The sequence below is a fragment of the Neorhizobium sp. IRS_2294 genome, assembly GCF_050500145.1.
GTDB lineage: Bacteria > Pseudomonadota > Alphaproteobacteria > Rhizobiales > Rhizobiaceae > Neorhizobium > Neorhizobium soli.
Genome location: NZ_CP191439.1, coordinates 851,975 through 1,744,997, shown reverse-complemented (window position 1 = coordinate 1,744,997; position 893,023 = coordinate 851,975). Strand labels below are relative to the sequence as shown.

At 60.5% G+C, this 893,023-nt stretch carries 875 protein-coding genes, 23 tRNA genes, 12 pseudogenes, 2 riboswitches and 1 other annotated feature (2 of these 913 cut by a window edge); of the genes and pseudogenes, 419 read left to right on the top strand and 491 right to left on the bottom strand.

Going from position 1 to position 893,023, the window contains the following annotated elements; genetic code table 11:
- The 3 genes from ACQY1K_RS08525 to ACQY1K_RS08515 all read left to right on the top strand — a co-directional run.
- Window positions 1-168, top strand: partial view of a hypothetical protein gene (locus tag ACQY1K_RS08525; protein ID WP_430258792.1) — the end only. It extends 525 nt beyond the left edge of the window; 168 of the gene's 693 nt are visible here — the last part of the coding sequence; its start codon lies beyond the left edge, outside the window; it ends in the stop codon at window positions 166-168.
- A gap of 118 nt (window positions 169-286) precedes the next feature.
- Window positions 287-1,804, top strand: a complete 1,518-nt coding sequence (locus ACQY1K_RS08520; RefSeq protein WP_062456988.1) for a D-alanyl-D-alanine carboxypeptidase — start codon at window positions 287-289, stop codon at window positions 1,802-1,804.
- A gap of 102 nt (window positions 1,805-1,906) precedes the next feature.
- Window positions 1,907-2,191, top strand: a complete 285-nt coding sequence (locus tag ACQY1K_RS08515) for a hypothetical protein (protein ID WP_062456991.1) — start codon at window positions 1,907-1,909, stop codon at window positions 2,189-2,191.
- A 19-nt stretch (window positions 2,192-2,210) separates the two neighbouring features.
- On the opposite strand, the gene ACQY1K_RS08510 is transcribed toward ACQY1K_RS08515, so the two are convergent.
- Window positions 2,211-2,648, bottom strand: coding sequence for a DUF1489 family protein (locus ACQY1K_RS08510; RefSeq protein WP_192086574.1), 438 nt, complete (start codon window positions 2,646-2,648; stop codon window positions 2,211-2,213).
- A gap of 75 nt (window positions 2,649-2,723) precedes the next feature.
- Window positions 2,724-4,124 (bottom strand): L-serine ammonia-lyase, encoded by a 1,401-nt coding sequence (locus ACQY1K_RS08505; protein WP_430258790.1) that lies wholly within the window; start codon window positions 4,122-4,124, stop codon window positions 2,724-2,726.
- A gap of 218 nt (window positions 4,125-4,342) precedes the next feature.
- On the opposite strand from ACQY1K_RS08505, the gene ACQY1K_RS08500 reads away from it, so the two are divergent.
- Together ACQY1K_RS08500 and ACQY1K_RS08495 are read left to right on the top strand one after the other, a co-directional pair.
- Window positions 4,343-5,074 carry a DUF599 domain-containing protein gene (locus ACQY1K_RS08500; protein ID WP_062457000.1) on the top strand — a complete coding sequence of 244 codons (732 nt, stop codon included), beginning with the start codon at window positions 4,343-4,345 and terminating at the stop codon, window positions 5,072-5,074.
- The gene (locus tag ACQY1K_RS08495; RefSeq protein ID WP_430258788.1) at window positions 5,071-6,060 is read left to right on the top strand and encodes a heparan-alpha-glucosaminide N-acetyltransferase; all 990 of its coding nucleotides are present in this window, start codon (window positions 5,071-5,073) and stop codon (window positions 6,058-6,060) included. Before ACQY1K_RS08500 ends, ACQY1K_RS08495 begins: the two co-directional genes overlap by 4 nt.
- 4 nt (window positions 6,061-6,064) lie before the next feature.
- Here ACQY1K_RS08495 and ACQY1K_RS08490 read toward each other — a convergent pair whose 3' ends face one another.
- Complete coding sequence (locus ACQY1K_RS08490) at window positions 6,065-6,451, bottom strand: MerR family transcriptional regulator (RefSeq protein WP_092662576.1); 387 nt, start codon at window positions 6,449-6,451, stop codon at window positions 6,065-6,067.
- Window positions 6,452-6,528: 77 nt separating this feature from the next.
- Window positions 6,529-7,947, bottom strand: coding sequence for a magnesium transporter (mgtE, locus tag ACQY1K_RS08485; protein ID WP_430258786.1), 1,419 nt, complete (start codon window positions 7,945-7,947; stop codon window positions 6,529-6,531).
- 214 nt (window positions 7,948-8,161) lie between these two features.
- Here mgtE and ACQY1K_RS08480 point away from each other — a divergent pair, with 214 nt between their 5' ends.
- The gene (locus ACQY1K_RS08480) at window positions 8,162-8,653 is read left to right on the top strand and encodes a peptide deformylase (RefSeq protein ID WP_192076887.1); all 492 of its coding nucleotides are present in this window, start codon (window positions 8,162-8,164) and stop codon (window positions 8,651-8,653) included.
- A gap of 74 nt (window positions 8,654-8,727) precedes the next feature.
- The gene (locus ACQY1K_RS08475) at window positions 8,728-9,225 is read left to right on the top strand and encodes a BON domain-containing protein (RefSeq protein WP_430251764.1); all 498 of its coding nucleotides are present in this window, start codon (window positions 8,728-8,730) and stop codon (window positions 9,223-9,225) included.
- A gap of 56 nt (window positions 9,226-9,281) precedes the next feature.
- Here ACQY1K_RS08475 and lipB read toward each other — a convergent pair whose 3' ends face one another.
- Window positions 9,282-10,019: a lipoyl(octanoyl) transferase LipB gene (lipB, locus tag ACQY1K_RS08470; RefSeq protein ID WP_430258783.1), complete on the bottom strand. Its 738-nt coding sequence runs from the start codon at window positions 10,017-10,019 to the stop codon at window positions 9,282-9,284.
- 176 nt (window positions 10,020-10,195) lie between these two features.
- Between lipB and ACQY1K_RS08465 the strand changes: the two genes are divergently transcribed.
- The 9 genes from ACQY1K_RS08465 (at window position 10,196) to fghA (ending at window position 16,092) form a co-directional block, all read left to right on the top strand.
- A tRNA-Leu gene (locus ACQY1K_RS08465) sits at window positions 10,196-10,280 on the top strand.
- A 145-nt stretch (window positions 10,281-10,425) separates the two neighbouring features.
- Window positions 10,426-10,662 carry a hypothetical protein gene (locus tag ACQY1K_RS08460; RefSeq protein ID WP_062457020.1) on the top strand — a complete coding sequence of 79 codons (237 nt, stop codon included), beginning with the start codon at window positions 10,426-10,428 and terminating at the stop codon, window positions 10,660-10,662.
- A gap of 141 nt (window positions 10,663-10,803) precedes the next feature.
- Window positions 10,804-11,724 carry a DMT family transporter gene (locus ACQY1K_RS08455; RefSeq protein WP_192076885.1) on the top strand — a complete coding sequence of 307 codons (921 nt, stop codon included), beginning with the start codon at window positions 10,804-10,806 and terminating at the stop codon, window positions 11,722-11,724.
- 41 nt (window positions 11,725-11,765) lie between these two features.
- Complete coding sequence (locus ACQY1K_RS08450; RefSeq protein ID WP_430258780.1) at window positions 11,766-12,395, top strand: GNAT family N-acetyltransferase; 630 nt, start codon at window positions 11,766-11,768, stop codon at window positions 12,393-12,395.
- A gap of 105 nt (window positions 12,396-12,500) precedes the next feature.
- On the top strand, window positions 12,501-13,628 hold the full coding sequence (locus ACQY1K_RS08445; RefSeq protein ID WP_062580660.1) for an S-(hydroxymethyl)glutathione dehydrogenase/class III alcohol dehydrogenase: 1,128 nt from the start codon (window positions 12,501-12,503) through the stop codon (window positions 13,626-13,628).
- Window positions 13,625-14,086, top strand: coding sequence for a GNAT family N-acetyltransferase (locus ACQY1K_RS08440; protein WP_244508814.1), 462 nt, complete (start codon window positions 13,625-13,627; stop codon window positions 14,084-14,086). Before ACQY1K_RS08445 ends, ACQY1K_RS08440 begins: the two co-directional genes overlap by 4 nt.
- The gene (locus tag ACQY1K_RS08435) at window positions 14,083-14,529 is read left to right on the top strand and encodes a YaiI/YqxD family protein (RefSeq protein ID WP_062457036.1); all 447 of its coding nucleotides are present in this window, start codon (window positions 14,083-14,085) and stop codon (window positions 14,527-14,529) included. Before ACQY1K_RS08440 ends, ACQY1K_RS08435 begins: the two co-directional genes overlap by 4 nt.
- A gap of 31 nt (window positions 14,530-14,560) precedes the next feature.
- Window positions 14,561-15,232, top strand: a complete 672-nt coding sequence (locus tag ACQY1K_RS08430) for a DUF1345 domain-containing protein (protein WP_430258778.1) — start codon at window positions 14,561-14,563, stop codon at window positions 15,230-15,232.
- A 26-nt stretch (window positions 15,233-15,258) separates the two neighbouring features.
- Window positions 15,259-16,092, top strand: a complete 834-nt coding sequence (gene fghA, locus ACQY1K_RS08425) for an S-formylglutathione hydrolase (protein ID WP_430258776.1) — start codon at window positions 15,259-15,261, stop codon at window positions 16,090-16,092.
- Between the two features lie 54 nt (window positions 16,093-16,146).
- Here the strand turns inward: fghA and ACQY1K_RS08420 are convergent, their stop codons facing one another.
- The 6 genes from ACQY1K_RS08420 to crcB all read right to left on the bottom strand — a co-directional run bounded on the left by ACQY1K_RS08420 (window position 16,147) and on the right by crcB (window position 20,031).
- Window positions 16,147-16,530: a DoxX family protein gene (locus ACQY1K_RS08420; protein WP_430258774.1), complete on the bottom strand. Its 384-nt coding sequence runs from the start codon at window positions 16,528-16,530 to the stop codon at window positions 16,147-16,149.
- Between the two features lie 93 nt (window positions 16,531-16,623).
- Window positions 16,624-17,115: a hypothetical protein gene (locus ACQY1K_RS08415; RefSeq protein WP_062457054.1), complete on the bottom strand. Its 492-nt coding sequence runs from the start codon at window positions 17,113-17,115 to the stop codon at window positions 16,624-16,626.
- A gap of 56 nt (window positions 17,116-17,171) precedes the next feature.
- A complete protein-coding gene (locus ACQY1K_RS08410; RefSeq protein ID WP_430258772.1) occupies window positions 17,172-17,963 on the bottom strand; it encodes an ATP12 family chaperone protein in 792 nt (263 codons plus the stop codon).
- 9 nt (window positions 17,964-17,972) lie between these two features.
- Window positions 17,973-18,626: an HAD-IA family hydrolase gene (locus ACQY1K_RS08405; RefSeq protein ID WP_430258770.1), complete on the bottom strand. Its 654-nt coding sequence runs from the start codon at window positions 18,624-18,626 to the stop codon at window positions 17,973-17,975.
- Window positions 18,623-19,615: an RluA family pseudouridine synthase gene (locus ACQY1K_RS08400; protein WP_062457061.1), complete on the bottom strand. Its 993-nt coding sequence runs from the start codon at window positions 19,613-19,615 to the stop codon at window positions 18,623-18,625. The genes ACQY1K_RS08405 and ACQY1K_RS08400 overlap by 4 nt, the downstream gene beginning before the upstream one ends.
- Before the next feature lie 38 nt (window positions 19,616-19,653).
- Window positions 19,654-20,031, bottom strand: a complete 378-nt coding sequence (gene crcB, locus ACQY1K_RS08395) for a fluoride efflux transporter CrcB (protein ID WP_062457064.1) — start codon at window positions 20,029-20,031, stop codon at window positions 19,654-19,656.
- A 117-nt stretch (window positions 20,032-20,148) separates the two neighbouring features.
- On the opposite strand from crcB, the gene ACQY1K_RS08390 reads away from it, so the two are divergent.
- Window positions 20,149-20,430 (top strand): hypothetical protein, encoded by a 282-nt coding sequence (locus tag ACQY1K_RS08390; protein WP_062457067.1) that lies wholly within the window; start codon window positions 20,149-20,151, stop codon window positions 20,428-20,430.
- Between the two features lie 3 nt (window positions 20,431-20,433).
- Here ACQY1K_RS08390 and ACQY1K_RS08385 read toward each other — a convergent pair whose 3' ends face one another.
- Window positions 20,434-21,621, bottom strand: a complete 1,188-nt coding sequence (locus ACQY1K_RS08385; RefSeq protein WP_430258768.1) for a GNAT family N-acetyltransferase — start codon at window positions 21,619-21,621, stop codon at window positions 20,434-20,436.
- 87 nt (window positions 21,622-21,708) lie between these two features.
- A complete protein-coding gene (locus ACQY1K_RS08380) occupies window positions 21,709-22,254 on the bottom strand; it encodes a copper chaperone PCu(A)C (RefSeq protein WP_113110827.1) in 546 nt (181 codons plus the stop codon).
- Window positions 22,255-22,427: 173 nt separating this feature from the next.
- Window positions 22,428-22,514, top strand: a riboswitch (glycine riboswitch).
- A riboswitch (glycine riboswitch) is annotated at window positions 22,515-22,599 on the top strand. It abuts the riboswitch before it with no gap.
- 84 nt (window positions 22,600-22,683) lie between these two features.
- On the opposite strand from ACQY1K_RS08380, the gene gcvT reads away from it, so the two are divergent.
- The 7 genes from gcvT (at window position 22,684) to ACQY1K_RS08345 (ending at window position 28,844) form a co-directional block, all read left to right on the top strand.
- A complete protein-coding gene (gene gcvT, locus ACQY1K_RS08375) occupies window positions 22,684-23,820 on the top strand; it encodes a glycine cleavage system aminomethyltransferase GcvT (RefSeq protein WP_430258765.1) in 1,137 nt (378 codons plus the stop codon).
- Window positions 23,821-23,899: 79 nt separating this feature from the next.
- A complete protein-coding gene (gene gcvH, locus ACQY1K_RS08370) occupies window positions 23,900-24,262 on the top strand; it encodes a glycine cleavage system protein GcvH (RefSeq protein ID WP_062580646.1) in 363 nt (120 codons plus the stop codon).
- Entirely contained in the window at window positions 24,259-27,132 is a 2,874-nt protein-coding gene (gcvP, locus tag ACQY1K_RS08365; RefSeq protein WP_430258763.1) for an aminomethyl-transferring glycine dehydrogenase, read from the top strand. Before gcvH ends, gcvP begins: the two co-directional genes overlap by 4 nt.
- 227 nt (window positions 27,133-27,359) lie before the next feature.
- Complete coding sequence (locus ACQY1K_RS08360; RefSeq protein WP_062457081.1) at window positions 27,360-27,569, top strand: cold-shock protein; 210 nt, start codon at window positions 27,360-27,362, stop codon at window positions 27,567-27,569.
- A 233-nt stretch (window positions 27,570-27,802) separates the two neighbouring features.
- Entirely contained in the window at window positions 27,803-28,048 is a 246-nt protein-coding gene (gene rpsU, locus ACQY1K_RS08355) for a 30S ribosomal protein S21 (RefSeq protein ID WP_062457083.1), read from the top strand.
- Window positions 28,049-28,165: 117 nt separating this feature from the next.
- Window positions 28,166-28,390, top strand: a complete 225-nt coding sequence (locus ACQY1K_RS08350) for a hypothetical protein (RefSeq protein WP_062458069.1) — start codon at window positions 28,166-28,168, stop codon at window positions 28,388-28,390.
- A gap of 196 nt (window positions 28,391-28,586) precedes the next feature.
- Entirely contained in the window at window positions 28,587-28,844 is a 258-nt protein-coding gene (locus tag ACQY1K_RS08345) for a hypothetical protein (RefSeq protein ID WP_062457086.1), read from the top strand.
- 41 nt (window positions 28,845-28,885) lie between these two features.
- Here the strand turns inward: ACQY1K_RS08345 and ACQY1K_RS08340 are convergent, their stop codons facing one another.
- Complete coding sequence (locus tag ACQY1K_RS08340; protein WP_430258762.1) at window positions 28,886-29,275, bottom strand: RidA family protein; 390 nt, start codon at window positions 29,273-29,275, stop codon at window positions 28,886-28,888.
- Window positions 29,276-29,423: 148 nt separating this feature from the next.
- Between ACQY1K_RS08340 and ACQY1K_RS08335 the strand changes: the two genes are divergently transcribed.
- A complete protein-coding gene (locus tag ACQY1K_RS08335) occupies window positions 29,424-30,026 on the top strand; it encodes a TetR/AcrR family transcriptional regulator (RefSeq protein ID WP_430258760.1) in 603 nt (200 codons plus the stop codon).
- Between the two features lie 9 nt (window positions 30,027-30,035).
- Here ACQY1K_RS08335 and ACQY1K_RS08330 read toward each other — a convergent pair whose 3' ends face one another.
- Window positions 30,036-32,393 carry a bifunctional diguanylate cyclase/phosphodiesterase gene (locus ACQY1K_RS08330; RefSeq protein WP_192086588.1) on the bottom strand — a complete coding sequence of 786 codons (2,358 nt, stop codon included), beginning with the start codon at window positions 32,391-32,393 and terminating at the stop codon, window positions 30,036-30,038.
- Between the two features lie 150 nt (window positions 32,394-32,543).
- A complete protein-coding gene (dusA, locus tag ACQY1K_RS08325; RefSeq protein WP_430258758.1) occupies window positions 32,544-33,509 on the bottom strand; it encodes a tRNA dihydrouridine(20/20a) synthase DusA in 966 nt (321 codons plus the stop codon).
- Here dusA and ACQY1K_RS08320 point away from each other — a divergent pair.
- A complete protein-coding gene (locus ACQY1K_RS08320; protein WP_430258756.1) occupies window positions 33,486-34,694 on the top strand; it encodes a helix-turn-helix domain-containing protein in 1,209 nt (402 codons plus the stop codon). The genes dusA and ACQY1K_RS08320 overlap by 24 nt on opposite strands.
- Before the next feature lie 21 nt (window positions 34,695-34,715).
- Entirely contained in the window at window positions 34,716-37,295 is a 2,580-nt protein-coding gene (locus tag ACQY1K_RS08315; protein ID WP_430258754.1) for an HWE histidine kinase domain-containing protein, read from the top strand.
- Between the two features lie 104 nt (window positions 37,296-37,399).
- Here the strand turns inward: ACQY1K_RS08315 and ACQY1K_RS08310 are convergent, their stop codons facing one another.
- Window positions 37,400-37,663 (bottom strand): hypothetical protein, encoded by a 264-nt coding sequence (locus ACQY1K_RS08310; RefSeq protein ID WP_062457099.1) that lies wholly within the window; start codon window positions 37,661-37,663, stop codon window positions 37,400-37,402.
- Between the two features lie 219 nt (window positions 37,664-37,882).
- Here ACQY1K_RS08310 and ACQY1K_RS08305 point away from each other — a divergent pair, with 219 nt between their 5' ends.
- The gene (locus ACQY1K_RS08305; RefSeq protein ID WP_430258753.1) at window positions 37,883-38,569 is read left to right on the top strand and encodes a fumarylacetoacetate hydrolase family protein; all 687 of its coding nucleotides are present in this window, start codon (window positions 37,883-37,885) and stop codon (window positions 38,567-38,569) included.
- A 22-nt stretch (window positions 38,570-38,591) separates the two neighbouring features.
- On the top strand, window positions 38,592-39,119 hold the full coding sequence (locus ACQY1K_RS08300; RefSeq protein WP_062457105.1) for a gamma carbonic anhydrase family protein: 528 nt from the start codon (window positions 38,592-38,594) through the stop codon (window positions 39,117-39,119).
- A 9-nt stretch (window positions 39,120-39,128) separates the two neighbouring features.
- Here the strand turns inward: ACQY1K_RS08300 and ACQY1K_RS08295 are convergent, their stop codons facing one another.
- The 3 genes from ACQY1K_RS08295 to ACQY1K_RS08285 are packed head-to-tail and all read right to left on the bottom strand — an operon-like array spanning window position 39,129 to window position 41,318.
- On the bottom strand, window positions 39,129-39,551 hold the full coding sequence (locus tag ACQY1K_RS08295) for a Fur family transcriptional regulator (RefSeq protein WP_062457108.1): 423 nt from the start codon (window positions 39,549-39,551) through the stop codon (window positions 39,129-39,131).
- Window positions 39,548-40,375, bottom strand: coding sequence for a zinc ABC transporter permease subunit ZnuB (gene znuB, locus ACQY1K_RS08290; RefSeq protein ID WP_184655048.1), 828 nt, complete (start codon window positions 40,373-40,375; stop codon window positions 39,548-39,550). The genes ACQY1K_RS08295 and znuB overlap by 4 nt, the downstream gene beginning before the upstream one ends.
- Window positions 40,368-41,318, bottom strand: a complete 951-nt coding sequence (locus tag ACQY1K_RS08285) for an ATP-binding cassette domain-containing protein (protein WP_430258944.1) — start codon at window positions 41,316-41,318, stop codon at window positions 40,368-40,370. Before ACQY1K_RS08285 ends, znuB begins: the two co-directional genes overlap by 8 nt.
- 115 nt (window positions 41,319-41,433) lie before the next feature.
- Here ACQY1K_RS08285 and znuA point away from each other — a divergent pair, with 115 nt between their 5' ends.
- Entirely contained in the window at window positions 41,434-42,417 is a 984-nt protein-coding gene (gene znuA, locus ACQY1K_RS08280) for a zinc ABC transporter substrate-binding protein ZnuA (protein WP_430258751.1), read from the top strand.
- A 93-nt stretch (window positions 42,418-42,510) separates the two neighbouring features.
- On the opposite strand, the gene ACQY1K_RS08275 is transcribed toward znuA, so the two are convergent.
- The 9 genes from ACQY1K_RS08275 to ACQY1K_RS08235 all read right to left on the bottom strand — a co-directional run bounded on the left by ACQY1K_RS08275 (window position 42,511) and on the right by ACQY1K_RS08235 (window position 52,193).
- Window positions 42,511-42,852 (bottom strand): RcnB family protein, encoded by a 342-nt coding sequence (locus ACQY1K_RS08275; protein WP_430258749.1) that lies wholly within the window; start codon window positions 42,850-42,852, stop codon window positions 42,511-42,513.
- Between the two features lie 142 nt (window positions 42,853-42,994).
- The gene (locus tag ACQY1K_RS08270) at window positions 42,995-44,605 is read right to left on the bottom strand and encodes a glycoside hydrolase family 43 protein (RefSeq protein ID WP_430258748.1); all 1,611 of its coding nucleotides are present in this window, start codon (window positions 44,603-44,605) and stop codon (window positions 42,995-42,997) included.
- A gap of 84 nt (window positions 44,606-44,689) precedes the next feature.
- Window positions 44,690-45,736, bottom strand: a complete 1,047-nt coding sequence (gene mgrA / locus ACQY1K_RS08265; RefSeq protein ID WP_209900783.1) for an L-glyceraldehyde 3-phosphate reductase — start codon at window positions 45,734-45,736, stop codon at window positions 44,690-44,692.
- Window positions 45,737-45,803: 67 nt separating this feature from the next.
- Window positions 45,804-46,940: a Gfo/Idh/MocA family protein gene (locus ACQY1K_RS08260; protein ID WP_430258746.1), complete on the bottom strand. Its 1,137-nt coding sequence runs from the start codon at window positions 46,938-46,940 to the stop codon at window positions 45,804-45,806.
- Window positions 46,941-46,966: 26 nt separating this feature from the next.
- Window positions 46,967-47,728 carry a sugar phosphate isomerase/epimerase family protein gene (locus ACQY1K_RS08255; protein ID WP_430258744.1) on the bottom strand — a complete coding sequence of 254 codons (762 nt, stop codon included), beginning with the start codon at window positions 47,726-47,728 and terminating at the stop codon, window positions 46,967-46,969.
- A gap of 103 nt (window positions 47,729-47,831) precedes the next feature.
- Window positions 47,832-49,004, bottom strand: a complete 1,173-nt coding sequence (locus tag ACQY1K_RS08250) for an ABC transporter ATP-binding protein (protein WP_082471919.1) — start codon at window positions 49,002-49,004, stop codon at window positions 47,832-47,834.
- A 4-nt stretch (window positions 49,005-49,008) separates the two neighbouring features.
- Entirely contained in the window at window positions 49,009-49,971 is a 963-nt protein-coding gene (locus ACQY1K_RS08245; protein WP_430258742.1) for a carbohydrate ABC transporter permease, read from the bottom strand.
- Window positions 49,964-50,866 carry a carbohydrate ABC transporter permease gene (locus ACQY1K_RS08240; protein WP_430258740.1) on the bottom strand — a complete coding sequence of 301 codons (903 nt, stop codon included), beginning with the start codon at window positions 50,864-50,866 and terminating at the stop codon, window positions 49,964-49,966. Before ACQY1K_RS08240 ends, ACQY1K_RS08245 begins: the two co-directional genes overlap by 8 nt.
- Before the next feature lie 97 nt (window positions 50,867-50,963).
- The gene (locus tag ACQY1K_RS08235) at window positions 50,964-52,193 is read right to left on the bottom strand and encodes an ABC transporter substrate-binding protein (RefSeq protein WP_092662250.1); all 1,230 of its coding nucleotides are present in this window, start codon (window positions 52,191-52,193) and stop codon (window positions 50,964-50,966) included.
- Window positions 52,194-52,546: 353 nt separating this feature from the next.
- Between ACQY1K_RS08235 and ACQY1K_RS08230 the strand changes: the two genes are divergently transcribed.
- Window positions 52,547-53,590, top strand: coding sequence for a LacI family transcriptional regulator (locus ACQY1K_RS08230; RefSeq protein ID WP_062457145.1), 1,044 nt, complete (start codon window positions 52,547-52,549; stop codon window positions 53,588-53,590).
- A 54-nt stretch (window positions 53,591-53,644) separates the two neighbouring features.
- On the opposite strand, the gene gndA is transcribed toward ACQY1K_RS08230, so the two are convergent.
- The gene (gene gndA, locus ACQY1K_RS08225; protein ID WP_062457148.1) at window positions 53,645-55,078 is read right to left on the bottom strand and encodes an NADP-dependent phosphogluconate dehydrogenase; all 1,434 of its coding nucleotides are present in this window, start codon (window positions 55,076-55,078) and stop codon (window positions 53,645-53,647) included.
- 163 nt (window positions 55,079-55,241) lie between these two features.
- Here gndA and ACQY1K_RS08220 point away from each other — a divergent pair.
- Window positions 55,242-55,640 (top strand): annotated as a pseudogene (locus tag ACQY1K_RS08220) (SRPBCC family protein); the annotation flags it as partial.
- Window positions 55,641-55,646: 6 nt separating this feature from the next.
- Here ACQY1K_RS08220 and ACQY1K_RS08215 read toward each other — a convergent pair.
- The 8 genes from ACQY1K_RS08215 to ACQY1K_RS08180 form a co-directional block, all read right to left on the bottom strand.
- Window positions 55,647-56,360 (bottom strand): PAS domain-containing protein, encoded by a 714-nt coding sequence (locus tag ACQY1K_RS08215; RefSeq protein WP_430258737.1) that lies wholly within the window; start codon window positions 56,358-56,360, stop codon window positions 55,647-55,649.
- Window positions 56,361-56,531: 171 nt separating this feature from the next.
- Window positions 56,532-57,467 (bottom strand): lipid A biosynthesis lauroyl acyltransferase, encoded by a 936-nt coding sequence (locus ACQY1K_RS08210; protein ID WP_430251830.1) that lies wholly within the window; start codon window positions 57,465-57,467, stop codon window positions 56,532-56,534.
- A 6-nt stretch (window positions 57,468-57,473) separates the two neighbouring features.
- Window positions 57,474-58,502, bottom strand: coding sequence for a zinc-binding dehydrogenase (locus ACQY1K_RS08205; protein WP_062457160.1), 1,029 nt, complete (start codon window positions 58,500-58,502; stop codon window positions 57,474-57,476).
- Between the two features lie 62 nt (window positions 58,503-58,564).
- Window positions 58,565-59,851, bottom strand: coding sequence for a beta-ketoacyl-ACP synthase (locus ACQY1K_RS08200; protein ID WP_062457163.1), 1,287 nt, complete (start codon window positions 59,849-59,851; stop codon window positions 58,565-58,567).
- Window positions 59,852-59,862: 11 nt separating this feature from the next.
- Window positions 59,863-61,059: a beta-ketoacyl-ACP synthase gene (locus ACQY1K_RS08195; RefSeq protein ID WP_113112239.1), complete on the bottom strand. Its 1,197-nt coding sequence runs from the start codon at window positions 61,057-61,059 to the stop codon at window positions 59,863-59,865.
- Between the two features lie 102 nt (window positions 61,060-61,161).
- Window positions 61,162-61,635 (bottom strand): 3-hydroxyacyl-ACP dehydratase FabZ family protein, encoded by a 474-nt coding sequence (locus ACQY1K_RS08190; protein WP_430258735.1) that lies wholly within the window; start codon window positions 61,633-61,635, stop codon window positions 61,162-61,164.
- Window positions 61,636-61,657: 22 nt separating this feature from the next.
- Window positions 61,658-61,942 (bottom strand): acyl carrier protein, encoded by a 285-nt coding sequence (locus ACQY1K_RS08185; protein ID WP_092662234.1) that lies wholly within the window; start codon window positions 61,940-61,942, stop codon window positions 61,658-61,660.
- 159 nt (window positions 61,943-62,101) lie between these two features.
- Window positions 62,102-63,067 (bottom strand): nucleoside hydrolase, encoded by a 966-nt coding sequence (locus tag ACQY1K_RS08180; RefSeq protein ID WP_113166483.1) that lies wholly within the window; start codon window positions 63,065-63,067, stop codon window positions 62,102-62,104.
- A 199-nt stretch (window positions 63,068-63,266) separates the two neighbouring features.
- Between ACQY1K_RS08180 and ACQY1K_RS08175 the strand changes: the two genes are divergently transcribed.
- Window positions 63,267-64,052 (top strand): TSUP family transporter, encoded by a 786-nt coding sequence (locus tag ACQY1K_RS08175; RefSeq protein WP_430258732.1) that lies wholly within the window; start codon window positions 63,267-63,269, stop codon window positions 64,050-64,052.
- A 31-nt stretch (window positions 64,053-64,083) separates the two neighbouring features.
- On the opposite strand, the gene cobU is transcribed toward ACQY1K_RS08175, so the two are convergent.
- The gene (gene cobU / locus ACQY1K_RS08170) at window positions 64,084-64,605 is read right to left on the bottom strand and encodes a bifunctional adenosylcobinamide kinase/adenosylcobinamide-phosphate guanylyltransferase (protein ID WP_430258730.1); all 522 of its coding nucleotides are present in this window, start codon (window positions 64,603-64,605) and stop codon (window positions 64,084-64,086) included.
- Window positions 64,606-64,867: 262 nt separating this feature from the next.
- Here cobU and ACQY1K_RS08165 point away from each other — a divergent pair, with 262 nt between their 5' ends.
- From ACQY1K_RS08165 to ACQY1K_RS08145, 5 genes are all read left to right on the top strand, one after another.
- Window positions 64,868-65,047 (top strand): hypothetical protein, encoded by a 180-nt coding sequence (locus ACQY1K_RS08165; RefSeq protein ID WP_430258728.1) that lies wholly within the window; start codon window positions 64,868-64,870, stop codon window positions 65,045-65,047.
- A gap of 661 nt (window positions 65,048-65,708) precedes the next feature.
- On the top strand, window positions 65,709-66,704 hold the full coding sequence (locus tag ACQY1K_RS08160) for an ABC transporter substrate-binding protein (RefSeq protein ID WP_092662231.1): 996 nt from the start codon (window positions 65,709-65,711) through the stop codon (window positions 66,702-66,704).
- Window positions 66,705-66,908: 204 nt separating this feature from the next.
- Window positions 66,909-67,817 (top strand): ABC transporter permease, encoded by a 909-nt coding sequence (locus ACQY1K_RS08155; RefSeq protein WP_062457186.1) that lies wholly within the window; start codon window positions 66,909-66,911, stop codon window positions 67,815-67,817.
- The gene (locus ACQY1K_RS08150) at window positions 67,810-68,862 is read left to right on the top strand and encodes a quaternary amine ABC transporter ATP-binding protein (protein ID WP_113166482.1); all 1,053 of its coding nucleotides are present in this window, start codon (window positions 67,810-67,812) and stop codon (window positions 68,860-68,862) included. Before ACQY1K_RS08155 ends, ACQY1K_RS08150 begins: the two co-directional genes overlap by 8 nt.
- A gap of 165 nt (window positions 68,863-69,027) precedes the next feature.
- Window positions 69,028-69,378, top strand: a complete 351-nt coding sequence (locus ACQY1K_RS08145) for a hypothetical protein (RefSeq protein ID WP_062581401.1) — start codon at window positions 69,028-69,030, stop codon at window positions 69,376-69,378.
- Between the two features lie 132 nt (window positions 69,379-69,510).
- Here the strand turns inward: ACQY1K_RS08145 and ACQY1K_RS08140 are convergent, their stop codons facing one another.
- Window positions 69,511-69,669, bottom strand: coding sequence for an entericidin (locus ACQY1K_RS08140; protein ID WP_062457192.1), 159 nt, complete (start codon window positions 69,667-69,669; stop codon window positions 69,511-69,513).
- Window positions 69,670-69,964: 295 nt separating this feature from the next.
- Here ACQY1K_RS08140 and ACQY1K_RS08135 point away from each other — a divergent pair, with 295 nt between their 5' ends.
- Window positions 69,965-70,741, top strand: coding sequence for a formyl transferase (locus ACQY1K_RS08135; protein ID WP_430258726.1), 777 nt, complete (start codon window positions 69,965-69,967; stop codon window positions 70,739-70,741).
- 21 nt (window positions 70,742-70,762) lie between these two features.
- On the opposite strand, the gene ACQY1K_RS08130 is transcribed toward ACQY1K_RS08135, so the two are convergent.
- On the bottom strand, window positions 70,763-71,656 hold the full coding sequence (locus tag ACQY1K_RS08130) for a LysR family transcriptional regulator (RefSeq protein WP_062458089.1): 894 nt from the start codon (window positions 71,654-71,656) through the stop codon (window positions 70,763-70,765).
- 214 nt (window positions 71,657-71,870) lie between these two features.
- Here ACQY1K_RS08130 and ACQY1K_RS08125 point away from each other — a divergent pair, with 214 nt between their 5' ends.
- The gene (locus ACQY1K_RS08125; protein WP_430258724.1) at window positions 71,871-72,080 is read left to right on the top strand and encodes a hypothetical protein; all 210 of its coding nucleotides are present in this window, start codon (window positions 71,871-71,873) and stop codon (window positions 72,078-72,080) included.
- 219 nt (window positions 72,081-72,299) lie between these two features.
- Window positions 72,300-73,328, top strand: a complete 1,029-nt coding sequence (locus tag ACQY1K_RS08120) for a GlxA family transcriptional regulator (RefSeq protein ID WP_062458093.1) — start codon at window positions 72,300-72,302, stop codon at window positions 73,326-73,328.
- 71 nt (window positions 73,329-73,399) lie between these two features.
- On the opposite strand, the gene ACQY1K_RS08115 is transcribed toward ACQY1K_RS08120, so the two are convergent.
- Both ACQY1K_RS08115 and ACQY1K_RS08110 read right to left on the bottom strand, forming a co-directional pair.
- The gene (locus ACQY1K_RS08115; RefSeq protein WP_174196706.1) at window positions 73,400-74,248 is read right to left on the bottom strand and encodes a response regulator; all 849 of its coding nucleotides are present in this window, start codon (window positions 74,246-74,248) and stop codon (window positions 73,400-73,402) included.
- Window positions 74,249-74,421: 173 nt separating this feature from the next.
- Window positions 74,422-76,992, bottom strand: a complete 2,571-nt coding sequence (locus ACQY1K_RS08110; protein ID WP_430258942.1) for a mechanosensitive ion channel domain-containing protein — start codon at window positions 76,990-76,992, stop codon at window positions 74,422-74,424.
- 190 nt (window positions 76,993-77,182) lie between these two features.
- Between ACQY1K_RS08110 and ACQY1K_RS08105 the strand changes: the two genes are divergently transcribed.
- The gene (locus ACQY1K_RS08105) at window positions 77,183-77,434 is read left to right on the top strand and encodes a GlsB/YeaQ/YmgE family stress response membrane protein (protein WP_062457205.1); all 252 of its coding nucleotides are present in this window, start codon (window positions 77,183-77,185) and stop codon (window positions 77,432-77,434) included.
- 22 nt (window positions 77,435-77,456) lie between these two features.
- Here the strand turns inward: ACQY1K_RS08105 and ACQY1K_RS08100 are convergent, their stop codons facing one another.
- Both ACQY1K_RS08100 and ACQY1K_RS08095 read right to left on the bottom strand, forming a co-directional pair.
- On the bottom strand, window positions 77,457-78,014 hold the full coding sequence (locus ACQY1K_RS08100; protein ID WP_430258722.1) for a DUF924 family protein: 558 nt from the start codon (window positions 78,012-78,014) through the stop codon (window positions 77,457-77,459).
- Window positions 78,014-78,511: a heme-degrading domain-containing protein gene (locus tag ACQY1K_RS08095; RefSeq protein WP_430258720.1), complete on the bottom strand. Its 498-nt coding sequence runs from the start codon at window positions 78,509-78,511 to the stop codon at window positions 78,014-78,016. Before ACQY1K_RS08095 ends, ACQY1K_RS08100 begins: the two co-directional genes overlap by 1 nt.
- Window positions 78,512-78,713: 202 nt before the next feature.
- On the opposite strand from ACQY1K_RS08095, the gene ACQY1K_RS08090 reads away from it, so the two are divergent.
- From ACQY1K_RS08090 to ACQY1K_RS08070, 5 genes are all read left to right on the top strand, one after another.
- Complete coding sequence (locus tag ACQY1K_RS08090) at window positions 78,714-79,334, top strand: TerC family protein (protein ID WP_092662219.1); 621 nt, start codon at window positions 78,714-78,716, stop codon at window positions 79,332-79,334.
- 318 nt (window positions 79,335-79,652) lie between these two features.
- Window positions 79,653-80,087 carry a hypothetical protein gene (locus ACQY1K_RS08085; RefSeq protein ID WP_430258718.1) on the top strand — a complete coding sequence of 145 codons (435 nt, stop codon included), beginning with the start codon at window positions 79,653-79,655 and terminating at the stop codon, window positions 80,085-80,087.
- Window positions 80,088-80,164: 77 nt separating this feature from the next.
- A complete protein-coding gene (gene secD, locus ACQY1K_RS08080; protein ID WP_430258716.1) occupies window positions 80,165-82,699 on the top strand; it encodes a protein translocase subunit SecD in 2,535 nt (844 codons plus the stop codon).
- A 76-nt stretch (window positions 82,700-82,775) separates the two neighbouring features.
- Complete coding sequence (locus ACQY1K_RS08075) at window positions 82,776-83,216, top strand: YqaA family protein (protein WP_062457227.1); 441 nt, start codon at window positions 82,776-82,778, stop codon at window positions 83,214-83,216.
- Between the two features lie 74 nt (window positions 83,217-83,290).
- Window positions 83,291-84,649: an APC family permease gene (locus ACQY1K_RS08070; protein WP_092662213.1), complete on the top strand. Its 1,359-nt coding sequence runs from the start codon at window positions 83,291-83,293 to the stop codon at window positions 84,647-84,649.
- 28 nt (window positions 84,650-84,677) lie between these two features.
- Here ACQY1K_RS08070 and ACQY1K_RS08065 read toward each other — a convergent pair whose 3' ends face one another.
- Window positions 84,678-85,358, bottom strand: coding sequence for an HAD-IA family hydrolase (locus tag ACQY1K_RS08065; protein ID WP_325265841.1), 681 nt, complete (start codon window positions 85,356-85,358; stop codon window positions 84,678-84,680).
- Window positions 85,359-85,494: 136 nt separating this feature from the next.
- On the opposite strand from ACQY1K_RS08065, the gene ACQY1K_RS08060 reads away from it, so the two are divergent.
- Window positions 85,495-86,265, top strand: coding sequence for an SDR family NAD(P)-dependent oxidoreductase (locus ACQY1K_RS08060; RefSeq protein WP_430258714.1), 771 nt, complete (start codon window positions 85,495-85,497; stop codon window positions 86,263-86,265).
- 13 nt (window positions 86,266-86,278) lie between these two features.
- On the opposite strand, the gene ACQY1K_RS08055 is transcribed toward ACQY1K_RS08060, so the two are convergent.
- From ACQY1K_RS08055 to ACQY1K_RS08040, 4 genes are all read right to left on the bottom strand, one after another.
- Window positions 86,279-86,354 (bottom strand) — tRNA-Thr (locus ACQY1K_RS08055).
- A 155-nt stretch (window positions 86,355-86,509) separates the two neighbouring features.
- Window positions 86,510-89,692 carry an efflux RND transporter permease subunit gene (locus ACQY1K_RS08050; RefSeq protein ID WP_430258712.1) on the bottom strand — a complete coding sequence of 1,061 codons (3,183 nt, stop codon included), beginning with the start codon at window positions 89,690-89,692 and terminating at the stop codon, window positions 86,510-86,512.
- A 146-nt stretch (window positions 89,693-89,838) separates the two neighbouring features.
- The gene (locus tag ACQY1K_RS08045) at window positions 89,839-91,008 is read right to left on the bottom strand and encodes an efflux RND transporter periplasmic adaptor subunit (protein WP_430258710.1); all 1,170 of its coding nucleotides are present in this window, start codon (window positions 91,006-91,008) and stop codon (window positions 89,839-89,841) included.
- 75 nt (window positions 91,009-91,083) lie between these two features.
- On the bottom strand, window positions 91,084-91,878 hold the full coding sequence (locus ACQY1K_RS08040; protein ID WP_430258708.1) for an alpha/beta hydrolase: 795 nt from the start codon (window positions 91,876-91,878) through the stop codon (window positions 91,084-91,086).
- Between the two features lie 163 nt (window positions 91,879-92,041).
- On the opposite strand from ACQY1K_RS08040, the gene ACQY1K_RS08035 reads away from it, so the two are divergent.
- On the top strand, window positions 92,042-92,980 hold the full coding sequence (locus ACQY1K_RS08035; protein ID WP_192086618.1) for a LysR family transcriptional regulator: 939 nt from the start codon (window positions 92,042-92,044) through the stop codon (window positions 92,978-92,980).
- 8 nt (window positions 92,981-92,988) lie between these two features.
- Here ACQY1K_RS08035 and ACQY1K_RS08030 read toward each other — a convergent pair whose 3' ends face one another.
- Entirely contained in the window at window positions 92,989-93,108 is a 120-nt protein-coding gene (locus tag ACQY1K_RS08030; RefSeq protein WP_430256703.1) for a BA14K family protein, read from the bottom strand.
- 192 nt (window positions 93,109-93,300) lie between these two features.
- Window positions 93,301-93,393, bottom strand: a pseudogene (locus ACQY1K_RS08025) (BA14K family protein); the annotation flags it as partial.
- Window positions 93,394-93,938: 545 nt separating this feature from the next.
- On the opposite strand from ACQY1K_RS08025, the gene ACQY1K_RS08020 reads away from it, so the two are divergent.
- Complete coding sequence (locus ACQY1K_RS08020; RefSeq protein WP_430258706.1) at window positions 93,939-94,223, top strand: hypothetical protein; 285 nt, start codon at window positions 93,939-93,941, stop codon at window positions 94,221-94,223.
- 37 nt (window positions 94,224-94,260) lie between these two features.
- Here the strand turns inward: ACQY1K_RS08020 and ACQY1K_RS08015 are convergent.
- From ACQY1K_RS08015 to ACQY1K_RS07990, 6 genes are all read right to left on the bottom strand, one after another.
- A tRNA-Lys gene (locus tag ACQY1K_RS08015) sits at window positions 94,261-94,336 on the bottom strand.
- A gap of 183 nt (window positions 94,337-94,519) precedes the next feature.
- Entirely contained in the window at window positions 94,520-95,434 is a 915-nt protein-coding gene (locus ACQY1K_RS08010; protein ID WP_062580433.1) for a PhzF family phenazine biosynthesis protein, read from the bottom strand.
- A 252-nt stretch (window positions 95,435-95,686) separates the two neighbouring features.
- On the bottom strand, window positions 95,687-96,931 hold the full coding sequence (locus tag ACQY1K_RS08005; protein ID WP_430258704.1) for a PLP-dependent aminotransferase family protein: 1,245 nt from the start codon (window positions 96,929-96,931) through the stop codon (window positions 95,687-95,689).
- Between the two features lie 170 nt (window positions 96,932-97,101).
- Window positions 97,102-98,376: a phosphopyruvate hydratase gene (eno, locus tag ACQY1K_RS08000; RefSeq protein ID WP_430258702.1), complete on the bottom strand. Its 1,275-nt coding sequence runs from the start codon at window positions 98,374-98,376 to the stop codon at window positions 97,102-97,104.
- A 129-nt stretch (window positions 98,377-98,505) separates the two neighbouring features.
- Window positions 98,506-99,351: a 3-deoxy-8-phosphooctulonate synthase gene (kdsA, locus tag ACQY1K_RS07995; protein WP_209900744.1), complete on the bottom strand. Its 846-nt coding sequence runs from the start codon at window positions 99,349-99,351 to the stop codon at window positions 98,506-98,508.
- A gap of 4 nt (window positions 99,352-99,355) precedes the next feature.
- Window positions 99,356-100,231, bottom strand: coding sequence for a VOC family protein (locus ACQY1K_RS07990; protein ID WP_430258699.1), 876 nt, complete (start codon window positions 100,229-100,231; stop codon window positions 99,356-99,358).
- 192 nt (window positions 100,232-100,423) lie between these two features.
- Between ACQY1K_RS07990 and lexA the strand changes: the two genes are divergently transcribed.
- A complete protein-coding gene (lexA, locus tag ACQY1K_RS07985) occupies window positions 100,424-101,143 on the top strand; it encodes a transcriptional repressor LexA (protein ID WP_062457274.1) in 720 nt (239 codons plus the stop codon).
- Here lexA and ACQY1K_RS07980 read toward each other — a convergent pair.
- Window positions 101,124-103,673, bottom strand: a complete 2,550-nt coding sequence (locus ACQY1K_RS07980; protein ID WP_430258697.1) for a ComEC/Rec2 family competence protein — start codon at window positions 103,671-103,673, stop codon at window positions 101,124-101,126. The two genes, lexA and ACQY1K_RS07980, sit on opposite strands and share 20 nt — an antisense overlap.
- A gap of 293 nt (window positions 103,674-103,966) precedes the next feature.
- Here ACQY1K_RS07980 and gltA point away from each other — a divergent pair, with 293 nt between their 5' ends.
- Window positions 103,967-105,256, top strand: a complete 1,290-nt coding sequence (gene gltA / locus ACQY1K_RS07975) for a citrate synthase (protein ID WP_062457278.1) — start codon at window positions 103,967-103,969, stop codon at window positions 105,254-105,256.
- Window positions 105,257-105,291: 35 nt separating this feature from the next.
- Here gltA and lpxB read toward each other — a convergent pair whose 3' ends face one another.
- From lpxB to ACQY1K_RS07900, 15 genes are all read right to left on the bottom strand, one after another.
- Complete coding sequence (gene lpxB / locus ACQY1K_RS07970; RefSeq protein WP_062457281.1) at window positions 105,292-106,470, bottom strand: lipid-A-disaccharide synthase; 1,179 nt, start codon at window positions 106,468-106,470, stop codon at window positions 105,292-105,294.
- A complete protein-coding gene (locus ACQY1K_RS07965; RefSeq protein WP_430258695.1) occupies window positions 106,470-107,357 on the bottom strand; it encodes an LpxI family protein in 888 nt (295 codons plus the stop codon). The genes lpxB and ACQY1K_RS07965 overlap by 1 nt, the downstream gene beginning before the upstream one ends.
- On the bottom strand, window positions 107,357-108,172 hold the full coding sequence (lpxA, locus tag ACQY1K_RS07960; protein ID WP_192086627.1) for an acyl-ACP--UDP-N-acetylglucosamine O-acyltransferase: 816 nt from the start codon (window positions 108,170-108,172) through the stop codon (window positions 107,357-107,359). Before lpxA ends, ACQY1K_RS07965 begins: the two co-directional genes overlap by 1 nt.
- Complete coding sequence (gene fabZ / locus ACQY1K_RS07955; RefSeq protein WP_062457291.1) at window positions 108,169-108,633, bottom strand: 3-hydroxyacyl-ACP dehydratase FabZ; 465 nt, start codon at window positions 108,631-108,633, stop codon at window positions 108,169-108,171. Before fabZ ends, lpxA begins: the two co-directional genes overlap by 4 nt.
- Window positions 108,623-109,690: a UDP-3-O-(3-hydroxymyristoyl)glucosamine N-acyltransferase gene (lpxD, locus tag ACQY1K_RS07950; RefSeq protein ID WP_113110934.1), complete on the bottom strand. Its 1,068-nt coding sequence runs from the start codon at window positions 109,688-109,690 to the stop codon at window positions 108,623-108,625. The genes fabZ and lpxD overlap by 11 nt, the downstream gene beginning before the upstream one ends.
- A 51-nt stretch (window positions 109,691-109,741) precedes the next feature.
- Window positions 109,742-112,105: an outer membrane protein assembly factor BamA gene (bamA, locus tag ACQY1K_RS07945; protein WP_062580420.1), complete on the bottom strand. Its 2,364-nt coding sequence runs from the start codon at window positions 112,103-112,105 to the stop codon at window positions 109,742-109,744.
- Between the two features lie 196 nt (window positions 112,106-112,301).
- Window positions 112,302-113,423, bottom strand: coding sequence for an RIP metalloprotease RseP (rseP, locus tag ACQY1K_RS07940; protein WP_062457300.1), 1,122 nt, complete (start codon window positions 113,421-113,423; stop codon window positions 112,302-112,304).
- Window positions 113,424-113,464: 41 nt separating this feature from the next.
- On the bottom strand, window positions 113,465-114,298 hold the full coding sequence (locus ACQY1K_RS07935) for a phosphatidate cytidylyltransferase (RefSeq protein WP_062457303.1): 834 nt from the start codon (window positions 114,296-114,298) through the stop codon (window positions 113,465-113,467).
- Complete coding sequence (locus ACQY1K_RS07930) at window positions 114,298-115,041, bottom strand: isoprenyl transferase (RefSeq protein ID WP_062457306.1); 744 nt, start codon at window positions 115,039-115,041, stop codon at window positions 114,298-114,300. Before ACQY1K_RS07930 ends, ACQY1K_RS07935 begins: the two co-directional genes overlap by 1 nt.
- A 51-nt stretch (window positions 115,042-115,092) precedes the next feature.
- The gene (frr, locus tag ACQY1K_RS07925) at window positions 115,093-115,650 is read right to left on the bottom strand and encodes a ribosome recycling factor (protein WP_062457309.1); all 558 of its coding nucleotides are present in this window, start codon (window positions 115,648-115,650) and stop codon (window positions 115,093-115,095) included.
- Between the two features lie 54 nt (window positions 115,651-115,704).
- The gene (pyrH, locus tag ACQY1K_RS07920; protein WP_430250054.1) at window positions 115,705-116,424 is read right to left on the bottom strand and encodes a UMP kinase; all 720 of its coding nucleotides are present in this window, start codon (window positions 116,422-116,424) and stop codon (window positions 115,705-115,707) included.
- A 132-nt stretch (window positions 116,425-116,556) separates the two neighbouring features.
- A complete protein-coding gene (tsf, locus tag ACQY1K_RS07915) occupies window positions 116,557-117,483 on the bottom strand; it encodes a translation elongation factor Ts (protein ID WP_430258692.1) in 927 nt (308 codons plus the stop codon).
- A gap of 246 nt (window positions 117,484-117,729) precedes the next feature.
- Window positions 117,730-118,515, bottom strand: a complete 786-nt coding sequence (gene rpsB, locus ACQY1K_RS07910) for a 30S ribosomal protein S2 (RefSeq protein WP_062457320.1) — start codon at window positions 118,513-118,515, stop codon at window positions 117,730-117,732.
- Window positions 118,516-118,719: 204 nt separating this feature from the next.
- Window positions 118,720-119,433 (bottom strand): pentapeptide repeat-containing protein, encoded by a 714-nt coding sequence (locus ACQY1K_RS07905; RefSeq protein WP_082476302.1) that lies wholly within the window; start codon window positions 119,431-119,433, stop codon window positions 118,720-118,722.
- 87 nt (window positions 119,434-119,520) lie between these two features.
- Entirely contained in the window at window positions 119,521-120,375 is an 855-nt protein-coding gene (locus ACQY1K_RS07900) for a cell envelope integrity EipB family protein (protein WP_062580412.1), read from the bottom strand.
- A 110-nt stretch (window positions 120,376-120,485) separates the two neighbouring features.
- Between ACQY1K_RS07900 and ACQY1K_RS07895 the strand changes: the two genes are divergently transcribed.
- From ACQY1K_RS07895 to ACQY1K_RS07880, 4 genes are read left to right on the top strand one after another with little or no spacing between them, the layout of a single operon-like run.
- Entirely contained in the window at window positions 120,486-120,956 is a 471-nt protein-coding gene (locus ACQY1K_RS07895; RefSeq protein ID WP_430258690.1) for a RidA family protein, read from the top strand.
- The gene (locus ACQY1K_RS07890) at window positions 120,953-121,681 is read left to right on the top strand and encodes a glycerophosphodiester phosphodiesterase (RefSeq protein ID WP_062457329.1); all 729 of its coding nucleotides are present in this window, start codon (window positions 120,953-120,955) and stop codon (window positions 121,679-121,681) included. Before ACQY1K_RS07895 ends, ACQY1K_RS07890 begins: the two co-directional genes overlap by 4 nt.
- A gap of 9 nt (window positions 121,682-121,690) precedes the next feature.
- Complete coding sequence (locus tag ACQY1K_RS07885; RefSeq protein WP_430258688.1) at window positions 121,691-122,896, top strand: GNAT family N-acetyltransferase; 1,206 nt, start codon at window positions 121,691-121,693, stop codon at window positions 122,894-122,896.
- A gap of 24 nt (window positions 122,897-122,920) precedes the next feature.
- Window positions 122,921-123,352, top strand: a complete 432-nt coding sequence (locus ACQY1K_RS07880; RefSeq protein ID WP_062580407.1) for an HIT family protein — start codon at window positions 122,921-122,923, stop codon at window positions 123,350-123,352.
- Here ACQY1K_RS07880 and ACQY1K_RS07875 read toward each other — a convergent pair whose 3' ends face one another.
- From ACQY1K_RS07875 to ACQY1K_RS07845, 7 genes are all read right to left on the bottom strand, one after another.
- Window positions 123,353-123,694 carry an AzlD domain-containing protein gene (locus tag ACQY1K_RS07875; RefSeq protein ID WP_062457341.1) on the bottom strand — a complete coding sequence of 114 codons (342 nt, stop codon included), beginning with the start codon at window positions 123,692-123,694 and terminating at the stop codon, window positions 123,353-123,355.
- On the bottom strand, window positions 123,691-124,434 hold the full coding sequence (locus ACQY1K_RS07870) for an AzlC family ABC transporter permease (RefSeq protein WP_430258686.1): 744 nt from the start codon (window positions 124,432-124,434) through the stop codon (window positions 123,691-123,693). The genes ACQY1K_RS07875 and ACQY1K_RS07870 overlap by 4 nt, the downstream gene beginning before the upstream one ends.
- 92 nt (window positions 124,435-124,526) lie before the next feature.
- Window positions 124,527-127,064 carry an ATP-dependent Clp protease ATP-binding subunit ClpA gene (clpA, locus tag ACQY1K_RS07865; RefSeq protein WP_062580404.1) on the bottom strand — a complete coding sequence of 846 codons (2,538 nt, stop codon included), beginning with the start codon at window positions 127,062-127,064 and terminating at the stop codon, window positions 124,527-124,529.
- Between the two features lie 10 nt (window positions 127,065-127,074).
- The gene (gene clpS, locus ACQY1K_RS07860; protein WP_062457349.1) at window positions 127,075-127,428 is read right to left on the bottom strand and encodes an ATP-dependent Clp protease adapter ClpS; all 354 of its coding nucleotides are present in this window, start codon (window positions 127,426-127,428) and stop codon (window positions 127,075-127,077) included.
- Window positions 127,429-127,837: 409 nt separating this feature from the next.
- Window positions 127,838-128,041 carry a DUF3126 family protein gene (locus ACQY1K_RS07855; protein ID WP_062457352.1) on the bottom strand — a complete coding sequence of 68 codons (204 nt, stop codon included), beginning with the start codon at window positions 128,039-128,041 and terminating at the stop codon, window positions 127,838-127,840.
- 134 nt (window positions 128,042-128,175) lie between these two features.
- Entirely contained in the window at window positions 128,176-129,018 is an 843-nt protein-coding gene (gene cysE / locus ACQY1K_RS07850; protein ID WP_092662168.1) for a serine O-acetyltransferase, read from the bottom strand.
- Between the two features lie 134 nt (window positions 129,019-129,152).
- Complete coding sequence (locus ACQY1K_RS07845; RefSeq protein WP_062580401.1) at window positions 129,153-129,932, bottom strand: alpha/beta fold hydrolase; 780 nt, start codon at window positions 129,930-129,932, stop codon at window positions 129,153-129,155.
- A gap of 162 nt (window positions 129,933-130,094) precedes the next feature.
- Here ACQY1K_RS07845 and ACQY1K_RS07840 point away from each other — a divergent pair, with 162 nt between their 5' ends.
- Together ACQY1K_RS07840 and ACQY1K_RS07835 are read left to right on the top strand one after the other, a co-directional pair.
- Complete coding sequence (locus ACQY1K_RS07840; RefSeq protein ID WP_062580399.1) at window positions 130,095-130,340, top strand: zinc-finger domain-containing protein; 246 nt, start codon at window positions 130,095-130,097, stop codon at window positions 130,338-130,340.
- Window positions 130,341-130,353: 13 nt separating this feature from the next.
- Complete coding sequence (locus tag ACQY1K_RS07835) at window positions 130,354-131,517, top strand: FAD-dependent monooxygenase (RefSeq protein ID WP_430258684.1); 1,164 nt, start codon at window positions 130,354-130,356, stop codon at window positions 131,515-131,517.
- A gap of 8 nt (window positions 131,518-131,525) precedes the next feature.
- Here ACQY1K_RS07835 and ACQY1K_RS07830 read toward each other — a convergent pair whose 3' ends face one another.
- The gene (locus ACQY1K_RS07830) at window positions 131,526-132,719 is read right to left on the bottom strand and encodes a cystathionine beta-lyase (RefSeq protein ID WP_430258682.1); all 1,194 of its coding nucleotides are present in this window, start codon (window positions 132,717-132,719) and stop codon (window positions 131,526-131,528) included.
- Window positions 132,720-133,069: 350 nt separating this feature from the next.
- Between ACQY1K_RS07830 and ACQY1K_RS07825 the strand changes: the two genes are divergently transcribed.
- From ACQY1K_RS07825 to ACQY1K_RS07810, 4 genes are all read left to right on the top strand, one after another.
- Entirely contained in the window at window positions 133,070-134,092 is a 1,023-nt protein-coding gene (locus tag ACQY1K_RS07825) for an amino acid ABC transporter substrate-binding protein (protein ID WP_062457371.1), read from the top strand.
- Window positions 134,093-134,211: 119 nt separating this feature from the next.
- Window positions 134,212-135,405, top strand: coding sequence for an amino acid ABC transporter permease (locus tag ACQY1K_RS07820; RefSeq protein WP_430258680.1), 1,194 nt, complete (start codon window positions 134,212-134,214; stop codon window positions 135,403-135,405).
- A gap of 3 nt (window positions 135,406-135,408) precedes the next feature.
- The gene (locus ACQY1K_RS07815; RefSeq protein ID WP_062580393.1) at window positions 135,409-136,566 is read left to right on the top strand and encodes an amino acid ABC transporter permease; all 1,158 of its coding nucleotides are present in this window, start codon (window positions 135,409-135,411) and stop codon (window positions 136,564-136,566) included.
- A gap of 14 nt (window positions 136,567-136,580) precedes the next feature.
- Entirely contained in the window at window positions 136,581-137,354 is a 774-nt protein-coding gene (locus tag ACQY1K_RS07810; protein ID WP_209900721.1) for an amino acid ABC transporter ATP-binding protein, read from the top strand.
- Window positions 137,355-137,447: 93 nt separating this feature from the next.
- On the opposite strand, the gene ACQY1K_RS07805 is transcribed toward ACQY1K_RS07810, so the two are convergent.
- Entirely contained in the window at window positions 137,448-138,116 is a 669-nt protein-coding gene (locus ACQY1K_RS07805) for a hypothetical protein (RefSeq protein WP_139283854.1), read from the bottom strand.
- A 607-nt stretch (window positions 138,117-138,723) separates the two neighbouring features.
- Here ACQY1K_RS07805 and ACQY1K_RS07800 point away from each other — a divergent pair.
- The gene (locus ACQY1K_RS07800; protein WP_062457386.1) at window positions 138,724-138,909 is read left to right on the top strand and encodes a Flp family type IVb pilin; all 186 of its coding nucleotides are present in this window, start codon (window positions 138,724-138,726) and stop codon (window positions 138,907-138,909) included.
- 314 nt (window positions 138,910-139,223) lie between these two features.
- Here ACQY1K_RS07800 and ACQY1K_RS07795 read toward each other — a convergent pair.
- The 5 genes from ACQY1K_RS07795 to ACQY1K_RS07775 all read right to left on the bottom strand — a co-directional run bounded on the left by ACQY1K_RS07795 (window position 139,224) and on the right by ACQY1K_RS07775 (window position 140,978).
- Window positions 139,224-139,300 (bottom strand) — tRNA-Arg (locus ACQY1K_RS07795).
- A gap of 35 nt (window positions 139,301-139,335) precedes the next feature.
- On the bottom strand, window positions 139,336-139,641 hold the full coding sequence (locus ACQY1K_RS07790) for an ETC complex I subunit (RefSeq protein ID WP_062458113.1): 306 nt from the start codon (window positions 139,639-139,641) through the stop codon (window positions 139,336-139,338).
- Window positions 139,642-139,713: 72 nt separating this feature from the next.
- Window positions 139,714-139,790 (bottom strand) — tRNA-Pro (locus ACQY1K_RS07785).
- Between the two features lie 115 nt (window positions 139,791-139,905).
- Window positions 139,906-140,391, bottom strand: coding sequence for a DUF192 domain-containing protein (locus tag ACQY1K_RS07780; RefSeq protein ID WP_430258677.1), 486 nt, complete (start codon window positions 140,389-140,391; stop codon window positions 139,906-139,908).
- 8 nt (window positions 140,392-140,399) lie between these two features.
- Window positions 140,400-140,978: a cold-shock protein gene (locus tag ACQY1K_RS07775; RefSeq protein ID WP_062457423.1), complete on the bottom strand. Its 579-nt coding sequence runs from the start codon at window positions 140,976-140,978 to the stop codon at window positions 140,400-140,402.
- 214 nt (window positions 140,979-141,192) lie between these two features.
- Here ACQY1K_RS07775 and ACQY1K_RS07770 point away from each other — a divergent pair, with 214 nt between their 5' ends.
- From ACQY1K_RS07770 to ACQY1K_RS07750, 5 genes are all read left to right on the top strand, one after another.
- Window positions 141,193-141,633 carry a VOC family protein gene (locus ACQY1K_RS07770; RefSeq protein ID WP_092662156.1) on the top strand — a complete coding sequence of 147 codons (441 nt, stop codon included), beginning with the start codon at window positions 141,193-141,195 and terminating at the stop codon, window positions 141,631-141,633.
- Between the two features lie 211 nt (window positions 141,634-141,844).
- Window positions 141,845-142,309, top strand: coding sequence for a hypothetical protein (locus ACQY1K_RS07765; protein ID WP_430258675.1), 465 nt, complete (start codon window positions 141,845-141,847; stop codon window positions 142,307-142,309).
- A 177-nt stretch (window positions 142,310-142,486) separates the two neighbouring features.
- Window positions 142,487-142,561, top strand: a tRNA-Glu gene (locus ACQY1K_RS07760).
- 149 nt (window positions 142,562-142,710) lie between these two features.
- Window positions 142,711-142,785 (top strand) — tRNA-Glu (locus ACQY1K_RS07755).
- A gap of 150 nt (window positions 142,786-142,935) precedes the next feature.
- Window positions 142,936-143,010: transfer RNA gene (locus ACQY1K_RS07750), tRNA-Glu, on the top strand.
- A gap of 40 nt (window positions 143,011-143,050) precedes the next feature.
- Here ACQY1K_RS07750 and recJ read toward each other — a convergent pair.
- The 4 genes from recJ to ACQY1K_RS07730 all read right to left on the bottom strand — a co-directional run bounded on the left by recJ (window position 143,051) and on the right by ACQY1K_RS07730 (window position 148,179).
- Window positions 143,051-144,898, bottom strand: coding sequence for a single-stranded-DNA-specific exonuclease RecJ (gene recJ / locus ACQY1K_RS07745; RefSeq protein ID WP_430258673.1), 1,848 nt, complete (start codon window positions 144,896-144,898; stop codon window positions 143,051-143,053).
- Window positions 144,899-145,009: 111 nt separating this feature from the next.
- A complete protein-coding gene (locus tag ACQY1K_RS07740) occupies window positions 145,010-146,329 on the bottom strand; it encodes a homoserine dehydrogenase (protein ID WP_062580387.1) in 1,320 nt (439 codons plus the stop codon).
- Window positions 146,330-146,424: 95 nt separating this feature from the next.
- On the bottom strand, window positions 146,425-147,645 hold the full coding sequence (locus ACQY1K_RS07735) for an LL-diaminopimelate aminotransferase (protein ID WP_430258671.1): 1,221 nt from the start codon (window positions 147,643-147,645) through the stop codon (window positions 146,425-146,427).
- A 129-nt stretch (window positions 147,646-147,774) separates the two neighbouring features.
- Window positions 147,775-148,179, bottom strand: a complete 405-nt coding sequence (locus ACQY1K_RS07730; RefSeq protein ID WP_092662150.1) for a hypothetical protein — start codon at window positions 148,177-148,179, stop codon at window positions 147,775-147,777.
- 121 nt (window positions 148,180-148,300) lie between these two features.
- On the opposite strand from ACQY1K_RS07730, the gene ACQY1K_RS07725 reads away from it, so the two are divergent.
- The 22 genes and pseudogenes from ACQY1K_RS07725 (at window position 148,301) to ACQY1K_RS07620 (ending at window position 172,463) form a co-directional block, all read left to right on the top strand.
- Window positions 148,301-150,148 (top strand): PHA/PHB synthase family protein, encoded by a 1,848-nt coding sequence (locus ACQY1K_RS07725; protein WP_430258669.1) that lies wholly within the window; start codon window positions 148,301-148,303, stop codon window positions 150,146-150,148.
- A gap of 27 nt (window positions 150,149-150,175) precedes the next feature.
- Entirely contained in the window at window positions 150,176-150,895 is a 720-nt protein-coding gene (sfsA, locus tag ACQY1K_RS07720) for a DNA/RNA nuclease SfsA (RefSeq protein WP_430258667.1), read from the top strand.
- Between the two features lie 26 nt (window positions 150,896-150,921).
- Entirely contained in the window at window positions 150,922-151,761 is an 840-nt protein-coding gene (gene map, locus ACQY1K_RS07715; RefSeq protein ID WP_062457453.1) for a type I methionyl aminopeptidase, read from the top strand.
- A 35-nt stretch (window positions 151,762-151,796) separates the two neighbouring features.
- Window positions 151,797-152,444: pseudogene (locus tag ACQY1K_RS07710) on the top strand (JAB domain-containing protein); the annotation flags it as partial.
- Between the two features lie 195 nt (window positions 152,445-152,639).
- Window positions 152,640-153,893 carry a tyrosine-type recombinase/integrase gene (locus ACQY1K_RS07705; RefSeq protein WP_037519595.1) on the top strand — a complete coding sequence of 418 codons (1,254 nt, stop codon included), beginning with the start codon at window positions 152,640-152,642 and terminating at the stop codon, window positions 153,891-153,893.
- A complete protein-coding gene (locus tag ACQY1K_RS07700; protein ID WP_037519592.1) occupies window positions 153,890-154,309 on the top strand; it encodes a thermonuclease family protein in 420 nt (139 codons plus the stop codon). Before ACQY1K_RS07705 ends, ACQY1K_RS07700 begins: the two co-directional genes overlap by 4 nt.
- A gap of 40 nt (window positions 154,310-154,349) precedes the next feature.
- Entirely contained in the window at window positions 154,350-154,715 is a 366-nt protein-coding gene (locus ACQY1K_RS07695) for a type II toxin-antitoxin system RelE/ParE family toxin (RefSeq protein WP_037519589.1), read from the top strand.
- Window positions 154,716-154,718: 3 nt separating this feature from the next.
- Window positions 154,719-155,093, top strand: a complete 375-nt coding sequence (locus ACQY1K_RS07690) for an XRE family transcriptional regulator (RefSeq protein ID WP_080727226.1) — start codon at window positions 154,719-154,721, stop codon at window positions 155,091-155,093.
- A 6-nt stretch (window positions 155,094-155,099) separates the two neighbouring features.
- Entirely contained in the window at window positions 155,100-155,948 is an 849-nt protein-coding gene (locus tag ACQY1K_RS07685) for a hypothetical protein (RefSeq protein WP_037519587.1), read from the top strand.
- A gap of 81 nt (window positions 155,949-156,029) precedes the next feature.
- Window positions 156,030-157,085 (top strand): hypothetical protein, encoded by a 1,056-nt coding sequence (locus ACQY1K_RS07680; RefSeq protein ID WP_037519585.1) that lies wholly within the window; start codon window positions 156,030-156,032, stop codon window positions 157,083-157,085.
- Window positions 157,086-157,290: 205 nt separating this feature from the next.
- Window positions 157,291-158,058: a helix-turn-helix domain-containing protein gene (locus ACQY1K_RS07675; protein ID WP_037519582.1), complete on the top strand. Its 768-nt coding sequence runs from the start codon at window positions 157,291-157,293 to the stop codon at window positions 158,056-158,058.
- Window positions 158,058-160,688, top strand: a complete 2,631-nt coding sequence (locus ACQY1K_RS07670) for an AAA family ATPase (protein ID WP_051886739.1) — start codon at window positions 158,058-158,060, stop codon at window positions 160,686-160,688. Before ACQY1K_RS07675 ends, ACQY1K_RS07670 begins: the two co-directional genes overlap by 1 nt.
- Before the next feature lie 172 nt (window positions 160,689-160,860).
- Window positions 160,861-161,613, top strand: a complete 753-nt coding sequence (locus ACQY1K_RS07665; protein ID WP_037519580.1) for an ImuA family protein — start codon at window positions 160,861-160,863, stop codon at window positions 161,611-161,613.
- Window positions 161,528-163,039: a Y-family DNA polymerase gene (locus ACQY1K_RS07660; protein WP_037519577.1), complete on the top strand. Its 1,512-nt coding sequence runs from the start codon at window positions 161,528-161,530 to the stop codon at window positions 163,037-163,039. Before ACQY1K_RS07665 ends, ACQY1K_RS07660 begins: the two co-directional genes overlap by 86 nt.
- Window positions 163,036-166,308, top strand: coding sequence for an error-prone DNA polymerase (locus ACQY1K_RS07655; protein ID WP_037519573.1), 3,273 nt, complete (start codon window positions 163,036-163,038; stop codon window positions 166,306-166,308). The genes ACQY1K_RS07660 and ACQY1K_RS07655 overlap by 4 nt, the downstream gene beginning before the upstream one ends.
- 74 nt (window positions 166,309-166,382) lie before the next feature.
- Entirely contained in the window at window positions 166,383-167,030 is a 648-nt protein-coding gene (locus ACQY1K_RS07650) for a DUF2971 domain-containing protein (protein WP_037519572.1), read from the top strand.
- A 5-nt stretch (window positions 167,031-167,035) separates the two neighbouring features.
- A complete protein-coding gene (locus ACQY1K_RS07645) occupies window positions 167,036-167,785 on the top strand; it encodes a hypothetical protein (protein WP_037519570.1) in 750 nt (249 codons plus the stop codon).
- A 172-nt stretch (window positions 167,786-167,957) separates the two neighbouring features.
- Window positions 167,958-169,154 (top strand): hypothetical protein, encoded by a 1,197-nt coding sequence (locus ACQY1K_RS07640; protein ID WP_037519568.1) that lies wholly within the window; start codon window positions 167,958-167,960, stop codon window positions 169,152-169,154.
- A 172-nt stretch (window positions 169,155-169,326) separates the two neighbouring features.
- Entirely contained in the window at window positions 169,327-171,465 is a 2,139-nt protein-coding gene (locus tag ACQY1K_RS07635) for a ParB/RepB/Spo0J family partition protein (RefSeq protein WP_037519566.1), read from the top strand.
- Window positions 171,466-171,523: 58 nt separating this feature from the next.
- Window positions 171,524-171,745: a hypothetical protein gene (locus ACQY1K_RS07630; protein ID WP_037519563.1), complete on the top strand. Its 222-nt coding sequence runs from the start codon at window positions 171,524-171,526 to the stop codon at window positions 171,743-171,745.
- A 71-nt stretch (window positions 171,746-171,816) separates the two neighbouring features.
- The gene (locus tag ACQY1K_RS07625; protein ID WP_037519560.1) at window positions 171,817-172,230 is read left to right on the top strand and encodes a hypothetical protein; all 414 of its coding nucleotides are present in this window, start codon (window positions 171,817-171,819) and stop codon (window positions 172,228-172,230) included.
- A complete protein-coding gene (locus ACQY1K_RS07620) occupies window positions 172,227-172,463 on the top strand; it encodes a DUF6117 family protein (RefSeq protein ID WP_037519555.1) in 237 nt (78 codons plus the stop codon). The genes ACQY1K_RS07625 and ACQY1K_RS07620 overlap by 4 nt, the downstream gene beginning before the upstream one ends.
- A 6-nt stretch (window positions 172,464-172,469) precedes the next feature.
- Here the strand turns inward: ACQY1K_RS07620 and ACQY1K_RS07615 are convergent, their stop codons facing one another.
- Window positions 172,470-172,829 carry a hypothetical protein gene (locus ACQY1K_RS07615; protein WP_202902432.1) on the bottom strand — a complete coding sequence of 120 codons (360 nt, stop codon included), beginning with the start codon at window positions 172,827-172,829 and terminating at the stop codon, window positions 172,470-172,472.
- Between the two features lie 239 nt (window positions 172,830-173,068).
- Between ACQY1K_RS07615 and ACQY1K_RS07610 the strand changes: the two genes are divergently transcribed.
- The 4 genes from ACQY1K_RS07610 (at window position 173,069) to ACQY1K_RS07595 (ending at window position 180,274) form a co-directional block, all read left to right on the top strand.
- A complete protein-coding gene (locus ACQY1K_RS07610) occupies window positions 173,069-173,506 on the top strand; it encodes an antirestriction protein (RefSeq protein WP_037519553.1) in 438 nt (145 codons plus the stop codon).
- 156 nt (window positions 173,507-173,662) lie between these two features.
- Entirely contained in the window at window positions 173,663-177,985 is a 4,323-nt protein-coding gene (locus ACQY1K_RS07605) for a strawberry notch-like NTP hydrolase domain-containing protein (RefSeq protein ID WP_038303978.1), read from the top strand.
- Entirely contained in the window at window positions 177,985-179,031 is a 1,047-nt protein-coding gene (locus ACQY1K_RS07600) for a DUF7146 domain-containing protein (RefSeq protein WP_037520526.1), read from the top strand. Before ACQY1K_RS07605 ends, ACQY1K_RS07600 begins: the two co-directional genes overlap by 1 nt.
- A 316-nt stretch (window positions 179,032-179,347) precedes the next feature.
- The gene (locus ACQY1K_RS07595) at window positions 179,348-180,274 is read left to right on the top strand and encodes a DUF2493 domain-containing protein (RefSeq protein ID WP_037520527.1); all 927 of its coding nucleotides are present in this window, start codon (window positions 179,348-179,350) and stop codon (window positions 180,272-180,274) included.
- A 73-nt stretch (window positions 180,275-180,347) separates the two neighbouring features.
- Here ACQY1K_RS07595 and ACQY1K_RS07590 read toward each other — a convergent pair whose 3' ends face one another.
- On the bottom strand, window positions 180,348-180,557 hold the full coding sequence (locus ACQY1K_RS07590; protein ID WP_037520529.1) for a hypothetical protein: 210 nt from the start codon (window positions 180,555-180,557) through the stop codon (window positions 180,348-180,350).
- 313 nt (window positions 180,558-180,870) lie between these two features.
- On the opposite strand from ACQY1K_RS07590, the gene ACQY1K_RS07585 reads away from it, so the two are divergent.
- From ACQY1K_RS07585 to ACQY1K_RS07445, 29 genes are all read left to right on the top strand, one after another.
- Complete coding sequence (locus tag ACQY1K_RS07585) at window positions 180,871-181,038, top strand: hypothetical protein (RefSeq protein WP_170828631.1); 168 nt, start codon at window positions 180,871-180,873, stop codon at window positions 181,036-181,038.
- A gap of 138 nt (window positions 181,039-181,176) precedes the next feature.
- Entirely contained in the window at window positions 181,177-181,620 is a 444-nt protein-coding gene (locus ACQY1K_RS07580; RefSeq protein WP_037520530.1) for a hypothetical protein, read from the top strand.
- A 561-nt stretch (window positions 181,621-182,181) separates the two neighbouring features.
- Complete coding sequence (locus tag ACQY1K_RS07575; protein WP_037520531.1) at window positions 182,182-182,508, top strand: DUF736 domain-containing protein; 327 nt, start codon at window positions 182,182-182,184, stop codon at window positions 182,506-182,508.
- 185 nt (window positions 182,509-182,693) lie between these two features.
- On the top strand, window positions 182,694-182,936 hold the full coding sequence (locus tag ACQY1K_RS07570) for a helix-turn-helix domain-containing protein (protein ID WP_037520532.1): 243 nt from the start codon (window positions 182,694-182,696) through the stop codon (window positions 182,934-182,936).
- A gap of 120 nt (window positions 182,937-183,056) precedes the next feature.
- Window positions 183,057-183,320 carry a DNA -binding domain-containing protein gene (locus tag ACQY1K_RS07565; RefSeq protein WP_037520533.1) on the top strand — a complete coding sequence of 88 codons (264 nt, stop codon included), beginning with the start codon at window positions 183,057-183,059 and terminating at the stop codon, window positions 183,318-183,320.
- Between the two features lie 118 nt (window positions 183,321-183,438).
- Window positions 183,439-183,750, top strand: a complete 312-nt coding sequence (locus ACQY1K_RS07560; protein ID WP_234791947.1) for a transcriptional regulator domain-containing protein — start codon at window positions 183,439-183,441, stop codon at window positions 183,748-183,750.
- Window positions 183,659-184,201 carry a DUF2285 domain-containing protein gene (locus tag ACQY1K_RS07555; protein ID WP_394092743.1) on the top strand — a complete coding sequence of 181 codons (543 nt, stop codon included), beginning with the start codon at window positions 183,659-183,661 and terminating at the stop codon, window positions 184,199-184,201. Before ACQY1K_RS07560 ends, ACQY1K_RS07555 begins: the two co-directional genes overlap by 92 nt.
- Before the next feature lie 126 nt (window positions 184,202-184,327).
- Window positions 184,328-184,612 (top strand): helix-turn-helix transcriptional regulator, encoded by a 285-nt coding sequence (locus tag ACQY1K_RS07550; RefSeq protein WP_037520534.1) that lies wholly within the window; start codon window positions 184,328-184,330, stop codon window positions 184,610-184,612.
- 11 nt (window positions 184,613-184,623) lie between these two features.
- Window positions 184,624-185,511, top strand: a complete 888-nt coding sequence (locus ACQY1K_RS07545; RefSeq protein ID WP_037520536.1) for a replication initiator protein A — start codon at window positions 184,624-184,626, stop codon at window positions 185,509-185,511.
- Between the two features lie 208 nt (window positions 185,512-185,719).
- On the top strand, window positions 185,720-186,358 hold the full coding sequence (gene parA, locus ACQY1K_RS07540; protein WP_037520537.1) for a ParA family partition ATPase: 639 nt from the start codon (window positions 185,720-185,722) through the stop codon (window positions 186,356-186,358).
- Window positions 186,355-186,609 (top strand): hypothetical protein, encoded by a 255-nt coding sequence (locus ACQY1K_RS07535; RefSeq protein ID WP_037520539.1) that lies wholly within the window; start codon window positions 186,355-186,357, stop codon window positions 186,607-186,609. The genes parA and ACQY1K_RS07535 overlap by 4 nt, the downstream gene beginning before the upstream one ends.
- Window positions 186,606-187,127 (top strand): DUF2840 domain-containing protein, encoded by a 522-nt coding sequence (locus ACQY1K_RS07530; RefSeq protein WP_037520540.1) that lies wholly within the window; start codon window positions 186,606-186,608, stop codon window positions 187,125-187,127. Before ACQY1K_RS07535 ends, ACQY1K_RS07530 begins: the two co-directional genes overlap by 4 nt.
- Entirely contained in the window at window positions 187,124-187,669 is a 546-nt protein-coding gene (locus tag ACQY1K_RS07525; RefSeq protein WP_037520543.1) for a S26 family signal peptidase, read from the top strand. The genes ACQY1K_RS07530 and ACQY1K_RS07525 overlap by 4 nt, the downstream gene beginning before the upstream one ends.
- Window positions 187,670-187,715: 46 nt before the next feature.
- Window positions 187,716-188,063, top strand: a complete 348-nt coding sequence (locus tag ACQY1K_RS07520; protein WP_037520546.1) for a DUF736 domain-containing protein — start codon at window positions 187,716-187,718, stop codon at window positions 188,061-188,063.
- A gap of 3 nt (window positions 188,064-188,066) precedes the next feature.
- Window positions 188,067-188,828 (top strand): lytic transglycosylase domain-containing protein, encoded by a 762-nt coding sequence (locus ACQY1K_RS07515; RefSeq protein WP_051886771.1) that lies wholly within the window; start codon window positions 188,067-188,069, stop codon window positions 188,826-188,828.
- Window positions 188,829-189,072: 244 nt separating this feature from the next.
- Window positions 189,073-190,812, top strand: a complete 1,740-nt coding sequence (locus ACQY1K_RS07510; protein ID WP_037520713.1) for a relaxase/mobilization nuclease domain-containing protein — start codon at window positions 189,073-189,075, stop codon at window positions 190,810-190,812.
- Window positions 190,813-190,838: 26 nt separating this feature from the next.
- Window positions 190,839-192,824, top strand: a complete 1,986-nt coding sequence (locus tag ACQY1K_RS07505; RefSeq protein ID WP_430258653.1) for a conjugal transfer protein TraG — start codon at window positions 190,839-190,841, stop codon at window positions 192,822-192,824.
- A 9-nt stretch (window positions 192,825-192,833) separates the two neighbouring features.
- The gene (locus tag ACQY1K_RS07500; protein ID WP_037520549.1) at window positions 192,834-193,265 is read left to right on the top strand and encodes a hypothetical protein; all 432 of its coding nucleotides are present in this window, start codon (window positions 192,834-192,836) and stop codon (window positions 193,263-193,265) included.
- Between the two features lie 169 nt (window positions 193,266-193,434).
- Window positions 193,435-194,418 (top strand): P-type conjugative transfer ATPase TrbB, encoded by a 984-nt coding sequence (gene trbB, locus ACQY1K_RS07495; protein WP_037520551.1) that lies wholly within the window; start codon window positions 193,435-193,437, stop codon window positions 194,416-194,418.
- Window positions 194,415-194,747 carry a TrbC/VirB2 family protein gene (locus ACQY1K_RS07490; protein WP_037455233.1) on the top strand — a complete coding sequence of 111 codons (333 nt, stop codon included), beginning with the start codon at window positions 194,415-194,417 and terminating at the stop codon, window positions 194,745-194,747. The genes trbB and ACQY1K_RS07490 overlap by 4 nt, the downstream gene beginning before the upstream one ends.
- Window positions 194,747-195,028 (top strand): VirB3 family type IV secretion system protein, encoded by a 282-nt coding sequence (locus ACQY1K_RS07485; RefSeq protein WP_008827607.1) that lies wholly within the window; start codon window positions 194,747-194,749, stop codon window positions 195,026-195,028. Before ACQY1K_RS07490 ends, ACQY1K_RS07485 begins: the two co-directional genes overlap by 1 nt.
- Window positions 195,029-195,039: 11 nt before the next feature.
- Window positions 195,040-197,496, top strand: coding sequence for a conjugal transfer protein TrbE (gene trbE, locus ACQY1K_RS07480; RefSeq protein WP_037520553.1), 2,457 nt, complete (start codon window positions 195,040-195,042; stop codon window positions 197,494-197,496).
- Entirely contained in the window at window positions 197,493-198,263 is a 771-nt protein-coding gene (gene trbJ, locus ACQY1K_RS07475) for a P-type conjugative transfer protein TrbJ (protein WP_037520555.1), read from the top strand. Before trbE ends, trbJ begins: the two co-directional genes overlap by 4 nt.
- Window positions 198,264-198,273: 10 nt before the next feature.
- Window positions 198,274-198,639 carry a putative entry exclusion protein TrbK-alt gene (gene trbK-alt / locus ACQY1K_RS07470; protein WP_037520714.1) on the top strand — a complete coding sequence of 122 codons (366 nt, stop codon included), beginning with the start codon at window positions 198,274-198,276 and terminating at the stop codon, window positions 198,637-198,639.
- 4 nt (window positions 198,640-198,643) lie between these two features.
- Window positions 198,644-200,008: a P-type conjugative transfer protein TrbL gene (gene trbL / locus ACQY1K_RS07465; RefSeq protein WP_037520557.1), complete on the top strand. Its 1,365-nt coding sequence runs from the start codon at window positions 198,644-198,646 to the stop codon at window positions 200,006-200,008.
- The gene (gene trbF, locus ACQY1K_RS07460) at window positions 200,008-200,691 is read left to right on the top strand and encodes a conjugal transfer protein TrbF (protein WP_037520558.1); all 684 of its coding nucleotides are present in this window, start codon (window positions 200,008-200,010) and stop codon (window positions 200,689-200,691) included. The genes trbL and trbF overlap by 1 nt, the downstream gene beginning before the upstream one ends.
- Window positions 200,688-201,737, top strand: a complete 1,050-nt coding sequence (trbG, locus tag ACQY1K_RS07455; RefSeq protein ID WP_037520560.1) for a P-type conjugative transfer protein TrbG — start codon at window positions 200,688-200,690, stop codon at window positions 201,735-201,737. Before trbF ends, trbG begins: the two co-directional genes overlap by 4 nt.
- Window positions 201,734-202,951 carry a TrbI/VirB10 family protein gene (locus ACQY1K_RS07450; protein WP_037520563.1) on the top strand — a complete coding sequence of 406 codons (1,218 nt, stop codon included), beginning with the start codon at window positions 201,734-201,736 and terminating at the stop codon, window positions 202,949-202,951. Before trbG ends, ACQY1K_RS07450 begins: the two co-directional genes overlap by 4 nt.
- Window positions 202,952-202,953: 2 nt before the next feature.
- Window positions 202,954-203,190, top strand: a complete 237-nt coding sequence (locus tag ACQY1K_RS07445; RefSeq protein WP_037520564.1) for a DUF2274 domain-containing protein — start codon at window positions 202,954-202,956, stop codon at window positions 203,188-203,190.
- On the opposite strand, the gene ACQY1K_RS07440 is transcribed toward ACQY1K_RS07445, so the two are convergent.
- Window positions 203,187-204,089 carry a LysR family transcriptional regulator gene (locus ACQY1K_RS07440; RefSeq protein WP_038303941.1) on the bottom strand — a complete coding sequence of 301 codons (903 nt, stop codon included), beginning with the start codon at window positions 204,087-204,089 and terminating at the stop codon, window positions 203,187-203,189. The genes ACQY1K_RS07445 and ACQY1K_RS07440 overlap by 4 nt on opposite strands.
- A gap of 212 nt (window positions 204,090-204,301) precedes the next feature.
- On the opposite strand from ACQY1K_RS07440, the gene ACQY1K_RS07435 reads away from it, so the two are divergent.
- Window positions 204,302-204,832 (top strand): MarR family winged helix-turn-helix transcriptional regulator, encoded by a 531-nt coding sequence (locus ACQY1K_RS07435; RefSeq protein WP_037520567.1) that lies wholly within the window; start codon window positions 204,302-204,304, stop codon window positions 204,830-204,832.
- Between the two features lie 26 nt (window positions 204,833-204,858).
- On the top strand, window positions 204,859-205,827 hold the full coding sequence (locus ACQY1K_RS07430; protein WP_037520568.1) for a YeeE/YedE thiosulfate transporter family protein: 969 nt from the start codon (window positions 204,859-204,861) through the stop codon (window positions 205,825-205,827).
- 192 nt (window positions 205,828-206,019) lie between these two features.
- Here the strand turns inward: ACQY1K_RS07430 and ACQY1K_RS07425 are convergent, their stop codons facing one another.
- Both ACQY1K_RS07425 and gap read right to left on the bottom strand, forming a co-directional pair.
- Entirely contained in the window at window positions 206,020-206,322 is a 303-nt protein-coding gene (locus tag ACQY1K_RS07425) for a hypothetical protein (RefSeq protein ID WP_037520570.1), read from the bottom strand.
- 67 nt (window positions 206,323-206,389) lie between these two features.
- Window positions 206,390-207,397, bottom strand: a complete 1,008-nt coding sequence (gene gap, locus ACQY1K_RS07420) for a type I glyceraldehyde-3-phosphate dehydrogenase (RefSeq protein ID WP_037520571.1) — start codon at window positions 207,395-207,397, stop codon at window positions 206,390-206,392.
- Between the two features lie 683 nt (window positions 207,398-208,080).
- Here gap and ACQY1K_RS07415 point away from each other — a divergent pair.
- On the top strand, window positions 208,081-208,575 hold the full coding sequence (locus ACQY1K_RS07415) for a MarR family winged helix-turn-helix transcriptional regulator (protein WP_206366640.1): 495 nt from the start codon (window positions 208,081-208,083) through the stop codon (window positions 208,573-208,575).
- 20 nt (window positions 208,576-208,595) lie between these two features.
- Here ACQY1K_RS07415 and ACQY1K_RS07410 read toward each other — a convergent pair whose 3' ends face one another.
- The 3 genes from ACQY1K_RS07410 to ACQY1K_RS07400 all read right to left on the bottom strand — a co-directional run bounded on the left by ACQY1K_RS07410 (window position 208,596) and on the right by ACQY1K_RS07400 (window position 211,224).
- Entirely contained in the window at window positions 208,596-209,357 is a 762-nt protein-coding gene (locus ACQY1K_RS07410) for a ZIP family metal transporter (RefSeq protein WP_051886772.1), read from the bottom strand.
- 76 nt (window positions 209,358-209,433) lie between these two features.
- Entirely contained in the window at window positions 209,434-209,970 is a 537-nt protein-coding gene (gene msrA, locus ACQY1K_RS07405; protein ID WP_229342224.1) for a peptide-methionine (S)-S-oxide reductase MsrA, read from the bottom strand.
- Window positions 209,971-209,997: 27 nt separating this feature from the next.
- Window positions 209,998-211,224 carry a bifunctional alpha/beta hydrolase/OsmC family protein gene (locus tag ACQY1K_RS07400; protein WP_037520572.1) on the bottom strand — a complete coding sequence of 409 codons (1,227 nt, stop codon included), beginning with the start codon at window positions 211,222-211,224 and terminating at the stop codon, window positions 209,998-210,000.
- Window positions 211,225-211,418: 194 nt separating this feature from the next.
- Between ACQY1K_RS07400 and ACQY1K_RS07395 the strand changes: the two genes are divergently transcribed.
- The 7 genes from ACQY1K_RS07395 to ACQY1K_RS07365 all read left to right on the top strand — a co-directional run bounded on the left by ACQY1K_RS07395 (window position 211,419) and on the right by ACQY1K_RS07365 (window position 216,433).
- A complete protein-coding gene (locus tag ACQY1K_RS07395; protein WP_037520573.1) occupies window positions 211,419-212,294 on the top strand; it encodes a LysR family transcriptional regulator in 876 nt (291 codons plus the stop codon).
- Between the two features lie 150 nt (window positions 212,295-212,444).
- The gene (msrB, locus tag ACQY1K_RS07390) at window positions 212,445-212,888 is read left to right on the top strand and encodes a peptide-methionine (R)-S-oxide reductase MsrB (RefSeq protein WP_037520575.1); all 444 of its coding nucleotides are present in this window, start codon (window positions 212,445-212,447) and stop codon (window positions 212,886-212,888) included.
- A gap of 1 nt (window position 212,889) precedes the next feature.
- A complete protein-coding gene (gene msrA, locus ACQY1K_RS07385; RefSeq protein WP_037520576.1) occupies window positions 212,890-213,429 on the top strand; it encodes a peptide-methionine (S)-S-oxide reductase MsrA in 540 nt (179 codons plus the stop codon).
- Window positions 213,430-213,563: 134 nt separating this feature from the next.
- Window positions 213,564-214,268 (top strand): glutathione S-transferase N-terminal domain-containing protein, encoded by a 705-nt coding sequence (locus ACQY1K_RS07380; protein ID WP_037520577.1) that lies wholly within the window; start codon window positions 213,564-213,566, stop codon window positions 214,266-214,268.
- A complete protein-coding gene (locus ACQY1K_RS07375) occupies window positions 214,265-215,233 on the top strand; it encodes a magnesium and cobalt transport protein CorA (RefSeq protein WP_037520579.1) in 969 nt (322 codons plus the stop codon). The genes ACQY1K_RS07380 and ACQY1K_RS07375 overlap by 4 nt, the downstream gene beginning before the upstream one ends.
- Window positions 215,234-215,324: 91 nt before the next feature.
- Window positions 215,325-215,897 carry a hypothetical protein gene (locus ACQY1K_RS07370; RefSeq protein WP_037520582.1) on the top strand — a complete coding sequence of 191 codons (573 nt, stop codon included), beginning with the start codon at window positions 215,325-215,327 and terminating at the stop codon, window positions 215,895-215,897.
- A gap of 86 nt (window positions 215,898-215,983) precedes the next feature.
- A complete protein-coding gene (locus tag ACQY1K_RS07365; protein ID WP_037520719.1) occupies window positions 215,984-216,433 on the top strand; it encodes a hypothetical protein in 450 nt (149 codons plus the stop codon).
- A gap of 24 nt (window positions 216,434-216,457) precedes the next feature.
- On the opposite strand, the gene ACQY1K_RS07360 is transcribed toward ACQY1K_RS07365, so the two are convergent.
- Genes ACQY1K_RS07360 through ACQY1K_RS07350 form a run of 3 tightly spaced genes read right to left on the bottom strand, consistent with a single transcriptional unit; the run spans window position 216,458 to window position 218,703 of the window.
- Window positions 216,458-217,726, bottom strand: a complete 1,269-nt coding sequence (locus ACQY1K_RS07360) for an MFS transporter (RefSeq protein WP_037520584.1) — start codon at window positions 217,724-217,726, stop codon at window positions 216,458-216,460.
- 8 nt (window positions 217,727-217,734) lie between these two features.
- The gene (locus ACQY1K_RS07355) at window positions 217,735-218,226 is read right to left on the bottom strand and encodes a DM13 domain-containing protein (protein WP_037520587.1); all 492 of its coding nucleotides are present in this window, start codon (window positions 218,224-218,226) and stop codon (window positions 217,735-217,737) included.
- A 3-nt stretch (window positions 218,227-218,229) separates the two neighbouring features.
- Window positions 218,230-218,703, bottom strand: coding sequence for a TlpA family protein disulfide reductase (locus ACQY1K_RS07350; protein ID WP_037520721.1), 474 nt, complete (start codon window positions 218,701-218,703; stop codon window positions 218,230-218,232).
- A gap of 508 nt (window positions 218,704-219,211) precedes the next feature.
- Between ACQY1K_RS07350 and ACQY1K_RS07345 the strand changes: the two genes are divergently transcribed.
- The 8 genes from ACQY1K_RS07345 to ACQY1K_RS07310 all read left to right on the top strand — a co-directional run bounded on the left by ACQY1K_RS07345 (window position 219,212) and on the right by ACQY1K_RS07310 (window position 225,632).
- Window positions 219,212-219,817 carry a sulfite oxidase-like oxidoreductase gene (locus tag ACQY1K_RS07345; RefSeq protein WP_037520588.1) on the top strand — a complete coding sequence of 202 codons (606 nt, stop codon included), beginning with the start codon at window positions 219,212-219,214 and terminating at the stop codon, window positions 219,815-219,817.
- Entirely contained in the window at window positions 219,810-220,556 is a 747-nt protein-coding gene (locus ACQY1K_RS07340; RefSeq protein ID WP_037520589.1) for a ferredoxin reductase, read from the top strand. Before ACQY1K_RS07345 ends, ACQY1K_RS07340 begins: the two co-directional genes overlap by 8 nt.
- 57 nt (window positions 220,557-220,613) lie before the next feature.
- The gene (locus ACQY1K_RS07335; protein WP_038303931.1) at window positions 220,614-221,879 is read left to right on the top strand and encodes an acetyl-CoA C-acyltransferase; all 1,266 of its coding nucleotides are present in this window, start codon (window positions 220,614-220,616) and stop codon (window positions 221,877-221,879) included.
- Between the two features lie 13 nt (window positions 221,880-221,892).
- Window positions 221,893-222,963, top strand: a complete 1,071-nt coding sequence (locus ACQY1K_RS07330; RefSeq protein WP_430258639.1) for an NADP-dependent oxidoreductase — start codon at window positions 221,893-221,895, stop codon at window positions 222,961-222,963.
- Window position 222,964: 1 nt separating this feature from the next.
- Complete coding sequence (locus ACQY1K_RS07325) at window positions 222,965-224,572, top strand: sensor histidine kinase (RefSeq protein WP_430258637.1); 1,608 nt, start codon at window positions 222,965-222,967, stop codon at window positions 224,570-224,572.
- Window positions 224,572-224,949 carry a response regulator gene (locus ACQY1K_RS07320; RefSeq protein ID WP_430258940.1) on the top strand — a complete coding sequence of 126 codons (378 nt, stop codon included), beginning with the start codon at window positions 224,572-224,574 and terminating at the stop codon, window positions 224,947-224,949. Before ACQY1K_RS07325 ends, ACQY1K_RS07320 begins: the two co-directional genes overlap by 1 nt.
- Window positions 224,950-225,088: 139 nt before the next feature.
- Window positions 225,089-225,364 carry a glutaredoxin 3 gene (gene grxC / locus ACQY1K_RS07315; RefSeq protein WP_037520591.1) on the top strand — a complete coding sequence of 92 codons (276 nt, stop codon included), beginning with the start codon at window positions 225,089-225,091 and terminating at the stop codon, window positions 225,362-225,364.
- 1 nt (window position 225,365) lies between these two features.
- Window positions 225,366-225,632 (top strand): hypothetical protein, encoded by a 267-nt coding sequence (locus ACQY1K_RS07310; protein WP_037520592.1) that lies wholly within the window; start codon window positions 225,366-225,368, stop codon window positions 225,630-225,632.
- 65 nt (window positions 225,633-225,697) lie between these two features.
- Here ACQY1K_RS07310 and ACQY1K_RS07305 read toward each other — a convergent pair.
- Window positions 225,698-226,455 (bottom strand): IS5 family transposase gene (locus ACQY1K_RS07305; protein ID WP_088582593.1). Its coding sequence is split into 2 segments (ribosomal slippage): window positions 225,698-226,134 and window positions 226,134-226,455, totalling 759 coding nucleotides; the frame shifts between segments, so codons are not numbered across the junction.
- Window positions 226,456-226,664: 209 nt separating this feature from the next.
- Here ACQY1K_RS07305 and ACQY1K_RS07300 point away from each other — a divergent pair.
- The 5 genes and pseudogenes from ACQY1K_RS07300 to ACQY1K_RS07280 form a co-directional block, all read left to right on the top strand.
- Window positions 226,665-227,159 carry a Dps family protein gene (locus ACQY1K_RS07300; RefSeq protein WP_037520728.1) on the top strand — a complete coding sequence of 165 codons (495 nt, stop codon included), beginning with the start codon at window positions 226,665-226,667 and terminating at the stop codon, window positions 227,157-227,159.
- A 29-nt stretch (window positions 227,160-227,188) separates the two neighbouring features.
- On the top strand, window positions 227,189-228,043 hold the full coding sequence (locus tag ACQY1K_RS07295; protein ID WP_051886777.1) for an alpha/beta fold hydrolase: 855 nt from the start codon (window positions 227,189-227,191) through the stop codon (window positions 228,041-228,043).
- 2 nt (window positions 228,044-228,045) lie between these two features.
- The gene (locus ACQY1K_RS07290; RefSeq protein ID WP_430258634.1) at window positions 228,046-228,531 is read left to right on the top strand and encodes a peptide-methionine (S)-S-oxide reductase; all 486 of its coding nucleotides are present in this window, start codon (window positions 228,046-228,048) and stop codon (window positions 228,529-228,531) included.
- 463 nt (window positions 228,532-228,994) lie between these two features.
- A complete protein-coding gene (locus ACQY1K_RS07285) occupies window positions 228,995-229,225 on the top strand; it encodes a helix-turn-helix transcriptional regulator (RefSeq protein ID WP_037520594.1) in 231 nt (76 codons plus the stop codon).
- 103 nt (window positions 229,226-229,328) lie between these two features.
- Window positions 229,329-229,493, top strand: a pseudogene (locus tag ACQY1K_RS07280) (JAB domain-containing protein); the annotation flags it as partial.
- A 17-nt stretch (window positions 229,494-229,510) separates the two neighbouring features.
- On the opposite strand, the gene ACQY1K_RS07275 reads toward ACQY1K_RS07280, so the two are convergent.
- The 7 genes from ACQY1K_RS07275 to ACQY1K_RS07245 form a co-directional block, all read right to left on the bottom strand.
- Window positions 229,511-231,337 (bottom strand): ABC transporter ATP-binding protein, encoded by a 1,827-nt coding sequence (locus tag ACQY1K_RS07275; RefSeq protein WP_430258632.1) that lies wholly within the window; start codon window positions 231,335-231,337, stop codon window positions 229,511-229,513.
- A 10-nt stretch (window positions 231,338-231,347) separates the two neighbouring features.
- Entirely contained in the window at window positions 231,348-232,112 is a 765-nt protein-coding gene (locus ACQY1K_RS07270; protein WP_430258630.1) for a DUF1028 domain-containing protein, read from the bottom strand.
- Window positions 232,113-232,115: 3 nt separating this feature from the next.
- Window positions 232,116-233,900 (bottom strand): gamma-glutamyltransferase family protein, encoded by a 1,785-nt coding sequence (locus ACQY1K_RS07265; protein WP_430258628.1) that lies wholly within the window; start codon window positions 233,898-233,900, stop codon window positions 232,116-232,118.
- Window positions 233,901-233,940: 40 nt separating this feature from the next.
- Window positions 233,941-234,813: an ABC transporter permease gene (locus tag ACQY1K_RS07260; RefSeq protein WP_062580373.1), complete on the bottom strand. Its 873-nt coding sequence runs from the start codon at window positions 234,811-234,813 to the stop codon at window positions 233,941-233,943.
- Complete coding sequence (locus tag ACQY1K_RS07255; RefSeq protein WP_092662136.1) at window positions 234,810-235,757, bottom strand: ABC transporter permease; 948 nt, start codon at window positions 235,755-235,757, stop codon at window positions 234,810-234,812. Before ACQY1K_RS07255 ends, ACQY1K_RS07260 begins: the two co-directional genes overlap by 4 nt.
- Before the next feature lie 64 nt (window positions 235,758-235,821).
- Window positions 235,822-237,330, bottom strand: a complete 1,509-nt coding sequence (locus tag ACQY1K_RS07250) for an ABC transporter substrate-binding protein (protein ID WP_430258938.1) — start codon at window positions 237,328-237,330, stop codon at window positions 235,822-235,824.
- A 78-nt stretch (window positions 237,331-237,408) separates the two neighbouring features.
- A complete protein-coding gene (locus tag ACQY1K_RS07245; protein ID WP_092662132.1) occupies window positions 237,409-238,176 on the bottom strand; it encodes a FadR/GntR family transcriptional regulator in 768 nt (255 codons plus the stop codon).
- A gap of 235 nt (window positions 238,177-238,411) precedes the next feature.
- On the opposite strand from ACQY1K_RS07245, the gene sthA reads away from it, so the two are divergent.
- On the top strand, window positions 238,412-239,911 hold the full coding sequence (sthA, locus tag ACQY1K_RS07240; RefSeq protein WP_192076823.1) for a Si-specific NAD(P)(+) transhydrogenase: 1,500 nt from the start codon (window positions 238,412-238,414) through the stop codon (window positions 239,909-239,911).
- 122 nt (window positions 239,912-240,033) lie between these two features.
- Here sthA and rpsD read toward each other — a convergent pair whose 3' ends face one another.
- The 6 genes from rpsD to ACQY1K_RS07210 form a co-directional block, all read right to left on the bottom strand.
- The gene (rpsD, locus tag ACQY1K_RS07235) at window positions 240,034-240,651 is read right to left on the bottom strand and encodes a 30S ribosomal protein S4 (RefSeq protein ID WP_062457482.1); all 618 of its coding nucleotides are present in this window, start codon (window positions 240,649-240,651) and stop codon (window positions 240,034-240,036) included.
- 223 nt (window positions 240,652-240,874) lie between these two features.
- A complete protein-coding gene (locus ACQY1K_RS07230; protein WP_430258626.1) occupies window positions 240,875-242,398 on the bottom strand; it encodes a helicase HerA domain-containing protein in 1,524 nt (507 codons plus the stop codon).
- Window positions 242,399-242,509: 111 nt separating this feature from the next.
- The gene (locus ACQY1K_RS07225) at window positions 242,510-243,148 is read right to left on the bottom strand and encodes a LysE family translocator (RefSeq protein ID WP_430258624.1); all 639 of its coding nucleotides are present in this window, start codon (window positions 243,146-243,148) and stop codon (window positions 242,510-242,512) included.
- A 61-nt stretch (window positions 243,149-243,209) separates the two neighbouring features.
- Window positions 243,210-244,007 carry a glutamate racemase gene (gene murI / locus ACQY1K_RS07220; RefSeq protein ID WP_430258622.1) on the bottom strand — a complete coding sequence of 266 codons (798 nt, stop codon included), beginning with the start codon at window positions 244,005-244,007 and terminating at the stop codon, window positions 243,210-243,212.
- Complete coding sequence (locus ACQY1K_RS07215; RefSeq protein WP_062457494.1) at window positions 243,991-244,830, bottom strand: RNA methyltransferase; 840 nt, start codon at window positions 244,828-244,830, stop codon at window positions 243,991-243,993. The genes murI and ACQY1K_RS07215 overlap by 17 nt, the downstream gene beginning before the upstream one ends.
- A gap of 81 nt (window positions 244,831-244,911) precedes the next feature.
- Window positions 244,912-245,442: a hypothetical protein gene (locus ACQY1K_RS07210; RefSeq protein WP_430258620.1), complete on the bottom strand. Its 531-nt coding sequence runs from the start codon at window positions 245,440-245,442 to the stop codon at window positions 244,912-244,914.
- Window positions 245,443-245,685: 243 nt separating this feature from the next.
- On the opposite strand from ACQY1K_RS07210, the gene ACQY1K_RS07205 reads away from it, so the two are divergent.
- The 3 genes from ACQY1K_RS07205 (at window position 245,686) to ACQY1K_RS07195 (ending at window position 247,987) form a co-directional block, all read left to right on the top strand.
- Entirely contained in the window at window positions 245,686-246,900 is a 1,215-nt protein-coding gene (locus ACQY1K_RS07205) for an NADP-dependent isocitrate dehydrogenase (RefSeq protein WP_192076821.1), read from the top strand.
- Between the two features lie 79 nt (window positions 246,901-246,979).
- Window positions 246,980-247,423 (top strand): GNAT family N-acetyltransferase, encoded by a 444-nt coding sequence (locus tag ACQY1K_RS07200; protein WP_244508807.1) that lies wholly within the window; start codon window positions 246,980-246,982, stop codon window positions 247,421-247,423.
- A gap of 225 nt (window positions 247,424-247,648) precedes the next feature.
- On the top strand, window positions 247,649-247,987 hold the full coding sequence (locus tag ACQY1K_RS07195) for a hypothetical protein (protein ID WP_430258618.1): 339 nt from the start codon (window positions 247,649-247,651) through the stop codon (window positions 247,985-247,987).
- Between the two features lie 76 nt (window positions 247,988-248,063).
- Here ACQY1K_RS07195 and ACQY1K_RS07190 read toward each other — a convergent pair whose 3' ends face one another.
- The 3 genes from ACQY1K_RS07190 to ACQY1K_RS07180 all read right to left on the bottom strand — a co-directional run bounded on the left by ACQY1K_RS07190 (window position 248,064) and on the right by ACQY1K_RS07180 (window position 251,588).
- On the bottom strand, window positions 248,064-249,686 hold the full coding sequence (locus ACQY1K_RS07190) for an ABC-F family ATP-binding cassette domain-containing protein (protein WP_062457506.1): 1,623 nt from the start codon (window positions 249,684-249,686) through the stop codon (window positions 248,064-248,066).
- A 186-nt stretch (window positions 249,687-249,872) separates the two neighbouring features.
- Window positions 249,873-251,357 (bottom strand): trigger factor, encoded by a 1,485-nt coding sequence (gene tig, locus ACQY1K_RS07185; protein WP_062457509.1) that lies wholly within the window; start codon window positions 251,355-251,357, stop codon window positions 249,873-249,875.
- A gap of 146 nt (window positions 251,358-251,503) precedes the next feature.
- Window positions 251,504-251,588, bottom strand: a tRNA-Leu gene (locus tag ACQY1K_RS07180).
- A gap of 394 nt (window positions 251,589-251,982) precedes the next feature.
- Between ACQY1K_RS07180 and ACQY1K_RS07175 the strand changes: the two genes are divergently transcribed.
- The 3 genes from ACQY1K_RS07175 to trmFO all read left to right on the top strand — a co-directional run bounded on the left by ACQY1K_RS07175 (window position 251,983) and on the right by trmFO (window position 254,118).
- Window positions 251,983-252,129, top strand: coding sequence for a DUF1127 domain-containing protein (locus ACQY1K_RS07175; protein ID WP_082471897.1), 147 nt, complete (start codon window positions 251,983-251,985; stop codon window positions 252,127-252,129).
- 258 nt (window positions 252,130-252,387) lie between these two features.
- Window positions 252,388-252,531: a DUF1127 domain-containing protein gene (locus ACQY1K_RS07170; RefSeq protein WP_082471896.1), complete on the top strand. Its 144-nt coding sequence runs from the start codon at window positions 252,388-252,390 to the stop codon at window positions 252,529-252,531.
- A 165-nt stretch (window positions 252,532-252,696) separates the two neighbouring features.
- Entirely contained in the window at window positions 252,697-254,118 is a 1,422-nt protein-coding gene (trmFO, locus tag ACQY1K_RS07165; RefSeq protein WP_430258616.1) for a methylenetetrahydrofolate--tRNA-(uracil(54)-C(5))-methyltransferase (FADH(2)-oxidizing) TrmFO, read from the top strand.
- Window positions 254,119-254,122: 4 nt separating this feature from the next.
- Here trmFO and ACQY1K_RS07160 read toward each other — a convergent pair whose 3' ends face one another.
- The 4 genes from ACQY1K_RS07160 to yajC form a co-directional block, all read right to left on the bottom strand.
- Window positions 254,123-254,602: a hypothetical protein gene (locus tag ACQY1K_RS07160; RefSeq protein WP_342366082.1), complete on the bottom strand. Its 480-nt coding sequence runs from the start codon at window positions 254,600-254,602 to the stop codon at window positions 254,123-254,125.
- Window positions 254,603-254,692: 90 nt separating this feature from the next.
- Entirely contained in the window at window positions 254,693-255,559 is an 867-nt protein-coding gene (locus ACQY1K_RS07155; RefSeq protein ID WP_430258614.1) for a phytoene/squalene synthase family protein, read from the bottom strand.
- Window positions 255,560-255,562: 3 nt separating this feature from the next.
- Entirely contained in the window at window positions 255,563-255,949 is a 387-nt protein-coding gene (locus ACQY1K_RS07150) for an Mth938-like domain-containing protein (RefSeq protein WP_062581393.1), read from the bottom strand.
- A 58-nt stretch (window positions 255,950-256,007) separates the two neighbouring features.
- Window positions 256,008-256,361, bottom strand: coding sequence for a preprotein translocase subunit YajC (yajC, locus tag ACQY1K_RS07145; RefSeq protein WP_062457522.1), 354 nt, complete (start codon window positions 256,359-256,361; stop codon window positions 256,008-256,010).
- A 212-nt stretch (window positions 256,362-256,573) separates the two neighbouring features.
- On the opposite strand from yajC, the gene ACQY1K_RS07140 reads away from it, so the two are divergent.
- Complete coding sequence (locus tag ACQY1K_RS07140) at window positions 256,574-257,443, top strand: ATP-binding protein (protein WP_113111253.1); 870 nt, start codon at window positions 256,574-256,576, stop codon at window positions 257,441-257,443.
- 78 nt (window positions 257,444-257,521) lie between these two features.
- Here the strand turns inward: ACQY1K_RS07140 and ACQY1K_RS07135 are convergent, their stop codons facing one another.
- The 13 genes from ACQY1K_RS07135 to ACQY1K_RS07075 form a co-directional block, all read right to left on the bottom strand.
- On the bottom strand, window positions 257,522-259,111 hold the full coding sequence (locus ACQY1K_RS07135; protein ID WP_430258613.1) for a peptidoglycan DD-metalloendopeptidase family protein: 1,590 nt from the start codon (window positions 259,109-259,111) through the stop codon (window positions 257,522-257,524).
- Window positions 259,112-259,267: 156 nt separating this feature from the next.
- A complete protein-coding gene (locus ACQY1K_RS07130; protein WP_174196749.1) occupies window positions 259,268-259,921 on the bottom strand; it encodes a protein-L-isoaspartate(D-aspartate) O-methyltransferase in 654 nt (217 codons plus the stop codon).
- 31 nt (window positions 259,922-259,952) lie between these two features.
- Window positions 259,953-260,708 (bottom strand): 5'/3'-nucleotidase SurE, encoded by a 756-nt coding sequence (gene surE, locus ACQY1K_RS07125; RefSeq protein ID WP_062457534.1) that lies wholly within the window; start codon window positions 260,706-260,708, stop codon window positions 259,953-259,955.
- Between the two features lie 11 nt (window positions 260,709-260,719).
- On the bottom strand, window positions 260,720-262,000 hold the full coding sequence (serS, locus tag ACQY1K_RS07120; RefSeq protein ID WP_430256458.1) for a serine--tRNA ligase: 1,281 nt from the start codon (window positions 261,998-262,000) through the stop codon (window positions 260,720-260,722).
- A 54-nt stretch (window positions 262,001-262,054) separates the two neighbouring features.
- Entirely contained in the window at window positions 262,055-262,879 is an 825-nt protein-coding gene (gene tatC, locus ACQY1K_RS07115; RefSeq protein ID WP_062457539.1) for a twin-arginine translocase subunit TatC, read from the bottom strand.
- Entirely contained in the window at window positions 262,879-263,634 is a 756-nt protein-coding gene (gene tatB, locus ACQY1K_RS07110) for a Sec-independent protein translocase protein TatB (RefSeq protein ID WP_430258611.1), read from the bottom strand. The genes tatC and tatB overlap by 1 nt, the downstream gene beginning before the upstream one ends.
- A gap of 31 nt (window positions 263,635-263,665) precedes the next feature.
- Complete coding sequence (locus ACQY1K_RS07105) at window positions 263,666-263,896, bottom strand: twin-arginine translocase TatA/TatE family subunit (protein ID WP_062457545.1); 231 nt, start codon at window positions 263,894-263,896, stop codon at window positions 263,666-263,668.
- 195 nt (window positions 263,897-264,091) lie between these two features.
- Entirely contained in the window at window positions 264,092-264,808 is a 717-nt protein-coding gene (gene scpB / locus ACQY1K_RS07100; protein ID WP_430258609.1) for an SMC-Scp complex subunit ScpB, read from the bottom strand.
- Complete coding sequence (locus tag ACQY1K_RS07095) at window positions 264,805-265,647, bottom strand: segregation and condensation protein A (RefSeq protein ID WP_371816173.1); 843 nt, start codon at window positions 265,645-265,647, stop codon at window positions 264,805-264,807. The genes scpB and ACQY1K_RS07095 overlap by 4 nt, the downstream gene beginning before the upstream one ends.
- Window positions 265,648-265,678: 31 nt before the next feature.
- A complete protein-coding gene (gene nagZ / locus ACQY1K_RS07090; protein ID WP_430258608.1) occupies window positions 265,679-266,695 on the bottom strand; it encodes a beta-N-acetylhexosaminidase in 1,017 nt (338 codons plus the stop codon).
- A gap of 78 nt (window positions 266,696-266,773) precedes the next feature.
- The gene (locus ACQY1K_RS07085) at window positions 266,774-269,524 is read right to left on the bottom strand and encodes an SPOR domain-containing protein (protein WP_430258607.1); all 2,751 of its coding nucleotides are present in this window, start codon (window positions 269,522-269,524) and stop codon (window positions 266,774-266,776) included.
- Window positions 269,525-269,736: 212 nt separating this feature from the next.
- Window positions 269,737-271,494, bottom strand: a complete 1,758-nt coding sequence (gene argS / locus ACQY1K_RS07080; protein ID WP_430258605.1) for an arginine--tRNA ligase — start codon at window positions 271,492-271,494, stop codon at window positions 269,737-269,739.
- A 63-nt stretch (window positions 271,495-271,557) separates the two neighbouring features.
- Complete coding sequence (locus ACQY1K_RS07075) at window positions 271,558-272,778, bottom strand: deoxyguanosinetriphosphate triphosphohydrolase (RefSeq protein WP_113110973.1); 1,221 nt, start codon at window positions 272,776-272,778, stop codon at window positions 271,558-271,560.
- A gap of 186 nt (window positions 272,779-272,964) precedes the next feature.
- Here ACQY1K_RS07075 and erpA point away from each other — a divergent pair, with 186 nt between their 5' ends.
- Complete coding sequence (gene erpA, locus ACQY1K_RS07070; RefSeq protein WP_062580337.1) at window positions 272,965-273,294, top strand: iron-sulfur cluster insertion protein ErpA; 330 nt, start codon at window positions 272,965-272,967, stop codon at window positions 273,292-273,294.
- 95 nt (window positions 273,295-273,389) lie between these two features.
- A complete protein-coding gene (gene xth / locus ACQY1K_RS07065; protein WP_430258603.1) occupies window positions 273,390-274,199 on the top strand; it encodes an exodeoxyribonuclease III in 810 nt (269 codons plus the stop codon).
- Window positions 274,200-274,254: 55 nt separating this feature from the next.
- Here xth and exoR read toward each other — a convergent pair whose 3' ends face one another.
- From exoR to ACQY1K_RS07035, 6 genes are all read right to left on the bottom strand, one after another.
- Window positions 274,255-275,049: an exopolysaccharide production regulator ExoR gene (exoR, locus tag ACQY1K_RS07060; RefSeq protein WP_430258601.1), complete on the bottom strand. Its 795-nt coding sequence runs from the start codon at window positions 275,047-275,049 to the stop codon at window positions 274,255-274,257.
- 475 nt (window positions 275,050-275,524) lie between these two features.
- Window positions 275,525-276,760, bottom strand: coding sequence for an OmpP1/FadL family transporter (locus ACQY1K_RS07055; RefSeq protein ID WP_430258599.1), 1,236 nt, complete (start codon window positions 276,758-276,760; stop codon window positions 275,525-275,527).
- 376 nt (window positions 276,761-277,136) lie between these two features.
- Complete coding sequence (locus ACQY1K_RS07050; protein WP_430258597.1) at window positions 277,137-280,052, bottom strand: valine--tRNA ligase; 2,916 nt, start codon at window positions 280,050-280,052, stop codon at window positions 277,137-277,139.
- 120 nt (window positions 280,053-280,172) lie between these two features.
- A complete protein-coding gene (locus tag ACQY1K_RS07045) occupies window positions 280,173-281,123 on the bottom strand; it encodes a DUF2497 domain-containing protein (protein WP_082471943.1) in 951 nt (316 codons plus the stop codon).
- Between the two features lie 241 nt (window positions 281,124-281,364).
- Window positions 281,365-282,012 (bottom strand): protein-L-isoaspartate O-methyltransferase family protein, encoded by a 648-nt coding sequence (locus ACQY1K_RS07040; RefSeq protein ID WP_062580328.1) that lies wholly within the window; start codon window positions 282,010-282,012, stop codon window positions 281,365-281,367.
- Between the two features lie 132 nt (window positions 282,013-282,144).
- Window positions 282,145-282,342: a hypothetical protein gene (locus tag ACQY1K_RS07035; RefSeq protein ID WP_062457584.1), complete on the bottom strand. Its 198-nt coding sequence runs from the start codon at window positions 282,340-282,342 to the stop codon at window positions 282,145-282,147.
- 308 nt (window positions 282,343-282,650) lie between these two features.
- Here ACQY1K_RS07035 and ACQY1K_RS07030 point away from each other — a divergent pair.
- Window positions 282,651-282,724: transfer RNA gene (locus ACQY1K_RS07030), tRNA-Cys, on the top strand.
- Window positions 282,725-282,916: 192 nt separating this feature from the next.
- On the opposite strand, the gene ACQY1K_RS07025 is transcribed toward ACQY1K_RS07030, so the two are convergent.
- Window positions 282,917-283,105 carry a hypothetical protein gene (locus tag ACQY1K_RS07025; protein WP_062580327.1) on the bottom strand — a complete coding sequence of 63 codons (189 nt, stop codon included), beginning with the start codon at window positions 283,103-283,105 and terminating at the stop codon, window positions 282,917-282,919.
- Window positions 283,106-283,244: 139 nt separating this feature from the next.
- A complete protein-coding gene (locus ACQY1K_RS07020; protein ID WP_430258595.1) occupies window positions 283,245-283,940 on the bottom strand; it encodes a hypothetical protein in 696 nt (231 codons plus the stop codon).
- A 308-nt stretch (window positions 283,941-284,248) separates the two neighbouring features.
- On the opposite strand from ACQY1K_RS07020, the gene ACQY1K_RS07015 reads away from it, so the two are divergent.
- Both ACQY1K_RS07015 and ACQY1K_RS07010 read left to right on the top strand, forming a co-directional pair.
- Window positions 284,249-284,425: a hypothetical protein gene (locus ACQY1K_RS07015; protein WP_162728347.1), complete on the top strand. Its 177-nt coding sequence runs from the start codon at window positions 284,249-284,251 to the stop codon at window positions 284,423-284,425.
- 788 nt (window positions 284,426-285,213) lie between these two features.
- Window positions 285,214-285,855, top strand: a complete 642-nt coding sequence (locus ACQY1K_RS07010) for an exopolysaccharide biosynthesis protein (RefSeq protein ID WP_062580325.1) — start codon at window positions 285,214-285,216, stop codon at window positions 285,853-285,855.
- A gap of 63 nt (window positions 285,856-285,918) precedes the next feature.
- Here ACQY1K_RS07010 and ACQY1K_RS07005 read toward each other — a convergent pair whose 3' ends face one another.
- A complete protein-coding gene (locus ACQY1K_RS07005; protein ID WP_062457597.1) occupies window positions 285,919-286,182 on the bottom strand; it encodes a PGPGW domain-containing protein in 264 nt (87 codons plus the stop codon).
- A 181-nt stretch (window positions 286,183-286,363) separates the two neighbouring features.
- Between ACQY1K_RS07005 and ACQY1K_RS07000 the strand changes: the two genes are divergently transcribed.
- The 4 genes from ACQY1K_RS07000 to ACQY1K_RS06985 all read left to right on the top strand — a co-directional run bounded on the left by ACQY1K_RS07000 (window position 286,364) and on the right by ACQY1K_RS06985 (window position 290,147).
- Window positions 286,364-286,438, top strand: a tRNA-Asn gene (locus ACQY1K_RS07000).
- 384 nt (window positions 286,439-286,822) lie between these two features.
- Window positions 286,823-288,136 carry a DUF6538 domain-containing protein gene (locus ACQY1K_RS06995; protein WP_430258593.1) on the top strand — a complete coding sequence of 438 codons (1,314 nt, stop codon included), beginning with the start codon at window positions 286,823-286,825 and terminating at the stop codon, window positions 288,134-288,136.
- 89 nt (window positions 288,137-288,225) lie between these two features.
- Window positions 288,226-288,402, top strand: coding sequence for a hypothetical protein (locus tag ACQY1K_RS06990; RefSeq protein ID WP_430258591.1), 177 nt, complete (start codon window positions 288,226-288,228; stop codon window positions 288,400-288,402).
- A gap of 890 nt (window positions 288,403-289,292) precedes the next feature.
- Window positions 289,293-290,147, top strand: a complete 855-nt coding sequence (locus ACQY1K_RS06985; RefSeq protein ID WP_430258589.1) for a hypothetical protein — start codon at window positions 289,293-289,295, stop codon at window positions 290,145-290,147.
- 294 nt (window positions 290,148-290,441) lie between these two features.
- On the opposite strand, the gene ACQY1K_RS06980 is transcribed toward ACQY1K_RS06985, so the two are convergent.
- Window positions 290,442-291,908 (bottom strand): hypothetical protein, encoded by a 1,467-nt coding sequence (locus ACQY1K_RS06980; protein WP_430258587.1) that lies wholly within the window; start codon window positions 291,906-291,908, stop codon window positions 290,442-290,444.
- 2,433 nt (window positions 291,909-294,341) lie between these two features.
- Between ACQY1K_RS06980 and ACQY1K_RS06975 the strand changes: the two genes are divergently transcribed.
- Complete coding sequence (locus ACQY1K_RS06975) at window positions 294,342-294,995, top strand: recombinase family protein (RefSeq protein ID WP_430258585.1); 654 nt, start codon at window positions 294,342-294,344, stop codon at window positions 294,993-294,995.
- 15 nt (window positions 294,996-295,010) lie between these two features.
- Here ACQY1K_RS06975 and ACQY1K_RS06970 read toward each other — a convergent pair whose 3' ends face one another.
- The 4 genes from ACQY1K_RS06970 to ACQY1K_RS06955 form a co-directional block, all read right to left on the bottom strand.
- Window positions 295,011-295,253, bottom strand: coding sequence for a hypothetical protein (locus ACQY1K_RS06970; RefSeq protein WP_430258583.1), 243 nt, complete (start codon window positions 295,251-295,253; stop codon window positions 295,011-295,013).
- A gap of 1,216 nt (window positions 295,254-296,469) precedes the next feature.
- Entirely contained in the window at window positions 296,470-297,843 is a 1,374-nt protein-coding gene (locus tag ACQY1K_RS06965) for a hypothetical protein (protein WP_430258581.1), read from the bottom strand.
- A gap of 624 nt (window positions 297,844-298,467) precedes the next feature.
- A complete protein-coding gene (locus tag ACQY1K_RS06960; RefSeq protein ID WP_430258579.1) occupies window positions 298,468-298,692 on the bottom strand; it encodes a hypothetical protein in 225 nt (74 codons plus the stop codon).
- Between the two features lie 48 nt (window positions 298,693-298,740).
- Window positions 298,741-299,025 (bottom strand): hypothetical protein, encoded by a 285-nt coding sequence (locus ACQY1K_RS06955; protein WP_156461830.1) that lies wholly within the window; start codon window positions 299,023-299,025, stop codon window positions 298,741-298,743.
- A 328-nt stretch (window positions 299,026-299,353) separates the two neighbouring features.
- Between ACQY1K_RS06955 and ACQY1K_RS06950 the strand changes: the two genes are divergently transcribed.
- Window positions 299,354-299,596 carry a DUF982 domain-containing protein gene (locus tag ACQY1K_RS06950; RefSeq protein ID WP_062457603.1) on the top strand — a complete coding sequence of 81 codons (243 nt, stop codon included), beginning with the start codon at window positions 299,354-299,356 and terminating at the stop codon, window positions 299,594-299,596.
- 83 nt (window positions 299,597-299,679) lie between these two features.
- On the opposite strand, the gene ACQY1K_RS06945 is transcribed toward ACQY1K_RS06950, so the two are convergent.
- Window positions 299,680-300,231 carry a cupin domain-containing protein gene (locus ACQY1K_RS06945; RefSeq protein WP_430258577.1) on the bottom strand — a complete coding sequence of 184 codons (552 nt, stop codon included), beginning with the start codon at window positions 300,229-300,231 and terminating at the stop codon, window positions 299,680-299,682.
- Between the two features lie 400 nt (window positions 300,232-300,631).
- Between ACQY1K_RS06945 and ACQY1K_RS06940 the strand changes: the two genes are divergently transcribed.
- The 5 genes from ACQY1K_RS06940 to ACQY1K_RS06920 all read left to right on the top strand — a co-directional run bounded on the left by ACQY1K_RS06940 (window position 300,632) and on the right by ACQY1K_RS06920 (window position 304,474).
- Window positions 300,632-301,669 (top strand): cysteine synthase A, encoded by a 1,038-nt coding sequence (locus ACQY1K_RS06940; RefSeq protein WP_062580321.1) that lies wholly within the window; start codon window positions 300,632-300,634, stop codon window positions 301,667-301,669.
- A 24-nt stretch (window positions 301,670-301,693) separates the two neighbouring features.
- Window positions 301,694-302,431 (top strand): alanyl-tRNA editing protein, encoded by a 738-nt coding sequence (locus ACQY1K_RS06935; protein ID WP_192076805.1) that lies wholly within the window; start codon window positions 301,694-301,696, stop codon window positions 302,429-302,431.
- A gap of 66 nt (window positions 302,432-302,497) precedes the next feature.
- Window positions 302,498-303,379: a 3-mercaptopyruvate sulfurtransferase gene (sseA, locus tag ACQY1K_RS06930; protein ID WP_062457617.1), complete on the top strand. Its 882-nt coding sequence runs from the start codon at window positions 302,498-302,500 to the stop codon at window positions 303,377-303,379.
- 2 nt (window positions 303,380-303,381) lie between these two features.
- Entirely contained in the window at window positions 303,382-303,939 is a 558-nt protein-coding gene (locus tag ACQY1K_RS06925) for a GNAT family N-acetyltransferase (RefSeq protein ID WP_430258576.1), read from the top strand.
- 70 nt (window positions 303,940-304,009) lie between these two features.
- On the top strand, window positions 304,010-304,474 hold the full coding sequence (locus ACQY1K_RS06920) for a DUF1203 domain-containing protein (protein ID WP_430258575.1): 465 nt from the start codon (window positions 304,010-304,012) through the stop codon (window positions 304,472-304,474).
- Window positions 304,475-304,484: 10 nt separating this feature from the next.
- On the opposite strand, the gene ACQY1K_RS06915 is transcribed toward ACQY1K_RS06920, so the two are convergent.
- On the bottom strand, window positions 304,485-305,186 hold the full coding sequence (locus ACQY1K_RS06915; RefSeq protein WP_062580312.1) for a PadR family transcriptional regulator: 702 nt from the start codon (window positions 305,184-305,186) through the stop codon (window positions 304,485-304,487).
- Between the two features lie 272 nt (window positions 305,187-305,458).
- Here ACQY1K_RS06915 and ACQY1K_RS06910 point away from each other — a divergent pair, with 272 nt between their 5' ends.
- Window positions 305,459-307,459: a bifunctional 2',3'-cyclic-nucleotide 2'-phosphodiesterase/3'-nucleotidase gene (locus ACQY1K_RS06910; RefSeq protein ID WP_430258574.1), complete on the top strand. Its 2,001-nt coding sequence runs from the start codon at window positions 305,459-305,461 to the stop codon at window positions 307,457-307,459.
- Between the two features lie 35 nt (window positions 307,460-307,494).
- On the opposite strand, the gene ACQY1K_RS06905 is transcribed toward ACQY1K_RS06910, so the two are convergent.
- Window positions 307,495-308,463, bottom strand: coding sequence for a LysR family transcriptional regulator (locus tag ACQY1K_RS06905; RefSeq protein WP_062457631.1), 969 nt, complete (start codon window positions 308,461-308,463; stop codon window positions 307,495-307,497).
- A 134-nt stretch (window positions 308,464-308,597) separates the two neighbouring features.
- On the opposite strand from ACQY1K_RS06905, the gene ACQY1K_RS06900 reads away from it, so the two are divergent.
- A complete protein-coding gene (locus ACQY1K_RS06900) occupies window positions 308,598-309,215 on the top strand; it encodes an FMN-dependent NADH-azoreductase (RefSeq protein ID WP_062581389.1) in 618 nt (205 codons plus the stop codon).
- Between the two features lie 2 nt (window positions 309,216-309,217).
- Here ACQY1K_RS06900 and ACQY1K_RS06895 read toward each other — a convergent pair whose 3' ends face one another.
- From ACQY1K_RS06895 to wrbA, 6 genes are all read right to left on the bottom strand, one after another.
- Window positions 309,218-310,504: a GGDEF domain-containing protein gene (locus ACQY1K_RS06895; RefSeq protein ID WP_174196768.1), complete on the bottom strand. Its 1,287-nt coding sequence runs from the start codon at window positions 310,502-310,504 to the stop codon at window positions 309,218-309,220.
- Window positions 310,505-310,633: 129 nt separating this feature from the next.
- Window positions 310,634-310,954 (bottom strand): HlyU family transcriptional regulator, encoded by a 321-nt coding sequence (locus ACQY1K_RS06890; protein WP_062457634.1) that lies wholly within the window; start codon window positions 310,952-310,954, stop codon window positions 310,634-310,636.
- A 68-nt stretch (window positions 310,955-311,022) separates the two neighbouring features.
- Window positions 311,023-312,282 carry a threonine ammonia-lyase gene (gene ilvA, locus ACQY1K_RS06885; RefSeq protein ID WP_430258573.1) on the bottom strand — a complete coding sequence of 420 codons (1,260 nt, stop codon included), beginning with the start codon at window positions 312,280-312,282 and terminating at the stop codon, window positions 311,023-311,025.
- A gap of 150 nt (window positions 312,283-312,432) precedes the next feature.
- The gene (locus tag ACQY1K_RS06880; RefSeq protein WP_062457640.1) at window positions 312,433-313,332 is read right to left on the bottom strand and encodes an alpha/beta hydrolase; all 900 of its coding nucleotides are present in this window, start codon (window positions 313,330-313,332) and stop codon (window positions 312,433-312,435) included.
- A 74-nt stretch (window positions 313,333-313,406) separates the two neighbouring features.
- Window positions 313,407-313,492: transfer RNA gene (locus tag ACQY1K_RS06875), tRNA-Leu, on the bottom strand.
- A gap of 121 nt (window positions 313,493-313,613) precedes the next feature.
- Complete coding sequence (gene wrbA / locus ACQY1K_RS06870; protein ID WP_062581387.1) at window positions 313,614-314,213, bottom strand: NAD(P)H:quinone oxidoreductase type IV; 600 nt, start codon at window positions 314,211-314,213, stop codon at window positions 313,614-313,616.
- Between the two features lie 284 nt (window positions 314,214-314,497).
- On the opposite strand from wrbA, the gene ACQY1K_RS06865 reads away from it, so the two are divergent.
- From ACQY1K_RS06865 to gpt, 3 genes are all read left to right on the top strand, one after another.
- Window positions 314,498-315,286 carry a competence/damage-inducible protein A gene (locus ACQY1K_RS06865; RefSeq protein WP_430258572.1) on the top strand — a complete coding sequence of 263 codons (789 nt, stop codon included), beginning with the start codon at window positions 314,498-314,500 and terminating at the stop codon, window positions 315,284-315,286.
- Window positions 315,287-315,406: 120 nt separating this feature from the next.
- On the top strand, window positions 315,407-316,246 hold the full coding sequence (locus ACQY1K_RS06860; RefSeq protein WP_430258571.1) for a universal stress protein: 840 nt from the start codon (window positions 315,407-315,409) through the stop codon (window positions 316,244-316,246).
- A gap of 94 nt (window positions 316,247-316,340) precedes the next feature.
- A complete protein-coding gene (gpt, locus tag ACQY1K_RS06855; protein ID WP_092662062.1) occupies window positions 316,341-316,838 on the top strand; it encodes a xanthine phosphoribosyltransferase in 498 nt (165 codons plus the stop codon).
- Between the two features lie 59 nt (window positions 316,839-316,897).
- Here gpt and ACQY1K_RS06850 read toward each other — a convergent pair whose 3' ends face one another.
- Both ACQY1K_RS06850 and ACQY1K_RS06845 read right to left on the bottom strand, forming a co-directional pair.
- The gene (locus ACQY1K_RS06850) at window positions 316,898-318,538 is read right to left on the bottom strand and encodes a M10 family metallopeptidase C-terminal domain-containing protein (protein ID WP_430258570.1); all 1,641 of its coding nucleotides are present in this window, start codon (window positions 318,536-318,538) and stop codon (window positions 316,898-316,900) included.
- 30 nt (window positions 318,539-318,568) lie between these two features.
- A complete protein-coding gene (locus ACQY1K_RS06845; protein ID WP_162238148.1) occupies window positions 318,569-318,715 on the bottom strand; it encodes a hypothetical protein in 147 nt (48 codons plus the stop codon).
- A gap of 1,070 nt (window positions 318,716-319,785) precedes the next feature.
- On the opposite strand from ACQY1K_RS06845, the gene ACQY1K_RS06840 reads away from it, so the two are divergent.
- Both ACQY1K_RS06840 and ACQY1K_RS06835 read left to right on the top strand, forming a co-directional pair.
- Entirely contained in the window at window positions 319,786-323,610 is a 3,825-nt protein-coding gene (locus tag ACQY1K_RS06840; RefSeq protein ID WP_430258569.1) for a vitamin B12-dependent ribonucleotide reductase, read from the top strand.
- Between the two features lie 401 nt (window positions 323,611-324,011).
- Complete coding sequence (locus ACQY1K_RS06835) at window positions 324,012-325,412, top strand: DUF882 domain-containing protein (RefSeq protein ID WP_430258568.1); 1,401 nt, start codon at window positions 324,012-324,014, stop codon at window positions 325,410-325,412.
- A gap of 223 nt (window positions 325,413-325,635) precedes the next feature.
- On the opposite strand, the gene ACQY1K_RS06830 is transcribed toward ACQY1K_RS06835, so the two are convergent.
- A complete protein-coding gene (locus ACQY1K_RS06830) occupies window positions 325,636-326,262 on the bottom strand; it encodes an outer membrane protein (protein ID WP_062457663.1) in 627 nt (208 codons plus the stop codon).
- A gap of 302 nt (window positions 326,263-326,564) precedes the next feature.
- On the opposite strand from ACQY1K_RS06830, the gene ACQY1K_RS06825 reads away from it, so the two are divergent.
- The 3 genes from ACQY1K_RS06825 (at window position 326,565) to ACQY1K_RS06815 (ending at window position 328,505) form a co-directional block, all read left to right on the top strand.
- Complete coding sequence (locus ACQY1K_RS06825; RefSeq protein ID WP_062457666.1) at window positions 326,565-326,783, top strand: hypothetical protein; 219 nt, start codon at window positions 326,565-326,567, stop codon at window positions 326,781-326,783.
- Between the two features lie 82 nt (window positions 326,784-326,865).
- A complete protein-coding gene (locus ACQY1K_RS06820; RefSeq protein WP_430258567.1) occupies window positions 326,866-327,870 on the top strand; it encodes a ketopantoate reductase family protein in 1,005 nt (334 codons plus the stop codon).
- A 314-nt stretch (window positions 327,871-328,184) separates the two neighbouring features.
- On the top strand, window positions 328,185-328,505 hold the full coding sequence (locus ACQY1K_RS06815) for a DUF1883 domain-containing protein (RefSeq protein ID WP_184655179.1): 321 nt from the start codon (window positions 328,185-328,187) through the stop codon (window positions 328,503-328,505).
- A 3-nt stretch (window positions 328,506-328,508) separates the two neighbouring features.
- Here the strand turns inward: ACQY1K_RS06815 and ACQY1K_RS06810 are convergent, their stop codons facing one another.
- Window positions 328,509-329,825, bottom strand: coding sequence for a replication-associated recombination protein A (locus ACQY1K_RS06810; protein ID WP_113110993.1), 1,317 nt, complete (start codon window positions 329,823-329,825; stop codon window positions 328,509-328,511).
- 13 nt (window positions 329,826-329,838) lie between these two features.
- Entirely contained in the window at window positions 329,839-331,266 is a 1,428-nt protein-coding gene (locus ACQY1K_RS06805; protein ID WP_430258566.1) for a DegQ family serine endoprotease, read from the bottom strand.
- 313 nt (window positions 331,267-331,579) lie between these two features.
- On the opposite strand from ACQY1K_RS06805, the gene ACQY1K_RS06800 reads away from it, so the two are divergent.
- On the top strand, window positions 331,580-331,945 hold the full coding sequence (locus ACQY1K_RS06800) for a lysozyme inhibitor LprI family protein (RefSeq protein ID WP_062457681.1): 366 nt from the start codon (window positions 331,580-331,582) through the stop codon (window positions 331,943-331,945).
- A gap of 110 nt (window positions 331,946-332,055) precedes the next feature.
- Here the strand turns inward: ACQY1K_RS06800 and ilvD are convergent, their stop codons facing one another.
- Together ilvD and ACQY1K_RS06790 are read right to left on the bottom strand one after the other, a co-directional pair.
- Window positions 332,056-333,891: a dihydroxy-acid dehydratase gene (gene ilvD, locus ACQY1K_RS06795; protein ID WP_062457685.1), complete on the bottom strand. Its 1,836-nt coding sequence runs from the start codon at window positions 333,889-333,891 to the stop codon at window positions 332,056-332,058.
- A gap of 269 nt (window positions 333,892-334,160) precedes the next feature.
- Window positions 334,161-334,583 carry a DUF4112 domain-containing protein gene (locus tag ACQY1K_RS06790; protein WP_092662047.1) on the bottom strand — a complete coding sequence of 141 codons (423 nt, stop codon included), beginning with the start codon at window positions 334,581-334,583 and terminating at the stop codon, window positions 334,161-334,163.
- Between the two features lie 190 nt (window positions 334,584-334,773).
- On the opposite strand from ACQY1K_RS06790, the gene msrP reads away from it, so the two are divergent.
- Together msrP and msrQ are read left to right on the top strand one after the other, a co-directional pair.
- Window positions 334,774-335,721 carry a protein-methionine-sulfoxide reductase catalytic subunit MsrP gene (msrP, locus tag ACQY1K_RS06785; RefSeq protein WP_430258565.1) on the top strand — a complete coding sequence of 316 codons (948 nt, stop codon included), beginning with the start codon at window positions 334,774-334,776 and terminating at the stop codon, window positions 335,719-335,721.
- Window positions 335,722-335,723: 2 nt separating this feature from the next.
- Window positions 335,724-336,371, top strand: coding sequence for a protein-methionine-sulfoxide reductase heme-binding subunit MsrQ (gene msrQ / locus ACQY1K_RS06780; RefSeq protein ID WP_062457694.1), 648 nt, complete (start codon window positions 335,724-335,726; stop codon window positions 336,369-336,371).
- Between the two features lie 9 nt (window positions 336,372-336,380).
- Here the strand turns inward: msrQ and ACQY1K_RS06775 are convergent, their stop codons facing one another.
- From ACQY1K_RS06775 to ACQY1K_RS06765, 3 genes are all read right to left on the bottom strand, one after another.
- Window positions 336,381-336,761: a DUF779 domain-containing protein gene (locus tag ACQY1K_RS06775; protein WP_062457697.1), complete on the bottom strand. Its 381-nt coding sequence runs from the start codon at window positions 336,759-336,761 to the stop codon at window positions 336,381-336,383.
- 80 nt (window positions 336,762-336,841) lie between these two features.
- A complete protein-coding gene (gene adh, locus ACQY1K_RS06770) occupies window positions 336,842-338,350 on the bottom strand; it encodes an aldehyde dehydrogenase (protein WP_113165260.1) in 1,509 nt (502 codons plus the stop codon).
- 132 nt (window positions 338,351-338,482) lie between these two features.
- A complete protein-coding gene (locus ACQY1K_RS06765) occupies window positions 338,483-339,436 on the bottom strand; it encodes a helix-turn-helix domain-containing protein (RefSeq protein WP_430258564.1) in 954 nt (317 codons plus the stop codon).
- Between the two features lie 170 nt (window positions 339,437-339,606).
- Between ACQY1K_RS06765 and ACQY1K_RS06760 the strand changes: the two genes are divergently transcribed.
- Window positions 339,607-340,479: a DUF817 domain-containing protein gene (locus tag ACQY1K_RS06760; protein WP_430258563.1), complete on the top strand. Its 873-nt coding sequence runs from the start codon at window positions 339,607-339,609 to the stop codon at window positions 340,477-340,479.
- Here the strand turns inward: ACQY1K_RS06760 and ACQY1K_RS06755 are convergent.
- From ACQY1K_RS06755 to rpsL, 32 genes are all read right to left on the bottom strand, one after another.
- Window positions 340,451-340,864, bottom strand: a complete 414-nt coding sequence (locus ACQY1K_RS06755; protein ID WP_430258562.1) for a DUF2809 domain-containing protein — start codon at window positions 340,862-340,864, stop codon at window positions 340,451-340,453. The genes ACQY1K_RS06760 and ACQY1K_RS06755 overlap by 29 nt on opposite strands.
- 85 nt (window positions 340,865-340,949) lie before the next feature.
- Entirely contained in the window at window positions 340,950-341,375 is a 426-nt protein-coding gene (rplQ, locus tag ACQY1K_RS06750; protein WP_062457711.1) for a 50S ribosomal protein L17, read from the bottom strand.
- A 46-nt stretch (window positions 341,376-341,421) separates the two neighbouring features.
- Complete coding sequence (locus tag ACQY1K_RS06745) at window positions 341,422-342,432, bottom strand: DNA-directed RNA polymerase subunit alpha (RefSeq protein ID WP_062457714.1); 1,011 nt, start codon at window positions 342,430-342,432, stop codon at window positions 341,422-341,424.
- A gap of 174 nt (window positions 342,433-342,606) precedes the next feature.
- Window positions 342,607-342,996 carry a 30S ribosomal protein S11 gene (gene rpsK / locus ACQY1K_RS06740; protein ID WP_007766864.1) on the bottom strand — a complete coding sequence of 130 codons (390 nt, stop codon included), beginning with the start codon at window positions 342,994-342,996 and terminating at the stop codon, window positions 342,607-342,609.
- 115 nt (window positions 342,997-343,111) lie between these two features.
- Complete coding sequence (gene rpsM, locus ACQY1K_RS06735; protein WP_430258561.1) at window positions 343,112-343,480, bottom strand: 30S ribosomal protein S13; 369 nt, start codon at window positions 343,478-343,480, stop codon at window positions 343,112-343,114.
- 243 nt (window positions 343,481-343,723) lie between these two features.
- A complete protein-coding gene (locus ACQY1K_RS06730; protein WP_430258560.1) occupies window positions 343,724-344,374 on the bottom strand; it encodes an adenylate kinase in 651 nt (216 codons plus the stop codon).
- Window positions 344,371-345,711 (bottom strand): preprotein translocase subunit SecY, encoded by a 1,341-nt coding sequence (gene secY / locus ACQY1K_RS06725; RefSeq protein ID WP_062457722.1) that lies wholly within the window; start codon window positions 345,709-345,711, stop codon window positions 344,371-344,373. Before secY ends, ACQY1K_RS06730 begins: the two co-directional genes overlap by 4 nt.
- 230 nt (window positions 345,712-345,941) lie before the next feature.
- Complete coding sequence (gene rplO / locus ACQY1K_RS06720; protein WP_062457725.1) at window positions 345,942-346,421, bottom strand: 50S ribosomal protein L15; 480 nt, start codon at window positions 346,419-346,421, stop codon at window positions 345,942-345,944.
- A 16-nt stretch (window positions 346,422-346,437) separates the two neighbouring features.
- On the bottom strand, window positions 346,438-346,647 hold the full coding sequence (gene rpmD, locus ACQY1K_RS06715) for a 50S ribosomal protein L30 (RefSeq protein ID WP_062457727.1): 210 nt from the start codon (window positions 346,645-346,647) through the stop codon (window positions 346,438-346,440).
- A 14-nt stretch (window positions 346,648-346,661) separates the two neighbouring features.
- Window positions 346,662-347,231, bottom strand: coding sequence for a 30S ribosomal protein S5 (rpsE, locus tag ACQY1K_RS06710; protein ID WP_062457730.1), 570 nt, complete (start codon window positions 347,229-347,231; stop codon window positions 346,662-346,664).
- A 125-nt stretch (window positions 347,232-347,356) separates the two neighbouring features.
- Entirely contained in the window at window positions 347,357-347,719 is a 363-nt protein-coding gene (gene rplR, locus ACQY1K_RS06705; protein WP_062457734.1) for a 50S ribosomal protein L18, read from the bottom strand.
- A gap of 12 nt (window positions 347,720-347,731) precedes the next feature.
- Window positions 347,732-348,265, bottom strand: coding sequence for a 50S ribosomal protein L6 (gene rplF / locus ACQY1K_RS06700; RefSeq protein WP_062457738.1), 534 nt, complete (start codon window positions 348,263-348,265; stop codon window positions 347,732-347,734).
- A 42-nt stretch (window positions 348,266-348,307) separates the two neighbouring features.
- Window positions 348,308-348,706: a 30S ribosomal protein S8 gene (rpsH, locus tag ACQY1K_RS06695; protein ID WP_062457741.1), complete on the bottom strand. Its 399-nt coding sequence runs from the start codon at window positions 348,704-348,706 to the stop codon at window positions 348,308-348,310.
- A 12-nt stretch (window positions 348,707-348,718) separates the two neighbouring features.
- On the bottom strand, window positions 348,719-349,024 hold the full coding sequence (gene rpsN, locus ACQY1K_RS06690) for a 30S ribosomal protein S14 (protein ID WP_062457744.1): 306 nt from the start codon (window positions 349,022-349,024) through the stop codon (window positions 348,719-348,721).
- 33 nt (window positions 349,025-349,057) lie between these two features.
- Window positions 349,058-349,615 (bottom strand): 50S ribosomal protein L5, encoded by a 558-nt coding sequence (gene rplE / locus ACQY1K_RS06685; protein ID WP_062457747.1) that lies wholly within the window; start codon window positions 349,613-349,615, stop codon window positions 349,058-349,060.
- On the bottom strand, window positions 349,608-349,916 hold the full coding sequence (rplX, locus tag ACQY1K_RS06680; protein WP_062457750.1) for a 50S ribosomal protein L24: 309 nt from the start codon (window positions 349,914-349,916) through the stop codon (window positions 349,608-349,610). The genes rplE and rplX overlap by 8 nt, the downstream gene beginning before the upstream one ends.
- A 12-nt stretch (window positions 349,917-349,928) precedes the next feature.
- Window positions 349,929-350,297 (bottom strand): 50S ribosomal protein L14, encoded by a 369-nt coding sequence (gene rplN, locus ACQY1K_RS06675; RefSeq protein WP_052638136.1) that lies wholly within the window; start codon window positions 350,295-350,297, stop codon window positions 349,929-349,931.
- A gap of 236 nt (window positions 350,298-350,533) precedes the next feature.
- Complete coding sequence (gene rpsQ / locus ACQY1K_RS06670; protein WP_062457753.1) at window positions 350,534-350,770, bottom strand: 30S ribosomal protein S17; 237 nt, start codon at window positions 350,768-350,770, stop codon at window positions 350,534-350,536.
- 12 nt (window positions 350,771-350,782) lie between these two features.
- Window positions 350,783-350,983 (bottom strand): 50S ribosomal protein L29, encoded by a 201-nt coding sequence (gene rpmC, locus ACQY1K_RS06665; RefSeq protein ID WP_007770142.1) that lies wholly within the window; start codon window positions 350,981-350,983, stop codon window positions 350,783-350,785.
- 12 nt (window positions 350,984-350,995) lie between these two features.
- Window positions 350,996-351,409 (bottom strand): 50S ribosomal protein L16, encoded by a 414-nt coding sequence (gene rplP / locus ACQY1K_RS06660; RefSeq protein WP_062457756.1) that lies wholly within the window; start codon window positions 351,407-351,409, stop codon window positions 350,996-350,998.
- A gap of 38 nt (window positions 351,410-351,447) precedes the next feature.
- The gene (rpsC, locus tag ACQY1K_RS06655; protein WP_062457759.1) at window positions 351,448-352,185 is read right to left on the bottom strand and encodes a 30S ribosomal protein S3; all 738 of its coding nucleotides are present in this window, start codon (window positions 352,183-352,185) and stop codon (window positions 351,448-351,450) included.
- The gene (gene rplV / locus ACQY1K_RS06650) at window positions 352,185-352,574 is read right to left on the bottom strand and encodes a 50S ribosomal protein L22 (protein WP_062457763.1); all 390 of its coding nucleotides are present in this window, start codon (window positions 352,572-352,574) and stop codon (window positions 352,185-352,187) included. Before rplV ends, rpsC begins: the two co-directional genes overlap by 1 nt.
- A 2-nt stretch (window positions 352,575-352,576) precedes the next feature.
- Complete coding sequence (gene rpsS, locus ACQY1K_RS06645) at window positions 352,577-352,855, bottom strand: 30S ribosomal protein S19 (protein ID WP_062457765.1); 279 nt, start codon at window positions 352,853-352,855, stop codon at window positions 352,577-352,579.
- 16 nt (window positions 352,856-352,871) lie between these two features.
- A complete protein-coding gene (rplB, locus tag ACQY1K_RS06640) occupies window positions 352,872-353,705 on the bottom strand; it encodes a 50S ribosomal protein L2 (RefSeq protein WP_430258559.1) in 834 nt (277 codons plus the stop codon).
- A gap of 11 nt (window positions 353,706-353,716) precedes the next feature.
- Window positions 353,717-354,010: a 50S ribosomal protein L23 gene (locus ACQY1K_RS06635; protein WP_062457771.1), complete on the bottom strand. Its 294-nt coding sequence runs from the start codon at window positions 354,008-354,010 to the stop codon at window positions 353,717-353,719.
- A complete protein-coding gene (gene rplD, locus ACQY1K_RS06630; RefSeq protein WP_062457774.1) occupies window positions 354,007-354,627 on the bottom strand; it encodes a 50S ribosomal protein L4 in 621 nt (206 codons plus the stop codon). The genes ACQY1K_RS06635 and rplD overlap by 4 nt, the downstream gene beginning before the upstream one ends.
- A gap of 14 nt (window positions 354,628-354,641) precedes the next feature.
- Window positions 354,642-355,283, bottom strand: coding sequence for a 50S ribosomal protein L3 (rplC, locus tag ACQY1K_RS06625; protein WP_062580268.1), 642 nt, complete (start codon window positions 355,281-355,283; stop codon window positions 354,642-354,644).
- 37 nt (window positions 355,284-355,320) lie between these two features.
- A complete protein-coding gene (gene rpsJ, locus ACQY1K_RS06620; protein ID WP_003547547.1) occupies window positions 355,321-355,629 on the bottom strand; it encodes a 30S ribosomal protein S10 in 309 nt (102 codons plus the stop codon).
- Window positions 355,630-355,941: 312 nt separating this feature from the next.
- Complete coding sequence (gene tuf, locus ACQY1K_RS06615; protein WP_092662037.1) at window positions 355,942-357,117, bottom strand: elongation factor Tu; 1,176 nt, start codon at window positions 357,115-357,117, stop codon at window positions 355,942-355,944.
- A 94-nt stretch (window positions 357,118-357,211) separates the two neighbouring features.
- Window positions 357,212-359,311: an elongation factor G gene (gene fusA / locus ACQY1K_RS06610; RefSeq protein WP_062453161.1), complete on the bottom strand. Its 2,100-nt coding sequence runs from the start codon at window positions 359,309-359,311 to the stop codon at window positions 357,212-357,214.
- Window positions 359,312-359,344: 33 nt separating this feature from the next.
- The gene (rpsG, locus tag ACQY1K_RS06605; RefSeq protein WP_062580266.1) at window positions 359,345-359,815 is read right to left on the bottom strand and encodes a 30S ribosomal protein S7; all 471 of its coding nucleotides are present in this window, start codon (window positions 359,813-359,815) and stop codon (window positions 359,345-359,347) included.
- Between the two features lie 81 nt (window positions 359,816-359,896).
- Window positions 359,897-360,268, bottom strand: coding sequence for a 30S ribosomal protein S12 (gene rpsL / locus ACQY1K_RS06600; RefSeq protein WP_042618537.1), 372 nt, complete (start codon window positions 360,266-360,268; stop codon window positions 359,897-359,899).
- A 499-nt stretch (window positions 360,269-360,767) separates the two neighbouring features.
- On the opposite strand from rpsL, the gene ACQY1K_RS06595 reads away from it, so the two are divergent.
- Window positions 360,768-361,061: a hypothetical protein gene (locus ACQY1K_RS06595; protein WP_062453163.1), complete on the top strand. Its 294-nt coding sequence runs from the start codon at window positions 360,768-360,770 to the stop codon at window positions 361,059-361,061.
- Window positions 361,062-361,172: 111 nt separating this feature from the next.
- Here ACQY1K_RS06595 and rpoC read toward each other — a convergent pair.
- The 10 genes and pseudogenes from rpoC to ACQY1K_RS06545 form a co-directional block, all read right to left on the bottom strand.
- Window positions 361,173-365,383: pseudogene (gene rpoC / locus ACQY1K_RS06590) on the bottom strand (DNA-directed RNA polymerase subunit beta').
- Between the two features lie 188 nt (window positions 365,384-365,571).
- A complete protein-coding gene (gene rpoB / locus ACQY1K_RS06585) occupies window positions 365,572-369,702 on the bottom strand; it encodes a DNA-directed RNA polymerase subunit beta (protein ID WP_062454716.1) in 4,131 nt (1,376 codons plus the stop codon).
- Window positions 369,703-369,949: 247 nt separating this feature from the next.
- Window positions 369,950-370,324: a 50S ribosomal protein L7/L12 gene (gene rplL / locus ACQY1K_RS06580; protein ID WP_062453165.1), complete on the bottom strand. Its 375-nt coding sequence runs from the start codon at window positions 370,322-370,324 to the stop codon at window positions 369,950-369,952.
- Window positions 370,325-370,379: 55 nt separating this feature from the next.
- Window positions 370,380-370,898 (bottom strand): 50S ribosomal protein L10, encoded by a 519-nt coding sequence (gene rplJ, locus ACQY1K_RS06575; RefSeq protein WP_062453166.1) that lies wholly within the window; start codon window positions 370,896-370,898, stop codon window positions 370,380-370,382.
- Between the two features lie 337 nt (window positions 370,899-371,235).
- Entirely contained in the window at window positions 371,236-371,934 is a 699-nt protein-coding gene (rplA, locus tag ACQY1K_RS06570; protein WP_062453167.1) for a 50S ribosomal protein L1, read from the bottom strand.
- 1 nt (window position 371,935) lies between these two features.
- Complete coding sequence (rplK, locus tag ACQY1K_RS06565; protein ID WP_062453168.1) at window positions 371,936-372,367, bottom strand: 50S ribosomal protein L11; 432 nt, start codon at window positions 372,365-372,367, stop codon at window positions 371,936-371,938.
- Between the two features lie 173 nt (window positions 372,368-372,540).
- Window positions 372,541-373,071, bottom strand: coding sequence for a transcription termination/antitermination protein NusG (nusG, locus tag ACQY1K_RS06560; protein WP_062453169.1), 531 nt, complete (start codon window positions 373,069-373,071; stop codon window positions 372,541-372,543).
- Between the two features lie 15 nt (window positions 373,072-373,086).
- Complete coding sequence (secE, locus tag ACQY1K_RS06555) at window positions 373,087-373,287, bottom strand: preprotein translocase subunit SecE (protein ID WP_062453170.1); 201 nt, start codon at window positions 373,285-373,287, stop codon at window positions 373,087-373,089.
- Window positions 373,288-373,482: 195 nt separating this feature from the next.
- Window positions 373,483-373,558: transfer RNA gene (locus tag ACQY1K_RS06550), tRNA-Trp, on the bottom strand.
- A gap of 108 nt (window positions 373,559-373,666) precedes the next feature.
- Window positions 373,667-375,061 carry a capsule biosynthesis protein gene (locus ACQY1K_RS06545; protein WP_430258558.1) on the bottom strand — a complete coding sequence of 465 codons (1,395 nt, stop codon included), beginning with the start codon at window positions 375,059-375,061 and terminating at the stop codon, window positions 373,667-373,669.
- A gap of 209 nt (window positions 375,062-375,270) precedes the next feature.
- Here ACQY1K_RS06545 and ACQY1K_RS06540 point away from each other — a divergent pair, with 209 nt between their 5' ends.
- Window positions 375,271-376,575 (top strand): capsule biosynthesis protein, encoded by a 1,305-nt coding sequence (locus ACQY1K_RS06540; protein WP_430258557.1) that lies wholly within the window; start codon window positions 375,271-375,273, stop codon window positions 376,573-376,575.
- 108 nt (window positions 376,576-376,683) lie between these two features.
- On the opposite strand, the gene tuf (ACQY1K_RS06535) is transcribed toward ACQY1K_RS06540, so the two are convergent.
- The 3 genes from tuf (ACQY1K_RS06535) to ACQY1K_RS06525 form a co-directional block, all read right to left on the bottom strand.
- Complete coding sequence (gene tuf, locus ACQY1K_RS06535; RefSeq protein WP_092662037.1) at window positions 376,684-377,859, bottom strand: elongation factor Tu; 1,176 nt, start codon at window positions 377,857-377,859, stop codon at window positions 376,684-376,686.
- A 341-nt stretch (window positions 377,860-378,200) separates the two neighbouring features.
- Window positions 378,201-378,274: transfer RNA gene (locus ACQY1K_RS06530), tRNA-Gly, on the bottom strand.
- A gap of 26 nt (window positions 378,275-378,300) precedes the next feature.
- Window positions 378,301-378,385, bottom strand: a tRNA-Tyr gene (locus ACQY1K_RS06525).
- Between the two features lie 202 nt (window positions 378,386-378,587).
- Between ACQY1K_RS06525 and ACQY1K_RS06520 the strand changes: the two genes are divergently transcribed.
- From ACQY1K_RS06520 to cysQ, 3 genes are all read left to right on the top strand, one after another.
- On the top strand, window positions 378,588-379,475 hold the full coding sequence (locus ACQY1K_RS06520; protein WP_092662035.1) for a TrmH family RNA methyltransferase: 888 nt from the start codon (window positions 378,588-378,590) through the stop codon (window positions 379,473-379,475).
- A gap of 102 nt (window positions 379,476-379,577) precedes the next feature.
- Entirely contained in the window at window positions 379,578-380,279 is a 702-nt protein-coding gene (locus ACQY1K_RS06515; RefSeq protein ID WP_430258556.1) for a DUF982 domain-containing protein, read from the top strand.
- 62 nt (window positions 380,280-380,341) lie between these two features.
- Window positions 380,342-381,139, top strand: a complete 798-nt coding sequence (cysQ, locus tag ACQY1K_RS06510) for a 3'(2'),5'-bisphosphate nucleotidase CysQ (RefSeq protein ID WP_430258555.1) — start codon at window positions 380,342-380,344, stop codon at window positions 381,137-381,139.
- Window positions 381,140-381,211: 72 nt separating this feature from the next.
- Here the strand turns inward: cysQ and ACQY1K_RS06505 are convergent, their stop codons facing one another.
- Window positions 381,212-382,249, bottom strand: coding sequence for a calcium-binding protein (locus ACQY1K_RS06505; RefSeq protein WP_062580084.1), 1,038 nt, complete (start codon window positions 382,247-382,249; stop codon window positions 381,212-381,214).
- A 249-nt stretch (window positions 382,250-382,498) separates the two neighbouring features.
- Between ACQY1K_RS06505 and ACQY1K_RS06500 the strand changes: the two genes are divergently transcribed.
- Window positions 382,499-383,026 carry a DUF4142 domain-containing protein gene (locus ACQY1K_RS06500; protein ID WP_062453178.1) on the top strand — a complete coding sequence of 176 codons (528 nt, stop codon included), beginning with the start codon at window positions 382,499-382,501 and terminating at the stop codon, window positions 383,024-383,026.
- 192 nt (window positions 383,027-383,218) lie between these two features.
- Here ACQY1K_RS06500 and ACQY1K_RS06495 read toward each other — a convergent pair whose 3' ends face one another.
- Window positions 383,219-383,503: a hypothetical protein gene (locus ACQY1K_RS06495; RefSeq protein ID WP_139283848.1), complete on the bottom strand. Its 285-nt coding sequence runs from the start codon at window positions 383,501-383,503 to the stop codon at window positions 383,219-383,221.
- Window positions 383,504-383,671: 168 nt separating this feature from the next.
- A tRNA-Thr gene (locus ACQY1K_RS06490) sits at window positions 383,672-383,747 on the bottom strand.
- Between the two features lie 261 nt (window positions 383,748-384,008).
- Between ACQY1K_RS06490 and ACQY1K_RS06485 the strand changes: the two genes are divergently transcribed.
- Window positions 384,009-384,782: an NAD kinase gene (locus ACQY1K_RS06485; RefSeq protein ID WP_430258554.1), complete on the top strand. Its 774-nt coding sequence runs from the start codon at window positions 384,009-384,011 to the stop codon at window positions 384,780-384,782.
- A 72-nt stretch (window positions 384,783-384,854) separates the two neighbouring features.
- Here ACQY1K_RS06485 and prfB read toward each other — a convergent pair.
- From prfB to ACQY1K_RS06470, 3 genes are all read right to left on the bottom strand, one after another.
- A protein-coding gene (prfB, locus tag ACQY1K_RS06480) for a peptide chain release factor 2 (RefSeq protein ID WP_113111005.1) occupies window positions 384,855-385,983 on the bottom strand; the annotation gives its coding sequence in 2 pieces (ribosomal slippage) (window positions 384,855-385,913 and window positions 385,915-385,983; 1,128 coding nt in all).
- A gap of 121 nt (window positions 385,984-386,104) precedes the next feature.
- Window positions 386,105-388,582: a penicillin-binding protein 1A gene (locus ACQY1K_RS06475; RefSeq protein WP_062453182.1), complete on the bottom strand. Its 2,478-nt coding sequence runs from the start codon at window positions 388,580-388,582 to the stop codon at window positions 386,105-386,107.
- 266 nt (window positions 388,583-388,848) lie between these two features.
- Window positions 388,849-390,012 (bottom strand): N-acetylmuramoyl-L-alanine amidase, encoded by a 1,164-nt coding sequence (locus ACQY1K_RS06470; RefSeq protein ID WP_062453183.1) that lies wholly within the window; start codon window positions 390,010-390,012, stop codon window positions 388,849-388,851.
- A gap of 760 nt (window positions 390,013-390,772) precedes the next feature.
- Between ACQY1K_RS06470 and ACQY1K_RS06465 the strand changes: the two genes are divergently transcribed.
- From ACQY1K_RS06465 to aat, 6 genes are all read left to right on the top strand, one after another.
- Complete coding sequence (locus ACQY1K_RS06465; RefSeq protein ID WP_430258553.1) at window positions 390,773-393,859, top strand: Rne/Rng family ribonuclease; 3,087 nt, start codon at window positions 390,773-390,775, stop codon at window positions 393,857-393,859.
- A gap of 305 nt (window positions 393,860-394,164) precedes the next feature.
- Window positions 394,165-394,935, top strand: coding sequence for a DsbA family protein (locus ACQY1K_RS06460; RefSeq protein ID WP_062580069.1), 771 nt, complete (start codon window positions 394,165-394,167; stop codon window positions 394,933-394,935).
- 144 nt (window positions 394,936-395,079) lie between these two features.
- The gene (gene aroQ, locus ACQY1K_RS06455) at window positions 395,080-395,517 is read left to right on the top strand and encodes a type II 3-dehydroquinate dehydratase (protein WP_062580067.1); all 438 of its coding nucleotides are present in this window, start codon (window positions 395,080-395,082) and stop codon (window positions 395,515-395,517) included.
- A 27-nt stretch (window positions 395,518-395,544) separates the two neighbouring features.
- Window positions 395,545-396,003, top strand: a complete 459-nt coding sequence (accB, locus tag ACQY1K_RS06450; RefSeq protein WP_113111008.1) for an acetyl-CoA carboxylase biotin carboxyl carrier protein — start codon at window positions 395,545-395,547, stop codon at window positions 396,001-396,003.
- Between the two features lie 9 nt (window positions 396,004-396,012).
- A complete protein-coding gene (gene accC, locus ACQY1K_RS06445) occupies window positions 396,013-397,359 on the top strand; it encodes an acetyl-CoA carboxylase biotin carboxylase subunit (RefSeq protein WP_062580065.1) in 1,347 nt (448 codons plus the stop codon).
- 105 nt (window positions 397,360-397,464) lie between these two features.
- Complete coding sequence (aat, locus tag ACQY1K_RS06440; RefSeq protein WP_092662023.1) at window positions 397,465-398,082, top strand: leucyl/phenylalanyl-tRNA--protein transferase; 618 nt, start codon at window positions 397,465-397,467, stop codon at window positions 398,080-398,082.
- 21 nt (window positions 398,083-398,103) lie between these two features.
- Here the strand turns inward: aat and ACQY1K_RS06435 are convergent, their stop codons facing one another.
- The 5 genes from ACQY1K_RS06435 to gatB all read right to left on the bottom strand — a co-directional run bounded on the left by ACQY1K_RS06435 (window position 398,104) and on the right by gatB (window position 401,622).
- Window positions 398,104-398,535, bottom strand: coding sequence for a DUF2155 domain-containing protein (locus tag ACQY1K_RS06435; protein ID WP_113111011.1), 432 nt, complete (start codon window positions 398,533-398,535; stop codon window positions 398,104-398,106).
- An 86-nt stretch (window positions 398,536-398,621) separates the two neighbouring features.
- The gene (locus ACQY1K_RS06430) at window positions 398,622-399,020 is read right to left on the bottom strand and encodes an NADH:ubiquinone oxidoreductase subunit NDUFA12 (protein WP_062454718.1); all 399 of its coding nucleotides are present in this window, start codon (window positions 399,018-399,020) and stop codon (window positions 398,622-398,624) included.
- Window positions 399,021-399,122: 102 nt separating this feature from the next.
- On the bottom strand, window positions 399,123-399,584 hold the full coding sequence (locus ACQY1K_RS06425) for a GNAT family N-acetyltransferase (RefSeq protein WP_174196004.1): 462 nt from the start codon (window positions 399,582-399,584) through the stop codon (window positions 399,123-399,125).
- A gap of 24 nt (window positions 399,585-399,608) precedes the next feature.
- Window positions 399,609-400,115: a GNAT family N-acetyltransferase gene (locus tag ACQY1K_RS06420; protein ID WP_062453192.1), complete on the bottom strand. Its 507-nt coding sequence runs from the start codon at window positions 400,113-400,115 to the stop codon at window positions 399,609-399,611.
- 4 nt (window positions 400,116-400,119) lie between these two features.
- Window positions 400,120-401,622 (bottom strand): Asp-tRNA(Asn)/Glu-tRNA(Gln) amidotransferase subunit GatB, encoded by a 1,503-nt coding sequence (gatB, locus tag ACQY1K_RS06415; RefSeq protein WP_062453193.1) that lies wholly within the window; start codon window positions 401,620-401,622, stop codon window positions 400,120-400,122.
- 145 nt (window positions 401,623-401,767) lie between these two features.
- Here gatB and ACQY1K_RS06410 point away from each other — a divergent pair, with 145 nt between their 5' ends.
- A complete protein-coding gene (locus tag ACQY1K_RS06410) occupies window positions 401,768-402,091 on the top strand; it encodes a DUF1294 domain-containing protein (protein ID WP_430258552.1) in 324 nt (107 codons plus the stop codon).
- Here the strand turns inward: ACQY1K_RS06410 and ACQY1K_RS06405 are convergent.
- The 4 genes from ACQY1K_RS06405 to ACQY1K_RS06390 all read right to left on the bottom strand — a co-directional run bounded on the left by ACQY1K_RS06405 (window position 402,088) and on the right by ACQY1K_RS06390 (window position 405,327).
- Window positions 402,088-402,597 carry an N-acetyltransferase family protein gene (locus ACQY1K_RS06405; RefSeq protein WP_430258551.1) on the bottom strand — a complete coding sequence of 170 codons (510 nt, stop codon included), beginning with the start codon at window positions 402,595-402,597 and terminating at the stop codon, window positions 402,088-402,090. The two genes, ACQY1K_RS06410 and ACQY1K_RS06405, sit on opposite strands and share 4 nt — an antisense overlap.
- A gap of 93 nt (window positions 402,598-402,690) precedes the next feature.
- Window positions 402,691-404,172, bottom strand: a complete 1,482-nt coding sequence (gene gatA, locus ACQY1K_RS06400) for an Asp-tRNA(Asn)/Glu-tRNA(Gln) amidotransferase subunit GatA (protein WP_430258550.1) — start codon at window positions 404,170-404,172, stop codon at window positions 402,691-402,693.
- Window positions 404,173-404,229: 57 nt separating this feature from the next.
- The gene (gene gatC, locus ACQY1K_RS06395) at window positions 404,230-404,517 is read right to left on the bottom strand and encodes an Asp-tRNA(Asn)/Glu-tRNA(Gln) amidotransferase subunit GatC (RefSeq protein ID WP_430258549.1); all 288 of its coding nucleotides are present in this window, start codon (window positions 404,515-404,517) and stop codon (window positions 404,230-404,232) included.
- A 105-nt stretch (window positions 404,518-404,622) separates the two neighbouring features.
- The gene (locus ACQY1K_RS06390) at window positions 404,623-405,327 is read right to left on the bottom strand and encodes a metal-dependent hydrolase (RefSeq protein WP_430258548.1); all 705 of its coding nucleotides are present in this window, start codon (window positions 405,325-405,327) and stop codon (window positions 404,623-404,625) included.
- A gap of 330 nt (window positions 405,328-405,657) precedes the next feature.
- On the opposite strand from ACQY1K_RS06390, the gene ACQY1K_RS06385 reads away from it, so the two are divergent.
- Both ACQY1K_RS06385 and ruvX read left to right on the top strand, forming a co-directional pair.
- Window positions 405,658-405,957, top strand: coding sequence for an alkylphosphonate utilization protein (locus tag ACQY1K_RS06385; RefSeq protein WP_062453199.1), 300 nt, complete (start codon window positions 405,658-405,660; stop codon window positions 405,955-405,957).
- 9 nt (window positions 405,958-405,966) lie between these two features.
- The gene (gene ruvX / locus ACQY1K_RS06380) at window positions 405,967-406,461 is read left to right on the top strand and encodes a Holliday junction resolvase RuvX (RefSeq protein WP_430240685.1); all 495 of its coding nucleotides are present in this window, start codon (window positions 405,967-405,969) and stop codon (window positions 406,459-406,461) included.
- Here the strand turns inward: ruvX and ACQY1K_RS06375 are convergent.
- Both ACQY1K_RS06375 and ACQY1K_RS06370 read right to left on the bottom strand, forming a co-directional pair.
- Window positions 406,398-406,730, bottom strand: a complete 333-nt coding sequence (locus ACQY1K_RS06375; RefSeq protein ID WP_062453201.1) for a DUF6105 family protein — start codon at window positions 406,728-406,730, stop codon at window positions 406,398-406,400. The two genes, ruvX and ACQY1K_RS06375, sit on opposite strands and share 64 nt — an antisense overlap.
- Entirely contained in the window at window positions 406,727-406,906 is a 180-nt protein-coding gene (locus ACQY1K_RS06370; protein ID WP_062453202.1) for a hypothetical protein, read from the bottom strand. Before ACQY1K_RS06370 ends, ACQY1K_RS06375 begins: the two co-directional genes overlap by 4 nt.
- Between ACQY1K_RS06370 and ACQY1K_RS06365 the strand changes: the two genes are divergently transcribed.
- Entirely contained in the window at window positions 406,857-406,994 is a 138-nt protein-coding gene (locus ACQY1K_RS06365) for a hypothetical protein (RefSeq protein WP_430259062.1), read from the top strand. The two genes, ACQY1K_RS06370 and ACQY1K_RS06365, sit on opposite strands and share 50 nt — an antisense overlap.
- Before the next feature lie 34 nt (window positions 406,995-407,028).
- Here ACQY1K_RS06365 and ACQY1K_RS06360 read toward each other — a convergent pair whose 3' ends face one another.
- Complete coding sequence (locus ACQY1K_RS06360) at window positions 407,029-407,685, bottom strand: TetR/AcrR family transcriptional regulator (protein ID WP_092662014.1); 657 nt, start codon at window positions 407,683-407,685, stop codon at window positions 407,029-407,031.
- A gap of 201 nt (window positions 407,686-407,886) precedes the next feature.
- Window positions 407,887-409,539 carry an acyl-CoA dehydrogenase family protein gene (locus ACQY1K_RS06355; RefSeq protein WP_092662012.1) on the bottom strand — a complete coding sequence of 551 codons (1,653 nt, stop codon included), beginning with the start codon at window positions 409,537-409,539 and terminating at the stop codon, window positions 407,887-407,889.
- Between the two features lie 128 nt (window positions 409,540-409,667).
- Here ACQY1K_RS06355 and ACQY1K_RS06350 point away from each other — a divergent pair, with 128 nt between their 5' ends.
- The 6 genes from ACQY1K_RS06350 to dprA all read left to right on the top strand — a co-directional run bounded on the left by ACQY1K_RS06350 (window position 409,668) and on the right by dprA (window position 414,433).
- Window positions 409,668-409,934: a ribbon-helix-helix domain-containing protein gene (locus tag ACQY1K_RS06350; protein ID WP_430258547.1), complete on the top strand. Its 267-nt coding sequence runs from the start codon at window positions 409,668-409,670 to the stop codon at window positions 409,932-409,934.
- Window positions 409,935-409,939: 5 nt separating this feature from the next.
- Complete coding sequence (locus ACQY1K_RS06345) at window positions 409,940-410,254, top strand: type II toxin-antitoxin system RelE/ParE family toxin (RefSeq protein WP_430258546.1); 315 nt, start codon at window positions 409,940-409,942, stop codon at window positions 410,252-410,254.
- Window positions 410,255-410,328: 74 nt separating this feature from the next.
- Window positions 410,329-411,267, top strand: coding sequence for an aspartate carbamoyltransferase catalytic subunit (locus ACQY1K_RS06340; RefSeq protein ID WP_430258545.1), 939 nt, complete (start codon window positions 410,329-410,331; stop codon window positions 411,265-411,267).
- Window positions 411,268-411,275: 8 nt separating this feature from the next.
- Window positions 411,276-412,568, top strand: a complete 1,293-nt coding sequence (locus ACQY1K_RS06335) for a dihydroorotase (protein WP_430258936.1) — start codon at window positions 411,276-411,278, stop codon at window positions 412,566-412,568.
- An 83-nt stretch (window positions 412,569-412,651) separates the two neighbouring features.
- On the top strand, window positions 412,652-413,272 hold the full coding sequence (plsY, locus tag ACQY1K_RS06330; RefSeq protein WP_430258544.1) for a glycerol-3-phosphate 1-O-acyltransferase PlsY: 621 nt from the start codon (window positions 412,652-412,654) through the stop codon (window positions 413,270-413,272).
- Between the two features lie 18 nt (window positions 413,273-413,290).
- Window positions 413,291-414,433, top strand: a complete 1,143-nt coding sequence (dprA, locus tag ACQY1K_RS06325; protein WP_430256421.1) for a DNA-processing protein DprA — start codon at window positions 413,291-413,293, stop codon at window positions 414,431-414,433.
- Here the strand turns inward: dprA and ACQY1K_RS06320 are convergent.
- The gene (locus tag ACQY1K_RS06320) at window positions 414,413-414,616 is read right to left on the bottom strand and encodes a hypothetical protein (RefSeq protein WP_062453210.1); all 204 of its coding nucleotides are present in this window, start codon (window positions 414,614-414,616) and stop codon (window positions 414,413-414,415) included. The genes dprA and ACQY1K_RS06320 overlap by 21 nt on opposite strands.
- Before the next feature lie 245 nt (window positions 414,617-414,861).
- Here ACQY1K_RS06320 and topA point away from each other — a divergent pair, with 245 nt between their 5' ends.
- From topA to rpmG, 5 genes are all read left to right on the top strand, one after another.
- The gene (gene topA / locus ACQY1K_RS06315) at window positions 414,862-417,591 is read left to right on the top strand and encodes a type I DNA topoisomerase (protein WP_430258543.1); all 2,730 of its coding nucleotides are present in this window, start codon (window positions 414,862-414,864) and stop codon (window positions 417,589-417,591) included.
- Window positions 417,588-419,951: a ribonuclease R gene (gene rnr / locus ACQY1K_RS06310; protein ID WP_430258542.1), complete on the top strand. Its 2,364-nt coding sequence runs from the start codon at window positions 417,588-417,590 to the stop codon at window positions 419,949-419,951. Before topA ends, rnr begins: the two co-directional genes overlap by 4 nt.
- A 2-nt stretch (window positions 419,952-419,953) precedes the next feature.
- On the top strand, window positions 419,954-420,409 hold the full coding sequence (locus ACQY1K_RS06305) for a DUF983 domain-containing protein (RefSeq protein WP_430258541.1): 456 nt from the start codon (window positions 419,954-419,956) through the stop codon (window positions 420,407-420,409).
- 86 nt (window positions 420,410-420,495) lie between these two features.
- Window positions 420,496-421,680, top strand: a complete 1,185-nt coding sequence (locus ACQY1K_RS06300) for an MFS transporter (protein ID WP_062453213.1) — start codon at window positions 420,496-420,498, stop codon at window positions 421,678-421,680.
- Between the two features lie 89 nt (window positions 421,681-421,769).
- On the top strand, window positions 421,770-421,937 hold the full coding sequence (rpmG, locus tag ACQY1K_RS06295) for a 50S ribosomal protein L33 (RefSeq protein ID WP_007626161.1): 168 nt from the start codon (window positions 421,770-421,772) through the stop codon (window positions 421,935-421,937).
- A 757-nt stretch (window positions 421,938-422,694) separates the two neighbouring features.
- On the opposite strand, the gene ACQY1K_RS06290 is transcribed toward rpmG, so the two are convergent.
- Together ACQY1K_RS06290 and ACQY1K_RS06285 are read right to left on the bottom strand one after the other, a co-directional pair.
- Window positions 422,695-424,074: a PleD family two-component system response regulator gene (locus tag ACQY1K_RS06290; protein WP_062453214.1), complete on the bottom strand. Its 1,380-nt coding sequence runs from the start codon at window positions 424,072-424,074 to the stop codon at window positions 422,695-422,697.
- Between the two features lie 14 nt (window positions 424,075-424,088).
- Window positions 424,089-424,460: a response regulator gene (locus ACQY1K_RS06285; RefSeq protein ID WP_062453215.1), complete on the bottom strand. Its 372-nt coding sequence runs from the start codon at window positions 424,458-424,460 to the stop codon at window positions 424,089-424,091.
- Between the two features lie 133 nt (window positions 424,461-424,593).
- Between ACQY1K_RS06285 and ACQY1K_RS06280 the strand changes: the two genes are divergently transcribed.
- From ACQY1K_RS06280 to ACQY1K_RS06265, 4 genes are all read left to right on the top strand, one after another.
- On the top strand, window positions 424,594-424,902 hold the full coding sequence (locus ACQY1K_RS06280) for a DUF3572 domain-containing protein (protein WP_113111024.1): 309 nt from the start codon (window positions 424,594-424,596) through the stop codon (window positions 424,900-424,902).
- A gap of 1 nt (window position 424,903) precedes the next feature.
- Window positions 424,904-425,584, top strand: coding sequence for a hypothetical protein (locus tag ACQY1K_RS06275; RefSeq protein WP_113111025.1), 681 nt, complete (start codon window positions 424,904-424,906; stop codon window positions 425,582-425,584).
- Window positions 425,585-425,634: 50 nt separating this feature from the next.
- Entirely contained in the window at window positions 425,635-426,957 is a 1,323-nt protein-coding gene (locus ACQY1K_RS06270; RefSeq protein ID WP_430258540.1) for a DNA polymerase IV, read from the top strand.
- Between the two features lie 118 nt (window positions 426,958-427,075).
- Window positions 427,076-428,440: a L,D-transpeptidase family protein gene (locus ACQY1K_RS06265; RefSeq protein WP_192076768.1), complete on the top strand. Its 1,365-nt coding sequence runs from the start codon at window positions 427,076-427,078 to the stop codon at window positions 428,438-428,440.
- Window positions 428,441-428,461: 21 nt separating this feature from the next.
- On the opposite strand, the gene dnaE is transcribed toward ACQY1K_RS06265, so the two are convergent.
- The 25 genes from dnaE to ACQY1K_RS06140 all read right to left on the bottom strand — a co-directional run bounded on the left by dnaE (window position 428,462) and on the right by ACQY1K_RS06140 (window position 455,497).
- Window positions 428,462-431,953 carry a DNA polymerase III subunit alpha gene (gene dnaE / locus ACQY1K_RS06260; protein ID WP_092661998.1) on the bottom strand — a complete coding sequence of 1,164 codons (3,492 nt, stop codon included), beginning with the start codon at window positions 431,951-431,953 and terminating at the stop codon, window positions 428,462-428,464.
- A gap of 515 nt (window positions 431,954-432,468) precedes the next feature.
- Window positions 432,469-433,158, bottom strand: coding sequence for an ABC transporter ATP-binding protein (locus ACQY1K_RS06255; protein WP_062453220.1), 690 nt, complete (start codon window positions 433,156-433,158; stop codon window positions 432,469-432,471).
- A 6-nt stretch (window positions 433,159-433,164) separates the two neighbouring features.
- Window positions 433,165-434,472: a lipoprotein-releasing ABC transporter permease subunit gene (locus ACQY1K_RS06250; protein WP_062453221.1), complete on the bottom strand. Its 1,308-nt coding sequence runs from the start codon at window positions 434,470-434,472 to the stop codon at window positions 433,165-433,167.
- Between the two features lie 107 nt (window positions 434,473-434,579).
- Window positions 434,580-435,902 carry a proline--tRNA ligase gene (proS, locus tag ACQY1K_RS06245; RefSeq protein WP_062453222.1) on the bottom strand — a complete coding sequence of 441 codons (1,323 nt, stop codon included), beginning with the start codon at window positions 435,900-435,902 and terminating at the stop codon, window positions 434,580-434,582.
- Between the two features lie 531 nt (window positions 435,903-436,433).
- Window positions 436,434-436,703 (bottom strand): DUF1467 family protein, encoded by a 270-nt coding sequence (locus ACQY1K_RS06240; RefSeq protein ID WP_113167090.1) that lies wholly within the window; start codon window positions 436,701-436,703, stop codon window positions 436,434-436,436.
- A gap of 218 nt (window positions 436,704-436,921) precedes the next feature.
- Entirely contained in the window at window positions 436,922-438,589 is a 1,668-nt protein-coding gene (locus ACQY1K_RS06235) for a ribonuclease J (RefSeq protein WP_184654927.1), read from the bottom strand.
- An 8-nt stretch (window positions 438,590-438,597) separates the two neighbouring features.
- Entirely contained in the window at window positions 438,598-439,368 is a 771-nt protein-coding gene (locus tag ACQY1K_RS06230; protein ID WP_092661994.1) for a biotin--[acetyl-CoA-carboxylase] ligase, read from the bottom strand.
- A 2-nt stretch (window positions 439,369-439,370) separates the two neighbouring features.
- A complete protein-coding gene (nuoN, locus tag ACQY1K_RS06225) occupies window positions 439,371-440,813 on the bottom strand; it encodes an NADH-quinone oxidoreductase subunit NuoN (RefSeq protein ID WP_062580011.1) in 1,443 nt (480 codons plus the stop codon).
- A gap of 18 nt (window positions 440,814-440,831) precedes the next feature.
- Entirely contained in the window at window positions 440,832-442,343 is a 1,512-nt protein-coding gene (locus ACQY1K_RS06220; protein ID WP_062453227.1) for an NADH-quinone oxidoreductase subunit M, read from the bottom strand.
- Window positions 442,343-444,343, bottom strand: coding sequence for an NADH-quinone oxidoreductase subunit L (gene nuoL, locus ACQY1K_RS06215; RefSeq protein WP_430258539.1), 2,001 nt, complete (start codon window positions 444,341-444,343; stop codon window positions 442,343-442,345). Before nuoL ends, ACQY1K_RS06220 begins: the two co-directional genes overlap by 1 nt.
- Before the next feature lie 7 nt (window positions 444,344-444,350).
- Window positions 444,351-444,659, bottom strand: coding sequence for an NADH-quinone oxidoreductase subunit NuoK (gene nuoK / locus ACQY1K_RS06210; RefSeq protein ID WP_062453229.1), 309 nt, complete (start codon window positions 444,657-444,659; stop codon window positions 444,351-444,353).
- A 27-nt stretch (window positions 444,660-444,686) separates the two neighbouring features.
- Window positions 444,687-445,301 (bottom strand): NADH-quinone oxidoreductase subunit J, encoded by a 615-nt coding sequence (locus tag ACQY1K_RS06205; protein ID WP_062453230.1) that lies wholly within the window; start codon window positions 445,299-445,301, stop codon window positions 444,687-444,689.
- 139 nt (window positions 445,302-445,440) lie between these two features.
- Window positions 445,441-445,929 (bottom strand): NADH-quinone oxidoreductase subunit NuoI, encoded by a 489-nt coding sequence (gene nuoI / locus ACQY1K_RS06200; RefSeq protein WP_062580005.1) that lies wholly within the window; start codon window positions 445,927-445,929, stop codon window positions 445,441-445,443.
- A 39-nt stretch (window positions 445,930-445,968) separates the two neighbouring features.
- Window positions 445,969-447,012: an NADH-quinone oxidoreductase subunit NuoH gene (gene nuoH, locus ACQY1K_RS06195; RefSeq protein ID WP_062454722.1), complete on the bottom strand. Its 1,044-nt coding sequence runs from the start codon at window positions 447,010-447,012 to the stop codon at window positions 445,969-445,971.
- A gap of 7 nt (window positions 447,013-447,019) precedes the next feature.
- Window positions 447,020-449,101: an NADH-quinone oxidoreductase subunit NuoG gene (gene nuoG / locus ACQY1K_RS06190; RefSeq protein ID WP_430258538.1), complete on the bottom strand. Its 2,082-nt coding sequence runs from the start codon at window positions 449,099-449,101 to the stop codon at window positions 447,020-447,022.
- A gap of 56 nt (window positions 449,102-449,157) precedes the next feature.
- On the bottom strand, window positions 449,158-449,319 hold the full coding sequence (locus ACQY1K_RS06185) for a hypothetical protein (protein WP_156466379.1): 162 nt from the start codon (window positions 449,317-449,319) through the stop codon (window positions 449,158-449,160).
- Window positions 449,320-449,334: 15 nt separating this feature from the next.
- Entirely contained in the window at window positions 449,335-450,639 is a 1,305-nt protein-coding gene (gene nuoF, locus ACQY1K_RS06180) for an NADH-quinone oxidoreductase subunit NuoF (RefSeq protein ID WP_092661984.1), read from the bottom strand.
- A gap of 91 nt (window positions 450,640-450,730) precedes the next feature.
- Window positions 450,731-451,663 carry an NADH-quinone oxidoreductase subunit NuoE gene (nuoE, locus tag ACQY1K_RS06175; RefSeq protein WP_174195981.1) on the bottom strand — a complete coding sequence of 311 codons (933 nt, stop codon included), beginning with the start codon at window positions 451,661-451,663 and terminating at the stop codon, window positions 450,731-450,733.
- A gap of 15 nt (window positions 451,664-451,678) precedes the next feature.
- Window positions 451,679-451,924, bottom strand: a complete 246-nt coding sequence (locus tag ACQY1K_RS06170) for a hypothetical protein (protein WP_062580255.1) — start codon at window positions 451,922-451,924, stop codon at window positions 451,679-451,681.
- Between the two features lie 2 nt (window positions 451,925-451,926).
- A complete protein-coding gene (locus tag ACQY1K_RS06165) occupies window positions 451,927-453,117 on the bottom strand; it encodes an NADH-quinone oxidoreductase subunit D (protein WP_062580001.1) in 1,191 nt (396 codons plus the stop codon).
- 234 nt (window positions 453,118-453,351) lie between these two features.
- Window positions 453,352-453,954, bottom strand: coding sequence for an NADH-quinone oxidoreductase subunit C (locus tag ACQY1K_RS06160; protein ID WP_184654921.1), 603 nt, complete (start codon window positions 453,952-453,954; stop codon window positions 453,352-453,354).
- A gap of 18 nt (window positions 453,955-453,972) precedes the next feature.
- Complete coding sequence (locus ACQY1K_RS06155) at window positions 453,973-454,554, bottom strand: NuoB/complex I 20 kDa subunit family protein (RefSeq protein WP_062453236.1); 582 nt, start codon at window positions 454,552-454,554, stop codon at window positions 453,973-453,975.
- Window positions 454,545-454,910: an NADH-quinone oxidoreductase subunit A gene (locus tag ACQY1K_RS06150; RefSeq protein ID WP_062453237.1), complete on the bottom strand. Its 366-nt coding sequence runs from the start codon at window positions 454,908-454,910 to the stop codon at window positions 454,545-454,547. Before ACQY1K_RS06150 ends, ACQY1K_RS06155 begins: the two co-directional genes overlap by 10 nt.
- A 375-nt stretch (window positions 454,911-455,285) precedes the next feature.
- Window positions 455,286-455,362: transfer RNA gene (locus ACQY1K_RS06145), tRNA-Asp, on the bottom strand.
- A 58-nt stretch (window positions 455,363-455,420) separates the two neighbouring features.
- Window positions 455,421-455,497 (bottom strand) — tRNA-Asp (locus ACQY1K_RS06140).
- Window positions 455,498-455,776: 279 nt separating this feature from the next.
- Between ACQY1K_RS06140 and ACQY1K_RS06135 the strand changes: the two genes are divergently transcribed.
- Window positions 455,777-455,852: transfer RNA gene (locus tag ACQY1K_RS06135), tRNA-Val, on the top strand.
- Between the two features lie 997 nt (window positions 455,853-456,849).
- Window positions 456,850-457,641 carry a metallophosphoesterase family protein gene (locus tag ACQY1K_RS06130; protein ID WP_113111039.1) on the top strand — a complete coding sequence of 264 codons (792 nt, stop codon included), beginning with the start codon at window positions 456,850-456,852 and terminating at the stop codon, window positions 457,639-457,641.
- Here the strand turns inward: ACQY1K_RS06130 and ACQY1K_RS06125 are convergent.
- The 3 genes from ACQY1K_RS06125 to ACQY1K_RS06115 are packed head-to-tail and all read right to left on the bottom strand — an operon-like array spanning window position 457,638 to window position 467,294.
- Window positions 457,638-458,411 (bottom strand): SDR family oxidoreductase, encoded by a 774-nt coding sequence (locus tag ACQY1K_RS06125; protein ID WP_430258537.1) that lies wholly within the window; start codon window positions 458,409-458,411, stop codon window positions 457,638-457,640. The genes ACQY1K_RS06130 and ACQY1K_RS06125 overlap by 4 nt on opposite strands.
- Before the next feature lie 16 nt (window positions 458,412-458,427).
- Complete coding sequence (locus ACQY1K_RS06120; protein ID WP_062453239.1) at window positions 458,428-459,861, bottom strand: aminotransferase class I/II-fold pyridoxal phosphate-dependent enzyme; 1,434 nt, start codon at window positions 459,859-459,861, stop codon at window positions 458,428-458,430.
- The gene (locus ACQY1K_RS06115; protein WP_430258536.1) at window positions 459,858-467,294 is read right to left on the bottom strand and encodes a type I polyketide synthase; all 7,437 of its coding nucleotides are present in this window, start codon (window positions 467,292-467,294) and stop codon (window positions 459,858-459,860) included. The genes ACQY1K_RS06120 and ACQY1K_RS06115 overlap by 4 nt, the downstream gene beginning before the upstream one ends.
- A 441-nt stretch (window positions 467,295-467,735) precedes the next feature.
- Here ACQY1K_RS06115 and ACQY1K_RS06110 point away from each other — a divergent pair, with 441 nt between their 5' ends.
- Window positions 467,736-468,584 (top strand): DUF6030 family protein, encoded by an 849-nt coding sequence (locus ACQY1K_RS06110; protein ID WP_430258535.1) that lies wholly within the window; start codon window positions 467,736-467,738, stop codon window positions 468,582-468,584.
- Between the two features lie 26 nt (window positions 468,585-468,610).
- Here ACQY1K_RS06110 and ACQY1K_RS06105 read toward each other — a convergent pair whose 3' ends face one another.
- From ACQY1K_RS06105 to clpP, 7 genes are all read right to left on the bottom strand, one after another.
- Window positions 468,611-472,054 (bottom strand): AAA family ATPase, encoded by a 3,444-nt coding sequence (locus ACQY1K_RS06105; protein ID WP_430258534.1) that lies wholly within the window; start codon window positions 472,052-472,054, stop codon window positions 468,611-468,613.
- Window positions 472,055-472,058: 4 nt separating this feature from the next.
- On the bottom strand, window positions 472,059-473,294 hold the full coding sequence (locus ACQY1K_RS06100; protein WP_430258533.1) for a metallophosphoesterase family protein: 1,236 nt from the start codon (window positions 473,292-473,294) through the stop codon (window positions 472,059-472,061).
- Between the two features lie 106 nt (window positions 473,295-473,400).
- Window positions 473,401-475,590, bottom strand: a complete 2,190-nt coding sequence (locus ACQY1K_RS06095) for an esterase-like activity of phytase family protein (RefSeq protein ID WP_430258532.1) — start codon at window positions 475,588-475,590, stop codon at window positions 473,401-473,403.
- Between the two features lie 191 nt (window positions 475,591-475,781).
- Window positions 475,782-476,057 (bottom strand): DNA-binding protein HupB, encoded by a 276-nt coding sequence (hupB, locus tag ACQY1K_RS06090; RefSeq protein WP_062453245.1) that lies wholly within the window; start codon window positions 476,055-476,057, stop codon window positions 475,782-475,784.
- 186 nt (window positions 476,058-476,243) lie between these two features.
- Window positions 476,244-478,664, bottom strand: a complete 2,421-nt coding sequence (gene lon, locus ACQY1K_RS06085; RefSeq protein ID WP_430258531.1) for an endopeptidase La — start codon at window positions 478,662-478,664, stop codon at window positions 476,244-476,246.
- A 441-nt stretch (window positions 478,665-479,105) separates the two neighbouring features.
- On the bottom strand, window positions 479,106-480,383 hold the full coding sequence (gene clpX, locus ACQY1K_RS06080) for an ATP-dependent Clp protease ATP-binding subunit ClpX (RefSeq protein ID WP_062453247.1): 1,278 nt from the start codon (window positions 480,381-480,383) through the stop codon (window positions 479,106-479,108).
- 298 nt (window positions 480,384-480,681) lie between these two features.
- A complete protein-coding gene (clpP, locus tag ACQY1K_RS06075) occupies window positions 480,682-481,314 on the bottom strand; it encodes an ATP-dependent Clp endopeptidase proteolytic subunit ClpP (RefSeq protein WP_062453248.1) in 633 nt (210 codons plus the stop codon).
- A gap of 346 nt (window positions 481,315-481,660) precedes the next feature.
- Between clpP and ACQY1K_RS06070 the strand changes: the two genes are divergently transcribed.
- The 3 genes from ACQY1K_RS06070 to ACQY1K_RS06060 all read left to right on the top strand — a co-directional run bounded on the left by ACQY1K_RS06070 (window position 481,661) and on the right by ACQY1K_RS06060 (window position 486,055).
- Window positions 481,661-482,920 (top strand): GGDEF domain-containing protein, encoded by a 1,260-nt coding sequence (locus ACQY1K_RS06070; protein ID WP_430258530.1) that lies wholly within the window; start codon window positions 481,661-481,663, stop codon window positions 482,918-482,920.
- 92 nt (window positions 482,921-483,012) lie between these two features.
- On the top strand, window positions 483,013-484,767 hold the full coding sequence (gene ggt / locus ACQY1K_RS06065) for a gamma-glutamyltransferase (protein WP_430258529.1): 1,755 nt from the start codon (window positions 483,013-483,015) through the stop codon (window positions 484,765-484,767).
- Between the two features lie 40 nt (window positions 484,768-484,807).
- Entirely contained in the window at window positions 484,808-486,055 is a 1,248-nt protein-coding gene (locus ACQY1K_RS06060; protein WP_430258934.1) for a cytochrome P450, read from the top strand.
- Window positions 486,056-486,085: 30 nt separating this feature from the next.
- On the opposite strand, the gene ACQY1K_RS06055 is transcribed toward ACQY1K_RS06060, so the two are convergent.
- The 3 genes from ACQY1K_RS06055 to ACQY1K_RS06045 form a co-directional block, all read right to left on the bottom strand.
- Complete coding sequence (locus ACQY1K_RS06055) at window positions 486,086-486,430, bottom strand: cupin domain-containing protein (RefSeq protein ID WP_325261088.1); 345 nt, start codon at window positions 486,428-486,430, stop codon at window positions 486,086-486,088.
- 7 nt (window positions 486,431-486,437) lie between these two features.
- Window positions 486,438-487,739: an O-acetylhomoserine aminocarboxypropyltransferase gene (locus ACQY1K_RS06050; RefSeq protein ID WP_430258528.1), complete on the bottom strand. Its 1,302-nt coding sequence runs from the start codon at window positions 487,737-487,739 to the stop codon at window positions 486,438-486,440.
- 140 nt (window positions 487,740-487,879) lie between these two features.
- Window positions 487,880-488,317: a CoA-binding protein gene (locus tag ACQY1K_RS06045; RefSeq protein WP_430258527.1), complete on the bottom strand. Its 438-nt coding sequence runs from the start codon at window positions 488,315-488,317 to the stop codon at window positions 487,880-487,882.
- Window positions 488,318-488,722: 405 nt separating this feature from the next.
- Here ACQY1K_RS06045 and rplM point away from each other — a divergent pair, with 405 nt between their 5' ends.
- The 4 genes and pseudogenes from rplM (at window position 488,723) to argC (ending at window position 491,760) form a co-directional block, all read left to right on the top strand.
- Complete coding sequence (rplM, locus tag ACQY1K_RS06040) at window positions 488,723-489,187, top strand: 50S ribosomal protein L13 (RefSeq protein ID WP_062453255.1); 465 nt, start codon at window positions 488,723-488,725, stop codon at window positions 489,185-489,187.
- 2 nt (window positions 489,188-489,189) lie between these two features.
- A complete protein-coding gene (gene rpsI / locus ACQY1K_RS06035) occupies window positions 489,190-489,654 on the top strand; it encodes a 30S ribosomal protein S9 (protein ID WP_062453256.1) in 465 nt (154 codons plus the stop codon).
- 129 nt (window positions 489,655-489,783) lie between these two features.
- Window positions 489,784-490,753: pseudogene (gene speB / locus ACQY1K_RS06030) on the top strand (agmatinase).
- Window positions 490,754-490,827: 74 nt separating this feature from the next.
- Window positions 490,828-491,760: an N-acetyl-gamma-glutamyl-phosphate reductase gene (argC, locus tag ACQY1K_RS06025; RefSeq protein ID WP_430258526.1), complete on the top strand. Its 933-nt coding sequence runs from the start codon at window positions 490,828-490,830 to the stop codon at window positions 491,758-491,760.
- A gap of 35 nt (window positions 491,761-491,795) precedes the next feature.
- On the opposite strand, the gene ACQY1K_RS06020 is transcribed toward argC, so the two are convergent.
- A complete protein-coding gene (locus ACQY1K_RS06020; RefSeq protein ID WP_430258525.1) occupies window positions 491,796-492,899 on the bottom strand; it encodes a COX15/CtaA family protein in 1,104 nt (367 codons plus the stop codon).
- A gap of 159 nt (window positions 492,900-493,058) precedes the next feature.
- Between ACQY1K_RS06020 and ACQY1K_RS06015 the strand changes: the two genes are divergently transcribed.
- Window positions 493,059-493,271 carry a DUF2842 domain-containing protein gene (locus ACQY1K_RS06015; protein ID WP_113111053.1) on the top strand — a complete coding sequence of 71 codons (213 nt, stop codon included), beginning with the start codon at window positions 493,059-493,061 and terminating at the stop codon, window positions 493,269-493,271.
- Window positions 493,272-493,395: 124 nt separating this feature from the next.
- Window positions 493,396-494,622 carry a GNAT family N-acetyltransferase gene (locus ACQY1K_RS06010; protein ID WP_430258524.1) on the top strand — a complete coding sequence of 409 codons (1,227 nt, stop codon included), beginning with the start codon at window positions 493,396-493,398 and terminating at the stop codon, window positions 494,620-494,622.
- 36 nt (window positions 494,623-494,658) lie between these two features.
- On the opposite strand, the gene ACQY1K_RS06005 is transcribed toward ACQY1K_RS06010, so the two are convergent.
- Complete coding sequence (locus tag ACQY1K_RS06005; RefSeq protein ID WP_092661953.1) at window positions 494,659-496,986, bottom strand: exopolysaccharide transport family protein; 2,328 nt, start codon at window positions 496,984-496,986, stop codon at window positions 494,659-494,661.
- Window positions 496,987-497,282: 296 nt separating this feature from the next.
- On the opposite strand from ACQY1K_RS06005, the gene ACQY1K_RS06000 reads away from it, so the two are divergent.
- From ACQY1K_RS06000 to ACQY1K_RS05965, 8 genes are all read left to right on the top strand, one after another.
- Window positions 497,283-497,804, top strand: coding sequence for a polysaccharide biosynthesis/export family protein (locus tag ACQY1K_RS06000; protein ID WP_062454730.1), 522 nt, complete (start codon window positions 497,283-497,285; stop codon window positions 497,802-497,804).
- A 10-nt stretch (window positions 497,805-497,814) separates the two neighbouring features.
- The gene (locus ACQY1K_RS05995; RefSeq protein ID WP_430258932.1) at window positions 497,815-498,975 is read left to right on the top strand and encodes a glycosyltransferase family 4 protein; all 1,161 of its coding nucleotides are present in this window, start codon (window positions 497,815-497,817) and stop codon (window positions 498,973-498,975) included.
- A gap of 78 nt (window positions 498,976-499,053) precedes the next feature.
- Window positions 499,054-500,592, top strand: coding sequence for an undecaprenyl-phosphate glucose phosphotransferase (locus tag ACQY1K_RS05990; protein ID WP_325261105.1), 1,539 nt, complete (start codon window positions 499,054-499,056; stop codon window positions 500,590-500,592).
- Window positions 500,589-501,842, top strand: a complete 1,254-nt coding sequence (locus ACQY1K_RS05985) for an O-antigen ligase family protein (protein WP_430258523.1) — start codon at window positions 500,589-500,591, stop codon at window positions 501,840-501,842. Before ACQY1K_RS05990 ends, ACQY1K_RS05985 begins: the two co-directional genes overlap by 4 nt.
- A 57-nt stretch (window positions 501,843-501,899) precedes the next feature.
- Window positions 501,900-502,193 carry a DNA-binding protein gene (locus ACQY1K_RS05980; RefSeq protein ID WP_209900547.1) on the top strand — a complete coding sequence of 98 codons (294 nt, stop codon included), beginning with the start codon at window positions 501,900-501,902 and terminating at the stop codon, window positions 502,191-502,193.
- A 76-nt stretch (window positions 502,194-502,269) separates the two neighbouring features.
- Window positions 502,270-502,419 (top strand): hypothetical protein, encoded by a 150-nt coding sequence (locus ACQY1K_RS05975; RefSeq protein WP_092661949.1) that lies wholly within the window; start codon window positions 502,270-502,272, stop codon window positions 502,417-502,419.
- 104 nt (window positions 502,420-502,523) lie between these two features.
- Window positions 502,524-502,709, top strand: a complete 186-nt coding sequence (locus tag ACQY1K_RS05970) for a hypothetical protein (RefSeq protein ID WP_062453266.1) — start codon at window positions 502,524-502,526, stop codon at window positions 502,707-502,709.
- Window positions 502,710-502,847: 138 nt separating this feature from the next.
- On the top strand, window positions 502,848-503,183 hold the full coding sequence (locus ACQY1K_RS05965) for a hypothetical protein (protein WP_062579960.1): 336 nt from the start codon (window positions 502,848-502,850) through the stop codon (window positions 503,181-503,183).
- A 456-nt stretch (window positions 503,184-503,639) separates the two neighbouring features.
- Here ACQY1K_RS05965 and ACQY1K_RS05960 read toward each other — a convergent pair.
- The 8 genes from ACQY1K_RS05960 to ACQY1K_RS05925 form a co-directional block, all read right to left on the bottom strand.
- Window positions 503,640-503,716 (bottom strand) — tRNA-Pro (locus tag ACQY1K_RS05960).
- Between the two features lie 183 nt (window positions 503,717-503,899).
- Window positions 503,900-504,364, bottom strand: coding sequence for a BA14K family protein (locus ACQY1K_RS05955; protein ID WP_430258522.1), 465 nt, complete (start codon window positions 504,362-504,364; stop codon window positions 503,900-503,902).
- 106 nt (window positions 504,365-504,470) lie between these two features.
- Window positions 504,471-505,004, bottom strand: coding sequence for a MerR family transcriptional regulator (locus tag ACQY1K_RS05950; RefSeq protein ID WP_062453269.1), 534 nt, complete (start codon window positions 505,002-505,004; stop codon window positions 504,471-504,473).
- A gap of 172 nt (window positions 505,005-505,176) precedes the next feature.
- On the bottom strand, window positions 505,177-505,515 hold the full coding sequence (locus tag ACQY1K_RS05945) for an integration host factor subunit alpha (RefSeq protein WP_192076741.1): 339 nt from the start codon (window positions 505,513-505,515) through the stop codon (window positions 505,177-505,179).
- A 139-nt stretch (window positions 505,516-505,654) separates the two neighbouring features.
- The gene (locus tag ACQY1K_RS05940) at window positions 505,655-506,626 is read right to left on the bottom strand and encodes a beta-ketoacyl-ACP synthase III (protein WP_062453271.1); all 972 of its coding nucleotides are present in this window, start codon (window positions 506,624-506,626) and stop codon (window positions 505,655-505,657) included.
- A gap of 20 nt (window positions 506,627-506,646) precedes the next feature.
- Window positions 506,647-507,693, bottom strand: a complete 1,047-nt coding sequence (gene plsX, locus ACQY1K_RS05935; RefSeq protein WP_062453272.1) for a phosphate acyltransferase PlsX — start codon at window positions 507,691-507,693, stop codon at window positions 506,647-506,649.
- A gap of 148 nt (window positions 507,694-507,841) precedes the next feature.
- A complete protein-coding gene (locus tag ACQY1K_RS05930; RefSeq protein ID WP_430258521.1) occupies window positions 507,842-508,420 on the bottom strand; it encodes a YceD family protein in 579 nt (192 codons plus the stop codon).
- Window positions 508,417-508,968 carry a ubiquinol-cytochrome C chaperone family protein gene (locus ACQY1K_RS05925; RefSeq protein WP_062579953.1) on the bottom strand — a complete coding sequence of 184 codons (552 nt, stop codon included), beginning with the start codon at window positions 508,966-508,968 and terminating at the stop codon, window positions 508,417-508,419. Before ACQY1K_RS05925 ends, ACQY1K_RS05930 begins: the two co-directional genes overlap by 4 nt.
- Window positions 508,969-509,191: 223 nt before the next feature.
- On the opposite strand from ACQY1K_RS05925, the gene ACQY1K_RS05920 reads away from it, so the two are divergent.
- A complete protein-coding gene (locus tag ACQY1K_RS05920) occupies window positions 509,192-509,716 on the top strand; it encodes an outer membrane protein assembly factor BamE (protein WP_062454732.1) in 525 nt (174 codons plus the stop codon).
- 79 nt (window positions 509,717-509,795) lie between these two features.
- Here ACQY1K_RS05920 and ACQY1K_RS05915 read toward each other — a convergent pair whose 3' ends face one another.
- The 11 genes from ACQY1K_RS05915 to ACQY1K_RS05865 form a co-directional block, all read right to left on the bottom strand.
- Window positions 509,796-511,937 (bottom strand): sodium-translocating pyrophosphatase, encoded by a 2,142-nt coding sequence (locus ACQY1K_RS05915; RefSeq protein ID WP_430240721.1) that lies wholly within the window; start codon window positions 511,935-511,937, stop codon window positions 509,796-509,798.
- Window positions 511,938-512,101: 164 nt separating this feature from the next.
- A complete protein-coding gene (locus ACQY1K_RS05910; RefSeq protein WP_062579950.1) occupies window positions 512,102-513,331 on the bottom strand; it encodes an MFS transporter in 1,230 nt (409 codons plus the stop codon).
- A 20-nt stretch (window positions 513,332-513,351) separates the two neighbouring features.
- The gene (gene nusB / locus ACQY1K_RS05905; protein WP_062453277.1) at window positions 513,352-513,831 is read right to left on the bottom strand and encodes a transcription antitermination factor NusB; all 480 of its coding nucleotides are present in this window, start codon (window positions 513,829-513,831) and stop codon (window positions 513,352-513,354) included.
- A gap of 4 nt (window positions 513,832-513,835) precedes the next feature.
- Window positions 513,836-514,294, bottom strand: coding sequence for a 6,7-dimethyl-8-ribityllumazine synthase (ribH, locus tag ACQY1K_RS05900; RefSeq protein ID WP_062453278.1), 459 nt, complete (start codon window positions 514,292-514,294; stop codon window positions 513,836-513,838).
- Between the two features lie 203 nt (window positions 514,295-514,497).
- Window positions 514,498-515,109 carry a riboflavin synthase gene (locus ACQY1K_RS05895; protein WP_430258520.1) on the bottom strand — a complete coding sequence of 204 codons (612 nt, stop codon included), beginning with the start codon at window positions 515,107-515,109 and terminating at the stop codon, window positions 514,498-514,500.
- Between the two features lie 9 nt (window positions 515,110-515,118).
- Window positions 515,119-516,198, bottom strand: coding sequence for a bifunctional diaminohydroxyphosphoribosylaminopyrimidine deaminase/5-amino-6-(5-phosphoribosylamino)uracil reductase RibD (gene ribD, locus ACQY1K_RS05890; RefSeq protein WP_430258519.1), 1,080 nt, complete (start codon window positions 516,196-516,198; stop codon window positions 515,119-515,121).
- Window positions 516,199-516,202: 4 nt separating this feature from the next.
- A complete protein-coding gene (gene nrdR / locus ACQY1K_RS05885) occupies window positions 516,203-516,682 on the bottom strand; it encodes a transcriptional regulator NrdR (RefSeq protein WP_062453281.1) in 480 nt (159 codons plus the stop codon).
- A gap of 9 nt (window positions 516,683-516,691) precedes the next feature.
- Window positions 516,692-517,981, bottom strand: coding sequence for a serine hydroxymethyltransferase (gene glyA / locus ACQY1K_RS05880; protein ID WP_062579943.1), 1,290 nt, complete (start codon window positions 517,979-517,981; stop codon window positions 516,692-516,694).
- A 185-nt stretch (window positions 517,982-518,166) separates the two neighbouring features.
- The gene (locus tag ACQY1K_RS05875; protein ID WP_062454734.1) at window positions 518,167-519,495 is read right to left on the bottom strand and encodes a L,D-transpeptidase family protein; all 1,329 of its coding nucleotides are present in this window, start codon (window positions 519,493-519,495) and stop codon (window positions 518,167-518,169) included.
- Window positions 519,496-520,028: 533 nt separating this feature from the next.
- Entirely contained in the window at window positions 520,029-520,541 is a 513-nt protein-coding gene (ldtR, locus tag ACQY1K_RS05870) for a transcriptional regulator LdtR (protein WP_062454736.1), read from the bottom strand.
- 233 nt (window positions 520,542-520,774) lie between these two features.
- The gene (locus ACQY1K_RS05865) at window positions 520,775-521,212 is read right to left on the bottom strand and encodes a DUF6163 family protein (RefSeq protein WP_062454738.1); all 438 of its coding nucleotides are present in this window, start codon (window positions 521,210-521,212) and stop codon (window positions 520,775-520,777) included.
- A gap of 194 nt (window positions 521,213-521,406) precedes the next feature.
- Here ACQY1K_RS05865 and hemB point away from each other — a divergent pair, with 194 nt between their 5' ends.
- From hemB to ACQY1K_RS05840, 5 genes are all read left to right on the top strand, one after another.
- Complete coding sequence (gene hemB / locus ACQY1K_RS05860) at window positions 521,407-522,417, top strand: porphobilinogen synthase (protein ID WP_244474015.1); 1,011 nt, start codon at window positions 521,407-521,409, stop codon at window positions 522,415-522,417.
- Window positions 522,418-522,493: 76 nt separating this feature from the next.
- The gene (locus ACQY1K_RS05855) at window positions 522,494-522,952 is read left to right on the top strand and encodes an RDD family protein (RefSeq protein ID WP_062453284.1); all 459 of its coding nucleotides are present in this window, start codon (window positions 522,494-522,496) and stop codon (window positions 522,950-522,952) included.
- 121 nt (window positions 522,953-523,073) lie between these two features.
- Window positions 523,074-523,835, top strand: a complete 762-nt coding sequence (locus ACQY1K_RS05850) for an arginyltransferase (protein ID WP_430258518.1) — start codon at window positions 523,074-523,076, stop codon at window positions 523,833-523,835.
- A gap of 75 nt (window positions 523,836-523,910) precedes the next feature.
- Complete coding sequence (locus tag ACQY1K_RS05845; RefSeq protein ID WP_062453286.1) at window positions 523,911-524,132, top strand: AbrB/MazE/SpoVT family DNA-binding domain-containing protein; 222 nt, start codon at window positions 523,911-523,913, stop codon at window positions 524,130-524,132.
- Window positions 524,132-524,518, top strand: coding sequence for a type II toxin-antitoxin system death-on-curing family toxin (locus tag ACQY1K_RS05840; protein ID WP_430258517.1), 387 nt, complete (start codon window positions 524,132-524,134; stop codon window positions 524,516-524,518). The genes ACQY1K_RS05845 and ACQY1K_RS05840 overlap by 1 nt, the downstream gene beginning before the upstream one ends.
- A gap of 45 nt (window positions 524,519-524,563) precedes the next feature.
- Here ACQY1K_RS05840 and parC read toward each other — a convergent pair whose 3' ends face one another.
- Entirely contained in the window at window positions 524,564-526,831 is a 2,268-nt protein-coding gene (gene parC / locus ACQY1K_RS05835) for a DNA topoisomerase IV subunit A (protein WP_192076733.1), read from the bottom strand.
- 232 nt (window positions 526,832-527,063) lie between these two features.
- Between parC and ACQY1K_RS05830 the strand changes: the two genes are divergently transcribed.
- Window positions 527,064-528,254: a hypothetical protein gene (locus ACQY1K_RS05830; RefSeq protein WP_062453289.1), complete on the top strand. Its 1,191-nt coding sequence runs from the start codon at window positions 527,064-527,066 to the stop codon at window positions 528,252-528,254.
- Window positions 528,255-528,336: 82 nt separating this feature from the next.
- Here ACQY1K_RS05830 and ACQY1K_RS05825 read toward each other — a convergent pair whose 3' ends face one another.
- The 3 genes from ACQY1K_RS05825 to aspS form a co-directional block, all read right to left on the bottom strand.
- A complete protein-coding gene (locus tag ACQY1K_RS05825; protein ID WP_430250205.1) occupies window positions 528,337-529,827 on the bottom strand; it encodes a SulP family inorganic anion transporter in 1,491 nt (496 codons plus the stop codon).
- Window positions 529,828-529,902: 75 nt separating this feature from the next.
- Window positions 529,903-529,960: a sequence feature (sul1 is cis-regulatory element that is thought to sense ions involved in sulfur or methionine metabolism; They are found in Alphaproteobacteria), on the bottom strand.
- A 174-nt stretch (window positions 529,961-530,134) separates the two neighbouring features.
- On the bottom strand, window positions 530,135-530,455 hold the full coding sequence (locus tag ACQY1K_RS05820) for a DUF1236 domain-containing protein (protein ID WP_062579936.1): 321 nt from the start codon (window positions 530,453-530,455) through the stop codon (window positions 530,135-530,137).
- A gap of 175 nt (window positions 530,456-530,630) precedes the next feature.
- Window positions 530,631-532,421 (bottom strand): aspartate--tRNA ligase, encoded by a 1,791-nt coding sequence (gene aspS / locus ACQY1K_RS05815; protein ID WP_062453292.1) that lies wholly within the window; start codon window positions 532,419-532,421, stop codon window positions 530,631-530,633.
- Window positions 532,422-532,681: 260 nt separating this feature from the next.
- On the opposite strand from aspS, the gene ACQY1K_RS05810 reads away from it, so the two are divergent.
- From ACQY1K_RS05810 to ACQY1K_RS05800, 3 genes are all read left to right on the top strand, one after another.
- Complete coding sequence (locus ACQY1K_RS05810) at window positions 532,682-533,950, top strand: MFS transporter (RefSeq protein WP_430258516.1); 1,269 nt, start codon at window positions 532,682-532,684, stop codon at window positions 533,948-533,950.
- A gap of 90 nt (window positions 533,951-534,040) precedes the next feature.
- Complete coding sequence (rnd, locus tag ACQY1K_RS05805; protein ID WP_430258515.1) at window positions 534,041-535,186, top strand: ribonuclease D; 1,146 nt, start codon at window positions 534,041-534,043, stop codon at window positions 535,184-535,186.
- 240 nt (window positions 535,187-535,426) lie between these two features.
- The gene (locus ACQY1K_RS05800; protein WP_430258514.1) at window positions 535,427-536,785 is read left to right on the top strand and encodes an esterase-like activity of phytase family protein; all 1,359 of its coding nucleotides are present in this window, start codon (window positions 535,427-535,429) and stop codon (window positions 536,783-536,785) included.
- 143 nt (window positions 536,786-536,928) lie between these two features.
- Here ACQY1K_RS05800 and ACQY1K_RS05795 read toward each other — a convergent pair whose 3' ends face one another.
- The 5 genes from ACQY1K_RS05795 to ACQY1K_RS05775 all read right to left on the bottom strand — a co-directional run bounded on the left by ACQY1K_RS05795 (window position 536,929) and on the right by ACQY1K_RS05775 (window position 544,091).
- Window positions 536,929-538,113 (bottom strand): HEAT repeat domain-containing protein, encoded by a 1,185-nt coding sequence (locus ACQY1K_RS05795; protein ID WP_430258513.1) that lies wholly within the window; start codon window positions 538,111-538,113, stop codon window positions 536,929-536,931.
- 220 nt (window positions 538,114-538,333) lie between these two features.
- On the bottom strand, window positions 538,334-539,854 hold the full coding sequence (ppx, locus tag ACQY1K_RS05790; protein ID WP_062579928.1) for an exopolyphosphatase: 1,521 nt from the start codon (window positions 539,852-539,854) through the stop codon (window positions 538,334-538,336).
- A gap of 29 nt (window positions 539,855-539,883) precedes the next feature.
- Window positions 539,884-542,097: an RNA degradosome polyphosphate kinase gene (locus ACQY1K_RS05785; protein ID WP_062580250.1), complete on the bottom strand. Its 2,214-nt coding sequence runs from the start codon at window positions 542,095-542,097 to the stop codon at window positions 539,884-539,886.
- Between the two features lie 100 nt (window positions 542,098-542,197).
- The gene (gene hdaA, locus ACQY1K_RS05780) at window positions 542,198-542,905 is read right to left on the bottom strand and encodes a DnaA regulatory inactivator HdaA (RefSeq protein WP_062453298.1); all 708 of its coding nucleotides are present in this window, start codon (window positions 542,903-542,905) and stop codon (window positions 542,198-542,200) included.
- Between the two features lie 7 nt (window positions 542,906-542,912).
- On the bottom strand, window positions 542,913-544,091 hold the full coding sequence (locus ACQY1K_RS05775; RefSeq protein ID WP_062453299.1) for an AI-2E family transporter: 1,179 nt from the start codon (window positions 544,089-544,091) through the stop codon (window positions 542,913-542,915).
- Window positions 544,092-544,339: 248 nt separating this feature from the next.
- On the opposite strand from ACQY1K_RS05775, the gene purM reads away from it, so the two are divergent.
- Window positions 544,340-545,413 (top strand): phosphoribosylformylglycinamidine cyclo-ligase, encoded by a 1,074-nt coding sequence (purM, locus tag ACQY1K_RS05770; RefSeq protein ID WP_062453300.1) that lies wholly within the window; start codon window positions 544,340-544,342, stop codon window positions 545,411-545,413.
- Entirely contained in the window at window positions 545,410-546,036 is a 627-nt protein-coding gene (gene purN, locus ACQY1K_RS05765; protein ID WP_430258512.1) for a phosphoribosylglycinamide formyltransferase, read from the top strand. Before purM ends, purN begins: the two co-directional genes overlap by 4 nt.
- Window positions 546,037-546,101: 65 nt before the next feature.
- On the opposite strand, the gene ACQY1K_RS05760 is transcribed toward purN, so the two are convergent.
- Window positions 546,102-546,929: an alpha/beta fold hydrolase gene (locus ACQY1K_RS05760; RefSeq protein ID WP_430258511.1), complete on the bottom strand. Its 828-nt coding sequence runs from the start codon at window positions 546,927-546,929 to the stop codon at window positions 546,102-546,104.
- 151 nt (window positions 546,930-547,080) lie between these two features.
- On the opposite strand from ACQY1K_RS05760, the gene ACQY1K_RS05755 reads away from it, so the two are divergent.
- Complete coding sequence (locus ACQY1K_RS05755; RefSeq protein ID WP_062579918.1) at window positions 547,081-547,356, top strand: type II toxin-antitoxin system Phd/YefM family antitoxin; 276 nt, start codon at window positions 547,081-547,083, stop codon at window positions 547,354-547,356.
- A 179-nt stretch (window positions 547,357-547,535) separates the two neighbouring features.
- A complete protein-coding gene (locus ACQY1K_RS05750) occupies window positions 547,536-547,763 on the top strand; it encodes a type II toxin-antitoxin system VapC family toxin (RefSeq protein WP_430258510.1) in 228 nt (75 codons plus the stop codon).
- On the opposite strand, the gene ACQY1K_RS05745 is transcribed toward ACQY1K_RS05750, so the two are convergent.
- Together ACQY1K_RS05745 and ACQY1K_RS05740 are read right to left on the bottom strand one after the other, a co-directional pair.
- Complete coding sequence (locus tag ACQY1K_RS05745) at window positions 547,760-548,347, bottom strand: NUDIX domain-containing protein (RefSeq protein WP_062579914.1); 588 nt, start codon at window positions 548,345-548,347, stop codon at window positions 547,760-547,762. The genes ACQY1K_RS05750 and ACQY1K_RS05745 overlap by 4 nt on opposite strands.
- Window positions 548,344-550,482 carry a molybdopterin-containing oxidoreductase family protein gene (locus tag ACQY1K_RS05740; protein ID WP_430258509.1) on the bottom strand — a complete coding sequence of 713 codons (2,139 nt, stop codon included), beginning with the start codon at window positions 550,480-550,482 and terminating at the stop codon, window positions 548,344-548,346. Before ACQY1K_RS05740 ends, ACQY1K_RS05745 begins: the two co-directional genes overlap by 4 nt.
- Window positions 550,483-550,565: 83 nt before the next feature.
- Here ACQY1K_RS05740 and ACQY1K_RS05735 point away from each other — a divergent pair, with 83 nt between their 5' ends.
- The 4 genes from ACQY1K_RS05735 to ACQY1K_RS05720 all read left to right on the top strand — a co-directional run bounded on the left by ACQY1K_RS05735 (window position 550,566) and on the right by ACQY1K_RS05720 (window position 554,015).
- Entirely contained in the window at window positions 550,566-551,432 is an 867-nt protein-coding gene (locus ACQY1K_RS05735) for a 23S rRNA (adenine(2030)-N(6))-methyltransferase RlmJ (RefSeq protein ID WP_062579910.1), read from the top strand.
- 50 nt (window positions 551,433-551,482) lie between these two features.
- Entirely contained in the window at window positions 551,483-552,169 is a 687-nt protein-coding gene (locus ACQY1K_RS05730) for a ribonuclease T2 family protein (protein WP_430258508.1), read from the top strand.
- 57 nt (window positions 552,170-552,226) lie between these two features.
- Complete coding sequence (locus tag ACQY1K_RS05725; RefSeq protein WP_062453309.1) at window positions 552,227-552,823, top strand: glutathione S-transferase family protein; 597 nt, start codon at window positions 552,227-552,229, stop codon at window positions 552,821-552,823.
- 181 nt (window positions 552,824-553,004) lie between these two features.
- Entirely contained in the window at window positions 553,005-554,015 is a 1,011-nt protein-coding gene (locus tag ACQY1K_RS05720) for a tripartite tricarboxylate transporter substrate binding protein (protein WP_113167315.1), read from the top strand.
- 101 nt (window positions 554,016-554,116) lie between these two features.
- On the opposite strand, the gene ACQY1K_RS05715 is transcribed toward ACQY1K_RS05720, so the two are convergent.
- Window positions 554,117-554,755 (bottom strand): outer membrane protein, encoded by a 639-nt coding sequence (locus tag ACQY1K_RS05715; RefSeq protein ID WP_062453311.1) that lies wholly within the window; start codon window positions 554,753-554,755, stop codon window positions 554,117-554,119.
- A gap of 741 nt (window positions 554,756-555,496) precedes the next feature.
- Between ACQY1K_RS05715 and uvrC the strand changes: the two genes are divergently transcribed.
- The 4 genes from uvrC to ACQY1K_RS05695 all read left to right on the top strand — a co-directional run bounded on the left by uvrC (window position 555,497) and on the right by ACQY1K_RS05695 (window position 558,996).
- The gene (gene uvrC / locus ACQY1K_RS05710) at window positions 555,497-557,551 is read left to right on the top strand and encodes an excinuclease ABC subunit UvrC (RefSeq protein WP_430258507.1); all 2,055 of its coding nucleotides are present in this window, start codon (window positions 555,497-555,499) and stop codon (window positions 557,549-557,551) included.
- 129 nt (window positions 557,552-557,680) lie between these two features.
- Window positions 557,681-558,271: a CDP-diacylglycerol--glycerol-3-phosphate 3-phosphatidyltransferase gene (pgsA, locus tag ACQY1K_RS05705; RefSeq protein WP_062453313.1), complete on the top strand. Its 591-nt coding sequence runs from the start codon at window positions 557,681-557,683 to the stop codon at window positions 558,269-558,271.
- Complete coding sequence (gene moaD / locus ACQY1K_RS05700; protein ID WP_184654879.1) at window positions 558,268-558,522, top strand: molybdopterin converting factor subunit 1; 255 nt, start codon at window positions 558,268-558,270, stop codon at window positions 558,520-558,522. The genes pgsA and moaD overlap by 4 nt, the downstream gene beginning before the upstream one ends.
- Window positions 558,523-558,537: 15 nt before the next feature.
- Entirely contained in the window at window positions 558,538-558,996 is a 459-nt protein-coding gene (locus tag ACQY1K_RS05695; protein ID WP_062579902.1) for a molybdenum cofactor biosynthesis protein MoaE, read from the top strand.
- A 3-nt stretch (window positions 558,997-558,999) separates the two neighbouring features.
- Here ACQY1K_RS05695 and ACQY1K_RS05690 read toward each other — a convergent pair whose 3' ends face one another.
- Window positions 559,000-559,896 carry an ABC transporter permease subunit gene (locus ACQY1K_RS05690; protein ID WP_430258506.1) on the bottom strand — a complete coding sequence of 299 codons (897 nt, stop codon included), beginning with the start codon at window positions 559,894-559,896 and terminating at the stop codon, window positions 559,000-559,002.
- A gap of 67 nt (window positions 559,897-559,963) precedes the next feature.
- Between ACQY1K_RS05690 and ACQY1K_RS05685 the strand changes: the two genes are divergently transcribed.
- Both ACQY1K_RS05685 and ACQY1K_RS05680 read left to right on the top strand, forming a co-directional pair.
- Window positions 559,964-560,527 carry a CGNR zinc finger domain-containing protein gene (locus ACQY1K_RS05685; protein WP_430258505.1) on the top strand — a complete coding sequence of 188 codons (564 nt, stop codon included), beginning with the start codon at window positions 559,964-559,966 and terminating at the stop codon, window positions 560,525-560,527.
- The gene (locus ACQY1K_RS05680; protein WP_430258504.1) at window positions 560,524-561,042 is read left to right on the top strand and encodes a hypothetical protein; all 519 of its coding nucleotides are present in this window, start codon (window positions 560,524-560,526) and stop codon (window positions 561,040-561,042) included. The genes ACQY1K_RS05685 and ACQY1K_RS05680 overlap by 4 nt, the downstream gene beginning before the upstream one ends.
- 74 nt (window positions 561,043-561,116) lie before the next feature.
- On the opposite strand, the gene ndk is transcribed toward ACQY1K_RS05680, so the two are convergent.
- Both ndk and ACQY1K_RS05670 read right to left on the bottom strand, forming a co-directional pair.
- A complete protein-coding gene (ndk, locus tag ACQY1K_RS05675; RefSeq protein WP_062453319.1) occupies window positions 561,117-561,539 on the bottom strand; it encodes a nucleoside-diphosphate kinase in 423 nt (140 codons plus the stop codon).
- A gap of 81 nt (window positions 561,540-561,620) precedes the next feature.
- Window positions 561,621-562,310 carry a glutathione S-transferase family protein gene (locus tag ACQY1K_RS05670; protein ID WP_062454742.1) on the bottom strand — a complete coding sequence of 230 codons (690 nt, stop codon included), beginning with the start codon at window positions 562,308-562,310 and terminating at the stop codon, window positions 561,621-561,623.
- 152 nt (window positions 562,311-562,462) lie between these two features.
- Here ACQY1K_RS05670 and ACQY1K_RS05665 point away from each other — a divergent pair, with 152 nt between their 5' ends.
- Together ACQY1K_RS05665 and ACQY1K_RS05660 are read left to right on the top strand one after the other, a co-directional pair.
- The gene (locus tag ACQY1K_RS05665) at window positions 562,463-562,978 is read left to right on the top strand and encodes a DinB family protein (RefSeq protein ID WP_062579897.1); all 516 of its coding nucleotides are present in this window, start codon (window positions 562,463-562,465) and stop codon (window positions 562,976-562,978) included.
- Window positions 562,979-563,152: 174 nt separating this feature from the next.
- Window positions 563,153-564,202: a GGDEF domain-containing protein gene (locus ACQY1K_RS05660; protein ID WP_430258503.1), complete on the top strand. Its 1,050-nt coding sequence runs from the start codon at window positions 563,153-563,155 to the stop codon at window positions 564,200-564,202.
- A gap of 91 nt (window positions 564,203-564,293) precedes the next feature.
- Here the strand turns inward: ACQY1K_RS05660 and ACQY1K_RS05655 are convergent, their stop codons facing one another.
- Window positions 564,294-565,016 (bottom strand): hypothetical protein, encoded by a 723-nt coding sequence (locus ACQY1K_RS05655; protein ID WP_174195941.1) that lies wholly within the window; start codon window positions 565,014-565,016, stop codon window positions 564,294-564,296.
- Window positions 565,017-565,222: 206 nt separating this feature from the next.
- On the opposite strand from ACQY1K_RS05655, the gene ACQY1K_RS05650 reads away from it, so the two are divergent.
- Window positions 565,223-565,936 (top strand): Crp/Fnr family transcriptional regulator, encoded by a 714-nt coding sequence (locus tag ACQY1K_RS05650; protein WP_430258502.1) that lies wholly within the window; start codon window positions 565,223-565,225, stop codon window positions 565,934-565,936.
- Window positions 565,937-566,014: 78 nt separating this feature from the next.
- Here the strand turns inward: ACQY1K_RS05650 and ACQY1K_RS05645 are convergent, their stop codons facing one another.
- Window positions 566,015-566,893 carry a trypsin-like serine peptidase gene (locus tag ACQY1K_RS05645; protein WP_062453324.1) on the bottom strand — a complete coding sequence of 293 codons (879 nt, stop codon included), beginning with the start codon at window positions 566,891-566,893 and terminating at the stop codon, window positions 566,015-566,017.
- 206 nt (window positions 566,894-567,099) lie between these two features.
- On the opposite strand from ACQY1K_RS05645, the gene ACQY1K_RS05640 reads away from it, so the two are divergent.
- The 4 genes from ACQY1K_RS05640 (at window position 567,100) to ACQY1K_RS05625 (ending at window position 571,822) form a co-directional block, all read left to right on the top strand.
- A complete protein-coding gene (locus ACQY1K_RS05640) occupies window positions 567,100-568,983 on the top strand; it encodes an ABC-F family ATP-binding cassette domain-containing protein (RefSeq protein ID WP_430258930.1) in 1,884 nt (627 codons plus the stop codon).
- A gap of 70 nt (window positions 568,984-569,053) precedes the next feature.
- A complete protein-coding gene (locus ACQY1K_RS05635) occupies window positions 569,054-571,096 on the top strand; it encodes a prolyl oligopeptidase family serine peptidase (RefSeq protein ID WP_430258501.1) in 2,043 nt (680 codons plus the stop codon).
- Window positions 571,097-571,166: 70 nt separating this feature from the next.
- Window positions 571,167-571,430: a type II toxin-antitoxin system VapB family antitoxin gene (locus ACQY1K_RS05630; protein ID WP_430258500.1), complete on the top strand. Its 264-nt coding sequence runs from the start codon at window positions 571,167-571,169 to the stop codon at window positions 571,428-571,430.
- Entirely contained in the window at window positions 571,430-571,822 is a 393-nt protein-coding gene (locus tag ACQY1K_RS05625) for a type II toxin-antitoxin system VapC family toxin (RefSeq protein WP_430258499.1), read from the top strand. Before ACQY1K_RS05630 ends, ACQY1K_RS05625 begins: the two co-directional genes overlap by 1 nt.
- On the opposite strand, the gene ACQY1K_RS05620 is transcribed toward ACQY1K_RS05625, so the two are convergent.
- Window positions 571,823-572,272: a DNA polymerase III subunit chi gene (locus tag ACQY1K_RS05620; protein WP_062579877.1), complete on the bottom strand. Its 450-nt coding sequence runs from the start codon at window positions 572,270-572,272 to the stop codon at window positions 571,823-571,825.
- The gene (locus tag ACQY1K_RS05615) at window positions 572,272-573,765 is read right to left on the bottom strand and encodes a leucyl aminopeptidase (protein ID WP_209900482.1); all 1,494 of its coding nucleotides are present in this window, start codon (window positions 573,763-573,765) and stop codon (window positions 572,272-572,274) included. The genes ACQY1K_RS05620 and ACQY1K_RS05615 overlap by 1 nt, the downstream gene beginning before the upstream one ends.
- A 277-nt stretch (window positions 573,766-574,042) precedes the next feature.
- Here ACQY1K_RS05615 and ACQY1K_RS05610 point away from each other — a divergent pair, with 277 nt between their 5' ends.
- The 6 genes from ACQY1K_RS05610 to rsmA all read left to right on the top strand — a co-directional run bounded on the left by ACQY1K_RS05610 (window position 574,043) and on the right by rsmA (window position 581,641).
- Window positions 574,043-575,224: an LptF/LptG family permease gene (locus tag ACQY1K_RS05610; RefSeq protein WP_062453329.1), complete on the top strand. Its 1,182-nt coding sequence runs from the start codon at window positions 574,043-574,045 to the stop codon at window positions 575,222-575,224.
- A complete protein-coding gene (lptG, locus tag ACQY1K_RS05605) occupies window positions 575,221-576,309 on the top strand; it encodes an LPS export ABC transporter permease LptG (RefSeq protein WP_062453330.1) in 1,089 nt (362 codons plus the stop codon). Before ACQY1K_RS05610 ends, lptG begins: the two co-directional genes overlap by 4 nt.
- Window positions 576,309-578,642 (top strand): LPS-assembly protein LptD, encoded by a 2,334-nt coding sequence (locus ACQY1K_RS05600; RefSeq protein ID WP_430258498.1) that lies wholly within the window; start codon window positions 576,309-576,311, stop codon window positions 578,640-578,642. The genes lptG and ACQY1K_RS05600 overlap by 1 nt, the downstream gene beginning before the upstream one ends.
- A gap of 132 nt (window positions 578,643-578,774) precedes the next feature.
- Window positions 578,775-579,737, top strand: a complete 963-nt coding sequence (locus ACQY1K_RS05595) for a peptidylprolyl isomerase (RefSeq protein ID WP_113111090.1) — start codon at window positions 578,775-578,777, stop codon at window positions 579,735-579,737.
- A 27-nt stretch (window positions 579,738-579,764) separates the two neighbouring features.
- A complete protein-coding gene (gene pdxA, locus ACQY1K_RS05590) occupies window positions 579,765-580,796 on the top strand; it encodes a 4-hydroxythreonine-4-phosphate dehydrogenase PdxA (protein ID WP_430258497.1) in 1,032 nt (343 codons plus the stop codon).
- Window positions 580,796-581,641 carry a 16S rRNA (adenine(1518)-N(6)/adenine(1519)-N(6))-dimethyltransferase RsmA gene (rsmA, locus tag ACQY1K_RS05585; protein ID WP_430258496.1) on the top strand — a complete coding sequence of 282 codons (846 nt, stop codon included), beginning with the start codon at window positions 580,796-580,798 and terminating at the stop codon, window positions 581,639-581,641. The genes pdxA and rsmA overlap by 1 nt, the downstream gene beginning before the upstream one ends.
- Window positions 581,642-581,682: 41 nt before the next feature.
- On the opposite strand, the gene gmk is transcribed toward rsmA, so the two are convergent.
- From gmk to ACQY1K_RS05545, 8 genes are all read right to left on the bottom strand, one after another.
- Window positions 581,683-582,372, bottom strand: coding sequence for a guanylate kinase (gene gmk, locus ACQY1K_RS05580; protein ID WP_062579867.1), 690 nt, complete (start codon window positions 582,370-582,372; stop codon window positions 581,683-581,685).
- A 7-nt stretch (window positions 582,373-582,379) separates the two neighbouring features.
- Complete coding sequence (locus ACQY1K_RS05575) at window positions 582,380-583,288, bottom strand: YicC/YloC family endoribonuclease (RefSeq protein WP_430258495.1); 909 nt, start codon at window positions 583,286-583,288, stop codon at window positions 582,380-582,382.
- Between the two features lie 36 nt (window positions 583,289-583,324).
- Window positions 583,325-584,563: an endolytic transglycosylase MltG gene (gene mltG, locus ACQY1K_RS05570; RefSeq protein ID WP_082476140.1), complete on the bottom strand. Its 1,239-nt coding sequence runs from the start codon at window positions 584,561-584,563 to the stop codon at window positions 583,325-583,327.
- Between the two features lie 135 nt (window positions 584,564-584,698).
- A complete protein-coding gene (gene fabF / locus ACQY1K_RS05565; RefSeq protein ID WP_062453337.1) occupies window positions 584,699-585,961 on the bottom strand; it encodes a beta-ketoacyl-ACP synthase II in 1,263 nt (420 codons plus the stop codon).
- A gap of 118 nt (window positions 585,962-586,079) precedes the next feature.
- The gene (locus ACQY1K_RS05560; RefSeq protein ID WP_006727438.1) at window positions 586,080-586,316 is read right to left on the bottom strand and encodes an acyl carrier protein; all 237 of its coding nucleotides are present in this window, start codon (window positions 586,314-586,316) and stop codon (window positions 586,080-586,082) included.
- A 283-nt stretch (window positions 586,317-586,599) separates the two neighbouring features.
- Entirely contained in the window at window positions 586,600-587,337 is a 738-nt protein-coding gene (gene fabG, locus ACQY1K_RS05555; RefSeq protein WP_062453338.1) for a 3-oxoacyl-[acyl-carrier-protein] reductase, read from the bottom strand.
- A 16-nt stretch (window positions 587,338-587,353) separates the two neighbouring features.
- The gene (gene fabD, locus ACQY1K_RS05550; RefSeq protein ID WP_062579862.1) at window positions 587,354-588,313 is read right to left on the bottom strand and encodes an ACP S-malonyltransferase; all 960 of its coding nucleotides are present in this window, start codon (window positions 588,311-588,313) and stop codon (window positions 587,354-587,356) included.
- Window positions 588,314-588,421: 108 nt separating this feature from the next.
- Entirely contained in the window at window positions 588,422-589,723 is a 1,302-nt protein-coding gene (locus ACQY1K_RS05545; RefSeq protein WP_184654863.1) for an Nramp family divalent metal transporter, read from the bottom strand.
- 212 nt (window positions 589,724-589,935) lie between these two features.
- Between ACQY1K_RS05545 and ACQY1K_RS05540 the strand changes: the two genes are divergently transcribed.
- Both ACQY1K_RS05540 and ACQY1K_RS05535 read left to right on the top strand, forming a co-directional pair.
- Window positions 589,936-590,979, top strand: coding sequence for an aldo/keto reductase (locus ACQY1K_RS05540; RefSeq protein WP_430258494.1), 1,044 nt, complete (start codon window positions 589,936-589,938; stop codon window positions 590,977-590,979).
- Between the two features lie 85 nt (window positions 590,980-591,064).
- Window positions 591,065-591,319 carry a hypothetical protein gene (locus ACQY1K_RS05535; protein WP_430258493.1) on the top strand — a complete coding sequence of 85 codons (255 nt, stop codon included), beginning with the start codon at window positions 591,065-591,067 and terminating at the stop codon, window positions 591,317-591,319.
- A 77-nt stretch (window positions 591,320-591,396) separates the two neighbouring features.
- Here the strand turns inward: ACQY1K_RS05535 and ACQY1K_RS05530 are convergent, their stop codons facing one another.
- A complete protein-coding gene (locus ACQY1K_RS05530) occupies window positions 591,397-592,899 on the bottom strand; it encodes a Dyp-type peroxidase (protein ID WP_430258492.1) in 1,503 nt (500 codons plus the stop codon).
- A gap of 361 nt (window positions 592,900-593,260) precedes the next feature.
- Between ACQY1K_RS05530 and rpsF the strand changes: the two genes are divergently transcribed.
- From rpsF to ACQY1K_RS05505, 5 genes are all read left to right on the top strand, one after another.
- Window positions 593,261-593,728 carry a 30S ribosomal protein S6 gene (gene rpsF, locus ACQY1K_RS05525; RefSeq protein WP_062453344.1) on the top strand — a complete coding sequence of 156 codons (468 nt, stop codon included), beginning with the start codon at window positions 593,261-593,263 and terminating at the stop codon, window positions 593,726-593,728.
- A 23-nt stretch (window positions 593,729-593,751) separates the two neighbouring features.
- Window positions 593,752-594,000: a 30S ribosomal protein S18 gene (rpsR, locus tag ACQY1K_RS05520; protein WP_062453345.1), complete on the top strand. Its 249-nt coding sequence runs from the start codon at window positions 593,752-593,754 to the stop codon at window positions 593,998-594,000.
- Between the two features lie 164 nt (window positions 594,001-594,164).
- The gene (locus ACQY1K_RS05515; RefSeq protein ID WP_113111099.1) at window positions 594,165-595,142 is read left to right on the top strand and encodes a DUF2232 domain-containing protein; all 978 of its coding nucleotides are present in this window, start codon (window positions 594,165-594,167) and stop codon (window positions 595,140-595,142) included.
- 20 nt (window positions 595,143-595,162) lie between these two features.
- Window positions 595,163-595,741, top strand: coding sequence for a 50S ribosomal protein L9 (rplI, locus tag ACQY1K_RS05510; protein WP_062579849.1), 579 nt, complete (start codon window positions 595,163-595,165; stop codon window positions 595,739-595,741).
- Between the two features lie 266 nt (window positions 595,742-596,007).
- On the top strand, window positions 596,008-597,510 hold the full coding sequence (locus tag ACQY1K_RS05505; RefSeq protein WP_062579847.1) for a replicative DNA helicase: 1,503 nt from the start codon (window positions 596,008-596,010) through the stop codon (window positions 597,508-597,510).
- 93 nt (window positions 597,511-597,603) lie between these two features.
- On the opposite strand, the gene ACQY1K_RS05500 is transcribed toward ACQY1K_RS05505, so the two are convergent.
- Window positions 597,604-597,978 carry a tudor domain-containing protein gene (locus ACQY1K_RS05500; protein WP_430258491.1) on the bottom strand — a complete coding sequence of 125 codons (375 nt, stop codon included), beginning with the start codon at window positions 597,976-597,978 and terminating at the stop codon, window positions 597,604-597,606.
- A gap of 256 nt (window positions 597,979-598,234) precedes the next feature.
- Here ACQY1K_RS05500 and alr point away from each other — a divergent pair, with 256 nt between their 5' ends.
- The 8 genes from alr to ACQY1K_RS05460 all read left to right on the top strand — a co-directional run bounded on the left by alr (window position 598,235) and on the right by ACQY1K_RS05460 (window position 605,266).
- Window positions 598,235-599,401, top strand: a complete 1,167-nt coding sequence (gene alr / locus ACQY1K_RS05495; protein WP_430258490.1) for an alanine racemase — start codon at window positions 598,235-598,237, stop codon at window positions 599,399-599,401.
- Window positions 599,402-599,478: 77 nt separating this feature from the next.
- Window positions 599,479-599,736 carry a ribbon-helix-helix domain-containing protein gene (locus tag ACQY1K_RS05490; RefSeq protein WP_062453351.1) on the top strand — a complete coding sequence of 86 codons (258 nt, stop codon included), beginning with the start codon at window positions 599,479-599,481 and terminating at the stop codon, window positions 599,734-599,736.
- The gene (locus ACQY1K_RS05485) at window positions 599,718-600,029 is read left to right on the top strand and encodes a type II toxin-antitoxin system RelE/ParE family toxin (RefSeq protein ID WP_348270994.1); all 312 of its coding nucleotides are present in this window, start codon (window positions 599,718-599,720) and stop codon (window positions 600,027-600,029) included. The genes ACQY1K_RS05490 and ACQY1K_RS05485 overlap by 19 nt, the downstream gene beginning before the upstream one ends.
- Before the next feature lie 4 nt (window positions 600,030-600,033).
- Window positions 600,034-601,437, top strand: a complete 1,404-nt coding sequence (radA, locus tag ACQY1K_RS05480) for a DNA repair protein RadA (RefSeq protein WP_062453352.1) — start codon at window positions 600,034-600,036, stop codon at window positions 601,435-601,437.
- A gap of 154 nt (window positions 601,438-601,591) precedes the next feature.
- The gene (locus ACQY1K_RS05475) at window positions 601,592-602,179 is read left to right on the top strand and encodes a CvpA family protein (protein ID WP_062579839.1); all 588 of its coding nucleotides are present in this window, start codon (window positions 601,592-601,594) and stop codon (window positions 602,177-602,179) included.
- Window positions 602,180-602,314: 135 nt separating this feature from the next.
- Complete coding sequence (gene purF / locus ACQY1K_RS05470; protein WP_062579838.1) at window positions 602,315-603,817, top strand: amidophosphoribosyltransferase; 1,503 nt, start codon at window positions 602,315-602,317, stop codon at window positions 603,815-603,817.
- Between the two features lie 84 nt (window positions 603,818-603,901).
- On the top strand, window positions 603,902-604,642 hold the full coding sequence (locus ACQY1K_RS05465; RefSeq protein WP_430258489.1) for an SDR family NAD(P)-dependent oxidoreductase: 741 nt from the start codon (window positions 603,902-603,904) through the stop codon (window positions 604,640-604,642).
- Window positions 604,643-604,684: 42 nt separating this feature from the next.
- On the top strand, window positions 604,685-605,266 hold the full coding sequence (locus ACQY1K_RS05460) for a DedA family protein (protein ID WP_430258488.1): 582 nt from the start codon (window positions 604,685-604,687) through the stop codon (window positions 605,264-605,266).
- A 21-nt stretch (window positions 605,267-605,287) separates the two neighbouring features.
- On the opposite strand, the gene ACQY1K_RS05455 is transcribed toward ACQY1K_RS05460, so the two are convergent.
- Window positions 605,288-605,515: a hypothetical protein gene (locus tag ACQY1K_RS05455; protein ID WP_062453357.1), complete on the bottom strand. Its 228-nt coding sequence runs from the start codon at window positions 605,513-605,515 to the stop codon at window positions 605,288-605,290.
- Between the two features lie 356 nt (window positions 605,516-605,871).
- On the opposite strand from ACQY1K_RS05455, the gene cysS reads away from it, so the two are divergent.
- From cysS to ACQY1K_RS05420, 7 genes are all read left to right on the top strand, one after another.
- Window positions 605,872-607,269, top strand: coding sequence for a cysteine--tRNA ligase (gene cysS, locus ACQY1K_RS05450; protein ID WP_430258487.1), 1,398 nt, complete (start codon window positions 605,872-605,874; stop codon window positions 607,267-607,269).
- A 139-nt stretch (window positions 607,270-607,408) separates the two neighbouring features.
- On the top strand, window positions 607,409-607,921 hold the full coding sequence (locus ACQY1K_RS05445; protein WP_430258486.1) for a GFA family protein: 513 nt from the start codon (window positions 607,409-607,411) through the stop codon (window positions 607,919-607,921).
- Window positions 607,918-608,424: a GFA family protein gene (locus ACQY1K_RS05440; protein WP_430258485.1), complete on the top strand. Its 507-nt coding sequence runs from the start codon at window positions 607,918-607,920 to the stop codon at window positions 608,422-608,424. Before ACQY1K_RS05445 ends, ACQY1K_RS05440 begins: the two co-directional genes overlap by 4 nt.
- Window positions 608,421-609,380, top strand: coding sequence for a prolyl aminopeptidase (gene pip, locus ACQY1K_RS05435; RefSeq protein ID WP_430258484.1), 960 nt, complete (start codon window positions 608,421-608,423; stop codon window positions 609,378-609,380). Before ACQY1K_RS05440 ends, pip begins: the two co-directional genes overlap by 4 nt.
- 158 nt (window positions 609,381-609,538) lie before the next feature.
- A complete protein-coding gene (locus ACQY1K_RS05430; RefSeq protein ID WP_430258483.1) occupies window positions 609,539-610,654 on the top strand; it encodes a metallophosphoesterase in 1,116 nt (371 codons plus the stop codon).
- Between the two features lie 111 nt (window positions 610,655-610,765).
- The gene (rarD, locus tag ACQY1K_RS05425) at window positions 610,766-611,692 is read left to right on the top strand and encodes an EamA family transporter RarD (protein ID WP_113111110.1); all 927 of its coding nucleotides are present in this window, start codon (window positions 610,766-610,768) and stop codon (window positions 611,690-611,692) included.
- Window positions 611,693-611,715: 23 nt separating this feature from the next.
- On the top strand, window positions 611,716-612,045 hold the full coding sequence (locus ACQY1K_RS05420) for a DHCW motif cupin fold protein (RefSeq protein WP_062579824.1): 330 nt from the start codon (window positions 611,716-611,718) through the stop codon (window positions 612,043-612,045).
- 7 nt (window positions 612,046-612,052) lie between these two features.
- Here the strand turns inward: ACQY1K_RS05420 and ACQY1K_RS05415 are convergent, their stop codons facing one another.
- Together ACQY1K_RS05415 and ACQY1K_RS05410 are read right to left on the bottom strand one after the other, a co-directional pair.
- Entirely contained in the window at window positions 612,053-612,685 is a 633-nt protein-coding gene (locus ACQY1K_RS05415; protein WP_430258482.1) for a LysE family translocator, read from the bottom strand.
- Between the two features lie 42 nt (window positions 612,686-612,727).
- Window positions 612,728-613,345 (bottom strand): TIGR00730 family Rossman fold protein, encoded by a 618-nt coding sequence (locus ACQY1K_RS05410; RefSeq protein WP_430258481.1) that lies wholly within the window; start codon window positions 613,343-613,345, stop codon window positions 612,728-612,730.
- A gap of 159 nt (window positions 613,346-613,504) precedes the next feature.
- On the opposite strand from ACQY1K_RS05410, the gene ACQY1K_RS05405 reads away from it, so the two are divergent.
- A complete protein-coding gene (locus ACQY1K_RS05405) occupies window positions 613,505-615,412 on the top strand; it encodes a LysM peptidoglycan-binding domain-containing protein (protein WP_192086778.1) in 1,908 nt (635 codons plus the stop codon).
- 160 nt (window positions 615,413-615,572) lie between these two features.
- Here the strand turns inward: ACQY1K_RS05405 and ACQY1K_RS05400 are convergent, their stop codons facing one another.
- Entirely contained in the window at window positions 615,573-615,797 is a 225-nt protein-coding gene (locus ACQY1K_RS05400) for a hypothetical protein (protein ID WP_062453367.1), read from the bottom strand.
- A 200-nt stretch (window positions 615,798-615,997) separates the two neighbouring features.
- On the opposite strand from ACQY1K_RS05400, the gene ACQY1K_RS05395 reads away from it, so the two are divergent.
- The 5 genes from ACQY1K_RS05395 to ACQY1K_RS05375 all read left to right on the top strand — a co-directional run bounded on the left by ACQY1K_RS05395 (window position 615,998) and on the right by ACQY1K_RS05375 (window position 620,181).
- Window positions 615,998-617,899 carry an ABCB family ABC transporter ATP-binding protein/permease gene (locus ACQY1K_RS05395; RefSeq protein WP_062453368.1) on the top strand — a complete coding sequence of 634 codons (1,902 nt, stop codon included), beginning with the start codon at window positions 615,998-616,000 and terminating at the stop codon, window positions 617,897-617,899.
- Window positions 617,900-617,925: 26 nt separating this feature from the next.
- The gene (locus tag ACQY1K_RS05390) at window positions 617,926-618,066 is read left to right on the top strand and encodes a hypothetical protein (protein WP_156461813.1); all 141 of its coding nucleotides are present in this window, start codon (window positions 617,926-617,928) and stop codon (window positions 618,064-618,066) included.
- A gap of 245 nt (window positions 618,067-618,311) precedes the next feature.
- A complete protein-coding gene (locus ACQY1K_RS05385; RefSeq protein ID WP_180215429.1) occupies window positions 618,312-619,013 on the top strand; it encodes a phosphatidylserine decarboxylase in 702 nt (233 codons plus the stop codon).
- A 22-nt stretch (window positions 619,014-619,035) separates the two neighbouring features.
- Complete coding sequence (locus tag ACQY1K_RS05380; RefSeq protein WP_062453369.1) at window positions 619,036-619,854, top strand: CDP-alcohol phosphatidyltransferase family protein; 819 nt, start codon at window positions 619,036-619,038, stop codon at window positions 619,852-619,854.
- Window positions 619,855-620,043: 189 nt separating this feature from the next.
- The gene (locus tag ACQY1K_RS05375; RefSeq protein WP_430258480.1) at window positions 620,044-620,181 is read left to right on the top strand and encodes a hypothetical protein; all 138 of its coding nucleotides are present in this window, start codon (window positions 620,044-620,046) and stop codon (window positions 620,179-620,181) included.
- Between the two features lie 6 nt (window positions 620,182-620,187).
- Here ACQY1K_RS05375 and ACQY1K_RS05370 read toward each other — a convergent pair whose 3' ends face one another.
- From ACQY1K_RS05370 to ACQY1K_RS05360, 3 genes are all read right to left on the bottom strand, one after another.
- The gene (locus tag ACQY1K_RS05370) at window positions 620,188-620,805 is read right to left on the bottom strand and encodes a LysE/ArgO family amino acid transporter (protein WP_430258927.1); all 618 of its coding nucleotides are present in this window, start codon (window positions 620,803-620,805) and stop codon (window positions 620,188-620,190) included.
- Between the two features lie 65 nt (window positions 620,806-620,870).
- Entirely contained in the window at window positions 620,871-621,635 is a 765-nt protein-coding gene (locus tag ACQY1K_RS05365; RefSeq protein WP_430250243.1) for an SOS response-associated peptidase, read from the bottom strand.
- Window positions 621,636-621,676: 41 nt separating this feature from the next.
- Window positions 621,677-622,003 (bottom strand): YnfA family protein, encoded by a 327-nt coding sequence (locus ACQY1K_RS05360; RefSeq protein ID WP_062579814.1) that lies wholly within the window; start codon window positions 622,001-622,003, stop codon window positions 621,677-621,679.
- 150 nt (window positions 622,004-622,153) lie between these two features.
- Here ACQY1K_RS05360 and ACQY1K_RS05355 point away from each other — a divergent pair, with 150 nt between their 5' ends.
- From ACQY1K_RS05355 to ACQY1K_RS05305, 11 genes are all read left to right on the top strand, one after another.
- On the top strand, window positions 622,154-622,579 hold the full coding sequence (locus ACQY1K_RS05355) for an NUDIX hydrolase (RefSeq protein ID WP_062579812.1): 426 nt from the start codon (window positions 622,154-622,156) through the stop codon (window positions 622,577-622,579).
- Between the two features lie 8 nt (window positions 622,580-622,587).
- The gene (locus tag ACQY1K_RS05350) at window positions 622,588-623,058 is read left to right on the top strand and encodes a TIGR02301 family protein (RefSeq protein WP_244474014.1); all 471 of its coding nucleotides are present in this window, start codon (window positions 622,588-622,590) and stop codon (window positions 623,056-623,058) included.
- Window positions 623,059-623,161: 103 nt separating this feature from the next.
- Window positions 623,162-623,419, top strand: coding sequence for a hypothetical protein (locus ACQY1K_RS05345; protein WP_062453374.1), 258 nt, complete (start codon window positions 623,162-623,164; stop codon window positions 623,417-623,419).
- A 71-nt stretch (window positions 623,420-623,490) separates the two neighbouring features.
- Window positions 623,491-624,210, top strand: coding sequence for a hypothetical protein (locus ACQY1K_RS05340; RefSeq protein ID WP_430258479.1), 720 nt, complete (start codon window positions 623,491-623,493; stop codon window positions 624,208-624,210).
- Window positions 624,211-624,302: 92 nt separating this feature from the next.
- Window positions 624,303-625,154: a YgfZ/GcvT domain-containing protein gene (locus ACQY1K_RS05335; protein ID WP_430258478.1), complete on the top strand. Its 852-nt coding sequence runs from the start codon at window positions 624,303-624,305 to the stop codon at window positions 625,152-625,154.
- A 14-nt stretch (window positions 625,155-625,168) separates the two neighbouring features.
- The gene (locus ACQY1K_RS05330; protein ID WP_244631397.1) at window positions 625,169-625,762 is read left to right on the top strand and encodes a YfbR-like 5'-deoxynucleotidase; all 594 of its coding nucleotides are present in this window, start codon (window positions 625,169-625,171) and stop codon (window positions 625,760-625,762) included.
- Window positions 625,759-626,304 (top strand): tyrosine phosphatase family protein, encoded by a 546-nt coding sequence (locus ACQY1K_RS05325; protein ID WP_184654838.1) that lies wholly within the window; start codon window positions 625,759-625,761, stop codon window positions 626,302-626,304. Before ACQY1K_RS05330 ends, ACQY1K_RS05325 begins: the two co-directional genes overlap by 4 nt.
- A gap of 98 nt (window positions 626,305-626,402) precedes the next feature.
- Window positions 626,403-627,251 carry a mechanosensitive ion channel family protein gene (locus ACQY1K_RS05320; protein WP_430258477.1) on the top strand — a complete coding sequence of 283 codons (849 nt, stop codon included), beginning with the start codon at window positions 626,403-626,405 and terminating at the stop codon, window positions 627,249-627,251.
- Window positions 627,252-627,333: 82 nt separating this feature from the next.
- A complete protein-coding gene (locus ACQY1K_RS05315; protein ID WP_430258476.1) occupies window positions 627,334-630,102 on the top strand; it encodes a DUF2339 domain-containing protein in 2,769 nt (922 codons plus the stop codon).
- 8 nt (window positions 630,103-630,110) lie between these two features.
- Window positions 630,111-630,761 (top strand): HD domain-containing protein, encoded by a 651-nt coding sequence (locus ACQY1K_RS05310; protein WP_430256355.1) that lies wholly within the window; start codon window positions 630,111-630,113, stop codon window positions 630,759-630,761.
- A 9-nt stretch (window positions 630,762-630,770) separates the two neighbouring features.
- Window positions 630,771-631,616: an MOSC domain-containing protein gene (locus ACQY1K_RS05305; RefSeq protein WP_430258475.1), complete on the top strand. Its 846-nt coding sequence runs from the start codon at window positions 630,771-630,773 to the stop codon at window positions 631,614-631,616.
- Between the two features lie 61 nt (window positions 631,617-631,677).
- Here the strand turns inward: ACQY1K_RS05305 and ACQY1K_RS05300 are convergent, their stop codons facing one another.
- Entirely contained in the window at window positions 631,678-631,929 is a 252-nt protein-coding gene (locus ACQY1K_RS05300) for a hypothetical protein (RefSeq protein WP_430258474.1), read from the bottom strand.
- 278 nt (window positions 631,930-632,207) lie between these two features.
- On the opposite strand from ACQY1K_RS05300, the gene ACQY1K_RS05295 reads away from it, so the two are divergent.
- A complete protein-coding gene (locus ACQY1K_RS05295; protein ID WP_062453384.1) occupies window positions 632,208-633,107 on the top strand; it encodes a DMT family transporter in 900 nt (299 codons plus the stop codon).
- A gap of 106 nt (window positions 633,108-633,213) precedes the next feature.
- Entirely contained in the window at window positions 633,214-634,440 is a 1,227-nt protein-coding gene (locus tag ACQY1K_RS05290) for an MFS transporter (protein ID WP_209900428.1), read from the top strand.
- Here the strand turns inward: ACQY1K_RS05290 and recO are convergent.
- The gene (gene recO, locus ACQY1K_RS05285) at window positions 634,421-635,203 is read right to left on the bottom strand and encodes a DNA repair protein RecO (protein ID WP_192086791.1); all 783 of its coding nucleotides are present in this window, start codon (window positions 635,201-635,203) and stop codon (window positions 634,421-634,423) included. The two genes, ACQY1K_RS05290 and recO, sit on opposite strands and share 20 nt — an antisense overlap.
- A gap of 221 nt (window positions 635,204-635,424) precedes the next feature.
- Here recO and ACQY1K_RS05280 point away from each other — a divergent pair, with 221 nt between their 5' ends.
- Window positions 635,425-635,817, top strand: coding sequence for a hypothetical protein (locus ACQY1K_RS05280; protein WP_430258473.1), 393 nt, complete (start codon window positions 635,425-635,427; stop codon window positions 635,815-635,817).
- A 10-nt stretch (window positions 635,818-635,827) separates the two neighbouring features.
- On the opposite strand, the gene ACQY1K_RS05275 is transcribed toward ACQY1K_RS05280, so the two are convergent.
- The 10 genes from ACQY1K_RS05275 to rpoZ all read right to left on the bottom strand — a co-directional run bounded on the left by ACQY1K_RS05275 (window position 635,828) and on the right by rpoZ (window position 644,300).
- On the bottom strand, window positions 635,828-636,343 hold the full coding sequence (locus ACQY1K_RS05275) for a PAS domain-containing protein (RefSeq protein WP_062579790.1): 516 nt from the start codon (window positions 636,341-636,343) through the stop codon (window positions 635,828-635,830).
- Between the two features lie 208 nt (window positions 636,344-636,551).
- Window positions 636,552-637,067 carry a hypothetical protein gene (locus ACQY1K_RS05270; RefSeq protein ID WP_062453388.1) on the bottom strand — a complete coding sequence of 172 codons (516 nt, stop codon included), beginning with the start codon at window positions 637,065-637,067 and terminating at the stop codon, window positions 636,552-636,554.
- Between the two features lie 196 nt (window positions 637,068-637,263).
- Window positions 637,264-638,259 carry a GTPase Era gene (gene era / locus ACQY1K_RS05265; protein WP_430258924.1) on the bottom strand — a complete coding sequence of 332 codons (996 nt, stop codon included), beginning with the start codon at window positions 638,257-638,259 and terminating at the stop codon, window positions 637,264-637,266.
- A gap of 9 nt (window positions 638,260-638,268) precedes the next feature.
- On the bottom strand, window positions 638,269-638,985 hold the full coding sequence (gene rnc / locus ACQY1K_RS05260; protein ID WP_371816122.1) for a ribonuclease III: 717 nt from the start codon (window positions 638,983-638,985) through the stop codon (window positions 638,269-638,271).
- Window positions 638,985-639,740 carry a signal peptidase I gene (gene lepB / locus ACQY1K_RS05255; RefSeq protein WP_062454754.1) on the bottom strand — a complete coding sequence of 252 codons (756 nt, stop codon included), beginning with the start codon at window positions 639,738-639,740 and terminating at the stop codon, window positions 638,985-638,987. The genes rnc and lepB overlap by 1 nt, the downstream gene beginning before the upstream one ends.
- Window positions 639,741-639,940: 200 nt before the next feature.
- A complete protein-coding gene (gene acpS / locus ACQY1K_RS05250; protein WP_062453390.1) occupies window positions 639,941-640,348 on the bottom strand; it encodes a holo-ACP synthase in 408 nt (135 codons plus the stop codon).
- A 15-nt stretch (window positions 640,349-640,363) separates the two neighbouring features.
- Window positions 640,364-640,993 (bottom strand): DUF2062 domain-containing protein, encoded by a 630-nt coding sequence (locus ACQY1K_RS05245; RefSeq protein ID WP_430258472.1) that lies wholly within the window; start codon window positions 640,991-640,993, stop codon window positions 640,364-640,366.
- A gap of 189 nt (window positions 640,994-641,182) precedes the next feature.
- Window positions 641,183-641,335 (bottom strand): DUF3563 family protein, encoded by a 153-nt coding sequence (locus ACQY1K_RS05240; RefSeq protein WP_082471869.1) that lies wholly within the window; start codon window positions 641,333-641,335, stop codon window positions 641,183-641,185.
- A 159-nt stretch (window positions 641,336-641,494) separates the two neighbouring features.
- A complete protein-coding gene (locus ACQY1K_RS05235) occupies window positions 641,495-643,756 on the bottom strand; it encodes a RelA/SpoT family protein (protein ID WP_430258471.1) in 2,262 nt (753 codons plus the stop codon).
- A 136-nt stretch (window positions 643,757-643,892) separates the two neighbouring features.
- On the bottom strand, window positions 643,893-644,300 hold the full coding sequence (gene rpoZ / locus ACQY1K_RS05230; protein ID WP_062454756.1) for a DNA-directed RNA polymerase subunit omega: 408 nt from the start codon (window positions 644,298-644,300) through the stop codon (window positions 643,893-643,895).
- 279 nt (window positions 644,301-644,579) lie between these two features.
- Between rpoZ and ACQY1K_RS05225 the strand changes: the two genes are divergently transcribed.
- Window positions 644,580-645,158 (top strand): NYN domain-containing protein, encoded by a 579-nt coding sequence (locus ACQY1K_RS05225; protein ID WP_062453393.1) that lies wholly within the window; start codon window positions 644,580-644,582, stop codon window positions 645,156-645,158.
- 62 nt (window positions 645,159-645,220) lie between these two features.
- Here ACQY1K_RS05225 and ACQY1K_RS05220 read toward each other — a convergent pair whose 3' ends face one another.
- The 3 genes from ACQY1K_RS05220 to dapA form a co-directional block, all read right to left on the bottom strand.
- The gene (locus tag ACQY1K_RS05220; protein WP_092661804.1) at window positions 645,221-646,189 is read right to left on the bottom strand and encodes a lysylphosphatidylglycerol synthase transmembrane domain-containing protein; all 969 of its coding nucleotides are present in this window, start codon (window positions 646,187-646,189) and stop codon (window positions 645,221-645,223) included.
- A 114-nt stretch (window positions 646,190-646,303) separates the two neighbouring features.
- Window positions 646,304-646,780: an SsrA-binding protein SmpB gene (gene smpB, locus ACQY1K_RS05215; protein ID WP_062453395.1), complete on the bottom strand. Its 477-nt coding sequence runs from the start codon at window positions 646,778-646,780 to the stop codon at window positions 646,304-646,306.
- A 109-nt stretch (window positions 646,781-646,889) separates the two neighbouring features.
- Window positions 646,890-647,774, bottom strand: a complete 885-nt coding sequence (dapA, locus tag ACQY1K_RS05210; protein WP_430258470.1) for a 4-hydroxy-tetrahydrodipicolinate synthase — start codon at window positions 647,772-647,774, stop codon at window positions 646,890-646,892.
- Between the two features lie 231 nt (window positions 647,775-648,005).
- On the opposite strand from dapA, the gene ACQY1K_RS05205 reads away from it, so the two are divergent.
- Window positions 648,006-650,165, top strand: coding sequence for a lytic transglycosylase domain-containing protein (locus tag ACQY1K_RS05205; protein ID WP_192076673.1), 2,160 nt, complete (start codon window positions 648,006-648,008; stop codon window positions 650,163-650,165).
- A gap of 90 nt (window positions 650,166-650,255) precedes the next feature.
- Here the strand turns inward: ACQY1K_RS05205 and ACQY1K_RS05200 are convergent, their stop codons facing one another.
- The 6 genes from ACQY1K_RS05200 to ACQY1K_RS05175 form a co-directional block, all read right to left on the bottom strand.
- Window positions 650,256-651,314: a porin gene (locus ACQY1K_RS05200; protein ID WP_184654826.1), complete on the bottom strand. Its 1,059-nt coding sequence runs from the start codon at window positions 651,312-651,314 to the stop codon at window positions 650,256-650,258.
- Window positions 651,315-651,653: 339 nt separating this feature from the next.
- Window positions 651,654-652,706: a porin gene (locus ACQY1K_RS05195; RefSeq protein ID WP_092661800.1), complete on the bottom strand. Its 1,053-nt coding sequence runs from the start codon at window positions 652,704-652,706 to the stop codon at window positions 651,654-651,656.
- Window positions 652,707-653,124: 418 nt separating this feature from the next.
- Complete coding sequence (locus ACQY1K_RS05190; RefSeq protein ID WP_184654824.1) at window positions 653,125-654,192, bottom strand: porin; 1,068 nt, start codon at window positions 654,190-654,192, stop codon at window positions 653,125-653,127.
- A gap of 359 nt (window positions 654,193-654,551) precedes the next feature.
- Window positions 654,552-654,642 (bottom strand) — tRNA-Ser (locus ACQY1K_RS05185).
- Window positions 654,643-654,727: 85 nt separating this feature from the next.
- Entirely contained in the window at window positions 654,728-655,525 is a 798-nt protein-coding gene (locus tag ACQY1K_RS05180) for an aldolase/citrate lyase family protein (protein ID WP_430258469.1), read from the bottom strand.
- A gap of 30 nt (window positions 655,526-655,555) precedes the next feature.
- Entirely contained in the window at window positions 655,556-656,776 is a 1,221-nt protein-coding gene (locus ACQY1K_RS05175; protein WP_430258468.1) for an NAD(P)/FAD-dependent oxidoreductase, read from the bottom strand.
- Between the two features lie 232 nt (window positions 656,777-657,008).
- On the opposite strand from ACQY1K_RS05175, the gene ACQY1K_RS05170 reads away from it, so the two are divergent.
- Window positions 657,009-657,356, top strand: a complete 348-nt coding sequence (locus ACQY1K_RS05170) for a hypothetical protein (protein WP_430258467.1) — start codon at window positions 657,009-657,011, stop codon at window positions 657,354-657,356.
- 121 nt (window positions 657,357-657,477) lie between these two features.
- Window positions 657,478-658,587, top strand: a complete 1,110-nt coding sequence (locus ACQY1K_RS05165; protein WP_430258466.1) for a pyridoxal phosphate-dependent aminotransferase — start codon at window positions 657,478-657,480, stop codon at window positions 658,585-658,587.
- 190 nt (window positions 658,588-658,777) lie between these two features.
- Here ACQY1K_RS05165 and ACQY1K_RS05160 read toward each other — a convergent pair whose 3' ends face one another.
- Window positions 658,778-659,044 carry an SEL1-like repeat protein gene (locus tag ACQY1K_RS05160; protein WP_062579770.1) on the bottom strand — a complete coding sequence of 89 codons (267 nt, stop codon included), beginning with the start codon at window positions 659,042-659,044 and terminating at the stop codon, window positions 658,778-658,780.
- A gap of 521 nt (window positions 659,045-659,565) precedes the next feature.
- Between ACQY1K_RS05160 and ACQY1K_RS05155 the strand changes: the two genes are divergently transcribed.
- From ACQY1K_RS05155 to ACQY1K_RS05140, 4 genes are all read left to right on the top strand, one after another.
- Window positions 659,566-659,916 (top strand): DUF2147 domain-containing protein, encoded by a 351-nt coding sequence (locus tag ACQY1K_RS05155; RefSeq protein ID WP_192086800.1) that lies wholly within the window; start codon window positions 659,566-659,568, stop codon window positions 659,914-659,916.
- A gap of 168 nt (window positions 659,917-660,084) precedes the next feature.
- A complete protein-coding gene (gene amn, locus ACQY1K_RS05150) occupies window positions 660,085-661,587 on the top strand; it encodes an AMP nucleosidase (RefSeq protein ID WP_062453407.1) in 1,503 nt (500 codons plus the stop codon).
- A 46-nt stretch (window positions 661,588-661,633) separates the two neighbouring features.
- The gene (locus tag ACQY1K_RS05145; protein ID WP_113111136.1) at window positions 661,634-661,912 is read left to right on the top strand and encodes a hypothetical protein; all 279 of its coding nucleotides are present in this window, start codon (window positions 661,634-661,636) and stop codon (window positions 661,910-661,912) included.
- A 68-nt stretch (window positions 661,913-661,980) separates the two neighbouring features.
- A complete protein-coding gene (locus ACQY1K_RS05140; RefSeq protein ID WP_430258465.1) occupies window positions 661,981-662,337 on the top strand; it encodes a type II toxin-antitoxin system VapC family toxin in 357 nt (118 codons plus the stop codon).
- Here the strand turns inward: ACQY1K_RS05140 and ACQY1K_RS05135 are convergent, their stop codons facing one another.
- Complete coding sequence (locus ACQY1K_RS05135) at window positions 662,338-663,312, bottom strand: lysylphosphatidylglycerol synthase transmembrane domain-containing protein (protein WP_430258464.1); 975 nt, start codon at window positions 663,310-663,312, stop codon at window positions 662,338-662,340. It abuts the gene before it with no gap.
- A 155-nt stretch (window positions 663,313-663,467) separates the two neighbouring features.
- Between ACQY1K_RS05135 and ACQY1K_RS05130 the strand changes: the two genes are divergently transcribed.
- Both ACQY1K_RS05130 and ACQY1K_RS05125 read left to right on the top strand, forming a co-directional pair.
- Window positions 663,468-664,493, top strand: a complete 1,026-nt coding sequence (locus ACQY1K_RS05130; protein ID WP_430258922.1) for a glycosyltransferase family 2 protein — start codon at window positions 663,468-663,470, stop codon at window positions 664,491-664,493.
- A 150-nt stretch (window positions 664,494-664,643) separates the two neighbouring features.
- On the top strand, window positions 664,644-666,197 hold the full coding sequence (locus tag ACQY1K_RS05125) for an ArnT family glycosyltransferase (RefSeq protein WP_430258463.1): 1,554 nt from the start codon (window positions 664,644-664,646) through the stop codon (window positions 666,195-666,197).
- Between the two features lie 2 nt (window positions 666,198-666,199).
- On the opposite strand, the gene ACQY1K_RS05120 is transcribed toward ACQY1K_RS05125, so the two are convergent.
- The gene (locus ACQY1K_RS05120) at window positions 666,200-667,567 is read right to left on the bottom strand and encodes an aspartate aminotransferase family protein (protein ID WP_092661784.1); all 1,368 of its coding nucleotides are present in this window, start codon (window positions 667,565-667,567) and stop codon (window positions 666,200-666,202) included.
- Window positions 667,568-667,660: 93 nt separating this feature from the next.
- Between ACQY1K_RS05120 and ACQY1K_RS05115 the strand changes: the two genes are divergently transcribed.
- Both ACQY1K_RS05115 and ACQY1K_RS05110 read left to right on the top strand, forming a co-directional pair.
- A complete protein-coding gene (locus ACQY1K_RS05115) occupies window positions 667,661-668,995 on the top strand; it encodes a glutamine synthetase family protein (protein WP_430258462.1) in 1,335 nt (444 codons plus the stop codon).
- Between the two features lie 150 nt (window positions 668,996-669,145).
- The gene (locus ACQY1K_RS05110; RefSeq protein WP_430258461.1) at window positions 669,146-671,392 is read left to right on the top strand and encodes a mechanosensitive ion channel family protein; all 2,247 of its coding nucleotides are present in this window, start codon (window positions 669,146-669,148) and stop codon (window positions 671,390-671,392) included.
- Between the two features lie 29 nt (window positions 671,393-671,421).
- Here ACQY1K_RS05110 and ACQY1K_RS05105 read toward each other — a convergent pair whose 3' ends face one another.
- The gene (locus tag ACQY1K_RS05105) at window positions 671,422-672,381 is read right to left on the bottom strand and encodes a diacylglycerol/lipid kinase family protein (RefSeq protein ID WP_430258460.1); all 960 of its coding nucleotides are present in this window, start codon (window positions 672,379-672,381) and stop codon (window positions 671,422-671,424) included.
- Window positions 672,382-672,632: 251 nt separating this feature from the next.
- Between ACQY1K_RS05105 and ACQY1K_RS05100 the strand changes: the two genes are divergently transcribed.
- From ACQY1K_RS05100 to ACQY1K_RS05090, 3 genes are all read left to right on the top strand, one after another.
- Window positions 672,633-673,880 carry an MFS transporter gene (locus ACQY1K_RS05100; protein WP_113165157.1) on the top strand — a complete coding sequence of 416 codons (1,248 nt, stop codon included), beginning with the start codon at window positions 672,633-672,635 and terminating at the stop codon, window positions 673,878-673,880.
- 115 nt (window positions 673,881-673,995) lie between these two features.
- Complete coding sequence (locus ACQY1K_RS05095) at window positions 673,996-675,012, top strand: zinc-binding alcohol dehydrogenase family protein (RefSeq protein ID WP_430258459.1); 1,017 nt, start codon at window positions 673,996-673,998, stop codon at window positions 675,010-675,012.
- 107 nt (window positions 675,013-675,119) lie between these two features.
- Window positions 675,120-675,536, top strand: a complete 417-nt coding sequence (locus tag ACQY1K_RS05090) for a DoxX family protein (RefSeq protein WP_430258458.1) — start codon at window positions 675,120-675,122, stop codon at window positions 675,534-675,536.
- 93 nt (window positions 675,537-675,629) lie between these two features.
- Here the strand turns inward: ACQY1K_RS05090 and ACQY1K_RS05085 are convergent, their stop codons facing one another.
- Window positions 675,630-676,247 carry a L,D-transpeptidase gene (locus tag ACQY1K_RS05085; protein ID WP_062579746.1) on the bottom strand — a complete coding sequence of 206 codons (618 nt, stop codon included), beginning with the start codon at window positions 676,245-676,247 and terminating at the stop codon, window positions 675,630-675,632.
- Between the two features lie 194 nt (window positions 676,248-676,441).
- Here ACQY1K_RS05085 and ACQY1K_RS05080 point away from each other — a divergent pair, with 194 nt between their 5' ends.
- Entirely contained in the window at window positions 676,442-676,639 is a 198-nt protein-coding gene (locus tag ACQY1K_RS05080; protein ID WP_092661772.1) for a type II toxin-antitoxin system VapB family antitoxin, read from the top strand.
- A gap of 488 nt (window positions 676,640-677,127) precedes the next feature.
- On the opposite strand, the gene ACQY1K_RS05075 is transcribed toward ACQY1K_RS05080, so the two are convergent.
- Window positions 677,128-678,804: a 4Fe-4S dicluster domain-containing protein gene (locus ACQY1K_RS05075; protein WP_430258457.1), complete on the bottom strand. Its 1,677-nt coding sequence runs from the start codon at window positions 678,802-678,804 to the stop codon at window positions 677,128-677,130.
- A gap of 306 nt (window positions 678,805-679,110) precedes the next feature.
- Here ACQY1K_RS05075 and ACQY1K_RS05070 point away from each other — a divergent pair, with 306 nt between their 5' ends.
- Complete coding sequence (locus tag ACQY1K_RS05070; protein ID WP_062453424.1) at window positions 679,111-679,899, top strand: SDR family oxidoreductase; 789 nt, start codon at window positions 679,111-679,113, stop codon at window positions 679,897-679,899.
- Window positions 679,900-680,081: 182 nt separating this feature from the next.
- Complete coding sequence (locus ACQY1K_RS05065) at window positions 680,082-680,795, top strand: DNA helicase (RefSeq protein WP_430258456.1); 714 nt, start codon at window positions 680,082-680,084, stop codon at window positions 680,793-680,795.
- A gap of 6 nt (window positions 680,796-680,801) precedes the next feature.
- On the opposite strand, the gene blaOXA is transcribed toward ACQY1K_RS05065, so the two are convergent.
- The gene (blaOXA, locus tag ACQY1K_RS05060; RefSeq protein ID WP_174196053.1) at window positions 680,802-681,605 is read right to left on the bottom strand and encodes a class D beta-lactamase; all 804 of its coding nucleotides are present in this window, start codon (window positions 681,603-681,605) and stop codon (window positions 680,802-680,804) included.
- Between the two features lie 153 nt (window positions 681,606-681,758).
- Between blaOXA and ACQY1K_RS05055 the strand changes: the two genes are divergently transcribed.
- The 5 genes from ACQY1K_RS05055 to ACQY1K_RS05035 all read left to right on the top strand — a co-directional run bounded on the left by ACQY1K_RS05055 (window position 681,759) and on the right by ACQY1K_RS05035 (window position 685,702).
- Entirely contained in the window at window positions 681,759-682,760 is a 1,002-nt protein-coding gene (locus ACQY1K_RS05055) for a hypothetical protein (RefSeq protein WP_430240789.1), read from the top strand.
- 165 nt (window positions 682,761-682,925) lie between these two features.
- Window positions 682,926-684,218 carry an Hsp70 family protein gene (locus ACQY1K_RS05050; RefSeq protein ID WP_062453428.1) on the top strand — a complete coding sequence of 431 codons (1,293 nt, stop codon included), beginning with the start codon at window positions 682,926-682,928 and terminating at the stop codon, window positions 684,216-684,218.
- A 76-nt stretch (window positions 684,219-684,294) separates the two neighbouring features.
- Window positions 684,295-685,191, top strand: a complete 897-nt coding sequence (locus ACQY1K_RS05045) for a uracil-DNA glycosylase (RefSeq protein WP_430258455.1) — start codon at window positions 684,295-684,297, stop codon at window positions 685,189-685,191.
- 171 nt (window positions 685,192-685,362) lie between these two features.
- Window positions 685,363-685,554: a hypothetical protein gene (locus ACQY1K_RS05040; protein WP_062453430.1), complete on the top strand. Its 192-nt coding sequence runs from the start codon at window positions 685,363-685,365 to the stop codon at window positions 685,552-685,554.
- Window positions 685,555-685,567: 13 nt separating this feature from the next.
- Window positions 685,568-685,702 carry a hypothetical protein gene (locus ACQY1K_RS05035; protein WP_256413693.1) on the top strand — a complete coding sequence of 45 codons (135 nt, stop codon included), beginning with the start codon at window positions 685,568-685,570 and terminating at the stop codon, window positions 685,700-685,702.
- 84 nt (window positions 685,703-685,786) lie between these two features.
- On the opposite strand, the gene ACQY1K_RS05030 is transcribed toward ACQY1K_RS05035, so the two are convergent.
- Window positions 685,787-686,725, bottom strand: a complete 939-nt coding sequence (locus ACQY1K_RS05030) for a DMT family transporter (protein WP_113111278.1) — start codon at window positions 686,723-686,725, stop codon at window positions 685,787-685,789.
- Between the two features lie 326 nt (window positions 686,726-687,051).
- On the opposite strand from ACQY1K_RS05030, the gene pepN reads away from it, so the two are divergent.
- Both pepN and ACQY1K_RS05020 read left to right on the top strand, forming a co-directional pair.
- The gene (gene pepN, locus ACQY1K_RS05025) at window positions 687,052-689,700 is read left to right on the top strand and encodes an aminopeptidase N (protein WP_430258454.1); all 2,649 of its coding nucleotides are present in this window, start codon (window positions 687,052-687,054) and stop codon (window positions 689,698-689,700) included.
- 289 nt (window positions 689,701-689,989) lie between these two features.
- Window positions 689,990-692,337: pseudogene (locus tag ACQY1K_RS05020) on the top strand (PAS domain-containing sensor histidine kinase).
- A 312-nt stretch (window positions 692,338-692,649) separates the two neighbouring features.
- On the opposite strand, the gene ACQY1K_RS05015 reads toward ACQY1K_RS05020, so the two are convergent.
- The 18 genes from ACQY1K_RS05015 to ACQY1K_RS04930 all read right to left on the bottom strand — a co-directional run bounded on the left by ACQY1K_RS05015 (window position 692,650) and on the right by ACQY1K_RS04930 (window position 714,593).
- The gene (locus ACQY1K_RS05015) at window positions 692,650-695,610 is read right to left on the bottom strand and encodes a bifunctional [glutamine synthetase] adenylyltransferase/[glutamine synthetase]-adenylyl-L-tyrosine phosphorylase (RefSeq protein WP_430258453.1); all 2,961 of its coding nucleotides are present in this window, start codon (window positions 695,608-695,610) and stop codon (window positions 692,650-692,652) included.
- A gap of 25 nt (window positions 695,611-695,635) precedes the next feature.
- Entirely contained in the window at window positions 695,636-697,027 is a 1,392-nt protein-coding gene (locus ACQY1K_RS05010; protein ID WP_113111280.1) for an ATP-binding protein, read from the bottom strand.
- Between the two features lie 39 nt (window positions 697,028-697,066).
- The gene (locus ACQY1K_RS05005; protein ID WP_274598264.1) at window positions 697,067-697,825 is read right to left on the bottom strand and encodes a response regulator transcription factor; all 759 of its coding nucleotides are present in this window, start codon (window positions 697,823-697,825) and stop codon (window positions 697,067-697,069) included.
- Between the two features lie 100 nt (window positions 697,826-697,925).
- Window positions 697,926-699,521, bottom strand: a complete 1,596-nt coding sequence (locus tag ACQY1K_RS05000; RefSeq protein ID WP_174195877.1) for a Do family serine endopeptidase — start codon at window positions 699,519-699,521, stop codon at window positions 697,926-697,928.
- A gap of 158 nt (window positions 699,522-699,679) precedes the next feature.
- Window positions 699,680-700,159, bottom strand: a complete 480-nt coding sequence (locus ACQY1K_RS04995) for a cytochrome c-type biogenesis protein (protein ID WP_062453433.1) — start codon at window positions 700,157-700,159, stop codon at window positions 699,680-699,682.
- A 143-nt stretch (window positions 700,160-700,302) separates the two neighbouring features.
- Window positions 700,303-702,297: a heme lyase CcmF/NrfE family subunit gene (locus tag ACQY1K_RS04990; protein ID WP_430258452.1), complete on the bottom strand. Its 1,995-nt coding sequence runs from the start codon at window positions 702,295-702,297 to the stop codon at window positions 700,303-700,305.
- The gene (gene ccmE, locus ACQY1K_RS04985) at window positions 702,294-702,845 is read right to left on the bottom strand and encodes a cytochrome c maturation protein CcmE (protein ID WP_430258451.1); all 552 of its coding nucleotides are present in this window, start codon (window positions 702,843-702,845) and stop codon (window positions 702,294-702,296) included. Before ccmE ends, ACQY1K_RS04990 begins: the two co-directional genes overlap by 4 nt.
- On the bottom strand, window positions 702,842-704,038 hold the full coding sequence (ccmI, locus tag ACQY1K_RS04980; RefSeq protein ID WP_430258919.1) for a c-type cytochrome biogenesis protein CcmI: 1,197 nt from the start codon (window positions 704,036-704,038) through the stop codon (window positions 702,842-702,844). The genes ccmE and ccmI overlap by 4 nt, the downstream gene beginning before the upstream one ends.
- 179 nt (window positions 704,039-704,217) lie before the next feature.
- Window positions 704,218-704,613: a hypothetical protein gene (locus ACQY1K_RS04975; protein ID WP_425503213.1), complete on the bottom strand. Its 396-nt coding sequence runs from the start codon at window positions 704,611-704,613 to the stop codon at window positions 704,218-704,220.
- Between the two features lie 317 nt (window positions 704,614-704,930).
- On the bottom strand, window positions 704,931-706,355 hold the full coding sequence (locus ACQY1K_RS04970) for an ATP-binding protein (protein ID WP_430258450.1): 1,425 nt from the start codon (window positions 706,353-706,355) through the stop codon (window positions 704,931-704,933).
- The gene (locus ACQY1K_RS04965) at window positions 706,345-707,016 is read right to left on the bottom strand and encodes a response regulator transcription factor (RefSeq protein WP_062453438.1); all 672 of its coding nucleotides are present in this window, start codon (window positions 707,014-707,016) and stop codon (window positions 706,345-706,347) included. The genes ACQY1K_RS04970 and ACQY1K_RS04965 overlap by 11 nt, the downstream gene beginning before the upstream one ends.
- Window positions 707,017-707,088: 72 nt before the next feature.
- Entirely contained in the window at window positions 707,089-707,352 is a 264-nt protein-coding gene (locus ACQY1K_RS04960; RefSeq protein WP_113111160.1) for a hypothetical protein, read from the bottom strand.
- A 160-nt stretch (window positions 707,353-707,512) separates the two neighbouring features.
- Window positions 707,513-707,734, bottom strand: coding sequence for a hypothetical protein (locus ACQY1K_RS04955; protein ID WP_430258449.1), 222 nt, complete (start codon window positions 707,732-707,734; stop codon window positions 707,513-707,515).
- 64 nt (window positions 707,735-707,798) lie between these two features.
- Window positions 707,799-711,596, bottom strand: a complete 3,798-nt coding sequence (locus tag ACQY1K_RS04950; RefSeq protein ID WP_430258448.1) for a baseplate multidomain protein megatron — start codon at window positions 711,594-711,596, stop codon at window positions 707,799-707,801.
- A 563-nt stretch (window positions 711,597-712,159) separates the two neighbouring features.
- Window positions 712,160-712,603 carry an NlpC/P60 family protein gene (locus ACQY1K_RS04945; protein ID WP_430258447.1) on the bottom strand — a complete coding sequence of 148 codons (444 nt, stop codon included), beginning with the start codon at window positions 712,601-712,603 and terminating at the stop codon, window positions 712,160-712,162.
- On the bottom strand, window positions 712,600-713,475 hold the full coding sequence (locus tag ACQY1K_RS04940; protein ID WP_430258446.1) for a DUF2163 domain-containing protein: 876 nt from the start codon (window positions 713,473-713,475) through the stop codon (window positions 712,600-712,602). Before ACQY1K_RS04940 ends, ACQY1K_RS04945 begins: the two co-directional genes overlap by 4 nt.
- Entirely contained in the window at window positions 713,472-714,110 is a 639-nt protein-coding gene (locus tag ACQY1K_RS04935) for a phage distal tail protein, Rcc01695 family (protein WP_430256326.1), read from the bottom strand. Before ACQY1K_RS04935 ends, ACQY1K_RS04940 begins: the two co-directional genes overlap by 4 nt.
- Window positions 714,111-714,119: 9 nt before the next feature.
- Entirely contained in the window at window positions 714,120-714,593 is a 474-nt protein-coding gene (locus ACQY1K_RS04930; protein WP_174196049.1) for a phage tail tape measure protein, read from the bottom strand.
- Between the two features lie 169 nt (window positions 714,594-714,762).
- On the opposite strand from ACQY1K_RS04930, the gene ACQY1K_RS04925 reads away from it, so the two are divergent.
- Window positions 714,763-715,533: a hypothetical protein gene (locus ACQY1K_RS04925; RefSeq protein WP_174195870.1), complete on the top strand. Its 771-nt coding sequence runs from the start codon at window positions 714,763-714,765 to the stop codon at window positions 715,531-715,533.
- 13 nt (window positions 715,534-715,546) lie between these two features.
- Here ACQY1K_RS04925 and ACQY1K_RS04920 read toward each other — a convergent pair whose 3' ends face one another.
- Genes ACQY1K_RS04920 through ACQY1K_RS04910 form a run of 3 tightly spaced genes read right to left on the bottom strand, consistent with a single transcriptional unit; the run spans window position 715,547 to window position 716,540 of the window.
- Window positions 715,547-715,762 carry a rcc01693 family protein gene (locus ACQY1K_RS04920; protein WP_430258445.1) on the bottom strand — a complete coding sequence of 72 codons (216 nt, stop codon included), beginning with the start codon at window positions 715,760-715,762 and terminating at the stop codon, window positions 715,547-715,549.
- Entirely contained in the window at window positions 715,762-716,112 is a 351-nt protein-coding gene (locus tag ACQY1K_RS04915) for a gene transfer agent family protein (protein ID WP_062579697.1), read from the bottom strand. Before ACQY1K_RS04915 ends, ACQY1K_RS04920 begins: the two co-directional genes overlap by 1 nt.
- Before the next feature lie 20 nt (window positions 716,113-716,132).
- The gene (locus tag ACQY1K_RS04910; protein ID WP_430258444.1) at window positions 716,133-716,540 is read right to left on the bottom strand and encodes a phage major tail protein, TP901-1 family; all 408 of its coding nucleotides are present in this window, start codon (window positions 716,538-716,540) and stop codon (window positions 716,133-716,135) included.
- An 83-nt stretch (window positions 716,541-716,623) separates the two neighbouring features.
- On the opposite strand from ACQY1K_RS04910, the gene ACQY1K_RS04905 reads away from it, so the two are divergent.
- Window positions 716,624-717,877, top strand: coding sequence for an MFS transporter (locus ACQY1K_RS04905; protein ID WP_430258443.1), 1,254 nt, complete (start codon window positions 716,624-716,626; stop codon window positions 717,875-717,877).
- Here ACQY1K_RS04905 and ACQY1K_RS04900 read toward each other — a convergent pair.
- The 10 genes from ACQY1K_RS04900 to ACQY1K_RS04855 form a co-directional block, all read right to left on the bottom strand.
- Window positions 717,856-718,257 carry a DUF3168 domain-containing protein gene (locus tag ACQY1K_RS04900; protein ID WP_430258442.1) on the bottom strand — a complete coding sequence of 134 codons (402 nt, stop codon included), beginning with the start codon at window positions 718,255-718,257 and terminating at the stop codon, window positions 717,856-717,858. The two genes, ACQY1K_RS04905 and ACQY1K_RS04900, sit on opposite strands and share 22 nt — an antisense overlap.
- A complete protein-coding gene (locus ACQY1K_RS04895) occupies window positions 718,254-718,586 on the bottom strand; it encodes a phage head closure protein (RefSeq protein WP_430258441.1) in 333 nt (110 codons plus the stop codon). Before ACQY1K_RS04895 ends, ACQY1K_RS04900 begins: the two co-directional genes overlap by 4 nt.
- A complete protein-coding gene (locus tag ACQY1K_RS04890) occupies window positions 718,586-719,155 on the bottom strand; it encodes a head-tail connector protein (protein ID WP_430258440.1) in 570 nt (189 codons plus the stop codon). Before ACQY1K_RS04890 ends, ACQY1K_RS04895 begins: the two co-directional genes overlap by 1 nt.
- A gap of 119 nt (window positions 719,156-719,274) precedes the next feature.
- Window positions 719,275-720,561 (bottom strand): phage major capsid protein, encoded by a 1,287-nt coding sequence (locus ACQY1K_RS04885; RefSeq protein ID WP_430258917.1) that lies wholly within the window; start codon window positions 720,559-720,561, stop codon window positions 719,275-719,277.
- A gap of 19 nt (window positions 720,562-720,580) precedes the next feature.
- Entirely contained in the window at window positions 720,581-721,174 is a 594-nt protein-coding gene (locus tag ACQY1K_RS04880; protein ID WP_062453453.1) for an HK97 family phage prohead protease, read from the bottom strand.
- Window positions 721,175-721,251: 77 nt separating this feature from the next.
- Window positions 721,252-721,578, bottom strand: a complete 327-nt coding sequence (locus tag ACQY1K_RS04875; protein ID WP_062453454.1) for a DUF6107 family protein — start codon at window positions 721,576-721,578, stop codon at window positions 721,252-721,254.
- A 179-nt stretch (window positions 721,579-721,757) separates the two neighbouring features.
- On the bottom strand, window positions 721,758-722,066 hold the full coding sequence (locus ACQY1K_RS04870) for a type II toxin-antitoxin system RelE/ParE family toxin (protein WP_113111204.1): 309 nt from the start codon (window positions 722,064-722,066) through the stop codon (window positions 721,758-721,760).
- Entirely contained in the window at window positions 722,066-722,341 is a 276-nt protein-coding gene (locus tag ACQY1K_RS04865) for a CopG family ribbon-helix-helix protein (RefSeq protein ID WP_174195863.1), read from the bottom strand. The genes ACQY1K_RS04870 and ACQY1K_RS04865 overlap by 1 nt, the downstream gene beginning before the upstream one ends.
- A gap of 60 nt (window positions 722,342-722,401) precedes the next feature.
- The gene (locus ACQY1K_RS04860; protein WP_430258439.1) at window positions 722,402-723,571 is read right to left on the bottom strand and encodes a phage portal protein; all 1,170 of its coding nucleotides are present in this window, start codon (window positions 723,569-723,571) and stop codon (window positions 722,402-722,404) included.
- A gap of 46 nt (window positions 723,572-723,617) precedes the next feature.
- Window positions 723,618-724,247 carry a hypothetical protein gene (locus tag ACQY1K_RS04855; protein WP_430258438.1) on the bottom strand — a complete coding sequence of 210 codons (630 nt, stop codon included), beginning with the start codon at window positions 724,245-724,247 and terminating at the stop codon, window positions 723,618-723,620.
- Between the two features lie 97 nt (window positions 724,248-724,344).
- Here ACQY1K_RS04855 and ACQY1K_RS04850 point away from each other — a divergent pair, with 97 nt between their 5' ends.
- Complete coding sequence (locus ACQY1K_RS04850) at window positions 724,345-724,545, top strand: hypothetical protein (RefSeq protein ID WP_062453459.1); 201 nt, start codon at window positions 724,345-724,347, stop codon at window positions 724,543-724,545.
- Between the two features lie 109 nt (window positions 724,546-724,654).
- Here ACQY1K_RS04850 and ACQY1K_RS04845 read toward each other — a convergent pair whose 3' ends face one another.
- The 4 genes from ACQY1K_RS04845 to ACQY1K_RS04830 form a co-directional block, all read right to left on the bottom strand.
- The gene (locus ACQY1K_RS04845) at window positions 724,655-725,992 is read right to left on the bottom strand and encodes a DNA-packaging protein (RefSeq protein WP_430258437.1); all 1,338 of its coding nucleotides are present in this window, start codon (window positions 725,990-725,992) and stop codon (window positions 724,655-724,657) included.
- A gap of 88 nt (window positions 725,993-726,080) precedes the next feature.
- Complete coding sequence (locus ACQY1K_RS04840; protein WP_430258436.1) at window positions 726,081-726,719, bottom strand: hypothetical protein; 639 nt, start codon at window positions 726,717-726,719, stop codon at window positions 726,081-726,083.
- Window positions 726,720-726,967: 248 nt separating this feature from the next.
- The gene (locus ACQY1K_RS04835) at window positions 726,968-728,428 is read right to left on the bottom strand and encodes a protein adenylyltransferase SelO (protein WP_430258435.1); all 1,461 of its coding nucleotides are present in this window, start codon (window positions 728,426-728,428) and stop codon (window positions 726,968-726,970) included.
- Window positions 728,429-728,535: 107 nt separating this feature from the next.
- Window positions 728,536-729,933: an MFS transporter gene (locus ACQY1K_RS04830; RefSeq protein WP_430258434.1), complete on the bottom strand. Its 1,398-nt coding sequence runs from the start codon at window positions 729,931-729,933 to the stop codon at window positions 728,536-728,538.
- 181 nt (window positions 729,934-730,114) lie between these two features.
- On the opposite strand from ACQY1K_RS04830, the gene ACQY1K_RS04825 reads away from it, so the two are divergent.
- Both ACQY1K_RS04825 and ACQY1K_RS04820 read left to right on the top strand, forming a co-directional pair.
- A complete protein-coding gene (locus ACQY1K_RS04825) occupies window positions 730,115-730,744 on the top strand; it encodes an outer membrane protein (RefSeq protein WP_062453463.1) in 630 nt (209 codons plus the stop codon).
- Window positions 730,745-731,015: 271 nt separating this feature from the next.
- Entirely contained in the window at window positions 731,016-732,935 is a 1,920-nt protein-coding gene (locus ACQY1K_RS04820) for a diguanylate cyclase (protein WP_430258433.1), read from the top strand.
- A 24-nt stretch (window positions 732,936-732,959) separates the two neighbouring features.
- Here the strand turns inward: ACQY1K_RS04820 and ACQY1K_RS04815 are convergent, their stop codons facing one another.
- The 9 genes from ACQY1K_RS04815 to ACQY1K_RS04775 form a co-directional block, all read right to left on the bottom strand.
- Entirely contained in the window at window positions 732,960-734,174 is a 1,215-nt protein-coding gene (locus ACQY1K_RS04815; protein ID WP_430258432.1) for a nickel/cobalt efflux transporter, read from the bottom strand.
- A 26-nt stretch (window positions 734,175-734,200) separates the two neighbouring features.
- The gene (locus tag ACQY1K_RS04810) at window positions 734,201-734,482 is read right to left on the bottom strand and encodes a metal-sensing transcriptional repressor (protein ID WP_430256312.1); all 282 of its coding nucleotides are present in this window, start codon (window positions 734,480-734,482) and stop codon (window positions 734,201-734,203) included.
- 113 nt (window positions 734,483-734,595) lie between these two features.
- Window positions 734,596-734,796 (bottom strand): hypothetical protein, encoded by a 201-nt coding sequence (locus ACQY1K_RS04805; protein WP_062453467.1) that lies wholly within the window; start codon window positions 734,794-734,796, stop codon window positions 734,596-734,598.
- A 402-nt stretch (window positions 734,797-735,198) separates the two neighbouring features.
- Window positions 735,199-735,534, bottom strand: a complete 336-nt coding sequence (locus ACQY1K_RS04800) for a hypothetical protein (protein ID WP_062453468.1) — start codon at window positions 735,532-735,534, stop codon at window positions 735,199-735,201.
- 88 nt (window positions 735,535-735,622) lie between these two features.
- Entirely contained in the window at window positions 735,623-735,820 is a 198-nt protein-coding gene (locus ACQY1K_RS04795) for a hypothetical protein (protein WP_062453469.1), read from the bottom strand.
- Window positions 735,821-735,904: 84 nt separating this feature from the next.
- Entirely contained in the window at window positions 735,905-736,870 is a 966-nt protein-coding gene (locus ACQY1K_RS04790; RefSeq protein WP_062453470.1) for a magnesium and cobalt transport protein CorA, read from the bottom strand.
- A 44-nt stretch (window positions 736,871-736,914) separates the two neighbouring features.
- Window positions 736,915-737,115 carry a heavy-metal-associated domain-containing protein gene (locus ACQY1K_RS04785; protein WP_062453471.1) on the bottom strand — a complete coding sequence of 67 codons (201 nt, stop codon included), beginning with the start codon at window positions 737,113-737,115 and terminating at the stop codon, window positions 736,915-736,917.
- Window positions 737,116-737,130: 15 nt separating this feature from the next.
- Entirely contained in the window at window positions 737,131-737,541 is a 411-nt protein-coding gene (gene cueR / locus ACQY1K_RS04780) for a Cu(I)-responsive transcriptional regulator (protein WP_062453472.1), read from the bottom strand.
- The gene (locus ACQY1K_RS04775) at window positions 737,538-740,012 is read right to left on the bottom strand and encodes a heavy metal translocating P-type ATPase (protein WP_430258431.1); all 2,475 of its coding nucleotides are present in this window, start codon (window positions 740,010-740,012) and stop codon (window positions 737,538-737,540) included. The genes cueR and ACQY1K_RS04775 overlap by 4 nt, the downstream gene beginning before the upstream one ends.
- A gap of 135 nt (window positions 740,013-740,147) precedes the next feature.
- On the opposite strand from ACQY1K_RS04775, the gene ACQY1K_RS04770 reads away from it, so the two are divergent.
- Window positions 740,148-740,483: a hypothetical protein gene (locus ACQY1K_RS04770; protein ID WP_192076624.1), complete on the top strand. Its 336-nt coding sequence runs from the start codon at window positions 740,148-740,150 to the stop codon at window positions 740,481-740,483.
- Between the two features lies 1 nt (window position 740,484).
- Window positions 740,485-741,291, top strand: coding sequence for a hypothetical protein (locus ACQY1K_RS04765; protein WP_430258430.1), 807 nt, complete (start codon window positions 740,485-740,487; stop codon window positions 741,289-741,291).
- Window positions 741,292-741,373: 82 nt separating this feature from the next.
- Here ACQY1K_RS04765 and ACQY1K_RS04760 read toward each other — a convergent pair whose 3' ends face one another.
- Complete coding sequence (locus tag ACQY1K_RS04760) at window positions 741,374-741,841, bottom strand: YcgN family cysteine cluster protein (RefSeq protein ID WP_430258915.1); 468 nt, start codon at window positions 741,839-741,841, stop codon at window positions 741,374-741,376.
- A 162-nt stretch (window positions 741,842-742,003) separates the two neighbouring features.
- Between ACQY1K_RS04760 and ACQY1K_RS04755 the strand changes: the two are divergent.
- Window positions 742,004-744,211: pseudogene (locus ACQY1K_RS04755) on the top strand (transglycosylase domain-containing protein); the annotation flags it as partial.
- Window positions 744,212-744,408: 197 nt separating this feature from the next.
- Here the strand turns inward: ACQY1K_RS04755 and ACQY1K_RS04750 are convergent.
- Window positions 744,409-744,729 carry a HigA family addiction module antitoxin gene (locus tag ACQY1K_RS04750; protein WP_430258429.1) on the bottom strand — a complete coding sequence of 107 codons (321 nt, stop codon included), beginning with the start codon at window positions 744,727-744,729 and terminating at the stop codon, window positions 744,409-744,411.
- A 196-nt stretch (window positions 744,730-744,925) separates the two neighbouring features.
- Between ACQY1K_RS04750 and ACQY1K_RS04745 the strand changes: the two genes are divergently transcribed.
- Both ACQY1K_RS04745 and ACQY1K_RS04740 read left to right on the top strand, forming a co-directional pair.
- Window positions 744,926-745,510, top strand: coding sequence for a DUF1214 domain-containing protein (locus ACQY1K_RS04745; RefSeq protein WP_430258428.1), 585 nt, complete (start codon window positions 744,926-744,928; stop codon window positions 745,508-745,510).
- A complete protein-coding gene (locus ACQY1K_RS04740) occupies window positions 745,507-746,088 on the top strand; it encodes a DUF1254 domain-containing protein (RefSeq protein ID WP_092662465.1) in 582 nt (193 codons plus the stop codon). Before ACQY1K_RS04745 ends, ACQY1K_RS04740 begins: the two co-directional genes overlap by 4 nt.
- Before the next feature lie 17 nt (window positions 746,089-746,105).
- Here the strand turns inward: ACQY1K_RS04740 and ACQY1K_RS04735 are convergent, their stop codons facing one another.
- Entirely contained in the window at window positions 746,106-746,279 is a 174-nt protein-coding gene (locus ACQY1K_RS04735; protein WP_156461810.1) for a hypothetical protein, read from the bottom strand.
- 655 nt (window positions 746,280-746,934) lie between these two features.
- Between ACQY1K_RS04735 and ACQY1K_RS04730 the strand changes: the two genes are divergently transcribed.
- Window positions 746,935-748,026: a DUF2336 domain-containing protein gene (locus ACQY1K_RS04730; protein ID WP_192076620.1), complete on the top strand. Its 1,092-nt coding sequence runs from the start codon at window positions 746,935-746,937 to the stop codon at window positions 748,024-748,026.
- Between the two features lie 3 nt (window positions 748,027-748,029).
- Here the strand turns inward: ACQY1K_RS04730 and ACQY1K_RS04725 are convergent, their stop codons facing one another.
- Window positions 748,030-748,380, bottom strand: coding sequence for a DUF1491 family protein (locus ACQY1K_RS04725; protein WP_092661659.1), 351 nt, complete (start codon window positions 748,378-748,380; stop codon window positions 748,030-748,032).
- 146 nt (window positions 748,381-748,526) lie between these two features.
- Here ACQY1K_RS04725 and ACQY1K_RS04720 point away from each other — a divergent pair, with 146 nt between their 5' ends.
- Window positions 748,527-748,688, top strand: coding sequence for a Thivi_2564 family membrane protein (locus ACQY1K_RS04720; protein WP_092662461.1), 162 nt, complete (start codon window positions 748,527-748,529; stop codon window positions 748,686-748,688).
- A 31-nt stretch (window positions 748,689-748,719) separates the two neighbouring features.
- Here ACQY1K_RS04720 and ACQY1K_RS04715 read toward each other — a convergent pair whose 3' ends face one another.
- Both ACQY1K_RS04715 and ACQY1K_RS04710 read right to left on the bottom strand, forming a co-directional pair.
- The gene (locus tag ACQY1K_RS04715; protein WP_430258427.1) at window positions 748,720-749,913 is read right to left on the bottom strand and encodes a peptidoglycan-binding domain-containing protein; all 1,194 of its coding nucleotides are present in this window, start codon (window positions 749,911-749,913) and stop codon (window positions 748,720-748,722) included.
- Entirely contained in the window at window positions 749,885-751,492 is a 1,608-nt protein-coding gene (locus ACQY1K_RS04710; RefSeq protein ID WP_430258426.1) for a sensor histidine kinase, read from the bottom strand. The genes ACQY1K_RS04715 and ACQY1K_RS04710 overlap by 29 nt, the downstream gene beginning before the upstream one ends.
- 456 nt (window positions 751,493-751,948) lie before the next feature.
- Here ACQY1K_RS04710 and ACQY1K_RS04705 point away from each other — a divergent pair, with 456 nt between their 5' ends.
- From ACQY1K_RS04705 to ACQY1K_RS04695, 3 genes are all read left to right on the top strand, one after another.
- Window positions 751,949-752,386 carry a DUF5330 domain-containing protein gene (locus ACQY1K_RS04705; RefSeq protein ID WP_092661655.1) on the top strand — a complete coding sequence of 146 codons (438 nt, stop codon included), beginning with the start codon at window positions 751,949-751,951 and terminating at the stop codon, window positions 752,384-752,386.
- Window positions 752,387-752,568: 182 nt separating this feature from the next.
- The gene (locus ACQY1K_RS04700) at window positions 752,569-752,991 is read left to right on the top strand and encodes a SufE family protein (RefSeq protein ID WP_062453480.1); all 423 of its coding nucleotides are present in this window, start codon (window positions 752,569-752,571) and stop codon (window positions 752,989-752,991) included.
- A 134-nt stretch (window positions 752,992-753,125) separates the two neighbouring features.
- Entirely contained in the window at window positions 753,126-754,142 is a 1,017-nt protein-coding gene (locus ACQY1K_RS04695; protein WP_430258425.1) for an acyltransferase family protein, read from the top strand.
- A gap of 5 nt (window positions 754,143-754,147) precedes the next feature.
- Here the strand turns inward: ACQY1K_RS04695 and ACQY1K_RS04690 are convergent, their stop codons facing one another.
- The 10 genes and pseudogenes from ACQY1K_RS04690 to ACQY1K_RS04645 form a co-directional block, all read right to left on the bottom strand.
- Complete coding sequence (locus ACQY1K_RS04690; RefSeq protein WP_430258424.1) at window positions 754,148-754,915, bottom strand: DUF6456 domain-containing protein; 768 nt, start codon at window positions 754,913-754,915, stop codon at window positions 754,148-754,150.
- A 16-nt stretch (window positions 754,916-754,931) separates the two neighbouring features.
- Window positions 754,932-755,378, bottom strand: a complete 447-nt coding sequence (locus ACQY1K_RS04685; RefSeq protein ID WP_430258423.1) for a helix-turn-helix domain-containing protein — start codon at window positions 755,376-755,378, stop codon at window positions 754,932-754,934.
- Window positions 755,379-755,587: 209 nt separating this feature from the next.
- A complete protein-coding gene (locus ACQY1K_RS04680) occupies window positions 755,588-756,019 on the bottom strand; it encodes a MucR family transcriptional regulator (protein WP_062453483.1) in 432 nt (143 codons plus the stop codon).
- A gap of 414 nt (window positions 756,020-756,433) precedes the next feature.
- The gene (gene mnhG / locus ACQY1K_RS04675) at window positions 756,434-756,778 is read right to left on the bottom strand and encodes a monovalent cation/H(+) antiporter subunit G (RefSeq protein WP_175487268.1); all 345 of its coding nucleotides are present in this window, start codon (window positions 756,776-756,778) and stop codon (window positions 756,434-756,436) included.
- A complete protein-coding gene (locus tag ACQY1K_RS04670) occupies window positions 756,775-757,068 on the bottom strand; it encodes a cation:proton antiporter (protein ID WP_425503217.1) in 294 nt (97 codons plus the stop codon). The genes mnhG and ACQY1K_RS04670 overlap by 4 nt, the downstream gene beginning before the upstream one ends.
- Before the next feature lie 56 nt (window positions 757,069-757,124).
- Window positions 757,125-757,598: a Na+/H+ antiporter subunit E gene (locus tag ACQY1K_RS04665; RefSeq protein ID WP_062453485.1), complete on the bottom strand. Its 474-nt coding sequence runs from the start codon at window positions 757,596-757,598 to the stop codon at window positions 757,125-757,127.
- Window positions 757,595-759,211 (bottom strand): Na+/H+ antiporter subunit D, encoded by a 1,617-nt coding sequence (locus ACQY1K_RS04660; protein ID WP_430250297.1) that lies wholly within the window; start codon window positions 759,209-759,211, stop codon window positions 757,595-757,597. The genes ACQY1K_RS04665 and ACQY1K_RS04660 overlap by 4 nt, the downstream gene beginning before the upstream one ends.
- 9 nt (window positions 759,212-759,220) lie before the next feature.
- Window positions 759,221-759,598 (bottom strand): Na+/H+ antiporter subunit C, encoded by a 378-nt coding sequence (locus ACQY1K_RS04655; protein WP_062453487.1) that lies wholly within the window; start codon window positions 759,596-759,598, stop codon window positions 759,221-759,223.
- A 134-nt stretch (window positions 759,599-759,732) separates the two neighbouring features.
- Window positions 759,733-760,140, bottom strand: a pseudogene (locus ACQY1K_RS04650) (Na+/H+ antiporter subunit B); the annotation flags it as partial.
- A 295-nt stretch (window positions 760,141-760,435) separates the two neighbouring features.
- A complete protein-coding gene (locus tag ACQY1K_RS04645) occupies window positions 760,436-762,883 on the bottom strand; it encodes a putative monovalent cation/H+ antiporter subunit A (protein ID WP_430258422.1) in 2,448 nt (815 codons plus the stop codon).
- Between the two features lie 173 nt (window positions 762,884-763,056).
- Between ACQY1K_RS04645 and msrB (ACQY1K_RS04640) the strand changes: the two genes are divergently transcribed.
- Window positions 763,057-763,467 (top strand): peptide-methionine (R)-S-oxide reductase MsrB, encoded by a 411-nt coding sequence (msrB, locus tag ACQY1K_RS04640; RefSeq protein WP_113165218.1) that lies wholly within the window; start codon window positions 763,057-763,059, stop codon window positions 763,465-763,467.
- Between the two features lie 76 nt (window positions 763,468-763,543).
- Here the strand turns inward: msrB (ACQY1K_RS04640) and ACQY1K_RS04635 are convergent, their stop codons facing one another.
- From ACQY1K_RS04635 to trhA, 4 genes are all read right to left on the bottom strand, one after another.
- On the bottom strand, window positions 763,544-764,428 hold the full coding sequence (locus ACQY1K_RS04635) for an aldose 1-epimerase family protein (protein ID WP_430258421.1): 885 nt from the start codon (window positions 764,426-764,428) through the stop codon (window positions 763,544-763,546).
- Window positions 764,429-764,497: 69 nt separating this feature from the next.
- Window positions 764,498-764,908, bottom strand: coding sequence for a (R)-mandelonitrile lyase (locus ACQY1K_RS04630; protein WP_325261427.1), 411 nt, complete (start codon window positions 764,906-764,908; stop codon window positions 764,498-764,500).
- Between the two features lie 96 nt (window positions 764,909-765,004).
- Entirely contained in the window at window positions 765,005-765,505 is a 501-nt protein-coding gene (locus tag ACQY1K_RS04625) for a GNAT family N-acetyltransferase (RefSeq protein WP_062579636.1), read from the bottom strand.
- Window positions 765,506-765,594: 89 nt separating this feature from the next.
- Window positions 765,595-766,260, bottom strand: coding sequence for a PAQR family membrane homeostasis protein TrhA (gene trhA / locus ACQY1K_RS04620; protein WP_062453491.1), 666 nt, complete (start codon window positions 766,258-766,260; stop codon window positions 765,595-765,597).
- A gap of 321 nt (window positions 766,261-766,581) precedes the next feature.
- Between trhA and ACQY1K_RS04615 the strand changes: the two genes are divergently transcribed.
- Together ACQY1K_RS04615 and ACQY1K_RS04610 are read left to right on the top strand one after the other, a co-directional pair.
- On the top strand, window positions 766,582-767,445 hold the full coding sequence (locus ACQY1K_RS04615) for a VOC family protein (protein WP_430258420.1): 864 nt from the start codon (window positions 766,582-766,584) through the stop codon (window positions 767,443-767,445).
- Window positions 767,446-767,549: 104 nt separating this feature from the next.
- A complete protein-coding gene (locus ACQY1K_RS04610) occupies window positions 767,550-768,722 on the top strand; it encodes an AI-2E family transporter (RefSeq protein ID WP_062453493.1) in 1,173 nt (390 codons plus the stop codon).
- 23 nt (window positions 768,723-768,745) lie between these two features.
- Here the strand turns inward: ACQY1K_RS04610 and ACQY1K_RS04605 are convergent, their stop codons facing one another.
- Window positions 768,746-769,153, bottom strand: coding sequence for a DUF930 domain-containing protein (locus tag ACQY1K_RS04605; protein ID WP_082471859.1), 408 nt, complete (start codon window positions 769,151-769,153; stop codon window positions 768,746-768,748).
- Between the two features lie 145 nt (window positions 769,154-769,298).
- On the opposite strand from ACQY1K_RS04605, the gene ACQY1K_RS04600 reads away from it, so the two are divergent.
- From ACQY1K_RS04600 to ACQY1K_RS04585, 4 genes are all read left to right on the top strand, one after another.
- Entirely contained in the window at window positions 769,299-769,430 is a 132-nt protein-coding gene (locus ACQY1K_RS04600) for a hypothetical protein (protein WP_274604795.1), read from the top strand.
- A gap of 98 nt (window positions 769,431-769,528) precedes the next feature.
- Window positions 769,529-771,619: a S9 family peptidase gene (locus ACQY1K_RS04595; RefSeq protein WP_430258913.1), complete on the top strand. Its 2,091-nt coding sequence runs from the start codon at window positions 769,529-769,531 to the stop codon at window positions 771,617-771,619.
- A gap of 298 nt (window positions 771,620-771,917) precedes the next feature.
- On the top strand, window positions 771,918-772,193 hold the full coding sequence (locus ACQY1K_RS04590) for a hypothetical protein (RefSeq protein ID WP_062579631.1): 276 nt from the start codon (window positions 771,918-771,920) through the stop codon (window positions 772,191-772,193).
- A gap of 156 nt (window positions 772,194-772,349) precedes the next feature.
- On the top strand, window positions 772,350-772,766 hold the full coding sequence (locus ACQY1K_RS04585; protein WP_062453496.1) for a MerR family transcriptional regulator: 417 nt from the start codon (window positions 772,350-772,352) through the stop codon (window positions 772,764-772,766).
- A 4-nt stretch (window positions 772,767-772,770) separates the two neighbouring features.
- Here ACQY1K_RS04585 and ACQY1K_RS04580 read toward each other — a convergent pair whose 3' ends face one another.
- Together ACQY1K_RS04580 and ACQY1K_RS04575 are read right to left on the bottom strand one after the other, a co-directional pair.
- Window positions 772,771-773,088 carry a type II toxin-antitoxin system RelE/ParE family toxin gene (locus ACQY1K_RS04580; protein ID WP_062453497.1) on the bottom strand — a complete coding sequence of 106 codons (318 nt, stop codon included), beginning with the start codon at window positions 773,086-773,088 and terminating at the stop codon, window positions 772,771-772,773.
- Window positions 773,089-773,093: 5 nt separating this feature from the next.
- The gene (locus tag ACQY1K_RS04575; protein WP_430258419.1) at window positions 773,094-773,381 is read right to left on the bottom strand and encodes a type II toxin-antitoxin system ParD family antitoxin; all 288 of its coding nucleotides are present in this window, start codon (window positions 773,379-773,381) and stop codon (window positions 773,094-773,096) included.
- A 182-nt stretch (window positions 773,382-773,563) separates the two neighbouring features.
- Between ACQY1K_RS04575 and ACQY1K_RS04570 the strand changes: the two genes are divergently transcribed.
- A complete protein-coding gene (locus tag ACQY1K_RS04570; RefSeq protein ID WP_082476155.1) occupies window positions 773,564-774,145 on the top strand; it encodes a GNAT family N-acetyltransferase in 582 nt (193 codons plus the stop codon).
- Between the two features lie 67 nt (window positions 774,146-774,212).
- Here ACQY1K_RS04570 and ACQY1K_RS04565 read toward each other — a convergent pair whose 3' ends face one another.
- The 5 genes from ACQY1K_RS04565 to ACQY1K_RS04545 form a co-directional block, all read right to left on the bottom strand.
- Window positions 774,213-774,581 (bottom strand): type II toxin-antitoxin system PemK/MazF family toxin, encoded by a 369-nt coding sequence (locus ACQY1K_RS04565; RefSeq protein WP_113165201.1) that lies wholly within the window; start codon window positions 774,579-774,581, stop codon window positions 774,213-774,215.
- Entirely contained in the window at window positions 774,578-774,844 is a 267-nt protein-coding gene (locus ACQY1K_RS04560) for an AbrB/MazE/SpoVT family DNA-binding domain-containing protein (protein WP_092661629.1), read from the bottom strand. The genes ACQY1K_RS04565 and ACQY1K_RS04560 overlap by 4 nt, the downstream gene beginning before the upstream one ends.
- A gap of 61 nt (window positions 774,845-774,905) precedes the next feature.
- Complete coding sequence (locus tag ACQY1K_RS04555; RefSeq protein WP_430258418.1) at window positions 774,906-775,820, bottom strand: c-type cytochrome; 915 nt, start codon at window positions 775,818-775,820, stop codon at window positions 774,906-774,908.
- Window positions 775,821-775,896: 76 nt separating this feature from the next.
- Complete coding sequence (locus ACQY1K_RS04550; RefSeq protein ID WP_062579617.1) at window positions 775,897-776,334, bottom strand: c-type cytochrome; 438 nt, start codon at window positions 776,332-776,334, stop codon at window positions 775,897-775,899.
- A 302-nt stretch (window positions 776,335-776,636) separates the two neighbouring features.
- Entirely contained in the window at window positions 776,637-777,239 is a 603-nt protein-coding gene (locus tag ACQY1K_RS04545) for a superoxide dismutase (protein WP_113111233.1), read from the bottom strand.
- A 190-nt stretch (window positions 777,240-777,429) separates the two neighbouring features.
- Here ACQY1K_RS04545 and ACQY1K_RS04540 point away from each other — a divergent pair, with 190 nt between their 5' ends.
- The 3 genes from ACQY1K_RS04540 (at window position 777,430) to ACQY1K_RS04530 (ending at window position 779,398) form a co-directional block, all read left to right on the top strand.
- Window positions 777,430-777,753, top strand: coding sequence for a hypothetical protein (locus ACQY1K_RS04540; RefSeq protein WP_192086857.1), 324 nt, complete (start codon window positions 777,430-777,432; stop codon window positions 777,751-777,753).
- 115 nt (window positions 777,754-777,868) lie between these two features.
- Complete coding sequence (locus ACQY1K_RS04535) at window positions 777,869-778,600, top strand: sulfite exporter TauE/SafE family protein (RefSeq protein WP_430258911.1); 732 nt, start codon at window positions 777,869-777,871, stop codon at window positions 778,598-778,600.
- 168 nt (window positions 778,601-778,768) lie between these two features.
- Complete coding sequence (locus tag ACQY1K_RS04530) at window positions 778,769-779,398, top strand: alpha/beta hydrolase (RefSeq protein ID WP_430258417.1); 630 nt, start codon at window positions 778,769-778,771, stop codon at window positions 779,396-779,398.
- 55 nt (window positions 779,399-779,453) lie between these two features.
- On the opposite strand, the gene ACQY1K_RS04525 is transcribed toward ACQY1K_RS04530, so the two are convergent.
- Complete coding sequence (locus tag ACQY1K_RS04525) at window positions 779,454-780,341, bottom strand: branched-chain amino acid aminotransferase (protein WP_062579607.1); 888 nt, start codon at window positions 780,339-780,341, stop codon at window positions 779,454-779,456.
- A 146-nt stretch (window positions 780,342-780,487) separates the two neighbouring features.
- Window positions 780,488-780,670: a hypothetical protein gene (locus tag ACQY1K_RS04520; protein ID WP_062453508.1), complete on the bottom strand. Its 183-nt coding sequence runs from the start codon at window positions 780,668-780,670 to the stop codon at window positions 780,488-780,490.
- Between the two features lie 211 nt (window positions 780,671-780,881).
- On the opposite strand from ACQY1K_RS04520, the gene ACQY1K_RS04515 reads away from it, so the two are divergent.
- The gene (locus ACQY1K_RS04515) at window positions 780,882-781,610 is read left to right on the top strand and encodes a gamma-glutamylcyclotransferase (RefSeq protein WP_430258416.1); all 729 of its coding nucleotides are present in this window, start codon (window positions 780,882-780,884) and stop codon (window positions 781,608-781,610) included.
- Window positions 781,611-781,702: 92 nt separating this feature from the next.
- Here ACQY1K_RS04515 and ACQY1K_RS04510 read toward each other — a convergent pair whose 3' ends face one another.
- Window positions 781,703-781,867: a hypothetical protein gene (locus ACQY1K_RS04510; RefSeq protein ID WP_430258415.1), complete on the bottom strand. Its 165-nt coding sequence runs from the start codon at window positions 781,865-781,867 to the stop codon at window positions 781,703-781,705.
- 194 nt (window positions 781,868-782,061) lie between these two features.
- On the opposite strand from ACQY1K_RS04510, the gene ACQY1K_RS04505 reads away from it, so the two are divergent.
- The 3 genes from ACQY1K_RS04505 to ACQY1K_RS04495 all read left to right on the top strand — a co-directional run bounded on the left by ACQY1K_RS04505 (window position 782,062) and on the right by ACQY1K_RS04495 (window position 786,076).
- Window positions 782,062-783,576, top strand: coding sequence for a phospholipase D-like domain-containing protein (locus tag ACQY1K_RS04505; RefSeq protein ID WP_430258414.1), 1,515 nt, complete (start codon window positions 782,062-782,064; stop codon window positions 783,574-783,576).
- 168 nt (window positions 783,577-783,744) lie between these two features.
- Window positions 783,745-784,569, top strand: a complete 825-nt coding sequence (locus ACQY1K_RS04500) for an aldo/keto reductase (RefSeq protein WP_184654758.1) — start codon at window positions 783,745-783,747, stop codon at window positions 784,567-784,569.
- Between the two features lie 193 nt (window positions 784,570-784,762).
- Window positions 784,763-786,076 (top strand): alpha/beta hydrolase family protein, encoded by a 1,314-nt coding sequence (locus ACQY1K_RS04495; protein ID WP_430258413.1) that lies wholly within the window; start codon window positions 784,763-784,765, stop codon window positions 786,074-786,076.
- 70 nt (window positions 786,077-786,146) lie between these two features.
- On the opposite strand, the gene ACQY1K_RS04490 is transcribed toward ACQY1K_RS04495, so the two are convergent.
- The gene (locus ACQY1K_RS04490; RefSeq protein ID WP_062453512.1) at window positions 786,147-787,163 is read right to left on the bottom strand and encodes a magnesium transporter CorA family protein; all 1,017 of its coding nucleotides are present in this window, start codon (window positions 787,161-787,163) and stop codon (window positions 786,147-786,149) included.
- A 272-nt stretch (window positions 787,164-787,435) separates the two neighbouring features.
- Here ACQY1K_RS04490 and ACQY1K_RS04485 point away from each other — a divergent pair, with 272 nt between their 5' ends.
- Window positions 787,436-788,119 carry a spermidine synthase gene (locus tag ACQY1K_RS04485; protein ID WP_430258412.1) on the top strand — a complete coding sequence of 228 codons (684 nt, stop codon included), beginning with the start codon at window positions 787,436-787,438 and terminating at the stop codon, window positions 788,117-788,119.
- Between the two features lie 16 nt (window positions 788,120-788,135).
- Here the strand turns inward: ACQY1K_RS04485 and ACQY1K_RS04480 are convergent, their stop codons facing one another.
- The 3 genes from ACQY1K_RS04480 to ACQY1K_RS04470 form a co-directional block, all read right to left on the bottom strand.
- Window positions 788,136-788,315 carry a hypothetical protein gene (locus ACQY1K_RS04480; RefSeq protein ID WP_430258411.1) on the bottom strand — a complete coding sequence of 60 codons (180 nt, stop codon included), beginning with the start codon at window positions 788,313-788,315 and terminating at the stop codon, window positions 788,136-788,138.
- A 78-nt stretch (window positions 788,316-788,393) separates the two neighbouring features.
- Entirely contained in the window at window positions 788,394-788,786 is a 393-nt protein-coding gene (locus ACQY1K_RS04475; RefSeq protein WP_062454796.1) for a hypothetical protein, read from the bottom strand.
- A gap of 116 nt (window positions 788,787-788,902) precedes the next feature.
- Window positions 788,903-789,910 (bottom strand): YihY/virulence factor BrkB family protein, encoded by a 1,008-nt coding sequence (locus ACQY1K_RS04470; protein WP_430243902.1) that lies wholly within the window; start codon window positions 789,908-789,910, stop codon window positions 788,903-788,905.
- A gap of 132 nt (window positions 789,911-790,042) precedes the next feature.
- Between ACQY1K_RS04470 and ACQY1K_RS04465 the strand changes: the two genes are divergently transcribed.
- Both ACQY1K_RS04465 and ACQY1K_RS04460 read left to right on the top strand, forming a co-directional pair.
- A complete protein-coding gene (locus tag ACQY1K_RS04465) occupies window positions 790,043-791,629 on the top strand; it encodes a helicase HerA-like C-terminal domain-containing protein (RefSeq protein WP_430258410.1) in 1,587 nt (528 codons plus the stop codon).
- An 8-nt stretch (window positions 791,630-791,637) separates the two neighbouring features.
- Complete coding sequence (locus tag ACQY1K_RS04460) at window positions 791,638-792,027, top strand: c-type cytochrome (RefSeq protein ID WP_430258409.1); 390 nt, start codon at window positions 791,638-791,640, stop codon at window positions 792,025-792,027.
- Between the two features lie 16 nt (window positions 792,028-792,043).
- On the opposite strand, the gene ACQY1K_RS04455 is transcribed toward ACQY1K_RS04460, so the two are convergent.
- The 3 genes from ACQY1K_RS04455 to ACQY1K_RS04445 form a co-directional block, all read right to left on the bottom strand.
- On the bottom strand, window positions 792,044-792,844 hold the full coding sequence (locus tag ACQY1K_RS04455) for a hypothetical protein (protein ID WP_430258408.1): 801 nt from the start codon (window positions 792,842-792,844) through the stop codon (window positions 792,044-792,046).
- Window positions 792,845-792,915: 71 nt separating this feature from the next.
- On the bottom strand, window positions 792,916-793,740 hold the full coding sequence (locus ACQY1K_RS04450) for a VOC family protein (protein ID WP_430258407.1): 825 nt from the start codon (window positions 793,738-793,740) through the stop codon (window positions 792,916-792,918).
- A 46-nt stretch (window positions 793,741-793,786) separates the two neighbouring features.
- Window positions 793,787-794,539: a DUF899 domain-containing protein gene (locus ACQY1K_RS04445; RefSeq protein WP_430258406.1), complete on the bottom strand. Its 753-nt coding sequence runs from the start codon at window positions 794,537-794,539 to the stop codon at window positions 793,787-793,789.
- Between the two features lie 54 nt (window positions 794,540-794,593).
- Here ACQY1K_RS04445 and ACQY1K_RS04440 point away from each other — a divergent pair, with 54 nt between their 5' ends.
- Window positions 794,594-795,040: a MarR family winged helix-turn-helix transcriptional regulator gene (locus ACQY1K_RS04440; RefSeq protein WP_430258909.1), complete on the top strand. Its 447-nt coding sequence runs from the start codon at window positions 794,594-794,596 to the stop codon at window positions 795,038-795,040.
- A gap of 111 nt (window positions 795,041-795,151) precedes the next feature.
- On the opposite strand, the gene ACQY1K_RS04435 is transcribed toward ACQY1K_RS04440, so the two are convergent.
- Window positions 795,152-795,574: an organic hydroperoxide resistance protein gene (locus ACQY1K_RS04435; RefSeq protein WP_062453520.1), complete on the bottom strand. Its 423-nt coding sequence runs from the start codon at window positions 795,572-795,574 to the stop codon at window positions 795,152-795,154.
- A 289-nt stretch (window positions 795,575-795,863) separates the two neighbouring features.
- Between ACQY1K_RS04435 and ACQY1K_RS04430 the strand changes: the two genes are divergently transcribed.
- Entirely contained in the window at window positions 795,864-797,081 is a 1,218-nt protein-coding gene (locus ACQY1K_RS04430; protein WP_430258405.1) for an MFS transporter, read from the top strand.
- A gap of 91 nt (window positions 797,082-797,172) precedes the next feature.
- Here ACQY1K_RS04430 and ACQY1K_RS04425 read toward each other — a convergent pair whose 3' ends face one another.
- From ACQY1K_RS04425 to ACQY1K_RS04400, 6 genes are all read right to left on the bottom strand, one after another.
- Window positions 797,173-797,898: a L,D-transpeptidase gene (locus ACQY1K_RS04425; RefSeq protein WP_092661600.1), complete on the bottom strand. Its 726-nt coding sequence runs from the start codon at window positions 797,896-797,898 to the stop codon at window positions 797,173-797,175.
- A 285-nt stretch (window positions 797,899-798,183) separates the two neighbouring features.
- Window positions 798,184-799,008, bottom strand: a complete 825-nt coding sequence (locus ACQY1K_RS04420; protein ID WP_092661599.1) for a L,D-transpeptidase — start codon at window positions 799,006-799,008, stop codon at window positions 798,184-798,186.
- Window positions 799,009-799,099: 91 nt separating this feature from the next.
- Window positions 799,100-800,008 carry an alpha/beta hydrolase family protein gene (locus ACQY1K_RS04415; protein ID WP_430258404.1) on the bottom strand — a complete coding sequence of 303 codons (909 nt, stop codon included), beginning with the start codon at window positions 800,006-800,008 and terminating at the stop codon, window positions 799,100-799,102.
- Between the two features lie 87 nt (window positions 800,009-800,095).
- Window positions 800,096-801,733 (bottom strand): cisplatin damage response ATP-dependent DNA ligase, encoded by a 1,638-nt coding sequence (locus ACQY1K_RS04410; RefSeq protein ID WP_430258403.1) that lies wholly within the window; start codon window positions 801,731-801,733, stop codon window positions 800,096-800,098.
- A 490-nt stretch (window positions 801,734-802,223) separates the two neighbouring features.
- A complete protein-coding gene (locus ACQY1K_RS04405; RefSeq protein ID WP_062579571.1) occupies window positions 802,224-803,234 on the bottom strand; it encodes a ligase-associated DNA damage response exonuclease in 1,011 nt (336 codons plus the stop codon).
- Window positions 803,235-803,274: 40 nt separating this feature from the next.
- Window positions 803,275-804,813: an MDR family MFS transporter gene (locus tag ACQY1K_RS04400; RefSeq protein ID WP_430258402.1), complete on the bottom strand. Its 1,539-nt coding sequence runs from the start codon at window positions 804,811-804,813 to the stop codon at window positions 803,275-803,277.
- Window positions 804,814-804,936: 123 nt separating this feature from the next.
- Between ACQY1K_RS04400 and ACQY1K_RS04395 the strand changes: the two genes are divergently transcribed.
- Both ACQY1K_RS04395 and ACQY1K_RS04390 read left to right on the top strand, forming a co-directional pair.
- Entirely contained in the window at window positions 804,937-805,467 is a 531-nt protein-coding gene (locus ACQY1K_RS04395) for a MarR family winged helix-turn-helix transcriptional regulator (RefSeq protein ID WP_430258401.1), read from the top strand.
- An 83-nt stretch (window positions 805,468-805,550) separates the two neighbouring features.
- A complete protein-coding gene (locus tag ACQY1K_RS04390; protein WP_430258400.1) occupies window positions 805,551-806,930 on the top strand; it encodes a TIGR03808 family TAT-translocated repetitive protein in 1,380 nt (459 codons plus the stop codon).
- Here the strand turns inward: ACQY1K_RS04390 and ACQY1K_RS04385 are convergent.
- The gene (locus ACQY1K_RS04385) at window positions 806,927-807,241 is read right to left on the bottom strand and encodes a type II toxin-antitoxin system RelE/ParE family toxin (protein WP_062453528.1); all 315 of its coding nucleotides are present in this window, start codon (window positions 807,239-807,241) and stop codon (window positions 806,927-806,929) included. The genes ACQY1K_RS04390 and ACQY1K_RS04385 overlap by 4 nt on opposite strands.
- Entirely contained in the window at window positions 807,238-807,519 is a 282-nt protein-coding gene (locus tag ACQY1K_RS04380; protein ID WP_062453529.1) for a ribbon-helix-helix domain-containing protein, read from the bottom strand. The genes ACQY1K_RS04385 and ACQY1K_RS04380 overlap by 4 nt, the downstream gene beginning before the upstream one ends.
- A gap of 146 nt (window positions 807,520-807,665) precedes the next feature.
- Between ACQY1K_RS04380 and ACQY1K_RS04375 the strand changes: the two genes are divergently transcribed.
- Window positions 807,666-808,313: a glutathione S-transferase family protein gene (locus tag ACQY1K_RS04375; RefSeq protein ID WP_113112185.1), complete on the top strand. Its 648-nt coding sequence runs from the start codon at window positions 807,666-807,668 to the stop codon at window positions 808,311-808,313.
- 286 nt (window positions 808,314-808,599) lie between these two features.
- Here ACQY1K_RS04375 and ACQY1K_RS04370 read toward each other — a convergent pair whose 3' ends face one another.
- Window positions 808,600-809,235, bottom strand: a complete 636-nt coding sequence (locus ACQY1K_RS04370; RefSeq protein WP_430258399.1) for a glutathione S-transferase family protein — start codon at window positions 809,233-809,235, stop codon at window positions 808,600-808,602.
- A gap of 23 nt (window positions 809,236-809,258) precedes the next feature.
- Window positions 809,259-810,266 carry an asparaginase gene (locus tag ACQY1K_RS04365; RefSeq protein WP_192086877.1) on the bottom strand — a complete coding sequence of 336 codons (1,008 nt, stop codon included), beginning with the start codon at window positions 810,264-810,266 and terminating at the stop codon, window positions 809,259-809,261.
- Between the two features lie 101 nt (window positions 810,267-810,367).
- Between ACQY1K_RS04365 and ACQY1K_RS04360 the strand changes: the two genes are divergently transcribed.
- Window positions 810,368-811,105, top strand: coding sequence for a DUF3750 domain-containing protein (locus ACQY1K_RS04360; protein WP_192086878.1), 738 nt, complete (start codon window positions 810,368-810,370; stop codon window positions 811,103-811,105).
- Between the two features lie 104 nt (window positions 811,106-811,209).
- Here the strand turns inward: ACQY1K_RS04360 and ACQY1K_RS04355 are convergent, their stop codons facing one another.
- The 3 genes from ACQY1K_RS04355 to ACQY1K_RS04345 form a co-directional block, all read right to left on the bottom strand.
- Window positions 811,210-811,356 carry a DUF1127 domain-containing protein gene (locus ACQY1K_RS04355; RefSeq protein ID WP_082471856.1) on the bottom strand — a complete coding sequence of 49 codons (147 nt, stop codon included), beginning with the start codon at window positions 811,354-811,356 and terminating at the stop codon, window positions 811,210-811,212.
- 583 nt (window positions 811,357-811,939) lie between these two features.
- On the bottom strand, window positions 811,940-812,941 hold the full coding sequence (locus ACQY1K_RS04350) for an NAD(P)H-quinone oxidoreductase (RefSeq protein WP_430258398.1): 1,002 nt from the start codon (window positions 812,939-812,941) through the stop codon (window positions 811,940-811,942).
- Between the two features lie 100 nt (window positions 812,942-813,041).
- On the bottom strand, window positions 813,042-814,850 hold the full coding sequence (locus tag ACQY1K_RS04345) for a GGDEF domain-containing protein (RefSeq protein WP_430258397.1): 1,809 nt from the start codon (window positions 814,848-814,850) through the stop codon (window positions 813,042-813,044).
- Between the two features lie 358 nt (window positions 814,851-815,208).
- On the opposite strand from ACQY1K_RS04345, the gene betC reads away from it, so the two are divergent.
- Together betC and betB are read left to right on the top strand one after the other, a co-directional pair.
- Complete coding sequence (gene betC, locus ACQY1K_RS04340) at window positions 815,209-816,726, top strand: choline-sulfatase (RefSeq protein ID WP_430258396.1); 1,518 nt, start codon at window positions 815,209-815,211, stop codon at window positions 816,724-816,726.
- A gap of 23 nt (window positions 816,727-816,749) precedes the next feature.
- Complete coding sequence (betB, locus tag ACQY1K_RS04335; protein ID WP_430258395.1) at window positions 816,750-818,213, top strand: betaine-aldehyde dehydrogenase; 1,464 nt, start codon at window positions 816,750-816,752, stop codon at window positions 818,211-818,213.
- An 8-nt stretch (window positions 818,214-818,221) separates the two neighbouring features.
- On the opposite strand, the gene ACQY1K_RS04330 is transcribed toward betB, so the two are convergent.
- Together ACQY1K_RS04330 and ACQY1K_RS04325 are read right to left on the bottom strand one after the other, a co-directional pair.
- Window positions 818,222-818,503 carry a helix-turn-helix domain-containing protein gene (locus tag ACQY1K_RS04330; protein WP_430258394.1) on the bottom strand — a complete coding sequence of 94 codons (282 nt, stop codon included), beginning with the start codon at window positions 818,501-818,503 and terminating at the stop codon, window positions 818,222-818,224.
- Window positions 818,504-818,578: 75 nt separating this feature from the next.
- The gene (locus tag ACQY1K_RS04325; RefSeq protein ID WP_430258393.1) at window positions 818,579-818,776 is read right to left on the bottom strand and encodes a type II toxin-antitoxin system RelE family toxin; all 198 of its coding nucleotides are present in this window, start codon (window positions 818,774-818,776) and stop codon (window positions 818,579-818,581) included.
- A gap of 99 nt (window positions 818,777-818,875) precedes the next feature.
- Here ACQY1K_RS04325 and betA point away from each other — a divergent pair, with 99 nt between their 5' ends.
- Complete coding sequence (gene betA, locus ACQY1K_RS04320; RefSeq protein ID WP_430258392.1) at window positions 818,876-820,528, top strand: choline dehydrogenase; 1,653 nt, start codon at window positions 818,876-818,878, stop codon at window positions 820,526-820,528.
- 12 nt (window positions 820,529-820,540) lie between these two features.
- On the opposite strand, the gene ACQY1K_RS04315 is transcribed toward betA, so the two are convergent.
- From ACQY1K_RS04315 to ACQY1K_RS04280, 8 genes and pseudogenes are all read right to left on the bottom strand, one after another.
- On the bottom strand, window positions 820,541-820,840 hold the full coding sequence (locus ACQY1K_RS04315; protein WP_113109659.1) for a type II toxin-antitoxin system RelE/ParE family toxin: 300 nt from the start codon (window positions 820,838-820,840) through the stop codon (window positions 820,541-820,543).
- On the bottom strand, window positions 820,837-821,109 hold the full coding sequence (locus tag ACQY1K_RS04310) for a YlcI/YnfO family protein (protein WP_113109658.1): 273 nt from the start codon (window positions 821,107-821,109) through the stop codon (window positions 820,837-820,839). The genes ACQY1K_RS04315 and ACQY1K_RS04310 overlap by 4 nt, the downstream gene beginning before the upstream one ends.
- 72 nt (window positions 821,110-821,181) lie before the next feature.
- Window positions 821,182-822,552, bottom strand: a complete 1,371-nt coding sequence (locus ACQY1K_RS04305) for a virulence factor family protein (RefSeq protein ID WP_430258391.1) — start codon at window positions 822,550-822,552, stop codon at window positions 821,182-821,184.
- On the bottom strand, window positions 822,549-823,868 hold the full coding sequence (locus ACQY1K_RS04300) for a phosphatidylglycerol lysyltransferase domain-containing protein (RefSeq protein ID WP_430258390.1): 1,320 nt from the start codon (window positions 823,866-823,868) through the stop codon (window positions 822,549-822,551). The genes ACQY1K_RS04305 and ACQY1K_RS04300 overlap by 4 nt, the downstream gene beginning before the upstream one ends.
- A gap of 158 nt (window positions 823,869-824,026) precedes the next feature.
- Window positions 824,027-825,076 (bottom strand): sulfate/molybdate ABC transporter ATP-binding protein, encoded by a 1,050-nt coding sequence (locus tag ACQY1K_RS04295; protein ID WP_430258389.1) that lies wholly within the window; start codon window positions 825,074-825,076, stop codon window positions 824,027-824,029.
- Between the two features lie 14 nt (window positions 825,077-825,090).
- Window positions 825,091-825,888, bottom strand: a pseudogene (gene cysW, locus ACQY1K_RS04290) (sulfate ABC transporter permease subunit CysW); the annotation flags it as partial.
- A gap of 263 nt (window positions 825,889-826,151) precedes the next feature.
- Window positions 826,152-827,009: a sulfate ABC transporter permease subunit CysT gene (gene cysT / locus ACQY1K_RS04285; protein WP_209900140.1), complete on the bottom strand. Its 858-nt coding sequence runs from the start codon at window positions 827,007-827,009 to the stop codon at window positions 826,152-826,154.
- 12 nt (window positions 827,010-827,021) lie between these two features.
- Window positions 827,022-828,056, bottom strand: a complete 1,035-nt coding sequence (locus tag ACQY1K_RS04280) for a sulfate ABC transporter substrate-binding protein (protein ID WP_092661552.1) — start codon at window positions 828,054-828,056, stop codon at window positions 827,022-827,024.
- A 318-nt stretch (window positions 828,057-828,374) separates the two neighbouring features.
- On the opposite strand from ACQY1K_RS04280, the gene ACQY1K_RS04275 reads away from it, so the two are divergent.
- Window positions 828,375-828,584: a hypothetical protein gene (locus tag ACQY1K_RS04275; protein ID WP_430258388.1), complete on the top strand. Its 210-nt coding sequence runs from the start codon at window positions 828,375-828,377 to the stop codon at window positions 828,582-828,584.
- A 2-nt stretch (window positions 828,585-828,586) separates the two neighbouring features.
- On the opposite strand, the gene ACQY1K_RS04270 is transcribed toward ACQY1K_RS04275, so the two are convergent.
- Window positions 828,587-829,072: an RrF2 family transcriptional regulator gene (locus ACQY1K_RS04270; RefSeq protein ID WP_430258387.1), complete on the bottom strand. Its 486-nt coding sequence runs from the start codon at window positions 829,070-829,072 to the stop codon at window positions 828,587-828,589.
- A gap of 374 nt (window positions 829,073-829,446) precedes the next feature.
- On the opposite strand from ACQY1K_RS04270, the gene ACQY1K_RS04265 reads away from it, so the two are divergent.
- From ACQY1K_RS04265 to ACQY1K_RS04245, 5 genes are all read left to right on the top strand, one after another.
- Window positions 829,447-830,238, top strand: coding sequence for a phosphoadenylyl-sulfate reductase (locus ACQY1K_RS04265; RefSeq protein ID WP_430258907.1), 792 nt, complete (start codon window positions 829,447-829,449; stop codon window positions 830,236-830,238).
- A 69-nt stretch (window positions 830,239-830,307) separates the two neighbouring features.
- Window positions 830,308-831,261: a sulfate adenylyltransferase subunit CysD gene (gene cysD, locus ACQY1K_RS04260; RefSeq protein ID WP_113109652.1), complete on the top strand. Its 954-nt coding sequence runs from the start codon at window positions 830,308-830,310 to the stop codon at window positions 831,259-831,261.
- A gap of 1 nt (window position 831,262) precedes the next feature.
- On the top strand, window positions 831,263-832,771 hold the full coding sequence (cysN, locus tag ACQY1K_RS04255; RefSeq protein WP_430258386.1) for a sulfate adenylyltransferase subunit CysN: 1,509 nt from the start codon (window positions 831,263-831,265) through the stop codon (window positions 832,769-832,771).
- Between the two features lie 223 nt (window positions 832,772-832,994).
- Window positions 832,995-835,724, top strand: coding sequence for an ABC transporter transmembrane domain-containing protein (locus ACQY1K_RS04250; RefSeq protein WP_430258385.1), 2,730 nt, complete (start codon window positions 832,995-832,997; stop codon window positions 835,722-835,724).
- Window positions 835,725-835,763: 39 nt separating this feature from the next.
- The gene (locus ACQY1K_RS04245; RefSeq protein ID WP_062454806.1) at window positions 835,764-836,216 is read left to right on the top strand and encodes a cyclic nucleotide-binding domain-containing protein; all 453 of its coding nucleotides are present in this window, start codon (window positions 835,764-835,766) and stop codon (window positions 836,214-836,216) included.
- 198 nt (window positions 836,217-836,414) lie between these two features.
- On the opposite strand, the gene ACQY1K_RS04240 is transcribed toward ACQY1K_RS04245, so the two are convergent.
- Both ACQY1K_RS04240 and ACQY1K_RS04235 read right to left on the bottom strand, forming a co-directional pair.
- Window positions 836,415-836,897 (bottom strand): class I SAM-dependent methyltransferase, encoded by a 483-nt coding sequence (locus ACQY1K_RS04240; RefSeq protein WP_113109650.1) that lies wholly within the window; start codon window positions 836,895-836,897, stop codon window positions 836,415-836,417.
- A gap of 43 nt (window positions 836,898-836,940) precedes the next feature.
- Window positions 836,941-838,218, bottom strand: coding sequence for a nucleotide sugar dehydrogenase (locus tag ACQY1K_RS04235; protein ID WP_430258905.1), 1,278 nt, complete (start codon window positions 838,216-838,218; stop codon window positions 836,941-836,943).
- A gap of 171 nt (window positions 838,219-838,389) precedes the next feature.
- On the opposite strand from ACQY1K_RS04235, the gene ACQY1K_RS04230 reads away from it, so the two are divergent.
- Both ACQY1K_RS04230 and ACQY1K_RS04225 read left to right on the top strand, forming a co-directional pair.
- Window positions 838,390-839,502, top strand: coding sequence for a glycosyltransferase family 4 protein (locus ACQY1K_RS04230; protein ID WP_430258903.1), 1,113 nt, complete (start codon window positions 838,390-838,392; stop codon window positions 839,500-839,502).
- Complete coding sequence (locus tag ACQY1K_RS04225) at window positions 839,499-840,230, top strand: polysaccharide deacetylase family protein (protein WP_430258384.1); 732 nt, start codon at window positions 839,499-839,501, stop codon at window positions 840,228-840,230. Before ACQY1K_RS04230 ends, ACQY1K_RS04225 begins: the two co-directional genes overlap by 4 nt.
- Before the next feature lie 27 nt (window positions 840,231-840,257).
- Here ACQY1K_RS04225 and ACQY1K_RS04220 read toward each other — a convergent pair whose 3' ends face one another.
- Window positions 840,258-841,241, bottom strand: a complete 984-nt coding sequence (locus ACQY1K_RS04220; RefSeq protein ID WP_430258383.1) for a glycosyltransferase family 32 protein — start codon at window positions 841,239-841,241, stop codon at window positions 840,258-840,260.
- Between the two features lie 247 nt (window positions 841,242-841,488).
- On the opposite strand from ACQY1K_RS04220, the gene ACQY1K_RS04215 reads away from it, so the two are divergent.
- The 7 genes and pseudogenes from ACQY1K_RS04215 to ACQY1K_RS04185 all read left to right on the top strand — a co-directional run bounded on the left by ACQY1K_RS04215 (window position 841,489) and on the right by ACQY1K_RS04185 (window position 851,233).
- The gene (locus ACQY1K_RS04215) at window positions 841,489-843,381 is read left to right on the top strand and encodes an ABC transporter ATP-binding protein (protein WP_430258382.1); all 1,893 of its coding nucleotides are present in this window, start codon (window positions 841,489-841,491) and stop codon (window positions 843,379-843,381) included.
- Entirely contained in the window at window positions 843,378-845,297 is a 1,920-nt protein-coding gene (locus ACQY1K_RS04210; protein WP_430258381.1) for an ABC transporter substrate-binding protein, read from the top strand. Before ACQY1K_RS04215 ends, ACQY1K_RS04210 begins: the two co-directional genes overlap by 4 nt.
- Window positions 845,297-846,295, top strand: coding sequence for an ABC transporter permease (locus ACQY1K_RS04205; RefSeq protein ID WP_062453560.1), 999 nt, complete (start codon window positions 845,297-845,299; stop codon window positions 846,293-846,295). The genes ACQY1K_RS04210 and ACQY1K_RS04205 overlap by 1 nt, the downstream gene beginning before the upstream one ends.
- A complete protein-coding gene (locus tag ACQY1K_RS04200) occupies window positions 846,292-847,470 on the top strand; it encodes an ABC transporter permease (protein WP_430256220.1) in 1,179 nt (392 codons plus the stop codon). The genes ACQY1K_RS04205 and ACQY1K_RS04200 overlap by 4 nt, the downstream gene beginning before the upstream one ends.
- Before the next feature lie 57 nt (window positions 847,471-847,527).
- Window positions 847,528-848,733, top strand: a complete 1,206-nt coding sequence (locus tag ACQY1K_RS04195; RefSeq protein WP_113109645.1) for a glycosyltransferase family protein — start codon at window positions 847,528-847,530, stop codon at window positions 848,731-848,733.
- A gap of 87 nt (window positions 848,734-848,820) precedes the next feature.
- Window positions 848,821-850,070 (top strand): annotated as a pseudogene (locus tag ACQY1K_RS04190) (glycosyltransferase).
- A complete protein-coding gene (locus ACQY1K_RS04185; RefSeq protein ID WP_430258380.1) occupies window positions 850,067-851,233 on the top strand; it encodes a glycosyltransferase family protein in 1,167 nt (388 codons plus the stop codon). The pseudogene ACQY1K_RS04190 and the gene ACQY1K_RS04185 overlap by 4 nt, the downstream one beginning before the upstream one ends.
- 59 nt (window positions 851,234-851,292) lie before the next feature.
- On the opposite strand, the gene ACQY1K_RS04180 is transcribed toward ACQY1K_RS04185, so the two are convergent.
- Window positions 851,293-851,369 (bottom strand) — tRNA-Pro (locus ACQY1K_RS04180).
- A gap of 284 nt (window positions 851,370-851,653) precedes the next feature.
- Between ACQY1K_RS04180 and ACQY1K_RS04175 the strand changes: the two genes are divergently transcribed.
- Window positions 851,654-852,013 carry a hypothetical protein gene (locus ACQY1K_RS04175; RefSeq protein WP_174196041.1) on the top strand — a complete coding sequence of 120 codons (360 nt, stop codon included), beginning with the start codon at window positions 851,654-851,656 and terminating at the stop codon, window positions 852,011-852,013.
- Between the two features lie 36 nt (window positions 852,014-852,049).
- Here the strand turns inward: ACQY1K_RS04175 and ACQY1K_RS04170 are convergent, their stop codons facing one another.
- From ACQY1K_RS04170 to ACQY1K_RS04140, 7 genes are all read right to left on the bottom strand, one after another.
- Window positions 852,050-853,378: a capsular polysaccharide biosynthesis protein gene (locus ACQY1K_RS04170; RefSeq protein ID WP_430258379.1), complete on the bottom strand. Its 1,329-nt coding sequence runs from the start codon at window positions 853,376-853,378 to the stop codon at window positions 852,050-852,052.
- Window positions 853,379-853,665: 287 nt separating this feature from the next.
- A complete protein-coding gene (locus ACQY1K_RS04165; protein ID WP_430258378.1) occupies window positions 853,666-855,399 on the bottom strand; it encodes a hypothetical protein in 1,734 nt (577 codons plus the stop codon).
- Window positions 855,400-855,544: 145 nt separating this feature from the next.
- A complete protein-coding gene (locus ACQY1K_RS04160; protein ID WP_430258377.1) occupies window positions 855,545-856,090 on the bottom strand; it encodes an ABC transporter permease in 546 nt (181 codons plus the stop codon).
- A gap of 250 nt (window positions 856,091-856,340) precedes the next feature.
- A complete protein-coding gene (locus tag ACQY1K_RS04155) occupies window positions 856,341-857,621 on the bottom strand; it encodes a hypothetical protein (RefSeq protein WP_430258376.1) in 1,281 nt (426 codons plus the stop codon).
- A 156-nt stretch (window positions 857,622-857,777) separates the two neighbouring features.
- Complete coding sequence (locus ACQY1K_RS04150; RefSeq protein ID WP_062453569.1) at window positions 857,778-858,914, bottom strand: polysaccharide biosynthesis/export family protein; 1,137 nt, start codon at window positions 858,912-858,914, stop codon at window positions 857,778-857,780.
- A 171-nt stretch (window positions 858,915-859,085) separates the two neighbouring features.
- A complete protein-coding gene (locus ACQY1K_RS04145) occupies window positions 859,086-860,126 on the bottom strand; it encodes a polysaccharide pyruvyl transferase family protein (RefSeq protein ID WP_430258375.1) in 1,041 nt (346 codons plus the stop codon).
- Between the two features lie 11 nt (window positions 860,127-860,137).
- On the bottom strand, window positions 860,138-861,208 hold the full coding sequence (locus ACQY1K_RS04140) for a polysaccharide pyruvyl transferase family protein (protein WP_325261549.1): 1,071 nt from the start codon (window positions 861,206-861,208) through the stop codon (window positions 860,138-860,140).
- Between the two features lie 170 nt (window positions 861,209-861,378).
- Between ACQY1K_RS04140 and ACQY1K_RS04135 the strand changes: the two genes are divergently transcribed.
- From ACQY1K_RS04135 to ACQY1K_RS04120, 4 genes are all read left to right on the top strand, one after another.
- The gene (locus tag ACQY1K_RS04135) at window positions 861,379-862,563 is read left to right on the top strand and encodes a glycosyltransferase family 1 protein (RefSeq protein ID WP_325261551.1); all 1,185 of its coding nucleotides are present in this window, start codon (window positions 861,379-861,381) and stop codon (window positions 862,561-862,563) included.
- A complete protein-coding gene (locus ACQY1K_RS04130) occupies window positions 862,564-863,283 on the top strand; it encodes a hypothetical protein (RefSeq protein WP_062453573.1) in 720 nt (239 codons plus the stop codon). It begins immediately after the preceding gene.
- A 138-nt stretch (window positions 863,284-863,421) separates the two neighbouring features.
- A complete protein-coding gene (locus ACQY1K_RS04125) occupies window positions 863,422-864,741 on the top strand; it encodes a glycosyltransferase family 4 protein (RefSeq protein WP_244476065.1) in 1,320 nt (439 codons plus the stop codon).
- Window positions 864,742-864,788: 47 nt separating this feature from the next.
- A complete protein-coding gene (locus tag ACQY1K_RS04120) occupies window positions 864,789-865,487 on the top strand; it encodes a hypothetical protein (RefSeq protein ID WP_156466389.1) in 699 nt (232 codons plus the stop codon).
- Between the two features lie 49 nt (window positions 865,488-865,536).
- Here ACQY1K_RS04120 and ACQY1K_RS04115 read toward each other — a convergent pair whose 3' ends face one another.
- Window positions 865,537-866,592: a polysaccharide pyruvyl transferase family protein gene (locus tag ACQY1K_RS04115; RefSeq protein ID WP_246453998.1), complete on the bottom strand. Its 1,056-nt coding sequence runs from the start codon at window positions 866,590-866,592 to the stop codon at window positions 865,537-865,539.
- A 439-nt stretch (window positions 866,593-867,031) separates the two neighbouring features.
- Window positions 867,032-868,198 (bottom strand): hypothetical protein, encoded by a 1,167-nt coding sequence (locus tag ACQY1K_RS04110; RefSeq protein ID WP_062453576.1) that lies wholly within the window; start codon window positions 868,196-868,198, stop codon window positions 867,032-867,034.
- Between the two features lie 122 nt (window positions 868,199-868,320).
- Here ACQY1K_RS04110 and ACQY1K_RS04105 point away from each other — a divergent pair, with 122 nt between their 5' ends.
- Complete coding sequence (locus ACQY1K_RS04105) at window positions 868,321-868,617, top strand: hypothetical protein (RefSeq protein WP_062453577.1); 297 nt, start codon at window positions 868,321-868,323, stop codon at window positions 868,615-868,617.
- A 101-nt stretch (window positions 868,618-868,718) separates the two neighbouring features.
- Here the strand turns inward: ACQY1K_RS04105 and ACQY1K_RS04100 are convergent.
- Window positions 868,719-869,301: pseudogene (locus tag ACQY1K_RS04100) on the bottom strand (IS3 family transposase); the annotation flags it as partial.
- Window positions 869,302-869,425: 124 nt separating this feature from the next.
- Here ACQY1K_RS04100 and ACQY1K_RS04095 point away from each other — a divergent pair.
- Complete coding sequence (locus ACQY1K_RS04095) at window positions 869,426-870,121, top strand: DUF6656 family protein (RefSeq protein ID WP_113489988.1); 696 nt, start codon at window positions 869,426-869,428, stop codon at window positions 870,119-870,121.
- 264 nt (window positions 870,122-870,385) lie between these two features.
- Here ACQY1K_RS04095 and ACQY1K_RS04090 read toward each other — a convergent pair whose 3' ends face one another.
- The 3 genes from ACQY1K_RS04090 to ACQY1K_RS04080 all read right to left on the bottom strand — a co-directional run bounded on the left by ACQY1K_RS04090 (window position 870,386) and on the right by ACQY1K_RS04080 (window position 873,673).
- Entirely contained in the window at window positions 870,386-870,997 is a 612-nt protein-coding gene (locus ACQY1K_RS04090) for a helix-turn-helix domain-containing protein (RefSeq protein ID WP_162759497.1), read from the bottom strand.
- A 464-nt stretch (window positions 870,998-871,461) separates the two neighbouring features.
- Window positions 871,462-873,057 carry an FAD-dependent oxidoreductase gene (locus tag ACQY1K_RS04085; RefSeq protein ID WP_430258374.1) on the bottom strand — a complete coding sequence of 532 codons (1,596 nt, stop codon included), beginning with the start codon at window positions 873,055-873,057 and terminating at the stop codon, window positions 871,462-871,464.
- Window positions 873,041-873,673 carry a hypothetical protein gene (locus tag ACQY1K_RS04080; protein ID WP_430258373.1) on the bottom strand — a complete coding sequence of 211 codons (633 nt, stop codon included), beginning with the start codon at window positions 873,671-873,673 and terminating at the stop codon, window positions 873,041-873,043. The genes ACQY1K_RS04085 and ACQY1K_RS04080 overlap by 17 nt, the downstream gene beginning before the upstream one ends.
- A gap of 102 nt (window positions 873,674-873,775) precedes the next feature.
- On the opposite strand from ACQY1K_RS04080, the gene ACQY1K_RS04075 reads away from it, so the two are divergent.
- The 12 genes from ACQY1K_RS04075 to ACQY1K_RS04020 all read left to right on the top strand — a co-directional run bounded on the left by ACQY1K_RS04075 (window position 873,776) and on the right by ACQY1K_RS04020 (window position 883,910).
- Entirely contained in the window at window positions 873,776-874,498 is a 723-nt protein-coding gene (locus ACQY1K_RS04075; RefSeq protein WP_062453583.1) for a lytic transglycosylase domain-containing protein, read from the top strand.
- Window positions 874,499-874,538: 40 nt separating this feature from the next.
- The gene (locus ACQY1K_RS04070; protein ID WP_062453584.1) at window positions 874,539-874,781 is read left to right on the top strand and encodes a TrbC/VirB2 family protein; all 243 of its coding nucleotides are present in this window, start codon (window positions 874,539-874,541) and stop codon (window positions 874,779-874,781) included.
- Between the two features lie 3 nt (window positions 874,782-874,784).
- Window positions 874,785-875,078, top strand: coding sequence for a type IV secretion system protein VirB3 (locus ACQY1K_RS04065; RefSeq protein ID WP_430258372.1), 294 nt, complete (start codon window positions 874,785-874,787; stop codon window positions 875,076-875,078).
- Entirely contained in the window at window positions 875,075-877,465 is a 2,391-nt protein-coding gene (locus ACQY1K_RS04060) for a VirB4 family type IV secretion/conjugal transfer ATPase (protein WP_430258371.1), read from the top strand. Before ACQY1K_RS04065 ends, ACQY1K_RS04060 begins: the two co-directional genes overlap by 4 nt.
- 127 nt (window positions 877,466-877,592) lie before the next feature.
- A complete protein-coding gene (locus ACQY1K_RS04055) occupies window positions 877,593-878,327 on the top strand; it encodes a hypothetical protein (RefSeq protein ID WP_430258370.1) in 735 nt (244 codons plus the stop codon).
- Window positions 878,317-878,487 (top strand): hypothetical protein, encoded by a 171-nt coding sequence (locus tag ACQY1K_RS04050; protein WP_430258369.1) that lies wholly within the window; start codon window positions 878,317-878,319, stop codon window positions 878,485-878,487. The genes ACQY1K_RS04055 and ACQY1K_RS04050 overlap by 11 nt, the downstream gene beginning before the upstream one ends.
- Window positions 878,488-878,491: 4 nt before the next feature.
- Window positions 878,492-879,487: a type IV secretion system protein gene (locus tag ACQY1K_RS04045; RefSeq protein WP_430258368.1), complete on the top strand. Its 996-nt coding sequence runs from the start codon at window positions 878,492-878,494 to the stop codon at window positions 879,485-879,487.
- A gap of 17 nt (window positions 879,488-879,504) precedes the next feature.
- Complete coding sequence (locus ACQY1K_RS04040; RefSeq protein WP_430258367.1) at window positions 879,505-880,194, top strand: virB8 family protein; 690 nt, start codon at window positions 879,505-879,507, stop codon at window positions 880,192-880,194.
- Window positions 880,191-880,967, top strand: a complete 777-nt coding sequence (locus tag ACQY1K_RS04035) for a TrbG/VirB9 family P-type conjugative transfer protein (protein ID WP_113109625.1) — start codon at window positions 880,191-880,193, stop codon at window positions 880,965-880,967. The genes ACQY1K_RS04040 and ACQY1K_RS04035 overlap by 4 nt, the downstream gene beginning before the upstream one ends.
- Window positions 880,967-882,364, top strand: a complete 1,398-nt coding sequence (gene virB10, locus ACQY1K_RS04030; protein WP_430258366.1) for a type IV secretion system protein VirB10 — start codon at window positions 880,967-880,969, stop codon at window positions 882,362-882,364. The genes ACQY1K_RS04035 and virB10 overlap by 1 nt, the downstream gene beginning before the upstream one ends.
- Complete coding sequence (virB11, locus tag ACQY1K_RS04025) at window positions 882,361-883,398, top strand: P-type DNA transfer ATPase VirB11 (protein ID WP_430258365.1); 1,038 nt, start codon at window positions 882,361-882,363, stop codon at window positions 883,396-883,398. Before virB10 ends, virB11 begins: the two co-directional genes overlap by 4 nt.
- Before the next feature lie 143 nt (window positions 883,399-883,541).
- Window positions 883,542-883,910: a DUF2293 domain-containing protein gene (locus ACQY1K_RS04020; protein ID WP_430258364.1), complete on the top strand. Its 369-nt coding sequence runs from the start codon at window positions 883,542-883,544 to the stop codon at window positions 883,908-883,910.
- A gap of 471 nt (window positions 883,911-884,381) precedes the next feature.
- Here ACQY1K_RS04020 and ACQY1K_RS04015 read toward each other — a convergent pair.
- A tRNA-Gln gene (locus ACQY1K_RS04015) sits at window positions 884,382-884,455 on the bottom strand.
- 194 nt (window positions 884,456-884,649) lie between these two features.
- On the opposite strand from ACQY1K_RS04015, the gene ACQY1K_RS04010 reads away from it, so the two are divergent.
- Window positions 884,650-885,567, top strand: a complete 918-nt coding sequence (locus ACQY1K_RS04010; protein WP_430258363.1) for an MBL fold metallo-hydrolase — start codon at window positions 884,650-884,652, stop codon at window positions 885,565-885,567.
- Window positions 885,568-885,574: 7 nt separating this feature from the next.
- Here the strand turns inward: ACQY1K_RS04010 and ACQY1K_RS04005 are convergent, their stop codons facing one another.
- Together ACQY1K_RS04005 and ACQY1K_RS04000 are read right to left on the bottom strand one after the other, a co-directional pair.
- On the bottom strand, window positions 885,575-886,471 hold the full coding sequence (locus ACQY1K_RS04005) for a DUF1499 domain-containing protein (RefSeq protein ID WP_430258362.1): 897 nt from the start codon (window positions 886,469-886,471) through the stop codon (window positions 885,575-885,577).
- Window positions 886,472-886,548: 77 nt separating this feature from the next.
- Window positions 886,549-886,917, bottom strand: a complete 369-nt coding sequence (locus tag ACQY1K_RS04000; RefSeq protein ID WP_430258361.1) for a hypothetical protein — start codon at window positions 886,915-886,917, stop codon at window positions 886,549-886,551.
- A 146-nt stretch (window positions 886,918-887,063) separates the two neighbouring features.
- Here ACQY1K_RS04000 and ACQY1K_RS03995 point away from each other — a divergent pair, with 146 nt between their 5' ends.
- Window positions 887,064-887,333 carry a hypothetical protein gene (locus ACQY1K_RS03995; RefSeq protein WP_430240882.1) on the top strand — a complete coding sequence of 90 codons (270 nt, stop codon included), beginning with the start codon at window positions 887,064-887,066 and terminating at the stop codon, window positions 887,331-887,333.
- Window positions 887,334-887,337: 4 nt separating this feature from the next.
- Here ACQY1K_RS03995 and ppdK read toward each other — a convergent pair whose 3' ends face one another.
- Window positions 887,338-890,010, bottom strand: a complete 2,673-nt coding sequence (ppdK, locus tag ACQY1K_RS03990; protein ID WP_430258360.1) for a pyruvate, phosphate dikinase — start codon at window positions 890,008-890,010, stop codon at window positions 887,338-887,340.
- A gap of 177 nt (window positions 890,011-890,187) precedes the next feature.
- On the opposite strand from ppdK, the gene ACQY1K_RS03985 reads away from it, so the two are divergent.
- Window positions 890,188-891,168, top strand: a complete 981-nt coding sequence (locus ACQY1K_RS03985) for a VOC family protein (RefSeq protein WP_430258359.1) — start codon at window positions 890,188-890,190, stop codon at window positions 891,166-891,168.
- Window positions 891,169-891,443: 275 nt separating this feature from the next.
- Here ACQY1K_RS03985 and ACQY1K_RS03980 read toward each other — a convergent pair whose 3' ends face one another.
- Window positions 891,444-893,023: the 3' portion of a chromosome segregation SMC family protein gene (locus ACQY1K_RS03980; protein WP_430258358.1), read on the bottom strand. The gene runs 1,882 nt beyond the window's last position; 1,580 of the gene's 3,462 nt are visible here — the last part of the coding sequence; its start codon lies beyond the right edge, outside the window — the gene reads right to left on this strand; the stop codon is at window positions 891,444-891,446.

Sequence of the window (893,023 nt, the reverse complement as noted above, 5' to 3'; positions counted from 1 at the left end):
ACCAGCGGCGACTGCCAGCGCGATATTCGAGTCGGGCAGGATCTGACCGTGCTTTATCGATTCTCGAGCGTGCTTTTGCGCGACTGGCAGAAGATTGACGCCGGAGTTCGGACATATGTCCAAACCCGCCTTGTGACCGGGCACCCGGTAACGCAGGTCAATCGGTAAAATGGTCCTCTGCGAAGCAACCAAACGTTCATCATAAACCTCTTGGTAACGCTGTTCCCCTAGATTGCCTGACAACGGGCCCATCGGGGGCGCTGAGCCCGGACGTAATACAACCACCATGCAAGCGATGAGTGCGGCAGTGTCGAAGAGCATGTTTTCCACAATCCTCCCCAAGGGACGCGTGGCAGTGCCGGGAAAATTTCTCGGTTGTCTTTTTACGGTGATCTTGGCCTTTTCGAGCCTCGCCAGTCCGGCGCATGCCGATCCGAAATATGCAGGGATCGTCGTCGACGCCAAGTCTGGAAAGGTTCTTTACGGCGAGGATCCGGATGGTCTTCGCTATCCAGCTTCGCTCACGAAGATGATGACGCTTTACCTGACCTTCGAAGCGCTCGAGGCTGGTCGTATCACGCTTGACACCAAGGTTCCGGTTTCTGCGCATGCTGCGTCCGAGCCGCCTTCGAAACTGGGTGTGCGCCCCGGCGGCGCCATCAATGTCGATCAGGCGATCCGTGCACTCGTTACGCGGTCGGCCAATGATATGGCGACAGCTCTCGGCGAGTTCGTCGGTGGATCCGAAGACCGCTTTGCGCAGATGATGACGAACAAGGCACGTGCCCTCGGCATGACGCGTACGACGTATCGGAACGCACACGGCCTGCCCAACACGGCGCAGATGACTACGGCACGTGATCAGGCGCGTCTCGGCATCGCTCTTCGCCAGCATTTTCCGCAGTATTACGGTTACTTCTCCATCCGCACTTTCAATTTCGGCAAGCAGACGATCGGCAACCACAACCGCCTGGTCGGGACTGTCCGCGGCGTCGACGGTATCAAGACCGGTTATACCCGCGCAGCCGGCAGCAATCTGGCAACGTCGGCACAGCTCGACGGTCGCTCGATCGTTGCAGTCGTGCTCGGTGGCCGCTCCAGCGCTGCTCGTGATGCAACGATGCGCAAGCTTGTTGCGGAATATCTTCCGAAAGCGTCCCGCGGCGGTCAGAGCAACCTGATCTCGCAGGCTCCGTCCGCTCCGGTTCCGACACCATCGCTTCCCGTTGCAAGCCAGCCGCGTGTCGCTGCTGCAGTATCCGATGCCCGTCAGGTTTCGGCTCTCGACCTTCCTAACAGTGGCCCCATGCCCGGCGCTCGCTATGACGAGACGGCAGCACCTGCTGCAACCGCCTATCTCGGCGAACCTTCGCAGAAGCGGACGGCTTCGGCAGCGATGAATTCCGCAATGCTCGGTTCTGGCGCTGTCCCGACCCCTGCCCCGGAATATGTTCCGAAGCGCAGTGGCGCCGGCGAGCGGACCGAAATGGCGGCAATCGATTCGGTCACCACGGCATCCACCCGCGATACGCCCAAAGTGTCTCTCAAGGGTGATGTGTCCGGTTGGGTCATCCAGATTGGCGTCTCGCCCAATCCTTCGATGGCAAACGAACTCCTGCAGGATGCGCAGGATAAAGGCGGCAAGGTATTGCGTTCCGCCAAACCCTTCACAGTCGCCTTCAGCACCAATGGCGGCCAGGTCTATCGGGCACGTTTCGGGGGCTTCGGCGACCAGAAGTCCGCGATCGATGCCTGCAATATCCTGAAGAAGAAAGGCGTGAACTGCTGGGCGTCGATACAGTAATCGGCCCATCAGACGACCACTGAAAAAAGCTGCGCCAGCCACCGTGTTTTGTATCCGCCGGCGCAGTGAAATCTCGATAGTAATGCGTAAACGGGGTTTCCTATGGGAATGAATGAAAACAGTATCGGCTTCGTCGCCAACGCGACGAAGTCCAAGGCCCGCGGCATTGCGCTCAATCCGCTGCACGAAGCGGCCATGCGGCTTGCGGGAATGGGAATGGCGGGAATGAACCTCTCTTCGCGTTCCCGCGAAAAGACCAAGGATCTCGTCACCCTGCTGCTCAGCCATGGAGCCCGTGCGTGGCGCCAGTCGCAGCCACCGGCTCAGATCCATCTGCATGTCGGGCTGCGTGCCGGACGCGCGTCGGTCCGTTTGAGACTTCGCTGACTGAGACTGGGCTGAATAGCTAGAGAAGACCGAGTTCGGCGAGGTGTCGCCGCAACTCTTCCGGCAGCTGGGTGACATCATCTCCCAGTCCGCCGAGGTCCTTCGGGATCTCGTTATCGAGGAGATAGCGCCAGCCCTGAAATGGCCGCTTCGGCATCGGCGCGGTTTCGATGACTTCGGGACCGAGCACCAGCTGGCAACGGCTGATACCATCCTCACCCTTAACTGTGCGAACCTCCAGAAGCTTCTGGCGAGCAGAGACCTGCCCCTTGATCACCCAGTAGAGCGACCCGCCATCGACGAGCTCTTCCACGCGCTTCGGCATCATTCGCGTCGTGTGGATGCTGTGGGGTTCAAGGCCGGCGGACATGGCGGTCAGAGACCGCTCGGCCACCCAGTCCCTCAGGTCCTGGATGGAGTCGGCGCCGACGCAGAGCTTGATCAGATGTAGAGCCATGTCCGTTCAAAGCCGCAAGGACTGCGTCGGGTCAAGTCGGATCTTTCAAAACGGAAAACGTCCCACAGGAAGCTCTCAGCACTCGACCACGTTCACGGCAAGCCCGCCGGTCGAGGTCTCCTTGTACTTCTCGCTCATGTCCATGCCAGTCTGGCGCATGGTTTCGATACAGGCGTCGAGCGGCACGAAATGGCTTCCGTCACCCTTCAGCGCCAGAGATGCCGCCGTCACGGCCTTTACGGCGCCAAGCGCATTGCGCTCGATACACGGCACCTGGACGAGGCCTGCAATGGGATCGCAGGTCATGCCGAGGTGATGCTCGAGCGCGATCTCCGCAGCATTTTCGATCTGCTCCGGCGAACCGCCCATAACGGCGGCGAGACCTGCAGCGGCCATGGCCGCAGCCGACCCGACTTCACCCTGGCAACCGACTTCGGCACCAGAAATCGAGGCATTGTGTTTGATGATGCCGCCGATCGCTGCCGCGGTCAGAAGAAAGGTACGGATGTCTTCCTGCGTCGCGTCGTCGTGAAAATGCAGATAATAGCGAACCGTGGCTGGAATGACCCCAGCGGCACCGTTGGTCGGCGCGGTCACGACACGGCCACCACCGGCATTCTCTTCGTTGACCGCCATCGCGTAAACAGACAGCCAGTCATTGGCGAGAAGCGGGTTGAGCCGATTGCTGCGCCATTCCTCGTTCAGGCGGTCGTGGATCGCCCGCGCACGGCGCTTCACCTTGAGGCCACCCGGCATGATGCCGTCAACCTTCAGACCGCGATCAATGCAATTCCTCATCGCGTCCCAGATCCGGTCGACGCCTTCGTCGAGTTCGACCTCGGTCATTTTTGTCAGCTCGTTGGCGCGTTTCATCTGAGCGATCGTCAGGCCTGAACCGTGCGACATTTCGAGCATCTGTTTGGCGGACGAAAACGGATAGGGCACGCGCGCATCGCTTGCCGTCTTCTTGGACGCCCGCATTGCCTCCAGTTCGGTGTCGGTCACGACAAAGCCGCCGCCGATCGAATAGTAGATGCGCTTCAAGAGCAGCCGTCCGTCCCGATCCAGCGCCGAGAAGCTCATGCCGTTGGCATGGCCAGGCAGCGGCTGCTTCTTGTCGAAGATCAGGTCCGTTGCCGGCCTGAACTCGTAGCTGGGGTGGCCCGGCGGGGTGACGCGACCGGTGCGTTCGACGTCTGCAATGATCGCGTCCATCCGATCGGGATCCACGCTGTGCGGCTCTTCGCCGACAAGACCGAGGATAACTGCCCTGCCCGTTCCGTGCCCAATGCCGGTAAAGGCAAGCGACCCGTGGAGGCTGACCTTCAGCGCCGCGACGGCAGCACCCGTCGGGCGTGGCCAGTCATTGGAAAGGAGGAGCTCCAGGAAACGATTGGCTGCCGACATCGGCCCCATCGTGTGCGAGCTGGAAGGACCGATACCGATTTTGAAAACGTCGAAAACTGAAAGAAACATGATTGTTCACGGGACCGTTCGTTTGGGCAGAGGCTACGCCAAACCTGAGTTCGGCTCAGGCGATCACCCGACATCCGCTTGGACACGAGCGACATGCATCACAGAGACACGCTCTACAGATAGGTGTTGCAAAAACCTATACCAGGCACACGCCTCTTGCCCGGACAGCCGAAACAAAGCAAGACGAAACGAGGCATACACGATTTGTGGCGAGACCCATGACGACTGCGGACTATATCGCGCTGGCACTGTTTCTCGCCCTCTGGGCCCTTTATTCCTGGCTCACAGCGGGGTCTGGCAGTCGCTTTTTCCCCCGCTTGAGCCTTAACCGGGCCATGGCGGAGCGGCGTCGGAACTGGATCTACAACTCGCTTCGGCGCGATCTCAAGATGATCGACACGCAAATCCTGGCCGGTCTGCAGAACGGGACGGCCTTTTTCGCCTCGACCTCGATCTTCGCGATTGGTGGCTGCTTTGCGCTGCTTGGCTCGACCGACAAGGTGGAGGACGTGTTCAGCAATCTGCCCTTTGTCTATTACGGCGGGCGCACCGCGTTCGAGCTCAAGGTTGCCGGTCTGACGGTGCTGTTCGGCTATTCCTTCTTCAAATTCGGCTGGGCCTACCGTCTGTTCAACTACTGCACCATCCTGTTCGGCGCCTTGCCGATGATGCACGACACGAATGCTGATCGTGCCAAAGCTGAGATCGCCGCAGATCAAGTCATCCAGATGAACACGATCGCCGCCGGCCACTTCAATGCCGGCCTTCGGGCGCTGTTTCTTTCCATCGGCTACCTGGGCTGGTTCGCCGGGCCCTACATGTTCATGGCGATGACCGCGATCGTGGTCTTCGTTCTGACACGCCGCCAGTATTTCTCCGACGCCCGTCTCGCGCTGATGGACCCGGTGAGCGACACCAAAGACAAACAAGAGCGGGACATGCGAACGTGACATCATTAGAGATCCAACCCAATGCCCCCCGCGTGCCGCGCATTGTCTTGATCGATACGCTGCGCGGCGTGGCACTGATCGCCATGGCGACCTATCATTTCACCTGGGATCTCGAATTCTTCGGCTATCTCGATCCGGGAACAGCGACGCAGGGTTTCTTCAAGATCTATGCGCGACTGATCGCCAGTTCGTTTCTGTTTCTCGCCGGCGTCAGTCTGGTCCTTGCACATACGCCGCAGATCCGCTGGCAGTCCTTTGCGAAACGGCTCGGCATCGTTGTCGGCGCAGCCCTTGCCATCAGCGTCGCGACATTCGTCGCCTTCCCGGGCGAATGGATCTATTTCGGCATTCTGCATAACATCGCCCTGTCGAGCCTTATCGGCCTGGCGTTCCTGCGGCTTCCTCCGGCGCTCACGGCTGCGGTCGCCGCGATGATCGCGGTTCTGATGCTGGTCGATTACGTCGCTATGCCGGGAACTCTCGATTCGGCTCTGTTCGACACGCGCTGGCTCGCCTGGATGGGCTTCGCCGAGGCTCCGCCCCGTTCGAACGATTACGTGCCGTTGTTTCCCTGGGTTGCCGCTCTTCTTGCAGGCGTCGCCGCAACCAAGTTCCTGATGACACGAAACGTGCTGCCGCGCATTGCGAAGGTCCAGACAAGACAGAACCTACTCTCAAAGGCCGGTCAGCACAGCCTGCTGATCTATCTCGTGCATCAGCCGATCCTGATCGCTCTCGTCTATCTCTTCTCGCTGGTCCACCCCGCTCCGCCGCCGGATGTCCGCAAAAGTTACATCTTGAGCTGCGAGAGGGGCTGCATAGAGAATGCCGACGCCAACATCTGCCGCGCGTTCTGCACCTGCACGGCCGATCGGCTGATTGCCCAGAACCTCATGACGCCCATGCAGTCAGGCGTGATCACGCCACAGGACGACCGGATCCAGATGATCGCACAGGAATGCGCCATCGCTTCGCCGCCTCCCTGAGAGTTCAGGTGCCGACGCCGATTTCGGCGAGACGGGTCAGGCAGGCCTCCTCGACATTGTCGAGTTCAAGCAGCGTTTCCTCGATGTCCTTGCGCTTCTGGCGCAGGTCATCGCGTTTCTCGTCGACCTTCTTCATCAGAAGCTTGAGCTGGCCCATTTCGCCTGGAGGCTCCTTGTAGATCTGGACGATCTCGCGGATCTCCGCGATGGAAAAGCCGATGCGACGTCCACGGAGAATTTCCATGATCAGACGGCGGTCTGCAGCCCTGAAAAGACGCGTACGTCCGCGGCGCTCCGGATGGATCAGGCCCTCATCTTCATAGAAGCGCAAGGTGCGCGTGGAAACGCCGAACTCGCGGGTCAACTCGGTGATGCTGTAATATTTGTTCACGGCCACATCCTGACATTTCTGCCTCAAATAATTGACTTTTACGTAACAGTCAATTTTTCGGATGTTTGCTGCTCTCGTTACCCGATCGCAAACCACCAAGTGGCGAGGCCCAGAAACGAGAAGAACCCGGTCGTGTCGGTGATCGCGGTCACAAAGACCGCGGAGGAAACGGCGGGATCCGCCCCTGCCCGGTTGAGGAGAATCGGCACCATCAGGCCGGCGGTCGCGGCCGCGACCATGTTGATGAGCATCGCCGTCGCAATCAGTCCGCCGATATTCGGATCCTGAAACCAGAAGCCCGCCACCAGCCCGACGAGTGTGCCGATCAGACACCCATTGATCAGGCCGACGCAGATTTCACGCCGTGCGACGCGCCAGGCATTGTGGATATCGAGATCGCGGGTCGCGATGGCGCGCACCGTGACCGTCATCGTCTGCGACCCCGCATTGCCGCCCATGCCGGCGACGATCGGCATCAGGATCGCCAGTGCGACCACTTCTTCGATCGTGGCTTCGAACAGCGAGATCACGGAGGCCGCTACAAATGCGGTCAAGAGGTTGACGAGCAGCCACGGCACGCGAGACCGCGAGATATCGACCACGGTGTCGGACAGTTCTTCATCGCCGACGCCGCCGAGGCGCATGATGTCTTCTTCGGCCTCTTCCTGCATCACGTCGACGATGTCGTCGATCGTCAGGACGCCGACCAGCCTGCCGTTTTCATCGACGACGGCGGCCGAGAGAAGGTCGTATTGCTCGAAGAGCTGTGCTGCCTCTTCCTGGTCCATGTCGGCGGGGATCGGATAGTTCGTCTCCCGCATGATCGTCTCGATCTTCACCTGCCTGTTGGTGCGCAGGATGCGGTCGAGATAGATGACGCCGAGCAGCTTGAAGGTCGGGTCGATGACGAAGATCTGCGTAAAGCTCTCCGGCAGGCCTTCGTCCTCGCGCATGTAGTCAATCGTCTGCCCCACCGTCCAGAACGGCGGCACAGCCACGAACTCCGTCTGCATGCGGCGACCGGCCGAGCTTTCCGGATAGTCGAGCGCGCGTCTGAGGCGAACCCGCTCAGTGAATGGAAGCTGCGCGAGAATCTCCTCGCGATCGTCTTTGTCCAGATCTTCGAGAATGTAGACCGCGTCGTCCGAATCGAGACCGCCGATGCCCGCAGCGATCTGCGCGTTCGACATCTGCTCGACGATCTCCATACGGATCGCCTCGTCCACCTCCGTCAGGGCCGTCAGGTCGAAGTCGGTGCCGAGCAGCCGCACCATCGCGTGGCGCTGATCCGGAAGAATCGATTCGAGAAGGTCGCCAAGTTCGGATTCGTGCAGGCGCGCCACGTACTGGCGGAGATAGAGAACATCGCGATCGGCGACCGCCGCCCCGACACGGGCGAGGAAATCGGGGCGAACCGCGCCCTCTTCGGTATAGATGTCGTGAGCCGGATCGTTGGCCTTGCTGCGACCGCGGGTCTCTTCGCCGATATCGCTCATTGCCGCCCTCGCTATCCGCATCTCGCAGGTTGAAGATAACGGCAGAAACTGATTTTCAACAACCAGATAACCGTCTTAGATCGAACGCGTTTGCCGCTTCATTCCAGCTAGAGCAAATGGTCGGGATGGTCCAGTGCGCAATGGTCAAACATCTGTGGCGAAACGGTTCTCGCCATGCCAATGGGAACGCTTGAGAGACGAGGAAGGATAACGAATGGCACCCCTGACGATATTGCGATATCCGGATCCCGGCCTGTCAAAGCCGTGTCAGCCGATTACCGTGTTCGACGCAGCACTCGAGACGTTCGCGCAGGATCTGCTCGCCACCATGCGGGCTGCACCGGGCGTCGGAATCACCGCCGCGCATGTCGGGGTTCACATCCGGCTTGTCGTGCTCGAACTGTCGGCGAAAGACGGTCCGCGCTTTTATGCCAACCCGGTAATCCTTTCGTTCGGTGAACAGCCCATGCGCTACACCGAGGGAAGCGTATCCATGCCAGGTGCGACCGAAGAGGTCGAGCGTCCCGCCATGATCCGGTTCCGCTATCAGCGCCTGGACGGGACGCACGCAGAAGAGGACGCCACGGGCTTTTACTCCGTCTGCATGCAACATGAGATCGATCAGCTGGACGGCGTCTTCTGGCTGAAGCGTCTATCGAGGTTGAAACGCGACCGGTTGGTCCGCAAGTGGGAAAAAGGTCGGTAGAGGAACCAAGGCTGTTCCTGACGGTTATCGAGGCAACCCTCTACCGACTGACGAACCTTACGGAAGGAACCACAATGCCCGCCACCCGCAAGCCCGACGATATTTCCCGCGAAGAAGATTTCCGCGATTACGACGACCGCAACATCGACGAAGGCTGGCCTTATGACGATGCAGCCGGTGCCGGTGCGCGTCCGGTCGGCAACGCCGCCTATGGCGAGCCTGCTGCGAACTTCGAGAGCGATCGTAACGAAGGCTACCAGGTCGAAGGCATCGAGGCCGACGGGCAGCAGGAACGGCTTGTCGACAGCGATACGCCCGCAACGATCGGGGTCGAAGAATCAGACGATCTTGAGGAGCGCATCACGGACGCGATCGAATCGCTCGATATCGCTATGATGGATGCCATCGACGTGCATGTCGATGACGGAGAGGTCACGCTTGAAGGCCTGGTCGACGAGGCATCTGCCGTGCGCATCATTGCTGCCAAGGTAAAGAGCATTGCCGGCGTGAAATCCGTCGTCAACAACTTGCGCGCTGGCGGCGTCGATGGACGTATGCCCGACGAGGACTGAGACCTGCAAGCCGGTCGTTATGACCGTCGCCTCCAACGATTAGACGATTGCACAGGTCACCGCGAGGTGACCTGTTCTCGTTCGTTCACTGTCGGGCCGAAGATCAGCTCGAAAGCCTCACGAAGCCTGATATCGACATCCGTCATCATGACCGGCAGGCCGAGATCGACCAGGCTGGTGACGCCATATCCTGTAATCCCGCAGGGCACGATGCCGGAGAAATGCGACAGGTCGGGCTCGACGTTGAGCGAAAGACCGTGAAAGCTCACCCAGCGGCGCAGGCGAATACCCAGTGCGGCGATTTTGTCCTCGGTGACCGACCCGTCGAGCATGGCGGGCTTGTCCGGCCGCTTTACCCAGACACCAACACGATCCTCGCGCCGCTCGCCGCGAACGTTCATCATGTCGAGCGTCTGAATGACCAGCTCCTCGAGGCCCGCCACATAGGCTCGAACGTCCTGACGCCGGCGCTTCAGGTCCAGCATAACATAGGCAACGCGCTGGCCCGGGCCATGATAGGTGTATTCTCCGCCGCGACCCGTCGCAAAGATGGGAAACCGATCCGGCTCGATGAGGTCGGCGGTCTGGGCGCTGGTACCCGCTGTATAAAGCGGCGGATGCTCCAGCAGCCAGACGAGTTCGTCGGCATGGCCGTCGGCAATGGCTGCCACCTCCGCCTCCATCGTGGCGATCGCCACGTCGTAAGGCACGAGTTCGTCCGAAACCCGCCATCTTACAGGCGGACAGTCGGCTTGTGGCAGCATGGAGAGATTGAGATCGGTGCGTGTCAGCATGGCCAGTCTTCTGTCAAAAGCGAACAAGGGCGGCAAGAGCCTTGTTTTCCGGGACTTTATATAAGGTTATCCCCAACCCGTTTAAATCCTTCAAAAATCTGTCACGACGCACTTGTGCACCCCAAATCCTTTTGCTACATGCTCGCTCGCCGGAGCAATTCGGCTCTACCACGGATGCGGTCGTGGCGGAATTGGTAGACGCGCAGCGTTGAGGTCGCTGTGGGGCAACCCGTGGAAGTTCGAGTCTTCTCGACCGCACCAAAAGAACCCGGCTTCGGCCGGGTTTTTTCGTTTCTGGCGTCAAGCGACGTTTCAAGCCTCGTCATGTCACCCAATTCACATCTTCACAAACGAATTGACTTCTTGCTCCTTCTGGAACATAAACAGAACAACATAGGAGCGTAACATGGCAACCGCAGAAAAATTCATCGTTCTCCAATTCAAGAAGAACCGCGGCCACATCGTCCCCGGTGAAATGCGCCAAGCCTCGAACGCGGCCTCCGCCGAGAAGATCGCGACGGCCATGTCGGTGCGCGTCATCGGAGTCGCTGCCTATTCGGTAATGGTGGACGAAGAGACCGGCGACATGACCTCCCCGCGCCTTCTCATCGAACACGGTGAGACCACGGAACTCGCGGCCTAACATACCGCGACCTCTGTAAATGAGCATCGGATATGCTTTCCGGTGCTTGCAGCGCCAAGCGTTGCTGATGTGCCCGCACCTGCGGCTTGCCGACAAGGTCAGCCTGTGTTTGAACTCAGGTTCAATTGAAAGCGCAGGCCAATGCCCCCAAAGACTTCCGAAAACCCGCTCAAGGGCATGGCGATCATGGCCTCGTGTATGGCCATTCTGCCTGTCATGGATGCCATCGCCAAATACATGGCGAATTTCGAGCACATGTCGCCCGGACAGGTCACTTTCTATCGGTTCCTGTTCCAGTTCCTGAGCCTGCTGCCGCTGGCACTGCTTTCCACCCGGTCGCTCATCCATGCGAATCGCCCGTGGATGAACCTGTTGCGCGGCACGTTGCATGCGTCGGCAAGCCTGATGTTTTTCGCAGCCGTTAAATATATGCCGCTTGCCGACGTGTTCGCGATCTACTTCGTCGAACCGTTCATGCTGACGATGATGTCTGCCATCTTTCTCGGAGAGAGGGTCGGCTGGCGGCGCTGGCTTGCTATCGTCGTCGGATTCGGCGGTGCGATGATCGTGATCCAGCCGAGCTATTCGATATTCGGCTGGACGGCGCTTCTGCCGGTCGCCTGCGCCTTTCTCTTCACGCTCTATCTGTTTCTCAACCGCGCCATTGGTGAGAGTGATTCGCCGCTGGTGATGCAAACCATCGCAGGCCTCGGCGGCACCGTCTTCATGGGCCTCGCGATGACTGCTGGAAGCAGTTTCGGCGTGGCGGACTTCGAGCCGTCCCTGCCCGCCTCCGCGCTCGGGTTACTGCTGCTGGTCGTCCTGGGTTCGATCTCGGGATACATGCACCTCCTGGTCGTCAAGGCGTTCAGGATGGCACCCCTGTCGCTGCTCGCGCCCTTCCAGTATTTCGAGATCATCTCGGCGACCGTCCTTGGCTATGCGCTGTTCGGTGACTTTCCGACGGCATCGAAATGGTTTGGCATCCTCATCATCGTGGCCTCGGGGCTGTTCATCATCTGGCGCGAACACGCCCAGTCGAAACAGCTGGTGCCTGCGTGACCTTCGTTGACAACACCCCTTAAGCATCGTGAAAAGACCCCATGAGCCAAGACCCGATGTCCCCTGACAATCCCATGCTTCTGAGCGGATATTCCAATGTTCCGCCGGGAATGATCGCAACCGTGGTAACCTGCCTGCAGATGCTGGAACGACCGGAGCCGGGTTCGATGCCGCCTGTAGGATCGCTTACCGTCGAGCACTGGCCGTCGCCGTCGATCGAGGATTATCGCGCGCTCTACAGGTCGGTCGGCGAACACTGGATGTGGACCTCGCGCCTCGTAATGGACGACAGCGAGCTTTCCGCTATCCTTCAAGACCCATTGGTCGAAGTTCATGCCCTGATAGATGGCGATCGCGCGGTTGGGCTTCTGGAACTCGATTTTCGCAAGCAGGGTGAATGCGAGATTGGCTATTTCGGTCTCGCCGCCGGTACGATCGGCAAGGGTGCCGGCCGGTTCTTGATGAACGCTGCAATCGAGAAGGCGTGGTCTCGACCGATCTCGCGCCTATGGGTTCACACCTGCCATCTCGATTCGGCGCAGGCGCTGCCATTCTACCAGCGCTCCGGCTTCAAACCTTTCAAGATGATGGTCGAAGTCGTCGATGATGTTCGGCTGACGGGGTTGGTGCCGCGCAGCGCTTCTCCGCAGGCCCCGATCATCGAGCCCTGACCGATCACCCGATTGCGACTATTCATACCGTCTTCCGGCTTGAGCCCGGACCACTTGCCGTGCAAAAGTCCCGGCAGAATCTTATAGATAAAATGGAGTGACACCATGGATGTCCGCGCCGCCGTTGCCGTTCAGGCTGGCAAACCGCTCGAAGTGATGACCGTACAGCTGGAAGGCCCTCGCGCCGGCGAAGTGCTGATCGAGATCAAGGCGACCGGCATCTGCCACACCGACGATTTCACCCTGTCGGGCGCCGATCCGGAAGGCCTCTTCCCTGCCATTCTCGGCCATGAGGGCGCCGGCATCGTCGTTGATGTCGGACCGGGTGTCACCTCGGTCAAGAAGGGCGACCACGTCATTCCGCTCTACACGCCGGAATGCCGCGAATGCTATTCCTGCACGTCGCGCAAGACCAACCTCTGCACCTCGATCCGCACCACGCAGGGCCAGGGCGTTATGCCCGACGGCACCAGCCGGTTCTCGATCGGCAAGGACAAGATCCACCATTACATGGGTTGTTCGACATTCTCGAACTTCACGGTTCTGCCGGAGATCGCGGTTGCCAAGGTCAATCCCGACGCGCCGTTCGACAAGATCTGCTACATCGGCTGCGGCGTCACGACGGGCATCGGCGCCGTCATCAATACGGCCAAGGTTGAAATCGGTTCGACCGCGATCGTCTTCGGTCTCGGCGGCATCGGCCTTAACGTCCTTCAGGGCCTGAGGCTTGCCGGTGCCGACATGATCATCGGCGTCGACATCAATCCCGACCGCAAGGAATGGGGCGAGAAGTTCGGCATGACACATTTCGTCAACCCGAAAGAGGTTGGCGAAGACATCGTGCCCTATCTCGTCAACATGACCAAGCGCAACGGCGACCTGATCGGCGGCGCCGACTACACGTTCGATTGCACCGGCAATACCAAGGTCATGCGCCAGGCGCTCGAATCGTCGCATCGCGGCTGGGGCAAGTCGGTCATCATCGGCGTTGCCGGAGCCGGTCAGGAGATCTCGACCCGTCCGTTCCAGCTGGTCACCGGCCGCAACTGGATGGGCACGGCCTTCGGCGGCGCCCGTGGACGCACCGACGTGCCGAAGATCGTCGACTGGTACATGGAAGGCAAGATCCAGATCGATCCGATGATCACCCACACAATGCCGCTCGAAGACATCAACAAGGGTTTCGAGCTGATGCATTCGGGCGAAAGCATCCGTGGCGTGGTGGTCTATTGACCACCCTGCCGTCCTACACGACCGATGTGCGGAGACTGGAAGAGTTCTCCGCACTCGACCTCTATGCCATGCTGAAGATGCGCGTGGACGTGTTCGTCGTCGAGCAGGAATGCCCCTATCCGGAACTTGACGGCAACGATCCGGCCTGTCTGCATCTGCGTCTTCTCGACGGCCGCGATCTGCTGGCCTGCGCCCGCATCTGGCGGCCGGAGCCCTCAGACAATCCGCGCATCGGCCGCGTTGCCGTCTCGCCGGATCATCGGGGCAAGCGGCTCGGCGAAGCGTTGATGCGCGAATCGATCGCCGCCTGCGAACAGGCCTATCCCGGAGAAACGATCGAGATTTCCGCGCAGGCGCATCTTCAGAAATTCTATGCCTCGTTCGGCTTCTCGCCGATATCAGAGGAGTATCTGGAGGACGGTATTCCGCATGTGGACATGCTGAGGGCAAAGCCTTGATCTATGTCGATGCCGATGCCTGCCCCGTGAAGGCGGAAATCCTCAAAGTCGCGGAGCGTCACGCGTTTGAGGTGACGTTCGTTGCCAATTCCGGCTTGCGTCCGTCCCGCGATCCGATGGTGAAGAACGTCATCGTCTCGGCCGGTTTCGACGCTGCCGACGACTGGATTGCCGAGCGCGCCGGCCCTGCCGACATCGTCATCACGGCCGACGTGCCGCTTGCCGTGCGTTGTGTGGCCGCCGGTGCCTTTGTCACGGGACCGACCGGGCGCGTGTTCGACGAGACCAATATCGGCATGGCGAGCGCCATGCGCGATCTTGGCCAGCATCTGCGCGAGACGGGCGAAAGCAAGGGCTATAACGCAGCCTTCTCGCCACGCGACCGATCCAAATTCCTGGAGACGCTGGACAGGCTCTGCCGGCGCGCCAAATCAAACGGCTAGAGCGCGCTATCAAAGCGGTACGGGAGGGCGGATGTCGACACAACAGAGCAAGGCATCGCTGTGGCACTGGCGCCGCCGCCGGCATGGGCCCTTCTTCGTGTCGGCGATCGTCGCAGTCGTCGCGTTGCCTGTGCTGATCTGGCAGCTGCCGGAGCTTGCCGCAGCGCTGGCGGCGATCGTCTTTTTCGTCGTCTATCTTGGATTCATGGCATTCCGAATCCCGCATCTGGACGCCGACCGCTTCGAGAAAAGCGGCCAGAACACCGACGAACCGGCACCGCTTATCCTGGCCGTCACGCTTGCAGCGGCGGCGATTTCGTTGGTGACGCTGTTTGAAGCGATGAACGACAAGCAGACGTCAGGTGCGTTGGATGTGATGGTCGGCTTTACCGCCGTCATTCTCGGCTGGTTTTCGCTGCACATGATGTTTGCCCTACACTACGCCCACCTTTACTGGCGCCCCGGCGACGACAAGGTCGAGGGCCCGGTTGGCGGCCTCGACTTTCCCGGAACCGATCGTCCGGGCGGCTGGGAGTTTCTCTATTTCGGCTATATCATCGGCATGACCGCCCAGACGTCCGATGTCGCGATCACGGCGACCGACATGCGCAGGATCAATCTCCTCCACTCGGTCGTGTCTTTCTTTTTCAACACGGTGCTGGTAGCCGCTGCGGTCAATGCCGTCGTTTCGCTGGCCGGCTGAAGTCCCAACATCGAGGAACATGACCGATGAAGATCATCTCACAGAACACCGCATTTGGCGGCATGCAGGGCGTCTATTCGCATCCGTCGGATGCCTGCAAATGCGATATGACCTTTGCCGTGTTCGTGCCGCCGCAGGCGGTGTCGCAGCCGTGCCCGGTTCTCTGGTATCTGTCGGGTCTCACCTGCACCCATCAGAACGTGATGGACAAGGGCGAGTATCGCCGGCTGGCTGCAGAGCTCGGTCTCGTCATCGTCTGCCCCGACACAAGCCCGCGCGGAGACGACGTCGCGGATGAGGCGACCAACTGGCAGATGGGCAAGGGTGCCGGATTTTATCTCGATGCGAATCAGCAGCCCTGGGCCGAGAACTACCAGATGTACACCTACATCACGCAGGAACTGCCCGCCCTCATCGGCGAACAATTCCGCGTCGACATGAGCCGTCAGGGAATTTTTGGCCACTCCATGGGGGGTCACGGCGCCATGACGATTGCTCTCAAAAACCCCGACCGGTTCAAGAGCTGCTCGGCCTTTGCGCCCATAGTCGAGCCGACAACCGCCGACTGGTCTGCGCCGGCACTCGAAAAATATCTCGGTGCCGATCGGTCAACGTGGCGGCCATACGACGCCTGCGCGCTGGTGAAGGACGGGGCGCATTTTCCGGAATTCCTGATCGATCAAGGCAACGCCGACAACTTCCTCGATAGCGGCCTGCGGCCATGGCTGTTCGAGCAGGCAATCGAGGGCAAGGACATTGCTCTGACGCTCAGGATGCATGAGCGCTACGACCATTCCTACTTCTTCATCTCGACATTCATGGACGACCATCTGCGCTGGCACGCCGAGCGTCTGGCCTAGTCTCCCGTTCGAGAATCAGGACGCCCGCGCGCAATCGCTCGCGGGCGTAAAATCTCAATTCTTGTCGACTGCCCAGGCACCGGGGCCGGAGAAGACGAGATACAGGAAAATGAAGCAGAACAGGATGGCGCCTTCGCCGCCGTTCAGCGCCGGCCAGAAGCCCTTGCTGGCATGCGCCATGAAATAGGCGACGGCCATCTGGCCGGACAGCAGAAACGCGACCGGGCGGGTCATGAAGCCGACAACCAGCAAGGCGCCGCCGACCACTTCAAGCAGCGCTGCAATCAGCAGAAGCGGCGGCAAAGCACCGTCGCCCATCGGTGCCGGAAAACCGAACAACTTCATAGTGCCGTGCTCGATGAAGAGCAGGGCTGCAATGATTCTCATCACGGCCAGCGCCTGCGGACGGTATTGTCCCAGACTATTGAAAAACTGCATGTCAAATCCCTCTCGTAGCATTGCCGCGGCTGCGCGGCAGCAAACGAGTTAAGCTCGGTTTGCCTGCGGAAATCAAATGCATTTCGTCAAGAATCAGGGCTCGAACAGCGCAGATGTGATGGTTGCGGAATGTCCGCTGCGCAGGCGGAACTCGCTTGCCACCCGGTCGGCGATCTTTCTGGCAAGAGCTGCATCGGCATCCTTGTTGCCGAAGAGGAAGACCGACGTTTCGAAGGAGCCCGTCGCGACCGGTTCACCTGTCGAGACGGAGACGGCCTGAACCGTGACCCTCGCCTCCAGCCGCCGGCCGAAGACGACGGGAACGGGCGCTGCCCGGTCGATCCGGACGGAGATGATGGTTCTCGGCAGCATGCTCGGCCGCATCGTCGAGCGGACAGCCTCATCGATCAGCATGTCGGTGGCAATGACGAGGCCCTGTGGCACGTCGGGCCGTGCCGTCACGAAAGCTCCCCTGACGTCGTAGAGAAGCTTGTCGCGCACACCATCTTCCAACGGCATGCGAAACGCCATCAGCGATGGCGTCAGGGTCAAGATCAGGGCTAGGCGCAGGACACCGGAACGCATGGGAAAACTCGATACGCAGACTGTACCGATCTTCCGCCAACAGGGTTAGAGAAGGATTAAATCCGCCCTGTGGTTGCGTCAAAAACCGCAGCAGCGGCCTGCATCTCTTCGAACCGCTTTGCCCGGCGATGTTCGGCCTCCGCATCGGATCCCCAATGCTCGATTGCCCAGTCTTCCTCCAGATGCGCAAGCCGCCATGTGTCATCGACGGAAAGCTCACCTTCGGCGAAAGCAATCGCCAGGATTGCGGAGCCCGTCAGCGATGTCACCGTGTGGAGAGACGCAAGCTCAATCGGGGACGCATACTTGCGCAACACCCCCGAAAGGGCGGCGATCGCTTCCTTAGGCTGCTCCTTGGGCATGACACCCTCGATCACCTCGAAGCGCGCACCGATCGCGTTGGCTGCCCAGTCCAGGACCGGATCCCACTGCTCGGCCTGGCGAAGCGCAAGGTTTGCAGGTGTTTCTGCGCGGTAGCACAGCATGTCGCTCGACGAGAAGCGAAGGATGTCCTCGAACACTGCCTGCGGGTCGGCGGCGATGCCGTCGATCGCGGTGTTGACGAGCCGTGTCACCGGCATCGTGCGCGGATCGATCACATCCACCTGCGACGCCCATTCGTCGCGAACGAGTTCGGCAACCCGTGTGGTCGGCATTCTCAAGGCGTTCTTGGCGGGTGTCTTCACCGGCCGTCCATCGAGAAGGATGGCGTAGTCACCCTCGCCCGCCTCAACCGAGACTTCCTTGTAGAAGCGCTTCGGCAGAGGCTTGTGCATCTGGATCTGTGCCCGCCGGGTCGGGTCTTCGTGGCTCAAACCGGCGTTCGGGTCGGATAGTATGTCGCGCATGGAAAACCCTCAGCCGATCAACGGCAGCAAGTCGCTTGGATGATGGACGATGTGGTCGGCTCCCGCCTTCTGAAGCTCGCCAACCGAGGCGTATCCCCAGGAAACACCGATTGCCGTTGCACCGGCCGCCTTTGCCATCTGCATGTCGTAGATCGCATCGCCAATGACAAGAGTGTCTTCGGGCGACACGCCCGTGGCGTCGCAGCATTCAGTGACCATCGCCGGATGGGGTTTGGACGGGCAATCATCTGCCGTGCGGCTGACGACGAAATGGTCTGCATAGCCGTGCGTGTTCATGATCATGTCGAGGCCGCGACGGGATTTGCCGGTGACAGCGCCGATCAACAGGTCGTCTCGCGGTCCGATCGTCTCGATCAGGTCCTTTATGCCATCGAACAAAGGCTCGCGGAAATCGAGATCCTGTCGCACCACGGAAAAGAGCGACTTGTAGTAGGCCATCATCTCGACGGCTTCTTCATCAGCATGCGGCTTGCCGTCGATGCGGGCAATCGCGATGTCGAGCGTCAGGCCGATGATCGACTTCGTCTGCGCCAATGTGGGTTCAGCCTTGCCGAAGTGACGGAAGGTGCGCAGCATCGTCTCGTGGATCAGTTCGGCGCTGTCGACCAGCGTGCCGTCGCAGTCGAACAGGACAAGCTTCATTCCTGGTCCTCCCGCCGACCGTTCTCCATGTCGAAGCCCAGAAGGTTCCAGGACTGCACCATGTGCGGCGGCAGCGGAGCCGTAACCCGCAGACGACCGCCATCCGGATGCGGGATGTCGATGTGGCGCGCGTGCAGATGCAGCTTTTTCTGGATGCCGCCCGGGAACGGCCAGTTGTGGTCGTCGTCGAAATATTTCGGATCGCCGATGATCTGGTGACCGAGATGCAGCGCATGGACGCGCAGCTGGTGCGTACGGCCGGTATAGGGCTCCATCTCCAGCCACGCCATCGTCTGCGCGGCGGTTTCCAGAACGCGGTAATAGGAGACCGCGTGATCAGCGCCCTCCTCACCGTGTCTGGCGATCCGCATGCGGTCGCCGTCGGGCGTCTGTTCCTTGACCAGCCAGTTGGAGATCTTGTCCTCGCGCTTGCGCGGAACGCCCTTGACCAGCGCCCAGTAGGTCTTCTTGGTATCGCGCTCGCGGAATGCCGCGGTCAGTTTCTGGGCCGCACCGCGTGTGCGGGCAACCACGAGGACACCTGACGTGTCGCGGTCGATCCGGTGGACGAGACGCGGTTTTTCGCCTCTCTTGTTGGTGAAGGCATCCATCATCTGGTCGATATGGCGGGTCACGCCGGATCCGCCCTGTACAGCCAGACCCGCAGGCTTGTTGAGGACGAAGACCTTGTCGTCTTCGTGCAGCATCATGCGCTGCAAAAGCTCGTAGTCGCCGGCGTGCTTCAGATCCTTGCCCGCGATCGGCCCGCTGTTCTTCGCGTCGGTATCCATCGGGGGAATGCGGACCATCTGGCCGGGCTCAACACGGGTGTCGCTTTTTACACGGCCACCGTCGATGCGCACCTGTCCGGAGCGCAGTAGTTTCTGTAGAGGGCCGAAGCCGAGACCCGGGAAATGGATCTTGAACCAACGGTCGAGGCGCATGCCTGCCTCGTCCGCCTCGACGCGGATATGCTCGATGCCTGCCATCAAAGCTCTTTCATCTTATCTGTGATCAGTCCTGCCCTTTAGAGCATTGCCCGCCCGAGCGCCAGCCCAGCAAAGACCGCACACAGCGACACACCAACGCTTGCGATCACATAACTTGCCCCCGCTACCGTCGCGCCGCGCTCGAAGAGCGAGATGACATCCAGCGAAAAGGCCGAGAATGTCGTGAAGCCGCCGAGAAATCCAGTCACCAGCAGGAGACGCATCTCAGGCGAGGCGTTGAGGCGCCGGGCAATCACCTCACTTAGCAAACCGATTGCGAAACAGCCGACGATGTTGACGGTCAGCGTTCCCCAGGGAAAGTTTGGCCCGAACCGGCGCAGCGTCCAGACGCCCACGAGGTAGCGGGCGACGGAACCGAATGCGCCGCCGAGTGCGACAAGTATGATATTGATCATCGAGATATCCAGAAAAGTCCTAAATCGTGCCTACCGTTAAAATGCCGGGATTTCGGTTAAATCGCGGCAAACTCGGCGCATATTACATATGTGCCGAATGGGTTGAAGGTGGTTGCTATGGTTCAGGTGACGACAATTTCGGCAAGCATGGCAGCGCTCGCCATAGAGACGTTAAGAACGCCGCCGCAACTGTCCGTCAAAGCGAGAATTGGTGAGGCCAAACGTGTCGCCGAACGCGCTTCTGCGCGTGATCAGAGTGCGACCGATCCGACGGTCACCGGGGCGATGACGCTTGCGACCAGCCTGTCTCTCGATTTCCTCGACGCCGGCCAGCAGCCTCCGCAGCAGCAGGCATCGCTGCAGATGGCCGAAGCCGCCTATCGTGACACGGAAGAGTGACCTTCAGACCCCGAGTACAAGAAGTCCGACACCCTGAATGCCGCTGAGGAAGCGGCGCCAGCTTTCGGGTATCGTGAAATACATCCGCTTGGCGAATGGACGGATGACCGGAAGCCAAGCCTGCGCGTAGAGGCGCCCTTTCCACGAGAAGGGCAGGCTATAGCCGTTCAGCACCAGTTTCTGGTTTGCCCAGGATTGTTTGTAGGCGCCATCGCCGCCGAGAAGATCGTAGGTCTTGATCCCGTTGTCGATCAGCCAGCAGACTGTCATTTCCATCTGCACCTTGCCGGCGGAGAGATGCCGCAGGCTCCAGTCGAAGCTGCCAAGATAGGCGTAGTAGTGCCCTGCCCGCACGAAGCCGAGCTCCATCGCCACCGTGACATCGCCAGCCCGCAGGATCGAAAGGCACGCACCCTTTAGCAACGCGGCATCACCCGTCAGGCTCGCCAGGAAATCGTCCAGGCCATCGAAGGAAAAACCGCTGCTACTTCTCCCGGTCTCGCGCAGCCAGACCCGCTTCATCGCCGCACATTCGCGAACGTATTCGGCAAACCTTTGATCGGAGGGCCAGATCATCTCGAAGGTGAGTTCGCCGAGCCGCGCCAGGTGGTTGCGCCGACGGTTGCGATTGCGCTTCTTCAATTTGCCGCCGTGCGAGCGGTATGCGTCCGAATCGGCAAACTGCGTGAGATCGAGCACGGCGCTGCTTCCGCCGTAGCCTCGGATCGTCGGCTGTGAGCGAAGCAGGAGACCCAGCGAGGATTGATGCGGAACGGGGTGAAAGATCGCGACATCGCAATCGGGCATCATCTCGATACGGGTCAGCAACTTGCCCATCAGCAATCCGGCAAGATGGGCGTCGTCGCACAGGAGATTGCAGTATTGCGAGTGAGGGGCGCCGAGGTTTTCCAATACCCTTATGCCGCTGACGGTCTGAACCATCAGAGGCCAGACTGCGACGAGACTGCCGTTGCGCCACACAGTCTCGATCCGGAATTCGAACGCGGAGCCATCGCCGGCAAAGGCTGCGACCCAGCCGCGGCACCAATCGAAACTCTGAAAATAGGTCAGCCGGTCTTCGCACCGGCTTTCAAGGGCCCGCCAGGCGTCGGCGACCGTGTCGATTTCCGCAAGCGTGCTGAGGCGTCGGTAAATGCCGGCGTCCGGTTCCGGTGCACTGGAAATATCCACGATCTTCGTCCCCACAAAGCCAACCCATCGGTAGAATAGATGGCGGAGCTAAACGAGATATTACGCCTGAGATCACATCCCGCGTGATCAGTTATGCTGGTTGCCAGGACGGAAACCCTGGACCGGGAGCGTGAGATCGAGACTGCCGGACCGCTCGAAGATCAGCGTCAGAGGCACGCTGTCACCCTGCTTGAAAGGCGTCGCGACTTTGGTGAACATCAGATGCAGTCCACTGGGCTTCAACTCGACGGTCTGGCCGGCCGGGACCGCAATGCCGCCTTCGAGACGGCGCATCTTCATGATCTGGCCCTGCATCGACATTTCGTGGATCTCCACGGCAGGCGACAGAGGCGATGAGGCAGAGACGAGTCTATCGTTTTCGCTGCCCGTGTTGCGGATCACGAGATAGCCACCGCCGACCGGCTGGCCGGGAAGCATGGCACGCACATAACCGCCGGAAATCTCGAGCATACCGAGTTGAACTGTGGCGCCCGATGTGGCCGCCGGATCGGACGATCCGTGCATGTGCATGCCACCATTCCCGGAACCGGCATCCCCCGCCTGGGCATAGGATTGATCTGCCGCCGCACCAAGTGTCGCTGCAAACAGCGCCAGAGTCGCAAGAAATTTCATGACAACGCCTCCCATCGTCTTTCAAGACGACGGGTAGAGCAGATTCCTGAACGTCCGGAAAGCTTGAACCTTGGCACTCAGTCGCGATGCCTAACTCTATGGTGTGCGACAAAAATCTTGGTCACGACGACATTCTCCCCTTGTCAAACCTGTCGCCTCCTCGATAATGAACCTCATACCCGTTGGGAGAAGCCGCTTCGATGCGGTGCCGAAGGAGCAACCGCCCCGGAAACTCTCAGGCAAAAGGACCACGGGCGACCAACCGGAACTCTGGAGAGTAGCAACCGTCATCGGGGGCTCGCCGAAGGGATAACAATCTCAGGCGAAAAGGACAGAGGGGGCTCGAAACAGGCGCGTAACCGCGCCCTGATCAGAGCCGGCGTGTGAGCTGATTTTACGCAGCGGCCGCCAAAACCTGGAGGCGCCTTTTTGGACGATCACTCAGTTCTCAAGACCACACCGCTCAACGCGCTGCATCTCTCGCTTGGTGCGAAGATGGTGCCGTTCGCGGGCTACGACATGCCCGTGCAATATCCGCTCGGCGTGATGAAGGAGCACCTTCATACGCGCGCCGCCGCAGGCCTGTTCGATGTCTCCCACATGGGTCAGGTCATCGTCAGAGCGAAGTCCGGCGACTATGCAGATGCAGCACTTGCGCTGGAAAGGCTCGTTCCGGTCGATATCCTGTCGCTGAAGGAAGGCCGTCAGCGCTACGGGTTCTTTACCGACGACAATGGCTGCATTCTCGACGACCTGATGATCACCAATCGCGGCGATCATCTTCTCGTCGTCGTCAACGCCGCCTGCAAGGATGCCGACCTTGCGCACATGAAGGCGAACCTGACCGACTGTGACGTCACCCTGCTCGACGACCGCGCGCTGATCGCCCTTCAGGGGCCACGCGCCGAAGCTGTTCTGGCCGAGCTCTGGGCTGGCGTATCCTCGATGAAGTTCATGGATGTCCGCGAAGTACCGCTGCACGACGTTCCCTGCATCATCTCGCGCTCCGGTTATTCCGGAGAGGACGGTTTCGAGATCTCGATCCCGCAGGACCATGCCGTCGCCGTTGCCAAGGCATTGCTCGAACACCCGGATTGCGAAGCCATCGGCCTCGGCGCCCGTGACAGCCTGCGCCTCGAAGCCGGCTTGTGTCTTTATGGAAACGACATCGACACCACGACGTCGCCGATCGAGGCATCGCTCGAATGGGCATTGCAGAAGGCCCGCAAGGCCGGCGGCGATCGTGAAGGCGGGTTTCCGGGAGCGGACCGCATCCTCGCCGAACTGGCAGACGGTACCAGCCGCCGCCGCGTCGGCCTGAAGCCGGAAGGCAAGGCGCCGGTGCGTTCGCATGCGAAACTGTTTGCCGATGCGGACGGGCTGCAGGAACTTGGCGAAGTCACCTCTGGTACGTTCGGCCCGACGGTCGAAGGTCCGGTTGCCATGGGTTACGTCCCCGTCAGTCATGCAGCAGCGGGTACGCAGGTCTTTGCCGAGGTCCGTGGAAAATACCTGCCGATGACGGTGGCCGCGCTGCCATTCATCACGCCGACCTACAAGCGATAAACATGCGCGGGCGGCCTGGCCCCACCCCCGGCCTCCCCCACGTCATCCCCATTCACGCTTTCCTTAAGAGGACATTCCCATGCTGAAATTCACCGCCGAACACGAATGGCTGAAACTCGAAGACGGCGTTGCCACCGTCGGCATCACCACCCATGCTGCCGAGCAGCTAGGTGATCTCGTGTTTGTCGAACTGCCGGAAGTCGGTGCCGAGCTGGTGAAGGACGGCAATGCCGCAACCGTCGAAAGCGTCAAGGCAGCCTCCGACGTCTATTCGCCACTCGATGGCGAAGTCACCGAAGTCAATCAGGCGATCGTCGACGACCCGTCGCTCGTCAATTCCGATCCGCAGGCTGCCGGCTGGTTCTTCAAGCTGAAGCTCAAGAATGTAGCCGACGCCGACGCGCTGATGGACGAAGCTGCCTACAAGGAACTGATCGGATGAGCGACTCGACCGACTTCCACTTCACCGACTACGACCCGTACGACTTTGCCAATCGTCGCCATATCGGTCCCTCCCCGACGGAGATGAGCGATATGCTTGCGGTCATCGGCTACAAGTCGCTCGACGCGCTGATCGATGCCACGGTCCCCGCCTCCATCCGCCAGCAGAACCCGCTGACCTGGGGTGCGGCGCTGACCGAACGAGAAGCGCTCGACAAGCTGCGCGAGACCGCCAACAAGAACCAGGTGCTGACCACGCTGATCGGACAGGGCTATTACGGCACCGTGACGCCGCCTGTCATCCAGCGCAACATTCTGGAGAACCCAGCCTGGTACACCGCATACACGCCCTACCAGCCGGAAATCTCTCAAGGCCGCCTCGAAGCGCTCCTGAACTTCCAGACGATGATCTGCGACCTGACCGGCCTCGACGTCGCCAATGCGTCGTTGCTCGATGAAGCAACGGCTGCTGCCGAAGCCATGGCGCTCTGCCAGCGTCAGGCGAAATCGAAGGCAACCGCCTTCTTCGTCGACCACGCCTGCCACCCGCAGACGATCGCGTTGATCGAGACACGTGCGGCCCCGCTCGGCTGGAGCGTGATCGTCGGTGACCCGATGACCGATCTCGACCCGGTCGATGTATTCGGCGCGATCTTCCAGTATCCCGGCACCAATGGCGAAGTCCGTGATTTCTCCGGCCTGATTTCCCGCCTGCACCAGACCGGTGCGGTTGCCGCCATGGCGGCCGATCTCTTGGCGCTGACGCTCCTGAAATCGCCCGGCGAAATGGGTGCGGATATCGCGATCGGCTCGTCGCAGCGGTTTGGCGTGCCTGTCGGTTACGGCGGCCCGCACGCGGCCTACATGTCAGTCAAGGATGCGCACAAGCGCGCCATGCCCGGCCGCCTCGTCGGCGTCTCCGTCGATGCCCGCGGCAATCGTGCCTACCGCCTGTCGCTGCAGACCCGCGAACAGCATATCCGCCGCGAGAAGGCGACGTCGAACATCTGCACGGCGCAGGTTCTGCTCGCCGTCATGGCCTCGATGTACGGCGTCTTCCACGGCCCGGAAGGCCTGAAGGCGATTGCCCAGGCCGTCCACAAGAAAGCCGTGCTGATGGCCAAGGGCCTCGAAAAGCTCGGCTACACGATCGAACCCGATACGTTCTTCGACACGTTCACCGTCGAGGTCGGCCACATGCAGGGTGTGATCATGCGGGCGGCCGTTGCTGAAGGCGTCAACCTGCGCAAGGTCGGTGAAACCAAGATCGGCATGTCGCTCGACGAACGCACCCGCCCGGCAACGCTGGAAGCCGTCTGGCGCGCATTCGGCGGCGACTTCAACGTGTCGGACTTCGCGGTCGAATACCGCCTGCCCAACGCACTTCTCAGAAAATCGGATTACATGACCCATCCGATCTTCCACATGAACCGCGCCGAAAGCGAGATGACCCGCTACATCCGCCGCCTGTCGGACCGCGACCTGGCGCTCGATCGTGCCATGATCCCGCTCGGCTCCTGCACGATGAAGCTGAACGCGACGGCTGAAATGCTGCCGATCACCTGGCCGGAGTTTTCCGACATCCATCCGTTCGTGCCCGTCGACCAGGCGCTCGGCTACAAGGAGATGATCGACGATCTCTCGGCAAAGCTCTGCCAGATCACCGGTTACGATGCTTTCTCGATGCAGCCGAATTCCGGTGCGCAGGGCGAGTATGCGGGCCTGCTGACGATCCGCAACTACCATATCGCCAATGGCGATACGCATCGCGACGTCTGCCTCATCCCCACTTCGGCCCACGGCACCAACCCTGCCTCGGCGCAGATGGTCGGCATGAAGGTCGTGGTGGTCAAAGTGCTCGAGAACGGCGATATCGATCTGGAAGACTTCCGCACCAAGGCGCAGCAGCATGCGGCAAATCTGTCCTGCTGCATGATCACCTATCCTTCGACACACGGCGTGTTCGAGGAGACGGTGAAGGAGATCTGCGAGATCACCCATGCCAATGGCGGCCAGGTCTATCTCGACGGTGCCAATATGAACGCCATGGTCGGATTGTCACGCCCAGGTGACATTGGCTCCGACGTTTCGCATCTCAACCTCCACAAGACGTTCTGCATTCCGCATGGCGGCGGTGGACCCGGCATGGGCCCGATCGGCGTCAAAGCGCATCTGGCAAGCCACCTTCCCGGTCACCCGCAATGGGCAGGAGAACTCGGAAGCGAGGGTGCTGTCTCGGCGGCCCCGTTCGGCTCTCCGTCGATCCTGCCGATCTCCTGGTCCTACTGCCTGATGATGGGCGGCGAAGGTTTGACGCAGGCGACGAAGGTCGCGATCCTCAATGCCAACTATATCGCAGCACGCCTCAAGGGCGCCTATGATGTGCTCTACAAGTCGGCAAGCGGACGCGTCGCGCATGAGTGCATCATCGACACCCGCCCGCTCAACGCCTCAGCCGGCGTCTCTGTCGACGACGTTGCAAAACGCCTGATCGACTGCGGCTTCCACGCCCCGACCATGAGCTGGCCGGTTGCCGGTACGCTGATGATCGAACCGACGGAATCGGAAACGAAGGCCGAGATCGACCGGTTCTGCGATGCGATGCTGGCAGTCCGCGAGGAGGCTCGTGCGATCGAAGACGGTCGCATGGACAGGGTCAACAACCCGCTGAAGAACGCCCCGCACACGGTGGAAGACCTGGTCGGCGAATGGGATCGTCCTTATAGCCGCGAACAGGCCTGCTACCCGCCGGGCGCTTTCCGTGTCGACAAATACTGGTCGCCGGTCAACCGCGTCGACAATGTCTATGGCGACCGCAATCTGCTCTGCACCTGCCCGCCGCTTGAGGACTACGCGGAGGCCGCGGAGTAACACGAATACCGGAGAGGCCCGGGCTTTGGGCCTCTCCGGGATATATTTTCGCGCAGCCCTTGTTTAAGTGCAATTATTCTCTATTTTGAGTTTCATCGAACTTTGCTAGCGACTCGTCCGCAGCTCCCGGAAAACTTGGAGCTCTTTCTGATTTCCTCTCAACGTCGATCTACCCCCGACCCCGTATTTCAGGGTTGGCAACTTACTACGATTGAAAGGAAATCGTTATGGATACCGGCACTGTAAAGTGGTTCAACAGCACCAAGGGTTTTGGTTTCATTCAGCCTGACAACGGCAGCCAGGATGTGTTCGTTCACATTTCCGCTGTTGAGCGCGCTGGCATGAATGGCCTGAACGAAGGTCAGAAGATCAGCTACGAAATCGTCCAGGACAAGCGTTCTGGCAAGAGCTCCGCAGACAACCTGCGCGCTGCTTAAGGTTTTGTCATTGTCCCGCGTGACCACGGATGTACTGGCACGAAGGCGGCGATGATGGTGGAAGGTCGGGGTTCATCTCCCGGCCTTTTGTTTTTTCGTCCATTCTGAGGTTTTACTGTGCTAGACGGTTTAACTTCGAATGGGTGAAAAGAGAGCGGATGTGAGATCGCTTCCCGATCAACCCGCGTCCGACAAATTTCAAGAGATAGCGGTTCGCCGCGTAAGGAGATATTTTGCAGGTACTCGTCAGAGATAACAACGTTGATCAGGCTCTCCGCGTCCTGAAGAAGAAGATGCAGCGCGAAGGTATCTTCCGCGAAATGAAGGCTCGTAGCGCTTACGAAAAGCCTTCCGAGAAGCGTGCACGTGAAAAAGCAGATGCGATCCGTCGCGCGCGCAAGCTTGCTCGCAAGCAGATGCAGCGCGAAGGCCTGCTTCCGGCTCCGAAGAAAAAAGTCATCGTAGCTCGCGCCCGCTAGGCTCCGACATGAGCGTGGTTTTGAGCACAAGCCAGAGCCACGCAACCAATCGCAGGATGGCAGTCTATGCCATTCTCGCGGTCCACGGCAGACATCGGCCGTTTCCAGGAGGAAAGCATGACAGCGACCAAGGACCAGTTCTTCAAGCCCGCGAAAATGTCGGCACAAGCCAAATCGGAGCAGACCAACTCCGTGGTGCGTGACATCCTGGACGCCGAAGTTATTGCTCGTGAAAAGAAGACAGAAAAACTACGTGCTCTGCGGCTCCAGCAGACCGCTGATGCCCCCGCCCCTGTAAAAAAAGCGGCGACGAAGACCAAGCGCGCGGTCAAGACTTCCTAATCTTTCGTTTTACTCCCGACTGCTTTTCCCGAATTGAACCAATTCGTTGGTTCTGCGTTAACTTGCACTGCGGGACGCATGCACACTCCGGGATGCAGCGCTCAGGTGTCGCCTTTTCAAAGACGCCCCGCAGTCTTTTCTGATCATCCGGCTACGCCGATATCAGGAGAGTGCCTGTCAAGGATGCGAGGGTAGAATGTGTCAGGACAACGCCTCATCGGCGATCGTGCTAGGTTCGGATGATCTCGAACTTCTTCAGAGATTCCTGGAAGCCTGGTGCGAAGAAAGACATGTGGACGTGTCGAGCGAGGAGGCTCAGACTGTCGCATCGGGTCTTTTCAACTGGTACCAGTTTGAACTCAATGATCGCAACAACCTCAAGTCCGAACCGCCCGAGCCTTTGCCGGAATCGGTCGAACTGAAGCGATTGCTACGGCAACTCGCCGTAGCCTGATATCGGGCGCTGACCGTGCTGCAATCGCGGCCCGCTCGGGATTACGGGATACGAGCGATCACTTTGATCTCGAAGTCGAATCCCGCGAGCCAGTTTACCCCAACCGCTGTCCAATTCGGGTACGGCTTTTCCCCCATTATGCCCAAGCGAACTGCCTGAATCGTCCCGAACTGATTTTCAGGGTCGGTGTGAAACGTGGTGACGTCGATGATGTCGTCGAACCCGCAGCCTGCCGCTGCGAGAACCGCACGCAGATTGTCGAACGCGAGTTGAACCTGTTTTTCAAAATTCGGTTCCGGCGTTCCGTCATCACGGCTGCCAACCTGTCCGGACACAAAGAGAAGATCACCCGACCTTATCGCGGCTGAGTATTTGTTGATCTCGTAAAGGGCCTGTCGGCCTGCGGGGCAAATTGCTTCTCGTTCGATCATAGCTCGTCTCCAATCGGTTGTTGAGTGCTCGGCGTTGCAGGAGCCTTCCCTGCCCACGTCAATCTTGATATACGCTCCGTATGCAACTGCGTATCTCAGATACGCTGCGTATGTCAACTGCTGTAAGAATTCGATCCGGGGGTGAGCGATGGCGCCGAGCAAGCGTACAACAATGATGGAAGAAACGCGGGTCAAGCTGATCAGCGCGGCTCGCAAGTCCTTCGCCGAGAAAGGCTATGCCAGCTCGTCCATGGACGACTTCACGGCGTCCGCCGGCCTGACGCGGGGTGCGCTCTACCATAATTTCGGTGACAAGAAGGGTCTTTTACAAGCGGTGATCGATCAGATCGATTCCGAGATGCTGCGGCGGATGCGTGCTGCAGCAGACCACGCTGGCGGGACACTTTGGGACGGCTTTCTTGCCGAGGCGGTCGCCTATATCGAGATGTCGCTGGAGCCGGAAATTCAGCGCATCATGTTGCTGGATGGTCCTGCTGTCCTCGGCGACCCATCGCGTTGGCCCAATCAGAACGCCTGTCTGCGCACCACGGCGGATACGATCAGCGCTCTCATCGTCGAAGGGACGGTCAAGAGTATGGATGCGGAGGCCGCCGCACGTCTCATCAACGGTGCGGCACTCAACGCCGCACTGTGGATCGCTGCGGCCGACGATCCGCCGGCCGTGTTGGAAAAAGCCGTCGAAGCGTTCCGTCATCTTGCCAGCGGGTTGCTGACGAAACAGCCCGTATGATCGCCCACCTCAACCTCGACGGCGATAAGTCGGAAGATTGCGAATTCCTGAGAGGATCTCCACTTCGTCCTCGCTCTTCGGCTTGCCGAGGAGAAAACCCTGCAGCTGTTCGCAGCCGTCTTCGACCACCATCCGGTGCTGCCCGAAGGTCTCGATGCCTTCCGCGACGACGGGCAAGTCCAGGCTCTTGCCGAGACCGATGATGGCTTTGACGATGGCACGGGCGCTGTCGCTTTCCTCCATCTCGCTGATAAAACTGCGGTCGATCTTGATCTTGTCAAAGGGGAAGCTGTGCAGGTTGCTGAGCGACGAATAGCCGGTGCCGAAGTCATCCATCACCACATGGACTCCCAGCGCCTTTAACCGGAGCAAGGTCGCGAGCGTCGTGTCGCGATCCTTGAGCAGCGAGGTCTCTGTGATCTCGAGTTCAAGCCGGTGGGGCTCCAGGCCGCTCTCATCCAGTGCCGACGCAATCATGTCGACAAGGTTCGGGAAGCGAAACTGGATGGCCGAAACGTTGACCGCTACCGCCAGGCCGTCATCCCAGGTACTGGCGACCCTGCAGGCTTCGCGCATCGCCCATTCACCGATCGGCACGATGATGCCGGTTTCCTCGGCAACCGGAATGAAGACGCTCGGTGAGACATTGCCCCATTGCGGATGCTTCCACCGCATCAGGGCCTCATAGCCCGAGCAGAGGCCGCTTGTGGCATCAAAGAGTGGCTGGAATACCATGCTGAGTTGCGAGCGCAGTACGGCGTAGCGCAACTCGCTCTCGATCTCGCGCCGCTCGCGCAGCTCTGCGTCCATTGCCGCGGAATAGAATGCTGCCGTACCACGTCCCGAGAACTTCGCATTGTAGAGGGCCATGTCGGCCGCATTGCGCAAGTCATCAGGCGTTTCTCCGTCGTCCGGATAAACCGCGCAGCCGATGCTGACGCCGACGGCGGTGGGATCGAGTGCGACATTCATTTCGGTGCGGAAGGTTTCGAGGATACGCTCGGCGAGCAGGTTTGCGCCCGCCGGCTGTTCGACGCCTGTCTGGAGGATGATGAACTCGTCGCCGCCGATGCGGGACGGCGTATCGGCCGGACCGACACAGCGCCGCAGGATATCGGCGACCCGGATCAGGACACGATCGCCTTCCGCATGGCCGAACACATCGTTGACGGCCTTGAAGCGGTCGAGATCAAGGGCAAGCACCGCCAGCACATCGCCGGAAAGTGCAGCCGTCCTCAAGGCACCGTCGAGCCGATCGTTGAAGAGCGTACGGTTGGGAAGGTCAGTCAAAGCGTCGTGGCGGGCCATGTGTTCGATGCGGCGCTCCGCAATGCGCTTCTCGGTCAGATCGCGGACAGCCAGAACCTGGCAGGAGCGACCGCGATACTCGATCGTATGGACGGCAACCTCGAGAAAGACCTCACGGTCCGTCACTTTCGGCGTGGCAGCGACTGCGGAATTCCTTTGAGCCGTCAGCGGAAGACCGTCGGCTGCCGCCAGCAGATCGTCGGGATCTCGGCCGAGGATGTCGCGGTCGCGCAGCAACAGCAATTCGGCAAAGCGAGCATTGGTCTCGATGACGCGGCCATCGCGAACCACCGCGAGGCCTTCAAGCGTCGCGTTGGCGAAGCCACGCAAATCCGTCAGGTACCGGTCGATGAAGCTCGCGGCAACAGTCGTCAGCACGATCACACTCATGACGATCGAAACCGCGCCAATGAGCCAGATCCGCCCGCCACCGTCGAGCGAGGCCTCTGGAAGCGTCGGATCGGGGATCAGCTCGGTCGCCGACATTGCAGTGAAATGCAGGATGCAAATGGCAGCAACACTGGCAGCGACTGCACAGATCAGGCGCAGGGTGCTTCTTCGAAGCGTCGTGGAGGCGAACGCCGCGGTGAAGAGAGAGAAAGAGACAACAGAGCCGATCAGGATGGGCGTCATTTCGTAGCGGGTCGTGGCTGCGGCACGGATCGCTTCGGTGCCGATCAAGTGCATGGCGGCGACCGTGACGGTGGCGACCATGCCGGCTGCGAGCGAAGAAACCGTCTTCGATCGATCGGCAATCTGCAGCGCCAACCAGAAGCCGGCGACGGCAGTCAGAGCCGAGACAAGGGTGAGGACGCGCTCGAATTCGATCGCTATCGTGCCCTGGTAGGCGAGCATTGCCACGAAATGCGTCGACCAGATGGAAAGCCCGCCCGTGGCGCTGGCGACAAGGAGCCAGATCCGCCGCCGACGTTCGTTGCACTCGATCGCCCGTCTATGGATCAGAAAAAAGGCGAGCATGCCGACGACGCAGATGCCGGCCGCGAGAAGAACAGTGCTTCGATCATGCTGAACCACGACGCATTCGAGAACTCGAAACATGGATGCCACCACAAGAACGCACGACGAACAATTTCATCGACTTGTCAGCAAAACATTAGGTGTTAATATTTAAGGAAATAATAATATACAGTGCCGGCATGCACGTGTCCAAGAACGCGCCTTGGGTACGGGATATCGATCCCAAAAGGCTTATCCGGCCGCCTTTTCAAGCCCGGAGCTCAAATCCACCGCCGCGAACGCAGCGGTCAGGATTTCGGTCCCAGCGCCAGGCTTCGTCGCCTCTGACGACAGGATTTGGCGGAACCGACGCGCACCGGGATAACCCTGAAACAGACCAACCATGTGACGCGTCACGTGATGCAATCTGCCACCGGAGGCGATAACCTGATCCGCATAGGCAATCATCGCGTCGCGCAGCGCCAGCCAGTCAGGGTCTGGATACTCAAGTCTTCCATCCAGAAGCGCATCGACGCCCGCCAGCAAGCCGGTGTTGTGATAGGCAGCGCGGCCGAGCATGACGCCATCCATCGCCTCAAGGTGTTCAGCAGCTTGCTTAAGATCGGCAATACCGCCGTTGATCCCGAGAAACACATCCGGGTTCTCACGCTTCATCCGATGGACCAGATCGTAATCCAGTGGAGGAACCTCGCGATTTTGTTTTGGCGACAGTCCCTGCAGCCAGGCCTTCCGGGCATGGATCCAGATCGCGTCGGCACCGGCACCAATCATTCGCGCGAGAAAGTCCGGCAGGACGTCGGCCGGCACCTGATCATCAACGCCGATGCGGCATTTGACGGTCACAGGCGCCTGTGAAACCTTTTTCATGGCTGTGACGAGATCTGCAACATGCGCAGGGTCGCGCATCAGGCAGGCACCGAATGTACCCGACTGCACCCGGTCCGAGGGGCATCCGACATTGAGGTTGATCTCGTCGTACCCGTAATCACCGGCGATCCGGATCGCCTCGGACAGCTTTTCCGCATTCGAGCCGCCGAGCTGCAAGGCAACAGGATGTTCTGCCGGCGAATAGGACAAGAGCCGCTCCCGCGGCCCATGGATGATCGCATCGGCGACGACCATCTCCGTATAAAGAAGCGCGCGCGACGACAGCTGCCGGTGCAGGAAGCGGCAGTGACGATCGGTCCAGTCGATCATCGGGGCGACAGCGAAGACTTTTTTATGAGGATGCGTTGGCATGGTTTCCGAGCGACTATTCCGATGCGTGGCTGCACGGATAACAAGATTTCGAGCCCGGCGAAAGACAAACGGCAAAAATGCGTTGTCGCCAGGTTGGTGCGGATTGGAACCGGCTGGAGCGTAGATGGGCTGTGTCTCGAGGTGAAAGCCTCTTCTACAGGGAATTCGACTTTGGACGGACGAGATGCCATCGAAGGTGAGCGGTCGCCAACCAAGGTGCAAACCCTACCCTTCAGTAGCAAATTTTGTTTAATCCGAGCAAAATGCGTGCTAGTCAGGCATATGAGTTCTTCTCGCGGTCTTGAGATAGATTTTGCAGAGCCGGCCATGGCGCATGTCACACGGGCGGCGTTCGACTTGAACGGATTTTCGGCCGAGTATGTCGAGCTGAGCGGTGCTGAACCGTATGACTTCAGAAGCCGTGGCGAGAACCACTATCTCGCGTTGCACGATATCACTCTCACTGATGGTGAGCTGCGCGTGGACGGTCTTCCGACGCTCCATAAAAAGGACTTGCGCGACACGATCACCTTCGTGCCCAAAGGCTGCGGCATCGAGGGCTGGTGCCAGCCTCAGCCACGAACCAACCGATTTGTCGCTATGTATTTCGATCCAAAGGCGATCCGCGACGATCTGGCTGGTAGATATTCCGAGTGGGATCCTGCGCCGTTCGCTTACTCGCGCGATCCACAGTTACGCGCCACACTTAAGAAGCTTGAAGCGGTTCTCAGGGCGCCTCATGTGGACGAGCTCCACGCGGAGAGCGTCTGCCTGCTGGCATCGCTTGAGGTTTTCGGGGTCATGGCCGACAGGCAGGGGCGTCTGTCGGACCGACAGATCGCCGCGGTCACGGATTTCGTGGAGGGGCATCTGCAGGCAACAGTCGGCCTGGCCGAGCTGGCCGCTGTTGCCGGGCTCAGCCGTTTCCACTTTTCCCGCGCCTTCAAGGCAACGACCGGGGAAAATCCACACTCGTTTGTTCAACGGCGGCGCATCTCGCGAGCTGTCACGCTCCTTGCTCAGGTTGACCTTCCCATCGACGCGATTGCCGGGGCAGTCGGGTATAAGGGCACACCACAGTTTCGAAGGGCGTTTCATGAGGTGATGGGGACCTCTCCGCTGAAATATCGTCTGCAACGTTAGGCAAAATGGCGGGGGCCACCGATGGGCTATGAGTACACAGATGCCAGTCTGATAGTCTGCGATAGGGAGCCGATCACGCGGCTCGAAGAGATCCAGAACTTCGCGTTCCTCGTTGCGATGTCGAACGACTGGACGATCGTTCGCGTATCCGAGAACTGCGAAACATTCTTCAACGTCAAACCGGAGAAACTCCTGGGCACGCGCTTCGACACGTGGATCAGTGAGACGGCGCTCCACGACATCCGGAACCGGATGGCGATTTTGGCGTCAACGACAGGAGAGAGAATCTTCGACGTGAAGCTGGTGCAGGGATTGCCCAACGTCGATCTGTCGATCCATTTTCAGGGCGATCTTTTGATTGTCGAAGGCGAACGGACACAGAAGACCGAACGGGTGGAGGCGGCTTCGATGGTTCGCGCAATGGCTGCGCGTCTGACCAAAGTTCCTTCAATCGAGAAATTCCACAGAGATGCGGTCCGACAGGTCCTGGCGATCACCGGCTTTGATCGAGTGATGATCTATCGGTTCGACACAGACGGTCATGGCGAAGTCATCGCGGAATCAACACGCGCCGGGGTGGATAGCTTCCTCGGGCTTCATTATCCCGCGTCGGATATCCCACGCCAGGCGCGCGAATTGTACTTGCGCAACCCTTTCCGCATCATAGCCGACGTCGCGGCACCGACCGTGGCGTTATTGCCTCCCGCGGATGCGGTCACGCCACCGCTTGACCTGTCGATGTCGATCAGCCGCGCCGTGTCTCCGGTCCATATCGAATATCTGCGCAACATGGAGGTCGGTGCCTCCCTATCCATTTCGATCGTCGTCGAGGAAAAGCTGTGGGGGCTTATCGCATGCCATGCCAATGGACCGCGCCTGCCGAGCTTCATCATGCGGACCGCATCGGAACTGTTCGGCGCGATGTATTCGATGATGCTGGAGAGCCGTCTGCGGCGCGGCAGCGAGGAGCACGAGCATCGCGCACGTGCCTTGGCTGATCGCGTCATTACGATGATTGCTGGTGACGAATCGTTGATGGAAGATGCACAGTGGCTGCAGGACATGACGCGCGACATGTTGGATTGCGATGGTGTCGCAATTTACCGTCGCGGCAAAGCTCATCTTCACGGGGCCACGCCGTCGGAACATAATGTCATCTCTCTGGCGCATCATCTGAACGCCGCCTCGCCGAGCCGGGTCTTCACGACCGACAACTTGGCTTCGGTCCATGCGCCGTGCAGCGAGACAGCGGACCGCGCCGCCGGCATGCTGTCGATCCCCATCTCGCGGGTTCCGCGCGACTATATCTTGCTGTTCCGCCGCGAGCGGCTGAGCGAGATCAGGTGGGGTGGCAATCCTGCAAAGCCAGCGGAAGCAGGCACCGAGAGCGAACGCATATCGCCCCGCAAAAGCTTCGCAGCATTCGCCGAACTCGTCCGCGGCAAATCCAACCCTTTTTCCGATCGCGATCAGCGCATCGGCGAAGCGATCAGACAGGCACTGATCGAAGTCATCCTGCGCTATTCGGACGGCGCCAGCGACGAGAGACGACGTGCTTCCGAACGTCAGGAAGTGCTGATTGCCGAACTCAATCACCGCGTCCGCAACATCCTTGCCCTGATCCGTAGTCTCATGACGAAGACAAGCCATACAGCCGTTGATGTCGCGAGCTATGTCGAATCGCTTGGCGGGCGGGTGCAGGCGCTCGCACGAGCCCATGACCGCGTCACGCGCCAAAGCTGGGGCCCCGCGCCGCTCGCCGGCATCTTTCAGGATGAGATCGCGGCACATGACGGCGTACGCGGTCGATTTACCTTGAAGGGGCCGAACGTTCTGCTGCAGCCACAGGCGATGTCGACCATTGCGCTGGTGGTTCATGAACTCGTCACCAACAGCTGCAAGCATGGCGCGCTTTCGGCCAACGGCCGCATAGAGGTGACCGTCGACTCGGTCGACGGTGAAGGCGTTTACATCAAGTGGAAGGAAATCGGCGGCCCGGCCGTGGTTGCGCCGACACGGCGAGGGTTTGGGTCTGTCATCGTCGAGAAAACGATTCCGTTCGATCTGAAGGGAACGGCAGAGGTCCGCTTCCTGCTGGCCGGGTTGGAAGCGGATTTCTTTATCCCGCTGAATTATGTGATCATTGCGCCTGAAGACCCGGCACCGGCGCAGACGATGCTTGAGCCCGATACCCTGAAAGCAACCAGCCTCCCCCCAAAGCAACTACTGCACGATGCGCAGGTTCTGCTGGTCGAGGACAACATGCTCATCGCACTGGAGGCCGAGGACATGCTGTACGAGCTGGGCGCGGTTCAGGTTCACCTCGCCTCCACTATTGCCGAAGCCGAACAGTTGCTTGCCAAGCAGAGTTTCCAGTTCGCTATGCTGGACATCAATGTCGGTCGCGGCACAAGTTTCGATCTTGCGACCAAGCTCGGACAAGCCGGAACGCCGTTTATCTTCGCGACCGGCTACGGCAACGAATTGGCAATCGCGCGCAGAACGGAAAGTGAGGTCGTCATCCAGAAGCCCTATGAGCGTGATCATCTGGCGCGCGCCGTGCAACAGGTGCTGACGAAAGCGACTGTCGAAGGTGGCTGACGAAAGTGCTCGCGCTCTCGTCATTCATCCGCTCTGAAACGACGTTCCCTGCTCCCACTGCGGTCAATGACCTCAACCTGCAGGTTGCCGGCATGACAGCCCGTTCAGTGGACCGACTGGCCGTCGTCTTCTTCAAGGAAGCTCTTGATGCCGTCGCGCTCGGCGGTGGCAAGGAATTCTTCCCAGGCGTCCTTGTCGGTCGCGAACGTCTCTTCCCAGCTGGTCACGACTTCCGTCTGGCTGATGACCTCGAGCGTCCAGTCGCCATTGGTATCGGCCGGGCGATAGATATCGACGAGCACGGTGACGCCATCGTCTTCGAACTCACCGGCGAATTCTGAATGTTCGAGTTTGGGCTGTTTCGTCATCGGTGAAGAACCTTCGTTTTCGTGCTGTCTTTAGAGAGACGCCAGCTCAACACGCCGGCCCTTGTTCGGTTGCATGGCCGGCATATTTGCCGAATGCGCTTTCCCTTATAGCAAAGCGAAAATTCACGCCAGCCGTACGGCTGTGCAGAAATCGGGCTAGGATTGTCGGCCGAATTGGTGGACAAAGGACGCATATTGATGACCGGAGGAATTTTTTCGATGCGCGCTACCGTGATCCCTGCCCCGCAGCCCGTGCTTCTTGATGTCGAGGGCGAGACCGAACAGTTCCCGGTGCGCCGGGTCTATTGCGTCGGCCGCAACTATGCCGACCACGCCATCGAAATGGGCCATGATCCGTCACGCGAACCTCCCTTCTTTTTCCAGAAAAATGCCGACAATCTCTATCATGGCGACACCTTTCCCTACCCGCCGGTCTCTTCCGATGTGCATTTCGAGGTCGAGCTGGTGATGGCGCTGTCCGGTGGCGGCGCAGACATTCCGGTCGAAGAGGCCCTGTCCAAGGTCTATGGCTACGGGATCGGCATCGACTTCACGCGGCGCGATGTGCAGGACAAGGCAAAGAAGATGAGCCGGCCGTGGGAATCGGCAAAGGCGTTCGAGCATTCGGCGCCCGTCTCCGCGCTCGTCCCGGCCGGAAAGATCGGACATCCGCAGGAAGGTGCGATTTGGCTCGAGGTCAATGGCGAACGCAAGCAGTCCGGCAACCTCAACCAGATGATCTGGAAGCTGCCGGAAATCATCGCCGAACTGTCGAAGCTCTTCGTGCTGGCACCGGGTGACGTGATCATGACCGGGACGCCGGCGGGCGTCGGCCCGATCGTCAAGGGCGACACGATCACCTGCAGCGCCGAGGGTGTCGGCAAACTCTCTCTCACGGTGGTTTGAAGCACGAACCGGAGGTCAACAGATGCCGATCTACGCGCTTGGTGAATTCCAGCCTAAACTCCCCTCCGCCGACCGCTTCTGGATCGCGCCGGATGCGAACGTGATTGGCAAGGTGGAACTGGGCGAGGATGTCGGCATCTGGTTCGGCGTGACGCTTCGCGGCGACAACGAGCCGATAACCGTTGGTGCGCGGTCGAACATTCAGGAGGGCGTGATGGTGCATACCGATCCCGCCTACCCAGTCGTAATCGGTTCGGACTGCACGATCGGCCACCATGCGATCGTGCATGGCTGCATCATTGGCGACAATTCGCTTGTTGGCATGGGTGCGACCATCCTGAACGGCGCAAGGATCGGCCGCAATTGCCTTGTGGGCGCCAATGCGCTTGTCACCGAGGGGAAGGAATTCCCGGACAATTCACTGATCGTCGGCTCGCCTGCCAAGGCGATTCGCACGCTTGACGATGACGCCGTCGAACGGCTGCGGCAATCTGCGGCGCGCTATGTGGAGAACTGGAAGCGGTTTTCCCGGGACCTCAGGGCGCTGTGATCAAACGGACTATGCCGCGCATTTCTGGCAGATGCCGCGGATCTCGATCGTCGTCTTTGACGGCTTGAAGCCCTTGCTGGATGCCCAGTCGCTGAGGTGGTGATCGACCTCGTGATCGTGGAATTCCAGCACCTGGCTGCAGCTTTCGCAGATCGCGAAGGCAACCGTACCGTGGCCATGACCTTTTCCGCAGCACGCGCTTTCCCGGTGCGCACAGGCGACGAAGGCGTTGAGGCTTTCCAACCGGTGGACCATGCCGAACTCGGTCAGCTTGTCGAGCGCGCGGTAAACCTGAAGCGGTGCACGGAAGCCGTGGTCGCGCAGTTTGTCAAGGATCGTGTAGGCGCTGAGCGGCCCATCGGCACGGTCCAGTGCCTCAAACACCAGCGACTGGTTCTTGGTCAGGGCCGGATTGACGATCGGGGCGTTCATCCGCGCACTCCTTTATTGGTTGCCCGCTCATTCGTTTTGCGGCCGAAGGCGGGAAGCAAACTCATGATGAAAAGTAGGAGTGCGGCCACCACGATGGAAGGGCCGGACGGCGTATCATAGGTCAAAGAGCCGAAAAGACCGCCGACAACAGCTGCAGCGCCGATCAGCGAGGCGAAGACCGCCATCCATTCGGGGCTTGCCGAAAATCGTCTGGCCGTCGCGGCTGGAATGATCAGCAGCGAGGTGATCAGCATGATGCCGACGATCTTCATGGCAATCGCGATGACCAGCGCCATCAGAAGCATGAAGAACAGTTTTGCCTGAGCCGGCCGCATGCCTTCGGCTTCCGCCACGTCTTCACTCACCGTCGAAGCGATCAGCGGGCGCCAGAGGAATGCGAGCGCTGCGATCACGACGATCCCGCCACCCCAGATCAGTGCAATATCGGATGGCGTGACCGCCAGGATGTCGCCGAACAGGAAGGCGATCAGATCGATCCGAACCCAGGTCATGAAGGCAACGAGGACAAGGCCGATCGCCAGAGCCGAATGGGAGAGGATTCCGAGCAGCGCATCCGCAGACAGCGACTGGCGACGCTGAAGGAGGAGCAGCAGGCCGGAGACGAGGACGGCGACGCCGAACACCGACAGAAGAAGATTGACCTCGAAAAACAGCGACAGCGCCACGCCGAGCAGCGCCGAATGGGCCATCGTGTCGCCGAAATAGGCCATGCGCCGCCACACGACGAAGCAGCCGAGCGGTCCGGCTGTCAGCGCCACGCCGACGCCGGCGATCAATGCGCGAGTGAAGAAGTCGTCAAGCATGGGGCTTGCCCTCGCCGTGATGATGGTGGGCGTGGTCGCCATCGTGGTGATGGTCGTGAGCACCATCGTGATGGTGCTTGTGGTCACCATGCTCGTGGTCGTGCGCGGCGTGATGCTCGTGATGGTGGCCGTCCTCGGGGTGGCAATGATCCGTGATCGAGCCGTCGCGGTGCTGGACCCGGCCGTCCGGCAGGTGGGTATGGTCGTGATTGTGGCTATAGACTGCGAGCGCACGGCCATTGGCGCCAAACAGCTTGGCATAGTCAGAACTCTGGCTGACCACTTCCGGCGTGCCACGGCAGCAGATATGACCGTTGAGGCAGATCACCGTGTCGGTCCCCGCCATCACCATGTGCAGATCATGGGAAATCATCAGGATGCCGCAACCCGTCGTGGTGCGGATCTTGCGGATCAGATCGTAGAGCGCTGCCTCGCCAGCGAAATCGACGCCCTGCACCGGCTCGTCCAGCACCAGCAGGTCCGGCTTGCGTGCCAAGGCGCGGGCCAGCAGCGCGCGCTGGAATTCGCCGCCCGACAGGTGACGGACTTCGGCATCGGCCAGATGCGCGATGCCGGTCGCTTCGAGCGCTGCCATCGTATCCTGATCGGAAATCGAGCTTGTCAGCCGCATGAGGCGACGAACCGAAAGCGGCATCGTCCAGTCGATCGAAAGCTTTTGCGGCACATAGCCGATGCGCATATCGCTGCTGCGGGTAACGGTGCCTTCATCGGCCTTCAGGACGCCGATTGCCATCTTGGCGGTCGTCGACTTGCCGGCGCCGTTGGGTCCGATCAGCGTCACCACTTCGCCGCGGGCAATCGACAGATCGACGCCGCGCACCAGCCAGCGATTATCCCGGAAAATGCCGGCATTCGACAGCGATACGAGTTTCGCTGCGGCCTTTGCATGATCTCCAAGCGGCAGGTCGGCCCGGTTTCTCATCAGCATGGTCGTCTAAAAATCCTGTTGTCAGGCCTCTTGCAGACCCTCATGGCACACGTTATAGCATAACGCAATTGATGTAATAACATTACGTCAACTCACAAGGAGCCATCCAATGAAATTTGCCGCAACCCTCCTCCTCTCATGCTCGGCCCTGATGACCGCATCGAACGCATTTGCCGATGCACCCAGCGTCGTGGTCTCGATCAAGCCGATCCATTCGCTGGTCGCCTCGGTCATGAAAGGCGTGGCGGAGCCGAAGCTGATCGTCGAGGGCGCGGCCTCCCCGCATACCTACAACATGCGCCCATCCAACGCGTCGGCCCTGCAGAAAGCCGACCTGATCTTCTGGGTCGGCCATGGCATGGAAGCGTTTCTGGAAAAGCCGCTGGAAGCGCTCGGCACCAAGGCTGCCGTGGTAAGCCTGGAAGACGCGCCGGGCCTGACCAAACTGAAGTTCCGCGAGGGCGGTGTGTTCGAGCCGGAAGCCGAAGAGGAAGGCCATGATCACGGTCGTAGCCACGGCAGCGAGGATCACGCAGCCGGCGCGGAGGACGACGGCGACCACGACCATGACGGCAATGACGTGCATCTATGGCTCGACCCGATGAATGCCAAGGCGATGGCGCAGGAGATCGAGAAGGCGCTGGTTCAGGCCGACCCGGAAAACGCGACGACATATCAGGCGAATGGCGCAGACCTGATGAAGAGGCTCGATGCACTCGATACGGAACTGAAGACCACGCTCGCTCCGGTCAAGGACAAGCCGTTTATCGTCTTCCACGATGCCTATCAGTATTTCGAGAACCGCTACGGCGTGAAGGTTGCGGGCTCGATCACGGTGAGCCCCGAATCCATTCCCGGCGCAGAGCGCGTGAAGGAAATCCACCAGAAGGTGGAGGAGCTTGGCGCCACCTGCGTGTTTGCGGAGCCTCAGTTCGAGCCGAAGCTGGTGAAAGTCGTGACGGAAGGAAGCAAGGCGCGTTCCGGCGTTCTTGATCCGGAAGCCGGCGCACTGACCGAGGGGCCTGATCTCTACTTCGAGATGATGCGCGGTCTCGCAACGTCGTTGAAGACCTGCCTCTCGCAGGCTTCCTGATCTTCAAGACATTCGAGGTGCTGCGACCTGCAGTGCCGCGTGTTGAGAGAAACAGGTGGGGGACGTCGAACACTCGACGTCCCCCAACTCAATTCATCGGCCGGAAACGATGCTTGCGATTACGCCACTGGTGATGCCGACGAGCAGGAAGTCGTTATCCACCTTGACCCAACGCTGACCGCGCGGCGGGGCCGACAGGCGGTAGCGGCGATAGTCGCGGACTTCCGCCATATGGCGGCGCTCGGCCGGCGTCATGCGGTGACCGCGCACAAACCGCTTCTTGGTGACGACGACTTTCTTCTTCTCGATGACGACATGCTTGCCGGCCGGGCGGTGATGCTCCTGCCCCTTGCGCCAGTCCTGCGCCTGCGCCGTGGAGGCGATCGGGGCGACCAGAACCGTTGCGGCCAGCATGGCAATGATGAACTTCTTCATGGTTGTTTCCTCGTATTGAACACGCGAGAGAATTAGAGCCCAACCGATGAACGCGAAATGAATACAAGATTAAACTTACGTAATGATCCTAGTGTCTTGGCGTCTGATCCTAACACCGGAAGTTAAGCGTCTCTCGCGCTTCTCACGCGACGGGCTCGTACGTGAAGTCGTCGAAATCAGCGTGTTGTCCACGACCAGAAGTATCGAAGGCGAACATGCCCACAAAGGCGCCGGTAAAGGATCCATGCTCGCCGCGTCCACCTTCGTCGGAGATCACAGAGGCGTCCAGCTTCGGTCCGACCGGCTCCCAGTCGTTGGCACCGCCGGCGCGCCAGAAGAACTGGAGATCATTGTCATCGACCTCGATCGCCAGATGCACCGGTCCGGCCGGCACCGGCACGCCGCTTCCGGCGGGCCAGACGAGCTTTGCATGCGGGAAGTCGCCGGGGCATGACAGCACCGTGACGACGCGGCCGAGCTTCTCGTGCAGGGTGACGGCGACGGCATGCAGCTTGTGGCGATTGTAGTAATGGGTAAGGCCCGCCACCTGCTGGTAGGTATCGGGTGAGAAATCCACGACAGTCTCGGCCCTGAAACGATGGTGCTCCTGCCTGCGGGCGACCAGCGCCTGCTCGAACCAGGAACCGATGCTCTCGCGGCCGATCAGGCGCAGATGGCCGGGACGTTCCGTCAGGCTGAAGATCCGCTCCGGTTCCGGTGTGCGCAGCCACTGGAACTCGCTCGGCAGTACTTCCGTGTCAAACCCGTGCGCGACACGGCCAACGTCCTGTGCCGCCTCGGCGCTGTTCGTTACGGGGACGTCGACGGCTGGAACCACGCCGCCATGTTCGAGATAGAGCCAGTCGTCCTTCCAGACGCATTTCTGCAGCGCCGTCTCGCGCCCGAGCGGTGAGCGGCGATGCGGTTCGATCGGTCTGCTGCAGAGGTGGGTGTGATAGACCTCTCCTTCCGGCGTCTCCACATACTGCCCATGGCCGGACCGCTGCAGCTCCGCCTCCGGTGCATCCTTGGACGTGATGAGATGGTTATCGGGATGTAGCTCGTAAGGGCCGCCGATCGTCTTCGACCGGGCCATCGTCACAGCGTGATTATAGCCTGTGCCGCCTTCTGCCGTCGTCAGATAGTACCAGCCATTGCGTTTGAAGAGATGCGGGCCCTCGACGAGCCCGAGCGGACTGCCCGGGAAGATGTTGCTGATGGGACCCTTCAACGTCTTCGTCTCGGCGTCCCATTCCTGCATGAGGATGCCATCGAACGCCGGTGATTTCGGTGCGCCGCCAAAGCTCTCGGTCCGGTGGTTCCACTGCATGTTCAGGAACCACTTTCGCCCGTCGTCGTCGTGAAACAGCGACGGATCGAAGCCGGAGGAATTGACATAGATCGGGTCCGACCATTCACCTTCAATCGTCGGCGATGTGACAATGTAATTGTGAGCGTCCTTGAAGCTGCCGTCGAACCGTTTCACGTCGGTATAGACCAACCAAAACAATCCATCCGCATGGGAGAGGCACGGTGCCCAGATGCCGCAGCTATCGGGATTGCCGCGCATGTCGAGCTGGCTTTTCCGCTCCAGAGGCCGCCGCACGAGCGTCCAGTTCACGAGGTCGCGGGAGTGGTGGATCTGAACGCCCGGATACCACTCGAATGTGGAGGTCGCGATATAATAGTCCTCGCCGACACGGCAGATCGATGGATCGGGATTGAAACCCGGCAGGATCGGATTGCGGATCATAGATTTCCTCCGGTGGTCGTAAAGTCTCAGGGCGCAGACTGCTCTCTCCTCAGTCTGCACCCGTGTCTCCCGCTGTGGGGAGGTTCACTTGCGGGCGGGACCCTCGCGTTCGGCCGACGCTGCCCAGAGGTTGATATCGGCCTCCTTGGCGTAACCGTCGATCTCGGACAGTTCAGCTGCCGTGAATTCCGGGTTCTCGAGCGCCTTGACGCAATCCTCGACCTGTTCCGGACGGCTGGCGCCGATCAGCGCCGTGGTCACGCGGCCGCCGCGCAGAACCCACGCAAGCGCCATCTGCGCCAGCGTCTGACCTCGCCGTTCGGCGATCGCGTTCAGACCTTTGAGGTTCTCGACATTCTTGTCGTTGAGGAAGGCCGGGCGCAGCGACTTGCCCTGGGCGGCACGGCTGTCTTCTGGAATGCCGCCCAGATATTTCGATGTGAGCATGCCCTGAGCCAGCGGCGAAAACACGATCGAGCCGACGCCGAGATCATCCAGCGTGTCGAGCAGACCGTCTTCCTCGACCCAGCGATTGATCATTGAATAGCTCGGCTGGTGGATGAGAACAGGCGTGCCCAGAGCCTTCAGGATCGCCGTAGCTTCCCGCGTGCGCTGCGAATTGTAGGACGAGAGGCCGACGTAGAGCGCCCTGCCCGAGCGAACGATGTGATCCAGCGCGCCGCAGGTCTCTTCCAGCGGCGTATCCGGATCGAAGCGGTGCGAATAGAAGATATCGACATAGGCGAGACCCATGCGCTTCAGGCTCTGGTCGCAGGACGCGATCAGGTACTTGCGGCTGCCCCATTCGCCATAGGGGCCGGGCCACATGTTGTAGCCGGCTTTCGACGAGATGATCAGTTCATCCCGCAGTCCATGAAACTCATCGCGCAGGATCTGGCCGAAGGCCGTTTCGGCGCTGCCAGCCTTCGGGCCGTAATTGTTGGCGAGATCGAAATGGGTGATGCCGAGATCGAAGGCTTTTCTGCAGATATCAACCTTGCGCTGGTGCGGCGTGTCGTCACCGAAATTGTGCCACAGGCCCAGCGAGATTGCCGGAAGTTTGAGGCCGGACCGGCCGCAGCGATTGTATTTCATGGTGTCGTAGCGGTTGTCCGCCGGGTGCCAAGCCATCTCTGAAAATCCTCCGAATGAAAAACGGCGCCGACCTCTTCTTCGGCGCCGTGCACGTCATAGAGTATCAGACAAGAAGCGCCAGCGCTTCATCGATGCCGAGCGCGGCCGGTTGAGTGCAGGTCGTTGTGGTCGCAACGAAATTGCCCTCTTTTCCGGATTTCAGGATCGAGGTCATGACGTCGACGCCATGCAGCGCCCGGTCGATCGAGCAGCGAATGTCGCGCCCTTCGATCAGTGCCATTGCCATGTCGGCCAGACCTGCGGTGCGATAGTTTGCACGCGGACCGTTCGTCGGATGCTCCTGGTTGTTTTTGCTGAAAGGATGATCCCAGTCCTTGAGCGGCTGGATATCCTTGTCACGGCCGCTTGCTTCCACCACGCCACCGAAGAAGTTCGGGTCGGGGACGTAGATCGAGCCTTCCGTGCCGTAGAGTTCCATATTGGCATGGCGATGCGACCAGACATCCCAGCTGGCCGACAGGGTGATCGTTGCGCCTGCCGCGAACTCGAGCAGCGCGTGGATGTTGGTCGGGGTCTCGACCGGGATGCTCTGGCCCTTCAGCGGTTCGCTGGTGATCGTGCGCGTCGGATTGGCCATCGACGTCAATGCCGCGACCCGTCTGACGGGGCCGAGGAAGTTGACGAGGTTGGCGATATAGTACGGCCCGAGGTCGAGGATCGGACCTCCGCCGTTGAGGAAGAAGAAGCCGGGGTTCGGGTGCCACATTTCCATGCCTGGACTCATCACATGGCATGTACCCGACGTGATGCGTCCAACGCCGCCGTCATCGATGAATTTTCGGGCCAGCTGGTGCGCGCCGCCCAAAAAAGTGTCCGGCGCACAACCGATCGCCAGCCCCTTTTCCCGTCCAAGCGCCTGCAGCTGCTTTCCCTCTTCCAGCGTTATGGTCAGCGGCTTTTCGGAATAGACGTGCTTGCCGGCATCGAGAATGGCTTTCGAGACCTCGAAATGCGCGGCCGGTATCGTCAGGTTGACGATCACGTCCAGCTCGTCATTGGCGAGCAGCTCCGGAATGGTCTGCGCCTTCACCCCGTATTCTGCTGCCCGCTGCCGGGCCGCCTCCGGATTGAGGTCGGCGCAGGCCAGAACCTTGATCCCCTTAAACAGCGGAGACAGCGCGAAATAGGTCATGGAAATGTTGCCGCATCCGATGATGCCGACGCCAAGTTCCTTGGTCATGGGAAACTCCGATCCAATATCTGAATTCAGTAGGTCTTGAAGGCGGCCATCGAACGGGATGCGAGCCGCTCGATATCCTTCGGGTTGTCGTGCTCCAGCACGAAGTGCTTGGCGGGTGTCTTCTTCAGTGCCGCCATCAGATCTTTCCACGGCACGGTGCCATGGCCGACATCGGCCCATCCGTCTTCATCCGTGTTCTCGCCCACTGGCGCGATGTCCTTGACGTGAACCGCCGAAATCTTCTTGCCGTAGCTTTCGATCCAGGTGAACGGATCGGCACCGCCACGGACGACCCAGGCGATATCCGCTTCCCAGCTCAGGTCAGGGCCGCCGGCAAAGATCTGTTCCTGTGGCGTGGAGCCATCAGGCAGTTGCTTGAACTCGAAATCGTGGTTGTGCCAGCCGAATGTATATCCGGCGTCCTGATAGCGTTTTCCGGCTTCCTGCAGGCGCTGACCGAAGGCAAACCACCCTTCCGCATCCGTGGGTCTCTGATCGGCTGCGAGGTGCGGGCAATAGATGGCACTGATGCCGAGCGTCTTTGCGATCAGCAGTGCCTGGTCGGGCTCCTGTTCGAGGAGATCGAGACCGAAATGGCCTGTGGGCATCGTGAGTTCGTTGGCATCGAGCTCTGCACGAAACTTCTGAAGACCGGCCTCGTCGAGCGTTCCGTAGAGACCGCCATAGCCCTCGACCTCACGGTAGCCGTGACTGGCCACGAGTTTCAGAACATCGGATAGCGGCGGGAAATTGCGGGCGCTGTAAAGCTGGAAACCGAGCGTCGTCATGTCATTCTCCTTGAAATGAAACTTTGGTCCGCGGAAAGCGAGAATACCGCTCCCACGGCTGGTCACCCTCCTGGGGAGAGGTGAACTATTGAAAAGCTGCGGATCAGATCCGCTCCTCGGTCGCCGCATCGAACAGCGACGCCATGGTCATGTCGAAGCCCAGCCGGACCTTCGATCCGACAGCGTAACGACGGGCCCCGCCGACGCGAACGGACAGAGTGTGAGCGGCGAGTTTCAGCCAGATGAGATTGTCTGCACCCATCGGCTCCTCGATGTCGACGATCGCCTCATGGATTTCCTCTCCGGCGATATCGGCATCGACCTTGATATGTTCTGGACGGACGCCGAGGACGACCTTGCGCCCGGGCGTTAACGGTTCAGATGCGCTGTAACCGTCGAGCAGGAAGCTGACGCCGTTCGTCTTGAACACGGGACGGCCGCCCTCTTCCGCCAGCTCGCCATCCAGGAAATTCATCGAGGGTGAACCGATGAAGCCCGCGACGAACTTGTTCTTCGGTCGGTTGTAGATTGTGACCGGGTCGGCAAGCTGCTGGATGACACCGCTCTTCATGATGGCGATGCGGTCGGCCAGCGTCAGCGCCTCGATCTGGTCGTGGGTCACGTAGATCATCGTGTTCTTGAGCTGCTGATGCAGCCGCTTGATCTCGACGCGCAGCTCGGATCTGAGCTTGGCGTCAAGGTTGGAAAGCGGCTCGTCGAACAGGAACACGTCGACATCGCGCACCAGGGCACGGCCGATTGCGACACGCTGCCGCTGTCCGCCGGAAAGAGCTGCCGGCTTTCGCTGCAGAAGCGGTTCGATCTGCAGGATCGCCGAAGCGCGCGCGACGCGTTTGGCGATGTCTTCCTTCGGCAGTCCGGCAACCCGCAGGCCGAAGGACAGGTTCTTTTCCACCGTCATCTGCGGGTAAAGCGCATAGGACTGGAACACCATGCCGATGCCGCGATCCTTGGGTTCCTCCCAGGTGACGTTGCGGCCCTTGATGAAGATCTGGCCATCGGTCGGCTCCAGCAAGCCGGCGATGCAGTTGAGGAGCGTCGATTTCCCGCAGCCGGAGGAACCGAGCAGAACAAGGAATTCACCATCGTGAATGTCGAGGTTCAGGTCTTCGAGAACCGTGACCGCCCCGAAGGACAGCGACAGGTCGCGGATCGAGACGCTGTGCTCGCCGGATACGGTGGAGGGTTCGGGCAACGAGGTTGCACCTGGGGGAAATGCGTTGGTGTGTGGTGTCTGGACGGAAAGATCGGTCATGGGGTCATCCCTTCACTGCGCCAGCGGCGATGCCGCGGACGAAAAGGCGGCCGGATACGAAATAGACGATGAGAGGAACGGCACCGGTCAGGAGCGTTGCCGCCATATTGACGTTGTATTCCTTCACCCCCTGCACGGAGTTGACGATGTTGTTGAGCTGAACCGTCATCGGGTAGCTGTCGGGCCGCGTAAAGACGACGCCGAACAGGAAGTCGTTCCAGATGCCGGTGACCTGCAGGATCATCGCCACCACGAAGATCGGGAGTGCCATGGGCAACATGATGCGCCCGTAGATTTGCCAGAAACCGGCCCCATCGATGCGCGCCGCCTTAAAAAGTTCTTCCGGCAGCGAGGTGAAATAGTTGCGGAACAGAAGCGTCAGGATCGGCATGCCGAAGATGGTATGGACGATGATGAGCCCGGTCAGGGTTCCGTAGATCCCGATCTCACGCAGGATGATGACGATCGGATAGATCATGACCTGGTAGGGGATGAAGGCTCCGATGATCAGGATGGAGAAGAACAGCTCCGACCCTTTGAAGCGCCAGTTGGCGAGCGAGTAGCCGCTGACCGAGGCGATGAAGATCGAGACCACCACAGATGGCAAAAGGATGCGGACGGAGTTCCAGAAGCCGCGTGACAAGCCGTCGCAATTGAGGCCGGTGCAGGCTTCTGCCCATGCCTTTACCCAGGGCTCGAACGTGATCTCCATGGGCGGCGAGAAGACGTTGCCCATGCGTATCTCGGGCATGCCCTTTAGCGATGTCACGACCATCACGTAAAGCGGCAGAAGGTAGTAAAGCGCCGCAAGGCCGAGCGTGCCGTAGAGCATGATATTGCGGCGTGAAAGCCGGCGCTTTGGTTTGCGACCGCTCGGGCCCTCCAATGCGCGTGACGGTGTTGTCGCCAGCACTGCGGCATCTGTGACGACGGTCGATGTGGTGTCGAAAGTGGAAACGTTAGCCACGCTTGCGCCCTCCGAATTCGAGATAAGCCCATGGGACAATGATGATGGCGACGGTCAGCAGCATCATGGTCGATGCGGCAAAGCCCTGGCCAAGGTTCTGCGCCTGAAACATGTAGTCGTAGACGTATTTCGCGGGCACTTCGGACGCGTTGCCGGGTCCGCCTGAGGTCTGCGCCACGACGAGATCGTAGAGCTTGACGATGCCGCTCGCGATGATGACCAGCGTGGTGATGAAGACCGGACGCATCATAGGGATGACGATGAAGAGGTAGGTCCGCCACATCGGAATGCCGTCGACGCGCGACGCTTTCCAGATATCCTCGTCGATGCCGCGAAGACCTGCGAGCATGAGGCACATGACGAGCCCCGTGCCCTGCCACAGCCCGGCAATCAGGATGCCGTAGATGACGATGTCGGGGTCATAGACCGGATTGAATTCGAAGGTCTCCCAACCGAGCGACCGGACGATGTGCTGGATGCCGAATTCGGGGTTCAAGATCCATTGCCAGACGAGGCCGGTGACGATGAAGGACAGCGCGAACGGATAGAGAAAGATCGTCCGGAACATGTTTTCGAAGCGGATCTTCTGGTCCATCAGGGCTGCCAGCACAAAGCCGACAACCAAGCTGAAGATCAGCGAGAGGATGCCGTAGATCGCCAGATTCTGGATCGAGATCAGCCAGCGTGCCGAGCCCCAAAGGCGCTCGTACTGATCAAGCCCGACGAATGTTGCGCGCGGCAGCAGTCTCGAATTGGTGAAGGAGTAGATGACGGTCCAGACGGAACCGCCGAGGAAAATTACCAGCGCGACGAAGATCATCGGGATGGAGGCAACTTTCGAATTCAGGTTGCGAAACAGCTGGTTTGGTCTGGCAGATTGATGGGTTTTCGCCATGTGTTGTCCTCGATCGGCTGCAGCGTGAAGGCCGCAGGTTTCCGGGCCGGCCCCGCGCTGATGCGGGGCCGGTCAAGGTCAGCGATTTGAAGCGGTGTCAGTCCGCAGAGCTGATGATATCGACGAAGCGCGCCTGAGCATCCTTCACGGAGATGGAGCTGCTGAAGAACTCCGACATCAGATCTTCCTTCTGTTTCTGCGTATCGGCAGAGACAAGCTGGTCGGTGCTGGTGGCGGTGTTACCCTTGGCGATGATCGCGATACCCTTCTTCATGCAGTCGTTGGCGGCTGCCATGTCGATATCGCCACGGATCGGAACCGATCCCTTTTTCAGGTTGAATGCGACCTGTAGCTTGGGATCGACGATCGTTTCGGCGAGAACGTTCTGCGCCTCCGACTTGGCTTCATCCTTCAGCAATGGGAAATAGATGGCATCGCCGTTGGTTGTCAGCACGTCGTTGATGCCGAGCCCTGGCAGGCAGGTGTAGTCGGTGCCGGCAGTCTTTCCTGCCAGCGAGAACTCACCCTGTGCCCAGTCACCCATGACCTGGCCACCGGCCTTGCCGGTCAGCACCATGTTGGTGGCCTGGTTCCAGTCCTGTACGTTCGAACCCTTGGCGAGTTCGCGTGCCTTGTCGGCTGCTGCAAAGATCTTGGCCATTTCAGGCCCTGCAGCAACCTTCGCGTCCTTGTCCTTGTAGACCTTCTCGTAGAGGTCTTTGCCGCCCAGCGAGATCAGCAAGGTATCGAACAGGCCATTGGCCTGCCACGGCTGACCACCCAGTGCCAAAGGCTGGATACCGGCCTTCTTGAGCGCGGGCGCTGCTGCGACGAACTCGTTCCAGTCCTTCGGAACGGCAACGCCTGCCGTCTTGAAGGCTGCGTTCGAGAGCCACAGCCATTGCCACGAGTGGATGTTGATCGGGGCACAATAGATCTTGCCCTCGAACGTGCAGCTGTCGAGCAGGTTGGCAGGCTTGATAACCTCTTTCCACTTGCCCTTCTCAGCCACATCGCTCAGGTCTCGCATGAGACCCGACTGGACCAGTTCTTCGGCCTGCCGGCCGTGGTTGAACTGCGTGGCGCCCATCGGGTCACCACCGGTGATCCGGCTGATCATGATCGGCCGCGCGGTTCCTCCCGAACCTGCGATGGCTCCATCAACCCATTTGTTGCCGGTAGCATTGAAAGCGCCTGCCAGTTCCTTGACAGCTGCAGCCTCTCCCCCCGACGTCCACCAATGGGTGACCTCAAGATCGGCTGCCTGAACAAAGCACGGCAATGCCACGGTGGCAGCCATAACGGCTGCTAAAGCACGGATGCGCATGAGTCTCCTCCCTCACTGAAACGTTGCAGTAAAAGGCTAGGACAAACATCGATGGAGGGCAACCGAAAATCGCGTGAAAGATTTGGAGCAGGTTCGAAGCAATGTCCGACAGCAGCCCGCGTGCTTCGTGTTGATGCACTTATCTCGTTACATAACAATGCTTTATAGAATTATCATATTGATCCTTCTTCGCAGACGCAAAAGAATTGTGCGTCTGCGTTGTAACGGGTATATCGACGGCAAGTCGTTGGTTTTCAGCGAAAATAGGACTGTATCGTTGCAGATTTTTATCGTATGAACGGTGCTTGTGGAGAAGGTCGCAGTCGCCGGTAATCTCCGAGAAAGCTGCAGCCATGGATGAAGACAAACGTAGATCCTTCGGGACGATCGGCAATCAACGCCCGACCCTTAAGACAATTGCCTACATGACGGGGCTGGGTATCACGACGGTGTCGCGGGCCCTCAAGGATGCACCCGACATCGGGGCCGACACGAAGGAACGCGTTCGACTTGTGGCCGGCCAGCTCGGCTATCACCCGAACCGGGCGGGCGTCCGGTTGCGCACAGGCAAGACCAATGTGATCGCGCTCGTGCTCAGTATCGAACAGGAACTGATGGGCTTTTCCAGCCAGATGGTTCAGGGCATTTCCGAGGTTCTCGGGGGCACGCAATACCACCTCGTGTTGACGCCCCACTCTTTCGAGAAAGACCCCATGGTGCCGGTGCGCTATATCCTTGATACGGGATCGGCAGATGGCGTGATCATCTCGAGGATCGAGCCGGACGATCCGCGTGTGCGGTTGATGACGGAGCGCAACCTGCCTTTCGTCACCCACGGCCGAACCAGTATGGGGATCGAGCACCCCTACCACGACTTCGACAACACGGCGTTTGCCTATCAGGCGGTCGAGCGGCTCGCCAAGCGAGGCAGGCGGCATATCTGTCTGCTCGCCCCACAGAGCAGGTTTGCCTACTATACCCATAGCCGCATCGGCTTTGAACGGGCGCTTGCCGATTTCGGCGTGAGCGAGGTGCCGATGGGACGGATCACGACGGAGACGTCGCTGGAGGATATCAGAGCCTATTCGGAGAAGCTGTCGCGGCTTCCGCAACCGCCTGATGGAATCATTTCGATGAGCGGCTCTGCAACGATCGCGATCGCCTCAGGCCTTGAAGCTTCCGGTCGAAAACTCGGCCGCAATGTCGATATCGTGTCAAAGCAGTCGGCCGAATTTCTCAACTGGATCAGGCCGGAAATCCTTGCCGTAAACGAGGATATCCGTTGGGCGGGACGGGAACTTGCAAAGGCCTTGCTGGCCCGAATTGATGGGGCGGCCCCAGAGCTTTTGCAAAGCGTCAGCCAACCGGAATGGTCGATCAAGTCACCACAGGACTGATCGAATGCAAAAAGCCCGGCGCTTGGCCGGGCTTTCGGTGTTTGCAAAATAGTCTTAGGCGAAGTCGGCGAGTCCGCTGCCCCACGGGCCATGGTGCTTGTCGACGCCGTCGAGGCGATCGAAACCGTGGGCACCAAAGAAGTCGCGCTGCGCCTGGATGAGGTTCGCAGTGCCGCGTCCACGACGGTAGGCATCGAAATAAGACAGCGCGGACGAGAGCGCCGGAACCGGCAGGCCGGACATGACGGCATAGGAGACCACGCGGCGCAGTGCGCCATCGGTGTCTGCGACCATCTGGGCAAACGCCGGTGTCACGATCAGGTTTGCAACATCCGGGTCCTTCGAGAAGGCCGAGGTGATCTCATCGAGGAAGGCCGAACGGATGATGCAGCCATCGCGCCAGATCTTGGCGATCGTCGGCATCGGCAGGTTCCAGCCATACTCCTTGGAGGCGGCAGCCATGACGGCAAAGCCCTGCGCATAGGCGCCGATCTTGGCCGCAAGCAGCGCGTTTTCGAGATCGGCGAGGAACGCCGCGCTGTCTGCCGGCGCATCGATCGCTTTCGGCAGGCCAAACTGCTTTTCTGCGGCGAGGCGCTCGGTGCGCTGAGACGACAGAACACGCCCGGCGACGGCGGCCTCGATCGCGGTTGCCGCGACACCCATGTTCTGGGCTTCGATGACCGACCACTTGCCGGTGCCCTTCTGGCCGGCGGAATCAACGATCACGTCGACCATCGGCTTGCCGGAAATCGGGTCCTTTGCCTTCAGAACCTTCTCCGAAATCTCGATCAGGTACGAATTCAGGCGGCCGGTATTCCACTTGCCGAAGACGTCGCCAATTTCGGTGGCGCCCATGCCGAGACCATCGCGCAGGATGCCGTAGATTTCGGCAATCATCTGCATGTCAGCGTATTCGATGCCGTTATGGATCGTTTTCACGAAATGGCCGGCGCCGTTTTCACCGAGCCAGGCGACGCAGGGTTCATCGTGGAATTTCGCGGAGATCGAGGTCAGCACCTTCTCGACGCGCTTCCAGCTTTCCTCAGCACCGCCGACCATGATCGACGGTCCATGGCGTGCGCCTTCTTCCCCACCGGATACGCCCATGCCGATAAAGGTCAGGCCGGAACCTTCGAGGTTTTCGAAACGGCGCATCGTATCGCGGAAGTTGGCGTTGCCGGCATCGATCATGATGTCGCCCTGCGAAAGATAGGGCTTCAGGAGCTCCATCTGCTGATCGACCGGATCGCCGGCCTTGATCATGATGATGATCGGGCGTGGGGGCCGGATTGCAGCGATGAATTCTTCCAAGGTCTCGCAAGGAACGATCTGGCCTTGCAACGCGCCCGCCTCGGCGTAGAATTTCTTGGTAACTTCCGCTGTCCGGTTGAAGACGGCGATCTTGTTGCCTTTTTCCGCGATGTTGAGCGCGAGGTTTGCACCCATAACGCCAAGACCGATAAGACCGATTTCTGCCTGTTCCACGGATATGCCTCCAGTTTTAATTTGACGCTGTTTTGGCATCCTCGTTTCCAAACGGCAAGGCTAAGACGAAAGCGAGCCCGTTTATTCGCGGATGCGCCGGCTTGTGCGATCAAGAGCATTTCCGAGTGGCATGCCACTCGGCGTAGAAACCAAGGAGGCCTTCATGACGGTCATGCCCGCACGCGTAATCCACCTCTCGATCGAGCGGAACTGGGGGGATGTCTACGCATTTGCAAGGCGTCCGGAAAACATGGCAAGCTGGGCTTCCGGCCTTGCCGCAGACCTGCGCGCCGAAGGTGAAGACTGGATCGGCGATGGCGGTCCAGTTGGAACAATCCATGTTCGCTTCGCTCCCGACAACGACTTCGGCGTGATCGATCACAGGGTCACGTTGGAAAACGGGATGGCGATGGACAACGCGCTGCGTATCATACCGAACGGTGATGGAGCTGAAGTTCTGTTCACTCTTTTGCGCCAACCCGGTACCGACGATGCGGCGCACGAAGCGGATGCCGCGCATGTCCTCAAGGATCTGCAGTCGCTGAAGGCAATCATGGAACGCTCAGTGTCAGGCCGCAGGCCTCTTCCGCCGATCGGCGGTCTCTTGAATGACCAGGAGAACACCGATCATCGTTGAAGACCGCTGGAACGGCGACATGCGGCAGCGAAGCACAAGCGTCTCGCCTCCGACTTGATCTGCATAGGTGACCGACGTGCTTTCGCCTTCGAAGCAGCGGTCCAGGTTCGGCTTGAACTCGTTTCGAAATCGATGGAGACCGACAAATTCCCCGATATGCCGGCCGACGAGTTCCTCACGCGGAATGTTCAGCCGCTGCGCGTTCGTCTCGTTGGAATAGAGAATGCGGTAACCGGGAGCGACGACAAGAATGCGGTCCGAAAGCTGGTTCAGGAGGGAATCGTCGAGAATGCCGGTGGAGACGGCTTGGTCGATCGGCGAAGATTGGTCCTGCCCATCACCGGGAGCTCCCGGCGCTTCCGCACAGGTCGTCTGCGGTGCAAGATAACGCTCGACCAGGGTCTGCAGGAGGTGAGCGTTGCGCCGAACGCAGCTGCGATCGTCCGCTTCCTCGTTCAGGAGGTCGAGCGCAAAACGGAACTGGGCCTGAATGCTGCCGGCATCGGATTCGGCGCTGCCAAAGATCGCCAGGAGCAAAGGATCAAGTTCGCGGTCGAGACTGGCTGTCAAAGCCTCGTCTTCGCGGTCGATCGCCTGCTGTAGCTCTCCATATTTCGACCAGAAAAGATCGATCAATGCTTGCAAGACAATGCCCTCTCCACACGAGCCTCACGTCAGCCGTGGCCCTCTGAGACGACTGCGTCCAATCTCGTATAATACATCACACGTTAAATGTACTCTCAAAAACGGCCCCTAAAAATGGCCGGTAAATACCCGTAGACGCTTGCAACCCACGAGAATTGTGGCCTCAGGAAATCAATCTGTGACCGTTTTCTTGATGTGCCAGCGGTCGTGATACCACAGCCACTGTTCAGGGTATTCCCGCACCCAGGATTCGACCTTGTCGTTCAGGACCTGAGACGTGCCCTGGATGTCGAGATTGCCGCGTTCGTCGCGCGGAAGTTCGATGCGAGGCTCTATCTCAAGGCGAAAACGATTGTTCGGGAGACGGATGCAGCGGGCCGGATAGACATCCGCATCAAACTGACGCACGAGCTTGGCAAGAAGCGGGTTCGTTTTAACAGGGCGTCCGAAGAAATTGGTCGACAACCCTTTTCTGAACTTCTGGTCGACGAGGACACCGACCCCCCCGCCCGCGTCCAGGCGCCTCGCCAGCGAGAACGATGACCCCGCATGCGACGGCACGAGCTGCCCCATGCGGGCACTGCGGAACGAGAAGACCTTATCCGCGATGTAAGGGTTGTTCGGCGGACGGAACAACACCATGACCTCGAGACCAAAGGCCTTGCCGGCGACAGGCAGGAGCTCGAAATTGCCGGTATGGGCGGTAAAGACGATAAACGGCCGCGGGTTTTCGACCAGATCGAGGAAGATCGGGGTGCCCGAAACTTCCACCCTGCCCGGCTCTTTCTGTTCCGGGTCAAAGTCGAACAGCCTGTCGAGAAAGACATATTCGGCGGCAAGCCTGCCCATATGTCCCCAGCTGGCGACCGCGATCTCCTGCAGCTCCGCCTCTTCCTTTTCAGGAAAGGCGTTGCGCAGATTGGTCATCATCAGCTTGTGACGCCAGAATTTAGGCCCGATATAACGCGCGAAGCGATCGGCAAACCGGATCGCCGGATCCGCCGGAAAGATCTTCAGGAAATTCAGCAGCCCGAACGTGAGCTGCGCCACCAGCCACTGGCGGAAGTGGATAAGCTTCAGAACAATCCGGGTAATGACCATCTTCATCCGTGGTCAGTCCATCCTCAGGACGATCTTGCCGAAGATCTGGCGGCTCTCCATGCGGGCAAGTGCCTTGTGGATTTCATCGAACGTGACTTCTGTGTCGATCACCGGATGAACGATGCCCTGGGCCATCTTCTGCATGGCATCGGCCATGTTCTCCATGCGGCAGCCAAACGAGCCGATGAGCTTCAACTGCTGCTGGAACAGCATCATCAGATTGAGGTCGGTGGAAACACCCGAGGTGGAGCCGCAAGTGACGAGGCGTCCGCCGCGCTTCATGCACAGCATGGAACCCGCCCAGGTATCCTTGCCGACATGTTCGAAGACGACATCGACGCCCTTCTTCTTGGTCAGCTTGCGCACGACGCCTTCGAAGCGATCCACACGGTAGTTGATGACATGATCGGCACCGAGTGCCTTCGCCTTTTCGATCTTGTCGTCCGAGCCGACCGTGGTGATGACCGTGCAGCCCATTTTCTTTGCCAGCTGGATGGCGGCAGATCCGATGCCCGAGCCGCCGGCGTGAATGAGGATCGTCTCGCCGGGCTGGAGCTTGGCGTTGTCGAACAGCATATGCTCGACCGTGCCGAATGTGACAGGCGCGAGTGCTGCTGCAACGGCATCGACGCCCGGAGGTGCCGGAACGAGAAGACGGGCCGGAAGATTGGCCTTTTCCTGCGCGAAGCCATCGAGATGGAAGCCATGAACACCCGAGACATTTTCGCAAAGGTTGTCGCGCTTTTCGCGGCACGCCTTGCAGAGACCACAGGTACGGGCGCCGTAAATCGACACAAGCTGGCCGGGCAGAACATTCGAAACACCGGGACCGATGGCTTCCACGACGCCGGAGGCCTCGGCGCCGATCGTCAGCGGCATCTTGCGCTTGGCGAATGCCATACCGCGCCAGCCCCAGACGTCGATGTGATTGAGTGCTACGGCCTTGACACGCAACGTGACTTCGCCAGGACCCGGCGCCTCCGGCTCGGGAATGTCGACGGCTTCGAGCTTGCGGTCATCAATCAGTTGCAGCGCGCGCATAACAGGTCATCCTCCGCCCGTTTGGGCGTTCAAAAGTCTATCAAATCTCTTGGGGGCTCGCCTTACGCCGGTTCAAGCGTCATGACAAGGCTGGCGTTCTGGCCGCCGAAGCCGAAGGAATTGGACAGAACCGCCCTCGGCGCACCGTCCCGCTTCACATTCGGCACCACATCCAGCTCGATCGTCGGATCGGGATTGGTGTAGTTGATGGTCGGCGGCAGAGTGCCGGTCAGCATCGTCTGGATCGAGAATACGGCTTCGACAGCGCCGGCTGCCGTCAGCGTGTGACCGATCATCGACTTGTTCGACGACACCGGAATACCCTTCAACCCCTCGCCGAACACCGCCAGCATGGAGCTATATTCCATCTTGTCGTTTTCCGGCGTCGATGTGCCGTGGGCGTTGATATAGCCGATGCCGCTTTCGTCCATGCCCGCATCTTCAAGCGCCGCCCGGATCGTGGCGATCGCCGGGCCGCCGTCCGGGGACGAGCGGGTGCGGTGGAAGTGATCGGCCTTTTCGCCGAGACCCTTGACGATGCCGAGCACCTTGGCGCCGCGCGCGATAGCCGACTGCAGGGATTCCAGAACGAGCGTTGCCGCGCCTTCCGCGATGACAAAGCCGTCACGATCCTTGCTGAACGGCTTGGACGCCTTTTCCGGCGGATCATTTTGCGTCGAAAGCGCAGACAGAAGCGAGAAGCGCACGAGTGCCTCGACGCTGACAGAACCGTCGGTCGCAGCGACCAGAGCCTTGTCGGTACGACCCTGACGGATCGCTTCGACGCCGAGCTGGATCGCGGTTGCACCAGAGGCGCAGGCGGTGGAAAGCGTTACGGGCAGGCCACGGGTACCAAACTTGTCGGCCAGGCGCTCCGAAATCGAACCGAACTGGACGGCTTCGAGAAAGACAGGATCAGGACGCTCGCGCATGGCCGTCAGAAAGCGATCGTAGGCATCGCCCTGCTGCGTCGATGGCGGTGCACGGTCTGCAAGCGCGAAACGGTCGGACCATTCCGGCTCGACTGGCGGAGCGGCCAGAAACAGCGGTCCGTCGAAATCACCGGACAAGCCGGCTTGGGCCAACGCTTCCGCCGTTGTCTCGCGGGCGAAGGCAAACGAGCGCTCGACCGAGTTTTCGGCTGGAACCTTGATGAAGTCCACCGTGCCGCTGATGCGGGTTGAAAGGCCTTCGGTCGGAAAACGGGTGATCTTGTGGATGCCCGACGTGCCAGAGGTCAGCGCTGACCAGTTGTCATCAAGACCCTGTCCGAGCGAGGTGATGACGCCCATGCCGGTGACCGCGACGATGGGCCGGCCGAGATGATCCGTGAAGCGGTTGTCACTCATGACTGTCTCCTTCACGCTTCAGCAGAGAGGACAGCAATCCCCTCGCCGCGTGTATATCCAACTGTAGTGACAATCGCCTGCTTTGCCGGGGACGCCATCGGCGTCTCGTTTGCGGCGTCGAAGGCCGGGACCTTGGCAGTCGATTCGAGCGTAAGCGCTGCAAGGGCGATGCCGAGCGGGAACTGCGCTTCCATCGCGTGGCCCGTAACGCCGCCAAAGCCGCGGATCGCGGAACCCGGGAAAGCCTGCTCGAGCGCTGTCTTTTCGCGCTTCGCGAGATCGACCATGCCGCTCGCGCCGGAGAACACGACAGTTTCCGCCCCCTGCGTGCCGTGGGCGGTGAGCCGCGACATGCGCTTCTCGAGCCCGCCATCGTCGCGGTTGCCGCGATCGCCTTCGACGGCATCGATCGTTGCATAGATCCGTGCACCACGCGCCTGCGCGTAGCCGCGGGATTCGAGCACCAGGAAGGCGCCCACCGAACCGGTGATCATTCCGCCGCCATTGTCCGGCGAGCGAGACCACAATGGCTGCCAGCCGCCTGTCGCGTGGGCACGGATGCCCTCGACCAGCAGAAGAATATCAGCCCGTTCCGCCACGAAGGCGCCACCGACGAGACTGTGGCTCGACTGGCCCGCCTTGATGCGGTGGAAGGCGGTTTCGATGGCCGAGATACCGGCCGATTCTTCGCCCATGAAGGTGCGGGACGAGCCGGTGACCTTGTGGACGATCGAGATATTGCCCGCCATCAGGTTCGAAAGCTGGGCAAGGAACAATGTCGGACGGAGCTCTGTCGTCAGCTTCTCGTTCAAGACCATGTCGCGATCGTTGCGCTTCAGGGCTTCGTCGACGATCAGCGAATCGACCTTGATGTCGCGCTCACCGCCGCCGGCGGCAACGATCATGTCCATCGAGGCGCAGGCATCCGCATCCGTCTTCAGGCCGGCGTCGTCCAGAGCGAGCCCCGCGGCGAAAACGCCGAGGCGCTGCCAGTTCTCCATCTGGCGCTGATCGCCGCGCTTGGCGATCTGGGCCGACCAGTCGATCTCAGGCATGGGATGGACAGGATAGGGTTTGAAACGCTCCGTTTCGACCTTGGGCTCGTCGATGGACGATCCCGTCAGAAACGCGACATGCGGCTCTATGCCGACGCCGAGCGAGGTCACGATGCCGACCCCGGTAATCACCACATCATTGTCAGACTTCATAACTGTCCTCTTTGCGCGGCTATTGACCAGCGACGACATCAGGCCCGACGGGACACTCTAAAACCGGTCCGTCCGGGCCGTATTATTCACGAAGGCTTTGCGTCAGGCGCCGGCCTGCATCGCCGCAATGAGGCCGATCTCTTCGGCGCGCTTGCGCACAATCGGCGCCAGCGGAATTTCACTGAACGGCATGGTCCGCAGCTTAAGCTGCGCATCGCACACCTTTTTGCCGCCCGACGTAATCTTTGCCTTTGTCACCATGTAGCCGGAACCCTCATGCTCCAGAAACGCCTCGATGTCGAGCACGGCGTTCGGCTCGACAAACGCACGCATCTTGGCACTGTCCACCGACATCAGGAATGGCATCGCGGCGAAATCGGTCGCCGCAAGAACCAGCATTCCGGATGCCTGCGCCATGGTTTCGATCAAAAGCACGCCTGGCACCAGCGGCATTCCCGGAAAGTGCCCTTCGAAAACAGGGCTCTTTTCAGGAACGACCGAGCGTGCAGTCAGCGTTTTTCCGGCAAGATCGAGCGTTTCCACCCGATCGATCATCTGGAAATATTCAAGAAGCATGAACTTGCGCCGACTGTGGGCTTTAGCCCTTTGCCGCCTTCAGTTCGTCGATCTTGGCGCAGAGGTTCTTCAGAACGAAGTATTCCTCCGTCGAGACCTTGCCCTCGTTCACTTCCTGGGTCCACTGCTCGAGCGGGATCTTGATCCCGAATTCCTTGTCGATCGCGAAAACGATGTCGAGGAAGTCCAGGCTGTCGATGCCAAGATCGTCGATCGTGTGGCTCTCCGGCGTGATCGTCTCGCGGTCGATCTCGCTGGTTTCAGCGATGATGTCGGCAACTTTGTCGAATGTAGCAGTCACGCCCATGTCCTTTTAAAAAGTCTGTATTCGGTGTTCCACATAAGGAAACCAATCGAAAATGCCAATGGGTTCCAACAAGACGGCGCCAATTTGCCGCTACATTGTTGCCTAAACATCGATTGCCGATCGGTCAGAATGCCAAACCGCCCTCAAATTTGAAGAGGGCTAGGCCGGCCGACCTGCCGTCAGCGCGACACGGATAACGTCCAGGACCTTTTCGGGTTGGACACCGACCGCGACCTTCTGGCTTGGCTGATCATCCCAAGGACTATCGACGAACCGTCGGCCTGTGTCAGGCGCCTGGATCGTCTCGCCATCGGCAATGCCGCCGCAGACCACGCGGACAGGGCCGCTGCGGAGCTTGAACAGATCGGGCGCCACCAGATAGACGCAGGCACAGCTGTCGTGGATTGCCATTCCATCGAGACCCGCGCCCTGGCGGTAGAAATCGATATAGAACTGCGAAAGGTCGGACAGGAGTGTTAGCGCCTTATCGCCACCCTTGGCCAACTCAGCCATATCATCTGACGACATCATCGTCTTCATGGTGACGTCGAGGCCGAAAGCAATGACGTTCCACGGCGCGGTAAAGACGATATCGGCGGCATCCGGATCGCCGTGAATATTTGCTTCGGCTGCTGGCGTCACATTGCCATTGACGTCGAAAGCGCCGCCCATGATCACCACCTGCTTGGTCAGGCCTGCGATCTCCGGATCAGCCTGCAGCGCCAAAGCCAGGTTGGTCATGCGACCGACCGCGACAATGGTGATTTCGCCGGGATTGGCCCTGATCGTATCGATGATGAATTGCGATGCCTCGCGCGGATCGAGCGGCCAATCGATTTCGAGAGGCACGCCGATATTGCCGAGGCCGTCCTCGCCATGCACGATCGTCGGCGAGTGCTGCTCGACCCGCGACGGATCAAGCGTCTTGCCCGCCCCTTTGGCGATGGGCGCGTCGATGCCCCACTCCTTGTGCAGGAACTGAGCATTGCGCGTGGTCAGTTCGATCGAGGCATTTCCGAACACCGTTGTCACGCCGAGAAGATCGATATCCGGATGGCGATGCAGAAACAGCAGCGCCATGGCGTCGTCTACGCCGGGGTCAGTATCGAATATGACTTTTTGCATGCGAATACCTTGAAATGCTCGCCGCCTGCCAGCGGCCGTTCATCGCGCAACATAGCGCCGCAACGGTTTACTGCAATGCAGCCGCAATCTGCAACCGCTGCCAGCGCCCCTCCTATTGCCGGATCACCGATTCGGTGCCACAAGCCGGCGCGCATCCCTTCGCCATTTCCCCTCCTCTCCTTTACGCAGAGCGCCACCCTTGAGCGACATTGCATTTCAGCTGCTTTTTCTTCTCTTCCTCGCAGCCATCTTCGCGGGGTTCGTTGATTCGATTGCGGGTGGCGGCGGGCTGATCACCATCCCCGTTCTGCTCATTGCCGGCATTCCGCCGCTGGAATCGATCGCGACGAACAAGCTGCAATCTCAGTTCGGCTCGGCATCGGCAACAATTGCCTATGCGCGCAAGGGCCATGTGAAGCTCAAAGAGCAGCTGCCGATGGCAGCCATGGCGGCGCTCGGCGGCGCCATCGGTGCGCTGCTTGCCTCCATCGTTCCAGCCGAATTCCTGACGACCGCGATCCCCTTTCTGCTCGTGGCAATCGCAATCTTCTTTGCGATCAAACCCAATCTCGGCGATCTGGAAAGTCACCGACGGGTGACGCCGTTCGTTTTCGGGCTGACCGCCGTGCCGATCGTCGGGCTCTACGATGGCGTCTTCGGGCCAGGCGCCGGATCATTCTACATGCTGGGCTTCGTTCTGCTCGCCGGCTTCGGACTGCTCAAGGCGACCGCCCACACGAAGCTCATCAATCTCGGCTCCAACTTCGGGTCGTTTCTGATGTTTGCAGCGTCGGGATCGGTGCTCTGGAAGATCGGCCTGATGATGGGCGTTGGCCAATTCATCGGTGCGCAGATCGGGTCGCGACTGGCGATGCGGAACGGTGCGAAGATCATCAAGCCGCTGCTGGTGATCTCCTGCATCGCGCTTGCGACGAAATTGATCGCCAATCCGGCTCATCCGGTTCGTATCTGGCTGGGGTTCTAGATTTTCTCTCGACCGGAACCAGTATCGCCCGTCACCCCTTCATCTTCAGCGGTAAGCCGGCGGCCACGAAAAATACGTCGTCTGCCACGGCTGCGATTGCCTGATGCAGGCGGCCGGCATGATCACGGAAGTCTCGCGCCATGCGATTGTCCGGCACGATACCAAGACCGACTTCATTCGACACGAGGATGACGGTCGAAGCAGTATCCCTCAGATAAGACAGAAGTCCTTCCGAGGCTGAGGAAATGTCTGCCTCCGCCATCATCAGGTTCGTAACCCACAGCGTGAGGCAGTCGACGAGGATGACGACATCATCAGAGTCTATGCTGCGAAGGTTGGCTGTAAGGTTCAACGGTGTTTCGTGGGTGATCCAGCCCGTGCCACGGTCGTCTTGATGGCGCAGAATGCGTTCTTCCATCTCGGCGTCATAGGCGCGGCCTGTGGCAATGTAGTGCCTGTTGAGACCGGTTTCGCCGCTAAGTTTCTCAGCGAAGGATGACTTGCCGGATCTGGCGCCGCCAAGGACAAGGACGACGCGCCCGGAGCGGGTCATGGCAGCAGGCCGATCGCAGAGAAAGGGACCGGACAATTCGTAGATGAGGAAGGCGTCCGGCCCTGCTGGTGTTTGCTCTGGATTTGCATTGCAGCGCCATGTTGACTCGTTGAAGGTCGCCCGTCAATCCCATGCGGGTTAGACATCTCGGGGCGCGATCTCACAACTTTCTCAATGGGCATTCTGTTTGCGACATGCGCTGCCGACTTGTTGCGTTGAAACGCGCTGGTTTGCAGCTTATCTGAGCGCACACGAAAACGACATGGCTTCGGTCTACGAAGCCTCTGAGGAAACACCGATGCTTTACATCTTCAAGAACAATGACGGCGTTCAGATTGCCTGGAATTCGAGCCTTCCGCGTCGTGATCGTCAGACCCGCGCCATGGAACTCGACACGCGCTTTTCGCTGCTCGGTTTCATCCGTACGTTCAGCGCTGGCTGATGTGAAATCAGAACCCAAAACTCGACATGGACGCAACCATAGCGCGATCTTTCATTTCGAGATCGCTTGCGTCACTGCAAAATGGTTATGGCGGCCGGTATGCACTACCTGATCCGGCGCCAAGTCGTTCGAGGACGACCATGGCGGCAACATCTACGCGTACATTCTTACCGTATGGTTATTAGCGCGTTACCAATGCCTGCAGTTTCAATTTTTTCCCCACACTGCGTGAATTTTTCTTTGCGACAGCGAGGGCGCTAATCAGCCACTAAACGTCAAATATCGGACGTGACAAAGTGCCGACTGCATGAACGGGCTGCTACTGGTTGCAGAGTTTGCTTAGTTATTGCCGGCGATGGCGCTTTTGTCGTCACAAAAGACGCGAACACGATATCTTACAAGGGCTTGGTGATATGCCCGTTATCGTGCGGTTACTCGCGGACAGTTGATTTCTGCTTCGGAAAACGTAGGCTGATACTGCTGACACATTATTGCGCAACGCCTGTGACATCATTCGCTGGCGTATAAAAGACGCATGAGGCCAGCTGGCCGGTGCAATCACATCTACCGGTTGATCGCACAAAGCCGCAGTCATCGGGTGCCGGCTATCGGCGCCTCCAGAGTTGAACACTGTCACGAATAAGACTGGGAGGTCTTACACATGAAGAAACTCCTCACTTCCGCAGCCTTCGCCGCCGGTCTTTACGCTTTTGCCGGCACTGCCCATGCCGACTGCGGTTCGGTATCCATCGCAGAGATGAACTGGGCGTCCGCAGGGGTTGCCGCTCATATCGACAAGATCATTCTCGAAAACGGGTATGGCTGCTCGGTGGAAATGGTGACCGGCGACACGATGCCGACCTTCACATCGATGAACGAAAAAGGTCAGCCTGACCTTGCACCCGAATTCTGGGTCAACGCGGTGCGCACCCCGCTCGACGCAGCGGTCAAGGAAGGACGGCTCGTCATTGCAGCGGAAATCCTTGCCGACGGCGCTGTCGAAGGATGGTGGATCCCCAAATTCCTCGCTGACGCGCATCCGGATATCAAGACCGTGCAGCAGGCGCTTGCTCATCCCGAACTCTTCCCGGCACCGGAAGACAAATCCAAGGGCGCGGTCACCAACTGCCCGTCCGGCTGGAACTGCCAGACATCGACCGCCAACCTCTACAAGGCTCTCGGCGCAAGCGAAAAAGGCTTTGAACTGGTCGATACCGGCTCTGCTGCCGGGCTCGACGGCTCAATTGCCGGCGCATTCGAGAAGAAGACCGGCTGGCTCGGCTATTACTGGGCTCCGACCGCGATTCTCGGCAAGTACGAGATGGTGAAGCTGTCCTTCGATACGCCGCATGACAAGGCCAACTGGGATGCCTGCACGGCGGTCCCGGATTGCCCGAACCCAAAGGTCAACTCTTATCCGAGTTCGGAAGCCTTCACGGTCGTAACGAAGAAGTTCGCCGACAAGGCCGGCGTCGCGATGGATTACATCAAGGCCCGCAAATGGGGCAACGCCACGATCAACAGCGTTCTCGCCTGGCAGACCGACAACCAGGGCACCAATGAAGACGCAGCCAAGCACTTCCTTACAACCAGCCCGGAAATCTGGAGCAAGTGGGTCAGTGCCGACGTCGCTGAAAAGGTAAAGGCCGCTCTCTGAGCGTAACCTTGCCAATTAGGGAAGCCGATCTGCGGCTTCCCGCTCAAGGCGCGTGAGAAGTCGCGACAAGCCGTCCACCGCTGACGGTCGCGCGAACCCGACGCCTTATCCATTGCAGACGTGCATGAAGCTGATTTGGTCAGGAAGGCGCTCGGGCAGCCATGCCGGGTTACGCCAAAAATCCAACCTACAAAGGGGAACATCATGGCAACCTGCAACTTCCTGCCGAACGCTCTCTGTAGCTTTCCGGCGATCAGCGACGCTTCCATCCGTGAAGCACGCAAGGTCATCGATGAGGGGTTCAAGAGCCTTGTTCGCGAATATACCGGCTTTATCGATACGATCGTCCAACCCCTGCAATGGTTCCTGAACTTCCTGGAAAGGCTGTTCACCAACTCGCCGTGGATCATCGTCCTCGCCGTCATCCTCACCATAGTCTATCTCGGCAGCCGCAGCATCCGCATCACCATCGGTACCGCGCTCGGAATGTCGTTCATCGGCTTTATCGGCCTTTGGAACGATGCGATGATCACGCTCGCGATCACCACGGTCGCAACTCTGATCTCCATCATCGTCGGCATCCCTATCGGCATTCTGATGGCGCGGTCCGACCGGGCGCAGGCAAGCGTCAACCCGGTTCTCGACGTGATGCAGACCCTGCCGAGCTTCGTCTACCTCATTCCCGTCGTGATGATTTTCGGTATCGGCAAAGTTCCGGGACTGATTGCGGTGGTCATCTATGCGGTCCCGCCAATGATCCGCCTGACCAATCTCGGCATCCGGCTTGTCGACAAGGAAGTGCTCGAAGCCGCGGATGCGTTCGGTTCGTCGCCAAGCCAGAAGCTGAAGAACGTGCAGATGCCGCTGGCCCTGCCGACAATCATGGCCGGGATCAACCAGACGATCATGATGTCGCTGGCGATGGTCGTGGTCGCATCCATGGTCGGCGTCGGCGGGCTTGGCCGCAACACGCTGCAGGCGATCAACAACCAGTTCTTTACGTTCGGCATCATGAACGGTTTCGCGCTTGTTGCGATCGCCATCATTTTCGACCGAACAAGCCAGGCATTCGGCAAGCGCCTGCAAAAACATTCGGAGGTGGTCCATGGCTAGTCACGGCATCGAGATCAAAGGTCTCTACAAAATCTTCGGCGCGAACGGTCGCCAGTATATCGACGCCATCAAGGCGGGCATGACGAAGACCGAGCTCAACAAGAACCACGGTCATGTGCTCGGCCTGAAAGACATCAACATATCCATGCCGGCGGGCGGCATCACGGTCGTCATGGGTCTGTCTGGTTCCGGCAAATCGACCCTGATCCGCCATATCAACCGGCTGATCGACCCGACCTACGGCGAAGTCGTCTATGACGGCGTCGACGTGTGCACGATGAGCGAAAACGATCTTCGGGAATTCCGTCGGCACAAGACGGCGATGGTGTTTCAGAAATTCGCGCTTCTGCCGCATCGGACCGTGATCGAGAACACGGTCTACGGACTGGATATCCAGGGCGTGCCTCGCGCGGAAAGCTTCAAGAAAGGTCAGTACTGGATCGAGCGGGTCGGCCTCTCCGGCTTCGAGAACCACTACCCGAACCAGCTTTCCGGCGGCATGCAGCAACGCGTCGGCCTCGCACGGGCGCTGACCAACGATGCCGACATCCTTTTGATGGACGAGGCCTATTCCGCGCTCGATCCGCTAATCCGCGTCGACATGCAGACCGTGCTTCTCGATCTCCAGGCAGAGCTCAAGAAGACCGTCGTATTCATCACCCATGATCTCGACGAGGCGCTGAGACTGGGTGACAAGATCGCCATTCTGCGCGATGGCGAAGTGGTGCAGCAGGGAACCGGCCAAGATATCGTCCTGTCACCTGCTGATGACTACATCACCGCCTTCGTCAAGGAGGTGAACCGAGGGCGTGTGTTGCAGGCAAAAACCGTTATGAAACCGTTCGACGGTCTGACTGACGGCATCAGGCTTGCGGGCAACACGACGATCGAAGCCGCTGCGAGAGCGATCTGCGAGGCGAGCCTGACACGGGCAACGGTGACAGATCCGACTGGAGCGCCTGTCGGGACGCTCGACCTGCACACCATCATTTCTGCCATGGTAAGCCCTGCATCATCCGAGGAGGCACGGATCGCTGCGGAATGACAGGGCTCGGCGTCGGACCGTTCTGACGCCAACCCGCCATATGCCGACGTCCTTATCGACAAGGTCGACATGTTGGGCGATAAGATCGACAAAGGTCAGGACGGCGCTCGCTACGGTATGGAGGCGCGGATCTGGCGTGAAACGATCACGGTAAAGGATGAAGACGTGAGCAACATTTCGCCAATTGGCAGCCGTGAGACCGTTGCCGAGAGTTTCGAGAACCTGTCGGCCGAACAGCAGTCTTGGCTTGTTCTGTTGATGGAGAGCTCGTCGAGCGATGACCTTCTCCTGTCTGGTCTGCATCTCTACCTGGATCAGGCGAGTGAAGGACGGTTTCTCAACTCTTTGAAACTGGAAAAATCTGGTGGATGGCTCGGCAATGCAGCGCCGGCGCGGCTTCAGATCCGCATTGCGGAAGCGGCGAAATCCAGCCAGCACCCGGCTTATCAGGCGTTCAAGAAGGGTCTTGATCAGTCAGGCGGCTTCGAGCGCGCCTATCCAAAGGCTCGAGTCTGATCAAGTCGAGCAAAGCGCATCGAAACTGGCGGTAGCTTGTAAGCCAAGACTGCCCTGCCCCTCGCTGCGGGGCACCTCAGCAGCCTCGCTGCCGGCACGTGATGGCCGACAGCGGAGCTGGGGAGTAACTAATTACTGTGCAGCCTTGCCAACGCGGTGGCCGGCGTCCTGGGTGGCGTTCACGGTGTTCGCCGTGTCCTGGCCTACGCCGCGGATCGTGTTGCCACACGAGCTGAGCGAAGCTGCCGTTACGAAAAGTGCGGCGATAACCGTGACTGTCTTTGCCGTCATGTTAGAAAACTCCCTGGATGAAGATCAAATCGTTCGGAAAATCAATTTCCGGCACAGGAACGTTCCAGCTCGGAAAAAGTTCACGTGATCAAATGTGATGTGTCTCTTAGCGAACGCTGTGATGCTTTTTGGCAACAGCGCAACCTCGCCCGATGACCCCACCGCCGGTCCCAGGACACTGATACAGGACAAATTGGTTGTCGCAGCGCGCGAACCGAGAGGTCGGTGTGAATTTGCCAATCTTTCCCCGTTACTGTGAGCGCGAACGCTACGCGGTCAATTACGGGGCAAGCCCATGACGGAACATTCATCTTCTCGGGTTTTGATCATGACTGCTGGCGGCATAAACCCGCAGGTGATGATCAATGCCATCCATCGGGAGTTTTCTGATCTCCACGTTATCCAGGAGGAAGCGGAACCGAAATCGGTGCTTCTGAAGCGGCGCGCGAAGCGGTTTGGATGGATGCATGCGCTTGGTCAGCTGGCTACGATGATTGCGTCACGGCTCGGCAAAGGCATCGCAGCGAGACGGTCTGAAGAGATCATTCACGAGCACGGGTTGATAGCGGCTCCCAACCCGGCAGTTCCTGTGACATCCGTATCGTCCCTGAATGACGCTTCGTGTCACGCTGCGGTAAGTGCAATCCGACCGGCAGTCGTCTTCACGATATCCTGCCGTATCCTGTCATCCCGAACGCTTGCCGCGATCCCCTGCCCCGTGATCAACTTCCACGCCGGCATCAACCCGATGTATCGTGGCCAGATGGGCGGGTACTGGGCTCTCGTGGAAGGCGATGCGCAGAATTTCGGGGCAACCGTCCATCTCGTTGACAACGGGGTCGATACCGGCGGAACGCTTTACGAGAAACGGATATCTCCGGCCCGTTCCAACACGATGGCAACCTATCCGCTCCTGATGACGGCATCCGCGACGGATATCGCAATCAAAGCAATCCAGGATGCGATCACGGGCAATCTGAAGCCGTATGAACCAGCCGGGCCATCAGCCCTGCGCTTTCCGCCGCCGATCTGGACATGGCTTTATCACGGCATCACCAAGAAGATCTGGTGATGCTCACGGAAATGACCGAGTTCAGGCCGCCGTTGCGAGCGCGCCGAACGCTTCCCTCATGCTTTCCGCGACAGCCTTGGCCGGGGCCGAGAGATGGGGCGCGGTTAGGAGCCGAATGTCGAAGCTGATGAGTTCTGGCAGCCCTTCCTTGGCGCCCAGAACCTGCATGTCGCTCGTGACATAGGAAAGCGGGAATGGTGCGATCGCAAGGTCGGACACGACTGCTGCGCGCTGCGCCATCGTATGGGAGCTCGCATAGGCGATACGATAGGAGCGCTTGTGGCGATCGAGCTGAGAGATCGCATCCTGCCGCCACACGCACCCATCCTCCCAGACGGAGATCGGTAGCGGATCACGCAAGTAGGCATTGCCGCATTTAGCACCGGCCCAGACGAGCCGTTCGGAATGGATCACTTCACCAGTGGTCGGGAACGGCCTTGTCGCACAGTTGATCAGGGTGAGATCCAGCCGCTGCTCATCCATCCGCCGGCGTAACTGCAGGCTCTGGTCGACGGTGACATCGACCATGATCCCCGGAAAGCTCTCTCCGAAATCCTTCAGGAGCTTTGGAAGTAACCGCTCGGCGATATCATCGGGAGCGCCCAGCCTAACGACGCCCGCTAGATCGGGCATGACGAATCGCGAGACCGCTTCGTTCGATAGAGCGAGCATCCGGCGCGCATAGGACAAAAGCATTTCGCCGTTCTGCGTCAACGACACTGAGCGCGCGTCCCGCAGGAACAGCGTCGTCTTCAACTGTTCTTCGAGCTTCTTGATCTGCATGGACACGGCCGACGGTGTTCGCAGAACCGCTTCTGCGGCAGTCGAAAAATTGCCCGTCTCGGCAATGGCAACGAAGGTTCTGAGGATGTCGATATCGAGCAATGGAAGAGGCGGTCGAAACGGAACGGTCATCATCATCACCATCAATTAAATTGAACCTAAGCACCATATCATTTCGTTTGATTGAAAGTCAAACAGGTCGCACCCTTGGAAACACGACACGCCATCTCAAAACAAAACGAAACTTGATGGGATGAATTATTTTAATTCTCTTTTTTGATGACTGACCGCAGTTCACATTGAATCGGCGTCCAGTGCTCGAACGAGAGCCCCAAGGAGAAAGTCGATGAGCAACATGACCTATCGTGAGAGTGTACAGCCACGAACATCGCAGTCGTCATTTGCAACATACTTCGGGCTTGCCCGCAGCACCGTTACAAACCTGCGAGACGCATGGCGCCGCCGTCAAAATGAACAGGTCCTTGAGGGCCTGCCATCAGAAATCCGCAAGGATATCGGTTGGCCATCCACCGACAACGACCTCAAGCGCCATTGATGCGCAATGCTCATGGCCTGCATGCGACATGCAGGCAGGTCTTGAGGCTGCGTCTTTTTTGATCGCCTGTTAACCAGATTATAGTGTGTGCGACCTTTGGACGTCGCAAATTTGACATTTCGCCGTCGTCAAATGCCCTTCTCCGTCACCGCCTTCCGTGTCAATGTCGCTTTTAAAGAAACGACCGGATCAACGGCGGCCAGCGAAGGGAACAGCGACATGGATATAACAAACCGTGGGCACGCGAAGAAACGCGCGCTCGTTTTCTTTCTTGTGCCGCATTTTACGATGCTGCCCTTTGCAGCCGCCGTCGAAACCCTGCGGATCGCAAACCGCATGCTTGGCTACGCCGCCTATACCTGGCGCCTCTGTTCCGTCGATGGCGAGAAGGTCTACTCGTCCAGTGGGATCGGTCTCGAAGTCAATTCCTCTCTTGCAGACGAACGCCGTCACCTGAGCGGTGAGCATCGCCCCAGCATGGTGCTGATGTGTTCCGGCATCTATGTGGAGGAGTTTAACAACAAGTCTGTCAACGCCTGGCTGCGCGAGACCTATAACCGCGGCACGGCTGTCGGAAGTCTTTGCACCGGCGCGCATATTCTGGCGCAGGCGGGGCTCCTGAACGGCAAGCGCTGCGCGATCCACTGGGAGAATCTCCCGGGTTTTGCCGAAGCGTTTCCACAGGCGGAAGTCTATGCGGATCTCTACGAGGTCGACTCCAACCTCTATACCTGCGCTGGCGGCACCGCGTCACTCGACATGATGCTGAACCTGATCGGCCAGGATTTCGGCGACAATCTCGTCAACCGGGTCTGCGAACAGCAGCTGACAGATCGCGTCCGCAACCCGCATGACCGCCAGCGTCTTCCCTTGCGCGCGAGGCTCGGGGTCCAGAACTCCAAGGTTCTGCAGATCATAGAGCTGATGGAAAACAACCTGGCCGAGCCGCTGTCACTGGTCGAAATCGCCGACGATGTCGGCCTGTCCCGCCGCCAGATAGAGCGTCTGTTCCGGCAGGAAATGGGCCGATCCCCTGCCCGCTACTATCTCGAGATCCGCCTTGACCGCGCCCGGCATCTGCTGGTGCAGTCCTCGATGCCGGTCGTCGAGGTTGCGGTCGCCTGCGGGTTCGTGTCGGCGTCTCATTTTTCCAAGTGTTACCGCGAGGTCTACAACCGCTCACCCCAGCAGGAACGCGCAGAGCGCAAGCTTTCGCTCAACACTGCACGCACCGGGGTCGTGGTGTAAGTTTTTTAAAGAGCGGCACCCCATCGATATAAGGTGCTGCTCGCTTTGCACACTCAGCAGCTCTCAAGAAATCAGGCAACGTTCCTGACGTCGGCTGCTGGAGCCTTCGAGCGCATCGTGCGGATCTGGATCAGCGTATCCAGGTTCTGGTTGACGCGGCAGTAGAACTCCTCGTCGATGAAGGGCCGCAACATGAAGTCATTGCCGCCGGCCTTCAGGAATCGGGCGGAAAGCAGCCGGTCCGACGACGAAGACACGCCGATGACGCGCAGTTCGTGGGAACCGCGAACCGAGCGGATGCGGCGCGTCAGTTCGAAACCATCGATATCGGGCATGTTGTAGTCGGTGACGACGAGACCGATATCGGGGCTCTTCTTCAGGATCTCGAGGGCCTTGGCGCCGTTCTCGGCGACACTGACCCTAAAGTTATAGCGCTTCAGACGACTCGACAGCAGTGCACGGGCGGTCATGCTATCATCGACGATCAGGACGTGATGGCGGTGGTTCGTCAGGAACCTGCAGACCGATTCCGCCAGCATGTCGACCGCAAAGACGTTGTCCTTCAGGATATAATCCACGATATCCTTGGCCAGAAGCCTATCGCGTGTTTCCTGCTGGAAGGTGCCGGTAAAGACGATGGTCGGGATCGACAGATCGATCAGGTATTCCAGCGCCTCTCCGTTTTCAGCACCCGGGAGGTTGATGTTGGAGATCGCAAGCGTGACAGGCTCGGTGGAGCGATCGTAAGCAAGCTGCAGATCTTCGAAGTTACGGCAGATCTCAATCTCGATGCCGAACAGTTCTTTCAGTCGGGTCCCGACCATCGACGTAAATACGTTGGAATCTTCCGCAAGCAATATGCGCGCATTCGCCAAAGATTCGCCGGAATATTGCATGCCGGAGATGCCGAGAAATGTCATGGTACCCTTTTAACCCCGATCCTTGCCCCATTTGTTTAACTCTATGCGAAGCAATTTTCAGAAGCGTTAATTAGGCAGTACTTTCACATCTTGAGCGCAGCGGTCATCGAGTTACCGCTGCCTAAAGTGAATGATGTATTATTCCGGTACCTTACCATTCTCGGCGTGTGGCTTTACGCGCCACCCGCCGTATCTCCCTCATCGGGCAGGACCGGCTTTCCGCGGTGGAAGACGATCTCCTGCTGCGGGAACGGAATCTCTATGCCCTCCGCGCGGAAGCGCTGCAGAATGGCGATCCTGAGGTTGTTCCGGATGCGAAGACCATCGCCCATGTCAGCGAGATGGAAACGAAGCTCGAAATTCAGCGAAGACGGCCCGAATGTCAGGAACTCGACGTGAGGCTCCGGATTCCGCAGCACTTCGGGGATCTGGTCGACGAGTTCCAGCAGAATGTCCATCACCCGCTGCGGGTCAGCGTTGTAGCTGACAGCGATCGGAATTTCCGAGCGGCCGATCTTGTTGCGATGCGTCCAGTTGCCGACCGCGGCGTTGATCAGGTCGGAGTTCGGCACGATGATCGATTGTTTGCGGAAGGTCTCGATCTCGGTCGCACGTACAGAAATCCGCTTGACGATACCTTCGTTTGCGCCCGTCACCACGTGGTCACCCACCTTGAACGGACGTTCCACCAGCAGAATCAGTCCCGATACGAAGTTCGATACGATGTTCTGCAGGCCGAAACCGATACCGACCGACAGTGCAGACGCGACAAGAGCAAAGCTTGAGAGGTCAATGCCCGCAGCCGACACGCCGACGATGACGGCAAGTCCGACGCCGAGATAGCCGATGCCCGTCTTCACCGAGTTTCGGACACCGAGATCCACCTGGCTTCGGGCAAGAACGTTGTTGTCGATCCACTTCTGAACCCAGTGGGTGACGACAAAGCCCAATCCGAACAGAAGGATGCCGCCGAAAATGCCGACGATCGAGATGGAGACGTTACCGATCCGAATTTCGGTGAAGAAATTGTAGATCCATGCCTCGATATCGGTGGTCTGGAAGCCCCAGGTCAGAAGGATGAGCGGGATGCCGAGAAACAGGGCGAACGCATAGATGCCGAGGCCGGCAACAAGCCCTGTCTGGTCGAGCGCGACCTCGCCAAAATTGCGGCGCTCCGCCAGCTGCCGACCGGCGCCGGTGTTCTTGAACGCACCCTGCTTGGAGATCGCCTTGCCCGACAGGAAGCCCAGATAGACCAGGACGACGACCGCGCCGGTCAGCACGATCTGTGTCGCGACAAAACGGGCAAGACCAATATAGCCCGTCAGGACAGCAAGCAGAAGCAGCCCGCCCATGATCTTCAACAGACCGGAGAAAAACCGCGGCCAGGGATGGCCGGTACTGCCACCACGATCCTCGCCCTCGGCAACGCGCGGCCGAACAAAGGAAATGGCGATCAGGATGAGACCAACGATGACAGCGGCGAACAGGCTCTTGACAATCGTCAGAACCAGCGGCGAGTTCAATGCCTCGCTGATTGCGCCGAGAAGGTAATCCAGTCCGTTGACCACCGCCATAACGAGCACGGCCAATGTCAGCAGCCGCGCGCCCTTGTCGGTGATGCGCACCAGTCGCCATGCCGGCTCTCCCGGCGCCATTACGCCATAGGTGAGCTTCCAGACAAACGAGACGAACCAGATGAAGCCGAACAGCGAAGCAATGATCGGCGCCACATCGGGTCTGAGGACATTGAACCCATCGAGGAAGAGATAGGAGGTCACCAGAAAGGCCGCGATCGAGACCGTCTGAATCACGGTCGACCAGAAGGCGACCGAAAGACGCTTGATGTAGGATGGATCTTCCTGACCGTTGCGACGAATGAAGCGGCCGAAAATGCGGTAGCCGCCCCAGAGGAATAGGGCCGCAGCACCGATGGACAGCGCGATGGCGCTCAGAAGCTGAAGCAGCTTGAAGCGGATGACAAAGCCGATCCAGCTGCCAAGCGTCGCGTTGAAGTTGTGCACTTCAGTTACGAAGGCATTGCCCGCCTCGATGAATAGATCGGCGTTCAATTCCGTATGACGAAACAGCGTCTGCGCGAACAGGGCACGGCGCAGGTTGGTGATCGTGTTCGCGAGATTTGTCGCGCTGTTGGCCAGGTTGTTGGCATCATCGACGATCAGGTTCAGCTCGGAACGCTCATTGACCAGCTTGCCGCGCTCCTCGGCGACGGCCGGCGCTTCCTGCGGCTGCCCTTCGGCCGGTGGTTCTCCGAGGCTCGTCAACCTGGACTGGATCTGCGTGACACGTGCCTTCAGCGTGTCAGACGCGCTGCGCATCTGTTCGACGATCTCTTCCGCCTGCAGGCGAAGCTCGGCCAGTCGGCCGTCGTCGGTCGTATCCTGCCTGACCTGATCGTTGAACGTGGTCAGCCGGCCGCGAAGGCTGTCCAATGTCTCCTTCATTTCATGATTGATCGAGTCGACCGTCACCATCGACTGTGGATTTTGCTGAGCAGATGCCTGCGGTTGCCCGGCCTGCCCGGGGGCTGCCTGGCCCGGCGCGGTCTGGGCTGGTGCTGCTTGGGTCGGTGCAGCCTGCGCCGGCGCAGCCGGGGTTGGCGCAGCCGGGGTCGGTGCAGCCTGGGTTGACGTCGTACCGTTTTGCGGAGCCTGCGCATTGGCCGTAAACGCTGCTGCGGTCACAAGCAGGACGATCATGGATGCGCGGATCGTTCGCGTCATCAGCGACAAGGGATCGAAGGAGTTCACGCGCACCGGTCTCTACTCTTCTCAGGACAATCGGAATCGCAGGCACGAATAGAGGCACTTCAAGGCGAAGAAAAGGACGTCCTGCACAGCTTGAAAATTCCTTGGGAACTTTGGAACATTCTGCTGCGTTACCAATCGCAAATTCAAAACGTGAGGGTAAGACATGGAAGAAGCAGGCATCGGCTGGATCGCAGCTATCATCATCGGCGGCATTGCAGGCTGGCTGGCAGAACAGTTCATGAAGAGCAATATGGGCGTCTTCATGAACATCCTTCTCGGCATCGTCGGCGCGATCATCGCCAACGCCATTCTCGGCTTCTTTGGCGTTGTGCTGGGCGGCTGGATTGGCTACCTCATCGCCGGCTTTATCGGCGCCTGCATACTTATTGCAGTTGCGCGCGCCTTTAGACGCTAAGCGTTGATTAGATCAGGTCTGATCAAAAACCCGACCCCGGCAGAGCAAGATACTCGAGCTCTTCCGGGGTCGAATTGCGTCCGAGCAAAGCATTTCGATGCGGGAAGCGGCCGAACTGACGGATCACCTCCCGGTGCTTGACCGCGTAGTCGTGATATCGTTCGTCGCCGAGGAGAGCAAAAAGCTCGACTGCGCGATCCTGGTCTTCAAGCGCTTCCGAATGCTCGAAGGGCAGATACAGGAAGCACCGCTCATGCAGACCGGCGCCCGTATCGACACCTTCGTCGACTGCCAGCCTCGCCTCCCGCAACGCGATCCAATCTGTTGCGAACGCCAGCGGTGTGCCCCGATAGATATTGCGAGAAAACTGGTCGAGCACGATGATGGCCGCGAGATGCCCCTCGCGTGAACCTCGCCACGTATCCAGATCGCCATGCGCCAGAAACAGGTGCGTCGCTGCGAAATGCTTCGAGATTGCAACGTCCAGCGCAGGGTTCTTTTCGAACCATTTCTCCGGTCCCAGTTCGACAAACCAGAAATTCAGCACGTCTTCAGGGGTACGAACCGCTTCAGAACTCATCAAGCTTGCTCCAGTTGAACACCGTCGGACGACTTGCCCATTATTACCAGCAGAGCCTCCACGACGAGCCTGTGATCGTCTCGCTGCGGGAGACCCGATACGGTGACTGCGCCGATACAGCCTGCCCCATCCACCTTTATCGGAAAACTGCCGCCATGCGGTGCATAGTCGGCAATAGGAAGCGAGAACTTTGCCTCGAGTGTTGTCTCCTGCCTGGTCATTTTCAGACCCATCCCATAGCTCGACTGGAAGAAGCGCAGGACGACATTGCTCTTGCGCCGAATCCAGTCTTCGTTGTCAGGCATCGACCCCGGCAACGCCGTGTAAAAGAGTGGCATCGAGTGAAGCCGGATACCGATCGCGACTGGCAGCCCCTTCTCGATCGCCATGTCGCGCAGCAAAGAACCGAGCTGCCAGGCTTCGTCCGGACCAAAGCGGTCGAAAATCAGGGCCGCCTCCTGCTCGGCGATCCTGGCGATATCCTGTTCAAGCGTCATGGTATTTCCCCGTTTGTAGCCTCATTGATGACGGTGGAATTGGGGAATGTAAATATCCTGCCCGCCAGCGCCGTTGCTGATCTTCCGGCAGACCATCCCTTCCACGGTTTGCGGAAAGACAATTGTAAATTGCTTGTGCGCAACCGCGAAGAAGCGGATAGAGGAAATTACCTCCAATCCTTCCCATTCAGGCCCCCCTATCATGGATCTATTTACCGCTGCTGGCTTGGCTGCCCTCGTCGAGGTCATTGCCATCAATCTCGTGCTGTCCGGCGACAACGCGATCGTTATCGGTCTTGCCGCTGCCGGCCTTCCGGCGGACATGCGCAAGAAGGCAATCCTGTTCGGCATCGCGGCCGCAACCGTGCTTCGTCTGATCTTTGCAGCGGTCACCTCATACCTTCTCGGCATCGTCGGGCTGCAGCTTGTCGGCGGCCTGTTGCTCGCCTGGGTGTGCTGGAAAATGTGGAGCGAACTGCGTGCCCACGATACGGCAGACGCCGACGCGCTCAACGCTGCGGCCGCCAACCAACCGCAAAAGACGTTTTTTCAAGCGGCAATGCAGATCGTCGTCGCTGATGTGTCCATGTCACTGGACAACGTCCTTGCCGTTGCCGGAGCTGCTCAGGAGCATTCCGCAGTCCTGATCATCGGTCTCGTCGTGTCGATTGCGATGATGGGTATCGCTGCCAATTTCGTGGCGAACCTGCTCAACCGCTACCGCTGGATCGCCTATCTCGGCCTCGCCGTGATCGTCTATGTCGCAATCACCATGATCTATCACGGCACGATCGAAGTCTTGCCGCTGATTCAGTCTGCCTAGTCGTTTCGGCTCGTTTTGAAACAGCGGTTTAAACGCTCATTATCATACAATCGAGATTGACCGTCGAATCAGAGCGCTGCCATTGAAGCAGGCCGGCTAGCAACGTTAGGTGGTCGCAGCCGGCAATAACCGGTCAGGGGCTCGCGGACCCCCAGCTCGAAAGTGCTGGTGAGCCCCGTCCAATCGTTGACTGAGGTCAAGGCCGGTTCGCGCCCGACGCGAGGCGGGTCAAACTTCGGTTATCCCCTGCCGTGATGCGATTGACCGTACCAGCACTCTCCTTTAGAAGCGGCATTCTTCCGAAGCAGGCTCTTCGGTGTGACGAATATTCCGGAGTTGGAACGGATGGCGGTGTTTCCGGCAGGAACACGAGAGACGGCCCGGTGCGCGCAGGACAAGCTCCCGTCGCAATGGGCAGTCTTTGTCGCGGCACTGCTGATCGCCTTCGTCGCTCTGGTTTCCGGCGGACTTCGCGATAGCCAGGCGATCCTGCGCATCGCGCATTCCAGCGAGAAGAGCTCGGAGACACCACAAGCCAGCAAACGCGATCCTATTCGCACGCTGGCGACTGCCGACCGCAGGGAGGCTGGTCCCAGCCAGTGGAGCGGCGCAGACGGCGCTTTGGCTTTCACCGCCTCGACACTGACGATTCCGGAATTTGCTCAGGCGATTGCATCCGCGCTCACCGATGCCAATCCTATCGGCACGCATTGGCCGGTTCCGCTGCCGCGCGCACCGCCCGTCGTCTCCTGAGCGCTATAGTCGAACCTCACACGCATACGGCCCCTTGCTGCGAAACGCGCAACCGGGGCGAAGCAGGATCTTAAAACATGAGAAATTCACCCTGGCTGGTGGCGAGCTATATCCTTGTCATCGTGTTCGGCTTCCTGGTGGCGATGCCGAACATTCTGCCGCAATCGGTCCTCGACCGCGTGCCTTCCTTCCTGCCTCACAGCCGTGTGTCGCTCGGTCTCGACCTTCGCGGCGGTTCGCATCTGGTGCTGGAAGTGGACCGCGCTGATCTCATCAACGAGCGTGTCCAGGGCCTGATCCAGGATGCACGCCGCGTTCTGCGCGAAAAGAACCTCGCAACATCGGCTATCCGTCGCTCGGGCGAGGCTGTGCTAGTTACGCTTCGCGATCCAGCGCAGCGCGATCAGGCCGTCACCGAGTTGCAGACGCTCGCGAACCCGATCGGGCTTGGCACGACGGTTGGTGGCAGCGACCTTTCCATCACCAGCCAAGGCGACAACACGATTTCCATCGCCCAGACGGATGCGGGGATCACCTCCCATATCAACGCTGCCGTTGAGCAAAGCCTTGAGATCATCCGCCAGCGCGTCGACCAGGTCGGCGTCGCCGAGCCGACGATCCAGCGTGTGGGTTCGGACCGCGTTCTCGTCCAGCTTCCTGGCGAACAGGACCCTTCGCGCCTGCGCCAGCTTCTCGGCTCGACCGCCAAGATGAGCTTCCACCTTCTCGGTGACCAGGGCCAGCCAGGCGTAACCATGATCGCAGACGAAAGCGGCCAGCAGTATCCGGTGCTCGACCGCGTCGAACTCTCCGGTGACCGCCTCACCGATGCCCGCGCGGCGTTCGACCAGCAGAGCCGGCAGCCGATCGTCACCTTCCAATTCGACAGCGCCGGTGCCGCCCGCTTTGCGCAGATCACGCAGGCCAATGTGGGCCGTCCGTTCGCGATCGTGCTCGACAACAAGGTGCTCAGTGCACCCGTCATCCAGACGCCGATCACCGGCGGTTCCGGTCAGATTTCGGGCAGCTTCACGCCTGAGGACGCGACCACCCTTTCCGCGCTTCTGCGCGCCGGCTCGCTGCCCGCCAAGCTTACCGTCATCGAGGAACGCACCGTCGGCGCCGACCTTGGCTCCGATGCGATCGAGATGGGCATCTTCACCGGCCTCATCGGCTTCGTCCTCGTCGTCTGCTTTATCTTCTTCCTCTACGGAAGCTGGGGCATTCTGGCCAACGCTGCGCTTCTCATCAACGTCGTCCTGACCTTTGCGGGCCTCACCTTGATCGGGTCGACACTCACCCTCCCCGGCATCGCCGGCGTGGTGCTCGGCATTGGTCTCGCAGTCGATGCGAACGTTCTGATCAACGAGCGCATCAAGGAAGAAACCCGCAAGGGCAAGAGCGCGTTTGCGGCAATCAACTCGGGCTTTGCCCGCGCCTACTCGACCATCGTCGACAGTAACGTCACGGCGCTGATCGCGACCGTCCTTCTGTTCTGGTTCGGCTCCGGTCCTGTCCGCGGCTTCGCGGTCACCATGGGCCTCGGCATCATGATCTCGATGTTTACCGCCGTGTCGGTCGTTCGCGTCGCGATGATCTACATTGCCGCACAGCGCAAGCTGAAGAAGATCGAGATCAAGCCGCTTCTACCGATCAATCTCGTTCCGGATGGTACGCGTATCCCGTTCATGAAGGGTCGCTTCATCGGTATCGGCGTGTCGGTTCTCCTGTCGATCGCCTCGCTCGTGCTGTTCGTGACGCCTGGCCTCAACTACGGCGTCGACTTCCGCGGCGGTATCCAGATGGAAGTGGTGACCGCCAACGAAGCGGATCTTGCATCCTTCCGTTCGGGCCTCAACGAACTCGGTCTCGGTGAAGTGGCACTGCAGGAATTCGGTGCCCATAACAGGCTTCTGGTCCGCGTCGAGCGCCAGCCAGGCGGCGAGATCGCCCAGACAGAGGCTGTCGAGAAACTCAAGACGGAAGTCCTGAAAATCGACCAGACTGCCAAGGTTGAGCGTACCGAAGTCGTCGGTCCGAAGGTCTCGGGCGAACTTGCGACTGCCGGCTTCCTGTCGGTCCTGCTCGCCTCGATTGCCATGATGATCTACATCTGGGTGCGGTTCGAATGGCCCTTCGCCGTCGGTGCCATCGCGACCCTCGTGCTCGATGTGACAAAGACGATCGGCTTCTTCGCAATCACCGGTCTCGACTTCAACCTGACAGCGATTGCCGCGCTGCTGACGCTGGTCGGTTACTCTGTCAACGACAAGGTCGTGGTCTATGACCGCATGCGCGAGAATATGCGCCTCTACAAGAAGATGCCGCTGCGCGACGTGATCGATCTGTCGATCAACGAAACGCTGGCTCGAAGCCTCTATACCTCGGCAACGGCGTTCCTCTCGCTTCTGCCAATGGCTATCTGGGGCGGCAGCGCCGTCTCCAGCTTCGCGATCCCGATGGTGTTCGGCATTCTCGTCGCTGCCCTCTCGTCGGTGTTCATCGCAGCGCCGATCCTGCTGTTCCTTGGCGACTGGCGTACCCGCCATCAGGCACAAAAGCCTGTTGCAGACGACACAGCCGTCGATTCCAAGCAGATCGGCAACGTCTGAGACGTTCTACCATCCAGACAAAAGGGCGGGTCGTTTCCCGCCCTTTTTCATTTCCACGTTTTAAACCCGGTTTTCCATGGTCGATCTTGCCGCCTATGCGGGCCTGTTCTTTGCTGCATTCATCGCTGCCACGATCTTTCCGATGCAGTCGGAAGCGGTCCTTGTCGGCCTCATCCTGTCGGATCGCTATGCGCTTGCGGCCCTTGTGCTCACGGCCTCCGTCGGCAATACGCTCGGCTCGGTCGTCAACTGGCTGATGGGATTGGGCGTGGAGCGGTTCCGGGACCGACGCTGGTTCCCCGTCAAGCCTGACAAGCTCGAGAAGGCGAAGACGTGGTATCGCAAATACGGAAAGTGGTCGCTGCTCCTGAGCTGGCTACCGATCGGCGGCGATGCCATCACCGTTGTCGCGGGTGTTCTTAAAGAACCGCTGCCAACGTTTCTTGTTTTGGTCTTCATCGGCAAGACGCTTCGCTATGGCGTCGTCGCGGCTGTAACGCTCGGCGTGATCGGTTAAACCATACCAAACATGGAACAATCGTGTGGTGTTCCCATTAGTGTTGCCATGTAGGACCATGTTGGGAGGCAGTCATGGCAGAGGCGTTCGGCGCGAAAGAAGAAACACCTGAACTTAAGCGCGTGATGGGCCCCGGCCTGCTGCTGCTGTTCATCGTTGGCGATATTCTCGGAACGGGGATCTACGCACTGACCGGGCAAGTGGCCGCTGAAGTTGGAGGCGTTGTCTGGCTTCCATTCCTCATCGCTTTTCTTGTCGCCCTGCTCACCGCCTGCTCCTATCTCGAACTCGTCACCAAATATCCGCAGGCAGCTGGTGCTGCGCTCTACACCCATAAAGCCTTCGGCGTCCATTTCGTCACGTTCCTTGTCGCCTTCGCCGTGATGTCCTCAGGCATCACGTCTGCGGCGACCGCATCGCGTGCGTTTGCCGCCAACTTCTCGACGTCGCTCGGCCTGGATCTCGGGGTCTGGGGCGTACCGCTGATCGCCGTCGGCTTCATTGCGCTGGTGGCAGCGGTCAATTTCCGCGGTGTCGGTGAAAGCGTAAAGCTCAACGTCGTGCTGACCGTTGTGGAACTGACCGGCCTTCTCATCATCATCGGCATCGGCCTCTGGGCGATTGCTGGTGGCGAGGGCGATGTGTCGCGTGCCTGGACGTTCGCCACACCGGAAGGCAGCGGAACGTTCTGGCCAGTCGTCGCCGCAACCGGTCTCGCCTTCTTCGCGATGGTCGGGTTCGAGGACTCGGTCAACATGGCCGAAGAGTGCAAGGAGCCAAGCCGTCTCTTCCCGAAAGTGCTGCTGACCGGTCTCGCGATCACCGGCGTGATCTACATTCTCGTGGCAATCTCTGCGATTACTCTGGTGCCGGCGAACGAACTGGGCGAAGGGGAAACACCGCTTCTGAAAGTCATCCAGGCCGGAGCGCCCGCGTTCCCGATCAGCATCTTTGCGATCATCACGATGTTTGCCGTCGCCAATTCGGCGCTGATCAACATGATGATGGCAAGCCGACTGATCTACGGCATGGCCCGCGAAAATGTGCTGCCCGCCATGCTCGGCAAGGTGCACGCAACGCGCCGCACGCCGTATATCGCAATCGTTTTCACATCGCTTCTCGCCGTCTGTCTGATTCTCTTTGCAGGCGGCGTGCCCGCTCTTGGCGGGACGACTGCACTGCTGTTGCTTTGCGTCTTTGCGATCGTCAATGTCGCCGTGCTGGTGCTGCGCAAGGACAAGGTCGATCACAAGCACTTCCGGACACCAACGATCTTGCCGGTTCTTGGTGTGATCTCCTGCGTGTTTCTTGCAGGCCCCTGGGCCGGTCGCGATCCGGTCCAGTATGCCATTGCCGCCGCCCTGCTTGGCCTCGGCGTCATACTGTGGATCGCCACCGTCCAGTTCATGAAAACATCCAGCAGGGCTGCCTGACCGGTACTAGAAGACCGGCGTCAGCCTCTCACGCTCTGGACTGAAAGGTGATGACGCCGTCGTTGGCGACGCTTACGGAAACCCCGGTGTAATCCGGGATCCGGAAGTGCCCCCCTTCGACGTCGTGGGTATGGGTGGCGGTGATCACCATGACATCGGCACCCGCCGCCTCACCGGCCATGATACCGGCAGGGACGTCCTCGAACACCATCACGTTGGAAGGGTCTGCGCCAAGCCGTTTCGCGCCGAGCCTGTAGCCCTGCGGGTCCGGTTTGCCGATCGTGACGTCCTCGGCAGTGACCAGCATGGACGGTATCGCAAGGCCAGCTGCGGCAAGTCTTGCCTTTGCGAGTTCCAGCGGCGACGACGTCACGACACCCCATTGCCCCGCGGGCAGGCTTGCCAAGAATTCAGCAGCGCCCGGTATCTGAACGATACCCTCGACATCGTCGATCTCGCCGCGCAGAACCTTCTCCGCTTCCACTGCCGGATCAAGACCCGGCAGGTTGAGGCTGGTGATCGTATCGATGCCGCGCTTGCCGTGCATGAAGGGCAGGAATTTCTCCACGTCGAGCCCCTGCTCTGCCGCCCAGCGTCCCCAGACACGTTCGGCAGAAGCAATCGAATTGAGGATCGTTCCGTCCATGTCGAAGAGAAAGCCGCGATAACCTCTGGTCGGCAGGACGATGACGTTTTGGGAGACTGACAATGCGGAATTCCTTTTGGAGAGACTGACGGGATTTGCAGGACCGGATACGCATCCGGACTACAGATAGGAGGGAGCCGGCGCAATTGACGGCGAGGTTCGAAGCGTTAGAACTGAGAATGGGAATGGAGAAAACCCTATGAATGAGGATTTGATGGGGCACGCGGATCTGCGCGGCCGCGGCGTGCTGATCACGGGCGGCGGATCCGGCATTGGAGCGGCGCTTGTCGAGGGATTCGCGGCCCATGGCGCGAAGGTCTCGTTTATCGACATTGCCGACGAACCCAGCACAGCACTGGCGGACCGGCTTTCCGCGATCAACGATCATCCAGTCCAATATATAAGGGCGGACTTGCGCGATACCGACGCCATCAAACATGCGGTCGATGATGCGGCAGCAAGACTCGGGTCACTCTCGGTGCTCGTGAACAATGCCGCCTGGGACGATCGCCGGGATCTCGATGATATCACCGAAGATTACTGGGACCTCAGCCAGGCGATCAATTTGAAGCAGGTGTTCTTCACATCGCAAGCCGCCGTGCCGCATATGCGGTTGGCGGGCGGTGGTGCGATCGTCAATTTCTCATCGATCGCCTGGATGCTCAACATGGGTGGCATGCCATCCTACACAACCGCCAAGGCCGGTATCGTCGGTCTGACCAAAAGCCTCGCCGGCAGGCTTGGGCCGGAAAATATCCGGGTCAATGCCATCCTGCCCGGCATGATCGTCACCGAGCGGCAAAAGGACCTGTGGCTGAAGGATGAGGACATCGCCGCGATGATTGGGCGCCAGTGCCTCAAACGCAGCCTGGTGGCGCAGGATGTCGTGGGCCCGTGTCTGTTTCTCGCGTCGAGCGCCGCGGCTGCCATAACTGCGCAGACACTGGTGATCGATGGTGGCGCGATCTAGCGAGAAAGGAAGATGGTGCCCCTGCCGAGGAATTGAACCTGGATCGGCTGCAAACGAAGCAGCTGCTCTGGCTTTGAGCTACGAGGGGCGTGCGAACTGATTGCCACCGATTGGTAAGCAGCGCAATCACAGCCTTTACCAATGGTTACGGGGTAAGGTTAACCCTGGCCCATTATGGCTTGGCACAATTGAAAATGCCCTGCGGATCCTTCCAGAGGAAGAACCCGCAGGGCCTGGAGGCCAGCTACTCCGCTGGAGAGAGAGCGGGCGGCGCCTCCAAACCGTGCTGCCGCAAAGGCCGCATTCCGGTCATCAGGCGCGCCAGCATATAGAAGACCGGCGTCATGAAGATGCCGAAGAAGGTCACCCCGATCATGCCGGAGAATACCGCGATGCCCATGGCGACGCGCATTTCCGCACCGGCACCGGTGGACACGACCAGTGGCACCACGCCCATGATAAAGGCCATCGACGTCATCAGGATCGGGCGAAGGCGAAGGCGGCTGGATTCGACTGCAGCCTCGAACGGCGTTCGGCCTTCGAACTCCAGCTCGCGGGCGAATTCCACGATCAGGATCGCGTTCTTCGCCGACAGTCCGACCAGCACCACCAACCCGATCTGGGTGAAGATGTTGTTGTCGCCTCCCGTCAGCCAGACGCCCGTCAGTGCCGCCAGCACGCCCATCGGCACGATCATGATGATCGCAATCGGCAGCGTCAGGCTCTCGTACTGGGCGGCCAGCACAAGATAGACCAGCAGCAGGGCGAGCGGAAACACGATGATGCTCGAGTTGCCGGCAAGGATCTGCTGGTAGGTGAGATCCGTCCACTCGAAGGCAACGCCTGACGGCAGTGTTTCGTCGAGGATCTTTGTGATCGCCGCTTCCGCCTGACCGGAGGAAAAGCCAGGTGCCGGCGCTCCGTTGATGTCGGCGGCGAGGAAGCCGTTGTAGCGCGTCGTGCGTTCCGGTCCCGTCTGGGCGTCCACCTTGAGGAGCGCTGAAAGCGGGATCATCTGGCCCGATTGCGAGCGGACTTTCAACGCACCGATATCCTCGGGCTTTGCACGGAACTGCGCATCCGCCTGCACTCTCACGCTGTAGGTACGGCCGAAGGCGTTGAAGTCGTTGACGTAGAGCGAACCGAGATAGATCTGAAGCGTCTCGAACACGTCTGTCACTGAGACACCCAGCTGTTCGGCCTTGGCACGGTCGAGATCGGCGAACAGCTGCGGGACGTTGATCTGGAAGCTGGAGAAGATGCCCGCCAGTTCCGGAGCCTGCATTGCCTTGGCGATGACTGCCTTGGTTGCATCGTCCAGTGCGTTGTAGCCGTAGCCGGCGCGGTCTTCGAGCTGCAGCTTGAAGCCGCCCGTAGTGCCGAGACCGTTGACCGGCGGCGGCGGGAACATCGCGATGAAGGCATCCTGGATACCGGCGAATTTCTGGTTCAGTGCCATGGCGATGGCGCCGCCCGAAAGCTCCGGCGTCGTGCGGTTCTCGAAGTCGTCAAGCACCGCGAAGACGATGCCGGAATTCGATCCGATCGTGAAACCATTGATCGACAGGCCCGGAAATGCAATCGCATGCTCGACGCCCGGCTGCTCCAGGGCGATGTCGCTCATGCGCTTCACCACATCTTCGGTACGGTCGAGCGTTGCCCCGTCCGGCAGCTGTGCAAAGCCGATGAGATACTGCTTGTCCTGCGCCGGCACAAAGCCGCCGGGCACCGCGTTGAACACGCTGTAGGTTGCACCGATCAAGGCGAGATAGATCACCATGACGATACTCTTGCGCGACAAAAGCCCGCCCACCGTGCGGCCATAACCGTTCGAGGCGGAACCGAAGACCCGGTTGAAGCCGCGGAAGAACCAGCCGAACAGCCAGTCCATGCCACGCGTCAGCCGGTCCTTCGGGGCATGGTGCCCCTTGAGCAGAAGAGCTGCCAGTGCCGGCGATAAGGTCAGCGAATTGATCGCCGAGATCACCGTCGAGATGGCGATGGTGAGCGCGAACTGGCGGTAGAACTGGCCGGACAGGCCCGAGATGAAGGCGAGCGGCACGAACACGGCGACGAGAACGAGCGCGATCGCGATGATCGGTCCGGAGACTTCGCGCATTGCCTTGTAGGTGGCGTCGCGCGGATTGAGCCCGTTTTCGATATTGCGCTCGACATTCTCGACGACGACGATCGCGTCATCCACGACAATACCGATCGCCAGCACCAGGCCGAACAGCGTCAGCGCGTTGATCGAGAAGCCGAGCGCATACATCACGGCGAACGTGCCGATGATCGAGACCGGAACCGCGATCAGCGGAATGATCGATGCACGCCAGGTCTGCAGGAAGACGATGACGACGATGACGACCAGCGCAATGGCTTCGAGCAGCGTATCGACGACCTTTTCGATCGACGAGCGGACGAACTGCGTGGTGTCGTAGACGATCTCGTATTTGACACCTTCCGGCATCGCCAGCTGGAGCTGATCCATGGTCGCGCGGACCGTATCGGCGATCTCGATCGCATTCGAGCCAGGAGCCTGCAGGACGGGAATGGCAACGGCCGGGCGTCCGTCGAGAAGCGACCGCAGCGTATAGTCGGCGGCCCCCATCTCGACCCTTGCGACGTCGCGAAGCCTGGTGATCTCGCCGTTGGAGCCGCTCTTGACGATGATGTTGGCGAACTCTTCGGGCGACTGCAAACGTCCCTGGGCATTGACGTTGAGCTGCAGATCCGTGCCCGGCACGTTCGGCGAGGCACCGATTATGCCGGCTGCGGCCTGGACGTTCTGCGCGCGGATTGCGTCCGTCACGTCGCTTGCCGCGAGATTGTGCTCGGCAGCCTTTTGCGGATCGATCCAGACACGCATGGAATAGTCGCCGGCGCCAAAGACCTGCACCTGGCCGACGCCTTCGATCCGTGCCAGCCGATCCTTGACGTTCAGCGTCGCGTAGTTGCGAAGGTAGGTCAGGTCATAGCGATCGCTATCCGAGACCAGATTGACGACCATGATGAAGTCGGGCGAGCTTTTGATCGTCGTGATGCCAAGCGCCCTCACCTCGGATGGCAAGCGCGGTTCAGCCTGGCTGACGCGGTTCTGCACCAGCTGCTGCGCCTTGTCCGGATCGGTGCCGAGCTTGAAGGTGACCGTCAGCGTCATCACGCCGTCCGACGTCGCCTGGCTCGACATGTAGAGCATGTCTTCGACGCCGTTGATCTGCTCTTCGAGCGGCGTCGCGACTGTCTCGGCAATCACGACCGGATTGGCACCCGGATAGGTCGCCTTGACGACGACCGACGGGGGAACCACGTTCGGATATTCGGAAATCGGAAGTGCGCGCATGCCAAGCAGGCCGGCGACCACGATCAGGATCGACAGGACGCCGGCAAAAACCGGTCTGTCGATGAAAAATCTTGAAATATTCATTGTCTAAGCCCTCTCTCCAGGGTCGAACAGAAACAACAGGCTCCCCTCTCGCGGCCCGTGCAGGCCGCGAGTGCTTACCGTGTCTCGCAATTGTAGTTGTGGTTGCGGCCCGCCCCTCCAGTTAGAGAGAAGCAGACCGCATCAAGTCACTTGGTGGCGACTTCGTCCTGCGGCGCCACGATCGCGCCCGGGCGGATGCGCTGTAGCCCGCTGACGACGACACGATCGCCGGCAGAAAGGCCCTTTTCGACGATCCGCTGACCATCGATCACCGATCCGAGCTGAACCTGCCGGTAGCCGACCTTGTCGCCGGCTTCGACAACCAGCACGAACTTCTTGTCCTGATCGGTGCCGATCGCCTTTTCGCTGACGAGAAGGCGATCTTCGGCCTTGGGTTCACCAATGCGGACCCGCACGAACTGACCGGGGATCAAGCGCCCGCCCGGATTGTCGAAGACCGCGCGGACGCGGATCGTGCCGCTTGCCGCGTTGACCTCGTTGTCGATCAGCTGCAGCTTGCCACGGACAGGCGTCGTTGACGCGAGCGTGCTGGCCTCAACCGGAACGTCTCCAATCGCCGGCACGCCGTCCTTGACGTCGACCTGGGCCAGTGTGCGGGCCACCAGTTCCTCAGCTGCGTCGAAGCTTGCGTAGATCGGGCTGCTCGACACGAGCGTCGTCAGCACCGCCGAGGCAGAGCCTGCCGCCACGAGATTGCCGACGGTGACTTCAATGCGACCTGCACGCCCGGAGATCGGGGCACGAATCTGGGTATAATCCAGATTGATCTGCGCCGATTTCAGCGTTGCCCTTGCTGCTTGGACATTGGCGATCGCTTCGGCGCGGGCGCTCTGACGCTGCGAAAGATCGCTCTGCGATATGGTGTTGCGCGAGGCGAGCGTCTTGCCCCGTTCCAGCTCGGTGTCGGCATAATCGAGCCTTGCCTGGGCGGATGCCATCTGTCCCTCCGCCTGAGCGACGGCTGCCTTGTATGGCTCGGGATCGATCGAGACCAGAAGATCGCCTTCCTTTACGAGACCGCCTTCACGGAAATGCACGGACAGAATTGCGCCGGCCACCCTTGGGCGAACCTCGACGCGATCAACAGCTTCCAGACGGCCGGAAAACTCCTGCCAGGTGGTGACGTTCTTCGGCTGCACGGCGGTAACCGTGACCGGCACCGCCGGCTGAGCCGCCGCTTCCGCGGGGGCCGCATAGGCGCCTGTCGGCGTATCGATAGAGAGCGAAGCGCCTGCAATGAGCGCAGCAACACTTATTCCGGCGCCCCACGGGGCCCAGTTTTTGATCTTCAACATATTCATAATCTCCTGACGGTCCTGCCCCAGGGAGGAGGAGAAAACCGTTGTCAAACGCTAGAAATCGACGTCTGCTTATTCACTCAACGTTTCGACGAAGCCTTTGAACTCGGCGGATAGACCCGCCATCCAGTTCCCCTGCCCGCCCTTGTAAACACCCGTCCAGCCTGCGCCTTTCGGGAATATTTTCTGCCTGACCGAGACGCCCGAGGCTTCGAGCCGGTCCGCATAGTTGACAACCTCGTCATGCAGCGGATCGTCTTCCGAGCTCACGACCAGAGCCGGCGCAAGACCGGATAGCCGAGAACACAGACAGGGCGCAGCATAGGGATGCTGGAAACCGCAGGCCGAACGCAGATAATGGCTCCAACCGTCGGACCATTTCTCGCGCATGCCGATTTCGTCGGCTCGACGAAACGATTTCGAGGCCATCATTGGATCGATCATCGGCGACAGAAGGATCTGTCCCCGAAGCTCGCCCGGCAATTGGTCTCGCGCCTTCAAAGCCACACCCGCCGCCACGTTGCCGCCTGCCTCATCGCCCGCAACGAAAAGCGGGGAACGGGCGGACCCGAAGCGCTTGCGGTTGCTGCTGAGATAGGTCAGCGCCGCGAAGGCGCATTCCATTGCCTGCGGAAACAGGTTGGCCGAGGCAGATCCATAATCCGCCTCGACAACGATTGACCCCGCCTCCGAGAAGACTTTTCCGATCGGCACTTCACGGTCCCGCAGGCCACCTTGCTGGAATGCGGATCCGCGCAGATAGAGTATAATCGGCGCGACTTTGGCTGCCGGCTGGCCTTCGTAACGGTGTATGGAAACGGGCAGGCCTGCCCATTCGATATCCGTGTTCTTGTTCCAGTCCGTCATCCAGTCCTCCTCGCTATGGAGCCAAAAAGCCACATTGGCGAAAGGCATCTTGCCGAATAACTTGACCCTGATATTATTGTTCCTGACAGAACTCGCAAGACGCTGAAATCGGCAACACTGTTCCGGATAGGCGAATAATACAACTTTTCGAACGGGATCAACGATGGACCAGCTTTCCTCTATGCGCGTCTTCGTGCGCGTCGTCGAAACGGGCAACTTCACGCGTGCTGCCGCGACCCTCAATATTCCCAAGACCACGGCCACCAACATGGTCCAGGGTCTAGAGGCGCATCTGCGCACGAAGCTCCTCAACCGCACGACACGTCGGGTCATGGTCACGACCGATGGAGCACTCTACTACGAGCGCGCCGTACAGATCCTGTCGGAACTTGAAGAACTCGACGGCACGATGTCGAAATCGCAGAACCAGCCCACGGGCCGACTGCGTGTCGAGATGGCAGGGGCGTTCGCCGACCTCGTCGTAATCCCCAATTTGTGCGAATTCTACCAGCGCTACCCGCAGATCCAGCTGGATATCGGGGTGGGCGACCGGCTGGTCGATTACATTGCTGAAAATGTCGACTGTGCTCTTCGAGGCGGCACGCCCAAGGACCAGTCGCTGATTGCGCGCAAAGTCGGCGAGCTTCGCATGCGCAATTACCTATCCCCGAACTATCTTGAGCGATTCGGTATGCCGACCCATCCGCGAGATCTGGAGACCGACCATTTCTCTGTCGGTTACCTCAACGCGACGGCCGGCCGGATCATGACCTTCGACTTTTGCAAAGAGGACGAGACGCTGGAGATCATGCCGCGTTACGTCGTCTCGGTGAATGATGCGCGCTCCTACGTCAACGCGGCGGTCGCGGGTCTCGGGATCGCACAGGCAGCGCGGTTCATGGTCCAGGAGCACGTGAAGAGGGGCGAACTCATCGAGATCTTCGCCGAATGGGAGTGCGAACCGCTACCGCTCTACATCGTCTACCCGCAAACCCGGCACCTTTCCAACAAGGTCCGGGTCTTCGTGGATTGGCTCGCCAAACTGGTTCAAGGCTTGAAGGAAGACGAACAGCCGACGGTCACATTGCTGAAAACGGGCTGAGTTAGGTCTCAGCCGTAGGGGGACTGACACGTGCGGCGCATGCCGCCGTAGGACGTGTAGCTGTTGTCGTTGGCGCGGTATGAACGATATCGCGACAGGCACCACTCCTCGTGCGCCGGGTTCCCCATGGATGTTGCGTCGTATGAGGCGTTTTGCGGCGAAGACGAGCGGTCAGTTTCACGCACAAGACGGCCGTCTTGACCACGCCCGATTATCGTGCTCGTGGCGCTGACCTGCTGAACCAGCCCATGCTCTTCGATGCCGGTGTCTTCGTTGCCAGAAACAATGTTGTCCTGACCATGCGACATGGCGACCGGTGACTGGCAAGCCCGACGCTGGCCACCCCTGTAAGGCTGGTAGGTGTTGTCCTCGAGCCTGTAGGAACGGTAGCGCGCGAAGCACCAGTCGGCATGCGCCTGGTTAACCGATGCATCGGACACAGGATCTACCGACGCCTGGTCTGCCTCATCCAAGGAAGCCGTCTGGACGCCGTCCACCGCATCCGTCGCCTGGTCCTGGGCAGCTACGGGCTGCCCCTGCGCATCCGACGCCGGCAGATCAATCTTTGCGGTCACGGCAGCAATCCGCTCGTAACGCTGATCGCCGCTGCTCACGACCACGGGTGTCGAGGTCCAGAGATCAGGATGGTCAACGTTGGAAAAGCGATGAGGCGCCGGCTCGGCAATGAGATAGGCCGTAGCCGCAACGCCACTTAAGAAGACCGTGACGGCCAAGACAAGCCCGCTCAGAAGTAGAAGGATCGCTTTCACGACGAGGATGCTCCGCAGATTTTCAACATGCGGACAAAATGCATGCGCGCGCAGAGGGTTCCGAACGAATTGCAACCTCGCCCGAGACAAATGCAGGGTGGTACAAAAAAGCCGACATTTGCTCGGCAGGAAGCCCCAGAGTTGCGCTATTCAGATTGTGATAGACTATCATACGGGAGGAGATTCCGATGAGAACCCTGATCGCTGCCTTTGCGGTCACGCTCGCCGCCTTGCCGGCTGAAGCACAGCAGTTTCGCAATACCGAAATCCAGCCAGATGGGACGGGTGGATATTACGGCACCTATGGAAACGAGAATTTCGAGGTAAGGCCACAAGGCGATGGCGTCTCGGGACATATGGGTGGACGCAGACCCGATGTCGTCGAAGAACGGCCCTCACGACGCCCCGGAAGCGTCGGCGCCACGCAGCGAAACTGCGTCGTCGACGGCAACGGAAACGCCATTTGCCGGTGAAACCGGCGCTTGAACATTTCGATGTAAAGAATTGATTTGGTGGGTGATGTAGGGCTCGAACCTACGACCCGCTGATTAAGAGTCAGCTGCTCTACCAACTGAGCTAATCACCCGTAACCGGTTTGGCGAAGCGTCGTTTCCGCCGGTGTGAGGGCCGTATAAAGAGGAAGTTTGGGCTTGTCCAGCACCTCCCGCGAAATTTGTTGGATCAGCGGCGTCTTTTTTGCGCCAGCGAACTGCCTTTGCGAGGATATCCGGACTTATGGTAACAAAATCAACGGTTTGAAAAATATCGCCTAGATTTCGATAACGCCTTCGGCAAGGCGGATCGCTTGTCCGCCAATCCGGGCTTTTGCAATGGCCCCTTCCTGCACATCGATGTGGAGATGGATAAAGGACGGCCGTCCCATCTCGACGCCTTGCTCGATGAGAAGAGGGTGATGCCCATCCGGCAGGCCGTCGAAATGATGGATCGCGCCGGACAATGCCGCTACCGCCCCACCCGTGGCCGGGTCTTCAGCGATGCCCATATCCGGCGAGAACATCCGGGCATGAAATTTCGCCTGATGATGGACGCCGCCGCGGCAATAAACATAGGCCGAAGCGAGCGCACCCTCGACGAAGGGAGCGACCTTCTCCCAAAGCGGCGCATCGAATTCCATGTCCTGGACAGTTGCAAGATTGTGCAGCGGGATCATCAGGAAGGGCACACCGGCGCTCCAGATCGACGCGACGTGGTTTTCGAACCCGATATCCGTCAGCTCGACGCCGAGCGCGTCCGCGATGCCCTGACGGTTCAAAGCTAGGTCGATCCGCTGCGACTTCTTCGGCAGATCGAACTCGGCGAACCCCACCTCCCCCTGGCGCAAACGCACGGCGCACCGAACCGGACCGACCGCCTCTTCAAGGACGCAGACCAGATCGAGATCGCTGTCGCGCCCGTTGGTGCGCTCGGCAAGGGCGATGGCCGTCCCGACCGTCGGATGTCCCGCGAACGGAAGCTCCCGGCCCGGTGTGAAGATTCGCAGCTTTGCCGAATGGGTGGTGTTTGTCGACGACTGGACGAACACCGTCTCCGAGAGGTTCATTTCCTTGGCAATGGCCTGCATCGCGCCATCGTCGAGACCATCTGCATCGAAGATGACCGCAAGCGGGTTGCCGGAAAGCTTAGCGTCGGTGAAAACGTCATAGATGCTGTAGGGACGCGCCAATGCAAACTCCTCCTCATATACCGGGCGCAAAACTGCCCGACGGCGTCCCGTGGCGCAACCCCTGATCAACGTCACCGCCTGGTGATTTGATTGGCGTCGTTTACGGTCGGACGTGCTGGGCGCCTCGGAGAAGGCCGCGTCGGCACGATAGGCGGCGCCCCAAGCCGAGCGTCACCTGCAGGTGAACAGGTCGCCAACAGTATGTGAGAAAGGCGAGCCATCGCTGGTTCGCCTTTCTCAGTACACCGATATTCAGATGATCGGGAGCGCTTCGTGCTCGCGGGTCTCGGCATTGCCGATCAGTCTTCCGAGCCGCTTGATACCCTCGTCGATCATCTCGTCGTTGGCGCAGGAGAAGCTGATGCGCAGCGTGTTGGCGTTGCTGCCGTCGGCGTAGAACGCCTTGCCGGGCACGAAGGCGACCTTTTCGGTTGCCAGCGATTTCGCCAGAAGCTCCGCACCATCCGTGCCCTCAGGCAGCGTCAGCCATACGAACATGCCGCCTTCGGGCTTTGTCCATGTCGTTCCCTTCGGCATGTATTTCGCAAGTGCCGCCAGCATGGAATCGCGGCGGCCGCTATAGACCCGCTTGATCTTGGCAACCTGTTCATCGAAACCGCGCGAAGCGACATGCTCGACGGCGATCTGGTTGATCGTCGACGAATGCAGGTCGGCCGCCTGTTTCAACAACACCAGTTTGCGGATGACCGGCATCGCTCCGATGACGAAGCCGACGCGCAGGCCTGGTGCCAGCGTCTTGGAAAAGCTGCCGCTGTAGATCGTGCGGGTCTTTTCGATACCGCCGCTGCGGGCAATGTCGAGCGCAAGGATCGGCGAAACCGGTTCGCCATCGAAGCGCAGGTTCTGGTATGCGGCATCTTCGAGAATCGCGATATCGAGTTCGTCTGCCAGTGCCAGAAGCTTTTCGCGGCCTGCGAGATCGATCGTCTCGCCGGTCGGATTGGAGAAGTCGGCGGACAGATAGGCAAACTTCACCGCACCACCGGCTTTCGCTGCCGTTTCGCGGTATGCTTCCGGCGTGCGATTGCCGTTGACCGAGAGCTGATCGTAGGTCGGCTCATAGGCATTGAATGCCGAGAGCGCACCGAGATAGGTTGGCCATGTCACCAGCGCCGTATCGTTCGGCGACAGAAACAGTTTGCCGAGATAATCGAGCGCCTGCTGGGAGCCTGACGTGATGAAGACGTTGTCGGCGGTACAGTCGATGCCGATCTTGGCGACATCGGCAACGATCCAGTCACGCAACGGCTTGTAGCCTTCGCTGACGGAATACTGCAGCGCCGAGTTCACCTGAGCGCCCGAGAAGATATCTGCATAGGCCTTCTGGAATTCCTCGGCCGGAAACAAGGCCGGATCCGGTATGCCGCCGGCGAACGAAATGATATCCGGCTGCTCAAGGAGCTTCAGCAGTTCGCGGATTTCGGAGGCTTTCATGCGGCTGGAGCGCGTCGCGAAAATATGGTCCCAATCAAGCACGGGCGTTTCCTTTTATTTCAATATTCTTGGCTTCGGTTTACAGAAGTTTCGACAGGTCAACAATGCTGACCTATCGGTTTTTGGTACGGTGCGATCACAAATTGTAAAACGCAAAAGCCCGCGCAGGTGGCGCGGGCTCTCGGATATTCTGCCTCAGTCGACCGGAATGATCAGGCCTTGAGGATCGAGCGGCCCGCGTAGGCGGCCTGAGGCCCAAGCATTTCTTCGATGCGGATCAGCTGGTTGTACTTGGCCAGACGATCGGAACGCGACAGCGAACCGGTCTTGATCTGTCCGCAGTTGGTGGCAACTGCGAGATCGGCGATCGTCGAGTCTTCGGTCTCACCCGAACGGTGCGACATGACGGCCGTGTAGCTCGCCTTATGCGCGGTCTCGACAGCATCGAGCGTTTCGGTGAGCGAGCCGATCTGGTTGACCTTGACGAGGATCGAGTTGGCCGTGCCCTGGCGGATACCGTCGCGCAGACGGGCCGAGTTGGTCACGAACAAGTCGTCGCCGACCAGTTGCACCTTGGAGCCAATCTTGTCAGTCAGATACTTCCAGCCGGCCCAGTCGTCTTCCGACATGCCGTCCTCGATCGAGATGATCGGGTACTTGCCGGCAAGTTCTGCCAGGTAATCGGCCATTGCTTCCGGCTCGAGCGAACGGCCTTCGCCTTCCAGCTCGTACTTGCCGTTCTTGAAGAATTCGGTGGCTGCGCAATCGAGTGCCAGATGCACGTCATCGCCCGGCCTGTAGCCAGCCTTTTCGACCGACTTCATGATGAAGTCGAGCGCTTCCGGCGCACTCTTCAGGCCCGGTGCGAAACCACCTTCGTCGCCGACATTGGTGTTGTTGCCCTGCGCTGCCAGTTCCTTCTTGAGGACGTGGAAAATTTCCGCGCCCATGCGCACGGCATCCTTCAGCGTCTCGGCGCCGACAGGCATGATCATGAATTCCTGGAAATCGATCGGGTTGTCGGCGTGAGCGCCGCCATTGATGATGTTCATCATCGGGACCGGCAGGAGATGGGCGGAAGCGCCGCCGATATAGCGGTAAAGCGGCAGGCCGGACGATTCGGCTGCGGCCTTGGCGACCGCAAGCGAAACGCCGAGGATGGCGTTCGCACCTAGGCGCGACTTGTTCGGTGTGCCGTCGAGCGCGATCAGGGTCTTGTCGATGTGGATCTGGCTTTCGGCATCAAAGCCGCCGATCGCATCGAAGATCTCGGTGTTGACGGCTTCGACGGCCTTTTCGACGCCCTTGCCACCATAGCGCTTGCCGCCATCGCGAAGTTCGACGGCTTCATGCGCGCCCGTGGAGGCTCCCGACGGAACGGCAGCGCGGCCCATCGAGCCGTCTTCCAGATAAACATCCACCTCGACGGTCGGATTGCCACGGCTGTCCAGAATTTCGCGAGCGATGATGTCGGTAATGGCGGTCAAGGGTCTCTCCTCGGTTTGATATGCGAGCCTGAATTCGCAGGCTCAGCGAACAGGCGGGTCACCGACATTGTGAGATCGTCGATGACACGCGGATTACAATCCAGTCAATTCGGCGGTTTTTCGACGCCGTCAGCCTTTTGCAATGGCGTCGAATGCCAGCAGCTTCTCCAGAAGCCGCGGCATGTCCTTCAAGTGAACCATGTTCGGACCGTCAGACGGCGCGTTGTCAGGGTCTTCGTGGGTTTCGATGAACACGCCGGCAACGCCGACTGCGACGGCAGCCCTTGCGAGCGTTTCGACAAACTCACGCTGACCACCGGATGAGCCGCCCTGGCCACCTGGCTGCTGCACGGAATGGGTCGCATCGAAGATGACAGGGCTTCCGAGCGACGCCATGATCGGCAGCGAGCGCATATCGGAGACAAGCGTATTATAACCGAACGAGGCGCCGCGCTCACACAGCATCACATTCGGATTGCCGCTTTCGAGGAACTTGGCCTGAACGTTCTTCATGTCCCAGGGCGCCAGGAACTGGCCCTTCTTCACGTTGATCGCGCAACCGGTCTTTGCGGCCGCGACGAGCAAGTCGGTCTGGCGCGACAGGAAGGCGGGGATCTGCAGGATATCGATCGTATCCGCCACAAGGCCGCACTGCTCTTCAGTGTGGATGTCGGTCAGAACCGGAAAGCCGTATTCCTTCTTGAGATCGGCAAAGATTGCCATCGCGTTGTCCAAGCCGATGCCGCGCTTGCCGGAGATCGACGTGCGGTTGGCCTTGTCGAAGGAGGATTTGTAGACGAGGCCGATGCCGAGCTTCTTGCAGAGTTCGACAAGCGTGCCGGCGATCATGAACGCATGATCGCGGCTTTCCATCTGACAGGGACCGGCAATCAGCGAGAGCTTTGCCGTGTTTGAGAAAACGACTTTCGAACTCCCCTCGCCCACGGACACTTCAGAATTGGCGGAGACTGTCATTTCACTATTCCTCGAAACCGAAAACCACACCTTGCCCCGGGGCTGCCGACACGATCACGCGGCCATCCCTGCGGATGAATGCGACGTCATTAGCAGCAAGGGTGATCTCTGTCACGGCGAGATCGGTGGTCTTGAAGATGATCCCGCGCGCAGCGAGGCGCGACGATGACAAGGGCTTCATCGAAGACCGGAACTCGTCGCTGAACGTGTCGTTGGATTGAATGCGGATGCTGGCATTGGCAGCTTCGATCCGCAGACCGTCTTTCCCTTGCTCGGGTTGCGTCTCGAACACGGTTTCGAAAAGCGGCAGAAACTCCAGCGGGTCATCTGCAGAAAAGACGATCTCTCGAAGGCCTGTAACGGCGTTTGCGTGCTCATCTAGACCACCGCGATCTGCCGGTAATGCGGCCATGCGCTGGCAGGAAAACAGCAAGATGTCATCGACCTCGGGGACTGCCGCGAACGCCAGACGGAATGAGACTTCGCTCTCCCCACCATCGGGCAACTGCATCGGGCGGGAGAATTGAAGCATCTCGCCCGCAGACATGTGCCCGTCCACAAAACGGCTATGATCGGCCGCTGCATCCTGCGTCCCGACGACCACCGCCGATAGACCTTCCCTTTTCCGCTGGCCGCGAAAGCGGATGTCGCGATCGGTGAACACGTTGCCTCGTTTTGCCGCAAGCGAGGCTTGCCGACGGTTCACAATGGCCAGCGGCTCGAGATACGAGCCATCCGCGAAGAATATGCAGGCATTAGCTGTGCCGAAAGGGTGAACACCTTCAGGTGCCACAGTAAAGCCGAGAGCGGTCAACCTCCCCCGCGCTGACGCCAGATCTGCAACGGGCAGAACCAAATGATCGACTGACTTGTTACCCACTTACACCCCCAAAGTCTTATTCCGCAGAACATTGGCTATCGCGGGAAGCTCGGCAAGTGCTGCGCACGAACTGAATACGTGATCGAACGCTGAAATGAGACTATTCTTGAGCAAAAATTTGGGGCTTGCGGAACACAGATAGAACATATAGCGTCCGTTCTGCATTTGTTTCCAATTCTGAGGGTCCCATCCATGCTGACACGCAAGCAACAGGAGTTACTTCTGTTCATCCACGAGCGGATGAAAGAATCAGGCGTGCCGCCGTCGTTTGACGAAATGAAGGACGCCCTCGACCTTGCATCGAAGTCCGGCATCCATAGGCTGATCACCGCGCTCGAGGAGCGTGGCTTTATTCGCCGCCTGCCGAACAGAGCACGCGCGCTCGAAGTGATCAAGCTGCCTGACGCCTATGTGGCGAACCTTCATCCGCGACGGGGTTTTTCTCCCAGTGTCATCGAGGGAAGCCTCGGCAAAACGCAACCGGTCGTCGCTCAGAAGCCGGCGCCGGTCATGGCGGACAATCCGTTCTCGACAAACATCCCGGTCATGGGTCGAATCGCTGCCGGCGTGCCGATCTCCGCGATCCAGAACAACACCCATGACATCGCCGTTCCGATCGAGATGCTGGGTTCCGGCGATCATTACGCGCTCGAAGTGAAGGGCGATTCGATGATCGATGCCGGCATCCTCGATGGCGATACCGTCATCATCAAGAATACCAGCACCGCAAGTCCAGGCGATATCATCGTTGCCCTGGTCGATGAGGAAGAAGCGACCCTGAAGCGGTTTCGCCGCAAGGGTGCCTCGATCGCACTGGAAGCGGCAAACCCGGCTTACGAGACCCGCATCTTCCCGCCCGACCGGGTGAAGGTCCAGGGCAAGCTTGTCGGCCTTATTCGCCGCTATCATTAAGAACGGTGTCATCCCGGAGATGCGCAGCAACAGCCTCCGGGATGCCAAAGTCGAGTTGTCGCGTTCGCCAGTCATAGAACCGGTGGACGGTCCACGGACGGCTTGAGGTCTGTGCGCTGTCTCGCATCGCCGCCGTAATCTTGATGTCTGGCGCTGTCGCGTTCGGAATAATGGTGATTTCCAGTGCGCCAGTCCGGCGCAACGTCCGCCTGCTGAGAAGCAAGGCGCCGGAGCGGCAAGTATCGAAGCGTGCGCCGGGCGAGACGATGATCCGACCGACATCGCAGGCAAGACCGGTGTATCGGTTGTCTTCGACGGTGACGATCCGGATGTCCTGAGCAGTCTGCGCCGCGCACAGGATTTTCGGCAGACAGGCGAATCGTCCGGGCTTCAATGCTTGAAGAAAACCCCTGACATATTCGATTTCCCGGCGCGTCAAATCCGGTCGCGAATGTGGTCCAGGTGGTCTGTCATCGCTTTTCGCAAGGCTGGCACCTCGCGCTGGTTCCGAAGAGGCAAGAACCGGCAAGGCGAGCGGTTGTTCTCCGGTCTCAAGCACCAGCGCTCGCCGCCATTGATCGTAGATAAATCCCGGCGGTCGGGTTCGATTGAGGGTGATCTTGTCATCCTGGATCACGCCGACCGATGCGCCGTCTTCGGATATGACGATATCAGGCCTCGGCGCCGAGCCTGAGCGGACCGCAAAGAGCAAAGCCACCGCCATGAACAGCGCGCCTGTCAGCCTCAGCGGCGTGCGCAGCAGCGTCAGAAGCAGAAAGCCTGCCGTCGCCAGAGGCAGGAAAAGCGGGTTCTGCCGGCCGATGGCAATATCGCCGCCCCATGCGGCGACGATCTCGGCAATGCGAATGACGATCCGCAGCCCCTCGCCCATGATGAACAGAAAGGGAGCATCCAGCCCGAACGGCATCAGCAGCATGGCCACGAGACCTGCCGGCATCACCACGAAGGAAATGATCGGCATGGCCGCGAGATTGGCCGCGAGGCCGTAGGTGGTCAGATGGTGGAAATGCTCGATCGAATAGATCGACGTCGATGTACTGCCGATCAGCGACGTCACCACGATCCCGGCAATGAAATGGAACGTCGCCGCGACACCCGTTATCCACCGGTTGCTACCTTTTGTCTCCTCCTTACCTTTCGCGAAATATCGCGTCCAGAGGGCGAACCCTGCCACCAGTGCCGCGGTTGCCGCAAACGACATCTGGAAACTCGGACCCAGAATCTCCGACGGCGAGATGGCGAGGATGATGATTGCCGAAAGGGCGACGTTGCGAAGGCTGATGGAGGGTCGATCGACGAGCACGGCGACCAGCATCACCGCCATCATGATATAGGCCCGCTCGGCGGAAACCCCGAACCCGGAAATCAGGTAATAGGCGGTCGCCATGACAAGCGCACCGAACGCGGCAAACTTCTTGATCGGATAGGCCTGCGCAAAGCCTGGAAACAGCGACAGGACGGAGCGAACGCCGACGAAGAAGATACCGGCTGCCAGCGCCATGTTGAGGCCTGAGATCGCGACGATATGGGCCAGTCCGGACAGACGAAGCGCCTCGGTCGTCTCACGGGAAATTGCACGGCGCTCGTCGGTCACGATTGCGGCAGCAAAAGCGCCCGCATCCCCCTTGACCGTATCGCGGATGCGATTGCCGATTGCGCTGCGAAGCGCAAAAAGCCCTCGCTGCATGTCCGACCATAACCCGGGTTGGTCATCGATCGCCGGTTGTACGCTAGGCGCGCCGTAAAAGAAGCCAACGGCCCCGATTTGATCGAAGTAGGAGGAGAAGGCGAAATCGTTCAATCCGGGAAGCGCCGGGCCAGAGGGTGGCGACAGACGGGCACGGCCGGAAACGCGCTCTCCGATGTCTGCAGGTTCGTGTTGGCTTCTGGCAAGAACCGAGACGCGCTGTGGCGGTCGTGAAAGCGAGGGCTCAGATGTCTGCTCGATCCTGAGGATATAGCGCCAGCGGCGCTGTGCATCGGCTTCGCGTCGTTCGACTATCCCGCTGATAGTCGTCGTGACGGGCGAATCGAGCACGACCGTCGAACACCGCCACGTTTCGAGCGCTGCCAGCGCAGAACCGGAGAGAAGCATGCAGAGTACAAGGTTGGCACGAGACAGTGGATGCGCGCGATACCGTGTCAGCCGTGCGGTCACCATCGAGATCGCAAGCATGGTTGCGAGAGTGAACGGCGATGGCGTCCAAGGAGATGCGAACCAGATCGCAGCGCCGGCGCCCAGCAAGACAGGCAGGAAGAGGAACCCATGACCGTGGGAAAGCTCCTCGCTCAACGACGTGCACAGCCATTTGGAAACGGGCCGGTCTCTGACCACGTACACCCTGAAAACATCCTCGGATGGACGGTCGTTTCGACCATCCATCCGGACTTCCGCGAGCATTGTCTGCGATGCCGATTCGGGCGTCCAGAGTGCGATCGCGTGCGGTGTCGAAGCAAGCATCACCGGCTTGCTGATGGCTGCCTTAAAAATCGCTCCGCCATTCGCCATGATGGTTTATCCCGCCGGCTCCGCTGCAGAGACGGTGATTGATAAACGCAACCTGCGCGTTTATATTCTCCTCGTCAACACATTCGCCAAGCTGCGGTTTTCCTTCACGTTACGGCCTCTCACACCATGAGGTTGGGCATCTTTTAAACGTGGCCTGCCTAAATTATTTTCGCGCTGCACAAAATGTCGCAGGAGCGCTTGGCATCACCTTTAGGATCATATAGCTAACTTGCGACGCTTAACTCTTATGGCGCTTTCTGGGCGCCATGCCGCCAACAGGTTGGAGGATCAGAATGACGGAACAAAGCGCAAATCTCGTACTTGGTGATAAGACAGTCGACCTCTCGGTGCGATCGGGCACCATTGGGCCGGATGTTATCGATATCGCAGCCCTGTACAAGCAAACCGGTGCCTTCACCTACGACCCCGGCTTCACGTCGACTGCATCCTGTGAATCCAAGATCACCTATATCGACGGCGACAAGGGTGTTCTCCTGCACCGCGGCTACCCGATCGAGCAGCTTGCTGAACAGGGTGACTTTCTGGAAACCTGCTATCTGCTTCTCTATGGAGAACTGCCGACGGCTGCCCAGAAGAAGGACTTCGATCATCGCGTAACCATGCACACCATGGTCCACGAGCAGATGAGCCGCTTCTTCACCGGCTTCCGCCGCGATGCGCATCCTATGGCCGTCATGTGCGGTTGCGTGGGCGCTCTCTCGGCCTTCTATCACGATTCCACCGACATCACCGATCCGCACCAGCGGATGGTTGCGTCGCTGCGCATGATCGCCAAGATGCCGACGCTCGCCGCCATGGCCTACAAGTACCATATCGGCCAGCCCTTCGTGTATCCGCAGAACGACCTGGATTACGCCTCCAACTTCCTGCGCATGTGCTTTGCCGTGCCGTGCGAAGAATACAAGGTCAACCCGGTCCTGTCGCGCGCCATGGATCGCATCTTCATCCTGCATGCGGATCACGAACAGAACGCGTCGACCTCGACGGTTCGCCTCGCAGGTTCCTCGGGTGCAAACCCGTTCGCCTGTATCGCTGCCGGCATTGCCTGCCTCTGGGGCCCCGCTCACGGCGGCGCCAACGAAGCAGCGCTCAACATGCTGACCGAGATCGGGACCGTCGACAAGATCCCGGAATACATCGCCCGTGCCAAGGACAAGAACGATCCGTTCCGTCTGATGGGCTTTGGTCACCGCGTCTACAAGAACTACGATCCGCGCGCCAAGATCATGCAGAAGACCACGCATGAAGTGCTGGCAGAACTCGGTCACAAGGACGATCCGCTTCTGCAGGTCGCCATGGAACTCGAGAAGATTGCTCTGACGGACCCCTACTTCATCGAGAAGAAGCTGTACCCGAACATCGACTTCTATTCGGGCATCACCTTGAAGGCGATGGGCTTCCCCACGACGATGTTCACCGTTCTGTTCGCGCTTGCGCGTACCGTCGGCTGGATCGCCCAGTGGGCCGAAATGATCGAAGATCCGCAGCAGCGTATCGGTCGTCCGCGCCAGCTCTATACCGGCGAAGCGCAGCGTGACTACACGCCCGTTTCGAAGCGCTAAGCGCTTTAATAGGCTTTGCGAATAGAAAAACCCGTTCAGCGATGAACGGGTTTTTTGTTGTCTAACAGTTCGAGTACCGCACCTGCTGCGGCCTCTCCAGGCGGAACAGGGACGTCCAGTCTCTGCCAGGCAAGTGCGAACCCGTCGAGCATCGCACGGCGCTCCGGCGTGTCGGCGGACAGACGTTCCGCCCAGCGGCTGAGGCTTCCGGGTCGCACGACCTCGTTGACATATTCGGGAACGACCGGGTAGTCGGCGATCAGGTTCGGAAGCGCGCCGGTCCAGATCTTGATGCGGCCGGCCAGAAGCTTGATCAGCCAGTCCGTTTTGTAGGCTGAGACAACAGGAACCGTCGCAAGCCCCAGTTCCAAGATAACCGTGCCGGAAGCGGCCAGCGCCACGTCCGCCTCTGCGAAGGCAGCCCATTTTCCGGCTGTATCCGTAGTAATCTCGACATGAACCGGCAGATCTGCGGCCATCTTACGCACCAGTTCTTCCCGGCGCGGTACCGTTGGAAGCAGGAACCGGGTCTCACCATTTCGATCCGCAAACTCGCGCGCAGCCTCGCCGAACACGGGTAGGAGTGCCTTGATTTCGGCTGACCGGGAGCCCGGAAGCAAGAGGATCGTCTTCTTGTCGGCGGAGGTCTTGACCGGCCTCTCGGCGCGCGCAGCACGGACCCTCAGGAGATCCGCATCATTGGTCAGCCGGTGACCGACGAACACTGTCTGCGGACCCTCCAGCCTCCGCATCGCTTCCGGCTCGAACGGAAGGACGGCAAGAACGAGGTCGACATAGGAGAGCATCGCCTTGGCACGATATTCCTTCCAGGCCCAGACACTCGGGCAGACATAATCAACGATCGGCAGATCCGGCAGGGCCGCCCTCACCTTTCTTGCCACTCGGTGGGTAAAGTCAGGGCTATCGACGATGACAAGCACATCGGGCTTTGCGGCGACGATCGCAGCCGCCGTCTGGTTGATGCGACGGATCAGGTTGGGAAGACGCGCGAGCACCTGGGTGATGCCCATGATTGACAATTCGGAGAAATCGAACAGCGACTGAAGGCCTTGGGCCGACAGTGCATCACCGCCCACCCCGATCAGTTCGACGGGACCGGCGTAGGACGCCTTCAGTGCTGCGATGAGGTCTGCCCCTAAGAGATCGCCCGACACTTCGCCGGCGATGATCGCAACCTTCAAACCTTGGTTCATCACAATCCTCTCGACGGAAGGGCCTGATCGATGCCGCAGACGAAAATGCCGTGGGCGTCAGCAGCTTTGATCAGCTTTGCTTCTTCCAGCACCAGCGCCCTGCCCGCTTCCACGGCGATCCCCGCCAGCCCGGCTGCGACGGCATGTTCGACGGTGGATGGCCCGATGGTAGGCAGGTCCGCGCGCATATCCTGGTGGAGCTTGCAGAGCTTGACGAGCACGCCCTTTCGACGCGTGGAGATACGTCCCTCGGCGCGCAGTTCGGCAACGCGCTGCATCATCCGGTCAGTTCCCTCGACACCTTCGAGTGCCACAACGCGGCCGCCGACGCTGACAGCGCCCTGGCCAATATCGAGATTGCCGAGCGCACTCGCAGCCTCGACACCGCGTTCGATATCGCGCAGATCGTCACCGCTTGGAGACACTTGGCCAAGCGGACCGACCTTCGCCAGCAGGCCCGGCGCGATGTCGTGGGCACCCAGAACTTCGCAACCCATGGCCTCGATCAACTTGATCACCATCTGCAGCACTGCGTCATCGCCGGCTGATAGCAGTGTGCGCACGACGGAGGGCAATTTGATCAGGGTCTTGAAGGTTGGATGAATGTCGCGCCATTCAGGGCGCCTTGCGACGCCGCCCGACATCACGACGCGACGGATGCCTCTTTCTCGAAAACTCTTCTCGATCCCTGAAAGATCGCCGACGCCCAGCGACACATGGTCGAACCCGTCAAAGCGATGATCCGCCTCATCCTTCAGCTGGATGATGAACGGATCTTCGCCTGCACCACGTGCGGCATCCGCCAGGTAGACCGGCAAAAAGCCTTTACCGGCGATAATCGCCAGCCGGCCCTCTCGCGCTTGGCCAGGGGCGCCGGCCGCGACCATCAGCCCTTCCTGCGGAAAGGCGATGAGATCGCGCGGTCACTATCGGCTGTGATGAAATCGATGATTTCCATGGCCTCCGGGCAATCGGCAAACTCGTCGCGGATCGCTGCGGCATTGGCGCGAACATTTGCCTCGCCTTCGAAGATCTTCTTGAATGCGCGACGAACGATATGGATCGTTGCGCGATCAATGCCGGCGCGGGTCATGCCGACGACGTTCAGGCCGCCCAGAAGACCGGGATTGCCGTTCAGCATGCCAAACGGAATGACGTCGTAGTTGACGGCGGAAAGCCCACCGATGAAGGCTTGCCGACCAATGCGGGTAAACTGGTGAACGGCGCAGCCACCGCCCAGGATCGCACGATCGGAGACCTGCACGTGACCAGCCAGCATCACGTTGTTGGACATGATGATATGGCTGCCGAGCTGGCAATCATGCGCGACGTGCGAATTTGCAAGGAAGAGGCAATTGTCACCAACGACCGTCTTGCCACCACCGCCCGTCGTCCCGGTGTTCATCGTCACGCCTTCGCGCATCGTGCAGTTATCGCCAATGGTCAGGCTCGAATCCTCACCGGCTTCGTGAAGGCTCTGCGACACACCACCGATGACCGCCATCGGGAAGATCCGACATCCCTTGCCGATCTCGGTATTGCCACTGACGACCGCATGCGAAATGAGCTCGACATTGTCCTTCAGCACCACGCGCGGGCCGACATGGGAGAACGGTCCAACGACGACGTTCTCGCCAATCACGGCGCCATCCTCGACCACGGCCGAAGGGTGGATGCGCGCGCTGGCCGAGATCATGCTCATTCGCTTTCCTTGCGCATCATGGCGCCGATATCGGCTTCCGCAACCAGCTGACCATCGACCTTGGCGTCGCAATGGAACTTCCAGATATTGCCGCGCTGCTTCTGCTTGACGACATGAAATTCCACGCGGTCACCCGGCACGACCGGCTTGCGGAAACGCGCGTTGTCGATCGTCATGAAGTAGACGAGATTGCCAGCCCCACCCTGCTTGCGCGCACAGATCGCGCCGGCAGTCTGTGCCATGCCCTCGACGAGAAGAACGCCCGGCATAATCGGCTGCTCGGGAAAATGACCGGTGAAATGCGGCTCGTTTGCCGTCACGTTCTTGATGCCAACAGCCGAGCTGTCGCCATCGATCTCGATGATCTTGTCGACCAGGAGAAACGGGTAGCGATGCGGCAGAAGGCGCATGATTTCCTGAATGTCGGCCGCGCCGAGCTCCGGCTTGGTCTCATCCGTCATTTTTCTTATCTCCTCGGCGTTTCGCCCGGTCATCGGAACGCGACATGATCTCCGCCATGTCTCTCAAAAAGTCTTTTATCGGCCGCGCCGGAATTCCGCCATAGGTCTGCCCGGCCGGGATATCGGCGACCACGCCGCTCATTGCAGCGATCTGTACGCCATCACCGATCGAGATGTGACCGTTAACGCCGCTCGCACCACCGATCATCACGCCATTGCCGATACGGGTCGATCCGGCAATGCCGACGCCCGACACGATACCGCAATGGCGACCGATGCGGACGTTATGGCCAACCTGAACCTGATTGTCGATCTTGGTGCCCTCGCCGATCACAGTGTCATCCATCGTGCCGCGGTCGATCGTCGTATTGGCGCCAACCTCGACATGATCCTGGATGATGACGCGACCGACCTGCACGATCTTGAGCATGCCTTTCGGGCCGGGCGCATAGCCGAAGCCGTCCTGACCGATCCGGGCGCCATTGTGGATGATGACGTTGTTGCCGATCAGTGCCGACAGCACGCTGGCGCCCGAGGCAATCGTGCAGTCGCGGCCGATCTTCACGTCAGCACCGATCACGGCGCCGGCAGCAATCCGTGTGCCGCTGCCGATTTCGACACGCGCACCGATCACCGCCATGGGCTCGATCTCGACACCAGCCTCGAGCCTCGCCGTCGGATCGACAAAGGCCGCCGGAGAAATGCCGGACTGCGATGTTACCGGTGATGGACGAAGCGCTATGGGATGCAGAAGCGCGCCGGCCTCTGCGAACGCCGTATGCGGCTTCTTCGTCGCAAGCACCGGAATGTGATCTGGAATGATGGATTTCAGGCCCGGATCGCAAAGGATTGCCGACGCTTCGCAGGTCTCGAGATCGGCGCGGCTTTTCCTGGAGAGGATGTAGCAGATATCGCCTTTGCGCGCACGCGCGACGGGCGAGACAGACCGTACCAGTTCGTCACCGGCACGCTCGTCAAGCAGTTCAACCCCAAGATGGGCGGCCAGCTCGCGCAGGCTCACGCCATCATGAGGCGGGAAAAATTCGTTATGGTCCATGAACCCTGAGCTCCAGAACAGGTTTCCGGCCGCTTTCGCGGCCGGAGACGATCAGAACTGGTTCGCCATGCTGAAGCGGAACTGCTGCTTCTCGTCGAAGTCTTCCTTGACGACCGGCTCGGCGTAATCGACGCGCAGGTTGCCGAAAGGCGAAGCCCACATGACACCAACGCCGACCGAGGCGCGGATCGACATGTCGGTGCCGTTGACCTTGTCACCGAAAGTCTTGGTTTCATTGCCGAACAGCGAACCGGCGTCAGCAAAGACAGCGGCACGGAAACCGACATCTTCCGGGATGAGCGGCATCGGCATCGTCATTTCAGCCGAGGCATTGAAGTAGCTTGTGCCACCGAGAGCATCGCCGTGGTCGTCCGTGCGCGGACCGATACCGTCGTTCTTGAAGCCACGGATCTGACGACCGCCGATCGTGAACTGATCGAAGACGTTCAGATCATCACCGGTCTTGAACACATGACCACCACCGACGGCAATCGAACCAACCAGATCGGCTTCGGTCGAAAGAAGGTGGAAGTAACGGGCGCGGGCTGTGACCTTGTAGAAGTCGGAGTCGCCACCGAGGCCGGCATATTCATGCGTGAAGGATGCAAACAGACCTTCACGTGGAAGCGTCTGGCTGTCCAGCGAGTTGTAGACCAGCGACTGCGACACTGACGACTGCGTATACTTGCCTTCGTCGATCAGGTTCGCGTAGGTCTGCGACACCTTGTCATCAAGCGTAAACGGCAGGCCGTCACCACCAAAAGCACCGTCTTCTTCGTACTTGATCGTCTTGTAGGTGTAGCGGAACGTCGTCGCCAGCTCTTCAGTGATCGGCGCCGTTACGCGCAGGGTGATGCCCTGTTCGCTATAGTCGTAGTAATCGTTCGAAGAGGTCGTGCTCTTGAAGATGTCGAAGCCTGCAGCAAGACGGTAACCGAGGAAGTAAGGCTCGGTGAACGAGATGCTATAGCTGCGCGCGTCGTCCGTACCGGCACCTGCCGCAACGCGGATGTACTGGCCACGACCGAGGAAGTTCTTTTCTTCGATGGATGCTTCGAGAAGGAAGCCGTCACCGCCAGCAGCGTAACCTGCACCGATACCGAACGAACCGGTTGGCTGATCTTCGACATCCACGATCACGACGACACGGTCGGCAGAGCTGCCCTGCTGCGTCGTCACGTTGACGGTGGTGAAGTAGCCAAGCGCCTCAAGACGCTTCTTGGCGCGGGCAATCATCCCCTGATTGAACGCATCGCCTTCGGAGAAGTCGAACTCGCGGCGAATAACATAGTCGCGGGTGCGGGTGTTGCCGCGAACCTCGATACGCTCGACATAGGCGCGCTCGCCCTGGTCGACCATGTAGGAGACGCCGATCGTGTGGTTTTCAAAGTTGCGATCGCCGCGTGGCGTGACACGCGCAAACGGATAGCCGGCAGACGAGACGCGCTTCGAAATCGCATCCATCGTCTTCTGGATTTCACGGGCATCGTAGGTGCTGCCGGAATTGGTCTCGACGAGACCCTCCAGGTCCTGACCGGAGATGCCTTCTACCGTCGATTCAACGGCAATGTTGCCGTACTGGTAGCGAGCACCTTCCTCAACCGTGAAGGTGATGTTGTACTGGTTAGTCGACTCATCAAGAACCGCCTGCGACGACACGACCCGGAAATCCGGATAGCCGTGATTGTAGTAGAACTGGCGGAGCGTGTCTTCGTCGGCGCGCAGCTTGTCTTCGCTGTAGACATCCTTGCGGGTCAGGAAAGACAGAGGACCGGATTCTTTGGTGATGATCGTCGACTTCAGACGACCGTCGCCATAGGCCTGGTTTCCAACAAAGGTGATGTTGGCAATCTTGGTGCGGTCACCTTCGTTGATGACGAAGGCAAGGTTGACGCGGCCCTGGCCGACATCGGCGGTCTGCGTCGTGACTTCAACGTCGCTACGACCAATCGCGCGATACGATTCGCGGATGCGCTCGATGTCGGCGTTGATCATGGACTGGTTGTAAGGGCCAAGTGGCTGCGTCTGAACGGCGCCAGCGAGCTTGTCGTCCTTGATCTTGCGGTTGCCGTTGAAGACGACCTGGTTGATCAGCTTGTTTTCGCTGACGGTAACGACAAGCGCGCTACCGGAAACGCTGATGCGGACATCGGAGAAAAATCCGGTCGCATAGAGACGCTTCACAGACTCGTCGATGTCGCTCGCGGCGAATGCAACGCCGGGACGGATTGTAAGGTTCGAACGGACAGCTTCTTCGCCGGCGCGCTGAGCGCCGCGGACCTGTACGCTACGAATGGTAGCTGCCTCGGCAGCGGGAGCAGAGGCAAGCACCAGCACACCGGCGCCCGACGCAACAACACTAGCAGACAGCGCAACCGCCGACACTGCGTTCAAGAACTTTGAACCAGCCTTCATTTTCACTTCTTACCTTTTCCCGTTGTCCCTTGGCGGGTGAACCCGACTCCGGCCACGTGTGTCGTTTTACCTGCTTTTGCCCTACAAGCAAGATATCGCGTTAATTTCTATTTACTTCCTTTCGATGCGTGGCCATATCGCCACGCACCACATGCAAACATGGTAAATAAAGGGTTATTTCAACGATCTCACGGGGTTAACCGATGAGATTACTGATGTCGTTGAATGTCGCAAACACCATCAGGCTAAGCACCATGGCCAGTCCGATCCGGAATGCGATCTCCTGAGCACCAGACCCCAGCGGTTTGCCTCTGATGGCCTCGATTGCATAAAATACCAGATGCCCTCCGTCCAGAACAGGAACCGGCATCAGGTTCAACAATCCAATGGAAACTGACAGTACGGCTGCCAGCTGAACAACGGCGGCAAAGCCGAGGCTCGCCATCTGGCCAGATGCCTGCGCGACCCTGACAGGACCGCCCAGCTGATCAGCCTTCATGCGACCCGTCACGAGGTTGCCGATGTAACGGAATGTGCCGGTGACGATATTTCCGGTTTCCTTGACGCCTTCCGCCACTGCCTCGAGGGGCGAGAAGGTTTCGGTCCTGAAATTGCCCAGCTGTTCGTTGGTGACGATGCCGATCAGGCCAAGCTCGACCTTGTTGCCGAACTGGTCGGTGATCTCACTGCGCTTTGGCACCATAGGCAGGTCGATGTCCTGCCCGTTGCGTTCAACGGTGACGGTGATCGGGGTTTCCGGACGCACGCTGACATAGCGGCGGACGTCGTCGAACGTCTTGATGCGACTGCCATCGAGCGCGACCAAACGGTCCCCCGTCTGCACACCGGCTTCTGCCGCGGCGCTGTCAGGCCTCACTTCGGCGACGACGGGATCGGCGATGACCTTTCCGTAAACGCTGAACAGGACGGCGAAGATTGCGATCGCCAGAATGAAATTGGCAATCGGTCCGGCAGCCACGGTCGCCGCGCGTTTCCACAGCTTGGCTCCGGCCAGCGTGTGCGCCTTGTCCGCCTCGGTCATATGTGAGACGCTTTTGGCATCGGGCATGCTCGCGACATCGTCGTCGCCGAAGAATTTCACATACCCACCAAGCGGAATCGCAGAGATCTTCCAGCGTGTGCCGCGTTTGTCCGTAAACCCGATCAGTTCCGGTCCGAAGCCGACGGAAAACGCAGTCGAGCGGATGCCGCACCAGCGGCCGACAAGATAGTGGCCCATTTCGTGCACGAAGACGAGCAGCGACAGGACGAGGATGAAGGGGATGATGTAACCCGTAACGAAGGTCAGGATGGCCATTTCAGTTTCCGGTTTCCAGCGGTCGCAAGGACCGACATTTATCAGAGGCCGAAAAGATAGGCCGCGACGCTTGCGTCAACATGGCTTGTCCAGGCGGCGTGCGCAAGTGTGAGAAGAAACGCCGCGAAACAGGCAAAAACGAGACCGTCGACGCGATCCATCACACCACCGTGGCCGGGGATGAGATGACTGGAATCCTTCACGCCGAATCGGCGCTTGATGAAGGATTCGAAGAGATCGCCGATCTGGCTCGCGACAGACAGGATGAGCGCCATGAACGCCGTCCACAGCGAGAAGTCCGAGAACACAACACCACTCAGCGCAGATCCCGCGATAACGGCGGAAACGGTACCGCCGATTGCTCCGGACCATGTCTTGCCGGGCGAGATCCGGGGCGCGAGTTTTGGCCCCTTCAGTTTGCGGCCGATGAAATAAGCGAGAATGTCCGTGGACCAGACGACGGCGAACAGAAACAGCATCGCCATCAGGCCGATCTGGTTTTCACCCCGGATCGCGGCAATGGCGATCGTACTCAAGCCTGCGTAGAGGATGCCTGATGGCAGCCACCAGCTACGCTTGCGCAGAACGACAAACAGCATGGCTGTTATCACGCCGCCGCCAAGGAGCGGCATCGACATCTGGTCGTCACCGCCGAGAACATTCAACGCGACAAGGACGACGATCAGCCAACCGAAGGCGTTGCCTTGGAAATCCACGTCCTTCAATCGAGTGATCGTGGACCATTCGTAATAGACGAGTACGCCGATCACGGCTGCGACGGCCCGGAATGGGAGACCACCTGCCCAGGTCGCGGCCAGGACCACGATGGCAAGCACGATTGCCGACAGAAGACGCTTCTTCAGTTCTCCCGACATCAACCGACGACCGCGGTGGGAGTGGCCGAGACGGCGCCGAACCGGCGGTCGCGAGAGGCGTAGACCTTAAGGGCCTGGAAGAAGAGCTGCTTGTCGAAATCCGGCCAGTATTCGGGAATGAACAGGAACTCGGAATAGGCTGCCTGCCAAAGCAGGAAGTTCGAAAGCCTCTCCTCGCCGCTGGTGCGGATGATCAGGTCCGGGTCTGGAATATCGGCGGTGTCCAGACGCCCGCAAATCATCGCCGCATCGATCGCCTCTGGATCAAGAAGGCCTGCGCGCACGTCCTTTGCGAGGCTCACCGTCGCACGGACGATCTCGTCACGCGAGCCATAATTGAACGCGATCACAAGTGTCAGCGCGGTGTTGTTGCGCGTCGTCTCCTCGGCCTCCAGAAGCAGAGGAAGAAGATCGCCGCGCAGCTTGACGCGGTCGCCGATGATGCGGATGCGAACATTGGAATGATGCAGTTCGGCGAGGTCGCGACGGATGAAGCGGCGCAGAAGCCCCATCAGGTCGTTCACCTCGGCTTCCGGACGGCTCCAGTTCTCCGACGAAAAGGCGAACAGGGTGAGATACTCCACACCCGCCTCGCCTGCCGCCTTCACCGTTTCGCGAACGGCTTCCATCCCTTTGCTGTGGCCAACGGTACGGGGAAGCCCACGCTTGTTGGCCCACCGTCCGTTGCCATCCATGATGATGGCGACATGCCGAGGGATGATCGCAAGTTCGGGGGTCGCCATAATCGATGCCGTTCCTTTCGCAGCCGCAACGTTGCGGCGTCGCGGAGCAGGTTATACCTGCATGATTTCCTTTTCCTTGTCGGCAAGCAAGCGGTCGACTTCGGAAATCGTGTCATCCGTCATCTTCTGCACTTTTTCCGACTGGGCGCGACTTTCGTCCTGGCCGATGGAACCGTCCTTCTCAGCCTTCTTGAGCCCGTCCATACCGTCACGACGGACATGGCGAGCCGCAACCTTGGCTTTTTCGCCGTATTCGTGGGCAAGCTTCACCAGCGACTTGCGGCGCTCTTCGTTGAGCTCCGGCAGAGGAATACGCAGGTTCTGGCCATCGACGATCGGGTTGAGGCCGAGATTCGATTCGCGGATTGCACGATCGACGGCACCCACCATTGACTTGTCCCAGATCGAGACGCCCAGCATGCGCGGCTCGGGAACCGTCACGTTTGCAACCTGGTTGAGCGGCACGCGCGAACCATAGGCTTCGACCGTGACAGGGTCGAGGATGTTTGCGGAAGCACGGCCCGTCCGCAGCGATGAGATGTCGCTCTTGAAGGCCGTGATCGCGCCGTCCATACGGCGCTTGATGTCGTTGAGATCTACTCCACTCATCAGCAGGAACTCCCTATTGTTCTTGGCGGTCGGTTCTTGGCAACGAACCGCGTGTCAGTTGTCGGATACGATGGTCTTGCGACCGCCGCCGGTCAAGATTTGTGCGAAACCGCCCTTCTCGTGGATCGAGAAGACGACGATCGGAATGGAATTTTCACGCGCCAGCGCAACGGCTGCGACGTCCATGACGGCAAGACCCTTGTCGAGCACTTCACTGTGGGTGAGCGTTTCGAAACGGGTCGCGGTCGGGTCCTTCTTCGGGTCTGCGGAATAGATGCCGTCGACCTGCGTGCCCTTGAATATCGCTTCTGCGCCGATCTCGGCAGCACGCAGCGCCGCAGCAGAATTGGTGGTGAAGAACGGGTTGCCGGTACCGCCGGCAAAGATCACCACACGACCCTGCGCCATATGATGCAGCGTGCGACGCTGCGAGAAGCTTTCGCAGATCTCCGGCATGGCGACAGCCGACAGGACGACCGTCTCGATGTCGAGCTTGCGCAGCGAGGTTGCGAGCGCCAGTGCGTTGATGACGGTGCCGAGCATGCCCATGTGGTCGCCGGTCACCCGGTCGCCACCCTTGGAAGCTACGGCCACGCCACGAAAAATGTTGCCGCCGCCGACGACGACACCGACTTCGACGCCCATGGCGCAGGCATCCGCAATATCCGATGCGATCCGGTCTGCAACTTCAACGTCGATACCGAAGCCCTGACTTCCCATCAGTGCTTCACCGGAGGCCTTGAGCAGAACACGCTTGTAGATCGGTTGCGACATGGTGGCTCCTTGAAAGCGAAACGGACGGAGTGATCAAACGGGATGCGGATACACGAAGGGCACCGGCTTGTCACCGGTGCCCTTCAGGTTTTCAACGACTACGGCGCCTTGCAATGCGCGTGAAGGCAGCAATCAGCCCTTGGCGACTGCTGCAACTTCTGCTGCGAAATCGCTTTCTTCCTTTTCGACGCCTTCACCGAGGAGAAGACGTGCCATGCCGGTGACTTCGATCGGCGCGCCGACTTCCTTCTCGGCAGCCTTGACGGCGTCACCGACGGTGAGGTCAGGATTGATGACGAAAGCCTGCGACAGAAGAGCAACTTCTTCGAAGAACTTGCGCATGCGGCCGTCGACCATCTTTTCGATGATGGCTTCCGGCTTGCCGGATTCGCGGGCCTGTTCGATGAAGACGTTGCGCTCGCGCTCGGCGACAGCGGCATCGACTTCTTCCGAACGGATGGCGAGCGGGTTGGTCGCAGCGATGTGCATGGCAACCTGGCGGCCGATGGCGTTCAGGGCTTCCTTGTTGCCGGTCGACTTCAGGGCAACGAGAACGCCGAGCTTTCCGAGACGGTCAGCCGCTGCGTTGTGGATGTAAGTCGCAACAACGCCGTCCTCGACGGACAGAAGCGCGGAGCGGCGCAGGTTCATGTTCTCGCCGATCGTGGCAATCGTATCCTTGATCGTGTCGGAGACCGTCTTGCCGGTAGCCGGATAGATTGCTGCGCTGACGCCGTCGACGGTACCGTCGGTGGTCAGGGCAACATCGGCAATGCCGCGAACCATGATCTGGAACGCATCGTTGCGCGCTACGAAGTCGGTTTCGGAGTTCACTTCGACAACGACAGCGGACGTGCCGTTGGAGGCGACGCCGATCAGGCCTTCGGCTGCGGTGCGGCCGGACTTCTTGTCAGCCTTGGCGATACCCTTGGCGCGCAGCCAGTCGATCGCAGCTTCGATGTCACCGTTGTTTTCGGCAAGCGCGCGCTTGCAATCCATCATGCCCGCGCCGGACTTTTCGCGCAGTTCCTTCACCAGTGCAGCGGTGATTTCAGCCATTTTCGTGCCTCTTGTCGGTTCAAGTTGCGTGTCGCCGGAAAACCGTCGGCGATACCAAAGATTGGGACGAATGTACCCGGAAATATGACATCGTGATGAAGCCATCACGGTTGCGACCGTCTCCACGTCCACCTGACGGTAGACGGCGACGTATCGTCTTAAACGACCAAGGCCAGGGATTGATATCTCTGGCCTTGGTCGAATTCGAAAAGACGGAGCGTCTCAGAACGCTCCAGACTCAGACAATTAAGCCTGAGCTTCCGTTTCGGCTGCGCCTTCAGCTTCGAGAGCAGGCTCTTCAGGAGCCTCCATCATCGCGCCGAGGTCACGGCCCGAAGCGCCCTGCTGACGGGCAATGCCGTCGATGGCAGCGCGTGCCATCAGGTCGCAGTAGAGAGCGATGGCGCGCGAAGCGTCGTCGTTGCCAGGGATCGGGAAGTCGATCAGGTCCGGATCGCAGTTCGAGTCGATGATGGCGACGACCGGGATGCCCAGGCGCTTTGCTTCATCGATCGCGATCTTTTCCTTGTTGGTGTCGATGATGAACATCAGGTCCGGAACGCCGCCCATGTCACGGATACCGCCAAGAGCCTTGTCCAGCTTTTCGCGTTCGCGCTCGAGGTTCAGACGCTCCTTCTTGGAGTAGCCGGAAGCTTCCGAGTTCAGGATCTCGTCGAGCTTGCGCAGACGGGCGATCGAGTTCGAAATGGTCTTCCAGTTGGTCATCATGCCGCCGAGCCAGCGGGAGTTGACGTAGTACTGGGCCGAACGCTTGGCGGAGTCAGCGATAAGCTCGGAAGCCTGACGCTTGGTGCCAACGAACAGAACGCGGCCGCCACGAGCAACGGTGTCGGACACGACCTGAAGGGCGCGCGACAGCATCGGAACGGTCTGAGCCAGATCGATGATGTGGATGTTGTTACGATCGCCGAAGATGTACGGCTTCATCTTCGGGTTCCAGCGGTGTGTCTGGTGGCCGAAGTGGGTGCCTGCTTCGAGAAGCTGGCGCATAGAGAAATCGGGCAATGCCATGCCTAGTTATCCTTTTCCGGTTGAACCTCCGCAAGACGAACAGCAACCTCGTCGAGGCTGCCACCGGGCGGAACGGACCGGATTTCTCCCGGACCATCCCATGCCTTGCGTGTGGAATGCCGGTGCCCATACTAGGCATCGGCCACAAAGGCAAGCGTTTTTCGACGCTGCCCGTCTTTGGGAAGAGCGGGACTGGCCGAAGCCCTAGTCCATTTCGCGGTCGCCGCAGGGCCAGCTTTCCGGCAGTGTCAGGCCGGCCGGCAGTTTCGTGCGCCGGTCGCCGCAGGCCACGTTCAGCTGGTGCTGATCGAGCCCGATCGAAGACGACAGGTCCACTCCTTCGATGCGCGTCAGAAAGAAGAAGGCGCTCTGGAAATTGAGGGGACCTTTGAATTCGGCCTTCGTCAGGTCGGCGCGTGCCAGGTTTGCGAAGGCGAAACTTGCGCCGGTCAGGACGGCCCCGTCGAAGTTCGACCTGCCGAGTTCGGCTTTCTCGAAGCGTGCGTTGTTCAACTCCGCTTTCGAGAAATTGGACCTCTCCAACTCCGCGCTCGTGAAATTCGCGTCGTTGGCGCGTACTTTCTGGAAGTCGGACCGATATGCTTCGACCTTTGAAAAATTCGCCCCCTCGGCGTTGCTGCCTGCCATCCAGGTGCGGATGAGCTTCGCCTTGGTGAGATTGGTACCGGCAAAATTCGAATCGCGCAGATCGGTAAAGCTTAAGTCCGCCTCCGCAAGACTACCCTTGGAGAAATCGGATCCGCTCAGCATCAGATTGCGCTTGGCGCAACTCGACCAGTTGATCCCCGGATAGGGATCGGTACGGCACTCCTGCGCCGAGACCGTCGTCGGCGCGAGTGTCAGCGCGGCGGCTCCTGTCAGGATCGCGACAGAAAGAATGGTACCAATCGAACTCATAGACACCGCTCCTCTCCACGCCTCGGTGGACGTGCATACTCAACTACCGCTTATATAGAGAAGGACGGCAGCAAATTCATCCCGTCGTCACCTGGTAACGGGTCGTTGATCTGCCTGGCAGTCGCTCTTTTGCAAAAGCTCAAGCTTGCTCAGGCTTCCGCTCAGCACGAAGTCGCCGTAGTCCATGGTCAGGTCGCGCGTGATGCCGTTCTCATAGAGCTTGAACGACATGTTGTAGACGGGCGTCGGATCGCCCGCGGCTGCCTCGTTGAAATAGGCAATGGTCACAGGCCAGTAAGCCGCCTTGGAGAACTCGCCGGCTTTGGCTGCATCAAGATCTTCCTTCTGCGGGTCCTGCTGCTTTCCGATGACTGTCGTGGTCAGAAGCGACTTGTCGCCATCCTCGGAACCGTCGAACACGCGTGCCTCGAAAAACCGGTTGCCATCCTTCGCATTCTTGATCACTTCAAGCATGTGATTGGTAGGGAACGCGCTGGCTGGAAGGTCGACTTCGCGCCCCTCGGGACCGGTCAGGTCCACTTTGACGCCGGTTTCGCCGGTTGTCGCGTCACCGGCGACCTCCTTGTCCAACTGTTCGTCGGTAAACGACTTGGTCTCGAAGTGAAACTGCTGCGCCGATACATCCTCGAACGTGTTGGTCTGCTGGTCGCTGACGCGGGTTTGCTCGCCGGTATCTATCTTTGTGACGAGACGGAAGTTGGTCGTGAACCCCGTGCAGGCCGAGCCGGTAAACTCGTAGACCATTCGTCCGACCATCCCTTCGATTCCGGACCGCTCGGACGCATCCTTGAGTTTCAGGTCGTAGACGGCGCGATGCGGAATGAGCAGGCGGGCCGCCGTATCGGCGCTCATCGGGGCAGCGGAGGCCGCTGGCACGCTCATCACGCCGGCAAGGAACATCCCAAGGCTCGTGCGCAGCATTCACATTCTCCTATTGGACTCAATGCATGATGTTGTAAGAACGCCATCAGCCGAGGTTATGACCTTGATGCAGGATTTTTGGGCAATTTACAATAAAACCGGAGACCGAAATGTCGAACCCGATCGAGACGCGCCTGCAGGAACTGGACATCGTTCTGCCTGAGGCAGCAGCGCCTGCCGCCAACTATGTGTCCTACGTGATCAGCGGCAACATGCTCTATATCTCCGGTCAGTTGCCGACCGAAAACGGCAAGATTGCGGTCAGTGGCCTGGTCGGTGCCGATGTCGACGTCCCGGCAGCGCAGCGCGCCGCAGAACTCTGCGCCATCAACATTCTGTCGCAGGCGAAGGCTGCTCTTGGCGGAGATCTCACCAGGATCAAGCGCGTCGTCAAGCTGTCGAGCTTCGTTGCGTCTGCACCGGGCTTCACGGAACAGCACATCGTCACCAACGGCGCTTCGAACCTGATTGCGAACGTGCTCGGTGATGCCGGCAAGCACGCCCGCGCTGCTGTCGGCATGGCAGCGCTGCCGCTCAACGCCGCGGTCGAGATCGAGGCCATCATCGAGATCTCCGCATGACCTCTGCAGACTGGATCAAGGACGTGCCGGTCGCGCATCGCGGCTATCACGACATGAACAAGACGGTCTGGGAAAACACGCTGTCAGCGTTTTCCCGGGCCATTGATGCGGGTTTCGCGATCGAATGCGACATCCAGCTGTCCGCAGACAGCGTCCCGGTCGTGTTCCACGACAACAAGCTGGAGCGCCTTTGCGGCATCAAGGGCGACGTTCGCGAACGGACCGCGGCCGAACTCGGAATGCTTTCGATTGGTGGCACCGCGGACAAGATACCGACGCTCAAGCAGATGCTCACGCTCGTCGCCGGTCGCGTTCCTCTTGTCATCGAGATCAAGGGTCGCCAAGCGGATGAGGACGACGGCTTCGTTGACGACGTTCTCGACGTATTGGAAGGGTATGAGGGCAAGGTTGCCCTGATGAGCTTCGACTACCACATCCTGCGTGCACTGAAGCAGGCCGAGGCGCCCTACCCGCTTGGCCTCACCGCGGAAGGCTCAAAGCCGGAGGAGTTCTTCAATCACGACGAAGCGATGCAGCTCGGCCTCGATTTCATCTCCTATCACTGGGCGCATCTGCCCAACTCATTCGTCACTGCGCAGGCTGATGCCGGAATTCCGATCATTACCTGGACGGTGAGGGATGCAAAGGCCGTCGAACATACCTATAAATATGCAGAGCAGATGACCTTCGAAGGGTTCGACCCACGGGAGAACCCTGCCGCATAATTGGATCCAATGACCGGCAACCTGACAATCCGCATCGAAAAATCCATTGCCGCGATCAGCCCACAAAGCTGGTCGCGGCTTTCCGGCGCCTCTAAGGAGGCCGATCCCTTAGGGAAGTCTTCCGTTCCCTACAATCCGTTCCTGTCACATGCCTTCCTGTCCGCACTGGAGGAATCCGGTTCGGCAACGGCAAAAACAGGCTGGCACGGCCAGCATCTCCTGCTGGAAGATGACAAGGGTCAACTGATCGGCGCCGTGCCGGGCTATCTCAAGAGCCATAGCCAGGGCGAATACGTGTTCGACCATGGCTGGGCCGACGCCTTCGAGCGCGCCGGCGGCCGTTACTACCCTAAACTGCAGTGTGCGGTCCCATTTACGCCCGCAACCGGTCCGCGCCTTCTCGTTGCGTCGGGCTATGATCGCGACATGGTGCAAACCACGCTCGCGGAAGGTCTCCAGGAGGTGACACGGCAGCTCGGCATATCGTCCGCGCATGTCACCTTCGTGCCGGATGATGAAGTCATCGCTTTCGAAGACGCTGAATATCTGCACCGAACCGACAAGCAGTTCCACTTCATCAACGACGGTTATGCCGATCACGATGCGTTTCTGGAAACGCTCGCGTCTCGCAAGCGCAAGGCGTTGAAGAAGGAACGGCGAGCCGCGCTCGAGAACGGTATCACGATCGACTGGCTGACAGGCAAGGACCTGACCGAGGACATCTGGGACCAGTTCTACACGTTCTACATGGATACGGGCGGGCGCAAATGGGGCCGGCCGTACCTTACCCGTGCCTTCTATTCGCTGATCGGCGAACGCATGGCGGACGACATTCTTCTGGTCATGGCCAAGCGCGAGGGGCGGTACGTCGCCGGTGCGATCAACTTCATCGGCGGTGACGCGCTTTACGGGCGCCACTGGGGCTGTATCGAAGACCATCCCTTCCTGCATTTCGAGGTGTGCTACCATCAGGCGATCGACTATGCGCTTGCCCATGGGCTGAAGCGGGTCGAGGCGGGCGCACAGGGCGAGCACAAGCTTGCGCGCGGTTACCTGCCCGTCACCACCCACTCGATGCATTACATCGCCCATCCCGGCCTTCGTAGCGCGATTGCTGACTACCTGAAGCGAGAGCGGGAGGATGTGGAATACATGAATGAGTACCTCTCCGAGCACAGCCCTTTCCGCAAGGGTGAACGGCAAGAACAAGACTGAGCAGCAGAAAGGGAGACGCCACCGATGACCGGTCACGACTACGATCCGAACAACATCTTCGCCAAGATCCTCAAAGGCGAAATTCCCTGCCACCGCGTCTACGAGGACGACGACACGCTCGCCTTCATGGATGTGATGCCGCAGACGCCGGGTCACGTTCTGGTGGTTCCGAAAGCGCCCTCACGCAATTTGCTCGATGCGGATGCGGCGGTGCTTTCGAAGGTCATTCCGGTGGTTCAGAAGCTCGCGCGCGCCGTCAAGGATGCGTTTGATGCTGATGGAATTACCATCACGCAGTTCAACGAAGCGCCGGCCGGCCAAACCGTCTTTCACCTGCATTTCCACGTCATTCCGCGCTACGAGAATCAGCCGTTGAAGCCGCATACGGGCAAGATGGAGGACAAGGAAGTCCTCGCTGCCAATGCCGAGAAGATCATCGGCGAACTTGGCTTCTGATCAGGGTTGAAGCAGGAGTAGTCCTGCGACGAGAATGGCGATCGGTGTCAGCACGCCGATCGCGACCCGCTTGCCGGTCAGGAGAAACACGGCAAAGCCGATACCAGCCGCCGCAAGCCTGAGCCAGAGGGGCGAGAGCGCCAGTGTTCCCGTCGGGAATACGATCAGCTTTGCCGTCACCGCCATGACCAATGCCGTGGCAACCGCCCTCACCCAGTAGAGCGTCTCGGAATCCTCTTTCAGCCGGTGGCCTGCGATCACACCGAGCCAGCGCCAGATATCGGTTGCAAGAAAACCCGCGACAGCGATGACGATATAGGTCCAGTACCCGTCGAACATCATGCGGCCCGCCGATCAGATCCGCGCTTGCGGCGATAACGGTCGATCAGGTAGGCGACGGTACCGCCGCCGATCCCAGCCAGAAGCACGTCGAACTGCGGCGCTACGAGCGCCAGGGCCGGTCCCAGAACGATGCCGATCACGAAGGCGATCCGGACGACAGGCTGGGCTGCACTCGCCCAGATCGAGGATATGAAATAGACCGGGGTCAGCATGAACAAGGCACCTGCCACAACAGGCGGAAACTGAGACACGACACCAAAGCTGACGCCGACGATCAGCGCATTGGTGCAGGTCAACGTGATGCCAAAACCTGCAAAGAAGGCAACCCGGCGCTCTCTCGGCACATGGCGGAGATTGAGGCTCGCAAAGACCCAGGACGTGATGGCGATGAAATGCGAGAGAAACAGGAGAACCGGCAGCGGTGTCTTCTTCGTGCGCATCTCCGGCATGATCGACGCCACCATCGGCATCATCCGGATCGACGACAGCGTCACGGCGAGGAAGGACGCGGCGATGTTGGCGCCGCCCAACATCGAACCCACCAGGATCATCTGGGCCGGCAGGGCCCAGATACCGAGCGTCATCGCGACAGCCTGCCCTCGTGTCAGGCCGGCTTCGACCGCAAAGGCGCTGAAACCGACATAGGACGTCATCAGGATCAGAGCCGGCAAGGAGAAGATGCCGCGCATGCCCTTAAGAAACCACGCAAGGCCGCTGCGCTCGGAGCTTTCGGTGGTCATTGGCATGCCCGTAAATGATTGACGTTACGGGACCTACAAAAACGACGATGCCGGGACAAGCCCGGCATCGATTTCTCGGATGGAAAAGAGCGCTACTTGCTCTTTGGGACGCGTGGCACGGTGCTACCCTTGCGGGGCGCGGACTTTGCCGGGGCTTCCTCGGCAATCACGTCGCCATCGTCGACGACATTTGCCTTCGCGGAACCGCCGTCCTTGTCCTTGGCCTTCGGCGCAGACTTCTTCGAAGGCTTTGACTTTGTCGTCTTGGCCTTGATCTCGTCGGCAGCCTCTTCCACTTCCGCTTCAGGCTTCGGCTTTACCCGGGCCGTTTCCGAAATGGACTCCAGAAGAAGACCGTCGGTGCCATCTTCCTTCTTGCCGGCCGTGACGCGGACGATGCCACCCTTGCGAAGCTTGCCAAAAAGGATCTCGTTGGCGAGCGGCTTCTTGATGTATTCCTGGATCACGCGAGACAGAGGTCTTGCGCCCATCTTCTCGTCATAACCCTTTTCCGCCAGCCAGGCGATCGCGTCCTCATGCAGATCGAACGTCACGTTACGCTCCGACAGCTGGCTTTCCAGCTGCATCACGAACTTCTGGACGACCTGGTGGATAACCGTGGTCGGCAGCGGTGCAAACGGAATGATCGCATCGAGACGGTTGCGGAATTCCGGTGTGAACAGGCGATTGATCGCCTCCTCATCTTCGCCGGTGCGTCTTGATGATCCAAAGCCGATCGCAGACTTGGCCATCTCGGATGCACCCGCATTCGTCGTCATGATCAAGATGACGTTGCGGAAGTCGATTTTCTTGCCGTTGTGATCGGTCAGCGATCCATGGTCCATCACCTGCAACAGGATGTTGTAGATATCCGGATGCGCCTTCTCGATTTCGTCGAGCAGAACCACGCTGTGCGGGTGCTGATCAACGCCATCGGTCAGGAGACCGCCCTGGTCGAAGCCGACATAGCCGGGAGGTGCGCCAAGCAGTCGCGAGACCGTGTGGCGTTCCATGTATTCCGACATGTCGAAACGCAGCATCTCGACGCCGAGCGAGGCGGCAAGCTGCTTTGCGACTTCGGTCTTGCCGACGCCGGTTGGACCGGAGAAGACATAGGAGCCGATCGGCTTGTTCGGCTCGCGCAGACCTGCACGTGCCAGCTTGATCGCGGTCGACAGTGCGTCGATCGCGACGTCCTGGCCGTACACGACAGAACGCAGTTCCTTCTCAAGGTTGGCGAGAACCATCTCGTCATCCTTGGAAACCGTTTTCGCCGGGATGCGGGCCATCGTGGCGATTGTCGCCTCGATTTCCTTTTCCGTGATCAGTTTGCGACGCTTGGAAGCGGGCAGCAGCATCTGGGCTGCACCGGTCTCGTCGATCACGTCGATCGCCTTGTCCGGCAGCTTGCGGTCGGAGATATACCGTGCTGACAGTTCCACCGCCGACTTGATCGCGTCGTTGGTGTAGCGCAGCTTGTGATACTCTTCGAAATAAGGCTTCAAGCCCTTCATGATTTCGATCGCATCATCGATCGACGGCTCATTGACGTCGATCTTCTGGAAGCGTCGAACCAGAGCCCGGTCCTTTTCGAAGAACTGGCGGTATTCCTTGTAGGTCGTCGAACCGATGCAGCGGATCTGGCCAGAGGACAGAGCCGGCTTCAGCAGGTTGGACGCATCCATGGCACCGCCCGACGTTGCACCCGCACCAATCACGGTGTGGATTTCGTCGATGAACAGGACAGCACCTGGAAAATCTTCCAGTTCCTTGACGACCTGCTTCAGACGTTCCTCGAAGTCGCCGCGATAGCGGGTGCCTGCAAGCAGGGTGCCCATATCGAGCGAGAAGATCGTGGCATCGGCCAGCGCTTCCGGCACCTTGCCCTCGACGATGCGCTTTGCCAGTCCCTCGGCGATCGCAGTTTTGCCAACGCCCGGATCGCCCACGTAAAGCGGGTTGTTCTTGGAGCGGCGGCACAGAACCTGGATCGTGCGGTTGACCTCGGAATGACGACCGATCAATGGATCGATACGGCCATTCTTGGCCTTTTCGTTCAGATTGACACAGTATGCCTTCAGGGCATCCTGCTGCTTCTTGCCGGGACCTTCCTCCTCGTTGCGCGAAACAGGCTTGGCGTCTGAATCGGGCTCATCAGCACCACGCGGGGTCCGGGCCTGGGAGGAACCCGGACGCTTGCCGATGCCGTGAGAGATATAGTTGACCGCGTCGTAGCGGGTCATTTCCTGCTCCTGCAGGAAGAAGGCTGCGTGGCTCTCACGTTCTGCGAAGATTGCGACGAGCACGTTTGCTCCGGTCACTTCTTCACGACCGGAGGATTGGACGTGGATCACAGCGCGCTGGATGACGCGTTGAAAGCCGGATGTCGGTTTGGAGTCCTCGTCATAGCCTGTCACCAGGTTTGCGAGTTCATTGTCGACATATTCAGACACGGTTTTGCGGAGCGTATCCAGGTTGACGCTGCATGCTCCCATGACCGCCGCCGCATCGGCGTCGTCGATCAACGCCAGAAGCAGATGTTCGAGTGTGGCATATTCGTGATGCCGCTCGTTCGCGAAGGTCAGTGCCTGGTGCAGAGCCTTTTCAAGACTAGGCGAAAATGTTGGCACGTCGGGTTCCTCACTTCTTTTCCATGACACATTGCAGCGGATGCTGGTGTTGCCGGGCGAAGTCCATGACCTGGGACACCTTGGTTTCCGCTACTTCATAGGTGAAAATTCCGCATTCTCCGACGCCATGGTTATGGACGTGGAGCATGATAATCGTTGCCGCATCGCGGTCCTTCTGGAAAAAACGCTCCAGAATATGGATGACGAACTCCATTGGCGTGTAGTCGTCATTCAGAAGGAGAACGCGGTACAGGTTAGGCCGTTTGGTTTTCGGTTTCGTTCGCGTGATGACGGAGGTTCCGCGGCCCGCGTTGTCTCCGTCGCCGTTCTTTTCATTTTCCATCAAGATCGGCAGTGCGATCATCGTCTTTCATTCCCTAGTCATCCAGCGGCGGTATAGCGAACAACCGGTCGACAGGACTTCAGTCTTGCTAAAGGTAGTTCTTTGGGAAAGGATTTTAAGCCCCCTTTCCCGCTGTGCAATCACTATTCCGCCGAGAGGGGCTCGCGACGAGCCAAAAGTACCACATTCGGCAACTCAAATTCTGCCGCCATACTGACCCAAAAGGCGGGCGGCATCATGGCCATAGCCTCAGACGCTGCAGCTTCATGCGTACGGATCCGACGCGCGAACGGCGATCGCCTGTCGCTCAAAATTCCGTCGAAGAGTAGATGCTAATGAAGCTTGCATGCTCGAGGCTTACGTCCAAAACAAAAGAGGCCCACGAAGGGCCTCTCGACAACGTTTCTTGAAAACCAGTCGGATCCTGCGATCAAAGATCGACGTCGAGGATCGCCATGGAGAAATTGTAGGAACGCTCTCCATCTTCGTCATCCAGATAGACGACGCCGAGAAATTCATCACCAAGATAGACTTCGGCAGAATCGTTCTTGCGGGGACGCGCCTTGACGACGATCTGGGGGTTCAGAAGGCGCTTGAAATAGTCGTCGATCTTCTTGATTTCGTCGGGGTTCACGATCTTCTCCGTCAGATTTTGCGATCAAATCGATGCGCTTTTGGCACGGGAGAAAGGCGAAAGTAAAGCCGCCGTTCTCTCCACCGCACGACCCTGCCCCGAGTTTTCCTGGAACAAGTAGGTCCGGGCGCGGACTAGTCCTCGGCGCGCAGAAGCTGGTCCATCAGGCGTGCCGGCTCGGAGCAACCCGCGGTCCCGACGACCTTTGCCGGAACACCGGCGACGGTGGATTTCTCCGGAACAGCTTTGAGGACGACGGAGCCCGCCGCCACACGCGAGCAGGCACCAACCTCGATATTGCCGAGGATCTTTGCGCCTGCGCCGATCAGCACGCCGTTGCCGATCTTTGGGTGACGATCTGCGCCCTCCTTACCGGTCCCACCGAGAGTGACCCCATGCAGGATGGAGACATTGTCCCCGATGATCGCGGTTTCGCCGACGACAAGCCCGGTCGCGTGGTCGAGGAAGATCCCCTTACCGATCTGAGCCGCCGGATTGATGTCTGTCTGGAAGACACTTGAGGCGCGGCTTTGCAGATAGAGCGCGAAGTCGCGACGGCCGCGGTAAAACAGCCAGTGCGCCAAGCGATGCGTCTGGATGGCGTGAAAACCCTTGAAGTAGAGGACTGGCTCGACGAACCGCAGGCAGGCAGGGTCGCGGTCGTAGACGGCCTGGATATCGACGCGCAGGATAGCACCCCAATCCGGCCATTCGTCCAGCATTTCCATGAATGTCTGCCGCAGCAGGACGGCCTGCAGATCCGGATGATCGAGCCGTTCGCAGATCCGATGAACGACGCATTCTTCGAGCGAACGGTGGTTCAGGACGGTTGAATAGAGGAAGGCGGCCAGCAACGGGTCCTGGTCGATTGCGACGCGTGCTTCCTGCCGCAGCGTGTCCCATATGGGGTCGACGCTAGCGACACTATCGGTCTGGCGAATGTCCTCGGTCTGGCGAACTTCGGTTCTCGCGGCCATGGCCGTCTCCTCTTTGGCGTAAGCCACAATATATAGATTAGATTTACGACAACACCAACGCCGGCGAAATCGCATTTCGTTGATCGTTAATTCAAGGAAACATGAAGTCTTGCCAATCCGTGGCGGAGCCGGGCTCAGGCCTGCGCCGCGTAAAACTCCAGTACCGCTTTCTTGAAAACCCTGTCACCGACCGCAAGCATGTGGTCACGACCGGGAATATCGAGCGCTGTCGCATTCGGCATCAGATCGGCCAGATCCTGCGGTGAACCCGCGATATCGTCCTTCGTCCCAACGCCGATCAGCGTGGGAACGTCGATCTTGCCCATATCGCTGCGTTCGACCAGATCGCGCGAACCGCGGATACAGGCGGCGAGTGCCTGCTTGTCGCTTTTCGTCTGGTCGGCGAAGGCGCGGAACATACGGCCGCGATCATGGCTCACGCTCTCAAGCGAGGGCGCCAAGAGCGCATCCGCGATCGGATCCCAGTCACCGACCCCGTCCGTCATGCCGATTCCTAGACCGCCGAGCACCAGCGACCGGACCCTGTCCGGATCGTTGAGCGCTGCAAACACCGAGATACGCGCGCCCATCGAATAGCCGAACAGATGCGCTGCCGGGATGCGCAGGTGATCGAGCAGAGCAACCGAATCCGCTGCCATCACCCAAGGGCGATAGGCGTCCGGATCGGTCGGCTTGTCACTGCCGCCATGGCCGCGGTTGTCCATGGCGATCACCCTGTAACCGGCATCGCCGAGCGTCTTTACCCATCCCGGATGCACCCAGTTCACGGTCGCGCTGGAAGCGAAACCGTGGATGAGCAGGACAGGATCGCCTGCCGGATCCCCCTCATCCAGATAGGAGAGGCTCAGGCCGTCATGGCTGAAGGTGGAAAAGGCCGGGGCATTGAGGTTCATCTGGGATATCCTGTTTTGGCGGCGGACCATAAGATATCGGTGCTTGCGATTGAACCCTCAAAGACACCTCGCATCGCGGTTTTTGCACTACACTTTTGAATGCGGCGGCGGTAATGTCCGCGCCAAATCAGACGTGCCCTATTGTACGCATTGGAGACGACCATGGCCGGCCACAGCATTCCCCATTTCCAGAACGACGGCGGTTTCCCGTCGATCCAGATCGGCGTGAAGGAATTCATGTGCACTGGTGCATCCGTTCCTTACGATCATCCGCACATCTTTATCGACATGGGCGACGAAGTCGAAAAAGTCTGCTCCTACTGTTCCACTCTGTACAAATACAACCCGACCCTGAAGGCCGAACAGACCGACCCTCCGGGCTGCGTCTTCAACGTCAAGGCCGCCTGATCGGCAGCCAGAAATGGCTGTCGAGACAGTAGCGATCGTGGGTGCGGGCATGGCGGGTCTCACCGCTGCGCTCGCGTTTGCGCGCCATGGCATCACCTGCGACATCTTCGAGCAGGCGCCTTCCCTTCAGGAAGTCGGCGCTGGACTCCAGCTGTCGCCGAACGCTTCGCGCGTGCTGAGCAAGCTTGGCGTACTCGGCGATCTGGAACGGTTGTGGACAGAACCTGACGAAGTGCAGCTCGTTTCGGGCCGTTCGCTGCAGCGGCGAGCCTATGTGCCATCCGGCCGGTTCGCCCGCGAGCGGTGGGGATCGCCCTATGGCGTCCTCCATAGGGCGACGCTGCAAGACGCGCTTCTCCACGCCGTTATCGCCAACCCGCTCTGCACGCTTCGGCTGGGCTCGAAGATTGGGAGCGCCGTTCGAGACGAACTGGCGGAGATCTCCGGACGCCACCATGACCTGATCGTCGCCGCAGATGGAGTCTGGTCTGGCATTCGCTCCGCAATTCCCAAAAATCCGGAAGCCGTTTTTTCCAACAGTGTCGCCTGGCGCTTCATGGTTTCCAAGAGCGAGGCACCTTCCTGGCTGAAGCCGAATGCCGTCAGTGCATTTCTCGGACCTTCGGCACACATTGTGGCCTATCCGCTGAAGGAGAAGGATAGTTTCAACATCGTCGCCATCGCGTCCGGCATCAACCCCGGCCATCGGTGGAATACCGAGGCAAGCTCTGCCCAGAAAGACCTGCTGCTGCGTCATTTCAGAGGATGGCATCCGAGCATAGCCGAAACACTGGCCGCATCCGACAAGCCGACGTTCTGGCCGCTCTATCAGGTGACCGCGGGCCGTTGGCACAATGGCCGCGATCTTGTTCTGATCGGCGATGCGGCCCACGCAATGCTGCCTTTTGCGGCTCAGGGTGCGGCGATGGCGATCGAAGACGCGTTCGTCCTGGCAAACCGCGTGGCCGCCCTGCCCTCGCTCACACAGGCGCTATCAGCCTACGAGACCGAACGGGCCGGTCGCGTCGCCAAGGTGCGAGCACGCGGGGAATTCAACCGCTTTGCCTATCATGCGCGCGGCCCGCTGAAGCTCGGTCGCAACTTCGTTCTCTCAATGCGTCCGCCGCAATCGCTCGCGGCGGATCTGGATTGGCTCTACGGTTTCGACGCCGAGTAGCGACGCGATCAGACCGCGGCCGCCGCGGCAAACCCCGCTTCAAGATCTTTCTTGAGATCAGGCACGTCTTCGAGACCGATCTGAAGCCTGATGACTGCACCCTCGATGGGCTGCTTGCGGATGGTGCGGTCGGAAAGATTTACGACCAGAGCAAGGCTTTCGTATCCTCCCCAGGAGTAACCGAGGCCGAAAAAGCTCAGGGCATCGAGGAAGGCGTGCGCCTTGGCCTTCGCCCTCTCAGGCTCGGCCTGCAGCACGAAGGAGAAGATCCCGCTCGATCCCTTGAAGTCACGCTTCCAGATCTCGTGGCCAGGAAAGCTTGGCAATGCCGGATGCAGGACGCGCGCAACGCCGTCGCGACCGTCCAGCCACTCGGCGATTTCAAGGGCGCTTTTTTGATGCTGGTCCAGCCGCAGACCCATCGTTCTCAGGCCACGCAGGATCAGGTAGGAATCTTCCGGCGCACCGCAGATGCCCATTGCAATCCGCGCCGCCTCGAGTGCCGGAAAATGCTTCGCATTGGCCGACACCGAGCCCATCACGATATCTGAATGTCCCGACGGGTATTTCGTGGTCGCATGAATCGAGACGTCGACGCCGAAATCGAGCGGACGGAAATATAGCGGCGTCGCCCAGGTGTTATCGAGTGTCACCACGACGTCGGCCGAATAGGCATGTACTGCGCCCGTTATGGCGCGGATATCCTGCATCTCGAACGTGTTCGAGCCGGGCGCTTCCGTATGAACGAGTTTGGTGTTCGGCCTCATCAGCTTGGTGATGTCTGCCCCGATCTCCGGATCATAGTACTCGACGTCGATCCCCAGTCTCGTGAGCATCGTGTCACAGAATGTCCGGCAGGGCGTGTAGACCGAGTCGACGATCAGCGCGTGATCGCCCGATGACAGGTAAGCCAGGAAAGGGATTGAGATCGCAGCCAGTCCCGATGGAACGAGGATCGTACCCGCAGAACCCTCGAGTTGGTCGAACGCGGCGCACAGGGCGTCCGTCGTCGGGGTCGCGCGGGTTCCATAGGTGTATGGCTGGCTGCGCTTTTCCATCGCTTCAGCATTCGGGAAAAGGACCGTGGAACCTTTGACGACAGGCGGGTTGACGAAGCCATGATACGCGCGTGGATCGTTTCCGATATGCGCAAGGCGCGTATTCTGACCCGCTTCTTCGATCAGTTTATCTTTCTGGGACATGTCCGGAATGCACTTTCGTTGACAATGGCGCCAGTTTTGCCGCCGCCCTCCAGGCTGGTCAACCCCGCTGCCCAATTCCCAGTACCGGTGCAATATTAGCATGCTCGTTCGGTATAAAAACCGCCACAACTCGCACACAACTTGAGCATTTGCCCAGCGCGTAGGCGGTAAAGTCTAATACACCGTAATTTGGACGCAATTTGAACGGGTGGCCCTTGACCCTGCCTTCGTTTCCGAATGAGATATAAACACCCGCGCCGGGAGGTCAGCGGGGGACCGGTCGTATTCATAAAATCAGGGGAACGGCCTGTGTCGAGAGATCACACAAAACAACAGATAAGGTTGGGAAAATGAAAAAGACGCTTTTGTCTGCCGCGTTTGGCGCAGCGGTCCTTGGCTTTGCCTCGGCAGCTTCCGCGGCCACGCTTGATGATGTCAAGGCGAAGGGCTTCGTTCAGTGCGGCGTCAACACCGGTCTGGCCGGCTTCGCGCAGCCGGATTCGGCCGGCGCTTGGAAAGGCTTCGACGTCGATTTCTGCAAGGCCGTCGCAGCTGCGGTTTTCGGTGATGCAACGAAGGTGAAGTACACGCCGACCACGGCCCAGAGCCGCTTCACGGCACTGCAGTCGGGTGAAGTCGACGTGCTCGCACGTAACACCACCTGGACCATCAGCCGCGATACCGCGCTCGGTTTCAACTTCCGCTACGTCAACTACTACGACGGCCAGGGCTTCATGGTTCCGAAGAGCCTGAACGTGAAGTCGGCGCTTGAACTGTCCGGCGCTGCCGTCTGCGTTCAGTCGGGCACGACAACCGAACTCAACCTCGCCGACTACTTCAAGTCCAACAACCTCCAGTACAACCCGGTCGTCTTCGAAAAGCTCGAAGAAGTAAACGCCGCCTACCAGGCCGGCCGTTGCGACGTCTACACGACGGACCAGTCGGGCCTTTATGCAACGCGTCTCGCGCTGTCGAACCCTGACGAACACGTCATTCTTCCGGAAATCATCTCCAAGGAGCCGCTTGGCCCAGCCGTTCGCCAGGGCGACGACAAGTGGTTCGATATCGTTTCGTGGACAGGCTACGCCCTGGTTCAGGCCGAAGAATTCGGCATCACCCAGGCCAATATCGACGAGATGAAGAACTCGACCAACCCGGATATCCGCCGCTTCCTCGGCACCGAGAAGGACACCAAGGTCGGTACCGATCTCGGCCTGACCAACGAATGGGCCTACAACATCGTCAAGGGCGTCGGCAACTACGGCGACGTCTTCGAGCGCAATATCGGTTCCGGCAGCCCGCTGAAGATCGCACGTGGCCTGAATGCTCTGTGGAGCAAGGGTGGCCTGCAGTTCGCACCGCCGATCCGTTAATCGACTGATAGACTGACGTCTCGCAGGGTGGCTCCGTCCGCCCTGCGAGACATTCTCCACGATCAATAAGAATCAAAAACAATAAGGGCCCACAACGGGTCACAGGGGATTGGCAAAGCATGACGGACAACTCGATCCGTGCGCCTGCAACCAAGCGCGCGTCCACGTCACTCATTTACGATCCAAAAGCGCGGAGCATCTTCTTCCAAGTGCTGACGCTGGTCATTCTCGTTGCGCTCGTCTGGTCGATCGCACACAATGTCAGTGTCAACCTTGCCCGCAGCAACACCGCCACCGGGTTTGGCTTCCTCGCTGGTCGCTCAGGCTTCGATATCGGGCAATCCCTGATCGCCTACACGAGCGATTCGACCTATGGCAGGGCGATCCTGGTTGGCTTCCTCAACACGATGATGGTCGCTGTCATCGGCATCATCACGGCAACCATCGTCGGCTTCATCATCGGTATCGGTCGCCTGTCGAAAAACTGGCTGATCGCCAAGCTCTGCACCGTCTATGTCGAGGTGTTCAGAAACATTCCGCCGCTGCTGGTCATTTTCTTCTGGTATTCCGGCGTTCTCGCCATTCTGCCGCAGCCGCGTGATGCTATCCAGGGCCCGCTCTCGACCTTCCTCAGCAACCGTGGCCTGACCTTTCCGGCAACGATCTGGGGCGAAGGCGCGTGGATCCTTCCGGTTGCCATTCTCGTCGGCATCGTTGTCGCGTTCGTCTTCCGCACGTGGTCGGTCAAGCGCCAGATGGCAACCGGGCAGCAATTGCCCAACGGCTGGATCTCCGCCGCCATCATCATCGGTCTGCCGCTTCTCGGATTCATCGCAATGGGTTCGCCGCTGACCTTCGACTATCCCGTCGAAGGTCGTTTCAATCTTTCCGGCGGCGCCAATATCCGTCCGGAATTTGTGGCTCTCTATCTGGCGCTTTCGCTCTACACGGCTGCGTTTATCGCGGAAATCATCCGAGCCGGCATCAAGGGCGTCGGCAAGGGACAGACGGAAGCTGCCGCTGCACTCGGCGTCCAGCCGGGCAAGATCACCAGACTGGTTGTCGTACCGCAGGCTTTCCGCATCATCATTCCACCGCTGACAAGCCAGTATCTCAACCTGACCAAAAACTCGTCTCTCGGCGTTGCAATCGGTTTTCCCGAACTGTTTTCGACCGGGAGCACCTCGCTCAACCAGACCGGTCAGGCTGTCGAGATGATCACGATCATGCTCACCATCTATCTAAGCATCAGCATCGCGACATCGCTGTTCATGAACTGGTTCAACGCCAAGATGGCTCTGGTGGAGAGATAAGACATGTCTACACACAAGCTCTCTTACGTTCGCAATGACATGATTGCACCGGAACCGCCGCCGGTCAGCGCCAGTTCGGCAAGCGGCTGGATCCGGACCAATCTCCTGGCAACGCCAAAGGATGTGGTGCTGACCATCGTCGCCATCGCATTGCTGGCTTTCGCCCTGCCCGGCATCATCAACTGGCTGTTCATCAATGCGAGTTGGGTCGGTGCCGATCGCTCGGTCTGCGCCACCGTCGTCCAAGGCGGCACCCAGCCGGATGGCTGGAAAGGCGCATGCTGGGCGTTTGTCGGTGACCGGTTCCAGCAGTTCATGTTCGGCCGCTACCCGATCGAGGAGCGCTGGCGCGTCATGCTGGTCGGGTTCATGCTGATCGTGCTGCTCGTGCCTCTCCTCATTCCGAAACTGCCGTACAAGGCGCTGAACGCCGTTCTGCTGTTTCTCGTCTACCCGGTCGTCTCGTTCTTCCTCATGCATGGCAATGTGCTTGGCCTGCAGCGGGTCGAGACCCCGCTCTGGGGCGGCATGATGGTGACGCTGATCCTCTCCTTCGTCGGCATCGCGGTCTCCTTCCCCGTCGGCATCCTTTTGGCGCTCGGACGGCGTTCCAACATGCGCGTATTGAAGACGCTCTGCGTCGTCTTCATCGAGGTGATCCGCGGCGTACCGCTTGTCATGGTTCTCTTCATGGCAAACGTGATGCTGCCGCTGTTCCTGCCCACCGGCTGGAGCATCGACAACTTCCTGCGCGCCGTGATCGGTGTGTCGCTGTTTGCCTCCGCCTATATGGCAGAAGTCATTCGTGGCGGCCTGCAGGCTATTCCGAAAGGTCAGGGCGAAGGCGCCGATTCGCTCGGCCTCAGCTACTGGCAGAAAACCCGCCTGATCGTCCTTCCACAGGCGATCAAGCTCGTGATCCCTGGCATCGTCAACACCTTCATCGGCCTGTTCAAAGATACGTCGCTCGTTGCCATCATCGGCATGTTCGACCTCTTGAACATCATCCGGCTCAACTTTACGGATACGACCTGGATCACGCCCATGACGCCGCTTACCGGCCTCGTGTTCGCTGGTCTTATCTACTGGATCTTCTGCTTCGGCATGTCACGCTATTCCGCCTTTATGGAACGGCATCTCGATACCGGCCACAAGCGATAACAAGGGGAAAAACAATGGCTGACGCCCAACCCAAAAACCTCACCGTCTCCTCCACGGATGTCGCTGTCGAGATCATCGGCATGAACAAGTGGTATGGCGATTTTCACGTGCTGCGCGATATCAACCTCAAGGTGATGAAAGGCGAACGCATCGTCATCGCCGGGCCGTCAGGCTCCGGAAAATCGACGATGATCCGCTGTATCAACCGCCTCGAGGAACATCAGTCGGGCAGCATTGTCGTCGACAATATCGAACTCACCAACGATCTGAAAAAGATCGACGAAGTGCGGCGAGAAGTCGGCATGGTGTTCCAGCACTTCAACCTCTTCCCGCACCTGACGATCCTTGAGAACTGCACGCTTGCACCGATCTGGGTTCGCAAGATGCCGAAGAAGGAAGCCGAGGAAGTGGCGATGCACTACCTCAAGCGTGTCAAGATCCCGGAACAGGCCCTTAAGTATCCGGGCCAGCTTTCCGGCGGTCAGCAGCAGCGCGTGGCGATTGCCCGATCGCTGTGCATGAAGCCGAAGATCATGCTGTTCGACGAACCGACCTCGGCTCTCGATCCTGAAATGGTCAAGGAAGTGCTCGATACGATGGTTGGCCTTGCCGAAGAAGGCATGACCATGATGTGCGTCACCCATGAAATGGGCTTTGCCCGCCAGGTCGCCAACCGGGTGATCTTCATGGACCAGGGACAGATCGTGGAAGAGAATTCGCCGGCGGAGTTCTTCGACAATCCGCAGCACGAGCGCACCAGACTGTTCCTTAGCCAGATCCTGCACTAGGCAGACTGCGCCAACGCGAATGACCTGCAATAGAAAAGGGGCGCCGCGAGCGCCCCTTTTCCGTTTCCCGTCGAAACAATCGTCAGGGCGCCATCACCACTGGAATGAGTAGCGGGCATTGACGCTGGTTACTGCTGCGGTCGCGTCCGAATAGCGATCGACGGAGCCGCTGAGTGTCAGGCTGTCACCTAGTTTCTGCTCGAGTCCCAGCCCCGCGCCGCCGATACGAAACGTATCGATCGCCGTTGCGCGGACGACCACGGCTGTGCCGGTGTTTGCCCGGGACAGCCTGAGGGTCTGGTTGGCGTCGAGGCCACTCCAGTCCTGATTGAGCCCGTCGTAGCGCATGACATAGCTCGCGTTGCGCTCGACATCGATCGTCGACGTGACGATCTGCGTTTGGTGGTAGTTCATGCTGACGGCGGCCGTTTCGGCCAATCCGTCGTAATCGATCCCGATCTTGCGTTCGACCTCGTAAGCGGGCCTCTGGATCGACTTCATCTTCATGCTGCCCCACAGCCGGAGCGGCGTGTTCATCGACCCATCCTTCTTCGCATCGACACCGACGTTAAAGCCCGCCTCGGGCTCCAGCTCTGTCGGCAACCTGAAGCCGAGCTTGACGGAATAGCTTCTGTCCGAATTCTTGACGGGCTGCCAGATGAGCGGCCTGTCCGCCGCATGGGCGCTCGATGCCGAAAACGGGCCGACCGCAAAGATTGCTGCAACCAGCGCGACGCCGCCGGCCAATAGACTTCTGTTCATTTGATCCCCACTCGAAGGCTCAAGACAATGTTGAGGCGCAAGCAACCGCGAGATCACCTGGAAAACCCGTTTCAATGCGATGGAGGCGAGTTTGTCAGACCCAAAGGTCCGTTTTCGCCACGTGCCTTCCCCTGCCGATGCAACGGAACTGACCGCCGCGAATATACGCTCGAATGAGGCAGCTTCGAATCGATTTTGCGGCTGAAATGCGATTGCGGGATCACGATCGGTTTCCCGAAGATGTGAACCCCCGCTGTTGCTGCATCGCAACATGACGTGGTTAGGCTGGGTACGCGGAGGAGTGAATGGTAGGTCCTACCCCACTGCAACGCTCTGGCACCACGAGTACCGGTGGCAGCATTCTAGGCCCGGTTTGGTCATGAGCATGCGTTATCCTACAATGAAAGGATCCAGTTCGACCGGGTCGCCGGCGGGCGATGAGCACAAGTCACGGAACCGCGAAAACAATTTCTAAACCATTCAGAACTCACATTAGCCAATAGGAACATATTAACCGATCCTGTTAACGCAACACTCTTTTGACTTTCAGTAAAAGAACAACACGTCGGGACGACTTGTCCCACGGCACGAATCAAGGAGGATTTGCATGTCGGTTTTTGCACGCTTTATGAAGGATGAGTCTGGCGCCACTGCCATCGAATACGGGCTTATCGCCGCTCTTATCTCTGTCGCGCTGATCGCTGGTGCACAGACGCTCGGCGGTGCACTAAGTACGCAATTCACGAACCTCAGCAAGAAGTTGAATTGCGGCGGCGCTGCTACCACTTGCTGATCGCTGGCATTGCGAGATGCAACCAAGTCGGGTCATGAGTTAACGTCGTTGCACGATTGGCCGGCAGGTAGTCTCACTCAAGTATTCGCCTGAGGTCTTCACCCCAGGTTAACATCCAGATCGTACCCAAAAGCTCGGACGCCATCTCTTGTTCCAGCACTCAACTTGCCGAACAATGGGACCTCCATTGTTCGGTTTTTTGTTGCCGTCACGCCAGAGATTCTTGGTCTCTATATCCAGCTCCGAAGCAGCGCTTTGCTCAAGGCGATATTCCTCCGCTCAAGCGGCAGTCGCAATTTTTTGGGAGATGGTTTTGGCGACCCCTGCAGGATTCGAACCTGCGACCACCTGCTTAGAAGGCAGGTGCTCTATCCAGCTGAGCTAAGGGGCCTGCTAAGACGCTTCTAACAGAACGCAGACAGGAAGTCAGTGCGTCCAGGGCTGCGAGCGATTGAAGCGGAAATTGTCGGTGTAGGAAGCAGCTTGACGCGCAGGTTCTTTCGGCTGGACGACGCGGTATTCGATGCCTTCACGCTTGGCGTAGGCTTCGGCAAGTTCCTGACTTTCAAAGGTCAGGCGCACCTGCTGCTTCATGTCTCCGGAAGATGTATAGCCAAGGATCGGATCGATCCGGCGTGGCTCTTCCTGGTCGAATTCGAGGAGCCAGAGATGCGTCTTGGCTTTGCCAGATTGCATTGCAGTTTTTGCGGGACGATAGATCTTGGCCGTCATGAACTGAAACATCCGACTTTTGCTAGCGTGACGCTTGGGCAACTGCTGAGCGCGACGCTCTTTTGAAGGCAATGGTCGGAGTGGAGAGATTCGAACTCCCGACCCTCTGGTCCCAAACCAGATGCGCTACCAGACTGCGCTACACTCCGTTCCTTACAAGAATGCGAGATACACGGTTCCCTACCAGCCCGCAACTGCAAAAAGTGGATTTTCCCAATTGTTCGAACTGTCTAGCGAACTAACTGTGGGAAAGCGGCCAAACACCTATCCTGCGTTGCCGATCCGTTTGGAAACCACCTTGTCACCAACCTTGATTCCGAGCGCTTTCGTCCGACCGGCATTCAGTTCGAGGACAAATTTTACCGGTCCCCGCGAATTGATCACGTCACGAGAATAAGGGACCGCATTTTCGCGGATATGAGAGACCGTCCCGTCGCCTTCGATGAACAGCATATCGAGCGGCAGGATGGTGTTTTCCATCCACATGGAAACACGGCGTGTCTCGCCGAAGTCGAACAGCATGCCGTGATCGTCAGGCATTTCCTTGCGGTACATCAGGCCCTGCGAGCGCTGCTGGTCTGTCAGAGCGAGCTCGATCACAAAGGCATGGGTCTTGCCCGCTGCCGTGCGGATCGACAGCTCGTCCTTTGGAAAGATGACCTGCTGGGCTGCGGCAGCGTAGGCGACAAACAGAAAAAGCGCCGCAAGGGCGCCTTTTGCAAAGGGCGTGATCCGCCCGAATGACTGCATTCTCAACATCAATGTGACCGGCTTACAGGGTTGGGATTGTCGGGATGAATTTCGGCTGCCATCAAGCCCTTGTCGCCAGGTCCGAACCGGACCAGCACCGTCTGGCCGGGACGGAGCTCTGTCAGTCCGTAACGGCGCAGCGTTTCCATGTGGACGAAGATATCTTCGGTCCCCTCACCGCGGCTCAGGAATCCAAAGCCCTTGGTGCGGTTGAACCATTTCACCAGTGCCCGTTCGAGGCCGCTCGTTGGCGTGACCTGAACATGGGTGCGAACCGGCGGCAACTGCGAGGGATGAACTGCGGTCGATTGATCCATGGAAAGAATGCGGAAGGCCTGATAGCCGCGGTCGCGCTTCTGGATCATCGCGACGATACGGGTTCCTTCAAGGATGGTCTGGTATCCATCGCGCCTCAGGCAGGTCACATGCAGAAGCACATCCTGCATACCGTTGTCGGGCACAATGAAGCCGAACCCCTTCGCAACATCGAACCACTTGACCACACCCGTAATTTCGATGAGCTCGACCGGATCGCCCGCGAATTCCTCGTATTCGGCTACGCCTTTCAACGATATCCTGTCTGCCATATCCTATCGGCCCCTCGATTACGCGTTACGACATGACGGTGGAAGTGATTCTTCGCGCCTAGATTAACATCCCGTTAACCCTCCAGTGCAAGTCCCCGTCTGGACTTTATCAGCATCTTTCTACGGCTGACGGCTTGCCCCAGGCTTGCTGACCTCCTGCAATGCACCATATCCGCTCGACAGTTTGCCAACGACATCGCGGAGCTTGCGACACATGCGCTATCTACACACAATGGTTCGGGTCAAGGATCTCGACGCGTCTCTCCATTTCTACAAGACACTGATGGGTTTGGAGGAGATCCGCCGCATCGAAAATGACAAGGGCCGCTTCACGCTGGTCTTTCTGGCTGCACGCGACGACGTTTCGCAGGCTAAGGAAAATATGGCGCCGTGCATCGAGCTTACCTACAATTGGGACAGCGAGGATTACACGGGCGGACGCAATTTCGGCCACCTCGCCTATGAGGTCGACGACGTCTATGCATTCTGCCAGCACCTGCAGGACAATGGCATCGTGATCAACCGTCCGCCTCGCGAAGGTCGGATGGCCTTCGTACTTTCGCCGGACGGCATTTCTTTCGAGATCCTGCAGAAGGGCGACAACCTGCCGGTCGCCGAGCCGTGGGCATCGATGCCGAATACCGGCAGCTGGTAATTGAGGCTTGCGTCGGCCTGACCAAGGCCGACGCCCCTCTCTTGCCGAGTGAAACAGGACACGTGATGCTCATCTCCATGATTCGCGACAGAGTGTCCGCGACGCACATGAAGGGCATCACGTGCCGGTTTCGCCAGCAAGATCGATCTCAAGGCCTAGTTTTCCGCTCCTCGCAGTGGCGATAGCAGCTTTAATGATGAGCAGTTGCTCGATGACCCGCAAGGTTGCCGACGCCGAACCGGTGTCAGCAGAGGCGGTGGCCGCGGAGCAACCAGATGGCGCGGCAAAACCGCTTGCCAAAGGCGGCACGAGCGGCGCCAGCCTCTATGTCGATCCTCTCGTCTCCACACAGGCGCACCAAGCCAAATCCGCGCCAGCTGCGACGTCTGATGCGCCGGGCGCTAACGCTGACCCAGGCGCGTTCCCCCCTGCGCCGGAGCAGCCGTCGAACTCCATCGCCGGTCTCGTGACGCAACCGACCGGCGTGCGCGCAAGCAGCTACAGCCTCTTTTCGTCCAACGCCTCCCCATTTCCATCGGCAACGACTGCGCCGACGGTTGCCCCCGATGGGCAGACGGCCGTCGCCGCACCCGCCGGCGGCATCAATGCAGCGCATGGCAGCGTCTTCACGCCCCGCCAGCCGCTGCCGGACCCGTCGCACCAGGCGCAGCTCTAACCATCAGCCTCGTGCGGGAGCGAAAAGAGCGAGCTGGTCAAATCCGATAAGCTGCTGATTTCGCATGGCTTTACGCTTACTGAAGCCGCATTTTCCGCGCATCTAATTTTTCGCAAAAAACATCGTTTTTGCGCTTGCGGTAACGAAATCACGCCTCTATAAGGGCGCTCACTGTACGCGCCCTTCGTCTATCGGTTAGGACGTCAGATTTTCATTCTGAAAAGAGGGGTTCGACTCCCCTAGGGCGTACCAGTTCCTTCCTTCAAACTGTTGATTATGCACAAGAACCTCTAAGTTCTCTTGGAGCATCCAGCCGCGCAATTTTCTCTGTTTATCTTCCGAAAAATACCGTTTTTTGGCTTGTCTGTTTGAAAAAGCGTCCCTATAAGACGCTCCTGTACGCGCCCTTCGTCTATCGGTTAGGACGTCAGATTTTCATTCTGAAAAGAGGGGTTCGACTCCCCTAGGGCGTACCACTTCCCCCTTCTTCCATATCTTCAGGCTGTTCGCTCGCGCGTTTTCCCGCGGCATGCCTTGGCTTGGATTATTTCATTTAAAAACAGAGAAATATCGATTTTCCTACTTGCCGGATCGGGCAAGCCTGACTATACGAGCGCTCACTGTACGCGCCCTTCGTCTATCGGTTAGGACGTCAGATTTTCATTCTGAAAAGAGGGGTTCGACTCCCCTAGGGCGTACCAGTTTCCCCTTCTGCCAATCCCTGATTTTACATTGCGGCTTTCACCGCGACTCGACCGCGTCGAGAAGCCTGAGCTGGATCCGTCGATTTCCCTGCCACTGGTCGGCCGTGAGGCATCCCGCGGCATGGATCTGCTTTCCGCGGGAGTTGAGCAGCATCTGGCCGAGCGGCGTTTCGGCCGCCCTGAACGCAATCCCGTCCAGACGCGTGCCATCAAGTGATTCCAGCGTGATCTTCACATGCGCGGTGCCGACAAGCCGCACGTCTCTCAGACGATGGGCGGGAATGGCAAAGACGGGCTGCGCGTGGCCAGACCCGTAGGGACCCGCAAGTTCCAGCTGGTCGAACAGCGCAATCGTGGCCCCTGATGCCGATAATGCGCCATCGATCTTCAGCACGTGGTTGGCAACAAGCGCCGGAACGCCCTCAGCCGCCACTTCCTCGAAATAGGCGCGCAGCTTGCCGAGGTTGGCGCGCTCGACGGTCAGTCCCGCCGCCATGGCGTGACCGCCACCTTTTAGCAGAAGCCCTGATTCGACTGCGCCGCGAACCATCCGGCCCATGTCGAAACCGTTGATCGAACGGCCGGAACCGGTGCCCTTGCCGGACGGGTCGAAAGCGATCGCGAAGGCAGGCCGACGGAATTTCTCCTTCAGTCTCGCAGCCAGAAGACCGACGATGCCCGGATGCCATTTCTCATGCGCGGTGACGATGACGGACGCGCCCTCGGCGTCACCGTATTCGCCAAGGACTTCGGCTTCCGCTTCCGCCAGCATGGCGGCTTCCATGGCCTGCCGCTCGCGGTTCAGATCGTCCAGCCGGCCGGCGATCTCCTCCGCCTTGATATCGTCTTCCAGTGTCAGCAAGCGGCTGCCGAGCGCTGCATCGCCGATTCGCCCGCCGGCATTGATACGTGGGCCGATCATGAAGCCGAAATGATAGGGCGTCACCGGTCCGCCAAGACCCGCCTTTCGAAACAACGCCGTGAGTCCCGGATTGACCATGTGACGGGCGGCGATCAGCCCCTTCACCACATAGGCACGGTTCAGCCCCTTTAGTGGCACGACATCGCAAACGGTTGCCAGCGCCACCAGATCCAGCAGACCGAGGAGATCGAGCGACTGGGCGCGGCTATCGCCACCTTCGCGCAGCTGCTTCAGGGTCGCAACCATGACCAGAAACACGACGCCTGCCGCGCAGAGATGCCCCTGCCCCGAGAGATCGTCCTGGCGGTTCGGATTGACGAGCGCCACACAGGGCGGCAGCACATGACCGACCTGGTGGTGGTCGATGACAACCACATCGCAGCCCTCGTCCTTGGCCGCGATCAGCGCGTCCTGGCTCGTCGAGCCACAGTCGACCGTGGCGATCAGCTGCGCGCCGTTCGCCACCAGTTGGCGGATCGCGTTCGGGTTAGGGCCGTAGCCTTCGAAGATCCGATCCGGAATATAGATCTCCGCCTCGACACCGAAATGCGTCAGGAAACGGTAGAGCAACGCGGAAGAGGCCGCGCCATCCACGTCGTAATCGCCGAAGATCGCAACCCGCTCGCGCCGGTTGATCGCCGCAACCAGTCTTGCTGCAGCCTTGCCGCAATCCGTCAGCGTCAACGGATCGGGCATCAGTGACCGGATGGTCGGATCAAGGAAGGCCGGGGCATCGTCGAGCCCCACGCCGCGGCCGGCAAGCACGCGAGCGACCAGTTCGGGAATGCCATGGATCTGGCTGATGGCGAGCGCACGGTTCTGCGCCGCCTGGTCAAGCCGTGATACCCAGCGCTGGCCACTCACAGAGTGTTCGACGTTCAGGAAGGCGCGCGGCACGGGATCGACCGGCGACGTCGTCTGGGAAAGGCTGCTGGCGATAGAGGAGGTCGATTGGCTGGTCATGCAGCCGTTTTAGCGCATCAGCGCATCAACGGTAATCTGTTTTCGGCAGCGGATGCGGCCCCGACGAAAAAACACCGGGGCCAGTCTAGTGCGGCTCGACGGCTGCGTGGGTCACATGTCCTTGGGGCGTTCGATCCGGATGACCTGCGGCTCGCCAACCAGATAGCTTTCGGCCTTGATGGCGTCGACGGCCTTGCGGACCGAATCCTCCATCGTCGCGTGCGTGACCAGGATGATCGTCTTCGACATCACGGACGAATCGGGCTTCGAGCGCTGGACGATCGATTCGAGCGAGATGGCGTTCTCGGCCATGCGGGCAGCGATCGAGGCGAAGACGCCGGTCCGGTCGGCAACGGTCAGCCGGATGAAGTAACCACCTTCGTGGCTCTGCATCTGGGCGCGCTTGTAAGGTGTGAGCGATGCGGCCGGTGTGCCGAGAACCGGCACCTGCTGCGCACCCGGGCGGCTCTTGGCGATGTCGGCGATGTCACCGAGCACCGAGGATGCCGTTGCATTGCCACCGGCGCCTGGGCCGACCATCAGCAGTTCGCCGAGGATATCGGATTCGATCGCCACGGCATTCGTCACGCCATCGACCTGCGCGATGACCGAATCGCGGGGTACCATGGTCGGGTGAACGCGCTGCTCGATGCCTGTTTCGGTGCGCTGCGCGACGCCGAGAAGCTTGATGCGATAGCCAAGATCGGCGGCCGCATGGATATCGTCGATCGAGATATTGGTGATCCCTTCGAGATAGATCTCGTCGGGCGCGATCTGTGTGCCGAAAGCAAGCGTCGTCAGGATTGCCAGCTTGTGCGCCGTGTCGTTGCCCTCGATATCGAAGGCCGGATCGGCTTCGGCATAGCCCAGCCGCTGCGCTTCCTTGAGGCAGTCGGCAAAGGACAGGCCCTCCTTCTCCATCCGGGTCAGGATGTAATTGCAGGTGCCGTTCATGATGCCGTAGACACGCGAAATCGTGTTGCCGGTCAGGGACTCGCGAAGGGCCTTGATGACCGGGATACCACCGGCAACGGCCGCCTCGAAATTGAGGAGTGCGCCGTTTTCTTCGGCGATCCTTGCGAGTTCGACGCCGGATGCGGCGAGCAGCGCCTTGTTGGCTGTCACCACGTGGAGACCGCGCCGCAAGGCCGCGCGAACGGAATCAGCGGCGGCACCTTCGGCACCCCCCATCAATTCCACGAACACGTCGATCTCAGCGTTTGCCGCCAGTTCTTCGGCGCTGTCGAACCAGGTCACGGCAGAGATATCGATCCCGCGGTCGCGGGTGCGGTCTCTCGCCGTCACGGCGGCAATCTCGATCGGGCGTCCGCAGGTGACCGCGAGTTCGTTGGCACGGGTCTGGATGATGCGAACGAGCGAGGCACCGACAGTGCCAAGACCCGCAATGCCAACTCTGAGGGCATCTGCCATGATAGTTTTCCTGGTATTTTGGGAGACTGGTATTTGGGAGAATGGGGCGGTCGAACGGCCGCCCCTCAAATCGTGATCGGCGGCCCGGTTCGCGGTCAGCGACGCGTGTTGAGCGTAATCACGTTGTGCATCGTATCGTCTGCCGTCGACAGAAACTTCTTGATGCTGCGGGCGGCCTGGCGAATGCGATGCTCGTTTTCGACCAGTGCGAGGCGAACGTAGTCGTCGCCCATCTCACCGAAACCGACACCGGGTGCGACGGCAACGTGCGCCTTCTCGACGAGAAGCTTGGAGAATTCCAGACTCCCGAGATGGCGGAACTTTTCCGGAATTTTCGCCCAGGCAAACATGGTCGCCGGTGGTGGCGGTACGTCGAAACCGGCCTTGCCGAAGCTCTCGACCATCACGTCACGGCGACGCTTGTAGACGCTGCGCACTTCCGCGATATCGGCACCGTCACCGTTCAGCGCGTGGGCTGCAGCCACCTGGATCGGCGTGAACGCGCCATAATCAAGGTAGGATTTGACGCGCGTCAGCGCTGCGATCAGCCGCTCGTTGCCGACAGCAAAGCCCATGCGCCAGCCGGGCATGGAGAAGGTTTTCGACATCGAGGTGAACTCGACGGCCACATCCATCGCACCCGGCACTTCGAGAACCGAAGGTGGCGGGTTGTTGTCGTCGAAGTAGATCTCCGAATAGGCAAGATCGGAGAGCACGATGATCTCGTGCTTCTTCGCAAACGCGATCACTTCCCTATAGAAATCCAGCGACGCGATATGCGCGGTCGGGTTGGATGGGTAATTGATGATGAGTGCCAGCGGCTTCGGGATCGAATGCTTCACCGCGCGTTCCAGCGGCGGAAAGAAGCTATCGTCCGGCTCGACAGACATGGAGCGGATCACGCCGCCCGCCATCAGGAAGCCGAAGGCGTGGATAGGGTATGTCGGATTGGGGCAGAGGATGACGTCACCGGGCGCGGTGATCGCCTGCGCCATGTTGGCGAAGCCTTCCTTGGAGCCGAGCGTTGCCACGACCTGCGTATCCGGGTTCAGCTTCACATCAAACCGGCGTGCATAGTAAGCAGCCTGCGCGCGGCGAAGGCCCGGAATGCCCTTGGAGGAGGAGTAGCGGTGCGTGCGCGGATCCTGGACCACTTCGCAGAGCTTGTCGACGATCGCCTGCGGAGTAGGTAGATCGGGATTGCCCATGCCGAGATCGATAATGTCCGCGCCACCCGCTCGCGCGCTTGCTTTCAAACGGTTCACCTGTTCGAAAACGTAGGGCGGCAGACGCCGGACTTTATGAAACTCTTCCATGTTGTTCCTCAAGGATGAAATCGAAGCAGAGCTCGTCCCGCTGCTCGAGCCTCACTTTATGCCATTTTTGCTTTGCGGCCAAATGTCCTCAAACGCAATAGCAATATCCGGCCGGATCGGCTCGTCGCCCTATTGGCCGGAAATACCGGCCTGGGCATCCTTGCCATGATCGGTGGCGAGCTTGCGGTACTCGACCACACGACGCTGATACTCCGCTTCGGAGATGGTGCCGGACTTGCGGGCTCGGGCAAGCGATGCCATGCGCGGCTCGGTCTTCTGGTAATCTGCATCTTCGATCTGCTCGTTGGCAGCGCGAAGCGTATAGTCGAATGTGGGATATGTGCCGGTGTCGCGCTTGACGATCGGACCCGGAGGCGGTGCCGTCCTGGTCTGCGTGATGACGGCCGGTGGCGGCGTATTGGGAATACCATCATCCAGCGCAAAGCTGTTGCTGTTGCAGCCGGACACAAGAGGCATGGCGCCGATACCGATGAAAAGCGGTAACCAGCCGATGCGACGCCTCAGTTTTTCCATGTCCGTACCCATTTTCTGTCGCCGGGGCCATCTACCCGGCAGCCTAGCCGCTGGCACTTGTATTCGGTTTCAGCCACAATGTACAAATGAAATCAGACGACAGCTGACGAGGAGGGCTCGCGTGGCGCAAAACTCCGGGGATAAGGGGACAGGCGGTCCGGAATTTCCGGGCTTCGACCCCAAGGCGGTCGAGGCCTACATCGTCAAGGACCCGCACGAGATGGCGATGAATTTCGCGCGTGCCATGGAAAACCTCGGCAAGGCCGCATCGGAATGGCTCGCGCCAAGGGAGCGCCGCGATATTCCAGACCCCGCGCTCGATCCGCTCAGTGATCTCATCAAGACGCTTTCGCAGGTCACCGAGTACTGGATTTCAGAGCCGCAACGGACGCTGCAAGCACAAACCCTGCTCTTCTCAAGCTATATGGGGATCTGGACGCGATCGCTCTCGCAATTCGGAGGCGCGCCTCAAGAGAGCGAGCCAGCGGCGCTGCCGAGAGACAAGCGATTCGCCGACGAGGACTGGGTGAAGAACCCGTTCTTTGCGTTCATGCGGCAAGTCTTCACGGTTACCGCCACCTGGGCCGAAACATTGGTAAGCGAGGCGCAGGGGCTAGACGAGCACACGCGGCACAAGGCGGCATTCTACGTGAAGCAGGTGACCGCTGCGCTTTCGCCTGCAAATTTCGCGATCACCAATCCCGAAGTCTATCGCGCGACGGTCGCCTCGCATGGCGCCAATCTCGTCACCGGCATGAAAATGCTGGCCGAGGACATCATGGCCGGCGGCGGCGAGCTGAGACTTCGCCAGACGGATGCCTCCAAGTTTGCGCTCGGCCTCAATATCGCGCTTACACCCGGCAAGGTCGTCGCCCGCAACGACCTCTGCGAGGTTCTGCAATACGAACCGACGACGGAGACGGTCTTCAAACGGCCGCTGGTCATCGTGCCGCCCTGGATCAACAAGTTCTACATTCTCGACCTGACACCGCAAAAGAGCTTCATCAAGTGGTGCGTCGACCGCGGGCACACCGTGTTCGTGATCTCCTGGGTCAATCCCGACAGGCGCCATGCGGCCAAGGGATGGGAAGCCTACATGCACGAGGGCATCGATTTTGCGCTCGACACGATCGAGACGTCGACCGGCGAACGCGAGGTCGATGCGATCGGCTACTGCGTCGGCGGCACGTTGCTGGCGGCTACGCTCGCCTTCCACGCCAAGACAAACGTGAAAAGGATCGCATCGGCGACGTTCCTCGCTACCCAGGTCGACTTTACTTATGCAGGCGACCTCAAGGTCTTCGTCGACGAGGCGCAGGTTTCGACGATCGAGACCTATATGAACGCGACCGGCTATTTCGACGGGTCGAAGATGGCGGCGGCATTCAACATGCTGCGTGCGTCCGAGCTGATCTGGCCTTACGTGGTCAATAACTATCTCAAGGGCCAGGAGCCGCTGCCGTTCGACCTGCTGTATTGGAATTCGGACTCGACCCGGATGACACCTGCCAACCACGCCTACTACCTGCGCAATTGCTACCTCGATAACAAGCTCTCCAACGGCCTGATGGAACTTGCCGGGGAGCGTCTGTCGCTGAAGGACATCGTCATTCCCGTTTATAATCTTGCCACAAGCGAAGACCACATCGCGCCTGCGAAATCCGTGTTCCTCGGCTCGTCGCTGTTTGGCGGTTCGGTCGATTTCGTGCTGGCTGGATCCGGCCATATCGCAGGCGTCGTCAATCCGCCGGAAAGACGGAAGTACCGATACTGGACCGATGGCCAATTGAAGGACACGCTGGAGGACTGGGTTGCCGGCTCGCAGGAGCATGAGGGGTCGTGGTGGACGCATTGGCAGGACTGGATCGGACCGAAAGCGGGTAACCAGGTGCCGGCCCGAAAGCCCGGCGGGTCCGCGCTCACCGCGTTGGCCGACGCACCGGGAACCTACGTTCTCGTCCGCGACTGACACTTCCCAGCATTCCAGAAGAACCTCATGCGCTTTGATCCGCCGCTCGTCTCCGCAACGCTTGTCCAGCGCTACAAGCGCTTCCTGTTCGACGCTGTGCTGGAGGATGGCACGCCGTTTACCGGGTCGTGTCCGAATACCGGCTCCATGCGGGGATTGACGGAGCCCGGGCCGAGGATCTGGGTATCGGAGGATGACAGCCCGACCCGCAAATACCGTCACATGTTCGAAATGGTCGAGGCCGGCGGCGAGATGGTCGGCATCAATACCGGACTGCCCAACAGGCTAACCGAAGAAGCGATCCGTGCCGGCCTGATCCCCAGCCTTTCCGGCTACGGCACGATCCTGCGCGAGCAGAGATACGGGCGTAACTCCCGCATCGACTTTCTCCTCAAGCAGGAAAATCTGCCGGATGCCTATGTGGAAGTGAAGAACGTCCATTTCAGCCGTTCAGCGGGGCTCGCCGAATTTCCTGACACCGCGACGAAGCGCGGCGCCAAGCATCTCGAGGAGCTCGGCGATATGGTGGAGGCAGGTCACCGGGCGGTGATGATCTACCTCATTCAGCGTCACGACTGCACGCGGTTTTCGATCTGCAGCGATCTCGACCCGATGTATGCGATCGCATTCGCTCGTGCCAAGGCGCGCGGCGTCGAGGCCTATGCGCTCCGCTGCCGCGTCACTCGCGAGGAAATCATAGCGTCGAGAATGGTTATGATGGACGAACCCCGCCCCTCTGTTTTATGAACTGTGGGAGTTGCGAGAGAAATATCATGGTCAATTACATCGAGGCGGTTTCCGCCCCCTCAAAAAACACGGGTGCTATCCGTCTCTACGATACGGCGCAGGATTTTGACGGCATGCGCAAGGCCTGCCAGCTGACGGCGCGCTGCCTCGACGAACTTGCGGCGATCGTTCAGCCGGGCATCACCACCAATGCGATCGACCGTTTCGTGTTCGAGTTCGGCATGGACAATGGCGCCCTTCCCGCAACGCTTGGCTATCGCGGCTACAAATACTCGGTCTGCACCTCGATCAACCATGTCGTCTGCCACGGGATGCCTGAGGACAAGCCGCTGCGCGAGGGCGATATCGTCAATATCGACGTGACCTATATTCTCGATGGCTGGCACGGCGATTCCAGCCGCATGTATCCGGTCGGACAGATCAAACGCGCTGCCGAACGGTTGATGGACGTGACCTACGAATGCCTTCTGCGCGGCATCGCGGCCGTCAAGCCCGGCGCCCGCACCGGCGCGATCGGCGAGGCGATCCAGTCCTATGCGGAGGCCGAGCGCTGCTCGGTGGTGCGCGATTTCTGCGGCCACGGCGTCGGTCGTCTGTTCCACGACTCTCCGAACATCCTCCATTACGGCCGCGCCGACGAAGGCCCTGAGATCAGGGAAGGCATGATCTTCACGATCGAGCCGATGATCAATCTCGGCAAGCCGCATGTGAAGGTTCTTTCCGATGGCTGGACCGCCGTCACCCGCGACCGGTCGCTGTCTGCTCAATACGAGCATGCGGTCGGCGTCACCGCGACGGGATGCGAGGTGTTCACCCTGTCGCCCGGCGGTCTCGACCGGCCCGGCCTGCCTCCATTGCAGGCCTGACCATGACCAACCCGCCCGTCTCCTCGCATGAACCTATGGAACAAGAAGAGGATGACGGAGCGGCCCTGTCTGTCGACGAACGTGGCTTCTTCGCAGAGACGCAGTCGAAGAGGCCAACGGCCAAAATTCCGCAACTCGGATCCCCTGCCGTCACGCAAGAACATTACCACGGCCACCGTGAGCGGTTGCGGGAGAAGTACCGGGACCACGGAGACGCGTCGCTCGCAGACTACGAGATTCTCGAACTCCTGCTTTTCCGCTCCATCCCGAGGCGCGATACCAAGCCGCTCGCGAAAGCATTGATTGCTCGCTTCGGAAACCTTGCCAGCGTGCTTGGCGCGCCGCTCGGACTGCTGCAGGAGGTCAAGGGTATCGGCGAGGCCGTCGCGCTCGACCTCAAGCTTGTCGCGACGACGGGGCAGCGGATGCTGCGAAGCGAGTTGCGGGGCAAGCAGGTGCTTTCGTCCTGGTCTTCGGTGATTGATTACTGCCATGCCGCCATGGCCTATGAGGCACGAGAACAGTTCCGCGTTCTCTTTCTCGACAAGCGCAACGCATTGATCGCAGACGAAATCCAGGGGCATGGAACGGTCGACCACACGCCGGTCTATCCGCGCGAAGTGGTGCGGCGAGCCCTGGAGCTTTCGGCGACTGCGCTCATCCTCGTGCACAACCATCCCACTCGGTCAATAAGATCACGCTGGAGCACGCACAAGCACGCTGAAACACTAGCAAACTCGGGCATTTTTGGCATTGCGTAGTGGGGACGGTTTTGGCAAACTGGGGGCGGTTTAAGGGGTAGAAAACGGCTCTCCGCTCCCAGCAAGCGACCCCTGTTTCTCCTGAACCGATCCCAGTTGCGGAACAGGAGAATCGCGATGCCCAGCCTGACCGACACCGCCATCCGGCATGCGCTCAAGCGCGTCGAGGTGAGCCAGAAGCAAGAAAATCTCGCCGACGGCGATGGACGCGGCACCGGCCGTCTCGTCCTTGTCCTCAAGCCAATGCCCAAGCGCGTGACCGCCGATTGGATGGCCCAGCAGTGGCGTGATGGCAAGCGCACCAAGAAGAAGATCGGTGCGTATCCCTCGATGTCCCTCGTTGACGCGCGCGCGGTCTTCAAGCGCGACTTCGCGGATGTGATCCAGAAGGGCCGAAGCATCAAGATCGCAACGGATACGCGTCCTGGCACGGTCGCGGACCTATTCGAGGGCTATGTCGCGTCGCTCAAGGCCGCCGGCAAGCCATCGTGGAAGGAGACGGAAAAAGGCCTGAACAAGATTGCCGATACGCTCGGACGAAACCGCCTCGCCCGCGAGATCGAGGCCGAGGAGATCATCGAGCTAATCCGTCCGATCTATGATCGTGGCGCGAAGTCGATGGCCGATCATGTGCGGTCGTATCTCCACGCGGCCTTTGGCTGGGGTATGAAATCCGACAACGACTATCGACAGCAATCGGCTCGCCGCTTCCGCATCCCTTTTAATCCGGCCACCGGCATCCCGACGGAGCCCAAGGTCCAGGGCACGCGCTGGCTGGATGAGGACGAGTTCCTGCAGCTCTATCGTTGGCTCGAATGCCCCGATGTGCCAGTCACTCCCTCCTACCTCCGCGCCGTGCAGCTTCTCATGCTGACCGGACAGCGCGTTGAGGAGATCGCTCGCTTCCATGTCGACCAGTGGGACGCCAAAGAGCGGATCATCGACTGGTCGAAGACCAAAAACCTCCAGCCGCACGCTGTCCCGGTCCCGTCGCTCGCGGCCGAACTGATCGAGTCCATCAAGCCCAACGAATATGGATGGTTCTTCCCCTCCGCCACGGACCAGTCAAAGCCGGTCAGCCATGGCACTCTATACTCGTTCATGTGGCGTCAGCGCGATCGCGGCGTGATCCCCTACGTCACGAACCGCGATCTCCGGCGCACTTTCAAGACGCTCGCCGGAAAAGCTGGTGTGCCGAAGGAAATCCGCGATCGGCTTCAGAACCACGCCCTTCAGGACGTCAGTTCGAAGCACTACGATCGCTGGAACTACATGGTCGAAAAGCGCGCCGGCATGGCCAAGTGGGATAAGTTCGTCCGGGCGCTGCTAGCGAAGAAGAAGGGCGGCAGCGCCTTGAAGAAGGCCGCGTGAGCGGTCGCTTCATCGCTGTCACCGGCGCATTCGTCACGGCCTGCTTTGCGGTCCCGGCCCATGCAGATCCATGCGAGGCGCCTGTCCCCTCGCAGGTTGGAGTCGAGTTCTCCGGCTTGGTCCGTTATGTCGGCGACGGCGACGGTCTTTGCGTCGGGCGTACATCGGACCCCAACGAGTGGATCGAGGTGCGCCTTGCCGACTTCGATGCCCCGGAGCTGCACACGCCAGGCGGTCCCGCGGCGAAAGCGGCGCTCGAACGCGTCGCCCTTCGGCGCGAGATCACCTGCACGGCCGAACGTGGGCGCGGCGGCCGCGTCCGCTCCTTTGACCGCGTCATTGCGCGATGTTGGATCGGTGGAAAGAGCCTTGGCGATCTGCTTCGCCAGGCTGGCGTGGCCGAGGGTGGCAACTAATGCCCCGCTCGCCATTGACTCAACATAGCTTGGAAGCTATATGACCTGGGATGTTAGATTGCATGACGCCTTCGAGGCGGAGTTCCTGGCTTTTGAGCGCGAGGTTCAGACCCAATTGCTGGCAGTTGCGAAACTGCTCGGCGAATTCGGTCCGCAGCTCGGTCGGCCATACGCCGACACGCTCAACGGCTCGAAGCACGCCAATATGAAGGAGATGCGTTTCTCTGCCGCCGACGGCGAATGGCGTGCTGCCTTCGCCTTCGATCCCGAACGGAAGGCCATCCTTCTCGTTGCAGGCGACAAATCCGGCGGCAGCCAGAAGCGCTTCTACAAGCAGCTTATCGCAAAGGCGGACAGTCGGTTTTCCGCACATCTGGAAAGCCTGAAATCCGCAAAGAAGGATTGATCGATGGGCCGGAGCCTTAACGACGTCATTGCTTCTCTGCCCCGCGATCAGCAGGAGCAGATCGAAGCCCGTTATGAGGAACTGAAGCAGGAGGTTGAGGGCCTGCGCGAGATGCGTCAGATCGCCGGGAAGGCGCAGGAGGACATCGCTGCGGCGCTGAAGATAAAGCAACCGTCGGTCTCGAAGATCGAAAAGCAGGCTGACATGTACCTATCGACACTGCGCAGCTACGTTGAGGCGATCGGCGGAAAACTTGAGCTGACGGTGAATCTGCCGGGGCGGCCGGCCATCCGGCTCCAGCGTCTCAGCGATGGAACCGTCTCCCACGACAGACCTATGCGCACCGTAGCACGCCGAAAGTCGGCGGCAGCGCGGTGACACCCGATGCTCCAGTTCGATGGCAGATGGCGTTTTGACAGTCCCGGCCCGATAGAAGCCGCCGTCCAAGAGGGCTTTCGCGATCTCATCAACCGCGTTTGCGGGCAAGGCCAGCGGAAGGCTATTTTGGAGCATTTCAAGGCTCGCTTCTGCGCCGCAGCCAACACAGAGTATTGGCCGAGCACCAACGAACGGTTCGCATCCGAAGATCTCGACCGAGATATGGCGCGTGCGGAGACGAACGCCCCCATATTCATCGAGGCATTCTGGGATGCATGCCAGGAACTTCGCGCCCGCAATCCTACCATGGTCGTGCCGGATGCCGGGCGGATAAACCGCATCCTCGCGGACGCAGACGCTGGCTATCAGCTCGACCCTCCCATGCTGGTCGCAACGCGGGTCCACATTCCGATCAACGTACCCGACGCTCCCCCATCTCTCGATGTGCAGGCGCAAGCGATCATCAACGAATCTCTTGATGCCTCCCAGCACTCGTTGAGCGAAGGCAACGGCCGTCAGGCCGTCCAAGAGGTCCTTTGGCTGCTGGAGACGATCTCGACGGCGTTTCGTGGTCCTGAGATCTTAGACGGCAGCATCCAGGGTCGGTACTTCAACGAAATCATCGGCGAACTACGCCAGCGCGGCCGCGGGCATCAAGAGCAAATCCTGCAATGGATGATGACGTTGCATGGCTATCTTTCCTCGCCGACGGGTGGTGGCGTCCGTCACGGGGTCGATCTCAGGGAGGGCCTTGCGCTCCAGATCGATGAGGCACGCCTCTACTGCAACCTCATACGAAGCTATCTGACTTTCCTCATCGCAGAGCATGAGCGCCTGGCTAGGCGGGTCGCGTGACGCTTCGAATAATCAAAACGTGGGGGCTCGGCGCACTTTGAAAGCGATGCTGTCTCGCAAGTACCTCTCGCCGGAGGTCTGATGCGCTTCATCCTACCTCTTGCTGAGCAACTCGACAGAGCGGCCGCGGAACTATCGGCGGCACGTCCGCTCAGCAGCCGGATGGCGCTGATCTTAATCGACAATGCTTTCGAGCTGATGTGCCATCAAAGATGCTTAGAACTGATCGAAGAAGATAGCAGATTAGCAAGCCCAAAATTGACCCTGAAAGATAAGCTCGCTGGACGTGGGCAAAATTTTGATGCGAAGACGTCCCTGTTAAAGCGGGCAGGCTATTTCGCGGACGTTGACGTCAGATCTGTTCAGATCCTTCACGGCTATCGCAATCAGCTCTACCATGTTGGTCTGCGCGACGACCCTGTCATCGGCCCCCTCGCCCGCCTATACCTCAAACTCGTACTGAGCTACGCGCCGCAATTGCTGAGGCCGGTGCGTTTCCTGCGTTGGGAGGAGTCACTCTCCCGGGGTGAGATCATCGAACATTTTCCCGAGCTTGCGGAGACGCGGCGGTATGCTTGCAAGGTCGACGTATCGGCGTTCTGCATGCGCGTCGCCGCGCGCGTCGATCCCGACCCTCTTCTGCTCGGCAATGCATTGGCGGAGCACTTAATCGGCCTCGCAGGGAAATCGGAAACCGATTTCGGAATAATCGCTAAGGGTCGCAGCGGTAAGGATGACCCCACTCAGACCCTACGTCGTGTTCAACTCGAGGCCGACACGATCGCGGAGGTAGTGCGCCGTCATCGTGAGCGTGAGCGCCAGTTAAAAGCGACCCAGACTCCCTTTGAACCGTTCGATCCGGATCGGCTTTCCATCGCCCGCGGAAGCAGCGTTCTGATCGAGGCGAACCAAAGGCTTCTTCCTGAATGGAAGCCCCGTCATAAGAAGTTGCCGTTTGCCAGTTGGCGTCGGCAAGCAGCCAAGCTGCGGCTCGGCATGGACGATCTCGCTGTCCTGGATTGCTATGCTCGGCTCCATCAGGAAATCGACGACCTCGATGAGGTCATGGCCGAGCCCATACAAGATATGTACGGCTGGCATCAGTATCAGGAGGATCTGGCCATGGATCGCCGATGAGGCAAGGCCCTCCATTCGGAACGGCTGCTGTCGATGTGCTGTTTCAACCGCCCCGCCGGGATTTTGGGGCATCGATCTGCGAGTGAAAGCCGCCGCGCTCGCAGGCTTGCCGCGCGCTTGCCGGTTAGCTGCCGGTTTGTTGCCGACTACTCGCAGGTCGACTGTTATACTGTGCCTAAATCGACAATTACAAACCGAGGCGACAGTGAAGAAAGTTACCCCCGATGGAAGCCAAATAAAGAGGCTCCGCACCAACGCCGAGCGTGTCTCGACACAGAAAGAATTGGCCTATGAGGTTCGGGTCAGCGAACGGACGCTTCGCGAGATCGAAAACAAAAATGCGCCTGTACCAGTAGACGTTCTTGACCGACTTGCGAAGGTTTTGAACGTCCGCCGGGAGCAAATCTCGTTTCCTTGTGATGCCACTCAATCAAAGACCGCGGGCGCCGGCGAGGTTTTCTCTGCTGTCATTGCTGAGATGCGCGAAGAGCGTTTGGTTTCCCGGTACGACTACGACCTCGCAAATGTGACGATGGATGAAGGTCTGCTGTTCAAGCAGGCAAACAGCTCGAACGACTTCGCTTGCGAAATTATGATCTCGCTGACGGATGAGGCGGCTGAGTACGCGGAAGAGCTGATCGGCATTTTGGACGGCCTAACGTGGTCCGTCCGGAGCATCCTAGAGAAGGTGGCCCCAAGCGAAGAAATCGCCGTTCGCCGCCGGATCAAGCAGCTCTTGGTCTTGCTCAGGGGCAATGACGTTTGGGTCTATCATACTCATCTTTTCCGCCGCTTGCCCGAACGACATACGCCCATGCCGGAAGGCGAATATGCCGACCTCTCGTCGCGCTTCATCATCGCGCTTGCAGCGCCCGCCGAGTGGGGGGAAACGTCAATTCGCGTTCCTATCGACCATGGCCAGCCGTTCATTCTCCCGGCCTGGGACTCCGACAAGAAAGGTGGCAAAGGCTGATGGCTGAGGCTCAATCTACCAACGAAGAAACGCTGACCGAAAACCTCGCTTTTGCCGAGGTGCTTGCTTGGTCTGCTACGCGTCCGGCTTGGCAACGAGATGCTTTGCGCCGACTTGTTCAGAGCGGCATCCTTGGCAGCGAGGAGATCGACGAACTTCTCGAAATTTGCCTTGATCCAGCGCTGCCTCACACGCCGTTGTCAGACGCAGATGTCTCGTCACAAAGTATCTTAGGTGCACCGGTCAGCGTGTTGCGTATCGAGAATCCAACCGGCGTCAATGCCCTGGCCTTCGATCAAAAACTCGAATTCGCGCAGGCGGGACTGTCGATCGTGTACGGCGACAATGGGTCAGGCAAATCTGGCTATGTCCGTATCCTGAAGCACGCCTGCCGGACACGCGACCGCAACAACAAGATCTTGCGTGACGTGGAAGATGCGGCAGCTACCCCGCAGACCGCCAACATTGTGTTCCTACGTGGTGCCACGGAGGATCAATTCGCATGGAGCCCGGAAGCGCCGAGCCACGCTGACCTTCCGTCGATAAGCATTTTCGACTCCAGAAGCGCCAACGTGCACGTCGAGAAGACGAACGCCGTGGCCTACATTCCCCAGCCAATGCGTGTCTTGGAAGCGTTGGCTACGGCCTGTGATCAGGTCAAGGCAAAGCTCGATGATCGGCTTGCCGCCATCAATGCGAAAACGCCGCTGGCAATTAAAGAGCCCCAACTTGGTGCCGATACCGCTGCCGGCGCTTTCGTGCGCAGCCTCTCCACAAAATCAAGCATCGCTCAGCTCGACCTGCTGGCGCAATTGTCAGAGGCGGAAACCTCCCACCTCGCCGCGCTGGAAAGCGATCTCGCACAAGAACCGAAACGAGCCGCTGCGAAAATCACCGCGCAGAAAGCACGCCTTGATGATGGCATCGGCAAGCTCAAGAATCTGGTCGACACGGCATCTCCTGCGGCGTTTGCGATGCGCTCCTCCTTGAAATCCGACTGGGAAACCAAAGCCGAGAGCGCGAAATTGGCATCCGACGCGTTGTTCGCCGCTTCGCCGCTTCCTGACGTGGGGAAGGCGACATGGCGCGCTCTTTGGGAGGCCGCCCGGAAATACTCCGATGGCATCGCATATCCGAGCAGGACATTCCCGCATCCAACGGGCCATGATGAGTTGTGCGTGCTTTGCCAACAGCCCATGGAAAAAGATGCGATTGAGCGCCTCGTGACGTTCGAGACGTTCGTTAAGGGCTCGACAAAAGCCGACGAAGACGCCGCGGAAGAGGCCTATAGCGATGCGATAAAACAAGCCGCCGCTAAGCATATGAGCGCTGCGGCCCGCCGCCAGTTCGTTAGCCTCATTGAGACCGAGATCGGGGACGTCTCTCTTGCCGGTGTTGTGAGAGAATGCAGTACGCGGGCGGCTTGGCGGCTTCGATCTTTCGTCCGTAGCAAGACCGCTCCCGAGCAACTCACTGCCTTCCCAGCCACTGCACTCGCCGCGCTATCTGTCCGCCTTGCGAGTCGTGCGCTTCAACTGTCAGCCGATCAAAACAGCCCAGAGCACCTTGCCTTGGTGAAGGAATATCGAGAACTGAAAGATCGAGAGGCACTCGGCCCTCTACTCGCGGACATTAAAGCCGAGATTGAGAGGCGCAAAGAGGCCGAAATCATAACCAAGGCCGCAAAGGATACGGCAAAACGATCCGTTACGACTAAGAATAAGGAATTGTCTGACAAGCTTGTTACGAACGCCTTACGCGGTCGATTCGCGCGTGAGATTGATAAGCTCAAGTTGGCTAGAATGCCGGTCGAGCTTCGGAAAGTCAAAGATTCGAATGCTGTGTCATATTTTCAAGTTTGTCTCGTTGAGAAACCTGATGAGCCTGTGGGCGAGATTTTCAGCGAGGGCGAACATCGTTGCGTCGCACTCGCTGCATTCCTGGCCGAGCTTGTCACATCCAAACAATACTCCAGTATTGTGTTCGACGACCCTATGTCATCGCTCGATCACATTCATCGCAGGGCGGTAGCAGCGCGACTTGTAGAGGAGGCTGAGCACCGGCAGGTCATCGTGTTTACACACGATCTGACGTTTCTTTTCGAGTTGCGTCGCGAAGCGGACGCAAAAACGCGCTCCATCCAGTATCAGACAGTTTGTCGCAAACAGAGCCGACCCGGCTTTGTGGAGTCAGAGCTGCCGATGAAGGCGAAATCAGCGCAACAATTGGCGCAATCCCTGCGCTCGGAGCTGAAAGAAGCAAAGCACCAATTTGATACATGGCCGGATGCTCGGCGGACTATCTTCTGCAAAGGCATCATCGAGCAACTTCGAGAATCTTGGGATCAAGGCATCGCAGACTTTGTATTTCCGGTCCTTGCTCGATTCGATAACGCCATAAAGGGCAACAGTCTATTCAAGCTCGCGATCATCAGCGATGACGACGTTAAGACCGTAACAGCAGCGCGAGGCCGGTTGTCGGAAGAGATGCATACGTCCGCGGAAACCCTGAACCCTGAGACTGTTTCTCATGCCGATCTGATAGCCGAAGTCGTGAAACTGGAGACGTGGCTAGGTAGCATCCAGCAGCGCCAGAAGGAGGCCAAGGCTCCCGTCACCTCCTATGCTTAAGCGATTTCGCTGCATGCGCCTCGACCGCCCAGCGGCGCTCAGATAGCCACGAGACAGTAAAACCGTGTCGCGCACCCTCGCTCACGCCGATCCGGGCTTGACTCTCGTTCCTGAAAGATAGAACAAATAGCGAACATGACGAAGAACCCGCCCTTGGAGGTCAAGAACGAGCTTGCGGCCCGAGCCCGCCATAGAGTCTTTGCGCGCGCAGATCGAAAAGATCGAAGGTCGCAGCCGGCGCGCCAAATCGGTTCTCCCCTTCGGGATTGCCGAGGTCGACTCGCGCCTACCCGGCGGAGGACTCGCGCTCGGCGCCCTGCATGAGATCGCCGGCGGCGGCAACGGCGCGATCGATGGAGCCGCTGCCGCCCTCTTCAGCGCCGGGATCGCCGCCCGCACGAAGGGCAAGATCCTTTGGTGCATCACGCGCCCCGACCTCTTCGCGCCAGCGATCGCCCAAGCAGGCCTTGCATCCGATCGCGTGATCTATCTCGAAGCCGGCGACGACAAGACCGTGCTCGCCTGCATGGAGGAAGGCCTGCGCCACGGTGGCCTGGGCGCCGTCCTTGGTGAAGTGGCCCGACTTTCCATGACCGCCTCGCGGCGCCTGCAACTGGCGGCCGAAGGCACCGGATCGATCGGGATCGCGCTGCGACGCTGGCGGCGACAGACAGAGGCTACAGACTTCGGCCAGCCTACAGCGGCGATGACGCGCTGGCGCGTCTCCGCTTTGCCTTCGACATCGCTTCCCGTTCCGGGCGTGGGTCGAGCCCGCTGGCTGGTCGAACTGATCCGCGCTCGCGCGGGCGAAAGTGCAGATTTCGAAGTGGAGGCGTGCGATGACACGGGTCGTCTCGCTCTTCCTGCCGAGCTGGTCCACCGACCGGCTACGGCGGAAGGCTGGCGACGCGGCGCCTCCGGCTGAGGCGCCGCTCGTCCTGATTGGCCGCGACGGGAACAGGCGGGTGGTGCTGGCGGCTGACGCCGCTGCCCGCGCTGCTGGCCTGCGCGTTGGCATGCCCGTCACCAAGGCCCAGGTCCTGGCGCCCGGACTCATCGTGCAGGACGCCGACCCGGTAGGCGACGCCGAGGCGCTCGACCGGCTCGCGGCCTGGCTCCTCCGATACGCTCCCGTCGTCGCTCCCGATCCGCCGGACGGGATCATCATCGACTCGACGGGCGCCGATCATCTCCATGGCGGCGAAAGTGCGATGCTGGACGGCCTCATCGGCCGGCTTGCCATGTCCGGGATCGCGGCTCGGGGCGCGATCGCCGACACCTGGGGCGCTGCGCACGCTCTGGCCCGCTATGCCCCGCAGATCGCACCGGACCGACATGGCGCATCCATAATGGAGCCTTTGCCGCTCGCAGCGCTGCGCATCGCCGCGTCCACCGTCGCCGCCCTGCGGACACTCGGTTTCGATACGGTCGGCGACCTTCTCGCGCAGCCTCGGGCGCCGCTCACCTTGCGCTTCGGCCCCCAAATCGGCCGCCGCATCGATCAAGCCCTCGGCCAGGCGGCCGAGCCGATCGAGCCGGTCCGGCCGGTCGATCTCATCGAAGTGCGCCGCGCCTTCGCCGAGCCGATCGCCGCGGCCGAGACCATAGCCCGGTATATCGCCAAGCTCGTCGGCCAGCTCTGCGAGCGTCTCGAGGCCGGCGGCTTGGGCGCTCGCAGACTTGACCTCATCTGCCACCGCGTCGACAGCCGCGCCCAAGCCGTCAGGGTCGGCATGGCAACGCCGGTCCGCGACGTTAAGCGCCTGACGCGTCTGCTCTGCGACAGGATCGAGACCATCGAACCCGGCTTTGGCATCGAGGTGATGACGCTCGCCGCGAGCGTCGCCGAGCCGCTTGAGCGCAGACAGATCGTCAATTCCCTCATCGAGGAAAGCACACCGGACGTCTCCGATCTCATCGACACGTTGATGAACCGGGTGGGCGAGCGCGCCCTTTATCGGCTTGCTCCCGTCGCAAGCGACGTTCCCGAGCGATCCGTCTGCCGCATCCCGGCAATGGCGGCCGACACGGGGGCGGGCTGGCCCGGCCATTGGCCGAGGCCCTCGCGCCTCCTGCCTCATCCCGAGTTGGTCGAGACGGTGGCGCTGTTGCCCGACCATCCGCCGGTCTCCTTCACCTGGCGCGGCGTGCGCCGGCGCCTGCGTCGCGGCGACGGCCCGGAGCGCGTCTTCGGCGAATGGTGGAAGCGTGACGCCGAGCTGGTCGCCGTGCGCGACTATTTCCGGGTCGAGGACGACGCCGGCGAGCGTTACTGGCTCTACCGCGCTGGCGATGGCGAGGACACGGCCACGGGCTCGCACCGATGGTTCATCCATGGGGTCTTCGGATGAGTGAGCCCCGCTACGTCGAGATTCAGGTCACCTCGCATTTCAGCTTCCTGCGCGGTGCGTCGTCCTGCGAGGAGCTGTTCGCCCAGGCGGCGCTTGCCGGGATCGAGGCGGTGGCCGTCGTTGACCGCAACTCCCTCGCCGGCATCGTGCGCGCTCATGAGGCCGCGAAGACGACCGGCGTGCGCCTGATCGTCGGATGCCGCCTCGACCTCGCCGACGGCACGTCGGTGCTGGTCTATCCGACCGACCGCCCCGCCTATTCGCGCCTCTGCCGTCTGCTCTCGCTCGGCAAGGGTCGCGGCGGCAAGGCCAAGTGCATTCTCGAATGGCCGGACCTCGTAGCTTATGGCGATGGCCTGGTCGCCGTCCTTGTGCCCGACTTGGCCGATGACGAGTGCGGCTTCAGATTGCGCCGGCTTCGCGACGCGTTCGGTGACCGCGCCTACGTCGCCCTCACGCTACACCGTCGCCCCAATGACCAGCTTCGCCTTCACGAGCTGTCGAACCTCGCCGCGCAAATGCGCGTGCCCGCGGTGGTGACGAACGACATCCTCTTTCACGAGCCGGGTCGCCGCATCCTGCAAGACGTCGTGACCTGCATCCGCCACAACGTCACGATCGACACCCTCGGCGATCGGCGCGAACGTCACGCCGACCGCTACATCAAGCCGCCGGAGGAGATGCACCGGCTGTTCAGCCGCTATCCGGAAGCGCTTGCTCGCTCTCTCCAGATCGCTGATCGCTGCCGCTTCAGTCTCGACGAGCTTGCCTATCAATATCCGGAGGAGCGTGACGATCCGGCGCTCTCGCCGCAAGAAACGCTGGCGAGGCTGACCTGGGAAGGCGCGTCGGAGCGCTATCCCGAGGGCGTACCCGACAGCGTGACCGCCGCGCTCCAGCATGAGCTGCGGCTGATCGAAAAGCTGGATTACGCGCCCTACTTCCTGACAGTGAATTCGATCGTTCGCTTCGCCCGATCGAAAGACATCCTCTGCCAGGGTCGCGGCTCGGCCGCCAACTCCGCAGTCTGCTATGTCCTCGGCATCACTTCGATCGATCCCGGCCGCAACGATCTTCTCTTCGAACGCTTCGTCAGCGAGGAGCGGCGCGAGCCGCCCGACATCGATGTCGATTTCGAGCACGAGCGGCGCGAGATCGTCATGCAATGGGTGTTCGACACCTACGGCCGTGACCACGCCGCGCTCTGCTCCACCGTCATTCGCTACCGCGCTAAGGGCGCGCTGCGTGATGTCGGCAAGGCGCTCGGCCTGCCCGAAGATCTGATCGGCACCTTGTCGTCGCAGGTCTGGGCCTGGTCCGAGGAAGGCGTCGAGCCAAAGCATGTTGAGGAGCTGAACCTCAATCTCGCCGACCGCCGCCTTCGCCTGACCCTCGATCTCGCGCGACAGCTCATGGGCGCGCCACGCCATCTCAGCCAGCATCCAGGCGGCTTCGTCCTAACCCATGACAGGCTCGACGATCTGGTCCCGATTGAGCCCGCTGCGATGAAGGACCGGCAGGTCATCGAGTGGGACAAAGACGATATCGACGCGCTCAAGTTCATGAAGGTCGACGTCCTGGCGCTCGGGATGCTGACCTGCATGAAGAAGGGGCTGGATCTTCTGTCCGAGCACAAGGGTGTCAATCTCGACCTCGCCTCCATCCCGGCCGAGGACCCGCGCACCTACGCGATGATACGAAAGGCGGACACGCTCGGCACTTTCCAGATCGAGAGCCGGGCCCAAATGTCGATGCTGCCGCGGCTCAAGCCACGCACTTATTACGATCTCGTCGTGCAGGTCGCGATCGTCCGACCAGGTCCGATCCAGGGCGACATGGTGCATCCCTATCTTCGTCGCCGGGAGGGCCTTGAGCCCGTCCACTACCCGAAGCCCGAGCTGGAGAAGGTGCTCGGCAAGACTCTCGGCGTGCCGCTGTTTCAGGAGCAGGCGATGCGGGTCGCGATCGAATGCGCCGGCTTCACGCCCGGCGAGGCCGACATGCTCCGCAAGTCGATGGCCACCTTCAAGTTCACGGGCGGCGTCTCGCATTTCCGGGACAAGCTGATCGGCGGCATGGTGGCCAACGGCTACGAGCAGGCGTTCGCCGAGCAGACCTTCAAACAATTGGAGGGCTTCGGCAGTTACGGGTTTCCGGAAAGCCACGCAGCCTCCTTTGCGCTGATCGCCTACGCCTCAGCCTGGCTCAAATGCTGGCATCCTGAAGTGTTCTGCGCCGCGCTGCTGAACAGTCAGCCCATGGGCTTCTACGCGCCGGCGCAGATCGTGCGTGACGCGCGTGATCATGGCGTCGAAATCCGTCCGGTCTGCGCCAACGCATCCCGATGGGACTGCACGCTCGAGCCCGCCGGCAGCGAAGAGCGGTTCGCCGTTCGCCTGGGTCTGCGCATGGTTAAAGGCCTCGCCAATGCCCACGCCGCGGCGATCGTCACGGCCAGGGCGGATCAGCCCTTCGGCTCGGTAGACGATCTATGGCGCCGTGCCGGCATCCCCGTCGCGGCGCTCACGCAGATCGCCGAAGCGGACGGATTTCGACCGCCCTTCGGCCTGGCACGCCGCGAGGCGCTATGGGCGATCAAGGCTCTGCGCGATGAGCCGCTCCCGCTCTTTGCCGCCGCGTCGGCCCGAGAGACGGAGATCGTGCCGGAGGTCGCCGAACCGGCGGTCATCCTCCGCCCGATGACGGCGGGTGGTGAAGTCGTTGAGGACTATCGGCATGTCAGCCTGTCGCTGCGGGACCATCCCGTCTCGTTCCTGCGTCGGGAGCTGCGCCGTCGTCGCATGGTCACCTGCCAAGAGGCGATGGACGCGAAAGATGGCCGGTCGCTGGAGGCGGCCGGCATCGTGTTGGTGAGACAGCGGCCTGGCAGCGCCAAGGGCGTCATGTTCATCACGCTCGAAGACGAGAGCGGAATCGCCAATCTCGTCGTTTGGCCCAAGGTCTTCGAGCAGAACCGACGCACCATCCTGTCGGCCGGCATGATCGCCGTGCGCGGGCGCGTTCAGCGCGAAGGCGAAGTCGTTCACCTCGTAGTCCAACGGCTGACCGATCTCTCCGCTGAGCTGGCGAGCGTCGGCGAGCGCGACACGGCCTTTCCGTTGCCACACGGTCGGGGCGACGAATTCCATCATGCCTCCCCGACGCCCGACCCGCGCGGCCTTGCGCCGAAGGGACTGCGCACGCGCGACATGTACGTCCGCGATCTGCATATCGACTCGATCAAGGTGAAGACCCGAGACTTTAGATAAAAGTGTAGAATAGGCTTCTGCGCGACTCATGCCGCGACCACGCAACTCTAGGAAGCGAAGCGACCTGAACGAATATGCGCCTCTATCACTTCACTTCGCAGAAATATGGGTTGCTCGCTCTCAAGCAACGTCGTCTGAAGATTGCACGCATCAACGAGCTGAACGATCCCTTCGAATTTCTTGGATGGAACCTCCGCGACAAGCGCGTCCGCGCGTTTATGCGCAACTGGAAGAATGAACGGGATCGCGAATTCGGCATCGTATGTTTTAGCCGCAAATGGTCCCACCCCATGCTTTGGGGCCATTACGCCGAAAAGCACCATGGCATGGCTATCGGCTTTGATGTGCCGGACGGGAACGACACTTATCATCCCGTGAAGTACCGCCGAGCACGTTTGCCGGCACCATCCGACCGCGAAATCATCAGCGCAGACGTCGATGATCTGCTGCTCACCAAGTTCACCGCGTGGAGGTACGAGTCCGAATACCGTTGCTTTAGCCGCCTTGCCGACAGTATCCACGAAGGGAACTTGTACTTCGAGGCCTTCACCGACGAGTTGAAGCCGGTGGAGGTGATCGTCGGCGATCGTTCGACGATCACCAGGGCGGACCTGGCTGAAGCGCTGGGCGACGCCCTCACTCATGTGACCTCCTATAAGGCACGGCCGGCGTTCGGGAGCTTCAACGTAGTAAGGAACAAGAACGACACCCTCTGGAGGTGACACCGATGGAACCGAGCGCGGCCGACCTCCTATCGGCCAATCTGGCACGGCTACACGCCGGCGAAGAGGAGCTTCGAGAGAAGGCTCTGGGGATGATCGCAGCGGACGACCGCCTGGGACTGCATCTGGCGGTGACCGAGGCAGCGATGGACCTCGCCGACATACTGCGACAGTTCCAAACCGCCGACGAAGATTTGAAGGTCGTTCAAATTCTCGGCATGCGCACGTTCAACGCATTTGGGGCAAGCATCAAACTCGCGCTGTCAGGCTACAGCCAGAACAGTGCGCTCATTCTTCGCGATGTGCTCGAGACGACTTTCCTCCTAAGCTATTTCGCCGGCGATCGAAGTCTGATTGGACGTTGGCGTCTCGCTGATGAGAAGGCGCGTCAGAAAGAATTCGGGCCGGTAAAGGTGCGCGAAGCCATCGACGCTCGCGACGGCTTCACCGGCAAAAAGCGCTACGAAACCTACAAAATGTTTTCCGAACTCGCTGGCCACCCGACGATGAAGTCCGCGTTCATGATCAGGCCACAGCGCGAAGGCAACGCCGTGATCGGTCCCTTTGTAGAGTCGACCACCCTGGACGCGGTTGTCTCGGAAATCGGGAAACTCGCGGTTCAGGTCGGCGAGCAGCTCACTGTGTTCTTTCCACCGACGTGGGGTAGCGGCCTTCCAAGCCGACTAGCGTTCGCTACGCTCAAGCAGCGATGGATCGGTACATTCTATCCGGCCGCCGCGTCTACCTTGGACTAGACCTTGAGGGGAAAGCCTTCCCCTGCGCCCGAGCCCGTCGGTCTCGGTCGACCCCTTCTGCGGGGCGGCTGCCCCACAACGCCCCGCTGAGAGTGAGAGTGCGGAGGGATTTTCCGTGACGGGTTGAGGGCTGGAGAAGAGGTCTCCGGCGCCCGTCATGGAGATTGGTCCCATGACCCAGGTTTCAGTTCTAGACGCGCGCCGCGACACCAGCGGCGGCTACAAGGTCGATGTCGGCCGCGGAGAGCGGATCGGCCGCGTCTCGTCAGAGTGGTTTTCCCGGCCCGCGGACGAGCGATATCTGTCACTGTCCGAGCTGGCGCGCTCCGTCCGCAACCGCGCCGATCGCAGCCGCACGCGCGTTGTGGAAAGCCCGCTCATCCATGTGGAGGCGAACCGCAGCGACCCGGAGCGGTTGGCGCTCATCCTGCCGGGCACAGATACGCCGATTGCACCCACGCACTGGAGCTTCGGCCAACTGGCCAGCCTGGTCGGTGCGCCGGCCGCATATCTGCGCCAGCTCCCGGCGCCGCTGGCCGCGATCAACCTGCAATATGGCCTGACGTCCAATCGGGCGGAGCAGATCAAGACGCTCGAAACCGATACCGGTCGGCTCGAGCTGCGCGCCGTCACCGGGCCGGATTACGGCCGCATCTTCGATCACGAGCTGGTCGAGGCGGTGCAGCGCATCGCCGGCAACGGCACTGGCGACACGCGCTGGAAGGTGCCCGGCGTCCTCGACTGGTCGACCGGGATCTACAATCCGCGCGTCGACATCACCAAGGATACGACCACCCTCTATGCCTCAGATCGCGACGTCTTCCTCTTCCTCGTCGACGATTTGAACCCGATCGAGGCCGGACGGCTGCCGGACGGCTCGCCGGATCTCTATTTCCGGGGCTTCTACTGCTGGAACTCAGAGGTCGGCGCCAAGACGCTCGGGATGGCGAGCTTCTATCTGCGCGCGGTTTGCCAGAACCGCAATCTGTGGGGCGTCGAGGACTTCGAGGAGATCACGATCCGCCACTCCAAATACGCCGCCAATCGCTTCGCCCATGAGGCCGCGCCGGCGCTGGCGAACTTCGCCAACTCCTCTCCGCTGCCTTTCGTCAACGGCATCAAGATGGCCCGCGAGCGGATCGTGGCGCGCACCGACGAGGATCGTACCGACTTCCTGCGCCGCCGTGGCTTCTCGAAGGCCGAGACCGGCAAGATCATCGACGCGGTCCTGACGGAGGAAGGTCGCCCGCCCGAGAGCATTTTCGATTTTGTGCAGGGCATCACCGCCGTCGCACGCGACAAGCCCCATCAGGACGCTCGCCTCGACATGGAGGCTAAGGCGAAGAAGCTGCTCGATCGAGCCGCCTGACATCCGCAAAGCCGGAGATGCGGATTTCCGTGTCTCCGGCTTTGCGCTTCCGCGTGTCCTCAATTCCGGTCCTCGGCGCTGCCCCCTTTAGAGGAAGAGGGCGGCGCTTCGCTTCGTGACGGGTTTAGGGCTGAGAGAGAGTCTCTCGGCGCCCGTCGCGGAGACTACCCCGATGGCTACTGCCGTTCAGAAGATCACCCTGTCGTCCTCGCGCGACATCCCCTTCAACAAACTGGTTCTGTCCCAGTCCAACGTCCGGCGCGTGAAGGCCGGCGTCTCGATCGAAGACCTGGCGGCCTCGATCGCCCGTCGCGGCCTGATCCAGAGCCTCAGCGTCCAGCCCGTCATCGACGCGGAAGGTGTTGAGACCGGCATGTTCGAGGTTCCGGCCGGTGGCCGTCGCTTCCGCGCCCTCGAACTGCTGGTGAAGCAGAAGCGCCTCGCCAAGATCGCACCGGTGCCCTGCATCGTACGCGACAATGACAGTGAGATCCTCGCCGAAGAGGTCTCGCTCGCAGAGAACATCGAGCGTGCTCCGCTCCATCCCCTCGATCAGTTCCGCGCCTTTCAGGACATGCGCGCCAAGCATATGACCGAGGAGGAAATCGCCGCGGCGTTCTTCGTGCCCGTCAACATGGTCAAGCAGCGGCTGCGACTTGCCTCGGTCTCGCAGGCGCTCCTCGACGTCTATGCCGACGACGGCATGACGCTGGAGCAGCTCATGGCGTTCACGGTCTCCGAAGACCATGCGCGCCAGCAGCAGGTCTGGGACACGATCAAGGACGCCTGGTCCAAGGAACCCTACCAGATCCGGCGTATGCTGACCGAGACGACGGTGCGCGCTTCCGACAAGCGTGCCATCTTCGTCGGCATCGAGGCCTATGAAGCGGCGGGCGGCACCGTCATGCGCGACCTGTTCCAGTCCGACGACGGCGGATGGCTTCAGGACGCGGGCCTCCTCGACCGCCTCGTTGGCGAGAAGCTGAAGGCCGAAGCCGAGACGATCGCGGCCGAAGGGTGGAAGTGGATCGAAGTGGCCGTGAGCTTCCCGTACGATGCGGCACGCGGCCTGCAGGAGATCACCGGCACGCCGCTCGACCTCTCGCCCGAAGAGCAGGCGACCATTGACGCGCTGAACGCCGAAATGGCGAAGCTGGAAGCCGAGTATCAGGACGCCGACGAGCTGCCGGATGAGGTGGATCAGCGTCTGGGCGAAATCGAGACCGCGCTCGCGAGCTTCGAGGATCGTCCGGTTCACTACGAGCTGGCTGACATCGCCATCGCCGGCGTGTTTGTCAGCATCGACGCCAACGGCTCGCTGACGGTGGATCGCGGCTTTGTCCGCCCCGAGGACGTTCCAGTTATCCCGGTCGACGGCAACGGCGACGGCGACAGCGGCTCGGAGACCGATAGCGTATCGGGCGCAACCGCCGGCCAGACGGTCCAGCGCGCCGTCATTACCATCGGCGGCCAGCCCACCGAGACTGAAGATGACGACGAAGACGACGCCATCAAGCCGCTGCCCGAGCGCCTGGTCATCGAGTTGACCGCCTACCGCACGCTCGCGCTTCGCGACGCCGTCGCGAACAACCCGCATGTCGCCATGACGGCGCTGCTGCACAAGTTCGTCTCGGACCGGTTCATGACCCGCATGTATAACGGCGCCATGGAAGCGGGCGTGAAGCACATCTACTTCCCCGCGCAGGACGAGAGTCTCGCCGACAGCCCTCCCGCCCGTGCGGTGCAGGAGCGGCACGACGCCTGGGCGAGCGACATCCCGAAAGACGACGATGCGCTTTGGGATTGGCTGGCTGGCCTGGACGACACCAGCCGCATGGCGCTGCTGGCCCACTGCGTCAGCTACGGCGTCAACGCCCTTTACGAGCGGCCGAATCCGCACAGCTCCAGCGGTGTGTCGCAGCATACGCTCGACATGCGGCTCACCCAGGCCGACCGCCTGACGCGCGCGACCGGGCTGGACATGGTGGAGGCCGGCTGGCGTCCGACCTTCGGCAACTACCTCAATCGCGTAACCAAGCCGCGCATCCTCGAAGCAGTCCGCGAGGCGAAGGGCGAACAGGCCGCCCAACTCATCGACCACCTGAAGAAGGGCGATATGGCCAAGGAGGCCGAACGGCTCCTGGCCGATAGTGGCTGGCTGCCCGAGCCGCTGCGGCTCGCTGATGTTGCCGATCAGCCTGAGGGCGGCGACGCCGGTGACGCCGAGGCGCTGCCGGACTTCCTCGCTGGTGACGATGACGAGGTGATCGAAGCCGACGAGGATGCGTCCGACCTGATCGCTGCCGAATAGGCCACTTGGCGGGGAGCGACGCTGATCGCTCCCCGTTGCTTGTCTCAAGGAGCCTTAGATGGAAACATCCGGCACCGACGCGCCGCGCCGCGTCGTCTTCCAATATCTCGTCCCGGTTCACGTCGAGGTCGAAGATGGCCTCGTCTGCCGCGTGACGGTGATCGACGAAACGCCCGTGCTCGATCCCACCGTCGTCGAAGGCGACAGCGCCTACCTCAAGGACGCGGTGCGCGCCTCCGACGACGGTCAGCCGTGGCCGTCCTGGCAGTTCGGCTACTGAACCAAACCACACCCCAACATCCACCTCGAGCCCGGCCCTACGCCGGGCTCTTTTCGTTTCAGGAGACCGCCATGGCGGACTATTTCACACGCTTCTCGTGCCTGCTGGACGTGGGCACGGTCGAGAACGCTGCTCGCGCGCTCGACATCTACAACGACCTGATGGCGCAGAATGCCGCCGAAGATCCTCCGGCCGAGCCGTTTTTACTGTCCATCGAGCCCGAGCATGGTGCCACGCGCCTCTGGATGCGCGATCCCGGCACCGCCGACCCCCAGCTCCTCATCACCTTCGTGACGCGGTGCGCCGAGACCTTTGGCCTCGCCGGACGCTGGGGATTCCAATGGGCGGGCGTCGCCTCCGAGCCGCGCATCGATGGCTTCTCCGGAGGTGCCCATGTCCTCGACCTGACGACGGGGCAGACCGTCGAATGGATGAGCAGCGGCCGCTGGCTCGCCGACCGCCTAGCTGCGGGAGGCGCGTCATGAGCATCCCGGATCATGCGCGCTCCAATTTCAAGACGCTGCTTCGCGCCGCAGCGGACGGCAACCTCGCGCTTATGGAATGCGCGGACTCTGCCACCGGGCAGACCCGCTACGTCATCTGCGCGGTCGGCCGCGATGATGGCGCCTACGTGTTCACGCCATTCGGTCACCTTGCCGACGGCGATCCCTACGAGGCGTACACGCCCCCAAGTGGCGGTGACGGCATCGAAGATTGATATCCGCTACCAGACCGCGACTTCCCATTGGCCGTTCACGCGCGCGAAGCCGACCGGCCGGTTCTGCGGTGTGGCGTTGGCCCGCGTCGTGTCCATCGTGAGCTGCGTCATGCACGTCACGCCAGGACCGACGCCACCCGGAGAGCAATCGCCGAGTTTCAGCGTCGCATTGGCAAGCGACGTTCCCGTGAACAGCCGGTGACGGCGGACTGCGGCGATCGCTTCTTCCTCGCTCGGCTGCGCGACGCCGGCGACGGCCGCGGCAGACAAACCGCCCGGCGAGATCATCGGTCGCGCGACGAATCCCGCGCCGAACCCCACCACGAGGCACCCCGCCGCCAGCATGCCGATCGCGCTTCCCTTCATCTCCGTCTCCCTTGACCTCTCTCGGTGAAGCAAGCGCGCGCCCTCGATCGTCGAGGCTGCCGCCCGCCATGTGTCGGATGAACAAGTGTAGCGGCGCGCGGCCCGCCTCGGAAGATGAAGCGGCCAAAAGGTCATTCCGCACGCCAGAGTGAGAGGCCGGCCGAGACGGGGTCGAGCCGGTGCGGTCGAGAGAGAGCGCCCGACGGCTCCTCCGTTTCCCGCTCTCCGAGGTGCCCCCCATGACCGAGACTACAGCCCACGCTGAACAACCCGTCGACCGCTCGGCGGTGCTTGTTCCGGATGCTCGTCGAATAGATTTCCTTCCAACCCTCTTCGGCCGCCAGCATTTCCTGATCGGAGAGATGACGGTCTATTATCACATGGAGCGTCTCAGCCCGCGCGATTATCGAGGCGGTCTCTGGGACTTCTATCAGCGCGATGGCAAGCCGCTTTACCTCGCGCCAGCCTCCAAGCCCCGCCTTCAGATCATATGCGACACGAACGGCTATGAAGGCGAGGTGTCCGCCGGGGCGGCAGGGATCATCGCGACGCTGTTCGCCTTTTCCCATCTCTCCTTCCAATATCCCGTCGACCTGATGGCGGAGGGATACAGCCGCCTTTACGACTATGCGGCGGAGCACCCCGAGTCCGCCGAGATCTTCCAGGCGATCGATTGAGCGCTGCGACCCGCCGAGCGCCTGGCCTTCCGGTCAGGCGCTTTTTTCATGCCTGCCGTTCAGAGGAAGAGGTTCGCCGGGACGGGTTTGAGCCGGTGCGGTCGAGAGAGAGCGCCTGCCGGTTCCTCCGTTTCCCGCTCTCCCGAGGTGACCTCCATGACTATCGCTTCCGCATCCGCGGCCGTTCCGGCTGCGCCGTCTCCGCTTGCCGCGAGCCCGGCGCCGGCCGCCATCCTCGCCGCAGCCCACCACCTTCTTCCGCATCTTGAGCGGGGCCAGCCCGTCGATGCCGCGACGCTGCGCGGTGCGATGGAGGCGGCATTCGGCGCTTCCGACACGTCTGGCGCCTGGGACTGGAAGACGGCCTACGAGGCCTGCGAAGTGGCGACGGTGCTGTTTCTGCGCAAATACGGAAAGGCGGTTTTCCGCAAGTCCGGATCTCCGGCCGCCAGCCTCCCGATGCTGGCCAAGATCGCGAGCCTGTTGCCGACACATACCCGGCGTTCTGAGGAGACGCAGGCCTTCCAGCAGTTCTCGACGCCGGTGTCCCTCGGCCTCGCTGCGCTCGCTGCCGCCGCCATCACACCTGTCGATCGTGTGCTGGAGCCCTCGGCCGGAACCGGGCTGCTCGCGGTCCTGGCCGAAACGGCGGGTGCGACGCTGATGCTCAACGAGCTGGCCGAAACCCGTGCAGCGCTTCTTTCCTCCCTCTTTCCGGCCATCCCCGTCACGCGATTCGACGCCGCCCAGATCGATGACCATCTCGATCCGACCGCTATGCCAAGCGTCGTACTGATGAACCCGCCCTTTTCTGTAATGGCGAATGTCAGCGGCCGAGTAGCCGACGCGGCCTATCGCCATGTCGCCTCGGCCCTCGCCCGGCTCGCCGATGGCGGACGGCTCGTGACGATCACGGGCGCCAGCTTCGCGCCTGAGCTACCTGCCTGGCGCGACGCCTTTGTCCGCTTGCAGCAGCGCGGACGTGTCGTGTTCACGGCGGCGATCGACGGCTCGGTCTATGCCAAGCATGGCACGACCATCGAGACCCGCCTGACCGTCATCGACAAGGCACCCGCCGACGACCCCACCGCGTTTCCGCCATCGGCTGGCCTCGCGCAGGATGTGGCGACGCTGCTCGGCTGGATCGAAACCCAGGCCCCGTCGCGCCTGCCGGTCGCGCTGCCGCCGCTCGCGTCTATCGCACCGACGCCCCGCACCGTGCGCGGCTATCTCGCCCGCGCCACGTCATCGTCGCCAAGCCGAGCGATAGCCGAACCAGAGGGCGTCGAACTCGCCTATGAAACCGTCGACTGGACGCCGCCCGAGGGTGGCCGGCTGACCGACGCCATTTATGAGGAATACGGGCTTCAGGCGATCCGGATTCCCGGCGCGCAGCCGCACCCGACCAAGCTGGTCCAGTCGGCGGCGATGGCCTCGGTCGCACCGCCGAAGCCAAGCTATCGGCCGACGCTCCCCGCCAGCATCGTCACCGACGGCATTCTGTCCGACGCCCAGCTCGAAACCGTGATCTATGCCGGCGAGGCCCATGGCGAATTCCTCGCCGGAGCCTGGACCGTTGACGAAACCTTCGACCTCGTCTCGGCCGCGCCGGATGATGCTCAGCACGCCGTCCGCTTCCGCCGCGGCTTCATGCTGGGCGACGGCACCGGCGCCGGCAAGGGCCGCCAGTCGGCCGGCATCATCCTCGACAACTGGATGCGCGGACGCCGTAAAGCGGTCTGGATTTCCAAATCCGACAAGCTGCTGGAGGACGCGCAGCGCGACTGGTCGGCGCTTGGCATGGAACGCCTGCTGGTGACGCCGCTGTCGCGCTTCCCGCAGGGCAAGCCGATCACCCTCGGCCAAGGCGTCCTATTCACCACCTATGCCACGCTACGGTCCGACGACCGTGGGGAGAAGCTTTCGCGCGTCAAGCAGATCGTCGAATGGTTGGGTTCCGACTTCGATGGAGTGATCATCTTCGACGAGAGTCACGCCATGCAGAACGCCGCCGGCGGCAAGGGCGAACGCGGCGACGTCTCGGCCTCGCAGCAGGGCCGCGCGGGCCTGCGGCTTCAGCATGCCTTGCCGAACGCGCGTGTCGTCTATGTCTCGGCGACCGGGGCCACCACGGTCCACAATCTTGCCTATGCGCAGCGCCTCGGCCTCTGGGGCGGCGAGGATTTCCCCTTCGCCACGCGGGCCGAATTTGTCGAAGCGATCGAGGACGGCGGCGTTGCGGCGATGGAGGTGCTGGCCCGTGACCTGCGCTCGCTCGGCCTCTACACTTCGCGCTCGCTCTCCTATGACGGCGTCGAATATGAACTGTTGGAGCACCAGCTCACGCCCGAGCAGACGCGCATCTACGATGCCTATGCCGGGGCGTTCTCGATCATTCACAACAATCTCGACGCAGCGATGCAAGCCGCCAACATCACCGGCGATGGCGGCACGCTGAACCGCCAGGCCAAGTCCGCTGCCCGCTCGGCATTCGAAAGCGCCAAGCAGCGGTTCTTCGGTCATCTCCTCACCAGCATGAAAACGCCGACCCTGATCCGGTCGATCGATCAGGACCTCGCCGATGGCCACGCCGCTGTCATCCAGATCGTCTCGACCGGCGAGGCGCTGATGCAACGCCGCCTGGCCGAGATCCCGACCGAGGAATGGAACGACGTCCGCGTCGACATAACGCCAAGGGAGTATGTTCTCGATTACCTCGCCCATTCCTTTCCGGTGCAGCTTTACGAGCCCTTCTCCGATAGCGCGGGCAATCTGTCGTCGCGGCCGGTCTATCGGGACGGCCAGCCCGTCGAGAGCCGGGAGGCCGTGGCCCGACGCGACGAGCTGATCGAGACGCTCGCCAGCTTGCCGCCGGTCCCGGGCGCGCTCGACCAGATCGTCCAGCGCTTCGGCACGGATATCGTCGCAGAAGTCACCGGCAGGTCCCGTCGCATTGTCCGAAGGGGCGAACGCCTCGCCGTCGAGAACCGCGCCGCTTCGGCCAATCTGGCGGAAACCTCAGCCTTCATGGACGACCTGAAGCGCATCCTCGTCTTCTCGGATGCTGGCGGTACGGGCCGCAGCTATCACGCCGACCTGTCGGCGCGGAACCAGCGGCTCCGCGTCCACTACCTGCTCGAACCCGGCTGGAAGGCCGACGCCGCCATCCAGGGACTTGGTCGCACCAACCGCACCAACCAGGCACAGCCGCCGCTGTTCAGGCCGATCGCCACCGACGTGAAGGCCGAAAAGCGCTTCCTGTCGACGATCGCACGCCGGCTCGACACGCTGGGCGCAATCACGCGCGGCCAGCGCCAGACCGGCGGTCAGGGCCTGTTCCGGCCCGAGGACAATCTGGAATCGCACTATGCGCGCGATGCGCTGCGCCAGCTCTATCTCCTGTTGGTCCGCGGCAAGGTCGAGGGTTGCTCGCTCCAGATGTTCGAAGACGCCACCGGGCTGAAGCTGACGGACGACAACGGCATCAAGGACGAGTTGCCGCCGATCACCACCTTCCTCAACCGGTTGCTGGCGCTGACGATCGAACTGCAGGGCATCCTGTTCACGGCGTTCGAGCAGCTCTTGAACGCCAAGATCGAGGGTGCCGTCGCCAGCGGCGTCTATGACCTTGGGCTGGAGACGCTCCAGGCCGAGAGCTTTGTCGTCACCGACCGTCGCACCATCCATGTCCATCCGGGCGCTGGCGCCGAGACGCAGTTGCTTACGATCACCCGGCGCGAACGCAACCGGCCGACCTCACTCGATGCCGCGTTCGATTTTCTCGCAGACCCACGCGCGAAGCTGCTGGTCAACGGCCGCTCCGGCCGAGCCGCCGTGCAGGTTACGGCATCGTCGATCATGCTCGACGATGGCGAGATCGAACGGCGCGTGGCGCTGATCCGCCCGATGGAACAGCATCACGCCACCCTGCGCTCGATGGACGAGAGCCATTGGGAGGAAACCGATCGGAACGGCTTCATGGAGGCATGGACGGCCGAGATAGCCGAGGTGCCGGAATTTGCCGACAGCACCATCCACATCGTTGCTGGACTGCTGCTGCCGATCTGGAAGCGGCTGCCGAACGAGTCGACCCGTGTCTATCGGCTTCAGACCGATGCAGGCGAGCGCATCATCGGCCGTCGTGTCTCGCCGGCCTGGGTGGCGGGCGCATTGGCATCGGACGCAGGCACGCTGACACCGGACGACGCTTTCACAGCGTTGATCGACGGCCGGACCATCCTCGACCTCGCCGAGGCTATGCAACTCCGCCGCGTCCGCGTCATGGGCGCCAACCGCATCGAACTGTCCGGCTTCACCGACGCGATGCGCGATCGCCTGCGAGCCTATGGCCTGTTCAGCGAGATCATCTCGTGGAAGCTGCGCTTTTTCGTGCCCACCGACGCTTCCGGTCCGTCGATCCTCGCCAAGGTGCTGGAGCGCTTTCCCGTCGAGCGCATCGGCGAGCGGGAGGCAGCGTGATGGTCCGTCATGATGCTTCCGAACTGGCGCAGCGTCTCGGCCGACAGGCCGAGGCGGTCTGCCGTCATTATCTGTCGGCCGGTCATCGCGAGGGCCGCTACTGGCTGGTCGGCGATGTCCGCAACACGCCGGGCCGCTCGATGTTCGTGCGCCTGAAAGGCGGCGACACCGGCAAGGGGGCCGCAGGCAAATGGACCGATGCCGCGACAGGTGAGCATGGCGACCTGCTGGACGTCATTCGCGAAAGCTGCGGCCTGATCGACTTCAAGGACGTCGCCGACGAGGCGCGCACCTTCCTGTCCATGCCACATCCCGAGCCGGAGCATTCGCAAGGTGGCGAGCGCAGATCACCAGTCCCAACCGGATCGCCCGAAGCGGCACGAAGGCTTGTCGGCATGTCAAAGCCGATTTTGGGCACTGTCGTGGAAGCGTATCTACGGGAACGTGCGATTACGGCTTTGCACGGAACCGGATCACTGCGCTTCCATCCCCGTTGCTACTATCGTCCTGACGAGCATTCCCCGACCGAGACCTGGCCGGCGATGATCGCCTCTGTCACCGACTTGGCTGGCCGGATCACTGGCGCGCATCGCACCTGGCTCGCCCCGGACGGCTCGGACAAGGCGCCGATCGACACACCGAGGCGAGCGATGGGCGACCTTCTCGGGCACGCGGTCCGCTTCGGTGTACCGGGCGACGTGATGGCGGCGGGCGAAGGCATCGAGACGGTGCTGTCGCTGCGATGCGTCTTGCCCGGAATGGCCATGGCGGCGGCGCTCTCGGCAGCGCATCTCTCCGCCATCCTGTTCCCCGAGACACTGCGCAGGCTCTATATCGCGCGCGACAACGACCCGGCCGGCGACAGTGCGATGGCGACGCTGATCGAACGGGCGAACGCGGCCGGGATCGAGGCGATCGTCGTGTCTCCGAGGCTGGGCGACTTCAACGAGGATCTCCGCTTGGCTGGACTGGAAAGCCTGCGGGCAGCGGCGCGGGTACAGATCGCTCCCCAGGACGTCGCGCGCTTCATGGCGCTGGCGGCATAGCTGGAAGGAATGCTGGTGGCGGCAACGCCGTCGCTTATTACCCGCTCGGATACTCCCAAGGGTCAGGGAGAGCCGCAACCTGGCCTTCGAGAGGGCGATCGGCCAGCAAACGGCCCGGACCGACAACGTCGGCGCCCGACTATTTTCCGGCGGCCCTTCGGGCCTTTCCATCGCGAAACAAAATAGCCGGCCTTCGCCGTCCTCCGCTGCGCTCCGGCCCTCTCGCTTCGCTCCGGGTGCAGGTCCGGACCGCCTGCTGGCTTTCGTCGCCAGAAGGCCGCGAGGGTCGCGGTCACACCGACGAAGGAGCATCCCGATGAGCGAGCACGACGACAGCTACGAGCCGCATCACGAATCATCCCCCACCGACCACGTCCTCTCCGAGCTTCAGCTTTATGGCTACCGTCCCTTCGCGGACGAACCCGACGGAAGGCCGCTGCCCGAAGGAAACCACGTCGCCGGCGCCATCGCCGATGTCTTCGACGCCCTGATCGTCACCCTGGAAGACACCCGCCTCGAGCCCGACCTCGACGATCTCCTCTGGTCGACCGTCAACGTCTTCCACCGAGCCACCGACCGGATCGAACGCGAGCTGGACGACAATGAGCAGGCGCAGCGCCGTGGGCAACGCGAACAGGATGGCTCCGAGGTGAAGGCCGTCGAGCTGGAGCGCCTGACGGCCGAAGGGCAGACGATGATCGAACGTCGCAACGCCTTCGAGCTGATGCGCGACCAGGCCGCCGAGCACTACGAACGGCACACCGGCTCACCCTGGCGTCCCCGCAGCGGATCGATGGTCAACCATCGCAACCTCACCTCGGCAATGATCGACAGCCGCGACTTCCTCGCCGCGAAGAAGCGTGCCGACAACGAGGTTCTGCTTCCGGCCGGTCCTAAGATCGCCGTCACCGGCGGGCTCGATTTCAACGATCACACGCTGATCTGGGCCAAGCTCGACCAGGTCCACGCCAAGCATCCCGACATGGTGCTGATCCACGGCAAGTCACCGAAGGGCGCTGAGAAGATCGCCTCCCGCTGGGCCGACCATCGCAAGGTGCCGCAGGTCGGATTTGCTCCAGACTGGACCAAACACGCCAAGGCCGCTCCGTTCAAACGCAATGATCAGATGCTCGACGTCCTGCCGATCGGGGTCATGCACTTCCCGGGCACCGGCATTCAGGACAACCTCGCCGACAAGGCGAAGAAGCTCGGCATCCCAGTCTGGAAATTCGGCGGCGCTTAAGCGCCGCCCTTACGTTTCTCTGCATTGATGCCATCCCGCAGAAGCGCGTTGGCGTATTCTCGCAAAGCCGCTTTCAGTCCGGCTTGCCTGTCACTGCTATCCGGGCGGATCGCGCATAGTGCGCGAGCTCAGTATCGCTCTCGATCAGCGCATCGAGCAGCGTCTTCATATCCGCCTGGTCGGAGGAAGACTGAAAGGGACCCGGCTGACGTTCGATGGCCAACACGGCGATCGCGAGAGCCTTCTTCACGAGATGCAGATCTCTACCTGTGAACTCCGCCATTGGCCCTCCCTCGCGACACCACGCCTGCCGTCGGCAGAATATCTTAGATCCTCGTCCAGCGGCACTTGGCTGGAGCAAAGCAGAGTAAGGTTCGAGGCCAGTAACGTTGGTCTCCTTACACGAGAACCACCCCCGCCTTTCAGCGCTGATCCTTGGTTCAGCCGCAGACTTGTCGCCATCAACCCATAAAGGGTCGGCTATGCGAGCATGCCGCCGCTGCGGCTGCGCCTGCGCGGTGATTGCAGTCCACGGCCGAACACTTCGGGCGCCTGTCGGCGGGGGATGGTCCCCCGCTCCAGCAGGAGCCAAGCAAATGTCCCTCAACGACGCTCACGCCTTCGCCTTCAGCCTCGCCACAACCCTGATGGCCGCCATCGTCATCTTCCAGGCCGGAGACGGCACCCTGTCGGTGGCTCCCGCCAGCGAATACGACGGGGACGCCTCGGAGATCATCCATGAGATCGACCCCTTCGCCCCGTAACCGGCGCGATCCGCTGCCGGGCGGAGATCCTCAGCGATTTCCGCTCCCGGCGCGGACGCATTTCGGCTACAGTTGCCATGTGCCGTGGTGGTGGTGGAAGGCGCGACCGTCAGACCAATCGTCACGGAGTCCACCGCCATGATCATTCTCGCAATTCTCGCCTCGCTCGCCGCTATTGCCGCGCTGTGCTGGCTGCTGTTCACTCTCGCCGTCTTCGCATTGCCGGCCTTCGTCGGCGTGACCGTCGGCGCTTGGGCGCACGGCACCGGCGCCGGCATCGTGGGCGCCATTCTTGTCGGCTTGGTCGCTGCGGCGATCACTCTTGCCATCGGCAACCTCATGATCGCGTTCGTGCGACCCATCTGGCTGAAGCTGCTTGTCGCCATCGCCTTTGTTGCCCCGGCCGCGCTCGCCGGCTTCCATGCCACCCACGGCATCGTCAAACACCTCATGCCGTCCGACGGTTGGCAGATGGCCTTCTCGATCATCGGCGCGATTGCCGTTGGCATTACCGCCTTCGTGCGGGTCGCCGGGATGGCGACGGCCCCCGCCCCATCCGGTCCGGGCCTCGCGCGAGCCTGACCACATTCAGCGCCGATGCGACGGACCAAAATCACGTTGGCGCCAACGCCTCCGCAGTCTGAGGCGCGTGTGGCTGGAGCGTGGAGCGAAACTCGACGCTAGACCCTGCGCACGACCCCGCTGAAGCGCTCCGGGGCAACTGCATCGGCGTGCGCGACCTGCTACCGGGCGTCACGATCCCTCCGATAGCGGCGACGGCGAGGATGCAGCGCGACTTGCCTGTACGAGGGAGCAATCGCCAGGGGGTCCGCATCAGCGCCGGTATGCCGATGCAGGGTGGCCGCCATCGCATCCGTTTCCTGACCGTGCCTCAACCGCTCCAAACGGCCTCTTCAATGGCCTGATCTGGCCGAAGGCCGGCTGACGCCTCGATCGCCTATGACGCAACAGCGGCGTCGAACTTTCTTCCCCTGCCGGCTGCGCCGCCATTCCTCGCGGGACAAGAAACCCCTCCTTAGCTGTCCAGCCCCTTCGGGGTGCGCCGTCGATCGCCTCCGGCCAACCGATCGCCATCGAGGCCGCAATGGTGCGGGCTCGAATACGGAAAAACGGAGACTTACCATGGCGACCATCGGCACCTTCAAGAAGACCGTCTCGAACGAGTTCACCGGCGAAATCGTCACCCTCAGCGTCCAGGCCAAGGGCGTGCGCATCGTCCCCGACACCCGCGCCACCGGCGAAAACGCTCCGAGCCACCGGGTTCTGGTCGGCCGTGCCGAGATCGGGGCCGCCTGGACCAAGCGCTCCAACGAGGGCCGCGACTATCTGGGCCTCAAGCTGGACGACCCTTCGTTCAACAGCCCCATCTACGCCAACCTCTTCGACGACGAGGACGCGGACACCTACTCGCTGATCTGGTCCCGTCCCAACGGGCGGCGCAGCGACTGAGGACCCGCGTCAGGCCCCGGCCGGAAGGCCGGGGCCTTCGCATTCTCGAACGACCGAATCAGGCAGCGGCTTCGACACCGGCAGTCCGCTCGCCGAGGGCGAAATTGCTGGAATTCAGAGGCGAGAGCGACTATTATAGTCGTAGTTTTAGCGTGCGCGTAGGACCGTGTGGGAGGTGATCATGCATGATCACCGCCCGACAATTTCGGGCCGCACGCGCGTTGCTGGGTTGGACACAGGAGACGCTCGCGGACAAGGCCCGGGTCTCATTGACCGCTCTCAAGCGCCTCGAATCCCATAGCGGGCTGGAGGTGTACGAGACGACTCGCGATGAGGTGAGACGAGCTTTCGAACGCGCCGGCATCGTCTTCCTGAACTCCGACCAGGGCAAGGGAGTGCTGTTGGTCGATGCTAAGAAAGACGCCTGATTTTCCGGCTATCGCGGCAACGCGACGACGTCGCGCATGTGTTGCCCGCTTCATCATTGCGATCAAATCAGCGTTAACAATGTTTCCCGGAATGGATAAACCGCGTCTTCGGGGGATGTTGTGACCAAGACGGACTTTCTCGACCAGCCACCGGGCGGCGCGGCGCTGACGGCCTACGATCGGACGCATCTAAAGCTCTACGCCCGTCTGCTCGATGCCGAGGCGCAAGGGGCGGATTGGCGAGAGGTGGCTAAAGTCCTCTTCGACCTCGAGGCCGATCGGGACGAGCCCCGCGCTCGGCAGGTCTACGACGCACATCTTGAACGCGCCAGATGGATGACGCAGGGCGGCTTCTGCGAGTTCCTTGGCTCCCGCGCGCACTGAGGTGATGCGGAACGCGCATCACCTTCATCCACCTTCGTTATTCCCAAGCCTCATTCAACTTGGAATCGTGCCCCATGCATAACTCGCGTTGCGTCTTATTGCGCGGAGGCGGTGGAGGATGTCCGAGGACGAAAGCTGGCGGTCTGAGGCCGCTTACGATTACATCGATGCGCTAACGCCCGGTGATCTTGCCTGGGAGTTTCTGCGGCGCAACCCAGACTACAGAAAATCCTATCGGGAGCTGATAGCCGTCGGGCGCTTGAGCGAGAGCGCCGCGCGCGAGTTTGCCGCCCAATGGGGGTTGCGATTTCGTCGCCGACCCGCGCAACTCGGCGCTCATCCAGCCGATCTTCTGGACCCCGCAAGTCGATCCGGCTGCGATCATCCTGACGACAGGCCCAGCGCCCGATGGTCCCCCGTTCACCGCTGAAGATGTGCACGCCCATGTAATCCTTCAGTATGACGAGGCGCTCGTCCGGCTTGAGATGCGACGCGAAAGCTTTGACGTCGCGCTGACCGCATTGTCCAGCCGCCAAGCGCTCGCCGCGCTTCTCATTCTCGATGATCTGCTGCCGGACCGCCTCACCGCTTTGGCGCGCTTCTGGGCCGCCATCAAGAACCGGCGTGCGCCCGCCGACCCCCGAGTCACGCCGCAGCGCCAGCGGCGCGCTCGCCTGATGCTCCGCGTCGTCGACGCCCGTGTCGCAGGAGCGAGCTACCGCCAGATCGCCGCGCAGCTCTTCCCGAACCTCAAACACGACTCGGCGACTTGGGTCGAGAACCCTGTCCGCGAGACGACGGTCCGCCTTGCCCGGGACGGCCTGGCGTTCGTCCGTGGCGGCTACCGCAAAATCCTTCGGCTTCCGCGTCGCTCGCGATGACACGCCCTCGGTGTCGAAAATAACTTCCTAATTCCGTTCCTGTCGAACGCGCCGGCCTCCCGCCACGGTGCTCGCAACCCGCCGCTCGTTCGCAGCGGCAACCAGCGAGCACACGGAGGTGCGATCATGGCCGAAATAGCCGCCAGTATTCCGCAGCGCTATCTCAGAACGCAGGAAGCCGCGCGGTTCCTCGGCCTATCCGAGCGCACGCTCGAAAAGCACCGTACCTACGGAACCGGCCCGACCTATCGCAAGCTTGGTGGTCGCGTCGTCTATGCGGTGGAAGACCTCCAGGCCTGGGCGGACCAGGGTCTCGTGACCTCCACCTCCGATCCACGCGCAGGCACTGTTCTGCCCGCCAAGCGTCAGCCGAAATCTCCCGCCACCGCCGGCGGGCGCTTTCCGCGCTGAGACGGCGCGCCATGCCGTCCCGCCACCAGCATCGCGATGAGCGTGCGCAGCTCGATCTGTTCCGGGCGCTGCCCGGCGATCTTGCGCCCCGCGATGCGCAGGACCTCATGGCCTATCCATTCTTCTCGCTCGCCAAGTCGAAGCGCCTGGCGCCGATCGACTTCAAGGCAGGCTCGGTGAAGATTCGCGTCGAAGCCGTCGCCGAGCACGGCATGGCGACGATCTGGGACGCCGACGTCCTGATCTGGGCCGCCTCGCAGATCGTCGAAGCACGCGACCTCGGCCTGCGGCCGTCGCGCCTAATGGCGACCACTCCCTATGAAATCCTCAACTTCATCGGTCGTGGCGTGTCGCTGCGCGATTACGACCGCTTGAAGGCCGCACTCGATCGGCTTCAGTCGACCACGGTGGCGACGTCCATCCGTCAGCCGACCGAGCGGCGGATGCACCGCTTCTCCTGGATCAACGAGTGGAAGGAACGCGCCGATCACCGAGGCCGCCCGCTCGGGCTCGAACTGATAGTCCCCGACTGGTTCTACGGCGCCGTGCTGGACGACGCGCTCGTACTCACGATCGACCGAAACTACTTCGGCCTGACCGGCGGGCTCGAACGCTGGCTCTACCGCCTGGTGCGCAAGCACGGCGGTCGCCAGGAGTTCGGCTGGAGCTTCGACTTCCCGCATCTCCATTCGAAGTCCGGCAGCCTCTCGCCGCTCAAGCACTTCGCCTACGACCTCCGCGACATCGTCAAACGCCAGCCGCTCCCCGGCTACCGCCTGACCATCGAGCAGGGCGTCGGCGGTCCGGAAATCCTCTCCTTCGTGCCGACCGATCCGGATGCCCTCGGCACCCCGCGCCGTCGTCGCCGGACCAAATCTCACCCTGGGGATAAGCTGTGAATAGTGTCGTGCTATCAGGGACCGGCACTATCGTGCCATCGGGGACTGGACTCTCGTGCTATCGGGGACCGGAATCGTCGATTCCTCGCGCTGAATCAGCAGCTTGCGAGCCCCGTAACTTATCTAACCTAGATTCCTACGGAATCTTTCTAACGCAACGGCCGTTTTCGGCCGCTGTGGACGAGTCCCCGATCGCCGGGAGACCGTCATGATCGTCGCCCTCCTCAATCAGAAGGGCGGCGTCGGGAAGACGACGCTCGCCCTCCATCTCGCCGGCGAATGGGCTCGCCGTGGACAGCGTGTCACGCTGATCGACGCCGACCCACAGGGCTCGGCCCTCGACTGGTCGCAACAGCGCAGCCGGGAGGGGCTGGAGCGGTTGTTCGGTGTCGTCGGCCTGGCCCGCGACACGCTCCACCGTGAAGCGCCGGAGCTGGCCCGCGACGTCGACCATGTCGTGATCGACGGCCCGCCCCGTGTCGCGGGGTTAATGCGCTCGGCGCTTCTCGCGGCCGATCTCGTGCTGATCCCGGTGCAGCCGTCGCCGCTCGATGGCTGGGCGTCGGCCGAAATGCTGGCGCTGCTCGGCGAGGCCCGCATCTATCGCCCGCAGCTCGCCGCGCGCTTCGTGCTGAACCGGTGCGCTGCCCGCACGATCCTGGCGCGCGAGACCGCCGAAACGCTGGCGGATCACGACCCGCCCTTGCTCTCGACCACAATCGGCCAGCGCATCGTCTTTGCCGACGTTGTGCAGACCGGCCGGCTCGCCGCCGAGCAGGACGAGGATTGCCCTGGCGCGCGCGAGATCGCCGCGCTCGCGGCGGAAGTCGCGAGGATCGGCGCATGAGCGAGCGGTCCCCGAAGCGCAGCTTTGCGGCGCGTCCCGCCGATCCCGAAAGCTGGATCAAGGCGCCCGATCGCCACGCGCCCCGCGGCCAGCCCGCCGAGGATTTCTCGGCCCGGCTGACGATCGACGTAACCGCCGACATGCGGGGCCGCATCAAGATCACCGCCTTCCAGCGCGGCCAGACCGTCGCCGACATGCTGCGCGCGCTGTTCGAGCGCGAATTCCCACCCCCGTCAGGAGAAGGACAATGACCGGCCTTGTCGCCGCGCCAAAACGCGTCGGCCGTGCTGCCGCCGAGCCGCCGCCCGAAGCGTTCACCCAGGTCGAACTCGTCTGGATCGAGAAGCAGACGGAGCACTGGGTCCGCTTCGGTCGCGAGCGGCGCGAGCAGATCCTCGACCGCCGCCGTCGCATCCTCTTCTTCCCTCCCGGCAGCGTCCTCGCGCTGGTGCGCTGGGCGGGGAACGAACACGGCACCGTGGTCTCGCGCCTCGACATCCTACGCACAGTCGAGTGCGATGCGCCGTGTCAGACGGTCCCGACCGTGACGCCTGGCGCAGAGGTCCTGCTGCACGTCGATGGCTGGCCAAAGGTGGAGCGCATGCTCCAGTTCATCGACGCCATCGAAGCGCGCGGCATCGATCCGATCGAGGTTTCGCCGGACCATTGGCGCCATGTCCACAACCGAATGACCGTCGGCGAAACACCGCGCGCCTATGGTCCGCGCCAGCATCGCGCCTTTCTTCTGCGTCGGGAGATCGGCGCATGACCCGGCTTACCTACGCCATCGTCACTACGGCGGCCGTCTCGCTTATCGGCGTGGCTTCGATCGCTTCGTTCGCGCCGCGCCTGATCTGGAACGCGTCCGCCAGCACGCCGGTCGGCTTCTACACAATCGGCGACGTGGGCGCGCTCGACGTGACCGATCTGGTCGCCGTCGACGCACCCGAGCCGCTCGCAACCTTCCTGTCCGATGGCGGCTACCTGCCACGCGGCGTGCCGCTCCTGAAGCGCGTCGCCGCGGTCCCGGGACAACGGGTTTGCCGGACCGGGCTCGCCATCACGGTCGACGGCGTGCCGATGGGCGACGCGCTCGATCGCGATCGTCGCGGGCGCCCGCTGCCCGTCTGGCAGGGCTGCCGGTTGGTCGCGAACGGCGAGCTGTTCCTGATGAACTGGCAGGTCCGCGACAGCCTCGACGGTCGCTACTTCGGGCCGCTCCCGGCCTCCGCCGTGATCGGCCGGGCAACCCCTCTCTATACCGACGAGGACGGCGATAGCCGCTTCGTTTGGCGCGCGCCGACGCGGTGACGGCGCGCCCATGACCCTATCCACCGCAATATGAAGGAGACGACCCATGCCCGTGATCGGTCAATTCATTCGCGAAAATGATGGCTTCATCGGCCACCTGACGACGCTGTCCTTGCATCAGGACATCATCATCGTCGCGGCCGAGCCGTCCGATGCCGAGAACGCGCCCGACTACCGCGTCCATGTGCTCGACACGATGAGCAACGAGACCGGCGCGGAGATCGGCGCGGGCTGGAAGCGCACCGGCGAGAAGGCCGGCGACTACGTCTCGCTGCAGCTCGACGATCCGACCTTCGAACATCCGATCCGCGCCAACCTGTTCCAGTCGGCCGACGACAAATCCGCCTGGGGCCTGCACTGGAATCGCCCGCCGAAGCGCGGCGAGCGGGACTGAGCGATGCCCGCCGCGCGCATCAAGCCTGTCGTCGGAGGGAGGATCGCCCTCCGACGTGCAGCCCTCTTTCTCCTTTCCGGCCTGATCCTCGCCGCACCGGTCGCGAGCACTGCCCACGCCCAGCAGACGCCGGTCGAGCGGCCATCACGCAGCGATCCATATGGCCCTTACATCGCCGAGGCGGCGCAGCGTTTCGGCGTTCCAGAGGCATGGATACGCGCCGTCATGCGCGTCGAAAGCGCAGGCGATGTGCGCGCCATCTCTTCGGCCGGCGCAATGGGCCTGATGCAGATCATGCCCGCCACTTGGTCCGAACTGCGCGTCCGGCATCGGCTCGGCGGCAATCCCTACGATCCGCGCGACAACATTCTGGCCGGCGCTGCGTATCTGCGCGAGATGCACGATCGCTACGGATCGCCCGGCTTCCTGGCGGCCTACAACGCGGGTCCGGGCCGCTACGAAGAGTATCTCGCGGGCCGCCCATTGCCGGCTGAAACGCGCGCCTATGTCGCCGCGCTTGCCCCCGTTGTCCGCGGCGGTGACCTCGCCGGCCCCGTCGTTGTGGCGGCGGCCGATCCGCTCGCCTGGACGCGGGCGCCGCTCTTTGTCGTGCAGTCGGCTGGCAGTGGACCTGCAGCGCCGGTGCAGTCTGAGGGCGAGCCAGACGCGACGACGGCGGCGGCCCCGGAGCGCGATCAAGGCCCGGTGGCTTCGCGCACCGATGGCCTTTTCGTCGCGCGCAATGTCCCCGGTGGTCCGCGATGACCGCGTTCGCACCCGTTCGCATTGTGGCGTGTTCTGGCGGACGAAGGGCGGTCTGGAGAGGAGGAGCCGACAGCACAACCGCACGATGGCGAGATAAAAGCCGGCGATGTGCGGCTTGGTGCGGTCGTGTGTTTTCAGGGACTTATGGCGCATCTGCGCGAGGTGCGCCTGATCGGCGCAGCCTGCGCATTCGCCATTTCGCCAAAGAATTCCGCGCGATTGCGCGATGTGCGGGGCCTCGACCATGAGCGGCGAGGACGATTTCCGCATCCGGCCTGGTCGCATCCGCTCGACCCGCGCCCAGCAGGCACGGCCCTTCATCGCCCAGGCGCTCGCGGCCGCACAGCGGGCTGGCGGCCGCATCTCGCGCACCGGACAGATCAGCAAGGGCAACCGCTCGCGGTTCGGGCGCGGGCAGCGCGCGACGGTGCAGGCCAATCGTCTTCTCACGAGCCGATCGCGCAACACGGTCATCAAGACCCGCGTCGTCCGTCATAGCGCGCGGGCCGCGCCGCTCGCAGCTCACCTCAGCTACCTCCGCCGCGAGGGCGTCACCCGGGATGGAGAGAAGGCGCACCTGTTCGGCCCAGAGAGCGAGGACGCCGATCCGAAGGCCTTCGCCGAGCGCACCCAGGACGACCGGCATCACTTCCGGTTCATCGTCTCGCCCGAGGACGCGACGGATATGTCCGACCTCAAGACCTTCGCGCGCGAGCTTATGGGCCAGATGGAAAAGGACCTCGGCACCAAGCTCGACTGGATCGGTGTCGATCACTGGAACACCGACAACCCCCACGTCCACATCATCCTGCGGGGGCGGACCGATGACGGCCAGGACCTCGTCATCTCCCGCGACTACATCAAGGAGGGCATGCGCGCCCGCGCGCAGGACCTCGTCACCCAGGAGCTGGGGCCGCGGACAGAGCATGAGATCCGCCGCAACCTCGAACGGCAGGTCGGCGCGGAGCGCTGGACCGATCTCGATCGCCAGATCGCCCGCGACAGCTATCGCACGGGCGTGGCCGATCTCGCCCCGCATCCTGATCGCCAGCCCGACGAATTCCACGCGCTGAAGGTCGGCCGGCTACGGAAGCTGGAGACGCTGGGCCTCGCCGATCAGGTCGGCCCTGGTCAGTGGGTCGTCTCGGAGAATGCCGAGAAGACGCTGCGCGCGCTCGGCGAACGCGGCGACATCATCAAGCGCATCCATCGTGGCCTGAGCGAGCGCGGCATCGAGCGTGGCGCCGCGAGCTATGTGCTCGCCGGCGAGAGCCTCGACGATCCGATTATTGGGCGGCTTGTCGATCGGGGGCTCGATGACGAGCTGAAGGGCACGGCCTATGCCGTGGTCGACGGCACCGATGGGCGCACCCACCATATCAAGCTCCCCGATCTCGACGCCGCCGCCGACAGCGCGCCGGGGTCGATCGTCGAGTTGCGCAAGTTCGACGATGCGCAGGGTCGCCGCCGTGTCGCGCTCGCCGTTCGCTCCGATCTCGATATCGAGCGACAGGTCCATGCGACCGGCGCCACCTGGCTCGACCGGCAGGCCATCGCCCGCGAGCCGGTAGCACTCGGCGGCGGAGGCTTCGGCGCGGAAGTGCGCCAGGCCATGGACCGGCGGGCCGAACACCTCATCAGCCAAGGCCTCGCCGAGCGGCAAACGCGAGGCGTCAGCTTCTCGCCGGGGCTGATCGAGACCTTGCGCCAGCGCGAGGTCGAAGCGCTCGGAGAGAAGCTCGCGGCCGAGACCGGCCGACCATTCTCGAAGGCCGGAACGGGCGAGTATGTGGCAGGCACCTATCGGCAGCGCTTCGCGCTCGCCTCGGGCCGCTTCGCCATGATCGACGACGGCCTCGGCTTCCAGCTCGTGCCCTGGTCGCCATCCCTCGAACGCCAGCTCGGCCAGCACATCTCCGGCGTCTCGCGCGGAGGCGGCGGCGTCGACTGGAGCTTCGGCCGCAATCGCGGCCTCGGCATCTAGCCCAAACAAGAAAGGAGTGCCCCGCCATGTCGGCGACGAAGATTTTTTGGGGCCAGATCCTCACCGTCTTCCTGATCGTGTTGATGACGACCTGGGGCGCGACGCAATGGACTGCCTACCGTTTCGGTTTCCAACCTCAGCTCGGGCAGCCATGGTTCGAGCTCGCCGGATGGCCGATCTACTATCCGCCCGCCTTCTTCTGGTGGTGGTACTTCTACGATGCCTATGCGCCGCCGATCTTCGTCGAAGGCGCCTATATCGCCGCGTCGGGTGGCTTCATCTCCATCGCGGTCGCGATTGGCATGTCAGTGTGGCGAGCACGCGAAGCGAAGAACGTCGAGACCTATGGTTCGGCCCGCTGGGCGCGCCCTGACGAGTTGAAGGCCGCGGGCCTGCTCGGTCCAGATGGTGTCGTGCTCGGCAAACACGAGCGTGACTATCTTCGACATGACGGCCCCGAGCATGTGCTGTGCTTCGCGCCGACGCGTTCCGGCAAGGGCGTGGGCTTGGTGGTGCCCTCGCTCTTGACCTGGCCGGGCTCGGCGATCGTCCATGACATCAAGGGCGAGAACTGGACGCTGACCGCCGGCTATCGCGCTCGGCATGGCCGCGTGCTGCTCTTCGATCCAACGAACGCGAAGTCGGCCGCCTACAATCCGTTGCTCGAGGTGCGACGCGGCGAATGGGAAGTCCGCGACGTGCAGAACATCGCCGACATTCTGGTCGATCCGGAAGGGTCGCTCGAGAAACGGAACCACTGGGAGAAGACGTCGCACGCACTTTTGGTCGGGGCAATCCTCCACGTCCTCTATGCCGAGGCCGACAAGACCCTCGCCGGCGTCGCCGCTTTCCTGTCCGATCCGAAGCGGCCGATCGAGTCGACGCTCGCGGCGATGATGAAGACCGCCCATCTCGGCGACGCGGGCCCGCACCCGGTGATCGCCAGCGCGGCGCGCGAGCTGCTCAACAAATCCGACAACGAGCGATCCGGCGTGCTGTCGACTGCGATGTCTTTCCTCGGCCTGTATCGCGATCCCGTCGTGGCCGAGGTCACCCGGCGCTGCGACTGGCGCATCGCCGACATGGTCGGCGGCAAGCATCCGACCACGCTCTACCTCGTGGTCCCGCCATCCGACATCAACCGGACCAAACCACTGATCCGGCTGATCCTCAACCAGGTCGGACGCCGGTTGACCGAGGATCTCCAGGCCAAGAGCAACCGCCATCGGCTGCTACTCATGCTCGACGAGTTTCCCGCGCTGGGCCGGCTCGACTTTTTCGAGAGCGCCCTGGCGTTCATGGCGGGTTACGGCCTGAAGGCGTTCCTAATCGCTCAGTCGCTGAACCAGATCGAGAAGGCCTACGGTCCGAACAACTCGATCCTCGACAACTGCCATGTTCGGGTCAGCTTCGCGACAAATGACGAGCGGACCGCGAAACGCGTTTCGGATGCGCTCGGCACCGCCACCGAGATGAAGGCGATGAAGAACTATGCCGGCCACCGGCTATCGCCTTGGCTCGGCCACATGATGGTGTCGCGCTCTGAGACCGCCCGACAGCTTCTGACGCCGGGGGAGATCATGCAGCTTCCCCCTTCCGATGAGATCGTCATGGTCGCCGGCATTCCGCCGATCCGGGCGAAAAAGGCGCGATATTATGAGGATCAGCGGCTTCAGGAGCGCATCTTGGCTCCGCCGACCCTGACGAAGCCGAGGACAGGTCAAGCCGACGACTGGAGCAAATTGGCGCTGCCGTCAGCGCCCGATCTCCACGCACCGATCGCCGCGCAGGAGGCGTCGGACGATGATCCGACAGAATCCGAGCGTCGCCATCAGCCCGAACTCAGCCGAACGAAGACCGTCGAGCGCAAGGCAGTCATCGAGAACGAGTTCGAAATCGATCCTCGGGATGACGTCGAGGAGGATGCCGCGCGCCTCAGCCGCATGACCCAGACCATGCGCCAGGTCGCCCGTCAGGCATCGCTCGACCCGGGCGACGGGATCGAGTTGTAGGGGGCGGCCGTGACGAAACCTCTCAAGAAACAGCGGCTGTCGGTCTATCTCGATCCCGATGTGATGAAGGCGCTCGCCGCGCACGCCGCGCGGCGAGACCTATCCCTGTCGCTGGTCGCAGAAGCAGGCATCGCCTCCTTCTTGTCGCCTGATGCCGCGGAACGGCAAGAGGCGGCCACCACTAAGCGGCTCGACCAGCTCGATCGTCGCATCGCGCGGATGGAGCGCGATCTTGGCATTTCAGTCGAGACGCTCGCCGTGTTCATTCGCTTCTGGCTGACGTCCAATCCGCCACTGCCAGAGCCGGCACAGGTTGCGGCGCGCGCCAAGGCCGCCGAGCGCTACGAAGCTTTCGTCACCGCCCTTGGCCGACGACTCGCGCAAGGACCGAAGCTCAGGCAGGAAATCGCGGAAGACATTCCCGCGCGCGACGCGGAATAATCACTGATCTACGCATCGCAAGTATTCGGGCGTTCCGCCGTTTCCCTGTCTTTGTACGCCACAGTACGACGACCACATTATGGTTGTTGTCAGGCCATGATTTCTGCCTCTTCTACTCATCCCCGATCCAGGGCCGCATGTCGCGGTCCCGCAAGAGAACGGGGACGACGTGGCGGCCACTCACCAGAAATCGGAAGCGATCCTTCGCGGTGCGCGCATGCTGCGCACAGCCCTCGGGTCCGCGATCGCCACGTTTCTGGAAGATCCCGCGATCGTCGAGGTGATGCTCAACCCCGATGGGCGGCTCTGGGTCGACCGGCTTTCCGAGGGGCTTTCCGATACGGGTGAGCGACTGTCGCCGTCAGACGGCGAGCGCATTATCCGCCTCGTCGCCCATCACGTCGGCGCCGAAGTTCATCCGGGTGCCCCGCGTGTCTCGGCCGAACTGCCCGAGACGGGGGAGCGGTTCGAGGGGCTGTTGCCCCCCGTGGTGTCCGCGCCGGCTTTTGCGATCCGCAAGCCGGCCGTCGCCGTGTTCACGCTCGACGACTATGTCGCCGCCGGGATCATGGCGGCGGCTCAAGCCGAGACCTTGCGCCAGGCGGTTGCCGATCGGCGCAATATCCTCGTCGCCGGCGGCACCTCGACCGGCAAGACCACGCTCACCAACGCACTGCTCGCCGAGGTCTCCAAGACCTCGGATCGCGTCGTCCTGATCGAGGACACCCGCGAGTTGCAATGCGCGGCACCCAACCTCGTCGCGATGCGCACGAAGGACGGCGTCGCCTCGCTCTCCGATCTCGTCCGTTCCTCGCTTCGCCTGCGCCCCGACCGCATTCCCATCGGCGAGGTGCGCGGCTCCGAGGCGCTGGACCTCCTAAAGGCCTGGGGCACCGGCCACCCCGGCGGCGTCGGGACCATCCACGCTGGCACCGCCATCGGCGCGCTCCGCCGCATGGAGCAGCTCATTCAGGAAGCCGTCGTTACCGTCCCGCGCGCGCTGATCGCCGAGACGATCGATCTCGTCGCCGTGCTCTCCGGCCGCGGCGCTTCGCGCCGCCTGGCTGAACTCGCTCGCATCGAGGGACTCGGCCCCGACGGCGACTACCGCGTCATCCCCGCAAGCCAGCCCCTCACAGGAGACCCGTCATGATCAAGCACGCCCTGCGCATCCGCCGCCACATCGCCACGGCGGTGTCGGTCACTTTCCTCACACTCGCCCTGGCGCCGGCCGCCCACGCGTCGGGTTCGTCGATGCCCTGGGAGGCGCCGCTTCAGTCGATCCTTGAATCGATCGAGGGGCCGGTCGCCAAGATCATCGCGGTGATGATCATCATCATCACCGGCCTGACCCTGGCCTTCGGCGACACGTCGGGCGGCGCCCGCAAGCTGATCCAGATCGTGTTCGGCCTGTCGATCGCCTTCGCCGCGTCGAGCTTCTTCCTGTCCTTCTTCTCGTTCGGCGGCGGGGCGCTCGTCTGATGGCCGACGGCGCGGATCATGGCGGCGAACTGCCGGGCTTCTCAGTCCCGGTCCACCGGGCGCTGACCGAGCACATCCTGCTCGGCGGCGCGCCGCGTTCGCTGGCCATCCTGAACGGCACTCTGGCCGCCGCGCTCGGCCTCGGCCTGCGCCTCTGGCTGGTCGGCCTCGGCCTCTGGGCCGTCGGGCATTTCGCGGCCGTCTGGGCCGCCAAGCGCGATCCCCAGTTCGTCGACGTCGTGCGCAAGCATCTGCGCATCCCCGGCCACCTGTCGGTCTGAGGAGCGACGCGATGATGAACCTTGCCGAGTATCGCAACCGCAACACCCGGCTCGCCGACTACCTCCCTTGGGTAGCGCTGGTCGGCGAAGGCATGGTGCTGAACAAGGACGGGAGTTTGCAGCGCACGGCGCGCTTTCGCGGCCCCGACCTCGACAGCGCCGTACCGGCCGAGCTGGTGGCCGTCGCCGGCCGGCTCAACAATGCCTTTCGTCGCCTCGGCTCCGGCTGGGCGATCTTCGTCGAGGCGCAGCGCCATGGCGCCGCCACCTATCCGGCCAGCATGTTCGCCGACAGCGCTTCCGGCCTGGTCGATGCCGAGCGCAAGGCCGACTTCGAGGAAGCCGGCGCGCATTTCGAGTCGAGCTATTTCCTGACCTTCCTCTATCTGCCACCGGCCGAGGACGCCGCCCGCGCCGAGACCTGGCTCTACGAGGGTCGCGATCATGCCGGCGTCGATGCGCACGAGGTACTGCGCGGCTTCGCAGACCGCACCGATCGCATCCTTCAACTCATCGACGCCTTCATGCCGGAATGTGCCTGGCTCGATGACGGCGAGACGCTGACTTATCTGCATTCCACCGTCTCGACGAAGCGGCACCGCGTCCGCGTCCCCGAGACACCGATGTATCTCGACGCGCTACTCGCCGACCAGCCGCTGACCGGCGGGCTGGAGCCGCGCCTGGGCGATGCGCATCTTCGCATCCTCACCATCGTCGGCTTCCCGACCGCGACCACGCCCGGCATCCTTGACGAGCTGAACCGACTGGCCTTTCCCTATCGCTGGTCGACCCGCGCCGTCCTCCTCGACAAGACCGACGCGACGAAGCTGCTGACCAAGATCCGGCGGCAATGGTTCGCCAAGCGCAAGTCGATCGCTGCAATCCTCAAGGAGGTGATGACCAACGAGGCCTCGGCACTGGTCGACACCGACGCGGCGAACAAGGCAGCCGACGCCGACATGGCGCTGCAGGAGCTGGGCGCCGACTATGCCGGCCAGGCCTATGTGACGGCGACGATCACCGTCTGGGACGACGATCCGCGCATCGCCGCCGAGAAGCTGCGGATGGTCGAGAAGGTCATCCAGGGCCGCGACTTCACCGCGATGCCAGAGACGATCAATGCGGTGGATGCCTGGCTCGGCAGCCTGCCGGGCCATGTCTACGCCAATGTCCGGCAACCGCCGATCTCGACACTGAATCTCGCCCATATGATCCCGCTGTCGGCGGTGTGGGCGGGACCGGAACGGGACGAGCACTTCGACGCACCCCCACTGCTTTACGGCAGAACCGAAGGCTCGACCCCGTTCCGGCTTTCCATCCATGTCGGCGATGTCGGCCATACGCTGATCGTCGGCCCCACAGGCGCCGGCAAGTCCGTGCTGCTGGCGCTGATGGCGCTGCAATTCCGGCGCTATGCGCAATCCCAGGTGTTCGCGTTCGACTTCGGCGGCTCGATCCGCGCTGCCGCACTCGCCATGCGCGGCGACTGGCATGATCTCGGCGGTGGGCTTACCGAAGGATCGGACGACAGCGTGTCGCTCCAGCCGCTGGCCCGCATCGACGACGTCGCCGAGCGGGCCTGGGCCTCCGACTGGCTGATCGCGATCCTGGGGCGCGAGAGCGTTGCCGTCACGCCCGAGGTCAAGGAGCACCTCTGGTCGGCGCTGTCGTCGCTCGCCTCCGCACCGATCGCCGAGCGGACTTTGACGGGCCTGTCGGTCCTCCTCCAGTCCAACGACCTGAAGCAGGCGCTGCGACCCTATTGCGTCGGCGGTCCCTACGGCCGGTTGCTCGACGCCGAGACCGAGCATCTGGGCGAGGCCAATGTTCAGGTCTTCGAGACCGAAGGTCTGATCGGCACCGGCGCTGCCGCCGCCGTGCTCGCCTATCTCTTCCACCGCATCGAGGACCGCCTCGACGGTCGCCCAACCCTGCTGATCGTCGATGAAGGCTGGCTCGCGCTCGACGACGAGGGCTTCGCCGGCCAGCTCCGCGAATGGCTGAAGACCCTGCGCAAGAAGAACGCCAGCGTCGTCTTCGCCACGCAGTCGCTCTCCGACATCGACGGCTCGGCGATCGCCCCAGCCATCATCGAAAGCTGCCAGACCCGCATCCTGCTCCCGAACGAACGCGCGATCGAGCCACAGATCACCGCCATCTATCGCCGCTTCGGCCTCAACGATCGCCAGATCGAGATCCTCGCGCGCGCGATGCCCAAGCGCGACTATTACTGCCAGTCCCGCCGCGGCAACCGGCTCTTCGAGCTGGGTCTGTCGGACGTAGCGCTGGCGCTCTGCGCCGCCTCGTCGAAGCAGCACCAGGCGCTGATCGCCGCGGTTCACGCCCGCAGCGGCACGGATGGTTTCCTTGCCGAATGGCTTGGCGAGAACCGGCTCGGCTGGGCCGCCGACCTCATCGCCGACCTCACCAACATCACCCCCCAAACCGATCCGGAGGCACGCCCATGACCCGTTCCGTTCGTTCCCGCTCACGCGCGCTGCGCATCGGCGCCGCGCTCCTTGCCGCGCCGCTCGCGCTGTCGCCAATCTTCGCCCCGCCGGCCGCCGCACAGTGGATCGTCTATGATCCGACCAACTATGCGCAGAACGTCCTGACGGCGGCGCGCACGCTCCAGCAGGTCAATCAGCAGATCACCCAGCTTCAGAATGAAGCGACCATGCTGATCAATCAGGCTCGCAATCTCGCGAGCCTGCCGTACTCATCGATTCAGCAGCTTCAGCAGTCGGTGCAGCGCACCCAGCAACTTCTCGCGGAGGCGCAGGGCATCGCCCTCAACGTCCAGCAGATCGACCGTGCGTTTCAGACCACCTATGGCAACGCGTCGATGTCGGCGTCCGATCAGGCGCTCGTCGCGGGAGCGCGCGAGCGCTGGCAGAACACAGTCGGAGGCTTGCAGGACGCCATGCGCGTGCAGGCCGGCGTCGTCGGCAACATCGACACCAATCGCGGTGAGATGACGGCGCTCGTCGGCCAAAGCCAGGGCGCGACCGGCGCGCTTCAGGCGACGCAGGCGGGCAATCAGCTTCTCGCCCTGCAAGCACAACAGCTCGCTGACCTCACCGCCGTCGTTGCCGCCAATGGCCGCGCACAGAGCCTCTCCGAGGCCGAGCGGGCGGCAGCGGCCGAACAGGGCCGCGAACAGCGCCGCCGCTTCCTGACGCCGGGCACGGGCTACCAGCCCGGCAACGCCCGCATGTTCCCGAACGGCAACTGAGGACATGGTCATGGACGGCAAGATGCTCGCGCGGCTTGGCGCCGTCGTGTTCGTCGCGGTCGCGGTCACCGCGACCGCGATCGAGATGACCCGCAAGGAGGAAGCGCCGGCGGCCTGGCCATCCGGCCGCTCTACCCAGGCTCAGGCCGATCCCCTGCGTGACGAATTGATCCGCTGCCAGTCCCTTGGCGAAGCGGGGCCGCGCGATCCGGGGTGCCTCCGAGCCTGGGCAGAGAACCGTCATCGCTTTCTCGCGCCCGGCGCTCGTCCGATGGAGCGTCTCCCCGAACCGCCTCCGCCGAATGCGATTCCGCGCGAGATCCCCGACAATCCGATCCGCCGTGAAAGCGCGCCCCAGCCCGACGAGGCACGGTAGTATCATGGGCGGCACCGGCGTCATCGACCACTTCCTCGAGGTCTTCACCCGCTACATAGACAGCGGCTTCGGCCTGCTTAGCGGCGAAGTCGCGTTCATCGCCACAACGCTGATCGTCATTGACGTGACGCTAGCGGCGCTGTTCTGGAGCTGGGGCGCCGACGACGACATCATCGCACGGTTGGTGAAAAAGACGCTGTTCGTCGGGGTCTTCGCCTACATCATCGGCAACTGGAACAATCTCGCTCGGATCATCTTCGAGAGCTTCGCAGGCCTTGGCCTGAAGGCCAGCGGCACGGGCTTCACGACAGCCGACCTTCTGCGCCCCGGCAAGGTCGCTCAGACCGGGCTCGACGCCGGACGGCCGCTGCTCGATTCGATCTCCAGCCTGATGGGCTACTGGTCGTTCTTCGAGAACTTCATCCAGATCGCCTGCATGTTCCTGGCGTGGGCTCTGGTGCTGCTCGCCTTCTTCATCCTCGCCATCCAGCTCTTCGTCACACTCATCGAGTTCAAGCTGACGACGCTCGCCGGCTTCGTGTTGATCCCGTTCGGCCTGTTCGGCAAATCCGCCTTCATGGCCGAACGCGTGCTCGGCAACGTCATCTCATCCGGCATCAAGGTCCTGGTCCTCGCCGTCATCATCGGCATTGGCTCTACGCTGTTCTCCGAGTTCACATCCGGCTTCGGCGGCCAGAACCCATCTATTGACGAGGCTATGGCGATCGTGCTCGCCGCTCTGTCGTTGCTTGGCCTCGGCATCTTCGGTCCCGGGATCGCGAGCGGCATCGTCTCCGGCGGTCCTCAACTCAGCGCCGGCGCCGCCGTCGGCACAGGCCTCGCCGCAGGCGGCATGGTGGCGGCAGGCGTCGGCGCGGTCGGCGCAGCCGCGTCCGGCGGCGCGGCACTCGCCGGTGGCGCAGCAGCAGCCGCCCGTGGCGGTGCTGCGCTCGCAGGCGGGGCTTCCACTGCCTACAGCCTTGGCGCTGCCGGGCAGTCCGGCGCGACAGGTGTCGCCTCGGGGCTTGGCGGGGTCGCTCGTGCCGGTGGCAGCGCTGCGGTCTCACCGCTCCGCCGTGCGGCCTCCCGCGCCGCCGAGAGCATGCGCTCCAGCTTCAACGCCGGTGGCAAAGCCGCGTTCGAGGCGACGGGCGGCTCCTCCACCATGGGCTCGATCGGCGGTGATGCCGCCGGTGACGGCGCCGCGTCCTCCGGTGCCGCCAATGCCGGCGGACCGCCCGCCTGGGCGCAGCGGATGCGCCGCTCCCAGCGCATGACCCATGCCGTGCAAGCCACGGCCCATGCCGTCCGCTCCGGCGACGCCCACGGCGGCGGCTCCTCCGTCAACCTGTCCGAAGGCGATCGCTGATGTTCAAACGACCCACCACCCATTACGGCAAAGCGGCCGAACCCGAGACGCCGTATCAGCGCGCGGCGCAGGTCTGGGATGAGCGCATCGGCGCCTCTCGCATCCAGGCCAAAAACTGGCGGCTCATGGCCTTCGGCTCCCTGATCCTCTCCGCCGGTTTCGCTACCGCGCTCGTCGTGCAGTCGGCACGCGGAACGATCGTGCCGTGGGTGGTGCAGGTCGATCGCGTCGGTCAGGCTCAAGCCGTGGCGCCGGCCGAGGCCGACTATCGTCCCACCGATCCGCAGATCGCCTTCCACCTGGCGCGCTTTATCGAGCAGGTCCGCTCGATTCCTGCCGACGCGATCATCGTGCGTCAGAACTGGTTGCGGGCATACGACTTCACGACCGATCGCGGGGCGATGGCGCTCAATGACTATGCCCGCTCGAACGACCCGTTCACGCGGGTCGGCCGCCAGCAGGTCGCCGTCGACGTCTCAAGCGTCATCCGCGCGTCTCCCGACAGTTTCCGCGTCGCCTGGGTCGAACGTCGTTATGAGAACGGCCAGCTCGCCGAAACCACGCGCTGGACGGCGATCCTGACGATCGTCGTGCAGATTCCTCGCAACGCCGACCGGCTCAGGGCCAATCCGCTCGGCATCTACGTCAACGCCATCAACTGGTCACGGGAGCTTGGGCAATGAAGCCGTCTTTCCGTAAAGCCGGAAATCCGGCTTCACACACAATCGTATTCGCAGTTCTGCGGAAAGCCGCATTCCCTGCGGTCCTGCTGGCGACGAGCGCGCTGGCCGGCTGTGCGACCACCAATCCACCGCCGGAAATCTCCTACGACAATGCGGCCCCGGCTGTGCAGACGGTCGATCCGCCAGCGCCCGTCACCGTGGTCGAGCTGCCGCGGCCGCTGCCGCTACCCGGCCAGTTGCAGCCCGTGCCGGAGACGCGACGCGCGCCCGAGCCGACCAACCCGACGGCGCGCGTCAATCAGGCCAATGAGGCGGCCCGCGTCCAGCCGGTGCGCGACGGCTTCATCAACTCCATGCAGGTCTATCCCTGGACGCAAGGGGCGCTCTATCAGGTCTATACTGCTGTCGGGCAGATCACCGACATCGCGCTTCAGCCGGGCGAGCAGCTCGTCGGCGCCGGTCCGGTGGCGGCCGGGGACACGGTCCGCTGGATCATTGGCGACACCGAGAGCGGATCGGGCGCGACGCGCCAAATCCATATCCTCGTGAAGCCGACGCGGGCCGACCTGATGACGAACCTCGTCATCAACACCAACATGCGCACCTATCACATGGAGCTGCGCTCGACCGAGCGGACCTATATGGCATCGGTCTCCTGGCAGTATCCGCAGGACCAGCTCATCGCCCTGCGCCGGCAGAACGCCGAGGCGCAGGCCGCCCAGCCGGTGGCGAGCGGAGTCGATCTCGCCAACGTCAACTTCCGCTACGCGATCGAGGGTGATCGCGCGCCCTGGCGGCCGCTGCGCGCCTTCGATGACGGCCGCCAGGTCTTCATCGAGTTTCCGCGCGGCATCGGTCAGGGCGAGATGCCGCCGCTCTTCGTCGTCGGCCCCGAGGGCAATACCTCCGAGCTGGTGAACTACCGCGTTCGCGGCCACCACATGATCGTCGACCGCCTGTTCGCCGCCGCCGAACTGCGTTTCGGCTCCGGTCGCGAGCAGAAGCGCGTCAGGATCTTCCGCACCGACGGAAGGCCGACCTCATGAGCGAGAACCCGCCCCGGAATGAGGAAGTGCCCGACGATGGGCAGCCCTTGACCGGCGAGCCGGTCGGGCCAGCGCCGATGCGCCTGCGCGCCGAACCGCCCCGCGTCACGCGGTTATCGCGGAAGGTTCTCGCCGGCCTCGGTCTTGTCGCCAGCGTTGGGCTCGGCGGTGCGCTGATCTACGCGCTTCAGACACGCGACGGCGGTCGGCCGAACGACGAACTCTATTCGACCGAGAACCGCTCGACCGCTGACGGACTGGCCGGCCTGCCGCGAGATTACAGTGGCGTGCCGCAGCTCGGTCCGCCACTTCCCGGTGACCTCGGGCGGCCGATCCTCAGCACCCAGGATCGCGGACAGCCGGTGCCGACACCCGGAATCGCCACGCCCAATCCCGGCATCAGCCCGGAAGAGCAGCGCCGCCTTCAGGAGATCGAGACCGCGCGGACCAGCCGCCTTTTCTCCGGATCGGAAAGCCGGGGGGCGCCCGCTGCGGCGGGAGGTGTCCCGGCACTCCCGCCCGCGCCGGATTTGACGAGCCTCGGCCTCGCGCCGCCGCCGGCCACACCCTCCGCGCAGGATCGCCAGAATGCCTTCCTCAACGCAGCGGCCGATCGCCGGACGGTCGCGCCCGATCGCGTCGTTGCTCCGGCGTCGCCGAACATCCTTCAGGCCGGCGCAGTCATCTCGGCGGCGCTCATAACCGGCATCCGATCCGACCTCCCGGGACAGATCACCGCCCAGGTGACGGAGAACATCTACGATAGTCCGACAGGCCGCATCCTTCTGGTGCCCCAGGGCACGCGCGTCATCGGCCAGTACGACAACAACGTGCAGTTCGGGCAAAGCCGTGTGCTGCTTGTCTGGAACCGGCTGATCTTTCCGAATGGCCGCTCGATCGTGCTCGAGCGCCAGCCAGGTGCCGATGCCGAAGGTTTCGCCGGCCTGCAGGACGGCGTCGATTACCACTGGTGGGATCTCGCCAAGGCGGCGGGACTTTCCACGCTGCTCAGCGTCGGCGCCGAACTCGCCGTGGACAATGATGATCGCTTGATCCAGGCGATCCGCAACGGCGGTCAGGACACGCTTAACGACGCGGGTCAGCAGATCGTCAGACGGCAGCTTAATGTGCCACCGACGCTCACCGTCCGGCCAGGATTCCCTGTCCGGGTTATCGTGACGCGCGATCTCGTGCTCGAACCATATGGGGGATGATAATGTCGAAGCTCAAGCTGGGGCCTATCGCGGAAGAAAAGCCGATCAAAGTTCAAGTCGAGTTGCCTGCTGCTCTTCATCACGACTTGGCCGACTATGCCGATCTGTTAGGGCGCGAACAAGGGCAGCCTGCGGTCGATCCGGCTAGGTTGATCGTTCCTATGTTGCAGCGGTTCATCGCGACCGACCGCGGTTTTGCAAAAGCTAGGCGAGCTACGACGCAAAAGACCGAAGATTAGCCAAGACTCCTCCCCTTCAACCCTGAGAGGGTGTCGAGACATTTCAGCAGCAGTGGTAGGGCGGGATTGTCGTTGTCGCAGCATGAAATCGTAGCAGCCGTAGGCGCTCGGGCCGATGAAAGCGGGACCAACGCGATGTCAGTTTGGCGAACCAACGTCGTGATGGTTAAACCGAAGCCCTGCTCGACCATGGTGAGGAGTGTCTCCCGGCTGACCTGTTGAATGGATAGTTGAACCTCTCCTTCTACGGCTCCTACCATGCGCTTGAGCAAGTCAGAGAGTTCACGTCCGGCACCGTCGGAACGAACGAGGAAGACCTCGTCGCAGATGTCTTCCCAAGCCAATTGCATTCGCGACGCCAACTGGTGACGCTGGGACAATGCCACAAACAAAGTGGGATCGCAGAAGCGTCGAATGTGAAACTGGCGGTTGCTGTTTGTGCGAAGGCAAATTGCGGCATCCAGTAATCCACGCCGCACCCGCGATGTATTCTCTTCTGACGTGCCTTCCTCGAGCTTCACCTCGATAGTCGGATATTGATGTCGAAAGTCCGCGAGAAGGTCGATGATTGGGCCCGCCGGAAACGCTTCGAGCATCCCAAATCTGATAAGCCCGGTCTTGAGGTTTCGTGTGGACCGGATCTCCGTCGCAGCCTCGCGCAGGTATCGCGCTCCTACAGCCGCGTGCTGAAGAAAGCGTGCTCCCTCGGGCGTTAGCGCGGCACCTGTTCTTGTGCGCTCGAACAGCGAAACGCCAAGCTGACGCTCTAGCATCTGCACCCGACGGCTCACGGTAGATTGGGAGATCGCAATGCGTTCGGCCGCCCGGCGAAAGCTACCTGCCTCGGCGACCTGGATCGCGTATTTGAGGTATCGCAGATCAAGCGTCAGATCGGGCATGATGCCCCTCCGTGGCTGCCGCCATTCAAGCGCACGAGCAGCGCGCGAAATTTTAAGCCGCCAGTGGACGGCGCATCTCTTTCGATCTCAGGCGAGGAATCCGAGCCGAGTCCTTCGGTGAGCATGACCATCTCCGAATCCCAGAAATGTATGCGGCAGTCATACATCTTCGGACACTTGATGTCTATGCGTCACGCATATATCGTTGACGGATGGAGCCGGCGGCAGCCAAATATCATTTTGGTGCACTAGCGCTCGCGGTGGCTGACAACATCGCGAGTGCCTCAGCCTCGCTTTCGCCGAGCGGACCAGCGGCTGCGCTGATGATCCTTCTTAGTGTTGAGCCTGGGGTGCCTATCGGCGTCCTAGCTAGCCGGCTTCGGCTTTCCCATGCCGGGACGGTGCGATTGATCGACAGGCTTGAAACCGATCATCTGGTCGAACGGCGGCGACACACCGTCGACAGACGGGCGCGTTTCATCCACCTCACCAATTCCGGTGAGGAGATGACTAGAGCTTTGCTCAGAGCGCGCGAGCAGGTGATCGCGGCGTGGGTCTCGCCCCTATCGCCCATGGACCTGAACGACCTAGGCGCGTTGTCCGAGCGGCTCCTCGAAAACGGGTTGAACAAAAATGAGCTCGCAAGCCTCCGGCATCTGGGCGGCTACCCGAGGCCACGACCTACTGAAAGCGCGACGCCGCCAGCCCGCTCGCCACCCCGGCGTCCTTCGAAGAACGACTGACGAGAAAATGAATCAGGCTTGATACCTTGGAATCCATCGCGTTCGACCTTCTCATATGCATGCTGGCATTCTGGTTCGGGTATTCCGCAAACCGAGGTGGAACATGTCTGGTCGTAGCTGCTCACGAGTTGCAGAAACGACGCCCACCAAGAATGTTCGTCGGATTTGTTGCGGCGTCTGCAGCGGCGGGCCTCGTTGCTATTCCGCTCGCTTGGTCTGGGACGCTGAACGCGACCCTTGCACCCTCGACGAACGTCAACGCCTTTCTCCTAATCGGCGCCATCGCCTTCGGCTTTGGGGCGCTCATCAATGACACTTGTCTGCTTGGATCGTTGGCACGGTTAGGCGATGGGGAAATGCGACTGCTAGCTCTTCCTGTGGGACTAGCAGTCGGGATCTTGATTGCCGATCATGGTCGGCCCGGCTCTCTCGTCACGTGGACAAGTCTTATCGCGAGCCCAAGCATCTCTGGGGCCGCTACGGTTCTCGCCCTTGCGGTTGTACTAGCGCTGGCGGTGATGTTCGTATCGACGAAGGGCGCATCGCGAAGAAGACCGGGTTGGGCGTTTGGCGCCTCAATGATTGGCCTCGGTATCACTGGTGGACTTCTTTACGCCCTGTCACCGGCATGGACGTTCGCTGACCTGATCCAACGCGGCCTTCCTCTTCGAATGACACCAACAGGCGAGGTCGCACTCGTTGCGGTCATTGCCTCTGTTGCGGGAGCAATCACGGCATCCGTGCGTCAGGGACGTTTGCGTTTTCAACGGCCGACGGTTGCCGGCATTCTGCGATCGATTGTCGGCGGAGCGTTGATGGGAATAGGTATCGGCCTCATACCCGGTGGCAACGACGCTTTGATCCTCGCCGCAGTGCCTACACTCTCTCCGGGCGGCATAGTTGCCTACCTCGTGATGACGACGACGATCGTTTTTGGATTTGCAGCGCGTGACAGGCTTTTCAAGAAACGCCCATCAGGCCACGGGAGAGGGTAGATGGTCTTGGGCCGATCATGAGACCCGTGAATATCGACTTATCAGGTAATACGCCTGCGTGGGCCCATCCCCCTGATTGCCGTCTCGAAGGATAGTGCGTCGAGCATCCGGTGGTGTCATGATAGGCGTGGTCACGGCAGGAATGAGTGTCTGTCGCCTGATACCCCAGCTCCGGCGCGAGAATCTGAGGTTTCAGACATCGTCGGTGCCTACCGGCCCGCCTTCGCCCTCCATCCGATTAATGGCACGCACATCCTTGGCGTTGAACTTAAGCCTCACGCCCGATCCCGCGCGATGATCCTCATCGATGAAGACGGCGCCGCCCCGTTCGAGCGCGTCACGCAACCGCGTCAGTTCCGAAGCTGCAAGCATGCTACCGCCGGCCTCGAACCGAGCTAACGTTTCCTCGTCCAACTCAGCGATCTTGGCGACATGTGATCGCGGCCACTGAATCAGGGCTCTCGCTGCGCGCGCCAATGGTCCATTCATGCTCATCGATGCTTCCTTTTTTTTGGAAAACCCACCTTTTCGCCGAGTGACGACTTTGCCGGCACTCGATCGGCTATATGAGCTTCGCCATTGCGACCGCGGTATCCGCCATACGCGTCGCAAAGCTCCATTCGTTGTCGTACCAAGCAAGCACGCGAACCATCCTGCCGTCGACAACATCTGTCTGGGGAAGTGCGACGATTGAGGATTCGGTCCGATGGTTCAGATCGACCGACACCAAGGGCTCTGTCGTGAAGGCGAGCACCCCACTCATTGCACCGGCGGCAGTCTGACGGATGGCGTCGTTCACCTCGTCTATCGAAACCTCACGCGACGTCGAAACAGCCAAATCTATGACCGAGACGTTCGGCGTTGGGACGCGGATCGACGAGCCATGAAGCTTACCTTTTAGTTCCGGCAGCACGCGGCCGATCGCGTTCGCAGCCCCGGTGGACGTCGGGATCATTGAGAGTGCGGCTGCGCGGGCGCGGTAGAGATCCTTATGGACGGTATCCTGCGTCGGCTGGTCACCGGTATAAGCGTGAACCGTGGTCATATAGCCTCGCTCTATGCCACAGAGGTCGTTCAGTACCTTCGCGACAGGCGCGAGGACATTGGTCGTGCATGAGCCATTTGATACGACGACATCGTCAGCGGTCAGCGTGTCGTGATTGACCTTGAAGACGATCGTCTTGTCTGCCCCATCGCTCGGCGCGGAGACGAGCACGCGTCTTGCTCCCGCACGAATGTGCGACTCGGCCTTCTCCCTGGATGTGAAGAAGCCCGTGCATTCGAGCGCCACGTCAACACCAAGCTCATCATGGGGCAGGTTTGCTGGATCGCGTTCCGACGACACCCTGATTTTACCGGACCCGACGTCGATCCAGTCTTCGCCGAGGTCGATCGATCCACGAAAGGGACCATGAACCGAGTCGTACCTCAGAAGGTGCGCCAAGGTAGCGACCGGCCCGAGGTCGTTGATCGCAACCACTTCGACGTCCTCTCGATGTAGTTCGACGATCGACCGTAAGGCTAGTCGCCCGATCCGACCGAAACCGTTGATTGCGACCTTAACCGTCATGCCTATCTCCCCTGGCTCGCCTTACTGACTGAAGCATCCGCCATTCGCTCAGTGAAACATGGCGCACGAAATCGGCTCTGGCGGCGTGTGCGCAACAACACATTATGTATGCGTCACGCATAGACCTATCTGGGTGGGCACTCGGGGTCAACGCGGCAGTGTCAGCACGGACGATCCAGCTTGCGCCGTCCAAACAAGCAGCCGTTCTTTGGGGGGCTGCGTGAAACGCGTTCAAGGCCTACGCGTCCCCAAGACGGATAGGGGGTTTGATATCCATCTGCCGGCTGGCTGCGGCTAAAGCACGGTCGTGGCTGACCAGGGTGAGTCGGTTGAGGTGGGACGCAGAAAGCGAGCTCCCAGGCCTGCCGATAACATTTGGCCACAACGCGTAGCTGGCGCTGGAACGATGTGATTCGGCCTCAAGGCAGCCGAAACCACGGCAAACTTCACCGATCTATAGCCGCCAGGTATCGGCAGTCCGTGCGCGCCATGATCTAAATTGCGGAGTTTCAATCTCCCGCGTCATCGGCGGAACGTCGTAAGCCTCTGGGAATCCGGCCTTTTTTCCGCACGCTTGCCGACCCGCACCACACGCGTATGACTTGCTGTCTATGCTTCGCGCACATATAGATGTGACAATGGATGGACCTCGAGATCGAAATATCTTCGGGGCGTTCGCACTCATGATCAGCGACGACATCGTTCGCGCTAGTTCATCGCGGGCGCCGGAAGCTGGACCCGCAGCATCGGCCCTGGCGTTGATTGCGCACATGCCTGGGCTCTCGATTCGCATGCTCTCCATCGGCGTCGGCCTCTCCCATGCAGCGACTGTCCGTTTGGTGGATCGGTTAGCTGCTGAGGGATTGGTCGAACGCCGTGAGCATTTCACGGATGGTCGCACCCGGTCTCTCTATCTCACTGCGGCGGGCAAGGTAGCGAGCGACGAAGTCCTTTCCTCACGCGACGAGGTGATCGCTGAGGGGTTATCCATCCTAAGCCCAGACGAATTGAGAGTTCTTTGCGACATCGCGGAACGCGTCTTACGGCATCGCCTGGAAAATCTTGAGCATTCCTACCGTATCTGCCGCTTGTGTTGCTATGAGGGTTGCACGAATTGCCCGATTGATGCCGAGTTGCATGAGCGTGGCGTAGATCGCGAGAACAGCGGCGAGGCGTAGGACCATCGCAATCGCATGAATCAATGTTGAGCGATGAGATATGCCGCCAGAAATCCCACGACCGTGATGAGCCCTATGAACGGCGGCGCCTTTTCGAACGCTTCGGGAATCATAGCTTCTGCCAGCATCGCTATGACGGCGCCGGCCGCGAAAGAAAGGATGGCTGGCGCCTGAGTCGATGCCGAGCCGAGGATGAGATTTCCCACACCGGCGGCAACGCAAACGAGTAGGGGAATGCCGATCCAGACCGCGTAGATATAGCTTCGGGGTCGGCCCGCAACCTTCATTCCTGAAGTGCTCGATAGGCCCTGGGGCACGTTTGCAAGAAAGAAGCCTGCCACGACGGCCAGGCTGATCCTGCCGCCACCAGCCACCGACATCCCGATCACAAGGGCCTCTGGAATTCCGTCGAGAACGCTGCCGAGCGCAATTGCAGCACCACTACCGCGGTGCTCCTGTTCAGTGGCCTGTTCCGTGCATTCACCGCATCGCTTTCGGTGCTTCGCGCCTTGGCGAGACAAAAACCAGTTCGTGCCGCTGAAGATCGCAGCTCCGGCGAGTAGCGCGAAGATCGCAAATGGGCCCATCCCGGCCGAAACGCGATCGCCGATGAGTTCGGTAGCGACAACGGCAATCATCACGCCGCCACCAAAGCCCATGACTGCGGAGATCATGCGGTGAGTAAGCCGCCCGAAAAGCACGTCCGCCAGCACCGCCCCCACCAGCAGTCCGCTTCCCGACAAAAGGCCCCACAAGCCGGCGATCACGTATTCCGGCATCATGACGGTGACCCGGCTGGCAGCACGACAAAGCGCGAGCACCCTTGCAGCAGTATTGTCGATGATAGTCGAAGCTCGCTCATCGGTTCGCTCGGTCCAATCGCCAGGTCGGTCGCGGGAAGTGGCAGCTATAGCCACCGGGTTGACGCAGGAGATACTTCTGATGCTCGGGCTCAGCCTCCCAGAAGGATTCTTCCGGGTTGATCTCGGACACGACTGGCCCAGGCCAGCGACCCGAGGCTTCGATCTCGGCGATCGTCGCTAAGGCGATGTCCATCTGCGCTTTAGACGTATAGAATATCGCCGACCGATAGCTTGGGCCGACGTCGCTGCCCTGTTGCTCGTAGGTCGTCGGATCATGAATCTGGAAGAATAGTTCCAGTAGAGCCCGATACGTCAGAATGGACGGATCGAAGGTCACCTCGACGGCTTCCGCGTGGCCGTAATGTCTCGCATAAGTCGGATCTGGCATTTCACCGCCAATATAGCCGACACGCGTGGCCACGACCCCCTTGGCGCGGCGCAGCAAATCCTCCAGGCCCCAGAAACAGCCACCCGCGAGTATCGCTCGCTCGGTTTGCGTCGGCGTCTGGTCTGTAGCTGGCAGGCTCATCATCCGATCACCCTAAACGCTGTGTGCCAATCAGTTCGACGGCCTTGCACCTGCAGGCTGGCCGCCGCTCGAAAGCTCGGTCTGCACATCAGAACCCCGGACGAGCGTCAGATCGACGGGACACCGATCCGCGATCTCAAGAATGCGCGCGCGTTGATCATCACTGAGCGGCCCATCGAGAACGATGGTGCGTGTGAAGCGGTCGGGAGGCATTATGTCCGCCACCTTCTCGTGCCGCACGCTCGTCGTCGCTCTTTCGAGCGGGAAGCCCTTGCGGTTGGCGTAAAGGCGCATCGTCATCACCGTGCAGGCAGCTAGCCCGGCTGACACCAGTTCGTAGGGAGACAGGCCGCTCCCAAGACCTCCGACCGATTCCGGCTCGTCGGCGAACAGAGTATGCTCGCCACTGCGGACCGTGAGCTGGAACTTCCCCGCTAGCGTCTCCGACGCAACGACACCTTTTGCCGCCTCGACCTGCGGAAGATCCGCCGCTAGCGGCGGAAGAAAGCGGCTGGCCCACGCGGCGACCATAGCTGAGGCGTAGTTCGCATCGTCGACGTCGGTGAGAAGGTGATCCGCCGTGTCGAGCGAGACAAAACTCTTAGGATGGCGTGATGCGACGAAGATGCGCGAGGCGTGCTCGATGCCCACGACTTGGTCCACCGGCGAATGCATGACCAGCACCGGACGTCGAAGCGCGGCGATGGACTTCTCGATGTCGGCTCGCTCTACCGTTTCCAGGAAGGTGCGGCGGATGAGGAAGGGCCTGCCAGCGATCTCCACAGAGGCCTCGCCCTCGCTCGCTATCGCGTCAAGGTCGCCAGGCCGGAAAACGCGCAAGATATGCTGAAGGTCGGCCGGCGCACCGATCGTCACCACCGCGGCGACATCCGGCAGCGCGGCAGCGGCTACGATCGCAGCCGTTCCACCCAGGCTGTGCCCGACAAGGAGGGCGGGTGGCATACCGGCGGCCGCCATGGCCTCCGCGGCTGCCCTCAGATCGTCGACGTCAGAAGCGAAGCTTACCGCTTCTTCCGCGGAACTCGCGATCCCTGTGCCGGCGAAGTCGAACCGCAAGACGCCGATACCGGCCCGCGAGAGCGCGCGTGCGATGTGCACGGCGGCGCGGCTGTCCTTCCCGCAAGTGAAACAATGGGCGAAAATCGCCCAGCCGCGAGGAGTGCCTTCTGGCGCCTCCAGGTGCCCGGTTAGTTCAGACCCCCCTCCCCCGGCAAACGTGAACCGCGTTCCTGCCATATGCGTCGAGCCTCCAACGGCGGCTTAGCAGGAGCACCATCGACCCGAACTAGCAGCCCAAGACATTCTTTCTATATGCGCGGCGCATATAGACAAGCCCCTAAACCATGATTATATGCGTCGCGCATACTTCTGAGGCTGTAGTCGGATCGGTCCTCTGGGGTGCCACTCGTCAGGGCGCAGGCCAAAGGGCTATGGAACTCAATCAGGTCAGCTATTTCATCAACTTGGCCGAGACGCTGAATTTCACTGCGGCTGCTCGTCTCAGTGGTGTCTCACAACCAAGCCTGACACGAGCGATCCGCCGCCTGGAGGAGGAACTCGGTGGACCGCTCATCTATCGTGACGGGAAGAACAGCCGGCTGACGAGCCTGGGTCAGGACGTCGAGTTGGAATTCCGCCGAATGCTGGTCGCGATGAAGAGCGTAAGACACCACTCGGAAAACTGGGCAATGGGGCGGCATCGTGTTCTCGACGTTGCTGTCGCCTCCAGCGTCGGCCCGAGGACCTTCACAGCCTTTTTCGACAGCGCGCTGGAAGAGGTGCCGTCCATCGAGATCAAACTGCACTCGCTCCAATCGGGCGAGGACACGTCGGAGGTGCTCTCAGGCAAATATCACGCGTGCATCCTGCCTCGCGAATCAAGGCCGGATCGTAAACTTGATGTGCGTCCTCTCTTCCGGGAGCGCTTCGTGCTCGGCTGCGCTGCAGATCACCCCTTGGCGGCGTGCGAAGTCGTTCGTGGTGAAGACCTGCTTGCTTTCCCGTTCGTCGATCGACTGAAATGCGAGTGCCGCGATCAAATCTTCGAGCACTTCGCGCGTCGAGAGGTGCGCATGCGCCCTCGCTTCCGCTCAGATCGAGACGACTGGGTGCAGCGCGTCGTCGCCGAAGGGCGGGGGATATGCATTTTGCCCGAACGCGCGGCCACCACCCACGGCCTGATCACAAGGCCGATCGAGGGCTTCGCGTTGGAGCGTGAGATCGTAATCGCCACCGTGTCCGGATCTACGGCACCGGTCGAGATACGAAAAGTCGCTCAGCTTGCAGCCCGTTACGATTGGAGTTGACCCGCCAAGCAAGAGGCATGTGCGGTATAGAAACTATACGCACGACGTATTGGATTATCGTTGGAGCCACTGCGATAGTTGATGTGAGTATCGACGTGATAAATTGAACGTAGTGTGCCTGGCCCTCTAACTAAGTAATGGAGACTCACCATGAAGTTTGAAAAGTCGCAGGCAGCAATCGAACGCCTGACCCCGGAACAACGCCGGATCACCCAGCAGGACGGCACCGAGAGACCCTTTACCGGCGAGTATAACGACAACAAGGAGGCGGGCATCTACGTTGACGTCGTATCCGGCGAGCCGTTGTTCGCGTCGACGGACAAGTTCGAGTCCGGCACTGGCTGGCCGAGCTTTACCAAGCCGATCGTCGCGGCTCACGTGAACGAAGTGCGAGACAGCTCGCATGGCATGGTCCGGACGGAGGTTCGCTCGGTGCACGGCGACAGCCATCTTGGCCACGTGTTTCCGGACGGGCCGTCCGACCGCGGCGGCCTGCGCTACTGCATCAACTCGGCATCGCTTCGATTCATCCCGCGCGATGAGATGGAAGCCGCGGGCTATGGCGAGTATCTCGACCAAGTAGAGGAGGCTTAACATGCATCAGCGCGCTGTTCTCGCTGGCGGATGCTTTTGGGGAATGCAGGATCTGATCCGCAAGCAGCCCGGCATCGTTTCGACCCGCGTCGGCTACACCGGCGGCGACGTGCCGAACGCCACCTATCGCAACCATGGCACTCATGCGGAGGGGATCGAGATCACCTTCGACCCGACAGTGACGAGCTACCGTAATATCCTGGAATACTTCTTCCAGATCCATGATCCGACGACAAAGAACCGCCAGGGCAACGACCGCGGCCTCTCCTATCGATCTGGCATCTATTACATCGACGAGGAGCAGAAGCGCATCGCCGAAGATACGATAGCCGACGTCGACGCGTCCGGACTGTGGGACGGCAAGGTCGTCACCGAAGTCGAGCCCGTGGGTGACTTCTGGGAAGCAGAGCCGGAGCACCAGGATTATCTGGAGAAGAGGCCGGGCGGATATACCTGTCATTTCCCGCGCGCTAACTGGGTGCTCCCGAAGCGTAAAGACGCTGGCGACACCCAGGCTGAGGCCGGCGCGGCAGCGGAATAGCTGCAGCCACATTTGCGGCTGAGCCCCTGGGTCGCACCATCGGACCCGCATCCACTGATGGTGCGGGCCCGAAACCCAGCTAATCAAGCGGTCATACCGCTCCTCAGCCATCGAGTTGTTAGGATCGCCACATCATGCCAGATCTTTCGTCGTTTCCGATCGCACAACGCTGGCCGGCATCCAACCCTGACCTCCTGCAGCTCTACGCCGCGCCCACGCCCAACGGCGTCAAGGTCTCGATCATGCTCGAGGAGATCGGCCTGCCGTACGAGCCGCACTTTATCGACATCTCTAAGAACGAAAGCAAAGATCCGGCCTTCGTTTCGCTAAACCCGAATGGCCGCATACCAGCGATCATCGACCCAATGGGTCCGGACGGTAAGCCGCTCGGCGTTTGGGAATCCGGCGCGATCCTCGTTTATTTGGCGGAGAAGGCCGACCAGCTCGTCCCGAGAGCATCAGCCAAGCGCTACGAGGCGCTAAGCTGGGTATTCTTCCAGATGTCGGCGATTGGCCCGATGTTCGGTCAACTCGGCTTTTTCCTGCGCGGGGGCGGCAAGGACTATGAGGATAAGCGTCCTCAGAAGCGTTTCGCTGATGAATCCAAACGCCTCCTGGGAGTCTTAGACCGCCAACTGGACGGGCGCGACTGGATCGTCGATGACTATTCTATCGCCGACATTGCGACCCTCGGCTGGGTCAACGCCTTGGTTGGCGCCTACGACGCCGGCGACCTACTGCGGCTTAGCAATCATTCGAATGTCCAAGCGTGGCTGGATCGCGGCCTCGCGCGCCCAGCAGTCCAACGTGGGCTGCTCATTCCGGCGAGGTCAGCATGAGTGTTATCGCTGCATATTACTACAACGAGGGTCGACGTATCCGGGAAGTAGCTATCGACGAGCGCGTCGAACTCGACAAAAACCGTTCGGGCTTTTGCTGGATTGGGCTCAGCGAGCCCTCCGTCAACGAACTGAGGGCGCTTCAGGCGACCTACAATCTGCATCCTTTAGCGATCGACAACGCGATGCACCCGATATGCCCGCCCAAGCTCGAAGTTTATAACGGCGAGCTTTACGTCGTCGCCCAGACGGCTGAGCTGGTCGGGGACCGCATACGTTACGGCAAGACGGCGATCTTTACTGGCCATAACCATCTTATCACCGTTCGCCACGGCAACGCTGGTGCATTGGGCAACCTTCGAGAGCAACTCGAGCGTTCGCCCGCCCAGTTCGGAAAAGGCGTCGATTACGTCCTCCACGCGATCCTTCACCGGATCGTGGATCAGTATCTGCCCATCTTCGAAATGATCGAGGATGACGTACTTGCGATGGAAAGGCGATCGCTCGACGACTTCCTTGGGCGAGAGGACGTTGCTCGCATCTTCGGCCTGAGATGCGAGCTGACGCGCTTTCAGCGCACCCTTGGCGCTATGGCCGAGCTGGTGCGCAAGCTCGTGCGCGGACACTTTCCCTGCATCAGCGCTGAGGTGCGGCCCTACTTCAACGACGTTGCCGACCATGTTGATCGTGTCCAGTCCATGGTCGATGGCCTCCTGCAGGTGCTATCCACTGTATTCGAGTTCAGCAGCCTTCTCGAAGCGCAAAGAATCGGGGTCGTCACCCGCCAACTTGCGGCGTGGGCCGCGATCCTCGCAGTGCCGACAGCGATTGCAGGCATATACGGCATGAACTTCAAGAACATGCCGGAACTGGACACGCCTTACGGCTACTTCGTCGTGCTTGGTGTCATGCTGATGTTCTGCCTCTTCCTGTTCGTGCGGTTCAAGAAGGCCAAGTGGCTGTGATCGCTACGCGCGAGCCGCGACTAGACCCAGCAGGCTGCCGCGCGCCGTCCACGGCCGCTCTTCCGTCCCAACGTGAACTCGAGGTGCATCAATGACAGCCCAAGTGACCGACGTTCTAAAAGCAGTGCAGTCCTTCGTCGCGAAGGGCTATGACCGCGAGTACCGCGTCAAGGACGGCAACCTGGTCGATCTCGAACTGGGATCGAGGCTCGATCCATGCTCCATTCGCGTCGACGCAGCGCTGCGTCTCGAAAGCGGGGACGGTGCCGAAGATGCTTCGAACATCTACGCGATCACCGATCCCGCGACCGAGCGAAAAGGTTTGCTGATTGATGCCTTCGACGTGTTCGACGAGATCTGCCACCGTGATCTTTCCGAGCGCCTCCTGGAACATCGTGAAACAGCGCCTGCGGGCGACGAAGACGTTCCGAGCAAGCATGGGCTGCGGAAGGTCTACAAGGCCGAATTCGATCGCGAACCCGAGCGTTACGTTCTTCGAGAAGGCTTCCCCGACTTTCCGGCATGCCCGTTCGGCGGCGCATTCAGCATTCTCGGCTTCGATACCGCAGAACAGACGTATGTCTGGCTCGTGACCAGCATCATTCGGGATCCTCGGCTGATCAGGATCCCCTACCAGGGCGAAGACGTCATCATCGACGAATGACGGCGCCGACTGCGGAACGCGGCCTTTCAACGGCTTGCTCCGATAGATCGGCTTATCATTTCAAATTGCAATGCGACGAGGTGCAGATGGATTGGAATAAAGACCACATCCGGGAAACGATGCTGTCGTTGGAGACCGCTGCTCTGCAGAGCGCTCGCGACAAGTATCTCGATTATGTTTCCACGGCTCGCTTGGATCGGAGCGAGCCGATCGAGAACGACGAACAGGCACAAGCCGAGATCGCGAGCGACTTCGCCGAGGCGCTCGACGATACGCTGGACGATTACGCCGACAAGCTCGACAAGCTGAGAACAATCGACTTCGGACCGAAGACGGCGGTTACAGAAGGGGCGGTCATCAAGTTGTCGGGTCGCTACTTCGTCGTCGCGGTGTCAACGGACAAGTTCGTCTGCCATGGGCGCGAGCTTATGGGCATATCGACGATGGCGCCGATCTTCGAGGTAATCGACGGGGCTCAGGCCGGCGAGACCGTTCAATTCAACGGCCGAGAGCTGAAGGTCGAAGCTGTCTCATAGCAAACGGTCGCCAGGGCCGCAGCGCTAGTTCCGAACGCTCTGCGGCTCGTCCTGGGTTCGTATCATCGCATCGAGAGAGGCGGTGATCATCGGCGTACTCGGGCAACGTGTCGCCTTTACCTCGATTGCGGAGCGAGAGCGACCGCGTAGGCCCGCTAACACCGCTAGCATGGTCAGCAGGACAGCAGCATAGACGAACAGCCCACCGGGCCCGACACGATCCATCACCACTCCCCCGACAAGTGGTCCGGCCGCCGTTCCGATCCCGTTGAGCAGCAGAAGCCCTCGCGCGGTGCCGAGCAGCCGCCCTGGAGGAAGGTCGTCGTTCGCGGCGGCGAGACACAGCGAGTAGATCGGGATGCCAAAACCGCCGAAGAGCGCTCCCGCCGCAAGAAGGACGGGCAAAGGGGCGTCTGCCGCCACCGACACGCCGATGGCTGCCACGGCGGATGCCAGCGCCGCTCCTGCGATGACCAGGTTCCTGGACACCCGGTCGGAGAGCCAACCGAGCGGCCATTGCAACACAAGCGTTCCTCCGAGAACTGCGGCCATGAAGGCGGAGATGCCGACGACGTCGAGACCGATCCTTTGCGCAAAATTGGGCCCCATGCCCCAGAAGCCGCCTATGGCCAGCCCGGCCAAGAAGACGCCGATCGACGCCAAGGGCGAAACAGAAAAGAGATCCCTGAATGCAACCGACTCGTGCCGTACATCGGCCGGCGAATGACTGGGAAGTAGAGTGATCGGAACCACTGCGGCAGATATCAGCAGCGAGACGATGAGGAAAAGTGTAACATCGGCGGGTGGAGCGATGTTGAGGAGCGCCTGTCCGGTCGCCCAAGAACCCATGGATACAACGCCGAAAATCGACAAAAGCTGACCGCGTGTGGATTGAACCGCGTGGGCATTGAGCCAGCTTTCCGTTGCGAGGATCATACCCGCATATGCGAAGCCGGTCACGAGCCGAAGCGGCATCCAAGCTACCGGATCTACGAACGCTACATGGAGAAGGGCGGTCATCGATGCGATCGCCGCAAAGCCGGCGAAGGTCCGTACGTGCCCCACCGACACAATGATGCGAGGCAAAACCAGCGCGCCAATCGTGAAGCCTGCGAAGTAGAACGACATCATCGCGCTGATCGCAGCGGCCGAGAAGCCCTCCTGACCAGCTCTGACGATCAAAAGCGTGCCCAGCAGCCCGTTGCCGAGCAGCAAGATGGCGACGCTCAACAGCAAGGCGGCTACTGGCGCGAGGACGAGGCCACGCGTGCAAGCAGCCTTCACATTGTCCATTACCTGGCTCATTTGAGAGCCTGATGTGGAACACGATACTCTGCAGCGCTGATGAATTGATCAAAAGCCTCGCACCAGATGACAACTGCACTGTAATCGTCAACATCGACGCCTCTGGGCACCTGCAATATAAACCCATTGAAGGTCTTCACATCGCCCAGCCTAACCGAAGAGCTTTTGATCTCGAGGAAGGCCGCCTTGGTCTCGACGAACCGGGGCGCGAGGTAGAGCTTGTAATCCGGACCAGGCGAAAGACGCCCTAGGTGCGCGATCCGATCGGGCGCAATCCGAACTTCTCCAGTGCCCCAATGGAGGAGATCACTGCCTTCCAGATCGCGCGCAAATCGACCAAAATAGACCGCTTCAGAAGCAGAGTTTTGAAGCGCAACTTCAGTGGGCGAAGGCGGCGCAGTCAGGATAGGCAGCAGGTAGATCCCGCCGGCGAAGCCTACGGACAAGACGAGGATGTGAGTGGCGGTTAGGATCAGCCAACGCGGCATAGATCACGCCCGCTCGAATTCTGCCACAAGACGATCCGCATCGAGATGAAAGTCAGAAAAGACAATGTGACCATCGGCATCGATCACCACGAACCACGGCGTTCCCCGGGTGTGGTAATCCCCCATAAACGTTGGGAACGGTGCGCCTGGCAGTGGCTCGTCGTGACCGAAGGCGACAGGTAGGCCGTACTGAAGCTGATTGACGCGCAATTTTTCGAACGTATTCTCTTGGGCGCCTTCGAAGACGGTTTGGATGACGGCAAACCCGACGCCCCTGGATTCCAACGCCCCATGCAACCTTTGAAGCGTGGGAAAGCCATGCAGATGGCAGCCACGGCACCAGTGCTGGAATGCGAACAGAATCTTCGGCCCGGGACCGATGTCTGAAAGCTTGATGGACGCATCGAGGCGGTGTCCATCCTCGCCGATCCAATGCTGCACACGAAGCTCGGGCGCTTGCGGTCCGGTCTCTCTCACCGATTTCTCCAACCTCAATGCAGCAGGCCATGTCTGGCCGGTGATGGCGGCGACAGACGAACTGCTGCACGTATCTGCGCTGTTCGTCTTGAGGTCTCTTGATCGATAAGATCGGGATTTCTTTCGAACTATGCCTCAGAAAACCAGGATTTCGGCAGCCACGACTATGAATTGTTATGATAGACAATTCCAATAGCTGCTCAGCATAGTTTCTATACCCTTGGCCGACGCTGGGCCGCCTCTCGCCTCAGCGCTCCCTCGACTATTCTACGAAGCTATCGAAACTATAGCGAACAGGCATTGGTCAAACTTGGCGATATGCCTCTATAGTATCTAGGCAATCGTCGTAACTCATAGTGGGCGAAATCATCTTAATACTGCAACGAACACCGGTGATCTAATATCCGACCTATCGGAAAGCATGACCTTTGCTTACGCTACGTTCTTGCTCCTAATAGTCTGTGATGAACCCGGTTTCGGTCTGTCGTGACAAGCAAGGGGGTTGGGCATGGTCACCAGAGGTTTTACGGGCCGCGGCTCAGGCGGCGACCACTCGAACCGAGTTCCGCCTGGTCAGCACCTCGTTGAGAATTTTCCGGTTCTGACAGCGGGACCGACGCCGCGCATTGAGACATCCGACTGGAAGTTCACGGTCAAGATCGGCCCGAGACCCATTAAGGTCTGGAATTGGGGCGAGTTCAACGCGCTGCCCAAGACGAAGGTGACCAAAGACATTCACTGTGTGACGTCCTGGTCCAAGCTCGATACTGCATGGGAAGGCGTGCTCATCGAGGACATCCTTGCGGCAGCAGGGATTGAGCGGCCAACCGAATTCGTCTTGGCGCATTGCTACGATGGGTATTCGACGAATGTTCCCTTGGCCGACATGTTGTCGGGGAAGGCGATGGTCGCTCTGAACTATGAGGGCCAGCCGCTTCCGCGCGACCATGGAGGACCGGCGCGCCTCCTCGTTCCCCACCTATACTTCTGGAAGTCCGCAAAGTGGGTGAACGCGCTGCAATTCACAACGCGCGATGAAGCCGGCTTCTGGGAGCTGCGTGGTTACCACATCTACGGCGATCCTTGGCGCGAGCAAAGATACACCCATGACTGAGATCGGCGCGCAACCCGCATCGTGGCAGTCCTGCTTCATCGACGGAATCGTCCAACAGACTCCGAGTATCAAGAGCTTCTTCCTGCGGTTGGGGAACCCGTTCACTCATGTCGCGGGCCAGCATGTCGATGTCCGTCTGACCGCGCCGGACGGCTACACCGCGATGCGAAGCTATTCGATCGCCTCGTCGCCCGCTTCATCTCCGATCCTCGAACTCGCCATCGAGCGCCTTCACGATGGCGAGGTCTCACCGTTCTTCCATGATATCGCAGCAACCGGCGACGAGATCGAACTCCGCGGACCGCTCGGTGGCCATTTCCTATGGCCGGAGCCCGCTGACGAGCCAGTCCTACTGATGGGAGCGGGCTCCGGCGTGGTGCCGCTGATGGCGATGATCCGCCAGCGCCGATCCCTAGCGCAGTCGGTCCCGGTTGCGCTGCTCCTGTCGGCGCGGACCGCCCAAGACGTGCTGTTCTCGAGGGAACTGCACACAATTGAAACGGACGACCCGGCATTCAGCTTGGCGCTGGCGATAACCCGCGAGGCGCCCATGCGCGCGTCGGACTTTGATCGGCGCATCGACAGCTTGATGGTCAAGGAGACAATCTCCCGTCTCGGCCGAAACCCTTCGCAGGTCTTCGTCTGCGGCTCCAACGGCTTCGTCACCATCGCAACGGATGGTGCGCTCTCGGCAGGCCTGGACCCCTCCATCATCAAGACTGAGCGTTATGGTGGTTAAACGCAGCGAAGCGCCCACGCTCATTCTTTTTCAACTTTCGATGTCCGGGAGATCAGTATGAGCCGCTTTGCTGAACCTGTTTTCGTAGCGGCTGGGCTACGGACACCCTTCGGCCGAGGTAGCGGGGCGTTGGCCAACTACGACGCGGTCTCGTTATCAGTGCCTGTGGTCCAGGCGATGGCGAATCTTGCGGAGCCCGACCTGGCTGTTTGGGGAACCGTCATACCCAACCTGGGATGGAGCAACATCGCTCGGGAAGTTTGGCTGGACGCCAAGCTCAACCCCAGCATCCCCGCGTTCTCCGTTGTCCTAGCGTGCTCGACCAGCATGACTGCAACCTTCGCTGCGGCAGGACTGCTTGGTGGCGGGACCGACCTGACAATGGTTGGCGGCGCAGAGGTCATGAGCAGGCCATCGCTTGCCTTAACCGCAGAAGCATCCAAGCGACTGACCGATCTGTTCGGGCAGGATCCGGCCGCGGCACTTTCGGCGCTGCAATCGCTGACGCCGCACGACTTCGTGCTTCCAACCAAGGGGTGGGCCAACCGCATCACCGGTCGGACGATGGGCGATCACATGGAGGAGACCGCCAAAGCTTGGCGTGTCTCGCGCGAAGCACAGGACGACTGGGCTCTAAAGAGCCACCAGCGAGCCGTCGCCGGCTGGGACAACGGCTTCTTCGACGACCTTGTCACCTCTCTGCCGGAGCTGGCGCGCGACGCGAACCCGCGAGCAGATACGTCTGCCGAGCGCCTCGCCGCCCTAAAGCCAGCCTTCGATCGGGAGAGCGGACAGGGCAGCCTGACGGCCGGCAACAGTTCCCCCATCACCGATGGAGCGGCCGGCTGCTGGGTTGCCAACGACGCGGGTCTGAGGAGACTCCCCGCCGGTACGCCTTTCGCGCGGCTCGTCGACTACGAAGTGTCGGCAGTCGACCTCCATACGGAAGGGCTCCTGATGGCGCCTTCCTACGGGATACCGCGCTTGCTCGCGCGGCATCGCCTCGGCTTCTCCGACATCGCTCTGTGGGAGATCCACGAAGCGTTCGCCGCCCAGGTGTTGGCCAATGTCGCGGCCATCGCCGATCCGGATTGGGTACGCGAAAAGGCCGGCGTCGAGGCCGCCATGGGCGAGTTCGATTGGACTCGGGTCAACCCCAATGGCGGTTCGGTAGCCATCGGACATCCCTTCGGGGCGACCGGCGCGCGCGATCTTAGCCAAGCGGTGAAGGAACTGTGGGCCCTGCCGGTGGGGTCGCGCGGGATCGTCAGCATCTGCGCTGACGGCGGCCAGGGCACCGTTGCTCTTCTTGAACGCGTTTGACCGGAGGATATTGATGAAGGCAATCCGCTTCCACGAATTCGGTGCTCCCGGCGTACTCCGCTATGAGGATGCTCCAAAGCCCGCCGTCAGGCCAGGCGAGGTTCTCGTCCGAGTGCATGCGGCTGGCCTCAATCCTCCGGATTGGTATCTCAGAGAAGGGTACAAGGCGCTGCCCCCCGAGTGGAGACCGCCGATCGAGTTGCCGGCCATACCCGGCTCGGACGTGTCCGGGATCGTTGAGGCTGTCGCCCCGGATGTCACAGCGTTTTCACCGGGTGACGAAGTTTTTGGAATGATCCGATTCCCAAGTTTTGGCGAAAGCCTGGGATACGCAGAGTACGTTTCGGCACCGGCATCAGATCTGGCGCTAAAACCTCGCGGCCTCGACCATGTTCATGCCGCTGCAGCGCCGATGTCGGGACTGACCGCGTGGCAGTACCTGATAGAGCTGGGTCATAGCGAACCCAATCCCCTGCAGCCCGGGAGGCACGACCCGGTCCCGTTGGAAGGCAAAAGCGTCATGATCAATGGCGCCGGCGGCGGTGTCGGTCACCTCGCACTGCAGTTAGCAAAACACAAGGGCGCGCGCGTGATAGCTATTGCGTCAGGCCGACACGAGACATTTCTGCGCGATCTCGGCGCAGACGAATTCATCGACTACACGAAAATCAAGGCGGAAGACTTGGTGCGCGAGGTGGACCTCGTCGTCGATGCAGTAGGTGGCCCGACAGCCAGTCGCTTCTTGCGTTCGATACGTCGCGGCGGCGCGCTTTTTCCAATCTTTCCGCTTGGCTTCGCGGGACACGATGAAGCCGCTAACCTTGGCGTTACGGTCTCTGCAACACAGGTACGATCCAACGGAGCCCAACTCGCCGAGTTAGGCCGATTGCTGGACAGCGGGACCGTTCGCGTCGCGGTCGATAGCACGTACCCCCTCTCGGAAGCGGCTGCCGCCCACGAGCGTGCTGAGGCGGGTCATATTCAAGGCAAGATTGTCCTCATCGTCGAAGGTGGCGATGCTGCAGTGACGCGTGAGGCTGGGACATCGGGCGGGCAGTGGCCGCCTCGCGTGCAAGGACATTGACGTGCTGAGCCTGAGCGCCAGTGCGGCCGACGCGGGGGCGGTTCAGCGAGCGAAGGCGCTTGCTGAACTCATGGTTCTCGACACACCGGACGAGCAGTCCTTCGACGATCTCGTGTTCGTTGCGGCTAAGGCCTGTGGCGTTCCTATCGCTCTGATCACGCTTCTCGACACCGACCGACAATGGTTCAAGGCCAAGTACGGGCTCGACGTGTGCGAGACGGATATCGAACATTCGGTCTGTCGGATCGACATCGACAAAGGCGACCTCCTAGAGATCGTCGATTTGACAGCCGATGCGCGAACGAAACGCAATCCACTTGTCACCGGCGAGAAGCACTTCAGGGCATATGCTGGCGCGCCGCTTGTCCTTCGATCCGGGGCGGTAGTCGGTCGGCTGTGTGTTATCGATACCGCTCCGCGGCCGGCAGGGCTGAGCGAGATGGAAAGGGCGATGCTCCAGGCGCTTGCCCGTCTCGCCAGCGAGAATCTCGAACTGCGTCGGATCGCCAAGGCTAGCGAGCGCCTAACTGAACTCCAGACTGCTCTTGTTGAGATCGGTGAGGTAATCCGCAGCAGTAGCGGCACAGAGGAGATGACGTCTGGCACCTCTGCCATCGTTGGTCGGACCCTCGCCACGGACCGAGCCGGGTTTGGAACCGTCGACCATGACGTCGAGACGATCAACGTTGAAACACACTGGACCGCACCGGGTGTGATGAGCATCGCCGGTCGACACCGGCTTGACGAGTTTGGGAGTTTGCACAAGCCACTCGTCGATGGCGACCCTCTGATAGTTAGGGACGCCCTGTCTGACGAGCGCGCGCTGCACAATCTCGATGGCGCGTTGCGAATTGGTATTCGCGCAGTGATCGACATGCCAGTGCGCGATCAGGGCAAGACAATTGCCGTTTTCTTTGTGCATTGCGGCACCCCCCGGCTCTGGCCCGCCGAAGAGATTGCATTCTTGCGGAGCGCTGCAGACCGACTTGAGGCAGGGGTCGCTCGGCATCGTGCCGAGCAGCGCCAGCACATCGTAAATGGTGAAATCGCGCATCGCCTGAAGAATACGCTCACCATGGTTCAGGCTATCGCGAGCCAAACCTTGCGAACCGTCACCGACCGCGATGCTGTTTACGCCTTCGAGGGCCGGCTGATGGCATTGAGCGCAGCACACGACGCCCTGCTCCAGACAAGCTGGACACAGGCTGATCTCCAAGCTGTTGCGGCGACCGTCATAGAAGCGATCGGATTTTCGGATCGGGTTAGAATCGCCGGATTGCCCGTGGCGCTAGGGCCAAGAGCGGCGCTGTCCTTTTCCCTCATCGTGCACGAACTTCTAACGAACGCCTGCAAGTACGGCGCTCTGACGAACGACTATGGGAAGGTGTCGCTGTCTTGGGGCGTCGAAGACAGCCAGGACGGCGATCTGCTGAAGATCGAGTGGCGAGAGCAGGGCGGACCTCCCGTTGTGCCGCCGACGCGTAAAGGCTTCGGCTCAAAGCTAATCAGCATCGGTTTGGTCGGTACTGGTGGCGTCGATCTTCGCTTCGATCCAGAAGGCCTCGCGGCGGACCTGCATGCCTCTATGCGCCAGTTGGTCCAGGCTTGATGGAGTACGTGTGTGGAATGAATAAACCAGTGGTGCTTGTCGTGGAAGATGAGCCACTTCTCCGTCTCTTTGCATCGGACATGATTGAAGAAGCCGGCTTCGAAGTGCTGGAAGCATCAGATGCCTCTGCTGCGCTCGTGGCTTTGGAAGAACGGCGCGACATCCGGGTCGTCTTCACCGACGTGGACATGCCGGGCGGCATCGACGGCATCATGCTGGCCATCCGTATTCGAAACAAATGGCCGACCATTCAGATCATAATCACGTCCGGAAGGCCGTGGCCGGAAGAGGCTGTTGTCCCACCGGATATTCCATTCTTTTCCAAGCCATACCGGCAAGACCGGGTGCTGGATGCGGTCAGGAAAATGGCTGCGTGATGACCTGGATCTTGCGGCCTTCCTCAAATCAGCCGTCACGTAGTTTTGCGCCCTCGCTCCCAGCCGTTCGAGAGTCGCGGTGATACTTAGGTTCTGCCGCGAAGGACTCACGTCACGCGTCAACGATTGGAGATGCAAAATGAAGCCAGAGGTCCTCCTCTATGTCACGAGTTGGTGCCCATACTGCCGCCGAGCGAAAGCGCTGCTTACAAAAAAGGGGGTGGCGTTCACGGAAGTCGACATCGAGGCTAGTGCGGAAAACCGAAAAGCGATGATCGACGTCTCAGGTCGAAGCACCGTGCCGCAGATATTCATCAACGGCACGCATGTGGGCGGGTCTGACGAACTCCATGCCCTCGATGCCAGAGGCGGGCTCGACCAGCTACTCGCCATCGAACGGCCACCAGTGACGTGAAATGGAGGAGAAAGAATTCGATACGGCTTTCGCTAGGCTACCGGACGGATATAGCGAGGGCACTTACAAAGCCCGGCGCTTCGGCGTTACAGTCCGCCGCTCCAAAGATGGCCGACGTAACAGCCTTTTTGCCCGAGAGCTGGCTGGAACCGACATCATCAGCTTCAACCTGTACCGCGTCTCAGCGGGCAAGGCTTCACTCAAGCCGTGTGAGATGTCTGCAGAAAAGGTCGTGGCATTCGTGCTCAGCTTTCGACCGGACGCATGAGCTTGGCTTCACCGCTAAACGCCGTGACCGTGATGGGCGCGAACCTGGGCCCCTAGGCTCAGGACTCATAGCCAGAAGAGCACGGTAGCTGCGAGGGCGATGGCGGAGAGGAAGACGGTCGGGCATCGATCGTAGCGGGTGGCGACGCGCCGCCAGTCTTTCAGTCGGCCGAACATGATTTCGATGCGGTTTCGGCTTTTGTACCGGCGCTTGTCGTAACGGACAGGCACAGTCCGGGATTTCCGACCGGGGATGCAGGGCGTGATGCCCTTGGCCTCCAGGGCATCCCTGAACCAGTCCGCGTCATAGCCCCGGTCGCCCAACAGCCATTGGGCCTTGGGAAGGCTGTCCAGCAGGGCCGCAGCACCGGTGTAGTCGCTGACTTGGCCTGCCGTCATGAACAGGCTGATGGGGCGTCCGTTCGCATCGGTTACGGCGTGAAGCTTGGTGTTCATGCCGCCTTTGGTGCGTCCGATGAGCCGCCCAAGACCCCCTTTTTTACCGCGAGGCTCGAAGCCGTACGGTGCGCCTTGAGATAGGTCGCGTCGATCATGAGGGTGCGCCGTTCGGCCTGAGCGCCGGACAGTCCCTCCATCATCCGGATGAAGACCCCGGCCTCGCTCCAACGCTTCCAGCGATTGTACAGCGTCTTGTGTGGGCCATAGACCGGCGGCGCATCACGCCAGCGAAGCCCGTTGCGGTTGACGAAGATGATCCCGCTCAACACCCGACGATCATCCACCCTGGGCTTGCCGTGGCTCTTGGGGAAGTGCGGCTGCAGCCGCGCCATCTGCTCGTCCGTCAGCCAATAGAGGTCGCTCATATCCAGTCTCCTTGCAGAGCCTGAATCAGATCGAGCACATCACATCAATGGGTCCTGAGCCTAGGCTCCTTTCTGGTCGCCTGAACTATCGAAACTATAGTTACAGGTCATTGGACTTCGTCCTGAGGTAAATTCATTTTCTGTACCTTAGCGTGCGAAAGAATCGGCGCTGGTCTCTTGTGCAAGCCATCATTGAGGAAGTCCAAGCGATGACAGACTCCAGTGCTGAAACCGCGCCTTCACCATCTGACCTGGACGAAAGCGCGACCATGACGGTCGCGGATGCGCTGAAGATCATTTTGGCGAACAGCTATGCGGTCTACCTCAAGACCAAGAACTTTCACTGGCATGTCTCGGGCCCGTACTTCAGGGACTACCACCTGCTTCTCGACGAGCAAGCTGCGGAGATCCTCGCTGCTACCGATGCTATGGCTGAGCGCGCCCGGAAGACCGGTAATACGACCATCCGATCGATCGGCGATATCGCCCGCCACCAGACGATCAAGGACAACGACGCGGAGTTCGTCACGCCTCAGGACATGCTGGCGGAATTGCGCGCTGATAATCTTCACATGGTCGAGTCGCTGCGTCGCGCAAAGGACGTCGCCGACCAGGCGAAGGACAATGCGACCTCCGGCCTGATCGATACCTGGACCGACGAGGCGGAACGCCGTGCGTGGTTTCTTTTCGAAGTCAGCCGATAGGATTGCTGCTCAACGGATCGGATCGTTTCATGGCGTCTAACGATGCGCAGACCCAGTTTATGGAGACAGAGAGTGGTAGGATAGCCTTCGACGACACGGGCGGAACCGGACCTGTCGTCATCGGAATTCCGGGAATGGGCGACTTGCGATCCGAGTACCGCCTCGTGAAGCCTATGCTGCAGCATGCGGGATGCCGAGTGGTGACGATGGACGTCCGCGGGTTCGGAGAATCGTCGGCCGAGTGGCCGGACTACTCTGCGCGAGCGGTCAGCCGTGACGCCATCTCCATCCTCCAACAGTTGGGTGCCGGTCCAGCCACGATCATGGGCAACTCGTTCGCGGCCGGGTCTGCGCTCTGGGCTGCCAGGGAGTCTCCTGGCCTCGTCAACGGGGTGGTGCTGCTCGGGCCGATTGTCCGCGATCTTCCCCTCAAGACGATCCAGAAACTTGTCCTCTCGCTCGGATGCGCAGGCCCGTGGCGTACTTGGTTCTGGACCACGTACTGGAGCAGCCTTTTTCCGACGAAGCCGGCACCGGATCATGCTGAAGTGAAAGCGGCAATCGCCGCAAACCTCCGAGAGCCAAAACGCATGCAGGCTCTCTTGAAGATGCTGTCATTGTCGAAGTCTGACACCGCAGCGATCCTAGACGAAGTCTCCGTGCCGAGCCTCATCGTGATGGGCTCGAAGGATCCAGACTTCCCGGACCCCGTCGAAGAAGCTCGGAGCTTGGCTTCGAGGCTCAATGCCGAAACCATGATTGTTGCGGGCGCCGGGCACTACCCTCATGTAGAAATGGCGGACGATGTCGGACAGCGGATCATCGCGTTCGTCCGCCAGCTCGATAAGTCCGGCCCAGCCGTTGTGCCTTTGCGTAGGAGTTGAGGATGGCAAAGGTCGGCTTTGGTGGAGGCTGCCACTGGTGCACCGAGGGTGTTTTCCAAGCGTTGCGCGGCGTCACGCAGGTCGACCAGGGTTTTCTACAATCGATGGCGCCGGCAGACACCTGGGCGGAGGGGGTGATCGTCACCTTCGATCCCACGGTCATTGGATTGACGACGCTGTCCGAGGTCCATCTCAGGACGCACTCCGCCACTCGAGCCCGTTCGCTCCAAAGCAAATACCGCAGTGCAATTTACATATTTGAAGAGAGCCAGCGACATGAAGCTGAGCAAGCGGTTGCCCGCTTGGGCGAAGAGTTTAGCGAGACAGTGCACACCTTGGTGCTATCGTTTGCAGGCTTTAAGGCGTCGGATGCGCGCTACCAGAACTACTATCGAACCGATCCGAGTAGGCCTTTCTGTCAGCGCTACATTGATCCGAAGCTGGCGTATATTCGACAGCACTATTCAGCGTTTGCTCTGCCCAGATAGCCTGAAAGAGCGCTTAGGCATCCTTCCCCCGAGCCAGCACCGTATGCTCGGTGAACGCGATGGCTAGTCCAACATAGATGGCTTATCACAGGACGGGGTAGCGGCTGGGCCGAGCCTCATATTTGGACAAAAGGCGTTTCTTTCCTCGCCCGCACACCCGCTACAAAGTCCCCACCGGAACGGCCCACAATTCCATAGCGCAGCATCTGACCGGCGCCGGGCGCTGGCGAAGGCATCGCGGCCGAACCCGCCTATGTGCCCCCTACGCTATCCGTTTCTCCGACACCTGCCCGGAACACCTTCCACGGCTGTGAATGACGCAGCATGTATGTCCGTGCGGAAGCGTGAGGCACCGATTCCGGGCACTCAAATACAAGCCCGAAAGCGGCCTGAGGAGACTACCGCTACGATCAACTGAAGACGCGGCGGGACGGCCTGGATCGTGCAGCCGAAGGAGGCGATAGTGTCAGATAGCAAATTCCTTACCCCTGACGAGGTGGCTGAACGCTACCGTGGCGGCATTTCAGTCGGGACTCTTCGAAATTGGCGCGCGATGCGTCTCGGACCGTCCTACGTGAAAATTGGCAAAGCTGTGCTTTATCCCCTCGATGAGCTTGATGCGTGGGACGAAAAGAATAAGGTCCAGTGCCGTGCATCAAAGGGCCTCGAAGAGCGCACGTATGATCAGCCGTGATCGTCACGCTCGGTCATCGCGAACCGCCCCCAATCCCCGGAACCATTCGGCACCTCTAAGCGAAGTAGATCATATAAATCAACACGTTATGCGGACCATATGGATGGTCCACAACCACCCGAGCGGCGACCCTACCCCGTCACGCGCAGATATCGACATGACGCGGACGATCGTCGAGACGGCAAAGCCACTCGGCATCACCGTCCACGACCACATCATCATCGGCAAGGACGGTCATGCCAGCCTCAAGGGCCTGAAGCTGATCTGACCTTCAGCGACAGCCGATCACGCGACCTGCACGACATGGCCGTCTGAAACCTCGCGGTACTCGCGAACCGGTGGGCGGTAATCCATTCCCCGCACCGGGCTTTTCAGTTCGTCGTTGGAAATGCCGCGTCTGATTCCACGCCTTGCAGGATCCGGCACCGGAACGGCGGCCATGAGCTTCTTCGTATAGGGATGCTGCGGATTGTCGAACACGGCCGCCCGAGGCCCGATCTCGACGATCTCGCCGAGATACATGACGGCCACCCGGTGGCTGACGCGTTCCACCACCGCCATGTCATGGCTGATGAACAGGAAGGAAAGGTTGAGGGTCTGCTGCAGATCAAGCAGGAGGTTGCAGACCTGCGCCTTGATCGACACGTCGAGCGCCGACACGCTTTCATCGGCAACGATCACCTTCGGATCGAGGGCAAGCGCGCGCGCGATCGCGATGCGCTGGCGCTGGCCGCCGGAAAATTCGTGCGGGTAGCGTTTTGCCATGTCGGCGGAAAGACCGACCTTTTCGAGAAGATCGGCAGTCTTTTCCCGAGCCTGTTTCACCGTGCCGAGCCGGTGCTTGATGAACGGTTCGGATATCGCCGAACCCACCGTCATGCGCGGATTGAGCGATGAGAACGGATCCTGGAAGATCATCTGGACGGACTTGCGCATGTTGCGCAGGCTGACCTGATCGAGCCGAAGGACGTTGTAGCCATCGAGCGAGATATCGCCGCCGGTCGGATCGACGAGGCGCATGATCGAGCGGCCTGTGGTCGACTTGCCGCAGCCGGATTCACCCACCAGTGCCAGCGTTTCGCCCTGGAAAAGGTCGAAGGACACGTTTTCCACCGCATGCACCGCGCCGGTCTGGCGCGACAGGAGCCCGGACCGGATCGGGAAACGGGTCACCAGGTTCTTGACGCTGAGGACCGGTGTGCGGCCCTTTTCGACGGTGCCTGCTACTTCGATCGGCTCGACGGCCAAACCGGTTTTCATGTCGACCACGGGGAAGCGGGTCGGCCACGCATGGTTCTGCATCGAACCGAGCTTCGGCACCGCCGAGAGCAGTGCCCGCGTATAGGGATGCTTGCCGCGGTGGAAGATCTCCTCCGTCGGTCCGGTCTCGACCTCGTCGCCGCGGAACATGACGATGGTACGGTCGGCAATCTCGGCGACCACGCCCATGTCATGGGTGATGAAGAGCACTGACATGCCCTCCTCTTCCTGCAGCACCTTGATCAGGTCGAGGATCTGTCCCTGGATGGTGACGTCGAGCGCCGTGGTCGGCTCGTCTGCGATCAGAAGCTTCGGCTTTGATGCAAGCGCCATGGCAATCATCACGCGCTGACGCATGCCGCCGGAGAACTGGTGCGGATATTCGTCGAACCTAGACTGCGCGTTGGGGATCCGCACCTTTTCGAGCAGCCTCACGGTTTCGGCGCGCGCCTCCTGCTTCGACATGCCCTTGTGACGGGTCAGAACCTCCGAAATCTGCCGGCCGATGGTGAAGATCGGATTGAGTGACGTCATCGGCTCCTGAAAGATCATCGATGCTTCATTGCCGCGCACCCCGCGCATGTCCTTTTCGGAGATGGACAGGAGATCGCGTCCGTTCAGCACAACCTCACCCTCAATGCGGCTCGTGTTGGACGCGAGCAAGCGCATGATCGACAGGGACGTCACGGATTTGCCGGAACCGGATTCGCCGACGATGGCGACCGTTTCGCCGGGCATCACATCGAAGGAGACATTGCGGACGACGCTCTTCCACTCGCCATCGACGAGGAAGGAGGTGGTGAGGTTCTTGACGGAAAGGACGGGAACAGTCGGCGTGGAGGTCTGGCTCATCGGGTGACCCTTACTTGAGCGTCAAAGGGGTGGCGTAGGAGGCTGACGGACGTTTCTCGGCCAGCCGTTGCGCTTCGAGCGTGGCGATCTTTTCGTCGATGATGCTGCGGTCGGTCATGCCGTGCGGGTTTTCCCGGGTCGGCATGGTCTCAGCGACATGCAGGAAGCGCTCCTGCGCAACGGCATAGAGGCGGCGCAGTTCGAAAAGCGGCTCGGGGTGATCATCGGCATTGATCCGCAGCCAGGGATAATCCTGGTCGCGGTAGATGACGAGCGCTGCCGACTGGCGGCCGCGCTTGTCACCGCCAGCCGCCTCGCCCGCGTCCATGGCATCGAGCAAACGTTCGGCAAGCGGTGCACCGCGTGCAGCCGCTTCGTTGTAGACACGCATGGTCTCGGCGATCACCTGCGGTCCCGCCAGCATGTTGCCCGCAACCGAGACGTTGCGGTCGACGAGGTGACCGGCCCAGTCGACGCAGTTTTCACCGGTGAAGGCGGCGTTGCGACCATGGGCGTCGATCAGGTGCATCTGCCGCTGCCGGTGGCCGTCGTCACGCGCCGTCAGACTTGCAATGACCTCATCCGGAGACCTGCCCTCCTCCAGTAGTTTCAGGCCATCGGTTCCATAAAGCGGGCTGACGAAGGCCTGGGTGGCGATAGCGCCCACCCTGCCCCTGATATGCGGCACGGCGCATCCAACCGCGAAGAAACGGCTGGCGACGGCTATGCCCAGATGTCCCGTGTCTTGATCATGCGCGACGATTGACCAGGTCATGGTTCACCGTCCAATCGCGTAGGCTTGCATCAGGCGCGGTGTTGCGGCCGCCCTCAGCAGACCGTCAGCATCTCGACGCGCAGCCGTCAGGCGGCCGACGGTCCATGGATCGGCGACAGTGACCTTGTGGCCGCGACGACGGAGGTCTTCGAGTGCGGCTTCACCGAGATTGCTCTCGACCATGATCTCGCCCGGCGAGCTCGTGCGCGGATAGAACGAACCGGGGAAATGCGAGGTGTGGAACAGCGGCATGTCGATCGAGGCCTGCAGGTTCTTGCCGTGATGGGCGTAGCGCAGAAAGAACGGCAGCTGCCACTGGTCCTGCTGATCTCCGCCGGGCGTGCCGAACACCATAGAGGGTTTGCCCTGATAGAGAGCGAGCGACGGCGTGAGGGTCGTACGCGGGCGTTTTCCAGGCGCAAGCGAGGTCGGCAGCCCTTCCTTCAGCCAGAACATCTGGGCACGCGAGTTGAGGGCGAAACCGAGACCCGGAACGATCGGCGACGACTGCAGCCAGCCGCCCGAAGGCGTGGTCGAGACCATGTTGCCCCAGCGGTCGATGACGTCGATATGCACAGTATCGCCGCGCTTTTCGGTGAGGTGCGACATGGTCGGCTCGTAAACCGTGCCGGTGCCACTCATCTCAGCCAGCATCGCCATCGTGGCGTCGACCTGGCGCTCATAGCCCGGAACCGTGCCGGGGCGGAGCTCCATTGATGCGGTGCTGCCGATGAGCTTGCGTCGTTCGGCGTTGTAGCCTTCCGAGAGAAGGTATTCGGTCGGGATCTGGCTAAATTCCGGATCGCCGTAATAGACCTCGCGGTCGGCAAATGCGAGCTTCATCGCCTCGACCACCGTATGGACGAAATCGGGACCGGCCGGGTCCATCGCCTCGAGATCGAAGCCCTTGAGGAGTGCCAGCGACTGCAGCAGCACCGGCCCCTGCCCCCAGGCCGGCGTCTTGGCGATCGTCCAGTCCTGGTAATCGAGCGTTTGCGGCGCTTCGATGGTGGCGCTCCAGTTGGCCATGTCGTCGGCGGTGAGCACGCCCTTGTGCTTCGAACCGCTCGCGTCCATCACCTCGGCAGTCTTCAGATAGGTGTCGATCGCTTCGGCCACGAAGCCGCGATAGAACGCGTCACGGGCCGCCTGGACCTGTTCCTCGCGTCCGGATTTGGCTTCCGATTCGGAGATGATCCGCTTGTAGGTTTCGGCGAGAACGGGGTTCCTGAAATTGGAGAGTGCTTCCGGCGCAACGCCACCCGGCAGCCATGTCTCATAGGATGTCGGCCATTCCTTCCGGAAGAATCCAGCCAGGCCCTTGATCGTGTTCGACACGCGCGGAAGCACCGGATGGCCATGCTCGGCGTAGTAGATCGCCGGCTCCAGGACCTCGCGAACGGTCATCGTTCCGTAGTCGCGCAGCATGAGCATCCAGCCGTCGAATGCGCCGGGAATGACGGTCGAGAGAAGGCCGTCGCCAGGAATGAGCTTCAGACCTTCCGACGTATAGTGCTCGATGGTGGCACCGGTCGGCGCCGGCCCTTGAGCGCAGATGACTTCGACCTTGTCGGTCTTCTTCGAGTAGAAAACAGCCGGCATGTCGCCGCCCGGGCCGCAGAGATGCGGTTCCACGATCTGCAGCACGAAACCTGCGGCGACCGCCGCGTCGAAGGCATTGCCACCCTTTTCGAGGATCGCCATGCCGACGGCCGAGGCGATCCAGTGGGTGGAGGTGACGACGCCGAAGGTGCCGAGGATTTCAGGGCGCGTGGTGAATTCGGTCATTCTCGGTTTTCCTTGTATAAATCTCTTGTCCGCGGGGCGATCACGCCTCGCGCGGATCCAGTGCATCGCGCAGGCCGTCGCCCAGAAGGTTGAAGCCGATGACGACGAGGAAGATCGCAATCCCCGGCCACATCGCCATCCAGGGCGCCTGGCTCAGGAAGTTCTTGGCCGTGTTCAGCATCGAACCCCAGCTCGGAGCCGGCGCCTGCTGACCGAGGCCGAGGAAGGACAGGCTGGCTTCGGCGATGATGGCGGTCGCCACCGTCAAGGTGGCCTGAACGATGATCGGGGCAAACACGTTCGGCAGGATGTAGCGGGTCATGATGTCGACGTGGTTGAGGCCAATCGACCGTGCGCCCTCGACATAATCCTCCGTCTTCACCGCAAGCACCTGGCCGCGGGTGAGACGCACGAAGACCGGCATGGCGGAGAGGCCGATGGCGATCATCGCGTTGGTGAGGCTCGGGCCGAGGAAGGCGGCAAGCGCGATCGCGGTGATCAGGAACGGCATCGCCAGCAACGCTTCCGTCACACGCTGGATGACCTGATCGACCCAGCCGCCGAAATAGCCGGACAGCAATCCAAACGGCACGCCAATGGCAACCGCGATGGCAACGGAGACGACGCCTGCCATCAGCGATGCACGCGCGCCCCAGATCATGCGCGACAGAATATCGCGGCCGAGATCGTCGGTGCCCAGCCAATGGGCGGCGGACGGCGCCTTGCGCAGTGCCGACCAGCTGGTCGCGATCGGGTCGGCGATCGGCAGGATCGGAGCGGCGATGGCAATGATCGCGAAAAAGGCGATGATCACCATTCCGACCATCGATCCGCGGTTGGCGCGCATCTTGCGCCATGCCCTGCTTTTCTGGCGCGGCTTTGCGATCGGTGCGGTCTGTTCGATAGCGGTCATAGCGTTGCCCTCAGGCGCGGGTTGAGGAGAACGTAGAGAATATCGGCAATGAGGTTCATGACGATAAAGCCGATGGCCGTGCACATGACGATGCCCTGAACGACCGCATAGTCACGGGTAAAGACGGCATCGACGGTGAGCTTGCCAAAGCCCGGAATGGTGAAGATCTGCTCCGTGAGGACGGCACCGCCTAGCAGCTCTCCGAACAGCAGCGCCGACAGGGTGATGATCGGCAGCAGTGCGTTGCGGAACGTGTGGCTGAGAATGACTTCGCGCGGCGACAGTCCCTTGGCGCGGGCAGTGCGGATATAGTCCGAACTCAACACACCGAGCATGGCCGAGCGGGTATGACGCATCAGCTGCGCGGCGAGCGCCGTCGACAGGACGAAGGCCGGCATGATCATGGTTTTGAGCGAGCGGACGGGATCGACGAAGATCGATTCGTAGCCGGATGCCGGCAGCCAGCCGAGATTGACCGAGACAAGCAGGATCAGCATGATTCCCAGCCAGAAATTCGGGATCGAGAGGCCAGACAGCGCGACGACATTGGCGACGTAATCGAGCGTCCGGTTCTTGTAGACCGCTGCCAGAATGCCGGCCGGGATACCGATCAGCATGGCCAGGATCATGGCCATCACCGCGAGCTGGATCGTGACCGGCAGTTTCTGGCCGATCAGTTCCAGCACCGGCTGGTTGGTGCGCAGCGAGACGCCGAAGTCGCCGACCAGGATGCCGCCAACCCAGGAGAGATACTGGGTGATGATGGGATCGTTGAGATGATATTTTTCGCGCAGGAATTCGATCGTCGCTGGATCCCGCTCTTCACCGGCCATGGCGAGGATGGGATCGCCCGGCAGCAGTTTCTGCAGCGAGAAGACGAAGATCGAGATGATCAGCAGGGTCGGGATCGCGACCAGCAGGCGCTTTCCGATATAGACAGGCATGGCATCGCCCTCGTGATTTCAGGTGACCGCGCGGAATGTCTTCCGCGCGGTATGCGATGGGAAATTACTTCTTGGAGACGCCAAGGAAGCGCATCATGCCATCCGGCGACGGCACGAAACCTTCGACCTTGTTGGAAATGGCATAGGCGTAGGGCTGATGGCCGAGGTAGATGATCGGCATGTCGTCGTTGAGGATGACGCCTGCGGCATCGTACTTTTCCTTGCGGACCGACTCATCCGGCGAGGTACGGGCTTCGTTGAGAAGCTTGTCGACTTCCGGATTGCAGTACTTCACGTCGTTGATGCCGCCCTTGCAGGTGACGAACTGGTGCAGGTTGCCATCGGGATCGATGCGGCCCGACCAGTCGGAGCGGCTGAGCTGGTAGTTGCCGGCCGTCTGTTCCGACAGAAGCGTCGCAAATTCGGTTGCCTTCAGCGTGACGTTGAAGCCCGCTTCCGCCACCATCGACTGGATGACCTGCATCATCTGGGTCTGGGTCGTGCTGTTGGCGTGCTGCAGCTCGATATCGAGCGTCTCGTGGCCCGCTTCCTTCATCAGCTGCTTAGCCTTCTCGATATCGCGCGCCGGCACCGGCAGGTTCTTGTTGAACCAGGGGCTGGACGACGGGAACGGCTGGTTACCGGCAAGCGACGTGCCTTCGAAGACGATCTGGCCGATTGCTTCGCGGTCGATCGCCAGCGAGAAGGCCTGGCGAAGGCGCTTGTCCTTGCCGAGCGGGTTGTCCGCACGGGGACCGTTGGCTAGGTTGACATACATCGCCATGTAGCCCGGGCCGATGACGTCGGCATAGGTGAGGTTCGGGTCGCTCTTTACCGATTCGGCATCGGACGCCGAGATGCGCTCGGCGATATCGAGGTCACCCGACCGCAGGTTGGCGAGCTTTACGGTCGTGTCCGGGATTGGCAGATAGGTGATCTTGTCGACGAGGATCCGGTCCTTGTCCCAGTAGTCGGCGAACTTCTCGAGCACGATACGGTCCTGCTGGATGCGCTCGACAAATTTGAAAGGACCGGCGCAGACGGGCTTCGAGCCGAAATTGGCACCGAGTTCCTTGGCGGCCTTCGGCGCAACGATCATGCCGGCACGGTCGGAAAGCTGGGCAAGAAGCGTCACGTCCGGAGACTTAAGCATGAACTTGACCTCAAGCGGGCCGCTGGCCTCGACCTTGGCGACCGAGGAAAGCTCGCTCTTGCGGCGCGACTCCGGCAGCGTCATGTTGCGCTCGATCGTTGCGACGACGGCTGCGGCATCCAGCGTTTCGCCGTCGTGGAACTTGACGCCGTCGCGGATCTTCATGGTCAGCACCGTGCCGCCTTCAGACCAGTTCCATTCGGTCGCAAGCTGCGGAATGATCTTCATATCCTGCGAGATGTCGACCAGCTTATCGCACATCGCGGTATAGACGATGCGGCCGACGAAGGTGCGCGACTGCGCCGGATCGAGAACGTCGGCATCGTCATTGAGACCGATGCGCAATTCGCTTGCCATGGCAGGCAGAGACATGATCGCGCTGGCGAGCAGTGCGGCAGTGAGCGTGGAAAATTTCTTCATCATTGTTCCTCTGGTCCATTCAGGTTTGTCGGTCATTGTTCTTGTTGGCCGGCCTTTGTGGCCGGCAGTCTGGGATGGCTAGGACGCAACGCTGAGCGTGTCGTCGTCACGGATACCGATCTGCTCGCCTTCCGGCGAATGGTCATCGAGGGCCTCGAGCGAGGTGGCCCGGATCAGCCGCTCGTGGTGCATCAGAAGATGCTCGCGCATCGCCTCGCCTGCCCGGCCCGGATCGCGGGCGGCGATGGCGTCGACGATTGCGATATGCTGCTGGTACGACGTGCGGCCATTGGTTCCGGTCTTGCGCGCACGCTCACGAATGGATTGCCACGCGGCATCCTGACGGATGCGGTTGACCACGTCGAAGATCGACAGGAACAGCTTGTTGCCGGCGCTTTGCGCGATCTGGCGGTGCAGCGATCCATCCCAGAGTTCCTTGGAATCCGCATCCGAACTCTGGCCGGTCTTGTCTGCCAGGTAGCGCATGCGCTCGATTTCGGCGGGCTTTGCACGCATCGCTGCAAGCTGCGCTAGCTGTGGCTCCAGGCGAAGGCGAACTTCCATGATTTCCATGATGTCGGTACCGGCGACGAGCGCGTCGACGTGATCGCTCCAGCCGTCAGGCTTTTCGCCGACAAAGGTTCCGGCACCCTGGCGGCGCCAGATCAGCCCCTCCGACTCGAGCACCTCAAGCGCCCGTCGAACAGCACGGCGCCCGACATTGAGCGTTTCAGCAAGCGCCCGCTCCGTCGGCAGCCGCCCTTCCGCTCCGAATTTTTCCGAGTGGATCAGATCGCGGAGCTTCTCCAGCGCGTAGTAGGAATTGTCTTGGGGTTCGGTCTGCATTGAACGTACCATTGTCCGGACCAATTCATGATTGGTTCGAATGAAAGACATTTCCCGGCGAGGGTCAAGACGTTTTTTGTGCATCCTATTTTTCTGCACAAAACATACGCAACCCGAGACATCCGTTCTACGCTTGCGGCCTTTCCTGCAATCAAACATTCAGAATAGATTGGTAGGAGACGACGCAGGTAGGCTATTGCAGCGTAACAGCGGGATTCGAGAAGCGGAGCAGTCCATGAACCAGTACGACCTCATTGTTGTCGGCAGCGGCCCTGCCGGTCGCCGCGCAGCCATTCAAGCCGCCAAGCTCGACCGGAAAGTGCTCGTCATCGAGCAGGGCCGACGGGTGGGCGGCGTTTCCGTGCATACCGGCACCATCCCCTCGAAGACGCTGCGCGAAACCGCGCTGAACCTCTCCGGGTGGCGCGAGCGCGGTTTCTACGGCCGATCCTACCGGGTCAAGGAAGAGATCAGTGCCGAAGACCTTCGCCGCCGGTTGCTGATCACGCTCGACCATGAAGTCGAGGTGCTCGAACACCAGTTCGCCCGCAACCGCGTCCAGCACCTTCGTGGCAAGGCGAGCTTTCTGTCGACCGATACGATGGAAGTGCTGAAGGACGACGGAGAGGCGGTTCAGGTCAAAGCCAAAAGCATCCTGCTTGCCGTCGGCACGCGCCCGTTCCGCCCCGACTACATGCCCTTCGACGGCAAGACGGTTATCGACAGCGACGAACTGCTCGAAATCGAAAAACTGCCGCGCTCGATGGTCGTCATCGGTGCCGGCGTTATCGGTATCGAATATGCGACGATCTTCTCCGCTCTCGACACCGCCGTCACCGTCATCGATCCGAAGGCGACGATGCTCGACTTCATCGACAAGGAGATCATCGAGGATTTCACCTACCAGCTGCGCGACCGCAACATGAAGCTGTTGCTCGGCCAGAAGGTCGAGAAGGTGGAGCACCTTGCCGACGGCAAGGTCTCGGTCACGATCGATACCGGCCGTAAGATCATCACCGACATGGTGCTGTTTGCCGCCGGCCGCATGGGCGCGACCGACAGCCTCAACCTGGCAGCAGCCGGCCTCGACGCCGATAACCGCGGCCGTCTGAAGGTCAATCCGGAAACCTTCGAGACCTCCGTCCCCGGCATCTATGCCGCGGGCGATGTCATCGGCTTTCCGAGCCTTGCCTCGACATCGATGGAACAGGGTCGAATTGCCGCTCGCGTTGCCGTCGGCGCGATTGCCAAGGAGCCACCGAAGTATTTTCCCTACGGGATCTACGCCGTGCCGGAGATTTCGACCTGCGGCCTGACGGAAGAGGAAATGAAGGAGCGCGGCATTCCCTACGAATGCGGCATTGCGCGCTTCCGCGAGACCTCCCGCGGCCACATCATGGGCCTCGACCACGGCATGCTGAAGCTGATCTTCTCTCTGAAGACGCGACGTCTCCTCGGCGTGCACATCATCGGCGAGAACGCCACCGAACTCGTGCATATCGGCCAGGCAGTTCTCAACCTGAAGGGCACCGTCGAGTACTTCGTCGAGAACACCTTCAACTACCCGACGCTTGCGGAAGCCTACAAGATCGCCGGGCTTGACGCGTGGAACCGGATGGGCGAGCTGCCGAAGGGCGACGCACAACACGAGACGGTCCAGCTGACGGATACCAACACGTCGACTACCGTCGAGACGTCGGTTAAGTCGGAAAAGAAGAAAACCTCTTCCAGGTAAGAATGACCGGAAGAGACAAGCAAAAAGCCGCCCCGAAAGGAGCGGCTTTTTTGTGGGTCCGACATGACACCAGATACAAAAATGGCCCCTCTCGGGGCCATTTGTCTGAAATGGTGTCGCTATTAACGCGAGTAGAATTCGACGACCAGCGACGGTTCCATGATGACCGCGTAGGGTACATCGGCCAGGCTCGGGATGCGAGCGAAGGTGGCAACCATCTTGTTGTGATCGACTTCGATGTAGTCAGGAACGTCGCGTTCTGCGAGCGAAACGGCTTCCAGAACGGTGACCATCTGCTTCGACTTCTGGCGAACTTCGACAACGTCGCCAGCCTTGCAGCGGTACGAACCGATGTTGACCTTGACGCCATTGACCGTGACGTGGCCGTGGTTGACGAACTGACGAGCAGCAAACACGGTCGGAACGAACTTTGCGCGGTAGACGATGGCGTCCAGACGCGATTCCAGCAGGCCGATCAAGTTTTCACCGGTGTCGCCCTTGCGGCGGTTGGCTTCTTCATAGATCGCGCGGAACTGCTTCTCGCGGATGTCGCCGTAGTAGCCCTTCAGCTTCTGCTTGGCGCGCAGCTGCACACCGAAGTCGGAAAGCTTGCCCTTGCGGCGCTGACCGTGCTGGCCAGGACCGTATTCGCGGCGGTTAACCGGCGACTTCGGGCGGCCCCAGATGTTTTCGCCCATACGGCGATCGATTTTGTACTTAGACGATTCGCGCTTGCTCATCGTATTTCCTTTCAGAAAGTTACACCGGTTCGTTGCCGAACCGGATGAAGGAAACACGCCCTCCTCTGAACCTCGATTTAGAGGTTCTGACAGGCTTCTCACGAAAAGCGTTCGGAGAGTGCCACGGGACATGTCGTTGAAACACCCGGTGTTGCCACCGGGCGTTGGCGGGTCTTTAGGCGGCTGTCATCAAAATGTCAACAGCAGCCGGGTCGCTGCGGGCTTATTCCGCAGCAATCTTGAGATCGCCCTCATCAGGCGCTTCGGCACTGCCGGGCGCCGTTTCCGCCTGCAGCTCCGGAAACGCGACGATGCGCTTGCCGGTGAAGTCGGAATGGACCACGACCAGCCCCTGCTCTTCGAAATAGCCCAGCAGACGGCGTGCGCGGCGCGCGGAGTGCGTGCCGTAGGCGCGGGCAATGCGTGCATCGGGCGGGCATGGTTCGCCGCCGAGTGCCGCCTTTGCCATCATCAGAAACACGCCCTGAAGATCATCCGAAACACTGTTCGACATGGACAGCACCGTCGTCCAGGCTTCGCTCGAGGCCATCGCAGCATCGACCCCGGAACGGGCAATCGCCGTGCGGCGACGGAAGTCGCTGAGCGACAGCGGCGGGCCCGGCAGACGACGCATGCGGGCGCGAACGAGGAAGTCCTGATAGAGAACCGCGTCCGTCCGATAGGCAGATTGCGGATCATCGAGGATCTCCGCCATGACCGCCATCAGCCGATCCTCACGCTCCTCGACCGTAAGCACGGGCACCGGCGTCCGCGGCTCGGCGGCAGCCGGCTGAAGGGAAGCAGGCGTCGAGCGCGAGAGTTCCGCCAGAATATCGGTGGTCGGCCGTGGCGCCGGCGCCTGACGGCGGTTCGCCGTCAAAGGCCGGGTGAATTCTTCTGGATCCGGCGTGAAGATGAGACCTTCGACATCCAGATGCGCATCCGGCAGCGGCATCAGCTTCGGGCTGGACGAACGGGCCGATGTCTCGACATTGCCGATGATGATCGGCAGCGGCCGACGCGACAGAGCCGGGCCGAGCGCGACGAAGTTGCCGCGCTTGAGATCACGGAACATTTCCGCCTGACGCCGATCCATGCCGAGCAGATCCGCGGCGCGGGCCATGTCGATATCGAGAAACGTGCGGCCCATGAGGAAGTTGGAGGCTTCGGCCGCGACGTTCTTCGCAAGCTTTGCCAGGCGCTGCGTGGCGATGACGCCGGCCAGACCGCGCTTACGGCCGCGGCACATCAGGTTGGTCATAGCACCGAGCGACATTTTGCGGGCGTCTTCGGAGACGTCGCCACCAACGGATGGGGCAAACATCTGCGCTTCGTCGACCACGACCAGAACCGGATACCAGTAGTCGCGATCGGCATCGAACAGGCCGTTCAAAAAGGCGGCGGCGGCGCGCATCTGCTCTTCGAGATCAAGGCCTTCGAGGGTCAGGACGCAGGACACGCGGTTCTTGCGGATACGGTTGGCAATGCCCGCGAGTTCGGCTTCGGTGCGTTCGCCATCGACGACGACATGACCGTATTTGTCGGCCAGCGTGACGAAATCACCTTCCGGATCGATCACGACCTGCTGGACCCACGGTGCGGACTGTTCCAGCAGCCGCCGCAGAAGATGCGACTTGCCCGAGCCCGAGTTGCCCTGGACGAGGAGACGCGTTGCCAGAAGCTCCTCGATATCGAGCTTGGCCGGATCACCCCCGGTCAGAGTTCCCATATCGATGCCGACCTGCAATGCCTTACCTCGTATGCCGTCTACACGCGGTCAAAGACCGCCAAACATTCTCACTAACAGAGAAAGGGATTCGTTTCGCCGTGCAAGAGAGGAAATGCACAGGCTTTGCGGTCAGGCCGCTGCCCGCTTGAAGCCGAGCGACAGAAGCCCTGCCCCGATCATCAGCGAACCACCGGTCCGGTTGACGATTTTCTGTACCCGTGGCCTGCGGATCTGGTTGCGGGCCAGGGAGGCGAGAAGCCCGTAGAGCGTGGCGTTGATCATCGCCAGAACCAGAAACGTCACCTCGAAAACAGCCATCTGAAAGAACAGCGGTTTTGACAGATCGAGAAACTGCGGCAGGAAGGCGACGAAGAACACGATGCCCTTCGGATTGAGCGCGGTGACCACGTAGGTGTGCAGCAGGATGCGCAACGGTCTGGCTTGCGGCAGCTCCCCCTCGCCGGCTGCGACCTCTGGATCCATCACGGGTGCGCGCCACAGTTTGATGCCGAGATAGATCAGATAGGCGGCGCCGACCCATTTGAGGATCGTGAACAGCATCGCAGACGTGGCGAGCAAGGCGCCCAGCCCCAGCATTGAGGCAGTCATTGCCGTGAAGTCCCCGAGTGCCACGCCAGCGACTGTAGCAGTCGCCACCTTTCGCCCGTGCGTCATCGCATAGGAGATGACGAGCAGGATCGTCGGTCCGGGAATGGCCAGAAGAATGGCGGATGCGGCGACGAAGGCCAGCCAGTTTTCAATAGACATCGTGTCTGCTCCTGATCCGGTAGGCCGAGCAAGCCATCGAATTCAGCCGATGACAAGAGGGCTAGACCCGCAAACCAAACCCTTGCATCAGACGCTGCGTGGCAAAATCCGGATTGCCAGAGGTAAACACCGCAAAGTCGAATTCGCCGGGGTGTTGCGCACCCTCCAGAAGCGGCACCTTGCGCCGGGCCTGTCGAGCGATCGCTTCCGCCGGATCGAGCCAGTCGACCGGCCAGGGCGCCAGGCGGCGGAACAGGTTCGCCATGAAGGGATAATGCGTACAGGCGAGAACGACGATATCGGTCTTGCGGCCGTCCTTCTCGACGAAGCAGGGCATGATTTCGGCTAGGACAGCGTCGTCCGACAGGTTCTCGCCGCGGATATAGGCTTCCGCCATGCGGGCCAGATTTTCCGATCCGACAAGCCTCACGTGACACTGCGTGGCAAAGGACTGGATCAGATCACGCGTATAGGCGCGCTTGACGGTGCCGGGCGTTGCGAGGACGGACACGAGGCCGGATCTGGTTCGCTCGGCTGCAGGCTTTATCGCCGGCACGGTGCCGACGAAGGTCATCTCGGGAAAGCGCTCACGAAGCGCCGCTCCCGCCAGGGTAAAGGCGGTATTGCAGGCAATGATGGAGATTTCCGGCTGGTAGTCGTTCAGCAGGCGCTCGAACTGGGACAGGATCCGCGCCGTCAGCGCCTCCTCCTCCCAGCCGCCGTAAGGGAAACCGGCGTCGTCGGCGACATAGATGAAACCGCGCTCCGGCATCAGCACGCGCGCCTCACGCAGCACAGTCAGTCCGCCGATGCCCGAATCGAACATCAGCACCGGCTTCAGGTCATTCGTCGCCGCCATTGCCTTCGGTCTCCCCGGTCACGTCGGCCTTCTTCTGCCTCGGCGTCGTTTTTCGTGGCCATTGACGTGGAAACGCATCCAGCGATTTGATCACGCCGCGAAACACGCTGACTTCCTGCTCCGAAAAGCTCCGCCGCGAAAGGACCGCGCGCAGATTGTCGATCATCTTCGGCTTCTTCTCAGGTGGATGGAAGTAGCCTCGGGCATCGAGCGCTTCCTCGATCTGCTCGAACATGCCGAACACTTGGTCCTTCGTCGAGGGCCGCTGCTCGATCGGCTGGAAGCGGGTTTCCTCGATATCGTCCATGCCGGATTTCATCCAGTCATAGGACATCAGCAAAACCGCCTGGGCGATATTGAGCGAGGCGAAGGCCGGATTGACCGGGAAGGTGACGATCTCGTCGGCGAGCGCCACCTCTTCGTTGCTTAAACCCCAGCGTTCGCGGCCAAATAGAATGCCGGTCTTTTCACCTGCCTTGAATTTCTCACGCAATGTGGACGCCGCATAGACCGGTGACCGAACGGGCTTGAAGCCGTAGCGTTCGCGCGCCGTCGTGGCATAGACGAAGTTCAGGTCGCGGGTCGCGTCTTCCAGCGTCTCGAAGACGACGGCTCCATCGATCACGTGGTCAGCCTTCGACGCGGCAGACCTCGCCTTCTCGTTCGGCCAACCATCACGAGGACTGACGAGGCGCAGTTCCGCCAAGCCGAAATTGGCCATGGCGCGCGCCACCATGCCGATGTTTTCGCCCAGTTGCGGTTCCACCAGAATGATGGCCGGGCCCTCGGCAATGAGCTCGCGCTCGCTATTCGTACCTGACATCGCTTAATCCCAACAATTTCAGGCTGGGCAGATAGCCGCCGGATGGATGAAGAGCAAGGCTTTCAGAGACTTTGCCTCTCTCTACTCGCCCTTGGCGATCGATTGCATCTCTTCGACGAGCGAATCGCTTTCGTTCTCGACAACCCGGTGGATGTCCTTGATGACCGGCTTGCCGTCTTCCTCGATGACGTCGAAATGCACTTCCGAAACGCTGTCCTTCATTTCCGCATCATCGATGCAGGCCCACTGCTTGAACGTGACCTTCACATCCGACACGTCATTTGCCGCCGGTGCCGGCACGATGGTGACGTCCTTCAGCGGGCAGCCGTCCTGCGAACTCGTGACGACGTCGTAGCCAAACGGATCGCCGGGGGCATTGTTTTCGGTTTCGTAAGCGGGGTGCTTGGACGCTTCCGAGTAGGCAGTCTGGAACGACTTGCTAAAATTCTGCTGGATCGGCTCGGGATCGAACAGCGACTTCCAGTCACTATCAACCGTATTCCAGTTGTCTTCGGTGATCTTCATCACCGCCTTTACCGGATCGGTCACATCCGCCGCCAGAACGCCGGTGGAAATCAGGGTGAAGAGAGAAAGAAGCGGGAGTATCCGCATATCATAGATCCAGTGCTGCGATGAGTTTTGGCGGACATTACGCCGCGCCCGATGTTTGGCAATGCTCAATCTTGAGGGCCAATTTCAGGCAGTATGATGATGGCGAGCGCATGTTCCAATTTTCTAACCGAATCGCGCCATATCAGACCGCACCATCTTTGCGTTCTCTCCCCCGCGATGCTATAGCGCCCCCGTTGATCATTTTTGAGGCCTAAACGGCCCATCTACGGCAAGAGGAAGTCCATGCAGAAGATCAAGGTAGCGAACCCGGTCGTCGATCTCGACGGCGACGAGATGACCCGTATCATATGGCAGCTCATCAAGGACAAGCTGATCCTTCCCTATCTCGATCTCGACATCGAATATTACGACCTTTCCGTCGAGAACCGTGATGCGACGAACGACCAGGTCACGGTCGATGCTGCCCACGCGATCAAGAAGCACGGCGTCGGCATCAAGTGCGCGACGATCACGCCGGACGAAGACCGCGTGAAGGAATTCAATCTCAAGCAGATGTGGAAGAGCCCGAACGGCACGATCCGCAACATCCTCGGCGGCGTTATCTTCCGCGAGCCGATCATCTGCCAGAACGTACCGCGCCTCGTTCCCGGCTGGACCAAGCCAATCGTCGTCGGCCGTCATGCCTTCGGCGACCAGTACAAGGCGACCGATTTCAAGTTCCCCGGCAAGGGCAAGCTGACGATCAAGTTCGTCGGTGAAGACGGCCAGGTTATCGAGAAGGACGTGTTCGACGCCCCAGGCGCCGGCGTTGCCATGGCGATGTACAACCTCGACGAATCGATCCGCGAATTCGCGCGCGCTTCGATGATGTACGGCCTGATGCGCAAGTGGCCGGTCTACCTGTCGACCAAGAACACCATCCTCAAGGCCTATGACGGTCGCTTCAAGGATATCTTCGAAGAAGTCTACCAGACCGAATTCAAGGCGAAGTTCGCCGAAATCGGCATCACCTACGAACACCGCCTGATCGACGACATGGTTGCATCGGCTCTGAAGTGGTCCGGCGGTTACGTTTGGGCGTGCAAGAACTACGACGGCGACGTCCAGTCCGACACGGTTGCGCAGGGCTTCGGCTCGCTCGGCCTGATGACTTCGGTTCTCTTGTCGCCGGATGGCCGCACGGTCGAAGCCGAAGCTGCGCATGGCACCGTGACGCGTCACTACCGCCAGCACCAGAAGGGCCAGGAAACCTCGACGAACTCGATCGCCTCGATTTTCGCATGGACCCGTGGCCTTGCGCACCGCGCGAAGCTGGATGACAACGCCGAACTGGCAACCTTTGCCACCACGCTCGAAACCGTCTGCGTCGACACCGTCGAACAGGGCTACATGACCAAGGATCTGGCGCTTCTGATCGGCCCGGAGCAGCCTTGGCTGTCCACGACTGCCTTCCTCGACAAGATCGATGAAAACCTGAAGACGGCCATGGCTGCCTAAGCCTCATCTCTTCAGTAGAATTCGGCAAACGGCGGGGTATACTCCCCGCCGTTTCTGTTTTTTGCTCGAGGAGATGCCCGTGACGACAATCCGCCCGCTTGAGCCTGCCGACCGTGCCGCTTGGGAACCCCTGTTCAGAGCCTATCTCGAGTTCTACGAGTCGGAACTGCCGAAAGAACAGTACGACATCACGTGGTCCCGCTTTCACCATGATGACGAGCCCCTGCAGGCACTTGGCGCTTTCGACGAGAACGGGCAGATGGTCGGCATCGTGCATGTCGTCTTCCACCGCTCGACCTGGTTACCTGACATGACCTGCTATCTGCAGGACCTCTACGTCGACAGCAGCCAGCGTGGACGCGGCGTCGGGGAAGCCCTGATCGAGAAGGTGGCACTGCTCGCGCGCGACCAGAATGCCGGTCGGCTCTACTGGCTGACGCAGGAAGACAACACAGCCGCGAGGCGTCTCTATGACCGTGTCGCTGTGGCGCCAGGGTTTATCCAGTATCGCAAGCCGCTTTGAGAGACGCTTCCAGCAAGGCGGCTTAAACCGGACTTTCAGCAGTATTCCTGCCGGGTTTCACAGCGATACCTCGCGTCCCGCCACTGAAAATGACAATGCTGCACCGCTTAATTAGTTGCGGTTTATCAATACTCTACAATTAATGATGAACCAACATGCTAGTTGTCTGCGGTTATGGAAATGATAGATGTTCCCTACCCCAATTCTGGGTTGAGGGACACTACCGTGAGAAAAACTGTACTTGTTGCGGCCGCTGCATTGGCGGCTCTTTTTGCATGCACCACTACATCCAACGCCTCGGATCTCGTCTTTACCTTGAAGAACCGGACCAGCGGCACGCTTGAGCGTTTCTATACGTCGCCCGTCGGTGTTGACGACTGGGAAGAAGATGTATTCGGCAAGGATGTTCTCGAGCCCGGCGAGAGTATCGAGATCACCATCGCTGACGGTCGCAGGGTCTGCAAATACGATCTGCGCTTCGAATTCACCGAGGATTCAGGCCTCGAGGACCTCGAAGACTCGCAGGATCTCTGCAAGATGGGATCCTACACGATCCACGAATGACACCGTGCCTACATCACCACGCGGTGATGTAGGCTGCTCGCTCTGACTACCTCACGATGCGTCGGTTGGTCCAGGATCAGCTTGCGAGACCCGGCGCCTCGTAACCCGTGCGTTCGACATATTCCGTGTAGCCGCCATCGAAACGATGAACGCCGTCCGCGGTCACTTCCAACACCCGGTTGGACAGCTCGGCCAGAAAATGCCGGTCATGGCTGACGAACAGCATCGTGCCGTCATAGTCGGCGAGCGCCTTGATCAGCATTTCCTTGGTATCGAGATCCAGGTGGTTGGTGGGCTCGTCCAGCACCAGGAAATTCGGCGGATCAAACAGCATGGCCGCCATGACGAGACGGGCCTTTTCTCCGCCGGACAGAACCCGGCATCTCTTTTCCACGTCATCGCCTGAAAAGCCGAAGCATCCGGCAAGGGTGCGAAGCGCGCCCTGCCCGGCCCGCGGGAACTCGGACTCCAGCCATTCGAACACGGTCTGCTCGCCATCCAGCACATCCATGGCATGCTGGGCGAAATAGCCCATCTTGACACTGGCGCCGATCGCGACGGATCCGACGTCGGGTGCCGCCGAACCGGCGATCAGCTTCAGAAGTGTCGATTTGCCGGCGCCGTTGATCCCCATGATGCACCAGCGTTCCTTTCGGCGGATCATGAAATCCAGTCCGTCATAGATCACACGGCTGCCATAGGCCTTGTGGACACCCTTGAGGTTTGCAACATCCTCACCGGAACGCGGTGCCTGCTGAAATTCGAAGGCGACCGTCTGGCGGCGACGCGGCGGTTCCACCCGCTCGATCTTGTCGAGCTTCTTCACACGGCTCTGCACCTGGGCTGCGTGCGACGCGCGCGCCTTGAAGCGTTCGATGAACTTGATCTCTTTGGCCAGCATCGCCTGCTGCCGCTCGAACTGGGCCAGCTGCTGCTTCTCGTTCTGCGCCCTTTGCTGTTCGTAAAAGCCGTAATCGCCGGCATAGGTGTTGAGCGATCCGGCATCGATCTCGATGATCTTGTTGACGATCCGGTTCATGAACTCACGGTCATGCGAGGTCATCAGCAAGGCGCCGTCGTAGTTCTTGAGGAACTCCTCAAGCCAGATCAGGCTTTCGAGATCCAGGTGGTTGGACGGTTCGTCCAGCAGCATGACGTCCGGGCGCATCAAGAGGATGCGGGCAAGCGCCACGCGCATCTTCCAGCCGCCGGACAGTTTGCCGACGTCGCCGTCCATCATCTCTTCGCTGAAGGAGAGGCCTGCCAGAACCTCGCGAGCGCGGCTTTCCAGCCCATAGCCGTCCAGCTCCTCATAACGCGCCTGTACCTCGCCATAGCGATCGATGATGGCATCCATCTCGTCCATCCGGTCGGGATCGACCATCGCGGCTTCGAGCGAGCGCAGTTCGGCGGCAACGCTGCTGACTGGCCCTGCCCCGTCCATCACCTCGGTGACGGCGCTGACGCCCGACATTTCTCCGACGTCCTGATTGAAATAGCCGATCGTCACATGCTTCTCGACCGTGACCTGTCCCTCATCGGGCAGCTCCTGGCCGGTGATCATCCGGAACAGAGTCGTCTTGCCCGCCCCGTTCGGACCGACCAAACCGATCTTTTCGCCGCGGTTCAGGGCCGCAGAGGTCTCAATGTAGAGAATGCGGGAACTGTTGGACTTGCTGATATTCTCGATGCGGATCATGGCTGCCGGAAAGTGAGGACGCGTTCGGCGTGCCTTATGTCACGGGATGGGCCGGATGTCGCGGGGTTTCATGGTGCCATAACCGCAAGCATCAAGGTGTGTGGCTCAAGCAGCACTCGACAAACTGAAACGCAAAAGGCCGGACAGTTTCCTGCCCGGCCTTTTGTCAATTTGTATCTCAGAAGATTACTCTGCGCTGTCTTCAGCGGCCTTCTTCTTCGGTGCTGCCTTCTTCTTCGGAGCAGCGGCTTCTTCGCCTTCTGCAGCCTCTGAAGCTTCAGCCTTTGCCTTCTTCGGCGAGGCCTTCTTCTTGGCAGGCTTGTCCGCGTCTTCGCCTTCTTCTTCGGCGAGCAGCTCTTCCTTCGTCACGGTCTTGTCAGTGACCTTGACCTCGGACAGGAGATGATCGACGACCTTTTCTTCAAAGATCGGGGCACGCAGCGAAGCGGAAGCGCCTGGGGTGTTGCGGAAGAAATCGAGGATTTCCTTCTGCTGGCCCGGGAACTGCTGCAGCTGTGCGTAGAGTGCACGCTGCATTTCTTCCTCGGTTACTTCGACGCCGGCCTTTTCGCCGATTTCGGAGAGAACCAGGCCGAGACGGACGCGACGTTCGGCAAGCTTGCGATACTCTTCGCGTGCTTCTTCCTCAGTCGTTTCTTCGTCTTCAAACGTCTTGCCTGACTGCTGCAGATCGGTGTTGATCTGGCGCCAGATGTTGTCGAACTCGGCGTCAACGAGGCCCTGCGGCGCGTCGAACTTGTACATCTCGTCGAGCTGGTCGAGGATCTGACGCTTGACCTTCTGACGCGTGACGTTGCCGTACTGGCTTTCGATCTGGCCGCGGACGATTTCCTTCAGACGATCGACCGATTCGATGCCAAGCGTCGAAGCAAGTTCGTCGTTGATCTCGACGGCAGCCGGAGCAGCGATGTCCTTGACGGTGATGTCGAAGGTCGCGTCCTTGCCAGCCAGGTTCGGAGCCGGATATTCGGACGGGAAGGTCACGGTGATCTGCTTTTCGTCGCCCGACTTGACGCCAACCAGCTGGTCTTCGAAGCCCGGGATGAAGCGACCCGAACCGATGACCAATTCTGCGTCTTCAGCAGTGCCGCCATCGAAGGCTTCGCCATCGACCTTGCCGAGGTAGTTCATGGTGACGCGATCGCCTTCAGCGGCAACGCCGTCCTTTGTCTCGAACGTGCGAGCGCTTTCGGCGATCTTGAGGATCTGCTCGTTGACTTCGTCTTCCGACACTTCAACGACTTCGCGCTCGACGGTGATACCGTCAGTCGACTTCAGCTCGATCGGCGGGATCACTTCATAGGTCAGGGTGAATTCGAAATCAGCCTGTGCATTGAGGATCTTTTCGGCTTCCGCCTCGTCTTCGGTCATCGACACCGAAGGCTGCGTTGCCGACTTCTCGCCGCGCTCGGAGAGAATCTTGGTGGGGCGTTCACGGACGATCTCGTTGACGAGATCAGCCATGATCGACTTGCCATAGGTTTTCTTGAGGTGTGAAAGCGGCACCTTGCCCGGACGGAACCCGTTGATGCGAACCTTGTCCTTGGCATCGGCCAGACGAACGTTGAGCTCGGCTTCCATATCCTGCTTAGGGATAACGACCTTGATTTCGCGCTTCAGCCCTTCAGCGAGCGTTTCGGTAACCTGCATTTTTATACCTTCTTATCGTGGCGGCGGCGCCCATACAGCCGTTCGTGTTTTTCGTGAGCACACCACCGGAACTAAAAAGTGACCAGCCGCGGCTTTCATAAGCAGCGCGTCCTGCCGTTACCGGCGAACAGCGCGTCCAGCGATCCTGGTGCGGGTAGAGAGACTTGAACTCCCACGCCTTGCGGCACCAGAACCTAAATCTGGCGTGTCTACCAATTTCACCATACCCGCGCCCCTAGGCATCGAAACTCTAGCGGCCAGAGGCCTTCCGGAGCGCGCGTCTCTATAACACCCGTTTTCCTACACGCAAAGGAAAAATGAAGGTTTGTGACGCCTGTTTGATGATGATCAGAAGCGAGACTGCGTTCGCCTCGGGTGGAGCTGGTGAGCAGGACAGAAACGGCCCGACGCACCTTCATTGTGGGTGTAATAGACGTAAATTTCAGCGCCTGATCAAATTATGGTCAAATACAGCTAGTTTCCGCACGATCCTTCTGCATGCAATGCAACAGATGCATAGGTGGCATACGAAATGCGCGCTTTTTCCTTCGCAGCGCAGCATTTAAAACGATTAGCAACGCAGCCGGAAGCAATTAGCCGGCATTGACCAACGAAGGAAACGACCATGAAAATCGCAAAGAAGCTGAACGACTGGCGCAAGTACCGCGAAACGGTTTCGGAACTCGGCCGCATGTCGGACCGCGAACTCTCTGACCTCGGTATTGGCCGCTCCGACATCCGTCGCGTTGCACGCACGGCAGTCGGCTTCTAAGATCTAAAGAACGACCAACGGTCTACCGTTTAAAAGCGCCTCCTTCGGGAGGCGTTTTTCGTTTGTGCATAGTGCTTCACGCAGCGAAACGGCTGCTGCTGCTTTTTCGTACGAAGCTGCAAAAAGCATCAACTCATTGCACAAACGCATGGCAGTCGCACATTTTTTGCACTGCACCTTTCGGCGCGTCTCACCTATATGAAGCTCATCGCCGGTGACGATAGATCACTGGGAAAAAGATGATTGAGGAAACACCAAATGAACCCGATCCGCATCGCTAAGAACTGGATCAGCTACCGCCGTACGATCAATGAACTCGGCAGCCTTTCCAACCAGGCGCTCAACGACATTGGTCTGACCCGCTACGACATCCGCGGCATCGCCGCTCGTTCCTTCCGTTAATCCATCCATTGTGATGGACCAGCGCGATATGATGTCGCGATGGCGAGAGAACGATAGTCGCAATGATCCTAAAAGATCAAAGAGACACCCAAGGAATGATCAGAGGCACCTTTTTAGGTGCCTTTTTGATTCCGGCCGTTCGAATGCCGTGATAATGAGCCGGACATGAGCACTATATCGAATTCGTCTACCCTTGCCCCAATCCACGTCGTCGGTGGCGGCCTTGCCGGCTCCGAAGCATCCTGGCAGATCGCTGAGGCCGGCATCCCCGTCATTCTCCACGAGATGCGCGGCGTGCGCGGCACCGATGCCCACCGCACGGACGGTCTCGCCGAGCTCGTCTGCTCGAACTCTTTCCGCTCCGATGATGCGACGGCCAATGCCGTCGGCGTCATCCACGCAGAAATGAGGCTGGCCGGCTCTTTGATCATGGCCTGCGCCAACAAAAATCAGGTCCCGGCCGGCGGCGCACTTGCGGTCGACCGCGACGGTTTCTCTCATGCAGTCACGCAGGCGATCGAGAACCATCCGCTGATCACCGTTGTGCGAGAGGAAATTCACGGTCTACCGCCGGCGGAATGGGACTTGGCCGTCGTCGCGACCGGTCCTCTGACGTCGCCCGATCTCGCAAAGTCGATCCAGGCCGAGACCGGAGAGGACCAGCTCGCCTTCTTCGACGCGATCGCGCCGATCGTCCACCGCGAATCGATCGATATGGATATCTGCTGGTACCAGTCGCGCTACGACAAGGTCGGGCCCGGCGGCACAGGCAAGGATTACATCAACTGCCCGCTCGACGAAGCGCAGTACAATGCCTTTCTCGATGCACTGATTGCGGGCGATACGGTCGGCTTCAAGGAATGGGAAGGCACGCCCTATTTCGATGGCTGCCTGCCGATCGAGGTCATGGCGGAGCGTGGGCGCGAAACGCTGCGCCACGGTCCGATGAAGCCGATGGGGCTTACCAATTCACACAATCCGACCGTCAAGGCCTATGCCGTCGTCCAACTGCGGCAGGACAATGCACTTGGCACGCTCTACAATATGGTCGGGTTCCAGACCAAGCTGAAGTATGGCGCGCAGGCCGAGATCTTCCGGATGATCCCGGGGCTGCAGAACGCGGAATTCGCACGGCTCGGCGGCCTGCATCGCAACACCTATATCCAGTCACCGATGCTGCTCGATCACTCGCTGACTTTGAAGAGCCGGCCGGGCCTGCGATTCGCCGGTCAGATCACCGGCTGCGAGGGCTATGTGGAGAGTTCGGCGATCGGTCTTCTGGCTGGTCGTTTTGCGGCTGCCGAGCGCAAGGGCAAAGAAATCGTCCCGCCGCCGGCGACAACGGCCTTCGGTTCTCTGCTTGGGCATATCACCGGGGGGCATCTGGTCCACGACGAAGAGCCCGGCAAACGGTCCTTCCAGCCGATGAATGTGAATTTCGGCCTGTTCCCGGATCTTGCTCCCGGCTCGATCGTCAAACCCGAAGGCGTCAAACGCTTTCGCGGCAAGGACAAGACGATCATGAAACGGCAGTTGATGTCGGTTCGCGCGCTGAAGGACTGCCGTGAGTGGCTGGGTATCGCTTAAAGGCCTAATCGGAGCGGCCGGTGTTTGAAGCCGGCTGCGGTTCGGCCGGAAGCTGTCGATCGGCAACGCTCACGTAATTGTCGAGAAGCCAAAGCGACACTTCTGCCGCCTCGTTTTCATTCTTGAACACGAAAGTTCCGTTCTGTGTCGGGGAGTCCAGGAATTCGGCCGAAAAGCCTTTCGGTTCGGGCGTCGGCGTGACCCGCACGCGGCCGGGCCGGATTACGTGGCATGCGAAATGATTGCCACGGTTGCGCATGATGCCTGACTTATTGTCGTGCAGTCGCACAAAGATCGTGTTCGCATCGGCTGTGCTGTGCAGGCTCCTGATGGCTTCGGCAGGATAGGCGCGACCGAATTCGAGTATCGCCAGTCCCATATCGTGAAGGCTGTCCTCGTCACTGTGCTTGACCAGGCGGGTAACATAAAAGGCCAAGGCCAGCATCACGCCGATGGCGATCGACCAAACTACCAAAGGGCTCAAGACTGCTTCTCCACTGATGGCAGATGCGCACCTGCCGATAGAGGGCATTTATCCCTCAAGGCTTGCGTGAAGCGTGGCGACTGGTGATTGCTAGAAGCGTTTGAGGACGGCGGCCTTCAGCATCTGCAACTGACGACGCCATTGGGGAGACTGCATGTCTCCGTCGAGAGCATCGGCACCCCGGCGTGAAGCGCGCTTCAGAACCCGCTCGACAAGCGCTACCGGCACGAAGGCCGGCACGAGCGCGGGCGGAACAGGACCGGCACGTCGTGCCTTGTCGAGATGCTCGAGGCCAAGGCCGGCAAAGGCCTGAATTGCTGCGGAAATGCGAGGTTTGTCACTGCCGGCCAGAAAGCTGTCGCGGTCAAGACCGGTGGCAGCCAGAAGATCGAGCGGGAGGTAAAGCTGGTTGCGGCGCCGATGGATCGGCAAAAGCAGGATGAAACCGGCGATCGCCTGCGCAACACCCGCATGGCCGGCCGCCTGCGCGGACCTTGCGGCGTCTTCGGACGAAAGGATGAGGCTTGCAAGCTGGATCAAAGCCGAGGCGGTTTCGCCAGCATAGCCTTCCAGCGCGTTGCGGTCAGTGAGCGGATCGTCGTAGAGATCGAAGATTCGCGCTTCCGTCATGGCGACAAGCGTCTGACGCGGCAGCCGATAGGTTTCGATCGCATCCTGCAGTCCCGCAGCGATCGGATTGCCGCCCGTGTCTCCCAGCCCGTCTGCCTGACTTCCACCCTCAAGGAAATCCCGCCACCATTGCAGGCGGATCTCTCCCGGGAGAGGATCGCGGACCATGTCCCGGACGCGCGCAATTTCGGCGTTGAAGGCGTAGAGCGCGGCGAGCGCCGGGCGCTTGTCTTCCGGAGACAGGAGGCATGCGAGATAGCGGTCGCGGTCCGTGTCTCGCAGCGTCGCGAGACAGAGTTCGCTATTCGTTGCACGATCGTCACTCATGGGTCAGACGGCAATCAGCGCGACGGCGACGGCACGGGATTCGGCGAGCATGATATTGTAGGTGCGCACGGCAGCACCGGTGCTCATCGGGTCGGAAGAGATGCCCTTCGCCTTCAATGCGGCTTTCACCTCGGCAGGTATCGGCTTCAGGTTCTGGCCCGTGCCGATCAGCAAGACCTCAATGCCTGAGGCTTCGTCGAGGACCTTGTAGAGGGAGGAAACCGTCAGGGGCTCACCTTCGCCCAGATCCCAGCCGTGTATCCCTGAGGGAAGGCAGAGGATCGACCCGCGATGCGACATGTCGGCAAAACGGAAACCGCCATTGCCGTAGGCATCGATCTGGGCGCGACCGGGGAAATGGGCTTCGCGTATCTCGATCCCTTTTGCCATCATCGCGTCCTTGATTGATTAAAAATGGAAAGGCCCGCCAGAGCGGGCCTGCCGGATGTCAGGACGCGGTGTCGGCCTTGACCGGCTCGCCCTTGACGCGGACTTCGGCGATGTAGGCGCGCATTGCGCGGACCTTGACGCCGTCGGCGATTTCGACTTCGACTTCGTTGTCATCGACAACCTTCGAAACCCGGCCGACGAGGCCGCCGCCCAGCACAACCTGGTCGCCACGGCGAATGCTCGTCAGGGTCTCCTGGCGTTTCTTGGCCTGGGCGCGCTGCGGACGGATCAGGAAGAAATACCAGACCACCATCAGAGGTGCGAAGAGCAGCACCATCTGCAGAATCGAGTCTGTTGCGGAAGCCGCCGGCGCCGCTCCACCCGCCTGCGCGAATGCCTCAGTAATGAACATCAAGAACTCCTAAACGATAAGCGGAGGCGCCGAGCCCCCTGTCATAAGCCGCCGGAATATAGTTGTGACACCCAGGAATGCAACAGAAAGCGGTCCTCCCGCGTACTGAATCCACGGCTCTACGGCTTTTGATGCAATAACGAGCATGTTACCTGCTGAAAAAAGCGGCCGAGAGGGCGCGACCGATGACAAAAAGTCTTGAGGAATACCAGATGACCGACGAGCTCAACGCCCTGATCCTGTCTGAAGTGCGCCGGCTCGCCGACGCAGTCGAGCGGCTGGCGGGCCCTCCACCAGCGGTCAACGACTGGACTGTCGCGGATTGCTTTGTCTGGGTGCCGACAAACCAGCGCCTGCAGCCCGTGCCACGCCCCAACCGCGTCGCCCTCACCCTGATCCGTGGCGTTGACCACGTGCGCGACATCCTGCAGGAAAACACGTTGCGGTTTGCCGAAGGTTATCCGGCAAACAACGTCCTTCTCTGGGGCGCGCGCGGCATGGGCAAGTCGTCGCTGGTCAAAGCCGTGCACGAGGATATCCGCGCGTCGACCGGTGTCTCGCTGAAACTGGTGGAAGTCCACCGCGAGGATATTGCCTCACTGCCGGCGCTGCTCGACATCCTCAAGGCATCCGGCCATCGCATCATCGTGTTTTGCGACGATCTGTCCTTCGACCACGACGATACGGCCTACAAATCGCTGAAGGCAGCGCTCGACGGTGGCATAGAAGGCCGGCCGGACAACGTCCTGTTCTACGCCACATCGAACCGGCGCCACCTTTTGCCGCGGCATATGCTGGAAAACGAGCAGTCGACGGCGATCAACCCGTCCGAGGCGGTCGAGGAGAAGGTTTCGCTCTCGGATCGTTTCGGGCTTTGGCTCGGGTTCCACAAGTGCAGTCAGGACGACTACCTGACCATGATCGACGGCTATGCCGACCATTTCAATCTCGGCCTCAACCGCGAAACCCTGCACCACGAGGCGCTCGCCTGGGCGACGACGCGCGGCGGGCGTTCCGGCCGCGTCGCGTGGCAGTATATCCAGGATCTCGCCGGGCGGATGCGCAAGACACTCACGCCGTGAGTTCTTGAAGCAGCCCCAAAACGAAAAAAGCGCAGCCGAAGCTGCGCTTTTCTCCCGTCCCCTTGAAACGCACTACAATTATTCAAGGAAAGTGATGGGGTTGACCGGTGTCGCATCCTTGCGCACCTCGAAGTGGACCTGCGGACGCTGAGCGTCGCCGCTCATGCCGGACGCCGCGACGGTCTGGCCGCGGGTGACCTTCTGGCCGCGCGTGACGTTGATGTTGCCGGCGTGGCCGTAAACGGTGACCTTGCCATCGTCGTGGCGAACCAGAACGGTGTTTCCGAGCTGCTTCAGACCGTTGCCGGCATAGATGACGACGCCGTTTTCAGCAGCCTTGATCGGCGTGCCCTCGGGAACCGAGATGTCGATACCGTCATTGCGGCTGCCGTTGACGTTGGCGCCGTAACCCGCGATGACCGCGCCGCTGACTGGCCAGCGATATTTCGAAATGCCGGTCGACTGCGGTGCAGCGGCAGACACGTCGGACTTCTTCTCGACGTCCGACAGCGATGCTGTTTCCTGTGGCGCAGGCTTTGCGGGTGCTGCTTCGGCGACAGGCGAAGGTGCAGCAGGCTTCGGCTGGGCAGCCGGCTTTTCCGGGATGGATGCGGTTCTGACCGGATCGGTCGCAACCGAGCTACCACCGACCTTCAGGGTCTGGCCAATTCGTACACCGTCAGCCGACAAGCCGTTTGCGGCCTTCAGCTGATCAATCGGTGTGCCGGTTTCGCGAGCGATCTTTGCAAGGCTGTCGCCAGGCTTGACCGTGTAGGTGCCACCGAGAGGCTTGCCGCCCGGAGGTGTGATCTTGCCAGGCTCCGCCATCGCCTTGTCGCGGGTCGGCGTTGGCAGAACGGCAACCTTCTGCTCGGTCTGCTGGGTGGGCGCTGGGGCCTTGTTCTGCAGGTCGATATCGGATGCAGCCGTCTTGGCCGAATTGCGCGATGGACCGAAGGTCGGGATGACAATCGTCTGGCCCGGCTTCACAGCGCCGCCATTGGCCTTCAGGATTTCCTTTTCAGGAACGCCGTAGCGGGAAGACAGGGTCGATGCGGTCTCGCCTGCCCTGAGCGTTACCCGCGGAGCGTTGACCGAAGACCAGCCGGACATCGGCTTCGTCGAAGCCGTTGTCAGGTTGTCGCCTCGAGCGGTCGACGGTGTGGGAGCCGTCAGAGACTGCGAACCACCGCTACGACCCGGGTATGACTGGGCCATCGATTCCTGGCGAGTGCCCTGACCGCGGTCAGCCGCCATCGGTGCACGGGACGCCATGGGAGCGGACGCCTGAGCAGAAGGCATGCCGGGAGCTGCCAACTCGTTGCGCTGGACGGCCATCGGCGCCGAAGCGGCGCGGGCCGGTGATGAATAGCCACCGGACTGGGCCGGATAAGGCTGGTTCATCGCGGTATTTCGCGAACCGTAATCCTGCTGGACCGGTGCCACCGCCTGGCCCGACCGCAGATCGTCGCGCGGCATTGGCGCCTGGCCATAGGCCCCGCCGACCGGACGCTGGGGTATTGAAGCCGTTGTCAGCTCATCTTTGGAGAACAGCCCGGAGAAACGGCTCGAATCCGAGCTGCAGCCAGTGGCCGCACTCGCCAGCAAAGCCGCAACTGCGAGCTTAGCTACTGATTTTCCGACTTTTTGTGCACTGTTGACACGCATGGACTCGACCTACACTCACGCAACCATCGTGGGAGTCATTAAAGCGCGTTAGTCTTACTGTGGGGTTAAAGTGTCGGAAGAGATGCGATTTTTTTGATAATTCGCTAACCATGAGTTGGAAGCGCTTGGCAGGAGCGGAACCAATGCCGAACCAGCTTAAAGCGCTGCCGCCATCTGCGGAATGATCGGCAGGAATGGCACGGTGAACAGGTCTTCCCGTTCAAACCGGCTCCCGGTCTTGGTGAGCCTCACCATCATGCAGGTCTCGTCGTCGCCGATCAGCGGCGCAACCATCGAACCGCCATGGGTCAGCTGCTCCGCATAGAATCGCGGCAGAATCGTAAATGCCGTGGTCACGAATATCCGATCGAACGTGCCCTCACCCGGCATCCCGTTGCTGCCATCCGCCTGTCGTACGATGACGTTGCGCATTCCAAGGGCGTCAACGCGGGCCTGCGCCGCAACGGTGAGCGTCTTATAGCGATCTACGGTCAGCACCCGTTCTGCGATGCGGCCGATGACGGCGGCTGTAAAACCGCTGCCGGTACCGATTTCGAGAACACGATGACCGGGTTTCACCTGCAGAGCGGCCAGAAGGCGAACCGCAAGATCTGCCCCTTCCATAAAGGCACCGCAATCAATCGGGACCGTGCGGCTGGAATAGGCTTCCTGAGAAAGCGTGGGCGGCACGAACTGCGAACGAGGCGTCTGCTCAACGGCAGTCAGAAGGTCGATATTAGAAATGCCTGCGGACCGGAGCCGCAAGACAAGTGCAGCAAACCCTTCCTTCTCGACCATGCCCGATTTCAAGCTGTCACTCCGCCTGCCACGTTATCTGGGTTCAACCCAGCGCCTTCATCAAGCGATCCTGCACCGAATAGTCGGTCAGGTCCAGTTTCAGCGGTGTTACTGAAATGCGATTGGCCTTGATGGCGTTGATGTCGGTGCCCTCCGCCTGGCGGCCGACACGCGAGGCAAAGTACAGCCAATAGTATGGGAAGCCTCGACCATCCTGGCGTTCGTCGATCGCCACGTCGAAATCGGTCTTGCCCTGAGACGTGACTTCCGTCCCCTGGACATCGTCAGGCGCGCAGGCCGGGAAATTGACGTTGAGAAACGTGCCGGCCGGAAGGTCCGTATCCAGCAATTTGCGGATCAGGCCCGGGCCATGCGATTCGGCCGTATCCCAAGGCAGGACGCGGCCGTTCTCCTTGCGGTAGGCCTGGCTGAGCGCGATCGACCGGACGCCTTGCAGAGTGCCCTCGATGGCGCCTGCGACCGTGCCAGAATAGGTCACGTCGTCGGCAAGGTTGGCACCGACGTTGACACCCGACAGAACGAGATCCGGCTTGCCCCCCATGACGTGGCGCATCGCCATGATGACGCAGTCCGTCGGCGTGCCGCGCACGGCATAGTGCCGGTCGCTGATCTCGCGCAGGCGCAGCGGCTCCGACAGGGTCAAGGAATGCGCATAACCGCTCTGGTCGGTTTCTGGCGCAACAATCCAGACGTCATCGGAAAGCTGGCGGGCAATCCGTTCGAGAACCGCCAGGCCTTCCGCGTGGATACCGTCGTCGTTGGTGAGCAGGATGCGCATTCAGGGCTGCCTTATGCTTTTTCTATTTTGGTCAGGCCGCCCATATAGGGCAGAAGCGCGTCCGGGATCGTAACGGAGCCGTCTTCATTGAGATAATTTTCGAGGACTGCGATCAGGCAGCGGCCGACGGCAGTGCCCGAGCCGTTCAGCGTGTGAACAAATTTCAAAGCCTTGTCGTCCTTGCCGCGATAGCGCGCGTTCATCCGGCGGCCCTGGAAATCGCCACAGACCGAGCAGGACGAGATTTCGCGGAACGCATCCTGTCCCGGCAACCAGACTTCGATGTCATAGGTCTTGCGGGCGCTGAAGCCCATGTCGCCGGTGCAGAGCGTCATCGTCCGAAAATGCAGGCCGAGACGCTTGAGGACGTTTTCGGCGCATTCGGTCATCCGCTCGTGCTCGGCGATCGATGATTCCTGATCCGTGATCGAGACGAGCTCGCATTTCCAGAACTGGTGCTGGCGCAACATGCCGCGCGTATCGCGACCCGCAGAACCGGCTTCCGAACGGAAGGACGGGGTAAGCGCCGTAAAGCGCAGCGGCAGCTTTTCGGCGTCCAGAACCTCGCCCGACACGAGGTTGGTCAGCGTCACCTCAGCCGTCGGGATGAGGTAGCGGCCATCCGTCGTCTTGAAGAGATCTTCCTCGAACTTCGGCAACTGGCCTGTGCCGTACATTGCCTCGGACTTTACCATCAGCGGCGACGACACTTCCGTGTACCCGTGCTCGCTGGTGTGCATGTCGATCATAAACTGACCGATTGCCCGCTCAAGACGGGCGAGCGGTCCGGTCAGCACCGTAAAGCGCGAGCCCGAGAGTTTTGCAGCGCGCTCGAAATCCATATAGCCGAGCGCTTCGCCGATCTCGAAATGCTCCTTGGCGGGATGATTCCAGCCGGGCTTCGTTCCGATCGTGCGCGTGACGAGGTTGCCTGATTCGTCCTGGCCGACGGGGACATCGTCAAGAGGAATGTTTGGAAGGCGCGACAGCGCGTCATCGAGCGCTGCGACAGCTGCCCGTTCTTCCTGCTCGGCGGCCGGCATCGTATCCTTGATGGTGGCGACTTCTGCCTTCAGCTTCTCGGCGAGTTCGGTATTCTTCTGCGCCATCGCATTGCCGATCTCCTTGGAGGCGGCGTTACGGCGCGACTGCATATCCTGAAGCGTCTGGATGACGCTGCGGCGGGTATCGTCCATCGCAAGCAGGGTGGCAGCCATTGGCTCGGCGCCGCGCTTGTTCAGCGCTGCGTCGAAAGCTTCCGGATTATCGCGGATCCACTTGATATCGAGCATGATTCTTGGCCTTCAAAGCATGAGGCCGCTGCGATATCGATCGAGAGAAAAACCTCAGGCCTTCTCCGTCTCTGCGACGTCAGACGAGGCCTCATCACTCGAAGCGTCCTCATCGCGTCTGCGCTCGACGAGTCGCGCGGCGTAGATGGAAATCTCGTAGAGAAGGATGGTCGGTATAGCAAGACCGATCTGGGACATCGGATCCGGCGGCGTCAGGACGGCGGCAACGACGAAGGCGATGACGATCGCGAACTTGCGCTTCTCGCGCAGCCACTTGCTGGACAGGATGCCCACGCGAGCAAGCAGCGTCGTGACAACGGGAAGCTGGAAAACCAGTCCAAAGGACAGAACCAGCGTCATGATCAGGCTGAGATATTCCGAAACACGCGGAAGAAGCGAGATCCCCACTTCACCTTCGGTCGGCGCCTGCTGCATGGCCAGGAAGAACCACATCACCATCGGCGTGAAGAAGAAGTAGACCAGTGCCCCTCCAAGCAGGAACAGCACAGGCGAGGCAATCAGGAACGGCAGGAAGGCTGCCCGCTCGTTCTTGTAGAGGCCGGGAGCCACGAACTTGTAGATCTGCGAGGCAATCACCGGAAAGGCAATGACCAGCGCGCCAAACATCGCAACCTTCACCTGGGTGAAGAAGAATTCCTGCGGCGCGGTGTAGATCAGTTCGGATTTCGCGATATCGAGCTTTGCCCAGATGACCGCCCATTTGTAGGGAATGACGAGAAGGTTGAAGAGCTGCTTTGCGAAGAAGAAGCACACGACGAAGGCGAGGAAGAAAGCGCCGATCGACCAGATGAGCCTTGTCCGCAACTCCATCAGATGCTCGATAAGCGGCTGCGGCTTATCTTCGTAATCACCGCTCATCAGGCATCGTCCTTCGGGGTATCGACAGGCTTCTTCGGGGTACGCTTGCGGGCGGCTGCAAGCTTGACGGCCGTCTCAGTCGTTTCAGGTGCGGACACCGGGACCTTGGCCACGCGAACACGTTTCGGCTGTTCGGCAGACGTCGCCACTGGGGCAGGCTTCTCCGCCCTCGTGGATCTGCGTGTCGTTGCAGGCTTATCCACAGCTACCGGCTCACCCGTGACCGCCAATTTCGGTGCGCGAGGCTTTCTAACGCGACCGGGTTCGGCAGGCGTTGTCGCCTCCGCTGGTGCCGGCGTCGCCGCAGAGGACGTCGGCGCAGCAACAGGAGATGCCGTGACGGGCGTAACCGGCACAGCCGCAACAACAGGTGCCGTATCGGCGACCGGAGCACCTTCGACAGCATGCTGTGCTTCGACATCCGTGATGATCGGCGTCGGCGTCGACGGCATATGCGTCGCCTTCTGCAGATCGTTTCGGATGTCCTGCCCCATCTGGCGAAGCGGATTTATCGCGTCGCGCAGGCTGTTGGCGGGATTGAGGCTCTTGGCGTCCGAAATCGTCTTCCGGACGTCATCCATGTCTGCCTCGCGAAGCGCCTCGTCGAACTGCGTCCGAAAGTCACCCGCCATCTTGCGCAGGTTTGATGTCATCTTCCCGAAAGCGCGCAGCATGGGCGGCAAGTCCTTGGGACCTACGACCACGATAAGCACAATGGCAATGACAAGTAGCTCGGTCCAACCGATATCCAACATTCAGCGAGGCTCCTGAAACCCTCCCGACCAATTAAGACCGAGTGGTTTCCTTGATCTCGTCGGGCTTGTGATCGACCGTCCTGCCGCCGTTCACAGTATCGGTAGGCTTTGCCTCAGGGGCATCCTCGTCCGCCATGCCTTTTTTGAAGCTCTTGATGCCTTTGGCAAAGTCGCCCATCAGCTCAGGAATCTTGCCGCGTCCGAACAGGACAAGCACGATGACTAGAACGATCAGCCAGTGCCACACACTAAAAGAACCCATAGTCTAACTCCATTGGAACGTGACCCCGATGTAAGCTTTTTAAGTTTGTTTTTCAAACACCAAATACGTTGCACGAAAAGCTATGAACGGATGACTTTCGCGATCTAGCGACGCTGCTGTCGGCAACGGACGATCACGCATGGTCCATATTCGGGAACACGGGAATAATAAGGGGAAAGCTGGCTGAAAGCCCTGCTAGCCATCACCGTCGCCGGTTGGCGGCAGCAAGCCAAGCTCCTCCAGATCAAGCTGGGTGATGGGGTCTTCCTCGTCCGAAAGCTCGTCCTCAGAGCCCGGAACCGGCACCGAAAAGCCGGATGGAATGCGGCCAGATAGAAGTCCCGCGCCCTTCAATTCTTCGAGACCAGGAAGATCGCGTAGCTCTTCCAACCCGAAATGATCGAGAAAATCTCCTGTCGTTCCGAGTGTCACCGGTCTGCCCGGCGACCGACGCCGACCGCGGAAACGAACCCAGCCGGCTTCCATCAGTACGTCAAGCGTACCTCTTGAGGTCTGGACGCCGCGAATATCCTCGATCTCGGCGCGGGTCACAGGCTGGTGGTAGGCGATGATAGCAAGCACTTCGAGGGCGGCCCTCGACAGCTTCTTCACGTCGCTGTCGTCTTTGCGAATGACGAAGGAAAGGTCTGCTGCCGTGCGGAAAGCCCAGCGATCGGCCACCTTGACCAGGTTCACTCCGCGTGAGGCATAGATGCCCGCCAGTCTCTGCATCACGGCCTGGATATCTTCTCCCCGTGGGAGACGCTCAGCCAGAAACGCTTCAGAGACAGGCTCGGCCGATGCAAACACGAGGGCTTCGGCGATCCGCTCGATCTCCTCCGACGAGTAGGGCACCGGCACAATGTCATCCACTGCCGCGTCGTCGTCCATCGCGTCCTCGATCTGGCTCATTCGGCTGTCCCTGCCTTTAGAGGCAACGTCTCGGCCTTCGGCCGCCCGGGTCCCTTTCTGAGATAGATTGTCTGGAAAGCGCCATCCTGGCGGATCTCGAGCTGTCCTTCGCGCACCAGTTCCAACGAGGCGGCAAAGGCGCTGGCAGTCGCAGTGACGCGATCCTGCGGCGGCAGATACGGCAGAAGGTACTGCTGCAGGGCCGTCCAATCGCCGATCTCGCCCAGCATGCGGTTGAGAAGGTCCCTCGCCTCAACCAGCGACCAGACCTTGCGGCGTTCAATCGTGACATGGGTGATGGCGTTGCGCTGCCGGAGATTGGCGTAGGCCGACAACAGGTCGTAGAGCGATGCGTCATAGGCCGACGGCCTGTGCTGCGGGATATGCTCCGGTGCCCCACGTGCAAAAATATCGCGACCGAGTCGGTTACGGTTGACGAGCTGAGCTGCTGCATCGCGGATTGCTTCCAGCCGTTTCAACCGGAAGGCAAGCGTTGCCGCCAGTTCCTCGCCGGTCGGGCCGTCGTCGATCTTGATCTGCTTGGGGATCAGCAACCGCGACTTGAGATAGGCGAGCCAAGCTGCCATCACGAGATAGTCGGCTGCCAGTTCGATCCGAACGCGCCGCGCGCTGTCGACGAATGTGAGATACTGCTCGGCGAGTGCCAGGACAGAGATCCGCGACAGATCCACTTTCTGGCTGCGAGCAAGATGCAGCAGAAGATCGAGCGGTCCCTCGAAGCCCGCGACGTCGATCACCAGTGAAGGATCATCGATCGCCCGCTCGGTCACGTCCTGCCACATCTTGTCCATCGGAATGGCATTTTCAGCTTTTGTCATCGCCATTCCGATCCGTCTTCACTGTCGGCGGTCAGGCGACCCCGATCAGTCCGTGGAATTCGTCGCGAAGCGTGTCTTCCTGTGCATCATCAGCAACCGGGAAACCTTGCTCCACCGCTTTGGCACGTCGAAGCGCCTCGCCGCCAAGCGGGATCGCCTCGTTCACAACCGCCTTCATTTCGTCCATCAGGCCGTTGCAATGCAAGACGATATCACAACCGCCCCCAACGATTCTCGCCGCGCGCTCGCCGATCGTGCCCTTTAGGGCGTTCATAGAGGTATCGTCGGACATCAGCAGGCCATCGAAGCCGATATGACCGCGAATGACATCCTCGATGACTTTCCGAGAGATCGTCGCCGGCTCTTCCGTGTCGATCGCGGTGAAGACGATATGCGCGCTCATCGCCATCAGCTCGTTCTTGAGCGCCACGAAGGGCAGGAAGTCATGCGCTTCGAGTTCCGCCCGCGATGCCGATACGACCGGCAGTTCATGATGCGAATCGGCCAAGCCGCGGCCGTGGCCCGGGATGTGCTTCATCACAGGAAGCATGCCGCCGGCCTTGAGGCCATCGGCCGCAGCCTGCCCCATCTCGGACACCGTCTTCGGATCGAAGCCGTAGGCCCGGTCGCCGATGACGTTGCTGGCGCCTTCCACCGGTACGTCCAGGACCGGCAGGCAGTCGACGTTGATGCCGAGCTTCATGAGGTCGAAGGCGTGCAGCCGCGACATCAGCCATGCGGCGCGCAAGCCCATTTCACGGTCATTCTTGTAGAGCGCCCCCAAGGCGGCTGCCGAGGGATAACGTTCGATCATCGGCGGACGGATACGCTGAACGCGGCCACCCTCCTGGTCGATCAGGACAGGCGCCTCCGGGCGGCCGACGGTGTCGCGCATGGCTGCAACCAGATCAGTGATCTGGGCCGGCTCGACACAGTTGCGGGCAAAGAGAATGAAACCCCAGGGACGCTCATCCCGGTAGAGCAGGATTTCGTCCTGGGTAAGCTGCGGGCCGCTGGAGCCCAGGATCATCGCTTTCAATTCGGTCATGTTCGATCCTAGAATGCTGGGAGCAGAATAGAAAACGGGGCGCTGTGCGCCCCGTTCGATGGTTTCTCGTCAAAGATCTCAGCGAGCGACGAGGCAGGTGCCGCCGACACCGCGATACTTTTCGCAGAGTGCTACGGCTTCCGTCTTGCTGCCGGCCGGGATCCGAACGCGATAGAAGGTACCCTTGCCGGCGATTTCAGCAGCCTTGATATCGACCCCACGCCCGCCGATCACGTTGCCGAACTTCGACGACAGGTTCTGGTAAGACCTCTGAGCGTCAGCCTGGGATGGCAGCGATGCGATCTGGATGACGTAGCCACCCTCGCCGACCGACGCGACCTGTGCATTGGCAGCGGCAGGAGTTGCCGAAACCGGCTGAACCTGTGCTGCGGGAGCGCGAACGTTGCCCTGATCGCTGACGGATGCGACGACATTGACCGGCTGCTGCGAAGGACGAACCTTCGGGACCGGCGCCTTCGCGACAGCAGCAGGTGCCGAAGTGTCCAGTGGCGCCATAGTGGCTGCCGTCATCGGCGCAGACGCCGGGATGATTTCGGCAACCGTGCTGGCAGCAGGTGCAGATGCGGCGATCGCAGCGGCCGGAGTGACTGGCTGGGCCAGTTCCGGAGACTTCACCGAAGCCGCCGGCATCTTGCCTGTATGCGCCGCAGCGAGCGCCGGAGCCGGCACTTCCTGTTCGACGAGCTTCCCATCCGGACGCACGATCATCGTCTTTACCCGACGCGGCGTAACGGTGAGAGGATCCTGTCCGCCCGTCGAAGCAACCTGCTGGCCCTGATCGGGTAGCAGACGTGCATCCTGGGTCTCGCCGGTATCGGTCGGATCGATATCGTTTTCGCCTTCGAGCGGAAGGCTTTCCGGCATCAGCGTCTTTTGGACGACATCGACCGGCTGCTCTTCGCTGGAGATCAGCGCTTCCTGCTTCGGCGTTTCGGATGCAGCGCCGGCAACGCGGTCGTAAACAGCCTTGTCCTGATTCGGAACGGTCTTGCCACCCGGATTTTCCGGGACAACCTTTACCGGATCGGTATCGGCTGCGATGACGACCGGCTCGGCGCCCATCATCCGCGAAGGTCCGCTACCCAGCATCGTGTAGGCACCTGCGCCAGCAACGACCAGGACGCCCACAACGGCGATGGGAAGAAGCCACGTCCGGGACGCCGACCGGGGCGAACGCTGGTCGAGGTCGTTTTCGTATCCGTTGAGATCGCTGTCATGGTCGTTGGCCGGAAGCGGCGCGACAAGGCTGCGACGGAAGTCTTCTTCCAGGGCCCGCTCGAAATCGTCGAGGTCGGGGTAAGCGCTGCCCGATGTCTGCCGAGGCTGCTCTGGGAAATTGCCGGCAGCGACGGAAGCCGGGGCAGCCGCCTCCTGATGCCGCGGTGCCGGAGCAGTCTGCGACGTCGGGTTTACCAAGAGCGCCGCGAGTTCTGCATCGATATCGATATCGATATCGTACTCGGACGCGTAGGCAGGCTCTTCTTCCGGCTGCTCGACTGGCAGGTCCGGCACGTTGAGATCGGCGATAGCCTCGACATGCTCTTCCGATTCGGAAATCATCGCCGCATCGAACGGCATTTCCGCTTCGACGACGGCGACTTCTTCTTCCGGCTCAGGCGCTGCTGCAACGATGGGTGCTGCCGCAGCCGCGGGCGTCAAGACGGCGGCAGGGATTGCCGCGGCAGGTGCCACCGGCTGAACGGAGTTTTCCGCCACCACGATGTCGGCTAGATCGAGTTCGAGATCGTCAAGCGCCAGTTCGAAGTCTTCGTCGGCGAAAGGATCGAAGTCATCTGCCAGGTCGGCGACGGGTGCCGCCTGCTGAACAGTCGGCGTTGGAACCGGCGTCGGGATCACGGGCGCCGCCACAGCGGCAACGATCGGAGCGACGGCGATTGGCTGCGGCTTGGAGACCGGAGCCTGCGGCAGTTCGAGTTTCGTTTCCTCGCGAATAGTCGCAGGAGCTTCCTGGCTGACCGGGAAACGGGCAACGTCATAAACCAGCTCGTCAAGCGGCGAAAATTTCTGCGCCTCCAAAGTGGGCTGGACGACCTCTTTCACAGCGACCGGTTCAGCAGCGCGAGGCTGTTCAACCGGGGACGCAACGGCCTTGGGCTGGACAACCGGCGGCTTTTCGACGGGGCGTTCCAGCGGCGTGACACCGGCATTCAGACCGAAATTCGCAAGCGGCATGCGGAAGCCCGGCGTGTAACCGGTGCTCTTGCGGGGTTCAGCCCGAACAGGCTCCGGCGCCGAAACCATGGAAGCTGCGACGACTGGCTCGGCTGCAACGGCGAACGAGCTCTCCAGCTCAGCGGCCAGATCGAAAGCGTCAACCGACGGTTCCTGCCTGGACTGAGTCGCAGGCTGATAGTCATCGGCGCCCTCTACCTCCGCACGCAGTGTCGGAAGGCCATGGAAATTTGACGGGTCGAAATTCGGCTCGGCCGGTGCACGGTGAGCATCGACGGCAGGGGAAACACCTTCCGCCTCTGCAGGTGCCGCACCGAACGGATCGACGGAAAATTCCGGAGCATCGAAAGGGTTGAGATCTTCCTGCTTCTGCGACACCACGGACTGGACCGGCTGTTCGAAAACCGGCTCGCGTTCGATGGGAGGCTCATAGGCAATAGAAGGCGCAGCCTGATAGCCGTGATCGACCGGCAAAGGCGCCTCCACGCGGGAAGGCTTGGCGTCGAGCGGGATATCGTTGACCGGATCGATCCGCGGAGTATCGTATTGCTCGAATTCCCGCAGCAACTCGTCTTCGAGATTGAAGGCCGGCTCGCGGCGGGCAGATGCCGCCATTGGCGCAGAACCCACGGAAGGGGCAGCCGGATTCGCGACTGTCCGTTCCTCGTAGCCTACGATGCGAGCGAGCTCTGCCAGAGGATCGCCGTCAGCAAAAAATTCCGGGGCGTCATTCCGGCTACGCGCTAGGTTGTTGTCCGCCATTCGCTCGTCCACTCACCACCATTACAACTCATCTGCCAGTGCAATGTGGGGAAATGAGGGCGTTTTTACCGCATTTCCTCAGGTGCCGCTGTACCTGTGATTGCAAGTCCCGACTTCAGGACACAGGCGACTGCGTGCACCAGTCCAAGCCTGGCAATGCTCAATTGTCGGTTTTTATCGTTAACAAACCGTAATTCCGGTTGGTCCTTGCCCTTATTCCAGTGAGCATGGAAGAAACTGGCCAGATCATAGAGGTAAAATGCGAGCCTGTGCGGCTCCTGGGCCAGAGCTGCAGCTTCGACGATTCGCGGATATTCCGCAAGCTTCGCGACCAGCTGAAGCTCGCTCTTGTCGGTGATTTCGCCAATGTTTTCAGCGAAATCCAGCGTCTCGGTATCCAGACCCGGAAACGCCTCCCTTGCCTGGCGGAAGATCGACATGCAGCGGGCGTGGGCATACTGGACATAAAAGACAGGGTTGTCTTTCGACTGCTCGGTCACCTTGGCAAAATCGAAATCGAGCGGCTCCGAGCTCTTCCGGTAGAGCATCATGAAGCGAACTGAGTCGCGACCGACCTCGTCCACGACGTCACGCAGCGTCACGAAGTCGCCGGAGCGCTTCGACATCTTGACCGGCTCGCCGTTGCGGTAAAGCTTGACGAGCTGGCAGAGAAGAACAGTGAGCTTTGCCTTGCCTTCGGAGACGGCGCGCGCCACGGCCTCGAGCCGCTTGACGTAGCCACCGTGGTCGGCACCGAGCACGTAGATCATCTCGTCGTAGCCGCGGTCGAACTTGTCCTTGAAATAGGCAACGTCGGCGGCGAAATAGGTGTAGCTGCCGTCCGACTTGATCAGCGGACGATCGATATCGTCGCCGACTTCGGTCGAGCGGAACAGCGTCTGGTCGCGGTCTTCCCAGTCTTCGGGAAGCTGACCCTTCGGCGGCGGCAGCTTGCCCTTGTAGACATGGCCCTTAAACGTCAGATCGTTGATCGCCGCACGGATGCGCTGCGCGCCGTCCGCATGCAGCGTGCGCTCGGAATAGAACACGTCGTGATGCACGTTGAGGGCTTCGAGATCTTCGCGGATCATGGCCATCATCGCGTCGATGGCCTTCTCCTTGACGATCGGCATCCACTCGTCTTCGGGCATGGCATGCAGCCGGGGACCGTATTCAGCGGCCAGAGCCTGCCCGACCGGGACGAGGTAGTCGCCCGGATAGAGGCCAGCCGGAATCTCGCCGACTGCTTCGCCCAACGCCTCGCGGTACCGGATGAAGACCGAGCGGGCCAAAACGTCGATCTGGCTGCCAGCGTCGTTGATGTAGTATTCCTTGGTGACGTCATAGCCGGCAAAGGCCATCAGATTGGCGAGCGCATCGCCCACGACAGCGCCGCGGCAATGACCGACATGCATCGGCCCCGTCGGATTGGCCGAGACATACTCGACGTTTGCCTTGCGACCGGCACCGACATCCGAGCGGCCGTAGTCCGTCCCTTGAGCAATCATCTTGGCGAGCATCTGCTGCCAGTATCCGGTGGAAAGCCTGATATTGATGAAGCCGGGACCGGCAACGGAGACTTCCGAAATATCCGCGTCGCCACGCAACGCTTCGGCGATGATCTCGGCGAGCGCGCGCGGGTTGGTGCCGAGAGGCTTGGCAAGCACCATCGCTGCATTGGTCGCGACGTCGCCATGGCTCTGATCGCGCGGAGGCTCGACCGTGAGGCGTCCGAAATCAACCGCACTTCGATTTTCTCGAATGATTTCGAGAGTTTCTAGCGCGTTCTTAATTCTATTGTCGAATTCGGCAAAAAGATTCATATGTTTACATCCGCTCAAAGTGTTTTGGGCGGGCCCCTCGAAGCCATTGGTGTCGGGCAGGCCCTAGCGCAAATCAGGAGTCTGGTCAAACAACTCGGCATGGACGCGGGTTGCGTAGGTGTCGGTCATACCGGCAAGATAATCTGCAACGTGGCGCGCACGGGCCGCCTCCGGGACGCCGTTCATCTGCTTGACCCAGTAGTGGCCTTTCATCAGCGCCGGGTCGTCCATGTAGCGATGGAACAGGTCGACGACGATCTGCGAGGCGCCGGCCCGGATGCGCATGATTTCGGGGTGCCGGTAGATCCGGGAGAACAGCACTCGTTTGATCTGCTTGTCGGTCTGCGCCATCTCGTCGGAGAAGGTCGAGATCACCCTTCCCGCCATGCGCACATCTTGTGCGCTCTCGGGTGCAAGCTCTCTAAGGTTCTTCTGGGAGACCGCGATAACGTCCTCGACCATGTGGGTGATCTGGCGGCGCGTCACTTCGTAGGCAAAGCGGGTCGGGTCCAGATTGGGGTATTTCGTCCTCACTTCCTGCATCAGTCCGGCGAGGAACGGCACCTCCTCCAGCATATCGAAAGTGAGCAGGCCAGAGCGAAGCCCGTCGTCGATATCGTGGGTGTTGTAGGCAATGTCGTCGGAGATCGCCGCGACCTGCGCCTCCAGGCTGGCATAGCTCGAAAGCTCGAGATCGTGCAGGAGGCAGTAGTCGCGGATCGGCTGCGGCAAAGGACCGTGGGAACCCTCGCTGCCGTCGGCCATCATCAAAGGGCCATTGTGCTTGACGAGACCCTCAAGCGTTTCCCATGTCAGGTTGAGACCGTCGAACTCCGCGTATCGCCGCTCAAGCTTGGTGACGATCCGCAGCGACTGTGCATTGTGGTCGAACCCGCCATAGGGCTTCATCAGCTCATCGAGCGCATCCTCACCCGTATGTCCGAAGGGGGTGTGGCCAAAATCGTGAACGAGCGCGACGCCCTCCGCCAGATCTTCATCCAGCTTCAGGGCACGGGCCAGCGCGCGGGCCACCTGCGCCACTTCAATCGTATGGGTCAGCCGCGTTCGGTAATGGTCGCCGTCAGGACTGATAAACACCTGCGTTTTGTGCTTGAGCCTGCGAAACGCCGTCGTATGGACGATACGGTCACGATCGCGCTGAAACTCCGAGCGCGTCAGGCTGCTCGCTTCGGGAAACAGGCGGCCCCGCGAGGCCCAGGGATTGGATGCATATAACGCTCGCTCACCCCCACCGAAACCAAGTACCCCCGTATCGATCGCCATAACCGTCCTTAATGCCTCAAGCGTGCCTGCGTGTTGTCGTGTATGGGTACGCCCCATTGACGCGCCGTTCAGGTCTTCATACCTATAGTGTTGCCGTGTGCAACGGCAGTGACATCCATCTTCGAGTTATCAGGGTGCCTTTACCCAAGACTCACCGGGCCTTTACCCCGGCAGGAGACCATTGAAATGACGATGAACGTAACTCTCTCCGATGCTGCAGCCAAGCGGATCGCCCAAATCGTTGCGGCAGAATCCGAAAAGCAGTCTCTGCGTGTTTCTGTTGAAGGCGGCGGCTGCTCCGGTTTCTCCTACAAGTTCGACCTCGCGGGCGCGCCGGAAGCAGATGACGTGGTGATCGCCAACGGCGATGCCAAGGTGCTGATTGACAGCCTGTCCATCGTCTACATGGAAGGTTCAGAGATCGACTTCGTCGATAATCTGCTTGGCCAGTCATTCCAGATCAAGAATCCGAACGCGGTCGCAAGCTGCGGCTGCGGTACCAGCTTCTCCATCTAAGATCTTCCGGTCGTCCTAATCAGATTGCCACTCGACCCTTCCCATCAGCTTGTCTTTCGATAAAAGGATAGGCTGAAGACGGAAGGACGACTGCAATGAAGATTGCCACCTGGAACATCAACGGCGTCAAGGCGCGGATCGATAATCTGCGTCAGTGGCTTGCCGACTCGTCGCCTGACATCGCCTGCCTCCAGGAGATCAAATCCGTCGACGAAGGCTTTCCGCGGCTCGAGATCGAATCGCTTGGCTATCATGTCGAGACACACGGCCAGAAGGGCTTCAACGGGGTGGCGATCCTGTCGAAGATAAAACCCGACGAAGTGATGCGCGGTCTACCCGGTGCCGTCGGTCCCGACGGACAAATTGACGAGCAATCGCGCTACATCGAATGCGTCTTTTCCGTTCAGGGCGGCGTGATCCGCGTTGCGTCGATCTACCTGCCCAACGGCAACCCGTCCGATGACCCGGTCAAGTACCCGTACAAGCTTGCCTGGATGGAACGGCTGCGGCTGCATGCCCAGCAATGCTTGGCACTCGAAGAGCCACTGATACTCGCCGGCGACTACAACGTCATTCCCGAGCCGCATGATTGTTTCGATCCGGCCGCATGGGCGACAGATGCGCTCTTCCTGCCGAAAACGAGGGCGGCATTCCGTGCGCTCGAAAATCTCGGCCTGACGGACGCCGTTCGCGCAACCACGGATGCCGCCAAGCTCTATACGTTCTGGGATTATCAGGCGGGCGCCTGGCAGAAGAACAACGGCATCCGCATCGATCATCTGTTGCTGTCGCCGGAAGCTGCCGACCGGTTGAAGGCGACGGTCATCGAGAAGCATGTGCGCGGATGGGAAAAGCCGTCCGACCATGTCCCGGTCGCAGGAATTTTCGATTTCGCGCCAGTCTGAGCGATTCTTGTCCCTGATCGTCCGGAACTAACAGGAAGCAGCCAACGCCGCTTCCTCAGTCCATACCCTTGGCAAACTCATGCGAAAGCGCGATCGCACCGCGACGGTCTTCCTCGCTTGCCATAGAAAAAGCCTGCTCCTGCAAGGGCTCCATCCAGATACAGTCCTTCGTGCTGCACTTGTCGAGTGCAGCCGTCAGGAAGGCGAGACCGCGGACCGTCTGTCCCTCGTCGAACAGGATGTTGCCGAAAACGGCCATGGCGCCCGGATGGCCGCTCTTGCGGGCTTGGTTCAGCCACTTCTTCGCCTGCTGAAGGTTTGGCGATCCGCCCTCGCCTGCAAGAATCATCTTGGCAAGCTGGAACTGCGCCTCCGCGACACCGAAGGTCGAAGCGACCTGAAAATAGATCTGCCGCGCCTGGGCAAGATCGGGCTTCACCGGTGTATCGGGGATGCCGCGGCGATAGTAGGTCGCAAGCGACAGAAGCGCGTTGACAAAAAAACCGGTATCTTCCGAGCCGGGTTCGACGCCCTGCGTGGCGATCTCGTTATAGATCTTGAACGCCTCGAGATCGTTCTTCGTGACGCCATCGCCGAAGGCGTACATGTTCGCCAATGCCCAGCGGGAACCGGTATGTCCCTTCTCGGCGGCATAGCGATACGCTTCGACCGCGTCTTCCTTCTGGCCGTTCTTGTAGGCCTTGAAGCCGAACTTGAAGAGGTCGAAGGGACCCGATTCCTTGGTCACGCCGGATTGGATGTCGAACGCAGCTGCCGAGCCCACCACAGCCGAGGTGAGCGACACGCCAAGAAGCAATACTTTCATGGACACAATGCCAAACTTCAACATGTTTCAGTTTCTTCCCATACACCCGGAAGTCATAGAGCTTGCCATCTCCGACCGATTGCACGGCCCGATCAGCCAACCGGCGATCAGCGAGACGCCAGCTATCGCTGCCGTTCTAGAATGGAAACTGTACGTCCCGTTTTCGGCAAGAGTAGGACCTGCCGGCAAAACGCGCCGAAGTTGTGCGCGGCGATCCGATCCGCCTGCGACAACGCGGCCAAAGCCCCGTATTCTATTGAAAAACCCGCCCATGGTACTCCAATTCACACGCGCCGCCCCCGCGGTCCGTGTCCGTTATTCCTTTACCGCTGCTCCCTGTTTGTGGCGGGAAATGGACAAAATCTCCGTTGTTCGCCGACCCGCTCATCGTGGCACAAGACTGTTGCCAAATCGTCACAAATTCGGAGGGGTCGGCGAAAACGCGCCACAAACGAAAAAGCCCGGCTCGAACCGGGCTTTTGCTAATTAGTAACTGTTTTCAGAACTTTACCTTCAACGACGTAGAAAGTGCTGCAACCAGGTCGCTATCGTATTCGTAGCTCGCTTCGTCGCCGACGGGGATGCCGTCAATGGACGATGCGCTGGACTCGCCACCCGTCAGGATGCCGAGCACGCCGCCAAGGCGAATCTCGACGTGCTGGGTCGGGGCATAGGAAACGCCGGCGCTGAACAGCCAGGTATCTGTCTGCGTTCCGAATTCCTGCGATGTGCCGCGATCCCAGGTGAGGCTCAGGGCCCCACTCCACTGTTCGTTGAACTTGTGGCCGATGCCGCCGGTGATCGTCCAGCCGTCGCGATAGCCGAGATCGAGCGATGTGATCTCCACACCGTTGTTGTAGAACGGAATGCGCTGCAGCTGGCTCCAGTCGGTCCACTTGACCGAACCGAAAGCAAGCCAGTCCGGTGCGATACCCGACTGAAGCTTCAGCTCGAGGGCATCTGGCATAGCAGTCGAGCCCTCAACCGGCACGACGGTACCGGCGTAGACGCTGCCGACCGGGACCTGCGTCAGATCGACCGTACCGGTGACCTCGTCGAGCTTCACCTGGCTATAATACATCAGGCTCGCGCGGAATGCGTATTCCGGGATTTCGTAGGCCGCACCGGCACGCCAGCCCCAACCGTCGCCTTCCAGGTCCAGACGACCAACACCGCTGAACGCGAAGCCAAGCGCTTCAGGGGCGATCAACAGCCGTTCCTTGAAGCCATCCATGCGCAGATAGTTCGCGCCGCCGATCAGGCGAAGCTGGCCTGGGCCGGCATCGAAGCGGTAGGAACAGGTGGCTGCGTAGTTGTCGCTGTCGACCTTCGTCTCGATGTTGTCATTGGCACCCGCCCAGTTGGCGCCAGGATTGGTATGCGCACCATAGGGCTGAGAATAGTTGAACATGCAGTCGACGGAATCGCCAATACCCGCCTTGATGCCGATCCGCGGCGACCAGTAGCTCTCGCTGTCGTCAGCAGTGCTCGAATAGGAATAGCCTGGTGTTGTGCTGAGGTTGCCGTCCGGTCCGGTGATGGTGTCTTGCGCGTTCTTCAGCTTCCGCTGCGGCATGACGTAGGTTGCCGTCGCTTCGGCGGCATAGGGCGACCTGTCAAACAGAAGGTCGATATTGTATCCCCCACGTTCCAGTCCGCCCGCTAACGCTGGCGAATAAACGCTCCATCCAGCCATCAGAACAAAGGCGCCCTTGGCGATGAAATTGCTTTGCATCTCGTCTCCCACTCCCCGGCAAGTCATTGAGACAATTCTAAATACTCTGCCCAAAATAACAACTTTCGGCTGTCCCCGATCTTGCGCTGCAAAACGGTCGCTAATTTACGTAAGCGGAGGAACAATCGCCACCGAATCGGTGGTTGGGAACAAAATTACCTAATCTGGGGCCGTACCGTAGCTGGAATTAGAACACCATCCCGCATGGGCGCGGCGATGTGACAATGCGGCAACATTGCGGCTTTCTCCCGTTGTGCATGTGCACGCAAACGGAACTTCTGGGTCGAAGCGCAGCGAAAAGCCGCGGTCACAGGACCGCGGCTTTCAGAGATTCGTTCGTTGGCGCCGGCCTAGAGCACGGCGGAGACCTTGGTCATCAGCCGGCTTCGATGACCCGCTGCAGAGCGATCTTGAGGCTTTCGAGCTGACCTTCCAGCTCGGCATGGCGCTCCCGGTCAGCGGCAACCACGTCCGGATCGGCATTGGCAATGAACTTCTCGTTGGAGAGCTTCTTGCCGAGACGGTCCTTTTCCTGCTCGTTCTTGACGATCGCCTTCTCGATTCGGGCCTTCTCCGTGCCGAGATCGATCAGGTTGCCGAGCGGCAGGCAGGCCGTCGCCTCGCCGACGATGATCTGTGCCGCACCCTTCGGGGCGACGTCAGCTGTCGAGATGCTCTCGACACGCGCGAGCCGGCAGATTGCCGCCTCGTGACGCGCGAGCCGCGACGAGGTGACCGCATTGGCACCAACCATGATGAGCGGTGCTGTCGCCGATGGCGGGACGTTCATTTCGGACCGTGCAGAGCGGAGACCGGATACCAGATCGACCAGCCAGTTGATCTCGTCGGCAGCGTCAGCGTCCGCAAAACCGGAGACCGGCCACTCGCCATGGGCGAGCAATCCGTCACGGGCTGCCGTGTGAGCCCAGAGCTCCTCGGTCATGAACGGCATGAACGGGTGGAGAAGCGCGTAGCTCTGCTCCAGGACATAGGCCATGCAGGCCTGCGCCTCGGCCTTGGCGGCTTCATCCTCGCCCATGAAGATCGGCTTCAACAGCTCGACATACCAATCGCAAACCTGGTTCCAGACGAAGCGGTAGAGCGAAGCGGCAGCCTCGTTGAAGCGCTGCGTCTCGATCGCGGTGGTAACGTCAGAAACGGTCTTCGACAGTTCCGTGAGGATCCAGCGATTGACGGTCAGCTTCGCATTCTCAGGATCAAAGCCCGCATCACGCTTGACGCCGTTCATCTCCCCGAAGCGCGTTGCGTTCCAGACCTTCGTGCCGAAGTTGCGGTAGCCGGCGATACGGGCCGGATCGAGTTTCACATCGCGACCCTGTGCCGCCATGATGGCCAGCGTGAACCGCAGCGCATCGGCGCCGTATTCGTCGATCAGGTCGAGCGGATCGATGACGTTGCCCTTCGACTTCGACATCTTCTGGCCGTTCTTGTCGCGAACCAGCGCATGAACGTAGATCGTGTGGAACGGCTCGACAGGCTCGCCTTCCGCATCCTTCATGAAATGCATGCCCATCATCATCATCCGGGCAACCCAGAAGAAGATGATGTCGAAGCCGGTGACGAGAACGCTGGTCGGGTAATAGCGCTCCAGTTCCGGCGTCTTGTCCGGCCAGCCCAGCGTCGAGAAGGGCCAGAGTGCCGACGAGAACCAGGTGTCGAGCACGTCCTCGTCGCGGATCAGGATCTCGCCAGGCTTGAAGTTCTCGAGCTTCTCCTGAACCCAGGCCTTCCATGGGCCTTCGTGTGCCAGATAATGCTGGATGGCCGCGTCGAGTGCTTCTTCCTCGGACTTTTCGACGAAGCACTGACCATCAGGACCGTACCAGGCCGGAATCTGATGTCCCCACCAGAGCTGGCGCGAAATGCACCAGGGCTCGATATTTTCCATCCAGTCGAAATAGGTCTTTTCCCAGTTCTTCGGGACGAAGTTGGTGCGGCCTTCGCGAACCGAAGCAATCGCCGGTTCTGCCAGCGTCTTGGCGTCGGCGAACCACTGATCCGTCAGCATCGGCTCGATGACGACGCCGGAGCGGTCGCCGAACGGTTGCATGATCTTCTTTGCCTCGACATACGGAATGTCGTTGCCCTCGCTGTCCTTGACGGTAACGGCAAGGCCTTCGGCATTGATCGTCTCGATGATCTTCTTGCGGGCGACCATGCGGTCGAGGCCGCGATACTCTTCCGGAACCAGATTGATCTCGTCGATATCGGCTTCGCCCGGCAGTTCGCCGGACTTGGCTATCTCCAGCGCCTTGGCCGCATAGACAGAATAAGCGTCGCCATCGTCGCGCATCGAGGCGGTGGTATCCATCAGGCGATAGAGCGGGATCTTGTTGCGCTTTGCGACCTGGTAGTCGTTGAAGTCATGCGCGCCGGTGATCTTGACCGCGCCCGAGCCGAAATCCGGTTCCGGATATTTGTCAGCGATGATCGGGATCAGGCGGCGATGCTCCTTCGGGCCGACAGGGATTTCGCACAGCTTGCCGATGATCGGCGCATAGCGCTCGTCCGACGGATGGACGGCAACCGCACCATCACCCAGCATGGTTTCGGGACGCGTCGTGGCGATCGAGATATAATTGCGCTCTTCGGAAAGCACGATATTCCCGTCCGCATCCTTCTCGACATAGGTATAGGTCTCGCCGCCGGCCAGCGGGTATTTGAAGTGCCACATGTGGCCTTCGACTTCCCTGGACTCGACTTCAAGATCGGATATCGCCGTTTCGAACTTCGGATCCCAGTTGACCAGCCGCTTGCCGCGGTAGATCAGGCCTTCCTTATAGAGCGTGACGAAGACTTCGAGAACGGCCTTGGACAGACCCTCGTCCATGGTGAAGCGTTCGCGCGACCAGTCGCAGGATGCGCCGAGGCGCTTCAACTGGTTGAAGATCAGGCCGCCCGACTCTTCCTTCCATTCCCAGACGCGCTCGACAAAGGCCTCGCGGCCCATCTCGCGACGGCCGGGAAGCTTTCGCTCGGCCAGCTGGCGCTCGACGACCATCTGCGTGGCAATGCCCGCATGGTCCATGCCCGGCTGCCACAGCACGTCCTTGCCGCGCATGCGCTCGAAGCGGACCATGATATCCTGCAGCGTGTTGTTGAGCGCGTGCCCCATGTGCAGCGACCCGGTCACATTCGGCGGCGGGATGACGATGGTGAAGCTTTCCGCACCAGCCTTTGCGTTGGCACCGGCACGGAAGGCGTCCGCATCGTCCCAGGCTTTGGCGATCTTCGGTTCGACGGCGGCGGAATCGTAGGTCTTTTCGAGCATTTCCTGACCCGTTTTTCTTTTTGAATGAGATGGTGCGGTGTTAAAGACGTGGAGGCCGTGAAGTCAATAAAAAAGCCGCCCCGTGTGGAGCGGCCCTTGATGACAGGCATTGGAGGCGATTTAGCGACGCGGGCCGCGGGCAACGCGCTCGATTTCCTCGCGCACGAGACGCTCCACCAGTGTCGGCAGGTTGTCGTCCAGCCATTCCTGCAGCATCGGACGCAGCATTTCCTGCGCCATATCCTCGACAGAGCGACGCTCGAGACCATCGAAGACGGCTGCAAGTTCGTTGAACGATTTTGTCACCTGCGCGCCCGCTTCGACCGAAAGGAGCGTTGCAGCGGCCTCCTCGATCATCGCAGGAAGATTTTCCTGTTGAGCCGGTTGCGCCTTCGGTGCCGGCTGTTCGACCGGCTCGGACATCTCCGGCTGCTGCGCGACTGCCGGTTGCGGCTTCAGCGCTGGAATGGGCGATGGTCCTGCAGGCTCGACGTCTTTCGCCATAGGGGTCTCGATCGGCTTGGATACCATTGCCGCAGGCCTTGTTTCGAGAGGGGCGATGGTGTCACGCAGCGCGACGTCGGCAAAGGCCGAGATTGCAGCGGATGCCTTCTCGGCTGCGGGCATCGACAGGCGCGGCGCCGGTGCCGGGCGGCTCATCGCATTTTCCTGCTGGCGGGCCGAAGCGGCGCGGACGCGGGCCGCAACGTCGGCAAGCGAGAGCGAGCGCTCACCCGATGATGAAATCTCAGGGTCGACTGTCGATGCGGAAACAGGCTTGGGTGCGTCGTTTGCGGATGCGGGGGCGTAGGGTTCCGACTGGAACGGCATCGGGGCCGGTGAATGGGCACGAAGAGGAAGGCCCGGGTCGTTTGCAGCGATGCCAGCGGCAAGATCGGACGCAAAGTCCGTATCGTCGATATCGTCGATCAGATCGTCATCCGCATAGGGCGAACGCGATGCCTGATCTGGTGAACCCTCGCCGACCGGCTCGTTGCTTTCGATGATCCGGCGGATCGAAGCCAGGATCTCTTCCATTGACGGTTCACGCGCTACACTTGGCTGAGCCATTTTCATCCCCGTTCTCGCCGACTGGGTGCCAGGTCGGCAGACGACCTCTTTTCAAAGGTCTGATTCGTTTTCACTTTACGAACCTCGTCTCGCGATACAACGACGGGCGCATCAACGACTCTAGCGATACACAGATTTGTTGCCGACGTGAATCCCAGCTGCCGATTTGTATCGCGCTGGAAAAACAAAAAGGAGGCCAAGGCCCCCTTTCTAAACTTCGCAAACCGTCAGCAAGCCGATTTTAGAATACGAAATCCTTCGCGCGGCGGAATCCCGGCAACGGTTTGATCGAAGCGTTGAAGTGGGCGCTTTTCGACAGTGCACCCTGCTCTTTGACGAAGAGCGTCGCCTGCGCGGCATTGCCGTATCCGAGAACGGCGACCAGACGCCCGCCATCCTTGAGCTGCGCACTGAGTTCAGCCGGCACGTCTTCGATCGAGCCGGCAATGAAGATGACATCGTAAGGGCCCTGGTTCGCAACGCCTTTTTCCATGTCGCCCGTGACGACAGTCACGTTGTGGGCGCCCGCGAGGTTGGCGATTGCCTGCTCGGCGAGCGCTTCATCGGATTCGATCGACACGACCGATTTAGCAAGAAGCGACAGAAGCGCAGAAATGTATCCGCTGCCTGTGCCGACCTCGAGCACCGTATCCGACTTGGTGATCGCAGCCAGCTGTAAAAGCTTGGCCAGAGGCGAGGCTTCCATCAGGAAGCGACCGGGACAGATTTCAACATCGTTGTCGATATAGGCCAGTGACTTCGACTTGGCCGGAACAAAGTTTTCGCGCTGTACCGTGAGAAACGCCTGAAGCACGGAATGTGCCGTCACGTCTGTCGTGCGGATCTGGTTCTCGACCATCTTCACACGGGCTGCTTCGAAATCAATCATGTCACCTGCCTCACAGCGCCGGCGTACCGGCCAATCCTTCAGCCGTGTTACTTGCCTCTCGCTGCGCTTTCAAGATAGCGCGCGCATCGATTGGAAAAAACACGGTGATGCAGGCGCTCGTGCAACTCTTGCTTAGTGCAGGATAAGGGTCGGAAGCTCTCGCTTCTTGGCGAGGACGACATCGTGTCCGTAGGATTTGCGCAGGCTGTGGCTGCGATCGAATGCCAACTGCTCGGCAGCACTCAGATGAAAGGCTCCATCTGCAAACGTGCCAGTCGCATCATCTTCGGTGACGGGTCTGTAGAGTGCGGTGATCAATCGGTTCAGCATTTTTCCCTCCCTGGGCTTCGCTCACTAAAGTCGGAAGAGCTCGGTTCCGTTCCCCTGACCGCGAGGAATATTCGTGAAATATTTACCATAGGATCAACACAGCCAGATGACGCAAACACGCTGCATACAGCCTCCCCCGCAAGGGTATCTTCCGAGGACGCCGCGTTTTGCAGGCGCCCTTCGTCACCGGTACAGACAGGCGCCGCTGACGAAGTGGATAAAAACGTCGAGGATTGAACAGAAGGGTATTGCACCCATCGGAGATTCGTTCTAATTCGGCGCCACCACTCGCTTTTTTAGCACCGGATGGCCTCGTGGCGGAGTGGTGACGCAGAGGACTGCAAATCCTCGTACCCCGGTTCAATTCCGGGCGAGGCCTCCATCCCCTTTGATATATCGCAATGGGTTAGCATCGGCGTCAGCCGATCGACATGATATGTCCGATCACAACCGGTCGCGCACATTCCTCGATATTATTTAGGTATTGCGACTGGTGCACGAGAACGCCAGCGGATCGTCTTTCACGCCCGCCAGCCTACCTCCAATTCGCGATTGGACCTGTCGCCTGTCCGGATCAGCCCACCGGCCGCACCAGTTCTTCGACCAAGCCACGATATGCCTCTGCGGCCAGTTCCAACTCCGCGATGAGGGTCTCGTTCGACGTCGTCTGCGTCCTGAACCCGCTCGTGGTTAGCCACTCAATGTCCGCACGAAGGATTTGGATAGTGTCTTTATAGCGTTGGACGCGATTTTCCGGCTGCATGTTCGGCTCCTGTGAACCGGAACAACTACCGCGCTTTGCGTTCGAGGCAATAAGCGGGATGCCAGAGACCGGACGTTTATCGGCACCGGTCGCTGGTTTGTGTCAAGAATTCAAGGATTGGGCGCGAAGCGTGATGATGTCAGAGAGCAGACGCCGCGGCCGGCTTGCGTCCCCTGGCTGCCGCGGAAAGATCGATGGAGCTTATAGTCGCCACCAGGAACATGACCGGAATGCCGAATTCCAGCACTTCTTCGACGATACCCAACAGAAGATTGGTGTGATCGCTGACAATGACGCCAAAAGGCGCAAGCTTGCGGTCCAGCCCATCGATCGACTTGGAGACAATGGCAAGACCGATCGCCGCGATGATGTTCCAAGCCCAGGACGCGCGATACCTGACGCCGGAGAGAAGCTCGGGGCCGTTGCAAACGATCAGCCGGAACGCGACGGTCGCCACGAACAGGATCACCAGGACGCCAAAGACGCGCTCGACAGGTTGCGCCATGTTCGTCAGGTAGAGGTTGCTCTTGAGCATGCCGACACTGGTCAGCCGCTTGTCGAGGTCGAGTTCTCGCCCCATCATCAACAGCATGATGGCCGCAACCTGCCAGTCCCGCCGCCATATGTCGCCGGTGCGCGTCCACAGCCACACCATTGCGGTATAGGCGTAAAGAAGGGCCGTCGAAATCTCGAGCGCGCCGGTTTCCTTCGTCAGTGCTGTCGTAAAACCGTTACTCGCAAGGTCTATAGCGAACAGAACGGCAGCCCCGACCAATGCCAGTGTCAAAAGATACCAAGGACGGGAAGTAACAGCGTAGGCGTGGTGTGGGAGCATTTCGATTCTCAAAATTCATGTCGACGAGTGTGGATTGACGGCGTGGACCGCTTAGCGGCGTGCTGACCGGTGCCGTGCGCGCCGATTCTGGATGAAAACGGTCTACTACTGGAGAAGCCGGTAGTCCATGTCTTTAACGGCGGACAGATTCTGCTCTGCCCCTGTTTCCAAAGAAACCGGCAAACCCGAAAAACTGTAGAGCAGTCCTTCACGCCGTTGATTTATTGCTTCTATTAGCAAATTTCCTTTACATTTCTGCAGGCGCGACTATTTCCGGCCCCTCACGGAATGATCGCAGCGAGGCCGATTTGAAGGATGATCCCGCCACACAACTCGCAGATATTGCGCGGCAACTCGCACTGCTTGCGGAGGCAGCCAAGGCATTGTCGCAGACGCCGCTGGTGGAACTGTCCGGTCAGCTTCTGCCGGCCGGCCGCGAGAAGCCGGACGAGCCCAAAACCCCTCTCCCAAACAGCGTCAATTAGATTTGAACGGCTCGTATCGGACAAGCTTGCCGTGATCACGTGGTCGCGCAGCGATATGGGGTCTGCGGGGGTGCCCTGCCCATATCAGCGACACGAGCCGCAACATTTCACGATCGGTTCGTAACCAGATATTAACGTTCCTCCATAGGGCTGCGTTAAACTATTTGTCCTAGAAATAGGCAGACGGCGATGTTGCCGCCATACCCTTGTCAGAGGATCGCCATGACGGCGATGGTTCGATATGAAGCTCTCATCTTCCGACGCCGTCATGGCGTTCACGACTATTATATCCCTCGTCAGCATCATTTATGTGGGGCATCTTTTCGTTGCCCTGTTTTGACGGTCTCACCGAGACACGCTGACTGACGGCCTCTCCTCGTCCCCCACAAGCCGCACGCTCGCCCTGATCAACATTCTCGCTCACGGATCAAAATCGTGTTAGAGTGTCTGAAGTCAGGTGTGGGAGACATCTGGCGGCTTGGCTAACGGGAAGAGGAGACCGTTATGCAGTATCTCGATTTTGTAGCCGCATTGAATCCATTCGTCTTGTGCACTCTTGGTGTCGTGGTGGCCTGCGGCCTCTATGATCGCTGGGCGCAACCGAAATAGTGGATTGCATGCGCAGCCGGGAAACCGCGAGGCGTTGCTCGTGTTCGAAAACCGGTACATCTGGAGGCGGCTTGATGGTCGACTGACGCGCCGCGCGTCGCGCGAGTTCGTTTTGTTGCCTTTGAGTTGCTTGTTTCTGCTGTTATTCAGACTGCATTTCTCATGACAGAGGTGCAGCTTTGCAGGATAACGCGGAATTCGAAGATACATCGGCAGGTCTCAGCGAAACGCTGAGGAAATTGATCGGTCGGATTGACGGCGGCACCGTGACGCTGCGTCAGTTGATGGATGGCGTCGGTGAACAGGGTCTGCTGCTGATCTGCGCGGTCACTTCCCTCCCCTTTCTGCTGCCCGTTTCGATCCCGGGTGTCAGCACCGTGTTCGGCGCGGCCATCATAATGATCAGCATTGCTGTGGTGCTCAACCGGATGCCGTGGCTTCCTCGTGCGATTCTCGATCGGGAACTCGACAGCGCAAAGCTGGTGCCGACCCTTGAGAAAGGCGTGAAAATCGTCTCCAGGCTCGACAAATATCTGAAGCACCGCATGGCCGGCATCACGACCGGGCCCATTGCCAACAGGGTCAATGGCCTCGCAATCACGTTCGCCGGTGTGCTCCTGATGTTTCCGCTCGGCCTCATCCCCCTGTCCAACACGCTGCCCGGCATTGCTATTCTGCTTCTGTCGACAGGCATGGTTCAGCGGGATGGTCTCGTCGTTCTCGGCGGTTATTTCTTCAACCTTGCAACGATCGTTTATTTCGGGGCGCTTGCTTATGGCGCGTTCGCCGCCGGCCAGGGCCTGGCGTCACTCGCCGGATAAGCCTCATTCCGGAAGAAGCTCTCGCACCAGGCGACAGCTTCTCCCGGTCTGGTTGACATCATGTCATTTCCGAAGCGAAGCTGCTTGTTTCTCGCGGCGCCTGCGACCCCACCAGACTTCCAGACGACGACGACGACGTCTGACGAAAGCGAGATCCTGCGACAGGATCAAGATACCCAGCGGCACCATCCAGAAGCCCAGAATCGGCAGGAAGCCCAGAATGCCGCCGACGATAAGAACGGTTCCGATGCAGAGCCGCGCCACGCGCGAGCGCGGCATCGGAATGGACCGTCCTGCGATGAAGAGACGACCCTGCCCCGGATCCATTCCAAACCGCCTGCCTTGAGGTTTTTCCACCACGTATACGGCTCCAACTAAACGCTTTTTTGTAGGGGCGAGATGGGGATGCATGGGGATAAAACAAGCCGGACCTAATTTTTTTGAAAAAACCGCTTGGCAAATGCGTGAAGCATTTGTATTACCCCGCTCACACCGCAAGCGCGGTTGTTCCCTGGTAGCTCAGCGGTAGAGCATTCGACTGTTAATCGACAGGTCGCCGGTTCGAATCCGGCCCGGGGAGCCAAATTCTATGCGATTTGGCTAAAATACCGCAACAAAATCAACACCTTAGCATTTTCAAGCCGCCCTCCAAGGCGGCTTTGCTACATTCTGGTGCTACATTTTCCGGTACGCATCATATTCAGCTCAAGTATATCTTTTCCGAAATCAATATAAATTCTAAAATGTCTGTAATTCTTAATAGTTTCGAATAACGCACTTGACATCCGTAATCTACAAGCGTTGACATTCCGCATCTTTGCTGCCATATTAGCAGTCAACCGCCGCATCCGTGCGCCACTTTACGTGATATGCTGATGTAACTTCCAATCATCCCAAGCTTACTTTCATCAACGCACGTCAGTGCGCACGACTTAATGTCGCCTGGGCAATCTTTGTCTGATCAGAAATGCGAAAGGCTGCTTCAAAATATCTGTTTGAACGGAAAGGTACCTTCTATGTGAGGATACCTGTCCCGAAACATGTCCGTACTTCCTACGGACGAAACGAAATTCAAAAGAGTCTCGGTACTAAGTCTTTGACCGAAGCCGTCATTCTTATGGGTCCGTGGGTCGATTTCTACACCCGCGACTTTAATGGGGAGAGACAGGAAGAAATTTCACCCACTGCTCTTCGCAGCACTGCGACTGTTCATGGCACGAGCTACCAGCACGTCGATCAGATCGTGACGACCCCAATCGAAGAAAGCGTTCAGATCGTTGGACCGGGAATCGAGTCGCTTGGCAGGATGAATAATCCGACCGCGCTTGACTATGCGGCAGTGGGTGGGACGCACGAACCGCCTACCCTCACCATTCGGCAGGCTTGGGAAGAATTCGACAAGGATTCGCCTGACCTGTGGTTCAACCTCTCTCACCGCGACCAGCAGAAAAAGAAGAACAAGTACAAAGAGGCTGTGTCGGACTGGGAGCGCGAGATGGGTAAGGACGTCGATGTCTTGAAGCTCACGAAGAAGGACATCTACGACTATCGCGGGAAGCTGCTTGTGCGTGTCGAGAATGGTTCTCTGAAGGTCGACTCGGTCCGGAAAAAATTGATGTGGCAGCGAGTCATCGTCCGCCACGCATACGACATCCGAGACATGAAGGACTCGCCCTTTGAGAACCTACGCCCGATCAAGGGCAAGGGTGATGAAGAGAAGCGTCCGGTGATCACCGAAGATGAGGTCAAAGCGGTCCGAAGGCACTTCGCAGACGTCGAAGCTAATGATCAGTTGCGCGCCATCATCTCGGTAATGGAAAATACCGGCGCACACGCCAAGGAACTCGTATTCCTCACCGAAAACGACATCCATCTTGACGCGCCAATCCCGTACATATCCATCGACATCAACGAACACCGGTCGTTCTTGAAGACTGACAATCGAATAAGAGACGTCCCGCTTGTAGGCGTGGCACTGGATGCGATGCGACAGTTCCCGAAGGGTTTCCCACGGTACAGGCGCGACAACGGCTCTGAAGCCCTCTCCGCCGCCGCCAACAAGCTCATACAGACCGTTGCCCCTAAGAAGGTCACGTACAGCTATCGCCACCGTCTGGCGCAATTGATGAAAGCCCACAAGGTCGAAGACACCTTGCGCGAAGCCATCATGGGTTGGGGTTCAGATGGCAAGATGGCCGCACACTACGGCGAACAGTACCCACTATCCGTAAAGCTTGAAGTGCTGAGACAGGTGCTTCCTGAACATGCCCATAAACTCTAACCCCGAAAACGAACATCGGCTTGAAGTGAAGACGTTTAGCGTCACCCTACATTATGAATGAGCCATGTTTCCGAACAGGAACATGGAAATTGACCACCAAATACACCTTCGACAACCTCGTAAACGACCCCAAGATCCGTGCGGCATTCATGCGCGACTACGACAACCTTATTCGTGGTCTGAAGAAGCATGGCTTCAGTGCGGTTGCGATGAAACACGCCCGTAACAAGCAGCGCATTGCCACTGAACTGGCGTTGCTCGATTGAAAGAATGCCCCTCCGGGCGTCAGGACCAGAGGGGCATATCCGCTGATGTCCCCGGACAGCGGATTTCGAAGCCGGTTGGGCAGGCTTCGAACCGCTAATAAACCCCAGAGATCGAGATACCCGCAAGACGCCATAAAGGCGTAGGCGTCCGCTGTCTCCACGCCGATACCGTACGTTATCGTACCTCTGCTGTTATGTGACAGCCGGTCGGAACTCGTGGCGCGCTTGAAAGTTACCACACCGCCTGAGCTGGTGAGCAAAGCGACGGCTGAGTGAACAGAGCGCCCGCATTCACAGCCCCAACACTGTGTTTGCGGGTGTTTTGCTTTCCGTGGTACAGTTGAGGCCGCCCCATACCCGCTATCATAGGTGGCGAAAAGGATATGGTATGAGTGGCGAAACAGCTACCCAACAAGAACAGATGGCCCAGCTTGTATCCGTCTATCGGGTGATCTGCGAAAGGACCTCTGTCCATCCACACAGTTCGGCTGGTCGTGAACTGGCCCAACGCCTATTGGAGCGGTTTACAGGGAACGAGGGCGAGATCGAAATATTACAGCACTTCACCCACTAGCCGCTGATACTCATCTGACACGGCTTACGCGTCGGACGTTCATCAGAAGTTCTTCCCGGGTTGCGAATGAGCCAAGCAGAGCTAGAAGCCGATGTTGTTCCGCGCTGGTCAGATTGTAAGCAAGCGCGAAATCGGACACGCGGCACACTTCCTGTAGGTCCGCTTGATCTGCGTACGATTGCGTGACCCTGTCACGAGAGCGGCTTCGTGACCCCTCCCCTACTGTCTGACGTCCCTACCCTGGCGCGAGATACTCGGTGATCCTATCGTCCTTTGCCGTCCCATGTTATGAGGCGATCGGAGCTGGGGAGTTTCGATGAGCAATCAGTCGTTGAAGGATTGGCGTGAGCGGATGGCCTACGAGGCGATCAAAGAGCCTCGCAAGGCCAAGTATCGCGATCGCCTAGATGCGATGATGGTTATCGCGACGATCCTGTCCTCGATTGCTACGACCGCAGCCGTCGTCGTTGGCGTCTATCAGTATGGTGTCGCTCGTGATCAGCTCGTCGCTGCCGATCGCAACCGCAGCATCCAGATGATGACGGAGCACGCCCGCACAGTCTGCCGTATGGTCGAGCAGTTGAAGGTTGTCCAAGACATTGTCAATCGACCAAGCCGACCAACCATTGGATCGATCGATCGAGGCATGGAGAGAGAATTCGCCCGTGAAATCCTCGATGACCTGATGAAAGCCGACATAGAAAATCGGGTGTTCTACGACTTGGAGAAAGTCGAAAAGATATCGATCCCGACCATATTTCGCGATGAATACGCGAAAGCTTACGCGGATCTAAGAAGTGCTGCGCAGACAACCCGCCTGTGGATAGCGGAGCGTGACGAGGCCGGATTAAGAGCGCTGGACGAGGAAGGCTTTGAGGCAATGAATCCGAGGATCATCTTCGTTAAAGCCGGCGATACGTATAAGACTCAGCCTTTCGGAATGCTTGGCGTCTTCCCTCAGTTTGATGGCTTACAGCTCGCTTGGGCTTACTGTCCCCGTTTTGGAGAGATGATAATAGACTGGGCTAAAGGTAAGCGCCCTAACTTTCCGGAAATTCAACTCAAGCCAGTCGTGACTAAGCAGGAAGCCGCTCGACGGGTGCTAGAAGACGGCGGGATCAGGCACAAGATCACGTATCCTCGACTTTCGCCAAATCCTTTCGGCAGATAGCTCCATATCCAGCCACCTAGCCAAATAGCCATCCAGCTTTCCATGGTTTGTCGCCTTTAGTGGCGGCTTCGGGTTGAGGATGGTGATTGGGGGCAAATAGCCGTGGATGGCTTTGTGATGGCCAGAATGCTGGCGCGATTTCTGATGCGCGGCGATCGTGGCAGACGAGTTTTACCGGCTCATCATCCGTGGCACGTCGCAACCCTCTATTAAGAGCTTCAGCGTAGTAGCCTCCGCTCAAGATCGCCGGAGGACAAGTTCGCAAACGATTTCCACACAGCTAAATCGTCTCGGTCAGCCTGGTTCGATGACTATGATCATTGGATCTGTTCTCTTCAAAATTGATGCGTTGATTTCGGAAGTACGTTTCTTCCTGCGTTGCGCCGCTTTGCGCAGCCGCTCCTTCTCCCGACGCTCTTCAATCGACAGAGCCGTGGCTTTGGGACCACGTTTCTTGGGCGCACCTTCAACAGTCTCAAGTCCGATGTTCAGCACGGTTGGCGGGGCGCATCCGATTTTTTCCTGAAGGAACCGTGCGGAACCAAGGTCGCTAACGAATATCAGGATTGGTTCGTTCGCCTCTTTCGATCGAATGCTGACTCGCCCAATGAACTGGTAGATCCGCTCCCAACTTGTCGCGGTCTTAACCTGATCCGGGCGCACGCCAAAGAACCTCTCGAAAAAGCCGAACGTGTCGGGATGTTCATTTAGTGCTGCCATATGAACGGCAACGTTGATGTCCTTGAAGGCGTTGGTGCCTCTCGGATCTGGGGAAAGGCGGACGGCATTTGGGATCGGCAAGCGATGTCGCTCACCGCGTTTCTCGTTATTCACACAGACGATTGAACCTTGGCCAGCAATTAGCGGTGCGGCGGCATTTGAACAGGCATCGAAATATGTCTGTCGGCCAGTTTCAGCGAGAAGTGTCGATGAAAGATCCCGCTCATGAAAGGCATACAGGCGAACGAGGTCAGCCTTGGTTCGAATGTCGTGATAATTCGCGACAATCTCGGGATGAGGGGCAAAATCGACAATGTTCTGCCAAAGCAGGTACAAAAGGCTGTCTTTGACACTAGCGCCGATAAAAGTCACAGACCGATAGTGAGCAAATCGCGTAGGCATTGTGATCACATGGAGCGCGAGCCAACCACGCAATTCCCATTTGAAATTCTGGAGATCGTTGCGATTAACGAATACTGCGAAATCCGGATCTGATAGCCGACTGAAAGCCTTTTTGATGTTTTCGTCAGTACCGCGGAGCAATCGGTCCTGCCATCCATTTTCCGCCGCATCTATCACCTTCTCAGTCCTTAGAAGACGGACGAATTCGCTATCACCATCATCGATTGGCTCAAGAAATTCAGCTACCATCTTCTGAAAAATAGGAAGACCGTCGATCTGTACCCGCTCGTAAACTGAGGTGATTTCGTCATTGAAAAGATCGCGGGATTCGGTGTGATCCTTACATTTCGCGGCGACTTCTTGATTGACGATGAGGATCGGGAACTTTGCCGCGCAACCCTCTCTGTAACGCTTGGAAGAACTTTCGATTTCAGCGTCTTCATTCTCAGTGTCGGGGCGGAAGATTGCTTTTGCTGATAGCCAATGCTCATTCAAATCTGCTTCATATTGGACAGAGAGAGCGTTGGTCTGTGTCCCGATTGTCGTCGGGTTCTGCGTGGTCTTGAGGTACTGAACAAGCGCGTGCGACTTGCCTGAGCCGATTGGGGCGTCCACGTAATAGAAGGTTGGCTTCGTCATTATTCCTTTCTGCTTTTGAGTTCTAAAAACGAAAATGGTCTTCAGCGACCGGTCGCAATTGCGCTGAAGACCTTTGACGTTTCGTTTTTGTCAGAAAGGAGAAAGCGGAACCAAACCGATAGATGACCTCTGGAATGAAGCCATGCGACCGGTTTCGATTCCTAGAAGATATGTAGGGATTTTGAATTTTGGGGGAGACACATAAAGTAGCATATACAGCGACATAACGCAAGCGTCTGATATAACGTTGTCCCGTCGCGCCATCCAATATGTCCCAATAGTTTCCCTTATACCTATAGGGAATTAGACGGGACACTTTTCATATGGTTCATGGATTGGTAATGAAATCTCATATCAAAACCACTGGCTTCTGATGGCTACGAGTGAGCTTGCGAGCGAGAAGACAGCAGGTAACGAGCGTAGCGAAGTTACTCATTCAATCACATGAGATTCGATAGACGACATGGTTACATGAGATTCAAATGAATCTGGTGTTGTTCAATTTCTCCATGGGAATCCAATGATCATAAAATCAACACCAATAAAAATCCATAGGAACTAACCGACAAGAAGGGTTCAACCAATTCCTACCAATCCACTCGCCAAGAGGCTCGCGAATATGTCCTGCTACGCAGTCCATAGCTTGTGGTGATATCAAGTTTCATAATCAATAAAATGCCACCTCATCCAATGGCTATCCTGAAGGTAACTGTTGGACCCTGTAGCGACCTGTTGAACCCTGCCAGATCCAATTCACACCAATGGATAAGACTGCCGCTCTCTGCGATCCGCTGTACGGATCTGGATGGCGCGACGGGACGAAACCACATCGAACAGATGTGATCCCGTACCGAACCGTAATTCCAGGGTTTGAAGTGGTGCCCGGCGTCACCCGACCAACCGAAATTTCGTCAAGACGAAGTTTGAAAAACCCTTGTTTTACAGGGCTTCCGAGAGGCTATAAAACCGGTTTATCACCAGATGCGGGGATAGTCCGTCTTACCGCAAATAAAATTGCTCTCAGATTAAGGAAATCCGGAAGCCGCCTGACTGACAGGGCATGTAGCACTTTCAACAGGTCGAAAAAGGGAAGGCTGTCGCGAAGACAGAACCTTCCAAGTCGGCTGGTCCGGGTTTGGCTTCGGACCGGTCGAAGGACTATCAACGTCACCGTTATGACGCAAGCTCACCAACAGGCTGTTACAACGGCTGGGGACTTGGGAAGGCCAACTTTCATCAGCCTTCCCGTTGAAACGGACGCTTCATGCGGGGAGCATGTTGAGGGCAACCGTTCCAAGTAGAGACAATGATTCTGACGTCCTACCGCTGAACCATCGTCGCTCGTCGCCATAGCCGGAGGAATCAACTCTCGGCAACAACATAAGCGTAACAATGATCAGTGCTAGGAACAATGGTCAGATACGCTTGGTGGCAACAGAACCCCCAAGGTGAGGATTGTAGCGGAGCATGTCGGGAGCAGGTACCAATCACTGCCGACATGCTCGCTGAGCTACTGGTATTGCGGCACCAGAGGCAACGCGAATATGAGTGATTCTGGTTAAGGAAGCATTGTGGATTGGGAGCCCCGCTATCTCGCGGGATATAGGTGAAGGGCAAGCCGGATAGTACTGACCTGCCCTTCCCGTTTGAGAAGATCGCAACTTGTAGGGAACGAAGCTTCAAGCTGTCACGATAGATATGACAACGGCTCACAACCTATCAGTGACGGTCAACCCGAGCAAGAGACAGATAATTCCCAGTGGGAACCTTCGTAGCCGCCATCCCAACGTGATGCTGATAATCACGGACCGAACCAGGAAGGCAAAGGCTGTGATCTGATACCTTTGCCTTCTTGGAAGCCGACAACGACCGAAACGTTCATGCTTGAAACGTCCGTCCCGGTCGTCACGCATCTCGGCAAGGCGTTGCCAAGACGCTGACTGGTTATCAGGCTTTTGTTTAAGGAATTGTTGTGGGCTCATCACCGGTCTTAACCAACCAGTCGTCGTTTTAGCGGGCGTGTCGGTAGCCGGTAACTACCAACTCCAACACGCCCGCTCCACCATCTGGAACGGCATCCCAGAGGCATGTCACCAACCACGAGGGGGTGTCGTGCGGGCGACCCATCAATATTAGCATATGCTACTATAAAGGCAATGACTGGAACAAACGCGTAACAGTGGTGCCAATCGGCAGGTTCCAACAACGAGTACGTAATGCCAGCCCGCCGCGCTATGCCACCGAAACTTGCCGCCAAACCGTGTAATACCGTAACATCTCAACGGATCGCGAACTATTCGCAACTCAGAACAATTCCTGAACAACAGTTGACACTCGTTCGCAACTGACCATCCATATCAAGCACAACGAACGACGACATTTGACATATCGCGCTTATGGATGATATAAAGCATCAACTACAGAGGCTAATTGTTGAAAAGCTATATCGTCTATACCCGTGTAAGCACCGAAGACCAAGGCAGATCCGGCTTAGGGCTTGAAGCTCAGCAACGCGATATCACTATCTTCCTTACCCAGTTCTCAGACGTACCCTACGAGGTGATTGCCGAATTCCAAGACGTACTATCCGGTGCCGACGATGATCGCCCTGAACTAACCAAGGCTTTGGCATTGGCTCGAAAGAGCGGTGCCGAACTGCTGGTAGCCAAGCTCGACAGGCTCAGCCGCAAAGTTAGCTTTATTGCCAGGATCATGGACGACAAGCGCGTGAATCTTCGTGTCGCTTCTATGCCGCACGCGGACAAGTTTCAACTCCACATCTACGCCGCTCTCGCTGAGCAGGAACGCGACTTCATCAGCGCCCGAACCAAGGCAGCACTTCAAGCAGCAAAGGCACGAGGCGTAAAGCTAGGCGGTCTAAGAGATACCACCATGAAGCGGAATGTGGCGGTCAAGGCTAATGCTGATAGGTTCGCTCAGTCAGTCGCGCCAATCATCTTGTCGATGCGAGAGAACAATGAGACCCTTCAAGCAATCGCAGACGCCCTCAATGCCAGCGGTAAGCCAACGCCACGGGGCGGACAGTGGACGGCGACAGCGGTGAAGCGAGTGATCGCACGCGCTTGAGACACAGCGGTCGCTTCAAACGTACAATAGCACGGTTCCAACTACGATGATCCCGGCTGGCAGTAACGCAATAACGTTTGCCTTCGCCGCATAGCCGGGATCGGCAGTAATCGCCTTGGCAACGAACAACTGGCCCACACCGCAGCCGATAATCAATCCAGCCATGATCGGCAGCTTCTCAAGCCCGAAAGCCGCAAGACCAACACCAGCACCGAGAAGGCCAAGCCAAATCCACGCTGTTACTTTCATAAAACGCATCTCACACTCCAAGCCATTTAGGTGATTATGCCGCCTTCGCCTTTCGGTTGCGTGAATGTGCCGACCGCGTCCACTGGAACCAGCCGCTGTCGTCAGCGTTCTCCGGAGCGGACGGCTGCGCTACCGGCGAAATCGATCGCAAGGCCAAAGTCGTCCGTCCCACCGGGCAGCGCACCCCGGCCCTACCCCTTACAGTTCCATTGACGAGTATAGGGAAACCAGGCCGATTGTTTTGAGATGAAACTGGCCTATGCGACATACCTCTGTAGGTCAGCAGTTGATCTCAGCACCTCGACCAATTCCGCAAATTTCCGATCGGCCTTCGCCAAGACGCTCGCTTCCGCTATAGGGAGGTTGATAACATCACGAAGGCATTTCACGACTTTCCGAGCAGCCTTTCGGACTTCCCGAGAAACGTTGTCAGCCTCATGGATTTCCAGAGCTATGCTGAAGATCTCGCGGTGAGTTTTGGCGCTCGACGCCGCTGCGATCCATCTCGGGAGGTGATCATGGTCTGTCATGGCCACCAAACGCACCAGATCTGGATTCGATGCGAATAGTAGCTATTCAAAGTAAAGCTCGAATTAACCATTGTGGCGGCCTGGAGGCAGTTTGGCGAACCATGATCCGTATGGAAGCACTTTGTCCCGTTTCAGCGTCTCACTCGCGTCTGCGACCCGTACACATATCGATTAGTGATGCGGGCTCATACACGATTGACGTTGCGTGATATCGCAGAGCGCGCACCGCTACCGTCCTAAATTCAAGGAGAAGTTATTGAACAGTAATGGGTTTGGACGATGGAAACAGTCAATCGTGGTTCGGGTGGCCGCCTCTAAAGCCGGCACTGTCGCGCAACGTCTTACGACGGTTCCTGAAATTAGCACTCAAGACCCTTCATCGGCTGTAATGACCTGGACCCGATACAGCGTTCGTCGAGGTGACGATGATGAAGTTGTAGACGACCTCTCGCGAGCGCTAGGCGGGCTAGCGGAGTCAGTCCGTTGGAAGATTGACTGGCAAGCTTCAGCCTACTAGGCTTAAATTAGGCTTCAAGGAATCTTAGGTCGGCAACTCACTCAATGCCCCGTCTTTAGCAGTTAATTTCGACAGCAGATCTGAATCACATGGTGTCGTCGATGTAGTTAGCTCAACGAAGCAGTTCAATGAGTCTCGAAAATTGTCGGGCTGCTTTCCGGTCGTTTGCCGCTTGAGCTTATTGCTGAATGAACCGAGGATCGCTCTGAGGTTTTATCAAACCTCCACCGGTGTTTGGCTTGTTCTCGATACTCGCTTTCCTGCGGGTGGTTTTTTCGAGATTGGGTGGGAACGCTCCGTAGACATCTCGGCAGGCTTTTGCCATCTTGTATGACGGCTCGATGCCGGATGCTATCACAAGCCCTGCTGGCATCTTCGATGCTTCCCAAGCGCGCTGTTTCAATAACTCTTTATTCAGCTTCGGGTTTCTACGAAAAATCTCAAGTTCGGCGGGTTCCAGCGCTTTCTCAGCACGGCTCATCTCACCTTGGCTAAGGTATGGGAAAGTATTTTTCCGGCCCGCTTGGTAGCAAGCAGACACGAAGTTAAACGATTCGTACAAGTCGAGCAAAGCTGACGAATCGATGTCCTCGTAACCGTCATTTTTAATCTGCTCCGGAGGCTGACCTTTAGTTCCATCAGAAGTTATTGCTTGGATTTCGCGCTCAGTCAAATTGGATTTTATTGATGTTTCCGCCGTCTGAAGGACGGGATTACCTTTGATATACATGGAAATGTTGTTTCTTATATCTTCGTAGCATTGGTCAACGGTCCCTATTACGGGTTTGGCTAGCGACACCCATTGCTTTCCGTCAAACTGAGACGACTCCAAAACACAGTCTTGCCCGTCGCGCCATGTGGCAATCACTAAGCTACTGTTGGGGCTGAATTTCAATGAAAGAGGTCCGTTTTCCTCACCACCACGAGGAAATTTAGAAAGTTGACCGGTACGAACATTGCCGACTACCGCGAAAGAGCAGCTTGATCCGCATCCAATCTGAACGACTGCGAACTCGCCAGAGAAATTGACACCTTTGTTCATTCCCTCCGTGATACGTGTCCGATAGCTATAGAAATCTCTTTCCCGCTTTTTGAAGTCAGGTAGCGCTATTGGGCCTCGATATGTTTGTGTGACGGGAAATCTTGTTGGGAACAGAAACGGGTACAGATCTTCTGTGGTAAGTGGCGCAGATGCCTCTTCGTCGTCCATTCCTTCGCGATCTCTTCCCTCTTGCTCAGCGATCCACTGCTCTGGAGCTTCGAGATAACGTGACACGAATTGTTCGTAATCGATCTCTTCAATATTGGTAATACATCCCTTCTCACGAAATACCTCGATGAAATTGACGAAGCTCTCTCCCTTCCGATAAACAGATATCGCGATATTTGGGTCGCGCCTCGTCTCGTGAATGTATGAGACAGTATTCGGGCCATGCTGTTTGAGCTCTGAGGTCGGGATACACGCAGCCGCCTGCGTTGCCACGAAGACGAAAAGAACGGTAAATAACAGGTACATTAGTTGCGTTCCGGCACTGTAAACAAAATTCGCCATTCAGCAGCCTTTTATCCAACATCTATACGCGATGCCGAAGGCCCCAACGCGGCGATTAGTGTATAATTCTAAGTGAATTCCTCAGGTTCCATTTTACGATGACTTGAAGCGACACGTCAATTCGAAAGGGTAGCTCGTTGACAAAGAGATTGCTCCAAACCCAATTCGCCGTAAGTATTCCGATTACCTCGCCGCCGTGATTTTGCTTGAGTTAGGGAAATGTTCAGTACTTTTCGCGAGTGATAGCCGACGCGGAAATTGCTTTTTCCGATGTCGTGCCCGGCGACCTGCCCCATCCCGCTCGAATTTGGAAAGTCTGTCCCGGATGCGGTGGCTCGGGCAGTCGGACATTTTATGAAGCGGTGCGTGAAGGCAGTGTCGGGATCATGCCCATAACGCGCAAGCTTTGTCCGGCGATTGTTGCGTATAGCTTGTCTAACCAACAATCGTGCCCATTCCGCTATATTTTAATTTCTGGCATTTATTCGCTTGGAACATGTCAGTTATGTTCGGACGCGTAGACCAAAATTATTTGCGGCGGTTTAGACTTACCAGCATCAAGAGCGAGAAAAGGCAGAGGCGCTACATTTTAGCGCTACAATCGCGCCCTCTAATCCACTGTTTTCATTCACTATTTTTACCTACATGGCACCGGCCCGGGGAGCCAAATTCTGCGATAAGCGCCTGTTTTTGTTGATCCGTATCCGAAGACAGGCGCTTTTCCACTTCCCCTATTTTGACAGAGCGAGAAAGCAACTTGATATCGCGAGCGGTTTCGCGTTCGGGGATGTGTAACGCTGTTGCGTGCAGTTCCACTGCCAAAGAAGCAAGCAGCTCGCGATCCGCCAAGTTGCAACGTGAGTCTTCTGTTTGCTCGCGCTCATCTCAAAGTCGTCTTCACTTCTGATCCGAGGGTGCGGGCGTGCCGGGAAGCGCATTTTCGCGGGATGGGGCAGCCGGCGTATCGTAATGCGTGCCCTGCGGATCGGGCGGCACACTGTTGGCGGTCGGAGCCTGCGTGACGCCGATGCTAACCGCGACGCCGACGGCGATCGCAACGGCCAAGCCGGCCAACGGAATCAGAGAGCGATGTCGGCTCTCCTTGTAGGAACCGTACGCAAGTGCGAGCCCAAGCATTGCTGCTCCGCCTGCGACGACGATAAACCACATGTAATTAGCCATTATTTTTCCTCCTGAAACCAGAACATGCGTATCTGGCCGAAGTTCCGCGTCCAGCGGAGACGCCTGAACCGGCGCGACTGTTGCCGGCAGATGCCGCGGACGTCGCGAGTGGCGACAGTTGTTCTCGTGCCTTGAAATGAGCAGACAGGCTAATTCGATCGCGTTCCTTGGGGCGGTGTCACGACGACCCGTCCCTGGGCACAGTGCCCGGCGATGCCGGCCCTTAAATGCCCCCAACACACATCCGAACCCGGAAAATCCGCTTGTCCTAATGGAACATTGCGCTAGGCTGGAGGTAGAGGACAGTTGACTTAGGGAGGAGACAACTATGCCGCAGCCGAACTGGCAAAAACCGGTCAAAGTCGCGTTTGGGAATCTTGGGACCGAGGTAATCAATGGGCCATCCGAGGCCCTCATCCTGCTACTGGACCATTGGCCGGATCTTCGGGGTCCGCATTTCGTGCGGGCGCGCAGTGCCTGCCGGGCTGCCCTCGACGGCCGTCGTTCGCCGGAGGACGCACGACAGTTTTTCGAGCAGGCCGTGAGCGAGGCGCAAATGCACGTAAACTGACTGGTCTGACTGCTGCGTTTTCAGTTGTGGCCGATTGACGAATGGTTGACCGCGCACCAACCATTCGATGACGGTGTTCGGCCTTAAAGTCCGATCATATCGCCCATGAGCTGGATCGGCGATCCGCTGAGAGCGATCGGTGCAAACAGGACGGAAAAGCAGACGCACGGCCCCGAATCACCAACGATCGGCCGGTGATCGAGCGTCTCGTCAGCGACCGATATGTCGCCCTGCGTGAAGTTTCCGCGGTGATCGTGGAATTCGCCTTCGATCACCAGCGTGAGTTCGAGACCGTTGTGGCCATGGTTTGGAAGTGCCCTCCCAGGACGGGCCCAGAGGAGACTTGCTTCCACGTCGGGCGACCGTTCGATAACATGCTCGCGCAGTCCCGGCAGCTTGCGCCGCCACGGAATAGAGGTCAGGTCTTTCCCCGTATAATCCCGCAACAGGGCCGGCAACTGGGAACCTTGCTCCGGTGGCAACACGCTCCATGCCGGCGGGTCCGATCTGACAATATCGCTGATGGCCCTGTCTCGAAATTCACGGGACAACGTCTCACCGCAGGTCATGTCTTCCAACCCATCGCCGGCCAGTCGCTGAAGGGCATCGACAAGCTGGGCATTGGGTTTCTGCATCTGCAGATGGGAACCTAACAAGACGTGGGCTGCCTTTGGCAGAGAGCCGGCTACGTATTGCGAGATCAGAAAATCGACTCTCTCAATATTCAGATGCATAAACTAAGCCGCAATCGTTGGCGTGAACGAAATTCAGTTCTCAAAATCAATGCCATCAGGTCGAATCGTCTGAAACCAAACCGAGCGCTCCACTCTGCGTAGTGCAAGGCGAAGGATGTATTATACAGTTGCATCCGAGCCATGTCGATAAACCTGGCGGTATTGTCCGGTAGATGACAGTCCTCGGTATGCGGGGGCGATCCCATCGCGCGCGATACGTGGAAAGGATTTTCTTGGCGCGGATGCCTTGCCCGCCGAATGCAGCCTGATTACATGATCCTTGAAAAAGAAGGCATTTCCCATGGCAATACAATCTTCTGTTCTCGACCTCATCGGCAATACGCCGCTCATCAGGCTGGCGGCTGCATCCGATGCAACCGGATGCGAAATCCTCGGCAAGGCCGAATTTCTCAATCCCGGTCAGTCGGTCAAGGATCGCGCGGCGCTCTATATCATTAGAGATGCCGAGAAGAAGGGGCTTCTGAAGCCGGGCGGAGTGATCGTCGAAGGGACTGCCGGCAACACCGGTATCGGTCTGACCCTGGTCGCAAAGGCACTGGGGTATCGAACCGTCATCGTCATTCCGGAGACCCAGAGCCAGGAGAAGAAGGACGCGCTGAGACTGATGGGCGCCGAGCTCGTGGAAGTACCAGCCGTTCCATACAAGAACCCGAACAACTATGTGAAGGTTTCCGGTCGCCTTGCCGAGCAGCTTGCCAAGACGGAACCTGCGGGTGCGATCTGGGCGAATCAGTTCGACAATGTTGCCAACCGGCAGGCCCATATCGAGATGACGGGCCCGGAGATCTTCGAACAGACGGGCGGCAAGGTGGACGGCTTCGTGTGCGCAGTCGGCTCCGGCGGTACGCTGGTCGGTACAGCCATGGCGTTGCGGGCGCTTAAGCCCGGCGTCAAGATCGGCATCGCGGATCCGGAAGGCGCGGCACTCTACGAATTTTATGCGCACGGCGAGATGAAGTCCGAGGGCAGTTCGATCACCGAGGGCATCGGTCAGGGACGTATCACCGCCAATCTCGAAGGGTTTGCGCCTGACTTTTCCTATCGCATCTCGGATGCTGAAGCGCTGCCGATCGTGTTCGATCTGATCGAGAACGAGGGGCTTTGCCTTGGCGGCTCTTCCGGCATCAACATCGCTGGCGCGATGCGCCTCGCGAAGGATCTCGGTCCCGGCCATACGATCGTGACGATCCTTTGCGACTACGGCAACCGCTATCAGTCCAAACTCTTCAACCCGGATTTCCTGCAGTCCAAGGGCCTGCCGGTTCCGGGCTGGCTCACGAAGAAGACCAAGATCGATATTCCGTTCGAAACCGTCTGAAACCGACCGCAGAGAACAGAACCGATGGCAACCGAACTCCTCTATCGCGACGACTTCTATCTCTCGACACTGGAGGCGGTTGTTACCGCGATCCATGAGGATGGCGGCATCGAATTCGACCGCACCTGCTTCTATGCGACATCTGGGGGGCAACCTGGTGATACCGGCAGTCTGGAACGCGCCGACGGAACCAGGATCAAGCTTGGCCAGACACGGCACGGCGAGACGAAGGACATCGTCGTCCACGTTCCGCTGGAAGGCGAACCGCGGCCGACGGTCGGCGAAACTGTTGTCATGCATGTCGACTGGGACAGACGGCACAAGCTGATGCGGATGCATACGGCCTGCCACCTGCTGTCGGTCGTCTGCTCCTACCCGATCACCGGTGCCGCCGTGGGCGAAGACGAATCGCGTGTCGATTTCGACATGACCGCCGTCATCGACAAGGATGAGGTGACCGCCGGCTTGATGGATCTCGTCACGCAGAACCATCCGGTCTACCTGCAATGGATCACCGACGCGGAACTGGCGGCCAACCCTGGCATCGTCAAATCGAAGAACGTCCGGCCGCCGGTCGGGCTCGGGCGCGTCAGCCTTGTCTGCATCGGCGAGGATTCGAGCGTTGACAGCCAGCCGTGCGGCGGCACACATGTTGCAAACACCGGGGAAGTGGGCGCTATCCACATTTCCAAAATCGAGAAAAAGGGCAAGGAAAACCGTCGCTTCCGGATCCGGTTCGGCGATATCGCCGCGGATGCCTGAAGACACTCGTTTGTCCGAACCGGTTTCTCACCGAATACCGCGTTTTATCAAGGTAGGAGTTTTGACATGAGCGACACCAGCCGTTTCGTCGTTTCGTCCGAGTGGCTCGAAAACGAGCTCGGAAGCCCGGATTTGAGAATCGTCGACGCCTCCTTCTACTTGCCTGCCCACAACCGCGATGCAGATGCCGAATATGCGGCAGGGCATATTCCCGGTGCCGTGCGTTTCGATCACGACAAAGTCGCGGATCATTCCACCGGTCTCCCGCATATGGTGCCCTCGCCCGATGTGTTTGCCGATGCTGTCGGCAAGCTCGGCATCAGCGAGAATGACCGCATCGTTATCTATGACGGTCCGGGCATCTTTTCTTCGCCGCGTGGCTGGTGGCTGTTCCGCATCATGGGTGCGAAACAGGTGTTTATCCTGGACGGTGGCCTCGATGGCTGGAAGGCGGAAGGGCGCGCGCTCGAAACCGAAATCCCCTCGCCGGTTGCGTCCAATTTCGATTCGGAGCTTCGCCTCGACAAGGTCATCGACTACCATCAGATGATGTCGATCGTCAGCGATCGTACAAGCCAGATTGCGGATGCACGGCCGGCCGGACGCTTTACCGGCACAGAGCCGGAACCCCGCGCTGGCATGCGCTCCGGTCATATGCCGGGTGCCGTCAACGCTCCCTCCAGCAGCTTTTCGACAAACGGCAAGCTGAAGACGATACCCGAACTGCGCCAGGCTATCGAAGCCGCGGGAATCGATTTGGGGCGCCCGGTCGTGACGAGCTGCGGTTCGGGCATTACCGCTGCGATCATCACGCTTGCGCTGGAATCGCTCGGGCATGAGGACAACGCGCTTTATGACGGGTCTTGGACGGAATGGGGCGGACGCTCGGACACGCCGATCGAGACAGGACCGGCTAAGCCTACCCCTGCAATCTCGTCGCAGGCGTAACGATGGCGAAAAAGCCCGTACCGCTGAAGGCGCGCGTCACCGTTCTGGAAATGACGGCCGCGCCCAAGACAAGCATGCCGATTCCGGCCAACATTCAAACCGCCATCATACGCACCACCGAAGTGCCGTTGCATTTCTACCGGTACCTATACCGGCAAATCGGCAAGCGCTGGCACTGGTACGATAGGTTGCGGCTGTCCGACGCCGAGCTTGCGGCCGCGATCCACAACCCGCGCTGTTCGATCACGATCCTTCTGGTCGACGGATCGCCGGCCGGCTTCTACGAGCTGAACTCTACTGACGACAACGTCGTAGAGCTGTCCTATTTCGGCCTGTTCGAGCGGGCCCTCGGGCTCGGCATCGGCAAGTGGTTCCTGACGCAGGCTCTTTATTCTGCGTGGCAGAACAACCCGGAGAAGGTCACCGTCACCACCAATTCGCTCGACCATCCCCGAGCGCTGCAGCTCTACCAGATGATGGGTTTTTCACCCGTCTCGACATACGAGGCCGAGATCGTGCCTATGACCAGCGCGGAACTGGTGAAGGTGCTGGACAGCTAGCTCGCGCAAGGATCGGGTGGCGCTTCAATGCCCGACGGGTCATCTCCTATGACTAGAAGAGGAGACGACCATGCCAATCTTCAACGCGATCCCGGGTGACCACGCTGAGCATCTATGGAACGGAGGCAGCGATTCCTACGGGCACCAACCGGAGACCATGATCTCGGATGGTCCCGGATATCCCTGCCGCCATTGCCTCAGGAATATTGGAGAGGGCGAAAGCCTGTTCGTTCTTGCCTATCGACCGTTTCCGACAACGCAGCCCTATGCCGAAACCGGTCCCATCTTCCTGCATAAGACGCCCTGCCCGCGGTTTATCGCGGAGGAGGTTCTACCGCCAATCCTGGTCAGTCCCGATTACATCGTCCGGGGTTATGGAGAGAATGACAGGATCGTCTATGGCACGGGTGCGGTGACCCCGACGTCCGAAATCATGCGGCGCGCCGAAGACCTGCTTCAACGCGCCGATATCGCCTATGTCCACGTTCGCTCGGCCCGCAACAACTGTTTCCAGTGCCGGATTGACGCGGCTTAGCAGGGGCCCCTTATGCCTGCGGGTCTCCGCCGTCCCGCTCCAGCTTTTCGGCAAAATCGAGGAGCTGCCGCACGAGATCGCCCGCAGCCTTGTCGTTTTGTTCGATCCTGCGAGCCGACACTTCTCTCAGGTTGAGAAGCGCCGCTTCCACACTGCGCGGCAGAGCCGGGCCGCGGTCATGATGTGGCCCCCTGTCGTGATCGCGGTGGTGTTCGTGCCGTTCCTGCTTCTGCTTGATCTTTTCAGCCAGCTCGGACAAGCGCTCGAGGATGGTCGTTGCGAAACTGCGGTTCTCATCGAGATGCGCACGGCCCTCGTCAGTGATGGTGTAACGCTTCTTGTTGCCATCCGCTTCAGCCGTCACGTAACCGGCTTCTTCAAGATAGGTCAGCGTCGGATAGATGACGCCGGGGCTGGGTGCGTAGAAACCATACGTCATATCTTCGATATGTTTTATGATCTCGTAGCCGTGGCGGGCTTCTTTCTCGATCAAGGCCAGGACGACCAGTCTGAGATCGCCCTGCATCAGAAAGCGACCGATACGACCCTCGCCATCATCGCCGAAGCCACGACCACCGCCCGGCCCGCCTTTTCCGCCAAAGCCCCTACCCGCAAAGCCTTTGCTGAACGGACCGCCCCGCATGGTAAATAGTCCCTCGAAGCCCGAGCGATCGGCGTTGCAGCTTCTGTGGGTTTCAAATCGTTGAAACATCTTACTCTCCTTTAGAGCATCTTTCGATATATCTAAAGGTAGCACATTTCCGCAACGCTGCAAGCTGCCAGATATATCTAAGTCATATCCGTTTGATTTTTGTGGCGGATTTTTTTCGAGCTATCTGCGGCGCGCGGTGCGGCCGATCCGGATTGACCGTCGCGTCATTACCCGGCAGTCACCGAACTTTCGCCGACCGTCATTTTAGGGATGCGTCCGTGGGCGATTGTGCCTAAGCTCGCCTCCATCAGTGATCCGGAGGGAGATATTAGATGTCGCTTTTCACCAAAGACCTTTTCGAAAATCATGCGGTCTCGCGCCGATCCCTTCTCGGTGGCATTGCGGCCACATCGGCGCTCGTCATGCTCCACCCGTTTGCGGCACGCGCGGCCGCCAACCAGGCGCATCTGCGGCTGATGGAGACGACAGACATCCACGTGCATGTCTTCCCTTATGATTATTATGCCGACAAGCCGAACGACACACTTGGACTGGCCCGTACCGCCTCGATCATCGATTCGATTCGAGCCCAAGCCGGAAATTCGATGCTGATCGACAACGGCGACTTCCTGCAGGGTAATCCGCTCGGGGACTACATCGCCTATGAGCGTGGCATGAAGGAGGGCGACAAGCATCCCGTGATCACTGCGATGAACGTGCTGGGATATGACGTCGGCACGCTTGGAAACCACGAATTCAACTACGGCCTCGATTTCCTGTTCAAGGTTCTTGCAGGATCCGGCTTCCCGCATGTCTGCGCCAACCTGACCAAGGGCCAGCTTGCCTCCAGTGCCAAGGACGACGATCTCTTCTTCAAACCCTACGTGATCATCGAAAAGCAGATCCGCGACGGTTCCGGCCAGTCGACCCCGATCAAGGTCGGCTTCATCGGCTTCGTGCCGCCACAGATCATGACCTGGGATAGCAAGAATCTTGAGGGCAAGGCGCAGACGCGCGATATCGTTGATGCTGCCAAGGCCTGGGTGCCCGTCATGAAGGAGGAAGGCGCCGATATCGTCATCGCCCTCTCCCATTCCGGCATCGATGGTTCCGGCCAGAGCGATCGGATGGAAAACGCGTCTCTTTATCTCGCAGGGATCGAGGGTATCGATGCGATCTTCACCGGTCACCAGCATCTGGTCTTCCCGGGTCCAAAGGATTTCGAGGGCATTGCCGGCGCTGATGCCAAGAAAGGCACGCTGATGGGCAAGCCCGCCGTCATGGCCGGGTTCTGGGGCTCCCATATGGGTCTGATCGACCTGTTGATCGAAAAGGATGGCAGCGGCTGGAAGATCGTCGATTCCACCTCGGAAGTCAGACCGATCTATCACCGCGACGAAAATCGCAAGGTCGTTGCCGACGTCAAGGACAAGCCTGAGGTCACCGCGGCCATCAAGCCGGAACACGAGGCGACGCTTGCCTATATTCGCCGTCCGGTCGGCAAGACATCCGCGCCGCTCTATTCCTACTTCGCGCTGGTCGCGGATGATCCGTCGGTGCAGATCGTTTCGAATGCGCAGACCTGGTACATCAAGGACATGCTGAAGGAAGGCGAGTACAAGGACCTCCCGGTGCTATCCGCCGCTGCTCCCTTCAAGGCCGGCGGTCGCGGCGGTGCGGATTACTTCACCGACGTCCCGACCGGCGACATCGCCATCAAGAATGTCGCGGATCTCTATCTCTATCCCAACACGGTTCAGGCCGTGCTGATATCGGGCGCGCAGGTCAAGAACTGGCTGGAAATGTCGGCTGGCATGTTCAACCAGGTCAAGCCGGGATCAAAGGATGTTCCGCTGCTCAACGCCGGTTTCCCGTCCTACAATTTCGACGTGATCGATGGCGTGACCTACCAGATCGACCTGTCCCAGCCGTCGCGCTTCGACAAGGACGGAAAGGTACTGGACGAGAATGCTCACCGTGTCGTCGACCTGAAGTTTGACGGCAAGCCGATCGATCCGGCGCAGAAGTTTGTCGTCGTCACCAATAACTACCGTGCCGGCGGTGGGGGCAAGTTTCCGGAGATCGCCAGCGACAAGGTCATTTTCGTCGCCCCCGACACCAACCGCGACGTCGTTGTTCGCTACATCATCGATCAAGGGACGATCAATCCTTCGGCCGACGACAACTGGTCGTTCAAGGCGCAGCCCGGATCCACGGCCCTGTTCGAGACCGGACCCAAGGCGCGCCAGTTTGCCGGCAGCCTGAAGGGGACGAAGATCGAGGATGCCGGCGACGGCGAGAACGGTTTCGCGAAGTTCAGACTGGTTCTCTGAGGCGCCCCATCCAGTCGTCCGGCCGAGGAGGCGTGTTATTCGGCAGCCTGCCAATACGTCCTCTCCGGCTCCTGCTTCAGGAGTTCGGGAAGGTCATCATGGTTTGGACATGAGGACAGCTTGGCTGCAAACGATTCGATCAACCACTGTCCCGCGGGTCCGGGCGGATTGGATGCCTTTCGCAAGGCGTAGATCGGATATTGCCCCTGCTCGTACGCGTCGATATCCAACGCGACCAGATCGCCGTTGCGGATGTCATCGAGCACCAGGGAGGCTGGAAGCCCACCCCAACCAAGCCCACCCTTGATCAGCTGATACTTGGTGGCGATGTCGCTGATGCGCCAGATCTTGTAGGACAAGACATTGAAGTTACGCCCTGCGGTAAGCCCTGACGCGTCGGTCACGACCAGTTGCGTCTCGTCGCGCACATCGGCAAGGGTGAGTGTGCGGTTGAGCTTCACCAATGGATGATCCGGCGCTGCGACCGGCAAGAGGTATGAATGACCGATCCTTTCGGCAATCAGCGAATCGTCCTGCTTAAGGAGAGCGCCACCGATGCCGATGCCGGCCCGTCCACTGATGACCTGGCCCATCACCATGCCGAGTTCCCCGACGCTGAGGTTGAGGGCGACACTTGGAAATTTCTCTCGGAATTCGCGTAGCTGGCTGACCACCGCGTCGGCCGGCACCATCACGCTGACGGCCAGCGTGATCTCGGCTTCCAATCCCTGAGTGATGCTCTTTGCCCGAGACCGCATGATCTGCAGGTCGGCAACAATTCGCCGCGCATCCATCAGCATCGCCCGTCCGGCCTCGGTCAGTTTTGGCTGACGCGCCCCGGCCCGGTCGAACAACTGAATCTCGAGCTGCGTCTCGAGGTTGGCAATCGTGTAGCTGACAACCGACTGAGCCCGGTTCAGCAGGCGTGAGGCGGCCGAAAAACTGCCGCTTTCGGCAACTGCGATAAAGACCTGCAGCTGATCGAGGGTGGGATTCGCGTCCATGTGACCTATCCAGATTTTAGATGGAAAGCTTCGACATTATCTCCATTCCATCGATTGCGGTCTACTCCTATTTGTCTTCCCAGACAGGCGACCTCCAGTCTCCCACCGTCGAGAAATTCATAGGAAACAAAGCAATGCCATCCATCCTTCTCGTGACATCCAGCCCTCGCGGCAACGAATCACTGTCGACAAAGATTGCGACGGAATTTGTCGACAAGCTGAAGGTCCAGCATCCGGGCGCGACCGTTGTGACCCGTGATTTGGGTCAGAACCCGATCGCCCATCTCGACACCGTGACCACATCTGCAATCCGCAAGCCCGCAGATGCTCGCAATTCCGAGGAAGCGGCAGCAGCGAAACTGTCCGACGAACTCGTCGCCGAGTTGCTCGCCGCCGATACGGTCGTGCTTGCCACGGGCCTGATCAATTTCAATATCTATTCGACGCTGAAAAGCTGGATCGACAACGTTGCCCGCGCCGGCATGACGTTCCGCTACACAGCCGAAGGTCCGCAGGGACTTGCGACCGGCAAGAAGGTCTATGTCGTTCTGTCGGCTGCCGGCATCTATTCGGAAGGCCCGGCCATGGCGATGAACCACGCCGTTCCTTATCTCAAGACGGTTCTTGGCTTCATGGGCATGACGGATGTCGAAGTGATCTACATTGAAGGTACCGCATTCGGTCCGGAAGCGTATGAGAAGGCGATTGCCGCCGCACAGGATCGCACGCAGCAGCTTGCACTGGCGGCCTGATCCTAGACGTCCACACCGGTTGGTGAGACGAGACGCCCCTGACGGCCGTGGACATTGTCCCGGCCGTCTTTCTTTGCGTGATAGAGGCGTTGGTCCGCAACGCCGAACAGCGTGGCGAATGTGTCGCCATCGTCAGACGTGGTCGCCACTCCGATCGATACGGTGATGCACTTGCCGTCCGGCCTGATGACAGACGCGCAGATATCCTGGCGAAGCCGTTCGGAGAGCGCCAAGGCTCCTTCGTGGTTCGTGTTCGGCAGGATCAGCACAAACTCCTCGCCGCCGAACCGCGAGAGATGATCGCGCGGCCGCGTTCGGGCCTTGAGCTGCGCTGCCACGTCCTTGAGCACCTCGTCCCCTTTCATGTGACCGAAGAGATCGTTCACGTCCTTGAACCGGTCTGCGTCGATGATCACGAGACTGAGCTGCTGCCGCATGTCGATACTTTGCTTGATCATCGCCGGCGCATCGGCTTCCAGCCGGTTGCGATCGAAAACGCCAGTCAACCGATCGACGCCGCTTGTGGCAAGCAGCGCCTGATACCGCTCGCGAAACGTCAGATCGTGAAAAATGTCGGCAATTTCGCGCCGCGACAAGGCAAGCCTCGGGATCTGTTCGACCTTGAGATAGGCGAGCAGCAGCACGGAATAGATGATCACCGCGAGCATTTTGGCGTACCAACCGCCGAACAGGACCGACAGCGGCGCGTCGAACAGCAATCGCAGTCCGGAATAGAAGGCAAGCTGGTCAAAGCTTAGAACGATCGCACCGCTGACGGCAAAGCGCAGGATGATATGGCGCCTGAAGATCCGGCCGAAACGCTCATAGAGAAGAATGATGGCGATGGCGTCGATATAGAGTAGCGCCGTACCCCATACCATGAGTGAGCCCATCTCGTTGAGAAAGACCATGTCGGCAGGCCGTCCCGCAGGAAGGGTGACGACCGGATGCGCCTGCAGGATCTGCGCGATGAGAACCGTCAGGAGATTGCCGAGAAACAGTCCGTAGATGGGCTGGCGCACCGTCGAGGCATCCTCTTTCAAGTACAAGAGGAGGATCATCATCAGCTTGCCCGCGAAGAAGACGGACGATCCGGGCGATACCAGCCCGAACGGCAGTTCGACATAGAAGACCGCCGCGAGGTAGGTCTCCATGAAGTGCATCACACCGAGCGCAGCCAAGAACACGCCAAGGCCAAGCTGGCGCCTGAAATGCAGGAAGGCGGCCATGATCGTGAAATAGACGATCGCTTCTGCAACAAACAGAAAGAGGTTCAAAACCTGCATCATCACGCCTTTTAAGCCTGGCGGACCTCGCGTTCACATCCCAAAGCCATGACTTTGTTAGATAATCGCAACACCAGTTATGCCGGTAAATTGCTGCGGCGCAATAGAGGATCTCGCGGGACCCACGAACAATCAGGCAGAGCGCGAAACGGCGCCATCCGAGAACAGCGAGGCGCCGTTCTGATCAATGATCTGCTGTGCCTTGCGAACGGCATATTCGGATGCGTCCTCCGCAGAGGTGAACATGTCTGCCCGCACGAAAGTGCGGACGAGTGTTTCGCCAGCGACATCTTTTTCGATGCGGCCGGCAAGCCGGAACTGGCTGCCTTCCTTGATCGGTGCAGGATAGATGCGGCATTCGGCATGCATCTGCGGCTCGGCTTCCCGTGCGGGCGCGGTTTCGGATTTCGGGCCGGAAAACATCGAAAGAAGAGAGGAAAGAAACGAAGCCATGGATGAGTGCTACCCTTTGCTCGGCACCGGCGGAATCCGAAGACCATTCCGGTGCGATTTCGACAAAATCAGATGATCAGGTTGGCAAGGATCTCGTTTTCGGTGATGTCCTCGTAACCAAGCCCCGCCGCCTCGAAGCGCTCGTGCAGACCGGCAAAGTTTCCGGACGCGGTCGTTTCAATACCGATGAGGATCGAGCCAAAGTTGCGGGCCGACTTCTTCAGGTATTCGAAACGCGCGATATCGTCTTCCGGACCGAGCAGGTTAAGAAAGTCTCGCAGGGCGCCCGGACGCTGCGGAAGGCGCAGGATGAAGTATTTCTTCAACCCCGCATAGCGCATCGCCCGTTCCTTGACGTCCGGAAGGCGTTCGAAATCGAAGTTGCCGCCGGAAACGATGCAGACTACCCGCTTTCCGGCCAGCTTCTCGCGGCCGAGCATCTCGAGCGCGGTGATCGACAGAGCACCGGCGGGCTCCAGCACAAAGCCTTCAAGGTTGAGCATCTCCGTGAGCGTCACGCAGATCGCGTTTTCCGGAACGAGCAGGACCTGATCGGGAGAAAATCCCTTCAGCATATCGAAATTCAGTTCGCCGATCCGCGCAACCGCAGCGCCATCCACGAAGTTGTCGACCTTCGGGAGTGTGACGAGCGACCCGGTCTGGAGGCTGGTCTTCAAGCTCGGGGCACCTGTCGGCTCGGTGAAAATAAAGTTTTCCTTCGCCACCACGTCGGAAAGATAGCCGCTCAGCCCTGACGCAAGTCCACCACCGCCGACCGGCATGATGACGAGATCAGGCGTTGCGCCTTCCGGCAGTTGCTCGAGGATTTCGGCAGCGACTGTCGCCTGCCCCTCGATGATATGAGCCGCATCGAACGGTGGCACCATCATGCCACCGGTCTCCTCCACATGGGCGCGTGCCGCGGCATAGCACTGGTCAAAGATGTCGCCGACGAGCTTGATGGTGATGTACTGGCCGCCGAAGATCCGCGTCTTGTCGATCTTCTGCTGCGGCGTCGTTACCGGCATGAAGACGACGCCCGGCACTTCGAAATGCCGGCACACGAAGGCAAAGCCCTGAGCGTGATTGCCTGCCGATGCACAGACGAAGGTGCGATCCTTTGCCCCGTCGGCGATCGCCTTGCGAAGAAAGTTGAAGGCGCCGCGGATTTTGTAGGAGCGGACCGGAGACAGGTCCTCGCGCTTCAGCCAGATCTCTGCGCCGTATTTACGGCTCAGATGTTCGTTGAGCTGAAGCGGCGTCTCCGGAAAGATCGTCCGCATTGCGGCTTTTGCTTCGTCGACACCGAGCTTCGTCACGCTAAACATCCCAATTCTTCACGATTTCACCCGCTATGCCACACGTGCCGTAACAAGACCAAGGCCGTTTTGCAGACTTTCCGTTCTGTGCGCGTTTTTGGGAACAAAAACATCGATGCCCCAGAATCTTCGGGTAATGGCGACGCGCTCTGCGCGGCACTATTGATGCAGGAGTTTGCCGATGAACCGGGTCGCTTCCGGCAGACCCGAGCGCCAATAGGTCCAGTCGTGGCCACCTTCACGCGCCATGAAACGGTGCGGCACGCCGAGCTTCTGCAGCTTGACCGTCAGTTCCGCATTGCCCACGAAGAAGCTGTCGGACGATCCGCAATCGATGAAGAGTTCCGTTTTGCGGATTGCGTCTGGAGGCGTCTTGTCGACGAGATCGAGAACGCTGTTGGCGTAGTAAGGCTGGTTCAGCCGATCCGTGCCACTCAACCCCTCACCCCAAGCCTTGCCGTACCGACGGTCATAGCCTGCCTGATCCATCGCTACAATCTGCTGATCGGTTCTGAACGCAGCACTCAGCGCTGCAGCACCGGCAAACAGATCCGGATATTTCAGCGCGTAGGCCATGGCTGCATAACCACCCATGGAAAGGCCCAGAATGCCGCGTGACTTCTTGCCTGCGATCACCGGGAACGAGCCCTCAACGTGCGGAATGAATTCCTTCACGAACATATCCTGCCACAGATATTTTCCGTCGGCATCGTTCATATAATAGGTGTTGAACTTGTTCTCCTCGTCCCGCCGACCCTCAGGCGTCACGGCGATGAAGGGCGGTACTTCGCCGCTTTCGATCAGTTTGTCGAAGATCAGGTTGGCGTTCCCATACCGGTACCAGTCCTGATTCTTTCCATCGCCACCACCGTGCATCAGATAGATGACCGGGTATCGCCGTTCGTCGGATCCGTAGCCTGGAGGAAGATAGAGCGTAAACTCGACATTCTTGCCAAGGATCCGGCTCGCCATCACCTGCCCTTCCTTTACGACGCCAGCCGCGAATGCATTCGCGCTGACGAATAGACCGGCCACAACGATCAAAATTGCCCTGAGCATACGTTTTTCTCCTACCGCTCCTGATGGAAGTAGAGGGCAAGGAGATCAATTCAATTTGGAAAGGTTAAGAATGATGGTGCGGACGACGGGGGTCGAACCCGTAAGACCTGAGGTCGGCAGATTTTAAGTCTGCTGCGTCTACCAATTTCGCCACGTCCGCCTGGGTTCCTGTTTCGTGAAGTTCGCCTTCGACGTCAAGGACGGAAATTGCAGGCGGCGGCAGGCGCGCAACAAAAAAGCGCGGAGCCGAGGCCCCGCGCTTTTCACTTGAAGTGGGCAGATCAGGCGCAGAGCTTGGCTGCAGTCTTTGCAACGTGGGCGCCCTGGAAGCGTGCACCTTCGAGTTCAATCTCGGAAGGCTGGCGCGAGCCGTCGCCGTTGGTGATGGTCGTGGCGCCGTAAGGCGAGCCACCCATGACTTCTTCCGTGCCCATCTGGCCCTGGAAGGAGTAAGGCAGACCAACCACGGCCATGCCCTGGTGAAGGAAGGTCGGGATGAAGCCGAGAATCGTCGATTCCTGGCCGCCATGCTGGGTGGCCGACGAGGTGAACACGGAGCCGACCTTGCCGATCAGCTTGCCGGCGAACCACAGGCCACCGGTCTGATCCCAGAAATTGCGCATCTGCGAGGCAACCGAACCGTAGCGGGTCCCGGCACCGACGATGATCGCATCGTATTCAGCGAGCTCGTCCGGTGTGGCGATCGGAGCCTTCTGATCAAGCTTGAAGTGCGATGCCTTGGCTACCTCTTCAGGAACCAGTTCCGGAACGCGCTTGACGGTCACTTCGGCACCGGCCGAGCGAGCGCCTTCGGCGACAGCATACGCCATCGTCTCGATATGGCCGTACGAGGAATAGTAGAGAACCAGTACTTTTGTCATTGTTTTCAATTCCTTTGCAGGTGCTGGAATGATGATCGCAAGGCGGCAACGGACCACGTCACGATCATGGCAAGCAGGACGCTTTCCGATAACAGGCCTTGAGGCTTAGCTAGCGCAGTGTCACAGCACCGGCCAGAGGGCGATCTCTGCACGGACTGTCCACAATTGCTGAACGCGATCGAATGTTTGTCGTTTCATTCGCACGTCAGTTTTTGGATTGAACGATTGCAATCGTTTCCCGGCGCGCGCTAACGTTCCCGTGCAATGAGAAAGCGAGCGCCTCCATGTCCGATACCCTGTCATCCTCACCTACCCTCGTCAGCGCGGCGATGCTCGCCATCGGCGACGAGCTTCTTTCCGGCCGGACGAAGGACAAGAATATCGGCCACCTCGCCGACCTGCTGACGCTTTCAGGCATCGACCTGAAGGAAGTGCGCATCGTTGCGGACGAAGAAGACGCGATCGTTGAGGCTCTGAACGCTTTGCGTGCCCGCTACGATTACGTCTTCACATCCGGCGGCATCGGCCCGACCCATGACGACATCACAGCGGATGCAGTCTCAAAAGCATTCGAAGTGCCCTGCATTCACGACCCGGAAGCGATGCGGTTGCTCGCCGAGATGTACAAGCGCCGCGAAATGGAATTCACCGAGGCCCGCCAACGCATGGCGCGGATGCCGGAGGGTGCCACGCATATTGCCAATCCGGTTTCGACGGCACCCGGCTTCGTCATCGGCAATGTCCACGTGATGGCCGGTGTACCGCAAGTGTTCCAGGCGATGATGGACAATGTTCTGCCGACGCTCAAATCGGGCTCGAAAGTGCTGTCGCGGGCAATTGCCTGCCCTTATGGCGAGGGCGATATCGGGACCCCGCTTGCGGCTGTGCAGAAGGCGCATCCGGAGACCAGCATCGGCTCTTATCCAAAATACGATGGCAAGCGCTTCTCAACCGAGCTGGTGGTCCGCGCCCGCGATCCGCAGGTTCTGGACGCGGCCGCGCAGGCTGTCGCGGACATGATTGCCAATATCGACGGCACCCGGATTGCCGACAACCCGACGGCGGACGCCTGAGAGAGACCTGCGCGAGCTGGCCTTCCCCAAGTCGATCGACCAAGCCCGATCTGGGCATCACGTAACAATTAGAGACCGGCTTTCGGCTCCCCGGCGCCGGTCAACAAGGGAGATGACGCCATGGCTTACAAAACCATTCTTGCTGTCCTCAACATTCCTCAGAACGCCCGGCAAATGGCGGCTTTTGGCGCGGCCCTGGCTGAAACGTTCTCCGCCCACCTGATTGGCGTGCATGCCGAGACGCTTGCTGCCGTGCCGTTGATCGCGCCGATGGAGATCCCCGATCCAGCAGCGGTCCAGGTCCTGCAGGAGGTTGCCCAGAAGGAAACGGCCATGGTCGCCGACATCTTCAACACGGTGTCCACGCGTGAGGGACTGTCGCGCGAATGGCGCAGTTTCGTCTCCTCTGCCGGATATGGCGCGAGTTCGGTGATGGAGACTGCCCGGACCGCGGACCTCATCATTGCAAGCCAGAGCGACCCTTCGCATTCGGATCACCGGGCCGATCTCGAAACATTCCTGTTCGAGAGCGGTCGCCCGATGTTGCTCGTTCCCCACCGGATGACCGCCTTCAAGCCGATCGAGCGTGTTCTGATCGGTTGGAACGGTTCCAAGGAAGCGGCCCGCGCGACCTTCGACGCCCTGCCCTTCCTCAAGACCGCCGCAAGTGTGGAAGTGCTCGTCGTCGACCCGCCGGAGCGCGGCGACCAGACGGCCGAGTTTGCGGGAACCGAGATTGCCACAAGTCTTGCGCGACATGGCGTCAACGTCACTGTCACCACGCGGATCGGTAGCCGCGAGACGCCAGCCAAAGCCATCGAAAACCGGCTTTTGGACGACAGTATCGATCTGCTGGTCATGGGTGGCTACGGCCATTCCCGCTGGTGGGAAATGCTGTTCGGAGGGACGACACGCAGCGTTCTGGATTCAATGACCGCGCTGACGCTTCTGTCGCGATGAAGGGTCGGACCGAAGTCGTCCTACCCACCTTGCCAGAAACATCCGTTTCCCGCTATTAGCGAGAGCCAAAGCAGATCTAAGCCAAGGCTCTCCAATGTCTCTTCCCGAAAAAGCTTTCCCCGTCTCCTGGGACCAGTTCCACCGTGATGCGCGCGCGCTGGCGTGGCGTCTCGCCGGTTTGGGTCAGGAGTTCAGAGCCATCGTCTGCATCACGCGCGGCGGCCTTGTGCCGGCGGCGATTATTTCGCGCGAGCTGAACATCCGTCTGATCGAGACCGTCTGCATCGCGTCCTACCACGACTACGTCAACCAGGGTGAGATGAACCTTCTGAAAGGGATTTCGCCCGAACTCTGCGAAGACGGTGGTCTTGGCATCCTCGTGATCGACGACCTGACCGACACCGGCAAGACAGCCTCCGAGGTGCGTGCCATGCTGCCAAAGGCGCATTTCGGCTGCGTCTATGCAAAGCCGTCAGGCGTGCCGATGATCGATACGTTCGTGACCGAGGTCAGCCAGGATACGTGGATCTATTTCCCCTGGGATATGGGCTTCACCTACCAGGAGCCGATCGCCAAGGGCCACAAGGGCTGAACTGCCATACGACATCCTGACCGGCCCACCCGTGCCGGTCTGTCTTCGCGCAACCGGTTTCAGACGATCAGGAAATCCTGATAACTCAGCGCCAGGCTCTTATCGAGATGCGCGATCATCACCGAGCCGCCGGACTTGCTGCCGTTGGCATCGTAGAACAGATTTCCGGTATCGGTTTCGTAGACCAGAAAATCGTTGCTGTCCTTCGCCGTTGGCGACGTGCTTTTCAGGAAATTGCCGCTGGAAATCGCTCCGTTCTTGGTGAAGGCGGTAAAGATCGCGTTCTCCAGATCGATCAGATCGTCCACGACCGAGAAGTCGGTGATCGTATCGACATTCGTTGAGCTGTTCAGCGCCGAACTGAAGACGAACGTGTCCTTGCCGCTGCCACCGGTCAGGGTATCGTTTCCGGTACCACCGATCAGCTTGTCGTTGCCGCCGTTGCCGATCAGCTTGTCTTGTCCAGCCCGACCTTCGAGGATGTTGGCGACCGCGTTGCCGACGATGACATCCACGCCCTTGCCGCCGATCGCGTTCTCGATCACCGTGCCCCGCGACAGCGAGAGATTGTTGATCCCGCCCGAGACGCTCGAGAATTTTTCGGCATTGAGGTCGATCCGCTGGTTTCCCGACGCCCAGCTGAAATTCAGCGTATCGCTGCCGCCGGTATCGACCAGGTTCATCGCGACATCCTTGCCGAGGAAGTCGGACTTGAGGTCGTAGGTCGTGTTGCCCGAACTGATCGCCGTGGTCCCGTAGAGGTTGCGGATGGCAAGGACGTCCACCATCATCGGCGTGATGGAGGTGGTGCCGGAGCCACCGGCCCAGACACTGACCTGATCGTCGAAATAGGACATCACCGTCAGTTGTGAGGAATCGTTTTCGAACCGATTGTCGATGCCCCAGGTGGCGTTGCCGTCATAGTTGCCCGCATGGCCGAGCCCCAGCGCATGACCGATCTCGTGCACATAGGTGGACATCGTGTAGCTGTCTGCGCCCGCGCCGTAGTCGGTGATCCAGCTTGCCGCCACATTGACGAAAGACGCCGTGGTGAAACCGCCGATGATCGACGTCGATCCGCCGTAAGCGCCGCCCTCCTTGTCGTCGAAGGAGATCTGTGCCGAACCGGTCACGAACTTGAACTTGATGCCGGAGGCTTCCGTCCAGGCAGTGAGAGCCCACTTGGCCAGCTGCTGGCCCTGGGCGGTCAGCGCACCGACGTTGACGGTCAACGTGCCGCCGGCCGCGATATTGAACTTGAAGGGTGTGCCGCCGTCGCTGGTCCAGAAATCCGTGGTCAACTGCTTGGCGACCGTATCGTAGCTTGCGAATTTCGGGGCGGTAACAACCGTCGTCTTCAGCGCATAGTCGCCTGACCATTCGTCGTCGTGACTGCCGACGCGGATATAGTAGGTGCCACTCTTTTCGGCAAAGACGCTGAGCGTCGACTTCTCGAAGTCCGTGTCGAGACTGTTCTCGTCGATATCAATCGCGATGCCGTCCGCGTCCATGACCTGGAGACCGGCCCAGCCGACCGTCCCCGACATGTCGAACTGATAGGCTTTGCCTGCCGTAAGCGAGACCTTGATCCAATCGGCATCTCCGGTCGCCAGCGCGCCGGTGAACGTGTCGCCGGCAGCGATCTTGTAGGCCGTGGAACGGCTAGCCGCTGCGTCAGTCTCTTCCGTGTAAGTCGCCATTCAAGTCTCCCCCGGCCTTCCTGTGGCCATTCAAAATCCTGATGCCTCGACAAGCTGCCGGGCAAATGCCTTCAGAATATCGTCATTCAAAGCCGCGTCCGAGACGACGGTCGTCACGACCGGTCCGGAACGCCAGCCAGCAGCTCCGTCTGCCTTCCAGCGCAATCTCGCAGACACGCTGTTTGTGCGAGCGCGCGTCACCTCGAAGACGAACTGTCCATAACCAGGTCCTCGACCCGTCATCTGCTCGACTGTGGAGCGGACAGCATTACAGGCGGATCTCGAAACTGCAGTATCCATGGTATGCGCAAATTCGCAACGATACGAAGGTCGTTGCGTCGCATCGGCAAACGCGGGGAGCGAGCCGGAGGTACAGATCAGCGCGAGCCCGAGTGTGCGAAAGATTGCCTGACGACTATGCCGCGCAACGACGTCGCCGAACATCACGGGCTCCCTCTTTTGAACTCGCTTTTTGCGAAACCTACTTCCATCCCGGTTAGATATACGAAAACCGTTTACGGTACATTTGCGGAATACGAGGGATGAGAAATCGGAGCGATGGACTTACCCCTGCAAGACGTGCCGTTTGGAAACATTTCCGGCTGTCAACAGAGCGAACCGCATTTTCCCAACCTCGAAAATAATCCGAAATTGTCGCCAGTGTCACACAGATGCTTCAGAGCATAGGCAAAGTCCCTGCTTTACAGGCGTCGCACTGTCGAAGCAGTCCTGATCGCGAACGCCGTCCAATTGCGTGAACTTCGCGCAGTCCGGTACTTGACGTCGTAAATCACTGAGATTCCTCAACGTTTTTTCTTCCCCGTTATCCACAGCCAAACCTACAATATCTTGTGGTTACGAAACCACTAACAACTACGGCTTGACGAATCTCCCCTGGAGGTCGACATTGCCATCAGGTTGCGGCGGCGACTAGACCGGGAGTAACGAGGCCGGTTCTTTTTCGAGTCAAAATGGGTTTCCTGCAGGTCGTGGCGGTTCTTGAGGATCGTCTGGTGACGGATTTCCATGGCCGCTCGATGGTCTGCTGAAACGGTGCTGGCGCTGGCGGAAAGAAACTGTTAATACTATATTTAGTGTTTGCAGCCACCATCTATCACAAGATACAGACATGCCATCCATGATGTTTCACTGGATGATAAAATTTTGACTGGCTGCCCATGATGGCGAGCAGCCGGCATGAACACGTGCGCCCCATCGAGTGGCGCCTCACTGACGAGGATTAGGCAATGCGCATCGAACGTCATTTCACCAAGCCGGAAACGGGCGCCTACGGAGAGATTGAATTCCGCAAGGCAACCAGCGAGATCCGTAATCCGGATGGCTCGATCGTCTTCCGGCTTGCGGATATCGACGTGCCCACGCAGTTCTCGCAGGTTGCGACGGACGTTCTGGCGCAGAAGTATTTCCGCAAGGCCGGCGTGCCTGCGCGCCTGAAGAAAGTTGAAGAAAACGACGTTCCGTCGTTCCTCTGGCGTTCGGTTGCCGATGAAAAGGCGCTGCGCGATCTTCCCGAAGGCGAGCGCTACGGTTCGGAAATCGATGCGCGCCAGGTATTTTCGCGTCTTGCCGGTACCTGGACCTACTGGGGCTGGAAGGGCGGCTATTTCACGTCGGAAGACGACGCGTCCGCGTTCATGGACGAGCTTGCCTATATGCTTGCCACCCAGCGCGTTGCGCCGAACAGCCCGCAGTGGTTCAACACCGGCCTGCATTGGGCCTATGGCATCGACGGTCCCGGCCAGGGCCATTTCTATATCGACCCGTTCACCGGCAAGCTGACCAAGTCGAAGTCGTCCTACGAGCATCCGCAGCCGCATGCCTGCTTCATCCAGTCGGTCGGCGATGACCTCGTCAACGAAGGCGGCATCATGGACCTGTGGGTTCGCGAAGCCCGCCTGTTCAAGTACGGCTCCGGCACCGGCTCCAACTTCAGCCATCTGCGCGGCGAAGGCGAAAAGCTTTCGGGCGGCGGTCGCTCCAGCGGCCTGATGAGCTTCCTCAAGATCGGTGACCGTGCAGCCGGCGCCATCAAGTCGGGCGGCACGACGCGCCGCGCGGCGAAGATGGTCGTGGTCGATATCGACCATCCGGATATCGAGGAATACATCAACTGGAAGGTCAAGGAAGAGCAGAAGGTTGCCGCCCTCGTCACCGGTTCCAAGATCGTCAGCCGTCATCTGAAGGCGATCATGAAGGCTTGCGTCAACTGCGAGGCCGATGGCGACGAGTGCTACGACCCGCTGAAGAACCCTGCCCTGAAGCGCGAGATCAAGGCTGCCAAGAAGGACCAGGTTCCGGAAAACTACGTCAAGCGCGTCATCCAGTTCGCCCGCCAGGGCTACAAGGATCTCGAGTTCAAGACCTACGACACCGACTGGGATTCGGAAGCATACCTCACTGTCTCCGGCCAGAACTCCAACAATTCCGTTTCGCTGAAGGACGACTTCCTCAAGGCGGTCGAGAATGATGGCGACTGGAACCTGACCGCCCGCAAGGACGGCAAGGTCATGAAGACGCTGAAGGCCAAGGATCTGTGGGAACAGATTTCCTATGCCGCATGGGCGTCTGCCGATCCGGGCATCCACTTCAACACGACGATGAACGACTGGCACACGTCGCCGGCCGGTGGACCGATCCGCGGCTCGAACCCGTGCTCGGAATACATGTTCCTCGACGACACGGCCTGCAACCTTGCCTCGCTGAACCTTCTTCAGTTCAAGAACCCGGCGACGAAGAACATCAACATTGCCGATTACGAGCATTCGGTCCGCCTGTGGACCGTCGTTCTCGAAGTCTCGGTCATGATGGCGCAGTTCCCATCGAAGGAAATTGCCGAACTCTCCTACCAGTACCGCACGCTCGGCCTCGGCTATGCCAACATTGGTGGCTTCCTGATGTCGTCGGGCATTCCGTATGACTCGAAGGAAGGCCGCGCCATTGCCGGCTCGCTGACCGCGATCATGACCGGCGTTGCCTATGCGACGTCTGCCGAAATGGCCGGCGAACTCGGACCGTTCGCGAATTTCGCGCCGAACCGCGAAAGCATGCTGCGGGTCATCCGCAACCACCGCCGCGCAGCTTACGGCGAAACCTCCGGCTACGAGCAGCTGTCGGTCGATCCGGTTGCGCTGATCCACTCGGAAAACCCGGACCAGGATCTCGTCGTCCATGCAAAGGCTGCCTGGGACAAGGCGCTGCAGCTGGGTGAAAAGCACGGCTATCGCAACGCGCAGACAACAGTGATTGCGCCGACAGGCACGATCGGTCTCGTGATGGACTGCGACACGACTGGCATCGAGCCCGACTTTGCGCTGGTCAAGTTCAAGAAGCTCGCCGGCGGCGGCTACTTCAAGATCATCAACGGTGCGGTTCCGGAAGCCCTGCGCAGCCTCGGCTATACCGAAAGCCAGCTTGCCGAGATCGAGGCCTATGCGGTCGGTCACGGCAACATCAACCAGGCTCCCGGCGTCAACCCCGGTTCGCTGAAGGCAAAGGGCTTCTCCGACGAGAAGATCGCTGCCATCAACGGCGCAACCAAGGCTGCCTTCGACATCAAGTTCGTGTTCAACCAGTGGACGCTCGGCACCGACTTCCTCAAGGAGACCCTCAAGGTTTCCGACGAGCAGCTCGCCGACATGAGCTTCAACCTGCTTGAGCATATCGGTTTCTCGAAGAAGGACATCGAAGCTGCCAACATCCACGTCTGCGGTGCGATGACGCTGGAAGGCGCACCGTTCCTCAAGGACGAGCATCTGCCGGTGTTCGATTGCGCCAACCCGTGCGGCAAGATCGGCAAGCGCTACCTGTCGGTTGAAAGCCACATCCGCATGATGGCGGCCGCCCAGCCGTTCATCTCCGGCGCAATCTCCAAGACGATCAACATGCCGAACGAGGCAACCGTCGAAGATTGCGGCGCGGCCTACATGCTGTCCTGGAAGCTGGCTCTGAAGGCCAACGCCCTCTACCGCGATGGTTCGAAGCTGTCGCAGCCGCTCAACGCCTCGCTGATCGACGAAGACGATGCAGAGGACGCGATCGAGGACCTGATTGCAGCACCAACTGCCGCACAGGCCGTGACGATCACCGAAAAGATAGTCGAGCGGATTGTCGAACGCGTCACCCGCGAACGGGAAAAGCTGCCGAACCGCCGCCAGGGTTACACCCAGAAGGCCAATGTCGGCGGACACAAGGTGTATCTGCGCACAGGTGAATTCGGTGACGGCCGCATCGGCGAAATCTTCATCGACATGCACAAGGAAGGCGCCGCCTTCCGCGCGATGATGAACAACTTCGCTATCGCCATCTCGCTCGGTCTCCAGTACGGCGTGCCGCTCGAGGAATATGTGGAGGCCTTCACCTTCACCAAGTTCGAGCCGGCCGGCATCGTGACAGGCAATGACGCGATCAAGAACGCCACGTCGATCCTCGACTACGTGTTCCGCGAACTGGCCGTGTCCTATCTCGGCCGTCACGATCTGGCGCATGTGGATACGTCGGACTTCTCGCAGACGGCACTTGGCAAGGGTATCGAGGAAGGCAAGACCAACCTTCTCTCCACCGGCTGGACGCGCGGCTACAAGCCGACCCTCGTCTCGGGTGGTTCCGACCGGTTGGCTGGCAACGAGCCGAAGGGTTCGGCAGGGGGCTCCGCGGCAAAGGCCTCGGTCGGCAGCGGCGGCGGCAACGTCACATCGTTTGCCGGCTCGGCTGCCCGCAAGCTCGAGACCACGCTTGCGATCTCCACATCGGAAGTCGTGTCCTTCAAACGCGACTACGAAGAGCGGCCTCGCGAAGTGGCAGATGACATCGCCGACGAGCAGCTTGCCGACGAAGGCCAGCAGGTCGCAACCGCCCTCTTCTCGGACAAGGCTGAGGCAGACGCTGCCGCTGCCAAGGCGGAAGCCAAGAAGAAGGAAGCCGATCGCCGCATGAAGTCGATCATGCAGGGCTACACCGGCAACATGTGCACCGAGTGCCAGAACTTCACCATGGTCCGCAACGGAACATGCGAAAAGTGCGACACCTGCGGCGCAACGAGCGGCTGCAGCTGATTTGAGACGGGATTGGTGAGCGGCTAGCCCTCACCTGAGCCAAATTAGTCTAACCTGATCCCCGCACTGATGATGTTCAGTGCGGGGATTTTTCTTGCGGCCTTTTCCTCAAACACTGAATAAACGCTGTTCGTAGCTGTTCCCTCGAAACAGTCTTTCCCGTGGAAGCAAAAAGCGAGGAACCGAGCTTAGAGCGCTGGCGACCCACGGCCAGCAACGGCATGACCTGCAACCCGGTTTGACGCTAGCGCGGCCCACCCCACTTCACAAAGCCGTGTCGCCGCACTTCGCCTTGCGGGCATCAACCTCCCGTTAGCTTTTCGTTGACCATAATGGTCCCGTATTCGCCGGGCTGCGGTTTTCGCATCCCGCTGTCACAGTTTGCGTAAAGCGGGTTTGTCGTGTCCCAGTCTCTGTCGATTAAGTCTGTACCCGGTGCTGCACGCGCACTTGTGAACCTCGCCTCGCAAGCGGCCGGCAAGGCTGCACGGTCTGCGGGCGCAGCCGGGCTTGCGGTGGCGGCTTTGTTGGGATCGGCGTCGTTTGCCTTTGCCGAGGATCGGTCTCTCAAGCTCTATTTTACCCATACGGGCGAAAAGGCGACGATTACCTACAAGCGGGACGGCAGGCTGGATCAGAAGGGTCTTGCCCAGATGAACCGGTTCCTGCGCGACTGGCGCCGCAACGAGACGGCGCGAATGGATCCGAACCTGCTCGATCTCGTCTGGGAGATCTACGAGCGTTCCGGCACCAACAATTACATCCACGTCGTATCGGCCTATCGTTCGCCTGCCACCAACAACATGCTGCGCGGTCGCTCACGCTCCACCGGGGTTGCGCGCAAGAGCCAGCATATGCTTGGCAAGGCGATCGATCTCTACATTCCCGGCGTCAAGCTTTCGACGCTGCGGGCCATCGCAGTTCAGATCCAGGGCGGCGGCGTCGGTTATTACCCGACATCCGGCTCGCCCTTCCTGCATGTGGATGTCGGCAATGTCCGGGCCTGGCCACGACTGTCGCGGCAGGAGCTGGCGCGTATCTTCCCGAACGGCAGAACCATTCATGTTCCCGCCGACGGAAGACCGCTCCAGGGCTATAGCGTCGCGATGGCCGATCTCAAACGCCGTGGCAGCGGCAAGTCGATCGCTATTGCGCGTGCGACCATAGATATCGAGGCCGACGATTATGCAGGTGCCGGAAAACGGGTCGGCAGCGGCCTGATCACCGCGATGCTGCCAACACCACGCAGCCGCGCGCTTGCAGCACTCGACGAGCAGACGACGCCACGGCCATCGGCGCGTGCGACGGTTGCCGTGGCGCCGGTACCCGCCTTTGCCGATCTGGCATCTCTCGCAATCCCGGCCCCGGGCCTGCGTCCGGCGGCTGAAACCGCGTCATCGGCTCCTGCCGCCGTCATCGAAACCGCCTCGCTTGGTCCGGCACCGACGGCCGCATCGGCGTCCGCGCTCGGAAACAGCATGCCGATGCTGCCTCGCCCTGCACCGGGCTTCGTACCCGCCCTCGCCCTTGCTGCGCCGGCGAAAGGACTTCCAGAACCAAGACACTCGCTGGCATCGCTGCCGATCACCGGGCCGCGAATCGATCCGGAAGACGAGTTCGATGGCGAAGACGTTTTGATCTCCTGGGCGATCTCGCCCCCCGGCGCATCGACCGGAATGACCGCGCCGCTCGTCGTCGGCCGCACGCTGACGGATCTGACTGCAAAACCCAGCAACGCAGAGCCTCTGCCGCTCGGTATTGCCGAAGAGTTCGATCACAGCCGGTTCTGGTCGGACGGCTGATCGGCCACCGGTTCAGACCCATCGTTTTCATAGCGATCATGAAAAAGGCCCGCGATTGTGGGCCTTTTGAGTTTATGGGATGAGCGATGGGGCAGAAGTTGTGGCTCGCAGCGTTTCCCGACAGACATCGATAGGCAAACCGTTGAGGCGGCTCAGCCCAAGTCCCCAACGAAAAAAGGCCCGCGTGAGCGAGCCTTTTCCGTTCCGGGTGTGACCGGATTAATCAGAACCTGTAGTTCACGCCAGCGGTAACCGAGTGGTCATGAACGTCCTTACGGGTTTCGACGCCCTGGTAGGAGCTCTTGACGTTGTCGGTCATGACATAGTTGTACTCGACGCGGGCCGAGATGTTGCCGGTCAGCTTCTGCTCGATGCCGGCACCCAGCAGGAGGCCAGGCTTCCAGCCGTCCGGGCCGGTAACATTGTCGCCATCGCGATACTTCGTCATGGCAAGACCGGTCGTGCCGTAAAGCAGCGTCTGGTCGAGCGGAACACCAGCCTTGACCTTTGCGGCCATGCGATGACGCTCGGACAGCTTGCCGCCGCGGGCCTTCACGTCGGCATCGCCGAGATAGGAGTAATCGAGTTCGCCACCAACGATAGCGCCGCCCAGGTCGTGGTTGTAGCCGCCGTGAACGCCGAGGTTGAGGCCCTTGCCGCTGGCAAACGGGTTGATCCTCGGCGACGTTACACCGCCGTGTCCACCGACATAAGCACCTGACCAACCGGCCGGTTCGCTCGCAGGTTCGCTGTAGGCGGGCGCCTCATAGGCGCTGGTGAGATCCGCAGCCATAACGGGGCTGGCGGCAAAGGCGGCGACGAGCGCCAGGGCAAGTGTCTTCTGGGTCATTGCGTTTACTCCATACAAAGCCTGCAAGTGGCGGATGCGCAGGCGATACAACCGGCTGAAAGCCGCGGGACGATCCAGGCAACCCAGCCCAGATAGCGAGGACAATCCCGCACCGTATTGCGATTTATTTTCACGAATTCATAAACGCATCGTTAACTGCGACCGTCCGGAACGACCTTTGTGCGATATCTTCAGATCACGATATCGGGATGCCAGAAAGCCCGCAAAATCGACGTTTTTTGGGAACCTTTTCGGGGGTCGTTAAATTGGATAAATTCGACCATCACAGAGGAGAACCGCACATGCTGACGAATACCGCACGGCAGTCCGTCCCGTCGCCGGAGGAGAATGTCCTGACCGTCCAGGAAGCGCTCGAGCCGCTGTTTCTTGCGCTCGAGGAAGAGGCGGAAGTAAGGATGATTGCAGCGGCCCTGAAGGCCGGCTGGACCGCGGAAGAGGCTGTCACAGCAATCGACGAACTGCGAATGAACGAACTGCTGCCGAACAACCCCTCGCACTAGGACCGGCCGAAATTATCGGTCGCCTCGCTTCTACCGCTCCCCTACACTGCTTCCGACTTACGTCGGAATGCAGCGAGGACAGATGTCGTTCAGAAGAATTTGCGTATATGGCGCGGGCGCGCTCGGAAGTGCATTTGCCGCAAAGATTGCGGCTGGATCAGGAGCCGACACGGAGCTGTCGGTTGTGGCGCGAGGCGCACAGCTTAAGGCAATCCGAGAGAACGGGTTAAACGTCGTTTATGAAGACATAGGCATCGATCCGGTCCGCGTACGGGTTGCCGCGACGGATGATCCGTTCAGTCTGCCTCCACAGGATATTATCATTACCGGTTTGAAGGGCCATCAGCTCGCAGCCGCAACAGATGGTCTGGCGGCACTGATTGGCGAAAGCACGCGCGTCGTGATGATCCTGAACGGAATTCCCTGGTGGTATTTCCATGGGGACATGGAAAGCGGGTTTGGAGGCCGGCATATCCCCGAGCTCGACGCAGACAGCTGCATCTGGAACGCCATCGGTCCGGAACGCGTGATCGGTTGCGTCGCGTATCAAGGTGCGGAAATCATCGAGCCCGGCAAGACACGCCTGAACGGCAAAGGCCATTTCTTTCTCGGCGAACCAAGCGGCGAGATGTCCGACGACCTGTCGGCGATCGTCGAGCTTTTCCAGCGCTGCGATCTCGATGCCAAGGCAACGCCGCGGATCAGAGACGAGATCTGGGCGAAGCTTCGTGGCAACGCCGCCTTCAATCCCATCAGCGCCCTCACCCGCGCCTTGATGATCGACATGATGTCAAACCCGGATATCGCCGAAATCGTTCGGAAAATCATCAACGAGGTTCAGGCCGTCGGCACCGCCTTTGGTGCGAGGTTCACCCAGACGGCCGATGAAATGTTTGCGAGAGCGCAAGGTTTCGGGCCAGTAAAAACCTCGATGCTTCAGGATCTACTTGCGGGCAAGGCGCTGGAGATCGTGCCGTTGACGGGCATGGTCGTGTCGCTCGGAAAACTGGCCGGCGTGCCGACGCCCGTGTGCGAAACCATCTTTGCGCTGACCGCTCAACTGGACCGCCAGCACCTCACAAACTGAATCAAATCGCTCTCGACCTGAGTCCGGAAATCGCTTCAAGTCTTTGTAGAGAAAGCTTTTTACGAAACCAGAAAAAGAAAAGTCCCGCTGCGGGGAGCAGCGGGACCAGGTAGATTGGAGGTCAAATATTTTGTCGTTTTTGGGCGACGCGGGGGGAAACATCGCCTTGCTTTATCTGTCTTGCCAGCGGGCTGGTGGCTCAGCGCGTCGGCATCATGCCTAAATAACACCCAGGAACGCAGTAGGTTCCATAGATCTTTAACCGGGTGTCTGTAGGATTGTTGTACCCATATACTGGCATGAATGAGGCAAGCATGGCAGGTCCGAATTTTCGCTACACGCATTATGATCTCAAACCGCAGCGCGCCGGCACGATCATCGAAGTCACGCTCAATGGCGTGAACAACGTCCGCCTGATGACTGCTGCGAACTACCAGCGGTTTACGGAACAACTCGATTTCAAGTTCGTCGGCGGCGTTGCGAAGAAATCGCCGCTGCGGATCGCCGTTCCGGACAACGGCCACTGGCATCTGGTGGTGGATATGGAAGGGCATCACGCTCTGGCCGAGTCCTCGGTGAGGCTCGTCGCGGCACCGGGTCAGGCGCAGAAACCAGGCATCGCCAGGGCTTCCTGAGGCTTAGCTGCCGCCGCGCTCCTTGCGCAGCTTCGACCACCAGTCGAGACGCTTTCTGATGTCACGCTCGAAGCCGCGCTCCGGCGGATCGTAATAGGTCTGGCGGCCCATTTTTTCGGGGAAGTAATTCTGGCCTGAAAACGCGTCGGGCTCGTCGTGATCGTAGCGATACCCGTCATTATAGCCCTCGGCTTTCATCAGCTTGGTCGGGGCATTGAGGATATGCTTGGGTGGCAGAAGCGAGCCGTTTTCCTTGGCAGCGCGGGTGGCCGCCTTGAAGGCCATATAGACCGCATTCGATTTCGGAGCCGTCGCCAGGTAGACGCAGGCCTGGGCAAGCGCCAGCTCCCCTTCCGGCGATCCTAGATAGTCATAGGCATCCTTGGCGGCATTGCACACGACAAGCGCCTGCGGGTCGGCAAGGCCTATGTCCTCCACCGCCATCCGGACCAGACGTCGGCCGAGATAGAGCGGGTCCTCGCCGGCATCGAACATCCGCGCGAGGTAATACAGTGCTGCATCGGGATCCGAGCCACGCACCGACTTGTGGAGGGCGGAGATGAGATTGTAGTGGCCGTCCTGTGCCTTGTCGTAGACGGGAGCACGGCGCTGGACGATCTCGGTGAGACCAACCGTGTCGAAGACCTCGCCCGCGCGCGCTGCACGCCAGATTTCCTCGGCCAGCGTCAGAACCGCACGGCCGTCTCCGTCCGCCATCCGGATCAGGCTTGCACGCGCGCCGTCATCGAGCGGCAGCGGCTTTGCCTCCACTTGCTCAGCGCGTTCCAAGAGTTCGCTGAGGCTGTCTTCGTCATGACTGCGGAAGGTCAGAACCCGAGCACGCGACAAAAGAGCGGCGTTGAGTTCGAAACTCGGGTTCTCAGTGGTAGCGCCCACGAGGATCACAGTGCCGTCTTCCATGACGGGCAGGAAACTGTCCTGCTGGGCACGGTTGAAGCGATGGATCTCGTCGACGAAGAGAAGCGTCTGGCGGCCCTGCATGCGTCTCAGGCGTGCCGATTCGAACACCTTCTTCAGATCCGCGACGCCGGAAAAGATCGCCGAAATCTGCTCAAAAGCGAGCCCCGCCTCGCCTGACAGCAACCGGGCGACGGTCGTCTTGCCGGTACCGGGCGGACCCCAGAAGATCATCGATCCAAGTGAGCCAGAATCGATCATGCGACGAAGCACACCATCGTCACCCGTCAGATGAGCCTGACCCGTCACCTCCGAAAGCGTCTTCGGCCGCAACCGGTCGGCAAGCGGCCGCCGGCTGGCGACCTCTTCTGGGACTTTCGGTGCAAACAGGTCGTCGCTCATCAGCCCTTACCGTTCATCGGAAGAACTGCCGGATACGCTGGCCCTTGCGTTCGATCTCGACCCGCCAGAACCCCGGATCGGTGCGGAGCATCTTTTCCATGACAGTCGTCGAAGCGACCGCCTCGCCGTTCAGCGAGACGACGATGTCCTGTGGCTGGAAGCCGAGACGACCGGCAGGCGAGCCGCGCGAAACGTCGGTGACGACGACCCCGCTCTTGTCCGTGGGCATGCGCAGTTCCGTGGCGAGTTTCGGCGACAGGTTGGCAATCTTCAGACCGGCGAAGGGATTGCGGCCTTCCAGCACCCGCTCGTCGCGCGGCGTGCTTTCCGGCGCGGAATTGAGCGCGAGCTGCAAGTCGCGCTCGCCGTCGGGGGTCTGGACGGTCAGCTTGGCTCCCTTGCCGAGGCCGGCCGTCGTCAGACGGTAGCCGAGCGCATCGGGATGCTCGACGGTAATGCCGTTCACCGCAGTCACGACTTCGCCGGGCCTCAAGCCTGCCTTGTCGGCCGGACCGCCTTCGACGACACGCGAGACCAGAGCACCGCGGGCGGCCTTCAAGCCGAGCGCTTCGGCGACGTCAGAGGTAACGGCATCGAATGTGGCGCCGACATAGGGGCGGTCGAAGACCGATTTGCCTTCGGATGCAGCGGAGAGAAAAACTTTCACGAGATTTGCCGGAATGGCAAAGCCGATACCGTTCGATCCGCCGCCGCGCGAAAAGATCGCGGTGTTGATGCCGATCAGTTCGCCGTTCATGTTCATCAGCGCGCCGCCGGAATTGCCGGGATTGATCGACGCGTCGGTCTGGATGAAGAAGCCGAAATCTCCCGACGACACCTGGTTTCGGGCAAGCGCCGACACGATGCCGCTCGTGACCGTCTGGCCGACACCGAACGGGTTGCCGATCGCGAGCACCAGATCACCCACTTCCGTACGGTCGGAATCGGCAAGCGGCAGGACCGGGAAATTTTCCTTCGCCTTGATACGCAACACGGCCAGATCGACGCTCTCGTCTTTCAGGACGAGTTCACAGGGAAACTCCCGTCCGTCTGCCAGTGCGATCTTGATATCGTCAGCGCCTTCGATGACGTGATTGTTGGTCACCACAAGACCCTCGTGCGAGAGGATGACGCCGGAACCGAGCGAAGACTGCTTTTCCGAACGGTTCGGCATGCGCTGGCCGAAGAACTGCTCGAAGAAGGGGTCGCCGGAAAACAGGTTCGGGCGCTGCACGACGCGCTCGGCATAGACGTTGACGACGGCACCGGAGGTTTGCTTGACCAGCGGCGAGAACGAAAGCTGCATTTCCTGCCGGCTTTGCGGCACCGTCTTCTGGTCCTGCGCATAGGCGCCGGCGGGCGCCAATACCGCGAGCAGGACGACGCTGAGCGAGAGCTGCCTGAGATGCCGTTCGAACGGTCGCTTGAGCGTACTGGACATGTGATTCCTCTTACAAATTGCTGGATGACGTTGTAGCGCCGCAAGCGGCAAAAGAAAGGTGCCCGGAACCCGATGCAGCGTCCTTGCGACCGCCTATATGGGTATCTGGCACAGGCAGGGAAAGACGGTACCCGACAAAGCCCGCGGGCGGGTGTTGCTGCTTCCAGCTGATCCGCAAAAAGCATCGGCTTTTCAGCACGATCCTATCCTCCATCATCCTTGCTATCTCGCGCATGTGCATCATGTTTGTCCTTGGGAGTTTACGATGCCGTTTGGGATCGGCTCCAGAGACTGCACAGAGGAGCGTTCCAGCATGAAAACCATATTCGCGGCCACCGGCGTGGCTGCACTTGTCCTGAGCGCCGGCCTTTCCCTTGCACCTCGCCCGGCAGCGGCGGCGAGCTTCGATTGCGAGAAGACCGATCTGGTCGCCGACGAGAAGGTGATCTGCGACACACGCACGCTGAACGATGCCGACGTGAAGATGGTCACCACATTCGATATCCTGACCAGCCTGCTCGCCATGGGCAATCGCGACCAGCTGCGCCAGGAACAAAGCGACTGGTTGAAGAAGCGTCGGGCTTGCGAGGCAGACGTCCAATGCCTGACGACGGCCTATGCGGAGCGGATGAAGCAGTTGCAGGAAGCGTTTAGCGGACTGAGCAAAGAGCCGCTTTAGTCCTTAATCGACGTTCACTGGAAACGATCAAAGACAAAGGCCTCGGTGTTGTGCACCGAGGCCTTCGAAGCTTTGAGATCTCTGTCTGCGGAGTTGGTTCGACCCGAGACTTACTCAGGCAGGATCCGGACCGCGCCCTTGTCCGCACTCGACGCAAATGCCGCATAAGCTTTGAGGGCCGTCGTGACGTTGCGCTTGCGGGGCGCTGACGGCTTCCAGCCGAGTGCATCCTGCTCGTGGCGACGCGCCGAGAGTTCAGCATCCGACACCGCCAGATGGATTGTCCGGTTCGGAATATCGATCTCGATCATGTCACCCTGGCGGACAAGTCCGATCGCGCCACCCTGGGCTGCTTCCGGGGAAGCGTGACCGATCGACAGGCCGGATGTGCCGCCGGAGAAGCGACCGTCGGTGATCAGCGCGCAGGCCTTGCCGAGGCCCTTCGACTTCAGATAGCTGGTCGGGTAGAGCATTTCCTGCATACCCGGGCCGCCCTTTGGACCTTCGTAGCGGATAACGACGACATCGCCGGCCTTGACCTCGTTGCTGAGGATCGCCTTGACGGACGCATCCTGGCTTTCGAAGACGACAGCGGGACCGCTGAACTTCAGGATCGACTCATCGACGCCTGCGGTCTTCACGATGCAGCCGTCGGCCGCGATGTTGCCGTAGAGAACCGCCAGGCCACCGTCCTTGGAGAAGGGATTTTCAACCGAGCGGATGATGCCCGTGTCGCTATCCGTATCGAGCTCGTCCCAACGCGAAGACTGGCTGAACGCGACCTGAGTGGGAACGCCTCCGGGTGCTGCCTTGAAGAAATCGCGGACGCTCTCGGAATTGGTGCGAGTGATGTCCCAGCGGTCGATCGCATCGCCGAGCGTTGCTTCGTGAACCGTGTAGCAGTCTCGGTTGATCAGGCCGCCGCGCTCCAACTCGCCCAGGATACGCATGATGCCGCCGGCGCGGTGAACGTCTTCCATGTGGACATCGCTCTTGGCAGGCGCGACCTTGGACAGGCACGGCACCTTGCGCGACAGCTTATCGATATCCTCCATGCCGAAATCGACGCCGCCCTCATAGGCAGCCGCCAGGATGTGGAGAACCGTATTGGTCGAGCCGCCCATCGCGATATCGAGCGACATGGCGTTTTCGAACGCCTCCTTGGTGGCGATATTGCGCGGCAGGACCCGTTCGTCATCCTGCTCGTAGTAACGGCGCGCGATATCGACGATCAGGTGACCGGCTTCGACGAACAGGCGACGGCGATCCGAATGGGTGGCGAGCGTCGAGCCATTGCCGGGCAGCGACAGGCCGAGCGCCTCGGTCAGGCAGTTCATCGAGTTGGCGGTGAACATGCCGGAGCACGAGCCGCAGGTTGGACAGGCGGCCTTTTCGATGGCGGTGACGTCTTCGTCCGACATCTTGTCGTCGGCGGCGGCAACCATGGCATCGACGAGGTCGAGCGCAACGGTCTTGCCGTGCAGGACGACCTTGCCGGCCTCCATCGGGCCACCGGAGACGAAGACGGCCGGGATGTTCAGGCGCATGGCAGCATTCAGCATGCCGGGCGTGATCTTGTCGCAGTTGGAGATGCAGACCATGGCGTCGGCACAGTGGGCGTTGACCATGTACTCGACCGAGTCGGCGATGATCTCGCGCGATGGCAGCGAGTACAGCATGCCGTCGTGGCCCATGGCGATGCCGTCATCGACCGCGATCGTGTTGAACTCTTTGGCGACGCCGCCGGCTGCCTCGATTTCGCGGGCGACCAGCTGGCCGAGATCCTTGAGGTGGACGTGGCCCGGCACGAACTGCGTGAAGGAATTGACCACCGCGATGATCGGCTTGCCGAAATCGCCGTCCTTCATGCCGGTGGCGCGCCAGAGGCCGCGCGCGCCAGCCATGTTGCGGCCGTGGGTCGTGGTTCTTGAACGATAGACAGGCATGGTGTTTCCTCGATCGCGTTCAGCCATTGCTATTTACCGCGTTGGATGACGCGGCGCAAAGGACCTTGTTTTCTCCGTCCTACTGCAGGCTAAAGCCAGTGTCACTACCAATGGGGCGAAAAACAGTACGGTACGGTACGGTTCTCACCAGCGCACTAGAAATCGGCCAGGCGATGTAGGCGCGGTCGGAGTTTCATAGCGGTTCTGCTCCGGCGTGGCGCTTGGGGAGCGAGGCAACGTCACCGTCCCTCACCCTCTCCTCGTGTCCGCTATCGCTTCGCGCGGAGCTCGTCCGCCGTCACACCGAAATGGTCGAGAACGATGTTGAGGTTGCGGCGGTGCGACTTGAAGAAGACGTCGAACAGATCACCGGCCAGCGGCACGCTGCCGACGACAGAATCGACCGCAAGGTTGCCGATCATCTTTGCAAGCTTGTCGTTCGGCACACCCATGCGGCGGGCCTCGTTGACGATATATAGGCCAATCAATGCGCCCCCGGCATCGCCCACGAGCGGAACAAGGCCCATGATGGAATCGGCACCAAACCGAAACCGGGTGCCGGGAATACCGATCGCCGTATCCATCATACGGGCGACGCCGTGGATACGCCGCAAACGCCGCAGTCGATCGATCCGGCCCGCATCGGTTTCCGTGAAGCGTTCGCTGGCAGCATCCCAGGTTTTCGTCGCCATACTCACTATCCTTGATTAATGTCAAAGCTGAAATGAGCATGCGATTTCCCGGTTCAAGGCTTAGCGTATGTTTCAACGCTAATTCTTTCACGCAAACGTGGTTTAATGCCTTTCCTCCGCCTCTGTGAAACCAAACCTGTCGGCGGTACGTATAAGCACAGGATAGGCTTTTGCCTGAAGGAGATCCGCCATGCCCGCATTTCGCCCACCCCACATTTCGCCGACTGAGATCACGCCGCGCGACATCTATCTGTCGCGCCGGAATTTCGTGGGCACCGTCGCCGCGGGCGCCAGCCTTTCAGTCCTTGGAGGCTCAAGCGCATTCGCTGCGGCTCTCAGCGCATCGCCCGGCCCCTACAAGCTTGACGAAAAGCTGACGCCTAAAGAAGCCGTCACCACCTACAACAATTTCTACGAGTTCGGCGTCGGCAAGGAAGATCCCTCGCAGAATTCCAGCGCGTTCAAACCGACACCCTGGACCGTCAAGGTCGAGGGCATGGTGGGCAAGCCGAAGGAATTCGGTCTCGACGAGATCCTCAAGATGAAGCTCGAGGAGCGGACATACCGCATGCGCTGCGTCGAGGGCTGGTCGATGGTGATCCCGTGGATCGGTTTCCCCCTGGCGGCGATCCTCGACCAGGTCGAGCCGCTTGGCAGCGCGAAATACGTGGCGTTCGAGACGGTCGTGCGTCCCGAGGAAATGCCCGGCCAAGGCGGTCTCTTCCAGGCTCTACCCTGGCCTTATGTCGAGGGCCTGCGCCTCGATGAAGCGCGCCATCCGCTGACCATTCTTGCCGTCGGTCTCTACGGCGAAACGCTGCCCAACCAGAACGGCGCGCCGATCCGGCTCGTGGTGCCGTGGAAATACGGTTTCAAAGGCATCAAGTCGATCGTCAAGATCAAGCTGGTCGAAGAGCAGCCACAGACCACTTGGAAGAATTCAAACGCCCGGGAATACGGTTTCTATTCCAACGTCAATCCGGCCGTCGACCATCCGCGCTGGAGTCAGGCGACCGAACAGCGGATCGGCGAAGGCGGCTTCTTCGGAACCAAGCGCGTCGATACCCTGCCCTTCAACGGCTATGCGAACGAAGTGGCGAGCCTCTATACCGGCATGGACCTGAAAGCGAACTACTGACCATGCTCTCGATCCCAGCCCTGCCCCGCCGATACCATGCCGCCAGCATCTGGGCACTTTACGTCGTGGGGCTTTGTCCCGCGGCGTGGTACTTCTATCAGGCCGCGACGGGCGGGCTGGGTTTCAATCCGGTCAAGACGTTCGAGCACCTGATCGGCATCTGGGCGTTGCGTTTCATCATCCTGACGCTCGCCGTCACGCCCCTTCGCGATATTCTCGGGATCAACTGGATCCGCTATCGCCGTGCGCTAGGGCTGCTCGCCTTCTATTACGTCGTGTTCCATTTCAGCGTCTATCTTCTGCTCGATCTGCAGCTGAACTTCGGCGCTGTTGGCAGCGATATCGTGCGGCGCCCCTATATCACAATCGGCTTTGCCTGCCTGCTGCTGCTGATCCCGCTTGCGGTGACATCCAACAACTGGTCGATCCGCAAGCTCGGACAGACCTGGGTGAAAATGCACAAGCTGATCTATCTCGTGGCACTGGGCGGCGCGCTCCACTATGTGCTCGCGGTGAAGTCGGTGACGCTCGTTCCGTTTATCCATATCGCAGCGATCGGGCTGCTGCTCGCCTACCGGCCGCTGAGGAAGCCGTTCCTCAACTGGAAGCGCGGCAAGACCCGTCCGGCACGTCCCGCCACCACGACATAGTGGGCGGCGTCAACGTATGGCAGGTATCGCGCAGGCCTCACCGCCGCCGAATAGTCGTGACCGGGTGAGGAAGCGCTTTTCACGCCCATTGTCGAGCGAGAACATGCCGCCCCTACCGGGCACGACATCGATAATCAGCTGTGTGTGCTTCCAGGCCTCGAACTGGCTCCCGCTGATATAGACCGGCACGCCGCCGATTTCGCCCAGCTTCACGTCGTGGTCGGCAAGCATGAAATCGCCCTTCGGATAGCACATGGGTGACGACCCGTCGCAGCAGCCGCCTGATTGGTGGAACAGGATGTCCGGGTGGTCCGCCTGGATCTCGGCAATGAAGTTCAGCGCGGAATCCGTGGCCGTGACGCGCGGTTCGCCGTTGATTGTCGCATCCATCATGTCATTCCTGTTCGCATCGAGACATTGAAAAGGCTCCCGACCCTGCAGCCGGGAGCCCATGCTTGGGTTGAGATCGATCAGAAGAACCCGAGCTTCTTCGGGCTGTAGCTCACCAGCATGTTCTTGGTCTGCTGGTAGTGGTCGAGCATCATCTTGTGGTTTTCGCGACCAATCCCGGACTGTTTGTACCCGCCGAATGCCGCATGCGCGGGATAGGCGTGATAGCAATTTGTCCAGACGCGGCCGGCCTGGATCTCCCGGCCGAAGCGGTAGGCGCGGTTGCCGTCGCGCGTCCACACGCCGGCGCCGAGCCCGTACAGCGTATCGTTGGCGATCTCGAGCGCCTCTTTTTCATCCTTGAAGGTCGTCACCGACACTACCGGTCCGAAGATCTCCTCCTGGAAGATCCGCATCTTGTTGTGGCCCTTGAAGATCGTCGGCTTGATGTAGTAGCCGTTCGCCAACTCGCCGCCGAGATCGTTCTTGACGCCGCCGGTCAGGACTTCCGCGCCCTCCTGCTTGCCTATGTCGAGATAGGACAGAATCTTTTCCATCTGCTCCGAGGATGCCTGCGCGCCAATCATGGTCGAGCTATCGAGCGGGTTGCCCTGCGTGATGGCTTCGACGCGTTTGACCGCCCGCTCCATGAAACGATCGTAAACCGATTCCTGGATCAGTGCGCGGCTGGGGCAGGTGCAGACTTCGCCCTGGTTCAGCGCGAACATCGCAAAGCCTTCCAGCGCCTTGTCGAGGAAATCGTCGTCTTCATTCATCACATCGGCGAAGAAGATGTTCGGCGACTTGCCGCCAAGTTCGAGCGTGACAGGGATAAGGTTTTGGCTGGCATATTGCATGATCAGCCGCCCCGTCGTGGTCTCTCCGGTAAAGGCGATCTTGGCGATCCGGTTGCTGGTCGCAAGCGGTTTCCCGGCTTCGAGACCGAAACCATTGACGATATTCAGCACGCCGGGTGGCAGGAGGTCACCGACGAGTTCCGCCCAGACCAGAAGCGAGGCCGGTGTCTGCTCAGCCGGTTTGATGACGACGCAGTTGCCGGCGGCAAGCGCCGGTGCAAGCTTCCACGCGGCCATCAGAATCGGGAAATTCCACGGAATGATCTGGCCGACAACGCCAAGCGGTTCGTGGAAGTGATAGGCGACCGTATCGTGGTCGATTTCACTGATCGAACCTTCCTGGGCACGGATGCAGGATGCGAAATAGCGGAAGTGATCGATGGCGAGCGGGATGTCGGCGGCCATTGTCTCGCGGATCGGCTTGCCGTTGTCCCAGGTTTCGGCCTGCGCCAGAACTTCCAGCTTGTCTTCCATCCGCTGGGCGATCTTCATCAGGATGTTCGAGCGGTCAGCCGGCGCCATGCGGCCCCATTTTTCCTTGGCGGCGTGGGCAGCGTCGAGCGCCGCATTGACATCCTTTTCGTCAGACCGCGGGATCTCGCAGATCTTGCCGCCGGTGATCGGCGTGACGTTGTCGAAATACTTGCCGCTGATCGGTTCTTTCCACTCACCGCCGATATAGTTGCCGTATTTGAGCTTGAACGGTGACTCAACGATTTTCTGGTGCAGCATGTCATCCTCCCATGATGAACAGGTTCAAAGTGAACCCGATGGAACAGAATCTGCGCTTCTGGCGTGGTGAAAACAGGCCTCACCCGCGATACCGCGATGCACTCTGTCGCAAGTCTGCGACAAAACTCCCCGTCATTGAATGCCAAATCGCTTCATCTTGCGATGCAGGGTGGAACGGCTGACGCCGAGCACCTGCGCTGCCAGCGAGACGTTGCCGTGGACACGAGACAACGCCCGAAGAAGCGCCGAGCGCTCGGCATCGCCCAGGAGTTCTCGCGCATCCCGGCTCGACTCGTGAAGCAGATCGGAGGCCGGGATCCCTTCCGCAATCCGATCGTCGTCCAGACGCAGCGCCGATCGCGCAGCCCGCGTGGCACCGATCACAAGGTCGTCGCGATCTACAGCCAGGAGCGCCATTGGAGATCCCGTCTCACTCGGCACCATCACGAAGCGGGCACCTTGAAACGCGTTTCGGAACAGGTTCAGCTCGATCCGGGATGCCGCCTCACGCACCGTCTGCGACAGGATGGCGATCGTGCCTTCGTTTGCGTCACTTCGGCACGTCGAGACATCGAGCGCGCCGGCCAGAACTCCACGGTGATCACGAATGGGCGCAGTCGTGCAGCTCAGATCGATATTGGATGCAAAGAAGTGCTGGTCGCGGATGATCGATATCGGCCGGTCGTCGGCGATTGCGGTGCCGATCCCGTTGGTCCCGATACTCTCCTCGGTCCAGACCGAGCCGGTCCAGAGGCCCAGCGCACGAAAATCCTTGTCGTCGCCCGCTGCGCCGCGACGGTCAAGCGCGATACCTTTGCTGTCGGTCATCAGGATGCAGCAGCCGGCGCGACCGACGACCATGAACAGCCGATCGAGCTCGTCCCTCGCCTGCCCGATAAGACGCTCCAACTGTTTTCGGGCGACGTCAAGTTCCTGCTCTGTCACCCGCTCCGGCATCCGCCGGTCCTCTGGCGCCAAGTGATGCATGGTCATGCAGCGGCGCCAGGACGCGACTACAGCTGAACTCGCGACAGGGGAATTGGCCGACGCGTAGACTTGGTCGGCATGGGAAACAGGGTCATGCATCGGGCTCCTCCCACCAAATGCGTCACGGCTCGATTGTCGCTAAAAAAACGGGATGTGGCAACAGCGATATAGGGAGCTTCAGTCATTCGGCAGGCCGGTCAGCCTGCCATCCCCCGGACTTGACAGTCACAGTCACCGCAGGCTTCAGTCCGTGCAGCGGAGATGTTTTGATGACACCAGAATCGACTGCGGACGGCGGACGACTATCCTTGCTGGATGTCTATCTTTGCAACCATCGGCCGTTTGGAGAGATCCACGGTATCACGCGTTTCGTCATCCAGTTTCTCTACTTCGGCATCAAGGAAGCGCGGGCCTGCCTGTTCGCCGGCCTGTTTTTTGTGTCGATCTTCATCGTTCCGCGAACGGGCGTGTTCGGCATCCCGCGCTACGACGTTCTGCTGATCATCGCGCTCGCCATCCAGTCCCTGATGATCTGGAGCAAGCTGGAAACCTGGGATGAGGCAAAAGCGATCGGCCTTTTCCACGTGGTTGGCTTTGCGCTCGAAGTGTTCAAGACCTCCGGCAGCATCCAGTCATGGTCATACCCTGACTTCGCCTATGCGAAAGTGCTGGGCGTACCGCTGTTTTCCGGCTTCATGTATGCCGCCGTGGGGAGCTACATCATCCAGGCCTGGCGGCTTTTCGATCTGCGGATCCACCACCATCCCAGCTACTGGATGGCTGGCCTGATCGCGATTGCGATCTACGCGAATTTCTTCACCCACCATTTCATCGGCGACTATCGCTGGTATATCGCTGCCTGCGCGCTCGGCCTTTACGCCCGCACCACCGTCACCTACCGGCCCTACGATCGCGACAGACGGATGCCGCTTCTGGTCGCCTTCGTGCTGATCGGCTTCTTCATCTGGCTGGCGGAGAACATCTCGACCTTTTTCGGGATCTGGCAATATCCGAACCAGATCGGGGCTTGGTCGGTGGTGCATCTTGGGAAATGGAGTTCGTGGTCCCTGCTGGTGGTGATGACATTCACGATCGTTGCGAATCTCAAGCATATCAAACAGAAGATCTACGTCCCCGTTTGAGGCCCCACGCCTCGACAAATGCGGCAGTCCCGATACCGAAAGCGTAAGCTGCGATATTCCACAGGGAAAACACGCGTCCGAGCAACAGTTTGCCGGCCGTCGTCAGTCGAAACGCATCCAACTCGGGCGTGTGATAGAGCCTTGAGAATTCGACGATCAGGGCGATGAGGAATGCCGCAAAGGCAAGCCTGCCGATATTCACCGGTCCAGTCAGGGTGGCCGATGCAAGAAACACCATCGCGCCCCAGAGAACCGACCCATCGTATTTCACGACAAAGAAGGAAAGACCGAGATCGTAACCGAAGCGGCGCAGCAGAAGCCCCGCGGAGATCACAAGCAGCGTGGCGAGGCAGCGCTGAACGCCTATGGATCGTGGTGCAGTCATGCTCGAGCCCGCCCCCTCATTTCCCAAAAGAAAAGGCCGGGCGTTTCCACCCGGCCTTTTCGAAAAGTGCGATCCTGGGATCGAATTATGCGGCTTCGGCAGTTTCTGCTTCAGCAGCAACGCGAGCCTTGTCGGCTGCGCCCTTGGCATCGACGTCGCGTTCGACGAATTCGATGACCGCCATCGGAGCGTTGTCGCCCTGACGATAGCCGGCCTTCATGATGCGCAGGTAGCCGCCGTTGCGGGTTGCGTAACGCGAAGCGATGGCATCGAACAGCTTGCGAACAGCGTCCTGATCCTGGATCTGCGAGATCGCCTGACGACGAGCGTGCAGGTCGCCGCGCTTGCCGAGGGTGACGAGCTTTTCGACGATCGGGCGAATTTCCTTCGCCTTCGGCAGGGTTGTTACGATCTGCTCATGGGTGATGAGCGAAGCCGCCATGTTGGCAAACATGGCTTTGCGGTGGCTTGCGGTGCGGTTGAGCTTACGGCCCGAATTTCCGTGACGCATGGTGTGTCTCCTTCACTTGCAGGCATTCGCCTGCAGTCTGATCCTGTTAGTATTGGTCTTCGTAACGCTTGGCGAGATCTTCGATGTTTTCCGGCGGCCATGCAGGAACTTCCATACCAAGATGGAGGCCCATGGATGCCAGAACTTCCTTGATCTCGTTCAGCGACTTGCGACCGAAATTCGGAGTGCGGAGCATCTCGGCTTCGGTCTTCTGGATGAGGTCGCCGATATAGACGATGTTGTCGTTCTTCAGGCAGTTGGCCGAACGGACGGAAAGTTCCAGTTCGTCGACCTTCTTGAGGAGTGCCGGGTTGAACGCGAGTTCAGTGACGGCTTCCTCTTCTGCTTCCTTCTGCGGCTCGTCGAAGTTGACGAAGACCGACAGCTGGTCCTGAAGGATACGAGCGGCGAAGGCTACGGCGTCTTCACCCGAGACCGAACCATCGGTTTCGATGGTCATGGTCAGCTTGTCATAGTCGAGAACCTGGCCTTCACGGGTGTTTTCCACCTTGTAGGACACTTTCTTGACCGGGGAATACAGGCTGTCGACCGGGATGAGACCGATCGGAGCGTCTTCCGCACGGTTACGATCAGCAGGAACGTAGCCCTTGCCGTTGTTGACCGTGAATTCCATACGGATCTCAGCACCCTCGTCGAGCGTGCAGATCACGTGGTCGGGGTTGAGGATCTCGATATCGCCAACCGTCTGGATGTCACCAGCGGTAACCGAACCCGGACCCTGCTTGCGCACGACCATGCGCTTGGAATCGTCACCATCCATCTTGATGGCGATTTCCTTGATGTTCAGCACGATGTCCGTCACATCTTCCCGAACGCCGGGGATGGAGGAGAATTCGTGCAGAACGCCGTCGATCTGCACTGCGGTAACAGCAGCACCGCGCAGCGACGACAAAAGTACGCGGCGAAGCGCGTTGCCGAGCGTCAGGCCGAAGCCGCGCTCGAGAGGCTCAGCAACAAGCGTTGCCTTTGTACGGCCGGAAGAGGAAAACTCCACCTTGTTCGGCTTAATCAGTTCCTGCCAGTTCTTCTGGATCATGACCTACTACCTTCCGTTCGTTACCACCATCCAATCGTGGTAACCGAGCACGAGGAACACCGGAAATACCCTTCCGGCTATACGGTGAAAGCCGCCTCGACTCTTTCAGGAGACGGAGCGGCTATTACCGGGTTCAGATGAAGATCGCTGCGAAGCGAGCTCCAAAAACGTCCATTAGACGCGGCGCTTCTTGCGCGGGCGGCAACCGTTGTGCGGGATCGGGGTCACGTCGCGGATCGAGGTGATCATGAAGCCGGCAGCCTGCAGAGCACGCAGAGCCGACTCGCGACCGGAACCCGGACCGCAGACTTCGACTTCGAGCGACTTCATGCCGTGCTCCTGAGCCTTCTTGGCGCAGTCTTCGGCAGCGATCTGCGCTGCGAACGGGGTCGACTTGCGCGAACCCTTAAAGCCCTTGGCACCAGCAGACGACCAGGCAATTGCATTGCCCTGTGCGTCGGTGATGGTGATCATCGTGTTGTTGAACGTCGAATTGACGTGGGCAACGCCCGACGTAATATTTTTGCGTTCGCGGCGGCGTACGCGTGTGGCTTCCTTGGCCATGGTATTCCTTTCGTTGATCTCTGCACCGCCGTAATGCCAGCGGCTCCACCTCAGATCGAACAGTCACGAAAAAGCGGACAGGAGCCCTGCCCGCTTTGCGACTATCGATCCAAAATTACTTCTTCTTACCAGCAATCGCCTTTGCCGGACCCTTGCGGGTGCGGGCATTGGTGTGCGTGCGCTGACCGCGGACCGGAAGGCCACGACGGTGACGCAGGCCGCGATAGCAGCCGAGGTCCATGAGGCGCTTGATGTTCATCGCGGTTTCGCGACGAAGATCACCTTCGACGCGATAATCGCGGTCGATGGTTTCGCGGATCTGCAGGACTTCAGAGTTGGTCAGCTGATGGACGCGCTTTTCAGCGGCAAGACCAACCTTCTCCATAATTTCCTGTGCGAATTTCGGGCCGATCCCGTGAATGTAGGTCAGCGCGATGACAACGCGCTTCGCAGTCGGGATGTTGACGCCAGCGATACGTGCCACGTCTATTCTCCTTGCGTTCCGGTTGCCATCCGGCAAGCGGTACTTCTTCCATGAAAGCGACCTTTGGATACGGTCGCCAGTTCAAACTTCATACGAGACAGGCAAAATGATCGCCCCGGATGTCCTTGCGGGAATCCGCGCCGATCGCTGTAAAACTGTCGCGAGTTGGCGCGGTGTGTAGCGGAATCAGTGCTTGAATGCAACTGCTCCACCCCAAGATTCTTTAACCCATCCAAGACAGTCTCAGAGACTGGCAAGGATCTTTTCGATATCGGCCGTGACAGTATCCATCTCGGCCATGCCATCGACAACCTTGAGCTTGCCTTTGGCATAGTAGTAACCAATGAGCGGCGAGGTTTCCTTGTAGTAAACCTCGAGACGCTTGGTCATGGTCTCGGCGTTGTCGTCCGGCCGACGCTTGAAGTGGGTCGAGCCACACTTGTCGCACGTGCCCTCCGACGAAGGCTTCTTATCCGAGTCGTGGTAGACCGTCCCGCACTGGGCGCAGGAATAGCGACCGGAGACGCGACGGACAAGCTCCTTATCGTCGACGCGAAGTTCAATCACGACGGAAAGATCGAGCCCCTTGGCAGACAGCATCGCCTCCGTGGCGTCCGCCTGCACGAGCGTGCGGGGAAAACCGTCAAGGATGAAACCGTTCGCGCAGTCGGCCGCGTCTATGCGCTCCGAGACGATCGCGTTGACGATCTCGTCAGAGACGAGATTGCCCGCATCCATGACTGCCTTGGCGCGCTTGCCGACTTCGGTCTCAGCTGCCACGGCTGCCCGCAGCATATCACCAGTGGAGAGCTGCGGAATGCCATGCTTCTCCACGATCCGCTGGGCTTGGGTCCCCTTGCCCGCGCCCGGCGGTCCTAAAAGAATCAGTCTCATCGTCCCCTCTTTCCACCGCGTAGTTTCGACTTCTTGATCAATCCCTCATACTGCTGCGCGATGAGGTGTCCCTGGATCTGCGCAACCGTATCAAGGGTTACACTGACCACGATCAAAAGCGAAGTACCACCAAGGGCTAACGGAACGCCCGTTCTGGCCACCAGGAATTCGGGAAGAATGCAGACCACGACGAGATAGATAGCGCCGACGACCGTGATTCGGGTCAGGACGTAATCGATATATTCCGCGGTACGCTCACCGGGACGGATGCCGGGAATGAAGCCGCCGTGCTTCTTCAGGTTATCAGCCGTATCCTTCGGGTTGAAGACGATGGCCGTGTAGAAGAAGGCGAAGAACGCGATCAGCATGGCGTAGAACAGCATAAACAGCGGCTGGCCGTGGCCAAGAGCTGCAATGATCCCCGTCGCCCAGTCTGGCAGCTGTGAATTGCCGGCAAAGCCTGCAGCCGTTGCCGGCAGAAGCAGAAGCGAGGATGCAAAGATTGCCGGAATAACGCCCGCTGTATTGAGCTTCAGCGGAAGGTGCGAGGTATCGCCCTGGAACATGCGGTTGCCGACCTGACGCTTCGGATACTGGATCAGGAGCCGGCGCTGGGCGCGTTCAACAAACACGATCAGCGCAATGACGGCGATCGCGACGATGATAACGGTGAGAATCAGAGCCGTCGGCAGAGCGCCGGTACGACCGAGTTCCATTGTGTTGGCGAGCGCGCCAGGAAGGCCTGCGGCAATACCGGCAAAGATGATCAGCGAAATACCGTTGCCGATACCGCGCGAGGTGATCTGCTCACCAAGCCACATCAGGAACATCGTGCCGCCAAGCAGCGTGACGACCGTTGAGAGCGTGAAGAACCAGCCCGGGTTGGACACGATGCCCTGACCGCTCGAAAGGCCGGCAGCGATGCCGTAGGCCTGAAGCGCGCCGAGAATCACGGTGCCGTAGCGAGTGTACTGATTGATGATTTTGCGACCCGCCTCGCCTTCCTTCTTCAGGTTCTCGAGCGACGGGACGACCGAAGTCATCAGCTGCACGATAATCGAAGCGGAAATGTAAGGCATGATACCGAGGGCGAAGATCGCCATGCGCTCGACAGCACCGCCGGAGAACATGTTGAAGAGGCCGAGAATGCCACCCGACTGACCGCTAAAGGCCTGCGCATAGGCTTCAGGGTTGAGGCCTGGCAGCGGAATATGCGTGCCCAAGCGATAGACAAGAAGCGCTGCCAGCGTGAACCACAGGCGTTTCTTGAGATCTTCCGCCTTGGCGAAAGTTTTGAAATTCAGATTTGAGGCCAGTTGTTCAGCTGCAGAAGCCATGCAATTCTCCGCCCGACCCATCCCCCGGCGGCATGTGCCTTCCGGAACGCAGTCTTGATTCTGTTTTCAGAAAGCTGGGGGCGCGAGATGCTGTCGCAATCGCCTGCCTCACCCATTTTTCCGTCTGATCCCGGTAGCTGACCGGCCGGACTGCCTTGGGGATCGTGAGGCTCACATATGGACATAAAATCACCCGGTGTGAAGCTCACACCGGGTGATTTTCAAACGATTTATTCAGCGGCTGTTTCAGCAACCACGAGCAGCTTGATCGAGCCGCCCGACTTTTCGATCTTTTCGACGGCAGCCTTGGAGGCACCGGCGACTTCGATCGAAACCTTGGTTGTCAGTTCGCCGCCGGACAGGACGCGAACGCCGTCCTTGAGGCGACGGATGACGCCGGCAGCCTTGAGAGCTGCTGCGTCGACAGTCGCGTTTGCGTCGAGCTTGCCAGCATCAATCGCAGTCTGGATACGGCCGAGCGATACGGTTGCGTATTCAGATGCGAAGATGTTGTTGAAGCCGCGCTTCGGAAGACGACGGTAGATTGGCATCTGACCGCCTTCGAAGCCGTTGATCGAGACGCCTGAACGGGCCTTCTGACCCTTGACGCCGCGTCCACCGGTCTTGCCCTTGCCGGAACCGATACCGCGACCAACGCGGATACGGTCCTTCGAAGAGCCTTCGTTGTCCTTGATCTCATTCAGTTTCATGGTCAATTCCTCCGTCTCACTTCTCTTCGACGACGCGAACGAGATGCTGGACAGCACGGATCATGCCACGAACGGAAGGAGTATCTTCCAGAGTGCTGGTCCGATGCATCTTGTTGAGGCCAAGACCGATCAGCGTTGCGCGCTGTTCGGCCGGGCGGCGGATTGGGCTGCCGATCTGCTGAACGGTAACCGTCTTTGCTTCAGTCTTCTGCGTAGCCTTAGCCATGGTTCAGACTCCTCTTATTCTTCCGACGCATTGCCGGAAGCGGCGCGGCGCGACTGCAGGGTGGCATACTTGAGGCCACGCTGAGCTGCTACGTCCTTCGGATGCACCTGGTGCTTCAGAGCGTCGAACGTTGCGCGAACCATGTTGTATGGGTTCGACGAACCAGTCGACTTCGCAACAACGTCATGGACGCCGAGCGTTTCGAATACAGCGCGCATCGGGCCGCCGGCGATGATACCGGTACCAGCCTTGGCCGAGCGCAGCAGAACCTTGCCGGCGCCGTGACGACCATTGACGTCGTGATGCAGCGTACGGCCGTCACGCAGCGGTACGAAGATCAGATCGCGCTTTGCAGATTCGGTTGCCTTGCGGATGGCTTCCGGCACTTCGCGTGCCTTGCCATGACCGAAGCCAACGCGACCCTTCTGGTCGCCGACGACGACAAGAGCAGCAAAACCGAAACGACGGCCGCCCTTGACGACCTTGGCGACGCGGTTGATCGCGACCAGCTTGTCGACGAATTCGCTATCGCGTTCTTCGCGGTTCTGGCGATCGTTGCCCGAACCTCTTCTTTCCTGTGCCATTGTCCTTTTCCTTTTTCTTTTGCGGGTGGAACGGCAGGTTGAGATTGTCCGGCGTACCGGACGTGATGCGGTAAAACCGCAAATCGCCCGGCCTCCCCTTCTTCAGGCAGACCGGGCGAAATTTCTTAGAAGCTCAGGCCGCCTTCGCGGGCAGCTTCAGCAAGAGCCTTGATGCGGCCGTGGTAGATGAAGGCGCCGCGGTCGAACACGACTTCCGTCACGCCAGCCTTGGCAGCGCGCTCTGCAACCAACTTGCCAACGGCAGCAGCTGCTGCAACGTCCGCACCGGTCTTCAGCGACTTGCGCAGATCGACGTCGAGCGTGGAAGCGGCTGCAAGCGTGCGGCCGGCCACGTCGTCGATGACCTGAACGTAGATGTTTTTCGAGGAGCGGTGAACCGACAGACGCGGACGGCCATTTGCGACCTTCTTGATCTGACGGCGAACACGGCTCGCACGCTTTGTGAGTGCTTCTTTTCTGGTAGCCATGATCCCGCGTCCTTACTTCTTCTTGCCTTCCTTGCGGACGATCCGTTCCTCAGCGTACTTGACGCCTTTGCCCTTGTAGGGCTCTGGACCGCGGTATTCGCGGATTTCCGCTGCTACCTGACCGACCTGCTGTTTATTAATGCCGGAGACGATGATTTCCGTCGGCTTCGGCACGGCAATGGTGATGCCTTCCGGGGTCTGATAGACCACGTCGTGGCTGAAACCGAGAGCCAGCTGCAGGTTCTTGCCCTGCAGCGACGCGCGGTAACCAACGCCGTTGATTTCAAGCTTGCGCTCGAAACCGTCCTTCACACCCTTCAGGATGTTTTCGATCATCGTGCGGGACATGCCCCACTTCGAACGAGCATCCTTGGAATCGTTGACCGGAGTCACCGAAATGGCATTGTCTTTGATTTCAAGCTTGATTTCGTCGTTAGCGACGAAGAAAAGCTCGCCCTTCGGGCCCTTGGCAGTGACTTTCTGGCCATCAACCGAGGCCGTGATCCCTGCAGGAACCTGAACGGGCTTTTTACCGATACGAGACATTATTCAATCCTGTCTGTTCGCTAGGGAGATCCTTGCGCAGTCTTAGAAGACCGAGCAAAGAACCTCGCCGCCTACGTTCTGTTCGCGAGCCTGGTGATCGGCCATCACGCCCTTCGGAGTCGAAAGGATGGTGATGCCGAGGCCGTTCGCGACCTGAGGGATGGACTTGACCGAGACATAAACTCGGCGGCCCGGCTTGGACACGCGGCCGATCTCACGGATCACCGACGCGCCTTCGTAGTACTTCAGTTCGATTTCGATCTCGGCCTTGCCGTTGCCGAAATCGGTTTCAGTGTAACCGCGGATGTAGCCTTCAGCCTGCAGCACGTCGAGAACGCGAACGCGCAGCCTGGAGGCTGGCGTCGAAACGGTCGACTTGCGGCGGGAAGCGCCGTTGCGGATACGTGTGAGCATATCGCCCAAGGGATCAGTCATGGTCATCTAACGATCTCCTTACCAGCTCGACTTGACGATGCCCGGCACTTTGCCGAGGCTGCCGAGTTCGCGAAGTGCAATACGCGACATCTTAAGCTTGCGATAGAAAGCGCGTGGGCGACCGGTGACTTCGCAACGGTTGCGGATACGCGTCTTCGAGCCATCGCGCGGCAGAGAAGCGAGCTTGATAGTTGCCTTGAACCGCTCTTCGATCGGAAGTTCCTGGTTCATGATGGTCGCCTTCAATACAGCACGCTTGGCTGCATGGTCCGCGACGGTCTTGCGGCGGCGCTTGTTCTTTTCAACTGCGCTGGTTTTCGCCATATCGGAGTTCCTTTTAAACGCTCGTCGTTACGGTTACTGGCGGAACGGGAAGTTGAACTCTTTCAGGAGAGCCCGTGCTTCGTCGTCGTTGGTAGCCGTCGTGCAAACGATGATGTCCATGCCCCACATCTGATCAACCTTGTCGTAGTTGATCTCCGGGAACACAATGTGTTCCTTGATGCCCATGGCGAAGTTGCCACGGCCGTCAAAGGACTTCGGGTTCAGGCCGCGAAAGTCGCGAACGCGCGGAAGCGCGATGTTGACCAGTCGATCCATGAATTCGTACATGCGGGCGCCGCGAAGCGTAACCTTGGCACCGATCGGCATGAATTCGCGAACCTTGAAGCCCGCGATGGAATTCCGTGCCTTTGTGATGACCGGCTTCTGGCCGGCGATCGCTGCGAGGTCGGCTGCTGCAACCGTTGGCTTCTTGCTGTCGGCAGTTGCTTCGCCCACACCCATGTTGATGACGATCTTGTCCAGCTTGGGGATCATCATGTCGTTGGAGTAGGAAAACTGCTCCTTCAGCGCGGCGCGGATGCGGGAAACGTATTCCGCCTTGAGCCGCGGCTCATACTTGGACTCAGCCATCGATCACATCTCCCGTACGCTTGGCGACACGCACCTTCTTACCGTCGACGACCGAGAAACCAACGCGAGTTGGCTTACCGTCTTTCGCGGCAACCGCGATGTTCGACAGATGGATGGACGCTTCCTTGTTGATGATGCCAGCTTCCTGCGTCTGCGACTGACGCTGGTGGCGCTTCACCATGTTGATGCCGCGAACGACCGCACGGTCTTCCTTCGGCATAACCTGGATTACTTCACCGGTGCGGCCCTTGTCCTTGCCGGTCAGTACGACGACGTTGTCGCCCTTCTTGATCTTCTGCATATCTCTCGCTCCTTACAGAACTTCAGGAGCCAGCGAGATGATCTTCATGTGGTTCTTAGCACGAAGTTCGCGCGGAACCGGTCCGAAGATACGGGTGCCGATCGGCTCTTTCTTGTTGTCGATGAGGACCGCTGCGTTGTTGTCGAAGCGGATGACGCTGCCGTCGGCGCGACGGATGTCCTTGGCGGTACGCACAACCACCGCCTTCATCACGTCACCCTTCTTCACGCGGCCGCGCGGAATAGCTTCCTTGATCGAAACGACGATAACGTCGCCGATCGAAGCGTACTTGCGCTTGGAGCCGCCCAGCACCTTGATGCACATGACACGACGTGCGCCGGAATTATCCGCCACGTCGAGGTTTGTTTGCATCTGAATCATGTCAGGTCGCCTTTTTCTAATGACCAACTATCCGCGCGCATGAATACGAACGGAGCTGGCTATGAACACATTTTCAGTATGCGCGGGATCGGTCTTGCCAAGGTGGTTTCCCTAAGTGGGACCTTCCGTGCGCTGAAAGCAAAAGAACGCTCGTTTCCGAGCGTTCTACGCCAGTGGCGTGCTTCTTACAGGATTCTGTGTCCGACGCAAGGGCCTGACGCAAAATCCTGAAGTCTTTAAGCCTGGGCGTTGATAACCGTCCAGGTCTTGTCTTTGGAGATCGGGGCGCATTCCTGAATGGAAACTACGTCACCAACCTTGAACTGGTTGTTTTCGTCATGGGCCTTGTACTTCTTGGACCGGCGAACGGTCTTCTGAAGCAAAGGGTGAGCGAAGCGGCGCTCGACGCGGACAACAACGGTCTTCTCGTTCTTGTCGGAAACGACTACGCCCTGCAGAATGCGTTTCGGCATATTATTCTTCCTTTAGGCCTTGGCTTCTGCCGCCTTCTGGCGGGCAATGGTTTTCACGCGAGCGATATCCTTGCGGACCTCGGTGATGCGCGAGGATTTCTCGAGCTGGCCGGTGGCCTTCTGGAAGCGCAGGTTGAACTGCTCCTTCTTCAGGTCAGCAAGCTTGTCCTTGAGCTGGTCGGCGGTCAGACCGCGTACGTCTTCGGCTTTCATCGTGCCTTCTCCTTAATCTGCGATGCGCTGTACGAAGCGCGTCGTGACCGAGAGCTTGGCAGACCCGAGGCGAAGTGCCTCGCGCGCGATCTCTTCCGAAACGCCGTCGATCTCGAACATGATACGACCAGGCTTGACCTTGCAAGCCCAGTATTCGACAGAACCCTTACCCTTACCCATGCGCACTTCGGTCGGCTTTGCCGTGACCGGTACGTCTGGGAATACGCGGATCCATACACGACCCGCACGCTTCATGTAACGTGTGATCGCGCGGCGAGCCGCTTCGATCTCACGTGCGTTGACGCGGTTCGGTTCCTGAGCCTTCAGACCGAATTCGCCGAATGCGAGGTCGAAGCCACCCTTGGCAACGCCCTTGATGCGGCCCTTGAACTGCTTGCGGAACTTGGTACGCTTTGGCTGCAACATTTTATTACTTCTCCGAGCTTATCTTTCGCCAGCGCTAATCAAGCGTTTTCACGTTCGCGGCGACGGTCGCCACGATCGCCACGCTCACGGCTTGCCGGACCCTGCGCATCGCCTTCCAGCGCGCGACGTTCCGACGCCATCGGATCGTGCTCAAGGATTTCGCCCTTGAAGATCCAGACCTTGATGCCGCAGATACCGAATGCGGTTTCGGCTTCAGCCGTACCGTAGTCGATGTCGGCGCGCAGTGTGTGCAACGGCACGCGGCCTTCGCGGTACCATTCGGTACGAGCGATTTCCGCGCCACCGAGACGGCCGGCGCAAGTGATCTTGATGCCTTCGGCGCCAAGACGCATGGCGGACTGAACAGCACGCTTCATCGCACGGCGGAAAGCCACGCGGCGTTCGAGCTGCTGGGCGATCGACTGGGCAACGAGCGTTGCGTCGACTTCCGGCTTGCGCACTTCAACGATGTTGAGGTGCGTTTCGGAGTTGGTCATCGTCGAGATCTTCTTGCGAAGCTTCTCGATGTCCGCGCCCTTCTTGCCGATGATCAGACCTGGACGAGCCGAGTGGATCGTGACGCGGCACTTCTTGTGCGGACGCTCGATAACCACCTTGGCGATGCCGGCCTGCTTCAGCTCGGACATCAGGTATGCGCGGATCTTCAGGTCTTCATGAAGCAGCTGGCCGTATTCGGCGTTGTCGGCGAACCAACGGCTGTCCCATGTACGGTTGATGCCGAGGCGAAAACCGATAGGATTGATTTTCTGACCCATTATGCGGCCTCCCCTTTTTCCTCGACTTCGCGAACGACGATCGTCAGATGCGCGAACGGCTTTTCGATCCGCGATGCACGGCCACGGCCGCGAGCGTGGAAACGCTTCATCGTGATCGACTTGCCGACGTAAGCTTCCGCTACGATCAGGGTGTCGACGTCGAGGTCATGGTTGTTTTCGGCGTTGGCGATAGCGGACTCGAGAGTCTTCTTCACCGTGCCTGCGATGCGCTTGCGGGAGAACTCGAGTTCTGCCAGAGCGCGTTCAACCTTCTTGCCGCGGATCATGGCGGCAACCAGGTTTAGCTTCTGCGGGCTGACGCGAAGCGTACGGGCGACTGCCTGTGCTTCGTTGTCCTTCAGCCGGCGTTCGGTCTTTGCCTTCGCCATGATTACTTCCTCTTCGCCTTCTTGTCCGCGCCGTGACCGTAATAGGTCCGGGTGGGAGCGAATTCACCAAACTTGTGTCCGACCATGTCTTCGTTGACGCTGACCGGCACGTGCTTGTTGCCGTTGTAGACGCCGAACGTCAAACCGACAAACTGCGGCAAGATCGTGGACCGACGGGTCCACATCTTGATCACTTCACTGCGTCCGCCTTCGCGCACCTTCTCAGCCTTCTTGAGAAGATAGCCGTCAACAAACGGACCTTTCCAAACTGAACGAGCCATTTAACGACTTCCTCTCTTACTTCTTGACGTGGCGCGAGCGCATGATGAACTTGTCCGTGGACTTGTTCGAACGCGTGCGCTTGCCCTTGGTGGGCTTGCCCCACGGGGACACCGGATGGCGTCCACCAGAGGTACGGCCTTCACCACCGCCGTGCGGGTGGTCGACCGGGTTCATGACAACGCCGCGGTTATGCGGACGCTTGCCACGCCATACGGTACGACCGGCCTTGCCGTCGTTGATGTTGCCGTGATCGGGGTTGGAGACAGCACCGATCGAAGCCAGGCAGGAGCCCGGAACGAGACGCTGTTCACCAGAGTTGAGACGCAGGATCGCCATGCCGGAATCGCGGCCGACGAGCTGTACGTAGGTGCCGGCGGAGCGAGCAATCTGACCGCCCTTGCCTGGCTTCATTTCGACGTTGTGAACGATCGAACCAACCGGGATGAACTGCAGCGGCATCGTGTTGCCGGGCTTCACGTCGACAGCCTTCGAGGAAGCGATGACCTTGTCGCCTGCAGCAAGACGCTGCGGAGCGATGATGTAGGCCTGTTCGCCATCCGCGTAGGTGATGAGCGCGATGAACGCCGTACGGTTAGGGTCGTATTCCAGACGCTCGACCGTGCCTTCAATGTCGAACTTGCGACGCTTGAAGTCGACCAGACGGTAGGTACGCTTGTGACCACCGCCGATGAAGCGGGCAGTGATACGACCGTTGTTGTTGCGACCACCGCTCTTGGACAGACCTTCAGTCAGCGACTTGAGGGGCTTGCCCTTCCAGAGGCCCGAACGGTCGACGATAACCAGCTGACGCTGGCTCGGGGTCGTCGGATTATAGCTTTTCAGTGCCATTTTTCTTTACCTCAGAGACCGGTGGAGATGTCGATCGTCTGACCTTCGGCCAGGGTTACGACAGCCTTCTTGACGTCCTTCTGCTTGCCGATGAAGCCCTTGAAGCGCTTCACCTTGCCCTTGCGGACCAGCGTATTGACGGCAGTGACCTTCACACCGAAGAGAGCTTCTACGGCAGCCTTGATTTCCGGCTTCGAAGCAGTCTTGGCAACGTTGAAGACGATCTGGTTATACTCGGAAACCAGTGTCGACTTTTCGGTGATCGAAGGAGATACGATCACATCATAGTGGCGAATGTCGGTCACTTGAAACGCTCCTCGAGGGCTTCAACCGCAGCCTTGGAAAGCACGAGCTTACCGCGACGCAGGATGTCGTAAACATTGATGCCCTGGACCGGCAGAACGTCCACATTCGGGATGTTCTGGGCTGCGAGCTTGAAGTTGCTGTCGAGCTCAGCACCGCCGATGAACAGCACGTTGGTGAGGCCGAGCGATGCGAACGTACCGACGAGAGCCTTGGTCTTTGCTTCAGAAGCAACCAGGTTGTCGATGACGATCAGATCTTCAGACTTCAGCTTTGCAGACAGGGCGTGACGCAGAGCAAGAGCGCGAACCTTCTTAGGAAGGTCATGCTCGTGGCTGCGGACGACCGGGCCGTGTGCACGACCACCACCACGGAACTGCGGAGCGCGAGCCGAATGGTGACGAGCGCGGCCCGTACCCTTCTGCTTGAACATCTTCGCACCGGTGCGAGCAATCTCGGAACGGCTCTTGGTCTTGTGCGTGCCCTGCTGCTTCTTAGCGAGCTGGTAACGCACCATGCGTGCGAGGATATCCTCGCGTGGGTCGAGGCCGAAAATCGCGTCCGACAGGGAAACCTGGCCGGCGTCTTTTCCCTCGAGGGTCTTGACGTTGAATTCCATAATAGCTGGCTCCCTTACTTCGCGGCCGACTTGACGGCGTCGCGAACTTCAATCCAGGCGCCCTTGGAGCCGGGAACGGCACCCTTGACGAGGATCAGTCCGCGGTCTTCATCCGTCGAGACGATTTCGAGGTTCTGCGTGGTGATACGCGTCTGGCCCATGTGACCAGCCATGCGCTTGCCCTTCCAGACCTTGCCCGGATCCTGGTTGTTACCAGTCGAACCGTGCGAACGGTGCGACACGGAAACACCGTGGGTCGCCCGCAGACCACCGAAGTTATGGCGCTTCATAGCACCGGCAAAACCCTTACCGATCGAAGTGCCGGTGACATCCACCAGCTGACCAGCAGCAAAATGATCGGCCTTCAGCTCAGTGCCAACGTCGATCAGATTTTCTTCGGAAACGCGAAACTCAACGAGCTTCGACTTCGGCTCGACGTTAGCGATGGCGAAGTTGCCACGCATAGCCTTGGAGGTGTTCTTTACCTTGGCGACGCCAGCACCGAGCTGAACGGCAACATAGCCATTCTTCTCAACAGTGCGCTGTGCGACGACCTGGCAGCTCTCCAGCCGCAAAACGGTAACCGGGATGTGCTCACCAGCGTCGTTATAGACGCGGGTCATTCCCACTTTCTGTGCAATTACACCCGAACGCATCGGTTCAATCCTTCTCACTCAGCTCGAGACATAAGCCTCAGAGCTTGATCTCAACATCGACACCTGCGGCGAGGTCGAGCTTCATCAGCGCGTCCACGGTCTGTGGTGTCGGGTCTACGATATCGAGAAGGCGCTTGTGTGTGCGCATCTCGAACTGCTCGCGGCTTTTCTTGTCGATGTGGGGGGACCGGTTAACCGTAAACTTCTCGATGCGAGTCGGAAGCGGAACGGGGCCCCGGACGCTTGCGCCGGTGCGCTTCGCCGTCGACACGATCTCACGCGTCGAAGCGTCGAGAATGCGGTGATCGAACGCCTTCAGGCGAATGCGGATATTTTGGCCGTTCATTCGACGTTATCCTTGTTTCTTGTTTCCACGTGCCAACGTTACAGCACGAGTTGTTCGTTATCCTAAGGCGGGACCACCAGTGTCAAAGATCGAACGGGTGCGCTAACAGCGGCAGTCCGTTCTCGTCTCCAGGCCGAAGGCCCACCTTAATGTCTTTGGCAATTGCCTGCCTCGATAAAACGAAGCAAGGCGCAAATAGCGCTCGCGCGCCATTTGCTACATTTTCATGTCATAAGCAAGTCAGCAGGGCCAACTTGCTTAAAAAAAGTGAACCGGGCGGGCCCCGAAGAACCCGCCCTGCCCTCTGATTTGTTACTCGATGATCGAGGCAACGATGCCGGCGCCGACGGTACGACCGCCTTCGCGGATCGCGAAGCGCAGCTTTTCTTCCATCGCGATCGGAACGATCAGCTCGACTTCAACGGTGACGTTGTCGCCTGGCATAACCATTTCCGTGCCTTCAGGAAGCGAAACGATACCGGTCACGTCCGTTGTACGGAAGTAGAACTGAGGACGGTAGTTCGTGAAGAACGGCGTATGACGGCCGCCTTCTTCCTTGGTCAGGATGTAGGCTTCTGCCATGAACTTCTTGTGCGGCTTGACCGAACCTGGCTTGCACAGGATCTGGCCACGCTCGACGCCGTCACGCTGTACGCCACGGATCAGAGCGCCGATGTTGTCGCCGGCCTGGCCCTGGTCGAGCAGCTTGCGGAACATTTCAACGCCGGTAACAGTCGTCTTGGTCGTGGCGCGGATGCCGACGATTTCGACTTCTTCACCAACCTTGACGATGCCACGCTCGACGCGACCGGTCACGACCGTACCACGGCCCGAGATCGAGAACACGTCTTCGATCGGCAGCAGGAACGGCTGGTCGATCGGACGCTCAGGCGTCGGGATGTAGGCGTCAACAGCTGCCATCAGTTCGCGAACGGCGTCTTCGCCGATCTTCTTGTTCGAATCTTCAAGAGCGGCCAGAGCCGAACCCTTGACGATCGGAATGTCGTCGCCCGGGAAGTCGTAGGACGACAGAAGTTCGCGGACTTCAAGTTCGACGAGCTCGAGAAGCTCTTCGTCGTCAACCTGGTCAACCTTGTTGAGGAACACGACGATTGCCGGAACGCCAACCTGACGAGCAAGCAGGATGTGCTCGCGGGTCTGTGGCATCGGGCCGTCGGCAGCCGAGCAAACCAGGATCGCGCCGTCCATCTGCGCTGCACCGGTGATCATGTTCTTGACGTAGTCGGCGTGGCCGGGGCAGTCGACGTGTGCGTAGTGGCGGTTTGGCGTCTCGTATTCGACGTGTGCCGTCGAAATGGTGATGCCGCGGGCCTTCTCTTCAGGAGCAGCGTCGATCTGGTCGTAGGCCTTGAATTCGCCGAAGTACTTCGTGATCGCCGCAGTCAGCGACGTCTTGCCGTGGTCGACGTGACCGATCGTGCCAATGTTGACGTGAGGCTTATTGCGCTCAAACTTGCTCTTTGCCATTTCCGGCTCTCCATTTTGCGTGAGCCCTCAAGGGCTCCAATTCTTGTTGTCGCCCCGGCACTAGGCCGAGGCGTATTTTGGATCGGTATTCCGATTACTTCTGACCGGAATACTTAGCCTGGATTTCGGTCGCGACGTTCGACGGAACCGGTGCGTAGTGATCGAAGGTCATCGAATACTGTGCACGGCCCTGCGACATGGAGCGCAGGTTGTCGACGTACTTGAACATGTTCGCGAGTGGCACGTGAGCGTTGATAACGATCGCGATGCCGCGCTGTTCCTGGCCCTGGATCTGGCCACGACGGGAGTTCAAGTCGCCGATAACGTCACCGACGTAATCTTCCGGGGTCACAACTTCGACCTTCATCATCGGCTCGAGAAGCTGTGCGCCAGCCTTCTTTGCCGCTTCACGGAAGCAAGCACGCGATGCGATTTCGAACGCGAGGACCGAGGAGTCGACGTCGTGGAAGGCGCCGTCCATCAGGGTTGCCTTGACGCCGAGCATCGGGAAGCCCGCGAGCGGACCCGAAGACAGAACGCTCTCGATACCCTTCTGAACGCCGGGGATGTATTCCTTTGGAATGGAACCACCAACGATCTTGGATTCGAACTTGAATTCGTCGCCATCCGGGTTCGGTTCGAAGACGATCTTGACGCGCGCGAACTGACCGGTACCACCGGACTGCTTCTTGTGCGTGTAATCTTCTTCGTGCGTGCGTGTTATGGTTTCGCGGTAGGCAACCTGCGGCGCGCCGACAGTAGCTTCTACCTTGAATTCACGACGCATGCGGTCGACGAGGATGTCGAGATGCAGTTCGCCCATGCCGGCGATGATCGTCTGGCCGGATTCTTCATCCGTCTTGACGCGGAACGAAGGATCTTCAGCAGCCAGGCGGTTGAGCGCGAGGCCCATCTTTTCCTGGTCGCCCTTGGTCTTCGGCTCGATGGCGATCTGGATGACCGGCTCAGGGAATTCCATGCGCTCGAGGATAACCGGGTGCAGCGGATCACACAGGGTGTCGCCGGTCGTGGTTTCCTTGAGACCTGCGAGAGCAACGATGTCGCCTGCAAAGGCTTCTTCGATGTCTTCACGGGAGTTGGAATGCATCTGCAGCATGCGGCCGACGCGCTCGCGCTTTTCCTTGACCGTGTTCATGACGGCCGTGCCCTTGGTGAGCTTGCCGGAATAGATACGGGCGAAGGTGAGCGAACCAACGAAGGGGTCGTTCATGATCTTGAACGCAAGCATCGAAAGCGGCTCATCATCCGACGGATGACGGGCGATTTCGGCTTCGGTCTTGACGTCGATACCGTTGATGGACGGGATGTCGAGCGGCGAAGGCAGATATTCGACAACGGCGTCGAGCAAAGGCTGAACGCCCTTGTTCTTGAACGCAGTGCCGCAGAACATCGGATGGAACTTGACGTCGATGGTACCACGACGAACCAGCGCACGGATCTTGTCATTGTCCGGCATGATGCCGTTCAAGTAGTTTTCCATGGCTTCTTCATCGATATCGACGACCTGTTCGATCATCTTCTCGCGGTATTCGGCAGCCTTTTCCTTCATGTCATCAGGAATCTCGACGACGTCCCAGGCAGCGCCGAGCGATTCGTCACGCCAGATCAGAGCGTTCATCTCGATCAGGTCGATGACGCCCTTGAACTCGGTTTCTGCACCGATCGGGAGCTGCATGACAACAGCGATGGCACCGAGACGGGTCTTGATCATTTCTACCGAGCGGTAGAAGTCAGCACCGGTCTTGTCCATCTTGTTGCAGAAGATCATCCGCGGGACATGGTACTTCTCGGCTTGACGCCAGACGGTTTCCGTCTGCGGCTCTACGCCGGCGTTTGCGTCGAGGAGAGCGATCGCACCGTCGAGCACGCGCAGCGAACGTTCGACTTCAATGGTGAAGTCGACGTGGCCGGGAGTGTCGATGATGTTGAAGCGGCGCATCTTGCCGTCACGGCCCTTCCAGAAGGTCGTGGTCGCAGCGGAGGTGATGGTGATCCCACGCTCCTGCTCCTGCTCCATCCAGTCCATGGTGGCGGCGCCATCATGAACTTCGCCGATCTTGTGCGACTTGCCCGTGTAGTAAAGAATCCGCTCTGTGGTCGTGGTCTTGCCGGCGTCGATATGCGCCATGATACCAAAGTTGCGGTAGTCTTCGATTTTATATTCGCGAGCCATAGGACTGCCTTTCGAAACTCGATCGGGTGAAGATTACCAACGGTAATGCGAGAATGCGCGGTTTGCGTCCGCCATCTTGTGGGTGTCTTCACGCTTCTTGACGGCGCTGCCACGGTTGTTCGAAGCATCCATGAGTTCGCCCGAGAGGCGATCGATCATGGTGGTTTCGTTACGCTTGCGGGCAGCAGCGATCAGCCAACGGATGGCGAGAGCCTGACGGCGCTCCGGGCGAACGTCGACCGGGACCTGGTAGGTTGCACCACCAACGCGACGCGAACGGACTTCGACGTGCGGAGCGACGTTGTCGAGGGCTGTGTGGAAGATGCCGAGCGGATCGGACTTGGCCTTGCCCTGCACGGAGTCAAACGCACCGTAGACAATGCTTTCGGCGACAGACTTCTTGCCGTGAAGCATGATGGCATTCATGAACTTGGTGACGATCAAATCGCCGAACTTCGGGTCCGGATTGATCTCACGCTTTTCTGCACTATGGCGTCGGGACATATTACTCGTCTCTCAAACGGTTTAGACGCTTTATCACGCGGAGAACCTCGCGCAGCGCCGGAAAATTGGAAATCCGAAGGATTACTTCGGACGCTTCGCACCATACTTCGAACGGCGCTGCTTACGATTCTTGACGCCCTGGGTGTCGAGAACGCCGCGGATGACGTGGTAACGAACGCCTGGCAAGTCCTTTACGCGGCCGCCACGGATCATGACGACAGAGTGTTCCTGCAGGTTGTGACCTTCACCCGGAATGTAGCCGATGACTTCGAAGCCATTGGTGAGGCGAATCTTGGCAACCTTACGCAGAGCCGAGTTAGGCTTCTTCGGGGTCGTCGTATAAACGCGGGTGCAAACGCCGCGCTTCTGCGGGTTTTCCTGCAGAGCAGGAACCTTGTTGCGCTTTACCTGTGCCTGGCGTGGCTTACGGATCAGCTGGTTTACGGTAGGCATATACCCATCCCTTGCAAAATCTTCTTTCAAGCCCCTTTCGGGACCATTCGGATGCCGTTTCCGGCGGCGACACACACATCTCCTCATGCACGAAACGTGGCCCGATCCGTATCCGGATGGACCACATAAGGCAGAGGACGCATTGAAAACGCGTCGTGCGTGCAGCATTCTTGTAGTCAACGTGCGTTTTTTGGAAACCTGTTTGAGGCGAACTCCGGAGAAAGACTCTCCAGACGCACATGTCTCACATGGTGTCCGATGCCGCGGCGTTTACTGACTTAACCCTTCTGCGTCAAGAGCTGGCCCGAAAATAATGGCGGAAAGCCTTGTTTACCGGGGTTTTCGGTCTCCTGAAAAGCCTGCACAAAACATTAAAGTTTGCCCTTGGTATTTCCGTTTGGGAATCACTGAATATGGCAATAAAGGAGGTTTTGGAACATTCCTCGCTCTTGCCTCTTGATGACAATGAAGCGTCAGCCCCTTTACCTGGAGATTGCACATGGCAAACCCCGCCGATAACGACAACACGCTCGATGACCCGATGATTTTCATCATCATCGGCAAGGCTTACGAGACCAAGGGCGGCGAAGGCATCGAGATGCATGTCATCCTGCGGGCACCCGACGATGATTCCGCCGTACGCGAGGCGCTGAACGCGCTGACCGAAGAAGGCTTCCTGGAGGCCGACCTCGATCAGATCGGCGTCCTGACCGACGAGCCGCCGGAAGAGCCGCATGCATCCGCCTATCAGGGTGCGCTCGAAGGCGAAGTCGCGATCATCCGCTTCGACTAACCTGTTTCTGAATTTCGATAAAAGAAAACGCCCGGATCGCTCCGGGCGTTTTTTTTGTCGTGAGTTCCTGAAAAGAGAGCGCCCGCTTCCGGGCGCCCTACCCTCGCAGCCTTATTCGGCCGGAGTCTTTTCCGGGTTCATGTTCTGCAGCATCGGTGTAGCCGAGCCAGCGCCCGAACCCTTCTTGCGTTCCTCGAGGATGAGGTCGTCGCGCGAAGTGGCGATGCGGCGGATCTGCGTCATGGTGCCGCCAGTACCAGCCGGGATGAGACGGCCGACGATGACGTTTTCCTTCAGACCCTGCAGCGTATCCGTCTTGCCGGCGATTGCAGCTTCCGTGAGAACCTTGGTGGTTTCCTGGAAGGATGCAGCCGAGATGAAGGACGGCGTCTGCAGCGATGCCTTGGTGATGCCGAGCAGTACCGGGTCGCCGAAGGCAGGCTTCTTGCCTTCCTCGATGAGACGGTCATTGGCATCGTCAAGCTCGATCCGGTCGACATTGTCACCGACGATATACTGGCTGTCGCCGCTATCGGTGATCTCGACCTTCTGAAGCATCTGACGAACAATCACTTCGATGTGCTTGTCGTTGATGACAACGCCCTGCAGACGGTAGACTTCCTGGATTTCGTTGACCAGGTAGGAAGCAAGTGCTTCCACGCCCTTGATCGCCAGGATGTCGTGCGGCGCAGGATTGCCGTCGAGGATGTAGTCGCCCTTTTCGATGTAGTCGCCTTCCTGAAGGTGGAAGGGCTTGCCCTTCGGGATCAGGTATTCGACTGCTTCGACACCGTCTTCGGCAGGCTCGATCTGGACGCGACGCTTATTCTTGTAGTCGCGGCCGAGGCGGATCGTACCATCGATCTCAGCGATGATGGCGTGGTCCTTCGGACGACGAGCTTCGAACAGTTCGGCAACGCGTGGCAGACCACCGGTGATGTCCTTGGTCTTGGCGCTTTCCATCGGGATACGCGCCAGAACATCGCCCTGCGATACCTTGCTGCCCGGTTCTACGGACAAGATGGCATCGACGTTGAGGTTGAAGCGGGCGTCACCACCACGCGACAGCTTCATGATCGCACCCGAAGCGTCCTTGATGACGATTGCAGGCTTCAGATCGATACCGCGCGGGGTCGAACGCCAGTCGATAACCTGACGCTTGGTGATACCCGTGGATTCGTCTGTCGATTCCGATACCGAAATCGAGTCGACCATGTCCTCGAAGAACACCGTACCGGCGACTTCCGTCATCATCGGGCGTGTGTAGGGGTCCCACTCTGCAAGACGCTGACCACGACGAACCTTGTCGCCGTCATCGACATGCAGCTTCGAACCGTAGGCGACGCGCTGCGAGGAACGCTCGACACCACGCTCGTCGAGAATGGTGACCGACATGTTGCGGCCCATCGCGACGAGAACGTTTTCCGAGTTCCGCAGCATGTTGCGGTTCTTGATCTGGATCGTGCCCTCATAGGACGCTTCCAGGAACGACGAGTCGACCACGTTTGCCGTACCGCCCAAGTGGAACGTACGCATGGTCAGCTGGGTACCCGGCTCACCGATCGACTGAGCAGCGATAACGCCGACAGCCTCACCCATGTTGACCGGTGTACCGCGCGCAAGGTCACGGCCGTAGCAGATCGAGCATACGCCCGTCTGAACTTCGCAGGTCAGTGCAGAGCGGATACGGATCGACTGAATGCCAGCCTTTTCGATCTCGATGACATCGGGCTCGAGGATCATGCGACCAGCATCGACGATGCGCTCACCCGTGACCGGATGATCGATGTCGTCGAGGGCCGTACGACCGAGAACGCGGGTACCGATGGACGCAACGACCTGACCGGCGTCAACGATGGCGGTCATGGTGAGACCGCTCTCGGTGCCGCAATCGACCATGTTGACGATGCAGTCCTGGGCCACGTCGACGAGACGACGGGTCAGGTAACCGGAGTTCGCCGTCTTCAAGGCGGTGTCTGCGAGACCCTTACGGGCACCGTGGGTCGAGTTGAAGTACTCGTTAACGGTCAGGCCTTCTTTGAAGTTCGAGATGATCGGGGTCTCGATAATTTCACCCGACGGCTTCGCCATCAGGCCGCGCATGCCGCCCAGCTGACGCATCTGGTTCGGTGAACCACGGGCGCCGGAGTGGGACATCATGTAGATCGCGTTCATCGGCTTCTGGCGACCGGTCTCTGCGTCGAATTCGACAGCCTTAATGCGGGCCATCATGTCTTCGGCGACTTTCTCGGTGGCCTTGCCCCAGGCGTCTACGACCTTGTTGTACTTCTCGCCCTGAGTGATCAGGCCGTCGTTGTACTGCTGTTCGTATTCCTTCACGAGGGCTTCGGTATCACCGACGATCTTCACCTTCGAGTCCGGGATGATCATGTCGTCCTTACCGAACGAAATGCCAGCCTTGCACGCGTGGGTGAAGCCGAGCTGCATGATACGGTCGCAGAAAATGACCGTGTCCTTCTGACCGCAGTGACGGTAGACCGTGTCGATCATCTTGGAGATGTTCTTCTTGGTCATTTCCTGGTTGCAGGTCTCGTACGGCACCTTGAAGTTCTTCGGCAGAAGTTCGCCGATGATCATACGACCAGGTGTCGTTTCATAGATCTTGGAAACCGGCTTGCCGTCCTCGTCGACCGTCTTGAAACGACCGCGAATCTTGGCGTGCAGGGTGACGACCTTGTTTTCCAGAGCATGGTGCAGTTCGCCCATGTCCGAGAAGACCATGCCTTCGCCCGGCTCGTTCTGATTGAGGATCGACAGGTAGTACAGGCCGAGAACCATGTCCTGCGAAGGAACGATGATCGGCGCGCCGTTTGCCGGGTGCAGAATGTTGTTGGTCGACATCATGAGCACGCGGGCTTCAAGCTGGGCTTCCAGCGAGAGCGGCACGTGAACAGCCATCTGGTCACCGTCGAAGTCGGCGTTGAAGGCCGTGCAGACGAGCGGATGCAGCTGGATCGCCTTGCCTTCAACCAGGATCGGTTCGAAGGCCTGGATACCCAGGCGGTGGAGCGTCGGTGCGCGGTTGAGAAGAACCGGATGCTCGCGGATGACCTCGTCGAGGATATCCCAAACTTCCGGCTTTTCCTTTTCAACCAGCTTCTTCGCCTGCTTGACGGTCGAGGAATAACCCTTGGCGTCGAGACGGGCGTAGATGAACGGCTTGAACAGCTCGAGCGCCATCTTCTTCGGCAGGCCGCACTGGTGCAGCTTCAGTTCCGGACCGGTCACGATGACCGAACGACCGGAATAGTCGACGCGCTTGCCGAGAAGGTTCTGGCGGAAGCGGCCCTGCTTGCCCTTGAGCATGTCGGACAGCGACTTCAGAGGACGCTTGTTGGCACCGGTGATGACGCGGCCACGACGGCCGTTGTCGAACAGCGCGTCCACAGATTCCTGCAGCATGCGCTTTTCGTTGCGGATGATGATGCCAGGAGCGCGCAGTTCGATCAGGCGCTTCAGACGGTTGTTACGGTTGATCACACGACGGTAGAGGTCGTTGAGGTCGGACGTCGCAAAACGGCCGCCATCGAGCGGAACCAGCGGGCGCAGATCCGGTGGAATGACCGGAACGACCTTCATGATCATCCATTCCGGGCGGTTGCCGGATTCCATGAAGTTCTCGAACGATCTTCAGGCGCTTCATCAGCTTCTTCTGCTTGAGATCCGATGTGGTCTCAGCAAGGTCCGTGCGAAGGTCACCAGCGATCTTTTCGAGATTCATCGATGCCAGCATCTCGTAGATGGCTTCAGCACCGATCATCGCCGTGAACTGATCTTCACCGAACTCGTCGATGGCGATCATGTATTCCTCTTCCGACAGAAGCTGATTTTCCTTCAGCGACGTCAGGCCAGGCTCAGTGACGATGTAGTTCTCGAAATACAGAACGCGTTCGAACATCCTTCAGCGTCATGTCGAGCAGTGTCGAGATACGCGAAGGCAGCGACTTCAGGAACCAGATGTGGGCAACCGGAGCAGCGAGCTCGATATGGCCCATGCGCTCGCGGCGAACGCGCGACAGCGTGACTTCAACGCCGCACTTTTCGCAGATGATGCCCTTGTACTTCATGCGCTTGTACTTGCCGCACAGGCATTCGTAGTCCTTGATAGGTCCGAAAATGCGCGCGCAGAAAAGACCATCGCGTTCAGGCTTGAACGTACGATAGTTGATCGTTTCCGGCTTTTTGATCTCGCCGTAGGACCACGACAGGATCTTTTCCGGGCTCGCAATCGAGATCCGGATCGAATCGAAGTGCTGTGCGGGCACTGTCGGGTTGAAAAGGTTCATGACCTCTTGGTTCATGCCTGTCTCCTTGATGGGGCGTAACGCCCTCAGTCGGGTCGCGGTACCGGCAAATTCCCGGGATGCCGATCCTCGATCCATAAATGACAATAACCGCAGAATGCGGCAAAACTCCCCTCACCCGATGCAAACTCCACCGGCGGAGGGAATGGCGTGCGCGGTTGCCCCCGCACGCCCCTTGTCAAATTTTATTCAGCCGCGTCGGGCAGTGCGTCAGCCGTATCGAGCTTGGAATTTTCCAGTTCGACCGACAGACCCAGCGAGCGCATTTCCTTGACGAGAACGTTGAAGCTCTCCGGAATGCCTGCCTCGAACGTGTCGTCGCCTCGGACGATCGCCTCGTAGACCTTGGTACGACCTGCCACGTCGTCCGACTTCACCGTCAGCATTTCCTGCAGGGTGTAGGCGGCGCCGTAAGCTTCCAGAGCCCAGACTTCCATTTCCCCGAAGCGCTGACCACCGAACTGAGCCTTACCACCAAGCGGCTGCTGGGTGACGAGCGAGTACGGACCAATCGAACGCGCGTGGATCTTGTCGTCCACAAGGTGGTTCAGCTTGATCATGTACATGTAGCCGACAGTCACCTGACGGTCGAAGGCTTCACCGGTACGACCGTCGTACAGGGTCGACTGACCGCTTTCGTGCAGACCGGCCTTCTTCAGCATCGAAGCAACGTCCGGTTCATGCGCACCGTCGAAAACCGGCGTTGCGATGGAGACGCCCTTGCGGGACTGTTCGGCAAGTCTGACCAGCGAGTCATCGTCGAAGTCGACGACTTCGTTCTTGGCCTCACTGGCATACACGTCGGTCAGAACTGTCTTCAGCTCGCCGATGTCCATGGTCTTGCGGTATTCGTCGAGGAGCTCGCCGATCTTCTTACCCATGCCGGCGCAAGCCCAGGCAAGGTGGGTTTCGAGGATCTGACCGACGTTCATGCGCGAAGGCACGCCCAGCGGGTTCAAGCAGATGTCGACGTGGGTACCGTCTTCGAGGAACGGCATGTCTTCGACAGGCACGATACGCGAAACAACGCCCTTGTTACCGTGACGGCCGGCCATCTTGTCGCCCGGCTGGATCTTGCGCTTCACAGCGACAAAGACCTTGACCATCTTCATGACGCCCGGAGGCATTTCGTCACCGCGCTGGACCTTTTCGACCTTGTCCATGAAGCGATGCTCGAGCAGCGACTTCGACTCGTCGTATTGACCACGCAGTGCTTCGATCTCGCCCTGGACCTTTTCGTCTTCGACCGCAAACATCCACCACTGGGAGCGGGGATATTCGGAGACGACGGCGTTGGAGAGCTCGACGCCCTTCTTGAAGCCCTTCGGACCGGCGACAGACGCCTGACCACGGAGCATCTCGATCAGACGGCCGTAGACGTTACGGTCGAGGATCGCCTGTTCGTCGTCGCGGTCCTTGGCGAGGCGTTCGATTTCCTCGCGTTCGATCGCCATCGCACGTTCGTCCTTTTCGACGCCGTGACGGTTGAAGACGCGAACTTCGACGACGGTGCCGAACGTGCCCGGAGGCATACGCATGGACGTGTCGCGAACGTCGGAAGCCTTTTCACCGAAGATGGCGCGCAGAAGCTTTTCTTCAGGCGTCATTGGGCTTTCGCCCTTCGGTGTGATCTTGCCGACGAGGATGTCGCCCGGCTGAACTTCGGCGCCGATATAGACGATGCCGGCTTCGTCGAGATTCTTCAGCGCTTCTTCCGAAACGTTCGGAATGTCGCGCGTGATTTCTTCAGGACCAAGCTTCGTGTCGCGCGCCATCACTTCGAATTCCTCGATGTGGATGGAGGTGAACACGTCGTCAGACACGATGCGCTCGGACATGAGGATCGAGTCTTCGTAGTTGTAGCCGTTCCAAGGCATGAACGCGACGAGCGCGTTGCGGCCAAGAGCCAGGTCACCGAGGTCGGTCGAAGGACCGTCAGCGATGATGTCGCCCTTGTTCAGAATGTCGCCGACGGCGACCAGCGGACGCTGGTTGACGCAGGTGTTCTGGTTGGAGCGCTGGAACTTCTGCAGGCGGTAGATATCGACGCCGGACTTGCCGGATTCGAGATCTTCCGTCGCACGGATAACGATACGGGTCGCATCCACCTGGTCCACAACACCGCTACGCCGGGCAGCAATAGCCGCGCCGGAGTCACGCGCAACCACGGGCTCCATGCCGGTGCCGACGAACGGCGCTTCGGCGCGAACCAACGGAACCGCCTGACGCTGCATGTTGGACCCCATGAGGGCGCGGTTGGCGTCGTCGTTTTCGAGGAACGGGATCAGAGCCGCTGCGACGGAGACGAGCTGCTTTGGCGAAACGTCCATCAGGTTGACGGTGTCGCGCGGGGACAGCATGACTTCGCCGGAATGGCGGCAGACCACGAACTCTTCAACGAAGGTGCCTTCGGAGGTGAGTTCCGAGTTCGCCTGCGCAACGTAGTACTTCGCCTCTTCCATAGCGGAGAGATAGACGACGTCCTTCGTGACCTTGCCATCGATGATCTTGCGGTACGGGCTTTCGATGAAGCCGTACTTGTTGACGCGGGCAAAGGTTGCAAGCGAGTTGATCAGACCGATGTTCGGGCCTTCCGGCGTTTCGATCGGGCAAATACGGCCGTAGTGGGTCGGATGAACGTCGCGGACTTCGAAGCCTGCGCGCTCGCGGGTCAGACCACCCGGGCCAAGTGCCGAAAGACGACGCTTGTGGGTGATTTCCGAAAGCGGGTTCACCTGGTCCATGAACTGCGACAGCTGCGAGGAACCGAAGAATTCGCGAACCGCGGCAGCAGCCGGCTTCGCGTTGATCAGGTCCTGCGGCATCACGGTGTCGATCTCGATCGACGACATGCGTTCCTTGATGGCGCGCTCCATGCGGAGCAGACCGAGACGGTACTGATTTTCCATCAGTTCGCCGACAGAACGAACGCGGCGGTTGCCGAGGTTGTCGATGTCGTCGATTTCGCCCTTGCCGTCACGCAGTTCGACGAGCATGCGGACCACGGCCAGGATATCGTCCTTGCGCAGAACGCGCATCGTGTCTGGAGCGTCGACGTCGAGACGCATGTTCATCTTCACGCGGCCGACGGCGGAGAGATCGTAACGCTCCGAATCGAAGAACAGCGAATTGAACATGGCTTCGGCCGAGTCCATCGTCGGCGGCTCGCCCGGACGCATGACGCGGTAGATGTCGAACAGTGCATCCTGACGATGCTCGTTCTTGTCTGCGGCCAGCGTGTTGCGGATGTAGGCGCCAACATTGATGTGGTCGATGCCGAGAACCGGGATCTCGTCGAAACCGTGGTCGAGGATGACCTTGAGGGTCTTCTCGTCGATTTCGTCGCCGGCTTCGAGATAGATCTCACCCGTCGAGTAGTTGACGATGTCTTCGGCCAGATAGTTGCCGTAGAGGTCGTCATTCGTTGCCTTGATGGCCTTGAGGCCCTTCTCGGTCAGCGAACGAAGCAGACGCGGGGTCAGCTTCTTGCCGGATTCCACAACGACTTCGCCTGTGTCGGCGTCAACCATTTCCGACAGCGCCTTGGCACCCTTGAGGGTTTCGGCGTTGAACGGAATGCGCCAGCCTTCGCCGTCGCGAACATAGTTGGACTTCGTATAGAACGTCGACAGGATTTCTTCGCCGTCCATGCCGAGTGCCATCAGCAGCGACGAGACGGGGATCTTGCGGCGACGGTCGATACGCGCGTAGACGATGTCCTTGGCGTCGAATTCGATGTCGAGCCAGGAACCGCGATACGGAATGACGCGAGCAGCGAAAAGCAGCTTGCCGGAAGAGTGGCTCTTGCCCTTGTCGTGGTCGAAGAACACGCCTGGCGAACGGTGCATCTGAGACACGATGACGCGCTCGGTACCGTTCACGATGAACGTGCCGTTGTCGGTCATGAGCGGCATGTCGCCCATGTAGACGGACTGTTCCTTGATGTCCTTGATGGACTTCGCGCCCGTATCCTCGTCGATATCAAACACGATGAGACGCAGCGTCACCTTGAGAGGCGCTGCGTAGGTCAGATCGCGCTGACGGCATTCTTCGACGTCGAACTTCGGCGGTTCGAATTCGTAGGACACGAATTCGAGCATGGAAGCGCCGGAGAAATCGCTGATCGGGAAGACAGACCTGAACACGGAGTTCAAACCTTCGTCCGGACGACCACCCTTCGGCTCTTCAACCATCAGAAACTGATCGTAAGACGCCTTCTGAACCTCGATAAGGTTCGGCATTTCTGTGACTTCGGGGATTTTCCCGAAAAACTTGCGTACGCGCCTGCGACCGTTAAATGAAAGGGTCTGAGCCATCGTCGCTCCTTCAAAATTGCATCCGGGCCTGCAACGGACGGGGTTCGCTGGCCAGTCGATCCCGTCGAACATGGTATTCTCAAACTCGTCCTACTTCCCGAAAGCGAAAGGCCGGATTGCCTTCTCGGTTCGGTTCAGGACCATCCTCTTGAGAACCCATTACCCAGGGGCCGTTTTCACGATCCCTGGGTAATAGTTTCGGAGGAAGAATGCGGGGGAGACTGATCTCCCCCACCGTATTCCGATATTACTTGACGTCGACCTTGGCGCCTGCGTCTTCAAGCTTCTTCTTGAGGTCTGCAGCTTCAGCCTTGGAAACGGCTTCCTTGACAGCCTTAGGAGCGCCTTCGACGAGGTCCTTAGCTTCCTTCAGGCCGAGACCTGTGATTGCGCGGACTTCCTTGATGACGTTGATCTTGTTAGCGCCGGCTTCAACGAGGATAACGTCGAATTCGGTCTTTTCTTCTTCAACGACAGCAGCAGCACCGCCGCCAGCAGCAGCTGCTGCGACAGGAGCAGCAGCCGAAACGCCCCACTTTTCTTCGAGCATCTTGGAAAGCTCAGCAGCTTCCAGAACGGTCAGGGCGGACAGGTCTTCAACGATCTTTGCGAGATCAGCCATTTTATCAGTTCCTTATATTCGGTTCGAACTTGGTTTTGAACAGCGAAAAACCGCCTTACGCGGCTTCGTCCTTCTTTGAGTAAGCCGCAAACACGCGAGCAAGCTGAGCTGCTGGTGCGGATACAACCGTTGCAATGCGGGTAGCCGGGGCGTTCAAGAGGCCCAGCAGCTTGCCACGAAGCTCGTCCAGCGAAGGCAGGGTCGCAAGCGACTTGACTGCTTCTGCGTTGAGCGTGGTTGTTCCCATGGCTCCACCGAGGACAACGATCTTGTCGTTGGTCTTGGCGAAATCCACGACGACTTTGGGAGCAGTGATCGGGTCATTGCTGTAGGCAATGAGTGTCTGACCGGTGAAGAGATCGGAGATCCCTTCTGCTTCCGTACCCTGAAGAGCGATCTTGGCCAGGCGGTTCTTCGCGACTTTGACGGTGCCGCCAGCAGCACGCATTTTTGAACGGAAGTCGTTCATCTGCGCAACTGTGACACCAGCATAGTGGGCCACGACAACTGAACCAGAAGCCTTGAAGACTTCATTCAGCTCCGTGACGAATTCGCGTTTTTCCGCTCTTTCCACTGTCTGTCTCCAGTTGATAGGACCGCAATCCTGCAGGCCCTACCGGGTTTGCCTTTGCCTCGAACGATCGTTTGACGGACCGTCCGTGGCGGTTGAGGATCCTGTCCCCCCGCTCTGTCGCCAAGAAGGCTTCAGGCTTAAGGCACACAAGGCTCGAACCGAATTGACAACGCCGGAGCGCCGAAAATCTGCGTTCTTACCCGTCTCATGCAGGCCAAGTGATTAAGGGAAAACCACCTGCAATCTCGGACAGGAATTCCGGATTTCTCCGGAAATTCCCGCTCCCCGAAGGGAGAGGGAATTCATGCAGCCGGAGCCCTAAGGCTCCGGCAATTCATTAAGCGGCTGTGACCGACGAAGGTTCGATCTTGACGCCTGGGCCCATCGTCGACGAAATCGCGACGCGCTTCAGGTAGTTGCCCTTTGCGCCAGCCGGCTTTGCCTTGATGACGGCGTCAGCAAAGGCACGGATATTTTCTTCGAGTGCCTTGGCATCGAAGGAAGCCTTGCCGATGCCGGCGTGAACGATACCGGCCTTCTCGACGCGGAACTCGACAGCGCCGCCCTTGGAAGCCTTGACGGCTCCGGCAACGTCCATGGTCACAGTACCGACCTTCGGGTTCGGCATCATGCCACGCGGGCCGAGAACCTTACCGAGACGACCGACGAGCGGCATCATGTCAGGAGTTGCGATGCAACGATCGAAGTCGATCTTGCCGCCCTGAACGATTTCCAGCAGGTCTTCTGCGCCAACAATGTCTGCACCAGCAGCCTTGGCTTCATCAGCCTTTGCGCCACGTGCGAAAACAGCAACGCGAACGTCACGGCCGGTGCCGTTCGGCAGGTTGACAACGCCGCGGACCATCTGGTCTGCGTGACGCGGGTCAACGCCGAGGTTCATCGAGATTTCGACGGTTTCGTCGAACTTAGCCGTCGCACGTTCCTTGACCATCGAGATGGCTTCGGTGAGAGCGATGAGCGTTGTCGGATCCACGCCTTCGCGGATCTTCTTCATGCGCTTTGCGAGCTTTACCATGTTAAGCCACCACTTCCAGGCCCATGGAGCGGGCAGAGCCCTCAACCATCAGCATTGCGCCTTCGACGTCGGCTGCGTTGAGATCCTTCATCTTACCTTCGGCGATCGCACGGACCTGAGCCTTGGTGATGGTACCGGCCTTGCCACCCTTGCCAGGTGTCTTGGAACCGGATGTGATCTTCGCTTCCTTCTTCAGCCAGTAAGTAACCGGCGGCTGCTTCATCGCGAAGGTGAAGGACTTGTCCTGGTAGTAGGTGATGACGACCGGGATCGGCATACCCTTTTCCATTTCCTGCGTGGCGGCGTTGAACGCCTTGCAGAATTCCATGATGTTGATGCCACGCTGACCAAGCGCCGGGCCGATTGGCGGGGACGGGTTAGCCGATCCTGCCTTGACCTGAAGCTTGAGCTGGCCTGCTACTTTCTTAGCCATTTCTCTGCCTTTCGTTATGGACCGATATCTTGGTCCGAAATGCCGGATTGACCGGCGGCTGCGGTTGCGTGGTGCGGCTTACCGAGGTCCGGCTAGACCCTCACCTTCCACGCGGGTTACGGCAAACGCCGCACAGGGCCGCCAACTCAATGGCAGCCCATATTTAAAAACAATCAGACCTTCTCGACCTGAGCGTATTCGAGCTCCACCGGAGTGGCGCGGCCAAAGATCGACACTTCGACCTTGAGGCGCGAACGCTCTTCATCGACATCCTGAACAACGCCGTTGAACGACGCGAACGGACCATCGGAAACACGAACCTGTTCACCAACCTCGAACGAGATCGAGGACTTCGGCCGCTCGACACCTTCCTGAACCTGACCGAGGATACGATCGGCTTCGGAGTCAGGGATCGGAACAGGCTTGTTGTCAGAACCAAGGAAGCCGGTAACCTTCGGCGTGTTCTTGATCAGATGGTAGGCTTCGTCCGTCAGGTTCGCACGAACCATGACGTAGCCCGGGAAGAACTTGCGTTCGCTATCGACCTTTCGGCCGCGACGCACTTCCACAACCTTTTCCGTCGGAACGAGGATCTGTTCGAACAAATGCTCAAGCCCCTTCTGGCGAGCCTTGTTCTCGATGTCTTCAGCGACCTTTTTCTCAAAGTTCGAATATGCGTGGACGATGTACCAGCGGGCCGCCATCTTAATACTCCAGGATCAAACGCTGACGTTCAGCACGAAGCCGAGCAACCAGCCAATAAGCTGGTCCGCAGCGAAGAAAAACAGCGCCGCAACCACGACCATGACCAGAACCATGATCGTCGAGATCGTGGTTTCACGGCGGGATGGCCAAGTGATTTTAGACGCTTCGGAACGAACCTGCTTGAAGAACGTTGCCGGATTGGTTTTGGATGCCATCGATTGCCCACGCAATTACGGCACGTAAAGCCGATATCGTTCAGCCCCACGCACCGCGTGTCTGTTGTTCCCTACATAAACACCCATTTCCCGTTAAACAAGAGGAAAAAGGTGCCTACATGAAATTCCCAACTTTGGACAACAACCGCTCAGCGCCTATCAATTACAGTCGCAAGCTATGTGTTGTGCGAAGGCTGGCAGGGGCAGCCGGGCTTGAACCGACGACCTGCGGTTTTGGAGACCGCCGCTCTACCAACTGAGCTATACCCCTTCAAACCGAAGACTGACGGACCATCAAGATCCTCTCCGTCACCGGCTAGGCGCTCCCTTTAAGACGCTGCGCCGGACTTGGCAAGAGTGTTTTTCGAACTTTGCCAGGCTATGTGAATTTGCCGCCGACGTTGTCGCCGAGATCTATTGCCGAGACCGGGGACAAGACTTGATCCGGCTTCCCTAGGAGAAGATCGCGCGTTGAAAGCTCGACGGCGCCCGTCGCCGTCCCGGTCGCCGGCACGCGCCTCTCTGTTGGCAGCGGAAGCCGTTGCCATGCCAGACGCGGCGGTTTTTCGACGAAGGCACCAGGTTCGTTGACGGTGCGGTCGCGGACGCGGGTAATGATCGATTCGATCGCGAGCGCGCGGCCTTCTTCGTGATAGAAATTGCCCTTGATCTGTACCGTGCCGGCCAATGCCTTGATGAAGGCGCGCAGCAGGTTCGCGTCAAGCGGCTCGGGGTTAGACCAGAACGAGTCGATCCCGCCCTGATGGGTCAACCCGGGCATGTCGTAAACTGCCGCACCGAGCGCAATCGTCGGAAGACCGGCTCTCAGGCTGTGCATCGCCGTCGTGGAGTTGGCAACGATCGTCCCGTGCGAATGGCGAAGGATCGCTCCGAGATCACCTCTTTCGATAAACACGACCCGGTTCGAGACGCGGTAGCGGGCGGCAATCTTCGACACGATCTTGCGCCAGCCCTCGAGATCGTTGTCGAGCGGATGCTGCTTTACGATCAACCGCGCGCTTTCGGGAGCATGTCTCGAGAACGAGTGGATGACCTGATCGATCATCTGAGAGAGATGCCGATAAGGAGAGTTTGCTCGGATCTGGTAGTCGCTCTGCAATTGCAGCGCCAGGAGGTAATTCTTGCCGGTTTCGCCGTCGAAAAATCCCTCTGGCAGATCGTGGCGCGAACGGAACATGCGCGGCAGCCACGACAGATAGTCGAACAGCGGATCGTAGTACTTGTCCGAGCGGTAGAACGGGAACATCGGGCGGCCGAAATATGCCAGGAGGTTATAGATGACCTCGTTTGTCGCCTCCTGTCCGAACGTGTGGCCGTAGCGCGCCTTGAGATCCGGTTCGGGAACCTGCTCGGCAACCTTGCGAATCACGTTCGGATCGTTGGGGAAGTGCGAGAAGCGGCCCATGCCATTGCGTTCGAGCGTGATCCAGTCCGGCCGAAGATAGCCGAACTCGACGGCATGACACTGAATGCCCAACCGACGTGCAACGCGTCCGGCAAAGCGATGGTAGGGCAGCCTGTCGGCATAATAGAGAATGTCGGTGATGCCTTCGCGACGGATGAGTTCAGCCAGATAGCGTGGCCAGGCCCTCAGCGTTCCGCGATAGTTGATCGCTCCGGACTTGCGCCAGTAGGCCAGGTCTCCGAACGAGAAGTTCACACGCTTCGTACCGATCCCCTGCGCTTCGAACGCGTTTGCCAGCTCGCGCCAGAACACGGACGGTGGACCTTGGAGAAACAGGACTTTTGTCATTCGAAGCCAATACCGCTTGATTCGGGATCATGAAATTGAGGGTCGTTTAGCCTGATCGGGGTTCTCCCGACGTAATACACAGCTCCCCGTACGTGAGACGGATGCCAATTCACACAATTACCGTTAAACAGTTCCGGTACTTTCACGAAGGCACCACCGTCGTCAATGGCGCCTTTTACGCACGAAGCATATTCCAAGGTTACGTCGCCATGCATCAACGCCGATTCCTGCTGCTTCAAGGACCCGCCTCGCCGTTTCTCAAGAAGCTCGCGGAAGCCCTTGAAAACAAAGGCGCGCAGGTATCGAAGATCAACCTATCCATAGGTGATGTGGCGTTTTGGTGGCCGCGCAAAAGCGAACTGTTTCGCGAAAAGCCTGAACATTGGGCAGTGTATCTCGATCGCTACATAAGCGATCACAATGTAACCGATATCGTCATGCTTGGTGATGGTCGTGCGCCGCATCACAGCGCGGCTGCCGTTGCGTCAGCCAGAGGCGTTGACGTCCATATTCTCGAACACGGGTATCTGCGGCCCGACTGGCTGACGATAGAGCCGGATGGCATGTCGGCACATTCTCGCTTCCCGCAGGATGCGGAGCGTATCCGCATGATCGCGGAAAGCGCACCGGCCATTGACAGGGTCGGACGTTACCGCTCCAGCTTCTTGACCTACGCGCTCTACGATCTTGTCTATCACGTTCCCAATGTTCTATTGGGATGGCTCGTTCATCCGCACTACCGGACCCATGGGCCCGTGCATCCGGTTCGCGAATATGCCGGCTGGATCTGGAAGGCGCTGAGGATGAAATCCCGGCGACGGAACGCCGATCTCGCGACCACAGCCGCCCTCACCCCGATCCAGACCGCGGATGGCGTGCGCTTGCCTCGGGTTTTCCTGTTTCCATTGCAGCTTCCTGGGGATTACCAGATCATCCGTCACGCCCCCGGCGGCGACCTCTTCGCCATCGTCGATTCGGTGATTGCTTCTTTCGCAAAGCACGCAGGCAGTAACGACCGCCTGCTGTTCAAGGTCCATCCGATCGACAATGGACTGTCGCGCTGGCCCGAGCGCATCCGGGCCGCCTCGAACCGCCACGGAATATCGGACCGTGTCTTCTATGCGGATGGGGGCGACACCGACGACCTTATCACCCGCGCGGCCGGCGTCGTCACAGTCAACTCGACCGTCGGACTGACCGCGCTATCGATGGCAAAGCCGGTAGTTGCGCTGGGCGCTGCGGTATACGACATCCCCGGGCTGACGTTCCAAGGGCCACTCGCAGAGTTCTGGACGAATCCGGGACGGCCGGACATGGAACTGTTCGACGCCTTCCAGCGGGCGCTTGCCGCGACGACGCAGGTCCGCGGTGGTTTCATCGGGAGAGACGCGATTGAAGCAGGCGCCGAGAATGTTGCAGCACGGCTGATGGAGCCTGCGCCACGCCTGCCGAAGAGCTGGGCCAAGCCAGGCGGCAGCACGCAGTTCCGCTATATGAATGAACTCTTTGGCTGAACGGCGTACGCGCTTCCTGCGGACGTCTCCTGACCGATTTCAACACGCTGTAACGAAAAAGGCCCCGCGGTTTCCCGCGAGGCCTTTTTCAAGTGGTTGATCTATCGATTACTCGATGATCGAGGCAACGATGCCGGCGCCGACAGTACGACCGCCTTCGCGGATCGCGAAGCGCAGCTTTTCTTCCATCGCGATCGGAACGATCAGCTCGACTTCAACGGTGACGTTGTCGCCTGGCATAACCATTTCCGTGCCTTCAGGAAGCGAAACGATACCGGTCACGTCGGTTGTACGGAAGTAGAACTGAGGACGGTAGTTCGTGAAGAACGGCGTATGACGGCCGCCTTCTTCCTTGGTCAGGATGTAGGCTTCTGCCATGAACTTCTTGTGCGGCTTGACCGAACCCGGCTTGCACAGGATCTGGCCACGCTCGACGCCGTCACGCTGTACGCCACGGATCAGAGCGCCGATGTTGTCGCCGGCCTGGCCCTGGTCGAGCAGCTTGCGGAACATTTCGACGCCGGTAACAGTCGTCTTGGTCGTGGCGCGGATGCCGACGATTTCGACTTCTTCACCAACCTTGACGATGCCACGCTCGACGCGACCGGTCACGACCGTACCACGGCCCGAGATCGAGAACACGTCTTCGATCGGCAGCAGGAACGGCTGGTCGATCGGACGCTCAGGCGTCGGGATGTAGGCGTCAACAGCTGCCATCAGTTCGCGAACGGCGTCTTCGCCGATCTTCTTGTTCGAATCTTCAAGAGCGGCCAGAGCCGAACCCTTGACGATCGGAATGTCGTCGCCCGGGAAGTCGTAGGACGACAGAAGTTCGCGGACTTCGAGTTCGACGAGCTCGAGAAGCTCTTCGTCGTCGACTTGGTCAACCTTGTTGAGGAACACGACGATTGCCGGAACGCCAACCTGACGAGCAAGCAGGATGTGCTCGCGGGTCTGTGGCATCGGGCCGTCGGCAGCCGAGCAAACCAGGATCGCGCCGTCCATCTGCGCTGCACCGGTGATCATGTTCTTGACGTAGTCGGCGTGGCCGGGGCAGTCGACGTGTGCGTAGTGGCGGTTTGGCGTCTCGTACTCGACGTGTGCCGTCGAAATGGTGATGCCGCGGGCCTTCTCTTCAGGAGCAGCGTCGATCTGGTCGTAGGCCTTGAATTCGCCGAAGTACTTCGTGATCGCCGCAGTCAGCGACGTCTTGCCGTGGTCGACGTGACCGATCGTGCCAATGTTGACGTGAGGCTTATTGCGCTCAAACTTGCTCTTTGCCATTGAATGCTTCCTGTGAACATAAGAGGTTGACCCGGCGACCGGGTTTGGTGTCGCCGTTTAAGGCTTTCCCAAGGATTGCGCAAGACATAATTACGCCGCCGCCCCGTACAAGGGGCAGGCCGAAAGATGGCGCCCTATCTGCCTGTATTTCAAGGCCTCGGCGTGTCGCCTTCCCCGTCCGCCGCCGAGATGGTCGCGTCAGAGATGGTGATGGCCTGATACGTAATCCTGACGTCCGATCCGGTTTTTGCGCGTGCCGCACGTGATCAACACGAGCACAAATCGACGCGATGTTTAAATCGATCAAACGGTCGAAAATAGAAATTATGTGTCCGGGATATTGGAGCGGGTAGCGGGAATCGAACCCGCGTATTCAGCTTGGAAGGCTGCTGCTCTACCATTGAGCTATACCCGCGGGGGTGGTCCGATCTCGAAGACGAATGGTGGAGAGAGTTGGATTTGAACCAACGTAGGCGTAGCCAACGGATTTACAGTCCGTCCCCTTTAACCACTCGGGCATCTCTCCATTCGTCTGGATCGTTAGACCAAGTCTGCTGACCGTCAGGCTTGCCGCCCCTCGGTCTGCGCCGCGTATATGACGGCCTCATGTCCGTCTGTCAACACGACCTCTTTGAAAAAAGGAGGAAAAAATTGGATATCGTCATGCCATCCGACGAAGGCTCGAGCGGAGGGCTTTGCCGAAACCGCGCTCCTCGATATAAGGCAGCATGAGCACAAAAGATCCTAAAGACAAAACCGCCCGCGACACCCATTACGCGACGCTTCGCCGGAATGTTCGCGATACCAAGCGCGAACGCGGCGAGATCCCGACGCCGCAGCAGGGCCGCGTCAAATCCAACAAGGGCGCCAAGGATTGGACGCCACCGCAGCTGCAGCCGGAACAGGTGCTGCTCTATGGTCTCCATACGGTTCGGGCTGCGATCCAGAACCCGGAGCGCAAGCTGATCAAGCTTTCGGTGACACAGAACGCCTTTATGCGACTGGAGATCGGCGAATCGAGCGAGCTGTCTTTTCCTGTCGAGTTCGTCTCGCCGCAGGATATCGACAAGGTGCTAGGTCCCGAGGCGATCCACCAGGGCGTGATGCTGGAAACGCGGCCCCTGCCCGTACGCCGGCTTGAAGCCCTTAAAGAGAGCCCGCTTCTCCTGGTACTCGACCAGGTAACGGATCCCCATAACGTCGGTGCCGTCATGCGATCGGCCGTAGCATTCGGCGCAGGCGCTCTCATCACCACCCAGAGACATAGCCCGACCGAGTCAGGCGTGCTGGCAAAATCCGCGTCCGGTGCACTGGAACTCATTCCCTATATCCAGATCACCAACCTCGCCGACGCGCTGGAATCGATCCACAAGCTTGGCTTCCAGACGATCGGGCTTGATTCGGAAGGTCCTGCCCCGCTGGAAGGCACGTTCTCCGGTGAGCGGATTGCCCTGGTCCTCGGATCCGAGGGCAAGGGCTTGCGCCAGAAGACCCGCGAAACGGTGAATGCGTTGGCCCGGCTCGACATGCCCGGCGAGATCAAGTCGCTCAACGTCTCGAATGCCGCAGCGATTGCACTTTACGCGACAAGGCAGCATCTCCTGAAGATCTCCTGAAATCACATCAGCGGCCTGACGAAAACCGTCGGGCCGCTGCGCTCCATCCTGGCGCAAGCTTTATATGAGTATTTCCTAATTATCTTAAATGGGAGAGCTTGGATGGATCGCGGGACTTGGAAGCAACCTGTCATCCTGGAAATCTTCGGCCAACCGAGGCCGATCATCGTGCAAGGCACGCTGGATGCCGCTCTTATGCTGCTCAGCGGATGGCCGGCCGCACGCACAGAAGCGCATATGGCGGCGGTGATGGCGTGCCGCGACGTGCTGACGGGCCGAAGCGTCGCGGCCCTTGCCCGCGCCGATTTCATTGAGGCCGCATTCGAGGCCGGATTTCATGTTCAACCGCAAACATTTCTTGCCGATATCGATGCCGAACCAATCAAAGACGTCCCGGCCTCACTTGCGACCCTGCCGATCTCGCCGGACCGCCTCGCCCCCCTCGCACCGTTCCGGCGTCGCCTCAGTAAGTCGCCCCGCTTACGCGGGCTTACCCCTGCTTATACCGAGCCCGATGCTGGCGGATCCGATTCACTCCCGTCATACCACCACCCGGTGATTAGCTGGAGCGAGCCGCATTCCGAGGCATCGGGGGCTGGGCCGGCCAGCCCACACACACCCTGCATGCGCGAATTATTGGCAGAGCTCTCGCGGACGATCGGCATGATTGCACGGCTCGGCGCCCGACGCACCGCGGGCGTGCTGCGGCCCCAGCTTCGCCACGGAGCATCGGATCTTCCGGCCGCGGCGGATGCGCACCTTGGCAATTCCTGGGCCGTCGGTCGTCAGCAACCAATGGCATAGGCACGGTGATGTAGAGGCGAGACGAGCTTGCGCTGCTGAAGGCAAGGCAGTAGATCGTCTTCATGATGAGTATGCTTTCCATATTCGAGACGATCGCGCTCGATGCAGGCCGCACGATTCTTGAGATCCGTGGCCGTGGCGCTCATACCCACTACAAGCCTGACCACTCGCCGGTGACGGAGGCTGACGAAGCCGCGGAAGCGATCATTCTCGAAGCGCTTGCGCAGCATTGGCCGGCGATCCCCGCGGTTGCAGAAGAAGCCGTCGCCGCCGGGCAGATCCCCGATATTTCCGGTGGTCGTTTCTTCCTGATCGACCCGCTTGACGGCACACGTGAATTCATCAACGGCCGCGATGACTTCACCGTCAATATTGCGCTGATCGAAAATGCCCTTCCGACCGTTGGTATCGTGTATGCTCCGGCGCTCAACGTCGGCTATGGCGGCGCACAGAACAAAGCGTCCAAGCTCTTGATCGCCCCCGATTTCACCATCGAAAACCGTCAGGCGATCCGCGCCCGCGTCATGCCACGGCGACCCATCGCCTGTGCCAGCCGGTCCCACCGAACTGTCGAAACGGATGATTTCCTGGCGCAATACGGCGACCTCGAAACCCTTTCCGTCGGTTCATCGCTGAAATTCGGTCTGCTGGCGGAAGGTGCCGCCGACATTTATCCGCGGTTCGGCCGGACGATGGAGTGGGACACGGCAGCCGGAGATGCGGTCTTGCGCGCCGCCGGTGGCAAGACCTGCGCTATCGACGGACAGCCGCTCCGGTACGGCAAGGTCGGTCGATCGGATGAGACTGATTTCGCCAATGGCGACTTCATCGCGACCGGTGCATCGGTTGAAGTCCTGTAGTTTTCCAAATTCTCTCGACCACGAAAAAAGGCGCCTCCTTTCAGAAGCGCCTTCCTAAGACAGCTCGATATCTCAGAGGAAGAAATCGCTGTCGTACATTTTGGTTTGGCCCGCGATCTTGATCTGGAAGTCGGCATAACCGTCGCCGTTCACATCGCCTGAGACGATGCCGCCGCTAAAGCGCAACTCGCCCGCCTCGCCCGAAAAGCCTTTCGAACCGATGAAATCGAAGGACTGATTGCCGCCGAAGGTCGTATCCGCATCGATCGACCGGAGATCGATATAATCGTCTTCGGCGCGGCTGAAGTCCTGGATGATGTCGCGGCTGCTGTTTGCCTTGGAGTCTGCGATCGAGGTGAACACGAACGTATCGGCGCCCGATCCACCATAGAGATGGTCGTTGCCGGATCCGCCGTAAAGCTTGTCGTTGCCGCTTCCACCGTAGAGGTCGTCGTTACCGGCGCCGCCGTAGAGCGTGTCATTACCGCCCTTGCCGTCGATCAAGTCGTTTCCATCATCGCCCCAAAGCTTGTTTGCGCCGGATGAGCCGTAGATCTTGTCGCTCGCACCGGTCCCGATGGCATTCTCGATGCTGACGAGCGTCTCTTTGTAACTGGTTCCAAGCGTCTGCGCCGAGCCCTTGCCGAGATCGATGGCGACGCCGAGACCGGCCAGATCATCATCCTCGTCCTGCGTCTCATAGCTGATCGTATCGGTCCCCGAGCCACCGTTGAAATAGTTGCGATAGCCGACCGAGAAGAAGGCGTCATTGCCCGTCTCGCCGTAATAGTCGCTGTGATAGGTGGAGACTTCGAAAGAGTCGTTGCCGCTGCCGGCATAGACGACATCATAGAGCTTGCTCGACGTCGAAAATCCTGTTGCGACGTAGCTGTCGTTGCCGGAGCCGAGATCGATCTTGTTGCCGCCTTCGAAGGAATTTTGCACCAAATCGTCGTCAGCGCCTGCATAAACCGTGTTGAAACCACCGTATTTGCCGACGAGGTTGAGGAAGATCCGGTCGTCGCCGCCATAGGTGTAGACGGTGAGATCAGAATCGTAATCATCCTGGTAGACGGTGTTGTCGTAATCGTTGCCGTAGAATGTGGGCATCCGTTTCCTCCGGTCCGCTCCTGGCATGAGAATCGCCGCGGATTGCTGTGCTTATGCTAGACTACGAATCCTGACGGAATCCGTAATATCCCGTTGTCTGCCATTCAGGTTCGTTAACGCGCAATGGCCGCCTTCGTCATCCCCTCGCTTCGACGCTTTATCTCAATCAGATCAAGTACCACGTTGAAAAATCTTTGCGGAACCTCTTTGATTTCCATGGGTTGGTAGGGCTCACAGGAGATACCGACCATGAAAAAAACAATTCTCACCGCAGCATTTCTCATGACCGCAACGGCAGCTTTCGCGCAGTCGGCTGCAGAAAGCACCGGCGCAAACTCGGTTCTGGGTCGCGCTCCGACCACCGCAGACTTTATCATGCAGGCGTCTGCGAGCGGTATGTACGAGATCGAGTCGAGCAAGCTCGCGCTGACCAAGGGCGACGACGCCACCAAGAAATTTGCGCAGCAGATGATTACAGACCATGAAAAGGCTTCTGCCGAACTCAAGGCGCTGATCGACAGCGGCAAGGTCCAGGGCAATCCTGTCACGGCATTGACCGAAGATGACAAGGAAGATGTCGACGAGCTGGCAAAGCTTGAAGGTGCCGATTTCATCGAGGAATATTTCGACGATCAGGTCGAAGCACATGAAGACGCGGTAGACCTCTTCAAGCGCTACGCTGAAGAAGGTGAAAATGCCGATCTAAAGGCCTTTGCCGCGAAGACACTTCCGGCCCTCGAGCATCACTACAAGATGGCACAGGACATGGATAAGTAAGAACTACCCTTCCACAACTGCCATACTCTAAAGAGACAGCCGCCCGATTCGTCGAGGCGGCTTTTTCTGTTGCTTCGCCTTCAGACCCGACGCCCCGGAGGTTCGTTGGAAGCTTACTGAGCAGCGAACCGTCAAACGGATGGTTTTGAAAACGCGAGATAGCGACGCACGAAGGATGCATTGACGTTTCCGTCAGGCCTCAACCGCTGCGTCACGCTTCTTCTTGCCGTCCAGTAACTGAGCGAAGAGTTCGGCCTGTCTTTCGGTTGCTGCTCGGATCGCATTGAGCTGCAAAAGCATGCTGCCAAACGCTGCGACGAGCACAGAGCCGATGAAGGCGGGTGCCGCCCAAGGCAGTGCTGCCAAGAGCGCGAGCAGGGCATAGGACCCCTGCCCGGCGCTGGCCATCAGCGCCACGAGGGCGCAGACCACCAGAACGATCCCGATCCAGCCAATCCACATCAAGACTTTTCCCATCAGTCTCCCCTTAAATTTAAGAGATCCTGACAGAGCGCATTCCATGTTGCAAGGATTGGCCGGCACGAGAAGAGATGCCGGAAAGACAACGGAGCGACATGCGTCACACCCTGCTCTCCTCAGCCCGAGAAAAGCATGATCAACCGATCAAAATGAATGGGATAGAAGTGGTGCCCCCGACAAGGTTCGAACTCGTGACCCCCTGATTACAAATCAGGTGCTCTACCAACTGAGCTACAAGGGCACTTCTGGGGGTGGAATTACCAGATTCTGATTTCGTGTAAAGCGAAAATTCCGTTGATCGCGATAAACACTTTCGAGAAACGAGATACTCGTGGTCTACCCGCAGCCGGAATGGCTGACGAAGTACCGACGATGCACGGAAGCGGCTTGTTCGTCCTGTCGTTTCTCCTATAGCTACCTGCTGGAAGCCGTATGTTGACGATGCGGTGTTTCAGACTTGTATTCCCTGGGCGCATGTCCGCGTCACACCAAAGGCCTTCCCATGTCGATCGCGACCGAAAAGCTCGCATTCATCGCCTCAACGGCACCCGATGCCGAGGCAGCGTTTGACGAGCTGACCCGGCTTTACGGAAACGTTCCCCTGGTGGAGGCCGACGTGGTCGTGGCCTTGGGTGGTGACGGGCTCATGCTGCAAACGCTGCACGAGACCATGCATATCGGCAAAAGGGTCTACGGCATGAACCGCGGCTCGGTCGGCTTTCTGATGAACGATTTCGAAACGGTCGATCTTCCCGACCGAATCGCGCGTGCCGTCGAAAACGAGTTTCACCCGCTAAAGATGACGGCGACCGATGCCTGGGGTGCGATATCCCACTCGCTCGCGATCAACGAGGTCTACCTGTTCCGCCAATCCTATCAGGCCGCGAAGCTGAAGGTGGTGGTCGATGGGCACACAAGGCTGGAGGAACTGATCTGCGACGGCCTGATGGTCGCGACGCCTGCCGGCTCCACCGCCTACAATCTGTCGGCGCACGGGCCGATCCTGCCGCTGGAGGCGCCGCTTCTGGCGATGACGCCCGTCAGTGCGTTTCGTCCGCGTCGCTGGCGCGGAGCGCTTTTGCCAAACCGTGTCTGCGTCGACATCGAGATTTTCGAGCCGGAAAAGCGACCGGTCAACGCGGTCGCCGACAATACCGAGGTGAAATCCGTCATCCATATCCGCATCGCGCAATCGACTGAACTGACGGCACGGCTTCTATCGGATCCCGACCATTCCTGGTCTGACCGGATCTTGGCCGAGCAGTTCAACGACTGACGACCACCCCATGAAACGCAAACGGCCGGATCGCGAGATCCGGCCGTTTGTGATTCGTGATGCGTCCAAACCTTACTCGGCGTCGGCGCCAAGATCGGGCTTGCCGCTGATGCGGTGTGCAAGGGCAGCTTCCATGAACTCGTTGAGTTCGCCGTCGAGAACGTCGCTGGGTGCCGTGCTTTCGACACCGGTGCGCAGGTCCTTCACCAGCTGGTATGGCTGCAGAACGTAGGAGCGGATCTGGTGGCCCCAGCCGATGTCGCTCTTCGAAGCGGCTTCCGCATTGGCGGCCGCTTCGCGCTTCATCAGTTCCGCTTCGTACATACGGGCGCGTAGCATGTCCCACGCCTTGGCGCGGTTCTTGTGCTGCGAGCGTTCCTGCTGGCAGGCGACGACGATACCGGACGGAATGTGCGTGATACGCACGGCCGAGTCGGTGGTGTTGACGTGCTGCCCGCCGGCACCCGACGAACGATAGGTGTCGATGCGGCAATCGCTCTCGTTGATCTCGATGTTGATCGAGTCGTCGACCACAGGATAGACCCAGATCGACGAGAACGACGTGTGGCGGCGTGCCGCGCTGTCGTAGGGCGAAATGCGCACCAGGCGATGGACGCCCGACTCGGTCTTCAACCAGCCGAACGCATTGTGTCCCTTGACGAGTATGGTCGCGGACTTGATGCCTGCCTCTTCGCCATCGTGCACTTCCAAGAGCTCGACCTTGTAGCCCTGGCGCTCGGCCCAGCGGGTGTACATGCGCAGCAGAATGTTCGCCCAGTCCTGGCTTTCCGTGCCACCGGCACCGGAGTGCACTTCGACATAGGTATCGTTGCTGTCTGCTTCGCCCGAAAGCATCGCTTCCACCTGACGGCGGTTGGCTTCAGTGCGCAACGTCTTCAGCGCTTCCTCGGCCTCTTTAACGATCGAGTCGTCGCCCTCGTCTTCCCCCATCGCGATGAGTTCGACATTGTCGTTGAGCTGCTGATCGAGCGCTCGCACGCCGTTGATGCTGTCATCCAGCTGCTGACGCTCGCGCATCAGCTTCTGCGCTTCGGAGGCGTCGTTCCAGAGGTTTGGATCCTCTGCCTTGTTGTTCAACCAGTCCAGTCGTCTTACCGCCTGATCCCAGTCAAAGATGCCTCCTCAGCAGGCTTATGGCCTGCTTGATTTCGTCGGTTACGTTGATGATTTCCGCGCGCATGGCGTAATGCTTCTCTCGTCTTTTCGTTGTTGACCGAAGTTGCGGTGGACATAGTTGCGCCGGCCCCGGAAGTAAACCCCGGGCCGGCGCGACGATGTCCCAGAGGACGTCAGTATGAGGATCAAAACAGGCCGGAGGCACCGGACGTGATGGCCTGCTGTGCCTGTGGCGAGGAGTCCAGGATCTGGTCCTGCGTCATGTATTCGCCGCCACCGATGACCTGGAAGACATCGGCCGGACCGGTTCCGGGCTTGAAGGCTTCGGTGATCGTATCCGGCTCGCCTTCCATGGCCATCATGCCCGTCTTGCGGTTGACAGCGACGAACTGCATGCCTTCCGGCACCAGGAATTTCTCGGCCGGCATATGCTTTGCCGCCGCTTCGATAAACTGACCGAAGATCGGCGCTGCAAGTCCGCCACCCGTGCTGCCGCGTCCGAGCGGCGCCGGTGTGTCGAAGCCGATGTAAAGACCGGCCACGATGTTCGGCGTAAAGCCGACGAACCAGGCGTCCTTCTCGTCATTGGTCGTTCCGGTCTTGCCGGCGACCGGACGGTCGGTCAGATGGATCTTGCCGGCCGCGCTGCCGCGCTGCACGACGCCTTCCATCATCGACGTGATCTGGTAGGCGGTCATCGGATCGAGAACCTGCTCGCGGTTGTCGGCCAGAACCGGCTCTTCCTGGTTCGCCCAGCTGTTGGCGTTGCAGCCTTCGCAGGTGCGCTCTTCATGACGGAAGATGGTCTTGCCGTAACGATCCTGGATGCGGTCGATCACGGTCGGCTTGATCTGCTTGCCGCCGTTGGCGATGACCGCATAGGCCGACACCATCCGCATCACGGTCGTTTCGCCGGAACCGAGCGACATGGCCAGAACAGGCAGCATCTTGTCGTAGATGCCGAAGCGTTCGGCATATTCCGCCACCAGTTCCATGCCCATGTCTTGCGCCAGGCGGACAGTCATCTGGTTGCGCGACTTTTCGATACCGGTGCGCAGCGTTGCCGGGCCGTTGCCGTCCTTGTCGCCGTAGTTCGACGGGCGCCAGACCTGGCCTCCGGTGACGATCTCGATCGGCGCGTCAAGCACAACCGATGCCGGGGTGTAGCCGTTGTCGAGCGCTGCAGAATAGACGAAGGGCTTGAATGACGAACCCGGCTGACGCATCGCCTGGGTGGCGCGGTTGAACTCCGACTGTGCGTAGGAGAAGCCGCCGACCATGGCGAGAACGCGGCCGGTATTCGGGTCCATCGCGACAAAGCCGCCCTGTACCTTCGGAGGCTGACGCAGCCGGAAGGTCTTGGCTTCTTCATTGATCGGCTCGACATAGACGACGTCGCCCGGGCTCAGCACGCCATCGGGACCTTTCGCCGTCCGGCGAGAACCCTTGGCGTCGCGATAGGCCCATTTCATGGCGTCCGCGGGGATCGTTCCCGTCACGCGCTCTTCGGTCACCTTGCCGCCACCATCGGCAGCGGGACGCAAACCGATCTCGGCGGACTTGGCGGACGCGCTGATCACGACGGCAAGCTGCCATTCCGGGACATCGCGCAGGTCAGGCGCCTTGCCGTCGGTGATCGCCTTGGCAAGCGAGACACCCCAATCCGGTGAAATGTCGACCGTGGTCACCGGGCCCTGAAAACCGCGGCGTTCGTCGTAATCAAGAAGCCCGTTCTGCAGCGCGGCGCGCGCAGCAAGCTGAAGCTCGGGATTGATCGAGGTGCGGACGGACAGGCCGCCTTCATAGAGCGACTTGTCGCCATACCGGCCAATGATTTGGCGACGGACCTCTTCGGAGAAATAGTCGGACGCGAACAGGTGTGTACCACTCCGGCGCTGCTTGACACCAAGCGGCTGGGTCTTGGCATCGTCGGCGTCCATCTGGGTAATGTAGCCGTTTTCGGCCATGCGATCGACAACCCAGTTGCGGCGATCAAGCGCTGCCTGCTGATGGCGGAACGGATGATAGTTGTTGGGGCCCTTCGGCAGCGCCGCGAGATAGGCTGCTTCCGCCGTCGTCAGTTCCGTCACCGACTTGTCGAAATAGGTCAGCGCCGCACCGGCGATGCCATAGGAGTTAAGGCCGAAGAAGATCTCGTTGAGGTAGAGCTCGAGGATCTTGTCCTTCGAGTAGGCCTGTTCGATGCGGAACGACAGGATCGCTTCCTTGACCTTGCGGTCCATCGTCTGGTCTGCCGACAGAAGGAAGTTCTTTGCCACCTGCTGGGTGATCGTGGACGCACCTTCCGGACGACGGCCTGAGCCGAAGTTCTGGAGATTGTTCACAACCGCGCGGCCAAGGCCGAAGATATCGACGCCGGGGTGGTTGTAGAAATTCTTGTCTTCAGCAGACAGGAAGGCCGCCTTGACCCGGTCGGGAATAGCCTGGATGGGGAGGAACAAGCGACGCTCGCGCGCATATTCCGTGACCAGTGCACCGTTGCCGGCGTGGACACGTGTGGCAACCGGAGGCTCATAGGCAGCAAGGACCGCATAATCGGGCAAATCCTTGGATACACCATTCAAATAGATGGCAACCGCTGCAGCAACGCCCAGAAAAAGGACGCAGGCCATTCCAAAGAAGTATCCAATCAATCTGATCATGTCGAAGCTACCGTTCGGCTTTCGGGTTGCTGCGCAAGGCGCAACATCGCATGGTTCTCGGCGTTTTGCACGGTGATTACGCCAGCGCAAGGCGTCGAGGATAAAAGGCGCGTTATCCGCCCTGCCTCGTGCAGCAGGGTGTAACCGTCTGAATGTGCGTAAAATAGGGCTTCAACCAAGGTATTTCCGCAACTTAGCTTGTATACGGGGATATTCCCGGGCCGTTGTTGCACGTCAGCCACGCCGCATGCGACGCAGCACTCCCCTCACCCGCCGTTGGCGACAGAGTGACCGCGATACCGATCGACGGCTGCGGCAATCAGGTCTGCGATCCGGTTGCGCCAGTTCTGATCAAGCAGAAGTTTTTCGTCTTCCTGATTGGACAGAAAACCCAGCTCGAGCAGGACGGAGGGAATATCCGGCGCCCGCAGCACCTGGAAGCTTGCCTGCCGATGCGGGTTGTTGATGAGCCCGATCTGCCCCTCGAACGACTTGACGACATTGTCCGCCATGGCGATCGAGAAGGCCTGGGTCTCGCGCCGCGTCAGGTCGAGAAGGATATCCGCCACGTCCGACGGTCCGTTCTGAATGCTGTAGCCGGCGAGCTGGTCAGAAAAGTTTTCTCGCGCCGCAAGGTTCTCCGCCATCCGGTCCGATGCCTTGTCGGAGAGGGTATAGACGGTGGCACCGCGGATATCCTTTTGCGTCAGCGTATCGGCGTGAAGGGATATGAACAGGTCGGCGCGATGTTCACGGGCGGTCGCCACCCGCTCGGACAGCGAAAGAAACGTGTCGTCGTCACGCGTCAGAAATGCCTTCACGCCGGATAGCCGGTTCAGGCGCTCGGCAAGCGTCTTTGCGAAATCGAGGGTGATGACCTTTTCCTGCGTCTTCGTCGTCAGCGCAGTCGCACCGGCATCAATCCCGCCATGACCTGCATCAACCGCAACGGTGAAAACGCCGTCGTCGGCCATCAGTGGCGTCGGCTCCGAGTCAGTTTGCGTCGTGGCGCGCCAGTCCTGGCCTTTCAGGAGAACGGCAAATTCTTCCTTCGAGACGACCTCGGCATCGAGGACGAGGCGCCAGACGCCGTTCTCCCCCGGCCGAACATCCGCCGTCGAGAGCTTCACTGGCCGGTTGGTGGTCAGCACGATCCGGGCGCTCTGTTCATCCATGGTGCCGAAGCGGATATCCTTGAACAGACCGCGCGGCGATAGATCTTCGGGTGGAAAACCGAAGGCGGTCGCCGAGAGGTCGACAATCACGCGTTCGGGGCCGCCGACATAGTGCACTGAAAACTCAGGCTTCGATTCGAAGTCGATGACAATGCGGCTGCGTGCCGCGTCGCCGGCAATGCGGGCTCCGAATGCGAGGATCGGCTTCGTGGTTGCCGCCATCGCAGGCGCCAACGCTGCCCCAGCCAACAACATGACCAAACCAAAAGCGATTCGCCTTACGACACCGGTTGCACCGGTCGCGAAATCGTATCTGGACGTCTCATGTGATACACGCAACGCACCCGTCGGTTTGCCCACCCTCACATAAGTCCCCTAACCTGACTTCGCACATTCGGAATGCAGCAACGGCAGCCGCTGCAGCCGCATGTTTTTAACACAGCAATTTCATGCAGATCGGATGCGAATCATCTCGTCCGCCCGTTGTTTTTGCATAGAATGGCAATTCGATCGACAATATGGCAAAGGCGGCTTTTCCCTTGCTATTGTGACAGATAAACCATACAACGCGAGCGAAGGTTGAAGTGTTGACGGGATAGTCTGCCGATAGGCTGCCAGCTGATAATGATCTGGCGCCATGGACCGACAGACATCCGCCGTCGCTACGCTTCATCCTGATACACGATCCGCCCGGCGGTGGCCGGAAACATATCGGGTGGCATGCCACCCACCGCTCCATCGAGCAAATCTCATTGGAGCAAATTCATCGGGCCCCGTTTGGGGCCTATGGTAAAGTCATTCTCGTTTGGTTTTTGATGGCGCGGCACAATTTTCAGAACCGGGAGAGATCAGGGACGCCTTTGGCTCCGTCTTCTTTCCGGTTGCCCGCACAATCCCACCCGACGGGATCCTTTTTATCCGGCGGAACGACCATTTCGCATGACAAGCCTGTTGTCGGGGAAATCCTCGCGGCAGGCTTTTGTGCATTTGCTCGGCGCCGAGGAGCAGAATTTACATGGCAGACAAAATGCTTATCGACGCGTCTCACGAAGAGGAGACGCGGGTAGTCGTTGTACGCGGCAACCGTATCGAAGAATTCGATTTTGAATCGGAACACAAGAAACAGATCCGGGGCAATATCTATCTGGCCAAAGTGACGCGCGTTGAGCCGTCGCTGCAGGCTGCGTTCGTCGATTACGGTGGCAACCGCCACGGCTTCCTGGCTTTTGCGGAAATCCACCCCGACTACTACCAGATCCCGCTGGCCGACCGGCAGGCGCTGATGCAGCAGGAAGCTGAAGACCAGCGCCGCATTGCGGAAGCCGATTCGGCGGATCCTGGCGATCCGGTGGTCGATCTCTCCCAGCAGGACCAGCCGGATGTCGGCATCGTCCCTGTCAACGCCGTAGAAGAACCGGTTGAAGCTGCAGTTGAAGACGCCCCGGCTCCCGAGGACGCACCGGTTGCAGACGTGGTCGAGAAGAAGGCCAAGCCGAAGCGCACCCGCTCGCGCAAGAAGGTTGTCGAGCCGACTGCGGAAGATGCGCCAGCTACTGAAACTGTCTCCGAAGAAGAAGCGCCCTCCTCCGACGAAAACCCGTCTTCCGACGACGAGGGTTCAAAGCCCGGCGAGATGGCCGCAATGGTCGACACCGATTCGATTTCCGAGGATGCCGGTGGGCGTGGCGGGAACGACGACGATGATGATGGTGACGACGACGATCACCACGAGAAGGAAGAGATCGAATCCGTTGGCGCCGAAGACGCCATGGAAGAGGTTCCGGATCGCATCCAGCGCAAGCCGCGCAAGCAGTATCGCATCCAGGAAGTCATCAAGCGTCGCCAGATCCTGCTCGTGCAGGTCGCCAAGGAAGAGCGCGGCAACAAGGGCGCAGCTCTCACGACCTATCTGTCGCTCGCAGGCCGCTACTCGGTTCTGATGCCGAACACGGCACGTGGCGGCGGCATTTCCCGCAAGATCACCCAGCCGACCGACCGTAAGCGTCTGAAGGAAGTCGCTCGCGAGTTGGACGTGCCGCAGGGCATGGGCGTCATCCTGCGCACCGCCGGTGCCAACCGCACCCGCGTCGAAATCAAGCGCGACTTTGAATATCTGATGCGCCTCTGGGAGAACGTCCGTACGCTGACGCTCGCCTCGACCGCACCTTGCCTCGTTTACGAGGAAGGTTCGCTGATCAAGCGCTCGATCCGCGACCTCTATAATAAAGACATCAACGAGGTCATCGTCTCCGGCGAAGAAGGCTATCGCGAAGCGAAAGACTTCATGAAGATGCTGATGCCGAGCCACGCCAAGGTGGTTCAGCCGTACCGCGACCTTCACCCCATCTTCTCCCGCTCGGGCATCGAAGCACAGCTCGACCGCATGCTGCAGCCGCAGGTGACGCTGAAGTCCGGTGGCTATCTCATCATCAACCAGACCGAAGCTCTGGTTGCAGTCGACGTGAACTCCGGTCGTTCGACCCGCGAACATTCGATCGAAGACACAGCACTCCAGACGAACCTTGAAGCTGCCGAAGAAGTTGCCCGCCAGCTTCGCCTGCGCGACCTTGCCGGCCTGATCGTCATCGACTTCATCGACATGGAAGAAAAGCGCAACAACCGCGCTGTCGAGAAGAAGCTGAAGGATTGCCTCAAGAACGACCGCGCCCGCATCCAGGTCGGCCGTATCTCGCATTTCGGCCTGCTCGAAATGTCGCGCCAGCGTATCCGCGCATCGGTTCTCGAATCGACCACACAGATCTGCTCGCATTGCGGCGGCACAGGTCATGTGCGCTCGCAGTCGTCGGTTGCGCTTCATGTTCTGCGTGGCGTCGAGGAATACCTGCTGAAAAACACCACGCACGACATCACCGTGCGGACCACGCCTGACATCGCGCTGTTCCTGCTGAACCACAAGCGCGGCAGCGTGGTGGATTACGAGAACCGCTTCGGTGTGTCGATCTTCATCGAATCCGACGCCACCATCGGTTCCAACCATTTTGCGATCGATCGCGGCGAAGCCGTCGAGAACCCGGTCAAGATCGAAAGCCTGATGCAGTTTGCGGCGATCCCCGTTGAAGACGAGGACGACGACATCATCATCGAGGTTGATGAAGAGGAAGAAGACGAGGAGATCGTCGCTGCTGCGCCTGCCGCCAAGCAGGACCGCGAGCGGACCGAAGGCGATGATCAGAACGGCCGCAAGCGCAAGCGTCGCCGGCGTCGTCGCAACCGCAACGGCGAGAAGAATGGCGAAGGCCAGACGCTCGACACCGCAAGCGATGCCGAATCGGGTGCCGATGACGAAGACGATGAAGACGGCGACGAGAACGAAGCAGTTGCTGCCGACGGAACTGCGCCTGTCGCAGACGGCGACGACTCGGATGAGAACTCGCGCCGCAAGCGCCGTCGTCGCGGGAAGCGTGGGGGACGTCGCAACCGGACCGAAGACGGTCAGGAGCTGAACGCGTCCGACGACGAGACCGAAACCGCAGACGCTGGTGACGGTTCCGAAGCCGGTCCGGCCGAGACGGTCGCTGCTGACGCGGGTGCTGATGTCGGTTCTGAAACCGAAGCTGCGCCAGTTGACGTTGCTGCAGCGCCGGTCGAGCCTGCGCCCAAGCCACGCCGTTCGCGCCGTGGCAAGGCGTCTTCTAAGACGGAAGAGGTTTCGTCCGAAGTTGAGGCTGTTGCCGAACCTGATGCCGTCGTCGAGACTGCTGCCGAAGCTCCGGCTCCTGCCCCGGTCGAACTTCCGGTGGAAGCTCCGGTCGCAGCGATCGTCGAACAGGTCGATGCAGCCCTTGGCGAACAGACACCTGCCGAGGCCCCTGAAGCTACGCCGGCCGCTGAAGCCTCACCTGTCGCAGAAGCCCCGCAGGCCGAAGAAGCCGCGCCGGTCGCAGAGCCTGCTCCACAGGCTGTCGCTGCCGATGATGCGGACGAATCGAAGCCTGCCCGCGCGAACCGCGCCTCCAACATCTCTTCGTCCAGCGAAGCGGTGGTGAAGAGCTCCGATCCTGCCAAGGCAGCGACCGAGAGCGACGGCGATCCGGCCAAGCCCAAAAAGGGCGGCTGGTGGCAGAAGCGCGGCTTCTTTTGAGCCGTAACCCATCCTAGAAATCGAAACGGCCGCGTCTGACGCGGCCGTTTTTTTGTCTGCGGCATGTCCTCAGAAAATGATTCAAGTCGCTTGCTGATTGATTCCGGAAACGGATCTAAGGCTCTGATTGCAAGTGCTTTTTGTACCGCCTGCCCTGCGGAGTCGGCCACTGTTGCGCAGTCCCGGGCACCCCTGCCGTTTTTACTCTATCGCCTCGCGCCACGCTGGCTTAGTTTTGGCGCAAACAGACATGATGGTGCGGCGTTTCGCGCGAAGCCACGCCCAACAGACCGACGAGGAAACAAATGACCCGCCTTCTCAACCCGATACTGAAGACGCTTGCTGCCGGTTCGATGCTGGCCGCAACGGCGTTTGCCGTTCCGGCCTTTGCCCTGGATGACCAGCAGAAGAAGGAGATGGGCGAATTCATCCGGGAATATCTTATCCAGAACCCGGAAGTGATGATCGAGGTCCAGAACGCGCTGGAGGCCAAGCAGCAGAACCAGCGCGTCGACCAGTCCACCAAGGCGGTCGCGGCCAACAAGGAGGCGATCTTTGCCTCCCCCACCGACATCACGCTTGGCAATCCGAAGGGCGACGTCACGGTCGTTGAATTCTTCGATTACAATTGCGGCTACTGCAAGCATGCGCTGGCCGACATGGACACCATTCTCAAGAAGGACAAGAACGTCCGCTTCGTGCTGAAGGAATTCCCGATCCTCGGCCCGGACTCGATTGCTGCGCACAAGGTGGCCAATGCGGTGCGTCTGGTCGCCCCGACAAAGTATGCCGAGTTCCACCGCACGCTGCTCGGCAGCCGCGAGCACGCGTCCGAAGAGACCGCGCTCTCTGTCGCCACCGCGCTTGGGATCGACGGAGCAGCACTGCGGAAGTCGATGAAGGACAATCCCAACGACGATCTCGTACGCCAGGCCTATCAGTTGGCCACCGCGATCGGCATCACCGGCACGCCGACTTATGTTGTCGGAGACGAGGCCGTGTTCGGTGCTGTTGGCCTCGATACGATCGAGGAAAAGGTCGCCAATGTGCGCGCTTGCGGAAAGGCCAGCTGCTGACGGTCGAGATTTCGAGCAGGATGCTGCATTCTTGCCCGTTCGCCGGTGGATGCATGGCGTTTAGGCGCGTCAGGGGCTTTCCCTTGCCGTCCCAGCGGTTTATACGTGGCCGCTGAATTCTGGGTGGAACAAATAGTTATCTCGATGAGCAAACCGATTTTCGTCCTCAACGGTCCCAACCTCAACATGTTGGGAAAACGCGAACCTGGCATCTACGGTGGCAAGACCTTGGCCGATGTCGAGCAGGAATGTGCGGCCGTTGCTGCCGAACTCGGACTGACTGTCGAGTTTCGCCAGAGCAATCACGAGGGCGTGCTCATTGATTGGATGCATGAGGCCGGCGAGCGGGCTTCCGCTGTCGCCATCAATGCCGGCGCCTTTACCCATACCTCGATCGCCCTTCACGATGCGATCAAGGCCATTTCCGTACCGGTGGTGGAACTTCATATCTCGAATGTGCATGCGCGGGAGGAATTCCGCCACCATTCCATGATTGCACCGGCCTGCAAGGGCATCATCTGCGGGTTCGGCACGCAGAGCTACGTGCTCGCGCTGCACGCCTTGAAGACCACCATCGCCTGACAACATAACAAAACAGTAGGGTTTGCCATGTCTGAGAAGAAAGCCGGTATCGACAAGGGACTGATCCGCGATCTCGCGAACATCCTCAACGACACCGATCTCACCGAGATCGAAGTTGAGCAGGATGACCTGCGCATCCGTGTTTCGCGCGCAGGCACCCCCCAGTACGTTCAGGCTCCGATTGCAGCCGCTCCGGCGCTTGCCGCCGCTCCTGCCGCAGCAGCACCCGTTGCCGCCGCCGGCCCGGACCTCAAGAACGCGCTCACCGCTCCGATGGTCGGCACTGTCTACCTTGCACCTGCTCCCGGTTCGCGCAACTTCGTTGAAGTCGGCGCGACGGTGAAGGAAGGCCAGACCCTCGTCATCATCGAAGCCATGAAGACGATGAACCAGATCCCCTCGCCGAAGTCCGGCAAGGTTACGGAAATCCTGGTCACAGACGGGCAGCCTGTCGAATATGGCCAGCCGCTCGTCATCATCGAGTAAGGCGATCTCATGATCTCGAAAATCCTCATAGCCAACCGCGGCGAGATTGCACTTCGCGTCCTTCGCGCCTGCAAGGAACTCGGCATCGCGACCGTCGCCGTTCACTCGACGGCCGATTCGGATGCGATGCATGTGCGCCTCGCCGACGAGAGCGTCTGCATCGGCCCGCCGCCTTCGCGTGACAGCTATCTCAACATCCACCAGATTGTTGCCGCCTGCGAGATCACCGGTGCCGACGCCGTTCATCCCGGTTACGGCTTCCTGTCCGAGAACGCCAAGTTCGCGGATATCTTGGAAGCGCACGGCATCACCTTTATCGGACCGACCGCCGAGCATATCCGGCTGATGGGCGACAAGATCACTGCCAAGAAGACGGCAGTGGAGCTTGGCATTCCGGTCGTTCCGGGTTCGCCCGGCGAAGTTCTGCCTGAGAACGCGCTCGAAATTGCCCGCGAAATCGGTTTCCCGGTGCTGATCAAGGCGACCGCCGGCGGCGGTGGCCGCGGCATGAAGGTGGCAAAGACCGAGGCCGAGCTCGAGGAGGCCGTGTCCACGGCCCGTTCCGAAGCGCTCGCAGCTTTCGGCAACGATGCCGTCTACATGGAAAAGTATCTCGGCAAGCCGCGGCATATCGAGATCCAGGTCGTCGGTGATGGCGAAGGCAATGCCATTCATCTGGGTGAACGCGACTGCTCGCTGCAGCGCCGCCACCAGAAGGTCTGGGAAGAAGCCAACTCGCCGGCACTCGATGTCGAACAGCGCATGAAGATCGGCCAGATCTGCGCCGACGCCATGAAGAAGATGAAGTATCGCGGCGCCGGTACGGTCGAATTCCTCTACGAAAACGGCGAGTTCTATTTCATAGAAATGAACACCCGTCTTCAGGTCGAGCATCCGATCACCGAAGCGATCACCAATATCGACCTGGTGCACGAGCAGATCCGCGTTGCCTCCGGAAACGGCCTGTCCGTGACGCAGGAAGAGATCCAGTTCCAGGGCCATGCGATCGAGTGCCGCATCAATGCCGAGGATCCACGGACCTTCGTTCCGTCGCCCGGTACGATCACGCATTTCCACGCTCCCGGCGGTCTTGGCGTTCGCGTCGATTCGGGTGCCTATGCCGGCTACAAGATCCCGCCTTACTATGACAGCCTCATCGGCAAGCTTATCGTTCATGGACGCACCCGCGCCGAATGCATGATGCGCCTTCGCCGCGTGCTGGATGAGTTCGTCGTGGATGGTATCAAGACCACGCTTCCCCTCTTCCAGGAACTGGTGGACAATCCGGATATCTTGAGCGGCAATTACGATATTCACTGGCTGGAAAACCATCTGGCCGGCGACAAGTCTCACTAGACGCTACCTACCGGATCAACACGATCCGTTAGCGGTTCATAAGATGCTGTCGACCATTCCGCGCCAGATGAGGCGCGGAATGCGATGGCCGGATCAAGGAGACCGATGGCAGGGCGTCGTGGCAAATATTACCCGGCAATAACCCCGGAAATTCTGTTGCGAGCCTATTCCATCGGGCTTTTCCCGATGGCGGAAGCCGCCGATGATCCTGAGATATTCTGGGTCGATCCCGAGATGCGGGGCATCCTGCCGCTCGACGCTTTCCACGTCTCCAAGAGCCTGCAGAAAACGGTCCGCAAAAAGCCTTTCGACATCCGTTTCGACACAGACTTCGAGGGCGTCATCGCGCTCTGCGCGCAACCGGCCGATGACCGGCCGAGTACCTGGATCAACGAGACGATCCGCAAACTCTACCGCGAACTCCACCACATGGGCCATGCCCATAGTGTCGAGGCTTACGATGGCGATGAACTCGTCGGCGGGCTTTACGGCGTTTCGCTTGGCGCTGCTTTCTTCGGCGAGAGCATGTTTTCGCGCCGAACCGACGCGTCCAAGATCTGCCTCGTGCATCTGGTGGAACGGATGAAGGCCAAGGGGTTCGTGCTGCTTGATACGCAGTTCACGACAGAACACCTGAAGACCTTCGGGGCGATCGACGTTCCGAAGGATGACTATCTCAAGCTGCTGCATGCGGCAGTCAACTCGCCGCATCTCGAATTTTGATCTGTCCGGAAATCGTTGATTTCAATTGGTCGCGCGGGCGGGTGCCGGCACGTCGGAAGTCTGCTTGCAGCCTGTCAGCCAGACGTCATAGATTGGGTGCTCGACGGCGTTGAGGCCGGGGCTGTCCGCAAACATCCAGCCGGTGAAGATGCGGCGGATCTTGCGGTCGAGTGTGATCTCGTCGACTTCGATAAACCCGTCGATCTTTTGGGCTTCCGTTTCGTCTCGGGAATAGCAGACCTTCGGCGTCACCTGAAGCGCGCCATACTGCACCGTCTCGTTGAGATAGACGTCGAATGTGGTGATGCGGCCGGTGATCTTGTCGATGCCGTTGAAGACGGCGACGGGATTTTCGATCCGTGCAGCCGAGGCACTTCCCCCTGCCAGAACCGAGACGACGGCAAGAACGGCGCCAATCGATCGTGTACGTGGGGAAAGCTTGGTACGTGTCATTATTGGTCCCGTCTCGAAAAGGCGTCCTGGGAATGCCCGATCGAGGACTAGTTGTGGAATATGGCTAAAACAGGTGCCAGTCAGGCTCAGTTGCCGGGCGTCCAGGCGTCATAGTCGCCGGTGACGCGAGGACGTTCACCATTGGCCGACAGAGAACCCTGAGGCCGGTATGCAAGCGGCGATCCGGTGAGGTTCGGCTTGTGCGACTTCTGCCATTCGCGCGCCTTGTAATCCTCCTGCGACGGAGGCGTATCGGTGCGGTAATGCATCCAGCCGTGCCAGCCTGGCGGGATCGCGGAGGCTTCGGCGTAATCCTTGTAGATCACCCAGCGCTTCGGCTTACCCCAGGAGGTCATCGGGCCTTCGAAATAGACGTTGCCCAACTCATCGTCGCCCACCTTCTTGCCATGGCGCCAGGTGAAGAAACGCGTGCCCATGGTTTGGCCGTTCCACCAGGTGAAGATCTGCAGCAGGAGATTTTTCATGGGCTTGTCCATAGGATTGGCAAACAGGTGACCAGTCGAACTGGCTCCACCGCTTATGCCGCCAGACAGAGGTGATGTCCAGCATTTCCGAGATGTAGACCTCTATTTGAACTTCATCTTGAAGCCCGCATGGCTCTTGGCAAAACCCAACCGCTCGTAGAAGCGATGGGCATCCGTGCGCGCCGCATTGGAGGTCAGTTGCACGAGGCGGCAGTCGCGCCGCTTTGCCTCTTCGATCGCGTAACCGATCATCTGCGCGCCGATCCCCTTCCCGCGCATGTCGGGTCTCGTCTGCACGGCTTCGATGATCATCGACAGCGAGCCGCGGCCGGTCAGCGTTCGGTTGAAGAGGATCTGGAATGTGCCGACCACGTCCCCGTCCCGCTCGGCAACGAAAAGCTGCTCGTTCTGGGAGGCATCGATCATGTTGAAGGCCCGCAGGTAATCGTCGTAGGCGTCTGCATCGGTCGTATCGCCGTGACCACCGACGTCGTCAGCAGCGAACATTGCGATCAGTTGGGAGAGGTCCGATTCGCGAGCCCTGCGAATGATGATGCCGTCCATGCTACCCTCCCTGATCCGACCCGTCTAAAGCGACTGGAGCCGCTTTTCCATGATGATCGCCGGCAGGCCGGAATTCGGCGCACCCCATTCCTCCATACGATCGACCTCGGCAAAGCCGAGACGCTGGTAGAACGAGGCGGCACGCACATTCGGCAGCGACACCTCGACCCGCATGATTTCCGCATCCGGGAAGCAGGTCTCGATTTCGGCAAACAGATCTCGACCGATGCCGTCATTCTGGCAGGCCGGCGCGACGTAGAGCTGATGCAGCATCACCGTCTTTGCCATTTTCGGGTAGACGGCAGCGTAAGCGATGCCGCCGATCTTGCTTCCATCGTCGGCGACGAGAAACTCGCCATCCTTCTTGATCAGCCGCGTGCGGATGGCGACCGGCGAATGCCAGTTGCGCACCATCTTCTCGACGGCGTCTGCGCCATAGAACGGATCGTAGGACTGATGAAACGTCTCGGCGAGAAGGACGCGGATCTTTTCCACGTCCTCGTCGCCCGCCGTGCGAATGAAATAGACCAACAGGTTAGTCCTCGATGCCCAGCTTGGCCTTGACCAGAGCCTGTACGGCCTGCGGATTTGCCTTGCCGCCGGTCGACTTCATCACCTGTCCCACGAACCAGCCGGCAAGCGTCGGCTTGGCCAGCACCTTGGCGACCTGATCGGGGTTGGCGGCAATGATGTCGTCCACCGCTTTTTCGATGGCGCCGGTATCGGTGACCTGCTTCATACCGCGGCTCTCGACGATGTCAGCCGGATCGCCACCCTCGGAGAAGACGATCTCGAACAGGTCCTTGGCGATCTTGCCGGAGATGACTTCCGACTTGATCAGATCGATGATGCCACCGAGCTGGGCTGGGGAAACCGGAGTCTCTTCAATGCCTTTGCCCGCTTTGTTCAAGGCGCCCAGCAAGTCGTTGATGACCCAGTTGGCCGCCATCTTGCCGTCGCGGCCTTCAGCCACGGCTTCGTAGTAATCGGCGATCGCCTTCTCGGACACCAGAACCGAGGCGTCATAGATCGAAAGTCCGAGCTCGGCCACGAAGCGGGCCTTCTTGTCGTCGGGCAGTTCGGGCAGGTCCTTGGCAAGCTCTGCGACGAACGCGTCGTCGAAGACGAGCGGCAGCAGGTCCGGATCCGGGAAATAGCGATAGTCGTGCGCGTCTTCCTTGGAGCGCATCGAACGGGTTTCGCCCTTGCCCGGATCGAAGAGACGGGTCTCTTGATCGATCGAGCCGCCGTCCTCGAGGATGGCGATCTGGCGACGGGCTTCGTATTCGATCGACTGGCCGATGAAGCGGATCGAGTTGACGTTCTTGATTTCGCAGCGCGTGCCGAAACCTTCGCCCGGACGACGCACGGAGACGTTGACGTCGGCGCGCATGGAGCCCTCGTCCATGTTGCCGTCGCAGGTGCCGAGATAGCGCACGATCGAGCGCAGCTTCGTCATGTAGGCCTTTGCCTCGTCGGACGAACGCATGTCGGGCTTCGACACGATCTCCATCAGCGCCACGCCGGACCGGTTGAGATCCACATAGGACATGGTCGGATGCTGGTCGTGCATCGACTTGCCGGCATCCTGTTCCAGATGCAGGCGTTCGATGCCGATCTCGATATCCTCGAACTGGCCCTGGCGGTCGGGGCCGAGCGAGATCACGATCTGGCCTTCGCCGACGATCGGATCCTTGAACTGCGAGATCTGGTAGCCCTGCGGAAGGTCAGGATAGAAATAGTTCTTGCGGTCGAAGATCGAACGGTTGTTGATCTGCGCCTTCAGGCCAAGGCCTGTGCGGACAGCCTGGCGGACGCATTCCTCGTTAATCACGGGAAGCATGCCGGGCATTGCCGCATCGACCAGCGAGACGTTGGCATTGGCAGGCTTACCGAACTCGGTCGAAGCGCCGGAGAACAGTTTTGAATTGGAGAGAACCTGGGCGTGCACCTCCATGCCGATGATCACTTCCCAATCGCCAGTGGCGCCGGGAATGAAGCGTTTCGGATCGGGCGTGCGGACGTCAACTAGGGTCATCTTATGCTCGTTCGGGCTTAGTTTCGAAGTGCTTTGTGGGTAGAGCAAATGTTGGCGAGGTGCAAGCGCAGGCCAAGGCTTGCCGGGTGAAACATCTGATACCGCCGAGGATGAATCTTAACCGGAGCGCGGTTAGCTGGGGTTCATGACCCTCAACATTGCGCTGACACTTCTCGTTCTCTGCATCCTCTTCAACGCAGTCGTCTTTTCCATCTACTGGATCGACAAGCGGGCCGCCAGGAATGGACGCTGGCGGGTCAGCGAAACCACCCTCCTCCTGCTCGCATTTGCCGGCGGAAGTCTCGGTGCTGTGGCGGCCCAGCGCATGTTGCGTCACAAGACGCACAAGGAGCCGTTCAGGACCATCCTTGCCGCCATCGTCACGCTACATATCTGCGTGAGCATCGTGCTGATCCTTGCGGTGTCCGGAATGCTCGCATCGATCTGGACGCTGCTCGTCGGCGTTTAAAAATTCGGCCCGTAGGTGCCCGGATCGTCGGATACGAGTTGCTTGGACAGTCCCATGGACTGGATGTCGCGGTCGATCTTCGGCTGATAGGCGCTCGAAAGCCAATGGACGCTGTATCCCTGCTTTTCGAAGAAACCGACTGCCCCGTCGTTCTGCGCATGGGTCTCGACCCGCGCCTTATCGAACCCGCGACGAACGATATCGGCCTCGATATCGGCGAGCAGCGCCTTTCCGAGCCCCTGCCCCTCAAACTGCGGGTCGATCCAGAAGTCGGTGATCAGGTCGTCGCGATTCTCGCAGGCAGCCCAACCGGCGACCGTGCCGTGGGCCTCGATCACCAAGATTGTCAGCCAGGACGAGGAAACGAAGTCGCGAAATGCGGAAAGCGCACTTTCGCGCATGCTGCTTGGATCGCCAACGGCGCCCATCGCTTTTTCCCAGCTGAGCAAGCCGATCTGAACTAGCGCGGCTTCGTCGTCCTGGCGTGCGTTGCGAATGACGGCCATGGCGTCCCCTGTCTCAGGAACAGTAGATCATCGGCGTGCGATTCGGGCTAGAACCGCATTTGGCGGGGCAGAGGCCGGATAGCCGACCTGCCGCTACCACCATTTCGCAGGTGTGAACTTGCCTGCTGCCTGTTCGATCACATGCGCCGTGCGGAACAGGGTTTCCTCGTCGAACGGCTTGCCGATCAGCTGCAGGCCAAGCGGCAGGCCCTTCTTGTCGAGACCCGCCGGTACTGCAATGCCGGGGAGGCCTGCCATGTTGACCGTCACGGTGAAGATGTCGTTCAGGTACATCGCGACCGGATCGGCAGCGAGGGCCTCATCGGCGATGCCGAAGGCAGACGACGGTGTCGCTGGTGTCAGGATCGCATCGACGCCGGCATGGAAGCAGAGTTCGAAATCGCGCTTGATCAGCGTGCGGACCTTTTGCGCCTGCAGGTAATAGGCGTCGTAGTAACCGGCCGACAAGACGTAGGTGCCGATCATGATGCGGCGCTTGACCTCGGTGCCAAAACCGGCCGCGCGGGTCTTTTCGTACATGTCGGAAATGTCCTTGCCGTCGACGCGCAGGCCGTAGCGAACGCCATCATAGCGGGCAAGATTGGACGAAGCTTCGGCGGGCGCCACGATGTAATAGGCGGGCAACGCGTATTTCGTGTGCGGCAGCGAGATATCGACGATCTCGGCACCGGCATCCTTCAGGAAGGCAATGCCCTTCTGCCACAGGGCCTCGATGTCTTCAGGCATGCCGTCGACGCGGTATTCCTTCGGAATGCCGATCTTCATGCCCTTGACCGACTGGCCGAGCGCTTTCTCGTAATCCGGAATAGGCAGATCGACCGAGGTCGTGTCCTTGAGGTCGACGCTTGCCATCGACTTCAGCATGATCGCGGCATCACGCACGTTGCGTGCAATGGGGCCGGCCTGATCGAGCGAAGATGCAAACGCGACAGTGCCCCAGCGCGAGCAGCGGCCATAGGTGGGCTTGATGCCGACGGTGCCGGTAAAGGCGGCCGGCTGGCGGATCGAGCCGCCGGTATCGGTCGCAGTCGCACCGGCGCAGAGATGCGCGGCAACGGCAGCGGCTGAACCGCCCGAGGAGCCGCCCGGAACCAGCTGAGTGTTCGAACCTTCGGCTTTCCAGGGATTGACCACCGGTCCGTAATGCGAGGTCTCGTTGGAGGAGCCCATGGCGAACTCGTCCATGTTGAGCTTGCCGAGCATGACGGCGCCGTCATCCCACAGGTTCTGAGTGACGGTCGATTCGTATTCGGGCTTGAACCCGTCGAGTATATGGCTGCAGGCCTGGGTGTGGACGCCCTTGGTGGCAAACAGATCCTTGATGCCGAGCGGAATACCTTCGAGCGCCCCAACTTGACCCGAAGCGCGACGGGCATCGGAGGCCTTCGCCATCTCCAGCGCCATCTCGGGCGTAACGGTGATGTAGGCGTTAAGGACGGAATTTGCAGCGTCGATGGCGCCGAGATAGGCGTTCGTCAGATCGACGGAAGTGAATTCCTTCGATGCCAGTTTGTCGCGGGCTTCGGCAATGGTCAGGCTGGTCAGGTCGGTCATGATTTTTCGTGCTCTCGAAAGGCTAAAACGGGTCGGCGGCGCTTGGGCTAAAGCGGCTTATTCGACGACCTTCGGCACCTGGAAGAAATTGCGGTCGGTTGCGGGCGCATTGGCGACGATATCGTCTGCCTTGTTGCCGTCGGTGACGACGTCGGCGCGCAACCGCATTTCCATCGGCATCACCGAGGTCATAGGCTCGACGCCTGTAACGTCGACTTCCGAGAGTTGTTCGACGAAATCGATGATCCCGTTCAATTCGCCAACCATGCGATTGGCCTCATCCTCCGTAACCGCAATACGGGCGAGGCGCGCGACGCGCTTGACGGTGGCGAGATCGACGGACATGGCAGGGCTCCGGTGGTAAAATTCACCTTCGCTATAATGGCCATGCCCGTCCTTCGCAACAGGCAGGGCGCCGGTTTCCTGGCGCGCCTTAACTGAAATGCCCGTTCAGCAGGTCAGCGTCACGCCGACGCCCGGCACCTCGACGGCGGTGCGGCTGCCTTCCATGCCCTTGACGAACTTGTCGGGTGTCTGCTCGATCATCGGGAACGTGCCGTAGTGGCAGGGAATGGCGTGCTTGAAATCGAAGAAGCGCTGGCAGGCAACGGCTGCGACAGCACCGCCCATGGTGAAGCGGTCGCCGATCGGCACGATGCCGATATCCGGCTGGTGCAACTCGTTGATCAGGCCCATGTCGGTAAAGATATCCGTATCACCCATGTGCAGAACCGACATCTCGTCGTCGAAATGCAGCATCAGTCCGTTCGCGGAACCGAGCGAGTGGGACACGCCGAGCTCGTCGATCTGGCCGGACGAATGGAGCGCCTGGGTGAAGGTCGCGGTGAAGGCCTCGAAGCCGACTGTGCCACCGGTATTGCCCATCTCGAGCTTCTCGACGCCTTTTCCACCCAGCCAGGATGCGAGATCGGCGTTGGCAAGAACGATGGCGCCCTTTTCCTTGGCGATCGCGACCGTATCACCGACATGGTCGCCATGACCGTGGGTGAGAAGGATATGCGTGACACCTTCGGTCACGTCTTTCAGATCCTGGCCGGCAAAGGTCGGGCTATGGGTCAGGAACGGGTCGATCAGGATCTTTGCCTTTGCCGTTTCGATGCGGAAGGCGGCATGGCCGAGCCAGGTAATTTTCATGGGGAAGTGTCCTTGAGGATGGCAAAAAGAGAGGTGATGACACCAAATCAAAATTCATAGATGGAACTTCGAAAGGGAGGTTTCGAAGCACCGAAAGCGGATGAGACTCTGAACTCAGTTGTCTCACCTCACACCTCATCAAATAACGCGGCGCTTTCACATTTCAAAGGTCTAGGACGATGATTGCGCGAGCAGCGGCGGTATCGGAATTGACACACAGGCGGCGCCACGTTGCCACGGACTTGCCACTGGGTTAAGCGGTCGCATCCCGATATGATCGTCGCATGCTCGCTGCGATTGCGTCACATCCGAACCCCTAAGGAAACCGACATGGCCGACGACGATTATATTTATGACGAGGCTACCGGCGAATGGCTGTCTGCAGCCGATGCGGCTGCGAAGGCTTCCGCTGCATCCGAGGTGCGTGACTCAGCCGGCAATATTCTTGCCGATGGCGATGCAGTCACTCTCATCAAGGATCTCAAGGTGAAGGGTGCCGGTCAGACGCTGAAACAGGGCACCGTCATCCGCTCAATCCGTCTCACCGACAATCCGGAAGAGATCGATTGCCGGCACGATGCGATCAAGGGCCTCGTGCTGCGCACCGAATTCGTGCGCAAGAAAACCTAAGGTCAGCATATGGCAATCCTGACCATAGAAGAGCTCGCCACGACACTTGCGCCCGGCAAGGCAGTTGCAGGGCTCGATCTCGGTACCAAAACCATCGGGCTTGCGATGTCCGATCTCGGCCGGCGGTTCGCCACGCCCCGCACCGTCATCAAGCGCGTCAAGTTCACCAAGGATGCGGAGGTTCTGCTGGCGTTCGCGGAGAAGGAGAAGGTCTCAGCCTTCATTCTCGGGATGCCGATGAACATGGATGGTTCCGCCGGGCCGCGGGCTCAGGCGACCCGCGCCTTTGTGCGAGCGATGTCGGACAAGACTGCCATTCCTTTCGTCTTCTGGGACGAAAGACTATCGACGGTCGCGGCTGAACGGGCACTTCTGGAGATGGATGTTTCGCGGGCCAAGCGCGCCGAACGTATCGATTCGGCGGCCGCGAGCTTCATTCTTCAGGGAGCCTTGGACAGGCTTTCGTCCCTTGCCAGAGAAACCGGCAACGACGTCCCCACCTGACGGCTACGCCACCAGGCTGCAATCTGCTTGCGCTTGCGGAAGGCGATGATGGCGAAAACGACAAGACTGTCGAATGCGATTGCGCGGGCAACCAGCGGCGGGATGGTCTCGGGCGGAATTCCGAGGACGTCGCCGTAGACCTGAAAGACCAGATCATGGGTCTGACGGGTCAGCATGAAGAAGCCGAAGCTCATGTCGTAATAGGAAAGCCCGTACCAGCTGCCCAGCAAAAGCACGGGCCCTGCCCACAAGATCAAGAGCAACTTCATGCGGTTTCGCCTTCTGGTTCCGCTGGAGACAGGTCCAGCGTTACGACCCATCTCGACAGCGCCATCAGGCTGAGAACCAGAGCAGGAATGGCAATGTCGAGCGCCAGCACTGCAAAGATCGTCGTCATGACGATCAGCAATGCGATGCTCGTTGTGGAAGTTGCATTCTTGCCCATGGACGGCCGCGATTTGGTTAAGAAATCATTAATCAGAGATTTAGGCCGCATGGCGAAAGCTGCAATTCAAAACGCCAAACATGGTTAATTTCCAGAGCGTCGCTGTGGAGAAAGTCTGCTGCTCAGCCGTAGATGGCGCGAACCAGGCGGCGGACGGAAGACGCTACCTTTTCCCAATCTTTCTCGGACTTTAACGGTATGCCGGCGAACTGGCCGCTGACGGCAGACGAGACGACCAGATGCTGGATGGCGGCAAACAGGATGGCGTTCGTGGTCGCGACATCAACACCCTTCGGGGGTGTGAGCGAGCCGCGCATCTTGTCCAGCCACTTTGAGAGAGCCTTGGTGCGTGATTCGGTCAGACGCCGCACCTGTGGCGTATCCTGCGAGACTTCCCAGGCGACGATCTTGCAGACGAGCGGATCCTCGCGCAGCGCATCCATGAAATAGATGGCGAGCTTTTCCATCAGGTCGCCGTAGGTCAGAAGAAACATGCCGCCGGTATCTTCGGGAATGCGATCCTTGACCCAGTTGCCGAGATCGGCTCCGATCGCGTCGATGAGGCCGTTCAGCCCGCCGTAATAGCGATAGATCAGCTGCTTGTCGCAGCCGGCGCGCCGTGCGACCGCATTGACGCCGAAGCCTTGAAACCCTTCCTCGGCCAGCAGCGTGCGGGCAGCAATGAAGATCGCCCGCTCCGTCCCGGCCCGGTTGCGCGGACGTATGGCCTGAGCTGATGCAGCACCGGTCTCGGTATTCGTCTCGGCTATCTGAAGCATCGCCCGCCTGTCTCGCAACTCTTTGTTAACTGTTGCGATACCCCGTCGTTTCCCATCATCGCAAGCGCCACACGGACGCCGTGCACAGGATAGAAGACCGAAACTGGCGCATGCTGCGTTACACAAGAGATAAGTGGGGACGCGGCTGTGCACGCCCTGGCCCCACAGGCAGTCTTCGTCTCGCCTGGCGGTGACTTCCTCTTACGCCGCCGGCGGGTAGAGAAGATCGACGATGTAGCGGGCGTCGAAGCGGGCATCGAGCATGCCATAGGTCGAGCGCCAGCCGCCGGCGAGACGGGTTTCGAGGAAGGCATCGGCGATCTTGCCGGCACCGAGGCGCGCAAGCTCTGCTGCACCGGCCGCCAGCGCCAGCTGTTCGATCAGAAGCCTCGCAGCACCCTCGTCGCGCTCGCACAGCGCCATCGCGGCACGCAAGACTTCCACGGTCTTCTTGCCGGAAGCGCCGAGGTCCCGCTCAAAGCCGGCCAGAACCGTGTCGAACAGATCGCGTCCTCGCGACAGCACGCGCAGAACGTCGAGCGCCATGACGCTGCCCGAGCCTTCCCAGATCGCGTTGACCGGCGCCTCGCGGTAATGCCGGGCAATCGGACGCTCCTCGACATAGCCATTGCCGCCCAGGCACTCCATTGCCTCGGCGATCAGCGATGGCGCGATCTTGCAGTTCCAGTATTTGATGACTGGCGTCATGACGCGGGCATAGGCCGCATCGCCGGGGTTGCCGCGGGCGCGATCGAACGCGTCGGCCAGCCGGAACGACAGCGCCGTTGCAGCCGCGACATCCAGCGCCATATCGGCGAGCACGCGCGTCATCAGCGGCTGATCGATCAGGTTCTTGCCGAACACGGCACGACCGCGGGTATGATGGACCGCTTCGGCCAGCGACGCGCGCATCATGCCGGCAGACGCGACAGCACAATCGAGACGGGTCAGAGTCACCATATCGAGAATGGTGCGGATGCCGCCGCCAGACTCTCCGAGCAGATAGCCGAAGGCGTCGGTGAACTCGACTTCGGACGATGCATTGGAGCGGTTGCCGAGCTTGTCCTTCAGCCGCTGGAAATTCAAGCCATTGGCCGAACCGTCCTCAAGAAGCCGCGGCACGAGGAAACAGCCGATTCCCTCATTTGTCTTTGCCAGCATGATAAAGCCGTCGCTCATCGGCGCCGACATGAACCACTTGTGGCCGGAAAGGCGGTAGATCCCCTCGCCCACACGCTCGGCGGTAGACCGGTTGGCGCGCACGTCGGTGCCGCCCTGCTTTTCGGTCATGCCCATGCCGACCGTGATGGCGGACTTCTGCATGGCCGGACGATTGGTCGAATCGTATTTGCGCGACAGGACTTTCGGCGCCCATTCCTTGTGAACGCGTGGCGAGGCCATCATCGCCGCAATCGAAGCGCTCGTCATCGTCAGCGGGCACAGATGGCCGCATTCCAGCTGGGCGGACAGATAAAAGCGCGTGGCGCGAACCTTGTGTTCGTGGGCACGCTGCTCCGGAATGGTCTCCCAGATCGACGAATGCAGGCCGCTTTGCATCGAGCGGCGCATCAGGGCATGCCAGGCAGGATGGAACTCGACCGTGTCCTGCCGCTCGCCGCGCGGACCGTGGGTGCGCAGTTTGGGCGGATTTTCGTTCGCCATCCGCGCCAGTTCCTGGGCTTCCGGAGAGGTCACGTAATTGCCGAGCTGGTCGTATTCGTCGCGGATCGCGCGGTTCAGATCGCCGGTCAGGTCGACCACAAGGGGATCGGAGCGGTAGGCATTGATTCCCGACCAGGGCTTCGGCTGGTTCAGTTCGCCAAATTTTTCTTCATCGCGCGACATGTCGTTCATGGGCCGGTTCTAGCGGAAGTTAAAGGGCGTGGGAACGGTAGCGCAGAAGGAATTCGACGGTTCTTCACAAAAGCTGACGGCTGGCGCATAGTCCATACTGGCACAGAGCGAAGACGAAAGTTGCAATCATGAGTTTGCGAAAATTCAGCGTCACGCTACCGCAATATCTGGCAGATGCAATCGTGAGCCGTGTCGAAACCGGCCAATACGCCTCAACCGATGAGGCAATGCAGGCCGCAGTCGACGCACTTCTGCGGGAAGACGACGAACAGGATGAGCGTCTCGCGGCGATCCGCAACCGCGTCAAAAAATCGCTGGACGATCCGCGACCCAGTATCAGCGGTGCTGAGGCTCGTGCCCATCTCGACAAGCTTTACACCTCGCATAAGGGATGACGCCAATGAAGCGTCTGCCGGTGCAATACAGGCCGGACGCTCTCGACGACATCGACGCAATCTTTCTCTTCATTCTCGAGACAAGCCAGAGTTTTCAAACGGCTCGGCAATTCACCGACCGGCTTCTGGCGCGTTGCGACAGGATAGGCAACGCACCGTCGGGCGGCGCGCCAAGGCCAGACCTCGGTCCCGGCATTCGCATTGTCCCCTTCGAGCATCATGCCGTCATCCTCTACCGCGAGGTAGAAACAGCCGTCGACATCGTCAATGTCTTCTATCGCGGCCGGGATTACCGGGCGATCATGACGAACAAGCCGTAGATAACCTCCCATCCCGCTTGCGGCCTTTCCCCCCAGACCTTATAGACCGCCGAACGCAAGCGGAGACGCCCCCTATGGTCTTCTTTCCCCACCGCCATCTCCTTGGCATCAAGGGTCTCACCCGGCAGGACATTACGACGCTTCTCGACAAGGCCGACGAGGCCGTGCAAATTTCCCGTCAGCGGGAAAAGAAGACGTCCACGCTTCGGGGCCTCACCCAGATCAATCTCTTTTTCGAAGCCTCGACGCGCACACAGTCGTCGTTCGAGCTTGCCGGCAAACGGCTCGGCGCCGACGTGATGAACATGTCCGTCAGCAATTCGTCGGTGAAGAAGGGCGAAACGCTGATCGATACGGCGATGACGCTGAACGCCATGCACCCGGACGTGCTGGTTCTCAGGCATTCCTCGGCCGGTGCCGCCGCCCTGCTTGCTCAGAAGGTGACCTGCTCGGTGGTCAATGCCGGCGATGGCCAGCACGAACATCCGACGCAGGCGCTGCTCGACGCTTTGACCATCCGCCGCGCCAAGGGCAAGCTGTCGGGCATCATCGTCGCCATCTGCGGCGACGTTTTGCATTCGCGGGTCGCCCGTTCCAATATAATTCTTTTGAATGCCATGGGCGCCCGCGTCCGGGTCGTCGCGCCATCGACGCTTCTTCCGTCAGGCATCCGCGACATGAGCGTCGAGGTCTTCCACTCGATGGAAGAAGGTTTGCGGGATGCGGATGTGGTAATGATGCTGCGGCTGCAGCGCGAGCGCATGGCCGGCTCCTTCGTGCCGTCGGTGCGCGAATACTTCCACTTCTACGGTCTCGATGCGGAAAAGCTGAAAGGCGCCAAGGGTGATGCGCTGGTCATGCATCCGGGTCCGATGAACCGCGGCGTCGAGATCGCTTCCGATGTGGCCGACGGTCCGCAGAGCGTCATCGAGCAGCAGGTCGAAATGGGCGTCGCCGTCCGCATGGCGGTCATGGAAACGCTCCTGACCTCCAATCAGGGAGAGCGCGCATGAGCACGACCATGTCCAATGGCACCGTTCTCAGGAACCTGCGCATCATCGATCCCTCGCGCAATCTCGACGAAACCGGTACGATCATCATCGGAGCCGACGGTCGCATCCTTGCGGCCGGAAAGGATGCCCAGAACCAGGGTACGCCCGACGGCACCACGGTCCGCGACTGCCAGGGCCTTGTCGCAACGCCCGGGCTTGTTGATGCGCGCGTCTATGTTGGCGAGCCGGGTGCGGAACATCGTGAGACGATCTCGTCGGCCAGCCGCGCCGCTGCTGCCGGTGGCGTCACCTCGTTCATCATGATGCCGGATACCGATCCTGTTCTCGACGATATCGCGCTGGTCGAATTCGTTCAGAAGACGGCGCGTGACAAGGCGATCGTCAATGTCCACACTGCCGCAGCGCTCACCAAAGGGCTTGCCGGCAAGGAGATGACCGAGTTCGGCCTGCTGCAGCAGGCCGGCGCCGTCGCGTTCACCAATGGTCGTCACGGCCTGTCCGATTCGCTGCTGCTGCGCCGTGCGATGACCTATGCGCGCGAGTTCGATGCGGTCATCTCGCTCGAACTGCGCGAGAAATATCTCGGCAACGGCGTCATGAACGAGGGCCTGTTCGCCTCCTGGCTCGGCCTGTCGGGCGTGCCGAAGGAAGCGGAAATCATTCCGCTGGAGCGCGATCTGCGGATTGCCGGCCTGACCCGCGCCAAATACCACGCGGCAAAAATCTCCGTGGCGGAATCGGCCGAAGCCATGCGGACTGCCCGCGCACGCGGTGCCAACGTCACCTGCGGCGTGTCGATCAACCATCTGTCGCTCAATGAAAACGACATCGGCGAATATCGCAGCTTCTTCAAGCTGTCGCCGCCGCTGCGGTCCGAAGACGACCGGATCGCCATGGTCGAGGCGCTCGCCGACGGCAGCATCGATATTATCGTGTCCTCGCATGATCCGCAGGATGTCGATACCAAGCGTCTTCCCTTCGCCGATGCCGCCGATGGCGCGATCGGGCTTGAAACCATGCTGTCTGCAGCCCTTCGCCTGCATCATGACGGGCGCGTGCCGCTGATGCGGCTGATTTCCGCGATGTCGACCCGCCCGGCCGAGATCTTCGGTCTCGATGCCGGTACGCTGAGACCGGGCGCAAAAGCCGATATCACGCTGATCGATCTCGACGAACCTTGGATCGTCGCCAAGGATATGCTTCTGTCGCGCTCGAAAAACACGCCGTTCGAGGACGCGCGCTTTTCCGGCCGCGCCGTCGCAACCTATGTCGGCGGGAAATGCGTCTATAAACTGGGATAGAGATGGGGCGGGCCAACCCTTCGCGCGCTTGCGCGAATGGGTTGGAACGGGGGCAACCCGACTAGGGGCTTTGGGGCAAACACATGATAACCGACCTTCTTACCTGGCAGATCACGCTGCCGATCGCAGCCGGCGCGCTTGTGCTCGGCTATCTCCTGGGCTCGATCCCGTTCGGCCTGCTTCTCACCCGCGCCGCCGGTCTCGGCGATATCCGCTCGATCGGTTCCGGCAATATCGGGGCGACCAACGTGCTTCGCACCGGAAATAAGAAGCTCGCCGCCGGCACGCTTCTGCTCGATGCCTTGAAGGCGACGGTCGCAGCCCTGATCGGCTGGTACGCCTTCGGGCCGGAAGCTGGCCTTATCGCGGGATTTGCCGCCTTCATGGGTCACCTCTATCCGGTCTGGCTCGGCTTCAAGGGTGGCAAGGGTGTCGCGACCTATATCGGCACGCTGCTGGGGGTTGCTCCGCTCATGGTTCTGGTGTTTGCCGCGGTCTGGCTTTCGGTTGCCAAGCTCAGCAAGTACTCATCGCTGTCCGCCCTGGTTGCAACCCTTGTCATTCCGGTTGTGCTGTGGTTCATACAGGAACCAAAGATTGCTGCCGTCATGGCTCTCATGACGATCATCTCCTTTATCAAGCACAAGACGAATATCGAGCGGTTGATTGCCGGCACCGAAAGCAAGATCGGCCAAAAGGGCTAGTCCCTTAAAGGACTGATCATGCCGGATAGCAGCGCAAGACGGATAGGAATTGCGCTCACCGAACGGCAGAAGATCGCCTGGCTGCGGTTGATCCGCTCCGACAATGTCGGCCCGGCGACATTCCGGGATCTCATCAATCATTGCGGCTCGGCGGAAAATGCGCTGGCCATGTTGCCGGAGCTGTCAGCGCGCGGCGGATCGACACGGGCAATCCGCATCGCCAGTGCCAGTGAGGCCGAACGCGAGCTGGAGATCGCACGCCGCCAGGGCGCACAGTTCATCGGCATCGGTGAACCCGACTACCCTCCCGCGTTGCGACAGATCGAGGCAGCGCCGCCGCTCGTTGCGGCAAAGGGCGATCTCTCCACCGCCACCCGCCCCTCGGTCGGCATTGTCGGCTCGCGCAACGCCTCAATCGCCGGGGCGAAGTTTGCGGCGGCGATTGCCAGAGATTGCGGCCGCGCCGGTTATGCGATCACTTCAGGACTTGCTCGCGGCATCGATGCGGCGTCGCACCGCGCCAGTCTCGATACCGGCACGATCGCGGTTCTGGCCGGCGGCCTCGACCGTCCCTATCCGCCGGAAAACGTCGCCCTGCTCGATGAGATCACCGCCGGCAGGGGCCTTGCCGTTTCAGAGATGCCATTCGGGTGGGAGCCCCGGGCGCGTGATTTCCCCCGTCGCAACCGGCTTATCGCTGGAATTTCGCTGGGCCTTGTTGTTGTCGAAGCGGCTGAGCGTTCAGGTTCGCTGATCACCGCAAGGCTTGCTGCCGATTTCGGCCGGCTGGTGTTTGCCGTCCCCGGCTCGCCACTCGATCCGCGCTGCCACGGTACGAACGGACTTCTCAAGCAGGGCGCCATCGTCACGACCGGCGCTTCGGATGTGCTGGACGCGTTGGCGCCGCTGTCCGATCTCGATAGATTTCAAAATACCGTCATCGAAGAGCCCGGCAGAGGCAGCACACTCCTGCCGCCCGATGACGACGACAGGACGCGCATCATTTCGGCGCTCAGTCCGACACCGGTCGATATCGACGATATCATCCGGCATACGGGTGTTGCCGCGGCCAGTGTCTATCTTATTCTGCTGGAACTCGATCTTGCCGGTCGGCTGCACCGGCACCCGGGCGGCATGGTCTCACTTGCTATGGAAGACTGATCGCGGTCGTCGCCCGGCCTGCACGTCGCCAGCCTCGACATAGGCCATCTCGATGAGGTAGCACAGCATATCAGCCCCCTCGCTGAGCGCGACCTGCCGCAACTCTGCCAGCATCTGCCGGATGTAGGCGATGTTGCGCGAATTCTCGTCGCCCCGTCCGTCCTTGTCACCGTGAGAGACCATTTCACATCCTGTCAAATAGGGCGCGACACCGCCTAATATAACTATTCGTCACCTTATCAGCGCAGCTTAGAGATGTTTATTTAAGATTGCAACTAATTGCACATCACTCTCAGGTTGTAGTTCGTTGTATCCTACTAATTAACGATGACCTCTTGACCCCGGGACAAACGCCCGCCATGTCGGGAGACCAGATTTCCGCCTGGATCGTTACGAGACCGGGCAAAGCTCTATTGCAGAGAAACAAGATGAATGTAGTCATTGTAGAATCTCCAGCCAAAGCCAAGACCATCAACAAGTATCTTGGCTCGGGTTACAAGGTTCTCGCCTCTTTCGGCCACGTACGCGACCTTCCTGCCAAGGACGGGTCGGTTTTGCCTGACCAGGACTTCGAGATGCTCTGGGAAGTCGACAGCGCATCCCAGAAGCGGATGAAGGATATTGCCGACGCCGTGAAGGGTTCGGACGCCGTTTATCTCGCGACCGACCCGGATCGCGAGGGTGAAGCGATTTCCTGGCATGTCCTCGACCTCTTGAAGAAGAAGAAGGTGATCGGCGATAAGCTGGTGAAGCGCGTCGTATTCAACGCCATCACCAAGAAGGCGGTTCTCGATGCGATGGCCAACCCGCGCGATATCGACGTGCCGCTGGTAGACGCGTATCTCGCCCGCCGCGCGCTCGACTATCTCGTCGGCTTCAACCTGTCTCCGGTCCTGTGGCGCAAGCTTCCGGGTGCCCGTTCTGCCGGCCGTGTGCAGTCGGTCGCGCTTCGCCTCGTCTGCGACCGCGAAACCGAGATCGAGCGCTTCGTTTCGGAAGAATACTGGAATATCTCTGCGCTTCTGAAGACACCGCGAGGCGATGAGTTCCTGGCCAAGCTGGTGCAGGCCGACGGCAAGCGTCTGCAGGGCAAATCGATCACGAACGGCGAGGAAGCCGGCCGCCTGAAGACGCTGCTCGATGGCGCTGCCTATAGCGTCGAGACGGTCGAAGCAAAGCCGGTCAAGCGCAATCCCGGCCCGCCGTTCACCACCTCAAGCCTCCAGCAGGCCGCGTCGTCCAACATCGGCTTCGGCGCCTCGCGCACGATGCAGGTCGCGCAGAAGCTGTATGAAGGTATCGATATCGGTGGCGAGACTGTCGGTCTCATTACCTATATGCGTACCGATGGCGTGCAGATGGCACCCGAAGCGATCGACCAGGCGCGCCGTGCCATCGTCGACCAGTTCGGCGAACGTTACATGCCCGAAAAGCCGCGCTTCTACTCCACCAAGGCGAAGAACGCGCAGGAAGCCCACGAAGCGATCCGTCCGACCGACTTCAACCGCACGCCGGACAAGGTTCGCCAGTATCTCGATGCCGATCAGGCGCGTCTTTACGAGCTGATCTGGAAGCGCGGCATTGCCAGCCAGATGGCATCTGCTGAAATGGAACGCACCACCGTCGAGATCTCGGCGACAAACGGTGCCGAGAAGGCTGGCCTTAGGGCCGTCGGTTCGGTCGTGCGTTTCGACGGCTTCCTCGGCGCCTATGTGGACCGCCGCGAAGAGGATGACAAAAGCGAGGACGACGACGAAGACGGTCGTCTGCCCGAGATCAACGCTCGCGAAAAGCTCGACAAGAACAAGGTCAACTCGAGCCAGCATTTCACCGAGCCGCCGCCGCGCTATTCGGAAGCATCGCTGATCAAGAAGATGGAAGAGCTCGGCATCGGCCGTCCTTCCACCTATGCCGCGACGCTGAAGACGCTGTCCGATCGCGAATACGTGATCATGGACAAGCGCAAGCTGATCCCGCATTCCAAGGGACGGCTGGTCACGGCGTTCCTCGAGAACTTCTTTACGAAATACGTCGAATACGATTTCACGGCCGATCTCGAAGAGAAGCTCGACAGGATCTCGGCTGGCGAACTGGACTGGAAGCAGGTTCTGCGGGAGTTCTGGCAGGACTTCTTCGGCCAGATCGAAGACACCAAGGAACTGCGCGTCACCAACGTGCTGGATGCTTTGAACGAAGCGCTGGCACCGCTGGTCTTCCCGAAGCGGGAAGACGGTTCGGATCCGCGTATCTGCCAGGTCTGCGGCACCGGCAACCTGTCGCTGAAGCTCGGCAAGTACGGCGCATTCGTCGGCTGCTCGAACTATCCGGAGTGCAACTTCACCCGTCAGTTGTCGTCCGAAGGCGGCGCGGATGCGGAAGCTTCCGGCCTCAACGAACCGAAGGAACTTGGGACCGATCCGATGACCGGCGAGCAGCTGACGCTGCGGTCGGGTCGTTTCGGACCTTATATCCAGCGCGGCGACGGCAAGGAAGCCAAGCGTTCCTCGCTGCCCAAGGGCTGGCTGCCTGACGATATCGACCACGAAAAGGCGCTGGCACTGATCAACCTGCCGCGCGACGTGGGCAAGCATCCGGAATCGGGCAAGATGATTTCGGCAGGTCTTGGCCGCTACGGGCCGTTCCTGCTGCATGACGGTGGCTATGCGAACCTGGAAACGATCGAGGACGTGTTCTCGATCGGTCTCAACCGCGCCGTCACCGTGATTGCCGAGAAAAAGGAAAAAGGCCCCGGCGGACGCGGTCGTGGCACACCGGCAGCGCTCAAGGACCTTGGCGCGCATCCGGACGGCGGCGCGATCACCGTGCGCGACGGCAAATACGGGCCTTACGTCAACTGGGCCAAGGTCAATGCCACGCTGCCGAAGGGCATGGACCCGCAGTCGGTAACGATGGAACAGGCGATGGCGCTGATCATCGAAAAGGGCGGCAAGGCATCGTCGGGCAAGGCCAAGGCGAAAGCGCCTGCCAAGAAGGCCACAGCAAAAAAGGCTGCTGCCAAGACAGAGGCGGACGCAACGACCGAGACCGCCACAAAGAAGTCGCCTGCCAAGGCTAAGACCGCAGCCAAGAAGGTGCCTGCCAAGAAGGCACCTGCCAAAAAGACAACCGCATCGAAGGCGAAGAAGACGGACACGTGAGAGAACCGAACGAGCGATCCAATCGCCAGCAGAAACGCGCCGCGAAGGCTGACCGTGGCGACAGCCAGTCGGCGAGCAGACCGGTAATTGTCCAGGGTGCGGTTCCTCCGCGCGATGTGCTGCTCCAGTTCATCGCTGACAATCCCGACAAGGGCTCGAAACGGGAGATTTCCAAGGCTTTCGGCCTGAAAGGCGATACGCGGATCGAGCTCAAGGATCTGCTGCATTCGCTCGAGGAAGACGGTCTTCTCACCAAGAACCGCAAGTCGCTCTCGCGTCCGGGCGCCCTGCCCCCGGTCACCGTGCTCGACATCACCACCCGCGACAAGGATGGCGAACTGATCGGCCGGCCGACGGAATGGCCGGAGGATCTGGGTGCTGCCCCTGCCGTGCTCATCCGTCAGTCGCATGACAGCCGCGGAAAGGGCAAGGCGCCGGCCGCGGGTCTCAACGATCGCATTCTGGCAAAGATCTTCCCGAACAAGGACCGCTCAGGTCCGGCCTATACAGCCCGCGTCATCAAGGTCATCGACAAGCGCCGCGGCGCGGCCCTCGGCGTCGTCCAGAGACTGGCTGACGGCGAAATGCGTCTTCTGCCGACCGAGAGGCGCGGCGAGGAAATGGTGATCGAACCCGAGGACATCGGGGACGCCAAGGACGGCGACCTGGTCGAGTCGGAAGTCGTGCGCAACGGCCGGTTCGGCCTGCCGCGCGCCCGCGTCCTCAACATTGTCGGCTCTGTCGGTTCCGAAAAGGCGATCTCGATGATCGCCATCTATTCGCACGGCATTCCACACATCTTCCCGAACGAGGTGATGGAAGAAGCGCAAGCTGCAAAGCCGGCCAGCATGTCGAAGCGCGAAGACTGGCGCGACGTGCCGCTCCTGACAATCGATCCCGCCGACGCCAAGGATCACGACGACGCTGTTTATGCCGAGCCAGACACCTCGCCCGACAATCCGGGCGGCGTCATCGTCACCGTCGCGATCGCCGATGTCTCCTGGTATGTCCGCACCGGCAAGCCGCTCGACCGCGAAGCGCAGAAGCGCGGCAATTCCGTCTACTTCCCCGACCGCGTCGTACCGATGCTGCCGGAACGCATTTCCAACGATCTCTGCTCGCTGCGCGAGGGCGAAGACCGGCCCGCACTTGCCGTGCGCATGATCTTTTCAAAGGAAGGCCGCAAGGCCGGCCATACGTTCCACCGCATTATGATGAAGAGTGCGGCCAAGCTCTCCTACCAGCAGGCTCAGGCCGCCATCAACGGCGAGACCGACGACAAGACCGGTCCGTTGCTAGAACCTGTCCTGAAGCCGCTGTGGGACGCCTACCGGATCATGACGATCGGCCGCGACCGTCGACAGCCGCTCGAACTCGATATGCCCGAGCGCAAGATCATGCTGAAGCCGGATGGCACGGTGGATCGTGTGATTGTGCCAGAGAGGCTCGACGCGCATCGGCTCATCGAAGAGATGATGATCCAGGCAAACGTCTGCGCCGCCGAGACGCTCGAGAAGAAGAAGCAGTCGCTGATCTACCGGATCCATGACGGCCCCTCGCTTGCCAAGCAGGAGACGCTGCGGGAGTTCCTGAACACGCTCGGCATTTCGATGGCTCGCGGCGGCCAGATGCGCTCCAACTCGTTCAACGGCATCCTGTCGCAGGCACAGGGCACGCCGCACGAGATCATGGTCAACGAGATGGTGCTGCGCTCCCAGAGCCAGGCGGTCTACAGCCCCGACAATATCGGCCATTTTGGCCTCAACCTGATGAAATACGCGCATTTCACCTCGCCGATCCGGCGCTATGCGGATTTGATCGTGCATCGCGCGCTGGTCGGGTCGCTCGGCCTCGGCGAAGGTGGAATCACGCCGGGCGAGGAAGCCCAGCTCGAAGATATCGCGGCAGAGATCTCCACCTTCGAGCGCCGCGCCATGGCCGCCGAACGCGACACGGTAAACCGTCTTGTCGCGCACCACCTCTCGACGAAGATCGGCGAGGAGTTCCAGGGCCGCGTGTCCGGCGTGACCAAGGCAGGCCTGTTCGTGGCCCTGCCGACCTATGGCGCCGATGGTTTCGTGCCGGTGTCAACGATCGGCGACGATTACTATATCTATGACGAGGCGCATCAGGCGCTAACAGGCGAACGTTCCGGGCTCGGCTACCAGATCGGCGATACCGTCGATGTGAAGCTGAAGGCGGCAGTTCCGCTTGCCGGTGCGCTTCAGTTTGAAATGCTGAGCGAAGGCAAGAAGCTGCCGGGCGGCGCCCGCTCGTTCCACAAGTCTGCGCGACGAGACAAATCTGGCGGACGGCCCAAAAAGCCAGGTACGCGCCCCTTCCGTGGCGGCAGGAGATAGCAATGCAGTCAGATGGCGAACAGACGGTCCGCTTCGGCGGGTCGGACCCGGTCGATCGACCTCTTGGCCGATCCATCAAACGGGGCCTCGCCTGTCGCTGTCCTGCCTGTGGAGAGGGCCGGCTTTTCCGTGCCTTCCTGAAGCCAGTCGATCATTGTTCCGTCTGCGGTGAAGATATCTCCCACCATCGTGCAGACGACCTTCCGGCCTATCTCGTCATCGTCGTGGTTGGTCACGTGCTGATGACCGGCTACATGCTGACCGATATGATCCTGCGTGTCTCTCCTTGGGTCCACCTCACCATCTGGGCACCGCTTGCGGTGCTTGCCGCCATCGCGACGATCCAGCCCATCAAGGGCGGTGTCATCGGCCTGCAATGGGCAAACCGCATGCATGGGTTCGGCGGCGGCGAGGACGGGACCGATTCGACCAGCGGTCCGAGCAACAGACCGAACTGATCATGGACCACCGTTCGTTACCACCTTCCCGTCCTATTTCATGCGTACGGACGTCCAGTCCGAAGCCGACTTGTAAGGAAGTCTGAATGCCTCAGCCGACGACCGACGAAAACGGCCATGTCGCGGAGATCCACTGGCCATCCCTGATCGCAGCCACCGCCGCCGTCAGCGCCGTGGGAATAGCCATGGGGCTCGGCCTGCCGCTGCTGAGCATCATCCTTGAAAAACGCGGCATCTCATCGACGCTGATCGGGCTAAACGCTGCCATGGCAGGCGTTGCAGCCATGGTTGCCGCCCCGATCACGACGAAATGTGCACATGACTTTGGTGTGGCGCGCAGCATGATGATCGCCGTGGTGATCGCCGCCTTCAGCGCCATCTGTTTCTACTACGCTGACCAATTCTGGATGTGGTTTCCGCTACGCTTTACCTTCCATGGCGCGACCACGGCCCTGTTCATCCTGTCCGAATTCTGGATCAATGAAGCCGCGCCACCCAGACGACGCGGATTGGTCCTCGGCATATACGCAACGGTGCTGGCGGTCGGCTTTGCGATCGGGCCAATGCTGTTTTCGCTTCTCGGCAGCGATGGCGTGCTTCCGTTCATCGTCGGCGCACTCATCATCATGACGGCCATCATACCGATCTTTCTCGCCCGTCACGAAAGCCCGAAGCTAGACAGCAAGCCAGAGCGGCACTTCTTCCACTATATATTCCTCGTTCCCAGTGCGACGGCAGCCGTCTTCGCCTTTGGTGCAGTCTCGGTTGGCGGACTGTCGCTGTTTCCGATCTATGCGTTGCGCGAACAGATGACCGAATCGCATGCGGCCATCCTCTTGACGGTGATGGGACTGGGCAACATGGCCTTCCAGATCCCGCTGGGGATGATTTCGGACCGCATGCGTGACCGCAGGCCGCTTCTGACCGGCCTCGCCGTGCTGGGCGTTCTCGGCTCGCTGACGATCCCCTTCCTGATCGGCAACTGGATGATGACCGCGGTTCTTCTGTTCATGTGGGGCGGCTGTATCTCCGGCCTCTACACCGTTGGCCTCGCGCATTTGGGAGCTCGCCTTCGAGGTGCCGATCTGGTCGCTGCCAATGCCGCCTTCATCTTCTGCTATGCGGTCGGCACGGTTGCAGGACCACAGGGCATCGGCGCTGCCATGGATGTCGCGGGCAATGACGGCTTTGCCTGGGCGCTGGCCGGTTTCTTTGGCTTTTACGTAGTTGTTTCGGGGGCTCGATGGTTTTTACCAACGAAACAAGGTTGACATTCTGACCGCGATTTGTAATTTCGCCCCAGATTTCGCCGTCGACCGTCTGCGTCCGCGGCTCCACTTTTCTTAAAGGCGCTAAGACCATGGCAAAAGCTACGACCATCAAGATCAAGCTGCTGTCGACGGCTGATACCGGTTTCTTCTACGTAACCACGAAGAACAGCCGTACGATGACAGACAAGATGACCAAGACGAAGTACGATCCGGTTGCCCGGAAGCACGTCGAATTCAAGGAAACCAAGATCAAGTAAGATCTGGTCCCTTAAAGGCATGAAAGAAGGCGCAGGCTGATCAGCCGGGCGCCTTTTTCTTTGCCTGCTGTTTTCACGCGTGAGTATCCAAACGCAAAAAGCGCCACCGTCATTTCTGACAGCGGCGCTTTGATTGGGGGTCGACCGGCTTACAATCGCGGCACGAGGAGCCGTTGAAATTGCTTGCCAGTCGACCGACCCCACGACCCAGGAGATGCGGCGGACCTGAGCATCATGGGGTATCTCGACGTAAGCTGAAGGAACCCTTCGCCCCGTTGAAACCAAAATTGCGCAAAATCAATGGAAAATCAACACATACTTCGATCAGTACGAAACTGTTTGGATATGATGGTTAAAATCCACACGCGTCTTTGTAGAAAGACGCTATTCCAGCTCTTCAATTGTTAGGTTTATTCTGAGCCAAAGCGTTTTTAGCTTTATCCACCCTACGGTGTTCGATGCGAGCTTAAAGATTAGCCTGACTTCGAGACGGAAGTAAAAGGCGATTATAAATCATCAAGAAGAAGCAGGACTTTCTCGCTTCTGTGTAGATGCTACCACATCAGTCGGTAATTCTCAAACAAAGCACTGGTCTTCCATTCCCGTATGCGTTTTATTTGGATCGAAGCCGCATATGAATCGTCAAATTTAATTGAGGAAACTGGGGGGACGAGAGCTTCTTTATCAAAAAGCCTCGCTGCGGGACGGAAGATATTATATTAGATTATTTTAATATACGTCGATTCTCGTGCAAATCTTAAGCGGCGGCTGCAACGACTCGGTTGCGACCGCTGTTCTTGGCGTCGTAAAGCGCACGGTCGGCTTGTTTCAATAACTGCTCCGGCGTTTCCGCTCCACTGCGGCTACAGGCAATCCCAAGCGAAGCTGTGATGTTCAGGCTGGCGCCAGTGCTTTTCAGCACGAACGGCGTCTGCTCGATGATGTTGCGCAATCGTTCGGCAATCAAAGCCGCGGCGGCGCTATCCGTATCGGGCATAACCACCACGAATTCCTCGCCACCGAACCGGCAGGCGAGATCAGCACCGCGTACCGTGGACCGGATACGGGCCGCAACTTCCTTCAGCACCTCGTCACCGGCGTCGTGGCCGTGCGTGTCGTTGACGGATTTGAAGCGATCGATGTCGGTGATGCAGACGGACAGCGGCCGCCCACGGGCTGTTGCGCGGGCAAACAGCACCTTCATGTGATTGTCGAGATAACGGCGATTGTGCAGACCGGTCAGGGCATCTGTCACAGCCAGTTCGATCGTATGGCGCACGCTCAACCGCAGGCGGTCGTTGTAACGCTTACGCTTGATCTGCGTCAGGGTCCGGGCCACGAGTTCATTCGGATCGATCGGCCGGATGATGTAGTCGTTGACGCCGAGATCGAGCGCCCGGACGATGACCTGGTCGTCGCCGTGTTCCGTCACCAGCAGCAGCGGCAGGAATCGGGTCCGCTCCAGCGATCGCAGTTGTGAACAGAGCCTCAGCGGATCGTAGTCATCGAAATTCGTATTGACGATCACCAGATCGAACGGGTTTTCAGCCGCTTCGAAAAGGGCTGCCTGCGGATCGGAGATGGCAGTGATATCCGCGACGGGTTTCAGCGCCCTGACGATGCGTTCCTGCGAGCTTCCGCGGCCATCGACCAGCAGGACCTGCGCGACGTCGTCCTGAGCGTCCTGCCCCGCTGCACTCTTCATCATGTCCTGCAGCGTGAGATCCTGCGCGGTGTCGGACCGGATGCGCAGCTCGTCACTCAGCGTCTTCAGCCGCACGAGGCTTTTGACACGGGAAATCAGCTGCAGGTCGTTGACCGGCTTGGTCAGAAAATCGTCGGCACCGGCTTTCAGGCCGCGCACGCGGTCGGAGGGCTGGTCCAGCGCGGTGACCATGACAACAGGGATATGGGATGTCCGCGGATTGGCTTTCAGCCGCTCGCAGACTTCGAACCCGTCAATGCCCGGCATCATGATGTCGAGCAGGATGACATCGACATGGGCCTGTTCACAGATCGCCAGCGCCTTGTAGCCGTCGTCGGCAGTCAACACATCGAAATATTCCGCAAGCAGGCGTGCCTCGAGCAGCTTTACGTTTGCGGGAATGTCGTCGACTACCAGGATCCGTGCCGTCATGTCATTCTCCGACCTTACGCGTCGCCAAGATACGTCTTGATGGTCTCGATGAACTTCGGCACCGAGATGGGCTTCGAAACATAGGCTTCGCACCCGCCCTGTCGGATTCGTTCCTCGTCGCCCTTCATCGCGAATGCGGTGACGGCGATGACCGGTATGACGTGCAGTTCGTCGTCTTCCTTTAGCCACTTGGTCACTTCCAGACCCGATACTTCGGGCAGCTGGATATCCATCAGGATCAGATCCGGACGGTGACGGCGGGCAAGATCCAACGCCTCCATGCCATTGCGCGTCTGGATCGTCTCGTAGCCGGACGCTTCGATCAAATCGCGGAAGAGCTTCATGTTCAGCTCGTTGTCTTCGACAATCATGACCCGTTTGGGCATGTCGATCCGTTCCTTAAATCGCGCCTTGCAAGCGTGCTTTCAGTCTATAAGCTTTCCGAATACGAGATTCTTTCAGCCGCTGGCCGCACACGTTAAGGGCATTTGGTTGAGAAATAGGTAACTTGAGCAGGCGATGAGGTTCGATCCGTTGAATAACAAGGCACCCGCCGCAGCCCCCGAAGAGACGGCCGGCGCAATCCTCAGCTGGCTTGCGGACGAGCCCGACATGTTTTCAAGGTTTCTGGCGCTGTCCGGTCTCCAGCCCGGTCAGCTGCGTTCTGTGATCGACGATCCGGGCTTTCTCGGCGGAATGATCGATTTCCTGATGAGCCACGAACCGACCCTGATGGCTTTTTGCGAAGCGACTGAGACGAGACCAGAAACGGTCGCCGCAGCCTCACACTATTATTCCAAGCCTGCACTCGATTCGGGCGACTACTGAGATGGAGAACTCTTCCGGCGTTGCCCTCGATTTCTCCCATGTCCAACTGGGCGACCGCCCGCTGGTCGTATGCGACGTCGATGACGTCGTTCTGGACTTCGCGGCACCTTTCACCGAGTTCATCAAGGCAGAGGGGCTGGAGCTGCTGCCGCGCTCCTTCCGCCTCACCGGCAATATCGTTTCGGTCGAAACGCAGGTCCCTATCGAGGAAGCGGACGTCAAACGCCTGATCGGCGCGTTCTTCGACCGCCAGGAAGACTGGCAGACGCCCTCTGCGCTTTCGATCGAGACCCTTAAGGCGATCGGTAAGGCTGCAGACGTCATCTTCCTCACTGCCATGCCGCCACGCTATCAGGAACAGCGTCGCCGGCTTCTCGACCGGCTCGACCTCACCTTCCCTCTCGTCGCGACGGAGGAGAAGAAAGGCCCTGTCATGCAGATGATCCATGCCGCGCGCCCCCTTCCCTCGGTCTTTATCGATGACATGGCCCACAACCTGCATTCGGTCCGCGACCACGTCGAGAACTGCCTGCTGATTCACATGATGCCGGACAGTCCTCTGCACCAGCTTGCTCCGAAGCCTGATCAACCGATCATCCGGGCCACAGACTGGCCGCATGCCGCAGAGATGATCGACGCCTACATCCTGTCCCACATCCCGCATCATCGAACCGCAAAATAGTGGTTGAAGGATGTGCGTTCTACTCTTGAGAGGTTGCAGCTTACGGCCTATTGTCGGAATGTTCAACCTTTGTTCCGCCGATGACCGACGCATCAGATCACAGACCGGGTTTCTGTCGAGACTGCTTTGCCGAGCAGAAGGCAGAGGTGCGACGGTGTCGCGCCTGCGGCAGTCCACGGCTGGTGTACCACCGCGAACTTCATGACCTGACGCTTGCGCATATCGACTGCGATGCCTTTTACGCCACCATCGAGAAACGCGACGACCCGAGCCTTGTGGACAAGCCGGTGATCATTGGCGGCGGCAAGCGCGGCGTGGTGTCGACCGCCTGCTACATCGCCCGCATCAGCGGCGTCCGGTCGGCAATGCCGATGTTCAAGGCGCTCGAACTCTGCCCGGATGCGGTCGTCATCAAGCCGAACATGGAGAAATACGTCACTGCCGGCCGACAGGTGCGGCAGATGATGATGGAACTGACGCCGCTGGTGCAGCCGATCTCGATCGACGAGGCGTTTCTGGAACTGGCAGGCACCCAGCGTCTGCACCACGATCAGCCCAGCCGCATTCTCGCAAAGCTCGCAAAACGCGTCGAATCCGAGATTGGCATCAGTATTTCCGTCGGGCTCTCCTACTGCAAGTTCCTCGCCAAGGTCGCTTCCGACCTCGAAAAGCCGCGGGGTTTTTCGGTGATCGGTCGCGCGGAAGCCGTGGAATTTCTGGCAACCCGGCCGGTCACGACGATCTGGGGCGTCGGCCGGGCTTTTGATGCGACGCTGGAGGCGGACGGCATCCGCACCATCGGGCAGTTGCAAGCCATGAACGAGGCCGACCTGATGCGCCGCTACGGCACGATGGGCCAGCGCCTCTATCGTTTGTCTCGCGGTATCGACGACCGCGAGGTGCATCTCAACGACCCGGCGAAAAGCGTGTCGGCCGAGACCACGTTCTTCGACGACATCTCCCGCCACGACGACCTGGTCCCGATCATGCGCCGGCTTTCGGAGAAGGTGTCTAAACGACTGAAGAGCGAGGACGTTGCAGGCCAGACGGTGGTGTTGAAATTGAAGACCGCGGATTTCAAAAGCCGTACCCGCAACAAGCGGCTGGAAGACCCGACCCAGCTTGCCGACCGGATCTTCCGCACCGGTATCTCAATGCTGGAGCGGGAGACGGACGGTACAAAATTTCGCCTGCTCGGGATCGGCGTCACCGATCTGACCGACCCTGCCCGTGCAGATCCGCCGGATCTCGTGGATGTTCAGGCCGGACGCCGGGCGGCTGCGGAAGCGGCCATGGACAAGCTGCGTGAGAAGTTCGGAGCTGCGGCCGTCGAGACCGGCTATACGTTTGGCGACAAGCGCCGCGACCGATAGTTTCAATCAAACGTGATTAAATTTTTCCTGCTAAACGTGACGAGATCAGCGCGGATGCAAACCTTCGTTAAACCTCGCTCGTTAAAATGCGGCTCAAGTTTTGCGTATGAGGTTTAGCATGATGCGTCGCCTGGTTTTGGGGTTCTGTCTGATGTCCGCGACGATGCTGTCGCCTCCAGCGTTTGCAGCGGACAGTGTTCCCCTGCAGATCATCGTTTCCAAGGACAGGCAATCGCTGACCGTCTACGAGGGCGAGACCGTGGTCGCCAGGTCGCGGATATCGAGCGGCAAGGCCGGGCACGATACGCCGACCGGCATCTTCTCCATCCTTGAGAAGCGGAAATACCACGAGTCGAACATCTATTCGAATGCACCGATGCCGTTCATGCAGCGAATCACCTGGTCAGGTATCGCGCTGCACGAGGGCAACGTTCCGAACTATCCGGCGTCGCACGGCTGCGTGCGCCTGCCGAGCGGTTTTGCGACCAAGCTTTACGGCCTGACCGAGCGTGGTGCGCATGTGATCGTGACCGATGCGGACGTGGTGCCGCAGCGCATCGAGGACGTCGTGCTGTTTTCGCCGCGCAAGCCTTTGCCTGCCGGCGCGCTGATGACCGATGTCGATCTTCGCACCGCATCGATCAAGGCCTCGCCGAAGAAGCCGGTGGAAGTGGCGATGAATGTCGCGCCGGCCAATCCGAACCGCGCCACGGATGCTCTTCCGACGCAGCCTGATGATCTCGAGGAAGCGCAGACGCACGCGCTGCGCATCCTGATCACGCGGCGTACCGACCGCGAGACGCTGATGGACGCCCAGAAGTTGCTGGAAGAAATGGGCTTTGAGACCGGCGGCTCCGACGGCTATGTCGGACCGCTGACTCGCAGCGCCGTTGCCGGCTTCAAGCGCTGGAAAGGCCTGAAGCAGACGGGCCCGATGATAAGCGGCGAGTTCATCGACGCGCTCTACGCCTCTGCCGGCCAGCCGAAGCCACCCGCCGGCCAGATCATGGTGCGGCAGAATTTCGAACCGCTGTTTGAGGCCCCTGTCGGCATCAAGGCGCCGGAAGTGGCCCTCGGCACGCATCTCTTCACTGTCGACAAGATCGATCGCTCGATCGAATCAGCCGATTGGCACGCGGTGACGTTGCCGAACGTGCTGTCCGATGCGACGATGAAGCGGCTGGGGATCACCGTGGCGGCCGATGCGAAACTGCCGGGTGCCGCAAAAGCCGCACTCGACCGGATCGAGATTTCGCAGGACGTTCGCGACCGGATCGAGACGCTAATGGCGGATGGGACGTCGGTCACGATCAACGACGAATCGCTTGGACCGGAGACCGGCAAGGGCACCGATTTCGTCACGCTGACCAAGTCGTCGAAAAGCGAGATGGTGGCAGTTCAGGATATTGGCTCAACGCCTGCCGCCGAGCCGCGCGCCAAGCGCAGTGTCATCCGTTACCAAGGCGGCGTCGGCCTCTACTGAGGCCAACGCCACCGCGGTCGGTTAGACCAGTTCCACATCCAGCACACCGGGCGCCGCCTTCAGAGCGGCGGCGATTTCCGGCGAGATACGATACCGTTCCGTCAGTTCCACCTCGATCTCGCGCTTGCCATCATCCTTGATGACGATAAACGAGACGAGGCCATCGCCGCGGGCATTAAGATGCCGGGCGACCGTCTTCAGCGGCCCTGAGTCGCGCACGAAGACCCGCAGCGCCTTCTGCATGCGGACCGACTGTTCCTCGAGAGACTGCACTGTCTGGATCCGCAGGCCAATGCCTTCCGGGCGCTCGTCGGCCTGAACTGTGATGACAAGCGATTTGCCGGGTTCCAGCAGATCGCGGTACTGAGCAAGCGCTTCGGAAAACAGCACCGCCTCAAACTGACCGGTGGAATCGGAAAACATGACGATGCCCATCTTGTTGCCGGTGCGCGTCTTGCGTTCCTGGCGACCGGTGACGGTCCCGGCAAGACGTCCGGCCGTGGCGCCTGCCCTCACAGCCGTCGAGAAGTCGGCGAAGGTCTGGACGCGCATCTTGTCGAGCACCGCACCGTAGGTATCGAGCGGATGGGCCGACAGGTAGAAGCCGAGCACCTGATACTCGCGCATCAGCATTTCCGACGGCATCCACGGATTGAAGGTTGGAAGCACGAGTTTTTCCGGACCGCTGGCCGCGCCCGAGCCGAAGAAATCGGACTGGCCGGAGACCTTCTCCTCCTGGGCGCGCTGGGCATAGCCGATGACGCGGTCCATGCCGGCGCTGAGTTGGGCGCGGTCGAAGCCGAAGCAATCGAAGGCACCCGCAGCATTCAGGCTTTCAAAGACGCGGCGGTTGATCTGCTTCGGGTCGATGCGCAGGCAGAAATCCTCGATCGACGCAAAGGGTGTGTCACCGCGAACCTCGACGATGTGATCGACGGCGTTTTCGCCGACGCCCTTGATGGCAGCGAGCGCGTAATAGATGCGGTTGTCGCCCGTCTCGAAGCGGCGGAACGAGGTCTGTACCGATGGCGGAATGACCTTGATGCCGAGCCGTCCCGCGTCTTCGCGGAAATCGTTCAGCTTTTCGGTGTTCGCCATATCGTAGGTCATCGACGCGGCGAGGAACTCGACCGGGTAATGCGCCTTCATATAGGCCGTCTGGTAGGAGACGATGGCGTAGGCGGCGGCGTGGGATTTGTTGAAGCCGTAGTTGGCGAACTTCGCCAGCAGTTCGAAGATGTTCTTCGCCTGCGGCTTCGACACGCCGTTTTTGATGGCGCCACTGACAAAGCGTTCGCTCTGCTGGTCCATCTCGGCCTTGATCTTCTTGCCCATGGCGCGGCGCAGAAGGTCGGCTTCGCCGAGCGAATAGCCCGACAGGACCTGGGCGATCTGCATCACCTGTTCCTGGTAGACGATAACGCCCTGGGTTTCCTTGAGCAGATAATCGATCGACGGATGGACCGATTCGATTTCTTCCTCGCCGTGCTTGCGGGCATTGTAGGTCGGGATGTTTTCCATCGGACCCGGGCGATAAAGCGCCACCAGCGCAATAATGTCCTCGATACAGTCCGGTTTCATGCCGATCAGCGCCTTGCGCATGCCGGCACTTTCCACCTGGAACACGCCGACAGTCTCGCCGCGCGACAGCATCTGGTAGGTCAGTTCGTCATCGAGCGGGATCTTGGCGAGATCCACAACGATATCGCGCTTCTTGCAGAACTCGACCGCCGTCTTGAGCACGGTCAGCGTCTTCAGTCCGAGAAAGTCGAACTTGACCAGACCGGCCTGCTCGACCCATTTCATGTTGAACTGGGTGACCGGCATGTCGGAGCGCGGATCGCGGTACATCGGCACCAGCTTCGAAAGCGGCCGGTCGCCGATGACGATACCGGCAGCGTGGGTCGAGGCGTGGCGGTAGAGACCTTCAATTTTCTGGGCGATATCGAGAAGACGGCCGACGACCGGTTCCTTGTCGACCTCTTCCTGAAACTTTGGCTCTTCCTCGATCGCCTTTGCCAAGGTGGTCGGATTGGCCGGGTTGTTGGGCACCAGTTTGCAGATGCGATCGACCTGGCCATAGGGCATTTCGAGAACGCGGCCGACGTCGCGCAGTGCTGCGCGGGCCTGTAGCGAACCGAAGGTGATGATCTGCGCCACCTGCTCGCGGCCATATTTGCGCTGAACGTAGCGGATCACTTCTTCGCGGCGATCCTGGCAGAAGTCGATGTCGAAGTCGGGCATCGAGACGCGGTCGGGATTGAGGAAGCGTTCGAACAGCAGCGAGAAGCGCAGCGGATCGACGTCGGTGATCGTGAGCGCATAGGCGACCAGCGAGCCTGCACCGGAACCACGGCCCGGACCAACCGGGATGTTTTGCAGCTTTGCCCATTTAATGAAGTCGGCAACGATCAGGAAGTAGCCCGGGAACTTCATCTTCTCGATGACGCCGAGCTCGAAATCGAGCCGTTCGCGATAATCCTGCTCGGTGAAGCCGGCCGTGATACCGAGTTCGGCCATCCGGTTCTCGAGGCCTTCGACCGACTGACGGCGCAGCTCCGCCGTTTCGGCGCGCTCCGCTTCTGCCGGATCATCGGTGGCGCCGGTGAAGCGCGGCAGGATCGGGCTGCGGGTCTTCAGGATGAACGAGCAGCGTTTGGCGATCTCGACCGTGTTTTCGAGCGCTTCCGGCAGATCGGCGAACAGCTTTGCCATTTCGGCACGGCTCTTCAGGTAATGGTCGGGCGTCAAACGGAAACGGGTATCGTCGGATACGATCGCATTGTGCGCGACGGCCATCAGGGCATCATGAGCGTCGTAATCGGACTTGCCCGGGAAGAAGGCCTCATTGGTCGCGACCAGCGGCACATCCTGGTCGTAGGCAAGATCGATCATCCGCTGCTCATGACGGCGGTCGTAAGTGCCGTGACGCTGCAGTTCAATATACAGACGATCGCCAAAGGCCTGCTTCAATGACAGGAGGCGCGCCTTTGCGAGTACGGTGTTGCCGTCCTTCATTGCCATGTCGACAGGGCCACCGGCAGCACCTGTCAGCGCGATCAGTCCTTCGGTGCCGCCATCTTCCAGCCAGGCGCGGCAGATATGCGTTGCCGCCTGCCCTTCTCCATCGAGATAGGCACGGCTGACGAGATCCACCAGCCGCTCGTATCCCTTGGCATTGGCGGCAAGCACAACGATTGCCGGCAGCTTCGCCAAATGGCCGTTGCGGCGCTCGTCTGGCTGATCCTCCATGTCAATCGACAGCTGGCAACCGATGATCGGCTGAATGCCATCACCGATGGATTTTTGGGCGAATTCCAGCGCGACGAAGAGATTGTTGGTATCGGTGACGGCGATCGCGGGCTGATTGTCCGCGATGGCCTTGGAGAGGATTTTCTTAAGCGGCAGCGCACCTTCCAGAAGCGAATAGGCGGAATGGACGCGCAGATGCACGAACTGTGGCGTCGCTCCCAAATCCTCCGATTCCGATTGTAAAGTCGCTGCGTCCGCCATCTGATACCCATTCCTTGAATCGGGTCATTGTCCGGCGCGGGGGCTTCAGAGTCGAGTCAAGAATGGTCTTCTCAACCTCTTTCCGCTTGCGCCCGCCAGCTGGGCGAGCACGGACCGGCTCACATCACCAGCATGATCATCGACAAGCTGGCAACGAAAGTTGCAATGGAGGCGAATGCGGCAATATCACGAAGAAGGTCAGTCATCGTCGTCTCCCGTGTTCGTTTATGTTGGCACTTTGTTCTCTTTTCGTGCCAACGTCAATAGTAGAACAAAACGGGAATAGAAGTTTCTGACCGATGGTTAATTCTGCTTGCTGGCTGGAGGTAACCAGCGCTCCATAGGCCAATGCCGTTGCCGGCCAACGCAAGCGGTCGGCAGCCAAACGCCAGCCATCGCTGCGGATCGCTGACGTGACGTCATTCCATGGCAGCAGTGTCCATCGCACGCCCCTTCGAGGATGTGACGATGGACACTATCGGATTAGGGGCACGCTTTGGGGATCAGTGCGTTCGCTAGAACTCGACGACTTTGCCGCCCTCGATCGTGACGCGACGATCCATGCGGGCAGCGAGATCATGATTGTGGGTGGCAATCAGGGCAGCAAGCCCTGACTGGCGCACCAGCGCCTCCAGCGCTTCGAACACGTAGGATGCCGTCTTCGGGTCGAGATTGCCGGTGGGTTCGTCGGCCAGCAAAAGGCGGGGCGCGTTGGCCACCGCACGGGCAATCGCCACGCGCTGCTGTTCACCACCAGACAGTTCCGACGGGCGGTGTTCGCCGCGATGACCGATTCGCATGTAATCGAGAAGCTGGCCCGCGCGTTCGCGCGCTTCCCCCTTCGAAAGGCCGCCAATCAGCTGCGGCATCATGATGTTTTCGATCGCCGTGAATTCCGGCAGGAGATGGTGAAACTGGTAGACGAAGCCGATGTCGGAGCGACGGATCGAGGTGCGCTCTTCATCCGACAAACCGTTGCAGGCCCGACCGCCGATCGTCACATCGCCAGCGTCCGGATGTTCAAGCAGGCCTGCCAGATGCAAGAGCGTCGATTTGCCGGTACCGGACGGGGCGACGAGCGCCACGATCTCGCCGCTCACGAGCGAGAAGTCTGCCCCGTTGAGGATCGACAGGCTCGTCTCCCCCTGGCCGTAGTGACGTTCGACGCCTGAGAGATTGAGGACGGTTTTACGCGGGACAGCCATGGAGACCTATTCGTATCGGAGGGCCTGGACAGGATCGAGCTTCGAGGCTCTCCATGCCGGGAAAATGGTGGCGAAGAAGGACAGGACCAGCGCCATGATGACGACCGAGAAGGTCTCGCCAAAACTCATTTCGGCCGGAAGCTGGCTGAGGAAATAGAGCTCCGGATCAAACAGGATGGTGCCCGAGACCCAGGAGAAGAACTGTCGGATCGATTCGATGTTGAGGCAGACGATAACGCCGAGCGCGACGCCGGCAAACGTGCCAACGATGCCGATAGCAGCACCCGTCATGAAGAAGATCCGCATGATGGCGCCGGAACTCGCGCCCATCGTGCGCAGGATTGCGATATCGGAGCCCTTGTCCTTCACCAGCATGATCAGGCCCGAGATGATGTTGAGTGCCGCGACCAGCACGATCAGGGTCAGGATCATGAACATCACGTTGCGTTCAACCTGAAGCGCCGAGAAGAACGTCTGGTTGCGTTGGCGCCAGTCGGTAATGAAAATCTGGCGACCGGCAGCCTGCTCCACCAGCGGACGCATGTCCTCGACATTGTCGGGGTGATCGATGAACAGTTCGATCGACTGCACCAGCCCTTCGGCATTGAAATAGAGCTGCGATTCCTCAAGCGGCATGTAGATGATCGTCGCGTCGTATTCCGACATGCCGATCTCGAAAACGCCGGACACGGGATAGGATTTAACGCGCGGATTGACACCCATCGGTGTCACGTCGCCTTCGGGCGAAATCAGCGTGATCTGGTCGCCGGCCGAAATGCCGAGCTGCGAGGCAAGCCTTGAGCCGACAAGAACGCCCTGCCCCGACGCGAAGCCGACGATATCGCCCTGCTTGATATTACCAGCAACTTCCGTGACCTTCTCAAGGTCTTCCGGCCGTACGCCGCGCACAAGAGCGCCGGAACCGGCGCCACCCTTGCCGGATGCCAGCGTCTGCCCCTCGACAAGCGGCAGGGCCATCTTGACGCCGGGAACGGCAGCGAATTTCTTGGTCAGTTCGGCGTAATCGGTGAACGGCTGGTCGATCGGCTGGATCACCATGTGGCCGTTGATGCCGAGAATGCGGGAAATGAGCTCGGTGCGAAAGCCGTTCATGACCGCCATCACGATGATCAGTGTCGCGACGCCAAGCATGATGCCGACGAAAGAGAAGCCCGCGATGACCGAGATGAAGGCTTCCTTGCGGCGCGAGCGCAGGTAGCGCCAGGCGACCATTCGCTCGAACGACGAGAAAGCGCCAGCCCGCGGAGACTTGTCGACCTTCTCTGGTTCACCACTCGTCGCGATGCTCGCCATTCACGCTTCCTTACACATGGAGCGCGCGGGAGGCTTCCCGCGCTGCTGTATCAGATATGCCTGCCTAGCCTGTCGTCAGACTGGCCCGGCAAGACGTCGGTGTCCGATCATCCGGCGACGCGGTTGAGCGCCGCTTCGAGCGTCATGACGTCACGGGCTGCGGACTTGCGGTCCTTGACCTCGACCTCGCCGTTGGCGGCGGAGCGCGGACCGACGATTATCTGTACCGGAACACCGATCAGATCCGCTGTCGCGAACTTGGTGCCGGCGCGTTCGTCGGTATCGTCAAGCAGCACGTCCTTACCGGCCTTGTTGAGCTTTGCGTAGAGATCTTCCGACAGACGATCGCATGCCTCGTCACCGGGCTTCATGTTGATCACCACGACATCGAACGGCGCAACGGATGCCGGCCAGATGATTCCGTTATCGTCATGCGATGCTTCGATGATGGCGGGAACAAGGCGTGTCGGCCCGATGCCGTAGGATCCCATGTGGACAAGATGTTCCTTGCCATCAGGGCCCTGCACCTTTGCGCCCATCGGCTCGGAATATTTCGTGCCGAAATAGAAGATATGGCCGACTTCGATGCCGCGGGCAGAGAGGCGATCGGCATCCGGGATCTGATCGAAGGCCGATTCGTCGTGCATTTCGGACGTCGCGGCGTAGACCGATGTCCACTTGTCAAAGATCGCCTGCATGCCGGCGACATCGTCGAAATCGGTGTCTTCGCCGGGAATGTCGAAATTGACGAAGTCCCGGTGCGAGAACACTTCCGACTCACCGGTTTCGGCAAGGATGATGAACTCGTGGCTGTGGTTGCCGCCGATCGGGCCGGTATCGGCACGCATCGGAATGGCGCGCAGTCCCAGCCGATCGAAGGTGCGCAGATAGGCCGCGAACATCTTGTTATACGAATGGACGGCGTCTTCCTTGTTCAAATCGAAGGAATAGGCATCCTTCATCAGGAATTCGCGCGAGCGCATGGTGCCGAAACGCGGGCGGATCTCGTCGCGGAACTTCAGCTGGATATGGTAGAGGTTGAGCGGCAAGCTCTTGTAGGACTTGACGTAGGACCGGAAGATATCCGTGATCATTTCCTCGTTGGTCGGTCCGTAGAGCATCGGCCGCTCCTGGCGGTCCTTGATGCGCAGCATTTCCTTGCCGTACGCGTCGTAGCGACCGCTTTCCTGCCACAGCTCGGCCGACTGCAGCGTCGGCATCATCAGTTCGACGGCGCCAGCCCGGTTCTGTTCCTCGCGGACGATCTTGTTGACCTTGTCCAGCACGCGCTTGCCAAGCGGCAGCCAGGAATAGATGCCCTGGCTCTGCTGACGGATCATGCCCGCACGCAGCATCAGCCGGTGCGAGACAATTTCCGCTTCCTTGGGGTTTTCCTTCAGGATGGGCATAAAATAGCGGGACAGACGCATGGACGTTTCCGGTTTCCGAGGCGTTCCCCAGATAACAAGGGAATCGGCCGTTTCTTGGTTTAAACTTTGACGGCGTACATAGCCGTTCGAGGGCGCAAATGGAACCCATAGCGCACGCTGCGGAACAGCAGATTGCGCTTGCAACGACTGGAGCTCAACGGTTTGATGACAAGCCCTGCGACAAATTCGTCCACGGGAAATTTTTGCCAAACTGTGTCAAAAATGCAAAAAAATCGAGTGACAAAGCACATTCGTTGGGCTAGGTTCAGCTCACAAAAGAGGCAAGGAGTTCAAATTCTTGCCAGTTCGCGGTCAAGTCTTGGGAGGATCAGATCTCTGGCGCGCTCGTCGCAGCCCCGGCAACGGAATGAGTATCACGCGAAACTGAAAAACAAGGCTTAACCGCCTTGTTTTTTTTTGGCCTGCTCACAGGCCGGGCCGCTTCTGCAGAAATCCAGAACGAAAGCTGCAATTCGTCGCTGCTATGCCTGAAGAAAATGACAGCCGGATGACACGTCCGCCAGCAGCGCCCTACTCAAATGTCGGCATGAAGTTGGGAATGCTGTCGATCCCGAAGCCGAAATAGGTGGAGGCGAGATGGTAGGTGAGGTAGAGCGCCGCCGAGATCACGGTCGTCAACAAGATGACCCTGCCTCCGCGGAATCGAACGGGCGCACTTTCAACCGTCCCGATCATCACTTCCCCATCATCCTGCTGACTGCGATAGCCAAGCGGCAGGACGGCGAACAGAACCGTCCACCAGAGAATGAAATAGATCGCAGCGACGGTCAGCAATGGCATGATGTGTCTCCTCCGCACTACCTATAGAACAGAGGATGCCGGGCGCAAAGGACGAGGTTCGATATTTCCCGTCCGGCCAAGCTCTGCGAGATTGATTCCGCAGACGCAGCCAACATGCTGAAATGCTGACACATCTGCCCGGCCCCGGACCCTCTTGACGCTTACAGCGAGGAGAAGGTGTCGGAGGCCGCGGGCAGACTTGGTTTGGCGACGGCGCCTTAGACCTTGGAGACGAACACCGTCACGACCGGCTTCTTGCCCCAGGCCAGGTTGGCCGCGGAACGGACGGAGCGACGCACGGCTTCGCGCAGCATGTCGAGATCCTTGCGGCGGGCGCGCGGAATGCTTTCGATCGCATTAAGAACCGCGTCATAGAGCGTGTCCTCCATGTCCTCGCCCTCATAGTCGACCTCCGGCATGCCGAAGGCAACGACGTCGGGATCGCTCAGGAAGTCGAAGCGGCTGTCGAGCAGCACGTTGACCGAGACGTGACCGGCAAAGGAGAGCTTGCGGCGGTCGCCAATACCCATTTCCTCAAAGTCGCCGATCAGCTTGCCGTCCTTGAAGACGCGGCCATGTGGCGCATCGTCGATGACCTGGGCCGGGCCCGGTGCGAGACGCAAAATATTGCCGTTGCGCACGCGCGGGATGGTCTTGATGCCGGCAGTGGCGCCGAGCGCTGCCTGGGCGGTAAGGTGGGCTGCCTCGCCGTGAACAGGCACGAGGATCTCCGGTCTCGTCCACTCGTACATCTTCAGAAGTTCATTGCGGCGCGGGTGGCCGGAAACATGCACAAGCGCATCCGAGTCGGTGATGATCTTGATGCCCTGTTCGATCAGCGCGTTCTTGATCTCGATGATCGGCTTTTCGTTGCCCGGAATGGTGCGCGAGGAGAATACGACCGTATCGCCAGCTGCGAAGGCGACGTTGCGCATCTCGTCGCGGGAGATCTTGGCAAGCGCTGCGCGCGACTCGCCCTGGCTGCCCGTCAGGATCACGACGACCTTGTCGCGCGGGATGTAGCCGAACTCGTCTTCGGAGATGAAGGGCTTGATGCCTTCCATGATACCGAGATCACGGGCAACGGCAACGACGCGCTTCAGCGACGAGCCGAGCAGCAGCACTTCGCGGCCGGCGGCGTCCGCCGCTTCGGCGATCGAGCGGATGCGGCCGACATTCGACGAGAAGGTGGTGATCGCCACCCTGCCCGCAGCATTTTGAATGACCTGGCGCAGGCCTTCCGACACTTCTTCTTCGGAGGGGGAAACGCCTTCGCGCAGCGCATTGGTGCTGTCGCACATCAGTGCGAGAACGCCCTCGTCGCCGATCGCGCGGAAACGGTTCTCGTCGGTCAGTGGCCCGAGCGACGGCGCATGGTCGATCTTCCAGTCGCCGGTATGGACGACATTTCCGAGCGGCGTGCGGATGACCAGCGACATCGGCTCTGGGATCGAGTGGTTGACGCCGACGGCTTCGATCTCGAACGGGCCGACATTGATGCGGTCGCCAGCCTTGAAGATGGTGATCGGGATTTCGGCGCGCGTGCCTTCGTAATTCCGCTTTGCTTCCAGCATGCCCGCGGTAAACGGCGAGGCGTAGACCGGCACGTTGAGGCCGGGCCACAGATCATTCATGGCGCCGTAATGATCCTCATGCGCGTGCGTGATGATCATCGCCTTGATGTTTTTCTTCTGGGCCGTCAGAAACCGGATATCGGGTAGGACAAGATCCACGCCCGGCAGGTCCGGACCTGGAAAAGTGACGCCGCAATCGACCATGATCCACTGCCGCTTGTCCGGCGTTCCGTAGCCGTAGAGAGCGAGGTTCATGCCGATCTCACCCACGCCGCCAAGCGGCAGGAACACCAGTTCGTCCTGTTTAGCCATTTTTATTGTTATTCCGTTCTTGCAAAAAATACATCGCCTGCTGCGATCGGCATCAAAGAGCCATGGCCGGTATCAAGCAGCAGAAATCCAGTGTCATCGATACCTGCGAATGTGCCGTTTAGCGAGCGCTCAGGTAGATTTACCGTAATTTTCTCACCAATTCCGCATGCGACGCGGCGCCATCTGTCGACGACTGTGGTAATACCCCGACCCTCGTCCCATTCCTCCAGAACTGTCGCCATCTCCCTGAAAAGATGTGCGAAGACATCCTCTGGCGACGCAGAAGACCCTTGGTCGTGGAGACGTGTGACACCGTAGGGTGCGCTATCGGGCATGTGGCGAATATTGATGCCGATGCCAATCACGAGCGCACGGTGGCCGCCCGGAAGCGCTTCGCTTTCAATGAGGATACCGCAGGTTTTCTTGCGGCCGATCAGGATATCGTTCGGCCATTTGACCTCGAGCGGCTCTCCACCGGTGGGAAGAACGGCCCGCAGGGCGGCGTGAACAGCGACAGCGACAGCAAGCGGGAGCGACGAGAGGCGCTCTGGTGGCGCCGGATCGATCAGCAGCAGCGAGGCATAGAGATTGCCGGGCTCTGACGTCCAGGCGCGGCCGCGGCGACCACGGCCGTCTGTCTGGCGGCTGGCGGTCAACCACAACAAACCGGCTTCGCCCGCACGGGCGCGGGCGAGGCATTCTGTGTTGGTGGAGCCAACCTCGTTCAGGGCTTCGTGACGAAACGCATCGAGCGACAGGCTTCGGCCCCTCAACGTCATCCTCAGAAGAACGACTTCGCTGCAGCGCTGGCGGCCGAGCCGATCGGTCCACCGATCAGCACATAGGCGACCACGAACAGACCGGACAGACCGAAGATCAGACGCAGTTCGCCGGAGACGCGGGCAAACTGACCCTTCGGCTCATCGAACCACATCAGCTTGACGATGCGCAGGTAGTAGTAGGCGCCGACGACCGAGGAGAGCACGCCGATGATTGCCAGCGCATAGAGCTTTGCCTCAATCGCCGCGACGAACACGAAGTACTTGGCGAAGAAGCCCGCGAGCGGCGGAATGCCGGCCATCGAGAACATCAGCGCAGTCAGCACCAGAGCCATGAAGGGCTTGGTCGAGGAAAGACCTGCGAGATCTTCCACGGTTTCGACATAGGTACCGTCTTCGCGGCGCATCGCCATGATGCAGGCAAAGGTGCCGAGCGTCATCACCATGTAGATGGTCATGTAGAGCACGACGCCGGAGACGCCGGTTTCCGTGCCGGCAGAAAGGCCGACCAGTGCGTAGCCCATGTGGCCGATCGAGGAATAGGCCATCAGGCGCTTGATGTTTTTCTGGCCGATGGCCGCGAAGGAACCGAGCAGCATCGATGCGATCGCCACGAAGACGATGATCTGGCGCCAGTCGGAAAGGATCGGCAGGAAGGCTTCCGAGACGACACGAACCAGGATTGCCATGGCCGCAACCTTCGGCGCCGACGCGAAGAAGGCCGTCACCGGTGTCGGTGCACCTTCGTAAACGTCCGGCGTCCACATGTGGAACGGCACGGCGGAGATCTTGAAGCAGGCGCCGGCAAGGATGAAGACCATGCCGAAGATGAGGCCGAGGCCGCGCTCTTCAGACGACAGAACGGTGGCGATCTCGTCGAAGCCGGTATTGCCGGTGAAGCCGTAGACCAGCGACATGCCGTAGAGCATCATGCCCGACGACAGGGCGCCGAGAACGAAGTACTTGAGGCCCGCTTCCGTGGAGCGCAGGTTGTCGCGGCTGAAGGCAGCGACAACGTAGAGCGCCAGCGACATCAGCTCGAGGCCGAGATAGAAGGCGAGCAGATCGTTGGCCGAGATCAGCACCATCATGCCGAGCGTCGCGAGAACCAGCAGAACCGGGAATTCGAACTTGTCGAGTTCCAGCGCCTTGGCCTGCCCCATCGACATGACCATGGCGGTGATCGAACCGATCAGTGCCAGGATCTTCATGAAGCGGGCGAACGTATCCGATACGAAGGCGCCGCCGAAGGCCTGACCGTCGCCGGTCATGAAGATCAGCATGGCACCTACGACCGCCAGAAGGGCGATCGCAAGACCGGTGACCAGCGGGGCGGATTTCTCGCCGGAGAAGACGCCAATCATCAGAAGGGCGAGCGCGCCTACGGCCAGGATGACTTCCGGCAGGGCCAGACGCAGGCTTTGGCTCAAGAGTTCAGCGGTCATGTCCAGTTTCGTCCCGTCTCAGTGCACGTTGAGTGCAAGGTTCTTTGCTGCGGCCAAGGCTGCGGAGTAATTGTTCACCACGAGATCCACCGAGGCTGCGGTCGCATTGAGGACCGGCATTGGATAGAAACCGTAGAAAATCGTGAGCGCGACCAGTGGGTAGAGCAGGAACTTCTCTCGCGTCGAAAGGTCGAGAAGTGCCTTCAGCTTTTCCTTTTCCAGTGCCCCGAAAATGACCCGGCGATAGAGCCAGAGCGCATAGGACGCGGAAAGGATGACGCCGGTTGCGGCAAACAATGCCACCCAGGTGTTGACCCGGAAAACGCCCATGATCGTGAGGAATTCGCCGACGAAGCCGGACGTTCCCGGAAGACCGACATTCGCCATGGTGAGGATCATGAAGGCGACGGCATATTTCGGCATGTTGTTGACGAGACCACCGTAAGCCGAGATCTCGCGGGTATGGAGGCGGTCATAGACAACGCCGACGCAGAGGAAGAGCGCGCCAGAGACGATGCCGTGCGACAGCATCTGGAAGATCGCACCCTGCACGCCCTGCTGGTTTGCCGCAAAGATGCCCATCGTGACGTAGCCCATGTGGGCAACCGACGAGTAAGCGATCAGCTTCTTGATGTCGTCCTGCATCATCGCCACCAGCGAGGTGTAGATGATGGCAATGACGGACAGCGCAAACACCATCGGCGCGAAGTACTCGGATGCCAGCGGGAACATCTGCAAGAGGATACGGATCATGCCGTAACCGCCGAGCTTCAGCATGACGCCGGCCAGGATGACCGAACCTGCGGTCGGAGCCTGAACGTGCGCATCTGGAAGCCAGGTGTGGACCGGCCACATCGGCATCTTGACCGCGAAGGCTGCAAAGCATGCAAGCCACAGCCAGGTCTGGACGCCGGCCGGGAAGCCGAACTTCAGAAGCTCGGTCATATCGGTCGTGCCGGCCTGCCAGTACATAGCCATGACAGCCAGCATCATCAGAACCGAACCGAGAAGCGTGTAGAGGAACAGCTTGTAGGAGGCGTAGACGCGATCCTTGCCGCCCCAGACACCGATGATGATGAACATCGGGATCAGCGTCGCTTCGAAGAAGATGTAGAACAGAACGATATCGAGGCCGACGAAGACGCCGGTCATGGCCACCTGCAGAAGCAGGAAGGCAATCATGTATTCCTTGATGCGCTTCTCGATCGCTTCCCAGCTGGCAAGCACGCAGAACGGCATCAGGAATGTCGTCAGGATGACGAACAGCATGGAGATGCCGTCGACGCCGAGATGATAGGAAATCCCGGTGCTCAGCCACTCATGCTTTTCGACCATCTGGAAGCCCGGGTTCGAATTGTCGAAACCGATCCAGATGAACAGAGAGACGATGAAGGTGACGACCGTCGTCAGGAGCGCGATGTTGAGCACGTTGCGGCGACCGTTCGCTCCCTCGCCGTTTGTCAGCAAGAGGAGGAGAACGCCGACCAGCGGCAGGAAGGTGACCGTCGAGAGAATTGGCCAGTCGGTCATTACATTGAGCTCCCGAGCATCATCCATGTGACGAGGGCGGCGACGCCGATCAGCATCGCGAACGCGTAGTGATAAAGGTAACCGGACTGCAGCTTGACCACCCGGTCGGTGATATCGACCACGCGGGCGGCGACGCCGTTGGGGCCGTAGTTATCGATGACGGCGACGTCACCCTTCTTCCACAGGAAGCGGCCGAGAGCCTTGGCCGAGCGGACGAAGAGGAAGTCGTAGAGTTCGTCGAAATACCACTTGTTCAGCAGGAACTGGTAGAGGCCCTGCTGCGAAGCGGCGAGACGCTTCGGGGTTTCCGGCGACTTGATGTAGAAGTACCAGGCGGTGACAAGTCCGATCAGCATGGCGATGAATGGCGACACAGCCACCAGTGCCGGCACGTGGTGGAACTCGTGCAGCAGTTCGTTCTGCTCGGACGTGAACATCGCGCCCTTCCAGAAGGCGTCGTAGTCGTGGCCGTAGAAGAATTCCTTGAACACGACACCAGCGAGCACTGCGCCGGCTGCCAGGATGTAGAGCGGCACCAGCATGACGTTGGGGCTCTCATGGACGTGATGCATCACTTCATGGCTCGCACGCGGCTTGCCGAAGAAGGTGAGGAAGATCAGGCGCCACGAATAGAAGCTCGTGAACATCGCGGCAATGACCAGCAGCGTGAAGGCAAAGCCTGCAACCGGCGAGTGGGATGCGTAGGTCGCCTCGATGATGAAGTCCTTCGAGAAGAAGCCTGCAAAACCGATTGGCGTGAACGGAATGCCGACACCGGTGATGGCAAGCGTGCCAATGAGCATCATGGCGAAGGTGAGCTTGATGTGGGAGCGGAGGCCGCCCATGTGGCGCATGTCCTGCTCGCCGTCGACGGCGTGGATGACCGAGCCGGCGCATAGGAACAGAAGCGCCTTGAAGAAGGCATGCGTGAACAGGTGGAATACAGCGGCACCATAAGCGCCGACGCCGAGCGCCACGAACATGTACCCGAGCTGCGAACAGGTCGAATAGGCGATGACGCGCTTGATGTCGTTCTGTACGAGGCCGACGGTTGCCGCGAAGAAGGCTGTGATCGCGCCGATGATGGTGACGATGGTCAGCGCATCCGGCGACAGTTCAAACACCGGCGACATGCGGGCGACGAGGAACACACCGGCGGTGACCATGGTCGCAGCGTGAATAAGGGCCGACACGGGGGTCGGGCCTTCCATCGCGTCCGGCAACCAGGTGTGCAGCAGGAACTGCGCCGACTTGCCCATGGCGCCCATGAACAGAAGCAGGCAGACGACGGTGAGTGCTGTCGCCCGTGTCAGTTCCATGCCGAATATATTGGCGACGACCTGCGTCGCTTCCGGTGCACCTTCAGCCGGCAGGTAGTTGGCAGCAGCGGCGAAGATGGTTTCGAAGCTGATCGAGCCGAACAGCACGAACAGGCCGGCAATGCCAAGGATGAAGCCAAAGTCGCCGACGCGGTTGACGATGAACGCCTTCATGGCTGCAGCCGAAGCGGACGGCTTCTTGTACCAGAAGCCGATCAGCAGATAGGACGCGAGACCCACGCCTTCCCAGCCGAAGAACATCTGGGCCAGGTTGTCCGACGTGATCAGCATCAACATCGCAAAGGTGAACAGCGACAGGTAGGCGAAGAACCGCGGGCGATGCGGATCGTGGTGCATGTAGCCGATCGAGTAGATGTGCACGAGCGTCGACACGGAGTTGACCACGACGAACATGATCGCGCTCAGCGTATCGATGCGGAACGCCCATTCGACGTCGATGCCGCCGGACTGGATCCACTGCATCACCGGAACCTTGATGACTTCGCCGGCCTCGCCGTGGTGAAGGGCCACGTTGAAGAAGACAATCCAGGAGAGGATCGCCGCGATGATCATCAGACCGCTGGTGACGTATTCGGAAGCCTTGGCGCCGATCTGGCGGCCGAACAGGCCGGCGATCAGGAAGCCGATCAGGGGAAGAAAGACGATTGCCTTGTAGATCATGACCCGATCAGCCCTTCATCATATTGACGTCTTCGACCGCGATCGAGCCGCGGTTGCGGTAGAAGACGACGAGAATTGCAAGACCGATGGCGGCTTCCGCAGCAGCGACGGTCAGAATGAACAGTGCGAAGACCTGGCCGACGATGTCGTTCAGGAAGGATGAGAAGGCCACCATGTTGAGGTTGACCGCGAGCAGGATAAGCTCGACCGACATCAGGATGATGATGACGTTCTTGCGGTTCAGGAAGATACCGAACACGCCGAGCGTGAACAGGATGGCGCTGACCGTGAGATAGTGGGAAAGACCGATTTCCATGTTTGTTGTTCCTTGTTCCCGCTACCTTCAGAGACCCTGGCCGGACTTGACCTTGACCACCTCGACGGCGGTTTCGGGCGTGCGTGCAACCTGCCTCGAAATATCCTGACGCTTGACGTTGGTGCGATGGCGCAGCGTCAGCACGATGGCGCCGATCATTGCGACCAGAAGCACCATGCCGGCGAGCTGGAAGAAATAGACGTAATTTGTATAGAGCACATCGCCGAGAGCGGCCGTGTTGGTGCGCACGGCGGGGTTCGGGATCGGCATCGTTATGGATTTCGCCGCCTCCGGTGCCAGCACCGAGCCGCCGATGACGACGATCAGTTCAGCCGCAAGGATCAGCCCGATGACGATGCCGATCGGCGCGTATTGCAGAATACCGGAGCGCAGTTCGGCAAAGTCGATGTCGAGCATCATCACGACGAACAAGAAGAGAACCGCGACCGCGCCGATATAGACGACGAGCAGGATCATCGCCAGGAACTCGGCCCCGGTCAGCAGGAACAGGCCCGCCGAATTGAAGAAGGTGAGGATGAGGAAGAGCACCGAATGGACCGGGTTCTTGGCCGAGATGACCATGAACGCCGACGCCACCGCGATGAACGCGAAGATGTAGAAAAAGATAGCCTGCAGACCCATCGTGGTGCCTTTTCGTTCCTCATCGGGCGGCGCTTCCAAAAAGCCCCCTGCCCGTCAGAACCCGGCGCTTCGAACGCACCGAGATTAAATGACCAATGCTTGCCCGGCGCCCGATCAGAGCGACGGCATGCTCGCCCCGTTACCGGTAGGGCGAGTCGATCCCGATGTTGCGCGCAATTTCACGCTCCCAACGATCGCCGTTTTCGAGAAGACGTGCCTTGTCGAAATACAGTTCTTCGCGGGTTTCCGTCGAGAATTCGAAATTCGGACCTTCGACGATCGCATCGACCGGGCAGGCTTCCTGGCAGAAGCCGCAGTAGATGCACTTCACCATGTCGATATCGTAACGCACCGTGCGGCGGGTGCCGTCGTTGCGGCGCGGGCCGGCTTCGATGGTGATCGCCTGGGCGGGACAGATCGCCTCGCACAGCTTGCAGGCGATGCAACGCTCTTCGCCGTTCGGATAACGGCGCAGCGCATGTTCGCCACGGAAGCGCGGCGACACCGGGCCCTTTTCGAACGGGTAGTTGATCGTTGCCTTCTGCTTGAAGAAATACCTCATCGACAGGAAGAAGGCGCCGACGAATTCCTTCAGGAACAGCGAGTTGATAGCCTGAGCAATAGCCATCTTATTCTCCAATGATGCCGAGTGATGAACGGGCCATGATCATGCCCATCCCATCAGTTTCAGCACGAATGCAACGATCACGACCATGGCGAGCGACAGAGGCAGAAACACCTTCCAGCCGAGCCGCATGAGTTGGTCGTAGCGATAGCGCGGTACGAAGGCCTTCACCATAGCGAACATGAAGAAGACCATGGAGCCTTTCAGCATGAACCAGATGATGCCGGGAACCCAGTTGAGGAACCAGACGTCTACCGGCGGCAGCCAGCCTCCGAGGAAAAGAATAGTGGTCAGCGAGCACATCATCAGGATGGCGGCGTATTCGCCGAGCATCAGCATCATGTATGGCGCTGACGAATACTCGACCATGTAACCGGCGACAAGTTCGGATTCCGCTTCCGGCAAATCGAACGGGGGACGGTTGGTTTCTGCCAAGGCCGAGATGAAGAAGATCACGAACATCGGGAACAGTGCCAGCCAGTGCCAGTCGAGGAACGAGGCCGGCAGACCCATCATCGTGCCGAGGCCGTCATGCTGTGCATTGACGATGTCGGTCAGGTTGAGCGAGCCGACGCAGAGCAGGACCGAGACGATGACGAAGCCGATCGAGACTTCATATGACACCATCTGCGCCGCGGAGCGAAGTGCACCGAGGAACGGGTATTTCGAGTTCGATGCCCAGCCGGCCATGATGATGCCGTAGACTTCGAGCGACGAGATCGCAAAGACGTAGAGGATACCGACATTGATGTTGGCGATAACCCAGTTCTGGCTGAACGGAATGACCGCCCAGGTGGCGAGTGCCAGCGTCACCGAAATCAGCGGCGCCAGAAGGAAGACGCCCTTGTTGGCGCCAGCCGGAATGATCGGCTCCTTCAGGATGAACTTCAGAAGGTCGGCGAAGGACTGGAACAGACCGAACGGACCAACGACGTTTGGACCACGGCGCAGCTGAACGGCCGCCCAGATCTTGCGGTCGGCGAGAAGGATATAGGCAATGAAGACCAGAAGGCAGACCAGGAGCAGAAGAGACTGCCCAACCATGATCAGTGCCGGCCAAACGTAGGTCCAGAAGAACGAATCCATGTTCATATTACTCCGCCGCAACCTGGAAATTGTTGCGGGCCAGTGCCGAGCACTCCGCCATGACGGCAGATGCGCGGGCGATCGGGTTGGTCAGATAGAAATCCTTGATCGGCGTCGTGAAGCCGCCCTTGGAAAGCTCACCGGATTTCAGGCCGAGGGTGGCGATGTCGTTGACCGAGCCGGTCGCGATCTCGTCGAGATCCGCAAAATGCGGGTGATCCGCATAGAGCTTCGCACGCAGAGCATAAAGCGAGTCGAACGGCAGCTTCTTGCCGAGCACGTCTGACAGGGCGCGGATGATTGCCCAATCCTCGCGGGCTTCGCCCGGCGCGAAGCCGGCACGGTTGCCCATCTGGACGCGGCCTTCGGTGTTGACCCAGGTTCCGGACTTTTCCGTGTAGGTCGCGGCCGGCAGGATGACGTCGGCGGTATGCGCGCCGTTATCGCCGTGGCTGCCGATATAGACGGTGAACTTGGCGTATTTCGTCGAGAATTCCATCTCGTCGGCGCCAAGCAGGAAGAGAACGTCCATCGACTTCAGCATGGTGGCGGCATTGGCACCCTTGGCACCCGGCACGAAGCCGAGATCAAGACCGCCGACGCGTGATGCTGCGGTGTGCAGCACGCCGAAACCGTTCCACTCCTCCGTCAGCGCACCGACGGAACCGGCAAGCTTTGCAGCTGCCTGGAGAATGGCGAGACCATCCGGACGCGACAGAGCCCCCTGCCCTACGATGATCATCGGGTTCTTCACGCCGCGGAGCTTTTCAGCAAAGCTGTTGCTGCCGGCGGAAAGCTCGGCAAGCGAGTCCGGGCCTGCGCCGAGATAGTCGTAGGCGTAGCGGAGTTCGCTCACTTCACCGATCACGCCGATCGGGAAATTGCCGCGGCGGAAACGCTTGCGAATGCGGGCGTTTAGAACCGAAGCTTCATAACGCGGGTTGGCCCCGATCAGAAGCAGGCCACCGGCCTGTTCGATGCCTTCGATGGTCGGGTTGAAGATGTAGCTGCCGCGACCGAGCGACGGATCGAGCGCCGTCCCGTCCTGGCGACAATCGATGTTTTCCGAACCGAGCGATGTCATCAGCGACTTCAGCGCGTACATTTCCTCGACCGAAGCCAGATCGCCCGCAATTGCGCCGATCTTGTCGCCGGATGTCGAAGAAACAGCTGTTTTGATCGCTGCAAAGGCTTCAGCCCAGCTTGCAGCCTGCAGACGGCCATCCTTGCGGACATAAGGGCGATCTAGGCGCTGGGTCTTCAGGCCGTCCCAGATGAAACGGGTCTTGTCCGAGATCCACTCTTCGTTCACCTGCTCGTTGACGCGCGGCATGATGCGCATCACTTCGCGGCCGCGCGTATCGACGCGGATCGCGGAACCGACGGCGTCCATGACGTCGATCGATTCGGTCTTGTTCAGTTCCCAAGGACGCGCCGTGAAGGCAAACGGCTTGGAGGTGAGCGCACCGACGGGGCAGAGATCGACGACGTTGCCCTGAAGCTCCGAGGTCATCGCATGCTCGAGATAGGTCGTGATTTCGGCGTCTTCGCCGCGGCCGATCAGGCCAAGCTCGGAAATGCCGCCGACTTCGGTCGTGAAGCGGACGCAGCGCGTGCAGTGAATGCAGCGGTTCATCACGGTCTTGACGAGCGGTCCGATATACTTGTCTTCGACGGCGCGCTTGTTTTCGGTGTAGCGCGAGCTATCGATGCCGAAGGCCATCGCCTGGTCCTGCAGGTCGCATTCGCCACCCTGGTCGCAGATCGGGCAATCCAGCGGATGGTTGATCAGCAGGAATTCCATCACGCCTTCGCGGGCCTTCTTGACCATCGGCGTGTTGGTGAAGACTTCCGGCAGTTCGCCATTCGGGCCGCCGCGAATATCGCGCACGCCCATCGCGCAGGATGCCGCCGGCTTTGGCGGGCCACCCTTTACCTCGATAAGGCACATGCGACAGTTGCCTGCCACGGACAGACGCTCGTGGAAACAAAAGCGCGGGATTTCGGCGCCGGCTTCCTCACACGCCTGAAGCAGCGTGAAATGATCCGGGACTTCGATTTCCTTGCCGTCTACCTTCAGCTTCGTCATCGTCTTAACTACGTCCTCAGTTCATCCATCAGCTGTTTCGCCGAGGGACACATTCCTTACTTCAACAGCGCCCTCGCCTGGCCGACCCAGTCGTCCCGCGAAATGCGCCCATCGAAACCCAAGTCGTCTTCGAACCGGGCAATATCTGTTTCGGACCAAGCGGCGATCGCGGCAAGCCCGCCAACACCTTTGTCCTTCGAATTCTTTTCAACCTTCAAGCAGATGCCGTCCGGTTACTCCGCTGCTTCCAGAACTGCGCCGTGTGAGGTCGAGTCCTTCGTGTACTGGTCGATACGCGCCTCGATTTCGGGGCGGAAATTACGGATCAGGCCCTGGACCGGCCAAGCGGCCGCGTCGCCGAGCGCACAGATCGTGTGGCCTTCGATCTGCTTTGATACCTGGAAGAGCATGTCGATTTCGCGCTTCTGCGCGTTGCCGCGCACCATGCGCTCGAGAACGCGCATCATCCAGCCCGTGCCTTCGCGGCACGGCGTGCACTGGCCGCAGCTCTCGTGCTTGAAGAAGGCTGCGATGCGCCAGATCGCCTTGATGACGTCGGTCGACTTGTCCATGACGATCATGCCGCCCGTGCCGAACGACGATTTCACGTCGCGCATGCCGTCAAAGTCCATGATGGCATCGGCCATGTCTTCGCCGCGAACGATCGGGCAGGACGCGCCGCCGGGAATGACGCCGAGAAGGTTATCCCAACCGCCGCGGATACCGCCGCAGTGATGCTCTATGATCTCGCGGAACGACAGACCCATCGCCTCTTCAAAGGTGCAGGGCTTGTTGACGTGACCAGACACCATGAACAGCTTGGTGCCGACATTGTTCGGACGACCGATCGACGAGAACCACGAGGCTCCGCGGCGCAGAATGGTCGGCGCAACAGCGATCGATTCGACGTTGTTGACGGTCGTCGGGCAGCCGTAGAGACCCATATTGGCCGGAAACGGAGGCTTCAGGCGCGGCTGGCCCTTCTTGCCTTCGAGGCTTTCGAGGAGCGCCGTCTCTTCGCCGCAGATATAGGCACCGGCGCCGTGATGGACGTAGATGTCGAAATCCCAGCCGTTCTTGTTGTTCACGCCGAGAAGACCGGCAGCATAGCATTCATCGATCGCCGCCTGGAGGTCTTCACGCTCGCGCATGTATTCGCCGCGGACATAGATGTAGGCGGTATGCGCGTTCATGGCGAAACCGGCGATCACGCAGCCTTCGATCAGCGTATGCGGATCGTTGCGCATGATTTCACGGTCCTTGCAGGTGCCGGGCTCCGATTCGTCGGCATTGACGACAAGGTAGTGCGGGCGACCATCGGACTCCTTCGGCATGAAGGACCACTTGAGCCCGGTCGGGAAGCCTGCGCCACCACGACCACGAAGACCGGAAGCCTTCATCTCGTTGATGATCCAGTCGCGGCCCTTCTCGATGATGATCTTCGTACCATCCCAGTGGCCACGGCTCATCGCGCCCTTCAAGGACTTGTCCTTGAGACCGTAGATATTGGTGAAAATGCGATCCTGGTCTTGCAACATGATCTATCTACCTACTCGACCGACTTTATCACATCGGATGTCATCATCAGCATGCCCGTAGTGACGGACCGAAACTTTGCCGCGCCCATCATCAGGAGCTTTCCCCTTCAGGCTTCGGCTTGCGGCTGCGCTTCGGCTTCGTCTCGCCCGAGGGAACGCCGAGCTCTGCCGGAGCGCCTTCGGCCTTGCTGCCGGTCGCTGCTGGCGCCGTCTCGGTTGTCGTCGGCGAACCTTCGCCCTTCTCGGCAACCTTGACGTTCTCGGCAGCAGCCTTCGGCGCCGTGACCGGCGTCTTCAGCGACTTGTCTGTCTCAGGCGCCGTATCCTTCGGACGACCGGCATTTGCCGGTGGCACAGATGCGCCCTCGGTCACAGCCTGTGGCTGCGGCTCGAGATTGGTGCGAACAGGCTTGATATCGTCGACCAGCGTGATCGGAGCACCGATCGGTGCCGACTCATGACGGTCGATCTGCGGACCGGTCTTGACCTCGGCGCCCTTGCCTGCCTCGAACGTGTCGATGATTTCTTCAAGACGCTCGGGGGTCAGGTCCTCGTAGGCATCCTTGAAGATGATCACCATCGGCGCGTTGACGCAGGCGCCCTGACACTCGACCTCTTCCCAGGACAACGTGCCGGTTGCATTGAGATGCAGCGGATCGTGGTGGATCTTCTTCTGACAGACCTTGATCAGGTCTTCCGAACCGCGAAGCATACAAGGCGTCGTGCCGCAGACCTGGATATGCGCACGGGTGCCGATCGGCTTCAGCTGGAACTGGGTATAGAAGGTCGCGACTTCGAGAACGCGGATATAGGCCATGTCGAGCTTGGCGGCGATATGCTCGATGGCGGAACGGGTGACCCAGCCATCCTGCTCCTGCGCACGCATCAACAACGGAATGACGGCCGACTGCTGCCGGCCTTCCGGGTATTTCCTGATCGTTGCCTCTGCCCAGACCGCATTCTCCTCGTTGAAGGAGAAGTTTGCCGGCTGGAACTGTTCTTCGGCTAGTCGACGAACGGACATGCTTTCAACGCCTTATCAGTTTATGACCCCGCACCGCGATCTCGTGAGGGTCACGAATTCGCAGGCATAGGCCGTCTTGTCTTTCTGCATGAACACGATCAGCTTCGTGCCGTTGAGTACGGATGTCTTGATCTCGTAGCCATCGGACAGGAGCGTAGCCATCGACGCCGAACCGCCGCTGACACTCGACAGCGCCTCCTGCGCCTGCGAGACCGCAGGAGCAGAGAGCACGAGAGCAGCGGCTGCGACGGCGCGAAGCATCATCAGCGGTCAACCTCACCGAACACGATGTCCAGAGAACCGAGCACCGCGGACACGTCCGCCAGCTGGTGTCCGCGACAGATGAAGTCCATCGCCTGGAGATGTGCATAACCCGGAGCGCGGATCTTGCAGCGGTAGGGCTTGTTGGTGCCGTCGGCGACCAGGAACACGCCGAACTCGCCCTTGGGCGCTTCGACGGCCGCGTAAACTTCGCCGGCCGGAACGTGGTAGCCTTCGGTGTAGAGCTTGAAGTGGTGGATCAGCGCTTCCATCGAACGCTTCATCTCGCCACGCTTCGGCGGCACGACCTTGCCGTCGGTCGAAGACACCGGGCCGGTCTTTGCGTCGCTGAGCAGACGATTGACGCACTGCTTCATGATCTTGCACGATTCGCGCATCTCGATCATGCGGATCAGGTAGCGGTCGTAGCAATCGCCGTTCTTGCCGATCGGAATATCGAAGTCGAGGTCGGCGTAGCATTCGTAAGGCTGCGACTTACGCAGATCCCAAGCCGCGCCCGAACCGCGGACCATGACGCCGGAGAAGCCCCAGGCCCATGCATCGTCGAGGCTCACAACGCCGATATCGACGTTACGCTGCTTGAAAATACGGTTGCCGGTCAAAAGGTCGTCGATGTCGTCGAGCTTTGCCGGGAATTCATCGCACCACTGGCCGATGTCTTCAACCAGGTCCACCGGCAGGTCCTGATGGACGCCGCCCGGACGGAAGTATGCCGCATGCATGCGGGCGCCGCAGGCGCGCTCATAGAACACCATCAGCTTTTCGCGTTCTTCGAAGCCCCAAAGCGGCGGGGTCAGAGCGCCGACGTCCATGGCCTGCGTCGTGACGTTGAGAAGATGCGAGAGGATACGGCCGATTTCCGAATAGAGAACGCGGATCAGCTGACCGCGGATCGGGATCTCGAGGCCGAGCAGCTTTTCGACCGCGAGCGAATAGGCATGCTCCTGGTTCATCGGCGCGACGTAATCGAGCCGGTCGAAATAGGGCAAGGCCTGCAGATAGGTCTTGGTCTCGATCAGCTTTTCGGTGCCGCGATGCAGGAGGCCGATATGCGGATCGACACGCTCGACGATCTCGCCATCCAGTTCCAGCACCAGACGCAGAACGCCGTGGGCAGCCGGATGCTGCGGACCGAAGTTGATATTGAAGTTCCGGACGTTGTGTTCCGTCATTTCAGCGCTCCGCGCTTTGGAAAATGGGCAACCGCCCGAAATTCTGCTTCATCGTCATGTCAATCAATTCAGACGAATGCCAACCCAGTAGGAACCGATCTTTCAGGGAGTGCAACCACGTTGCTGTCCTCTCCTGATATTTTAGACCGATATCACATTACCACGTCTAGTCGACCCGCCTGCCCGCTCCCTCAACCAAGTCCACCCAACCCGGCAATTACCAAATCAACCGCGTCAGGTCTTCGCCTTCTCGTCACCGGGAAGAACGTAATCCGTCCCCTCCCAAGGTGAAAGGAAATCGAAGTTGCGGAATTCCTGCCGAAGTTCGACCGGTTCGTAGACGACGCGCTTGACGCTGTCGTCGTAACGAACCTCGACGAAGCCGGTCGTCGGGAAGTCCTTGCGGAGCGGATGCCCCTCGAAACCGTAATCGGTGAGAATCCGGCGAAGATCCGGGTGACCGGTAAACAGGATGCCGTAGAGATCCCAGGCCTCACGTTCGAACCAGTCGGCGCCCGGGTAGACCGAGAATGCCGAAGGAACCGGTTCGTCCTCGCCCGTTGCAACCTTGATCCGGATACGCAGGTTCCGGTGCGGCGACAGCAGGTGGTAGACCACATCGAAACGCTTCGCACGGGCCGGATAATCGACGCCGCAGATATCGATGAAGCTGATGAAACCGCATTTCGGATCATCACGCAGGAAGGTCAGAAGCTCGATGATGTTGTCGCTGGTGGCAATCAGGTTCAGCTCGCCATAGGACATCACCGCGTCTTCGACCAGGGTCGAGCGCGATTCACGAATGTAGGTCGAAAGCTCGCTCAGGGTCTCGGTCATCATATCCTCCTCAAGCCCTCAACGCTCGATCGTTCCGGTGCGCCGGATCTTCTTCTGCAGCAGGAGCACGCCGTAAAGCAGCGCCTCTGCCGTGGGGGGACAGCCCGGCACGTAGATGTCGATCGGCACGATGCGGTCGCAACCGCGAACGACGGAGTAGGAATAGTGATAATACCCACCGCCGTTTGCACATGATCCCATCGAGATGACGTAACGTGGCTCCGGCATCTGGTCATAGACCTTGCGAAGCGCAGGCGCCATCTTGTTGGTCAGCGTTCCCGCCACGATCATCACGTCCGACTGGCGCGGCGAAGCGCGTGGCGCAAAGCCGAAACGCTCGACGTCATAACGCGGCATGGAAAGCTGCATCATTTCGACGGCGCAGCAGGCCAGACCGAACGTCATCCACATCAGCGAGCCGGTACGGGCCCAGTTGATCAGTTCGTCGGTCGACGTGACAAGAAAGCCCTTGTCGGCGAGCTCATTGTTGATCTCGCCAAAGAACGCGTCGTCGCTGCCAATCGGCTTGCCGGTATTCGGGTCGATAATACCCTTGGACTTCGGCGCGACGAGAGTTGTGCCGCTATCGACTACTCCCATTCCAGCGCTCCTTTTTTCCATTCGTAGATAAAGCCGATCGTGAGGACACCCAGGAACACCATCATGGACCAGAAGCCGAACCAGCCGATTTCACCGAAGGACACAGCCCAAGGGAACAGGAAGGCAACTTCGAGGTCGAAAATGATGAACAGAATCGACACGAGATAGAAGCGGATGTCGAACTTCATGCGGGCATCGTCGAAGGCATTGAAGCCGCATTCGTAGGCGGAAAGCTTTTCCGAATCAGGCGCCTTGTAGGCAACGGCGAAAGGCGCGATGAGAAGCGCCAGACCGATCACCAAGGATATACCGATGAAGATCGCGATCGGGACGTAGGAAGTGAGGAGTTCACTCATGATATTCGATCCCTGCTTGCCTTTAGCGCCGGGCGACGCTCGAACATGAATTCGACAAGCGTACGTGCATTGCAACAAGGCGTGACTAGCGCAGCGTGAGGAAAGGCGCAAGCCCTTTGAGTCCCCCTCACCTACCAATAATACTCCACTGGAAAACACCAGTTCGTTCGCCAACAAATCAGTACCCGACATGTTCCCGGCCAAGGGTCTGCCGACGGTCTTCTAACGATGGAGTTTCATTCAGGAATAGCGATTCGAGAGGCGCGGCGGACGGACGTTGCAACTCTCAGCGCGACAGGTGGGTTCGACGACCCGATCATTCCCCATCCCGGTGAGGATAGAGACGCTTGATCAGTTTGGAGGAAAGAAAGTAAATGGCGCGAGTGACGGGGCTCGAACCCGCGACCTCCGGCGTGACAGGCCGGCACTCTAACCAACTGAGCTACACCCGCGCATATTGCCGACTTTACGGCGCCGCATCATTTGGACACGACGTTCGAGGAAGAAGAATGGCGCGAGTGACGGGGCTCGAACCCGCGACCTCCGGCGTGACAGGCCGGCACTCTAACCAACTGAGCTACACCCGCACATTTCTTCAGAAACTTTCGTCTCTCACCAGGCAGCCTCGACTGCTCGGTTGGCCGCTTCCTAAGAGGTTCGACGGGAGGTGTCAAGCAAGTTTGAAGACAAAATAATGACGCCACTCACTTTCCCACATCGAGGCCCGTGGTTTGTCGTTAAGAACCCTTATCTGCCACGGATTTTGTCGAAAATTCAAAAAAATGTCGTCAAAGCTCTTGCGGTTTTCGCGCGATCCGCATAGATCACGGCCACCGAAGCGGCAGACGAAACGGTCTGCAGTTTAGGGGCGATTAGCTCAGTTGGTAGAGCGCCTCGTTTACACCGAGGATGTCGGCGGTTCGAGTCCGTCATCGCCCACCATTCTTCGGCCTTCCCTACCAGATAATTTCCGTAGAATGCTCTCTCGCTGATAATGGCACATGTTTGCCCATCACTGCCTTTTGGACGATTGCGTTGACCGGAAGTAGGCGGCGGCTCTAAGCGGCCCATCCGCTCCGACAGAATACTGCGCGACATCAACGCCAGGTTCCAACCGATTCGTTATCCAGTCTCAATCATTCGATCACGGGCAAATGACGTTGGCGAGCTACACAATTGTGGTTTGCATCGCTGAGGGGCTACGTTGCAAAAGACTGTCGGCCTGCACGACTATACGCGTTGTAGCATTTGGACGGCCGGCGAACACTCTCCGGTCTCCTGTTTTGTACGCCTGTCCGGCAGCACTTCAACCGGGACTGGCGCAGAGGCGAGCGGCATGCCACTGTCCCGCCATGAAAGCTGCCGCTGTCGCCTTTATTCTGCTCTCCTGCTGCGCCGTCTTCGTCGGCGGCATAGAGCTGTTCAAATATCGCCAAGCGGTCAAGCAACTCGCGGCGACCTACGCGCAGAGGCAGCCTTAGCGACAGCGCAGAAGCTCTCGTGCACTCGAAGCGCTTACCCGTTCAATCAAAGATGCTGAGTCGTTTGCTGATGTTCAGGTTCGGCATCACGCCGTAAGCCTGGCCCGTCCTGTAGGTGGTCTGCAGACAATAGTATGCGAAAATCCACAGGAAAAGGCTTGCCATAATCGAGATGGCAACGATCTGTATCCGCATTTATTTCCCTCCCCCAGCTCCTCCCCTCGATAGTGTTTCAAAATAAAACAACTGTCCATAGCAGCACGAGGACTTGGTGCAGTGCAGCATTATATTTTGCGGAGCGCCGGTTTATACTTTCTCATACTGCAGCGGAGGTGCAGCAGCATCGGGATCGTTGAACGGTTTGCAACGAGATCCGAAAGGGCTTGTTAAACGTCCATTAGGGGCACATTTCCCATTGTGTCCTCACGTTCTCTCTCATTCTCGAAACGAACTGTATCATGCGCAAGGTCATCGGGTGGCTCACCCAGAAACGTTCCAGCCAGGGGAGCGTCCCACGTCCCCGTCGGCGTATCGACCTTGGAGTAGACGCGCCGACCTATCCGATCTACGCGATCGGCGACGTGCATGGCTGCCTGGAGCTCCTCAAGGAAGCCGAGGCGAAGATCGCCCGGGACATCGAAGAAACGCGCCGTGCGGGCGTGGTGGTTCTTCTCGGCGACTATGTGGACCGCGGCCCGGCATCCTCGGGTGTTCTCGACTATCTGATCAAGCCGAGCGAATACGGTCTGCGCCGACTGCCGCTATGCGGAAACCATGACGATGTGTTCCGCCTCTTCCTCGATGATCCGGACACGCATGGCGAATGGCTGAGCCTCGGCGGAGAGCAGACGCTGGCGTCCTACGGGCTCGACGTGCATGACCAGAACTTTCGCCAGCGCAGCCGCAATGGCACGCTGAAGCAGCTGCTGGCTGAAGTCGTGCCCGATGCGCACCGCCAGTTCCTCACCGATTTGCCGATCAGCATGAAGGTCGGACAGCTTCTGTTCGTCCACGCCGGCATCCGGCCGGGTGTCGCGTTGAAAGACCAGGAGGAGGCTGACCTGATGTGGATCCGCGATCCATTCCTCGCCAAAGGACCAAACCTTCCATCCACCTTCGTGATCCACGGCCACACGCCGCAGGCTGAGCCTTCGCTCGGACCGAACAGAATCGGCATCGATACCGGGGCATTTTATTCGGGCAAGCTGACAATCTTGAGGATTGCGGGCGAAGAGACGCGGTTTATCTAGCGACGTCTGGAAAACCAGGCCGCAACGAACGGCTTTACCAGTGGACCGAACAGGCCAAGGCCAGTGATGGAAAAGCCGAAATAGACTTTCTTCGACCGCCGATCGATGCCGCGAACGATCTTTTCGGCAACGGCATTCGCCTTCCACGGCGGCGCGGCACCCATCAGAGCCCGTGCCTGCGCCGGGCGTTTGGCGAGTTCCCTCTCGAACTGCGGCGTTTCGGTATCCGGCGGGAAGCACAGCGCTATGGTGACGCCATCTCCAACCGACTCAGCCTGGAGGGCCTCGGCGAAGCCCGTGAGCGCCGACTTGGAGGCACAATAAGCTGTGTAGCCGGGTATGCCGATCAGTGCCGCACCCGAGGACACGATCATGATTGCGCCCTGCCCGCGGCTCTTCATGCCCGCGTAGACCGAGCGTACGGCATTCGCCGTACCGAGCAGGTTGACGTCTATCTGGCGGGAAAAGTCGCTCTGCGATTGCTGGTCGAAAAAAGCGGGTTCTACCATCCCGGCCGAGGCAACAAGAACGTCGCACGGTCCGAATGCGGCCTCGCAGGCATCAACAGCACGCGAGATCTCGCTATCGTTCGCGACATCCGCGCGTTCACATCTGATGTCAGCCTTGCCGGTACTGCGGAGGTCGACAACAGCGCTTTCAAGCATTGCCGCCGTGCGCGCGATGATCGATACGCGCGCACCCCGGCATGCGTAGATCCGCGCCACTTCCAGTCCGATGCCGCTTGATCCACCCGTTACGATCACGTGCATCGTCGTCGCCACAGCCTCAGGTGTTGTCGGGCGACTGGAGAAGCGGCGCAAGCTGCATCAGTTTTTCCGGGCTGAGAGAGGCAAGACCGAAATTCCTGTCCTGCAGGTCCTTCAGGCGTCTTGCTGTCGATTCCACCGCATGGCGAATCTGCTCTTCCGTATGGTCGCTGGTGATAAAGAATCGCAACCGGGCCATGCCTTCCGGGACGGCGGGATGAATGATCGGCAAAGCGTTGACGCCATCTTCCAGCAATTCGTTCGACAGCTGGATGGAGCGAAGCGAATCACCGACGAGGATCGGCACGACGGAAAAGCCGAGGCTCAATCCGGTGTCGAGACCGGCTTCCCGGGCGAGCTTCAGAAACAGCGAACCGTTCCGGTGCAACTGCTCGGCCCGATCCGGTTCCTCGCGCAGAATATCGAGGGCCGTGGCTGCAGCCGTTGCCAGAACCGGAGCAAGCCCGACGCTGTAGACGAAACCGCCCGCTTCGGCCTTTAGGATGTCAGCCAGCGCCCGGCTACCGGCAATATATCCGCCGCAGCTCGACGTTGTCTTCGACAGGGTGCCCATCCAGATATCGACGCTCTTCGGGTCGATATCAAAATGTTCAAACGAGCCGCGACCGGTCTTACCGAGAACGCCGAGCGAATGGGCCTCGTCGACCATCAGCCAGAAGCCGTACCGATTGCGCAGCTCGATCAGGCGTGGCAGGTCGGCGATGTCGCCATCCATCGAATAGACGCCTTCGACGATCACGAGAACGCGCCGGAAATCTCCGGCAAGCGTGTTGAGCACCGTCTCGAGGTTATCGACGTCATTGTGCTTGAACAGGCGCCGCGTGGCGCCGGAAAGCTTGATGCCGGCCAGCGCGCTGTTGTGAATGAATTCGTCGTGGATGACGAGGTCCTTGGGGCCGACGACACAGCTGATTGCCGCAACGTTGGTAAGGTAGCCGCTGACGAAACAGACTGCAGCATCAACGCCGTAAACGCTGGCAAGCTTTTCTTCGAGTTCCGCATGCACCGGGCGCTCGCCTGCGACCAGACGGCTGGCGGAGGCGGAAATGCCGAAACGATCGATCGCAGCCTTGGCGGCTTCGGTCACCCTCGGGTCCGTGTTGGTACCGAGATAGTCGTAGGAAGCAAAATTCGCATAGACTTCCCCGTCCATGGTCGTCGTCGCGCCGGCGGCTTCGTCGTGCGAGCGATAGAACGGGTTGTCGACGCCGATGATTTCGCTCGCCTTGCGCTGCACCATGACCCGTTGATATTCGGGCAAGGCGTCAAAACCGACCGGAGGGCGGGCCGGTTGCTGCGGCTGTGCATTGAGCCGCGTCGTGCGATTGCGCCCGACGTTTTCGTTGGCCTTGCGCATCTGGTCGATAAAATTGCCCTTCCCCCCAAGGCTCAGCTTGGAGGGCCGGGTTTCATCCGAACTGCTGTCTGTCACTGCGTTGCGGCTTTCTGCTGCGTCGAATGGCTTTTGACCAGCCGGTCGATCACTTCGTTCTGGACGGTGTCGTCCTCGCCGTTGCGCTTGGCGACACGCTCTCTCAGACGGCTTACCACGTCGCTGACGGACGTGTCTTCCCCTACTCCGCTCAGCGGAATATCAAAGCCCGTCTTCTGCTGGAAGCTCATACCGAGCTCCATCGCCATCAGACTGTCGAGACCGATATCCTTCAAGACCTTTTCCGGCGTGATACTGTCTTCCGTGACACGCAGGATCGTGGCGATTTCAGACGCGACGAGGTTGTGAAGAAGCTGCTGCGCTTCATCCGCCGACTTGCCACGGATCAGATCCTCAAGATCGATCCGGTCGCCATCGGAGGCCGATTGCTGATTGCCAGCCGAACGGATCGCCGTCTCGAAGATCGAGGCGTTGGAAATCGGCAGCATCCGCACTGCCTGCCAGTCGACTTCGGCAATCATCACGGCTGCCGCATCAATGGTGCCGGTGTCTGACGCCATGTAGCGTTCGACCTGCTCCAGCGCATCGCGCGCCTTCATCGCCGTCTTGCCGATTCGCTTGGACAGGATTTCGTTGACCTCGGCATTGCGTGCAAGGAAACCGGTATCGGCAATGGCGCCAAAGCCGACGGCGAGACCCGGCTTGCCGGCCGCGCGGCGTGCACGGGCAAGACCTTCGAGATAGCCGTTGGCAATGACGTAGTTTGCCTGGCCCGGGTTGCCGAGCATGGTCGTGGCCGAGGAGAAGACGAGGAAGAGATCGAGATCGTCGCCCGCCGTCAGCTTGTCGAGGAGAGCCGCACCGCGAACCTTGACCTCGACAACCGGTCGGTTGCGCTCGGGCGTCAGGTTGGACAGAAGCGCGTCGTCGAGCACCATGGCCGCGTGAACGATGCCCTTGATCGGAGCCTGCTTGCGCAGGCTGTCGAGGAGTCCGGAAAGAGCCGGCTCGCTGGTGATATCGCAGGCATGGACAGATGCCTTGACGCCCTTCGCCTTCCATTTGGCGATCGCCGCCTCGGTTTCAGTGTCGACGACACCCTTGCGCGAGCAAAGTGCAATCTGCTTGGCACCGCGTGCGGCAAGCCAGTCTGCCGCAACGAGGCCGAAGCCGCCAATGCCGCCGGCAACCAAATAGATGCCATCCGGATCGAAGGCGACCGGCTTTTCGTTTGAAATCACCACCTTGTCCTTGCCGGCAACCGGAGGACGGATGACGATCTTGCCGATCTGGCCGGCGTTCTGCATCAGACGGAAGGCACTGCCGATCTCGTCATAGCCGAAGGCGCGATAGGGTAGCGGAGACAGGTCGCCCCGTTCGAACAGGACACCGATCTCGGTAAAGATCTTCTTCGTGATCGCCGGCAGCTTCACCAGCAACTGGTCGGCGTCGATGCCGAAGTAGCTGATGTTGCGACGGAACGGACGAAGGCCGATCTTGCGGTCGGAATAGTAGTCGCGCTTGCCGAGTTCGAGGAAGCGACCGAATGGCTTCACCAGTTCCAGGCTGCGTTCCATCGCTTCCGAGAACAGCGAGTTGAGGACAAGGTCGACGCCTTCGCCGCCGGTGACGCCGCGCACGCGGGCCACGAAATCCAGCGAGCGGCTGTCGAACACATGGTCTGCACCAAGCGCTTCCAGGAAGCGGCGTTTTTCCACCGTACCGGCCGTCGCGATGACAACTGCACCCTTCAGCTTGGCGATCTGCAATGCGGCAAGGCCGACACCGCCAGCTGCGCCATGGATGAGGATGGTTTCACCGGGTTCGATATGGCCGAGCTGGACCATGGCGTAATAGGCGGTTAGGAATGCCACCGGAACGGTTGCTGCAGCCTCAAAGTCGAGGCGTGCGGGGAACTTCGTCACGCCGTCACGGCGAACCTTGACGTGCGTGGAGAACGCGGCCGGGCCGATGCCCATGACACGGTCTCCGGCAACGAGATCCGTCACCGACGCACCGACCGAGATGACGCGGCCGGACATTTCCATGCCGATGGTTGCGCCGGCAAAGCCGTCTTCGAGTGCTTCTTCCGGAAGCAGTCCCATCGCCCACATGACGTCACGGAAGTTGAGGCCGGCCGCTTCCACGGCGAGAACGATCTCGTCGGCATCCGGCACCGGCTCGGAGGCGCTCTCCCAGATGATGCTGTCGACGCGTCCATTCACGGTTTGCCGGATCGTGGCCGCGGTGAAGTCGGCGCTTTCTGTATCCTTCGGCCCGAACGGACCGCTCGATGCGCGGATTTCCGACAGCGAACCATCGCGCAGGATCCACTCACGGTTGGCACTGGCGGATGCAAGGATCTCGCCGACATACAGGCCGAGTTCCGCACTGTCCGTCTCGAGATCGAGAAGGTGCGTGGCGACCGCATCGTATTCGTTCTGAAGAACGCGGGCGAAGGTCCAGAGACCGGCGTTGACGTCATCAGTCGCCTCACCGGCAAGCGGCGAGCCGCCGGGTGCGACGATCACGAGACGGGACTGGTCGCCCGACGCGAGGCTGGCGCTATGGCGGGTGAACGCTTCAACGATACGCTTCAGGTTTTCGAGACGTGCCAGAGCGACATCGGAGGCTTCGCGATCGCTCAGACGTTCGGCTAAGAAGATGGCTTGCACGGGTTTGCCATCGAATCCGGCAAGCGACTGCGAAATCGCAGTCTCGTCCGCATCCGCGCTGAGCAGGACGACGGTGTCGCCGTCACCAAACGCTGCAGCACGGGCAACATCTTCAGCGAAGACGAGCGCCGACGGGATCGACGGCAGTGCCTGCAGCTGGTCGGCCGCGGCCGAGGAGGCGCCTGCAACGATCAGCAGCCCTTCGGCCACATCTTTCTCTTCGACAAGCGGGGCGGCAAAGCCGAGACCTGTCAGAAGGTCGGTTACCTGTTCGGTTGTCGCGAGACGCCCGACCGGAAATTCCGGCGACTGACTTGCGGCAAACCAGTCATCCGATAGGCCGAAGGCAAAGTCGTTGAACGCTGACGGTGCACGGTCGACGAACAGGAATGCAGCGCCTCTCGCGGCGGCGCCTCGTACAGCGGAACGAAGGCTATCGTCGGTGACCAGAACCGCCTGGCTTTCAAGTCCGGCGGCAATGATCACATCGATGCCGCGGAGATCGGCCAGCGCCTTCGGCTCGATCACCGAGACATGTGCATGCTGTTCGAAGGCAAGTTCGAGTGTACGGCGAACGCTTTCGCGCGGCTCGACGATGGCGAGCGTCGCCGAGTGATCGACGGCAAGCGACGCAAGCTTGCTGCTGACGGATACGGATGTGGAGCCGAGCTCGACAATGACCCGGGTCCGGCCGCCATTGGCCCGACAGGCTTGCTCGACAAGATGCAGCGCTAGATCGGAGCGCTTGCGCCCAAGTGGCGAGTGAACAAGCACGTGTTCGAGCGTTGCTTCGCTGGTGTGGCGCGCTTCGGAGACGTCTTCGCCGCTATGGAGGCCGCCAAGCGACAGGTGTTCCAGAGCATCGCGATAGGCATTGTGCAGCAGCACGGCCTCGGCGATACGTCCGGAATCCTCACGGTAGATTTCTTGCAGAAGTTCAGAGACGGCCGGCATGGTGAATTCGGACGGCACGCGCCAGCCGGATTCCTCGGACGACGCGATCCCGGCATCTTCCAGAATAAACAGACAGCTCGCCAGGAAAGCCCGGAAATTGGGTTCTCCCGGGAACTCGGTAACGGACACGAACCCGTCCTGTGATGCGAGCGACAGCGCAATCTCGTGGCAGGCACGGTAAATCATTGCATCCAGCATCAACGACGCAGTGTCCTTGGCTTCTGCATCCGTCGTCGCGGCCAGTAGACCGCCGGCAAACCCGATCCGAGCGAAATTGCCTGACATCGTCGACGGCACGGCTTCGTAATGGAACGCAACCGAAGCCAGGGTGTGATGACGACGCAACGAGGTGCGGCGGAACCGGCAGTCGTCGAACGACGCGACGATTTCGCCATCTTCCCCGAACATGCGGAAGTTGACCTTGATCGAGAAGCCGCTGAACCGTTCGATCTCAATTACTGCACGGGTGATAGGCTTGGCCCGCGCCCCCACCCGAACCGAACCAAATCGTACGGGGATATAGGGAGAGCCACCATCGCTGCCCGATAACTGGTCGAACATGGCAACGAGGCCATGGAAGACAGCATCAACCGAGAACGGGTTGAGGTTGTAGGTCAGATAGGGGTGGGCCGGAGCCTCGGCCGCTTTCAGATCGACCTCGACCGTGTTACGACCAAAGACGCGCGCTTCGCGCAGCAGCTGAAAGTGCGGGCCGTATTGGAGGCCGAACCGTTCGGCAGTGCTATAGACGTCCAGCGAGGAGAGCTTCGCGCTTTCGCCTTCGTTGGCACGCCAGATCTGACGGTCAGATGCATGCTCTACTGGCTTGCGGCAGCGGGCCACCGCATGCACGGTCCAGTCGTCGCTGCTCAGTCGTTCGCGCGAGCGGATCTCGATATCGCCTGTCTCGGGCGACAGGATCGTCGATAGCTCGAGCAGCCGGTCGGTGCGAAGTTCGAGCGGACGCACGATCTCCATATTCGTCAGTTCGACGTCGTCGGACCCGAAATGCACCTGGGCGGCTGTGACGGCGATCTCGACAAATCCGCTACCCGGAAGGATCGCACGCGAATCGACGACGTGCTCAGCCAGATCCGGGAAAAGCTGCGCGTCGACATGGTTCTTCCAGTGGGCGCTGTTGGGATCGGTGCGCCATCCGAGCAGCGAGTAGCTGCCGCGGTGTTCGCGGCCGAAGATATCAACCTCATCGGTCGTGTTCGCCATCTTCAAGACGGACGGCTCGAGCGGCAGGACCGGGAGGCCTGCAAACGCATCGCGCTTGCTGCTACGGCGCGACACGCTCGGCGAGACGCCGTGGGCGATGGCGCGGGCAAACGACTGCGCGACCGGGTCACGTCCCTCGATCGGGGTCTCTCGCTGCAGGGTGCCGATCACGACAGCCGAATGCGACGCATGCTTGGCGATTTCACTGACATAGTTCGACAGAATCGAACGTGGCGAAATCTCGATGAAGAGGTTGCAGCCGAGCTCCAGTGCTGTTTCGGCCGCGGACTTGAAGAGAACCGGATCGCGGACATTCCGCCACCAGTAATCGGCATCCAGGCCGCGGCAGTCGTAGATGCCGCCGGTGACCGTCGAAACATAGGTGCAAGCGCCACTCTTCGGCTCGATCGTCGGCAGGTCCGCGAGAAAAAGATCGCGCGCGCTGTCGATGATCGGGTGATGGAACGGGTAGTTGATGTCGAGAACATGGACGACGGTCTGCGCCTTGCGTGCCGCATCGCGAAACGCCTGGATCTCGTCAGTCGGACCGGAAATCGTGACCGAGTTCGGTGCGTTGATGGCGGCGACGCCGATCTCGTTCAGACCATGGGTCTTTGCGAAGGCAAGCGCCGTCTCCTCGTTCATCACAGCGGCAGCCATCTTGCCCTTGCCGGCAAACAGATCCTGCGACTTGGAGCGCTTGGCGACGATCGCCACGGCTTCCGCAGCCGTCAGGGCCTTGGCGGCATAGGCAGCTGCAATTTCGCCCACGGAGTGGCCGAAGACGACATCCGGGCGAACCCCGAGATTAGCGAGGCAATCCGAGATGGACGCCTGGATCGCAAACAGCATAGGCTGAGCGATCTTGGTATCGGCAAGCCTACTGCCGATATCGTCGGCAAACAGCAGATCCGAGAGCTTTTCGCCCAGGTGATACTCGAACAGCGCGCTGAAGGATTGGAAGCACTGGCGGAAATGGCGGCTTTCACGATAGGCTTCAACGCCCATTCCGGCCCACTGCGCACCATTGCCGGAAAACACAAAAGCTGTCTTGCCGGCATGGGACGGCGCTTCTCCGCGCTCCCCCTGCGAAGCCGTTCCGGCCAAATGCGTTTCGATCGCCCTGAGAACCCTGCCCTCGTCCTTGGCTTCGACGGCGAAGCGATAGCGCATCGGGTCGCGATTGGCGCTGGAGGCGGCGATCAACCGACGTGCCTTGACAGCATCGGAGCGTTCGAGGGCCGACTGGTAGTTTTCCAGAAGCGACTTCAGGGCGGTGGCGCTATGGGCGCTGGCAAAGAAGAACTGGCTGTCGGCCTTGGTGGGCAGCGCCGGCGCGTCGACCGGATCGGGATCGCCGATCACGACGTGGGCGTTGGTGCCGCCGAAGCCGAACGAGTTGATGCCGGCGAGCCGAGCGCCCTTGGCAGGCATCAGCTTCATCGCGGACATGTTGACCCGCACGTTGAGCGAGGCGAAGTCGATATCCTCGTTGGCTTTTTCGATATGCAGCGTCGCGGGCAGGAAATCGTTTTCCAACGCGATCATCGCCTTGATGAGACCGAAAAGACCCGACACCGGCTCGGTATGACCGATATTCGACTTGATCGAACCGATCGGCAGCGGGGCCGGACGGTTCTGCCCGATGACAGTGCCAATGGCCCAGACTTCCGCCGGGTCGCCCACACGCGTTCCCGTGCCGTGGCCTTCGATAAAGGCGACGCGGTTCACGTCGATGCCGTTGCCCTGATAGATCGAGCGCAGAAGATCGGCCTGCGCTTCCCGCGATGGCAGACTGATGCCGTTGGTGCGGCCCGAAGAATTCACGCCTGTTGCGTGGATCTTGGCGTAGCTGCGGTCATTTTCCCGCTTCGCGCGATCGCTGCGACGAAGGACGATCGCCACCCCGCCTTCGGCGCGGACATAGCCATGGCCGTTGGTGTCATAAGCACGGCAAAGCCCTTCGGGCGACAGCATGCGCGCCTGCGCGAAGCCGACGAAGGAGAGCGGGTTGACGAGGATATTGACGCCGCCGACGATCGCGGTGTCGATATCACCGCGCTCGAGCGAGCGCACCGCCTGATCCAGCGCCACCAACGACGACGAGCAGGCGGTGTCGATGGTCATGCTCGGCCCATTGAGGCCGAAGACGTGCGAAATGCGGTTCGAGACGATCGAGAGCGTGTTGCCCGTCATGAAATACGGGCTACCGGATGCCGGATCCTCCGACGACAGCGTACTGTTTTCGAGACTGGACGCGCCGATATAAACGCCGACCTTTTCCTTGGCGAGCGTGCTTGCCGGAAGATTGGCGTCTTCCAGCGCCTGCCAGACCAGTGTCAGAAGCACGCGCTGCTGCGGGTCCATCTGCATGGCCTCGCGCTGCGAAATGCCGAAAACGGCAGGATCGAAGTCATACAGCCTGTCGATAACGCCTGCGGCAAACGTATAGGTCTTTCCAGCGATACCCTGTGCCGGATGCCAGAAACGTGCCAAGTCCCATCGATCTCCAGGGATCTCCGAAACGGTGCAACGGCCGCCGCTCAGGATCGTCTTGAGTTCCTTGACGGAGCTTGCACCCGGCGCCACACAGGCTCTACCAATAATTTCGATCGTCATTGTCACTCTGTTTTCACAGCTAAAATGGCGGATGCGGAATGCCCGCATCGGACAACTTTAACAACATACTTATTAGCGGATGTCACGAGAAAAGCTAATACACATATGGCCCAAGGCGGGTTCAGGGGTTCGCAAAAAGCACAAAGTTATTGCATAAACAAGCCATTACATAACCTGCCTCCTGTTTATACTAGCATGGGTTGGATCGCCAGATACCTTACAGCAACAATCAACCATACAGTGAACAGAAAGCGGCACCACGCCTGCAAATGGAGTTGAGAAGGCGAGACAGCTTACAGCTCCGACCAGCGTAAACTCGTCCGCCAGACGCTGATGACCGCCGGTCGAATCGAAAATATGGCGAAGCTCTAGATTTGAAGCCTGTTAGTAATGTGGTAAGCGCAGGCATCATCGCAGGCATTCCTCGATCGGAACAAGACTATGCCGCAAGAGGAGAGGCCCGCAATTTCGACCCCTGCCGAACAACGTCGCCGACGCGGCGGCCGGTTGTTCGTTCTTGCGGTGTTCCTTCTCGTTGTCTTCAGCGGGCTTGCGGCGACCGTCCTTTTCGTCAACGAAGGGCGCAACTATAAGCGTCTGGTGCGCCAGTTCGGCCTGCAAACCTATCTGCTTCCTCCTCCTCCCGCACCGGCTGTTCGCATCGGGCGCCAGCGACGGCTTGCGGCGAGTAGCAGGCAGCTGCCCAGACTGGTCCGGCCGCTGGCGCACGACACGTCGCGTCTCATCCCACCCGTTACGACATCAACCGAGGAACGCTGCCAAGCACTGGCGGGCATAGGCGTTGAACCGCCGAACTTCTTGGCGGGCGCCAATGTATGGGAGTGCACGTTCTTCCTGCCGCTGGGCCCGGGTGAAGATCCCGCGTCTCTGTTCATCCAAGCGAAAGGGGTTGGAGAGGATGACCTGCGTACCTTCCGGATCAAGCTCAGTTTCACGGATGAGCGCCACGACGGTGCGCTGTTGCAGACTGCACTGACCACGCTCGACGGTTACGGCCTGTCGCTGACACCGCAGAGCCGGTCATATCTCGAGGCAAGGCTTTCCGCCCGCACGGCGTTTAAATCCGATCTCGAAAACTACCGCGCCACCTTTGTCCCCGAAATGATGGACCAGAGACGGTTCAACCTGCTCCTCGTTGCCCATCCCGTTACCACGGCATGCCCGGTACCGACGCCGGAACCTGGCAGGGCGTCACAGCGAGCGATCGTCAGCACGCGGATCGGCTGCCTGACGCTCCCAGTGGGGCAAGTTTTTTCGCCGCAAGGCTAGCCACGCTACGCAACCGTCAGATTGCGTTAAAGCCTGATCAAATCCAGCCGCTCTCCGAGTTCGCGCTGCGCCGTTTCCACCAGGCTGAGCTGGTGGGTGAACAGCACCGTCTGGAACTTGTCGCCGGCAGCAGCCAGTGTGCGGATGCCGGCTGCGGTCCGTTCGTCGTCGAATGTCTGGAAGATGTCGTCGAGGATCAGCGGTGCCGGTTCGTTGCGGCTACAGTAATCCTCGAGGAACGCCAGACGCAGTGCGAGATAGAGCTGATCGCCGGTGCCTTCGCTGAGGCCCGATAGCGGAACCTGCTCACCGGTGTTTCGCTCGACAGCCAGCTGCAGCTCGTCCTTTTCGTCATAGAGCTGCACCAGCTTCGCAAACCGTCCACCGGTGAGATCCGCAAATACCTTGCCGGCCCGCTGCATGACCGGATCGGCCTGCTGCTCGCGATAGGTTTCCATCGAGGACGATAGAAGGCTGGCCGCGAGCTTCAGCACCACCCACCGCCGCGCAAGGTCCCTCGCCTCGGTTTCGGCCGCGTGCTTCTGGAACACCGCGCGCTCGGCACCGATGCCGCTTTCCAGTTCGCGGCGACGGCGGGCATTGTCGGCCTCGGCGGTCCTCAAAGTCGAGATACGGTCGATCTGCGTGCTATCGGCGCTTTCCAGCTGTTCGATCTCAAGACCTGCCGTCACCTTGTCGAAATCGACCAGCGCTGAGCGCACTGCCGCTTCATCGTCACCATCAGCGTGCTCGTTGAAACGGGAGCGGCACTGCAGAAGCTGTCCGTTCAGCCGGCTTCGCTGGCGCAATTCTTCCAGCACCTGTTCGAGGTCGGCGACGTCTCGCGAGGCGGATGTGGCAAGCGAAGCGAGCTCGTCCTGCAGGGTTTTTTCCCGCGTGGCATAGCGCTCCAGGGCGAGCGTCGCGCGTTCGAGGTCAGCCGACATCGCTGCCTTGTGCTTGGCGGCGGCATTGGCATCCATTGCCCGGTCGTTGAGGAGACCGGCCGCGACATCTGCCGGCACCGAGACCAGGTCGGGCGCCACCTTGGTGCAGAGGCTGCGGATCTCCTCGTCGAAGGTTTCCATGTCGCGCTGCATGCCGCGCACCCGGCGTCTGCGGTTTTCCCGCTCGGCCAGAAGATCCGGCACGCTGCGCCAGACATCGAGCGCTGCCGCTGCCATTTCGACCGTCGCCTCATCCGGCAGACCGGCCATGGTCGCAGCGTTGGAGAATGCGGCTCGCCACGTGTCGACTTCACGGCGCAGAACGGTCTCGCGCTCTTCGAGACGTTGCAGCGCATCGACGGCGGAATGGCGCTTGCCCTCCAGCGAGCGGCTTTCCGTCCAGCGTTCCGCGATCTCCGCCAGTCTGCGATCGAGAGCGCGCGCCAGGGCCGCAGGCGGCAAGGCGGTTGCGGCAAGACCAATCGCGTCCGCAAGACCGACCAGCACCGGCTTCAACCGCTCTTCCTTCAGCCGCGCGGTCTGCAGCGCGTCACGTGCATCCTTCAGCGCATCGACCTGATGCGACAGGGCTTCGACGCCGCGGCGCCATTCGAGCATTCGCTCGGGCGATAGCGGCGAGATGGGCACCGAGCGGAACAGGTCCTCGAATTCGGTGATCGCGTCCGACAGCGCAATATCGCTTTCGCGCGCCTCGGCGCGGGCGTTCGTCAGCTGCTGCTCGATCTCGTGCTGACGCAGGCTGAGCTGCGCGTGGCGGGACACTCGCTCGGCGTCGGTCAGGGCGGCGTCGGCCAGTTCGTCTGCATTCTGCACCGCATTGTTCACATCGGCGAGCTTATCCGCTGATGGCTTTGCTCCGAATGCGGCAAGACCCGCATCGCGGAGATGGCGGGCTTCCAGAATATCGGCACGCGAAACGATGCGGCCCTGCCCTTCCAGCGCCGCCATCTGATCGGCCACAGTCTTGGCTTCTGCCTTCACCGTCGTCAGCGTCTGGGTGATCCTCGCATGCACCGCGCGTGCATCGTCGATCAGCTTGCGGTGGCTGCTGAGCGCTGCGAGATCCGGCAGCGGGCTCGCAAGCAGGGCGTCGATGTCCTTGACCGGCGGATCGAGCCTTGCGACGGCGGCGGCGAGATCGCTCTCTGCCCGCGTTGCGCGGACCTGCAGGTTTTCGACGCCTGCGAGATCGCTGAGTTCGGGGCGCAGCGCCGTGAGCTGCTCGGCCCATGGTTTCGGATCGATCAGGCGGCTGTCCGGATTGGCGTCATCCAGACGCCGCAGCGCCTCGCGCTCTTCTTCCAGACGGATATGCAGCTGTTTGAGGCTACGGTCGAGTTCGCTGCCTTGGTCGAGCAGGCTCTTCAGCCGCACCAGATCGGCATCGGCAGGCTGGTGGCGTTCCAGGTCGTCGGTCCTGACAAGACCCAACCTGCGCCCCAGCTGCACCAGCCGGGTGTCGAAATCCTCCACCTCGCCGCGAACCCTTGCGATATCCTCGCGGGCTTTCAGATAGACGCCCTTGTCAGCGTGGCGGGCGAGAATGCTGCCGGCCGCGGCGATCAGCGCGTCGTCGACATGGAGAGCGGCAATCTCGTCGCCCAGCCGCGAGACTTCAGTTTCCGCCGCCCGATGCGCGTCTTCGTTGCGGCGTGCCTCGTCCAGCGCCCTGGCAAGTGCGTCCTCGAAGCCAGGCGGCAGCGAGCCCAGCGCCTGATACTGCGCCAGCTGGTCCTGCTCGCGATCGATCTCGCGAAGCACCGGCTCCAGCCGCATCAGCTTGCGCAGCCGTTCGAGCGTCTGTTTCGTGGTTTCGCGCTCGGTCTGGACCGTCGCGAGTTCCGCTTCCAGCTCGGCCTGTTCGGCGAGCAGCTTCTTCCAGTCGCCCGACTTCAGCTCGTTGTCGCGCTCGGCCTTGCGCGCCTCGTCATGGCTATCGAGGACCTGGTAGAACAACCGGTCCTTGGAGCGGCGCGACGCGTAGATGGTGTCGGCCTCGGCATCGAAGCTCTTGCGCAGGTCGGAGAGGCCGGTAAGGCCCGACGCTGCGGAAAACAGCAGGCTGCCGATCTCGCCGCCGCTTTTCAGCATGCTCTGGCCGCCAGCCCGGAGCGACGCCGAATCAAGCCCGAATGCGCGCTGAAAAACGTCGCGGTTCAGCGTGCCGAGAAAGGGCGCCAGCGCATCTTCGGGCAGCGCCTCTTCCGCCTCGCTTGCCGCGAGCAGCGTGTTCTTGCGGCCGCGACGACGGCGAAAGCCCAGCTTGGTGCCATCGCGCGTCTCTATCTCGGCGCCAACCCTAAGTGCGGTCGCGTCGTGCAGAAAACTGTATTCGGCAGCCGTCGGAAAGCCGAACAGCAGATCCGAGATTGCCGACAGCGCCGAAGACTTTCCGGCTTCGTTCGGACCATAGATGACATGCAGCTGCGCATCTGGCCGGAACGCGAGCGCGCGGTCGGTGAGCGCGCCGTAGCGCAGGATGTCGAGACGGGTGAAACGCATGTGACTACCCTACCCTTGCCGCGCGCGACAGAAGCAGCTCACGTGCTTCCGCAAGAAGCGCTGCCGCATCATCGCCAAGCGCCAGGTCGCCGGCGCCGATACCGCCCGGAAGACGCGCGGCGATCTCGGCAATGCGGGCCTCGGCCTCGCTGACCAGAAGAGGTGAAAACTCCGCCGTCGGCAGGAGGCCTTCGAGCCCGAGCAGATCGGTGGATTTGCCCGTCGATGCAATCTCGGCTTCGAGTTTCACTTCCAGCTTTTCCAGCCAGATATCCTCGTGGCCGCGATGGCAGGCGGCCTGGACTTCGTCTCGAAAATCGGCCGCTCTTGCGAGGATCTCGTTGCGGAAGCGACTGCGGCCGGCGATGCGGATGCGCAGCGCCAGCGGCCGGCTTTCCATCGAATCGATCACAGAACCAAGCAGATCTTCCAGCCGCCGCAGGATTGCCGCCGGTGGCTCGTCCGGCTCGACGAGAACGGCCAGCTCAGCAAACCGTGCGCTGTCGGTCACGATACGCTCATAGGCGATGCGGCCATCCTCGACGGTCACGAGCACGGCGCCCTTTGCGCCCTGCTCCCGGATCGAGCGTCCCTGAAGGTTGCCGGGGAACACGACCATCGGGTCTTCGGCGACGATTTCGAAATCGTGGACATGGCCGAGCGCCCAGTAATCGTAGCCACGCGAGCGCAGATCTTCGACGGAACAGGGCGCGTAGGCTGCGTGCGGCTCGCGGCCGGTGAGCGACGTATGCAGCACGCCGATGTTGAACCAACCGGCCTCCGGCTTCGGATAGGCAAGCGCCAGGTTTTCGTTTGCCGAGCGCTCGGCAAAACCCTGGCCGTGCAGCGCGACCTTCAGATGGTCCAGCTTGAACGTTCCGGGCTTTGCGGTCGGGAATTCGCTGACATTCTTTGGTAGCGTAATTGTCTTGGTGATGACGCTTTCGGCATCATGGTTGCCCTTCAAGAGGAAGACCGGAATGCCGGCGCGTTCCAGCCGGGCGATTTCGCGGTTGAAGAACAGGCCGATCTTGTTGTCCTTCCAGTCGCCGTCATAGACATCGCCTGCAACGATGAAGAAGTCGACTTTGCGCTCCACCGCCTCGTCCACCAGGCCTGAAAATGCCTTGCGGCTGGCCTCGATGAAGATATCGGCGAGTTCGGCATCCTTCAGCGCCAGGCCCTGGAAGGGACTGCCTAGATGCAGATCGGCGGCATGGATGAAGCGGAATGAGGTCATCGACTCGGCTGCTGGAACACATCGGGAACGACAAACTTAAGTCACGCATCGGCAATAAAAAAGGCCGGGTGCGGAAACACCCGGCCTTTTCCTGTTGATGAACGGTTTAGTTGGTCGCCTTGATCTCAACCGGGAAGAACAGCGTCTCGCCGGAACTGTCATCGACGCCGTCATTGTCGGTGATGGCGAAGGCCTTGCCGGACTTGTCGAAGGCGAAACCTTCGAGCTTGTCGACCACGTATCCGTTGGTGGCGTTCTTCAGGTCGGGCAGGAAGTCGTGAACCTCCTGCTTGGTGACGAGCGGCAGCTCTCCTCCAAGCTTTGCCGGCTTCAGATCGGCGATTGCCACACGGTAGAGCTTCTTGAGCTTTGCCTTGTCGCCGATCAGGTTGTCGCGCTCGATGATGTAGAGGTAGTCACCGCGGGCCGTAATTTCCGACAGGCCGACCCAGCCTTTTTCGGTCTTTTCGAGCGGGTAGCGAACGGCGGCCCATTCCTTGGACTTCGGCTTGTAGGACAGAAGCTTCACCTGGCCCTTCGGATCGTCCTTCCATTCGCGCTGGATTGCCATCCAGAGTGTCAGGTCGTCGCCGGAACCGGTTGTGGTGATGCCTTCGAGGCCGAAGCGGGTTTCGCCTGCCAGAAGTTCTGCAGGCAGCGCGATCTCGGATTTGATCTCGCCCTTGGCGCTGACGTTGTAGATGCCGTGGCCGACGAACTTGGCACTGTCGCCTTCGGAAGCGAGCCAGAAGCCGCCCTTTCCGTCGAGTGCGATACCTTCGATATCGAGCTTCTGGGCCGGCTGACCGTTGCGGGTCACACGTACCACGCTGGTGATTTCGGCCGGCTTCTTGGTGGCGTCGATGGTGAAGATCGATGGCTGCATGGCATAGACGCTATCGCTCACGCCATAGAGAATGCCGTCCTTTTCCGCATCCCCGACGAGGCCGGACATTGCGCCCCAGCCGAGCGGCTTGCCGTCTACATCCTTGGAGACGAGCATGGGATAGGCCTTTTCGCCTTCGCCAAGCTCGTAGATCATGACATGCGAGCGGGCACCGCCGTCTTCGCCGAGATCGGCTTCGTTGGCGGAGGCGAGCAGGTTGCGGCCGGGAATGGCGACAGCACCTTCAGGCGAGATGCCTGAGGGCAGAAGCTGCACCAGTTCCGGCTCCGCACCGGTATCCTTGTAGACCGCGATCATCGAACCGCGTTCCGAGAGGACGAAGAAATATTTCTGACCGTTGAAAGTCGCAGCTTCCAGGCCTTCCGGCTCGATGCCCTTGTTCTTGGCACGCTTTTCCGGGAAGTGTCCGACGCGGGCGACAGCATATTCGAGCGACGTGCCGGCGTCATAGAGAACCTTGCCGGTACGATCGAAAATGGTGAAACCGCGCGAACCGCCCTTGTAATCGCCTTCGTTGGCGACAACCAGACGATCGGTGCCGAGCCATTTGACTGCATCCGGCTCGCGCGGGATGGCCGTGAGCTTGCCGGAGAAGGTCAGCGCGCCGTCGGTCTTGGTATCGACGCCATCGAGATCAACCGTGCCGGCCGTGAAATGGCCCGTGACCTTTGCGGTCTTGCTGTCGACGATGACGATGTGGTTGTTTTCCTGCAGCGTCACGACGATTTCGCCGTTGGCGTTGATATTGACGAATTCCGGCTCGGGATCTTCAGGCGCAACGGTGGACAGTCCCGTCAGATCGACGTGACGGATGCTGTCGCAGACCGGTACGCCGTTATTGAGAGAAACGATCTGCAATTCGCCGGCCGGCAGCTGCGGCAGAGCGCCGTCGTTGAGCTTTTCGTCGCGCTGGTTCTCGATGGCAATGGCCGCAAACGTGCCATCCGGCGAGATGACGACCGAGTCCGGCTGGCCGCCGAGATCGCAGGTGGCCTCGATCTTGCGAGAGGCGATATCGACCACCCCGAGCTGGCCTGCGGGCTTGGTGAGGTCCTTGGTCCGGTCGATGGTGACGAGAACCTTCGCACCAACTGCGGCGACCGAGTTCGGCTCGCCATCGATCTTGACCGATCCGCCTGCCTTAGGGGCCTTCGCGTCGGTGATGTCGATAAAGCCAATCGTGCCGCCCGGCGCATCGGAATAGATGAGCGTGTTGCCGTCGGCGGTCGCCGTGATGATCTCAGAAGAGGTCGCCTTGTCCTCGTCCTTGGGCAGGTTCTGGGCAACCGGGAAGGATGCAATGCGGTTGAAGACTTGCTCGGCGCCGGCAGGAGCTGCAACGGAGCCGAGGAGGAGCGCGGTCAAAGCGGCGCGTGTCGAGAATGTCATGGGAAGCCTCCGTGAAACTACACTCGGCTTGTGCTGCACTGTCATGACAGGCGGATGACAGTTTTGGACGCAGAAAGAACGGACCTGCGGATAAGGCTCGAACACGCTTTCTGTTCAACGAAAAAGGCCCGGTTTTCACCGGGCCTTCTCAACGCTTTGCATCACGGCGGCAAGCCGCCAGATGCTTTCGATCAGCTGTTAACAGCTTCCTTGAGACCCTTGCCGGCCGAGAACTTCGGAACGTTGCGAGCCGGGATATCGACTTCAGCGCCCGTGGACGGGTTGCGGCCCTTGGATGCTTCGCGACGCGAAACGGAGAAGCTGCCGAAGCCAGCGAGGCGGATGTCGCCACCATTCTTCAGTTCGGCCTGGACAGTCTCGAAAACGGCATCGACTGCAGAGGCGGCATCAGCCTTGGAGAGGCCGGCTTTTTCGGCCACTGCGGACACCAGTTCGGTCTTGTTCATATTTCCACCCTTTCAACGGTTTTGGAACGACTCATTTGGTCGGCGCCGACAATAGTTTTGCGTCGGCACTTGGCAACCCAAAGGCTCCGAAAAAGCCTGAAAAACAAGGGGTCTTGGGCACTTTTCACAAAAAAAGCCGGCTTTCGCCGGCTTTTTTATCAGTTCGTGGCGGCTTCAAGGCACCGCTTAGTGAGCGATCGTTGTCGACGAGTTGTCGGCACCGTCAACCGTCGCAATGACCGGTGTCTCCACCGTGCCATCCCACTCGATCGGTTCGGGAAGACGAACCAAAGCGTGCTTGATCACCTCGCCCATACGCGACACCGGGATGATCTCCATGCCGTTTTTCACGTTGTCCGGAATGTCCGCGAGGTCCTTCGCGTTCTCTTCCGGGATCAGCACAACCTTGATGTTGCCGCGCAGAGCCGCAAGGAGTTTTTCCTTGAGACCACCGATCGGCAGCACCCGGCCGCGCAACGTGATTTCGCCGGTCATGGCGACATCCTTGCGAACAGGAATGCCGGTCATGATCGAAACGATCGCGGTTGCCATGCCCACACCGGCCGACGGACCGTCCTTCGGCGTCGCACCCTCCGGCACGTGCACGTGGATATCCGACTTGTCGAAGCGCGGCGGCTCGATGCCGAAATCGACGGCACGGGAGCGGACATAGGATGCCGCAGCCGAAATCGATTCCTTCATCACGTCCTTGAGGTTGCCGGTGACGGTCATGCGACCCTTGCCCGGCATCATGACGCCTTCGATGGTGAGAAGCTCACCGCCGACTTCTGTCCAGGCAAGACCCGTGACGACGCCGACCTGATCCTCACCCTCGGCTTCGCCGTGACGGAAACGCGGAACGCCAAGGTAATCCGAAATGTTGGCAGCGGTAACCGCAACCGACTTCGTCTTGCCCTTGATGATCTCGGTCACGGCCTTGCGGGCGAGCTTCATCAGCTCGCGCTCGAAGGAGCGAACGCCGGCTTCGCGCGTGTACTGCTGGCTGATCGCCATCAGGGCATCGTCCGACACCGAGAATTCCTTCGGCTGCAGCGCATGGTCCCGGATCGCCTTCGGCAGAAGGTGACGCTTGGCGATCTCCCGCTTCTCATCCTCGGTGTACCCGGCGATGCGGATCACTTCCATGCGGTCCATCAGGGGACCTGGGATGTTCAGCGTGTTCGCCGTGGTGATGAACATCACGTCGGACAGATCGTATTCGACCTCAAGGTAGTGGTCCATGAAGGTCGAGTTCTGCGCTGGATCGAGCACTTCGAGCAGGGCCGACGACGGATCTCCGCGGAAGTCCGAGCCCATCTTGTCGATTTCGTCGAGCAGGAAGAGCGGGTTGGACTTCTTCGCCTTCTTCATAGACTGGATGACCTTGCCGGGCATCGAGCCGATGTAGGTGCGGCGGTGACCACGGATTTCGGCTTCGTCACGAACGCCACCGAGTGCCATGCGCACGTACTCGCGGCCGGTCGCCTTGGCGATCGACTGGGCAAGAGACGTCTTGCCGACGCCCGGAGGACCGACGAGGCAGAGGATCGGGCCCTTGAGCTTGGTGGCGCGGGCCTGCACGGCGAGATACTCGACGATGCGTTCCTTGACCTTGTCGAGACCGAAGTGATCCAGTTCGAGGACCTTTTCAGCCGCGTTAAGATCGGTCTTGATCTTCGACTTCTTGGACCACGGAATACCGAGCAGCCAGTCGAGATAGTTGCGCACGACGGTGGCTTCCGCCGACATCGGGCTCATCTGCTTCAGCTTCTTCAGCTCGGCGTCGGCCTTTTCCTTGGCTTCCTTGGAAAGCTTGGTCTTGCCGATGCGCTCTTCCAGTTCGGCCATCTCGTCACGGCCTTCGTCGCCGTCGCCGAGTTCCTTCTGGATCGCCTTCATCTGCTCGTTGAGGTAATACTCGCGCTGGGTCTTTTCCATCTGACGCTTGACGCGCGAGCGGATGCGCTTCTCAACCTGGAGGACGGAGATTTCGCCTTCCATGAAGCCGAGGGCCTTTTCAAGCCGCAGCTTGATCGAGACCGTTTCGAGCATTTCCTGCTTTTCGGTGATCTTGATCGACAGGTGCGAGGCGACCGTGTCGGCCAGCTTCGAGTAGTCCTCGATCTGGCTCGCGGCACCAACGACTTCCGGCGAGATCTTCTTGTTGAGCTTCACGTAGTTTTCGAATTCGGAAACCACGGAGCGCGACAGCGCTTCCACCTCGACGGCGTCCTCATCGGGCTCGGCCAGAATCTCGGCCTTGGCTTCGTAGAACTCTTCGCGGTCACTGTATTCGCAGATCTGGGCGCGCGCCTTGCCTTCGACCAGAACCTTGACGGTTCCGTCCGGGAGTTTCAGGAGCTGCAGCACATTGGCCACCGTGCCGACCTTGTAGATCTGCTCGGGCTCAGGATCGTCGTCGCTGGCATTGATCTGGGTGACGAGCATGATCTGCTTGTCGGAACCCATGACCTCTTCAAGCGCCCGAATGGACTTTTCCCGTCCGACGAACAGCGGCACGATCATGTGCGGGAAGACCACAATGTCGCGCAGAGGCAGGACCGGATAGGTCTCAGCGCCGGATGCCGCAGACGTTGAATTCGTCATGTCATTTCCTTTCCATCGTCCCGTTGCCGGGATGGCTTGAGAAATTACCCAAGCACTTCACTCCCGCTAAAAGTGGAGTTTTCACAGATCGTTTTCAAGCCTTGCAAGGTCGCTGCACTGCACCTTGTGCAACCAGCCGTCAGACAAAGCGCCCACGCATAACGCCTTACGCAAAATGTCAGCTCTTCAGCACGGACGCGCCACCGTCCTTGCCGACAAAGCTCTTCGAGACGAGGTCCGAAATCAACGGCACACGCACAAAAGATGCGAAGCAGCCGGAACGGAAAGGTTCATCCCTGACCCTGTCTAAATCAAGCGGATTATCTTGCAACTCTTTGCAGTGCAAAAATCGTGTAATACGGCCTAAAACAATAGCCGAGGCTAAAACGAAAAAGAGGCCCCAATGGGGCCCCTTCTCAATGTTGCTATGACCGCTGAGGATCAGGCCGAAACGTTGGCCTTTTCTTCCTGCCTGTCGGCATAGATGTAGAGCGGACGTGCGTTGCCCCGCACCACATCGTCGGAAATGACCACTTCGCGAACGCCTTCCAGCGCTGGCAGCTCGAACATCGTGTCGAGCAGGATCTTTTCCATGATCGAGCGAAGACCACGAGCACCCGTCTTGCGGATGATGGCGCGCTTGGCGATCTCGCGCAGCGCGTCCTCGTGGAACGTCAGTTCGACGTCTTCCATCTCGAACAGGCGCTGGTACTGCTTGATCAGCGCGTTCTTCGGCTCCGACAGGATCTGGATCAGCGCATCCTCATCGAGATCCTCGAGCGTTGCCAGAACCGGCAGACGACCGATGAATTCCGGAATGAGACCGAACTTGACCAGATCTTCCGGCTCCAGTTCGCGCAGCACTTCGCCGACGCGGCGATCGTCCGGAGACTGGACGGAAGCACCGAAACCGATCGAGGTCTTCTCGCCACGGGCAGAGATGATCTTGTCGAGACCGGCAAAGGCGCCGCCGCAGATGAACAGGATGTTCGTCGTGTCGACCTGCAGGAATTCCTGCTGCGGATGTTTGCGACCACCCTGCGGCGGAACCGATGCAACCGTGCCTTCCATGATCTTCAGAAGCGCCTGCTGGACGCCCTCGCCCGACACGTCGCGGGTGATCGAAGGGTTGTCCGACTTGCGGGAGATCTTGTCGACTTCGTCGATGTAGACGATGCCGCGCTGGGCGCGCTCGACATTGTAATCCGCCGACTGAAGCAGCTTCAGAATGATGTTTTCCACGTCTTCACCGACATAGCCGGCTTCCGTGAGTGTCGTCGCGTCAGCCATCGTGAAGGGCACGTCGATGATGCGCGCGAGCGTCTGGGCAAGATAGGTCTTGCCGCAACCCGTCGGACCGACGAGCATGATGTTCGACTTCGCAAGCTCGACATCGCCGCCCTTTGAGGCATGCGCGAGACGCTTGTAATGATTGTGGACTGCGACCGACAGAATACGCTTGGCCTGCTTCTGGCCGATGACGTACTCGTCGAGGACCTTGATGATGTCCTGCGGCGTGGGAACGCCTTCACGGGACTTCACCATCGAAGACTTGTTCTCTTCGCGAATGATGTCCATGCACAATTCGACGCATTCATCGCAGATGAATACGGTCGGGCCGGCAATCAGCTTGCGGACCTCGTGCTGGCTCTTTCCGCAGAAGGAGCAATACAGGGTATTCTTGGAGTCGCCGCCGTTGCCGCCGCTGACTTTGCTCATATCACTTTCCTTCCAGCACTCCGCCTATCCGCCTGTCCAGACGGTCGCGGTCAACTTTGTCGCTGTCGACACGCGCGGACGCCATGCCGCGCCTGTCTTCGCTCAAGGGGTACTCTACCGGCCTTAAACTCGCTTTCGCAGGTCCAGAATGACCGGCTGCAACGAAACCCCTAAGACGCCAATGCTATGTCATAAACACTCAACACAGCCTTAATAGGTACTAATAGCGCGTTCCGTGCCACTTGAAACCCCCGAAATCACTCAAATCCGGGTGAGCAGCACGGATGCCACTATTGCCTCAAGACGCCGAAACGCCTTCCATTTCCTGACGCGTGGTCAGGATCTTGTCGACGACGCCCCAGTCCTGAGCTTCGTCGGCGGTCATGAAGTGGTCACGATCGAGGGTTTTTTCAACTTCCTCAAGCGTACGGCCGGTATGCTTCACGTAAACGTCGTTCAGGCGGCGCTTCATCTTCAGAATGTCGCGGGCATGACGCTCGATGTCCGAGGCCTGACCGGTAAAGCCGCCGGAGGGCTGGTGAACCATGATACGCGAGTTCGGCATTGCAAAACGCATGCCCTTCTCGCCGGCGCACAGCAGCAGCGAGCCCATTGACGCGGCCTGACCGATGCAGAGCGTCGACACGGCCGGCTTGATGAACTGCATCGTGTCGTAGATCGACATGCCGGCGGTGACGACACCACCTGGCGAATTGATGTAGAGCGCGATTTCCTTCTTCGGATTTTCAGCCTCGAGGAAAAGCAGCTGGGCGCACACGAGCGACGCCATGTAATCTTCCACCGGACCGGTGACGAAGATGATGCGCTCCTTCAGGAGGCGCGAGTAGATATCGTAGGAGCGTTCACCGCGATTGGTCTGCTCAACGACCATCGGCACCAAGGCCATTGCGGTATCAACTGGATTTCTCATGTCCGTCCTTTGTCAAATGCATCGCCGAAGGCGGCGATGCGCTCCGGAATCATTGGAATGGGTTATCTCCTACATAGAGTGTCACCGCCGGGTACTTCAAGACGGAGAGCCCGATATCCTTAATCGGCTTGGGATGCGCGAGGCTGACCGATAATGCAACAACTCTCATATACCAGAGGCAAAAGAGAAGTATCGACGGCCATCCAAGCATTTTTGATCGAGCAGGGTAAAGCAGATATGAATAAATGACAGCATTCTAATCAAAATAACCGACGCAAAACAGCAACGCAGCCTTAAAGACTTGGCTGCATACTGAAGCGGCCGGGAATGAATGACGGAGCTGGACGTGGATATCTTGACGGGTCTGTTGATCTGGGCCGCTGAAGCGGTGACGCTCGCCGTCCTGCTCTTTTCACGCTGGTACTATGAGCGCGAACCACTTTATCTCAGCTGGGGCAGCGGCTTCGCTGTGCACGGGATTGGCGCAGCTCTGGTCGCAATGCGCGGCGACATCCCGGACTTCGTTTCGATCGAGATCGCCAATACCATGGTTCTTGCGGGTATCGGCCTGTGGGCTGCGGGCCTGATGCAGCTCGACCGCCGGCCCGTTGAACCCTATGTTGGCATTCCGGCCCTGATCTGGATTGCCGGGATGTTTCTCGACCCCGTCCGCGGCGACTTCGCCAGTCGCGCCATCCTTCACCATGTCGCGGCCATGGTCGGTCACGCCATGATCATCGGCATTCTGCTTTACCATCGCGGTCCGCCCAGCATCACCCGTCGCGTGTTTGCCAGCGTCATCGGGATACAGTTCTTCTCCTGCGCGCTGATTGTCCTGATGGTGTTCATCGGTAGACCGGATGCGCTTGTCGATGCGTCGCATTCGCCGTGGCTCTATCTCCCGACGGCTTTCGTCTTTGTCGGCAGCATCGTCTGCGGGGCGCGACTCCTGACCGAGCGGTCCGAGCTGACCCTGAAAGAGCTGGCGCGGACCGACCCGCTGACCGGCGTGCTCAACCGCCGCGGTCTGCTGGAAGAGTTTCACCGGTCGAAGGGCGTTGATGCGGTGGATGGCAGCATGATTGCTTTCATCCAGTTCGATCTCGACGGGTTCAAGCAGATCAACGACGTCTACGGTCATCAGGCCGGCGATGACGTGCTCTCCGCCTTTGCACGGATTGGTGCGGCGGCTCAGCGCGGCCGCGGCTCGTTCGGACGCATGGGCGGCGAGGAATTCGCGTCTATCATCCGCGTTTCCGATATGGTCGAAGCAGCCAGTATCGCAGAGGCCATCCGCTCGACGCTCAGACGGCATCCAATCAGTGTCGGCGAACACAGGATAGCCGTGACGGTCAGCGCCGGCATCTCTCTGTGCTCCACGAAGGACGCCGATATTGACGTGTTGCTAACGGCTGCCGACAAGGCTCTTTACGTGTCGAAGACCAGCGGCCGCGACCGCACCGCCGTTCATACGGATCAGGAAATCATGATCGTACCGTCAACGGATTTTGCGTCCCCAACCCCATTTGCCGCAGAACCTTTCGAAGACATCAGCGTGTCCCAACAGGTGGCGTCGCTGAAACGCATCGTCGTCCTCAGCCAATAGTGCCGTTGCCCACGACCGCCTAAAGTCTTGCAATGGCGCGACAATGCTCCACACTCTCTCCGAGCAAATTCAAAAATGCGGAGAGACATGCCATGCTGAAGCAAATTTCCGGAACTGTTCTCGCCGGTTTCCTGACGATCTCAGTTGCCTCGGCGCAGCAGGCATCGGACACGACCGCGCCGGAAAAGGCATCGGCAGTCACGTCGGCCAAGCGGGTGGAGACGAAGCGCTACATGGTCGCCGCCGCCAATCCGCTCGCCGCGGAAGCGGGTCGCGCCGTCATCGAGAAAGGCGGCAGTGCCGCCGATGCACTGGTTGCCGTGCAGACCGTGCTCGGGCTCGTGGAGCCGCAAAGTTCGGGCCTCGGCGGTGGCGCTTTCCTCGTCTATTACGACGCAGCCTCGCAGAAACTGACAACGTTCGACGGCCGCGAGACGGCGCCGATGGAAGCCACGCCGAAGCTCTTTCTCGACGATCAGGGTCAGCCGTTGAAGTTCATGGCAGCCGTGGTCGGCGGCCGGTCGGTCGGCACGCCGGGCACGGTGCGGCTTCTCGAAACCGTCCACCGCAAATACGGTAAGGCGAACTGGGCGGGATTGTTTACTGCCGCCGAGCGCCTCGCCACTGACGGCTTTGAGGTATCACCCCGGCTCGGCACTCTGCTTGCGGCCGAAAGTGACAAGCTGAAGACCGATGACGCTACGATCCGCTATTTCTTCGACGATGGCGGCGCACCGCTGAAGACCGGCACCCTCCTCAAGAACCCGGCCTATGCCGAAACGCTGCGGACGATCGCTGCCGGCGGCGCAGATGCCTTTTATTCCGGCCCGATTGCGCAGGCGATCGTCAAGGCCGTGCGCGAGGCAAAGGGCAATCCCGGTGTTCTCTCGCTGTCCGATTTCGCCAATTACAGGGTCAAGGAGCGGGAACCCATCTGCCTTGCCTATCGCGCTCTCGATATATGCGGCATGGGCCCCCCCTCCTCCGGCGGCGTCGCCATCGGCCAGATGCTGGGCATGTTGGAGAATTTTGATCTGAAGGGGCTCGGGCCGGACAACGTTGAAAGCTGGAGGCTGATCGGCGATGCGCAGCGTCTGGCCTTTGCGGACCGCGAAAAATACCTTGCCGATCCCGATTTCGTGCCGGCACCGATCAAGGGACTCCTCAAAAAGGAGTACCTCGGCGAACGGGCACGACTGCTCGACACGGACAAGGCGCTTGCCAAGGAAGCCGTGACGGCGGGCGAGCCGACCTGGGATCACGCGCTCCTGTTCGGCCGCGGCGAGGCGATCGAACTTCCCTCCACCAGCCATATCTCAATCGTCGACAAGGACGGCAACGTCGCCAGCATGACGACGACGATCGAGAACGGTTTCGGATCGCGGCTGATGGTCAACGGGTTCCTGCTCAACAACGAACTCACCGACTTTTCCTTCAAGACGCATGATGGCAGCCTGCCGGTCGCCAACCGCGTCGAGCCGGGCAAACGCCCCCGCTCCTCGATGGCGCCGACGATCGTGATGAAGGACGGCAAGCCGCTGATGGCCATCGGGTCGCCCGGCGGCAGCCAGATCATCGGATATGTGGCGCAGGCGCTGGTCGCCTATATAGACTGGGGCATGCCGGTGGAGCAAATCGTCGCCCAGCCGCATCTGATCAACCGTTTCGGGACATACGATATCGAAGCCGGAACGCGGGCCGAGACGCTGATGGAGCCGCTGAAGTCACTCGGCTACGAGGTGAAGGCCGGCGAAATGACGTCTGGCCTGCAGGCGATCGAGATCACCGACCGGGGACTTGCGGGAAGTGCCGATCCGCGGCGCGAGGGTATCGCGACCGGCGAATGACGGGCTTTCGTGGGACCGCGGATTGAGTTACCCATTCCGCATGACCGCGATCCCCGATTTCCTCCGCATCGATACCGATACCCGCCGCGTCTCGCTGGATGGCCGCAACCCGGCCTTCTACAGTGACCCGAACCGCGTCTACGGGCTTTTGCATCAAAACTGTCCGACGTTCTTCTGGGAGGAGCAGCGGCAGTGGTTCTTCACAGGTTATGACCATGTGAACCTCCTTCTCCGCGATCGCCGATTCGGCCGGCAGATCCTGCATGTCGCAAGCCGCGAGGAACTCGGTCTCCCGGAGCCGGAAGCGCATCTTGCGAATTTCGACCTTGCCGAACGATACTCGCTGCTGGAGATCGAACCGCCGGAACATACGCGGCTGCGGACAATGGTAAACCGCGCCTTCGTGTCCCGCCATATCGAGAAGCTGAGGCCGGAGATTACCAAGCTTGCGGAGCGGCTGATCGACGCGTTCGACGGCCAAGGCCGGGTGGAGCTGCTCTCGGCCTTTGCCGACATCATTCCCGTGACGATGATCGCCCGGATGATCGGCATTCCGGACGACATGGGGCCGCAATTGCTCAAATGGAGCCATGCCTATGTCGGCATGTACATGTTCAAGCGCTCGCGGGAAGACGAACATGCGGCGGACCGCGCCGCTGCGGAATTCGCGGCCTATGTGAAGACGCTGATCTCCGAGCGCCGGCGTGAACCGCGCGAAGACCTGCTCACCCACATGATCCATACGGAGCACAAGGGCCAGTATCTGACCGACGACGAACTCGTCTCGACCACGATCGTGCTCTTGAACGCTGGCCACGAGGCGACCGTGCACCAGATCGGCAATTCGGTTCGGGTGATTCTGGAAAGCGGGCTTTCGCCGGCCGAGCTCTTCCGCGACGAGGCCGCGACGGAGCGGACGGTGGAAGAGACGCTGAGGCTGTGCGCGCCCGTCCATATCTTCCAGCGCTGGGCCCTTGAGGACGCGGAGATCGACGGTGTGTCGCTGAAGCGCGGCGACAAGGTGAGCCTGATCCTCGCCGCCGCCAATCTCGACCCGAAGAAATTTTCAGAGCCGCTGGTGTTCAAGCCGGATCGTCAGGAAGGCCAAAACCTGTCCTTCGGCGCCGGTATTCACTTCTGCATCGGCGCACCGCTGGCGCGGCTGGAACTGAATACCGTTCTGCCCATCCTGTTTCGCCGCCTGCCCGGCCTGAAACTGGCCGGGGTACCGACGGTCAAGGACGTCTACCATTTTCACGGGCTAGAGCGGCTCGATCTGGTCTGGTGATAGGAGCAACCGGAGGATCTGCCGTCAGGTTCAGAGCCTGATGACGTAATCCTTGCGGGTCGTCTCCACCACTTCCCAGGTGGCAACCAGACCTGGCCGCAGAACCATGCTGTCGCCGGCCTTCAGATGCAGCGGTTCGCCGCCTTCTTCGGTGATGATCGAGTAGCCGAACTGGATGTGGAAATATTCCCACTCGTCATAGACGATCTTCCACTTGCCCGGTGTCGCTTCCCAGACGCCGGCATAGATCCCGCCTTCGGCCTCCTCGAAATTCCAGGTCAGGAATTTCGGATCGCCGAAGATGACGCGGTCGGGAGCCGGAGCGCCCTCCTCCGGTTCAATTGCGGTCAGATCGAATGTCAGCCAGTTCTTCATGAGTGTCTCAAGTCCTTGCTAATGCTTGGTCGAGGTCGGAGAGCAGGTCTGCCACATCCTCGATGCCAACAGACAGGCGAACCACGTCAGGTCCGGCACCGGCGGCGATCTGCTGCTCTTCGGTAAGTTGCCGGTGGGTGGTCGATGCCGGGTGGATGACCAGCGAGCGGGTATCGCCGATATTGGCGAGATGCGAGAAGAGCTTAAGGCTCTCCACGAAGATCTTGCCGGCCTCATAGCCGTTCTTCAGGCCAAAGGTGAAGACAGCGCCTGCGCCATTCGGCGAATAGCGCTGCTGCAGAGCATTGTTCGGGTCGTCAGGCAGGCCGGCATAGTTCACCCATCCAACCTTCGGATGGCGGCTCAGCCATTCAGCAACGGCAAGCGCGTTGTCGCAGTGCCGCTGCATCCTCAGTGAAAGTGTCTCGATCCCCGTCTGGATCTGGAACGCGTTGAAGGGCGAGATGGCCGGCCCGAGATCGCGAAGGCCAAGCACGCGGGCGGCGATCGCAAAGGCGATGTTGCCGAAGGTTTCGTGCAGCACCATGCCTGAATATTCTGGCCGCGGCTCTGATAGTACCGGGTAGCTGCCGGAGCGCGACCAGTCGAACGTGCCGCCGTCGACGATGATGCCGCCCATGGAGTTGCCGTGGCCGCCGAGAAATTTGGTGAGCGAGTGCACGACGATATCGGCGCCGTGTTCGAGAGGCCGGACGAGATAGGGGCTCGCCATCGTGTTGTCGACGATCAGCGGGATTCCGAAACGCTGGGCCACCTCCGAAATCGCCGCGATATCGACGAAGGTGCCGCCGGGGTTTGCCAGGCTTTCGACGAAAATCGCCTTGGTGCGATCGTCGATCTCGTTTTCAAAACTTTCCGGAACGGCGCTATCGGCCCAGCGCACCTGCCAGCCGAAATTCTGAAACGCGTTGCCGAACTGATTGATCGAACCGCCATAAAGTTTGCGCGCCGCGACAAAGTTGTCACCGGGCTGCATGACCGTGTGGAAGACCAACAACTGCGCTGCATGGCCGGACGCGACGGCAAGGGCTGCCGTGCCGCCTTCGAGCGCCGCCACCTTTTCCTCCAGCGCGGCCTGCGTCGGGTTCATGATGCGGGTATAGATGTTGCCGAATTCCTTCAGCCCGAACAATGCGGCTGCATGTTCGGTATCCTTGAAGACGAAGGACGTCGTCTGATAGATCGGCACCGCCCGGGCGCCGGTCGTCGGATCGGGCTCGGCGCCGGCATGAACAGCGAGCGTTGAAAATCCGGGATTGCCGGAACTGCGTGAATTCGGGTTGGCCATGCCGGTCTCCTCTAGGGTCGTTTCATCACAGCAGAGCCTGCGGGCCGACGGCGATCAAGAAATATCGTTGCAGCATTCGCACCGATTGCGAAAAGAGTCCGCGAAATCAATCCGCGAATTACCTGCCCCGCTCCCTTACCCTATCCGAGAAGACGGGCAAGCCTCGGATATTCGATCGCCGGGCAGCGATCCATGATTACCTGGATACCGGCAGCCTCCGCCTTGACTGCGGCCTGATCGTCGCGGACGCCAAGCTGCGCCCATATGACCTTGGGCAGCTGATCCAGCGCCAGCGCTTCGTCCACCACACTATCCAGATATTCCGAAGCGCGGAACACATCGACCATATCGACGGGTTCGGGCACATCCGCGAGGCTCGCATAGACCTCCCGACCAAGGATCTGCTTGCCGGCCTGGCCCGGATTGACCGGAAACACCCGGTAGCCTCGCTGCAGCAGAAATCCCATGACGCGGTTGCTGGGCCGGTCGGGATTGGAGGATGCGCCGACCAGCGCAATCGTCTTCGTGCTTTTCAAGACGCCAGCGATGACGTCGTCGTCATACCGATCGTGAGCCATGGTTCTAATCTCCTCATGCAGTCACCTGGACATAGGAAAGCAATGGAAATCTTCCAACTCGGTTCCGGAATCACGCTTTCCACCAGCCAGGCGTTCCGCCTGCTGCGGCTCAAACGAAGGTATCCCTTCTCAAGAAGTCGTGTAAGAGACGAAACACCCGGCGATTATTTGTGAGGTATTGTTGTACCTCATCAGTAAGTCGTTCTAAACGTTGAGCTATTTTTCTGACCGCTCCGGGCCGGCTGCTTGACGCTTTTTAGGCTCCGTCGTATAAGCCGCCCAGATCGCGGACCTCTCCAAGGCCCGCTTTCTTTTTTGTCGGCATAGCCGAGCAAATCAAGCAACAAAAAACGCCCTTACGGCCGGTCTTCCGGTGGTCTTGGGTTCAGATGAGAGAGAAAAACAATGTCAACCTTCGTTCAGAAGCCTGCAGAGGTGGAGAAGAAGTGGATCATCATCGATGCCGAAGGCCTCGTTGTCGGTCGCCTCGCCACCCTCGTTGCCAATCGCCTTCGCGGCAAGCACAAGGTCACCTACACACCTCACGTCGACGACGGTGACAATGTCATCATCATCAACGCTGAAAAGGTTGTCCTGACCGGCAAGAAATACACAGACAAGAAGTACTACTGGCACACCGGTTACCCGGGTGGCATCAAGGAGCGTACTGCACGCGCCATCATCGAAGGCCGCTTTCCTGAGCGCGTCGTCGAAAAGGCGATTGAGCGTATGATCCCGCGCGGCCCGCTCGGCCGTCGCCAGTTGAAGAACCTGCGTGTATACGCCGGCTCCAACCATCCCCATGAAGCACAGCAGCCGGTCGCTCTCGACGTGGCATCGCTGAACAGCAAGAACGTAAGGAGCGCCTGATCATGGCCGATCTTTCCTCTTTGAAGGACCTCGCTCCGGCTGAAAGCCAGGCACCGGTTCACGTCCGCAAGGTCGATGCACAGGGCCGTTCCTATGCAACCGGCAAGCGCAAGAACGCGATTGCCCGCGTTTGGGTCAAGCCGGGCTCCGGCAAGATCATCATCAACGGTCGCGACTTCTCGGCGTACTTCGCCCGTCCGGTTCTGCAGATGATCCTTCAGCAGCCGCTGGTTGCCGCTGCCCGCACAGGTCAGTTCGACATCATTGCCACCGTCACCGGTGGTGGTCTTTCCGGTCAGGCCGGTGCCGTTCGTCACGGCGTCTCCAAGGCCCTCACCTACTTCGAACCAGGCCTGCGCCCGGTTCTGAAGAAGGGTGGCTTCCTGACCCGCGACAGCCGCGTCGTCGAGCGTAAGAAGTACGGTAAGGCGAAGGCCCGCCGGTCCTTCCAGTTCTCGAAGCGCTAATCGCTTCAAGACTTTGCATTTCGAAAGGCGGGGCTTCGGCTCCGCCTTTTTCGTTTCCGGCTTTCTTCTGTCCAGCTCTTGTCATCCCGGCACTCCCACTGCACTTTCTCTGCGATCCGGGAGAATGCAATGGCTTCAAAATCCATCGACAATGCCTTTACCGCCAAGTCCCTGCGCGATGCTGCCACCGACCCGACCTATGCGGGAGCGCTGTCCTTCATGCGGCGGCGCTATACCAAGGATCTCATTGGCGCCGATGCGGTCGTCCTCGGCATTCCCTTCGATGCGGCGGTCTCCAATCGGCCGGGCGCGCGGTTCGGACCCCAGGCCATTCGCCGGGCTTCGGCGATCTTCGACAACGACCCGCAATATCCGTTCTCGCGTGATCTCTTCGAAGCCATGTCGGTCATCGACTATGGTGACGTCATGCTCGACTACGGTCATCACTGGAAGACGCCGCGGCTGATCGAGGCGGAGGCGACGAAGATCATCGAGTTCGGGCGCGTTTCTGCTGTCGCTCGGCGGCGATCATTTCGTCACCTGGCCGCTCTTGAATGCGCATGCGGCCCGCCACGGTCCCCTCGCCCTCGTGCATTTCGATGCCCATCAGGACACCTGGAGCGACGATGCGGACGAGGCCGGCGAGATCGAACGGATCGACCACGGCTCGTTCGTGGCGCGCGCCGTGCGACAGGGCGTGATAGAGCCTGAGCATTCGATCCAGATCGGCATCCGCACCCATGCACCTGAGGATTTCGGCATCAGGATCATGCCGGGCCATGAGGTGGAGGACCTGAGCGCCCAGGCCATCGCCGACGCGATCCTTGCTCATGTCGGCGACCGCCCGTGTTACCTCACCTTCGACATCGACTGCCTGGACCCCGCCTTTGCGCCCGGTACAGGAACGCCCGTTGCCGGTGGTCCGTCGAGTGCAAAAATCCTGTCGGTGCTGCGCAAACTCGGCGCCCTCGAGATCTGCGGCGCCGACGTGGTGGAAGTGGCGCCGGCCTATGACCACGCCGATATCACCGCCATTGCCGGAGCAACGGTTGCGATGTATATGCTTGGCCTGCGCGCGGAGCGACTTTCCGCCCGCTGACACATTGAATCAAGCAGCTGGCAAACTGATTCCGGCTCTCACCCCAAGGCACTGACATTTCAGGGATAATGACCATGACGGCAAAGATCTTCATCGACGGCGAACACGGCACGACAGGGCTGCAGATCCGCACCCGTATGGCCGACCGCCGCGACGTCGAGCTCCTGTCGATCCCGGAAGCCGAACGGCGCAACGCGGCGATGCGCGAGGACCTGCTCAACAGCGCCGATATCGCGATCCTGTGCCTGCCGGACGAGGCTTCGAAAGAAGCCGTGACGATGCTTGCCGGCAACAACAACGTGCGGGTGATCGACACCTCCACTGCCTACCGCGTCGATCCGAACTGGGCCTATGGTTTTGCCGAGCTGGACAAGGCGCAGGCCGACAAGATCAAGGCTGCCCGCAACGTCGCCAATCCCGGCTGCTATCCGACCGGTGCTATCGCGCTGCTGCGTCCGCTGCGCGCTGCCGGTCTTCTGCCCGACGGCTACCCGGTCTCGGTCAATGCAGTGTCCGGCTATACCGGCGGCGGCAAGCAGCTGATCGGCCAGATGGAAGATGCGTCACGCGAGGACGCGATCTCCGCCAACAACTTTCTCTACGGCCTGACGCTGAAGCACAAGCACGTGCCCGAGATGAAGGAACACGGCCTGCTCGATCGCGCGCCGCTGTTTTCGCCATCCGTCGGACGCTTCGCGCAGGGCATGATCGTACAGGTGCCGTTGTTCCTCGAAGACCTCAAGGATGGTGCCACAATCGAGAGCATTCATAGCGCCCTCGTCGCCCACTATGCGGGTCAGGATATCGTCACCGTCGTGCCGCTAGAGGAAAGCGCCAAGCTCGCCCGCGTCGATGCCGAGGAACTGGTCAACACCGACAGGATGAAGCTGTTCGTGTTCGGCGCGGCTGGCAGCCCGCATGTCAATCTCGTGGCGCTGCTCGACAATCTCGGCAAGGGTGCCTCCGGTGCCGCCGTCCAGAACATGGACCTGATGCTGTCGGCCTAAAGCATTCAGAATTTGAAATCAGAGCCGCGGTGAACTCAGTTCACCGCGGCTTTTCTGTCTTCAAGCGGGTACTCGCCGATGTAGCCGCGCCAGTGGGTGATGGCATAGCCGAGGACAACAAGGGCGCCGCCCTGATGCGCAAGCGCCAGATCGAGCGGCACCTGATAGACCAGCGTCAGGATGCCGATCACGGCCTGCAGACAGACCAGCAGGAACAGGATGACGGCGCGGCCCGTATGGACCGAACCCGGTGCTTTGGACAGTGACACGATCATGTGGATCAGTGTTGCGGCCAGAAGCACATAGGCGCCGCAGCGGTGGACGAACTGCACCGTCTTCGGGTTCTCGAACAGATTGATCCACCAGGGATCGCGCAGGAAGAGGTCGGCCGGAACGAAGGCGCCATCCATCATCGGCCAGGTATTGTAGCTGAGGCCGGCGTCCAAGCCCGCGACGAGTGCGCCGAGATAGATCTGGAACAGCGCCAAAAACGCGAGGCCTCCAGCCGCGATATAGGAGTGACGCGTCGGGGCCGCCCCCTGCTTCTGGGGCGTGAGGCCGCGCATGATCCAGACGCAGGCGGAAAAGATAAGACAGGCGATGACCAGATGTGTGGCGAGCCGGTATTGCGACACGCTGACGAGCTTGGTGAGGCCCGACGACACCATCCACCAGCCGACAAAACCCTGAAATCCGCCAAGTGCGAGCGTGCCGACCAGCGGCCAGCGCAGGCGTTTCTCGATGCGACCGGTCACCCAAAAGAAGATCAGCGGCACGGCGAAGACGAGACCGATCGAGCGCGCCAGGAAACGGTGCGCCCATTCCCACCAGAAGATCGTCTTGAACTCGTCCACCGTCATGCCGGCATTGACCAGCTGGTATTGCGGGATGCGCTGATAGAGCTCGAACTCTTCCTGCCATTCTGCCGCATTGAGAGGCGGAATGACGCCGTGGATCGGTTTCCATTCAGTGATCGACAGACCCGAATCGGTCAGCCGGGTCGCGCCGCCCACAAGGACGAGGCAGAACAGCACGAAGACGACGAAGCCGAGCCAGATGCGGACCGATTTGCGGTCGCGCACGCGGCGTCTTGCTGCGGGATGGATGACATCGATGATGACGCTATCAGTCGCCGACATGCGGAAACTCCTGTCGCTCGAAGAAAGATTAGCCTTGCAAGCGCTTGAGAGCACCATGCGGGCGGTAATCTTTCCGCTCCTGGCGTTGATTTGCCCCAAGGACACGTGCAAAACAAGCCCCGATGCTTTGCGGCATCGCGTCGCGGGAGGAGAAACGTGTTGGTCCCACGCCTGAGAAGTTTCATCGGCACGATCATGATCATCGTGCTCGTCATCGTCTACGCGCTGGCCGCAACCACGGTCGCGACGCTGTTGCTCGCGACATCGCCGTGGTGGGTGCATTTCCTCTACTTCCTGCTGTCGGGGCTTTTGTGGATCCTGCCCGCCATGCTGATCATCAAGTGGATGGCGGGCGCAAGGCCGAAAGCCTAGGTTTCGCCTGGGTTCACCCCGCATTAACCAGCCGTGATAGTATTGGCGGTGGGCGACACAGCAATAAACAGATTGTTGGTGCACGCTGCCTATTCTCCCCGCTCGAAAGACAGCGGAGCGCGTCATGCAAACCTCGAGACTGATTGAAGAGCTTGCGCCGGCAGGGACATCGGGATCGCCTTCCCGTGCGACTGTCGCGTTGCGTTTCGCGCAGATCGAAATGGCAGTCACGACGGACATGGCGGATCTGAAGTCCGACTGGCACCGTCTGCAGGCGATCAAGCTCAATTCGCTGCATCAGGGTTTCGACTGGTGCGAAGCCTGGGCGAACTCCCACGGTCGCGCGCTTGCGGTCGTCGTCGGTCGTATCGACGGTCGCGCCGTGTTTATCCTGCCGCTCGATATCGTGCTTGAAAAAGGCATCCGCGTCGCCCGCCTCCCCGGCAACCATTACAACAATCTCAATACCGGCCTGTTCGATCCGGCACTCGAGGTGGCTTCCGCTGCCGAGCTGAAACCGTTCCTGCACATGCTGCGCACGACGCTTTCTCCTTACGCCGATCTCGTGGTGCTCGATTGCGTGCCGCTCTCCTGGCGCGGCAGTCGGCATCCGCTGAGTGCGCTTGCGACGACCGAGAACCAGAACCATTCGTTTCAGCTGCCGCTTTTTCCGAATTTCGAGACGACGCTGGCGCAGCTCAACGCCAAGACGCGGCGCAAGAAATTCCGCTCACAGAGCCGCAAGATCGAAGCGGCCGGCGGCTATGACCATGTGATCGCGCTAGACGCGGACGAAAAGCACGCGCTGCTCGATACGTTCTTTCGCCAGAAGGCGGCGCGGCTGAAAATGTTCGGCCTGCCCGATGTCTTCCACGCGTCCGAGATCCGAGAGTTTTTCCATCGCCTGATGGACGCGCCGAGTGATGGGACAGACACGTCGCTCACCCTTCACGCGATCCGTATGCGGGGTGAGCACGAGGGCCATGTCGTGGCGATTGCCGGCGTGTCGCGCAAGGGCGACCATGTGATCTGCCAGTTCAGCTCCATCGACGACAGCATCTGCCCGGAGGCAAGCCCCGGCGAGTTGCTGTTCTGGCTGATGATCGAGAAAAGCTGCCGCGAAGGCGCGGCGCTGTTCGATTTCGGCGTGGGCGACCAGCCCTACAAGCGCAGCTGGTGCAGCCAGGAAACCGTGCTGCACGATATTCTCATCGCCATCACACCGAAGGGGTCTGTCCTCAAACCGCTGATGGTTCTGGCAACGAGGGCGAAGGCTGCGGTGAAGCACAACCCGCGCCTTTACACTCTTTTGCAGAAACTGCGGGCCGCCAAAACGAACAAGGCGGCCTGAAAGCCGCCTTGTAGATCGTGGTTCATGCGGTGTGGCTCACGCCACCTGTCGTCCAGCCTTGCGCGGCGAACTGCGGTCATTGGCGTCAGACATTACCAGCAGGTTGCGAATTCCCTCGCCTTGGAAGTCCTGGACGATCTTTGCGACATCCTCTTCCTTGAACTCAGGCACGGAGAGAATGACCTCCGCCTTTTCGTTGCGGGTCAGTCGCGACAGCATCGGCGCTTCCGCCGGGCCGCATTCGATCAGCACTAGATCATAGGCGTCTGCGAGTGCATCGACGACCATCGGCAGCCGATCGGCGCCCCTCATGGCGCGAACCGGATCGGCAGAACCGAACGGGATGATATGCGCATCCGAGAGACGGTCCGGATGGATGGCTTCCCCGAACGCAACCTCGCCGCACAGCAGATCGGTGATGCCGGCAAGCTTGACGTCCTGCGCCATCAGCCGTGTCGGGCAAGCCGAGCCGGTCATGTCGATCAGGGCGACGGTGCGACCGCGCTCCGAAATTTCACGGGCCAACATCACGGTCGCCGTCGAGCCTGCATCGCCACCGGGCGACACGACCAGGCCGATCGGCACCGCACGGCGCTGGAGGTAGCGGGCAACGGACGCGATCGTGAAGGATTCCTCCTCCCCGTCGTTCGCCGGCGGCGCCACGGCAATTTCTTCGACCGGTGGCTCGGCAGCGATCGAAGCCTCCTGCTTCTGATCAACTTCCGCGCCCTTCGCGGCAGCGGCATCCTTGCGGGAGGCAGCCAGCATTTCCTTTGCCGCCGCGAACAGTCTGTGTTCGCGCTTTGGCCGATCTGCAACAGTTTCTGCCGCAACCGGAGCTGCGGCGGGTGTTGTTGCAACCAAAGCGCCGGCAGGGGTCGGTTCGGGCTCGGCCGGGGCCGGTTCGACTGGAGGCGTTGCGACCTCGTGTGGTGTCAGCAGGAAATCGTCCTCGCGACGGCGATTGAGAGGGCGGAGCGCTCGGCCGCTGAACAGTTCGGCGATGATGACGACCAGGCAGCTGACGATCAGTGTCGCAAGCGTCGCCACGATGACGATCGGGATGACCTTCGGAAAGAAGGGTTCCGACGGTTCGACCGCGCTCGATACGATGCGGGCATCCGCAGGGCTTGAATTGGCGTCGCGGCGCGACGTCGCCTCGCGGTAGCGCACGAGATAGGTTTCGAGCAGCTGGCGCTGGGCAGACGCTTCGCGTTCCAGGGCCCGCAGCCCGACTTCCTCTTCACCGGCCTTGGCCGAATCAGCCTTCAAGCCGTTCATCTGCTGCGTCAGCTGACGCTCGCGGAGCCGTGCAATCTCTCTCTCGTTGTCGAGGCTTGCCAGGATCTTCTGGGTTTCACGCTCGATCTGCTGATTGATACCGCTGAGCTGCGCGCGAAGTCCCCGAAGACGCGGATGGTTGTCGAGCAGGGATGTCGAAAGATCATTGATCTGCGCCTGCAAATTGGTCTGGGTTTCCTTCAGACGCTGGATGACCGCCGATCCCGCGACGTCCGCCAGCGTGTCCGAAGCGCGGCCGGCTCTCAAACCAGCGCGGACGTTTTCCGAACGGGCCTCGGCATTGGCGAGATCGGCGCGAACGCGGGCAAGTTCGGTCGATATATCGTTCAACTGCTTGCTGGAAAAACTGTTGGCTTCGCTGGTCTGGAAAAGGCCGTTCGAGGAGCGGTAGTCCGCCACCTTCTTTTCGGCATCGTTGACGCGGGTCGTCAGGTTGGCGATTTCCGGCTCCAACCAGCGGGCGGTTTCGGCATGGGTGTCCACCTTCGAGCCACTCTGGATCTGAAGATAGGCTTCGGCCATCCGGTTCGGCACATCAGCCGCGAGCTTCGGATCATGCGATGCAAATTCGACGGCGATGACGCGCGAGCCCTCGACCGGATAGACCGACAGCTTTTCGCGGAACTTCTGGATGACCCGGTCTTCCGGATCGATCGCCATCGGATCCTGCTTCAGGCCGACCATCACCAGAAGGTCCGGCAGTGCCGACTGTCCAGCCGGGTCGAATTCCGGGCGATCGGAAAGCTTCAGATCGCGCGCAACCCGCTTGATGAGGTCGGTCGATTGCAGCAGCTGGGCCTGGCTGGTGATGTTAAGCGTGTCCAGAACCGGATCGTTGGAACTGCCTGCCCCTTCCCCGCCGGAGAGGTTCGGCGATCGCGATTCGATCAGCAGCCTGGTTTCGGCCTTGTAGCTGGGTTTGATCAGCGAGGCGCCGACCAGCGCCAGCGCGCCCGCCGCGATCGTGACGGCGAGGATCTTCGCCTTGCGTTCCCAGACGGCCGCGATGACCTGCCTGAGGTCGATATCCACATCCTGATGGCCGCCGTTTACGCCAGACATTGCCCGCTCCAAACTGGTCTATTTGGGCGGACAGTAAATTATCATGGTAACGCTACAGTTAATGAGCCGCGGCTTCGAAGAAAAACCGGACTCTGATCTTGCAGGCATTATTTCCGAGGGTCGTCTCGCCTCTCTTTACCGGGCATTAACCCTAATGGATCGATAACAGGCTCGAAATCGTCGAACCACCACCCCGAGCCTGGGACGCGAACATGCTATTCGCCCAAGACAAGAAAAATCCGACGCGCAACCAGCGCGCCAAAACCGTTCTGGCTCTTGCGGCGGCAGCCGTTGCGATGACGCTGTCGGGCTGCGCCTCCTACAAGCCGGCTCCCAAAAGCTTTCAGGAAGCGACGATCCAGCCTTACCGGCTGGACAGCGGCGATCGGCTGCGTGTCAGCGTCTTCGAACAGCCGAGCCTTTCCAACACCTATACCGTCGATCAGGCCGGCTATATCGCCTTCCCGCTGATCGGTCAGATCACGGCCCGGGGCCAGACCATGCCGACGCTCGAGGGTGCAATCGCCGCCAAGCTCAAGCAGGGCTATCTGCGCGATCCCGACGTGACGATCGAAATGGATCGCTACCGCCCGGTTTTTGTCATGGGCGAAGTCGGACGACCCGGACAGTATTCCTATGTGCCCGGCATGACGGCACAGAACGCCATCGCAATCGCCGGAGGCTTTACCTCCCGCGGAAACCAGCGCGATGTCGACGTCACACGCAAGATCAACGGCGAGGTCATCACGGGCCGTACGACGATTTCCTCACAGGTCCTCGCTGGCGACACGGTCTACGTCCGCGAGCGGCTGTTCTGACATCATCATGTTGGCTGAGGCCCCTCCCTTGCGCATCCTCCATTGTTTCAGGTCGCCCGTCGGCGGGATCTTCCGCCATGTGCGCGACCTGGTGGAAGAACATCGGGCTGCCGGCCACGAGGTCGGCATCCTCTGCGACAGCTCGACCGGTGGCGAGCATGAGGACAGGTTGTTCGACACGATCCGGCCGCAGCTTTCGCTTGGCCTGACACGAATTCCGATGCGCCGTTCGATCGCTCCTTCCGATCTTGCGGCACTCTACAGAAGCTACAAGCATATCAAGAGCTTGCGGCCGGACATATTGCACGGACACGGCGCCAAGGGCGGCGTTCTGGCGCGATTGATCGGCTCAGCCTTGCGGGTTAACAGGTATTGCGTGGCCCGCCTCTATTCGCCGCACGGCGGCAGTCTGCATTTCGACCGGTCCAGTCTTTCGGGCAAGGTCGTGCTGCAGCTCGAACGGTTCCAGGAACGCTTCGGCGATGCCCTGGTCTTTGTCTGCGATTATGAGCGCCGCACCTACGAGGAAAAGGTCGGAAAACCGCTCAAGACCGCGCGTGTGATCTATAACGGAATTGGCGAGGCCGAGTTCGAGCCGGTACCGGCGGTCATTTCCGCGGTCGACTTTCTCTATATCGGCATGCTGCGCGACCTGAAGGGACCGGATGTCTTCATCGACGCCTTTGCCCGAACGGAACGCGCGGTCGGTCGGCCGCTCTCGGCGCTGATGGTCGGCGACGGTCCGGACCGTGAGCGCTACGAAGCCATGATTTCCGAACGTGGCCTTGGCCGCCGGCTGACGATGATGCCGGCCATGCCCGCCCGCAAGGCGTTTGCCCTCACAAATTTCGTCGTCGTTCCGTCGCGGGCGGAAGCGATGCCCTATATCGTGCTGGAAGCGCTCGCCGCCGGGAAGCCTGTCATCGCATCGCGTGTCGGCGGCATTCCCGAAGTGCTGGGTGTGAAAAGTGCGGCCCTTGCCGTCCCCGGCGACGCCACAAGTCTTTCCGAAGTGATGACGCAGGCACTGCAGACACCGGAGTGGCATGACCGCGTCATGCCGAAGCCGTCCGATTTCAAGGCGGTGTTTTCCGCCCCCGTTATGGCGGACGACATGCTTCACTTGTACCAGGATTTACTCGGCCAAATCCCGGACCGCAGGTACAGCTAAAGGCTTCTTTAGCTTCTTTTTGCTACTGGACTGAGACTACTTCTGCGCCTTCGCGGCAGCTGAGTCGAGGATCCTGGCATGAGCCCGCTGAACAAGCCCGATGAATTCGACGTCGAAAGCCTTCGCCGCAAGGTCTCCGAGATGCGTGCGAGCGAGGAGAAGGAAGCGGGCGCGGTCCTCAATCCCTTCGCACGCCAGATCGCCCAGCAGTTCCGCGAAACCAGCTATTCGCCATCCCTGCTGGTCGGACTGATCCGGCTTACCGAATTTGCCGCGATCCTGATTGTCGGCCTCATCGTCGACCTGATCTACGGCGCGACCGAGATGTCGCTTTCCCGCCTGGTCATCATCACCTTCGGTTCTGCCATCACGCTTCTGCTTCTGCAGATTGCCGACACCTATCAGATCCCCTCCCTGAGGTCCGCCAACAGGACCTTGAAGCGGGTCCTCATCACATGGGCCTTCGGTTTTGTCCTGACCAATCTCGCGCTCAGCTTTGCCGCGGGCGGTTGGGTGCCCGTGACCGGTCTCATCGTCTGGTTCTCCGTCAGCTGCGTCGTCCTTGCCGCCGAGCGGCAGGCGATCGCGCTTGGCATCCGCCACTGGGCGCGCAACGGCGTGATGGAACGCCGCGCCGTAATCGTCGGCGGCGGCGAACCTGCCAAGCAACTGGTGCGCGCTTTGGAACGCCAGTCGGATAACGACATCCGCATCTGCGGCATCTTCGACGACCGCAACAGCGACCGCTCGCCGACCGTTGTTGCCGGCTACCCGAAGCTCGGTACCTTTGCCGAGCTTGTGGAATTCTCGCGCCTTGCCCGTATCGACATGCTCATCATCGCGCTTCCTGCCAGCGCCGAGCAGCGTATCCTGCAGCTTCTGCGCAAACTCTGGGTTCTGCCGGTCGATATCCGGCTCGCGGCGCATGCGAACCGCCTGCGCTTCCGCCCACGGGCCTATAGTCACGTCGGCACCGTTCCGATGTTCGATATTTTCGACAAGCCGATCCGCGACTGGGATTCGGTCGCAAAGCGCATCTTCGATATCGTCTTTGCCGTGTTCGCGATCGCCTGCCTCTGGCCCGTCATGCTGGCTGCCGGCATTGCCGTGAAGCTCAGCTCGAAAGGGCCGATGCTGTTTCGCCAAAAGCGCCACGGCTTCAACAATGAGATCATCAACGTTCTCAAATTCCGCTCGATGTACACGAGCATGAGCGACCAGACCGCGATCAAGGCCGTGACCAAGGGCGATCCGCGGGTCACGCCCGTCGGCCGGTTTCTGCGCAAGTCCTCGATCGATGAGCTACCGCAGCTGTTCAACGTGCTGAAAGGAGAGCTGTCTCTCGTTGGTCCCCGTCCGCATGCGGTCAGTGCCCAGACTGGCGAACGCAGATATGTGGACGTCGTCGAAGGCTACTTCGCCCGCCACCGCGTGAAACCCGGCGTGACTGGCTGGGCGCAGATCAACGGACTGCGCGGCGAGTTGGACAGCGACGAAAAGATCCGTGCCCGCACCGCCCACGATCTCGACTATATCGAGAACTGGTCGATCCTGTTCGATCTCAAGATCCTGTTCCTGACGCCGATCCGGCTTCTCAACACGGACAATGCATATTGACGACGCTGGCCGCACATGAGACCCGGCCGTTCAACGTCCATCTGGCCGTGTTCGCTCTCGTGGCAAACGGCGTGCTGGCCTTTGGCGTCTTTCTGTCCGGCTTCGTCATGTCGGAGCCTGCCCCTTACGAACTGATGATGGTGGCCCAGATCGGCCTCTGGTTCCTGTTCGGGCTCAGGATCTCCCGGACGGTCGCGATGCTCATGGCGATGCTGCTGATCTTCAACATCAGCGGCCTGTTTTCCATCTTCGTAATGAAGGATTCGTCCGGCGCCGGTATGTATTATGCGGTCTCGATCTTTCTCGCGCTCACCGCCGTGTTCTTTGCAGCGGTCATAGAGAACGACCATCGGCGGCTGAAGATCATCTTTCATGCCTGGGTGGCGGCCGCCATCATCACGGCCGCTCTCGGCATCCTCGGCTATTTCGACGCGTTTCCCGGGGCCCATGTCTTTACCCGCTATAACCGCGCCATGGGCGCCTTTCAGGACCCCAACGTGTTCGGCCCCTATCTGGTCGGCCCGCTCCTTTATCTGCTTTACCGCATGCTGACCGGCCCGGTCATCCGTACCCCCCTTCTCATCCTCGGCATGCTGGTGCTGGCGATCGGCATCTTCCTGTCGTTTTCACGCGCGGCCTGGGGCCTCCTGCTGTTCGGTGCCATCGCGCTGATCGTCCTCATGCTCCTCAAGGAGCGCACGACGGCATTCCGCCTGAAGATCCTGGTCATCTCGATTTGTGCCGGCGTGGCTCTCGTGCTCGCCCTTGCGATCGCTTTGCAGATCCCGCAGATCGCCGACCTGTTTTCCAACCGTGCGAAACTGGTGCAGGATTACGACGGCGCGCGGCTTGGTCGCTTCGAGCGGCATAAGATCGGCTTTCTGATGGCAATGGAGCGACCGCTCGGCATGGGACCGATGGCGCTTGGAAAAATCTTCGGCGAAGACGAGCACAATATTTGGCTGAAGACGCTCACGACCTATGGCTGGGTGGGTGCGGTGACGTATCAGATCATGATCTGGTCCAGCCTGTGGATGGGTTTCCGCTATATGCTGCGCGAACGGCCGTGGCAGCCTTTTCTGATGATCGCATGGGTCCTGATCCTGGGACATGCGATGATCGGAAACGTCATCGACACGGACCACTGGCGGCATTTCTATCTCTCGCTCGGCATTCTCTGGGCGTGCGTCGCCCTGGAAAACCGCTATCAGCGAAACACCACTGCCGCGATGCCGCCGTTACAGGCCTGAGTTGTTGCCTCTAGCGCAAGTCCTTGACATTGGATCGCGTTGCGCCAGATTTCTCGTATGTTGACCGCATCACAAATTCGCGCTGCGCGCGCACTCACCGGCATCTCGAAAGACGCGCTTTGCGCCGCTTCGGGCCTGTCCTCCGTCGAATTCGACAACGCGGAGGCCCATGACGCCCTGCCCGACCCAACCATCAGTGAGAGACTGAGGGCATTCTTCGAGACAAGGGGCGTTATATTCCTGGCAGCCGGCGACGGCGGATCCGGAATGGGACCGGGTGTGAGACTGAGGCAAGACGGTCAGGAAGAGGGCATGCGTCCCGAAGATCTCAACGCCGCAAACGACGATTGAAAAAAACCTGAAACTCGCTGGAACATATTGAGCTCATAGGCGTTTCCCGGCCAGAATTGCATAGTCGGGGAAATTCATGACGCGTTCCAATAATCTGTACTTCATCATCGGCGCTCTCGTTGTTCTGGTCGTCGGTCTGGGGTTCTATGTCTACCGCGAAGAAACCAAGCCTAAGGGCGTAGAATTCAGCATCGGCCAGGATGGCGTCAAGGTCGAGGAAAAGTAGTTTTTCCGGGAAAACCGAGCTTAAGAAGTTTCTCTATTTAACGTCGTTTTTATATGCACTAGATATTGGAGGATACCATCCTCCAATATCTGTGAGGGGGCACAATGTCGCATATTACACCCGTCGATCTTCAGCAGTCCGGAATGAAGAAGGTGTGGAGCGTAACTGACTTTGCGCGCCGTTACCGTCTCGACAAGGACGAGGAAAACCGTCTTCTGCAGCTCCTGGGGTCGTTTGCTTCCGAGCAGGAGCTTCTGATGAATGCGAGCCGGACAGCGCGTTTTCGCTAACGCGAACTACTATCACGTCTGCTACGCCTATACTTGCTGATTGATCGCAGGCGGAACTTTACCACTCACAAATCAGTTACATCCCCGTGAATATCTTGCGCCGCAGGCCCTGCCACGGCTCCATACACGGAGGATACAATGATCAATGTTTTCGCAAAAGCAGGCCTGGCCTTGGCCCTGTCCGTCTGCACCCTTGGTGCGGCCACTGCCCCGGCATCGGCCCAAGACGTACAGCTGCGCATCGGACCTGACGGCGTGCGCCCGGTGATCCGCGACAGGGATCGCGATTACGACAGACGCGATCGCCGCATGGGCTGCAGCCCTGGCGAAGCACGCGCCGCCGCTCGCGACGAAGGCTTCCGTCAGACGGAGATCGTCCGCGCCACTCGCCGCAGCATCACCGTCCAGGGCATGACCCGTCGGGGTCCCGACCGGATCACCTTCGCCAATCGCCCTGGTTGCCCGGAAATCTAAGACTGACTGAAAAGGCCCCGCAAGTGCGGGGCCTTTTTTTGCTCGAGCTATATCTCGACAACAGCGGCAAAAATGAAAAAGGGTCAGCTCGTGTTTCGGAGCTGACCCTTTTAGATCGAAATGCACTGGCCGTTACCGCCAGAAATCCAGAACTTAGAATACGAATGCGTAGAGCAGCACGATTACAAGGATCGGAACGCCCATCGCCCAAAGTACAACACCCTTCAACATCACATTCTCCTTTGTTTTCCTATCTGACAACGCGTCGGGAACACTGACGTTCCAGCCAAATGCAAATTGTAGTCAGATAAGTCGAACGCGGTTCGGGATGATCCATCATTCGTTCACAGGTTCTGGTGAGTGACGTGGCAACAGGATGGCGTGACGAAAGACGAGTTCACCAATGGCGAGCTCAGGTCAAAGCGGCTCTGGGGGAGCCTGCCGCCGAAGGAAGAATGGTCGGAATGGCCGGATTCGAACCGACGACCCCTTGACCCCCAGTCAAGTGCGCTACCGGGCTGCGCTACATTCCGCCACATCGCTTCGAGCCGGCGGACCGGCGTCGCGTGAAGCATGCATTCCATACTGACATGATCTTCACCACGCAAGGAAAAAATCGGCTTTCAGTGGATCCTGGATCGAAGGTCTTGCTTCAATAAGAAAGCCGGCCCCATTGTCTGGGGCCGGCCTGTCAGGACGCCTTGGCGACTGCCCTATCAGTAGGGCGAGTAGCACAGCTGGCGCGGGCCGTTATAGGGCTGGAATGTATTGTCATAAGCCCTGTAGGACCGGTAGCGGTTGGCGCACCAGTTGACGTGCGCGCTATTGGCGTTCACGTAACGACGTGGCTGCACGTAACGCGGTTCGGCGTAGCGCGGCTGGGATGCAATGGCACCGCCAATCAGAGCGCCGGCAGCAAGACCGCCGATGATCGCACCCGAATTGTGGCCACGGTAGTGGCGACCGCGATAATAGTCGCCGCGGCGGTAGTCGCGATGGTGACGATAGTAGCGACGACCTTCCCAACGATCACGATGCCGCCACTGAACCTGCTGGACCTGATAAACGCTCTGCGGCGCTTCGATGGTCTTCGGTGCGTTGACGACAGGGAAGGCGTGTGCCGGTACCATGCTCGTCAGTGCCGTCATGGCCGAGACGACAATGATTGCGAGTTTTTTCACGTTTGCATCTCCTCTAGTGTTTCCTCGTAGGTAAATGTTGTACCTTCGCGTTTGAACCAGAGGTGAACGGTAAATTTACAGTGAGTTCATGTAAGCAGGTATCGGATCAACGAACCTGGTCCAGCAGGCGCTTGCATTCCAGAAGGTCAAACAGTGCCTCCTGTAGCAGGGCACGGTCTTCCTTCCCGACACTCGATTTTCCAACCGAGACTTCCAACTGGTCCTCCCCGGCCCCGCCGAAACCGAAGAACCGGCCGCTCGGCTTTACCTTCGGGCGCCCGACGACCTGATCTTCTTCCTGGGTGGAAATCTTCGGCTCGGCATTCTTCTCGCTGTTGGCCGCCATGATGGCTTCCATTGTGGCGATATCACCCGATGCGATTGCTGAGACGAACTTGTTGCCATTCGTCTTCAGGAGCTTCTGAACGCCCTTGATCGTGTATCCGTGGTCGTAGAGAAGGTGACGTATCCCCTTCAACAGATCCACGTCCTCCGGGCGGTAGTAGCGACGGCCGCCTCCCCGCTTCATCGGCTTGATTTGCGGAAACCGCGTTTCCCAGAAGCGCAGCACGTGTTGCGGCAGGTCGAGATCGTCAGCGACTTCGCTGATGGTGCGGAATGCGTCCGGGCTCTTGTCCAAGTGTCAATCTCCAGGGATCGAACGGCCGTGCGGCGCGAAAGGGGTCAGCACGAAAGGCTGGACGAGGATTATGCGTCGAATCGCACATTTCTCAACGGCTTGCACCGAAAGATTCAAGTGTGTTCACAAGATTGGTGTTTTGGCAGGGGTGCCAGCGTGCAAAACGGGCGGGTCAGCTCGCAGGGCTTGCCGGCCTCTGCTTGACCTTGCGCAATGTGTGCGCCTTGAGGATGCGTTGCTTCAAAACATTGGATGCCTTGAAGGTCATCACCCGGCGGGGTGAGATCGGTACTTCCTCGCCTGTCTTCGGATTGCGACCGATGCGCTCGTTCTTGGCACGCACCTGAAATGTCGCAAACGACGAAAGCTTGACCATTTCGCCGCGAACGATGGCGTTGCAGATTTCGTCGATTACCGTTTCGACGAGTTCCGCCGATTCCGTGCGAGAGAGGCCAACCTTGCGAAAAACCGATTCCGCCAGATCCGCGCGTGTGACTGTCTTGCCGGCCATGGTCCCCCGCCTGATTTAATGTGATATTATCAAAGCCCGCAAACAGTATTTTGGTTGTGCCCCACGGTCAAGCGCCCCCGGGCCAAGCATCTGTTCGGCATTGATTATTTCATAATATGGCTCAGGTTTTCAGCCGGCATCACCAGCGGATCAGGACGGCCCCCCAGGTGAAGCCGCCACCCATGGCTTCCAGCATCACAAGATCGCCCTTCTTGATGCGACCGTCGGCACAGGCGACTGAAAGCGCAAGCGGGATCGATGCCGCCGACGTGTTGCCGTGAATGTCGACGGTGACGACGACTTTCTCGGTGGGAATGTTGAGCTTCTTGGCAGATCCATCAATGATACGACGGTTGGCCTGGTGCGGTACCAGCCAGTCGATATCCTCGGCAGTCGTGCCGGTCGCCTCGAATGCGTCCTCGATCACGTCGGTGATCATAGCCACCGCATGCTTGAAGACCTCACGGCCTTCCATCTTCAGGTGCCCGACCGTGCCGGTCGTCGATGGGCCGCCATCGACGTAGAGCTTGTCCTTGTGGGATCCGTCCGAGCGCAGATGCGCCGTCAGGATACCGCGGTCGGCAATCGTGCCCTCGCCTTCCTGAGCCTCCAGCACAACGGCGCCGGCGCCATCGCCGAACAGCACGCAGGTTGTGCGGTCGTTCCAGTCCAGAATGCGGGAAAAGGTTTCGGCGCCGATCACCAGCGCGCGCTTCGCAAGCCCGCCACGCAGGTGGAGGTCTGCCGTCGTCATCGCGTAAACGAAGCCGCTGCAGACCGCCTGCATGTCGAAAGCGTAGCCATGCTTCATGCCGAGCCGGTTCTGGATCTCGACGGCGGTCGCGGGAAAGGTGTTGTTCGGCGTCGAAGTCGCCAGAAGGACCAGATCGATGTCGTCAGGTGTCAGGCCAGCATTATCGAGCGCTGCCCGCGCCGCCTTCTCACCGAGCGATGCCGTCGTTTCGTCGTCGCCGGCGATGTACCGCTGGGTGATGCCGGTGCGCTGGACGATCCACTCGTCCGACGTGTCGACCATCGTCTCCAGCTCGCGATTGGTGACGACCCGTTTCGGGAGCGCTGCCCCGTAACCGCGAACAACTGATCGAATCATAGTCAAATCACATCCTAACGTCATGCGGCTTCAGGGCCGGCCGGCGGCAGGCGTCTGGCATGATAAATCTTCAAATCCTGCGAAATTTTGGCGTTGAGGTCATTTCGCGCCATGTCATAGCCGACTGCGATCGCGGCCGCGATGCCTTCGGCGTTGGCGCTACCGTGGCTCTTGATCACAATACCGTTGAGGCCGAGAAAGACGCCGCCATTGACCTTGTTCGGGTCCATCTTCTCGCGCAAGCGATCGAATGCTGGCTTGGCGAGAAGGTAGCCGATCCGGGCAAGCAGCGTGCGCGACATGGATTCGCGCAAAAGCGTGGCGATCTGGCGCGCAGTTCCCTCAGCGGTCTTCAGAGCGATATTGCCGGTAAAGCCTTCGGTCACCACAACGTCGACAGTGCCCCTGCCGATGTCGTCGCCCTCGACGAAGCCGTGATAGGAGAGATGCGGCAGGTTGGCTTCGCGGATAAGCCGACCGGCTTCCTTCACCTCTTCCTGCCCCTTGACCTCTTCGACACCCACATTGAGAAGCCCGACGGTGGGGCAATCCACTTCGAACAGGGCCCGCGCCATGGCACCACCCATCAGCGCGAAATCGAGCAGCTGCTGGCTGTCAGCGCCGATCGTCGCGCCGATATCGAGAACGATGCTTTCGCCCTTCAGCGTCGGCCAGATGCCTGCAATTGCGGGGCGTTCGATACTCGCCAACGTGCGAAGACAGAATTTCGACATTGCCATCAGCGCACCGGTATTGCCGGCGGACACAACGACATCAGCTTCGCCAAGCTTCACGGCTTCGATGGAACGCCACATGGTCGAGACATAGCGACCACGGCGTAGCGCCGCACTCGGCTTCTCGTCCATGGCAACGGCCAGTTCGCACGCGTGGAACACTGACCGTTCACGCAGTTTCGGATAGCGTGCAAGCCACGGCTCGCATTCGGCTTTCAGTCCGTAGAGGAGAAAACTGACGTCGGGATGGCGTTCGAGCGCCTTCGCGGCGCCCGCCATGACAACCTCGGGGCCAAAGTCGCCACCCATGGCGTCAATCGAAATTCTGATCACGCGTCCCTGATCCTTGTTTTAACCGGCCGCACGCGCCTGCAACGAATGCCTGCGCCGACTTTTGCTTCTTCAGTGGGCACGCTCATGCGCCGCCCTGCCGGCGAAATCGTGGCCAAAATATAGGTTTTGTTTCTGCTTACAACCGGTCTCAGTCTTTTTTCCAATCCTTGAGCGCAGCAAACGGATTGGGTTTGGTCGCCGGATCGTTTGGGTCGCTCTCGATATGGTCCTTGAAATCGATGCCCGGCCTGCGCGGATAAGGGTCTATCGCCAGTGCCACGAACTCGGCAACGACCTCGCCCGCATCGATCGTATCACCAACGAACATTTCCGGCAGGTCCGGACCATCAGGATCGACCACCATCTCGGCGCTTTCGGCAGTGACGACGCGCGCAAGCTTGGATCCCTCAGGCACGAAGACCTGATCGAAATCTTCTGAAATGGTCGACGACACCGGATCGAGCGTCACCACGCAGGCCTGGGTGACGGCGGCCTTGACGTGGCCCTTGAGGCGCACGCCGTCCTTCTTCCAGCGGGCAATGTAGATTTCCGCCTTCAACGAACTGACCGATACGACGTCCCAGAGAACGGCCAAGCCCTTCAGCTCGTTTTCATCGGCTTCAACAGTGACAGTGACGGGATTGGCCGAAATGTTTCCGACCTTCACAGGATAGGAGAACGGAGGCTTGCCGCCTTTGGCCTTGCTGGGTTCTTGATCGCGTTTCATTGTTCCTCGCCTTCCCGGACCGGCTGCGGCACGACCAGCAGCCCACGGGAAATCGTATCTTCCGAGACCGCTGACATAGCGGTTTCGGTGGTTGTCATCCAGTGCGCAAGTGCGCTCATGTCTTGTATATCGGTGGCTTTAGGATGGATATTACGGTGCAGCGCTGCGGCAAGCGCGGTTTCGTCGCCGCTGTCGAGAGCTGCGGCGTAGGTTTCTAGCCGACCGTAGAACATGCCCGCGAGCTTCTTCATCCGCTTCGGAACCCCCTGGTCGCCGATTCCGAGCTCGCGAATCGAATGGTCGATATCCTGAAAGAAGGCATCGACGATCTCCTGCGCCAGTTCCTGCCCGCTCGGCCCCGACTTCGCCGTCCGGCGAAAAAACAGGATCATCACGATGGACAGCATTTCAAACCGGCCCATCACGGTATCGGGTACGCCGAAATCCTCGTAGAAGACGGGGATGCGCGCTGCCGACGTCAGGGCGTAGTATTGCCGGTTGACGATGGTCTGATTGCTGTTTTTCTTTTTGAACAGGCCGAATATCATCGTGTTTCCTGCATTTGCCTTCATGTTTGCGTCATGGTCGAAGCTGGCGATGTTGCATGCAAACGAAAGCTGGTTTACCGAAGCAGGCACGAATTGCAATGCATTCGCCATCGGCGGGCTTCGGTTCGGCTATCCGGAAGCGGCAGTCAGCTGTCCCCGGAATAGCCACAATGGTATGAGCAGCAGAGTAACCGGCTTCCGCCGGCACATCGACATGTGGGGGATACCGTTGAAGAAGCGGGTTTTCGGATACGAAATGAAAGCGTTGAGCAAAACGGCGGCGGCCCTTGTCGTTGCATCGATTGCAGTTTCCGGCTGCACGTCCATGGAAATCGGCGACACGATGTACAACGGCTATGTCGTTGACCAGCAGTCGCTGAACCTGATCCCTGTCGGTTCAAGCCGCGAGCAGGTGATCCTGACCATGGGTACACCGTCGACGACCGCGACCTTCGATACGGAAGTGTTCTATTACATTTCCCAGAAGCGCCACCGTCGGGCAGCCTTCATGAAGCCGCAGATCGTCGAGCAGAGCGTGCTTGCCATCTATTTCGACAAGAACGGCGTGGTCGCCCAGCGCGCCAACTACGCACTTCAGGACGGCAAGGTGTTCGACACGATCTCGCGCACGACGCCAACCGGCGGCCGCGACCTTACCTTCCTGCAGCAGCTTCTGTCGGGTGGTTCCGGAGCAGCAAGCGGCGGTGCAGGCCAGATCCGCAACATGCTGCAGAGCATGGGCAACTGACAAGCGCATTTCCGAATATCAAAAAGCCCGCGATACCAATGGTACCGCGGGCTTTCTTTTGTCTGGATGAGACCTGCTTCTAGTGGGCGAGAACCGCGAGCAGCAGAAGGGCGACGATGTTGGTGATCTTGATCGCCGGGTTGACGGCAGGGCCTGCCGTATCCTTGTAGGGGTCACCCACCGTATCGCCTGTCACCGAAGCCTTGTGGGCTTCGGATCCCTTCATGTGGCGGGTGCCGTCCTTATCGACGAAACCGTCCTCGAAGCTCTTCTTGGCATTGTCCCAGGCGCCGCCGCCCGAGGTCATCGAGATCGCGACGAACAGGCCGTTGATGATGACGCCGAGAAGCGAGGCACCGAGCGCTGCAAAGGCGGACGCCTTGTCGCCGCCCGAGACGAGAAGCACGCCGAAATAGACGAAGATCGGCGCGAGAACCGGGAGCAGCGAGGGCACGATCATTTCGCGAATCGCAGCCTTGGTCAGGATATCGACCGCGCGGCCGTAGTCGGGCTTTTCCGTTCCTTGCATGATGCCGGGCTTTTCGCGGAACTGCCGGCGAACTTCCTCGACAATCGAGCTTGCCGCCTTGCCGACCGCCGTCATGGCGATGCCGCCGAACAGATACGGGATGAGGCCGCCGAACAGCAGACCGGCGACCACATACGGATTGGACAGGCTGAACGAGATCTGGCCTACCCCCTGGAAGTACGGATATTTATCGGCGTTTGCCACGAAGTACTGGAGATCGTTGGCATAGGCCGCAAACAGCACCAGTGCGCCCAGACCGGCCGAGCCGATCGCGTAGCCCTTGGTGACGGCCTTGGTCGTATTACCGACGGCATCCAGAGCATCCGTGGCTTTGCGAACATCCGGCGGCAGATGCGCCATTTCGGCAATGCCGCCGGCATTGTCGGTGACAGGGCCGAAGGCATCGAGTGCCACGATCATTCCGGCAAGGCCGAGCATGGCGGTGACGGCAATGCCTGTGCCGAACAGTCCGGCGAGCTGATAGGTGGAGATGATGCCGCCAACGATGACGAGTGCCGGCAGTGCGGTCGATTCCAGCGAGACGGCCAGCCCCTGGATGACGTTGGTGCCGTGGCCCGTGACGGAAGCCTGGGCGATGGAATTGACCGGCCGCTTGTTGGTGCCGGTATAGTATTCGGTGATCACAACGATCAGTGCCGTCACCACGAGCCCGACAAGGCCACAGGCAAACAGTCTGGCGCCGGTGATGTCCATGCCGGCAACCGTGCCGATCATTCCCCAGCCAATGGTGATCGAGGTCGCGATCGCAAGCCCGACAATGGACAGCAGCCCCGTCACGATCAGTCCCTTGTAGAGGGCGCCCATGATCGAGCCGTTTGTGCCGAGCTTGACGAAGAACGTGCCGACGATCGAGGTGATGATGCAGGTGCCGCAGATCGCCAGCGGATAGAGCATCGCCTGGTCGATGACGGCGCTGCCGGCAAAGAAGATTGCCGCGAGCACCATGGTCGCAACGACCGAGACTGCGTAGGTCTCGAACAGGTCGGCCGCCATGCCGGCGCAGTCACCGACATTGTCGCCCACATTGTCGGCGATCGTTGCCGGGTTGCGTGGATCGTCTTCCGGAATACCGGCTTCCACCTTGCCGACGAGATCGCCGCCGACATCGGCGCCTTTGGTGAAGATGCCGCCGCCGAGGCGCGCGAAGATCGAGATCAGCGAGGCACCGAAGCCGAGTGCCACAAGGGCATCGATCACTTCGCGTGAACCGACCGCATGGCCAAGCACAGTTGTCAGGATGAAAAAGTAGATGGACACGCCGAGCAGTGCGAGGCCCGCGACAAGCATGCCGGTGATGGCGCCAGACTTGAAGGCAATGTCGAGACCTGCCGCCAGACTATGGGATGCCGCCTGCGCCGTGCGCACATTGGCCCGCACCGACACGTGCATGCCGATGAAGCCGGCAGCGCCCGAGAGAACGGCGCCGATGATGAAGCCGATGGCTGCCGTGCCAGACAGAAGAAACCATGTGAGACCCGCAACCAGCACGCCGACGATGGCAATCGTCATGTACTGACGTGACAGATAGGCCTGCGCGCCTTCCCGGATATAACCGGCGATCTCCTGCATCCGCTGATTGCCTTGATCGGCGGCAAGTACGGAACGCGTGGCCCATGCAGCATAAATGATCGACAGCAGACCGCAGACGATCACACCTAGAATTACAGTCATGCGAATTTTCCTCTCCCTGACCGGCTACGGCCGATGCCGCCCCGGCATTCTGCACCCTCCAGCAACGGCTTTCCCCTCCCAAGGAACGCAGCTGTTGCCATGCGCGGGTGAGATTGCGGTGAGGAACAACCGCCGTCAAGCGCTACGACGGTAATAGAACCGGGTCAGTTGGCTTTTGCGACGGGCCTGCGCAGCATCAGCGCCAGAATGAGAAGAAGGCAGAAGATCGCGACCGGCCAGATCACCAGGTTGATGAATGACCAGCCCCAGGTGACGAACACCTTGCCCGAGGAGAAGGAGGACAGTGCCACCGTGCCGAAGAGGACGATGTCATGAAACCCCTGCACCTTGTCGGCCTCCTGCGGGCGATAGCTGGAGGCGACGATCGTGGTCGAGCCGATGAAACCGAAATTCCAACCTATCCCGAGCAGGACCAGCGCCAGCCAGAAATTCCACAATTCCACGCCCATATGGGCAACGATCGCGCAGCCCATCAGCGTGACGAGGCCGGCGGCGACCACTTTTTCCGCGCCGAAGCGGGTGATCAGCATGCCGGTGAAAAAGCTTGGGCCGAACATGGCGAGCACATGCCACTGAATGCCGAGCGCCGCCAGTTCCGTCGGAAAGCCGCAGCCGATCACCATGGCGAGCGGCGCACCAGTCATCACGAAGGTCATCAGCGCGTAGGTGCAGATACCGCAGACCATGCCGGTCATGAACCGCTGCGTCACGACGATTTCCCGCAGCGACCGTGCCGGCGGCTGCTGGGTTGAGAGCGACGCATCCGCCTTGGTCGGAAGACGCAGGAAGGCCATGATGCAGATACCGGCAAGGCAGAGCGGGATCAGCATCAGGAACGCACCGGCGAAGGTCACCGGCGCCAGCCAATCCTTTGCGGCGATGGAGAGCTGAGGCCCGACGATCGCCGAGACGATACCGGCCCCGAGGATCCAGGAGATGGCTCGCGGCTTATAGGCTTTGGGAGAAATATCGGCAGCGGCGAAGCGGATCTTCTGGGTGAAACCGGCGCAGGACCCGACCAGCAGCAGCGCGAAGGCAAACAGCCAGAAATCACCGCGAAACAGCGCAATTGCCGCAAGCCCGCCGCCGATCGCGCCGAGCATGCCGCCCGACATGAAGGCCGCCTTGCGGCCCAGGAACTTGGACGCGATGGCAATCAGCACCGCACCGACGGCCGTGCCGAGGTTGAACGCGGTGATCGGCGCTGTCGCAAGCGACTTGTCGTCGCCGAGAAGCTGGTAGCCGGCAAGAGCGCCGATCGACACTGTGAGAGGTGTGGCAGACCCCAGGATGGCCTGGGTGCCTGCGAGCAGAAAGACGCTGCGGCGGGCGGTGCTCAAGTCAATTCTTTGACGCTCGACCGCTTCGTCCATCTGATGCTCTTTCCGGGATGTTACTTCTTCGCGTCGCCGCGGATCTGCTTGGCAATGCGGTCGAGAACCGCATTGACGACCTTCGGCTCGTCTTCCTCGAAGAACGCGCGGGCAATTTCGACATACTCGGTGACGATGACGGCCACCGGGACATCCTTGCGCTCGACGATCTCGAACGTTCCGGCACGCAGGATGGCGCGCAGGGTCGAATCGATCCGCGACAGCAGCCAGTCCTCCTGGAGCGCCGAGCGGATCAGCGGGTCGATCTTGTCCTGATCGCGCACGACGCCGGCAACGATAGAGCGGAACCAGGAGGCGTCCGCCTTGAGATAGGTATCGCCATCGAGTTCCTGGCCGAGACGATGCGCCTCATATTCGGCCACGACCTCGAGAACGCCTGTGCCGCCGACATCCATCTGATACAGGGCCTGGACGGCTGCCAGACGCGCCGCGCCACGCTGATTTGCCGGCTTGACCGGATGCTCGCCTTCTTTGGACATTCTATCAACCACCATTCAGCTTTTCGCGCAGCGCGATCATGGTGAGGCAGGCACGGGCCGCAAAGCCGCCCTTGTCCTTTTCGGACCGCTTGATGCGCACCCAGGCCTGCTCGTCGTTCTCGACGGTCATGATGCCATTGCCGATCGCCAGCGATTCGGAGACCGCAAGATCCATCAGCGCGCGCGAGGATTCGTTCGAGACGATGTCGAAATGGTAGGTTTCGCCACGGATGACCATGCCGAGTGCGACAAAGCCGTCATAGGACGTGCCGTCCTGATCGCCGGCATCGAGCGCCATGGCGATTGCCGGCGGAATTTCGAGGGCTCCCGGAACCGTCACCACGTCGTAGGTCGCACCCGCATCCTTGAGAGCGGTCGTTGCGCCATCGAGCAGCGCGTCAGCCATGTCGTCATAAAACCGTGCTTCCACGATCAGGATGTGAGGTGCGTGTTCTTGCGGCATGATTTCACCTTGGTTACATCGGCGCGTTGGGCGACAGGCCGAATAGTCGGCGGTCAAAACATGCCCGGCCGGGAATGGCAAGTGGTTTTCGCTGAACGCTGCGTTGCAGGGCGCGAATACCTATTGTGCAACGTCATCGGGGCGGAACAGGAGGAGCGCAGCTTGCCCGCTGCCGCCTGTTTCCGCATGTCGTCGGGTCAGCCTCAGCCTGTCGGGAACTGGGCAAGCCTTGCTGCGTAACGAGCCATCGTATCGACTTCGAAATTGACGAAATCGCCGGCCTGGCGATCGCCCCATGTGGTGACGCCCAGCGTGTGCCTGATCAGCAGCACGTCGAAATCGGTGTTATCGACAGCGTTGACGGTGAGCGATGTGCCATCGAGCGCAACCGAACCCTTCGGCGCGACGAAGCGGGCGAGACTTTCCGGCGCCCGAAGGCGAATGCGGACTGCTTCGCCTTCCGAGGTCACGGACAGGATCTCCGCCTTACCGTCGACATGGCCGGAGACGATGTGGCCGCCCAGTTCGTCGCCGATCTTCAGCGCCCGCTCCAGATTGACGCGGGTACCGGATGTCCAGCCAGCGATCGTTGTCAGCCGCAGCGCTTCTTCCCAGGCTTCCACCTCGAACCAGCGCTCGTTGCTGCCATCGTCCGGTAAGTTGGTCACGGTGAGGCAGACACCGCCATGAGCGATCGACGCACCCATCGTGATCGTCTTCGGATCGTAGCTCGTGGCGATACGGAGCTTGACGCCCTCGTCCATCGGGGTCGTCGCCGCTACGGTTCCGACATCGGTGACAATTCCGGTAAACATCGACGACCTCTATGACTGCTCGATTTTCTGGAAATCGTAGGAACGGTCGGGACCGAACGTATCCTCACGAACCAGCTGGAAACCCTCCGGCATATCGGATGGCGACAGAGGCGATTCAAGACCGCCCTCACCCACCATCGTCGGCCCCTGCGACAGCACGATCCGATCGACGAGGCCGGCATCCAGAAAGGCCTTGCCAACCGTTGCGCCGCCTTCGACGAATAGAAGGGAAACTCCGCGTGTCGCCAACTGGTCGAGAAGTGCTGCGAGATCGCCTGCCTCGATCACATCGACACCTGCGGCCAGAAGTTTCTCGCGCTTTTCGGACTCTTGCGAGACCGGCACGCAGGCGACGATCACAGGCACGTCGCGGGCAGACTTCACCAGAAGGCTGTCGAGCGGCAGTTCGAGACGGCGGTCTAGAATAATGCGGACGGGCGATCTGTCGCTCATCTCGGGAAGCCGGACCGTTAGTTGCGGATCGTCGGAACGGACGGTTCCCATACCAACCAGGATCGCATCGCTTTCGGCGCGCATGACATGCACCTGGGCACGGGCGAGCGGCCCGGTGATCAGCACTTCCTCGCCACGGCGTCCCAGCATTCCATCGGCCGAGACGGCAAGCTTGAGCGTGACGTAAGGGCGGTGGCGGATCTGGCGGGAGAGATAACCGGCGAGCGCGCGCTTGCCGTCATCTTCCATGAGGCCAAGCTCGGTCGCGATGCCCGCATCGTGCAGGATCTTCAATCCCTGACCGGAGACGCGCGGATCGGGATCGGCGACGCTGACGACAACGCGGGAAACACCGGCCGCCACGAGCGCATTGGCGCAGGGCGGGGTCTTGCCGTGATGGGCGCAAGGTTCGAGCGTCACATAGGCGGTCGCCCCCCTCGCCTTCTCGCCGGCAACGGCGAGCGCGCGGGCTTCCGCATGTGGTCGGCCATCGCGGGCCGTAACCGCTGCACCAACAATGGCACCATCCCTGACGAGCACGCAGCCGACCGATGGATTGGTCATGGTCTGGCCTTCATGCCAGCGCGACAGCCTCAGCGCTGCGGCCATGAACCGCTGGTCGTCGGCCTCCGACATGGCGTCAGGACTCCAGCCCGGGATCGCGGGCAATCTTGGCGTTGATCTCGGAAATCACTTTCTCGAAGTCCTCCGCATGGGAGAAGTCGCGATAAACGGATGCGTAGCGCACGAAGGCGACGTCATCGAGGCTTTTCAGCGATTCGAGCACCTGCAGGCCGATCTCTTCGGAGGAGATTTCGCTCTCGCCCGAGCTTTCGAGGCGCCGGACGATGCCGGAGACGGCGCGCTCGATGCGGTCGGGATCGACGGGCCGCTTGCGCAGCGCGATCTGGAACGACCGCACCAGCTTGTTGCGGTCGAAAGGTACCTTGCGGCCGGTCTTCTTCGACACCAGCAGCTCGCGCAACTGCACGCGCTCGAATGTCGTGAAGCGACCGCCGCAGTCAGGGCAAATGCGCCGCCGCCTTATGGAGGTGAAATCCTCGGCCGGACGCGAGTCCTTGACCTGGGTATCTTCCGAACCGCAATAGGGGCAGCGCATCGTGTTTCCTTAGAGGTACGGGTACATCGGGAAGCGATTGGTGAGCGTCATCACCTTTTCGCGGACACCCGCTTCCACCACCGCATTGCCCTCGTCCGAATTGGCCGTCTTCAGGCCGTCAAGCAGTTCGACGATCAGATTACCGATTTCGGTGAACTCGGCTTCCTTGAAGCCGCGCGTCGTTCCGGCCGGCGTGCCGAGACGGATACCGGACGTGACGAAGGGCTTTTCAGGGTCGAACGGAATGCCGTTCTTGTTGCAGGTGATATAGCCGCGGCCAAGCGCTGCTTCGGCCCGCTTTCCGGTCGCGTTCTTCTTGCGCAGATCGACCAGCATCAGGTGGTTGTCGGTACCGCCGGAGACGATGTCGAGACCGCCTGCCACCAGTGTTTCCGACAGGGCCTTGGCGTTCTTGACGATCTGAGCTGCATAATCCTGGAATTCAGGCTGCAGCGCTTCGCCGAAGGCCACCGCCTTGGCGGCGATGACATGCATCAGCGGGCCGCCCTGCAGGCCGGGGAAGACAGCCGAGTTGAATTTCTTCGCCAGATCCTCGTCATTGGTGAGGATCATGCCGCCGCGCGGCCCGCGCAGCGACTTGTGGGTCGTGGTGGTCGCTACATGGCAGTGCGGGAACGGCGACGGATGCTGGTTGCCGGCAACAAGACCGGCGATATGCGCCATGTCGACCATGAGCCAGGCACCGACTTCGTCGGCGATCTCGCGGAAACGTTTCCAGTCCCAGGTGCGGGAATAGGCCGTGCCGCCGGCGATGATCAGCTTCGGCTTGGTCGTGCGGGCCTTCTCGGCCACGGCATCCATATCGAGAAGGTTGTCGCCTTCACGAACGCCGTAGGACACAACGTTGAACCACTTGCCGGACATGTTGACCGGCGAACCATGGGTCAGGTGACCGCCCGAGTTGAGATCGAGGCCCATGAACGTGTCGCCCGGCTGCAGCAGCGCCAGGAACACGGCCTGGTTCATCTGCGAACCGGAATTGGGCTGGACGTTGGCGAAGTTCACACCGAACAGCTTCTTAGCGCGTTCGATGGCAAGTTCTTCGGCGATGTCGACGAACTGGCAGCCGCCGTAGTAGCGCTTGCCCGGATAGCCCTCGGCATACTTGTTGGTCATGATCGAGCCCTGGGCTTCGAGCACGGCACGCGACACGATGTTTTCCGAGGCGATCAGTTCGATCTCATGGCGTTGACGGCCAAGTTCCTTCTCGATCGCGCCAAAAATATCCGGATCGGATTCGGCCAGCGGGCGGGAGAAGAATGCTTCGGTATTGGACATGTGCGAGGCTCCTCGAAGGGTGGCAGGCGATGTGACGCGTCTTAGCCTTCCCTTCCGATCAGGGCAATACACGGAGCGACATTTGCGCGTCCAACTCCGTTTCGAGACAACGGCAAAAGGCCGCACCACCCTTTCGGGCGATGCGGCCTTTCAATCGACTTCGTCGTTCGTCAGCGACGTCCTGCTTATTGCGGCAGAAGATCCTGTTCGGTGATCGCACCGGAGGCACGCTCCACGCCGGTCGTGGTCTGCAGAGCCAGTTCCTGGTTGCCGTCGCGCTGGTAGATGTCGTCGCGGAACTGGACGACCTGGTCCTTTGCCGACCATGCCGTGACATAGACGATATAGACCGGAACTTCCTGGCTGAGCTTGATCGGGTTGTTCTGGCGAGCAGCGATAACCCGTTCGATTTCCTGGCGCGACCAGCCGGGCGTATCGCGCAGCAGCCAGGTCACGAGATCGCGCACGTTCTGGATACGCATGCAGCCCGAGGACTCAAAGCGCATCAGCTTGTTGAACAGGCCCTGCTGGGGCGTGTCGTGCATGTATTCGTTGTTCGGGTTGTGGAAGTTGATCTTCGTCGAGGACATCGCGTTGATCTTGCCCGGATCCTGGCGGAACATGAAGTTCGGCGCCTTGGGGGCATTCCAATCCACGGTTTCCGGCGACACTTCCTGGCCACGACCGTCGATCAGACGGATGTTGTTGCGCGTCAGGTAGGTCGGGTCCTTGCGCATCAACGGCACAATGTCTTTTTCGACGATCGAGCGCGGTGCGGTCCAGTAAGGATTGAGGATGACTTCGTAGATCTTCGAATTGATCGCATGGGTCGGGCGGTCGATACGGCCGACGACCGCATTGGTGCGCAGCGCCACGCGATCGTTCTCGACCGCTTCAACATAGGCCGCCGGGATGTTGACCATGACGTAACGCGAACCGAGATCACCGGACATCGACTGCAGGCGAACCCGGTTGGTTTCGAGCTGCATCAGACGTGTCTGGGCCGGAACGTTCATCGCCTTGACGCTGAACTCGCCAAGCACGCCATCTGCCGGCAGGCCGTGACGGGCCTGGAAGCGCTTGACGGCACCGTCGACATTGCTGTCGAACGAGCTGGACATGCCTGCGGACTGATCGAGATCGCCGGCGATCATCAGGCGACGGCGCAGGTTCTGCACCGACGGATCAACGACGCCGAGCTGCAGGCGCACGGACGAATTGACATCTGGCCAGCCACCTGCAGAAACGATCTGCTGATAGAAGGCAATTGCCTGCTGGATGTTTGCCGGGCCTTCGGAACCAAGGATCGGATTGTTGGAGACGACACCGACGGCCGAGCGCGAACCACGCGCATCGAACTGGTCATCCCAGTTGCCACGACGAGGCGCGGTCATGATGCCATCGAGCGTCGACTGCGCCAAAGCCGGCGCGGCCAGAACGGCGGCACCCACGGAGACGGCCGAACGCAACATGGCGCGGCGGGAAAGCAATTCCGATCCGATCTTTTTCGACATCATCCTGTCCATCTGGTCCCAGAGGCTTCAAAACAAAAGCGCTACAGGGATATGGTTAATAAACGCGCAAAATTCCGCGGCTGGGCTGCTGGAAATGCTCGGGGGGCCATCTGGAGTAGCACGAGTTTCCCGAACCTGTTCAAGCATGGCGGTCCCATAGCAATATGGCCAATTCGTGTCAGTTGCTGCAGCGTCACAAAGCCGTGTGAAAGCGTGACTTTTCGGCCTCCTTCGAGATACTCAACGGGAAATGTGGCAGGCGCGAACTCGAAGCCATTTCGGGAGGTTGGGAGTGCGCTGTGGAGCGAGAGAACGCTGCGTTCCGGTGTTCTGAAAGAGCCTGCATCAGGCGACCATGATAGAGGACATCTGGAGCTCTGAAACGGGATCGGCGGAGCGTATTGCTACGCTCCGCCCGATATGTGTGTCGTGCCACTGCATGACTGGAGGAAATGCAGGCGCCGACAGTTGTCTTTGCCGTGCCGCCGTCGCGCCTCCGGTGGTTCAGGAGCGCGGCGCGGCGATGGCAGATATTACATGCGGTAAGCGATGCTGTCGTTCCAGAAGCGGTCGAGGCGCTGCAGCAGCTTGTTCATCTGCGAGAACTCGCCTTCGCCGATGCCGCCGACCTTTTCGATCGAGCCGACGTGGCGATCATAGAGCTTGGCGACGGTTTCTGCGACTTCCTGGCCTTCCTTGGTCAGGCTGATGCGGACCGAGCGGCGGTCGATGCGCGAACGCTGGTGGTTGATGAAACCGAGGTCGACCAGCTTCTTGACGTTGTAGGAAACGTTGGAGCCGAGATAGTAACCGCGCGAGCGCAGTTCACCGGCAGTGAGTTCCGAGTTGCCGATGTTGAAGAGGAGAAGTGCCTGGATGGCGTTGACGTCGTCGCGACCCTGGCGGTCGAACTCGTCCTTGATGACGTCGAGCAGGCGGCGGTGAAGACGCTCGACCAGGTGGAGCGATTCCATATAAAGCGAACGGATCGGGTCTTCGTTGATGTCTGCTGCGACCGGTGCCTGCGGCTTCATTTTCGTGTTCATCATGACTGCCTCACTGTTTTGCTTGGCGGTGTGTTTGTTTATTCCCGCCTTGAGACAGACACTAACGAAAGCGCATAAAATTCGACTTAAAACAAAGGGTTAACAAAATCTTGCAGAAGTTTTTCCAATCGTCGGCAGTCTAGCTGCCTCCCCCTCACCCTTATTTCCGCCCTATTGAAATCAATGGGTTAGGTCGAAATTTCAGGCCAAATAAAGGCGCCAAAGCTTTAGGGTCAAGGTGAATCAATCCTTACCCGCTCCGCCTTGCGCCGCTCTTCCAGCCATAAAGAGAGCCGAAACACGCCGTAAATGGCGGCCACGAGGCCGTGCAGGATGGGCACAAGAGTGTTCCGTCCGAAGATTTCTGGCCAGACGAGATACATCAGCACCTGCGAGAACGCTGCGATGGTCCAGAGCACCGCGCCCCAGGACACGGTGAGCCACAAACCGAGCGAGGCAACCGGGAACAGAACGGCAAGCGAGGCCGCCGCCACTTTCCATGGCGGCGCCAGAAGATCGAAGCGCGCCATGCCGTGCAGCGAATAGCCGACCAGCATCGCCCAGTACTGGATGCCGAACCATAGGCAGGCAACCGCGATAATCCTGAGGAAGACGACGAAAAGGATTTCCGTCAGCGTGCGCTTGGGTACCGTGGGTGAATCAGATTCCATGCCTTCGATCATATCGGGAGACGTCGCGAGCCGCCAGCAGGCCGCATGGCAGCAATGCGCAGTAAGCCCCATTCATAAACAGTTTCTCGCGTGTTAGAGCGTTTGACCTGACACAAGCCTGCTCCGGCAGAATGTTTCAATCCAGCCAGGAAACGCTCTCGTCAGCAGCGAGCAATAAGAACGGAGTATCCGTCATGGACAAGACCCACCTCGTCGACCACGTCACCGGTCATCGCCGCATGCGGCGCAACCGCAAGGCAGACTGGACGCGACGCATGGTGCAGGAGAACCGGCTGACCGTGGACGACCTGATCTGGCCGATCTTCATCGTGCCCGGCACCGGCATCGTCGATCCGATCAAGTCGATGCCCGGGGTCAACCGGATGAGCGTCGACAAGGCGGTGGAAGCCATACGGGAAGCGGCCGATCTCGGCATTCCAGCTGTTGCGCCCTTCCCCGACATCGAGATGAACCTGCGCGATGAGACGGGATCAGCGATCCTCGATCCGAACAACCTCATCAACCAGTTCACCATCGCCGCGAAGAAAGCGGTGCCCAATATCGGCGTCATCACCGACGTGGCGCTCGATCCATTCACCAGCCATGGCCATGACGGCATCCTGCGTGAGGGCATCATCGTCAACGACGAGACGGTTGATCAGGTGATCAAGGCGGCGGTCCTGCAGGCGGATGCAGGTGCCGACATCATCGCGCCGTCCGAGATGATGGACGGTCGCATCGGCGCCATCCGCCGCGGGCTCGACGCTGCCGGTCACCAGGATGTCGGCATCATGTCCTATGCGACAAAGTTCTCCTCGGGATTTTACGGTCCGTACCGTGAGGCGATCAATACGAGCGGGCTCCTGAAGGGCGACAAGAACGCCTATTACATCTCGCCCGCCAACGGCACCGAAGCGATGCGCGACGCGGCACTCGACGTGGAAGAAGGCGCCGACATGCTGATGGTCAAGCCGGGTATCGCCTATCTCGATATCTGTTGGCGCGTGAAGGAAGCTTTCGGCCTGCCGACCTACGCCTATCAGGTCTCCGGCGAATATTCGCAGATCAAGGCGGCGGCGATGAACGGCTGGATCGACGGCGACCGGATCATGATGGAGACGCTGCTCTGCTTCAAGCGCGCCGGCTGCGACGGCATCCTGACCTACTTTGCGATCGAGGCCGCGAAGAAACTCGGCCGGGTTTAAAGCCTATGGTGGCAAACCTTGCTGTTGGGCTTGCCACCTCTTATATCGGGTTTGGTACAACTGGAGAACCACGCGAATGAGCTTCGAACCGAACCCGACCTATGCCGCACCGGACAATTGGCGCGCCTATAGCGGCGTTCTGTCACGCCGGATCTTCGCCTTTGTCATCGATTACCTGTTCGTTCTTCTGCTGTGCATCCCTGCAGCGGTGATCGTGTTCTTCTTGGGAATTCTGACGCTCGGGCTTGGCTTCATGCTCTATCCCGCGTTGTTCTTCATCGTCGCCCTCCTCTATTTCGGCCTGACGCTCGGTGGCGCCAGCCAGGGATCTCCGGGCATGCGCGCCATGGGGCTTGCCATGACACGGGTCGACGGGCGCCGGATGGATTTCCTGACTGCCATGGTTCACACGGTACTGTTCTGGGTGATCAATTCGGTACTGACGCCGCTGGTGCTCCTGGCCGGCCTGTTTATCGAGCGCTCGCGGCTGGTTCACGATCTCCTCCTCGGCACCGTCGTCGTCCGCAGGTCGTAAGACCGCAACAGTGATCCAGGGATGCGTCAACCGGCAAATGCGCCAGTTGACGTTTCCGCGTTATGCGCCATGCTAGGATCAGTAGCGCCACGAGCAAGACGACGGACCGGGCTGCACCTCCATGAACACACAGACAACGCCATCACCTCAGTTCTACCTGACGGCACCGGCGATTTGTCCGTATCTATCGGGTGAAATGGAACGCAAGGTGTTCACGCATCTCGTCGGTCCTCGCGCGGCGGAGATGAACGACCTATTGACCCAAGGCGGGTTTCGACGGTCCCAGAACATCGCCTACCGGCCAGCCTGCGAAGCGTGCCGTGCCTGCGTTTCTGTTCGAATCCTTGCAGGCGACTTCCAGCCGGCGAAGTCCATGAGGCGCGTTCTCGCGACCAACAGCGACATCATTGCGACCCTTGGTCCAGCGCAGCCGTCGACCGAACAGTTCTCCCTGTTCCGACGGTATCTCGACAGCCGTCACCAGCGCGGCGGGATGTCGGACATGTCCGCCCTCGACTACGCGATCATGGTCGAGGATTCGCACGTCAACACCCGCGTCATCGAATACCGCCGCCGCGAGCCGGGAGACGGTATCGCCGGCACGCCGAGGGGCGAATTGCTCGCCGTGGCGCTGACCGACATGATGAGCGACGGGCTGTCGATGGTCTATTCCTTCTTCAATCCCGATCTCGAAAAGCGCTCTCTCGGCACCTTCATGATCCTCGACCATATCAACCGCACGAAGACGCTCGGCCTGCCGCATGTCTATCTCGGTTACTGGGTGAAGGGGTCGCCCAAGATGGGCTACAAGACCCGCTACCAGCCTCAGGAACACCTGACAGCCCGCGGATGGGAACTTGCCGATCCGGCGCACGACGTCTGACGCCCCCTCTCCCGACGGCATTGCAAATCGGCCATCCTCATGTTGTAACTCGCGTTGCAACACGAGGATACGCGCATGAAGACCACCATCCGCAAGATCGGCAATTCCGAAGGCATCATCATCCCGAAGGAGATTCTGGAGCGGATGGGGTTGCGCGCGGGAGATAATATCGATCTTAGCGAAGAAGCAGGGAAGCTGGTCTTGAAGCCGCTCGATGACGATTTCAACCGTCAGCTAGAGCATGCGGAGCGCTTCATGGACAGATACAAGGTTGCCCTCAAGAAGCTGGCCGAGTGATGGCCATCCAATTTCTTTCACGAGCGCTGGTTGAACGCCTCCACCTGCGCCAGATCGAAAGATTCGGTGGGGCTTATGGTTTGCGCGATGAGGGCGCGCTGGAATCTGCGCTGATGCTTGCCGTCAACAAGGTTGCATATGGATCGACAGACGTCATCGAGCTGGCGGTAGCGTATCTTTACGTTCTTGCAATGAACAATGCTTTTATCGACGGAAACAAGCGGATCGCGATCGTCTCAGCCGGTGTCTTCCTGATGGACAACGGGTATGCCATCGATACCGATGACGCCACGCTCTACCAATTCATCCTCTCCGTCGCAGCCGGCGAGATCGACGAGGATGGTGCAGCGCGGTTCCTTCGCGATCACACGGTCCCCTACCCCTGAACCGGTCCGCCCATCAGGGCGAACCGTCTCAATCCAAAGGCCTGATCAGCCGGCGAATTTGCCGCTGCGCGGAAAGCCCTTCGGAACGGTGCGGCCGGCGGAGGCGCGGTCACCCATCCATTCGAGAAGCTCATCCTTGCTGCGGTTGAAGGCGCGTCCGGCACTGTCTTCCCAGGCAAGCCCGGTATCGATTGCGAAACACCTGATGTCGGAGATGCCGCCGTCCTTGTAGCGCTGCAGGCGCACGCCCTTGCCGCGTGTCATTTCCGGCAACTGGTCGAGCGGAAAGACCAGCATCTTGCGGTTCTCGCCGACAATCGCGACGTGATCGCCCTTGACCTGAACGACCAGCTTTGCCTCGTCCGGCATCGAGACGTTCATGACTTGCTTGCCCTTGCGGGTGTTGGCCACCATCTCGCTTTCGGCAATGACAAAGCCATAGCCGGCTGTCGAGGCGATCACCATCTTGCGGCTGGCGTCGTGGACGAAGGCGGTCAGGATGTCCTGGTCGTTCTCCATGTCGACGATGATGCGGATCGGCTCGCCATGGCCGCGGCCGCCCGGCAGCTTGTCGGCGCCGAGCGTGTAGGCCTTGCCGCCGGTCGTTACCAGCAGCAGCTTGTCGGTCGTCTGCGCCGTGAACGCGATCTTCGGTCCGTCTCCTTCCTTGAAGACGAGACCCGACGTATCGGTCACGTGCCCCTTCAAGGCGCGGATCCAGCCCTTCTGCGAGATCACGACGGTGATCGGTTCCTTTTCGATCATCGCCTGCTGGATTGCTTCCAGATTGGCTTCCGGCGCATTGGCGAATTGGGTGCGGCGGCGGCCAAGTTCGGTCGCCTTGGCATACTGTTTCTTGACCTCCTGGATCTCCCAGGCAACGGTCTTCCACTGCTGTTCGTCGGAGGCGAGAAGCGCTTCGATCTCGCCCTTTTCCTTGGTCAGATTATCGTGCTCGGTGCGGATCTCGAACTCTTCGAGCTTGCGCAAATTGCGCAGCCGCATGTTGAGGATCGATTCCACCTGCAGGTCGGTCAGAGACCAGCGCGCCACCATGACAGGCTTCGGCTCGTCCTCCTCGCGGATGATGCGGATCACCTCGTCGATGTTGAGGTAGGCGATCAGCAGGCCGCCGAGGATTTCCAGCCGCCGGTCGATTGCTGCCAGACGGTAGCGGGAGCGGCGAACCAGCACGTCCTTGCGATGCGCCAGCCATTCGAGCAGCACCTCGTTCAGCGCCATCACCCGCGGCACGCGCCCCATCGAGAGCAAGTTCATGTTGAGCGGAATGCGGTTTTCAAGCTCGGTCAGCTTGAACATCGATTCCATCAGCAGCGTCGCATCGACCGTGCGGTTCTTCGGCACGATGATGATGCGGACGTCTTCGGCGGATTCGTCGCGGATGTCGTCGAGCAGCGGCAGCCTGCGGGCAATCAGCAGTTCGGCGATCTTTTCGATCAGGCGCGACTTCTGCACCTGGTAGGGAATTTCGGTGACGACGATCTGATAGCCGCCGCGGCCGAGATCCTCGATCTCCCACTTGGCGCGGACGCGGAAGCCGCCGCGACCTGTCTTGTAGCTCTCGAGGATCGACTCGCGGTTATCGATGATGATGCCGCCGGTCGGAAGATCCGGACCCGGCATGAACTCGAGCAGCTTTTCGACGCTGGCATCCGGATGGGCGATGAGATGCAGCGCCGCGTCGCAGACTTCATGGGCATTGTGCGACGGGATCGACGTCGCCATGCCGACCGCGATCCCGGAGGCGCCGTTGGCCAGCAGGTTCGGGAAGGCACCGGGCAGAACCGTCGGTTCGGAGTTGCTCTCGTCATAGGTATCGCGAAAGTCGACCGCATCCTCGCCGATTCCCTGCAGCAGCAGTTCGGCAACGGCAGTCATCTTCGATTCGGTGTAACGCATCGCGGCGGGGCTATCGCCGTCGATATTGCCGAAATTGCCCTGGCCGTTGACCAGCGGATAGCGCTGCGAGAAATCCTGCGCGAGACGGGCAAGCGCATCGTAGATCGATTGGTCGCCGTGCGGATGGTAGTTACCCATCACTTCACCGACGATCTTCGCGCATTTGCGGAAGGCCGAGTTGGGGCGAAGGCCCATCTCGTTCATCGCGTAGACGATACGGCGATGGACGGGTTTCAGACCGTCGCGCACATCAGGCAGAGCACGGTGCATGATCGTGGAAAGAGCGTAGGCAAGATAGCGCTCTTCGAGCGCTGCCTTCAGGTCAACCGCCTGAATGTGGTCGCCGCCGCCGTCTCCCGAGCCGTCGCCAGGTGGAGTTACAATTTTTCCCATGGCACTTGACTATAGAAATCCCTGATTCCCGGCAAGAAACCTATCCAAACGCCCTGTGGATGATCGGGCCGATGACACAAGTTTTCACTGTTTGGCGACAAACATTTACGCTGCCGCAATTATGCCGAAGCGAATGGACACTACGGCATGGACGTTTTGCACCGTCCGCCTTAACTCTTGCCTCAGCCAGACTGTAATTGATCCCGGGCCGTGCCGCCCGCCAGGAGGACCTATGACCCACTTTTCCACCACGGCGCGCCTGCTTGCCGCCGCCACAGCGCTGTCGGTGTTTGCCGGGCCGGCCTTGGCTCTCGACGGCAACGATCTTCTGAAGAAGATCAACGCCGCGCTCGTCATCCAGGGCGGCGCGCTCGAAGCCCAGTCGGTTGCCGTCGACGGGTCGAAGGTGACGCTTACAGGCGCGACCTACAATCCCTCAGGGGCTCCGCAGAAGATGCCGATCGGCACTGTGACGATGGATGGCGTCGAAGAAGCCGAGGGTGGCTACACGATCGACAAGGTGACCTTCCCTAACATCAACGTTTCGCATGAAGCCACCACGATCAGCGCGTCCGACATCACGATGAGCGGCGTCACGGTACCGGCGGACGCCACGAAGAACACAATCGAGTCGCTCCTGCTCTACGAGGAAGCCAAGACCGGCGCCACGACCGTCGCAGTCGGCGGCAAGACCGTTCTCACAGTCGGCCCGAGCAGCGTCACGACGGAGGTTGCGGACGACAATTCCGGTATCGACTTCGATATGGCGCTGAACGAAATCAAGGCGGATCTCAGCATCATCGACGACCCGCAGTCGCGCGAGGCAATCCAGGCGCTTGGCGTCAACACTCTGGATGGCAGCATCAACCTCAACGGCACATGGACGCAGAACGACGGTACTGTCGCCGTCGAGGAATATGCCATCGACTTCGACAAGGTCGGCCGTCTCGATTTGTCCTTCAGCTTTTCCGGCTATACGATCGACTTCCTGAAGTCCGCGCAGGAAACCGCAAAGGCGCTGGAAGCCAACCCGAACAAGCAGGAAGCGCAGCAGGCGGCAAACCTTGCCATGCTCGGCCTGATGCAGCGGCTCACGTTCAACGCCGCCCAGATCCGCTTCGAGGATGACGGCGTGACGGCGAAGGCGCTGGATTATGCCGGCAAGAAGCAGGGTTCGAACGGCCCGCAGATGGCACAGATGATCAAGGCGATGACGCCGATCGTGCTGTCGCAGTACAACATTCCGGAACTGCAGAACATGCTGAGCCAGGCCGTCAACACCTATCTCGACAAGCCCGAGAACCTGACGATCACAGCAGAGCCGGCAAACCCTGTTCCGTTCCCGATGATCATGGGCGCAGCGATGGGCGCACCGAACACGCTGCCCAACGTGCTGGGCGTCAAGGTCTCCGCGAACGACTGATCGCTTCCCTCTACGGAATGAATGAAAAAGCCCCGGCAAGCGATTGCCGGGGCTTTGTTTTGTTCAGGATAGGTGCGCCGCTTCAGTGTCCGGGGGTTGCCGAAAGGGCTGCGTGTTCCTTGTCGTGCAGCGCGAACCGGTCGATCATCGAGGCGCTTGCCTCGTTGGCACCGATCACCTCGACGGCGATGCCGCGGCTACGGAATTTCATCACCGCACGGTCGAGTGCCCCGACGGCCGAGATATCCCAGAGGTGCGCACGGCGAACGTCGATCGTGACGCGCTCCAGGCTTTCGGCGAAATCGAAGGCATCAACGAGAGCGTCTGCCGAGGCGAAGAAGACCTGTCCTTCAACCGCATAGGTTCTTGCCTTGCCTTCTTCGGAAAGGCTGGAGGACACGCGCACCATCCTGGCCACCTTGCCCGCAAAGAACACACCCGACAGAAGCACGCCGACGATGACGCCCTTCGACAGATCGTGCGTTGCCAGAACAACCGCGACGGTCGAGAGCATGACGATCGAGGATGTACCGGGATGCCGCTTGAGATCGATGACCGACTTCCAAGAGAACGTGCCGATCGCCACCATGATCATGACGGCCACGAGTGCTGCAACCGGCACAATGCGCAGGATATCATCCAGCACCAGAAGCAGGATCAGCAGGTATATGCCGGAGGCAAAGGTCGAAAGCCGGCCTCGCCCGCCTGACGTGACGTTGATCACCGATTGGCCGATCATGGCGCAGCCGCCCATGCCGCCGAACAGGGCTGCAACGATGTTGCCGCTGCCCTGACCGAAACATTCTTTTGTCTTGCTGCTGGTCGTGTCTGTCATTTCGTCGACGATCTGTGCGGTCAGCAGCGATTCCAGAAGACCGACGGCTGCGAGTGCCAGCGAATACGGAAAGATGATCCGCAGCGTCTCGAGGGTCAGTGGCACATCGGGCAACAGGAAGTCCGGAAGCGCCGTCGGCATCGCGCCGAGATCGGCAACGGTCGGAACCTCTATGCCGAAGGAGAGCGCCAGAATGGTAACGGCAGCGATCGCCACAAGGGGTGACGGAATGGCTTTTGTTACATAGGGAAACAGATAGATGATGCCGAGCGCCAATGCGATGAGCAGGTAGGTTACTTCGGGAACGTTGATGAGCTGCGGAAGCTGAGCCAAAAAAATCAGGATCGCCAGTGAGTTGACGAAGCCGGTCATGACCGATTTCGACACGAACCGCATCAGGCGACCGAGTTTCAGCATGCCGGCGAAGATCTGCAGGATGCCCATCAAGATGGTTGCGGCAAACAGGTACTGGATGCCGTGATCGCGTACAAGGGGCCCCATCAGCACCGCAGTGGCAGCTGTGGCGGCCGAAATCATGGCCGGGCGGCCACCGGTGATCGCGGTGGTGCAGGCAATGGCGACCGAGGCGAACAGGCCGACCTTTGGATCAACGCCGGCAATGATGGAAAAACCGACAGCTTCGGGGATGAGCGCGAGCGCAACGACGATGCCGGCAAGGAGATCGCCGCGAATGTTCGAGAACCATTCGCGCCGATAGGCGGAAATTGACTGTGTCATGTATTGGAAACTTCGCAAATAAAGCGCATCCGCCGGGAGGTATCCTCCAGGGTGAGAAAGACGGCTGATGCTTTGCGTTGTCCGGCGGATCGGCGGCCGGAAGAGCCACTCGGGAGTTTCACCTGAGTCCTTGTGATGGGCGACCTATAGCGGAGAGAATTGCAGATGCCAAGCGTGGTACGGGAATATCTGCGAGACGGTGACGGTAGCGGCCCCGAAGCGATACGGACTAAAAGCTCCGACGCAAAAAGACCGGAGCTGCGGTGGCAGCCCCGGTCTCTCAAATACTAACCGAAATCAGACAGTACTATTCCAGGACCTGAATAACCGTGCGCGTCTGCGGGTCGACGATGACGCGGCGATCGTTCACGACCGTGTAACCGTAGGAGTCATATCCCTGCACAGGACGGACCTGAACGGCTTCCGGCAGCACGCGGCCGACTAGAACGTCGCCTTCGTACGGCACGGATTCAACCGGCTGTTCCATCACGTAGGTGCGGACTTCGCCTGGCATGACAACCGTTGCGGGTGCCATTGCTGGTTCCTGCGTGATGATCGTCGTCTGGGCGAAGGCTGCACTCGAAAGCGCCATGAATGCCGCCGAAGCGGTCAGTACGATCTTGCGCATAGTCTTACTCCATTTGTTTATTCTGCCTCTACAACTCGAAGTACGCGGCGATGGTTCCGTCCGACCAAGGTCTGATCGCTGCACTGCAACCAAGCCCTGCCCTGCTGAAACGGGAAAGCCCGGCGTCTTTCGAGCGCCGGGCTTTCCAATCTCGTCACAGAAATAGAACCGAAGATCAGTCCTTCTTGACCGGCGGAATCGGGCGGATCGCCAGTTCGCGCAGCTGCGCCGGGCTCGCTTCCGAAGGCGCTCCCATCAGGAGATCCTGGGCCTGCTGGTTCATCGGGAACAGCGTGATCTCGCGCAGGTTCTTGGCACCGGTCAGAAGCATGACGACGCGGTCGACGCCGGCTGCCATGCCGCCATGCGGCGGTGCGCCGTACTGGAATGCGCGGTAGAGGCCGCCGAAGCGATCTTCCACGTCCTGCTGCGAAAGGCCGACCATTTCGAACGCCTTGACCATGACTTCCGGCAGCTGGTTACGGATCGAGCCAGAGGCGATTTCGAAGCCGTTGCAAACCATGTCGTACTGGTAGGCCTTGATCGTCAGCGGATCCTGGTTTTCCAGCGCGTCGAGACCGCCCTGCGGCATCGAGAACGGGTTGTGGGCGAAGTCGATCTTCTTGTCTTCCTCGTTGTATTCGAAGAACGGGAAGTCGACGATCCAGCACAGGGCGAACTGCTTCTTGTCGGAAAGGTTCAGCTCGTCGGCAGCGCGGTTACGGGCTTCGCCGGCAAACTTGTAGAACTTGTCCGGATCGCCAGCGACGAAGAAGCAGGCATCGCCCGCTTCGAGGCCAAGCTGGGTGCGAACGGCTTCGGTGCGCTCCTCGCCGATGTTCTTGGCGAGCGGACCGGAGCCCGCGATCTTGCCGTCTTCTTCCTTCCAGAAGATGTAGCCGAGACCCGGCTGGCCCTGGCCCTGCGCCCAGGCGTTCATACGGTCGCAGAACGCTCTCGAACCGCCGGTCTTGGCCGGGATCGCCCAGACTTCGACCTTCGGGTTGGACGCGATCATGTTTGCGAACACCTTGAAGCCGGAGCCGGCGAAATGCTCGGTGACGGCTTCCATCTCGATCGGGTTGCGCAGGTCCGGCTTGTCGGAGCCGTATTTGCGCAGCGCGACGTCGTAAGGAATCCGCGGAAACTCCTTGGTAACCGGCTTGCCTTCGGCAAACTCTTCGAAGATGCCGCGCATGACCGGCTCCATCGTCTCCCAGACTTCTTCCTGGGTAACGAAGCTCATTTCCAGGTCGAGCTGGTAGAATTCGCCTGGCAGGCGGTCGGCACGCGGGTCTTCGTCGCGGAAACACGGTGCGATCTGGAAGTAGCGGTCAAAGCCCGCCACCATCATCAGCTGCTTGTACTGCTGCGGCGCCTGCGGCAGCGCGAAGAACTTGCCGGGATGGATACGGCTTGGAACCAGGAAGTCGCGCGCGCCTTCGGGCGACGATGCGGTTAGGATCGGTGTCGAATATTCGGTAAAGCCACAGGTAGCCATTTCGCGGCGCATGGCAGCGATGATCTGCGTGCGCTTGACGATGTTCTTGTGCAGCGTTTCGCGGCGAAGATCGAGAAAGCGGTACTTGAGGCGCACGTCTTCCGGATATTCCGGCTCGCCGAACACCGGCAGCGGCAGTTCCTTGGCAGCGGACAGGACTTCGATCTCCTGTGCGTAGAGTTCGATCTCGCCGGTCGCCATCGTCTTGTTGACGGTCTCGTCGGAACGCGCCTTGACGGTGCCGTCGATGCGGATGACCCACTCGCCACGCACGACTTCGGCCGACTTGAAGGCCGGGCTGTCCGGGTCGGCAACGACCTGGGTCATGCCATAATGGTCGCGAAGGTCGATGAACAGAACGCCGCCATGGTCACGGACGCGATGAACCCAGCCGGAGATACGGACATTGGAGCCGACATCCGACTTGCGGAGGGCTGCACAGGTGTGGCTGCGGTAACGATGCATTGTCTTTTATCCTGGACTGATGCTGAAAGCGGCTTCATCGGCGCGCGAAGCACAGCCGTACGAACCCATGAAAATCGGCCGGAAAAGCGCATGGTGGGCCTGCTTTGTCAAGACTTGTCACAGTCTCCCGCGGCGCTCGAGCCCTTTCCCCCGCTTTTACGGCTAGAGTTGCATAGGAGGATGTCATAACCAGAATGGGTCGATACGGCCAGCGCGCTGGCTGAGTCTCTGCGCCTGCCGACCATGCCCGAAAGCATCCGATGAACCAGATCCGCCCGCTGATACCGCTTCTGATCACCGCAGGGATCCTGATCGGCGGCAACGGGCTCCAGGGCACTTATATCGCGCTGCGCGGTTCGGCCGAGGGTTTTTCGCCGTCGGTCATCGGCCTGATCGGTGCCGGCTACAGTGTCGGCTTTGCGATCGGCTGCATCTATGTGGCAAGGCTGCTGCGCTCGATCGGCCATATCCGCACCTTTGCGGCCATGGCGGCAATCGCTGCGTCTGCCTCGATCGCCCTATCGATGGTGATCGATCCCGTCTTCTGGTTCGCCATGCGCTTCCTGATCGGCATCACCATCGCCAGCCTGTTTGCCACCGTCGAGAGCTGGATCAACTCGCAGGTGACCAACGAGAACCGCGCGCGGACGCTGTCGATCTACCGTTTCGTCGATCTCGGCTCGGTCACGATCGCGCAGTACCTGATCCCGACCTTCGGGATCGACGGACCTGTCATCTTCAACATCATCGCCATCGCGCTCACCCTGTCGCTTGTGCCGATATCCATCGCCGACAAGTCGGGGCCGACGCCACCGGCCTCGATTTCCTTTGATCTGAGAACCGTATGGCGCATTTCGCCGCTCGCTGTGGTGGGCGTCGTGGCGGTCGGCCTGTCGATGGCGGCCTTTCGCAATATCGGGCCGATCTACGCCAAGGAGATCGGCATGAGCATCACGTCGATCGCGACCTTCATGAGTGCCGGCATCATCGGCGGCGTGGTGCTGCAATATCCGCTCGGCGTCTATTCGGACAAGCTCGACCGGCGGCGCGTCATCCTGTGGACGACGATCGGGTCCGTCATCACCGGCGCCTATCTGTCGTTCGGCGCGGGCAGCAACGAGACGGCCAATATCATCAGCGTCTTCCTGTTCGGCGCCTTTTCGATGCCGCTCTATTCGCTCTGCTCGGCGCATGGCAACGACCACGCCAAGCCCGGCGAACACGCAGTGATCGCGGCAGGATTGCTGTTCTTCTGGTCGGTCGGCGCCACGTTCGGACCGCTGCTTGCCGCAGCACTGCTGGAATTCTATGGCCCGCGCGCATTCTTCCTATACACGTCCTTCATCTTTGCCGGTTTTGCGATCTACACGCTGCGCCGGATGCAGGTGCGGGCACCGGTGCCGCCGCAGCAGCGCAACTCGCGCTTCCGGTCGCTCTTACGCACCTCCGCCTATTTCAACCGGCTTGCAGACCCGGCAGACCGGGGTGGCGACAAGGACAGGGACGGCAACGGCAACAAGAGGAAATAGCCGCCCGCTACCGGGAAAGGCTGGCCGTTTGTCTTGACATCTGCGGCGGGAAGGGAAAGGAAGGTTGACCACCTGCACGTGAATGAGACGATGATCGAAACAACAATTGCCCTTCAGGAAGCCTGCGAAAAGCTGGCTAAGTCAGACTTCATCACCATCGATACGGAGTTCTTGAGAGAGACGACCTTCTGGCCGGAACTCTGCCTGATCCAGATGGCGAGCCCGACAGTCGAAGTGCTCGTCGATCCGCTGGCAAAAGGGCTCGACCTCAAGCCCTTCTTCGAGCTGATGGCGAATACGGCGGTCACTAAGGTGTTTCATGCCGCCCGCCAGGATATCGAGATCATCCATCATCTCGGCAATCTCGTGCCGCATCCGATCTTCGATACGCAGGTCGCCGCCATGGTCTGCGGCTTCGGCGACAGCGTCTCCTACGACCAGCTGGTCAACCGCATCAAGGGCGTGCAGATCGACAAGTCGTCGCGCTTTACCGACTGGAGCCGCCGGCCGCTGTCGGAAAAGCAGCTCGACTATGCGCTGGCCGACGTCACCCATCTGCGCGACGTTTATCTGTCTCTGAAAGAACAGCTGGAACGTGAAGGCCGTGCCCTCTGGCTGACGGAGGAAATGGCGGTTCTCGAGAGCGCGTCGACCTATGACCTGCATCCCGACGATGCCTGGCTTCGTCTGAAGTCGCGTCTGCGGAAGCCGAGCGAGTTGGCAATCCTGAAATTCGTCGCCGCATGGCGCGAACGTGAGGCGCGCAGCCGCAACGTACCGCGCTCGCGCGTGCTCAAGGACGACGCGATTTACGAGATTGCCCAGCAGCAGCCGAAGGATACCGAAGCGCTCGGACGTCTGCGCACCGTGCCGAAAGGCTGGGAGCGCTCGTCCTCGGGCGCCGCAATCGTCGAGGCTGTCAATACGGCGCTGGCGCTGCCGAAGACCGAGATGCCGCATGCGCCGAAGCATGTTCACCTGCCGGAAGGCACGGGCGCTGCCGTCGAACTCTTGAAGGTTCTGCTGAAGCTCATTTCCGACAAGCAGGGCGTTGCCGCCAAGGTGCTTGCCAATACCGACGATCTGGAAAAGATTGCTGCCGAAGGCGAGTTGGCCGAAGTGGCCGCCCTTTCCGGCTGGCGTCGCGAACTGTTCGGCGACACGGCGCTCAAGCTGATCCAAGGCGGCGTGGCGCTGCGCTTCGTCAATAAGAAGGTCGAGGCGGTCGAGCTGTAAGGCTCGCCCCCACCGTCTCCAAACATCCAAGGGATCGGCCACCGTGGCGCGATCCCTTTTCGCTTAAATCCCAGACATTTCTGGCGTTTCTGCCCTGCTCAGCGATGCTGCTGATGGGTGCTTTAGCGTGTCAAGAAACAGACGTAAAACCTTCATCCAAGCGTCAACCGATCATCACCTCACCGTCATGCGTGCCGCCTATCGACGTCGCGTGTTCTTCTCAATCGAACAGGTGATTTGATGACCAAGACCTTTTTAGCCTCCGTCTTCGTAAGTGCCCTCCTCGCCGGCACGGCATTGGCCGACGACAAGGAGTTTCCCGCAAAGCTCGCGGGCCAGGCAATCCTGCCGGCCAATACGGTGACTGCTGCTCCGACCGATGCGCCTGAATTTCTCAAGACATCGGGCAAGTTCACCACGCCGGACCGCAAGCGCACGGAAAAGCTTGGCTCGATCGACGGCAAGGACGGTGTTCGCGTCACCGACGTCAAGCTGCCATTCAACGGTCAACCGATCCAGGGCTTTTCCGGGATCAAGGCGATGGCAGACGGCACGTTCTGGACGCTCTCCGACAACGGTTTCGGCTCCAAGGCCAATTCCTCCGACGCGATGCTGTTCCTGCATCAGGTGAAGTTCGACTGGGCGACCAACAAGGTCGATGTCGTCAAGAACATCTTCCTGTCGGACCCGAACAAGATCGCCCCCTTCCCGATCGCCATGGAAGGCAGCGACAAGCGCTACCTGACCGGCGCCGATTTCGATATCGAATCGATCCAGCCCGTCGCAGACGGTTTTTGGCTCGGCGAGGAATTCGGGCCTTACCTCATCAAAGTCGACATGCTCGGCCAGCTGACTGACGTCGTTGCCAACACCGTCGACGGCAAGAAGGTCACCTCGCCTGACAACCCGACCCTTTCGATGCCGGCCAACCCCGCCGCCAAGATGCCGGTCTTCAACCTGAAGCGTTCGGGTGGCTATGAAGGCATGGCACTATCGAAGGATGGGCAGAAGCTTTACGGCCTGCTGGAAGGCCCGATCTTCCTCGACGACGGCAAGGTCGAACAGGCCGATGGGCGCACCGCGCTGCGCGTCATCGAATTCGACATCGCTTCGAAAAGCTGGACCGGTCGTTCCTGGCTCTATCCGCTGTCTGAAAAGGGTGTCGCGATCGGCGATTTCAACATGCTGGATGCCACCACCGCGCTCGTCATCGAACGCGACAACGGCGCCGGCACCAAGGACAAGGCCTGCGCCGATCCGAAGCAGCCGAAACCGGATTGCTTTGATGCGCCGGCCGAACTGAAGCGCGTCTACAAGATCGAGATGACCGACGCCAATGTCGGCGCGGCCGTCCGCAAGATCGGCTATATCGACCTTCTGAACATCAAGGACCCCGACAGCAAGAAGATGGCTGGCTCGAAGGACGGCATCTACGACATGCCGTTCGTGACGATCGAGAATGTCGACCAGATCGACGCGACACACCTGATCATCGGCAATGACAACAACCTGCCCTTCTCGGCCGGTCGCGCCGTCAACAAGGCTGATGACAACGAGTTCAGCCTGATCGAAGCCGCCGAGTTCCTCAACGCGAAGTAAAGCAGTGAGGCGGTGATCGGCAGGCCTCTAGAGCCCGGACATCACCACGACGAAACAGAAAAGGGTATCTGCATCAGCAGGTACCCTTTTCGACTCCATGACACCTCGAACCTGGACGTATTAAAGCTCAGGTATCGCCAGGATTACCATTTCAGGACGTCGTTAAGCGATGATGGCGCTTTCAAGCTTCTGTTCAAGTTCGTCGAAGGATCATTGAGCTGACGGACGATGTCGCTCTTTTGCGACGAGGAAAGATTGCTCCCCGACTGCCGCAGGATCAGGATCTGGTTATTGGCCACACCCTGATCTGTCGTATCCTTGGCAGCGTTTACGCTCAGCTCCACGGCCCGCGGATCCTGCAGGCGGTACAGAAAATCTGCTGCCTGGTAGCGAATGGTCTTGTCCGGATCTGCGGCCGCCTGAATCAGCAACGGAAAATCCTCAGCGGCCAGCTTTTGCGACAGAGACGACGCCAGATTGGGGTCGGAGCGGATCATTTCTGCCAGGGCATAGACCACGCCGAGCTTGACGCGGTAATCGTCCGGCGATGCGTGCAGCGCAGACAGCATCATGGGCACTGCGACAACTCCGGCAGAGACCAGAAAGTCGCGGGAATTGCGCCTCAGGAACGTATCCTCGTTCCGTAGGCCGGCAAGCGCCTTCTGAATTTGGTCGACCGATGCTTCCGGCCGAACCGCCGCCTGAGCGAACGCGCTCAGATCCCACCATGCACCTGTCGTGCTGCCGCTAACCTCCGCTGTCGGCCCAGGTGAAAGCGTATCCAGTTCGGACAGGAGAACCAGCGAGCCGTTCTTGACCTGCCGCGCATTATAGTCGAAACGCCACTGGACCGGCCGGCCTTCGGCGAAAATTGCCCGGATTTTCTGGGCATCGCCGATAAGCTCGAAATACTCTTTGCCAGCTTCCTTTTCGATTGTATCGACCTGCATCCGCATCTGCGTGCTTTGCAGCGATGTACCGAGGCCAAGAAACTTGATCCGTCGGACCATGGCATCCTTGTAGATGTAGAGCGGCTCGTCATCGATTATGCGGATATCGGCGACATGCGAGAAGTCGCCGCTGATCTCGCCTTTAAACAGCGCCGGCGTGCCAGGCGGCGTAAATTGCTGGAGCATCAGAAACAGAACGACTGCCATGGCGCCGGCCCCGGTCACCGACCAGCCGGCCCAGTTCCCTGCAACCTTTGCACCGAACGCCGCAAGCACCAGCCCGAAACCGACGCAGATGGTCAGCGAGGAGGCGGTCTGGCTGCGTCCCAAGAGAAGGATCGCAGTACCCAGCAGCACGAGAAAGAGCCCGACGGCCACGCCGGCAACAAAGTATTTTTCCGGAAAATTGTTCTCGGGCGCCAGCGCGTTATTGGCCCCACGGTCCGCATGATTGTTCGCGCCTTAATCTGCCACTGCCATGTTCGAGCCCCCCTCGAAGCCAACACCAACATAAGGCATGCCTGTTCAACCGAAGATAAGCCGAAGCCCGCTCGGTTGCAACCGTCTATATCTGATGCGTCTGTTCTTGCGACAGCTGCTATTCGAACACGAAGGCGAGCTTCTTGCCGGTCAGCTTGGCAAGCTGCTGCAGCCGACCTTCCAGCCGCTCGCCAGCGAAGTTGCGGTAAGCGTGCGGCACGACGAATTCCATGTCGAGATCGGGCGAACTCGACTGGCGGAAAGTCAGGTTATTGACGATGCCGGGCATCGAGGCCGAGAACAGATAGACGACCCGCAAAAGCCCGCCGAGCAGTTTGGCGAGCTCCAGCAGCCGCGGTGTCGCAATCGTCGAGAGAGGGCCGGTGGCACCGTCGTCGCTCAAACCCTCGAACCGGTAGTAGTTGGCGAGCGCCAGGTAGGCGCGGCCCGCATGGGTAATGCCGACGAAGGACGAGTGGGCGATGACGTTAAGTGCCTGGGCGCCGCGGTAATCGGGATGCGCACGCCAGCTGATATCGGCCAGCAGGCAGGCAGCCCTGCGATAGCGGCTTTCTTCCTCGGTCTCGGTAATGCCGAAGAACGGTACCATGCGGCCGGTCCAATCGGCAAGCTCGCGCGCATGTTCGGGCGAACGCGCGCGCAAGATGGCGAGTTGATCGGCAGCCACGACCAGCGGATCGGCCTGCTTTTCCTCATCCGGCATCAGATGATAGAGATAGCCTTCCCGCACGCCCTGCGCCGAAAAGCTGACGACCGACGGCTTCATGACGGAGAGCACTTCCTGCAGGGCCACGGCGCCGAAGGGCAGAAGCGAACGACGGCTTTTCGAGACGGCCTGCCAGGCAGGATCCTTGGAATCCTTGGCATCGATCACGTCCTCGAGGAATTTCTGGATTTCCTCGAAGGTCAGCTCGTAGCCCTGCATCATGTGCAGCGGATATTTGGTGATTTCCATGTGCAGCTTGGCGATGTTGCGCCACGTGCCGCCGACCGCATAGAAGGTGCGGCCCTCGCCCTTTTCCAGAAAGCGGGCGGTATTGACCTGCTTGCGGGCAAAAGTCCGCGCCTTGGAAATGGAACCACCTGACGATTCCGACAGCCGCAGGCCGCCGAGAGGCAGGGTGATCCCCTTGCCGAACTCGTGTCCCTTGATGTCGATCAGTTCAAGCGATCCGCCACCAAGATCACCGGCGACGCCGTCGACCTCGTGAAAGCCGCTGATGACGCCGAGCGCCGAATATTTGGCTTCTTCCTCGCCGGACAGGAGCTGGATTTCCTGGCCGAGGATTTCCTCCGCCTTGGCGATGAAATCAGGGCCGTTGGAGGCTTCGCGGGCGGCGGCTGTTGCAAGGACGTAGATTTCCGTCGCCTGCGCCTGGTCGGACAGCGCCTTGAACCGTCTGAGAGCGGCGAGCGCGCGCAACACGCCCTCGTCGTCCATCCGGCCGTTCGAGCCGAGACCCTTGCCAAGACCGCACAGAACCTTCTCGTTGAAGAGAACGGTCGGTGCCCTGGTCAGGCCTTCGTAAATCACCACGCGAACCGAGTTCGAGCCAATGTCGATGACGGAAACAGGGGCGATGCCAGGCAGGCGCCCTTGAGCTTCAGATCGTACCATGCTGCCTATTTCTTGACTGTTCTTGCCGGCTACTTTTTGCGTCCGGACATGACGCCGGCAATCAGTTTCGGAGCGCTGGATTTCAGGGCTTCACCACGCCCCGAGAGGCTAGGATTGGTCATGAAATAATGCTGCGCGTTGAACGGTTCTTCACCCTTGCGCACTTCCATGCGCCTTGACGTACCGTCCGCCAATATCTCGTAGCTCTGTTGATTGTCAATGAGATTGCCCAGCATGATCTGTGAAAGAACCTGCTCGTGCACGGTCGGATTGAGCAGCGGCACCAGCGTTTCGACGCGGCGATCGAGGTTGCGGGGCATCATGTCGGCGGACCCGATGTAGAGCAAAGCCTTGTCCGAAGGCAGGCCGTAACCGTTGCCGAAGCAGAAGATGCGGCTGTGTTCGAGGAAGCGCCCGACGATCGATTTGACGCGGATATTGTCGGAAAGACCGGGTACCTGCGGGCGCAGGCAGCAGATGCCGCGGATGACCAGATCGATTTCGACACCGGCGCGGCTGGCGCGATAGAGCGCGTCGATAATCTCGGGATCGACCAGTGAATTCATCTTCATCCAGATCGCGGCCGGAGCTCCCGCCTTCGCGTGCGCGATCTCTTCCTCGATGTGTTTGAGAATGCGCGGTCGCAGCGTGTAGGGCGACATGGCGATCTTGGTGCTTTCCTTCGGCTCGCCGTAACCGGTGATAAAGTTGAAGATATTCGCCATGTCGTGGGCAATCTTCGGGTTGCAGGTGAAGAAGGAAAGGTCCGTGTAGATCTTTGCGGTGATGGGATGGTAGTTGCCGGTACCAAGGTGGCAGTAGGTTCTCAGCTTGCCGTCCTCACGGCGCACCACCATCGACATTTTCGAATGTGTCTTGAGCTCGATAAAGCCGAACACGACCTGCACGCCAGCGCGCTCCAGGTCTCGCGCCCAGCGGATGTTGGCCTCTTCGTCGAAGCGTGCCTTCAACTCGACCAGCGCCGTCACCGACTTGCCGGCCTCTGCCGCATCGATCAGGGCTCGGACGATGGGGCTGTCGTTGGAGGTTCTGTAGAGGGTCTGCTTGATGGCGAGGACGTCGGGGTCACGGGCTGCCTGAAGAAGAAACTGCACCACAACGTCGAAACTCTCGTACGGGTGGTGGACCACCATGTCCTTTTCGCGGATGGCGGCGAGGCAGTCTCCGGCGTGTTCGCGGACGCGTTCGGGAAATCGGGCGTTGTAGCTTTCGAACCGCAGATCGTCGCGCGGCGCCTTGGTGATTTCCGACAGCGTGTTAAGTGCCAGAAGACCCGGCAAGACCGCGACGCGGTTGTCCGGAACCCCGAGTTCCTGCACCACGAACTGGCGCAGTTCCGCCGGCATTTCCGAATCGGTCTCGATGCGGATGACCTTGCCGCGACGGCGGCGCTTGAGCGCCGTCTCGAAGAAGCGGACCAAATCCTCGGCTTCTTCCTCGACTTCGAGATCGCTGTCGCGGATGATGCGGAACGTACCGCCGCCCTTGACCTCGTAACCGGGGAAAAGCCGGTCGGTAAACATGGCGACCGCATCTTCGAGCGTGATGTAGCGGATCGTGTTTGCGTCGTCGGGCAGACGGATGAAGCGGTCAAGCGTCGTCGGCAGGCGCAGAAGACCCGTCATCGGCTCCTTGCCGTTCAGGCTGTGCAATTGCAGCCCCATCGAGAAGCCAAGATTGGGGATGAACGGGAACGGATGCGCCGGATCGATCGAAAGCGGTGTCAGGATCGGGAACAGCTCGTCGTCGAACGTCCCGGACAGCCAGTTACGGTCTTCGTCCGAAAGTGCTGCCGGACGGACGATCAGAATCTCTTCCTGCGCCAGATACTGCTGTAACACGGCGAGCGAGGCCTGCTGCTCCATCTGCAGATTGTCGATTTCCTGCAGGATCGCATCCAGCTGTTCTGCCGGCGTCTTGCCATCGGGGCTCTTGATGACGATGCCCTGGCGGACCTGCCCCTCAAGACCGGCAACGCGCACCATGAAGAATTCGTCGAGGTTTGCAGCCGAGATCGACAGGAAGCGGATGCGCTCCAGAAGCGGATGCGACGCGTTCAGCGTTTCCTCGAGAACGCGGCGGTTGAACTGCAGCCAGGAAAACTCGCGGTTGATGAACCGCTCGGGGCTGGAAAGCAGCGCCTCACCCATATCCACCGCTTCGTCCCTGCTGGCTGCCTCGCCCTTTTTGGGCTGCTCAATCTCGGTCGTCATCGATTCCATCTTCATCCATCCCAGAGCCAGCCCCATAACCGGTATGCGTGGGGCCGTGCGATACGTTTGACGACGCGACCGTCATAGTCAATTGCCGGCGCAGACGTTGCTAATCATTCGGTACGGCACTGCCGAAATCCTTGAGGACTTCGGTTGCCAGAGGACGGGTGATCCGGGTCCCGCGCGCCAATGCCAACCGGTCAAGCCGGTCGACGATGGTCTGCGCAGCGCCCAGGGATCGCTCCATCCTGGTGACGATGTAACTGAGAAGTTTGTCATCAATATAAAGCTGACGATCGGCAAACAGTTTTACCATGACCTGCGCCAGCAATTCCTCATCGGGCTCGCCGATTTCCACCACGGTCGCAGCCTTCAGCCGTGATTTGAGGTCCGGCAGCGTCACGGACCAGGACATGGGCCACAGCCGCGATGTCATCAACAAAGTGCGGCCATGCTGGCGCACGGCATTGATGACGTGGAAAAGCGTGGTCTCGTCGAAGTCGCGCCGATCGGCGTCCTCAAACAGCACCGGCCCATCCGCTGCGACAGTTGCTGCATTCGAACCCGAGATCGGATGGATCTCGGCAGCCCCTGCCCGCTCCCGCCAGATCTGGGCGAGATGCGACTTGCCGGAACCGACGGGACCCGCAAGGATCACGACCGGCGATGGCCAGGCCGGCCACTCGTCGACGATAGAGACGGCGGCGGCCAGCCGTTCGGAGACCAGGAGATCATCCCGGCTCTGCGCGGAATCATGGGTGAATTGCAGCGGAAGCTGTTCGCTTCTGCGCTGGTCGCGTTCGCTCGATCCGGTCATTCGCTTTTCAGATGTCTTTCTGGTCGCTCTTGGGAGCATCGAGACGCTGCATGCCGGTATTTTCATTGACCACGGCCTGTGGCGCCCCTTCCCACGGCAGATCTACCGATCGGCCGTAATAGAGATCGCTGTCAAGATACCGTGAGATCGCGAAGCGGACAAGCACGCCGACGACTGCCGCTGCGGGCACGGCCAGAAGAAGACCGACAAAGCCGAACATGGCACCGAAGGCAAACAGCGCAAACATCAGCCAGACCGGATGCAGACCAACGCTTTCGCCGACCAGCTTCGGCTGCAGGATATTGCCTTCCAGGAACTGGCCGGAAAAGAACACGGCAGCGACCGCCATGATCCACAGATAGTCCGGCCAGAACTGTACGAGCGCCACACCGATCGCCATGATCAGACCGATCATCGAGCCGATATAGGGAATAAACGAGATCATGCCGGCGACGAAGCCGATCAGCAGGCCGAAATTCAGGCCCACCAGCGACAGACCGACGGCATAGTAGATGCCGAGGATGAGGCAGAGCGATCCCTGCCCGCGAATAAAGCCGGCGACGGATCCATCCATGTCGCGGGCGATATCGCGCACCGTCTGGACCTGATCGCGCGGGATCCAGCTATCGACCTTCGATACCATCCGGTCCCAGTCTAGCAGCAGATAGAAGGCGACGACCGGGGTAACGATCAGAAGCGACACGACGTCCACGATCGCCTTGCCGGAGTTCCAGATCTGCGCAAACAGGGTACCGATGAAACCGGCGCCCTGGCTCAGCACTTCGGAGAAATTCTGTTTGACGGTCTCGATCTGGCTGGAGACCCAGCTCGGCAGGAACGAGTTCTCCGGGTTGGAAATGATCTGCTGCAACTGGGTGATGTAACCGGGCAAAGCGGCGGCGAACTGGGTGAACTGGGTGACGATGATCGGGATGACCAGCATCAGCGACAGCGCGAACACCGTGACGAACGAGACCAGGATTAGCACGGAAGCCATCATCCGGCTTAGTCCGCGGCGCTGCAGCCAGTCTGCGACAGGATCGAGGAAATAGGCGAGCGCCATGCCTGCGACGAAGGGAAGAAGGATGGAGCTGAAAAACCACAGAAACAGCGCGAAGATGAAAAGAACGGCTGCCCAGAAGAAGACATGGCGGCGAAGGCTCGCTCCGCTGATATGATAGGGCATCTTTACGTCCTTTTTTGCACTGCATTCCCGGTATCACGCATATGAGCCCGGACCGGGTAAGGTCAAGATCGGCATCGACTTCGCCGCGTCGCCAGAGGCCGGGCCTGTGAAAAGCCTTGAAAGCCCACGCTTCTGCTTGCATCCTCCGCCTTGTCATGCAATGGCGGGCCGGAGATTTTTGCGCAGCCGCACCACGCCGAAAGGTCTCGATCTTCGGTTCGCGCGGCATGTCCCAACGGAGAATTACGATGAGCGAGACGGGCAAGAACGGTCTCACCTATAGCGATGCCGGCGTCGATATCGACGCGGGCAACCTGATGGTCGAGAAGATCAAGCCGGCGGTACGCTCAACCCGCCGTCCCGGCGCAGACGGCGAAATCGGTGGCTTCGGCGGCCTGTTCGACCTGAAAGCTGCAGGATTTACCGATCCGATCCTGGTGGCTGCCAATGACGGCGTCGGCACCAAGCTGAAGATCGCGATCGATGCCAATTTCCACGACACGGTCGGCATCGATCTCGTCGCCATGTGCGTCAACGACCTCGTCGTGCAGGGCGCAGAGCCGCTGCTGTTTCTTGACTACTTTGCCACCGGCAAGCTTGATCCGGACCAGGGCGCTGCCATCGTCAAGGGGATCGCTGCGGGCTGCGTCGATGCAGGCTGCGCGCTGATCGGCGGCGAGACGGCGGAAATGCCGGGCATGTATTCCGATGGCGACTACGACCTTGCCGGCTTTGCAGTGGGCGCTGCCGAACGTGGCCAGCTTCTACCGGTGGGCGATCTCGCAGCTGGCGACGTCATTCTCGGCCTCACCTCCTCGGGCGTGCATTCCAACGGTTTTTCGCTGGTGCGCAAGATCGTGTCGATCTCGGGCCTTGGCTGGGATGCGCCTGCGCCGTTCTTCGACGGCAAGTCGCTCGGCGAAGCGCTTTTGACGCCAACCCGCATCTATGTAAAGCCGCTGTTGAAGGCGATCCGCGAAACCGGGGCCCTGAAGGCACTTGCCCACATTACCGGCGGCGGCTTTCCGGAAAACATTCCGCGCGTGCTGCCGAAGAACCTGGCGGCCGAAGTCGATCTCGACTCGATCCCTGTTCCGCCCGTGTTCTCGTGGCTGGCAAAGACCGGCGGTGTCGAGCCGAAGGAAATGCTGCGCACGTTCAACTGCGGCATCGGGATGATCGTCGTCGTTTCGGCTGAGAATGCGCAGACGGTGACGGATGTGCTCACCCGCGAAGGCGAAATCGTCGTCCCGCTCGGCCGCATGATCGACCGTGCGGAAGGCGAAGCAGGTGTCGTCTACAAGGGCACGCTCGGTCTATGAGCGGAGCACTCGCCAGCGTGCAGAAGAAGCGCGTCGTCGTGTTCATTTCCGGCGGCGGCTCCAACATGCTGTCGCTGGCGGACGCTTGCGAAAGCCCCGACTTCCCAGCCGAGATCGTTGCCGTCATCTCCGACAAACCGCAAGCCGGCGGGCTTGCAAAGGCGAACGCGCGCGGCATCCAGACACTCGCCTTCGAGCGCAAGTCCTATGCCGGCAAGGCCGAACACGAGGCGGCAATCCTTGAGGCACTCGAGGAAATAGCGCCTGACATCATATGTCTTGCGGGTTACATGCGGCTGATTTCCGGGGACTTCATTTCCCGCTACGAGGGCCGGATACTCAATATACATCCCTCCATCCTGCCGCTTTTTCCGGGACTGCATACCCATCAGCGGGCGCTCGATGCCGGCATGAAAGTTGCCGGTTGCACGGTGCATTTCGTGACCGAGGGCATGGATGAAGGCCCGATCGTGGCCCAGGCCTGCGTTCCCATTGAGAACGGCGATACGCCTGATACGCTCGCTGCGCGGGTACTGACCGTCGAGCACCAGATCTATCCGGAAGCACTCGCGCTTCTGGCGACCGGCGGCGTCAGCTTACGCGCCGGCCGGGCAGAGTTTTAATCACAGCGTTCGTGTACATCTTGGCCGCACGCCGGACATAACCATCCGGTGTGCGGCCATTTGTGTTAGCTGCGCAGGAACGCCATCAGGTCATCCGTCAGCTGCTGCTTGTTCGATGCAAACAGTCCGTGGGGCGCGCCCTCGTATTCGATCAGCGTCGCGCCGGGGATCGCGGCGGCGGCGGCACGGCCGGACGTCTCGATCGGCACGGTCTGGTCGCCTGTTCCGTGGATGATCAGCGTCGGCACCTTGAAGCTCGGCAGGTCCGGACGGAAATCGGTCGAGGAGAAGGCCTTTGCGCAAGCAAGCGTTGGCCAAAGACCCGCCATCATCGTCTGCTGGAACGACCAGTCGAGCACGGCTTCGCTCACCGACCCGGTGAACACGCCGACGCCGTAGAAGCTTTTCAAAAAGCCGTGGAAGAAATGCGCCCGGTCTTCCTTCATGCCGGCCGTCATCTCGTCGAACACCGACTGCGGCACACCATCAGGGTTGTCGGGCGTCTGCGCCATATAGGGAACGACCGACGCAATCAGCGCGGCCTTGGAAACGCCCTTGCCGCCGTGGCGCGACATATAGCGGGCAACCTCGCCACCGCCCATGGAAAAGCCGAACAGTGCTGCATCCTGCGCGCCGGTCGCCTCGATGACATCGGCAAGATCGTCGGCCAGCGTATCGTACTCATAACCGTCCCACGGCTGCTCGGAGCGGCCGAACCCGCGTCGGTCATAGGAAATAGCGCGGAACCCGGCGTCTGCTGCCACCACCGCGAAGTCGTCCCAGGTGTCCGACGTCAGCGGCCAACCGTGCATCATGATAACGGGACGGCCGGTCTTCGGACCCCAGTCCTTGACATAAAGCTGCGTTCCGTCGCGGGTGGTGATCATGGTCATCTTTGCATCCCTTCTTCTGGCAATGGAACCAGTCTAACGGGAGGTCTGTGGCAATTGTTCCCCGACATGGAAGCGATGCATCCCTCCCAACGACCAGCCATTTGACGACCGGCTTGGCGCGGACTACCTTGGATTGAACCGGAGGTGTGAGATGACGATCACGGTCAAGCTGGGTGATGCGAAAACCGAACTTTCCGAGCTCCTGCCCCTCGTCGAAGCCGGCCAAGAGGTGGTGATTGCGCGTGGCGAAACACCGGTCGCGCGGCTCAGCCCGATCGCGGCCACGCCCGGTATGAGTGCTGAGTTCACCGAAGAACAACTCGCGCGGCGGCGGGCCCTTATTGAGACGATCATATCTGAGCGCGACGCTCGAATGTCCGCCACTGCCGAAGAAATCGACGAATGGAAAAAAGAAGGTCGGCGTTAGTGCAGACTTTCGTGGTTGATGCCTCGGTTGCAGCCGGCTGGTTCATAGCTGATGAGGCCAATCCATATTCGAACCATGTCTTGAAAGTCTCAGTGGCGTTGGGCGCGGTTGTGCCTGACCTTTTCTGGCACGAAATGCGCAGCCTGCTGACTATCGCCGCCTGAAGGAAGCGGATCGTCTTGGAAGATGTTGCTACATCGATGACACGCTTGCGAGAGCTGGAAATCACGACCGTCACAGGGCAAGAGGACGGGCGTATCCTCGAGCTGATAGCCCGTTACCAGCTATCCGCCTACGACGCAGCCTATCTTGCGCTGTCGCTCGAGCAAAACCTCGAACTCGCAACGCTCGACAAGCAGTTGATCGCGGCAGCCCCGTCGGCCGGGTGCAGCCTCGTGCGGGCCTAAAGCGCCGCCCGGTTAAGCACGGCCCACTGCAGCAGCATGATAGTCTTGGCATCGATGATCTCGCCGTCAGCGATCATCGTGACGGCCTTGTCGAGCGGAAACTCCAGCACTTCTATATCCTCGTGCTCGTCGGCGAGCCCGCCACCCTCGTTGATCCGGTCGGAAAGATCAATCGAGGCGTGGAAGAAGTGGATGACCTCGGTCACGGAGCCCGGCGACGTCAGTGCCTTGAAGACGAAACGCACGTCGCGGATCCGGTAGCCGGTCTCCTCCATCGCCTCGCGGCGGATCGCGTCTTCGGCGTCTTCGCCATCAAGAAGGCCGGCCGGGACCTCGATCATGAAGGACGGCTCGCCGATGAGATGCGCGGGCAGCCGGAACTGTTTGACGAGGACGACGATATCGCGTTCGCGGTCGTGCAGCAGGATGCAGGCGGCCGGCGTGCGATGGAAAACCTCGCGCTTGATGCGCTGCGTCTCGCCGTTGCGATCGGTATAGTCGAGTTGATAATCGGAAAGCCGCGTCCAGCCCTGCGACAGCGTCGTATCGCTGACGATCTTCACCCGGTCATTCACGTCGCTCATGCGATTTCCCTGCGTAGCCAGACCTTGTTGTCGTGCACGGCAGCACCTCCGAAAGGCGCCACCGGATCGGCGCCGGTGAGGACGTTGATCCCTTCGCCGTCGAGATGCGCGTCGTTGGGCCACAATCCCTCGGCGATCAGCACGCCGGGTTTTGCACCAGTCACGAGTTTCGCATGCAGACGGATTTCGCCTCGACGGTTGCCGAGCGTGACTATATCGCCGTCGACGATGCCGAGACCTGCGGCGTCGGTCGGATCGATCATCACGTCCGGCCGCCCTTCCTTCTCCACCGAGCTTTTGGTCTCGGCAAAGGATGAATTGAGGAAGCTGCGCGATGGCGAGGTCGCGAGCCGGAACGGATGCTCGGCGTCCGCCGTCTCAATCACGTCGACCTGGTCGGGAAAACGTGGCAACTGCCCATGCGGCCCGAGCGGACCGACGCTATTGGGCGTCCGGTCCGGCGATGGGCCGTTGATCCAGTCGGGACTGAAGCGGAATTTGCCGTCCGGATAGCCGAAACCGTTGATGTAGTGCGCGGTGTCGAAATCCGGTTGCGCATCGATCCACTTGTCGGCCTTCAGCGCGTCATAGGAACCCCAACCGCTGGCACTCAGGATACGGTCAATATGGGTGCGTTCGTCCATGCCGAAGCCGGCAAACCCGTCGACGCCCAGACGCTTTGCCAGTTCCTCGATGACGAAGAGGTTGGTGCGCACCGTGGCCGGCGGTTCGACCAGTTTCGGGCCGAGCAGGATATGCTGATGCCCGCCGCCGCGATAAAGGTCGTCATGCTCAAGGAACATGGTCGCGGGCAGAACGATATCGGCAACCTTTGCCGTATCGGTCATGAACTGCTCGTGGACGGCGGTGAAAAGATCGTCGCGCAGAAAACCTTCGCGCACGAGGCGCTGTTCCGGCGCAATATTCATCGGATTGGTGTTCTGGATCAACAGCGCCGTCACCGGTCCGCGATGACGCAGCGCTTCCGCGTCGCCGGTCAGCACACGGCCGATCTGCGACTGGTCGAGCATGCGGATGTCCGGATCCTTGTAGGCCGTGCCCATCAGCTCGGCCTTGTTGAACCGATAAATCTCGCCGTTGTTGTGGAAGGCGCCGCCGCCTTCGTGTCGCCAGGAGCCGAGCACGGTCGCGATCGACAGCGCCGCGTGCATCGCCGCCGTGCCGTTGCGCTGACGGGAAAAGCCGTAGCCCAACCGGAAGAAACTCTTCGGCGTGGTGCCGACGAGCCTGGCGAACCCCTCGATTTCCTCGACGGTGAGGCCTGTGATCGCCGACGCCCATTCGGGCGTGCGGCTCTTCAGATGCGCTTCGAGGCCTGCCGGATCATCGGCATATTTCGCCATATAGGCACGGTCGGCATAGCCGTCACGGAAGGCGACATGCATCACGGCGCAGGCTAATGCCGCATCGGTGCCGGGGCGCAGCACCAGCTTGACGTCGGCCTGTTTCATCGTCGGATTGTCGTAGATGTCGATGACGACGATCTTGGCGCCGCGCTGTTTGCGGGCCTTTATCGCATGGGTCATCACATTGACCTGGGTGGAGACCGCGTTGGTGCCCCAGATCACGACGCAATCGGATTTCGCGATCTCGCGCGGATCGGGGCCGCGCAGGGCGCCTGTGCCCATCACATAGCCGGTCCAGGCCATGTTGGTGCAGATCGTGCCCATGAAGCCGGAATATTTTTTGGCGTGGCGCAGGCGCTCGATCGAATCGCGCTGCACCTGACCCATGGTTCCCGCATAGAAATAGGGCCACACCGCTTCGGATCCGTGCTTCGCTTCGGCCTTGACGAAAGCGTCGGCGATCTCGTCAAGCGCCGCGTCCCAGGAGATCTCCTGCCAGAGCCCTTCGCCCTTGGCACCCATGCGGCGCTGTGGCACCATCAAGCGGCCGGGATGATAGATGCGCTCTGTATAGCGCGCGACCTTGGCGCAGATGACGCCAGCCGTGTAGGTATTGTCGGACGAGCCGCGGACACGACCGATCCTGCCATCCGCAGTCAGCTCGACATCCAGCGCACAGGCGCTCGGACAGTCATGAGGACAGACGGTATGGCCGACGGAAGTGTGACCGACGACGGGGCTTTCGGGAATGGGGGTCGCAACGTTCATGGCTTTTCTATATGGCATGGCGACGGCTGCAAAAAGGGCCATTTGCAGCGCATCAATTTTATTCAAGCGAGACACAAGCTGAGATGAACTATCGGCACATCTACCACGCAGGCAATTTCGCCGACGTCCTCAAGCACGCCGTCCTGTCGCGGCTCGTTCTCTATGCACAGAACAAGGACAAGGCGTTCCGCTTCCTCGATACGCATGCGGGCATCGGGCTTTACGACTTATCCTCCGAAGAAGCGCAGAAGACCGGCGAATGGCTCGACGGCATCGGCAAGCTGGTCGATGCCGAGTTTTCTCCCGAAGTGGCCGAAATCCTTGCGCCCTATCTCGGTGCCGTGAAGGAACTAAACCCGAAGGGTGGCGTCAAGTTCTATCCCGGCTCGCCGAAACTCGCGCGCATGCTGTTTCGCCCGCAGGACCGTCTCTCGGCAATGGAGCTGCATCCGGAAGATTTTGCCCGCCTGTCGCGCCTGTTCGAAGGCGACTACCAGGCACGTGTGACCGAACTCGACGGCTGGCTGGCGCTCGGGGCGCATCTGCCGCCGAAGGAAAAGCGCGGCATCGTGCTGATCGATCCGCCTTTCGAGGAAGAAGGCGAATACGACCGGATGGTCAGGGGTCTTGCCAACGCCTATCGCAAGTTTTCAGGCGGCACCTATTGCCTCTGGTACCCGATGAAGAAGGGCGCGCCGATCAAGGACTTCCACGAGCAGCTGAACGCGCTGGATATCCCCAAAATGCTCTGCGTCGAGCTGACCGTGAAAAGCGACCGCGATCTTGTCGGCCTGAACGGCTCGGGCCTCGTCATCGTCAACCCGCCTTTCACGCTCAAGGATGAGCTGCATACGATCCTGCCCGCGATTAAGACGGCGCTGGCACAGGATCGTTACGCCTCGCAGCGATGCTTCTGGATAAGAGGTGAACACACCGACGCCGAGGCTTGACCCGTCGGCGCATCCCTTTCATGGTGCGGCGCGACTGGAGGCCGCCCACCATGAAACGCTTGTTCGCCGCCCTTGCAGGCCTCGTCATCCTTCTCGCCTTCACTACTGCGTCGACGGCGCAGGATCGGCAGCGCAACCGGAGCCAGCAAGGCTCCGAGGACCGTGCGGGCGCTTTCGATTTCTACGTCCTCTCCCTGTCCTGGTCGCCAACCTTCTGCGCATCCGATGACGGAGGCCGCAACCGGCAGCAATGCGGCACCGACAAGCGTTTCCGCTTCGTCGTACACGGGCTCTGGCCGCAATACGAAACCGGCTTCCCGGATTTCTGCCGCTCGTCGGAACCCGATCGCGTGCCGCGCCAGCTTGGTGAAAAGCTGTTCGACATCATGCCGTCGATGGGTCTGATCGGTCACCAGTGGCGCAAGCATGGAAGCTGCACCGGCCTCGACCAGCCAACCTATTTCGACACTGTCCGCAAGGCTTTTGAGCACGTCAAACTTCCGGCGGACCTTGCTGGCGGGCAAAGCCCGCTCAAGCTTTCCCCTGATGCCATCGAGCAGGCCTTCATGTCCGCCAACCCGGGTCTTTCCCGCCGCGGTATCGCTGCGAGCTGCGAAGGTGAAAAGCTCGATGAAATTCGTATCTGCCTTAGCAAGGATCTACAGTTTCGCGATTGCGCGGAGGTCGACCGCCGCGGCTGCCGGATTGGCCAGATTACGCTTCCTCCGGCCCGCTGACATCCGCTTGCTCAAGATGACACCAGCGGCCCTCGATATCAGAACAAGGACATACCGATGAAGATCCTCCACTCCCCGGCCTCGCCCTACTCCGTCAAGGTTCGCATGGCCGCCCGCCATCTCGGTCTCGACGTGACCGAAGAAAAGACCGACACGAATGCGGCGCCTCCCGAACTCATCGACAACAATCCGCTCGGGAAGATCCCGGTTCTGATCCGCAAGAACGAGCCGCCGGTCTATGACAGCGTCGCGATCATGCACTTCCTCGATCGTCACTCCGGCGGCAAGCTTTACCCGAAGAAGGACGTGAAGCGGACCGAGGCGGAAGTGCTCGAAGCGCTCTGCGACGGCATTACCGATAGCCTTCTCGCGATCGTCTACGAGCGTCGCTCGCGCGAGGAGGAAAAGGTCCACCAGCCCTGGATCGACAAGCAGTGGGACAAGGTGGTGCGCGGGCTGGACTATCTGGAAAAGAACCTGCCGAAGACCGGCAAGAAGCTGCATGGTGGCCATTTCGCGCTTGCCGCTATGATCGGTTATCTCGACCTGCGCTTTAACGGCCAGTGGGCCGAAGGTCGTCCGGAACTCGCCTCCTGGCCTGACACGTTCTCCAAGCGCTTTCCGGCCTATATGGAAATGAAGCCCTACGCCTGAACCGAATGAGATCCGCGGCCGCCCTAGAACTCTTGGGTTGCCGCGGATCCTGGCACAACCTGCCGGTCGTTCGAGACCTTCTCCCATTTGCACAAGCAATTGAAACGCTTGCCCTCCGGTTTTCCTCCGCTACTATGATGAGAACGGCGGGAGGCCGTTTGAAGCAATTCGGAGGAATTTCATGAAGCGATCAGCGTTGACGCGGCGAACCGCCCTGCGCCTTTCCGTAGCCCTTGCAGGCTCGGCCCTGTCCCTGATGTCACTGGGACTTTCAGCCACCGGGGCTGCGGCCCAGTCGTTTCCCGACCAGACGATCACCCTCGTCGTGCCGTTTGCAGCCGGCGGATCGACGGATGTTGTCGGTCGAGTCGTGGCGCAGAAGATGGGCGATATCCTCGGCCAGCAGATCGTGGTTGAAAACGTCGCCGGTGCCGGCGGCAATCTCGGGGCTGACCGCGTCGCGCGTGCGGAGCCGGACGGTTACACGATCCTGATGGGCACGGTTGCGACCCACGCGCTCAACCCGCTGATCCTGAAGCAGAAGCCCTACGACCCCGAGAAGGACTTTGCGCCTGTCTCGCTACTGGTCATCGTGCCGAACGTTCTGGTCATCAATCCGAAACTGCCGGTCAACACGGTGGCGGAACTGGTGGAGCTCCTCAAGAAGGAGCCGGAGAAATATTCTTACGCGTCGTCGGGCAACGGCACGCCGCTGCATCTCTCGGGCGAATTGTTCAAGGCGATGACCGGCGTCAAGATGGAGCATGTTCCATACAAGGGCGCGGGTCCTGCCCTCAACGACCTGATCGGCAACCAGATCTCGATCATGTTCGACAACCTGCCCTCCTCGTCTCCGCATATCAAGGCGGGAACTCTGAAAGCACTGGGCGTCACCACTGCCGAGCGGGCAGCTTCGTTCCCGGACGTGCCGACGATCGCCGAGACGGTACCGGGTTACGAGACCTACACCTGGAACGCCCTGTTCGCACCAGCCGGCACGCCGCCTGAAGTGGTCGCAAAACTGAACGATGCCGCCAACAAGGCGCTACAGGACCCGGCAGTTGTCGCGAGGATGAAGGATTTCAGCGCCAAGATCGTCGGGTCCACCCCGGAGGAACTCGGCAAACACGTGACAGCCGAACTCGCAAAATGGACCCCGGTCGTCAAGAACGCCAATATCCAGATGGACTGACCGTCACACCGACCGAAAACCACGCATGAAAAAAGCCCGTTGGCGACAACGGGCTTTTAGATGAGAAGCCGGGAAACGCTCCCGGCTTTTTGTTGTTCTTATTAGAACTTTACGCCGATACCGACCTTAACGCTGTGATCGTCGAAGCCCTTGGAGACGTTGCCGCTGTCGAGGCTGTAGTCCTTGGCTGCGAAGTCCGTATAGCGATATTCGATACGGGTCGTGATGTTGCTGGTGACGAATGCTTCAGCACCGACGCCGACCGTGTAACCAACGGATGTCTTGTCGTCAGACGACGTTGCATCCTTGAGTTCGTTGTTCTGCAGCGCGACACCAGCCGTACCGTAGATCAGGAAGGGGTTGAGGTCGTAACCGACGCGGCCGCGGACCGAACCGTCCCAGCCAGCTTCGCCACGGTAACCGCCGGACGTTCTGCCGTCCTGGCCGTTGTAGCCGACGTCAGCTTCGATACCGTACACAACCTGGCCGCTCTGCCAGTTGTAACCGGTGTAAGCACCGCCGCCTGCACCCTTGGCATTGTAGTCGCCACCGCCGAAACGGCCCCAGTCGTAGGAACCGGTGGCGCCGAGGTAGAAGCCCTGCCACGTAGCGGCCGGTGCGACTTCTTCAACAGCCATAGGAGCTGCAGGGATCTGGTCGACGGCGTCAGCAGCGCTGGCCGAGGAAATTGCAATAAAGCTGGCAGCCGAGGCCATCAGAGTCGCGACGAGAATACGCATACCTTTTTCTCCGTTTGGCGCATCGGCTCAAAAACCACTTCGGGTTTCGGAAGGTCCGACACGAGTATTCCTAATTGCTACAACGTCCCTGCGCACCCTTTCGGGTATCGGCGCTGTAGGCTGCCGGGCAAGTGTCACATCAACAGAGTTGACGACAGCTTTGTTCCCTGCTGGCTGAGGACGAATTTGGGGGGCAATTGAGGAATTGAAAGAGCCGAAATGTGAATTGTTTGTGGCAGCTAGACGGCTAAATTTCGATGTTGCTTCATCGCCACAGGTATATCGTTAAGGATAACGAGACGTTAATCGCACTATAGAGCATTTTACATTTCTTGACCGTTTCTTAACATTGCGAACAAACGCTGTCAAACAGCCTCGATACATATCACGACTCCGAGAGGCGCGAGATTTATCCTCCTTTATTAGAGTTTAACTCAAATTTAGCCGAGCAACGCGTCAACGTCATCACAGCATCCTGCAGAACTCCTACTTGCAAATCGTCATTTCTGGTCGAAACGAGGCCGAATTCCTGCCGTATTCGCTTCCAGGACCCCGCGAGCACGTTTGCTGAGCGAGAAATGCAGGCGTGGTAGCACGCTTCCAAAGCCGCCGGCAAAACACTATCTGTTGGCTAACAGCTTCAGCCCCGAGTTGCCGATTTCTTCGGGTTGGATGATCACAAAGACGAGATGAGCCCGCAGAAATAGTCGTCTGGACTGATTCTGCCGGCGGAGACATGCGATGAACGCGAAGAATGTGCCCGATGGCGGCGTTCTTTATGACGGAAACGAAGACGACGACGACGATGCCCTGGCACCGGAAGCGGTCGCTGCGGCTATCACCACGTCCATCGACTGGAACGAGGCGGTCCGCCACGACACGGGCCTCAAGGGCGCCGACCTGATCGCCGAGTTCGTCAAGCACCTTCCGAACGCGCCGGGTGTCTACCGGATGTTCAACGAGGCCGGCGACGTGATGTATGTCGGCAAGGCGAAGAGCCTCAAGAAACGCGTCAGCAACTATGCGCAGGGCCGACTGCATTCCAACCGCCTCACCCGCATGGTGCGCGAAACCACGCATATGGAATTCGTCACGACGCGGACGGAGACCGAGGCGCTGCTGCTTGAAGCGAACCTCATCAAGCGGTTACGTCCGCGGTTCAACGTTCTGCTGCGCGACGACAAGTCGTTCCCATACATTCTCATCAGCGGCGATCACCGTGCCCCTGCCCTGATGAAACACAGAGGCGCCCGCGCCCGCAAAGGCCAGTATTTCGGACCGTTCGCATCGGCGTCTGCCGTCGGCCGAACGATCAACTCGCTACAGCGTGCGTTCCTGCTGCGCACCTGCACAGACAGCGTGTTCGAGAGCCGCACGCGTCCCTGTCTTCTTTATCAGATCAAACGCTGTTCCGGCCCCTGCACCCATGAAGTCAGCGACGAGGGCTATGCCGAGCTCGTCAAGGAAGCCTCGGACTTTCTTTCGGGCCAGAGCCAGAACGTGAAGACCGTCATCGCCAGGCAGATGTCGGAAGCCTCCGAAGACATGGATTTCGAGCGCGCCGCGATCTATCGCGACCGGCTGGCGGCGCTCAGCCACGTCCAGAGCCACCAGGGCATCAATCCGGCCGGCGTCGAGGAAGCCGATATCTTCGCCATCCACCACGAAGGCGGGCTTACCTGCATCCAGGTGTTCTTCTTCCGCACCGGCCAGAACTGGGGCAACCGCGCCTATTTCCCGAAGGCCGATCCGCAGATGGCAGGGGCGGAGGTCCTCAACGCGTTTCTCGCGCAGTTCTATGACGACAAGCCGGTTCCCAAGCAGATCCTGCTGTCGGAAACAGTCGAGGAGCAGGAACTGCTGGCGCTCGCGTTTTCCGAAAAGGCGGGACACAGGGTCTCGATCCTGGTGCCGCAGCGTGGCGAAAAGCGCGATCTCGTCGATCACGTCGCTGCCAATGCGCGCGAAGCACATGGCCGCAAGCTGGCCGAAACATCGTCGCAGGCGCGCCTTCTCAAGGGTCTCGCCGAAACCTTCAGCCTGCCCTACCAGCCCCGGCGCATCGAGATCTACGACAACTCGCATATGATGGGCACCAATGCCGTCGGCGGCATGGTCGTCGCGGGTCCGGAAGGGTTCGTGAAGGGCCAGTACCGCAAGTTCAACATCAAATCGACCGACATCACCCCCGGAGACGACTTCGGCATGATGCGCGAGGTCATGACCCGGCGCTTCTCGCGACTGATCAAGGAAGAAGGCATTCCTGATCGCAGCATCTCGGCGCCGAAACCCGTCGAGGCGACCAGCGACGATATCAACGATGCCGCGTTTCCGGCCTGGCCCGATGTCATCCTGATTGATGGCGGCCAGGGCCAGATGACGGCTGTGCGCACCATCCTCGACGAACTCGGCATCCGAGACGTGGTGACGGCGATCGGGGTGGCCAAAGGTGTCGACCGCGATGCCGGCCGCGAACGCTTCTTTGCCGATGGCCGCAGCGATTTTTCTCTGCCGCCACGCGATCCCGTCCTCTACTTCGTCCAGCGCATGCGCGACGAAGCGCACCGGTTCGCGATTGGCTCGCACCGGGCCCGGCGCAAAAAGGAAATGATCAAGAACCCGCTCGACGAAATCGCGGGCATCGGGCCGGGCCGAAAGCGCAAGCTGCTGCAGCATTTCGGCACCGCAAAGGCCGTGTCCCGCGCAGGTCTCAACGATCTGATGGCGGTCGAAGGAATTTCCGAAGCGGTGGCAAAACAGGTCTATAATCACTTCCACGAGAGCCGAAGTGGATGACGATGAACGACATGCATGGGTCATCAAAACAGCGTATGCATCTCAACCAACTGTAAAAAAGCCGCGAAAACTGTTGACGCTGGCGTCTCGAAACCTCAACTAGAGGCAACCCTCAAGCACAGGTCCATCATGGCTTCCCGCGCGTACAACATTCCCAATCTTCTGACCTATGCGCGCATCCTTGCCGTACCGGTGATCGTTCTGTGCTTCTTCATCGAAGGAAAGCTGGAAAGTTCGGATTTTGCCCGCTGGGCCGGATTCTGGATCTTCGTCGTGGCGTCGCTGACCGACTATCTGGATGGCTATCTGGCCCGTATCTGGAACCAGACCTCGAATATCGGCCGCATGCTGGATCCGATCGCCGACAAGCTTCTGGTTGCCGCCGTGCTTCTGCTGCTTGCTGCCGACCAGACGATTGCCGGCTGGTCGCTGTGGGCTGCAATCACGATCCTCTGCCGCGAAATTCTCGTCTCGGGCCTGCGTGAATATCTGGCGGCGCTCAAGGTATCGGTGCCGGTGACCCGCATCGCCAAGTGGAAGACGACGATCCAGATGGTGTCGATCGCCTTCCTGCTGGCCGGACCTGCCGGCGACAAGTTCCTGCCGTTCACGACGCAGATCGGCATCGGCCTTCTCTGGGTCGCAGCGGCCCTCACCTTCTACAGCGGCTACGACTATTTCCGCGCCGGTCTCAAGCATCTCGTGGATGACGAAGGATGACAAAACTCGTCTATTTCGCCTGGGTGCGCGAGAGAATCGGCAAAACCGAGGAAGATCTCGACCTGCCGCCTGAGGTCCTTACCGCGCGTGATCTCCTCAATCATCTGAAGACGCTCGGCGAGGAATACGAGAACGCGCTGCAATATCCCGAGGTCATTCGCGTCGCGATCGACCAAGAGCATGTGGAGCATTTTGAAAAGATCGCCGGAGCACGCGAGATCGGCATTTTCCCCCCAATGACAGGCGGGTAAACGGAAGACAATCTGATGACGATGCCCACGATCCGCGTCCAGACCGACGATTTCGATCTGCAATCGGAGATCGATCTCCTCACTGCCGGCCGCATGGATATCGGCGCGGTGGTCAGCTTTAGCGGTCTTTGCCGCGACGAGCAGGGAGCGCTCTCGGCGCTGGAGCTCGAGCATTATCCGGGCATGGCAGAAGCCGAGATGAACCGCATCGCCCTTCTTGCCATCGACCGCTTTTCGCTTCTCGGACTGACCGCCATCCACCGCTACGGCAAGATTGCCCCCGGGGCCAACATCGTCCTCGTCATCGCCGTCGCCTCGCATCGCCAGGCAGCCTTCGATGGCGCCAATTTCGTAATGGATTTTCTGAAGACATCCGCGCCGTTCTGGAAAAAGGAACACGCGGCTGATGGTTCGCCCCGGTCCTGGGTCGATGCGAAAGACGCCGACGATACCGCACGCGACCGTTGGCGCTGAGGTTTACAGGACCACCCTTTCCCGCCGGCTGATGACAAGAACCGCAACCAGCACCAGGCCGATGGCGAAATCCCGCCACAGGATCGGACCATAACCGCTCCACAGCGTTTCAGCGAAGCCGATAGCGGCGGCACCGGCTGCCGACCGCAGCGGATGCGAATGGCCCCCGGCTGCAGTAATCAGGACGATCTTGATGCTGACCAACAACCCGGCGCCGAAGTCCATCGTTCCGTAATACGAGGTCGCCAACACGCCTGCGACGGAGGCGTAAAGAGATGCTGCCGCGTAGGCGAGGACGAATACCAGGCGGGAACTGATGCCGCAGAGTTGGGCCGCAATCTTGTCGTCGGCCACCGCCCGCCAGATGCGCCCGAGGCTTGTATGATCGATTACCAGCCAGCCGGCCGCGATCATTGCCAGCATCAGGCCTGAATTGAGCAACTGGATCAGCGTCAGGGTTACCGCGAAACCGTGACCCGCCCAGAGCGGAACGGCACGGTTCAGAAACGGCGACAGCCAGATCTCCCGGGAACCGGAGGCAAGCCGAGCGCCCTCCATCAGCACCAGCAGCACGCCCAGCGCGGCGACGATCGGCGCGTTGCGCGCATGCCTTTCAATCAACCGCAGGGTCAGCCCGCCGACCGCGATCCCGGTCGCGACGCCGCCGACGATCGCGGCGACCGCCCCCATCGCCAGTGCCGCCGGCAGGACAAGCCAGAACTCGTCCCAGCCGAGCTGCGCGAACAACACGTAGAGATGGCCGGAAAAAGCAAAGATGGCGCCATAGGCGATGTCTGGGCGCTTCGTCAGCGCAAAGCCGATGACGTAGCCGAAGGCGAGCGTTGCGTAGAGTACCGACAGCGGCACAGCATTCGCCAATTGCTGGAGCAGATAAGCCATCGGCAAACCCCAAAAGGATGACACGAATATAACTGGTAAACCGCGTTACACCAGTTATAACTCTGGGATGGATTTCACCTGGACCCCGCACCGTTTCGTCGGTGGCGCCTTGGCGCTCGATGTCGCCAACAGCGTCATCCTGCGCATCGATCCGTCACGCCGCGTTGATCGCTTCGCCTTACCGCAGCAGATGGATGCCTTTCCCGAGGCGGCCGGAGAATTCTCGGCGGACCGGGCGTTGTTTAGAGAAGTGACGCCAGTCGCCGCGGAAAGACGCGCCGATTTCCTCGTGCTTCGGGAGGCGATCGACCGGTATTTCCGTGCTCGAGCGGATGGCGAGGATGACCCGCACAAACTGGCGGATCTGCTTGGCGCTGCGGCTGTGGCGTTGCGCGGATCCGGCATCGGCTCGCTCGAGGCTGCCACAGCCCGCTCGGCCCTGCGTCTTCTTGGCGACGATCAGATTTCCCGCATGAAGACCTGCCGCAATTGCGGCTGGCTGTTTATCGACCGAAGCCGCAACCGCAGCAGAAGCTGGTGCGACATGACCGTCTGCGGCAACCGCGTGAAGGCGAACCGCCACTATCGCCGCAGCCGCGATGGCGGACCTTCGGCTGGAGACCCGTCATGACGTGGAGGGCAGCGATTTCAGCCGGGCTCTGCGTGATGGGCCTGATTGTGACTGGCTGCCAGCGACCGTCGGAAGGCGTGTATTTCGAACTGTCCGGCCGGATTTTCGTCTTCAACTACCGGGTGGCTACCGCTAACTACCTCGTCACGCTTCGAAAGGTCGCCGGCACCCCAAAGGAAAGCCGCGCCAGAGCGGAATTCGAAGATCCGCAGGGCGGACCGGCGCTTTTCACTGAAGAGAGAGTGCTCGATGTCGACGATGTCCTCACGCTTGCCAGCCCGTTCGTCCAGTGCGTCCGGAAGGACAGGCCCTACCGCGTGGCCATCACGCTGACAGGCGCGTCCGGCGAGGTGCTGCAGGTGATCGAAACCACCGTGACGTCGGATGTCGATCAGTCTGTGATACCGGCGGCACCGCTGGTCGTCGGCCCGGCCTACACACCCAACCCCGACATGTTCAAGGCCGATGGCTCGACCGACTTCTCCGGGCGAACCGGCTGCCCGGCGACTCCATGACCTTGCCGCAGACAGCAAAAAAGGCCGGAGCGAATGCCCCGGCCTTTTGTAGATCGAACCGATCCGTGCAGCAATCAGCCGACGATTTCGGTTTCGGCGAACCAGTAGGCGATTTCCTGGGCAGCGGTTTCCGGAGCATCCGAGCCGTGAACCGAATTTTCACCGATCGACAGGGCGAACTGCTTGCGGATCGTGCCTTCGTCGGCGTTGGCCGGGTTGGTCGCGCCCATGATTTCGCGGTTCTTCAGGATGGCGCCTTCGCCTTCGAGAACCTGAACGATGGTCGGGCCGGACGTCATGCCGTCGACGAGTTCGCCGAAGAAAGGACGTTCCTTGTGAACGGCGTAGAAGCCTTCAGCTTCGCGCTTGCTCATCCAGACGCGCTTGGATGCGATGATGCGCAGGCCGTTGTCTTCAAATACCTTGGTGATGGCACCGGTCAGGTTGCGCTTCGTTGCGTCCGGCTTGATCATCGAAAACGTGCGTTCAATCGCCATTGGTCTCATCCTTTGTTTCCACGGAAAGTGGGCGGTGTTTAACCGCCCCTTTCGCCGGAAACAAGGGGGATGGGCCTAATTTCACGCAGCCGTCACAACGCGTCCTGCGCTGTCATGAAGGTCGAGCAGACGCTCGAACCACGAAGCCAGCAAGCCGTCCTTGCCCAGCACGTCGGCACCATCCGTCACCCGCAGCCACTGCAGCGCGCCGAACAGAATGTAGTCGGCAAACAGCGGCGCCTCGCCGCCAAGGAAAGGCTGGAATTTCAGCGTGTGCGTAACCGGCTTCAGTTTCTCGGCGAAGGTGTCGATTTCCCTCTGCCGGTCGGCGGCGACCTCTTCCAGCGACCGGCCGAATATGGCCTCGCGGCTGCTGCGGAAATAGGCCTGGTCGGCCGGCCCCAGCGTATCGTGTACGCTCTTGATTGCGATCCTCGCGATTGCGCCGTGTACCACCGTCTGCGAAAAACCCTCGACAAACCGGGAAAGCGCCTTGCCGCCTTCCCCGCCGAACAGGGTCGGACGGTCGGGATAGCGCTCGTCCAGATAGACCGCGATGTCGAAACTGTCACGGATCAATTCGTTTCCGTCCCGCAGGATCGGCACGGTCTTGGAAAACCCGTTCTCCAGGTTGGGGATCTGCGTAAACGGTGTCGGCTGCTCCGTGTATTCGAGCCCCTTGTGCTTGAGCGCCATCACCACTTTCCACGCATGCGGCGAAAATGGCCGGTGCGCGTCAGCGCCGCAGAGGGAATAGAGAATGCGTGTCATCATGGGCTCCTGATCTGTCACTCACCGCACATGATGGGATGGCAAGCCCCACAAATCCAGTCAGGAAATTTCATGGGTGGTATCAACCCCTGCCCCTCGGGTTGGCCGACAAATCCGGTATGATTACACGTGAACAACCGGAGACGTTTTGAATGCTGCGCCATTTCCAGATGCTTGCCGCTTACAATTCCTGGGCAAATTCACAGGTCTACGATGCCTGTGCCGCGCTGACGGACGCCGAATACCGCGAAGATCGTGGCGCCTTCTTCGGATCAGTCCACCGCACGCTCAACCACATCCTCGTTGCCGACCGCATCTGGATGCGCCGCCTGACCGGAGACGGCACGGCGCCGACGGATCTGGGGGCCGTTCTGTTCGAGGATTTCTCTGACCTGCGCACGGCGCGTGACGCTGAAGATGTGCGTATCACCGACTATCTCACGTCGCTGAGCGACGGCGCACTCAGTGCCACCATCACCTATACGCCAGTGACCGTTCCGACGGAGGTCACCGAACCAGTGGCGCCTGTTCTCGCCCATCTCTTCAACCACCAGACCCACCACCGGGGACAGGTGCACGCCATCCTCACCTCGCTCGGCAAGCCCTCCGTAGTGCTCGATATGATCGCCTTCCTGCGCGGGCATGGAAAACAGTGGATGCAGGTTTAATGTAATACGGCTTTAGGACAAACAGGGGTTGTGAACTCAGCCTTAACCGTATTCGCAACGAGACGTCTTCAAACGCCTGACAAAAGCCAACGTTTCAGGCGTTCTTAACCCTCCGTCTCGCGTACTGTTTTCCTGAAACGAGACAGTAACGAGACCCTGAGGAATAGGTGGATCATGTCGGCGGACAATGCACGGCAATCGCGTGACAGGAGCCTGGCTGTGGTGGCGCAGCAGATGGCAAAGCAGGACGTTGCCGGTCTTCCACGCAATTACACGCTGTTCCACGAAGCGCTGTCGGGGTCCGATCCGGCGCTTACCCGCGACGTCGCCACGCTTCCGGCCGGCGCTACCCAGGCCCAGATCGACGAGATTGGCCTGCGCTACCAGCTTCCCGGCTTCGTGGTTCTATCGATCGCCAACCGGGACGAGGAAACGAGACGCGTTCTCGATCTCGTCGGCACGATTGCCCAGGCCACGCTGAAGAAGCAGAATTTCGTACGTGCGCTGGAGACGGCGGCCGAAAGCCTTCGGAGCGGAAGTGCCAGCGGTCTCGCCGACATCCAGGCCGAGCTCGATCATCTTCAGGCGAACCTCAGCGAAACGCTCTCCACCGAGATCGGTCTCACCAAATCTTTGGAGCTTGCCGCCGACCGGCTGCTGATGTCGAGCAATCTGGCGGAAGCGGCCCGAACCAATTCTCTGTCCGACCGGCTGACCGGGCTTCCCAACCATGTGGCGCTGGCGGAAAAGCTGGATCTCCTCTACGCGCCTTCCGCCGAGCACCGCCCGGCCGCGCTGTTTGTCGTCCGCCTCGTCGATCTCGGCGAGATGGCGCAGACCTATGGCCAGGTGACTGCCGGCCGGATCGTCAAGCGCGCCGCCGCGATTTTCCGCAAGGCAATCAAGAAGAACGACTTTCTGGCCCGGACCGCGACCGACAGCTTTGCGTTTCTGTTCGAGGATGTCGATCGGAGCGGTGCAAAAGCGATCGCCGATCGACTCGTAACTTCGATCGCCGACAGCCTCGTGTTTGCAGGTTCCGGTGAAGGGCATTACCCTCACATGCGGCTGTCGATCGGCGTGGCGCTCTCGACCGAGGCATTCTCGCCGCAACAGATCAAGCTGCATGCGGCAACGGCACTCGAAAGCCTTCGTGTCCATGGTTCAGGCGCCGGAACCGAAACCGTGGCGATCTTCGGCGATCCAAGCCGTCGTGTCTCCTGAGCACGCTCTCCGATCCTCCATACGACATTGACGCGGCGGCCCATCCGGGCGCCGCGTCCTGCATTTCAGCAAAAAGTCGATCGCGTCGGCGTCAGGCGGGAACGAACTGGTTTTCCTGCGTGAAGCGGATTGTCTTTCTGGTCACGCCCTGCGCGAACTGGACCGGAAACGCTGCAGACGAGATGGCCGTATCGATCACCTGTCCCTCGATGAACGAGCCGGCGATGATGAAATAGCTCGGCTTCGGTGTGAACGTGTAGTCAAGGTTTGGCTCGAGCTGCACGGCGACGGCCGGTTTGCCGCCCATCGCAAGACCCACGTTCAGCGACATCCGGACACTGGCCTGCTGCAGAACCGACGGGATCAGGTTGTTCGCCCGCACGAGAAAGACACCTGCGGGGCCGCTGGTCGGATTTGTAGGAAACGCCGGAGCACCGTTCGGGAACGCGCCCTGATAGGTTACGGCGACGTTGTTCAGGCCATCGAGAACCACGTCACATTTGCTGGCGGTAGCAAATGCCCGCGGGTTGAGTGTCGAACCCAGTTCCTGGATGTAACCGGCGCTGATCGAGTAGTCGATCGTCCAGCTGAATGTCGACATGCTCGGGTTTTCCGGGCTGCCCGAGGCCGCGTTGCCGATCATCCATGCCAGGGACAAAGGGCTCTGAGACGCGCCGACCACGTCCGGTATCGTCTGGAACAACGCATAACTTTGGAACTTCGGGTTCTCGTTCATGACCGTAAGCGTGTAGGGCGTCCCCAGATCCTGTTTCTCGAAGATCTCGATCGCTTCCCTTCCCATCATAACACGCATGCTGACCTCTCCTCTTTCACATTCTTGCCGCCGCGACATGCGGACCGGACCGAGCGGCCCGTTCGGCTACCAACGGCAATTCCTGCCGTGAGTACAACCTAGAATTATTTATCGCTGGAGAATGTCACGCATGTAACAACTTTTGATTGCATTTATTCGTATCACGGCTCAGACGGCAAGCGACACCTCAGCGTCCGAGTGGGTTTATGACATCGAACCTTATCTCCAAGATCAACAACGATATCCGACATTCCGCGTGGTTCGACGATCTCGACGACGACACGTACTCGCGTCCCGTGTCGGGGTCGGCGAGCCGGCTCTATAGGGACGGCCAGACGCTGTTTTTCAGCGGTCAGGCCTGCGACGCGCTGTCGATCATCGTGTCCGGTTGCGTGCACCTCTATTTCATCTCGGAGGATGGGCATGAGGTGATCTTCGCCGAGCTCGGCGCCGGCGACGTTCTGGGAGATGTCGAACTCACCCTCGGCTGCACCCACTTCGCGAACGCGGTCGCCGCCGGCGAGACCCGCGTGATGGTGGTCCGGCGCAGCGCTTTCAGCGAAATCACCCGCATGCCCCAGATGTCGGCTTTTCTGATGAAGACATTCGCACGCAAACTCAGAAAGACGATGGCCTTTGCCGAAGGCATGGCACTTCATACGCTGCAGACCAGGCTTGCGCGTCTTCTCGTCGATCTCGCCCGCCTGCACGGCCGCAGCACAGCGGAGGGGCTGCTGATCGACAGAGCGATATCGCAGGAGAAAATGGGGCAACTGATCAATGCCAGCCGCCCACGAGTGAACGCGCAGCTTCAGGCTTGGAAGGGCGACGGCGTGCTCGGCATGCGGCGCGGCCGCCTGATCATCCTCGACTACCGATCGCTGAAGATCATGTCGCGCGAGGGGGCGACCGACGATTGACAGGGTGGTCCAAGCCGCGACGCCGAGCGCGACGGATTTTGAGTTCCGTCGCGCAGGTCGCCTTCCCTTTTGCGATCGCTACTTGCAGCCACCCTTGACGTACTCGATCATTTCCTCGGTCTCATGCGTGAAATGTGGCCCCTTGACGTTACTAGGGCTGCCATTCGACACGACGCTGAAGATTTCGAACGCCTTATTCTCAGCCGGCAGGAACCACGCTCCGCCACTGGCACCGCCGCCGTACATCGGATGCGGCTTTGCCTCGTAAGCCGTCGCATCGCTGACGCTGATCGACGGGTCCTCCATGAACATGTACTCGCCACCATCCAGCCGTCCGGGATATCCCATCAGGGTGAGTTCGGTTTTCTCAGGCACCTTAGCGAGACGCAGCTGGAATTTTCCAGACGTCGATGCCTTGGTACTGCGCATGACCGCGTAATCGACTGCGGCCGCGGCAAGGCCCGGGACTTGCGGTATCTTCGTCCACGCCGTCAGGACGGACGCCATTTCGATAGGATAAGCCTCGCCCGGCGCTCCGTCATAACCCGGATAGAACACCACGTTGCTGGCCTGGTCTCCATTCAGCCACATGGCGTGTGCCGCCCCGATAATGATCTTGTCGTCGGAGACGAACTGGGCGCTGGCCGCTTGATCGATTCCGCCCAGGCTAAAGAACAGCTTGCCACCGAACTTGAACGGAGCCTCTTTGATCGGTGCCAGCTTGACCTCGGTCCCTTCGAGGGAATGTACGTCGCCACCTGGCATGCCGCTCTCCGGCAGTAGGCCGGGAGCGGGGATTGCATTGCGACGGCGCTCGTCCGTCCAGTAGTCTGCGGTAAAGGCCGCCTGCGCCGCGGTCGGCGCCCAGCAGGTGAACCGGTCATCGGCGAATGCGCCTGTCGGTGCCAGGGAAACCGACACCAAAAGTGTCAGGCATGACGCTTTCCAAAACTTCATCTCTCAACCCTCCTTGTTCGAACATCCGTCAGGGATGCTTCGGCCGAGTGGCCAGGGACGAACCTAGATGGGCGAGGTCTGGAGGGCTGTTCCCGGAGGAACAGGGGGAGATCCTTGAAAGATTGTCCCTTCGCAGCGCACAATGCCCGCAAATCGCGACGGCCGCCGTCTTGCCTTCACGCCCGGTTTCGGCCAAAACCGCGACCATGATTACCATTACCGACCTTTCCGCCCGTATTGCCGGGCGCCTTCTCCTCGACCATGCCAGCGTGACGCTGCCCGCCGGCACCAAAGCCGGGCTTGTGGGCCGCAACGGTGCGGGCAAATCGACGCTGTTCAAGCTGATTACCGGCGAGCTCAGCTCGGAGACCGGCTCGGTCTCCTATCCGAAGAGCGCCAAGCTCGGACAGGTGGCTCAGGAAGCGCCCGGCACCGAGGATTCGCTGCTGGAAATCGTGCTCGCCGCCGACAAGGAACGGGCAGCGCTGATGGCCGAGTCGGAAACGGCCACCGATCCGGACAGAATTGCCGACATCCAGATGCGCCTCATCGACATCGACGCCCATTCGGCGGAAGCGCGCGCCGCCAGCATTCTCGCGGGCCTCGGCTTTTCGCAGGAAGCCCAGCTTCGGCCTGCCTCGTCATTTTCCGGCGGCTGGCGCATGCGTGTGGCGCTTGCTTCGGTTCTGTTTGCCGAGCCGGACCTGCTTTTGCTCGACGAGCCGACCAACTATCTCGATCTTGAAGGCACGCTCTGGCTGGAAGATTACGTGCGCCGCTATCCGCACACGGTGATCGTCATCAGCCATGACCGCGACATGCTCAACAATGCGGTCACGTCGATTGTCCATCTCGACCAGAAGAAGCTCACCTTCTATCGCGGCGGCTATGACCAGTTCGAACGCCAGAAGGCGGAAAACGACGAGCTGCAGACCAAGGCCAAGGTGAAGAACGATGCGGCCCGCAAGCATTTGCAGACCTTCATCGACCGCTTCAAGGCCAAGGCCTCCAAGGCCAAGCAGGCGCAGAGCCGCGTCAAGGCGCTGGAGCGGATGGGAACGGTCGCCTCTGTTATCGAGGATCATGTCCAGCCGATCACCTTCCCCGAGCCCGAAAAGCAACCCGCCTCGCCGATCATCTCGGTGCAGAACGGTGCCGTCGGGTACGAGCCGGGCAAGCCGATCCTCAAGAACATCACGCTCCGGATCGACCATGACGACCGCATCGCCCTCCTCGGCTCGAACGGCAACGGCAAGTCGACCTTCGCCAAGTTCATCGCCGGCCGGCTTGCCGCCGAAAGCGGCGAACTGAAGCTCGCGCCAAGCCTGAAGATCGGCTTCTTCGCACAGCACCAGCTCGACGACCTCGTCCCGGGTGATTCTCCCGTGGAGCACGTGCGCCGCCTGATGCCATCAGTCCCGGAAGGCAAGGTACGCGCCCGCGTCGCCCAGATGGGGCTTGCGACGGAAAAGATGTCGACGCCTGCAAAGGATCTGTCGGGCGGCGAAAAGGCGCGCCTGCTGATGGGGCTTGCCGCCTTCCACGCGCCCAACCTCCTCATCCTCGACGAGCCGACCAACCATCTGGACATCGACAGCCGAAGGGCTCTGATCGAGGCGCTCAACGACTATCAGGGTGCCGTCATCCTGATCTCCCATGACCGGCATCTGATCGAGGCGACGGTCGATCGTCTCTGGCTCGTCAACAACGGCACGGTGCAAACCTTCGAGGGAGATCTCGAAGAATACCGCGACCTGATTGTCAGTTCCGGTAAAAAAAAAGAAGAAAAACCGCAGCTGATTGATGACGCGGCATCGAAGGTCGAACAGCGCAAGGCGAGCGCGGAAAGGCGTGCCTCGCTCGCCCCGTTGCGCAAAAAGATCAACGATGCCGAGGCCTTGACGGCCAAGCTTGAGAAGCTGATTCAGGCGCTTGATAAAGAGCTTGCGGACCCGGCACTCTATGAAAAGACGCCGGCAAAGGCCGCGACCAAGGCCAAGGAACGGGGCGAAGCCGCGGCCAAGCTCTCGGCCGCCGAAGAGCAATGGCTGATGCTGTCTTCCGAATACGAAGAGGCGATGGCCGGCTGAGTTTCGAAATCCGGTTGCCCCTGCCCCTCTGCATGCCTAGCTAAGGTGCTCCAGCCAGAGGAGGCCTTCGATGGATCTTTATCTCGAAACCGACGACGACGCCCGCACGCTCGCCTTTATCGCCGAGCAGAACGCGATCGCGGCTAAGGCGCTCGAAACACAGCAGTTCGAGGCGGACCGCGACACGCTGAAGGCGATGTTCGAGCGCGAGGACCGGCTGATCGTGCCGGCGCGGCGCGGACGCTGGCAGTTCGACTTTCATCGCACCAAGGACAATCCGCTCGGTCTCTGGCGCCGACTGCCCGCGACCGACGAGCCGCGCCACGACGCAGCCTGGGAAACCATCTTTGATTTCGACGCCTTCTGCGTCACCGAAGGCAAGCGCTGGATCTATAACGGCGCCGTAACCTCCCCTTACGAGCCGACCCGCGTTCTCGTCATCCTGTCCGACGGCGGATCTGACCAGATGCGGCTGCTGGAGTTCGACACGGAGGCGAAGGCGATCGTCGATGGCGGCTTCGACACGCCGGTGGCGCGAGCCCATGCAAGCTGGATCGGCCCAGACGAGATTGCCTATTTCGGGTCGATCGACGAGAACTCCGCCACCCGCTCGGGCTGGCCCCGCGTCGGACGCCGGCTGAAGCGCGGCATGGATCCGAAAGATGCACCGATCCTGTTCGAGTCGGGCCCGGACGACGTTCAGGCGACCGGCGGGATCATCGATCCACTGTTCTGGAACGGCGGACCGGACGAGAAGCCGATCGAGTTCTTTACCGTCATCCACGAGATCGACCGGATGAGCGTCCATGTCCGCGATGGACAGGGTTCGCTTCGGCGTCTCGATCTGCCGGACAGGATCGACGTCACGGCCAACCATCGCCAACTGCTCTGGCGCGCCAAGAGCGACGAGCGCTATCCAACCGGCAGCCTCGTCCTGCAGGAATTCATTTCTTTTTCGGATGAACCTCTGGGCGCGGCCCGTGTCGTCTTCGCTCCAGAACATGGCCAGACCGTCACCCAGTTCTCGCTGTTCAAGACCTGGGGCGCATTCGTCGTCAGCGACGTGATGGTGCCGCGGTTATTCCTGATTGACCTCACGAAACCGGATGCGCAGCCGCAGGAACTGCAGCTGCCGTCCACTCTACAGACCGTCGGATTCCGCACGCTCGATGCCGACCTCACGCGCGGCGAGGAAATCCTGACCGTCATCGGCCAGGGGTTCCTGCAGCCTTACGGGACATGGCGTCTCGACCTGACGGATCGCGCCCACACGCCCGAACTGGTTCCAACCGGCGTCTCTCCCGCCTATTTCGATGCGCAAGGGATGCAGTCCGAGCTTCTGCAGGCGACATCGGAAGACGGGACGAAAATCCCCTATCACATCGTCTATCCGAAGACGTGGGAGAAGGGCGAACTGCCGGTCCTGATGTATGGCTATGGTGGTTTCGGCTGGCCGCTTGCTCCCTACTACTCGGGCAATACCGGCGTCTGGCTCGAGCATGGCGGCGCCTATGTACAGGCCTATATCCGCGGCGGCGCGGAATTCGGCCCCGACTGGCACACGGTCGCCAAGGGCAAGGGCCGTCACAAGGCGTTCGAGGATTTCGTCGCAGTCTCCCGCGATCTTGTCGCACGTGGCATCACAAAACCGTCGCGCATCGCCTGCCATGGCGGCAGCAATGGCGGTCTTCTGACCGCTGTCATGGCAACGCGTTACCCGGAGGATTTCGGCGCGATCTGGACCTCGGTCCCCGTCATCGACATGTCGCGCTTCCACGTCTTCCCAGCCGGCAAGGCCTGGATGGACGAATACGGCAACCCTGACGTCGCGGAAGAGCTTGCCGCGATGCTGACCTATTCGCCGCTCCACAATATCGACCCCGCGGCTGAGGTGACCTATCCGCCGATCTACATCGAAAGCTCGACCAACGACGACCGCGTGCATCCATCGCATGCCCGCCGTTTCGCCAAGCGACTGATCGACGCCGGGCATAGGCCTCTGTTTCACGAATACGGCTCCGGCGGTCACGGCGGCGCCGGCGATACGCTTGAACAGGCCGCGCGATTGGCGATGGGCTACAGTTTCCTGCGCGAAACGATCATGAAAGCGTGAGCGGTAGCCATCGGTTGTGCCAAATCCGCGGATACACTATCGTTCGTTCGCAACCCCGTGAGGCATGACCATGACGCTTCATATCACCGACCCGGTTCTCGATGCGCTTGCCGAACAGGCGCAGAGAATTCTGAATGCTCCGAGCAAGGAGGATGCGGTCCGGCAGGCGCTGGTTCGCGTGGTGGGAACGCCTTCAGGAGAGACAACTGCCGTGCCGGACGAGAATACGCGTCGGGAAAGACTTGAGGCCATTCGCAAACGCTATCTGGCAATGGGTAAGCCCAATCCTGATTTCGACGAAAAGAAATTCCTCGATGACATGTGGGAGAGCTGATGTTTCTGGAAACATCAGCTCTGGTTGAATATTTCATCGGCGGCCCCGATTACGAGCGCGTTGCAAGAGTCTTGGATCGGAGGGAAACGCCCTTCTGCACCTCTCCTACTGTGCTTTTTGAAGCCGCTACCGTGCTTGCCGGCAAGAGGAGCATCCCGGTTCCGGATGCAGCTGCGCTCGTGCACGATCTTCTTGCAGAATTGAATGCCGAGGTCCTGTCTGCGACGAGAGACACCGCATCAATCGCCATCGACGCCTTCGCCCGCTACGGCAAGGGCCGCCATCCGGCAAAGCTCAATTTCGGCGATTGCTTCTCCTACGCCGGTGCCCGCCAGTCCGGCCTGCCGCTTCTTTATGTGGGCGGAGATTTTGCGCAGACCGACCTTGCCTGATCAGGCCTTCTTCACCCAGCGTCCCTCGGGCGATTGCTGCCAGTAGGTCAGGGCATGTCCATCGCCCTTCAGCTTCTTCCACTGGGCGCGCGCGCCTTCCAGCTGAAGCTGATCGTAGCCATCGAACATGAAGACGACGCGCTCATAGGGGTCGAGCGGCGGCGGCTCGGCGCCGTCGACGACGAAACGCACGGTTGCGGCATTCTGGTTCTCGGGAGTCGCCGTCAGCAGGACCGGTTGCTCCTGCGGCATCGGCGCTGCATCGGTGCCATGCGGCAGAAAACTGTCATCGCGAAACGTCCACAAATGTGCGTCGAGAAAATCCCGACGCACATCTTCGGCTGTCTGAACGACCACCTTCCAGCCGCGCTCGACGCTCTTTTCGAGAAGCGCCGGCAGCGCATCTTCGAGCTTCGATTCGGTCAGGTGATAGAACAGTACTTCGGTCATCAGTTCTCGTAGTTCCTGCGGACAAGTTCGTCCAGCAGGCGTACGCCGTAACCGGATGCCCAGGACTGGTTGATCTCGTTCTGCGGCGAATTGAGCGCCGTTGCCGCGATATCGAGATGCGCCCAGGGCGTATCGCCGACGAAACGCTTGAGGAACTGCGCCGCGGTGATCGAGCCGGCCTGCCTGCCGCCGCTGTTCTTCATGTCGGCAAAGCGGCTGTCGATCATCTTGTCGTAGTCCTTGGAAAGCGGCATGCGCCAAAGCTTCTCGCCGCTTGTCTCGCCCGCCTGCGTCAGTTCGTCCGCCAGCGCGTCATCGTTGGAAAACAGTCCGGCATGGAGGTTGCCGAGTGCGACGACGATGGCGCCGGTCAGCGTCGCGAGATCGATCATGAAGCGAGGCTTGAAGCGTTCCTTGCAGTACCAGAGCGCATCGCCCAGCACGAGACGGCCTTCCGCATCGGTATTGACGATCTCGATCGTCTGGCCGGACATCGAGGTGACGATATCGCCGGGTCTCTGGGCGTTGCCGTCAGGCATGTTTTCGACCAGGCCGATAATGCCGATCACGTTCGCCTTGGCCTTGCGAGCGGCGAGCGTGTGCATCAGGCCGGTCACGGCGGCAGCTCCGCCCATGTCGCCCTTCATGTCTTCCATGCCGAGGCTCGGCTTGATCGAGATGCCGCCGGTATCGAAAACGACACCCTTGCCGACAAAGGCGACCGGCTGATCTCCCGGCGTGCCGCCGTTCCAGGTCATGATCGCCAGCCGCGGTGGCCGGGAAGAGCCCTGGGCGACGCCGAGCAGAGCGCCCATGCCGAGTTCCGTCATCTCGGTCTCGGTCAGGATCTCCACGTCAACGCCAAGCGATTCCAGATCCTTCGCCTTCTGCGCAAACTCGATCGGGCCAAGCACGTTGGGCGGCAGATTGACCAGGTCGCGGGCAAGAATCACACCCTCGGCAATGGCCTTCGCCGAGACGAATTGCTCAGTCGCCGCATCGGCTTTTGCCGTGACGATGGTGACGGTCACCGTCTTCGGCGACTTGTCCTCGTCGTCGTCCTTCTTCTTCGTCTTGTAGGTATCGAACTTGTAGGCGCGCAGCAGCATGCCGGTCGCGAAATCCGCAGCTTCGGCCGCGCCGACGTCGGCACCGGGTGCATCGAGGAACACCGTCACCTTCTCCATCGTCTTGACCGCAGCGGCCGCGACGCCACCCGCCTTCAGCCAGTCGTAGGCTGTCAGCTTGTCGGCCTTGCCGAGACCCAGCACGATAAGCCGATCGGCCTTCGATCCGGCCGGGGCCAGAATATCCAGCGTCGACAACGCCTTGCCTTTGAACTTGGCGATGCCCGCCGCCCTTACCGCAACAGCCTGCGGATCGACTTCGGCGACACCGGCGGCTACGGCATCTCCCGAAAGCTTGAGCTGAATCGCAAGTCCTCCATCGATGACGGCGGAGGCGGAAAAGGCGATATCGAATTTCATGGACATTACAGCTCCAGGCATTGTGGTGCGGAAGAAAGGCCCGATCTTCACCCTTTCGGTCGCGAACGCAAGCGCGCAGGATCGAACTTCTCGCCTTCCTAAAGCCCGTATTGATGTCCAATCCACTGTTTCCAAATGTCACAACGCCGAAGAAAACCGGGGTTGCCAACATTTTGTGACAGGGGCCCTGTCGCAATGCCGTTCCCAATCGCTTAGATAGGCGCGGCTACCATCGATCGAATGCGGGACGAAAGCCCCTTAGGACCTGAGGCATAATGCGGGAATGAAGCTTCTCGAACTCTACATATTGCGCCGAATCCTGCAGATGTTCCTGGTGGCACTCGTTCCGGTGCTCACGATCATCTGGACGATTCAGGTGCTCGGCCGCATCAACCTGGTCACCGACACCGGCCAGTCGATGGGCTCGTTCATGCAGCTCGCAAGCTATATCCTGCCGACCATCATTCCGGTTGTCCTGCCCTTCGCCTTTGTCATCGGCATCACCCAGACGCTGACGGCGATGAACAATGATTCGGAACTGCCTGTGATCGACGCGGCCGGTGCGGCCCGCAGCATCATCTACAAGCCGGTGATCTTGCTCGCGGTCGCGCTCAGCCTCGTCTCCTTCACCATCACCAATTTCATCGAACCCAAATCACGGCTCGGCGCGCGCGAAATGGTCGCAGCTGCCTATGCTGACCTTCTATCTTCCGTGATTGAGGAAAAGACCTTTCGCAGCATCGAGGACGGGCTTTACGTCCAGATCTCCGAGCGCCATTCGGGCCGGGTGCTGAAAGGCCTGTTCATCGTCGATTACCGCGATCCGAATTTCGGCCTGATCTATTATGCCCGCGAAGGATCGGTCGATCCTGGCGGCACATCGCTTACCATGCGCGACGGCGAAGTGCATCGCAAAGGCCCGGACGGCCGGATCTCGATCGTCAAGTTCGCGTCCTATGCGTTCGATCTGTCAGCGATGACCCAATCGGATGAGGGCGGCCTGCCGCTTTACTCCGGTGACCGGCCGCTGAGCTTCCTGCTCAACCCCGACAAGACCGATCCCGCCTATCAGAAAAAGCCCGAGAGCTTCCGCAGCGAACTGCATCGTCGCCTGTCCGACTGGCTGTTCCCGATCACCTTCGCGCTGGTGTCTCTGCTTGTCGCCGGCAACACGCGGTCGCACCGGTCGGCACGGCTGCATCCGATGATCTATGTGCTGCTTTTCGCCTTCCTGCTGCGCTGGCTGGGCTTCTCGGCCACCAATCTGACGGAACGCAACGCGGCCTACGTGCCGCTGGTCTACGCGATTCCGCTGGTGACCTGCCTGGTGACGGGCTTCATGCTGGCCACCAACCGGCAGATCCAGATGCCTCGCCTGTTCAGCCGCAGCATCACGAAAGCGACAACCGTCGTGCAGAAGCGCCTTTCGCCGACGGGACGCGGAACCACGGGAGAAGTGAAATGATCTTCTCCACACTCGGCCGCTATTTCTTCAAGCGCTATATCAGCACCGCATTCTGGTTCCTGCTCGGTGTCAGCGCCATTATCTTTCTCGCCGATTTCAGCGAGACGAGCCGTCGCCTCTCGGGCCTCAACGGCTACAGCCTCTACGGCGCGCTGGCGATGACGGCATTGCGCGTGCCGCAGATCCTGCAGCAGGCCATCCCGACGCTGAGCCTGTTTATCGGCATGACGGTGCTGATCGCGCTCAACCGTCGCTACGAACTGGTCGTCACCCGTGCAGCCGGAATTTCCGTCTGGCAGTTCGTCGCACCTTTCATTGTCGGATCGTTTCTGCTCGGTCTCTTCACGCTGTTCGTCGTCAACCCGATCGGCGCCTGGGGCCAGCGCGAATCAATCTCGCTCGAGACCACGTGGCGGCAGGCCAGCAACAAGTCCAAGTCGTCCAAGTTCGTGCCGTGGATCCGCCAGCTGTCCGGCGACGAAGACGTGATCATCGGCGCCAAGACCTATCGCGAGAGCGGTACCGAGCTCCTCGACGTGGTGGTTTTCCACTTCGACAAGGACGACGTCATCACCATGCGGCAGGACGCCAAGACCGCTAAGTTGGAAGATGGTTACTGGCTTCTTAACGACGTTCTGGAGAATCGGCCGGGCGAAATTCCGACCCGTCTCGAGACGGCACAGGTCAAAACCAATTTGAGACGCGAGTATCTTCAGGAGAGCCTTGCTCAGCCGGAAACCGTTGCGTTTCTTGGTCTTTCCCGAAAGATCGAGATCGGCAAATCCTTTGGAATCTCGACAAAGGCGCTGGAAACCCAGTTTCACTCCCTGCTTTCACTGCCGCTGCTGCTCGTCGCCATGACGATGATTGCGGCAACAGTGTCGTTAAAATTCAGTCGCTTCGCACAGTCCAGGTCGATGATTCTGGGTGGAATAGTTTCGGGCTTCGTGCTTTATGTCGTCTCGGTGCTTGTGAAGGCATTCGGGAGCAGCGGGGCGATTCCTCCTTTCGTGGCGGTCTGGATTCCAGTCGTCGTCGCGACTGCCCTGGGCGCTACGATCTTGCTTCATCAGGAGGATGGCTAGTGGCGGTAAGTAACCGCGGAAATATCAGTCGGCTCGCCGCCGCCCTGCTGACCGGTGTGTCTGTATGTGTCTCTGGCGTCGCTGCATTGACGGGCGGCGCGTATGCGCAGGGCCTCGTGCCGGCTGCTGAAGACGGTGCGAAGATGCTTCTGCGCGCCAACGAACTGACCTACAATCAGGACAACAAGCGCGTCACCGCGACCGGTGGCGTCCAGATCTATTACAACCGTTACCGCATGGTCGCGCAGCGCGTTGAATATGATCAGAACACCGGCCGCGTCATGGCGACCGGCAATATCGAGTTCATTGAACCGTCGGGCAGCCGCGTCTACGCGGAAGAGCTCGACGTGACCGACGATTTCGGCCAGGGCTTCATCAATGCCCTGCGCGTGGAAACCACTGACAATACCCGCCTTGCGGCTGAAAGCGCCGAGCGCCAGACCGGCGATATCATGGTGCTCAACAACACCGTGTACACCGCCTGCCTTCCATGCGCCGCCACACCCGGCAAGGCGCCTCTTTGGCAAGTCAAGGCGCAGCGCGTCATTCGCAACGGACAGAAGCATACGATTCGCCTCGAGAATGCACAGTTCGAGTTGTTCGGCTTTTCGCTTGGAAAACTGCCCTTCCCTATCGAGGTTCCCGACGAGACTGTCGAGCGCAAGTCCGGCGTGCTGTTTCCGAAGTTCATCGTCAGCGACAACCTCGGGTTCGGCGTCACCGTCCCCTATTACCATGTCTTCTCGCCAAGCATGGATGCGACGATCAGCCCGACCTACTATTCGAGCCAGGGACTTCTGGTCGAAGGCGAAGTGCGCAACCGGTTCGACAACGGCGACCACACGTTCCGTTTTGCCGGCATCGATCAGCGCGATCCCGGCTCGTTCGACGCTGGCACAAGCGACCGCGAGCAGAACAGCCGCTTCATGGCCGCCTCCAAGGGCGAGTTCCAGATCAACCCGCGCTGGGCCTTCGGCTGGAACGTCATGGCCCAGACGGACGCGAACTTCTCGCGGACCTACAGCCTGACCGATGTCAGCCAGGATACGTTCACCAACGACGTCTACCTGACCGGCCTTGGCAAGCGTAACTATTTCGACCTGCACGCCTACTATTTCGACGTCCAGGACAATGGCACGTCGAACACGCTCGAGCGCCAGCAGGCGATCGCCTATCCGTCGTTGGACTACCAGTATATCGCGCCCGAATTGGTGTACGGCGGTGAGCTTTCGTTCAACGCCAACCTGACCAACCTGTCGCGTCGCGAAGAGGATTCCTACTTCGAGGGCACCACATACCGCTTCCCTGGTCTCGAAGGCGATTACGCCCGCGTGACGACCGAAGCCGAATGGAAGCGCACCTACACGACATCGGGCGGCCTGCTGCTGACGCCGCTGTTTGCAGCACGCGCCGATGGCATCCGCCACGATGTGTCCAATCCGAACTTTGCCTATGACGGCAATCTGGAGCCGAACGGTACGAACGGCCGATACATGCTGACGGCTGGCCTCGAGGCCCGCTATCCGTTCCTGATCACCAGCGAAAACAGCAGCCACATCATCGAGCCGATCGCGCAGATCTATGCGCGTCCGGACGAACAGATGTCCGGCGGCCTTCCCAACGAGGATGCGCAGAGCTTCGTGTTCGATGCCACTTCGCTGTTCGAACGGGACAAGTTCTCCGGCTACGACCGTGTCGAAGGCGGCACCCGTGCCAATGTTGGCTTCCGCTATACCGGCTCGTTCAACAACGGCATCGGCGTGCGCGGCATCTTCGGCCAGTCCTACCAGATTGCCGGCGAGAATTCCTTTGCCAGCGACGATCTTGTTCAGGCCGGGGCCAATTCGGGCCTCGAAACATCGCGATCCGATTACGTCGCCATGGCGGCGATCGACCTGCCGCAGGGCTTCTCGCTTTCCAACAACGTGCGGCTCGATGAAAAGTCGCTCGATATCCGTCGCACCGATACAGCGTTCAGCTATTCCACACCGCGGGTCAGCGGCAAGCTGATCTACACTAAGGTCGATGCGCAGGACGAGTACGGCGACAGCGACGCGACGGACGTGCTGAAGAACAGCATGTCGCTACGGGTCAACGAAAACTGGTCGCTGGCCGGTTCCGCCACGTGGGACCTGACAGACAGTTCGCTCATCCGGCGCGGCGTCGGTATCAGCTACGCCGACGAGTGCACGATCTTCACGCTTGCCTATACCGACAAGCCTTCGGAAGCCGATGCGAACGACTGGACGATCAGTGCGCGCCTGAGTTTCCGCACGCTTGGCGACGTCAATATCGGCACGACCAAGGATTACGATCAAACCTTCCGTTACTGAGATCGGTAACGGAAGAATCGTCATGGTTTTGCCGCAACGATTGTGCAATCGGACGCCAATCGGCTAGTATGGCGGCCGAAAGCGCGCAAAGTCGCGCGACAAGTGCCCGGGCGGAAAAAAGGGATTGGTTTCATGTTTGCAATGACCGCGACACGCAAGATCGTGCTGGCAGTCTCCGTGCTCGCCGCGACCACGGTCGCCACGCCGGTGATGACACCAATCGTGGCAATGGCACAGTCGACGAGCGGCGTCGCAGCCGTCGTCAACCGGTCGGCGATCACCACCGCCGACGTTGCCCGCCGTTCGGCCTTCATGCGCCTTCAGCGCCAGAAGCCGAGCAACAAGGTCGCTCTCGATCAGCTGATCGACGAAACGCTGAAGCGCCAGGAAATCTCGCGTGTCAAGATGTCCGTCAGCACCGAGGACGTTGATCGTTCGTTTGCCCGCTTCGCGCAGGGCAACAAGATGACAACCGAGCAGTTGAGCAGCGTGCTCAATCAGGCCGGCGTCACACCGGACCATTTCAAGGCCTATATCGCCGTGCAGATGAGCTGGCCGCGCCTGGTCAACGCCCGTTACGGCGGCGGTCGTCAGCGCATGTCGACCGACCAGCTTGTTACCCGCATGATGGAGAACAAGCAGAAGCCCGTCACCACCGAATATTTCCTGAAACAGGTGATCTTCGTTGTTCCCGCGGCAAAGCGGAACGCCATCCTCAACAAGCGCAAGGCAGAAGCCGACGCGTCGCGGTCGCGGTTCCCCGGCTGCGCCGAAGCTAAAACCTTTGCAGCGACGATGCTGGACGTTTCCATCCGTGATCTGGGCCGCGTGCTTGCGCCGGATTTGCCGGAAGACTGGAAGCCGCTGATCGAGAAGTCCTCCGGCAACACGACCGGCACGCGCGTTACCGAGCGTGGCGTCGAATTCCTGGCGATCTGCGAGCAGCGTCAGGTTTCCGATGACGTGGCGGCCGAAGCCGTGTTCCGCGCCGAGGATCTCGGCAAGGCTGAAAAGTCCGGTGAAGACCCGAACAGCAAGAAGTACATGGACGATCTGCGCGCCAAGGCCCAGATCGATTACATCCAGAAGTCGTAAAGCCCAAAGGGCCTGAACGGAGACCGCATGCCTTTTGATCGTCCGCTCGCGCTGACCCAGGGCGATCCTGCCGGCATTGGTCCAGACATCACGCTGGCCGCATGGACGGCGAGACGGACACACGGCATTGCGCCGTTTCTCTTTCTCGGCGACCCGGCGGTGCTTGCATCGCGGGCGGCCCTGCTTGGCCTCGACGTTGCGATCCGTGAAACCGACGCGGACGGTGCCGTTTCGATCTTCGAAGACGCGCTTCCCGTTCTGCCGATCCCGGCCGGAGCCGAAGTCGCCGCCGGCGAGCCGCATGTCGCCACCGCCCGTGGGACGATCGAGGCGATCGAGACCGCCGTGTCGCTGTCGTTTGCGGGAAAGACGCTCGGCGTCGTCACCAATCCGATCGCCAAGTCCGTTCTATACCAGGCAGGCTTCGGCTTTCCCGGCCATACGGAGTTCCTGGCGGACCTTGCGCACAAGCATACAGGCACCCCCGTGCGCCCCGTCATGCTGCTGGCCGGACCGAAGCTGCGGGCCATCCCCGTCACGATCCACATTCCGCTCAAGGACATTCCAGCGGCGCTCACCGAAACGCTGATCCTTGAAACCTGCCGCGTGACCCATCACGACCTGAAAGTCCGGTTCGGCATCGACCAGCCGCGCATCGCGATTGCCGGTCTCAATCCGCATGCGGGCGAAGACGGCACGATGGGCACCGAAGAACGCGACATCATCCATCCGGCCATCGTCAAGCTGCGCGCAGAGGGCATCAACGCCTTCGGGCCGCTGCCGGCTGATACGATGTTTCATGACGAAGCCCGCAGCCGTTACGACGTGGCAATCTGCATGTATCACGATCAGGCGCTGATCCCGGCCAAGGCGCTGGGTTTTGACACATCCGTCAACGTCACGCTCGGCTTGCCCTTCATCCGGACGTCTCCCGACCACGGCACCGCCTTCGGCATCGCCGGCAAGGGTGTCGCCCGCGAGACGAGCCTGGTCGAGGCAATCCGGCTTGCAGGCGCCATGGCCGGAACAATGACACCGAGCCTTGCGGGGCGCATCTGATGGCGACGCTCGATGGGCTGCCGCCGCTGCGTGACGTCGTCCAGCGTCATGGACTGGACGCCAAGAAATCGCTTGGCCAGAATTTTCTGTTCGATCTCAACCTCACCCAGAAGATCGCCCGCGCGGCCGGACCGCTGGAGGACGTGACCGTATTCGAGGTTGGGCCGGGTCCCGGCGGCCTTACCCGCGCCATCCTGTCGCTCGGCGCCAAGAAAGTGATCGCCATCGAGCGCGACGCCCGCGCGCTTCCTGTGCTTGCAGAAATCGCCGACCACTATCCGGGACGGCTTGAAGTCATCGAGGGCGATGCGCTGCAGATCGATTTCGCCGCGCTCGCGGCCGAGAAGGCTTCCGGTGGACCGGTCAAGATCATCGCCAACCTGCCCTACAATATCGGCACGCAACTGCTGCTGAACTGGCTTCTGCCTGAGGACAAGACCTGGCCGCCATTCTGGCAGAGCCTGACGCTGATGTTCCAGAGGGAAGTGGGTCTGCGCATCGTTGCCGACCAGGAAGACGACCACTACGGCCGCCTCGGCGTCCTCGCGGGCTGGCGCACCGATCCCCACATGATGTTCGACGTGCCGCCTCAGGCCTTTTCACCACCGCCCAAGGTGACATCGACTGTCGTGCATCTGATCCCGCGCGCCAATCCCCTGCCCTGCGATGTCTCCAAGCTGGAACGCATCACCCACGCCGCCTTCGGTCAACGCCGCAAGATGCTGCGACAGAGCCTGAAACCGGTCGGTGGCGAAGCTCTGCTCGCCAAAGCCGGCATCGACCCGCAACGCCGCGCCGAAACGCTGTCGGTGGGAGAGTTCGTAAGACTGGCGAACTTGCTTTAAGGGGTCGCGGCGAGCGCTAGAGCCCCGTTTTACACCAGAACCTAGAGTGTCGGCTCTTCCGTCAGGAGGTTGCTCACGAACTCGAACAGGCCGTGCCTGCGGTCGCGGCGGACGCGTTCGGCATTGACGATGCAGCTGACGTTGTGGAAGGCTTCGTCGAGATCGTCGTTGACGATGACGTAGTCGTATTCGCGCCAGCGCTCGATTTCCGAGCGGGAATTGGCAAGCCGGGTGCGGATCACCTCTTCGCTGTCTTCGGCGCGGCGGTGCAAGCGTGACTGCAGCTCGGTCATGGTTGGCGGCAGCACGAAGATCGAGACGACGTCCGCCTTCATCTTTTCCTGCAGCTGAAGTGCGCCTTGCCAGTCGATGTCGAACAGCATGTCGCGTCCCTCGGCCATCGCCTTTTCGACCGGCTCGCGCGGCGTGCCGTAGAAATTGCCATGTACCTCGGCCCATTCCAGCAGATCGTCGGCATCGCGCATGCGCTCGAACTGCGGCACGGTGATGAAATGGTAGTGGGTGTCGGCGATCTCGCTCGGACGCTTGGCGCGGGTGGTGACACTGACCGAGATCTCGAGGCTATGGTCGCCGCGCAAGAGATTGCCGGCGATGGTGGATTTGCCAGCGCCTGACGGCGACGACAGGACCAGCATCAATCCCCGGCGCGCGATCGTCGTCTTCATCTTCGAGGGCGACGAGGTTTTCGGTGTCGAGGGGGCCGGGCTCATGGTCGTGTCACTCCAGATTCTGAACCTGTTCGCGGAACTGGTCGATCACGACTTTCAGTTCCAGTCCTGCTGCCGTTACAGCAGCGGCGTTGGATTTGGAACAGATCGTATTCGATTCCCGGTTAAATTCCTGTGCAAGGAAGTCGAGACGGCGCCCGGCAGGCCCGCCCGTCTGCAGAAGCTCGCGGGCTGCGACGACATGGGCCTTCAGCCGATCGATCTCTTCGCGCAGATCGGCGCGGGTCGCAAGCAGTGCTGCCTCGCCATAAAGCCTGTCGCGGTCGAGGGTCGGCGCCTCCGCCATCAAGGCGGCGAGCTGCGTGGAAAGCTTCTTGGCAATCTCTTCCGGCGAGCGGGACGGGTCCTTCTCCACCAGCGTCGTCAGTTCGGCGATGCGGTCCACATGGAGGGTGAGAATGTCCCGCAGCGCCGACCCTTCGTGCTCGCGCATCTCTTCAAGTTTGAATAGCGCGTCGCCGAGACAGTTGAGGATGGCGGCGTCGCGCGCCGTCACCGCCTGTTCGTCATCCTCGGCCTCGCGGATCTCGACGAGACCACGGATGCCAAGCAGCGTGTCGAGACGCAGCGGTGCCGGATCGACCAGATCGCCCAGTTCAGCACGGAGCGCCATCACGGCGGCCAGCGCATCGCGGTTCAGCACCGCTTCCACCTTCGCGTCCTCGGTCGAGAGCGACAGCGCCACCTGCAGATTGCCGCGCGAAAACCGTTCGGAAATCCGCTTGCGGACATCCTGCTCAAGACGATCAACGCCGGAGGGCAGCCGCAATCGCATGTCGAGCCCCTTGCCGTTAACCGAGCGCAGTTCCCAGGCAAAGCGGTTGCGGCCGCTTGTTCCTTCGCTGCGAGCAAAGCCGGTCATCGACTGCAGGGATTTCGGGTTAGACGGCAGGCTCATACGCTTCTCCGGACTGCCTTCCCCAGAGGCAAGGCGTCAGTTGCTTTTCGGTGGCGTTTCGGCGTCGTCGCCATCCGGCTGGCCATCGACCACTTCTTCACCGCGGGCTGCCGCATTGCCGGTTGACCGTTCGGCCTCGATCCGACGCCAGCGACGTACGTTGGCATTGTGCTCTTCCAGCGTGGCTGCAAACACGTGCCCGCCTGTGCCGTCTGCCACGAAATAGAGATCGTTGGTGCGCCACGGATTGGCAACAGCCTCGAGTGCGGCGCGGCCGGGGTTGGAGATCGGCGTCGGCGGCAGGCCCTTGATCTGATAGGTATTGTAGGGCGTCTGCTTGGTCAGATCGGACTTGTAGATCGGCCGATCGGACGGTTTGCCCTCACCGCCGAAGATGCCGTAGACAATGGTCGGGTCAGACTGCAGTCGCATGCCCTTGTTCAGCCGGTTGATGAAGACCGAGGCGACATGGGCGCGCTCGTCGTCCTTGCCGGTTTCCTTCTCGACGATCGAGGCGAGCACCACGAACTCTGCCTTGGTCTTGACCGGCAGGTCGGGGTCGCGCTTTTCCCAGATCTGGTCGATCGTCTTCTGCTGAGCGGCATGCATCTGCGAGAGGATTTCCGACCTCTTGGTGCCGCGCGAGAACTTGTAGGTATCGGGACGCAGGCTGCCTTCGGCGGGAAGCTCCGCCGGCATGTCGCCTTCCAGAACCGCATCCTCGTTGAGACGCAGCATCATCTGGCGCACGGTCAGGCCTTCCGGAAAGACGACGGAATAGAGGATGGACTTGCCGGAGATCAGCGTCTCCATCACGTCCTTCATCGAGGCCTTCGCCTTGATGTCGTATTCGCCGGCCTTCAGCGTCTCGCCGCCGCGCAGATAGGTCGCGGTCACGTAGCGGAACACGCGCGCGTCGGACACGACGCCGTTGCGCTCGAGATTGTTGGCAATCTCCGCCAGGCCGTTGCCGGGACGGACCATGAAGTGGGCGTTCGTTTCCAGCGGGCCCGGATCCTGAAACGTCCGGATCATGTAATACAGGCCGCCGATCACCACGATGCAGACGAGCACGACCATGGTCATGACGAAGTTCAGGAAGATCACCAGCTGGCTGCGCGCCTTCTTGGAGCGACGCGGCGGTTCCGGCACCCGTTCGGGCTTCAGGGCCTCGTTCGGCGATTTCGGAATGATCGGACCACGGGTCGTACCGTTGCCATTGCCGCCATGGCCGTTTCCACTGCCATAACCCGGCTGATCATTCGATGAATTCATGTCGCTCAACCGTTTCCCCTCGACTCTGGACTTTCAACCGGCTGTTTGGCCAAGCAATACGGCAAAAAGCAGGTTCGGAAAATGATATCGGCCGGACTGTCGAAGTCCAGCCGAGAAGCGAAGGCCGAATGCGCGTCAGGCTTCGTAGCGCTTGAGCACCAGAGACGCGTTGGTACCGCCGAAACCGAAGGAGTTCGACAGCGCCACGTTGATTTCGCGCTTGCGCGCGGTATGCGGAACAAGATCGATCACAGTGTCGACATCAGGGTTGTCGAGGTTGAGCGTCGGCGGCGCGATATTGTCACGGATCGCCAGTGCGGAGAAAATGGCTTCGACAGCGCCGGCTGCACCGAGAAGGTGACCGATCGCGGATTTCGTCGACGACATGGAGACCTTGGAGGCCGCATCGCCAACCAGGCGTTCGACAGCACCGAGTTCGATCGTGTCGGCCATGGTCGATGTGCCATGCGCGTTGATGTAGTCGATGTCGGATGCGCCAAGACCAGCGCGCTTCAGGGCCGACGTCATGCAACGGAAAGCACCATCGCCGTCTTCGGAAGGAGCCGTGATGTGGAAGGCATCGCCGGACATGCCGTAGCCGACGACTTCCGCGTAAATCTTGGCACCGCGCGCCTTGGCGTGTTCGAGCTCTTCCAGCACGACGATTCCGGCGCCCTCGCCCATCACGAAACCGTCACGGTCGCGGTCGTAGGGGCGCGAGGCGCTTTGCGGGTCGTCGTTGCGAAGGGTCGACAGCGCCTTGCAGGCAGCAAAGCCCGCCAGCGCGATCCGGCAGATGGGTGATTCGGCACCACCGGCCACCATGACCTCCGCGTCGCCCAGCATGATCAGCCGGGCGGCATCGCCAATCGCGTGTGCGCCGGTGGAACAGGCGGTGACGACCGAATGGTTCGGGCCGCGCAGCTTGTGCTTGATCGAGACCTGTCCGGAGACAAGGTTTATCAGGCGGCCGGGAATGAAGAACGGCGAGATGCGGCGCGGGCCTTTGTCTCGCAAAGTGTAGCCAGCCTCGACGATACCCTCGAGACCACCGATGCCGGAGCCGATCAGGACGCCGGTCTCGATCTGGTCCTGGTCGGTCTGCGGGTGCCAGCCGGCGTCGGCCAGCGCCATGTCGGCGGCGGCAACACCATAAAGAATAAATGGATCGATCTTGCGCTGTTCTTTCGGCTCCATCCAGTTGTCGGCATTGAATGTGCCGTTGGAACCGTCGCCGACCGGAATGCGGCAGGCGATTTTGGCCGGAAGATCTTCGACTTCAAATTCGGTCACGACCCGGGCGGCGTTGTCGCCGGCCAGCAGACGTTGCCAGCTGACTTCCGTTCCGCATCCCAGAGGAGATACCATGCCGGTACCGGTGATAACGACACGCCTCATCGCCAGTGCCCCACCCTGTAGTAGTATTGTCAGTTAGTTGCTGAAACGGCCCGAACAAGCGGGCCGTCATGAGAGATCGCGGCCTCGCAACGAGGCGCGCGTCCCGAATATGGTTCGATCAGGCCTGAGCCTTTTCGATGAACTTTACAGCGTCGCCGACCGTCAGGATCGAGTCAGCTGCATCGTCCGGAATTTCCACGCCGAATTCTTCTTCGAACGCCATGACCAGTTCGACCGTATCGAGCGAGTCCGCGCCGAGGTCGTCGATGAAGCTAGCGCCTTCGACAACCTTTTCGGCGTCGACGCCGAGATGATCAACAACAATTTTCTTAACGCGTTCTGCGATATCGCTCATGTCGGTTTCCTCGACCTTTTGTCTTCTCGAATGCCTGAATGGCATCCGTATCCTGTTAATACCTGCCGCCGGCACTTCATGGTGCCGATGCGGGCAAACCCCTTCGCCCCTCTTCAGGTTCCAGTCACATGCTCACGCATTATGACGCCCTGAATTTCGGGGTGACTTCGTGTAGTCAAGGCCCGCTTAACACGGTTTCCGTGCTACGCAAAGCCAGAATCTGTTCCGCCGCACAGCCGCCAACAGCCGATTTTACTCGGATTTGCTGCGCCCGTGCCCCGGATTAGATCATCGCCATACCGCCATTGATATGCAAGGTCTGTCCAGTCACATATCCCGCTTCATTCGAAGCGAGGTAAAGAACAGCGGCGGCAATGTCGGATCCGGCGCCCATCCGCTTCATCGGAATGGCACCCATGATGGCGTCTTTCTGCTTGTCGTTGAGCTTGCCGGTCATGGCGCTCTCGATAAAGCCTGGCGCGACGCAGTTGACCGTCACGTTGCGCGTGGCGATTTCCTGCGCCAGCGACTTCGAGAAGCCGATCATGCCGGCCTTGGAGGCGCAATAGTTGGCCTGGCCCGGATTGCCGGTGACGCCGACGATCGAGGTGATGTTGATGATGCGGCCGAAGCGACGGCGCATCATCGGATGGGTCAGCTCGCGGGTCAGGCGGAACACGGAGGTCAGGTTGACTTCAAGGACTGCGTCCCAGTCCTCGTCGCTCATGCGCACGAACAAGCCGTCCTTGGTGATGCCCGCATTGTTGACGAGAATGTCAACGCCGCCGAGTTCGGCTTCCGCCTTTTCACCGAGCGCCTTGACCGCGGCGCGGTCGGAGAGATTGGCCGGAAAGATGTGGACGCGATCGCCGAGTTCGGCAGCGAGTGCTTCGAGTTTCTCGACGCGGGTGCCGTGCAGGCCGACGGTTGCGCCCTGCGCATGCAGCATGCGGGCGATTTCTTCGCCGAGGCCGCCGGTGGCACCGGTGACGAGGGCCTTGCGGCCGGTCAGGTCAAACATGTTGAATTCCTTCTCTTCAGCCGAGGATGGCAGCCAGCGCCGCGTCGATATCGGCCGGGGTGTTGAGGGCTATGCCAGAGATATTCTTGTCGATGCGGCGGGCAAGACCCGTCAGCACCTTGCCGGAACCAATTTCGTAGAGCGTCGTCACGCCATTGGCGCCGAACCACTCGACGGTTTCGCGCCAGCGCACCTGTCCGGTCACCTGCGCCACCAGCAACGTCGCGATCTCGTTCGCGTCGCTGACCGGCGTTGCGCGCACATTGGCGATGACAGGCACGACCGGATCGTTTTTCTGGACGGTGTCCAGCGCATGGCGCATGGCGTCGGCCGCCGGCGCCATCAGGTCGCTGTGGAAGGGCGCAGAGACCGGTAGCATGATCGCGCGCTTGGCGCCTTTTTCGGTCGCCAGAGCCGCTGCTTTCTCGACAGCAGCCTTCGAGCCGGAAATCACCAGCTGGCCGCCGCCATTGTCGTTGGCGATCTGACACACGCCTTCCGACTTCGCCTCCACACAGATCGCTTCGACATCGGCATGATCGAGACCGATGATCGCAGCCATCGCGCCCTGGCCGACCGGAACGGCGGACTGCATCGCGTCACCGCGAATGCGCAACAGCCGTGCTGTGTCTGCGAGAGAGAACGTGCCGGCCGCACAAAGAGCCGAATATTCGCCGAGCGAATGGCCGGCGACGAAACCGACCTTGTCGGCGAGAACGAGTCCGCGAGCTTCGAGAACGCGCATCGTCGCGATGGAAACGGCCATGAGGGCCGGCTGCGCGTTGGCGGTCAGCGTCAACGTTTCTTCCGGCCCGTTCCACATTGTTTCGGACAGTTTCTGGCCGAGCGCCTCGTCGACTTCATCGAACACGGCACGGGCTTCGGGAAAGGCGTCGGCCAGTTCCTTGCCCATGCCGACGGCCTGGCTTCCCTGACCCGGGAATGTGAATGCGATACTGCTCGCCGGACTACTCATAAGGTCGTTTCCTTTCCCTATTTTTGCCCTTTCCATTCACATTCCCGCCTTGCAAGTCAAGGGTTTCGGGCATTTACCCCGATTTTGGCCGGTGCTTACCCCCTGTTATCAGCCCGAAATCAGGCTGATCACTTCGTTGACGCAAAGAACGACGAACAGCAGCGCTGCGGCGCCGAGCAGGCCGTTCGACAGCCAGCCATTGCGCCATTCCTTCGGGACGCGGGCTGAGTTCAGCAGCCAGATCAACGTGACCGCCAGGAACGGCATGAAGAAGGCTCCGAGCGCGCCATAGATGATGACGAGCGTGAACGGGCGACCGAACCACAACAGCGTCATCGGCGGAATCGTCAGCCAGAACAGGTAGAACTTGAAGGCCGGCGTCTTTTCCAGCCCCTGCCGCGAGCCACTGGTTTCGCCACGCACGGTGCGGACGAAATCCGCAAACAACAGCGACACGCCATGCCAGACGCCGAGGATGGAGGAGATCGTGGTGGCAAAGAAACCGACCAGGAAGGCCTTTGCGACAAACGGACCGAACCGCTCCTGAAGGACCGCATCGAGATCGAGCAGGCCGCGGTCGCCGGTCGAGAGCGCGATCTGCGCGGTGTAGAGAAGCTCGGCGCCGACGATCAGCATGGCGATCACGAAAATGCCGGTCATGATGTAGGCAACACGGTTGTCGAGGCGCATGACGCCCATCCAGGACGGGGTGCGCCATCCCTTGGCATTCACCCAGTAGCCGTAGGACGCCATGGTGATGGTACCGCCGACGCCACCGATCAGGCCGAGCGTGTAGATGGCCGAGCCCTCGGGAATGGTCGGGATCAGACCGGTCAGCGCATTGCCGACATCAGGCACGACGAGGATGGCGATACCGACGACGATGGTGAACATGATGGCGATGAAGACCTTCATCACGGTCTCGAAGACTTCGTAGTTGTTGAAGGCAACGAAGGCCGCGCAGACGAGGCCTGAGATCATGGCCCAGGCCCAGAGCGGCAGGAACGGGAAGAGAGCCGCCAGCGGCAGTGCCGTCGCGCTCATGGCGGTAGCGCCGTACACGAAGCCCCAGATCATGATGTAGATGCCAAAGTACCAGCTCGTCCATTTGCCGAGCGACCGCCAGCCGTCGAGCATGGTCGAACCGGTAGCGAGGTGATAGCGGGCCGATCCCTCGGCAAGCGCAATCTTGACGATACAGCCAATGACCGCTGCCCAGAGTAGCGCATAGCCGAAACGCGAGCCGGCAATCAGCGTGGCGATCAGATCGCCTGCGCCGACGCCGGTAACGGCAACCACGATACCGGGACCGATCAGTTTCCATCGACCCGTCTTCGGCGGTTCGCCGGCGTCAGGAAACCCCTTGTCGTCGTATTGTGTCGTCTTATGCTGCGTCGCGTTATCGACCATTCAAAATGCCCTCCAAAAATTTGTTCTGCGCCAGACGCAAATCCGGCCGCAAAATTGCCGTATCGGGAACAAGTTGGAAAAAATTCTCTCCCGTCCAGCAAACTCTTGATAAATTTTACGCTACCGACGCACGAAACCGGCACCGATCTGCTCTTGCACTGCGTCAAATCCGATCTAAAGTCCGGCCACTTTTTCAGACGGGATCGATCTTTATGAAATACAATAAACTGGGCCGCACCGACCTCTCCGTTTCGGAGATCTGCCTGGGCACGATGACCTGGGGAACGCAGAATTCCGAGGCCGAAGCCCATGAACAGATGGACTATGCCTTCGACAACGGCATCAACTTCTTTGATACGGCCGAACTCTACCCGACGACGCCTCCGGGTGCCGAAACCTACGGTGACACGGAAACGATCATCGGCACCTGGCTGCAAAAGAGCGGCAAGAGACAGGACCTGATCCTCGCCTCCAAGATCGCCGGCAGCGGTCGCTCCTACATCCGCGACGGCCGCCCGATTACACGCGAGACGATCCGTGAAGCACTCGACGCAAGCCTCTTGCGCCTCAAGACGGATTACCTCGACCTCTACCAGATCCACTGGCCGAACCGCGGCACGTTCCACTTCCGCAATTCCTGGAAGTTCGATGCGTCGACACAGGATCGCGAACAGGCACGCACGAGTTTTCTGGAAAAACTCGAAACGCTCGGCGAACTGGTGAAGGAGGGCAAGATCCGCGCGATCGGGCTTTCCAACGAAAGCACCTGGGGCACGATGCGCTATCTCGATGTGGCGGAGGAGAAGGGCCTGCCCCGCGTCGCGACGCTGCAGAACGAATACAATCTTCTCTACCGCCAGTTCGATCTGGATCTTGCAGAAATGTCCCATCACGAGGATGTCGGCCTGCTCGCCTATTCGCCGCTCGCAGCCGGGCTGCTTTCCGGCAAGTATCAGGGCGGTGCACGACCTGAAGGCTCGCGCGGCTCGATCAACCAGGATCTCGGCGGTCGCCTTCAGCCGCGACAGGAGCCGGCGGTCAAGGCCTATCTCGACATCGCCAAGAAGCACGGCCTCGACCCGTCGCAGATGGCGCTCGCCTTCTGCCTGACGCGCCCCTTCATGGCCTCCGTCATCATCGGTGCAACGACGATGGACCAATTGAAGACCAATATCGCGGCTGCCGACGTGACGCTGTCGGATGAGGTTCTGAGAGAGATCGCCGCGGTCTATCGCGACTATCCGATGCCGATCTGAGGTCGCGACAGATTGCGGATGACCGGCTGAAACACGCTGTCGTCATCCGCAAACTTGCGCTATTTCTTCCGGCGGAGGACAAGCCATGATCGACATTCCAAGGCCCGGAAGCCCGTTCCACGAGGCCTATCTGGTCGCAGCCGCGCAATGCGGTCAGCTGCCGATTACCGAGATATCCGACACGAACGAGAACTGCATCGTCAGCTCGATCGCCTGGATCGCCATGCGCGACCAGGTCAGGGCGGACCGGACCTTCGTGGCGGAGGCTGGATTTCCGCTCGCCGCCCTCCTCGCCGTGATTGCCGTGGTCAGATACCGGAAAAGCCGGACGGCGCGGTAGGTCAGCATAAAGGCGGCCGGAACGATAAGTCCCGGCCGCCGGATATATCTCTGTCGCCGCTCAATCGCTCGGCTATTTTACGACAACTCAGCCGGCGGGTTTGCGATCAAGGATGGTGCCGACTGAAGGAAGCTGATCGATGGAGCGAAGAAGTACTCGCCGCCCATCAAGGTCACCGTCTGCACGAAATCCATCACGCCGATCTTTTGTGGCTGACTATGGCCATCGATCCATTCCTTTTCGGACGGATCGCCACTGTTTGCGACCTGGCTGATGATGAAATCGACGCCTTTCTTCGGCGGAACCGCCGGCTGGAACGGAAACGACGTATTGTTCGCCCAGGCACTCTGGGTGAACTCGAACTGCTGATTGACGTTGGCCATGTAAGCCATGAAAATAAGACCGACTCCCTTGTCTGGCTCATCTGAAAAATCGGGTGCCCGATCGCCATAGGTTATGCCTCGGCGCGCCATGATATGCGAGCGCTCGAATTCGTCGCCCGGCGTGCGCGGATTGGTCTTCCTGACATGCGCTCGAACCGGACATTTCAGCCCGACCGGGTCGAGTGTGTAGTCGAAGTCATTGGTTGGCGCGCCCGCCACTGGACCGCTCTGCAGTGCCGGTGTTCCGTCCTCGAAGCGACCGACAACCATCGCACCCGCGCGGTCCTCATCGGGGTTCTGTGGATCCACCGACTGCGCAAGCAGACGTTCCCTCTGCTTGGACAGCTTCACGTTCTGCTCGAGCTTGCGGTAGACGAAATAGCTGCCGCATGAAAATGTCGTGGGATTGCCCGGATCCGATACGACAAACTGGGAGGCCTTGAACTCCTCGTCCCATTTGCCACGAGGTTTGGGCATTCCATTGTTGTCGAGGAAGTCTTCGGTCAGAAACAATGGCTGGCTGATGCCATCGACATAGCCGAAATGCTCGATGCCTTCGCCTCGAACATCGCCGCCCGCCTGCTTGCGCCTCTGCGCCAGGCCGATGTCCGAACCCAGAACCGTTGCGCCGTGCTTTGCGAAAACCTTCTGCAACGCGCTGTAGGAATTGCCCACAAGTGAGGCCTGTTCGTCTGCAATCAGAACCATGGCGTCGGGGTCGTCCTTGGCGCTGTCCCAAGCCTCACCCTTTTCCCAGTGCTCCTTTTCCGGATCATTGATTGGAGGACCGGCAAACGGAAGCGGCATCGGATTGAGCCGTCCGCGGTTCCGCATCCCGGCCCTGAATGAGGCATCGGCGGGAATGTTGGCATCCGGCAAACTAAGGGCTGCATACCCTTTTGCGCTGAGGAAGACGCTGACGACCGTTCCGCCGCCGAGTTTCGTTGCCTTGAATGCTTCTGCCTCGCGCAGTTGCGTCAGCGCGGATGTCGTCACGAACGAAAGATCCCGCAGCAGGCCGGCGACCGCATCAGACTTCATGCCAGCGAAACTGAGAAAGACATTCTTGGTATGATCTCTGCCGTGCCCCTTCAGGATATTGGCCTGCAGGTCCGACAAAAGCGAAAGAAGATCCGCATCCGACGTCCAATTTTTCCAGGTGATGGTGGTATTCAAAATAGTATCGAGCTTAGCCATGCCTCCTGCTCCTCTTGGCAAAGGGTCGAATTGACCCGAACCCAAATTACAACCCATGGTACCACTAAGTCCATTTAACTATTTTTGCGAGCGTCGAACCCCTCCCTCTTGCCTTATCGCCAAAAATCGGTATAAGCCGCCTTGTTCGAAACACCCGGTCTTCTGGCTGGTGGCTGAACGGAGGGTAGGTCGCGTGAGCGGCCGTAGGAACGAAAAGCGTTCCGGCCTCCCGTGTCTCCGCTCTCGACCGTCTCGATACAACAGCTTTTCTTGCCTGGGCTTGTCCCATTCCAAGAGCAGTCGTTGAGGCTTAGCCGCCGAACCCGGGTGACAAAACAACCGCAAGAAAGGCAAAGCTTACATGGCTCTTTATGAACACGTATTCCTTGCTCGACAGGATATGTCCGCACAGCAGGTTGATGCCCTCGTAGAACAGTACAAGGGTGTCCTCGAAGCAAATGGCGGCAAAGTCGGGCGCGTAGAAAACTGGGGCCTCAAGTCCCTCACATACCGCATCAAGAAGAACCGCAAGGCGCATTACGCCCTTATGGACATCGACGCACCGGCAGCTGCCGTGCACGAGATGGAACGCCAGATGCGCATCAACGAAGACGTTCTTCGTTACATGACGCTTGCCGTCGAGAAGCACGAAGAAGGTGCGTCTGCAATGATGCAGAAGCGCGATCGTGACGACCGTCCGCGCCGTGATGGTGACGACCGTGGTCCTCGCCGCGACTTCGGCGATCGTGGCCCGCGCCGCGATTTCGGCGATCGTCCCCCGCGTGAAGGTGGTTTCGAGCGCGCACCGCGCCCGCCACGTGACGCTTAATCGGTTCGAAGGAGAAAACACCAATGGCTGACTCATCCTCCTCCGCGGCACGCCGTCCGTTCCACCGCCGTCGCAAGACCTGCCCGTTCTCGGGCGCGAATGCACCGCGGATCGACTACAAGGACGTTCGTCTTCTGCAGCGCTACATTTCCGAGCGCGGCAAGATCGTACCTTCGCGTATCACGGCCGTTTCCCAGAAGAAGCAGCGCGAACTGGCCCAGGCCATCAAGCGCGCCCGCTTCCTCGGCCTGCTGCCGTACGTTCTGTCTTAATCTGATATTGGACCTGCCGGCTGTCAAAGCCGGCAGGTCCATCTTCCCTTCCGCGTTGGGCGCGGATCGGCAAAACCAAAACCCCATGTTGGGGATCAAGGCCATTGCGACATCCGTCCCGGCCTATCCCCTAACTGCTTGATGTGGCAGGACAGCGAGACAAAGTGACGAACAAGTTCCAGACAGTGCTGCCGACCGGTATCCTTGCCGGTGTTATCGCCACCGTGCTTGTCATGGGTGCGAGCGCACAGTCGTCGTTTGCCTCCATTCTCTATGCAGCGTCCGCTCTTCCCATCCTGATTGCCGGCCTCGGCTGGGGCAATCGTGCCGCCATCGTCGGTGTTGTTACCGCCGGAGTGCTCGGCGCACTTCTCGTGTCGCCGATGTTTGCGCTGGCCATGGCAGTGTTCACGCTGATCCCCGCCGGCTGGTTGTCGCATCTTGCCAATCTCGCCCGTCCCGCCTCCGAACTCGGCGGCCCGGACAATCTGATGGCCTGGTACCCGATCTCCGACATTCTGCTGCACCTCTGCGGCCTTGTCACGATTGCCGTCATCGCGCTCGGCTTTGCGATCGGCTATGGCCCGGAACTGATCGACCAGATGGTCGATGCGATGACGACAGCGCTGCAGGCGCAGGAGCCCACCCTCGCCCCCGATGTCGCGAGCCTTTCCCAGACCAAGTCGCTGCTGGTGCTGATGCTGCCGATGTTCCAGGGCGGCATCTGGGTGACGCTGCTGTTTGCGGCCTTCTATATCGCAGTACGCGTCGTGTCGCGATCCGGCCGTGCGGTTCGCCCGCGCGAGGACATGCCGTCGGCGCTGCGCATGAACCGCAATGCCATCTTCATCTTTCTCGCCGGCACCGTGATGACTTTCTTCGGCGGCGCTCCGGCGATGATCGGCGCGGTCGTCTGCGGCACATTCGGCGCCGGCTTTCTCATGGCGGGCTATGCCTCGCTTCACTTTCGGACACGCGACAAGGACTGGCGCCTGCCGGTTCTCGTCCTCTGCTACCTGTCGTCGATGCTTATCCTGCCGGCGATCGCCATTGTCGTGCTGGGTCTTTCCGACACACGCCGCACCATTGCCCTGACGCCTGCAAAATCCGCAGACGGCAGAGACGAACCACCTACGAATTGAAACTTGAAAGGAACCACAACATGCAAGTCATTCTGCTTGAACGCGTGGCCAAGCTTGGCCAGATGGGCGAAACGGTAAAGGTCAAGGACGGCTTTGCCCGTAACTTCCTTCTGCCGCAGGGCAAGGCGCTGCGCGCCAACGAAGCCAACAAGAAGCGCTTCGAATCCGAGCGTGCAACGCTCGAAGCCCGCAACCTGGAGCGCAAGGGCGAAGCCCAGACCGTTGCCGACGCGCTTGACGGCAAGACCTTCGTGATCGTTCGCTCCGCTGGCGAAACCGGCCAGCTCTACGGTTCGGTTGCTGCCCGCGACATCCTCGAGGCACTGGCTGCCGAAGGCTTCAACGTCGGCCGCAACCAGGTCGATCTCAACACCCCGATCAAGGCGATCGGCCTCCACAAGGTCGTTCTGCACCTGCATTCGGAAGTCGAAACCGAAATCGCCGTCAACGTTGCCCGTTCCGCTGAAGAAGCCGAGCGCCAGGCCAAGGGCGAAAGCCTCACCTCGGCTGACGCCATCTACGGCGTCGACGAAGACGCGCTTCGTCCGGAAGACTTCTTCGATCCGGACGCAGACGGCAACGCTGAAGACGACGAATAAGCCGTCATCGTCTAACCAGTTCGAGAAACGCCCGGGTCATCAGCCCGGGCGTTTTTTTGTCTTCTTGGGCTATACTGATGCGACCAATGACTGAGTCGCAGCGAAACACAGTCAACCGGATTCATCGTTTCACTGCGTTCTTTCTGGCACCGGCAAAATGGCGCTGTGGATAGCTGTGGAAAAGCCGCTGGGGCAAAAGGCCGGTTTCAGCACGGCGCATTTACCAGTAGAACCGGCAGCTTCGACGGACAGGACGGACAGAGATCATGAACGAAGTCGCGCGCAACATCGCATCGCTGAGCAACAAGGATGCAGCGCCGCACTACCGTGAGGCTCCCAACAACATCGAAGCCGAGCAGGCGCTGCTGGGTGCGATCCTCGTCAACAACGACGCCTATTACCGCGTCTCCGACTTCCTAAAGCCGACCCATCTCTACGAGCCGCTGCACCGCAAGATCTTCGAAGTGGCGGGCGACATCATCCGCATGGGCAAGACCGCCAACCCGGTCACCATCAAGAATTTCGTGCCCGCGGACGAGAAGGTCGGCGACATGACGGTGGCGCAGTATCTCGCCCGTCTCGCTGCCGAAGCCGTGTCAATCATCAATGCCGAGGACTACGGCCGGGCGATCTACGATCTGGCGCTGCGCCGGGCGCTAATCACCATCGGCGAGGACGTCGTCAACATCGCCTATGACGCGCCGCTCGACATGCCGCCGCAGAGCCAGATCGAAGATACCGAGCGTCGCCTGTTCGAGCTTGCCGAAAACGGCCGCTACGACGGTGGCTTCCAGTCGTTCAACGACGCGGTGGCGCTGGCGATCGACATGGCCGGCCAGGCCTTCGAGCGCGACGGCCATCTGTCCGGCATTTCCACCGGCATCATGTCGCTGGACGGCAAGATGGGCGGGTTGCAGCGGTCCGACTTGATCGTGCTTGCCGGTCGTCCCGGCATGGGCAAGACCTCTCTTGCCACCAACATCGCCTACAATATCGCCGCATCGTACGAGCCGGAGGTCCAGCCGGACGGATCGATGAAAGCCAAGAATGGCGGCGTCGTCGGTTTCTATTCGCTCGAAATGTCGTCCGAGCAGCTGGCGACCCGTATCATCTCCGAACAGACCGAAGTGTCCTCGTCAAAAATTCGCCGCGGCGATATCACCGAGGCCGATTTCGAAAAGCTCGTCGCCTGCTCACAGATGATGCAGAAAGTGCCGCTGTTCATCGACCAGACCGGTGGTATCTCGATTGCGCAGCTGTCTGCCCGCGCCCGCCGCCTCAAGCGCCAACGTGGCCTCGACTGCCTCGTGGTCGACTATATCCAGCTGATGACGGGTTCAGGTAAATCCGGCGAGAACCGCGTTCAGGAAATCACCCAGATCACCACGGGCCTGAAGGCGCTCGGCAAGGAGCTCAACGTTCCCATCATCGCGCTGTCGCAGCTTTCGCGCCAGGTGGAAAGCCGCGAGGACAAGCGCCCGCAGCTTTCCGACCTTCGCGAATCAGGCTCGATCGAGCAGGACGCCGACGTGGTGCTGTTCGTGTTCCGCGAAGAGTATTACGTGAAGAACTCGGAGCCGCGCGATATGGCCGATCCGAAATACCCGGAATGGGAACAGCTGATGGACAAGGTGAAGGGGACGGCCGACGTCATCATCGCCAAGCAGCGCCACGGACCAACCGGCACCGTCAAGCTCGCCTTCCAGGCGGAATTCACGCGGTTTGCAGATCTGGCCGAACCAAGCTTCACGCAATACGAAGAGCATTGATGAGCTCATTGCGGCACAAGTCTCTGTGATAAGATGGTCAATGCCCGCCGCCGCAAAGCGGCCGGCATCGACCAGTTTAGGGTCGCTGATCGACTACTGGGTCCGGCAGCGTCCGGTCCGGGTGCTTTCCTTGTCGCCGTCATCATAGGCGATCCCGATTTTCTCGCCTGCCAGCGCGGTGATCTTGCCCGGGTACCAGTCGCCGGCGCCCTTGTAGTTGCATTCGACCTTCATGCCGATCATCCAGTCGTACGGCCGCACCGCGCTTGAAGCCACCGTTTCCCGGTCACCGTCATCGTAGCGGATGGTAACGCTGCCGCCGCCGATCTTTTCGATGACACCCGGGAACCAGTAACCGGCACCCTTATAGTTGCCTAGAACCCAGTCGCCCTTTGTCTGCGCCAAGGCTGCAGACGCGCCGGAAGCAAAAAAGCTTACCGCCAATATGAGTGACAGTACATTTTTCAAATTAGTCTCCCCAGATATAAATCCCACCGTTCCCCGACCCAATGGCGCGGGGAAATTCAATTAAATGAACAGTAAACCTGATACACAATACAAACTGAACACTGCATTAATACATCGTCAATGTGTCTATTTTTACTGGATTGCTTGGGATATTGGAAAAAAGCGTGCAGCGCGCAAAATCTCGCCCATATGTCTTTTTCCGGCCGTGGAAACGGGTAAGGATTGGCGTCGATCCGATCCATTCTGCTGAGCGCTCATGACAGATTTCGACGACGACGCCCTGCCTTTCGACGAATTCGATATCGCCCCTGCCCGGCTGACCATCGATCTCGTAGCGCTTGCCGACAACTGGCGGGAGATGGCTGATCTCTCCGGCAATGCCTCGACTGCGGCCGTTGTCAAGGCGGATGCCTATGGGCTGGGTCTCGAGGATTGCGGTACGGCGCTTTACGAGGCCGGCGCGCGCGATTTTTTCGTGGCCGTGGTTCAGGAAGGTGTGACGCTTCGAACCTATGCGCCCGATGCCCGCATCTATGTCCTGTCAGGCGTCTGGCCCGGTCAGGAAGCGACGTTCTACGAACACGGGCTGGTTCCGGTCCTCGTCTCCGAAGAGCAGCTTAGCTTCTGGATGGCGGTGACCGCAGAACACGGCGATCATCCTTGCGCGCTGCATATCGATACCGGGTTCAACCGGCTCGGCATTCCGCTCGAGGACGCGCTCGCCTTTGCCGACGACGTGTCGCGGCCGGCGAGTTTCTCGCCTGTCCTCGTGCTGTCGCATCTGCACAGCGGCGATACGCCCTCCTCTTCCTTCAACCGCCAGCAGCTTGAATCATTCCAGAAGGTTGCGGCGGCTTATGAAGGCATTCCGGCAAGTCTTGCCGCTTCTTCCGGCATCCTTCTCGGCTCCGAATACCATTTCGACCTCACGCGCCCAGGAATTGCCGTCTATGGCGGCGAGGCTGTCGGTGGCGTCAGCAATCCGATGCGGCCGGTCGCCAAGGCCGAGGCGCGCATCATCCAGATCCGCAGCGCCAAGACCGGCGAAACCGTCAGCTATGGCGGCACACACCGCCTGACCCGCGACAGCCGGCTGGCGATCGTCGCGGCGGGCTATGCGGATGGCTACAAGCGGTCGCTGTCCGGCTCCGGCGTTCCGATCCGCGACAGCATTCACGAAGGCGGTTTCGGTTTCATCGCCGGCCACCGGGTGCCGGTTGTCGGCCGCGTCACCATGGACCTGACGATCTTCGACATTACCGATGTGCCGGAACGCGATGTTCGCACCGGCGATTATATCGAGCTGTTCGGTCCCAACATGCCGCTCGACGACGTCGCGCGCGCGGCCGGCACGATCGGCTACGAACTCCTCACCAGCCTTGGCCTGCGATACGAGCGACGGTATCTTTACGCCGACGAGTGAGAGCGGAAGCGCATGCGGAGATCCCCCTCTTTCGCGGGCGATATCTTCGTGCTAAATGAGAACAAAAGGAGATCGAAATGACCGAGATCCATCTCAATGACGAGGCTCTGGCGTTTATCGAAGAGCAGGTGAAGACGGGCGCTTATGAAAGCGCTGAGGATGTCGTCGCGGCGGGACTAAGCCGTCTTGGAAGCGAAGACGAGCTCTTGAGGACGATGATCGCCGAGGCGGATGCGCAGCTGGAGAGAGGCGAGTTCGTGCGTTTCGACAATGCCGACACACACGCGGATTCGATCATCGAACGGGGGATGCGCATATTGAACCGAAAGAGCTGATTTATTCCCCGCTGGCCGATCAGGATCTCCTCGACATATTCCTGTACATCGCCGTCGACGATCCGGTCGCGGCCGGCCACTTCGTCCGAGATCTCACACAAAAGGCTGCGTGGATTGCCTTCACCGGTTTTCCAGGTTCGCCGCGCGATAATCTCTCACCCGGTCTCAAAGCACTCCCATACCGCAAACGCTGGATCTACTTCCGCCGAACGGAAACGGCTGTCCGCATCGTCCGGGTCCTGCACGGCCACCAAAACCTTCATCCCGACCTCTTCAAGACTGACGAAACCTGATCTCATGGCAAAACCTAAAACTCAATTCGTGTGCCAGAACTGCGGCACGGTGCACAGCCGCTGGGCTGGCAAGTGCGAAGGCTGCGGCGAATGGAATACGATCGTCGAGGAAGATCCGATGGGCGGCATCGGTTCCGGGCCTGGCAAGGTGCCGAAAAAGGGCCGCGCCGTGACGCTGACGGCTCTTTCCGGTGAAACCGAGGAAGCACCGCGCATCCATACCGGCATTTCCGAACTCGACCGTGCCACCGGCGGCGGGTTCGTGCGCGGGTCGGCGGTGCTGATCGGTGGCGATCCGGGCATCGGCAAGTCGACGCTTCTGATGCAGGCGGCAGCCGCCCTTTCGCGTCGTGGTCATCGCATCATCTATGTCTCGGGCGAAGAAGCCGTCGCCCAGGTTCGCCTTCGGGCCCAGCGGCTGGGTGCTGCCGATACGGAAGTGCTTCTGGCGGCCGAAACCAATGTCGAGGACATTCTCGCCACGGTGTCGGAAGGCAAGCGGCCGGATCTCGTGATCATCGATTCGATCCAGACGCTGTGGAGCGATACGGCCGATTCGGCGCCGGGCACCGTCACCCAGGTGCGCACCGGCGTGCAGGCGATGATCCGCTTTGCCAAGCAGACGGGTGCCGCCATGGTTCTGGTCGGCCATGTCACCAAGGAAGGCCAGATCGCCGGTCCGCGCGTGGTCGAGCACATGGTCGATGCCGTGCTTTATTTCGAGGGTGACCGCGGCCATCATTACCGCATCCTGCGTACGGTGAAAAACCGGTTCGGGCCGACCGACGAGATCGGCGTGTTCGAAATGTCCGACAAGGGTCTGCGCGAAGTCACCAACCCATCGGAACTGTTTCTCGGCGAACGCAACGCCAAGTCGCCAGGGGCTGCCGTCTTTGCCGGGATGGAAGGCACAAGGCCGGTTCTTGTCGAGGTGCAGGCGCTGGTGGCGGCCACCTCGCTCGGCACGCCGCGCCGCGCGGTGGTCGGCTGGGACTCGTCGCGTCTCGCGATGATCCTTGCGGTTCTCGAAGCCCATTGCGGCGTGCGTCTCGGACAGCACGACGTCTATCTGAACGTCGCCGGCGGTTACCGCATCTCGGAGCCGGCCGCGGACATGGCGATTGCCTCAGCGCTTGTTTCTTCGCTTGCCGGCATCGCTCTTCCGGCCGATCATGTGTTCTTCGGTGAGATCAGTCTCTCCGGCGCAGTGCGGCCCGTCTCACAGACCGCGCAGCGATTGAAAGAAGCCGAAAAGCTCGGCTTTTCCGGCGCCATGCTGCCGGCCACATCCGCCGAGCTGCCGAAGGGTTCCAGCGCCCGCTGGACGATGATCGAGGACCTGCCGGATCTGGTGTCGCGCATCGCCGGTTCGGTCAAAAAACTGGGGAAGCAGGAGGAAGATGATTGATCTTCCGTTAACGCCACGGCTGATGTAAGACACGCGCTCGACGCTCTGGATCAGGTTGGCAACTCCGCCCTGATCCAAGCACGAAAACGGCTGGCCCACATTGGCTTCACCAAGACGGCAGGCATGCAACGGCAGGTTCTGGAGTAGAGTTTACATGCCCATCACCATCTTTGACGGTATTGTCATCGGCGTCACCCTGTTTTCGGCCGTGCTTGCCATGGTTCGCGGTTTCTCCCGCGAAGTTCTGTCGATCGCAAGCTGGGCCGGCGCCATTGCCGCTGCCTACTATCTCTATCCGCTGCTCGTGCCATACGCGGAAAAGTACACATCCGATCACCGCATCGCCATTGCCGGTTCGGCGGGCGTCATCTTCCTCGTGGCGCTGATCATCATCTCCTTCATCACATCGCGCATTGCCGACTTCATCATCGACAGCCGCATCGGTGCGCTCGACCGCACGCTCGGCTTCCTGTTCGGCGCTGCCCGCGGCATCCTGCTTCTCGTCGTGGCCGTTGCCTTCTGGAACTGGCTGGTCGCTGAAAGTGCCCAGCCGACCTGGGTCACCAACGCCAAGTCGAAGCCGTTCCTCGATACGCTGGTCGGACGCCTCGAAGCCGTGCTGCCAGCCGATATCGAGCCGCAGATCCGCGCCCGTATCCTCGGCAAGGAAGAAGCGCCTGTGGATGGCGCTGTTGGTACCGACCAGACGCCGGCCGAAGACGCACCGGTTACAAATAATTGACGCTGTGTTGCGCTTGATGCAGCGCACACCATCACCATTTGTGGTAACATTCGAAATCTGATGATAGACGGGCTGGTCTCCGGGGGAAATCTCCCTCGGCCAGCCTTTCCATTTTTCCTGAAAGGGTACGGCCAGATGCAGCAGCCGGGATCGCAAACATTCGATGTCAACCGCTCCAACGTATGGGACGAAGACACCCTTCATGAAGAATGCGGCGTGTTTGGCGTCCTCGGTCACCCGGATGCGGCAACGCTGACGGCGCTCGGCCTGCATGCCCTGCAGCATCGCGGTCAGGAAGCCGCCGGTATCGTCTCATTCGACGGTTTGCGCTTCCATTCGGAGCGCCGGATGGGCCTGGTCGGCGATCACTATACGGACCCGGTCACGCTCGCGAAGCTTCCCGGCAATATCTCGATCGGCCACAACCGCTATTCAACAACCGGCGAAGTCGCTCTTCGCAACGTCCAGCCGCTGTTTGCGGAACTGGAAGTCGGCGGTATCGCGATTGCCCACAACGGCAATTTCACCAACGGTCTCACGCTGCGCCGGCAATTGATCGCCGGCGGCGCCATCTGTCAGTCGACATCCGACACGGAAGTCGTCCTTCACCTCATCGCGCGCTCGCGCTACTCCTCCACCGCAGACCGCTTCATCGATGCCATCAGGCAGATGGAAGGCGGTTATTCGATGCTTGCCATCACCCGCACTAAGCTGATCGCGGCGCGTGATCCGACCGGTATCCGTCCCCTCGTGATGGGCGAACTCGACGGCAAGCCTGTGTTTGCCTCCGAAACCTGCGCACTCGACATTATCGGTGCCAAGTTCATCCGCGACGTCGAAAACGGCGAAGTAATCATCTGCGAGATCCAGTCAGACGGCTCGATCTCGATCGATGCCCGCAAGGCCGGCAATGGCCAGCCGGAACGGCTCTGCCTGTTCGAATACGTCTATTTCGCTCGTCCCGATTCCGTTGTCGGCGGCCGCTCGGTCTATGTGGCGCGCAAGAACATGGGCATCAACCTCGCCAAGGAAGCGCCTGTCGAAGCTGATGTCGTCGTGCCGGTTCCCGATGGCGGCACGCCAGCAGCTCTTGGGTACGCCCAGGAGAGCGGCATTCCGTTCGAATACGGCATCATCCGCAACCATTATGTCGGTCGCACCTTCATCGAGCCGACCCAGCAGATCCGCGCTTTCGGTGTGAAGCTGAAGCACTCCGCCAACCGAGCGATGATCGAGGGCAAGCGCGTCGTGCTGGTCGACGATTCGGTCGTGCGCGGCACCACGTCGCTGAAGATCGTCCAGATGATCCGCGATGCCGGCGCCAAGGAAGTTCACCTGCGCGTCGCAAGCCCGATGATCTACTATCCCGATTTCTACGGCATCGACACGCCGGACCGTGAAAAGCTGCTGGCCAACCAGTACGACAGCCTCGAAGCGATGTGCAAATATATCGGCGCGGACTCGCTCGAATTCCTGTCGATCAACGGGCTTTACCGCGCTGTCGGCGGCGAAGACCGCAACGATGCACGGCCGCAGTTCACCGACCATTATTTCACCGGCGACTACCCGACGCGTCTACTCGACAAGGACGGTGAAGCGGTCGGCCGCAAGGTCTCGCTTCTGGCCAGTAACGGCTGAATGGTTTTCAATCGATCATGAACGTTTTAGAAGGCTGCGGGAACGCGGCCTTCTTTTTTGGTCGCGACTGGCAGGGATGGAACAATGACGATCGACTTGAAGGGTAGGATTGCGCTGGTGACCGGCGCCTCGCGCGGCATCGGTTACTTCACGGCACTGGAGCTGGCAAAGGCCGGCGCGCATGTGATCGCCACCGCACGCACCGTCGGCGGGCTGGAAGAGCTGGATGACGCGATCAAGGCCGTCGGTGGTTCGGCGACGCTCGTGCCGTTTGATCTGACCGACATGGAGGCGATCGACCGGCTGGGTGCCTCGATCTTCGAACGCTGGGGCAAGCTCGACATCCTGGTCGCCAATGCCGGCATCCTTGGTACAATTTCGCCGCTCGGGCATATCGAGGCGAAAGTGTTCGAAAAGGTGATGCTGACCAATGTCACCTCGATGTGGCGGCTGATCCGATCGGTGGAGCCGCTGCTTGTGCGCTCCGATGCCGGTCGTGCCCTGCTCTTCTCGTCGGGCGCTGCTGCCAAGGCACCGGCCTTCTGGGGTGCCTACGCGATCTCGAAATCCGCTGTCGAAACCATGGGCCGCATCTGGGCTGCGGAAAACACCCACACGACGCTCAAGGTCAACATGGTCAACCCGGGCGCCACGAGGACCGCGATGCGGGCGCAGGCCGTGCCTGGCGAAGATCCGCAAACGCTGCCGCACCCTTCAGAGGTGGCGCAGAAGATCCTCTTCCTCGCCTCGCCAGAGCTTACCGACAGCGGCCGCATGTTCGTGGTGCGCGAAAACCGGTTCGTCGATTTCAGAATGCCGGAATAACCGGATAGACCGACAGCCCGGACGTTTGGGGGGAATCTAGTCATGAGCCTGGAACAGTTGATCGGTGAGTATGGACCGGTGGCCGTGTTTCTGGGAGCGGCTGTCGAGGGCGAGACGGCAGCGTTTCTCGGCGGCGTGATTTCCCACCGCGGCCTCATGCCCTACTGGCAGGCCGCGGCAGGTGCGTTCTTGGGATCGCTGATCGCTGACCAGGCTCTGTTTTTTGCGGGCCGCCACGCCAACCGCGTGGCAATCGTCCAGCGGATGATGCGGGTAAAGGCTGCAGAACGCGTCCGCACCCTGCTTGCGGCGCATCCGACGGGCTTCATCCTCTCGTTCCGTTTCATCTACGGCATCCGCACCGTCAGTCCCTTGATGATCGGACTTTCCGGCATCTCGCCTCTTCGCTTCTTCTTTCTCAATCTCGTCGCCGCATTCGTCTGGGGCGTCGGGATAACGGCGATCGGGTACCTGTTCGGCAACGCGGTTGAGGCGCTGTTTGGACATTTGAGACTGCATGTTCACATGCTCGCAGCCATCGGCGTAATCCTTGTTGCGGTTGCCGTCACCGCATTCCTGGCGCGCAAGACGTTGTCACGCGTGTGGGCGGGAACCCGAAATTAGGTCGCACGCCGTTCGGACATCTCAGTTGCTCGTGAGAGCCGAATGGGTGCTGAGCACCTTTTCGAGAAGAACATCGTCGTCGCGCACGCCGAGCTGGTAGAAGCGGATTGCCATGGCCGCCAGCCTGGCTGCGGACGGATCGTGCCTGGAGCGACCGGTCATCCAGCGCGCGACGTTGTATATTCGCGCCAGCCGTTCCAGCTCACCCGGATCAAGCGGCTTTCCCACGAAGGTCGTTCTTACGTCCATGACCTGCCTCGCACTCTTCATCAGTGATTTCTAATATTAGGCAGAATGGACAGAACGCAAAACACAGGTTTTGGTTAAGATTAACCGCTAACTAAACGCGGGCGGTGAAAACCTCTTTTCAACAGCTTTTTCGATGGGATTTCGGACCGGGAACGCATCAGCAAATCTCTTGACCAAACAGTGGCCTCGCGCCATAAACGACGGATGAACACGGCGATTTCCATCTGCGGGATCATTATTCGCTCAGCGTAAAGCGCTGGCCTGGCCGTTTTCGTCTCTCGAAAAGCTTTGAAGACAAACGCTCTGGTCCGCTCGCCATAGATGCATGCGACGTCAGGATGTTGGGAGATTTTTCGATGAGCGTCACGCTCAAGCTATACAATACCTTGATCCGCGCGAAGACGGCGTTCGAGCCCATCGATGCCGACAACGTGCGCATGTATGTCTGCGGCCCGACGGTCTATGATTTCGCCCATATCGGTAACGCCCGGCCGGTGATCGTGTTCGATGTGCTATTCCGGCTGCTGCGGCACGTGTATGGCGACGCCCACGTGACCTACGCGCGCAACATTACCGACGTGGATGACAAGATCAACGCCCGGGCGCTGCGCGATTTTCCGCATCTTGCGCTCAACGATGCAATCCATGCGGTGACCGAAAAGACGGCGAAGCAGTTTCACGACGACGTCGCGGCCCTTGGCTGCCTTGAGCCCAGCATCGAGCCGCGCGCCACGGACAATATCGCGCAGATGATCGCCATCATCGAAAAGCTGGTCGGCAACGGCAACGCCTATGTCGCCGAAGGCGAAGTGCTGTTCGACACCAAGTCGATGGCCGATTACGGCCAGCTTTCCAAGCGTCCGCTGGACGAGCAGCAGGCGGGTGCGCGCGTCGCTGTTGATGCGCACAAGAAGAACCCGGGTGATTTCGTGCTGTGGAAGCTTTCCTCCCACACCGAACCCGGCTGGGACAGCCCCTGGGGACGCGGTCGCCCCGGCTGGCATATCGAATGCTCGGCAATGAGCGGCCGCTATCTCGGCGAAGTCTTCGACATCCATGGCGGCGGGCTGGACCTGATCTTTCCGCACCATGAGAATGAGATTGCCCAGTCGCGCTGCGCCCACGGCACCGACGTGATGGCAAATGTCTGGATGCATAACGGCTTCGTGCAGGTCGAAGGCCGCAAGATGTCGAAGTCCGACGGCAATTTCATTACCATCAACCAGTTGCTGGATACCGACACATTCGGCGGCCGCAAGTGGCCGGGCCAGGTGCTGCGCCTCGCCATGCTGATGACGCATTACCGCGAACCGATCGACTTTTCGATCAAGCGCATCGAGGAGGCCGAGCGGCTTATTGCCAAATGGCCGGCCGTCGACCTTGCCGAAATTCCTTCGGGCACGCAGCCCTGCCCGATCGTCCTCGACGCGCTCGCCGACGACCTCAACACGGTTGCCGCGATCCAGCGCATCCACGCACTGGCGCAGGAAGCCAATGCCGACAGCACGCTGCTGCCGATGTTTGCCGCCAGTGCCGTCCTTCTCGGCGTCGCGCCGGAAAAGACGGAAGTGGACGGGGCGCTTGCCGAAGCGGTGGATGCGCTCGTCGCGCTGCGGCTCGAAATGCTCAAAGCGAAGAACTTCGCCGAAGCCGACCGCATCCGTGACGAATTGTCAACCAAGGGTATCCAGCTGAAGGATGGCAAGAACGCCGAGACCGGCGAACGGGTGACCACCTGGGAGGTAAAGCGCTAACGCTTGCCGCGTGGGCGGGGTGGTCCTATGCTTTTCGCACGGGACCACCCAAAGGATGAGGGGAGGATGACATGAGTGCAGAGCGCCAACCAAACCCTGTGGGCAGTCGCGGCCGTCAGACCTCGCTACGGGGCAATGCATGACGAGCCATGACATTTACACCGGCGGCTGTCAGTGCGGCGCCCTGCGTTTTCGCCTCGACGGCAAGCCCGACCATGTTTCGATCTGCCATTGCCGCATGTGTCAGAAGGCGTTCGGTGCCTATTATGCGCCCCTCGTCTCCACCCGCGGCACCGGCTTTTCATGGACGCGCGGACAGCCGAGATATTTCCACTCTTCGAACCATGTGCGGCGCGGCTTCTGCGACAATTGCGGCACTCCGCTGACCTATGAGGCGGCGGATGGCATTGCGGTCTCGGCCGGTGCTTTCGACGATCCGTCGGTGCTGCCACCGTCGGTCCAGTATGGCACCGAAGGCAAGGTGGCGTTCGTGGATCATCTGCACACCCTGCCCGGGCACGATACGATGGATGATATCGACGAGGCGCCTTTCCTCAATGATATCGTTTCCAACCAGCATCCGGATCACGATACACAGACGTGGCAACCAGTTCCCGCCGATCGCGGAATGACGAAGGAGGACGATGCATGAGTGAGACGGAAAAAGCCGGCCAGCCGAGAACCGGCGGGTGCCAGTGCGGTGCCGTGCGTTTCAGGATCAAAGGACAGCTTGGTCGTGCCTCCATCTGCCATTGCCGGATGTGCCAGAAGGCGTTCGGCGGGTTCTTCGGGCCGCTTGTCTCAGCACCACAGGACGGTGCGGAAACCGGGGTCGAGTGGACCCGCGGGGAGCCAAAATACTTCCAGTCATCGATCAATATCGACCGCGGCTTTTGCGCGGAATGCGGCACGCCGCTGACCTATCGCACACCGACCAGCCTTGATATCGCCATCGGCGCCTTTGACGAGCGCGACGACCTGATGCCGCAGGTGCAGGTCAACCACACTTTCCGGCTGCCCTGGGTGGATACGATCTTCGACGCTCCGGTGCATACCGGCGATACGGACTATTATTCGAAGCAGGAGCAGATCATCTCCTTCCAGCACCCCGATCACGATACGGAAAACTGGCCCGCGAAAGGTCTGCATCTATGACGGAAGTGCTGCGCACGCTCTACCCGGCAACGACTGCCTTTGAGACCGGCACGCTCGATGTTGGCGACGGTCACTCGATCTATTTCGAACGGCATGGCACGAAGGGGGCAAAACCCGTCGTCTTCCTGCATGGCGGCCCCGGCGGCGGCATCACGCCGATCCAGTCACGGCTGTTTGATCCTGAACTCTACGACATCCTTCTGTTCGACCAGCGCGGCTGCGGCAAGTCGACGCCGCATGCAAGCCTTGAGGCCAACACGACGTGGCATCTGGTCGCCGATATCGAGCGGCTGCGCGAGATGGTCGGCGTCGACAAGTGGCAGGTGTTTGGTGGATCCTGGGGTTCGACGCTCGGCCTCGCCTATGCAGAGACACATCCCGAGCGGGTAAGCGAGCTGCTGCTGCGCGGCATCTATACGCTCACCAGAGCCGAGCTCGACTGGTACTACCAGTTCGGCGTCTCGGAAATGTTTCCCGAAAAATACGAGGCGTTTCTCGCGCCGATCCCCGAGGACGAGCGCCACGAGATGATGGCCGCCTATCACCGCCGCCTGACAGGATCAGACACGGCAGCGCAGCTCGAGGCGGCCAAGGCCTGGAGCATCTGGGAGGGATCGACGATCACCCTGCTTCCCGATGCGGCGCTGACCGAAGGCTTCGGCGAAGACCATTACGCCATCGCCTTCGCGCGCATCGAAAACCACTTCTTCATGAATGCCGGCTGGCTTGACGAAGGCCAGCTGCTGCGTGATGCGACAAAACTCAAGGGCATTCCGGGCATCATCGTGCACGGCCGTTACGACATGCCCTGCCCGCTCAAATACGCCTACCAGTTGTCGAAGGTCTGGACCGACGCAGATTTCCACATCATCGAAGGCGCTGGACATGCCGTATCGGAACCGGGGATTACGGATCAACTGATCCGGGCGACGGATCGGTTTGCGGGGAAGGCATAAATGCGAAGCTTGCGGGGCGTCTCGCCCCGCATTCGGCTCCCGCCAATGCCTCACCCCTCCCGATCAACATCCCGTTATGCCGGTTGAGATTAACCGCCGGCCGGCACAGTTAGGGCTCCCTGCCTTATCGCATCCTCCTGAAGCCGAGCCCCATCGACGTGTTTCATCTCGCCAAAGCCCTTCTGTGCCTCTACGTCGTCCTCCGCTTCCTTCTGCCGCTGCCTTGGCCCCGCTGGGCGAATGGAACGATCGCCGTCGTGCTGATGGTGGTGTTCCAGCACAGCCTGATCAGCCGGATTGTGTTTGGCACGATGTTTTCGCCTGAAGTGCCGCGGATGACGATGATCATCGTCAACTGGATGGCGGGCATGATCCTGTTGCTTGGCATATTTCAGCTGGTGCTCGATCTGGTCGCGCTTGTCACGGCAGCACTTCGCCGGCGCCGGATCCGGATACCGGTCGGGCTACGCTACGGGATCGGTGCGCTCGCCATGTCGCTTGCAGCTTTTGCCGTCAATCAGGCGATCCGGGTGCCGCCGGTCAAGGAAGTCGAGATCCGGATCGCCGACCTGCCGGCGCAGTTTGATGGCTACCGGTTGATCCAGCTGACGGATCTTCACATCAGCCGGTTGTTTCAGGCGCCATGGGTCGAAGAGACGGTAGCCAAGGCCAATGCCCAGAATGCCGACCTCATCGTCATCACTGGCGACCTGATCGATGGCGATCTGCAGGCCCGCAATCTGGATGTTGCCCCGCTTGCCAAACTGCGCGCTCCGGACGGCGTCTTCACCATTCCGGGCAATCACGAATATTACTTCGGCCATGACGACTGGATGCGGCAATACGAGACGCTTGGCCTTCGCACCATTTCCAACGGCCATGTCGTTCTGTCGCGCGGCGGTGCGCAGATGGTGCTGGCCGGCGTCAACGATCTCAACGCCACCCGGTTCGGCCTGGAAGGCCCTGACGTCGGCAAGGCGCTATCAGGTGCGCCGGCTGATGTTCCGGTCATCCTCCTCAATCACCAGCCACGCGATGCGAAGCTTTCGGCAGAGGCCGGGGCCGATCTGCAGCTGTCCGGCCATACCCATGGCGGCATGATCTGGGGGTTCGATCGCCTTATCGCCCGCTTCAACAACGGCTTCGTGTCCGGTCTCTACGACGTCGATCAGATGTCGCTCTATGTCAATAACGGTACAGCCCTGTGGATCGGTTTTGCGCTGAGGCTCGGCGTGCCCTCCGAACTGACCGTGATCACGCTGAGGCCGAAGTGAAGGTTGGAGCGGTCGCACCACTGATCCATGCTTCACAGAAATGAATTGGCCGGGGGCTCTGCCTTGGTGTATCCCGCCAGCCAACGATAACAAATTGCCGGAAACGCCCTGATGGCCACCGATACCGTTCCCCTCGCCGCACAACCCGCGGGAGCGAAGAACGAGGACACGCCGCGCGGCTTTGCCTTCGGCATCACCGCCTATCTCCTGTGGGGCGTCCTTCCCTTCTACCTGAAAGCGGTCGCGCATCTTCCGGCGCTGGAAGTGCTGGCGCACCGCGCCATCTGGTCGGTGCCGATCGCCGGCCTCGTGCTGATCATTCTCGGACGCACCGGGGATGTAAAGACCGCGATCCGGACGCCGCGCATGCTCGGCATGGCCTGCGTCACCGCCGCCTTCATCACCGCCAACTGGGGTATCTATGTCTGGGCGGTCTCGAACGGTCATGCGATCGATGCCGCGCTCGGCTATTTCATCAATCCGCTGTTCAGTATCCTGATGGCAGCGCTGGTGCTGAAGGAAAAGCTTTTGCCGATGCAGAAGGCAGCGATCGGGCTTGCCGTGGTCGGCGTCGCAATCCTCACCTGGGGTTCGGGCGGTCTACCGTGGGTGTCGCTGGCGCTGACATTTACCTGGGGCTTCTATGCCCTCTTCCGCAAGACGCTGCCGATCGGTCCGAACCAGGGGTTTTTCCTCGAAGTGCTTCTGATCAGCATTCCGATGCTGCCCTACCTCATCTGGCTGGAAGCGACGGGCCAGGGCCACTTCCTGAACGGTGTCGGCTATGATGCGGCCCTTCTTGCCTTTGCCGGTATAGCGACAGCCGTGCCGCTGATGATCTATGCCAATGCCACCAAGCTGCTGAAGCTTTCGACCATCGGCATCATGCAGTATATCGCACCAACAATGATCTTTCTGACCGCCGTGTTTATCTTCAAGGAGCCGTTGAGCGGCATCAAGCTCACAGCCTTCGTGTTTATCTGGTCGGCACTTGCGGTCTATACGCTGGCGATGCTGCGGGACCTTCGCAGCCGCTGACCGCCCCTCAGGAGATTTCGTTCATGCAGATGTCAGATATCCCCTTCGGCACGACGGACTGGTCGCAGATCGAGCCGACCGTCCACAAGGGTGACACCGGACACTCGACCTGGCGCACCCGCCATTTCGGACCAATCCGGGTGCGGATGGTGGAGCATTCGCCGGGCTACCTCGCCGACCACTGGTGCGAGAAAGGCCATATCCTGCTGTGCCTCGAAGGTGAGATGACGACCGAACTTGCCGATGGACGCGTATTTGTGCTGAAACCCGGCATGAGCTATCAGGTGGCCGACAGCGCCGAACCGCACCGGTCCTCGACGACACTGGGCGCCAAGCTCTTCATCGTCGACTGACGCGTCTCTAGCTTCTCTGCAGCGCAAGATGCGCGCCGAGACCAACCAGGATGGTGCCGCCTGCTCGCTGGGCAAGCTTTTGCGCGGTCGTCGATCGATTGAGCCGTGCCATCACCAGGCCGGCAAGGGCGACGGCGAAGATATCGGCAATCGTGAAGATCACGCTGACGGCCAGTCCCAGAACCACGAATTGAACCCAGACCGGAAAGCTGGCTGCGCTGTCGATGAACTGCGGCAGGAAGGCCAGGAAGAAGATCGCCGTCTTCGGGTTGAGAACCTCGACGACGATGCTTTCGGCAAATGCCTTTCGGGCGGATCTCGGCGTCTCCGCCTGCAGATCGCCTGAACCCGCAGCCTTCGCGCGAAACAGGGAAATGCCGAGCCAGACCAGGTAGATCGCGCCTGCAAGCTTCACTAGCGCATAAACTACTGGGACGGCGTGAAAGAGAACCGAGAGCCCTGCAGCTGCCGCAACGATATGCGCGTAGGATCCGAGATGGACGCCGAGCACCGCCATCATGCCCGCCTTGCGTCCGGCAACCATCGTGCGGGCCGCTACGTAAAGCATCGCGGGTCCCGGAATGAAGGCGAAGATGGACGTCGTCACAAGGAAGGCGAACAGGATATTCCAGTCTGGCATGCGGTGCTCCTGTCCCCTGCCCTAGGCGGAAGCCTTAAACCCTTAGAGTTTCGAGATGACGGCGGCTTCGCCCTTTGACGCGGCCTGCTGTTCGTCGCGGTCGAGAATGGCCGGCACGATGTCATCCACGTCAGGGATCACCATCGGCTGTACCAGATGCCTCCGGTGGATGAAGCCTTCCTCGCGCATATGGGTGACGAGCGACAGCATCGGATCCCAGAAACCGCCGATATTGGCAAACACCATCGGCTTCTCATGACGGCCGAGCTGGCCCCAGGTCATGATCTCGACGATCTCTTCCAGAGTGCCGATGCCGCCCGGAAGTGTGACGAAGGCATCGGAGCGTTCGAACATCTTGTGCTTGCGCTCATGCATGTCCTTGGTCACGATCAGTTCGTCGAGCTGGCCGAGCGAATGGCGGGTTGCCTCCATATCGACAAGAAAGTCCGGAATGATGCCCGTGACCTTGCCGCCATGCGCCAGAACGCCTGCAGCAACCGCACCCATGATGCCCTTGGTGCCGCCGCCATAGACCAGCCTGAGATCATGGGCTGCAATGGATTTTCCGAGCGCGCGGCCGGCCTGGATATAGGCGGGATCGCGCCCCGGCTGCGAGCCGCAGTAAACGCATATGGATCGTATTGGCACAGTTTTCTCCATCAGGCACTTCAAAGGGTTGGCACGCAAAGCACCAACCACGAGATTTGGCTGGAAATACTGCGCAGAGCAAGGCTGAAACACTGGAAAAGCTTGTTATGACTGGAGGAAACGGATAATCCGGAAAGACGATGGAGGGTCCATCGGGAAAAGGCTTTGCTCATGAAAAACCGCGCCGGTTGGCTCGCTCTGGTCGTACTCGCCATCGCATCGCTGCTGATGGTCTTTTTCGTGCTGCCGCGGATCAACCATAATGCCAAACCGCTCGGCGATGCGATCAACGCTGCCGGCGATGCGGTCAAGGACGCGGTCGAGAGCACGAAGCAGGCGGTGAAGCCGACAGACGCACCGAATTCTCCGGACGCGCCGAAGCCGCAGGAGCAGGCATCCGTGCCCGCGACGACGCCGGCCGCTCCCGTATCTCCCCTGGCAACCCCTTCCGCTCCGGCAGCGCCCTCCGCTCCGGCCGCACCCGCAGTAACAGCTGCACCGAGCGCGACAAGCCCGGTCACCGCCCAGCCGAACGCTGCCCAAACGCCAGCCAAGCCCGCCTTTGACGTGCTGCGCGTCGAGCCCGACGGTTCGGCCGTGATTGCCGGCCGCGCGCTGCCCAATTCGACACTCGAAATCTCCAGTGGCAACTCGGTCGTCGCCAAGATCGACGTCGGCCCGAGCGGCGATTTTGCAGCCGTTCTCGACAAACCTTTGCCGCCGGGCGATCACCAGCTGGTTCTCAAAGCCACCGGCAAGGACGGCAAGACGGTCGTCTCGGACGAGACCGCGACGGTCTCCGTACCCAGCGATCCGAAGACCGGCAAGCTGCTTGCCATGGTGACGACGCCGGGCAAAGCGAGCCGGGTCATCGCGACGCCGAACGCGTCTGCGCCTGCCGTACCAAATGCCGCGACATCACCGACACCCCCTGCCCCTGCCCCTGGCGCTGCGCCGTCCACTGCAGGCCAGACGGCTGCGGGTCAGTCTCAGACGCCAGCCGTCACTCCGGCCTTGCCGCAGGCATCGTCGCAGATCGCATCCAGCGCGCCAAACGTCTCTGCTCCGTCCTCGACCGCGGCTCCCGACGCGACGCCTGCTCCGGCTGGAACACCGGATTTGCAGATCACCGCCGTCGAGCTTGAAGGCTCGAAAATCTTTATCGCCGGCATCGCCCGCTCGGGTGTCACGGTGCGCGGTCTTGTCGACGGCGAGCCCGTCGGCCAGTCGCGCGCAGGCGGCAACGGCCATTTCGTCATCGAGGGCAACACGCAGCTTTCGGTCGGTGATCACCGGATCAGCGTCGAGGCACTGAACGGTGCCGGCCAGCGCACCGTCATGGTCGAGGTTCCGTTCAACCGTCCGGCCGGCGAACAGGTGGCGGCAGTCGCAGCCCCCGCAGTTTCAAGCCCGATGTCGACGATCGATGGCGGCGCCTTCGAGAAGCTTCGCAACGAAGTGGTACGCGCCTTCAACCTGCTGCAGAACCTCTACGCCGACGGCAAGGTGCCGAGCGGCGAACAGATGGCGGCGGCACGTTCGTCCACATCGATTACGCTCAAGTCTTTGACCGAATACCGCCTGCCGGCCGACGCTTCCGTTTCCGCCCGCTCCGTTGCCGACAATGCCGCCAAGGATGCAGCGTCAGCACTTGCCGCACTCGACAAGGTTCCAAACGACGTTGCCGCGGTTGGCGCAGCCCTCAAGGACCTCGGTGCCATGATCGCCCGCGCCGTCGGGCCCGCCATGGCACGGCAGATGGATGGTGGCAACGAACAGGAAATGGCCGGCACGCCGGCTGCTCCCGCCACAGGCGTCGACGGCACAAAGACGTTCCAGCAGGCACCACTGACGCAAAGCGAACGCAATTCGGTGATCATCCGACGTGGCGATACGCTGTGGCAGATTTCGCGCCGGATGTATGGCCAGGGCGTGCGCTACACGACGATCTACCTCGCCAACGAGGATCAGATCCGCAACCCCGACATCATCCAGCCCGGCCAGATCTTCGGCGTGCCGGAGGAGTTCCGGCCGGATTCGGAAGAGCTGCACCGCGAACGGATCCAGCATCGCAAATGATGACGCGGCTCCAAGGCATCTGAAAAACGACTTAAAGCCGCAGGGCCAATGCTTCGGGCTCCCCAATCTCCACATTCCTGTGCTCTTCACGGGAATGCGGGAGGTTGAGCCTCACGTCGCGGCGGCGGCTATCGGTGCAACACTCTGCAGGAAAACAGACTTACGACCGATCACCGATCATCAGTTGCGACGGCGTGACTGCCAGTGAATGGGCGGCAACGTGCAGTGAAAGACTGTTGCGCTCGACAAGTGCTGTGACCGTTTCCAGTATATTTAGATGCGGTACATGCTTGACCACCGTATAGGCAGTGAAAGCCGCGCCGGCCGAGGCTCCCCACAGAAGAGTGCTCAGGGCAGTCGCAACGGCAATCGTCTTGAAGCGCATGATATTCCTCCCAATGCGAGCTTCCCTCGAATAGCCAGACCTCCTCCGCCTCGCAATTCGGACTTATACACTCCGTAGTCATACCTACTTTCGACCGATGAGGCCAGATGAGGTTTCATGCGAGTTTCATTTGCAACATGGCCCTGCGCAGCCTATTTGCCGGGAAGGCGTTTCTTCGCCCTCAGATTCAGGTAAAATCCATGGCAGCAAAAAAGAAGACCGTATCTGCGGATAGCGGCAATCCCTTCAGCACACTCGTCAACCTGTGGCCCTATATGTGGCCGGTCGGACGCGCGGATCTGAAAGCGCGCGTCATCTGGGCGACGGTGTTTCTGCTCCTGGCAAAGCTGGTGCTGATCTCTGTCCCCTATTTCTTCAAGTGGGCGACGGATGCGCTAAACGGCAAGCTCGACATGGCGGGCATCCTGCCGGTCTTTCTGCTGGGCGCCGTCGTGCTGGTCGTCGCCTACAACTTTACCCGCATCCTGCAGGTGGGTCTGAACCAGCTGCGTGACGCGCTGTTTGCCTCGGTCGGCCAGCACGCGGTGCGCCAGCTTGCCTACAAGACCTTCGTGCACATGCATCAGCTTTCGCTGCGCTTTCACCTGGAACGCAAGACCGGCGGCCTGTCGCGCATCATCGAACGCGGCACGAAGGGCATCGAAACGATCGTTCGTTTCACCATCCTCAATTCGGTGCCGACGGTGATCGAATTCCTGCTGACGGCGATCATATTCTGGGCCGCCTACGGGTTCGCCTACCTCGCCGTCACGGCTGTTACGGTTGCCGCCTATATCTGGTTCACGATCAAGGCCAGCGACTGGCGCATCTCCATCCGCCGGACGATGAACGACAACGATACCGAGGCGAACACAAAAGCCATCGATTCGCTTCTCAACTTCGAGACGGTGAAATATTTCGGCAACGAGGACATGGAAGCCAAGCGCTTCGATTCCTCCATGGAGCGCTATGAAAAGGCCGCGACCGACGTCTGGACCTCGCTCGGATGGCTGAACTTCGGCCAGGGCGTGATCTTCGGGCTGGGACAGGCAGTGATTATGATCATGTCGGCGCTTGCCGTGCAGCGCGGCGACCAGACGATTGGCGATTTCGTGTTCGTCAACGCGCTGCTGATGCAGCTCGCGGTTCCGCTTAATTTCATCGGCTTCGTCTACCGCGAAATCCGCCAGGGGCTGACCGATATCGAGCAGATGTTCGACCTTCTTGAAGTCGAAGCAGAAGTCGTGGACCGGCCGGACGCGAAGGATCTTGTCATCGGACAGGGACCTGAAAAAGGCGCCATCGCCTTTCGCGACGTGCAGTTCTCCTATGATCCGGCACGACCGATCCTTAAAGGCATCTCCTTCGACGTGCCGGCCGGGAAGACGGTGGCGATCGTCGGCCCTTCGGGTGCTGGCAAATCCACCATTTCGCGCCTGCTCTATCGCTTCTACGATATCCAGAGCGGATCGATCACCATCGACGGCCAGGATGTGCGCAACGTGACGCAGAAGTCGCTTCGCTCGGCCATCGGCATGGTGCCGCAGGATACGGTGCTGTTCAACGACACGGTCGTCTACAACATTCGCTACGGCCGGCCGGGTGCCTCGGATACCGAAGTCCAGGCGGCTGCCGAGATCGCTCAGATCGACCGGTTCATCAAGGCTCTGCCGGATGGCTACGAGACAAAGGTCGGCGAACGCGGGCTGAAACTCTCGGGCGGCGAAAAGCAGCGCGTGGCGATTGCCCGCACGGTTTTGAAGAGCCCGCCGATCCTCATTCTCGACGAGGCGACCTCGGCGCTCGATACGACGACCGAGCACGAGATCCAGTCCGCACTCGATCTCGTTTCGAAGAACCGGACGACGCTTGTCATCGCCCACCGCCTCTCGACGGTTATCAATGCCGACGAGATCATCGTTCTGCGCGACGGCCAGATTGCCGAGCGCGGCACCCATTCGGGGCTGCTGCAGCAGGAAGGCCTCTACGCCTCGATGTGGAACCGTCAGCGCGAGGCGACGGAAGCGGAAGAGCAGTTGAAGAAGGTGCGCGAAAACGACGATCTCGGCATCGTCCGTCGCGGCGCACCTGCTGCAGAGTAACGGCAGCAGAATAACAGGAGAACAGCATGAGACGATATACGAACAGGCGGATGCTGGTACTCGGCGGTATCGCCATCATCTATATGCTGGTGCTGGTCTTCTACGGCTCGCCTCTGCTCGCCTTCTCGACCTGGATGGGCTGGGTAGACCCTGAGGCGGTTCGCTGAGGGGAAGATTTCTGTGGCAATGCACCGCGTCGGCGAGTGTCAGGAGACGAGGCTCGGCCTTTGGGAAACTGACGCGTCAGGGATAAACCGCGTTCAAGCAGAGGTCGCTGGGCGCTTCAAACGGTGTATTCCGTCAATTATACCGGGAAGTTGTATGACGTCATGGGCGCATCGACGGAACCGGATTGCCGCAAATAGGGTTTTTCTATAGGCAGGCAGCACAGACCATTGAGGAGAACCAAGGGTTGATCAATCTTTTCGACACCATCCGCAACACGCTCGTGCCGATCCACAAGGAAGGCTACGTTTTCGTCGTCATCTTTTTCGTCGTCTCGCTGATCCTCGGCTACTTCGCCGAGCCGCTGTTCTGGATCGGCCTGGTGCTGACGCTCTGGTGCGCCTACTTCTTCCGCGATCCGGAACGGGTCGTACCGCAGGATGACGATCTCGTCATCAGCCCTGCCGACGGCCGCGTCAGCCATGTTGCTCTGGTCGTGCCGCCGGCCGAACTGGATCTCGGCATCGAGCCGATGCTGCGCATCTCGGTCTTCATGAACGTGTTCGACTGCCACATCAACCGCGCGCCTGTTCGAGGCCAGGTGACACGCATCGAGTATCGCGAAGGGCAGTTCGTCAACGCGGAACTTGACAAGGCGTCGAGCGACAACGAGCGCAACGGGCTTGTCATCGACACCCCACACGGCCGCGTCGGCGTTGTACAGATCGCCGGTCTCGTGGCACGCCGCATCGTCTGCTGGGTCAAGCCCAACGAGCCGGTCAGCGCCGGTGAGCGCTTCGGCCTGATCCGCTTCGGTTCGCGCCTTGACGTCTTCGTTCCGGCCGGTGGCCAGGCGCGCGTCGTGGTTGGCCAGAGAGCGGTCGGCGGCGAAACCGTATTGGCCGAATTCGGCTCCGCCAAGGGTCCGACCATCGGCCGTCGTGCCTAACTAAACGCAAGGAGATCATCTGATGGAGACGCCCGTCTCGCCGCCGGAACAGAACCATACGACCGACGAGGCCCGTGGTCCGCGCCTCCGCGAGATCCCGGTCCGCCTGATGATCCCCAACCTGATCACGGTGCTGGCGATCTGCGCCGGCCTCACCGGGATCAGACTTGCCTTCGAGGGACGGTTCGAACTCGCTGTCGCGATGGTGCTGCTGGCAGCCTTCCTCGACGGGATCGATGGTCGGATCGCACGGCTTCTGAAGGCAACGTCGAAATTCGGCGTGCAGATGGATTCGCTTGCCGACATCATCAATTTTGGCGTCGCGCCCGTTCTCGTTTCCTATGCCTTCCTGCTCGACGGAGCGAAATCCTTCGGCTGGATAGCGGCACTTCTCTATGCGATCGCGGCTGGCCTGCGGCTTGCCCGGTTCAACGTGATGGAAGACCGCGGCATCAAGGCGCCCTGGCAGTCGGAGTTCTTTGTAGGCGTCCCGGCACCCATGGGTGCGCTTCTCGTGCTTCTGCCGGTCTATCTCGGTTTTCTCGGCGTCGAACAGACGAAGTTTTTCGTGTATGCCAGCGTTCTCTACACGCTGTTGATCGGCTTCTTGTTGGTCTCGCGTCTGCCGGTCTGGTCGGGCAAGTCGGGCCGCATCCGCCGTGACTTGATGCTGCCGATCATGCTTGTGGCCGTTCTCTATGTCGGCCTCTTGATGAGCTACACCTGGGAAATCCTGGCAATCACCGCGATTGCCTATCTCTGTGTTCTGCCGTTTTCTGCCCGTGCGTGGAAAAAGCGTTATGGCACGATCACCATCGAGGACGAGCGCACGCACGTCTGATCGTCCTTCCCTTGCGACTGATGCTGCGGCGCACACGAATTGTTGCGTCGCAGCCCCAGCTTGCGGCAAGTTGGCGCGTCCATTCTTTCTCTATCGCATCGTAAAGCCGCAGCCATGATTCCGCCCGGATTGGCGGCGAAATGCGCCGGCCCGCCCTTGAGCGGAACAGAGATTCGTGAGGAGACAGACGTGAGCAGCGAAACCAACAAGACAATTATCGAAGCCAAGCCGGACCTTTCCAGCCATTACCGTCCGCTCGGCCTCAAAGCCGTTGCTGCTGCGGCGATGATGCTGAAGCGCAAGCCAACGCTCAGCCCGGCTCGCTGATCCGTCTCAGGCGCCGCGCAGGAAGCTTATGAGAAGCCCGAGCGCGAGCAACCCCATGACAACGCCGATCAGGCCATCCAGCACCCGCCACGCGGCGGGTCTGGCAAATAGCGGCGCCAAATAGCGGGCGCCGTAGCCGAGACCGAAGAACCAGGCGAAAGATGCGATCACCGCGCCCGCGCCATAGGCTACCCTTTCCGGGCCTTGATAGGCCGCAGACAGGCTGCCGAGCAGCACGACCGTATCGAGATAGACATGCGGGTTTAGAAAGGTGAAGGCGAGACAGGTCATCACCGCCGCCTTGAGTGCCATGCCCTCAGGCGCGCCGGCGACCATCGCACCGGGCTTTACCGCCCGCCGGAATGCCATGGCCGAATAGGTGGCAAGGAACAGCGCGCCGCCGAGCGTCACCACCGAGATCAGCAGAGGCGACTGCGACACGATCGTTCCCAGCCCGCCGACGCCCGCGGCAATCAGCAAGGCGTCGGATGCCGCACAGATCAGGCACAGCACGAAGACATGGCTGCGGATCAGCCCCTGGCGCAGGATAAACGCATTCTGAGCGCCGATCGCCACGATCAGCGAGCCGCCCAGCGCAAAGCCGGAAAAACCGGCGGATATCAGGTTCATGGGGAAATCCGTTCAGGACGTGATTCGATGGCTGGATGGTGTGACGCGGTCGGAACGGATCAAAACAGCGACATCTGGCCGCTGCTGCCGGATGCCTTTGGCGGCTTCTCCTGCGGCTGTGCCACCGCGACCGGTTTCTGCAGATCCTTGCCCATGTTGGACACCTTGTTGACCAGATCTGATACCGGAAACGCCTCGAAGAAATCGTCCTGTACCGGCCGCATCAGATCCGCCACGTGGCGTGGCTCACCGTTCTTGCAATCCAGCCAGCGATCGAAATCCTCCGGCGCGATGACGACGGGCATGCGGTCGTGGATCGGCCGCAGGGCGTGGTTGGCAGCAGTCGTCAGGATCGCCGCGGTATCGACTTCCGAGCCATCGGCAGATGCGTAGGTTTCCATCAACCCGGCAAAGGCGATGACGCCCCCATTCTTCGGGCGGATCCAGAAGGGCTGTGAGGGCAGTCCCGTCTCCTTCGGGGGCCGGCGCCATTCGTAGAAACCGGAGGCCGGAATGAGAACGCGGCGGTGACGCATGGCGGCCCGGAACGACGCCTTTTCGGCCGCCGTCTCGGAGCGCGCGTTGATCATCAGGGGAAAGTCCTTGATATCCTTGACCCAGCCCGGAATCAGGCCCCACCGGGCAAGTACGGCGCGACGCGGCGGAAGATTGCTGCCGGGCTTCACATGCTCGTTCTGCATGACGATCAGGATCGGCTGCGTCGGGGCAATATTGTAGCGGGCCGGGAAACCTTCCTCCCCCAGCGCCTGCATGACCTCCAGAATTTCCTCAGAAGTCGCCGTCAGGGCGTAGCGTCCGCACATGCGAGATTAGATGGCACTGGGGTAGGCAGACGTCAAGCGGATCAGGCGCTGCGGGGACCGAAGAGGATGATCGCGCCGCCGAGGAGGCACACGGTGGTGCCGATCAAGTCCCAGCGGTCGGGCATCCGGTTCTCGACGCCAGCGAGCCAGAGGATGGAGGCCAGAATGTAGATCGATCCATAGGCGGCGTAGGTCCGCCCGGCCGCGTCGCTTGGCACGAAGGTCAGCACCCAGGCAAACAGCGCGAGCGACACCATACCCGGCACCAGCCACAGAGCCGGCTTTTCCAGCCGCCACCAGGCCCAGAAGGCAAAGCAGCCGGCGATCTCGAACAGGGCGGCGAGCGAGTAGAGGAGATAAGTTTTCATGCTGTCCAGCCGTTGAGGTTCACCGGCATGGTTCGGGCCGTGTCATGCCGTGAGAGAGGGTTTTTGCGCGCGACATGATATGTCCTTGATGGGCGGCTATTCCCGCCTACACTATCCTGACCTTATCGCTCTTCAAAGCTTCAGCAGTCCATGACAACAGCCACGCCCTCCCCGCAAGCCGCGTCGTCGGCCATTCTCGAACGTGACGGCAAATTTCTGCTGATCCGGCGATTGAACCCGCCCTCGGCCAATCTGTTTGCCTTTCCAGGGGGTCGGGCCGAGCCCGGCGAGACGCCATCGGAGACGGCGGTGCGGGAATTCTTCGAAGAGACCGGCATCGCTGTGCGCAATCCGACCCTGTTTGCCACCTACGACCTTAAGAAGGACAAGGACGACAACCGCCATTTCTCGCTCTCGGTGTTCCGTGTCGAAGCGGACCCCGAAGGAGAAGCGATTGCCGCCGACGATGCGGCCGATCCGGGATGGTATTCGGTTGAGGAGATCCGCAATCTTCCCGTGCCTGCGAGCGTGCTGGAGTGCGCCGAAAGGCTGGCGGCGGAACTGAAACGCGGTTAGGAGTTCGTATGCACCGCCTGATGTCTTTCCTCACGTCTTCCCACCGATTCGCGATCGTTGCTGCGATCGCGCTGAGTTGTGCCGCCGCGCCGGCTGGCGCCCAGTCGCAGAAAGCACCGTCGAAGCAGGCGCCGTCTGCGACAACGGCCGCGCCACAGACGGAAACCGAATCAAAACCGGCTCCGTATGATTCGCAGATGATGCGGCTTGCGGAAGTGCTGGGATCGGTCACTTATTTGCGGTCGCTTTGCGGTGCAACCAGTGACGATTGGCGCGGATCCATGCAGAAATTGCTGGATTCTGACACCGCCAGCGAGCCTAAACGGCGGGAACGCTTGACCGCCGCCTACAACCGCGGCTACCGCTCGTTTGCCGCGGTTCACACGTCCTGCAATGAACCCGCACGCATGGCTGAGGAACTCTACCGTGCCGAAGGCGCAACACTTGCCGCCGAAATAGCCAGTCGCTACGGAAATTAGCGGTTTATTTACCTCTTTTGACCTCAAGCCGTGTCGTTTTGATAAAAGGCTGATAAAGTTCTTAATGGGTCAGTAATTAATACGGGTACCGAGGATCAAGAGTATGCAGACAGGCCGCAACGAAATCGATGACATGATCGTCCACGAGAAGATGCAGGCTGCGTTGGAATATCAGAATGAAGCCTGGGCCGATGGCCGTGCCGATGGCATCGAGGCTGAAATCATTGCTGATGTCGCGATGGCCTGTGCCATTCGCGAGACGATCCGCCTGCTGGGCGAAACCGGCGCCGAAGCGCTGCTGGATTCGCTGAAGAACCGCATGCTGGCCGGAGAGTTTTCGCCGGAACGGATCGTTCAGTAATCTCGCACATCCTTATCAGGCATCAAGAAAAGCCGAGAATTCCCCTTCGGAAGGCGGCCGGAATGCATATCATGACAAATTTCAACGGTCTGCGTCTGGGGCTTGCCGCAACATGTTTTTGCGGCTTGCAGGTTATGGCACCGGCTTCCGCGCTGGCGCTGAGCACCACAGCGCAGAGTGAAACAGGCGGCAGCAAGCCATCGTCCGGCGTCATGCAGGCTTTCGAGGGCCCGCAAGTGCCGGCGACCGGGTCAGCCCAGGCGCCCGTAGCAGCGCCCGCTGCACCCGCCGCCGGCCAGCCAACGGCTGCGGCGACCGACACGATCCAAGCCGACATCATCCGCGACATGACCACGCTGCCTGAGCCTGTCAAGAAAATGCGCGCCGCCTTGATCGAGGCCGCAGCCTCCGGCGATATCGAACGGCTGAAGCCGCTGACCAATCCCGGCCCGAACCAGACCCAGGTTATGGATTATCAGGGCGACGATCCGGTCGGCGCGCTGAAGAACTTTTCCGGCGATCCAGACGGCCAGGAAATTCTGGCGATTGTCATGGACCTTCTCTCCGCCAGCGCCGTGAGGCTCGAGGCGGGGCAGCCGGAAGAGGTTTACGTCTGGCCGTATTTCGCCGGCAAGTCGATCTCTGCCCTCACCCCACCCGAGCGCGTCGAGTTGCTGCGGATCGTTACGGCCGGCGATATGATCGGCATGGAAGAAAACGACGCCTATAATTTCTACCGCATCGGCCTGTCGCCCGACGGCCAGTGGAAGTTCTTCACCGGCGGCGACTGAAGCTTGCGGCACCGCGACTGCACTTGTTCGCGCGGTCGGGAGGGCTTACCTGTCGGGTTCGACCTTCCGGCTCAACAATCGGACCTTCCGCCATGCCCGCCGTCCATCTTTCCTCGCGCCAGCTGATCCGGGTTTCCGGTGTCGATGCACGCGATTTTCTCCACAGCCTGATCACGACAGATATCGAATCCCTGCCTGAACGGACGGCCCGTCCCGGCGCGCTTTTGACGCCGCAGGGCAAGATCCTGTTCGACTTCATGATCTCCCGAGACGGCGACGATTTCCTGATCGAGACCGATGCCGCCCAGCGTGACGCGCTGATGCGCCGTCTCACCATGTACAAGCTGCGGGCGGCCGTGACGATTGCAGCCGACGATGCCGATGGCGTGACGGTAACCTGGGGCGATGGTTCGGTTACCGGTGCTGCGGATGCGGCGTTTGCCAAAGCCGGCGTGACTTTGTCGCGATATCCGGGAAAGCCCAAGGGCATCGCGATCGACGCGTCGGAAGCCGAGTACGAGACGCTGCGGGTCGCGTCCGGCATTCCGGCCTCCGGCTTCGACTATGCCCTGCAGGATACCTTTCCGCACGACGTTCTCCTCGACAAGACCGACGGGCTGTCGTTCCGCAAGGGTTGCTATGTCGGGCAGGAAGTCGTCTCCCGCATGCAGCACCGTGGCACGGCACGGCGGCGTGTCGCGCTCGTCGCAGGCGAGACTGCCCTGCCCGTCTCAGGCACGGACATCATGGCCGGTGGCAAGCCGGTCGGCACGCTCGGATCTGTCTTGGGTAACAAGGGGCTTGCAATCGTGCGGATCGACCGGGTCGGCGATGCGATCGCCAATGGTATTCCCCTGACGGCGGGCGATGTGACCGTCGTTCTCTCGCTGCCGGAATGGACCGACCTGTCGTTCCCGACAGCGACGCAAGAGGCCGAGCCGTGAGCGGATCGAAATCCATGCGCGCCTGGCAGCGGATGCTTTCCGGCCGCCGGCTCGACCTGCTGGATCCCTCGCCGCTCGATGTCGAGATTGCCGATATCGCCCACGGGCTTGCCCGCGTTGCGCGCTGGAACGGCCAGACCAAAGGCGACCACGCGTTTTCGGTGGCGCAGCACAGCCTGATCGTTGAGCAGATCTTCTCTCGCACCAATCCCGATGCCTCCAGCGAGGCGATGGCGATGGCGCTGTTGCATGACGCACCCGAATACGTCATCGGCGACATGATCTCGCCCTTCAAGTCGGTAGTCGGCGGCGGTTACAAGGCGGTCGAATTGCGGCTCGAGGCTGCGATCCATATCCGCTTCGGTCTGCCGCCGCATCCGACCAAGGAGCTGAAGGTGATGATCAAGAAGGCCGACACCGTTGCCGCGTTTTTCGAAGCGACCGAGCTTGCCGGGTTTTCCGTCACCGAAGCCCAGAAATTCTTCGGCGTGCCGCGTGGAATAACCCGCGACATGCTGGAACTGAAGCCGATGCCGGCGCTCGATGCTCAGGCGCGCTTTCTCGAGCGCTTTCATGCGCTTGAAGCCGATCGCGGTGTGACGGCATGAGCCGGATCATCGTCTGTCCGCTCGACAAGATCGCTGAACTCTCGGTCCGCCACGGCGCCCGTGAGATGGTGAGCCTGATTGCCGAAAAGCAGGATTTCCACCGGCCTGCCGTGATTGCCGCCGCGCGCCACCTGAAGCTCAAGATGAACGATATTGGCTTTGCCGGCACCGGCACTCTGATTGCGCCGAGCGAGGCACATGTGGAGCAGCTGATCGCCTTCGTCAAAGACTGGGATCAGTCCGCACCGCTCGTCGTGCATTGCTGGATGGGCGTGTCCCGCTCTCCGGCAGCTGCCGTCATCGCGTCGCTGGCACTTTATCCTGAACAGGACGAGGTCGAGCTCGCGACAAGGCTGCGCAAGGTCGCGCCGCATGCGACGCCGAATACAAGGCTGATTGAGATCGGCGACCGTCATTTGCAGCGTGACGGACGGCTCGTTCAGGCGATCAAGCGGATCGGGCGCGGTGCTGAAACCGATGGTCGGGCCTCGTTCGTGCTGCCTGTTACGGCACAGGTCGAAATCGAAAACCGCGCGTCCTGATCCCTTGCGGCGGGTGAGAAACGTCGCTCCGATTGCCTTGACCTGACAGTCACCCGCGCCAATTAGCCTCCTCTTTGCAGCAAAGGATCAGGCCCCGAATGGAACAGGCATCGGCTTTCGTCGTCGCAACTCGTACGGCACTCTCACAGCTCACAGCCCTCGGCATCCAGTATTCATTCTCGGTCATCGGCGCCATTCTTCTTCTGATCGTCGGATGGGCCGCCGCCCGCCTGCTCAGCCGCTGGGCGCATAACGGTCTGTCGCGGGTGAACGGCATCGACGCAACGCTGGCGCAGTTCTTCTCCAACATCATCCGCTACGCGGTGCTGATCATCGTCGTGGTGATGGTGCTCGGCCAGTTCGGCGTCCAGACGGCATCGGTCCTTGCGGCACTGGGCGCGATCGGCCTTGCCGTCGGTCTTGCCCTGCAGGGCACGCTGCAGAATATCGCAGCCGGCATCATGCTTCTGGTTCTGCGCCCGTTCCGCGTCGGCGAATCGATCGAGACGGGCAATGTCAGCGGCACGATCGTCGATGTCGGCCTGTTTGCAACCGAGCTTCGCACCGCCGAAGGCGTTTATCGCCTGGCGCCGAATTCGACGCTTTGGAACGTGCCGATCACCAACTATTCGCGCCTGCACACGCGCCGGCACGAGATCTCGGTGACGCTGTCGGCCGACCAGAGCCTCGACGAGGCCGAAGCCAAGCTCAAGTCGATCGCCAAGGCGGAAACGCGGGTGGAGAGCAACCCGGCACCGACCACCTATCTTGCGGAATTCGATGCCGGCAGCGCCAAGCTGACACTGCGCTACTGGATCAAGAGCGCCCAGTGGTGGGCGGTCAGCCGCGACATGACCAAGGCCGTCAAGCTTGCCTTCGATAAGGTGGTCGAGGAAGAGGTGCCGGCCGATGCGCAGGACGACGGTCCGGCTTCATACACCCCATAACGGTATCGACGGGGAGATCGGCTTTTCTTTGCGGACCAATGGTATAACGTCCGCTGACCTTCTCAACCGAGCCCGCTAGCATATGATCCTCCAGCTTCTGCTGATCGTTCTCATTCTTTCCCTCGTCGTCTCGCAGCGAAAGCTGACGGGCCGGGTCGCTTCGCTGGAGAAAGAACTTTCGGATGTCCGGGCGCGCCTGCTGACCGGCGTTCCCATCACTTCCGAGGTGGTCGTGTCGCCCGAGACGGCGCTTGCCGAGATCCGCACCGAAGCCGCGGCTGACATGGTCGAAGACACGGGCTTTGCAAAGGCTGCAGCAGAACCATCGAAGACCGAAGTCCTGGCAGAGATCACGGCGCCCGAGGAGAGGACGTCCGATCAGGCAGCCGAAACACCACCGCTCCCCGCGCCCGCTCCGCGCTTCCGCCGTGAAAATCTGGAAAGCTATCTCGGTGCTCGCTGGCCGGTCTGGGTGGGTGGCGTGGCACTCGCCTTTGGCGGCATCTTCCTTGTCCGCTATTCGATCGAGGCCGGGCTGCTCGGCCCCGGTGCGCGTCTGTCGCTGGCGGCGATTTTCGGGCTGGTGCTGATTGCTGCCGGCGAGCTGGTGCGTCGTCGGGCAATGCCCAAGATGTCGGAGCTCTACGCCAATGCGATGATCCCCGGTGCGCTGACGGCCGCCGGTAGCATCACGCTGCTGGGCGCGTCCTTCGCGGCCTACGCCTTTTACGACTTCATCGGCTCCGGCACCGCCTTCATGCTGATGGCCCTGATTTCGTTTGCAACAATCGCGCTGTCGCTGCTGCACGGGCAGACGCTGGCCGGGCTTGGCCTGCTTGGCTCGCTGATCACGCCGCTTCTGGTGACGACCGACGACCCAGACGTCAACGCGTTGTTCCTGTTTCTCGGCGTGAGCTGGCTGGCGTTGAACGCCGCCTCGCGCATCCGCCGCTGGACCGTGGTGCCAATGATCGCCAATTTCGGGATCGGCCTCTGGGTTCTCGCCTACACGTCACAATCGCTGCCGATCGACATGATGCCGCCTTCGCTGGTGCTGCTGATGATGATTGCCGGAACGATCCTCATCTGGCCCGGCCGCGTTTATACGCGCGGCTCGACAGGGAGCGGCGGCTGGCGGGCGCTGCTGAAGAGGCCACCGCTGCGGATCACCCTGTCGTTATCAGTGACGGTCGCGATTTCGGCGCTCGCCATGCTGGTCGCCACGCCTGGGGGCTCTCTTCATCCGCTGTTCGTCTTCGTCGCCCTGATCGGCGCGCTGGCCGCCGTCGGCAGCAGTCGCAGCTACGGGGTGTGGACGGTCGTGGTTGCAGCGCTCGCCGCGCTTGCCGGTATCGCGACCGTTGCGTCGACATTGCTCGCCTATGTGATGCCCGAACCGGTGACCGGCACAACCGCGCCTGTCGTTGCCGCTTTCGGCCACGAGATTGCAGGCTTCCTGCTCCTCGGCGGCATCTTCACGCTGCTCGGGGCCGGGTTCCTCAGGCGCTTCCGTCATGAGGAACCGACGTTTTCGGTACTCTGGTCCTTTATGATGGGGGCAATGCCGGTCACGATCGGGTTCATCTCGTTTCTGAACTTCGGCAATTTTTTCCGCGACTGGACGCACGGCCTCTACGGCATCGGCATCGGACTTGCGATGCTCGCGGTGGCGGAGTGGCTGTTTCGCGGACGTGATGAAAGCGATGGCGACGGCATCGATTGGCCGGCAAATATCGCTGTGCTCGGCTCCTTCGCGGGCTTCACGCTGGCACTGCACGCGCTCACCAACGGCATCGTCACGACGATCCTTCTCTCCGGTCTCGGCATTGCCTATCTGATGGCGATGCGAGTGCGGACATGGGCTGCCCTGCCCTGGATGATGGCGGCGGCAATCGCGATCGTGTTCGGCCGCATCGCCTGGCAGCCGACGCTGGTTGGCGCGGACAGTCTCGGCACGACGCCGTTCTTCAATGCGCTGCTGCCGGGCTACGGTATTCCGACCCTGCTCGCGATTGTAGCAGCCTGGATGCTGCGCAATTCACCCGATGTCCGTGTCCGCAACGTTTTGCAGGGACTGGCATCGCTTGCAGCCCTGCTGACACTTGCCGTGCTGATACGCCACGCGATGAATGGCGGCGTGCTCGATGCCCGCACGCCGACGCTTGGCGAGCAGTCGATCTACACGCTCTTGACGATCGGCTTCTCCGGCATTCTGATGACGCTCGACCTGAAAAGCCCGAGCCCGGTCTTCCGCTACGGCTCGATGATCGCCGGCGCGATCGCGACGGTGAACGTGCTCTCGGCGCATGTGTTTGCGCTCAATCCGTTCTTTTCAGGCGAAAGCACGGGCTCCTGGCCCGTCCTCAACCTTCTGCTGCTCGGTTATCTTCTCCCGGCGCTCGCCTATGGACTGACCTCGTACTTGGCTCGCGGCCGGCGGCCAGCGCCCTATGTGGCAATGCTCGCCGTCTCGGGCGCCCTGCTCGGCTTTCTCTGGGCGACGCTTTCGGTTCGACGCTTTTTCCAGGGCCAGAATATTGCCCAGTGGAAGGGATTTCTCGCTTCCGAAACCTATGCCTATTCTGTGGTCTGGCTCCTGATCGGCATCGGCCTTCTGGTAGCGGGCTCGAAATGGAACGCCAAGAGCCTGCGGCTTGCTTCTGCAGTGCTGGTGCTGGTGTCCGTGGCGAAGGTCTTCCTGATCGACATGGCCAATCTCGAAGGCATTATGCGGGCCCTGTCCTTCATCGGGCTGGGGGCAGTTCTGATCGGAATCGGGCTTTTCTATCAACGGATTCTAGTCAACAAGAACGACACATCTAATACAGACGATTCTCACGAACCTTCGTAGAAACCAGCATGACCGCGTCACTCGCAGAAGCCTTTTCGCCCCACCAGGATCTGGCCAGAAGCCTCATTCCGCATGCCAGTGCTGGCGACGATGGAAGCCACGATCTGGCTCACATCGCCCGCGTCTTCAAGAATGCGATGCGCATTCATCAACACGAAGGCGGCGACGGGCGGGTGCTGGCAGCCGCGGTGCTGCTGCATGACTGCGTTGCGGTGGAAAAGAACTCCCCGCTGCGCAACCAGGCGTCTCGTCTTGCCGCGGAGAAGGCGGCGGGCATTCTGGGCGAGATGGGCTGGAGCGATACAGAGATCGATGCGGTCTCCCATGCGATACTCACCCACAGTTTTTCGGCAAATCTCGAGCCGCAGACGATCGAGGCGAAGATCCTGCAGGATGCGGACCGGCTCGATGCAATCGGCATGATCGGTGCGGCACGCTGTTTCTACATTGCCGGGCGGATGGGTTCCGCGCTTTACGATCCGGCCGATCCGCTCGCCAAGCATCGACCGCTGGACGACAGGACGTTTGCAATTGATCATTTCGAGACGAAGCTGTTCAAGCTCGCCGACGGCTTCAAGACGCAGGCCGGCCGGCAGGCGGCAAACGAACGACACCAGCGTCTGAAAAGTGTTCTCGACCTCTTTCTCGATGAAATTTGAGGAAAACCCATGCATGTCAGCGAGATTAACTACTACCCCTTGAAGAGCGGCCGCGGCATTTCGCTCACTGAGACGCAGATGACGTCCACGGGCATACCCGGCGATCGCAGCTTGATGCTGGTCGATACCAGGGGGCATTTCGTTAACCAGCGCGATCTTCCAGAAATGGCGCAGTTGCAGGTCCTGCCCGACACGGACGGGTTCCGGTTTTCGATGGAGAGCAAGGGCGAGATCACCGTCACCCGGCCGCCGGGCTACCGGCGTACCGATGTGGTCGTTTGGAATTCGATCGTCAGCGCCGCGCTGGCCGACAAGGATATCAACTCGACCCTTTGCGACTGGCTGGGCTGCGACGTGCGGCTTGTTTTCTTCGATGAACGTTCGAAGCGGACCGCAAGCGACGACTGGGCAGGACCCGATACGCCGGTCACATTTGCCGACGGATACCAGGTCCTGGTCACGACCACTGGCTCGCTCGAGGCGATCAATGCCGCCATGGAGAAGCATGGAGAAGGCGCTGTCGGGATGGACCGATTCCGCGCCAACATCGTCATCGACGACGGGAACGCCTTTGGCGACGACCATTGGGAGGCGATCGAGATCGGCGGCCTTCGTCTCGATCTCGTCAAACCCTGCGCCCGCTGCATCATGATCACCCAGGATCAGGTGACCGGTTCGCGGGATGTCGCCAACCCGATGCCGGCACTCGGTCGCCTGCGCATGTCGGCCGACCGGCGCGTTCCCGGCCCGCTGTTCGGATGGAACGCAGTGCCGCGCGGCGGCGGCATGATCGCAATTGGTGACGACGTGAAAGTGGTCTCGACGCGCGGCGCCTGGGCCATCAAGCATCGGTAAGGAAAAGCGGCTGTACGTTGCCTGACCGCGTCCCCTTTCCGGACTTGAGAACTGTCCTGTGCTACCGCGACAGGCGCATCGCCTGGCCCTGGCAATCCAGCACCTCGTCGATGGCGTGACCAATCTTTTCGATCAGTTCCTGCAGGTTCGGGTTTTCCGGATCGAGAAAATCGCCAACGAAGGCGACAACATTATCCGCCGTCAAAGGAAAACCGCTGATGCTACACTTCAGGATTGCCTGGTTTGCAATCGTGGTCGCGGTGATGCGCTCCAGAAATTCGTTTCGCTGGTCTTCCGTCATCCCAGTGAGCATCGTTTCTCCTGATTTGCTTGCCCAAGTCTAACTCAACCTTGAGAACATATGTTCCAGTCGCCAGTACGGGGAAGACCTCAAGTGCAGGTCTCCAGAACTATTTGCAGTTTTTCATATACCTTTTCTGGGTCTGAAGGTTCCCTCTGACGGCACCGCATGGCAGACATGTCCAATCGGCGTTTGTTGACAAAGGTCAAAACCGGTCAAGAACACCGATCTCACAAACGTAGGGCGTCACGGCGGCGCTTGCGCGCTCCGCACTGGAATCGATCACCATCATGACATCTCGGTCTACGGGACTTCTCTTCGCGTTGACTGCTGTCATTATCTTCGCGGTTCAGGACGGCATCTCGAAACACCTGGGCGGCGCCTATCCTCCCATTTTCGTGGCGATGATCCGCTACTGGGCCTTCGCAGGTTTCGTGCTCATCGTGGCCGGTCGCTCGTCCGGCGGTGTCAAAGGTGCAGCGTCCGCGAACAGGTTGTGGCTGCAGATTGCCCGCGGGGTCATTCTGGTTTTCCAGATCGCGCTGTCGATCTTCTCATTTGCCGAGGTCGGTCTTGCGGCCACCCATACGATCTTTGCTGCGACGCCACTGCTCGTTGCCTGCCTTTCGGTGCCCTTGCTTGGCGAGAAGGTCGGGTGGCGGCGCTGGACCGCGATCGGCGTCGGCTTTGCCGGCATCCTGATGATCATCAATCCGCTGCATGCGACATTCGATTTCCGGATCGTCATCCCGCTGATCGGCACCACGATGTTTGCGCTCTACTCGGTGCTGACCCGGCTCGCGAGCCGCACCGACACGGCCGATACCGCGTTTTTCTACACGGGTATTGCCGGTGCTGCGGCGATCACGCTGGTCGGTCCGTTCTACTGGTCGCACATCACGCTTTCCGACTGGTTCTGGATGTTGACGCTTTGCGTTACCGGCATGACCGGGCACTATCTGCTGATCCGCGCCTACTCGCTCGTCGATGCCGTCGCGGTACAGCCGATGTTCTACGTACAGTCGGTGCTCGTCTGCCTGATCGGTGTGATGCTGTTTGGCGAGATGATGACCATCAACATGGTGGCCGGGTGTGCGATCGTCATTAGCGCCGGCGCCTTCACGCTCTGGCGCGAATCGCGGCTTGGCAAAGTCCCACCGCCCCCGATCGAGCCGCCCGGCGCGCTGTAGAGAAGGCTTTGTCGCATCAGCTGTTGTGATGCATCGCGTCAGGAAAAGTCGTTTCCCATTTCACACCTGCGCGGCTATGGATAATGCCTGATTTCAGGAGGCAAGCATGTCCAACCCCGCGCGCTCATCGATGCCCTGGCTGATCATCACGGCCGGTGCCTTGGTTGCGATGCTGACCTTCGGCCCGCGTTCGGCAATGGGCTTCTTCCAGTTGCCGATGTTGTCCGATCGTGGCTGGGATCGCACCACGTTCGGGCTCGCGATGGCGATCCAGAACCTCGCCTGGGGCCTTGGCCAGCCGATCTTCGGAGCGATAGCGGACAAATACGGTACCGGCCGCGTGCTCGCCCTGTCCGGTCTCCTCTATGCGGGCGGACTGTTTCTGATGTCGTCCGCGCAATCAATTCCGATGCTGCACCTGTCGGGCGGCCTGATGGTGGGGCTTGCCGTCGGCGCCGGTTCGTTCGGCACGATCCTGTCAGCCTTTGCCCGCAACGTGACGCCCGAACAGCGCTCCTTCGCGTTCGGGATCGGCACTGCTGCCGGCTCTGCCGGGATGTTTCTGTTTGCGCCGCTCAGCCAGGCGCTGATCACGGCCTACGGCTGGTCGGACAGTCTGATGATCATGTCGGCGATGATGCTTGCTGTTCCGCTGCTTGCCATCCCGCTCCGTGGCAACGCGAGCTCCGGCACGCAGAACCAGACGGAGTTCAAGCAGACCGCGGCGCAGGCACTGCGGGAAGCCTTCGGGCACAAGTCGTACCTGTTGCTGACCTCGGGCTTTTTCGTCTGCGGTTTTCAGGTAGCTTTCATCACCGCGCATTTTCCGGCCTATCTTCGCGATATCGGCATCGAGGCTCGGTATGCGGTGATCGCCATGGCCCTGATCGGTTTCTTCAACATCATCGGCTCGCTTGGCGCCGGCGTGATCGGGCAGCGCTACTCGAAACCCTATCTGCTCGCCTATATCTATATCGGCCGCTCGATCGCCGTCACGGCCTTCCTGCTTCTGCCGCAGTCTCCGACCTCGGTCATCATCTTTGCCGCCGTGATGGGTCTCTTGTGGCTGTCCACGGTGCCGCCGACCAACGGACTGGTGGCGATCATGTTCGGCACGCGGCATCTGGGCCTGCTTGGCGGTTTCGTGTTCCTGTCGCACCAAGTAGGGTCGTTCCTCGGCGTCTGGATGGGCGGCGCGCTTTACGACAGGCTCGGTTCCTATGACATGGTCTGGTGGTTCGGCGTCGTGTTCGGCCTGTTTGCCGCGGCCGTCCACTGGCCCATTCGCGAAAAGACGGTGAACCGACAACCGGTCATGCAGCCGGCGGAATGATACCTGATCCTTGCGGCGTCTGATCGTCAGGGGCTTTCGACAGCGCCTTCAGCGCCGCCTGAACGAACCCGTCGCGGGCGGTACTCTGGGTCATTCCGCGCGGTTCATAGACATGCCGGGATAGGAAATGGCCGGTCAGACGGAAGGCCGCGGCCATGCCGTCGCGGTCGGCAGTCCTGGATGCTCCCTCTCCCAGAAAATCCGGCAGGGCCAGCATGCGGTCCGCATAGGGAGCGCCGGCATCGCGGCTCACGGCGCGACCGGATTTCGGCGACACATAGACAAGATCGCTGCGTGTGCCGGTCGCCGCACATTCCGAAAGATCCAGTCCGAAACCAAGATCGTTCAGCACCGCGAGTTCGAACCGGACGAAGAGTTCGCCCGCATCGGACGGATCATCCATCGCATCGAGAATGATATCGAGAGCTTCGAACAGGTGCGGATGCGGATCACGCTCGGGAAGCAGCCGAAGCAGAGCCCCCATCGCCTGGACACCGTAGACCGCCGTTGCGGTTTCCATCAGCTTTGCTGCACGCAGTTGCAGCGGTTCGAGCTTGAATTCGCCGAGATGCTCGTCGAGACGCGCGCGCCAGACCACCTCCACGCGGTTTCCCGGCTGCAGCACCGGTTGCATCGCGCGCGAGCGGCCGGAACGGACGATGCCGAGATGGCGGCCACGTTCGCGCGTCATCAGTTCGGCGATGACACTCGTCTCGCCGTGGCGTTTCACGCCGATGATGATTGCCTCGTCCTGCCACTGCATCGATAGGTGAACTTCCTGTCTGCGTTGATCAGTTCTACCGTATAACCTCTTGGGACTGAATCGGTTTCTGCGTCTTTCCGGCACGGTTTGCGGGCTCTGTCGGTGTCTAGGTGTGGCTGTCGCGCCTCCCTCGATTTATCTCTCGATCGGGCTGGAACAAATTGCCTTCGCCGCGGATTTCTCCGCCGAACAGCCAAGAGCAATACGCTGCCGGAGATCACATGAAAAACGCCCTGCTCGCTACCGCTATCATTGCCGCGATGCCCTTTGGCCTCGCCTTGCCAACGCCTGCGGCCGCGCAGTCGCCGCAGCTTGAACAGGCCTGCGTCGCGGTTGCCAAGAACTTCCTGCTCATTCCAGACGTCAAGACCGGCATTGTGCAGTCCTTCCCGGAACTCGATCCGCCGGGCGCACGTCTGACCTATTCGACCCGCCAGGACGCCAAGCCGACCGATTTCACCAACGAGATCGATTGCGAGTTCGGCAAGGGTGGACCTCCATTCACGCTGCTGCGCTTCTGCATCTCGAAGACATGCTACGGCCCGGGTGAGCAGGAACCCGAAAATCGTTGTCGCTTCGAAGAGGTCAAGGCGCTGATGGAGCGCAAGAAGTAAGATCTCCGTCTCAGCCGAGATCCGGCGTCAGCATGTTGAGTGCTGAAGACAGATATCGCGCGGCCAGAGCATGGCCGCGCGCTGAAGCGAGATCCAGCGCTGCCCGGCAGTGGCTCTCGAGCGGATCACTGATCTGGATCGGTTCGGCGAGCGCTGGCTGCACGATGACAGTGCCGCTGTAGATCGAAGGCAGCCCATCGACATCGCGCAGACAGCGCCCGTTCGCGCGAACGCTAACCTTATGGCCATCCGGATGGGTCAGGCTGTATTCGGCATTGTAGGCTGCACCATCGACGATCGCCATGTGGATAGCCTTGGCCACACGCTGCTTGTCGCCTTCGTCGATGTAGCGCACCAGGACGTCGATCGGCATTCCGATCGACAGGTCCTCGATCGAGAGACCAAACACATGGGCGATGACGTCGTCACCATAGACGCGGTTTTCTGCAACATTCCAGCTGTAGAATCCCACCGCGTTGATGAAATCCTGATCCGCTTCGTCAGAAGCGATCGTTCCGCGTGCCATGTACGCTCCCTATGCCAATACGACGCGTAGTTGTACCATCACCATCGCGTTAGCAATCGCGTACATTGATAGATGACAAGTTGCTACGGGGTTCTACGTAACGAATCACGAGCGCCCTTTGGCTGACAGGAATGTCCAAGGGAGCGATTCTGCAGCCATCGTGCACGACCGGAGGATGCAGCCGCAATTTGCACGAACCATGGATGCTTTACGCTTTTTTGCCGCCATCCAGCACGTTGAGTGCGGAGGACAGGTAGCGGGCCGCAAGCGCGTGGCGGCGGCTGTTGGCGATTTTCAAAGCCTCGAGACAATGGGTCTTGAGTGGATCGCCAGAATGAGCACCACTGCCCACTTCGACAGCGGTAACGGAACCTGTGTAGATCGACGGCAGGCCGAGCTTGTCGCGAAGGCATCGTCCCTGCCCTGTCACCGTGACGCGGCGACCGTCCACATGGGTGATTCCATAACTCTGATGGCACTTTTTGCCAGAAATGATGGACTCGTGCAGGGCTTTTGCGACGCGCTGCTTGTCGCCATCGTCGACGTTGACGATGACCTGTTCGATCGGCGCGCCGCTCTCGAGGTCCCTGTAGGGGACCCCGTAGATGAATGCGAAGACCTGATCGCCGTAGACCTTGTTCTCCTGAACGTTCCAGCTGAAGAACCCAACCGCATCGCTGAGATCCATACCACTGAAGGCATCAAAACGTCTTATATCGCTCATGCCTGGCACCACCTCCACGATTTGCCGAGATCGCCTCAGTCCTTCAATACAACCAGCGTAACCCGTCGGCGTATTTTAGGGAATAACAATTAAGCATTTCCGAATTTACTAACATTCGAAATTACACAGCAGTTCCTTCTCCCGATATCAAGCTAACGCATCGGAAGGAGTCGGCAAGCCAAAAACGGTCAAACATTCAGTTTTTCGGGAATTCCAGGCCCATTTCGCGGAAACGTTGTGGATCGTCTCCCCAATTTTCCCTGACCTTCACAAAAAGGAACAGGTGAACGGGCTGTTCAAGGATCTCGGTCAGTTCCTTGCGCGACGCTGTCGAAATTGCCTTGATGGCGTCGCCGTTCTTGCCGAGAGCGATCTTCTTCTGGCTTTCGCGCTCGACATAGATGACCTGTTCGATCCTGACGGAGCCATCCTTGCGCTCTTCCCACTTCTCAGTCTCGACATGCGAGGCGTAGGGAAGCTCTTGGTGGAGCCTGAGAAAGAGCTTCTCGCGGGTGATTTCGGCAGCAAGCTGGCGCATCGGCAGATCGGAAATCTGATCCTCCGGGTAGTACCAGGGGCCTTCCGGCAGGGTCGTGGAGAAATAGTCCATCAGATCGTCGCAACCCGAGCCTGTCGTGGCCGAGATCATGAAGGTGCGCACGAAATCGATCTTTTCGTTGGCCGCAGCAGCAAGTGCCAGAAGATCCTCGCGCTTGACCTGATCGATCTTGTTCAGAAGCAGCAGTTTCGGCTGATGCACATCCTTCAGACCCTCTAGGATCGCGTCGGCATCGCCGCGCAGGCCGCGTTCGCTGTCGATCAGGAGCGCGATCATGTCGGCATCCTTGGCGCCGCCCCAGGCGGTGGTCACCATGGCGCGGTCCAGCCTGCGGCGCGGCTTAAAGATGCCGGGCGTATCCATGAAGACGATCTGGGCGTTGTTGTGGATCGCGATGCCCCGAACGATGGCGCGGGTCGTCTGCACCTTGTGGCTGACGATCGACACCTTGGCGCCGACGAGACGGTTGACCAGCGTCGACTTGCCGGCATTGGTCGCTCCGATCAGCGCCACGAAACCGGAATGGGTCGGGCCGGCTTCAACCAGTTCCGCCGCCGCCTCGTCGACCGCGGTTTCCGGCTGAACGGCGTTTACGTCTTCGTCTTTGCCTTCGGTGGTGTTGTCTTCGGTCATGATGTCCAATCAGTCTTCAGCAGAGGTCTTCTGCCAGACGCCTTCGCGTTCGAGTATCCTGGTGGCAGCCACCTGTTCGGCTGCACGTTTCGACCGGTCGGCGCCCGTTTCGGGCGAAACACCGGGAATCTCGACCGTCACGGTAAAGCGCGGGTCGTGATCCGGGCCGGAGCGGTCGTCAATGCGGTAGGACGGGGTCACACCGAATTTGGCATGTGCCCATTCCTGCAATTCCGTCTTGGCGTCGCGGCGGGCGCCATCGGCGCGGGTCGCACGCGCCTTCCAATGACGCAGAATGAAACCGCGGGCAGCTTCCAGTCCGCCATCCAGATAAAGGGCGGCAATCAAGCTCTCCACCACATCGGCGCGGACGTTCATCATCCGCTTGCCGGTGATCTTCTTGACGTCGGCGCCGGTTCGGATGAAACGGTGCAGTTCCATCTCGTCTGCAACAATGGCACAGCTTTCGGCGCTGACCAACTGATTAAGGCGCACAGACAGCTCTCCTTCCGGTGCGGACCGGAAGGTAGTGAACAGAAGTTCGGCAACGCAGAGCCCGAGCACACGGTCGCCCAGAAACTCCAGACGCTCGTAATTGGCATCCTTGGCAAGACCGACGCTGGCGTGGGTCAGCGCCCGGTCAAGCCACTGCTTCTCGGAAAAGACGTGGCCGATTATCGTCTCGAGACGGCCGCGTTCTTCATCCGAGAGTGAGAGCGGTTTCATCAATGAACGCCCTTGAAGAGACGGTCCCAACGCATGTTGGACGGCCATTTCCAGATCTCGCGGAAGGACGTGTCGTTGCCGAGCGAGAAGAAGATGACGCTGGCGCGACCGACGAGGTTTTCGGCCGGAACCATGCCCGGACCTTCGTCAAAGCGGCTGTCGAGCGAGTTGTCGCGGTTGTCGCCCATGAAGAAATAGTGTTCCGCCGGCACGACGAACTCGCGGGTGTTGTCGCCGCGCGAGCTTGGGGACTGGTCGAGCGTGTCAAAGGTCACGCCGTTGTCGAGCGTCTCGCGGAAGACTGGAACGTTGGTGCCTGGATCGGAGCGGTAGTCGGATGTGAAAGCGCCGTCGCCCTGCTTGGGTACAGCGGTTCCGTTGACGAAGAGCACGCCGTCGCGAACCTGGATGCGGTCACCGGGAAGGCCGATCAGGCGCTTGATGTAATCGATCTCGGGCTGCTGCGGCAGGCGGAACACGATCACGTCGCCGCGCTTCGGCTCGCTGAACTGAAGGACACGGCCTTCAAACAGGTCCGGCGAAAACGGCATCGAATACTTCGAGAACCCGTAGGCGAACTTGTTGACGAAGATATAGTCGCCGACCAGAAGCGTCGGCATCATCGAGCCGGACGGAATCGTGAAGGGCTGGAACAGGACGGTGCGGATCACCATAGCCAGCAGCAAGGCCTGGATGATGACCTTGATGTTTTCCCAAAGGGCATTCTGCGGCTTCGTCTCGGCGTTATCGGACACGTATTTCAATCTCTCTCTTCACGGCGGATGGCTACCTGTGTGAAACGTGCCGCAATCTTCGAGAGATCACGCCCGCCGTTCAGGTCATTCCTGCGTGGCACCTTGTAGCTACAAAACCGCTGCGCGCTTTTGCGGGACATGCTTTAGCGTCTTCACAGAGCGGCGGCAATGGGCCACCGCTTCGCCAAATTCTGGTACGCTCACGGAGCGGCCACCGGTCGCGCCTCAATGATCACGAAGGCCTGCGCATAGGGATACTCGTCGGTGATCGTGACGTGGATGAAAGGCTCCTGACCGGCGGGCATCAGTTCCGCCAGCCGCTCGCCCGCGCCACCCGTCAACACCATGGTCGGCTTGCCGCCCGGCAGGTTGACAACGCCCATGTCTTTCCAGAACACGCCGTTTGCAAGGCCGGTGCCGAGAGCTTTGGAGCAGGCTTCCTTGGCGGCGAACCGCTTGGCATAGGATTCGGCGCGGTTCTTCCGACGATCGGACTTTGCGCGCTCGATATCGGTGAAACAACGATGGGTGAACCGTTCCCCGAAACGTTCGATGGATTTTTCAACTCGACGGATGTCGATGAGGTCACTGCCCATGCCGATAATCATCAAAGTCCCTCTTTCTCAAGCATCGACTGACTTGCGGTCTGCCGGCTGCGCCGTCAAGTTCCCCGGCTGATATTCCCGCTCATAGGCCTGCTGATATTCGCTGCGGCGGGCAAGCCGACGCTCCGTCTGGCTAATGCGAAAACTGCGGATCCCGAAATAGGTCGCGACATAGACAAGCAGTCCGCAGAACAGTCCGGGAGGCAGCGAGCCGATCAGCATCGGCTCCAGGATCGGGTCCCAGAGTTCCGATAGCTTGAGCTGGGAAAACAGCGCCGCTAGATCGACCGGCCGCGCTTCGCCGCCGCCAGCGCGGCCAAGGATGAACTGGCCGATTTCCCACGTAAGGGGCCAGATGATGGGACAAGTAACGGGATTGGCGAAGGCCGTGCCAAGCGCCGCAGCGACCATGCTGCCGCCCAGCACCCAGGCAAAAGGAATCGCAAAAAGGATGTGGAAGCCGAGAAAGGGTGTCCAGGCGCTGACCATGCCGATGGCAAGACCGGCAGCAACCGCATGCGGCGAACCGCCGATGCGCAAGATCTTGAGCCGGTAATATCCGAGCACACGGCGGAACCCCTTCGGGGGAAATATTGCGCGATACAGCTTTTCTCGGAAGGTCGGGGCTTTGCGGCGCCGAAAGGGCATGAAGCAGCTTCTTTCTGGTTCGGTCCGGTGAAGGATCCGAGAACCATCATCTCAGTTCGGAAACGGTCTTCGTAGCGGAAGCCCAAGATGATGGCGAAAATTGGCCGCTGGCATCGGGCCGCTTCGCGCACGGCCCCCGGATAAATCTACTTCACGACAGACGACCGAGCCGCTGTCATGTCATTGAATTCAGATGGACTTGCGGAACATGCCACGGTCGATCTGTCGAACGCGGTGCTCGAGATCGAAGCGATCGCAGGCTTCGTTGAGGTATGCCATTTCGCGTTCCTGGACGGAAGGGCCGCGCAGGACGCGGGCGAACTTGCGGACGGAGGTAAACATCTGACGTCTCTTTCGGTAAATGTTGCGGTGCAGCAGATATAGGCTGAACCAGCGGGCTTTACCAACGCAAGGGTTACCTCCCAGCCCTGCATTAAATGCATACCCTCTCAAAGGGAGCGCACTCAAAACAGGCAGTCCGCGTCGACGATCGGCTGGGGTCTAGTCGTAGACACGCTTCAGGTTGGAAACGCAGTCCAGTTCCTTCAGCTGCGTCAGGAGCTGATTGAGCTGGCGCACGTCCCAGACTTCGACTTCCATGGCGATCTCGGAGAAATCGGCGGCGCGATTGCTGGCCATCGACAAGGATCGGATGTTGATGTCGACACCGCCGATTGTCTTCGCGACCGTCGCAAGGGTGCCTGGCTCGTTGATCGTGTTGACGTCGATACGGGCCAGAAAACGAGACTTGTTGGCCTCGTCGAGATCCCAGCGCACATCGATCCAGCGCTCCGGTTCCTCATCGAAGTGCTGCAGGATCGGCGCCTGGATCGGATAGATGGTGATCGCCTCGCCCTTGTCCATGATCCCGACGATACGGTCTCCGGGCACGGCGCCGCTCGGTGCGAAACGCACCTGCATATTGCCGGCAAGACCGCGGATCGGAACCGGTTCAGGGCTCAACGCAACGACATCGCCGGCATTGACGGCCGTCTGGGCATCCTCCAGCGGTGCCTTTGGCTGGTTCGGCAGCTTGAACATCATGCCGGACGCACTTCGCATGTTGAACCAGCCGTCATCGGCCGATGGCTTCACGGTAACGCGTTCATCCTTGAAATCAGGGAAGACGGCGCGCAGCACGTCGAGCGACGACAGCTCCCCTCGCCCGACGGCAGCGATCGCATCCTCGACATCCTTGTGGGCAAGCCGATGCAGAGCAGGCTTCAGCGCCTCGCGGGTAAAGGTCTTTGCGGCGCGATCGAAGGTGCGCTCCAGAATGCGATAGCCGAGGCCGGCATACTGTTTGCGGATCGCCATGCGGGTAGCGCGGCGGATGGCCGAGCGGGCTTTGCCGGTGACGACGATTTCTTCCCACGCGGCCGGCGGAACTTGAACACCGGAGCGGATGATCTCGACTTCGTCACCGTTGTTCAGCCGGGTGACAAGCGGCATGATACGGCCGTTGATCTTGGCGCCAACCGTGGTGTCGCCGATATTGGTATGAACCGCATAGGCAAAGTCGATCGGCGTGGCACCGCGCGGCAGCGCGATCAGCTTGCCCTTGGGCGTGAAGCAGAAGACCTGATCCTGGAACAGTTCGAGCTTGGTATGCTCCAGGAATTCTTCCGGATTGTCGCCTTCGGCAAGCGACTCGATCGTATGGCGCAGCCAGGAATAGGCGCTCGATTCCTTGGGCAGAAGATCGTCGCCCTTGGCACCACCCGACTGGCCATCCTTATAGAGCGCGTGCGCGGCGATCCCGTATTCGGCAATCTCCTGCATCATCTCGGTACGGATCTGCAATTCGATACGCTGCCTGGACGGGCCGACGATCGTCGAGTGGATCGAGCGATAGTCGTTCTGCTTCGGGTTGGAGATGTAGTCCTTGAAGCGGCCCGGCACGACGCGCCAGCGGGTATGAACGATGCCGAGCGCCTTGTAGCAGCAGGCGACGTCGTCGACGACGATGCGGAAACCGTAGAGGTCGGAAAGCTGCTCGAAGGACAGCGACTTCGACTGCATCTTGCGGAAGATGGAATAGGGCTTCTTCTGGCGCCCCTTGACGGCGGCGTCCGGCAGGCCGTTGGCGACGAGAAGATCGCGCAACTCGTCCTCGATCTTCTTGATCAGCCCTTCGTTGCGGGCCGAAAGATCGGCCAGCCGCTGGGTGACAGTCGCATAGGCTTCCGGGTTGATGTAGCGGAAGGACAGGTCCTCGAGCTCGTCGCGCATGTCCTGCATGCCCATGCGGCCGGCCAGCGGCGCATAGATATCCATCGTCTCTTCGGAAATGCGTGCCTTCTGCTCGGCCTTCATATGGTCGAGCGTGCGCATGTTGTGCAGCCGGTCGGCAAGCTTGACCAGCAGCACGCGCACGTCGTCTGAGATCGCCAGCAGCAGCTTGCGCAGGTTTTCGGCCTGTTTGGCCTTTTTCGATACGAGATCGAGACGCTTGAGCTTGGTCAGACCTTCGACGAGACGACCGATATCCTCGCCGAACAGCTCGTCGATCTCGGCGCGGGTCGCTGTCGTATCCTCAATCGTATCGTGCAGCAACGCGACGGCGATCGTCGACTCGTCGAGATGCATGTCGGTGAGGATGGCAGCCACTTCGAGCGGATGCGAGATATAGGGATCGCCAGAGGCGCGTTTTTGCTGGCCATGCTTTTGCATGGCGTAGACATAGGCCTTGTTGAGAAGAGCTTCGTTGGCCTCGGGCTTGTACTTCTGCACCCGCTCAACAAGCTCGTACTGCCTCATCATCCCGTGAAATGCCCTCGATACCGGGTCCAACAAAATAAAAATGGCGCGCCAACCATCAGATCAGCGCGGCCATCATAGATATCAAGACAGATTAGGGCGAGAGAATGAACGGTCCCTTGCCCAAACAATGCATCAATCAGTAATCGTCGCTCTTTTCCGGCGGCACAAGGCCTTCGATACCGGCGAGAAGGTCTTCTTCCGACATCTGGTCGAAATTGACGGTTTCCGCGGCGCCGTCTTCCTCGTCGTTGCCAGAGGCTGTCGACGTGCTGCCGGCAGCAATCAGGGTTGCCGGATCGGGCTCGGGCTCGTCGATTTCGACATGCTTCTGCAGCGAATGGATCAGGTCTTCCTTCAGGTCGTCGGGAGAGAGCGTTTCGTCGGCGATTTCGCGCAGTGCGACGACCGGGTTCTTGTCATTGTCGCGATCGATGGTGATCGCTGCGCCCTGCGAGATCTGGCGGGCACGGTGGCTGGCGAGAAGCACCAGCTCAAAACGATTATCGACTTTGTCAATGCAATCTTCTACTGTGACACGGGCCATTGCCTGTCCTTTGCGGTCGTTATTTTCGGAATTGCTACGCCCGATACAGCCATTGCCGGCGAAATTCAAGTTTATTCATGCCGACTGCCGCATGCCGCCGACCGAGGTGGCGATGACTCTGGCCAGATTCAACGAAAGGTTGCTTGGATAAAAGCGAATCCTACCATAAATGACATTTATATGATTAGCTGGTAATTTAACCGATAAATACCTAAGCGATCGGCTCAACTTTTCATTTGACGGGTCCTTGGTCAAGCAGCTTGAAGGGGATGGAGACATATGTTTGACCCAAGAGAGAAGATAGCTCTCTTTATCGACGGTGCTAATCTTTACGCGGCCTCGAAAAGCCTTGGTTTCGATATTGATTACCGTAAGCTTCTGAAGGCTTTTCAGAAGCGCGGCTATCTGTTGCGTGCCTATTACTATACGGCGCTGATCGAGGATCAGGAATATTCGTCGATCAGGCCGCTGATCGACTGGCTGGATTACAACGGCTACAAGGTTGTGACAAAGCCCGCCAAGGAGTTCACGGATTCGCTTGGCCGCCGCAAAATCAAGGGCAACATGGATATCGAGCTCGCGATCGATGCGATGGAACAGGCCGAGACCGTTGATCATCTCGTGCTGTTTTCGGGCGATGGCGACTTCACCAATCTTGTCGAAGCGCTGCAGCGCCGCGGTCGCAAGGTCTCGGTCGTTTCGACGATGCAGACGCAGCCGCCGATGATCGCCGACGACCTGCGCCGGCAGGCCGATCATTTCATCGATCTGATGACACTGAAAGCCGAAGTGGGCCGCGATCCATCGGAACGCGCACCACGGCCGACGGAGCCTGCTCCCGAACCGGCCGAAGGCTGAGATCATCCCCGGAAAGAAAAAAGGGGCCGTTCGACGGCGCCTTTTTTTGTTGGGGAAAACGACTAGGCCGAATGCGGCTCCGGCGTCACCGAAGATGACGCCCCCTGCCCGGCGCTGCGCTTTCGTGCACGAAACACGCCCTCGACGATCAGGGCCAGGGGAAGCCCGATAAAGAACGGAATGAAGAAGTAGATCACTCGGAACGCGACAAGCGAACCAATCGACGCCTGGTCGCCCATTACATGACGAACCGTTGCCTCGAGGACTCCGAGGCCACCGGGCGCATGGGTAATGAGGATTGCAAGATTGGCGAGCACGAACGCGGTCGCGGCCTTCAGGTAGCTGACATCGGCGCTCGCTGCCATGACTTCGCGCAGACAGGCGGATACGAGCGCGAAATTGATCGTGCCGATTACCACCTGTGCGATGGCGATCCTGAGCGTCGGCATTTCAAAGCTCCAGGAGCGGATCTTCAAAGGCGCGCGCACCGTTGCCGCGAGGATGAGATATACACCCGTCACGGCGAGGCAGGCAAAACCGATCCCCATGACCATCGCCTCCGACAGCCGCAGGACTGTTGCGGCATCCTTCGGATTGATGATCATCACGATACCCGACAGAACGGCCATGCCGATGCCGACAGTGACACCGGAAAACAGAACGATCTTGGCAACGTCCTCGGTGCTCATGCCCCAGTGATGATAGTAGCGATAGCGCAGCGCGCCGCTGCTGAGACCCGACAGGCCGACACTCTGGCCGATCGACAGCGCGATGAAGGAGGCAAGGCCGATCTTGGGATAGGAGAGGTCGTTCTTCACGTAGCGCACGCCAGCCCAATCAAAGCCGGACAGGCAGACATAGGACCCGGCGGCAAACAGGCCCGCCATGACGAGATTGTAGGTCGGGATATCCCGGACGGACTGGACTATGTCGCTGAGCGAGTATTCGCGGAACGTGTGGTACAGAAGGTAGCCGGCGGCGCCGAAGCCGATGACAATCGTGATGTAGGTAAAGATCTGCTTTTTCGTCATCGCCCACTTGCCCCAAAATAACGAGCTGAAACGGGCGATGTATGGTTTTGTTCCGCAGTGAGGGTTTTCAAGCTCGCTCGAGCACGCGCTTAACGCACGCCCGACGGGTCAGCCTCAACCGGCCTTGAAAAGCCGCGACTTCTCGCGGTTCCAGTCGCGTTCCTTCTCGGTCTCGCGCTTGTCGTGCAGCTTCTTGCCCTTGGCGAGCGCCAGTTCGAGTTTCGCGCGACCCTTTTCATTGAAGTAGATCTTCAACGGCACCAGCGTCATGCCTTCACGGTTGATACCGACACGCAGGCGGGAGATCTCGCGCTTCGACAAAAGCAGCTTCCGGCGACGGCGCGGCTCGTGGTTGAAGCGGTTGGCCTGCAGATATTCCGGAAGATGGCTGTTGATCAGCCAGATTTCATTGCCTTCGTCGGAGGCGTAGGACTCGGCGATATTTGCCTTGCCGTCACGCAGCGACTTGACCTCGGTGCCGGTCAGCATGATGCCGGCTTCGTAGGTATCGAGGATCTCGTAATTGAAGCGGGCCTTGCGGTTTTCCGCGACAATCTTGTTCACCGTGCGCTGGCTGCCTTTGGGGGCCATTGAAATCTTCCGTCGCCCTTCATCTGAAACACAATCCCCGCCCATGGGCGATGAGCGGGGTTCGATTTCTATGTAATGCGCCAGGCAGCAAAAGTGAAGCGCTGCGGCTTCAGTTCAGGATACCCGCATGACGCAGTGCTGCATCAATGGCAGCTTCCGTCGCCGGTTCCAGCGTCGACATCAGTGGAGAGCGGACGGCGCGGTTCAGACCGCGGACCTTGTAAAGCCCGTATTTCGAACCGCAGACGCCGGGCTCCATGAAGATCGCCTTGTGCAGCGGCATCAGGCGATCCTGATACTCGAGTGCCTTGGCATAATCGCCGGCAAGCGTGGCGGCCTGGAACTCGGCACAAAGCCGCGGCGCGACATTGGCCGTCACCGAGATGCAGCCAACGCCACCATGGGCGTTGAAGCCAAGTGCCGTCGCATCCTCGCCGGACAGCTGCAAAAATTCCGACCCGCAGGTGATGCGCTGTTCGGAGACGCGCTCGATCTTGCCGGTCGCATCCTTGACGCCGACGATGTTCTTGTAGGCCTTGGTAAGGAAACCCATCGTTTCCGGGGTCATGTCGATGACCGACCGGCCGGGAATGTTGTAGATGATGATCGGCAGATCGGTTGCTTCGGCGACCGCGGAAAAATGCGCGATCAGGCCCTTCTGGGTCGGCTTGTTGTAATAGGGTGTCACCACCAGAAGCGCATCGGCACCCGCGGTCTGCGCATGCTGGGCAAGCTCGATCGCTTCGCGGGTGTTGTTGGACCCGGCGCCTGCGATGACAGGGACGCGGCCGCGGGCGGCCTCGACGCACAGTTCAACGACCCGCTTGTGTTCGTCGTGCGAGAGCGTCGGAGATTCGCCGGTCGTGCCGACCGGGACCAGACCGGAACTGCCTTCCGAGATCGTCCACTCCACATGCGCGGCGAAAGCATCCTCGTCCACCGCGCCGTCGGTGGAGAAGGGGGTGACGAGAGCGGGGATCGATCCCTTGAACATGCAAAACTCCCAAAGGCCGAAGGGCATGGTACAATCCATGCTTCGGCCGTAATCCGCGACTAAGGCTGGGCACCATAAATCGGCGACCGGGCGGCGACAAGCGGAAGTACATGGGTTTTCAGCGTAAATCCCACTTAAGAATTCGCGCGATCGTGACCGCTGTGGTAAGGTTTTGTTAAGCTTGTCAGCAGCTAATAAGGGGTCTGAAACATCGTTGTCGCGAGTTGCCGGATGAGCAAACCCGTTGTAATCCTCAAGACGCTCTGGGCAGCGCTGTCAATCAGCGTCGCGGTCCTGCCGGCTTACGCTGCACCTCCAGGTTCCAATGCAGGCGTCGCACCGCTCCCATTCGTGAGGCCGGACGCTCCCGCTGCAATCCAGGGCTTCACCACCGTTCCGACGCCCGTTCCTGCGCCACCGACAACACCACCGGCCACTCCGGCGCTGGTTCCCGTGCCTGACATTACCGGCGCAATCCCCAGGATGAACCGGCCGCTTGCGACGCCCGCTCCCGCCCCTGCTCTCAAGGCCGGTCTCGATGCACTCTCCGACAACGATGCCTCACAGGCGATCGCCATGCGCGACAGCCTGCCGGAAGGCTCGCTCGACGAAAAGATCCTGACCTGGGCGATTGCCACCTCGGGCGCCCGCGGTATTCCTTCGAGCGAAATTGCCGCTGCGCAGCGCAGGCTCGTCGGATGGCCTGGGCTTTCCACCCTGCGGGCGCAGTCCGAACGCGCGCTCTACCGCGAAAACCCGACGCCGGCCCAGGTGCTTGCCGCTTTCGGCACGACGAAACCGGAAACGCCGGAAGGTGCCGTCATTCTATCGAGGGCGTTGGTGGCAAGCGGCAAACATGCCGATGCCGGGCGCATCCTGAAAAACATCTGGGCATCCGAGCCGCTGGACAAGCCGATGGAAGACCGGATCCTTGCCGAGTTTTCTGCGCTTCTTTCGCCTGCGGATCACCGGGCGCGGATGGATTACCTGATGTACCGCAGCCGCGGCGCGCAGGCGAAGCGCTTTGCCGAGCTCGGCGGTTCGCAATCGCTCTACAAGGCGTGGAACGCCGTCATCGTCAACGCAAAGACGGCAGGACCGGCGATCGAGGCAATTGACCGTTCGCTGGCAAGCGATCCGGCTACCCTGTTCGTGCGGATCGAATATCTGCGCCGCCAGGACAAGTACCAGGAGGCCGCAGCGCTTCTTGCAAAGGCTCCGCGCGAAGCGGGCCGTCTGATCAACACCAGCGAATGGTGGAACGAGCAGCGAATCGTTGCCCGCGGGCTCGCCGATCTCGGCGATGTCAGGCTGGCCTACCGGACGGTGTCCGACCCAATGGCGGCTCTCTCCACCGACAAGGTGGATGCGGAATTCCATGCGGGCTGGTACGCGCTGCGGGCGCTCAACGATCCGGCCACAGCCGAAAAGCATTTCTCGAGGATTCTTGCCGCCTCGAGCCGTCCGCTCTCGGCATCGCGCGCGCTCTACTGGCTCGGACGCGCCGCGGAAGCTGGCGGACCGGGTTCCTCATCGGAATTCTACAGCCGCGCTGCCCGGTTCCCCGGCACATTCTATGGCCAGCTCGCCGCCGCAAGGCTGGGCACGCGGACGCTCGATGTCAGTTATCCGACGCCATCGGCAGCCGACCGGCAGATGTTCGAAAACCGCGAGGCCGTTCGGGCTATCGCAAGACTGGACGCCGCCGGCCACGATCGCCGGTCGGCAGCGCTTTACAAGGCACTTGGCGAAGAGCTGACAAGCCCCGGTGAACTCGCGCTGCTTTCGTCACGCGCCGAAGCGCAGGGTGACCATGCGCTGTCGCTCTCGATCGGCAAGAGTGCCTTTTCGCGCGGCATCGACGTTGCAGCGCTTGCCTATCCGCTCGGCGTCATTCCGACGGCTGCCAATATCGAGGGGTCCGGCAAGGCGCTTGCCTACGCGATCGCCCGTCAGGAAAGCGCGTTCAATCCGACAGCCGTGTCACCGGCCAACGCCCGCGGGCTGCTGCAAATCCTGCCGACGACCGCCCAGGGCGTGGCGAGGCGCCACGGGCTGGCGTTCAAGGCCGACCGATTGACCAGCGATGCCGGCTATAACGCGACGCTCGGTGCCCATTATCTGGGAGAGCAGATCGAGACGTTCGGCGGCTCCTACATCATGACCTTCATCGCCTACAATGCGGGGCCGAAACGGGTGAACGAGTGGATTGCCCGCTATGGCGATCCTCGCGGCAAGCCGATCGATGAAGTCGTCGACTGGATCGAGCGCATCCCCTTCCCCGAAACGCGCAACTATGTGCAGCGGGTAATGGAGAACTACCAGGTCTACAAGGTCAGGCTCGGACAGACGTCGGATATCGTGACAGACCTGCGGTTGGGGCGCCGATAATCTTATCTTGCAGCGCCTGGTTCATCTGATCACACCTCAGAATGCAAAAAGGCCCGGCAATGCCGGGCCTTTCGGGTTTGATCGCAGAAATTAGAATGTGCGCTGGAAGCGCAAGAGACCCGACCATGCTTCGTCGTCGAGCGTGGCGTTGTTCCACTTGGTGTAGGCAATTTCCGGCTGGATCAGGAAGCCCTGGATCGGCGTCCACTGCAGGTTGGCGACAGCCGAAAGGACGTCGCTATCAGAGTAGGAAACCTGCATGTTGGCAGCAAGGTCTTCGTTGAACTCGTAACCGGCACCACCCCAGACGGCCCAATCACCCCAGCCGAAGCCATCAATGATTTCAGGTGCATAGGAGTTGAAGCTGTCGCCGTCGCTGTTCCAGCCACCCATGAGGAAGGCGGTGAACGCGCCGAACTTGCCGCCGACACGTGCCTTGACGGCACCTTCTTCAACCGATTCGTCGTAACCACCGGTTACGCCAACCATGAAATTGCCTGTGTCGTATTTCAGACCAGCGGCAACATTCGGCCAGTCGCTGGCGCCACCGGCGGTGTCGTTGTCGTTCTGGCCGTCGTCTTCGAGAGCGGCGAATGCCGAGAAGCCGTTGCCACCCTTGTAGGTGTAGGCAACCATGTTGACTTCGCTCGGGCCGTAATTGATGACGTCGTCGCTGTCGACGTTACCGGCGTAATCGATGAAGGATTCATAGAGCGAATCCTGCAGGCCGACCGCAAAGCCGCCGAGTTCGATCGTCGCAACCATCAGGCGCGTACGGGTATTTTCTTCGTAGCCGTAAGACGGGTTATGCGGATCGTAGTCGAAGCGCGCCGTGAGGTTGGTCTTCAGCGTGCCCATTTCGGTGTCCGAAGCGGTGCTGAGATAGAGCTCTGCGCGGCTGTTGGTGTAGAGACCATCGGCATCCGGGCTGTAAGCGCTGCCATAAGCGGCATCAAAACGGACGCGACCGCCGACCTTGAGGCAGGTTTCGGTGCCTGGAATGTAGAAGTAGCCGGTGCCGAACGCGTCGCAGACGCGGACGTATTCCATGGGTTCCGGTTCGGCGGCGACGATGGCGTCGGCGGCCTGAGCGCCGGAGACTGCTGCGAGGGCAGCAGCGGAGCCAAGAAGAAGGCTCTTAATGTTCATTTTGTAATCTCCAAACAAACGCAGATGAAACAATGCATGTCGTAAAACAAGGTCGTCCATGGAAGCAGGAATCACCCCGAGTCGCGTGGTCGGCTGCCGAGACGCTAGTCGTCGATCAACTTTGCGGCAACGAAATCGGCACTGTTGTGTCCATTAGCGCCTCAATCGAACCGGTCGGTGTTGCAAGCATTCATCAGTTTGTTCGTGTGTTCTAAATCGCTGAAGAGCGGACGATGCTGCGTTGCAGCGAATCATCAAGCGACCGTCCGAATCAAACGCCGAAACGCAAAAGGCCCGGCAGAAGCCGGGCCTTTCGTAAAACCAAATCCTTTTAAAGGATCAGAACGTGCGCTGAAGGCGAACCATACCAGCGAACTGGTCTTCGTCGATTGCATCCCAGCTCGTGTAGGAGATTTCTGGCTGGATCAGGAGGCCGGAAACCGGGGTCCACTGAACGTTACCAGTTGCTGCGAAGGTTTCGTTGTCCGTGTAGGAAAGCTGTACGTTTGCAGCAACCTTGTCGGTGAACTTGTAGCCTGCGCCACCCCAAACAGCCCAGTCACCCCAGCTCGTGCCGACGCTGTCGCCAGGCGCGTACTTGTTGGTGGTGTCGCCGTCTGTGTTCCAGCCACCGAGAAGGAAGGCCGAGAATGCGCCGAAGGTGCCGGAGATGCGCGCCTTGATTGCGCCTTCTTCCTGCGACTCGTCGTAACCACCGACGAGCGAAGCAGCGAACGTGCCGCTGTCGTACTTGATACCAGCAACTGCATCCGGCCAATCGCTTGCGCCGCCTGGGATGTCGTTGTCGTTGGTGCCGTCGTCTTCGAGCGAGACTACAGCCTTGAAGCCGTTGCCACCGTCAAAGGTGTAGGTAACCTGGTTCAGTTCGAACGGGCCGTAGGAGATCACGTCATCGTTGATGACGTCGCCAGCGTAGCCGGAGAACGACGAATACTGCGAGTCAGCAAGACCAACCAGGAAGCCACCCCAAGTGATGTTGGCTTCGATCAGACGCGTGCGCGTGTTTTCTTCAAAACCAGCGGCCGAGTTGTGCGGGTTGTAGTCGAAACGAGCGACGATACGGGTCTTCAGTGCACCCCATTCGGTGTCGGAAGCTGTGTCGAGCGAGATGTGCGCGCGGCTGTTGGTGTACAGGCCATCGCTGTTTGGCGTGTAGGCATCAGCATAGCCTGCGTCGAAACGAACGTAGCCACCGATCTTGAGGCAGGTTTCCGTGCCTGGGATGTAGAAGTAACCCGTGCCGAAAGCGTCGCAAACGCGAACGTATTCCATTGGCTCCGGCTCAGCAGCGACGATAGCGTCAGCGGCCTGGGCACCGGAAACTGCTGCGAGAGCTGCAGCGGAGCCGAGAAGAAGGCTCTTGATGTTCATATTTGACCTCCAGTCAAAGTTTCAAAAGGGGTGAGTAGCTTGCTGGAGCCAGCACATCTGCCCCTCCCCGCGACTCAAGAAACGGCGACGAACCGACGCGCTTCATGTCCCGAAGCTACGAGACCTTCCCAATTGTGACAAGTAAATCACAAGCTTCGATGCGCGTTTTTGGTGTTTATTTGCAAAAGTGTTGCAACGTTTCATCGCATTGGTTTCGAGCGTTAACCAACACTTAATAAACGGGCCGGGAATCGGCGGTCCGCGACGCGTCGAGGAACCGGTGACCACCTCAGTCACGGGAGAGAATCACCAGACGGCCGCGATTGATCGCGACAGAAACAGCCGGCAGTTTCATTGCCCAAACGACAAAAGGCCCGGCGTGAGCCGGGCCTTCCGTGAAACAATCCTTGGGTAAGGATTAGAACGTGCGCTGAAGGCGAACCATACCGGTCCACTGATCGTCGTCCATCTGCGCGTTGTCGACGCTCGTGTACGAAACTTCTGGCTGGATCAGGAGGCCCGAAACTGGGGTCCACTTGACGTTTGCCGTAGCAGCAAGAACTTCGGAGTCGGTGTAGCCAACCTGTACGTTAGCAGCAACCTTGTCGGTGAACTTGTAGCCAGCGCCACCCCAAACAGCCCAGTCACCCCAACCAACGACTGCGTCGCCGTAGTTCGTGCCTGGTGCGTACTTGTTGATGTCGTCGCCGTCCGAGTTCCAGCCGCCCATGAGGAAGGCCGAGAATGCGCCGAACTTGCCGGAGATACGGCCCTTTACAGCGCCTTCTTCCTGCGATTCGTCGTAACCGCCGACGAGCGAAGCAGCGAACGTGCCGTTGTCGTACTTAGCGCCGAGAACTGCATCCGGCCAGTCGCTTGCGCCGCCTGGGATGTCGTTGTCGTTGGTGCCGTCGTCTTCAAGCGAAGCAACAACCTTGAAGCCGTTGCCAGCGTCGAAGGTGTAGGAAACCTGGTTGAGTTCGAAAGGACCGTAGGAGATCACGTCATCGTTGATGACGTCGCCAGCGTAGCCCGAGAACTGCGAGTACTGCGAGTCAGCGAGACCGACCAGGAAGCCGCCCCAGGTGATGTAAGCCTGGTTCAGACGTGTACGAGTGTTTTCTTCGTAGCCGAACTGCGGATGATGCGGGTTGTAGTCGAAACGAGCTACGATCTTGGTCTTCAGAGCGCCCCATTCGGTGTCCGAAGCGGTGTCGAGCGAGATGTGAGCGCGAGTGTTGGTGTACGAACCTTCGCGGTCGAGGCGGTATGCGTCGTTGTACTTAGCGTCGAAACGAACGTAACCACCAACCTTGAGGCAGGTTTCCGTGCCCGGGATGTAGAAGTAACCTGTGCCGAAAGCGTCGCAAACGCGAACGTATTCCATTGGCTCCGGCTCAGCAGCGACGATCGCGTCAGCAGCCTGGGCGCCGGAAACTGCTGCGAGAGCTGCAGCGGAGCCGAGAAGAAGGCTCTTGATGTTCATATTTGACCTCCAGTCAAAGTTTCATATGGGGATGGGTCTTTTGCTAAAGGCCAGCGTTCCCTGCCCGTCCCCGGGACTTTGAAAACGGACGAACCACCGCCGCGCTTCCGTGGTTCAAATTACAAATGCAGGCCGCGCATGCAATCGCGAACTGGCCATCCGCACGTTCTACCCACCTGCTTCACAAACCCGTGTTGCCGAAAGAGCACAAAAGCACCTCAGGCGACCGTTAAAAGTTTACACATCGTTAAGAAACACATTGGAAAGCAGCCACTTAGGCTTCGCGCAAGGTTCAGCGAACTACGCGCGCAACAGCGAGTCCAGGATCGCAAATCGATTGGGATTTTGAAGTTTGGGAATGGCGGAGAGGATGGGATTCGAACCCACGATACGGTTTTGCCGTATACTCCCTTAGCAGGGGAGCGCCTTCGACCACTCGGCCACCTCTCCGGTCCGGCCTGATTATTTCGGAACGTTGCCGATTGCAAGGTCTTTCGCAGGCCGATCCCGATTCGAGACCGGAATAGGCGTGGAATCAGTAGCTGGCAGGCCCTGCTCCGCCCGAACCGCGTCCATAGCGACCGGCGAGCGTCTTCAGGGCAGAGGAATAGAGAGCCACATCGGCGCCGACGGCCACGAACGTAGCGCCGAGATCGAGATAGCGGCGGTTGAGATCTTCGTCGAAGGTCAAGATGCCGGCCGGTTTGCCGGCGGCGACGATTCGGCGAATCGCGTTCTCGATCACGTCCTGCACTTGCGGTGCACCGATCTGGCCGCGAAACCCCATGTCGGCGGAGAGATCGGCCGGACCGATGAAGATGCCGTCAACGCCCTCGACCTCAGCGATTCGCTCGATGTCATCGATCGCAGCCATGGTTTCGGCCTGCACCAGAAGGCAGATCTCGTCTGCAGCCGTGTCTGTATAGTCTGCGATCGCGTTGAAGGCGGACGCGCGGGCAACGGCTGCACCCACGCCGCGTTTTCCCTCCGGCGGATAGCGGACGGCATCAACCAGTGCTTTCGCCTGTTCGGCCGAATCGACCATCGGCACCAGAAGCGTGCGGGCGCCGATGTCGAGCAGTTGCTTGATCATCCAGGTTTCGCCCATCGGCGGGCGAACGACGGCTTCCGATGAGGAGGAAGACAAGGCCTGCAACTGCGCCATGATGCTGCGCAGATCGTTCGGACCATGTTCGCCATCGATGACCAGCCAGTCGAAGCCCGCATGGCCGGCAATTTCCGCCGGCAGCGGCTCGGCCATGTTGAGCCAGAGGCCGATCTGCGGCAGGCCGGCTTGCAAACGAGCCTTGAAGGCGTTTTTCGGTGCCGGCATGGTATCTCCTTTTAAAACATGCTGTCTTTATTACGCGAGCAACTGCTTGAGGTCGGTCGCCGGATCGGCGATCAGCGCCTTGTCTGCCGTCATGCCGTTATCCAGCAGCTTCTTGCCGGTCACATAGGCCTTGGCGTCGTTGATCGCATCCACCGCGATCAGGCGGCCCTCGCGGAAATACCAGATCGAGACGCTGCCTTCCCGGCTGCCCGGCCGCATCACTGTCTCGTCGTAGCCAAGGTTGAACCCGGCGATCTGCAGCTTCACGTCATACTGGTCGGACCAGAACCACGGCTTTGCCTCGTAGGGCTCGGCTGACCCGGTCAGGGTCGCGGCAACCAATTCGGCCTGGTCGACTGCGTTCTGCACCGACTCGAGACGGATATTGTTGCCCTTCCAGGGCAGCATGGCGCAATCGCCCATGGCAAAGATTGCCGGATCGGACGTGCGAGCATAGTCGTCGACGAGGATGCCATTGCCAACGTCGAGGCCGCATTGCTGCGCCAGCCGGTCGTTCGGCGTGACGCCGATACCGACGATGACGAAATCGATATCGATGACCGTGCCATCGGACAACTCGGCCCCGCGAACCCGGCCGTCCTCGCCGATCAGGCGGGTAAGGCCTGTCTTTTCCCGGATGACGACACCGTGCTCGGCGTGAATGGCCCGCATCACGTCGGCGGTTTCCTTAGACGCGACTCGCTGGAGAATGCGGTCAGCCATCTCGATGAGCGTCACTTCAAGCCCGAGATGGCGGGCGACAGCTGCGGCTTCGAGGCCGATATAGCCACCGCCGATGATCAGAAGCCGGCGACCTGCCTTCATCTCGTCGGCGAGGAGATCGGCGTTGCGCTTGTCACGGACGGTAAAGACACCCGTGAGATCACCGCCGATGCTGGCTGGAAGGGTGCGCGGCGTCGAGCCGGTGGTCAGCGCCAGATGTTCATATTCGAGGACAGACCCGTCCTGCATTCGGATCGTCTTTGCATCCCGGTCAATTTCTTCGACAAAGGTCGAGAGCCGGAGCTCGACATCGTGTTCCGCAAACCAGGTTTCCGGGCGAAACGTCAGGCGGTCGAAACTCATCTCGCCCATCAGGTACTTCTTGGACAGTGGCGGCCGCTGATAGGGAATGACATCTTCGGAGCCAATCATCGTGATAGGCCGCTCATCCTTCAGCGCTCTCAGCTTGGCAGCGAGCGCGAACCCGGCCTGCCCTGCCCCGACGATCACCAATCTACCTGCTGCCACGCCCTGCTCCCATCGCGAAAAACTCGCGGCTGAAGGGGTAGCGCCGCCCCGGCGACCCGTCAACAGCCCGATTTCGGCACACTAACGGTGCAACTTGCGCAACGCGTGATCATGACGCGACGAAAACGCGCAGATCAGCGGCATTTTACCCATCTGTTTCAGAATGATTCATAAAAAGAGGAATAAAGTCATAGTCGAGGACGAGAACGAGGGAGGCGATCTGCCGGGTACGATGATGAAGGATACCGCACACGACCATGCTCATACGGGCGATCGGGCATTTGAAAGGTTTACGATAGACCGGCCTGGCCGGATCATCTTTGTCGGACACCATCTCTCGACCAATACCGCCTTCCGCTGCCTGATCCGGACAATCTCTCTTTATGGCGCCGAACTGGACGTCAGTCCCAGCCTGCCGGTACCGGCCAACTTCTTCCTGGAAATCCTCGGCATTCACGACGAAATCGGCTGCACCGTGATGCGCCGCGAAGAGGAGAAGGTCACGGTCGCCTTCAACATGCTGATCGATGCGGAATTCCTGCATCACGTCATCCGGCTTTCGTTCGAAACGAGCCACTAAGCCGGGTCGTCGTCAGGGGCATAGTTTTGCTTCATGCGCGCCATCAGCGGCCTTGTCCGCCCTTGCACGCCGTTCAAAGCCCCCTATTGTGTGCGGACTTTTTGAACCGGATCCTGATATCATGTCTTCATTCTCGCGCTTCACGCCGCTCATTGGCGCTCTTCCCGCGACCGTTCCCTTTGTCGGCCCCGAGGCCATTGAGCGCGCCAGAGGGCGTGCCGTGCAAGCCCGAATTGGCGCCAACGAGAACGGGTTCGGCCCTGCCCCGTCAGTCATCGAAGCCATGAAGTCCGCCGCCGCAGACAGCTGGAAATATTCGGACCCGGAGAATTACCAGCTGAAGCAGGCGCTTGCCGCGCATCTTGGCTGCAACGCCGAAAACATTGCGATCGGCGAAGGCGTGGACGGTCTGCTCGGCCAGATCGTGCGGATGGTGATCGAGCCCGGAATGCCTGTCGTCTCCTCCTACGGCGCCTATCCGACCTTCAACTTCCACGTCGCCGGCCATGGCGGCACGCTGGTAACGGCGCCCTATCGCGATGATCGCGAAGATCTCGACGCCCTGATGGATACGGTCATCCGCGAAAATGCGCCGCTCGTCTATTTCGCCAATCCCGACAATCCGATGGGCAGTTGGAACGATGCCGAAAAGATCGTGTCCTTCGCGCGGGGCCTGCCGGAAAGCTGCCTGATGGTGCTGGACGAGGCTTATTGCGAAACGGCGCCCGATGGAGCGACACCGGAACTCGCAGCGCTGATCGACCTGCCGAACATCATCCGCACCCGGACCTTCTCCAAGGCCTACGGTCTGGCGGGCGCGCGGGTCGGCTACACCATCTCGACGCCCGACAACGCCACCGCGTTCGACAAGATCCGCAACCATTTCGGCATGAACCGGGTCGGCGTGGCAGCAGCACTGGCGGCACTGAAAGACCAGGATTATCTGGCTGAGGTGATCGACAAGATCAAAGCGTCTCGCGACCGGATCTCGGCGATCGCCCGGGCCAACGGGCTCGAGCCGCTGCCATCGGCGACCAATTTCGTGGCGATCGACTGCGGCCGCGATGGTACCCATGCGCGGGCGATCGTCGACGGTCTGATGGAGCACGGCGTCTTCATTCGCATGCCGGGCGTGGCACCTCTCAACCGCTGCATCCGCATCAGCGCAGGACCGGAGCAGGATATGGCATTGCTGGAAGAGGCGTTGCCGAAAGTTCTGAAGGGTCTCTAGAACAGAAAAAGACCGCGCCGGCCTTGTTTCTGCCGGTCGCGGTCTTTTGATCTTCAGCGGCTGCGGTTTGTTGCCGGGAACAGCTCCGGTTCGCGCCGCGTCTCCATCCCGTTTTCTCTCTGGTAGGCCCGTGTTCTTGTTCGCCGGCCTTCTTCTGGGCCGGTCGCATGATTGAATATGCGCTTGCGCGTTAGTGGATGGTCATCCATTCGCGGGCTGCGCGCAGCGCTTCTGCAAGCTGCATCTTGGTCATCGTCGCGGCGAGATCGGCGCGCAGTTCGGCGGCGCGGTCGCAGCCCTTGATCGCGGCAATGTTCAGCCACTTGTGGGCAGAGACCAGATCGACCGGGCAACCCCGGCCGGTCGCATACATCAGACCCATGTCGCAGAGAACGTCTGCGCGAGCCTCGCCACCCATGGTGGCCATTTCGGAAGCATTCATTTCAAAGCGTGCCATCGGTTCGTATCCCTGTTTCGAGAACGTTGTTCTTGTCGTCTGCCCTGTTTTCCGTCGGGACCGTCGCTGTCTTGTGCAGCTTGTTGTCGGCCCTTCCGGGGTGGCGGTTTGTGCCGCTCTTTGATGATTTGAGTATCGGCCAAAGCTTGCAAAAAGCGCCTAAAAAGCATGATTAATTTGCTGAAAACAAAGTGCAAACGCTTGGTAAACTTGGTTTTTTGTTAAACATCGCGGCCCTTGGCTATTAAGGGTTTTGCGGACATTTTTACGAAAAATTCAGATCTGGATTTCAACCCTTTCTTCACCACGAATTCGGGTCGCGTTTTCATCGCGTCGAAATAAACGCGCGTCGCTCGGCGAAAACGGCGGGAGATTCGGCTGATATTCCGCCCCATGCGCAGGCTCAGGATATTTACCTTTACGTGTGCGTAAGCTAGATTTTCCGCTGTTCGCGCGAGGAGGTGCGAACGCTCAGACATATGACCGGTGCGGAAGCGCCGGCTCCGGGAGGGAAAACCATCATGAAGCGCATTTCGATACTCGCAGCTGCTTTCTCATTCTTCGCCTTCGGCATAGCCGGCACCGGCCATGCGGCAGAAGCGATCGAGGGCAACTGGAAGACCGCGAGCGGCGAGACGGCAGAGATCGGCAAATGCGGCGGCGCCTTCTGCGTGACGCTGAAAACCGGCAAGCATGCGGGACGGCAGATCGGCAAGCTTTCGCCCAAGGGCAGCGACTATACCGGCGAGATCACCGATCCCGAGGCGGACAAGACCTATAGCGGCTCCGGCTCGGTCAGCGGCAATTCGCTCAAGATGAAGGGCTGCGTGATGAAGATCCTCTGCAAGTCGCAGACCTGGACGCGCCTCTGACGCTATCGTCGCGATAGCAGGCGGCAGCGTTTGCGATCCCGGCAGTCACCTCTGTAACGGGTGGGCCGGGATAGCAGTGCAGGTCTCGCCGGCGATTGGGGATGAGATCAGGCTATTATCCCCGTCAGCTGTCGTTTGATTGTCGAAAACTTCCCATTATAATAGCGCATGAACACACGAATCTCTTCACTCCCCGCCCTTGCTTTCATCAGCCCGAGCCCTGTCGCGGCGCAGGCTTTCGACAATGCGGAAGCAGCCGTCGATGCGCTGACAGCGCTTTACGAGCGCAACACGTCCTTCCTGATCGATGCCTTCGGCGCACTTGCGAAGGGTGCGGCCGTGACCGGTCGATACCGCGCCTGCTATCCGCAGGTGATGATCGAGACCACGTCGTTCGGCCATGCGGATTCGCGTCTCTCCTATGGCCACGTGACGTCCCCCGGCGTCTACACGACAACGGTGACCCGGCCGAAACTGTTTCGCCATTACCTGATCGAGCAGCTCGATCTGCTCATTCGCAACCACGGCGTTCCCGTGATCGTGTCGGAATCGACGACACCGATCCCGCTGCATTTCGCATTCGGCGAAGGCGCGCATATCGAGTCGTCCGTCAGCAACGCGATGGCCGACATCCCGATGCGCGACCTGTTCGACACGCCGGATCTCAACAATACGGACGATCTTATCGCCAATGGCGAATACGAGGCCCCGTTCGGCGAGCCTGCGCCGCTTGCGCCGTTTACCGCGCAGCGCATCGATTATTCGCTGGCAAGGCTCAGCCATTATACCGCGACCGGGGCAGAGCATTTCCAGAATTACGTGCTGTTCACGAACTACCAGTTCTACATCGACGAATTCGCCGCCTGGGCGCGTAAGCTGATGGCGGAAGGCGGCGACGGGTATACGGAGTTCGTGGAGCCGGGCAACATCCTCACCACCGCCGGAAACGACCGGCCGGAGAACCCGGGCACGATCCGGATGCCGCAGATGCCGGCTTATCACCTCAAGAAAGGCGATCATTCCGGCATTACTCTCGTGAATATCGGCGTCGGGCCTTCCAACGCCAAGACGATCACCGACCACGTCGCCGTGCTGCGTCCGCATGCGTGGCTGATGGTGGGACACTGCGCCGGCCTTCGCAACAGCCAGCGGCTGGGTGATTACGTGCTGGCCCACGCCTATGTCCGCGAAGACCACGTGCTCGATGACGACCTGCCCGTGTGGATCCCGATCCCGGCGCTTGCCGAAGTGCAGCAGGCGCTGGAAAGCGCCGTCGAGGAAGTGACCGGTTACGAGGGTTTCGAGCTGAAGCGGATCATGCGCACCGGCACAGTGGCGACGATCGACAACCGCAACTGGGAACTGCGCGACCAGCGCGGGCCGGTAAAGCGGCTTTCGCAGTCGAGAGCGATCGCGCTCGACATGGAATCGGCAACGATTGCCGCAAACGGCTTCCGGTTCCGTGTGCCCTATGGAACGCTGCTCTGCGTCTCCGACCGGCCGCTGCATGGCGAACTGAAGCTGCCCGGCATGGCGACGGCGTTCTACCGGACCCAGGTCAGCCAGCATCTGCAGATCGGCATCCGTGCCGTGCAGAAACTGGCGGCGATGCCCACTGAGACGCTGCATTCGCGCAAGCTGCGAAGCTTTTACGAGACGGCTTTCCAGTGACAGCGGGTCAAATCGCGTATACACTTTTGCGTGCATGGAGGCTGCAATGCGCGCGACATCGACAGTCAACGATGACCTACTGATTGAGGCGAAGGAGATCAGCGGGCTGCCGGAAACGGCAACAGTCGAGGACGTGCTTCGCCACTTCGTGGAAGGTGAGCGGAGGCAGCGTGCCCTGAACGCGCTGGAGGGCACGGGATGGGACGGGCCCCGCCACAGCCGTCCGACATTCGAGACGCTGGCGGAAGAATTCCGCAGGCTGACGGCAGACCGTGACCACACACTATCGGAAGTGCTGCAGCGCGAGGGGCGCAACGAGCGATGACCCTTTACGTGGTCGATGCGAGCGTTGTCGTCAAATAGGTCGTCGAAGAGCCCGGCAGACCGCAGGTGATGACCCTTTTGAACCGACACGAGTTGGCGGCGCCCGATCTCATCCTGGCGGAGTGCGCCAACATTTTCTGGAAAAAGGTGCGGCGCCGGGAGTTGTCACTGCAGGAGGCAAGGTTTGCCGCTCTGATGATCGAGGGATCGGATCTCCAGCTTCGGGAGATGCTGCCGATCTGGCTGGCGGCCATAGAGCTTGCCGTGCGGATAGACCATCCCGCCTACGATTGCCTGTATCTGGCCCTTGCCCAACGTGAAGGGCTGCAATTCGTGACGGCCGATGAAAGCCTTGTGCGCAAGCTGGGTCAGAGTACCGATCGGGCGGTAAGGAAGCTGGCTGTTCCTCTTTCGTCTTTCGCCTGATCAATCCCCCCTCTTCGGCCGTGCCGCCAAAAGCGACAATGCGGTGCCGACCAGTGACGAGACGATGACGAGGATATGGGTGTTGACCGCAGCCTTGCCGAGTTCCTCCAATGCCATCCCACCCGCATCCGCTCCGAAGGCTAGCGCGCCGGCGGTAATGCCGGCGGGATAGGTGCCGACGCCGGCGGGTGCGTGGACGGGCAGTACCGAGGACAATTCACCACCGAGCGCGCCGCCGAAACCCGGGCCGACCGAGAGCCCGCCGAGCAGGCCGAGGACCCAGGCAAGAACCGCGATCTTGGTGAACCAGTTGACCAGCGTCGCGCCCCAGGCCCGAGCAAAGGCGTTTGCATCGAGCGGCAGACCGGCCTTGATCTCGTCGAGCAGCTTCTTGCCCTTCGCCGGCAGCAGCTTTTCCGCGAACTTGAAGGCATGGCCGTGTAAGGAAAAGGCTAGCGCCGGCAGGATGAGAAACGCGGCCCATAGCGTCCACGCCCAGATTGCACCGGTTGCGCCACCCGTCTGCAGCACGAGCCCGACGCCGGCGGCGGCCAGCAGGGCGTGCAGATCGAACAGCCGCATGACGAGAAGCGCTGCCGTTGCGCGGGTGAGAGAAACGCCGAACTCGCGCCGCATCAGAAGCGGGAAGCTTGCTTCGCCCGAGCGGAAGGGCAGCATGATGTTGAGAAGGTTATGAACCTGCACGAGCCGCAGCAACGTGCCGAAACGACCACCGGTTTCGCGCGGGAAATAATCGTAGATCCGCCAGGTGCGCAGCACATAGGTCGCAAGCAATAGCGCGAGCGCTAAAGCAGCCGTTCCCCACCCGGCGGCGCTCCATAATGAAACGACCCTGCCCCAGCCCCAGACATAGTGGATGAAGGCGGCGTAGAGGGCCACGATCGCAACTGTGCCAAGCGTCATGGCGTGGCGAATTATCCACGGTCTGCGGCTGGAAACCGGAGAATTCTTCATATATCAGGGGGCCCAATACGAGGTTTCGGGTCAAGCATTAAGACCAAGGTGCAGAGACTGCGGCCGCCATGACGGCGGATCGTCACGCCCGAGGTTTCCCGAGTTTCTAGGAGAAACACAAGGTGCGTACAACAGCAAGTTCGGCGGCCGGCACGATCGATGGCACGCTTGAAGGTACGATCGGCACCGTTTCACCGGTCGAACTCTCCCTCGTCGTGCCGCTCTTCAACGAAGAGGAAAGCGTAGGCCCGCTGATCGAGCGGATCTGCGCCGCCATGGCCACCTATCCCTCGGCATGGGAACTGATCCTGGTCGACGACGGAAGCACCGACGCGACGATCGCCAATGCGAAGCTTTCGCTGTCGCGTTCGGGCCTCATCCTGCGGATCATCGAGCTGCAGCGCAATTTCGGACAGACGGCAGCGATGCAGGCCGGTATTACCGAAGCGCGCGGCCGGCTGATTGCGACGCTCGACGGCGACCTGCAGAACGACCCCAAAGACATTCCTTCGATGGTCGCCGAACTCGAGCGACGCGAACTCGACCTCCTGGTCGGCTGGCGCAAGAACCGCCAGGATGGGCTGTTCCTGCGCAAGGTGCCTTCCTTTATCGCCAACCGGCTGATCGGGCGCATCACCGGCGTCCGCCTGCATGACTACGGCTGCTCGCTGAAGATCTATCGCTCGGCGGTCATCAAGCAGGTCCAGTTGATGGGCGAGATGCACCGCTTTATCCCGGCCTGGGTTGCGGGCGTCGTGCCGAGCTCGCGGATCGGCGAAATGCCTGTCACCCATCACGCCCGCCAGCACGGCGTTTCGAAATACGGGATCTCGCGCACCTTCCGCGTCATTCTCGATCTTCTGTCGGTGATGTTCTTCATGCGCTTCAAGGCGCGGCCGGGGCATTTCTTTGGATCGCTCGGCCTTGGCCTCGGTGCGCTTTCGGCGCTGATCCTGTTTTACCTGTTCATCGACAAGTTCATTCTGGGCAACGATATCGGTACACGTCCGCTCTTCATGATCGGCGTGATGCTGTTCCTGTCCTCGGTGCAGATGATCACCACCGGCATCCTCGCCGAAATGATCGCCCGCATCTACTACCGTGACGGCGCGTCGCTCTCCTATATCGTCAGGGCAGTCCACGAGGGTGTCGCCTCGAGTGACGCTACGCCGCAGCCGTGACACACTCAGCGATATTCTGAAAAAACACGTCAAAAGGGCCGCCGGCACGCTGGCTTGCCGCTTGATCTGCGGGCACGGCATGATACGCCAGACAGACATTCGCGCCTGAATTGTTCAGTCTTCGTCACCGGCGGACCTGGAGAAAACCTTTTGCATAGCCTTGAGGGTTCACATTTCTCCACTGTCAGGGTCTCCGCGGACCGGCTTTCCCGCGGCCGCACGTTTTTCACGGTCCTGGCGGTCTATTTTCTGGTCAATATGGGGGTGCGTGTGGTTCTTCCGCATGCGCTGGAGCTTGACGAAGGCGAACAGGCCTATCTGTCGCAATGGCTGCTGGCCGGATACGGCACCCAGCCGCCGATCTACAACTGGCTGCAATACCTCGCGGTTCATCTCTTTGGCATGTCGATGCCGACTTTGTCGGGACTGAAGAACCTGCTTCTGTTCGGTGCCTACGGCTTCTATTTCCTCGCTGCCCGACAGGTCTTGAAGGACAAGCGCCTCGCGGTGGTGGCGGTGCTCGGTCTTTTGACCATCCCGCAGGTCTCGTTCGAGGCGCAACGGGACCTCAGCCACACCGTGGCGGCGATCTTCGGCAGTTCGCTCTTCCTGTTTGCGCTGTTCAGGCTCTTATCCGTTCCGACGCTTGCCTCGTTCCTTCTGTTCGGGCTCGCCACGGGAATCGGGGGAATGACCAAGTACAACTTTGTCCTTCTTCCGCTCTGCGCGATGCTTGCAGTGCTGATGGAAAGCCGGTTTCGAGACCGGGTGCTGGACTGGCGCATCCTTTTGAGCGGCCTGGTGGCGCTGCTTGTCGTTGCCCCGCACGCCGTCTGGCTGCTCGACAATGTCGAGGCGGCCAGCAGCCGGTCGGTGGACAAACTCATCAGCGCTGACGCCGGTACGCTCGCAGCGATCTCCCGCGGACTGCGATCTCTGCTCCTGTCATCGACCGGGTTCATGGCCCTCACCGCAGCGGTGTTCGCCATCTCGCTGCGTGAAAAGCTTTCGACGGTCATGAGGGCCGACGACGACTGGAGCCGGCTTGCCGGTCGCATCCTGGCATTCGTGATGGCCGTCCTTTTGGGCATGGTCCTGTTCGGCGGCGTGGATGACGTGCGCGACCGCTGGCTCACGCCGTTGCTATTGATTCTGCCGCTTTACCTGACGCTGAAGATCGACGCAGCCGGGATCGACATATCGATGCCGCTCAAGCGCCTCTGGGTGACTGCTGTGGCGATCATGGTGATTGTTCCCCTGATCCTGTTTGGAAGAGTGGCGATCGACCCCTTCACGCGCAACTACGGTTACGTCAACATTCCCTTCGACAAGTTGGCGAAGCAGATCGAGCCGGAACTCGCAAGCGACGGTTCCGAGCCGCGCCCGGTGCTGATCATTGCCGCCGATGGGCATCTGGCCGGAAATATGCGTTTCAACCTGCCAGATACGACCGTTGTCGTCTCGCACCAGCCGGCCGGCATGGTGACCACGGCAGTCTCCGCCTACCGCAAGGCAGTCTTTGTCTGGCGCCGCTCGGATGGCACAATGCCGGACGGGTTTCAAACCGTCTTTGGCCGCTATTTGAAGACGCAGGGGCTCGAAGGGCTTTCGGCTAACCCGGTCATCCTGCGCTTTCCCTACTCCTGGGGACACGAAGGCGACCAGTACCCATTCGCCATGGCAGTTGTCGATCTGCCGGACTGACCCTATTCCGTCACGGTTTCTGCGAGGTGATCCAGAGCCTTTGACAGCGTTCCGACCATTTCGTCGACTTCCCCGCGGGTGATGGTGAAGGCCGGCGATGCCAGCATGCGGTCTGCCGTAGCGCGCATGATCAGCCCGTTTTCGAGGCAGTGGTTGCGCACAAGCGACCCGATATCGTCGGGTTTGGCATAGCGCCGCCGGGTCGCCTTGTCGGCTGCAAGCTGAAGGCCGCCGATCAACCCGACGCTATCGGCCTGTCCGACGACCGGATGCGCCTCAAGGCTTTTCCAGCCTTTCGCAAAATAGGGTCCGATATCGTCGCGGATCCGTTCGACCAGACCTTCGTCTTCGATGATCCGCAGGTTTTCGAGCGCGGCTGCTGCGGCCACCGGGTGGCCCGAATAGGTGTAGCCGTGGAAGAAGTCGCCGACCTCGTTGACCATCACATCCGCGACCCGGTCGGAGACCAGCACGCCGCCGATCGGCAGATAGCCGGAGGACAGGCCTTTCGCGATCGGCGCGAGATCGGGCTCAAAGCCGTAATGCTGGTAGCCGAACCAGGAGCCGAGCCGGCCGAAGCCGCAGATGACTTCATCGGACACGAGCAGAATGTTGCGCGCCTTGCAGATGCGCGAGATCTCCGGCCAGTAGGTATCCGGCGGAATGATCACGCCGCCGGCGCCCTGGATCGGCTCAGCGACGAAGGCGGCAACCTTGTCTTCGCCCAGTTCATCAATCTTGGCTTCAAGCTCGCGCGCTGCTTGCAGGCCGAATTCCTCCGGCGAAAGATCGCCACCCTCGGCATACCAGTAGGGCTGGCCGATATGGTGGATGCCGTCGATCGGCAGGTTGCCCTGTTCATGCATCAGCTTCATGCCACCCAGCGAGGCGCCGGCGACCGTCGAGCCGTGGTAGCCGTTTCGCCGCGCGATCACGAGCGTCTTTTCCGGCATGCCGAGCGCTTTCCAGTAGACGCGAGCCATGCGGAACCAGGTGTCGGTGGCCTCTGATCCGGAATTGGTGAAGAACACGCGGTTCATGTGCGGCCCCGCATGCGACGCGATCTTCTGGGCAAGCAGAATGGCGGGCGGCGTCGTGGTGCCGAAGAAGCTGTTGTAATAGGGCAATTCCTGCATCTGACGGTAGGCAGCGTCCGCGATGGACTTTCGGCCATAGCCGACATTGACGCACCAGAGGCCCGCAAAGCCGTCCAGATACTTCTTGCCGGTCGAATCCCAGATATGGCGCCCCTCGGCCCGTTCGATGATGCGGGTGCCCTTGGCGTTCAGCTCTTTCATGTCCGAAAACGGATGAATGTGGTGGGCGGCATCGATCGCGGCGAGATTGGAGATCGTCGGCTTCTCGTTCATGCGGTTTCCCTCAGGGCTTAGACGCGGCTCAGATTGTGCGACCAATTCTTATCGGCTACCAACGAGGCAGCGCAACCATCGAGATGATGCTTCATGACCGAGACCGCAGCCGAGCCCCATATCGAAATCATGCTGGTCGGCATGAACGGCGACCTGCGCGGCAAACGCATTCCGATGACGGCCGAAAAGAAGATCTGGGACGGAACGGTACGGCTGCCCTCCTCCACCCAGTCGCTCGATATCTGGGGCTGCGACAATGACGAGCTGACCGGGCTTTCGATCTCGATCGGCGATCCCGATGGGCTCTGCATTCCCGACCGCCGCACCCTTGCGCCGATGCCCTGGGGGCCGCCGGGCTCGAAGCAGGTGCTTGCGACCATGCACGAGATGGACGGGCAGCCGAGCTTCATGGATCCGCGTGCGATTCTGGCCAACCTGCTGCAGCGCTTTGCCAAGCTCGGCCTGACACCGGTCGTGGCGACCGAGCTCGAATTCTACGTGCTAGAGGATGACTGGCGCGACACCGGACGTCCGCGGCCGCCGGCAAAACTTGCCTATCGCGGCGAGCCGAACGGTTTCCAGCTCTACGACATGGGCGCAGTCGATGCGCTCGACGGTTTCCTGCAGACAGTGCGCACATGGGCGCATGCTCAGGACCTGCCGGCGGATGCGACAACGGCCGAATTCGGGCCCGGCCAGTTCGAGATCAATCTTCTGCACCGGGCGGATGCATTGGCGGCGGCCGACGACTGCATCTGCCTGAAACGCATCGTCGAACAGGCAGCTAGAAAGCACGGATTGAAATCCACCTGCATGGCAAAGCCCTATTCGGATCATGCCGGTTCCGGCCTGCATGTGCATGCCAGCATCATCGATTCCGACGGCAACAACATTCTCGACGCTAAGGGCGGCGATCCTGCAAAACTTCGATCCGTCACCGCCGGCATGCTCAACACAATGCGTGATGCGCAGCTGGTTTTCGCGCCCTATGCAAATTCCTACAGGCGTTTTCAGCCCGATTCGTTTGCGCCCGTCGATATCGACTGGGGCTTCGGCCATCGCGGAACGGCAGTCCGCATTCCGGACGCGAACGGTCCTGCCGCCCGCATCGAGCACCGCGTCGCCGGTGCCGACGCCAATCCATACCTGCTGCTGACCGCCATTCTCGGCGGCATGCTCCTAGGGCTCGAAGCGGATCTCGATCCCGGTCCGGCAACGGAGCCCGGCCAGAAACCCCCAGCTGACGCCAAACGCCTCACCCATGATTTCCTGACCGCGGTCGAGGATTTTGCTGCCTCGCCTTTCATCCAGGACGTGTTCGGAAAGCGATACCAGACGCTCTTCGGCGACACGAAGCGCAAGGAGGCGATCACCTTCCTGCGGACCGTCAGCGACTTCGACTACCAGACCTATCTGCCTCGAATCTAGGATCCAGCATTCATCGGCGGGCGGCTGGCGGAACGACGATCTTCGCCATATGATGGGAACCTGCCTGCGAGCCTGCAGGGGTTGCAAAAGGACGTCAGGCGCCACGCGCGGCGCGGACGGGCAAGGGCCGCTTGGCCGATGGAGACGCTGATGCCGTTCTGCCGAGCTGCCGCAGCAGCCTTTCTCGGCCTTCTCCTGACCGCATCTCCGATGTGGTCGCAAGACGCGCCGCTGACCGTCGTCCTGAAGCCCGGTCAGACCTCTGCCGACGTGCAGCAGGTGCTGGATCTTGCGGCCCGCACGGGCCGACCGCTGACGGTGCAGGTGGAGACCGCGACCACAACCACCGGCGCCGCTGCACACCCCGCGACCTCCGCATCGGACACGACCTCTGGCACTGCCACCGCAACCAGCGCCGACACGATGCAGATGACGCCGGAAATGGAAGCGGCCAACATGGGCATGGCCAGCTGGGAACGGTTCTCGGATGCCTCGTCCCACGGTTTCACGACGGCGATTGCGGGGCTGCAGGCCCTGTCCACCATGGTGGGCATGACGACCACGCATCTGGATGCCGAGGGCATTGCGAACGGCCGGATCGCGATGGTGGCGCTGCTTTCGCTTTTGGCGGGCGGCGCCGCGGCGCTCAGCGTGCGGCTCCTGTTTGCGCAGTTGCTGCGACACAGCCATTTGCGGGCCCGTCACATCGCCGGCAAGTTCCGCCGCTTCTTCAAGCGCCTGGTCGGCGATCTGCTGTCGATCGCGATTTTTCTCGGTGTCGCCCGGTGGGTCCTGCTGACGATGCTCGCGGATACCACGGCTGCCTTCCAGGTCTGCCAGGCCGCCATTGCCTTCGCCCTGATCCTGCTTGTCTACATGGCGGTGGGACGGTTTCTGTTTCGGCCCGATGAGAGCGGCGAAACACTGTTCGCGATCAGCAATCCGCAATGGCATTTCCATATGCTCACCGCCTATGGGGTGATCACCGCCCTGTTTGGTGAGACCATGCGGCTGTGGAACTGGCTGGGCCTGGACCGGGCCTCGCTCGACGGGTGGTTCCTGATCGGCGGCACCCTGCTGACGCTGCTCAAGCTAACCTGGTTCTGGGGCGGCCGCGCCGGCATCCGCGCTGCGTTCAAAGGCTCAAGCCCGGGCCCCGTCCGGCGCGTCATCGGCAACCTGCTTCCGGATTTCTATGTCGTTTCGGCCATCTTCATCTGGTTCTTCGGGTCGGTCATCATCGGCTCGCCGGACAGTGCCCGCTGGAGTTTCGCGGCCGGCTCGACTCAGGTCATCCTGCTGCTCCTGCCGGTGTTCGCACTCGGTGCCCACCACGTTGTGGACGAGTTCGCGCGCCATTGGGAAACCACCCACGGGGCGGGCCTTTGGTCATCCGTGCTCGCCAGCCTTCGCGTGGTGTGCTCGGGCGCTGTGTGGATCGGCGGCCTGCACCTGATCACCGCGCTCTGGTGGCCGCTGATGACCAGCGGCGGCGATATTGCGACCGGCTGGATCCTCTGGCTGGAGCGGCTGAGCTTTGCCGTGGTTGCAAGCTGGGCCGTCTACACGCTGGTGTGGAAATACGCCGAGACGATCGCCCCACCGCAGACCGTGATGCTGCCCGGCCAGGAAGACGAGCAAGCGGACAAGAAGCAGACAAGCCGCCTGACGACGGCGCTGCCGGTGATCCGCAACCTCGTTCTCGGTGCGGTTCTCGCGGTCGGCTCGCTGATCGTCCTCAGTTCGCTTGGCATCAACGTGGCGCCGCTGCTGGCCGGGTTCGGAGTGCTCGGGCTTGCGCTTTCGTTCGGGTCTCAGGCGTTGGTGAAGGACGTCGTTTCCGGCATCTTCTTTATTGTCGACGATGCCTTCCGGATTGGCGAGTACATCGATACGGGCAAGCTGCAGGGGACCGTGGAGCAGATCACCGTGCGCTCCGTGCGGCTGCGCCATCACAACGGACCCATCCACACCATTCCCTTCGGGCAGATCAGCTCCGTCACCAATTTCAGCCGCGACTGGGGAACGATCAAGTTCCAGCTCCGCTTCGAGCGCGACAGCGATGCCGAGATCATCCGCCGTGCCGCCAAGAAGGTGGGGCTGGGCATGCTGGAGGATCCGGAATTCGGGCCGCAGTTCCTCATTCCGCTGAAGATGCAGGGTATCCAGGACATCACCGAAACGGCGATGATCGTGCGCTTCAAGTTTACCTGCCTGCCCGGCAATCCGGGCATCCTGAAGCGCGAAGCGATGACGCGGCTGCTGGCCGCCTGCAAGGCCGCCGGCGTGCAGCTCGCATCCAATGCGGTGACGGTGCGCTCGAACGGAGCCAATTCCGTCGATATCGAAGCCGCCGCCGCCGGCACGCCGCCACCGCTGACGTCGATCGCTGTCTGAGCGTTCGACATTGCCGCGTTCAGCGCCGATCAGATCGTAGACGGTTCCGGCGACATATTCGCAGCGGCATTTTCGCGTCCTGCAGCCGTATTCTGTCCGGGAACCAGAACCTTCAGTTCGCCGGCATGGATCTTCAGTGTCACGTCCCGCTTCATCGGCAGGAGTTCGCCATCGATGACACAGCTGACGTCGCGGCGGTGGCGAGGAAAGTGCAGTTCGAGTTCTGTTGCCGTCATCGCCGTGACCGCGGCGTTTTCCTTGAGCTTGCCGCGCAGGATGTCGAAGGTGAGTTTTGCGACCCCGGACGGCTTCATCGGTTCTGCGAGGTAGAACCCCAGATGGCCGCTGGTCAGGTCATCGGCAAACATCAGAGGATCGGTGCCGAACTCGTTGTTTGAGACCGAGATGGCCGACACCTTGCGCGAAGTGCGCTTGCCATCGACGACATATTCCATCTCGAATTCCGGCGGGTTGAACATGACGCCGATCGCAGCCCTTGCGCTTGCCCGCATCTTGCCGAGCCTCGAGGCAAAATTCATCGAGTTGCGGTAGCGCACCATCCGGGCATGCAGGCCAGCGGAAAACTGGTGCACGAAGCTTTTTCCGTTGGCGCTGGCGATATCGATCGCTTCGGGCGTACCCTCTGCCAACGTGTCGAGGACTTCCCAGATGTCGAGCGGCAGTTTCAGCGAACGGGCAAACAGGTTCATCGTGCCGGCCGGCACCACGCCGAGAACGATACCGCTTTTCCAGGCAATGCCCGCCGCCGCGGAAATCGTGCCGTCGCCACCGCCGGCGATCAGTCCTTCGACGCCGGGCATCGAGGCTGCCTTTTCCATCGTCTCGACGACCTTGTCGCCGGCAACAACCTTGCACTCGATCTCGTGGCCGGCAGCCCGGAAGGTCTTCAGGGCGTGGTCGCAGTAAGCGTCCATATCCGTGGTTCGGAAAGTCCCGCCATCGCGGTTGAAAACGGCATGTAGTTTCATCGACAAGGGACCAGGTGCTCGAGGGCGGCGGATAACGACAGGGTGGAAAATGGTGAGGCCGCGGCAGATATCAACGGCACCGAATGGCGATTGCACGATTGTGGTACAGTTGGTTTTTGTCAAAAGCCTACCGCGCTGCACAATCACGTGCTAATCTGCCGTCAATTCAACTGCCTCAAAGCCCCATCATTTGCTCCCGGACGCGCTCGCTTCGAGCCGTACCCGTCCGCTTTTTCAACAGATGCGATACCATGACAGACACCGCAGTCCGACACGTGCCCGATGCCAAGGCCAACACCAGACCTGACGACAGCATCCCGAAAACCAGCCTTCCCCCCCTCGCCGTCCTTCTGATCGAATTCGCGCTTGCCGTCGGTGGCTTCGGGATCGGTACCGGCGAGTTCGTCATCATGGGCCTGCTGCCGAATGTGGCGGAGACGTATCAGGTCAGCATCCCAACGGCGGGCTATGTGATCAGCGCCTATGCGCTGGGTGTGGTGATCGGCGCGCCGATCATCGCAATTCTATCGGCCCGGCTGCCGCGCCGCACGCTGCTTCTGGCTCTGATGGGTGTCTTTGCGGTCGGCAACATCCTGTCAGCGATGGCGCCGAGTTTCTGGAGCTTTACCGCGCTGCGCTTCGTCACCGGCCTGCCACACGGGGCCTATTTCGGGGTCGCCTCGCTGGTGGCCGCCTCCATGGTGCCGCCCAACAAGCGCGCCCGCGCCGTCGGCCGCGTCATGCTCGGGCTGACGATCGCGACGCTGCTCGGCACGCCGCTTGCCACCTTCATGGGCCAGATGCTGTCCTGGCGCTCGGCCTTCTACCTTGTCGGCTTCATCGGTCTCCTGACTGTGGCACTCGTCTGGTTTTTTCAGCCGAGGGACAAGGTGCAAGAAGGCGCCAGCATTCGCCGCGAACTCAGCGCATTCGGCAAGACCCAGGTCTGGCTGACGCTCGGCATTGCCTCGGTCGGTTTCGGCGGCATGTTTTCGGTGTTCAGCTACATCGCCTCCACCACGACGCAAACGGCCGGGCTTCCGGTCACCATGGTGTCGATCGTCATCGCCCTGTTCGGCATCGGCATGAATGTCGGCAATATTGTCGGCTCGAGGCTTGCCGACATTTCGCTGAAGGGTACGATCGGCGGAACGATGGTGTTCTACGTGGCCGTGATGCTGGCCTTTGCGACCTTCGCCCATATCCCGGTCATGCTCTATATCACCGTCTTCCTGGTCGGCTGCGGCTTCGCCTGCGGCCCGGCGCTGCAGACGCGGCTGATGGATGTGGCGGCCGACGCCCAGACGCTGGCGGCCGCTTCCAACCATTCGGCCTTCAACATCGCCAACGCACTCGGTGCCTGGCTCGGCGGGCTCGTCATCGCCTGGGGCTGGGGTTTTCAGGCAACCGGTTATGTCGGTGCGGTACTTTCGCTGATCGGGCTCTGCGTCTTCGGCGTGTCGGTCGCTCTGGAACGTGAGGCAAAGCCCTCAGCCTGAGCCAGAAAGTGCCGGCTCGGTAAAGCGTACCGGCGCTCGTCTGCGCCGCCTTGCCGTTGCCGTCGTTACGCGCGATGTATCGTCCTCGATGCCCTGAGCTTGACGAGGAGATTCCATGCGCGCTGTCGGTTTTAGCGAAAACCTGCCGATCACATCCGAAAACGCCCTTCTCGACATCGAGCTGCCGGAGCCCGAGGCCAAGGGGCGCGACCTGCTGGTCGAGATCAAGGCCGTGTCGGTCAATCCTGTCGATACCAAGCAGCGCCGGTTGCAGCCTGTCGAAGCCGGCCAGTACCGCATCCTCGGCTTTGATGCAGCCGGCGTGGTGCAAGCGGTCGGGCCGGATGTGAAACTCTTCAAGCCGGGTGACGAGGTGTTTTACGCGGGCGCGGTCAACCGTCCCGGCACCAATGCGGAACTGCATCTGGTCGACGAGCGGATCGTCGGCAAGAAGCCTTCCAGCCTCTCCTTTGAGGAGGCCGCCGCCCTTCCGTTGACCGCCATCACCGCCTACGAGACGCTGTTTCACCGGATGAAGGTGCAGGACAAGGTGGCGAGCGCCTGGAATGCGGTTCTGGTCATCGGCGGCGCCGGTGGTGTCGGCTCGATCGCCATCCAGTTGCTGCGAGAACTGACCGACGCGACGGTGATCGGCACCGGCTCGCGGCCGGAAACACAGGACTGGATCCGCACGCTCGGCGCTCACCATGTTCTCGACCATTCCAAGCCGCTGGCAAAACAGATCGCCGGGATGGCGATCGGCAACCCCGCCTTCGTGTTCTCGACGACGGAAACCTCCGATCACATCAACGACATCCTGGAAATGATCGCGCCGCAGGGACGACTGGGGCTGATCGACGACCCGAAGGAGCCGATCGATATCCGCCAGTTCAAGCGCAAGGCTTTGTCGATCCATTGGGAGACGATGTTCGTTCGGCCGGTGTTCCAGACCGCCGACATGATCGAACAGTACAAGCTGCTCAATCATGTGTCCGAACTGGTTGATGCCGGCAAGATCCGCACGACGCTGTCCGACGTGATCGGCCCGATCAATGCTGCAAACCTCAAGAAGGCCCACGCCAGGATCGAAAGCGGCACGACGCGAGGCAAGCTGGTTCTGTCCGGCTTCTGACCACGCAGCAACACACACCCCATAAGGTGTATCGATAAAAACTTACACCTTATCACGTTTGCCGTTTGGAGCTATGGTCCAGGCGGGTACGCGCAAAGGGGGTTCTTATGGCGACATCGCAGTCCAATACATTCGGAAATCCGCTGGATATCGTGACCGGGTCCACATGGTTCGGGTATCTGGCCCGAGCCGTCCTGACGTTCATGTTCTGGGGAAGCGGGCTTTCCAAGCTCATCGACTTTCCGGCCGGTGTCGCGGAGATGGCGCAGTTCGGGCTCGAACCCGCCGTCGCCTTTAACGTGGCTGTCATCATCACCCAGCTGGGCGGTTCGGCGCTTATCATCCTCAACCGCTGGACCTGGCTCGGTGCCGGCGCGCTCGGCGTCTTCACCGCGCTGACGATTCCGATCGTCCACCATTTCTGGACGATGGAAGAGCCGTTCAAGACGCTCGAGTTCTACGTGGTGATGGAACATATCACCGTGATCGGCGGCCTGATGGTCGTCGCCTGGAAATCACGCTGACGGGTGTTCAGGTCCACCCATAACATCCAAATGCGAAAAGGCCCGCCGCCACGACAATGACGGCAGGCTTCTTACGGATGGCTGCGGCTTGGATCAGGCACTCGCCTGGATGACGACGACCTTTGCGCCGACCTGGACGCGCTGGAAAAGATCGATGACGTCGTGGTTCATCATGCGGATGCAACCGCTCGACATCGCGTGACCGATCGAATCCGGCTGGTTGGTGCCGTGGATGCGGAAATGCGTATCGTTGCCGCCGCGGTAAAGATACATCGCACGGGCGCCGAGCGGGTTGTTGGGTCCACCAGGCATGCCGCCTGCGAGCGCCCGGTAGCGCGGTTCGCGGCGCTGCATGTTGGCCGTCGGCGTCCAGGTCGGCCATTCGGCCTTGCGGCCCACATAGGCGTTTCCGGAGAGTGCAAGACCGGCGCGGCCGACACCGACGCCGTAACGGATCGCCCGGCCATTGCCGAGAATGTAATAGGCCCGGCGCGCAGGCGTATCAACGACGACGGTACCTGCCTCGTAGGAGCTGACATAGTCGACTTCGGTCCGGCGCAGTTCGGGCCTGATCCGATCGATTGGCACCGGTGACAAGGGGAAAGCCTCGCCTGGGAGCGCTGCATAATTGCGCTGTTCTGGATACGTGGATGCGCAGCCGGCCAGCAGAAGCGGCAAACCGACCAGCAGGCCGCGACGGGAAATCGACATGAATGTGTCCTTGGCGAGTCGAGAAGATGACCAAGAATTACGGATATTATGGTTAATGAACTGATAAGGCGGGTGCGGATCGAGCGAGTTCCATGGCGTATTTGCACCGACAACACCGTGCACGCCCACAGGCGCACGCGACGTTGTTAAGCGCATCATCTGGATGTTATTTTTCATGCGAAGGGAGACTGACCATGCGAACGACGATCACCATCGATGATGAACTGCTTATCGATGCAAAGGAAATGACCGGTCTTCAGGAGACATCGGCGATCGTCAAGAAGGCGCTTACGCTTCTCGTTCAAAATGAAGCTGCACGGCGCCTTGCTCTTCTGGGCGGAACGGAACCAGACTTCAGATCAGCGCCCCGCTGGCGGCCGGACGAGCAGTGATTCTGGTCGATACAGTCATCTGGGCCGACCATCTCGGCAAACCAGACCCGAGGCTGATTGCTCTGCTGGAGAATGGACAGGTCTGCACTCATCCGCATGAGATCGGGGAACTGGCGCTGGGGAACATGCGCTAATACGATGTGATCATCGGCTATCTGCATCGGCTGCCGAAATCCGTAACAGCGTCAGACGCGGAGGTTCTGGCAATGATACGGACACAGAAACTGTCCGGCTCAGGCATCGGCTATTGTGACTCGCATCTCGTGGCGTCTCTGTTGTTGACGCCGGATCTGTTGCTTTGGACACGGGACAAGCGGCTGAACGCTGTCGCCCACCGGTTCGGCCGTGGCTGGACCTCAGTCTGAAGCGCTCCCAGCAAACCAGTGCAGCGATTTGCATCCGGGACTGTGCGGAGGCGCCTCTCTAGATCGCTGTGCGTCCAATCGAACGCACAGCGGTTGCTCTGGTCTCCCTCGGCACCTCAAGGATCACATATTCTGATACACCGGCCCCTCGCCGCCCTGTGGCGGCACCCAGACGATGTTCTGGTTGGGGTCCTTGATGTCGCATGTCTTGCAGTGGACGCAGTTCTGGGCGTTGATGACAAAGACCTCTTCGCCGTCCTTTTCCACCCATTCATAGACGCCGGCGGGACAGTAGCGGGTCGAGGGGCCGGCATAGACTTCCAGCTCCGAGCGCTTCTGCAGGTCCATATCCTTGACCTTGAGATGGACCGGCTGGTCTTCCTCGTGGTTGGTGTTCGACAGAAACACCGAGGAGAGACGGTCGAAGGTCAGCACGCCATCGGGCTTCGGATAGTCGATCTTCTTGTGCTGTGCCGCCGGCTCCAGGCTTTGTGCGTCGGTCTTGCCATGCTTCAGCGTGCCGAAGAACGAGAAGCCGAACAGCTGGTTGGTCCACATGTCGAGACCGCCGAGCGCGACGCCGAGAACGGTTCCGAGCTTCGACCAGAGCGGCTTTACGTTGCGCACGCGCCTGAGGTCAGTGCCGATCGCCGTCTGGCGCCATTCGTTCTCGATCTCGACCGGCTCGTCATTGGCGCGGCCAGCAGCGATGGCTGCGGCCAGCTTGTCAGCGGCGAGCATGCCGGAAATGACCGCGTTGTGCGACCCCTTGATGCGGGGCACGTTGACGAAGCCGGCGGAACAGCCGATCAGCGCGCCGCCCGGGAAGGACAGTTTCGGCACCGACTGGTAGCCGCCTTCGGTGATCGCGCGCGCGCCGTAGGACAGGCGCTTGCCGCCCTCGAACGTGCCCCGGATGGCCGGATGGGTCTTGAACCGCTGGAATTCCTCGAACGGGTAGAGATACGGGTTCTTGTAGTTGAGGTGCACGACGAAGCCGACCGCGACCGTGTTATCCTCCAGGTGGTAGAGGAAGGAACCGCCGCCGGTCTTCATGCCGAGCGGCCAGCCGAACGAGTGCTGGACGAGGCCTTGTCTGTGGTTCTCCGGCTTGACCTGCCAAAGTTCCTTGATGCCGATGCCGTATTTCTGCGGTTCGCGATCCTTGGCGAGATCGAATTTCGCGATCAGCTGCTTGGCTAGCGAGCCACGCACGCCTTCGCCGATCAGCGTGTACTTGCCGAGCAGTTCCATGCCGCGGGTATAGGCAGGACCCGGCTCGCCGTTCTTCTCGATCCCCATGTCGCCGGTTGCGACACCGATTACGGCACCCTGGTCATTGTAGAGCACTTCGGCGGCAGCAAAGCCGGGATAGATCTCGACGCCCAGCGCTTCGGCCTTTTCGGCAAGCCAGCGACAGACGTTGCCGAGCGAGACGATGTAATTGCCGTGATTGTTCATGAGCGGCGGCATGGCGAAGTTCGGCAGGCGGATCGAGCCGGCGGGACCGAGCAGCAGGAACTGGTCGTCGGTTACTTCGGTCTTGAAGGGATGGCCCTCTTCCTCCCGCCAGCCGGGCAGGAGCGCATCAATGCCCGACGGATCGACCACGGCGCCTGAAAGAATATGCGCACCGACTTCGGCGCCTTTTTCCAGAACGACCACCGTCAGATCCGGATTGACCTGCTTCAAGCGGATCGCAGCCGACAGGCCTGCCGGGCCAGCGCCAACGATCACGACGTCGAACTCCATGCTTTCACGTTCGGGAAGCGGGTTGGCGGAAAGGTCTTGGGCGTCCATTGCAAACTCCGATGCCGGCCCCTCGCCGGCGCAGTAGGTCTGTTTCTGTCTTGTCAAAAGCGATCCCGCTTGTCGAGGCGCGAAAACGTCTTCCGGCTTGTCATTCGCGCAAAGCACGCTTCCATTTTCTCAACTTACGTTGACGTACACGTAAATACCGGTTCTGGCGCCAAAGGCAAGTTCTGGCTTTCGCCACTGTTATACCAAAGCTATAAAGCCCCGGCATCCAAATGACCGGTCCAGCGTCGCAACCTGTCGTCGCGCCCGAAGGCCCGTCATGAACCTCGTGCAGAGAAGGAAAGCTTCATGGATCTCGGTATTGCCGGCAAACGCGCGCTCGTACTCGCCTCCTCCCGCGGCCTCGGGCTGGGGATCGCCAAGGCTCTGGCGGCGGAAGGTGCAAACGTCCTTCTGGTCGGTCGCTCGGGCGATCAGCTCGCCGAAAACTGCAAGGCGATCAATGCGCTCGGCAAAGGCAAGGCTGACTGGGTCCGCGGCGATCTCGGCGAAGAGAATTTCGTCGCTTCGATGGTGACGGCCGTTGAGGAAAAGCTCGGCGGCATCGACATTCTCGTCAACAATACCGGCGGCCCGACGCCCGGCACGACTGAGGACATGAGCGCCGACAAGCTCGACACGTTCTTCCAGTCGATGGTGCTGCGCGTCATCACGCTCACCAACACGTTGCTGCCGCAGATGAAGGCGCAAGGCTGGGGCCGCGTTCTGACGGTCGCCTCCTCCGGCGTGGTTGAGCCGATCGCGAACCTCGCGCTGTCGAATACGCTGCGTGGCGCGCTGGTCGGCTGGAACAAGACACTTGCGACCGAAGTGGCGGGTTCCGGTATCACCGCAAACATGCTGCTGCCTGGCCGAATCCTCACCGACCGGATCGAGGAGCTTGATACGGCCAATGCGAAGAAGCAGGGCAAGACGATGGACGAAGTCCGTGCCGCTTCGGTCAAGACGATCCCCGCCGGCCGGCTCGGCACGGTCGAGGAATTCGGCGCTGCCGGTGCCTTCCTCTGCTCGGAGGCCGCAAGCTACATCACCGGATCGATGCTGCGCGTCGATGGCGGCGCCGCCCGCTCGTTCTAACCTGACAAGACCACTTTGAAGACGACACGGATCGCGCTAGACTTTGATTCTGGCGCGGTCCACGCCTCCCCCCTCCGACCGGGAAAGTAAACCTCATACCGGACCTCTGATCATCGAACCGACTGTTCGAGCATCCGCACAAGGAGGGATTGCGAAACACGCTCGCAATAGGAGGTTTGACCATGAAAACGACAGTTCCGATCTATCAGCTTAAACGCAAGGCGAAGCTTCTCGCCCGGCAGACATCCACTCCCCTTCACGCCGCGCTCGACCGCATCGCCATCGAGCAAGGGTACCGGAGCTGGAGCCTGCTATCGGCCAAACATGCCGAAACATCGCCCGCCGAAATCTTGTACCGAAGCCTGAAACAGGGCGACATGCTGCTGGTCGGTGCAAGGCCGCGACAGGGCAAGACGCTGATGGCGCTCAGCCTTGCCATCGAGGCCATGAAAGCCGGCAATAGCGCCTTTTTCTTCAGCCTCGATTATACGCCTGCCGACATTCTCGGGCGCTTTCGCGCGCTTGAGGTCGAGCCTCAGCGCTTCGGAGACCAGTTTTCCTTCGACTGCTCCGATGCGATCAATGCCGGTTACATGATCGAGGCGCTGGAAACCGCTGCAGCCGGTACGCTGGTCGTGGTGGACTATCTTCAACTGCTCGACCAGGGCCGCGAAAACCCGCCGCTGGCCGACCAGGTTTCCACACTCGAGTCTTTCGCCCGTAAGCGCGGTCTGATCATCGTCTTCGTGACGCAGATCGACCGCGCTTACGACGCGGCCGCGAAGCCCCTCCCCGACATCGCGGATGTCAGGCTTCCCAACCCGCTCGACCTGTCCAAGTTCAGCCGGACCTGCTTCCTGCAGAGCGGCAGCGTGGCGTTCCAGCCGAACGGGTAAGCGGCATCAGAGATCGGCGGCAAGCTTCGGCAGGTCGGCGATCAGGCTGTCACGCACAACATAGCTGATCGGCGTGTCGGGATAGCGCTTCACGTCGACCAGCAACCTTGCAAAGATCACGCGGCGGTCGTTCTGCTCGGCCCAGCCGACGAACCAGCCGATCGGGTGGGAATAGTCCGGCTTGCCGTCCTTGCCGCGCATCCAGCCGGCGCCGGTCTTGCCCTGCACGTCCCAGCCGTCAGCAGCTGCAAAATGCGGCAGGATGGCCTGCGTCATGTCGGAAGCCTTTTCCGAGATCGGCAGCTTGCCGGTGAGGAAGCGACGGATGAACGCCACCTGCTGGTCCGGCGAAATCTTCAGCGACGACATCAGCCATGCTTCCGTCAAGCCATCGGTGCCAGCGGGTCCGCCGGAGACATCGCGGTTGCCATAACCGAAGTTTTTCACATAGGCCGCGAAACGCTCTTTGCCGAGCTTGCGCGTGATCTCCTGCGAATACCAGACGATCGAATCGCGTTCCCAGATAGTCGGGTCGACATCCTTTTGCTCACGCTCAGAGCGGTTGAATTTCGCCTGGTATTTCCAGAGCGGCGTCGTCTCGTCGGTGAGGATGCCGGCGTCGTAGCCCATCATCGCGAGTGGCAGCTTGAAGGTGGATTGCGGATAGAAAGCCTGATCGCAGGCGCCTTCCCGGTGCACTTGTTCACCTGTCTTTTCCTCGATTACGACCGTGCAGGCGATGGGCTCGGCAGCATGGGAGGCCACGCCGGACAACAAGCACGCAACCGTGATCAACGACAGAAACTTCATTTTCTTCAACACTCTAGCAGTCCTCCTTGTGCGACGCCGGGAAGATCCTCCATGAATGTGTAAACATTGAGTTAACTTGTCATGCCGGTTTTGACCCCTCGTCAAGGCGACGCTGTTACAGGCCGAGCTTGATTAGAATCCAAGGGGCATACCGTGTTAATTGACAGCCTTTTCAAAGGCGGATCGAGTTCATCCTCGCCGAGCCAGACGTCCAGTTCCAGCCAACCATCCTCTACGAGCCAGACGTCCACCTCAAGCACACAGCCGGCAAGCACAACATCCGGCACTTCAGCCGCAACCACCCCGACCAGCACCGAGCAGGTCAAACCGGTCGCGAGTGCAGAACCCGAAACGCAGGTCGACAATAGCGATGACGGCATCTACTCCGCCACGCCTCCGGCGTCGGGTGACGAGACTGCAGAAGCCGAGCCAGTAGCGGCCGATAATGATGAAGCCAGCGAGAGCGTAGGCGACACAGACAAATCCGAGACGCCGGTTTCCACCGCGCCGGAAACTGCTGCGACCGGCGATGCAAAGCCTGAAAGCACCGAGACCAGCGGCGCCGAAACAGACCGCGACGCTTCGATGGTTGAAGACGACGACACCGCAGCGCCAACGTCCAGTGCGCCATCGGGAAGCACATCGACCGGAAGCGTGCCGGCAGAAAGCACGACGGAAGCGGAGCCATCCGCTGAACCTGAGGCGGGTGCCGTTCCTCCAGCAAACAGCGCTCCATCAAACAGTGCGCCATCGAACAGCGTGAGTTCCGGCAGCGCGTCTGGCCCATCCTCGTCGGGTCCGGTACAGGCTGGCACGGCATCCACGGCACCGGCGACGGGCTCGAGCACGGGAACGACCGCTTCGTCGTCCAACGCTCCGACCACCGCGTCGACCTCCGTCTCCAAGACGGCTTCTGCCGATCGCGTCGCTGACTTCCTCGACCAGGTCGCTAGGATCCAGACGCGTTTCGGAACGACAGGTACCAGCGAGGAACAACAGGCTCGTGAACGGGCTTCGGAAGTCGTCCAGAGCCTAATGGTCAGCCAGTTGCTGGACAATATCGTCTCCAAGCAGAGCCAGACGATTGGCACCCTGTTCGGCTCCCGAGACGAGGCCGACACGCTCGAAACGGAAAAGATCTACAGCGCGGCATGAATACCATCGGCAAGGGATGCAGTCCCTTTCCGCTCTTGCCTTCGCCCGCACCTTGTGTCATCACGCGCCCTCTTGAAAAACGGGGCGCGTTTTCGCGTTCTGTTGCCCTCGGAAGCGGCGCTTCCGGTTCATCATTTTCGACGTAGATTTTTAAGGAGCACGGCCATGGCACGGGCGCTCGGGCTTGATTTCGGCACGACCAATACGGTTCTGGCATTGGCGGACAGCGGCGCCACCACGCATTCGCTGGAGTTTTCCAGCAGCGCCGGCACCACGGATTCGATGCGCACGGCGCTGTCCTTCATGAAGGATGCGAAGCTTGGCGCGCAGGCGCTGAAGATCGAGGCCGGTCAGGCCGCCATCCGCCAGTTCATCGACAATCCCGGTGATGTTCGCTTCCTGCAGTCGATCAAGACCTTTGCTGCAAGCCCCCTGTTTCAGGGTACGCTGGTGTTTGCCCGCCGGCACATGTTCGAAGACCTGATGGAAATCTTTCTGAAGCGGCTGCAGGCCTACGCGGAAGGCAACTGGCCGGGCGAAGTCTCGCGTCTCGTCGCAGGACGTCCGGTGCATTTTGCCGGCGCCAGCCCGGATGAGAAACTCGCCACCGATCGCTACAACGAAGCGCTGACGCGGCTGGGCTTTCCGGAAATCCACTATGTCTACGAGCCTGTCGCAGCCGCCTATTACTTCGCGCAGAGCCTGAAGAGCGATGCCACCGTTCTGGTGGCCGACTTTGGCGGCGGCACGACGGACTACTCGCTCATCCGCTTCGAGCGTGTCGCCGGCAAGCTCGTCGCCACGCCTATCGGCCATTCGGGCGTCGGCATCGCCGGCGATCACTTCGATGCGCGGATGGTGGAGCATCTGGTGGCGCCAGAGATCGGCAAGGGCACGCATTTCAAAAGCTTCGACAAGCTTCTCGAAGTGCCCTCCAGCTATTATGCGAATTTCTCGCGCTGGAACCAGTTGTCGATCTTCAAGACCACCCGCGAGTTCACGGATCTGAAATCGCTGGTGCGCTCGGCAACCGATCCCGACAAGCTGGAACTGTTCATCGATCTCGTCGATCACGACGAAGGCTATCCGCTCTATCAGTCGATCTCGGCCACCAAGATGGCGCTGTCTGCGTCCGACGAGGCGGAGTTCAATTTCTCGCCGCTCGGCCGGGGTGGCAAGAAGATGGTGAAGCGGACCGATTTCGAAACCTGGATCGCCGACGACCTCGCCCGGATCGAAGGTGCGCTGGACGACGTGCTGACCAAGACCAACACGGCACCTGATGAGGTCGACAAGGTGTTCTTGACCGGCGGCACGTCCTTCGTGCCGGCGGTGCGGCAGATCTTTAACCGGCGCTTCGATGCCGGCAAGATCGAGAGCGGCGGCGAACTGTTGTCGATCGCCCACGGTCTGGCCCTGATCGGCGAAAGCGGCGATGTGGAGCAGTGGGCGGCGTAAGCACTCCACGAGGTTCTCCACAGCCGCGGACGGAATCCCATTCCAACCCGAGCCCGACATGCTATAGGGTGCGCATATGAGCCCCACCGCCTCCGAACTCGATCCTGCCGAACTTGCAGCGCTGCTGCATTTCTACGCGGATTCGGGTGTCGACTGGCTGGTCGAGGACGAACCGGTCGATCGCTTCGCGCAGTTTGCCGAGCAGAAGGCCGCGAAGGCGCAAGGGCGAGCGGCACCGAACGCGTCGTCACCGCCGCAGGGCGAGCGTGAGGCCTATGCTGGCGGCGGCGATGCCCCACAGCAGCAGCGTCCCGCGCCACCAGCGCCGCGTCTTACCCCCTCCTCCATGCAGCAGGTCGCCATTCCCGACGGCGGTGCCGTCAATGCCGCGCGGCTTGCCGCAGACAGCGCCCGTTCGCTTTCCGAACTGAAGACGGCGCTGGAAACCTTCGGCGGCTGCAACCTGAAACACGGCGCCCGCTCAACGGTGTTCATGACCGGCGATCCGCAATCGCGCATCATGGTGATCGGCCCGATGCCGAATGCCGAAGATGATCGCGACGGCACACCGTTTTCCGGGCGGCAGGGCCAATTGCTCGATCGGATGCTGTCGGCGATCGGCCTGTCGCGCGAGACGGTGCTGCTCACCAACATCATCCCCTGGCGTCCGCCGGGAAGCCGGATGCCGTCCGACGCCGAACTTGAAATCTGCAGACCGTTCCTCGACCGGCAGATAGCGCTTGCCGAGCCACGCCATCTGCTGCTGCTCGGCAACTTTCCCGCGCGTCTGTTCCTCGGCGATACCGGCACGATCCATTCCATGCGCGGTGAATGGCGCGAGGTCACGGCAGCGGGACTTGCGGTTTCCGCGCTCGCGACGCTTCACCCGCAGGATTTGCTTGCGGCACCGGCCAACAAGGCTCTCGCCTGGCAGGATATGTTGCTGTTCAAAAGCCGCATTTCCGGCACTTGAATGCCCACAATCTAGGCAGCGGACCGACGATTCGCGTTAATATTACCAATTTGTGAATATCGTTATGCGTGCGCTGCATGTCAGCGCCGCGTTTGCCGCCATTGTTGTATCAATGCTGCGCTGCAATATATCATCCTGTCTTGGGAGGACACGGTTTAAGGAACCAAGGCAATGACCACACGCTTTCGTCCGATCCATTCGGGCTTTGAAACCCTCCGCGTTGCCGGCCTCGCGCCGCGCTCCTCGAACGGGTACCACCACTTCGGATCTGCCACGCACGAGCAGATCACGTCGCGCTCGATGAGCCGTCCGGTCGGGATCACCCGTCCGTCCGCCGTCTTCGCAGACTTCCGTGAACGCTGAGGGTATGACGACAATGAAAACCGTTCTGCACCCGATCCGTACGATCCGCGACAGCATTCTCCAGATCAGCTGCGCGGTATCTGCATCCGTCGAGTTTTCCCGTTCAGCGGTAAAGCGCTCCGACGCGGAAACTGCAATTCCGCTGTAAAGCGTCATCCATGTTGGATTGAACTGTCGAGGGCTGCGTCACGCGGCCCTTTTGCGTTTGGGGCCATGTTCCTGCAGCACGGATTCAGTTGGCGGTGCTTGACGCCCGGCGTGCCGCCTTGCGCTCGAGACCCAGCCGATGCTCGCGGTAGATGATGAAGATACCGGCCGAAACCGTAATCGCGGTACCGATCAGCGTCGTTGCCGTCGGCACGTCCGCAAACAGCAGATATGACACGGCAATGCCCAGAATGATCGACGTATAGTCGAAGGGTGCGACTGTCGAGACATCGGCAAATCGATAGCTTTCGGTCAGGAAGATCTGCGCTACGCCACCGCATAGCCCGGCCGCGATCAGAAGCAGAAAACTGCTCCAGGGCAGCGACACCCAGCCGAACGGCAGGCTGGCCAGCGACAGAAGCGCGCCGGTCAGCGAAAAATACAGCACGATCGTCGCCGTTTTTTCGGTCTGCACCAGCTGGCGCACCTGCACCATGGCAAGACCGGCCAGCACGGCGGCACAGAGAACCGCGATCGCCCCGAGCGCCTGTTCGGAGGCAAACCCGCCGTCGCGGAGCAGTGTCAGCTTTGGCCATGAGACGACGAGAACGCCAACGATTCCGATCAACACCGCCGTCCAGCGATAGACGCGCACTGTTTCTTTGAGGATGAGCGCTGCAAACACGACGGCCATCAGCGGTCCCGCGTAGCCGATGGCGATCGCTTCCGGCAGCGGCAGGTGGATCAGGCCGTAAAAGCCGAAGGCCATCGACATGATGCCCAGCACACCGCGCTTGAAATGTCCAAAAATGCTCGACGTGTGGAATGCCGGCCATAGCTGTCCGAGAACCGACAGGTAGAGCACGATCGGCACGATCCCGAAGGCGGAGCGGTAAAAGGTTATCTGTCCTGCCGGGATGCCGGCGCCTGCGGACTTGATGCAGACCTGCATGGCCACGAAGATGACGACGGAGATGACCTTGAAAAGAATGCCCCGCAAGGGGTTCTGCGCGTCGGCCACCATCATGCACTCTGCAAAAATCACGGTGACGGGACCGTAATCGCAGCACCGTCAAAGAAAAGGATTCGAATACAAATCACAATAACCACATTTCCCGGGGCCGCGACAGGAAATTGACAAAGCACAATCACGAAGCATGATGGCAAGTCAGCTTCCGCGAGGCTGCTCAAGACTGGTACAAAATCGCGTTATCTTAAAGGTGGCTTCAACAATCGTTTAGTATTGCGTGCAATGATCCGCGGCGGCGATGGGGATTGTCGAAAGCTCAATGCGCGCAACCGCGCAGATCCTCGACGCGTTCAATTTGAAGAGCCGGTTCAGGAAAAGTCATGCGAACAGATACGGGCCAGATCGTACATCTGGCAGATTACCGCCCCACTGATTTCGTTCTGGAACGTGTCGACCTCACCTTCGAGCTCGACCCGACGGACACGAAAGTGGATGCCCGGCTGATCTTCCATCGCCGCGAAGGCGTGGATTTGTCCGCGCCGCTGGTGCTCGATGGCGACGAGCTTGCTCTCTCCGGCCTGCTGTTTGACCAAAAAGACGTGCCGGCCAGTCAGTACGATGCCACGCCGGAAAGCCTCATCATCCGTGATCTGCCGGCCGAGGCGCCGTTCGAGATCACCATCACGACCCATATCAATCCGGAAGCCAATACGCAGTTGATGGGGCTTTACCGCACCAATGGCATCTATTGCACGCAGTGCGAGGCCGAAGGCTTCCGCCGGATCACATACTTCCCTGACCGTCCCGACGTTCTGGCGCCCTACACGATCACCATCATCGGTGACAAGGCCGCCAACCCGGTCATGCTGTCGAACGGCAATTTTCTGGGCGGTGCCGGATATGACGAAGGCCGCGCCTTTGCCGCCTGGTTCGATCCGCATCCGAAGCCATCCTACCTGTTTGCTCTCGTCGCCGGCGATCTTGCGGTCGTCGAAGACACGTTCGTGACGATGTCCGAGCGTGAAGTGACGCTGAAGATCTATGTCGAGCACGGCAACGAGTCGCGCACCGCCTATGCCATGGATGCGCTGAAGCGGTCGATGAAGTGGGACGAGGAGCGGTTCGGCCGCGAATACGATCTCGACATCTTCATGATCGTCGCCGTTTCCGACTTCAACATGGGCGCCATGGAGAACAAGGGGCTCAACGTCTTCAACGACAAGTACGTGCTGGCCGATCCAGAGACTGCAACGGATCAGGACTACGCCAATATCGAGGCGATCATCGCCCACGAATACTTCCACAACTGGACCGGCAACCGCATCACCTGCCGCGACTGGTTCCAGCTGTGCCTGAAGGAAGGCCTCACGGTCTATCGCGACCACGAATTCTCGGCCGACCAGCGCTCGCGTCCGGTCAAGCGCATCGCCGAAGTGCGCCATCTGCGCTCGGACCAGTTCCCGGAGGATGGCGGCCCGCTCGCCCACCCGGTGCGCCCGACGACCTATCGCGAGATCAACAATTTCTACACGACGACGGTCTACCAGAAGGGCTCCGAAGTCACCGGCATGATCGCCACGCTCCTTGGCAAGGACGATTTCAAGGCCGGCATGGATCTCTATTTCGAACGGCATGACGGCCAGGCCGTCACCGTCGAGGACTATGTGAAATGCTTCGAGGACGTGAGCGGCCGCGATCTCGCCCAGTTCTCGCTCTGGTATTCGCAGGCCGGCACGCCGCTCGTCAACGTCTCGACCGAATACGACCAGGCATCCGCCACGTTCAAGCTGTCGCTCGAACAGATGGTGCCGGCAACGCCGGGCCAGCCGGACAAGCAGCCGATGCACATCCCGCTGTCCTTCGCGTTGATCCTCGACAATGGCACCATTGCCGACGCGACATCCGTCAAGGGCGGTGAAGTGACCGGTGACGTCCTGCATCTGACCGATCGCCGCCAGACCTTCACCTTCACCGGCATCACGTCGCGGCCGGTTCTGTCGCTCAACCGCTCGTTCTCGGCGCCGGTCAACATCGCCTTTACCCAGACGCCGGCCGATCTTGCGCATATCGCGCGTCACGACACGGATCTGTTTTCGCGCTGGCAGGCCCTGACGGATCTCGCCATCCCCAACCTCACCAAGGCGGCCCGCGACGCGCGGGAAGGTCATGAGGTCACCTGCGACCCGGCGCTGATTGCGGCACTTCTGGAAGCGGCCGGTGACGACACGCTGGAGCCGGCCTTCCGCGCGCAGGTTCTGGCACTTCCGAGCGAAGCCGACATCGGTCGCGAGCTTGGTGGCAACAACGATCCGGAAGCCATTCACACGGGCCGCAATGCGGTCTTGAAGCTCATCGCAGATGCTGGTGAAGACCTGTTCAAGCGTCTGTTCCGTGACATGAAGGCAGATAGTGCCTATTCCCCGGATGCCGAAAGCGCCGGCAAGCGGGCTCTCAAGGCTGCGGCACTGACCTACCTCGCCTATGCCGAGAACAGCCCGCAGCGCGCGGCCGAAGCCTTCAGTGCCGCCGACAACATGACGGAACTCTCGCAGGCGCTCACACTGCTTGCCCATCGCTTCCCGGAAGCCTCGGAAACGACGGGTGCGCTCGCAAGCTTCCTGACGCGGTTCGACGCAAACCCGCTGGTCATCGACAAGTGGTTCTCGCTGCAGGCGACCATGCCCGGCGAAGATGCGCTGGCACGGGTGAAAGCGCTGATCGACCATCCGCGCTACAATGCCGGCAATCCGAACCGTGTTCGCGCACTGGTCGGCATGTATGCCTTCTCGAACCCGACCGGCTTCAACCGCCGCGACGGCGAAGGCTACCGGTTCCTCGCCGGACAGATCCTCGAGATCGATCCGAAGAACCCGCAACTTGCCGCCCGCATCCTCACCTCGATGCGCTCATGGCGCTCGCTGGAGCCGACCCGCGGCGACCAGGCCCGCGACGCTTTGATGACGATTGAACGTAGCCCGTCCCTTTCGACTGACGTGCGCGACATCGTTGAGCGTATGCTGAAGGGCTGAGACAATCTTCGTGCAAAATGACATCCGCGTCGGCTGCCTGCCGGCGCGGATATTTTTTGCGCCGATTTGGCACATTTTGGTACATCTTGCTTGACGGGGCTTGATAACTCGCATCCTGAAAAGCGTTACCCAGACACCTGATTTGCGGATCCTCTCAGGCGTAAATGCGTCGACTATCATATGGTTAACGAAATGTTACCAACCCTCTGGACACAGAGAATCACTCTGTGATTCATTAGGTCAGATTCGAGCGGCGGCGCAGCGAATCACGACGAGGGATCGGATGACGATGATATCGGGCGTGCAGCGGGAAACCGAGGCCGGGGGATGGTTGCGCTTCAAGTTTCCAGGCTTCAGCAGCCTTGGACGGACGGCTCCGGAGGAAGCTCAGCTTTCCGTCCGGCCGATCGCACAGCAGACGCCGCGCGTCGAGCTGGTGCTGAAGCGTTCCATTCCAATTCTGATCCTTATCTTTCTTGCCGTCGTTGCCGCATCGCGCATTATGGGGATCGTGGGCGAGCATGGCCGGATGGAAGATGCCGCGCGCCAGTCCGCGTCGCTGATGTCCGCGACCGCATCCGCCGCTTTCTCCGGTCAGGAATCGCTGTTTGCTGCAGCCGACCGCCAGACTGCCCAAGCGCGTCTCTCAACATTCCTCGGCCAGGACAAGCTGGAGCGCGGCGCTGTCGTGCTCTTTACCGATACCACCGGCCGGATCTTCGGCGGCATCGGCGATGCCGGCAGCTATCTCGGCAAGCGTCTTTCCTCGGTTCTTCCCGAAACCGCAGCCATGCGCCGCGTCGGCGGGTCGGGCACGGTCATCGAGACCTTTTTCGGTGATGTCCCCTACTATGCGTCGATCAAGCCAATCGGCAACGACGGTGCGCTGATCGTAGCGGCCCATTCGCTGGAGACGACGAACGAATTCGTACGTGGCGAAGTCTCGCTCAGCGTCACGATCTTTGCCGGCATTTCGGCCATCCTGCTCGTCATCCTCTATGCCTATTACGCTCAGGTGAAGCGCGCCCGCGACGCCGACGAGACGTTCGTGCAATCGAACCTGCGCATCGAGACGGCGCTGTCGCGCGGTCGCTGCGGCCTGTGGGATTTCGACGTTACTAACCGGCGCCTGTTCTGGTCGGGCTCGATGTACGAGATGCTCGGCTTCCCCCGGTTGGCAACGTCGTGTCCTTTACCGATGCGGCGCGGATGATGCACCCGACCGATGGCAATCTTTACGCTCTCGCCCGCGCCATCAGCCGCGGCAATGCCAAGCAGGTGGACCAAGTCTTCCGCATGCGCCACGCCGCCGGCCACTATGTGTGGATGCGCGCCCGCGCCCAGGTCGTGCGGATGGCAAACGGTCGCACCCATGTGATCGGCATCGCCATGGATGTGACCGAGCAGCACCGGCTTGCCGAACGCTATGCAGAAGCCGACCAGCGCCTTGCAGACGCCATCGAGTGCACGTCGGAAGCCTTCGTTCTCTGGGACAAGAACGACCGCCTGGTGATGTGCAACACTCACTTCCAGCAGGCCCACGGTCTTCCGGACTCAGTCCTCGTCCCCGGCACCGAACGCAGCACCGTGCTTGGCGCCTCTGCCCGTCCGGTGATCGAACGCCGCGTCGCCGATCCCGACCGCAGCGGCCTGTCGCGCACCACCGAAGTGCAGCTTGCCGACGAACGCTGGTTGCAGATCAACGAACGCCGCACCCGCGATGGCGGCACGGTATCCGTCGGCACCGACATCACCCTGCTCAAGCGTCACCAGGAACGCCTGCGCGATTCGGAACGCCGCCTGATGGCAACGATCGGCGATCTCTCCGCCTCGCAGAAGAAGCTCGAGCGCCAGAAGGAAGAGCTTTCGACCGCCAACGCCAATTACCAGGCGGAAAAGGAACGCGCCGAGGCCGCCAACAAGGCGAAGTCGGAATTCCTCGCCAACATGTCCCACGAACTCAGAACGCCGCTCAACGCCATCCTCGGCTTTTCCGAGATCCTCGTGAACGGCATGTTCGGCCCGCTCGGATCCGCCAAATACAGCGAATACTCCCGCGATATCCACGACAGCGGCAAGCATCTCCTCAACGTCATCAACGATATCCTCGACATGTCGAAGATCGAGGCCGGTCACATGCTGATCCAGTCGGAGCCCGTCAACCTGACGCCGCTGATCGAGGAAAGCCTGAGGCTGACGGCCGTGGTGGCACAGGAAAAGCAGATCGCCATCCGCCAGTGCCTGTCGCCTTCCCTCGACATGATCGGCGATCGCCGGGCGCTGAAACAGGTGATGCTGAACCTCCTCTCCAACGCCGTGAAATTCACCGACGAAGGCGGCCGCATCGAACTGCGCGCAAAGCCGATCAGCGGCGGCATCGTGCTCACCATCGCCGACACCGGCATCGGCATCCCCAAGGCATCGCTGTCGAAGATCGGCCAGCCGTTCGAACAGGTGCAGAGCCAGTATGCCAAGAGCAAAGGCGGCTCCGGCCTCGGCCTCGCCATCTCCCGCTCGCTGATCACCCTGCACGGCGGCACGATGCGGATCCGGTCCGTCATGGGCAAGGGAACCGTGGTTTCGATCCACATTCCCCAGAGCGACATGGTCCAGTTTGCGGCAAAGAAGGTGGCTTGAAGAATACCTCACGATCAATCCCAGATCGCAATTGACTCGCCCTCACACACCTGCGACCCACTTCGCGTGTTGAAGGAGATCACCTGTAAGCAGCGCTGCAGACGCCCGTATTCCCAAGCTCTGCGAAATTGCTGACGACACGCGAGCAGCGCTTGCGATGATCAACGTCAAACTGGATTCGAAGCCGGATCAGGGTTGGATCATCAATATTATCTGTGTGATCTTCGGGCTGGTGCTTGCAGCAATCGCTGGGACAGCCGGGATATTCACTCTGATCAGATGATCATCTCGGTCAGAACCGGCAGACGGGGCTCAGGCTCTCACCACCTTCTCGAAAACCTTCCGCACCGCCTTGGATAGCCGCTTTACCTCGCCCTCGAGCGTTGACAGATCCGGGCAGTCTCCAGCCCGACAGATGCGCTCAACGAGACCGGATGGCGCATCCTTCGGCTCGAACGGGCCGTCGACACAGAGCCTGATGATCTGCGACAGTTCGCTGAACAACCTGATTGCCTCAAGGCAGGTATCGAGATCGCCGGGCGTCATCAGGTCGTGGCCTAACAGTTCCAGCAACTCGCCGGTCGTCGAGCCGTAGGTGGGGACGGTGATGTCCTTCACGGGTGCGACAAGCCGCAGGTACTGGGCCAGAAACTCGATATCGATCAATCCACCCGGGATCAGCTTCAGATCCCAGCTATCGCGCGGCGGCTTTTCCTTGCCGATCAGGACACGCATCTCGGAAACGTCCTTGGCGATCTGGCCGACATCACGCCCTGCCGACAGAACGTCGTCGATCACGTCCATCACCTCGCCCTGAAGGCTCGTGTCACCACAGACGAGGCGGGCGCGCGTCAGCGCCATGTGCTCCCAGGTCCAGGCCTCCTCGCGCTGATATTTGCCGAAGCCGCCGATGCGGGTGGCGACCGGGCCCTTGTTGCCGGAGGGCCGCAGCCGCAGATCCACCTCGAAGATCACGCCTTCCGCCATCGGCGCCGAAAGTGCTGCCACCAGCCGCTGCGTCAGGCGCGTGAAATAGCGTTGCGCATCGAGCGGCCGTGGGCCGTCGCTTTCCGCGACCGCGCTGTCATAATCGTAGAGAAGGATGAGATCGACATCGGAGCCGGCGGTCAGCTCGAACGAACCGAGCTTGCCCATGCCGAGGACGGCCAGCCGACCGCCCGGATAGGCACCATGCGACGCCTCGATTTCGGCTGTCACCGCAATCAGCGCTGCCTCGATCAGAAGATCGGCGAGATGGGTGAAGGCGCGACCCGCCTCCTCTCCGGAAATCGACCCGGTCAGCAGCCGGATCCCGATCAGGAAACGGTGCTCGGCGGCAAAGATCCGCAGCCGGTCCAGCCGATCCTCGTAGTGCCGCGAGCTTGCCAGAAACGCCGTCAGCCGCGAGGCGAGAAAGTCGCGGGTGGGGATCTCCGCCATCAGCCCGGGATCCAGCATGCCGTCGAACACATGCGGTTTGGAGGCGACGATATCGGCCAGCCGCGGCGCGGAGGCCATGATCGTCACGATCAGCGAGAGAAGAAGCGGGTTGTTGCCGATCAGCGAGAACAGCTGGATGCCGGCCGGCAGACCTTTGAGGAAACTGTCGAACCGCAGCAGGGCCTCGTCGGCGCGGCGGCTTTCGCCGATCGCCTTCAAGAGCGCCGGCATCATCTCCGTCAGCCGCTCGCGGGCTTCCGATGACTGGGTCGCCCGGTAGCGTCCTGAATGCCAGGTCCGGATCACCCGGCTCATGTCGGCCGGACGCTCGAAACCGAGCCGGCCGAGCGTCTCCAACGTATCGGGATCATCCTTCTGGCCGGTGAAGACGAGATTGCCTTCGTAATTTCCGCCCTGCGAAGAAAGCTTTTCCTCCTGTTCGAACAACCGCGAATAGCGCTTCTCAACGGTCCTCAGAATGGCTTCGAGCCGCGTCGAAAATGCCGCAACGCTGTCGAAACCGAGCATGAAGGCAATGCGCTTCAGTTCCGCTTCGGTGGTCGGCAGCCGGTGCGTCTGCTCGTCATGCACCATCTGGATGCGGTGCTCCACATCGCGCAGGAACCAGTAGGCCTCGGTCAACGCGGCTGCGATTTCAAGCCTGATCCATTTCGCCTCGGCCAGCGCCTTCAGCGCCGCTTCGGTCTCCCTCGTGCGCAAGGCCGGCATACGGCCGCCGGCGATCAGTTGCTGGGTCTGCGCAAAGAACTCGATCTCGCGGATGCCGCCGCGGCCGAGCTTGATGTCATGACCTTTGACGGCAATCGCACCGTGGCCCTTGTGCACATGGATCTGCCGCTTGATCGAGTGGATATCGGCAATCGCCGCATAGTCGAGATATTTGCGAAACACGAACGGCGTCAGCAGCTTCAGAAAGCCCTCGCCCGCCGCGATATCCCCCGCCACCGGCCGCGCCTTGATGAAGGCTGCCCGTTCCCAGTTCTGCCCCCTGCCCTCGTAATAGATCAGCGCCGCATCCATCGACACGGCAAGCGGCGTCGAGCCCGGATCGGGCCTCAGCCGCAGATCAGTGCGGAACACATAGCCGTCTGCCGTGCGCTCCTGCAGAATGCGGATCAGCCGCCTCATCATCCGCCCGTATGTCTCCGATGCGTCGAGCGGGTCGGAGAGAATGCCGGCTTCCGGATCGTAGAACACGACGATGTCGATATCGGAAGAGTAGTTCAGCTCGCGGCCACCCAGCTTGCCCATGCCGAGCACGATCAGGCCCGACCCGCGGCTCGGCTCCGTCGGGTCGACGAGCCGGAGCTTGCCGCTCTCATGCGCTGCCAGAAGCAGATGATCGATCGCCGCCGCCGTAGAAGCCTGCGCAAACTCGCTCAGCCAGCGCGTCGTATCCCGTGCCGAGAAGATGCGGGCAAGATCTGCGAGCGCCAGCAGAAAGCCGAACGCGCGTTTGGCACTGCGCAGCGCCGTCATCACCTCGTTCTCGGACGGGATCCTTGCATCCACCGGTCGCCAGGCGTCTCGCGCTGCGTCAACCAGCGCGGCCAGCGCATCCTCGACCTGCCCGTCGATCGCACCGGCCAGAAGCTTAGGCCTGATCGAAGCCACATCGCGGAGAAACGGTGACAGCGAGAACGCTGCGACAAAAAAGGCCTTGAGCGGCCCATCGGCCTTGACGAGTTCCGCCACGGAAGGCTCGGTCTTGCCGATCTCCTTCAACAGGGAAAGCGCAAGCTTGGCCTCCGCCTGGTTCAGCGGCCGGATCACACCAGCCGCTACGTCGTCGAGCCGGTTTCCGGTCTCCATTCTTTTCCTCCCGCGCTCCGCCAGCCTAGCCCTTCACCACCGGAAACACCATGGTCACCGTCAAGCCGGGAGCCTCAGTGCTCGCCTCGTCGGTCGCGGAGAGCTCCAGCCTTCCGCCATGCAGCCCCATCACTGCCTCGACCAGAGACAGGCCGAGACCCGTTCCGGGCTTGGAACGACTGGCATCCAGCCGGAAGAACCGCTTCGTCACCTCTTCGCGCTTGTCCGCTGGCACGCCCGGACCGTTGTCGCACACGGACAGCCGGATCAGCCCGCCCACTGAGGACAGTTTCACCTTGATCTCGGGAACACCGCCGGCTTCAGCAGCGTATTTGATCGCATTGTCCAGCAGATTGAAGATCGCCTGGCCGATCAGTTCGCGGTTGCCGTTCACGGAAAGGCCGGGCTCGATCTCCGTGACCAGCGCCAGTCCCACCTCGTCGGCCACCGGTTCGTAAAGCTCGGCACAGTCGGCAGAGGCGGCAGAAAGATCGACCTCAGACATTTCCGCCGCCATCGAGCCCGCCTCGACACGTGAGATCATCAAAAGCGCGTTGAAGGTGCGGATCAGTTGGTCGCTTTCGCCGATGATCCCCTCCAGCGCATGACGACGCACGTCCTCGCGGTCTTCGGAAAGCGCATCGGCCGCCTTGTTGCGCAGCCGTGTCAGCGGTGTCTTCAAGTCGTGGGCGATGTTGTCTGAGACCTGCCGCAGTCCCTCGTTGAGCTTCTCGATCCGGCCAAGCATAGCGTTGAGCGATTCCGACAGCCGGTCGAACTCGTCGCCGGAGCGGCCGACGGGGAGCCGCTGCGACAGGTCGCCCGCCATGATCTTCTGGCTTGCGGCCGACATCCGGTCGATGCGTTTGAGCGCATTGCGGCCGATGCCGAACCAGATCACGAGAGCGCCGAGCCCCATGATCGCCAGCGCCACCATCAGCGCCTGGCGCACGATATAGCGGAAACGGCTGGGATCGCCGAGATCGCGGCCGATCATGATCCGCAGACCGTTGTCGAAGCGCAGAACGTTGGCGATGGCAAGATGCCGCCGCGCGCCCTGGTTCTCGGAGTATGGCGTGTAGCCGAACGGCATGTCCGTCCAGCCTTCCTTGTCGAGAACGCCCGGCTGCACCGACGCGACATTGCCGGCCAGAATATCGCCGCTCGGGCCCGCAATCACATAGAGATTGGCACCCGGCTGGCGGGCGCGCCGCTCCATGATGCGCAGCAGAAGGTTGATCCCGCCGCGATCATAGGCGCGCTGAATGTCCTGGATTTCCTCCTGAATCGTCTGGCGCGTCTGCTGCACCAGCGTCTTTTCGGAAAGCGCGGTGACATAGAACACCAGGAATGCGGCGCAGAGCGCAAACAGCAGGATGTAGAGTGCCGAAAGCCTCACCGCCGTGGAGCGGAACATCAGCCTTGCGCGGTTGACGATACGGGCAAACACGAAGGCTTACCCCTCGTCCTTGATCATGTAGCCGGCACCGCGAATGGTCTTCAGCAGCGGCTTGTCGAAATCCTTCTCGATCTTCGAGCGAAGCCGCGACACATGCACGTCAATCACATTGGTCTGCGGGTCGAAATGGTAGTCCCAGACGTTTTCGAGAAGCATCGTGCGGGTCACCACCTGTCCGGCATTCTTCATCAGGTATTCGAGAAGACGGAATTCGCGCGGCTGCAACAGGATCTCCTTGCCGGCGCGCTTCACCTCGTGCGACAGCCGGTCGAGTTCCAGATCGCCGACCCGGTAGGCCATGTCCTGTTCCGGCGTGCCCTTGCGCCGGCCGAGAACTTCGACACGCGCCAGAAGCTCGGAGAATGCATAGGGTTTTGGCAGATAGTCGTCGCCGCCGGCGCGCAACCCGGTCACCCGGTCGTCCACCTGGCCAAGCGCCGAGAGGATCAGCACCGGCGCATTGACGCCGCGCTTGCGCAGTTCCGAAATCACCGACAGACCGTCGCGCCGCGGCAGCATGCGGTCGATCACCATCACGTCGTAGGAATTCTCGGTGCCCATGAACAGGCCGCTTTCGCCATCGCTTGCATGGTCGGCAACAATCCCTGCCTCGCGAAAGGCCTTCGTCATGTAGGCCGCAGCCTCGAGATCGTCTTCAATCACCAGAATCTTCATGTGCGGGACAATAGCGTCGCTTGCGATTTTTGCACCAGCGGAATCATCGGAACTGCCGGATTGTGGGATGATCGTCTGCATCTTGAAACTCCATGAACGGTGAAGGGCGCCGACCGTTGCCGGTGGCGCCCTTCATGAGGTCGTCTGGGAGGACCAACCTATTGGGAACCAGTCGCTGACATCAGCTTTCGTCGATCGGCAGGGCCACGAAGCGGCTGGTGCCACCGGCTTCCACCTGGAACAGCGCACGGGTGCGGCCGTCCTTACGGGCCTGCTCGATCACCTTGCCGATGTCATCGGCGGTAGCGACCTTGCGGTTGTTCACAGACAGGATCTTTTCGCCGTTCTTCAGGCCGCGGGCCGCGGCTTCGCTGTCCGGGTCCACTTCGGTCACGGCAAGGCCGGAACCGTCTTCTGCCGGCGCAACGGTGATGCCGAGCGAGGCGAGCGCCTTGCTGGTCGAGGGAACCGGCGCATCCGGCTGCTTCGGTTCGGCCGAAGCCGCCTCGTCGCTTGCCATGTTGCCGAGCGTCACGGTGACGTCTTGCATCTTGCCTTCGCGCCACAGATCGATCTTCACCTTGGCGTCAGGGCCAAAGCCTGCGATGCGGCGCGACAGTTCGCGGGCATCCTTGATTGCCTGACCGTTGACGGCGGTGATGATGTCACCTTCCTTGATGCCTGCCTTCTGGCCTGGCGAGCCTTCCTGCGGAGCAACGACAAGCGCACCGGCCGCTTCCTTGAGGCCAAGCGAGTCCGCGATATCCTGCGTCACCGGCTGGATCTGCACGCCGAGCCAGCCGCGCGCAACCTTGCCGTCCTTCATCAGGTCGTTGATCACGTCCTTGGCGGTGGAGGCCGGGATCGCGAAGGCGATGCCGACATTGCCGCCCGACGGCGAGAAGATCGCGGTGTTGATGCCGACAACCTGGCCGGAAAGGTCAAAGGTCGGGCCGCCGGAATTGCCGCGGTTCACGGCCGCATCCACCTGGATGTAGTCGTCGTAAGGACCGGAGCCGATGTCGCGGCCACGGGCCGAAACGATGCCGGCAGTCACGGTGCCGCCAAGGCCGAACGGGTTGCCGACAGCCACGACCCAGTCGCCGACGCGGGTCTTGGTGTCGTCGGCAAAGGACACGTAGGTGAACTTGCGGCTGGTGGCATCGACCTTCAGCAGCGCGAGATCGGTGCGGCTGTCGCGGCCGACCAGCTTGGCTTCGAGCTCGGTGCCGTCGTTGAGGACGACCGTGTAGGCCTGACCGTCCGAAACGACGTGGTTGTTGGTGACGACATAGCCGTCTTCGGAGATGAAGAAGCCGGAGCCCTGTGCGGTCGGGCGCAGGTGATGCGGACGGTTCGCGCCCGGGCCACCACGCTCGGCGCGGTCACGCGGACCGGCACCGGGGCCGCCGTTCGGGCCGCCGGGAGCATCGGGGCCGCCCTGACCGCCGAATTCCTTGAAGAAGCGCTTCAGCGGATGGTCGTCGGGCAGCTGGTCAAAGCCGCGGCCGCCGAAGTTGAAGGAAAAGTTGTTACCGCCTTCATCGGCAGTCTCCTGCGGCTCGTCCGACTGAACGCGAACGGACACGACGGCGGGCGATACGGCGGAGACCACGTCGGCAAAGCTCGGAGCTTGGGGCGCGGTCACGCTGACGGGGGCCGCGAAGGATGCGGTCACCTGGGCCGGAATGCCGGTCGACAGCATGACGGCCGCAAGGCCGGCTACGGTGGAAGTCTTGAGAACCGTCTTCAGGGAGGGACGTTTAATGGTGCGCATCTGAGCTACCTTCTTCTTCTCGTCAGTCTTGGTGTTGCCGGAGGTCCGGCGGCGGTGGTTGAGAAGAGATATAGGAGCCTGCACCTTAACTGCACGTGTCGGCGGCATGAATTGTTGGTAATGTTCGAGATTCTTGCAGCCTTGAGAAACGGCAGGCCTTACCGCTTCAACAGCTCGTCGATCCGCTTCTTTTCGGCATCTGTCAGAGCCGCGATGGAGCGTGTGTTTGGCCGGGTGCGGATAAAGACGAACAGCGCGACGATGCCGATCACCAGCGCTCCGATCGGCAGCGCCCAGAGAATGATCGTCCTTGCGCTCACACGCGGATTGAGCAGCACGAACTCGCCGTAACGGGAGACGACATAATCAATCACCTGCCCGTCCGTATCCCCATCCGTCAACCGCTCGCGCACCAGCACGCGAAGATCACGCGCCAACTCCGCATTGCTGTCGTCAATCGACTGGTTCTGGCAGACCATGCAGCGCAACTGCGTCGAAATCTGCCGCGCCCGCTGTTCCAGCGCCGGATCCTTGAGGATCTCATCCGGATTGACGGCGAAGGCGGGAAGCGGTGCGAGTAGCAGGAAGAGCGCAAGCAGAGCCTGGCATGATCTGCGCAAACCCCATCCTCCCCTCATTCCTGTGCTCGTCACAGGAATCCAGGCACGGCGCGTCCGCGCTGTGAAAGAACCCGCTGTTTCAATTGCGTCTTTTGCGCCCAGAGACCCGGGCGCGCTGGATTGCGGTGACAAGCACAGGAATGAGGGAAGCCGCGAATGTTTCATTCCGCCGGCTCCAGCCCACCCTTCGGCGTCACCACCTTCGGCCGCTTGGCCGGCGCGCCGACCCTCAGCCTGCGATCGGACAGCGACACGAACCCGCCCATCATCATGATCAGACATCCGCCCCAGATGCACAGGATGAACGGCTTCCACCAGATCCGCACGACAATCCCGCCGCTATCCATTGGGTCGCCGAGCGACACATAGAGCTGGCTGAGACCGAAGGTGAGAATACCGGCCTCAGTCGTCGGCATGCGCCGCGCCGTGTAGAGCCGTTTCGAGGACCAGACTTCGGCGACAGCAGCGCCGCCCTTGCGGGCCGTGAAATGCCCGCGGCTTTCGGTGAAGTTCGGGCCGACAGCATCGCGGAACCCGTCGAAGGTGAGCGAATAGCCACCGGCCTCCACCGTCTGCCCCTGCTTCATCTCGACAACCGTCTCGGTGCCGAACGTCGTTGCCGCAAAGATTCCGAGCACGGTTACGCCGAGACCGAAATGCGCGAGTGCCGTTCCGAACGCCGAACGCGGCAGGCCCCGGACGCGCCGAATGCCTGTCGCGAAGCCGACCTTGCCGAAATTGCCGCGATACCAGAGATCAGCGATCGCCCCGAACATGCCCCAGAAACCGAGCGCCAGCCCGAAAATCGACAGGACCGGTCCACCACCCTGAAAATACGCGAAGGCGAGACCGGCCGCGAGCGACAGTCCGGCAAACACGTAGAGACGCTGCAGCGCCCCCAGCAGATCGCCGCGCTTCCACGCGAGAACAGGGCCGAACGGTACCGCGATCAGAAGCGGCAGCATCAGCAACCCGAAGGTCATGTTGAAGAACGGTGCGCCGACGGAAATCTTTTCGCCGGTCAGCGTTTCCAGCACCAGCGGATAGAGCGTGCCGGTCAGAACCGTCGCCGTCGCCACCGTCAGGATCAGATTGTTCAGCACCAGCGCGCCCTCTCGCGAGATCGGCGCAAACAGTCCGCCCGCCTTCAGGCTCGGCGCCCGCCAGGCAAACAGCGAAAACGCACCACCGATAAAGACCGCAAGGATGCAGAGAATAAAGATGCCGCGGGTCGGGTCGGATGCAAACGAATGCACCGAGGTCAGCACGCCCGACCGCACCAGGAAGGTTCCAAGCAGCGACAGCGAGAAGGTCATGATCGCCAGAAGCACCGTCCAGATCTTCAGCGCCTCACGCTTTTCCATCACCAGTGCCGAATGGAGCATCGCGGTGCCCGCAAGCCACGGCATGAAGGAAGCGTTCTCGACCGGATCCCAGAACCACCAGCCGCCCCAGCCGAGTTCGTAATAGGCCCAGTAGGAGCCCATCGCGATGCCGGCGGTGAGGAATGTCCAGGCCGCAAGCGTCCACGGCCGCACCCAGCGCGCCCAGGCGGCATCGATACGTTCTTCGATCAGCGCCGCGACGGCAAACGAGAAGCAGATGGAAAAGCCGACATAGCCGAGGTAGAGCAGCGGCGGATGGATGGCGAGGCCGAGATCCTGCAGAACCGGGTTCAGGTCCTGCCCTTCCGCCGGCGCCGGGTCGAGCCGCAAGAACGGGTTGGACGAGAGCAGGATGAACAGCAGGAAAGCCGAGGAGATCCAGGCCTGCACGGCCAGAACATTGGCCTTCAGCGTATCCGGCAGATTGCCGCCGAACACCGCCACCAGCGCCGAAAACAAAGCGAGGATCAGCAGCCACAGCAGCATCGAGCCTTCGTGATTGCCCCAGACGCCGGAGAATTTGTACAGCATCGGCATCATCGAATGGGAGTTTTCCCAGACGTTTTTGACCGAAAAATCCGACACCATATACGCCCAGGTGAGTGCCGCAAACGAGATGACCACCAGACCGAACAACGTCAGCGACCCCGTCGTTGCCAGCGCCATCATCGCGGGGTCGCGACGCCTGGCGCCGATCATCGGCAGGGTGGACACGATCAGCGCGGTGGCAAGCGCCAGAACCAGCGCGTAATGGCCGATCTCGACGATCATTGTCTGGTCACTCCCTCGGCGGACGTCCCCGGCATCTGCAGCATCACCTGCGGCTTGCCGTCGGTCTTGTTTTCCGGCTGCGCCGCATCCTTTTTCGGCGCCATGCCCTTGCCGGTGCCGTCTTCCCAGACACCGTCCTTCTTCAGCCGATCGGCCACTTCCTTTGGCATGTAGTTCTCGTCATGCTTGGCCAGCACGCTGTCGGCGGTAAACCGGGTGCCGCCGTCGAACACGCCTTCGGTCACCACACCCTGCCCCTCGCGAAACAGGTCGGGCAGAATGCCGGTATAGCTGACATCGACCTTGCCATTACCATCAGTCACGGTAAAGCTCACCGTCGATCCCTGGCCGCGCCTGACCGATCCCTCTTCCACCAGCCCGCCGAGCCTAATGCGCGTTCCCGGCTGGATATCGGTCTTGGCCAGATCGCCCGGCATGAAGAAATACGCGACCGACTGCGAGAAGGCGAACATGACCAGCAGCACTGCGATCGTGACGAAGCTCATGCCGCCCAGAATCACCGCCATGCGTTTCTGCTTGCGTGTCATGGTCTTGCTCCTCCCGGCGCCGGCGATGCATCCGCATCGAGCCCGATATCCTTGCCAAGCGCCAGCAGACGCTTGCCATCATTGCCGTCAGGCGGAAACTGCGCCAGTCCGGTCGAAAGTGCATCGCGGGCCTTTGCCTCGTCGCCCAGCACCGCATAGGAGCGCACCAGCCGCAGCCAGCCCTCGATATTGTCGGGCTCGTCCTTGAGCTTTGCGGCGAGACTGTCGACCATGCCGGCAATCATCGCCTTGCGATCACCCTGCGACAAGTCCTGCGCTGCCGCAACATCTTCCTGTGTCGGCCCTCCGAGCAAAGGGGCCGCAGGCTTTGCCGCCAAAGGCGTCCCCCCGTTCTTGACGATATGTTCGTCGAGCAGACCCTTCCACGGCGCATCGGCAGGCGTTGCGCTTGAAAGCTCCTCGAAGGCCGCGCGTGCCTCGTCCTTCCTCCCGCCCTGCTCCAAACCAAGTGCTGCATAAAAGCGCGAGCGCGGATCGGCCGGATCGAGTTTCACCGCCTGCTCGAACGCCTGGCGCGCCGCTTCCGTGACGATCCCGTCATTGGCGACAACAAGCGTTTCGCCGAGGCCCGAATAGCGGGCATTGCTCGGACCGATGAAACGGATCGCATTGCGATAGGCCAGTTCGGCATCGCCCGCACGGTTCAGCCGCAGATAGATCGGCGCCAGAATATCCCATCCCGAACCATCGGTCGGATCCTCCGCCAGATGCCGCTCCACCTTGGTGACGAGCAGCGCGATATTGTTGCCGGGGTTTTCAAGACGGGCCTGTAGCGGCTGGTCCGGGATGCCGGGATTTCCGAGGCTCAAGTAAAGACAGAGCCCCAATGCCGGCGGCACGACGGTGACAAGTGCCGTGGCGATCCGGTGCTTGCCCGCACCGGCCCCGCCGTTCTTGTCCTGATCGTTTTCGGCCGCAGCGGCAATCAGCCGGCGTCCAACCTCGGCACGGGCGTTCTCCGCCTCCTCAGTGCTGATCAACCCGCCCTCGCGATCGCGGTCGATTTCCCGCAGCTGGTCGCGATAGACTTCGACCTCGCCGGCCCTCGTGGAATTGCTCCGACGAGCATTCGATACGCCGGAGACAGCCGCCGAAGCGCTGCGCGCAAACGGCAGGAGAAGGGCGGCTGCGACGGCAGCCGTCAGCAGCGCGAGAACGATCCACAAATACATCATCGCCCATTACCGCAATCGGTGACGCTTTCCAATGGCCGGCCAGTGGTCTAGCGCGCGTTGACGCGAATTTGACGGGTATTGCCGCAGCCGGCAAGCGTTCCCCTAGCAGCAAAGATGGAGACCGCTCCCGACAGCATCGGCAACGGTTTTTTATTTTCCGCGTCTGATCGGGATTGTCAGGTCAACGGCGTCCATGTGCCGCTGGCGTTGCGGCAGGCTGCCCCCCGCGACATCAGTTCCTTGCCGGCGGCCGTGACGGTGTGGCGATACTGGCGGCAGTTCTGCGAGCCCACCTGGAACGGCGCGTTGGCGATCACTTCGCCGCTCGCATCGTCACCCTTCCACTTGATCGTCTGGCCGACGGCACTGCCTTCAAGCGCGCGGTATTCCGCCTCAAGCGCCCGCGTCCGATCGCTGCTAGAGAGCTCGGCGCCGGTGCGCCCGACGATCCCGCCCTGCAGCGCCGTGATATAGGCAGCCGAACTTGACGGCCGTTGCGACAGCAAGCCTTTCGGGGCACCCGCCGCGGTGGAACTGGTGTTGCACCCTGCCAGCAGGCCGGCAATCGTCATGAATGTTGCTGCAGTGAGGAGATGTGACAACCGCATCGTGTCGGGAACCGCGCTCGTTTCGTTTTCAGGATCGGAACCGGCATCATTCGGTTTCCGGCTTGGCGCCATTATGACGCTATTGGGTCGGAACTGAAATGCTGCGATTGTCGCCTCTCCTATTTGTGCGCAGTTCTTGTTGTCGCCGTGTCGTCACGGCATGATGTTGCATTGGCTGTAGACAAGATATAGCAGGCGATCCGTCCGTCCAGAACCGTCGGAAGCAAGTGCGGCGTCGTTGCCCATCGGCCACAGTTTTCTTCCCTCAACCGGCCTTGTGCTCAGCCGGCGACTTCCTTGATCATGCCCGGCAGCAGCAACTGGGTCCGAAGGCCACCGCGCACCCCGCGCGTCATCTCCAGCTCGCCCTGATATTCGCTGACGATCTCGCTTACAATCGACAGTCCCAGCCCGGCCCCCGGCTTGCTCTCGTCCAGCCGCCTGCCGCGCTTGACCGCTTCGGTGATCTGGTCGGGATTGAGACCCGGCCCGTCGTCTTCGACGGCCATCTCGATCCAGGGACGCTTGGTCGCCTCTCCTTCTGCCTTTTCCGGTGGCGCTGTTGCAAGCGCTGCCGTCACCCAGACGCCGGTGCGACAGAACCGTGCGGAGTTTTCCAACAGGTTTCCGATCGTCTCCTCGACATCCTGCTGCTCCAGCGCAAGCGCTGCGCCCGGCGGATAGACGGAAAGGTGGAATTCCTTGTCGGGGTTGAGGCGGCGCATCACGCGCACCAGCCGCTCCAGCACCGGCTCGATATCCGTGCGCGCCAGAAGCGAGTTGCGCTGTGCCGCGATCCGGGCGCGATTCAGATAGGATTGCACCTGCGCCTGCATCGTCTCGGCCTGCGAGCGGACGAGATCGGACTGGACCTTGTCGAGCATGCGCAATTCGTTGAGCAGAACCGCGATCGGCGTCTTCAGCGAATGCGCGAGATTGCCGACCTGCATGCGGGCCCGCTCGACGATGCGGCGGTTGCTTTCGATCAAAGCATTGATGTCGTTTGCCAAAGGCATGATTTCACGCGGAAATTCTCCCTCCAGATGCTCCGCCTCACTGCGCCTCACCCGCTCCAGCGAACGGCGCGCCGCATCAAGCGGCTGCAATCCGTAGAGGATGGCGAGGCCGTTGACGATCAGGCTGCCGATCCCGAACACGCCGAGCGCGATATAGAGGCTGCGCGAAAAGCTGCGGATATCGTCTTCCACGGCATCGAGATTGCCCGAGACGCGAAACCGCGCCGCGCGTCCCTCGCCGTCCAGAACCACTTCGGTTTCCGCGACCAGGACGTGGTTCCCGAAAGCGTCGCGGGTCGGATAGAAGCGTTCGTAGCGATTGTTGAACGGCGCCTGCAGGATCGACGGCACTGTGATGTTGGAGGTCCCGAGCGACGAGGACGAGATCGCCGTCGCGGCAAACGTGCCGAGCGGTTCGATGATCCAGTACCATCCGGTCTCCGGCTGCGAGAAACGCAGGTCGCCCAGTTGGGGGTTGCCGATCAGCTTGTTGTCCTCGCCGATCGTCACGGAATTGATGACGTTATAGAGCTGCGCCCGCAAAAGGTCGGTAAACGAGCGTTCGGCGGACTGGCGGTAGAGCTGCGAAATGACGATCGAGATCACCACCAGCGCCACCGCCGACCAGGTGGTTGCCAGAAGCAGAACGCGAGCGGTGAGCGAGCGGGGCCCTATCCGCTTAATGCGCATCGTTGGGCGCTTGCATGCGGTAGCCGAGGCCCCGCACGGTTTCGATCAGGTCGACGCCGATCTTCTTGCGCAGGCGCCCGACAAACACTTCGATCGTGTTGGAATCGCGGTCGAAATCCTGGTCGTACATGTGCTCCACAAGCTCGGTGCGCGACACGACCTGGCCCATGTGATGCATCAGGTAGGAGAGAAGCCGGAACTCGTGCGAGGTCAGCTTCAGCTGGATACCATCGACGCTCGCCTTCGATGCCTTGGTATCGAGACGGACCGGACCGCAGATGATCTCGGACGACGAATGCCCCGCAGCACGCCGGATAAGCGCACGCACGCGCGCAAGCACTTCTTCCACATGGAAGGGTTTTGCCACATAATCGTCGGCGCCGGCATCGATACCCGACACCTTGTCGCTCCACCGGTCACGCGCCGTCAGCATCAGCACCGGCATGCCCTTGCCCGCCTCACGCCACTTCTCGACAACGGTGATGCCGTCCATCTGCGGCAGTCCGATGTCGAGGATCACGGCGTCGTAGGGCTCGGTCTCGCCGAGATAGTGTCCTTCTTCGCCGTCGAAGGCCTGATCGACCACATAGCCGGATTCCTTCAACGCGTCGGAAAGCTGGCGGTTGAGGTTGACGTCGTCTTCGACCACGAGAATACGCATGAAACTGTCCTGAAAATCACTGCGGGCCCCGCCGCGGTATGAAGCTTACAAGCCGGTTTACAGGCAACCGGCCTACATGGGAACCCGGACCGTCACCTTGCGCGGACGTTCACCATTGCCCTGCACCAGCACGGTGACGACGCAGGTCTGCCCGTCCGAGGACGGCTGAGCGGACAAAAGCTGCCCGCCCGTGTCGCGCAGCACCTTGTTTGCCGCCGTGCCGCAGTCGCCCGCAACGAGGATGAGGTAGTCGCGCGCCGGCGCATTGGCCGGAACGAAGGCCGCCAATCCCGCTATTGTCGCGGCGATGATCGCAATGATCGGCAGTCGCGCCATGGCTTTCGGTTTCCACTCATAAGACGACAGGTGTCACGCCCCAGGATCACGTCGTTGAATCACGTCCCCGAAATCATGTCCAAAGCATTCGATGGAGTATGTATCCAATACCAACTGAATGGCAAATGAATGGTCTGTAATGCTGACCCTCGTGCCGCCGTCATCCCTTGCCGGTCGGACGGATCGGCGCGCTTGCGACGATCCGCCCATAGAGCGCCAGCACCCCCCCGACAGCACCGGCAAAGGTGACCGCGATGTCGGCAAGCTCTCCTTGCGTTTCAGCGTTAAGCTCCACTCCCGCCGCATGCGCAAGCGGGGCTGCAACGGCTATCAGCGCACCCCAGATCGTCTTCGATTGATACCAGGCTTTTGTCCCGTCCATAGCTGTCTCCCATCACGATATTGTCAGAAATCGGCATGCAAAAATCGGCACTCAAACTCGGCGGTCAGAACTCGATCGTCGCAAGCACCGCAATGCCCAGCGGCACGGCTTGCCCGATCTGGCAGATGCGCAGGGTGAGGCTCGGCTGCGGTGAGCCAAAATCGGCAAGCTCGTCGCTCGCCGGATAAAGGAACGCCGCAGCCTCGACCTCCGCTTGCCGCAAAACCGCGCCACCGGACCCGAGGATCTCGACGCGGTAGCCTTCCTCCGGCTCGTCACGCGGGATATCGCGGCCGTCCCAGCCGTCGGCATCGACGCGCCCGCGCCGGATCCAGCGGAACTGGGCAGCGCCATCGGCCAACCGGACGCCGCGGATATGCACCGGCGAAAGCGGCGTCTGCGCCCTTTCTCCACCGGCAAACACATGCGGTCCGGATCGGCCTCCGACGGCGCCCAGGCTTTCGGCCAGGAAATTCAACCTCCGTCCCTGCTCGTCACCGGTCAGCCCGAGCGGCTTCACGGCATCGTCCAGCACCACGCAGGCCGCACCGACAGCGCTCCCGGCCGCCGTCGCATCCTCGGTTCCCGCCAGTCCCCGCAGCAATCCGGACAGCCGCCATCGCCCCGCCGCGATCTCCTGCGCCTCGGCAAACCCGACGATCTCCCAGATGCCGTTTGACGCGCGGATGGCTAGCCGGTTGTCGCCGCTCAACACCGCCAGTGTCTGCGCCGAGGACAGTCCGCCGAAATAAAGGTCGAGATCGAGCACTTTTGAGCGGTCGAACCGTCCCGTTACACCGGGATCGAGCGCCGAAACCAGCAAGCCGAGCCTTGCTGGGCGATCGACCGTCACCCGCCGGCGATATCCATCGGTCGTTGCCGAAGACGAAACCGCGATCCGCCGCCAGGGCCTGCAATAGGCTGCCACCGCCGCAAACCCTTCATCATCGGACGAGGTCAGCCGCGGCAGGTCGAGAAAATGGAGGACCGGCGCAAAGGCGTCGCTCGCCGAACGACCGCTCTCACGCCGCGTCGTCACTGCGTCATAGCGACCAGGCGCAAGCGGCGCATGGTTCTGTGCCTCGATCCGCCGCACCGTCCCGTCCTCGACCCGCTGGACGACGAAGATACCGTCGGGACCATCTGCCAGGTGCACCGCATCGCCGGGCTCGAGCGCCAGATCCTGCGGCGGCAGCGTGAAGGAGATCGAGCGCCGTGCCACGCGCTGCGCTCGCAGCACCGATTCCACCGCCCCGAGCGCCGCCTCCTCGCCAAGCGTCGCCGGCAGGTCGTAGCTTGCCACACGCTCGCTTTCGGCCGTAGCGCGGCGCGACCGTGCGCTCGCCTGCTCGTAGTCCAGAACCGGATTGTAGAAGCCCAACACCGCTTGCGCCGGGAAGTCGCTGTCGTGGCCCCGGCTTTCCGACCAGAGGGGTTCGCCTTCGACCTCCGCCACGATCCCGATCTCGCGCGCGGCAAGGCTCGCACCCTGCCTCGAGCGGAATCGCAACAGCCCGGCATCGTCGCTGACGTCGATCTGGAACACACTCAACAGAGGCTCCAGCAGCGAGCGCGCCGAGGTAACATCAGCCTGCACATAGCCGGTCAGATCGCCGGTCACGCCGGACACGTCGAAATCGTCAAAACCGTGATCGGTCAGGATTGCCGCGATCGCGTCGGCAAGCGTCGTTCCGCCCAGCCTGCCGTTCAGCCAATGCCCCGTGCGCCAGTTCTCGCCGTCGCTCCAGATCGTCAGGTCGTCGGGAAAGGCCGGAGACGGCCGCGCATCCCATGTCCAGACGAACACATGATCCGGATCGACCATGCCGGCGGGTGCCGCCTCGCCCTGCCACCAGCCATGATGCGCTTCGAGAAACCGTCGCTGCTGGCTGTCGGATCGCCCGCCGGACGAGAAATACGGCAGGCTGCTTTCCACCGATTTCGGATCGACAAACACATTCGGCTGGTTGGCGCCCTTGTCGACAGCCGGGCAACCCAGTTCGGTAAACCAGATCGGCTTCATCCCCGGCAACCAGGCTGTCGACGCCGCACTCTCCACGCCGCCCACCCGGTTATAGTGACGGTTGTCCCACCACCCCTGGAGATCCTTGGCGCGAAACACCCAGGGCTTACCCGCCAGCCCGTCGCTGATCGGTGAGCGCAGTCGGTTCGCCCGGTCGGCCTCGCTTGCGTAATACCAGTCGAACCCTTCGCCCGCCGCAATCTGCGCCGCCATCGCCGCCCGGTCGTCGCAGGACCGGAACCCATCCGGATTTGCCGCTGCCAGATCCTCGTCGCGCCAGTCGGAGAGCGGCATGTAATTGTCGATCCCGACCGCATCGATATGAGGCGACGCCCAGAGCGGATCGAGATGGAACAGCACGTCGCCTGTGCCATCCTGCGGGTGGTAGCCGAAATACTCGCTCCAGTCGGCGCCATAGGTCAGCGCCGTCGCCGGTCCGACAAGCGCCCGCACATCCGATGCCAGGGTCACCAGCGCCTCGGCGAACGGAAACTTGCCGGTCTCATCGCGGATCTGCGTCAGCCCCCGCAGTTCCGATCCGATCACCAGCCCCTCGACGCCACCGGCCGTATTGGCGAGACCCGCATAATGCAGCACCATCCGCCGATAGCCGTCCGCCCCGCCGGCAAAGGCCTCGACCTGCGTGCGCGCAACCGCCGTCCTGTCGGCACTTCCAGCCAATCCCGCTGCCGGATGACAGGTAATCCGCCCGCGCCACGGGTAGCTTGCCTGTTCCGCCTGACCATAGGGATCGGCCAGACCATTGCCCGGCGCGATGTCCATCATCACGAACGGATAGAGAAACACCTTCAGCCCGCGCGCCTTGAGATCGGCAATCGCCGCCAGCACGCTCGCATCCCCAGGCGTGCCGCCATAGGCCGGGCCGCCTCCCGACGAGCTGACGCGATGCGCCGCGCTCCTGACCACGCCTGCAACCGACCATGGCGTGCTTTCGTCGCGCCGCGTCTCGACCTCGACGCCCGGCAGAATGCGGCATTGCCCCGCGCGCAGATCCGTCCCGAACCAGGCAACGACCAGCGCCGCGCTCTCGAGATTGGGGCAGAGCGCCTGCAGTTCGTCGAGCGATGCCTGCCAGTCGGTCGTTGCCACCATCGTGTTGCGGTTGAGAATGCGGGCGCTGCCTTCCGCCGTCTTCTCGGTCACCTGAACCGTGTGATAGCCATGCTCGGTCGCGCCGGGAATGATCGTCACAGCCCGGATCTGCCGCTCCAGCGTCCCGACCGGCCGCACCACCTCGAACTGCAGCAGCGGAATGCGGTTGCCAAACGCTTCGAGCGGCAACCGGTCGAACACGACATACGCAAGCCCACGATAGGCCGGCGCATGACCTTCGCCCTGCTTTGCCTCGATCAGCGGATCCGGCAACTGCGTCTCGTTGCCCACATGCACCCGCATCTCGATCGCCGTCAGGTCCATTTCCTGACCATCGGCCCACACCCGCCGCACGCAGGCGATCGGACCCTCGCAGAGCCCGACGGCGAAGTTGGCGAAATACTGAAACGTTTCCGTCTGAGACCCGCCCGTCGCCTTGGCGCCGTTTCGCTCCCGCGTCGCCTCCTCCTCGAACCGAGTCGCCCAGATCAGCGTGCCCCCGATCCTTGCGGTTCCATAAACCCGGCTGACCGCCGCCCCTTCGTCCGCCCCCGGAATGCGCGCCGTCGCAAGCCTCGCGCCCGAGACGGTCGAGGAGCCGCCAAGCAGTGCCCGATCGACAACGCTCCCCGCCAACGCCCCCGCCGCCCGCCCAAGGATCGCCCCGACAGGACCGAACACCCCACCAAGTGCCGCACCCGCCGCCTGAAACAGGATCGTCGCCATGGAACCCCCTCACGCCGATCCAGTCGTGACCTGGATGCGCGCTCATGCTGTGGATCTATCGGATTGCGGGATGGAGGTGGCTGCCCCTTACCCTAACCCTCTCCCCGCTCGCGGGGAGAGGGAACGTGCCTCGATTAGGCTGGAGCAAGCAGCTTTCGTCCTTCTCCCCGCAAGCGGGGAGAAGGTGCCGGCAGGCGGATGAGGGGCAGATGCACATTCGCCGACGCCAGCCGGATGAGTGGCAGATCCCCGCTCATCCATCACCTAGATACCCGCTAAAATTGTGATAACGTATCGGCGTTTGGAAGCAGAATGCAGCACGCGCCGCGCCAGCCGGCGCATTGGCGGAGATGGGCTCCGCCAGCTCAGGCGGGGAGCCTTGTTTCCAACCATGGAGGTGATGTCATGAGGCTTTGGCCAATTGGCATGACGCTTATCGTGAGGGTGACCCGGACGGGCTGGTCAATGACCGTCCGGATCAATTTCACAAAATAAGCAAACCGATGGGTGGGGTGACAGCCCCATCCATCACTCCATGACCATACGCGGATCCTCGCCAACTTTCAACTATCCCTTGCCGTCGGAAACCGGTGCACGGCGGCGATTTTGCGCCGCCAGCAGGGCACCAGAACCGAGCGTGTCACCGCCACCTGCTCGTAGGCATGAATGAAATGAGACGGCCCGACGAAGATGCCCGCATGCTTCACCATCGTGTCCGGTCGCCAGCGAAACAGCAGCAGATCGCCGGGTTGCATCTGCCCGAGGTGATGTGCCGGGCCAAACAGCCGGATGCCAGCCTCCGCCATCCGGTCCTCGCCGCCCCGTTCCGCCCAATCGGGCGCATAGGGCGCCACCGGTTCCGGCTCTTCGCCATAAAGCTCCCGCCAGATGCCGCGGATCAGGCCGATGCAATCGCAGCCGATGCCGCGCGTTGCGCCCTGATGCCGATAGGGCGTGCCGATCCAGCTCTGCGCCATCGCAACGATCCGCTCTCCGGCGGCGCTCATTCGAACAGCGCTCCGCCGTCATGCAGCCGCTCGCCATCCACATAGGAATAGGCGAAATCCGAGCCCGGAACATGCGGAAAGCCGCGGAAATTGAGAATGTTCGCAAACCGCCCCCGGCACGTCGAAACCGTCTTGTCGCAACCGGCCGTCAGCGTCACCGCCTGCCCGGGAACGACCGCCTGCTCCAGCGGCAACCAGAATGTCAGCCCCGCCTTGCCGTCGGCGCGTCGCTCGTGAACCTCGATATCCACCTGCGCCCCGCCCGCAAATTGTGCGACGCCACGGCCGAAAAATCCTTCCGCAAAACCGGACAGACCCGACACGACGATGCGGCTTTTATCGATCACCGCATCCACCACGCCATTCCCGCGCCAGGCCGAGAGGTCGACCCGGCAGCTGTTATCACCAAGGCTCGCCTCGCAGCGCCTGCCATAGACACGGCCCTGCGGCTGGCCCAGCCGATGCGCAAGGCTGCGCAGCTCTGCCTTGAAGGCGCCGCCCGATCTGGAAACTTCGCCGATCTCGCGAATGTTCAGCAGCATATGCTGAGCCGGATCCGCCCAGTTCACCACGAACAGCTCGACCCGCGCGCCGTCATAGCGCCCGCTTGCCAGATCCGCCTCGTCGATCGCAGCGCTGGAGAGGCCGCCTTCCACCTCTTCCGCGCTGGCCGCCATGCCGAGCGCCTGTTCCGCCTCGCTTGCCGCAAACCCGCTTGCCGCCAGAAATGTCGTGCCGTCGAAGACCAGGTCGCGGTCATGCTCGGTAAACCCCAGAACCACCGCGTCGCGTCGCGTCACCCGCCAGCCGTAGCAGATCGTGGTCGCCTCGCCCGCAAGATGGCCCGCCAGACCCGCCGGGATCGCCCTCATGCCAGCACCTCCGTCAATGGAATGGCCGGGATCCGCCCGGCGTCGAAATGCGCCAGATTGATCTCGATCCGGTCCGTATCGAAGCGCACGGCCACGTCGAATTCGAACCCGGCCCGCACGATCTGGCCGGCCGTAGGCACCTGCCCTGCCGCAAAGGTCACGATGCCGGCCGTCGTATCGACGATGAAGGACGTCGCTGCCTTCGCCACGCCGCCGACCGACACGACCACCGTTCCCGCCACCGGCTTGGTGATCCGTCGCTCCCAGCCGCCGGCCGCATCCGCATAGGTTTTCGTCAGCGAGAACGCGGAGGTCGCCCCATCGCCGACCCCGATCTGCTGGTCGCTCGCCGAGATCGCCTGGCCCGGACCGCAGGATTTCCAGTCGACCGGATCGCGAAACCGAAAACCGTAGAGCTGGCCGCCGCGTGCCTCGAAGAACTCCAGAACCGCATAGAGATCGGCAACCGATTTCACCCCGGATCCAGCCTCATAGCTTCGCCGCGAATCGCGCCAGCGCTGGTTGCGGGCCTCCCGTCCATTGGACAGATTGACGATATCGGTCCGCCGCATAGGCCCGCCGGAGGCGCCAAGCGCCACCCGCAGGGGAAAGCGCACTTCATGAAATCCGCTCATCGCTGCTCCTCACAATCCTCTGTTTCCGCGCGAAACGCTGCGTGCCAGCATGGCCGAAATCTGGCCCTCGCTTTTGCGGAAGCTTGCCGCATCGGTCGCCGTCACGTTGAACACCACCTGCGCTCCCCCGCCGCCGCCAGCTGACGCCACACCGAGCGCCCCGTCCGCGCCGCGCCGAAGCGGCAGGATCGCCTCGGCACCCGCCTCGCCCATCAGCCCGGTGCCGCCGCCCATCGAAAAGAAAGTCGGCGCCCGCACGACACCGCCATCGGCAAACGGCGTCACCGAACCGATCAGCCCGCTCACTGCATTGCCGAGCAGGCTTTCGAGCGGCTTCAGCCCTGCCGATAGCGAAATATCCGCCAGCCGGTTGCCGAGCCCCTTCAGCACGTCGTCCAACCCCTTGCCCCCGGTCGTCGCCGTGCTCAGTGCACTGGTCAAAGCCCGGCCGAACCGGTCCGAACGCGCCTCAAGATCCGCCATCACGCCGGACAAGGCTTCAGCCCCCGTCACGGCCGCACCAAACGTCTCGTCATCTGGATCCACAGCCTCAGCTCCCGTTCAAATTTCGCCGACCAGCCACCTTGCGGCGGGCAGGAACAATGCTAGATTGCAATTAATACTATTTGCACCTTAAGATGGAGGAGGCCGAATGCTGATTGATCGAACATGGTTCCGCAAAAATCTCGGATGGATCATTCTGTTTCTAGCTGTCTTACCGGCTGCAGCCTGGGTCATGGTTTACGGCAGCATCCACCTCCCGGTACTCACTTTCGCCCTGTGCGAGCAGACCAGATGCACCGCTCAGGACTGGGCAAGCGCGACCAGCGGTTGGGCAGCTCTGGTGGCTGCCATCATCGGAACCTTTCTGGCACATGGCCAGCTTTCGCAACAGCGCCGGCAGACTGCCTTCATGCTGGGCGATGCGCCTCCGACGATCGAGCGCGTCGTCATGCGTGACGACCAACAGTATGACTGGATCAGAGTCATCAACTGGAACAGACGAAACTTCAACATCGTCGAGGTGCAGGCGACGGTCGGGTTTCGCAACATGCCGATGGGCAGCGTGAAATTCGTTCGCAAGAACGGGGATGGCTCCATCAGGGAGCTCACACCCAGCGTCGAAGCGGGCAAACTGCAGTATTTCGTTGCCATCCCTGGCTGGATAGATCGTCAGACAACGCCCGGCGCGGTCGAGTTCCGATGCGCCTTCGATCTCAAGTCGGCTCCGCGCGCCCTGGCGAGAAAGCGCGGAAACTACATCACCTTCAAGGTAGCGATCTTCTCCGGCGAGGATCTGACCGAAAGAACCCTGAAGATCAGGCTACCTGCCGGGACGGTCGTGAACTACGTCGATCAAAGTATTGATCCAGTCAACGATCAAGGACTGCACCCGGTCGCCTCGGTTGGTCACATGTCATGAGGCGCGGGGCGAACTAGCCATCCGGAAAAGCCCGCATCAGCGTCTCCAGCCCGGCTCGCTCGATCGACGTTGTGCGTTTGATCAGACCACCGGTTGCAGCAAACAGCTCTCTTGGCGTCAGCGCCCAGAATTGCGGTGCGGAAAGCCGCAGCAGGCAGAGACCGGCATGCATCGCCGCGTCCCATGGAAAAGGCTCAAACTCCTGCGCCTTCCCGCCCGCTGCGGCCATCAGGGGTTTGCCGGTGACGGTCCCTCATCCGTGCCGAAGGCAGCACTCAGCAACTCGCCGACGATCCGCGCGCAGGAGAGGATCCCGCCATCGACGCTCATCGCCGCCGCCTCGTCGTCGGTAATCAGGTTGCCGCCGCCGCGCAGGCCCGCCCCGATGATGCGGATCATGTCGGCTGCCTTCATCCGCCCGGAGGAAAACCGCCCGGCGAGCTCCGTCAGATCGCTCGCCGCAAATGCCGTTTCCAGTTCCGCCAGCGCGCCCAGCGTCAGACACAGGATCCGCCGCTCACCGTCCATTTCGGCCTCCACCTCGCCGCGCCGGCGGTTGGCCCGTCCATGCATGCCCATGAAATCCCCCTTTCATGCTCCTACAATGCTGTGAAACTCACGACGCCGGCGGATTCGAGTGCAATCTCGAACCGCACCTCGCCATTGTGCTCGCCGGAATATTCGAGCGCCGTCACCTGGAACGCCCCCGTGAGCGTCGCGAAACTGGGGATGATGATCTGCCAGGAGAGGATCGTGCCGCCAAAGAATATGCTGCGCACCAGCGCGTCGCTTGTGCCGTCCTTGAAGATGCCCGAACCGCTCAGCGATGCCCGCTGCACCCCCGCTCCGCCCAGCAGTTCGCGCCAACGCCCAGTGCTTTCGGCATCGGTAATGTCGACCGTTTCGGCGTTGAAGGCGATCCGCCTGGAGCGCAGTCCCGCCACGGTCAGAAACGTCCCGCTATTGTCCACCTTCAGGAGAAGGTCCTTGCCCTTCTGTGCCGCCATGTCCCGATCCTTTTCCAACCGCTTTCAAGTATTGATGCTTTCGGCGTCGCCGCCGACCTGCTACAGCCGCGGGATAGATTTCCTTGCCCGCTTCCCATCGCGATATCGCATTGACCAAGTCCCCCCTCCGGTCCGCCCGGACCATTGGCGTTCTCGCCATCACGCAACTCATCGGCTGGGGCACCACGTTCGAAAGCCTCGGCGTTCTCGGTCGCTCGATCGCGCCCGATCTCGGCCTTGCCAACGAAATGGTGTTTGCCGGACTGTCGGTGATGATGCTCGCCAGCGCGTTTTGTGGTCCGCTCGTGGGACGGCTGCTCGGGCGCCATGGGGCAGCAAAGGTTCTGGCTGCCGGTTCCGTATTCTTCTGCGTCGGGTTGCTCGTGCTGTCGCTTGCGAACGGCCTGCCGCTTTATGCGGTCGCCTGGATCCTGCTCGGTGCCGGCGGCGCCTTTTGCCTGTCGGCACCGGCCTATGCGGCCGTGGTCGAGCGTGAAGGCACGAAGGGACGTCGCAGCATCACGATCCTGATGCTGTTCACTGGCCTCTCCGCCACCATCTTCTGGCCGCTTCTCAGTCTCGGCAACGATCTCATCGGCTGGCGCACCACCATGATGGTCTGCGCTTTCCTGCATCTGTTCGTCTGCGTGCCGCTCTATCTGTTTGCCCTGCCGAAGCCGATCGCCTGGGACACGGCAGATGCCGGCGTCGATGCGCCGCCGGTCGCCTTTACCGCCCGGCAAGGCAAGCTCGCCTTCCTTCTGGTCGCCACCGCCACCACCATTGCCTCCTTCGCATCCTACGGCGTGTCGCCGTCGCTGCTGGAACTGTTGCGGCAATCCGGTGCGACGCCTGAATTTGCCCTGCAGCTTGCCGCAGCGCGTGGCGTCATCGGCATTTCGGCGCGTGCCTTCGATATGCTGCTCGGCAAGCGCGGCAATCCGTTCATTACGGCAGTGACCGGCAATAGCTTCATGATCCTCGGCTTTCTCAGCCTCATCGTCCTGCCGTCGTCGACCGCAACGCTGTGGATCTTCATCGGGCTTTACGGCATCGGCTCGGCCGTCCTGCAGGTCGCAAAGGCGCTGCTGCCGCTTGCCCTGTTTTCGCCGCGCGACTACGGCCGCCAGGCCGCACGGCTGTCCATGCCGCAGAACCTTGCCAATGCGCTCGCCCCCGTCGTGTTCACAGCACTTCTCGACCGTTCGGGCGCGCTGACGGTTCTCGTCGTCACCGTCCTTCTGGCCGGCTCGGCCCTCACCGGCATCCTCTTCCTCATGCATCTCGTCCGGCAGAGTAACCGCATGGCGGCCTCTCACTCGGTCACCGCGCGATAACGCAGCTCGACCTGAAGATATCGCGTGTTCGGCTCCCGTCTGGTGCGCGATCCCGTCCGCAACAGGCTCACCAGCACAAACCCTTCCAGCGTCAATGCCGCATCGTGTAGCAGCGTGTCCACCCGGCTTGCGATCTCCTGCGCCTGCCGACGCCCCTCGGCCTGCGACCACACCGTGATGGTCAGGCTATGCGCCTCGCCCGGTTCCGTGCCGGTCGAATAGTCACGCGTCTCCCACTCTCCGAAGGCGATCGCCGGCAGCTTCGGCTTCGGCATCAGCCGGTCGTGCACACCGCCTTGACCGACCAGCGCCGTCAGTGCCGCGTCGCCGGTCAGCCGCGCATGGACCGCCTTCATCAGCGCATTGTTAGCGGATGTCATGGGGCCTGCTCCTCGCATTGGCAGACCAGATAGCGACCGGTCTCGTCAGGGTCGCGCACCAGTTTCAGCAGGAAGATGCGTGCGCCTTTGGTCAGCCTCTGCCCGACCGCGACATCGCTTCGAAACCTTATCCAGATCCGGTGACTGACCGTGCCCACCTCGGCGCTTGCCGCCTCCGTCACCACAAACGAAACCGGCTCGATCTTCGCCCAAACGGCCGCCACAGATTGCCAGGTCACGGTCGCCCCGCCCTGACCGTCGGACACGGCAACCGGCGCTTCCAGCTCTAGCCGGGCGGTCATCTGGCCCGGATCGAGGAACACCACCATCACAGCCTCCGCATGCGAAAGGCCGCGATCAGGCGCTCATAGCCATCGGGAATTCCCGCCGGCTGCTGGTCGGGCGACAGCACGCCGCGGAAGGCGAACATATGGCCGATATGGATCAACATCGCCCGCTTCAGCGTATCCGGCACATCGGTCCCGGCCTCGCCATAGCCGGCCGAAAAGTCGATCTCGATGCCGTTCATCACCTGGCCGGGATCGATCGTCGAGCGCAGCCACAGTCGCGCTGGTCGCCCCTTGCCGTCGAGCAGATGGTCTTCAAGCGACACATGAACCGCAGTGCCTGCAGCGTCGTAAACCGTAACAGTCTGAATCGCTTGCACCGGAGACTTGAGGATGCGGATCACGCCGTCGCCCGGCCGGCGGTCGAGATAGAGACGCCAGGTCTGCGCCATCAGGCAGAGGCCCGTCTCGCGCTCCAGATGCTCGCGTGCGGTGGAAATCAGCGATCCGATCAGCGCGTCCTCATCGGCGCCGTCAAGGCGCAGATGCGCCTTCGCCTCGGCAAGCGTCAGCGGTTCCGCCAAGGGCGGATTGGTCTGGGCATAGGTCATGGGGATCCTCGTCGAAGATGATATCCGGCCCTGCCCCACCCTCTCCCCGCCGCTGCGGGAAGACGGTGGGGATGGCCGGATGACGGGCAGTTCCGGCAAGCGTCAGTCCGCCTGGCCGATCAGCTCACGGCGAACCGCACCAGCTTGATCGCCTCGAAATTCTGCACCCCGCCGCCGACCCGCTTGGTGGTGTAGAACAGCACATAGGGTTTGGCAGAATACGGATCACGCAGGATGCGCACACCTGCCCGATCGACCACAAGATAGCCCGAGCGGAAGTCTCCGAAAGCCAGCGAGGTCGAGCTTGCGGCGATGTCGGGCATCTCCTCGGCTTCTGCGATCGGAAAGCCCATCAGCGAGGCGGCCTGGCCCGCACTTGCCGGCGGCCGCCACAGGTAGTTGCCGTCGACATCCTTGAACTTGCGGATATCGGCCTGCACCTTGCGGTTCATCATGAACGTACCGTTCTGACGGTGTCCGGCCTTGAGCGCGTAGATCACCTCGATCAGCGTGTCGGAGGGATTGGTCGCCTTCCAGCCGCCGGCAACACCGGTTGCGATATAGCCGAGACTGCCCCAGGCCCAGCTCGCATCGGCGACAGCCGTATAGGCGAGAAAACCCTTCGGCTTGTTTGTCCCGTCACCGCGCACGAAGGCATCGCCCTCCTGCTCGGCAAAGACGATATCCACCTCGCCGGCGATCCACGCCTCCATGTCCACAGCCGCATCGTCGAGCAGCGCCTGGGTCGCGGCCGGCATGGCGTAGAGTTCCATCGTCGGGAAGGCGAGTTCGGCCAGAAGCGGCGTATTGGTCTGCGGCCGCGCCGCCGTTTCCGCCACCCAGCCGGTGGTGAGACCCGTCGTCGAGAACGGCTTCTTCAGGACCGAGGTCGAGACGGTGCGCACGGTCGAGAGCGCTCGCATCGGCGACACGACAGACACGCGGCGGCCGATTTCCGTGTCGGTCTCCGGCGGCACGAGATAGCCGCCATCGGCGCCGACCCCGACGGAAAACGCCTTCGCCTCCAGCTCGCGCAGCCCCGAATCCTCGCCGCGACGGATATAGGCGTCGAACCCCGCCTTGTGCTCCATCGCTTCGGGCGAAAGCTCGGCACCCTGGCCGTAGCCACCGCGACCACCGAGCGGCGGTCGCGCCTTCTTCAGCGCCAGCTGGTCCAGCACCCGTTTCTGGTCGTCCATCGCCCGGTTGATGCGGTCCACCTTGTCGCGGGTCACCACATCGGCGGTCAGCTTCTGCTCGATCTCGCCGAGCCTTCGGTCATTGACGTCCTTGAAGGCCTCGAACGCCTCCATGAATTCGTCGAGCGCCGCCGTCACCGTCTCAGGTACGGCTTTCACTTCCGGCGCCACGGCGGCATTTCCAGTTACATGTCCCTGTCCCGTCATCATGTCCTGTCCTTCTCCATTAAGCCTTGTTCTGCCTGAACGACGATCTCCACATCATCTTCGCCGCCCGCCGCATCTGGCGAACGAGCTCCGTCTCGCGGTCGCGAAAGAAGCGCTGATGCTTGACGTCGGACACCCTTGCCGATGGCAGCATCGGAAAGGTCACGACGGAGATTTCCCAAAGATCCGCCTCGAGAATGCGCCGCACCCCCGTCTTGGCGTCGGTGCGGGCCCGCACCGTTCGAAACCCGATCGAGAGCCCGTCGAGCGCACCTGATTTCATCAGCGCCAGCACCTCCCGCGATCGCGCCACGCCCGGCGAAAGCACGCCCTCGACGAACAGCCCGCGACCATCCTCGCGGATCGTCTTCCAGGCGCCGATCGGCTCATTCGGGTCGTGCTGGTACAGCATGCGCACCCCTGGCGCGCCGCGTTCGACAAGCGAGGAGAGAAATGCCCCCCGTTCGATCCGGTCGCGACCGAGATCGACCTCACCGAACACGCTGGCATAACCGGAAAACGTGCCGTCGCCGGCAATGCCGGCCAGTTCCAGATTGGCGAATTTGCGCACATTCGGGCGCATGGGCGGGCATTGCCCGCGGTCAGCGTGCATCGGGATCTCCTGCAATGTCATTGAACCTGTCGAACCCATCCGCCCGCGGGCGGCAGGGGTTCGTCGTCGGGAGCGCCTTACTCCCTGCGGCGCCCGTATCGCTCGGCTAAGCGCGACAGCGCGCCCAGCACCCACCAGGCCGAAAGGCTGGCGGCAGCCGATCCCGCCAGCAAGGTCTCCGGCTCGGGAAGTTCACCGCTGATCCCCAGCCGTGCCATCAGCCAAAGCCCGGCCGGCCCGCCGAAGATCAGCCCGCAGGCCACCCCGGTCAAAAACCGGCTCGCGGCCTCGTGCCCGCTTTTCGGCAGGAGATAGACCAGCGAAACGCCCGCACCAGCCACCGCACCTGCGGTCCGCGCAGCCCACACGCCAAGCGTTCCCGGATCATGCCCTAGGTCAGCCATCGTTAAACTTTCTGGGTTATGTTGAGAGTGTCAGCCGGAAAGCGGATCTCCATCCGCAACCGCCAAGGCCTCGCGCATCTTCACGCGCCACATGAAGCCGGCCGCTTTTTATCAACCCCCTGAATCGCTTGAGAGACAGCGTTGACGAGTTGAGTCAGGGGGGTGAGAAGTTGAGTCTCTCAGTTTCCGTCGTCTGCCGGTGCGTCCGCTAAAAGATCGGGCGGCAGCTGACGGCCGTGTCGAATGTGGGAAACGGAGACGATCCCCTTCTCCATCCTGTAGTCGATGACATACTCGCCGGACACGAAACGGCGCCGGCCTTCCAGCGCCTCAATCGGGCTCCCGGCTTGCGGATAGTCCAGCAAGAGCCGCATCGATCCCCGCAACTGCCGCAGCACCGCTTCGGCGGCGCGCGGATTGAAACGCTCCAGATACCGCTGCTCGCTTCTCAGAAAGAGCGCCGCATCCTTGGAGAGCCTGATCCGCATCAGGCGGCGTCGCTCTTCTTCTCGTCGAGCACCTCCGCGAAGAACTCCTCCGCATCGACGAATTCGCCGCGCGCAATTTGTTCCTCGCCCTTGCGGATCTGCAGGATGTCATTCCCCTCCGCCATCAGATAATATTTCAGCGCCCGGACGATGACCCAGCTTCTGCTGCGATCCGATGTCTCGGCGATCTTCTCGATGTCGTCGAGAATATCCTGCGGCACGCGCAACGTGATCGGGTCCGAGAGAGCGGGCTTTTCGGATTTGGCGTCTGCCATGACGATCTCCATCTGTAATACACCGTATTACAAATTACACCTTGCGCCGCGATCGCGCAATCACGCCGAATAGCCGACCGCCTCGCGCTTTTCGTCCTCCGTCAGGAAGCCTGCAGCGCCGATCCGCGCCCACAGCGCCTCACGCTCGGCCGAGAGACCTGCCACCCGGTCGAGATCCGGTTCCAGCCGCAACCCCTCCCCGAAAGCGTCCGAAAGCCAGGCGGAAAAGCTTGCGGCGGTGCGGGCAATCAGCGGCAGCACGGTCAGGCGGTAGAAGGCGCGGTTGGCCTCCTGGTAGTTGGCATAGGTATTATCGCCGGGAATGCCGATCAGCATCGGCGGCACGCCGAGCGCCAGCGCGATATCGCGGGCAGCACCGTTCTTTGCCTCGATGAAATCCATGTCCTTCGGCGAAAGCCCCATCGCCTTCCAGTCCAGCCCGCCTTCCAGAAGCAGCGGCCGGCCGGCATTGACGGCGCCCGAATAGCCCGCCTCCAGTTCGTCCTTCAGCCGCTGATACTGATCCGCGGAAAGATTGCCGCCGTCCTTCGGCTGGTAGACCAGCGCGCCCGAAGGCCGGGCGGAATTGTCGAGCAGCGCCTTGTTCCAGCCCGCCGCCGCATTGGAAAGATCGAGCGCCGCCCCTGCTGCCACCAGCGGCGACAGGCCGCTATGGTCGTCGAGCGGGTGAAACAGCTTCAGATGCAGCAGCCCCGGCCCGTCGCGATCGACGGCAAGCCGCCGCGTCACCTGCCCGGCGCGATAATCATAGGCCGCAATCCAGCCGTCGCGTCCCTCGACGACGCTCACCCGGTCCGGCCGCAGCAAATACAGTTCCCGCAGGTCTCCGCCAAGCGCCAGCGGCTCCACATAGGCATTGCCGGACAACAGCAGATGCCCGTAGAGCGCCTCGAAGAAGTCCGGCCCGCTCTGGCGCCCGTTCGGACGTGCCAGAAGCGCCAGGGCCGGATGATCGGCTGCCTCGCTCGTCCCCCGATAGGCAAGCCACGGCACGGCGGCGGCAGCCTCCGCCACCATCCGCATGGCCCGATAGGCGATCGGGTTCTTCATGAACCCGGCCTTTGCCAGCGCCGCATAGGACCGCCCGGACCAGTGCGCCGCGCCATCGCCCGAAACAATCGCAAAGCCCGACGATAGCCCCGACGCTGCCTTGGTTTCCTGAGGCGGCGCGCTGCGGGAAAGCCCACGAAGCCGGAATGGAAATCTCATCGTCTCATCCTTCACTCGATCCGGGATCAATTCGCTTTGAAGACGTTCAGGCCGCCATCGCCGCATCGTCCCGCAGCGCTGCCGCGAACGCTTTCGCGTACCCCGCCACCCGCGCCGCCCGGTCATTGCCATTGATGATTTTTCGCGCCCCGACCCAGTCCGATTTCCCAGGGCCGAAATAATCGCCGAGCTTGCGGCCGGTGAAACTGCCGGACCGCATGCCCTCGATCAGGATTTTCACCGCCACATCCATCTCCATGGCGCGATGAGGTGCCGCGATGAGATCGATGCCGGTCAGCGCCGACATTTTCTGGTAGTTGCGCCTGTGGGTCAGCTGCACGAGCCCGCGCCCCAGCCAGGTGCGGCCATCGGCATCGTAACGCCAGTACGGCGTCTTCACCGTGCGCAGCCGGCCGGCGCTGTAAGCGCTTTCCAGCCGCACCACCGCAAGCTGATCGGTCTTGGCCAGCGTTTCGCGCACCGGCTGCATCGTCGCTGCCGTCTCGTGAAATGCGGTCGCCAGCGCATAGGCAAGCGCCGCGGGGCCTTCGATGGGGTTGCGCGCCTCCCATGCCTCCAAAACAGCAGCCAACCCGGCCACCTGACCACTTGCCAACCGCCCGCTGAACGGGTTCCTGCGCACGTGATCGAAGAAAAAACTGCGCTCGTATCCCATGTTAATCCTACCCCTTTACCGCGTTCGAAGGTTTCAATCGGTTTAGAAAAAACTAAATCGTTTTAGTCTGTTAGTGACGATTTACTTCGGAGTAAGGATGTGGAACCAATCCAACCATGCGACGTTCATAGGGGCGCACCACCATGATGGTGCAGCGCACAATCCGGAGATCATGATGATGCAGCAGACCGCCCAGACAGCCGCCACGAAATCGGTGCCGCAGCACGTCCTCGAGCGCATGGAATCCGAATGGAAGCAGATGCGCGACAGCGCTCCGGCTGTGCCGGCCAAAAGCTGAATTGCAACTGTTGGCAGTAGCCAACTGTCAGATATAGAACGCTTGAGCGGCCCTGTCCGGGCCGCTTTTCGTTGCGCGATCCACCAGAAGCGCCACACCGGGCCTAGGCTCAAATCCCCCTGACGCGCGGCTCGCCCTGGCCGTCCAAAACAAGCGCCGTCAGCGCCCAGACCAGCGCATCCAGCCGGTCCGGCGAGCGTCCCGATGACAGTCCGTTGGGACCGAAATCGCACATCTGGTCCTCCAGCTCCGCAAACCGTCCCGCATGCACCACCCGTCCCTGCTCGTAGAGGGCTGCGACCGGTTCTGCGCGGGTAAACTTTCCGCGGGATGCATGCACCACCGTTACCGGCAGGTTGGCGTCGATGCTTTTCAGCATCGCCGGCACCATGTCGCCGCCCTGGTTGCCCTCGGCCACGACGCGGTCGGCCGAAAACCGCGCATAGGCCTTCACCACGGCCTTCGCCCAGCCGCCCGGCGTATGGCCGGTCACCGAACAGTCGGCCAGCACCACCGCCCTACCAGGCGAACCTTCGCTTGCCTCGACACCCGCCACGACGATGCCGCAGCAGGAGTTCTCGCCGGATCCCGAGGGCGGATCCACCGCCACCACGATGCGCCGCAGAACCCCGGTAAAGCGCGTCACGCAGGCCTCGAGGTCGGTGCGCTTCCACAGCGCGTCGTCGCGATCCTCGATCAGCTCGCCGCCAAGTTCCTGACGACCAAGTCTCGTCCCGCCATAGCGTCGCTCCAGCGCCGCGATAAAGCCCGGTGCCAGATTGCCGGCGTTACCGGCTGTGGAGATCTTGATCAGCCGCGTGCCGGGGTCGGCAATCAGTTGCTTCAGCACCGGCACCGGTCGCGGCGTGGTCGTCACCAGTTGGCGCGGATCGAGTCCCAGCCGCAGGCCGAACTGCAGCATGTCGAACGTTTCCTGCGCATGCTTCCATTTGCCGATCTCGTCGCACCAGGCGTAATGAAACTGCGGCCCTCGCAGGGCTTCCGGATCCTCGGAGGAAAAGATCTGCGCCACCGTGCCGTTCGGCCAGACCAGCCGTTTGCGTGAAATCTCGAATTCGGGCCAGTGCCGTGCCGCAATCCGGCAGATGCCGGACACACCGTCCACCATCACCTCGCGGGCATCGCCCAGCGTTTCCGCCACGAGCGCGATGCGAAGATCGGACCGCTCTCCAGCCGCACACGCCAGCGCATGCACCCATTCGGCGCCCGCCCGCGTCTTGCCGGATCCGCGCCCGCCCATGATCAGCCACGTCCGCCAGTCGCCCTCTGGCGGCCTCTGTCCGGGAAGCGCCGTAAACGCCCAATCCCGGTCGAGACCGGCCACAAACCCGTCAAACGCGTTCTCTCCCGGACCAGGCGCGTCAAATCTCTCCGCCGGCACCGAGTCCGGAGCGCGGGTCACGCCCATCGCACCGGCCAAAACCATTCCGGCCTCCAGATCCCGTGCACTCTTCTCCCTGACATCAGCGATGCCAGACATGCCCGCCCTGAATGACGCGGATGCCTTTACCGCCTCACCCGTGATCTTCTCTGCGGCCCGCCGCATCTTGCGCTGGCTGGGTTCCTCTCGCTGGAAGCCTTTGCGCCACCCATCCCGGTGGGCCATCGCGTTTCCAGGCTTCGAAATACCCAAAGGCTGTTTCATTGGCGCGATCCTCGATCATCCGGACGAAGCGGGCCTTCGCCTCTTCGTATCCGCCGGCATCGGCCAGCCTGTCGGCCTCCACCTGCCGGTCGCGGGACAGCTGACGCTGCAGCGCATCGACCTTTTCCAGCGTGCGCACGATCAGGCTCATCGCATCGGTCGCCGCCTTCACATCGGCCCGCGCCAGTTTTTGCGCCGCCTCGTTGCCGTCAGCTGACATCGCGTCGTCGGCCTCGCTGGACAACAGCCCGGACGCCGCTTCCCGCATCGTCCGGAACGTGGCGAACTGCTGGCGCATCTCCGCCGTCATCTCGTTCAAAAGCTGCCGCAGTTCATCAGCGGGCTTCAGCTCGGTTTCCGAAGACTTGATCTCCAGCAGAACGTTTCGAACCGTCTCTTCCAGTTCGGCATCCTGCGTCACGTCGTCATCCGCGTCGTAAAGCGGTTCGTCCGTCCACAGGCCGAACAGGTCTGGATCAAAACCGGCGAGAGTATCGGAACGGTTCATGGCAGATCTCCACAGCCGAAAACCCGCCGCGCCGGCTTGCCGTCGCACGTTCGGTTTCGATATCGATGTCCTGGAAAAAAAGAGGGCCCGGAGGTCAATCCGAGCCCTGACTGGAAGCCCTGCGGCGGTCGGGGCGTGAAGCCTCTATCGACGCAACTCTTCGACTATGCCTAAACACTACCCGACAACCGTCACGCCGTCAAGGATTAAATTCCTATCTCGAAAATTTTACCGGAGCCGCTTCTCCCTCACGTCCCGCAGAAGGTGCGCGCAACCTTCTGTTCCGCCGTCGGCGCAATCGCGTAGTCGGCAAATTCCGGCCGCTCTTCGAACGGTTTTTCGAGCGCCTCCACCAGCTTTTCAAAGAAGCTGAAATCACCGTAATTGGCAGCCGCGATTGCTTCCTCGATCCGGTGGTTGCGGGCGATCAGCCACGGATTGACGCCGCGCATCTCTGTTGCCACGTCCGCCGGGCTGCGGCCTTCCTCGGCCAGGCGCTCGTTCCATTTCGGCAACCATTCCCGCAGCTTGGATGGATCCGCGAAACAGGCGAGCAGGTCGTCGTCGTGTCCTTCCGCGGCGTTGCAGAGCGCTCGGAACGTCCGCGTGAAATCCGCTTCGTTTTCCTCCATCGCAGAAAGCAGTCCCTGCACGAGATCGCCATCACCGTCGCGCGCGGTGACCAGACCGAGCTTTGCGCGGAACACCTCGATCCAGTGCGCCTGGAACGTGTCGCCGAATGCCTTCAGGACAGAATTGGCAGCTTCCACCGCCTTTTCTTCGTCGGCATCGATCAGCGGCACCAGCGCCTCGGCAAGCCGTGCGATGTTCCACTGGCCGATGCCCGGCTGGTTGCGATAGGCGTAGCGTCCCTGCCGATCAATCGAGGAAAACACCTTCATCGGGTTGTATTCGTCGAGAAAGGCGCAAGGACCGAAATCGATCGTCTCGCCTGAAATCGTCATGTTGTCGGTGTTCATCACACCATGGATGAAACCGACGCCGAGCCAGCGGGCAATCAGCTCCGCCTGCCGGTCCGCCACGGCCTGCAACAGCGCCAGATACGGGTTCTGCGCCCCCATCAGGTCAGGGTAATGCCGCTCGATCACGTAGTTCGCCAGCGTCCGCACGCCCTCGGTATCGCCGCGGGCGGCAAAGAACTGGAACGTGCCCACTCGCACATGGCTTGCCGCGACCCGCACGAACACTGCGCCCTGCTGCTCCTGCTCGCGCTGAACGAGCTCACCGGTCGAAACCGCCGCCAGGGCCCGCGTCGCCGGTATGCCCAGCGCATGCATGGCCTCGGACACGACATATTCGCGGATGACCGGCCCAAGCGCTGCCCGCCCGTCACCACGGCGCGAAAACGGCGTCGGCCCCGCGCCCTTCCACTGGATGTCGCGGCGCTGTCCGGCACGGTCCATGACCTCGCCGATCAGGATCGCCCGCCCATCGCCGAGCTGCGGTACAAAATTGCCGAACTGGTGCCCAGCATAGGCCATGGCGAGAGGCGATGCCCCCTGCGGCACGACATTGCCGGAAAGCACGGATGCCAGACGATCAGGATCCGAAAGATCCGCCTCGACGCCCAGTTCCGCTGCCAGCTTCTGGTTGAACCTCAGAAGCTTCGGCCCCTCCACCGGCTCCGGGTAGACGGAAGCGAAGAACCGATCCGGCAGGCGGGCATAGGAATTGTCGAACTGGAACACGGGATCTCTCCTTCGGCCCTTTCAGGGGCTTGGTCTCGGGTATGTGCTTGAGTCTGGTCTGTGGCGTATCCCCAATATGGGGTCTCGCGCCTGCGGAACAAGCAAGATCAGCCCTTATTGCCCGCCTTCAACCGCACCCCGAACCCGAGCAGAAACGTCACCAGCGCCGCGGCTGCGGACGTCCCGTAAAGCCAGTAGGCGACCTGCCCGGGATCGCCTTGCGACAACTGCCGTGTCAGCCCGGTCGCTGCCGCGATCATGCCGGCAAGCGCCGATCCGACGGCGTAGCCGGCCGTCGACATGGTCGGCAAAAGCGCGCTAGCCCGGTCACGCTCCTCGTCGCCGGCGGCCTCCATCGAGGCCTGGTTGATCGCCGCCCACGACAGACCGAAACCGGTGCCGATCGCCATCTGGCTCAGGACCACGAGCAGGATCTCCCGGACGTCGATCGATATCGCGATCATCAGGAAGCCCGCGAGCTGGAACAGCGGCCCGGCCCGCATCGCAAAGTGTCGTCCTTTTAGAGACTTGATCCGGCTGGAGGCCATCGCGACCGCGCTCCAGGTCAGCGCCATCGCCACCACGATATAGCCGACCGCCGCCGATCCGATGCCCCACACGTCGCGGATGATCAGAGCCAGATAGGTGGCACCAGAGGCATGGCCCGCCGACATCAGGAACAGCATCCAGAACCCGTGGCCAAGCACCGATCCCAGCCTGAAAGCGCCAGCCGGAAACAACCGCGGCCCGAGCTTTCCATCCGTCGTCACGGTCAGCGCCAGCGCCAGTGATCCCAGCACCAGACAGGCGACCTGCCAGCCGATCACCCCCGTTGCGGACGACAGTGCGAAAATGAAGGACGCAGTCACGCAGAGCGCCACGGCCAGAGGCGCAAACGCGGCCTTTGCCGCGCTGCCGGTCTCGGGCGTCGTCAACAGCGTGAAAAGACCAAGCAGGATGAGAAACGGCGTCACCGCCAGAAACGCGGCATGCCACGAAAACGCCTCTGCGAGCAGCCCCCCGATCAGCGGCCCGAGCAGAGCCGCGACCGCCCAGACGGTTGCCTCCACCGCAAATACCTTCGCCGTCACCGCGGACGAGAAATTGGCCGGGATGAGGCTGTAGCAGATTGCCACGATCAGACCGTCGGCAATCCCCTGCAACAGTCTGCCCGCAACGATAAAGAAAAAGCTCGGCGCCAGAACCGCCATCAGACCGCCCAGCGAAAACAGCGCCATGGACCAGAACAAGCTGGATTTCACACCCAACCGATCGCGGAGATAGGCAGCACTGGTGCCGCCGGCGATCGAACCTATGAAATAGAGGCTGTAGACCCAGCTGAACCAGTCGCGCCCGCCAAGTTCGGCGGCGGCCAGCGGCATGGCGGCAACAATCGCGAACTGGTTGAAGGCATGCAACCCGATCCCGGCGGAAATCAGCCCCAGCATCAGGCCGTTCCGGCCGGACAAAAGCGTTTTCCATCCGGTGTCTGTTCTTGTCAGCACGGCATGCTCCCCGGTTTATCCGCAAGGCTTTCCCGACCGCAGCAGTGGCGGCGCAAAGTCCCCCGGTCAACGGTCAAGGATCGATTTTGGCGCGCGTGACATTTTAGCTACAGCTTTCCAAGCCGAACGCACTACATTGATCCTCATAACAAGCAGTCGTTGAAAACACGGAGAAATCATCATGAGGAACACACTCGTTCTCGCCGCAGCTCTTGCAGCCGGCCTCTCGTCCGCAGCTCTCGCCGCCGATGCGGTTGAGACCATTCCGAGCGCGCCAGTCGCCTACGAAACCGCTCCGGCATTTTCCTGGTCCGGTCCTTACCTCGGTATCCACGGCGGATACGGCTGGGGCGATGCTGATATCGAAGGCGCTGGTTCCCAGAACTTCGACGGCGCCCGCATGGGTGGCTTCGTCGGCTACAACTGGCAGTTCTCCAACGGTTTCGTTGCCGGTGTTGAAGGCGACGTCAACTACGACTGGAACAACGACGATGTCGCCGCTGGCGTCGATGCCGAAAGCGGCTTCTCCGGTTCGGCCCGTGCGCGTCTCGGTTACGCCATGGACCGCACCCTGATCTACGCAGCAGGCGGCTGGACAGCCACCAACGTTGAAGTCGACACGCCGGTTGGCGACGACGACGACACGCTGCACGGCTGGACCATCGGCGCTGGCGTCGATCACGCCTTCACCGACAACCTGTTCGGCCGCGTCGAGTATCGCTACAACGACTACGGCAACGGCAACCTCGCCGGCGCTGATGTCGACTTCAACCAGCACGTCGTGCAGGTTGGCCTCGGCGTGAAGTTCTGATCGCGTCAAGCATCTGATTGTATGAGGAGAAGGCTGCCGCTCGCGCGGTGGCCTTTTTCTTTGGAACTTGCTCTTCAGGGATTTCGACCACTGTCCCGGCCATCATCATCACGGCAGGATCAGGCTCCCGTTGCGAGAGGTTCGCTTAACTTTCCTGTATTAGACGGGACTTGTCGGCTCTTTGCCCGTGGTCCTGCCGATGACGTCGTGCGCGACGTGAATCAGCCGGGTTGCAGTTTCGTGTTTTGACTATTTTCGGAAGTTTCTGCGCATGCCGTTTTCCCCATCGTCTCGCGGGGCAGACCCCGAGAACCGCAAAGGGCTAGGCCGCCGCACCAGACACGGCCTTGGCCCCGCTCTGGCGACGCCTGCGGCGGTATTGGGCTTCGGTGCGTTTCTGGCGCTTTTCGGCTGGGCGGAATATTCCAACTGGAAGACACAGGTCGCACGGGTCGAAGCGGCACTGGAACAGACGGCCGAAGCAATTACCCAGCATGCCGACGACGTGGTGGAAATGTCGCGGCTGCCGCTCGCAAGCCTGATCTCCAAGATCGAGGAGAAAGACGGCGAGGCCGATCTCGCCCAGGCGATCGACGCGCTGATGAAGCGCCAGCTCAGTGCGTCGCCCACTCTCGATACGCTCTCCTATCTCAATGCCGATGGCCAGATGGTTGCGACCTCGTCAGCAACACGCCCCGCCGGGGTCTCCTACCAGGACCGCGACTATTTCAAATTCCACAAGGCCAGCCCCTTCCCGCTCCCTGTCCTCGGAAAGCCCATCCTCAGCCGGCTGACCCAGACCTGGGTCCTGCCGATCTCGCAGAAGGTGATTTTACCGGACGGCACCTTCGGCGGGGTTGTGGTCTCCACCATCAAGGTCAACCATTTCGTTAATTTCTTCAGCCGCTACGATATCGGGTCCGATGCCTCTTTCCTGCTCGTTCGCGGAGATGGCGTGGTTCTCGCCCGCGCGCCGATGGCCGACAGCATTCTCGGTCAGGACATGTCCAAGAGCGATCTGTTTGCCCATGTCCGCCAGACCCGCGTCGGCGCCTTTCATTACCAGTCACCGATCGACCAGACGGCGCGGGCGGGTGGCTTTCACCAGAGCCAGCTGACCGGCCTGGTGGCGCTCGCGGCCGCATCGGAATGGCAGGTGCTGATCTCCTGGGCGTCGACCGCGAGGACGCGCTGGATCTATGCGGCGATCCTTCTCATCGCGGCCGGGTTCGCCACGGTCTACTGGCGCCGCCAGATGCAGTTGCGCCAGGAGCGGGAAGCGCTGGTCGCCGCGCGCGAGGCGGAGTTCCGCCTGCTCGCAGAATCCTCCAGCGACCTCATCACCCGGTTCGATGAACACGGCATCCGCGAATATGTCTCGCCCTCCTCGATCGGCATCCTCGGGCTCGAGCCAGAGGACCTGATCGGCCGCAGCATCTTTGCCGGCATGGCCGAAGATACCGAATTCCTGGTGCGCCAGGCAACGGAGCGTCTCGGCAGCGGGCCTGGTCATGAGAAATTCCTGATCCGCCACGTCAAGCCCGACGGCGAGGAAGTATGGCTGGAAACGGCGATGAGCCGTCTGCCGGCTTCGCATCCGGCCCAGGCGCCGCGGGTGGTTGCGATTACCCGCGATGTCAGCCGCCACAAGCGCGCACAGGACGAGCTCGATCTTCTTGCCAATACCGACGACCTGACACGGCTTGCCAACCGGCGTTTCTTCAACGCCCGGTTCGAGGCGATGGTCACTGCGGCGAACCGTTCGATGACGCCGCTGTCGCTGCTGATGATCGACGCCGACCGTTTCAAGCTTTTCAACGACACCTATGGCCACGCGGCCGGCGACGAATGCCTGCGCGCGATCGCACAGGTGGTACGGTCAACCGTCATCCGCCCCGGCGATGTCTGCGCCCGCTATGGCGGCGAGGAAGTGGCGGTGCTGCTCGCCGCAACCGACGCGAAGGCCGCGCATGCCATCGCCGAAAGCATCCGCGTGGGCGTCGAAGAGATCGGCCTGGAACACGGCAGAAACCCACCCTCCAACCGCGCCACGATCAGCGTCGGCCTCGCCACGCTCACCCCCGGCCAGGACCTCGTGACAACCTCGCAAGCCCTCTTCAAGCGCGCCGACGAAGCCCTCTACAACGCCAAGGCTGCAGGCCGAAACCGGGTGGAGACGGCGGGGAGCTAAGCCCCGCCCAATCCGCGACGCCCCTTACGCCGGCAGTCCCTGCCAGCCGTGGATGCCGACATAGAGGCCGACGGCGATGATGAGGAGGCTGGAGACATAAGGAGCGCGACGGGCAACCGTCGAAAACCAGCTCCAGCGCGACGTGGCGTGACGCACGCTCAGCGCAGCAACGGCCCCGACGGTCACCAGCGTGATTGCAAGGCCGATGGAAAAGCACATGACCAGCACGAAGCCGAGCGTGAATTCCTTGAGCTGTAGGCAGAGAAGCAGAACCGTGATGGCGGCCGGGCACGGGATGAGACCTCCGGTCAGACCGAACAGAACGATCTGCCATGTGGTCACCTTGCGGTCGGTGAAGCGGCGACGAATGTCGTTGGCATGCGCCATTTCATGGGCATCCTGATACCCGTCCGTCGCCACGTCTAGCCCCTGCATCTCGTCGTGGTCATGGTCGTGGCCTTCCGTGAAGGACAGGTCGTAGTCATGGGTATGGTTGCCGTGGCCAAGGCTCAGGCTTGCGACGAACGCATGCGGCTCGGGAATGTCCGTGGTCGACTGCAGATATCCGCCCTGATCGGCAAAGACGAAGGCCTGCCGCGATCCATCCGGGCGCTGTGTCGTGACGACGACATCGGACGCCGTCCAGCCGTGGCCGCGCTCGGAGCGAAAACGCCAGACAGGCGCAACGCCGTCTTCGAAGATTTCGAGCGTGACGATGCCGTGCCCGGTATCGACCCGCCTGATGTCACCGTGGCCTGCGGCATGCCCCTGCGCTGAACCGTGGTCATGGGCGCCGTGATGGCCGTCGTGGCCATGGCCACCGTGGTGGCCGTGATGACCGTCATGCCCATGCGAGCCATCATGCCCGTGGGCGGCAGCGGCCTTTCCCATCTGCTGATCCTGCCATGTTCGCCACAGCATCCAGAGTGCGATCGCAATGATGACCGCCGCGGAAACAAGCTGGAAATAGGGTTCGGAAGCCTCGGCATCCATGCCCTGCCAGAGATACATGCCCGCAAAGGCGATGCCCCAGACGACGATCGTGTGCGAGATCGTCGCGGCAAGACCGAGCAGCACCGCCTGCGTGACCGTCCCCCTCACCGCAACGATAAAAGCTGCCATCATCGTCTTCGAATGGCCCGGCTCCAAGCCGTGCAAGGCCCCAAGCAGGATGGCGCTTGGAACAAACAGCCAGGCATGGGCAGATCCCTGCTGCAGGAGGTCGGCAAAATCAGGCATGGAAATATCTCACGGGTATTTAGGTCTCAAAGGTATTTGGTGATCGACTTGAACTCGTCGATGGAGTGGCGCTTCTCCCGATCGAGCGCGCCGATCGTGTCTTCGAGACAGTGGTCCAGATGGTCCTGGATCAGGGTGCGCTTGGCATTGGTGATCGCCTTTTCCACCGCATGCAGCTGCTGGGCGATGTCGAGACACGGCCTGCCGCCCTCGATCATGGCGATCACACTTTTGAGATGTCCCTCAGCCCGTTTCAGCCGCTTGACGATTTCGGGATGACTTTCGTGGACGTGCTCGTGTTCTGTCATGAGCAAATCCTATCCCCCTGGAGGGGATAATACAAGCATCGCCAGAACTGCTTTCAGACGGCTTCCTCCAGCTTTCTGGGTGGAGGCTGCGAGCGTTGTGGCGTTAGCCTGGCTTACGACCGGCGCGCTTCCAGACGCCGCTTGTCACGCTGGATATATTCGAAACCCATCTCGGTCAGCCGGAACTGGCGTTTCTGGAACTCGCCGCGGATGGTGATGAAGCCCTGTTCTTCAGCTTCGCTCAGCGTCTTCAAGCTGGTGCCCTTGGGCGGAGACTGCCATTCGAGGCCGTTGGCGCTGTGAAGCAATACCATGATCTTGATGATTGTCGTGTCTCCCGGCCAATGCGTTCAGGCCAGACGAATAGCTTTTCGCACGATCCCCTGCAATGACCGATGTTCATGCAGGAATGTCGGGCCCGTGTTGCCAAATTTGCAATGGACTTGACGGCTGCGGTCTGCCAAAAGCGCGAAAGGACGCGACTGCCGTTATCTTTAGAACGGGGTCGGGTGGCCGATTGACGTCACGTCGCTGCCGCGAGATCACGCTGGCCGTCCTTTTGATTTCCCAGTTTTCCCAGCATTCAATCTACGACCTTGGTTGTGACTGCGAACCTTTTGTCATGAAAAAAGGTCCTGCGGCTTTCACCGAGGACCTCTGATCAGGCTCGATCAGACGGGGGTAAGACCCGTCCAACCGCTACCGTCATTGTTTAATCAGCAACCGGTACCCTGGGCAGTTTCGCCCGTCAGGTTCGGCAGGTTGCCGGAGTTTGCAGCATCGCCTGGCTCACCGCCCGGTGCGCAGCCTGCGCGGCTACCGTAGGCGCCGGTCGAACCGACTGCCGAGCCCGGGGTAACGCTGCCTGTCGAATAGGGGTCTACAGTACCCGATGCGGCTGGCTTCGGCGGGATGTTGCCGCCGGCACCGCTCATGTTCTGCTGGACGTCCGCGCGGTTGGCCGAACCGTTCATATCATAGCTCGTCTGCGCAAATGCTGCAGAGGATAGGCCAAACGAAAGTGCGGCAACAACTGTCAATGTCTTGATCATTTTTGAATTCCTTTTCGTATCCCTACAGGGTGTTAACCGGCCGGGCACAAATTGGTTTCATCTCAAATTCCCGTGAGGAACCGCGCTTTTATGGAACCCGTTTGTCGATGAGCGACTGCGCATTGCGCGCTTCGCGTCGCAGCCAGCGCCGGTTGGCGACCTCGGGCAGATCGTGCGCTTTGGGAATGCGCTTGGTCTTCCAGCGGCGCAGGATCAAAAATCCGAGCGTGCCAATACCGGCAAGCAAGACAACGGCCAGCAGGATCATCGGGGTCTGGTCGACCATGGCGGGGTTCTCCGTAGCAAGGGTTTTATCTTTCTGACCGAACCAACTCGACGCCGGCTCGAGAGTTCCCTTGCTTGGTTGCAACTACAACCAGCCGGACTTCCGGAACCGGTAGAAAAGGATGCTGCAGAGAAGGACGATCGCAACCAGCACGGCGGGATAGCCGTATTCGGTCTTCAATTCCGGCATGTTCTCGAAATTCATGCCGTAGATGCCGGCGATGGCCGTCGGCACCGCAAGAATGGCGGCCCAGGCAGCCAGCTGCCTGGTGATGACGCCCTGGCGCTGCTGTTCCAGAAGGTTCGAGGCTTCAAAGACCGAGGTGATGACTTCGCGAAGTCCGCCCACCATGCCTTCGACCCTTCGGATATGATCGAGCACGTCACGGAAGAACGGCTTGGCGTCCCGGTCGAGGCAGGGAAGGTCGAGATTGACGAGCTTGCCCGCCACTTCCGACATCGGGCCCAGGATACGCCCGAACAGGATCAGCTGACGGCGCAGGCGGAAGAGACGGCGGATCTGCTCGCGTTCGAGAAAGTTCGCGAGCATCTTCTGCTCCATTTCCAGCACCTTGTCCTCGATCGTTTGCACCAGCGGCAGATACCCGTCGGCGATGAAATCGATGATCCCGTGCAGGACGTAGTCAGGCCCCTTGGAGAGAAGCTGCGGCGAGGCTTCGAGCTGTGCCCGGATAGCGGCATGGTTGCGGGCCGAGCCGTGCCGGACGGTGATGATGTGGCGCCTTCCGACGAAAATCGCCGTCTCGCCATACTTGAATTTCTCGCCTTCCAGATGGGCGGTCTTTGCCACCACGAACAGCTGTTCGCCGTAGGCTTCCACCTTGGGCACCTGATGGGCGTTGATGGCGTCTTCGACCGCGAGAGGGTGCAGCTCATAGGTTTCGGCCAGCGCATGCAGCTCGTCCGGTGACGGCTCATGCAGGCCGATCCAGACGAAATCCTGACCGGACAGTCTCGGCGCCGGCCCATCGACAGGCACCGCCTCGGCACGTTTTCCGTTGCGGTACACATAGGAAGCGACAACTGTCATGGTATGCTCTGCGATGGAGTATGGTCTGCGATGCCGATAACGTACTAGGCCTTGGCCCGTTCCGGCGAATAACCCGCGTCACGGATCGCTTGCGCGGCCTTTGCCTCGTCGCCACCCACCATGACCGTATGCGTGACAAGATCGATCGACACGGGTGCATCCGGCAGCGCTTCGGCGAGAGCGTTTCGCAGGGTCTTTTCGCAGTGGCCGCAGGTCATGTCCGGCACGGTGAAGATCACGGTCATCTCAGGTCTCCTTCTTCAATCTGTATGCGCCGGTGACGCGGAACCGGCAAGGTCGTCGAGGATCGGGCAGTCGGGACGGTCGTTTCCGCCGCAGCAATGGGCAAGGTGCTTCAATGTCTTGACCATGCCCTGCATCTCCGCGATGCGCCGCTCCAGATCGTCGATATGGGTGGTGGCGATGTCCTTGACGGCGGCGCTCTCGCGGCTGCGGTCCTGCCACAGTTTCAAGAGCGCCTGCGTTTCCTCCAGCGAAAAACCCAGCGAGCGGGCGCGCTTGATGAAGCGCAGCACATGCACCTGATCGCCGCCATAGGTCCGGTAATTGTTGCCGGTGCGGGCGGCCGGCGTAATCAGGCCGATCTCCTCGTAATAGCGGATCATCTTGGCCGAAACGCCGGATGCCTGTGCGGCCTCGCCGATATTCACGCTTTCTCTCCCAGTGCGACGGTTTTCAATCGCAGCGCATTGCCAAGCACGAACGTGCTCGACAGCGCCATGGCGGCAGCGCCCAGCATCGGCGAAAGCGTCAATCCGAGCAAGGGATAGAACAGACCGGCGGCGAGCGGTATCAGCGCCACGTTATAGCCGAACGCCCAGAACAGGTTCTGCCTGATATTGCGCATCGTTTCCCGGCTGATGGCAATCGCCGACACCACGCCGGTCAGATCGCCGCCGACAAGCACCACATCGGCGCTCTCGATCGCCACATCCGTACCGGTGCCGATGGCAATGCCGACATCCGCATGCGCCAGCGCCGGCGCATCGTTGATACCGTCGCCGACAAAGGCGATCCGGCGCGCTCGTGGAGAAGCCGCCTGTCGCGAGGACAGAGCGGCGGAACCGCTCCCCTTCCGCAGGTCATCCAGCGCCTTCACCTTGCCCTCGGGCAGAACCTCGGCAACGACCGTATCGATCCCCACCTTTGCGGCAATCGCTTGTGCGGTGCGACGGTTGTCGCCGGTCACCATGGCAACCTCGATGCCCATCGCCCGCAGCGCCTTGATGGCCTGAACGCTCGACGGCTTCAGCGGATCGGCAACGGCAATCACCGCCGCCAGACGACCGTCGATCGCCGTATAGAGCGGCGACTTGCCCTCGCCGGCCAACCGGGCGGCCGTCTGTTCCAGGGGTGCGACCGAAACGCCGAGCTTGTCCATGAACCTGTCGGCGCCGACCGAAACGTCCCGGCCATCGACGCGGGCACTGATGCCGTAGCCGGTGACGGAGCGGAAATCCTCGGTCTCGGCCAAGACCAGACCCTTCGCCTCCGCCGCCTTGACGATCGCATCCGCAATCGGGTGTTCGGAGCGACGCTCGACGGCTGCGGTGAGGCGCAGAACCTCGTCTTCCGAAAACCCGTCCACAACATCCAGATCCGTCAGTTGCGGCCGTCCCATCGTCATAGTGCCCGTCTTGTCGAACACGACGAGATCCACATCCGACAGCGCCTGCAGCGCATCGCCCTTGCGGAAGAGCACGCCGAGCCCTGCGGCCCTGCCCGCGCCGACGACGATCGAGACCGGGACGGCGAGACCCATGGCGCAGGGGCAGGCAATGATCAGCACCGCCACCGCCGCCACCAGCGCATGCGACAGCCGCGGCTCCGGTCCCACCAGGAACCAGACGACGAATGTAACGACCGCCAGAAGCATCACGGCCGGCACGAACCACGCAGTCACCTTGTCCACCAGCGTCTGGATCGGCAGTTTGGCGCCCTGCGCCTGCTCCACCAGCCGGATGATGCCGGCAAGCGCCGTATCGCGGCCGACCTTTTCGGCGCGGAAACGGAAGGAGCCGGTGCGGTTGACCGTTCCGGCGGTGACGGACGCGCCCGACATCTTCTCGACCGGCAGCGGCTCACCTGTGATCATCGATTCATCAACATTCGATTGCCCGTCGATCACGGTGCCATCGACCGGCAGACGTTCGCCGGGACGGATCACGACGATATCGCCGACCACGACCTCGGACGAGGGAAGATCGACGACCGCCCCGCTCCTTTCGACCCGCGCGGTTTTCGCCTGCAGACCGGCCAGTTTCTCGATTGCCTCGCCGGTGCGGCCTGTGGCACGCGCCTCCAGCAGGCGGCCGAACAGGATCAGCGTCACGATGACGGCGGCGGCTTCATAATAGACAAAGCGCGCGCTTTCCGGCAGCAGGCCGGGTGCGAAGGTCGCAAACACCGAATAACCGTAGGCGGCAAGAACGCCCACTGCAACCAGCGAATTCATCTCCGGATGACCCCGCAACAGGGCCGGCAGACCAAGCTTCAGGAACCGAAGACCCGGTCCGAAAATCACCACCGTTGCCAGCACGAAGTAGAGGTAGTGGAGGTTCTGCGTGTCGATGACTCCCATCAGCCAGTGATGGAACGGCGCATAGACGTGGCCCGTCATCTCCAGCACGAACAGCGGCAATGTCAGCACTGCCGCAATGGCGAGATCACGCTTCAGGACACCCGCTTCACCGCCATGCATATGGGCATGGTCGTGAGCGGCGTTTTCATGCGTTGGATGCGGATGCTCGGCTTGGGAATGGGCGGCCCCGGTATGATCAGCATGGGTATGATCAGCCTGCGCGCTCGTCTCCGCAGGCTTCAACGCCGGGTGATGATCAGAGCCCGCGTCAAAACCCGCTTCCCGCAGCGCAAGATCCATCGCGCCGTCGGGGATCTCGTAGCCCATCTTGCGGACAGCCGCCTCCAGCGTCTCCGGATCAAACCCCGCGCCCGTTTCGACCGTGAGCTTCTTCGTTGCAAAGTTGACAGCGCTTTTCTCGACGCCCGCCACTTTGGCCGCTGCGGTTTCCACCCGGCGCACGCAGGAGGCGCAGGTCATGCCCTCGACGGGCACGGTGATCGGTTCGGAGCGATGGATGGGGCGAATAATCTGGTTCATGGGTCGCGATCCTCTTCGCATCACCATGTAGGGCTTCCCATCATGGGAAGGTCAAGGGCCAGCCGGGTATTTAGCTCTGGCGGATGCTTGTACCGTATCCGGGATACGCCTATTCTACGATGAAGGGAGTTCGCTATGCCGGTGCGCGACAGAATGAAGCGATATCGCGAAAGCGGAGGTGCAGCGCATCTTGTCCGGGTCGAAGTGCTGGTCCCAGCGTCGCAACGGCAGGATATACTCGCAAGCGCTGCAGCGATGCGTGATGCGCACCGAGATAAAAGAGGCAGGATACAGGCGCTCTGCGATCAGGCCGTCACGCTTTACCGGTTGCGCATCCTCGACAACATCGACCTCGACCGGCTGCACACCCTCACGGACCGAGCCCGTGTCATTGCCAACGCCTTGATGGAACGCGGCGACGCCCGCGCCTTTGCCCTCGGGCGAAAGCTAATTGCTGAACTGGACGAGTGACGTGGCTCCCACCGACCTGCAGAAAGCCATCCTCGCGGTCATTGCCGGCAATCGATCCGAAACCAGCTATCTGGCCGGTGGCCTGCTGCTTAACCGCAACTGGCCGCGTCAGTCGGACGACATCGACATCTTCCACGATACGGACGAGGAAATCGGCGAAATCGCCACGCGCGACATCGAGGCGCTGCGGTGCCATGGCTTCCATGTGGCAATCGACGTGTTCATCTATGGCTGCGTCGAGGCAACCGTCAGCTGTGCCGGCGAGGCAACCCTGATCCAGTGGATGAGCGAGACGCGACAGCGCTTTTTCCCCCTTGTGGACGACCCCGAATGGGGGATGCGACTGCATCAGGCCGATCTTGCCGTTAACAAGGTTCTAGCGGCCTCCACCCGACGCAAGGCCCGCGACTACGTGGATCTCATTCTGATCGCTGAACGCTTCTGCGCGCTCGGTCCGCTCGTCATGGCAGCAGCGGGAAAACCGCCACACTATTCGCCGGTTCGCATCACGGACGAGATCCGCCACAAGGGATTGTCGGTTGCTTCGACCGACTACCAGTCCGTCAAGGGAATCTCCGACGCTCTTGGCGCTGACGTTATCCGCGAACTCCTGCAACAGGCCATTGATAGAGCCGAGATCTATGTCCGCAGCGCACCGGCCGATCTCGTCGGGCTGCTGGCGGTCGATGCGGCCGGGACTCCGGTGGAAGTGGGTGGGGATCGCCCCTACACGATCCGAAAGGCAACGACGGAACCCGAAATTCCGCCAGGTTTTCCGGGCGAGGATTTTCCCTGGCGAAAGACCTGATCAACGCATCTGCCGCCCGGTGCATTCTGTCCCGACCACAAAAGAACCAGTTGCGCTTGGGGAGATCCCGAGGCTCTCCTACCTAGCCCCGCTGTGCCTCGCCGACATGCAGTGGCCAGTCGATCAGATAGTCCTCGAAATCCTCGACATCGACCTCTTCTTCGCTGATCGTGCGGCCGCGGGCCGAGATGCCGGCCTGGTGGACCGTTTCCGGATCGCCTGAGAGCAGCGGGTGCCACCAGTAGAGATCGTGGCCGTCGCGCACCAGGCGGTAGCCGCAGGTCGGCGGCAGCCAAGGGATTTCGTCCACCTGGGCCGGCGTCAGCTGGATGCATTCCGGAACGGTCGCCTGGCGGTTGGGATAGTCCTTGCACTGGCAGCTCGTGCCGTCGAGAAGCCGGCAGGCAACCGAGGTGAAAGCCACCTCGCCCGTGTCGTAATCCTCGAGCTTGTTGAGACAGCAGAGCCCGCAGCCATCGCACAGGCTTTCCCACTCCTGCTGGGACAGATCCTCAAGCGTCTTGGTTTTCCAGAATGCGTCTTCCATCATCATATCTGTCGCGGATGGGGACCAACTTTCCCCTGCCGCCTTTACCCTGTTGCGGATTCTCTATCGCGCATAAACCTTTTGTCAGCTAATGCTGAATAACGGTGAGACGCTCATGCCTTTGATCCCTCCGGGGGGTCGGCGTCAAGCGTTTCTCATCGGGCGATGGGGGAAATGGGGCAGGAACTTCCAGTGCAGGACCATCCGAAATCACCGGTTAAGCAAGAGCGCTCCGGCTCCTCGCGCAAGAAGCGCCACATCCTGCTGCGGATCGACAGCTGGATCGATTCCACTGTCTGGAACCTCGGTTTCCGGGCCGGCGAAGTCTGGGAAGAGATCACCATCTTCTTCCGGCGGTTCCGCGTTACAGGCTTGAAAAAGCTTGGTTTCGAGCTTGCCGGCGAGGCTATGACGCTCGGCACGGTCGGTTGCGTTGCGCTTCTGGCGCTTGCCCAGCCAGCCTTTGAAGAAACCAAGGAAGACTGGCGCAACCGGGGCGATTTCGCCGTCACCTTTCTCGACCGCTACGGCAACGTCATCGGCCATCGCGGCATCATCCATGAAGGCTCGGTTCCGATCGAGCAACTGCCCGACCACCTGATCAAGGCTGTTCTGGCGACCGAGGACCGTCGCTTCTTCGATCACTACGGGATCGACTTCATCGGCCTCGGCCGCGCGCTTTCCGAAAACGCCAAGGCCGGCGGTGTCGTCCAGGGCGGATCGACGCTCACCCAGCAGCTGGCGAAGAACCTGTTCCTCACCAACGAACGGTCGATCGAACGCAAGATCAAGGAAGCGTTTCTGGCCATGTGGCTGGAGGCGAACCTTTCGAAGAAAGAGATCCTGTCGCTCTATCTTGACCGCGCCTATATGGGCGGCGGCACGTTCGGGGCAGCCGCGGCAAGCCAGTTCTATTTCGGCAAGAACATCACCGAAGTCAGCCTCGCGGAAAGCGCGATGCTGGCCGGCCTGTTCAAGGCACCGGCGAAATATGCGCCGCATGTGAATCTGCCGGCTGCGCGCGCCCGCGCCAACGACGTTCTGTCCAACCTTGTACAGTCAGGCCTGATGTCGGAGGGCCAGGTGATCGCGGCACGCCGCACGCCGGCAACCGCGATCGACCGCGCCGAGGTCAAGTCGCCAGACTATTTCCTCGACTGGGCTTTCGACGAGGTGCAGCGGCTGGCCAAGGCCGGCAAGATCCGCGAGCATTCGATGGTGGTCAGGACCACGATCGACATGGGCCTGCAGCAGGCAGCCGATGCCGCGATGGAAACCAGCCTTCGCGAATACGGCGACAGCTTCAAGGTGAAGCAGGGCGCCATGGTGATGATCGAAAACGGCGGCGGCGTGCGCGCCATGGTCGGCGGCCGCGACTATGGCGAGAGCCAGTTCAACCGTGCCACCAAGGCGCTGAGACAACCAGGCTCGTCATTCAAGCTCTATACCTACTCCGCCGCGATGGAGCACGGATACAAGCCGGAGTCGGTGATCTCCGACGCTCCGATCACCTGGCGGGGCTGGTCGCCGCAGAATTACGGTCGCTCCTACAAGGGCAAGGTCACCCTGATGAGCGCCATGCAGCAATCGCTCAACACGGTGCCTGTCCGGCTTGCCAAGGATGTGCTCGGCACCGACGTCATCGTCAACACCGCAAAGGCTTTTGGTGTCGAGACGCCGCTCAGAAGCGACAAGACGATCCCGCTCGGCACGTCCGAGGTAACGGTACTCGACCAGGCCACCGCCTATGCGGTGATGCCGGCCGGCGGCGTGCAATCGCATCGCCACGGAATCGAGCAGGTTCTGGGCTACGGCGGCAACATTCTCTACGATTTCGGCCGCGACGAGGCGCCGGCGAAGCGGGTTCTGTCCGAACAGGCGACCTCATCGATGAACCGCATCCTGACGACGATCCCCTATCAGGGCACGGCGCGACGCGCGGCACTCGATGGTGGCATCGTCACCGGCGGCAAGACCGGCACTTCGCAGAGCTATCGCGACGCCTGGTTTATCGGCTTTACCGGCAATTACACGACGGCGGTGTGGTTCGGAAACGACGACTTCACCTCGATGAACAACATGACCGGCGGCTCGCTTCCGGCGATGACCTTCAAGGTGCTGATGGACTACGCCCATCAGGGGATCGAGCTGAAACCCATTCCCGGCATCGAAAACCCGCTGCCGAACGGCGACCACAAGAGCGACAAGAAGAGCCAGGAAATTGCGAAAGCGAAGGAAGGCGAGAATGCCCTGCCGCCGCTGCAGAGACCGCGCTCGCTTTCGGCCGAAGCCACCAGAACGCTCAAGCAGATCGGCAAGGCGCTGTCCGAGGCTCCACCGCTTGCAGCGGGCGGCCCCAAGGTCGCCGATGCCGGCAAGCCAGCTGTCGACGGACAGGCAACGTCTGTTCAGGGTGACAAGGTCCAGGGCGCCGCTACCCAAAGCGACAAGGCGTCGGTGCCGGAAGCCGGTCCCGTGACGGGCTCGATATCGACCCGGCATCAGCCGAAACAATCGACGGCGAAGGTGACGCCGATCAATCTGGAAGTGCGGCGCTAGCTCGGTTGGCCTCAGGCAGCGTGCGGGGTGATCCGCTCGAGCTCATCTCCGAGTTCGCGGCGGCGGCGAAGAAGCTCGTAATCAGCCTGCAGGCCGAGAAAGACGCCTTCCGACATGCCGAAATAGCGTGCCAGACGGAGATCCGTATCGGCTGTGATCGAGCGCTTGCCAAGCACGATCTCGTTGATGCGCCGGGGTGGAACGCCGACGGCACAGGCAAGCCCGTTCTGGCTAAGCTGCATCGGCTTCAAGAAATCCTCCAGAAGAATCTCGCCGGGATGCGGGTTCGGCAGCCATTCAGCATCAGCCTTGGTAATTGACGATTTCGACATGCTCGGGCCTCCATCAGTTCAGACGAAATCTATTCACTATTTCCGTTCGATGGGGATCGTTACTTCCATCTCGACACTGCAGGCCGGGCCGGATCGATCGGCATAGATTTCAATATGCCACGCGAGGCCCTTCCCCCTTCCCGCCAAACAATGCTAACCCTTCGCGAACGCTCCAAAAAGACACAAAGCCAATCCCGTGTTCCGTATCCCCTTCCTCATCGCCGTTGCACTTGCCATCGCATTCGGCGGCGGGATCTGGTCGACCCGGCTGGCGCTTGATGCGACAACCGGGTTCGGGGCGCTCCGGATCGGGCCTTGGGAGGCGTTTCCGCAGGCGCAGACGGCCGATGCAGACCCTTATGCCAAATCGCACCGGGCCAATGCCGGCAAGCTTCTCTATGCCAGCGCCGAGGGCCTGACCTTTACCGCGACGACCGACATGAGCGGCGAGCGGCTTGTGGCAAGCTGCTCCTACAGGATCCGGGGTCACACGCCGCAGGCACGGTTCTGGACGCTGTTTGCGCAGGCGCCCGGGGCTGCTGCACCCTCGCTGTCGTCGGATTTGCCGCAGGCGCTCAATTCGCGCATCACGCTGCGCCAGCCGAATGGCGAGTTCGAAATCACCGCATCGCCGACGGCCAAGTCCGGCAACTGGCTGGCTCTCACACAAAGCGGGGACTTCAGGCTCGTCCTCACCCTGTTCGACACGCCGACCGCGGGCAGTTCCGGACTGATCGACCTTGCCATGCCGCTCATTGAAAAGATCGGATGCGGCCCATGATCCGGCGGTTTTTCACAGGTCTGGCATTTGCTGTCGCGGCGGGACTGGTCGGGGCAGCACTGCTGCATTTGATCATCGTGCTCGCACTGCCGCATTTTTCGGAAAACGATGCCTATACGCGGGTGCTGAAGGAAGGCGAAACGCAACGGTTCTACCGACTGACCGAAACGGCGGACCGGGCCGGTCTTTCCAAGGACGATCCCTTCGTGGAGACCGCGGTCTGCGGTTTTGACGTATCGGAAGGCCCGGTCAGGCTGACGGCTGAAAACACCGGCCTGCCGTTCTGGTCGCTCGGGATCTATGACGGGGCGTCCAACGAGGTGTTCAGCATCAACGACCGAACGTCGCCGGGCGGCATGCTGGATGTAGTGATCGCGACGCCGACGCAGATGACGATGCTGCGCAAAAGCCTGCCCACCGGGATCAGCCAGTCGATCCTTGTCGAGAGCCAGTCGGGCGAAGGCTATGCAGTGCTGCGGGCGCTGACGCCGCAGGCGAGTTTTTCTGAGGCAGCCACACAGTTTCTGAAGGACGCGGATTGTGGCGCGTTCCAGTGGCGCGGCAGAAGCCGCTTCTAGGTCCGTTTCGTACCGGCCTACTCGGCGCGAACGGCGTGGTTTTCGGCCTTGCGGTCCATCCGGTCGTCGAAACGCTCGTAGCGCACGCCGGTAAACAGCACCACTTCGCCGGGATCGGCCTCGCCGATGCGGATCTGCGGCTTGCGGCCATGCTGGTCACGCCATTTGTTCAGTATCACGATCTCTGCCATGCTCGTCTCCGTGACTTTACGAATTCGAGACGGATGAAGACGAAGATATCTCACCCTGCCCTTTCGGGGCTGACGCGACCTGCCTGATACGGCAGGAACATCCGCGTCCTTCTCGTCAGAGCGCCCAATCGCGGCGCAGCGACATTACCTTAGAAAAGCGACCTCACGGTCGTTATGCGAGCCTTCGGGCCATCTACCCCGTTTTACGGGCTTTCAGGGTGCCCCGACGCTTATCAAACCAGATGCTACGCAGCGGTTACAGACCAATACAGCCAGACGTGGATTAACAGTGAGTTAATTCTAATATGGCAGTTGATATCGACGTATGCTGGTATCAGGCTGATGAACGCCAAAACGGCATCTTTGTTCACCGTGTCATACAAACTTCACAGTCTTCGAACGGCACGATTTTGTCGTTTTCGAACGGTCATCGGTGCGCCAAAACGAGCCGCTTTCACTGACCGTTAACCCTCAAAGCGTTAGCATCTGGTAAACCAAGGCGAAACCGACGGGCGCGGCGCGAGAGACAGCTGCATCCGGCGGAATATGCTCCGGGGAGTTCCCCAGGCACAGGTAGATGAGATGCACCGGGGCGCGTGTTTACCCCGGCGGCATCACGCGTTTCGGACATGTATTGCGTAGATGAGAGTTGCCCGTGACCAACGAGTTTCGAGACCTTGAGAGGCCACAAGCCATGCGAAAAAAGGATGTGGTGTTGATGGCCACCGTCACGAGCTTCGAAAGCCTGTCGCGTCCTTCCCGCTCCGAACTGAGACAGTTCGCCGAGCTGTTCGCACCGCTGTTTGCCGCCTCTTCGGAAGAAGCCCGCCGCGATGCGGTGGCAGCCCTTTCGCAATCACCCGCCATTCCGCCGGCCGTCGCCTTTTTCATCGGAAGCCAGCCGATCGCGGTCGCCGCACCATTCCTGATTGCCTCGCCCTGCCTTTCCAACGATGCGCTGATCACCATCGCCCGCAGCCAGGGCGTCAACCACGCCCGCGCGATCGCCAAGCGCGAAAGCCTGTCGCCGATCGTCATCGATGCGCTGGTCGGCATGCGCTATGATACGATCGCAAGGCCGATCACCGAACGGCGCGAGCTTGCCGCTGCGGCAATCGACGCGATGTCGGCCGTGGTCGAGAAGCCGTCGGACACACCGATCGAAACTGCAAAGAGCGACGACGACTTTCTGCTGCCCGAGGAAGCCCGGGCTGCCCGCGAGGAGGAGCTGCGCCGCCGCATCAAGCTTCTTGCCGGCCATATGGAACGCCAGAGCGACGACCGGCAGGGTCTGCGGCAGCTCAGCGAAACGCATGCCGCCCTTCTCGTCCGATTTGCCCGTGCCCGCGAGGCGACGTTGTTTGCCGGCGTTCTGGCAGACGCGCTGTCGGCCAGCCGCTGGCTCGCACAACGGATCATGCTTGATATCTCCGGCCAGCAGCTGGCGACGACGCTCAAGGGTCTGTTCATGGACGAAGCGGAAGCCGTCTTCGTGCTGGAAAGGTTCTACGGTCACCTCGCACACGAACAGCTTGACGGTGCAAGCCGGGCGACGGCCATGTGGCTGGTTCTCGATATCGACGAATGCGGACGAAGGCTGGAAGCCTGGCGCCGGGCCGACGGCTATACCTATGCGGAGCGACCGGTTGCGCAACCCGTCGAGGCCCCTGCCCCCCACGCGACCGAAGAGGCCGAGCGGCCATTCCGTACATCGGCCAGCATGAGACGCGCCGGCCGCGGCCGGTAAGGCCTATCGAGCATCGGCGCTGACGACCTCGATCAGGTCGCCGATCTCGTCCACCTCGATCTCGACCACCCAGAGATCCGGGTCGAAGCGCTTTTCGCGATCGATCGTCTCGCGCACCGTATCGGGCTCTGCCCGCACCAGACGCCGTTCGAACTTGCGCCCGCCATCGTCCTCGTCGTCAAAGAAGTTTTGCGGTGCCGGCGCATAAAGCGTTTCGGTGCCATCGCGAAAGCGTTGGCGGATGAAGATGGCACCAGCCTCCTCGGCACCCTTTTTCTCAACCGCTGCGTAGTCGCCCATGGCAAAGACGCGGCGGGTCAGGGCGGAGACAAATATGTGGGTTTTAAGGCGCATTACAGCGTCATAGCGGCTGCGGACGGCATCGTTAAGCGAAAATAATCAAAAGAAAGTGAGGGTAAAGGCTTGGCAACCCTTTCCTTTTGGCACCGCTGTCATATTTCCCACCCCACTACCGCATTTTTGCCAAAAAGGAGTGGGCCTTGAGCGTTCTTATCAGCATTCTGATCACCTTCCTCGTGATCGTCCTCGTACTTTATCTTGTCGCGCGCCTGCCGCTCGAAGCACGGATCAAGCAGATCATCCAGGTTATCGTTCTGATCATCGGCATCATCGCGCTGCTGAAGTATCTGGCCGTATTCTAACAACCGACCCGGCGCGCTTGCGGCTTCAGGCTTAGAGCGCGCCGATCGCCTTCAGTTTCTTCAAAACCGCTTCGCTTGGTTCACCGGTCTCCGGCAAGCGGTAATGCTTTTCGAAACGGCGTATCGCCGCCTTCGTCTGTGCACCGGCAACCCCATCCACTTCGACATCCGAATAGGCAATGTTCTGCAGCCCGCGCTGGATCTGCAGCACGAGCTTCGGCGCCGGGATATCCGCCGTCATGACGCCGTTCGGCTTTGCGACCGCGTTCGACGGCCGCAACCCACCGGTCGGGATATCCGCAGGCGGAATGCGGATCTGCCCGGATCGCTGACTACCGTTTTCGGAGGAGCGGATCGCCGCCGCCACCGGGTCTTCACTGTTCAGACTGATATTTTCGGCCGGCCGGTTGGCAGGCGCGGTCTTCGGCTGCGCAATCGGCTTTGGCTGGACACGGGCCGTTTCGGTGGCCGCGGGCTTTGCCGCCGCTGGTGTCTGGGGCACCGGCACATGGACGGCAGAGCTGGATGGCGAGCCGGTCGCTGGCTTGCGTTCGTTCTTCAGCGCGGCGAGCAGATCGCTGCCGGCCTCGCCGGATTGCGGCAGTCCCATCCGCTGCTGGTAAAGCACGATGGCCTGTTGGGTGCGTGGACCGGTGACGCCATCGTCTGCGCCCTCATAGAGGCCGCGCTTGATCAGCTCGCGCTGGATTTCGGCCACCCTTTCACGCTCACCATCGGACCCGGGGACCGGCGGCGCCTGGGTGATGATTGTCGAGATCGGATCGGCGGCAGGAGCGGGCATTGGTGCCGGCATTGGTGAGGGCATCGGTCCCGGCTGGACAGCGGTCTGCTCGGCAGGCTTTTCGACCGGTTCGATGACCGGCTTGTTATCGCCTGAGCGTTCGATGCGGAACGTGGTGACGTCTTCTGCCGGCATGCGCTTATAGGGCCGGTAGCCGGCGATGGCGTTCGGATCTTTTGGGTCACGGGTGGCGAGGAAAGGCGACGGATGGCCGCCCGGCTGATACCACAGCGCATTGGCCGCGACGAAGCTGAACAGCACAACGAAGCCCGCCGCGCCCAGCACAGGACGCGGATGGCGCGTCAGGACACCGCCTACGACGCCACCGACAAGTCCCCCCGTCGCGGTTACCGCGCGAAGGGCAAGCGCCGGCCGTTTTGCCGGTTTGCGCCTCTCAGGCGATTTTCGCTTTCGCGGGGCCATCGGTAAAATCCTCTTCGTCCATCATGGTCGTAAGTATTTCGGGGGCGATGTGGGCTTGCTGCTTATTCGTGCCTGGCTTGTTGGATATCATGAGGCGCGGCGGAAATTCCACCCTCTCCTCACCGTCATCCACGGCTGCGCCTTCGATGCCGGACCCATCGGCTGGCAGGGCGATCGTGACGACGGTCCCCTCGCCGAGACGGCTTTCGATCGTGAAGCGGCCGCCGTGCAGGGCGATCAGGCCCTTGACCAGCGACAGGCCGAGGCCCGTGCCTTCATACTGGCGGCTCAAATCGTTTTCGATTTGCGTAAACGGCTGGCCAATCGTCGCTAGCTTGTCTGCGGCAATGCCGATACCGGTATCGCTGACCGTGATCACCAGCTTGCCGGCCACAACGGTGGCATCGATCGAGACGACGCCGCCAGCCGGCGTGAACTTGATGGCGTTGCCGGCAAGGTTGATCAGGACCTGCTGCAGCGCGCGACGGTCGGCCACCACTTCGGCAAGGTTGCGGTTGGTGCGCGCTGTCAGCGTGACGCCCTTTTCGCGAGCCGAGTGATCGAGCATCGCACGGCAGGCTTCGACCGCTTCGCTGATATGGAAGGGTTCGGCGAGCAGCTCGTAACGGCCGGCCTCGATCTTCGACATGTCGAGCATGGTGGTGACGACCGACAGGAGGTGGCCGCCCGACTGGCGGATGAGGCCGACATATTCACGCTGGCGGTCATTGGCGAGCTTGCCGAAATATTCGCCGGCCAGAACATCGGAAAAGCCGAGGATCGCATTGAGCGGGGTGCGCAGCTCGTGGCTGACGGCGGCGAGGAAGCGCGACTTCGCCTCATGGGCCGACTGCGCCTCGATCGTGCGATTTTCGGCTTCGACCCGCAGGCGCTCTTCGGCACTGCGATCGAGCGCCTGGACGAAGATCTGGACAAGTTCGCCTTCGCCGTCGCGGATGGCCGACATGTCGAACGACATATGCAGGAACTGCCGGCCGCCGACGGCGCTGAAGGGACGTTCGACACGGATGTCGACGATTGCGTTGCGGCCACCCTGGCGCAGCGTATCGACGGCCTGAAGAAGCGCCAGGCGATCGGACACATGGACGATTTCGGCCAGCATTTCGCCAAGGCCGGCTTTCAGCTTGTCCGGGAATGCGGCGTGGTCGCGACCGCCGAGCTTGACCACCCGTCCCTGCGGATCGACGACGAGGGCGAGGCCGGGGCAGGCATGAAAGGCGATATCATCGACGGCTGGCGCGTTGGCGACCGGCCGGACGACATTGCGGGGCCATGCAAAGGCAAGCGCTGCGAGAATCAGGAAGAGCGCCGAAACGACGGTTGCGCCAAGCGGCAGAGCCAGTGCCGGCTTCATAAAGACGGAGAGAAGAGCCGGCACGGCAACGAAGGCGACGCCACCGCAAAAGGCAAGCCGGCGCAGCGACGCGACGGCCGCGGCAGAGACGGTTTCGCCCTCGCCGATGCGTCGCAGCCAACGGGATGCAGCCCCGTCAACCAGCAGAACCGCCCTCTCGGCAATGTCACTCAATACGCGCACGCAAAACCTACTCAGTCTCATATTCGAGGCTTCACAATAGGGCTCGTGCGCTTAAGGAAACTATAAAGACAGGCTTCCGCAGCCCCGTCCAGGGCCCCGTTTTCCGGCTTTGGCACACATCCACGGCTTGTTTTCTGATTGTGGTTAACAGGGCGTAAGCGTCGGAATTGGTTTGATTTTTCCTGATACATTAACCATTGGGGCAGATCCGCAGACCGACAACCCTTGGCGCGTGGGCGGGCCGCCCCATTTATGCTTAATCCGGTTTGTTAAAATTGTCCGGAAGCATCCGTCCACCCCGCCGCCCGAGCAAGGAAAGGTCGCATTTTAATCGAATTTGCCGAAAACCCGAGCGAACCCGTCAAAGCGATGTTCGCTCCCCGCGGCTAGATTGACGCCAAGACCGGAACAGGCAAGCCAGACGACTGGAGCTTAGCCGGCACGCCCGAAAACGGGCAAAACAGGTGGACCAAGACGATGTGGTTTCTGATCAAGGGAAGTGTGTTCTTCGCAGCCGTGCTGGTGGTGCTGTCCTATTTCAGTGCCGAACCGGCCTCCGATGACGCCAACATTTCGCCGCTCCAGGTGGCCGATGCGGTGTCTGCCGCAAGCGGCGCCTATCAGTATATCAGTGCGATCTGCAGCGAACGTCCCGAAGTCTGCGAAAAGGGCGCCGACACGCTTGCCGTGCTTGGTGTCCGCGCCAAGGAAGGTGCCCGTGTCGCCTACGAGCTTCTCGACAAGCAGTTCGGCGACGGCCAGCCGAAGCTTGCCATGAAGGCCGACCCAGAAGCCACCCCGATGCCATCAGGTTCGCTTTCCGACATCAGCATCGAGACCCCCCGCGGCGAGCAGGTTGCGACCGGCACGATCCCCCGCAACATTCCGGTGCCGCTCAAGCGCCCGACGCTCTGAGCGCTTCTCCAACGAAATTCAAAGCTTGCACCGGGTCTCGTGCCACGGTTCCCGGTGCCGGACTGCCTTAACTCCCATCAGCCTGTTGCTGACGCCGTGAGGACCAACATCCTCACGGCGATTTTTTTGCTTTAATCGAGGCTGTGACCGCCTATATGAAGGCGCAAACGGGACCGCACGCCATGGCCAGCATCGAACAGATCATCGACGATTTTGCCTATCTCGAAGAGTGGGAGGACCGCTATCGCTATGTGATCGAACTCGGCAAGGCCATGCCCGACCTTTCCGACGACAAGAAGACTGCGGAAAACAAGGTACAGGGCTGCGCCAGCCAGGTCTGGGTCGTCAGCCACGGCAGCGATGACAGCGCCGACCCCGTGATGACGTTCGAGGGCGACAGCGATGCGCATATCGTGCGCGGGCTCGTCGCAATCGTGCTGTCGGTCTATTCCGGCAAACATGCGTCTGAAATCGCCTCCACGGATGCCATCGAGGTGTTCGACAAGATTGGCCTTGTGGAGCATCTTTCGGCACAGCGCGCGAATGGCCTGCGCTCGATGGTCAAGCGCATCCGTCAGGAAGCGGTGATCATGCAGGCCGCCTGATCAAGACACGGATTTCCGGTATTAACCCTGTCGCACGATAGTAGTCCCGCTCACCCGGACGTGAAGGACTGCCGATCCTCGTTGTTATACTGATGCTCTACTCGCTTGTTTAGAAGCAACCACAGGGCAGCAGGATGCAGGACCAGGCAAACCGTATCGCATACCTGGACGGATGGCGCGGCATCGCGATCCTGTTCGTGATCGCCGACCATTTCTCAGGCGGGCTTCTGCCCTTCGGTTCACTCGGCGTCGAACTCTTCTTCGTCTTGAGCGGACGGCTGATGGCCGATATTCTGCTCGTCCGCAAGACCGACATTCCGACCTTCTTCCAGCGTCGGTTCTCCCGCATCTATCCGGCGCTCCTGGTGTTTGCCACGGCGATGCTCGCCGTCTCCGTCGTCGGCGGGCTTGCTGGCGCGCCGCCGCATCTCCTGCTGGAGCCCTCCGCCTATCTCGCGGCGCTCACCTTCACCACGAACTATTACGAGGCCTGGACCCACACGTCGTCGGTGCTGGGGCATGTCTGGTCGCTGTCGGTCGAGGAACACAGTTATGTTCTGCTCGCCCTTCTCGTCGTCATCGTCATCCGCAATGCGAGGGCTGCGGCTTTCGTCAGCCTGGCAATTGCCATCGCCGCAATGGCAAACGGTGCGATCCGAACCAGTCTCGCCGAACCGGGCGCCATGAGCGTGTACTGGCTGAGCGATGTGCGGATGGCCTCGATCTTTGCCTCGGTGGCGCTGTTCGTGCTCATCGACAAGGTTCGCGTCCCGGCTGCGGCTCCCATTGTCGCCGCCATCCTGGGCCTGTCGCTGTGGATCCTGCCGGCGCCGGATATGGCCCGCTATACGGTCGGGACGCTGCTTCTCGCCTTTGCCATCAATACGATCGATTTGGCGCCAAAGGCAGCGCTCGGCGCCCTGTCGTTCCAGCCGCTCGCCATGATCGGCATCTGGTCCTATTCGCTCTATCTGTGGAAGCAGCCCTTCTACAAGGTGGCCGAGATCGCTCCCTGGTGGGCGACGCCTATCCTTGTCGCCGCGATGTTTGTGGCAACGCTTGTGAGCTTCTACGGGGTGGAGCAGCCGGCCCGGAAATACATCAACGGCCTCAACCTGTTTCGCAGGCGCCAAGCCATAGCTGTGGTCTGACGTCGTCAGAGGATCGGCCGGTAATCGTCTGCTCCCCAACTGTGGCTGCGGCGGCGGGGATCCGGCCGCGGCGGATCGTAGTGCCGGCCGAGAGCAAGAAGTGCGGTGCGCAGCATCAGCTTGGCGGAGCGTGCCGGCCATTGCCGCTCCCGTTCGACCAGTTCCAGCCCTTTCGAAAAGCAGCAGACGTCGACGGCGACGCCCGACAGTTCCGGTCCCATCGCCTCCACGGCCGCACCAAACCGGCGTCGTGCGTCGATGGCGCTGCCGGCCACATCCGCCTGCCCGCCGCGGCCGCCATCGGCACGGCTGGACAGGCGCGGCTCCCACGAGGCGGTGATCTTCGGCTGCAACTGGCCGCGGGTGAAATCGGCAAGCAGCCGCTCGCCCGCCTCGACGGCGGCTGATGGCAGGAAGGCCGACCCGTCCCTGTCCTTCAGCCTTGCGACAGTGCCGAGCGGCGATTCGGCGAGATTGCGGCGGACCGTCTGGCGTGTGCCCTCCACCACCAGCCCGACCCGTTCGATCTCGCCATGCTGAGCGGCAAACCCCTCCTCCTCCCGCTCCACCATCGCCCGGCGCAGATAGGACATGGCCTCAGCCGACGCCGAAAGCCGGCCATCCTGCTGGACAGCAAGGCCGAGCGACACGGCCTGGTGCACGAGGTCGCGACCATGCGCCGTCTCGACATCCGAGATCGCGCCGTCGTTTTTCAAAAGCTGGCGCAGCAAGCGCACAAGACGCAGACGCTCTTTGCTCTTTTCATCCTTCATCGACCCGTCTCCTCTTTCAGCCGCAGCCCACATCCGCTTCACCGAAGACGGAGGTGACCATCCGTTCGACGGCGGAAACGAAATCGTCAAAGGCCGGGTTGTCGCGGCGGTCCTCGACCAGATGGCAGGCATGGGCGACGGTTGATCGCTCCCGGCCGAAGCTTGCGGCGATGTCATCTACCGAGATCGACAGCGCCACGTGGCAGACATACATGGCGATCTGGCGGGAATGGGCGGCAAGCCTTCGGCGGTCGCGCCGGACCATGACCCGGTCTCCGAAGAGGAACACCATTTCCGAGACGAGCTGAAACACGATCAGGCATGTGGGTTTCGGCTTTCGACCGATTCGAAGCGTTACCCCGGAAGGCGCGGATGCGCCGGCGGCCATCCGTGCGGTGGAACGGCCGGAAACGCTGAGGCTGGGCGAAACGGGTATTGCCCCGGCGGACGGTTCGGCAGGCATGACAGCTCCTCTACTTCTAGGAATTAATTCACATACGGTAGCGGAGGAAGAGACGGATGGAAATACGAAATGCACCCTAGCGGTCGCCATCCGAGCTAAGCATCAGGAATCTAATTATGATTTTTTTCCTATCTCTAGACAACAAAAACCGGGCATGCGCCCGGTTCTCTTGATTGGCAGTGTTACTGCTGCCGTCTGTTAAAGGCTGATCAAGCCTTGGCGCGCTTGCGGCGCTGGCCGAGGCCCATTTCCTTTGCAAGACGCGAGCGGGCTTCCGCATAGGCGGGAGCGACCATCGGATAGTCGGACGGCAGGCCCCACTTTTCGCGGTATTCTTCCGGCGTCATGTTGTAATGGGTCATGAGGTGTCGCTTCAGCGACTTGAACTTCATGCCGTCTTCCAGGCAGATCAGGTAATCGTCCTCGATGGACTTCTTGATCGGGACCGGCGGCTTCGGCTTTTCAACCACGGCCACGACGGGCGTCGGCGATGCCGTGCCACTCAGTGCCGTATGAACGTCGGCAATCAGTCCTGAAAGGTCGCCGACCGGAACGACGTGGTTGCTCACATAGGCAGCCACGATATCTGCTGTCAGTTCCACCAGCAGGTCCGGGCCTTTGCCCAATGCGATTTCTGTCATTTTCGTCTCCTGTTCGTAATTCGCGGACGGTTGCGAGAGCCGACCAACACCCGCATCCTGCAGAACCACGATGGCATCCCACTGCCCGCACACTGTCCGAAGACTGAAACCTACCCCTAAGTCTCGCGCGCGAAGCCGATCATAAATACCACCGGACATTGTTTACTTCGGACAATTCCCGCATAGGCACACAATTCTGAGACGTATTGTGCGTTTTACACGAGAAATAATCCGCAAGAGAACAATTTCAGGGTTCTACTGCACCTGAATTAGCATCCGGACCCCCAAAATCCAACTGCGAAATCTAGTAATGCCGATCGAATTCTGATGGTAAAGCCGGGGGAAGACCTGATAACTGATAGTGTATCGAAAAAAGACGCCTTTATGACGGGCTTATAGCTCGAATTGCGGCCTCTATATTGATTCTTCGTGCGCTTTCATCTCATCGTGGAGCGAATGTTCGCTCATCGGATAGCCGGCGCGGCGGGCAGCGACGGCCAGAAGATGCGCCGAAACCGGGGCCGTCAGGACGAAGAACAGAAAGCCTGCAATTGCGCGGGCAAGGACCGGCAGATCCCCGGCATAGACCCCGACAGCGAGCAGCAGCAGACCCGAACCGACCGTGCCGGCCTTCGAGGCTGCGTGCATGCGGGTGTAGAGATCCGGCAGCCGGTTGATGCCGATTGCGGCAATCAGCGAAAAGCAGGCGCCGGCGAGGACGAGGACGGAGACGACAAGCGCGACGACGAGATCCATCAGCGTTTCCTCCTTTGCACGCGTGTCTTGCCGGATGTCGCTGGATCTTTCGCGGCATCGGTGACGCGCGGCATGATGAAGCGGGCAAAGGCGACGGTCGACAGGAAGCCGACGAGGCCGAGCGCGATGGCAATATCGATATAGAGGTTGAAGCCGGTTCGGATGGCAATCAGCGCGATAAAGCCGATGACGATGCCGACCAGCATGTCGAGCGCAAGCACACGGTCCGGCAGCGTCGGTCCCGCCACCACCCGCCGGATGGTCAACAGGAACGCGACCGACAGGACCGCCATGGCAATCCAGGTGGAGACAGACAGGATCGTCGCGGCCAGCGACGGATCGGACACGGTCATTCGAATGCCTCCAGGATCTTGCGCTCGAAGCCATCCGCGATTTCCCGCTTGGTCGCGTCGATATCGGAGGCGTCAAGCGCGTGCACGAAGAGGAACTTGCGGTCGGCCGAGACATCCACCGACAGCGTGCCCGGCGTGAGCGTGATGAGGTTGGCAAGCAGCGTGATCTCGAAATCGCGGCTGACCGTCAACGGGAAGGCGAAAATTCCGGGTTTGACGTCGAGCCTCGGCCTCGTGACAAGGACCGCGACCTTCCAGGCCGACATCGCCAGTTCCCTGATAAACAGGACGAGGAGCGAGAGCATCCGGCCTATCCGCATCTTACGGCTGGCGCGGTCGATCTCGCCACGCACGACCCAGAGCGCGAGCGCTGCGACGGCAAAGCCGAACACAAGGTTGAGGATGGTGGCGCTGCCCGTGATCGCCACCCAGATGACGGCAAAGACGCAAGCGCGGATGAATGACGTCATCTTATGCCTCCCGACGGCAGGGCGTCCGGAAAGACCGAACGGATATAGGCGGACGGGCCGGCAAGTCCCTCGGCGGCCGATTGTGTCAGCGACAGGAGACGTTCCGGAAACAGACCGAAACCGGCGAGCAGCAGAACAAGCGCGCCAAGCGGTAGCGAAAGACGCCAGTCGCCGCGAACTGCGGTCTGTCGCTCAAGGCCGGCCGCGGATTCAGGCCCCTGCCGCCAGTAGGCAAGAAGCACGATCCGGCCAAGCGTGAGGGTGACGAGAAAGGAAGAGACGAGAATGGCGGCGGCAAGCCACCATGCGTTGATGTCCATCGCGGCTTTCAGAAGCATGATCTTCGGCCACAGACCCGACAGCGGCGGCAGGCCGGCGACGGCGAGGAACACGAGAAGCGACACCGCCGTGAAACCCGGCGACGACCGGTAGAGCCCGCCGAGCGTATGCAGCGACCAGCGGTTTGCTTGGTTTTCGTCCCCGGAAAGCAGGCTTGCGCGGCGCGCCGCCTCGCCGACCACGAGATAGAGCGCCGTCATCGCCACCATCGAATGCAGCGCGTAGAAGATGGCGCCGGAAATGGCGGCCGGAGACCCGATCGCCACGCCCGCCAGCATGTTGCCGATGCCGGCGATGACAAGGTAGCCGGCAAGTTTGCGGATATCGCTCTGCGCCAGCGCACCCAGGGCACCCGTTATCAGTGTCAGAATGGCGAGTGTGGCGATGGCGGGGCTCAGCACCTCTCGCTCCACCGGCAGAAGCATGACCGTGACGCGGATCAGCGCGTAGATGCCAACCTTGGTGAGGAGCGCGCCGAACAGCGCCGACACGACGATGCGCGGCGTGTGATAGGAGGCGGGCAGCCAGAAGTTGAGCGGAAAGGCTGCCGCCTTCATGGCAAAGGCAAAGGTAAACAGCGCCGTCAGCGTGACGAGCGGTGCCGTGCCCGAGAGGTCGCCGGCCTTCAGCGCAATATCGGCCATGTTGAGCGTGCCAAACAGCGAATAGAGATACCCGACCGAGATCAGGAACAGCGTCGTGGCGATCAGGTTCAGGACCGCGTATTTGAGCGCGCCATCGATCTGTTCGGGTCGTGATCCCAGGATCAGAAGGCCGAACGAGGAAATCAGCAGGACCTCGAACCAGACATAGAGGTTGAAGATGTCGCCGGTGAGGAAGGCACCCGAGACGCCCGCCATCAGCAGCATCAGGAAGGGATAAAAACCGTAGCGTCGTCCGGAGCCATCGATATCCCTGAGCGCGAAGATGCCGGCGGCGAGTGCCACGAGCGAGGCCGTCAGTGCCATCGTGGCACCGAACAGATCGGCCGTGAAGGCGATGCCGAACGGTGGCAGCCAGCGGCCCATGACCATCGTCACCGGGCCGTTTTCGATCACCCGCAAAAGCAGGCTTCCATTGACGAGGACGAGCAGAAGCAGCGCTGCAATGGCGATCGCGCCGTGGAGGCGAACGGACTTGCGCACCATCAGGAGAATTGCGCCGGCGCCGATCATCAGCACGACGGGCAGGATCACCAGCCAGTCACCGAGCGGCGGCGGGGTGAGGACCAGGGCGGCTGCGAGATCAACGGGGGATGTTGCGGGGGATGCCATCAATCGTCCTCAATATCCCATCGGCGGCGATGGTTCGTCGCGGGGTTCCGCCAGTCGCATCTCGTCGGAATTGTCGCTGCCGAGATCCTGAAAAGCGCGGTAGGTGAGCACGAGGAGAAAAGCGAAGAACGAAAACGAAATCACGATAGCCGTCAGGATCAGCGCCTGCGGCAGCGGGTTGGCGGCGGTATGGGACAGCGTGTCTGCGCCCGCCGGAATGATCGCCGGGACCGAACGCGTCAGGCCGCCGGCGGTAAACAGCAGCAGGTTGACGCCATTGCCGAGCAGCACGACGCCAAGGAGAATACGGACGGTGAATTTCGACAGCATGAGATAGATCGCGGCCGAAAAGAACAGGCCGATCAGGATCGCGAGCGGCGTTTCCATCAGCGTTTTCCTCCCGATTTGCGGCGCTTCTTCTTCGTTACCGGATCTGGCGCGCCCTCTCTTGCGGACGCAGCCGTTTCGGCGCGCCGCGACGTCGTGCCGCGCAATGCCGGAGCGGGAAACTCAGGACCGGGTTCCTGTTCCAGCGCCAGCACGATCGAGGTGATGGCGCCGAGCACGACGAGGTAAACGCCGAGATCGAAGGATATGACCGTCGACAGCGGAATGTCCGTGCCGAACAGGCTCGGCGTGATCCACAGCCCGGTCATGAAGGGCACGCCGGCAAAGATCGACACGAGGCCCGACAGCATGGCGATCAGAAGGCCTGCCCCGGCGATTGCCATCGGATGGAAGCGCAAGGCCCGGCGCACCGCACCGGTGCCGAACGCAATCCCGTAGATCGCCAGACCCGACACAGCGATCAGACCGCCGATAAATCCGCCGCCCGGCTCGTTATGGCCGCGCAACAGAACAAAGACCGAAAAGAGCAGCGTCAGTGCAGTGACGACCGGGGCGACGGTGCGAAGAATGATGGTGTTCATGGCAGGGCCACCTGTTCGAAGCTTTTTGTCACCCGCCGCTCGTTCCTGTGGTTCAGCCTTGCCGTATTCCCGTGGCCCAGCCGTCCAGCACGAATGCGCTCCACCCTGCCAGCGCGACGTTGCTCCACACTCCCCTCATTCCTGTGCCTGTCACAGGAATTCAGCGCACCCAAGTCCTTGGGTGCGGGAGAGGTGGTCGCGCGAGACGCGTCATTCACGGCGCGGACGCGCCGCGGCTGGGTTCCTGTGACAAGCACAGGAATGAGGGACGTTGGGGGAAGCGTCCGGGCTTTGATCATCGGTCTGGTCTCCCGGTCGATGGTTTGGCCTGCGGGGCTTTGGTGGTTGGGGCTTTGGCCGCTGTCTTTCCAATGGGGATAGCTGTCGCCGTCCGTTTCGCGCCCCCTGCCCCAAGTTCCGTCTTCGTCCCGGCCCGGACCCGGACGAGCGCCAGAACCGCGAGCCCGGTGATCATGACGACGGCGATTTCGCCCAGCGTGTCAACGCCGCGGAAGTCGACGATGATGACGTTCACGACGTTGGCGCCGTGGGCGATGACCTTGGAATAGGCGTTGAAGAAATCCGTCAGCGCGTTGTCGAACGGCGTCTCCACGGATTTGAGCAGCAGCAGCGTAAAGCCGGTGCCGCAGGCGAGCGCTATCGTGCCGTCGAACAGGCGCTGGAGGAGCGGCCGGTGATCGGACGGCGTCAGACGGAGGCGCGTCATGACCAGCGCCAGGATGACGACCGAGAGCGTTTCGACCATGAACTGGGTGAACGACAGATCCGGCGCGCCAAACAGGAGGAAGAGAACGGCGATGGCAAAGCCCTGGATGCCGAGCGCGACGATTGCCGTCAGCCGGTCGGCCGCGCGCAGGACCGCCGCAACACCGATCACGGCAATGCCGAGAAACACCCATTCGTGCAGGGCAACGGTCTGCGGGAACGCCGGCATGGCCGGGAATTCATTGAACAGGAAGGGTGGTACCAGCAGGGTAAGCGCCAAAAGGATGAAGGTGGCGGTGACATAGATTTCCAGCCGGCCGGGCTGGAGAATGCGGGTCAAGACGACTGACAGGCGTATCAGGCCTTGAACCGCATGGTCGAAACCGCGATCGGGCCCGGGACCGAGCGCATCGAACAGTCTTCGCATCAACCCGCGTGCCGTCTCCAACTGCCACAGGACCAGACCCGCAAGAACCAGGGTGAGGACCGAGAGGAGAAGCGGCAGACCGAGATGCGGCACGGTGGAGATGTCGATGACCGTGTTTTCATGCAGCACGGCGCTTGCCATGGGTGTTGAAAAATACTGGTGCGCGATGCCCGAGAAAACGCCCGCTAAAAGTCCGAGCAGCGCGAGAACGACGGGGCCGAGCCACAGGCCCCATGGCCCTTCATGGACGGGCCCAAGATCCGGGCGGTTTGGACCGAGAAAAGGTTTGAAACCGATCGCCAGCGCCAGCGCTCCCATCAGCGCGTTGCCGATGACGGCGAGGCAGAGAAAGAAGATCGCTCGCGGATTGCCGTCGACGAGCGCCAGATAGATTTCTTCCTTGGCGAGAAATCCGAAGAACAGCGGCAGGCCGGCCATGGAGAGGGCCGCAAGCGCTGCCGCTGCAAAGGTGACGGGCATCGCCTTGCGCAGGCCGCCGAGTTTCGAGATCTCGCGCGTGCCCGTCTCGTGGTCGATGGCGCCGGCCACCATGAACAGCGCGCCTTTGAACAGCGAATGGGCGATGAGATAAAGCACCGCGGCCTCGATCGCATGGTCGGAGCCGAACCCGGTCAGCATCACCATGAGGCCGAGCGAGGCCATCGTCGTGTAGGCGAGCATCATCTTGAGGTCGGTCTGCCTCAACCCGAGAAGCGCGCCGGAGATCAGCGTGATGCCGCCGAAGAAGGGAAGCAGGATTTCCCAGGCGGGCGTATCGCCGAGAACCGGCTGCAGCCGCATCAGGAGATAAACGCCGGCCTTTACCATGGTTGCCGAATGCAGATAGGCCGAGACGGGCGTCGGCGCCTGCATGGCGTTGGGCAGCCAGAAATGGAACGGAAACTGAGCCGATTTGGTAAAGCAGCCGGCGAGAACCAGAAGAAGAATGGCGAAATACTGGGGGCTGGCGCTGAGCGGTAGACCCGAATGCAGAAGAAGCGACAGCTGGGTGATGCCGGTGACGTTCCAGAGGAGAACAAGGCCAGCAAGAAGCGCCAACCCGCCGCCGCCGGTGACGACCAGCGCCTGCAGCGCAGCCCTTCGTGCCTCTGCCCGGTCGTGATCGAAGCCGATCAGCAGGAAGGAGGCGATCGAGGTCAGTTCCCAATAGACGAACAGCATGAGAAAACTGTCGGAGACGACCAATCCCAGCATGGCACCCATAAAGAACAGGATGAAGGCGAGGAAGCGGCCCTGCTGTGGGTGGCCCTTCATGTAGGCGCCGGAATACAGCACGATCAGCGTGCCGATGCCGGTGATCAGCAGCGCGAAGGTGAGCGACAGGCCGTCGAGAAACCAGGAGAAGGACAGGTTGAAACTCGGCACCCAGACATAGCCGCCCGTGGCAGATTCTCCGGCGGCAATTTCCGGAAGGAAGCTCAGGAAATGCAGGCATGCCAAGGCGGGTGCGAGTGCGAGAACAAGCGCTGCGCGATGGCCCATCAGGCGCGAGAGCATGGGGGCAAGAAGTGCTGCAAGAAACGGCAGCATGAGTGCCGCGAAGGTCAATGCCGGCGTGGTGGCGGCCATGGTCCCCTCCCGTTGAGTATCCTCGCAAATCCCTGCCGAGCGGCAGCGCCCCACGGTTTCTAAGGGAAACCCGTCTGTCCCTCAAGCATTGACGGGCAAGAAACACGGCACCGTGACCTTTATCGACAGGCTGAACGCACCTATCTATGGCTTACAACGAAAGGATGGTTCAGATGTCCGACGTCATCACCAAGAAAGTCCAGAAGACAGATGCAGAATGGCGCGAAGAGCTGACGCCCGAGCAGTATCAGATCTTGCGCCAGGCGGGCACGGAGCGTCCCTTTACCGGGCCGTACTGGAACGCCAGGGATAAAGGCATCTACAGCTGCGCCGGTTGCGGCACGGATCTGTTCGTGTCGGATACCAAGTTCGACAGCGGCTGCGGCTGGCCGAGCTACTTTGAGGCTGTCAGCCCCGATGCGGTGACCGAACTGCGTGATACCACGCACGGCATGGTGCGCACCGAAGTCCGCTGCGCCACCTGCAACGGCCATCTCGGGCACGTCTTTCCAGACGGCCCACCGCCGACCGGCCTGCGCTACTGCATCAACGGCCACTCGATGAATTTCCGCCCGGCAGATTAATCAGCGGGACGGATGTCACCAAAGTACCGACTTGAAATTGACAGCGGCCCCATCCGGGCCGCTGTTTTCGTTTGGCTCACTCCGGCAACTCGACCGTGAACGCAAATCGCGCGGGTTGCCCGGCGGGCAGCATGACGGTGTAGGGACGCGATTCGAGATCGGCACTGGTCCCGTTCTGGGCGGCCGTTCCGTGCCAGGGCTCGATGCAGAGGAAAGGGCCGTTGAGCTTTTGCCAGAGCGCGAGGTTTGGCAGGTTGTCGAACGAAAATTTCAGCTCCGGGCCGCCTTCCGCCGCATAGGTCAGGCCCGTTCCGGCGCTCTCTGCAAAGATCATCGCGTCTTCATCGAACATGTCGTGCGACAGCGTCAGCTTGCCGGACGTGAACGGCGAGGCAAGTGGCGTGGGGTCGATCAGCCCGCCGGACAGGCGCGTCATCGCCGGTTCGCCGCCGTTGTCGAGCGTGATCGTATGGGCGTGGCCTTCTCCACCCGGCAGCGGCCAGAGGAAGGCGGTGTGGAAACCGAGGCCGAAGGGCATGGGCCGGTCGCTGCGGTTTTCCACCTCCGCCGAAATCGTGAGTTTCGAACCGTCGACCGAGTGGGTGACGGCAAGGCGGAAATCGAACGGGTAGACGCTGCGGGTGGTATCGGATGATGCAAGCTCGAAGCGGCAGCTGGTCTCGTCGGAGGCGGCGAGCGTGAAGGTCGAGCGGCGGGCAAAACCGTGCTGCGCCATCGGATAGGGTTTGCCTTCGATCACCACGGTATCGGAGGGCGCCTTGCCGACGATCGGGAAGAGGATCGGCGAGCGGCCGGCCCAGAAGGCGGGATCGCCGTTCCAGAGAAAGTTGCGGCCATCCGCCGTCTTCAGCGACTGCATTTCCGCACCGAGGGGTGAGATTTCAACGGAGATACGATCGTTGGCGATGCGGGTCACGGTATCATCTGATGCAGCGGACATGCGGCTCTCCTGGCAAATTTTAGGCTTGAGGCGCAGGATTGCCTACCCTGCGCGTCGGTTAGATGACGATCAGACGGTTTCCGGGGGAATCGCATATTGATCGTCGCTGACCGCCTCCATCCAGTCGGCGGTCTTGCCGTCGAGCGCTTCCCCGATGGCAATATGGGTCATGGCCGTCTGCGACGATGCGCCGTGCCAGTGCTTTTCGCCCGGCGGAAACCAGACGACGTCACCGGCGCGGATTACCTGGACCGGGCCGCCCCAAGTCTGGGTGAGGCCGGAACCCGAGGTAACAACCAGCGTCTGGCCGAGCGGATGGGTGTGCCAGTTGGTGCGGGCGCCGGGTTCGAACGTGACCGATGCTGCAACGACACGGGCCGGTGCCGGTGCGGAATTCAGCGGATCGAGGCGGACTGTGCCGGTGAAATACTCTGCCGGCTGCTTCTTGGAGGCCTGCGAGCCAACACGCTTGATATCCATGGAAAAGATCCTTCGTCGTCATGCGATTGATGCGAATGCGATGTCAGCCAGCATATAGGCCGTTCGGACGGAAGTGCCATGAGAAAGCGAAGGACGTCAGCCCGCGACCCTGAGCTCCATGCAGGCAAGATCGAGCCAGCGGCCGAACTTGATGCCGACTTCGGAAAACGTGCCGGTCAGGCGGAAACCGAGCCTTTCATGCAGACGGATGGAGGCGGCGTTGCCCGCTTCGACGCAGGCGATCATCACATGAATGCCATTCGACGCGGCGCGGGTGATCAGCTCGCGCATCAGAAGACGGCCGATGCCCTCGCCGCGGGCCTCGCGGTGCACATAGACGGAATGTTCCACCGTATGACGAAAGCCCTCGAAGGCGCGCCAGTCGCCGTAGGATGCGTAGCCTTTGACGACCCCGTCCTCGTCGGCGACCAGAACCGGAAATCCTCTCGCCTGGCGTGCCGCAAACCAGTCGCGACGGTTGGCGAGATCGACCAGCGTCTCGTTCCAGATCGCCGTCGTATTGGCGACGGCGTCGTTATAGATCTCGAGGATCGCAGGCAGGTCGGCTTCGGTGGCATCGCGGATCAAAGGGGGCACTGGCTATCGTCCATTATAGTGATTGCCCGTCCACTTTATCAGACGGCCGCAACGTGTAAAGCGGGCGGGCGTCTTGCGGACTCGATCGGTCAGGCACTGGCCGACAGGCTAAAGCAGGTCATGACTGCACTATAGTGGACGGCAGCTGCCGCGACGACAAAGGAATGCCAGATGGCATTCTGGAAGCGCAGTCTTTCCCACACGTGGAAGATGACGCCGAGCGAATAGATCAGGCCGCCGATAACGATCAGCAATGCGGAAATCGGCGGCAGATAGGCCGAGACAGGTTCCGCAACCATCAACCCGCTCCAGCCCATGGCCAGATAGAGAAGGATGGTGAGCCGGTCGAACCGGCCGGGGAAAAAGCATTTGATCAGAATGCCGAAAATCGCTGTCGCCCAGATCGCGATCAGCATCCCGAAGATCCAAGGGTCGGAGGCGCCGCGCTGGAGGAATGGCGTATAGGTGGCGGCGATCAGGATGAAGATCGCCGAATGGTCGAACCGCCGCAGCAGCCACTTGGTCGGCGAGTGCGGCCATATGTTGTAGGTAAACGAGATCGACAGGCAAAGGATCAGCCCGATCCCGTAAATCCAGGCGGCAACGATCTCGCCATGGCTCGACCACATGGTGGCGTAAAATATCAGGGCCGTGGCGCCGATCAGGGCGAAGACCAGTCCGATGCCATGGACAATCCCATCCGCGACGATCTCGTGAAAATCGTAGTTTCTGCCAAATTTGAAGAGATCGCTCATTACCCACCTTCCATACCGGTCCCAAGAATGGGGCCGAGCGGAAAGCTTGGCAAGACTGCGCGATTCACAATAAATTTCCGATGGTTTCAACTCTTGGTCATGAGCCGAAAACTGTGGCCGCACGAGCCGGTTCCGGATGGTGTGGGAACGGCGGCAATCAAGCCTGCACGGCTAGAGGCGGCCGCCCGAGCGTCAATAAATCGAGAACAATCTATCGCCGAACTGCTCACTATCGTGAACGATCGAGGGCGCGCATAACTGTGGAAAGATTGCGCATGGCGCGTCGTCATTTCGATCCCGTTGAAAGCTGGAGGACAGATCATGACAGAACAGCAGCAGCCGTTTGCACTCAGCCGCCCGCTGCATGTCGGGCGGGCGCATCTGGTGGTCAACGATCTTGCTCGCGTCTCCGGTTTCTACCAGACAATCATCGGGCTTTCGGTGCTTGAAAAGACGCCGAGCGGCGAGGTTCTGGGCGTCGCCGGCGTGCCGCTCCTGACGCTGACGACGGGCGGCAACGTGGCCCGCGCGCCGCGCAATGCGGCCGGCCTCTTCCACACGGCCTTTCTGGTGCCGGGCCGCCTTGAGCTTGCCCAATGGCTGGCCCATGCAGCGCATAACAATATCCAGCTCGAAGGCGCATCGGATCATCTGGTGAGCGAGGCGCTCTATCTTTCCGATCCCGAAGGCAACGGCATCGAGATCTACCGCGATCGCACGCCCACGGAATGGACCTACCATCAGGACGGCACCGTGGCGATGGCGACCGACCGGCTGAACCTTCAGGAGCTATATAACAGCGCGCCTCAGGCAGCGTTTACAGGCATGGCTGAGGGTACGGCGCTTGGCCATATCCATCTTCAGGTCGGCGACATTCCGCAGGCGGACGCCTTTTACCGCGACGTGCTGGGCCTGAAGATCATGGCGCGGTATCCCGGTGCGAGCTTTTTCGCGACTGGCGACTATCATCACCATATCGCTGCCAACGTTTGGAACAGCCGCGGCGCCACGACCCGGCTTGAAAACATGACCGGGCTTTCCGATTACACCGTGAAGTTCAACGATCAGTCGGCCTTGGCGAACGCGCTTTCCGCACTGGAAAAGCACGAAATCGCGACAACCAAAACCGCCGAGGGCTGGGCTCTCAGAGACCCGTGGGGCATCGGCCTGACGCTTGCTGCGTAACGCGCGCTGAATTCCTGATCGTTGCGATCGTAAACCTGAGCAGTATTCCGGAACCGGAACACTGTTTTTGCGTTGATCGCGACAACGAGGACATCAGACAATTCATGGCCATGACGAGCACGCGCGCAGCCAATCCTAAAAAACGGCTGATCGACTTTGCCGCCAACCGGTCTGCGCATCGCAAGGATGCCGTCATTTCCGGCCTGGAGAGCGAAGACGCCGATGAGAGCCTCGTGCTGGGGCGCGAGGCGCTGGAAGTCGCCAAGGCCTGGGCCGTGATCGGCATCTTTGCGATCGTTTTCTTCGCCATCGTCCACATGATGTCGCTGGTGCTTATCCCTGTCACGCTTGCCGTCGTCGTCGGACTGATTCTCGGTCTGGTCGCGGATAAGCTTGGCCGCCTGGGCGTACCCAAATTCGGCATTGCGATCATCCTCTCCAGCGCTGTGTTCGCCGCGGTCTTTCTGGTCGTCAACGCGCTGGCCGAACCGTTTGCGATGATGATCCAGGAAGGTCCGAGCTTTCTGCAACGCATGATCGACCGGATGATGCCATTTCTGCAGCGCCAGGAATGGCTGAACATCTCGCCGGCCACGTTCGAAACCGGGCCGATGTCGATGCAGGCGCTGTTGGAGAATTCCGGCAACATCCTCAGCGTCGTTACCGCCAATCTGACGCCGGCCGTCGTGCAGGGCATGATCTTCTTTGCGGCGCTGCTTCTGTTTCTCTACGGCAGGCTCCGACTTCGCCGTACCCTCATCCTCGCCTTCCCGCGGCGTCACCAGAGACTGATTGCGATCCGTGTGCTGAACGCAATCGATCAGGTTCTCGGCTATTATTTTGCGACTGCGAGCGTGCTCTATCTCGGTCTCGGCATCGTGATGATCGCAATCGCCTATTTCGGCGGCCTCAGCATGCCGCTTCTCTGGGGTCTGTTCGCATTCCTGTCGAGCTTCATCCCGTTTCTCGGGATCACGATCATGACCCTCGCTGTTGCAGCAGGTGGCATCATCACGCATGACACCCTTCTCCTTGGACTGCTGCCCGCGATCGTGTTCTTCTCGGTGCACTTGCTGATGGAAAACCTGATCTTCCCCGCGATCATGGGCCGGCAGTGGGAGATCAATCCCTTTGTCGTGTTCGTCGCCATCCTGTTCTGGACATGGATGTGGGGCGCCGTTGGCGCCATGCTGGCGCTGCCCCTGTCGCTGATCATGATGACCGTACTGTCGGAACTGTTTCCAGAAAAGAAGACCGTTCCGCATCTGCCGGGCTAAAGCCCGGCGATGTCAGCGACCCGTCAGTCGTAAAGGTAGTACTTGTCCCATTCCTCACGCGGTATCTTCGATCCGACCTTGTAGTCGAAGGCGGTGACGCTGAGCCCTTCAGCGTTGGTCTCGCACTTGAATTTCAGCTTGAACCAGTCACCGCCGCTGCGGAACGCTGCGCCGGTTGCCTTGAGGCCGTTGTCGTTCCCGACCGGGTCTGAAAACGTGTAGGCAATCACCTTGTCGGGGCGGAAATCGCCTTCCTTGCGCAGGCGATCCATCGCCTCGAGATCGCAGCGCTGTTCGACTCTTTCTTCCGGTGCAAGGGCGTTCAGCTGGCGAACAATGCGGCCGTCGAGCGCGTGGGCAGGCAGGGTGGAGGCGGCGCAAATCAAGAGAGCGCCTGTCATGGATGCCCGGGCGGGCAGCAGTATCGTCATGGAATCCTATCCAAAGTGACTCGGACGGGGCGGAAACTAAAAGACGGATTCGTCGTTGACCACCTACCAGAGCGGGAATTATCCTGGCGCGTATTCTTTAGGTGGTCGGGACCGGAATCGGCGTCATGCAAAGCGGACTGAACAGATGACAGCCGAACTGGCGATGGTATTCCTGATGAGTGGCATTGGGCTATCATTGGTCGTCGCCTTCATATTCTGGCAGCAGCACCGTGACCTCACACCTCTCGCCAAGTCCCGCGAGCGCGAGAAGAAGTAGGCTCACGCGGCTCGCCCGCTTGCCTCACGGTCCGGCCGCCCCTATCTCTGGCACTCCTTTCATGACTTCGGAGTGCTTCCTTGGCCCCCTCCCCGAAAATGCCGTTCGAAAATCTGCCGACGCCTCCGGTCGCGGCGAAGAAGCCGGTGACGGATACCCGTCACGGCATTACCCGCACCGACGACTATGCCTGGTTCCGGGCCGACAACTGGCAGCAGATGTTCAAGGATCCGTCGATCCTCGATCCAGAGATCCGCACCCATCTGGAGGGTGAGAACGCCTATATGGAAGCGGCGATGGGCGACACGGCCGCGTTGCAGAAGACGCTGTTTGCCGAAATGCGCGGTCGCATCAAGGAAGACGATTCCTCCGTGCCGATGAAGGACGGACCGTTTGCCTACGGATCGCTGTTCGTGACCGGCGGCGAGCAGCCAAAGTATTTCCGCACCCCGCGCGACGGCGGCGATCAGACGATCCTGCTCGACGGCGACAAGGAAGCGGTGGGCAAGGACTATTTCCGTCTGGCCGGCATCGACCATGCGACGGACCATTCCAAGGGCATCTGGGGTTACGACGACAAGGGTTCGGAATATTTCACCTTGCGGGTGCGCGATCTTTCGACCGGCGAGGACATGTCGGACGTGCTGGAAAACACTGCCGGCGGCGGCGTCTGGGCGCCTGATGGCAAGAGCTTCTTCTATACGCTGCAGGACGAGAACCACCGTCCCTCCAAGGTCTTCCACCACATTCTCGGCACGCCGCAGACGGACGACCGGCTGGTGTTTGAGGAAAAGGATCCGGGCTTCTTCATGGGGGTCGGCGGATCGCTGCTGGACGACGTGATCTATCTCGATATCCACGACCACGAAACCTCGGAATACCGCCTCATCCCGACCTCCGACCTCACCGCGGAACCAAAGCTGGTGGCGGCGCGCGAAGAGGGCATCGAGTATTCGATGACCGAAGGCGGCGATGTCTTTTATATCCTCACCAATGACGGCGATGCCAAGGACTTCAAGATCGTCGAGGCGCCGTTTGCGGCACCGGGCAAGGAGAACTGGAAAGAGATCGTACCGCACGAGCCCGGCCGGCTGATCATTTCGCACATGGCCTATGAGCAGCACCTGATCTGGCTGCAGCGCAACCAGGGTCTGCCGGAGATCATCATCCGCGACCGCCGGACCGGCGAGGAACATTCGATCGCCTTTGCCGAGGAAGCCTATTCGCTGGGGCTTTCGGGCGCTGCGGAATATGACAGCACCGTCATCCGCTTTTCCTATTCGTCGATGACGACGCCGACGCAGCTCTACGACTATGACATGGTCACACGGACGCGCACGCTTTTGAAGACGCAGGAGATCCCCTCCGGCCACAATGCCGCAGATTACGTGACCCGCCGCGTGATGGCCCCGTCCCATGACGGCGAGCTGGTGCCCGTGTCGCTGCTCTACCGCAAGGACACGCCGCTCGACGGCACCGCGCCTTGCCTTCTCTACGGCTACGGTGCCTATGGGATGACCATTCCCGCATCGTTCTCCACCAACAACCTGTCTCTGGCAGATCGCGGCTTCATCTATGCCATCGCCCATATCCGTGGCGGCAAGGACAAGGGGTTTGCCTGGTACGAAGACGGCAAGATGGAAGCCAAGGAAAACACGTTCAAGGATTTCATCGCCGCTGCCGACCACCTCGTGGCCGAGGGCTTCACGTCCTATGAGAACATCATTGCCGAGGGAGGTTCGGCCGGCGGCATGCTGATGGGGGCTATCGCCAACATGGCGCCGGAAAAGTTCGCGGGCATCATCGCGGCCGTTCCGTTCGTCGATGTGCTCAACACCATGCTCGACGATACGCTGCCGCTGACGCCGCCGGAATGGCCGGAATGGGGCAACCCGATCGAGAGCCTGGAAGAGTACCAGTGGATCGCCGCCTACTCGCCTTATGACAACGTGGGTGCAAAACCCTATCCGCCGATCCTTGCGATTTCCGGCCTCACCGATCCACGCGTGACCTACTGGGAACCGACCAAGTGGGTGGCGAAGCTTCGCGAATTCTCGACCGGCTCGGCACCGATCCTGCTCAAGACCAACATGGCTGCCGGCCATGGCGGAAAGTCGGGGCGTTTCCAGCGTCTGGAAGAGATCGCCTTCGAATATGCATTCGCGATCAAGGTGGCCGGGAAAGCCTGACCGGGCGGATCGCCGCAGAATCGGTCACCTCGAATGACAATCGCCGCAGTGCCTCTATCGGGTGCTGCGGCTTTTTTTGTGGGAAAAATCGTTTTGGATATGCGGAAACGCGCATATGCCCTGGCGGCGTTCGGTTTTCCCGTCAGATCGCTGATTTTTCGACAGAAATCGCGGCGGCGCGAATAAGTCCCATGCGCGCTGTCAAGCCCCAAAACCGGCCGGAAATCTCCCGGCGCAAGCTTCGCACAAGCTTCAGGCGTTAACTCTTGCTTAACCCAAGCGAGATCGAGGCGGTGCCATGAAGATCGATAGTGGCCTCAGCGGCTACAACTACCCCCAGCGGGCGGTCGACATCGATCGCAAGCAGGACGAAACCCAGCAGCGCGACACACCTGCGTCTACCCGTTCCAGCGGTTCGCTGACCGGCAGCAGCACACTGTTTGCAAGCTCGCTGGTGAGCGCCCTGTGGGCCCTCGATGCCGGCGACGACAGCGCTTCGACCTTTGCCACAAGCGGCGCGACCGCTCCCGTGCAGCAGGCCTGGGTTCAGGACATCTACCAGGAATTCTCCTGATCAACGTCTGATCGATCATGGCCCGTCACCGCGGTGACAATCCCCGTTCAGGGTTAACATTCCCTGAAGCCGCCCTTCAAGCCAACACGCTGATCCTTGTCCCTGTGGTGAATGCGTCCTATGTCAACCTCCAGACATTAGAGGTTTGAGCCTGCCATGCTATCGATCGGCGATCTTTCCAAACGAACCGGCGTCAAGGTGCCGACCATCCGCTATTACGAGCAGATGGGCCTGCTTGCCGCCGCCACGCGATCTGAAGGGAACCAGCGGCGCTACGAGCGCAGCGATCTGGACCGGCTGGCCTTCATCCGCCACGCCCGCGATCTCGGCCTCGACATTTCCGCGATCCGTGAGCTGATCGCGCTCGGTTCGCATCCGCAACAGCCCTGCGGCGATATCGACCGGATCGCAGCCGAGCATCTTTCCGGCGTGCGCGAAAAGATCGCCAAGCTGAAGAAGCTCGAGGAGGAACTCGAGCGCATCGTGTCCCACTGCGACGGCAACCACGCGATCAAGGACTGCTATGTGATCCGCTCACTCTCGGATCACGGGCTCTGCGAGGGGGAGCATTGAGGGGTTAGAGGCGGTTGCGTAGTATGTCATCGCTCACCAGACGGCCACTGAAGAAGAGACCGAGGATGATCACCTCGGAAGAGCGGACGACAAAGGCTATGCTGACACTGCGCCGATAGCCGATGATACGGATGCCCGGGACCTCGCTCTCGCGCACTGTTCCTCGCTCCGGAAAATCAGCGAGACCATTGAGAAAAGCACGCAGTTTCGTCACATAGGTCCAGGCGACGGTCGGGCCGGCACGGTCAGCGACGTAATCGTAGAACTCTGCAACTTCACGCTCGGCTTCCGGATGCAAGATGATCGCATACCGGTTCCCCATGGACCTTATCGGCCTTCGTCGGCAGATTTCGCTTCGGCGGCAAGGCGGGCGCGGTGCCTGTCTTCCAGACGCGAGAAAGCATCGTCAATCGAAACGCCCTCTGCCCTGCCCTCGATCAGCTCGTCATACCGGCCCGGAATTTCATTCCGGAGCCATTTCTCCAAGGGCTGCTCGTTGCTTTCAAGCATCTGGAGACCGGCATCAATGACCTCATCGGCATTCTCGAAGCGGCCGGACTCGATCTGTTTTCTGATGAAACGCTCTGCGTCCTTGCTCAACGCGATGTTCTTCATCACGGCCCTCGCTTTCAAGACAGCACTGACTGTAGCACTCCTCACGCCACCGAGACAGTCATCAACACCCGCTTGACAAGCATTTTATTCCGGCGCAGAAAGTTGTCATGATGATTACGTGCACCACCACCGCCGCAACGTATTTTTGGGCCTACCTGTAAAGGGCGGCTCGACAGTTCATCATGTCAACAAGCCGCCGTCAGGCGGCTTGGTTGTTTCTAAGGGCACCTGACGGCACGACGAGACCGAAAAGGAATGCCGGAATGCCCCCGATTTCGATCGAAGACAGCGAGATCTCACTGCCGCGCCCGGCCGTGGTGACGATCCGCGCCGCCAAACGCCACGATCTGCCGCAGTTGAAAGAGATGATCGCAGCCCTTGCCGCGCATCACAACGATCTGGCCGACATTACCCCCGAAATGCTGGAACGCGACCTGTTCGGCGACCTGCCCTGGATCACCGCACTGGTTGCGGATGCGGGCGACGCCCTGATCGGCTACGCCATTCTCGTGCCGCTCTACCGCGCGCAGGAGGGAAGCCGCGGCATGGACCTGCACCACCTGTTCGTGCGCGACGGTCACCGTGGCCACGGCATCGGCCAGCATCTCGTCTCGCGCGCCCGCGACATGGCCCGCAATGCAGGCTGCGGCTATCTCTCGGTCAGCGCCGCCACCGGCAACTTTGCCGCCCACAAGTTCTACGAACAGATGGATTTCAAGCCACGCCCGGTGACGGGCATGCGGTATATGCAGACGTTGGTGTGAGGCTGGGACACGGCAATACCGTCCGAATGAGCGGGACAGACCATACTGTCAGTGCAGCGCAACCACGTTATTCCGACGCGGGATCGATCGCGCTGACCACTCGAGCGACGATGTCATCCATCGTCGCCTCGTCCAATGTCTCGATGTATTTCGCGGTCTTGGCCAGTATTCTGGCCGGTATATCGAAGCTGCGAACCTGATTACAGACGGCGATCCCCGTCGTATCGTGGCCGGTGACAACGACGGCCAGACCGACGTCCCGGGTCAAGGCGCCACCGGTGGTGATCGGCACCGTCATGCTGACTCCCAATGCGTTGATCGCCCGCGGGGTGATCACGACGAACCGATGCCTGTTCTTCATCTCCCGGCCCGCGACAGGGTTGGGATCGATCCAGAAAACATCGCCGCGATTGGGGACGTTGCTGCGGACCATCATGAAATTTCGTGCCCGACGGGGTCTCCCTCCATCACCCAGGCCATGTCCGCATTCAGGCTGGAGACGACCTCGCCGCCTTCGAGCAACTCGCTAAGCTTATAGCGCCGCTGGGTCTTTCTGATCGGCTTTACGACGAGTTCACCGTCGTGCATTTCCAGCGACAGCTGATCGCCGACCTGCAGTTCCATCGTCTTGAGAATGGCAGGCGGAATTGTCACGACGGCTGCCCCGCCCTGCCGCCTGATCTTGGTAATGATGGTCATGTCTCACCTCGTATGTGCTATAAATATAGCACAACAACGTCGTGCGGCAAGCACGCCAGCCTTACCTTGCCGGCACCGCCTTCAGATAGGCGGCGATGGCCTGCAGGTCGCTTTTCGGCAGGTGCGCGATGTTCTTTTGCACCTCGACCATGGATCCGCCGACGCTGTCGAAATCGGGGGTGAAGCCGGTCGAGAGGTATTCGGTGATCTCGTCTTCGCTCCAGGCGCCGATGTCCTTGGAGCCGGGGGTGATGTTGGGAATGCTGCCCTGCCCTTCCGGGTTGGGGCCGCCGGCCAGCCACTGTCCTTTTTCGAAGCCACCGAGCGCGTTGCGGGGCGTATGGCACTCGCCGCAATGGCCGGGACCTTCGACCAGGAACTGGCCGCGTTTGACCTGATCATCGGCGGAAGCGAGTTCGACGCGGGGGCCGTCGTCGAAATAGAGGAGTTTCCAGCCGCCGACCGCGATGCGCTGGTTGAACGGAAAGCCCAGTTCGTGCGACGGCGCGACATTGCTGCTCGGCGGAAGCGTCTTCATGTAGCCGTAGAGGTCGTTGACGTCGGCTGCCGACAGGCGCGCGTAGGAGCCGTAGGGAAAGGACGGGTAGAGATGCTCGCCGTTCGGGCCGACGCCTCTCGTCATCGCATCGCCGAATTGGGCAAGCGTCCAGGAACCAATGCCGGCTTTGGGATCGGGCGAGATATTGGGGACGTGGAAGGTGCCGAACGGGCTTTTCAGCGCCAGTCCGCCGGACAGGATCTTTGCGGCGTCGCCTTCGGCACCTTCAGCTGCATGACAACCGGCACAGCCGCCCGCCCAGAACAATTGTTCGCCCTTGGCAAGATCGGGCTGACCGACGCTCGACCAGTAGCCTGCCTCATGCGGCTGCGGCTTTGTCAGTGCCCAGCCGGCAACGGCACCGGCGGCGATAATGACCACGCCGATGCCCAACACTTTTGCCCATCTTGCGGCCATCGCCAACTTTCCTCCGACATTGATGCGCAACGGAACGGCTGCCTTTGCGACAGCCGTTCAAGCATGCAGGCGTGCGCTACTTCTTCAGGCGGTAGGTCTCGTGGCAGGAGCCGCAATTGGCGCCGAGCGTCCCAACAGCCTTCTGGACGCCTGCGGCATCCGTCGGCATCGAAGCGAGGATCATGTCGGCATCGGAGGCGAGCTTGTTCGCTTTGGCGCGGAAATCGGCTTCGTTCTTCCAGATCGCCGGCGATGCTTCCGAATTGGCTTCGGATCCGACAGGGAACTGGTCCGGGAAGGCCTTCATATTGGTGCTGATCGTGGTCAGCGCTGTCTTGATGGCATCGGCGTCGTAGGGTTTGTCGCCTTTGGCGATGTTGCGCATGGCTGCCGTGGAGGCGGCCACCTGCTTCATCATCTGTTCGCGCTTCTCGACCACCGCATCCTGCGCAAGGACAGCGGTGAAGCCGAGACAGAGTGCCGCGGTCGTCATGGCGATAGTTCTGAATTTCATTTCCGGCTCCGATCCCTAAAACGATGTGATGTCTGCGTCTCACATCATCAACGCATTCGCGTGATGATGATGGCAAGCTTACATGACCGAAAGAAGTCACGATTTCGTAATTTAGCGCTCGATTCTAGAAGCCGTCAAACCCAATGCAAAGTCATGTTTTTCAAGCGCTTCAGTTCGACCGCGCGTGGGCGGACAGCGGCGCCTGACGATAGCCAGGCTTGATCAGACATCGGTTGATCGGAAATGCAAACACCCGGCGCCTTGCGGCACCGGGTGTCTGGCAAATCAGCAATTGATTGAGCTTACTTGGAAGCGGCTTCGTAGCGTTCCAGCACGTAATCCCAGTTGATCAGGCTATCGACGAAAGCCTCGAGATACTTCGGGCGGGCGTTGCGGTAGTCGATGTAATAGGAATGTTCCCAGACGTCGACGCCGAGGATCGGCTCTGCGCCGTGGACCAGCGGGTTTTCGCCGTTCGGGGTCTTGGAGATGACGAGCTTGCCATCCTTGACCGAAAGCCAGGCCCAGCCGGAGCCGAACTGCGTGGTGCCGGCTGCAATGAAATCAGCCTTGAACTTGTCGTAGCCGCCAAGATCAGATGCGATCGCGGTTTCGAGCTTGCCCGGCAGCTTGTTTCCGCCGCCGTCCTTCTTCATCCACTTCCAGAAATGGACGTGGTTGTAATGCTGGGCAGCATTGTTGAAGAGGCCCTGGTTGGTGCCGAAGGACTTCTTGACGACGTCCTCGACCGACAGCTCGGCCATGCCGGCTTCGGCAGCAAGCTTGTTGCCGTTGTCAACATAGGCCTTGTGGTGCTTGTCGTGGTGGTATTCCAGTGTTTCCTTCGACATGAAGGGTGCAAGGGCTTCGTAATCGTATGGAAGTTCGGGAAGTTCGAAAGCCATTGGTATACTCCTTTTGGCAAACACCGTGGGTGAAGGTCTTGCTGGAACATAGGAGCGCGATGGGGAAGAGGCAACGGTGAACCTTCCAAAAACAACCGCTCAATCGACAAGAAATTGCTGAATTTTCCAAGCATTAGCGAGAGGAATCAATCGCTTTCGCACCGAATGCAGAAACCGGAGAAAATTGACGATGAAAAACTTTGTGGCACCGATCCTCCTCGTTTGCGCAACCGGCGCCGTGACGGCCCAGGCCGCTTCCGACGATGCGTGGACGACGTTTCAGGCTGACGTCGGCAAGGCCTGCGTGGCGGCTTCGAAAGACCTGATCGAGAACGGAAGGGCCGTGGTCGATCCGTTCGGAAGCCAGTCCTATGGGCTTGCGGTCGTCACCGGCAAAGCCAAAGGCGCCAAGGTCAGGATCAGCACGATCTGCGCCTACGACAAGAAGACCAAAAAGGCCGAAGTGGGTGGCGAGATCTCCGCCGACATGCTGAGGGCAAAACCTGGCAAGTAACATCCGCGACCGCGCGGGCGGCAGCGTTTGGGAACTTTTCCACCACGGCAGACTTTTCCGGGCATGAAACACTGCCGGGAGGGCTGCCGTGTTTGATTTCTTGACCTTCGACTTTCTGACGTCCGATTTCGTGATCTTCGTGGCAATCGGCTTTTTCGCGCAGATCATCGATGGCGCGCTCGGCATGGCTTTCGGCGTTCTCACCACCACTAGTCTGCTTGCTTTCGGCGTGCCGCCGGCAGTCGCCAGCGCCATGACGCATGTGACCGAGTGTTTCACGACGGCTGCATCCGGCGCCTCGCATCTCTACCATCGCAACGTCGACTGGCGGCTGGTCAAACGGCTGGCGCCGGCCGGCATGGCTGGCGGCGCGATCGGCGCCTATCTTCTGTCCAGTATCGATGGCAAGGCGATCGAGCCGTTCGTCTCGGTCTATCTGATGCTGGTCGGATGTTACATTCTCTACAAGGCCTTCCGCCCGGCCTTCAGGCGCAACATGCATGACCGGATCGTGCCCTATGTGGGCGGCGCGGGCGGCGTGCTCGATGCCATGGGCGGCGGCGGATGGGGGCCGATCGTCACCAGTTCGCTTCTCGGCCGCGGCCATGAACCAAAGAAGGTGATCGGCTCCACGAACCTCACCGAATTTGCGGTAACGACGGTGATCTCGGCGACCTTCATCGCCACGCTCGGCTGGTCAGAACTGTCGTCGGCGCTCGGCCTCATCCTCGGCGGCGTGCTGGCGGCCCCGTTCGGAGCGCTGATCGTCAAGCGACTGCCGACCAAACCGCTGATGGTCGCCGTCTCCCTGATCATCATCGGGACAGCTGCGGTGCGGATCATCTGAGGGCGATGCTCTCTAACCTTCCAGCCCATCGCAACATCCCACATCCGCTGCCCTGCACCTGTCCCTTTGGCGATTGGCGCGCTAGATAACGGGTATCGCGGTTTCCTCCGGGGGCCGTAGCGGAGTGTTCTCCGACGTCTGATCCTCATCTGCAAAGGTATGTCTTCCATGGCCGAAACGAACAGCCCGAACCTTCTCGTCATCCTCTTGCACGGCGTCGGCTCCAGTGGCGACAATCTGGCGCCGCTTGGGGAGGAATGGGCGGGGACGTTTGGCGATGCCGTCTTCGTTTCGCCCGATGCGCCGGAGCCTTCAAGCTTTGGTGCCGGGTACCAGTGGTTCAGTGTTGCGGGCGTCACGCCGGAAAATCGCGGCGCGCGGATTGCGGCGGCACGGCCGGGGTTCGATGCCTTGATCAACGGTATCATCGCGGACAACGGCTTTGCCGAGAGGCTTGATCGCGTGGCGCTGGTGGGTTTCTCGCAAGGGACGATCATGGCGCTCGACGCGATCGCAAACGGACGGTTTGGCGTGGGTGCGGTGGTCGGTTTTTCCGGCCGGCTGTCTTCGCCCGAGCCGCTGTCGCCCTCCACGAAGATGCCGGTGTTTCTGGTGCATGGCACTGCCGACGACGTCATCCCGTCATGGGAAAGCGAACAGGCGGCCGACACGTTGGCAAAGCATGGTTTCGACGTGGAGACATCGATCGAGCCCGGGCTCGGTCACACGATTTCCGGCGCCGGTGCTGGCCGCGCCGTGGAATTTCTGGCGAAAGTGTTTGGATACGAAGCGCTTTAACGCGGCAGAACAAGGTTGAGGGACGGCGCCCGGACCGGGTGCCGTCCCTCGTCAATCAGACGTCTTCGCCCTTGGTCGAGCGTGCCCAGTCCATATAGAGTTCGAGCGCCTTGCGGGCGACAGGACCTTCCTGCAGGGAGCGGTCCTCGAACCGGTTCACCGGGGCGATTTTGGAATAGTTGCCGGACGTGAAGATTTCGTCGGCATTGGCGAAATCGGCAGCAGTCAGCGTGACTTCGCGCACGTCGAAGCCGGCGCCGCGCAACAGGGTCAGCACGCGCGAGCGGGTGATGCCGGCCAGGAACGTGCCGTTGGCGATCGGCGTCATGACCACGCCGTCCTTAACCATGAAGATGTTCGAGGATGCGGTTTCGGCGACATTGCCGTTCATGTCGAGCGCGAGCGCATTGTCGAAGCCGCGGCTCTGCGCCTCGACGATCATGCGGCCGCTGTTGGGATAAAGGCTACCGGTCTTGGCGGCCGTCATGGCGACTTCGGCGCTCGGGCGGCGGAACGGCGATACGGTCAGCGACGAAGCCTTTGCCGTGTGCATCGGAGCTTCGAACAGGCAGAGCGCAAAGCGGGTCGATTCCGGATCGGCGGCGACGACGCTGGTGGGAAGACCGTGTTCGGCCCAGTACATCGGCTTGATGTAGATCGCCGTCTTGCCGTCGAACTTCTTGACGCCTTCCAGCGCCAGCCGCTCGATCTCTTCTGCGGCCATGACCGGCTTCATGCCCATATTGATGGCCGAGCGGTTGACGCGCTGGCAGTGCATGTTGAGATCCGGAGAGATGCCGTCGAACCAGCGGGCGCCGTCGAACACAGTCGTGCCCAGCCACATGGCGTGCGAGGTGGGTCCGATCAGCTTCGGATTTCCTTCCACCCACTCACCATCCACGTAAGTCCAGGTGGTGGAGCGAGGGGATGTGTCGACGGCCATGATATTCTCCTTCGGGTCTTCAAAGCTTGGCGGGGGTCGCTAAAATTTGGCGTGAATGAAATCCCCGGAGCCCTCAAGGTCAAGCGACAATCCGAGATGATTCATCACAAATATTGATGGCACCCCGAATTGCCGCCGTCTCATGGTCAGGGCGCTCGCTGCGGTGCGGGTGCCGGAAGAAGCGGCGAGTCCGATGGCTGGCGCGGACTGCCCGGCGCTCCCTGCAACAGGTTATCGCTACCCAGCTGACGACTGTCGTTCTGCATCAGGGTGATTGACAAAATGACGGCCACCAGCAGGCCAAGGACAATGAGAAACAACCAGCGCATGTATCGAAAACTCCCTCTCACGCAGAATAACGCGAACATTTCCGTCTGAAACGTTGCGTGATCCCTTCGACCAGAACAGTGGGGCCACTCTGCGGCAACGCAGCAAATCCTTCACAGACGCGGCCCAAAAACGTTGACAGCAGCCGTCCGGGCTTGCAGTCTTGCGCCTCACCTCCCGTTTACGCACTCATTTTTTTACAACGCAGAGGCCATGTCCAGCTCAGGCGCCCTCACCTCAACGGCTCTCAAGTCATCGTCCATGTCGCTGACGCAGGACCTGGTCGACCTGTGTTTTCGCGACGAGATGGATCCCGGCGCACCGCCGACCTGGGAGCCGCTGACGGATGCCGACTACGCCGAGATTACCGAGCGGCTGGTGGAGGATATCGGCGAAGAACCGCTGTGGATCTTTGCCTATGGCTCGCTGATCTGGAAGCCGGGCTTTGATTCGATCGCCTGCCAGCGGGCGACGGCCTATGGCTGGCATCGATCGTTTTCGCTCCATATCGAACGCGGCCGCGGTTCGCCGGACCAGCCGGGGCTGATGATGATGCTGTCGCGCGGCGGTCGTTGCGACGGCGTGATCTACCGGGTGTCCGATTCGGAAAAGCGCGAGCAGATCGACAAGGCGCTGCGCCGCGAGGTGAGCCACAAGGACAGCCTTTCGACCTTCCGTTTTCTCCCCGTGCGGACGCAAGGCGGCGAGACGATCCGGGCGCTGACCTTCTGGGCCGGCGGAAAGAGCCCGCGGATCATCAGGCCGCTGCCGCCGCTTCAGGATGTGGCGCCAGTTCTGGCACGCGCCTGCGGCCATCGCGGTTCCTGTGCCGAGTATCTCTATAATACCGTCGTGCATCTGGCCGAATTCGGCATCCGCGACCGCAATCTCTGGCGGCTGCAGGAGATGGTAGCACGCGAAATCGAAGCGATTCACGCTTAAAAGCGTGATGCCGCCCGTCGGGGCCGGCAGTGCGAAATCTGGCACTCTCTCATAAAAGTTGAGGACGGCGGGCTCGATCCGTGTTTGAACGCTCATGGGGCGCGTGCGACCCCCATCGTGATGACCGGCACCGTGCCAGCGAGACCCATGACGACTGTAGCCACCATAGTGTACCTGACCGTAGCGACCGCGTTCTTCGGGATGACGTTGGCCGAGGGTGTGACACGACGGCTTCCCTGGAGCTTCGACAGGATCATGGGACTTTTGCTGTCGTGCCTGTGGCCGCTGATCCTGATTGCGATCGCGGTCAGCAGTCATCGCGATCGCAGAAATGCAGGATGACGCTGCTGCGCATCACTCCACCGATCCTTGTATATTTCCCGTAGAAGCAGCGCGGCGCTGCCCTATATCCTCGATAACCGAAAAGACGAAGACTGGGGCGACAGGATCGATGCAAAGCATCCTCAACGAAGGCGACACGTGCTGGCGGATTGCCAAGGCGGACCGGCTTTCCATCATCATCGATGCCGCCGACTTCTTTCGCTTCGCCAAGCGCACGATGACGAAGGCGAAAAAGTCGATCTACCTGATCGGCTGGGATTTCGACACGCGCATCCAGCTGGAGCCGGGCAAGAAGGATGGCAAGGCTGACAAGAGCGCGAAGGAGGAATGGCCCGACGAGCTTGGCAAGTTTCTGAACGCGCTCGCCGAGCGAAACAACGGGCTCGATATTCGCATTCTCAAATGGGATATCGGGCTGATCAATTCGATCACTCGCGGTGAAACGCCGTTTTATATTCTCAAATGGATGTTCGACAAGCGCATCCATCTGAAGCTCGACGGCGCGCATCCAGCGCTGTCGGCGCATCACATGAAGCTTCTTGTCATCGACGACGAAGTGGCGTTCTGCGGCGGGATCGACATGACCGTTGGGCGCTGGGACAGTCGCGATCATTCGGAAGACGAGCCGTTGCGCAAGTCGCCGATGGGATTTGCGCAAGGGCCCTGGCACGATGCCACCACCTGCCTTTCCGGCGAGGCCGCACGGGCGCTCGGCGAGGTCGCACGGCGACGCTGGAAACTGGCAACCGACGAGACGCTCGATCCGCCTGACGAGAATACCGCCACGCAGAACGACCCCTGGCCGGACGAGCTGGAGGTCGGGTTTCGCGACATCTCGATCGGCATCGCCCGCACCGCGCCTGAATACGAGGGGCGCAGCCAGATCGTCGAGATCGAGACGGCCAAGCTTGCGATCATCGGTTCGGTGAAAAAGACGCTTTATGTCGAGAGCCAGTATTTCGCCTCGCGCCGTATTGCAGAGGCCATGGCGGAACGGCTGAAGGAGCCCGACGGACCGGAAATCGTGCTGATCAATCCGGAGGGCTGCGAAGGCTGGCTGGAAGCCAAGGCGATGGACAGCGCCCGCATCCGGCTGATGAAGATGGTCAAGGACGCCGATGTTCATGATCGCTTCCGGATCTACTACCCTGTCAACGAAGCCCGCACGTCGATCTATGTGCATGCCAAGATGATGTTTGCCGACGACCGGATCGTGAAGATCGGCTCGGCCAATCTCAACAACCGCTCGATGGGCTACGATACGGAATGCGACCTCATCCTCGAGGCGCAGCCGGGTGAGGACACGCTGAGCGCCAAAATCGTCAGCACCCGCGACGATCTCATCGCCGAACATCTTGGGCGCGAACCGCAGGAAGTGCGTGACGCGGTCGCAGCGCATGACGGGTCAATCATCGCGGCCATCGAGGCGTTGAACCGACAGAGCGGCCGAGGTCTTCTGCCGGTCAAGATGCGGGAGCTGAGTGCCGACGAGGAATTGCTGGCTGAATCGGACATTGCCGATCCCGAGCGACCAAGCGGCGTGCGCTACCGGACATCAAACTTTCTGAAACAGCGGTTCGGTCGAGTCGCGAGACGGGCGAAACGGGCGCGCAAAGAGACCTGACGAGGCGGATTGCGCGGCCTCCAGGGCCTTCTTTCGAGCCGATTTGTCGCATCCGGTCGGGTGATCCTGGGCCGGTCTCTGCTTGATCGCCGGATTTCACGGCCCATCTAGAGTGTGCCTCTTCTTTGCCCGGCTCCCCGGCGGGCCCCCTTTTCCAAGGAGCACATGATGCAAACCGTCAACGCCAACGGCGCCCATATCCCAGCTCTCGGTTTCGGCACGTTCCGCATGCCCGATGCGGATGTTCATCGCATTCTGCCGCAAGCCCTCAAACTCGGCTTCCGCCATGTGGACACTGCGCAGATCTACAAGAACGAGCAGGCCGTCGGCGAGGTTATTCGCCAGTCGGGCATTCCGCGCGACGATATCTTTCTGACCACGAAAGTCTGGGTCGACCGCGTCGGTCACGATGCCTTTATCGCTTCGGTGGACGAAAGCCTTTCCAAGCTGCAGACCGACCATGTCGACCTTCTGCTGCTGCACTGGCCGCAAAGCGAAATGCCGCTGGCCGACCGGATCGGCGCGCTGAACGAGCTGAGAACCGCAGGCAAGGTCAAGAATATCGGCGTTTCCAACTTTTCGACCGCGCTGATGGCTGAAGCGATCAAGCTGTCCGATGCGCCTATCGTCAACAACCAGGTGGAATATCACCCCTATCTCGACCAGACCAAGGTGCTGATGGAAGCGCGCAAGACCGGCATGTCGGTGACCGCCTATTACCTGATGGCCGATGGCGCGGTGCCGAAGGACGAGGTGTTGAAGGAGATCGGCGCGAAGTACAAAAAGACCGCCGCTCAGGTCGTGCTGCGCTGGGCCGTGCAGCAGGAGGACGTGATCGCGCTGTCGAAGACCGCGACCGAAAGCCGGCTGCCGGAGAATTACGACATCTTCGACTTCTCGCTGTCGCCGCAGGAAATGGAAGCGGTGTTTGCGCTGTCGCGAACAGACGGACGCATCGTATCGCCGGTGCATCTCGCGCCAGAGTGGGACTGATCCGGTCCGAGGCTTCGGTCTCGGACAATGGTCCGTTTGGGTCGCTTCCCACACACTCCCGCCGTGGTTTGTGTGGGATCCCGCCCAATTGCCCGGCGAGCCTCCCCCACGCGGCAGCCGAGGCCACGTCTTCTCTTGCCTCTCCCAGCCAGAACCATAGGTCTTGTCACGGGCTGGAAGAGGAGGAGTTTTCATGCATTTCAGAACGATATTGATGTCCGCGGCGGCGGTGGTTGTTACCGCCCTGCCCGCCAGCGCGCAGCAAAAGCCTGCGGACCCGGCGCCGAAGGACTGCCCGAGTTCGATGCCTGTAGGGACCGAGTGCTTTGCGGGTCAGGATCTGCACGGCGCCTATTACTGGATCGCCAAACCGAAGGACTGGAACGGCACGCTCGTTGTCCATGCCCATGGCGGGCCGCGCACCGCAAAGCCTACGCCGGACGATCCGGTCGAGGATCTCGAGCGTTTCGCGGTCACCGTTCAGGAGGGCTATGCCTGGGCCGGTTCCAACTATCGCCGCGAGGGTTATGGCGTGCGGATGGCGGCGGCCGATACGGACAATGTGCGCCGGATCGCCATCCGGCTGCTCGGCAAGCCGAAGCATGTTCTGCTGCACGGCCAGTCCTGGGGCGGCAATGTGGCGGCGAAGACGGCTGAACTCTACGCACTCGACTGGCGCGGCCAGAAGAATTACGACGGCTTGGTGCTGACCAGCGGATTGCTGGCCGGCGGCGGCCATGGCTATGACTTCCGCGCCGATCTGCGGGCCGTCTACCAGTATTACTGCAAGAACCATCCGCGCGCGGACGAGGTGCAGTATCCGGTCTGGCAGGGCCTGCCCAAGGGCTCGAAGATGTCGCGCGACGAGCTGCAGCAGCGGGTCGACGAATGCACCGGCATCTCTCTGGCGAAGGACAAGCGCTCGCCAGAGCAAGCAAAGAACCTCGCCAATATCCTCGCCGTCACCAAGGTGCCGGAAAAGACGCTGGTGGCGCATTTGAGCTGGGCGACCGGGTTGTTTTCCGACATCGTCTGGCGACGGATGGATGGCAAGAACCCGTTCGACAATGCTGACGTGCAGTACAAGGGATCAGACGATGACGCGGCGCTGAACAAGGGTGTCGAGCGGTTCAAGGCGGATCCGCAAGCGGCTCGGCTGATGGCCTATGATGCCGATCTCACCGGCCAGATCGTCGCGCCGACCATCACCCTGCACGCCAAGAACGATCCGACCGTGTTTGTCGATCACGAGGCGATCTATCGCCAAACGGTGGACAAGGCCGGCAATGGCGAGCTGCTGGTGCAGAACTTTTCGGACGAGGCGGAGCATTCCAAGCTCTCGACGCCGCAATATGCAGCGCTGTTTTCCGCCATGCTGAGCTGGATCGACAAGGGCGAGAAACCGACGCCGCAGACGGTGGCAGCCCTGTGTGAAAAGAAAGCCGAGATCTACAAGGAGCCCTGCAAGCTTCTGCCGGATTTCATGCCACAGATCCAGGAACGCTAGAGCGCGTCTTGCCGCCTAGATCAGACAAGGACGGGCGGAGCAGCCGTGCTCCGCCCGTCTTGGTTTGTGATTACAGCCAGCCCTTGCGGCGGAAGTAGAGATACGGCAGCGCCATCGAGACGATCATCAGGCAGAGTGCCAGCTGATAGCCGTAATGCCACTGCAGTTCCGGCTGGTTGGCGAAGTTCATGCCGTAGACCGATGCGACCAGCGTCGGCGGCAGAAACACGACTGACGCAACCGAGAAGATCTTGATGATCTGGTTCTGCTCCAGATTGATCAGGCCCAGCGTCGCATCGAGCAGGAAGTTGATCTTGCCGGACATGAAGGCCGAGTGATCGCCAAGCGAGGTGGCATCGCGCTGCAGCAGTTTCAGGCGCTGGCGCATTTCCTTGGGCAGCTTGCGATCGACACCATCGAGGGCGGCATAATAGGCGACGACGCGCGAGACGCTGACGAGGCTTTCGCGCACGACGGTGATGAACTCGCCCTTCTGGCCGATCGCCCGGATCAGTTCCTGCAGGTCGCGCGTCTTCTTGTTGACCTTGGAGGCCTTGGCCGCAAAGATATCGCGCGAGATCTGGTCGATATCGTTGCCGAGCCGCTCCAGCGTATCCGCCATGCGGTCGATGATCGCCTCGACCAGACCGGTCATGATCAGTTCGCCGGTTGCCGAATGAAGGCCGAGCCCGTTGCCCTTGCGGGCACGCGCCATGAAGGCATCGAAGGGACGCGGCTCGGAATAGCGCACGGTGACGAGAACCTGGCCCTTGACGATAAAGGTGACGGGAACCTTGTGCGGCGTGCCGGCATCCGGGCGTGTCAGCACGGTCATGGTCATGAACTCGGCGCCGTCTTCCTGGTAGAGCCGGGAGGAGAGTTCAATATCCTCCATCTCGTCCTGGGTGGGAATGGTAACCCCGAGGCGGGAGCCGACATCGCGCTCTTCCTTGGCCGTCGGGTTGATCAGGTCGTACCAGATCACAGGCGGCTGCGGAGCAACAGACGTCGCATCGGCGGCTGCACTGGCGATTACGGCGTCGGCCGCGACAAGGCGGTCGTGATCATAGGCATGGATACGCAGCATGACGGCTCCTATTCCGGACCATTGAGGTCCCCGGAGCGCATCACCGATATGAACGGTTCAGAGCCCCGAAGCGGCAGGTCTATCTGTTGACGTCGAACTTCGACTGTCGGGGTTCATCTCGGTTTGTCCTTTGAAAGAGCGGCACCCGAACGGGTAGCGCTTTTGCGCGTGAAATGGCGCGGAAATCACGGAAAGTCAACTCCCCGCAGCGCAGCATTGACCCGTCGTTTGCGCTTCTGTAGCAAAGCCGCTCCGACCAAGAGGTTTGTCCCATGCTGCCCTGGATCCAGCTCGACCGCGCAACCATTCCCGGCGCCCTGCCCGGCGAGGAAGGCGAGCTGCGTCTGAAGCAGCGCGGCCAGGAATTCTCGATCATGCTCGGCACCAACGAGCTGATGAACAGCCGTCTCAGCGGTTCGGAAGAAGCGCTGGCGACACTCGCGCAGGAGAAGATCGGCAAGAGGGCCAAGCCTTCGATGCTGATCGGCGGGCTCGGCATGGGGTTCACGCTGAGGGCAGCACTTGCCGTTCTGCCCGAAGATGCGCAGGTGACCGTGGCCGAGCTGGTACCGGCCGTGGTCGACTGGGCGCGCGGGCCGATGGCGCCGGTCTTCAAGGGCTGCCTCGACGATCCGCGCGTGACGATCTTTGAGGGCGATGTCAGCGAGTTGATCCGCACGTCGAGCGGCGCCTTCGATGCGATCCTGCTCGATGTCGACAATGGGCCGGACGGGTTGACGCGAGCCTCGAACGACCGGCTCTACAATATGGGCGGTCTTTATTCCGCACGCTCGGCGCTACGGCCCGGCGGCGTTCTCGCCGTCTGGTCGTCAGGTCCCGACGCGGGCTTTACCCGGCGGCTGAAGGAGGTGGGATTTCAGGCGGAGGTGGTGAACACGCGCGCCAATGGCAAGCGCGGCGCAAAGCACGTGATCTGGCTGGCAGCCAAGGGCTGACGTTCTGCGGGTTTGCTCAGACGCCCGGAGGGGCGCTGCCGGCGAACTGGAAGTAGAGGAATGCCAGGACCAGGCCCGCGATGACGGCAACCCAGATCAGCATGCGCTTCACGCCGGGCGCCATGTTTTTGAACGGCGACTTGCGCGGTGGCTTGACCGGTTTCGGACGCTGGAACTTGATGATGTTGTCGCTCATCGCCGACCTATAGCATAGCTGATGATTTAGAAAAGCCGCCGGCGATGGAGCCAGCGGCTTTCGATTCACGAATTCAGATCACACGAACTGGCTGAGGCCGGGCACCGATGCGATGACCGTATCGACGGTTTCGTCACCGGCGTGTTCGCGTGCGACAGCCATGGTTTCCTTGGCAAGTGCAGTGATTTCGCCCATGCCGAGGCCCTGCGACATCAGCTGCTGGCCGAGCGTCATGATGCCGCCGCCGCCGAAGCTCGACATCAGGCCGCCCAGCAGACCGCCGCCACCGGCACCTTCGCCGTTGAATTTGCCGACCAGTTCCGGCGCGCCGGGAATGGCTTCGATCATCCGCGCCACGGCAGCGTCATCCGCCTCGCGCTGCAGGAAGCCCAGCATCATGCCGATCGCCTTTTCGGCCGCATCAGGTGCAAGACCGACGCGGTCGGCAACGCGGGTAACCATCTCGTTCATCAATATCTCCTCAGTTTTGACGTTCACGTCAAGGTCATACATAGACTCGTGCCGGATGCCAACAGGCGTGTTCCAAATGGTGCCACGCAGCCCGGGTTGGCGCAACCGGCCGCTTGTCAATCCTCGGCGGCGACACCGACCGTATCGGCCATTTCAGCGCCGCGCGCCCCCATCGGCTTCGGATGGCCGGTGGTGGAATCGACCGAGGTCTGATGCTCGAGCTCGGCGTTGATCTCGGCTCCGACGACGACGATGATGACGGATACCCATGTCCAGACCATGAAGCCGATCAGTGCGCCGAGCGTGCCATAGGTGGCATTGTAATCGGCGACGTTGGCCAGATAGTAGGACACGCCGAGCGAGGCGAGAAGCCAGAAAATGGTGGAAAAGGCCGCACCCCAGGTCAGCCACTGGATCTTGGCTGGCTCGCGGCTGGGGCCGAACCTGTAGAGCGCCATGATGCCGAGCGTGACGAACACCATCATCAACGGCCAGCGGGCAATGCGGATGATCATTTCCGACCACTGGTCGAGCCAGAAATATTTGAGCAATGCCGGGACCACGCCCATGGCAAACAGGATGACGATGGCAATCAGCATCGCGCCGAGCGTGAAGAGCAGCGACATCAGGTTGAGCTTGACGATGCCGCGCTTTTCCTGCTCGCCGTAAGCGACATTCATGGCCTCGAACAGCGCCTTCATGCCGTTGTTGGCGCTCCAGAGCGCCAGCGCCAGACCCGCGATCAGGCCGATCGACAGCGTTGCGCCGCGTTCGCTTGAGAGGGCCCGGACCTGATCGAGGAAGATGTTCAGCCCTTCGGCGGGCATGATCGTGCTCAGAAACGCGATCCGATCGGCAATCGTCACGGGATCGGCGACGAACCCGTAGATCGACACGAGCGCGCTTGCGGCTGGAAACAGCGCCAGCAGCAGGTAATAGGTGACGCCGGCGGCGATCAGCGTGATGCGATCTTCGGTTACGCCCGCATAGACGCGCCAGAACACGTCTTTGAGGCCGCGGGCCGGAATGCCCATCGGGCCATCTGCATGGCGACCCCTCTGTGCATCGCGCACGCCTTGCGCATCGAGTGTCCGAGTTCCCGCCGGTCCGGCTGTGTCCGTCATCGTCACGTATTCACCCCTCTTCTGCCGCCTCTCGCGCCAGTTTTCACTTGGCCGATTTTCAGCCGTTGCCCGGCTCTTCAGCGCATCCTATAAAAGCCACAGATTGAACGCGTTTAGGGAGCGCATAGTTGCATGGCGAATATTGATGCGGACGATCAGGCGAAACTCTTTATCGGCGGCAGTCGCAACCCTGACGACACGTTGAACAAGGCCGAATTCCTCGACATGAAGTTCGGTAACCGCCACGGGCTGGTGACGGGTGCGACCGGCACCGGCAAGACCGTGACGCTGCAGGTTCTGGCCGAGGGCTTTTCGCGGGCCGGCGTTCCCGTGTTTGCATCCGACATCAAGGGCGATCTCTCCGGCGTCGCGGCCAAGGGCGAGCCCAAGGATTTTCTCGCCAAACGCGCCGAGCAGATCGGCTTTGCCGATTACGAGTTCGAGCAGTTCCCGGTGATCTTCTGGGATCTCTACGGCACCAAGGGACATAGGGTCCGCACCACGATCGCCGAGATGGGGCCGCTTTTGCTGGCCCGTCTGATGGATGCATCCGAACCGCAGGAAGGCGTGCTGAACATCGCCTTCAAGCTGGCCGACAAGGCCGGGCTGCCGCTGCTCGACCTCAAGGACCTGACCTCGCTTCTGAATTACATGGCCGAGAACGCGTCGGAACTATCCAAGGAATTCGGCCTCATTTCCAAGGCTTCGGTCGGCTCGATCCAGCGGGCGCTGCTCGTTCTGGAACAGCAGGGTGCGGAGCATTTCTTCGGCGAGCCGGCGCTGAAAATCACCGACATCATGCGGGTGAACCCGAATTCCGGTTACGGCCAGATCTCGATCCTTGCCGCCGACAAGCTGATGATGAACCCGCGGCTCTACGCGACGTTCCTTTTGTGGCTTCTGTCGGAACTGTTCGAGGAACTGCCCGAGGTGGGCGATCCGGACAAGCCGAAGCTGGTGTTCTTCTTCGACGAGGCGCATCTGCTGTTCGACGAAGCGCCGAAGGTTCTGCTCGACCGCGTGGAGCAGGTGGTGCGGCTGATCCGCTCCAAGGGCGTCGGCGTCTATTTTGTCACCCAGAACCCGCTCGACGTGCCGGAAAGCGTGCTGGCCCAGCTCGGCAACCGGGTGCAGCATGCGCTGCGCGCCTATACGCCGCGCGAGCAGAAGGCAGTGAAGACCGCGGCCGACACGTTCCGGCCGAACCCGGCCTTCGATTGCGCCACCGCGATCACCCAGCTCGGTACCGGCGAGGCGCTGGTCTCGACGCTCGAGGGCAAGGGTGCACCATCGATGGTGGAACGGACGCTGGTCCGCCCACCCTCGGGACGGATCGGTCCTCTGACCGATGCGGAGCGGCAGTCGGTGATGGACCGCAGCCCGGTTCTCGGGATCTATGACGAGGATCTCGACCGCGAAAGCGCCTTCGAAATGCTTGGCGCCCGGGCAAAGCAGGCCGCCGATGCGGCGGCCGCCCGAAAGGCGCAGGATGAACTCGAGCCCGCGCCGCCTGCCGGCTCCGGCGAAACCACCGGCTGGACCCTGCCCGGCTTCGGCAACAAGGACGACGACGAGCCGAAGGGCCGCAGAACCGTTGGCCGCTCGGGCTACCAGCGCGAGACGATCATCGAGGCTGCCATGAAAAGCGTGACCCGCACCGTCGCCACCCAGGTGGGCCGGGCGATCGTGCGCGGCATTCTCGGCAGTCTGAAGCGGTGACCGGGCGGATGCGCGAAGCGGCAAGGACAGGGCTCTGCGCCCTCGCCCTTGTCGCGCTCGGCTCTTCGGCGCAGGCGGCGGATGCCGGCAACGGCAAGCGGGTGTACCAGAAATGCGTCGCCTGTCATGTGGCCGACCGGGAGACCAACCGGTTCGGCCCGCATCTCAAAGGCGTCGTCGGGCGACCGGCAGCGCAAGTTCCCGATTACAAGTATTCGCAGGCGATGAAGGATGCGGCCGCTGCCGGTCTCGTCTGGGACGACGCGGCACTGTCCGCCTTTCTCTCGAGCCCCAAGAAGAAAGTGCCGGGAACCAGCATGCGCTTCTTCGGACTGTGGACCCAGGCCGAGATCGACGACGTGATTGCTTACCTGAAGACAACCGCGCAAGAAGAGTGACGGCCGGGAATGGTCGTCAGCCGTTCGGGTAAGCAGCTGAGACGGCCACGAATTCGTCGTCGCGGACGGGTGCAGCAGGGGCTGCTTGCGTGCCTGCGAGCGCCGTTTCGCGCCAGGTTTCCAGGAGCCAGGCGAGCTGGGCGAAATCGAGCCCATAGGCATCGTGCAGGCCGGAATTGCGGCCGGTCGCATCGCGGCTCATGCGGATCAGGGCGGTTTCCGGGAGCGACAGGTCGTCGAACACGACCATCTTCATCTCCAGCTTGGGCAGAAAGCGCACGGAGATCGGCGTCATCCCGCCTGCCTTGAAGCCCTCGACATCCTGCCAGCGCCAGAATTTGCGACGCCCGAGCGTGACCATGGTGAAGCCGTCGCCATCCAGTTCCAGCCGCTGACCGACGAGGACGCCCGCCATCATGACGGAGGCGCAGAGCGACAGAAAGCCGACGCCCAGCCAGAGTATTGCCTGTCGCAACGCCGGCATCGGCGGATCGGCGGGGTCGGCATCCAGCAGCAGAAACAGAAGCAGGACGGCGAAGGCTGCGCAGCCGACGGCCAGCGAGAAATAGCGGACGCGGCTGGAATAGAGGGTGACCGGACCGGGAAAGCGGGCAATCAGCGTTGCGGCATCCTGCCGCCTTCGGTGGAAGGTTTGCGGCCAGAGCATATGCGCAAAAACGAAGGCGCCTGCCCCGAACAGGGCCAGCACCGGCCAGCCGCCCCTGAAAGCCGTCAGGATCATGACGATGCCGGACAGGGCCAGGAACGTGCTGATACTAAAGAAAACAAGGCTCAGCGGACGGGGCAATGGATGCATGAGTGGGTCCTCCGGCCTTATGCGTGAAGGTGCAATTAGGCCTGACGAGGACAGGTTCAAGGTTTCGGGGATCAAGAGCGCTTCGGAGCGACTAGGCAGAAGAAGGCGCCCTGAGGATCGGTGGCCTGGACGATCCAGCTTCCGCCGGGCACTTGCATCGGCCCGAACACGACACTACCGCCGCCGGCCGTGATGCGCTCGATGGCCGCGTCAATCGCCTCGACGTTGAAGTAATAGGACCAGCACGGCGCAGGCACCGTGTCCGGTTTCGTCATCATGCCACCGATCGCCTGGCCGGGATGGCCGTCATAGGCAAAGATGCGGTAGACGCCCCTCTCGCCCATGTCCATGTCATGGTCCTTCGCCCAACCGAACACGCTTCCATAGAATTCGAAAGCCTCCTCGCCGTTGCCCGCCATCAGCTCGCACCAGCCTAGATTGCCGGGATCGGCGGGGCCGAGCTGGCGGGGCGGGTTTGCCGGCGGGATCGGCGTCATGATGCAGAGAACCGCCCCATGCGGATCGGCCACAACAGCAAACCGGCCGACGCCCGGGATATCCTCCGGGTCGCGCTGGATGCGTCCGCCAAGGGAAACGAAGTCACTTGCGGTTTCATCGACATCGTCGACGGCAACATAGCCGGTCCAGTTCGGCGGCATCTTGCCTTCAAGCTCCGGCGGAAAGTGCATCATGCCGCCAATGCCGGGGCAATTGTCGCCCTCGCCCATTTCGAACAGGAAATAGGACGGCATATCGGCCATGGCGAGTTCGCGGACAGTCCAGCCGATGACAGAGGCGTAGAACTTGCCCGCCGCTGACGTGTCTGACGTGATCAGTTCGCACCAGATGAACTTTCCATGCGTGTCCGAACGGGATTTCGAAACGATCTGCAGCATGCCCATCTCCCTCTTGTGTGTGTTCAACGGACCCGGCGACGTGCCCTCAATGGCAGCAGGATGACGCCTGTTGCTCGGGCTTTACCGCATATTCGTCGTGGCGCTTGAGGAAACTCATCGTCTTATCCTCGTTGCGGCCGAGCGGCGCGCGGTCGAGCAGCATCAGCGTGCCGATCACCTCTTCCGGGCCGCGGGCATAGGTGGAATAGGTATGGAAGATCTCGCCGGCCTCATTCCTGTAGAAGGCTGACAGGCCCGGAAGCTCCTCGAAACCTTCGCTCGCGGGCATGGCGCGGAAATTGTAGTTGATCGTCTCGCCCTGCATCTCTTCTTGCGTGAAGGAAACGCGATAGTCGTGGTTGAAATCCGTGGCGTAGGACGAGACCCAGGGAAACTGCCAGTTCATGCGGGCCTTGTAGGCCTCGATTTGCCCCAACGTGCCGCGCGAGACGGCGACGAGCGTGACGTCGTGATGGTTGAGATGGGCAAGCGTGCCGTCGAAATGGTCGGCCATGAAGGAGCAACCGACACAGCCTTCGCTCCAGTCGGGTCCGAACATAAAGTGATAGATTAGCAGCTGGCTGCGTCCGGCAAAGAGATCGGACAAGGTCTTGCCGCCCTGCGGCGTGTCGAAGACGTAGTCCTTGTCCACCCGCACCCAGGGCAAGGCGCGGCGGGCGGCGCGGACCTTGTCACGCAACCGCGTCTCCTCCTTCTCGAGCGCCAGAAGCTCGAGCCGCGCCTTCAGCCACTCGTCTTTCGACAGGACGGCATTTGTCGGGAATGCGCTGACATCCATAAGAACCTCCCCTTTCTTGACAGAATAGGTTGATATCAACATAATATTTCCATGCTGTCAAATCCCGATTCGGTTCCGTTTTCCGCCACGCTTCATGTCCGCGACACCTGTCTTTGCCTGCATGTGCAACGGGCAGCGCGGGCCTTAGCGCGAACCTTCGATACGGCGCTGAAGCCGGTTGGATTGAACAATGGCCAGTTCTCGCTGATGATGTCGCTCAACCGCCCACAGCCGGCGACGATGAAATCCGTCTGCGACCTGCTTGCCATGGACCGCACGACGCTGACTGCGGCCCTGAAGGTTTTGCAGGCGCGCGGCTGGATCGGCAGCGCCATTGACCCGAAGGACAAGCGCGGACGGCTCCTGACACTGACGGAGGATGGCCGCGCGGTTCTGGCGAAAGCCCTGCCGATCTGGGAAGCGAGGCATGCAGAGCTCGATGTCACGCTGCCCGGCGGCAATGCGGCCCAGCTGCGGGACTCGTTGAAGGCTGTGAGCTGATCCAAATCGGCTGGAATCTCGCGCAAACAAAAAGCGGCCCAAGCCGCTTTTCGCCGTCGCGCACGGGCAGTCCGAGAACCGAACTGCCCGCCGGACCATTGTTTTAAAGCTTTACTCGACGGTCACCTGAACTTCGGTCGAGGTGCGCATCGCGTGGCTGTAAGGGCAGACGATATGCGCCTTGGCGACCAGGTCTTCGAGCTGGGCGCGTTCGATGCCGGGGGCGTTGACCGACAGCGAGACTTCGATGCCGAAGCCGCCACCATCTTCGCGCGGGCCGATGCCGACCGTTGCGGTGACCTTGGCCTCGTCGGGGATCTTCACCTTTTCCTTGGCAGCGACGGCTTTCAGCGCGCCGAGGAAGCAGGCGGAATAGCCGACCGCAAACAGCTGTTCCGGATTGGTGCCGGTGGCGCCATCGCCGCCGAGTTCCTTCGGAACCGTCAGCGTGACGTCGAGCACGCCGTTGTCGGAAGCACCGTGGCCGGAGCGGCCACCGGTTGCGGAACCCTTGGTCGTGTAAAGAATGGGCATGGAGTAACTCCCTTGGTGTTAGGTATTGCCGGATCATCGCGCGCACATTCGATGGCACGGAACTTGAACCGGCATCAGTCCAGCGACATGGTCGCTAGGCATAAGATAGGGCATCAGGCCACGAAGTCAGGGCCGGGGGTGGGAGATAATGAGCGTGGAACGGGGCAGTGAAGCGCGCCGACGGCGTCATTGCCGAGGGAAAGCCGCGGGCAAACAACGGTTGTCGTTGACGGTTGGCAACGAGTCTCTACGCTGCTGGAAAAACCGTGACTGAGGGGATCAGGGCGCCATGACTGCACCGCTATTGGTTCGAAATCGAAACTATCGCTTGCTTCTGACGGCGGGAACGCTGACCAACCTTGGCGACGGGATGATTGTCCTGGCGCTGCCCTGGCTTGCCACTTTGATGTCGCGCGATCCTCTAGCGATTGCGGCGGTTGCGGCGGCGGGAAGCATGCCCTGGCTGTTTTTCGCCCTGCCCTCCGGCGTCGTCGTCGACCGGACGGACCGCCGCAAGTTGATTGCCCGCGCAGACCTGATCCGTGCGGGAACGGTCACTGCAATCATGATGCTTGCTCTGAGCGAGCCGGGATCCGGGGCGGTCTGGCTGCTGACCGGTCTCGCATTTCTGCTGGGCTGTGCCGAGGTCCTGCGAGACAATGCAGCGCAGACAATTCTGCCGGCGATCGTCGCCCCTGATGATCTGGAGGTTGCCAATGGCCAGATGTGGAGCGCCGAACAATTGATGGGTCAGTTCATCGGGCCGCCGCTTGCAGGCGTATTGATCGGATTGGGGATCACGGTGCCATTCGGTGTCGATGCGGCGGCACTGGTGCTTGCGGCGGGCATGGTCTGGCTGATCACGCTGCCGCCTCAACTGAAGACGCCCGCGCGCTTCTGGCCATCATTGGTGGAGGGTATCAGCTGGATGCGAAACGATCGTCTTCTGTTCCGGCTGGCCGTCACACTGGGGATGGTGAACTTCCTGTTCTCGATGGCGACGACCGTCATCATTCTGTTTTCGCAGGAGATCTTGGGGCTGTCTGCGGCCGAGCACGGATTTCTGCTGTCCGTCGCTGCAATCGGGGCTGTGGCGGGCAGTCTCGGAGCACCATTCATCACCAAACGGATCGGCGCCCAGGCGGCGCTCTCCCTCTCGTTTTTAATCTGGGGGACATCCTACGCAGCCATCGCCGTCAGTTCCTCGGCCTTGGTCGTTGGTGCGGCCATGGCGATGTTCATGGCGACATCGATGGTCTGGAACGTCATCACCGTGTCCTGGCGCCAACGCCGCATCCCGGCCGAACTGCTCGGCCGCGTCAACAGCATCTACCGGTTCTTCGGCTGGGGATCGATGCCACTCGGAGCCATCGCGGCAGGGGTTCTGGTGTCACTGATCGAGAACGAGGCCGGACGGGAGATGGCGCTGCGTGGGCCGTTCATTCTGGCTGCCGCAGGCTATTTCGCTCTGCTTGTTTACGCCCGGTTGAGACTGCGGCTGCAGTAAAAGGCGTTGCACTGGCGGTATTGGGATGGTCACCGGATGCAAAAAAGGCTGCGGTCTCCCGCAGCCTTTTCGTCGTAGATCAAGAAGATGCTTACTGCCAGACGACGACGCGGGCCTTGTTGGGGACGCGCTCATAGAGGTCGATGATGTCCTGGTTCATCAGGCGGACGCAGCCCGAGGAGACGGCTTTGCCGATCGAGTTCCATTCCGGCGAACCGTGCAGGCGGTAGAGCGTGTCCTGGCCGTTCTGGAAGATGTAAAGCGCGCGGGCGCCGAGCGGGTTTGTGAGGCCCGGAGGCATGCCGCCGTTTGCGATCGAATACTTGACCAGTTGCGGCTGGCGCGCGACCATTTCGTCCGGCGGGGTCCATTTCGGCCATTTCTGACGCCACTGGATGACACCTTCGCCGCTCCAGGCAAAGCCATCGCGACCGATGCCGACGCCGTAGCGCATGGCCGAACCGCCGGGCTCGACCAGATAGAGGAAGCGCGACGGGGTGTCGACGACGATCGTGCCCGGGCGTTCGCCTGTCGGATCGACAACGCGCTGGCGATAGTAGCGCGGATTGATCCGCTCATAGGGGATGGCCGGGATGAGATAGCCACCATCTTCGACGGCGCCGTACATCATTGCGGCTTCGGGATCGCCGCCAACCGGCGGAAGGCCGTCGTTGCGGAGGGCGACGCCGTCACGGTAGGTGACGATGTTGCCGGAAGGGCCCGGCGCAGTGGAAGCGCAGCTCGCGAGCGTCGAGGCAGCGCCGACACCCAGCATGGACAGGAAGCCCCGTCGGGAGAAAGAAGAGTTGGAAATCATGTTCGGAAAGTCACCCTAGAGGAACGCGTCACTGCAAAAGCAAATTTTAACGGCAATCGAACCGATTGGTTCCATGCCTGATGTTTTGCTCCACTATCACATAACGCGGCCAGCTTCATCGACCATTCACGAGGTTGACACACACCATCACAGGGATGCGACACAGCCTGTGTCCCCTGCGCAACAGCGTGATCACTTCACTGTGTGTGACGGCAGATACAAGGCCCGGGGGATTGACGCGCGAGATGCAAGCTTGCCGTGGGCAGTTTCACCACGCGTCAACGGTCAGAGTACGACGATCGGAGTGCCGTTCGGGACGCGGTCGAACAGGTCGATGACATCTTGGTTGAGCATGCGGACGCAGCCGGACGAGGTTGCCCTGCCGACGGACTGCCAGTCCGGCGTGCCGTGAACGCGATAGAGCGTGTCCTTGCCGTCCTTGTAGATATAGAGCGCGCGGGCGCCGAGCGGGTTGTTCAGGCCGGGATCGGCGCCGCCGGATGCTGCTGCGAACTGGCGCAGTTCCGGCTGGCGTGAGACCATTTCGCCCGAAGGCGTCCAGCGCGGCCATTTCGCCTTGCGCTGGATGACGCCGCGGCCGGACCAGGCAAAGCCCGCCTTGCCGAGACCGACGCCATAGCGGATCGCCTTGCCGCCGGGCTGCACGAGATAGAGGAAGTTGGCACGGGTATCGACCACCAGCGTGCCGGGTGCTTCGTTGGTCTGGTAGGACACATCCTGGCGTAGAAAACGGTTGTCGATGCGCGAATAGGGAATGGCCGGCAGCGTGTGGCCGTCGTCGCGGATCACCTCGTACATCACCCGGTGCACGGGGTTGGAGACCGGCATGCCGTAGGTCTGGTGGAACTGCGTCTGATAAAGCTGACGCTTTTGCGGAATAGCCTCCTTCTGGGGAAGAGGCTGCGGCTGGACCGGCTCGTTATAGGCCGGCTGATAGAAGACCGGCGTGGTTTCGCGGGCAAACACGGCCGGGTCCATGCGGGTCGTATCGGTGACGAACGGCACCTGGCAACCGCTGAGCGCCGTTGTCGCCACAAGAACGGCCGCAAGACCGGAGGTCCGGCTGAGCGATAAGGCTTTGTTTTGCATGGCAGTCCCGCTTCGGCATTGATGACGTCGGCGGCAATCTGTCAGGCAGCGCTTTCGCGAGGCTGGAGCGGTGGCACTTGGCTAGGGCGGATCACGTGAACTGATTGAAGAAGCGGATGCTTTCGACCACGGCTCCCGGCACCACGCCGCTGTGATTGCCCGGCAGAAGCTTCTTGTCGATCGCAACGCCGGCAGAGCGGGCACGATCGATCAGCAGCTGGTGGTCGGGATCGAAAGGGCGTTCTTCCGAGCCGCGCAAAAGCAGTGTCGGGCATTTGAGGCTCGGCCCGAAACAGGCGGATGACCGCATCACGAACTCTTTCGGATCGGCCGCATCGAAGGGGACTTCGTTCGAGTATCGGGTAAAGAAGCGCCAGGAATTGACGCCGGCGGAAATCGGCACTGCGGCTCTGAACCGGCGCGTCATGCCTGAAAGAAGCGACAGCGTGCCGCCATTGCTGTGGCCGGCGATAAAAAGCCGGCTGCGATCGATGCCGGGCAGGTTTTCCAGATAGGTGGCGGCTGCCAGCGCATCGGAGGTTTCGTCGTAGAAACCGGAGAAATTGCCGGCCTGGCCGTTTTCGCCGCGAAAGGATGGATGCAGGACCACGAAGCCCGCTTCCCAGTAAGCTTTCATCAGTTCCCAGTGGCCGTCGCCGGTGGCATTGCCGCCGTGCAGGAAAAGCACCGCCGGCCTCGACTTGCCCGAGGCTTCGTAATGGGAAAGCCAGGCGATCAGTTCGAGCGAGCCATCCGGACCGCCGCGATAGAGGACCTTTTGCGCACCCGGCGGGGTCCCGAGCGGTGGCGAGGCTTCGGGCGCCGGACCGTGCTTCAGAAGATGCGTGCGGAAGCGACGCCTGGCTTCGGCATAATCTTCCTTTTCCAGCGGCAGGGTTTCGGGGACGGGAAAGGGCGCGGCCAGGGCCTGGGGTGCAGCAAGGGAACCAAGTGCACCGAGTGCCAGACCGGTCATCAGCATGCGGCGGGTGATTGACATGGAACGACCGTCTATAAGGATATGAGTAGTCTCAGATATCGGGATTAAGCGTAACCCCGACGGTTCTAAACGCAAGCGGGCCGGCGGTCACATCTTCGCGTCCGCCGTTTTGGCATCGATCATCGCGGTCAGCGTTTCCAACCGGTCGGCATCGCGCGGCAGCTTGTCCATCCGCAGCCGTGCAATGCGGGGAAAGCGCATGGCGACGCCGGACTTGTGGCGCGTCGAGCGGTTGATGCCCTCAAACGCGACTTCCAGCACGAAGCCGAAATCCTTGTCGGCGCGCACCGCCCTCACCGGGCCGAAGCGCTCGACCGTGTTGTCGCGCACGAACTTGTCGAGCACTTCCAGTTCCGCATCGGTAAAGCCGAAATAGGCCTTGCCGACGGGCACAAGATGATCGCCATCGGGGCCATCCGTCCACACGCCGAAGGTGAAATCGGAATAATAGCTGGAGCGCTTGCCGTGGCCGCGCTGGGCATAGAGCATGACCGCATCGACATTATAGGGGTCGCGTTTCCACTTGAACCACGGGCCTTTCAGCCGGCCGGCCTGATAGACGCTGTCTCGACGCTTGATCATGACGCCTTCGATGACGGGATCCGGCGGATCACGGCGCAGGGCTTCGAGCTCATCCCAGGTGGTGAAGGGCACGAGATCGGACAGGTCGAACCGGTCATGCGGGGCGTGGCCGATCACCTCGGACAGGCGTTCGCGGCGCTCGAGGAAGCCTTTTGCGCGCACGTCCGCCTCGCCGTCGAACAGGATATCGTAGGCGCGCACGAAGGCGGGGTAATCCTCCAGCATCTTGGCGTTCACCGTCTTGCGGTTGAGGCGCTGCTGCAGGTCGGAAAAGGTGCGGGTGGGATTGTTGGAGCGCATAGTGCCGCCGACGAGAAGCTCACCATCGATGACGCCATCGAAATTGATCCGCTCGACGATATCGGGAAAGGCGCCGGTAATATCATCGCCCGAGCGGGAATAGAGCTTTTTGGTGCCGCCATGGGCCGACATCTGGACGCGGATGCCATCCCATTTCCATTCGGCGGCATAATCGGCGGGATCGAGCTTTTCGAGATCGCCGTTTTCGACCGGATTGGCGAGCATAACCGAATGGAAGATCGCCGGCGTCGCCAGAACCGGCTTGTCGGCATGGCCTTCCAGCCAGGCAAACAGCGACACATAGGGCGGCTCCAGCCCGTGCCAGAGCGTCTCGATCTCGGTCACATCCTTGCCCGACATTTCCGACAGGGCCTGCTTTGCAAGCCGCGCCGAAACGCCGATGCGCAGTGAACCGGTGACGAGTTTGAGGAAGGCGAAACGGCCGGAGGGATCGAGATGATCGAGCAGATCGCGGACGGCTGAGCGGACCTCGGTGCGGCCGAGCGAATTCATGCGGGCGACGACTTCGGACAGACGCGGCTGTTCGGCGTCGGTCGTGTCGTCCTTTTCGAGGCCATCCCAGACGAGCGCAATGGTTTCGGCGAGATCGCCGACATAGTCGTAGGAATACTGAAACAGAACCGCATCCATGCGCTCCAGCACCAGCTCGCGCAGCATGGCGGGCTTGACGCTTTTGAGATCGAGCGCGCTTGCGAGCGCCGCCAGGCCATAGCCGCGGTCGGGATCAGGCGTGGTGCGGAAGTAATCGACCAGCAGGGTGATCTTGCCATTGCGCGACGGGGTGAGGACAAGGCGGTCGAGGAGTGTGGCGAAGGGTTTCATGGGCGCAGCACTCTTCGAAAAACCCCCTCTGGCCTGCCGGCCATCTCCCCCACAAGGGGGAGAAAACCAGCGGCACGGCACCACCCAGATTGTGCGACAGCGGTGCGACGGGCTCTAGCCCTCCCCCTTGTGAGGAGGGTTGGGAGGGGCCTTTTCTCGACAACACAGTCATCATCGATCCCCCTCTGGCCTGCCGGCCATCTCCCCCGCAAGGGGGGAGAAAACCAGCGGCACGGAACTGGCCCTGTTGTGCGACAGCGGCGCGACGGGCTCTAGCCCTCCCCCTTGTGGGGAGGGTTGGGAGGGGTCTTTCTTCAACAATCCACGCATCATTCATTCCCCTCTGGCCTGCCGGCCATCTCCCCCGCAAGGGGGGAGAAGATCTGGGGCACGGCACAGCCCCTGGTGTGCGACAGGGGCGCGACGGGCTCTAGCCCTCCCCCTTGTGGGGAGGGTTGGGAGGGGTCTTTTTGCAGCAATCCACGCATCATCAATCCCCCTCGTCCTCATAGCCGACCAGGTGCAGCGGCCGCGCTGGAATGCCCTTCAGTTCGCACCAGCGTACCAGCGCTTCTTCGCGGCCGTGGGTGACCCAGACTTCGGAGGGAGCGACCTCGTTGATGGTTTCCAAGAGTTCGGGCCAGTCGCAGTGGTCGGAAATGACCAGCGGAAGCTCGACGCCGCTTTGTTTGGCGCGTTGGCGCACCATCATCCAGCCCGACGCAAAGGCGATCAGGGGTTCGTTGAAGCGGCGGGCCCAGCGATCCTGAAAGGCCGAGGGCGGGCCGACGACGACGGCGCCCTTGAACAGGTCGGGGCTGCTCTTGTCGATCGTCGCGGGGCGGATTTCGCCGAGCGCGATGCCCTGGCTTTCGTAATAGTCGCAGAGTTTGGCGAGCGCGCCGTGGATATAGATCGGTTCGTCATAGCCGCTGTCGCGGATCAGGCGGATCACCCGCTGCGCCTTCCCCAGGGCGTAGGCGCCGACCATGTGGCTGCGGTCGGGAAACTGCTTGAGCGACGTCAAGAGCTTGCCGATTTCCTCGCGCGGGTGGGGATGGTGGAAGACCGGCAGGCCGAAGGTTGCCTCGGTGATGAAGACATCGCAGGAGACGGGCACGAAGGGTGCGCAAGTCGGATCCACACCGCGCTTGTAATCGCCTGACACGACGATGCGCAGATCCTTGTGCTCAAGCGCGATCTGGGCGGAGCCGAGCACATGGCCGGCTGGATGGAAGCTGACATTGACGCCGCCGACATCGATGACCTCGCCCCACGCAGCCTCCTGTTCGGAGGTGCAGAAGTCGTCGCCGTAGCGGATCTTCATGATATCAAGCGTCTGGCGGGTGGCCAGCACATGGGTGTGGCCGGCGCGGGCATGGTCTGAATGGCCGTGGGTGATCAACGCCCGCTCGACGGGTCGCACCGGATCGACATGGAAGCCGCCGACGGGGCAGAACAGGCCGGCCGGTGTGGGATGAAGCAGTGCCTCGGGTTTCATAGGACGAGAGATAGGCGGGGAAAGCCCGCTTGGAAGAGCCTTACGGGGTGGGCAGCTTGTTTTGTTGTGCGGCGGCTTGGACTTGCGCTGTCGGCAGGCGTTTCGGCTTGAGGAAAAGAGCGGCGATCAGGCCGATGGCAGCGATCACGGCGGCGGCGAAGAAGAGCGGCGTGAAGGCAGAGAAGTAGACGGATGCCACCGCCTCGCGCGAGGCTTGCGGCAGCTGGTCGAGCACTTTCGGGGTGAGTGCGCCGATATCGGCAACGCCTGGAATAACCACGCCGCTGCCCTTGACCGACGAGCCGATGATGGCGCCGTAGAGCGAGATGGCGATCGAGGCGCCGCCCATCCGCATCAGCGTCACGGCACCGGTGGCGGCACCCATGTCTTCCCGCGGTGCGGAATTCTGGACGCCGATGATCGGGGCCTGCTGGCCGAAGCCGACGGCAAGTCCCTGGAGCATCAAAAGAATGGCGACGAGCCAGAGCGGCGTAGCAGACGTCACCTGCGACAGAAGCAGAAGAGCGCCGATGCTCATGACCAGGCCCAACACGGCGAACGGCTTGTAGCGGCCCGTGATGGAAATCAGCCTTCCCGCCGACATGGAGCCGACGACGATGCCGCCGGTGAGGCCAATGAAGAACAGGCCGGCCTGCGACGGCGACAGGCCCGTCGTCGTCTGCAGGAACAGCGCGTAATAGTTGACCATGCCGATGCCGACGGCGCCGGAGCAGAGCGTGATGATGAGAAACAGCGAGAACGTGCTGTCCCTGAACAGTTTGAGCGGCACGATCGGTTCCGGCACCCGGCTTTCGACGAACACCCAGAGGCCGGCGCAGGCCATGCCGAAGCCGAGTAGGACCAGCGACTGAACCGCGAACAGCGAGCCGAACAGCTGATGGCTATCGGCAAAGGTGACGAGGCTCGCAATCGTCAGCGCCAGCACGACGGCGCCGGCATAATCGATCTTCGGCTTGCGTTGCGGGCGGCGATAGGGAAGCAGCAGGGCGAGGCCTGTCACGACGATGACGCCGAGCGGCAGGTTGATCAGGAAGATCGAGCGCCAGCCGAAGAGATCGCTGAGGGTGCCGCCGAGCACTGGGCCGATGCTTCCGGCCGCCATGATCATCAGGCTGGAATAGCTCTGGTATTTTGCCCGCTCGCGCGGTTCGAACAGATCGGCATTGATCGAGAAGATCGACACCATGATGCCGCCGCCGCCGAGACCCTGAAAGACGCGGGCCGCAATCAGCGAATTCATCGACCAGGCAAAGCCGCAGAGAACCGAGCCGAGGGTGAAGAGCACGATGGCGAACAGCATCACATATTTGCGGCCGAACAGATCCCCCAGCTTGCCGTAGATCGGCATGACCGCGCTCATGGCCAGAAGAAAGGCCGAGGACACCCAGCCGAAACTCTCCATCTGGCCGAACTCGCCGACGATGGTGGGAAGTGCCGTGGAGACGATGTGATTGTCGAGCGCCGCCATGAACAGCGCCGCCATCAGGAACCAGAAAACGAACAGACGCTGTCGTTTGTCGGCAACAAGCGGGGTCTGGGCCGGGCGTGACATATCCATGGCATACTTCCTGAAGGGGTCGGCGAATTTATGTGACTTCAGCATATAATTGTCAACAGCAGGCAGATGCACCCAGCAACAATTTCGTTGAAACAACCCGGCACCTGCTGATAAGTTGCAGCGATGACGACCACGATTTCTGAATCAGACCCACAGCCTTCGACCGAAACCGCCGCTTTTGCGGAGGGGCTTTGGCGTGTCAGCGACAACCTGACCCGGATGCGGCATCTGATGGGGCGACGGATGATCGCGCGCACCGCGATTGCCAACACGGTTCCGGGGCTGGAAACGGCGCATCTCGACGTGCTTGACGTCATGGGCCGGATCGAGGGCGAAATCACCGTGGGCGCGATTGCCGAGACGATGCGGATCGACCCCTCGCGCGGCAGCCGTCTGGTGACCGATCTCGTGTCGCGCGGTGTTCTCAGGCGTGATGCTTCGCAGGAAGACGGGCGGCGCTCGCTGCTGGTCAGGACCGAACTCGGCGATGCGTTGCTGGCCGAGCTACAGGCGGTGAAGCGCTCGCTGCTGGTGAACGTGCTGGGCGACTGGCCGGAGGAGGAGCTTTCGGCGTTTTCGCATCTGTTCGAGAAGTTCATTTCCGGCTTCGAAGCGGTCTATCCCGGCGGCGCAGGCCGTCCCTCTCCGACCTGACCGTTTCGGCATCCGTCCCGAAACCACACACTTCCGCTGGCACGATAAATGCGTGTTGCAAGGGGATGATGGAGACGGGCTGAATGATTTCGAGACGCAAAATGCTTGGCTGGGGCATGACGGGCGCTGCGGTTGCCGCATTGCCGCTGCCAGCGCTTGCAGCACCTACCAGCGTTTCGACCGTTGACCTGCGCGGCTCGATCGATGCGCGCGACCATGGCGTGTCGCCTGATGGCGGTGATGTTTCGACCCGCAAGCTGCTGGCGCTGATCGAACAGGCGGCGCGGCAGAACAAGCCGGTCTATCTGCCGCCCGGCGACTACCGGGTCTCGGGCCTCGACCTTCCCGACAACACAAGGCTGGTCGGCGTTTCAGGCGCTTCCAGGCTCGTCTATTCCGGCGACGGATCGTTTATCAGTGCAACCACGGCACGGCGGATAGAGCTTTCCAATCTGGTGATCGATGGCGGCAATCGCTGGCTGGATGATCAGACCCCTGCCCTTATCCATTTCTCCGGCATTCCCGATATCTCCATCGACAATTGCGAAATCCTCGGCGCGCGCAAATCCGCGATCCAGCTGGAGCGATGCGGCGGGCGCATCGAGCGCTCCAAGATATCCGGTGCTGCGGATTACGCGGTCTATGCGGTCGAAAGCACCGGTCTTTCGGTGACCGGCAACAGCGTGTTCGATTGCGGCAATGGCGGCATTCTCATCCATCGCTGGGAAAAGGGCGTCGATGGCAGCATCGTCACGGCTAACCGCATCTTCCGGATCGGTGCCAGAAATGGTGGCACCGGGCAATATGGCAACGCGATCAACCTGTTTCGCGCCGCCAACGTGATGGTGAGCGGCAACCACATCACCGACGCCGCCTTTTCGGCGATCCGCGCCAACAGCTCCTCCAACGCGCAGATTTCCGGCAACCAGTGTTTCCGCTCCGGCGAGACGGCGATCTATGCGGAATTCTCGTTCGAGGGTGCGGTCATCTCCGGGAATACGGTGGATGGCGCGGCAAACGGAATTTCCGTTGTCAATTTCAACGAAGGCGGCAGGCTTTCGACCATTTCAGGTAATATCGTCCGCAACCTTTCGGCAACCGGCCCCTACAAACTCGACGGCGCAATCTTCGGCGTCGGCATCAGCGCCGAGGCCGACACGGCGATCACAGGCAACGTGGTGGAAAACGCCGCCCTCTGGGGCCTGGCCCTCGGCTTCGGCCCCTACCTGCGCAACGTCGTCGCCGCCAACAATATCGTGCGCGGCGCCAACGTGGGTTGCGCCGTCAGTGTAGCCGAGGGCGCCGGTTCGACTGTGATCACCGGCAACGTCTTCCAGGACGTGAACGATGGCGGCGTGATCGGCTATCGCTGGACGCAGGCGGCGACGGAAGAGTTGGGCGGGTCGGGCGATGCGGCGGCGGCGTTTCCGCATTTGACGGTTATGGGGAACCGGGTGGGTTAGGTTTCGGGGTCGGGAGCTTCGGGGTCGAAGTCTATGTTGCGGCCGTGGTGGAAGATGCGCAGGATGATGACGGTGTCGCCCTTGATCATGAAAGCGATCGTCGCCTTCTTGCGGTAGCCGACAAGGCGCACGCCGAGTTTGCTTTCCAGGCGAGATCCCCGTTCCGGAAAGAGCTCGAACGAGTGGCAGTGGTCGACGATTTGGTCGACATAGCGCCGGGCAACCCGTTCTCCGGCACGTGGCAAGAGATAGGTCAAAAGTTCGATCACATCGTCTTCGGCCGCGTCAGAAAAGCGAACCGTGTAGTTCATTTTCCGTCGCCAACCATCCGGTCGATCCTGGCGTGCAAACGCTTGCGTGTCTCCTCCAGCGGACGGGTTTTAATGGTTCCCGCGTCGATGGCCTGAAGCGTCGGCACCACCTCGTCCCTCAGCCACTTCTCGATCGCCGCATCGTGTGCTGCCATCGGGCGCAGGCCCTCGGCGATCACGTCGCTTTCCGAGGCGTATTCGCCGGAGGCGACCTTGGCTTCGACCATGTCGGCGATCTCGACCGGCAGGGTGATGCTGAGCGAACGGGTGGCGCGCATGGGGTTGGCCCTTGGAAAGATCAGAATGCTGATGACTATACCGAAAACTGAAGCGGACGTCCAACCGGTCGATTTGAGGGGGCTGCATCTTCCGTTCGGGGCCGAAGCACTCTAGCGTCGCCCGCGACACACAATGGGAGATACGCATGCTGAAAATCTATGGCGTCTATCGTTCACGCGCGACGCGGCCGCTCTGGTTGATCGAGGAACTGGGATTGCCGTTCGAGCATATTCCTGTCATCCAGGCCTATCGGCTGGATGACGCTTCGGTTGATGGCGCGCCTGTCAATACGCGGTCGCCGGAGTTTTTGAGCGTCAATCCGATGGGCTCGATCCCGTCGATGGACGATGACGGGTTCGTGCTGCACGAGTCGCTCGCCATCACGCTCTACCTTGCCCGCAAGCATGGCGGCGAGATTGCTCCGAAGACGATCGAGGAAGAAGCGCAGATGGTGCAGTGGTCGCTGTTTGCGGCAACCAGCGTCGAGACCCCTGCCCTGACGATCCAGTCGTCCAGTGCGTCCACCGACGAAGGCAAGGCGGCGATCGAGGCAGCTGCACGCACGCTTTCGCGGCCGTTCGACGTGCTTGAAAAGCATCTTTCCGAAGACGGTTTCATGGTGGGCAAGCGGTTTACGGTGGCCGATATCAACGTGACGGAAATCGTGCGTTACGCGCGCAGCCATGCCGCCCTGTTCGACGGCCGCCCGGCGCTGAAAGCCTGGTATGACGGCTGCGTCGCCCGGCCCGCCTATCAGGCGATGTGGGCAAAGCGCAACGCCGAGCCGGCCTGACGATCAATTGGCGGGTTTCGCTGCTGCTTCAGATTGCCAACAGAGGTATTGCCGAACAAATCTTTGAGGTCACTCAAGACATTGAGCCGGTTGCCTCAAACTCCCCTAAATCCTCGCCCTCGTGGCGAGGATCCAGTCAGCTCAAGTCCTTGAGCTGAAGGAGTCTCTGACCCGGCAGACGTCGGGTCGCTGGATCCTCGCCACAAGGGCGAGGATGAGGGAGACTGGGTATCGCTCTCGCCAAATGAGCTTCTTCAGAGTTTGCCAGCAGTCTGCGGCCTGACGATCAGGCGGCGGGCTTTGCTGCCGCTTCTTCCGCCAGCACCTGTTGCACCGCCGGACGCATTTCGATGCGCCGGTAGTGTGCGGCGACCTTCGGGAATTCGGCCATGTCCACATGGTCGCTTTCCAGCCAGCCGGTCATGACGAAGAGATAGGCGTCGGCCACCGAAAACGTTTCGCCGAGCACGAATTGGTCTTCGACAAGACCATCCTCGATCAGAGCGAAGCTGTCGCGCATGGTTTGCGGCACCTTGGCGATCATGTCCGCATGCGAGGCGGAATTATCCGCCCAGCGCGCGCCGCGGCGGCCATGGGCGTGGTTGATGTGGACGGTGGAGGAGAGATAGGCGTTGAAGGCCTGCATTTTTGCAAACAGGAAGGGATCGTCGAGCGGTGCGAGGTTCTTTTCCGGCACGAGCTGGGCAATGTAGGGAAGCAGTGCGACGGTTTCGGTCAGCACGCCCTTGTCCGTCACCAATGCCGGCACCCGGCCCTTCGGGTTGACCTTCAGATAGGCTGGCGATCGCTGCTCGCCCTCGGCAAAGCGGATGAGCGAGACCTGATAATCGAGGCCCGACTCGGCCAGCGCGATATGGCTGGCGCGTGAGCAGGTGCCGGGCGTGATGTAGAGCGTCAGCATCGATCCGTATCCCTTCGTCGGTATCAGGCAAACAGCGCGTCGGTGACCCGCACTTCGCCGACGGTGAGGCCGTTCCAGTTCTTCATCGTGCGGTTGGCCATTGCCATCAGCTTTTCCTGCGTCTCGCCGCCCTTTTCGAAATAGCGGGCGATGAGTGCGAAGATCATCGCTTCGGCGGCGCGGGTCGTACCGTCCTCGCATTTGACCGCCATGGCAATGCCCTGATCGGGAAGTGCCGCGACGAAAACGCCTTCGGCACCGGTCTTGGCAAAGATCTTGCCCGGCGCCAGTTCCATCAGCTTGGTGCAGGCGCGGCCAGTGCCGGCGACGTAGAAGGGTTCGGCCATGCAGGCATCCATCAGCCGGCGCGATGCTTTCGCCCGTTCGTTGGACAGGCCGGTGCCGGTCAGCATTTTCGCAAAGCCGTGGGCAAGGCCCTTGAGCGGAACGGCGTAGGTCGGGATCGAGCAGCCGTCGATGCCGCAATTGTCTTCGGCCAGAACAGCGCCCGTGAGGCTGCCCATCACGTCGCGGATTTCCTTCTGCAGCGGATGATCGTAATCGACATAGCCCTTCAGCTGCGTGCCGGAATGGACGCAGGTGCAGACGAAGCCGGAATGTTTTCCGGAGCAGTTGTTATGCAGCGCCGTCGGATATTCGATGGTGCGGGCCTGGTGGATGAGCGAGGCCTGTTCGGATGCCCAGTGGGCGCCGCATTCCATGTCGTCGACACTCTTGCCGGCCTTGGCGAGCATCGAGGCGGCCATGGCCACATGCGCGTCCTCGCCGGAATGGGAGGCGCAGGAAAATGCCAGTTCCTTGTTGCCGAACCCATAGGCATCGGCTGCACCGCTTTCGATCAGCGGCAGCGCCTGCATGGCCTTGCAGGAGGACCGCGGAAACACGCCGGCTTCCGCATCACCGAAGGAAAACAGCGTCTTGCCTTCGCCATCCACGACGACGCCGAGGCCGCGATGGCGGCTTTCGACGAGAGAGCCGCGGGTCACTTCAACGGTCACGGGATTTTGCATCGGTCAGTCCTGAATTTGCCGGCTTCTATTGCTCATTCGGCTTAAACGCCATTTCGGCGGCGTTGATAGCCGTTTCGGCGATTTGTTGCACGGGAATGTTTATGAAATCGGTAAAGCGACTGCTGCTCCTTATCTTCGTCGTCTACCTTCTTCCCACCTTCGCTTCCGCCAGCCTTTGGGCGATGCGCGAACACCCGTCCGGCTGGAGTGCCGCGCGCTGGTCGTCGGCCGGCATCCTTCCCAAGGCGAACGAAAGCAACGATGCGGCGATCTATATTTTCTCGGCGATGACGGGCGGATTGAAAGGTTCGGTGGCAAGCCATGCCTGGATCGTGACCAAGGCAAAGGGTGCGGCCACCTATACCCGCTATGACAAGGTGGGCTGGGGCAACCCGATCCGCCGCAACCACCGCGATCCGGACGCCTTCTGGTATTCGAACCCGCCGCAGCTGGTGACATCGATCACCGGATCGAAGGCGGAGCTGCTGATCCCCAAGATCGAAGGCGCGATTGCCGCCTACCCTTACGCCGAGCCCGGCGGCTACACGATCTGGCCGGGGCCGAATTCCAATACGTTCGTGGCCTATGTGCTGCGCACCGTGCCTGAGATCGGCGCGGTGCTTCCGCCGCATGCGGTGGGCCGCGACTATCTGCCGGATGGGGAATTCGTGCATCTGGACGAGGACAGCCGCGACCTGCATGTGACGCTGCGTGGACTGTTAGGCTTTTCGGTGGGGGTGCGGAGCGGCATCGAGGTCCATTTCCTCGGTCTCGTCGCGGGCCTCGATCTCGCCCGGCCGGGCATCAAGGTGCCGGCGCTCGGACGGATCGGCATCTAGCCGAGAGAGCAGTGCCGCGATGCATGGGAGCCATGCATGAAACGCAAAACGCCCGCAGACTTGCGAGCGTTTGCAAACATTCGGATTATACGATCAGAAACCGATCAGAAGCCGACGGCAGTGCGTGCGACGCGACGGATATCGCTACGGTCGATACCGAGGTCGTGGAGTTCGCGCGAGGTCATACGGTCCAGTTCGGTGACCGTCTGACGATACTTGCGCCAGTTGTTGATGGTGCGTGCTACGTTCATGATGATCCCCTTTCCTGAGGCTTTCGAAGCTTCAGCTGCCAGATGCTGGCGCTTTCTCTTGCTTCGATGACATCTTTATACGCTGCCCAAGGATGAAGCAGAAGCACTGAAGCGTCAGGCCACCCATGCGTGCCATGCATGTCTTTCCAGGGTCGATGTCAGGGAATTGGTCATCATTGCCAGGCAGGATGGAAGACCATCGAAATTTGCGACCGGCAGACATGGAAAAGGGCCGCTTGAGCGGCCCTTCCATGAGTTTGGTCCGGTTGAACGAACCCGGGCTGCAATCATGCAGTCCGAAGGAAGATGTCATTCAGGCCGAGGGCTGCCCCGTCAAGACCAACAACTTTCCATTGCCCGCTACACAGACCGAAATCTCATTAGACATTGGACCACCTTCCTTTCATTACGTTGATGATGATCAGAAGGTAGGTGCGATCTGCGGCGCTTGCAAGGCAAGTTATGTAAACAATCGAAGATATTATTGAGTTGCGGATCGGCGGCGGTTCGACCACTATTCGCGCAGCCGGCGGCGAGGTGCCTTCCGGGCGATGCCCAAGGCCACCTCTGCCCCCAGGTTTCATCACCCCAGCTTCATCACGATCTTGCCGATATGGCTGCTGGTTTCCATCAGCCGGTGCGCCTCGACCACGTCGTCAAACGGCACCACGGAATGGATGACGGGTGAGACCTTGCCGGCTTCGAGAAGCGGCCAGACCTCGCTCAACAGTTCGTCGCGGATCGCCCGCTTTTCGTCGGCGGTGCGGGGCCGCATGGTCGATCCTGTCACCGTCAGGCGCTTGACCATGATCGGTGAGAGATTGACCTTTTCCGCCATGTTGCCGCCGAGGAAGGCGATGATCGACAGGCAGCCGTCCTTGGCAAGGACCGACAGGTTCTTTTCGAAATAGGAAGCGCCGATCATGTCGAGCACCACATCGACGCCCTTGCCGTCGGTCTCGGCCTTGATCACCTCGGCAAAGTCCTCGGTCTTGTAATTGATCGCCTTGGTCGCACCGAGCTTTTCGCAGGCGTCGCATTTGTCCTTCGAGCCGGCGGTCGCATAGGCCGTCGCGCCGAATGCCTTGGCGAGCTGGATCGCGGTCGTGCCGATGCCGCTCGAGCCGCCATGGATCAGCACGCTCTCGCCTTCGGTCAGGCCTGCCATCTGGAACAGGTTGGCCCAAACAGTGAAGAAAGTTTCCGGCACAGCTGCGGCTTTCACCGCATCATAGCCTTTCGGCCATGGCAGCGCCTGGCCTGCCGGCACGACGCAGTATTCCGCATAGCCGCCGCCATTCGACAGGCCGCAGACCTTGTCGCCGATTGCAAATTCGGTGACGCCCTCGCCGAGCGCCACCACTTCACCGGCGACTTCGAGGCCAAGGATCGGGCTTGCATCCTTCGGCGCCGGGTAGTTCCCCTGGCGCTGGGCGACGTCGGGCCGGTTGACGCCGGCGGCTTCTACCTTGATCAGGAATTCGCCTGATCGGGCCGACGGGCACGGGCCGGTGGCATGGGTCATTACATCGGGGGCGCCGAAGGACGGCAGGTCGACGAAACGCATCTGGGACGGCATGGACATGGGTCTACTCCTGTCAGTATCTGACGATTGACTTAGGACAGTGCCCCCTGCTTGGAAAGGCGGAGGTTGGATGCATGCATCCGGTTGAGCCGGTGTGGCGCTACTCTGCCGCATCACCGTAGCTTGCGAAAACAAGGCCACGGTCGCTCTCCTTGGCGGCAACCTTGACCGTTGCGATCTCCGTTCCGATGCGGGCGATATCGTCGAGGATCAGGCCCTGCGGCAGATGGACAACGCCGATCGAGCAGCGCAGCAAAGGGAAATCGCGCTCCACGCCGGTGCGGTCATGGCCACGGATCCGGCCTGCCGCCCGCTCCTCTTCCGAATAGAGCGCGACGGCGTCATCGTGGAAATCCGATAGAAGTCGCTCGAGGATTTCCTCCAATTCGTCGCGGCTCCAGTCGCGGATGCCGATAAAGAAATCGTCGCCGCCGACATGGCCGAGGAAATGCTCGTCGGAGAAGAAGTAGCGCTTCATCAGCGCCGCAAACAGCGAGATTGCGTGGTCGCCCATCTGGAAGCCGTAATGATCGTTGAACGGCTTGAAATGGTCGAAGTCGCAATAGCAGAAGAAGCGCTGCTCGTCGTCATCGCGGCCGGCCTGGTACATGAAGTCGCGGATGGCCCGGTTGCCGGGAAGACCCGTCAGCGGGTTCTGGTCCTGGGCGATCTTGAGCTGCTTTTCGTTGACCACCTTGATCAGCGATGCCGCCGAGACGACGCCGGCATAACGCATGTTTTCGGTAAGGATGACGCAGGCGCTGTTTTCCATGTTGGCAAACAGGCTCATCAGCTCTTCCGCCTCGGCATCCAGACCGATGATCGGCGCGCGCTCGACGAAATGGGCGATGGTGCGCTCATAGACCTTGTTCTTTAGGAGATCGCGGCCGAAGGGCTGATAGATAAATTCCTTGAGGTGATATTCGTTGATGACGCCGCGCGGTTCGCCATTGGCGTTCAGCACCGGAAAGAATGCCTGGCGCGGATTGCGGCGAAACAGTTCAAAGACACTGTCGATGCTTTCGTTCTCGAACACCGTCGGCAGCTTTTCGATCTGCTTGCGGATGAGGATTTCGTCGAGCGACTGGCTGGATCGGCGCGACAGACCGATTGCGGCCAGATGCGGATAGGCCGGCTGCAACTCCGTGACGAAGCTGGTGGGTCTTGCTATGAAATAGCCCTGTACCAGATCGACGCCGTATTCACGGCAGGCCAGAAATTCGGCCTCGGTCTCGATGCCTTCGGCAATCACGCGGATGCCGAGCACATGGGCAATGTTGACGATGTTCTTGACGAGATGCCGTTTGCGCGGATTGACATCGATATCCGAAATGAAGTGCCGGTCGATCTTCAGGTAGTCGACCGGGTAGTCGCAGAGCAGCTTCATCTCGCCATGGCCGACGCCGAAATCGTCAATCGCCAGCTTGAAGCCTGCCTTGCGCATCTCGCTCATCAACTCGGCAAATTCCGGCACCGAGGTGTTGTCGAACCGCTCGGACAGCTCGAAGCAGACCGAGGACGGCGCGACGCCTGCCTGGCGCAGATGCTGGACGATCTTTTCGAGGAAAAGCTGGCCGTCGCGGATCATCCGGACATCGAGATTGAGAAACAGCGTCTGGCTGGAGAAATCCGGAAGGCCAGCGAATTTGGCAAGGGCCCGGTGGGCGACCATCTGTTCGAGCGCCAGAAGCTGGCCGCCGTCATGGGCCTGGTCGATCAGTTCGAGCGGCGAGGCAAAGCCGAGACGGTCATGCCCGCGCAGCAGCGATTCATAGCCGAACACGGACCCGGTGGCGACCTCCACGATCGGCTGGAAGGCGTTCTCAATGACAAGCTTTGCCAGAGGCAAAAGCTGATCGCTGGCATAGCGACGGAAAACGCCCGGTTCCAGAACGGTCGCAGACGACATGCAATTCACCTCATTTACTGCGTGGGCCCGACCGGCCCGGCGCCTTATTCACGGGCGCCACCTTTGCCTGCTTTGGTCAAAAATCCCTTTCCGGCAGATGACAGTTCGATGAAACTTTCACGACGTTCATTTATCTTTCTAATACAATTGGTTGGAAATTTTACGCCGCATGGCTTAGGCAGGTGCGATCGGGCGCGTGCGCCACGGGCCGGATGATGCCTGGAGCGGAATTCCTCCTCACGTTTCCGCCCTATCGCTTTTGAGACAGCCCTGTTCGCAATCCCTGCTTGATCGCGCGGCCAATCGAAAATAACTCACTCTGGCGGTCTTCCTCCTCTTAAAGAAAAGCAGCCCGGTCATGTCTCGTCCAAACATCCTCATCATCATGGTCGATCAATTGAACGGCACGCTGTTTCCGGATGGGCCGGCGGACTGGCTGCATGCGCCGCATCTGAAAAGCCTCGCTGCACGCTCGGCGCGCTTTCAGAACAACTATACCTCGTCGCCGCTTTGCGCGCCGGCCCGCGCCTCGTTCATGGCGGGGCAGCTGCCGAGCCGAACGCAAGTCTATGACAATGCCGCCGAATATGTTTCGTCGATCCCGACCTATGCGCATCACCTGCGCCGCGCCGGCTATTACACGGCGCTGTCGGGCAAGATGCATTTTGTCGGGCCGGACCAGATGCACGGGTTCGAGGAGCGACTGACCACCGACATCTACCCGGCCGATTTCGGCTGGACGCCGGATTACCGCAAGCCGGGCGAACGGATCGACTGGTGGTATCACAACATGGGTTCGGTCACCGGTGCTGGCGTTGCCGAGATTTCCAACCAGATGGAATATGACGACGAGGTGGCTTTCCTCGCCAACCAGAAGCTCTACCACCTGAGCCGCGACAACGACGATGCGGACCGCCGGCCCTGGGCTTTGACGGTATCCTTCACGCATCCGCACGACCCCTATGTGGCGCGCCGGAAGTTCTGGGATCTCTATAACGACTGCGAGCACCTGATGCCTGAGGTCGGCATGCTTGCCGAGCAGGATCCGCATTCGGCCCGCATCCTCAAATCCTGCGACTACCCCGCCTTCGAGATCACCGACGCCCATGTACGGCGGGCGCGCCAGGGCTATTTCGCCAACATTTCCTATGTCGACGAGAAAGTCGGCGAGCTGATCGACACGCTGACCCGGACACGGATGCTCGACAACACGTTCATCCTGTTCTGCTCCGATCATGGCGACATGCTGGGCGAGCGTGGTTTGTGGTTCAAGATGAACTTCTTCGAGGGGTCATCCAGGGTGCCGCTGATGATCGCCGGTCCTCAGATCACGCCGTCGCTGCATGCCGCGCCGGTTTCCAATCTCGACATCACGCCGACGCTTTGCGATCTTGCCGGCATCTCGATGGACGAGATCATGCCCTGGACCGACGGCGAAAGCCTGAAGCCCGTGATCGATGGTGGCACGCGAACCTCGCCGGTGCTGATGGAATATGCCGCCGAAGCCTCGCATGCGCCGCTGGTCGGCATCCGCGAGGGCAAGTGGAAATACGTGCATTGCGAGCTCGATCCCGAACAGCTTTACGATCTCGACGCCGATCCGAACGAGCTGACCAACCTTGCGCAAGACCCGGCCCATTCATCGGTCATGGACGGGTTTCGCGCCAAGCGGGCGGAAAAGTGGGACATGGCGAAATTCGACGCGGCCGTGCGTGAAAGCCAGGCGCGGCGCTGGGTGGTCTATGAAGCGCTGCGCAACGGTGCCTATTACCCCTGGGACCACCAACCCTTGCAGAAAGCCTCCGAGCGCTACATGCGCAACCACATGAACCTCGACAATCTGGAAGAGTCCAAGCGCTATCCCCGCGGGGAATAGTCGCCAAGGAACGGAGAAGACCCATGAAAGCACAACCAGTCGCCAGCCACTTCATCGACGGCGAATATGTCGAGGATACCGACGGCAGCGTCATCGAAAGCCTTTACCCGGCGACGGGCGAAGTGATCGCAAGGCTGCATGCGGCAACGCCTGCGATCGTCGAAAAGGCGATTGCTGCGGCCAAGCGCGCCCAGCCGGAATGGGCGGCAATGAGCCCGACCGCGCGCGGCCGGATCCTGAAGCGCGCAGCCGAGATCATGCGGACGCGCAACCGCGAGCTTTCCGAGCTGGAGACGCTCGATACCGGCAAGCCGATCCAGGAGACGATCGTCGCCGACCCGACATCGGGCGCCGACAGTTTCGAATTCTTCGGCGGCGTGATCGCGGCCGGCATGAATGGTCAGTACATCCCGCTCGGCGGCGATTTTGCCTATACGAAGCGGGTGCCGCTCGGCGTCTGCGTCGGCATCGGTGCCTGGAACTATCCGCAGCAGATCGCCTGCTGGAAGGGCGCACCGGCGCTCGCGGCCGGCAATGCGATGGTGTTCAAGCCTTCGGAAAACACGCCGCTCGGCGCGCTCAAGATCGCCGAAATCCTGATCGAGGCCGGCCTGCCGAAAGGGCTCTTCAACGTCATCCAGGGCGACCGCACCACCGGGCCGCTTCTGGTCGAACATCCTGATGTCGCCAAGGTGTCGCTGACCGGTTCGGTTCCGACAGGCCGCAAGGTGGCGGCGAGCGCTGCCGGCAATCTCAAGCATGTGACGATGGAACTGGGCGGCAAGTCGCCGCTGATCGTGTTTGATGATGCGGATATCGATTCCGCCATCGGCGGGGCGATGCTTGGCAATTTCTATTCGACCGGACAGGTCTGCTCCAACGGCACCCGCGTGTTCGTGCAGAAGGCGATCCGGGACGAATTCCTGTCGCGGCTGAAGGCACGCACCGAAAAGATGGTGATCGGCGACCCGATGGACGAGGCAACCCAGGTGGGGCCGATGGTCTCCTTCGATCAGCGCCAGAAGGTGATGTCCTATATCGAAAAGGGCAAGTCAGAAGGGGCAACGCTCATCACAGGCGGCGGCATTCCCAACAATGTCTCGGGCGAAGGCTATTATATCCAGCCGACAGTGTTTGCCGACGTCACCGACGACATGACCATCGCCCGTGAAGAGATCTTCGGACCCGTCATGTGCGTGCTCGAGTTCGATAACGAGGAAGAGGTGATCGCGCGCGCCAACGCCACCGAATTCGGCCTCTCCGCCGGGGTCTTCACCGCCGATCTGACACGCGGCCATCGCGTCGTGGATCTGCTGGAAGCAGGCACGCTGTGGATCAACACCTACAATCTCTGCCCGGTGGAAATCCCCTTCGGCGGCTCGAAACAATCCGGCTTCGGCCGCGAAAACTCGCTTGCGGCACTGGAGCATTATTCGGAACTGAAGACGGTCTATGTGGGAATGGCACCAGTCGAGGCGCCGTATTGAACGCCTCGTCAGCCCACCACCAGATCATCGAGATCGACCTTCAGGACAGCGGCGATGCGTTTCAGCTCGTCGACGCTGCCGGGTTTCTCGCCGGTCTCGATCTGGGCGATGCAGGGCTGCGAAATGCCGGCCGCGTCGGCGAGTTCGGAGACAGTCATCTTCCGGTAGGTGCGGAAGGTGCGGATGCGGCTGTCTGTTTCAAACAGTTCGTACACAAGCTCGGCCGGCCAGGTTTCTTCGCCGGCCTCGATACGAGCCATGACTTCGCCAGCCACGATGGTATCCATCATGTCCTCGAATTCTTCTTCGGGGACAAGAACGAAGGGCTTACCATTGATAACCGTTCTGTTGAAAACACCCATCATTCAATCCTTGTAGGCACCGCCCCTAGGGCCGGCGTCGATGACCAAAACGAGGTTCGTCTGTTCATCGACGATGATCCTGTCAGCACCGACCCTGATGCGGATGAGAGGGCTACCCACCAGCTTCTTGAGGTCGACCCTTTCGCCACGGGCGAAAGCATCGACCTTCGACTTGATTGCAGCCTGTCTTTTAGGCTGCATCCGGCTCAGGCTCTTTTGTGCGACACGAGAATACTGAACCGGCTTCATCCCGGCAATATCGTTTAGAATCGAATTTCATTCAACCACGGATTGAGAAGAATGCTTCAGGCAGATTTCGTCATCATCGGCTCGGGTTCGGCGGGTTCGGCCATGGCCTATCGGCTGTCCGAGGACGGGAAGCATTCGGTCATCGTCATCGAGGCGGGCGGTACCGACTATGGTCCGTTTATCCAGATGCCGGCAGCACTTGCCTGGCCGATGAGCATGAAGCGCTACAACTGGGGATATTATTCGGAGCCGGAACCGAACCTTGGCAACCGCCGGATTACAGCGCCGCGGGGCAAGGTGCTGGGTGGGTCTTCGTCGATCAATGGTCTCGTCTATGTGCGCGGGCACGCCGAAGACTACAACCGCTGGGAGGATCTTGGTGCGAGCGGCTGGTCCTATGCGGATGTGCTGCCCTATTTCAAGCGGATGGAAACGGCCCACGGCGGCGAAGAGGGATGGCGCGGCACGGATGGGCCGATGCATGTACAGCGCGGGCCGATGACCAATCCGCTGTTCCATGCCTTCATCCGGGCGGGTGCCGAGGCCGGTTTCGAGACGACCGACGATTACAACGGCTCGAAGCAGGAAGGCTTCGGGCTGATGGAGCAGACGATCCATGACGGTCGCCGCTGGTCCGCCGCCAACGCCTATCTGCGGCCGGCGATGAAGCGGAAGAATGTCGAAGTCGTCTATGGCCTGGCGCAGAAGGTCGTGATCGAAAACGGCCGTGCGATCGGCGTCGAAGTTCTGCGGCGGGGCGTGCCGGAAGTGGTCAAGGCGAACCGCGAGGTGATCATTGCCGCCTCCTCGTTCAATTCGCCCAAGCTTTTGATGCTGTCGGGCATCGGGCCGGCGGCACATCTGAGGGACATGGGGATCGAGGTCGTGGCCGACCGGCCGGGCGTCGGCGCCAACCTGCAGGATCACATGGAATTCTACTTCCAGCAGATCTCGACCAAGCCTGTCTCGCTCTATTCCTGGCTGCCCTGGTTCTGGCAGGGGGTGGCGGGTGCCCAGTGGCTGATGACCAAGGGTGGCTTGGGGGCCTCCAATCAGTTCGAGGCCTGCGCCTTCCTCCGCTCGGAGCCTGGCCTGAAGCAGCCGGACATCCAGTATCACTTTCTGCCTGTGGCGATCTCATACGACGGCAAGGCGGCCGCAAAAAGCCACGGGTTCCAGGTGCATGTGGGCTACAACCTGTCGAAGTCGCGCGGGGCGGTAACGCTGCGCTCGGCGGATCCGAAAGACGATCCTGTCATTCGCTTCAATTACATGAGCCATGAGGAAGACTGGATCAAGTTCCGCCACTGCGTGCGGCTGACGCGTGAGATCTTCAGCCAGAAGGCGTTCGACGACTATCGCGGACCGGAGATCCAGCCGGGCGAACAGGTTGAGAGCGACGATCAGATCGATGCCTTCCTGCGCGAGCATCTGGAAAGCGCCTATCACCCCTGCGGCACCTGCCGGATGGGTCGCGCCGATGATCTGATGGCGGTGGTCGATCCGGAATGCCGGGTGATCGGCGTCGAGGGGCTGCGGGTAGCCGACAGTTCGATCTTCCCGCATGTGACCTATGGCAACCTCAACGGCCCATCGATCATGACCGGCGAGAAGGCCGCGGATCATATTCTGGGCAAGCAGCCCCTGCCCCGCAGCAATCAAGAGCCCTGGGTCAATCCGAGAGCGGCGATGAGCGACCGTTAAGGTCGTGCAGTGTCAGTGGTAGTCGTCTTCGCGCTGGTGGCGGATGGCGAGGACGGTGACGGTTTGATCGTCCTCGATGTCATACAAAATGACGTAGCCTGAGGACCCGAAAGGCACCAGAAGTTCGCGCGCGAGGGCATCACCCTCGATTACCCTTCGTCCAACAAAAGGGAAATCCTCAAGTACTCGGATTGCCTTGGCCATAGCCTCGTAGGCACGCTCTGCCAATCGCAAATCGATCTTTGCCAGATAGCCGTGATGCCTTTCCAGGTCTTCAAAAAACTGCCTGGAGTAACGGAGCGTATGGCTCATTTTGCTTTCGCGGAGCGCGCCCCTTCAAGCTGTCTTTTCATCAGACCAAGCACATCGTCAGACGTATAGTAGAAGCCGGTTCTTTTGCCTTCTTCACGCGCTGCCAGCCCCCTGGCGATAAACTCCGCCTGGGTCTTTCGGTAGTCGATCTGTTTCTTTAGCGAGTCCTCGACGAAGGCGGATAGCGTTTCACCCTCTTTCAGCACGCTTTCGGCAGCCGCGCGGAGTTCCGGGTCGACGCGCAGCGACGGGATGGTTGCGGTTTTCATTAGCATCACCTCATGCGTTGCAAGTGCGATGCATGATGCGCCTGGAAGCTTATTCTGGCAAGTGGATCCGGATCACATCGCGGGCGACGACAAAGCCTTGATGCGGTCCACGATCAGCCGGTTCAGAGCGCGGTAGTCGCCATCGAAATGGTGGCCGCCGGGGCGTGAATGGATGAGTGTGCCGGGGATGTCCTCGACAGCAGGACAGGCCGTGTCTTCCTCCTCCGTGCCATAGATGCACTGGATCTTGTGCGGCTCGATCTCGGCGATGTCATCGACCGGATCGCCCTGCTTGGCGGCCCCTGCCCAGCCGAGCCAGCCGGTGACGGCGATCTCGAAATCCGCCTGATGCGAGAGGGCCAGAAGCGAGAGCAACGATACGACCTGTCTGTCTGCTTCGGGCAGCAGTCGATAGGTGGCCGGCAGGATGTTGGCGCCGAAGGAATAGCCGATCAGGACGATGTTTTTGACGTTCCAGCGCTGGCGGTAGGTGGTGATGATGCGGGAGAGATCGGTGGCCGTCTCCTGCGGTGATTTCTCGGTCCAGAAATAGCGCAGCGCATCGACGCCGACGACCGGGATGCCGTCTTCAACGAGATAGGCGGCGAGCTTCTGGTCGATATCGCGCCAGCCGCCGTCGCCGGAATAGATGATCGCCAGCGTATCGTGGAGCGGCACGGCCGAGGTCGGAACGATCGGCAGGCCGAGCGGCGACGATGACTGGCGAAGGCGGGCAAGCGTTGTGGAAACGGTTTGCAGCTGCAGGGTTTCCGCAGTTTCGTCCCAGGCGGTGATCTCGATTGCCGGATGAGTCTGCTTCAGTGCATCCGCGTGGGCTTCACCTGCCGGATCTGCCTGCGGCGTCAAAAGGATGCGCACCGGCTCGGGAAGCGGGCCCGGCGTGAGGCCGTATGCGACGCCGCCCTCGACCACCGTCTTTGGGGCCGGGGTGCAGAGGATCTTTTCGACGGGAATGGAGGCCTGCGGATCGATGGCGATGGTTTCCGCGATGGTCGAGGCGGGCGTCTGGGCGGCGATCGCGAGCGCCAGGGCTCCCCCGCCGCCGATGCCGGCGATGACCGGCGGCAGGTAGGCGGCGATCTCCTGCTCGCGGTGGATCTGGCGGCTCAGTTCCTCGATATCGGAGACGAGATAGAGGCAGGTCCGGTCCTCTTCGCGACCAAGCGCCTCGTAGTAATCGGGAAGATCGATGCCGACGACCACGGCGCCGCCGGCAGTCAGTGCATCGGAGACCGTCTGTTCGCGGTCCGACCAGCCTTCGGTGCCGGACAGGAGGAGAACGATGCCGGATGCCTTTGTGTCGGGATAGGCGATGCGGTCGGTCGGCAGGCTTCGAATGCCGGGACCGGCCCACCACTCGAATGCATTCACCGCGGCGGCGACCACGGTGATGCCGGCAACGATTGCTGGCAGAAGCTTCATCGGCGAAGGATGCCTCTCAGGCCGCCGGCAATCAGCTTGGTCACGTCGAACAGGGCAACGAGCGGCATGCCGCGGCCGGAAACGGCGAGATAGCGCGGTTGCCATTCCGGATCGAATTTCGACTTGAAAGCATGAACGCCGCGGAAATTATAAAAGCGCTCGCCGTTTTCGAAAATGCGGTTGCCGATATGGTTCCAGAGCGGCGCGCGGCGGTGGGTGGCAAGGCCTGACAGCGGCGCCATGCCGAGGTTAAGCGTGCGATACCCTTCCGCCTTGAAATGCTCCATGATGCGCACGAAGAGCAGATCCATCATGCCGCGATGGGTGTTGGGCACATGCCGCATGAGATCGATAAAGGCATCGCCGTTCGAACTCGTCGCATGGATATTGGCAAAAGCGACGATGCGGCCTTCGAGACGGATAACGGCGACGGGTCCGGCGGCCACATAGGCCGGCTGGAAGGTGCCGAGCGAAAAGCCCTTTTCGGCGGCGTTATGGGCGGCAAGCCAGGCGCGGGAAACGCCAATAAGCTCGTCCATCACGCCGGGCACCGCTTCGGCCGGCAGCAACGAGAATTCCAACCCGTCGCGTTCGGCACGGTTGATCGACCGGCGCAGTTTCAGCCAGGCGCCGCCTTTCAGGTCGAAATCGGTGAGATGGACCACCGCCTGTTCGCCGAGCTTGTAGGGTTTCAGACCCGCCTCGACTGCGCAGGGCAGAAACTCGGGCGAGACCTGGTAGAAGACGGCGCGGCAGCCATCGCGGCGCGCGGCGTTCATGAACTTGACGATCAGGCCCGGCCAGGCCTTGCGGCAGCCGACCGGATCAAACAACGCCGCCCAGGACCGGCCCGAGCGGGCATACATGACGAAGGCATTGCCGCAATCGGAAAACAGCACCTTCTTGTCGCCGAGCCGCACGAGGCCGGCGCTGGCATTGGGCTGGAGCGCCAGGAGATCGAGCGCTCTCTGCAGGTCTTCGCCGGATGGAACACGGGAGACGGGCCGCGGAATGCGCAGGTGCCGGCTGGCGGCGAGCGTGCCGACAAAAGCAACGGTAACGAAACCGGCCGAGACGCGGGTCGTGACATCGCCGACAATGAGATGCCAGGCCACGAGGAGAAGGTTCTCCTCCAGAAACACGTAGAGCGACAGCGCCACGGTGAAGGCGATCAGCGCGAAATAGAAGGCAAGGCCGCGATTGCCGAGAATGTCCGCCAAGCGCTCGGCAAGAAATCTGCCGATCTGACCCGCAGCGGAGACCGCTCCACCCTCCGCAACGGCGGGGGCCATCGTTTCATGCGCAATATCTGCCATAGGGGACCTGTCGGACTGTCGAACTGCGAGCTTCATAGCGCGTTTTGATTTACCGAAGCTTACGCGCGCAGGCTGCATATCAGCATCCGATGCCGCCGAAATTGATGGGGATCAATTTAAAGTTGGAAAAGCTGGCACCTAAGCGGTGCCAGCCCCTGTCATCGGCCGAATATCTTCCAGCGGGTCGGACGGAACCGTGCTTCGGAGCCGAGCTCGATCGGTGCGTGCAGCGGCACCTCGATCTCCACATGGAAGGGCTCGTGGCCGTTACTTCCCCCGGGGTTGGAGATATCGATCTCGGCAATGCGGGTGCCGGCAAGGCGGCGCGAAGCGGTGACCTTGCCGAACAGCGCGTCCCGCTCCTGCGTCAGCTCCACATCTTCGGGACGGAAGTAGAGGTCGCCGGAACTGTTTACCTCTCCGGAAACCCCGATCGGCTCGCCCTGAAACAGCACCGTGCCGTCCTTCACTTCGACCGGCAGATGCGAGGATTCGCCGATGAAGGAGAACACGAAGGGCGACCCCGGCCGGTCATAGACGTCGTCGGCCGAGCCGACCTGTTCGATCTTGCCCTGGCTCATGACGACGACGCGGTCGGCCAGCTCCAGCGCCTCTTCCTGGTCGTGGGTAACGAAGACGGTGGTGTGGCCGGTGCGATCGTGAAACTCGCGCAACCAGCGGCGCAGCTCCTTGCGGACCTTGGCATCGAGCGCGCCGAAAGGTTCGTCGAGCAGCAGGATGCGCGGCTCGATCGCCATGGCGCGGGCCAGTGCCACACGCTGGCGCTGGCCGCCGGAAAGCTGGTTCGGGTAGCGCTTTTCAAGGCCCGACAGCTGGACCATATCGAGCAGGTCGGAGACGCGCTTGCGGATCTCGGCCTTCGACGGGCGGCTGGCGGAGGGGCGGACCTTCAGGCCGAAGCCGATGTTTTCCGCCACCGTCATATGCCGGAACAGCGCGTAATGCTGGAATACGAAACCGACATTGCGATCCTGCACGGAATGATGCGAGGCATCTTCGGCGCCGAAGAAGATCTGGCCGTCGGTTGGAAAATCCAGCCCGGCAATCAGCCGCAGCAGCGTCGTCTTGCCGGAACCGGACGGACCAAGCAGCGCGATCAGTTCGCCGGACGCGATTTTCAGCGACACGTCGTTCAGCGCAGCGAAGCGGTCGAATTCCTTGCGGATATTGTTGATGCTAACTTCCATAGAGCGGGAGCCTTTTAATGTCTGCCGCCGGCTGAGCCGGCACCGAACCGAAGTTCGAGAAGGGTTTTGAGAGCGAGCGTGACGAGCGCCAGAAGTGCCAGCAGCGAGGCCACCGCGAAGGCTGCAACCATGTTGTACTCATTATAGAGTATCTCCACATGCAGCGGCATCGTGTTGGTGAGCCCGCGGATGCGGCCGGATACGACCGAGACGGCACCGAATTCGCCCATGGCGCGGGCATTGCAGAGAAGCACGCCGTAAAGCAGGCCCCACTTTATATTGGGCAGCGTCACATACCAGAAGGTCTGCCAGCCGGTTGCGCCGAGCGACAGGGCCGCCTCCTCGTCGCCGGTGCCCTGGTCCTGCATCAGCGGGATCAGTTCGCGGGCGATGAAGGGAAAGGTGACGAACACGGTGGCAAGCACGATGCCGGGCACGGCAAACAGGATCTCGATGCCATAGCTTTTCAGCCAGGGTCCAAGTACGCTTGCACTGCCGAACAGCAGCACATAGACGAGACCGGATATGACCGGCGAGATCGAGAACGGCAGGTCGATCAGGGTGATCAGGAAGGCCTTGCCCTTGAATTCGAACTTGGCGATGGCCCATGCCGCCGCAAGCCCGAAGACGAGGTTGAGCGGCACGGCGATGGCGGCGACCGTGAGCGTCAACCCGATCGCGGCCCAGGCATCGGGTTCGACCAGCGCTTCCTCATAAGCACCCCAGCCATCGCGAAACGCTTCGACGAAGACCGAGACGAGCGGCAGGAACAGGAAGAAGCCGAGGAAGACGAGCGACACCCCGACGAGGACCAGCTTGGTGGTGAGGCTTTCATCGGCGGGGCTGCGGAAACGTGTGATGCGGGTGGACTTAGACATGAGACAAGACCCTCTCTGCCCTGCCGGGCGACCGGGGTCGAGCCACGGGTCTCGCCCCGTCCTTCGGACCGCCCACGGGGAGGGAGAACCGACGTGGCAAGCGCTGCGTTCCTGCATCTGAGGGTGAGGCTGGGTTCAGCCCTCCCCCTTGTGGGGAGGGTTGGAAGGGGTTCTTCTTCAAGGCAGCTCTGAAAACATCACACATAACCATACCTCCTGCGGCTCCAGGCCTGGATGAGGTTGATGACCAGCAGCATGGCAAACGAGATCAGCAGCATGATCGTGGCGATTGCGGTGGCGCCGGCGTAGTTGAACTCTTCCAGCCGGATGACGATCAGGAGCGGCGCGATTTCCGAGACGTATGGAATGTTGCCGGCGATAAAGATGACCGAGCCGTATTCGCCCACGCCGCGGGCGAAGGCGAGTGCGAAGCCGGTGAGGATGGCGGGTGCCAAGCCCGGCAGCAGAACCTGGAATATGGTCTGGAACCGGTTGGCGCCGAGCGTTGCTGCCGCCTCCTCCACTTCGCGATCGATCTCTTCCATGATCGGCTGCACGGTGCGCACGACGAAGGGAAGACCGATGAAGATCAGCGCGATGACGATGCCGTAAGGCGTGAAGGCGATGCGGAACGGCATGAACAGCGAACCGATCCAGCCATTCGGCGCATAGAGCGAGGCGAATGCGATGCCGGCGACCGCCGTCGGAAGTGCGAACGGCAGGTCCACCATCGCATCGATCAACCGGCGACCGGGAAACCGGTAGCGGGTCAGCACCCACGCAAGCAGCGTGCCGAACACGACATTGATGAGCGCGGCCGCAAAGGCCGTGCCGAAGGACACGGTGAGAGCCCGGATCGTTCTTTGATCCGAGAGGACGGCGAAGAAGCCTGACCAGCCGAGCTCGGCGGTGCGCCAGAGCAGGCCTGCGATCGGAATGAGGATGATAAGCGACAGGTAGGCGAGCGAAAAGCCGAGCGTCAACCCGAAACCCGGGATGATGCTCGGCTGTTTTACCCGCCACCGTGCCGACGTGGCAGCGGTGGATGAGGTCATTCTGGTTCCGACTTATTTGCCCGGCTTGTAGATCTGGTCGAAGATGCCGCCATCGCCGAAGTGTTCCGGCTGCGCCTTTTTCCAACCGCCGAAGATCGGGTCGTCGATGGTGACGAGCTTGATATCCGGCAGCTGTTTCAGCAATTCAGGCTTTACCACATCGCGCCTGGACGGACGATAGAAGTGCTTGGCCGCGATGTTCTGGCCTTCATCGGAATAGAGATACTGAAGATAGGCTTCGGCGACCTTGCGGGTGCCCTTTTCATCGACCGTCGCATCCACTACCGCAACCGGCGGCTCTGCGAGGATCGAGATCGGTGGTACGACGATGTCGAATGCGTCCTTGCCGAATTCCTCGCCGGCGAGATAGGCCTCGTTTTCCCAGGCAAGCAGCACGTCGCCGATCTGGCGCTGCGCAAAGGTCACCGTGGAGCCGCGGGCGCCGGTATCGAGGACGGGAGCCCGTTTGTAGAGATCGGCGATATAGGCCTTGATCTTGTCCTGGTCGCCCTTGAATTCTTCATTGGCCCAAGCCCAGGCCGCCAGATAGTTCCAGCGGGCGCCGCCTGACGTCTTCGGGTTCGGAGTGACGATCGAAACGTCGCCCTTGACCAGATCGCCCCAGTTCTTGATGCCCTTCGGATTGCCCTTGCGCACCAAAAAGACGATCGTCGACGTGTAGGGCGAGGAATTGTTCGGCAGGCGCGAACGCCAGTTTTCCTTGATCTTGCCGGCCTTCTGGATGGCGTTGATATCGCTTTCCAGCGCCAGCGTCACGACATCGGCCCCAAGACCATCGATGACGGAGCGGGCCTGCGCGCCGGAACCACCATGCGACTGGCGAATGGCGACATCATCGCCACCTTCTGCCTTCCAGTGCTTGGCAAAGGCGGCGTTGAAATCCTTGTAGAGCTCGCGCGTCGGGTCATAGGACACGTTGAGGAGCTGGGTGGCTGAAAAAGCCGGTGCCACGCTGCCGGCGGCCAGCGTCACGCCGAGCGCCAGTGCCAGAAGCCGCTTCGATATCCCATCGGTAAAATTCAGCATGAATGCCTCCCCTGTGATCTGCCCCAAACTCTACCGAGCCGGTCGTCTTAGTCAATCGACGGCGAAACCAAGGCAAAACTGTTTCCCTTTGGTGGGCTGCGGCGAGAAGGGCGCGTTCCCGCGAGGCCGAGAGGCGAAACGGCAGCGTTGGGAAAAGCGGATGAAGGGGTAAGGCAATCCGGGAGGTTTGTCGGATTTGGCGCGTGAGAGGTAAGGCAATATTCGTTTGATTACGTCCTGAGAGCAGGAGATGATGGCTTGTCAGATGTTCGCAAAGGCCGATGCCCGGTTTGACGCGTGGCTGCAGGGAGGAATCCGATGAGCGTTGACTGGCGAGACCTGCGCGGTGAGCTTCCGGATGACGTCCGCGCAAGGCTCGATGACAGACGTGACGAACGCCGGCTGGGTCGGGCTTCTTGCGGCGATGGGGAACTGGTTCTCAAATCGCCGGACGGAAAGACGCAAGGCGTGGATTTCGATCCCCTTGTCGACGTGAAGACCCCAGGCGAGCAGCAGGGCGAAAACTAGGCTCAGGCCGACAGCAGTTCGCGCACCTGTCCGGCGTTGGCAGCGTCAGTGTCCGCTGCGGCCACTTCGACCCCTGCTCCTTCCACCGCATCGGCGATGGTGGTGCTGAACAGCACGTCGCGGGTGGCATCGGCAACGCGGGCGAAGACGTGGCGGATTTCGCAGAGGTGTTCGCCGTCGCAATCATCGCATTTGCGGTAGGCGGTCTGGGAGAGGCAAGGCAGAGGCGCGATCGGCCCGTCGACCAGACGCAGCACTTCGCCGAAGGTGATGGCGTCGGCTGGCCGCAGGAGAAGATAGCCGCCCTGCTTGCCGCGGCGCGAGACGACGATCCCAGACCGTTTCAGATCAAGCAGGATCTGCTCCAGAAACTTCTTCGGGATGCTTTGCTGAACCGCGATCTCGGAAATCAGCATCGGTTCTTCACGATCCGCCTGCGCCAGGGCCGTCAGGGCTCTTAACGCATATTTCGCCTTCTGGGATATCATACCGCGACCACTAACAGCAGCACCGCCGCAAGCCCGAAATCGGTCTCACGTCGCCGCTTATTTTTCCTCTGGGCATCCACGATGAAGCCGCAACTGGCATTCAGGAGGAGCAGGCTGGCACGCGACAGTACCGCGATGCAAAACCTGGTCCCGGGATAGCGCAAATGGCGAGAAATTACAAACCAATGGCCGCATCGGCGGGCAAAAAAGGCTCACATTTGGTTAAGGCGTCGGGTTTTCTGTGTAGACGGAGCTTTGGAGAGATATTTGCTCCCGTAGTCTAAAGGTTGAAACGGCTTTTCCTGTCCTTCCGCGCCCTGCCCCACAATACTCTTGGCATTGCTTACGGAAGAAGACCGATGACCTTTCAGGACATGGCAAGGCTGGACCACCAGGCGCTTGCAGCAAATCTCGATACTCGCCTTGCAGGCCTCGACCTTGCCGGTCGTTTGTCGCTTGCATCCGAACTTGGCCGCGCCGTTTTCACCACGTCGCTCGGGATCGAGGATCAGGTGATTACCGCTGCGATCGGCACGCACCGTCTGCCGATCGAGGTATCGACGCTGGAGACCGGCAGACTGTTTCGCGAAACCGTCGATCTGATCGCCGAGACCGAAGCGCTCTACGATCTCGAGATCGTCAGGTTCTACCCGGCCAAGGACGACGTCGATGCCTTCGTCGCCACCTACGGCATCAATGGTTTCTACGACAGCGTCGAGGCCCGTCACGCCTGCTGTCGGGTAAGGAAACTGGTGCCGCTCGCGCAAGCGCTGTCCGGCGCCGAGATCTGGATCACCGGGCTTCGTCGCGGACAGTCCGGCAACCGGGCGACGACGCCGTTTGCCGAATTCGACGCCGAGCGCAACCTGATCAAGATCAACCCGCTGGCGGACTGGGACATCGACCGCATCAACGCGCATGTCGCGGCCGAGCATATCCCGATCAATCCGCTGCACGCCCGCGGCTATCCGTCGATCGGCTGCGAGCCCTGTACCCGCGCCATCAAGCCGGGCGAGCCCGAACGGGCCGGCCGCTGGTGGTGGGAAAACGACGAGAAGCGCGAATGCGGTCTGCATGTCTCTGAAAGTCACGCGTCGGACGCGCAGGCCTCCGAAGACCCCGCGGCCCGCTCCTCCACCATTCAAGGGGCAAGCGCCATCGGATGATCCGTCCGGATCGCAGCGCCTGCCGCCCTTGCCATCTATGTTGTATTTTTAAGAATACCGGAGACTGAAATGCCCCTGTCAGTACAGGAAACGGAAATCAAGAACCCGCCCGTTTCCCGCCCGCCGCTCGATCCTCATCTCAAGGCACTCGAAAACGAAGCGATCCACATCTTCCGGGAGGTGGCGGCCGAATTCGAAAACCCGGTCATGCTCTATTCGATCGGCAAGGATTCCTCCGTTCTGCTGCATCTCGCCCGCAAGGCCTTCTTCCCGGGTCGCGTGCCCTTCCCGCTTCTGCATGTGGACACGACGTGGAAGTTCAAGGAAATGATCGCGTTCCGCGACAAGGTCGCAGAGGACTACGATCTCGACCTCGTGGTGCACAGCAATGCCCGTGGCAGGGAAGAAAACATCACGCCGTTCACCCATGGTTCGTCCTTCTATACCGACGTGATGAAGACCGAAGCGCTGAGGCAGGCGCTGGATGCCGGCGGTTACGACGCGGCCTTTGGCGGTGCGCGACGCGACGAGGAAGCAAGCCGGGCCAAGGAGCGGATCTATTCGTTCCGCACGCCTGACCATAAGTGGGATCCGCGCAACCAGCGGCCGGAACTGTGGAACGTCTATAACGGCATGATCCGCAAGGGCGAAAGCGTGCGCGCCTTCCCGCTGTCGAACTGGACCGAAGTGGATATCTGGCGCTACATCCAGGCGGAAAACATTCCGCTGGTGCCGCTCTACTACGCCGCCGAGCGCCCCTATGTGGAGCGCGACGGAATGATGATTCTTGCCGAAGACGAGCGGCTGGAACTGCTTCCCGGCGAAGAGATCAAGCATGGCTCGATCCGGTTTCGCACGCTCGGCTGCTTCCCGCTGACCGGCGCGATCCGCTCGACGGCGTCGAACCTCGAAGAAGTCATCGCCGAACTGGAAATCGCCACCGTTTCCGAACGCCAGGGCCGCGCCATCGACCGCGACCAGTCGGGTTCGATGGAAAAGAAGAAGCGTGAAGGATATTTCTGAGATGAGCGTGACAGCAACATCCACCGCCGCTTCGGCCACTATTCTGCCCTTCGCGGAATCCGCTGCCAAGATCACCCGTGACGTGCGGCCGCTGCGGCTGATCACCTGCGGCTCCGTCGATGACGGCAAGTCCACCCTGATCGGCCGGCTTCTCTGGGATACCAAGGCCGTCAAGGAAGACCAAGCGGTGACGCTTGCCCGCGATAGCGGCGGCCAGAACGATCTCGGCCTGCCGGATTTCGCGCTGCTTCTCGATGGTCTCCAGGCGGAGCGCGAACAGGGCATCACGATCGACGTCGCCTATCGCTATTTCTCGACCGAGAAGCGTTCGTTCATCGTGGCCGACACGCCCGGCCACGAGCAGTATACCCGCAACATGGCGACCGGCGCCTCGACGGCCGATCTCGCCATCCTGCTTGCCGATGCCCGCGTCGGGCTTCTGGAACAGACCCGCCGGCATGCGACGATCGCATCCTTGATGGGCATCCGGCAGTTCGTTCTGGCGGTCAACAAGTTCGACCTCGTGAATTACGACCGCGAGATCTTCGACCGCATCAGCCATGAATTCCGCGAATTCGCGCTGTCGCTCGGCGTTCGCCAGATCACCGCGATCCCGATGTCGGCGCTGAAGGGCGAAAACGTCGTCTATCCCGCAACGTCCACGATGCCGTGGTATGAAGGCCCGACGCTGGTCGAGGCTTTGGAACTGGCGACGACCCGCTCCACGCAAACCGGTGGCTTCCGCCTTCCCGTCCAGCGCGTCTCGCGTCCCGGCGAAAGCTTTCGCGGCTATCAGGGCACGGTTGCGGGCGGCTCGATCAAGCCGGGCGACAGCGTCGTCATCCTGCCGTCGGGCACGATTGCCAACGTCAAGCAGATCGTCACCTTCGACCTCGTGCGCAACGCAGCCGTTGCCGGCGACGCGATCACGCTGGTGCTCGATCGACAGGTGGACGTCGCCCGCGGCGACGTGATCGCCTCGCTCGATGGCCAGCCGATGAGCGGGGTCAGCTTCGAGGGGCAGATGGTGGCGTTGCAGCCTGGCGGCATCGAGCCCGGCAAGCGCTACTGGCTGAAAAGCGGTTCGCGCCGCCAGCGCGTGGCGGTGGAGCCGATCTCGCAGCTCGACCTGCAGTCGGGCAGTTGGGCTCCGCATGCGTCCGGCCTAGACATGAACGCGATCGGCAAGGTGCGCCTGTCTTTCGAAGAGCAGGCGGTGTTCGACACCTATGAGCAGAACCGCTCGACCGGCGCCTTCATCCTGATCGACCCGGATACGCTGAATACGGTTGCCGGCGGCATGATCACGGCCAAGCGCGGCGAACTCGGCGGCATTCGCCGTGGCGAGCCAGTGCAGGGCGACCGCGTGATTCTCTCCCTGCCGGCCGATCTTGCCGAGCTGCTGATGGCAACCGACGCGTTTGCCGCCCGCCGCGACGACGTGGAGATCCGCAGGGTGAGCGGCGCGGAAGCTGCCCAAATCCTGACATCGGGCGACAAAGACCGTTGATTTAAAACAGGAATTTTCAAACACTGATGGGCCGGGGTGCAGAACCCGGCCCTTAGCCATCCCGGCAGGTTTGCCACACTTGGCGGCGAACCAATCGCCTAATCAAGCAGCATCGTGCACGAGACGTTTGCACAAGCGGCGGATCCACCTATATCATGCCTCCCTTCACCCTTCCGGGAGGCGCGCTGTGCAATCCAGCCTCGGGAACTGAGATCCGTTGCCGATGGAAAAACATCTACTTCGTTATATCTGGAATCATACGCGACCGCAGCAGTTATGGGTTCTCGCGATCGTTCTGATTTCGATGATTCCGTACTTCCTTGCGTTCGACCTTCCCAAGCAGATCATCAACGGGCCGATCCAGGGTGAAGGGTTCGAGATGGCGGCCGCAACCCGGCCCTTCCTCGCATTCCAGTTCACCATTCCTTTGACGCAGTGGTCCTTCGGTTTCGAAGGCTTCGAGCTCAACCGGCTGGCGACGCTGATGGCGCTTTCGGGCGTGTTCCTGCTGCTCGTCATCGTCAACGGGTTGTTCAAGTTCTACATCAACACCTACAAGGGACGGCTGGGCGAACGGCTGCTACGCCGTATCCGCTACGAGCTGGTGGACCGTCTTCTGCGCTTCCCGCCAAGCACGATGCGGCAGATCCGCGGTGCGGAAGTCTCCAGCATGGTCAAGGACGAGGTGGAGCCTTTCGGCGGCTTTACCGGTGACGCTTTTGTGCAGCCGGCCATGCTGGGTGGACAGGCGATCGCCGCCCTCACCTTCATTCTCTTGCAGAACCTGTGGCTGGGGCTGATCGCAGCCTTCATGGTGGCGATCCAGGTCGGCATCATTCCAAAGATGCGCCGTCGCCTGATCGATCTTGGCCGTCAGCGGCAGATCACCGCCCGGCATCTGGCGGGCAAGGTGGGCGAGATTGTCGAGGGCATGGATACGATCCACAGCTACGACACCAGCAATTACGAGCGTGCCGATATTTCCGACCGGCTGGGGCAGATCTTCCAGATCCGCTACGACCTCTATCGGTGGAAATTCATCGTCAAGTTCGTCAACAATTTCCTGTCGCAGCTGACGCCGTTTCTCTTCTATTCGATCGGCGGCTATTTTGCCTTGCGGGGCACGCTCGACGTCGGCCAGCTGGTGGCCGTCATCAACGCCTACAAGGACCTGCCGGGCCCTCTCAAAGAACTGATCGACTGGGACCAAGCACGCCAAGACGTTCAGGTGAAATACGAACAGGTGCGCGAACAGTTCGAGCCGGGCGTGCTGATCGCGCCGACGCTGCATGCGCTCGCCCACGATGTGCCGGACCATACGCCGTCTCCGCTTGCCGCTCTGAACCTCACCATCGTCGATGGCAGCGGCGCTCATATCGCCGAAAACGTGACGCTCAAGATCGAGCCCGGCGAGCTGGTGGCGATGATCGACAATGCCGGCATCGGCGCCGAAGCGACGGCGGAAGCGTTCGGCCGCATTACCTGGCCGGCCTCGGGCCGCGTGATGCTGGGCGAGGTCGACCTTCTGGAACTGCCGGAAGCGGTGACCGGGCGTCAGGTCTCCTATGCGTCGGCCGACAGCTACTTTTTCCACGGGACGCTCAAGGACAATCTTCTCTACGGGCTCAAGCACGCGCCCGCCGTGCAGGAGAAGTCCGCAGACGAGCCCAAACACAAGAAGCTTCGGCGGCGCTGGAAGATGAGCGAAGCCGAACGCGCCGGAAACACGACGCACGATCCGTCCGTCGACTGGATCGATCGTCGATCCACCTCCGTATCGGAAGGCGGCGACGACGATGTCAAGCAGTCGGTCTTGAGGGCCCTTGATGCGGTGCAGCTGACAGCCGACGTGATGGAACTGGCCTTGCATTCCTATCTCGACCCGGCCGAACACGAGGAACTGACCGGTCGTGTCGTCGAGATGCGGTTTGCCCTGCGCGAGGAACTCGCCAGTCAGGGGCTTGGCAATCTCGTCTCCTATTTCGATTTCAGCGCCTACAACACCGAAGCGACGGTGCGCGAAAACCTGCTGTTTGCGGCGACGCGCCAGTCGGCGGAACTGGATATGGAACTGGCCGAGGGAGAGTATGTCTTCGAAGTGTTGAAGACGGCCAATCTGTTCGACCTGTTCTACGACATGGGACTTTCGATCGCAGAAAACCTGTCGGAAATCTTCCAGGGCCTGCCGCCGGAACATCCGCTGTTCCAGCAGCTCGAGCATATCACCACCGACGATATCGCGTTCTACGAGCAGCTTTTGAAGCGCAAGCGCAGCCGCCGGGACTTCAAGCCCAGCGAGGACGACCGGCGCGCGGTGGTCAAGCTCAGCCTTTACTATATCGAGCCACGCTACCGCTTCGGCGTCCTGACCGCCGAGATCATGAACCAGATCGTTGCCACACGCGATATCTTCTATGCCAACCTGCCGGCATCGCTGCGCAGCCGCATCGAGCGCTACGATCCGCACAAATACATGGGCTCGGCGACGCTTCGCGAAAACATCCTGTTCGGCAAGCTGTCGCAACGCAACGCCGACGCGCCGACCAAGATCCGCAACGTGGCGGGCAAGCTGCTGCGCGAAATGGGTCTCTATGAGAGCTTTATCGGCATCGGGCTGGACTACGACATGGGCGCCAGCGGCCGGCGACTGACACTGGTCCAGCGCCACAAGCTGAGCCTTGCCCGTGCCCTGGTGCGGCGCTCCAATTATTACATCTTCAACAAGCCCCTTCCGGGCCTCGATCGGAGGGCTCAGGAAGAAATTGTTAAGAATGTGCTTCACTTCCTCGCTCAGCAGGACAATAATCCTTCTGTGGCGTGGGTTTTGTCGAATACTGCCCTGTCACGATTGTTTCATCGTGTTATCGTATTCGACAAGGGATCCGTGGCCGAAGACGACTCTTTTGAGGCTCTGGATACAAAGAGTGGTATTTTTAAATCGTTGGTGGCATAATATCGCAGCCGCCAACAAGATGACCAAATGGTGGAAACCATGTTGCTCAACGATGAAGTGCAGTTGCTGAAGAAAGTTCCTTATTTTTGCCGGGTCGATCCGTGCAAACTTAAGCTGCTTGCCTTTACCTCCGACCGCGTTCTCTACGAACCGGGGCAGGATATTTTCTCACAGGGCGACAGCAGCGATGCTGCCTACGTGATCCTGTGCGGAAAGGTCGACATGATCAGCGGTTCGGCGAATTCCGAGACCAAGATCGGCGAGGCCGGGTGCAATTCCATTATCGGCGAGATGTGCCTTCTCTCCAATTGCTCGCAGGCCGTTACCGCACGGGCCGTGACTGAGGTCGATGTTCTGCGCATTACCAAGGATGCCTTCTTCAAGGTGATCTCCGACAATCCGCGCATGAGCATGGAAATCAGCCGGACGCTCGCCGAAACGATCCGTGGTGCCCGCATGGACGACATGCGCCGGGACCGTCAGCACGCCTGATTGCCCGTCATCGGCCGTTATCCACAGGTTATCCACAGCCTTTCCCTCGGCTCATCCGCTGGTCTTTGAGCGCGCAAACGATGCCATTTGCGCGCGTTGGACACTCGGTCAGCGGTGCTGACGATAGGTTTTCTCTGACCTGAATTTGTGGCGGAACACGGGCGTGGCGCTGGTCCTCACGCCCGTTTCACGGCCTGTTTATCGCTTGCGATAATAGAAGTAGCGGCCCTCCTCCACACTGGGCAGGCGCGGCAGTTCTTCAAGATCGGGGTGGTCGAGCGGCAGGCCGCTGACGGCATAGGCGCCCGACGCGAGCATGCCAGCCGCCATTTGCGGCAACCACTGCAAGGTTCTCGCATCCGCATCCGGATAGCCGGTGCCGATGTCCGCATGCACGAGGGCAGCGTTCTTGCCGACATATTCCTGGCCGGTATCCTTGATCTCTCCCAGCACGACGTCGTTTTCGGACGGTGCTTCAGTGCGGTGGGCGCCGTTGGAGCGGTCGAAGGCGAGGATGCGGCGGTCGGCGAACAGCTCGCGCAGATGGCTATAGGTGCGGCCGTTGCCGATGCCGACCTCGTAGACATCGCCCGAAGCTGGCAGGCCGAGATCGTTCTTGATGTGATTGAGGATGTCGCGCTGCGCGGTCATCCGGTTGATAAAGCTGTCCAGTCTGCTCATTGCTTTCCCTTTTCCGGCGATCAAGCGTTGAGATAGGGCACGGTTACGCCTTGACGATGGTTTGCGACGTGATGCCGCGATTGGCCATCGCATTGCGGGTATCGACGACCAGCGGCGCACCATCGGCAATCGCCTGGTAGTCGAAGCTGTCATGATCGGTGGCGATGACGACGGCATCGAAATCGCCGAGTTGATCGAGCGCGACGGACTTGCGGCCCATCAGGTGACCGTATTCGCGGGTGCGCGGCACTTCGGAGACGTAAGGGTCGTGATAGGCCACGTCGGCACCGCGTTCCAGAAGCAGTTCCATCAGCCGCAGCGACGGGCTTTCGCGGATATCCGGCACGTTCTTCTTGTAGGCGAGACCGAGGATGAGAACCCGCGAACGGCTGAGCGCCTTGCCGAGCATGCGGTCGAGCGCTTCGGCCAGCCGGTCGACGACATAGCGCGGCATTGCCGTGTTGATCTCGCCGGCGAGTTCGATGAAGCGGGTCGGCTGGTCGTATTCGCGTGATTTCCAGGTGAGGTAGAACGGGTCGATCGGGATGCAGTGACCGCCGAGGCCCGGGCCCGGATAGAAGGGCATGTAGCCGAATGGCTTGGTCTTGGCGGCGGCAATCACTTCCCAGACGTCGATGCCCATCCGCTCGTAGACGATCTTCAACTCGTTCACGAGCGCGATATTGACGGCGCGGAAGACGTTTTCCGTGAGCTTGACCGCTTCCGCGGTGCGGGTGCCGGAGACCGGAACGATGGTTTCGACGACGGCGCCGTAAAAGGCTGACACCATGGCAGACGCCGCCTCGCCATCGCCGGCAACGACCTTCGGGATGGTCGAGGTCTGGAAATCGCGGTTGCCGGGGTCTTCGCGTTCCGGCGAATAGCCGAGGAAGAAATCCTCGCCCGCAACCAGCCCGGTCTTTTCGAGGATCGGCTTCATCACCTCTTCGGTCGTGCCGGGATAGGTGGTGGATTCGAGAACGACGAGCTGGCCCTTGCGCAGGGCGCCGGCGATCTGCTCGCAGGTTTTTGCGACATAGGACAGGTCAGGTTCGCGGTGACGGGTGAGCGGCGTCGGCACGCAGATGGCGATCACGTCGCATTCGGCAAGGCGTGCGAAATCGGTCGTCGCTGCAAACCGGCCGGCATCGCGCTCGGCGGAAAGTACGTCGTCGGGCACGGCCTCGATATAGCTTTTTCCCGCCTCGATCGCGGTCATCTTGGCGGGATCGATGTCGAAACCGGTGACCTTGAAGCCGGCGCGGGCGACCGTCATGGCGAGCGGCAGGCCGACATAGCCGAGGCCGATGACGCCGATCATTGCGCGCTTGTCTTCGATGGCGGACAAAAGATCCGTCGCCTGTGGCGATTGCTGGTTCAAGGATGGCACTCCGGAGGCATTCAAACTGGGAAGCCATCAGGTGAGCCCAACGACTGGCTCTGTCAAGAGATCGGGCTTTTCACGCTGGCGTGACGGATGCTATCCCACAGCATGGACATCGCCTTCTACGCGCCACTGAAATCGCCGAACCATACCGTCCCCTCAGGCGACCGGCTGATGGCACGGCAATTGATCGAGATCCTTGGGGTCAAAGGACACAAGGTCGATCTGGTTTCGGAGTTCCGCGCGTTTCTGCCCGAGCAGACCTCGTCGACTGGGGAACGCGATGCGCAGGCGGCGCACGAGGTCGAGCGGATTTCGACTGAGTGGGAAAGACGACTGGCACTCGGCGAGAGACTGCCGGACCTGTGGTTTACCTACCACCTTTATTACAAGGCGCCGGACCTGATCGGCCCTACCCTCTGCCGTCGTTTCGACATTCCCTATGTGACGGCGGAAGCCTCCTATTCGCATCGGCGCAATTTGGGGCAGTGGGTGGAAGCGCAGGAAATTGTAGTGGATGCGGTCGCACTGGCGGCGACCAATATCTGTTTCACCGGTCGCGACGGACGCGGGCTTGCAGAGGTGGTGCCGGATGCGAAGCTTTCGCGGCTGTTTCCGTTTATCGATCCGACGCCCTATCTGGCCCGCGCGCCATCGCCCGAACCGGGGCGGCTGGTGGCTGTCGGCATGATGCGGCCGGGCAACAAGTTTGCCTGTTATGCAGCGCTTGCCGAGGCGCTGAAGCAGATTGCCCATCGTGACGACTGGCACCTCACGGCGATCGGCGACGGGCCGATGCGGGCTGAGGTGGAGGCTCTCTTTGAGGGGGCGCTTGCCGGGCGTGTGGAGTGGATGGGCTTGCAGAGCGCCGAGGAGGTTGCAGCGCTGCTGTCGACCGCAGCGATCCTGACATGGCCGGGGGTTTCGGAAGCCTATGGGCTTTCCTATCTGGAGGCACAGGCATCCGGCGTGCCTGTGGTGGCGGAAAACGGGGCCGGTGTACCCGAGGTGGTGACCGACGGGATCGGCGGCATCCTGACGCCACCGGGAGATGCGGCGGCCTATGCAGCGGCAATCGAGCGGCTGCTGGATGACGAGACGGAACGGCTGCGGCTCGGCCACGCTGCGCGCGATTTCGTCGTGTCGCAACGATCGATCATGGCTGCGGCCGACAGGCTTGACGAGATCATCACCGCCATAGGCGCAAAGGAAAAAGCATGATCGAAAACGACCTGAGGCTGGCGCTCGACCGGCTTGCCGACAACGGAAGGCGGATCGATTTCTGGCTGCGCGACGATGACGCTGTCGAGCCGACGGAACAGCTGGCAAAGCTTGCGACCATGGCCGATGCGTTTTCCGTACCGGCAACGCTTGCTGTCATCCCCGAGATGACGGGTGCCGATCTCGCATCCTATCTCGACACCCAGCCGCATCTCGATGTCGCGGTGCATGGCTGGTCGCATCGGAACTATGCGGGTGCGGGAGAAAAGAAGCAGGAACTCGGGAGCCATCGCCCCCTGCCCGATATCGTGTCCGAGCTGAAGGCCGGGTTCGACAAGCTGGCAGAGCTGCATGCGCCCCGCTTCCTGCCGATGCTGGTGCCGCCGTGGAACCGGATTGCGCCCGAACTGGTCGAGGCGCTGCCGGCGCTTGGTTTCAAGGCGCTTTCCACCTTCGGGCCGGAAAAGACGGCGTCGGTTGCGATGCTGAACAGCCATGTCGACATCATGGACTGGCACGGCACGCGCGGCGGACGGCCGGCTTCCGAACTCATCGCGGAAACGATCGCGCTGATCGAGACACCGGAACGGGTACCTGTGATCGGCGTGCTCGGCCATCATCTCGTACATGACGACAATGCCTGGCATTTCCTCGACCTGCTGTTCGGCGTGACGGCGGATCACCCCGCTTGCCGCTGGCGCTCGGCCCGGGTCTTGCTGGGGCTCTAACCCGACGCGTTACTGATCGCTTCGAGCCTACCAGCTCTTCCAGGCGACCAGCAGGCCCTCTCCGGACGCAACCGCGTCCCCGCAGGCTTTCTCGACTTCTGCAATCGGTGCGCCGCGCTTTAGCGAGGCGGCGACGAGGCCGAAGGGGGCGAGGAACACATTGGTCTGCCGAAACAACATGGTCATGATCAGCGGACCTGTGGACCACCAGGCGGGCGCCTGCGGCAGCGCCGCCATCACGTCGGGAAACACCTCGAGCATCTTTGCAAAGGCGGGATGGCCGGGCGGTGTGGCGATGAAGGAATTGGCAAGAAGAAGGCTTCCCGCCCCGACATCGCGCGCCACATCCTCGGCGATGGCGCCGAGACCGATCAGCGGCAGGAGATCGCCAAAACCGATATCCTCGCGGGTCGGATACCAGTCGCAGTCGAGATAGATGCCGCCATGCTCCAGCAAAATGGCATAGCGGGCGACATCGACGGCGCCCGGATAGTCTCCGTCTTCAAGCATGGCAAGATAGGCGGGATGGCTTGCGATACCAAGCTGTTCGAGATCCGCCTCGCGCCACAGGCGGTATTCGAAGCCGGTCGCCTTTGCATGGCTTTCCCAGCGGGTGACTGCTGGCGGCAGCGGCAGCGTGCCGATCCAGATCTGGTGGATAATGCGCGGCACCGGCTTTCGCCCAAGCTCTGCCATCAACCGTTTCTCGTCTGCATCGAAGGTGATGAACGGCGCCATCACGGCGGGATCGGGGACGAGGCCGTGCTGCAGACCGACGCGGCCGATTGCGTCGCCCTCCGCTTTGGCAAGCTTCAGCCATGCGGAGTGAAGCTTGCGCGGCATTCCGAGAGCCGTGCGCTCGCCAAGAACGTCTGTCGTCATCACCGTTTCGTCGGCGGAAAGTGATGTCAGCGCCGCCTGCGCCTCCTCCAGTTTTCCGGCCTCGATCAGGGCACGGGCATCGGTGATCTTGCGCTTATAGGTTTTCTGGTCAGACTTTTCGGCTGTCACGTGTAATTTCACCTCGCTGTCACGCAACGCTCCTAGGGGATATGCGTTTAACACTCGAATTTCTCGATCTCCGCCAAGAGGTCAGGCTTATTGGCGCAGATGTCAACCGACATGCAGGGGGGCGCATGATAGGGACGATCGGCAGCGGGGTTGCTGCAATGGACAGGTGCACGAGCGTGCGCTACCGTGTTTTGCAATCGATCAATCTTACCTCTCTGCTCCATTCTCCGGGAGCCGGACTTCATTGATGAACCCACCGAAGGAAGTTCTCCGCATCGAAGGATTGAACGTGTCGTTCCCGGTCTGGGGCGGCGCGATCCAGGCGGTCCGGAATCTCAGCATGCGGATACGCCCGGGCCAGGTCACGGCACTGGTGGGCGAAAGCGGTTCCGGCAAGTCGGCTCTCGGCCGCGCGATCATGGGGATCGAGACCGACGTCGCCAAGATTTCCGGGTGCGCGGTGTTCGACGATCCAGCGACCGGCCAGTCCGTCGATTTGATTGCGCTGCCCCGCGACGGGCGGCAGATCCGCGCGATCCGCGGCAGCCGCATCGGCATGATCTTTCAGGAACCAATGACCTCGTTCTCGCCGATCCACACGGTCGGCAACCAGATCGAGGAAAGCCTGAAAATCCATACGGCGATGTCGCCTGCGGAGCGGCGAGAGGCGAGTGAGGAGACGCTGTCTCTGGTCGGTTTCGACAATCCTGCCCGCGTGTTCGACATGTATCCGTTCGAGCTTTCCGGCGGCATGCGCCAGCGTGCGATGATCGCGATGGCTCTGGTCTGTCGCCCGGCGCTTCTGATCGCCGACGAGCCGACGACGGCGCTCGACGTGACGATCCAGGCGCAGATCCTCAAGCTGCTGCAGGAGCTGCAGGCCAAGCTCGGCATGGCGATGCTCCTGATCACCCACGATCTCGGTGTCGTTGCATCGATGGCCGATGAAGTGGTGGTGGTCTATCGCGGCGAGGTCATGGAGGCTGGCTCGGCCTCGGACATTTTCCGCAATCCGCAGCATCCCTATACGAAGGGGCTGATGGCAGCGGTGCCGGATTTCGACAGGCCACGCGAGGAGCGCCTGAAGCCGCTGCGCGAAATCAAGGTGGATACGGTTGGCCTGATGGGACGGCGCAAGAGCGAGAAGGTCCTCCCCGAGATACTGCTGTCGGTCAACCACGTCACCAAGAGCTTCGTCACCAAGAAGGGTGCAGGCTTCGGTTTCGGGGCAAAGCCCGAGCGGACGGTGGCAGTCAATGATGTGAGCTTCGAGATCCGCCGCGGCGAGACGCTCGGGCTCGTGGGCGAAAGCGGCTGCGGCAAGACCACGCTCAGCAAGATCCTGATGCGCGGGCTGTCGGTCGATCATGGCAGTGTCGTCTATAACGGTGAAAACGGTCCGGTCGACGTGCTCAACTGCGAAGGCGAAGTGCTGGACGATCTGCGCACTCGGCTGCAGATGGTGTTCCAGGATCCGGTCTCATCACTTTCGCCGCGCATGCCGGTTCGCAGCATCATTCGCGAACCGCTCGACATCCATGACCGCGGCCCGCTCGCCAAGCGGCAGGAAGCGGTGCGCCGGCTGATCCATGCGGTGGGCATGCCCGAAAGCGCGCTGATGCGCTATCCGCATTCGTTTTCCGGTGGCCAGCGCCAGCGCATTGGGATCGCGCGGGCACTTGCTCTCGGGCCGGATCTGGTGATCTGCGACGAACCGGTTTCGGCGCTCGACGTGTCGATCCAGGCGCAGGTGCTGAACCTGATGAAGGACCTGAAGTCCGAACTCGGGCTGACCTATCTGTTCATCTCGCACAATCTGGCTGTCGTGAACTACATGGCAGACCGGGTGGCGGTGATGTATGCGGGGCGGATCGTGGAGATCGGCCCCTGCGAAACGATCATGCGGGCACCTGTTCATCCCTATACGAAGAAACTGCTGGCCGCCGTGCCTCTGCCGAGCCTCGACCACAAACTGGATTTCGAGACGATCGGCACGCCGACGGCATCGGCCATGAAGATCTGGGGCAAGCAGTTCCTCGACGAGAAGGACAGCGCGGAGCTGACCCATGTGGATCTCGGCGGCGGGCATCTGGTTCTTGCCCGCACCAATGTCGATGCGCGGGAGCTTGTGGCAGGATGACGATTTCCAGACGGCATATGCTGGCCCTGTTGGGCTCGGTCGCGGGTGCAACCGCAATCCCGGCGCGGGTGTTTGCGGCCTTTAGCCAGTCCGACTATCTCGCGCAGATCCCGACCGAGACGCCGCTGCCTCCCATCGAGGAGCGTCTGCCGAAGACGCCGCGCGTCCTCAACCTTGCAGAGCGCGGGCTAAAGCCCGGACGTTACGGCGGTTCGATGCGGATGCTGATCGGCGGCCAGCGCGACATCCGCTTCATGCCGATCAACTGTTACGCCCGGCTGGTGGGATATAATTCCGACCTGAAGCTGGAAGCCGATATTCTGGAAGCCTACGAGGTCGAGAACGACCGCGTCTTCACCTTCCGCTTACGCGAAGGCCATAAATGGTCGGACGGGAGCCCGTTCACGGCCGATGATTTCCGCTATGTCTGGGATGATGTCTTTCACGAGAAGAAGCTCGCCAAGGGCGGACCGCCGGCCGGGCTGATGATCAACGGCAAGCCCCCGCGGTTCGAGGTGATCGATGCGCGCACCGTGCGCTACAGCTGGGACGATCCGAACCCCGATTTCCTCGCCGACCAGGCCTCGCCTTCGCCGATCCGGCTGATGTTCCCTGCTGCCTACATGAAGCAGTTCCATATGCGCTACCAGACGAAGGAGCTGCTGGCACAGCATATCGCCCGCGAACGGGTGGACGACTGGGCGGCGCTGCACCAGAAGATGTCGCGCGTGGTGCGGCCGGAAAACCCGAACCTGCCGACGCTGGATGCCTGGCGCAACCGCACGGCGCCGCCGGCCGAGCGCTTCGTGTTCGAGCGCAACCCCTATTACTACCGCGTCGACGAAAACGGCCTGCAGCTTCCCTATATCGACAAGGTGATGCTGGACGTCTCCTCCGCGGACCTGATCGCCGCCAAGACCGGCACCGGCGAGAGCGACCTGCAGGTGACCAACCTCGATTTTGCCGATTACACGTTCCTGAAGAATGCCGAGCAGCGCTACCCGTTGAAGGTGGATCTGTGGAAGCGGACGCAAGGATCGCGCATGGCGCTGTTTCCCAACCTCAACTGCAAGGATGAAGGCTGGCGCAACCTCTTCCGCGACGTGCGCTTCCGGCGTGCGATGTCTCTTGCGATCAATCGCGGCGAAATCAACAAGGCGGTCTTCTATGGTCTTGCGACCGAGAGCTCCAATTCGATCCTACCCGACAGCCCGCTGTTCAAGCCGGAATACCAGAAGGCCTGGGCCGCTTTCGATCCTGATCAGGCGAACCGGCTGCTCGACGAGATCGGTCTTGTGCTGGATGAAGACGAAGGCATGCGCCGCCTGCCCGATGGCCGGTTGGCGAAGATCATCATTGAGATAACAGGCGAAAGCACGTTCGAGACCGATGCCTTGGAACTGATCGGCGACCAGTTGCTGCAGGTCGGCATCAAGATCTACCCGCATGTGGCCCAGCGTGAGCTTTTGCGCCGGCGCGTGAAGGGTGGCGATGCGATCATGTCGGTCGGCGGCGGCCTCGACAATGGCGTACCAACTGCCGACATGGCGCCGAAGGAACTGGCACCGACCAGCGACGACCAGCTGCAATGGTCGATCTGGGGCCTCCATGCGCTTTCCGGCGGCAGCGATGGCAAGGCGCCTGATCTTCCCGAGGCAAAGGCGCTACTGGACCTTTACAGGGAATGGCGCAAGGCCGAGGGTTTCGACCAGCGGACGGATGTCTGGCACAAGATGCTGGCGCTGTTTACCGACCAGGTGTTTACGATCGGCATCGTCAACGCCACGCTGCAGCCCGTCGTGCAATCGTCCAAGCTGCAAAACGTGCCGTCGAAGGCGCTCTACGGTTTCGACCCCACATCCTATCTCGGCGTCTATCTGCCGGATGCATTCTGGTATGACGAGGAAACTGCCTGATGTTCCGCTACATTATCTGGCGCATCCTCGTGATGATCCCGACGCTGGTGCTGATCTCGATGCTGATCTTCACGATCATCGAGCTGCCGCCGGGTGACTATTTCGAAAGCTATGTCGAACAGCTGAAGGCGATGGGCGAAAAGGCCGATCTTCAGGAGATCGAAGACCTGCGTGCCCGTTACGGTTTCGATCAGCCTGAGCCGATCCGCTACCTCAACTGGGTGGCCGGCATGATGACCGGCGATTTCGGTTATTCGTTCGAATACCGCATGCCTGTCACGGACGTGGTCGGTGACCGGGTGTGGCTGACGATCCTCGTTTCCACCCTGACCATCATCATCACCTGGGTTCTCGCCTTCCCGATCGGCGTCTATTCGGCCACCCACCAGTATAGCTGGGGTGATTACGGGCTGACGCTTCTTGGCCTGATCGGTCTTGCCGTTCCCAATTTCGTGCTGGCCCTCGTTCTCATGTATCTCGCCAACATCTATTTCGGCACGTCGATCGGCCATCTGATGGACGCGCAGTACATGTCGGAATCGATGAGCTGGGCGAAGTTCAAGTCGATCCTCGAGCATATCTGGATCCCCGTGCTGATCATCGGCACTGCCGGGACAGCCGGCATGGTGCGGCGGTTGCGGGCCAACCTTCTGGATGAACTGCACAAGCAGTATGTGATGACCGCGCGTGCCAAGGGCCTGCATCCGTTCAAGGTTCTGACCAAGTATCCGCTGCGGATGTCGCTCAACTTCTTCATCTCCGATATCGGCTCGATCCTGCCCTCGATCATTTCAGGGGCTGAAATCACCGCGGTCGTGCTGTCGCTCGAAACGACCGGCCCGATGCTGATCCGCGCCCTGCAGAGCCAGGACATGTATCTTGCCGGCTCGTTCCTGATGTTCCTCAGCTTCCTCACTGTTATCGGCGTACTGATTTCAGACATTGCGCTTGCGATGTTCGACCCGCGCATCAGGCTTCGCGGCGGGAGAACCAAATGACGGTGATCGACAGCAGCGATGCGGGCAAGCTGCCGCATTACGTCCGCGAGGGGGCCTTCGACCCTTACGAGATCGAGCGCGATGCCGACGGCAGTGCGCTGAAGGTCCACGAGGCATCGCAGCTTCAGCTGATGTGGTGGCGCTTCAAGCGGCACCGGCTGGCGCTGATTTCCGGCATCCTTCTGCTCATCGCCTATCTGATGATCGTGGTCGTCGAGTTCCTGGCGCCCTACAAGGTGCATACCCGCAATATCGATTTCATCTACGCGCCGCCGCAATCGGTGCATCTGTTCCACGAGGGTAACTTCGTCGGTCCTTTCGTCTATGGCCAGAAGATGGACCTGGACATGACGACGCTGCGGCGGAACTATTCCGACGACACGGCCGATGTGCAAAAGCTACGCTTTCTCTGCCAGGGCGATCCCTACCGGTTCTGGGGCGTGGTGGAGATGAGCACGCATCTGGTCTGCCCCGCAGAAGGCGGCCAGTTCCACCTGCTCGGCACCGACCGGCTCGGCCGCGACATGCTGTCGCGCATTCTCTACGGCGCAAGGATCTCGCTGACGATCGGCCTTCTTGGTGTTGCCACAAGCTTCATCCTCGGCATCGTCATCGGCGGCATTGCCGGCTATTGGGGCGGCTGGTTTGATACGGTCACCCAGCGCATCATCGAGGTGCTGCAGTCGATCCCCAGCATTCCGCTGTGGCTGGCGCTGGCGGCCGTGATGCCGGCCGACTGGAGCCCGCTCGTCATCTATCTCGGGATCACCTTCATCCTTGGTCTGCTCGACTGGACAGGGCTTGCGCGCGCGGTGCGCTCCAAACTGCTGTCGCTGCGCGAAGAGGATTACGTGCTTGCCGCACAGTTGATGGGTGCCGGAAGCACGCGCATCATCGGTCGCCACCTGATCCCCGGTTTCATGTCGCATCTGATCGCCAGCGCGACGTTGACGATCCCGGGCATGATTCTTGGCGAGACGACATTGAGCTTCCTCGGCCTCGGTCTTCGCCCGCCGATCACAAGCTGGGGCGTTCTTCTCACAGAAGCGCGAAGCGTCAGCGCTATCGCACTTTATCCTTGGCTGCTGCTGCCGGTCGTGCCAGTGATATTCGTCATACTTGCCTTCAATTTCCTCGGTGATGGTCTTAGAGATGCGGCAGATCCATATAAATAGTGACTGCTGCGGCATGCCGCTTTGTCAGACACATCGTTGCCGGTAGGAGTTTCGGGCATGCCGCGACATCTGAATAATGCCCGTATTCTCATGTACAGCCATGACACGTTCGGGCTTGGGCATTTGCGCCGTTGCCGCACCATCGCCCATTCGCTGGTGGAGAATTACCGCGGCGTGCAGGTGCTGATCATTTCCGGCGCGACGATTGCCGGTGCCTTCGATTACCGCGCCCGCGTTGACTTCGTGAAGATCCCCAGCGTGATCAAGCTGCACAACGGCGATTACACGTCGATGGACCAGCATATCGATCTGGCCGAGACGCTGAAGATGCGCCATTCCAGCATTCGCCATACCGCCGAAAGCTTCGAGCCCGACATCTTCATCGTCGACAAGGAGCCGCTTGGCCTTCGCGGTGAAGTGGAGGACACGCTGGTCTATCTGAAGACCAAGGGCACACGTCTGGTGCTCGGCCTTCGCGACGTGATGGACGCGCCGCATCTGCTCAAGGCCGAATGGGAGCGGCACGATACGCTGCGCAAAATCGGCCAGCTCTATGACGACGTGTGGGTTTACGGCCCGCCGGAGTTTCATGATCCGCTCGAAGGGCTGGATGCGCCGGCGTCGGTGCGCCAGAAGATGCATTTCGTCGGCTTCCTGCAGCGCAAGGTGACTTCCGGTGCCGTGCCGGAAACCGACGCGGACGAGGACTACCTGCTGGTGACGACCGGTGGCGGCGGCGATGGCGCAGACCTGGTGCGCGACGTGATTGCAGCCTATCAGGCCGATCCGGCACTGACCTACAAGACGGTGATCGTGCTTGGGCCCTACATGCCGGCCGAGCAGCGCGCGGTGTTTACCGAGGCCTGCAAGGACGATCCGCGCCTTGAGGTGATCGAGTTCGACAACCGCATGGAAGACCGGATCGCCGGCGCCAAGGCGGTAATCGCCATGGGCGGCTACAACACCTATTGCGAGATCCTGTCATTCGACAAGCCGGCTCTGATCGTGCCGCGCACGCAGCCGCGCGAAGAGCAGCTGATCCGTGCAACACGCGGCGCGGAGCTCGGTCTCGTCGACATGCTGTCTGCCGACGACAGTGCCGATGCCACGAAATTTGCAGCCGCGATCAAGGCGCTGTGGAAGCGCGACCCGCCCTCGGTGACGGCACCCGGCTTGCAGATGGAAGGCCTGCCACATATCGGCGAGATCGTCGAAGGGTGGATGAAGAACAAGGGACGCCACCTTGCGATTGCGCAAGGCTAACACGCCCTCTCCCGACCTGACGCAGCCCCGGATGCAAGAACGCCCGGATGTAAAACCGCTGCGCATTTCTGCTGGAACTGCTTTGACATGACCAACAAGACCATCGTCGTGCTGCTGAAAGGTTATCCGCGGCTCTCGGAAACGTTTATCGCCCAGGAACTGCTGGGGCTGGAACGGGCAGGCTTTGCCCTGAAGCTGGTGGCTATGCGCCGCCCGACCGACAAGAAGCGGCATCCGGTGCATGACGAGATCAAGGCGCCGGTCAGCTATCTGCCGGAATACCTGCATGAGGAGCCGGTGCGGGTGGCAAAGGCGCTGATGAAGGTCGCAACGCTGCCGGGTTTCGGCTCGGCGCTCAAGGCGTTTTTCCGCGACCTGCCGCGCGATTTTTCCCGCAACCGTTTCAGGCGGTTCGGCCAGGCTGCGGTTCTGGTGGCGGAATGGCCTGATGATGCCGACTGGCTGCATGTGCATTTCATTCACACGCCGGCAGCCGTTGCCCGCTACGCAAGCCGCATGAGCGGCATTCCCTTTACCGTTTCGGCACATGCCAAGGATATCTGGACTTCAGAGCCCTGGGATCTCTCCGACAAGCTTGACGAGGCCGATTGGACGGTGACCTGCACCAAGGCGGGGCATGAGCGGCTGCAGAGCCTTTCATCCCGCGACAACGTGCATCTGAGCTATCACGGCCTGGATCTCGACCGGTTCCCGCATTTCGCAGGTACCCGCCCTGCCCGCGACGGGCGCGACCCGGATGATCCGGTGAGGATCGTCAGCGTCGGCCGGGCGGTGAAGAAGAAGGGGTATGACACGCTTCTGCGCGCACTGGCGCTGCTGCCGAAGGAGCTTGCCTGGCGCTTTACCCATATCGGCGGCGGCGATGAGCTTTCCCCCTCAAGGCACTTGCCGAAGACCTTTCGATCGCGTCGCGCATCACCTGGAAGGGTGCGCTCGACCAGCGCGAGGTGCTGGAGCATTACCGCGACAGCGACCTTTTCTCGCTCGCCTGCCGGATCACCGCCGACGGCGACCGCGACGGCCTGCCCAACGTGATGGTGGAAGCCGCAAGCCAGAACCTTGCCGTGGTGGCGACCAACATTTCAGGCATTACCGAACTTTTCGTCGATGGCGAAAACGGACTGCTGGTTGCGCCGGAAGATCCGGTGGCACTGGCGGCAGCGCTTGAAAAAGCGATCCGTGAGCCCGCCCTTCGGCAGCGCCTGGGTCAGGCCGCCGAGGCAAAGGTGCGCCACGACTTCGACCACCATACCAGCATTGCCGACCTCAACCGGCTGTTCACCAAGAGCTTTGCAAGCCTGGAGACCCACCGATGAACAACGGTACCTCGATCGGCAAGGGCCGGCGCGTCCTGTTTTATGTGCAGCACCTGCTGGGTATCGGCCATATTGTTCGGGCAAGCCGCGTTGCCACGGCACTGCAGAGCGCCGGGTTCGACGTGACGCTGGTGACGGGTGGCACGCCGGTGAAAGGCTTTCCGCCTGCAGGCATGGCGCATGTGCAGCTGCCGCCGGTGGTCGCCTCCAACAGCGGATTTTCATCGCTTAGCGATGCCACGAGCGGCGAGCCTGTGGACGAGGCCTTCCAGGACCATCGCACCGGCCTGCTGCTTGATCTCTTTCACGACCTGAAGCCTGACGTGGTTATCACCGAGGCCTTTCCCTTCGGTCGCCGGCAGATGCGTTTCGAACTTCTGCCGCTGCTGGAGGCGATCAGGTCTGCCGAGCCAAAGCCGCTGCTTCTCGCCTCCGTGCGCGACATTCTGCAGGAGAACCGCAAATCCGGCCGCGACGACGAGACGATTGCCCTGATGCGCGATCATTTCGACGGCGTGCTGGTGCATGGCGATGCGGGCTTCGTGAAGCTTGAGGAGACGTTTCGCAGGGCGTCGGAATTTGCGGGCAAGATCCATTATACCGGCCTCGTCGCACCCAACACGCCCACCCCCTCGCCCGACCGGTTCGACGTGCTGGTCTCGGCCGGCGGCGGCGCCGTCGGTGCGGGGCTGATCGGCGCGGCCCTGGAAGCCGAGCGCATTCTCAACGACGGCCGCAGCTGGTGCGTCATCACCGGGCCCAATCTTCCCGCGGAGGATTTCGACCGTATTTCGGCAGAGGCCGGCTCCCGCGTGACGGTCATCCGTTTCCGCCCCGACTTCCCGTCGCTTCTGGCAAATGCCCAAATCTCTGTCTCGCAGGCCGGCTACAACACCGTCTGCGACCTGTTCCGCACCACCTGCCGGCCAGTCCTCATCCCGTTCGCGGCCGGCGGCGAGACTGAGCAGACTGTGCGCGCCGAAAAGCTCAAAGCGCTTGGACTTGCGCAAGTGGTGGATGAGGCTTCGCTGACCGGTGAAGCGCTGGCAGAGGCCATCCGAAGGGCGAGCGGGATCACTGGCGTTCAGGAACTGCCGTTTTCGCTGGATGGTGCGGAGAGGTCGGCGGAGATTGTGGCGGGGATGCTGGATGGGCGTGGATGAAACGCGCGCTTGTGAAGTGAGCTTTTTCGGGAAGGAGCCTTGCGGGACAAGGGTCAAACTGGTCGGAGTGAGAGGATTTGAACCTCCGACCCCGTCGTCCCGAACGACGTGCGCTACCAGGCTGCGCTACACTCCGTGACCAGTGGCGCCTCTATAAACCGGCATTTTCCGTTGCACAAGCGTGTGCTTTGAAAAAATATGAGGTCTCGTGCAGGCCTGATCATCGCTTCAAATACCTCGAGAACAAGGCGTTGCAAAAAAGCGGCTCGGATGAAAATTGAGAGCTGTTTGGAAAGATGATGTCGCGACAGGCAGCGGAAATCTGTTAGTGCGAGATCAAAGCTTTGCCCATCTCAAAAGCCCTGCCTGGCAGGCATTGTCTGGGGCGATCACCACATGCAAGAGGATTTGTTGAAGATTATGAGCCGCCGCCTGTTCCCCTTGACCGCCGTTCTCGCGGTAGCGCTTTCTGCATGCACCACTGTCAGCGTTGCCAGCAGCCCGATCAACACCTACTGGACCGGCCGTTCGGCTGGCGAGTTCTTCGCCAAGTTCAGCCCACCCTTGAGCGATGTCGATAGCGGCAGCTCGACGATCTACAACTGGCGCGGCGGCTATACCCGCATCAAGCTTGCAAACGGCAAATCGGTGAGCGTCAGCTGCTCGGCCAAGGTCACCGTTTCCGAAAGCTACACGATCCGTGACATCACCATCACCGCAGATCGTCCCGGCTCCACTGGCTCCAGCTATTGCGAAGAGTTGCTGCTGCCGAAGAAGTAAATGGAACGGGCATCGCCGTCACTCGGCGATGCCCGCTCAATGGCTCTCCCCGTCGAGGGGATAAAGGATCCGTCCGAGGCGTCTCAGCCACGGTTTGGATAGCTCGCGGAAGAACAGGATCGGGTTCCGGCGGAAATCGCGCGCATCCTGCTCTGACCCCGCCAGTTTGATCAGCCAAGCAATCGGCACGGTCAGCAGATGCCGCCAGCCGAACAGGCCATAGGCGCCCCGCATCTCGAAGCCCGGCCGCGCCGGCATCGGTACTTCCCTGATTTGAGTTTCCGGCATGCCCTTTTCGCGCCACTGGAGCGCCAGCGCCAGACAGGTTTCGAAATCGATCTGGGTCCCATCGACCGGATTGAAATAGCGCGGATAGAGAAGATAGGCCGCGGCGAACAGCTGTTCGATAGTAAGCCTGCGGCCCCGCCGCGGGTTCGGCTGCCGATCGTCGGTCAGGCCCCACCCGGCATAGAACGGACATCCGGCCAGCGTCACGGGAAGGCCCCGCAGCAGCGCTTCGAAACCTGCGAGCGACGTGATGGAGTAGACATGATCGGCGCGCGCGAGAAGCTCCGGGAGCGACACCGGCGCGGTGACAATTGTTGCGAGATCGGTGACGTCGGACGGATCGGACCGCTGCGCCCGGACACCGTTCAGAACATCGGGATGCGGCTTGTAAAGGATTTCGGCATCCGGGTTTTCCGTGGCTGCCAGCCGCACGAGGTCGTTGTTGGTAAACGGTCGATCGCAACCGAAGCGGATCGACGCGTCGTCCTCCACCTGGCCGATAACAAGTATGCGAGGCCGCGCCTGCACCACAGCATCGGCCGGTACAGCCTCTGCCGCCAGGAGATCTGCTCCTGCGCCTTGTCGGGCAGCGGCATTGTATTTGCTGAGGCCGGACCGGAGCAGAAGATCGATGCCGGCCCTTGCCCGCTCCATCAGATCAGGATCGGCATCGAAATCATAGCTGCTCAGGATATCTTCGAGATCGGAGGGCTGGCGGCTATCGAAATAGGGCGTGCGGCTATCAAGTGTGAGCGAGAACGGCAGGCTCTTGCTGGCATTGCCGACCAGCGAGCGGATAAACCCGTCTTCGAGAAATACGAGCGGGATATGGTTGGAATGCGCGAATTCCAGGATGGCATCCGAGACATTCCGGCTCCAGACCAGCAGGGTCGCGCCGGGTGTTGCGAGGATTAAGTCCTGCCAGTCTCGAACAAACGTGAGATCGCTCAGGTAAAGCGGCAGATACTGAAAGCTCGAATGCGGAAAATAGGCCTCCAGCATCCCTCGCTTCCAGCGGCGGATATGCACCGCAAACACGTGTCGTCCGTCAAGACCCGGCACTCCAGCGGCAATCATCCTCGACTGTCTTCCTTGTTCAAGCCTGTTTGTATCGGCGACATCGGAGGTTTTACGGCAATGGCGGGCGTCCGTCACGTGATTGCTAGGGAGACCTGAGACCGCTTCCGCAGCGCGGTCAAAAGCGGGGCAGGTTCTGTGATAAAAGCGCTGGCGACTGGAGTGTCAAGCGACAGCACTGACCACATGGACGCAGCGGCTGTGGCACGAGCAATCAATCTCAACATCCCGCTTATCTGCGTGGGAGCGCGCGACGGCAGTTTGGAGGATGATCGGTTCCCCTCGCTTCATGAACCGAAGCCGAGCAAGACCCCTGTAGCGGTCCAGGCACCGACTTCTTCTCCGGCGAGAACGTTCATCGCCGAACTTAACAACGTCGGAAACAGAGCAAACTGTTCGGTATCGACAAGCGCCCTGCTGACAATGGCCGACTGCGCCCGCATACGGGCAATGACTGCATCCCGGCCCTGCTTGCCTTGCTCTTGGTAGCGGCGAAGCTGCAGTCTCCTCAAACGCAGCTGGTCTGTCGTACTTGCGGGCAGCAGTTTCTGGACGCGGACACCCGCATCGATAGCCTCGGAGATTCGTCCTGCCGCTTCGAGATAATTGCGCTTGCGACGAAATAGAGAGACATTATCCGGCGAGATCGCGATCGCTTGGTCGAGCCAAAGCAAGGCCTTGTCAGTCTCTGCCGTCTTAAAATAGATGTTCGCCAGCTGAACCATGTCTGAGACACTGTTCGGTGCCAGGGATATGGCGACAAGGGCGGCGTTCTCCGCATCCAGCATTCGGCCCACAGCTTCAAGGCAAACGCGTCGGCGGCGAACGGTGGAAAGGTCGAGAGACGCCTCAGGATTGGCATCCAGATGCTGCAGTGCCTCGGCGTGGGCTCCCTTTGCGATCAGCATTCCGGCCAATTGCATTCGGTCGGACACGCTTGCGGGCAAAATTTCCAACACCGTCAACGCGTCGACGAATGCCGCATCCAGACTGCCACGTTTCTCCAGGAGGTTCCTCCGGGTACGGAGCAGACCAACATTGCGGGGTGACAGTTCGAGGCCTGCATTGATGGCGTCCAGAGCTGCGTCCTGTTCATCCAGTCTGCTGCAAAGGGAAGCGAGCCGATGGTAGAGCGATACCGTTCCGCCTCCAGCGACAATTGCATCCTTGGTTGCCTTTTTAGCCTCGCTGAGAGCCCCGCTCGCAATCATGACAGCAACCTGCTGGTACAGAAAGTCTGGGCGGCTACCGCCAATTCCGACGGCTACTTGCGACAGACGCGCAGCCTGCGCAAATCGGTTGCGATCAACCGCCCACTTGGACATCTCGTTGACTATGACGGCGGAGCGCCGCTTGGAACCGGCAGAAACGATACGCGGGCCGGGACAATCCCCCGCTAGCGCAGCCTGGGCAAACGGCTTCAGTTTGCCGATCTCGAGCATCGCCTGAGCTGAAGGATGGCCGGAAAAGGGGAACTCAACAAAATGCGCAACGGGGAACGCCGGACGAACCTCTCGTTCGATATAGGCTTTGTCCGCTGCGACGAGAGGGTCGTAGACAACATATGGCCTGAGTATCGGGTCGGAAATATCCTTTAGTGGCCTGTGCTGTGTTGGCCAACTGGTGACAAAGTGGGAATAGCTGGTGATAAGAAATCTCGGGTCGATCGAGTTGCGCGGCGAGATCGCAATGGCCGTCGCGCCGATGCAGCTGGCATAATAGAGAGCCGCATACCCACCCATGCTGGTGCCATACGTGAACCGCCGATTAAAGCCCCCTAGAACCGATTCTAGGGCTTCGGTAAAATCTGCAAAAGAGAGGTCTCGATACCAGTTGTCATGCCGCTTCTTCACAGAGACGACGGCATAGCCTTGCTTTTCGAGGAACTTTTGTCCGAACCCATCGCGGCTGGGATCGTTTTCGCCGAAAGACGAAAAGGTGACGACAACGCCCAAGCGTGGAGCTTGATACTGTCCAGCTTCGATAACGGTGTGGCCGTTGTCAAATAAGACGATCCCCACGTCCCATGCTCCCCAATGCAACTATGAATACATAGTCCAAAGTGCAAGCGCAGGCAATCTCGGATTGCTCGGTAACGGAATACAACCAAGCCTGCCGTGGTATTCTTGCATCGCTAGTCAAGCGGTTCCGGAAAAACCGTACGCCTTAATGATGGATACGCATATCCCGAAGCGCACGCTCGAGAGCCAGCCCCAAGAGCAGAACCGCGCAGGTCCAACCGATGATGTAGGGGACCGACAGCAGGTGGGTCGGATACGTGGGGTAAAAGCCCAACCTAAACAAAGCCACAAAAAGCATGATCGGGTTGTAGGCGGGGATCTCCTTCACCTGCGGGACCATATATTCCGGAATAAAGTATACCGCGCTGAAGAAGATCTGAATGCGCGCGATCATGCCCCAGGCAAATTTCCAAATCGGGAATAGAGCGATAAAGAAAGAGTTGATGAGACCAATACCGAACGAACAGAGCACGATTATGATGCCAAATTCTTTGATCGCACGGGGATTACACGGAATGGCGAACTTCGACAGACCAAACGCTGAGATCATGGCGAAGAAGAGGATGAACAAGATCGAGAACGACAGGAACTCAACGAACGTTCTCGCGATCGAATAGTCGGTTGCCTCAACATGCGGAATCGTTGTTACGGATTTCGCCGCAGCAATAGCCGATGCCGCACGAATGCTCATGGTTCTGAAAAACAGGACCGGGAGGATACCCGTCGTGATGAAACACGAGCAGACTGTCGCCGATCTATAGACCTCGATGCAAGAAGGTGAAGATCACCCAGTGAGCGAGGATAAAGAAGAGCACGTCTAAAAGATCGAATAGCTTTGAGAATGCGTGCTTGCTGTTGCGCAGCCGAACTCGCGGATGGTGAGGGCCGTGACGACCCGCACCTGACGCTGCAGGCCCAGCGCAACCGTGTAGAACACCAGATTAAACGTGATCCCTGATACTGTAGTAGACTAGCGTCAACACGACCCAGATACCACAGGCGGAAAGGAAGACCAGAAAGGTATCGAAGAATACCTTCGGATAGGATGCAACCTCAGGCAACCCCGGCTGCACGTAGGTCGCAAGATAGATCTGGTTGTGGCTCGCTTGTGCTCTAGCCGATTCGTAGTTCGTAAGAGCCGACTGATAGAGTTTTGTTGCGATCTCGACATCCGTTTGGATTTGGTCGTAGCGTGTCAGCACCTGTGCGTTGATCATTTCGCTGCCGGCACTTCCACCCTGCATGTTGCTGCCAACCTGGTCCTGAAGCTGTGCGACCTGCTCCTTGGTCGCGTTGATCTGGTTCCTCATCACAGACAGACGTGGCGACTTCGGGTCCATATATTGCGTCAAACTGTCATACTGCGCCTGCAGGCCGGCGAGTTCGCTGCGCAGCTTCAAGTTCAACTGAAGCCGACCGTCGGCCTCCTTGCGCGCATCGATCGACTTTTGGGTCGTGCGCAACTCTGTCTCTTCGCGACGAACATCCTTCAGGCGCGATTCGGCACGGGCCATTTCCGTATGCGCAAAGTCCATCTGGCTCTTGCGGGCTTCGTCAGAAATCTGATTGACCAGGCTCTCGCAAAGGACCTTAAGCGCGTTGGCGATCTTCTGGGCGTCGGCTGGTGTGAACGCCGCGACTTCCACGACGTTGATACCCGTCGTGATATCGTAATTCGTATGGATCGACGAGTTCCAATATTTGACGAGCGTTTCCAGCGAAGCCGAAGAATCGAGTCGGCTCATGTAATCAACGGCACCGCTGGAATATATCTGTCGAAGTCCGACAGCTTCCTCGAGCGCGACGACCGCATCGCGGCTGCCCACGTAGTCAGACACGATATAGCTGTTCGACATGATTAGCAAAGAGTCCGCTGACGACGAGCCCGCCCCCGCGCCGAGGTTTGGCCGCACGGAAAAGCGAAATTCCGAAACATACTGTGGCGCCGCAAAGAACGCGTAATAGACACCGGCGATGATCGTGGGGATAATCACGGCGATCAGGAAGAAAATCCATTTACCCCAGGTCTTGAGTCCGCCCTCGGAGGGCGCTCCGCGAACCTTGTAGGTAACTACGCTCTTCTGGCTGGGCGGAACTAAAGTGGGCTTCAGATCGGGGGTTCTTGCCGGAAGGTTGGCTGAAGACGGCTGCCGGCGGGCAAGGCCTGTCCCTCCAGGACGCACCTCATCCAGCCGCCTGAGCAGTGAGCCGTCTGACTTCATCCGATCGCCCTTTGTCAAATATGTTTGCTATGAAAAGTAACATAACGAAATGTCAGTCACCAAACAACCCGGCGCTCCACGTCTCGACCAGAAACGGGATCGTGAGCGCGTGTTAAACAGCGATATCGGCTTTTCGAAGGCTTAAGAGCGCTCGGCTTACAATCCGTTAACAGTGGAGGCGACACCCGCGCCCTGCGTGACAGGGGAAACAGTCGTGCTGACTAGGGTAGAGAACTTACGAAGCTCCGCAAGCGATGAGTTGGCAATATAAACCAGATCGCCGTTATTGACCTTGAAGCTCTTGAGGACGAAGAAGCCGCTCGGGTCCTTCAAATCGATCTGGTAGATGACGTTGACTGTTCCATCCGAATGCATGGCGCGCGCCGACGGATTGAAGCGACGAACCTCCGCGAGAGGTTCTCGACGATAGATGAAGATGCCCTTTGCGTTGGCGCGTTCATCGTTGAGACCACCTACCTTCGCGAGAGCCTGATTGAGGAAGAGCTGCGACTGGTCGAACGGCACGGATGCGTTGGCTGTCGCGGCGCCGAACACCGTGAAACTGCGCGGCTGACGGATCAAAGCGATGACGTCGTTAGCCTGCACATAGATGTTCTCGCGCGGGCTGGAGATCAATTTCTCCATCGGCATCGTCTCTGTCCGCATACCGCGCGAGATCTGGACAGCCAGCTGATGCGATTCCATGCGAGGTCCGCCCGCAGCGGCGATGACGTCCAGAAGACGTCCGCCGCCCGCGGTCAACGGAATTCGCCCGCTGGAGGCAACTTCGCCTGTCACAGTCACAGCGTTCGCATTGTTCTTTGCGACGTTGACGAGCACTTGTGGCTCGACTGCCATGCCGGAAAGAGCCTTCTCGATATCGGCCTTGACTTGCTGAGGGCTGCGTCCAGCGGCGCGGATCGTACCGGCATAGGGAACGACAATCATACCGCTTTCAGAAACAGGCTGCTCAGGAATCTGTGCACCACCCTGCCGTCCCGCGCCTGCGGAGAACAGGCCGTTCTCAGACGCTTCCCAAATCGCGACGGTGACGACGTCGCCGACGCCGATAAGGGATGTACTCGCGCGGCCGGAGTTACCAAAGGCAACTGACAACGGCTTCTCATCAGAAACGGAAAGAAGATCGGCAACTCGCTGCGTGACATTGATCAGAACGTAGGGTGCTTCGACAGAACTTGAACCCGATTCGATCTGACCAGCACTCGGGCCGGAGCTCGGAATAACGGAACATGACGTTGCAAATGAGCAAAGGGCTACCGCCGATGCGGCCAAAAGTCGTCTATGGGACTGCATTCACTTTTACTCTTCGCAATGGCTGCAACACTCCTCTGAGGAGCGCCAGCATCAGTAAACTACCGAGCAATCTTGTTCAACTGCGAATCCGGATATGAAACAGATTTGCAGAGGTATTTCCTTGTAAAAGGATTGGCTTAACAATTTCTTCTAAAGTGGAATCTGGGACAGGATCGCGGGGGGTATCTCCCACTCGGCTTCACTGAGATCCACGTGCTTCCTCAACGGAAAAGCATCAAAAAGAGCAGTGGAATCATAGCTAAGCGGTTCCCAATTTTCGTCCAGAAAGCGAATCACATTCTCCCAATCCGTGTGGTCATCGAGCGGCTGGAGATAGCTTAAAACGGTCTCGCGGCCGGCGCCGCTGTAAAAGTCCTTCATCCGGTGATCGATCGGCTGGCTGCCATCGATCGCGAGCGATCCGGACTCGCCGCCATAGGTCGCAAACCAAGCACACGGTATACCGTAGGTCTCGGCAATCACGATACCATGCAAACTTGTCGACAGGATCCGCCGACAGGCAAGAATTTCCTCCGTCTTCGATCGGAGCCCGTCAATAGTCGCTGGTGTGTACGTGTTGATGATATGCACGCGCTCCGCCAGGTGCGGCGGAATTTGGTACCGCGCAATCGCCGCTTTTACCAGCGCGTTGGCATTTGGTGATTCAAGTTCGGATATGTGGACGATTACGCCGAGATCCCATTTCTTCACGTTTGGATCCGGAAAGATTTTGGGCAGGAACCAGACAGGATCACCGTAGGCTTCTGGTACGACAATACCCTTTGCGCGGAGCGCTGCGGCGGTTCTGCGGCCGCGCACCGCGTGGACGACAAGTTCGGTGTCATCTGGAATCTGGTAACCGACAAGGCCGCCCGTGCGATCGCGCTGCATGTCAAATCCGGTACCCCAGAGATGCACCTTGCCGAAATGCAGGGCATGTCCGATCGTACCGACAGCAGCCAGGCGCTCCTTCTTGGCACTGAAAGGTGCTCTGAGAATTGGCAGCCGAGACATGGCTGCAACGACGACTGCACTCAAGGCATCGCCGAGATTTGCGTCGTAATGCGTGTCCGTTGTCCAGACCCAGGTGAACCTGAGCGAGCGCGGACGGCCGAGCCTTGGCCGTGTCACAGCTCCGCTGGCGGGATTTTTTTCACGGCTGAGAAACCGCTTTGCGGCACTGAGTGGCATGGAGCTCTCGCTTACCGAAAGTGGGAAATGACGCGTTTAAAAAGCGAGGAACCGACGTTCGTCGATGGCTCCGGCTTTGGCGGGATCATCCGGCTCAATGAGGGATGATCGAACGCACTTCCTGTCGGCCCTTTACTCAGAGGCGCGACCTGAAGCGGAAACGCTTCAATGAGTGCATCTTCATCAAGCGTCTTCGGGAACCAGACGCTGTCGATCGCGCGGATCAACTCACCCCAGTCCGTAGGCTTGGAACGGGGCTGATACCAGACATCCAAAGCCGTTTGACCGAGCCCCCTGTAGAGATCGTTGAAACGCAGATCGATCACATCCGGCTCAGAAAAATCGATTTTTCCAAGCCCAGCACGGGACGCCCGCGGGGAGAAATACAGACAGGGAATACCGTAAGATTCGGCGAAAACCATGCCGTGCAAGCTGGTCGAGACAATCCGCTTGCAGGACAGAATATCGTCGAGGCGCTCGCGAAGCGCGGCTGTGGTGGGAGCGGTTACGGTATTGATCAGCTTGACGGATGTCTCGTCCGCCCCGGACAACCGATAGCGAAGATACTCGCTCTTCGGCGTAGCGACGTAGTTGCGGTCAGCGAGTTCTGAAAGGTGCAGGATGACACCCAGTTCAAAGCGCTTTTCCTTCGGCGCCGCGTGAAAGCGCGGCAGCAGCCACAGCGGATCTCCGTAGATAGCCGGGCCGGCCTGATCGAGTCCGAAGACCTCGCGCGTGAAGGGTCCCCGCGTCGCATAGGTCGTTATGGTCGTATCCTGCGGGCGAGAATAGGGAACCTTTTCCTTCGGTGCGTCGTGTGGGTTAAGATGGGGAGATGTACCAGTACCCCAGAAGGAGACATCGCCTCCCCTGAACATGTGACCTATCGTTCCGACGGCTGCCAGGCGCGTCTCACGGGATTTTGCAGCGACGTGTTTTACAGGCAGCCCCGATATAAACGATACGATGACCGGCGACAGGGCGTCACCGAGATTGAAATAAGACTGTTTGGCCGATTGCCCCACCCAAGACAGAGGAATGGTGCCGGTCGAGGCCACAACCTCCTTCAAACTGTTTGACATCTCGTCCCATTCTCGTGTTGGAAATATACGTCTAGGTCTTGCGCCAGAGTGGCGCAATCGGTCTTATCACTAGGCCTTAAAGCAAAACGCCACCGTTTTTCAATCGCCCCGCTGCCGTGACGTGCATAAACATTGCGGCACCAATCTGACAAGAGTATCAGAAGAGCCAGATGTTCAAGCTGCAGATGCCACCAGTTCCGATCGAAACCAGCCAGGTACTGTTCGATCTCTCACGGTTGTTGCGCAGCCGGAACAGGGCGTTTGCAACCGGAGTCGATCGCATCGATCTGGAGATCGCGCTTGATCTTGCAGCTCGGTTTAAAACGTCATGTTATTTTCTCTATGCCGGAGCAGCTGGTGTAACTATCTTGCGCCACGAGACTGGCATCTCCTTGCTTCGCGCCCTCGATGCGCGGTGGAACGGTAAGCAAAGCCCTAACGAACGCGCTCGAAGTACCCAGTCGTACACAGCCGAGATTGCATATGGGTCGGTCACGAGACGTGACCGGAGAACGGTTGTCACCTCCGACACGACCTATGTCGTTGCATCGCATTCGGGACTTGGAAAAATTAAGGGGGGGATCGGTCGACTCGATCCCCGGAAGGCGATGAAGAGGGTCATCTACATTCATGACATCATCCCTTTGGAGATGCCGGAGTATCAGCGTCCGGAAACTCGCCCGGCTTTCGAAAATTATCTGGGCGAGTTAATGGATGCGCCGGTGACCATAGCATCGAACTCGCACGACACCGATACGCGCTTTCGCCAACTGGCCGGGACAAAGGGGTGGACGGTCGAGAGGTTTATCGTCCTTAAACCGGCGCTGGTCCCAACCACCGCTGCGCGGCTTCCGATCCGCACCGAAATCGAGACCTTTATCTCTCGCCAACGTTCATTTTTTACCGTCATCGGTACGATTGAACCGCGAAAAAACCATCTTTTGCTTCTGAACCTATGGCGGCAGATGCTGGAGCAGCAAGAAGACGCGCCGCATCTCTGCATCATCGGTAAAAGAGGCTGGGAGAACGAGAACGTCTTGGATATGCTGGACAGGTGCGTGGCGATCAAAGGTAGCGTCACCGAATTCGGCGACCTTTCGGATGGAGAAGTGCAAGCCGTGATGAAAGCATCGACTGCGCTGCTGTTTCCGTCCTTTGTCGAAGGTCTTGGCATCCCACTTCTGGAAGCTGCAGCCCTTGATCTGCCCTGCATCGTTTCCGATATTCCCGTTTTCCGCGAGATCGCTCCGACAGGTACGGTGTTTCTTGATCCGCTCGATGGTCCAGGTTGGAAGCGCGAAATCATTTCGCGGTCGCTCCCTCCTGCCCACGACATAACGAGACAGGTCGGATAGATGTCAGTCGTTTTTGAAAACGTCTACAAAACATTGAAGCAGAAAAACAAGAAAACGAAAGTTTTCGAAGCTGCCGATGTGACGTTCAGCCCCGACAGGATCACCGGCATCCTGTCGCCCAGCGGCGCCGGCAAAACCACGGCGACCGATCTCACCACCGGTAAACTGCGGCCAGATTTCGGGCGCGTCAAACGCAGTTCGTTGGTTTCCTTTCCCGTCGGTGGTGGCGGTGTGTTCAACAATCTTCTCACGGGCCGCGAAAACCTTGCGTTCCTCTGCCGGGTCTTCGGGTTCGACCCGCGCCCGATCATCCAGTTCGTTGTCGATTTCGCCGATCTTGGTAAGACGATTGACAAGTCGTTCAAGCTCTACAGCAGGGACGAGCGTACCAAGTTCATCTTTGCCTCCAGTTACGCCATCCCCTTCGACACCTATGTGGTGGACGACTCGCTGATTGGTGGGCGCGGACCGTTTCGCGATCAGTGCACGAGCCTTGTCAGAGAAAGAATGGAGACGTCCGGCTTCATCATCTACACCTCCTCTCCGACGGTCATTCGCAAATATTGCAACGAGTTTTACGTCATAGACAGAATGAGTATCCAGCAGACAGATACTGCCGATGAAGCGATCGCTCTACTCGGTGAAGCGACGTTGCGCGATGGAGACGGGACTAGCGAAGACGCCACTGGAGGTGAAATCCAGTTGGTCAATCCAGGGTAGCCTTGAGGAGATCAGTGATGCGCCGGGCTCAGCGGTTGCAAATTTTGGCTCGATCCCGCAATTAAGGTCGACGACAACAACTCGGGCTACAAACGTCTCCGATACGTGCAAAACAGCGAAAGTCCAGCAAGAGATATCATGACCAACAGACGCATTATGATTGACGGCTACAACCTTGCTCTGGAAAGAGGCACGGGTGTTGCCACGTATTCGCGCAATCTTAGCCTGGAACTGTCGAAGCTCGGACACAAGATTGATCTGCTCTACGGCCTGCGGACGTCAACCGGTACGAACCCTCTGCTTAACGAAGTAAACTTCTTCGATCCGGTGACGAAATCGCCGAAGACCATGGACGTGGCAAAAACGCTCCTTCGATCACCGATGGGATTGAAGGCTCGCGAAGTACCCATCACCGGCAAGGTCATTGCGAGGCACCCGACGAGGATATTGCCCCCGTACGACCGCATCTTCAACTACCAGCACCTCTTCACCGTCGCTCGTTGGCATTTCAAGGTCTACGGCAAGTTCATGGAGACCTCGTATGAGCGTCCCGCTGAAATTGCCCACTGGACTTACCCGCTTCCCATCCGCCTGAAGCACGCCCAGAACATCTACACTATCCACGATCTGGTCCCGCTGCGCCTTCCCTACACAACACTCGACAACAAGAAGGAATATTTCCGCGTTGCGCGCGATATCGCCCGTGACGCCGATCATATCGTGACGGTATCCGAAGCGTCCAAGCGCGATATTGTCGATCTTCTTGGCGTACCCGAGGAGAAGGTTACGAACACCTATCAATCGGTCAGCTTGCCGAGTGCAATTCTGGAACGGCCATTCGACGAAGTGGCGACAGAAGTCGAAGCGATTTTTGGTCTCGAACCCAAGAAATATTTCCTGTTCTTTGGCGCAATTGAACCGAAGAAGAATGTTGGCAGGATTATCGAAGCCTATCTCGCGAGTCAGTCAAGATATCCGCTGGTCGTGGTAGGGCAGTTGACGTGGAAGGATGCCAACGATCTGCGGCTCCTCGGCGTTTCCGGACAAAGCGGCGGTAAAAAAACCGTCGATCCGTCGATCAGCGCTGTTTCACGAGCCCAGCAGATTATCCGTCTAGAATATCTGCCGCTCAACATGCTCGCCTCGATCATAAGGTGCGCGCGCACCGTCGTGTTTCCTTCGCTTTACGAGGGTTTCGGCCTGCCTATCCTCGAGGCGATGCAGCTTGGCACAGGCGTGATTACAGGGACGGAAGGATCGAACCCGGAAGTATCGGGCGACAGCGCCTATCTCGTCGACCCATATGACGTCGGGGCGATCGCACGGGCGATCCGTGACATGCAGAACGATGACGACATGGTTGCGCATTACGAGGCAGCGGGGCGAGAACGCGCCAAGCTGTTTTCGCCAGAGCGCTACTCAGAACGACTAACTGAGCTTTACAAGAAGCTAAAATGAGCCGCATATTCAAAATAACCGAGGCTATAGGCCTAAGGAAAAGGGGATTGGACATCAGCGAAATTGCCTCAAATGCTGAGCCGCCCCGCAACGACGACCTGCTCGGACAGGCTCGCGATCTCGCAGCGCAGGCTCCCGATGCGCCGTCCTCTGCACTTCTGCTGGAACTTTGCGCGGCTATTGAAGCAGGTCCGCGCGACATTGCGGAGATTAGACGAGAGATTTTTCGAGATGCCGTGAAGGGCATCGCCAACGTCATTCGTAACGGACAGCTGCCCGCGGAACTACCTTTAGCTAAAATGGTACCCGGCGGATACGGTTCACCCGAATTGCTGGCTCAGGAGATCGAAAAAGCGAACGCGACCAAGCCGATCACTATTGGCGAATTACGAAGCATTCGCGGAAAGGTGAAGGCGGCTGAGGAAGCAAGCGAGGCCATCGACGATCTTGCCAAGCGCATCTACTATGCCAAGATCTTCGACACGAACCCCTCGACCGAAGATATCCTGCCGCCGGGCTCGCCGTCTCGGTCGCTAGACCTGATGTCCATGATCATTCAGAGAGTGCTCCCGAATGGCTGGTGGACATTGGGTAGCAACGGCGAAAACCTCAGTGACCCTTCGGTCGCGAAGGTCGGCACTTGGGCTGGTGACGAACCGAAGCCTGAGTCGGCTCCTACCCCTGCCCTGGCTTTGCTGAGTGCGTTTATCCTCACCCTCATCGAGACGGCAAAGAAAGACGCCTGATGTTGCAAGGCACCCGCCGCCGTAGCAGTGGGTGCGTTACGCGGTGCGATCACGCGCGCTTTTTCGCGGCTCGGTTGATCTCCTTGACGTCATGCTGGAAAATCAGGTTGTTTAAGACCGGATGTTCCCAAATGGTCGTTCCGGCCGCGGGTATGATCGGGTCATAGTCAACCGGGAAGGCGTCGATGAGCGCCTGTTCATCGAGGCGCCTCGGTTGCCATGCCTCGTCAATGGACTTCGTCAAGTCATGCCAGTCTGTCTGCTCGCCATGCGGCTGCGTATAAACCGGCAGACTGGAAAGACCCAGACCGCGGTAAAGATCGACAATGCGAAGGTCGAGGACCTCGTCCGAGTGCAGATCTCGCACACCCAGGCCGCTCTCTGCGCCGGTCGACGGGAAATGGAGGCAGGGTATGCCGTAGCTTTCCGCAAACACCATTCCATGAAGGCTTGTGGAGACAATGCGCTCACATGCTAGGATCTCGTCGATCTTGCCGCGTATGCCCTGGATGTCGATCGCGCTCACGGTGTTGATGATGCGGATGTCGTCCCGCATTTCTAGGGGGATCTTATAACGGAGAAGCTCAGCCCGCAAATGCGCCTCCGGATCGCGATCGGAGAGCTCCGAAAGGTGAACGATCACCCCAAGCTTCCACTTCTTCTCGACTGTCGGATTGTAGAAACGTGGTAGCAGCCATACAGGATCGCCGTAGACCCCGACGGTTCCCTCTCCGCGGCCAGTCAAAATATTTTCGGACACGGGGCCGCGCGTGGCAGTCACCGTAAAGCTGGAATCGGGCGTGATCTCAAACTCGAGGCGCTCCGCCGCGGGCGCAGAAGGATTTGTCCATCTCGAAGATCCCGTGCCCCAGAAAAACACCTCACCGCCCGAAAAGCCGTGGCCGATGGTCCCGACGCAACCCATCCGAAGCGCTTGGGTTTTCGTTGGAAGGCGCTGTACATCTTGACCGGACATGAGAGCGACCATGACGGGGCTCAGCGCGTCACCGATGTTGAGGTAGTCCATTGCCATTGTGGAACCGGCCCACGCAAGCGGCACATAGCCGCTCGTACGGGCAAACTGGGCAAGCGCATTTGTCTTCATAGATACCTACTAATTAGGAGATTGCATGCCCTTGGGTGCAATCGTTGTTACCAGCCAGAACCATCGCCAACGGCCTATGCTCTATGCCGGTCAGCCTGGACAGGCGTTGCCCTTACAATACTGTGACGTGGCTTGGAAAGCCTAGCAGCGCGGCGCTCCGTCTGCCTCAGCCGCCGTCGCTCTTCGCGCTCCCCGATCGTTGTTATCCATTTGTCCATTGACCTTGCAAGAGCGGCGTCCTCTTTTGCCTGCTGCCGATGCGCGACCGCAAGCGTCCTGATGGCGAGCAAGATACCTGCGATCGTCAAAAGAACGACTGCGCCGATTGTAGATATAAAGATCATCGCGATACTCATGTCGAGCATATGTGTTGCCGCAGTCGGCTATGCAACATCGCGGCCGGTATCGACTCCGTGATCAGGCCGGCACGTTACGCTGCTCAACGCCAGTAGATGTCATTGGCAAGTCCGTTGATCGATTTGATATAGTCCATCTTTGGGGCAGCCGGCGATGCATTGGTGTAGTCCTCGCATAGCGTCATGTACCACACATGGCTTTCGCCAGAGCTCGGGTCGGTCACTAGACGGCTGTAGACGTTCGGTTCAGAAGAAACACCCGACACCTGTAAGTTGGCGTTATATCTAACAGCCGCCAATTCTGGCCTGCTGCATCGACCTGCCGAGACAAGCCTTTGTGCCAGGTCCGCAGCGGACTTCTGAGACCGCGGATGAACCCAGTCCTCACGAGCCCACTTTTCCCAGCGAGAGAGACCAAATTCCCTTGTCCAGTAAGTCTGCTCGACTTGCATTGCCTTCCCGGGTCCCTTGCCATCCTCGCCGCTACGCGAGTAGTGGCTTGAGACAATCGACAACAGACGACGGTCTGACTTGTAGGTGAAATCATCAACAGCCCAGGTGGTGAGGCCGCGATTGTAGCGCGTTGCGCAGGCTACCGGCAGTTCGGAAGGCTGACCGTTGTGAAGCTTGCTTGGAAACACGCCATATCCGCTTTCGCCTCTCGCCGGAACAGTTGCCGGTGCGATCACCCATCCTCGGAAAAAGCGGCGCGACGTACCGCCGCTATCGGCGCACTGGTCCGATTCAAATGTCGACAAGGCAACGGGGCTATAGCTTCCCATCAGGAAACCATACCCTTTGTCGTACCACTGGATGGAAAGTCCATTGTCTTCGGCCCCTTCGACATCGTCAACCGATTGGGGGCCAGCGCACCCTGCCTTGAAAGTAGAGCTCGTGATGCGCGTATTTGCCCCGATGGTGACGGGTATGTTTACCTTGGTGACGGCGCCGCCGGCGCACTTGGATCTTGGTCCAGAGAAGTTCTGCAGGATATAGGTAGGCTGTTCACCAGGCTTGATGTTGCGCCGACTGCTGCAGTCCGGCGAGCCAGGGATCTTACCCATCGCAACGGAGCCATCCGACTGCGTGCACACGTCCATTGTCATGAAGTCCGAGATGGGCCCTGAGCCTTCGGCCGCCTGAAGCGCCTGTGGCGACAATGAGACGAGTGCTGCGGCAACTCCGCCCAAAACGTTGGAACGGGAAAAGCAGGACCGACGCAAGGCGCCATGCGAGCGAGTATACATCATCAATCTTTCTGAGCTCCGGCGCGATTGCGGCACTGTCAGCATTCTCAATAACTAAGGCGACAATGCGGTAACGCGTCTGCTATTCTTCCGAAAGAAAAGCAGTCTCGTTCCACGAGTTTTGGATGGTTTCCCTCTCCACACTTTCCGTTCTGGTTGTCATCGGTGCAGTCGTCCTGTTTACGGTTGCCGGGATCGGCTTTCATCGGAAGGTGCAGGAACAGGAACGTCAGCGTGCCGAGTATCGTAGGCGCGCCGAGGTTAAACTGCGTGCTAACGCCCTAAAAGCGAAATGGCGGTCAATACTCAGACCCCTGGGGATGAAGGGTATTGCACTGGAACATTATCGGACCATGAAGTCGGTTGACCACCGGCGCCGGATCAATCTGCACGCCGATCTGGATAGTGGCCCAAGGCAGTAGAATTGATTTGCAAGCACGGTTTCACTTCAAGGAAACCCGGCAGTCTACAAGAGGGTGATAACCGAAACTGTATAGCCACGAGTTTCGTAGACACCCTCGGTTTAGGTTGTCTTCTGCTTCTCGGACTCGACGAGCGAAAGCATCCCGTTCCTGACGTGCTTGCGTTTGGGGTTGTAGAACATTCAAATGTAGTCGAACACGTCCTGACGGGCTTCGTCACGCGAGAGATAGATCCTGCGGCGTATGCGTTCACGCGCTAGAAGGTTGAGGAGCTTTCGGCGACCGCGGTGTCGTGGCAGTTTCCACGACGGCTCATTGTGAACCAGATTGTGGCGCTTCAAGAACGAGGCCCAGTCCATGCTGGTGAACTGCGACCCTTAATCCGAATAGACCAGAACCTAATCCTTTGGCTTGCTCGCGAAACCGCTAACAGCAAGGCTTGCAGCACGAAATCAGCGGACTGACGGCTTTGCATTGCCCAGCCAATCACCCGGCGGGAATTGAGATCGATGACGACAGCAAGGTCGGCTAAGCCCTCGCAGGTCTGGACATAGGTGATGTCCGTGACCAGGCTTTGTCCGCAGCCTCGACGTCGAACCGCCGGCCGAGCCTATTGTCGACCACGACTGAAGGGCGACCCCCGTATTTGCCGGGACGACTCGAGTAACCGTTCTCGGCCTTAATCCGGCAAGCGCCCCCGAGCGAAAGTTGACCTGCGTCAATTGAGGGGGAAACTACGGAGCGTCTGGGAGCAACCTCTTAAGGCTGCACTCATATCTTCTTCATCAACGCAAGAAGAGAGGGCATCATGAGTGTAGCCAAGCTCCAGTACGGGGACCGTTTCGGTGACGACGTAAAGAAAATCTCGCGCACGGCGTTGTCCGCCTCAAGTTCTAGCGATGCTGCGCTCCCATCAGCGAAATACACACGCTGGTTTCATGGCGAAGCGGGCGAGCCGGAACCGATGGCAACCTCAGCCAAAAAGTTTCGACGGCTCGCCGCAGACATGGTTCTTTCAGAAGTCATCGCTGTCACGAAGGAGAACCTGTCGATCCTCGGCGACGATGCCAATCACCTCTTCGCCTCTTCGCTTCCGACAGGGCACCGGATGCGCAAGGCAATTCGTGCGTCGATTCTGCAGTCTGTCCCGCATCTTGGAGCCTGCAAGTTCGGGGAAGTCGTAACCGAGCACGGCCCCAACGCCATCGCCGTCACGCAGATGTTCATCGCGAATTTCGACGGCGAGATCAACACGTCCGCAGGCGGCACAGATCTTTACAAGCCGCGAAGCCAGGACTTCGACCAGATGTTCTTCGGCCTCCACGTACTCCTCGACCGCAATGGCAATTTTCTAGGCTTCAATCACCGGCTCGGCGAAAATGGTCTGGCCTTCCAGACCAAGAATATCTCCACTGCCCTCTACAATGTCGCATCGACAAGTACCGGATTGTCGCTTGAGGCTCTCCGGGAAAGAGCTGCCATCAATCGGGTTGTAAACCGGTAACCGAGAGCGTTTCCCGGCGAGAGTAAATCATCCTGCCGGCGCAGGATTTCGGACAGGCAAGGCGAAGGGCATATCTGTGGGTACGTCAAAGCCGATCGGCTTTGATCCTGGCGAAAGGCTGCCCGGCCCATCGGGTTGGCTGGATCGGGAGGCCTGAGCGCCCGGCCGACTTGACCGTCGAATGTGTCTACGACGGGCGCCGACCGGGCAACCATCTGCAATTGTTCGAGGCAGCAGAATGCTTCAATCTTGCCAGGAAACGCTCTAGGGGTTCTCTCTTTCCCTATGACCAATCTGCGTGGCGACGAGCTTTGCCACCAAGTGCACGAGGTTCTTGGCTTCGAACCGACCCTTCAGCTTGTCGATGCGATGCTCGATCGTCCTTGGCGAGAGGTGAAGGTCTTCGGCGATTTCCTTGGTCGTCTGCCCCTCGATCAGCAGCTGGATGATGTTGTCATCCGTCATGTCGGTCTTTGCTTCTTTCGACGGCGGGATAAAGAACCGCCCTTCGACCAGACTGATACACCAGTTCGGCCTTCCCTCGCACTTTTGAGGAAGCAGCAGTCGCTCGTAGCCGATCCTGACCCCGAGAACCTTCGTTCTGACAAGCTCAAGCGTCGGGCGCCCGACCTGCAGACAGCGGGAATAGGTTGGGATGATGGCCTCATCGACGAAGCCTCGATCGAGATCCCGAAGGTTGGCATCGGGAAATTGCAGCCTCAATTGACCAAGCAAATGGCTCTTGAACCCGAAGTCCCTCACCCGCCGAAACCGCCAGTCATACGGGTCTTCGTCTCCCGTTGCGACAACGGACAGCGCCATCTTGATGGAGAGGCTGGAGACGAAGCTAGAATACACGCTTTCCGGGTCTGCCATCTCGCTCGACCGCAGCCAAACATCGATAAGGCTTTGAGAGATTGTATTGAATGAACTCATTAATGCGACACAAGAACCAATTTCTTCCTGTTCGCATATGCAACTCTCAAGGGTTTCAAAAGAATTACATTCGTCTAAAATAAACTACGTCGTCAGTTATGGAAAACACGGGAGACCACAGGATCTGAGGACCATATGCGGCCAGGCGCTTCTCGGTCACTTGTTGGAGGGTTTGCACGAAACGTGCGTAGCACGGGAGCCCGGATTCCGGGCACGCCTTTCGCTCAACCTTGAGCTCTCGGGTCGGGAGGCCGCAGGGCCTCTCCGAACCGATGCATCTTTCGTCCGAAGAACGAACGTTAAAAGATCTTCTGTAAAGCAGTTCACTGACAAGCGTCGTGTGTGTCGCCTCGCTAGTCTCCGGCACGCCCCAGTTGCCGCGGCGCGCCAAGTAATTTTCAGTTCTACCAGCTTACCACCGCATTGGCGGCCGTGAGCTTGCTTCGCAGTATCTTGGTATCGACTTTGCCGACATCGCCCTTGACTGCAAGGGCTGCTGCCGCGCCCGCAGCCTGCCCGAGCACCATGTAGGTCGGCTCGACGCGCACGGAAGTGTAGGCAACATGGCTAGTCGACAATGCGACTGGAACGAGCAGGTTCTTTACTTGGGTCGCCTTCGGCAACATGGCCCGGTAAGGAATTTCATAGGGGCCGCCAGATGAAACGCTCTGCCGCGTGTCGTCGACTACGACACCATTGAGCACGGTGCGCAGCATGCCGTGCTGGTCCATGGAATAGTATCCCAAACCGATCGAGTCCGCGAATTTCGTTTTGTTGAGGATGTTGTTCTCCGTCAGCACGAATTGACCCACCAGCCGGCGTGCCTGACGGACGTAAACCTGATAGGGAAAATTGCCGTTATCGACGAACTCGTCGGCGCAGTATCCGAACTTTGCAGTTTCGTCACGGACAGCCTGCGGCAGGCGCGGATCAGTGCGGCCGAAATAGAAATACCCCATGGTATAGGAACGTATCTTCTTCCTGATCTGTTCGCGCTGGGCTTCCGTTCCATTCACGTAAGCTGCCCCGAGGTGAAAGACATCGGTCGAGAACCAGGGGTTCGAGTTGACGTCATATTTGTCCAGCACGGTATTACCGTTGCCGATGAAGTAGCGGGGCGATAGGCCCCGACCCGACGTCAACAACTCGTTGGTAAAACGTGCAACGCCCTCATACTGCATAACATCGTAATCAGGAGGGCGCGAGAATGGCACCTGCTTAGCTGGGTTGTCGGTTACGCAGATGCGATAGTTGTAGGCCATCAGATTGGTATCGGCCGATCCGACCGGTTTCTGCTTTTCGGTGATCACACCCGGAATCAGGCCGCTGGAAGGATTGCCTGGAACCACGTAGGGGTCGATCGTAATTGCGGTGCCGTCACCGAGTTCCGGTTTTTCAAGCAATTGGGCGCCGGCATCCTTCTCCGCATATTGCGTGCGACTTTCGCGCCCGAGCACTGTGCTGACGCGCGCCTTAAACATCAGGTCGCCTTCATAACTGGCGTCGATAAACACGCTTCCGCAGAAATTGCGGCCGGACGTCATGGTAATTCGCTTGATGAAGGTCGTCTTGACAGTGCTGAGGATGCGCTGGCCATAAACGACGTTGACCTTGGCACTTGCCAGAAGCGCCTTGAACGTCGCTTCAGCCCATTTCGATTCGAAGTAGGTGCTTTCCGGCCCTGTCTGATTGTAGTGTTTAGCAGATCGGGCAAAAAACTCTTGAGCGATGCCGCCATAGACAATCCTCGCGCCCTGCCGCGGAGAGGCATCCGTCTTATTCAGGCCGCTCGACATCATGCCGCCAACATGCTGCGTCGGCTCCAGCAGAATGACGGATTTCTTCATTCGCCCTGCCTGGATCGCTGCCGCTATGCCGGCTGGCGTACCGCCATAGACGACGATATCGGCGGTCGCGCATTCGACAGCGAGCGTCTCCCGCGGCATCAAGCTGCCGAGGAGGACGAGTATCGATAAGGTGAGCTTAGTTTCCGCTTTCATGCCTGTTCCCGTCCCCGTGTCGCACTTGGCCGTCATCCAGCCCGTGCCTTGCCCATATACCCTGCCGATCGACCTTGGCGCTCAACTCGGCTACCAGATAATTCTTCACCACCGGCCGGCCGTTTTCTCCGAGTGCAGCAAAGCCGTAGCCGCCGGCAATCAACGCCATCCCGAGATCGAATTTATCGTCGCCCAATTCAACGACGCAGATGACTGGCACGACACCGACATCGATAGCCTTATCGACTGCCCGGCATGTGACGCCAGCAGTCGAAAACAATGCGGCAAGCCGCGCGGTGGCAAGCACGCGGCACTCTTCCGTCCGCACGACGTCACCGTTCATCGCCCCGCCCTGCTCGCAGGGGCCAACGCCGTAAAGCTCGAATGTTCTGCCGCCTTCGACCCAACGGTGGCCGTCAAGAATGTGCGAAGGGCGCATTGTCCAGATATCGCTGGGGGATGCGGCTTCGTTCGCCGCGGCAAGGGTGGCGTGAAAAAGACTGACCAGCGTCACGACGAACGGCAATCCAGTTCGCATACCCCTGCCTGCATCGTGTTTTGCCGGGAAATAATCGGCTTGATTCTGCACCCAGTCTATACACGAATAGTCGAGCAAAATTCAACTGTTGATAGTACAAGACTTCTGTTGACGGTGGTCTGGCTCGCTCAATAATTAGGAAGCGATATTCAGGGCGGGTGAGTTGCGGTGAAATCAAGCATGGTAGCGGTTGTCGCCGCCTTGAGCTTCTGGCCTTTAGAAGGCAGCGCCCGCGATGCGCGTCTGGCTTATGCCTCGCCTCAGACTTCCGGCAAGATTGAAGACCGAATTCGTCTTGCCTTCCTGCCGGAGGCAAATGCCGGCACGCAAGCGCATGTTATCAACTCGACCATCGAGTTGCCGGCAACTGTCGCTGAGCGCTGTGCTGCTGTGGATCCACAGCAAGTCAGCCTGATCGTTCGCAGCCTTGCTGCCGCCGAGGGCCTTGATCCAGATCTCGTCGATGCCGTTGCATGGGTGGAAAGCGGCTACGGTGCCAATTCCGGCCCCTCCTCCAGCGGCGCTCTCGGTATCATGCAGTTGATGCCGGCGACCGCAAAGGACCTTGGCCTTGTGGATCGCTGCAATGTCGAGCAAAATGTGCGCGCCGGCGTCCGGTACATGAAGCAGCTCTATACCGAATTCAAAGATCCGCTGCTGATGCTGGCGGCTTATAATGCCGGGCCGGCGAAGGTTCATGAAAAGAAGGGTATCCCCCTCTACCGGGAGACAAGCGACTATATTGTTCGCGTGCTCAACCGCTGGAAATATTCAACCATGGTCGGGCAGCACGACCAGTCTATAGCCCAGGTCAAGCAGGTTCAGGAGCCCGCTAAGGACGAGGGTGACAGCAATAAAGCCGAGGTGGGCTGGAAGGACGGGCATGTCATTGAATTGCAGTAAGGCGCTCAGATCCGCCGTCGTGATTGGTCTGGTAGCCGCGATGCTTCCAACCCTTGCCTACGCGCAGGACGCCGCCCCGATCCAGGGAGCGCTGGATTGGCTGGTGTCTCTCCTGCAGGGCGCGATCGCCCGTTCCGTCGCCATCATCGCCGTCTGCTTTCTGGGCTTCCTCGCCATGACTGGTCGTCTGGTCTGGGGCTTGGCCGGATCGATCATCATCGGCATCGCGCTCGTCTTCGGCGCGACGACGTTGGTCGATTCGCTGCGCTACGCGGTTCGCTAGCCCATGGAGGACGATCTCCCAGCCGTCGAGCCGGTGAGCCTTGCCTTCACGAGGCCGCCGACGAAATGGGGCGTCCGCTATGAAATCTTCGCGCTGAACGGCATGATCGCGGTTGTGATTTTCATCGCCACCAGCAGCTTTCTCCTGCCCATCGTGCTTGCCTTCGTCATCCATCTGATGGCGATGTATCTCTGTCAGCGCGACCCATTCCTCTTCCACATCCTCGAACGCCTGCTCGGCATGCGGCGCGCCATCCGGAACGCATCGTTTTGGGGCGGGCGGAGCTATTCGCCGTGAGCCTCAACGACAGTCTGAAGTTCGGGCGGCAGCGCCGCTATGAGATGGGAGTGAGGGAGCACATTCCCTATCTCAGGCATGTCAATGACCATGTCGTCTCGACAAAACTGGGATTTCTGGTCTCTGTCATAAAGCTGGAAGGACTGCCGTTCCAGACCATGGATCAGGCCGAGCTCAATGCCCGGATGCGCAACCGCAATAACAGCTTCCGGCTTCTCGGGTCGTCGCGCTTCTCACTCTACACCACCGTTATTCGTCGCAAGAGTGCGGTTGCAATCGACGATGATTTCGACATGCCTTTCGCGGCCGAGCTCAATCGTCGCTATCGGGAGCATCTCAGCCAGAAGAACCTTTTCGTCAACGATATCTACCTGACGATCGTGCGCCGCCATATGCTGGGCAAGATCGGCTGGGTTGACCGTGCTTTGTCCGCCTTCAGCCATGGCGCAGGCGAGAGCGAAAGCCGCGCTGAGGCGCTGCGCGAGCTGGAAGAAGCAACGCTCGCCATGGTGCAGGACTTCGCCCCCTATGGCGCAAGGCGGCTCGGGGTCGCCGAACGGCGGGGCTCGGTGTTTTCGGAGCCGGCGGAATTTTTCGCCAAGATCGTTTCCGGCGGCGATCCGGTCGAAATGCCTCTTCCCCGCATGAGCCTAGCCGAGGCGATCCCGACAGCGCAGCTCCTGTTCGGGCGCAATGCGCTCGAAATCCGCGGCAGCGGGGAGATGCAGTCGAAGGTGGGCGCCATGGTGTCGATGAAGGAATATCCGCCCTTCACGGCGCCGGGCGGTACGGACGGGCTGCTGCGCCTGCCCTACGAATTCATCCTGACACAGTCGTTTGCCATCGAAGACCGGGCTGCCGCCATGCAGATCATGCGCCGCGTCGGGAATCAGGTTGCCACCTCCGACGTCGGCGGCACGCAGATGGAAGCCTCCGTGCATCAGGGACTGGACAAGCTGGCGCAGGGCGAGGTCGTGTTCGGCTATCACCACATGTCAATTTGCGTCTTCGAAAGCTCGGTGTCGCGACTGAACCGCGCCGTGTCCGACGTGCAGTCCGAACTGTCGCGGATGAGCGTCGTGCCGGTGCGCGAAAGCCTCAACATGGAGCCGGCATTCTGGGCGCAGCTTCCGGGCAACTTCAGCTATATCGCCCGCCGAGGGTTGATCTCGTCGGCGAATTTCGCAGGGCTTTTCTCCGGCCACAACTTTCCAAGCGGCGAGACGCAAGGCCTGCACTGGAAAAAGCCGATCGCGATCGTCGAAACCGCCAACCAAACTGCATATAATTTCAGTTTCCACGTCAACGATAGCGGCAACTTCACCATCGTCGGGCCGACCGGCTCTGGCAAGACGGCGGCGATGGCCTTCCTGATGGCGCAGTCGATGCGCATCCGCCCGCGGCCGCGTTGCATCTATTTCGACAAGGACCGCGGCGCCGATATCTTTATCCGTGCGCTCGGCGGCCATTACGAGGTGCTGGAGCCCGGCACGCCCACGGGCTTTGCACCGCTGCAGATCGACGACACGCCCGCCAACCGGGCGTTCGCGAACACGCTTCTTTCCTATCTTTTGAACCCGACTGATGGCGCGCTGTCGGCCTCGGAAAAAATCGTCATCGCCGATGCCGTGGGACTGCTCTTTGAGTTTCCTCGCGAGCGCCGCAGCCTGAAGATGCTGACGGAAGTGCTGCGTGGTAGGTTGCAGCCGGGTGAAAACGATCTGGCGCGACGTCTCGAACCCTGGCTCGACCCGGCAAACAAGGGATGGCTGTTCAACAATCCCGTTGATCGCCTGGATTTTTCCTCCCAGGTCATCGGCTTTGACATGACCAGTGTGCTGGACGACCCGGAAACGCGCACCGCGGCGCTGATGTATCTCTTCCACCGCATCGAGGGCGTGCTGGACGGCACGCCGACGATGATCTTCCTCGACGAAGGCTGGAAGCTTCTCGACGACGCCGTGTTCCCGGGCTTCCTGCGCGATCTCCTGAAGACGATCCGCAAGAAGAACGGTATCGTCGGTTTCGGCACCCAGTCTGCCGCCGATATTGTCGAATCGAGCATTTCGTCGGCGATTATCGAGCAGACCACGTCCAACATCTTCCTGCCGAACGCCAAGGCGAGTGCGGCAGTCTATCGCGATCACTTCCTGCTGTCGGCGAAGGAGTTCGATTTCATCAAGACGGCACCGCCGGAAAGCCGAGCGATGCTGGTCAAGCGCGCCAACGATTCCGTCGTCGTCAAGCTCGACCTTTCCTCTATGCCAGACCTGATGAAAGTCCTGTCCGGCCGCATCGAGACGGTGCGAGAATGCGAAGCACTGCGCGCCCGCTACGGCGACGATCCCGCCCAGTGGCTTTCGCGCTTCACTGAATACGATGTGTAGATATGGTCAAACAAATGTGGATAACTGCGAAGGCAATCAGAGATTTAATGACGGGCGGCATGCCGACATAGGCTATGGTCGGCGAGTATCTCCTCGAGAAATCCGCCAGGTCGTCATGAGAGCGTGCGTGTTATCTTTTCTGCTGTCGGCATCCGCTGCCAATGCCGCGGGGATGGCTGTACTGGATATCGAGAACTTGGCAGTCGCCCAGCAGAACGCGCGGCAGACACGCGAAATCCTTGCAAACGACAAGGAACTGAACGCCAAGACTGACCAGATCGCGAAGGCGCTGACGGGATCACGCGACGGCTCGCTTTCGCTGCCGCCCGATGGGCTCGGCCGTGGGGTCGCGATCGCTGGCGCGCCCTCCTTAGGGCAGTTTGTTCAGGAAGACCGGATGAACCTCGGTCGCATCAGCCCAGAAGCACGCCGCGCTGCGGCCTTCATGATCAACGGCCTGATGCTGGCTGTGACGCTTCAGCAGCAGGCACGCAGCGATGGCCGCACTGACGCCGTCAACCAAGTTCACAGAACCAGGGTCAGAGGAAGCGTCCTGCTGGCAGCCCTTGGCGAGCAGGCCTCGCGCAATGCCGCGGTTCGTGAGCAACGGATATCGGGCGCCGCCATCGCCGTCGGTCGCTCCGAGGACATCAAGGGCGCGGTGGACGAAAACACCCGAGTGGGACTGGAGACGACGCGCGCGGTCAACGAACTGATCGCCATGCAGGCTGTGGTTCTTTCTACGACGAGCAACGAGCTTGCCTCTCAGGCAAGTCGCTCGACAGAGGTCAAAAAGCTCCTCCAATACCGGGACGTCAACCCGTTCCGCGCAATCGGCAGGGGCAGCAGCAATGGCAACTAGATTATGCGCCCTTTTTGCCTTGGCCATTCTATTTTCGGCCTGCAGCAGCACTGACCGGCAGATCAAGGCTCCCTGCGGCCCGCTGACCAGTTTCGCCGAGGCATCGCATTGCGGCGAGCCGCAGCCTGTCAACCCGTTTACCCAGATCATGGTAGAGTAGCCGCATGGAACAGGCCGTGTCGTCTGCCGCCTCCGACCTGCTTCTCAGCGTCGATGTCTTGGGAACCACCTTCATCCGCGAGGTTTACCAGTCGCTCGGCCGCGTGCTGCAGCCGATCTTCTTCACGATGCTGATCCTGTACGTGATCTGGTGGGGCTTCTCGTTAATGACCGGGCGCTCCTCGCTGTCGCCGATCGAGGCGATGGAGCGACTGCTGCGCGCCGTCGTCATCTACTGGCTGGCGACAAGCTGGGGCGCCTTCTCCGGCACCATCTATGTGGCGATCCAATCGATCCCCGATGTCGTGGGCTCGCGCATCATGGCGGGTATTGCGCTCGCCACCGGCCGGTCGGCCTACACCGACGTGTTGCATGCACTCGACATGGTCTATGCGGCCTCGATCCGGATCGCCGGCCAAATTTATATTGGCAGCGTCATGGACGGTCTTGCCGGCCTGCTTTCGGCGCTGGTGATTGTATTCTCCGTCGCCTTTCTCGGCATCGCGATCGCCTCCGTCTTCGCCGCTAAGTTCTTTTTGCAGATTATCGTTGCGATGGGGCCGCTGTGGATCGTGCTCGCCCTTTTCAAATACTCGTCGCGTTATACGGACGGATTCAGGACGATCGTCGTCCGGCTTCTGATCCAACAGGTTCTGATCTTCGCCTTTCTCGGATTCTATAGCAGCATAATCGGGCTCGCGATCGGCGCCATGGAAATTCCGGCCTCCGCGGACGTGACGCTCGGCATATCCCACATCATGCCGTTGCTTCTGGCCGAGGCGGTCGGATGCTATCTGCTGTTACAGGTTCCCGGTATCGCGCGTACTGTCGCCAGCGGAACGGTGATGGTGGCGAGCCGCTATGATGCCGGCACGGTCAACCCGATCAACTCGCTCTTCCGCACTGGCACCCAGCGCGTGACCATGCTGGCCGGCCAGACCGACGATGCTATGCGAAACATCCAGAGGGAAACGGCGCGCAACGCGACCGTTCGGCTCTGATGGAAAAGCAGCAGGAGATGGTCGACAAGCGTTACTACCAGCAGGGCGCGACATGGGAAGATGAGATCCACCGCAACCTGCGCCGGTCGCGCACGCTCGCCTGGATCGTTGCCTTCGTCTCGCTGGCGATCGCGCTCCTGTCGGTTTCCACACTCGTCCTGATCCTGCCGCTCAGGCAGTACGAACCCTATGTGGTCGAGGTTGACAAGACGACGGGATACCTCGAAATCGCTCATGCCTTGAAGCCCGGCGGGTTAGCCTCAGACGAGGCGGTGACGACGGCCAATATCGTTCGCTACATCCGCGCGCGCGAGACCTACGATCCGCATCTCCTGAAGGTGAACTTCGATCTCGCGAGCCTGTTATCGGCGGATGCGGCCGTGCAGGATCTGGTGCATGACTTCTCGCCTTCCAACCCTCGTTCGCTCGACAAGGTCAATGGCGCTGACACCACAATTTCGGTCACGGTTAAGTCCGTCTCCTTCCTCAACAACCAGACCGCCAGCGTGCGATTCTCGACGGAAAACAGCCGCAACGGCCAGATCCGGCAGAACCACTGGGTCTCGGTCTTGAGGTTCCGCTACACCACCAAGCCGATGCGCAACGAATACCGGTTCGACAATCCGCTTGGTTTTGAGGTCGTCACCTACAGGCGCGATCAGGAAAGCGTGTCGACGACACCCCCGGCAAGTGAGGCGAACCCGTGAGGCCGGCCGCTGCGATCTTCCTGTGCTGCGTCTGGTCGCTCGTCGCTGTTTCCGCGGTAGAGGCAAAGGATCCGCGTATCCGCTACGTGGCCTTCGACGACGACAACGTGACTACCGTTCAGGCGGGCCTCGGCGTTTCCACAATGATCCAGTTTGGCAGCGACGAGATCATACAGACGGTGTCGGCGGGGGATACCAAGGCATGGTCGATCGTGCCGAAGAAGGATTCGGCCATCATGTTCATCAAGCCGCTGCTGGAGCGGGCGCAAACGAACGTGAACGTCGTAACGAGCAAGCGTACCTATTCGCTGCTTCTGGCTGTATCCGACAATCCCAAGGTGATGACCGCGTTCCAGGTGCGGTTTCGCTATCCGGATGAGGAAATCGGCGCGCACATGCTGGCGCAGGCGAAGGAAAACATCTCCTCTCCCTCGCTCAAAGTCCTCAATCCCTACGGCCTGAACTATGACTACGTGTTCCGTGGAGATGGCGGGATGAAGCCACGCACGGTGTTTGACGACGGCGCCAAAATGTTCCTGCAGTTCGACGGCGACATCCCGGCGGTGTTCGTCGTCGAGAGCGACGGCCGCGAATCCTTCGTCAACACGCGCACCGAGGGCAATTACATTGTTGTCGACAAGGTTGCCGCGCAGTTTACTCTCAGGGCCGGACAGCGCACGCTGTGCCTCTACAATCGCAGGGCATCGCCGTCGGCCGGGCTGTCAGCCGCCGCGCCGAGAACGGCAAGCCAGCCACGCGGGAGCGATCACTGATGAGCCGCTTCGACTACGACCATCTTGACGGCGTTAGCCTGGTTGCGGCTAAGCGCTCGAATTTCGCCCGCAATGCCGGCTTTGTCGCACTCGGACTTCTGATGGTTGGCGGGCTGGTGCTGGTCAACTGGCCCAGCCAGCGGCTCGGCGGGATCAGCATGGTTCCGGGCGAGACTGCCGGCGACGAACGCTTCGACCCGCCGGCCTTCCCTTTGCAGCAGCAATCGCTTCCGCCCGCCGACCAACCTTTACCCCCTGCGACCGTGACTGTACCCGAGGAACCCGCGCCGGAGACGATTGTCGAAGAAGCGCCCCCGAGCGATGGCTCCGATCAGGCCGATGCAATCCGTGACCGCGAGGAAATGGAACGGCAGATGCGCGAGGAAGAAGCCGCAAGACAGGCGCAGGAAGAGGAAACTGCCAGGCAGGCTGCGCGCGATGCCATGCAGGAACGTTTACAGTCCGACCAAATGATCACCATTGAGGCCGACGGCGGCGGTCAGGACGGCGGTATCGTGGCGACCGAAGCCGACAACCAAGTCGTGCAGGTGCCTGGCTCCGACAGCGATCCGAACAAGGCCTTTCTTGCGCAGTCAGAGCAGAACCGGATTACGCCGGCCATTGCCTCAAGAAACGCACGACCGGACGCGCTGATCGCGCAGGGCACACTGATCCGCGGTTTTCTGGAAACCGCCATCAACAGCGATCTCCCAGGCATGGTCCGCGCCGTCGTGCGCGAAAACGTCTATTCGCTGGATGGCCGTCGCATTCTCGTCCCGAAGGGCTCGCGGCTCGTCGGCGAATATAAGTCTGGCCTATCTCGGGGCCAGAAGCGCGTCTTCGTGGTCTGGAACCGCATCGTGGTGAGCGACGGCACGCAAGTCGACATCGCCTCGCCCGGCGCAGACAATATCGGTCAGGCTGGTCTTACCGGCAAAGTCGATACGCATTGGGCCGAGCGCGTCGGTTCCGCCATGTTCTTCTCCATCCTCGGTAGCGGTGCGCAGATCGGCACCGCGCTGGCGCTCGACAACGGCAACGAAACTCCACGCACCATCACCTCCACGGACCCGGCGACCGGTATCACCACCACCACCACGCTCGATTCGTCCGGCAATGGGCGTGACGGCGTGATGTCGGCGGTTACCCAAGGGACCAGCGGCTTCACACAGCTTGCGACCGAATCGGCGCAGAACTCGGAAAACATTCCGCCCACCGTGCATGTCGATCAAGGCGCTGACGTCACCATCTTCGTTCGCCGCGACCTCGATTTCTCGAAGCTTTATGGCGATCCCCTGCAGGAAGAGCTTCGCAGGATACGCAGGGGTATCGCGGTCCCGCGGGGTTCTGCTTCGTCCTCCACCGGATGGTATCCGCCGCCGCCAGTATACAAATGACGATCCCCGCAAGCAGGCACGACGCGCATCATTCGCTGTGGCAGGATTTTCCGGTCCTTCATCGGGCGCTTTCCCCTGTGATCCGCTATCTCGAAGACCCTGAAGTCGGCGAAATCGCCGTCAACCGACCGGGCGAAGCCTTCGTCGAACGGTTGAAGACCGGCGCAATGGAGCGGATCGACGACCCGCGCCTGACGCAGCGGTGGTTGATCACTGTCGCCACGCTTGTTGCCAGCGCCACGCGGCAGGTCGTCAATGAGGAGCGGCCTCTCCTCAGCGCGTCGCTGCCAAGCGGCGAGCGCGTACAATGCGTGCTGCCGCCTGCCGCCCCCGATGGCGGCGCACTGTCAATCCGCAAGCATGTCGTGCGCGACCTGACGCTCGAAGACTACGCCAACGCTGGCGCCCTGCGGAACACCCGCATGAGTGCAAGGCTTGAACTTTCAGCGCCGGAATTGCGACTTGTCGATGCGATCGAGCGTAACGATGCAATGGGCTTTCTGTCGCAGGCGGTCCGTGGCCGACTGTCGATGCTCATCTCCGGCGGCACCGCGTCGGGCAAGACCAGTCTGCTTAACACACTGATGAAGCTGATAGACGACGAGCGGATCGTGACGATCGAGGACGTGCGCGAACTCGTCACACATGCACCGAACACTCTATCGCTCATGACCTCCAAGGGCGGCCAGAGCGCCTCGCTAATTACACCGCAAGACCTGCTGGAGGCCTCTCTGCGCATGCGGCCCGACAGGATCATGCTGGGCGAGTTACGCGGCAGCGAGGCCTACACCTTCATTCAGGCCGTCAACACCGGCCATCCGGGCTCTATGACAACGATCCATGCGAATTCGGCAGCCTCGGCCTATGAACGGCTGGTCTTCATGGTGCACCAGTCCCATCCGGGCCTGTCGCATGACGCGATCCTCAAATATCTCGAGGAGGCAATCCCGGTCGTCGTCCACGTCGCCCGCGACCGCCAAAATGGCGGCTTTGCTGTCGAGGAGGTGCTTTTCGCAAAGGCTGCCCGCGCCTGACGCAAAGGTTGTTATGATCGTCACGTCCGGCATGATGCGACAAAATTGAGTTGTGTTGCGTCGTTATGGCGGACACGGGAGGCTGGTGGACCTCATCAGCATAGTTGTACCATGCCGCGCGCCTTCTCGTTATGGAGCCCCTCATGCAGTTGCAGACCGGCAAACCAACCATAGGATCAAAACGACAGCGGCGGCGCGAACGGCAGCAAAGGCGCCACAGGCAGCAATTCCACCAATACGAAGTCGAATACTTCATCCGGCAGGAATACTCAGGATGTCCCGAGTTTGCGGTTGTCCGCTTCGCGAGCCAAATTTGCACCGAACCGAAGAACTGGCGGAATGCCTTGATAGCGGACGCCGTTGATCACACCATCCAGAACACACTTCGGCATGAGTTGACTGAGTATGACCAGCTTTTGCTTGTCGGCGTTCGCCGAAAGGAAGCCAGGCGACGGGTGCAGCCCAAGATTGATGCGATGATTGCGAGTTGGAAGAGCCAACACTCCCGCTGATGATGCCGACCGATCAGCATAGACGCCGATAGGCGATCGCTTTGGGTAGACCTCTGGCGAGTAAGACAGAATCCGCGCACCATTTTTCACGAAGAAAGCTGCGGGAATGATGTGGGCTTTGAAGAGCGGCTTTCCTCATCGCAGAATTTGCAGTGCATTGACTCCATCCCCGAATGAGAACAAATTAGGAACGAACTTCAGTCACAACGAGAGCCAACCATGCCCTTAGCAGCGCGTCAAATTGACTACGAACAGCCCGATGGCCGCGCAGAAGTCATCCTTGACTTGTATGCCGGTAACGCGCTTTCCGCGCTCCTCAGCATCATCGCAGACGTGGACGTCCTATGCGACAGACTTGAGACGGCGTCCTTGCAGCTAAGTTCTGGCGTCGCGCGGACTGGAAACAGAAGTTGCGGCATGAATTCCGAGGTGCAGCGGTTGGATTGCGAGTCTCGGCCGTAAAATACTGCATGGCTGGGGCGCCAGGATTCGAACCTGGGATGCCGGTACCAAAAACCGGAGCCTTACCGCTTGGCGACGCCCCAACAGGTCGGGGGCAAATCATTGCTGGCCCGGACCGGAAGTGGCCTTGCTCTAGCAAAGCTTTGCCGCCCTCTCAACGGCAAATTTCGGGATTGTCACGAATTAACGCGGGGTTTCGGGTTTACGCGCGTTGATCGGGTGTTAAACCTCGGGGAGATGACAACAAGCGCCCTTGGCGGCAGGACAGTTTTTGAGCATGCCGGAAGACCTTGATTTCGATCTGACCTTTTCGCCGTCCTACGGCGTGCCCGTGACGATCGCGGCAGGGGTGCAGCGGTTGACGGTGAACAATCCCTCGCCGTTTACCTTTCATGGCACCAACAGCTATATCGTCGGGACATCGTCGGTGGCCGTGATTGATCCGGGGCCGGAGGACGAGGCGCATTTTGAAGCCTTGATGGCGGCGCTTGAGGGGCGGCGTGTCAGCCATATCTTCGTCAGCCATACGCACCGCGACCACTCGCCGCTGGCGAGGCGGCTGAAGGCAGCGACCGGGGCGTTGACGGTGGCGCAGGGGCCGCACCGGGCGTCCCGTTCCCTGCACGCGGGCGAGATCAATCCGCTCGCTGAAAGCGCTGATACCGATTTCGTGCCCGATATCGCGGCCGGTGATGGTGAGAGGATCGAGGGTGACGGGTGGGCGCTGACCGTCCTCCATACACCCGGCCATACCGCCAACCACTGCGCCTTCGCGCTGGAAAATTCCGGCATCCTGTTTTCTGCCGACCACGTGATGGCCTGGGCGACGACGATCGTTGCGCCGCCGGATGGATCCATGGCGGATTTCATGGCGTCGGTTGAAAAGCTTCTGGCCCGCGGTCATGAAGACCGGATCTTCTTTCCCGGACATGGCGGACCGGTGACCGAGCCCGCCTCTTTTCTGCGCGGCCTGCGGACCCATCGGCGGATGCGCGAGCGCGCGGTGCTGGAGCGCATCCGCGCCGGCGACCGGTTGATCCCGGATATGGTGACGGCGATCTATGCGCGTACGGATCCGCGTCTGCATGGTGCGGCCGCCCTTTCGGTGCTGGCGCATCTGGAAGACCTGATCGGCAAGGGACAGGTTGCGACGGACGGACCGCCATCGCTTTCAGGCATCTATACGCTGGCTTGACGGGCGCTTAGCCGCCGGTGATGCCGAGCAGTTCGGTATCGAGACGGTCGAGGAAATCCTGTGCGATTTGAGCTCCGCGGCCGAGATCATGCGGGCCGAAGCGCGAGACGACGCGCAGATCGACGGAGGTCGTCTCGGCATCTTCACGCAACCGGATCACGATATCGAAGCGCAGGCCGAGCACCAGCGTGCGGGTCTCGCCCTGAAGCAGCACATCGCCGGCGGCGCCGATCGTCGGCTCGAGCGTGAGTTCAGGCCGGCGCAGCGGCACCGGCGCCACATCCGGCACCGGCGCCTGCTCGTCGCGGGGCGCGGCACGGGTGAGGATGTCGGGCTCCACCAGCTCCAGCCCCTCTGTCTTGACGATGCCGATCCGGGCGGACCGTAGCGCCTTCTGGACGCCTTCGTAGACGCGGTCGACGGCACCTTCGTAACGTCGTCCGGTGAGGCGCGGATAGGCGGCAAACTGCGCGCGGCGCTCAGTGGGCGTGACCATCGGCGGGCGCTGCGGCAGGAAGCGCTGGTCGGCTGTCGGTTCGAAGACGAAGGCAGGCGGATCGGCGATATCGGTGGAGATGTCGTAAAGCGGCGGCAGCGTGAGATAGGACACGGTTCCCATCACCACGACGGCAAGCGGGACGGCTGCAAACACGAGCCCGTGGGCAGCAGCAACGCCTCCTCTTGCACCGACACTCCAGAGCCGCGCGAGACCCAGCAGCGACAGCGGTACCGAGGCAGCCGCTATGGTTGCGGAACACAGAACAAGTGCCACGAAATCCGGCTCGTTCAGCGGCCCGAACCGATGCGCAACGGCTGAAACCACGAATAGAAGAAAAGCGCAGAAGCCGAGCCTGCGCCCGAAATAGGCGGCGCGGGAAACGGGCCGGACAAAGCGGACGGTCATTGTGTGAAAGCGGCTCCATGCAAAGTCTCGTTCCTTCTGTAGAACAGCGCGGCGGGGAATGGAATCCTTGCAGATTATTAGTCGCGGATCACCTGGCTTTCCGTCACGTTCCCAGATTGAGACAGGCGCATCACGAGCCATTCGGAGTCTATGGACAAGAAGCCGCGTTCATCGCCGAGGTGATAGACGAGATCATAGTCCGTGAACTTGGCTGTGGGTGGTGGCTGTTCGAGTTTCGCCAGGACCTCGCCACGGCTCAAGCCTTCCAATGCGCCTGTCATCACGAGCCAGTCGGCCATGCGGTGGCGTTTGGAAAAGCGGTCGTGCGGATCGTCATATGCAGCGTGCCACCAAGCCTGCACAAAAGGAAATTGAACGCTGGTTATCAGATAGAACGCAAACAGGGCGGCGATGATCGCCCATGCAACAATGCCTGCCTTCTTCATTCGGTCACACGAGTGCCGGGCCAATCCAACCTCCACTGGTGACAGGCTTTGACATGTCTGGAGCATTCCGTCGTTATAGGTTTGGTGCCGAGTTGGGATCCGCGAAAGCGACCTCCGGGTGCCGCAGCCATCATCTGGAGCCTGTCATGCGTCTTGCCTATATCGCCACACTGGCCGTCATCGGAACGGCACTCACTTCCTGCCAGACAATCACACCGGAGGAGCGGCGGGCGGCGGATCAGCAGTCCTGCGCGCGCTTTGGGTTCCGTCCCGGGACCGATTCCATGGCGCGGTGCCTGCTCGATATCGAACTCGACCGGCGCGCGGAGCGACGCGCATGGCGGGCGGAAAGCGATGCGATGATGTGGCGCCAGCCGATCGTGGTGACGCGGCCGGTTTATATTCACCGCCACTGACCGGTCAGCTCTTCGTCCGCTCGATCGCTGCCTGGGCGGCGGCGAGCCTTGCGATGGGGACGCGAAACGGCGAGCAGGAGACGTAGTCGAGATCGGCGTTTTCGCAGAAGCGGATCGAGGCCGGGTCGCCGCCGTGTTCCCCGCAAATGCCAAGTTTCAGGTCTGCCCTCGTCTTACGGCCGCGCTCTGCTGCGAGCTGGATCAGTTCGCCGACGCCATCGAAATCGAGCGAGATGAACGGGTCGTGCTCGATAATGCCCTTGCGCTGATAGGTGGGAATGAATGCCGCGGCATCGTCGCGGGACATGCCGAAGGTGGTCTGGGTGAGGTCGTTGGTGCCGAAGGAGAAGAACTCGGCGGTTTCCGCGATCACATGGGCGCGGAGGGCCGCACGCGGCAATTCGATCATCGTGCCCGCCAGATAGGCGATCGGCACGCCGGTTTCGCGGGCGACATCTTTCGCCACCGCATCGATGACGCCCTTCACGTAATCCAGTTCCTTGCGCAGGCTGACCAGCGGCACGAGGATTTCGAGTTCGACCGGCTCTCCGGTGGTCTTTCCGGCCTCTACAGCCGCCTCGAAGATTGCGCGTGCCTGCATTTCGGCGATTTCCGGATAGGAGATCGCAAGCCGGCAGCCGCGATGGCCGAGCATCGGGTTGAACTCGTGCAGCGCATCGATGCGTCTGGCGAGGAAAGCGGGCGGCATGCCCATGGCGCGGGCAACGTCGTCGATCTCGGCCTCGGTCTTGGGCAGGAATTCATGCAGCGGCGGATCGAGTAGGCGGATCGTGACCGGCAGGCCGTGCATGATTTCGAACAATTCGGTGAAATCCGACCGCTGCATCGGCAGAAGTTTGCTAAGCGCTGCGCGGCGCGCCTTCTCGGTTTCCGCCAGGATCATCTCGCGCATGATGTGGATGCGGTCGCCCTCGAAGAACATGTGCTCGGTGCGGCAGAGACCGATGCCCTCCGCCCCGAACGAGCGGGCGGCGCGGGCATCCTGCGGCGTATCGGCATTGGTGCGCACGGTCATGCGGCGGGTCTTGTCGGCCCAGGCCATCAGCTTGCCGAAATCGCCCGACAGCGCGGGCTGGGTCATCGGCACGGAACCCTTCAGCACCTGGCCGGAGGATCCGTCGATGGTGATGACTTCGCCGCGCCGAAGGCTGACGCCGTTTGCGGCAAGAAGCACCTCGTTGCGCAGGTCGACGCGCATGGAGCCGGCACCGACGACGCAAGGAATGCCCATGCCGCGGGCAACGACGGCGGCGTGGCTGGTCATGCCGCCGCGGGTGGTGAGGATCGCCTCGGCGGCGTTCATGCCGTGGATGTCTTCCGGGCTGGTCTCGATGCGCACGAGGATGACCTTGCGGCCTTCCTTGTCGGCCTCGACCGCCTCTTCGGCGGTAAACACGATCTCGCCGGTGGCAGCGCCCGGCGATGCGGGCAGGCCGGAGCCGATGACGTGGCGCTCGACGCGCGGATCGATGGTCGGGTGCAGCAGTTGGTCGAGCGAGGGCGGATCGATGCGGCAGACGGCCTGGCTTTCGGTGATGACGCCTTCCTCGACCATGTCGACGGCGACCTTCATGGCAGCACGGGTGGTGCGTTTGGCGTTGCGTGTCTGCAGCATCCATAATTTGCCGCGTTCGATGGTGAATTCCACATCCTGCATGTCGCAGTAATGGGCTTCGAGCCGGTCGCAGATCGTGCGGAACTCGGCGAATGCCTGCGGCATCAGCTTTTCCATCGACGGCTTGTCGGAACCGGAGGCAAGCCTGCCCTCCTCGGTGATCGATTGCGGCGTGCGGATGCCGGCGACGACGTCCTCGCCCTGCGCATTGACGAGGAACTCGCCGTACAAGGCTTTCTCGCCGGTCGACGGATTGCGGGTGAAGGCAACGCCTGTGGCCGATGTCGAGCCGAGGTTGCCGAACACCATGGCCTGGACATTGACCGCGGTTCCCCATTCCTCGGGGATCCGGTGCAGCATGCGAAAGGTTTGTGCGCGCGGGTTCATCCAGCTTGCAAATACGGCGGCGATCGCCTTCCAGAGCTGCTCGTGCGGATCCTGCGGGAAACCCGTTTCCAGTTCCTCGCCGATCAGCTGCTTGTAGAGCGAGACGATGTGCTGCCAGTCGGCGGCGCAAAGTTCTGTATCGTATTCGTGGCCGAGCCGCGCCTTCTCGTCTTCCAGGATTTCCTCGAAGATCTCGTGGTCGAGGCTCATCACCACATCGGCATACATCTGGATGAAGCGGCGGTAACTATCCCAGGCGAAGCGGGGATCGCCGGAATCTTCAGCCAGCGCCTGCACCGTCTGGTCGTTGAGGCCGAGATTGAGGACCGTGTCCATCATGCCGGGCATGGAGGCCCGCGCGCCTGAGCGGACGGAAAGAAGCAGCGGCTGCACGCCGGCGCCGAACCGGCGGCCGGTGATTGCTTCCATGGCGGCGATGCCATCGAGGACTTCGGCCTTCAGACCGTCGGGCAGCATGCGGGCGTTTTCGAAATAATGGGTACAGGCATCGCAGACGATCGTCAGTCCGGGCGGCACCGGCAGGCCGAGGCTTGCCATTTCCGCGAGGTTTGCGCCCTTGCCTCCAAGACGGATGCTGTCACCAGCGCCTCCTTCCGCCTTGCCATCGCCGAAGCGATAGACCCATTTCGCCATTTCGCATCTCCACCCAGTCTTCTCAAGCATTTACAGCGTTTATGATCGTTTGGGAATTATGCGTCAGGATTATGTTGCAGCGCAGCAAAATCGGTGAGTTCTCATGCCTGACAGGAAAGTGACGTGCGCATGGGTTAGCGCGTCTCTATAACGCCGCCGGAACCTGCAGGGCCTTCGATGACCATCACGAGACGGAATGCTTTGAAACTGGCGGGTGTCGTGTCTGCGACGGCCGCCCTTAACGGCGCGCTGCTGGCGGAAGGAACGAGCACGGCGATGGCTGCACCTGCCCTGCCCTTTGCCGTGACGACGCCTGTCCATGTGGATCAGGCGGCGCTTCGGGTGCGGGACCTCAAATCCATGACCGCGTACTACCAGGGCATGCTCGGGCTCGAGATCATCGAGCAGGATGATGTTTCCGGCGATCGCGTCGTGCTGGGTGCGGGGGGATCGCCGCTTCTGCATCTCGTCCGTTCGGCAGAGGCCGCCTTCGAGACGCCGGGTTCTGCCGGTCTGTTTCACATTGCCTACCTGATGCCGGACCGCGGCGATCTCGCCCGCTGGCTGGTGCATGTGGCGCAGCGGCAATTTCCGATCACAGGATTTGCCGATCACAGCGTCAGCGAGGCTGTCTATCTGACCGATCCCGAAGGAAACGGCGTCGAGGTGTACTGGGATCGGCCGCACGAAATGTGGACATGGGAGGGCGAGGTGGTGACGATGGGCACCAATGCGCTCGACGTGGACGATATCGTCGCCACTACCGACATCAACCGCGACACCTACACAAAAGCGCCCGCCAACCTCAGGATCGGTCATATCCATCTGCGGGTCGGCGAGATCGACAAGGCGCGGGCCTTCTATGGCGATCTGATCGGCCTGTCATCGACACGCGGCAACCGGGACGACTCGGGCTTCTTCTCGTCCGGCCATTACCATCACCACCTCGCCTTCAACACCTGGCAGAGCGCCGGTGCGGGAATGCGGGAAGAGACGCAAACCGGGCTCGACTGGTTCTCGCTGGAATTTGCAGAAAAGAGCGACCTGCTGGCGCTGAAGGACAAGCTGAAACAGGCGTCGGTCAGCTTCACGAGGGCTGTCGATCATATCGACATTCTCGACCCCTGGGGGACGAATGTGCGGCTGACGGGGCTGTAAAGACGCCTGCGGCGCGGATGTCGGAAAGAGATGAAAACGCTTTGCGGGGCCGGATCACATCGGCCCCGCAAAGCCTTCCGCACAGGACAGGAAAACCCGTGCGGGGGGTCTCTATATCGGCGGTACTTCGATGCTGAACTTGCGGCATCGAGGCACCACACGTCAATATGATTTTAGTTAAATTACACTACGCCGAGACGCTGATGTCCCATATGAGTAAATTGACGTAGGTAGAAATACGGAGGCCGCGACCGGTTGACCGGGAAAGCGCTGGCTCAGCTGGCTTCGCGCAGCAGTTCCGCCGTCTGCAGATCGACCGAGACCAGCTGCGATACACCCTGCTCCGCCATGGTCACACCGAACAGACGGTTCATGCGGGCCATGGTGATGGGGTTGTGGGTGATGATGATAAACCGCGTCTCGGTCGACGCCGCCATCTCGTCCATCAGGTTGCAGTAGCGCTCGACATTGTGGTCGTCGAGCGGTGCATCCACTTCGTCCAGCACGCAAATCGGTGCGGGATTGGTGAGGAAGACGGCAAAGATCAGCGCCATCGCCGTCAGTGCCTGCTCGCCACCGGACAGAAGCGTCATCGTCTGCGGCTTCTTGCCCGGCGGGCGGGCGAGGATTTCGAGGCCGGCTTCGAGCGGATCGTCGCTCTCGATCAGCTGCAGCTCTGCCGTGCCGCCATTGAAGAGATGCGTGAACAGCCGCTGGAACTGCTTGTTGACCACATCGAAGGCGGCCAGCATGCGCTCGCGGCCCTCGCGGTTGAGGCTCTGGATCGCGCCGCGCAGTTTGCGGATGGCGTCGATGATGTCGTCGCGCTCGTGGATCAGAGCGCTGAGCTTGTCGGAAAGCTCCTTCTGCTCTTCCTCGGCGCGCAGGTTGACGGCACCGAGCCGCTCGCGCTCCATCTTGAGCCGGTCGACTTCCCGTTCGATCTCGCGGATGTCGGGAAGCGTGGCGCCGGGCGCGATGCCGGCGATGCGCATCACGTCATGCGGCTCCACATTGAGCGCCTCGCGGATGCGCAGCTCGCCCTCGTGGCGCTTTTCGGCGGCGGAGACCAGACGCTCTTCGGCACGGCCGCGTTTCTCGCGGGCTTCGGCGAGTTCGGACAAGGCCGTGGCGGCGATCCGGTCGGTCTCGCGCTGGCGGGTTTCCGCCTCGACCAGCCGATCGGAGGCGGCCTTGCGGGCAGCTTCCGCCTTTTGCAATTCGTTGATCAGTGCCCGGCGGCGCTCGTCGAATTCTTCAGGTGCTGCTTCGAGATCGACGATCTCGTCGCGCGCCTCTTCCTCGCGCTGGCGCAGGCTGCCGATATGATCGGCGGCGCTGGCGATGCGGGAGACCCAAGTGGCGCGTTCCTGGGCGATGGCGGCGATGCGGCGCTTGCGCACCTCGATCTCGCGGCTCTGGCCCTCATAGGCGGCGCGCGCTTCGGCAAGACGGCCCCGATCGGTGGCGACAACGCTTTGCTGGTTCGACAGCTTGGCATCGATGGCGGAGAGATCCGGTGCGTCCTCGAGCTCGATGCGGGCATCTTCCTCCTGGACGCCGAGATCCTCGATCTGGCCGGTCAGCTGGCTGACCGCTTCCGCAACCACATCGCGGCGACGGGTGAGATCGCCGGCTGCCCGTTCGGCAGCGGCAAGCGCATCGCGGGCATCGCTCAACTGGCGGGCGGCAAAACGGCTGCGGTCGCGCGCTTCGGCGAGCCGTTTTTCCTCAATCGAGATGGCGGTGCCAGCTTCTGCCAGCGCATCCTCGGTTTCCGAGAGGATATCGCGCGCCTCGTCGATCTCGCCTTCCAGCTCCGACAGACGGTTTTTCTGGGACAGGCGAAGGGCAG

Excerpts from the sequence above, each read along its gene's own strand:
- ACQY1K_RS04045 (WP_430258368.1), top strand. The coding sequence starts at position 878,492 with ATGGAACAGGCCGTGTCGTCTGCCGCCTCCGACCTGCTTCTCAGCGTC.
- ACQY1K_RS07545 (WP_037520536.1), top strand. The coding sequence starts at position 184,624 with ATGCCGTCCCGCCACCAGCATCGCGATGAGCGTGCGCAGCTCGATCTG.
- ACQY1K_RS05845 (WP_062453286.1), top strand. The coding sequence starts at position 523,911 with ATGAAGACCACCATCCGCAAGATCGGCAATTCCGAAGGCATCATCATC.
- ACQY1K_RS05240 (WP_082471869.1), bottom strand. The coding sequence starts at position 641,335 with ATGTTTACCTCCGTCCGCAAGTTCGCCCGCGTCCTGCGCGGCCCTTCC.
- ACQY1K_RS06755 (WP_430258562.1), bottom strand. The coding sequence starts at position 340,864 with ATGACTGCACCACGATCCATAGGCGTTCAGCGCTGCCTCGCCACGCTG.
- ACQY1K_RS03995 (WP_430240882.1), top strand. The coding sequence starts at position 887,064 with ATGCGTCTTGCCTATATCGCCACACTGGCCGTCATCGGAACGGCACTC.
- ACQY1K_RS04790 (WP_062453470.1), bottom strand. The coding sequence starts at position 736,870 with ATGACAGTTGTCGCTTCCTATGTGTACCGCAACGGAAAACGTGCCGAG.
- recO (WP_192086791.1), bottom strand. The coding sequence starts at position 635,203 with ATGCAGTGGCAGGACGAGGCAATCATCATCGGCGTGAAACGCCACGGC.
- msrQ (WP_062457694.1), top strand. The coding sequence starts at position 335,724 with ATGCTCTCGATCCCAGCCCTGCCCCGCCGATACCATGCCGCCAGCATC.
- ACQY1K_RS05445 (WP_430258486.1), top strand. The coding sequence starts at position 607,409 with ATGACGAGCCATGACATTTACACCGGCGGCTGTCAGTGCGGCGCCCTG.
- ACQY1K_RS07875 (WP_062457341.1), bottom strand. The coding sequence starts at position 123,694 with ATGATGTTCGACGGGTACTGGACCTATATCGTCATCGCTGTCGCGGGT.
- ACQY1K_RS06815 (WP_184655179.1), top strand. The coding sequence starts at position 328,185 with ATGGCAGGTCCGAATTTTCGCTACACGCATTATGATCTCAAACCGCAG.
- ACQY1K_RS08230 (WP_062457145.1), top strand. The coding sequence starts at position 52,547 with ATGGATGAAGACAAACGTAGATCCTTCGGGACGATCGGCAATCAACGC.
- ACQY1K_RS08350 (WP_062458069.1), top strand. The coding sequence starts at position 28,166 with ATGACAGCGACCAAGGACCAGTTCTTCAAGCCCGCGAAAATGTCGGCA.
- ACQY1K_RS05785 (WP_062580250.1), bottom strand. The coding sequence starts at position 542,097 with ATGGAATCGATGACGACCGAGATTGAGCAGCCCAAAAAGGGCGAGGCA.
- gmk (WP_062579867.1), bottom strand. The coding sequence starts at position 582,372 with ATGAGCCCGGCCCCCTCGACACCGAAAACCTCGTCGCCCTCGAAGATG.
- ACQY1K_RS08275 (WP_430258749.1), bottom strand. The coding sequence starts at position 42,852 with ATGAAGAAGTTCATCATTGCCATGCTGGCCGCAACGGTTCTGGTCGCC.
- ACQY1K_RS06055 (WP_325261088.1), bottom strand. The coding sequence starts at position 486,430 with ATGAAGAACTGGCTGACATTCGATCTGACCGCAATTGAACCGGAGGAG.
- ACQY1K_RS07045 (WP_082471943.1), bottom strand. The coding sequence starts at position 281,123 with ATGGCTCAGCCAAGTGTAGCGCGTGAACCGTCAATGGAAGAGATCCTG.
- ACQY1K_RS06950 (WP_062457603.1), top strand. The coding sequence starts at position 299,354 with ATGCCGCAGCCGAACTGGCAAAAACCGGTCAAAGTCGCGTTTGGGAAT.
- argS (WP_430258605.1), bottom strand. The coding sequence starts at position 271,494 with ATGAATCTTTTTGCCGAATTCGACAATAGAATTAAGAACGCGCTAGAA.
- ACQY1K_RS07510 (WP_037520713.1), top strand. The coding sequence starts at position 189,073 with ATGAGCGGCGAGGACGATTTCCGCATCCGGCCTGGTCGCATCCGCTCG.
- ACQY1K_RS05735 (WP_062579910.1), top strand. The coding sequence starts at position 550,566 with ATGAACTATCGGCACATCTACCACGCAGGCAATTTCGCCGACGTCCTC.
- ACQY1K_RS05740 (WP_430258509.1), bottom strand. The coding sequence starts at position 550,482 with ATGAACGTTGCGACCCCCATTCCCGAAAGCCCCGTCGTCGGTCACACT.
- ACQY1K_RS04660 (WP_430250297.1), bottom strand. The coding sequence starts at position 759,211 with ATGGCATCCCCCGCAACATCCCCCGTTGATCTCGCAGCCGCCCTGGTC.
- ACQY1K_RS05690 (WP_430258506.1), bottom strand. The coding sequence starts at position 559,896 with ATGGCTTATCTGCTCCAGCAATTGGCGAATGCTGTGCCGCTGTCGGTA.
- ppx (WP_062579928.1), bottom strand. The coding sequence starts at position 539,854 with ATGGTACGATCTGAAGCTCAAGGGCGCCTGCCTGGCATCGCCCCTGTT.
- ACQY1K_RS06460 (WP_062580069.1), top strand. The coding sequence starts at position 394,165 with ATGACCCGCCTTCTCAACCCGATACTGAAGACGCTTGCTGCCGGTTCG.
- gcvH (WP_062580646.1), top strand. The coding sequence starts at position 23,900 with ATGCTGAAATTCACCGCCGAACACGAATGGCTGAAACTCGAAGACGGC.
- lpxA (WP_192086627.1), bottom strand. The coding sequence starts at position 108,172 with ATGAGCATGATCTCGGCCAGCGCGCGCATCCACCCTTCGGCCGTGGTC.
- ACQY1K_RS07730 (WP_092662150.1), bottom strand. The coding sequence starts at position 148,179 with ATGGAAAAACTGAGGCGTCGCATCGGCTGGTTACCGCTTTTCATCGGT.
- ACQY1K_RS07735 (WP_430258671.1), bottom strand. The coding sequence starts at position 147,645 with ATGGAAGAGTTTCATAAAGTCCGGCGTCTGCCGCCCTACGTTTTCGAA.
- hupB (WP_062453245.1), bottom strand. The coding sequence starts at position 476,057 with ATGAACAAGACCGAACTGGTGTCCGCAGTGGCCGAAAAAGCCGGCCTC.
- ACQY1K_RS04370 (WP_430258399.1), bottom strand. The coding sequence starts at position 809,235 with ATGCTGACGCTCTACATCACGCCCGGCACCTGCTCACGCGCCAGCCAT.
- ACQY1K_RS05745 (WP_062579914.1), bottom strand. The coding sequence starts at position 548,347 with ATGAGCGACGTGAATGACCGGGTGAAGATCGTCAGCGATACGACGCTG.
- ACQY1K_RS04020 (WP_430258364.1), top strand. The coding sequence starts at position 883,542 with ATGCAGTTGCAGACCGGCAAACCAACCATAGGATCAAAACGACAGCGG.
- ACQY1K_RS05095 (WP_430258459.1), top strand. The coding sequence starts at position 673,996 with ATGCGCGCTGTCGGTTTTAGCGAAAACCTGCCGATCACATCCGAAAAC.
- ACQY1K_RS07625 (WP_037519560.1), top strand. The coding sequence starts at position 171,817 with ATGGCGGACTATTTCACACGCTTCTCGTGCCTGCTGGACGTGGGCACG.
- ACQY1K_RS06235 (WP_184654927.1), bottom strand. The coding sequence starts at position 438,589 with ATGGCTAAACAGGACGAACTGGTGTTCCTGCCGCTTGGCGGCGTGGGT.
- nuoH (WP_062454722.1), bottom strand. The coding sequence starts at position 447,012 with ATGGATTCGTTCTTCTGGACCTACGTTTGGCCGGCACTGATCATGGTT.
- ACQY1K_RS05085 (WP_062579746.1), bottom strand. The coding sequence starts at position 676,247 with ATGTCGATTTCCCGTCGCGGCCTGCTGGTCGGTTTGCCGCTTCTGCTG.
- ACQY1K_RS04890 (WP_430258440.1), bottom strand. The coding sequence starts at position 719,155 with ATGACCTATGCCCAGACCAATCCGCCCTTGGCGGAACCGCTGACGCTT.
- ACQY1K_RS04870 (WP_113111204.1), bottom strand. The coding sequence starts at position 722,066 with ATGCGGATCAGGCTCTCCAAGGATGCGGCGCTCTTTCTGAGAAGCGAG.
- ACQY1K_RS05145 (WP_113111136.1), top strand. The coding sequence starts at position 661,634 with ATGCGCGCGACATCGACAGTCAACGATGACCTACTGATTGAGGCGAAG.
- ACQY1K_RS04525 (WP_062579607.1), bottom strand. The coding sequence starts at position 780,341 with ATGGCCGTCGACACATCCCCTCGCTCCACCACCTGGACTTACGTGGAT.
- ACQY1K_RS05395 (WP_062453368.1), top strand. The coding sequence starts at position 615,998 with ATGGCAGCAAAAAAGAAGACCGTATCTGCGGATAGCGGCAATCCCTTC.
- ACQY1K_RS08035 (WP_192086618.1), top strand. The coding sequence starts at position 92,042 with ATGGACCAGCTTTCCTCTATGCGCGTCTTCGTGCGCGTCGTCGAAACG.
- ACQY1K_RS07300 (WP_037520728.1), top strand. The coding sequence starts at position 226,665 with ATGACAGACTCCAGTGCTGAAACCGCGCCTTCACCATCTGACCTGGAC.
- ACQY1K_RS04415 (WP_430258404.1), bottom strand. The coding sequence starts at position 800,008 with ATGTCAATCACCCGCCGCATGCTGATGACCGGTCTGGCACTCGGTGCA.
- rplC (WP_062580268.1), bottom strand. The coding sequence starts at position 355,283 with ATGCGTTCGGGTGTAATTGCACAGAAAGTGGGAATGACCCGCGTCTAT.
- ACQY1K_RS07580 (WP_037520530.1), top strand. The coding sequence starts at position 181,177 with ATGATCATTCTCGCAATTCTCGCCTCGCTCGCCGCTATTGCCGCGCTG.
- ACQY1K_RS05680 (WP_430258504.1), top strand. The coding sequence starts at position 560,524 with ATGACGTGGAGGGCAGCGATTTCAGCCGGGCTCTGCGTGATGGGCCTG.
- sfsA (WP_430258667.1), top strand. The coding sequence starts at position 150,176 with ATGCGCTTTGATCCGCCGCTCGTCTCCGCAACGCTTGTCCAGCGCTAC.
- ACQY1K_RS04330 (WP_430258394.1), bottom strand. The coding sequence starts at position 818,503 with ATGATGGATACCATCGTGGCTGGCGAAGTCATGGCTCGTATCGAGGCC.
- dprA (WP_430256421.1), top strand. The coding sequence starts at position 413,291 with ATGCCGGATAGCAGCGCAAGACGGATAGGAATTGCGCTCACCGAACGG.
- rpmC (WP_007770142.1), bottom strand. The coding sequence starts at position 350,983 with ATGAAAGCCGAAGACGTACGCGGTCTGACCGCCGACCAGCTCAAGGAC.
- ACQY1K_RS07140 (WP_113111253.1), top strand. The coding sequence starts at position 256,574 with ATGACCGACGAGCTCAACGCCCTGATCCTGTCTGAAGTGCGCCGGCTC.
- ACQY1K_RS06895 (WP_174196768.1), bottom strand. The coding sequence starts at position 310,504 with ATGATGCAGGTTTTGAACCTCTTTCTGTTTGTTGCAGAAGCGATCGTC.
- ACQY1K_RS08445 (WP_062580660.1), top strand. The coding sequence starts at position 12,501 with ATGGATGTCCGCGCCGCCGTTGCCGTTCAGGCTGGCAAACCGCTCGAA.
- ACQY1K_RS05135 (WP_430258464.1), bottom strand. The coding sequence starts at position 663,312 with ATGAAGAATTCTCCGGTTTCCAGCCGCAGACCGTGGATAATTCGCCAC.
- ACQY1K_RS06545 (WP_430258558.1), bottom strand. The coding sequence starts at position 375,061 with ATGACAAAAGTCCTGTTTCTCCAAGGTCCACCGTCCGTGTTCTGGCGC.
- ACQY1K_RS04350 (WP_430258398.1), bottom strand. The coding sequence starts at position 812,941 with ATGTCCATGCCGTCCCAGATGCGTTTCGTCGACCTGCCGTCCTTCGGC.
- ACQY1K_RS07635 (WP_037519566.1), top strand. The coding sequence starts at position 169,327 with ATGGCTACTGCCGTTCAGAAGATCACCCTGTCGTCCTCGCGCGACATC.
- ACQY1K_RS07340 (WP_037520589.1), top strand. The coding sequence starts at position 219,810 with ATGACTGAGATCGGCGCGCAACCCGCATCGTGGCAGTCCTGCTTCATC.
- ACQY1K_RS07075 (WP_113110973.1), bottom strand. The coding sequence starts at position 272,778 with ATGGCGATCGATACGGGGGTACTTGGTTTCGGTGGGGGTGAGCGAGCG.
- ACQY1K_RS04815 (WP_430258432.1), bottom strand. The coding sequence starts at position 734,174 with ATGCCTGATTTTGCCGACCTCCTGCAGCAGGGATCTGCCCATGCCTGG.
- moaD (WP_184654879.1), top strand. The coding sequence starts at position 558,268 with ATGACAAAACTCGTCTATTTCGCCTGGGTGCGCGAGAGAATCGGCAAA.
- ACQY1K_RS04960 (WP_113111160.1), bottom strand. The coding sequence starts at position 707,352 with ATGGCGCGACTGCCGATCATTGCGATCATCGCCGCGACAATAGCGGGA.
- ACQY1K_RS04785 (WP_062453471.1), bottom strand. The coding sequence starts at position 737,115 with ATGACCGTGATCTTCACCGTGCCGGACATGACCTGCGGCCACTGCGAA.
- rplL (WP_062453165.1), bottom strand. The coding sequence starts at position 370,324 with ATGGCTGATCTCGCAAAGATCGTTGAAGACCTGTCCGCCCTGACCGTT.
- ACQY1K_RS05965 (WP_062579960.1), top strand. The coding sequence starts at position 502,848 with ATGATCAATGTTTTCGCAAAAGCAGGCCTGGCCTTGGCCCTGTCCGTC.
- ACQY1K_RS04405 (WP_062579571.1), bottom strand. The coding sequence starts at position 803,234 with ATGAAACCCGAGGCACTGCTTCATCCCACACCGGCCGGCCTGTTCTGC.
- clpP (WP_062453248.1), bottom strand. The coding sequence starts at position 481,314 with ATGAGAAATCCAGTTGATACCGCAATGGCCTTGGTGCCGATGGTCGTT.
- ACQY1K_RS06470 (WP_062453183.1), bottom strand. The coding sequence starts at position 390,012 with ATGTTGTTGGCTGGGGCAGCGTTGGCGCCTGCGATGGCGGCAACCACG.
- ACQY1K_RS05245 (WP_430258472.1), bottom strand. The coding sequence starts at position 640,993 with ATGCCCTTTCGGCGCCGCAAAGCCCCGACCTTCCGAGAAAAGCTGTAT.
- ACQY1K_RS08135 (WP_430258726.1), top strand. The coding sequence starts at position 69,965 with ATGACGGAACATTCATCTTCTCGGGTTTTGATCATGACTGCTGGCGGC.
- ACQY1K_RS07400 (WP_037520572.1), bottom strand. The coding sequence starts at position 211,224 with ATGGCAGGAACGCGGTTCACGTTTGCCGGGGGAGGGGGGTCTGAACTA.
- ACQY1K_RS06800 (WP_062457681.1), top strand. The coding sequence starts at position 331,580 with ATGAAAACCATATTCGCGGCCACCGGCGTGGCTGCACTTGTCCTGAGC.
- ggt (WP_430258529.1), top strand. The coding sequence starts at position 483,013 with ATGCTGAAGCAAATTTCCGGAACTGTTCTCGCCGGTTTCCTGACGATC.
- ACQY1K_RS06045 (WP_430258527.1), bottom strand. The coding sequence starts at position 488,317 with ATGGCTCACGATCGGTATGACGACGACGTCATCGCTGGCGTCTTGAAA.
- nuoF (WP_092661984.1), bottom strand. The coding sequence starts at position 450,639 with ATGTTGCAAGACCAGGATCGCATTTTCACCAATATCTACGGTCTCAAG.
- ACQY1K_RS04400 (WP_430258402.1), bottom strand. The coding sequence starts at position 804,813 with ATGGATATGTCACGCCCGGCCCAGACCCCGCTTGTTGCCGACAAACGA.
- ACQY1K_RS05535 (WP_430258493.1), top strand. The coding sequence starts at position 591,065 with ATGATCGACATTCCAAGGCCCGGAAGCCCGTTCCACGAGGCCTATCTG.
- ACQY1K_RS08070 (WP_092662213.1), top strand. The coding sequence starts at position 83,291 with ATGGCAGAGGCGTTCGGCGCGAAAGAAGAAACACCTGAACTTAAGCGC.
- radA (WP_062453352.1), top strand. The coding sequence starts at position 600,034 with ATGGCAAAACCTAAAACTCAATTCGTGTGCCAGAACTGCGGCACGGTG.
- ACQY1K_RS08305 (WP_430258753.1), top strand. The coding sequence starts at position 37,883 with ATGCGCGCTACCGTGATCCCTGCCCCGCAGCCCGTGCTTCTTGATGTC.
- ACQY1K_RS05410 (WP_430258481.1), bottom strand. The coding sequence starts at position 613,345 with ATGGAGAAAACTGTGCCAATACGATCCATATGCGTTTACTGCGGCTCG.
- ACQY1K_RS07085 (WP_430258607.1), bottom strand. The coding sequence starts at position 269,524 with ATGGCGGCATCTGCCCGCCGCGAGCCGGCCTTCAATCTCGAAGACGAG.
- ACQY1K_RS06595 (WP_062453163.1), top strand. The coding sequence starts at position 360,768 with ATGGCAAACCCCGCCGATAACGACAACACGCTCGATGACCCGATGATT.
- ACQY1K_RS08260 (WP_430258746.1), bottom strand. The coding sequence starts at position 46,940 with ATGACCAAGGAACTTGGCGTCGGCATCATCGGATGCGGCAACATTTCC.
- nusB (WP_062453277.1), bottom strand. The coding sequence starts at position 513,831 with ATGTCCAAAGAAGGCGAGCATCCGGTCAAGCCGGCAAATCAGCGTGGC.
- ACQY1K_RS07890 (WP_062457329.1), top strand. The coding sequence starts at position 120,953 with ATGACCTCTGCAGACTGGATCAAGGACGTGCCGGTCGCGCATCGCGGC.
- ACQY1K_RS06375 (WP_062453201.1), bottom strand. The coding sequence starts at position 406,730 with ATGAAGTTGCTCTTGATCTTGTGGGCAGGGCCCGTGCTTTTGCTGGGC.
- ACQY1K_RS06370 (WP_062453202.1), bottom strand. The coding sequence starts at position 406,906 with ATGGGCAAGAATGCAACTTCCACAACGAGCATCGCATTGCTGATCGTC.
- ACQY1K_RS08345 (WP_062457086.1), top strand. The coding sequence starts at position 28,587 with ATGTGTCAGGACAACGCCTCATCGGCGATCGTGCTAGGTTCGGATGAT.
- ACQY1K_RS05090 (WP_430258458.1), top strand. The coding sequence starts at position 675,120 with ATGGCGACATCGCAGTCCAATACATTCGGAAATCCGCTGGATATCGTG.
- ACQY1K_RS07685 (WP_037519587.1), top strand. The coding sequence starts at position 155,100 with ATGCTCCAGTTCGATGGCAGATGGCGTTTTGACAGTCCCGGCCCGATA.
- recJ (WP_430258673.1), bottom strand. The coding sequence starts at position 144,898 with ATGACCAGCCAATCGACCTCCTCTATCGCCAGCAGCCTTTCCCAGACG.
- ACQY1K_RS05975 (WP_092661949.1), top strand. The coding sequence starts at position 502,270 with ATGACGCGTTCCAATAATCTGTACTTCATCATCGGCGCTCTCGTTGTT.
- ACQY1K_RS06965 (WP_430258581.1), bottom strand. The coding sequence starts at position 297,843 with ATGGCGAATTTTGTTTACAGTGCCGGAACGCAACTAATGTACCTGTTA.
- sseA (WP_062457617.1), top strand. The coding sequence starts at position 302,498 with ATGAGCGACACCAGCCGTTTCGTCGTTTCGTCCGAGTGGCTCGAAAAC.
- ACQY1K_RS05650 (WP_430258502.1), top strand. The coding sequence starts at position 565,223 with ATGACATCGAACCTTATCTCCAAGATCAACAACGATATCCGACATTCC.
- dusA (WP_430258758.1), bottom strand. The coding sequence starts at position 33,509 with ATGATCGACTGGACCGATCGTCACTGCCGCTTCCTGCACCGGCAGCTG.
- ACQY1K_RS08255 (WP_430258744.1), bottom strand. The coding sequence starts at position 47,728 with ATGACGACGCTCGGTTTCCAGCTTTACAGCGCCCGCAATTTCCCGCCG.
- ACQY1K_RS07820 (WP_430258680.1), top strand. The coding sequence starts at position 134,212 with ATGACGGACAACTCGATCCGTGCGCCTGCAACCAAGCGCGCGTCCACG.
- rpsR (WP_062453345.1), top strand. The coding sequence starts at position 593,752 with ATGGCTGACTCATCCTCCTCCGCGGCACGCCGTCCGTTCCACCGCCGT.
- ACQY1K_RS06335 (WP_430258936.1), top strand. The coding sequence starts at position 411,276 with ATGTCCAATGGCACCGTTCTCAGGAACCTGCGCATCATCGATCCCTCG.
- rpsL (WP_042618537.1), bottom strand. The coding sequence starts at position 360,268 with ATGCCTACCGTAAACCAGCTGATCCGTAAGCCACGCCAGGCACAGGTA.
- rplV (WP_062457763.1), bottom strand. The coding sequence starts at position 352,574 with ATGGCGAAGGCAAAGACCGAACGCCGGCTGAAGGACAACGAAGCACAG.
- ACQY1K_RS08205 (WP_062457160.1), bottom strand. The coding sequence starts at position 58,502 with ATGCGCGCGCTGCAACTGATTGATGACCGCAAGCTCGAAGCCGTCGAC.
- rplF (WP_062457738.1), bottom strand. The coding sequence starts at position 348,265 with ATGTCTCGTATCGGTAAAAAGCCCGTTCAGGTTCCTGCAGGGATCACG.
- ACQY1K_RS04005 (WP_430258362.1), bottom strand. The coding sequence starts at position 886,471 with ATGACCGTCCGCTTTGTCCGGCCCGTTTCCCGCGCCGCCTATTTCGGG.
- ACQY1K_RS07530 (WP_037520540.1), top strand. The coding sequence starts at position 186,606 with ATGACCGGCCTTGTCGCCGCGCCAAAACGCGTCGGCCGTGCTGCCGCC.
- ACQY1K_RS05655 (WP_174195941.1), bottom strand. The coding sequence starts at position 565,016 with ATGCGTGTTATGATGGGAAGGGAAGCGATCGAGATCTTCGAGAAACAG.
- ACQY1K_RS04690 (WP_430258424.1), bottom strand. The coding sequence starts at position 754,915 with ATGAAGGATGAAAAGAGCAAAGAGCGTCTGCGTCTTGTGCGCTTGCTG.
- ACQY1K_RS06275 (WP_113111025.1), top strand. The coding sequence starts at position 424,904 with ATGGAGAACTCTTCCGGCGTTGCCCTCGATTTCTCCCATGTCCAACTG.
- ACQY1K_RS06355 (WP_092662012.1), bottom strand. The coding sequence starts at position 409,539 with ATGAACGACATGTCGCGCGATGAAGAAAAATTTGGCGAACTGAACCAG.
- ACQY1K_RS06255 (WP_062453220.1), bottom strand. The coding sequence starts at position 433,158 with ATGGCTGTCCCGCGTAAAACCGTCCTCAATCTCTCAGGCGTCGAACGT.
- ACQY1K_RS05545 (WP_184654863.1), bottom strand. The coding sequence starts at position 589,723 with ATGGTCGATAACGCGACGCAGCATAAGACGACACAATACGACGACAAG.
- ACQY1K_RS04590 (WP_062579631.1), top strand. The coding sequence starts at position 771,918 with ATGAAGATCGATAGTGGCCTCAGCGGCTACAACTACCCCCAGCGGGCG.
- rplD (WP_062457774.1), bottom strand. The coding sequence starts at position 354,627 with ATGGAATTCAACGTCAAGACCCTCGAGGGAAAAGACGCCGGCCAGGTT.
- ACQY1K_RS05610 (WP_062453329.1), top strand. The coding sequence starts at position 574,043 with ATGAAGCTTCTCGAACTCTACATATTGCGCCGAATCCTGCAGATGTTC.
- betA (WP_430258392.1), top strand. The coding sequence starts at position 818,876 with ATGCTTCAGGCAGATTTCGTCATCATCGGCTCGGGTTCGGCGGGTTCG.
- rpsS (WP_062457765.1), bottom strand. The coding sequence starts at position 352,855 with ATGGCTCGTTCAGTTTGGAAAGGTCCGTTTGTTGACGGCTATCTTCTC.
- ACQY1K_RS04390 (WP_430258400.1), top strand. The coding sequence starts at position 805,551 with ATGATTTCGAGACGCAAAATGCTTGGCTGGGGCATGACGGGCGCTGCG.
- ACQY1K_RS08240 (WP_430258740.1), bottom strand. The coding sequence starts at position 50,866 with ATGGCGAAAACCCATCAATCTGCCAGACCAAACCAGCTGTTTCGCAAC.
- ACQY1K_RS04975 (WP_425503213.1), bottom strand. The coding sequence starts at position 704,613 with ATGACGATTGCCGGCCTGCTGGCAGGGTGCAACACCAGTTCCACCGCG.
- ACQY1K_RS07655 (WP_037519573.1), top strand. The coding sequence starts at position 163,036 with ATGAGTGAGCCCCGCTACGTCGAGATTCAGGTCACCTCGCATTTCAGC.
- ACQY1K_RS08075 (WP_062457227.1), top strand. The coding sequence starts at position 82,776 with ATGGTCGATCTTGCCGCCTATGCGGGCCTGTTCTTTGCTGCATTCATC.
- ACQY1K_RS04895 (WP_430258441.1), bottom strand. The coding sequence starts at position 718,586 with ATGGTGGTGTTCCTCGATCCGGGCCAGATGACCGCCCGGCTAGAGCTG.
- ACQY1K_RS05075 (WP_430258457.1), bottom strand. The coding sequence starts at position 678,804 with ATGGACGCCCAAGACCTTTCCGCCAACCCGCTTCCCGAACGTGAAAGC.
- ACQY1K_RS05290 (WP_209900428.1), top strand. The coding sequence starts at position 633,214 with ATGTCCAACCCCGCGCGCTCATCGATGCCCTGGCTGATCATCACGGCC.
- ACQY1K_RS05730 (WP_430258508.1), top strand. The coding sequence starts at position 551,483 with ATGAAACGCTTGTTCGCCGCCCTTGCAGGCCTCGTCATCCTTCTCGCC.
- ACQY1K_RS08270 (WP_430258748.1), bottom strand. The coding sequence starts at position 44,605 with ATGATCCGCAATCCGATCCTGCCGGGTTTCAATCCCGATCCATCGATC.
- ACQY1K_RS07550 (WP_037520534.1), top strand. The coding sequence starts at position 184,328 with ATGGCCGAAATAGCCGCCAGTATTCCGCAGCGCTATCTCAGAACGCAG.
- ACQY1K_RS04845 (WP_430258437.1), bottom strand. The coding sequence starts at position 725,992 with ATGGTTTTGGCCGGTGCGATGGGCGTGACCCGCGCTCCGGACTCGGTG.
- ACQY1K_RS04445 (WP_430258406.1), bottom strand. The coding sequence starts at position 794,539 with ATGGATGTCAGCGCATTCCCGACAAATGCCGTCCTGTCGAAAGACGAG.
- ACQY1K_RS05810 (WP_430258516.1), top strand. The coding sequence starts at position 532,682 with ATGAACCAGATCCGCCCGCTGATACCGCTTCTGATCACCGCAGGGATC.
- ACQY1K_RS07775 (WP_062457423.1), bottom strand. The coding sequence starts at position 140,978 with ATGGCAGACAGGATATCGTTGAAAGGCGTAGCCGAATACGAGGAATTC.
- ACQY1K_RS04410 (WP_430258403.1), bottom strand. The coding sequence starts at position 801,733 with ATGAAACCCTTCGCCACACTCCTCGACCGCCTTGTCCTCACCCCGTCG.
- fabF (WP_062453337.1), bottom strand. The coding sequence starts at position 585,961 with ATGAGGCGTGTCGTTATCACCGGTACCGGCATGGTATCTCCTCTGGGA.
- ACQY1K_RS07645 (WP_037519570.1), top strand. The coding sequence starts at position 167,036 with ATGGAACCGAGCGCGGCCGACCTCCTATCGGCCAATCTGGCACGGCTA.
- ACQY1K_RS04600 (WP_274604795.1), top strand. The coding sequence starts at position 769,299 with ATGACAGCCGAACTGGCGATGGTATTCCTGATGAGTGGCATTGGGCTA.
- ACQY1K_RS08310 (WP_062457099.1), bottom strand. The coding sequence starts at position 37,663 with ATGACGAAACAGCCCAAACTCGAACATTCAGAATTCGCCGGTGAGTTC.
- ACQY1K_RS06435 (WP_113111011.1), bottom strand. The coding sequence starts at position 398,535 with ATGACACGTACCAAGCTTTCCCCACGTACACGATCGATTGGCGCCGTT.
- ACQY1K_RS04840 (WP_430258436.1), bottom strand. The coding sequence starts at position 726,719 with ATGAACCGTTCCGATACTCTCGCCGGTTTTGATCCAGACCTGTTCGGC.
- ACQY1K_RS04770 (WP_192076624.1), top strand. The coding sequence starts at position 740,148 with ATGCCGGTGCGCGACAGAATGAAGCGATATCGCGAAAGCGGAGGTGCA.
- ACQY1K_RS04455 (WP_430258408.1), bottom strand. The coding sequence starts at position 792,844 with ATGCATCCATTGCCCCGTCCGCTGAGCCTTGTTTTCTTTAGTATCAGC.
- ACQY1K_RS04070 (WP_062453584.1), top strand. The coding sequence starts at position 874,539 with ATGCTTCCAACCCTTGCCTACGCGCAGGACGCCGCCCCGATCCAGGGA.
- ACQY1K_RS07695 (WP_037519589.1), top strand. The coding sequence starts at position 154,350 with ATGACCTGGGATGTTAGATTGCATGACGCCTTCGAGGCGGAGTTCCTG.
- ACQY1K_RS05945 (WP_192076741.1), bottom strand. The coding sequence starts at position 505,515 with ATGGCCGGCAAGACAGTCACACGCGCGGATCTGGCGGAATCGGTTTTT.
- pip (WP_430258484.1), top strand. The coding sequence starts at position 608,421 with ATGACGGAAGTGCTGCGCACGCTCTACCCGGCAACGACTGCCTTTGAG.
- ACQY1K_RS06910 (WP_430258574.1), top strand. The coding sequence starts at position 305,459 with ATGTCGCTTTTCACCAAAGACCTTTTCGAAAATCATGCGGTCTCGCGC.
- pyrH (WP_430250054.1), bottom strand. The coding sequence starts at position 116,424 with ATGTCGCAACCGATCTACAAGCGTGTTCTGCTCAAGGCCTCCGGTGAA.
- lipB (WP_430258783.1), bottom strand. The coding sequence starts at position 10,019 with ATGCTGACACGCACCGATCTCAATCTCTCCATGCTGCCACAAGCCGAC.
- ACQY1K_RS05190 (WP_184654824.1), bottom strand. The coding sequence starts at position 654,192 with ATGAACATCAAGAGCCTTCTTCTCGGCTCCGCTGCAGCTCTCGCAGCA.
- clpS (WP_062457349.1), bottom strand. The coding sequence starts at position 127,428 with ATGATCGCACTGCCGATCTTGATGGAAAATGAAAAGAACGGCGACGGA.
- ACQY1K_RS08515 (WP_062456991.1), top strand. The coding sequence starts at position 1,907 with ATGGGAATGAATGAAAACAGTATCGGCTTCGTCGCCAACGCGACGAAG.
- ACQY1K_RS04110 (WP_062453576.1), bottom strand. The coding sequence starts at position 868,198 with ATGATGTATACTCGCTCGCATGGCGCCTTGCGTCGGTCCTGCTTTTCC.
- dapA (WP_430258470.1), bottom strand. The coding sequence starts at position 647,774 with ATGTTCAAGGGATCGATCCCCGCTCTCGTCACCCCCTTCTCCACCGAC.
- ACQY1K_RS04475 (WP_062454796.1), bottom strand. The coding sequence starts at position 788,786 with ATGAACGAGATGGTTACCCGCGTTGCCGACCGCGTCGGTCTTGCACCT.
- ACQY1K_RS05540 (WP_430258494.1), top strand. The coding sequence starts at position 589,936 with ATGAAATACAATAAACTGGGCCGCACCGACCTCTCCGTTTCGGAGATC.
- ACQY1K_RS06540 (WP_430258557.1), top strand. The coding sequence starts at position 375,271 with ATGCATCAACGCCGATTCCTGCTGCTTCAAGGACCCGCCTCGCCGTTT.
- ACQY1K_RS07535 (WP_037520539.1), top strand. The coding sequence starts at position 186,355 with ATGAGCGAGCGGTCCCCGAAGCGCAGCTTTGCGGCGCGTCCCGCCGAT.
- ACQY1K_RS07440 (WP_038303941.1), bottom strand. The coding sequence starts at position 204,089 with ATGCCCGATCTGACGCTTGATCTGCGATACCTCAAATACGCGATCCAG.
- ACQY1K_RS04430 (WP_430258405.1), top strand. The coding sequence starts at position 795,864 with ATGACTGCACCGCTATTGGTTCGAAATCGAAACTATCGCTTGCTTCTG.
- ACQY1K_RS07870 (WP_430258686.1), bottom strand. The coding sequence starts at position 124,434 with ATGACCACCGAAAGCTCCGAGCGCAGCGGCCTTGCGTGGTTTCTTAAG.
- nrdR (WP_062453281.1), bottom strand. The coding sequence starts at position 516,682 with ATGCGCTGCCCCTATTGCGGTTCGGAAGATACCCAGGTCAAGGACTCG.
- ACQY1K_RS05625 (WP_430258499.1), top strand. The coding sequence starts at position 571,430 with ATGTTTCTGGAAACATCAGCTCTGGTTGAATATTTCATCGGCGGCCCC.
- ACQY1K_RS04505 (WP_430258414.1), top strand. The coding sequence starts at position 782,062 with ATGCAAAGCATCCTCAACGAAGGCGACACGTGCTGGCGGATTGCCAAG.
- ACQY1K_RS04610 (WP_062453493.1), top strand. The coding sequence starts at position 767,550 with ATGGCCATGACGAGCACGCGCGCAGCCAATCCTAAAAAACGGCTGATC.
- ACQY1K_RS04935 (WP_430256326.1), bottom strand. The coding sequence starts at position 714,110 with ATGAGCGGATTTCATGAAGTGCGCTTTCCCCTGCGGGTGGCGCTTGGC.
- gap (WP_037520571.1), bottom strand. The coding sequence starts at position 207,397 with ATGACGGTTAAGGTCGCAATCAACGGTTTCGGTCGGATCGGGCGACTA.
- ACQY1K_RS04425 (WP_092661600.1), bottom strand. The coding sequence starts at position 797,898 with ATGATTTCCAACTCTTCTTTCTCCCGACGGGGCTTCCTGTCCATGCTG.
- ACQY1K_RS06005 (WP_092661953.1), bottom strand. The coding sequence starts at position 496,986 with ATGTCTGGCGTAAACGGCGGCCATCAGGATGTGGATATCGACCTCAGG.
- ACQY1K_RS06925 (WP_430258576.1), top strand. The coding sequence starts at position 303,382 with ATGGCGAAAAAGCCCGTACCGCTGAAGGCGCGCGTCACCGTTCTGGAA.
- ACQY1K_RS07620 (WP_037519555.1), top strand. The coding sequence starts at position 172,227 with ATGAGCATCCCGGATCATGCGCGCTCCAATTTCAAGACGCTGCTTCGC.
- ACQY1K_RS06850 (WP_430258570.1), bottom strand. The coding sequence starts at position 318,538 with ATGGCGACTTACACGGAAGAGACTGACGCAGCGGCTAGCCGTTCCACG.
- rpsE (WP_062457730.1), bottom strand. The coding sequence starts at position 347,231 with ATGGCACAGGAAAGAAGAGGTTCGGGCAACGATCGCCAGAACCGCGAA.
- gpt (WP_092662062.1), top strand. The coding sequence starts at position 316,341 with ATGTCTCTTCCCGAAAAAGCTTTCCCCGTCTCCTGGGACCAGTTCCAC.
- ACQY1K_RS06935 (WP_192076805.1), top strand. The coding sequence starts at position 301,694 with ATGGCAACCGAACTCCTCTATCGCGACGACTTCTATCTCTCGACACTG.
- ndk (WP_062453319.1), bottom strand. The coding sequence starts at position 561,539 with ATGGCGATTGAACGCACGTTTTCGATGATCAAGCCGGACGCAACGAAG.
- ACQY1K_RS05455 (WP_062453357.1), bottom strand. The coding sequence starts at position 605,515 with ATGGACGTAAGAACGACCTTCGTGGGAAAGCCGCTTGATCCGGGTGAG.
- ACQY1K_RS04460 (WP_430258409.1), top strand. The coding sequence starts at position 791,638 with ATGCGCGAAGCGGCAAGGACAGGGCTCTGCGCCCTCGCCCTTGTCGCG.
- ACQY1K_RS06405 (WP_430258551.1), bottom strand. The coding sequence starts at position 402,597 with ATGGCCGTCATTCGCAACGCACGCCAGGACGACGAAGCCGCGCTAGTT.
- ppdK (WP_430258360.1), bottom strand. The coding sequence starts at position 890,010 with ATGGCGAAATGGGTCTATCGCTTCGGCGATGGCAAGGCGGAAGGAGGC.
- ACQY1K_RS07265 (WP_430258628.1), bottom strand. The coding sequence starts at position 233,900 with ATGACCGAATTCACCACGCGCCCTGAAATCCTCGGCACCTTCGGCGTC.
- ACQY1K_RS05630 (WP_430258500.1), top strand. The coding sequence starts at position 571,167 with ATGACGCTTCATATCACCGACCCGGTTCTCGATGCGCTTGCCGAACAG.
- rpsC (WP_062457759.1), bottom strand. The coding sequence starts at position 352,185 with ATGGGTCAGAAAATCAATCCTATCGGTTTTCGCCTCGGCATCAACCGT.
- ACQY1K_RS06905 (WP_062457631.1), bottom strand. The coding sequence starts at position 308,463 with ATGGACGCGAATCCCACCCTCGATCAGCTGCAGGTCTTTATCGCAGTT.
- ACQY1K_RS05825 (WP_430250205.1), bottom strand. The coding sequence starts at position 529,827 with ATGACACAGTCAATTTCCGCCTATCGGCGCGAATGGTTCTCGAACATT.
- aspS (WP_062453292.1), bottom strand. The coding sequence starts at position 532,421 with ATGCATCGTTACCGCAGCCACACCTGTGCAGCCCTCCGCAAGTCGGAT.
- ACQY1K_RS04040 (WP_430258367.1), top strand. The coding sequence starts at position 879,505 with ATGGTCGACAAGCGTTACTACCAGCAGGGCGCGACATGGGAAGATGAG.
- ACQY1K_RS05925 (WP_062579953.1), bottom strand. The coding sequence starts at position 508,968 with ATGATATTCGGCCTGTTCAAAAAGAAAAACAGCAATCAGACCATCGTC.
- rpsD (WP_062457482.1), bottom strand. The coding sequence starts at position 240,651 with ATGAGCAAGCGCGAATCGTCTAAGTACAAAATCGATCGCCGTATGGGC.
- msrB (WP_113165218.1), top strand. The coding sequence starts at position 763,057 with ATGTCCGACGTCATCACCAAGAAAGTCCAGAAGACAGATGCAGAATGG.
- ACQY1K_RS08285 (WP_430258944.1), bottom strand. The coding sequence starts at position 41,318 with ATGAGAAACCGGGCCGACCTGCCGCTTGGAGATCATGCAAAGGCCGCA.
- ACQY1K_RS05305 (WP_430258475.1), top strand. The coding sequence starts at position 630,771 with ATGCATGTCAGCGAGATTAACTACTACCCCTTGAAGAGCGGCCGCGGC.
- rpsF (WP_062453344.1), top strand. The coding sequence starts at position 593,261 with ATGGCTCTTTATGAACACGTATTCCTTGCTCGACAGGATATGTCCGCA.
- ACQY1K_RS08510 (WP_192086574.1), bottom strand. The coding sequence starts at position 2,648 with ATGGCTCTACATCTGATCAAGCTCTGCGTCGGCGCCGACTCCATCCAG.
- ACQY1K_RS07515 (WP_051886771.1), top strand. The coding sequence starts at position 188,067 with ATGCCCGCCGCGCGCATCAAGCCTGTCGTCGGAGGGAGGATCGCCCTC.
- ACQY1K_RS07765 (WP_430258675.1), top strand. The coding sequence starts at position 141,845 with ATGACCCGCAAGGTTGCCGACGCCGAACCGGTGTCAGCAGAGGCGGTG.
- ACQY1K_RS06940 (WP_062580321.1), top strand. The coding sequence starts at position 300,632 with ATGGCAATACAATCTTCTGTTCTCGACCTCATCGGCAATACGCCGCTC.
- ACQY1K_RS04955 (WP_430258449.1), bottom strand. The coding sequence starts at position 707,734 with ATGGACGGGACAAAAGCCTGGTATCAATCGAAGACGATCTGGGGTGCG.
- ACQY1K_RS04490 (WP_062453512.1), bottom strand. The coding sequence starts at position 787,163 with ATGCTGCGTATCCATGCCTATGATCACGACCGCCTTGTCGCGGCCGAC.
- ACQY1K_RS04695 (WP_430258425.1), top strand. The coding sequence starts at position 753,126 with ATGCAGGACCAGGCAAACCGTATCGCATACCTGGACGGATGGCGCGGC.
- ACQY1K_RS07835 (WP_430258684.1), top strand. The coding sequence starts at position 130,354 with ATGGCTGTCGAGACAGTAGCGATCGTGGGTGCGGGCATGGCGGGTCTC.
- plsY (WP_430258544.1), top strand. The coding sequence starts at position 412,652 with ATGATAACCGACCTTCTTACCTGGCAGATCACGCTGCCGATCGCAGCC.
- aat (WP_092662023.1), top strand. The coding sequence starts at position 397,465 with ATGGCAGGGCGTCGTGGCAAATATTACCCGGCAATAACCCCGGAAATT.
- nagZ (WP_430258608.1), bottom strand. The coding sequence starts at position 266,695 with ATGACCGAATTGAAAGCGATGATCCTGGGCTCCAGCGGCCCGCAGCTT.
- ACQY1K_RS04175 (WP_174196041.1), top strand. The coding sequence starts at position 851,654 with ATGAGCCGCCGCCTGTTCCCCTTGACCGCCGTTCTCGCGGTAGCGCTT.
- ACQY1K_RS06020 (WP_430258525.1), bottom strand. The coding sequence starts at position 492,899 with ATGTCGGCGACTGATAGCGTCATCATCGATGTCATCCATCCCGCAGCA.
- ACQY1K_RS05660 (WP_430258503.1), top strand. The coding sequence starts at position 563,153 with ATGTCGGCGGACAATGCACGGCAATCGCGTGACAGGAGCCTGGCTGTG.
- ACQY1K_RS08415 (WP_062457054.1), bottom strand. The coding sequence starts at position 17,115 with ATGCGTTCCGGTGTCCTGCGCCTAGCCCTGATCTTGACCCTGACGCCA.
- ACQY1K_RS05875 (WP_062454734.1), bottom strand. The coding sequence starts at position 519,495 with ATGTCGAAAAAGATCGGATCGGAATTGCTTTCCCGCCGCGCCATGTTG.
- ACQY1K_RS07415 (WP_206366640.1), top strand. The coding sequence starts at position 208,081 with ATGATCAGCGACGACATCGTTCGCGCTAGTTCATCGCGGGCGCCGGAA.
- ACQY1K_RS08420 (WP_430258774.1), bottom strand. The coding sequence starts at position 16,530 with ATGCAGTTTTTCAATAGTCTGGGACAATACCGTCCGCAGGCGCTGGCC.
- rplI (WP_062579849.1), top strand. The coding sequence starts at position 595,163 with ATGCAAGTCATTCTGCTTGAACGCGTGGCCAAGCTTGGCCAGATGGGC.
- ACQY1K_RS06915 (WP_062580312.1), bottom strand. The coding sequence starts at position 305,186 with ATGTTTCAACGATTTGAAACCCACAGAAGCTGCAACGCCGATCGCTCG.
- bamA (WP_062580420.1), bottom strand. The coding sequence starts at position 112,105 with ATGAAGGCTGGTTCAAAGTTCTTGAACGCAGTGTCGGCGGTTGCGCTG.
- ACQY1K_RS07095 (WP_371816173.1), bottom strand. The coding sequence starts at position 265,647 with ATGACAAAAGCTGAAAATGCCATTCCGATGGACAAGATGTGGCAGGAC.
- ACQY1K_RS05120 (WP_092661784.1), bottom strand. The coding sequence starts at position 667,567 with ATGAACGAGAAGCCGACGATCTCCAATCTCGCCGCGATCGATGCCGCC.
- dnaE (WP_092661998.1), bottom strand. The coding sequence starts at position 431,953 with ATGGCGGACGCAGCGACTTTACAATCGGAATCGGAGGATTTGGGAGCG.
- ACQY1K_RS04295 (WP_430258389.1), bottom strand. The coding sequence starts at position 825,076 with ATGGAAGTTAGCATCAACAATATCCGCAAGGAATTCGACCGCTTCGCT.
- ACQY1K_RS04265 (WP_430258907.1), top strand. The coding sequence starts at position 829,447 with ATGGCAAGGCTGGACCACCAGGCGCTTGCAGCAAATCTCGATACTCGC.
- ACQY1K_RS07355 (WP_037520587.1), bottom strand. The coding sequence starts at position 218,226 with ATGCCGCGTTGGCTGATCCTAACCGCCACTCACATCCTCGTCTTGTCC.
- ACQY1K_RS08020 (WP_430258706.1), top strand. The coding sequence starts at position 93,939 with ATGAGAACCCTGATCGCTGCCTTTGCGGTCACGCTCGCCGCCTTGCCG.
- cysS (WP_430258487.1), top strand. The coding sequence starts at position 605,872 with ATGAGCGTCACGCTCAAGCTATACAATACCTTGATCCGCGCGAAGACG.
- clpX (WP_062453247.1), bottom strand. The coding sequence starts at position 480,383 with ATGAGCAAAGTCAGCGGCGGCAACGGCGGCGACTCCAAGAATACCCTG.
- ACQY1K_RS06495 (WP_139283848.1), bottom strand. The coding sequence starts at position 383,503 with ATGGGAAAAGTCTTGATGTGGATTGGCTGGATCGGGATCGTTCTGGTG.
- ACQY1K_RS04245 (WP_062454806.1), top strand. The coding sequence starts at position 835,764 with ATGTTGCTCAACGATGAAGTGCAGTTGCTGAAGAAAGTTCCTTATTTT.
- hemB (WP_244474015.1), top strand. The coding sequence starts at position 521,407 with ATGGACAAGACCCACCTCGTCGACCACGTCACCGGTCATCGCCGCATG.
- ccmI (WP_430258919.1), bottom strand. The coding sequence starts at position 704,038 with ATGTATTTGTGGATCGTTCTCGCGCTGCTGACGGCTGCCGTCGCAGCC.
- grxC (WP_037520591.1), top strand. The coding sequence starts at position 225,089 with ATGAAGCCAGAGGTCCTCCTCTATGTCACGAGTTGGTGCCCATACTGC.
- ACQY1K_RS06340 (WP_430258545.1), top strand. The coding sequence starts at position 410,329 with ATGGTCTTCTTTCCCCACCGCCATCTCCTTGGCATCAAGGGTCTCACC.
- ACQY1K_RS04315 (WP_113109659.1), bottom strand. The coding sequence starts at position 820,840 with ATGAGCCATACGCTCCGTTACTCCAGGCAGTTTTTTGAAGACCTGGAA.
- ACQY1K_RS06160 (WP_184654921.1), bottom strand. The coding sequence starts at position 453,954 with ATGACCGAGACCCTGAGCGAGCTTTCGACCTACATTCGTGAATCGCGC.
- ACQY1K_RS04170 (WP_430258379.1), bottom strand. The coding sequence starts at position 853,378 with ATGATTGCCGCTGGAGTGCCGGGTCTTGACGGACGACACGTGTTTGCG.
- ACQY1K_RS07560 (WP_234791947.1), top strand. The coding sequence starts at position 183,439 with ATGTCCGAGGACGAAAGCTGGCGGTCTGAGGCCGCTTACGATTACATC.
- ACQY1K_RS06985 (WP_430258589.1), top strand. The coding sequence starts at position 289,293 with ATGAGCAATCAGTCGTTGAAGGATTGGCGTGAGCGGATGGCCTACGAG.
- ACQY1K_RS05465 (WP_430258489.1), top strand. The coding sequence starts at position 603,902 with ATGACGATCGACTTGAAGGGTAGGATTGCGCTGGTGACCGGCGCCTCG.
- sthA (WP_192076823.1), top strand. The coding sequence starts at position 238,412 with ATGAACCAGTACGACCTCATTGTTGTCGGCAGCGGCCCTGCCGGTCGC.
- ACQY1K_RS04520 (WP_062453508.1), bottom strand. The coding sequence starts at position 780,670 with ATGCGCTGGTTGTTTCTCATTGTCCTTGGCCTGCTGGTGGCCGTCATT.
- ACQY1K_RS04450 (WP_430258407.1), bottom strand. The coding sequence starts at position 793,740 with ATGCTGCAGATCGTTTCGAAATCCCGTTCGGACACGCATGGAAAGTTC.
- ACQY1K_RS06390 (WP_430258548.1), bottom strand. The coding sequence starts at position 405,327 with ATGAAAATTACCTGGCTCGGCCATGCCGCCTTCCGCATCGAAACGGCA.
- ACQY1K_RS04435 (WP_062453520.1), bottom strand. The coding sequence starts at position 795,574 with ATGCCCATTCTTTACACGACCAAGGGTTCCGCAACCGGTGGCCGCTCC.
- ACQY1K_RS04185 (WP_430258380.1), top strand. The coding sequence starts at position 850,067 with ATGAACAACGGTACCTCGATCGGCAAGGGCCGGCGCGTCCTGTTTTAT.
- ACQY1K_RS04900 (WP_430258442.1), bottom strand. The coding sequence starts at position 718,257 with ATGACATCCGCTAACAATGCGCTGATGAAGGCGGTCCATGCGCGGCTG.
- ACQY1K_RS04665 (WP_062453485.1), bottom strand. The coding sequence starts at position 757,598 with ATGACGTCATTCATCCGCGCTTGCGTCTTTGCCGTCATCTGGGTGGCG.
- ACQY1K_RS06505 (WP_062580084.1), bottom strand. The coding sequence starts at position 382,249 with ATGCCCACATTCTACGGCAACGATTACGACAACACCGTCTACCAGGAT.
- ACQY1K_RS04360 (WP_192086878.1), top strand. The coding sequence starts at position 810,368 with ATGAAATCGGTAAAGCGACTGCTGCTCCTTATCTTCGTCGTCTACCTT.
- ACQY1K_RS05005 (WP_274598264.1), bottom strand. The coding sequence starts at position 697,825 with ATGCAGACGATCATCCCACAATCCGGCAGTTCCGATGATTCCGCTGGT.
- ACQY1K_RS05830 (WP_062453289.1), top strand. The coding sequence starts at position 527,064 with ATGACCCACTTTTCCACCACGGCGCGCCTGCTTGCCGCCGCCACAGCG.
- ACQY1K_RS08160 (WP_092662231.1), top strand. The coding sequence starts at position 65,709 with ATGAAGAAACTCCTCACTTCCGCAGCCTTCGCCGCCGGTCTTTACGCT.
- ACQY1K_RS04465 (WP_430258410.1), top strand. The coding sequence starts at position 790,043 with ATGGCGAATATTGATGCGGACGATCAGGCGAAACTCTTTATCGGCGGC.
- ACQY1K_RS05760 (WP_430258511.1), bottom strand. The coding sequence starts at position 546,929 with ATGACCATGATCACCACCCGCGACGGAACGCAGCTTTATGTCAAGGAC.
- ACQY1K_RS07770 (WP_092662156.1), top strand. The coding sequence starts at position 141,193 with ATGCGCTATCTACACACAATGGTTCGGGTCAAGGATCTCGACGCGTCT.
- ACQY1K_RS04820 (WP_430258433.1), top strand. The coding sequence starts at position 731,016 with ATGCCGTTTTCCCCATCGTCTCGCGGGGCAGACCCCGAGAACCGCAAA.
- ACQY1K_RS07210 (WP_430258620.1), bottom strand. The coding sequence starts at position 245,442 with ATGCGGATACTCCCGCTTCTTTCTCTCTTCACCCTGATTTCCACCGGC.
- ACQY1K_RS04225 (WP_430258384.1), top strand. The coding sequence starts at position 839,499 with ATGATCGAAAACGACCTGAGGCTGGCGCTCGACCGGCTTGCCGACAAC.
- ACQY1K_RS04385 (WP_062453528.1), bottom strand. The coding sequence starts at position 807,241 with ATGAACTACACGGTTCGCTTTTCTGACGCGGCCGAAGACGATGTGATC.
- ACQY1K_RS05330 (WP_244631397.1), top strand. The coding sequence starts at position 625,169 with ATGCGCGCCTGGCAGCGGATGCTTTCCGGCCGCCGGCTCGACCTGCTG.
- rplE (WP_062457747.1), bottom strand. The coding sequence starts at position 349,615 with ATGGCTGAGTCCAAGTATGAGCCGCGGCTCAAGGCGGAATACGTTTCC.
- ACQY1K_RS05355 (WP_062579812.1), top strand. The coding sequence starts at position 622,154 with ATGACAACAGCCACGCCCTCCCCGCAAGCCGCGTCGTCGGCCATTCTC.
- ACQY1K_RS04135 (WP_325261551.1), top strand. The coding sequence starts at position 861,379 with ATGTTCAAGCTGCAGATGCCACCAGTTCCGATCGAAACCAGCCAGGTA.
- ACQY1K_RS05220 (WP_092661804.1), bottom strand. The coding sequence starts at position 646,189 with ATGACGAAAAAGCAGATCTTTACCTACATCACGATTGTCATCGGCTTC.
- ACQY1K_RS05620 (WP_062579877.1), bottom strand. The coding sequence starts at position 572,272 with ATGACCGAAGTACTGTTCTATCACCTGACCGAATCGAAGCTCGAAGAT.
- ACQY1K_RS04075 (WP_062453583.1), top strand. The coding sequence starts at position 873,776 with ATGGTAGCGGTTGTCGCCGCCTTGAGCTTCTGGCCTTTAGAAGGCAGC.
- accC (WP_062580065.1), top strand. The coding sequence starts at position 396,013 with ATGATCTCGAAAATCCTCATAGCCAACCGCGGCGAGATTGCACTTCGC.
- ACQY1K_RS07275 (WP_430258632.1), bottom strand. The coding sequence starts at position 231,337 with ATGAGCCAGACCTCCACGCCGACTGTTCCCGTCCTTTCCGTCAAGAAC.
- ACQY1K_RS04990 (WP_430258452.1), bottom strand. The coding sequence starts at position 702,297 with ATGATCGTCGAGATCGGCCATTACGCGCTGGTTCTGGCGCTTGCCACC.
- rpsK (WP_007766864.1), bottom strand. The coding sequence starts at position 342,996 with ATGGCCAAGGAAGCCACACGCGTACGCCGCCGCGAACGCAAAAATATT.
- acpS (WP_062453390.1), bottom strand. The coding sequence starts at position 640,348 with ATGATTATCGGCATGGGCAGTGACCTCATCGACATCCGTCGAGTTGAA.
- ACQY1K_RS08060 (WP_430258714.1), top strand. The coding sequence starts at position 85,495 with ATGAATGAGGATTTGATGGGGCACGCGGATCTGCGCGGCCGCGGCGTG.
- ACQY1K_RS04160 (WP_430258377.1), bottom strand. The coding sequence starts at position 856,090 with ATGAGCATTCGTGCGGCATCGGCTATTGCTGCGGCGAAATCCGTAACA.
- ACQY1K_RS07900 (WP_062580412.1), bottom strand. The coding sequence starts at position 120,375 with ATGCTGCGCACGAGCCTTGGGATGTTCCTTGCCGGCGTGATGAGCGTG.
- trbJ (WP_037520555.1), top strand. The coding sequence starts at position 197,493 with ATGACCCGTTCCGTTCGTTCCCGCTCACGCGCGCTGCGCATCGGCGCC.
- ACQY1K_RS05490 (WP_062453351.1), top strand. The coding sequence starts at position 599,479 with ATGACCGAGATCCATCTCAATGACGAGGCTCTGGCGTTTATCGAAGAG.
- ACQY1K_RS06050 (WP_430258528.1), bottom strand. The coding sequence starts at position 487,739 with ATGGCCAACCCGAATTCACGCAGTTCCGGCAATCCCGGATTTTCAACG.
- ACQY1K_RS04550 (WP_062579617.1), bottom strand. The coding sequence starts at position 776,334 with ATGAAATTCAGAACTATCGCCATGACGACCGCGGCACTCTGTCTCGGC.
- ACQY1K_RS07740 (WP_062580387.1), bottom strand. The coding sequence starts at position 146,329 with ATGGCAGATGCCCTCAGAGTTGGCATTGCGGGTCTTGGCACTGTCGGT.
- aroQ (WP_062580067.1), top strand. The coding sequence starts at position 395,080 with ATGAGCAAACCGATTTTCGTCCTCAACGGTCCCAACCTCAACATGTTG.
- ACQY1K_RS04880 (WP_062453453.1), bottom strand. The coding sequence starts at position 721,174 with ATGCACGCTGACCGCGGGCAATGCCCGCCCATGCGCCCGAATGTGCGC.
- ACQY1K_RS04050 (WP_430258369.1), top strand. The coding sequence starts at position 878,317 with ATGGCAACTAGATTATGCGCCCTTTTTGCCTTGGCCATTCTATTTTCG.
- ACQY1K_RS06760 (WP_430258563.1), top strand. The coding sequence starts at position 339,607 with ATGACACCAGAATCGACTGCGGACGGCGGACGACTATCCTTGCTGGAT.
- ACQY1K_RS07005 (WP_062457597.1), bottom strand. The coding sequence starts at position 286,182 with ATGGATCCGGGGCAGGGTCGTCTCTTCATCGCAGGACGGTCCATTCCG.
- nuoL (WP_430258539.1), bottom strand. The coding sequence starts at position 444,343 with ATGATCTACAAGGCAATCGTCTTTCTTCCCCTGATCGGCTTCCTGATC.
- rpsN (WP_062457744.1), bottom strand. The coding sequence starts at position 349,024 with ATGGCGAAAACCAGCGCAGTTGAAAAGAACAAGCGCCGCCGCAAGACC.
- ACQY1K_RS04570 (WP_082476155.1), top strand. The coding sequence starts at position 773,564 with ATGTCAACAAGCCGCCGTCAGGCGGCTTGGTTGTTTCTAAGGGCACCT.
- trbL (WP_037520557.1), top strand. The coding sequence starts at position 198,644 with ATGGGCGGCACCGGCGTCATCGACCACTTCCTCGAGGTCTTCACCCGC.
- ACQY1K_RS07170 (WP_082471896.1), top strand. The coding sequence starts at position 252,388 with ATGAACCCGATCCGCATCGCTAAGAACTGGATCAGCTACCGCCGTACG.
- znuB (WP_184655048.1), bottom strand. The coding sequence starts at position 40,375 with ATGCTTGACGACTTCTTCACTCGCGCATTGATCGCCGGCGTCGGCGTG.
- ACQY1K_RS04470 (WP_430243902.1), bottom strand. The coding sequence starts at position 789,910 with ATGACGGACACAGCCGGACCGGCGGGAACTCGGACACTCGATGCGCAA.
- ACQY1K_RS08455 (WP_192076885.1), top strand. The coding sequence starts at position 10,804 with ATGCCCCCAAAGACTTCCGAAAACCCGCTCAAGGGCATGGCGATCATG.
- ACQY1K_RS06125 (WP_430258537.1), bottom strand. The coding sequence starts at position 458,411 with ATGCACGTGATCGTAACGGGTGGATCAAGCGGCATCGGACTGGAAGTG.
- ACQY1K_RS05420 (WP_062579824.1), top strand. The coding sequence starts at position 611,716 with ATGCAGATGTCAGATATCCCCTTCGGCACGACGGACTGGTCGCAGATC.
- ACQY1K_RS04310 (WP_113109658.1), bottom strand. The coding sequence starts at position 821,109 with ATGAAAACCGCAACCATCCCGTCGCTGCGCGTCGACCCGGAACTCCGC.
- serS (WP_430256458.1), bottom strand. The coding sequence starts at position 262,000 with ATGCTCGATATCAAGTGGATCCGCGATAATCCGGAAGCTTTCGACGCA.
- gltA (WP_062457278.1), top strand. The coding sequence starts at position 103,967 with ATGACGGAACAAAGCGCAAATCTCGTACTTGGTGATAAGACAGTCGAC.
- ACQY1K_RS04275 (WP_430258388.1), top strand. The coding sequence starts at position 828,375 with ATGAGCGTTGACTGGCGAGACCTGCGCGGTGAGCTTCCGGATGACGTC.
- ACQY1K_RS04800 (WP_062453468.1), bottom strand. The coding sequence starts at position 735,534 with ATGATCAAGACATTGACAGTTGTTGCCGCACTTTCGTTTGGCCTATCC.
- ACQY1K_RS08195 (WP_113112239.1), bottom strand. The coding sequence starts at position 61,059 with ATGAAGTCTGACAATGATGTGGTGATTACCGGGGTCGGCATCGTGACC.
- ACQY1K_RS08330 (WP_192086588.1), bottom strand. The coding sequence starts at position 32,393 with ATGTTTCGAGTTCTCGAATGCGTCGTGGTTCAGCATGATCGAAGCACT.
- ACQY1K_RS08390 (WP_062457067.1), top strand. The coding sequence starts at position 20,149 with ATGGTTCAGGTGACGACAATTTCGGCAAGCATGGCAGCGCTCGCCATA.
- ACQY1K_RS07485 (WP_008827607.1), top strand. The coding sequence starts at position 194,747 with ATGGCCGACGGCGCGGATCATGGCGGCGAACTGCCGGGCTTCTCAGTC.
- ACQY1K_RS07360 (WP_037520584.1), bottom strand. The coding sequence starts at position 217,726 with ATGGACAATGTGAAGGCTGCTTGCACGCGTGGCCTCGTCCTCGCGCCA.
- adh (WP_113165260.1), bottom strand. The coding sequence starts at position 338,350 with ATGCTGCACCAGAAAATCGTTGAGTCACCGTTCAAGCTCAAATACGGC.
- ACQY1K_RS04795 (WP_062453469.1), bottom strand. The coding sequence starts at position 735,820 with ATGGTCGACCAGACCCCGATGATCCTGCTGGCCGTTGTCTTGCTTGCC.
- ACQY1K_RS07260 (WP_062580373.1), bottom strand. The coding sequence starts at position 234,813 with ATGACCGCTATCGAACAGACCGCACCGATCGCAAAGCCGCGCCAGAAA.
- rplA (WP_062453167.1), bottom strand. The coding sequence starts at position 371,934 with ATGGTAAAGCTCGCAAAGCGCATGAAGAAGATCCGCGAAGGCGTGGAT.
- ACQY1K_RS08315 (WP_430258754.1), top strand. The coding sequence starts at position 34,716 with ATGGGCTATGAGTACACAGATGCCAGTCTGATAGTCTGCGATAGGGAG.
- ACQY1K_RS07935 (WP_062457303.1), bottom strand. The coding sequence starts at position 114,298 with ATGTCGGGAGAACTGAAGAAGCGTCTTCTGTCGGCAATCGTGCTTGCC.
- ACQY1K_RS07295 (WP_051886777.1), top strand. The coding sequence starts at position 227,189 with ATGGCGTCTAACGATGCGCAGACCCAGTTTATGGAGACAGAGAGTGGT.
- ACQY1K_RS07380 (WP_037520577.1), top strand. The coding sequence starts at position 213,564 with ATGCCAGATCTTTCGTCGTTTCCGATCGCACAACGCTGGCCGGCATCC.
- ACQY1K_RS05295 (WP_062453384.1), top strand. The coding sequence starts at position 632,208 with ATGACATCTCGGTCTACGGGACTTCTCTTCGCGTTGACTGCTGTCATT.
- ACQY1K_RS04655 (WP_062453487.1), bottom strand. The coding sequence starts at position 759,598 with ATGGAAACGCCGCTCGCGATCCTGATCGGCCTGTTCTTTTCGGCCGCG.
- kdsA (WP_209900744.1), bottom strand. The coding sequence starts at position 99,351 with ATGACAGTCTCCGCCAATTCTGAAGTGTCCGTGGGCGAGGGGAGTTCG.
- crcB (WP_062457064.1), bottom strand. The coding sequence starts at position 20,031 with ATGATCAATATCATACTTGTCGCACTCGGCGGCGCATTCGGTTCCGTC.
- ACQY1K_RS05575 (WP_430258495.1), bottom strand. The coding sequence starts at position 583,288 with ATGAGCCTGCCGTCTAACCCGAAATCCCTGCAGTCGATGACCGGCTTT.
- cobU (WP_430258730.1), bottom strand. The coding sequence starts at position 64,605 with ATGACCCGCTCCGGGCGCGTCGTCCTTGTCCTTGGCGGCGCCAGATCC.
- rplN (WP_052638136.1), bottom strand. The coding sequence starts at position 350,297 with ATGATTCAGATGCAAACAAACCTCGACGTGGCGGATAATTCCGGCGCA.
- era (WP_430258924.1), bottom strand. The coding sequence starts at position 638,259 with ATGACCGAAGACAACACCACCGAAGGCAAAGACGAAGACGTAAACGCC.
- ACQY1K_RS07250 (WP_430258938.1), bottom strand. The coding sequence starts at position 237,330 with ATGAAGAAATTTTCCACGCTCACTGCCGCACTGCTCGCCAGCGCGATC.
- ACQY1K_RS04355 (WP_082471856.1), bottom strand. The coding sequence starts at position 811,356 with ATGAACGTAGCACGCACCATCAACAACTGGCGCAAGTATCGTCAGACG.
- ACQY1K_RS04630 (WP_325261427.1), bottom strand. The coding sequence starts at position 764,908 with ATGGATATCAAGCGTGTTGGCTCGCAGGCCTCCAAGAAGCAGCCGGCA.
- msrA (WP_037520576.1), top strand. The coding sequence starts at position 212,890 with ATGCATCAGCGCGCTGTTCTCGCTGGCGGATGCTTTTGGGGAATGCAG.
- ACQY1K_RS06840 (WP_430258569.1), top strand. The coding sequence starts at position 319,786 with ATGCGCATCGAACGTCATTTCACCAAGCCGGAAACGGGCGCCTACGGA.
- ACQY1K_RS05225 (WP_062453393.1), top strand. The coding sequence starts at position 644,580 with ATGTTTGACCCAAGAGAGAAGATAGCTCTCTTTATCGACGGTGCTAAT.
- ACQY1K_RS04130 (WP_062453573.1), top strand. The coding sequence starts at position 862,564 with ATGTCAGTCGTTTTTGAAAACGTCTACAAAACATTGAAGCAGAAAAAC.
- ACQY1K_RS05140 (WP_430258465.1), top strand. The coding sequence starts at position 661,981 with ATGACCCTTTTGAACCGACACGAGTTGGCGGCGCCCGATCTCATCCTG.
- ACQY1K_RS08190 (WP_430258735.1), bottom strand. The coding sequence starts at position 61,635 with ATGCTTCTTGAATATTTCCAGATGATCGATCGGGTGGAAACGCTCGAT.
- lon (WP_430258531.1), bottom strand. The coding sequence starts at position 478,664 with ATGACGAATTCAACGTCTGCGGCATCCGGCGCTGAGACCTATCCGGTC.
- ACQY1K_RS05530 (WP_430258492.1), bottom strand. The coding sequence starts at position 592,899 with ATGGCTAAGCTCGATACTATTTTGAATACCACCATCACCTGGAAAAAT.
- rpmD (WP_062457727.1), bottom strand. The coding sequence starts at position 346,647 with ATGGCTAAGGCTACGCAGAAGACTGAAGCAAAGACGGTTACCGTTCAG.
- ACQY1K_RS07365 (WP_037520719.1), top strand. The coding sequence starts at position 215,984 with ATGGATTGGAATAAAGACCACATCCGGGAAACGATGCTGTCGTTGGAG.
- ACQY1K_RS05755 (WP_062579918.1), top strand. The coding sequence starts at position 547,081 with ATGACGATCACGGTCAAGCTGGGTGATGCGAAAACCGAACTTTCCGAG.
- purM (WP_062453300.1), top strand. The coding sequence starts at position 544,340 with ATGAGCGAGACGGGCAAGAACGGTCTCACCTATAGCGATGCCGGCGTC.
- betB (WP_430258395.1), top strand. The coding sequence starts at position 816,750 with ATGAAAGCACAACCAGTCGCCAGCCACTTCATCGACGGCGAATATGTC.
- ACQY1K_RS04710 (WP_430258426.1), bottom strand. The coding sequence starts at position 751,492 with ATGAGACTGAGTAGGTTTTGCGTGCGCGTATTGAGTGACATTGCCGAG.
- ACQY1K_RS05280 (WP_430258473.1), top strand. The coding sequence starts at position 635,425 with ATGAAAAACGCCCTGCTCGCTACCGCTATCATTGCCGCGATGCCCTTT.
- ACQY1K_RS08505 (WP_430258790.1), bottom strand. The coding sequence starts at position 4,124 with ATGTTTCTTTCAGTTTTCGACGTTTTCAAAATCGGTATCGGTCCTTCC.
- ACQY1K_RS07175 (WP_082471897.1), top strand. The coding sequence starts at position 251,983 with ATGAAAATCGCAAAGAAGCTGAACGACTGGCGCAAGTACCGCGAAACG.
- ACQY1K_RS08140 (WP_062457192.1), bottom strand. The coding sequence starts at position 69,669 with ATGACGGCAAAGACAGTCACGGTTATCGCCGCACTTTTCGTAACGGCA.
- ACQY1K_RS06410 (WP_430258552.1), top strand. The coding sequence starts at position 401,768 with ATGACCCTCAACATTGCGCTGACACTTCTCGTTCTCTGCATCCTCTTC.
- rpoB (WP_062454716.1), bottom strand. The coding sequence starts at position 369,702 with ATGGCTCAGACCCTTTCATTTAACGGTCGCAGGCGCGTACGCAAGTTT.
- fghA (WP_430258776.1), top strand. The coding sequence starts at position 15,259 with ATGAAGATCATCTCACAGAACACCGCATTTGGCGGCATGCAGGGCGTC.
- ACQY1K_RS08030 (WP_430256703.1), bottom strand. The coding sequence starts at position 93,108 with ATGGGGAACCCGGCGCACGAGGAGTGGTGCCTGTCGCGATATCGTTCA.
- ACQY1K_RS07040 (WP_062580328.1), bottom strand. The coding sequence starts at position 282,012 with ATGATTGATTTCGAAGCAGCCCGTGTGAAGATGGTCGAGAACCAGATC.
- ACQY1K_RS07630 (WP_037519563.1), top strand. The coding sequence starts at position 171,524 with ATGGAAACATCCGGCACCGACGCGCCGCGCCGCGTCGTCTTCCAATAT.
- ACQY1K_RS04530 (WP_430258417.1), top strand. The coding sequence starts at position 778,769 with ATGGCCGAAACGAACAGCCCGAACCTTCTCGTCATCCTCTTGCACGGC.
- rplR (WP_062457734.1), bottom strand. The coding sequence starts at position 347,719 with ATGGCTACCAGAAAAGAAGCACTCACAAAGCGTGCGAGCCGTGTTCGC.
- secY (WP_062457722.1), bottom strand. The coding sequence starts at position 345,711 with ATGGCTTCTGCAGCTGAACAACTGGCCTCAAATCTGAATTTCAAAACT.
- ACQY1K_RS07670 (WP_051886739.1), top strand. The coding sequence starts at position 158,058 with ATGGCTGAGGCTCAATCTACCAACGAAGAAACGCTGACCGAAAACCTC.
- pdxA (WP_430258497.1), top strand. The coding sequence starts at position 579,765 with ATGCCTTTTGATCGTCCGCTCGCGCTGACCCAGGGCGATCCTGCCGGC.
- ACQY1K_RS07375 (WP_037520579.1), top strand. The coding sequence starts at position 214,265 with ATGAGTGTTATCGCTGCATATTACTACAACGAGGGTCGACGTATCCGG.
- ACQY1K_RS04125 (WP_244476065.1), top strand. The coding sequence starts at position 863,422 with ATGACCAACAGACGCATTATGATTGACGGCTACAACCTTGCTCTGGAA.
- ACQY1K_RS06095 (WP_430258532.1), bottom strand. The coding sequence starts at position 475,590 with ATGACATTCTCGACACGCGCCGCTTTGACCGCGCTCCTCCTCGGCTCC.
- fusA (WP_062453161.1), bottom strand. The coding sequence starts at position 359,311 with ATGGCTCGCGAATATAAAATCGAAGACTACCGCAACTTTGGTATCATG.
- ACQY1K_RS05035 (WP_256413693.1), top strand. The coding sequence starts at position 685,568 with ATGAAAACCGTTCTGCACCCGATCCGTACGATCCGCGACAGCATTCTC.
- ACQY1K_RS06010 (WP_430258524.1), top strand. The coding sequence starts at position 493,396 with ATGCAAACCTCGAGACTGATTGAAGAGCTTGCGCCGGCAGGGACATCG.
- rseP (WP_062457300.1), bottom strand. The coding sequence starts at position 113,423 with ATGGCCATCCTGACCTTCGTTACGGGTTACATCATCCCCTTCATCCTC.
- ACQY1K_RS08185 (WP_092662234.1), bottom strand. The coding sequence starts at position 61,942 with ATGGGCGTGACTGCTACATTCGACAAAGTTGCCGACATCATCGCTGAA.
- lpxB (WP_062457281.1), bottom strand. The coding sequence starts at position 106,470 with ATGAACCAAGGTTTGAAGGTTGCGATCATCGCCGGCGAAGTGTCGGGC.
- ACQY1K_RS05315 (WP_430258476.1), top strand. The coding sequence starts at position 627,334 with ATGATCCTCCAGCTTCTGCTGATCGTTCTCATTCTTTCCCTCGTCGTC.
- ACQY1K_RS05195 (WP_092661800.1), bottom strand. The coding sequence starts at position 652,706 with ATGAACATCAAGAGCCTTCTTCTCGGCTCCGCTGCAGCTCTCGCAGCA.
- ACQY1K_RS04580 (WP_062453497.1), bottom strand. The coding sequence starts at position 773,088 with ATGGGGAACCGGTATGCGATCATCTTGCATCCGGAAGCCGAGCGTGAA.
- ACQY1K_RS07600 (WP_037520526.1), top strand. The coding sequence starts at position 177,985 with ATGGTCCGTCATGATGCTTCCGAACTGGCGCAGCGTCTCGGCCGACAG.
- ACQY1K_RS05045 (WP_430258455.1), top strand. The coding sequence starts at position 684,295 with ATGAGCCCCACCGCCTCCGAACTCGATCCTGCCGAACTTGCAGCGCTG.
- ACQY1K_RS06810 (WP_113110993.1), bottom strand. The coding sequence starts at position 329,825 with ATGAGCGACGACCTGTTTGCACCGAAAGTCCCAGAAGAGGTCGCCAGC.
- ACQY1K_RS04585 (WP_062453496.1), top strand. The coding sequence starts at position 772,350 with ATGCTATCGATCGGCGATCTTTCCAAACGAACCGGCGTCAAGGTGCCG.
- ACQY1K_RS07055 (WP_430258599.1), bottom strand. The coding sequence starts at position 276,760 with ATGCAAAGCAATTTCATCGCCAAGGGCGCCTTTGTTCTGATGGCTGGA.
- ACQY1K_RS06220 (WP_062453227.1), bottom strand. The coding sequence starts at position 442,343 with ATGACCGACTGGCCAATTCTCTCGACGGTCACCTTCCTGCCGCTGGTC.
- scpB (WP_430258609.1), bottom strand. The coding sequence starts at position 264,808 with ATGAGCCAGATCGAGGACGCGATGGACGACGACGCGGCAGTGGATGAC.
- ACQY1K_RS08405 (WP_430258770.1), bottom strand. The coding sequence starts at position 18,626 with ATGAAGCTTGTCCTGTTCGACTGCGACGGCACGCTGGTCGACAGCGCC.
- ACQY1K_RS05560 (WP_006727438.1), bottom strand. The coding sequence starts at position 586,316 with ATGAGCGATATCGCAGAACGCGTTAAGAAAATTGTTGTTGATCATCTC.
- ACQY1K_RS07845 (WP_062580401.1), bottom strand. The coding sequence starts at position 129,932 with ATGAACCTCAATGCCCCGGCCTTTTCCACCTTCAGCCATGACGGCCTG.
- cysE (WP_092662168.1), bottom strand. The coding sequence starts at position 129,018 with ATGGCCGCGAGAACCGAAGTTCGCCAGACCGAGGACATTCGCCAGACC.
- ACQY1K_RS08300 (WP_062457105.1), top strand. The coding sequence starts at position 38,592 with ATGCCGATCTACGCGCTTGGTGAATTCCAGCCTAAACTCCCCTCCGCC.
- rpsB (WP_062457320.1), bottom strand. The coding sequence starts at position 118,515 with ATGGCATTGCCCGATTTCTCTATGCGCCAGCTTCTCGAAGCAGGCACC.
- ruvX (WP_430240685.1), top strand. The coding sequence starts at position 405,967 with ATGGCAATCCTGACCATAGAAGAGCTCGCCACGACACTTGCGCCCGGC.
- ACQY1K_RS05080 (WP_092661772.1), top strand. The coding sequence starts at position 676,442 with ATGCGAACGACGATCACCATCGATGATGAACTGCTTATCGATGCAAAG.
- ACQY1K_RS07445 (WP_037520564.1), top strand. The coding sequence starts at position 202,954 with ATGTCGAAGCTCAAGCTGGGGCCTATCGCGGAAGAAAAGCCGATCAAA.
- ACQY1K_RS06945 (WP_430258577.1), bottom strand. The coding sequence starts at position 300,231 with ATGCAGAAACCCAATGCCCAGCTTGTCGATGCCCTTCAGCGACTGGCC.
- ACQY1K_RS04380 (WP_062453529.1), bottom strand. The coding sequence starts at position 807,519 with ATGCGCGCCACCCGTTCGCTCAGCATCACCCTGCCGGTCGAGATCGCC.
- ACQY1K_RS07025 (WP_062580327.1), bottom strand. The coding sequence starts at position 283,105 with ATGCAGCCGGAAAATCGCGTCCAACGCTATAAAGACACTATCCAAATC.
- ACQY1K_RS05070 (WP_062453424.1), top strand. The coding sequence starts at position 679,111 with ATGGATCTCGGTATTGCCGGCAAACGCGCGCTCGTACTCGCCTCCTCC.
- ACQY1K_RS05310 (WP_430256355.1), top strand. The coding sequence starts at position 630,111 with ATGACCGCGTCACTCGCAGAAGCCTTTTCGCCCCACCAGGATCTGGCC.
- betC (WP_430258396.1), top strand. The coding sequence starts at position 815,209 with ATGTCTCGTCCAAACATCCTCATCATCATGGTCGATCAATTGAACGGC.
- rnc (WP_371816122.1), bottom strand. The coding sequence starts at position 638,985 with ATGAAACCGCTCTCACTCTCGGATGAAGAACGCGGCCGTCTCGAGACG.
- ACQY1K_RS06150 (WP_062453237.1), bottom strand. The coding sequence starts at position 454,910 with ATGAGTGAACTCCTCACTTCCTACGTCCCGATCGCGATCTTCATCGGT.
- tuf (WP_092662037.1), bottom strand. The coding sequence starts at position 377,859 with ATGGCAAAGAGCAAGTTTGAGCGCAATAAGCCTCACGTCAACATTGGC.
- ACQY1K_RS06865 (WP_430258572.1), top strand. The coding sequence starts at position 314,498 with ATGTCCGATACCCTGTCATCCTCACCTACCCTCGTCAGCGCGGCGATG.
- ACQY1K_RS07815 (WP_062580393.1), top strand. The coding sequence starts at position 135,409 with ATGTCTACACACAAGCTCTCTTACGTTCGCAATGACATGATTGCACCG.
- ACQY1K_RS06465 (WP_430258553.1), top strand. The coding sequence starts at position 390,773 with ATGGCAGACAAAATGCTTATCGACGCGTCTCACGAAGAGGAGACGCGG.
- ACQY1K_RS07020 (WP_430258595.1), bottom strand. The coding sequence starts at position 283,940 with ATGCTCCCACACCACGCCTACGCTGTTACTTCCCGTCCTTGGTATCTT.
- lptG (WP_062453330.1), top strand. The coding sequence starts at position 575,221 with ATGATCTTCTCCACACTCGGCCGCTATTTCTTCAAGCGCTATATCAGC.
- ACQY1K_RS06110 (WP_430258535.1), top strand. The coding sequence starts at position 467,736 with ATGCCGCAAGAGGAGAGGCCCGCAATTTCGACCCCTGCCGAACAACGT.
- rpmG (WP_007626161.1), top strand. The coding sequence starts at position 421,770 with ATGGCAAAAGCTACGACCATCAAGATCAAGCTGCTGTCGACGGCTGAT.
- fabG (WP_062453338.1), bottom strand. The coding sequence starts at position 587,337 with ATGTTTGACCTGACCGGCCGCAAGGCCCTCGTCACCGGTGCCACCGGC.
- ACQY1K_RS05400 (WP_062453367.1), bottom strand. The coding sequence starts at position 615,797 with ATGCGCTTCAAGACGATTGCCGTTGCGACTGCCCTGAGCACTCTTCTG.
- ACQY1K_RS07035 (WP_062457584.1), bottom strand. The coding sequence starts at position 282,342 with ATGCTGAACCGATTGATCACCGCACTCTACAGACCCGTCACCGAAGAT.
- ACQY1K_RS04200 (WP_430256220.1), top strand. The coding sequence starts at position 846,292 with ATGACGGTGATCGACAGCAGCGATGCGGGCAAGCTGCCGCATTACGTC.
- ACQY1K_RS04595 (WP_430258913.1), top strand. The coding sequence starts at position 769,529 with ATGCCGTTCGAAAATCTGCCGACGCCTCCGGTCGCGGCGAAGAAGCCG.
- ACQY1K_RS04345 (WP_430258397.1), bottom strand. The coding sequence starts at position 814,850 with ATGTCGTCTGCGACCGTTCTGGAACCGGGCGTTTTCCGTCGCTATGCC.
- ACQY1K_RS07290 (WP_430258634.1), top strand. The coding sequence starts at position 228,046 with ATGGCAAAGGTCGGCTTTGGTGGAGGCTGCCACTGGTGCACCGAGGGT.
- ACQY1K_RS04875 (WP_062453454.1), bottom strand. The coding sequence starts at position 721,578 with ATGGCTGACCTAGGGCATGATCCGGGAACGCTTGGCGTGTGGGCTGCG.
- ACQY1K_RS04510 (WP_430258415.1), bottom strand. The coding sequence starts at position 781,867 with ATGATCCTGTCGAAGCTCCAGGGAAGCCGTCGTGTCACACCCTCGGCC.
- ilvD (WP_062457685.1), bottom strand. The coding sequence starts at position 333,891 with ATGCCTGTCTATCGTTCAAGAACCACGACCCACGGCCGCAACATGGCT.
- ACQY1K_RS04920 (WP_430258445.1), bottom strand. The coding sequence starts at position 715,762 with ATGGCCGCAGCGGGCGGGAAGGCGCAGGAGTTTGAGCCTTTTCCATGG.
- gatB (WP_062453193.1), bottom strand. The coding sequence starts at position 401,622 with ATGACCCTAGTTGACGTCCGCACGCCCGATCCGAAACGCTTCATTCCC.
- ACQY1K_RS04495 (WP_430258413.1), top strand. The coding sequence starts at position 784,763 with ATGCATTTCAGAACGATATTGATGTCCGCGGCGGCGGTGGTTGTTACC.
- ACQY1K_RS04010 (WP_430258363.1), top strand. The coding sequence starts at position 884,650 with ATGCCGGAAGACCTTGATTTCGATCTGACCTTTTCGCCGTCCTACGGC.
- ACQY1K_RS04195 (WP_113109645.1), top strand. The coding sequence starts at position 847,528 with ATGCCGCGACATCTGAATAATGCCCGTATTCTCATGTACAGCCATGAC.
- ACQY1K_RS08165 (WP_430258728.1), top strand. The coding sequence starts at position 64,868 with ATGGCTTCGGTCTACGAAGCCTCTGAGGAAACACCGATGCTTTACATC.
- ACQY1K_RS04420 (WP_092661599.1), bottom strand. The coding sequence starts at position 799,008 with ATGCAAAACAAAGCCTTATCGCTCAGCCGGACCTCCGGTCTTGCGGCC.
- ACQY1K_RS05640 (WP_430258930.1), top strand. The coding sequence starts at position 567,100 with ATGATTACCATTACCGACCTTTCCGCCCGTATTGCCGGGCGCCTTCTC.
- ACQY1K_RS04480 (WP_430258411.1), bottom strand. The coding sequence starts at position 788,315 with ATGAGCGACAACATCATCAAGTTCCAGCGTCCGAAACCGGTCAAGCCA.
- ACQY1K_RS05775 (WP_062453299.1), bottom strand. The coding sequence starts at position 544,091 with ATGCCCTATCATATCAGCGGAGCGAGCCTTCGCCGCCATGTCTTCTTC.
- ACQY1K_RS06920 (WP_430258575.1), top strand. The coding sequence starts at position 304,010 with ATGCCAATCTTCAACGCGATCCCGGGTGACCACGCTGAGCATCTATGG.
- ACQY1K_RS05990 (WP_325261105.1), top strand. The coding sequence starts at position 499,054 with ATGAGCCCGCTGAACAAGCCCGATGAATTCGACGTCGAAAGCCTTCGC.
- ACQY1K_RS07680 (WP_037519585.1), top strand. The coding sequence starts at position 156,030 with ATGCGCTTCATCCTACCTCTTGCTGAGCAACTCGACAGAGCGGCCGCG.
- ccmE (WP_430258451.1), bottom strand. The coding sequence starts at position 702,845 with ATGACACGCAAGCAGAAACGCATGGCGGTGATTCTGGGCGGCATGAGC.
- ACQY1K_RS08110 (WP_430258942.1), bottom strand. The coding sequence starts at position 76,992 with ATGACGCGAACGATCCGCGCATCCATGATCGTCCTGCTTGTGACCGCA.
- ACQY1K_RS04605 (WP_082471859.1), bottom strand. The coding sequence starts at position 769,153 with ATGACGATACTGCTGCCCGCCCGGGCATCCATGACAGGCGCTCTCTTG.
- ACQY1K_RS07255 (WP_092662136.1), bottom strand. The coding sequence starts at position 235,757 with ATGCCTGTCTATATCGGAAAGCGCCTGCTGGTCGCGATCCCGACCCTG.
- ACQY1K_RS04240 (WP_113109650.1), bottom strand. The coding sequence starts at position 836,897 with ATGAGCAGACTGGACAGCTTTATCAACCGGATGACCGCGCAGCGCGAC.
- ACQY1K_RS05340 (WP_430258479.1), top strand. The coding sequence starts at position 623,491 with ATGACAAATTTCAACGGTCTGCGTCTGGGGCTTGCCGCAACATGTTTT.
- ACQY1K_RS04615 (WP_430258420.1), top strand. The coding sequence starts at position 766,582 with ATGACAGAACAGCAGCAGCCGTTTGCACTCAGCCGCCCGCTGCATGTC.
- cysD (WP_113109652.1), top strand. The coding sequence starts at position 830,308 with ATGCCCCTGTCAGTACAGGAAACGGAAATCAAGAACCCGCCCGTTTCC.
- nuoK (WP_062453229.1), bottom strand. The coding sequence starts at position 444,659 with ATGGAAATCGGTCTTTCCCACTATCTCACGGTCAGCGCCATCCTGTTC.
- parC (WP_192076733.1), bottom strand. The coding sequence starts at position 526,831 with ATGGGAAAAATTGTAACTCCACCTGGCGACGGCTCGGGAGACGGCGGC.
- ACQY1K_RS06265 (WP_192076768.1), top strand. The coding sequence starts at position 427,076 with ATGATGCGTCGCCTGGTTTTGGGGTTCTGTCTGATGTCCGCGACGATG.
- argC (WP_430258526.1), top strand. The coding sequence starts at position 490,828 with ATGACGGCAAAGATCTTCATCGACGGCGAACACGGCACGACAGGGCTG.
- ACQY1K_RS07245 (WP_092662132.1), bottom strand. The coding sequence starts at position 238,176 with ATGCAGACCGAACCCCAAGACAATTCCTACTACGCGCTGGAGAAGCTC.
- ACQY1K_RS06250 (WP_062453221.1), bottom strand. The coding sequence starts at position 434,472 with ATGGCGAGCATCGCGACGAGTGGTGAACCAGAGAAGGTCGACAAGTCT.
- ACQY1K_RS05360 (WP_062579814.1), bottom strand. The coding sequence starts at position 622,003 with ATGAAAACTTATCTCCTCTACTCGCTCGCCGCCCTGTTCGAGATCGCC.
- ACQY1K_RS07965 (WP_430258695.1), bottom strand. The coding sequence starts at position 107,357 with ATGGTCGCGGCCGGCGCCCCTGGCCAAGCGCGAGAGGGCCGGCTGGCG.
- ACQY1K_RS06300 (WP_062453213.1), top strand. The coding sequence starts at position 420,496 with ATGCCTCAGCCGACGACCGACGAAAACGGCCATGTCGCGGAGATCCAC.
- ACQY1K_RS04250 (WP_430258385.1), top strand. The coding sequence starts at position 832,995 with ATGGAAAAACATCTACTTCGTTATATCTGGAATCATACGCGACCGCAG.
- ACQY1K_RS04210 (WP_430258381.1), top strand. The coding sequence starts at position 843,378 with ATGACGATTTCCAGACGGCATATGCTGGCCCTGTTGGGCTCGGTCGCG.
- ACQY1K_RS05350 (WP_244474014.1), top strand. The coding sequence starts at position 622,588 with ATGCACCGCCTGATGTCTTTCCTCACGTCTTCCCACCGATTCGCGATC.
- ACQY1K_RS05715 (WP_062453311.1), bottom strand. The coding sequence starts at position 554,755 with ATGCGTATTCTCGTCGCGACTCTGATGGCCTCGGCTGCCAGCTTTATT.
- ACQY1K_RS07595 (WP_037520527.1), top strand. The coding sequence starts at position 179,348 with ATGAGCGAGCACGACGACAGCTACGAGCCGCATCACGAATCATCCCCC.
- gatA (WP_430258550.1), bottom strand. The coding sequence starts at position 404,172 with ATGACCGACCTGACCAGCCTGACCATTGCCGAAGCCCGCGACAAACTG.
- accB (WP_113111008.1), top strand. The coding sequence starts at position 395,545 with ATGTCTGAGAAGAAAGCCGGTATCGACAAGGGACTGATCCGCGATCTC.
- ACQY1K_RS08125 (WP_430258724.1), top strand. The coding sequence starts at position 71,871 with ATGAGCAACATGACCTATCGTGAGAGTGTACAGCCACGAACATCGCAG.
- rplO (WP_062457725.1), bottom strand. The coding sequence starts at position 346,421 with ATGAAACTGAATGAGATCAAGGACAACGAAGGCTCTTCGAAGGACCGT.
- ACQY1K_RS07330 (WP_430258639.1), top strand. The coding sequence starts at position 221,893 with ATGAAGGCAATCCGCTTCCACGAATTCGGTGCTCCCGGCGTACTCCGC.
- trbE (WP_037520553.1), top strand. The coding sequence starts at position 195,040 with ATGATGAACCTTGCCGAGTATCGCAACCGCAACACCCGGCTCGCCGAC.
- ACQY1K_RS04970 (WP_430258450.1), bottom strand. The coding sequence starts at position 706,355 with ATGCGCATTAAGCGGATAGGGCCCCGCTCGCTCACCGCTCGCGTTCTG.
- rpoZ (WP_062454756.1), bottom strand. The coding sequence starts at position 644,300 with ATGGCCCGTGTCACAGTAGAAGATTGCATTGACAAAGTCGATAATCGT.
- ACQY1K_RS07215 (WP_062457494.1), bottom strand. The coding sequence starts at position 244,830 with ATGTCAGGTACGAATAGCGAGCGCGAGCTCATTGCCGAGGGCCCGGCC.
- ACQY1K_RS04805 (WP_062453467.1), bottom strand. The coding sequence starts at position 734,796 with ATGGTATTGCTTCACAGCGCCAACGGCCTCGAATGGCAGTCTCCGCCC.
- ACQY1K_RS08380 (WP_113110827.1), bottom strand. The coding sequence starts at position 22,254 with ATGAAATTTCTTGCGACTCTGGCGCTGTTTGCAGCGACACTTGGTGCG.
- rplX (WP_062457750.1), bottom strand. The coding sequence starts at position 349,916 with ATGCAGAAGATCAAGAAGGGCGACAACGTCGTCGTACTGACCGGCAAG.
- ACQY1K_RS04680 (WP_062453483.1), bottom strand. The coding sequence starts at position 756,019 with ATGACAGAAATCGCATTGGGCAAAGGCCCGGACCTGCTGGTGGAACTG.
- ACQY1K_RS08050 (WP_430258712.1), bottom strand. The coding sequence starts at position 89,692 with ATGAATATTTCAAGATTTTTCATCGACAGACCGGTTTTTGCCGGCGTC.
- xth (WP_430258603.1), top strand. The coding sequence starts at position 273,390 with ATGAAGATTGCCACCTGGAACATCAACGGCGTCAAGGCGCGGATCGAT.
- rplK (WP_062453168.1), bottom strand. The coding sequence starts at position 372,367 with ATGGCTAAGAAAGTAGCAGGCCAGCTCAAGCTTCAGGTCAAGGCAGGA.
- ACQY1K_RS05105 (WP_430258460.1), bottom strand. The coding sequence starts at position 672,381 with ATGAAACTACATGCCGTTTTCAACCGCGATGGCGGGACTTTCCGAACC.
- ACQY1K_RS06100 (WP_430258533.1), bottom strand. The coding sequence starts at position 473,294 with ATGACCTCATTCCGCTTCATCCATGCCGCCGATCTGCATCTAGGCAGT.
- rpsG (WP_062580266.1), bottom strand. The coding sequence starts at position 359,815 with ATGTCCCGACGCCATAGTGCAGAAAAGCGTGAGATCAATCCGGACCCG.
- ACQY1K_RS05110 (WP_430258461.1), top strand. The coding sequence starts at position 669,146 with ATGCCGTTCTGCCGAGCTGCCGCAGCAGCCTTTCTCGGCCTTCTCCTG.
- ldtR (WP_062454736.1), bottom strand. The coding sequence starts at position 520,541 with ATGAACACGAAAATGAAGCCGCAGGCACCGGTCGCAGCAGACATCAAC.
- ACQY1K_RS05800 (WP_430258514.1), top strand. The coding sequence starts at position 535,427 with ATGACCAAGACCTTTTTAGCCTCCGTCTTCGTAAGTGCCCTCCTCGCC.
- ACQY1K_RS08335 (WP_430258760.1), top strand. The coding sequence starts at position 29,424 with ATGGCGCCGAGCAAGCGTACAACAATGATGGAAGAAACGCGGGTCAAG.
- ACQY1K_RS05010 (WP_113111280.1), bottom strand. The coding sequence starts at position 697,027 with ATGTTCCGCTCCACGGCGGTGAGGCTTTCGGCACTCTACATCCTGCTG.
- ACQY1K_RS04485 (WP_430258412.1), top strand. The coding sequence starts at position 787,436 with ATGCTGCCCTGGATCCAGCTCGACCGCGCAACCATTCCCGGCGCCCTG.
- surE (WP_062457534.1), bottom strand. The coding sequence starts at position 260,708 with ATGCGCATCCTGCTCACCAACGACGACGGTATCCACGCGGAAGGCCTG.
- ACQY1K_RS05850 (WP_430258518.1), top strand. The coding sequence starts at position 523,074 with ATGAACACACAGACAACGCCATCACCTCAGTTCTACCTGACGGCACCG.
- ACQY1K_RS07425 (WP_037520570.1), bottom strand. The coding sequence starts at position 206,322 with ATGAGCATGAATGGACCATTGGCGCGCGCAGCGAGAGCCCTGATTCAG.
- ACQY1K_RS06500 (WP_062453178.1), top strand. The coding sequence starts at position 382,499 with ATGAAAAAAACAATTCTCACCGCAGCATTTCTCATGACCGCAACGGCA.
- ACQY1K_RS04280 (WP_092661552.1), bottom strand. The coding sequence starts at position 828,056 with ATGCTGAATTTTACCGATGGGATATCGAAGCGGCTTCTGGCACTGGCG.
- parA (WP_037520537.1), top strand. The coding sequence starts at position 185,720 with ATGATCGTCGCCCTCCTCAATCAGAAGGGCGGCGTCGGGAAGACGACG.
- ACQY1K_RS08210 (WP_430251830.1), bottom strand. The coding sequence starts at position 57,467 with ATGAAGATGGTCATTACCCGGATTGTTCTGAAGCTTATCCACTTCCGC.
- ACQY1K_RS05325 (WP_184654838.1), top strand. The coding sequence starts at position 625,759 with ATGAGCCGGATCATCGTCTGTCCGCTCGACAAGATCGCTGAACTCTCG.
- rsmA (WP_430258496.1), top strand. The coding sequence starts at position 580,796 with ATGGCGACGCTCGATGGGCTGCCGCCGCTGCGTGACGTCGTCCAGCGT.
- ACQY1K_RS06165 (WP_062580001.1), bottom strand. The coding sequence starts at position 453,117 with ATGACGGAACACAACGTCCGGAACTTCAATATCAACTTCGGTCCGCAG.
- ACQY1K_RS05475 (WP_062579839.1), top strand. The coding sequence starts at position 601,592 with ATGCCCATCACCATCTTTGACGGTATTGTCATCGGCGTCACCCTGTTT.
- ACQY1K_RS07615 (WP_202902432.1), bottom strand. The coding sequence starts at position 172,829 with ATGAAGGGAAGCGCGATCGGCATGCTGGCGGCGGGGTGCCTCGTGGTG.
- ACQY1K_RS05635 (WP_430258501.1), top strand. The coding sequence starts at position 569,054 with ATGGATCTTTATCTCGAAACCGACGACGACGCCCGCACGCTCGCCTTT.
- ACQY1K_RS04850 (WP_062453459.1), top strand. The coding sequence starts at position 724,345 with ATGTGGAACCAATCCAACCATGCGACGTTCATAGGGGCGCACCACCAT.
- ACQY1K_RS08450 (WP_430258780.1), top strand. The coding sequence starts at position 11,766 with ATGAGCCAAGACCCGATGTCCCCTGACAATCCCATGCTTCTGAGCGGA.
- ACQY1K_RS04775 (WP_430258431.1), bottom strand. The coding sequence starts at position 740,012 with ATGAACCAGATTATTCGCCCCATCCATCGCTCCGAACCGATCACCGTG.
- ACQY1K_RS06515 (WP_430258556.1), top strand. The coding sequence starts at position 379,578 with ATGGATCGCGGGACTTGGAAGCAACCTGTCATCCTGGAAATCTTCGGC.
- map (WP_062457453.1), top strand. The coding sequence starts at position 150,922 with ATGGTCAATTACATCGAGGCGGTTTCCGCCCCCTCAAAAAACACGGGT.
- ACQY1K_RS07155 (WP_430258614.1), bottom strand. The coding sequence starts at position 255,559 with ATGAGTGACGATCGTGCAACGAATAGCGAACTCTGTCTCGCGACGCTG.
- ACQY1K_RS06285 (WP_062453215.1), bottom strand. The coding sequence starts at position 424,460 with ATGCCCAAACGGGTCATGATTGTCGAAGACAACGAGCTGAACATGAAG.
- rpsQ (WP_062457753.1), bottom strand. The coding sequence starts at position 350,770 with ATGCCGAAACGCATTCTGCAGGGCGTAGTCGTTTCCGACAAGAACGAG.
- ACQY1K_RS05505 (WP_062579847.1), top strand. The coding sequence starts at position 596,008 with ATGAACGAAGTCGCGCGCAACATCGCATCGCTGAGCAACAAGGATGCA.
- ACQY1K_RS04940 (WP_430258446.1), bottom strand. The coding sequence starts at position 713,475 with ATGAGGGCGATCCCGGCGGGTCTGGCGGGCCATCTTGCGGGCGAGGCG.
- ACQY1K_RS07335 (WP_038303931.1), top strand. The coding sequence starts at position 220,614 with ATGAGCCGCTTTGCTGAACCTGTTTTCGTAGCGGCTGGGCTACGGACA.
- ACQY1K_RS04645 (WP_430258422.1), bottom strand. The coding sequence starts at position 762,883 with ATGGCCGCCACCACGCCGGCATTGACCTTCGCGGCACTCATGCTGCCG.
- secE (WP_062453170.1), bottom strand. The coding sequence starts at position 373,287 with ATGGCATCCAAAACCAATCCGGCAACGTTCTTCAAGCAGGTTCGTTCC.
- ACQY1K_RS06205 (WP_062453230.1), bottom strand. The coding sequence starts at position 445,301 with ATGGGTCTGCAGGCTATCTTTTTCTACATCTTCGCGTTCATCGCGGTG.
- ACQY1K_RS04945 (WP_430258447.1), bottom strand. The coding sequence starts at position 712,603 with ATGAGCGCCGCCGGAGAGCGGATCGTTGCGATGGCGCAGAGCTGGATC.
- ACQY1K_RS08250 (WP_082471919.1), bottom strand. The coding sequence starts at position 49,004 with ATGACCGATCTTTCCGTCCAGACACCACACACCAACGCATTTCCCCCA.
- alr (WP_430258490.1), top strand. The coding sequence starts at position 598,235 with ATGACAGATTTCGACGACGACGCCCTGCCTTTCGACGAATTCGATATC.
- ACQY1K_RS07895 (WP_430258690.1), top strand. The coding sequence starts at position 120,486 with ATGTCGAACCCGATCGAGACGCGCCTGCAGGAACTGGACATCGTTCTG.
- ACQY1K_RS06790 (WP_092662047.1), bottom strand. The coding sequence starts at position 334,583 with ATGGCGACGAAAACCTGGGATGCTGCCAGCGAACGCTTCACGGAAACC.
- virB11 (WP_430258365.1), top strand. The coding sequence starts at position 882,361 with ATGACGATCCCCGCAAGCAGGCACGACGCGCATCATTCGCTGTGGCAG.
- ACQY1K_RS06385 (WP_062453199.1), top strand. The coding sequence starts at position 405,658 with ATGGCCGACGACGATTATATTTATGACGAGGCTACCGGCGAATGGCTG.
- ACQY1K_RS08090 (WP_092662219.1), top strand. The coding sequence starts at position 78,714 with ATGGATCTATTTACCGCTGCTGGCTTGGCTGCCCTCGTCGAGGTCATT.
- ACQY1K_RS05615 (WP_209900482.1), bottom strand. The coding sequence starts at position 573,765 with ATGTCCATGAAATTCGATATCGCCTTTTCCGCCTCCGCCGTCATCGAT.
- ACQY1K_RS07780 (WP_430258677.1), bottom strand. The coding sequence starts at position 140,391 with ATGCAGTCATTCGGGCGGATCACGCCCTTTGCAAAAGGCGCCCTTGCG.
- ACQY1K_RS08480 (WP_192076887.1), top strand. The coding sequence starts at position 8,162 with ATGGCACCCCTGACGATATTGCGATATCCGGATCCCGGCCTGTCAAAG.
- ACQY1K_RS04555 (WP_430258418.1), bottom strand. The coding sequence starts at position 775,820 with ATGGCCGCAAGATGGGCAAAAGTGTTGGGCATCGGCGTGGTCATTATC.
- nuoE (WP_174195981.1), bottom strand. The coding sequence starts at position 451,663 with ATGTCCGTTCGTCGACTAGCCGAAGAACAGTTCCAGCCGGCAAACTTC.
- ACQY1K_RS05440 (WP_430258485.1), top strand. The coding sequence starts at position 607,918 with ATGAGTGAGACGGAAAAAGCCGGCCAGCCGAGAACCGGCGGGTGCCAG.
- ACQY1K_RS08340 (WP_430258762.1), bottom strand. The coding sequence starts at position 29,275 with ATGATCGAACGAGAAGCAATTTGCCCCGCAGGCCGACAGGCCCTTTAC.
- ACQY1K_RS06825 (WP_062457666.1), top strand. The coding sequence starts at position 326,565 with ATGCTGACGAATACCGCACGGCAGTCCGTCCCGTCGCCGGAGGAGAAT.
- ACQY1K_RS07190 (WP_062457506.1), bottom strand. The coding sequence starts at position 249,686 with ATGATCCGCATCGAGAATATCAGCAAGTCCAACAGTTCCCGCATTCTC.
- ACQY1K_RS04300 (WP_430258390.1), bottom strand. The coding sequence starts at position 823,868 with ATGGCAGATATTGCGCATGAAACGATGGCCCCCGCCGTTGCGGAGGGT.
- tatB (WP_430258611.1), bottom strand. The coding sequence starts at position 263,634 with ATGTTGGATATCGGTTGGACCGAGCTACTTGTCATTGCCATTGTGCTT.
- ACQY1K_RS06365 (WP_430259062.1), top strand. The coding sequence starts at position 406,857 with ATGACGATCAGCAATGCGATGCTCGTTGTGGAAGTTGCATTCTTGCCC.
- rpsI (WP_062453256.1), top strand. The coding sequence starts at position 489,190 with ATGGCCGATCTTTCCTCTTTGAAGGACCTCGCTCCGGCTGAAAGCCAG.
- trmFO (WP_430258616.1), top strand. The coding sequence starts at position 252,697 with ATGAGCACTATATCGAATTCGTCTACCCTTGCCCCAATCCACGTCGTC.
- ACQY1K_RS04000 (WP_430258361.1), bottom strand. The coding sequence starts at position 886,917 with ATGAAGAAGGCAGGCATTGTTGCATGGGCGATCATCGCCGCCCTGTTT.
- ACQY1K_RS06240 (WP_113167090.1), bottom strand. The coding sequence starts at position 436,703 with ATGCCATTGCTGACCGTCGCTGCGATCTATTTCATTCTCTGGTGGACG.
- ACQY1K_RS05170 (WP_430258467.1), top strand. The coding sequence starts at position 657,009 with ATGATGAAGGATACCGCACACGACCATGCTCATACGGGCGATCGGGCA.
- ACQY1K_RS07650 (WP_037519572.1), top strand. The coding sequence starts at position 166,383 with ATGCGCCTCTATCACTTCACTTCGCAGAAATATGGGTTGCTCGCTCTC.
- ACQY1K_RS04540 (WP_192086857.1), top strand. The coding sequence starts at position 777,430 with ATGAAAAACTTTGTGGCACCGATCCTCCTCGTTTGCGCAACCGGCGCC.
- ACQY1K_RS05000 (WP_174195877.1), bottom strand. The coding sequence starts at position 699,521 with ATGCGCACCATTAAACGTCCCTCCCTGAAGACGGTTCTCAAGACTTCC.
- ACQY1K_RS05065 (WP_430258456.1), top strand. The coding sequence starts at position 680,082 with ATGAAAACGACAGTTCCGATCTATCAGCTTAAACGCAAGGCGAAGCTT.
- mgrA (WP_209900783.1), bottom strand. The coding sequence starts at position 45,736 with ATGGCTTGGCACCCGGCGGACAACCGCTACGACACCATGAAATACAAT.
- ACQY1K_RS08235 (WP_092662250.1), bottom strand. The coding sequence starts at position 52,193 with ATGCGCATCCGTGCTTTAGCAGCCGTTATGGCTGCCACCGTGGCATTG.
- ACQY1K_RS06860 (WP_430258571.1), top strand. The coding sequence starts at position 315,407 with ATGGCTTACAAAACCATTCTTGCTGTCCTCAACATTCCTCAGAACGCC.
- ACQY1K_RS04365 (WP_192086877.1), bottom strand. The coding sequence starts at position 810,266 with ATGCAAAATCCCGTGACCGTTGAAGTGACCCGCGGCTCTCTCGTCGAA.
- ACQY1K_RS08130 (WP_062458089.1), bottom strand. The coding sequence starts at position 71,656 with ATGACCGTTCCGTTTCGACCGCCTCTTCCATTGCTCGATATCGACATC.
- ACQY1K_RS07150 (WP_062581393.1), bottom strand. The coding sequence starts at position 255,949 with ATGGCAAAAGGGATCGAGATACGCGAAGCCCATTTCCCCGGTCGCGCC.
- ACQY1K_RS05855 (WP_062453284.1), top strand. The coding sequence starts at position 522,494 with ATGAGCTTCGAACCGAACCCGACCTATGCCGCACCGGACAATTGGCGC.
- ACQY1K_RS07590 (WP_037520529.1), bottom strand. The coding sequence starts at position 180,557 with ATGGCGGAGTTCACAGGTAGAGATCTGCATCTCGTGAAGAAGGCTCTC.
- ACQY1K_RS05205 (WP_192076673.1), top strand. The coding sequence starts at position 648,006 with ATGAGCAAACCCGTTGTAATCCTCAAGACGCTCTGGGCAGCGCTGTCA.
- ACQY1K_RS06350 (WP_430258547.1), top strand. The coding sequence starts at position 409,668 with ATGAGTTTGCGAAAATTCAGCGTCACGCTACCGCAATATCTGGCAGAT.
- ACQY1K_RS04155 (WP_430258376.1), bottom strand. The coding sequence starts at position 857,621 with ATGAAGTCAGACGGCTCACTGCTCAGGCGGCTGGATGAGGTGCGTCCT.
- ACQY1K_RS06475 (WP_062453182.1), bottom strand. The coding sequence starts at position 388,582 with ATGATCAGATTGATTGGATACTTCTTTGGAATGGCCTGCGTCCTTTTT.
- ACQY1K_RS05380 (WP_062453369.1), top strand. The coding sequence starts at position 619,036 with ATGGAGACGCCCGTCTCGCCGCCGGAACAGAACCATACGACCGACGAG.
- ACQY1K_RS08400 (WP_062457061.1), bottom strand. The coding sequence starts at position 19,615 with ATGGCAGGCATCGAGCATATCCGCGTCGAGGCGGACGAGGCAGGCATG.
- ACQY1K_RS04715 (WP_430258427.1), bottom strand. The coding sequence starts at position 749,913 with ATGGCCCCGCGAAAGCGAAAATCGCCTGAGAGGCGCAAACCGGCAAAA.
- tig (WP_062457509.1), bottom strand. The coding sequence starts at position 251,357 with ATGCAGGTTACCGAAACGCTCGCTGAAGGGCTGAAGCGCGAAATCAAG.
- ACQY1K_RS04395 (WP_430258401.1), top strand. The coding sequence starts at position 804,937 with ATGACGACCACGATTTCTGAATCAGACCCACAGCCTTCGACCGAAACC.
- ACQY1K_RS04750 (WP_430258429.1), bottom strand. The coding sequence starts at position 744,729 with ATGTCGAAATCGTCAATTACCAAGGCTGATGCTGAATGGCTGCCGAAC.
- ACQY1K_RS06155 (WP_062453236.1), bottom strand. The coding sequence starts at position 454,554 with ATGGGAGTAGTCGATAGCGGCACAACTCTCGTCGCGCCGAAGTCCAAG.
- ACQY1K_RS07575 (WP_037520531.1), top strand. The coding sequence starts at position 182,182 with ATGGCGACCATCGGCACCTTCAAGAAGACCGTCTCGAACGAGTTCACC.
- nuoN (WP_062580011.1), bottom strand. The coding sequence starts at position 440,813 with ATGACCGCTGAACTCTTGAGCCAAAGCCTGCGTCTGGCCCTGCCGGAA.
- ACQY1K_RS08040 (WP_430258708.1), bottom strand. The coding sequence starts at position 91,878 with ATGACGGACTGGAACAAGAACACGGATATCGAATGGGCAGGCCTGCCC.
- ACQY1K_RS06360 (WP_092662014.1), bottom strand. The coding sequence starts at position 407,685 with ATGCTTCAGATAGCCGAGACGAATACCGAGACCGGTGCTGCATCAGCT.
- ACQY1K_RS07490 (WP_037455233.1), top strand. The coding sequence starts at position 194,415 with ATGATCAAGCACGCCCTGCGCATCCGCCGCCACATCGCCACGGCGGTG.
- ACQY1K_RS07520 (WP_037520546.1), top strand. The coding sequence starts at position 187,716 with ATGCCCGTGATCGGTCAATTCATTCGCGAAAATGATGGCTTCATCGGC.
- ACQY1K_RS07825 (WP_062457371.1), top strand. The coding sequence starts at position 133,070 with ATGAAAAAGACGCTTTTGTCTGCCGCGTTTGGCGCAGCGGTCCTTGGC.
- ACQY1K_RS07840 (WP_062580399.1), top strand. The coding sequence starts at position 130,095 with ATGGCCGGCCACAGCATTCCCCATTTCCAGAACGACGGCGGTTTCCCG.
- ACQY1K_RS06000 (WP_062454730.1), top strand. The coding sequence starts at position 497,283 with ATGACGCTGTCGGGCTGCGCCTCCTACAAGCCGGCTCCCAAAAGCTTT.
- cysQ (WP_430258555.1), top strand. The coding sequence starts at position 380,342 with ATGATGAGTATGCTTTCCATATTCGAGACGATCGCGCTCGATGCAGGC.
- ACQY1K_RS05980 (WP_209900547.1), top strand. The coding sequence starts at position 501,900 with ATGTTGACCGCATCACAAATTCGCGCTGCGCGCGCACTCACCGGCATC.
- ACQY1K_RS07525 (WP_037520543.1), top strand. The coding sequence starts at position 187,124 with ATGACCCGGCTTACCTACGCCATCGTCACTACGGCGGCCGTCTCGCTT.
- ACQY1K_RS05200 (WP_184654826.1), bottom strand. The coding sequence starts at position 651,314 with ATGAACATTAAGAGCCTTCTTCTTGGCTCCGCTGCTGCCCTCGCAGCA.
- fabZ (WP_062457291.1), bottom strand. The coding sequence starts at position 108,633 with ATGACGGATGAGACCAAGCCGGAGCTCGGCGCGGCCGACATTCAGGAA.
- ACQY1K_RS04910 (WP_430258444.1), bottom strand. The coding sequence starts at position 716,540 with ATGGCGGCACAGAAGGGCAAGGACCTTCTCCTGAAGGTGGACAATAGC.
- ACQY1K_RS04825 (WP_062453463.1), top strand. The coding sequence starts at position 730,115 with ATGAGGAACACACTCGTTCTCGCCGCAGCTCTTGCAGCCGGCCTCTCG.
- ACQY1K_RS05050 (WP_062453428.1), top strand. The coding sequence starts at position 682,926 with ATGGCACGGGCGCTCGGGCTTGATTTCGGCACGACCAATACGGTTCTG.
- ACQY1K_RS04700 (WP_062453480.1), top strand. The coding sequence starts at position 752,569 with ATGGCCAGCATCGAACAGATCATCGACGATTTTGCCTATCTCGAAGAG.
- ribD (WP_430258519.1), bottom strand. The coding sequence starts at position 516,198 with ATGTCGGAGGCCGACGACCAGCGGTTCATGGCCGCAGCGCTGAGGCTG.
- ACQY1K_RS05300 (WP_430258474.1), bottom strand. The coding sequence starts at position 631,929 with ATGCTCACTGGGATGACGGAAGACCAGCGAAACGAATTTCTGGAGCGC.
- ribH (WP_062453278.1), bottom strand. The coding sequence starts at position 514,294 with ATGCCGCAAGAACACGCACCTCACATCCTGATCGTGGAAGCACGGTTT.
- ACQY1K_RS06880 (WP_062457640.1), bottom strand. The coding sequence starts at position 313,332 with ATGCTCAGGGCAATTTTGATCGTTGTGGCCGGTCTATTCGTCAGCGCG.
- ACQY1K_RS07345 (WP_037520588.1), top strand. The coding sequence starts at position 219,212 with ATGGTCACCAGAGGTTTTACGGGCCGCGGCTCAGGCGGCGACCACTCG.
- ACQY1K_RS05165 (WP_430258466.1), top strand. The coding sequence starts at position 657,478 with ATGTCTTCATTCTCGCGCTTCACGCCGCTCATTGGCGCTCTTCCCGCG.
- yajC (WP_062457522.1), bottom strand. The coding sequence starts at position 256,361 with ATGTTCATTACTGAGGCATTCGCGCAGGCGGGTGGAGCGGCGCCGGCG.
- ACQY1K_RS08500 (WP_062457000.1), top strand. The coding sequence starts at position 4,343 with ATGACGACTGCGGACTATATCGCGCTGGCACTGTTTCTCGCCCTCTGG.
- ACQY1K_RS04860 (WP_430258439.1), bottom strand. The coding sequence starts at position 723,571 with ATGAGATTTCCATTCCGGCTTCGTGGGCTTTCCCGCAGCGCGCCGCCT.
- pgsA (WP_062453313.1), top strand. The coding sequence starts at position 557,681 with ATGGCTTCCCGCGCGTACAACATTCCCAATCTTCTGACCTATGCGCGC.
- ACQY1K_RS08180 (WP_113166483.1), bottom strand. The coding sequence starts at position 63,067 with ATGCAAAAAGTCATATTCGATACTGACCCCGGCGTAGACGACGCCATG.
- mltG (WP_082476140.1), bottom strand. The coding sequence starts at position 584,563 with ATGAATTCATCGAATGATCAGCCGGGTTATGGCAGTGGAAACGGCCAT.
- ACQY1K_RS07585 (WP_170828631.1), top strand. The coding sequence starts at position 180,871 with ATGTCCCTCAACGACGCTCACGCCTTCGCCTTCAGCCTCGCCACAACC.
- ACQY1K_RS07790 (WP_062458113.1), bottom strand. The coding sequence starts at position 139,641 with ATGACGGCCAAGATCTATCGTCCCGCAAAAACTGCAATGCAATCTGGC.
- ACQY1K_RS07225 (WP_430258624.1), bottom strand. The coding sequence starts at position 243,148 with ATGTCTATTGAAAACTGGCTGGCCTTCGTCGCCGCATCCGCCATTCTT.
- ACQY1K_RS04115 (WP_246453998.1), bottom strand. The coding sequence starts at position 866,592 with ATGAAGACAAATGCGCTTGCCCAGTTTGCCCGTACGAGCGGCTATGTG.
- ACQY1K_RS07205 (WP_192076821.1), top strand. The coding sequence starts at position 245,686 with ATGCAGAAGATCAAGGTAGCGAACCCGGTCGTCGATCTCGACGGCGAC.
- ACQY1K_RS07505 (WP_430258653.1), top strand. The coding sequence starts at position 190,839 with ATGTCGGCGACGAAGATTTTTTGGGGCCAGATCCTCACCGTCTTCCTG.
- ACQY1K_RS05270 (WP_062453388.1), bottom strand. The coding sequence starts at position 637,067 with ATGAGCGATATAAGACGTTTTGATGCCTTCAGTGGTATGGATCTCAGC.
- ACQY1K_RS05930 (WP_430258521.1), bottom strand. The coding sequence starts at position 508,420 with ATGAAACGCGATCAAGAACCCAGCAAGGCCAAAGGCGGCAAGCCTCCG.
- ACQY1K_RS04670 (WP_425503217.1), bottom strand. The coding sequence starts at position 757,068 with ATGGCGGTCCTGTCGGTCGCGTTCCTGTTGACCATCCGGCGGGTGGTG.
- ilvA (WP_430258573.1), bottom strand. The coding sequence starts at position 312,282 with ATGTTTAGCGTGACGAAGCTCGGTGTCGACGAAGCAAAAGCCGCAATG.
- ACQY1K_RS06280 (WP_113111024.1), top strand. The coding sequence starts at position 424,594 with ATGAGGTTCGATCCGTTGAATAACAAGGCACCCGCCGCAGCCCCCGAA.
- ACQY1K_RS05910 (WP_062579950.1), bottom strand. The coding sequence starts at position 513,331 with ATGGACGAAGCGGTCGAGCGTCAAAGAATTGACTTGAGCACCGCCCGC.
- ACQY1K_RS06775 (WP_062457697.1), bottom strand. The coding sequence starts at position 336,761 with ATGGATGCGACAATCAACGGCGAACCGCGCGTCACGGCCACGGATTCC.
- erpA (WP_062580337.1), top strand. The coding sequence starts at position 272,965 with ATGACGATGAACGTAACTCTCTCCGATGCTGCAGCCAAGCGGATCGCC.
- ACQY1K_RS08095 (WP_430258720.1), bottom strand. The coding sequence starts at position 78,511 with ATGACGCTTGAACAGGATATCGCCAGGATCGCCGAGCAGGAGGCGGCC.
- ACQY1K_RS05645 (WP_062453324.1), bottom strand. The coding sequence starts at position 566,893 with ATGAAGTTTTGGAAAGCGTCATGCCTGACACTTTTGGTGTCGGTTTCC.
- znuA (WP_430258751.1), top strand. The coding sequence starts at position 41,434 with ATGAAATTTGCCGCAACCCTCCTCCTCTCATGCTCGGCCCTGATGACC.
- ACQY1K_RS04925 (WP_174195870.1), top strand. The coding sequence starts at position 714,763 with ATGCTGATTGATCGAACATGGTTCCGCAAAAATCTCGGATGGATCATT.
- msrB (WP_037520575.1), top strand. The coding sequence starts at position 212,445 with ATGAAGTTTGAAAAGTCGCAGGCAGCAATCGAACGCCTGACCCCGGAA.
- ACQY1K_RS06820 (WP_430258567.1), top strand. The coding sequence starts at position 326,866 with ATGTCGTTCAGAAGAATTTGCGTATATGGCGCGGGCGCGCTCGGAAGT.
- amn (WP_062453407.1), top strand. The coding sequence starts at position 660,085 with ATGAACACACGAATCTCTTCACTCCCCGCCCTTGCTTTCATCAGCCCG.
- ACQY1K_RS04565 (WP_113165201.1), bottom strand. The coding sequence starts at position 774,581 with ATGATGGTCCGCAGCAACGTCCCCAATCGCGGCGATGTTTTCTGGATC.
- exoR (WP_430258601.1), bottom strand. The coding sequence starts at position 275,049 with ATGTTGAAGTTTGGCATTGTGTCCATGAAAGTATTGCTTCTTGGCGTG.
- ACQY1K_RS08100 (WP_430258722.1), bottom strand. The coding sequence starts at position 78,014 with ATGAGTTCTGAAGCGGTTCGTACCCCTGAAGACGTGCTGAATTTCTGG.
- ACQY1K_RS07370 (WP_037520582.1), top strand. The coding sequence starts at position 215,325 with ATGACAGCCCAAGTGACCGACGTTCTAAAAGCAGTGCAGTCCTTCGTC.
- fabD (WP_062579862.1), bottom strand. The coding sequence starts at position 588,313 with ATGAGTAGTCCGGCGAGCAGTATCGCATTCACATTCCCGGGTCAGGGA.
- purF (WP_062579838.1), top strand. The coding sequence starts at position 602,315 with ATGCAGCAGCCGGGATCGCAAACATTCGATGTCAACCGCTCCAACGTA.
- msrP (WP_430258565.1), top strand. The coding sequence starts at position 334,774 with ATGCCCGCATTTCGCCCACCCCACATTTCGCCGACTGAGATCACGCCG.
- ACQY1K_RS06745 (WP_062457714.1), bottom strand. The coding sequence starts at position 342,432 with ATGATCCAGAAGAACTGGCAGGAACTGATTAAGCCGAACAAGGTGGAG.
- ACQY1K_RS08520 (WP_062456988.1), top strand. The coding sequence starts at position 287 with ATGCAAGCGATGAGTGCGGCAGTGTCGAAGAGCATGTTTTCCACAATC.
- ACQY1K_RS06995 (WP_430258593.1), top strand. The coding sequence starts at position 286,823 with ATGCGAAAGGCTGCTTCAAAATATCTGTTTGAACGGAAAGGTACCTTC.
- ACQY1K_RS05155 (WP_192086800.1), top strand. The coding sequence starts at position 659,566 with ATGAAGCGCATTTCGATACTCGCAGCTGCTTTCTCATTCTTCGCCTTC.
- ACQY1K_RS04725 (WP_092661659.1), bottom strand. The coding sequence starts at position 748,380 with ATGCGCCTTAAAACCCACATATTTGTCTCCGCCCTGACCCGCCGCGTC.
- ACQY1K_RS06105 (WP_430258534.1), bottom strand. The coding sequence starts at position 472,054 with ATGCGTTTCACCCGTCTCGACATCCTGCGCTACGGCGCGCTCACCGAC.
- ACQY1K_RS07830 (WP_430258682.1), bottom strand. The coding sequence starts at position 132,719 with ATGTCCCAGAAAGATAAACTGATCGAAGAAGCGGGTCAGAATACGCGC.
- ACQY1K_RS07570 (WP_037520532.1), top strand. The coding sequence starts at position 182,694 with ATGATCACCGCCCGACAATTTCGGGCCGCACGCGCGTTGCTGGGTTGG.
- ACQY1K_RS07310 (WP_037520592.1), top strand. The coding sequence starts at position 225,366 with ATGGAGGAGAAAGAATTCGATACGGCTTTCGCTAGGCTACCGGACGGA.
- ACQY1K_RS05275 (WP_062579790.1), bottom strand. The coding sequence starts at position 636,343 with ATGGCACGCGGAACGATCGCTTCTGACGAAGCGGATCAGGATTTCATC.
- ACQY1K_RS06345 (WP_430258546.1), top strand. The coding sequence starts at position 409,940 with ATGAAGCGTCTGCCGGTGCAATACAGGCCGGACGCTCTCGACGACATC.
- ACQY1K_RS04325 (WP_430258393.1), bottom strand. The coding sequence starts at position 818,776 with ATGCAGCCTAAAAGACAGGCTGCAATCAAGTCGAAGGTCGATGCTTTC.
- nuoI (WP_062580005.1), bottom strand. The coding sequence starts at position 445,929 with ATGGCTATTGCTCAGGCTATCAACTCGCTGTTCCTGAAGGAATTCGTC.
- ACQY1K_RS07320 (WP_430258940.1), top strand. The coding sequence starts at position 224,572 with ATGGAGTACGTGTGTGGAATGAATAAACCAGTGGTGCTTGTCGTGGAA.
- trbF (WP_037520558.1), top strand. The coding sequence starts at position 200,008 with ATGTTCAAACGACCCACCACCCATTACGGCAAAGCGGCCGAACCCGAG.
- ACQY1K_RS05695 (WP_062579902.1), top strand. The coding sequence starts at position 558,538 with ATGACGATGCCCACGATCCGCGTCCAGACCGACGATTTCGATCTGCAA.
- ACQY1K_RS04685 (WP_430258423.1), bottom strand. The coding sequence starts at position 755,378 with ATGCCTGCCGAACCGTCCGCCGGGGCAATACCCGTTTCGCCCAGCCTC.
- ACQY1K_RS06060 (WP_430258934.1), top strand. The coding sequence starts at position 484,808 with ATGACCGCGATCCCCGATTTCCTCCGCATCGATACCGATACCCGCCGC.
- ACQY1K_RS05040 (WP_062453430.1), top strand. The coding sequence starts at position 685,363 with ATGACCACACGCTTTCGTCCGATCCATTCGGGCTTTGAAACCCTCCGC.
- ACQY1K_RS05415 (WP_430258482.1), bottom strand. The coding sequence starts at position 612,685 with ATGCCAGACTGGAATATCCTGTTCGCCTTCCTTGTGACGACGTCCATC.
- ACQY1K_RS04515 (WP_430258416.1), top strand. The coding sequence starts at position 780,882 with ATGTCCAGCTCAGGCGCCCTCACCTCAACGGCTCTCAAGTCATCGTCC.
- ACQY1K_RS08295 (WP_062457108.1), bottom strand. The coding sequence starts at position 39,551 with ATGAACGCCCCGATCGTCAATCCGGCCCTGACCAAGAACCAGTCGCTG.
- ACQY1K_RS06485 (WP_430258554.1), top strand. The coding sequence starts at position 384,009 with ATGTCGATCGCGACCGAAAAGCTCGCATTCATCGCCTCAACGGCACCC.
- ACQY1K_RS06425 (WP_174196004.1), bottom strand. The coding sequence starts at position 399,584 with ATGGACGGCATCATCATTCGCAGGGCTCGCGAATCGGACCTCTCCCAA.
- nusG (WP_062453169.1), bottom strand. The coding sequence starts at position 373,071 with ATGGCGGCCCGCTGGTACATCGTCCACGCATATTCGAACTTTGAGAAA.
- frr (WP_062457309.1), bottom strand. The coding sequence starts at position 115,650 with ATGAGTGGAGTAGATCTCAACGACATCAAGCGCCGTATGGACGGCGCG.
- ACQY1K_RS06305 (WP_430258541.1), top strand. The coding sequence starts at position 419,954 with ATGCAGTCAGATGGCGAACAGACGGTCCGCTTCGGCGGGTCGGACCCG.
- ACQY1K_RS08200 (WP_062457163.1), bottom strand. The coding sequence starts at position 59,851 with ATGAGTGACAACCGCTTCACGGATCATCTCGGCCGGCCCATCGTCGCG.
- ACQY1K_RS05100 (WP_113165157.1), top strand. The coding sequence starts at position 672,633 with ATGACAGACACCGCAGTCCGACACGTGCCCGATGCCAAGGCCAACACC.
- ACQY1K_RS05915 (WP_430240721.1), bottom strand. The coding sequence starts at position 511,937 with ATGACTGTAATTCTAGGTGTGATCGTCTGCGGTCTGCTGTCGATCATT.
- rplQ (WP_062457711.1), bottom strand. The coding sequence starts at position 341,375 with ATGCGTCACGGAAATTCGGGCCGTAAGCTCAACCGCACCGCAAGCCAC.
- ACQY1K_RS07660 (WP_037519577.1), top strand. The coding sequence starts at position 161,528 with ATGACACGGGTCGTCTCGCTCTTCCTGCCGAGCTGGTCCACCGACCGG.
- ACQY1K_RS04085 (WP_430258374.1), bottom strand. The coding sequence starts at position 873,057 with ATGAAAGCGGAAACTAAGCTCACCTTATCGATACTCGTCCTCCTCGGC.
- tuf (WP_092662037.1), bottom strand. The coding sequence starts at position 357,117 with ATGGCAAAGAGCAAGTTTGAGCGCAATAAGCCTCACGTCAACATTGGC.
- ACQY1K_RS08150 (WP_113166482.1), top strand. The coding sequence starts at position 67,810 with ATGGCTAGTCACGGCATCGAGATCAAAGGTCTCTACAAAATCTTCGGC.
- ACQY1K_RS07435 (WP_037520567.1), top strand. The coding sequence starts at position 204,302 with ATGGAGCCGGCGGCAGCCAAATATCATTTTGGTGCACTAGCGCTCGCG.
- rarD (WP_113111110.1), top strand. The coding sequence starts at position 610,766 with ATGGCCACCGATACCGTTCCCCTCGCCGCACAACCCGCGGGAGCGAAG.
- ACQY1K_RS04090 (WP_162759497.1), bottom strand. The coding sequence starts at position 870,997 with ATGGCAGACCCGGAAAGCGTGTATTCTAGCTTCGTCTCCAGCCTCTCC.
- ACQY1K_RS06130 (WP_113111039.1), top strand. The coding sequence starts at position 456,850 with ATGCGCAAGGTCATCGGGTGGCTCACCCAGAAACGTTCCAGCCAGGGG.
- ACQY1K_RS04995 (WP_062453433.1), bottom strand. The coding sequence starts at position 700,159 with ATGAGGGGAGGATGGGGTTTGCGCAGATCATGCCAGGCTCTGCTTGCG.
- rplP (WP_062457756.1), bottom strand. The coding sequence starts at position 351,409 with ATGTTGCAGCCAAAGCGTACCAAGTTCCGCAAGCAGTTCAAGGGCCGC.
- trbK-alt (WP_037520714.1), top strand. The coding sequence starts at position 198,274 with ATGGACGGCAAGATGCTCGCGCGGCTTGGCGCCGTCGTGTTCGTCGCG.
- ACQY1K_RS06230 (WP_092661994.1), bottom strand. The coding sequence starts at position 439,368 with ATGACGTTGAGGGGCCGAAGCCTGTCGCTCGATGCGTTTCGTCACGAA.
- ACQY1K_RS04140 (WP_325261549.1), bottom strand. The coding sequence starts at position 861,208 with ATGTCAAACAGTTTGAAGGAGGTTGTGGCCTCGACCGGCACCATTCCT.
- ACQY1K_RS07450 (WP_037520563.1), top strand. The coding sequence starts at position 201,734 with ATGAGCGAGAACCCGCCCCGGAATGAGGAAGTGCCCGACGATGGGCAG.
- ACQY1K_RS04930 (WP_174196049.1), bottom strand. The coding sequence starts at position 714,593 with ATGGCGGATCTTGAGGCGCGTTCGGACCGGTTCGGCCGGGCTTTGACC.
- ACQY1K_RS05320 (WP_430258477.1), top strand. The coding sequence starts at position 626,403 with ATGGAACAGGCATCGGCTTTCGTCGTCGCAACTCGTACGGCACTCTCA.
- ACQY1K_RS07690 (WP_080727226.1), top strand. The coding sequence starts at position 154,719 with ATGGGCCGGAGCCTTAACGACGTCATTGCTTCTCTGCCCCGCGATCAG.
- ACQY1K_RS04235 (WP_430258905.1), bottom strand. The coding sequence starts at position 838,218 with ATGATCGGCGTCATCGGCCTCGGCTATGTCGGCCTGCCGCTCGCCATG.
- ACQY1K_RS06890 (WP_062457634.1), bottom strand. The coding sequence starts at position 310,954 with ATGGCTTCGTTTCTTTCCTCTCTTCTTTCGATGTTTTCCGGCCCGAAA.
- ACQY1K_RS04105 (WP_062453577.1), top strand. The coding sequence starts at position 868,321 with ATGGTTTCCCTCTCCACACTTTCCGTTCTGGTTGTCATCGGTGCAGTC.
- ACQY1K_RS07905 (WP_082476302.1), bottom strand. The coding sequence starts at position 119,433 with ATGAGTTCGATTGGTACCATTCTTTCTGTCGCGATCCTGACAGGAGCC.
- ACQY1K_RS05820 (WP_062579936.1), bottom strand. The coding sequence starts at position 530,455 with ATGCGCAAGATCGTACTGACCGCTTCGGCGGCATTCATGGCGCTTTCG.
- ACQY1K_RS05365 (WP_430250243.1), bottom strand. The coding sequence starts at position 621,635 with ATGTGCGGACGCTACGCCCTGACGGCGACTTCTGAGGAAATTCTGGAG.
- ACQY1K_RS05840 (WP_430258517.1), top strand. The coding sequence starts at position 524,132 with ATGGCCATCCAATTTCTTTCACGAGCGCTGGTTGAACGCCTCCACCTG.
- ACQY1K_RS07105 (WP_062457545.1), bottom strand. The coding sequence starts at position 263,896 with ATGGGTTCTTTTAGTGTGTGGCACTGGCTGATCGTTCTAGTCATCGTG.
- tsf (WP_430258692.1), bottom strand. The coding sequence starts at position 117,483 with ATGGCTGAAATCACCGCTGCACTGGTGAAGGAACTGCGCGAAAAGTCC.
- ACQY1K_RS08045 (WP_430258710.1), bottom strand. The coding sequence starts at position 91,008 with ATGTTGAAGATCAAAAACTGGGCCCCGTGGGGCGCCGGAATAAGTGTT.
- ACQY1K_RS07800 (WP_062457386.1), top strand. The coding sequence starts at position 138,724 with ATGTCGGTTTTTGCACGCTTTATGAAGGATGAGTCTGGCGCCACTGCC.
- ACQY1K_RS06730 (WP_430258560.1), bottom strand. The coding sequence starts at position 344,374 with ATGAGACTGATTCTTTTAGGACCGCCGGGCGCGGGCAAGGGGACCCAA.
- ACQY1K_RS04500 (WP_184654758.1), top strand. The coding sequence starts at position 783,745 with ATGCAAACCGTCAACGCCAACGGCGCCCATATCCCAGCTCTCGGTTTC.
- ACQY1K_RS05685 (WP_430258505.1), top strand. The coding sequence starts at position 559,964 with ATGGATTTCACCTGGACCCCGCACCGTTTCGTCGGTGGCGCCTTGGCG.
- ACQY1K_RS04575 (WP_430258419.1), bottom strand. The coding sequence starts at position 773,381 with ATGAAGAACATCGCGTTGAGCAAGGACGCAGAGCGTTTCATCAGAAAA.
- ACQY1K_RS03985 (WP_430258359.1), top strand. The coding sequence starts at position 890,188 with ATGACCATCACGAGACGGAATGCTTTGAAACTGGCGGGTGTCGTGTCT.
- ACQY1K_RS05895 (WP_430258520.1), bottom strand. The coding sequence starts at position 515,109 with ATGTTTACCGGAATTGTCACCGATGTCGGAACCGTAGCGGCGACGACC.
- ACQY1K_RS06765 (WP_430258564.1), bottom strand. The coding sequence starts at position 339,436 with ATGCATGACCCTGTTTCCCATGCCGACCAAGTCTACGCGTCGGCCAAT.
- ACQY1K_RS04230 (WP_430258903.1), top strand. The coding sequence starts at position 838,390 with ATGGACATCGCCTTCTACGCGCCACTGAAATCGCCGAACCATACCGTC.
- virB10 (WP_430258366.1), top strand. The coding sequence starts at position 880,967 with ATGAGCCGCTTCGACTACGACCATCTTGACGGCGTTAGCCTGGTTGCG.
- ACQY1K_RS06970 (WP_430258583.1), bottom strand. The coding sequence starts at position 295,253 with ATGCGTTTTATGAAAGTAACAGCGTGGATTTGGCTTGGCCTTCTCGGT.
- ACQY1K_RS07605 (WP_038303978.1), top strand. The coding sequence starts at position 173,663 with ATGACTATCGCTTCCGCATCCGCGGCCGTTCCGGCTGCGCCGTCTCCG.
- ACQY1K_RS07135 (WP_430258613.1), bottom strand. The coding sequence starts at position 259,111 with ATGCGTGTCAACAGTGCACAAAAAGTCGGAAAATCAGTAGCTAAGCTC.
- blaOXA (WP_174196053.1), bottom strand. The coding sequence starts at position 681,605 with ATGAAGTTTCTGTCGTTGATCACGGTTGCGTGCTTGTTGTCCGGCGTG.
- ACQY1K_RS04545 (WP_113111233.1), bottom strand. The coding sequence starts at position 777,239 with ATGGCTTTCGAACTTCCCGAACTTCCATACGATTACGAAGCCCTTGCA.
- ACQY1K_RS07885 (WP_430258688.1), top strand. The coding sequence starts at position 121,691 with ATGACCGGCAACCTGACAATCCGCATCGAAAAATCCATTGCCGCGATC.
- ACQY1K_RS05160 (WP_062579770.1), bottom strand. The coding sequence starts at position 659,044 with ATGGCACGCTTTGAAATGAATGCTTCCGAAATGGCCACCATGGGTGGC.
- ACQY1K_RS05670 (WP_062454742.1), bottom strand. The coding sequence starts at position 562,310 with ATGACACGCATTCTCTATTCCCTCTGCGGCGCTGACGCGCACCGGCCA.
- ACQY1K_RS08430 (WP_430258778.1), top strand. The coding sequence starts at position 14,561 with ATGTCGACACAACAGAGCAAGGCATCGCTGTGGCACTGGCGCCGCCGC.
- ACQY1K_RS06980 (WP_430258587.1), bottom strand. The coding sequence starts at position 291,908 with ATGACGAAGCCAACCTTCTATTACGTGGACGCCCCAATCGGCTCAGGC.
- ACQY1K_RS05725 (WP_062453309.1), top strand. The coding sequence starts at position 552,227 with ATGAAGATCCTCCACTCCCCGGCCTCGCCCTACTCCGTCAAGGTTCGC.
- glyA (WP_062579943.1), bottom strand. The coding sequence starts at position 517,981 with ATGTCCAATACCGAAGCATTCTTCTCCCGCCCGCTGGCCGAATCCGAT.
- ACQY1K_RS04950 (WP_430258448.1), bottom strand. The coding sequence starts at position 711,596 with ATGGCGACGATCCTGTTTCAGGCGGCGGGTGCGGCACTTGGTGGGGTG.
- ACQY1K_RS05460 (WP_430258488.1), top strand. The coding sequence starts at position 604,685 with ATGAGCCTGGAACAGTTGATCGGTGAGTATGGACCGGTGGCCGTGTTT.
- ACQY1K_RS04760 (WP_430258915.1), bottom strand. The coding sequence starts at position 741,841 with ATGATGGAAGACGCATTCTGGAAAACCAAGACGCTTGAGGATCTGTCC.
- ACQY1K_RS04915 (WP_062579697.1), bottom strand. The coding sequence starts at position 716,112 with ATGGGCATGCATGGACGGGCCAACCGCCGGCGCGGCGAGGTGGAGGCC.
- ACQY1K_RS05235 (WP_430258471.1), bottom strand. The coding sequence starts at position 643,756 with ATGATGAGGCAGTACGAGCTTGTTGAGCGGGTGCAGAAGTACAAGCCC.
- lexA (WP_062457274.1), top strand. The coding sequence starts at position 100,424 with ATGCTGACACGCAAGCAACAGGAGTTACTTCTGTTCATCCACGAGCGG.
- ACQY1K_RS04865 (WP_174195863.1), bottom strand. The coding sequence starts at position 722,341 with ATGGCAGACGCCAAATCCGAAAAGCCCGCTCTCTCGGACCCGATCACG.
- ACQY1K_RS06805 (WP_430258566.1), bottom strand. The coding sequence starts at position 331,266 with ATGTCCAGTACGCTCAAGCGACCGTTCGAACGGCATCTCAGGCAGCTC.
- ACQY1K_RS07410 (WP_051886772.1), bottom strand. The coding sequence starts at position 209,357 with ATGATGCCGGAATACGTGATCGCCGGCTTGTGGGGCCTTTTGTCGGGA.
- ACQY1K_RS08155 (WP_062457186.1), top strand. The coding sequence starts at position 66,909 with ATGGCAACCTGCAACTTCCTGCCGAACGCTCTCTGTAGCTTTCCGGCG.
- ACQY1K_RS04735 (WP_156461810.1), bottom strand. The coding sequence starts at position 746,279 with ATGGCAGAGATCGTGATACTGAACAAATGGCGTGACCAGCATGGCCGC.
- ACQY1K_RS07610 (WP_037519553.1), top strand. The coding sequence starts at position 173,069 with ATGACCGAGACTACAGCCCACGCTGAACAACCCGTCGACCGCTCGGCG.
- gcvP (WP_430258763.1), top strand. The coding sequence starts at position 24,259 with ATGAGCGACTCGACCGACTTCCACTTCACCGACTACGACCCGTACGAC.
- purN (WP_430258512.1), top strand. The coding sequence starts at position 545,410 with ATGAGCGGAGCACTCGCCAGCGTGCAGAAGAAGCGCGTCGTCGTGTTC.
- ACQY1K_RS08410 (WP_430258772.1), bottom strand. The coding sequence starts at position 17,963 with ATGCGCGACATACTATCCGACCCGAACGCCGGTTTGAGCCACGAAGAC.
- ACQY1K_RS08105 (WP_062457205.1), top strand. The coding sequence starts at position 77,183 with ATGGAAGAAGCAGGCATCGGCTGGATCGCAGCTATCATCATCGGCGGC.
- ACQY1K_RS04965 (WP_062453438.1), bottom strand. The coding sequence starts at position 707,016 with ATGCGTATTCTCGTGGTCGAAGACGACGTCAACCTCAACCGCCAGCTT.
- ACQY1K_RS05015 (WP_430258453.1), bottom strand. The coding sequence starts at position 695,610 with ATGGAGACCGGAAACCGGCTCGACGACGTAGCGGCTGGTGTGATCCGG.
- ACQY1K_RS04635 (WP_430258421.1), bottom strand. The coding sequence starts at position 764,428 with ATGTCCGCTGCATCAGATGATACCGTGACCCGCATCGCCAACGATCGT.
- ACQY1K_RS05970 (WP_062453266.1), top strand. The coding sequence starts at position 502,524 with ATGTCGCATATTACACCCGTCGATCTTCAGCAGTCCGGAATGAAGAAG.
- ACQY1K_RS07810 (WP_209900721.1), top strand. The coding sequence starts at position 136,581 with ATGGCTGACGCCCAACCCAAAAACCTCACCGTCTCCTCCACGGATGTC.
- cysT (WP_209900140.1), bottom strand. The coding sequence starts at position 827,009 with ATGACCTCATCCACCGCTGCCACGTCGGCACGGTGGCGGGTAAAACAG.
- rpsH (WP_062457741.1), bottom strand. The coding sequence starts at position 348,706 with ATGACCATGACTGATCCCTTGGGCGATATGCTCACACGTATCCGCAAC.
- ACQY1K_RS05595 (WP_113111090.1), top strand. The coding sequence starts at position 578,775 with ATGTTTGCAATGACCGCGACACGCAAGATCGTGCTGGCAGTCTCCGTG.
- ACQY1K_RS04270 (WP_430258387.1), bottom strand. The coding sequence starts at position 829,072 with ATGATATCCCAGAAGGCGAAATATGCGTTAAGAGCCCTGACGGCCCTG.
- ACQY1K_RS06170 (WP_062580255.1), bottom strand. The coding sequence starts at position 451,924 with ATGCTTCGCGCCGTCGCAGCCGCTGCTCTCGTGCTCTCTGCTCCTGCG.
- nuoG (WP_430258538.1), bottom strand. The coding sequence starts at position 449,101 with ATGACGAAGCTGAAGGTAGACGGCAAGGAAATCGAAGTCCCGGATCAT.
- ACQY1K_RS06320 (WP_062453210.1), bottom strand. The coding sequence starts at position 414,616 with ATGGTCTCTCACGGTGACAAGGACGGACGGGGCGACGAGAATTCGCGC.
- ACQY1K_RS04375 (WP_113112185.1), top strand. The coding sequence starts at position 807,666 with ATGCTGAAAATCTATGGCGTCTATCGTTCACGCGCGACGCGGCCGCTC.
- ACQY1K_RS06520 (WP_092662035.1), top strand. The coding sequence starts at position 378,588 with ATGAGCACAAAAGATCCTAAAGACAAAACCGCCCGCGACACCCATTAC.
- wrbA (WP_062581387.1), bottom strand. The coding sequence starts at position 314,213 with ATGACAAAAGTACTGGTTCTCTACTATTCCTCGTACGGCCATATCGAG.
- mgtE (WP_430258786.1), bottom strand. The coding sequence starts at position 7,947 with ATGAGCGATATCGGCGAAGAGACCCGCGGTCGCAGCAAGGCCAACGAT.
- ACQY1K_RS05390 (WP_156461813.1), top strand. The coding sequence starts at position 617,926 with ATGAGACGATATACGAACAGGCGGATGCTGGTACTCGGCGGTATCGCC.
- ACQY1K_RS05665 (WP_062579897.1), top strand. The coding sequence starts at position 562,463 with ATGCTGCGCCATTTCCAGATGCTTGCCGCTTACAATTCCTGGGCAAAT.
- ACQY1K_RS05720 (WP_113167315.1), top strand. The coding sequence starts at position 553,005 with ATGAAGCGATCAGCGTTGACGCGGCGAACCGCCCTGCGCCTTTCCGTA.
- rnd (WP_430258515.1), top strand. The coding sequence starts at position 534,041 with ATGATCGAAACAACAATTGCCCTTCAGGAAGCCTGCGAAAAGCTGGCT.
- ACQY1K_RS04215 (WP_430258382.1), top strand. The coding sequence starts at position 841,489 with ATGAACCCACCGAAGGAAGTTCTCCGCATCGAAGGATTGAACGTGTCG.
- ACQY1K_RS07050 (WP_430258597.1), bottom strand. The coding sequence starts at position 280,052 with ATGCTCGAAAAGACCTACGATTCCGCCGCCGTCGAACCGAAGATCGCC.
- ACQY1K_RS04205 (WP_062453560.1), top strand. The coding sequence starts at position 845,297 with ATGTTCCGCTACATTATCTGGCGCATCCTCGTGATGATCCCGACGCTG.
- gatC (WP_430258549.1), bottom strand. The coding sequence starts at position 404,517 with ATGTCCGTCGATCTCGCCACCGTCAAGCGCGTCGCGCGCCTCGCCCGT.
- ACQY1K_RS08475 (WP_430251764.1), top strand. The coding sequence starts at position 8,728 with ATGCCCGCCACCCGCAAGCCCGACGATATTTCCCGCGAAGAAGATTTC.
- rplM (WP_062453255.1), top strand. The coding sequence starts at position 488,723 with ATGTCAACCTTCGTTCAGAAGCCTGCAGAGGTGGAGAAGAAGTGGATC.
- ACQY1K_RS07980 (WP_430258697.1), bottom strand. The coding sequence starts at position 103,673 with ATGGCGAATGGCGGAGCGATTTTTAAGGCAGCCATCAGCAAGCCGGTG.
- msrA (WP_229342224.1), bottom strand. The coding sequence starts at position 209,970 with ATGATGAGCCTGCCAGCTACAGACCAGACGCCGACGCAAACCGAGCGA.
- ACQY1K_RS08115 (WP_174196706.1), bottom strand. The coding sequence starts at position 74,248 with ATGACATTTCTCGGCATCTCCGGCATGCAATATTCCGGCGAATCTTTG.
- ACQY1K_RS04705 (WP_092661655.1), top strand. The coding sequence starts at position 751,949 with ATGTGGTTTCTGATCAAGGGAAGTGTGTTCTTCGCAGCCGTGCTGGTG.
- ACQY1K_RS07705 (WP_037519595.1), top strand. The coding sequence starts at position 152,640 with ATGCCCAGCCTGACCGACACCGCCATCCGGCATGCGCTCAAGCGCGTC.
- ACQY1K_RS04560 (WP_092661629.1), bottom strand. The coding sequence starts at position 774,844 with ATGACCATCATTACCAAGATCAGGCGGCAGGGCGGGGCAGCCGTCGTG.
- ACQY1K_RS05030 (WP_113111278.1), bottom strand. The coding sequence starts at position 686,725 with ATGGTGGCCGACGCGCAGAACCCCTTGCGGGGCATTCTTTTCAAGGTC.
- proS (WP_062453222.1), bottom strand. The coding sequence starts at position 435,902 with ATGCGTCTGTCCCGCTATTTTATGCCCATCCTGAAGGAAAACCCCAAG.
- trbG (WP_037520560.1), top strand. The coding sequence starts at position 200,688 with ATGAAGCCGTCTTTCCGTAAAGCCGGAAATCCGGCTTCACACACAATC.
- ACQY1K_RS07930 (WP_062457306.1), bottom strand. The coding sequence starts at position 115,041 with ATGGCGACCCCCGAACTTGCGATCATCCCTCGGCATGTCGCCATCATC.
- ACQY1K_RS04305 (WP_430258391.1), bottom strand. The coding sequence starts at position 822,552 with ATGAAGCTTCTGCCAGCAATCGTTGCCGGCATCACCGTGGTCGCCGCC.
- ACQY1K_RS04855 (WP_430258438.1), bottom strand. The coding sequence starts at position 724,247 with ATGGGATACGAGCGCAGTTTTTTCTTCGATCACGTGCGCAGGAACCCG.
- ACQY1K_RS08460 (WP_062457020.1), top strand. The coding sequence starts at position 10,426 with ATGGCAACCGCAGAAAAATTCATCGTTCTCCAATTCAAGAAGAACCGC.
- rpsJ (WP_003547547.1), bottom strand. The coding sequence starts at position 355,629 with ATGAACGGCCAAAATATCCGCATTCGCCTGAAGGCGTTCGATCACCGC.
- ACQY1K_RS06290 (WP_062453214.1), bottom strand. The coding sequence starts at position 424,074 with ATGACGGCACGGATCCTGGTAGTCGACGACATTCCCGCAAACGTAAAG.
- uvrC (WP_430258507.1), top strand. The coding sequence starts at position 555,497 with ATGAACGCGAAGAATGTGCCCGATGGCGGCGTTCTTTATGACGGAAAC.
- ACQY1K_RS07395 (WP_037520573.1), top strand. The coding sequence starts at position 211,419 with ATGGAACTCAATCAGGTCAGCTATTTCATCAACTTGGCCGAGACGCTG.
- ACQY1K_RS07805 (WP_139283854.1), bottom strand. The coding sequence starts at position 138,116 with ATGAACAGAAGTCTATTGGCCGGCGGCGTCGCGCTGGTTGCAGCAATC.
- cysN (WP_430258386.1), top strand. The coding sequence starts at position 831,263 with ATGAGCGTGACAGCAACATCCACCGCCGCTTCGGCCACTATTCTGCCC.
- ACQY1K_RS04095 (WP_113489988.1), top strand. The coding sequence starts at position 869,426 with ATGAGTGTAGCCAAGCTCCAGTACGGGGACCGTTTCGGTGACGACGTA.
- ACQY1K_RS05115 (WP_430258462.1), top strand. The coding sequence starts at position 667,661 with ATGACCGAGACCGCAGCCGAGCCCCATATCGAAATCATGCTGGTCGGC.
- ACQY1K_RS06955 (WP_156461830.1), bottom strand. The coding sequence starts at position 299,025 with ATGGCTAATTACATGTGGTTTATCGTCGTCGCAGGCGGAGCAGCAATG.
- ACQY1K_RS07270 (WP_430258630.1), bottom strand. The coding sequence starts at position 232,112 with ATGACCTGGTCAATCGTCGCGCATGATCAAGACACGGGACATCTGGGC.
- smpB (WP_062453395.1), bottom strand. The coding sequence starts at position 646,780 with ATGGCCCCCAAAGGCAGCCAGCGCACGGTGAACAAGATTGTCGCGGAA.
- ACQY1K_RS05865 (WP_062454738.1), bottom strand. The coding sequence starts at position 521,212 with ATGGAATCTGATTCACCCACGGTACCCAAGCGCACGCTGACGGAAATC.
- ACQY1K_RS05335 (WP_430258478.1), top strand. The coding sequence starts at position 624,303 with ATGCCCGCCGTCCATCTTTCCTCGCGCCAGCTGATCCGGGTTTCCGGT.
- tatC (WP_062457539.1), bottom strand. The coding sequence starts at position 262,879 with ATGAGCGGTGATTACGAAGATAAGCCGCAGCCGCTTATCGAGCATCTG.
- ACQY1K_RS06830 (WP_062457663.1), bottom strand. The coding sequence starts at position 326,262 with ATGACCCAGAAGACACTTGCCCTGGCGCTCGTCGCCGCCTTTGCCGCC.
- trhA (WP_062453491.1), bottom strand. The coding sequence starts at position 766,260 with ATGAGCGATCTCTTCAAATTTGGCAGAAACTACGATTTTCACGAGATC.
- ACQY1K_RS04145 (WP_430258375.1), bottom strand. The coding sequence starts at position 860,126 with ATGCCACTCAGTGCCGCAAAGCGGTTTCTCAGCCGTGAAAAAAATCCC.
- lpxD (WP_113110934.1), bottom strand. The coding sequence starts at position 109,690 with ATGGACCATAACGAATTTTTCCCGCCTCATGATGGCGTGAGCCTGCGC.
- ACQY1K_RS04065 (WP_430258372.1), top strand. The coding sequence starts at position 874,785 with ATGGAGGACGATCTCCCAGCCGTCGAGCCGGTGAGCCTTGCCTTCACG.
- murI (WP_430258622.1), bottom strand. The coding sequence starts at position 244,007 with ATGGCGGCGACGAATGACCTGAAGCCGGTGCTGATGTTCGATTCGGGC.
- ACQY1K_RS05180 (WP_430258469.1), bottom strand. The coding sequence starts at position 655,525 with ATGCCGGCACCGAAAAACGCCTTCAAGGCTCGTTTGCAAGCCGGCCTG.
- topA (WP_430258543.1), top strand. The coding sequence starts at position 414,862 with ATGAATGTAGTCATTGTAGAATCTCCAGCCAAAGCCAAGACCATCAAC.
- ACQY1K_RS04810 (WP_430256312.1), bottom strand. The coding sequence starts at position 734,482 with ATGACAGAACACGAGCACGTCCACGAAAGTCATCCCGAAATCGTCAAG.
- ACQY1K_RS04885 (WP_430258917.1), bottom strand. The coding sequence starts at position 720,561 with ATGACGGGACAGGGACATGTAACTGGAAATGCCGCCGTGGCGCCGGAA.
- ACQY1K_RS05940 (WP_062453271.1), bottom strand. The coding sequence starts at position 506,626 with ATGATTCGATCAGTTGTTCGCGGTTACGGGGCAGCGCTCCCGAAACGG.
- ACQY1K_RS04740 (WP_092662465.1), top strand. The coding sequence starts at position 745,507 with ATGATCCGGCGGTTTTTCACAGGTCTGGCATTTGCTGTCGCGGCGGGA.
- secD (WP_430258716.1), top strand. The coding sequence starts at position 80,165 with ATGAGAAATTCACCCTGGCTGGTGGCGAGCTATATCCTTGTCATCGTG.
- hdaA (WP_062453298.1), bottom strand. The coding sequence starts at position 542,905 with ATGACCGGATCGAGCGAACGCGACCAGCGCAGAAGCGAACAGCTTCCG.
- rplB (WP_430258559.1), bottom strand. The coding sequence starts at position 353,705 with ATGGCACTGAAAAGCTATAATCCGACGACCCCGAGCCAGCGTCAGCTG.
- ACQY1K_RS05405 (WP_192086778.1), top strand. The coding sequence starts at position 613,505 with ATGAAAAACCGCGCCGGTTGGCTCGCTCTGGTCGTACTCGCCATCGCA.
- pepN (WP_430258454.1), top strand. The coding sequence starts at position 687,052 with ATGCGAACAGATACGGGCCAGATCGTACATCTGGCAGATTACCGCCCC.
- ACQY1K_RS06430 (WP_062454718.1), bottom strand. The coding sequence starts at position 399,020 with ATGAAAAATCTCCTGCTGCAGATCTTCACCTGGTGGAACGGCCAAACC.
- ACQY1K_RS07640 (WP_037519568.1), top strand. The coding sequence starts at position 167,958 with ATGACCCAGGTTTCAGTTCTAGACGCGCGCCGCGACACCAGCGGCGGC.
- ACQY1K_RS05345 (WP_062453374.1), top strand. The coding sequence starts at position 623,162 with ATGCAGACAGGCCGCAACGAAATCGATGACATGATCGTCCACGAGAAG.
- ACQY1K_RS06115 (WP_430258536.1), bottom strand. The coding sequence starts at position 467,294 with ATGACGATCGAAATTATTGGTAGAGCCTGTGTGGCGCCGGGTGCAAGC.
- ACQY1K_RS07880 (WP_062580407.1), top strand. The coding sequence starts at position 122,921 with ATGACCGGTCACGACTACGATCCGAACAACATCTTCGCCAAGATCCTC.
- ACQY1K_RS08360 (WP_062457081.1), top strand. The coding sequence starts at position 27,360 with ATGGATACCGGCACTGTAAAGTGGTTCAACAGCACCAAGGGTTTTGGT.
- ACQY1K_RS08120 (WP_062458093.1), top strand. The coding sequence starts at position 72,300 with ATGGATATAACAAACCGTGGGCACGCGAAGAAACGCGCGCTCGTTTTC.
- ACQY1K_RS06900 (WP_062581389.1), top strand. The coding sequence starts at position 308,598 with ATGCCATCCATCCTTCTCGTGACATCCAGCCCTCGCGGCAACGAATCA.